Raw genomic sequence first — 885,404 nt, forward strand, 5'->3', positions numbered from 1 at the left:
GCAAGTTTTTTTTGAGTTCATAAAGTCCCAATTCGGTCGTGCCTTCTGCCGCATAATAGGCCTGAGTACCGCCCACAATGGTGCGCACCGTACCCATGTCTCGCAGCACCAAAACCGAGACGGAAATCGCCACCAAAATCAAAATGGACATGAGGAAAAACGAAAGCAAAAGCGCACTCGCCCTTGGGGAACGAACAGAAGCAAAGCGACGAAAGTCAGTGCAGATTTTCATTGATAAAAGCGGCTAGTGACAGAAGTGTGGAGCTCCAATTGAATTTCTTCATCCATGCGACCGGGCATGCTGAAATTCAGCGTAAAAGTGACCATGGGCTGATATTGAAGCGCATCTTCGCTGCGATTTTCATAAGGGTTTTGCGATGGAAAAATCCTGAAGTTTACATCACTCACAGTCAAATTTTCAGAATGCAGCACTTGTGCCTCCGTGAGGGCATTTCCCAGGGCATCCAAACGCTGCATGCTCAATGCTTCCTGCTCAGCATCCCAAGAATAAACCGTCCTTTCTTGCCCATCCGGACTCACCAAATAAAGCGTCTCCACCTCCAAAGCCCCCTCCCCGCCCAAAACATTTTGATCCGCATACGTCACATAATCGATGCGATTTTCACGAGCGGCATCCGAAATTTCGTTGAGCAAAGCCTCGGCTTCCATGAGTAAACTGCGCTGTGTGAGGGCATCTTGATTGGAACGATGAAAAACCAAATAAGTCGAAATGGCAAAGCCAATGAAAATCGTGAACACCGTAATGGCAATGATCATTTCAATGAGAGTGAATGCCGCACGAGTTCGAGAGGAATTCATTGCCAGTCGGTTAAAAGAGTAGAAATTTTCACGCAACTCGTCTCGCCACTTTCTTGCCAGCTCACGGTGGACAGCACTTCCATAGATCAAGGGCGAGGATTTTCATTCTCATCATACAGCAAATGAAAGTCGACTTGTCGCTCAAATTGAAATCCGTTGTCCAAAGTGACCCTCGCATCTTCCGCACTGTTAGAAACTTGAAAACAAGGAGTGGGAACCGTGCACAATTTAGGAACCAAATACAAAGTCAGGCTGGGCGAAAGCGCCTCCACATGGAAGTCTTGCATCCATAAATCGGAACCCGAGTCCCAAGCATAATTTTGCAGCACATTCGAATCGCGCATGAAGCGAACCGCCTCCAAGCCTTCTTGAGCAAGAAAAGTGGCCTGCACCGTTCTGAGATTGCGCTGATTGGCTCTCAAAGTGCTTAAAATAAGTCCCGTCACAGCGGTCATCACCACGGTGGTGAGCGTGATGGCTATAATGGTTTCAATGAGAGTGAAGGCAGCTTTATTCTTCATTGTTGGACTCATTATCGAGTAGCAATTGAGCAAAGCCCGTGTCTTCCGAAGCCCGAAGCACAAAACGACCCGAAAGCGCCTCCGTAGCAAAAGTGGCCGTTTCAAAACGCAGCTCCATTTCCCCGTCATATTCGGTGTTGCCGCGAATATCATAAAACTGAAGTTCCCCAGACGGAGGCACAAAAAACACCAAAATCTCGTCCAAACTTGTCTCCCCCACTTCTATGCTCCCCACGAAGGCATTGCCTGAACTCAAGGCATAATCCTCAGTGGAAAGCTGAGTGAAATCACAGGTCCCAGCGGCTTCAGACGGGGCCTCCACCCAACGCGGAACTTCGCCCACCTCAAAGAGTCCCCCTTCACACAAATACTGCGCCTCTCCCGTTTCATCCAGCATCACTTTTCCACGACTCACTTCGGCCTTAGCCTGCTGCAAAAGGGCTAAACTTTTATCGGCCAAAAGAGACAGCTCTTGGCGTTCACGCACTCCTTGAAAATTCAGGATCAAAACAGAAGTTAAAATCCCAATGATGAGCATGACAATCAAAACTTCCAAAAGCGTAAAAGCAGGGCGTTTTTGCCTCATGAAACCAAGGTGGATAAAGAGAAAATGGGGCCCAAAAGAGCCAAAGCCAAAACTCCCACCGCGATGCCCACAATCACAATCACAATCGGTTCCAGCAAAGTGGTGAAGGTCTCGAGTGAACTTTCCACCTCATCTTCATAATGGCTGGCCAATTTTTCAGAAATGCTGGCAATTTGCCCGGAATTTTCACCCACCGCAATCATGGCCACCACCGTCTCGGGGAAAAGAAAGGGCGCCTCAGCTAAATTTTCTGCAATTTTCTCACCTCGTTCCACATCGGTTTTTAAAGTGAGCAAATAATCTTTATACAAAACATTGGTCATGGAACCGGAAGCAATGCGAATGGCTTCGTGAATAGGAACCCCAGCCTCAATGAGCAAGCTCAAAATTTGAACAAAACGCGAAACATTCAGTTTGCGAACCACATCGCTGAAAAAAGGAGCCGACAGCAAAAACTCATCGTAACGTCGTCGCCCCGACTCGGTGCTGATGTAAAAAGACAAAAGCAAGCCTAAAAAAACAAAACCAATGGCCAGGAGCCAACTGAAATTCACCACAAAACGACCGAAACTCAGCACAAAATGCGTGAGAGCCGGCAATTCAAAATTGGATTGAGTGAAAAATTGATCGATGCGCGGAATCACCACTCGCACCACAATGGCCCCCGAAATCAATAGAGCCACCATCACCGTCGCGGGGTAAATGAGCGCTCCTCGCACTTTCAAATACAAAAGATGAGACCGCTGGGTTTGCTTGGCGAGTTTAAAAAGCAATTTGGCCAAATTTCCAATGCTCTCCCCGCTGCGCACAATGCCCACTTCGGCATCTTTAAAAACGTCGGGGAATTTGGTCATGGATTGACTGAGCAATTTTCCTCGCTCCACATCATAAGCCAAAGTATTGATGATGCGTGCAAAACGGGGGTTGTCGGTTTTTTTCGACAAAACCTTCAAGGCTTTCATAATGGGAATTCCGGCATCCAGCATCACGGCAAGCAGATGAAAAAAGTAGGATTTTTCTTGCACGGAAACTTTTTTCGATCAATAAAAAAGTCATTCATCCGCACCGAAAACGGTTGGGCAGCGGAATTGTAAACTCCGTAAACCACAGAGACTTCTTTTTCAGAGGGCTTGGATAAAGAAGGATGCGCCATGCTGCTATTGGTAATACGCTTCAAGGGTCAAATTGAACCCAACTTCACTGGCACTGAGACGTTGCACACTCAAAGATGTGATCCGCATCAAACGGTCCGCCCCTTCAAGAAGTTGTAAAAATTCAATCATTTGTTCAAAAGAACCTTTTACACTGCTGCTCACACTCAAAATCTTGCCGTAATCTTGGCTGGTACCGGCAGAAAAGCTAATGGCATTGAGGGTAAAACCCGTTTGCGCTGCCAAATCCGTCAATTCTAAAATCAAGGCGTCTTGATCGTAACCCTTAGGCACCGCCGAAAGCAGTTTCAATTTGGTGGTTTCGCTTTGCGAAACTTCCTTAGAAAGCGTCGAAAGCGCTTCATATTGCGTATCCAAAGTTTGGAGTTCTTCGGCTAAGACGGCTTCTTGGCTTTTTAAAGCAGTGATTTTATCGCGCATGGGCAGCACAAAGACCACGGCTCCCACAATGATCAAAAAGAGCAAGAAAATGGAAATGAGTTGAGAAGATTGGCTGGTTTTCATCAATTGTTGGGCAAATGGATGCTAAGGCTAAAACTGGCAATACTGCGTCCATCCGTGGTGCTGCCTCGGGTCACCGAAGGCACAAAAGGCCCCACAAAATCCTCCGCTTTTCCATGGCGGCAATCAAATCGGCCACAGAAGCATAACTGTCGCCATAACCCGTCACCTGAATGGAGCCATCTTCATTGAGTCCATAACTGGCAAAAAAGACCCCCACCGGTGTCAACGCATTCAAGCGCGTGAGCACCTGGGACCAATGCACGGAATTTTCTTCAATCTTCTTTGTCAATTGCTCCGCATTGTACAATTCTTGAATCTGTTGATCGTTCAACACCTCAATCTTACGCTGCAAACCCACTTTGTTTTCTTCTAAATTCGCCACGGAATTGTTCAAGCTGTGCGTACTCAAAAAAAGGTAAAGGGTGTAAAACAGCCCAAGGATGAACAGGAAGATCACAAGCGTTGGAAGCAAGCGCCCACGAGGGGCTTCATAAGTCGAAGGAATATTGTCCATGGCAGCGGGATGAACTAGACTGAAAAAGATCTAGCGTTCAGCCATGAACTTTATAGTGATCAATCAGCCTTTTCAATGCTTAAACTGCGGCGCCCAAGTGCCCCGGCAAGAAGGCAGTTGTCGAAATCATTGCAAGAGTTGCCTTTATTCTCAGCATGTGGATGCGGAATTTCCGGGCGACCGTGCCTCCAATTGCGGTGCTCTCATGGCCCCCATCGGGCTCACTCAATCCGGAAAAAAAGGATGGATTCTCTTGCATAAATGCACAAAATGTTTTCGAATCGTTCGCAATAAATTGGCAGATGATGATAACATGGATCTAGCCATCGCCCTCAGCCGCAACCCGATTTAGAGACGAGATTTGGGTTTACGAGGTTTTGACTCACGAGCAGCACTCAAAGACTGAGAGTATTTTTCGCGTAAAGCTGAAACTCCCTGGCCATCAAATAAGAGCTCCAACTCAGCTCTTTGTCCCTCACTTAGATCTTCTCTTCTCAAGATTACTTTCATGGCTGTTTCAATGGCGGTATCTTTTGTGAGCCGCAGGCCGGCTGCCACATTTTCTTGAGATCCATTGCCATAGGAAGGTTCCAAACGAGGTTCAGGCAAGCCTATATCTCCTTCAAATTCCTGTTCAGCCATTTGTAAAATTTCTTGAAGCTGCACTTTAAGCGTTTCAAAAGGCACTTGCTGCATACCAGCTCCCAAGACAGCGACATTATAACGATACTCACTAAGGAAAGGAACACGCCAACCGGGCACTACATACCGATACGGTGCACTCAAAACAGTGAGGTTGGTGGGGTCAACACTGCCCGTAAGCACTTCTTTCCATAAAATGAACCTCCCCGAGCTTACGCTCGGGGTTTCAGCCTAGTTCAAGCTGCGCTTGGCCCGCATCTTCTTCGCCCTGTTGTTGGATATACTTTCGAATGACCTCCTCGTTAATCCCAACTGTGGAGGCAAAGTAACCTGCCGACCAAATACTTCTCGTCCCCCAGTACACTTTTCTAAGAAACGGAAACTTTATGTTCAACTCACGAGCTGTGTTGGCTTTTATTATTCTCACCACCTCTCCCACTGCTATTTGTGGAGGTATGGAAATTAAAATATGTACATGGTCTAAATCCGTGTTTACCTCTTTCACCACCAGTTCCGGATAGTACTTGGAATATCCTTCATCACTTCCTGCAGAAAAGCCAACACACCTTCGTTGAATATCTTCCGACGGTATTTGGTCGCCAGAACTAAGTGATAATCACAGATGAAAACTGCGTGTGAGCTTTTTCGTAGCTTCTTCATGCCTCCACTTTACACCACCACGAAGATGCGGGCACCCACTACATCCCTCGGGCTTACGCCCGGGGAACTACGTCAGTTGATTAGAATGCCTACCATCCGCTTGATGCAGAGCAAGCACCTTCCCCAAAGGGACATAAGCATAATTCAATAAATCAACTAGAGCTGTCCCTCGATTTTGGTACAGATTCTCTATAGGACCAACAAGGGCTTCATGTCTTTCACCCACTTTAGCAATAAACTGAAAAAGAAGGTGGATTTGATAGCTATAGCTCGAAGGATGGCGAACAAAATTTTGAAGGGCATGTGCAGCCTGCTGCATAAAGGGGTCCATCATCGCACCTTGCTTCTCCCGTTCAGGGTTGCTACGACAGAATTCATCGTACCCGTCTAAAAAAGGTCCAAAAGAGTCTGTTGAGGCACGCCATCCCTAGGAGTCCAACCTTCGTTCCTAACACAATAGTCAGTCACCCCCAGAAGATAAAGAAACCGATGCGGATCCGAACCGGCCCATTCTAGTGCTTGGCCAAGAGAAGGAGTAGCCCCTTCCATGCTCAAAAGTTCTTTGAAGACTACCGCAGCATTGGGTAAAGGCCCATTTGGTGAAGGAGAAGCTTCCATAAGATCAAGCTTAAAATTAAGAAGCAGTTTTAATCCAAATTACCAATCCAGTCAATCTATTGTTCGGCTTAAACTTGCAAAAAAGGCAAGGGTGAGAGATGCTAAAGATAAATCTCCTGTGCTTCAATCCAGATGAAACTCTCCCTTGAACTCAAGCAAATCCCCAAAGACAGCACTTTACTCATTGGGGTTTCGGGGGGCAGAGATTCCATGGCTTTGGTGCACGCACTGATGAATCAGCGCAAAGATTTAAAATTGGTGGCCGCTCACATGAACCACGGGCTGCGCGACAGCGCCGAAAGCGATGCTGAATTTGTAAAAGGCATGATGCTGCGTTGGGAACTGCCCTTCGAACTCTTCAAACCTCGACCGCCCAGCAACGGAAACATGGAGGAATGGGGCCGTGAAAAACGCTATGAATTCTTTGAAAAAATAGCAAAAAAACACAAAGTCGACTTCATCGTCACCGCTCACCATCAAGACGACGATTTTGAATCCATGATGCTGCATTTTGTGCGTGGCACTCGAGTGAAGGGCTTATCGGGCATGGCTTTTCATCGCAGCGATTTTTCAACTCCCCTCTTACGCCCTTTGCTCTACACTTCTCGGGCCGAAATCAACGCCTACATCGGCTATCACGAAATTCCTTACCGCGACGACCCCACCAACGAGGATGAAACCTTGGCTCGCAATTTTCTTCGCAACAAAATCATCCCTGTTTTGACCCACGTCTACCCCGGCCTCGCCGAACGTTGGCAAAAGCAAAAACCCTACTGGCTGGATCTGCAAAAAATGCTAGAAACTTCCGCCCTCACTTTCATGCAAGAATTTCTAGATAAAAAAGAAGGCCTCTCCCGCGAAGCTTATGGCAAATTGCCCTACCCCCTCAGGGCCACCGTGCTCGAACGATGGTACCAAGACAGCACCGGTCGTCACGTACCCGATGCCGCCACCCTTGAACGCTGGGACAACGCCATCCTCACTTTCGAAACCCGCAAAAAAACCGAGTGGAACACCGATCCAAGCAGCAAAAAAAACCGCTTCCTCAGCCTGAGCAAAGAGAGGGCAAAGTTGATTTAGGCCTTGGGCAAAGCCAAGAAAGTTTCATCTAGCCCTTGCCAAAGAGGGGCTTTTTAGTAAAATTCAGGCATCCATTAATCCCAAAAGCTTATGGAAATCGCAGGACATGAAAATGCAGTAGAGTCAGAAAATACACTCGACCTTGGATCATTGACTGGAAGAGTGAACCACTTCCGCGACCATACAGACCGAAGCAAGGCACAACCTTTGGCTAAAGCTCTTCTAGAAGCTCTGAAAAGCAACCCGCAAAATACTCGACTAGCAAGCCTCATCTCTCAATTCCTATTTGTTTGCAGAACATACGCCTATGATCAACCCATCAAGGTGGCTGAAGAAAGAGAAAAAACAAACCTCGCGCCCATCCTTGCAGAGTTGAATGCCACAATGAAGACCCTGCACGGGGAACAAAGCCCAAGCTCTGTTCAAACACAGGCAGCTCAAGAGGTAACGGCTACACTAAATGAAGAGAGCCAAGCTACTGCCTAGAGGTCCATTCACTTCGTCCATTTTCACCGTTCACTGCTCTGGTTTTTTTTTGACTTAGCCTCTAAAATAACTCCGCTCTTTACTCCTCCAAAAAAGCATGGCAACCGCACTTCAAAAAAAAGGTCCGAGTCCCCTCATTGGCATCCTTGTGCTGGGTTTACTCATCTCCGCGCTCTACACCATTTGGAACCCCATGGGGCAAAAACCTTGGGAACAAGTGGCCCTCACCACCTTTATTGAAGATGTGGAAAATGGCACCGTGACCGAAGTGACAGTGATGGACAACCGAGTGAACTACCTCTTGGCCGACGAAACTCAAAAATATACTTTTAAAGAAGCCGGCCAAACAGTGGATGAAGTGCTTGCAAATGTTCCAGAAGGCATCAAAGAAACCTTAAAAATCGAGGTCTCCGACACCTCGGGCGATGGAATGTGGCTGAGCATTGGGCTTTCCATTATACCCATTCTTTTCATCGTCGGATTCCTGTGGTTCATGATGCGCGGCGCTCAAAGCAGCAACAATCAAGCCATGTCCTTCGGAAAATCCAGCGCACGCCTGCACGACAATGAAAAAGAACGCACCACTTTCGAAAATGTGGCCGGTCTCAAAGAGGCCAAAGAAGAACTCGTGGAGGTGGTGGACTTTTTGAAAAATCCTGGAAAATACACCGCCATGGGCGCCAAAATTCCCAAAGGAGTGATGCTCGTGGGCAGCCCCGGAAACGGTAAAACACTGCTCGCCCGCGCCGTAGCCGGCGAAGCCAATGTGCCCTTCTTCTCTATTAGTGGATCTGAATTCGTAGAGATGTTTGTGGGAGTGGGGGCCAGCCGTGTACGCGACCTCTTTAAAAAAGCAAAGCGCAACGCCCCTTGCATCGTTTTTATGGATGAAATTGACGCCGTCGGTCGCCAACGTGGCACCGGAGTCGGAGGCGGACACGACGAACGGGAGCAGACTCTCAATCAAATCCTCACCGAGATGGACGGTTTTGAAACCAACACCGGCGTCATTGTGATGGCCGCGACCAACCGTCCCGATGTGCTGGACCCCGCCCTGCTGCGCCCCGGCCGTTTCGACCGCCGTGTGGTGGTGGACAGCCCCAGCATGAACGACCGTGCTGAAATCCTTAAAGTACACTCCAAAAACAAACCGCTCGCCAAGGGCACGGATTTAAAACATGTGGCCAAACAAACCCCCGGTTTCTCTGGGGCAGACCTCGAAAACGTGCTCAACGAAGCCGCCATCATGGCCGCTCGCAAATCCGAAAAAGAAATCACCGGGCACGACATCGAAATGGCTGTGGAAAAGGTTCAAATGGGTCCTGAACGCAAATCCCACGTGATGAATGAAAAAGAAAAAGAAGTCACCGCTTACCACGAAGTCGGACATGCTCTCGTTCGCGTCCTTCTGCCCGAATGCGACCCGCTGCGCAAAGTGACCATCATCCCGCGCGGAATGGCCCTCGGCCTCACCTGGTTCATGCCCGAAGACGACACCCACCTGTTCACTCAAGAAAAATTCGAACACGAAATGGCCTCCGGCATGGGCGGGTACGTGGCTGAAGAACTCATCTATGGACAGGTTTCCACCGGCCCTTCCAACGATCTTCAAAAAGTCACTCAAATGGCACGCCGCATGGTCACCGAATTTGGCATGAGCTCCGTCGTAGGACCCACCGTTTATGGTGAACAAAGCCACGAAGTCTTCCTGGGCCGCGACTATGGACACGTCAAAAATTATTCCGAAGAAAAGGCCGCTCTCATCGACAAAGAGGTGCAGGGCTTCGTCGACAAAGCTTACAAAAAGGCCAAGGAACTCCTCACCAAACACCGCAAAGAGATGACCCTGCTGGCCAAAACCCTCAAAGAAAAAGAGACCCTCACTCGCGAAGAGTTTGTGGAGCTATTGGAAGGCACTGCGAAAAAGAAGGCCTAATCTTGTTTTTGACCCTAAAAGGACTAAACTACGTACATGACTCAAATCGGAATCGGACAACTCAAGCACGCCAAAAAAGCAGACGACAAGGTCCAGCTGCGCCTGAATGCACGCGCTCACCCCACACCTGCCAAAGCCGAGGAGCAAGAACCCGAAGAGGGCCAGCTTTCCGTGGATATTTTGCACACTGAAAATGAAATGGTGGTGCTCTGCCCCATCGCCGGCGTAGAAAAGACCGATGTTCGTGTTTCTTTGCAAGATGACGTGCTCACCATTCGCGGCGAACGCAAGCCAGTGTCAGGCTTAGATCTACACAAAACCCTGGTGGGAGAACTCTTTTGGGGCACTTTTTCTCGGTCCATTGTGTTGCCAGATCACATCGACCGCAAAAACGTTCAGGCTCGCGTGCACGAACACGTGCTCATCATCACCATTCCAAAAACAGAAGATTACAAAACACGCATCATTCATGTGAGTGCCGACGAATAACCCTCTCCTGTGAAACCGATCAAAAAAGTCGTGATTTTAGCAGCGGGGCTGGGAACCCGTTTTTTGCCCATGACCAAGGCCATTCCCAAAGCCATGCTGCCTATATTGGACAAACCCGTCATCCAATATTTGGTGGAAGAAGCCCTCGACTCGGGCATTCAAGAAATCATCATTGTGACTGGGATGGGCAAACGTGCCATCGAAGAACACTTCGACCACAGCTATGAACTGGAGCACGAACTGCGTTCTCGTGGCAAACTCGAGCTTTTAGAAACCATGGAGCGCATCGAAAAAAAAGCCCGTTTCGCCTATGTGCGTCAAGAAAATGCCCACGGAGACGGCCATGCCATCCTCTGTGCCAAGGACGTTTTGGGGGAAGAACCCTTTGCCGTGCTCTTTGGCGACGATCTGGTGGATGGACCTCGCCCCGCCCTGCGCCAACTGCTGGACATTTATGAAAAGACCGGCAATCCCGTGCTGTGCGTAGAAACCGTAAGCCTCGAAAACATCTCCAATTATGGAGTGATTCAAGTGCAAAACCAAGAAGACCGCCTCATTCATGTGGCTGGCCTCATTGAAAAACCTCGACCTGAAGAAGCCCCGTCGAGCTATGGCATCATCGGCAAATACATTTGCACTCCACAAGTGCTTAAAAACCTGGAGCAAAGTGAGTCCAGTCACCCCGACGGAGAAATTCGCCTGATCGATGGCCTGCTCACACACTTAGAACAAGGTGGCCAGATCGATGCTTGGCAGGTGGAAGGAACCCGCTATGACACAGGAACTCCTCTCGGTTTATTGGAAGCCAATCTAGCCTTCGCAAAAAAAGACCCCGAACTCAAGGCAAAACTAAGTTTGAAGTGAAAAAGAGCGTCGTTTCTCTTGTACTTTGAGATTAATGGCGTGCGCAATCACATGGTGCTCCTTACAAAGAGGCGCTAAATAATGAGGATCATGGCATCGACTTAGGGCAAAAGTCTGTGTGTGATGAATTTGCTCTGCAGATTTAAAACAAGTCTGAATCGAACATTTCGTACCATGTTCTTTCTCTACAATTTTCTTGATTTGAACAGGTATTGCTCGACTCTTTGCAGGCAATAAATTCGCCCTGCATGCTTCTTTTTCTTCAAAAATATCTTGATCACGACGTTCTAGAAAATCGAGAAGCAGTTCATTCACATCCACTCCCTTCTCCTGAAGCAAAAGAAGTTTAATCTTCACCTCATCATTCAGTTGCAAACTTTGCGCGCGCAAAGATTTTGATTCATTGGGAGCCGTATCGACCCTTTCATCTCGCACAAAGGTTTCTAAAGCCTTTTGAGGCAAAAGTTGGACAGCTTGAGCAAGTGCCGCTTCATTTTGAGAAGTCGCGATAGATTGAATCCGTACCAATTTATTGACACTCACCTCCCCATTTTCCAACAGCCCCTTTAGAATGGGTTTATCTTGAAAACGTTTTTCAAGATTGAGCACAGTTCGAACCTGTTGCTCACTGAGTCCAGCCAATCTGAAGGCAAATTCAAAAATGGAATCAAAACCTTTCTTTTCATAGAGGCGCCGCTTCTGTATTTCGGGTAGCAAGCCCATAAATTTTTGCCTCCACAGCAAAGCATTTTTCCCATACAGACGGGCTTTTTCATAGAGCTCTTGATCAGTCATACTTTTCAGTTAGTGAAGCTAAATTTTAACAAGAAATTCTCTATTTAACAGACCAGGAACTCATTTTTGAAGTGACAAAATAAAGAGTGAGTATACGCTCACCTTTCTGAGCGACCCCAGCCCAAACCAAGCCGCACCACATTCCTCCAAATTGCCAAGTCTTCCATTCTTGTCCAGGAGGCTTTTTTTTGCTATAATAACTGGATACTTCAAAACAAAAACAAATATGTCCCTCGATGATCTTTTAAAGGAAGCCGATGCCCTCAAATTGAAGGGCAAACATGAGGAAGCCATCGCCCTGGCCAACAGGATGATCCTTTCAGACATGGAGTACGCCGAGGCTTTTGAAGAAGTCGGGGACAATTATTTGAGCCTGCGCGAATACGACAAAGCCATGAAGGCTCTGAAACATGCCCTCAAATTGCGCCCTCGCAGCCCGAACGCCCTCTACCTTTTGGGCTTTCTTTATTCTTCGACTGGGGACTTTGATAAATCCATCGAAACCCTGGAGTTGGCCAATCGCGTTCAACCTCATCATCCTGAAATTTTGCGATGCCTGGGTTGGTCCATCTTTCATGGAGGGGATCGCAAACGCGGCCTCGTGATTTTGGAAAGAGCCCGTGCCATGGCGCCCAAAGACACGCTCATCCTCTGTGACCTTGCCGTGTGCTACCTCAACGATCGCCAATTCGAAGCCACCATTGGTCTGCTGGAAGAAGCTCTCAACCTTGAACCTGAAAATGAAAAAGCCAAAGATTGCCTTGAGACGGCTAAATTCTTCCAACGCGAGTTTAAAAAATTGAAGGAAAATCGAGCTTAATCAGGCTCTAGACACTTTCAATTAAAAACCAATTTGACATATTGAATAGACTTCCATAAAATGAGATTTGTTTTGAATTTATGAACACTTTTTCTCTATTCATTCGCTGCACAGTCCTCAACTCCAAATATTTTGGAGGGGCTGCCTTGCGAGTAGGGAACAAAGACGAATAAGTCCAAAACGTCTAGACAAACCCTCCTCGCCCAGCGAGGATTTTTATTTTTAACCTTTATACTTTATGTCAGGAATAAACAATTTACCGGAAGACGATGAGGCAGAAGTCTCACAAGTCTCAGCACCCATTAGAAGAGGGGCCACTTTCCTAGGAATAGCCGACAGGGATGGGTTAAGCCTAGATAACCCAGAAGATTTGAAACAAATCGTAAAGACGATAGTGGCAGAAGGCCTGTCCCCTCTCTAAGCCCCAGCCTTGCTAGAAGCAACCCCACCTGCTAAAATACCCTTTGCTTCTGCGTGACCGCGAAAATTTTGAGCGGAACGGAGTACTGCTGAAAGGCGTACAAAGTAACCGTCAAAATTTCGAGGAAAGTCCGAGCAAGTTCAGGCAGGAAAGCCGCTAACGGCGGCCGCAGCGGGACCTCAAAAACCCGCTCTAGGGAAAGTGCCACAGAGACGAGCAACGTGAAACGCCCCTTCTGTTTAGCGCCGCGCAAGCGGACGTGGAACATGGGGAGCCCCTTCGTAAGAAGGAGCGCGTGGTAAACCCTTTCCCTTGCAAGGTGAGATTGGAGGTTTGGAATCGGTGGCCTGTCACCCCAAGCCGCTCACCGCATGAGCCCTTCAGCAATGAAAGGCCCAGAGAGATGGTCACTAAGCCAAAAGGAGATTAAACTCACCTCTTGGCCCATACAGAACTCGGCTTACAAGAAGCTCCATCAAAAAGCCCTCCCCGACGGGAGGGTTTTTTGCTTAAATAGGAACAAGCTCATTCTGCCTGCATGAAACGTTCTGAAATTCTCTTTGCCCTGCTCCGCATCCCTCTGGATTTTGCCATGACCGTGGCGGGCATCTTGGTGGGCTACCAATTGCGTTTGAAAGGGGACTTCATTCCAGGAGTGGATTTTATCCTGACCCCCGCCAACCTGCTCCCCATTCAAGATTATTTTGAAATCAGCCTGCTTTTTGGAGGACTGCTTGTGCTGGTCTTCGCCTTTTTTGGCCTCTATGACATGAAGAACACCGAGGGGCCTCTGCACGAATCTAGGCGAGTGGCCAAACATTCCATCGTGTGGTTTCTCTTGGTAATGACCTATTTTTTCCTCACTCGAAAAGTGTTTTTCTCACGCCTGGTGCTCATCTATGGATTCTTCTTCTCCTTGATTTTTGTGGTGCTGGCACGCCTCGTATTGAGGCAAATAGAAAAAAGCTTCCTCAAACGCAACATCGGGCGGCGCAATGTGCTCATCATTGGATCGAACAAAATCGCCCAGCGCATCACCCGAGCACTGCAAAAAGACTGGCATTACAATTTGAAGGGCTACATTTCAGAACAAAGCAAGGAGGTGGAAGGCCTCAAACGCTTGGGCACTTTAACCGATCTGCAAAAAATCATCCGTTCAAAACAAATCGAAGCCATCATTGTTACGGATCAAAACCTCACTGAACTGCAAGACAAGCAGATTTTAAAACTCTGCCATCAAAGCCACATCGAATATCGTTTTGTACCCGAAATTCTGGAAGTAGAACGTTCCAACATTGAAATCGAACCCTTGGCTGGCTTCCCACTCATCCACCTCAAACCCACCCCCCTCGATGGATGGAAACGCATCGTCAAACGCTGCTTCGACATTGTAGGAAGTGCGTCCAGTCTCATTTTGCTCAGCCCCATCTTTACTCTGATCGCCATCGGCATCAAACGCGACTCAGCAGGCCCTGTTTTTTTCAGTAAATTGGAAGACGGCAGCCCCGCCAGCCGCGTGGGGCAGAACGGAACGCTCTTCACGTTTTACAAATTCCGAACCATGAAGCACAACACCCATCACCTGCGCTTTACGGAATTGGCTCAAAAAAGCCATCGCAAAGGGCCTCTTATGAAGATCAAGGACGACCCTCGCATCACCCCATTTGGTCGCAAACTACGCCGCAGCAGTCTCGATGAACTCCCCAACCTTTGGAACGTGCTCAAAGGAGACATGAGCCTCGTTGGCCCTCGCCCTCACCTACCCGAAGAAGTAGAGAAATATGAAGACACTCAACATTTTCTGCTCACCATCAAGCCAGGCATCACCGGCCTCAGTCAAATTTCCGGCCGCAGCGATCTAGATTTTGAAGAGGAAGTGCGCCTCGACAGCTATTACATCAAACACTGGTCGCTATGGATGGACCTAAAAATTCTAGCAAAAACTCTATTCGTGGTCTGGGGCGGAAAAGCTGCGGATTAAAACCTATGAACATCTTCCTTCAACAGAAAAATCGTTCCATCCGTCTGATCGGAGAAGCCTACCTCTGTCTCGCGTTATTGACGCTTGCGGAATCCGTCCTCTTGCTCTGCCTACGGACTCCACTGACAATAACTTTGACAGACCCCTTCGTAGAGACTTACCTAGCCGCAACTCCATTGGTGCGCTATTTCACCTTTCTACTCGCTCACTTTGTGGAGCTCACTTTGGGCATGGTACTAGGAGGCACGTTTGTATTGGGAGCAAGCCTTCTTTTTTTAAAAGGAAAATACTTGGGCCAATGGATGCTTCGATGCTTCAACTTTCTCACTGTCCTCTACAGTTTTTACTGGGCTTACAAGATCATGGAATACGCTGTAGAAGTGGACATGAACACGATATTCCTCTTCTTCCTGTTCTTGTTTGTCATTGCTTGTGGAATTTTCCCCCTCTGGATCAACAAAAAGATGAATGAGCCTTCCATCAAAAAGTGCCTGTCTTAAACTTAAATCCGTGCTAAAATTCCGGCACACAAAAACCTATGCTCACTAAACTCATCACTTCCCTCATCGGAGACCCTGAAAAAAAAGCGATCCAACGGATGCGTAAGGTCGTAGAAAAAATCAACGCACTCGAGCAGCGCTACCAAACCGAACTGACCGACGAACAGGTTCCTCAAAAAACTCAAGAATTCCGTGACCGCATCGCGAGCGGAGAAAGTCTCGATGCCCTTTTGCCCGAAGCCTTCGCCTTGGTTAAAAATGCCGCTCGCCGCCTGGTGGGCAAATCCTGGCCCGTGCGTGGCATCGATCAAGCCTGGGAAATGGTGCACTACGACGTACAGCTCATTGGAGGCATGGTCTTGCACGAAGGGAAAATCGCCGAAATGCGCACCGGGGAAGGTAAAACCCTCGTTTGTACCCTGCCCGTTTACCTCAATGCCCTTGCAGGAAAAGGTGTGCACGTCGTGACCGTGAACGATTATCTGGCTCAACGCGACGCCGAATGGATGGGAGGTCTTTATAAATTCCTAGGCATGAGCGTGGGCGTGGTGACCCACAACCAGCCTCGCGATCAGAAAAAAGACGCCTACGCCGCAGACATCACTTATGGAACCAACAACGAATATGGCTTCGACTACTTGCGCGACAACATGGCTCCCAACAAAGAAGCCCTAGTGCAACGCGAGCTTTTTTACGCCATTGTGGACGAAGTGGACAGCATCCTTATTGATGAGGCCCGCACTCCTCTCATCATTTCTGCACCTGCCGAAGAATCGACTGAAAAATACAGCAGCTACTCGACGCTCGTGAAGATGCTCGAAGAAAACACCCACTACAACGTAGACGAAAAACAGCGCGTCGCCACCCTCACCGAAGAGGGCATTAAAAAGATGGAAGAGCTGATGGGAGTGGACAACATTTACACCGAAAAAGGATTTGAAGAAGTGCATCATATTGAACAAGCACTCCGAGCCCATGCCGTCTATAAAAAGGACGTGGATTACATGATTCGTGATGGCGAAATCATCATTGTGGATGAATTCACGGGCCGCCTCATGGCCGGTCGCCGTTACGGCCAAGGTCTACACCAAGCCATTGAAGCCAAAGAAGGGGTAACAATAAAACGCGAAAGCAAAACCTTGGCGACCATCACCTTTCAAAATTACTTCCGCATGTTCCAAAAGCTCGCGGGCATGACCGGAACCGCAAAAACCGAAGAGGAAGAATTCGGAACCATCTACAGCCTCGAAGTCATTCAAATCCCCACCAACAAAACCATTCAGCGCGTGGACAAATCCGACGCCATTTATAAATCCGAAGCAGGAAAATTCAATGCCATCGCAAACAAAGTCAAAGAATTTCACGAAAAGGGCCAGCCTGTGCTGGTGGGAACCATCTCGGTTGAAAAGTCCGAAAAACTCTCGACACTGCTCCAAAAAGAGGGGGTTTCACACAGTGTTTTGAATGCCAAATATCACGAAAAAGAAGCTGAAATTGTGGCTCAAGCCGGACAACGCGGAGCCGTGACCATTGCCACCAATATGGCCGGTCGTGGAACCGACATCAAACTCGGCGATGGAGTGGCTGAACTTGGCGGACTCGTCATCATCGGTAGCGAACGCCATGAATCTCGCCGCATCGACAATCAGCTCCGTGGACGTGCCGGTCGCCAAGGAGACCCCGGCCTCAGTCAATTTTATGTTTCCATGGAAGACGACCTCATGCGCATCTTCGGCGGAGATCGCATGAAAGGCCTAATGGAACGCTTGGGTCTGCCCGAAGACATGCCCATTGAGAACAAAATGATCAGTCGCTCCCTCGAAAGCGCTCAAAGCAAAGTGGAAGGACACAACTTCGACATCCGAAAACACCTCGTGGAATACGACACGGTCATCAACACGCATCGCGACATCATTTACAAAAAACGCCGCGCCATCTTGGAAAGCGAAAGTCTCAAAAATGAAGCGCTGCTTCTCATGGAAAAGGAAGTGGAAAAAATCGTACTCAGCAATCCAGAAAACCTCAAAGAAGTGTGGGAAACCGTGAACGCCATCCACCGCAGCCCGCTAAAACCCATCGCCTTAGAAAGCTTAGAACCCCTCAACCCCGAAGCTCGCATCGACACACTCAAAAAATACTTTGAAGATGAATATACCGAAAAAGAAAAATCTCTGCCCGACCCTGCCATCATGCGCCGCGCCGAACGGGCCATTTTCCTTAGAACCTTGGACATGCTGTGGATGCGTCACATCGACGAACTCAAAGATTTGCGCGAAGCCGTTTCACTCAGTGGTTATGGACAACGCAATCCGCTAGTGGAGTACCAAAATCAAGCCTTCCAATTCTTTGAAGAGCTCATAGAAAAAATCGACCGTACCACTTTGACCAGCCTTTTCCACGTGAAGATCAATGTGCAACTGGTGAACAAACCCGCTCCCCTTGCAACAAACGCCAACGGCGAAGTGCTCAAAGTACGCACAAACCAAGAACAAATTGAACAAAACTTAGTGATGCCTGTGCAGCGCACCGCCATTGAGGTGCCCTCGACACAGCAGCCAACCGTGCGCGTCATTTCGGCAAAAACAGGCCAAGCCATCGTGAGCGATGCAGACCTCATTGCCCCCGCAAGCAAAACCACCTCTACTTTCCCTGAAGTCGGCCGCAATGACCCCTGCCCCTGCGGCAGCGGAAAGAAGTACAAAAAATGCCATGGGGCTTAAAGGCCACCTCAAAAGGTTAAGAATGGAGCTTTATAAAGTTGATGCTCAATTTACAAACTTTATAAAGTTTGCTAAAATAGAGGCATGACTATAAAGAATCAATTGGCAATCATTCTTAAGCAAGCCGCTTGGACACAAGAAAAACTGGCTCGTGAATTAAATTGTTCTTTTGCAACCGTCAACAGTTGGATCAATGGCAGATCCCACCCACGCCCTCTCTCAATTGAAAAAATTGAAGAACTTTATAAAAAATTCACAGGAGAAAAAACGCTTTCTCAAAAAGAATTAAAAGCAAAATATGACGGACTATTACTGAAAAAACACACAATCAAAAACAATTTCGATTTGCTGATGAAACGTCCCGATTTGTACGAAACTTTTATTTTAAGTCTGACCTACAACTCCAACAAAATAGAAGGGAGCACTTTAACAGAAGATGAAACTGCAAGCATCCTTTTTGACAATAAAGCCCTTCTCCATAAAACTCTCACGGAGCAATTGGAGGCAAAAAATCATCAAACCGCTTTAGAGCATTTGTTTCGAAATTTAAAAGCACAAAAAATCACTGAAGAGTGGATATTAAAATTGCACGGCATACTCATGAATGGAATACGTCACGATGCCGGTTGTTACCGAAATCATGGAGTACGAATCGTAGGCTCCTTTGTTCCAACGGCAAATCCTCTGAAAATACCTCAATTGATGAAAGACCTTGTCGAGTGGATCAATAAAAAAGAAAAGAACCCTGTACATCATGCCACTGTGGTTCATGCACGTTTTGAAAAAATACATCCTTTTTCAGATGGAAACGGGCGAATTGGACGCCTGCTCATGCTGGCCATGCTTCTGAAAAGAAATTTCCCACCCGCCGTAATTCGACAAGAAAAAAAACGCCTCTATTACACCTATCTCAGCAAAGCCCAACTGGAAGAAGATTATTCCCTGTTGGAAGACTTCATAATGGACGCAATCGATGAAAGTTTAGAATGGATGCTTTAAGAGGCTATCTCAAAAAAGAGCCCCTTTTAGGAGGCTCTTTTTATGAGGACATCATTACTTTTTGAGACGGCCTTTATTCAAACAAACTCAGAACAAAGCTAGCGAAGTCTCCTCGTTCAACAGAATCGCTCGTTTCATAGCCTGCAAGAACAGGTTCTTCTTCGGTCACTGCCCCTAAAAGCTCAATGATATCTCCATAACTCATGTCCTCGTGAGGATTGAATTCTTCCTCCTCAGCTTCTTCTGCAAAGAATCCTTCTTCCGTCAGGGTTTCTACATAATAAACCAAGTCTTCATCAACAGACACATCCATGTAAGAAGTCTCTGTTACTTCAGGGATATCACTGTGGTCTTCCGTCACGTAGCCAAACAAACGGGCAATAATCTTTGCAACTTCATCACGTTTGATCCAGTCGCTAGGGTCAAAGTGGAGAAAATCGCGTCCGTGGATCACCCCTTCACACCACAGTTGGTAGATAGCATCATGGTTTTCATCCTCTTCACTCACATCTACAAAGTTCATGGCACCGCAGACAGCTGGGTCCTCTCCTGCAAGGATGACACCCCCATTGGGACCAGATCCAGAGCCTCCACCAGATCCAGATGATCCAGCCCCAGGTCCAGGAGTGGCAACTCCACCGGAGGATCCTCCTCCATTAGATCCACCGTTCCCTCCATTTCCGCCACCATTAGAACCTCCTTCATTGCTAGAACCTCCTTCATTGCTAGAGCCTCCTTCATTGCTAGAGCCTCCTTCATTCCCTCCTTCATTCCCTCCTTCATTCCCTCCTTCATTCCCTCCTTCATTCCCTCCTTCATTCCCTCCTTCATTCCCTCCTTCATTCCCTCCTTCATTCCCTCCTTCATTCCCTCCTTCATTCCCTCCTTCATTCCCTCCTTCATTCCCTCCTTCATTCCCTCCTTCATTCCCTCCTTCATTCCCTCCTTCATTCCCTCCTTCATTCCCTCCTTCGTTTCCACCCTCATTGCCTCCTTCATTGCCGCCTTCGTTTCCACCCTCATTGCCTCCTTCATTGCCGCCTTCATTAGAGCCGACAACAAAACTCACAGAAGAACAGTTATTGTCTTCGCTGAGTTCAGCTTCAATTCGGTTGCGTGTGTCCACACACACTCTGAAAGTGTGTTCTCCATCAGCAAGCCCATTCAAAGCGTAGCTAAAGGAATTAGACGAACCCGCACCAAGGTAAGAACCGGCATCTGTGCTTGTGCTCCATACGTCACTGTAGACCGTGTTGCCATCCAAATAGTACTCAGTCACTCCGAATTGAGAGCGTACCACGTCAACCAATCCCAAATTACCCAGTGTAAAAATAACAGAAGAGCTGTCTATCGAAGTGATAGAGGCATAGAGATCTGGCAGATCACCGGCATGGTAAACGAAATTTGTTGATGTACAGTTGTCCGTCTCATCGGATTCCACGACAAGCTCTGAAGAATCTGTACAAACTTCGATCTCATTCGTGCTTCCATCAGGGAGCGCAAGCATTTCAGCAAAGAAGTATAAAGGAAGATTACGTGTAGTGATTCCAGCTCCTTCAGCTAAGGCATAATGATCAAACAATGCCGCGTGGTAAGACCAAGTAGTGATTTGAAGATTTTGACCATTGAGTCTGAACCGATTTCTTCCATCTGGATAATCAGCAGAAAGGAGGCTGATCTCACCAATGTTTCCAATCTCATAAGAAAGGATCATTGTCGCCTCGTCGTATTGAGGATTCTTAACTCTCAAATTCGGGAGAGGGATTTCTTCACCGTCACCGCCTTCATCTTCTTCATCTGGGAGATCTGTCTCTTCCTCCGGTGCGGTAGCCGTTACACAGTTGTCAGAAGCATCTTCATTGGACTCCGTAACGTTGTCATAGCTGTCCACACAAACCCTCCATGTAGTACCAGGAAGAATGGTGAAACTGCCACTCAGAGTGATATCCATATCCATACCCTGAGAAGCAAAAGTACTTCCATAGTCATTGATTAAACCATCAAAAACAGAGGTGCCGTCCACAGAAACCGTAAAGGAAGGTTGATCTGAAAGGTTAACATCTTCATCCCCATTGTTTAGAACATTGAAGGTCAATGAAGTGTTGCCAGAAAGGTCAAAGCTTAGGTTTCGAGCAACTAGATTTGGAAGTGTTTCAGGGTCTTCCTCTTCTCCATCGTTTCCTCCTTCGTCACCACCGAGGAAAGGGTTGGTCACCGTAAGACAGTTGTTCTCTTCATTGGATTCCGCAATCAAGCCGCTATCGTCCACACAGAACTCAAAGGTTTGAGTGGTGTAAAGAGATGCATTGGAAATGGTGAGTTCTTCGGCACGAAGCAGATCAGATCCATTAACAGTCAAGAAGTTGTAAGTTCCATAATTGGACCATACATAGTCAAACTGCCCTCCATTTTGATACACCGTCGTTACTGCGGTTGCGTCATAAGTGGCGTCGGCATCACCCACGTTGGTGAGCGTGTACATGAAAGTGTAATCAATAGGATCATCATTAGGATCCACCGTAGAAATGTCTACAAAATCACCTTCCGTTCCAGCCGTACGGTCCCAGAGTTGAATGCTGTCAACAATAAGGTCTGGCATACCATCGTCGCCTTCACCCTCTCCGTCGTCACCCCCTTCATCCTCATCTTCTGTTTCAGTCAAAAACAATCGGTACTGATTATTGTCTTCATTAGACTCAGGCAGCTGATTGCCAGCATCCACAAAAATAAGGATCTGCGTTGGAAGAACAGGTACGGAATAAATCGTATTAAAAGACACTTGCCCTCCAGAAGTTAAAAGCCCTTGTGAAAGAAAAATAGAAAGGTCTACCATTTCAACAGGAGCACCAGAGGCGCTGGCTGCATCAAAAACCGCAAGTTCTGGTGCATAACCAGCAGGGATGTCCGTCCCTTGGTTTTGAACCGTAATATGCAGCGTGTTATCCGCATTGAGCTCAACAGAAGGCACTAATAAATCTCCATAAGCAGTCGGCAGAACACGTTCTCCAAAGAAAGGGTTTTCAATGATTAAACAGTTATTGGTTTCATCACTCTCTTCAATCTCATTACTAGAATCCACGCAGAATTCAAACTCAGCAAGATTAGAAAGCTCAACATTTGGATAAAGGACTCCATCAGCCGCAAAGGTACTCATTCCTTCAACAATCAAGAAATTATAAGAGGAGTAGTCAGCCCAAGCATATTCAGCTATTTGTTCCACTTCCTCACCTTCCTCGTCAACACTATTATTCACAGTCGTTATCCCATCAGGATCATTGGTCGCATTCGCATCTCCAATATTGGTCAAGCTGTACATAAAAGCATAATTCGAAGGATCATCCGTGGAATCCACAGTCGCCATGTTCACAAAACCACCTGCACCTTCATTCAAGGTGTAATCCCAAAGCCTCACATTATCCACAATAAGGTCAGGAGACCCTGTTTCTGCAGGAACCTCCGGAGTATTTTGAGTAGAAGCCAAAGAAAGGGTGTAAGCCGCACCCTCAATCACCTCCCCTACAGGCACAACACGCAGACCCACGTTTTCACTCATCTGAGTCACATAATGTACCGACACAGAATCCCCAGGACTCACTGTTGCAGAATCAGGTGCACCAGCATTCGTTCCATCGAGAGTGACCTCAAAAGGACCCATAGCACTGGCATTGGCATCAATAGTAACAGTCGCTTCCACCTCATTTACACCGACAAAAGAACTCATATACGTATCCTCATCTCCACGACAAAGATACCCATTAAAAGCAGGGGTATTGTTATCAATTACAGAAGGTTCACCCGCATCACAACCCAGCACCGTCACTTCAAATGAAGTAGACGTGGTCTGAGAACTTACAGCTCCCGTGGAATCAATAAGTTCAGACACAATGCTCAAAGTTCCGGTGTAGACATCAGTCGAAGTCAACCCCGTTGCTGAATAGATATGACTCACAGGAAGTGCGGTCAAATCAGAAAGAGGATCAGCAGCAGAAGACGTAAAAGGAAGCGTAGAAACAGGAGACCCATCACCCCAGTCCAAAGTAATATCCATGGATGAAGTCTCTGGCTCCACATTTAGAGCAAACTCCACATCCAGTATCTCACCGTCATGAACCACGTAAGAACTGGAATCTGGGCTAACAGATAAAGCCTGCGCAGTGTGCACCCATGCCGCGAGCGGGCTAAGAACGAAAAGGGCAGACAGGAAGGAACTGGCAAGCTTTTTCATAGGAAGTAGATTAATGTGTAATTTAGATGATGGAATACTGATCTAAGAACATATTTATGCTTATGTCAAATAAAAGTCAAGGCTAAAAAGACCCCAGTTTTTTCAGTTGCCTGAATGAGAAGAGGGAGGGTTGGCGTTTTGGAGGGGCATGAAATTGGAGTGACTGTAGAGAATTCTGGAGAAAAGTTATGAAAGATTCCAGGTTAAAGGTGAGTGATTTCTTTGCAATGAACCCCTTGTAGTTGGAAACAACAGAAGTAACCAGACTGTGAGTGAGAGCTTGGACTTTCCTAAACATAAGAACAGAGAGGTTCATTGCAAATTGAGTCAGAGCAATCAAATTGATAAACTTTTTCAGGCTAAGCACACGGATTTTCTCCAACTGGAACTTTTGCTTCACTCTCTTAAAACTCTTTTCAATTCCCCATCTTTCCAGATACAAATTCACAATCTGCTCTGCAGTATATGAATCCTTGAGTGAGTAGATGAGCCTTATGGGTTCTTTCCTTCCAGATGGTTCCGTATGAGCAGATTGTGGCAAAGATCCCCAAGCACTTTTCCATTTTTCATCAAAAAACACTTCGTAGCTTCCTTCAGGCAACTCTTTCACAGAAATCAAGACCCCAGTTTCCTTAAGCACAACCGTTCTGTTTTCCCTTACTCTTGCGATAAATTGCACTTTTAAGACCTGACGAAGATCTCTAAAAAGTTTCTCATCGTCGTTGCCACGATCAAAGACAAAAATGCCTTTATGATCAAAAACCTGGGTGAGTTCCTCCAAAATAGCCTTCCTAACCTGTCCCAAGAACTCTTTATCATTGTGATGAAAACGCAGTTTTAGGAGCAGATTGTTCACGCCCACTCCATGCAAAAGAAAACCAGGTTCAATGCTCCCTTCACTCGAATCATATACTTGTGACAATTTCTCCATCTTCTTTGCGGAAGGTTTGGAAAGATCTACGAGATCATAAGCAATCACTGTGTTTTTACGAATTTCAGAAGCTACAGCTCTTACTGAGAAATCCTCCACTTTCTTCTGTAAATCAACATTCCCAAGATGATGAGAGTACTTGTTCCCTTGCTTCTTTGCTGAAACCTCTTTGTTTTGGGCTAAATGCCGAAGTATAGGGGTGGCTTCTACGAAAAGTCCTCTAAGTACTTCAGCCAAGGCCTTCTTCTGTGGCAGGGTTAAACCTGTAAATATACTTCGGCATTTATTTGTAATGAAATCTTGGATATATTTGTTCATGGCTAAAATCTGTTATTTTTTAAAGGTGGTTCTTCAAAATTTAACACCCATTTTAGCCTTACCCTAAAACAAAATCTCCAATTCACTCTCTTAAAACTGGGGTCTTTTTAGAAAGTCAAGGGGATTGACATAAAAAGCTAAAAATCGTTCTACTTAGGAAGTCTAATAAAATAAAAAGGATGGCCTTGGGCACTCTAAAATGGATGCTACAACACTCCAAATTCACAAAAATTGGGCTTGCATCAACCACCCCAAGAAGCTAAAATGAAAGCACAAATGGCCTTGTGCCACTCGAGGAACCTCCAAAAGAGGTTCCGTTTTTTTTATGCAGATTATGCAGAATTTAAAATGTGCATTATTTTTCTAAGAACAAGTTGAAACAAAGGAGTAGAAATCCTACCAACCCTTCTTCTAAAACGCTTAACACTCACAAGCCTGATTTGCGAAAGAATAAGATAAGAAATTGTGATGTTATCACCCACCTTCAAGGGGAAATAATAAAAGTTATTTTTCCCTTTTGTAGTCATAGGCAAAACCCAAGCCACTTTATTTTTGTTCCAGCGATCAAAATCTTTTTGCATAAAAAGAATCATAAACAAAAAGACCTGACAAATCCCTGAAATTTTTAGTATACTGATCCCTCACATATGAACAGCTTAGATTTCAACCAATTCATAGAAACTTATAAGCTTGGGACTCACGGCGATTTACAAAACCGCGTTAAAAATGGAAGACGGTGTTTAACGCAAGGAGGAGTGGTTCCAGGAACGCAGGTACTAGACATCGGCTGCGGTCATGATCAAGTGTTAGCAGGTGAAGATCATAAAGCTGCATTTATTCCTAGGCAGTTTGAACCTTGGGACTCAAGGCTAGCAGTTTGGATGGGGGCTCATGTTACAGGTTTAGACCATCACAACATAGGCCCTGGTCTGCACCCTGGACCGAATGGAGGGGTGTGGACCTACGAAAAAACGGACATTTCAAAAATGGACTGGCAGCGCTTTGCAAGACAATTTGAAATAGTGATTTTGAATCACGTCGTACACAATACAGACGTTCATGAAGCCAGCACAGCCTTTAGCCCTCTGGTCCCACAAGAAGGAAAACCAAAAGGAGTTGAATGGATAGAAGCCTATGAACACTATAGAGCTGAACTGATCACCAAAGTGCTTTCAACTTTACAACCAGGTGGACGATTTATTTTTAACCATTTTTTATACAGAATTCAAATCCAGTCAGGCGAACAGTCCCTAGAACCCATTGATGAAACCAGCAAAAAGGATTCCTCACCTGAAATGAGCCGCTACCCTTTCCAATCTGTTAGTGCAGCCGACCAACTCAGACAATTAAAAGACTTTTGGCGAGCACTCTAGAGGTCATTGATCACTCCTCCCTCACGTACACTTCCCTAGGCTTGCTGCCTTGCGAGGGACCGATGTAGCCAGCCTCCTCGAGCATGTCGATGATGCGAGCCGCACGCGAATAGCCAATGCGCAAATAACGCTGCAAGGAAGAAGTGGATGCGGCCTTGCGATTCTTTTTCAAGCATTCAAGCGCGGCGTTCATGAGTTCATCGTCGGTCTTCGCCTCATCGGGAGCATCAGGCACCCCTTGCACAGGCTGGCGAGCCACTTCCTTCGACGTGATGTCGTGCGTGAAATCAGGGCTCTCACTGGTGAGCTTGAGTCGATTGGTCACACGTTCAATTTCCTTAGAAGACACATAAATCCCCTGGATGCGAACGGGCTTGCCCATGGTTCCAGAAAGGTAAAGCATGTCTCCGTTCCCGAGTAAGTCCTCGGCCCCTTGGCAGTCCAAAATTGTGCGAGAGTCCACGGACGAGGCCACGGTGAAAGCGATGCGCGCCGGAATATTGGCCTTAATCAGGCCCGTAATGACATCCACACTGGGGCGCTGCGTAGCCACAATGAGGTGCATGCCCACGGCACGCGCCATCTGGGCAATGCGACAAATGGATGCTTCCACTTCCTTTTGAGCTTGCATCATGAGGTCCGCAAGTTCATCAATCACCACCACAATTTTCGGCATCTTTTCCGCTGTTTTTTTATCGGCATTATAGTCGGCAATATTGCGATGCCCGGCATCCGCACAAACCTTATAACGACGGTTCATTTCCGCCACCGCCCAACGAAGCGCCGTCGCTGCCTTTTCTGGATCCGTGATCACCGGAGTGAGCAAGTGCGGCAAGCCATTGTAAGTGGACAGTTCCACTTGCTTGGGGTCGATCATAATGAACTTGAGTTCACGAGGCGAGTTGTTGTACAAAAGCGCCAGCAAAAAACTATTGAGCCCCACGGATTTACCCGATCCCGTCGCTCCAGCAATAAGCAAATGTGGCATTTTAGACAAATCTGCCACCATAGATTTCCCAGAAACGTCGCGTCCCAAGGCAATTTTCAACTTCGATTTTTCATTCGCGTAGTCCGGCGTTTCCATCATTTCACGCAAATGCACAGTGGCCCGAGAAGAGCTGGGAATTTCGATTCCCACCAACGATTTCCCGGGAATCGGTGCTTCAATACGAACCGCAGGTGCCGCCAAAGCAAGCGCAATATCATTCTTTAAGGATGTGATTTTTGAAAGCTTCACTCCATCCGCAGGCTTCAAGGTGTATTGCACCACGGTGGGCCCCACATGCACCTCTTGCATGCTGACATTGATACCAAACTGCTCCAACTTGGTCTTAATAAGATCGGCCTTGCGCTTCAAATCGCTTTGATTCACCTCATAACTTTCCTTGCTGCCTTCCAATAAATCTAGGGGAGGATAAGCCCATTCCCCCATTTCTTCTTCATTGGTCACAACCTGATCCACCATCACCACTTCCCCCTCGGGCACGGTTTCCTTTTTAGGATGAAATTCTGCTTCCTCTTCGCCTGCATCCTTCTGTTTGGCAATGCGAGCCTCCACTTCTTTCATATTCACCTGGCGCAAAGTCAAGGCGTGACTTTCATCGCGAGCCGGTTCATCCAATTTAACAATTTTAATCTCATCTTCATCCTCCGCACGATCGATGGTCACGAGTTCAGGCGTGGCCACTTCAATCACTTTTTTCATCATTTTTTTAGAAGGAGTGACGGCGCGCAACAAATCCCCAAGACTCACTTGCACTGAAAGCAGCAAACCGACTAAAAAAGTAGCCGCCAACAAAACGTGGGCCCCCACTCGTCCAAAAGCCGCGGTCAAAATAAAACTAGAAACAAAGCCGATGTAGCCTCCCGCTTCCCTTTTTGAGCCGCTTCCAATAAATCCGCTTCAGGAACGCTCATGTGTACAAAGCCCAAAAGCGCCGAAGCCAGCAGAAAAATCCCGGTCATGCGAGCCAGCCCCCATTGAATTTTTTTAGAAAGGAAGACCGAAGCTCCCATAAAAAGCAGAACAAAGGGCACGCTGGACATGCCCACTCCAAACACCGGCTTTAAAAAAGACACCCAAAGCTCACCCAAAAAACCAAGTTGTTGATTGAGAGAAAGCCAAGTCAAAGCCGCAAGCGAAAGATAAATCACTGCCCAAATTTCGCGCATGATGTGACTTTCCACCTCAAATGTAAGCTTTGAATCGTTTTTTCGAGAACCTTTGCGTCGTTTTGCCATAAAACGTGGTGAGCATAGCAAAATCACAGCCGCATGCCAATCCTCGTATTATAGAATGATTTAGGGTAGAGCTTTTTTTGACGCATCTCTCATTTCCTGCTTCACTGAATCCAGCTTTTAATCCTCTTTTATGTCACTCAAGGAAGACTTTAAAGCCGCCTACGCAAAAGAACGTCAAAAGCAAAAAACCCTGCAAAGCGCTCCCGACTCCCCCGCAAAGCGCCGCACCAACCGCCTCGGAGCACTCGCCATGCTTTTCATAGCCTTGGTTTTCACGGGCATCAACTGTTACACATGGGAAGTCCATGGCTTCCTAAACAAATGGACTCTCACCATCATGCTTGCATTCCTCGGTCTAGGGCTCTACGCTCTCATCACTGGCAAAATGCCAACCCCTAAAAAATAGATATGCCCGTCGTCACTCGTTTCGCTCCTTCCCCCACCGGCTACCTGCACGTGGGCGGACTTCGCACCGCGCTCTACGCTTATCTTTTTGCCAAACAACACAACGGCAAATTCATCCTGCGCATCGAAGACACCGATCAAAAGCGTTACGTAGAAGGCGCTGTGGAAAGCCTGCAAAACGCCCTTCGCTACTTCGACCTCAATTGGGATGAAGGCCCGATTTTTCAATCGCACCGCACTGAAATTTACCAAAAGCACGCCCAAGAACTGCTCGCAAATGGAAAAGCCTACCGCTGTTTCTGCACCCCCGAAGAACTCGAAAAAATGCGCGAGGAACAGAGCAAACTGAAAATCGCTCCCAAATACGACCGCCGTTGCTACGAACTGCCCACTGAAAAAGTCCAAGAAAAGATGGCCGCCGGCGTACCCTTCGTTGTTCGCCAACTCATCCCCTATAAAGACATCGACTTCGTGGATCTGATTCGAGGAGACATGCACTTCCACGGCAAGGACATCGACGATCAAGTACTCATCAAATCCGACGGTCTGCCCACCTACCACCTGGCCAACGTGGTGGACGACCACGAGATGGAAATCACCCATGTGATCCGCGGCGAAGAATGGCTGCCTTCCACCCCTAAACACCTCTGGCTTTACGAAGCTTTTGGATGGACACCGCCCCAGTACGCCCATCTTCCCCTCTTACTCAACCCCGACCGTAGCAAGCTCAGTAAGCGCCAAGGAGACGTAGCCGCCGAAGACTTTGTAGCCAAAGGTTACCTCAAAGAAGCCATGATCAACTTCATCGCCTTCCTCGGCTGGAACCCCGGCACCGAAGAAGAAATTTTCAGCATGGACGACCTTGTGAAACGCTTCAGCCTGGACCGCGTGCAAAAGGCCGGCGCCGTTTTCAATCTGGAAAAACTCGATTGGCTCAATAGACACTACCTGCGCGCCAAAACTCCTGAAGAACTCGAAGCGCTCCTCCTCCCCCTGCTTGAAAAAGAGGAGTGGTACACGCCCGAGCTGCTCAGTGCCCTTGCACCCGAACAAAAAAAAGCCATTTTGACCTCTGTACAAACCCGCATGAAAACCCTCGTGGATGGCCCCGCCATGCTGAAGCCCTTCTTGCTCCCTGAGCTCAATTACAAACGCGAGCTCTTCTTCAGTGAAAAAATGAAAGTAGACGAACAAACCGTCAAACTTGCCCTGAAAAACGCCCTGCCAGCCCTGGAGGCACTCGACAACTACACCGACGAAGAAGCCATCAAAGCTGCCCTCGTGACCGTGATTGAAAAACTGGGCCTAAAAAATGGACAAGTGCTCTGGCCCCTACGCGTGGCCCTCACCAATGAAGAATATTCCCCCGGAGTCTTCGAACTCTGCCGCGTGATGGGCAAAGAACTCACCTTGAAGCGCCTCAAAGCTGCAGCTGCTTTTTTTCAATAAAATTTTGGCTTGTAAAACTCGATCTGTAAACCCCTCCCCGGGGAGCAAATTTAACCTGCAAAAAGAGCGGAGTTCAAATTCTACGCACCCAGCCCGTTGACAAACCTGTAGAAACAGGTATGATGAGATATAGCTTTAACCCAAAGCGCTATGTCACACGAAGAAGAAGATAACATATCCCAAACGCTTGAGGGAAAATTCGCACAGAAAGTGCTCGAAGATAAAGCGGTTCAAGATATGACAGACATAGGCTTGCGTCTTCGCAACCGCGCAGAAACCCAGGGTACTCGCCAAGCCATCGCTCAAAAGCTTTTGGACGCAATGACTCCCGAAGCTCAGGCCCAGTTCATCAAAGACACGCAAGGTTTCGCGCACATGATAAAAGAAGGCGTGATGGGTCAATTCACTCTAGGATTACGGTCTCTATGGAAAGCTGCTGCCCCCAGTATTTTAAAAAGAAGAATGGGTGGAACTGGAAACTTTCGACCCCGTTGAACTTAAAACCTACATCGCACTCGGAGCTGTGGAAGTGGATGAAAGTGTGGCTCACCTGGTGGATGGCGAGATGAAGGACAGAGTCCAAATGCTCAAAGTGCTCAGTCTTGCTTGCACGTTCATTCCTGAAGCAGGGAAGGCCCTCCAAGAACTGATCGGCAGTCTAGCTCATCTCGCTGAAGTACCTGCAAAAATTTTGGAACACCGTTTGCCCCAAGTCCGCGAAGCCGTTCGCAATGGAGGAGTGGTCAACGCGGCCGCTCACAAAGAGCACAACGCCATTGCCAAGGGCTTAGACCCACTGTTAGAAGCCGCCAACGACAACGAAGGCCTTAGCATTGCAGCATAAATCCACTCAAGAAACACTAGAAAAGCCGCTCCAATTCCTCTAAAATGAGCTCGCTTAAACAAGCGTACGAATGAATTTTCACGACCTCAAAATCATCGTCAACAAGATCAAAAGAACCTTGAAATGCCCCAAATGCAGCGCAAAATACATCGATGAAGACATCGAACTCATTGGCAGCCTGGGGGACGAACAGATCTTCTTTCATGCCTGGTGCGCAGAATGCGAGGCTCAATCGGTGATCAATGTACAAATGGATCCTCAGAGTTTTTATGGGCCCTTGCCTGCCAAACTGGGCGCTGCCCCTCGAATGGGCCACGTGAGTGCCAACGAGGTTCTAGACATGCACAATTTCCTCAAAGGTTTCGACGGAGATTTCAATCGTATGTTCGATCAGGAATCCAAATCTTAATCCCTCCTTTAAACTTCACCACGCTATGAAAGCCCTTCTCGCCACTCTGCTCCTTGCCACTGTTCTTTGCGCCTGCAGCAAAATTGAAAGCGTCAAAAACGAAACCACCGAAGCCGTCGACAATCTACAAAACGAAGCCTTCGACTTCAAAAACGACCTAGATAAAACCGTGGACGAGGTGAACTCCGCCGTGGACTCTGTGGGTGACGCCGTCGATTCCGTAAACAAGGCCGTAAACGATGTGAAGGCCGTTACCCACTGAACATGGACTTTTTAGCGACCCTTTACGCCCGGGCTCGCGAGCAAAAGAAGCGCATTGTTTTTGCCGAAGGCAACGATGCTCGCGTTTTAGAAGCAGCTGCCTTACTTGAAAAAGAAAGCCTTTGCACGCCCATCCTATTGAAAGACCCTACCGTTCAGCCCCAATTCGCCACCTACGTGAAGCGCTTTCAAGAAATTCGAGGAACTACGCTAGACGAAGCCACCGAAAAGATGAAAAACGCCCACTACTTTGCCACGATGCTGCTGCACGAAGGGGAAGCCGACGGCATGATCGCCGGCCCCACAGCCGCTTCTCGCGAACGCATTTTACCCGCACTGGAACTCATCAAAACAAAAATAGAACATCACAAAGTTTCAGGAGCCATGCTCATGCTGCTGCCCGACACCGTGGATCCAGACGCCGCCAACGGAGGTAAATTGCTTTTTGCCGATTGCGCGGTGAACATCGAGCCCACCGTGGAAGTGCTGGCGCAAATCGCCATCGACACTGCAGAAACCGCTCAACTTCTGGGCATGGACCCCAAAATCGCCCTGCTGTCTTTCTCAACCGCCGGTTCCACCGAACATCCCCTAGCTAAAAAGATGAAAGACGCTGCCCAGCTCATCCGCAGCCAACGCTCCGACCTCGGGGTGGAAGGCGAACTGCAAGTGGATGCCGCTCTTATGGACAAGGTAGCCGCCCTCAAAGATCCCGGCTCTTCTCTTGCAGGTCATGCCAATGTGCTGATTTTCCCCGACCTGGAAGCGGGCAACATCGCCTACAAACTGGTCGAAAGGTTGGCCGGTGCCAAAGTGATCGGACCCATTTTACAAGGCCTTAAAAAGCCCATGAACGAAGTGTCGCGTGGTTGCTCCGTCGAAGACATTGTGAATTTGGCCACACTCACCGCAACCTTGGAGTGATTTTTATTGACAAAGAAATAATAAGGCGTAGTGTGAAGATTACTTATGAAACTTCAAACTCAGCTCCTTCCTGAAAACTCCCAGACCCTGAGTTCGAACGTGCTCGGCCTCGCTATTGTGGTGATTCTCATTCCTAACTAGCAGGGCTTTTTAACACACTAAATAAGACCCTGCATAAATTGCAGGGATTTTTTTTGCAAAAACAATGGACTCATTCAAACCAGAACAAGACCTGATAGTGATAGGTGGCGGCCCCAAGGGATTGGCCATGCACTGTGCTGCTCAAAGAAGCGGTTTAAACTCTCTACTTTTAGAAGTAGGGCGGCTCGGACAATCATGGGAAAAATCTCGTGTCTCTCCCACCCTACCCATCCGCCCACCCAATCTAGAAATCATTGGAGACGAAGCACAAGGATTCAAGGCATACCTATCCTCTAGTGAAGCCCAAAAACTTCTTGCGAGCCACCCCATTCCTGAATCAGGACCGTGTGCTTTACATTTTCACGCTTATTTACAATGGTTGAAAGATAAGACCCCAAACATTCAAGAAGCCACTCCCTGTCAAAGACTTACAAAGAAAGAAGACTATTACCAAATCAATGGTGTTTGGAAAACAAGGAACGTGGTGGTTGCCACAGGACAGATTGGCTACGGAAAAGACGAATTTAGCTATGATGCAACACAAAAAGCCGACACAAAATTCGTGGCACACACTCCAGCACACGTAAGAGATGAGGCAGGCTACCGTGAGTTTCTTGGAGCTGCAGAAGAAATTGCAATCGTGGGAGCCAATGCTGGAGCTTTAGGAGCACTATTTACACTGAATGAAATCAATTTCACCGGCAAAGTACACCTCATTGGTCAATACAATGCCAAGGCAGAACTTCTTCAAGAATTACAGAGACAAGGTTGGGCTCTAGAAAAGCTACAAAACAGCTCCTTCTCTATTCAATACCACAATCATGGCAGTGTGGTGAATGCAGAAGTGGAAGCCAAACATGTCCTCTTGGATTTAATCAATCACACAAGACTCACCGTGGAGCGTTGTCTAGTAGCAACAGGCTATAGATTCGATGTGTCCAAAATTCCCTTCTTGCAAGAACTCATAAATACCGGCGCTCTTTTATTAAGCGACAACAAGCGTTATCCAAAATTGCAAAGTGATTTTTCGGCACAAAGCGAAGATGAACTCAGTGGTCTATTCTTCATGGGAACAGCGGCAGTGGCTGTAAACCCTCAGGAACGTTGGCTTGAGAGCACTAGGGAAACCGTAAATACTATCTTAAAAGCAATAGGTGAAAGGGCTTCTGATCACCAGCGTAGCACCTTCACTTCCTCAGGATCATCCCCTGTTTCAGTGATGTATTTTTGATGATCGACAATTTTTTGCTTCAGCATCGCGATGAGCTTGTCCTTCTTTTTGGCGACCGCTTTGTTGCGCTGGGCCGCACGCGTGATCATGTCCATAGCCAGGTGATAAAAATCCGTTTCGTTCACAACTTTCAAATCAAAAGGTGTTGTCGTAGAGCCACGCTCTTGGTAGCCATGCAGACTGAATCGCTGAGGGTCCACAAATGGCCACAGAATCTGCTCCATGTCGTTAGTATAACCATGATAGTTGATGACCACAGGACGGTCCGGGGTGAAATACTTTTCTACCTCCGTACGACTCAAGGCAGCATGTGAATGAGCGCGAGAACAATAATCTCCCATACAAAGGCCGGTGAGCTCTGAAATATTCACGTAGCGAACCTTCATTTCGGGCACCAGCTCTCTGCAAAGTTTCACGGCATGCAAGGCTTCTTGCGTCATATAGTCCCCAGCCGACGCCAGCACCACATCGGGGTTTTTGCTGCCCTCTTTTCCACCCACCCATTCCCAAATGGCGATGCCTTTTTTAGCTTGTTCGCGCGCCTCCTCAAGAGTGAGCCATTGAGGAACTTCGCGTTTGTCCGCCACAATCACACTGATGGTGTTGGGGCGCTGATACGCCTCTTCCAAAGCCACCAAAAAACTATTGGCATCTGCGGGATAATAAACCTGGCAAAACTCCCCGTGTTTTTGCAAAACATTGCTCACAAAACTGGGGTTTTGATGGGAATAGCCGTTGTGTTCCTGCCTCCAACCCACGCTCCCCAAATGGTAAACAAGCGGCGGAACGGGCCTTCGCCAATGAATCTTAAAACTCTGCTTCAGGAACTTGGCATACTGATCCACCATACTCGCAATGATGGTCAAAAAGGCTTCATAACTGGAGAAAAATCCATAACGTCCCGTGAGCGTATAACCCATCATCCAACCTTGCAAACTGTGCTCTGAAAGCACTTCCAAAATGCGTCCTCCATATTTCATGTGCTCATCGTTTTTATTGAGCGGCCACAGAAATTCGCGCCCCGTAACTTCAAAAGGAGCCTTGATCAAATTGGACTGCAATTCATCCGGACAAAAAATGCGGAACGTTTTAGGATTGAGTTTGATCACATCGCGCAAAAATTGTCCGCCCACCGGAGTGCTGCCCATTTGCAAATGGCCGCGCTTATTCACGCGTACCGCATACTTCGAAAGGGAAGGCAATTTGAGCGGCTTCATCATATTTCCACCGATGGCATGCTTGCACATCCCAATGCGCTTTGACCCCGTCGGCAAAAATTCCACCACTTCAGGCTTGGGCTGACCTTTGGCATCCACAAGTTCATGAATCTTATACAGCTTGAGCCACGATTCTATGGCCTTGCGCGCAATGGGGTCTTTTTTAGGATGATCCACTGGAACCCCATGCGCACGAAAAGAACCTTCCACGCTGTGCCCCTGGAACTTCGCAATGCCCTTCCAACCCTTGGGCGAGCGTAGCAAAATCACCGGCCACTTGGGTTTTAAATACGGTTTTTTACTGGCACGCGCTTTCTTTTGAATCGCACGGATGTTTTGATAAGCCTTCTCCATCACTTCCATCATTTTCTTTTCCAAATTCGGAGCTTCGACAATCATAGGTTCATAGCCGTAACCTGTGAACAGCGCACGGAGTTCAGCATCGTCCATGCGTCCAAACAAAGTGGGGTTCGAAATTTTATACCCGTTGATGTGCACAATCGGCAGCACCGCCCCCGATGTACTCGGATTCAAAAATTTATTGCTGTGCCACGCCGCCGCAATGGGACCCGTCTCCGCCTCTCCATCCCCCACAATGGCCACCGCAATCAAATTCGGATTGTCCATCACCGCACCAAACGCTGTCGCCAAACTGTAACCCAGCTCACCTCCCTCCAAAATGGACCCAGGTACACCGGGTGTCACGTGACTGGGAAAGAGCGTGTGAGGCCAGCTGAAATCATGGATGAGTTTGGCCATTCCTTGCGCGTTTCGAGGGTAATCTTTATAAAATTCACCCATTGTTTTTTCGGCAAACAAATTGGCTAAAATGGCGGGCGCACCATGGCCTGGCCCTGTAATGATGAGCATTTCACACGCATGCTTCCACACCAAATAATTCAGATGTGCATAAATAAAATTGAGGCCCGGCACTGTGCCCCAGTGCCCCAAAATGCGCTCTTTAATATGCTCCGGTTCAAGCTTCTGCTCCAGTAAAATATTGTCCTTCAAATAAAGTTGAGCCGCCCCAATATAGTCCACATAACGCAAGTATTTTGAAAGCCACTGCAGGGCTTTTTGATCGGTTGGAGTCATGGCGTGACGTTGAGATGACACCATCTTAAACTAAAGATAATCCTTGAGCAATAGCATGTGGTCTTTTTTTGACTTAGCCTCTAAAATCAATTTGCACCTCCGCGCCCATGTTCATTCTCGTTCTCAATGCGGGTTCCTCTTCCCTTCGTTTTTGCCTCTTCAACAAGCGGCTCGAAAAAGTTTACAAAGGACACGTGGACGCCATTGGACAAAAACACTGCCAGTTTCGTCACTACTTAAAAACCGGCGAAGAACGAATGTCACTGCGAGCACGCAGTCACAAAGCAGCGATTCATTTTGTGCTCAAAATGCTGCTCAAAGAAGGATGGGTTCATGATCTGCAAGACATTAAAAAAGTGGGGCACCGAGTGGTTCATGGCGGAGAAAAATTTATAAAGCCCCTCAAAATCAATGCCAAAAACCTTAAAGAGCTCGCGGCGCTTTCGCCGCTCGCCCCCTTGCACAATCCAGCCAATTTAGAAGCGCTCAAAGTCTGCCTAAAAGCCCTGCCAAAAGCAGTGCACACTGCCGTCTTCGACACCGCTTTTCACAGCACGCTCCCACAAAAAGCCTTCCTCTACGGACTGCCGTATGCCCTCTACAAAAAAGAGCATTTGAGACGCTACGGATTTCACGGCAGCAGCCACAAATACGTGAGCGGCGTGGCTCAAAAAATCCTCAAAAATCCGCGTGCAAAACTCCTCACTTGCCATCTGGGCAACGGCGTGAGCATCGCCACCATTGAAAACGGAAAAGTGCTGGACACCAGCATGGGTTTCACTCCGCTCGAAGGCCCGCTCATGGGCACGCGCAGCGGCACCCTAGACCCCGGCCTAGTGTTAGACCTAGTTAAAAAACACGGACTCAAAAAAACCGAAGACCTCCTGCAAAAAGAATCCGGCTTCAAAGGGCTTTCGCAGCTTGGATCCGACATTCGCACCCTGTGGGCCCAACCCAAACACAAAGGCACCCTGCGTACTTTCGACGTTTTCAGCTATCAAATGGCCAAGCTGCTCTGTGGCTATTTTGCTACGCTGGGGGGCTTTCCCGACGCCATCGTCTTCACGGCCGGCATTGGCGAAAACGCTTACTATTTGCGGGAACGAATCCTGGCCTACTTAAAACCCTTTGGCTTAAAACTGGACAACAAAGCCAATCGCGCAAACCGAACCTTGATTTCTACAAGCAAGTCTCGCATCAAAGTGCTGGTCATTCCCACCGAAGAAGAACTGCAAATCGCACAAGAGCTTTAGAGCACGCGACCCAGAGGCCACTCACTCGGTGAAAGAAATCTCATAAAGCGCTGACTTCGTGGTGAGCATCAGCACGTTGCGTTCCTTGTCCACATGAATGTCGGTGATGTCTTCATCCAAGTCGTCAAAGACGTATTGAGAAGCATAGGTCAAATCGTCGTTCTTGCTGCTTTTGTCATAGACGAGCACGCGTTTGGCCTTGGAGTCCAGCACGTAAATGCGATTCATGTCCAATTCAGTAAAGACCTTAGCCCCACTTTCCATCACGGTGAGAGGTGCTTTTTTCACGGTGTATTCCACAGCTTCCCCTGCATAATATTGCAGCAGAGTCCCGTCGCTCTTCAGCACCCACACGTCTCCATCCACCGCCAAAGAAACAGCCCCTCGTAAATCCTCCCCTTCGGGCAAATAGGCCTGAGCGCCGGAATACCCGGAATTGCCTTTTTGATACCTCCAAATTTGATTTTCAGAAGGATTCAAAATGTAAATCTTGTTGGAATAAGTTGCCACGTCGAGTCCGCTCTTCCAATCCACATCCGCCGTATCGGCGAATTGACTGTTGCCTTCACTGTACTCCATCAACTTGCCCGCAAAAGTGAGCAAAACCACCGCGTTGTAGTCACTAAACGAACGTGCAGCGATGACTTTTTCGGCGCTATCGATGCTGTCGGGTGTTTGCACTTGATCGGTCAAAACTTGAAAAGCCTGAGTGTCAGTGAAAACCACCAGTTGATCGGAATGCGCCTCCACTCCAATAATCTGCCCGCCAGAACTCATTTTATCGCTGAAATCCGCCACCAACTTGAGCTCGTCATCCACATGAAAAACATTGTCTAAAAAGTCGCGTTGTTCCTCAATGTCATCCAGGGTTTGGCTGGCCGTAGAGCCCAAATAACCGGAATCGAGCACTTCCACAGCCAAAGTTTGCGCTTCATCCAAAAGAGTGGCCGCCTCCGCTTTATCGAAGGTGCCGCGCGTGGAAGCTAAACTGATATTGGCTTCGGCTTGATCCAATTTGGCCTGAAATTCATTGATCTTTTTCTGTTCACCCAAAGTTTGTCTGAGCACCAAAGTACCCACAACTCCCAAGACAAAAAGCACCACAATGGCACTCAAAAGCTTCTTCTTCTCCCAATGTCGAACCTGTCTCAAAGCAGAAAATCGATCTTCTTTTAAGGCAAACTCACGCAAACGAGCCACGGCTTTAGAAACTTGCTCCTTGGTTTTATTGCGTTTGGAAGGAGTGTCTTCATCTTCAAGATCCATCTTCGCATGGGTCGCCATCGCCGCTTCCTCTTCTTCATCGCCCATTTTTTGGGCATGAACCGCCGGACGCAATTCTTCCGTTTTTTCCAAAACTTCAAAAGCCAACATGGCCATTTGATCCTCCACATCCGGATGCAAGAGTTGCTCCAATTCTTTGGCGGCCTCCGCCAAATTCTGCTCTGAAAAAATCTTAGCCAAATCCGTAGGCGTAACGTACTGAACCAAAGGCCCAGTGACAAAGACCACATTGTCCCCAACTTCTAGAACCCCACTGGCAATATTTTGAAACAAATCTTCCTTGTTTTTTTCATCAAAGAGTCCTTCAGTAATGGAACTCACATGACGTTTTCGCAGCAAATAACCATGCGCATCCCCCCGTTGAGAGATGAACAAATAGTCCTTTTGCACCACTCCAATCAACATGTGCACATTGGGCATGAACTTCACCTCCAGCTCCTTTTCTTTTTCTAAAGCCATGTGATTGATTTCACGCAATGCATTTTCAAAACGTTCGTAGGGATCACCGGCAAGATCATCCAAAAAGTGATCCTGCAAGAGTTGAAAGGCTTCTTTCGCAATTTCAGCGGAAGGCACTTGAGTGCTCGACACCGAAATCAAAAGGAAAAGGGCAATCTTTTCTTTACCGAGCCCATCATCCCACTCCGTATAGTAGTGTTCTGTAAAACCCAGCGGACGACGACCTAATAAAAGAGATTGTTGTTGAAGTTGTAGAAACATAATGACCTAATGATTGAGCCGCATTTTACCCGTCTTTAATCTGATCCGCAAGATGCAGCTTGAACTTTCTTGACTTTCTCTCTTTGGACACCTAAAATCACCGCACTAAGCAAACTTAATGTTAGGAAAACTTAAAAAACTTAAACGAGCTCGTACTCATGGCTTCCTCAAGCGCATGTCCACTCGAAATGGACAAAAAGTGGTGAACCGCCGCCGTGCCAAAGGACGTCATCAGCTCACTGTTAAAGTTCCTCGTGTTAAAACAAAGTAAGCGAATTCACGGACGCCTTGTCTTAAAGCGCATCCTAGATGAAGGGACCTCAAAAGCAGGGCCTTTTCTGAACGTCATCACGCTGGAAAACACTCTGGGGCACACCCGTTATGCCGCCCTTGTAGGGAAGAAACTGGCCCGTACAGCCGTGGTGCGCAACCATAAACGCCGCCAAATCTACGAAATCATCCGCTTGCTCGAAAAAAATAAAATTATATGCGAAGACCAAAACCTTGATATAGTACTCATCGCCCGCAGCGCGACCATGAAAAGCGACTTCACCACTCTTTATAGAGGGTTAGAAAAAGAACTCACCTTCCTCCAAGCGTCTCTATGAAAAATTTCAAGCTCCTCCCTTACCTCCTCATTTTCCTCAGTACTTTTTTGATTTTGCAATGGTTTCAAGGGGAAAAACAGGAAGATCCCGCGTTGAGCACCCCTGAAATCGGTTTGAAAACCGTTAAAGACGATTATGTGGTGGGTACGGATGTGCAAGTTGACGTGCAAAACAACACTCAAGAAGTCCTGAACTTGCTTTCTCGCTGTCCCGACGCTCCCTTGGACGTGTCCCGTTTCACAGGAGAAGGCTATGAAAAAGTCGAAAGCACTCAAGAACGTTCCTGCCCAGCAGATCAAGAAGTGACCACAAGCATACTGCCAGGCGAAAAAGAAACGATTTCTCTGCTCGATTACAGCTACAGCCTATTTGGAGAACCGGGCACCTATCGCATTGGACTCAGCGGCTACAACAGCCCTGAATTCAGCATTAAAGAGCCCGGTCTTTTCCGTACTTTGTACCGAAGCTTCATTTATGAGCCCATGCTCAACGCCCTCGCAGGTATTTTGATCTACATTCCGGGGCATCATTTGGGTTGGGCCGTGGTGATCCTCACCCTTATCATTCGAACTCTGCTGCTCATTCCATCACAAAAAGGAATGCGCGCTCAACGCCGCATGCAAGAATTGCAACCCAAACTGAACGCCCTCAAAGAAAAACATGGCCAAGATCAAACTCGTTTGGCTCAAGAAACCATGCTACTGTGGAAAACACATAAAGTCAGTCCTTTTTCCAGCTGCCTGCCCCTACTGATTCAAATGCCCATTTTGATCGCCCTCTTTCATGTGATCAATGGAGGCCTTTCCCCAGACAAACACGGGCTGCTGTATTCGTTTTTACCCGACTTTTCGTTGGAGTCCGTGAACCCCTCTTTCCTAGGATTCAACCTCTTGGAACACAGTTATGTGGTATTGCCCTTGATTGTGGGAGGCCTACAGTTCTTGCAAATTCAACTCATGAATATGCGCAAAAACAAAAGCACTGCAGCTCTGCCCGCCGAGATGGAAGCCGCCAATAAAATGATGAAATACATCATGCCCGTAATGATTGCCGTCTTCACCGCTCAACTGCCCGCCGCCGTGGGTCTTTACTGGGGAGTCAGCACTTTCTATGGCATCGTGCAACAACTTGTGGTAAATAAAGAGCAACCAAAAACAGCATCCGCTCAGGATGACGTTCAAATTCGTGTCATTAACCGTCACCATGGAAAAACAAATTAAGAAACTCGTCTCAGAATTCCTTGTTAATCTTGGAATCGACTTCACCGATATAGAAGTCGAAGAGCTGGGCGAAAAAAATTATCGCATCAACATCATTTCTGAAGAGCCCAATCTAATGATCGGCCATCACGGAGAAAACCTGCTGGCCATGCAAAAGATCCTCACCGTCATCTTCCTTAAAATGTTCGGTGAAGACGTGCTCATCATTTTCGATGTGGACGGCTATCGCAAACGCCAAGAAGAAAACGTACTGACCATTGCCAAGCAAAAGATCAATGAAGTGCGAAACACTCGAATCCAATCAGCTTTGCCTCCCATGTCGCCTTACTTCAGACGACTGGTTCACTTATACATTAAAGACAGTGGGTTCACAGACGTCACCACCGAGTCCATCGGTGAAGGCAATTATCGCCAAGTGATGATCAAACCCCTTGCATGAAGTCTCCTTTTTTCATCATCGGCATTGCCCTTTCTCTGCTCTTTTCTCCAGCAGTCGCTTCGGGTGCTCCGGAATTTTGGTACACCGATCTTCATGAAAACAACGAATACTACACAGCCATCTACACTCTCACCGATCAAGGCACACTCTCGGGCTACGAAGATGGAAGTTTTCAAGCGCTAAAAGAAGTGAATCGTGTGGAAGCCCTCAAAATGATTTTGGTCAGCACCGGACACAGCGAAGAGCTGACCCATGCCGAACGTGCCCCTTTCAGTGACTTGGAAGAAGACTCTTGGTATGTGCCCTATGTGAACTACGCCTACGAAGCCGGATTCATCAGCGGCGACCCCGAAGGCACTTTTCGCCCTCAAGATACTGTCAATCGAGCGGAAGCTCTCAAAATGCTGATCAATGCTGCGGATGACAGATCGCAGTTGCCCACTATAGAAAACGACACCTGGTACACCGCTTATCTGGATTACGCCATTGAACACGCCTTTTTGATTCCCAATGCAAATGGGGACTACACCCCCGAAGCCCTTTTGAGCCGCGGCGAACTCGCAGAACTCATTTACCGCTTCCAAAGCCATCCGTATACCGGTGAAGTGGAATATGGGGACGCCACTTACTACGGTTATTCCTTCGATGGAGCCAACACCGCCTCGGGCACAGCCCTGGACGCTTATGGATACATGGCGGCTCACAAAACCCTGCCTTTTGGCACGCGAGTGCGCATCACCAACATTTGGAATCACACTTCCGTAATCGTGACCATTGTAGATCGCGGCCCTTATGGACCAGGACGGATCATCGATCTCACCCCGGCTGCCTTTGAAGAATTGGGCGCTCTTTCGACAGGAGTCTTGGATGTTCGCTTGGAAGTCCTGGCGGAGTGAGTTAAAATAGAGCCCATGATGGACCCTCTCACCCGCACCGTTAAACCGGTGGCACACCGTCGCCTTCGCAAGCCTCTTTCCGAAGAAATTCAAAACATTTACCGTACTTTGGTCACCACTCTTCTCGTTTTAGGCATAAGCACCATGAGCTGCTATCTTTACGTGAACAGCCTAAAACCCGCTAAAGGTTACGAATTGAAAGAATTGCAAAACGAATACGAAAGCCTTCAAGCCGAACTGCGTAAACTCAATCAAAAAGTCATTGAAGCTCAATCCTTTGTGGAAATCGGTAAAAATGAAGCCATAGAACGCATGGACGACATCAATGACCATCCGACTTCCTATGTCGACGACTCCAACCTCGCTCAACACTCCTCAGCTCACTGAGCTCATCCACAGGCTGGATAAGGAGTTCCCCAAGCCCGAGCCTCCCCTGCAGCATCGCAGTGTTTTTGAATTGCTCATTGCAGTGATTCTTTCGGCTCAATGCACCGATGCCCGAGTGAACACCATAACTCCGCTGCTCTTCCCAAAGAATCGCCCTTGTACACCTGAAGATCTTTTAACTTTGGGCGAAGCCAAAGTGAAGCACATCATTCATCCTTGTGGATTTTTCAACACCAAAAGCAAGGCCATACTGGCCACTGCCGCTCAAATTCAAAAACTGGGAGGCGTGCCCAATCGCTTTGAAGAACTCATCAAATTGCCCGGCGTAGGAGGGAAAACAGCCCAAGTGATTTTAGCTCAATGGTTCAAACAAGATGCTTTCCCCGTGGACACCCACGTGCATCGCGTGTGCAACCGTTTGGGCCTGGCTCACTCCAAGAAAAACGTCGCTAAAACTGAACGCGAGGTCAAGGCACGCGTGCCCAAAGAACACTGGAGCAAGCTGCATTTGCAACTGGTTTTTCACGGACGCAAAACTTGCACGGCCTACAAACCAAAGTGCGGGACTTGCCCGCTCTTTGATCTGTGTCAGTGGTCACAAAAGGACAAAAACGCCTCTAGAGACTCTCTGATCTCTACTTCTTAGTTGTTTTGCGTTGCTTGCGCTTCCAAGCACGAACCAGGAGCAAAATCACCAGCACGGGCCATCCGAAAATGACCAAATAAATGGCGGCATCCAAAACAGTTTGTAAGAAAACCACCCATTGACTGGTCGCTTCATGCACGGTGCCGATGGGCCTCCAAGACTCCTTGGCCACTTCCACACTTTCATCTTCGGTCAAACTGAGCGTGATGGTGGAGTAATCCACATTGGTATCGTAGTACTTGAGTTGCCCTTCCGCGCTCTCAATTTCATAACGCACTTGAGAAAGATAATCCGTCACATTCAAAATTTCCTCCACCGTAACGGCTCGATCTAAAATGGACAAATATTGCTGCTCCTCTTCCTTGAGATTTGTGAGGCGAGCCTCCAAGTCCATGTACATTTCAGTGATGTTGTCGGCATTGGTGTATTCGCTGTCCACATACAAAGCCAACTCCTTGAGACCGGCCATGGCCGCATCAAAAGCCTCGGAAGGCACGCGCACGGTCACCTCTCCATAATAGGAATTTTCATAACGACTGATATTGGAACTGATCGTATCTCCACCCCATTCACTAACCTTTATCTTAATCTGTTCCACTCCTTCTTGAACGCTCTCCATGTGCAAAGCCAAACTGCCGCTCTTGATGATTTTTTGCTCCACTCCTTCTACCGGACCCTCCGAGCTCGGCGGCATAAAACCGATGCTTCTACCGTTGGCACTTTGCGCGGTTGCAAAAGAATCCATGGACATGGATGCTTCCATCTCATCCATACCATAAGAAGAGGTCATCATATCCTTGTCTCCATAAGAACCCCCGTTAAAAGCAGCACAGCCACTGAGTAAAAAGAGGGCGAGAGAAAGAAAAGCGATTTTTTTCATAAAGCGTGGGTGAAGTGAAAAAAAGATAACATTCTTCATCGAAGATTGCAATTTTGGGGGGGCCTCTACTCTTTAGAATAACCTTCAATGGCAGACAAACTCGAATACCAATTGCGACTGATCTTGAAGGCATCAATCCTTCCACGACGTGCCAAGAGGCTCAAGTACTCCTGAGAATAAGGTGTTTTTTTAGCAAGTTCAGACAAAAGGAGATACTCTTCTTTTACGGAAGAAAAAGCACAGGCTTCCAAATATAAATCTAAAGATCGCTCAATGGCCTGTGCAACTAAGAGGTCCAATTTCTCATAGTCCCCTTCATTGGCCTGATTCAGGGCATCATAATATTTTTTTCTATCATTTTTCAAAATAACTGCCGGCGGATAGCCCTTCTGCATAAGAGATAAATTCATCAAAAGCCTTCCCGTACGGCCATTTCCATCAAAAAAAGGGTGAATCCAAATAAAACGATGCTGAAGCTGAGCTGCAAAACACACTGGATTAAGCTGTTTTAGGCTTCGCTTCACCCATTCCATAAGCCTCTCCATAAGATCAGGCACTTTAAGTGGATTGGGGGGAACAAAGTTCGCCCCTGTAATACGCACTCGCCCATTGCGATACCGACCTGCAAAATCCTCCTCAATACCATCTAAAACCAAAGCATGTAGCTTAAGAATAATATCTTCCGTGAGTTTGGTCTTTTCTTTTACCAACTGCATCAAAAATTGAATGGCCCTCTCATGATTTTTTGCTTCGAAATGCTCTCTTAAAGACTTCCCTTTGATGGTCACTCCATCCTCCAAAACCAGCTGAGTCTCCCGAAGCGTCAGGGAATTACCCTCAATAGCATTGGAGTTATAGGTCCAATCCAACGCGATTTGTTTCTGCAAACGCTCCAGCACACTTTTAGCTAAGGGCCTATGCCTGTCTAGTTCCTTCTTCTTTTTTTGAATGCGGACAAATATTTTCTGATTCATAATATCGGATAACTGCAAAAAGTATGGCATCCGATATTCGTTCATGTCAAGGACCACTCCTTTTGCAGGTTAAACGTGCTCCCCGGGGAGGAATTTACAGATTACAACGAAAAAAGCTTGACGTTGATGCCACGGAGAAGACGCTCGCTTCGCTCTCTATACGGTCGCAAGCTCCCTCACGAACTCCAGAGTTCGATTGTTCTCTTCGAGAACCACACATTAAAAATCACCCACGAGGGGTGCTTTCCAATTTGGTGAGCCAATTGTACTCACAGTGGAACACTTTCGTAGAGGATGTGAGAACTTTTGCACAATGCGGAATTCCTACCTCCGCTTGAAAAATATTTAGATCGAAAGGTGTAGCCGATTTTCAATAGCAGCACTCCTAAGAGTCAATACATCATATAGAAGCTTGTTCAGCTGGGGTTCAACAACAGTAAAAGAAATGATCTTAAAGGCTGATGCATGATCTGTAAGCATTTTACGAATATCACGCTGTGCTTTTTGACTCATACCCTTAAAGGTTGTCTTTGTTGGAGCTAAAAAAGGCTTCTGCGAATCAAAGTAGCCCACAGAAGCACGCATAAATCGACCCATCTCCATCAACTCAGGTTTAGGTTGTGGATAAATTTCTTCTAGCTTTCTTATGAGGCGGTCGAAAGTCTCTTCAGTAAGCTTCGATAAGAAGTTTAAGATGAATTTCGGGTGCTTTTCCATTGCATCTTTCAAACTTGCAGATAGTGCACCAGTATTAACTTTTTCTTGAAAAATCGGGAGAACATCTGAGAATACATCCCTATCGGAATTAGCCACCTCTCCTTTGAAGTACTCTTGTTTATCTATAAGTTTCAGCCCAACAAGAAGCTTAAAGAGAAACCTATTCATTTCAAAAACAATGAACTCTGCTCGGGCTTGGTTTATCTGTCGCAATTGAGAATCCCTGCCATTCGCCAAAATTTTATCGAAAATAAATAGAGCGATACCGACAACAATTAAATTAGTTAGAATTCCTGTTAAAAAATTCACCCAATAATCAACATCAAATGGCTCTGGGTGGATTCGAACAATGAAGAAGGTACAAATAGCAATCAATACCAACATGACGCAAGCAATCCACTTCTGAGATTTCATAAAACGAAAATAGATGGGACAATTATAGCAACAAGAGTTTAATTCTAAAATTACTTCACTTTTTTACACGAAAATACATCAAATAAAGACGCAGAAAGCACATAAAACGTGTCACGCACTTGAAGCACCTCCTCGTCAGACAAGTTTACCTCCTTCAAAAGGCTCTTGCATTTAGACAGAGAAAGCTTGTCATTGCTTCTTTTGAGGTCTTGTTTTTTGTTTTCCTGTGAGGACATCATGAGTGATCAGATGCCTCTAGTTTGACCTCTCAACATCGCAAAAATGCTCGCAGCCCCTGCATCTGCCAACCTGTAAATGAAATTTATTTTGCGATGTTTCCACTGAAACGGTATCCAACACCTCTCTCCACGCTTATGCGAGTAGCGAGTTCTGGAATCTTTTTTAACCTCGAAATAGCCCGCGTAATTTCTTCTCGACTTGCCGATTCAAATCCAGTCGGGCCTTTTAATGCCACGGAGAGTGTTCCAAAAGTAAGAATCTGCCCAGCGCTTCTAATGAAGTACTTTAAGAGCCATAAGTCCGTTGGACGTAACGTAGTGCTCCGCACTGGCTTCCCGTTCAACTCCGCACGGATGCGAGTCTGAGAGGTGAAAATGGCAAGGCTTCCAAACTGAAGCACCTCTTCTCCTCCTTTGAGTGCTTGTTCGATTTCAGCTTGCTTGAGTAGGTCGAAATGAATCTTTTCTAGGATCGGCTCGTACTCCTTTCGTGAGAAAAGAACGTTGCCCTCGTTGCCAGCCAAGAGCTTTTTGAACTCTTTGCCCATGAGGGAGATGTGAACGTGCTTTCCAGTAACATCATCAATTGAACCACCGATGAGCCGAACCCAATCCTTTCTCTCAAGGCTGTAGAGGTAGAGGAGGGCTAACTTTTCGATGTCCTTGGCATAACGCTCTACATCGATGCGATTGGCAGTGGTCTTTTGTAGAATCAGATACATGGCTGGATCGTTCAAAACCCCAGAAACGTATTCTACAATTCTGTTGAAAAACTGACTTTCATCTTTTGCAGCAGTGATGAGTTCAAAGCGAGACTTCAGTACGTTTAGCTGCGGTTCAAACATGCTGAAATTGTAGCATACCCTTTAGGGCACCTTTTTCCTCTAAAAACTCCATCCAAAGTGAACAATTTGATCTGTTAATCAATTTTGAGTTTCTGGAGTGCCTTACATGCAACTTTTTCCTGCATAAACTCCGCACAAAATGCGCCTTTTGATCTGTAAATTAATTTTTAGTTTTTGCAGTGACCTAGGCGCACCTTTTTCCTCTCAAAAGTATTTCAAAAAGTCTCGACTTGACCTGTTAGGTCAGTTTGAGTTTTGACAGTAAGCAAACCGCTAGTTTTTAGGCCTCTGAGTATGCTTTCCCGCAAGTAAGTTCATAAAGTACAGGAACCCCGTTGGAAGTAGGAAGAGGAAAAGACATGCAATCGCCCACGGCAGAGGGTTGTGACCAGTACGTGCAGCGTAAAGTGCTGTTTCTTTAGCGGCCCAGCCGAACGTGAATACATAAGCTGCTGCTAAGAAAATGAAAATGATGATGCCCATATGAGGAGGGATAAGATTACTTTGCCATAAAGTATCCCATTTTGGGTTATTCGAAAAGGGGATTTAAAGTTTTGGAATGAAAAGCTTAAAAGATCCTCGCTATAGAAAGGTGGTCCAAGAATTAAAAACAGCTCGCCTTTCACGTAATTACACTCAAGAAGAAGTGGCCAAGCTGATAAAGAAGCCTCAGTCTTTTTTATCAAAAATAGAGAACTTCGAAAGGAGAATCGACATTATCGAGTTATATGAGTTAATGAAAGTGTACGACTTAAAGTGGAATGAACTTACTCGGGGCTTTTGAAGCTACCCAAAAGCAAGGCGATGCTATCCAATAAAGCAAGCTTTTGGTCTTTCAAAGAAGCATGAACGACAATTGCCGATCGTGATTGCGATTCGTCCAAATACTTTCTACATAAAAGTGGTAGTAGTTTTGCAACCCCTTGTCGATCGCTTTTACGAGCCTTCAAGAATTCAGTCAGAGTCAGAGTGAAGATTTTTTGAGAAGCATCCAGTGGAATGGCATCATCCATAATAACCCTCGAAAGGAATTGGACAATAACTCCAAGGGCTACTTTTAGTTCCACCCCATATTCTTCAGACATCACCAACGGTAAGTTGAACTTTTTGATATTTTCTGGCTCAAGATACGAGATGGGACCGGAACCAAAAACCGCCTGCATCAATGCATCTGTCGTAACGGGTAAAAACCTACAACGGTAACCAGACAAGTACCTAAAGTAATCTAGGTACGAGCCAAAACTAAGCTTGCCAGTAAGCATCAAGGCTCGGACAAGGGCAAAAGAAGAACAGTACTTAGGCGGTTCTGCGGCTGCATCACGTCCATATAAACGTAAACTCAAACCATCATCAGTTAAAATCGCTGAACCAGTTTCAGTGGCAAGTAGGTAGGCATCTTTCAACTCGTCCAATATGTCTATCTTTGGCTCAGCAGGAAGGTCTGACTTAGGTACAGCCAACTTTGAGCCAAAGTGCCCCTCAATAGCAGTAAGAGCGGCCTCCAAAACCTTTCTTGCCCTACTCAAATGCTCTTCTTGAACTTGAGAATATGTTAAGCGTCCGTTGGCGTAGCCCATGCGTCCAACCACACCGGGTACCGTACGGAACTTATCGAGGGCATCAAACAAAAAGTTCACTACAGATTGGGGTATCTGCAAGCCGGGGATATTTTCCAAAATTTCCTGCATCAAACCGGCCTCAGATAAAAAGAGTGCCGAAGTAACATCCAAATAACATTGCGCACCAGAAATGAGTTCTTTAGCAACGGCATCTTGTTTAGCCTGTTCAGCAAGTGAGCCATCGCTAAGCCAAATAAATCCTCGCTGTTCTTGGACAATTTTACCAATTGCATTTGTCACTCCCCCTTGCTGATGAGCGAGAAAAACGAATGGCAAAGGACTCTGACAATACTGCTCGAAAGCACCATCCCTATCCGACTCCAAAGACTTCATAAACTCAGTCACATTATTGATGTCGAAGTTACCATTTTCATCCAAAACCTGAATAGATTGGATCATAGGAGATCCATTTCTAGCGAATTCATTCATTGCCTCTCTAGCTCGCCAAAAAATATACTGTTCCAAAGAGAAAATTTGGGCGATCTTTCTAGGAGGTGTCCCAGAAAATTTATCACCGGAAAATTCTACAGTCTCTCCAACTTTTTTCCCCAAGACAACACCGTAACGTGGATCAGTAGTTCTTACGGACAATGCGTCCAATTCAGCACCATCACCAAAGTGAAACCAACGTTCCTGATTATCAAACCTAACAAAGTTACCTTCTTGTACTTCGTCTTTGGAAATAAAGTTAAAGTCGTTTTCATCAAAACTACCAGATAAGCCAAACAGCATGCCATATTGTTCTTCGCTAGGCACTCCACAAGCCTGAAAACCCTCAACCACCGACCCGAGGGCCTCTTTTTTTTGACCAGACCTCAAATACAATTCTGCCTCAAGAAAGACCTTAAACTGAAAACTAAATCCAAATTTCGGATGAGAATTTATAAGTTCGATCGCTTCTTGATACTGGCCTCTTTTAAGGTAAGCCATGACCACACGTGCCAAAAGGGCCTCTAAGTTTTGAGCATCCAATAATTTAGGAGCCAGAGGGTCTTCCAAAAGTTGAGATCCAACAGAGATTACCTCCAAAAACTGGCCGAGGTTGAACTTTGCATTTAATAGATTGAGGCGAGATCGAAATAAGTCGATAGGTTCACTCTCTAGGGTCAGTAGCCTCTCTATCAGCTCAATTTGATCAACCCATGCAGCGACTTCACCAGTGACATCAACGCACAACCTAAGTTGGTTAATATCCAAGTTATCAATTTTAATTTCACGAAATGCCTCAAAAGCCTCCTTATGGTCTCCATTCTGGTGATGATAAAGCACCCAAGGAAGAGTAGTGCCTTCCTTATCGGAAGAAGTTTTCAACCACTCTAACAAAGCCTTTCTAATATCAGGAAAATCCTTTAGCGCCACAGTCATGTTATATGTGTATGCAGAGTCATCACCCAAAAACTGGAGCACGCCAGTAAAATCACCATCCACTAAAGCACCGATAAAGTCGGTAACACTCTTTTCGCCGATAGCCTCAAAAAACTCCTTCCCCTTCCCAAGAAGTTGCCCTTTTATTAAAAACTGAAAAACAAGGGTCTTTACGAGACCCTCAGAAAGATTTTCATCGATAGACTTCAGATGACTGAGAAGTGCATCCAAATCCTGATCACCAACTACCCTCGAAAGTAGCTTCATTAACGCCTCCTCTACAACTGCATCATGTGGAACAACCAAGGACAGTGTTTTGACTTCAGAAAAAACTTTATCCAAGTCAGCAAATCGACTTTCCGCAGCCAGTATGTCTATCATCTCAACCAACATTGCCAATCTTTGCCTCTCAGAGTCTGTACGCCACATCTTCATTTTAGCGAGAGTAGAGTCTATTAACTCAGAAAGACTCGACAGTTCAGCCTTTGTTACTGTCCCACGTTCTTTCCTTTTGAGTCGTCCATTCAACAAAGAAGCCTTCACCCGATAATTGACCAATGAGTCAGGATTAGCCCGTATTGCTTTCTCAATAAACTGGTCAGCTTTTGCAGTCTCTCCCGCAACCTCAAAACATATGCCATAGACCCTATAGCAGGTGGATGCAGCGCGATTCAAAGTCGGGAACGCAGATTCATCTAGAGTAGAAAGGTCAATTTGAGTACCTTGCCTCAAATTTCGGATAGCCTTCTCAACAGCAAGCAGCCAATGATTCGGATCCATCGCTTCCACTTTATTTAAAAGCTTTAAATTTTCGTCAAAATCGCCCAAATCTAGCTCCGCTTCAGCTAATAGCAAAAGTGGACGAGTCTCTTCAGGGTAGAGCTTAGATAATCTTTCGTACTCTTTTCGAATGTCTTTATTAGTACCACGAGCTCTAATCATCTGCGCTTGAAGAAGATCATACTCAAACTCTAAAGCTGGATCACTAGCACTCTGCACAAGTTCCTTGCCTCGTTCCAACATTGCTTGGGCAACAGTCTGACACCCACGGTCTAGATCTCTCGCAATCTCATCAAGATAACTGCTAACAATCGCACGGCGTGCAACGTCATCATTTATCTCGAAGAAAGATTTATAGAATTTATCCTCATGATCTTTTTTCATTTTCTTAAGTCTCTCAACAGGCCAAACCTCTACGTTATCTGTTTCAATATGATGATTGGCACAAAGTAAAATAAGGTTTTCAAACGAACGCCTTTGGTCTGGGGTTTGTTTAGAGTTGTACCTCTCTCCACCCTCTAAAGCAGCTTCTATATGGCAGATTTGACCAAATATAGTTCCATCCTCCTTTACCAGCTTTTGATGACAATCAGGAAAAGCACATTCATTTCCCGACAATCCGAAAAGCCGTTTGACTGTTTTTGGAGTGAAGCCGTCTCTTTTCTGCTTTTTTTGAACTTTAGCACTCGCGGATTTGGCTTTCTTACGTTTCGGCATTTGTAAGCGATAAAAGTAGTAACCGCATTATACAAACTACAATCGTCAAAAGCTCGTAATTTGCTACAATCTCGCCATGAGCAAAGATCTGCTAGTCATTTACACCCGAGTATCAACCGAAAAGCAGTCTGTCGAAGGAGACAGCATTGAGGCCCAAGAGAAGCAGTGCCGTGCAAAAGCTCAGGCTATGGGATACGAAGACGATCAGATTTTCGTGTTCGAGGAACGGGCCGTTTCCGGAAGGAAGAACGACCGACCCGCCCTTCAAGACATGTTCCGATTTATTGAAAGTAAAAAAGGTGCAGTAAAGGTGGTTTTAATCAGGGACATAGATCGCTTAACCAGAAGCGGGGCCAGCATCTACAGTGCCTTAAAAGCTCAACTCCACGAATACAAGGTACAACTGATAGACATCATGGGCCTGATTCAACAGGAGAAAAACACCCTTGATCACCTAGGATTTTCCTATCCGTGGTCCAATTACTCACCGACGGGCACAGCAGAAACGATGAAAGCCGAAATGGCAAAAGGAGAAGTGACTAATATTCTCACCCGTTTGATCGGCGAAGAAATAGCTCTCGAGAAAAAAGGCTACCAAGTCCGAGAATCCAATTTCGGTTATCAAAACGAAAAAATTACCCTTCGGGACGGGAAAAAGTACACCATACAAGTCCCCCACCCTATTGAAGCAAAATGGGTGAGGAAGATGTTTGAGTTACGAGCCGAAGGGGCACTGACCGATAAAGAGATCTGCGAAAGGGTTAACGCGATGGGGTTCCAAACCAGAGAGAGGTTCAAAAGAAGCCGCCAGAACAGAGAGGTCGTGGGCAGTGCTGGTAAACGCCTCCTCGAACCCAAGATGTTAGAAAAATATATCAAGAAACAGATCTACTGCGGCGTGAGAACCAGCAAGTGGACTCACCAAAAACCTCTAAAATGTCCATATGAAGGTCTAGTCAGCATAGAAACATTCAATGCCGCTAACAGAGGGAAAGTCTTTTTAAGAGAATTGCCCAACGGTAGCATGGAAGTCCAGTACGACGTCAAAAGGAAAATCCGTTCAAAACATAATCCGCTCTACCCTTTCCGCTTCGTTGTAAGATGCCCTTTTTGTAAAAAGAACTTCAAAGGGTCAGCCAGCACAGGTAAGTCTGGTGAAACCTTTCCTGCCTATCATTGTGATAGAGCTCATAAGAACTACCGAGTCACCATCGATGAGTTCCACAGGCAAGTTGGGTATTACTTAGGGGAGATCAAATTCAAACCACAGTTCATCCAGCTTTTCGAAGCTATTGTAAAAGATACATGGATACGGAAACAAAAGGACTTAGTAGAAGACTCCATCGATGTCGAAAAGCACCTCACCAACCTGAAGGAGAGGAAAAAAGCTGCCCTTGATAAGATCTTGAAGCTCACCTCACCCATCGTACTTAAAGAACTTGAAAAAGAGGTAGAAGATCTAGAAAAACAGATCACTCAAGCCTCAAATACAAGGAACGATCTAGATCTAAAAGAGGAAGAACTCCAAATGTATCTCAAGTTCGCAAAACGCTTTATGGAACACCCCGGCGAAATGCTCGTCTCAACCGAGAGTCACGAGAAACTCATGCAAACATGGAGCGCTGTTTTCAAAGAACTGCCCTCATACGAGGAAATTCTTAATCGAACACCTAAATTAGCGCTTGCCTTTGAGCTGGGACAGCGATCAGAAATTAATATGGAACTAGTGGTGATCCCACGGAGAATCGAACTCCGATTTACAGGATGAAAACCTGTTGTCCTAACCGTTAGACGATGGGACCCTTGCTTGAGGGCAAAAACTCCCTAAAAAGGAGCAAAGTCAGTATACGAAGATCTTTATTGAAGTCAAATATTTCCAGAGAGGCAAAGTTCAGGACAAGGAATACGTAGTTTCACGAATTTCAAGTACAGCTCAGGGGAAAAGGAAGAGGGAGTAGAGTAGAGATACTTTACTTCTTCACCCCAACTCCCTCATGGAACAATATAACATGACGAAAGGCATTCGTGGACTGAGAAGATTACTTCGGCAGTTTAACGAAGCTACTTTAAAGCCCTGGCAGAGAGACGTACTTAGAGAAAGAATCCTTATTTTGGATTGGTACGACCATAATGGAAAGAATAAAGCCAAGACTGCCAGGGCTTTTGAAACTTCTAGAAGCCACGTACAAAAGCTGGTGAAGGCCAGAAAGGAAGAAGGACTGGGTGGTCTTATTCCGAAAATAACAGGACCCAATAACAAACGTGGATTTAATCTCACCAGTGAAGAGAAACAAGAGATTGAACGCTATGCAAGGATGTTTCCAGATTGGAGCCACAAGAAGCTTCACATGTTTCTTCACCAGCACAGCATTTCCACCTTGTACCGCTATTTGGCAGCAAAAGGATTACTGGTTCGTAATCGCTGCCCCGGGTTTCACAAGAAACCAAAACCTAGGTCTGCTTGGAAAGTCCAAAGAAAGAAACTCCCCAAGGACTACCAAATCTTAAAACCTGGAGACTTGGTAGTCCCTAGATTCCATCGTTGAGTTTGTGGACAGCGCCTTCAACAAACTGTACTTCATTACCTGTGTGGATGTGGCCACCAGGATAGGTTTTGCACTCGTAACCAAGCACCACAGTTCCAAGGCGGCCAAAGCTTTGCTGGAAAAGATGGAAGAAGTGCTCCAGACCAAGATTAAAGCTGTTTTAACAGACAACGGCAGTGAGTTCCTGGCGTACTTCCATAAAGCCTGCCAGCAGCAAGGGATTGAGCACTTCTTCACTCGCCCCAGAACACCAAAAGATAATGCGATTTGTGAGCGATTCAACCTTACTTTGCAACAACACCTCTACTGGAGAGTGGACTTAACCAGTCCCATTTACAAGATTAATGAGGTGCTCGCGGATTGGCTCGTGGAGTATAATTGCCTTCGTCCACATGAATCTCTCAATATGAGACCTCCAGTTGCTCACTACTTTCATCTATTCTACTCCCCTCGCCCCATCCCCGAGGTGTACTTGAAACTATGGAACCGGACACCAAGATTAAAGCTGTTTTAACAGACAACGGCAGTGAGTTCCTGGCGTACTTCCATAAAGCCTGCCAGCAGCAAGGGATTGAGCACTTCTTCACTCGCCCCAGAACACCAAAAGATAATGCGATTTGTGAGCGATTCAACCTTACTTTGCAACAACACCTCTACTGGAGAGTGGACTTAACCAGTCCCATTTACAAGATTAATGAGGTGCTCGCGGATTGGCTCGTGGAGTATAATTGCCTTCGTCCACATGAATCTCTCAATATGAGACCTCCAGTTGCTCACTACTTTCATCTATTCTACTCCCCTTCGCCCCATCCCCGAGGTGTACTTGAAACTATGGAACCGGACAAGGAATTGCAAGGGATAGAACAGTTTGTTATAATGAAGCAGACAAGTCCTTCGAGGCGTGAACCTCACGAAATAAAAAGAGCTCATTATGAGCTCTTTTTATTGTCTACTCGGGTGGTGGACCCCAGGGGAGTCGAACCCCTCTCGAAAGAATGACAAGTCCCTCGAGGGAACCGTCGCGAGGCCCTCATCCCGAGTGAGTGGACTATAACGAAAAAACCTTACAAAAAACTGAAATTTTCATTAAAAACGCATTAACTTTTCCTGACTGACAGTTTCATGACACGATTTTATGTGCAAAAGTGCCTTGGGGGTGCAAAAGCTTCAGTTCCGAAACATCTTACAGATTAAGTCAACCTGCAAAAAGAAGCCTCCATTTCAGGTTAAATAACCTGAAATGGAACATTGAAAGCCAATTTTGCAAGCACATCAGGTCAGCAAACACTTCCCAACCTGATGCTAGCTAGTATAATCGCTTTGGATTTATCCCTAACCCAAAGCCATATGGCATTCTCTGTTACCAACAGCAAGGGTCAAACTTACTTCCTCCATGGAAAGATGGTTACCCTCCGCGGTGGACGCAAGCAACAAATTTACTACTTCGCTCGCAAGGAAAAGAGCGATGCATTGAGTGCTCTTCCAGCTGGTTACAAGACCACTGAGAACCAACGCACCGGTCTTCCCATGCTCAAGAAAGCTTAATACCTTTTCAAAGCAAAAGAAAAAGCCCCTTCACGGGGCTTTTTTCGAGCCAAATTCTAGAGGCGCTCTGTAGAAAGTTCCAAATCAGACGGATTAAAATTTTGCACAGGAATAGTCTCTGACTTTTTGACCTGAACAAAAATCGTCCCAATAAAAAGCATGAGCAAAAGCATCCACATCAAAGCAGAGAGCAAAATGCGAAAGCCCGTCATGTGACTTTTTTGATCTTGGGCATAATAAAGCGGAAAGCCGAACAAAATCAGCGCTTGAGTCGCACACAGAAAAACAAAGACAAAAGCCATAAAAAAGAGGTCGAGTTGCACCACTCCATGAACATTCATCCACAAAGCAAAGAGCGGGAAAACCAACATGCAAAGCCCTAAAGAGAGCATGGAAAGCACCGCGAGCACAAAACCTATCGCGAGGATTTGTCGGTTCGTGAACGTTTTACTTTTGAAGAGTTTGAAGAAAGACATGCGTGGAGGAGGTCAAGGATATAAGGATATCCAATAAGGAGCAGCACCAATAAAAGAAAATAGCTCATGATTGGACTTTACTGTATCCTACGCTCATGCCACTCACCATTTCAACCCTCGGATGGATTTTGGCCATCCTCATCCTCATTCCCACCCTGTACGCCATGATGAAGGGAGCCCCTTTTGTGCCCACCCCCATGGAACAGGTAAGGCGCATGCTCAAAGCCGCCGACCTCAAACCGGGTGAGCGCCTCTACGACCTGGGCAGCGGAGACGGACGCCTTGTGCACACCGCCGCACGCAAATACAAAGCCAAGGCCATCGGTTACGAACTTTCACCCTTGGTTTGGGCTTGGTCCATTGTTTTAAGTCTTTTTTGGAGGAGCACGGCGAAACTGCGCTTCGCTAATTTTTGGACCAAAGACCTTTCGGATGCCGATGTGGTGGTTTGCTACTTGCTGCCCCCCGCAATGAAAAACTTAAAAAAGACAATCATCCCTCAGCTCAAACCTGGCACTCGCTTGGTTTCTCATGCCTTTGAAGTAGAGGGATGGATTCCTTATGCAAAAGTGGAGAGGGATCGCGAAAAAAAGCTCGGACCAGTGTGGGTTTATAAAATCGGAGCAGAAAAAAGCATTCCAAAACATAGAGCCAAAAAAGTCCACTCAAAGAAAGCGTAAAACTCAAAGAAGCCGCTGGCAACTCCGCACCCCAAAGCGCCAATTTTTCAATGGCAGCTAAAAAGGCCCAAGCGGGTGCCATAAAAAAAGGAAACAAAAGCCCCAAAAAAGCCGTGAGCATGGCCAGCGGCAACAAAGGAGCCACCAGCACATTCACAAAAGGTGTAACCCACGATGTTTGGCCAAAACAATAAAGCATGAGAGGTAAAGTGGTGATCTGCGCCGCAATCGTCAAGAAAAGTGCCTCTTTTAACGAAGCGGTCCAAGCGGGCAAACGCTGCATAAAAGTCAAACGGCCCTCCAAAACCGGCACAAAAACCAAAAGCCCCAAAGTGGACAAAACAGAAAGTTGAAAACCCACGTCAAAAAGCAGCAAATAAGGGTTCCAAAACACGAGCAAAACCACGCTCCAAAGCAGTCCGAATAAAGCCGTGCTGCGTCGCCCAAAATAAAGGCCCCACAAGGTGAGCACACCCATCACCGCAGCACGAATCACCGTGGAAGTGGCTCCGACCAAAAGCACAAAAATAGCGAGCACCGCAACGCTGGCAACGATGCGCCAACGGAGCATCAAAAAAGATAATAAGGTGAAAACCGTGGCAATGACCAAACTGATATTGGCCCCAGAAATGGCTACAATGTGCAAAAGTCCAACCGTACGAAAGGCCGTGGTGAGTTCCGGTGACATACCCTTGCGACTGCCCAAAAGCAAACCCGCCGCAAAACTGGATTCCGGCTCGGGCAATAAAAGCTGCAAACGGCGTTCCAAAATGGATTTAAAACGGTAAAGTTGACGACGAAAACTGTTCTCGCCCTCTTTTTTAATTTTCACCGTCGCATCGGACATCAAAGCCACCACCCCCTGACGAGCCAAATAATTTTTGTAAGAACCGACTTCTTCTTCCATGGCACTGCGCAACTCCAGCTCGCCTTGCAATTCCAACTCATCGCCAAATTCAAGGTCTTCATAAATAGAAACTTGCGCCAGCACTTCGCCCTCTTCGGTGTACAAAGAAATATTTTGAAAAGCACTGCGCCGATCCACTTCCTCACCAATGACACCATGAACACTTTGAAAACCCCCCTTAAATGAAGTCTGCAAACTCGCTTCATAATGCTGAACTCGCCCAATGCCCAACACAAAAAACAAGAGACAAAAAAGCGGTTTTTTTCGAAGCAAGAAGAGCACTGGACAAAGCCATAAAAAAGTCCCGTAATGCATGGGGACATCAATGAAACTTTCCAAGCTCACACCTAGAAGAAAAGCGCTAGCAAAAGCCAAATTCAAAAGCATAAAGAAAGCCTAACAAAAAAGTCCTGACAAATCCCTGAAATCACGAAGTGAATTCCTCCGACAGAAGGACGGAGTTTTTGTGAAGCAAAAAAAGGGTTTGAAAGCATATACAAATCCCTGAAATCATTTAAAATACATGGGATGAATCCGTTCCACACCCATCCCATTCAAAAGCTCCAAAAAAAGGAGCAGTTCAATAAAAAAGCCGTCCAAGCCGAGCGCTGGATCCACAGCCACTGGATTTTAAGCCTCATCGCTCTTGTTTTGGGCTTGCTCACCCTCAAAGGAGTCTATGGAACCTGGCATGCCGGTCACTCCATTTCGGTGAAGCAAATTTTTATGGAAGCCGTGGGCAGCGGCTTGAAAACAGATGGACAGGGCCACACCAACATCCTGCTCCTCGGAGTGGGCGGTGAAGGCCACGACGGGGAAAACCTCACCGACACCATGATTGTCGCCTCTCTCAATCAAAGTGAAAACACTGTGTCCATGGTGTCCATTCCTCGCGATCTTTATGTGGAAACCGAGGCAGTGGGTTGGGGCACGCGCGTCAACAGCATTTACGAACTGGTTTACGATGAAAGCGAAGATCGGGCCATTGCTGAAGCCGCACTCGAAGAAGAGCTTGAAAGCATGATGAATATAGACATTCAATACTATGCAAAAATCGATTTCAACAGTTTCAAAGAAATCATCGATGCAGTGGATGGCATCACAGTAAACGTGACCGAAGATATCGCCGACCTAGCCTACCCGGCCGACCCGGGCTCTTCGAGTGTATACGATCCCTTTTACCTTTCGGTGGGCACCCACACTTTGGATGGAGAAACGGCCCTCAAATACGTGCGCAGTCGCCACAACACTTCCGACTTCAGCCGAGCGCAACGTCAACAAGAAGTCTTGCAAGCACTCAAAGACAAAGCCACCAGCTTGGGCGTACTGACCAGTCCCAGTAAAATAAAAGATTTATACTCGGCCATCGCCAACAATTTTGAAAGCAATATGTCCCTCACCGAACTGCTCGCCTTAGCGGAATTCGGCTCCGATTTAGAAGAAGGCGCCATACAAAATGCGGTTTTCAACGACTTGGCTTACACCAAAGGCGGCTTTCTTTACACTCCAGAACGAGAGGAAGGCGACCCCTATTATTTGTTTCCCTACGCCGGGGACTTCAGCGAACTGGCTCTCTTTGCTCGCGTCTTTTTATACCATCCTGAAATCGCACGTGACCAAGTGACCATTCGAGTGCTCAACGGAACCAAAACATCCAGTTTGGCCGGCCTCACAAAAATGATGTTGGTGCGCTACGGTTTCAATGCCCTGCCTCCACAAAACGCCGAAACCAAGGATGTGATAAAAACGCAAATCTACCTTTTGCCCACTTCCACCGAAGAGGAGCAAGAAATTGTGGAACGAACGGCTCAACTCATCCCTCTGCTTGTGGATGGGGAAATCAGTGAAGACGTGCCCCCCGCTTACCAAAGCGATACAGAAGCCCAAATTGTGATCGTATTGGGCGCTGATTTTGCAAGCTTTTACGCAGAGCACGAGGAGCTCTTTTACATCGGCTTCTACTAAAGCTAAAATAAAACCATGTTTCAAAATCTGCTCTCTTTGTTCTTGGCCAGTACCTTAAGTTTTTCTTCCATTTCAATGGAAGAGGAAAACAGCTTCGACGCCAAAAGCCTGTTGAGTGTTTCCCCCCTACCCATACAAAAAGAAGACATGGAATCCCCCGGCACCCTTTATGCCGACAGCGCCTTGGCCATTGATCTGGAAACTCAAAGCATTTTGTACGAAAAGAACAGCTTCAAGAGACGGCCCGTGGCCAGCCTGACCAAACTGATGACGGCTTACATCGTGCTCAAAGAAAACGACCCCAGCAGCATTGTGACCGTGAGCGCCCACGCTGCTGAAACTCAAGGTTCACGCATGGGCCTCAAAACGGGGGAACAAATCAGCGTGCGCAATTTGCTCTACGGCCTGCTCATTGAATCCGGGAACGATGCAGCCGTAGCCTTGGCTGAATTCAATGCCGGGGACGAAAGCAGCTTCATTAAAAAATGAATGAAGAAGCTGAGAATTTGGGCCTCGAAAACACTCATTATGCCAACACCAGTGGCCTGGACAGCAGCAGCGCCTACTCCACAGCGCACGATCTTTTGGTACTCAGTTCACATTTATTGGAAGATGAAGGCATCCGTGAAATCGTAAAAAACACCACTTACGAAGTGAAAAGTGAAGACGGACAGCAAGTGCACAAACTCACCAACACCAATGTCTTGCTGGGCCAATTGGGCATTTCGGGTCTCAAAACCGGAACCACCGCCATGGCCGGAGAATGCCTAGTGGCTTTGGCTAAAAACGAAGACGGCCATGAAATTTTAACCATAGTGCTGGGCAGTTCAAATCGTTTCATTGACACCAAAATTTTAGTCGACTGGATCTACCAGGCCTACTCTTGGTGAACCCTGCTCTCAATTTTTTATGTTTCCAATCACAGAAACCGTCCGCCATCTCATTCTGATTGTCGGCTCCGCCACCCTCGCCTTCAGCTTCGCTTTTCTTGCAGCCGAACCCTTCATTGCATGGCTCACCAAACACAAAATCGGTAAAAATATTCGCACCTTAGCCATCGACGGAAAAGAGGCAGATCTTTTTCACAAACTGCACAGCAAAAAAGCCGGCACCCCAACCATGGGGGGCATCCTCATTTGGGCCAGCACTTTACTCGTCGTACTTTTCTCTCGCGTGCTCTCTTATTTTGGAATTTTTGAACACTCGCTACTCAACCGACGCGAAACCTATCTCACCATAGCCACTTTGCTTTTTGTGGCTTTACTCGGAGTCATAGACGACCTCTACAACATTCGCGGCTGGGGTAAAAGTCACGGCCTCAACGCACAGCCTAAAATGATTTCGTTGCTGTTTTTTGCCTTCGTTGCCGCCTTATGGTTCTACTTTAAACTGGATTTCAACTCCATCCATGTGCCCGGCATCGGAGACTTTGCTTTAGGCTGGCTCTACATTCCCATCTTCATTTTTATTATAGTGGGCAGCTCTCACGCCATGAATTTCACGGATGGATTGGATGGACTCGCCGGCGGTCTCAGCGTCATTGCTTTTGGCACCTACAGCGCCCTCTCTTACGCCCATGGCATGCTCATCCTCTCGGCATTTTGCGCCGTGATTGCAGGAGCTTCTTTGGCTTTTTTATGGTTCAATATCGCTCCAGCCCGCTTCTACATGGGGGACACCGGTTCCATTGCACTGGGGGCCACTCTAGGTGTCATTGCCATGCTCACCGACACCCTCTTCATTTTGCCCTTCATCGCCTTCATTCCAGTTTTAGAAACACTCAGTGTCATCATTCAATTGTTCTCTAAAAAATTCTTCGGACGAAAAGTCTTTCGCATCGCTCCCCTTCACCACCACTTTGAACAAATGGGCTGGCCCGAAACTCAAGTGGTCATGCGCTTTTGGATCGTGGGAGGACTCATGGCCACGTTTGGCTTACTTCTGGGGCTCGTCGGAATGGGGGACTGAGGAAGGCGATGAACTGAAACGAGGGTCTAAAATTTGCGGTTCCACCAGGGTCTCTTCCACGGCACGAATATCAATAACCACCGTATCCACAGGCGCTTCCATTTGCTCCTCAATTTCATTGAATTGTTCCTCCAGTTGAGAAGGAATAGAAGCATCATTTTTAATGTGCTCATACAAATCCTCTTGCACAGAAAGCTCATCCTTAGTCGCTTCAAAATAAGCGTCAAAAGAATCCATTTCTTTTTCCCTCAAACTCAAGGCCATCACACTGAGTTCCTTGAGTACACTGGCATTCATATCCACGCTTTCAGAAAGTTCAGGCATGGTTGCAATGACTTTTAAAAGCTGCACGTCCGCAAGTTTTTGATCCAAGAGTTGAGAAACCGCAGCCTCGCGATCCTCCATGTTCAAATCTTGCAAATCCGCCACCAAAGACAAGGAAGATTGATTGTAAGCTTCGAGCACCGCCACCGCCTCATCGAACTGCCCTTCCGCAATCAAATCTGGAACAAGTTGCAAGGAAGCGTTGGCATCCAAATGAGCTTGCAACATGGTATTGGTCTTCATGTCCACATGATCGGTCAGCGCTTCTTTTTGAACCTCATCTTCTAAAACCAATAACGCTTCCGAAGGCGAAGTGGCCTCCACCGCTTCCACGGTTTCTTCATACACTTTCATCACCGCCGCCGCCGATTCCGTCTCCCCTTGCGCCAAAAGAGCCTGGGCCTCATTCAAACGCGTCTCGGCTTGTTGGAGCAAAACATCTTGCTTGGCGCCTTCAGTAAAGGCAAAAGAAACCTGCAAGCTTTCGCGGAAAGTCTTTAAAAAGTAGAAGGGATTGCCCGGCAAAATACTGGCATGACTGATGTTTTCCCGCTTGTAATTCTCATCCAAAGTACGCGCATAAGCTTTTCCATAAGCCAAATTGAAAGTCCACCAAACGTCCTTTTGGTCTTCCTCAGAAATTTCCTGAGTTTCGATACTGCTCGAAACCGAAAGTTCAGCCCCTTGACCCAAAAAACCCGAATAAACCCCATCTGCGGCCTTCACCTCCAGCTCCACCAAATTGCGAGCCACTTCCACAGTAGCAGCCTCCTCAGAAACTTGAAGATCAAAACTGGCCCTTTGATTCACCCAAACTTTGCCTTGAGGAAAATGCACCGCAAACGAAGCTTCGTCTGTCAGATTCAAAACCTGAGACCAAGAACGTCCCTCCTCCTGCAGAAGTTCCACATGGCTCTTGCTGCGATCCGCAGGATCAATCCACGCGTCCACAATGTCCACTTTGGAGGAAGGCCCCAAAGTCAAACGGCTGTCGTCCACAAAGGTCAAATGGGCCAAAGACCCCTCCCCGGTTTCCACCGAATCCCCAACTTGCAAAAGAGTGGTGCCTTTGACTTGTACTCCATTGACATAGACCTGTCCCTCTACAAGCTCCAAAACATTTTGCGAAGAGGCCGCCACACTGGGCATCAGATCCATAAGAGGCACAAACAAAACGCCGAGCATGAGGCTCAGCGTACCCAAAGAAAGCAATCGAGAAGGGAAAAAAGCCTTGGCGGGAGTCAACTCTCGCTCAGGTAAAAGATCCAGAAGATGTTCTTTAGCCTGCACTTTTTTGAGTTGAGAAAGGGGCAAATCTTGGACTCCAAAACGAAGTGCAGAAAACACCGGTGCGAAGTGTACATTTTCACGATCCGGCAGCTTGGCTTCCAGGCGCTTCCAAATGCGTCTTTTCGCGAGTTCAATATTGGGTTCTTTCATATCAATACATAAAACGAAAAACTCGAGCTTTTATTACAAAAATTCTTTTTCAATGCCTTTCTCTGCCAAAAGAGATTTGAGTTCTTTAAGAGCTCGGAACTGAAGCACACGAATATTGCCTTCTCGTTCCCCTAAAATTTCGGCGATTTCGGGGTTGGACAAACCAATCAAAAATTTCAAAGTGATGACTTGCTTGTAAGGCTCTTTAAGCTGATCAACCGCCTCGCGAATTTCTTTGCTCAGTAGATTTTTTTCAGCCATCGCCTTGGGCGCACTGTGCTCGGACTTATCTTCGAGGCGTTCATCAATCGAAGCAAGGCTACGATGCTGACGCCTGAAATCGATGATGGCATTATGCGCGATCCTAAAAAGCCAAGCCGAAAATTGCACATCGCGTTTTTCATATTTTTCCAAATTCATCCACGCCTTAATGAAAACGAGCTCACACAAATCATCAGCCTCAGAAGCAGGCACGCGAAAAAAGATGTACTTATAAATGGATTCAAAAAACAAATCGTAGAGTTTTCCGAAAGCTTCTTTGTCGCCTTCTTGAGCGGCAAAAACCAGAGCATCAACATCAAAAGGATTGGGCGTAGAGTTGGGCATGGGCGCGTGGATTGGAACGCAAAAAAGACTATAACATAGCCTTGCAAACTTTTTCCACTTCTTCTTGAGTCCCAAGATAAACGGGCGTCTTTTGAGTCAGTGAAGCAATCTCAAGATCAAGGATAGAAATTTTTCCATTGCTGCTGGCCCCCCCCGCTTGCTCCATTAAAAAAGCCATGGGGCCACATTCGTACATCAACCTGAGCTTGCCCTCGGGTGCACTGGGCATACCCGGATACATAAAAACGCCGGAGCCTTTTTTGAAAATATGATTGAGATCCGGCACCATCCCCCCAGAGTAACGCAGGGTGTATTGCTCCGTGATGAAGCAGTTCACCAGCTTCAAATAATCCTCTCGCTCCGCCGTGGCACGCAAATTTCCGGGCGCAAAATATTTTTTGCCCGCCGCCACTTTTACATCCTCACTCACTTGCACCCATCCCTCTGCAGTCAGTAAAAATTCTTGCACTCCCTTGCCAATCGAAAGCATCACCGTCGTGCGAGGACCATACACAGCATAAAGCGCCGCGACCTGCTCACGTGGGGTGTGGCCCAGCACTTTCTTCAACGGATAAATCCCCACGATGGTGCCCACTGAAAAATTGACATCAAAGAGGCTGGAACCATCCAGCGGGTCGTGAAAAACACTGAAGATTCCCTCTGGATTCGCCTCTTGCATTCCATCCTGTTCTTCACTGCAATACGCTGCCACATAAGGATTCGTTTTGAGTGTGCGATTCAAAATTTCATCCGCCATCACATCCATGGCGATTTGCTCTTCCCCGTACGCATTTTGGCTGCCCGCTTTTTTGGTGCTGGCTTGAAGGATGGATTTAGAAATGTCTTCAATAGCACGGCCCAATTCGACCAGCAATTCCGCCAGTTCAGAAGTGGCGCCGCGATGAATGAGAAAGTCATAGTTCATACATTTGTCAGAATAACGTCCAAACTTCACAAAGGCAAACTAGCTAGGCCGATACAAAGCCACATATTGATCCACAAAACGTTTATTAGATTCAAAGTCCGGCTGAGTCCGCAGTCTCCAATGCGAAGATGGTGCTTCTTCATTGTCGATGAGACCCAAATGGGCTAAGCGTTCGTGGGCCGTACAAAGGGCATGCAAGCGCGCAGGATCATGAACTTTTTCAAGTGCCCAACGTTGAGTATGATGCAAAGAAGTCGCTCGTCGTGAACAGCCAGGATACGCACAAAGACCTCCGCTCCGCTCTCGAACCTGCCTCTGAATTCGTAAAGGGATATGCCGCGAAGAAGCCTTCGTTTTGACATCGAGAGGCACAATTTCTGAAACAACAGTCTCTTTTTCACCATCAAGGAACCTGTCCATCAGTTCTTGCCACGTAGAGTCTCCCTTCATTCGCTTCAATTTTTCAAGCGTCTCGGGGGAAAGTTCCATGCTAAGTTTTACAGTTTTGGTTTCCTCCCCGGGGAGACATTCTCTCCTGAAGTTTTGGACGTAAGTTTCCAAACTGTGTTTACTCATGGTTCTGGCTTTCTCCGCCCAAAAATCAGCCGTGTCTAAAGTGGCGATGGACACCACAGGCCGCACGCGCTGCAAACCTTTCTCAGCCACTACAGCCTGTAGAGCAGCTTTATTTTCTATCTTTTTTAAGACACGCAAAGCTTCCTCAACAGTAGCCCGACTCATCCCTGCCAACTTTGCTGCATACTCAAAAATACTGCCAAAACCCTTCTTGCGCCAAACTTGCCGACGTTCAATTTGAGGCAAAAGAAGCACACACTTGCGAGTCCACTCACGCGCATTTCGCCCATATTCACTGAATTGCTGATGAAGAACTTGATCTTTTTTATCCATGTTCAGAATATAGCACAAAGGGTGAGTATGCGCTCACCTTTCGGCTGGACTCCATTGAAAAAAGTTGCACAGTGCCCTGTGGGTACAAGGTGCCCTGTGGGTGCAAAATAAATCGCCCTGACCTAAGGCCGATGCTTTCGGCGTTCGCCGCGTAAAAAGCTTTCTAAAGATCATGTCGAACGAACAGCTTAAACTGTCTCCCCGGGGAGACAGTCACAAATCAGGTGTTACAAAAAATTCCAGTTTCACGTAAAAAGCGCCTCAGCTTCCTCACTCCACTTCCCCTCCGCAGCAAGTCCATTCATGTGGGCACGGTGCACCAAAACTTTCTGTGCCTCCACAAAAGAAGCGCGATCTTTGGCCCACACCTCCAAAGCAGGCTGTTGTATGCCACGTCCATACGAAAAACTGAGCGGCCAAGGCAGGGTGCCCTGCGGGTGCAAGGTGCCCAGCTGGTGCATCAAGTTCAAATGCACTGTGGACTTCGCATCACTCTGCCCACCAGACAAAAACACCACTCCGGCAATGTTATCCGGCACATTTTCTTTCAAACATTTTACCGTCATTTCAGCCACTGTCTTTTCATCCGATTGCACGGCGGCATTCTTCCCCGCAAGCACCATGCTGACTTTCAAAATCGTGCCTTCCAGCGCCACGCCTTGTTCGGCGAGTTCGACAAAGAGAGTCTTTAAAACCTGAGCCGTCACTTCGTAACAACGTTCAATGCTGTGTGTTCCCTCCATCATCATTTCCGGCTCCACCATCGGTACGATGTCCGCTTCTTGGCAAAGGGCTGCATAGCGAGCCAGGGCGTGAACATTGGCCTTCACACAAGCCGCGCTGGGTAAGAGGCCCTGTGGGTACAGCGTGCCCTGTGGGTGCAGAGTGCCCTGTGGGTGCAGAGTGCCCTGTGGGTACAAGGCATCAGAAATGTTAATGACGGCGCGCCACTTGGCAAAAGTCGCTCCGAGTCCACGGTATTCCACCAGACGTTCACGCAGTCCATCCAGCCCTTCTGTCACCTGCTCCCCGGGATGCAAGGCCAGATCCTTCGCCCCTGTGTCCACTTTAATCCCAGGTTGAATGCCTTTTTCTTTTAAAACATCGACAAACTTGCGTCCGTCGCGCGTGCTTTGTCTCAAGGTTTCATCAAACAAAATCATCCCGCCCAAATATTGCTCAATGCCAGGGGCTGTGACCAAAAGTTCGCGATATTCACGACGCGTGTCTTCGTTGCAGTCGACCCCTAAAGCTTCAAAACGCTTTTTACAAGTGGAGTGACTTTCATCGATGGCTAAAACTCCTTTACCAGGAGCTACCATGGCTTTGGCCGTGGATTGAAGAACAGAAAGATTCATAAGAAAATTTAGATTTGACGGCGCCACTATAGCATTCTTTTTAAAATAGGATAAACTGCTCATCACGCTCATTCCTTTTCACGTGAAGAAAATCTTCCACCACCTTTTGATCAACAACCTCGTCGCGGGCATCAGCAACGCCTTCGTTTGGTTCGCCCTGACCTTTTGGATCTTCCTTGAAACGCGCTCCATTTTGGCGACCTCTCTGCTCGGTGGAACCTTTGCCATTGCCAACGCCCTCACGGCCTTTCCGTTTGGACACATCGTGGATCATCACAAAAAGAAAAGCGCCTTCGTGCTATCCAGTTTACTTTCGGTCAGTTGCTACCTCCTGGGCATCTTGCTCTACCACCTGACCCTCTCAGACGGAGTCGTCCAAACTCGCGACCCCTTCTTATGGATTTTCGTGGTCGTGCTCATGGTGGGGGCCGTTTCTGGAAACCTGCGCAACATCAGCTTAAATCCGGTCGTCACCATGCTCTTCAAAGAGGAGGAACGCGGTCAAGCCAACGGACTCGTGGGCATGGTCAACGGTGTGACTTTCATGTTCACATCGGTACTCAGCGGGCTGGCCATCGGTTTTCTGGGCATGGAGATCAGTCTTTATTTTGCCCTCGCGGGAACGGTACTCACTCTGCTGGACCTCTTTCTAGTGCAAATCCCCGAAAAAGATCCTCAGACGCACGAGGATCACCCAGACCACCCTCATGAAAAGAAAGAAAAAAAGAACACTCTCGACCTCATCCGTAGCACACCTGGCTTCTACAGCCTCGTCTTTTTTGCCATCTTCAACAACGTACTCGGCGGCGTCTTCATGGCCCTCATGGATGCCTACGGACTTTCGCTCGTCTCAGTTCAAGCCTGGGGTTTCATTTGGGGAGGCCTCAGCATTGGTGTGATGATTGGAGGTGCCATCGTGACCAAATACGGCACTGGAAAAGATCCGCTCAAAAGACTCATCCTCATCAACCTATTCACCTGGATCACTTGCATTTTCTTCCCATTGAAGGCTTCGATCCTTTGGCTGATCGTAGGCGCAGCCACCTGGATGATCGCCTTCCCCATCATTGAAGCTTCCGAGCAAACCATCATTCAAAAAGTCATCCCTTTAAAACATCAAGGACGCGTGACCGGCTTCATTCAAAGCATCGAATCCTCAACTTCGCCCCTCACCACGCTGATGATCGGACCTCTCACTCAAATTTGGATCGTGCCCTTCATGACCACAGGCTTCGGTGCTCAAAGCATCGGCTCTTGGTTCGGAACCGGTCAAGACCGGGCCATGGCCCTGGTCTTTGTGATGGCCGGCATCATCGGCGTCATTGTCAGTCTCTTCACGCTCTTCTCCGGCAGTAGACGTCGCCTAAGCAAGCTTTATAATGCAAGCAACACTTAACCCTCACATCAATGCAAACTCAAGTCTTCATCAACCTCTGCGTCAGCGACCTTCCTAAATCCATGGAATTCTTCAAAGCCCTCGGCTTCAGCTTCAATCCAAAGTTCACTAATGAAGAAGCCGCTTGCATGCAGATCACAGACAGTATTTTCTCGATGCTCATCACCCCCGCTCGCTTCAAAGACTTCACTAAAAAAGACGTAGTGGACGCCAAAAAAGCCACGGAAGTGCTCATTGCCCTTTCCTACGAAAGCAAAGAAAAGGTGAACGAAATCGCCGACAAAGCCCTCGCTGCCGGAGCCACCCCCGCCCGCGACCCCGAAGACATCGGCTTTATGTTCACTCGCGCCATTCAAGACCTCGATGGCCACATTTGGGAATTCTTTTGGATGGACTCTAAAACCGTGCAATAGTTTGCACTTGCAATCGAAGTTTTAGCACTCTATAATGATGAGTGCTAACCCTGCTTTTATGGATCTAGAACGTTTCACCACCAAAGCCGCTGAGGCCCTGGATCAAACAGGCAAACTCGTACAAAAACGCGGGCATGCCTCCCTCACTCCTCTGCACCTTCTTTACACTCTGCTCATTCAGGAGAGCGGCATCGTACCTGGACTTTTCAAGAGCATGGACCTCGATGTGAATGCTCACTTAAAACGTCTCGAAGAAACCTTCAAAGCCTATCCAAAAATCAGTGGCAATTATCGCTCACAAGTCTCCCCAGAGCTCGCAGAGGTTCTGGAACGAGCTGAAAAAGAAGCGCGCGACCTTCAAGATGAATACATCAGCACCGAACATCTTTTGCTCAGTCTGCTCAAAGACCGTAGCGTGACTCCCATTTTGCCCCTCAAACGAGAAATGGTTCTCGAAAAATTGAAAGCCTATCGAGGCAGCCAACACGTCACCGACCAAGACCCAGAAAACAAATATCAAGCCCTCGCAAAATACACCATCGATTTCACAAAGCTCGCTCGCGATGGCAAGATCGATCCCGTGATTGGACGCAACGAAGAGATTCGCCGCGTGATGCAAATTTTATCTCGACGCACCAAGAACAACCCCGTGCTCGTGGGCGAACCTGGAACGGGTAAAACGGCCATCGTCGAAGGCCTGGCCAAAAAGATCATCGATGGAGATGTGCCCGAAAGTTTGAAGCGAAAACAATTATTAGGCCTAGACTTAGGTGCCTTGCTCGCAGGCACCAAATTCCGGGGTGAATTTGAAGAACGTCTCAAGGCCATCATTAAAGAAATTGAAAACTCTGACGGGCAAATCATCCTTTTCATCGACGAACTTCACACCATCGTGGGTGCCGGCGCCGGTGAAGGTTCCACCGATGCGGGCAACTTACTGAAGCCAGCCCTCGCTCGTGGACAACTTCGCACCATCGGTGCAACGACTTTAAAAGAATATCGAAAGTACATTGAAAAAGACGCCGCGCTCGAGCGTCGCTTCCAGCCCGTGATGGTGGAAGAGCCATCACAAAAAGACGCGCTATCCATTCTGCGCGGCATCAAAGAAAAATACGAAGTACACCACGGCGTGAAGATCCGCGACAACGCCCTCGTTGCCGCAGTAACGCTGTCGAGTCGCTACATCACCGACCGCTTTTTGCCCGACAAAGCCATCGATCTCATGGATGAAGCCTGCTCTGTGATTCGCATTGAAAACGACAGCATGCCCACAGAAATCGATCAGCTGCAAAGACAAATTCGCCAACTTGAAATCGAACGTGAAGCACTTAAAAAAGAAGCCGATCCCGAATCAAAAAACCCAGATACCTCTGCGCAAAAACGCCTCAAAACTTTGGAAAAAGACCTCAGCGAATCTAAAGAGAACCTCAGTGTTTTAGAAACAAAATGGCGCAGCGAAAAAGAATTGATCGACCAACTCAAAGGCATCGATAAACAAATCGACGAGCTCAAAATGGAGGCCCAAACACTGGAGCGTCAAAGCGACCTCGCACGTGTCGCTGAAATCAAATACGGAAAGATACCTGAACTCCAAAAACAAGCCGAAGAATCCAAGGAAAAACTTCGTGCTCGCCAAGGCGAAGGTCACCTGCTCCGCGACGAAGTGACGGAAGAAGACATCGCTGCCGTAGTGTCGCGTTGGACCGGAATTCCAGTGAGCAAAATGCTCAGCACAGAAGCTGAAAAATTAACTCACATGGAAGAGGAACTCGCACATCGTGTGATCGGACAAAAAGAAGCGATCGGCGCCGTATCAAACGCTGTGCGCCGCAGCCGCGCCGGCATCCAAGACGAGAATCGCCCCATTGGTTCTTTCATTTTCCTCGGCCCTACCGGCGTGGGTAAAACCGAGCTCGCCAAAGCTTTGGCTGAAAGCCTTTTCGACGACGACAAACGCATCCTCAGACTCGACATGTCCGAATACATGGAGAAGCATTCCGTCGCTCGGCTGGTCGGCTCACCTCCAGGTTATGTAGGCTACGAAGAAGGCGGACAACTCACCGAAGCATTGCGTCGTCACCCCTACTCCGTGCTGCTCTTCGATGAAATCGAAAAAGCACACCCAGATGTCTTCAACATCCTTTTACAAATGCTCGACGACGGCCGCCTCACCGACAGCAAAGGCCGCACCGTGGACTGTCGCAACACCGTCATCATTCTCACGTCAAACTTGAAACAGGACCAACTCAAGACAGCCTTCCGTCCAGAATTCTTAAACCGTATCGACAGTGTCATCGTCTTCCACAAACTCGACCCCGAGCACATCGGTGAGATTGTCAAACTTCAACTTAAAAAAGTGGCGGACCGTCTCGCTCGCCGTGGAATCACACTCAAACTTTCTAAGACAGCCCTCGCCCATTTTGCCGAAGCCGGCTATGACGAAGACTTCGGGGCTCGCCCGCTCAAACGCCTCATTCAAAACGAACTGCTCGACGAACTTTCCCTCCGCATTTTGGAAGGCAAAATCAAAGAAGGATCAAACGTGGAAGTGGAGTACAAAGATGGAAGCATCCAGCTCAGCTAGAGGTTACTCACACCAGGGCCTCCGTTATTGCGAGGAGCACCTTCTCCTCCAATGTTGGGGTTTTCAGCCTGTAATCTGCGAGCACTGTCAGTCAAACTAACCGATTGAGCCTTGAGCTGAGCAGCCATTTCTTTAGCCGTGAGTTCTTTAGGTTTCATCTCGACTTTTCCAAGGATTTGGTCTCTCAAAATCACGCTCTTTTGAACACCACTGCCTATCACTTCACCGTTCGCAGCACTTTTAGCGCCGTGAGCAGGAGTTTTATATTCCACGGAAATCGCTCCATTGGGGGTAGTGGGATTGTAGGTTTCAGTCACTCGAGCTTTCACCCAAGTTCCTAGCTTCATGTAAGGCAGACGAATGCGGATTGTATCCCCTCGACTGAGTTCCGAGACTTGAACTTCACGCACCGTCTCTTCCATCGTGGGACGAGAAGCAGGTCCGGCAGGAGGGGTTGGCTTTGAGTTAGGTGCCGTTGGAGGCACTGATGCCGGTGCAGCAGGTTCAGAAGCAGGCGCTGAAGATTCGGTGGGGTTTTGAGCTTTAGGTGCTTGAGTGTTGAGCTTGGGCCCAGAAGCAGATGTGGAAATTTTAGTGGATGACTGGTCTGGAAGTACTGGAGTATTGAGCTTGGGCCCAGAAGCAGATGTGGAAATTTTAGTGGACGACTGGTCTGGAAGTACTGGAGTATTGAGCTTGGGCCCAGAAGCAGATGTGGAAATTTTAGTGGACGACTGGTCTGGAAGTACTGGAGTATTGAGCTTGGGCCCAGAAGCAGGGTTGAACGTATTTGGAGCTACACCAGTTGAAACTTTATTGAAGGCTTGGGCTCCAGCTGGTTTAGGGCTGAATTTTGGTATAGATGTAGGAGCAACCGGAGGCATACCGCCTGGAGCTTGCGGAATGGCAGGAACCGCTTGCACATGAGCAATCGCGCGAAGTCCCAGTACCACTCCTGTGGTGTGCATGAGGTCACGCCAGAAGTTGGGATCACGCATGGCTTCCGCTTCATTAGCAGAAAGCAATCCTGCTGCGTCACCCAAAGAAAGTTGTCCAGCACTGAGAGCGTGCATGGCAAGTAGCTCCGAGCCCACTTCTCCAGCAAGCACTCCGGCATAAGCTGCGCCTCCAGCATTTCTTCCAGCGACATTTAGACGTCCCAAGAAACGACTGGCAGGTGCCGTGGCTCGTTGAAGCAGAGAAAACCGAGTGAGTGTTTGCCCATTATTAAGGGCTTGAGCTCCAGCGGTTTGTCCCCGAGTGAATTGTTGAACCTTCCCAAGCAAATACAAAGTGCTTGCCATGGTTCCCACTTGATAAAGAGCATCCCGTGCCCCCTCGGCAGTCGTGGGATTGAGGGTCGTTCCATGCAACAAATGCTGGGCTTCTACAAAAAAGGCAGCATGACCAATGTTACGTCCAGCAAGTGCCAAGCGTCCACCCGTATAAGCATTCGCAGCAGACAACTGTGTCATCAGACCTGTAGCTCCCGCTCTTCCTACCGCTCCTGTCAGGTGAGCTCCGGCGGCGGTGCTATTCAAGGCAGCACCAGCCTGTCCTCCCAGTTGAGCAAAAGGGAGCCCCGTGCCAAAAGCACGCGTTCCAAGTCCAGCGATGCGAGCGCCACCCGCAGCTGCAGCCGCTCCGGAAGCAAGCCCCGCAGTAGCGGCTTGTATGACAGCAATTTCAGCCAGAGTTTTAGCGACAGAAGCAGCCGTATCGGTGTTTTCTTCTTTCAAGTCAAATGCTCCCCACCCTTCAGTTTGAGCCAACGCACCCATGGCCGCAATTTGACGAGTGCTGAAGCCATCTTTCACCATTTGCTCAATGTCCATGGATCCAGCAGTCGTCTCTCCATAAGCCCCAAAAGGCAAGATCAAAGACGAAAGAGGGCTACTGAAATACTTATCATAAATCGGCTTGGCCCGTTCCGCTTGAAGCTGAATTCTCGCACGGTTCTCGAGCACTAGACGAACAGTGGTATCTACATAATCCACTTTATCTTTGTAGAAGCCAGTATTATCCGGTTTTTGCATTCTTTGGAAATCGGCATCCTCGAGGCCTTTTCCCTTTAAAGCTACATAAAGTCCCGCACGAATTTGTCCTCCTTCTTCTTCATCCAACTCACCAAAACGCGCCTTTATTTGTTCCTTCGTGGCCTCTGAACCCGAAAGTTTACCATCAAGGGCGCTCGTGCACAGCTCACGAAGTTCATCGTAATGCTTGGTGTTTTTGGCAGCCATGATTTTAGCCAAGAACAATTGCTCAGCCCCACCCAATTTGTGATCTTTTTCAAAAGGAGGACTCAAAAGAATGTCGTCAGAAGACTCGATGAGCCCCTTTCTATTTCCATAAGCTCGCGCTCCAACTCCCTGCATTTTTTCAGAAATAAAAGAGGAGCCGCCCAGAAAGGCCGCTTGATCCCCCCTAAAAGCATTCCAAATGTTGTTGGCGCCCAAATTTTCGTCTCCATTTTGATACTCTTCAAACAGACGGAACTCCTCTTCATGGGCAATAAAATACTTTTTGAAATCCAATTTTTGACCCGGTTTCAACTCAAAAACAGAACCCAAAGGATCGGAGACCTGATCGGACCCAGCAAGATTCTCAGGGAGCCGAATTTCAGTCAAAGCTCCATTTTTCAGCTGCTCATAATAATGCTTGATGGGATTTTCCACAGTCTTCCCATCTAAAATATCTTGGGGGTACTGATAAGCAATGGCCAAGCGAAGCGCCTCGAGCACATGCCAAGAAGCCACATACACTTCTTCATCGGTGTCGTTCCAATTGCTGAACATCTCTTGCCATTCTTTACGACTGGTACCCTCTTGAATGTGTTGATCCAAATCTTCTTGATCATCATCATCAAAATTTGCGGTCATCACCGAAAAGGCCGTACCCACCATGTCAGAAGCCAAAGACCGTCGAGTGAAAAATTCCAAAGAACGTTTGTTGGATTCAAACCAAGGCTGAAGTTCAGAGGCAAGTTCCTGAGGATCAATGGCACTCAACTGTTCAAATAAATAAGGCAAAACCTTAGAGTCACCGGTTTCATGCTGCCCCTGAAGGAGAGCACTCTGCAGGCGCCAAAAAGCTTGAGTGGAGGCGTTCGCCAAAGGATCTTTTTCCATCTCTTTCATCTGTCGAAGCACTCCATTCTTGGTTTTTGTGGACAATTCTTGAAGCATTTGCATGGCCTTAGCAGGATCTCGTTGTCCAAGTTTTTCAAGAATAGCTCCCAACACCAGTTCTTGATCCTCAGCATTGAGTTGAGACAGTCCTTCAAAAAAAGGATCAATACCAAAGGTTTCGTAATCCTTCAAGAGTTCCTGAGTGACAACGCCGAATTCAACACCTTCATCAAACTGACGTGAACTAGGAATCAAATTGCCATTTTCTGTACGAGAGTAAACATAGGACTCTTTAGTACCCCTCAATGGCAGGGGTTGAACGCCTGGCTCGGGATTCGATTCTGACTCATTACCTGGCTGAGAATCAGGTTGAGTTCCGGAATCAGGATTCGCACCATCAGGGTTTTCACCTGGAGCAACAGGAGGCACAGGAGCTACTGGAGGCGCTTCCTTTTCAAAATCAATAATCACCAAATTTCCCTGACATCCATTTTTCATTTGAGCATAAATACGCCCCTCTTCCCAACGGAAAGCTACATTTTTAAGTTCAAGCTTGCTGCGCATTTCTTCGGGAATGGAGAGTAAATCTCCTCCCACCGTCACACGGAAGTTTTTGACCGCACGGCCCTTGAGTTCACGAGCAAGTCCCTCACCGGCATTCAAATCATCCACAGTGGAAGCTTCCATTTCAGCCGCAATTTTTTGACGAACCTCCTTGCTTTTTAGAGTTTCTCCATCCAAATGCATAGACCCCATCAGCGCCTCAGCAGGGGAATCTTCCCCAGAATTTACCAGCTGAGAAGCCATCATGAGCTCAACCATTTCAGATTTTTGAACGGGCATTTTACTGGGATCTTTGCCAAGCAAATCAATCAAAGTGGCAGTCACTTCCGTTCGCCAAATCTGACGGGCATAAACCAAGGCACGTTCCTTTTTTTTGTTTCCTTTGTTTTCAATCAAAACACTGGCCAAAGCTCGACGCTGGTCGGCATTTGGGAACAGTTTCTGACTGAGTTCTGAGTTTCCTCCCCACGCTTGCCACGCATTCGAAAGATCAGCCCACTCTTTAGGGGTCAACTTTCCCAGAAAAGCAGGGTCTTTCAATTGCTCTTTCACGGACTTCAAAGCCTTGTCCACAATGCCAAAAGTACGCTCCATTTCTTTTTTCTCAATCAACCCTTTTTGAGCCCGCTTTTCATAACGATCCAGCATTTTCCCAACAGGTTCACTACTGGTCTCTTTTAAGGATTTTAAGACTTCAGAAGCCATACGTTTTTTCGTTTTAATCTCGTAATTTTAGCACAATTTTGCCTTTTTTACAAGGAGCTACTAAAATAACGACATGAATAAAAAATCCATCCGCTGGCAACAACGTTACGAAAATTATATTCGAGCCCTGAAACAATTGGAAGAAGCGGCAGAAATCATCCAGCCCAGCCCTGTAGAACAAGCAGGACTCATCCAGTTTTTTGAAATGACTTTTGAATTGGCCTGGAAAACCTTAAAAGATCACCTGGAGAGCAAAGGGCAGCTTCTCGTAAGCCCCAGAGATGTGCTGAAACAGGCTTTTCAAAACGGCCTCATTCAAGATGGAGAGCAATGGCTAAAAGCTCTGCAAAGTCGAAACCTAACGGCCCATCTCTACGACGAAAAAAAAGCTCTAGAATTGTTTTCTGAAATCAAAACCAACTACCTTCCTATTTTGATCGATTTAAGAAATCATCTTAAAAATGAACTCTAAAAAAAACCCCCCGCCCGGATTGACAGAAAAAGAGTTGAACGAACTTAAAAGCTGTTTCGAAAAACACAAAGACCTAGATGAAGTGGTCTTGTTTGGATCGCGTGCCATGGGCAATCACAAACCCGGCTCCGATGTAGACTTACTGCTACGCGGCGTCCTCGAAGAAAACACTCGATTTCAAGTCCACGACTATTTAGAAGAAGAATCCTTACTCCCCTACTTTTTTGACATTCTTACAGAAAAGGACCTGAGTAACCCTGCCCTTAAAAAACACATACAAGAATTTGGGGTTGTCATTTATTCGAGATGATTCGCTATCTCTAACAAAAAACCCCAGGTCGACTTAGGTCTTCCCAGGGCTTTTTGTGATTTCCCCTTAACCCCATAAAATGGGTTTCATTTGTACTTCAATACGCAAATTCCGTATCGTTCTTAGCCACCACGGTGATCGGCAAAACATAGGTCACTTCATTTTGAGTGGGCTTCACCATGTCTAAAGTAGCGGCTTCAATCATTTCCATGGAACGAGCACGAAGCGAAAGCATATCCGTCACTTCTCCATCCTCCACCAAAGCCTGACGATCCTGTTCCAAATCATTGAGCGTGTAACCGTTCATCGCATTGCCGTTGAGCATGGTCAAAGAAACCGTTCCCATTCCCACCATGGCCAAGACCAAGAGCGTTCCAACAGAAGCCAAACTCAGCTTTTGATGACGCAGAAACAAGTTCTGAAGGGAAGCGGGCAGATAAGAAAGCAGAGCAGGCATGGCGTGGATCGTTTGTTAGCGTGGTTCAATGGGACAATTTTTCAGCGGCGCGTAAGACGGCGCTGCGAGCTCGCGAATTGCGAGCCACTTCTTCCTTTGAAGGAAAGATCGGCTTTTTAGTCAAGAGGGAAAGGCTCTTCAATCTAAGGACTCTGGCTCCAAATAGGTCAGTCGGATCGCGGAGGTCTGTGGCAAGTTGCTTGAAGGTCTGCTTAACAAAGCGATCTTCAAGAGAGTGGTAACTCAGCACAACCACGCGTCCGTGAGGAGCTAAAAGCTCAATCGCTTGATTGAGACCAAGCTCCAGGGCCATAAGTTCCTCATTCACCTCCATACGGAGGGCCTGAAACAATTGGGTTGCCCGGTGTCGACCGGGTTTTCCTCTCCCAAGTACACGAGTGACAAAGTCTGCGAACTGCAAGGTCGTCGTAAACGGCGTCTTCTTGCGGTCGGAGACAATGGCGGCAGCCAATTTGCGAGAAGCACGCTCTTCACCAAGGTGAAAGAACACATCTGCAAGCTCACCTTCACTGTACGTGTTGAGCACATCGGCGGCCGTTTTGGTCTGGCGTGGATCAAAACGCATGTCCAGCGGGCCTTCTCTTAAAAAGGAGAAGCCACGGCCGGCGTCGTCGACGTGTGGGGAGGAGAGTCCTAGATCAAAGAGAATAGCATCCACCCGGGATGCCCCTTCCCTCTTGAGCCGATCTGTCAAAGAGCTGAATGAGTCGTGGAAAATCGTGAATTTTCCTCCGACTTCCTTTGCCACTTCTTCGAGTCGCTTTTTGGCGACTTTGAGATTCCGTTCATCCTTCTCAAAAGCGTAGAGTTGCCCATTCGGTGCGATGCGCTTCAGGATCTCAGAGGAGTGTCCCCCGAGCCCCAAGGTGCAATCGACAACCGTCATCCCGGGTCTTAAGTTCAGAAGTTCCAGGGACTCCGTGAGAAGCACTGAATCGTGCTGAGGAGCGCCTTTCCCTTCCGCCTTAGACTCTGGATAAATTTGTTGCACAGGCTTGTATAAGTTTTTTGAACGTGCGTGGAAAGTAAGACCACCCTAAGACGGCGCTGAATTGCCGTCAATATTTATTTAAATTTCCACATCATTTTTGTACACAATTTTTATGCACGCGTACCGGGAAAGGCCGCCATTTAAACCTGTTACGGCAGCTTTAAAACGCGCAATTAAAAATACTTGCCTTAAGGGCGTACCTGTTGTGCAACTATTTTGAACAAGCGAATGCATTTGTGCTTGTATTTTAAGCAGAGCCACTAGCCCTAGTGGTGCGGCCTCACTCACCTATTCAAGTTTTATATTTCCATGCTAAGCTCCGCTCATTCCATCCGAACGCCATGAAAGACCTTCTCGTTTTTTTCCTCTCCATGGTGCCCGTCACTGAGCTACAGGGGGGCATCGCTTATGGACTCACCATACTGGACCTCCCCCCTTGGCGCGCCTGTCTTGCAGGAGTTTTGGGGAGCACCACCGTGGCCTTCATGCTCATTCTAGGCCTAGACCCCGTCACTCGCTTCGCACGCAAACACATCGCATGGATCGATCGATTCTGTCACTGGCTTTTTGAACGCACTCGGGCCAAATACTCCCCAAGCATGAGCGAACTCGGCCACTTGGCCCTCTTCACTTACGTCGCCATTCCCACACCCGGCAGCGGCGCCTGGACAGGAGCCCTCATCGCCTACCTCTTTGCCGTTCCTCTCAAAAAAGCGGTCCCTATTTTAGGCTTCGGCCTGGTCGTCACCGGCCTCATTGTGACCTTTGGGGTGGAAGGATTGCTGCTTTTGTTCCGCCCCACGGTAGAAGAAGCTCCCACTCCAGAACCTCAAGTTTTTATAATGACTGAAGAAGATTTGGAATCGCGCAAGGATCAAAAAGAGCACTTGCTTAAAGAAGGAGTGGTGCTGACGCTCGATGGCGAAGATTGGAACATTCCCGCTCAAGAAAAAGATTTGATTTTCAGCAAAACCGAAGCGGGCGTGCATCTGCAACTCGACGAGCCCTTTATGAAATACGTACTGCAAACCGCTCAAACAGAAATCAATCGCAAGGCAGGGAACCTCACCCTGCTCCAAATTTCAGAAGGCCAAGTGCAAAGCGAAAACAAACCCTACAAAGTGGATATAGAAGGACAGGTTCTGGAAGGGCGAAAGGTACATCCTATATTACTCCGCGTGGCCCTCATGAAAATGCTGCAAGAAGGCCAAACCGCTCAGGAAGTACCGGTGACTCGCACCGCCGGAAAAATCCTCAATCAAACAAGTCTGGATTTAGGCCCCTTGGAAGAAATCGGTGTGGGAAAATCCTCCTACTGGGGTTCTTCGCCCGAACGCGAATTCAACATAGAAAAGGCTTTGACCGAGCGCTTCAATGGCATTGTGATCCCTCCAGGAGCTGAGTTTTCTTATGTAGAATTTTTAGGCCCCATTGAAGGCTCAGGATGGAAACAAGCCTACACCATTTTTCAAGGCACAAAACTCGAAAAAGCCCCTGCCGGAGGCGTCTGCCAAGTTTCCACCACTGTGTATCGTGCTGCCCTAGATGCGGGTTTAGAGATCACCGAGCACCGCAACCACAGCCTCTACGTCATTTATTACCAACACTTTGGCGATGGTTTGGATGCCACGGTTTTCCCCGGGGAACAAGATTTCAAATTTGTGAACAATACCTCCAATCATATGCTTATGGTGGCCCAGGAAGAAGGCTACAAAGAAGCCGTGCTGCGTTTTTACGGTGAAAACGACGGACGCAGCACCGAGCTCTATGGTCCTTACACCGCCAGCACCCAAACGGAAGAAGTGATAACAGGTGTAGGAGCATCTCTGGGCATTGGGCAAATCGCTTGGAAATACATCCTCACCCACCCCGATGGCACTATAGAAAACCAGTGGCTCCTTTCCGATTACATGAGCCCCGCGCAACAACATCGCGGGGAAACTCCCGGGCTTTTGGATTACTAGACTGCAAAGCCCGTTGAAACCGGAAAAAAAATCGCTATACTGAAGCGCGATTAACCCCTTCCTCTAATGCGTGTTGCCATCAATGGTTTTGGCCGAATCGGACGAATGATTTTTCGAGCCAATTTGATGAATCCTAAAATAGACATCGTGGCGGTGAACGACCTTGGCGATCCCACTCAAACCGCGCACTTGCTCAAGTACGACTCCAGCTATGGCATCCTTCCCATGGACGTTAAAGGTGAACTGGGAAAACTCACCGTGACTCGACCCGACGGAGGCAAAACGGAAGTCGTGCTGGTACAAAATCGGGACCCATTGCTTTTGCCTTGGAAAGATTTAAACATCGACCTTGTCATTGAATGCACCGGGGCTTTCACCAGCCGCGAAGGAGCCAGCAAACACATCCAAGCCGGTGCCAAACGCGTTATGATCTCCGCTCCTGCCAAAGACGAAATCGATCATACTCTCGTGATGGGAGTGAACCACTTGGACTACAACCCCACCAAAGATTTCATCGTGTCCAACGCCAGTTGCACCACCAACTGTCTCGCACCGGTCGCCAAAGTGCTCAGCCAAAGTTTCGGCATCCAGCGAGGGCTCATGACCACTATCCATTCCTACACCAACGACCAAAATCTTTTGGACAACGATCACAAAGATCTGCGCCGCGCGCGGGCTGCAAACCTCAGCATGATTCCCACTTCCACAGGAGCCGCCAAAGCCATTGGACTTGTGCTGCCCGAGCTCGATAAGAAATTCCATGGCATCGCCATCCGCGTGCCCACCCCCGTGGTTTCTTTAGTGGATTTGACTGCAGAACTCAATCGAGAAGTCACCGCCGAAGAAGTGAATGCTGCCATGAAAGCTGCCTCCGAAACTCCCTTGGAACAAGGCGGTCTCAAAGGGATATTGGGCTACTGTGAGGCCCCTTTGGTTTCTGTCGATTTCAAAATGGATCCGCGTTCCAGCATCTTCGACGCGCTCGAAACCCAAGTGCTCGGCAAAACCGGCAACTTTATAAAAGTGCTTTCTTGGTACGACAACGAATGGGGCTACTCCATGCGCTGCATAGATTTGGCGGCCTATATGGAAAGTCGAGAGTGAAAATTGATCTGTAAATTCCTCCCCGGGGAGGAATTTTAACCTGCAAGAAATTTTGGGTCATTAGAGGCTATCTCAAAAAAAGGGAAGAGCAAGAACGCAGAGTGTTTTAAGCTGAAAGAGCTGAAGACGAAGGAGGCTTAGCTGGGCTAAGTCGACTGAGGATGAAGCTTTTGTAAGCAAAATAATCCAGTTCTTACCTTTAAGAGTAGAAAGGACGGGCACGAAATCAGTGCCGTCCTAAATACTCTGGTCTTTTTTTGAGATAGCCTCTATTCACATAAGCACCCTTGCCCCTACCCTGGAAAGTCGCTATAAAGGAAGCATGAGCGAAGCACGTAAAAATCAAATCCTAAGTGCCATCATTGAGCATTTTGTTCAAACGGCAGAACCGGTGGGCTCAAAGACCATCATTTTGACTTACAATTTTAAAGTCAGTCCCGCAACCGTACGAAACGACATGGCTGATCTGGAAGAACAAGGCCTCATCATGCAGCCTCACACCTCCGCCGGACGCATCCCCACCGACAAGGGGTATCGCCTTTATGTGGATGAACTCGCGGATTACGAACAAGCTCAAACATTGGCAGAACAAACTTTGGGCAAACTGTTGCACGCGCACCGCACCGAAAACGCCAAACAAAAAGTGCATGCAGCGGTGAGCCTGCTTTCTCAAGCGAGCCCCAACATGGCTTTCGCCACCATTCCCGACAACACCCGAACATTTTTCATGGGCTTTTCAAAAATGCTGCGCCAACCCGAATTCATGGAGGCACCTCTCAAAGCCAGCCAAGTCATGGAAGTGATTGAAGACCAAAATCACTTTTTAAAATCCTTGCAAAAAATCGATTTGGACCGGGAGCCGCGCATCCTCATTGGTGAAGAAAACTTGCTGCCCGGCATAGAAAGTTGCTCCATCATTTTTAGCCATTACAATTACGACGGCTACCAAGGCCTCATCGGCCTTTTGGGCCCCAAACGCATGCCTTATGCCTACAACAGTTCTGTGCTCGGCAAAGTGCGCGATCTTTTAGAAAATAACCTTTTGTAAAATGACAGACAATTCCAATATTTCCGAGCAGAGCATGAACCAATTACAAGCAGATTTAGCCGCAATGACCGAAACGGCCAAGCGCGCTCTCGCCGATTTACAAAATTATAAACGCCGCACCGAAGAAGAGCGCGCCGAGCTTCAAATCTATGCCAACATGAAGTTGCTACAAGCCCTCTTCCCTGCTTTGGACAACTTTGCGCGTGCCTTCGCAAATGTCCCAGAAGATCTGAAAAACAACGAGTGGGTGAAAGGAATTGAGGCCATTGAAACTTCGCTAATGAATGCCCTAAAAGGCCTGGGTCTAGAAAGTATTGAACAGACTCAAACTCCCTTCGATGCCAACCTGCATGAAATCCTTTTAGAAGAAGATGGAAACGAAGGACAAGTGATTCAAGTGTTTGAAAAAGGGTATCGTTTCAACGGAAAAACACTGAGGCCCGCAAAAGTCAGCATCGGCAAAACAGAAAAATAACCCTAGAAAAGGTAAAGAAAAAACACTAGAAATATAATCCAGAAAAGATAGTATAAAGGAAAGAATACTCCTGCCATGTCACGCCTCCCCTTCTTTAATAAAGTCCTCAAAGCCCTGTTCCTGCTGAGTATAGCGGTCTTTTTTCAATGGCAAATGACGCAGAACGCTTCTGCGGCCACTCGAACCTGGGATGGCGGAGGAAGCACCAACAACTGGAGCGACTGTGTGAACTGGTCCAATGACACGTGTCCCACCACAGCGGATGTGGCCACTTTCGACGCGACCTCTGTAAAAAATGCCACCCTCGACAATGGTTTCACGACCGGCGTCACCACCTTCAACATGAATACGGGTTACACCGGAATCATCACTCAAGGGCGCTCTTTCGTAGTGAGTGGAAACACCACCCTCGCTTCTGGAACTTTCAATGGAAACTCTGACGCCCTCACTTTCACAGGAAGTTTTGGCCAGAGCGGAGGGGCCTTCAACGGCGGCGCTCAAAACGTGCTACACACGGGTGCTTTCACCATAAGTGGAGGTGCGTACACAGCCAGTTCTAGCACAACCACTTTTGCAGCTGCTTTCACCCACACCATAGGAGGAACCTTTAGTCACAATAACGGTACCGTCGTCTTCACAGGAGCCGCGGCAACTATCAATGTCGCCACTACAGAAACCTTTCAAAACCTACAAGTCAATAAGAACAATGCTGTAAACTTAACGATCTCTTCCGGGGATACCTTAGTAGTTAACGACACGACCACTCTCACCAATGGAGGTTTGGGTGGAACCGGAACCTTGAATGTGGCCAAATCCATTTCTGTGAATTCAGGATGGGATGGTTCCACAACTGGAACCATCAGCATCACTGGAACAGATGTTCAATCTTTATCCTTAAACGGAGACCAAGCTCGCCTTGCCGGAACCATCACTCTCAACAACCCGAACTTCACCATCAATGGAACAGGATCAGGGACTTTGAACTTCAATATTCTCAATCTTCAAGCAGGTATCCTGGATGCCACAGGTTTCAGCCTAAGTGTGGCTAGCACCTTCTCTCAAAGCGGCGGAACTTTCACCGGAGGCTCAGGCACTGTGACACATACCGATGACTTCACCCTCAGCGCCGGCACCTACACCGCCACTTCTGGCACCACCGATTTCGCAGCCGGCTTCACTCATACCGCCGGAGGAACGTTCAGCCACAATGAAGGCACCGTGGTTTTCTCGGGAGGAGCAGCAACCGTCAATGTGGCCACGAGTGAAACTTTTAAGAACTTGCAAATCAATAAAAACAACGCCACCAACTTAACCATTTCAGCCGGAGACACTTTGATTGTGGGTGCCACGACCACTCTCACCAATGGAGGTTTGGGTGGAACCGGAACCTTGAACGTGGCCAAATCCATCTCTGTCGATTCAGGGTGGGATGGCTCAACCAATGGAACCATCAACATCACTGGAACAGACGTTCAATCTTTATCCCTGAATGGAGACCAAGCTCGTCTCGCGGGAACCATCACCCTCAACAACCCGAACTTCACCATCAATGGAACAGGATCGGGTACTTTAAACTTCAATATTCTCAATCTCCAAGCAGGTACCGTGAATGCCACGGGTTTCAACCTCACTGTGGCCAGCACCTTCTCTCAATCCGGGGGAGTCTTTACTGGAGGAAGCGGCACCATCACTCATACCAATAACTTCACTCTTTCCGGTGGGACTTACACTGCCAGCTCCGGAACCACCAACTTCGCAGGGGATTTTACTCGTACTGCAGGAGGAACTTTCACTCATAATAATGGAAGCATCGTCACAAATGGCGGCGCAAGCGCTTGGGATGTGACGGGTACAGAAACCCTTCACAATCTTACGATCAATACCACAGGAACCAGTATCCTCACAGTGGTCAGCGGAGACACTTTAGTAATCGAGGGCACTTTGCTCCTACAAAATGGTCAATTCAGCGCGGGAACTTTAAGCGTGCAAGGAGACATGGTTGAAGAAGGCACTTGGGATGGAGGCACTTTAGGAGGCGAAATAAAAGTGGAAGGTACAGGTACACAAACGGTAACTTTGAATGCAGGAAGTATAGAACCCGCAAACACCTTCACCATCAACAACAGTGACGCCACGGTCAACGCACCGGGCAGTGGCAGCGCCTACTTCTGGCTCTTCAACCTTTCCGCAGGGACCTTCAATGGAAACGGCGCAACAATCACTATAGACAACACCTTCACTCAAAGCGGCGGGACTTTCAATTCGAGCACAGCGAGCCTCAGTTTTTCAGTCAGTATGACTCAAAGTGGAGGAGCCTTTAATGGCAGCTCAGGAACCGTCACCTATGCCGCAGGTTTCACTCTCTCGGCAGGCACCTATACGGCCAGTTCCGGAACCACCTACTTTCAAGGAAATTTCACTCACACCGCAGGAGGAACCTTCAGCCACAATAACGGCACCGTAGAATTCAACACCGCGGGCGACAGCACTTACAACGTAGCTAGCTCAGAGACCTTCAACCACGTGACTCTCAATAAAGCAGGTTCCAATGCGACCATCTCTTCAGGAGACACCTTCATCGTATTGGGAAACCTAACTTTAAGCGATGGACGTTTCAATACTGGAACTTTGGAGATCTATGGCGACGTAAGCGTCGGAGCTGCTTACGATGCAGCCAGTTCTCCCATGATTTTTAGAGGATCCGCAACGCAAATCTTCACCCTGGGAATAGCAAACAGCATCAATGGGGACCTCACCATCAACAAAAATGGCGGGTCTGTGCAACAAAGTGGCGCTTTGATTTTAGATGCAAATTCTCAAGACCTCCTCATCACATTAGGCACTTACAACATCAATGGATCCGACTTAAGCGTGAATGGCACGTCGGGAACAATGGTCGTACAAAACGGTGGAATTTTCCAACTCCAAGGAGGGGAATCCATCACATTGAACGGAGGAAATCCAAGTTTACAAACAGGCAGCCTTGTGAAATACAACGGCGCGGCTGGCCCTTACACTCTTAAGGATTTCACCTACAAATCCTTAGAAATTGCGGGCGGAGCCAGTTCCATCTTTGCCTTGCCAGCCACCCTAAGCATCGGTGAAAACTTAAGCATCACTTCAGGAATTTTGCGCTTGGCAGGCAATGCACTCACCGTGACGGGAACTTTTTCCAACACAGGCACCTTGCAATTGCAAGGGGGCGAAAGCGTAACTTTGACCAACGACAGCAATTCCGGAACAGTGGAATATGTGGGTGATGGAGACAGTGGAGCCGATGACTACACTTTAAAAAATTGGACTTATTACCATCTCAGCATCGCCACCACCGATGCCAACGATTCCATCACGGCTTCCACTTCCCCTGTCGACATCAATGGAAATCTTTCAATTTCGAATGGAACCTTCGTGGCCCCCACGGTCTTGAATCTCAGCGGAAATTTTGCACGCAGCGGAGGCACATTCAACCCCAATAGTGGAACCGTGGTTTTGAATGGCGGCAACCAAAGCATCAGCGGAACCCTCACTTTCAACAACCTCAGCAAAATCACCAGCTCAAGCGTCACTCTCACCTTACCCGCCAGTACCACTCTCACCATTACCGGCACCTTGACGCTCAAAGGAGTTTCCGGCCAGCTCCTCGCCCTTCGCAGCAGTTCCAATGACATGCAAGCCGTAATCGACGCACAAGGTTCACGCATCGTGGAATACCTCGACATAAAAGACAACAGCAACATCAATGCCACCGCGATTTCTTGTGGAAATTGTGTCAACAGTCTCAACAACAACGGCTGGAATTTCAACATCGCCAACATCAGCGTCAGTGCCATTTCAGGGAACACCACCGAAGCAGGCGGCACAGCCACTTTCACCGTAGTGCTCGACACCGAACCCAGCGCCGACGTTAGTTTCAATATCAGCAGCAGCGATACTAGCGAAGGCACCGTGTCCCCCTCCTCTCTCACTTTCACATCCGAAAATTGGGATACGCCTCAAACCGTCACCGTAACGGGAGTGAACGATGCTTTTGTGGACGGAGACATCAGCTTCAACATTGTGAATGGCAGCATCACTTCAGCAGATGGCGAGTACAACGGCTTGAATCCCAGCGACGTGAGTGTAACGAACACAGACAACGACATCATAGGCCTCACCATCGTTGAATCCGGCGGTAACAGCGCTGTGACCGAAGGGGGAGCCACCGATTCTTACACCGTGGTTTTAAACACCGAACCCACCGACGACGTGACCGTGAGTTTCACCGTAGGTTCCCAAATTTCTTTGAGCAGTCCGAGCTTCATTTTCACCCCAGAAAATTGGGACGATCCGCAAACCCTCACTATCACCGCCGTCAATGACGCCATTGCCGAAGGAGCTCACTCCACCAACATTTCTCAAACAGTGTCCAGCAGCGACCCTCAATACGATGGCCTGGGTCTGAGCAGTATCAGCGTGGCCATCACCGATAACGACACCGCGGGCCTCACTGTCAGCGCCATTTCGGGCAACGTTTCTGAAGCCGGAACCACCGCCACTTTCACCGTAGTGCTCACCTCTCAACCCATCGCAAACGTCAGCTTCAGCGTGATGAGCAGCGACACCACCGAAGGCACCGTATCCCCCAGCTCTCTAACCTTCACTTCCGAAAATTGGAGCACCCCCCAAACGGTCACCGTAACAGGGGCCAATGATTTTGTGGTGGATGGAAGCATTGCCTTCAGCATCGTGAATGGAAGCACCACTTCCGACGACTTGAATTACAGTGGCATAAATGTCAACGACGTGAGCCTCAACTGCAGCGACAACGACGTAGCCGGCTTCAGCGTCAGCGCCATTTCGGGCAACGTTTCTGAAAGCGGTAACACCGCGACCTACACTGTGGTCTTGATTTCAGAACCCACTGACGACGTGAGCTTCGACGTAGAAAGCAGCGACCTCAGCGAAGGCACTGTCTCCCCCAACTCCCTCACTTTCGATGCCAGCGATTGGAACATTCCACAAACCGTGACCGTGACCGGAGTGAACGATGACAACGACGATGGCACCGTCGCCTTCACCATTCTCAACGGAACCGTCAGCTCTGACGACTCCAATTACAACGGCCTCAGCCCCAGTGACGTGAGCGTGAACTGCACCGACGACGACAGCACTTCCATCACTTTAACGCAATCGGGTGGAAACACCGCCGTTTCCGAAGCAGGCACCAGCGACTCCTATTCTTTCGTACTCACCAGTCAACCCTCTGCCAACGTAATCATCACCTTCACAGGCAATTCCCAATTGGAATTGAGTGAAAACAGCCTTACTTTCACACCTGAAAATTGGGATGCACCCCAAATTTTAACGGTCCAGGCAGCCAATGATTTTGTGGCCGAGGGCCCACATTCTGTAGAAATTTTCCATTCTGTAAACAGTGACGATTCCACTTACAATGGCTTTGAATTGAGCAGCGTCAACGCGGCCATCACCGACAACGACGTGGCCGGCTTCAGCGTCAGCGCCATTTCAGGTGAAGTGACCGAAACCGGAACCACCGCCACTTATACAGTGATGTTGACTTCTCAACCCACCGCTGAGCTCAGCTTCAACATCGTGAGCAGCGACCCTTCCCTGGGCACTGTCTCCCCCTCTTCACTCAGCTTCAATTCAAGCAACTGGAGCTCCCCACAAACTGTCACGGTAACGGGAGTGAACGACTTCACCGTGGAAGGAACTTCCACTTTCACGCTCGTGAATGACGTGGCCAACTCCATGGACAGCGCGTACAACAACTTGAATCCTGCCGATGTCTCTGCCTCAAGAACCGACAACGACCTTGCAGGCATTACTTTGGTGGAATCTGCGGATGAAAGCAGCGTCACTGAAGGCGGAGCCACGGACTCCTACACCCTAGTACTCGATGCCAAACCCAGCAGCGAAGTGAGCATCACTCTCACGGGGGATCCACAAATCAGCCTGAGCAGCGAAATGCTGATCTTCACTCCAGACAATTGGAACCTGGCTCAAACCATCACCATCACGGCCGTAAACGATTCTATTTTAGAAGAAGACGACATGGTGGGCATCGGGCACACGGTGAGCAGCAGCGATCTCAACTTTGACTCCCTCGCCGTGGACTCCATTTTTGTCACCGTAAACGACAATGATGTCGAGGATCCAGAAGAGGAAGAACCCACCCCGAAGATGAGGAAGAAGACGAAAACAGTGGAGGAGGCAGCGGAAGTGGCGGAGGCGGCCACAGTTCCTCAGGGGGTAGCTCTCACGAAGAAGAGGATGACGAGGATTCCGTGAGTTCTCTTGAAGAAAATTTTGAAGAGACCTTGCCCAATCACTGGTCAGACAGTTATTTGAAAAACACTTTGGAAGAAAGCTTCATTATTGAAGTGGCCATTGCTCAAGAATCCTTCCTCGACCTACTTTCCGAATTCTTCATCCTCCCCGACTTGACCATCAGCCGCAGCGATGTTTTGACCTTCTTACTCGTACAAAGTGGCGTGGACATCACCTTGCTCAGCACCCATGTGGAACGCCCCGACTTTTCAGACGTGACGAGCAAAGACGAAGGTTTTGGCATCATCAATTTTGCAGCGGAAGCCGGATTGATTGACGGCTACGGCGATGGAACCTTCAAACCCTCCCGCATCACCAACCGAGTAGAAGCGCTCAAACTTGTGTCCACGTTCTATCAAGAAGTGCCCAAAGAACTGCGTGGAGATGAGTTATTGGCCCGTTACAATTTGGAAGAAAATCCCTTCAGTGACGTCGATTTGGATGAATGGTACGCTCCTTACGTCATCGCCGCCTACAGCAACGGAATCATTCAGGGTTACCCCGATGGAACTTACAAACCTTCGCAAAGCATCACTCACGCCGAATTCTTAAAAATAGCCATTTTAGGAAAAAGGACTTTGTGGGAGTAGAAATCGCTTGACGAGGGCGTTTTAGCACTTTAATATTGTGAGTGCTAATTTAACGAAAAACCTATGTCTCGTATCATCGGAATCGATCTCGGAACCACCAACACCTGTTTTGCCGTCATGCAAGGAGGAGACGCCACCGTCATTCCCAACGTTGAAGGCAAAAACACCACCCCTTCCATCGTGGCCACTAAAGACGGCGAGCGCCTCGTGGGCGAACCCGCCAAGCGTCAAATGGTGATGAACGAAAAAAACACCGTCTTTTCAGCCAAGCGCCTCATCGGGCGTCAATTCAATGAAGTGAAAGAGCTCGTTGCACGCTTCCCTTTCGAAACCAAAAAGTCCAGCAACGGCGAAGTGGACATTGTGCTTGAAGGCAAGGCCAAGAAGCCCGCCGAAATCAGCGCGATGGTTTTGCAAAAAGTAAAAGCGGACGCTGAAAAATACCTCGGTGAACCTGTAACTCGCGCGGTGATCACCGTGCCCGCTTACTTCAACGACGCACAGCGCCAAGCTACGAAAGACGCCGGAGAAATCGCCGGCCTCACCGTGGAACGCATCATCAATGAGCCCACCGCCGCAGCCCTGGCCTACGGTCTAGACAAGCACACTGGAGACAAAAAAATCGCAGTCTTCGACCTGGGAGGAGGAACTTTTGACGTGTCCATTTTGGAACTCGGCGACGGCGTCTTCCAAGTGCTGTCCACCAACGGAGACACCTTACTGGGAGGAGATGACTTCGACAATGTGCTCATCGAATGGCTCGCGGATGAATTCAAAAAACAAGAAGGCATCAACCTTCGCGAAGACAAAGTGGCACTGCAACGCCTCAAAGAAGCCGCCGAAAAAGCAAAGATCGAGCTCTCTAGCCAACATGAAACCGAGATCAATTTGCCTTTCATCACCGCCGACAAAAACGGTCCCAAGCACATGGTGCTCAAGCTCTCTCGCAGCAAGATGGAAGACCTGGTGGCTCCGCTCCTCGAGCGGCTCATGAAGCCTTGTAAGCAAGCCATCGACGACTCCGAAGTTTACGTGAGCGACATCGACGAAGTGGTACTCGTGGGAGGAATGACTCGCATGCCCGCCGTGCAAGCCAAGGCCAAAGAAATCTTCGGCAAAGAACCTCACCGTGGCATCAACCCCGATGAAGTCGTAGCCCTCGGCGCTGCGATTCAAGGAGGAGTTTTGCAAGGTGACGTGAAAGACGTTTTGCTGCTCGACGTGACTCCTCTGACCTTGGGAATTGAAACCCTCGGCGGAGTGATGACCCCCATGATCGAACGCAACTCGACCATTCCCACTTCAAAATCCCAAGTGTATTCCACCGCAGCAGACAACCAACCTTCCGTGGACATCCGCATTTTCCAAGGTGAACGCCCCTCGCTCAAGACAACAAATTCCTCGGAAACTTCCAACTCGACGGCATCCCTCCGGCCCCGCGCGGCGTGCCTCAAATTGAAGTGACTTTCGACATCGACGCGAACGGAATCATGAATGTGAAGGCCACTGACAAAGCCAGCGGAAAAGTGCAACACATCACTATCACCGGCCACTCCGGACTCTCCAAAGAAGAGATTGAAAAAATGAAGAAAGAGGCCGAACTCCATGCCGACGAAGACAAGAAAAAGAAGGATGCCGTAGAAGCACGCGTGAACGCCGAATCCCTCGTCTCACAAACCGAGCGCACCCTCAAAGACCTCGGAGAAAAAGTACCTGCAGATGTGAAGGGGGCCGTAGAAAGCAAGGTCGCCGACCTTAAAAAAGTCCTCGAAAACAAGGACGCGACGCCCGACGAACTCAAGACAGCCAGCGAAGCCCTCTCCAGCGAAATCCAAAAAATCGGCTCCGCAATGTATCAACAGCCCGGCGCCGGCGCCCCTGGTGCAGAAGGCATGGGTGGGATGGGCGGCGCAGCCGGCAGCGACGACCCCGATGTGAAGGTCTACCCCAAGGATTCAAAGCCTGAAGACGCTGCATCCGACACAAAACCCGACGATGAAAATGGCGAAAATAAGGGGCCGACTATTGATGGAGAGGCGAAGTAGCATAACTCAAACTACAATGACCCATTGAAACAGTCCCCAATCAAAGTATAATAATCACATGCAAATCATTCCAAAGATATCTTCAGTTATGAAAACCACACCACTCCCCGTGGAATTCAAAGGTCAATAATCAACGCCAAAAACAGCATAAATGATACTCATATCTGAGGAAATCTCCTCCTCTTCAGTCAGCTCCATGCCTGCTCGTATTTTTGCAGCCACTAAAAGATCCCGGTACAGCAGGTCATTGGTATAGACGAAATAATTCCAGCGTTTATCATTTTCAAAATCATAGGGAGCTAAAATGTTTAAAAGTTGCTCCCGATCTTGAATCCTTTCAAAGGCAAGAGCCATTCCTTCTGCTGCGATAGTTCCATCCTCACTGCTGAGCATCTGATTCATTAAAAGATCTTTATCGTCAATATCTGCTTTCAATCCTTCAATCATCGCAAGGACATCTTCACCCCACCCCATATCACCCTCAGCAGTGACAGAAGCCACCTCAGCAAAAGTGTAGGCGATGCGTAACCTTTCCAAGAGATTGAAATGCATGCTCACAAACATAGCGATCAAGAGCACAGGGATGAACAATAAAAGATACTTTTTAGACATAAATATAAATGGCGAGGAGTGCACCCAACCTTAAATCATTTTCATGTTTTGTACAAGATGGACTGATGGCCTCTAGCGCCTCCATCAAAAAAAATATAAACTAAAACCATGACCAAAGCCCTCATTGAACTCCAGAAAAAAATCAAAAAATATCTCAAATCCATCCAATGAACACCTCCCTATCCTTCGTCCACTTCTGCGACCATGCCTCCATGAGCACGGATGGAAAGTTGAATTTGGTCGGGATCTTCGAAGGCCTATTCGCTCAAGAAATGCCCACACGACATCCACAGATGTTTGCACTCATCCGCTTGAACTTTCCAAAGGGAAACCATACCATCACAGTAACTTTGATGCAGCAAGACAAAGTGCTCGCCAAAACAACTTTTGAAAAAGATGTGGCCAAGGGAACTCCACAAAACCTGCTCTGGGGCATTTACGCCTTAGACATCGAAAGCTGGGATCCCATCGAGCTCAAAGCTTACGAAAATGGCACGGAACTCGGTGGAGCCACTTTGCCCATTTACCGCCTCCCTAAACCCTTTAAAAAACCTTCCAAATGAAAATCCAACCCGTTGAATACGCACTCTTCTGTGATTACGCCTCCGTTTCCATGGATGGCAAAATCAACATGAACGGCATCTTCGAACGCATCCTTGCCGAAAAAACCCCCGTCACTCATCCGCAAATGTTCGTGGTGTCTCGCCTCATCTTACCCAAAGGGAAACACAGCGTGACCTTTACGCTCATGCAGCAAGACAAAGTGCTCGCCAAATCCAATTTCGAAAAAGAAATCCCCAATGAACTCGGCGTCCACAATCATTTTTGGAGCATTCAAGGCCTGAAAATAGAAGCGTGGGACCCGCTTGAACTTCAAATTCTGATTGAAGGCAAACAAGTTTTTGTGAAGCGTTTACCCATCATTAAAGTAGAGCGCAAGGGAAAAGATCCCAACAAAGCAGCATAGCTTGCCTTGCCCCACTTTCACTTCTTCGCTATCCTGGCCGGGCCTAATCAAAGCTCATGCTCGACCCCAAATTCATCGTTCAAAATCCAGCCGCTGTGAAGACTGCTGCCGAAAAAAAACACATCAGATTTGACGTGGAACATTTCATTCAAGTGGATGAGAATCGCCGCGCTGTGACCGCCGACCTCGAAGCCATTCGCGCCGAAAAAAACGCGGCAAACGACAAAATCAAAGCCCTCAGCGGCAATGAAAAACAAGCCGCCATCGAAGAAATGCGCAGCAAAGGCGATCTCGAAAAATCCCTCGGCGAAGAGCTCAATCGAATCGAAATGGAATGGAAAGGTCTGCTGCTACGTGCCCCAGCCCCTTGCTCGCCCGAAACGCCGGAAGGAAAAGACGACAGCGAAAATGTCGAACTCTACAAGGTCGGTGACTTGCCTCAATTCAAAGACCAAGACGGCGTCGTGTTCGAGCCCAAAGACCACATCACACTGGGTGAAGAACTGGACATCATCGACGTAGAACGCGGCGTGAACATCGGTGGTTCTCGCAGCTACTTTCTCAAAAACGAAGGCGCACTTTTAGAACTCGCCATACTCCGCTTCACCCTCGACAAGCTCGTGTCCAAAGGCTTTGTGCCCTTCCTTCCTCCCCTCATGGTGAATCGTAATGCCATGGAGGGCACCGGTTATTTCCCCGGTGGCGAAGAACAAGCCTACACTCTCGGTGTGAAACGTCCAGAAGACGAGCATATTGAAAGCGATGATAAATACCTCATTGGGACCAGCGAAGTTCCTGTGACTTCTTACCACCGTGATGAAATCCTCAAAGAAGACGAATTGCCCAAACGTTACGCCGGTTATTCCTATTGCTTCCGCCGTGAAGCCGGCACGTATGGAAAAGACACCCGCGGCCTCTATCGCATTCATCAATTCCAAAAAGTAGAACAAGTTGTGCTCTGCAAAAACGACCCCGAGGAATCCAAAAAAATGCATGAAATGCTCCTGAAAAATGCCGAAGAAGTTTTACAAGATTTACACCTGCCTTATCGCGTCGTAGCCGTGTGCAGCGGAGACATGGGCCAGGGCCAATACTACAAAAACGACATCGAAACTTGGATGCCCAGCCGAGGCAACTACGGCGAAACGCACTCTTGCTCCACCTTCCACGAATTCCAAGCCCGCCGTCTCAACATCCGTTACAAAGACGCAGACGGCAAAATGCAATTCGTCCACACCCTCAACAACACCTGCGTGGCCTCCCCTCGCATCCTCATTCCCATCCTCGAAATCTACCAAAACGCCGACGGATCAGTGACGATTCCGACGGTGCTAAGGCCTTATATGGGTGGACGCGATAAAATCACTAGGAAATAAGCTGAATGAAACCACTGGATCTCCTGCTAAATCGTTTCACTCAAAAACGCATTCAAATCGAAGGTGATCATGTGGAATACGAAGATATATCAAGAAATCTGAGTCTAAATTTAAACGAAGTGACTCACATGAATTATGGAATTACCCAGCTATACATCAATGGAATAAGAATGAACCGATTCTATAACATTGATCTCCAAACGGCAGACCCAAAACGAAAGATAAAGATTATCATGCAAGTCATTGCACCTTTTAAAAGATTCTACCAGAATACAGAAATCAAATTCCAAGAGATCATCAACCATCTAAAACCAACCGCCAAGCGCCTCGCAAATGATGCTTTAAAAAATTGTCGAATGGAGAAACTTTGGAGCTTGCAAAGGTAACCATGAATCGTAAGGGTATAGAAATGACGAAAGGGGTTTTTAAAAAAAGAAAAGGCAATGATCCCATGGAAAGAATCGTATCTAGAGATCAACCTATTTAAATGACCCAGCTAATAAATTTAAAAAACAAATCAAAATACCCTATGTAATGGATGGCATTGTTTTACAATTTTTGCTGGAACATCTCTGGAATGAAGGGCGCACACTGGCTCTTGCCCGAGGTGAAAAAATAGCTCCAATCATTTAGTTTCAAGCCCACCTCACCGGCTCCAAGTCATTCCATTCCAAATATTCGTTCGTTTCTTGAACTCCTATAGCCAAAGTATCATGCCATAACCAGCATTTCGAGTATCCGGAAATATATAGATCGAAAACACATAATTATGGTCAGGAGAAAATCCAACGGCAGGCGCCCATCTACTGCCAGATGTAGCCTCAGGATCTTTAAAGATTACACAACGCCATTCTCTCTGTGCAGGATAATCTGTAACTGGGCTCTGAACATAGTTACAACCCATTACCACCTGCGAAGCATCCACCTGAAATGAGAAGTCCCCAGGGCGAAGTTCTAGCACACGGAAATTAGATGCCTGTACCGCTTCAATAATTTCTTTAGCTGTTGCCCACTTTTCTCTAGGGTCAGCCGCAACACGCCGCATTGCGTCTGCATGAGGTAAAAGTACAAACTGACCTTCTGGAGTGACTATTACATTTGTAATATCTAAGTCTCGCTGTCTAATTGCTGGCTCACCATCATCTTCATAAACTCCAGCTAAACAAGGCCCCCCGGGCAGTGCAGCGGCCAACTTGAGCTTAGCAGCGTCATTTGCTAATAAATATTCTCGCAATCGAGCTTCCAGTCCGTACTCACCTTCCCAAACTTGACCTGCTGTTTTATCCTCTCTGAGGGCAGCAGGATAGTATCCTGAATCATATCCTTCTGGCCTGCCTCCTCTTGTCATTACTACAATACCTCGATCAAAATCTTCCTTCATTTGCCCAATATAAGCCTCTAAAAGCTCACCAAGTCTTTCTGGTACTTGAGTGGTAATACAAGGTTTGATAAGCTCTCCCTTCGTAGAAATCGCTTCATCCTCACCTTTTTGCATCCCAGCAAGCACTTGACTTATTTGACCCTTAATCCTTTCCAATGAGAGTGTTCCAAAGTCAGCTGAAAAATTTAATGGTTTCCCCTCAATTCTCATCATTATTGCAGGGAGAAGTGCATCGAGTCTGTGCTCTCGGGTGAGAAGCTCGAGAAGCAAGGATTTGGCCTGCCCCTTATTCACAGGTATGGCATAGCGAAGTTCTTCAGATAAGAAAGATGGACGTAACTCCATACAGAATTAATAAAAATAATAAAAAGAACGAATCATATCCATTCTACTTAATTTTGTCAAAGGAACATGTTTATGCACAAAATAGAACCGCCTCCTCAAGCCCACCTCACCGGCTCCAAGTCATTCCATTCCAAATATTCGTTCGTTTTGCTGAACGGTTTGGATCCAAAAAAACCGCTGTAGGCCGAAAAAGGGGATGGATGAGCCGCCTTCAAAATACAATGTTTTTCTGTGTCTATTTTCGCTCCTTTTTCTTGGGCATAACGGCCCCACAAAATAAAAACCAAATGCTCTTTTTCGCGCGACAAAACATCCACCACGGCATCTGTGAATTCCTCCCAACCCTTGTGCTGATGCGAACCCGCTTTGTGCGCTTCCACCGTGAGCGTGGCATTGAGCAGCAAAACCCCCTGCTCAGCCCAGTCGTCTAGACATCCTTCCACGCGAAGTGCACCCCCCACATCTTCCTGAATTTCTTTAAAAATATTTTGCAAAGAAGGGGGCAGCGTCACCCCTGGATTCACCGAAAAACACAGCCCATTCGCCTGCCCGACTCCGTGGTATGGATCTTGCCCCAAAATCACGACCTTCACTTTTTCAAAAGGACACAATTCAAACGCCCGAAAAATATTCACAGGCGTAGGGAAAACTTTCTTCTGCCCGTACTGCGCACGCACAAAATCAGTCAATTTCACAAAGTAAGGCTTTTCAAACTCCTCAGCCAGCTGGGTTTTCCACGAGGGATGAATTTTAACGTCCATGCGCCAATTCTAACGAGTCCGGCTTGCTTATTCAAAGGTTCTTGCTCTTCCTTTTTTTTAAGATAGCCTCTAATATTTCCACCGTCCTTTCATTTTTCTTCCATGAAAAAAATCCTCCGCATCGTTTTGAAAGTTTTTTTATGCCTCATTTTGGTCGCTCCCATTTTGGGAAGCCTGGGCATTTTCCCCGAACCCACCGCCGATCTCTACAACACGCCTGAAGCTTTCGCCTTCATCCAAACCTTGATGGATGCAAAATACATCCCACTTCTCAATACTTTGATTTTCGCCCTCGCCATTGTGCTCACCTTCATGAACCGCATGGCTTTGGTCGCTCTGCTCATCCTCCCCATCACCGTGAACATCGTGGCCTTTCACTGGGTGCTCGACGGCGGTCCTTTCACAAGCGGAGCCATCATGGGCAATCTTTTGCTGCTCATCAACCTGTACTTTTTATGGGACAATCGAAAAAGCTATGGCGTCCTCTTGAAAAAATCCTAAATCCCACGCCTTCGTGAGCAGCCTCCAAAAACAAAACGCCCCCCTTCGCGAACGACTGCACAAAGTCATCGCCGCCAGTGGACTCTGCTCTCGTCGTGAAGCCGAAGAACTCATCGCCAAAGGTCGTGTCCACGTGAATGGCAAACGGATTCAAAAAATGGGCATCAAAGTCAGTCCTCTCGACAAAATTGAAGTGGACGGACGCGTCTTACCCGAAAAAGCCGCTCCCCTCACCCTTGCACTGCACAAACCCGTGGGTCTCCTGACCTCCAAAAAAGATCCCTTCCACTCTGAAACAGTGATGGATCTTCTGCCCACTTCCTATCAACATTTGAACCCCATTGGCCGCCTCGACAAAGACAGCGAAGGCTTGCTCTTACTCACCTCTGACGGCGCTCTTTTGGAGCGCCTCACCCATCCTAAGTACGGCCATGTGAAGACCTACGAAGTGCTGGTTCAGGGCGACGTCACCGACAAAGAAATCGAGCTGCTGCGCACCGGTCCCATCCACCTCGATGACTACTTGCTACGTCCCATGCAAGCTCGCATCCTGAGCCAAGAGGTGTCTCGCATGAGCGGCAAAACTTATACTTGGCTCGAAATGAAATTGGGGGAAGGCCGCAAACGCCAAATCCGTCGCGTGATGGAAGGTCTCGGCTTCCCTGTACGACGACTCATTCGCACCGCCATTGGAAAAGTTCAGCTCGGCAAATTGAAACCAGGTAAAACACGTCCTTTAACAGATGAGGAATTGCGTGACCTTTATTCTTAAAGTGGACAATACTGATTTTGGGTGATCTACAACATTTTTCAAAAAAATCCAGCTCATTTATTCGACAGATGAGTCTTTCCTTATATAATTACGCGCGATAAGCCCTCGGCTTCGATTGTGTTGAGAGAGGGGGCACAGGTAAAACTCGCCGTGACGACGGCGTGCGTTTGCTTCTGCTTTACATCCTTAAAATCGTCTTCGGCCTATGCCCAAAACCACTGCAAAGACAAAGACGTCCGCTTCAGCGTCCCCTACGGCGCTTGGACGTACTTCGACGAAGCCTTTGGAACGTGTCTACTTTGTGGACAACCAATGGAACGTCGAGCTCCCAGACCTTATTGAAATCCAAACGGATTCCTACAAATGGTTTCTAGGAGAAGGGATTCGCGAACTTCTCGATGAAATCTCCCCCATTTCCGACTTTTCCGGAAAGAAACTCGAGCTCCAATTCTTGGATCACTCTCTGGGTGAATGCAAATACACGGCTGAACAATGCCGCCGCAAAAATCTCTCTTACGAAGCGCCTCTTAAAGTGCACGTTCAACTCATCAACAAAGAGAGCGGAGAAATCAAGGAGCAGGACGTATTTCTCGGCCCCATCCCTCTGATGACCGACAACGGTAGCTTCATTGTGAACGGAATCGAACGCGTGGTGGTTTCCCAAATCGTGCGCAGCCCCGGTGTGTTCTTCTCTAAAAACGCTGCTGCCCCTGGCATGCACAACGGAAAAATCATCCCTAAGCGCGGAGCTTGGCTTGAAATTGAAACTGACAAAAAAGGCATCATCACGGTGAAAATCGACCGCAAACGCAAAATCTACGTGACTTCTATGCTGCGTGTATTCGGATTCGACACCGATAAAAAAATTCTCGACCTCTTCAAAAACGATGTGAAAGATCCCATCCACGATTACATGATGCTGACTCTTGAAAAAGATCCAGCCAAAACCATGGATGAAGCCTACAAAGCCATCTACAAAAAGATTCGTCCTGGAGATTTGGCCACGCCTGAAAATGCCAAGGCTCTCATCGAATCTTTGTTCTTCGACTACAAGAAGTACGACATGGGCTCTGTGGCTCGTTACAAAATCAACCGTCGTTTCGACCTCAAAACTCCGAACGAACGTAAATTCCACACCTTCCAAACCGACGATTTCATTCTGATTTTGAAGCACCTCATCAAGCTCAATAACAAAGAAGCAGAGCCCGATGACATCGATCACCTTTCTAACCGCCGCATTCGCCCGGTGGGTGAACTCGTGCAAAACAAGTTCCGCGTGGGACTGCTTCGCACCGAGCGCATCGCCAAAGACCGTATGACCGTGATGGACCTCGAAACTGTGACTCCGACCCAACTCGTGAACTCTCGTCCAATCACTGCCGCGCTTCGCGAATTCTTCGCAAGCTCTCAGCTTTCTCAATTCATGGATCAAACAAACCCTCTCGCCGAGCTCGAGCACAAACGCCGTCTCTCTGCGATGGGGCCTGGAGGTCTCTCTCGTGAACGTGCGTCTTTCGACGTTCGTGACGTACACCCTTCTCACTATGGAAGGATCTGTCCAATCGCAACCCCTGAAGGACCCAACATCGGTCTCGTGGTTCACCTAGCGACCCATGCGCGCCTCAACAAATACGGCTTCATTGAAATGCCGCTCCGCGAAGTGCTTCACAGTTTGAAGAACGATGGAAAAGCTGCCCTCGGACACACTCTGGCTGAAACCCTAGAGGGCATCAAAGCCGGTACCAAACTCGGAGAAAAAGAGGTGAAGGCACTCGCAAAATCCAAGGACCTCAAAGAAGTTCCCGTGACCGCAACTCTCGGAAACAAGATCTCTTACTTCGACGCCGAGGATGAACGTGAAATCATCTACGCTCAAGCCGGAACTCCCATCGCAGAAAATGGAGACCTCGAAGAAGACACTGCCGTTGCTCGCAAAAACGGAGAACCGATCCTCACCGACGAAAAAGAAGTGACGCACATTGACATCTCCCAACAGCAGATCATTTCTGTGTCCACTTCCCTCATCCCTTTCTTGGAGCACGACGACAACACCCGTGCCTCCATGGGGTCCAACATGCAACGTCAAGCCGTTCCTCTCTTGAAACCTCAAGCTCCCATTATAGGAACCGGTATGGAGGGTAGCGCCGGACGCAACTCTCAACAAGTGCTCGTGGCTGAAGACAGTGGAACCGTGTCTTATGTGGACGGATCTCGTATCGACATCATCTACGACTCTGGACGCAAAGCCAGCTACTCTCTCGATGTTTACCGCCGCACCAACCAAGGCACCTCCTTCCACCAACGCGCTCGCTGTGATGCGGGTCAAAAGGTGAAAAAAGGCGACATTTTAGCCGATGGGGCTTCCACCGAAATGGGAGACATCGGTCTGGGACAAAACGTGCTCGTGGCCTACATTCCTTGGGAAGGTTACAACTTCGAAGATGCCGTTATTTTGTCCAGTCGCCTGGTCAAAGACGACCGTTTCAGCTCTGTCCACATTGAAGATTTCACCATCGACGTGCGCGACACCAAGCTGGGACCCGAAATCGTGACTCGCGACATCCCCAACGTGGGCGAGGCCCGCCTTAAGGATCTCGATGAAAATGGCATCATTCGCGTGGGCGCTTCTGTTCGTGAAGGAGACATCCTCGTGGGTAAAATCACCCCTAAAGGAGAAACCGAACTCACTCCTGAAGAGCGCCTGCTAAGAGCCATCTTCGGAGACAAAGCTCGCGACGTGAAGGACACTTCCCTGCGCCTCCCCGGTGGAGAAGGAGGAAAAGTGACCAGCGTGACCGTATTCTCTCGTGAAAAAGGCGACGAACTCGAAAACGGAGTCATTCAACAAATCCGTGTGTCTTTGGCTCAAACCCGTCGCATTCAAGTCGGGGACAAAGTCGCCGGACGTCACGGTAACAAAGGTGTGATCTCCATCATCGTTCCCGAAGAAGACATGCCCTTCATGCCCGATGGAACTCCCGTAGACGTGGTTTTGAACCCGCTCGGTGTGTCCAGCCGTATGAACATTGGACAAATTTTGGAAACCCACCTCGGTTGGGCCGCGAAGAAACTCGGACTCTACATGGCCACCCCTGCCTTGAACGGAATCACCAACGAACAAATCAAAGAGATGCTCATCAAGGCTGGCCTCCCTGAAAATGGAAAGATTCAGCTTTACGACGGAAAAACGGGTCAAGCGTTCGACCATGAATCCACAGTGGGCATCGCCTACATCCTCAAACTGGCTCACTTGGTTGAAGACAAGATTCACGCCCGCTCTGTCGGACCTTACTCACTCGTCACTCAACAGCCTCTCGGAGGTAAAGCTCAACACGGAGGACAGCGTTTTGGAGAAATGGAAGTGTGGGCTCTCGAAGCCTATGGCGCTTCCCACATTTTACAAGAAATGCTCACCATCAAGTCCGACGACGTGTACGGACGTGCCAAGGCCTACGAATCCATCATTAAGGGTGAAGCCATCCGTAAACCTCGCACTCCTGAATCTTTCAACGTTTTGGTCAAAGAATTGCAATCTCTGTGTCTCAACGTAGACCTCTTGCAAATCACCGAAGATGAAGACGTGAACATAGAAGAAGAGTACGTAGAACCTGAAGAAGAAGTGATCGTGGCAGAAGCTCCTCACACCGAAATAAACGGCGAAGAAGTTGAAAGTTCCGTCGAAGATCTCTTGGAAGGCGACGAACTCGATGAAGAAGATGCCGAAATGATGGGCGAGAGTGAAAAAGAACCCGACTTCAATAAAGAAGAGGAATAAATCGAATCTCAACATTGTTCTCTCAATTCCTAATTATGGACACCTTACTTTGGTCCCTCATCCTCGTTGCCTCTCTCGCTGTTCTAGCGCAGTCCGCTAAGGTCTTCGCAGCAGCAGGTGCAGACACCGCCAAATCCCTCGGTTGGACTTCCCTTTTCATGGGAGTCACCGTGATGGCACTCGGAACTTCTGTTCCCGAACTCGCCACCTCACTGTGGGCCGCGGGCACTCAAAACACGAGCCTCGTGGGGGCCACCGTAGTGGGTTCCAATATTGCAAACGTACTCCTCATTTTGGGAGTCTGCGCGTTGCTCACCAAGGGCCTCAACCTTGGCAAGGAAGGCATGCAGCGTCAAGTCGGCCTGCTGCTCGTCTCCGCCTTTCTGCTCATGGTGACCCTCTACGACGGCCGCTTTGAATGGTTTGAAGGGATACTCATGCTCGGTTTCTACATCCTCTACAGCTTCTTCTCTATTGAAGAACATAAACAGGGCCGCCTGGAGGCATTGCAAAACTGGTTCACCGGACCAGAATTCAGCTCCAAACTGCTGGTTTTAACTCTCGGCTGCGGCCTCATAACGGTAGCAGCTTCCTACGGAGTGGTGCGCTCCATTGAAGAGCTCACTTCCATCACGAAGCTTCTTCCCAGCGTACTCAGCGCCAGCGTGCTGGCCCTGGGCACTTCTTTGCCTGAACTCAGCACGGCCTATTACGCCACTCGAAAAGGAAACACCGACCTTGCCGTAGGGACGGTGCTTGGATCTCTGGTCTTCAACGCGACCTTGGTCTTGGCCCTGCCTTCCTTCATTCAAACCCTCAATGTCCATCACGACACTCTGGTGCTAGGGCTCCCCTTCCTTCTCATTTCCACCTTGCTGCTGCTCTTTGCACTCACTCAAAAAAAACTCAGCACTTACGAAGGATGGGCTTATCTATTGCTTTACATCCTCTTCCTCTTTCAACTTTACACCTCCTTTTAATCCTCTCTTATGATGACTGACCCAAAGAAAGCTCCAGTACTCTTCGATGCTATCGCGATTGCTGTGGCTTCCCCCGAGCAAATTCTCTCTTGGTCTCACGGTGAAGTTAAAAAACCTGAAACCATCAACTACCGCACTCAAAAACCCGAACGCGACGGTCTCTTCTGCGAACGTATTTTTGGACCGATTAAAAACTGGGAATGTGCTTGTGGAAAATATAAGCGTATTCGATACAAAGGTGTGATTTGTGAAAAATGTGGAGTGGAGGTGACCCGCTCCATCGTTCGCCGCACTCGCATGGGCCACATCACACTCGCCGTGCCCGTGACTCACATTTGGTTCTTACGTTCAACTCCAAGCCGCATTGGGCTCCTCCTGAACTTGCCAGTAAAAATTCTGGAACAAATCGTGTACTTTGCCGCGTACATCATTACCGAAGTCGATCAAAAGGCTAAAGAGGAAGCCTTGGTTCAACTGGATGAAGAATTCAAAAACTATAGAAAAGATGTGATCCGCGAATACGAAGAACGCATCAAGAGTGGAACCGGGAACATAAAGGAAATTGAAAAGGAACAGGCTGCCAAAATTGAGGAATTGGTGGAAACCGCTGAGCAAGCTCGCAAAGACCTCGAGTCTTTAGAGAACAGCACCGTGCTCACCGAGCTCGATTACCGCGACATGTCCATGAAGTTCGGCCACGTATTCAAGGCCGGAACAGGGGCAGAATCCTTGCACAAACTCATCCGCGACATGAACCTCGAAGAAGAGATTAAAAAGCTCGACATCGAAATTGAAAAGTCCAGCGGACAAAAGCGCACCAAGCTCATGAAACGCATCAAGCTCATGGGTTCCCTAGTGAAGGCCGGCATCAATCCTGAATGGATGATCATGACCGTGCTCCCCGTGATTCCACCCGATCTTCGCCCCATGGTGCAACTCGATGGAGGACGTTTTGCCGCTTCCGATCTCAACGATCTGTATCGCCGTGTGATCAACCGTAACAACCGTCTCAAGCGTCTCATCCAAATCGGAGCACCTGAAGTGATCTGCCGAAATGAAAAACGTATGCTGCAAGAAGCGGTAGACACTTTGATCAACAACAGCGCGCGCCAAGGAAAACCGTGTTCAACAGCGGGGATAAGCGCAAACTTCGCTCCCTTTCAGATATGCTCAAGGGTAAACAGGGACGCTTCCGCCAAAACCTGCTCGGAAAACGTGTGGACTATTCCGGTCGCAGCGTCATTGTGATCGGTCCTAAGCTCAACCTGGACCAATGTGGACTTCCCAAGCTCATGGCACTCGAACTCTTCAAGCCTTTCGTCATTGGAAAACTCATCGAAGGGGGCTACGCTCACAACATCAAGAGCGCGGAAAAGATGATTCAAAACAACGACCGCGTCATTTGGGATATGCTTGAAGAAGCGACCAAAGAACGTTTTGTGCTCCTCAACCGTGCACCCACCCTGCACCGTCTCGGAATCCAAGCGTTCCGCCCCGTGCTCGTAGAAGGAAAAGCCATTCAAGTTCACCCCCTCGTCTGTGCCGCCTTCAACGCGGACTTCGATGGAGACCAAATGGCCGTGCACGTTCCCCTCTCTCAAAAGGCTCAAGAAGAAGCGCGTGAACTCATGTGCTCCGCAAAGAACCTTTTGAAGCCTTCCGCCGGAGAACCCATCACCGTACCCATTCAGGACATGGTGCTTGGACTCTACTACCTCACCGCAGAGCGTCCAGGTAAGAAGGGGGAAGGAAAAATCTTCGGTAATCTTGAGGAGGCCCTCATTGCCGAGCAGTTTGGTGAACTTCACCTGCAATCCAAGATCAAGATTCGTTTCAACGGTGAAATGATCGAAACCACCCTCGGACGTGCCATTTACAACACCGTGGTGCCCGAACAAATGGGTTACCAAAATCACACCCTCAAAAAGAAAGAGATCTCTGAAATCGTAGCCTTAGTTTTCGAAAAATGCGGCACCGAACCCACCGCCAAATTCTGTGACGACCTCAAAGCACTCGGCTTTCAATACGCCACTCGTTCCGGAATTTCTATGGCCAGCGCCGATCTCATCATTCCTAAAGAGAAGGTCAAGATCATGAAAGAATCCGAAGAAATTGTGGATCAAATTCACGAGTTCTACAACAAGGGCTTCATCACTGAAGATGAACGCTACAACCAAGCCATTAAGATTTGGTCCAAAACCAAGAACGAGATCGGTAAAGCAATGATCCTTGGCTTCGAACCCGAAAACGACATCTACTACCAAGTGGACTCTGGGGCTCGTGGTAACTGGGGACAAATCACCCAGCTCTGTGGAATGAAGGGACTCGTGGCCAACCCTGCCGGTAAGACCATCGAACTTCCCATCAAATCCAACCTCAAAGAAGGTTTCTCCATTCTTGAATACTTCATTGCAACGCACGGAGGACGTAAAGGTAAGTCCGACACCGCGCTCAAAACCGCTGAAGCGGGTTACCTCACTCGCCGTCTCGTGGATGCTGTTCAAGACATCATCATTAAGGAAGACGATTGTGGATCCAAGGACACCCACTTGGTGACTCGTGAAGAATCCGAAAAGATTGGTGAACCGTTTGAAAACCGCATTTTCGGCCGCACTCTCGGTGCCGACGTCATGGAAAAGACGGGCAAGAAAGTGGCCATCCCGAATGGAACGCCCATCGACAAGGCTGCCGTGAAGATTCTTAAAGAAAACGACGTCAGCGAAGTGCGTGTGCGCTCTGTAATGACCTGTCTGACTCTGAACGGAGTCTGCCAAAAATGTTACGGACGTGACCTCGGATCCAGCCAAGAAGTGGAGATGGGAACCGCCGTCGGAATCGTGGCCGCTCAATCCATCGGGGAACCGGGAACTCAGCTCACCATGCGTACTTTCCACATGGGAGGAATCGCGAACGAAGACGACATCACTCAAGGTCTCACCCGTGTGGAAGAACTCTTCGAAGCCCGCACACCTAAAAAGCCTACCGTATTGGCCGAAATCGATGGAAAAGTACAGGTGACTTCTAAGGGAAACCAAATCCACATCACCATCACTCCCACCAACATTCCCACCGAAACCATCGATGTGGAAGACGGCATGGAAGTGCTCGTAAAGAAGGACGACAAGGTCAGCCTTAAAGATGTGCTCGCTGAAAAGAAAGGCAAGAAACTCCGCTCCCCTATGGATGGAGTGGTTGTGAAAGCGGGAAAGAAAGAAATCGTCATTCAACCGGACCTTGCCGAACAAGTCTACAAGGTGGACGCCGGCAAAAGCATTAAAGTGAAAACTGGAGACGTCGTGGCTCGTGGAACCGCTCTCACCAGCGGACACATGAACCTCCGCAAACTCATGAAGCTTTCAGACATCTACACCACTCAAAAATACATCATGAGTGAGGTGCAGAGCATCTACGCGTCTCAAGGTCAGTCCATCAACGACAAGCACATCGAAATCATCACTCGGCAAATGTTCTCTAAGGTTCGCATCGTGGAACCTGGAGCCAGCAACTTCCTGCCCGGTGAAGTCGTGGATTACCAAACTGTGTTCGAAGAAAACATAAAGCTCGAAGGAGACAAACAAGAGCCGATCAAGTTCGAACGTTTGCTGCTCGGTCTCACTCGTATCGCCTTGCACACTCGAAGTTGGCTCTCCGCCGCTTCCTTCCAAGAAACCATACGTGTGCTCGTCGAAGCCTCCACCACTCACCGCGTGGACATGCTCGACGGTCTCAAAGAAAACGTCATCATTGGTCGCCTCATCCCTGCAGGAGAAACCTTCCGCAAGAAGATGCGTGGCGAAGCCATTGATACGCGTGAGGATTAGTTTTGTATAAAACCGACCTACTGGCCAATCAAAGAAAGGGCGCTTCGAAAGAGGCGCTCTTTTAGAACAGCCTATTTACAAGACGCAATTTGTATTGTAAACCCCTCCCCGGGGAGAAACTTTAACCTGTAAAAACAGTAGCCAACACCAACGCCTCTTTTTTTAAAATCCCAGTCTTGCTACAATTGCAACACGTCCATCCTCGTAGCAAAACTCATCCAAAATCAGCAATCCTCCTCTAACCCCACCCCTTATGGATCCCGTCGTACACTTTGAAATGGCCTACGAAAACCGTCAGCGCATGTCTGATTTTTACCAAAAAACCTTCGACTGGAAGCCCATCCACATGCCCCACATGGATGACTATGTTTTAGTCCAAACAGGCGAAACCGACGACAAAGGAATGATTCAAAAGCCGGGCATGATCAACGGTGGTTTTTATAAAAAACCCGAAGATCCCAAGGCACAAGCGCCTTCCGTCGTCATTGCGGTTGAAAACCTCGAGGAAAGCCAGAAAAAAGTCACTGAAAATGGAGGCATTATTCTTGACCAGCCCATGGAAATCCCTGAGGTTGGCCATTATTTCAGTTTCCAAGACACCGAAGGCAACCGCGTGGGTGTGCTGCAACCTTTACCGATGAACTGAAGCGAAGGCACTAAAATTCTCTTGCAATAGCCAATCTTATCGACTAAACTGCTCCAGCTAATGGACCCGCAGGGTCTCTAATAAAACTGTTTAATGCCCACGATCAATCAACTCATTCGTAAGCCTCGCAAGGCTCAAACTCGCAAGAGCAAGGCTCCAGCGCTTCAGCTCATTATGAACACGCTGAAGTCCACCAACCGTCCTCTGTCCTCCCCTTTCAAACGTGGAGTGTGCACGAAAGTGACGACTATGACGCCTAAAAAGCCTAACTCTGCGCTTCGAAAAATTGCTCGTGTACGCCTCACCAATGGAATTGAAGTCACCGCTTACATCGGAGGAGAAGGTCACAACCTTCAAGAACACTCCATTGTACTTGTGCGTGGTGGACGTGTGAAGGATTTGCCCGGTGTGCGTTACCACATCGTTCGTGGAAGCCTCGACACCCAAGGAGTACAAAATCGACGTCAAAGTCGTTCTCTTTATGGAGCTAAGAAACCTAAGAAATAAACCATGAAAACGAAAACCACCACCTACGTACCTCCCCACTCCGATTTCACGAGTGAAAAGTTCATCAACACCATCATGCTCGATGGAAAGAAGACCGTGGCTCGCCGCATCTTCAACGACATGCTGAGTGAAGTGGAACGCCGCGGACACAAGAATCCTAAAGAGACTTTCCTCCGTGCCATCGACAACACCAAACCTGCGATGGAAGTTCGCCCCAAACGTGTGGGTGGAGCCGTGTACCAAGTCCCCTTCGAAGTTCCTGTGAAGCGTCAGCAAATGCTCTCCTTCCGCTGGATACTCACCGCCGCTCGCGGACGCAAGGGTATGCCCATGTACAAGCGCCTCACCGCTGAAATCCTCGAGGCTGCTGAAGGAACCGGATCTGCAATCAAGAAAAAGGACGACGTAGAAAAGATGGCTCAAGCCAACCGCGCCTTCGCTCACTACGCTCGCTTCACAAAGAAGAAGTGAAACGCTTTCATGACTCATCTAAGACCGGGCTTTGTCCGGTTTTTTTGTTTCTAATTTAGGATACTCACATCTTTTTAGAAGATCTCCCGCCATCCACCACATGGCCAATCACAAGGCGAGAATGATTGCCAAGTATGTCATCAAGAGCAGAATGGGCTAGATGAGCTGCCAAAGAATCCCTACGATACCTGGCTTCAGCAGCATTCACGTGTTCAGAAAGACGGAAACCAATAGCCGTTAAAATATCTTCTGGAGAAGAGGATTTAATAGTAAAAGGCTTATATGCTCCTTCCCCAGGAACAAATCGCACCCACGGTGCATTCATATCCACAGAAACAGGGACAAGCTCAAATACAGGGACTATAAGGTCAAGCGCTTCCAAACCATAGGCGGTTGTGCTAGCTCTACTAACAGCAACTTCTCCCATCGTTCTCGTATCAACAAAAGCATGTTGCACGCGCCCAACCAATGCACTCGATTTCTGAGGATTCAAAAAGTCACAAAGGGCATTGGCAAGTTTTTTTCGCCTCGGTCCAGCCCATCTACTCTCATCCGTGAGACCAACATGTGTATCATGAAATACAACCGCACTTTCACCATCATGAAGGCGGCCTTGAAAGACAAGCCCTGTAGGAGCAACATAAGTTCGCCTTGGCCCAAACGGATCGTTGTCTCGTGCGGCCGTTAAAGGCATACAGGCCGAAACGATTCGCTCAACAGTAAGTCTAACCTCATCAGGCCCTTCTAGGAGCTGTTAACATAAGACTTTGAGTAAAAGTGCCACAAGGCAGAGGGAGATAAAGGAGGCATACATCAGGTCTAATTTGTCATAGCGAGTTGAAATTCTTCTGTAATTTTTCATTCGGTGAAATAGGCGTTCAATCTCGTTGCGGTAGGCATAAATGTTCTTGTTGTATTCCCACGGAAATTTCATTTTGCCTTTGGAGGAACGACTGGAGTTATGCCTTTTTCTTTGCACAGCTCCAGAACTTTGTAGCATGAATAACCTTTGTCCATAGCCAAATGATCTACTGTTTTTGGAAACGAATAATCTCTCAAAATTTGTTTTCCAACTTTCACATCGCTCACTTCACCACCTGTTAAAACAAAGTGCATCCCATGATCTGGATCTCCAGCAATCATGTGAATTTTTGTAGTGTACCCACCTCTACTTCGGCCTAACGCTTGTGGCCCCTTTTTTTCATGGCTCCCGCTGCACTGTGGTGCGCTCTATTTGTTGTACTGTCCAGGAAAGCTATTCGCACTTGAAGTACATCTGCTACTTCAAGTGCTCTAAGCATTTGTCCAAAAAGTCCAGATTCGCTCCACCGTTTGTATCTTGTATAAATCGTGTGCCAGTCATTCTCTTTTTCTCTGTAATCGTAGGGCATTTGTCTCCATGCGCACCCTGTTTTAAGTACATAACAAATGGCATCCATGCAACGTTTCAGTGGAATCTTTTCAGGCTTTCTGGGCTTTGGAAAATAAGGCTGGATCAGTTTGAACTGTTCATCCGTTAGCATCTGGTACATGGCGTTAGGGTTAGAGTAACTTCACTCTACACCACTCCTCTATTTATGTTAACAGCTCCTAGAGTACAAACATCCTCATCCACATATCGAGCAGGATTAAAATCCGCAAGCACCTGCAAAGCTTCTTGCCGCCAGTCATAAGGCCTACCCAGAGCCTTTTTTTGAGCAAAAATGGCAGTGATCAACTTAGAAAGTTTCCTATCACCTGAACCCATCGAAACCGATTGAACAGCGGGTATCTTTCCAAAGTCCTTCCAAGTGAGTTGTAAAATACCTTCTAAAGAAGTTCGAAAAAGCCTTTCTGAACCGTCCGGAGAAAGCCCCGCGTTCTGAAAAAAACCTATAAGTTGCTCTAAACTTAAAACAAGTCCTAAGTTGTCATCGATCTCTTCAACATCAACATCCTTGCCCGGTCCTTTTTTCATTGGATTTTAAGTTAGATCTAAACGGTGTGATGATTATTAATAGCACAATCCTGAATACAATCAATAAACTTATGCATGCGTGTCAAAAAATACTGGTGCCGGTAAAAGAGTTTCGTTACAATCGAAACACTCTCACGCCATCTATGAAAATTCGCGCTCTTCTCTTTTTACCCCTCTTGCTCGCCTCTTGCTCAATCTTTGGAAAACTGAGCGAAGTGGAATACAACAATAAAATAGTGGAACGGATGAATCTCGTCTCCACTACGATTGAAGAAAGCGCCACCCTCTACCACGAAACCGTTCCCAATCCCGTCAGAGAAAATTCTGAAATCGAAGTCACCCAAATGAACCTAAGCTACGCCGAAGCCAGCAAGGCCTTGGATGAAGTAGAAAATCTGCTGCTTTTGGAAAGCCGAAACATCGAACAGCAAAACAGCGTTCAAACTGAATTGAAGACTTATCAAAGTGCCGCAAGCGAATACCTGAGCAGCTACAAAGAAATGCTCGCCTACTACGAAAGCGGTGCTTTTAAAGAAGACTTGGATCCAGTGGAAAGCTTAGACGAGGAGCTCCACACGAATTACACCACTTTCATTCAAGCCAACAATGACTTTGTAGACGTGCTTGAAAGTCATATGAGTTCAAATTAGAGGCCATCCTCACAACCTTGACTTTCGCGCTTGCTTGCCTATAATGCGGACACTTTTAATTCGGCGTTTTCGCTAACTTTTTCAATCCATTTATGGCAGCTGACCCCACCACACAGACCTACGACCTCGCACACATTCGTAACATCGGTATTGCCGCGCACATTGATGCCGGTAAGACGACGACAACGGAACGCATCTTGTTCTACACCGGACGTTCTCACAAAATCGGCGAAGTGCACGAAGGGGCCGCAACCATGGACTGGATGGAACAAGAAAAAGAACGTGGAATCACCATCACCGCCGCCGCAACGACTTGTTACTGGAAGGATATCCGCATCAACATCATCGACACCCCTGGACACGTGGACTTCACGATAGAAGTAGAGCGCTCCATGCGTGTGCTCGACGGAGCGGTTGCCGTATTCGATGGATCTCAAGGTGTGGAACCTCAATCTGAAACGGTATGGCGTCAAGCGGACAAATACAATGTTCCTCGTATCGCTTTCGTCAACAAGATGGACAAAATGGGAGCCGACTTCTACATGTCTCTCACTTCCATTCACCAACGTCTCTCTAAAAAGGCTTTCGCCATTCAACTTCCCATCGGACAAGACAGCACATTCAGCGGAATCATCGATCTCGTGGAACGCAAGGCTTACCGTTTCGAAGGAAAGCACGGAGAAACCATCATCGAAATGCCTATTCCCGAGGACATGAATGAACTTGTTGAAAAGCACCGCGCCATCCTTGTAGAAGCCGCTGCCGACCAGGATGAAGCCTTGATGGAAAAATACTTGAATGGAGTCGAACTCACCAACGAAGAAATTAAATTTGGAGTCCGCAAAGGAACCATTTCTGGAGCTCACTACGCCGTGTTCTGCGGATCTGCCTTGCACGACATGGGAGTGCAACTCGTCATTGACGGAGTGCGCGACTACCTCCCTTCCCCTCTCGACATCGGAGCGGTCAAAGGAATCAACCCAGACAACGACCAAGAAGAAGAGCGCAAACTCGATCCAAACGCTCCTTTCGCTTCCCTCGCTTTCAAAATCGCAACCGATCCTTTCGTAGGGAAACTTTGCTTCTTCCGTGTTTACTCCGGAAAAATGGAAGCCGGTTCTTATGTGCTCAACACCAACACCGGTGAAAAAGAACGCGTGGGACGTCTCGTTCGTATGCACGCCAACACTCGTGAAGAAATCAAAGAAGTGGAAGCCGGAGATATCGCTGCGGCCATTGGTCTCAAGCGCACCTTCACCGGAGACACCCTCTGCGACCCCGATCATCCCATCATTTTGGAATCCATCACCTTCCCCGAACCGGTGATCCAAATCGCGATTGAACCCAAGACCAAAGCCGATCAAGAAAAGATGGGCATGGCCATGCAGAAACTTGCTGAAGAAGATCCCACGTTCCGCGTTTCTTCTGACGAAGAAACAGGACAAACCCTCATCGCAGGAATGGGAGAACTGCACCTCGACATCATCGTGGACCGTATGAAGCGCGAATTCAAGGTTGAAGCCAACGTAGGAGCTCCTCAAGTGGCTTACCGTGAAACCATCCGTAAAGAAGTCGTGTGTGAAGAAAAGTACTCCAAACAAACCGGAGGACGTGGACAATATGGACACGTGAAGATGAACCTCATCCCCAACGAAGCTGGAAAGGGTTACGAATTCATCAACTCTGTAGTCGGAGGTAAGATTCCTCGTGAATTCATCCCCGCCGTAGACAAAGGTGTTAAAGAAGCGCTCACTCGTGGAATCATTGCGGGTTACCCCGTGGTGGACGTGAAGGTAGAACTCTTCGACGGATCTTACCACGATGTGGATTCCTCTGAACTTGCGTTCAAACTGGCCGCTTCCATCGCCTTCCGTGACGGAGCCGCAAAAGCCAATCCCGTGATTCTTGAACCTATAATGAAGGTGGAAGTGATCACTCCAGACGACTACTTCGGAGACGTGATGGGTAACATTTCTTCTCGACGTGGACAAATTCAAGAATCCGGAGCTCGTGGGATGGCCAAAGTCATCAACTGTCTCGTGCCTCTCTCCGAAATGTTCGGATACGCAACGGACCTCCGCTCCATGACTCAAGGACGCGCAAGTTATTCCATGGAATTCAGCCACTACGCCGACGCCCCTGCCAACGTGATCGCCAAGATCAAGGCCGATCGTGGGGTGAAGAACTAGAGGCTTACTATCAATTTTTAGCTTGCATAAGAGCTTTGCATCCACTAAAATCGCTTCGCTTTTAAATGGCTATCAAATTTTTTTAACCCTCTAAGGCTATGACAGCTTTCGACAGATCTAAGCCGCACGTGAACGTTGGTACCATCGGACACGTCGACCATGGAAAGACAACCCTTTCCGCAGCACTCACTGCAGTGGCTGCCGCTCACTTTGGCGGAGAAAACAAAGCGGTTGCGTTCGACCAAATCGACAACGCTCCTGAAGAAAAGGCACGTGGTATCACCATTGCTACTTCTCACCAAGAGTACACCACGGACAAGCGTCACTATGCACACGTCGACTGTCCTGGTCACGCCGACTACGTAAAAAACATGATCACTGGAGCCGCTCAAATGGACGGTGCCATCCTCGTGGTTAGTGCCGCAGACGGACCAATGCCTCAAACTCGTGAACACATTCTCTTGGCTCACCAAGTGAACGTTCCTTACATCATCGTGTTCCTCAACAAAATGGACATGGCTGATCCTGAAATCGCTGAACTTTCTGAAATGGAAGTTCGTGATCTCCTCACCAAATACGGTTACCCAGGGGACACCACTCCTTTCATCAAAGGATCCGCTCTCAAGGCTCTCGAAAACCCATCCGGACCTGATTCTGCTCCTGTAGTAGAACTTCTCAAGACCCTCGACGAATACATCCCCCAACCTGAACGTGAACTCGACAAGCCTCTCCTCATGTCTGTAGAAGACGTGTTCTCCATCAAAGGACGTGGAACTGTTGCTACCGGACGTATCGAACAAGGAGTTGTTAAGATCAACGAAGAAGTTGAAATCGTTGGACTCAAAGAAACCAAGAAGGTTGTTTGTACCGGAGTTGAAATGTTCCGCAAACAGCTCGACCAAGGTCAAGCTGGAGACAACGTAGGACTGCTGCTCCGCGGTGTGGAACGTGAAGACATCGAACGTGGACAAGTGATCTGTAAGCCTGGATCCATCAAACCTCACACGAAGTTTGAAGGTGAAATCTACGTCCTCAACAAAGAGGAAGGTGGACGTCACACTCCTTTCTTCAAGGGTTACAAGCCTCAATTCTATTTCCGAACAACAGATGTTACTGGTGCTATCGAGCTCCCAGCTGGTGTAGAGATGGTCATGCCTGGTGATAACATCAGCGTGACCGTAGAACTCGGAGCTCCTGTAGCTCTCGAGCACGGAACTCGCTTCGCCATCCGTGAAGGAGGACGCACCGTTGGATCCGGAGTCGTAGGAAAGATCATTGCTTAATCGCAAGGTCCCCAACTCAAACTTAGAAAAAGCCTCGCAGAAATGCGGGGCTTTTTCGATGCAAGTAATAACAGAAAGAATGCCCCCTCATAAACAAGATTTACTTTATAAAGTGAATCTTATTATACTTCAACTACCCTCCCTTTTCTGAAAAAATCTCAAGTATTATGAAAAAAAACTTTAGCATTCACAATAGCCATTTTTCTTTTAGTAGGCTGTAGTCAGCCTAACAACAATTTGCCAGTAAATGAACCTTTATTTAATGAAGCAGTCATGAGTACATATAATAACGAAGAACTTAATATTTCCTTCAATTATCCAACAGATTGGGACGTTATTGAAGAAAACAATTCAATCACTGTACGAAAGAACAATGTTCAGCTTGAAAAAGCGACAACAAGTTTATGTAGCACAGAACATCCACAAGTTAACTTCTTATATAAACCAGACAATTATTCATCAGAAAATATGCATGACAACGTACCTTATTCTGCAGGTGGAGGGCTTGGGACATTTGGAGACGATCTAGAAGAAACCCGCATTGCTGGTGAAAATACCCTTCAAGGAATTTACGGAGATGCCTGTGGTGGCGTTGACTATTTTGTAGAGCAAGCTCCAGCACAGTACTGGCTGATTACAATACCTAAACTTGATAACAAAGAACTGACTGAGGTTGAAGAAATATTAAATTCCCTTTCTTTTTAGAGTTTCGTTAAAGACATTAATAGCAAAAATATCCTTAACGGGATCTCAAACATAGAAATGGGTTTTGGACCCGGCATATCTCAAAGGGTTTTCTTTTTCGACCCATCAACGAACAAAGCATTCCATAGAGGGTGCTATGTGAAGTACATCTAGCTTCGGTGACATACTTGTAAGAAAGGGAGCCCTATGAGATAATTAAACTTCTAAAAAGTACATTTGAGTAACCATCACTTAAGATTGGTTGGGCCTCTCCCTGATGAGCAAAGTCATCATTCTCGAAGGCGCCTTGGCTTTTTCAGAGAAGCAATCTTAGCAATCATCAGCGCAATAGAAACAATCGAACGGAACAAAGGGGTAAGCACACTTCTATCAGCAATGGGACAAGTAATCACCCCCATCAGAGAGGCAGTCACGACTCTCTTAGACCAATTGGAGGGGATAGAACCAATCAAAGATGAAGAAGCCCTATTAAGAGTTGTTGAAAATAAACTCAGTAGTCTAGCGAGTATAGAAGAAGTCAATAAAAATTTTCTCGAAAAGTGTTTCGTTCCCCCTGGACCAAAAACAGAAACGTTCACTCGCCAGATAGGAAGAGAATCAATTACTACAACTACGGTATCAGGAGATCAGCTACGCAACGCATTCGGACAGCTAAACAAAAACCCATTTGCCGAGACCCGAGAAACCTATGGAGACACTGCAGCAGATTTCCTACACGAGCTAACAATAGTTCTTCGAATAATCAGCGATTATGATGCAAGCTCAACTCATAAGTCAGATGCATTCTCAACAGCTTTTAACGAACTAAACACCGCATTAAGGGATTGTACAATGGGGGACGTGCCAAGACACCTCGAAAAATTTGTAAGGACACTCAAAGAAAAGGCTGCAGGAAATGTAGTCCGACTGCATCCATAATCTTTGCCTTGAAACCCTCTAAAATGCTAGGGTGATTTTATCTGTATTTACTAAAAATCCTATGCCCACCCTCATCACCATCCAAGCCACCGTCAATGCTCCCGTCGAAAAAGTCTGGGACATGTGGACCCAACCCGAGCACATCACAAAATGGAACGCTGCTTCCGACGACTGGCACACCCCCAGCGCCACGAACGACCTACGCGTCGGTGGAAAATTCACCTCTCGCATGGAAGCCAAAGACGGCAGCATGGGCTTCGATTTCTGGGGAATTTATGACGAAGTGAAACCCAACGAACTCCTCGCCTCCACCATGGGTGACGGTCGTTCCCTCAAAGTCAGCTTCACGGCAAAAGAGGGCCAAACAGAAGTCGTCGAAACCTTCGAAGCCGAAAGCGAAAATTCCGAAAACATGCAAAAAGACGGATGGCAATCCATCCTGAACAACTTTAAAAACTACGTTGAAAGCTTTTAATGCGTCCTTAATAACAATGACTTCTCAAAAAAAATTCCTCCTTTTCGGCTTAGTTCCCGCGCTCATCTTCCAAACAATAGGGGCCACCCTTTACTTCGATCTTTGGGCGGAAGGAACCGGGGCCAAAATCATTTACAGCCTGACCAAAGTGCTGCTTTTGATCTGGCCGTTGCTGTGGTGGAAGTATGTCAAAACACCCCTAAAAATAACCCCTCATAAAGCAGCCAAAGAAATCGCATGGGGCCTGAGTACCGGCCTCTTTCTTTCTCTAGGAATTTTATTGGTCTTCACTGTCTTTCCAGAAAAAGACCTCTTAACAGAACAAATTCAAGAAAAAATCGATGCCTATTTTGGAATGAGCGCAGCGCTCTATTTGCTCTTCAGCGTCTTCTTATGTGTCGGACATTCTCTTTTAGAAGAATACTATTGGCGTTGGTTCACAGGTTCGGGCTTGAAACAAACCCTCCCAAAAATGCCGGCACTCTTCCTCACCAACCTCGGTTTTGCAGCTCATCATTTCATCATCTTAAACTCGTTGACCACTGGAACCTGGGCCGTGTTTGGAACTTTCGGCGTCTTCGCGGGAGGAGTGATCTGGTCCCTGCTCCATGAAAAAACCCAATCCCTCTTCGCCCCTTGGCTCAGTCACCTCTGTGTGGATGTAACGCTCATGGGCATCGCTTACTATCTCCTTTTTTAATGGACTATTTTTGCGACACAAAATGGACACTCAAAAAGTATGTCATTTTTCTAGATATAGATGGAACTCTCGTCGGCGAGGGTGAAACAAAAATAGACAGCAAAACAAAACGCGCTTTTGATGAGCTCAAAAAGAACAATTTCATTGTGCTCTGCTCCAACAGTCCCAATAAAAAACGCAGCGAAAAAATGGCTAAAGAACTCAAAGTGCTGTGGAACTCAGGCCCGCACAAAAAACCCAACAAAGAAGTTTTGACCTATATCAAGCTTCCCACGAATAAAAAACACGCAGTGATCGGCAACCTACACTGCATCGATGGGCGCTTTGCCAAAGCCATCGACGCTGAATTTTTTCCCGTCAAAACCTTGGTAAACCCCAAAGAAAATTGGATCGACAAAATCTTCTACTGGATCGACTCTCATCTCCTTTCCAAATGCATTTAAACGAAATCCGAAAACTGCTGCGCCTCGAACAATGGTACAAAAACATCCTCATTGTGACGGCTTTCTTGTTCACTCAAAATCATCTTGCTCCGCTGCATCTCGCTCTCGGTTTCTTAGGCTTCTGCACGCTCTCGTCAACGACCTACATCATCAACGATTGGATGGATCGAGAAAAAGACAGACATCATCCACAAAAAAAAGACCGCCCCCTTGCGTCAGGCAAAGTCACCGGCCTGCAAGCATTGATAACCGGGACCCTCCTACTCGCCTTCAGCCTTTACGTCTGCACTCAACTCGGCTCGCTCTACACCTTCAGCGCGGCCATCTACTTCCTTGGAACCAACGCCTATTCTTTTGGACTCAAAAACATTCCTCTGCTCGACATCGCCATAATCTTGCTGAATTTTAACCTGCGAACTTTGGCTGGATTTCAAGCATTTCCAGCCTTGAACGACAGTGTCTACTTTGTGCTGCTCAGCGGTTTGGTGCTCTTTGCCATCACCTCCAAACGCAAATCCGATCGCGCCGTGCTGGGTGAAAAAGCCGTGGCTCATAAACCTGTGCTCAAGTTTTACACCAAGGGCCTCTGCCGCATCATCATCACCTTTTCTTACTTCCTCGTCTGTCTAGGAGTCTTCACTCTCGCCATGCAAAAAGAAGAGCGCCTCATCGAAGCCCTACTCTTTGTGCTCATGATGCTCTACACCAACCGATGCTTCAAACAAAAACCAGAACTCGCCATCAAGCCGCACTATCTGTTCACAAATCCAGTCTGGATCTTGCTTCTTTTAACACTGCTGCTCCTGCCACTGCTCGGATAAATTTGACAAGCCTCCCGTTTTCCTTTAAAAAAAGCGCACAACAAAAGTGAAGCTTCTGCTTTTAGACGCTTCCTCGGCCGCCAAAGCCGGGACACCTCGATTCAAACTTTCCCAGCGCAAGCTGCGTGAACCTAAACCGAGGCGTACAACCCTCGGTATTTTTTAACCCTCAATACCATGGCTAAGCAAAAGATTCGTATCAAGATCAAGTCCTTTGACCACAAGGTCATCGACGAAGCCGCTCGTCTCATTCTCGAAACCGCAGAAAAAACCGGCGCCATCGTCATGGGTCCCATTCCCCTGCCCACTGACATCGAAAAATTCACAGTGCTCAAGTCCACCTTCGTTCACAAAAACGCCCGTGACCAATATGAAATGCGCACCCATAAGCGCCTCATCGACATCACCGAGACCACTTCTGCCACCATCGAAGAGCTGTCCAACTTGTCTCTTCCTTCTGGAGTGGACATCGAAATCAAGATGATCATGGAAGCCAGTGAAGAAAAAGAAAAAGAAAAAGAAAAAGAAAAGGAAAGTGCAAAGAAAGCTCCTGCAAAGAAAGCTGCAACAAAAAAGAGCAGCAAGTAAGAAGTTGAACAATGAAAAGCAGAAGAACCCACAATCTCATCCTGATGGTCACGGTACCCCTCCTGCTTTTTTTGTGTCTCTACCTCATTCTGATTCTGCCTCCTCGCCTCTACAACGACATTAAAGTCAGGACTTTTTTAAGCAGCTTAGAAGAAATCAAACTTCCAAAAGACACCAAGGTACTCGATTCCGTCTCTCTTTTTGGAATCCTGTGGGAAAACAGTAATCATTGTGACGTAGAATTGATCTTGATTGTCGAATCCAATCTTGCCCCAGCGGATTTTCAGGCTGCTTTGGATACGGAACAAGACCTCAAACAGCCCTATTCAGTAGACAAAAGCTATTTAAGTCTCTACTACTACCAAGATGAAAAGCTTTTGAACATAAGCCGCCAAGGGAAAATAGAGGAAGTGGACACAGAATGGCTGAGCAATGGCCCTCCAACCCACACAAAATTTAAAGAACTCCTTGAAAAATATGTGTTAGACCCTCAGTCTCAGCTCTACTTCATAGAAGCAAGAGATCAAACCTTCCAAGGATACGCAATGAATGACTTTCGTTGCATGTGACTTAGAGGCGCAGAAATTCCCTTGACTCAGCCGTTCTCACCCATTAATATCTGCGGGCATTTATCTTAGAAGCGAAGTCCAAGGCTCCCACGTGGATCCCCGGCAGGGAAAAAGACCAAGCACTTCAATTCCAACTAAGCACTGAATTATGCCAGGAATACTCGGCAAAAAAATCGGTATGACCCGTCTCATCCAAGACGACGGCTGTGTGATCCCCCTTACAGTAATAGAATGCGCCCCCAACACGGTGGTGCAAGTCAAAACTGTAGAAAAGGATGGATATCCGGCGCTAGTCCTTGGGTTCGATGCACTTAAGAAACCCACTAAGAACAAGAAATTCCGCTTCATGCGTGAATTCCGCACTGAAGGTGGGGATTACAAAGCAGGAGACATGGTAACGCTCGACCAATTCGAAATTGGAGAGCATGCCAAGATCACGAGCACTTCTAAAGGTAAAGGTTTCCAAGGAGTTATGAAGCGCCACCACTTCCGTGGAGGACCTCGTACTCACGGTTCTCACTTCATGCGCGAACCAGGAGCCATCGGAGCACGTGCTCGTCCCGGTAAAGTCTTCAAAGGGATGAAGATGGCCGGCCATATGGGCCTGGACACCGTTACTCTTGAAGACGCAGAACTTGTCTACGTAGACAAGACCAAGAACCTTCTCGGGATCAAAGGTCCTGTAGCAGGAACCAAGGGTTCACTCGTAATCATTCGCAAGCATGCACGTTAGTGCGCATTAAAATCATATGAAAGCACCTCTTTACAACCAGACTGGAGAAAAAACAGGAGACATCACTCTCGTTAAAGAAATCTTCGAAATTGAAGGTGCGGAAGGGCTCGTGCACAGCTACCTCGTGTATCAACAAGCCAATGCTCGCCGCCCCATCGCTCACGTGCTCACCAAAGGTGATGTACGAGGAGGGGGAAAGAAGCCTTTCGCTCAAAAACACACCGGGCGCGCCCGCCAGGGTTCCATCCGTAATCCTCACATGCGAGGCGGAGGAAACGCCTTCGGACCAAAGAAATGGCAGAACTTTGAAAAGATGATGAACAAGGGAATGCGTCGTAAGGCTCTCTTCCAAATCCTTTCTTCAAAAGCAAAGGATGGAAAGGTGCTCGCTCTCGATAAGTTTGAGCTCGACGCTCCAAAAACCAAAACGTTCTCTATGCTCGTTGAGAAGCTCCCTGTTGAGCGCAACGTGCTCGTAGTGCGCAGCCGTGATGAGAAGACGCTGTTCCTCTCCTCTCGCAACTTCGCTCGCGGAAAGACCATTTTGGGAAACTATTTGAACCCTGCCGATCTGCTCAAATACGACAATGTACTGTTCACTTCTGCAGCTCTCAAAGACCTCGAGACTACTTATACTAAATAATTATGAACATCGCTCAGACCATTCTCAAGCCGATCATGACTGAAAAAAGTGTGAGTCAAGAAGTGAAGAACAAGTTTAGTTTCATCGTTCACGATGCAGCCACCAAAGTGGATGTGAAAAACGCACTCATGGAACTGTACGGAGTTAAAGTGGACAAAGTGAATATCCTTCACGGTCTACCAAAATTTCGCCTCGGGAAAAGCCGCAAGCCCATGCAAAAGCGTGCCGCCACTCGACGTGCCATTGTGACTCTAAAAGCAGGTGAAAAGCTCGATCTCGCTAAAACTGCAAAACCCTCTAAATCCAAAGCCGCTGCGGCTTCCAACTAAAGCATATGCCACTCAAGAAAGTTAAAAAAACGGGAAACGCTCGTCGTGAAATGAGCATCCTCACCTATGAGGAAGTGACCACGAACAAGCCATTCAAAAAATTGCTCAAAGCTCAAAAAGAGTATGCTGGACGCAATGCACGTGGAGTCATCACCGTGCGTCACCGTGGAGCCGGTAATAAGACCAAGCTTCGTATTGTGGATTTCAAACAGACCGACAAACTCAACATCGAAGCCACCGTTAAAACAGTGGAATACGATCCCAATCGCTCAGCCTTCATCATGCTCGTTTGCTACAAAGATGGAGAGTATCGCTATCAATTGGCTCCCGAAGGGATCAAGGTTGGAGATCGCATTGTGACCGCAGACAAAACCCGTGCTCGCACCGGAAACCGCATGATGCTTGAAAATATCCCTGTGGGCTTCGATATATACAACGTGCAAGTGGACCTCAACGGACCCGGCCAATTGGCCAAGTCTGCGGGTTCTGTCGCAAAGCTTGTTTCCCTGGATGGGCAGTACGCTCAAGTACAACTCCCTTCCGGAGAAGTGCGCTTCGTTCAAAAGAAATGTTTCGCTAGCATCGGACGGGTGTCCAACCTCGATCATGGAAATATATCGATTGGTAAAGCGGGACGCAGCCGCTGGATGGGTCTCCGCCCTGAAGTGCGTGGTAAGGTTATGAACCCTTGCGACCACCCTCACGGAGGAGGAGAAGGAAACTGTCCCATCGGTATGAAATATCCTAAGACTCCTTGGGGGCTTCACGCTCTGGGCGTAGCAACTCGCCGTCGAAAATACACAGATAAGTGGATTGTGAAGACTCGAAAGGGTAAGATGCTCGCTGAACTCAATAATCTCTAACACGCACACTAGTGCGCCCTACGAACTATGTCTCGAAGCAGTAACAAAGGTCCATATGTAGATGCCTCCCTCACCAAAAAAGTGATGGTCGCTGAAGGCAATACGAAGAAAGTGATCAAAACTTGGGCTCGTCGCTCAATGATTGCTCCAGAGTTCGTAGGATTCACCTTCGCGGTCTACAATGGTAAAGAACACATCCCGGTCTTCGTCACTGAAGCCATGGTGGGTCACCGTCTCGGAGAATTCGCTTACACTCGCAAGTTCCGTGGACATCCTCTAAAGAGCAAAGAATCAGCCGCTGCCTAACCTCACAAGCATCTAAACAATGAAAGCCTTACTCAGCAACATTCGCATCTCCCCTGAAAAAGCCAACCTCGTGGCGGGAATGGTTCGTGGCGCCATGGTCAATGAAGCGCTGGAACAGCTCAAGTTCACCCCTAAGAAAGGTGCCAAAATTCTCTACAAGGTTGTGGCTTCTGCCGCTGCGAATGCCGAGCACAATTTGAAGCAAAACCGTGACCACCTTTACATCAAAGAAATCGTCGTGACCAAGGGTCCCACCTACAAACGTGGCGTATCCGTGTCTCGTGGACGTGTGCACCCTATTCTCAAGCGAACCGCTCAAATTCGAGTGACCGTAGACACCGCCGTGGCAAAAACGAAAAAAGTTTCAAAAAAAACTCCTCCTTCTAACCTTCAAGCATAAGATATGGGAAGTAAAGTAAATCCAATTGGGCTTCGTACTGGAATCATCCGCACTTGGGACTCCAGCTGGTACGCAGGAAAACGCAACTTCGGAAAAATGCTTGCTGAAGACATGAAGATTCGTGCTTTTGTTCGCAAAAAACTGACCGATTCCGGAGTGTCTCGCATCGAACTGCTCCGCAATGCTAAAGACATCACTTTGAACGTCCACTCTGCTAAACCAGGAGTGATCATCGGACGCCAAGGAGCGAGTGTGGAAGGCCTCAAAGCAGACCTCGAAAAAACTTTCGGACACAAGTTCACTATCAACATCAAAGAGATCAAGAAGCCTGAGCTCGATGCATGGCTCACAGCAGAAAACATCGCGATGCAAATTGAACGCCGTGTTTCCTACCGCCGTGCTGCCAAAATGTCTGTGAAGAAGGCTCTCGAAGCCGGTGCCAAGGGGGTTAAGATCCGTGTCGGAGGACGCCTCAACGGAGTTGAAATCTCTCGAAGTGAATTCTATGCTGAAGGACAAATCCCTCTCCACACCTTCCGTGCGGACATCGATTACGCCCTTGCTGAAGCAAAGACCACCTACGGCATCATCGGTGTTAAGGTTTGGATCAACCGAGGAATGGTATTCAATAAACAAGCCACTAAATAGTTATGTTACTCCCTTCAAGAGCTAAATATCGAAAATCCCAACGTCTTCGTGGATCCTTCAAAGGAAATGCGAAAGGAGGTTCAACCCTCGCGTTCGGAAGCTATGGACTCAAGGCTATGGAGATCAAGGAATTGTCTTCTCGTCAGATTGAAGCCGCTCGCCGTGTACTCGCCCACCACATTCAACGTGTTGGAAAGATCTGGATTCGTATTTTCCCCCACAAGCCCATCACTGTAAAAGCAGCTGAAGTGCCGATGGGATCCGGAAAAGGTACCGTGGATCGTTACACCGCTATGGTGAAACCCGGAACCATCATGTTTGAAATGGATGGAGTCGATGAAAAAATAGCACGTGCCGCTCTCAAGATGGCCGGTTATAAACTCCCCGTGAAGACTCGTGTTGTATCCACTAAAGACCTTTAATCGATATGACAAACCAAGCTAAACCCATAGACGAACTCAAAAAAGAACTGGCTCACCTTCGTGTGGATCTCAAGACCGGAAAGAGCAAGCAAAGCCATAAAGTAAAAGACCTTAAAAGGCAAATCGCTCGTATTCATACCTTCAATAAACAGAGCTCTCCTAACAATTAATTATGCGAAGTAAAAAAGGCGTTGTCGTCTCAAAATCTGGACTCAAGACCATCGTTGTGGAAGCAGAAACTTCCAAGACGCATCCTAAGTACAAAAAGCGCTACACCGTTCATGCTCGTTTCCACGCGCACGACGAGGAAAACGCTTACAAGGTAGGAGACGTGGTAACCATCTACGAAACTCGTCCTCTGTCTAAACTGAAACGTTGGACCGTAACTCAGCCCACTCAAAGCAAATAATATGATTCAGCAACAATCCAATCTCATGGTCGCCGACAACAGTGGTGCAAAAGAAGTGATGTGCATCAAGGTTCTCGGCTCCTCCAAGCGTCGCTACGCTTACATCGGTGACGAAATCGTTGTGAGTGTAAAAAAAGCGGCCCCAAAGGGAGCTGTGAAACAAAAGTCTGTTCAACGCGCAGTGATTGTACGTATGACCAAGACGCTTCACCGAAAAGATGGATCTTCCGTTCGTTTCGATGAAAACGCCGTGGTGATCGTCGGAAAAGACGGAGTGCCAAAAGGAACTCGTGTCTTCGGACCTGTAGCTCGTGAACTCCGCGAACGTGGATATCAAAAAATCATTTCTTTAGCACCTGAAGTACTTTAAAACTATGAAAATCAAGACTGGAGACAATGTCGTCGTGATCGCTGGAAAGGACCGCAATAAAACCGGAAAGGTTCTACGCGTCCTCGAAAAGAGCAATCGCGTAGTGGTAGAAGGCCTCAACATGGTCGTTCGCCACGTGAAGAAGACCGCCACCAAGAAAGGATCCAAGAGCACCTTCGAAGCTTCTATTGCAGCTTCCAATGTGATGCTCATCGACCCCAAGACTAAAAAAGCAAGCCGCGTCGGTTACCGTAATAACAAAGACGGTAAAAAAGAACGCATCGCTAAAAAAAGTAACACCGTACTCTAACATTATGCCCGCAAAGAAACCTGTACAAAACGAAGCCATGACCGAACTCTTAAAAGAGTCCGGCCGCAGCAATCCTCATGCCCTCCCCATTCTTAAGAAGGTGAGCGTGCATGTGGGTATCGGCAGCATGGTCACCGGAGGGAACAAAGATTTCTCTCACGTTGAGAAGAACCTGCTCGACGTCACTGGTCAAAAGCCTGTGGTTCGCAAAGCCCGTATGGCCATTTCCAACTTCAAACTTCGTAAAGGTCTCCCTGTGGGCATTCACGTAACCCTTCGTGGAAACCGCATGAATGACTTCATTGGCCGACTTGTGAACATTGCCCTTCCCCGTGTACGCGACTTCCGCGGAATCTCAGTTCGAGGTTTCGATGGACATGGAAATTTTGCACTTGGACTCGAAGACTGCACCATTTTCCCCGAAGTGAACCAAGAAAACATGACTCGTGGCCACGGAATGCAAATCAACGTTTGCACCACTGCCAGAAGCAACCGCGAAGCCTATCTTTTCTTGAAAAGTCTCGGCTTCCCCTTCCGCGATGAAATCAACGTCGAAGGTAAAGTGGCTCGCAAGGCTCAATAATCTAACTTTTAGAAACCACAATGGCTAAACTCTCGATGATCAATAAGGCGACCAAAAGACGTAAGGCAGTAGCCCACCGTCGCTCCTTGGGTCTCAAACCCAAGCCAGGTCAAGCGGTTAAAATGTACAACCGTTGTGGAAAATGTGGACGCGTTCGCGGTTACATGCGAAAATTCGACCTCTGCCGTATCTGTTTCCGAGAACTGGCTCGCAGTGGAGCCATCATGGGCCTCAAAAAATCTTCCTGGTAATCCTCAATTTCTACCATCATACTGACATTAAAATGACACTCACCGATCCCATTGCCGACCTTCTCACAAGAATCCGAAACGCTGCCCGCGCTCGCAAGAACTTCGTGCACGTTCCTCATTCTCGTCTCAAAGCAGACATTTGTGCCGTGCTCAAAGAAACCGGATACATCCGTGAAAGCAAAGTCACAGGCGAAGGAGTGCAAAAAGAGATTCTGATTGAACTCTTTGAAGAAAAGCGCGACCTCACTCTGACTCTCATCAGCCGTCCGGGTCAACGCATCTATGTAAAGACCCGCGAAATTCCAAAAGTGCTCAACGGACTCGGCCTCGCCATCCTCTCCACTCCCAAAGGAGTGATGAGTGGTAAAGATGCTCGCAAGGCCAAGCTCGGCGGAGAACTCCTCTGTGAAATCTACTAAACTATTCAATCTAAATTATGTCTCGAATTGGTAAAAATCCGGTGCTCATCCCCTCTGGCGTTACCGTCACCAAGGATGCAAGCGGACTGCTCACGGTCAAAGGGCCTAAAGGAGAACTCAAATGGACTCCTCACCCCATGATCACAGTCACTGTTGAAGAAAGCCAAATCGTAGTGACTCGCGACGATGAAGATCGTTTCAAACACGCTCTCCATGGACTCACTCGCACTCTCATCCAAAACATGGTGACCGGTGTGACTACAGGCTTCAGCAAAGTGCTCGAGATCAACGGAGTGGGTTACCGTGTTTCTGTCGCAGGAAGCAAGCTCGTGCTCAACTTGGGTTACTCTCACCCGATTGAATACCCCACCCCTGCTGGAATCACATTCAAAATCGACGATGAAAAGAAGAATCTGCTCACCGTTTCTGGAATCGACAAGCAACTCGTAGGTCAAGTGGCAGCAGAAATTCGCGGCTTCAGACCTCCAGAGCCTTACCTCGGAAAAGGAATCAAATACGCAGAAGAACGCATCCGTCGCAAGGCGGGTAAGACAGCTTCTAAAGCTGCATAACAAGCACGCAGTGCTAGACAATAACCGTCGCTCAAGCGACATCAACTCTAAGACACCAACTCTAAGACATGAACTCTCAAAAAGCTAAAAATCAGAAACGCGCTCAGCGCCATGTGCGCATTCGCGCGCGCATCTCCGGCACAGACAAGTTGCCTCGCCTCATTGTGTTCCGCAGTTTACGCTACATTTACGCTCAACTTGTGGACGACACCTCTGGCAAAATCCTTGTGGCCGCTCACGACATGCAAGCCAAATCAGGCAACAAAGTGGAACGTGCCAAAGCCGTTGGTCTAGAAGTCGCTGAAAAAGCCAAGACAGCCGGTCTCAAAGCCTGTGTCTTCGATCGCAATGGTTACAAATATCACGGCCGCGTTGCTGCCCTTGCTGAAGGCGCTCGTGAAGGTGGCCTCAAGTTCTAATCTCACTATTAAACCCTATGCCTAAACCTGGAAAAAGACCCTTACCCAAAGAAACCAAGGAATTCGAAGAAACCGTGGTTGAAGTCGCTCGTGTAACACGTGTGGTTAAAGGAGGGCGCCGCATGCGCTTCCGTGCCACCGTTGTGATCGGGAACAAGAAAGGCACCGTGGGTTATGGAATTGGAAAAGCCGTGGAAGTGCAGCTCGCCATTCAAAAAGCAGTGGCTAAAGCCAAAAAGCGTTTGCTGCGCGTGCCTCTTTATAAAGGAAGCATCCCCCACCAAATTCAAGTGAAATTCAAATCTTCTGTGGTCTTCGTCAAACCTGCCAGTGAAGGTACCGGACTCATTGCCGGAGGAGCCCTTCGCCAAATTCTGGAACTCGCCGGCGTACGCAATGTGCTCTCCAAATCTCTCGGTTCCAACAATCGTGTGAACACTGCTAAGGCCGCCTACAAGGCGCTCACCAAGCTGCGTGAACGCCCCGACATGGAAACCGACAAGGTTCGTGAAGAAGCTCGTGAAGACACCGAACGCGCTGATCCTGAAATGAAGAAAATGTCTCGCAAAGAAGCCCACGAAATGGTGAATGCAGACAAACGCATGAACAAACCCGATAAAAAACACGCTGACAAGAAAGCAGCCCCTAAAAAAGATTAATTAAAGATCCTCCTCTTAAATACTTATGAAGCAACACACACTCAAACCCACCCCCGGTAGCACCAAATCCAAACTTCGTCGCGGACGCGGGCTCAGCCGTGGAAACTATTCTGGACGCGGAATGAAAGGACAAAACTCTCGTTCTGGAGGAGGTGTACGCCCTGGATTCGAAGGAGGACAAACTCCCCTCATCCGACGTATGCCCAAGCTCAAAGGATTCTTGAATCCGAATAAAGTCACCTACATGCCCATCAATTTGGCAGATCTCAACGTCTTCAAGGACGGGGAAAAAGTGGACGCTAAAGTGCTGCATGCCAAAAAGCTCATCAAAGCACTTGGAAAAGTAAAATTGCTCGGAAACGGAGAGCTCACCGTAAAAGTGAAACTCACGGTGAATCGTGCTTCTGCTACTGCCCTTGAAAAGGCAGAAAAAGCCGGCGCAGAAGTCACTGTTTTAGAAAAAACGGCTGAATAATAACCTCGCGCAAGCGATTTCAAGGCTCAATCATGAATGTTTTAAAGCAAATGTGGAAATCAAAAGACCTTCGCAAAAAGATCCTCTTTACGCTGGGGATCGTTTTGATTTACCGCCTCATGACTCACATCAGCATTCCTGAAGTGAATCGTGAAGCCCTGGCCTACGTCTTCGAACGAAATTCCCTTTTAGGAGCATTCAGCTTACTGACCGGAGGAAGTGGCGAAAGCTTTTCCATTGTACTGATGGGACTTTCCCCTTACATCAATGCCTCCATCATCATCCAACTTTTGACCGTGATCGTGCCTCGCCTCGAAGAAATTTCCAAGGAAGGAGAACAGGGCCGCAAACGCCTCAACCGCTACACCCGTTGGCTGACCTTGCCTTTGGCCATTCTGCAATCTTATGGAATGATTGCCCTCATCAACTCTCAAGCTCAAGTCGAAATCATCCCCAATATGAGCGATCCCATGGTCATTTTGCCCATCATGCTCACCGTGAGCATAGGGACCATTGCTCTGATGTGGCTCGGTGAACTCATTACAGAAAAAGGCATTGGAAACGGAACTTCCATCATCATCTTTGCAGGTATTCTTGCTGCCATTCCTCCTGTGGTAGGGCCTTCCCTCAAACTGGCTGAAGCCGAGCCCGAACGATTGCTGCCCCTCCTTGCAATTCTACTCTTCAGTCTGCTCTTCACCTTGCTCGTGGTCCTCTTCACCGAAGGACAGCGCCGCATTCCCATCACTTATGCAGGTCAAAGAGGGCGCGGCAAAGCGGAGCAAGCCTTCATGCCCATTCGCGTGAACCAAGCTGGAATGATTCCCATTATTTTTGCAGTTTCCCTCATCACCTTCCCTTCCATCATCGGACAATTCCTTTTATACGCCGATTCCGAATGGGTGAAATCAATAGGTCGCGTGGCCACCACTCAACTCAACACTCAAAGCTGGCTCTACACTGTGCTTTACTTCTTCCTGGTGATCGGATTCACTTTCTTCTATGTGAGCATCGTCTTCAAACCTGAAGAAATCGCAGAAAACATCCAAAAACGGGGCGGCTTTGTGCCCGGCCTTCGTCCAGGAAAAGAAACCGCCGAGTACCTTGCCAAGGTGTCCAACCGCCTCAATCTTTTCGGAGGAACTTTGATCGCTTTCGTAGGAGTGCTCCCCATTGTCTTGCAACTCATCTTTACAGAAATGAACATCGGAGGAGTTCCCACTCTCATCAGTGGAGCCGGAATCATCATCGTTGTGGGTGTGGTTTTGGACTTGATTCGTCAAATCAACGCTCAGTTGCTCACTCATCATTACGAGCGTTTCTACCGCTAAACGCTTCCTAACTTTCAAACATGGATCTCGTACTCTTCGGAATGCAAGGCTCCGGAAAAGGCACGCAAAGCAAAGCCATCGCTGAACATTGTGGACTCCTTGTTTTTGAAACAGGAGCTGAACTTCGCCGTCTCTCCACAGAAGATTCCGAACTGGCTCACAAGGTGAAAAGCATCATCGAATCTGGACATTTGGTGCCCACCGAAGTGGTGATGGAAATCATCGCAGATTTCTTGCACCGCCTTCCCACGGGGAAGAATGCTCTTTTCGATGGCATACCTCGCAGTGGTGATCAAAAGGAACAATTCGATGCCCTGATGGTAAAAGAAGGCCGCTCTTTCAAAGGCCTACTCATTGAACTGAGCGAAGAAGAAGCGGTGAAACGTCTCACCACTCGCCGCATGTGCCCCGCCTGCAAAACCATTTATCCGGCCAGCTACAGCCAAGACAACTGTGAAAAAGACAGCAGCACACTGGTGACTCGTCAGGACGATACTCCCGAAGCCATTCGCGTGCGTCTAGACACCTTCCTCGAAAAAACTGTGCCTGTGATCAATGCCTACAAAACAGAAGGAAAAATGCTGACCGTTAAAGGAGAGCAAGCCATCGAAAAAGTGACTTTGGACATTCAAGAGGTCCTTAAAACGGACTTCTCATGGGCATGACTAAAGTAAAAACGCCGGAACAAATCAAAGCCATGCGGGAAAGTTGCCACATCCTTGGGCTCATTTTAAAAGAGCTCGAAGACATGACGGTGCCAGGCATCACTCCCATGGATCTGGAGCGCCGCGCCGAAGAACTCTGCGCAAAGTACAAAGTGCGCCCCGCCTTCAAAGGCTATCACGGCTATCCCTACATTTTGTGCACCTCCGTAAACGACCAAGTGGTGCACGCCTTCCCGACTGAAGTCCCTCTGCAAGAAGGGGATATTCTTTCGATTGATGGTGGAGTCGTGGTGAGCGGCATGGTCAGCGACTCGGCTGTAGCGGTGGTGGTGGGACAAAAAACTTCAGACCTCGCTCAGCGACTCGTAGACACCTGCATCAAAGCCATGTGGGCGGGCATTCATCAGGTGAAGGATGGATGCCGTGTGGGAGACATCGGTCATGCCATTCAAAGGGTCGTGGAAGACGCCGGCTTCACTGTAATCACCGAACTCACCGGCCATGGCATCGGAGAAAACATGCATGAAGCTCCTTACATCTTGAATTACGGTGAACCTGGCAAAGGGACACAGCTTCGTGCCGGAATGACCATCGCAATCGAACCCATCATTTGCACGGGCAAAAATGCCATCGAAACCCTCGATGACGACTGGACCCTCGTGACCACCGACGGCAGCCTCGCCATGCAACACGAACACACCGTGCTCATCACCAAAACCGGCTACGAAGTGCTCAGCTTGAGGCCTGGGGAGAAGGAGGTATAAAATGAACGCACCTTAAACTCCTCGCATGAAAAAAATCTTCTTATTGCTCAGTCTCAGTCTTTTAATATTGACCGGCTGCGTTAACAGTGAAGAACAAAGCATGAAACTGACTGAACATGCAAATCCTGAAATTTGCCAAGAAGGAATCAAGGGTTCTGAACTTTCAGATGTTCTTCCTGAACAAATCACACGCTGTTTTTCTTTGGGGGATCTCACTCTCGCCTTTGTGACTCAACCCAACGCGTGGAATGCCCTCCCCGAAACTCGAGTCTGGGAATCAGAAGGTAATATTGCCTGGAGCGGCCTTCTTGCCAAACCGATCAAAGGAAAGTGGGAACTTTTATATAAAATCCCCGATGAAGATTTCAACCCTGTGAACCTCATCTTAGAGGGTGAGCAATTGATTTTAGATGCCGCCGACGATTCCGGAGCCGGTAGTGGCGAAGGGGCCCTACAACGTTACGTGTATCCTGTAGGGGTAGCAGATGAACTACTCAAGACTTGGCAAAAACTCAAGTGCACAGGCCAATACATCCCTGAGACCTACAAGTACGAAGCATTTTTGTGTACATAAAAACTCATACTTTCTTCCTTTTCTCCTTGGAAGGTGCTTCCATCTGATATTTTTCTGCAGCCTCCCAAGCCAGTTCAAAAACCTGCTTAAACAAATGAGTGATCTCTTTGCTTTCAATGATGATCCCAAGTTTCTCCTTCCAATCAGCAATCATGATTTTATCGTCAAAGAAATTCACTTCGGGCGTAAAATCCAACTTTGATTTGGGAATGATTCGACTCGTTCTCAAGTGCAACTGATCTTTTTCGTGCAAGTCTCGATCCACCGGCGTATCCATCAAAATCCCTCGAATAGGAATTCCTTTCTCTGCACGACGTTCATAGTACCGCGGGAAATACCAACCCAAAAGATCTTGATTCACCTGAGCATTCGCAAAAGCACGGATTTCTTCTTTGGAAGTTAGGGTTTCTTCATACACACGGACCAGCCCTTCTTCTCCCTCATAAAAATACACACGTGGTCGATCCGACAAAGCGTGATAATGAGTCGTCAATTCAGGCAGTATCCTCTTTGCTTCCTGAGAAAGCCTCAAAAAACGATCCGCTTCTTCTTTAAGATAAGTGATGAGCTTCTCGGGGGGCTGCGCCCGATAACTTCGAAAGCCCTTATGTTCAGAAGAAACCAGAAGTCCGCGCTGCACCAAACTCTCCAGAATATCGTACGCCGTGGTCCGGTTTATACCCGCTTTCTTTGCGAGTGTCGAAACGGGTGACGCTTCCCCCATTTCTAAACTGACCAAGTACAGTGCCGCTTCTTTAGAATTGAGCCCAAGTTTTTGCAATTGTTCCATCATAGAGCTGTGTGGGAAAATTTCGTCAGAATTACATTAAGGCTAATCTAACAGATTTAAAAAGTCAAATATTTTGTGGTAAAATTACAACGTAAATTTACAAAACCTCAAAAAAAACTAGAATACGGCTGTTTAACGCATCGTATGGATTGGATCAAACTACTCTCATGAAAACCTGTACCACCTGCCAAATTTCCTTTGAAGTCAGTCCCGAAGAAGTGGCCTTTTTGGAGAAAATTTCACCCGTTTACGGAACACAAAAATTTCCAATCCCTGAGCCTGAAAAATGCCCGGATTGTCGCCTGGCACAAAGAACCATTCAAAGAAACGAGCAATACCTCTATAACAACAACGGGAAAATTGCTCTCTATCATACAGACTCCCCTTTTAGAGTGGTGACCCACGAAGAATGGTGGAGCGAAAACTGGGATGCGCTTGCTTATGGACGTAACGTGGATTTTTCAAGAAATTTCTTCGAACAAATCCAGGAAATCAATTTGCAAATCCCTCGAGTGAACTTGATCCAAGTCAGCAATGAAAATTGCCCTTACACCACGGGAACGGCCTACAGCAAAAATTGCTACCTCATCAACTGCAGTGAAAACGACGAAGATTGTTTTTACGGCAAGTTGATTCAATCCTGCAAAGACGTGATGGACTCGGCTTACTGCTACGACAGCGAGTTTTTATACGAATGTTTTTATGTTAAGAACTGCTACAATTGCCGTTACGTGTATTACAGCCAAAATGCCTACGACTGCTCTTTTTGCGACAACGTGGCCCGCTCGAGCAATTGCTTCCTTTGCACAGGTTTAACTGGAAAAGAATATCACTTCATGAATCAGCCTGTTTCAAAAGAAGAGTATGCGATCAAAGTCGCCGAGGCAATGAAAGATTTAACAAAAACAAAAGCCATTTTTGACGAAATGCGTGCCCGCAGAATTTATAAATACGCCAACATTGTAAGCAGCGAAAATTCAACTGGAGACTTTTTGACAAACTGCAAAAACTGCACCGAAAGCTACGACATGAACGACAGTGAAGACTGCAAATACGTGACAGTTGGCGTGCAAGTGAAAGATTTGATAGACTGCTCCAACATGTACATCAAACCCGAGTTGAACTATCAAGTGATGGGGACGATCGGAACTTACAATGTGATTTTTTCGACCTATATTTTCAATTCACAAAATGTAGCCTACAGCCAATTTTGCTACAACTCTAAAGATCTATTTGGATGCGTGGGACTGCGAAACAAACAGTATTGCATTTTGAACAAGCAGTACACAAAAGAAGAGTACGAAACCTTAGTCCCCAAAGTCATCGCTTTGATGGGCAGTGATTTTGGAAAATTCTTCCCTGCCAAGCATTCAGCCTTTGCCTACAATGAAACTGTGGCCAACGACTATGTGCCTCTAACGCGAGAACAAGCCCTGGCCCAAGGTTATCGATGGCGCGAAAAAGACATGAAAGAGTATCAACCCGCTCACGGAGACCGCTTGGCTTGCGAGAGCTGCGGAAAAAACTACAAACCGATTCCTCAAGAAATCGCTCGTCTCAAAGAATTCCCGGTGCCAAGCAAATGCCCAGACTGTAGACACATGACACGGATGCGCTTACGCAATCCCCACAAGATTTACTTACGCAACTGTTCAAAATGCAAGGGCCCCATGAATTCAACCTTTGCACCCGAAAGACCTGAAACCGTTTACTGCGAAAAGTGTTACCTGGCAGAGCTCTATTGATCCGGCTCCAGCCCCTACTCTTCCAAAAGCCCACTCACATACCACCGCATGAGATTCCAATTGCTGTTCTTGGGCTGCAAAGTATCGATGGCAAAGGTGTCTTTACAGGTTTCTGGCTTGGTTTCATCTTCACAAATCCTGATGGGATGAGAAGTCACGTAATCCACAGGCACAGGCACTGCCGATAAAACATTGACCGTAGAGATCACATTGCCTCCATCGATTTCATAATTTTGATACTTCAAAACGTATTGCGTGGCCTGCGCCAAAGTGATGTCTGTTTCCAAGGCACCCAAAATCGTGGTCATGAGATCGAACAAAGTCGCGGCATCCTCCACACCCAAGCTTCTAAACTTATCTTGAATTCCTTGTAAAATGAGCTGCTGACGTTCCGCGCGAGAATAGTCCGACGTGGTGTGTCTAGAACGAGCCACGCGCAACGCCTCAGTTCCATCCAAATGATGCAGCCCCGCTTCATAGTACAAAGTCGAGCAAACATCTCCATCGCAAACCTTATAAGTGGGGTCGATGAGATCCTCTTTCAAAGTCACATCAATGCCTCCCAATTCATTCACAATATCGCGGAAAACATACATGTCCACCAAAGCATAATGCTGAATCTTATAACCCACCACATCTTCCACCGCTGCGAGCTGAGCCAAGACCCCTTTCCCAGCATAAATGCTGTTGATTTTTCTATTCTGATAATAAAGATCACGAGGAATACTGACCAAAACCACCTTCCCATCGACAGAGTCGACATGCGCAAAAATCATGGTGTCCACATTGGAACCATGCTTCCCCATCAATAAAACATTCAAATTGTTAGGGTCATCAACGAGCTCAACATAGTCCGGGACGAAACTGGGGAGGTCCAAAGTTTTTTTTTACTCGAGAACTCAAGCAGCTGCACCGCCGTCACCAAACCTTGAGTGTCTTGTCCATCGGACAGGCTGACTTTCACTTCCCCTGTAGACTTGTCCAAAATTAAAAGACGCAAGACAGCGCCCCCGGCATTCACAATAGGATACTGAATGGCCGTCTCTGTTTCCGTAGCAGAGCCCACGCTCAAACCCGCATTTTTCAAAGAGGCCTTAAAAGCAGGATCTTCCAAAACTTCGGCAATTTTAGCTTTCTGCTCATCCACTTTCTTCTGTAGTGCCGTGCGGGCATCCATTGCAGTGAATAAAGCGAGCAAGTCTTCTTGCACTTCAGCCACCGAAGCTCCGCTCAACTCCTCGGCAGGGGCCTGGGTGCTGCACACCAGCTGCGCATTCTTCTTTAGAACCTCACATTCTGCAATAGGAGTGGCCTCCGAATTTTGAAAAACAATCACATAAGATCCCAGTTGATCCGCTTCAGGAAGCACTTTAAGTGATTTTTCCATCACAAGCGTTTGAAAATCTTGCCCGAGAATAAAAATGGACAAAGCTGTGCGCTGCGCGTTGACCTTTTGAACAGTGCTTCTCAACGTGTCCAAGTCCGTGTCCAGATGAGCCTTCACTTCAACGATGGAACTGTCCACCGACTGTCCATCGCTAAGCTCAAATTCAGACCCATAAACGTGTACCTCCACCTTGCCATCGTAAGCCAAAGAAAGAGTCAACAAAGGCACATTGCCCACACTGGCATCTAAAAAGATGTAGTCCAAGTCTTGCTCTGTATAAGTGCCCTGTGGGTTGCTCAGACTCAAACCTTTTCCATTCCAGTAAGCATCTTGCACAGCGGTCTGCAAAGCAGCCAAATTGGCTTCATAACGCGCTTTGTTTTCTTCATAGACGCCCAAATTGTTCACAAAATCAAAAAGCAAAGTACCGAGCTCATCTTCTTCGGATTCCTCTTCACCTCCAAAAAAATCAGACAAGCCACCGCTATCTTCAGCACCTGGGCTGAGTTCGACCAGCTTCTTTTCTAAGTGAGAGATTTGAAAAAATTGAAACACAACCGCCAAAATCAAAAGCGTGAGCAGGCCTCCTTGAAGGGAGAGTTTTTTGCTTTTAACAGAGGGTTCAGGAGTGGCGGGAGTTTTCTTGGCTGACATCGGACATGAGTCTACCGCAGAGCAGAAAACTACAAAAGAGATTTTTGAATTAAAAATTCCCTTGCAAAAGCCAAACCGCCCATGTAGAATCCCGCTGCTTTTATCTTTAACCAGATAAATGACCAAACAAGTCATTCAGATTAAAGGAATCGTCGTAGAATGTTTACCTAATGCGACATTCCGTGTGAGACTGGATGACCCTGCCTACCCGACTGACCACGTAGTGCTCTGTCACCTCTCAGGCAAGATGCGGATCAATTACATCCGAATCATCCCGGGAGATGCGGTCACCGTCGAGTTGACACCTTACGATCTATCGAAGGGGCGTATTGTTTTCCGCCACAAGAAAGGTGGACCTCCAATGCCTACCCAAGAGGCTCCAGCTGTAGAAGCTGCTCCTCCAGCTCCCACTGAAACTTTAGACCCTAATAGCCCGGCTCAATGAAAGTCCGATCCTCTGTAAAAAACATCTGTGAAAAATGCCACAAAATCCGACGCAAGGGAGTGGTGCGCATCATCTGTGAAAACCCCAAGCACAAACAACGCCAGGGTTAACCTGACACTTTCTCTAACTGAATAAATAATCTCATTATGGTCCGTCTCGCTGGAGTTCAACTGCCTATGGAAAAACGTGTGGAAGTGGGTCTCACCTACATTCATGGTGTGGGCCGTGCCATTTCCAAGAACATGCTGAACGAATTGAACATCCCTCTAGATAAGAAAGTGAAAGACCTCAGTGAAGATGAACTTGCTAAACTCCGCGATGCTCTCACTAAACTTCGCACCGAAGGTGATCTTCGCCGCAAAGTACAAATGGACGTCAAACGCCTGCAAGACATCGGTTCTTACCGTGGTTTCCGCCACAAAAAGCGCCTCCCCGCTCGTGGACAGCGCACCAAGACCAATGCTCGTACCAAACGTGGACGCCGTATGACCATGGGCAGTGGACGTAAGAAAGAAACCAAGTAAAACTCACTCCAACTATTAATTTCATTATGACCGAAGAAACCAAGACTACCGCTGCAGCAGGTGCTGCAACCGCCACAGGGACTGAACCTGCTGGAGAAGAAAAAAGACCGTGCGTCGCAACAAGAGGAAAACTGTTGTGAGTGGTACAATCTATGTACAAGCCGGTTTCAACAACACCATCATCACCTTCACTGATGCTGATGGAAAAGTGATTTCTTGGGCCACTTCTGGGTCTTGCGGATTCAAAGGATCAAAGAAGGCGACCCCCTACGCGGCGCAAATGGCCGCCGAAGCCGCCGCTGAAAAAGCCAAAGCTTATGGATTCGAACGTGGAGACGTATTTGTAAAAGGAATCGGTCATGGACGTGAACAAGCCCTTCGTGGACTCATTGCCCAAGGCATCACCATCCTCAGGATCGTAGACACCACTCCGGTGCCTCACAACGGATGCCGTCAACCTCGCACTCGACGAGTATAACTTAACTCAATAATTTAAAGCTCATGTCTCGATACACTGGACCAAAAGGACGCCTCGTACGACGCTTCGGAGTCGACATCTTTGGCACCGCCAAGATGACGGCCCTTCTTGAAAAGCGCCCTCAAGGACCTGGAATGCACGGTGGAAACCGCCAAGGAAAGGCCTCCGAATACAAGAAGCAACTTTTGGAAAAGCAAAAGATGCGCCTTATGTACGGACTCACTGAAAAACAACTCCGAAACTATTACCTTAAGGCAACAACCAAGAAAGAAGCGACCGGTGTGGCTTTGCAAAAAATGCTCGAAAGCCGCCTCGACAACGTGGTGTACCGTGCAGGATTTGCAAAAACCCGCGCTCAGGCTCGTCAAATGGTGAACCACGGGATGTGGACTTTGAACGGCCGCCGCGTGAGCATTCCTTCTATGCAAGTGCACGAAAACGATGTGATTGAAGTGCGTGAAAAATCAAAAACCAGCCCCCTTTTCACCGCAGTGAAAGAGGACAAGGATTTCGGATCTGCTCGCTGGCTCAAAGCTGAGCAAAAAGGCCTCAAAATCGAGGTGAGCTCACTTCCTGAACAGGAAGACCTCGATAAAATCATAGACACTCAGCTCATCGTTGAGTTCTATTCCAAATAATCCATAACCCGCCGATATGCACATCATTCAAGCAGAAATCGGTCTCCCAAAAATCTCAGAACAGAAGATGGGGGACTTTCACTCCACGTTTGCTATCAGTCCTCTCCCTCAAGGTTATGGAACCACGCTCGGAAACGGACTGCGTCGTGTGATGCTTTCCTCTCTTCCTGGAGCCGCAGTGACCGGAGTCAAAATCAAAGGTGTGACTCATGAATACGCCGCTCTCAAAGGCGTAAAAGACAGCGTGCTCGACATCATGCTCAATCTGAAGCAACTGGCAGTCAGCCTCGATGGAACGACCAAGCAAACGCTCAGCCTCAAGGTGAAAACCGGAGGAATTGTGACGGCTGCGGACATCGATGCTCCTTCTGGAGTGACCATCCACAACCCAGACCTCTACATCACCACCATCGATAAAGGAGGTTCTTTGGAGATGGACATCCGCATTGAAAAAGGCGTGGGTTATCGCGCTTCTGTGATCGGTCAACACCAAGATGACGATGCCGAAATCATTGAAATCGACGCGGTATTCTCCCCATTGAAACGCATCCACTACACCGTGGAAGCCACTCGTGTGGGTCAAGAAACCAACCTCGATAAACTGCTGCTCGAAGTGAAAACCAACGGTTCTCTCACCCCTGACGATGCGCTAAAATTCGCCGGAAAAGTCTTGGAATCTTACTTCAACATCTTCAACCGCGACGAAGCCCCTGTAGAACCTGAATTCATGAGCGATTTCGAGAAAATCGCCGCCAAAGCGAAGGCAGAAGAAGACAGCACTCGCCCTCAACAACAATCTTACACTCCCATCGAGATCCTCGGACTTTCTCCTCGAACGCTCAATGCGCTCATCAACGGAGGAATCGGCTCCATCGAAGAACTCACTCACTCCTCTGAAGCTCGCCTTTCCAACCTCCGCGGTTTTGGAAAGAAGGCTCTCACCGAAGTGGCAGACGCTCTCGAGAAGCGTGGACTCAACCTCCCCATGGAAGATTGATTGACTTTACTATCCCTTTACTTTAGATTCTTGAGCCCCGCACAAACCCGTGCGTAGCCCCCCAACGATATGCGTCACCAAAAGAAACAACTCAAGCTGAACATGCAACGCGATCACCGCGCTGCCCTCATCCGCAACCTGGCCACTTCCATCATCTTATTTGAAAAGGTGAAGACCACGGTGGCTCGTGCCAAAGCGGTGCGCCCTGTAGTGGAAGATCTCATCACCAAGGCCAAAACCAAAGACGCTCGTGAAGCAATCCGTCAAATCAATCAAGTGGTGTTCGACAAAAATGCAACTCGCAAACTCATTGAAGTTTTGAAACCTCGCTACCAAGACCGCACAGGAGGATACACTCGCCTCGTAAAAATGGGTTTCCGCAGCGGTGACTCAGCGGCAGTCGTACAAATTCAACTCGTTTAACACGCACCCCGTGTGCTACACTAAAAAGTATGCAAAAGACCACTCACACAAAACTCGAAGACGCTAAAAAGTCTGAAAAATGGTACCTCATCAATGCCGATGGCAAAATTGTGGGAGACCTCGCAACCACCATTGCAACCATCATTCGTGGAAAGAATAAGCCTCTCTTCCATCCTTCCATTGCTTGTGGAGACCAAGTGGTTGTGATCAATGCTGAAAAAGTGGTTTTGACCGGAAATAAAGAGACTCAAAAGACCTACGTACACTACACCGGATTCCCCGGTGGGCTCCGCACCACAACTCCTGAAAAGCTGCGTAAAGAAAACCCTGAAAAAATTCTCGAGCTCGCAGTGAAAGGCATGGTTCCTCGAAACCGCCTTCGTAAACACGTGCTCGCTAAGCTCCATGTTTATGCAGGAACCGAGCACCCTCATGGACCTCAAAATCCACAACCCTTAACTTTGGCTTAATCCAATGACTGAAGCAACGACCTTTTCCGGAACTTATTTCTACGCCAATGGAAAGCGTAAAACCGCTGTGGCTCGCGTTCGCCTCTACAAAGGGAACGGTCGCGTCGTAGTGAATGGCCAGGATGCACGCGAATACTTCACGACTGAAGAAATGGTCAATGTGTTCATGGCCCCTCTCGCATTGGTGCACATGGAAAAACAATTCGACATCTCTGCTATGGTTCAAGGTGGAGGCATACAAGGACAAGCCGAAGCCCTTCGTCACGGAATTGCAATGGCTCTCTTGGAATTCGATTCCAGCCTGCGCTCCCTTTTAAAACCAGAAGGCTACCTCACTCGAGACAGCCGTGCCAAAGAACGCAAAAAGCCCGGTCTACACCGTGCTCGCCGCGCTCCTCAATTCAGCAAACGTTAATCATCTCATCAATTCAAGACTCAAAACCGGCTTTGGCCGGTTTTTTGGTTCCCGACTCTTAAGAAACCCGTTAAAATACATCCATGCGCTTCGACATCCTCACTCTCTTCCCCAAACTTGTGCAGCCTTATTTTGAGGACTCCATTTTAAAACGCGCGATTGAAGCGGGTCACATCACTGTGGCGGTGCACAACATTCGCGATTACAGCAAAGAACGTCATCACAAAGTGGACGATACCCCATACGGCGGAGGCAGCGGCATGCTCATGGCCTGCCAACCTCTTTACGATGCCATCAAAGCCATAAAAAAACTCAATACAGGACCAGTGCTCTACATGAGTCCTGTTGGACAACGCTTCACACAAAAAAAGGCCTTAGAACTTGCAGAAAGTGGCCTCGCGGCACGCAAAAATTCCAAGAAAGGACTCATCCTGCTCTGCGGGCGCTACGAAGGCATTGATGAGCGCATCATCGAATTGCTAGTGGATGAAGAAATTTCCATCGGTGACTTCGTGCTGACCGGGGGTGAGCTGCCCGCCCTGACCATTGTAGATGCTGTAGCCCGACTGCTCCCGGGCGTGCTCGGCGATGAACAAAGCGCTCACGAAGAATCTTTCAGCGACGCCCTAGAAGGCATGTTGGAATACCCCCACTACACCAAACCCGAGTCCTTCAAAGGTAAAAAAGTCCCCCCTGTACTGCTCTCGGGCAACCATGCCGAAATCGCAAAATGGCGCAGAGCTCATAGGCGCCATCCTCATTCTTAAATTCACGCCGAATGAATCCTTTGTACACCCTCGCCACCCCCGCTGTATTTAAAGAAGTGAAAAGCAGTCTGAGCGGCCTCACAAGCAAAGAGGCACAAAAAAGACTGGCGGAATTCGGTCCGAATCGCATTGAAAAAAAAGGCGGAAAAGGGCCTTTAAAAATCTTCCTCAGCCAGTTTTGGAACCTGATGGTACTCATCCTGATGGTGGGAGTGAGCATCAGCAGTTTTTTAGGAGAATGGATCGATGCAATCGCCATCCTTATGGTCATCGTGCTCAATGCCGTGATTGGTTTTTTACAAGAATACAAAGCCGAAAAAGCCATTGAAGCTTTGAGGAAAATGACCGCCGCTTACGCCCTTGCCTTGCGAGACGGAAGCATACAAAAAGTGCCTGCGGAACAATTGGTCCCCGGCGACATCGTCATTCTAGAAGAAGGCACCCAAGTGCCGACCGACGGCAAACTTTTAGAGGTGGAAGGGATGAAGACCATTGAAGCCAGCCTGACCGGAGAAAGCAATGCCGTGGAAAAAAGCTTAAAAATGCCAAAAAAGGCCGAGAGTTTAGGGGATTTATGTCACATGGCATTCATGGGCACGGTGATCAGCCAAGGTCATGGACGAATGGTGGTGCTGCAAACCGGCATGAAAACAGAATTCGGACAAATCGCTCAAATGGTCCAAGAGCAAAAAGACGAAGCCACTCCTCTGCAAAAGAAAATCACCCAACTCATTCAAACCCTAAGTCTTTTGACACTCGGTGTCATGGGAGTGGTTTTTCTGCTGGCGGTATTGCAAGGAAAGAGCATGAGTGAAGTTTTACTGCTCTGCATCAGTTTGGCCGTGAGCGTGATCCCCGAAGGCCTGCCCACCATCATCACTCTCACTTTGGCGCTGGGAGTTCAAAAATTGGCCAAAGAAAACGCGGTGGTGCGACGTCTTTCCGCGGCAGAAACTTTGGGAAGCACCGACATCATTTGCACCGACAAAACCGGCACTCTGACGCAGAACCAAATGACCGTCGAAGCCCTTTACATAAACGGCTATTGGAAGGACATCCAAGGGAACGGCTACGCCCCCGAGCCCCAATTCAAACCTGGCTCCCAAGAAGAGACCCTGCTCCTACAAATTGGCGGACTCTGCAACAACGCCACTCTTTTTAAAAGCAAAAACCTTTGGAACATCACCGGCGATCCCACAGAAGGCGCCCTGCTGACCTTAGCAGAAAAAGGAGGACTGGATTTAGAAACCTTGCAAAAAAAATGGCCGCGAAAAAAAGAATTGGTTTTTGATTCTTTTCGTAAACGCATGTCCACTTTGAACCAAAGCACTTTGTTCACTAAAGGAGCTCCGGACAGTGTGTTGGAAACCTGTACCCACCTTTTGGAACGAGGCAAAGAAGTGCCCCTCACACCTGCTCTTAAAAAATCCATCCTCAAAGAAATAGAACAAAAATCTTCGGAGGCGTATCGCCTTTTGGGAATGGCTTATGGAAAACACAAAAAAATCCCGAAGAAAAAAATCTGGTTTTTGTGGGCTTGGTGGCACTCATGGATCCGCCGCGTGAAGAAGCTAAAAAAGCCATCGAAATTTGCAAAGAAGCTCAAATTGAAGTGCTGATGATCACCGGCGACCACGCCCTAACGGCCATCGCCATTGGACAAAAATTGGGCCTAAATTCAAAACACGCCCTCACGGGAGCTGAGATCGAAAAAATGAAAGATCACGAATTGACGGCGGCACTCAAAACGACTCGCATCTTCGCTCGGGTGAGTCCGCAACATAAGGTTCGAATCCTAGAACTTTTGCAAAAAAAAGGCCACATCGTGGCCATGACGGGGGATGGGGTCAACGACGCCCCCGCCTTGAAAAAAGCAGACATAGGAATCGCCATGGGCATCACGGGAACAGACGTGTCCAAAGAAGCCAGCGACATGGTGCTCATGGATGATAATTTCAGCACCATCGTGAGCAGCGTAAGCCGCGGACGAACCATTTATTCAAATGTCAAAAAATTTGTACGTTTTGTACTCAGCGCCAATTTTGGGGAAATCACCGTGGTGAGCGCCATTTTCATCATGGGGGGCCCTATTCCTTTCTTGCCTTTGCAAATTTTATGGGTGAATCTGCTCACGGACTCTCTTCCGGCTCTAGCTCTGGGGGTGGATGAAGGAGAAGCGGGCCTCATGAAAAAAGCTCCTCGTAAAATGAATGAAAACATTTTAAAAGACCTCATTGGAGTCGGTCTATTGGCCGGACTCATCTGCGCCGGGGTCAGTTTGGTGCTGTATGGTTTTTACAAAGAAAGCAGCACTTTGCCTCACCTGCGCACCGTACTGTTGTGCACCATCGTGGTCTTTGAAATGCTGCTGGTGTTTTCGGTGCGCTCAGAAAACAAACATTATTTTCACCATTTTTTCCAAAATCCTTACCTTTTGCTGGGAGTGGGCAGCAGTGTGCTTTTGCAAATCGCTGCTGTCTACTTTGTGCCCCTACAGAAGCTGCTGGGCACGGCGGCTCTCAGCACCCACGACTGGATACGCATTGTGATCGCCTGCGCCGCAGGCGTAGCCCTTTTGGAAATCTGGAAATTTTTTAAAAATCTTGCTCATGGGCTTCGCTAAAAAATCGCTGGGACAAAATTTCCTGCACGACGAAAGTGTGCTGCAGGACATCCTAAAAGCCAGTGACTTATCGCCCACCGATCGAGTTTTAGAAATCGGCCCGGGACAAGGTTTTCTAACCCGTGCCCTAATCGAAAAAGCCGGCCACGTGACCGCCCTTGAGCTTGACGGCGATTTGATCCCTTGGCTAAAAATGGACTTTGGAAAAGCCAAAAACTTTGACCTCATCCACACCGATGCACTCAAATATCAGCCCGCCTCCGGGCCCTATAAGCTAGTGGCAAACATCCCGTATTACATCACTTCGCCCATTCTGAATCACTTTTTATTGGAGCAATTCCGAAGCGGAAACCCACCCACACGCATGGTGCTGATGGTGCAACGCGAAGTCGCCGAAAAAATCGTGGCCAAAGATAAAAAATACTCTCTGCTCTCTTTGGAAGTGCAGCTTTTTGGCAAAGCCGAGCTGGTGCGCATTGTGCCACCGACAGCATTTAAACCTCGACCCAAAGTGGACTCCGCTGTGCTCAAAATAGACATTTACGACAAGCCCCTACTGGAGGGCAATTTGAAACAAATTTTTTGGCTTTTCAAAGTGAGTTTTGCACAAAAACGAAAAAAACTGTCCAACAATTTGCGCAGTGCCTTAAAAATGAACGGCATGGAGGTCAAAAATCTGCTGCATCATGCAGGCCTTCCAGAAGATTTGCGCGCCGAAGATTTAAACTGGGAACAATGGCAAAAACTCTTCAACGCACTCGGTTCACATCTTCCTTCATTCGCAAAGTAGCCGTGCGAGCCGCCTCCGCAAAATTTTCACCATTGGCGAGCCCCCCCTCAGCAAAGGCATAAATAATGCCACGAGCGTTCACGATCAAAGCCCCTAAACCATCGTTATTGAAACAAGGAGCGATGTCTTGCGCCGTTCCCCCTTGAGCGCCGTAACCCGGCACTAAAAAGAAATTGCGGGGCATAATGGCACGCAGTTTTTCTGCTTGAACGGGATGTGTAGCACCAACAACAGCTCCCACACTGCTATAGCCTTCTTCCCCTTCCAAATCACTGCCCCACGACTCGACAAAATGCCCCATGAGTTCCGCCATGGACATGTTTTCATCAGCCGTAACTCGATCTTGAACGTCTCCGGAAGATGGATTGGAGGTGCGCACCAAAACAAAAATACCCTTGCCCTTGGCACAAGAGCCCAAGAAAGGGCTGATGCCATCAAAGCCCAAATAGCCATTCACCGTGAGGGCATCCACATGCGTCTCACGCGTTTCACCCAAAATTTCGCCTCCAAAAAAAGCCCGCGCATAGGCCTCTGCCGTAGACCCGATGTCGTTGCGCTTGCCATCGGCAATGACCAAAAGTCCTGGCGCTTGAGCATAGCGACAGGTCTCTTCAAAAGCCCGAATGCCATGGAATCCCAATTCTTCATAAAAAGCCAGTTGCGGTTTCACGGCCGGCACCAAATCTTTCACGGCATCGATGATCCCTTTGTTGAAAGCAAGATACGCCTCCGCCGCTGCCTCCACAGTTTGACCATGTTCCTCTACAGCCCGTTTGAGCAAAAAAGCAGGCAACTTGGAAACTTGCGGATCCAGCCCCACACAAAGCGCACTTTCTTTAGCCTTGATGGATCGAACGAGAGCGTCAGCAAAGTGCATAAGCAGGGTTAGTCCCAGAATTTATAGCACAAAACCCTTAAAAACGAATAGTGATTTCCTGGACGGAGGGATCTTCACTAAAAGGAGGCACTGACAAAGCTTGACCATTCAAGGTCAAACCCTGAACCGGAATAAATCCTTTGTAGAAACCATTTCTAAAAAGCTCCTGCTCAATGTTTTTGAGTAAAGCAGGGTCATCTCCAAAAGGTTTTCCACCAGACAATTGCAATTCAGAAAAATCGCCCTTCAATTCAATGCGTACATAAGCATAATAAGGCTGCATACCAAGCTCAACTTCATGAAAAGCCAAGCATAAGACGCAGATAAGCCCTTCAATTGTTCTCTAGCTTTCACTTCTTGTTCCCATTTTTGAGCAAGCTGCTGATTCGCTTCATCTCCTCGATAAAAATCGACCAAAGCCTGTGCAATCAGAATACCAGCTTTATAAACTTCTTCGTTCTGCAAAACTGAAGCAGAAGTTAAATTTTTATAGATTTCATTCAACGCCACAAAAGCATTCAATGGATTGGCTTCCTCCTTCATTTCATTAAGATCTTTTTGCAACTCAAGCCCGCGTTCATACTGCTCATTGATGTCGGTGGGCAACGTCAAACCCGCTTGATCAATCTCAGCAAGCAAAGCCTCATAGGCAAGAAGCCTACGTTCAATATAAACGGAATAATCCTTGCTGTCTTTGCCTTTTTCCACAGGCATTTCATAAGCCGCTTGAGCCCCCTTCAGATGATCCTAATAGGGAAGCATCACTCCCGAAGAAGATAGATTTTGATACGCTCGATCTGCACTAGGCCATGCCTTCATAGAAACTGCTTCTAAAAATTCTTTTTTTCTAGCGTCATAGTATCCTCTCTCTTGTCCAGACAAATCATCCAAAGGACGCAAAGAATTCATAGGGACAAAGACAGGTTCGCCCGATTCAATGTCAATATTCTCCGTCACAGAATGAGATGCCGGCTCAAGAGTTTGCTCATGTCCAGACAAGTGCCTTTCCACTGTCCAACCCGCTCCACAGTGGACTCCCGCATAAGCAGGGTGGAAATAAAGACCTTGATGCAGCTCAGCTTCAACAGAACATGCAAGAATGACAGGTTTTAACTTGCCACCCTCAAAGGGATGAAATTGGAAATCCACAGATACATGCGGAATAGGATGCAATTCATGGCCTGTTTCAGATGACTCATGTCCAAGTTCCAATTCCAAAGCCGGCCCCACTCCAAAATCTATACTGCCCTTTCCCCCCACACGCCCACCTTCAAGTTCACCATCAACAGTCAGAGATGCTAGGTCATGATTCCAATACCCGGCAGTGGACACCCCTAAAGACAATCCATTAGAAAACACGGCAGTACCTCCCAAATGTGGACCAAAAGAAAGAGGAGACCCTCCACGCACTCGAGCCGTACCTGGATCTAAAGTATAAGGCCCGCCCAAAACAGCCATCTCTCCCTCTAGAGCCACTTCCCGAGCCTGCTGCGCTGTATCATGAGTCACGCCATCCACTGGAGTCACCTCCCCTGCCTCAACAGGTCCAGCAGCAAGAGCCCCTAAAAGTAGAGCAGGAGCCAAACGGGGACTGAAAGACGTTGAGGTGGGCTTTGAGATGGACATTTCTTCAAAAATTTAAGAAGGCAAAATTTTAACTTCTGTCAAATTGGCAGTCAAGAGTCTTTTAAACCCCGTAACGCTGACGGTACTCACGAATCTCTTCTAAGCGAGCATCATCAATCACCACTTCCCCATCCACGGGCTGATTGTACAAAATGTCCACCACCTCATCCAGCGTCACAATGCTGTAAACCGGAATACCCAAGGTTTTTTCAATCTGTTCCAGTGCATTTTCCCCTTCGTTGGTTTTTTCCATGCGATTGAGGGCGATCAAAATTCCGATGAGCTGAGGATTCCCATATTTTTTCAAAAGTTCCACACTTTCACGCACCGCCGTGCCCGCCGTGATCACGTCATCCACCAAAAGCAGCTTGGTCTCAGAGGTCAAAGGCGCACCGACCATCACGGTTTTGGCATCGGCACCATGGTCCTTTTCTTCCTTACGGTTGAAGGAGTAATTCACATTTTTTTTGAAATCCGAAAACAGCACATTCGTCGTGGCCACAGCCAGAGGAATACCCTTGTACGCAGGACCAAAAATCGTATCGGGTTCAAGGCCGCTGGCGAGGAGTGTCTGCGCATAGTAACGGCCCAATTCATGCAAAAATTCGCCAGTGTAAAAACATCCCGCATTCAAAAAGTAAGGCGCGGTTCGTCCACTTTTCAGAACAAAACTGCCAAATTTGAGGGCCTTGGCACGGACCAGGAAGTGGACAAAGTCGATTTTATACTGCTGCATATTTAAAAGTTAAAATACTGCTTCTTCCCCAAATGATCGCGATGATATTTCCCGAAATCCTTAAGCTGTAGCACTTTTTCGAGCGGCATCACGGGGCCCGAAACACAACTCGGGACACCGAGTCCATCCACACAACAGTTGCCACAAACGCCAAAACCACACTTCATATAACGTTCCACAGAAATTTGCGCAGCTATGTTTTTACGCTCAGCCAGTTGAGCCGCCTTCAGCATCATGATTTCAGGCCCACAAGTGTAAATGCAATCCACCGGCTTCCCTTCTGCCTCCGCGTCTTCCACCACTTTTTCCATGAGCACCGTGTTGAAACCTTCAAAGCCGGCGCTTCCGTCGTTGGTGGCCACGTGAACGTGCACATTTTTAAGCTGCTCGGCACGCTCGGTGTAAAGCAGCAAATCCTTGCGACGAGCCCCGACCACAAATTCCACTTGGCAGCCCATAGCCGAGGCCTTATGCGCAAAATAATACAAAGGTGCCGCACCATAGCCTCCAGCTAAAAACAAAAGCCGCTGTCCTTTTTCGCAGGCGAATTCAGTTCCAAAAGGCCCACGCACTCCCACCTGATCACCTTCTTTCAAAGCATGCAAGGCATTCGAAAAAGGCCCCACTGCCGCAATCGCCAGATGCAATTCCACTCCGTTGTCCATCGCCACAGAGAAGGGTTTTTCATCGAGACGGGGCAGCCACACCATCACAAATTGACCGGGCTTTGCACCCAGACTGAGGTCCAGCACAAAAGTTTTAACCTGTTCATTTTCTTGAACAATCTTTTTGATTTTGACGACTTGTGGCAGTGTATTGAGAATGAGCATGGCTAGTTTTTGGGATGAGCTTTTCCAATCAAATCTGAAAGTTTTTTGACTCCATTCGCATCGCACCACTCGTTCATTTCGTTCACAATAAGTCCGAATACTTCTTGCCCACGCGCCCACACGGCGGTGCCCACGCCCACCAAAGTGGCTCCCGCCATCATCATTTCAATGGCATCTCGGCCGGTCAAAACGCCTCCAGTTCCAATGATCGGGCATTTTTTAGCCCTATAAATGTCATACACATACTTCACCGCGAGCGGCTTAATAGCAGGTCCCGACAGCCCTCCCACTCGATTCGCTAAAATGGGCTGAGCCGTTTCAATATTGATCGCCATGCCCGGCCCCACGGTGTTGATCGCCGTGATTCCATCCGCTCCTGCTTCCAAAACACTGGAGGCAATGCTCACAATATTTTCCACATTCGGCGAAAGTTTCACCACCACGGGCAAGTGCGGCGCACCCGCTTCTGCCAAAGCTTCTTTCACAAGCCGCGTCACTTCCGAAGACTTGGCAATGGAGCACGCCATCGGTTTACCCAGTTCATCCTCCACATTCGGACAAGAAATATTGATTTCCACCAGATCAGGCTTCATCAAAGCCACTTCTTTAGCAATCGCCACATAATCTTCCATCTGGCCCCCCACAATGTTTGCAATAAAAGGCGCATCACACACTTCACGGTAACGAGCCAGTTCTTCCCGCGCTTTTTCAGGTCCAGCATCAGGAATTCCCACGGCGTTGAGCATCCAATGTTCACTCGTGATGATAGTGGGATTCGGATGTCCCTTGTGTTCATAAGGCCACAGCGACTTACTGGTCACACCTCCGGCTCCATTTCGCACCACTTGGGCCATGCTGTCAGCAGTCACGCCAAGCACCCCCGAAGCCAGAACAATAGGGTTCTGGAAGTGTACTCCACAAAATTCGACGGAGAGGTCTGCCATAGCTAAGAACAGCTAAGCATTTTGGCTAGCAAAAGGCAAGAACTAGGCCGGCAACGAAAACAAGCTTTTCGGCATGCTGCCCATGCTTTAAGCTAAGACTGGCCCCTTTATTTCAATCATGAAAAAACTCATCAGCCTCATGCTCGTCAGTTCCCTATGGGCAAGCGCTTGTTCTAAAATCAGCTATAGCCCCACCCTGACTCGAGCCCACTTAGAAGAATCCCTGGCCCTGGGCACCGAATTTTTGCTCGCCAATCAAAAGAGCGCCGGCAACTTCAATTACAGTTACAACTTCGAAACTCAAACCTTCAGCGAAGATGACAATCAGGTTCGCCAAGCGGGTGCCCTGTGGGGGCTCAGTCTGCTTTATGCCCACCAGCCCAGTCCTGAACTTGAAACAGCCATCATCAAAGGCCTCGACTTTTACGGCAAGGACGCCTTCCCCGAATATCCCGGTGATGAAGAAGGAAAAGCCGGCAGCCTCGCCCTGCTCTGCCTCAGCCTCTTGGACTTTTTAAGCGTCGAAGAAGCGCCCAAGCGCCAAATTTACGAAGCTCAACTGGAAACTTGGCTTGCAAGCCTAGTCCAACTCCAAAATAAAGACCAAACCTTTTATGGAAAATACGAATACGATACAGGAGAAGGCAAATCCAAAAATTCCCCGTATTCAGATGGCGAAGCCCTGTTGGCCCTCAGCAAAGCCGCCAACTACTTTGAAAGTGAAGAATACTTCAACCTGGCCAACGAAGCCTTGGACGCCATGTGGCAGGACCACGTCGAAGAAGCACTAGAAGAAAACCCAGACAGCGACGACACCAAAGGCTTTTACCAATGGGTCACCATGGCCCTCTATGAAATGGACCATTTTCAAGCAACTAGAAACACCTTGCCCTCTAAAGAATACATGGAAAAAGCCGTCGAATTGGCATACTGGATGATCGATGTCCACAAAACACTCGACCGCACCCGAAACACCGCCTATGCCTACGAAGGCCTCATCACGGCTTATGAGCTGGCAAAGCGCTACAACACAGATGGCGATTACGATCGTGAGCTCCAAAAACTCTTCGAAACAATCGACATTGGAATGAGCAAACTCACCAGTTGGCAAGTCGGTCACTCCACTCAAATTCTCTACATCCAAGAAAACGCCAAAAATGACCCTCTCGCCCGAGGCGGCATCACCAATTCCGCGACAGAAGCAGATCTGCGCATCGATGTGACTCAACACCAAATGCACGCTGTGATCTTGGCCTTAAAGTGGGTCTACACCAAGTGAATCACAGCCGCGTCCCTTTAAAAGCTCCGCGCAATTTTCCATTTTCCACCACCACTTGTCCATGGACCATCGTGAGCACGGGCCAGCCTTTCAAGTCGAAAAATTCATAAGGAGTCCAGGCGCACTTGGAATGGATATTTTTGGCCTCAATCGTCTGCTTTAAATGCATGTCCACTAAGACAAGATCCGCGTCCATTCCAACCGCCAAAGAGCCCTTATTTTTGAGGTCAAAAATCTGAGCCGGACCTTCACACATCAGAGCCACCACCCGTTCCAAACTCAAGCGCCCTTCATTCACGGCATTGAGCAATAAGGGCAAAGCAAATTCCACGCCCGGAACGCCCGCAGGAGCCGCCCAAAGTTCTTGCTCCTTTTCTTCTCGGGTATGAGGTGCATGATCGGTAGCAATGCAGGTCACTGTGCCATCCAAAAGAGCTCGCCATAGCGCTTCCACATCCATAAAAGTACGTAGCGGAGGGTTCATTTTTAAAAACGCGTCTTCCATGTCTTCCATGGTGAAAAACAAATGATGCGGAGCCACTTCGCAGCTCAATTTGGGGTGTTTGTAAACGCGCAAAAGTTCCAGTTCAGCCTTGCTGCTGAGGTGAGCAATGTGCAAGCGATTTCCAATTTTTTTACGAAGTTCCAAGGCCAATTCCACCGCCTCGCGAGCACATTCCGAAGACCGCACACGACAATAATCTGAGGGCTCTTCGCCCTTTCTTCCCATGTTTCTTTGAATGCAAGCCTCGTGCTCTGCATGCACCACCACCGGAATGTCTTTTGCCTTGGCGATTTTAAAAACCTCTTCCCAATATTCAGGTTCTTCCAAAAGCAAATCCCCCGTAGAACTGGCCATGTACAGTTTAATCGCAACCATCCCCTTCATGGCTTTGAGCGCCGCAAGGTCCTTACTGGCCCCGGCATAAAAACCATAATTCACATGGCTACGCCCTTGAATGCCCTTCGCCTTTTCATCCAAAGCTTTTTGGGTGAGCGTAGCAGGGGAAGTATTGGGCATGTCCAAAACGGTAGTCACTCCACCGAATGCTGCGGCTAAACTGCCACTCTCAAAATCTTCCTTATGAGTGCCTCCGGGGTCTCGAAAATGCACATGCGGATCAATCACTCCTGGGAGTAAAAATTTTCCTTCACAGTCCAAAATACGATCCGCCTCTTTTTCAGAAAAAGCGTCCACAATTTTCCCATCCGCCACAAACAAATCCCTGACTTTGATGTTTCGCGACGTGACCACCGATGCCGATTTAAAAATGAGTTTCATAACCCTAGGAAATGAGCCAAAAGAGCCATGCGAACAGCCACGCCATTTTCAACTTGCTCAAAATATTTGGCGCGCGGATCACTGTCCACGGCAGGATCAATATGATTCACTCGCGGCAAAGGATCGATCACAATCATGTCTTTTTTAGCCTTGGCCATGAGCGCGGGCGTCAAAACATAAATCCCATTGTACTTTTGGTACTCCGCCTCACTTTCAAAGCGTTCCTGTTGAATGCGCGTATCCGAAAGCACATCGCAAATCGCAATAGCAGCCTCCAAATCTTCTGTTTCAGTGACTTCAAACCCTTTAGTCTTCAATTTTTCCACAAGTTCCGCCGGCATTTTCAAAGCTTCTGGCGAAACCAGGATGAATTTCACTCCTTCAAAATGCAGCAAATACTCACATTGTGAGTGCACCACTCGGCTGTTTTTTAAATCTCCAACCATGGCAATGGTGAATGTGTCTAGACGGCCCAAGGCTTTTTGAATGGTGAAAATGTCCAAAAGCCCCTGTGTGGGATGATCCCCCGCCCCATCACCTCCATTGATCACAGGCACCGAACTGCCCTTGGCCAGTTCCGCGACACTGCCCTTCGTGGGGTGCCGCATCGCAATGACGTCTGCAAAAGTGGAGATCATTTTGCCGGTGTCGTATAAACTCTCGCCTTTTTTAGCCGAGGAAGTGCTGGTCATATCCGCATTCGAAATCACGTGACCGCCCAAACGCAGCATGGCCGTTTCAAAAGAAAAACGGGTGCGCGTAGAAGCTTCATAAAACAGCGTGGCCAAAATTTTTCCTTCCGCCAAAGGGAGGCGTTTGCGCTCTCGAACGATTGGCAAAAATTCCGCCGCTCGCGAAAGCAAAGCAAGAATCTGTTCACGGCTGAGATCCTGAGAAGAAAGAAGGTGTTGCACGAGGCCTATTCTAGAGGCTGTCTAAAAAAAAGGGAAGAGCTCTCAGTACGTGCAAGTACCCGCCGGAAATTTCTCGGATTTTTAAAGTGGACTTCGAATCCTGTTTAAACTGGTCTGACTCACCTGGGTGTACCGTTGCGTAGTGCGAATGTTGCTGTGCCCAAGCAAAGTTTGTACATAACGCACATCCACCCCATTCTCCAGACAGTGTGTGGCAAAACTGTGCCGCAGTGAATGAAAACTTGCCATCTTTTGAATTCCCGTTCTCCGCAACGCCTGTTTAAACACTTTTTGTGCCGTACGCACCGTGAGTTTTCCGCCTCTTTCACTTTCAAAAAGAATTCCAAACCCAGCCATCCCATTCACCGAAACTCTTAACTCACTCAACAACTTTTCCGGTAAAAGTGTGATCCGATCTTTTCCACCTTTCCCCTCCCGAACCATAATCAAGTTTCGACTCAAATCAATATCCTCAGCTCTCAAATTCACCACCTCACTCACTCGCAAACCTGCTCCATATGCCAATGCCAATAAGAGTCGATGCTTTTTATTCAAGATTCCATCCAAAATCCTCTGAATCTCCTCACGTGAAAGCACCACCGGCAACCGGAAGTTTCTTCGTGCGAACCGTAGTTCAATCTTTCCATGGTAACCCACCACCACCTTATAGAAAAACTTCACTGCATTCAAATAAAGATTCACTGTTTCAGGTGCCGCCCCATTGTCCAATTTCCCAAGAAGAAAATCCTTCAAATGCTCCTCTTCAAAATCAAGGTTCCCCTTCCCTCTAAGATATAGCTCCACACAGCGCACATAATTCTGGTTCGTTTTAGGGCTATAATGCCTGAGCCGTAACTCACGCCTCATTTTTTCCAGGCCAGTTTGCATGTCCACATTAAGAGGTTTTTAAATTAAGTCTCTTAATAGTAACAAGTTTTTTCTGACAAATCCCTGAATTCTTTTCGGAGTTTTGCACAATGCCTTCAGCACAACTCGTTTCTATTCCAGCTTCCACAAAATTCGCATATACTCCAATTACTGACTTCTATACGAAAATACTTCGTTTAGAAACGAGTTGTACGAAAAATAAAAATTTGATATAATGAAGTGATTTATTATATCAAATAAATAATTATGGAAAATCCATCTTTGCCTAATCTTCAAGAATTAGTCCCTACTCTCAAACCAGCAAAGGGATATGAATCTTTGTATGCAAAACAAAATCCACGCCTTACCGTCTTAGGGTGTTTTGAATGGGACGATGCATCTGTCAAACTAGCTGTGAGTAAATTAAAGGACTGGGGATATACCGCCATAACTGAACCTGTCGGAGGCATTGGAAAGGAGCAACAAGATGCAAAAGCTTTCTTTATTTTAGTATAAATTTTTCTTCATCGTACAACACTGCGTATGCGGCTACAGCTTGCTCCGTTCCGCCGCAAGCTTCCGCCCATATTGAGCGGATGTAGCCTGTCGGCTATTATACACCCGCGCAACATCGCATACGCAGGAACGTTATATGAAATTTTAAAGTTTTTTAAAGAATACAATCATTATGAGTATTTACAAATCTAAACCAGCTATAGTAGGAGATAATATGAACCTCCCCGAGCTTACGCTCGGGGTTTCAGCCTAGTTCAAGCTGCGCTTGGCCCGCATCTTCTTCGCCCTGTTGTTGGATATACTTTCGAATGACCTCCTCGTTAATCCCAACTGTGGAGGCAAAGTAACCTGCCGACCAAATACTTCTCGTCCCCAGTACACTTTTCTAAGAAACGGAAACTTTATGTTCAACTCACGAGCTGTGTTGGCTTTTATTATTCTCACCACCTCTCCCACTGCTATTTGTGGAGGTATGGAAATTAAAATATGTACATGGTCTAAATCCGTGTTTACCTCTTTCACCACCAGTTCCGGATAGTACTTCGGAATATCCTTCATCACTTCCTGCAGAAAAGCCAACACACCTTCGTTGAATATCTTCCGACGGTATTTGGTCGGCCAAACTAAGTGATAGTCACAGATGAAAACTGCGTGTGAGCTTTTTCGTAGCTTCTTCATGCCTCCACTTTACACCACCACGAAGATGCGGGCACCCACTACATCCCTCGGGCTTACGCCCGGGGAACTACGTCAGTTGATTAGATGAATCTTTTATAATTGGTACTAAAGAAGAATTGCAAGAATTTGCACAATTAATTTTAGATTTCATAAATAATCCAAAAGAAGAGAGACTTGGAGATCGGGAAGTATATTCAAGTGCAACTATGCTAACAGATTCTTTATGTGATGTATGCATCGACGGTATAGTTATGACTAAGTCAGAAAAAGATAAAGAAAATATTGTCAATGATTATCATAGAAATAATAAAATACGGGAAATAGATTGGCAAAAGCGGAAAAAACTTTAAAAAATCACATAACAGTGTTTAGGCGGTTTGCAGTTTTTACCTATTTGAGGTTAAATTAAGGTACGTAAAAACCGCTCTCCCAAATTTTGCACTGGTAGCCTTCGGCATTATACCAGCACAAAACTTCGCCCAAACACGAACGTTAGGTGTAATGCTTTGAGAATTAATTCAAATGACTATGGAAACAATAACTGAAAAATTGAAGAAAAAAATTTTGGAAAAAGGTGATGAAGAAATATCACTCGAAGTGAATCTCGATACCCCTTCCCTACTCGTTCTTAACGAGGCTCCATACTATTCCTTAAAGTTAGGTGATTCTTACATTCATCTAGAGTGTTTCTGGCGTGCAGTTGTAAATTCAAAAATTGTTTTTACTTCAGAAGATGATAAACAGATGTTCGGATTGGACAAACCGTTTGATCTTATCGAAGCATTCCAAAAATTTTTTTCTTCAAAACGTGTGTCGTTGATCAAAATAAAGCATCCCATCGCTGATCTTCAAATTATCTTCGAGGACGGAAGTTATATCGAAGCTTTTGCTAGGAGCTGTTAACATAAGACTTTGAGTAAAAGTGCCACAAGGCAGAGGGAGATAAAGGAGGCATACATCAGGTCTAATTTGTCATAGCGAGTTGAAATTCTTCTGTGATTTTTCATTCGGTGAAATAGGCGTTCAATCTCGTTGCGGTAGGCATAAATGTTCTTGTTGTATTCCCACGGAAATTTCATTTTTGCCTTTGGAGGAACGACTGGAGTTATGCCTTTTTCTTTGCACAGCTCCAGAACTTTGTAGCATGAATAACCTTTGTCCATAGCCAAATGATCTACTGTTTTTGGAAACGAATAATCTCTCAAAATTTGTTTTCCAACTTTCACATCGCTCACTTCACCACCTGTTAAAACAAAGTGCATCCCATGATCTGGATCTCCAGCAATCATGTGAATTTTTGTAGTGTACCCACCTCTACTTCGGCCTAACGCTTGTGGCCCCTTTTTTCATGGCTCCCGCTGCACTGTGGTGCGCTCTATTTGTTGTACTGTCCAGGAAAGCTATTCGCACTTGAAGTACATCTGCTACTTCAAGTGCTCTAAGCATTTGTCCAAAAAGTCCAGATTCGCTCCACCGTTTGTATCTTGTATAAATCGTGTGCCAGTCATTCTCTTTTTCTCTGTAATCGTAGGGCATTTGTCTCCATGCGCACCCTGTTTTAAGTACATAACAAATGGCATCCATGCAACGTTTCAGTGGAATCTTTTCAGGCTTTCTGGGCTTTGGAAAATAAGGCTGGATCAGTTTGAACTGTTCATCCGTTAGCATCTGGTACATGGCGTTAGGGTTAGAGTAACTTCACTCTACACCACTCCTCTATTTATGTTAACAGCTCCTAGTTCAAGTGGATATGAAACTTGGTCAATATCAGGAGAAATTATTTGTCTAGGTGAAGGAAAGCTAGTAATTTCTTAAGACGCACTCAAAGCACAACACCTAACAGCGTGTATGCGGTTCAAAAATGTTCCGAATATTAATTTTAAAGGATTAAACATTTTTTCACCCAAATGGCGCAACTCAATGACGGCTCCCCTGGGTAGACACCTCTGTTTAGCTAAGGTAGTATGCACTGGGGACAGCGCGCCACTTCGCACACACGCGAACGTTAGTGGCAACCCTATGACGACCATAAAAACTAAATAGACAATGAAAGAAATTTTAAAATATACCTTTTGTTTGACTTTGATATTTTTGATTCAGACATCTTGTAATAACAATACGACTCAGGACAGCGGCAATACTGACAAGGTTAGTAAAGTAAGCCTCATTGAGAAGCCAATCGGAGAAAGCGGTTATGTGTTATCAATTCCGGCTGACTATTCCATTACAACAAGTGACGGGCCAGACTTCTCGGTTTATTATTTTTCATCCACGGACACGACCATTAAGAACAAATTATCAGGAGGACTTTATTTCGGAAACCATCCAAGTGAATTTGAAGCCGACAATGCAAACTGCAAAACAGAAACATTAACAGGAAAAATCCTTGACAATATGCAAGCATGGACTGTTTACAATTGTCAGAGTGACTTTTCAATTCAAACAATTGTTGACAACAATAAAGGAGAAGGTTGGAATCAGAAAGTTCATGCATTTGGACATGCAAAAAGTAATGACGATTTACAAACAATTTTAGAAATCTACTCGACATTAAGAAAGAAATGACAATAGTATATCGATATAGAAGGGCAGCCACTAACACGGGTTTGGCAAAAGTGGCGGTTCAGTGCTCCGCAAACTCATTTGTGGTTAATCAAAGTTAGGTTCTCCACATCAACATTGGTGGTAAAAATCACCACCTTCGCCAAGCCCGGAACAGTTATGTGCAATTTTATTCGAGTGCAGAATTATCATTAATAAAATCCAGTTGAACCATGGATAAAAACGAAATTCAAAACGATTTCAAAAGCAATTTTCTCCAATTGCGAAAAATAATTAATGCATGGAACTTAATTCCTGGATCAGGTAAAGAAGAATTCGATTCGCTCAATCAAAAAATATTGTCAAATTTGTACCGTGGAGCTGATGCTGACAAAATTAAAAGAGTAATCGAGAGCGAACTGTGCGTAAACTTTGGCTTTTTTATTGATGAATTTGATTCAGAAAAAATGTCGCTTGAAATTATTGAGTGGTGGAACGAATAATGAAAAACTGCACCTAACAGCGCGTTAGCGGCTCGTCCGATTGACTTATTTTTTATTCTTCTTTAATCTGTAAATAGGATAAAAATTGATTATGCGTAAAATAGACTTCAAATCAGTGATTTGGAAAGAAGGTGCGTATTATATCGCCCAATGTTTGGAGGTAGATGTGTCCAGTTTTGGCAAAACAAAAAAAGAAGCCCTTATTCATCTTCAAGACGCTTTGTCGTTGTATTACGAAGATGTGCCCTTGCCCAAAAAGGCAGAAGTGAATAACCCTATGATCGCATCTATAGAACTTCAGTATGCCTAGGCCCTATAAAGTAAGTCTGATTGTGAAGATTTTGAAAGATATGGGCTTTTTTTTTGTGTCTCAATCGGGTTCTCACGCAAAATACCGTAAACCTGGAAATCCAACCCTAACAACCATAGTACCAATACATGAAAAAGAAGTCCGTTACGGCACCTTTCGGTCTATTTTATGACAGTCAAATTTAAAAGAAAGTGACTTCAATAAACATAAAAAATAAGCCACTCGAAACTCGCTCAAATTGGCTAGGTGTCCACTTCGTGATATTTTACACCTGTGCAACTTCGCGCCAACGCGCGGACGTTAAGCGAAATATTTTTTGCCTCTAATATCAAAACTGTGAACGAAAATTCAACATCATTAACATTTTATCCAAGCAAGTGGAAAACTTTTCTTCTTTTTTTTGTATCACTTTTTTTCACTCTGGGAGGCACTTGGATGATAAGTGATAGAGAGCCTATGGGATGGTTCGTATCAATCTTTTTTGGCATCGGATGCATAGTATTCATCGCAATTTTGCTACCTCATTCTTCTTACTTACGCATTTCCGAAAAAGGATTTGAAATACGTTCATTATTTCGCGGCGGGTTTACCAATTGGAATGAAGTAGACCAATTTGAATCTGGATACATTGGACTAAATAAAATGGTGGTCTTCAACTATAGCCCAGGGCATAAAAAATATGAAACAGGTAAAAAAATAGCAAAAACGATAACAGGTGTTGAAGGGGCATTGCCAGATACCTATGGAAAATCGGCAGAAGAATTAGCAAAATTGCTTAATGAATGGAAAGAAAAGTTTTCAAGAAAATAGGCAAAGAATACATCGTACAACAAGGACTATGCGGTTCATTTCTTCGCTTCGCTCAGTCATTCCCCACATTTGCCAGTAGTGCGCTTTCAGCGTATTTTACCACTGGCAAATGTCGCATAGTCATGGACGTTAGCTGAAATACATTTTTCTCTTTTGGCCTACGGCCAACTTTTTGAGAGGAAAGACATTTGATTTCCTCTATTGACAGGGGTGGTACTGTTTTGTAATCAATAGCTTTGCATCACTTCGTTAGGAGTTAGCATGTGAAGACCCATGTGAGGACGTTCAAAATTGTAATAGTGAAGGAAGTCAGGGATTGCTTTTTTGTAAGCCTCTAAAGTCTTTGGGACTCGGGAGAGGCATTCCTCCTGGATGGTTCTGTTGAATCTCTCCACATAGGCATTGTCTGTGGGTGTTCGTACTCTTGAATGTCTGTGCTGAATTTCATTAGCTACAAGCGTTTTAGTGAGCCACTTGGAAAACTCACTTCCATGGTCTGTCTGGATCATTTTAAGTTCAAAGGGCATGTCTTCTTGTGAGTGCTGAATAAACTCCCAACTTGCGTGGGTTCCAATCTTCATCACCGGCATAGCAGAGGCCCATCTACTGCACACGTCCAGCATAGTGTATACATAAAGTCTGTCATAATAAGGCCCATCCACAATCGTGTCTATTTGCACCAATATGCCTGGTTTTTCAGGCCGCGGTCTTTCCTCATACTGGTGCCACTTCTTCCACTTGCTGTATTTGGTCATCTCGTTCCTTTTGAGTGTTCTCTTCACACTGGAAAGACTCACTTCGTAGCCATCTCTTTCCAGAAAATAGTGAATCACTTCTGCACACCGCTGGTACTTGAGTCTGTACTCTATGACTTTCTGCACTGTCTCTGCAGAAAGCTCACTGGGGTGCGAATGGGGACGTGAGCTTTCTGTGGGAATGGTGTGGCCATAGTTATTGCCTCTGAGCTTTTCCACCCACCGCACAATGCTGCTTTGGTTAAAACCTGTGTGTCTGGCCACTTCGCGTGTGCTCCAGCCTTTTTCCAGAACTAACTTTGCTGCCTCCATTCGCACCCGAGGCAGATGGGGATTTTGTGTGTATGCCATGTCCATATCTTTGCACAGGGGTGATGCAAAGCTATTGAACCATTACAGGTACTTGCCAAACCTTAATTAATCTGCTAATTTAAACAACATTATGAAATGGCTTACAAGAAAAAACGGAATTATATTATGTGCAATTGGGATAGTAATCTTTCTACTTAACTTTCTAACTTATAGTTTATGGGAAATTGACATTGATATTCTTGGTGCAATGATTTTTTTTCTTGGCTTAGTGATTACAATAGCTTGCGGACCTTCAATGAAAAATTCCTCTAAATTGTTAACAAGAAAAAATGGTGTAAGGTTATGCATAATTACCACGGTAATAACAGCATTATTTGCATATTCACCCATCTCATATCTTAACGGATATTTTACTGGTTTCTTGAATTTAACAGTGTTTGTTTTAGGTGTAATTATTATAACTGTAAGATGGAAATATTAAAGTTACCGACTCTTAAATATTGTAGCTTCGCAATTATTGATAAAGGTGAAAATTCTACATCGCCTAACACTGCGTATGAATGAATGTTTCCATATTAAAAAAGGTTATTGATAAATAACCCCTTCTGAGGCTTCCAACGCCATGTTACACCACGTACACGGTTTAACCTTTCGAGGTCCCACCAGCATAGCTAGTGGTTTATGAATTGCTAATTATACCGCCAAAAAAAACCTCCGGTTCAGGCACGTACGTACGTAGTTTCACGAATTTCAAGTACAGCTCAGGGGAAAAGGAAGAGGGAGTAGAGTAGAGATACTTTACTTCTTCACCCCAACTCCCTCATGGAACAATATAACATGACGAAAGGCATTCGTGGACTGAGAAGATTACTTCGGCAGTTTAACGAAGCTACTTTAAAGCCCTGGCAGAGAGACGTACTTAGAGAAAGAATCCTTATTTTGGATTGGTACGACCATAATGGAAAGAATAAAGCCAAGACTGCCAGGGCTTTTGAAACTTCTAGAAGCCACGTACAAAAGCTGGTGAAGGCCAGAAAGGAAGAAGGACTGGGTGGTCTTATTCCGAAAATAACAGGACCCAATAACAAACGTGGATTTAATCTCACCAGTGAAGAGAAACAAGAGATTGAACGCTATGCAAGGATGTTTCCAGATTGGAGCCACAAGAAGCTTCACATGTTTCTTCACCAGCACAGCATTTCCACCTTGTACCGCTATTTGGCAGCAAAAGGATTACTGGTTCGTAATCGCTGCCCCGGGTTTCACAAGAAACCAAAACCTAGGTCTGCTTGGAAAGTCCAAAGAAAAACTCCCCAAGGACTACCAAATCTTAAAACCTGGAGACTTGGTAGTCCTAGATTCCATCGTTGAGTTTGTGGACAGCGCCTTCAACAAACTGTACTTCATTACCTGTGTGGATGTGGCCACCAGGATAGGTTTTGCACTCGTAACCAAGCACCACAGTTCCAAGGCGGCCAAAGCTTTGCTGGAAAAGATGGAAGAAGTGCTCCAGACCAAGATTAAAGCTGTTTTAACAGACAACGGCAGTGAGTTCCTGGCGTACTTCCATAAAGCCTGCCAGCAGCAAGGGATTGAGCACTTCTTCACTCGCCCCAGAACACCAAAAGATAATGCGATTTGTGAGCGATTCAACCTTACTTTGCAACAACACCTCTACTGGAGAGTGGACTTAACCAGTCCCATTTACAAGATTAATGAGGTGCTCGCGGATTGGCTCGTGGAGTATAATTGCCTTCGTCCACATGAATCTCTCAATATGAGACCTCCAGTTGCTCACTACTTTCATCTATTCTACTCCCCTCGCCCCATCCCCGAGGTGTACTTGAAACTATGGAACCGGACAGTACGTTGTACGAAATAAATAAGCCTGCTAAGCTCCTTCACGAGCTTAAATTTTAATCATAAAACAATGAACAAAGCGCTATCAGTGTTAACAATTATTGGGATTAGCACCTCCCTCTTCGCTTGCACAAACATCACCACCGAACAACAAAAAGCAATCACTATTGATAATTTCGGCGAAGAAATAATTTTCACACCTTCTGCGGAAGACTGGTGTGGAGAAGATTGCATCATTTATCCAGAAAATGGGAATATGTACATTCGTGTCCCAGAAAGTGGAAGTGACACATTCTACCCAGAAGGAACTGACAGAAATCTAGAAGATGCGAGCGAAGAGGTCGGTGAAATAATCAAAGATTACGAAGAGAACTTGGATTCTACACAAAACAATGAAAAACTACATCCTGGCTGCAAATTAACAGTGGAAGAAGCAAAGTTAAAATCAGAAGAGTATGCCATTTCAAACAATCAAAACTGGGGGGCGATAGAATCTGTTAGCTATTATGAGCCCCGACAAGAATATCATATAGTCTATCCCACACCTGAAGGACAAAGACTGCTTTTGGGAGAAAACGGTACAATAGTAAACTGTATCACTGGAGAAACAAGGATAATGCCCTTGGAATAATTGGCATTCCTAACCAAGCATAGTTAAGACTAGAGATTTGTTGGAAAGAAAGGTTAAGGAAAGCTGGTCCCACAAAATTTACGCGCTGCGGTGCCGTAGCTCCTCGCGTGCTCGGGTTCTCCGCGGCATAAGATCGCGGATGACGCGCACACGCGTCACCGTGAGCCGCTACGACCACATTTTTTGACGCAAATCGGCTTTACAGATTGAATAAATGACACAGGCGTCAAAAAACGTCAGCGTAAAATCCACGTTAAGCGAAATATTTTTTGCCTCTAATATCAAAACTGTGAACGAAAATTCAACATCATTAACATTTTATCCAAGCAAGTGGAAAACTTTTCTTCTTTTTTTTGTATCACTTTTTTTCACTCTGGGAGGCACTTGGATGATAAGTGATAGAGAGCCTATGGGATGGTTCGTATCAATCTTTTTTGGCATCGGATGCATAGTATTCATCGCAATTTTGCTACCTCATTCTTCTTACTTACGCATTTCCGAAAAAGGATTTGAAATACGTTCATTATTTCGCGGCGGGTTTACCAATTGGAATGAAGTAGACCAATTTGAATCTGGATACATTGGACTAAATAAAATGGTGGTCTTCAACTATAGCCCAGGGCATAAAAAATATGAAACAGGTAAAAAATAGCAAAAACGATAACAGGTGTTGAAGGGGCATTGCCAGATACCTATGGAAAATCGGCAGAAGAATTAGCAAAATTGCTTAATGAATGGAAAGAAAAGTTTTCAAGAAAATAGGCAAAAAATACATCGTACAACAATGTACAACAATGACTATGCGGTTCATTTCTTCGCTTCGCTCAGTCATTCACCCACATTTGCCAGTGGTGCGCTTTCAGCGTATTTTGCCACTGGCAAACATCGCATAGTCACGAACGTTACATGTAATTTAATTTTTTTTAAGGCTTTGCTAGATGAATATTATTGAAGAGATTAATAAACTGACAGTAATTGGGAGAACCTGCGTATCAGTAATATGCTTTGAAAGATTTTGTAACAAATTTAATATATCACATCCTGATATAAAAAATTTCATTCAACATATTTGGAAAGTTACGCAAGTAAATTCAAATACTTGGGTAGAATGGGAAAGTGGGTTTTATCACCTAACAATTACTGGTCAAGGTGATCCTTATAATGAAGATTTAATTAATTCAATACCAAAAAATTTACTAGAAGATTTTGATAAATTTTCTCAATATGTTTTTGAAACAACCGCTTCAACTTGGTATACTAGTGATATTACTGGATCTTCTGAATTTTTAAGGAAAGTATTAGAATTATGTATTAAATATGATGTTCCATTACCAAAATTAGATTTTTATACAAATCCACCTAATAATATTCATAATGGATGGGGAAAATCTTTAAGTGATGAAGAAGTTAAGAATTGGCAATCCACTATTTAATCGGAAGAATTCCCCGCAGCTTGCTGCGCGGGTGTAGGATGGAGGCATGAGCAACCATATCTACAAAAGCCATAACAAGAGTCTGTTGCTATATCACTTGGTTTGTCCTGTGAAATGTAGGAGGAAGATTTTAACGGAGGAAGTGGAGTACAGTTTAAAGAAGATCTGCGAAGAGATAGGAGAGCGGTTTGAGTTGCAATTTGTGGAAATAGGTAGTGATGAAAACCTTGATGCCTTTCAAGTCGAGTTTCATAACCATCAACAACTTTAAAAGCAGGTTCTCTTTCCATTAAAGCAGCAATGCGCTGCACAAAAAAAGTGACATGCTTACGTACCTCTTTTATAGAGTCCTCCATTTTAGCAATAGCTCTCTCTATTGGTGATTCAGAAGGTGTATATGAGGACATACTTCTTGTAAGTTACAGATCGTTGGATTCAAATTCCTTTCGAAGTGATTCAAATTGATCAACTGAATCTCCTTGAGGAGCATAATCCCACCCGGTAGCGGCATGTATTCCTTCATGGACCAAGGTGCCTACTTGCGCACAAAGATTCACTTCATCTCTAACACCAACAAAAAAAAGCGGGCGATAGGGAAAAACTTGCTGCATCATCAAAGCGTATAGTCTCTGCTGTAATAACACCGCCAAGAGGATCCATAGAAGAATGTTGAGCACAAAAAACATGAACATCCAAGGTAGCTTTCAAGGAAGCAGAAATATCTTCCTCAGACAGAATGGGCCCAGCAGTTTGAATGAGTCGTTCTTTCAATGGCTCTAAATTGGAAGCTATGTAGTCTCTAACATCGGTTACCTGCGCCTTTTGACTTTCATCACAAGGATGAAATTGGCTCAGAAGCTCTTCTCTATATGCCATCAAACCTTCGGTCAATTCTTGAGCTTTTTCAAGTAATGCCTTTGCCTCCTGTCGCGTCTCATGTGCTTGCCACGTGTAAGTGGCTAAAGCTATAGAGAGACCACCAACGAGTAATGAACCAAGATTTGAAAAAGGTGGCCTTAAAAGCACACTCGGAGCTTTCTTTTCATTTGCTGGAGTGTCAGCTCCTGCTTGTGAATTTCCATTCTCCAGTAAAGACATAAAATATTAGGAAGGGAGACCATCAGAAAGCTGACGATACCGCTTTTGGAGAATTTGTCAACCCTCTCCCCTAACTCAGAGGGTAGACTTCCAGCAAAAACCTGCTAGATTCTGAGCGATGAAAAACCTCACTCTCACCCTCAAAGACGGCACACAAATCACTGGAAAAGCCTTTGGCTCTTTTAAGGAAAGTGAGGGGGAAGTCGTGTTCACCACCGGAATGGTGGGTTACCCCGAAAGCCTCACCGACCCTTCCTTTAAAGATCAAATCCTGGTGCTCACCTTCCCTTTAGTGGGCAATTATGGCGTGCCCAACGAAGCACTGGATGAAGACAAAATCAGCCGCTTTTTTGAAAGCGAAAAAATCCATCTCAAAGGGCTCATCGTCAGCGACTACAGTGAAGACTACTTTCATTGGAATGCCGGGAAATCCCTGTCCGATTGGATGAAAGAATACGACGTGCCCGGCATCACCGGAGTGGACACCCGTGCTCTCACCCAATTGCTGCGCGACGGCGGTTCTCAACTGGGACAAATTCATCCAAGTAATGAAGCGCCCCACAAAGAATTTTACGACCCCAACACCATTAATCTGGTCGCGAAAGTCAGCCCGACGGAACCCAAAACGTATGGCGAAGGTAAAAAACACATCGCCCTGATTGACTGCGGCATGAAGTTCAACATTTTGCGCAGTTTCTTAAAACGTGGCATCAAAGTGACTCGCTTCCCCTGGGATCACAATCCTTTCGATTACGAAGCTGCCCATGGGCTGAAATTCGATGGCGTCTTCTTTTCAAACGGACCTGGCGATCCCGCACGTTTGCCCGAACCTGTCGCCACCATGGAAGCCTGTTTCGAGCGAAAAATTCCAACCTTTGGCATTTGTCTAGGTAGCCAAATCATGGGTCTTGCAGCCGGAGCAAAAACCTACAAGCTCAAATTCGGACACCGCAGCCAAAATCAACCCTGCATCGACACTCGCAGCGGACGCTGTTATATCACTTCTCAAAACCACGGTTTCGCAGTGAACGATGAAACCCTTCCCTCCGACTGGGAGACCAGCTTCACAAACGCCAACGACGGAACCGTAGAAGGAGTACGTCACAAAAAACTCCCCTTCTTTTCAGTCCAATTCCACCCCGAAGCCACCCCCGGCCCCACCGACACCGGCTTTCTTTTTGATGAATTTGTGGAAATGCTTTAAACTGAACCCGTTGTGACACTTAGCCCAACGCCCATGCACCGCTACTTCTTCACGATCCTCCTGCTCGCGATCAGTTTTTCCTTGCCACTGGCTCTTTCGACGCAAGAAGCCAAACAGCAAGTGGAGCTCGCCACCCTCCCACCAACCGACACCGACATCGCGGACGAAGAACCTGATGAAAATCCCGCACGACCTCCTTTAACCGATATTCAAGGCCATTGGGCTGAGACGCAAATCAACAATCTGTATCAAACCCAGGTCATCAACGGTTATGGAGACGGCACCTTTGGCCCCAATGATCCGGTGACTCGCACTCAATTCCTCATCATCGCCCTGCGCGCCTTCCATTACGAAGCGCCGGATGAAAATTATGCCGATTTTGCTCACAGCATCGGCCTCATCAACAACCTGGATTATTGGAAAAATCACGGAGATGCCCACGTCACCCGAGCGGAAGCTTTGAAAATTTTGTTGAACGCAGGCAGCCTCACCGTGGGAGACGAACTCAGCCCCAACTTCCCAGATGTGGACATTGTGAATGACTGGTTCGCTGTTTACAGCGCTTTCGGCAAAGCTCAGGGCATTGTAACCGGAGACGTTGAAGGAAATTTCAACGGGAATCAAAACGTAAGTCGAGCCGAAACCTGCGCCCTCACCTTGCGCATCATGGAAAGACTGCCTTCCGAAATCGAAGGATAAGCGCTCTGGTTTTTTTTCGAGATAGCCTCTAGAATCCCCGCATGTACATTGGCCTGGATCTAGAAACCACCGGACTCAACCCCAAAAACGACCACATCATTGAAGTCGCCATTCTGCTTTTCGACGACAATAAAATCCTTGAAGAATGGAGCAGTTTGGTCCGTCCACCCATCCCTATTCCGCCCTTCACCACCCACCTCACCGGCATCGACGACGAAATGGTGAAAGACGCACCGACTTTGCAAGAAATCCTGCCCCTGATCAAAGAAAAAATAGGGGATTTGCCCATCATGGGACACTTCATTTTTTTTGATGTCAATTTTCTCAACGAAAAAGGCGCGGGTCTTCCCAATGTGCAATTGGACAGCTGCCAACTGGCTCAAGTTTTCATGTACAAAGAAGCCAGCTACAGCCTGGAAGTTTTAACCCAAAAATTAGGCATAGAGCAACCCAATGCTCACCGAGCCATCCACGACGTAAGAGCCAACATTGAGCTCATGTGGAAATTGTGCGGCCACCTGCGGGCCCTTCCTAAAGAGGACAAAACTTTGCTCCGCCCTATTTTAGAAAAAAGCCAGTGGACTTGGGCTGCCACCCTTTTGCAGGTGCTCGATGAAAAACAGCAAAAATCAGACGAGCTCTTGCCCAGCGGCGGCGGCGAATTCAGCCCCGTGAGTGAAAAACACACTCATTTAAAAAGCATCGTGGCCGAAATTCAGCCACCCTTCCTTTGCGAAGAAGGCAGTCACACCACTCAAGACCTCATCGACTACGCCTTGGAACAAAACGAGGAAAGCCTGCTGGTGCTGGCCCACGTTCAAAACCTGCCCGCTCATCCCGATTTAGGCGTGCTCAAACATCCCAACCAATATTTAGACGAAGAACGCTTGGAGCAATTTGTGCAAAGAACCCCGTTAGACACCGGATCCAGCATGTTGGCCCTCAAAGTCAGCCTCTGGGCAAAATACACCAAAAAAGGTGAAAAATCAGAAATCCGTCTGGTCAAGGACGAAGCCAGTCTGTGGTATGACATCTGTTGCCAAGAAGAAAGCGCCGAAAAATCCTTTTATAAAAAAGCCACCGAAACAGCATTCAGCAAAAAAGTGCGCGTGGTGAGTCATTTGCATTTTCTAAAAGATCGCAGTCGAAAAGATCCTGCACTGCCCCTGCCGCCCAACGTGATTGTGGCTCAAAGCGAAGAGCTGGTACGCACTCTGGAGCAGGCCTGGCACATCCGTCTGAGTGAAAGCCGTTTTTTAAGCGAGCTCAGCCGCCTGCAAAAAGAAAATCCCGCTCACAAAGAAATCATCGATTCCCTGGCCGCTCGCGTGTCCATTCTTTTTGGATTCTGCGGCATGTTTTTACAAAAATACGGACTCCCCGGAGACGCCCGTCACCCTCTGGTGGTGGAAGCCTGGCACCAAAACAGCAGCGAATGGAACAAGATCAAAATGTCTGCCGAAGCCATCGAAGCAGCCACTGCAGCCCTGGGGGACGATCTACAAAATGGTCCAAGCCTGGATGAATTCACACGCTACCTCACCTATCTCACCAAAATTCTGCGCACCGCCAGCCCCATTTTATGGATGACCTGGAGCGCAGATGAAGAGCCCATCATCCATTCCTTCCCCGAACACCCCTCCACGCTCTTCACCGAAAGGGTATGGAAGGGTATAGAAAAACTCCATTTATTCTGCCACCACGCAGACCTCAAAGACGACTTCGAGTTCATTAAAAAAGAGCTAGGCCTGCCCGAAACGCTGCAACACCTCAAAGCCAAAGAGAGCCTGCCATTGCCCATTGAATATCCAAAAACTCAAATGTCCAAGCCCAACGACGTCGCTTATGTCAGCGATGTGGCTCACGAGCTCACCGAGCAACTGCTGCCTTTGCAGGGCAATGCTTTCGTTTTGGTGAACGCTCAAACCGCTTCCGAACAACTGTTTTATAAACTCAACGATTTTGCCAAAAAAAACGGGAAAAAACTCTTCGTGCAATTCATGAGCGGCGGCCTAGGAAAAATCGTAAAAATGGCTGAAAATTCCAATGGGAAAAACATCTTCGTGGGCAATGAAGACCTCTTCGACATGCTCTTGAACGAAGGTGTGGATCTGCGCTTTCTGGCCCTGTACCGCCTGCCTTTCAGCAGCCCCAGCGATCCCATTCAGTTGGGCCGCGCCAAAGCTTATGTCGATGCCTATAAAGGCTACACCTTGCCCCACGCCGCCCTACGCTTCCGAGCCATTTTGAATGAATTTTTAGCCAATCAATGGGAAGGAAAACGCATCCTCATCTTAGACCCCCGCATCCGGGATTACGAAAAGGTGTTCATCTAGCTTTGCACTTGCAAAAAAAACCTGTAAAGTACAAACGCTTTCACTTTCACGCCATGAAAAAAAACATCTCTCTTGCTCTGCTCAGCTTACTCACCCTCTTGCCTTCCAACGCCTTTGCCGTTGAAGGAGCTTTCAGCGATCTGGAGGAATCCAGTGATTACTACGTTTCTACTGAAGTGCTGCGACGAGAAGGATTCATTGAAGGCTACAGCGATGGAACCGTACGCATTGAAAGCGAAATGAACCGTGCAGAAGTGGCAAAAATGGTGGCCATTTTCCTAGAGCTAGATACAGACTCCGCCACGCCCGGCTGCTTCACAGACCTTGAATCTGGAAGTTGGTACGAAGACTACGTGTGTGCTGCGAAAGCCGCAGGCATTTTCAATGGCAATCCCGATGGCACTTTTGCTCCTGGAAGCAACATGAATCATGCGGAACTTTCAGCCATCGTTTATCGTTTGTTGCAACACTATGAAATCGACCCCATCCTGCCCTCCGATGGAGAAGCTTGGTACAGCGCTTATATGGAAGTGAGCGCCGATTTGAACCTCATGCCAGATCCCTTAGTGGCTCCAAGTGAAGACATCACCCGTGGAGATCTTTTTGAGGAGTTCTTTAGGTCTTTGGTTGCGGAGGCCGTGACGGAGGACGGTGAAGATGAACCCATCTATTACGACCGAGCAGATCGTGATGAGTTCTTAACGGAAGAAGATCACGAAGACCTTGTCGACCAGCCCTTTTTTGATACAAGAAGCGAAAATACGGTTTTTGAAGGATTAGAAGAAGGCCTCATTTATTGCGGAGGAGTACAACACACCACCACACGACATTATGCCACAGGAGATGCCTTCCCCAGCGAAGGCGATGCAGAAACGACCATTGATGCTGATTTTTCCTTCACAGTCGATCGTCAGGATGGGGGTTCTGATACTGAATACTTCTTCAACTTCTTAAGTTATTCCGTAAGTGCCGATTATTTAGAAGACTCCCAAGACTACACATCCGCTGGAATCAACAGAATACACACCACTGCCACAGTGGATCATGAAGCAGCCAGCAACGAAGTAAACGAAGAAATTTACGGCTATGTGGTGCAAAATGGTGATTTATTCATCAATTACACCGTACCCTACGGCGATGGCCTCATGACAAGCTACGATAGTGCCACCGGCACGGAGCAGACCGTCTACGATCATCCTTGGCCCAATCAAACCATTTATACTGACGCAAACGAATTTTGGTCCGGCTCAACAGAAGAAACTCGCACAAACGAGAGCCCCTATGCCTTTGATGAAGATGAAACGGTCATCACTTACGAGTGGAGTATTTCCGAATGTAACTGAACAAAGAACTGAAGAACCAAATCAAACCGATCACAAAGAACACCCACACCACCGTTTGATCAAAGTGACCCAAACGTCGGGTCCAACCTTCAATTTCCACGCCAAAAACATAGTGGAGTAAGAGCTCAAACCCAGAGAGCAGCGTCACAAAAACGCCAATCCCAATCTGTAATTGCCAAGCTTCTTTTTCTTGCTGAGGGGTCAGAGAGCTTTTCATAGCTACATCTTAAATCGCGCTGCCACATTCAGCAAGGCTTCACTGGGCCTGACTTACTTGAGCAAATCGCTTACGAGCATTTTCACACAGCTCTTGCGCCGAGGAAGCAAATTCACAGTCGGGATATTTGCCTGTTTTTTCATCTGTGTTCTCCCAATTCCATGGCTCCATCTTGTTTTTTGGGTCCTTCCCATAAGCAATACTACATGTCCTTGAGGAATCATCAACACTCAACTGCGCTAGCGGACTGTCTTGGCCAGGAAAGTTAACGAATACCCTTGTAACTGGTTCATCTCCCATCGTAATCGTAGCTGAAACTTCAATCTCCTCAATATAAGGTTCCCAACCTGTAACCGAAAAGTGACAAACAGAAGCTCTTTCCTCATAATTTTTAATCGTGAGAGCAGCTTGTTTTTCAACAGCTGTCATGAAACGAACCAAACTCATAGCATCCATCTCAAAAGAAGGCCCTGTTGAAGCTCTTTCAAATAAATTCAGATTTTTGATACCAGCATGTTGTCCCGGCGCACAGGCAGTCAACGCCGCTCCAAGTGCTAAAGGAAGTGATCTCATAAGTAAAAATTTAATTGAACAGCGTCCGAATACCGCATTCTCCCACAAAAAAGTGCAGCTGTACAGCTTTTCTTTAAAAGAAAAGTAAACTGTTGTTTAAAACAAAATGGCAAAATTCATGACAAAAGGGCCTCCCAGAGGCTAAACTTGGCATTGTACGCAAAATAGCCTTCCCAGTGCTAACCCTCGCAAAAAGACCTGCCCGGTTTCCCACTTCCTGAATCTTGACTAAAGATTTGCAAAGATACGCTTTATCTTGTACGGTCAGATCTTAATTACAACATATTTCATGGTTTTGGGAGCTGCAGGCCAAGAAGACCACCCCCATCCAGAAACATCTGCATCTGTAGGAGCTACTGCAGTATTCTTAAATCCAGAGCCAGGGGATGGAGGAAAAAGACACGAAGGAAAGGGTGTCAAAATTTTCGCACGTGTGGATGGAAAAAACGAGGACCCAAATACATGTGAAGATCGCGTTGGGCTTATTAAAGAAGGAGATCAAATTGCCGCTTGCGCAGTAGACGGCATTGGAAGCGGTACCGATAAGCCTGCCACGGTAGCCCTGGCAAAAGCACTTGCCAAAAACATCTCAGAGGATCTGCTGGATCCAAATGCCGAACTCATCGCTACAGCCGATCAATTCAAACAGAGGATAATAAGCGCATTAGAAAGGACGATTGCTGAGGTGAATGGGGAGCATGCAAATGTAGAGAAATTGGGAGCATGCATTACTGTTCTTTTGGTGGACCTAAAAAAACGCATCTCCTGGATTTTAAGAGTAGGAGACGGATTCAACGGATGGATGACTCCAGATGGACAGATAGACCCTTTTTTCTGCCGCAAAGCCCTGCTGCCTGAAACAAAAAATGTCTATGAATTACTGCAAGCCAATAGGAACGTAGGTCAGGTCATTGAAGAAATCATTAGGAAAGGTAAAGGATCTACCTTAACAGATGCCATCTGTGCCGGGAAAAGAACAGACAGGAATAGGCTGGACATTTTGAAGCCAGAGACCCTTCATATTCCCGAAGGAGGAGGAACCTTCTTTATAGGCTCAGATGGAATCATGAGCTTTGCATTGAACTTGGGTGAAAATCAAGAGGGGGGAACCGAGAAGGTAAATTGGCTTCACGAAGAGGCTCATAAAGCAAAACTTGATGATGTCGCCTCAATAGCCATTACTGTAGGGCCTCTCAGTCGGATGCAAAAATTGACAAAGTTTTTCAGCCGGATACTCTTAGGATCGTGAACTCCACCGACCTACAAATTCTCATTATTACAGGAGGTCTCTTTATCCCGGTGCTAGCCTTCATCAGCTGGCTTTCTTACCGCCACGGAGACAAAAAACGCCGCATCTGGGAAGAAGCTTTGCAAAAAGATCTACCCGGCTTCAAATTGCAGCATTTTTACCGAAAAGCCTTTTGGATCGGGACTTTGCAAAACCACACCGTAATCGTGCATCTTCAATCCAAAACCAGCAAAATCATCAGAATCAAGCTGAAAAGCTCTAAAAAACTCTACTTGGCCGTAAAACCGAGCGCCTCTTCCAAAGAATTGCGCAACTGGACAGGGTGGGAAAACCCCGAACCCGGTTTTTACCTGCACAGCCTCCCCCAAGGCCCGAGCAAAGAAGAAAACCTCAGTCATTTCGCACGGCTGCGAAGCGGCACAAAAAGACAGCTGCTTCAGGAGGCAAACGCCTGCGAAAGCCTCAGCCTTTCTCCCGATTGGACCAACGTATTGATCGGCAAAGAAAAAGCCCTCCAGTTCTACGATGAAAACGAAACCCTGCTCGCCAGCCCCGAACTGATGCTGCAACTGCCCCACGGTACCTCCGTTCCCGAAACCGTCGCAAAAATAGCCCCTCTCTTAAAAGAATTGGAGGCGGATCTTACTTAGCGGCTTTGTCCAAAGCATCAGAATCCAGAGTGTCATGAAGAGCTCGATCGGTGGATGAGACCTGAGCCGCTATAGGAAAACGTTCGTCAAAAACCTGGGTCCAATATTCCTGAGGGCTGCCACCCGCTGGCCTCCCTAAGCTAGAATCTGGAAAGTGCATGCTCAATGCCTCTAAGAGAGAAGCAAATGGCCCTCTCCAGAGAGAGGCACTCTCTGAAGGAATACAAGCCAAAATGTAGTTTGGAAAAGTAAGGGGCTGTCCTTGGAAATCACACTGCACACGGAGAAACGTACTAAGAGTATTGTCATGGCTAGGTGTCACTCTTGCCAAATCTACAACTAAACCTGCGCTAGGCAACACACTCTGCGGGGTGACCGGCATTGACGCTTCGTTGCTTAACATTCTGATTAACCCTGAAATCTGAGCAATGTCAGTTGGGTCTAAAAAGATGCGCTCACGAACCGATGATCCGCCCCCATCCACATCATTTTCAACATCAATGGCCATCATATAAACAATTAACTAGTGAACTGATTAAAAAGGTAAAAGCTTCGGCAGTCAAGGGGTTTTGCATTCCCAAGAAGAAAGGCACATGTAAAATGCGGTCAGTTTAACCCATCCACCCATATGAAAGGATTCTTTACAAAAGCTTTCTCTGCTGTACTCATCACTTTGATGTGCAGTCAAGTGAGCATGGCCGCCCTCGTTTTGGGCAGCCGAGACGATTTACTGCAAAGTTCCATCGTCACCAACAACTTCACAGACGTTGAAATTCCCAATCTGGAGGATTATTCCACAGAAGAATACTACCAAAACCTGGGAGCCTTGGTGCTTTCCGTCATGTCTTTTGCAACCCAAATTCAAGGTTTGGTGGGCTATGAAGCAGCCGATGGATCCCGTTATTTCAGCCCCAACAACACCTTAACCCGAGCCGAAGCCGTTAAATTCTTCAACAATTTCCGTGCAGAAGTGGGAAGTGGAGGTATCCCCAACGAAGTCTGCTTCACCGATTACAACAATTACAGTGAATCTTGGTGGAAGGATTACGCCTGCTACCTGAAACACGATGGCATCATTTCAGGTTATGCGGATGGAACGTTCCGCCCCAACAACACCTTGAACGGAGCTGAAATCGCCAAATTCGTCAGCAACACTTACGGCCTACCTACCGTGAATGAGTCCGCCTACAACCATTGGTACGACGGATACATCGAAAACCTGCAAGAGTTCAACATTGCTCCTGAAGGAATAGATCCCACCCACAGCGTGACTCGGGGCGAAATGGCCAGTTACATCTTGCGTGGAGCCGTAGTGGAGCACTTTGGAAGCACCGAAGCTTTCACTCCTCGCCTGCTCACTCGCTTCTTCGAGGAAATGGGCTCCAGCACCAGCTCTTTGATCTTCTTCACCCACAACGAAACAGGAAGTTTCTACCCTTACAACTACATCTATCACCCTGAAGATTTTTCAGCAGTCTCTTTCATCAACGATGGTGAGAACGAGTCTCTCACGCTCAAAAATCACGGCAGCAGCAGCTTGGATGTGAGCGGTTACTACGTCACTTTCTTGGATGCCAGCGATTCCGGCGACTATGAAGCCACCGATGTCAGCTTCACCTTCCCAGAAGGCAGCACGGTTGGTGCTGGAGAAAGCGTGACCATCAACGGCATCTTGGGCGGAGAATTTGCCTTCGAAAACCCTGAAGGCCCTTATGGTGACGGCTTCTTGAACGACCATTTTGGAGATTACCTTTACCTTATCTACAACGCCGACGCTCAACTGATCGACGTGGTGGTCTTCCAGGTGGAGTCCTAAGCCCTAGCTTTTCTATACCAAAAGCCCGAAGTTCTTGGATTCAAAATCCACCTCCGGGCTTTTTTAAAGGCTATTTTGCAGCTGCAGATCCTGCTAATGGGGTTGCCTTGCTCACGCTTCCTGAGTTACCCCAGTCGAAATGAAAAGGGATATGTGCATCCAATGCAACAAAATGAACATTTGGATGTGCATCCTTAACCTCCTTTTGCTGACAGGGAAAATATTTTCCTATATCCATTCCTATCAAAACATTGGGAGCAACTTGCCTCACTACTGGATAGAAGGCCTCAAATTCAGCAGCAGTAAGATTAAAAAACAACTTGCCCTTTCTCGGGTGAGCTGCTTCTGCTCCACCAAGAACATTCAATAAATCCCTTCGAAATAAGTCCAAAGCAGTAACAATTTTGCCTCCACCTTTTGCAGCCTCAATTTGAGTTTCGTAGGTAGAAGTATTGATTGATTGAATACCGCCAGGCGGTAGAGCCAACATCTTCCTACGATCCGTCACAAAAATACGAAGCATATCTTCTGTTCCCGCCAAACCTGTTTTTACTTCTGATAAAGCCATACGTATCTTAAGAAAACGTCCCTATTATACAGAATAATGAAATATTGTAAAGATGTGTCAAGGCGAATTGTGCTGCACACCTGAAAAATCACAAATAAGACTGCATTTTCTGCTCGCCTCCTGACTTAACCTTGCGATACTCCGTCAAATTCGTCGTAAAGTTGGCTCCGTTCAAAAAAACCTCCGAATAAGGAATGTGCCGCTGAAGCCCACCTTGTAAACTGTCCGCAACCCACACGCCATCGGCATCAAAGGAGTAAGCCACCAACTGATGCCCAATGTTCACTCCATTGGAATAGTAAGGAATATAAAGCACCAAAGGCTCGCCCAGGGCCAACTTTTTAAAGAAAAATTCCGCCGAATTATTATAACTGAACAGCAAATCATAGCCATATTCCGCCGCAAAACGGCTACGCTCCCCCGAAGACCAAATAAAAGTGCCATCCCACGCAATCCGATCTTGAACTTCAGCAATATCCAGCACTTCGCCATACTTGTATTGCACCAAAGTTTTAGTCGCAAAACTGTAACAACCATAAGGCCAACCCCTTTGAGAATGATGGACAAAGTCGACATTCGAAGGAATTGCCGCCACCAAACCCAAATCCAAAACCTCTTCATAGCCAGCCGAGGGGTCCAATTCAAACTCAAAAACCTCGGGCCTTTCGCCTTCTTCATAAGTCAAAGCGCGGTGCAAAAGCAGACTCATTTGCTTGCGAGTGATGAGCTCATGTGGAGAAATATAGCTGTCCAAAGTGTCCACCAGCTCGCGTTCTTCAAACCGCAGCAAATCATCCCAGTACCACTGTCCATTGTCTTGATTGTCTAGAAAGACACTCCGCTCATCCTCGTCTAAAAGCTCCCATTCTAAAGCTTCTGCTAAAATTTTCATGGCCTCCGCACGAGTGATATTGTCTCCCGGAGCAAAGCGCCCATCCCCATAGCCCTCCACCCACTCCAATTCCTTGGCACGACACACATATTTGGCAAACCATTCCTCCCCCACATCCACAAAACAAGCCGCGTACTCCGCAGCCGAAGGCGTTTCCCCCAGCACTCCCTCCACAATCATTTTAGTGAATTCCGCCCGATTGATGAGCGCCATGGGCCGAAATGTGCCATCGCTATAGCCCTCCACAATGCCCTCTTCCGTGAGATAGTCCACAGCTTCTTGAACAGGGTCATTGGGGTAGAGGTCGGAGTAATTCGTACTCGCAAGGGCCGAACTCGACAAAAAAACACCAAAGAAAAGGGCAATAAAACAGCGACGGAGCAACATAGGCATGGATTTAAGACGCTTCAACTTTAGGGGAAGATGCAGAGTTTAACAACAAAAAAGGGGGAACGGCTTCCGCCGCCCCCTTTTTCTTATCTTTTACTCAAACAATCCGAGCACCATATCGAGGAAGGTTCCTCGTTCCACACTGTCTTCAGGTTCATAATCTGCAGCATTCACTTCTTCTCCAGAAGCAAGCTCAAGCACATCAACAATCTCACTGAAAGACATATTTTCATGAGGATTAAAAACACCAGAAGCTTCTTCTTCAGCAAAGAAGTCTTCTTCGGTCAACGCTTCAATGTAGTAAGCCAGAGGCTCATCCGTAGACACATCAGCGTAAGAAGTTTCAGTCACTTCAGGAAGCTCATCGTGATCTGCCGTCACGTAACCAAAGAGTCTTGCAACAATCTTGGCCACTTCATCGCGCTTGATCCAATCGCTAGGATCAAAGTGCAAGGCATCACGACCGTGAATCACTCCTTCACACCACATTTGGTAAATGCTGTCATAAGAGTCCATGTCTTCAGTGACATCCACAAAGCTCATCGCTTCACAGACCACTGGGTCTTCTGTCAAGATTACGTTTCCATTGCCACCACCGGAACCATTTCCGCCGCCGTTGCCTCCTCCATTACCACCAAAAGGCACTCCTCCACCATTGCCACCACCGGAACCGTTCCCGGAACCATTGCCGTTTCCGTTACCAGATCCAGATCCATTTCCATTTCCAGAATTTGGATTGTGCTCAACGGTCACACAGTTGTTTCCTTCAGAAACTTCGCTCACATTGGAGGCAGAATCCACACAAACGGTATACGTGCCGGCAGCCAAAGTGAGGTTGCTCACCGTCAAGGCCATAGAAGACCCTTGAGTCGCAAAGGCAGTTCCATAATTGGACAACAGATCGACGAAAAGAGAACTGGTGCCATCCGTGATTTCGAAGCTGGGTTGGTCAGCCAAATTCACATCGGCCGTACCACTGTTGCTCACGGTGAAAGAAAGACGATCGTCGCTTCCAACACTAGCTCCACTGAGAGTCAAGTCAGGAAGGTTGGAATTTCCACCGCCATTCCCAGAACCCACAGTGAATGTGAGAGATGAACAGTTGTTGGATTCTGAAAGTTCAGCCTCAACTCGATTGAGCGTGTCCACACACACTTCAAAGGTGTGAGCTCCATCGGCAAGTCCGCTGAAGACCTGAGTCAAAGTAGAAGAGGTACCTGCATCGAGGTAATTGGGCGCATCCACACTGGTGGTCCAAGCATCCGAGAAGACAGAAACTCCATCCAAGTAGTATTCCGTTCTTCCATTTTGGAAAGCACGCACATCCACTAAACCTTGGTTTCCAATCACAAAGCTGGCAGAAGCGCTGTCCGCAGAAGAAACAGAGGCATAAAGGTCAGGGAGCACACCAGCATTGTAAATAAAGCTGGTGCTGGAACAGTTGTCTGCTTCACTCGATTCACTCACCAAGTCAGAAGAGTCCACACAAACCTCAAGCACATTGGTGCTGCCATCGGTCAAAGCGAGCATTTCACCATAAAGGTAAAGAGGAAGAGTTCGATTGCGCTCGGCACCGGCTTCAGCATAACGGTTGAACAAATCTTGGTGCCAGGTCCAACCCATGATTTGAAGGTTTTGACCATTGAGGCGCAAACGATTTCGTCCATCTGGATAGTCACTGTAAGTCACACTAGCATCTCCATTGTTTCCAATGTCGTAAGAGAAAATCATGGTCGCTGCATCGTAAGACGCATTGCTTGTGTAAAGATTAGGCATGGCTGTAGAACCCGTATTATTACCCTCAAAGAAAGGGTTATTTATGGTCAAACAGTTATTATCTTCATCACTTTCAACAATTACAGAAGGATCATCCACACAGAACATGAAGGTCTGTGTACTTGAAAGGCTAGGATTAGAAACCGTAAGTTCTTCGGCAGTGAATGTATTAGTGCCACCAACAGTTAAGAAGTCGGAAGTCCCATAATTAGACCAGACATAAGGGAATTCTCCCCCGTTTTGATAAACAATAGTTGTAGCTGTTGGGTCGTAGCTAGCATCTGCATCACCTACATTCTCCAAAGTATACATGAAGGTATAGTCAATTGGGTCATCATTAGGATCCACCGTAGACATGTCTACAAAAGCACCCGTTCCATCTCCAGCTGTACGGTCCCAAAGTTCAACATTGGAAACCGTAAGATCCGGCGTAGCGGTTTCGGTGCCAGTAGAAGCAGAATTCAAGGAAATATTATAAAATCCATAGCTATTGGTATCTCCTAAAGATCCACTAATAGCCACCTCAACATCTTCAGCACCTTGTGTGGAATAGGACAATTGCTTAGTTTCTCCAGGAGAAAGAGTCATAGGACCATCTTCCCCGCCATTAGAACCACTGATCCTGAAAGCCCATGTACCACCGGAAGATTCAGATGGAACCGTAAGTTCTGCAGTTACATCACTAGAATCAAGAAAAGAACTCGTATAGAGGTCTTGTTCACCGGCACAAAGATAACCCAATTGGGGACCACCGAGGTCCGAAGCTTCAGCTGCATCACAACCTTGCACTCCTATAGGAAAAGTCGTGGAAGCCGTAGTCTCAAGCGCATCGAGTGTTTGTGTTGTAAGTGTGAGAGTCGCTACATAGGAATCCGTTGCATAGTCGTCAGCTGTGGTATAAACGTGTGACCATGTTAAACTAGTGATATCCGGGACAGAAACCTCAGCATTGCTCAAATAAATTTGTTCATCGGGTGTTGACCCATCTCCCCAATCCAAAGTAGCTGTTAAAACAGCTGCATCAGAATCCACAGAAATTTCAGATACAAACGTCAAAGTTTCACCATCTCGTGTAATAAAACCACCCGGGTGCGTGACTGACAACGCCGAAGCCGACGGAATCGCCGGAAGAAGAAGCGCCGAACAGAGCGTAAAGGATAAAAGTGAGCTAAAAAATCTTTTCATACACTATGGTTTAAGGGGATAAGATAGTGAATTCGAGACAACAATATTGCACATGTGTCAAACTAAGTCAAGCTAAAAAGACCCCAGTTTTAAGAGAGTGAATTGGAGATTTTGTTTTAGGGTAAGGCTAAAATGGGTGTTAAATTTTGAAGAACCACCTTTAAAAAATAACAGATTTTAGCCATGAACAAATATATCCAAGATTTCATTACAAATAAATGCCGAAGTATATTTACAGGTTTAACCCTGCCACAGAAGAAGGCCTTGGCTGAAGTACTTAGAGGACTTTTCGTAGAAGCCACCCCTATACTTTGGCATTTAGCCCAAAACAAAGAGGTTTCAGCAAAGAAGCAAGGGAACAAGTACTCTCATCATCTTGGGAATGTTGATTTACAGAAGAAAGTGGAGGATTTCTCAGTAAGAGCTGTAGCTTCTGAAATTCGTAAAAACACAGTGATTGCTTATGATCTCGTAGATCTTTCCAAACCTTCCGCAAAGAAGATGGAGAAATTGTCACAAGTATATGATTCGAGTGAAGGGAGCATTGAACCTGGTTTTCTTTTGCATGGAGTGGGCGTGAACAATCTGCTCCTAAAACTGCGTTTTCATCACAATGATAAAGAGTTCTTGGGACAGGTTAGGAAGGCTATTTTGGAGGAACTCACCCAGGTTTTTGATCATAAAGGCATTTTTGTCTTTGATCGTGGCAACGACGATGAGAAACTTTTAGAGATCTTCGTCAGGTCTTAAAAGTGCAATTTATCGCAAGAGTAAGGGAAAACAGAACGGTTGTGCTTAAGGAAACTGGGGTCTTGATTTCTGTGAAAGAGTTGCCTGAAGGAAGCTACGAAGTGTTTTTGATGAAAAATGGAAAAGTGCTTGGGGATCTTTGCCACAATCTGCTCATACGGAACCATCTGGAAGGAAAGAACCCATAAGGCTCATCTACTCACTCAAGGATTCATATACTGCAGAGCAGATTGTGAATTTGTATCTGGAAAGATGGGGAATTGAAAAGAGTTTTAAGAGAGTGAAGCAAAAGTTCCAGTTGGAGAAAATCCGTGTGCTTAGCCTGAAAAAAGTTTATCAATTTGATTGCTCTGACTCAATTTGCAATGAACCTCTCTGTTCTTATGTTTAGGAAAGTCCAAGCTCTCACTCACAGTCTGGTTACTTCTGTTGTTTCCAACTACAAGGGGTTCATTGCAAAGAAATCACTCACCTTTAACCTGGAATCTTTCATAACTTTTCTCCAGAATTCTCTACAGTCACTCCAATTTCATGCCCCTCCAAAACGCCAACCCTCCCTCTTCTCATTCAGGCAACTGAAAAAACTGGGGTCTTTTTAGAAGTCAAGCGCAAATAAAAAAACTGACTCGCCAGAGCCATAAAAATACGTGAAGTCAGCCATCGACTTTACTGAAGCGTATACCGAAACAACTCCCTATTGATCAACAGAAATGGCTCCCCTGTCGAAGACTGCAAAAACAAAGAGGCGGGCAGTTCTACAGAAAATTTCTCGTCTTCGGAAATAGCTCGAGTCCGACCATAAGTGGCCCCGTCTTGTGTCTGTAAAAAGAGAGTTAAAAACCCCTCTTGAGGCAATTCTGTTTCAAAAAATTGAGCGAGTCGACCAGATGGATCGAGAGAGTCTACAAGAAAAGTGCTGCTAGACTCATCTATATAAACCGTCCTTAAGAAAGTCCTCCCTTCGATGTCTACGTGCTCTTCAGAAAAAGTGAAATCAGGGTTTTGAACCCGTTCCCAAACCCCGCCGGGTTCATAAGAGAGCTCGGGACAATGCTCTTGAGTGAGAAAAAGTTTGACCCCACCCGTTTCAAGAAAGTCGTAATAAAAGTCAGTCAAAACCTGTCCATTCAAAAGATGATCTTCTACAAAGAGGCGCTGATGAGAGCCGGCTTGCGTATAAAGTTCATCGCAGTTTTCACCTGGAAAAGGGTATTCATAAACCGCTTCCACTTGAGTGCCACGAAGCAGAAACACCTTATTGGCAGACGATTCCCCTGAAGAAATCCATGCCGGATCAAAAAGCAGCGCGCCATCTGCAAGCAAATAAAGAAAAGGCCCACCGGAAGAGTTGGAGTTACAGTTCATAGGAGGGATTTCTACAGGACTATAAACACCCGAATCGAGTTCATAAAGTCCAAGAGCACAGTCGCGAATTCCCGTGCCAGAAACCAAATAAACCGCATCTCGCTCCAAATTCCATTCATAAGCCAGAATGGACTCAGGTTCAATGGATGCATCCACCTGCAATTTTTCCTCAATCAGAGGCAGCGCGCCTTTATAAGGAGACTCCTGCACAGTAGGGGATGAACACGCGGTCAAAGCAATAAAAAGCGCAAGAACAAAGATTTTTTTCATGCCTAAAAAATACCGTAAGAAGCTTGTAAAGACAAAGGCCTTTCTTGCAAGCACAAGCGGGCTTAAGTAAAGTAAATGCATGGAACAACGCTACGCGCCCAATCGAAGTCACGCTCGTCATCTTTTTATTTTCATCCTTTTTTTTGTGGGGGTGTGGTTCATGCTGGACCCCCTGTTGAGTGATTCAAGCAAAGTGAACCGTTGGAGCAGTTTCGATGAGCTTTCTACCAGTTGGAAAATGTTTCTCCTCGCGATTCCTAGCTTTCTTTTTCTAGTGGTCATAGAAAAAAGCCTGTCTTTTCGAATGGACGAAGAAGGCATTTACTATAGAAATTTCCCTTTTTTCAAACAAAAAAGCATCCTCTTCAGAGAATTAGCTCCTCAAAGCAAATCGCTCCCTTACACCGTCATCATCGCCTTCCAAGAAAGCCAGCGTTACGATCCAGCCCACTATGTTTTTACTTTCAAAACAAAAGAAGGCACTTTTCACAATTTGAAATTCATAGATGAGAAACTAGCCCTAAACTTTAAAGAAGATTTGAAAAGAAGAGGGTTGAGCTTCAATCCAACTCTATACGTGCACCACACGATTTTTTCCCACAAATGCCACGAGCTTTGTACGGACAAAAAAGCAAAGCGCTAAAACTACTTCAACCCTTCGTCACTTGCTTTTCACCTGCTTTTCCACGGCAAGTTTTTCGCCCTGCAAGTACTTGATTTCGTAGTCACTGAGGTCGCCCTTCACGAGCTCATTTTTCAAGAATTCCAAGTATTCCGCCGCATTCTTATAACTGGTTTCGCTCACCTCTTCACAAGCAAGGCAAAGCAAAAGTCCCTCGTTTTTCTTATGGTCAAAGGTGAACATCCCGCTGCGCGCCGTGTATTCCACCGCCCTATCCTCTTCCTGAATTTTCACTTTGGAAGAAAGCAGTGTGGTCGTGTAGTGGGCATGCAAAGGAAGGATTTGAACGCGTCCATCTTCAGCATCAAAGCTAAGAGACTGAATTTCTCCATTGAAAACTTCTTTTTCGGGCGTGCGAATGATGAGTTTGAAAGTAGACATTTCTCGAAGAGATTTTAATTATTATTTCTTAGCCGCTTCATGCTTCGCCACCACATCTTCAATGGAAGGCGCCATGTAGAAGTGTTGTTCGTCGATGTGGTCGTATTTTCCTTCCAAAATATCCTTGAAGGAACGAACAGTGTCGGTCACCTTGTAGTATTGACCCGGCATGCTGGTGAATTGTTCCGCCACGTAGAAGTTTTGAGAAAGGAATTTTTGAATCTTACGAGCACGTTGCACGGCCCTTTTGTCATCTTCAGAAAGTTCATCCATTCCAAGGATTGCGATCACGTCTTGCAAGTCTTTGTAACGTTGCAAAATCAGACGCACCTGAGTGGCCACCCAGTAGTGTTCTTCACCCACAATGTCCGCCTTAAGAGCGGTGGAGGTGGAATCGAGCGGATCCACAGCCGGGAAGAGACCCATGGACGCTTGTTTACGAGAAAGCGTGATGGTCGCATCGAGGTGGGCGAAAGTTGTTGCAGGAGCAGGATCGGTTAGGTCATCCGCGGGCACGTAGACCGCTTGTACAGAGGTGATGGACCCCTTCTTGGTAGACGTAATGCGTTCTTGCAAAGCAGCCATGTCCGTCGCGAGCGTGGGTTGGTACCCTACGGCGGAAGGCATACGTCCGAGCAGCGCAGACACCTCAGAACCGGCTTGAGTGAAACGGAAAATATTGTCCACGAACATCAGAATATCGAGCCCTTCGTCACGGAATTTCTCAGCGATGGTGAGACCGGTGAGAGCCACACGCATACGAGCTCCGGGAGGTTCGTTCATTTGTCCAAAAACCATCGCGAGCTTGTCGATCACTCCGCTGTCGCGCATTTCTCCAATGAGGTCGTTTCCTTCGCGGCTTCGTTCCCCCACTCCAGCAAACACAGAATATCCTCCATGACCCATGGCCACATTGTGGATGAGTTCTTGCATGATCACCGTCTTCCCCACTCCGGCTCCTCCAAACAGCGCTACTTTTCCTCCCTTAATGAAAGGACAAAGCAGATCCACCACCTTGATTCCCGTTTCGAAGATTTCTACCTTGGAACTTTGCTCCGTGAAAGCAGGAGGTTCTGCGTGAATTCCGCGCGTTTCGGTGTTAGCAGGAAGCGCAGGTCCTCCGTCGATCAAGTCCCCGGTCACATTGAACACACGTCCAAGCGCCGCTTTACCCACAGGCACTTGGATGAATTGCTCGGTGTCCATCACTTCCAGACCGACAGCGAGTCCATCCGTCGTGGTCATAGAAACCGTTCGCACCACTCCATTTCCGAGGTGAGCTTGAACTTCCAAAACCACACGTCCATTGGGACCTTCGGTGTGAAGCGCGCTGTATTGAGTAGGCACATGATCAGGAAAGTAGGCGTCCACCACCACACCGATGATGCGGACGATTTTCCCGGTAGGCATTTGTTTCTTGTCTGACATAGGGGAGATAAAGGTTATAAGGGGATTGATTAAGCAGCAATGGCATCGCTGGCACCGACCAATTCGGCGATTTCCGCCGTGATCGCTTGCTGACGAGCCTTGTTGTATTGAAGAGAAAGGGCGCTCGTAATTTTGTCCGCCGCGTCGGTTGCATTTTGCATCGCGAGCATACGGCTGGAGTATTCAGAGGCCTTGAGTTCGAGAAACGCTTCCATGAATAAAGTGACGACCGTTTGTTCGTGCAAACGCTCCACCACTTTCTCTTTAGAAGGTTCATAAATCATGAGAGGATCGGGCTTTTTGTGTCCACGTTTTTCACGTTCCTCGGTTCCAATCACACTCGCAATCATGCTTGCGCTAAATGGCAAGAAGGTCTTCAAAACCGGATAAAACGTGATGGAATTTTTATAATGAGGCGCCACAAAAACAATTTGCTTGGCCTTTCCGCTGCGCCAAAAATCGAGCAACGTATCCACCAATTTGAGCGCCTGCAGGGTGCTCATCTTTTCAGGCACTCCAGAAAAATGTTTGTCGATGTGTACACCACGGCTGCGCGCAAAGTCATGTCCTTTTTTACCGATGGTCACAAGCATGCGCTGATCTTCACTGAGGCTGTTCCATTCATCAGAACGAAACAGTGCATTGATGAGTTTGGTGTTGAGGGATCCACAGAGTCCTTTGTCGGAGGTGTACAAAACGAAGAGCACCTCCCCTGCTTCACGCTTTTCTGTGTATTGAGAAGCCACGTGGATGTTCTCTTCCAAAAGACTCATGAGTTCCCACACGTAATGACGAGTGGAGATGGCGCGTTTTTGAAACTGACGCATCTTGCTCGCCGCCACGAGTTGCATGGCTTTGGTGATCTTACGAGTGTTTTTAACACCCGTGATCTTTTTCTTGATTTCGAGGAGAGCTCCAGACATTGAATCTCATTTAGTTAAAGAATTTTTCAACCACTTCCTTGATGCCGGCTTCAATCTCAGCATTGAGTTCTTTCTTTTCCATAATATCCTTAGTCAAGTTTTCGTGACTGGATTCCATGAGTCCGTAGAGGGCTTGCATCTTGGGTCCCACTGCTTCAGGTTCGAGGGCATCGAGGTAACCCTTGCTTGCACAGAAGAGCACCATCACTTCTTGCCAGAGGGCGAGAGGACGGTTTTGTCCTTGCTTCAAGGCTTCTACCACACGACGTCCACGAGTGAGCTGTTGCTTGGTGGCCGCATCGAGTTCAGAAGCGAATTGAGCAAAAGCTTCGAGTTCGTAGTACTGAGCAAGATCAAGTTTAGCAGACCCAGACACCTTCTTCATGATCTTCGTTTGAGCAGAGCCGCCCACACGAGACACAGAGGTTCCCACATTGATCGCAGGGCGAATACCCTTGTTGAAGAGTTGAGGCTCCAAGAAAATTTGTCCATCGGTGATGGAAATCACGTTCGTGGGAATGTAAGCCGAAATATCAGCGGCCTGTGTTTCAATAATAGGAAGTGCTGTGATGGATCCGGCTCCGTTTTCGTCGTTCAATTTAGCCGCACGTTCAAGCAGACGAGAGTGGAGGTAGAACACGTCTCCCGGATAAGCTTCACGTCCAGGAGGGCGACGAAGCAACAAGGACATTTCACGATAAGCCACTGCATGCTTAGAAAGATCATCATAAACCACGAGCACGTGCTTTCCTTGAGCCATGAAATATTCGGCAATCGCAGCTCCAGCATAAGGAGCAAGATATTGCATCACGGCAGAACTGGCCGCAGGAGCAGAAACGATGATGGTGTAGTCGAGCGCTCCGTGAGCACGCAGGGTTTCCACCACTTGAGCGGTCTTGGATTCACGTTGAGCCACCGCCACATACACACAAATCATGTTCTGACCCTTTTGGTTGATGATGGTGTCGATGGCAATGGTTGTTTTACCCGTTTGACGATCTCCAATGATGAGTTCACGTTGTCCACGACCCACTGGAATCAGCGCATCAATCGCCACAATACCCGTTTGCACAGGTTCGTGTACGGACTTGCGCACCATCACAGAAGGCGCTTGAGCTTCATGAGGCATCCATTTATCCGCCTTGATGGCTCCCTTTCCATCCAGCGGTGCACCGAGGGCATTCACCACACGACCGAGCATGTCTTCGCTCACAGGCAGAGACATGAACTTATCAGTGGCTTTAACAAAAAGTCCTTCACGGATACCTTTATCCGCTTGAAGAACAAGAGCGTAAGCGGAATCTTTTTCAAGATTCATGACGAGCGCTTCTGCGTCCACGCTTTCGATCTTCACCACCTCATTCATTTTGAGATTGGAAAGACCTTTGATATGAATCACTCCATCCTTGTAAGATTGAATGACTCCGAGCCCGCTTTCGGCGGCGTTGGCTCCATCGGATGACTCGTTGAGAGCCGCTTCGACGGTGGCCAAAAAATTATGAAGTTGGGACATAAGGGAGATTTTAAGAAACCGTTTTTAAAGAGGTAAGTTTAGAAATGCGAGAGAACCACGAATGGTCCGTAGAGACTCCGTTCACAAAGACACGGAAGCCTCCGATGAGCCCTCGGTTCACTTGGAACGTAGGGAACGAATGAGGATGTTTTTCGAGCAGCGTTTTGCGGATTTCTTTTTTAAGCTCCGCATCGATGTCTCGAGGAACTTGCACAAGAACAGTGTCAGCACCGTTCACCAGCTGAGTCAGCTCCGTAAGGGTGCCGGCCACTTCTTGGTAAGAGTTGGTGACTAAGAATTCTCGGAGTGCATCTGCAATGCGATTATCGCTTTCAATCACTTTCTTAATTTCTAAAACGCGGACATCATAAGAAAGAAGATAGAAACGCCCGGGCAACTCATCCACTTTAGTAGCAAAGGTGGCTGCAAAGAATTCCGTCAGCGCTTTGAAGAAAGCGTTGCCCTTGAGCGGCAGTTGCGCCCAAGGAGTGCCATTCAGCATCGAAGTGACAATCTTCACATCTTTGATGAAATGTTCACCAGAAATTTTAGCAAGATAATGCTTGAACGAAGCGGGCACCTTGAGGTGACCCATTTTTTCTTCGCGCGCATCTGCGCCGAGTTCAAAGAAATCTTTGTGCCCGGTCAGAAAGTGCACGAGTTCGTAGAGCAGCGTTGTTAAAAAAAGATTGATCATTTTATTTATATTGTTTCCAAGCATCCTTAATGCTGTCCTGGATGACGTTTTCAGGAACCTTGTGCTGAACGATTTCCAAAATGATTTTCTTCATAAGGTTCAGAAGATCGGCTTCCACCTCTTTCACCATGGAAGCCTTGTGAGCTTCAATGTCGGCTTCGGCCTTTTGCATCATTTCGGTGCGAGCAAGGTTCATGTCCGACTCAAGTTGAGCACGCTTTTCCTCCGCAAACTTGCGAAGGTTTTCACGTTCTTTTTTGAGTTCTTCCTCAAAATGCGCTTGAGCTGAAGAGGCTTCTTCAGACTTCTTGTCCAGTTCCTCCTTGAGGAGACGCGCTTCATCCACACTGTCCGCAATTTGCTTGCGGCGTTCATCAATGAACTTGAGGAGAGGCTTGTAGAGGACATAGATCAGCACCACGAGCAGCAGACCCGTGTTGAGTACATAGATGAGGATGCTCAGAGGAGCAATGCCGAGAGTATTGAGTCCTTCCATAAAAGAAGGCTGGGATTAAAAAATAAACTAGAGAACGAAGAGGAGAATCAAAGAAACGAGAAAGCAGTACACGCCAAGGGATTCAACGAAGGCCATGGCAATGAGCATGTTAGAGAACATCTTACCGCTCATTTCAGGGTTGCGGCTGACACCTTCCATCGTCTTTCCAGCGATGTGAGCTTCTCCGAGAGCCGGAGCAATAAGGCCTACAGCCACACAGAGGGCGGCCGCAAGCATTTTCATCATTTCTGCATCCATAGATTAAGGGGGTTAGGATTAAATTGATGAGTGAAAGAAAGGTTTTGTTTTTTTATTTTAGTGATTGTGAGTCGCATGCACAAAATTATTCGAAATGAAAATCGTAGACAAAAGGGCAAACACAAACGCTTGAATGAGTCCGGCAAAAGACGCGAGCAAAATGAAAGGAATCGGCACAAAGAATTGAGTCGCAAACATGAGTCCAGAGATCACCATGATCACCACTTCCCCCGCAAGAATATTTCCAAAAAGACGAGTCCCCAGGGAGATGACTTTCACAAGGTCCCCTAAAATTTCAAGGAAGCCCAAGAACAGGTTGATTAAAACTTCAAAAAGTTCAGCAAGCGGCTTCTTTCCACGAATGATCTGCCAGAGGCCGTCCACACGGAAATACGTAAGAATATGCCCCACCGGGGAAGCCACAAAAGCAATAAAATGAGCCGCACCCATGGTGATGAGAGCAAGCGCCACGGTCATACTATAATCAGTAGTCGGCGTGCGCATAAAATGCCCATGTTCGGTCACAAAGCTGCCCACAAAAGGAATCAAAATAAAGGAGTTGGCGAGCAGTACAAACATAAAAAGCGTCACAATGAGAGGCACGATTTGACGAGCTTTTTTTTCACCCACAGCCTCAGTGAGACGATCATAAAATTCCATAAAGACAAGTTCGAAAACCACCTGCAAACGACTGGGCACCACTCCTGCTCTGAAACGAATCGCTAGAGCAGCAATGAGAATGAGCACCGTGGTCACGACGGTCGCCACCATGGTGTTGGTCACCGTAAAATGACCCACTTCAAACGCTGGTTCAGCCGCAAGTTGGATATGAGGTCCGGTACTTTCGTGGCCTTCTTCAGCATGCTCCTCAGTCGCAGTGGTCTCATGCGACTCAGCAGTCACATGATCGGTTTCAAGCACATCCGTCGATGGAATCATTTCAGAAGTCATTAATCTTGAGGATTATTCTTTACAAATTCCTGCATGGAACGAACCACGAGGTATTGAGAAAGTGGAAGAGAAAACACAAAGGCGATACCTGTAATGAGAGGCCACGTGCCAAAAAAACGGTCGAGCAAGTAAGCAGGTCCACACAAAATACCAATGCTGAGCGCAATCACTAAAAAGACTCTGGATGTGATCCTAGAATAGTGCGACCACGCACGAAGCATGAGGCTGGAATCGGATTCTTTCTTTGGAGTCATAGCACTGATTTGGCTCATTTATGCGAATTTTAACGCCGACAGTGTACTCATCCACGCAGAGAAATCAAGGGTCTTTAAAAGAACTCTGACAAAGCAACTGCATGAAAAACTAAAATCATCTTAAATATCTCGTGGAAACCGGTACTAGGCCATTTGTATCATGTTGCCAAAATTGCCCAAAACCATCCTTTGTAAGACCCAAGCTCAAGCCAGAAGCTAAACCTTCGGGAGCCAAAACAGATAAACCAGTGCGTTTATGAATAAACTCGGCAATTCCACCTGGCTTGCCCACCTCACAAGAAAATAAAACGACACAAGCATTAGGCAGACGAGGATTCACACAAGAAAATAGGCTTTTTACCCACGACTGATCCACACTACTTGCATCTATTGCAGCAGATGAGTTTGTATTGACCTCCAAGCCTTCAGAAGATCCATGAGAATCAAGAATCAGCCACCTTACTCGATTGAAATATGGACGCACTGCATCTTCAATCTGCTTAGGCCAATATCCTTCAATAATAATGCGGGGCAGAATCGTATTTGAAAAGGAGATTCTATCGTAAGACGAAGGAGGAGGAAGATACGGTCTCACATCCGAAACGGGCGCGGCAGCCACTTTCTGACAATAAGCCGCCGCCTCAGAAGTATAGGGAGGCTGAGGAAAAGACACTAGCAAATCGACAAAACCAGTCCAACGAGAGGGAGGACTTATAACCTGCTCAGACAAATCTGCAGAGGAGTGCCTATCCACTGCGTGAATGCCATGAGTAAGAAGCTCGGCCAGTAAAATTGGACTACGGGCATGTAAAGACGCAAGTGTGTGCACATGAGAACTCATCTGCACTAAGCCGCCAACACTTTGACGGAATGAGGATTCCAACTCAAGTAAACAACCCTCGTTAAATTTGAGAGAAAAAGCCCGGTACAGCGCTCGTAAACAAGAGCTCAACAGAGACCATAAAGATTCTGAGGGTGACACTGCATCTTCACGCCTTTGAATAAGATCCACCAAACCCACAATAAGATCAGCTTGGGAGAGTGAATCTTCAGTAATAGTGGTTATTCGCTTGAAAATGCTCAGATAGACGGGCACTCTATTTTCGGAAGACGCCGCTGCTTCAACTTGTCTCAGTTCACAAGTAAAAATCTGTTTAAAGGGAATAGGAATATGCTGAACCGCGGGGGGTAGCTCCTCGGAAATTTCAAATGAAGTTCTGGGACCTAAATTGCAAAAAGGCCAGAGGGCATTCGGAGAAAGACAATCTACATCAGGAGCCTCATCCCTCCAGGCTTGAACGATTTGAGCCGCACCATGAGGTGGCACAGGATTGTCCTGACCCACATAAGCCCAGGGCGTAGATTCAAGCTCTAAAAGTCTACGGCAAAGTAGTGAAGCAATCCACCCTTTGGCAACAGGAAACCGCTCCACTTTTCTAGCATAATTATCCCCCGCCTCAATACAAGGCTGCGTCAAAGAAATTTTCACCTCCGCAATAGCAGGGTCTATTTCAGACAAAAGCAGTTCTAAGGTTCCAAAAATTCTTCCTCTAAGTTCAGAAAAAACTGCAGGAGGGATGGGGACACAAGAGGCGCTCTCCTCAGGGTCAACCCACCATCCTTCTTTTTCGACTCGAGCCAAAAGTTCCTCCAAATCACTTTTCAAGGAAGGAACAACGTCGCCTAGAGCTGTAGAAGGGTTCATACCCTGCAGGCCAGAAGGATAAGCAGGCATTATAAAATACGTATTTCAAAAGTCAATATCCCGTCCATGCAAAACAACAAAAAGGCCTCTTAAGCATCAAAGCCCCGCCTTCCCTCTCAATTCTTCAATCTCATCACGCAGCACCGCAGCTTTTTCGAATTCCATATTTTGAGCCGCAAAATCCATCTCCCCTTCCAAACTTTCAATGAGGCGATGGATCTCTTCCTTCGGCACTTTTTTAGTGTCGTAGCGGCGCGTCTGTTTCTTTTCTTGCTCCTTGCGATGCATCTCGATGTCCTTCACGGCCTTCTTAATGGTTTGCGGCGTGATGCCATGTTTTTCATTATAAGCAACCTGAATCGCACGGCGTCGATCGGTCTCATCAATGGCACCCTGCATGCCCGCCGTCATCTTATCCGCGTACATGATCACCGCTCCATCCGCATTACGAGCCGCGCGTCCAATGGTTTGAATGAGTGCAGACGTGCTACGCAAAAATCCTTCTTTATCCGCATCCAAAATCGCAACCAAAGACACTTCAGGTAAATCGAGCCCTTCACGCAATAAGTTGATCCCCACCAGCACATCGAAGACCCCCAGGCGAAGGTCCCGCAAAATATTGATGCGCTCCAGCGTGTCCACATCCGAGTGCAAGTAGCGAACTTTCACCCCAGCATCCGTGAGGTACTCGGTCAAATCCTCGGCACTGCGCTTGGTCAAAGTGGTCACCAGCACACGGTCTTTCTTTTCGATGCGTTTTCGAATTTCCTCCATCAGATCATCAATTTGCCCCTCCTTTTTGCGCACCGAAATTTCGGGATCCACAAGCCCCGTGGGACGAATGATTTGTTCCACCACCGCATCCTTATTTGCCATTTCATATTTGGCAGGTGTCGCGGAAACATAAATCACATTCTTCATGTATTTTTCAAATTCTTCAAACTTGAGGGGTCGATTATCAAAGGCCGAAGGCAGACGGAAACCGTGTTCCACCAGCGACTGTTTGCGGGAAAGATTTCCGTTGTGCATCGCTCCAATCTGCGGAACAGACATGTGCGACTCATCAATCACCATCAAAAAGTCATCTGGGAAATAGTCGAGCAAAGTCGCCGGTCGAGATTCCGGCACACCGTTATTGTTGAGGTAGCGAATGTAATTTTCAATACCCGTGACATAGCCTGTTTCAAGCAAAATTTCCAAGTCGTATTCCGTGCGAGTTTTAAGGCGTTCCGCTTCCACAATCTTGCCCATGCCGCGCAATTCTTCGAGACGTATTTCCAAATCTGCACGAATTTGCACCACTGCTTTTTGGATTTTTTCTTCCGTCGTCACGGCATGCTTGGCAGGGAAAATGATGGCTTCAGGCATCTCACCCATGATTTCACCCGTAAAAGGTTCCACTTCAGTGATTTTTTCAATTTCATCATCCCAAAATTCAAAGCGAATCGCCGTGTCTCCTCCAGGGGGAAACACTTCCAAAACATCTCCAAGCACATGGAACTGGCCTTGCTTAAAGTCCATTGCAGCGCGGGTGTACTGCAAATCGGTGAGCTGGCGGAGCAGTTTGTCGCGAGGAATTTTATCCCCTGTTTTCAGCTCAATGCGTAGTTCTAAATACTCCTTCGGTGAACCGAGTCCATAAATACAGGAAACAGAAGCCACCACAATGGTGTCGGCACGGGTGAGCAAATTTTCCGTGGCCTTGTGGCGATACTTGTCGATCTCTTCGTTGATCTGAGCATCCTTTTCAATATAGGTGTCCGACACCGCAATGTAGGCTTCAGGCTGATAGTAGTCGTAGTACGAAACAAAATAGCTGACCGCATTTTCAGGGAAAATATCTCGAAATTCACTGCAAAGTTGAGCCGCCAAAGTCTTATTGTGCGCAATCACCAAAGTCGGCTTTTGAACCCGTGCCACCACATTCGCGATAGTGTAGGTCTTCCCCGTGCCCGTGGCTCCCAAAAGCACTTGCTTTTTCTTTCCACTTTTAAGATTGGCCACAAGCTGATCAATCGCCTTCGGCTGATCCCCCTTCGGCTGCATTGCGGACGAAATTTTGAATTTTTTTTGAAGCATTGGCGAAAAAGTCTAACAAAAAGGCCAAGGTACTATACCTAAGGATGCTTAAGAAAACAACAAGGCCCTAAAGAAAAGGGTAAGACGAATTCTCTCTAAAGAAAACAAAAGGATGACCTTTCAAACGCACATCCGGTTCTCGAGAGGTAGGCAAGCAAGGTCGAGTCAAATAATCACCTCCCGGCTTCAAAAATCCAGTCTGAACTCCAATAGAATCATCAGTACCAAAGTCCAATAGGAAAGCAGGGAAATTATAAGCAGAGTCACCCATGGGCGCTGGCCTTTCCCCTAAAGAAGAAAAACAATCTCTAGGGGCTGAGCCAAAGCGTCTTTGAAAAGCTTCAAATAAAGATAGCCTACGCGAAAGTTCAATCCTCTCAGGCGTCAGCCATCTAAAGCCTGCTTGACCCGTTAAATCTGTAAGATCATCTAAACTTTCATCGGGTAAAGAGAAGTTCGGCAGATTCCCCCAGATGGGACGGTTTTGCTCATTTAAAGGACAATTTGAAAGAAGCCTAAAAAAAAGCTGTTGGAAATAGACAGCATCAAATAAATGAACAACATTAGTGTTTTCTTTCATGTCCCCCTGTTCATCAGTACCAACAACTGAAAGCTTACTCATTTTATCCCTCTTTGTTTACGTTCTAAAGAAAGCAGCTGACTGAATCTCTTCTGGGACTGAACACTCAAATTCACCCCCAGGGAGTGGGCCAGCAGGAGTCCGTAAAGAGCTTGAAGAAAATTCATCGCTTGAACCTTAACATATTTAAAAATTAAGTCAAGTTTTTTGGCTACGAAAAGCCATTTTATAGGGTAGGATGAAAATAACGTTAAGCACTCTATGCCCATCCACCTCTTACAAATCGCTAAAAAGCTCGCCCACGATGCCGGGAAAATGGCCCTCAAATATCAACAAAAAGGCTTCACTGTAGAAATAAAAGGCGGCAATCCCATCAACCTGGTCACAGAAGCAGACAAGGCCGTGGACGAATTCATTGTCAAAACCATCCGCAGCAACTTTCCAGATCACTCCATCTTGACAGAAGAATCCGGCAACTTGGAAGGTTCTGGCGAATACAAATGGATCATCGACCCCATCGACGGCACCAGTAATTTTGCACACGGCATTCCCCTTTTTGCCATTTCCATCGCCATCACGCACAAAGGAAAACCCATCATCGGCGTAGTGGAAATTCCAGGTTTAAAAGAAAGTTTCTGGGCTCAAGAAGGGCGTGGTGCTCACTTGGGAATGAAGCCCATCCATGTGTCCAAAGTCCAAGATTTTAAAAAGGCCTTGATGGGCACCGGCTTCTCCTACGATAGACAAGGCGCTCGTTACAAAAAAAATGTCGAACTCTTTGACTACTTTTATCGAGAAAGCATGGGGATACGCCGCAGTGGCTCAGCCGCCATGGACCTTTGTTTTTTAGCCTGCGGCCGTTACGACGCTTTTTGGGAATACGACTTGCAGCCTTGGGACATCGCCGCAGGGAAAATAATCCTCGAAGAAGCGGGTGGAACAATGACCAATATGGACGGAACCACTCTCAACCCAAAAACAGGGGCCCTACTGGCCAGCAACGGCTCCTTGCACGAGTCCATGCTCCAAGTGCTCAAGCAGCACGGCGCGGATCAGCTTTAAATTTGAAACGCCCCTAGCTCTTGCACAAACGCACCTTTAGCCTTAAGATGCGCCCACGTGATCGCGTAGCTCAGTTGGATAGAGCATCAGCTTGCGGAGCTGAGGGTCGCAGGTTCGACTCCTGCCGCGGTCACCATTTTGATGATGGGCTAGTCTCGTCAGCAAAATGGTTATTTGCAGTAGTGAGGAGAAGAACCGCAGGTTCGAAGCACCTTAGGAGCGAGTGAAGCAGAAAGTTCACTTTCTATTTCTGAGCGACGACAGGTGTGCATACCGAGCAAAGCGAGGTATACTCCTGCCGCGGTCACCATTTTAAATGAAAGCGCGACTCACCCTCTTCTCCATCCCTCTCCTCATTCTCATTTTTGTGGGTTTATTTCTTCTTGTTCAACTCTTCATTAGAAGTCAGATCGATCACGCATCTAAATACACATTTTCGGGGCAATACACCAATGAGGAATATGGATTTGGTTTCAGTAATATCCCTGAAGCTTGGCTCTTAAGAGAAAATACCTCTTTAGCTTTGGATGAGGCTCAAGCCGTATTTTCTTGGGCTACCGACATTACAGACATTTCTTTTGATGTCTATGTTTCGGCTCATGAACTTGCCTCCCCGGATCTCATTCATCTCGGCACTTCTGAGATTTATCACTATTATTATTTTTCACTTGAGGGAGATGAGGCTGCAAAGGAAGTTTGGAACGATATTCAGCAGGGCGTCATTCCCAGTTTTTTCATGAAGGACTTGCCGCCACAATTCAAATCCTTCCCTGAAGCAGAGGATGCACCTTTCAGCTTCCAATACCCCGCAGAATGGCGTCAGGGAGGTGGAAGTTTTTATACACTGACAGAAGAAGAAATACTTGCCTTCGTTCCAAGTACGGATTTTTCCATTGATGAATCTCGTTGTGCAGATGGGGTTAAAAATGAATCTTTTATGGATGACATGAGAAGGACGTGGGAACTTCTGCTCTGTGAAAATCCCATCGATTTTGAAAAAAACATGATCATTGTAAGAGTGGATCAAACAGATCCCACAAATTCACCGTTTCTTTTCTTTTATTACAATGTGGGCGAAGAAAAAGAAGCTTTAGTTCAATTTAAATCCATCTTGAATAGTGTGGTTTTTCCCTAGCCTTTCCTTCCATCAAGCCTTAAAATGAAATCAAAATGAAACTCAATTTCAAACTCACCGCCAAGGAACTCACTTTCATGTACATGGAGCTGTACCTCCATTCAGCTGCTTACAAAAAAGTATGCGTGAAAAGCCGATTGATTCTAAGCTTTGGCGTTTTGATGTTTACTTTGGGGATATGGCTGATGACCCAAGAAAAAATGCCATCTCTTACCGTGCTGATTCTCGGAACAGTTTTAGTAGTTTTCTATCCAAAAATCATCAAACGGACTTTCAGAAACGGCTATAAAAAATACTTCCAAGGCAGCAGCGGAAAACGTTTTCTGGAAACTCAAAGCTGGGTTTTGGACTCCAAAAAAATCACCCTAAGTCAAGCAGGCATAAAAAGTGAATTTCAATGGAAGGTCTTCAATGAAGTGCGTGAATACCCAGATTACTACCTTTTGAGTTTAGCAAGCCTACAAGGCCTACTCCTGCCTAAATCCGCTTTTAAAGACAAAAAACAAGAAAACGAAGCAAAAGCTTTCTTTAAAAAAGTCCCTCAAAAAAAGTCTTAATGAACGCGCTCATCACCTGGTCCGACTTCGAAAAAGTGGAGCTGCGTGTGGGCACCATCCTCACCGCAGAGGATTTTCCAGAAGCACGCAGACCCGCCTATAAACTCACCATTGACCTAGGATCCGAACTCGGAGTGAAACATTCCAGCGCTCAGATCACCAAACACTATCAAAAAGAAGAATTGGTGGGAAAACAAGTGCTTTGCGTGTGCAACTTTCCACCTAAACAAGTTGGCCCATTTATTTCAGAAGTCCTGACCACCGGTTTTTACGATGAAAACGGTGCCGTAATCCTCGCCAGTCCCGACAAAAAAGCCATCAACGGATCGAAACTGGTCTAGAGGCCATCGTTCTAAGCTCGCAGACTCTCAATGACCGCCTTGCGATCCGCCGCTCCAAAGACATAAGAACCGGCCACCAAAACATTCGCCCCCGCTTCGCGGCAAAGTTTGGCCGTTTCGGCGTTCATTCCCCCGTCCACAATAATATCAAGCTCGGGTTTATGCTCACGAAGCCAACGGATTTTATCCAGCGCCTCAGGCATGAATTTTTGTCCCCCAAACCCAGGCTCCACACTCATCACCACCGCACAGTCCATGAGATCCAAAAACGGTTCACAAACCAATACCGAAGTAGCAGGCTTAATCGCTAAGGAAGCCTTCGCTCCCAAATCGCGAATGTGACCCAATACTTCCCTCACTTGTTCTCCTTGTTCACCAAGGGTTTCATAATGCACCGAAACAATCTGTGCTCCTGCTTTAATGAACGCTTCGACATAACGCTCAGGGTGCTCAATCATCAAATGGCATTCTATGGGCAGCTTCGTTTTAAGATTTTTCACCACAGGCATGCCCACCGTAATATTGGGCACAAAATGTCCATCCATCACGTCCACACTGATCCAATCGCAATAAGGCTCAACAGAAGCAATTTCTTCATTCAGCCGACCAAAGTCCGCGGACAAAATAGACGGAGCAATCAGGATTTTATTGCTCATCTTCAATGGCTTTAATTTTCTCCACACGAGGGATATGGCGCCCTCCCTCAAAAGTGGTATTCACAAATACATCCAAAACTTCTTTCGCGGTTTCTTCACCCATTGTGCGAGCGCCCACGGTCACCACATTGGCATCGTTGTGAAGACGCGCATATTTCGCTTCCGTCACATCATGCACATTGGCGGCACGAATCCCTTTCACTTTATTGGCCGCAATCGCCACTCCAATCCCTGTTCCACAAACAAGAACCCCGGCGCTTCCGGCATTGGACTTCACCTTCTCAGCCACTTCGCGAGCAATATCCGGGTAATCAACTTTTGTCTCGGCTTCAAAACTGCCAAGATCCGTTACTTCATAACCCTTGTTTTTCAAATGATCGCGAAGCACATTTTTGAGAGCAAACCCAGCATGATCGCTGCCTATGTAAAGAGTCATATGGCTTGAGTTACAGATTTATGTTCATGCACACTGCGAATCACGCGCGCCAGCAAAGGCGCCACCGAAAGAACGGTCAATCCTTTGAATTGCTTTTCAGGCGGAAGAGGAATCGTATCGGTAACAATCACTTCCTTAAATTGCGTTTCTTTCAAACGCTGAACTGCAGGACCAGAAAACACCGGATGCGTAGCCACCAAATAAATATCGGGATTGGCTCCTTGTTCCAAAAGTGCTGCATGAGCTGCACACACAGAGCCAGCCGTGTCCACCATGTCATCCACCAAAATACACGTTTTACCTTCCACATCCCCCACCACCGCCGTGACTTCTGCCACATTGAAACGAGGACGTTTTTTTGTGAGCACCGCAAGCGGATAATCCAAAGTTTGAGCGAGTCGTCCGGCTTCCTTAGCCGCTCCTGCATCTGGAGCCACAATCACCGGATCTTTGAACCTTTTCTTTTTTAAAAATTCAACAAAGAGGTTACGTGTGTGCAAGTTGTCCATTGGAAAAGGGAAAAATCCCTGAGTTTGATCACTGTGAAAGTGAATAGAAATCACATGATCGGCCCCCGCCGCAGCCACTAAATTCGCCATGAGTTTGGCACTGATGGGTTCACGAGGCGTTGCAATACGATCCTGACGAGCGTAGCCAAAATGAGGAATAATCACATGCACTTCTCGGGCAAAAGAGCGCTTCAACGCGTCGATCATAATGAACAATTCCATGTAATCTTCATTCACTTGACCCGTGCACGTTTGAACCAAATAAACCGCACTGCCACGCACCGATTCATCCGGCTTTGCATAAATTTCTCCACATGCAAAACGGGACACCGACATTTTTGAAAGCGGCAAACGAAGGGCCCGTGCAATCGCTGCCGCCAAAGTGGGATGCGAGGTGCCGGAATAGATTTTGAGGTCTTTGAAGGCCATGCGTGAAATAAGCTTGCTCTTAAATTACGTCAGCCGCCGTATGAAATCAATCTGGAATAAAGAGGCGAGCAGGCCCAAAAGCACGCACCTGCTCCTCCAAATGATCCCAACTGCTTTGAGAATTCGCTTCCAAAACTTTCACATTCAAAGTGGGATCCAGCCGCTCTAAAGACAAACCACTAGCCCCCACAAGGACCAAAATTTTGCCGGCACTGGCGATGCCAGCCGCCACCTCCAAAGCCATGCCCTCCCGACACGGCACATGTAAAAATCGCGTCTCATAATTTTTCCGAAATTCAGGACAAAGCGGCTGAGGAAAGTGCAGGTCCATCACAACCATATTTTTAATTTTCAGCGCAAGTTGAGTGAGTTTGGTATCGAGCATTTAAAGTAAGATATTACGAATTTCTTCATATTCTGCATCTGAAAAAACCACATCATCATACTCGGGTTTGCGCTCTGCAAAAGGCACTCCGGCCGACTTCACGGTGGGCGCCCAAATGCAGGTGGGTTTGCGCAAAGTGAGGCGCGCCTTCATATAGCCATAGACAATTTCATCATGGTCATGGGCATCCCTGAGTTTGATCACTTTCCATCCAAAAGCCTCAAAACGTTCCTGGATGGGTTGGTCGCGGGCATCGTTTTCATCGACCACCACACAAAGGCGTTCCAGTTTTTGTTCAGCCGCAAATTGTATGGCTTCCCAAGTTTTTCCATGATCCAGTTCGTAATCGGCAACTAGACAAAAAATATGCTGATTTCGTCTGTCCATTTGCACCGCTTTAGCCATGCCCACCGCCGTACAAAGCCCAGAGCCATGAGTTTTAACGCTCACTTCAACGCCCGGAATCTTTCGTTCAGGAAGGTCCGGTAAAATATCCGGTAAAGGATATCCATCTTTTTTTAAAACTGCATACAAAGCGGGTAAAGCTTCCAACTTAGACAAGACAAAGTAGTCACGGTCTTCGGCCTGGGGGATTTTAGGGTTGTGTCTAAAGACCAAGCGCTCGTTTTCCTTTCCAAAATAAAGCCCTTCCAAAAGATCAATGGAAGAAAGCATGCGTCCACTGTGTCCAGTGCCTCTTTTGCGAATGAGGTTCAAAGCAGCGAGCCGAAGTTCACGTTGTCGAGTGTTCACCTTTGCATTATGCATCAGAGAGCAAAGCTTTCAATGGCTTTTTCAAAACAGGATGCACAAATTCAGGAGCCAATTCACAAAGCCCTTGCAAAACGAAGGCACGCTCTGCCATTCCATAATGAGGGATTTCCAGCTCCGGCTCCTTCACAATCCAATTCCCATAAAACAAAATGTCTATATCGATGATGCGAGATTGCCAACGCAAATCTGTCTTTTTTGCAAAACCCAACTGCACATTACCGGCCCTCCCCTCTTCCTTAGGCCGACCCATTTCGGCTTCCACCGTCTTACAGGCCTTGAGCAGCTCTTGGGGTGAAAGTTCCGTCTGGCATTCCACCACTTGGTTCAAATACAACGGTTGATCGAGCCCACCCAAAGGCTGCGTCTCCAGCACATTGGATTGTCCCATCACCAAAACATCGTGCTTCATGAGCAAATCACGAGCCAAAACAAGGTTCGCCTCCCGATCTCCCAAATTCGTACCTAAACCTAAAAAAACATGCATCAGTCTCCTCTATAAGTTACAAAACTTTCCGCCGTTTCCCAAAGCGTGACCTCGCTGAGTTTCACAGGCAGTTCGTCAAGCAAATCTTCCCAAATCTTTTTCGCCACCAATTCTGCCGAAGGATTTTCAAAAAAGTCATTGAGATTTTGATGGTCATAGCGATCGATGACTTTGTCTTTGACGCATTTTTTCAGATCCACAAAATCCATCACCATTCCGTCTTCCCTCACCGGACCCTCCACCGTCACCCGCAGACGATACGTGTGCCCATGAAGTCGTTCACATTTCCCATGATATTTCGTGAGAAAATGCGCGGCATCAAAAGTGAATTCTTTAGAAACGAACATGAGTCCATCCTAGAGGTAAAACCCCAAAAAGGGAAGAATAAGATGCCTTGAAGTGACAAGTCCAAGGCGTTTATAGTAGAAACACTAACCCCTCCCCCCCATGCGAAAAATCGCCCTCTTAGCGCTTTGCCTCCTCAGTCTTTCCGCGTGCAACAGTTCTCCGGTTGTTCCCCCAATAGTCGAAACTCCAACTCTTTTCACTTCCGATTTTGCAGAAGTGTGCAACGCAACCCCCTTGCCCGAAGCCGCAGCCTACACCGAAGAAGCCGGCATTCATCCGGTGATTTTGTTCGATAGAATGCAACAAGAACCTTACCTCGAAAGGAGCTTTGCCTTAGCTGAAAACTGGCAAGTGGACTGGCAAGAAGCCGAAAAATATCAACTCGTGAGCTGTGTCAGCTTCACTCCAAAAGAAAAAAGTGGCACCTGCGATTTTGACGTGGAAGGCGAAACCTACACCTTAGACCTGTACCCGGCCACTTACACCGTGGACCTGTATGCAGCTCAAAGCGGAGCAAAACTGGCCAGCACAAGTTTGGATTTGCCTGCAGCAGAATGCCCCTCCATGCATTATTTCACAGAAAAAACAGAGGCTTATTACCCTGATTATATCCCTGCCCTCAGCACCTTCTTGACCCCCTACGTTCAAAAATAAATCAGGTCGCTATCTCAGATTGCCAGAAACCCTCTACCGCCGTCGCATTTTCTAAAACATCGTGGACTCGCAAACAGTCCACTTTGTTTTGGAGTTGCAAAGTGGTCCACAGGGTCATGCCCAATCGATCCTCCCCCAAAAAACCTTTGCGAGAGGTGCCCACCAAAATAGGCTTGCCGAGCACTCGCAGTTCCTCAATGCGTTCGATGATTTCGTAACTATAGGCCGGCTCCCCACTCACAAAAGCCCCCATGCCAGGGTCAACCCAAAGCTCCTTCACCCCTGCCGCCTCAGCCGCAGCAATCCGTTCTTGCAAGAAGCCTAGAACGGTTTTCATCACATCTTCATAATGAACCACTTCCCGATCCGTACGCGGCGAATTTTGCTTGGAATACATCAAAACCATCGGCACGCCCCAGCGAGCCACCACCTCAAAAATGCGCGGGTCTCCTCGCCCAGCCGTCACATCATTGACCATCCGCGCCCCTGCCTTGAGCGCCGCCTCAGCCACTTCACTTTTCCACGTATCGATGGAAAGGATCGCCTCCGGAAAAGCCGCATGAATCTTTTCGATGGCCGGAATCACCCGCACTTTCTCCTCCTCCAAAGAAACATTCTTGCTCCCCGGCCCTGTCGACTCTCCCCCAATGTCCAAAATGCTCGCCCCATCCTCCAAAAATTCCCGAGCCATTTCGAGCAAATCTCTATTGCCACCAAATTCCACAAACTGCCCTCCGTCCGAAAAACTATCTGGAGTGAGGTTGAGCACCGCCATGAATGATGTATTGACTGATGACATTTTTATGTTAAGATAAAACGAGCTCAATTCTACAGCGCTTAAAATGACAAGTCCAAACGAAACAACTGCGGAGGTGCTAGTGGTAGAGGATGATGAAGTCTTGCGAAGAACGTATGAAGACTTGATCCCAATCTATACAAATCTCACCTGCGAAGGCATCGATCAAACTGGAAAAAGAGTGGAGCAAATCATCGCTTCCATTCGAAAGCACCCCGCCCTAGCGCTGATCTTAGATGGACAGTATCAAGATGGAACCGCATTGGACATTTTAAACTCAATCGCAAATGAAAGCGCTCGTCGAATCTTTGTCATATCTGGGGATCAAGACATTATTCTAAGTATTCAAAGGGCTTACCCACCCAAAACATACCCTCTCATCACAGCAGTCCTAAAAGGGAGTTCTGCAAACATAGAAACAATCTCTGAGGAAATCTTAAACTTCGTCACTAGGCAAAGGCAAAACGCGACCGCCCGCTTGGCCTCTTAAGCCCGCTCTTCTTCGTTGTAGACGTGCTCGTACTCGCTCTTGAAATATTCGTGCAATTCATCGGAGTTGAAGAAGCGCGCGACCTCTTTAACCGCATTTTCAACGGTGTCGGAAGTGTGAATCACGTTGCAAGACACGCTCATGGCAAAATCTCCGCGAATGGTTCCGGCATCTGCCGTACGGCCCTTGGTCACACCAGTGATCAGTCGCACTGCCTCCACACATTCAAGCCCTTCCCAAACCATAGCCAAAACCGGTGAGCTCTTCATGAAGTTGGCCACTCCAGGGAAGAAAGGTTTGTCGGCAATGTGCGCATAATGTTCACGAAGCACCGCCTCTTCCAATTTCATCATCTTACAGGCCACCATTTTGAGGCCCTTTTTTTCAAAACGAGAGACGATTTCCCCCACGAGTCCGCGTTGAACTCCATCAGGTTTAATGAGTACGAGAGTGCGTTCCATAGCCATAAAATTTAGTATAAAAGCCCACATAAAGTGCATGATCAAGGAGTAAAAGTCAAAAGAGTGAAGCTTGACTTAAAATGAATTAGTGCCATAATCAAGGAATGGCGGGGCCAGGAAGCACCTGCATCAAATAAACACCATGAATTCTATAGAAAAATTTTGCGCCCCAGACGAAGATAGGCTTTCCCCAGAACTAAAACATCTCTTTCAAGCAGTTTTTACTGCCTGGAATGAAGCTGGATTTAACGAATTAGATCCTTCCACTTATCCAAATTTTGGCGACCGATTGGGAAATTTAGACACGCAAACATTGGGAGAAATGGAACAAATTTTGCACAGAAGGCTGGCTACTTTGCAAACCCACATTGAAATGCTGAGGAAGACGTCAAATAATCAAAACCCTAAAATCCAAGAAGCACTTAATAAAAGTTACAACTACCACCAAGTCTTAAGTAAGCTCGAGCAAGAACTCATTCAACACAGAATAGACCGCATTTTCATCCTTGTTACAACAAGAGAATGCGCGCACGAAGCAGCAAAAGCCGCAGGCACTCAACTGGCCACAGGCACCATCGCCGAAGCTTAAGCCAACAACTTCTCAAACCTCTCCTTGTCTTCATAAGGCCCGATCACCGCAAGATGCATGGCCTCTTTTTTGATCAAGTCTTGGGCCACACGCAGCACATCCGCCACCGTCACGCGGTCGATTGCCGTGGCAATGTCTTCATAAGAACGAAGTTTGTCGTACAAAAGTTCATTGCGCGCGTGCATTTGAGCCACATGTTCGGAGTCTTCCAAAGAAAGTGTGAGTTTGCCCTTCAAAAACTCTTTGCCTTTTTTGAGCTCCGCCTCACTCACCGCTTCTTTCGCAATGAGTTCGTATTGCAGCAAAATTTCACGAATAGCATCGTCCACACGGTTCACATCCACCCCTGCACGAGTGTAAAAAGTGCCAGTGTCCAAATAATCTTCCGTACCACAAGAAATGTAATACGCCAGACCCTTCGCCTCGCGCACGGCAAGGAACATGCGTGAACTCATATTGCCCCCCAAAATAGAAGACAGCACCTTGAGCACATAGTGATCCTGATGCGTTTCGGGGTAACCCTTCACGCCCATCACAAGGTGAGTTTGCTCCGTTTTTTTGCTGCCCAATTTCACTCGTTCGCAAGTGGGCAAATTCGCCTCAAAAGCATGATAAGTCCGAGTGGGCTCCTTACGCTGCATGGGGAAATACTTTTTAACCAAGTTCACCACTTCCTCGTGCTCCACCGCTCCCGCTAAACACACAAGCATATTGTCGATGGTGTACAAAGAGTCTTTATAGGTCACAAAATCGTCGCGCTGCAAAACACGGATCACATCCTTAGGTCCACCCTCATCCCATCCGAGAGGTTGATCCCCAAACAGAGCCCGTTCAAAATCCCAAGCCACTTGATACATGGGCGTGTCTTGATACATATTGATTTCCTCCAAAATCACTCCGCGTTCCTTTTCGATTTCTTCTTGATCAAAACGCGCATTCAAAAGCATGTCCGACAAAACGTCGAGCGCCAGCTCTTTGTGATGCGCCGCCAATTTCACATAATAACCCGCATATTCTTTTGAAGTGAATGCGTTGAACTCCCCCCCAATGCCATCGATGGCTTCAGACACTTCCTTGGCTGACTTGTATTTGGTGGCTCCTTTAAAAAACATGTGCTCCAAAAAGTGAGACACTCCATTGATGTTTTTATCCTCGCAACGAGACCCCGCTTTGGTCAGCACCAAAGCCGTCACGGATTGAGTCCCAAGAAGCGCTTCCGTCACAATGCGAAGCCCGTTGTCTAACGTTGTTTTTTGAACCATAGTGTTTTAGGATGATGGCTCCGGGATGGTAACAAAACTTAAGGCTCAGCGTCCACTCCAATATGCCGCTTTCCACACGAATCAATCGGTTCACTCCTATTTTTCTAGCCGTCTACGCCCTAGCCGCTGTGGTGATTTTGAAACTTTTTTATCTGCAAGTCATCTCGCACAGCTACTATCAACACATCGCCGAAGTGGAACAATACGGCTACACCATTTTGCCCGCCCGACGCGGAGAAATTTTAGTGCAGGACTACCACTCGGGTGAGGCCTACACCTTGGCCACCAACACGACACTCAGCATGATTTATGCCGACCCCACCTTGATCGCCGAAAAATCCGATCCCGTGCTTGTGGCTGAAACGTTTGCGCCCCTACTTTTCGACTTGGAACAAGCCAAGGAACAGGATCAAATTCGCTATGAAGATGAGCTCGAAATCATCAATAAAATGGAGAATGAAACGCTCAAAAATGAAGCCCTTTCCAAGCTCGCTCTAAAAACCGATGAAGAGCTGTTTGAAACTTATCAAGAAGATTTGGAAGAACTTCTGTCCACTCGCACTCGTGACACCATTTTATACGCCGAAGACCTCGATCCCGAAACTCAGAACAAAGTCCGGAAGGCAGGCATTCAAGGCAGCGAATTAACCGAAAAGGCAAACCTTTATCTTTACCCAAAAAAAATCACCGACAGCAAAAAGGTGGCAGAACAACTGGCCGAAATTTTTGGCGGTGATGTGGAAGTGATCGAAAACAAACTCGAGGGCAAAAACGCTTACGTGGAACTCAAACATAAACTCGATCCAGCCATTTCTGAACAAATTGAAAAACTCTTGGAAGAAGATCGAAAAAAAGCCGATATAGAAAACCGCGACCCCTATTATTTGGGCATCGGAATGAAGGACGAGTATTTCCGTTTTTATCCCGAACAAGAATTGGCCGCGCAAGCGCTGGGTTATGTGAATTCTGCCGGCGACGGTGTCTACGGTGTGGAAGGAACTTTCAACGAAATTCTTGAAGGAAGCAACGGTATTTTCAGCTCTCAGTTGGATGTCTATAGGAATCAAATCACGGTGGGTGAAACCGTCATTGAAGAAGCCGTGGACGGAGCAGACATCACTCTGACCATTGACCGTGCCATTCAAAGCGAAGTGGAAACGTTACTCGAAGAAGGCGTGAAAGAATTCAGACCAGACAGTGGACAAGCCATCGTGCTCAATCCACAAACCGGAGCCATTTTGGCTTGGGCCCAGTATCCCACTTTCAATCCCAATTCTTACGGAGAAGTCTTTCAAAAGGTCGACTTTGAAATCCCGGAAGATCGCAAAGATAAAATCGTGGTGCGAGGCACAGAAGAAGATCCCCTTTATTGGTACTACATTCACGAAGATCCAGACGTGCGCATCCAAATTTTTCCTGCCGAAGAAGAAGGGAAATGGCTTTCTTATGAAAACATTTGGGGGCCTGAAGTCTATAAAAATAAAATGCTTCAAGAATATTACGAACCCGGCTCCGTATTCAAACCCCTCGTCATGGCCGCAGCCATCAATGCAGGCGAAGTGACCCCAAACACCACCTTCAACGATTCAGGAGCCGTCGGCGTGGACTTCAACGTGCTCACTCAAAAATACGATTACTACATCGAAACCTTCAACCGAGAATACCACGGCCTCGAAACCATGACTCAAGTGCTGGAACATTCGTGCAACACCGGCATGACCTTCATCTCAAAAAACTGGGAGCCGCTTTATTTTACACCTATCTCAAAGCCTATGGCTTTTTGGAACGCACCGAAATAGGCCTGAACGACGAAGCTTTGGGCGATCTCGAATACTACGAAAGCTGGACCGAATCTGAAATGGTGACCAAATCTTTCGGCCAAGGAATCACGCTCACCCCCATTCAACTGGCCCAGGCCTACACGGCCATCGCCAACAACGGAACCATGATGAAGCCTTACATCGTGCAAAAAATCACGCATCCCGACGGAACCGTTGAAGAGACCGAGCCCTCCATTGTGCGCCAGGTGCTCACCGAGGGAACGGCAGACCAAGTCGTCGCCATGATGACGGATGTGGTGGAATCCTACGCCAGCATCTCGATACCCGGACATTACTTTGCAGGAAAATCTGGAACCGCTCAAACCTACAAAGGAGGCGTTGCACTTTCAGGGGAAGGAACAACCATCGCCAGTTTCATAGGGATGGGCCCCATCGAAAACCCCGAATATTTGGTCATTGTAAAAATGGACTTGCCCAAAGCTTCTCAATGGGCGGAGGGCACTTCCGGACAAGTGCTTCGAAAAATCATGACCTTCCTCTTCGACTACTATTCCGTCGCTCCAGACAAAAACTAAAGCTCTAGGCAAAGCACCTTGTTTTAAAAAGTAAAAAGCCCTATGCTAAACGGGCTCTTATTTTTTTACACCACTTCAGTATGATCAAAAAATATCTAATCGCTTTAATGTTCAGCCTCATGCTGGCGCCTGCTGCTTTCGCCGATGAAGCACTCACCGAAACGGTAGAAGCTGTAGAAACAGTGGTAGTGAGCGAAAACACCATGGTCAGCGAACCCATGCTTTGCGGGGGTGGTTGCGGCTACTGGGGCGGCGTTTACATCAACGTCTTCACCACCGTGTCTGCAGAAGTAGACGGAGTAACTCTCTTTGGAAACTACTACCTCGACAATGCAGAATCCAAAGAAGCAGCTGTGGAGGAATTGGATGAAGTTTACAATGAAATTCGAAGCACACTTTCCAAATACGGAACCGTGATGCGCACCGGAATCTACACCTATTCCGACTGGGAATTCACTGGAATGTACGATGGAAACCTCTCCATCCGTGTGGATTTGAACAATCCCACTCAAACCGAAGACATTGAAAACATCCTTTACCGAAACGGTTTTGAAAACTGGCGTGAAGTGAAAGTCAGCAACTTGGTTGCAGCAGAAAAGGCCGCTGTTCCTACCTTAAAAGATTTGATGGCCGCCAAGAAAGAAGTCTATGAAGAATTTTTGGAAAGTGGCTTGGGCAGCATCGCCAACCTCAACATTTACAGCTGGGCAGATTCTACCAGCTACGATCCCAGCACCAACATGGTGGATGTGATGGTTTATGCCGACGTAACCTACAACCCGCTGACTTACTAATTAGCCAGCAGACAAAAAAAAGAGGCCCCTACGGGTCTCTTTTTTTTGTGATATTGTGATTAAGCTTTCTGTGAGGGCTCAGGGGGAAGCGGATACTGTTTATCGGCAAAACTTGAGGCTGCTGCACGATCTTTTATTTGATCCGTTATTTCAACAACTGTTCCACTACCTGGTTTGTAGATTGAACCAAATGCCCCAGTCCTATCCACGGAAACTCTTAAGCCATCTTTCACTCGAACCAACTGTCGGATATCCCTAGTGAGGCCTCCTGAAGGAACAGGAAAACTTAACTCAGTCCAAGTCACACCCTTAACATCTGCCCCAAATGGCTGTTCTGTGAGCTTCTCACCGATGACTTTTCTATAAAGAGAAGGATCTTCTTCAACTCTAACGTCACGAGCAACAAAATTAGCTGGATAGACAAATATGATGTCATTCGGGGAATCCACAACAACACCTCCTTTCCGATCGACTCGGACTATTCCATAATCCCGTGGTTGAGCCTCTAGACGTTCCCATTCGCCTGAACCAGAGTGGTATGCTCTTGCACAAGATACAAGATAGCCATCTAATTTTTTTAAATCATCAAATGATGGAACGGAAGTGTCATTTGGGGTATCTAAGCTCATTTGACTGAGGGTTAATGTGTGGGAACCGGACAAAGAGAACTATAACACTTTTACTGTAACACGTCAATCGGAACTTCAGAACTGCTCAATAAACCTGATTATGAGTGCCCACGTCGAGCATCACAGCCAAAGCATAATCATCATACTCTTGAAAAATTTGGACACTTTCCAAAACTTTCTTTTGTCGCTTCTTATCCAATATCAAAAAGCCTTTTCAAAGGGCTTTGCATACTTAATCTGCATTTTTAGCTAGATTTTTTAAATATTTGATAGCCTCTTCTCCTTGAAAAGGTCCTTCTACATTGATTCCTCGTTTTGCCTCTTCCGAAGCTTTTAAAATTTCGCGCTCCTGTTGAAGGGTCAACCCATTTTCTGTAAGAATGGGGAAAGGTATTCCTTGAGAAATAACGACCTGAGTAAGGTAAATTTTAATAGCACTGCTCATGTCCAACCCCACTTTATCAAGAATTTTTTTAGCTTGTTTCTTCGTTTTAGGATCAATGCGAACTTGAATGGTAGACATAAAATACAGTTGAAATTCAATTCAAGAATAACTAAGCTGCACTACATTGTCAATACATTGTAGTGCCGAACCAAAGAGAAATCGCTGATATCAATGCTGCTCTTCCCCACAGTAGCTAGCTCTGCCAAGACCTCCCCAATGGCCGCTGAGCTCTTAAATCCATGGCCAGAACAAGGCGACGCAACGATCACTTGTTTGAATGTCGGATGTCGATCAATCACAAATTTGGAGTCGGGAGTGACAGTGTAAAGACAGGTGCTTGTTCGGACACATTCTTCGCTCAAACCCAAAATATGTTGACTGGCCAAGTCATACATTCGCGCCACTTCGTCGGCACCGACCTCCCGATTCACTTGTTCAGGAGTCATAGTCACAAGATAATCTTCACAAGCCAATTTTAAAGTGCCTTCATCCTCATCGATCATAGGAAATCCATAAATATCGTCTCCACCACCCAAGTCAAAAATATAAACGGGAAGGGTACTCGATAGGTATTTCTTCATCGAATCCTTAACTTTAAACCAATAAAGAACTTGCCTATAAACCTTGAAGTAATCCTTAAATTCAGGAAGCAACTGAGAAATCCACGGCCCCGCAGTCACAATAAGCTGTCCCGCCTTATATTCACTCTTGTCCGTCTTGATTGAGACTTGAGCCCCTTCGGGTTTAATTTCCAGAACCTTTTCATCCATGTGAAGCTCAGCTCCGTTCTTTTGAGCAAGCCCAATTTGAATCTCAACACAAAGTTCTGGGCGAAGGAAACCTGCTCCATTTTCGTAATAACCCTTTTCCGAATCTCGAAACTTAAAAAGCGGGTATCTTTTTTTAAGCTCCTCATTTTCAAGAACTTCGTGAGAAATGCCAAAACGCTTCGCCACATCAATGGTCTGCAACAAAAAGTTTTTCGTCCCGTGAGTGCTTTCTACAGAAGAAGGATCGCCCACAATAAGACCGCCAGTAATCGTAAATAAACTTTGCCCACTGTTTTTTTCGAGCTCTCTCCAAATCTCATTCGAGCGCAAAACCAAGGGCACATATTCACTTCCCTCCCCAATAGCTTGTCTTGTTATTCGGGTTTCACCATGAGTCGAACCCAGGGTATGTGGCGGTGAATACTGATCAAGGCCTAAAACCTTCACCCCTCGTTTGGAAAGCTGACAAACGGCAGCGCTGCCCATCGCTCCGAGGCCAACAACAATCACATCAAAACTTTGCATGAAGGCAATATAACATCTCCTAATCAACAAGAATCGTGAAATCAAAAATACAAGACCCCTCCAAACGGGAGGGATCTGGGCGCAAAACCGCATCAACATATAAATCGGTCCTTCTATTGGCGAGCGTATGGACATCCCCTTCCTTGACCCATTCCCATTCTTGACTCGACCCAACAGATTCCAGGTTTTCCAGCTCAGCAATAATGTCTAGACACGAATCTGCGTCAAACGCCAATTCGTAGTGCGCACTTTCCTCCCCCAGCATGATCTCATACTCACTCATCATGACTTCATAATTTTCAGGCAGAGCTATGCCCGTCATCCGCTTTATCCATTCAAGATCAGGATCATCGGGAGCAAGCAAATTTAAAAAGAAGAAAAATATCCCAAGAAAGAGGAAGCAGATTTTTTCAAACATGAACGCAATCATAAGTTCATGATAGCAGACTCACGTACGGCAAAAAAGGCGGCTAATAAAAGTTTAAGATTCATGAATACAGTGTTAAAACTACAAAAGTATAGCAAGCTCTTGTTGTGTTAACTAAATGGACATATAATTTTATATATGAGTAAAAAAAATCAAAAAATGGACGCATCCTTCCTAGCTCCTCTTCCACCAAAAATCAATTTAAGAGATGTGGAAATCTTAGAAAAGGCTTTAAAAGCCAACATTGCTTTAGCCGAACTCAACGGTTTAGTTCATTCCATTCCCAATTTCGAAATCCTACTCGCTCCTCTCACCGCCCGTGAAGCAGTGGCGAGCAGTGAGATTGAGAGCATTTACACAACCACTCTAGACATTCTTCAAGCAGAGCTTTTCCCTGAAGAGAAATTGCCCAAAGAACAGAAGGAAACATTAAGCTACAAACAGGCTCTTTTAGCAGGATATCAATCTGTTTTGAGTAAAGAATTTATCAGCACCAATCAGCTTGTAGAAATTCAAAAAATACTTGAGCCCAGTAAGGCGGGCATCAGAAAATTACCAGGAACCGTTATAGTGAATGGGATGGGAGAAGTGATCTACACTCCTCCTCAAGGTGAAGCTTTGCTTCGAGCTCTCTTGAAAAATTGGGAGGAATATTGCAACGATCCGTCGAAAGTAGACACGCTGGTCCGCGCGGCTATACTTCACTATCAATTTGAATCCATCCATCCATTTTACGATGGGAATGGACGAACAGGAAGGATTTTGATGGTTTTACAACTCGTTCTAGAAAAACGCCTTCGCTTTCCGGTTCTATTTTTATCGGGTTACATTTTAAAAACAAAACGGAGATATTACGAATTGCTGCAAAAAGTCCGTACGGAAAACCTATGGAAAGAGTGGATTGTCTATATTTTAGAAGGGATAGAAAAGCAATCTCTAGAAACCTCAGAAAGAATTCTAGCGATAAAGAATTTAGTCGAAGAAACAAAGCATCCTTTAACAATAGATGGCCGGCCGACTAAAGGTTGGTTTGCAAAAACCATCTCTGGGGACATTCTTGACTATTGGTTTAGTCGAGCCTTTTACTCTCAAAAGGATATGGTCAAAACACTGGGAATCAACCGAAAAACAGCTTCCAAATATCTTGATGGTTTTCACAAAATGGGCTTTCTTAAAATGAAAATTGTTAAAAAGCAGAAGATTTATTTCAATCCAAAATTTATTAGACTCTTGAGCTAATAATCATGCAAACCAAAGCAGTCATTCCGAGAACAAATCCCGCTAAAAATACACAGCTCAAACCTCCGGTATTAGGATAAAAGGGATTCAATCGGTCAGCAGTGTCGGTTTTTGAATAAGGAATGCCTTTTCTGGACCAACGTCTCGCTTTTGGCGTCATTATTCTGAATTGAAACGAGTTCAGAATAGATTCATCCTCTAAAATCAAATCGGCCCTCCCTTCCATCAGTTTTTCAAAAGTGTCAAAGTCCCACATGAGGGGCACGGGGAAGAGATCTCCATTCTTAAGACGAAGCACATAACGGCCACAAAGGGGATAGCCGTTAAAAGGGAGCAAAGAACCACCAAAAGACATAGAGACAATATCCTTAAGCTTACAGCTTCTCTCTGTTACTCTTTTTTTGATACAGATTTTTTCCCCATCAAAAATAATCAATGTTGAAGGGAAGAGCATCTGCTCAAACACTTTTTGATTTTTCATACACAAAGATTACTCCAGAAAAAACTAAAGATGCAATGGCAGACAAGCGTGGAGCTATGGAACCAAACACGGACTTGCACAAAACAGACCGCACATGTAAAATATGTGCAAATCAATAAACGCTGTGCCAAATCTCACTATCAAAATGCCAGAGAAGTTAAAAAGGCAGGCTCAACGCAAAGCCAAAGCCGAAGGGGTGACCATCACTTTTGTTATTCATCAAGCTGTTAAAGCCTACAACGAAGGGAAGCTGGAGTTTGGCCTCATGCATTCCGACGATGAAATCACCGCTTCTTTTGATGTTTCGACCAAGGAAGGTAAGAAGGCCTGCCTCACTAGCTTTAAAGCTTTGGCGCGATGAAAAAGGTCATTCAACGTACAAAAGGATTTGAAAAAGCCTTCTTAAAACTACAAAAAAGGTGGCGGATAAAATTCATCAAACAATTGGAACTTTTCTTGGAAGATGAGTTCCACCCTTTACTAAAAACTCACGAACTCAAAGGCAATCGACAAGGAGAATGGTCCTTTTCAGTAGCCAACGACATCCGAGCAATTTATCGAAAAGAAATCGTAAACGGCAAAACCGTCATTGTCTTCACCTTTATCGATAACGGCTCACACAGCAAAGTGTATTGACCCACTTATCTAACTAATAACGCGAATCTCGTTAATAAATAGAGCCACTGTAAATCCAAACAATCAAGAACACGTTCATTCATTCCATGGGTCCAAAGTGCAATATTCTCATGAGAAGGAAGAAGAAAACGCCTTTTCTGAAGACGATCCACTGCTGCTTCCGGCGCATTTAAACCCAGGATTGTATGAAGAGAAGCCTTCATCAAACTCAACTATAAAAAGGGCGGATTTTAAAGTGAAATCCACTTTAAGTCAATGGCAGGCCCAGAAGGAATTGAACCCTCGCTAACGGTTTTGGAGACCGCTGTACTACCACTATACGATGGGCCTATAGTGCGGGAGGATTGTAGCCAAAACGAAACCTGAAGGCAAACTTAGAAGCCAGAGGCCTATAGAGTTCGCCGTGAAGGAGGCAGACGTCTAAACATCCACTTCAAATAATATTTCAAAGCATCTTTCACATGAATGCGCAGGGTCTTCTTGGTGAAAAGACTCAAAACGCCTCCTGAAGAAATACGGCCTTCACTGTGAGCCGCCTCCGTCTCCCCCACAAAGTGCACTTGAAAACCCTTTTCCCAAGCCAAACGGCAAAGCTCCACATCGGACATGAACAAAAAATACCGCTCATCACTCGGCCCAACGGCCTCCCAACATTTGCGCGTGAAAAGCTGAAACGCCCCCGTCAACCAATCCACGGGCTCTGAAACTTCAGGGGTTTTATCCCACATAAGATAACGCCGCATGCGCTTCAAAAAAATTCGGCGCAAAAAGGTCCGCTTCACCAGCAAATCTAGGGCGCGAGGAAAAACTCGATAGTTGTCCTGCACTTTGCCACTGGGGTAACGCAGCCGCGGCCCCACCATTCCAAGCTTGGGATGGGCCTTCAAATAATCGAGCAACACTTGAAAAGTTTGCTTTTGCACCGCCACATCCGGGTTCAAAATACACAGATATTTCCCCTGGGCAATAGACAGACCAAAATTATTCCCTTGCGGATAACCCTTGTTTTCAATCTCAAAAAAACGCAGATCGAACTTCAAATGCGGCGAAACTTGGATGAGTGCATTGGCACCCCGCGTTCCATTATTGATCACCAAAACTTCCGTTTTTTTAGGGAGCCAGGCCTGTTGCAAAGCTTCCAAATTCCGGCTCACTTCTTTGGGGCTGCCATGATGCAAAATGACAATGGAGAGTTCTGTAGTCACTAAGAATCCAAAAAATGAGATAAAAGTTGCGAAGGATTCACCTTTTTAACACTCTTATGAGGAGAAGAAAAGAACAAAGTCTTAAGTCCCGAAAAAAAGACCCGAGGAGAATGGAAGAAAACAAAAATTCCCTTGGCCATTTCGTAGCAAAGAATACGTAAAAACACACCCAGACCCAAGCGGAGCGTGAAATTGTTTTTCAAAAGTAAAAAGTGGTTTTTGTAAGAATGCAGGCGTGCATAATCTCGCTTCTTTCGGTCGGCAGCCGCCAGGCCCAAAAGCCGCTGCCCTTTTTCACCCGCGCGATTGGAAATGCTGCGGGCATGCCAACCCCAAACTTCAGGAAAAAGTTCGATTTTTTCACCCAACCAACGCAGGCGATACGCCAAATCCACATCTTCTTTATACATCCAAAAATGCTCGTCAAACAAAACATGCAAACGGCGGTGCAGCCGTGGAACAACAGAAGTACGGATCAAAAAAACGGCCCCAGAAATTCCAAAAATTTGGCCCAAAATTTCGTCGTACTGCCCCTCATCCAACTCCCCCTGCCCTCGGTCATAAAAATGATGTTTCTTCATCGCAACAATGCCCAAACTGTCGATTTCTTTTGTGAGTCGGTGAGCCGCCAAATCCCAATGATAAAGCTTTCCAGCCACTTGCGTCAGGCTGGGATCTTTTTCCATCCGTTTCACAAAACGCTCCACGGTGGGAACATGCAAAAGCACGTCGCTGGTCGTGACCAAAAACAAATCATAGCCTGGATTGCGCTGCAAAATAGTATTGTAAGCGCCGCCATAACCAACATTGCCATCGGGATGACGCCCATAGTCAAAATGGGGATATTTTTCAGCAATGAAATGCTGAACTTCGTCATTCCAAGCGGTGTCTAAAACCGCCACCTTCGCTCCCAAACGTTTACGAAGTTCTTCAAGAGCAGGCAGGCTTTCCTTCAGAAAAGGTAAGTCATTGTAAGTGCTGAGACCAATCAGAACTTTGAGCATCAGTCAGCGAGTAAAAGATACCCCGAAAAGCTACTGGAATAAGCCCCCGTTTGACTCTGAGCAATGGCTCCGCTGAAACCTTCCAACAAATCCTCAAAAGCAAGGGCAGTATCGCTCACCGCAAGGCCCAATTGTTCACGCAAAGCTCGTAAACTTCCGGCAAAATCGGCAAGCGCCTCGGCATCCAAAACAATGAGCCCTTGATCCGAACCGCTCACCTTATCTTTGAGTTTGGAATAGAGCTCAGACTCCGCCACACTTTCAAAATCTTCTTCCTGCCAAACACTGGCCGTGGTGATCAAAACTCTGCCATCCAAAACGCCATACATGAGTTGAATTTCACTTGCCGTAACCGCCGAGGGAAGAGGCGATTCTTCACTGCGAGGCAAAGCGGTCAAATCCACAGAAATTTTTGTGAATTCCACTCCAGAGATTTCGACGGTTTCATGCGAAACAGCATCGGGCAAAGCTTCTTGCAGCACGGCACTCAGACCCAAAATTTGCCCATCCAATTTATTCAAAAATTCTTCAGCACTTTCTTCATCCGAACTGCTGTCCACAAAAATCGTGAAGCCCGGCAAAAGACCGCTGTCATTTTGGTGAAGCGCAAAGACATAAGCCTTGTCGAACCAACTCAAAAGTTCTTCATCAAAATCCATTCCAAAATAATTGCGGAAACTCTCACGAAGCCCTTCCAAAGTGCCGGTGTCATCGCCCAATTTGTCCGCTTGCTGCAGGGTTTCTTTCAAGCCATAAGATTCAAAATATCCCATCAAACCTTCCATGGGCACTTCTTCAAACAAATAGGGCTTGGCCTTGGGAGCCACGTCAAAAGCAATGCCGGCTTCTTTGGCTTTTTCTTCATCGGCCTGAACCGTGACGTCAAAGCTCAAACCTTCTTCTTGGGCTCGAAACACAATGCCCTGGCGTTCAATAACAGAAGGAATATTGGAAACCGAAAAGGCGCCACCTAAAGGTACATCTTGCTTATAAAGAGGCGGGAACAAAAAGCCATAAAAAACAAAATCCTGCCCCACTTCTTCAAGCGCTCTTTGATAATGCTCTGCAGTCCACAGACTCTCTGCTTCCTCTTGATCCAACATGCCCAGCACGTGCTCAGGACTTCCAGAAACCAATAGCAAATCTCCATTTACCGTTGCATAAAAAGCCTCTTCTTGATTCACATAAACCTCACGTCCGCTGAGAGCTTTTTTCTCAAAACTTCCCGCTTCCGAAAGCGTGTCGAAAACCAAACGGAGTTGCTCCGCATCTTCCAAAGTGGTCACACTAAAAAAATCAACACCGTCCCCGCTTTCTTTGGGACGAGCTCCATACACCCAACGAAATTGTTCCCCAAAGGCAGGCATCAAATCCTTTTCATAATCCAAACCGGCAGCTGCAAATTGCGTGTTGAAGCTTTCAGCCACCATGCGAGAAAGGCGTCCCTCATCTCCAAGTTTTTGTTCCAAATTTAGCACCGCATCGTATTGGGCTTCATCTTTCAAAGAATAGGACAAAACCGTGCCCACATCCCCGGGAATATAAGCCTCAGGAACCAACCCTTCAGAGCTCACATGAGCCCCCAGATCTGCTTCTCCCCCACATGCGGTCAAAAAAAGACTGCACATAAAAGCTCCAAAAAGAAGGGGCCGAGCGAAGGAAGAAAGCGTCATAGAAAAAGATTAAGTTCACGGCTTAAATTAGCACGAAAAAATGGCAGCGTGAAGAGCCAAGTCCCCCGCCAATTCGGGATGAAAACTGCAAGCCCAAACCTTGCCCTGGCGCAACACCACAGGAACTCCATCATGAGCACCCAAAAGCTCCACCTTTGGCCCCGTGGCAAGCACTTGAGGAGCACGAATGAAATGCCCGCTCACTCGTCCCACTCCCTTCACTTCCACTTCAGCGATGAAACTGTCCATCTGCCGGCCATAAGCATTGCGCTGCACCGTGGCATCCAAAAGCCCATAGCGAGCCAGCAAAATGAGCCCTGCACACGTTCCAAAAATCGTGAAAGAAGGGTCCTCAGCACGCTGCATAAGCCAGTCTTTAAGTCCGTATTTTTGCATGAAAGCATCCATCACCGTACTTTCCCCACCGGGAATAATGAAACCCGTCAGTCCCTCCACATCCGCAAGAGACCGAACTTCTTTAAAAGGCACTCCAAGCCTGGATAAAAGCTGTGCATGCTCATGAAAACCACCTTGAATAGCCAAAATTCCAACCTTCATAGTACCCTATTTTTACACAAAAATTGGCAAAAACTCAATGCTCCCGAAGACTCATCAATGCCCACGATTCTGCATTTGCACATTCAAAGTAGAAATTTCCAGCCCAGACATGGCTTCACCCAAACCCGAAGAAAGTTCCGCAAGTTTTGCGGCATCTTGATAGTGAATCACCGCCTCCACAATGGCATGAGCTCGCCGTGCCGGCTCGCCCGATTTAAAAATGCCACTGCCCACAAAAACTCCATCACAGCCCAATTGCATGCAAAGTGCCGCATCCGCAGGAGTCGCAATGCCGCCCGCCGCAAAATTCACCACCGGTAAACGCCCCAGCTCGCGAGTCTCTTTCAAAAGTTCCAGCGAAACCCGCAGTTCCTTGGCACGAGCCGCAAGCTCATCCTCATTCATGGCCTTCAAATCGGCAATTTCTTTATTCATGGTTCGAATGTGACGCACCGCCTCCACAATATTCCCCGTGCCAGCCTCACCTTTGGTACGGATCATGCTGGCCCCTTCTTGAATGCGACGCAAAGCCTCTCCCAAATCTCGCGCGCCACAAACAAAAGGCGCTTTAAAAGTGCTCTTGTCCACATGTCCAAAAGGGTCCGCCGGGGTCAGAACTTCACTTTCATCGATGAAATCAATCTCCAAAGCTTCCAAAATTTGCGCTTCCACAAAATGCCCGATGCGCACTTTCGCCATCACTGGAATGGTCACCGCGGCTTGAATGGCCTCAATCATGGCAGGATCACTCATGCGGGCCACTCCTCCTTGCGCACGAATATCAGAGGGGACTCGTTCGAGTGCCATCACCGCGCAGGCACCTGCCGCTTCTGCAATTTTAGCTTGTTCTGCGGTGGTCACATCCATAATCACACCCCCTTTGAGCATTTGAGCCAAACTTCGTCCAGTAGTATTCATGTTTGAATCCAGTGAGAAAGCGCCCATAAACTAAAGTAAAGCACTGGCTGATGCAACAGATAAACGGCTAGAGAATGCCGCCCCAGCCAAGTGAGAAGCGGAATGCGAGCCAAAAAAACCAGCCTTGTAGATTGCCGCTTGGCATAGATTTTTGCACCCAGCCACAGCCCCACAAAAGGCACCGTGAGCCAAGGGGCAATAGGGAAATAATCCAAGCTGGAAAAAGCAGCGGGCGGAAAGCCAAAGGGAATGCCCCAAACCGAACCGCCTTCTGGAAGGAAATGAGAAAAAACATAAATAAAAAAGGCCAAACCCAGTCCAAGCCCCTCCCTCCCTTTAAACAAAACCAAAACTGGAACACTGACCCCGATCAAATGCAAAACTCCAAAACGCACGTACTGCTCAGGAAAAACAAAATACGTCGCCAGACTCACCAGAAGTCCGCATAAAAAAATCCTCAGGCCACGTAAACACTGCTGAGCAAAACCTCGCTGCGACAAAAACACCGAAACACCGACCAAGCCCAAAAACAAAAATTGCCCGAACCGGACCAAAAGCAAAGAGGCTCCTTCATAAGGAGCAAAATGCCAAAAGCCCAAAAGCATTCCACTCATTAAAAAATGAAAGAGCATCATAAAGCTCACGGCCAAACCGCGCAAAGCATCGATTTCAATTAGACGTTTCACCAAAAGATATTTAGAATTCGCCCGAAAGCTTATCTTCTATTCACCTGCAACACCATGCAAAATGTTAAACACAAACTGCTCAGCCTAGGGGCTTTTTTCTTACTATTAACAGGATGCAATTCAATAACGCAGAGCATAGACGGTTGGACCGATTCACTTGAAATATCAGCTGTGGAAAGCTTGAATAGTTACATCGATTTCACCAATGCAGCGCTTGATGCAGTGGAATACTTGGATGAAAACGTACAATACACCGAATCCGATCTCGTTTATTTCGAAGATTATGACGATGCTTACGAGGTGTATTTCACTTGCTCCTTCAATCTGTATGACCGAGAGAAATTTTATGAAGACACCACGAACCCTCAAGGGCTTGAGGAAAGCGAAGCTGAAGATTTAAAAGCACAAAGCATTGCCATTTTCGCCATCCTAGACACCATAGACACTCAGTGTAAGGAATTGCACAAGTACGTTGCGGCTCAAGAATATAAAATCGATCTTGAAAAAGGCTACGCCCATATACAAAACCTCTACACCGAAATAGACAAATATTATGATGCCCACGATGCGCTGGGTGAAAAGGTAGAGACCTTGCTTGAAAAATATGAGACGTGGACAGTGGATTACAGCGATCCCACCAGTGTAGCAATAGACAACATGAGAAAAGACTTGAAACAAGCCGACTCAGTGGTCGATTTGCTCGCAGACATTTATGAAACCAGCGACTACGCTCGCAGAGCCGAACTGCAGAGCCTCTACGATGCCCTAAGCACTCAAGTGAGCAGTCACAGCGGCGAAAATTTGCTGGCCGCAGATGAAGTTGATCTTATTACACCTTTCTACGAGAGCATGGATTTAAACTTCCTACCCAATGTCAGCGCGGCATTGATAGCCACAAACGCTCAAGATTCAGAGGCACTTTACTCCATCTATCAAAACAGTCTCACCTACTACAACGAAATGACCGAGCATTACAATCATTTCTTAGACTCAATGGGCCGCTAAAAGACGCCAAAAGTTGTCTGAAGGCTAGCTCTATCTCGTTCCAAAATACACCTCTTGCAAGCGTGGATCTTTCACCACTTCTTCAGGCGTGCCTTCCATGTAGACTTTTCCCTCCACAAAGACCACCACGCGGTCGACCAGCTCAAACAAAAACTTAAGATCGTGCTCAACAATCAATAAACTCCGCCCCTCCCCACGCGCCAGTTCCTTCAAAGATTGCATCAGCACCTTCTTCATAGCCGGAGCCACCCCCGCCGTGGGCTCATCGATTAAAAACAGCTTCCCGCCACAAATTTCAAGTCGCAAAAGTTCAAGGAGTCGCAATTGCCCACCCGAAAGCACTCCTGCATAGGAATGTTTGTGATCCTGCAAATTCACCGTTTCTAAAAGCCGCACCACCTCTGCATCTGCCTTTTTGCGCCACTTTTTGCTGAACTGCCACCACCAAGGGTAAGGATGCACACGCTCCAGAGCGATGAGCAAATTCTCCTCCACCGTCATTTCACGAAACACCCCTGGCGTTTGGAAACTGCGCGCCATCCCCAGTGCCACCCGTTTTTCAGCGGCCATCGTCGTCACATCCTCGCCTGCAAAGAGCACACTGCCCGCCATCGGCTTCACATAGCCCGATAAAGCATTTAAAAACGTGGTTTTTCCACATCCATTTTGACCGATGAGTCCAACGATTTCACCCTCTTCCATTTGCAAATTCACGCCCTGCAAAATAGGGCTTGGACCGAGCTGAACAAAAAGATTTTCAACGGTGAGCATTAGATTTGACGGTTAGAAAATAGGCTGCGTTTTTGTAGCACAAAAAGCGCAACAATGAGCAAAGTAGAATAAAGAATCGAGCGAAGCGGGCCCATCATAGACGCAGGCAAATCGAGAAAGCGGAGGAGCTCGGGAACAGCCACAATGAAAAACGCCGCTCCAACCACGTGAGAAACTTTGGGCTGACGCGCTAAAATAACCACTGAAATCACACGAATAAAATCCGGGAGTCCTCCCGTCGATCCTGGATCCACATATTGATAAAACCAAGCAAAAGGCATCGCCGCTGTCGCTAAAAAGCAGCACGCCACAACAAGGGTCCAAAACGAAAGTTTTTTGGCATTCACCCCTGTCCCTTCCAGGATATGCTGCGCTTCCCTCATCGCTCTCCAACGTCGACTGAGAGCCGTGCGCAAAAGCACCCACTCCAAAATCAAAACGAGTCCCCAAAGGCCAAAACAAAAGAGCGTGAGGTGGCCGAGACTTTGCAAACTTTCGGGACGAAGCACTCCCGAGATGCCTAAAACCCCATTGGTCACAGAGGTCCAGGATTTGCTTAAGGCTAAGCCCGCAAACACACCCGCCACACCTAAGACTGCAAATGAATCGCGAGAGAGGCGCCGTTCCAAAAAGGCGAGTATGAATCCAAAAAGAACCGCATTAACCAGTCCAAAACCAAAGGCCGTCCATGGGCTCCACCCTGCCTGCTCGGCGATGGCAAGCGTGTACATGGCCACGGTGTAAACCACAGGAAACATGAACATGTATTTGCCCGCCAAAGACGTCACCACATGCATGGCAGACCCCGCCACACTCACCAGGAAGAGCAAAATCAAAAAGGAGTAAACGTAACCCATATCAAGAAGTTCGCAGCTTAATGGATAAAAGTCCATCAGGTCGAACAATAAGCAGACCCGCACCCAGTACAAAAACCAGCACTTCTCGCCAAGTCTGTGAAACACTCACTCCACCCCACGAAAGGGCCACAATAAAACTAGGCACAAGCACCAAAAGAAGAGCCGCTAAAACGACACCACGAATGTCCTTCCCTCCTCCCACCAAAAAGGCCAAAAAAGCCGGAACAATCAGCGGATGAGCATACGTGGGAGTGATGGCTTGATTCATGCCCGTAAAAATACCCATTAGGCCGGCAAGCAAAATCGCAATTAAAAAGGCACCGGCCTGCAAACGCCCCTCACGAACACCGAGTTGCGCACTTGCGGCCGAATGCTGTTTGAGCGCTCGTACAGAACGCCCCAAGGGCGTTCTCATAAAAATCAAAGTGGCAAACACCGCCAAAACAAAAGTCACTATTAAAGTCCAAACCGCAGTCACAGGAAGCACGAGTTCACCAACGTGCACCGTGGGCAAAACGCCATCTACAAGCGCCCGACCTTGAGCCCCATAAAACAAGGAATACATTTCTTGGATGATGAACCAAAGGCTCACGCTAACCAGCAAAGCCATTAAATCAAGCCCCTTCGCCACAAAAGGCCGCAGCAGCCAGAGATTGATCACAGCCAATATAAAAAGGCTAGAAGCTGCAATAAGGAATGCTTCCAAAATTCCACCAAACAGTTGCAGTCCCGAGTAGAAGCCATAGCCCCCAACCACGAAGGCGGCACCCAGCCCCAAGTTCACCACGCGAGTCACACTGAAAATCAGCAAAAATCCGGCGGCGAGCAAAGAGACCTGCATGGCTTCAATCAAACTGTTGAGACCAATTTGAAGAAAGTAAGAAACCATGCAGGTTTTTTTGAGATTACATTTGGGTCCAAACTCCGTCTTTCACGCTATAAACCGCGGTCCCAATTCCTTTCACAAAGGTTTCATCTCCAAAAGAGATGCTTCCAAGATAGCCCTCAAAAGTCCCGCTACGAAGCCCCGCGAGCACATCGGCAGGAACATTTTTCCCATTCACAATGGCTTCAGCCAAAGTGGTGAGCGCATCATAAGTGGCAGCGGTGTAAAAGGCGCCAAGGTCTTCCACGGTTCCTTTGGCAGTGGTGACAGCCTCAGACATGGCCACAAATTCAGCAGAAGTGATTTTAGGCGTGTCCACCACAAGGGTTCCTTCTAAAACTTCCGGAGCCAAAGTGAGGTAAGACTCATCCATCAAGGTGAAAGTTCCAATTTTCTGAACGGCCCAATCCATTTCAGCGAGTTGCTTGATCATGGTTTCAGCCGTCACACCCACATTGGGGTTGAAGAACACGATTTCAGGCTCAGCAGCCTTCACTTTTTGAAGCGCATTGCGAAAATCCGTTGCTCCCTTCGTCACCGTTTCGTCGGCCACGACCTCTACCCCCTCCCCCAAAGCCGCAAGCACACTGTCGTGCAAGGCAATATTGTAATCGTTTTGTTCCGTCAAAATGGCCACTTTTGTGTACTTGGACATTTCAGCCGCAATGCCTTCCGCATTGCCTGCGTCACTGTAAGACAAGGAGAAAAAGTTGGGGCTGATTCCATCGAGTTCAGGACTGGAAGAAAGGGCGGAAATCGCAACTACATCCTTTTCTTCAAGCAAAGGAGCGATAGCGAGCGACTCCGAAGAACAAGCCCCTCCAAGCACGTACTGAATCCCATCCACATCCGTTAGTTTTTGAAAAGCATTGGCAGCCACAGTTCCACATTGTCCATCTTCATAAACAAGCTCAAATTGGTAACCGGCCTCCGCGTAGTTGGCATTCACTTTATCGAGTGCATAGTCAAGAATGCGCTGCATCTCTTGTCCATAAGCAGCGGAGTTCCCGGTCATAGGAGCGATGACGCCAATTTTAATGGTTTCGTTCTCACCAATGGAGGTGCCAGTGTTACATCCGGCTGCAACAAGAACGGCTGCTAAGAGAAAAGGGGTGAGTTTCTTCATAAAATAAGTAGAAGTTTAAAGCTAAGAAGGACTCTATCAAAAAAGTCGACCAGAAACAACTTTTAGCGAAAAGATAGCATTGATAACAGATTAATAAGGGCTATAATGACTGTGTCGAAATTTATCAACATAAAAGATCATCTTCTAAAACTCGGGTTCTCAGAAAAGGAAGCAGTGGCGTTTTTGACCCTGGTTCGTATTGGAGCGACTGCTGCTTCTGTGCTGGCCCGTCTCACACAAATCAAACGTACTTCCATCTACGATATTTTGAATAGTTTAGAAAATAAAGGAGCCATCGCCTCTTTCAGACAAGGGAAAACGCAGCTCTACTACGCTGAAGACACCAAAAAACTAGTGATTGCACAAAAAGAAAAACTGAAAATAGCACATAAACTGGTAGAAAATCTTAAAAATACACCTCCGAATGCAGGTCTACAGATCAGTTACTACAAAGGAAGTGAAGGAGTGAAAGAGCTTTATAACGACATACTTGAAGCCAAGCCCAAAGAACTGCTCGGTTGGGTGGACTTGGATCATTTTTACAGATCTCTTGATCCTGAATTTGAACGAAAATGGACTGAAAACCGTGTAGCCTCGGGAATCAAAGTACGCCTGCTCATGCGCGACAGTAAACTCGCCCAAAAGTTCAAAAACGAAGACCCTTGCAAGAACCGTGAAACACGGCTCATTAACAAAGAAAACGCCTTCACCTCCACTTGCTTTCTTTACGAGCCTTTCATCGTTTACTTCGATACGAAAGGGGATGTCATTGGGGTACGCTTACAAAATCCTGAATTTTTCCAAATGCAAAAAACTATTTTTGAGATGAATTGGGCTATTTCCAAGTAGCCCTATAAATAGCATCTCTAAACTTTTCTGCCTCAACTGTTTGTCTCGCAGTAAACACACCGTCCCCACCACTCGCTAAAACATATTCAGACAGATGGAAACTTTCTGTTAGTTCGGTAACAATAGTAAAAATAAATTGCCTATCCGTAAGCACATCTTTCCAAACAAGTTGATTTTCAGATAAACATTCATACCCGCCTACATTGTCAGGATCATTGCAGTCATGGGTGATATCTTTTCCATCCCGAACAGCCTGTCGTGCATTCTCCCAAGCAAGATATGGCAAATCGACGTAAGCGCGCTGCATAGCTCCTAGATCGTGAAAACTCTGAAGATCAGCGAACTCTTGAGCAGCCTCCAAACCAAGTTCCTTAGAAGGTTTTGATCCAATCCCGGGATGCATCGCCCATAGGCCAGTCCGACTGGCATCCGTCCACAGTTCAAAAATATTTCTATAAGATCTATCTGAATAAAAACGGCCAACATATACAGGGTTTAAAGGCTCCTCCGTCTGCTGCTCATTTGCAGAGAAAATGAGGTCTCTCTTTTCCCACAACTCAGGATAAGGTCTATCCAATGGGTACCCAGCTTTTGCAAAAACCGCTCTTTGTTGAGTGACAAAACCATCCAAAAGTTGAACAAACTTGTAGCGCTGGCCTTCAGCACCTTCCACCAAACTTCTTCCCGCACTGCCATCTTGAACTACCTCACACAAATAATCCACCAACTCAGGCTCAAAAGTAAAAGACGGTGAAACTCCATAACGAAACTGCACCTCTTCTATAAGTCGATGCTTCATATCTTTGAATGCACCCCCAGTGTCTGTTTTATACTGCCCCCAACACCAAGAATCTTCTGTACAAAGAGGAAAGCGCAAAGATTGAGCACATTCCACAAGTTGAGCGTCCACTCGAGCTTGCGCTTCTTCTTCATTTTGTTCCCCTTGATGACGGCCTAATCTGTAAGTGGAAATTACCAGAGTCAAAACCCCTAAAGCATGAATCCCACTACGAATCCGCGCTTGAATCTGTTCTTTTTTCTTTTTGAAGAAATTTTCCTTAGTGTTCAGGCGAATGGGACGAAAGACCTTACCCTTCAACAGATCGTAAAGCTCTTTAAACTGAGGATAGGACTGCTGAGATTGATTCGCATGCTTCAAAAATTTCTGAATGATAGCATCATATTTACCCTGACGATCCACACCCAACTGAATGCCGCGCCCCTGAATAAGGTCCGCCATCCTTATAGCCACTTCACAAAGTCCATATCCCGCGCTTCCCCAGCCTGCCGAATCAGGATCGACATCTTCAACTGCTTCTCGAGAAACCCTACTCGCACCAGGAGGAACGGTCCTCAAAAACTCTCCTTTTAAAGCAGGGTTTGCCTGGGCCACCTGAAAAAGCCGCCCAGCAATTTGATAAGAGAGCTCATTAGAAGTAGGATCCAATGGTCGTAATTCAAATCCCGTAAAAAGCGCTTCGGGAGTGATCGGTATAGTATGGGTTAAAGCCTCAATTTGAGTGAACAAAGGTCGATGACGGTTTTCTTCATTCAAAAACTGAATGTTCACTTTTTCCAGTCCAAGTTGAAGCTCTTTTCGAAATAAATTTTCTAAATGTCTCTTCTGCTCCTGAGGGGATAAATAATCGGTATCCTCACCCAACGCTTCTCCATTGAACCACTCACTCATTTGGGGCCCCAAGAGCACATTAACGACACCATGCTGGTTTTGTTCAAAAGCATAATTGACCAACGCCAAAGCCGCTTCATCAGAATAAATTGAGCCTTTTTAGCTCCTTCCCGAGGCCACTTTCCTAAATAGATCGCATGTCCTGCCTCTCCCCAGGGCAACTTATCTTTAGCAGAGTCAGTGAATTCTTTATTGCTTTGTCGAATAGGAGTGAGAGCGATACTCCAAGGTACCGGCAGAAAATCCCTAAGTTTTTTATCCAGCAAACTCATATTCTCTAGATATATCTGGATTAGTTTAATATAAAAAATACATTTGTCAAATAGCGGCCCAGGCAGAGTTCCCTCATAGCCCCTACGTAGTTTCACGAATTTCAAGTACAGCTCAGGGGAAAAGGAAGAGGGAGTAGAGTAGAGATACTTTACTTCTTCACCCCAACTCCCTCATGGAACAATATAACATGACGAAAGGCATTCGTGGACTGAGAAGATTACTTCGGCAGTTTAACGAAGCTACTTTAAAGCCCTGGCAGAGAGACGTACTTAGAGAAAGAATCCTTATTTTGGATTGGTACGACCATAATGGAAAGAATAAAGCCAAGACTGCCAGGGCTTTTGAAACTTCTAGAAGCCACGTACAAAAGCTGGTGAAGGCCAGAAAGGAAGAAGGACTGGGTGGTCTTATTCCGAAAATAACAGGACCCAATAACAAACGTGGATTTAATCTCACCAGTGAAGAGAAACAAGAGATTGAACGCTATGCAAGGATGTTTCCAGATTGGAGCCACAAGAAGCTTCACATGTTTCTTCACCAGCACAGCATTTCCACCTTGTACCGCTATTTGGCAGCAAAAGGATTACTGGTTCGTAATCGCTGCCCCGGGTTTCACAAGAAACCAAAACCTAGGTCTGCTTGGAAAGTCCAAAGAAAGAAACTCCCCAAGGACTACCAAATCTTAAAACCTGGAGACTTGGTAGTCCTAGATTCCATCGTTGAGTTTGTGGACAGCGCCTTCAACAAACTGTACTTCATTACCTGTGTGGATGTGGCCACCAGGATAGGTTTTGCACTCGTAACCAAGCACCACAGTTCCAAGGCGGCCAAAGCTTTGCTGGAAAAGATGGAAGAAGTGCTCCAGACCAAGATTAAAGCTGTTTTAACAGACAACGGCAGTGAGTTCCTGGCGTACTTCCATAAAGCCTGCCAGCAGCAAGGGATTGAGCACTTCTTCACTCGCCCCAGAACACCAAAAGATAATGCGATTTGTGAGCGATTCAACCTTACTTTGCAACAACACCTCTACTGGAGAGTGGACTTAACCAGTCCCATTTACAAGATTAATGAGGTGCTCGCGGATTGGCTCGTGGAGTATAATTGCCTTCGTCCACATGAATCTCTCAATATGAGACCTCCAGTTGCTCACTACTTTCATCTATTCTACTCCCCTCGCCCCATCCCCGAGGTGTACTTGAAACTATGGAACCGGACAGCCCCTTGCATTACATAGTACCTAGTGATACACTCTAGTTATGGACTACCTCGAAAACATCAAAGCGCAACTGCGAAAAGGCATCTTGGAATTCGCCATTCTCGTCACTATCGAAAACGATGAACTCTACGCCTCAGACATCCTCAAAAAACTCCGGAACACTCAGCTCATCGTCGTGGAAGGCACACTCTATCCCCTTTTAAGCCGCCTCAAACGCCACGAACTTGTGGTCTACGAATGGCAAGAATCGAAGAGCGGGCCCCCTCGCAAATACTACAAGCTCACCCTCAAAGGCCAAGCCGCACTGGCAGGCCTCAAAGACTCCTGGTCTGAACTCTACACCTCCATCAATTCTTTAATGAAAAAACATGAAAAAAGTTCTTAATATCACCATCGGTGGTCTGGTTTTCATCGTCGAAGAAGACGCCTACGAAGCGTTGGCGAGCTACCTCAATTCCATCAAAACTCATTTTTCCAAAGACAAAGACGGGGACGAAATTGTCGAAGACATCGAAGCCAGCATCGCAGAGAAATTTGGCCATCGCAAAAACAAAGATGCAGCCGTCACTCACCGCGATGTTGCAAGCGTCATCCACGAAATGGGCACACTCAAAGACTTTAAAAAACTCAGCGAGGAAGAAGAAGACGAAGCGGAGGAAAAATCCACCGAGAAAAACTCAGACCTCGGCACCCGAAAACTCTATCGTGATCCCGACGACGTGATCATTGCAGGGGTGTGCAGCGGACTGGGCGCTTACCTGGGCGTCGAAACGGTCTTTGTACGCCTGATCTTCTTCGCATCGGTCTTCTTTGGAGGACTCGGCATTGTGGCTTATATCTTGCTGTGGATACTGATGCCCGTGGCCGAAAGCACCGCCCAAAAATTGGAAATGCGTGGGGAACGCATCACCCTGCACGAGATCGAAAAATCAGTGAAAAGAGAAGTCGATAAATTAAAAAAAAAAGATTTAAGCGCAGTAAAAAACGGAGCTCGTAAAATTGAACTCGTCCTTCAAAAAATCTTCCACGCACTCGGAAAAATCTTCTGGATGCTCGTAAAAGTTCTGCGCATAGCAAGCGGAGCAGTTCTGATTTTGGTGAGCATCGCCGGAATCTCTATGCTCAACGTGGGTCTCACATGGCAAATCACCGACGGAAGAATCCCAAGCAGCCCTTACACTCTCTCCACCTTTCTGCCTTTAGAAGCACACATGCAAACCGTCTTCCTGTTCTCGGCTTACTTCACCGTGCTGCTCCCACTGCTTCTAGCTCTTTTAGGAGGCTACAGCCTACTGCGCAAACATTCGGTCATTAAGGCCTCCACTTTGCTCATTTTTCTTATGCTGTGGCTCACCGCCCTCGGCGTGACGGGCACGTTTATCTTCGATAATTGGGCAAGCATTTCAGCATTCTTTCAATCGTATTCCAGTTTCTAGTCGTAACGCGTTTGCCAAATTTTTTTTCAATCACGGCCATCGCGTCCACCGTACCCCGATCCTCCCCGACCACCATCACACTGAACAGGGCTCCTTTTTCCAGCTTTAAAATGCAGAAGTCACAAGCAGGATCTTTGTACGGCAACTTCAAAGAACCCGTGGCGTCTTGGGACAAAAAAGTCACGTAAAACCGTGTGGCGGGGGTCAGCAAAATGTCTTTAAAGACCTGCAAATTTTTGAGCGCGCGAAGCTCTTCCACAGTCCGCACAAGTACCGGAATTTTGAAGCCAAACTTCTTTTCAAGCGCCTCTTCCATCTCCATTTCCAGAGCGTGCGGTGAAGACAACGGCTCCTTCTCAAAAACCGCGTTCCCACTGGCCAAAAACGTATTCACGTTTTTGTAATCCAGCTTTTCTAAAACCGCCTTGAGTTCGGCCATTTTGACCGTGCGTCCCCCCAAGTTGATCCCCCGTAAAAAAGCGGCATATTGAGTCATGGGTTTAGTTTAGCACGGAGACATCCTTTATTAGCCTCTAAAAAGGCACCAGCTAGCGCAAGTCAATCCCCACAACAAATCGAGGACATGTTGAGAGCAGTCTTGGGTGATCACTTCGACGATCCAGACTGGGACTCATAAAAGAGCCCAGTCCCCTACATTTACCATGAAATTGGTCTATTGAATGTACAACCTTTTTGGCTTGCTGTAGCCATTTGGTAGACTTGTAGATCCAATTTTCAAAGTACACTGGAGGAGTACATCCACGGCAAGGTTAGCATGCGTTCAGGTTGAAGTAAAATCCCGACGTCGCATCCTCGTTTTGAATAGACTCGTGGGCTACTAGCCATATCCAGATTATTGTCTTTATTTGGTTAATAAAAACCAGTATAATAAACCTGTAAGAAATGTTTAGTGTTACTTTTTAAGTTAAAATCTATAAGAAAATGCTGACGTTTTCGGTTAAAAAAATCGGCGGGAAAGAATACCTTTATGCAAGGGAAAGTATCTATATTACGAAGGGGGTAACTCTTCCAAAGAATAAATCTTTGGGAAGAGTAGATTCCAGTACGGGTAAGTTCAAAAAAGAACTCGCTTTCAAGGAAGAGGTTAAACGAGAAGAAATATCAGCACGCACAAAGTATTGGACGAATAGGGTAAAAACAAAAAAATCATTCACAAACAAAGTCATACAGAAAATAGAGGCTTTGAGAGGAAATCTTTACAGGCAAAAGCAAGAGTTGGGGTCATTAGGAAAACATGCCATGGAATCTGCTTTCGTGATCGACTTTATTTACAACTCGAATAAGATCGAAGGGAGTAAGGTCCCAAGAGAACAAATAGAGAAGATCGTGAATACAGCAACCACGAAGCGCAACGCGGAAGTAGAAAACAGCATAAAAGCACTAGAAGAGTCAAAAAACACAATTGAAAAAATCAATATCGGTAAACTCGTGAAACTCCATAAGATATTGCTGCAACACGAACCTGCTAAGCACAATTTGCGAGAAGAGCCCATTGTGGTTGGGAATGAAGAAACCGCGCCATTCGAAGAGATCGAAAATAGACTTGAAGAGCTTTTCGAATGGTATGCTAAAAACAAACATAAAATATATCCACCAGACCTAGCCTTTACCTTTTACTACCGATTCGAGCGAATCCATCCTTTCATAGATGGTAATGGTAGAACAGGAAGATTGCTTATGAATGCAATCTTAAAAGAGCATAAATACCATCCAATCATTCTTTGGAACAGCCAGTGGGAAGCACATAAAAATGCTTTCAAAAATGGAATGGAAGGACAAACTCACAAATACATGAATTTTATGATTGAACAGTTCGAAAAAACATATAAAACATATCTGAAGAGACTCGACGAAGTGACCTCCATCGAAAAGCAACTATCCAATTTTCTAGCACCGAGCGACAACTAAAAAGCTCACAACTCTGCATTTACCATGAAATTGGTCTATAGGGTGTACCACCTTTTTGGCTTGCTGTAGCCATTTGGTAGACTTGTAGATCCAATTTTCAAAGTACGCTGGAGGAGTACATCCACGGCAAACTTAGCATGCGTTCAGCTTGAAGTAAAACCAAAAGTGGAAGCATTATTCGTATAGATCAAATAAAGGCTCAGCCTGAGCAATACGCCATCTACTTTCACTGCCAAACCAATCTTATTTCAACGTTCAGAGAAATATATCCCCGTGAATTCAAATACCAAGGCAATCGAGCTATTATTCTTAACGTAAATGAAGACGTTCCAGTAAAGCCCCTCAGGCATTGTATTCTACTTGCGTTGACATACTTTCTTCAGAAATAAGGACATCCGCTCTGCGATCTGATTGACCAACCCATGAAACACAGGTAAACTCAATAAGTCCCTAAGTTAACCATACTTAGGGGGTTATCAAACCATAGAAAATAGCCTCACTTCGGTGGGGCTATTTTTTGTCTTTTCTGAAACCAAGAGGAGTACCGTGAATTTCTGGATAACTCGCCAAATCAAAATAGCCATCGCCTCCTGTTCGTAACTCTTGCGAAATATTCCCTTCTGTAGAAAAAATATAAACCTGCTTGGGACGAATCAAGGTTCTCAAGTGAGTGATCAACGAGAGAAAGTCTGAGTCCCCTGTCATCAAAATGGCAATATCGTATTCATCAACATATTTCATCGCATCAATCGTCAGTTCCACATGGAAATTTCCCTTCTCCATGGACTGAGGTTTCCCCGTTCGTTGATCTACGATCAACTTTCCATCAGGATTTCTAAGATGAATTGTTTTCAGAGGTTTCTTCACAATCTCAAAGTTCAAGCCTTTCTTTAGGAAGGTCAAAAAACGGTGATGTCCATCAAGTTCAGCTTTTGGACGAGTTCCTTCAGCAGGGTACGCAACATAGTAGAAGACCCTGAAAATATCACCTGAAAACTGCTGAGCAAAGAAATCGGGCAATTTTTCAAGAGCAAGCGTTTTTCCGAGTTTCTTATAGGAACTCCACAGATTTCCTGCATCTACAAAAACAGCGATTCTAGACTTATTTTCCATGATTTCGAGCATAACAAAATGCTACAAAAAGTACATCCAAAAACTGGAGCCACGATCGGGAATTGAACCCGAGACCTCGTCCTTACCATGGACGCGCTCTACCGACTGAGCTATCGCGGCACTTAGAGGGATTTGCTGGCATAGTTAAGCAAAAATCCGCCGCCAAGGCTAGAGGAATTTTTGAGAGCGTGTGCACAAAGCCCAGGAGACACTCATGACAAGGGTATGCCTCTCCAGAATCCCGCCCAAACGAAAAGGACGACTTTGCCGTTTGCCCGGGCGAAATGGTTCTGAGGGACACTCAGTGAGCTCCCGAGGGAGCCCAAGTACCGCCGTGATGGGTCTTACGAACATTGTCGACCTTGTCGGCAGACATTCTAAAGATAAGGAGGAAAATAGTCAATGCTCTGTCCGGTTCCATAGTTTCAAGTACACCTCGGGGATGGGGCGAGGGGAGTAGAATAGATGAAAGTAGTGAGCAACTGGAGGTCTCATATTGAGAGATTCATGTGGACGAAGGCAATTATACTCCACGAGCCAATCCGCGAGCACCTCATTAATCTTGTAAATGGGACTGGTTAAGTCCACTCTCCAGTAGAGGTGTTGTTGCAAAGTAAGGTTGAATCGCTCACAAATCGCATTATCTTTTGGTGTTCTGGGGCGAGTGAAGAAGTGCTCAATCCCTTGCTGCTGGCAGGCTTTATGGAAGTACGCCAGGAACTCACTGCCGTTGTCTGTTAAAACAGCTTTAATCTTGGTCTGGAGCACTTCTTCCATCTTTTCCAGCAAAGCTTTGGCCGCCTTGGAACTGTGGTGCTTGGTTACGAGTGCAAAACCTATCCTGGTGGCCACATCCACACAGGTAATGAAGTACAGTTTGTTGAAGGCGCTGTCCACAAACTCAACGATGGAATCTAGGACTACCAAGTCTCCAGGTTTTAAGATTTGGTAGTCCTTGGGGAGTTTCTTTCTTTGGACTTTCCAAGCAGACCTAGGTTTTGGTTTCTTGTGAAACCCGGGGCAGCGATTACGAACCAGTAATCCTTTTGCTGCCAAATAGCGGTACAAGGTGGAAATGCTGTGCTGGTGAAGAAACATGTGAAGCTTCTTGTGGCTCCAATCTGGAAACATCCTTGCATAGCGTTCAATCTCTTGTTTCTCTTCACTGGTGAGATTAAATCCACGTTTGTTATTGGGTCCTGTTATTTTCGGAATAAGACCACCCAGTCCTTCTTCCTTTCTGGCCTTCACCAGCTTTTGTACGTGGCTTCTAGAAGTTTCAAAAGCCCTGGCAGTCTTGGCTTTATTCTTTCCATTATGGTCGTACCAATCCAAAATAAGGATTCTTTCTCTAAGTACGTCTCTCTGCCAGGGCTTTAAAGTAGCTTCGTTAAACTGCCGAAGTAATCTTCTCAGTCCACGAATGCCTTTCGTCATGTTATATTGTTCCATGAGGGAGTTGGGGTGAAGAAGTAAAGTATCTCTACTCTACTCCCTCTTCCTTTTCCCCTGAGCTGTACTTGAAATTCGTGAAACTACGTATGCTCACTCATACAATCACCAAAATGGCCGTCCTCAGCCAAAAAGTAGCCCAGGCCACCAAATCCGAGACCAATGACACTCCAAAAATCCGCTCCCCGAGGTAAAGATCAATCACCACTAGAGCGATAAAATAAGGTGTACTTTTATCCAAAAAATCCAGATAAGTCGCCCGATAACGCACCGGAACAAACAGAGTCAAAAACTTAGATCCATCCAAGGGCGGAAAAGGCAGCATATTGAATAAAAAAAGCACAATGGAAAGTTGCAAGACCGCTCCAAAAAAAAACTGTAAAAAACTCACAGGCAAATAACTGTAAGGAATGGCTGCGGCAAATGCCAAAATCAAATTGGCCGCCGGACCAGCCAAAGCCGTGAACGCCTCATCTCGAAAGGGCTTTTCAAAGTTTCTGGGGTTCACAGGCACCGGCTTCCCCCATCCTATGCCCACAAAAAACAGCATCAGTGTGCCTAGCACATCCAAATGCCGCAAAGGATTCAAACTGATCCGCCCCGCCCGTTCCGCCGTGGGGTCCCCCAGACGCATGGCCACCCACGCATGACTGGCCTCATGAACCGTGAGGATTAAAACCAGCGCCAAAAGATAGTGAAGCGAAAGAAACATACCCCTTCCTTTTAACAAAAAATTTGACAAACGACAAACATTCTTTAAGGTTTGATCCATATCATTTTCACCCATGTACGGAATTCCTGTTAAAGAATACACCCCCGCTCAAAAATGGATCTTAGCCTCCACGGCCCATTTGGCCGAAGCCTGGGGAGACTCTTTCAATCATCTGGGGACTTATCAACCCACACCCGGGAACAAAGACATGACGCAAGGAATTTTGAATAACGCGTGGGAGGTGACTTCAAAAAACGACCTGCTCGGTGTGCTAAACTGGTTAGAGCACACAGGGGACCGCAGCGCTTGGGAAAGAGATGACATGTTGGCATGGGATTTGGTGCGTTACATTTATCTTTGCGGCATGGGACATACAGCCGGATTTTTAAATGAAAAAGAAAGCTGGGAACTTTGCTTCCCCATCGCTAGATTGCTCCAGAAAAAGTACAGCTCTTGGAGAAGTTTAGGAGCCAAATACATTGAAGGAAGAACCCTTTGGGGTGGCGATAAAAAAGACAATAAAACTTTAGAAACTGCCTGCAAAACCCTATTCGACGACACCTCAAGCTTGTGGTACATGGACTGGCGCACCCCTCTGAATGAAGAAGAGTTGGTGCTCAAAGAAGTCCCCATCATTTCCAAAACCTACATGTTCTTTTTGTATGTATTTGTGATTATGTTCTCCATTGCTTTTGTCATCGGTTTATTCACCGTCTTGTCTAAACTCTAAGCAATGAAACACGTCCTCCCCACCTATTCACTTTCTGGAAATACGGACCCAAACGGCGCTGTAGGCGCCTTGGCGGCAGGTTTGATCAGCTGTTTGTTATTGGGTCCACTCTACGCACTGCTCGTCTTTTATGTGCCCTTCATTTACATTCTTTTTGTCTTCACTCTTGCCTACGGAATTCTCGTTGGGAAAAGCGTGGGATGGGCCGCATTGAAAGGCAATCTGCAAAACCAAAAAATCGCCGTCCTCTTGGGCTTTGTAACAGGTTTATTTGCCGTCTACGTTCAATGGGTGATTTGGCTTTACCTTCAGGAAGGCGCTTGGTTTTTCAACCCAATGGAAGGAATGGGTGCCCTACAAAACCTGGCCCTTCAAGGCGTCTGGAGTCTAAATAGCTGGACCCCAACCGGCAACTCTTTGTACGGCATCTGGGCCTTAGAAGCAGCCGTAATCGTCAGCCTCAGCAGTTTGATGAGCGTTTATTACCTCCGCGACTCGATCTATTGCGAAGAGTGCAAACAATGGCTAGATGACCAAAAACAGGAGGAATCCATCGTGAGTTTGCCCAATGAAGAGCTGATGAACCGAATCTATTCGGGCGATCTCGAGGCCTTTAAAAAACTCCGCACTTATAAAAACACCCAATCCGACTACGAAATCCCCGATCCTTACGCCCGTCTAACCCTCAATCAATGCCCTCAATGCAAAAATTTGAATGTCTTGAGTTTGATCAAATGCAGTTACTACACCAACGCCGAAGGTGAGCTCCAGGTGGCAGAAGACACACTCATAGACAAACTTTTGATCGACAATTTGCTGTACCAAGCCCTCATTTAATCTTTACTTCTAACCTTTTAATCATGCCCTCCGATACCCCCACCATCTTGCTCGTGGCAGGCTGTGTCTTCTTTGCCGTCAGTGTCTTTTCTTTCCTGTCCATATTCATCAACCTTCCAGGCGTACTGGGGAGCTGGTTCGGCAAGAAAAACGAATATAAAATTTTCTTTTTAATGAACCAATCCAAGGTCCGAGGCCTAGTCGAACTACTTCTGATCCCCGTGCCCGAACGTTATCACCCCCAAGGCGCACGTCTCGTCGTGTCCATTCTAGGAGTCCTCGTGACTTATGGAATGATTTTCGGATGGGCTTGATGTCCTTTTTTCGCTTGCCAAACCCTTTCTTCTCCTTTAAGATTACGCGGCATTTGATACCTTTTTATGTCTAAAGTTTGCCAACTCACCGGCGCACGTCCTAAAAGTGGACACAATGTTTCTCACTCCAATCGCAAAACGAAGCGCCGTTATCTTCCCAATTTGATCAAAAAACAGGTCTTGGATGAAAGTTCCGGCACAATGGTCAGCATTCGCATGACCGCTCGCGCCGCTCGCACCCTCGCAAAGAATCCAAGAAAGTTCCGCGATCAGGTTAAATTGCTCGCTAAAAAAAGCTTGAAGAAGAGTATAAAATAAAGTAGACTCAAACCGCTTTCAGAATAAGCACCCAAAAACAGCTCCTTCAAAGACGGGGCTTTTTTTGGGCCTAAAATTCAGGTAGGGTAGATGCTCGTTTCACCTTCAACATGAAAACAGCTGCTCTTCTAGCCTTTCTCAGCCTCTTCACACTCACCGCCTGCCTGACTGGTGGAACAGAGGTGTCCGAAGAACCCACTTTCTCCTAAAGAAAGCGGACAGACCATTACCGAAATGAAAGCGGCATTAGAAAGTGAAACAGGGGCTCCCGAGCTAGGCGCTCCACAGTGGGAATCCCTAAACATCGGAGGTTTTGAAGCGCTCAAAGTCACCGAAGCGGGCATGGGTGGAGGCATCATCACCCTTTATATAGCCAAGGATGAAACGAATCAGCCCGTTTACGAAATCCGCGGGAATTTCTTAAATGAAGATTGGACGGATGAAATTCTCAAAACCTTCCAAGAAAGCGCCGTATTCGTCAGCAATTGATTTGATTTTAAGGCTTATTTCCGCTAAAAAGAGTCCGCTTCTTTCAAGAATTTTGAAAAAGCCAAACGGAGGGGTCGCATAGTGGCCTAGTGCGCACGCTTGGAAAGCGTGTAAGTTCGAAAGGGCTTCGGGAGTTCGAATCTCCCCCCCTCCGCCAGAAATCACGAAAGCAAAACCTAACGGTTTTTTACCAGTGGGACCTACGAGACCCACTGAAAAATCTCTACGCACGCTCAAGTCCTCCTTCTCACCCCTCTGGGCAATAGACGAGAAGAACACATCAAACGTTTAAGGCTTTCCTCATTTTTTCGATCGCTTCTTTGTAGCTTTGGGGCTTTTTGCCAGGAATACTTTCCATAGGCATGAAAACCATTTCACGACCATCCTTTAGAGCTATTCGAAACAGGTAAAGGCGCCCAAGGTGACTCAATTTAGCTTCTTCTATTTCGGAGACCTCAAAAGACCCCATTCCTTCTTGAGTGAATGCTTCATTGCTCCAAGGATTCAGAGCGAGCAAATAAAATCTGTTTTTGGCATAGGCCAAAGTACAGAATTTTCTATATCTAAGCAGCATCAAGGCTAAAAAAATCATGGGCATCCTGAAACCGCGAGTTTCTAAAACAAAGAGGAAGAATTCAGGCTTTTGCCCGACAATTTGCTGTAAGTCACGGATGATTTGATCGTCGAGAGCAGACATGAGAATTGATGTTAATTGACTTTATTCTAGAGGCCATCTCAAAAAAAGGAAGAACATTGGAGTTTTAAGCGAAACAATCATCCCTTTTGACCAAATGACTCGTATGCTTGCTCAAGTTGAAGCCATCCCTACCCTTCGAAAAATAGACCTTGTGGATCTGAATGCCGTGGATGAACGCTTCAAACAATCCGCCTTAAAAGAAGCCAAAACTCTCCCTTTAATGCAAAACCATGAATGAAAGTTCAGGGATAAGGACTTCCACCAATCTTTACCTACTCTGCCCTTTCCACCTCCAAAGCTGCGCGGAATCTTTCAATGTTCTCACCAATGATTGCTTTAACCTGTAAACTGAGCGGGTTGCGGGCAAGAGCATCCATCGCTGCTGCAAACTGAGTGAATTCATCCATTTCAAAGCTCGTCACGGACGCCACTGCCAAACGCGTTTCCAACATCGCAACCATGCGGTCAAGCACTGTCGTCATCCCTACGGCAAAAAGCATCGTCTCTAAGCCCTGCTGGCGTTGCACCTCTGTGGCCCCCTTCTCCCGAAGGGTATGCCCAATCGTGTGAAAGTAGACCGCCATACCATAGAGGTCAAAGAGCATCTGGGCATACTTATCTGGCTTGACTGCAAACTCTCTCTCAAGGTCTCTCAACTCCCGAGTTTGCCATCCCGACATGTTGAATCTAGAAAAGACCCCTTTTGCTTTCTCTCTCAAAGCACATAGTTTTAGATAGCCACTGTCAATAGCCCCACCACCCAAGTTATCTTTTAGTGTCTTTTCGATTTTTTTATCTTGCTCATAGGCTTGCCGATGCGCAGCAAGGAACTCTCGCCTTACAAAGGTGTACTTAGACAACTCGGGCCAGTTTAGTTTTAAAGCTTTCCCTTGCTCGGTATCGATGGTCCGCTTATCTATTTCGGACTTCTTTCCTTCACGAAGTGCCTGCACTTTAGCATCCGCACTATTGTCGACACGGTAACACTCGTACAATTTGTACAAGTGTTCATAAAGCTCTTCGGGAGAACTTATATCCTCATCCCCACCGTTGAGCCCAGAAATCATCCAGCGTACGAATTGATCCACTTTATGGGGCTTTTCAGGGTCAGAAAGACCTCCTAGTTTAGTTTGGGAAAACTGAAGGAGGTCATTCAAAGAAAGAGGTAAAGGAGGTAAGAGAAGCAATTTATTGTCACCCCCTGAAAACCACTCACACTCTCCTCCAGAACCAGGAGATAGATTCACCTTATCGAAAGCGCTAATGAAAAAACTAAAAAGCTGATGGAATTCCTGTTCAATATGAGGGGACTCCACCGTGATGGTCTTGAGCTTCTTGATCAGCCCTTCGTCGCCAGGCATTAATTTTCTCAAAATAGCCTTCACGCTTCGATGTCCAGTCGGTAAAAAAGATATCGCGTTCAAAAGTTTCGCCTCATCCTCTATAAGCAAGCGCATGGCCGCCGCCATCGTGTTGGAACCTTCCAGTTGTTGCAATCTCTCTCTAGGATTATCGATGGTCTGATTCCAGGCCTCCCTTCTCTCTTCCAAACGGACCTCATCCACACGCTGGACCTGTGCTTCAATTTCAGCATTGTGAGTTCGAATGACACCATTCGCTCGCTCAAACTTCCTTCCAACCGCCAAATACTTTTCATACTGTTCCCCTGCTGCTTCCATAGCTTCGCGAAAGAAGTTTTCATTTCCTCCATTGACTTCGTCTTTAATCAAACGGTCAATCGCCTCCATAGTTAGAGGGGATGCCTGAAGGGGGACAGGCTCCGTAGAAAGGGCTTTTAGATCTGACTGTTTTCCCGCACTGCTCATAAGTAGATGATAAAACATAACTGAAGTTTAGTCAAGTGCCTGTAATGGTTCAATAGCTTTGCATCACCCCTGTGCAAAGATATGGACATGGCATACACACAAAATCCCCATCTGCCTCGGGTGCGAATGGAGGCAGCAAAGTTAGTTCTGGAAAAGGCTGGAGCACACGCGAAGTGGCCAGACACACAGGTTTTAACCAAAGCAGCATTGTGCGGTGGGTGGAAAAGCTCAGAGGCAATAACTATGGCCACACCATTCCCACAGAAAGCTCACGTCCCCATTCGCACCCCAGTGAGCTTTCTGCAGAGACAGTGCAGAAAGTCATAGAGTACAGACTCAAGTACCAGCGGTGTGCAGAAGTGATTCACTATTTTCTGGAAAGAGATGGCTACGAAGTGAGTCTTTCCAGTGTGAAGAGAACACTCAAAAGGAACGAGATGACCAAATACAGCAAGTGGAAGAAGTGGCACCAGTATGAGGAAAGACCGCGGCCTGAAAAACCAGGCATATTGGTGCAAATAGACACGATTGTGGATGGGCCTTATTATGACAGACTTTATGTATACACTATGCTGGACGTGTGCAGCAGATGGGCCTCTGCTATGCCGGTGATGAAGATTGGAACCCACGCAAGTTGGGAGTTTATTCAGCACTCACAAGAAGACATGCCCTTTGAACTTAAAATGATCCAGACAGACCATGGAAGTGAGTTTTCCAAGTGGCTCACTAAAACGCTTGTAGCTAATGAAATTCAGCACAGGCATTCAAGAGTACGAACACCCACAGACAATGCCTATGTGGAGAGATTCAACAGAACCATCCAGGAGGAATGCCTCTCCCGAGTCCCAAAGACTTTAGAGGCTTACAAAAAAGCAATCCCTGACTTCCTTCACTATTACAATTTTGAACGTCCTCACATGGGTCTTCACATGCTAACTCCTAACGAAGTGATGCAAAGCTATTGATTACAAAACAGTGCCAAGGCCCCACTAAAAAACCCCGCTTGCGCAGGGCCTTTAGTCTTTAGCAACGCTAAAGCGAGGGAAGATTATTCAGCATCTTCTTCACCAGCAACTTCTGGAGTTTCAGCAGGTGCAGTGTCTTCCATGGCACCACCTACATCGTCGGTAGCAGGCTCGGTTCCTCCTTCGCTGTTACAACCAGCGAGCATGAGAGCCATAACTCCGAAAGATGCAAGGAGCATTTGCAAGCGTTTCATGGTTAGCGTGTTAAAGAATAAAACTGGTCAAAAGTCTAGACGCGAGTGGACACCTTGTAAACAGATATGAAGACAAGTACCGTTGCCTAAATAGTAAAATTGACGGCTATTTATCTTCCCCTTATGCTCGAATCATGCAAAAAAGTCTAGTACAAAACCGACGGGCACGTTTTGATTATGAAGTCCTGGAGCGCTTTGAGGCGGGCATCGTGCTCAAAGGCCATGAAGTGAAATCCATAAAAAAAGGCGGAGCCCATTTCACAGGAGCCTACATCACAGTGGACAAAGGGGAGGCTTTCATCAAACACTTCCACGTCGCCCCTTACGAGCACGCAAATCTGGAGGGATACGACCCCGAAAAAACACGAAAACTCCTGCTTCACAAAAAAGAGATCTTAAAAATTGCTGGCGCTTTAGACACCAAGGGTGTTACGGTGGTCCCTCTGGAATGTGGCTTAGTGAAGGGCAAAATAAAGATCGATATAGCCATCGGTCGGGGTAAAAAACAATACGACAAACGCGACAGCATCAAAAAACGCGACTTGCAGCGCCACATCGAAACCTCCCTTCGCGACTAGACACGCTAACTCCCACGCCTTATGAATCCGCAAAACAGCCTGTACACGACCTTGATGCAAGAGCTGCATCATTACGCCAAAGAAAATCAACATCAACGCATCGTGCTCGGCCTTTCAGGTGGACTGACCAGCGCCGTAGCCCTATGTCTAGCCGTGCGCACTTTCGGACCGAAAAATGTCACTGCCCTCCTCCTTCCCGAAATGGGCATCACTCCTCACGATGACATCGATCACGCTCGAGCCCTCGCCCAACATTTCGGCTGCACTCTGCACTACCAACCCATCAACAATTTTCTTGTGGATCATCATTTTGTGAGTTGGGATAAAGGAGACGAAGCGCTTGAGAAACTCAAAGCTCGCGTGCGCAGCATGCTCATCCATCATTATGCCGAAAGCATGAATGCCATGGTGCTCGGCACCGCCACAAAGAGCGATTTGCTGCTGGGTCTCGGCACTCGCGATGGTGAATTCACAGGTGAATTGCACGTGCTCGGCGACCTTTACAAAACCGACATTAGCGAACTCGGACGTTGGATCGGTCTACCCGAAGAGCTCTTTGAAAAATCTGCCTCTCGCAACTTGCGACCCAATCAAAACGATGAAGACGATTTGAGCGGCCCTTGGGCCAAAGTGGATGAGGTTTTAAAGAAACTCGCCGAAGGCGGAGACCCCGAATCCCTCATCCAAAAAGGATTGGATCCCTTGCTCGTGCACAAAATCGTCCGCCTACTGGACCAAAACGAAGGTGGCATGAAAGAAGTGCTCGTTATAGACGTGAGCCGCCTGCCGAGCACACAAAACGAATCCATCAGCAAAGCCCAAGAAGCCGAGGCGTCTACTTTGCTTTAGGAACACAAAGGCGAGTGACACGATGCTTATTGAAATCTTCCACATGCACCCGCTGAGCTTTTTTGCTGCCTGAGCCTGGGAAGCTCATCACTTCAGCCGTTCCTTTTGCTTTATCAATCCACTTCTTAAAAATAACGCTGTGTTCTCCTCCGTAAGGATTGCCATTCCAAATGTAAAGCCACGCCCCAGGAACAATCTGTTCATGATCTAAACGCCCAATGGCTTTAGGGTGATTGGCCGTTTTCTCTTGATACAGCACAGGCCCGGCTTTCACTCCCGCTGCATCGTATACTCTATCCACCCAATCCCAACAAGAACCCGCTTTCCCCTGGCGGTTATAAACCCGCTCTTTCATGGCAATGGATGTCATCCCGGCTTCCACAATGCGGTTGCCCAAATCCTTGATCTTAGAAAAATCGATGTCCTTGAATTGCACCTCCTTGTCACCAATCTTCAAACGAGAAGGCTTCCCCTCTTCCACAATCAAATTGCGCGACGCATCCACCGTTTCATCCTCTGACAAAGGGTCTAGATTGAATAAGGTGCAAACCAAATTAACAACCGCTTTCAACTGCTTGGCGCCCATGTCATAAGAAGTGGCATCCGGATCGGTATTCTCACCAAAGGCTTCCGCCACCTTCCCCAAACGTTCCGCCAACCGAGCGTTGCGCTCATCCAAACGCATATCCACTTCTTTTCGAGCCCCTCCAATCACTTCTTGAGCCAGACGGGCCAAGCCCGAAATGACAGAGTTCCCTTCATTCGATTCTGGAAGATTTGTTTCAGGCATATTTAAGATTCCAATTCAGTTTGATAAAGAGTCGCAACATCTTGAACTCGTGCAGCCATGTTTTCGATGACAGTGGCATAGTCTTTAAAAGATTCTATTTTGGGCGCTCCAAACGAAGGGTACGCCTTGCCCAAATAATTCTCAGGCACCGTACCTTCCGTGCCATCTTGGCGATATTTTGTCAAAACTTTGGCTCCCCCGGCTCCTTCATGGTGAGCTTCATAAAGCCGTGCTGCATAATCCGACTGTTCAGGGTTCAAAGCACAGGCATCGGTATTTTTTCGACAATACCAGGCCATAGCCGTGATCGCTGCTTCCGGATCGGTCCGCGGCTTGTCTTTTAGAGGGTCGCCTGCAGACAAGCTGTTTTGAAACTCATTCCATGTGCCATCAATAAACTGCCCAAGGCCCAAAGCTGAACTCGTTTCAGCCTTTGCCTTCGGGTCGAAACGTGACTCATGCCGCATAATCGCCAAAATAATGGCCGGCCCTTTGGGTCCAAGGTCATAACGTGCTGCCGCCTTGCTTGCCATTTCAATCCAGGTGGGATTTTTCTCTTGCAACTCTTTCAACTTTTGCTTGGCTGAATTGAGAAGCTCCTCTTTGGGTTTTTCATCCTCATCCTCATCCTCATCCTCATCGCCTCCTTCCTCTTCCCCATACCCAAACCACAGTTTCATGGCATACCAGATGGTGGACCCCATAGCAGCAGCCCAGCCTTCTGTTTCCTCGATCTTCATAAAATGTTCATAAATTTTTCGAAGCATGTCCTCTTTCTCACCTTCTGGATTCCCTCCTTCCGGAGTCACTGGATTTTGCGAAGTAGCCCCTTCCAGTCCTTCCTTCAAAACCTTCTCAGCCTCTGCACGATCTGCTTCTTCTTGCGCTTTCTTGGCCTTCTCGTTTTCCTCGCGCGCCTTCCGTGCCTCCTCCGTTTCCTGGACCGGTTCAGCACTCTCAGGTTTGCCTGGTTTACCTGTAATCGCCTCGCCACCCTGTTTTTGAGCTTCCGTTTTTGGAGGTTCTACCGAACTGATCGTTTCCGTCCCAGACATAACAAAGATTTAAATCTTTAAATTATACCACTTTTGGAAGGATTTTTCCAGAGTGATCTGCTAAGCTACTGTCACACTCAAACACATGATTCATCCGCACATTTTTCGCGCTTACGACATTCGAGGCATCGCCCACACTCCCGAACCCGGAAATAATCCCGATTTGACCCCCGAAAGCATCCGTGAAATCGCCAAAGCCACTGGCACTTACCTGAAGCGCCGCTACGGCAAACATCTCGCCCTCGGCTACGATTGTCGCCTCAGCACCCCCGAACTCAGCGCAGCTTTCCGAGCAGGCTTGCAAGAAGTGGGCATCGAAACAACGGTACTCGGTCTCGTGACCACTCCAATGCTTTATTTCGCAGTGGCACAACTCGGCTTCGACGGCGGCGTGATGATCACCGCTAGCCACAATCCCAAGGAGTACAACGGCGTGAAAATTGTCGGGCCTAAAGCTCACTCCATCTGTGGAGAAGAACTGCAAGTGATTCTAAAAATGATCCAAAAACAGGATTACGAACTCACCGACGAGCAGCTTCCCGAAAAAACCTTGGAACTGTTCCCTATTTATCTCGAAAACCTCAAAAAAATCGCCCACGTGGAGCGCCCTTTAAACATTGTGGTGGATGCAGCCAACGGAGCTGCCAGCGACTTCGTTCGACCTCTTTTTGAAGCCCTGGGCTGTCACGTGACAGCACTCTTCGACACCCCAGACGGTACCTTTCCCAATCACGAAGCCAACCCCGAAGAATTGGCCAATATGCAAGATTTGATTCGCGCCGTACAAGAACAAAAAGCAGACCTGGGTCTCAGTTTTGACGGCGATGGAGACCGTGTGGGTGTGGTGGATGAAAAAGGCAAGCACTACAGCGCCGATCTCCTGCTTTTGCAACTGGCTCGCGACCTCTTAAAACGCCATCCCGGCGCCAAAATCGTCTTCGACGCCAAGACCTCTCAAGTAGTGATCAACGACATTGCGGCGCACGGCGGAGTGCCTCTTATGGCAAAAACTGGCCATTCTTTTATTGAACAAAAACTCCGCGAAGAAGGTGCTTTACTCGGAGGAGAAATCAGCGGCCACCTCTTTTTTGCCGAAAATTATCACGGCTTCGACGATGCTTTTTTGGGGGCCGCTCGCTTGCTGGAATTGCTGTCCAAATCTCAAGTGCCCTTCTCAGAGCTTTATAAAGACGTGCCCGTGACGGCTTGCACTCCCGAGTTCAAATCTCCTTGCCCCGACGACAAAAAATTCGCCATTGTGCAGCAAATTCAAAAAAATCTCACTCAAAAATACCCCTGCATCACCCTGGATGGGGTGCGCGTCAACTTTGACGCCCAGTCTTGGGGTGCGGTACGCTGTAGCAACACCTCCCCCAACCTCACTCTGCGCTTCGAAGCCCCGAATGAAACTCGCCTCAAAGAAATCATAAAACTCATGCTCGAAGAACTGGAGAAATATCCCGAAATAGACCTGTGGTGGAGCGCCCCTTATAAAAACTGAGCATGGATCTAAACGAAATCGTCATCGGAATACTACTGCTGGGCGCCCTCATCACCTTCAATTTTTACGCCTTCTTGGCCGTGCGCCACGCTGCTCGTTTTCGTTACCTCAGCCGTCGTTGCGTCTTTCTCACGCTGTTTTTTGTCACTCTAAGCGCCCTGCTCATCGCAGGATGCCTAGGTGTTTACATCAATATCGTACTTGCGAGCGGAATATAGGCAAGCTGTCCGGTGGAGTGTAATCTAGAATGAAGGAATTGTAATGACCATTTTCCTGCCCATACTCAGACAGTCTTTGACCGTCTGAACATTCCTCAGGCTGAGCACTGGTATCGGGCATGCCCGTGGAAAGCAGCGGATAGCAAAGTCGGTATTGGCGCAGCAAATTCAAATCATGCTCCCGAGCAAGAGCATAGCCGCTGCGCAAAGAGCCATCCTGCAAAGTGTAGGCGGAAGCACTGCCCACTTGCGTACCGTCCCCTCGATCCAAATACCCGTCTCCATCGGCATCAAAACTGCCATTCACGGTATTGCGAGCCACCAAGGATCCATTCAAATACAACTGATTGAGCAAAGTGGCGATGCGCACCTCATCATTGACCCAATAAGGCTCTTCTTCATAGGTAGAAACTCCATCGTAACTGTAGAAAGCTCCATCCAAAAAGAAATTGGCATAGAGTTCCACCACATTCGGCGCCACATACACATTCCCTCCAAGGCCTTCGTCTTGCAGCACAATCACCCCTAAACGACCATTGGTGAGATCGCCATTGATGTACACATTGCCCCCGAGCACGACCAAGGTTTTGTCATTGAAAGCAGAAGACCCTTCCACAATCACATCACCTTCCGCAATGACCAAACGCCCATTCATGAGTTCTCGCAAGCCAGAACTGGGCTCCATGGATGAATCCAAAGTACCGGAACTGGCATTTTGCCCCAGCATGTAACGCACAATTTGAACGTAAATTTTATTGCGAAGTTTAATGGTTTCCGTCGAACCTAAAACCGAAATTTCTTCGGTGTTGGGCAAAATCGTCTCATCGTTCAAAACTTCACTGATGGCTCCCATGACTTTCATCACTTGAGGGTCCGTGTGGCGATCCACAATATTGAGATAAGCAGTGTAATAACAAGAAGGAGCACTGAAACGGTAAACCGAAACCGCATCGCAAACCCATTGCTCCACCGTGGGGCTATGAACGGTATTGGAAGCTGAACCCGTAGGGGCGCTTCCCTGACAAGCGGCATCCTTTTGAAGATAACCCAGGGTATAAGCATTGGGTGAAATCACAGAGTAAGAAGCGCCATAAGTGCCCGCTGCGAGCGTATCGCTGCGTCGTCCACAATCCGGAACCATGCCACTGTCGGCCGTGTCCATAATGAATGCTTGATCGTTCACAGAAACACTGGAAGAACTGGAGGTGGCTTCCGATTGATAATTCACACTGAGAGCAGGTTTGGCAGGCACGGATTGATCCAAAGCTTCATCCGAAACAGTACGCAAGACAGCAGCCGCACTCAAGCTTTGAGGCTTGGTGGGGTCTTCAGAAATTTGTGTGTATTCCTCTCCATCGTAAAGACTGACAAAACGCGTGGTGGTGAAGCGAGGTTTATAACTCAAATAAATGCCGTCTTCAATGCCATCGTCGTCATAATCTCCATTGTAAGTGGGGTAGTAATAATAGGCAGTGACTCCGGCAAATTCAGCGGATTCAAGTGTGCCCTGGGTGGTGCTCACCGACATACTGCGGTCTGAATCGAAGGTGAAAGTCATGTTCAAAATTTCAAGCCCAATGCTGTTGCGACTCGCCGATCGTTCGTAAAAAACATCGGCTTTGTTATAAAGCGTTCCTCCGGGGTAAGGACAATTTTTCTGCGCTGTTGCATGATCCACTTCAAACCATTGATCGCGATAAATCCATCGGCATCCCTCTCGATCGGTTAAATTTTCAAAATCCAAATCGCTGTCACTATTGATACCCAGCATGTTGGACGTGGGTGCTCCCGAAAAAATAAAGAGGTTGGCACTCCAAGAGCCATCCACCACTTCGGTCATGGAACAATAAGCGCTGGCCAAATCGGTGCATCCCACAGAAGGATTGTAAGCAGAAACCATAACAGGATCGCCCGTATTTTCAATTTGATTCAAAAACATATCCCCCACCAAACTGGGCGTGAAATTCAAGCTGCCGGCCACAAAGTCATCTTCATCTAAAAACTGATGGGCCGTCGCATCCCAAAATTGAACCCGAATGCGCCAATAATCATATCCATCCGCCAAAGGAGCCGTATCCAAATCCACCGCATTGGGCCCGAGTTCGGTGTCACTGGCAAAAATATCCACATACACTTCCACTTCATGCGGAGGCAGTTCCATGGTCAATTGACGGAAAGAAATGAAACCCATGTCGTCATTCCAGGCATAACCAGTTACAAGTCCCGTGTCCAAATCCGTTCTCACTCGGTAGGATTGATTGTTGATCCCACTGCCACAACTGGTTCCAGAGCCCGAAAAAGCGTCGCCCATCACACAGTTCCAATCGAACCACACCCAGCGATTCGTGCCGGGATAGCTCGCATCCGTAATATAACCATAACCGGACCACTGCCCTGTCGTTTGATCCACAACAGCCCCGTAATTGGAGCCCACCAAATCCACAGTGTAGCTCACTGCAGAGCCCACGCGTACTCTCACATGTGAGTCCCGATCAGAAGACAGAGACAACACAGGTGCCTCATATTCATAAAAATACCCACTCTCATCCGCACAAGCTTGATTGGCATCGGGAACCGCATCAGCATCGACATACATGCTGTTGTAAGGCAAAGAGCCTCCCATCAAAAACCCACAAGGATCACTGGTTTCAAATCCATCTCCAGGCGTATCTCCGCCAAAAATAACGGCAGAGGCGGACTGACTGTTCGAAAAATACAATCCTGCAACGGTTAAAGCCGTCAACAGAAAGACGAGGGGGATGTTTTTTTTCATTGTGGCGTGAAAATGGATGCTCTCATCCTAGAGCTTAACTCAAAAAAAAACCAGATAAAAACGTTGGAGGCTGCTGCGGATCTTTTTTGAGATGGCCTCTAGTCTTTCTGCGCTTCAGCTTTCTCCTCAGCGGCCGCTTTGAGTTCAGCAGCATGCTCGCTACTGCTGGGTTTTTCCCAAAGCGCAAACTTACACTTTGGAAAACGGTTACAGCCGTAAAAAGCTTTGCCACCCCGCTTGGTGTGGCGTTCCACAAGTTCGCCTTCTTTGCATTCGGGACACTTCACCCCGATGCTTTTCAAAATGCTTTCTGTACCCTTACAAGTGGGGTAATCGGTGCAAGCTAAATAATCTCCAAAACGACCCGTTTTCACCTCCATGGGCTTGCCACATTTGGGGCATTTTTTGCCAGCAAATTTCTTACGGAGTTCGTCCAAATTCTTCTCCTTTTCGGGGTCAGGCGTTTGAGCCCCCTCCCCCTCTAAAGGTTTGGCATTTTTGCATTCCGGGAAATTCGTACACGAAAGGAATTTTCCAAAACGACCAAATTTCACGGCCATAGGCTTGCCACAAAGTTCACAAATTTCATCGGTTTTCTCCGTGATCACATCTTCTTTTTTGATGGTTTTCATTTTCTCATCCACAAGCTCATGAAAAGGTTCATAAAATTCGCGGATTTCAGATTGCCATTTTTCATGCCCTTCCTCAATTTGATCGAGCATGTCTTCCATTTTCACCGTGAAGTGATAATCCAAAATTTGCGGAAAATGTTCCACCAAAAAGTCGTTGACCAAAAAGCCGATCTCCGTAGGACTGAGTTGTTTTTTCTCGCTTTGGATGTAGCCGCGCGTTTGCACCGTCGAAATAGTGGGAGCATAGGTAGAAGGTCGCCCGATGCCTTCCGATTCGAGTTTTTTCACGAGACTCGCTTCCGTGTAACGAGCCGGCGGTTTTGTAAAATGTTGCTCGGGGACATAACGCTTTAAAGCGGGTTTTTCACCAACCGTGAGCACCGGCAAATGTTTTTCGCCGTCTTCATTTTCTTCTTCCTCATCGTGTCCTTCCATATACACCTGCATGAAACCCGGAAACTTCACCGTCTGACCCGTGGCACGGAAGATATAATCCTTGGCTTCAATATCCGCGCCCACTTGCTCCAATACCGCCGCCGCCATCTGGCAAGCCAGCGTGCGCTTCCAAATGAGTTCATACAATTTCAGTTCATCTTTAGACAAATGCTTTTCTAAAGTTTCAGGCCTTCTCGATAAATCCGACGGACGAATGGCTTCGTGGGCCTCTTGAGCCCCTTTCTTCCCTTTGTAATAACGCGGTTCAGGCAGGGCAAATTCTTTGCCAAAATGAGCGGCCACCACTTCTTTAGCCTGAGCCAACGCAAGAGGAGAAAGATTCACCGAATCCGTACGCATGTAAGTAATGAGCCCTTCGTGTCCACTGTCCAATTCCACTCCTTCGTACAAATGCTGAGCCACCATCATGGTTTTCTTCACCGAAAACCCGAGCTTACGAGACGCTTCTTGCTGCAAAGTTGACGTGGTGAAAGGCGCGGCTGGATTGCGATTCACTTCTTTAGCCTCCACATTCTTCACCACAAAATGAGCTCCTTCCAAATCCTTCAAAACCGCTTGAGTTTCTTTTTCAGTCTTCAGCTCAATGGCCTTGCCCTTGTGCTTGGTGAGCTTGGCCTCAAACAGTTCCTTCTTTTTTTCCGTGCTGAGTTCGGCAATCAAAGACCAATATTCTTGCGCTTTAAACGCTTGGATTTCGCGTTCCCGTTCCACCACCAAACGCACGGCCACGCTCTGCACTCGCCCCGCCGAAAGGCCGTACTTGATCTTCTTCCAGAGCAAAGGCGAGAGTTCATAGCCCACCAATCGGTCCAAAATGCGGCGCGCCTGCTGAGCATCCACCAGTTTTTTGTTGATGCTGCGAGGATGAGCCACCGCCTCTAAAATGGCGGGCTTGGTGATTTCATGAAAAACGATGCGCTTCAAATCCTTGCGTTCACCCAAATGCAAGGCCTCCACCAAATGCCAACCGATGGCTTCCCCCTCGCGGTCTTCGTCTGTTGCGATGTAGACCACGGTCTTGGGCCCAATCTTGGTTTTCAAGCCGTCCACCACTTTCTTTTTATCCTTGCTGACCAAATAAGAAGGTTCAAAATTATGTTTTACGTCGATGCCCATTTTGGTCTTCGGCAAGTCCCTCACATGACCCATAGAAGCCATCACGGTGAAGTCCGATCCCAATACTTTAGAAATGGTTTGAATCTTTCCAGGAGACTCAACAATCACAAGATTTTTAGCAGCCATAACAAAACTTTAGCGTGGGACTACCATAAAAACTCAGACATGGAATTGTCAATCATTTGCGCTTGTTAAAACGAGTTCCACGCTTATAATGAACGGGATTTATACTTAATCCACCGCCATGACTAAAGGTGACCTGATCGATATTGCCGCTCGAGAAGCTGGCATCACCAAAAAGGCTGCTTCTCAAGCAATTGAAGCCGTTTTGGAAGCCGTAACCAAAAGTCTCTCTAAGGGACAAAATGTAACCCTCACTGGGTTCGGGACCTTCCGCGTTTCCAAACGTGCATCCCGCACTGGAGTGAACCCTCGCAACCCTTCCCTGAAGATCAAGATCCCATCCATGACACTGCCCGCCTTCAAGGCCGGGAAGTCCCTCAAGGATGCAGTCCGCTAAGATGCCACGGTCTTGGCCGCAAAGGCACAAAAATAGATTCATTCTTAAAAAACCTCATCCTCGGATGGGGTTTTTGTTTTGACTCTAAAATCAAAGATGTGTATAGTAAGTGTGTAATTATTATACACATCAAATGATCATCGCAGCTGCTCGACGAAAACGAATCAATTGCATGATGGACTCCGACCTGCTGGACCGATTGGGAGAACTGATTCCTCCTGGAGAAAGAAGTGATTTTGTAAATGAAGCAGTCGAAGAAAAACTTTTACGATGGGGCAGGCAAAAAGCTTTTGAGGAGCTAGAGAAGTTTAAAGCCAAACATCCTTTGAAAATGAGCAACAAACAAATGCTTAAAATGATTCATGAAAGCAGACGATACTAAAAAGCTCATTCTCGACACATCTGTTCTTCTTAAATGGCTGATCAACGAACCGGAAGATCTTGAGCAGGCTAACCATTTAAGAGCTCTCTTCCTAAAGGGAGAAGTTGATATTAAAATACTGGCTCTTACGGTTTGGGAAGTCAACAACCAGTTGGGCAGAATTTATGATCCGAACGCTGCTGCGGGATTATTTTCACATTTTCAAATGTATAAAATACCTCAAGCAATCCTTAAAACAAGCGACTGCTTAATGGCCTTTCATATCATGAAAAAATGCCCCGGCGTTTCTTTTTACGACGCCTCTTACCATGCCGTTGCCTTACAGGAAAGTGCGGGATTCCTCACTGCAGATAAAAAATACTATGACAAAGCTAAAAAACTCGGCCATATTCTTCTGTTAAAAGATTACCATTGAGCCGCCTATACACCTCCCTTTTGCTCTGCTAGAATAGCGCCACACTTTTCAAATTATGCACGATTCTCTTAAGTTGCTCAGCGAAAAGGCGGCAGCGGCTCTGCGCGGAGCAAAAAACTTGGAAACACTCAAAGACGTGGAACGGGATTATTTGGGTAAAAGTGGAGAATTGACGGGCCTTCTAAAAGGCCTCAAAGAGCTGCCGGACGAAGAAAAACGCCTCTTTGGAAAAGCCGTGAACGACTTAAAAATGGAGCTCGAAAAGCTGCTGGCAGCACGGCATAATGACCTCGAAAAGGCTGAAATTGAAGCGTCTCTCGAAAACGACTGGTTGGATCTCACCGCACCCGGTGAGAAATTCGCCACTGGACATGTCCACCCGCTTGCTCAAGTGCAACGCGAAGTGGAAAGTATTTTTAAAGAAATGGGGTTCTCAATTGTAGATGGGCCCGAAGTGGAGAGTGAATTTTACAATTTTGAAGGGTTGAATATTCCAGCTCACCATCCTGCACGAGACATGCAAGACACTTTTTTCATCGACAAAGTCCAAGACCCCGTGGAGGGCAAACTTGTACTGCGCACTCAAACCTCACCGAATCAAATCCGTGCCATGAAAAAATACGGAGCACCGCTGCGCATCATTGTGCCCGGACGCGTATTCCGCAATGAAGCCACCGATGCTTCCCACGAACACACCTTTGACCAAGTGGAGGGCCTGCTCATCGACAAAAACATTTCCATTGCCCACCTCAAAGGAACTTTGCAAGAATTTTTGACGCGTCTCTTCAAGCGCGAGACCAAAATCCGCTTTCGCCCCGGCTACTTTCCCTTCGTGGAACCCGGGCTCGAAATGGACATGTCCTGTCCTTTTTGCGGCGGAGAAACAGGCTGCCGCGTCTGCAAGCACAGTGGCTGGATTGAGTTCATGGGCGCCGGAATGGTGCACCCCAACGTGCTCAAAGCGGGAGGTGTGGACTCCAAAGAGTACCAGGGTTGGGCCTTTGGTTTTGGCCTCACTCGCCTGGTGATGATGCGTTACGGCATCGACGATATTCGCCACTTGCAAAGTGGAGATTTAAGATTTAACGAACAATTTTAAACCGGGCAAAGCCTGGACTTCAAAAAAGCTATGAACATTTCTCTCGACTGGATTTCGGACTTCGTTTCACTGGGTAAAAAAAACCCTGCTGAAATCGGTGCCTTGCTCACGCGCCATACCGCGGAAGTAGAAGGTATCATCGACCTCGCCAAACCTTATGAAAAAATGATCGTAGGGGAAGTGCTCGAAATCAAAAAACATCCCGGCGCAGATCGCCTCAACTTGGTGCAAACCGACATTGGCGAAAAAGAACCGGTTCAAATCGTTTGCGGAGGGCAAAATCTGAAACCCGGCCTCAAAGTAGCCGTAGCCCTGCCCGGAGCTTGGTGCAAATGGCACGGCGAAGGCGAGCCCGTTCAAATCACCCAGGCTAAAATTCGCGGCGAATCCAGTCACGGAATGATCTGTGCCGGTGAAGAAATCGGGCTCCCCAGCGACAACCTGCCCGGCTCCACAGAAGTACACATTTGTGAACTGGCCAAAATAAATACTGAAGCCGCTCGTGCCAAAACCGGAACTCCTCTCGCAGAAGTTTTGGGCAAAAAGGGCGCCGTACTCGAAATCGACAACAAATCCCTAACCCATCGTCCCGACCTTTGGGGACACTATGGAATCGCCCGTGAACTCGCCGCCATCCTCGAAGAAAAACTCGTCACTTTAGACACTTTTGTCACCCATCCAAAACCCAAAGGGAAAACGGTAGCCATTCTAGACATTGAAGACAAAACGCTGTGTCCACGTTTCAGCGCCGCCATACTCACAGGCATCACCATTGAAGAGTCACCCCTGTGGATGAAAGCTCGCCTTGAAGCAGCAGGTATGAATGTACACAACAACATTGTGGACATCACCAATTATGTGATGCTGGAACTCGGGCAACCCATGCACGCTTACGACCGTGAAACCATTGGGGACACTTTGCGCGTCCGCTTCGCAAAAAAAGGTGAGAAATTACTGACGTTAGAAGGAGGCGAGCACCCTCTCACCGAAGAAGATCCCATCATCACAAACGGTGCCGATCTGCCCATTGGACTGGCAGGAATCAAAGGAGGATTGCACTCCGGCATTCGCAGTGAAACGACGGAACTCGTTTTAGAAGCAGCCACCTTCGACCCCGTCGCCGTGCGCAAAGCCGCAGCGCGTCACGGTCTTCGAACCGATGCCTCTCAACGTTTTGAAAAAAAACTAGACCCCAGCCTGACAGAAATGGCACTCCAGCGAGCCATCCACCTCATTCTCAAGCTTTGCCCGGAAGCAAAATTAGAAGGGCCCATTCATACCGTGGGCTCTTGGAAAGCCACAAAAAAAACCCTTTCTTTAGATCCGGCCCGTCTTTGCAGCAAAATCGGGGTCGAAATTCCAGATAGCGAAATCACTCGCATCCTCAAAGCCTTGGCTTTCGAAGTTAAAAAAGATGGGAAAAAACTAGAAGTCACCGTGCCCTCACACCGCGCCAGTGGGGACGTCGGCATTGAAGAGGACCTGGTGGAAGAAGTGGCTCGCCTTTACGGTTACGACAAGATCCCTCCCCTTTTGCCCGCGCTGCCCACCCAACTGCCCATTGAAAACACCGAGCGCGAACTCAAGCACCGCGCCCGAAACATTTTTGCCGGAAGCTTGGGCTTTACGGAAGTGATGACCTATTCTTTCTATGGCAAAGACCGCATGCAAAAATGCGGCCTGGATGAAAACGAACATTTAAAAATATTGAATCCCCTTTCCGAAGACCAAACTCATTTGCGCACCACTCTCACGCCCAATTTGCTTGCCGTAATCGCTGCCAACGCTCGCGAAAAAGAAAAAATCCAAATTTTTGAAATCGGACACAGTTATCGTGAAGTGGGGCACTACATGCCCGAGGAGCAAAAACGCATCACCGCCATGCTGGCTCAAAAAGAAGAACCCTTCTACAAAGCCAAAGGTGCCTTGGAAACGTTTTTGAAAAATTTCGGTGTCGAAAATTACGAGCTCAGACCTTCCGAAAAAATCTTGCCTTATGCTCATCCCAAAAAATCAGTGGATTTACTGGTGAATGGCAAACCAGCGGGAGTGCTTTTCACTGCCCACCCAGGCACCCTCAAAGCCTTCGATATCGCCCTGAATGTGAGCGTGTTTTCCTTCCATTTTTCAGCTTTAGCAACCGCCGTTCAAAACGGAAAACGCTTCCAAAGTTTGCCTAAATTCCCAGGCATGGAAATGGACGTATCCGTTCTCGTACCCGCTCGCCAAACCGTGGCAGAATTGGAAGCCGCCATTCGAAGTGTAGACAATGAAAACAGGATGGAATCTGTCGAACTTTTCGACATTTACAGCGGAGAAAAAATCCCGCAAAACCAAAAATCTTTGAGTTTCCGCATTAAACTGCGGCACCCTGAACGCACTCTCACAGATGCCGAGTTTCAAAATTTACAAAAATCCACCTTCATCGCACTGGAAAAAACTGGAGCGAAAGTGCGTGGCCTTTAATCAACTTCCATGGAAAAAATGAAAAAAGCAAAAGATTGGAGCGTCAAACACATCCGAAAAGGGTGGACTCATTTGCAACCCAAGCCTGAAATGAAAAAATGGCAAAAAACATGGCGCTATGCGGCCATTGCAGTTTTAGGAGCTTTTGCATCGGGCTTCATCATTTCCTTTCTTTATTTTGTTATTCTGCTGCTGATTTTCGACCCCACGGGTGGACTGCCAAAAGACTCCACTCTCATTTTGGACCGCGAAGGCAATTTGCTTTACACCATCCATGGAGAAGAAAATCGAACCACTCTCGACGGAATGGAAGAGGTTTCTCCTTATCTCACCGATGCAACTTTAGCGATTGAGGACGATCAATTTTATGAACACATCGGCATAGACATTCCAGGCCTCATGAAAGCCGTGGCGGCTCAGTTCGGCATCGGAACCCCGCGCGGAGGTTCCACCATCACTCAACAATTCGTGCGCAACGGCTATTTGACTTTAGAAAAAAGCTACATTCGCAAATACCGCGAAATCATGATGTCTTTGGTCCTGGAACTCAAATTCAGCAAAGACGAAATCCTGATGATGTACTTGAATGAAATCCCTTATGGAAACAACGCTTACGGCATTGAACTTGCAGCAAAGCGCTACTTTGGAAAAAGCGCAAAAGAATTGACCTTGGCTGAATCTGCAGTGCTGGCCAGCATCCCCAACGCGCCCAGTTATTACTCCCCTTATGGAACCCACAAATACAGCGCTTTGAACTTTGAGCTCACCGAAGAAAGTTTGGCGGGGCGCAGCATCACAGGTGAAGCCGATTTGGAATACGATGAATTCGATCGCGGACTCATTGGCAAAAGCTTCACTCTTCCCGACGGAAGCAGTTTTTATCTCAAAGGACGCAGCGATATCGTGCTGAATGAAATGCAAGATTTGGGCATGATCACCGAAGAAGAAAAACTTGCCGCACTTTCCGAAGTCCAAACTCTGACTTTCATCGATCATAAAGACACCATTGTGGCGGCTCACTTTGTGATGTGGGTGAAAGAAGAATTGGAAAAAAAGTACGGAAAAGAAGTCGTGGAACAAGGAGGACTGCGCGTCACCACCACCCTCGACCCAGATTTCCAAAAAGCCGCAGAGGAAGCCATTGAAGAAAAAATAGAAAGCAACAAAAGCAGCTACAATGCCAACAATGCCGCTCTGGTGAGTGTGCAGGCTCAAACCGGACAAATCTTAAGCATGGTGGGTTCCGCCGCCTTTTTAGGAGAAGAAGCCGAAGCCATCGATGGACAAGTGAACATGATCACCAGTTATCGTGCACCGGGCTCGGCGTTCAAACCCTTCGTCTATGCTTTGGCCTTTTTAAACCAGTACACCCCGGCCACTGTGCTTTACGATGTGTCCACTTCTTGGGGCAGTTGGTCTCCAAAAAACTTCGACGGCGGCTTCCGGGGCCCCATGACCATCCGCCAAGCGTTAGGACAATCTCGAAACATTCCGGCGGTCAAAGCTTATTTCCTTGCCGGACAATCTGAAAAAATCATCCCTTTTGTAGAAACCTTCGGAATGGAATCCATTTCTGAACAAGACGCAGCCGCTTCTTTTGGAGGCTCTTTATCTTTGGGAGCCGCCAACGTGACTCCCTTGGAATTCGCAGAAGCTTATACGGTTTTTGCCAACGGCGGCACCAAAGTTGAACCTGTTTCCATCCTAAAAATCGAGACCGCAGACGGGAACATTTTGGAGCAATGGGATGAAAGCAAGATTGAAAAAACCGAAGTGCTGGACCCGGAAGTGGCTTACCTCATCAATGACATTCTTTCCGATCCCTCCGTAAACATTGGAGGCAACATCTACATCAGCGCCATCGACAACGCTGCCAAAACAGGAACCTCCACCGACGACAAAACGGGCTATGCCAACAACGGATGGATCGCCGCCTACACCCCCACTCTCGTGACCATCGGTTGGTCCGGAAACACGGATGGCTCACCCATGAATTCCGCAGGAGAGGCCTATTACACCATCGCACCCATTTGGAAAAATTACATGAACAAAGTGCTCAATCGTCTGGAGCCTACCGTGTGGAATAAACCCGCCGGCATCCGCGAAGTAGCGGTGAGCAAAGCCTGCGGAACCCTACCCAGCGAATGGACTCCCTCAGACATGATTTATACCGAAGTTTTCGCCAGCTTCTCTGTGCCCAGCAAAACAGACGACTGTTATAGAAAAGTCAAAATAGAAACCATCACCGGAAGACTAGCGACGGAATACTCCCCAGCCGATGTGGTGCAAGAAAAAGTGTTCCGCGTTTACAAAGAAGAATGGAGCAATTGGCAATCCTTCATCGACAGGTGGGCCGGTGGGAAAGAAGACCTTGAGCTGCCTCCCATTGAATATGCAGACGACATCCACAACGCCGAAACGGCGGCCAAGACACCGGCTCTCACCATTGTCTCTCCAAGCAATCTTTCTTCAATAGATGGCAGTGAACGGAGTCACGATATTGAAGTGCAAATCGATAGTGTTGGGAACGGTTTAACGGAAGTCACTTACTACTTGAACGAACTCTTGCAATATCACGCTTACGAATACCCTTACACCGGAAACATTCGCCTACCGATCACCGTTCAAAACGGAGATTCCTACACCATCACTGCCAAAGCCGTGGACCAATACGGTTACAGCACCACAAGCAGCATTGAGGTGAAAATCAGCAGCTCTTCACGTTCTTCAAGAGGATTCTTTGAAGAATTGGAGGAAGTGGAAGAACTGTCGAATACCGAAACTTCAGAAGAAGCTTCGCTCATCGAGCTCTTCAATCGCTCCCGTACGAGCTATAAGTAGGCCGTCCCCCACAGAAATTTCAACCACTTTCAAACGAGGGTCGGCATGCAGCTTGCGAATGAATTCTTGCATTTGTCCAAAACGATGGGACTGCACATTGTCCACTACTAAAAAAGCATTGGCCCTCAGTCTTGGGAAAATTGCTTCAAAATAAGCTGTGTGTTCCATTTTAGTGGCATCCAAAAAAACAAAATCAAGCTCGGCAGGCAAGTCCGCTTCCCGAAAAACTTCTGGCGCATGGCCCTTCACTTGATGAATGCGGTGCTCAAGTCCCGCCTCTGCAATATTCTTTTGAGCTCGTTCAAAACGCTCGGTGTGCGATTCCACCGTCCAGAGTTTACCTTTGCCATTGGACTCCAAGGCAGAGGCCATCCAAACAGCACTGTAACCCACCGAGGTCCCCACCTCGAGCACAAACTCGGGTTGCACCACACGGATGAGCCAATGAAGCATGCGGCCTGTAGCCGGGCCTACGATCCATACCGTTTCATCGGCATCTTCTTGTTCTATACGACGAAGTATTTTTTCATACATAATGCAAATATTCTTTAAGGGCTTTGAACGCCTTCCCACGATGACTGATTCGGTTTTTTTCGTCCACTGAAAGTGCACTGTAAACTTCATTGAAGCCTTTAGGCTTGAACACCGCAGATAAAGGAATCCCAGGACTTATGGAGGCTTCCAGACGAAGCATGATCTGTCCTTGCGTTTCAGCCAAAACACAGTGTTCTTCCTTTCCAAAAGCAAAGGCGGCTGCACATAAAAAGCGCGCATCTCGATTCGTTTCTTTTTCCATTCGGCGCATAAAATAATCCATCCATTCTTCATCATTGGCTTTGGCCCCCGCACCCCAGCGCCGCGTCTTCACTCCCAGCTCCCCTTCCAAAGCATCCACTTGAATACCACTGTCATCCGCAATCGTTGGGAGGCCTGATAAATGACTGTAAAAACGTGCCTTCAAAAGAGCATTTTCTTCATACGTAGAGCCGGTTTCTTCGCAATCTTCATGAATGCCAATCTCGCGCAAAGAAACAAACAAATGCCCCTCTTTTTCCAAATCTTTCAAGACTTCCATGATCTCGGCAAATTTCCCTGGATTGTGAGTGGCGACTAAAAATTTCATGGATGAGAGGTGAGTGAAGTGCCGTAACGTTGATTGAACTTATAAACTTCCAAGGCCCAAACTTTTTCAAAAGTTTCACAGCTTTTTTTGAGTTCCTCCGCGTCATAAAGAGCACATAATTTTTCCGCAAAAATAGGGTTTTGACTGAGCACCGTCATGTGGGCATTGGCCGAAAGCAAAGCCGTATAAAGGCGAAGCAAGTCGTGCACGGCCTCGGCATCCTCAGGAGCTCTTTCTTTATAAAAAAGATAATGATATTCGAGTTCGTTTTTCCCGTTGGCCAGCAAAAGTTCATCCACAAAATGAGGGTCCAGCTGAGCTTTAAAATAAAGCCAACGATAATAAGTAGAATAGTTTTGAAAACGACTTAAAAATCGCTCCAAGGCCGCTTCATTTTTAAGGGCCAAGGCCATGTTTGCATAAGCATCAAAATGGTTCATTTCAAAAGGAAGAGGGGTTGGATTTTCAAGGTGAGCAGAGAGGCGTTCATCCTGGGGATTTGTTTCATAAAGTTCTTGCAAAGATCGCGTTTGAACCAGTAAAACTCCTTCCCACAAAGTGATCCCACTCACAAAAATAGAAAGTACGGCAAATCCATAGAACATTTTTTGTGTTTTTTTGAAGACGGATTCCGTGCCTTTTTCCGTGTTTGCAAGGGCAGCAAGCAAGACGAAAAAGAGGCCGGAAAGTACAGTGAAATTGAGGTTGTAATCCAGCAAATTGTGTCCCAAAAAAGCAGCCGCTGCGAGCCAGACACTCACTTCAGAAGGCTGCATGCCTTTCAAAAGACGCCATCCGGAGGGCAAGAAAAGCAGAAGCAAAAAACTCGAAAATAAAACGGCAGCGGGGATTCCCGCTTCGCTCGACAGCTTCAAAAGCACATTGTGTGGATGATCTGAAAGGGCCAACCATTGCTCCTGATAAGAAGGGTAAAAAGCAGAAAATCCTCCCGGTCCTACTCCAAACCAAGGATGATCTTGAGTGATTTTCCACGCTCCCTCCCAAAAATCGATGCGCTCACTCACCGACGTGAAACCGGCATCATCCTTCAACAAAAGCCGCTCAGAAACGACAAGCCCGTCGACCTTCAAAAAATTGAGCCCCAAGGCAAAACTCAGCGAGCAAAGGGTCGTCAAAAAGAGCAAAGAAAGTTTTTTGAAAACATTTTTTTTAAAAAGAAAACGGAAGGAAAAAACACCGGCCAAAACGATGCAGCACAAAGCGACTAAATACGCCGCGCGAGAAAACGTAAGCATGAAAGCAGCCAAATTCAAAAACAAAAGGCCGTGCCAAACACGAGTCTTTTTCAAACACAGTTCCACATTAAAAATCAAAACTGGAAGCAAAAGTAGGGCGGCCGCATTGGGGTAAAAAGTATAGGCCTCATAACCATGAAAAAAACCACTCAAACGGTCCGCAGGCGAAATCAAAAAATGCAAAAATGCATAGGTGGAGAAAATCGCTCCAAGAGCAACGAAACTCTCGCGATAAGGCAGTTTGGGCAGTTTCAAAAAACGCACACTGGCATAAAGCAAGGCCCCCACAAAAAAAGTGGTGAACTCAAAAAATCCGAAGGGATGCTGCGCAAACAAGAAGCTGCCACCCAAAAACCCTAAAAACAAAAAGAGCAGTCCATCTGTGAATCGGAAAGCGCGCATAGGTTTTTCAAAAAGAAACAAACTCGCCAACAAAAGAGGAATGAGGCCATAAAGCAGCTGACTTTCGGTGTCGAGCAAATAGCCTCTGTAACGCAAGGCCAACAAGAGGATTCCCAAACAAAAAAACTTCCTTAAAACGTGCATACCTGAATCTTAAAATAATTTCCTGAGCACCTCAATAGCCCTTTCTTGCTCAATAAAAAATGGACTCGTGGCCACCGTGATCAGCGAAGTGCTTGGCAGGTGTGCCTCAAGGAAACGCCGTGCCAGCTCAAAGTCGATGTAGTCGAGTTCAGGAGCAAAATAATCCAAATCAATGTTGAGGATTTTGTTGCCTTGCTCAGCCAGCCTCAAGTCCTTCAAAGCTTCCTCACTCGTCACAAATTGAATCTCATCCACCAATCTAGCTTTTTGTGCAGGGACAATATAATTGCCCACATTCAGATGAAAATTCACGTAGTCAAAAGCGTCTTCCAAACCAGTCCCTTCATACAATTTTTGCGGCACTCGCATATCCCGATGTTGATCGATATGGATCAAGCTTGCCCCAGGCTTTAGAATCCCCTGTGCTGCCGCCTCCGCCCAGAAGTAAAAGACGTGGTTATGATTGTCCACCACCACGGCCGGCACCCCCCCGAGTTTCAGCTTCACAAGATGCTCCAGACCCACGCAAGACTGCAGCACCTCATGCTCATCAAAGTCCTCAAAAACAAGGTGCTTTCCAGGTTTCACATCCTCAATGGTTCCCTGCACTAAGGCCGGCACCCAAAGTTTCGGCGCAGCTCCACGCCTCTCAAAAGACAGCGCGTTGTTGCCCACAGCTCCTTCTATCCAAAACGCTTCAGAATAATCTTTTTTCACAGCTGAATTTTGTTACGAGTGGACTTGAGCTCCGACCGATGCGCCTTCGCCGCGAGCATTTTTTCTTTGGACTTACGTGTCCTGCGAGCCTTCTGTTTACGCAATTTAAAAATCTTTTTTTGGATGTCAGACCGCTTGCCAAGCATCTTTTCTTCCACCTTCAAAATGAGCATGCGATAGGCTCCAATGCGGTTCGCAATCAGCTCCCGTTGGTCCTGCATCTTCACTTCCACACCTGTCGGCCCGTGCTTCAGCCACACCGTGCTCGAGGTCTTATTCATTTTCTGCCCACCGTGTCCACTTCCTCGCACAAACTGCTCCTCAATGTCTTCAGGAAAAATACGCAGCTTCTCTGCTTTTTCCAAAAACTTTTGCTTGAGTGGAATAGGGAATTCGGGCATCAGTACCCTTTATTCTCCACGATTTTCTCCAAAAGTTCCAGCGGATACATGGGTTTTGGCTCTGCAAGCCCCTGATGAAAGAGCACTGTGGACGGGGTCAGTGCAGGCAAAGTGTTCACTTCAATCAAAATCAAATCGCCACTATCGATGTGGATGAACGCATCCAAACGGCTATAGCCTTCAATTCCAAGCACTTCCCCCACTCGCTCAATCGATTTTTTCACGCGCGCCAGCACCTTGGGTTTCACATATTTTTCGGGCGGAGGAGTCATGTTCACGCCCGTGCCTCCTTGAAATTTTTCTTCCACCGACAGCACTTCGCCTTCCGCCACCGTGAGGCTTGGGCTGAGTGCATGCAGTTTTTTTTCTCCGAAGCTCTCTTGCAAAAGCCCAACCGTCACTTCCACCCATCCTTTTTTACGGCGCCACTTGAGGCGATTCCCCTTCACTCGCACCGTGTCCACTTCAATGAACTGTTCAAAAAGAAGTCTGTCCATTTGCTGCAGCGGCATTTCAATAGGCGTCGTTTGATTCACAAAAGTTCCCGGGGGAATTTGATTCACATTCCCCAGCACCAGCTTCATATAATTTTGCAAATCTTTGGCCTTGAAAAGGCGCACAATTCCTGAAGAGCAACCTTCATCTTGCGGTTTCACAATCACCGTTTTGGACTGTAAATTTTTCTGCAATTTTTCAAAATAAGCTTCATAATCCTTGGTTTTAAAAAGCTTGAAATCCTTCGCACGAGCCGTGTGTTTGGGCGCCACAAAAATGCCCTCTTTTTCTAAGCCCAAAAGTCGCTTGCCCGTCTCTGCCTTGTCCATACAAATTTCAGAAGTTTCAGCGCTAGGTCCGTTGAATTTCACCCCGGCCTTTTTAAACATTTTTTGCAAAGTTCCATCTTCGCCGATTCCGCCATGCAGGCCCAGCAAAACAAACTCGCTTTTTTTCACAAATTCCACAAGGCTCATCTTTTGCGGGATGAAAAATATCTCGCTCAAATCTCCTTCCTCCAAAGCAAGTCTCAACTTCACTTTTTCCTCCAAAAAGCGTAATCGTTTTTCGCCTTCTTCGGCACCTTTGCAATTTTCTAAAATTTCCTCCGCTGTGTGGTTCAAAGTCAACGCATAAGGCAGCTGCCACACCTCGCCATTTAGGTCTAAAAAGTAAGGCTTCGGATCATATTTTTCGCTGCGCCTCAATTTAAGCCACGCATTGGTTCCGCTCATCACGGACACCTGCCGCTCAGAGGTGTTTCCTCCAAACAGCACATTCACCGGTTTTCGTTTTTTGAGGGACGGTTCTTTTTTGGGGGGCATTTTTACGCCATGCCTTCGCGCCGCATGTCGCACCACATAATAAAAAAGATCGCGATGACTGAACCCGATGCGTGAAGTTTGTTGGAACAAAAAGCTGTTTTGCTCCATGCCGCTGATGGGGTTGAAATCCGAGAACCAAATTTTTCCATCGGGCAAAAGCCAACCATCGAAACGAGCAAAATCGCGCATCCCCATGATCTTAAAAAGCTGCTCCGCTTGCACCTGAATGCGCTCAATATTTTCGTTCGAAAAACGTGGCGGACAGTGGTAACGCACCTGCCTCGTGGGCAAATATTTTTTGCGGAAATCAAAGATTTGATTTTTCTCATAATCCGTCTCAATTTCCGTGGGCAAAATGGCAACCGGCATGTCGAAACGATTTTGCAAAACGATCACCGTAAACTCCGTGCCGATACAAAAGGGCTCCAAAACCACACGCGTGTCCATGCGTCGACTGAAAAGCAATTTCACTTTTTCCAAAGCCTCAGCCGGGGAATTCACCGAATACACTCCAATGCTAGATCCCCCGCTCGCCGGTTTCACCACGGCTCGCTGGACTTTATTTTCTTTGAAAAATCGGTCGATGATTTTTTTGTGATCATCCTGATGAATTTTCAAAACCGCACTGGGCGGGGCATAAAATCCATGTGCTCGAATGAATGCGTTCGCCACATGCTTGTCCCAACGTTTACAAGCCTCGAGGTCAGCTCCAACATAAGGAATTTTAAACCGTTCCAAAAGCCGCTGAATGCCTCCATCCTCGCCAAATTGTCCGTGCATCACGGGGAAAGCCAGCTCGCAAGTTTTGAGCAATTGTTTAAGTCCGGTTTGACTGAGCGCCTTTGCGGTCTCACGCAATTTAAAATCAAAATCCGACGGCGTGTTGGAATAAAGTTGCGACGGAGACAAATGGTAGGGCCGTCTTTTATGGTCAAAATAAATCGGGACAATTTCAATACCATCCCCTTCCAAGTGGTTCAAAACACTACGTGCCGAGTTGAGCGAAATGCCTCTCTCAAGCGAGGGTCCTCCACAAATGAGTGCAATTTTCATGATTTTTTACATTAAAAATTTTCAAAAAACTACAGGAGAAATCAGCAGAAAACAAGCAGAAATCGCGTATGAATGGCACAATTTTTACAAAAAAATCCCCACGATTCTTTACAAAGCCTTTTTGACCTACTTTGGTCCACCTCTTGAGCCGCCCAGCCCCTTCCCTTATACTGCCGCCAGCTTAAACTTAAAAATGCTCGTCGCAAAAAATCTCGGCTATGAAACTTCAGGGGGGCATCTCTTTGAGGGCCTAGACCTTTCGCTCGACGGAAATGCCAAAAAACGCGTGGCCATCGTGGGAAGAAATGGCTGTGGGAAATCCACCCTCCTCAAACTGCTGCTCGGCGAGCTCGAACCCAGCGATGGGAGTGTCAGTCGCTCCCAAGAAGTGGTGGCTTGCCTGCGCCAAGACATCCAATTCCCAGACATGAACGAAACCGTCGGCAAGTACCTCGAAAGTAAATTGGAAGAAGAGTGGATGAGCTATCAAATCGACATCGCTTTCGACGAAGTCAGATTGCCTGAGGAACTTCGTGAGCAAACTCTCAGCAGCCTCAGCGGCGGCCAGCGTGTACGCGTCGCTATTGCCGAGCTCCTGCTGCAAGATCCCAGCATCCTGCTTTTGGACGAGCCCACCAACCACCTGGACCACACGACCATCACCTGGCTCATCGGATTCCTTCAAAACTTCAAAGGCACCGTGGCTTTCGTTTCCCACGACCGCAGCTTCATCAACGCCGTCGCCAACCAAATCTGGGAAATCAGCGCGGAACAAAACATTGAAGTCTACACCGGCACTTACGAACAATTCCTCGTGCAACGCTACGAACGTTATGAAAAACGCCTTGCAGACCATGAATTCAGCCAGCGCGAAGTCACTGAATTGGAGGCATGGCTCGCCGAAAATGCCAACCATCCCAAATACAAATTCACCGCGACCGTGGCACAAAAAAAGAAGGCCCTGGAACGCATGGAAAAGAAGGCCCCTCCAGCGCCCGTGCCCGACCCTCGCGTGAAAATGAAGTCCGTGCTCACCGCCCAACCGGGTACCCTTTTAAACCTCAAGCTCAACTCCAAAAGCTACGATGGCCGCGAACTGCTCAAAGGCCTCCAACTCAAAATCGAACAGGGCGAACGCATCCTCATTGAAGGCCCCAACGGCTCCGGAAAATCCACCCTACTCAACATTTTAAGCGGCACAGACAAAGCCTTTGATGGTGAGCGAAAACTTCGCGAAGGCACCAAAATCGGACTGCTCGGTCAATTTTCTCGCCTTGATCCCGAAAAAACAGTGCTCGAAGAATTTGGCAACAACACGCGCATCGAATACTCAAACGGACGCAGCGTACTCGCCAACTTTCTTTTCCCAGCCGAACTCGTCGACTCCAAAATCAAAACCCTCAGCTACGGTCAACAGCGCCGCCTTGAATTCGCTATCCTGCTCACCAACAAACCCGACCTCCTGCTGCTCGATGAACCCACCAACCACCTCGACATCTTCCTACGCGAAGACCTCGAACGCTTCCTTGCGGATCAAGAAATCGCCATGGTGATCATTTCACACGACAGCTACTTCATCGGTAAAATTGGGGTCACGAAGAAAGTTGAGCTTCCCTCGACAGCTGGCCTCTAGGAGCTGTTAACATAAGACTTTGAGTAAAAGTGCCACAAGGCAGAGGGAGATAAAGGAGGCATACATCAGGTCTAATTTGTCATAGCGAGTTGAAATTCTTCTGTGATTTTTCATTCGGTGAAATAGGCGTTCAATCTCGTTGCGGTAGGCATAAATGTTCTTGTTGTATTCCCACGGAAATTTCATTTTTGCCTTTGGAGGAACGACTGGAGTTATGCCTTTTTCTTTGCACAGCTCCAGAACTTTGTAGCATGAATAACCTTTGTCCATAGCCAAATGATCTACTGTTTTTGGAAACGAATAATCTCTCAAAATTTGTTTTCCAACTTTCACATCGCTCACTTCACCACCTGTTAAAACAAAGTGCATCCCATGATCTGGATCTCCAGCAATCATGTGAATTTTTGTAGTGTACCCACCTCTACTTCGGCCTAACGCTTGTGGCCCCTTTTTTCATGGCTCCCGCTGCACTGTGGTGCGCTCTATTTGTTGTACTGTCCAGGAAAGCTATTCGCACTTGAAGTACATCTGCTACTTCAAGTGCTCTAAGCATTTGTCCAAAAAGTCCAGATTCGCTCCACCGTTTGTATCTTGTATAAATCGTGTGCCAGTCATTCTCTTTTTCTCTGTAATCGTAGGGCATTTGTCTCCATGCGCACCCTGTTTTAAGTACATAACAAATGGCATCCATGCAACGTTTCAGTGGAATCTTTTCAGGCTTTCTGGGCTTTGGAAAATAAGGCTGGATCAGTTTGAACTGTTCATCCGTTAGCATCTGGTACATGGCGTTAGGGTTAGAGTAACTTCACTCTACACCACTCCTCTATTTATGTTAACAGCTCCTAAAAGAAGAAATCCACACTAAAGCATCATCGTCCTCCATAGCTTTTAAGGCTGCCTGAGGAGTGAGTGCGTCCCCTTTATTTTCAGGTAGATCCACCACAAAAGTTGGGTTTTTGTCCAACTCATTCAACATCAAATTTATAGTATGCCCTAGAGCAGCGAATGGATAAACAGCGGAGCCAAGAGCTTTGTCCTCCTCAGAGTTCACTACCACGGCCTTCACTGAATCATCAAAATCCTCAGGAGCAATCAATCCTTCAAGAACAGAGAGGATTTTCTCTTTAATTTCGTGGAGTCCTTCTTGAGGAATGGGATGAAACAGTGAACCCTCTTCGCGCTGCTCCATCCAGCCATTCGTTTGAAGATGGTCAAAAAGTTCGGGCAGATGTCGGTCTTTCAAATCTTGCTTGGCAGCTTGGAAGAGGTCAGACATATAAGTAGAGTATTTTTAATTAAGCGAGAAGATTACAACAAAACCAACATTATATCAACCCAAAATTATATCAACCCAAATCCACATGAATCTTGAAACTTACTCTATGGCTTCAATAAGCCAATCTCCTGGATTTTAGTGATTCAAAAAGATAGCTCTTCATCAGCTCCTGTTTTTTACAGGTTAAGACTCCTCCCCGGGGAGGATTTCCCAGATCAAGTCTTACAAAATCAAACGAACGACTTTCCTCACTCCTGAACTGAAACTGCGGTTTCAAGATTCACGTAAGTCCCACCAAGCTCCTTTTCTCCTCCCTCGTCATCCGTTTGATCTCCGCCTCTCGTTTCCGCGCCGCGCTCAAATCTGCACACTCTTCTTTGTAAATCAATTCCACTGGCCGCCGCGATCGCGTGTACTTGGCCCCCGATTTCAAAGTATTGTGCGCGTGTAAACGCTGCTGCACATCTGCCGCAGTGCCGGTGTACAAGCTGCCGTCACAACACCGAAGCATGTAGACAAAGTGGCTCATCTGTCCAGTTCCAGCGTATGATCGATGCGAATCTGCCATACAAATTCCGGAATATGCGACACCAAAATCATTGCGCCTTCGTACTTATCCAGCGCCTCAGCAATCACCGGCAAATGACGGAAATTGATGTGGTTCGTGGGCTCATCCAAAATCAAAAGCCCGGGCTCCATCAAAACCAAGCTCGTCAGTGCCACCAGGCCCTTCTGCCCCTCCGACAAAGTTCCAATCTTCGCATTGATCCACTCCTTGGTGATCAAAAATCCCGCCGCCGTCATACGCATTTTTTCTTCTTTGACTTCCTGACCCGATTTTTTCATGGCCTGCAAAAGTTCCTCACGCACCGTGTTTTCAAAATTCAAAGTGGAAAAATCTTGTCGATAGTAACCGATGCGCACTTCGGGCTTAATAAACGCGCCCTCCGCTTTTCCACTTGCGAGCGCCTCCAACAGCGTGCTTTTCCCAATTCCATTCGGCCCACTCAAAAGCAGATGCTCTTTTTTGCGGAGAGACATGTCCACTTTTAGGATCGTAGGTTGATGATGCTTGATGACTTTCACAGACGTGAGCTTCATGAGTTCACCGGACAAATCCGCTTGCACAGGAATTTCAAAATCACGGATGGTCTTGTCTTCGCGGCGCACGTCCACCATGGCCGCCTCCATTTCTTCGGCTTTGTCACGCATTTTCTTAGCCACCAAACGAAGTTTTCCCCCTTTATGAGCAAACGTATTGGCCTGCTCTTTGTTCTTCAAAATTCCCTTCGCCATTTGAGCGTTTTTCATGTTTTCCTTTTCACGTCGTGCCTCAATCGCCGCCACCGCATCATAATAATTTCCCACATATTGTTCGACTTTGTGCGTGAATACATCCAAGTACAAAACCCCCTGAGTAAAGCTGTTCAAAAAGTCTGCATCATGTGAAATCACCATCACTGTTTTTCCGTAATTGATAAGAAATTGAGTGAGATGCTCAATCCCCGCCGGATCCAAATTGTTCGTGGGCTCGTCGAGTAGCAAAAGGTCCGGGTCTTGGATCAAGGCAGCCGCGAGCAAAAGACGTGCTTGCTGACCGCCAGAAAACGACTTCACAATGCGATCGTGAGGCGCCTTCAAGTTCACCACTTCCAAAACTTGATCGATGTATTTGGGCAAATCATGCCGTTTTTCTTTAAACTGCTTTTGAAAAAATTCGAGCACCGTGAGTTCGCGGTCCCCCGGCTTCATCACCTGATGAGAAGTGGCCACGGTGAGCTTAGGCACCGTATTCACCACCCCACTTTTCGGCTTCAAACTCCGGTTGATGAGTTGGAAAATGGTGCTTTTACCGGCTCCATTTTGACCCATGAGCGTGATCTTGCTTCCCTGTCGTACATTGAAGTTCACACTGTCGAGCAGTGGCTTTTTGTCATCGTAGCCAAACGAAACGTTGTCGAAACTGAGTAGGGTTTCCGTGTGAGACATGCGGAACTTATACAGGATAAAGCCTCACTGTACCAGCCCAGGGACTTTGTCGGTTGATTTACTCAACCTCATTTTCCTGACCCATGGGCGCCATGCTCATACAAAGATCCATCACGACTTGAATAGAGAAGGTGGGAGTCTCGGAAGACGTAGGCTGACAAACGACTTCGGTTTCTCCATTTTTGAATCCTGCAAGCACACCAAAAGTATCTGCGGTTTCATAGTAAACACCCGCTCCATAAGGCCCCACTTCTTCTTCCACAACAGTGTAAGAAAAGCCCCAAGTGTCCAGCACCTCTTTCACTCCCTCCACCGTTGCCAATTTTTCCATGTCAAAATCATATCCTTCATGAAGCTCCAAATCAGCGAGCGTACCGCCATCGGAGGAAACACGATAAATCTCGAACCCTCCTTCGTTAACCATTTCAACCACAGCTCCTTCAGGCGCAAGAACAGAAATGCCCAAACCAGGGATTTCAAGGCTTACTTTTTGCATACATCCTGCAAAAATAAGGCAAGAAGAAAGCAGCAAAAGAACTTTTGACGAGAAGGATTTATTCATAAATAGGTTTAAAGACAGCCCATCCTACAACGAACTGGACAAAAAGAGCAATGCTTTTTTGAGGATAGGCACCCTTGATTTTAAGCCTCCGCTCCCTGAGCTTGAGCCCTGCCATAGGCCTGCGCAATGTGCGCAGCGGCATAGAAAGTTCCGAATTTGCCAAGCAAAAAGTGCACCAGCGCCTTTGTCGACTTGAGTTTTTTCTTTCTCATCTTTTCCGCAATTTCTTCGAAAAGTTTACCCATGGCGTCCTCATTTCCTTGAGGTTCAGCAATTTGAACCATGTCTGCCTGGACTTCCGGCGAACATGCAAAGTTGACACAAACATCTCCAAAGGACCAGCCTGTTTTTAGAGTGACCAAGTGAGCCTCATGAGCAAAGCGATTTATCACTTCCACAATGTCAACGGCTCCGATCCTCATGCCTGGAAAAGTACGGTTGACGGCCTGCACTGCCTCAAACTGCAAACCCAACATGAAGTGTTGATTCGCCAACTCCATGACATGCCACGCTGCAAAAGCTTTTTTATGAACCGCCGCGTCATGCAACTCCGAAGCAGTTAAGGTTTTATGGACTTTGCCTTTCGTTTCTTGCTGAGCAGCAAGGACTTCCATTTCAAACGTTTCCACACTTTTTTGAGCAAGTTCAAACGCCTGGATGAGTTGGCCTTCTAAAGGATTTGTCATAAAGAAAAGGTTAATTCCTGCCTGGACTTTGCCCGTTGCAGCTTTTAAAGTAAATCTGGCGGCCAATTTCGCCACCTCAAATGGAAAACCTAAAAAAGACCCTCGAAGACATCGGGCTCAATCACTTTGAAAGCACACTCTACCTCCAACTTTTGCACAACGGTGAGCAAGCTGCTTCCGTCGTCAGTCGCGCCACCAAAATCCCCCGATCAACCACCCGCGGAGTACTGGATCGGCTTTGTGAGCGTGGCATCGTGAGCAAACTCATTAAGCGAGGCACCCAATTTTACCAATGCAAAGCTCCTTCTGCTTTGGTGGCATCGCTCAAAAGAGACGTTGTGGAAAAAACGCGCCTTATCGAAGAAATAAAAACAACCCTTCCCCTACTCAACTCTTTTTACGAACAGCGCAACATTGCTCCAAAAGTTCGTGTCTTTGAAGGGCGTGACCAAGTCATCGAAGCCTTCAATCTCAGTCTCTTCGACGATCGCACCAAGGAGTTACTCATTTTCACTTCTTACGAATTTTTACAAAACCCAATCATTCGCAAAAACGACGACGATTTTTTCATCAAAAGACGCGTCAAAAAAGGCATCCCTGCCCGAGTGCTCGTAGGGCGCACCAAAGAATCTGAAAAAATCACCGGCAACTGCCCTTCAGAACTGCGTGAAAGACGCCTGCTCCCCAAAAAGTTCCAGCTTCCCGGAAATCTTCACGTTTACGGAGACTGCGTGCTTTACTTCTCCACGGTCAACGACCGCTACCTCGCAGTGCTCGTCGAGGGCGCCATGATGGCAGAAACCCTCAAATCCCTCTTCGAATTCATGTGGGAGAGTTGTGAGCCTAAAAAACTTAGACGGCTCTACACGGTCTCTTAAGCCTTCATCAATGTTTTTCCCATTGAGCTCGTACCGCTTACCAGATCTTCAAGATTAACGTCCATGATGTCTAACTTCACAACTTCACCTTTACTAGAGGCTATCTATAAAGCCTTCAACCCACACCTGAAGAAGCCCCCGGAACACAAAGTTGCTGGCCCAATAATCTTCTCTTCAGACGTGGATAAATACGCTTCCGTATTCACCCCAAGTTCTTCGTTGTCGGGACTGATTTCATAAATTTCTCCTGCAATTTCAGTGATGCGTCCCAAAATAATGTCTCCACGAGCATTGGTATAGATCACCACCTCATTCAGAGCAAAGTTCCCATCCTCTTTATCCACCAAAACATAGTCCCCATTTTTAAAAGTCGGTTCCATGGCGGAGCCGTTTACAACAAAAAGTTCTAGCTCACCTGAACTACAGCCCGTGAGTATAAGTGCAAGTAAACTGAGTAGAATACCTTTTTTCATAAGGAGTGTTATTGGATTTTTAGGATTCATGTGGGGTGCAATAGCCACGTGCAATTTTTAAACCCTTGCCTTCATGGAAATTCACTTTTACATATCTGTACATTCCACTCATGTCTATGTAATAAGTTGCCAAATAGGGGTTGCCCTTATGGACGTAAGAGGCGCTAATCCGACCATACCCAATGTCATTCTCAGTTAATTCAAAAGTAATTTCCTTTGAAGTCATTTCGATCAGTTGATCTCCTTCCAGCTTGAGGGTAAAAGTCTCATTGGTCTCTTCTTCAAAATAGTCGTCGCCTCGAACACCGCCATAAATAGTGTCGAGATTGTCGCTATTCCAGCCATTCTCTATATAGCTCATCATTAAAGGCTGACATTCTACTCCTTGTTCAAAATCTTCGATTGAAAGGTTGCTTGAATGATCCCTACTCTTCAAGGAAGGAGAAATGGAGAAAAGATTTAAAATTCCTGCAACTCCAAGAACGAAAGGCACAAGAGCGAGGGGTAAAATGAGTTTACGTATCACAAGTGAATGTTTAAATGAATAAAGCCACAGGCATTCTAGCAGAACGCGCCTCTTGAACGGAATGGGCTAAAGAGCTCTGGCTTTAGCTTTCAATATCTTTTAAAATCATGACTTATCTGCACAAACACCCATTCTATGGAAAAATCACCCTCTCAAATACCAGCTGCACTACTCGCCCTAAGCCTCGACGCCTGCTCACCAGGGCTAGCAGGATCGGAAATCGTCAACATGTCTTCTAGAGTGAGCATGCAGGTTTACGCGATGGTCGACGGTGAAAACGAACGTTGTGGCACAACAGAAGGCCCCTTCACGGTCACTGCGTCATTTGTAAAATTTTATGAAGAAAATCTACCAAGAAGAGACGCTCGTGATCAGGAGCACTGTGCGGACCATATCTTCGTCGATGCAAGTGCTGGAAACCGCGCCCTTTGTGGTGAGCGAGGAGCGGAGATTCTAACCGGCGAAGGCCCTTTAAATACCATGATTGAGGTAGAAGGAGCGGGCAGCTCGGACCTTTGGGATGCAATAACGCTCAATTTCGAAGCACGCACCGATAACTTTAATCCCGCTTCTGGCACAGGCTGTTTGCAATACGCCGACGCACTGCTCCCCGTATCCACTCACATTGGCCTACCTCCAACGGAGGAGATGGCAGACGAACTAAGCGTAGTCGCCGAATGCACTTGGTCAGCCTTTTCAGAGGACGCGACCGATGGTTTATACTGCGATGTGACTGGCGCTGCTTGGGGAATTTAGATCGGGTATTTATATGCAGTTGTGCCACCCTCACTGGCATAATAAGTCAATGAAATGCTAATAGCCTTGGGCAGCCCATTGACTTAACTTTGTTTTATGGTTATATTCGCCGCTTGATTTGGCGGCACTGGACGGGCTGAATCCGAACACTTAATGGATTAGGATTTTTTGAGTTTTGTGATTTCGCGGTGCACCAAAAGAGCTTCTTTTGGGGTGAGATAATTCAAACACTTGAGCGGTCTACGATTGAGTTTTTCTTCAAGCCTTTGAATGAAAGCTTTACTGTATTTTGAAATATCACTGCCTTTAGGAATATCTTTCCGAATGATTTTATTCGTGTTTTCCACTGTGCCCTTTTCCCATGAATGATAAGGGTGGCAAAAGTAGATTTTAATGCCCAGCAGCTTCTCCAATTCCTTGTGTTTCTGGAAGAGAATATCATTGTCCGTAGTCATGCTTTGAAGCTCTGGAAAACGTTTTTGGATTCGCAAAAAAGCCTCATGAACTTCTTCAATCGTCACTGGGAAGATCTTTTCAAGAAATGAAACTCTTAGTTTCCTGTCCACAGCAACCAAAAGTGAACCCTTTCCCGTTTTCCCTGAAACTATGAAATCTCCTTCAATGTCTCCCACATCTTCTCTCATTTCTATTCTGTTAGGACGCTCATTTATGAACGTTCTGTCCGAAAGTTTTGAAAGTACTTTGGGCCTCTTTCTTCGATGTTTTGTTTTCTGCTCACGTTCATACTCCAAAGCTCTTCCATAGGGGCTTTTAGGAAGCGATAAATACTGTCTTTGGAGGCAAAAGGAAGAGCTCCCTCTTGGCATTTGAGTCTCCCAGAAATAGCGGCTGGAGAAATATCATCTCTTAGTTTTTCTTCTACGAAATCTCTCAATTTCTTGTTCATTGCAACTTTCTTCCCTTGAAAGCGAGCGGAGCGCCTTCGTACATAGCTTTTCTGCTGTGCTTTCTTCGGGTTATAGCTGCCATTCACTTCATTACGTTTGAGTTCATCTGAAACAGTTGAAACACTTCTCTTCAGACTTTTAGCGATAGCTCTGAGCGAATATCCTTTCCCCTTCAGTATGAATATTTCATCCCTCTCACTTTTGGAAAGCTGTGAGAACTTCTTAGCGTTTTTTTCATGAACTCATCTTACCAAGTGTTCGGATTCAAATGAGAATCTAGGGGCGAGCGTGGTCATTTTAGGGCATCGTCTTCTGACTCTGCTGGATACGGTTTAGCTGCTGCCGAGACAAGGTTTTAACAAGTAATTAGTCAGAAAATATGGGTGAGCCCCCCTACATTCCTGATCTCGTGGCCATTAGTGAGGCCCTTACGGCGCCTGCTATGTTTGTTGATTCAAAGCAGGTTTTTGAAAATACTCAATTGTTTGAGCGGGCGTTGATGGGCCATATTTTTACTGCAGATGGGGTGAACCGACACCGGACCTTCTTGAGCACTTACATAGGCCATCCATGGTTGAGTCCATCGGAGCGGTTGTACCTTGTTGAGTGTGGTGAATTGTTTGGCTTGGAAGGGGGTGACCGAGCTGCATTTCAGCTGCCACCTTTCTTACGTGATCCTACTCGATTCGGCCCTGGACTTGAAACCTTGAATAAGCAAGATCGAAACAAAGAATGTTTTAATGATGATTTTCGTTGTGGGATGGTGCGATCTCATTTGGGTCCCGCTTTTACCGCTGCTATGCAAGCCTTGGAGGAAACATGTATTTGCGGATCGTTTGTGTCACAACATCAAAAAGAGCGTGTTTTGCAACAATTGGGCGTTCTTAAAGGAGATGTGAGGAAAGATAAATTCAAATCTTTTTGGGTGGATTCTGAAGGGGATAGTACAGAATTTGAAAACATGTGGAACTCTCATCTTACCTGCATTCAGATGGTTCAAGATCGTTGGGCTCACATAGGCACTTCTGAAAGCCAAACGCATCCAAGGGAGGCTGCACGTTTTTTCAGTTCGCGCGGATTGACCATTCCTGGTTCAGTAGAACTATTGCAAGTGATAGATGAATGTAGAGCGGAACTCATTGAGCAATTGGGAAACAGTTCAGACGATTTACCTCAGGAACTTATGGCCGTGGATGATCCGCATGTTTTTGTCCATTTAGTGAAGCGACAAGTTCTTGATTTATTGGGCCATGGTGATGACTCAATTGATAAATATCCGCATGAGTTTGATGTGGCGGTTGGAGCTTCATCTCAGCAGGGTGGCGTGATGCACTTACCTCAAGATACGCAGTGGATTCAATCTGTTGAAGGTAAAGCCTCTATGGCGCTCATACTTGCACAAGAACTAACGCACATCATCCAGTCTAAATGGATTCACTCGCCTCAAGTGTGCCATACTTTTTATGCTTCTGAGGCTTGGGCCAACGCTTTTGAGCTTTGTTTTGGTAAGCTCATTGGTTTAGAATATTCCAGTGTGAAAAGCGCGCTTAAAAAACTCTCCTATTTGGACGGGGCTGTCGCTTTTCATATGGCTGGCTGTACGAGAGAAGCCGTGGGCGAACGGCTTGGTTCATATCCATTGTGGCCCGCTGAGGAGATTCCCGAACGTTTAAAGCTAGTTATAGATGGTCCTGGATTAAGACCCCTTCGGAATGGCGGCCCTTATGTAGTGGGCATGGCCGCTGTTCTGAGGGCATTTGAAGCTTCTGGTTCTGACCCCGACTTCTTTAAAAAAGAGTGCAAAGCACATGGACTCTTGGAGAACCCACATGTTGTGGCCAATGACTTCGATGTGGATGACCTCCTTCGTTCTATTCATCCTACTATAATAGCACTCCGAACTTAGACAGCAGTGTAGTTTTTTTTGGGGGGGGTGGAGCATTGAACCGCTTTACTGACGCACTCCCTTAGACTTCCTATAAAGGCTCCATGCTTTTTTGAAGTCAGGACTTTTTTTAAGCAGTTCAGCAAAAGTCCCTTCAGCAACAACTGCCCCAGACCGAAACAAATAAATCTTATCGAACTTAGGCAAAAGATGCAGACGGTGAACGGAAGAGACGAGACATTTATCCTTGAATTGTTCGAAAATATTGTCATAAATGCCCAGTTCATTGGCGGGATCAACACTACTGGTCGGCTCATCCAAGAGGACAATGCTGCTTTTTTTCGCGGCAAAAAGCCCACGCGCCAAAGCAAGTCTTTGCTTCTCTCCACCAGAAAGATTTACCCCCTTCTCTTTGATGCTGGTCTTAAGCCCACTGGGGAGTCGCCTTAAAACGGCATCGAATCGAGCCATTTTTACCACCTCCTCCACCTCAATTTTTTTATGACGAATACCGGCCGTAATATTGTATTCAATGGTATTCTCGAAAATTTCAGGGTCTTGCGGTATCAGGGTGACAAGATCAGACAAGCTGCGAAGGCCTCCAACTGTTACGCCATCCACAACAACCTGAACTCGGTTTGGCTCACTCAAGCCTCTCAGCAAACTCATCATCGTGCTTTTCCCACTGCCACTTTCGCCCACAAAAGCAATGCGTTCTCCACGACGAAGCTTCAAGCTTATATCCTTCAATGTGTGCTTGTGATGAGCTTCATCTTCGTACTTGAAATACAGGCAATATTTTTCCAATCGCTAGGGATCATTCCAAGCGTTTTTCGCACCCCAAAGGCTTTGCTCGCCTGCCATATTGGCTCAATCGAGTCGATATCAGCCGTATAGTGAACTAGGTTTTCATACTTCCAGGCCAGGTCAAAGAAAACACCCAAAAACCTTTGCACGTATTCGTAAAGCGCCACCAAGGTTCCCAGCAGTAAAACCTGACCCGCCGAAACTTGGCCATAAAGATACAGCGAAATGGAAATAAACATGGAAAAAGCAACCACCATCGTGAGCAAAAACCATTTCACTTCATTCACTTTGGCGTTCTTTTTCCAAATGGGAAGTGCTGAAAAAATACGGTTTACCGTTTCATTCCTCGCAAGTTTCTCGAGTCGAAGCGTGATGACGGTCTGCATGTTCAAAACGTAATCATAAAAAGTTGCATCGTAGAGATGGAACTTTTCATTGATCTGCTTGGTGTAAAGGAGCAAAAGTTTATCGAAGCGAAAGATGACCAATGCAGCCAAAAAGCCAAAGCCCAAGAGTACAAGACCTGTGTAAAGAGAGATGACAAAAAGCGCGATGAGTGAACCAAGAAACTTCACAATCACTTCATGGTACATAAATCCTTCATCCGAAAAACCCTTGAGTGCCGCTGATGCTTTTTCAAGTCGACTCATGGTTCCGCCAGAATGATTGTCTTTGTGCCACTTGAGTGGAAGCCCCGTCAAAGTATCAAAAAGATCCGTTCTAAAATTTTTCAAAATATAGTACGCATTGGTTCGTTCTATCACTCGTGCCGTTCCATGAAAAACCCAAAATAAAAACTGCAAAAGCGGATACGTCGCCAAAATCAACAATGCACCTTTGTAATCTTCAAGACCATGGTCCTGCAAGTGGTTGAAGAAAAATCCCAAAACCATAGGCTCCAACAGGGCTGATGAACCTCCCCGAGCTTACGCTCGGGGTTTCAGCCTAGTTCAAGCTGCGCTTGGCCCGCATCTTCTTCGCCCTGTTGTTGGATATACTTTCGAATGACCTCCTCGTTAATCCCAACTGTGGAGGCAAAGTAACCTGCCGACCAAATACTTCTCGTCCCCCAGTACACTTTTCTAAGAAACGGAAACTTTATGTTCAACTCACGAGCTGTGTTGGCTTTTATTATTCTCACCACCTCTCCCACTGCTATTTGTGGAGGTATGGAAATTAAAATATGTACATGGTCTAAATCCGTGTTTACCTCTTTCACCACCAGTTCCGGATAGTACTTCGGAATATCCTTCATCACTTCCTGCAGAAAAGCCAACACACCTTCGTTGAATATCTTCCGACGGTATTTGGTCGGCCAAACTAAGTGATAGTCACAGATGAAAACTGCGTGTGAGCTTTTTCGTAGCTTCTTCATGCCTCCACTTTACACCACCACGAAGATGCGGGCACCCACTACATCCCTCGGGCTTACGCCCGGGGAACTACGTCAGTTGATTAGAACATAAAGATTGGTTGAATTCTGGTATTTTCGCTACAAATTTCATCAAATTGAAAATATGTTTTTACGGCTCAAATAAACCTTGACAGACTGCTTTATAAAATAAAACTGGTGCCTTTTTAGGTGCGCTTCTTCAGCTTTGCTTCTTTAACCATCACCGCAAATGCATCTCCGTATAAGAACACAGCTAGCACGAAACCGCCCATGACTTTCAAGAAAGTCCATCCCCATCCATCCTCTTCTTCAAGAGGCTCTTCAACAGGTGCTTCCTCGATAGGCTCTTCAACAGGCACCTCCTCAAGAGAAATACTTCCAGTCAGGAACCCATGGAGAAAAAACAGAGCCGTTAAAATAAAAATGGGCCCAGTAACATAGCGGATCAAAAAATAATACCCTCTCTCTCCATACATCCGTTTCTGTCGGTAATCGTTCAAGGAATGCAAATCTCCCCATTTAGGATTCACAATGCAGGCAAAGCCCCAAAAAATGGAGAGCAGGCAGACGAGGATTGCTATAGGATGGTCCATGGAAGTATTTTACAAATGAATATGCATGGGTCAACCTCACTCTCCTAAAAAAGCCCCAATTTTTTCAGTTGCCTGGGTTTGTAAAAAGAAGCATGAAGCATTTTTGTGCAGGCGCCAGCCAATGCATGTGTAACCCTGAATGCTTCTTTTTAAAATTGTATTCATAAAGCCACAGCCTTAACAAGAATTGGTGGAGATGGCGGGAGTCGAACCCGCGTCCAAAAAGGAAGTGCGAAACCCTCTACGTTCATAGACCGTCCTGGTTACAACCGGTTCATCAAGGACGGACGAAAACAGACCGGAGGCGCAGACCAAAATCTTGGATCAGCAGCGGAATGCGAGCGCTGCCTCACCACAGTCTCGTGTATGACACTCGTCTTCCCTACGAAACCTTAGGAAGGGAGCGAGATCGCACAAAGGGCGATCGTTGACTATGCTACAGGAGCGAAAGCAAGAGAAGCCTCTTCCATTCGGAGAGCCTGAGCAAGTCGAGCAAGTGGGTTAGCACTTAAATTTGTCTGGACGGATTGAGGTGGGACCAGACAACCACCTGAACGCAAGCTTCGGACTTCAAACTTTCTGTCGAAACCGGGACATCCCCACTTTTCAAAGAGCTGCACCAGTTTACGCCTCTTTTCAAGAGGGGTCAATTTGTGCTACAATTAAGAGATAATTTATTTGGCACAATGGCAAACAAGGAAATCCCAGAAAATGGCAAAGATGTGATGCCCATACCAGCGGGCTCACCCGCGATAGATATTCAATTGCTTTCCCTGGAGGTGACCAGGGAAGCCTATGATCAGCTTATGGCACGCGTGGATGCCAAATATACGGGTGAAAACATTTCTGCCGGCAATCTTTTTAAAAAGTATGTGAGCAAACAAATGACAAAAGCAGGGCAAGAGTCCATTCACAAATCAATGCAAGAAATCGAGAAAACTTTTGTGGAATTCAATAAGATGTTCGACGCCTTAGTTCTAAATAAAAACAATCCAGCTTTTGCGCAAAAGCTCGGCATTAAAATGTCCGTCCATTCTCCCGATAAAATGGCAGAAATGGCTCGCGCAAGCGGTGTAACAAACCCCGAACAAATGGCCATTATAAAGTTTTATGCCGTTATCCGCGGGGTAGACACGCTCTTGGAACGTGAGTACGAGGATTACATCTCTAAGCTTTTTTTGCCCGATATAACGTCCAAATTCAATGCCCTCAATTTCAATGCCCTGGTCTAAAGAACAAGTCATCAATCTCATTCAATCCTCTGAAGCACTTAAAGGAGCTGCTGAAGAGCAACAGTTTTGGCTGAATCGGGCAGAATACATGGGGCCTGAGGATTTAGCTAAACTTGCTGCCGTGTTGGTGAAAGAAGCTGAATCGAGAAAAATCGTGCAAACCTCTTTACTTGAGAAAAGCATACAAAATAATCAAGCCTACATTGAAGAACTGCATAAGGTTAAACCAAAGATGCTTAAGGAATGGGAGGCTGCTAGTCGTACCGAAGAAAAACCGGACTCAATTCTTGATCAAATAAACAATGTCTAACGGAGAAACTCCATACGCAAAAGAGCTGAAGACTTCAGAAGTAATGGCGCTCGCTGATCGTCGAGTGAATGTAGCTAAGGAAGACATTCCTCGTGAACAAAAGGTAAAAATTGTGGAACTAGAAAACACGGTTCTCGACTTTATGCGTGATCCAAACTATGCAGAAATGCGAGAAGCCTATAAGAAGAACTACGACACGACGGGGCGGGGTGCCGAAGGCTTGTTGGCTACTATGAAGGCGCACTACATGGCCGTAGAATCAGGTGAAAGCAAGGCCGCTGGGGATCAATTGAAAGCCATTACAACCATGGCGCTTTCGGAGTTGGAGGAATTGAAAATGAATATGGGCTTTGCTGCTGCGGACACGGAGCGTGATGCCAGGAGATACAACGACGTCATTGGTAAAAGCACAGGGGCAGACAGGCCCATCGCTCCAGCATCTGAACTTCCAGAAAATATGGCTACGGTAGAAGAATTGCTTGGCAGGACTCCTCGAGAAAAAATCGAGGTCAATCTGGCATTGAATGAAGGTCGTTTGGCTCAATTGAAGCTTCCAGAAAATGCCGCTGCTTACGTCGACGCAAAACTAGCCTACGCTTCCATAACTGGGGGGCAACATCTCGAAGATGCCACTAAACTTTTGAGCGATGCTTTTTCCGCTGGATTGAAAGAGGTGGCCAAAAGAACAGGCCTCAGTGAACAACGCGCTTTACTGCTAGAACTGGTCTCAACCCAACTCAATGCACTAGAGGGCTTGTATAAAATCCTCACTCAGTCTATTCGCAACGAAGCTCCTCACAAAGAGGTGTCAGAAGCAGTTGACAACGGAGAGGGCTCTTTCTCGGACAAAGAAATGGCTGAGATTTTGGGGACTGTTTTTGCGAAGGCACGATGGGATACCATTGATTCATCTCAGCCTTTCAAAAAACCTACAACAATCTCTGAAGGGATGGAGGCTTACTACCGGGTAGGACCTGCTTATACATACTACACCGGACGTAAGCCCCAAGACCTTGGCTTTAACGAAGCATACGTGCTTGGCACAACCCAAGGAATTGTCAGCGCCTTGGTAACAGTGGATCAAATGGCACTAGGCGCAGCAGCTTGGGTTGGAAAGAAGGTCATGGGCAACGAAGCACACGCGGCAACAAGTGACACCCATGAAGCCGAAACGTGGACTTCTAAAATTCTAAATGCGGGGAAAAGCGTATTGGATCCACACACCTGGGCAATGGCGTGGCAAATGCTCACGTATGGGCTTGAGCACAGTACCGCTGAAGAAAAGCTCTTTATGGTGAATAAAATTGTCGCGGAATTCATTTCAGTCGGGCTCATTGGTGGAGAAGTTCTGCATGGACTCAAAGCAAGCAAGCTCGGCATTCAAGGGTCCCGTGCAATGAAATCAATGACGGTGGCTATGGAAGTGATCGCCACGCAGTGTCCAACGCTAGCCATGTACGGGTATAACAGTGAACGAATTTGTGTTGGTCTAGAAAATGTAGCCGCCCAAGGAATTCGTGTCTGGGATGATTTACTACTCCGCAGTGCCCACGTGGGAGAGACAGCCCATGGAGTGGAGGCAAATCTATATCACCCCACTGTCGGGGTTTATTCGCATGCCAAAGAAGAGATCGAAGCAAAAAGAGAACATTCTTTTGCCTACGACGAGCTTGTAACCATCCGTGAGCACCTGCGCTTGGCCATCCAGCATGCAGAGAGCCTTGGCCTAACCGAGGGGCAACGAGCCGACCTTCAGGCTTCAAATCGTGAGGTGCTTAGGCGGCTTCAAGGGGTCGACCGCGAAGGTCATTAGGCCATCTTTACTTCTCCACCACAGCCCCAGGCAAATTCTTCAGCTTTTTGCCAAGCGCCAATAGACATTTTTTGAGCTCTTCCACCCAAGAAACTCCAAGGTCTTTGAATGAAATCTTGAGCTTGGTGCCCGAAATGATCCACCGATTGTTGTATTCCAAAAGCGACATAATATTTTCGGGCTTCACGCTTTCAGACATATGTAAAACAATTTGCCGGTCTTCTTGTGAGTGGACATTTTCTGCCTTCACATTGAGGATGCCGGCTTTTTTTGCAAACATTTTTATCTCTAAAACGCGGAACAAATTCGAAACCTCTTCCGGCATTCGTCCATAATCTTCCACCAGTTCAGTGCGCAGCTCCGTGAGGTAGTCGAGCGTATCGGCTCCGGCCAATTTTTGGTAAACAGAAATCTTTTCTTTGGAACTGACAATATACTCATCCGGCACATAAGCAGGCAGCGGAATTTCGATGGTCACATCCTTCATGGTGGTCTCTCGTTCCTTCACTTTCTTGCCTTTCTTCAAATCTTCCACCGCCTGGTTGAGCATGCGCACAAAGTGCGAAACGCCCACCACCTGAATGGCCCCCGACTGATTGGCCCCAAGCACATCTCCTGCCCCTCGAATTTCCAAATCTTTCATGGCAATTTGGAACCCGGCACCCAGTTCGTTGGCCTCCACAATGGCCTTGAGACGTTTTTTTGCATCCAGCGGCAGGCGCTCCATTTGATACAAAAAGTACGAGTACGCCTGCACTTTCGCGCGTCCCACCCGTCCACGAAGTTGATAAAGCTGCGCGAGTCCAAAACGTTCGGCGTTGTTCACAATGAGGGTGTTCGCATTCGCAAGATCAATTCCGTTTTCAATGATGGTCGAGCTCACAAGAATATCGTACTCCCCACTTTTGAAGGCCAAAATTCGGCGTTCCAGCTCGTCTGGTGCAAGTTTTCCGTGCGTAACCACAATGCGAGCCTTCGGCAGCAAAGACCGCAGCTTAGACGCCATGTCATCGATGGTTTGCACACGGTTGTGCAAAAAGTAAATTTGTCCGCCGCGTTCCATTTCTTTTTCCACCGCACCTTTAATGAGCGCCAGCGAATACCGACGCACTTCCGTCACAATAGGGAGTCTTCCGGGCGGCGGCGTGGTGATGGTCGTGATGTCTCTGAGTCCGTGCAAACTGATGTTCAGCGTACGAGGAATCGGTGTCGCGGTCATGGTTAAAATGTGCACTTCTTTGCGGAAGTCTTTGAGGCGCTCTTTTTGCTTCACCCCAAAACGCTGTTCTTCGTCAATGATGAGCAGGCCCAAATCTTTGAATTTGAGGTCGTCTTGCAAAAGACGGTGGGTGCCAATAATAATGTCGATTTCGCCTCGCTCAAGGGCTTTTAGAATCTTCTTTTGCTCGGCAGGGCTACGGAAACGACTCAGCATTTCGATGCGAACATTGAAGCCTTCCATGCGTTTCACAAAACTCTTAAAATGTTGATCCACCAAAATCGTGATGGGCGCGAGCACGGCCACTTGCTTGCCGTTGTCCACAGCCTTGAACGCCGCGCGCATGGCCACTTCCGTCTTTCCAAAACCCACGTCTCCACACACCAGTCTATCCATCGGTTTTTTGCGTTCCATGTCGCGTTTCACATCCAAAATTGCACGCAGCTGACCGGGGGTCGGCTCATATTGAAAATTCTTTTCAAATTGAATCATGCGACTGCTGTCGTTGTCACACATAAAGCCTTGGGCACTTTCGCGTTCTGCATACAGTTGCAAAAGTTCCGTCGCAATTTTTTCGGTCTCCTTACGTACCCTATTTTGCATCGTCGTCCACTCGGCACTTCCCAGACGTGTGAGCTTCGGAATTCTATCCCCCGCCCCAATGAATTTAGAAACCTTGTCCGCTTGGTCGATGGGCACAAAAAGTTTGTCGTTTTCGGCGTAACCAATTTTTAAATACTCGCGCGTCACTTCATCAATGGTGCGCTTATCGAGCCCCAAAAACTGCCCAATTCCATGATCGGTATGCACCACAAAATCGCCCGGCTTCAGGCCCGTCAAAAAGTCCGTGTAAACCTTCTGCCGTTCAGGGCGTTTTTCCTGTTCCCCAAATCCGCCCACATTGCGATCCGAAACCACCATAAAATTGAGTCCAGGATTTTGAAACGCTTCCGGAAAAATATCCTCCTGGTCCACATGAAAAATCACCACTTGCCTGGATTCAAAACTCGCCCCCCGCTTGTAGCTCACAAAAGGGATTTTCTTCTCTTCAAAAAGCCCGGTGTAAAGTTCAGGATGTTTAGTGAACAAAAACACCGTCCACTCATTCGCGAGTTTGTCGCGCAAATCGGTGACAAAATCCAGCGGTGCGTAATATTTTAAAACCGAAAGGTAATGCAGGTGATGATGATAAGCCGTCTCCTCCATAAAGGACCGGAACTCCAAATAACGGGATTCCGGCAAACGCGTTTTCATCGCAGCCTCAAAAGCTTCACTATCGTCATCCGGGAACTCCACTTCATCATCCAAAACCAAAGAGCCGCGGCCAAAATAATGGAGCAGTGGCGTATCGCCTTCCGGCACTTCAATGGGATAAATTTCCAGATGATCGACTTCTTGCACGTCCACTTTGTCCACTTGATTGAAAAGCGCAATTTTTTCCACCTCATCAAAACCGAGTTCCAGTCGCACCGGGGTTTCCATATTCACCGGCCAAATCGTCATCAAATCTCCATGGCGATGGTACTCCCCTTTCTCCACATAAGTGTCCATCGAAACCTCATAACCAATCCCAATGAGTTTTTCAAACACTTCAACAGGGTCCACCGCATCTTTCTTTTTCAGTTTCAAAACCCCACGCTTCACAAGATCGGGATTGGGGAAAAGTCCAAAGAGCTCTCGGTAGGGAAGCACAAAAAAAGACGGCCTTTGCTCATCCAAAACCAGCGATAAAAAAGCCATCTTTCGAACCGTGTTTTCTCGATCCAAACCGCTGTCCCTCATGGGATTGTCTTCTTTCTCGTAAGCAAAAACGGGTAAGTCGCCCCACAAGCGAAGGTCTCGCAAAGTGTTTTCTTTGTGCTGAGAATCGCTGGTCAGCCAAAGCACTCGTTTAAGGTCTTTCACCTCACGAGCCAAATCGGCAATTAAAAACGCTTTCGAAGAAACATTCCCAGCCCCTGAAATGGAACTATAGCCTTGATCTTGAAATTGCTCTATTACCTGAAGATTCTGCCCATGCGGGAAGAGTGTGATCAGATGTTTACAGTCCTTCACAATTTACTAAAAAACTAAACTTTAAAATTAAACCTTGAGCGGCATGATGATGTGCAGATAATCCGTGCCCGAGGTCGGCGTTACCATAACAGGAGAAAGTCCATCATTCAAGCCCAAATTCACTTCCTTGCTTCCCAGATGAGAAAGCACGTCGAGCAAATATTGTACGTTGAGCGCCGTTTCAATGGCCTCCCCATTCACCTGAGCTGCCAAATCCGTGCTGCCCTGACCCACTTGAGTTTCTTCGCTGGCAATCTGAATGCCGTCTTTATGAACCTTCAAACGAACGTTATTGCTGTTTTCACGCACAATCACTGAAACTTTTTTAAGCCCCAGGATCAAATCTTCCGTGGAAAGCAAAGCGGTGGTCTTGATTTCTTTGGGTAAAATTTTCTCGTAATCAGGGAAGTTGCCTTCGATCAACCGAGACATCAGCTCCACCCCGTCCACCTTGAACAAAACCTGTCCTTTGCTCACATACACATCGAATTCCGCTGCCGCACTGGAGCTTAAAATTTTCATCAATTCTTGAGCCGTTTTCGAGGGAACAATGAATGATAAATCTTTTTCGCTATCCCTTTCGTTCAACAACGTTTTCTCCCCAAGCCGATAGCTATCCGTGGCCGCCAACTTGGTCTGCTTTCCGTTCACCTGCCAATACACTCCCGTTAAAACGGGGCGAGAAATATTGGTGGACGCCGCAAAAACAACCTGCTCCAAAGCACTTAAAATGCTCTTTGTTGAAAACTTTAAAACATCCGGTTTTTCAAGCTTAGGCAAAAGCGGAAATTCCTCGCTGGAAATCCCCTTCATCTTCGTATTCGAACCCTTACTTTGAACCTGAAGCGTATTTCCACCATTCACCGAAAGTAAAACTTCTTTATCGTTCAAAAGAGCCACATAAGAACTCAAAATTTTGGCGGGAATGGTCAAACTTCCCTCATTCTCGACACTTGCTTCAAAAGAAGCTGAAATAGCAATCTCCAAATTGGTCGCAGACAAAAAAAGACGCTTTCCTTCCGCCCTCAGTAAAATATTATTCAAAACCGGCAAAGTGCTATTGGGACTGACGGCTCTATTCACGAGTGAAAGAGCTAAAGCCAGATCCGCCTGGGCGCAAGTGAGTTTCATTAAAATTTGGCTAGGAAATCGCAAAAAGTGAAGCAAATTTTTTTGCACATGTCTATAAGAAAAAACAAAACAAAAATATATATAAATAAAACAGCAGTGACTGTAGTAAGGCCTTGCCAAAACCCTCCATTTTCTAGCAAAACAAACATTTTTACACACAAATCCCAACCTCAATTGTGCAAAACTTTAATCTGTAAAAACAAAGGACGGTGCAAAACTCGTGCAAAAAAGCAAAAACAGCGGACGCTTTGTGCACAAGATAAGCAAATAAGCACGCAACTCACACAAAAAAAGTAAAATAAAACAAGAAAAATTGATTTTTAAAAAAGTCCGTGCAAAACACCGCATCCACTTTCGAACACGTTTTACACAAAAAATCTAAAAAAGCACCACCGTGTGTATAAGGGGACGGCGGTCAAAGCGCCTCAAAATCACCCCGGCAAGCTCGCTGCGCACAGCCGCTTCATAGTCGCCAATGTCCAGCCGCCGCTTCTCTCGGTTGCCCAGCTTTTCCACGGCATTTTTAGCCGCATGTTCCAGATCACGAATGAACTTGAGCTGCTCCTTTTGGTAAAAGAACCCGCGCGTCACCACAATGGGTGTTCCCACAACCCGCCCCTTATTCACCTTAATGACCACGCTCACCATTCCATTCTGCGCCATCATTTCACGCTCCTTTAAAACATGGGAGCCCAAATCCCCTCGCATCTCCCCGTCCACCACCACAAAACGCACCTTGATGTCTTCCGTCTTCATCTCCACTTTTCCAGCGCGAATTTCAATCACATTTCCATTGTCCATCATGTGCACGTGCTCAGCCGGGATCCCCACCTGAGGTCCCAAGGAGCCATGTGCGCTTCGCATGTAATAATTCCCATGAATCGGCACAAGATGATCGGGACGAATCAAACTCATCATCAGCTTCAAATCTTCCTGTTGGCCATGCCCGGACGTATGCACGTCCATGATTCCGTTGTGCACCACATGCGCCCCGAGGCGCGCCAGTGCATCCACCAAAAAAGCCACCGATTTTTCGTTCCCAATGATCGGCGAAGACGAAACCACCACCGTGTCCCCGGGATGAATTTTAACCTGGGTGTGAGCCCCGTTGGCCATGCGCGAAAGAGCCGCCATCGGCTCCCCTTGCCCCCCCGTAGTGAGCACAAGGACCTGCCTGTCATCGAATTTATTCACCTCTTTGAGCGGCTGCAATTGCTCCTTGTGAAATTTAATGAACCCGAGCTTGTGCGCAATCTCCACATTGGCCTCCAAACTGCCTCCGGACAAAAACACCTTGCGCCCGTTCATTTGAGCAAAATCAATGATCTGCTGAATGCGCCCAATGAGAGATGCAAAACACGTCACCACAATGCGTCCCTGGGCGTCTGAAATCGCTTTTTCCAGGTTTTCGGCCACCACTCGTTCCGAAATCGTGTGCCCAGGCTTCGTGGCATTGGTGCTGTCCGCAAACAAAATATTCACCCCGCGCTTGCCCAGCTCATTCATCTTACGCATGTCGCATTCCACCCCATCGGCGGGCGTGAAATCAAATTTAAAGTCCCCCGTATGCACAATGCTGCCTTCCGGACTTTGAATAAAAATGCCCATCGCATCGGGAATCGAGTGGTTCACGCGAAAAAATTCCACATTGAAACGCCCAAAATGATAAACCTGTTCGTTATCCACCACCTTCAGCGTCGTTTGCTTCAAAAGCTTGTGTTCCTCCAATTGTTTTTGCACCAGCCCGAGCGAAAGCTTGGAGCCATAAACGGGTGGAAAACCCAGATCCGGCAGCACATAAGGCAAACCTCCAATGTGATCGAGGTGCGCGTGCGTGATCAAAATTCCGCGAATTCTATCCTTGCGCTCCACCAGGTATTGAATATCTGGGATAATATAATCCACCCCAAACATCTCATCGTCCGGGAATTGAAAGCCCATGTCCACAACCAAAATGTCATGCTCATATTCCACAATCATGCAGTTTTTCCCCACTTCTTCAAGGCCGCCCACCGGGATCATCCGCATCACCTTGGGATGCACGCTAGGGCCCTTTGCCGGGCCTTTCGGCTGAGGACGTGCTTTGGAGGCAGGGCCCGCCAAAAGCTCTCCTTTTGGGGTGGCTAAAGGGGCCTTGGACCCGCCTTGAACGGTGGTCCTAAGCCATTCTGACAATTTATCTATTTTGCTCATGATTTCTTTTACGATTAAACAAGTCTTCTTCCCTCGAATTTTTTCAAAAACAGTCTAGCAGACACAAAACCCAAGGTCTATGGAAGTTTCACGCGCTTTACAAAACAAAGCAAAGATGTACAATTCATCATTAAGCAAGTTCCCGTATTTAACCCCCATCTTTATGCCACTAGAACAAACGGAAGAAGAAAGAGGAGAAGGCATTAAGGAACTGGTCTTGGCTGCAGCTGCAGCTGGCGTTGGGGCACTCATCGTCTCAGGGGCGGAATCGGCTGGGCCCGAAACACATGTCCAGGCAAGCGCCTCTAGCAAAGTCGACCCTAGGCTACAGGCACTCCAAGACGTCGCCTCAGAACTATTGGGACCCCCGGCGGACCATCCCCAGGCAGCCGGCATCGGAGCCATGCTGGGTCTGACAGTCTTCATGGTTGCAAAAGCAGTGGGCAGGGGAACCTTGTCTACAACAAACCCCAAAAGCGGCATCTAACAGGTTGACTTTCCTTTGGGCTCGCGCTTCACTTTAAGCAATGAAGCCCACCCGTTTTATCTTCGAAGAAGCCGCTTTTAGCCCCAAAGAAAGGTGGGCACGTTTTTCCTACAGCCTCACTTTTGCAGATGGAAAGCCCCTGCATTTCAACGAAACACTGCAATTTCCAGCGGGGAAAACGCAAAAAGTCCCGGGCGCCCTGCTCAAGGAACTGCTCAAAAATCTGCATCTGGTTTTGGGGCTGAGCTACTACAAACTCTACTGTCCCGCAAAAATTCAAATGCCTTACCAATTGAGCCCGGATGAGGCCCATTTTTGGGAAACCCTCTACCGCAAAGGCCTTGGAGAATTCTTCTATCGCAATCACGTGGATTTCCGCAAACTTCTCCGCTTTCCCTCTTCCAAAAAAGCCCGTCCGTTCATGCCCGTCCCCTTGCCCACGAAAGAGCATGCCCTGCTCGGAATTGGAGGAGGAAAAGACTCCATCGTAGCCGGTGAATTTTTGAAAAAACGCAAAATTCCTCTGAAGGGATTTGTGCTTGAAACGGGCCCAAGCTCCCCAGTGGTGAGCGCCGTGATGAAAGCCATGAAGATCCAGCCTTTTGTGGTGCAACGCCGCCTAGACCCCAAAGTCTTTCAAAGCCTGCCCGACGCGCTCAACGGGCACATCCCCATCTCGGCCATTTTCGCCTTCACTGGACTCTTTGCCGCCGCCCTCTACGGCTACCGCTACACCGTGGTCGCCAACGAAGCCAGCAGCAACCAGGGCAACCTCACCTACTTGGGGGAAAGCATCAATCATCAATGGAGCAAATCCGCCGAATTCGAAGCAGCTTTGCAAGAACACTTTCGCCTGCGCCTTTCTCCCAGCCTCACCTATTTCTCAGCCATCCGTCATTTTTATGAAATCCGTGTGGTGGAGGAATTTGTCAAACACCCAAAATACTTCCCGCTTTTCACCAGTTGCAACCGCAGTTTCCGCATCGAAAAAGTGCGTCCAAAAACGCTGTGGTGCGGCGAGTGTGCCAAGTGCACCTTTGTTTTCGCCGAATTGGCGGCCTTTTTAAAACCCGCCGAGCTCTTGCCAATTTTCGGCAAAAATCTGTTTGAAGAAGAAGCGCTGCTCCCGCTTTTCAAAGACCTCTGTGGCCTAGGCAAAATGAAGCCCTTCGATTGCGTGGGCACTTTTGAAGAAAGCCGAGCAGCCCTCCGTTTGGCTCAAAAAAACTGGGCAAAAACCGTGGCGATCCAAACTCTGCTTCCACTGCTGAAAAAACACTTTCCAAAAGACAAGGACGAGGCTCTTTTTAAGGTTCAAAATGCGCCAACACTGCCCGCACACCTCAAGTTTTTAGGCCTCAAAAACGTCTTACTTTTGGGTTATGGAAAAGAAGGAAAAAGCAGCGAAAAATATCTCAAAAATTCTACCCTGGCCTCTCCATTTTCATTGCAGACCAAGCCCAAAATCCCGATTATTTGCGCCAGCAAGAAGCCGCCGATTTTGTCATCAAAACACCCGGGCTACCCAAGGCCAAAGTCACTGTGCCTTACACTACCGCGACGCAAGTGTTCTTTGCTCACAATCAAAAACCCACCCTGGGAGTCACGGGCAGCAAAGGCAAAAGCACCACGGCGTCGCTCATTTCACATCTCTTAAAAAAAACCGGAATAAAGGCCGAACTGCTGGGCAACATTGGCTGCCCCATGCTTGAAACTTTCCTTAAAAACCCAAGCAAAACCGAGCTTTACGTGCTCGAACTTTCCAGTTACCAATTGGACGAGCTCAGCGCATCTCCAGACCTGGCCGTGGTGACCAATTTATTCCCAGAGCACATGACTCATCACGGAGGAATAGAGCCGTATTACGAAGCAAAAAAAAATCTCATCCGTCACCAAAATGCCGCCGCTGTTTTTATGGTGAACACCGCCCATCCCTTGATCCGAAAATGGACCCAAGAAACGCCTGCCCGTGCCGTGCCCTTTTCCACGTGGATTCCCAAAAAAACGCCGCTGCTCGGTGAGCACAATCGCTCCAACCTGGCCGCCGCCCTAGCCGCCACTCAGCAGGCCCGCCAATGGCTGCACAAAAAACCCTGCACGCAGGCACAACTGCAAAAAGCCCTGCAGAGCTTTGCACCCCTGCCCCATCGCCTTCAAAAGGTGGGAACCTTTAAGGGCATCACCTTCTATGACGACGCCATTTCCACGTCGCCGGAGTCCACCATCGAGGCCATCAAAGCCCTCAGCCCCTTGGCCCCCATCGGCACGCTGTTTTTAGGAGGAGAGGATCGAGGTTACGACTTCACTGAACTCGAAAAAGTGCTGCGCCGTTATAAAATTCCAAAACTCATCCTGCTGCCCGATACCGGCAAGCGCATCTTAAAATCCAAAAAAGGCTTCCAAACTTTTGAGGCCAACTCGCTCGAAGAAGCCGTTGCCCTGGCTTTCAAGCACACCCCGCGCGGAACCCTTTGCGTGCTCTCCACCGCCTCCCCTCACGCCTTTGGCATGAGTTTTGAAGACCGTGGAAATAAATTCCAAAACCTCATCCGTAAAAATGAATAAAATCAAAGCAACAATGTGGCTCACCTTGGCCCTACTAGACGCTATCCTTGCGGTTTACTTCTGCCTTCGCGGGAGCCATGCAGGGAACGAGTGGGACGTGTATCGAGCAATGGCCGAATTCATAGGAGGAGTGATTTTAGGGCTGCTTTCCATCCTCTTTGCCTTTTTAGCGAATGGCGCCTACAAAAAAAAGAGATGGGCAGACGTTGTGGGTTTAATCATAGCTGCCCCCGTAATCTATTTCATTTGCACAGACGGAATAGAAAACGCATTGGAAGCGAGCCATCTCATCCTTTTGTCTTTAGCAACCCTCGTCACCCTTTTCACACAGCAAAAAGTCCAAAAACTCCTTCCAAAGCGCTGGCGGAGTTAGAGCCTTGCGTCTTGCCCCAGACCGTCAACCGCCTTCGGCTTAAGGGAAAACAAGCGTCCAGTCCAGAAATTTAGTTGGGATACCTCCCAAGAAGCGTCAATTGCATCCGCGCTGAACGCCCGTCAGCCCATGCCCGTTAGTAGGAGTTCTCCTGAGCTCTTCTTCATTCAAAGTCCTAAATAAGTCACCCAGAACATTTTGCAAGCCAGAGATTCTAGCTTCGGCTGTATCTACAAAAACCTGATCAAATGATGCACGCGGCACTTTCCCTGGATCCGACGCTTGCGCAGGTGCTCTTAATCCATTCTGTACGGTAGCCGCTAAAGCTATAGCATTTCTTAAAACCACTAGCCAAGCTTGTTGGCTTTTCAGCCGCCGCTCAATCCCAATGAACGACGAACCAAGAAGGATAGTTCTATCGGAGAACCCCTTCACTTGCTCAGAAAACACAGCCATTGTCTGAAGCATGTGCTCCAAAAGAAGTTCTCGGTATTTTCTGGCCATCGAGCGTCCAGACAGTTCCTGCCATCTCTCCAACTGTCTATCAAAGGTATACAAAATAGGCATTCCACTCAAGCGAGAGATAGCGTCCACAATACGGAACGAAAAATCACACCGCACCAAGTCGAGCGCCGTGCATTGCACGTCTGGACTACACTCAGTAGAGGCATCAAGGCCATCGCAGATAGGTTTATCTTCCTCAGTCATAAGTCTTATAAAAGGTTAGCAGGAGAAAGTACCCCCGCTGGATTTAAGCCGCCGCCGCCGCCTCCTCCTCCTCCTCCTCCTCCTCGGCCTGACAGGGTATCTCGTCGGAAGATCTAAAATTTGTATTTGCAAACTCCTCCAAAGGGACCAGAACATTCGAAGTATCCAGAACATTCGCTGAAGCCATTTGTGCTCGCAGCCAAGAACCATATCGATTGATCTCCAACAAAAGGTTGCCAATATTCACATCAACTCTTGAACCTAATATCTTTTCCAAAGCGGCGATTTTTTTTATGAGCACATCGCCGACACGGATAAATACACCGGAGGTAGCATCAAAGTACTGCTTTTCAGCTGCTAACAAGGTGCCCTTCGCAGAGCCATCCTCCTCCGTAAGGCTGGCAATCTGATCTTTAAATGCAGCTCTTATGGGAGCCAAGATGTAGAGATCCAACTGAACTAACTTGCGAGACCAAGCCTTTAGTTTAGGCAAATCTGAAAGCGATGGCTCACTCTTGCATAGCGTGTCCACTTCATTAAGGACAGGCATTAAAGCCTGTTCAACAAACTTCTTCCGATGGGCTACATCTTGAGCTGGATGACGAGAGGATTTACGCTTAAGCCATAAATTAAACAGGGTTAGTAGCCGATTCAATTCATCCAAAGGCATGGCGGCCAATTTTGCTGGGTTGTTCAATAGGGGGTAAAATTTTGTGGGAAATAGAGCAAGACGTATGTTTTCGACCGATGTTTTCCCCAGTCCCAACTCTTCTTGAGCAGCCTGCATGTAGAGGGGGTGTCCCAGGGACACCCTATAGCCATCATGTGCTTTCAACCCTTTAGTTGCTTCATCAAGGCGACCAAGCTCTTCATCGATCGCCAATTTAAGCCCGTCGGTACTTAGGGTGAACCTCTCAAGCAACATGGGCAAAAGGGTTTTTACAGTGGTCGGAGCCAAAAGCTCAAGCTGTAATGCTTGAGCGCATGAAGACACCTTTCGAAGGCTTAACAGCGATTCAGAAAGTTTCAAAAGGGAATTTAAACAGTGTAACTCAATCTGCACGGCCGTCTTTGCCTCAGAGGCCCCCTCGGCTGTAGAAGAATCCAAGGAGCTCATCGCGTCAGCTAAACGCTGAGACAGTTCCATAAAAATCTTCACACCATTTACGGGCCATGACTTGGGCCATTCATCAAGGGAATCTACACAATTTACATAACGTAATCGAAGATACCGGATCTGTTGCACATAACGAAGCGGATCCTTGGGATCAAAAATTAAATCAAGCCCAGGCAGACCAGGAGCACGATCTCTTGCGGGGTCACTGAGCGGAGAGGCCCTCCCCTGTAAGACAGCAGGCCTCACAGGAGGTATAGGGGTATCGAGCCCACGGTCCGGATCCAACTCCAATAATGATGAATCTTCTACCGACATATCAACATTGCCAAATAATCAAAATGTGTCCAGATACTACAACACAGTTTAAATTATGTCAAGAGGCACTGTTTTGTAATCAATAGCTTTGCATCACTTCGTTAGGAGTTAGCATGTGAAGACCCATGTGAGGACGTTCAAAATTGTAATAGTGAAGGAAGTCAGGGATTGCTTTTTTTGTAAGCCTCTAAAGTCTTTGGGACTCGGGAGAGGCATTCCTCCTGGATGGTTCTGTTGAATCTCTCCACATAGGCATTGTCTGTGGGTGTTCGTACTCTTGAATGCCTGTGCTGAATTTCATTAGCTACAAGCGTTTTAGTGAGCCACTTGGAAAACTCACTTCCATGGTCTGTCTGGATCATTTTAAGTTCAAAGGGCATGTCTTCTTGTGAGTGCTGAATAAACTCCCAACTTGCGTGGGTTCCAATCTTCATCACCGGCATAGCAGAGGCCCATCTGCTGCACACGTCCAGCATAGTGTATACATAAAGTCTGTCATAATAAGGCCCATCCACAATCGTGTCTATTTGCACCAATATGCCTGGTTTTTCAGGCCGCGGTCTTTCCTCATACTGGTGCCACTTCTTCCACTTGCTGTATTTGGTCATCTCGTTCCTTTTGAGTGTTCTCTTCACACTGGAAAGACTCACTTCGTAGCCATCTCTTTCCAGAAAATAGTGAATCACTTCTGCACACCGCTGGTACTTGAGTCTGTACTCTATGACTTTCTGCACTGTCTCTGCAGAAAGCTCACTGGGGTGCGAATGGGGACGTGAGCTTTCTGTGGGAATGGTGTGGCCATAGTTATTGCCTCTGAGCTTTTCCACCCACCGCACAATGCTGCTTTGGTTAAAACCTGTGTGTCTGGCCACTTCGCGTGTGCTCCAGCCTTTTCCAGAACTAACTTTGCTGCCTCCATTCGCACCCGAGGCAGATGGGGATTTTGTGTGTATGCCATGTCCATATCTTTGCACAGGGGTGATGCAAAGCTATTGAACCATTACAGGCTAAAAAGACCCCAGTTTTAAGAGAGTGAATTGGAGATTTTGTTTTAGGGTAAGGCTAAAATGGGTGTTAAATTTTGAAGAACCACCTTTAAAAATAACAGATTTTAGCCATGAACAAATATATCCAAGATTTCATTACAAATAAATGCCGAAGTATATTTACAGGTTTAACCCTGCCACAGAAGAAGGCCTTGGCTGAAGTACTTAGAGGACTTTTCGTAGAAGCCACCCCTATACTTCGGCATTTAGCCCAAAACAAAGAGGTTTCAGCAAAGAAGCAAGGGAACAAGTACTCTCATCATCTTGGGAATGTTGATTTACAGAAGAAAGTGGAGGATTTCTCAGTAAGAGCTGTAGCTTCTGAAATTCGTAAAAACACAGTGATTGCTTATGATCTCGTAGATCTTTCCAAACCTTCCGCAAAGAAGATGGAGAAATTGTCACAAGTATATGATTCGAGTGAAGGGAGCATTGAACCTGGTTTTCTTTTTGCATGGAGTGGGCGTGAACAATCTGCTCCTAAAACTGCGTTTTCATCACAATGATAAAGCGTTCTTGGGACAGGTTAGGAAGGCTATTTTGGAGGAACTCACCCAGGTTTTTGATCATAAAGGCATTTTTGTCTTTGATCGTGGCAACGACGATGAGAAACTTTTTTAGAGATCTTCGTCAGGTCTTAAAAGTGCAATTTATCGCAAGAGTAAGGGAAAACAGAACGGTTGTGCTTAAGGAAACTGGGGTCTTGATTTCTGTGAAAGAGTTGCCTGAAGGAAGCTACGAAGTGTTTTGATGAAAAATGGAAAAGTGCTTGGGGATCTTTGCCACAATCTGCTCATACGGAACCATCTGGAAGGAAAGAACCCATAAGGCTCATCTACTCACTCAAGGATTCATATACTGCAGAGCAGATTGTGAATTTGTATCTGGAAAGATGGGGAATTGAAAAGAGTTTTAAGAGAGTGAAGCAAAAGTTCCAGTTGGAGAAAATCCGTGTGCTTAGCCTGAAAAAGTTTATCAATTTGATTGCTCTGACTCAATTTGCAATGAACCTCTCTGTTCTTATGTTTAGGAAAGTCCAAGCTCTCACTCACAGTCTGGTTACTTCTGTTGTTTCCAACTACAAGGGGTTCATTGCAAAGAAATCACTCACCTTTAACCTGGAATCTTTCATAACTTTTCTCCAGAATTCTCTACAGTCACTCCAATTTCATGCCCCTCCAAAACGCCAACCCTCCCTCTTCTCATTCAGGCAACTGAAAAAACTGGGGTCTTTTTAGTTACAGGCACTGTTTTGTAATCAATAGCTTTGCATCACTTCGTTAGGAGTTAGCATGTGAAGACCCATGTGAGGACGTTCAAAATTGTAATAGTGAAGGAAGTCAGGGATTGCTTTTTTGTAAGCCTCTAAAGTCTTTGGGACTCGGGAGAGGCATTCCTCCTGGATGGTTCTGTTGAATCTCTCCACATAGGCATTGTCTGTGGGTGTTCGTACTCTTGAATGCCTGTGCTGAATTTCATTAGCTACAAGCGTTTTAGTGAGCCACTTGGAAAACTCACTTCCATGGTCTGTCTGGATCATTTTAAGTTCAAAGGGCATGTCTTCTTGTGAGTGCTGAATAAACTCCCAACTTGCGTGGGTTCCAATCTTCATCACCGGCATAGCAGAGGCCCATCTGCTGCACACGTCCAGCATAGTGTATACATAAAGTCTGTCATAATAAGGCCCATCCACAATCGTGTCTATTTGCACCAATATGCCTGGTTTTTCAGGCCGCGGTCTTTCCTCATACTGGTGCCACTTCTTCCACTTGCTGTATTTGGTCATCTCGTTCCTTTTGAGTGTTCTCTTCACACTGGAAAGACTCACTTCGTAGCCATCTCTTTCCAGAAAATAGTGAATCACTTCTGCACACCGCTGGTACTTGAGTCTGTACTCTATGACTTTCTGCACTGTCTCTGCAGAAAGCTCACTGGGGTGCGAATGGGGACGTGAGCTTTCTGTGGGAATGGTGTGGCCATAGTTATTGCCTCTGAGCTTTTCCACCCACCGCACAATGCTGCTTTGGTTAAAACCTGTGTGTCTGGCCACTTCGCGTGTGCTCCAGCCTTTTTCCAGAACTAACTTTGCTGCCTCCATTCGCACCCGAGGCAGATGGGGATTTTTGTGTATGCCATGTCCATATCTTTGCACAGGGGTGATGCAAAGCTATTGAACCATTACAGGCACTTGACACACAACAAAATTTATTTTGCATTCGCGCGCATCAAAATCACCCCGCAAGCGGCTCTCAAAAGCAAAATCAAAAGCGAACTTTCTGGCGCACTTCTTCAGGAAAAGCCTTGAGCGCAAACAAAATTCCAATATAAACCCCGGCCCCCAAAAAGCTCAAGAGCAGCACGTTCAAATTTTGCAGCCCCCACAGTTCGTAAGTGGGATCTTTTAAAAAGTAAACCACCGCTCCCATGGCAAAACCCGCCAGGGAAATTTTAGCAAAATTGCCCCACTCCACTCGATAGCGTAAATACCGGCGTGCCGTCCATCCGGCAATCAACAAAATGAAAATTTCTGTAGCCACCGTCGTCCACGCCGCCCCGCGAAAACCCCACGTCGAAACCGCCCACAAATTCACGCTAATATTGAAGAGCGCCGCCGCTCCATTGATCCACAAAAGCTTGCCCTGCTTGCCCAAAGCCACCAGCGAATAATTGTACAAACTGCCGCTGAACGAAAGGCACATGGCAATCGCCAAAATTTGCAAGGCTATGTCAGATCCATAAATCCCTTCATCTAAACGGCTCAAAAACTCCGGTTGAGTGATCAAAAAAATGATGGGATACGCCAGCAAATAAAGCCCAATGGCCATGGGGAGTCCCGCCATGTACAAAAAACTCATGCACAGCTGCAAAATGCGTTCCACCTTGGCCTTCCCACCGCTTTCCTCAGCCTCCTTCAGTGCGCGGCTCAGCACCGGCAAAACGCTGTTCATAAAAAACACCGGAATCACATTCAAAATCTCCAAAATGCGCATGGCAGGACCGTAAAACCCAAGCTCCTGTGGCCCCTTAATGAAGAGGATCATAATACTGTCGATGCGAAAGTAAATCATGTTCAAAACCAGTGCGATTCCATAAGGGAAAGCCCCTACAAAAATCTCTTTCCAATAGCTTTTATCAAAACGCGGAGCAAGCTGAGCGTAGCGCTGTGCGCAGTAATAGGTGTAGACAAAAGAGAACAAATTCCCCACCAGCCCGGCGAACATCAATTGATTGAAAGAGGACTGACTCGGTTCCCCTGAAAAGAAGTAAAAAATCACTGCAAGCATCCATCCAAAAGAAAGCAACTTTCCAAAAACCAAAGCCGCTGTGGCGTATTGCATTTTGAGTTCCACCTGCAAAACGCTGGATGCGGTGCCCTGCAAAATGGCAAAAAACACCGCCAAAGCTGCAATGGCCACTCCTCCTGGAATGTAGGTTCCTTGGTAAGCAGGGATCAAAAATGCGGCCACCACGGCAATCGCCATAGCCACGGCCGCCGTCACAATGCGCATGCCAAAAATATTGCCCGCCACAAAACTGCGTTCGCGCTCGCCCTTGCTCATTTCACGCACGCCGATAGTAAAAAGCCCAAAGTCCGCCGCGATTCCAAAAAACGCCAAAAATTCATAAACCGCCGTATACATTCCATAGCCCTCCACACTCAAAAAGTGAGACACCGCTTTCAAAATGCCAATGCTGGTCACCGCCATGATCGCACGTCCTGCGACTTGAATCACAGTGTTCCCCAAGATTTTTTTCGCAGTCGTCATTGGCGACATTGTAGAGCTTCTTTCGGTGCAAAACAAACCTTGCTTCAAGAGCCCCCTTTACATCCCCTCAACTTGAGCCTTCACAAAAACGCTATCTTTTTGCTATCATTTTTGTGAACAACTTAATCAAGCACTCATGCCTGCCAAAAAGCAAATTCTCATTCGCCTCGACCCCGAACTTTACGAATACGCTCGCTTCAAGTGCCAGAACGAGTGGGGCATTGGACTCAGTCCGCTCATCAAAGTATTTTTAAAAGCCTTTGTCACTCAAGATGGAGTGGGTTTTTGGATAGGGGATCAAAACCTGCGTCGAAAATTCAACGATTGGCTCCTCAAAAAAGCGCTAGAAAAGAACCGAAAAGGGAGACACGCGCCACTGCCCGGCCCTCGCCTCAAAGATCTTTACGAGTTATAGTCTCCTCATGCAAGAACTCAAAGACCGCCTCCAAGCCCTTCGTGAAGACGTGGAGAAATCCCTGACTCACCTGGACCTTCCCACCAAAAAGGCCCGCCTCGCCGCTCTCGAAACCGAGATGTCCGCCCCCGATTTTTGGAACGAGCAAGCCAAAGCCCAAAAGGTTTCCAAAGAAGCCGGACTCGTGCGCAACACCATAGCCGCCTGGACCGCGCTCGATCAAGAAACCCGCGACCTCATTGAACTTTTAGACCTCACCGACGAAAACGACAAAGCCGCCCTAGCTCAACTCGAAGCCAACCTAAAAACCGCCGAAGAAACCCATCACGCCCTCAGCGTTCAACTTTACCTCTCCGGCCCCTACGACAGCGCTTCCGCCATCCTCTCTTTTCATGCAGGAACAGGAGGTGTAGACGCCCAAGACTGGGCCGAAATGCTCATGCGCATGTATTTGCGCTACTGCGAAAATAAAGGGTGGAAAACCACTCAACTAGATCTATCCACCGCCGAAACCGCAGGCATCAAATCCGCCTCTTTTAAGGTGGAAGGGGACTACGTTTATGGCACCCTCAAACACGAACACGGCGTGCATCGCCTTGTGCGCATCTCCCCTTTCAACGCCAAAGGCACCCGCGAAACGTCTTTTGCCATGGTGGATGTATCCCCCGAAATCGAAGAAGCCGAACTCGAAATAAAAGAAGATGATCTTGACTGGGAATTCATCCGTGCCAGTGGAGCCGGCGGCCAAAACGTGAATAAAGTTTCGAGCGCCGTGCGCCTCATCCACAAACCCACCGGCCTCGTCATGACCTGCCAAACCGAGCGCAGTCAGATTCAAAATCGTATGAACGCGCTGAACATGCTCAAGTCCAAACTGCTCGCCATGCAAGAGCAAAATCACCTCAAAACCATTCAAGAACTCACCGGCGAACACTTCAAAAACTCTTGGGGCAACCAAATCCGTTCCTACGTTTTGCAGCCTTACCAAATGGTAAAAGACCATCGTACCGACCACGAAACAAGCCAAGTGGACAAGGTTCTCGACGGAGACCTAGACGGATTCATAGAGGCTAGTTTAAAATTGAGACACTGATTAACCTGCAATTTATGCCATTAGGAGACCATTACAACGGACGCATAGGGGAAGACAATGCAGTGACCACTTCTTTAAGAAGACCAGAGCTGCAAGGTGAAGCTTCCGGGAGCAAAGAGGCTAAAGCACCATTACAATTCACGCCAGAAGGGGTTAAGGGCAAGGTCGATAACGTTCTCAATCCTCAAGATGCTGAAGATCACCTCTCAAATGGAGACCGTTTTCACGCAACCCACTGATGCCCATCCCCGTAGAACAAGGCAAAGAAAACACCATTCTTCGCACGGTTTCTAAACCTGTGAAGAATTTCACGCCTGAACTGCGCAAATTTGCTGAAGAAATGACCAAAACCATGCACTTCGAAAAGGGCGTGGGCATTGCTGCACCTCAATGCGGAAAAAACATCCGCATGGCCATTGTCATGCTCAATCCCGGGCAAAAAAACGAGATCGTCTTCCCCATCGTCAACCCCGAAATCCTAGAACTTTCCGAAGAGATGGAAGACGGCGAAGAAGGCTGCCTCAGCCTGCGCGGCTTTTGGGGCAAGGTGAAGCGTCACTCCTTTCTCACCGTACGTTTCCAAAACCTAAAAGGCCAAGAGCAAACCCTCACCCTCGAGCACTTCAACGCTCGCATCATTCAGCACGAAGTGGACCACCTGGACGGCAAACTCTTCATCGACCGCGCCCACGAAATTGAAGAGAAGAAAAAGAAGAAATCAAAATAAATCTCGCCACCCCTTGACCAATCGAACCACTCGCCACCACAGAGGGCGGTACACAAAGACCCGCGATCCAGCATAGCTCACGCGCTGCCCCCCAAAGCGCGTTTTGAACTGAGTCACTCCGGCCCAAGCGTGCTTTTCATCCCCCTCTGGTGCTACTCCAAAAAAATCATAGGTTTCACAGCCCTCCTGAATAGCGTCGCAAATCGCCTGCCATTGGATCAAATAAGGAGCCATCACCTTGCGATCTTCATTGGACGAAGCTCCGTAATAATAAGTCGCCACACTGCCAAAAAAAGTGGCCAAAATGCCACCTACGACGCGCCCTTCATACTCCGCCACATACAAACGCGCCTTTCCATCCAATTCCTCCAAAAACGCCCGATAAAAGCCAAGAGGATGCACCGAAAAGCCATCCCGCCCTCCCGTTTGCTGCACTAGGGCATGAAACGCCGTCACATCCGCCTCCGTACCCCGGCGCACCTTCACCCCCGCTTTCTCCGCGATTTTGATGTTGTAACGCCCCTTTTGAGTCATCTCTTCCAAGAGCTTTTTCTCACCCTTTTTCAGGTCTAAAAACAAGCTGTGCACAGGGGTATAACTGATGGACTCAGCACAGCCCCCCAGGGCCAAAGCTTCCGGCAAAAAGCCCGGTTCCACGCGCAAATACACATCCCCATGCAGGCGAGCCCAGTTGCGCAGCGCTTCCAGGAGTAGCCCCCACGCCTCATGGGCCTCTTCCGCTGTCATTCCCTCCTTAAAAACAGGCCCACGCGGAGCCCACAGCCACGTTTTTCCAAAACCCATTTCTTGTCGCACCACCAAAAGCGTGGCTAAAAATGCCCCCTCTTTTTCGTCCCCTTCCGCATCCACCACCGCAAACACCCTAAACGCGGGCCGCCCCGGAATTTTCACCTGAAACTCGCCCCATTCCCAACTTTGCTCAATGGGACTTCCCTTTGCAACCGTCACAAAAGCATTCAGGACCTTTTTGTGAGATGAATCGAGGACGGCAACATGCATGCTGAAAGTGTAGCAAAGCTTGAAACAAGGAATTCGCGAAAACTATTTACTAAAATTAAAAAAGGTTATAATTCTAAACCATAAACACTGGCACTGGACGGGCTGAATCCGAACACTTAATGGATTAGGATTTTTTGAGTTTTGTGATTTCGCGGTGCACCAAAAGAGCTTCTTTTGGGGTGAGATAATTCAAACACTTGAGCGGTCTACGATTGAGTTTTTCTTCAAGCCTTTGAATGAAAGCTTTACTGTATTTTGAAATATCACTGCCTTTAGGAATATCTTTCCGAATGATTTTATTCGTGTTTTCCACTGTGCCCTTTTCCCATGAATGATAAGGGTGGCAAAAGTAGATTTTAATGCCCAGCAGCTTCTCCAATTCCTTGTGTTTCTGGAAGAGAATATCATTGTCCGTAGTCATGCTTTGAAGCTCTGGAAAACGTTTTTGGATTCGCAAAAAAGCCTCATGAACTTCTTCAATCGTCACTGGGAAGATCTTTTCAAGAAATGAAACTCTTAGTTTCCTGTCCACAGCAACCAAAAGTGAACCCTTTCCCGTTTTCCCTGAAACTATGAAATCTCCTTCAATGTCTCCCACATCTTCTCTCATTTCTATTCTGTTAGGACGCTCATTTATGAACGTTCTGTCCGAAAGTTTTGAAAGTACTTTGGGCCTCTTTCTTCGATGTTTTGTTTTCTGCTCACGTTCATACTCCAAAGCTCTTCCATAGGGGCTTTTTAGGAAGCGATAAATACTGTCTTTGGAGGCAAAAGGAAGAGCTCCCTCTTGGCATTTGAGTCTCCCAGAAATAGCGGCTGGAGAAATATCATCTCTTAGTTTTTCTTCTACGAAATCTCTCAATTTCTTGTTCATTGCAACTTTCTTCCCTTGAAAGCGAGCGGAGCGCCTTCGTACATAGCTTTTCTGCTGTGCTTTCTTCGGGTTATAGCTGCCATTCACTTCATTACGTTTGAGTTCATCTGAAACAGTTGAAACACTTCTCTTCAGACTTTTAGCGATAGCTCTGAGCGAATATCCTTTCCCCTTCAGTATGAATATTTCATCCCTCTCACTTTTGGAAAGCTGTGAGAACTTCTTAGCGTTTTTTTCATGAACTCATCTTACCAAGTGTTCGGATTCAAATGAGAATCTAGGACTCCTGCATGGAACTTAGTAAAAATCCTTATACTGAAGAAATAAGGCAAGGAAGAGAGTTGGACAACGCCGCCGGCCTTTCTCCTTATTGGATTATGCCCGCAAACCGAGCAACTGCTCATCAAGCGCTGGAAATTGACCTAGATGCAGCAGCAGTTGCCACTAGAATGGCAGCAACTACAGCCGCACTTCAGTAAGCCAAGACACCCTGAGAATCTCCTCCAGGCGCAATGCCAAGGCAAAAGCTCCTTCATCGGAATAATCTTTACAAAAAACAGAAAAGGCTTAAAATATAAGCTTTGATCGAACCCTGCATCCTCAACAAGCACACCTCAAATGTCTGATGCCGAACACAACGTAACAGAAGAACTAGACGCCAATGGTTCAGGCGAGCAATTACTGGATAAACAATGGCGCAAGGTCTTGCTGGAACGTGTCGCTCAAATTCAAATAGGCTTAAAGCTAAAAAAACCACGGAAATTTGAAACGGAAGAAGAAGTCCACCAATGTCTCGCTTCATTTGGAGCCAATACGCGCACAGTCTTGAGCGTTATTTTGGGAATAGAGGGGGAACAAACATGGGTGACTCGCCAAGAACCTTGGCATCAGCCAGATCAGATGAGGCGTTCAGTTGAACAGGGTTCTTTGGATGTTTTTGCTAGAAAAAAGTCCTACCGTGGGCAGGAACTAAACGGACATTTGTCCTCATGGAACGTTAGCTTAAGGTCTCAACGCTTAGAAAATGACGTGATTTCACAGTTTCAGCCAAACGACCCCTGTTTGCCCATCACATTGCAGGTGAATTTCACACCCAGCAAGCACAAGATAAGAGCCAAGGCACAGACTAGACTGGAGCCCATGGGAAGAAGAGTCCAAGAATTTTTTCGGGGATGCAGTCCGGTGTCCCTAAACTACCAGGACGATTCCCTCACAATCGAAGCTCCATTCAAAGATATTTTTCAGTGTGGAGAAGACGGCGAAAACTACAGAAGAACTTCCCCTGTTGATTTTCTCTGTATCACGATGGAGGAGGCAGCGTTAGCAGGAAAAGGAGCGAAAGGGGCAGACCTATTCAACCGAGTGGCGACGTGCTTAACTCCTCAGTTAGGAGCAGGCTTCAAGTCAGCGGCGAGGAGCAGTGTCCCAGCACCCCTATTCCGGCACAGCGCTTATTTTTTGACATCACCGAGCTCAACAGAGGCCCCTCAAGTGGCATCATTTTTTGGAATCACAACGGAGCAAATCCATGCCGCACTCACTTCTGCATTTTCTGTCGGATGAACGCTGGAATATCGTATTCGCTGCCACCGTCCTCACTCATAGGGAGTGAAGGATTGCTGAGCTTCATGTCCAAATTGGACTTAGGAAGCCCACTGGACTGAGCCGGTTTTTGAGCCATGGCACTGGTCCCCATAGGTCGATATTCCCCAAGAGGTCTAGCGATTTGGACACCGCGCTTAACGTCGTCGAAACCGGTTGCCACCACGGTGATTTTGATTTCCCCGGTGTAAGAGTCGTTGATGACCGCTCCAAAGATGATGTTCGCCTCGGGGTCGGCAGCTTCGGTAATAATACGAGCCGCTTCGTCCACTTCAAACATAGAAAGATCGGATCCTCCAGTGATGTTGAACAAGATTCCCTTGGCACCTTGAATGTCGAGCTCGAGGAGCGGGCTTTCCACCGCCGCGCGAGCGGCTTCGGCAGCACGGTTTTCCCCAGTTCCGTATCCAATTCCCATGAGGGCGCTTCCGGCATTTTCCATAATTGCTTTCACATCCGCAAAGTCCACGTTGATCATGCCATGCACAGTGATGAGGTCAGAGATGCCTTGCACACCTTGGCGCAGCACGTCGTCCACCACCATAAATGCTTCCGCGAGCGGGGTTTTTTTATCGATGAGGGACAAAATCTTGTCGTTCGGAATCGTGATCAAGGTGTCCACTTTGTTCTTCAAATTCTCGAGACCTTCTTCCGCTTGAGTGCGACGGCGATGTCCTTCGAAGGTGAAAGGTTTGGTCACCACAGCCACGGTCAGTATGCCCATGTTTCGTGCAATTTCTGCGATCACCGGCGCTGCTCCTGTTCCGGTTCCACCGCCAAGCCCACAGGTAATGAAGAGCATCTCAGTTCCCTCCAAAGCCTGTTTGATTTCTTCCATGGACTCTTCAGCCGCTTGGCGTCCGATGTCGGGATGACTTCCCGCTCCGAGTCCACGCGTCGTAGCTTTTCCAATGTTGATCTTCACCGCAGCCTCGCTGTGGTAAAGCGCCTGCGCATCGGTGTTCACCGCAATGAATTCAATCCCCTTGATGTTGGATTTCACCATTCGATTTGCAGCATTTCCTCCGCCCCCACCGACTCCAACCACTTTGATACGCGCAATAGGAGCGCCTTCCGAAGGATTCACTTCGAAGTTTTTACGAGGTTTAGTTCCAGAGAACAGCGTTTTCAAGCTGTCGTCGTTCTGAGATGAGCTAGTGGCCATACAGGCAGGGGTAAAGGATTAGGGGCGGCGTAGATCACTCGGGGAAGCCGAGCGTTGATAACAAAAGAAATTTTTATTTTAGTAAAACACTCTATCACGGCAAAAGGCCGCGGAACCAGGTCTTGATTCCCTGGCCCACTTTTTGCAGATCGAAATTCTTTAAATCAAATTTAAAATTATAACTTTCACCTTGGAAACGAGAGCCCCAAACCACGAGCCCAAGCACGCTGGCATAGGCGGGGTCTTCAATCTTGTCCACCACCCCTTCGTAGTTGGTGGGGAATCCGATTTGAATGGGCAAATTGAGCACTTCACGAGCGAGATCAATGACGCCCGGCATTTTCACCGCCGCGCCACACAAAATGGCTCCGGCAGGCAACATTCCGTCGCGTTGAACCTTGGCGAGCTCATCCTTCACCATCGCAAAGATCTCGTGGTAACGAGCCTGGATGATTTCAGCGAGCTGCTTTTTGGAAACCGTTTGCGTATCGATTTTCGAGAGCAAAGAAAGATCGATGGTTTCGCGATCATGAATATCTTCGGGGATACAAGACCCATACTCAATCTTGATTTTTTCAGCGGTGTCGATAGAGGTGCGCAGGCCAATCGCAATGTCGTTGGTCACATTGTCACCCCCCACCGGCAAGGACGCACTGTGCAGCACGGTTCCTTCTTCAAACACAGCCACGTTGGTTCCTCCGCATCCGATGTCGATGACCACCACGCCGAGTTCTTTTTGGCGCTTCGTTAAAACAGCCTCAGCGGCTGCAAGTCCACAAGGAATGATGTCATTGATGTCCACTCCGGCTTGATGCACGCATTTTTCAATGTTCTTCACGGCAGGCACGAGCCCGGTCACTAGGTGCGCGAGCACTTCCAAGCGGATTCCCGTCATGCCCACAGGGTATTTGATGCCCATTTGTTCATCCACGGTGAACGCTTTTGGGATGATGCGCAAAATTCTTCGGTTGTTCGGAATAGCCACTGCTTGAGCCGCTTCGAGCACGCGATCCACATCATCTTCAATGATTTCGTTCCCGGTGTGAGAAATCGCGATCACGCCCTTGGAGTCCATGGACGCGATATGGTCCCCGGAAATTCCCAAGAAAACCGCATGCACAGGTTCCCCCGCCATACGTTCGGCATCTTCCAAAGCAGATGAAATATTTGTCACCGTTTCTTCCACGTCAATGATGTTTCCTTTACGCAGTCCTCCAGAAGGGGAAACCCCCACTCCAATGATGTTGGGCTGAGTGCTTTGGTCGTCCATCACGGCCACAGCGGCACGGATTTTTGAGTTCCCAATATCAAGCCCAGCGATTATACGATGTTTTGGCATGAGCCGACTTTAGACCACCTTCACTAGCATTTCAAGAGCATGTAATTAAAAAATAACGCTGCCACAAGCCAATTTTCGCAACTTGACTAAAAAATGTATGCGGATTTAACAGCTTCAAACGGCCCGAAGCCCGCATTTTTTAAAATGCCGGAATTTACGCTTGCCTTAGCATGAAAATATGGAGGGAATTGGACACCCCGCACCCAAGTTCGAACAAACGTTTTGCACAAGCCAAAAATGGGTGAACAAAAAAAGGGTTCAAGCACCCTCTTAAAGCGGGAGTCAGAAGTAAAGTTTGACAAAACCAAACTTAATGTTAAATTAAAGAGCATGATGCACCGGCACTGGACGGGCTGAATCCGAACACTTAATGGATTAGGATTTTTTGAGTTTTGTGATTTCGCGGTGCACCAAAAGAGCTTCTTTTGGGGTGAGATAATTCAAACACTTGAGCGGTCTACGATTGAGTTTTTCTTCAAGCCTTTGAATGAAAGCTTTACTGTATTTTGAAATATCACTGCCTTTAGGAATATCTTTCCGAATGATTTTATTCGTGTTTTCCACTGTGCCCTTTTCCCATGAATGATAAGGGTGGCAAAAGTAGATTTTAATGCCCAGCAGCTTCTCCAATTCCTTGTGTTTCTGGAAGAGAATATCATTGTCCGTAGTCATGCTTTGAAGCTCTGGAAAACGTTTTTGGATTCAAAAAAGCCTCATGAACTTCTTCAATCGTCACTGGGAAGATCTTTTCAAGAAATGAAACTCTTAGTTTCCTGTCCACAGCAACCAAAAAGTGAACCCTTTCCCGTTTTCCCTGAAACTATGAAATCTCCTTCAATGTCTCCCACATCTTCTCTCATTTCTATTCTGTTAGGACGCTCATTTATGAACGTTCTGTCCGAAAGTTTTGAAAGTACTTTGGGCCTCTTTCTTCGATGTTTTGTTTTCTGCTCACGTTCATACTCCAAAGCTCTTCCATAGGGGCTTTTTAGGAAGCGATAAATACTGTCTTTGGAGGCAAAAGGAAGAGCTCCCTCTTGGCATTTGAGTCTCCCAGAAATAGCGGCTGGAGAAATATCATCTCTTAGTTTTTCTTCTACGAAATCTCTCAATTTCTTGTTCATTGCAACTTTCTTCCCTTGAAAGCGAGCGGAGCGCCTTCGTACATAGCTTTTCTGCTGTGCTTTCTTCGGGTTATAGCTGCCATTCACTTCATTACGTTTGAGTTCATCTGAAACAGTTGAAACACTTCTCTTCAGACTTTTAGCGATAGCTCTGAGCGAATATCCTTTCCCCTTCAGTATGAATATTTCATCCCTCTCACTTTTGGAAAGCTGTGAGAACTTCTTAGCGTTTTTTTCATGAACTCATCTTACCAAGTGTTCGGATTCAAATGAGAATCTAGGACCACAAAGGAAATCACTATTCTGCTGAACGGCCATATACTTTGGGAAATAGACAATTAATCCCCCTTAAAAAACTAGGACAAGGAGGGGCCGGTGAAGCATGGTTAGTAGAAAATGAGGAGGCAGAGCTTTTTACTTTAAAACTCCTCAACGATCGCCAGAATTATTCATGGAAAATAGCCAGAGCAATAGAAAGAGCTTATAAGTTGAGAGGGCAACTCTCTGAAAATGGAACTCCTCAAATCAATATACAAAATTTTCGCTCCAATCCAGAAAGAGGAAATGGAGGTGTTCTTTTTTCATTCCACGAAGGTAATAACCTAAAGGAATACGTTCGAGAGAAAGACTTCAATGAACGAGCGCAATTATTAGCAGAATTACTTCCAAAGGCAAAAGCCCTTTGTGATAATTTAGGAGAAAGTGGGATTGCCCATAATGACATTAGACCCGAAAATATAATTATTGGCTCAGACGGCAAAGTAACACTAATTGACATCGACTTCTTAACCAAACACGAAGAAACATCAAATCTTTGTATAGGGCCTGCATGGTATGTTGCTCCAGAAGTTTTGCAGGGGAAGGTACACCCTCATAGTGATACATTTTCATTAGGAGTCACCGCTTGGACTGTGCTAATGGGAAATTTAAATACAATACCCGATCCGCGACTCATAGCAGAGCATAAAAGACAGGGAGGAGATTTTTTTGACACGCCAAAGGTTGCGGGAACGCTAAATCAGTTACGTGGCACTCTAGAAAGAGCAAATCCATTAATGTGCGATGAGATGTGCAATCTCGTAGCTACAAGGCCAGCGGACAGAGTGCTTTCTAAAACAATCTCCCTTGCACCTCTTCCTTCTGTTCCAATTCTCGCCGGTAGTCCCAGCCTTTATTGAGAGCTTCTAGGCGTCTCCATAAGGAACGGAAAGCCATTTTTTCGAATAAAATGCGGGCTTTTTCCATGTCGAAATCATGAATTTTGCAGGCAGGCAAATCCAAATGCACCCCGTCTTCTCTCACAATCGTCGCCACTTTTTTACACAGTCTCGCTTCCGCTTCATGGGCCCGCATGAGTTCCCGAATGCGCACCGGCTCCACTTCTTCAAGGTGTTCATAAATCCCTTCAATGCTGCCAAATTGCTCCAGCAGTTTGCAGGCCGTCTTATCCCCAATGCCAGGCACACCCGGAATATTGTCGCTGTGGTCGCCCGAAAGCCCTTTAAAATCCGGAACCTGTTCGGGCCAAACGCCCATTTTAGCCTTCACTGCGTCCCTGTCGTAGCGCGTCACCTTGGTGTATCCGCTCACCGGGGAAACCACGATCGTTCGCCCCCGCACCAGCTGGAACGCATCCTTATCACCCGTCACAATCAAAGTCTCCACCTCGGGATTTTTCTCTGCCTCTTCCGACAAAATGCCCAAAAAATCGTCCGCCTCAAAACCCTCTTTTTCATAAAAAGGGATAGAAAGCGCCTCCAAAACCTGCCTCACCAAAGGGAATTGCCGGATCAGCGCATCGTCGGTCTTCACACGAGTCGCCTTATATTCGCTAAAAATTTCATCCCGAAAAGTGGGACCGTACATGTCCCAGGCCGTGGCCAAAAAGTCAGGCTTTTCCACCTCCAAAATGCCCAAAACGATGCTGGTGAACCCGTAAACGGCATTGGTTTGTGTGCCGTCGGGGGCCTTCAAAGTAGGAGGCACAGCGTGGTAACAACGGTGCACCAAGGCATTTCCATCAATAAGGATGAGTTTCTTCACGCGCGAAGTTTAGCGCGATTGCCATTGAAAAACCACAAAGTTTCTGCTACAATGATCCAATTGATTCACGTATGGCAAAAACAAAAATCAAGGCCCTTCAACTCAAAGTCCGCATTCCTAAATTGATCTTGGACATCCGCGGCGCAGACCCCAAACTTCTGGAGGAACTGGCTCCCGCCCTCGAAAATCTGGACGCCAGAGTGCGCATCCTCGGCCCAGGTCTCAAGACCCTTCCCCACGCCTTTTCTTTGGAGGAAGCCCTGGAAGAAGCCCACGTTTGGGTGGTTTTAGCCCCTCACCTGGCCAAAGACTTTTCTATGGTGGCGGAACGCGGAATCGTGCCTGTAATGAGAGAAGGATTGCATCAAGAGGCCGAAAACTACAACCCTGTTCAAGAAAACGGCAACGCCTTTCTTTTTCACGAGCCCAGTGCATGGCAAATTTACGGAGCCATCGTGCGCGCCACCGAAAACTTCGCCTTCAGTTACGACTGGGAAAACCTGCGCAGCCAAGGCCGCTGCTTAATGGAGCGTGTTTAGGAGGCTTTTAATAAAAGCTTCATCTCTCAATTCGTCACACGCCAAATCCTCCAGAGGACACGCCAACGAAGCCGCAGAGAAAGTGGTGTTTTTAAATGGAAAAACATAGCTCAAAACATCTCCTCCAAACCAGTCTTCACGATAAGTATCGCCCGAAAGCGCTGCTAAGTTAAAATGACCTTTCTGCAAGTAGGAAGAGTTGTCTTCCGTGATCTCCACCGCCACATAGTCATCCTTTTTCGAGAGATGAACCCCCATGAGATCTCCATAAGCCAAGCAGGCCGCATCAGTGGTTTCAGCAAAAGTAAGCAAATCGTTGTAGTCGTCTTTTAGATAATAAGCTCGGTAGGCTTCATATTCGGGCACAATCGTAAAACCGATTCCCCAATCAGAAATAAAATATTCAGCCCCTGCTTCCGTGATCGAAACCGGCTCCACCAAGCTTCGTTCGCGAAGTTCTTTTGCCGTGCTCTCATCGGGATAGGGCGAGCCATTTTCACAGATTTGATAACCCAAAAAATCACGGTTGTCCGTGCCCTTTTCAAGAGCCCTTTGCGCATCGTGAGGAGCGACGAAATCACTCCAAAAATCGATTTCAGATAGACAAAGATCGCTGTACCTAGAGCCCGGGTAAAACTCCAAAACCTGGAGGTGAACGCTGCTAACATCTTTCGCGTTGAGTTCAAAAACTGCATTCCATAAACTTCTTCAAACGAGAGCGTTTCATCCACAGAATCCACTTGTTCGGAACCGTTGTAAGTAAGAGCCACTGTTTTCCAACGCGCATTCTTAAAAAACAAAGCTTCGTCCACTGCATAGCCGGGCACAAATCCCACACTGCCCAAGTCGGTCATTGTATCGAAAGTCAGGGTCAAGCTGGGCAAGGCCTCCGCCGTGCACCATGCGGTTCCCCAATTTTCGTCAAAGGCAAAACGTGGATCGTAAGCCAGCCTTTCGATCTCATCGTAAGGCAAAAAAGAGGAAGCCACCGCCTCTGTGAGATACCGGTTTGAAGTGACTGAATACTCTTCTTCAACCGGGGCCAAAGGCTCCTCGATTTCGCCGAGTCCCAGAGGCTTAACCGGCGATTCAGAGCCAAATCCAAAACCAACGAAACCCACGAACAGAAACACCACCACCACGAAGATTGCTCCAACAAGAAAGAAATGAGGTTTCATCTTTAATCCAGGTTATCAATCCCTCCCCCAGAAGACCCTCCATCGGGCAGGCGGAAGTTGGAAACGAAATCGAAAATTTCACCCAAATTGATGTATTGCACCACGTTGAGCCCCACCGCATTCCCCACCATGATCACAATCACCACCGAAAGCATGGTCACCACCAGCCCCACAATGGCATAACGAATGGTGGACACAGCTTGCTTGATTTTGCCCTCGTCTCCTCCTGAAAGAATGAAAGAAATACCTCCAAAAAAGATGAAAACGACGCTCAAAAACCCGGCAATGATGATTCCATAAGCAATGGTGCGATTCACAATTTCGAGTGCATCGTAACGCTGAGCCACGTCCAAAATCGAACCTTCATTCACAGTGGCGAGTACAAACGGAAGAAAAGACATAGCGCGGATTAAAGTGCTGCCATATTAGCTTACCGTCCCATCCGGTTCAACAATTTTCAAATTGTAACGGGCATCGTTCTTAGCCCCCATCATCCTCAAAAGGACGCGAAGGGACTTGGCCGTTTGCCCCGATTTACCGATGATTTTACCCATATCGGGTTGAGCCACCCTCAAGGTGATGAGCACGCCAAGGCTGTCGACGGTCATTGTCACCTCCACCGCATCGGGAGCATCGACAATGTTTTTAACAACAAACTCAATAAAATCTCGAGCGGCATTTCCTGATACATCAGAAGGCATAAAATAGGCGTTAATGAAAGTGGGAATTACTGAGCTGCCACTTCTTCGGCAGGAGCTTCGGCCACAGGGGCTTCAGCTGCAGGTGCGGAGGGAGCAGGCGCCACTGCACTTTCAACAGGGGCTTTGGTAGCTTTGCGTTTTTTGTTGCGGTTCCCAATGAATTTTTCCATGCCACTCACCCCCTGAGCTTTCATGAGGCTGGCCACGGTATCAGAAGCTTGCGCTCCTTTAGAAACCCAGAACTCAAATCGATCCTTCTTAAACTCGAGCTTCTTGTTCTCAGAAGGATTGTAGAAACCGATCACTTCCATGTGCGCTCCTTTCACAGCAGCCCTTTTTTCAGCCACCACAATGCGATAAGCAGGTTCATTGGTCTTCCCGATACGAGTCAAACGGATTACGAGCACAGAAATTAGGTTAAATTGCCTATCGATTTTAGTGTTGAACGGTGAATTGTCAAGCAAAAAAACGGTTCCAGCCGCATCCTTAAGCCTCCACCACCGTTCTCAAATCGTCCACGCCACTGTGTTCTGCCATATTCAAGTTGAGTTGCACTAAAAGTTCATGCCGGTGCACATAAACCCGTTGGGCCCACACACTGCTGGGCACCGCAATGTACAAAATTTTTCCTTTCACAAACTTGGGGCGAACCACCGGGGATGCATCTTCGCCCAAAATGCTAGGCATGAGAGTTCTAAAACGCTGACAAACCAAAGCAGCACGGGCCTCCCGCTCAATCTTGTACTTAGCCAGGGCCTTGGGGATAAAATCTGAAAAAAGAGAGAAATCACTCATCGATTGAAGTATAAACCTCCAAGGTCTCCTTAGCCATTTTTTCCCAAGAAAACTTCAAACTGTGCTTGAGCCCGCATTCGCGAAGTTCCGCCTGCAAAGTGGGGTCTAAAAGCACCTTGCGCACGTTGTTGGCGATGTCTTCAGGGTCATAAGGATCAAAAAACAGCGCATTGTGCTCACCACACACCTCCGGGATGCAAGAGGTTTTGGAGGCAACCACGGGCGTTCCACAACGCATCGCTTCAAGCGGAGGTAAGCCGAACCCTTCGTAAAGAGAAGGAAAAACATAAACTTTGGCCGCCTGATACAGCGCCACGAGTTCCGCTTCAGAAACCATGCCCGTGTAAATCACATGATGATCCAGCCCCAATTCGCTGACGGTACGTTTCACTTCGGGGTAATAAGGATCTTCCTCACCCGTGATGACCAAAGAAAGATCAAAACCCTCATTCCCTTCGCGCAGCAGGGCAAACGCTTTGACCAAATTCACCAAATTTTTATGTCCACGCCACACGCCGGTGTAGAGCAAAAAGTCCTTAGAAATGCCATATTTGCGCTTCACATGCTCAATCTGCTCTTTGTTTTCACGCGGACCAAATTGTTCGCACACTCCTTCATAAATCACGTCAATTTTGGAAGAAGGCGTGCCAATGACTTCCATGAGGTCTTGCTTGGTGTTTTCAGAAACAGCGATGACTTTTTTACTGTGTTTTACCGCAGATTTCAGCACCCAATTGTAGGCGGTGCGATAAAAAGCCGAATTCATTTTCTTGCCCGGGAAGAAAGAAAGCGTCAAATCGTGGATCGTCACCACGCTGGGCTTGCTGTACAAAATAGGAGCATTGAAATGCGTGAAATGCATCAGGTCGAGCTTGGCCCTTTTCAAAATGCGCAAGTAACGAACTTGCTCTTTTAAAGTGTAATGCCGCGCATTCACCAAAACCTTTGAAAAGCGCTTGTTTGGGGGCTCAAACGCATCGTATTCAGGGCGATTCATAAAAATCACATACTCATTTTTCTTGTCCAATTCAGCCAGGTGACGAATGAGTTCATACACATAGCGGCCAATTCCTGTGAACTCGGCACTGTACATGCGAGCATCGATTCCAATTCTCATGATGTGCTTTTAAGCCTAGCCGTTCTACACGAAGTTCCCGGTGGGGTCAAAGGGCTTGCAGGCCAACAGTGCTGGCCAAAACATCTACCAGGAAATAAACCATTGTGCTATACCAAGAACATGAAAGAATTTTTCAAGAAGAATTTCGCCATAGTGTTGGCCTTTGCCTTGCCGGTTGTGTTTATAGCCGTCATCGCTTTGAGTGCCTACCTCCCGTCCATTTTTCTCTCTACAAATTATAATTTCGTATACACATCTTGCACCGATGGAGTGGATTACTACCCCTATTACTGCAGTGACTATCTTCAAAAGCGCTATTCAGTGGTGAATGGGAAATTTGTCGTGAATTCCATGGATTTTGACGGAAATTATACAGCGCGTGTTTTCTTGCACGACACAAAAAACAATGAGAGCAGAGAAATCACTTTAGAGGAAGCGCAAACCCTTTCTTTAAACGGGCTTTTAACATCACCTGACGGCGTTACTGTTTCCAGCAACTACGACAGTGGAACAGATTTACTCTTTTTTGATAGCGGCTCTTCATATGGTTACTACCTTACAAAAGGCAGCAGCCGGAGCAAGCTCAATTTGATAAATAATGGGGATGGGTATTACCAAGACAACGTCCAATTTATTGGATGGGTTTTGCCTGGCAGAGATTAAAAAATTCAAGACCATGGACAAAGAAAAACTCTTGCAAGAACTTTCGCTAAAAATGAGCACCGGCGAAATAAGTCGCGAAGAAGTTCTTGGTCGACTCAATCTTGTCGCGTCCGCGAAGTCCCCACAATTTTCCGTGACGAAAATCTTGTATATTTTGGGCGCAGCAACAGTCATCATTGGCATCAGCATTTTCACTGCTCAAGTGTGGGACGATATGGGCTCTTTGAGTCGTATAGCAATCACATTGGGCCTCGGCTTACTCATCGCAGCCATGGGCTCCCTGCTGCTCAAACAAAAACCAAAGGACAACCTGGGTGCAATTTTCCATTTCATCGGTGGCATCTTGATCCCCGGTGGCGCAACGACAACGCTTTACGAGCTTCGAGTGGATTCTGTTTCTTTGTGGCTTCTTGCCATCACATTTGGCGTTATCTCCGCATTTTATTTGCTGCTGAACTCAGCTCACAAACATCCCATTTTGACATTTTTCGCAATAGCAAATGGAACAACGTTTATTTATCTCCTTGTTGAGGCGATGCTTGAAGCAACTCACCTTCCCTACGAAGATTTGTATGCTCACCTCACTATGATTATAGGGGTGAGCTATCTCTTTCTTGCGCACGCTTTTCGTGGTGGGTGGAATAAAAAATTACTTGGCGCACTTTATTTCTTTGGTAGCGGCGGATTTCTCGGTGCCGCATTCTCACAGGTTTTCGATTCTACTCCGTGGCAGTTGTTTTACTTCTTCATTGTACTCGGAGGACTATTTCTGTCTGTTTACATGAAAAGCCGCAGTATTCTCGTCATGAGCACACTTTTCCTCATCGCCCATGTTTCATACATCACAGGCGAATATTTTGCGGACTCGCTTGGCTGGCCGATTTCTCTTGTGCTTCTTGGTTTTACATTCATCGGTCTTGGCTACGCCTCGGTTACCATCAACAAGAAGTACATCAAGGGTGCTAAATGACCAAAGGGTGTTGCTTGTGTTTTTTTGAGATGACCTCTAGTATCTTTGCTATACGAACTGCTGTTTTATGGAAACGCTCATGAGTTTGAAAATACCGAGTGGGTGGGCGGTGAGTTACAATCGATTTCTTGATCTATCGATAGATGATAGTGCTCTACCGTCTGAGGATCTTGAGTTATTTGGAGAAGATATGCTTCAACTGCAGTCTATGATCCTTGAAAAAGGAGTTTGGCTTATTCCTCCGGAACATTTCTTAATAGATTTGGGTTGGTATCCGGAAGCAGATCCAAAGGGACAGTATAAGCTGCTATTGGCTCATGTGGATCGGACAAAAAACAAAAAATGGAAAGAGCTCAAGACGTTTCGTTCGAAGGATCGTTTTGAGATAAGAGAGATGCTAGAATCCTGGATTCAGGAAAAATATTGATAAGCTGTGGAATTGGTATAACACATGACAACAATGGTTCAAAAACACCCCTATTCATGGGAATTCAATTGCTCAAGACAAGGACATTGAGACTTTTCTACGAGTGATTACTCCCTGGCGCATCCTTTGCAGGCGAGCGCCCTTTTTGAAGGGAATACTTTTAAGGTGTAACGTAAGTAAGCAAAGGGCTTGCAGGAAAGCGATCTGCATGAGATATTTACGCTCTGTTTTAACAAATACGATATGCCAGATAAACCAGACGATACCCCCCAAGAGCACAGAGTCGATCGCCGTGGGGGATGGCAGGCCAGCGAAACCCCCGAGGACACAGGTTGGTCCAACGAGCGTAGGCATCACCCCCATGAGAGACCATCTCTCACTGAGGAGTCACCTGAAGCAAGGGCAGCCAGGTCAGCAGAACTTAAGGCAAAACTCGAGGTAAAATTGAAGGGAACGGGGGTAATAGTTAAGTAGAGGGAGATCCAAAGGAGCCCCTGAATGACCCAAGCCGCCCTTCACCACTCTCCCGATAAAGCTATTGCACCTCAAACAGGCTTTTGCTAAAGTGCATCCGCTCCGCTCAGGAGAGCCCTTTATGGGATGGTAGCTCAGTTGGTTAGAGCGCTGCCCTGTCACGGCAGAGGTCGCGGGTTCGAGTCCCGTTCATCCCGCCATTTTAGGAGACAATCCTATAACATCTTCGTGTCTTTCACTGTATGAACACAAATCTTAAAAAGAAGCCAAAAAGCAACGCGGTACGCATCCTCCAAGCCTTAGAACAATTGCCAATGGGCTCTTCTACCCTAAAGGACATTCGAAAAGACTATGGTGGCGAGTCTCGACTATGGGAAAAACCTACCTTTTAGACACCAATGTACTTTCGGGTCTCCTCTCAAAAGACCCCATCTACACACGCGGTGTTCAGGCTTATGCAGATGGGAACTGGGCTATTTCATCCATCACGGAATTTGAACTTTTCCTGTACAAGGAAAAGTTCGGTTTGCCATCCAACTTATTTCAGGATTTTTTAAGTGCTTTCATCGTTTATCCATTAGATACTGTGGTTTATGAAGTCGCAGCACGATTGTTTACTAAACGCCAACAGTCCAAGCCTCATATGGCCGATTTATTGATTGCTGCAAGCTCTATTGTTCATCAGGTGCCTTTGATCACAGCGGATAAGGACATGCAGAAATTATTCTGCTGAAATGAGCATGAACTCTATAGGATCAGAAATCCCAAAAGAAGATCCCCGCCCACAGTTCTTGTGCAAACTCCTTGATGGGGAGTATGAGAATGTAGGCATTTTTCGAAGCCTCTACTGAAACAATTTTCAGGTGAGTGACCACAGATTGAGGCCTGATTCCTTATAGCCAGAGTATTAAGCCGATGTAAACTTTCCGCTCGTTATTGAGGACCTGGGCGATATGCGTATTAGCCGGGTCGTCATTAGGAAGATGAGACAAGTCGATTGTAGGCCAAAAGCACACAACATTCACACCACGCGAAAAACTCATATGCGTAAAGTTCTCACCAGGGGCTGCAAGCACCGCTACACCTATCTTTCCCTCTGTACATTCAACGGCATCAACATAACGCCCCCTGCTTACGGCTTCATAGGCGGCAACGGGGCCTGGCATTTGTGGCGTAGGATGATCCCGATCTGCTCTCTGGTATGCGAACCGTATACGATAACCGGCTGTTTCCGCTGCCTGGACCATTTCATGAGGGTTTGCCCACGTACCCGAATCTAGCTGCAGGGCTTCTGCATGAGGTAAGAGGAGCGGCTTTCCAGTAATCTCAGGAGAATTATATTGATTGTGAGCAAGTTGAAAAAGCTTGGAATCAGGCCAGTCCTTTTCCCACCTCACATTCATAATTTCTGAAGATCTTTGACGAATAGCAGGGGTCCCGTCAGGCCAAACTCCAACCAAAAAAGGCCCACCTGGCATCGCCTCAGCCAACTTGAGTTTGGCAGCATCATTTACCAACAGATATTCTCGCAACCGAGCTTCCATTCCACCCTCACCACCCCATGGGATACCCGCCGTCCGGTTCTGCTGAAGAGCCGCCTCATAATCCTTATCTATTGACTTTGAATAATCTAGTTCCACAACAACGATACCATTCTCATCATAGTCTTTCTTCAACGCCGCAAGGACCCTTTCCAAGCGCTCCTCCACACTCTCGGTAGCACTTTCAATGGCACCATATACAGCAGATGTAACCTTTGCCACAGCAGGCGCTGGCTTAGGTAGAAGCTGAGGTGCTTTAGGACCGCCTTCGGCTGAGGGAGGAACATCTGGATCTGAGGGCATAATGCAGGTGGCTACAATGGGGTGTAAAGTACGCCTTTTAACCCAAACTGTCAACATTTTGTACTCGTCCGCCCCACACCACCCTCCTCAACACCTCACAATTTACGCCATTCGTCCCTTTTGCTACACTCCTTCATGCGCCACGCCCTTGTCATTTATAATCCTGTTTCCGGCTCCAAAAAGTGGAGGGATGTGCCCGCGACCCTCCGCAAGGTTTTGCTCCAAGAAAATTACAGCCACACGTGGTTCGAAACCCAGCCCGTCAAACGGCAAAATTTTTCTGCACTCGGCTCCCAAAAATACGATCGCATCATCGCCTGCGGCGGGGATGGAACCATTGCCGAAGTGGTCACTTGGATGATTCAAAACAAGCTCAAAACGCCTCTGGTTGTGCTGTCACTCGGCAGCGCCAATCTATTGGCGCGCAGCCTCGGCCTGCCCTTTCTCAACATCAAAAAAGCGCTGCAAGAGGGGCTCACCGCTCCCGGCAAACCCTTGGATGTGATGCGCATAAACGGCAAGCACATTGCACTCATCGCAGCGGGCCGCGGTTATGACGCCTTTCTTATGCAACACACACAGCGCACTGCCAAGCGGCGTTGGGGGCTTTTAGCCTACCTGGGGACTTTTTTAAAAACCTTCCTTTTTTATCGCAACAAACCTTATAAACTCACCGTGGATGGGCAACGTTTTTACATCACGGCAAAAAGCATTATGGTCATTAACGTGGCCCCGCTTCCCCAAATGCTCATCAGCGGCCAAGACGGCATGCTCAATCTTTTTGCACTGGGGCGCTTCAACCGCTTGCGAAGCTGGAAAGGCAAAAAAATTTCCATAAAAACGCCGAACGAACTCACTTTTCAATTGGATGGAGAAGTCTTTAAAAGCAAAACACTGAACATCGAAGTCTTACCCGGAGCCATTCAGGTGGTTTATAAAAAATTCCTATTCCAAATATAACTCGCCCTTAAAACCCTCGCTGCGCCACAGCTGTCCTTGCGGGCCCACAAGCATGGCTTCCAGTGGCAAAGACGGTACCAGCTGGCGGGCTTTTTCAAAGCCCAAAACAAAGAGCGCCGTCGAATACGCATCGGCAATCAGCGCGGACTCGGCCTGGGTGTACACCGCCAGCATTTTCCTCGCCGGCTCGCCCGTGCGGGGGTCCACCAAATGATGCCGCTCGCCATTTCGCCACTGCCGCCGGCTGGGGCTGCTCGCCGCCAAGGCGAGCGGTCCGTACGCCCTCATCTCACCAATCGCCAAGCTAAGATCCGTGGGATGTTCAAACAAAATCCGCCATGGCTCGCCGTTTTCATCGCTGCCTTGCACAAATAAATCTCCGCCTGCATTGATGCAAAACCCTTTCAAAATGTCCAACTCTCCACATTCGCCTTTGAGAGCATTCACCATGCGATCAATGGCATAACCTTTGCCCAGGCCACCCAATTCCACCGGCATCGAAATGCGCACCTCAAACTTTTCGCCGGAACGAAGTTCCATGGGGCCCACCCGGCTCGCCTCCTTTTCCACAAAAGAATACGTTTCATCGTAACCCCACGCCTCCAAAATGCTTTTCACCGAAAGATCAAAAGCCCCTTCGCTGCGCGCCCGCAATCGCTCCCCGAATTCAAGCAAACGAAAGAATTCTTCCTCCACCACAGTCCACTCGCCCACTTGAGCATTCAAGGCAGCCAGCGCATTGCCTTTTAAAAACCGGGAATAAGCAGCCTCAATGCGAGCACATTCTTCAAAACAAAAGCGCGCCAACGCCGCAGCCACTTGCTGCTCCTCTTCCACCACCAACTGCAAAACAACGGGTGTGCCTAAATGCCGTTCCTCAAAAGTGAAACGCTTCATGCGCTCGCTTCAGCACGAATCGCTTCCACCGCTGCATTGAATCCCATGGGGGTGAGAGACGATCCATTCACTGCCCCAATGGCACCCAAACTGTCGATGGGCTTCCCTACTACAAGAGAAGAGATGCCATCGGCAAACAAACCTTGAAACCGTATGCTCGCTTCATTGGTGGCCAAATTGCCAATAGAAACACTTTGCACAAGACCTTCTTTAAGCACTAAAGTTACAGAAACAGACTCTTGACCGGCCGGGCTGGTATAGGCTCCAACTTCAGTGTAAGTGCCGTCTTCATAAGCGCTCTCCTCTTCCACGGGCGCCTTTTTTTCAGCTTCTTCAACCTGTTCAGTCGCCTCCACCTTTCCAGAATCGTCTTCCACTTTTCCAGTTCCCTCAAAACTGTCTTCTAAAGAACCTTGCATTTCCCCAGTTTTTACAGGTTCGGATGCGCATCCGGTGAACAAAAGTCCGGTCACAATGAACAAAAACAAAGCGAAGTGGATGGTTTTTTGCATAAATAGAGTTAATATGACGTGCGACGCCACTATACACTCTCCATTATGCTCATCAAGCTTGATCCCATCAAACGCGGCGCTGCGTTTCTCGTTTTACTTTCAGCCTTTGCCTTTGGCTACAACGCCTCCGGTCAAGTGGCCCTTCACTTGCTCAGCACGGTGGGATTCAGTCTTTTGCTGTACAGCGCTTACACCTGGTTTCTTCCCAACAAACATAAAAATGCGTGGAACACGCTCATTACTGGACTCATCCTGTTTTTGATTTTGCATTACGGGGTCACCTGGACGGATCTCATCTATCCGCTCACAGCGACGTTCTTGGCCGTCAGCATCAAATTTTTTGTGGAATACAAAGGTTCGCCCATCGTCAATCCTGCGGCTGCCAGCCTCTTGCTTGCGGCCCTCGTCCTGGCCTTTGTTCCAGGTTTGGATCGCCCCTTCGTCTCATGGTGGGGCGCCTCTTTTTGGCTGCTCGATCTTGGCCCTGTACAAATCCCATTGTCGCTTTTGCTCCTGCTGCCGTGGCTCATTTTTGGAGTGCCTTCCTGGAGGCGGTGGACAGCGGTGCTCAGCTTTTTTGCCGTTTACTTTGTGGGCCTGCTTTTGCGGGGGCAAGGCTTAGAAAGCGTACAATTCGTATTCACCGACTCCATGATTTATTTCTACGCCACCGTGATGTTGATAGAGCCCAAGACCTCTCCTTTTAGGCCCAGCCACCAGCTGCTTTATGGAGCCGTCGCCGCAGCGCTTATCCATGTGCTGCTCCTCGTCCATGCACCCTACCCCGAACTCTTCGCCCTCGTTGCGGCTAATTTGGGGAACGCCACTTTGCGTTGGAAGCCGACGGATCCTGCCTGAACTGCCACTGATTTTGCAAAATCTAATCTGTAAATTCCTCCCCGGGGAGGAATTTTAACCTGTAAAAAAGAGGGGAACAGCCCTGAGGAGCAATCGCTCTTGACAAATACAGGAAGTCATCTATTCTAAAGCCCTGCAGTATCCTTAACACTTTTTTATTTATGTCAAAGTTCAAACGCAGCTTGACCCCTCTCCTCCTCGCCGTAATGGCAGTGACGGGAGTCTTTTATCCAGCTCCTCAAAGTTTTGCCACAGAAAACTGTGTGGAGGACGGCTATGAAAACTATACGCCCGAAACAGCTTACCCTGGAGAAGGCTTCGTCTTTGGAACAGCGTGTGCCCCCAATACGGACTATTATAGCCTCGGTACCCTACCCATGTATGCAACGATTGATCTTTGGGCGGATGCATACGAGGCCGAGGCCCTTAACAACGGAGAATTTATAGCAAGCCCCGGACTCACCGTGGATCTTATAATCTGGGACGGGAGCACCGAGACCTTGGTAACAAGTTCCACCCTCATGACCACTGAAGAAAACAACTATGCCAGCGGCTTGTCTCATCAAGTGACGCAAGAAGCTGAATACATGCTCCGCATCAATGGAATTGAAGAGACAGATCTTGTCTACTACATTTTCCCTAGTGTACAAAGATACCCTAACCTGGTAGCGAGTGATTTCGAATATCGACGTCACAACAACGCTATCCGCTTCACGGTTAGCAACACCACCGACGACGACTTGACCGGTGAGTACAACATCAGCAACGCCCGCACACGCATTTACGTGCGAAATCTTGAAACGGCTGGAAGCGAAAACCCTGGCGTGCTTTGGAACTATGCATGGGGGCAAGACAACGGCATCAGTGGTGTATTGGACGCTCGTAGCAGAGCCTTCTTAAGTGCTTACGGCAGCAAACGCTTTGTGGTTTACACAGAAGATCTTATGCTCGTTGAAGGATACAACTTGCTCACGGTGCATGTGGATGCCAAAAATGAAGGAGAGGATGACAACGGCTACGTCGTTGAAGGAAATGAAGAAGACAACTACGACCACCTTTGTCTGCTCGCAGAAAGCGATGGAGAAGGAAGCATGTCCTACGAAGAAGCAAGTTTAAACACTTGTAGAACCGAGCTGGGTCTCTTGAGTCTCTAATCTGAATCCACAAAAGAAAGGGTGAGGTGAATCCATTTAAGGGTCCATCTCACCTTTTTTTTCATAGGATCCGCAGGAATTGCTCATCTTTGCGCGCGCAAAGATTTAACGTCAATTTATGCCTTGGATAAGCCATTTCTACTTTAGCACTACCAAGTGCACAGACGCAGTGATTGACTATATTTTTGAATTTTCTCTAATCAACTGACGTAGTTCCCCGGGCGTAAGCCCGAGGGATGTAGTGGGTGCCCGCATCTTCGTGGTGGTGTAAAGTGGAGGCATGAAGAAGCTACGAAAAAGCTCACACGCAGTTTTCATCTGTGACTATCACTTAGTTTGGCCGACCAAATACCGTCGGAAGATATTCAACGAAGGTGTGTTGGCTTTTCTGCAGGAAGTGATGAAGGATATTCCGAAGTACTATCCGGAACTGGTGGTGAAAGAGGTAAACACGGATTTAGACCATGTACATATTTTAATTTCCATACCTCCACAAATAGCAGTGGGAGAGGTGGTGAGAATAATAAAAGCCAACACAGCTCGTGAGTTGAACATAAAGTTTCCGTTTCTTAGAAAAGTGTACTGGGGACGAGAAGTATTTGGTCGGCAGGTTACTTTGCCTCCACAGTTGGGATTAACGAGGAGGTCATTCGAAAGTATATCCAACAACAGGGCGAAGAAGATGCGGGCCAAGCGCAGCTTGAACTAGGCTGAAACCCCGAGCGTAAGCTCGGGGAGGTTCATTCCCTACAATGGGGAATTACGATCCGCTTGGACTTGACACAAATCATATTTTAGCGCATAGTTTAAACCTATTTTATCAAGTTGAAAATGAAACCCGCAAAAGGCGGAACGATTACAGAAGTAACCAATGAGAGGGTTTTAACAAGAGGAGGCGAATGCATAGTTCCCCCTACGGTAGAAAAAGTCATACTCTCTATAAGGTCAAGTTTGCGATTTCCAAGGGAACCAGGGGATCAAGAAGACCGTACCGTACCTAAGGAAGTACCCTTGGGCCATGTGATTCGCAGAGAAGGGGTATGGGTATGGGTTTCACCTCTAAATAGTGAACGAAACATTAGCAGCACACTCACCCCTTTGGGGCGTCCAAACGTAGATTCAGGGGGCCTACCTTTCAACGACACTGCAATGGCGGCTTCCGAAAAACACTTCAGCCTCCAAGCCTTTGAAGATGGAAGTTTACGAGTGACAGACCTAGGAAGTACAAATGGTACAGTAGCAAAGTGGGTCACCCTCACTTAAGCACCTTCCCATTTAAATACACCGCCACCTCTTTTTGAGTTTGCAGACGGAAAGGCGCTCCTTCCACCACTACCGTTTGGTCCAAATCTCCGTGCTCGCGACTTTGATTGGCCGCTTCGGTGAAGAGTTTGAGCTTGGCCTCTGCCATTGCTTCTTTAGCCATTTGCACGCGTTCGCGATATTCGTTGTACTCCACACTGTCTTCTATGATTTTTTTAAGATGTTCCTCCTTACGTTCCTTCACTTGTTTTTTCAAATCTTTGAGGCTCAAAAGAAGATCCTCCAGTTCCATCGGAATGTCATCCTCAATGTCCTTCATGAGACTCTTGAGCTCTTTGAGCTCGGCGAGTTTTTCGTTAAGAATCGCGATTTGTTCCTGAAAAGTTGCTGATGCTGCCATAAAAATGATTAAAAGCCCGCTGAGCTTAGCAAAAAATTCTAACATTTCCAGGCCCAGTTATGTATACTCACATTGACTTAATCAAAAACCATGAAAAAACACTTTCTTGCCGGGCTGGCCCTGCTGAGTCTCGCAGCCTGCAACACCCCCGCGCCCGTCACTGAACCCCAAAGTTCCAACGAAAACGAAGTCATCGAAACCCAAGAAAATGAAAACCGCTACTCCCAAACCATCGACTTTTTGGAAGTGGCCGAAACGCTTTCCGTGCCTGAAATGGTGGAAGGAAACCGTGCCTATTATGAAAACGCGGCCCCCGACCATTGGACAGAAGGAGCGGGCAGTTACCCCGAGCATATGAAGCTCTACCTCCACGCATGGAAGACCGGAACCTTTAGAGAAGAAACACCCTACGCCGGCCAAAGCCTCGTGCTCGTGCAACAAGACTGTGAAGGGCCTTGCAGTGGCGTCTTCTTCCGTTATGCCGTAGACGAGGCATCGGACACCTGGACATTGCTCGTCCCCTACTCCACAGAAGTGGGGGGTACTTGGTGGTTGGGAGGCCCAACGGACTTCAGTGATAAAACAATCCGCATCCCTGAACTTGAAGTGCCCAAACAGCTTGAAGCCTACGAAAAGGACAGTGTAGTGCTCCTGGATGCCCACGCTCGTCTAAGTGCGGACCGCTTCCCGGAAGACTCCACCATCCCCAGCCTGGAAGGCCTGGAAAAGCTCAGCTATTTTAAAGATACGAGTTTTCAGACTTACTATAAGTCTGCAGGATGCATTTATGGGATGGCCCCCGACGGCGTCCTTGCGCGCTACTCTTTAATGCCCGATGATTTTGTGGGTTACGACAAGGAAGGCAATTACGATCCTGGCTCCATCCTGGCTCAAGAACTGACTTTCACAGATACAAAGGGTGCATCACAGGATAAATCCTTCTCTCTTTCTGCCGGAGGCTGCGGGCTACTTTCTGCCTGTCTTTTAACTTTTGAATTGACAGCCGATGAAGAGGCGCGTTTGCAAGAAGTGGGAACCTTGAATGGGCGGCCCGTGTACTTGCCAACCTCTGTGGGACCGCGCCCCGAGCTCAGCAACAATCCTAGCTTGGATTGGCGTCTCTATGCCACTTTCGACAACTATCTCATGGCCCAGGCCTACGATCTCGAAAACCCTAGCGAAATGGAAGCCACCATTGAAGACTATCTTGCCGGCAACGACAGCTTCCTCCTCAAATTGGACAATGGCGAATACGTGCTCGTGAACAACTCGCAGTACGCCCCCGCAGCCGAATGCGGCAAACCCGTCATTTATCTTTACCCTCAAAAGGACACCCTTGTGAACGTGCAAGTGGGCATTGATGAATTCACCAAAACCATTCCTACTTACGGTAAAAAAGGTTGGACCGTGCTTGCTCGCCCAAACGGACTCCTCACCAACCTGGCAGACCGCTTGAACTATCCCTACCTCTTCTGGGAAGGAAATTCTTCTGAGACGATAGACGCTGGCACCACCTGGACCCTCGCGAAAAACGACGTGGCCACCCGCCTCCCCCAAGCCCTCAAAAATATGGGCCTGAATGAGCAAGAAACGGCGGACTTCATGGAATTTTGGCAGCCTCTACTCGAAGCAGAGGAGCAGCCGTACATTGAATTCGCCTTCGTGGGCAACGCTGCCATGGACCAAATCGCTCCGCTCACTGTGACGCCGGCTCCAGACCAAGTGATACGCCTCTTCATGTACTACCGCGGCGCTGAAGCAGCCGGACTCGACATGCCCGTCTATAAGCCCGCAGCTCGTTATGGATTCACCGTCGTCGAATGGGGAGGAAGCTTGTACTAATCCTACTCACGGCGCTGATTTGCGCTTGCACAGGGCCCTCCCTTTCTAAGGAGGGCTCTTCGCCCAAGGTGGACCTTTTCCCTGGATGCGGCAATCCCCCTGAACTTGGCAACGGCATCGTTTTGCTGCCCCACCACCTGCTGGTGAAGGACTACATTGAAGCGATGTACAACTCGCTGGCCAAGCAAGACTGGAAGCACCTCGTCATTGTCAGTCCAGACCATTTTGGCTACGGAGCCACGTCGATCTCCACTCCCGATGAACGAGAACACGGTTTTACTGTCCATCGTGACTACGCCGCCGAGTATTTCCCAGACGCGACTGTGGAAGGCTTTAGAGTTCAAACCGCCACCTCCGAAGCTGAAATCCTGGCTTTTGTTGAACAGTTGCAAACCATCGAAACCGCCCACGTGCCCGATTCGACGCTCTTTATTTTTAGCATCGATTTTTCACATTATTTGCCCGGCGGCATCGCCCATGTGCACGACCTTTACTCCATGGATGTGCTGAGAGCCCGTGTCATCGACGATGCCCGTAAGCTCGAAGTGGACAGCCCCGTCGCCGCCGAAATTCTGCTGCGTTTCTTGGTGGCCAAAAATGCGGTGCTGACCAACATGATGAACACGAACCCCTCCTACGACATCGGCGTGGACACTTTTGAAAACACCACTCACGTTTTTGCTTGCTCACGCAGCCTCGCTTCACTTGGCCTGAACGAAGCACACACCCGCGACCTCACCGTAGACATGTTTTTTGCCCACCCGCGCGACTGGTACCTGGGCCGTACCGCTGAAGACCGCTACCTCTATGGCACCGACTCCACGACTTTTGACCAGGATGGCGCGACAGACCGCGCCGTGATCACCAACCGCAGGGAGGGCACCACAACAGAGTTCACCTTCGATTATTTTGAATGACTGAGGTCGGCGGTCCTCGGGAGGTCCAGAAAAGCAAAAAACTCTTGTCACAGTTTTGCCATCTGCAAAAACTGCAAGAACTTAAAAGAGTTCATTCACGAAAAACACGCTCATCCACGGTTCCCAAACTTTCAAGTGGAAAACCGTGAACACGAATGGCTTGGCACGTGCATGGCATGTAAAATAAAAACACATAAAATAAAAGCATGAGCATCGTCACCAAAACCGGAGACCAGGGGCAGACCAGCCTCTACAGCGGCGAACGCGTAACCAAGTCCCATCCACGCATAGAAGCCGTGGGCACCTTGGATTAACTCAACGCCCAGCTCGCGGGTTTGGGGCTCGAGCACATTCAATGCGCACTATTCACACTCGGGGCCGCCCTTGCCAATCTCAAAAAAACACAAGGCGACGCTTTTTTAATGGATGAACTTCAAGCGCTCGAAAAAGAACTTTACGCCATAGAAGCGACTCTTCCCTCGCTGCAGAATTTCATTCTTCCCGGTGGGCACCCCGATGCCATTCGCCTCCACCAGGCCCGCACCGTTTGTCGCCGCGCCGAACGGCTCCTCACCCTGTTGGACCCTCTACCCAAAAACGCTGTGCCCTACGTAAACCGGCTTTCGGATTATCTGTTCACAAGAGCGAGGCACATCAATTTTAAAGAAGGCATTTCGGAAGTGCTTTGGAAGTGCTAAGCTTAAGAATCCTTTAACCCAGTTTCTATGCGAGTCCAAAAACGCATCAAAAATTTAACGGAGCCTGAAAAGGCACAATTCGAAACCTATCTCGAAAAAAAACTGGAAAACTTAAGGCCCCTTTTGGATGCTCACCATCCCGATGAAGATGAAGTGATTGTGCACGCCAACATGCAAAAACACGACAAGCACACGGCTTTTGAATTTGAATACGTGTTCGAATTGCCTCGTGCACGGCTCAATGCCAGTGAGGTCAAACACAGCATCACCGAAAGCGTGGATTTTGCGACCGAAAAACTGGAACAACAGTTGATCAAACACTTTAAAAAATTGGCCCGCGAATGACGGTAAAAATGCCTATTTATTTGGACTATGCTGCGGCCACCCCCTTGGATCCGAGGGTATTGAAGGTCATGCAACCCTATTTTAAGGAAGAATTTGGAAACCCTTCCTCCATTCATCAATTTGGACAAGGCGCGCGCCGTGCCATCGACGACGCGCGCCTCAAATGCGTGCAACTGCTGGGCGCCTTTTCTGTGCACGAAATCCTTTTCACTGGCAGCGGAACAGAATCTTGCAATGCCGCCCTTTTCGGCGCCGCCTTTGCAAGGCAAAAATCCAAAAACCGGCCTGGCCACCTTATTGTCTCTGCCATCGAGCACCCGGCTGTACTCGAATCCGCTCGCTTCCTTCATGACAATTTCGGTTTTGAACTGAGCGAAGTGCCTCCCGATGCCGAAGGTCTCATCCACCCCAAAGCCATTGAAGCCGCTCTTCGCCCAGATACGATTCTCATCAGTGTCATGCTGGTGAACAATGAAGTCGGCACGCTTCAGCCTGTGAGGAAAATCGCCAAACTCGCGCGCGAACGGGGCATCCTCATGCACACGGATGCGTGTCAGGCACCCGGCTTCACAGACATCAATGTGGATCATTTGGGCGTGGACTTGCTTTCTCTCAATGGATCCAAAATCTACGGCCCCAAAGGAATTGGACTTTTATACGTGCGAGAAGGAGTAAAAATAATGCCCCTCATCCACGGCGGAGGTCAGGAATTTCGCATGCGAGGAGGAACCGAAAACACAGCTTTGATTGTAGGCTTCGCTAAAGCTTTGGAGCTGGTTTTAAAAGACAGCAAAAAGGAAGCAGCTCGTCTAGGGAAACTCCGCGATACACTTCAAAAAGCACTGCTCAAAATCCCCGGAGTGAAAGTGAATGGATCGCTGGAACGTCGTATTCAAAACAGCCTCAACGTACAGGTGTCCGGAGTGACGGGTGAAACCCTTGTGATGCGCCTGGACCTCGAAGGCCTCGCCGCCTCCAGCGGCTCGGCCTGTTCCTCTGGCAAAACCGAAGCATCGCACGTGCTGCTGGCCATGGGCCAAGACAAACAAAGCGCCCTCGCGTCCCTTCGCCTGACGCTCGGGCGCTTCACCACTCCTTCTGAAATCAAAAAAGCGACCGCAATCCTTAAAAAAGTGATATAGGTCCATGAATGGCCGCAAGCAATTGTCCCGAATTTAACTTTCGTTTAGAATCGTAGCCCCGCAAAGTCACATGAGGTTCATCAACAGAAGAATGGAAAGCACCTCCGACGTACCAAGCCCCCCCATCGTGCAGAAAGAACCCTTCCTCGTTTAGAATAGTGATGGCCTGCGCAGATGAACCATTAGGTTGCACATTCGGGGGAAGAGTGTAGAGCTTCGTTGCCAGACGGGTTGCCCAGGTCCACAGATCTGTGCCCCTCATATCAATGGGTAAACTACGTAAAAATTCCGTGCACCGAGTTTGCAAGTCCAACTCGGGCTTATCCCCGCTTTGTGGGCTTCTTTGATATAAATCCCAATACCATGTGGGGGTAGGGACGCCAGGCTTGCCATTTATGAGTCGGTTTTTAACATTAAGATCGATACTCAAAAAAGGGTCTTCGCTCTGCCTTTTTGCTCCACCTACACCCAACAAGGCCTTTAAAAGATCTATCCTGTCACGTGGCCACATCAGTTTAGTCTGATAATCGAAGTTTTCCGCCTCAATCATAAAACTCACCCGGTCCCTTGTGAGTGCTGCTTGAGCCGAACGAATGGCGTGATCCTGTTTGGGCATGGGAGGCACGCCTTTTTTACCAAGGAGAACAGAGTTCACAGATTCTGAGAGTTGGAACCCCCTCAGAACTTGTGTTTCGACCCAATCTTTTTCAGACGAACTCAATCTCAATGTCATAATGTATAGTACAAGTGCAGCTCAGCCCGTCCAGTGCCCGTATGCCCGAGTCGGATATAATACAATACTAAACACAGGAGTCAAGGCTTCTTCCCGTAAAAGGGTCTTTTGCGCTTTATCTTTGCACCATAATAATGAGATGGGAGTTTACCCCGAAACGCTGTTTCCGAAATGGCACTGGGCTACGAGCAGTCCATTAGTACCATAAAGTCCCACTACTCTTGAGGGGCGCTTTTTGCCTCCTCTGCCGCCATGCGGACGCGCATATACTCAGATGGAGGGGGTCGCTCTGCCTCTCTCTGCCTTTGTCTGGCAACGCGCTCAGCACGACTTAGAATAGCACTTTTTCTCTCACCGTGGAGATATTCAGCACTCTCTCGATCAGGTTCGCCCTCAAATATACCGGATAATATACCGCGCAGTGAAGCCTGAAACAAATCTGCCGTTCTCAGCACCCTTGCATCAACTCCGAATCCACTCAAAAGCTGAAGTAATTCATCTCTCTGACGGTCCAAAAGCGCCTCAACCTCCGCCTTCTTCCTCTCCATCTCCGCATTATTATCAGGTGAAACTTTTTCACCATGACCTTGCTCCTCCGCAACGCCTGATTGTTCTTCATGAGTATCAGCCATAAGAAGAAAACCCTAGATTCTCATTTGAATCCGAACACTTGGTAAGATGAGTTCATGAAAAAAACGCTAAGAAGTTCTCACAGCTTTCCAAAAGTGAGAGGGATGAAATATTCATACTGAAGGGGAAAGGATATTCGCTCAGAGCTATCGCTAAAAGTCTGAAGAGAAGTGTTTCAACTGTTTCAGATGAACTCAAACGTAATGAAGTGAATGGCAGCTATAACCCGAAGAAAGCACAGCAGAAAAGCTATGTACGAAGGCGCTCCGCTCGCTTTCAAGGGAAGAAAGTTGCAATGAACAAGAAATTGAGAGATTTCGTAGAAGAAAAACTAAGAGATGATATTTCTCCAGCCGCTATTTCTGGGAGACTCAAATGCCAAGAGGGAGCTCTTCCTTTTGCCTCCAAAGACAGTATTTATCGCTTCCTAAAAAGCCCCTATGGAAGAGCTTTGGAGTATGAACGTGAGCAGAAAACAAAACATCGAAGAAAGAGGCCCAAAGTACTTTCAAAACTTTCGGACAGAACGTTCATAAATGAGCGTCCTAACAGAATAGAAATGAGAGAAGATGTGGGAGACATTGAAGGAGATTTCATAGTTTCAGGGAAAACGGGAAAGGGTTCACTTTTGGTTGCTGTGGACAGGAAACTAAGAGTTTCATTTCTTGAAAAGATCTTCCCAGTGACGATTGAAGAAGTTCATGAGGCTTTTTTGCGAATCCAAAAACGTTTTCCAGAGCTTCAAAGCATGACTACGGACAATGATATTCTCTTCCAGAAACACAAGGAATTGGAGAAGCTGCTGGGCATTAAAATCTACTTTTGCCACCCTTATCATTCATGGGAAAAGGGCACAGTGGAAAACACGAATAAAATCATTCGGAAAGATATTCCTAAAGGCAGTGATATTTCAAAATACAGTAAAGCTTTCATTCAAAGGCTTGAAGAAAAACTCAATCGTAGACCGCTCAAGTGTTTGAATTATCTCACCCCAAAAGAAGCTCTTTTGGTGCACCGCGAAATCACAAAACTCAAAAAATCCTAATCCATTAAGTGTTCGGATTCAGCCCGTCCAGTGCCAACAAGATATAAGGCCTAATTATACCACAGAAGAAGCGGCAGGCAAGGCCTTTGACGTGAGTGGCAAAAATGTTATAAAATATACGCATGAACGAATACGGGCCAGAATATCCCACATTCGCCTTAGGATCAGAGCTGGAAGCCCATCAAACCCTGGTAGGTCAATTCCGAAATACCTGCCGAAGTGAGCTCCAAGCCCTGGAAAATTCCATAGACAGAACTGCTTTTTACGGCTTTCTAAAAAGATGCGAGTCGCTAGACTTTGAAAAACAACTCGCCTCCCATTTACCCGCTGCCCATAAAATAACCACTGCCATCAAAAAGTCAGAAACACAACTTTTAGAAGGGTGGATTGCATGGGGCAACGAGGGGTTGGCCATCCCCCTAGAGGCTTACCCCTTCAACCCTCAGCAGGGATTGCTTTCGCTCGTCCCCTTGTATTTTCCAGACTACTTCCATTACGCCACTGGTTTGCGCAACCCTGACGACATCCCACCCGCTCTGCCGCTTGCAGCCTAAACGCGCTTCCCTTTTTTCGACTTAGCCTCTAAACTGACTCCACTTAATAAAGTTCATGTTTTTGAATCTTTTAGCTCTCATGGTCGGCCTTGCCCTTTCGGTGGGCACGGTTTTCCTGTTCACGCGCGGTGAAAATCTCGAGAAGGCAGATCCAAACGAGGCTCTGAAAAAAGCCGAAATCGAGGCCAAACAGATCCATCACGATTCCAAAGAAGCCATTGAACGCATCCGCCGTGCCATGGAGCGCGAAGAAAAGGATGCCGAGGAAATCCTAAGCAAAATGGAGGCGACCCTCGCGCAAAAAGAAGAAATTTTAAAGCGCCGCGAAGAGCGCAACAAAACCCATCAAGATCAAGTGAGCGCCCTAAAAACCGAAGTCGAAGCCCTGCACACCCAAGAAAAACAAACTCTGAATCAGCGCATTGAGCTGCTCAGCAAACAAGCCAAACTCAGCCGTGAAGAGACCCTGGAAAATTCTAAAAAGAACCTAGAAAAACTCATCACCGAAAACGCGGATGTGCGCAATAAAGTCGCTTTGGATGAGTTGCAAGAAGACGCCCCTCGCCATGCCAAGGCTCTTTTGCAGGTAGTGATTCAACGCCTGGGGGTGGAAAGTTCCGTGGATAAAAACAACACCTCAATCACCATCAAAGACGATAAATTCAAAGGCCTGCTCATCGGGAAAAACGGCAGCAACGTGCTGTATTTTGAAAGCCTTTTGCCCGTTTCCCTCATCTTCAACCATGGCGCACCCGATGTCTTGCACGTGGGAGGAGTGAACCTTTTCCGCCGCAATATTGCCAAACGCGCCATTGAGAAATTGCAAGTCCGTGCCAAAAAAACCGGAAAAATCGACCATGAAATGATCAAAACCACTGTGGACGAAGCCAACGCCGAAATGATGGCGCTCTGTGACAAAAAAGGGGAAGAATCCATCCGCCTCATGGGCCTGGACCCCAAAAAAATGGACCCCGAAATGGTCAACTACACCGGGCGTCTTTACTACCGCACGAGTTACGGGCAAAACGTTACGGGCCACTCCAACGAAATGGGCTTTGCCGCTCGCATGCTCGCTGAACTGATCGGGCTCCAAGATCCTTCTTTGGCCATGCAAGGGGCTTTCTTCCATGACATCGGGAAAGCCATCGACCACGACGTGGGCGGGGCTCACGACGATCTTTCACGCGAAATTTTAGACAAGCACGGTTTCGATCCCATCATTGTGCACGCGGCCTTTGCCCACCACGACAAAGTGCCTTGCGAGTCCCCCGAAGATTTTTTGGTGAAAGCCGTGGATGCCATCTCTGGCGGTCGTCCCGGCGCGCGCCAAGAATCGGTGACCAATTACTTCGAACGCATCCAAGCCCTCGAACAAGCCGCCCTTTCTTTCGAAGGAGTGAACAAGGTCTTTGCCATGTCTGCAGGTCGCGAATTGCGCCTCATTGTGGACACCAGTCGCATCCAAGATGAGAGCATGGAGGGGCTTGCCGAACAGGTCGCTGGAAAGATTCAAGACGAAATCGCCTTTCCAGGGGTCATTAAAGTGAACTTGATCCGCACCACAAAGTCGGTAGACTATGCACGAGAAAAACCCCAATTCAAACGATAAAAACCGCTAAAACAAGCCTTTTTATGACCGACGAAAAAAAGAAATCAACCCTAGACAAAATCGTGATGGGAGCCCTCATTGGAACGGCTGTCGGTTCTGCAGTGAGCCTGACTTTGGCCCCTAAAACAGGTAAAGAAACGCGTGATTTCATTAAGGAAAAGTCCAAAGACGTGGGAGGTGTAGCCAAAGAGACCGGGGTCGGATTCTTTCGTTTATTCAAAGTTCTCTTACGAAGACTGTTTCGTGGCAAGAAAAAGACGGCTTCCGTCAACGAAATGAAAGAACTGCCCGATGAAATGGAAGTTTTCCCAAAAGAAACTCAAGAGTAACCCCTCATGAAGAAAAAAAAGCATTTTCCCTATCGACTCGCCGCCGCCCTGACGACAGTGGCCCTTCTAGCCCTAGCGGTTTGTGTTTTGTTCTACCAAGTGAATCAACTGCCCGAAAGTGTTTTTGCGCAAAAAACCAGCGTTGAAGCTTTGCCCGAAAGCCAGTTCACTACCTTTGCAGCTCTGCAAACGGCAACAGAAGCCTGGGTCCATCAAGGGTTGAATCAACCCATTGAGCTGCAGTCCGAACGGGGCCAAGTGCCTCTCACCCTGGCAGCCTTGGGGGTTTCGGTGGATTGGACAGTCCTCGCACCCGAACTCAAGGATTTCATGAGTTCCGCCAGTCTACTTAAAAAAACAAGCACTTATCTTTTCGGCCAAAAACTGGAGCTGCCGCTGCTCTTGAACGAGGAGCAACTCCATTTAACCTTGGCTCAAACGGGCATCGAACAAGGCAATAAAAATGCAGTTTTCATATGGGATGGATCCGTACAAATCCAGGCCGGACAAATAGGCTATGGCATCGAAAAAGAGCCACTCATTGCGATGCTAAAAAGCAGTTTCAAAAGCCCTCAGCCTCCTGAAAGTTTCACTTTGACTCTACGCAGCAGCTCGCCTGAAATCACCGAAGCAGATTTGCAAGCCCTGCTCCCTGCCGCAGAAGAATTGGCTCAAAAAAGCCTCACTTTTCAAGATGAATTTGGCAACACTTGGGAACTGGATTTCCAAAGCCATCTCTACCTCATGATTCCCAGCGGCAAAGCGAGCCCCGAGCCCACCTGGACTTTGGATCAAAACGGCTTCATCACTTATGCCGAAACCGTGCTGGTGCCCGAGGTGGAAGAAGAGCCCTCCAGCGTCGTGATCACTGAAAATGCAGACGGCACTTACAGTTTTGAAGGCAGCGCGCGTTTTGGAAAAGAATTGGACAAACTTGCCCTCCACAAACAAGTCCTCGAAAAACTGATAACAGAGCCTCTCGACACCCCCCTCACCTTGCCCATCACTACGGTAGACCCCTCTGTCACGGTGCCCCCTTCTCTTACCGAAAAAGGTGTCACGGGCCTAGTGGGCCTTGGTTACTCCGATTTCAGCGGGTCTCCTTACAACCGCATCCACAACATCAAAACCGGTATTGCTCAGTTCAACGGCGTCCTCATTGATCAAGGAGCGGAATTTTCATTCATGGGACATCTGAGCCCAGTGGATGCAGGCCACGGTTTTCTTCCGGAACTCGTGATCAAAGGGGACGAAACCATCCCTGAATACGGAGGAGGGCTTTGCCAAATTTCCTCCACCCTGTTCCGCGCAGCCCTTTACAGTGGCTTGCCCATCACGGCGCGGCGCAACCATTCTTATGCCGTTTCTTACTATGCGCGGCCCTTTGGCTATGGCCTCGATGCCACCGTCTACGACCCAGCTCCCGACCTTAAATTCGTCAATGACACCGCCGGAGCCCTGCTCGTGCAGGCTTACACCGAAGGCAATGCGGCCTATTATGTGTTTTATGGGACTTACGATGCTCGCACCGTGACCATGGAAGGCCCTTATTCCTACAATTACAACACCGTGGGCCCTCAAACCACCTACACCGACAAACTGGCCCCCGGCGAGCGTGAACTCAAAGAATACAGCCACACCGGCTTCACTACCGATTGGTACCGCACCGTCGTCTACCCGGTCACCGAACCCGGCCTCGATGAAAACGGCCAGCCCCTTTACCTAAGCCCCTACGCCGCCGAAGCCAGTGGAGTGAGGGAACTCATCCATTCTGTTTACGAAGCTCGCCCGGCCAAATATTGGGAAGGCTCAGCGGAGGGAGCGGAAGGCGCGGAGCTCACAATCTCGCCCACCGACTCTTAATCTCTTCATTGTAGGGATCCATGTCCAACAACTCTTCGAGCATTTTTTTGGCGCGTTCCACATCCCCCATCCGCTCATAATAGTCGGCCAAAATCAGTTTGAGCGTTTCATCTTTGGGCTTACGGCGCGCAGCGCGTTCAAAATAATGCAACGCTTTTTCATCCTCGCCAAGCTCGAAATAAACCTGAGCCAGACTTTGCAAACGCTCCGCACGGCGCTCGTCCAAGGCGATGGCATTTTCATAAGCCTCCGCTGCTTCCACCAGGCGCTGTTGTTGATACAGAGCGATGCCTAAATTGCTGAAATAAACTGGATCTTGTTTCAAATTCACCAGCTTGGAGAAATAAAGTTCTGCAGAAGGAAAATCGCCGCGTTTGAGGTACAAAAGCCCCAATTTGTGATGAGCGTCCAAGTGAGTGGGCTCTTCCGCTAAAATCGCCAAAAAGAGCGGTTCCGCTTCATCCAACTGATTGCGTCCAAAAAAAACATCCGCGCGTAAAAAAGCCTTACGCACCCCTCCCTCCAAACGAGGCAGTTCAGGTTTAGGAGCCGTGGCCATACTGGCTTCAGATAAATGTTCCAAAGGGGCTTCAGCGCTATCCAAAGGGAAATCTTCTAGGGCTTCACTGGCCGTTTCACCGCGTTCCTCACTGAGCAATTTTTCTTGAAATTTAAGATCTTGTTGAGTCAGCCGCAGGCGACGCAAAAACATGAGCGAGAGGGCGAATCCTGAGAAAAGAAGAAGAAAGAGAGCAAGCATGAGAAATCAATTAAGGGACAAAATTAAGGGACGAACATGAGAAGCAGCTGATCCAGCAAAAGCTTGGAATTGACATTGTTTCTTAGCGCCAGTTTAGCATCTTCTAGGGCATCCAGCACGTCCGTCACTTGCACGTGAGCCAGGGCTTGGGGAGGCCCCTTAAAAAGCCAAGTGCGACAGTGGCGCAAAAGCACGTCCAAAAACTCGGGCAGAAAGTCGCTGGATTCATATTTGCGCGTGAGGGCAAACGCAGCCGCCACCGTGGGCCGTTCCAAAAAAACATCCAAATCGCGCAGCACCGTTTCATGAATTTCCAAATAGGCAGGGTCTTCCATAAGGCGGATCAATTTTCCGGGCCGACCCATGGCAAAAAACAACAAACGTTCCGCAAGCGGATTTCCTTCCAAAAGTGGAGTCATTTCCTCATCGGGCAGGCTTTGAAAAACATGCACTTGAGCACGAGAACGCAAAGTGGGAAGCACGTCTTCTTCTTGATGCGCCGTGAGCAAAAATAAAAGGCCAGGATGAGGTTCTTCCAAAGTTTTTAAAAGAGCCGTGCTGGCTTCGGGCCTCAGGCGGGCTAAGTTTTCGATCACCACCACCAGGTAAGGTTTTAGATGTCCTTGATTGCTGCGTTCAATGAGTCCTCGCACGGCTTCAATGCCCATTCCCTCCCCAGCATCCAGGAACAAAAGGGTGTCCGCATCGAGGCCTTCCAAAAGCTGTTTTTTAGCCACCCCATGCTCGTCTGCTCCTTGCAAATGCACTGCTAAAGTGAGCGCCATTTTGGTCTTGCCCACATGTTCAGGGCCCAAAAACAAATGCGCATGATGCAAGCGCCCACTTGCCGCTTCGCTTTTCAAATGTTCGAGAATACGCTGATGTCCCAGCAAAGGAAAATTCATACAAAATCGAGAAAGATTAAGGTCGACGGCTCCAGTAAGCGTCCTGGCGCACCAAAAGTTCTCGCGCTTCTTCAGGATGTTTCATGCACATTTTGACCAAGTGTTCCATGCGCACACGGTTTTGCGAGCCTTTGGCGAGCACCGTGTCGTGCTTGTCCAAAATTTTGCTCAAAAACTGGCCCGCTTCTTTGGATGTATTGAAGACATGAATCATGGACGCAGACATGCCGGCGCGTTGCGCGCCTTCCGCGAGCGCGCTCGCGTGCTCGCCTACGGCGAGCAGCATGTCTGCCTGTTCCGCCGCCAATTTCCCAACCTTAATATGCTCACTCACGGCCAACTCACCCAGCTCATTCATGGTGCCCAGGGCCGCAATTTTGCGCCCGTGGAAAAGACTCAAAATCTCAAGCCCCGCTTCCATGGTGTCTGGAGAAGCGTTGTAAGAACTGTCCAAAATCAGCGCTCCATTTTTACCCTCAATGCGGTTCATGCGTCCGGGGGGCAAGCGGTACTCCTCCAAGGCTTTTTGAATAGCCTTCCACGGCATGCCGTTCACAAAACCCACCGCCACCGCTGCCAACACCAAAGTGATGTGAGCCTTACCCAGCACATGGGGCATCCTCACAAAAAGGTCACGTTGATCATAAGACAGCGTGAACATGAGTCCCTCGGTGCTCATTTCAATATCTTTGGCGCACAAATCGGCCCCTTCTTCTGTTCCAATCGTGATGGTATGAGCCGGCAAATGTCCCTCCAGTTGCCGCACAAAAGAATCATCGTGATTCAAAATCACCCATCCACCTGGGGGCACCGCCACCACCGCTTTGGATTTTTCTTCATACACCGCCTGACGATTGGCAAACTGCCCCGCCCCCACATGCACGTTCTTTACGTTCAAAAACACCATGATGTTGGGAGTGAAAACTTTCAAAATTTCATCCATATCCCCAGGTTTATCCACGCCCATTTCTAGCACCAGCATCTGGTATTTTTCCGGTTTTTTAAAGGCTTCCCAAATCGCCTTCCAAAAAATAGAAATCCAGGCTGTTGTGGAGGAATAGCCTGTCTTGAGGCCCAAAATCGTGAGCACGGTGCCAAATTCCGAATTCAAATTTTTTTCACTGCGACGCACACTGAAACGCCGCCCCAGCACATCTGCAATCGCGTCTTTTGCCCCCGTTTTCCCCACGCTCCCCGTCACCCCCACAATGAGAGGACGAATGGCTCGCAACCTCCGCTTGGCAAGGGAGCGAAGAAAGTCTAAGGCCCAGCGCTTAAAAGTGGCTTTCATAAACCTGAGTGTAAAGGCTATCTCAAAAAAGGGAAGGCTTGTACCCTAACAGAAAGACCCCTAAAATACAATCATCCGCTCAGTCAATCGCCTTGCTCAAAAAACTGAACAGCCTCCTCTTGTACTGCTTACTCGTGAGCCCGTTTTTATTGAGTTTTTATCCTCAAACCAATCGCTTTGAAATCATTCGCGAAACCGGGCCTTTGCTGCTTTTGGGGGTGGGAGTCTTGGCCTATCTCGCCAGCCTTCTATGGAGCCGCCCGTGGAAGGAGTTTTCCAGCTCCCGCCCGTTGCTCCTATTACTGCTGGTTTTCACAGGTTTCAGCATCCTCAGTTGGATCCATGCGGGTGTAAAAATCTTTGGCTTCGCCGAAATTTTTGTTCTGTTCATCGGGGTGCTGCTTTATTTGATCTTTGCTCAAGAAAAGACAGGGGCTCAAAAGCTCACTTGGGCCCTTGCCCTCACCCTCGTGGCTGCCGCCCTCCTCGGGGTCCCTGCCTATCTCAGCACCGACCACAGCCGCTTTTTCGGCTTCTTTTATGATCCGCTCATCAAAGCCGATGCCTGGCCCAATGCCTATGCAGACTTCTTTCTACTCACTTTCCCGTTTTTAGCCCTGCTCCTCCGTTCTCCCAAAGCCTGGCTTTTGAAGCTGATCCTGCTCGCTTTTGTGCTTTCTAGCTTTGTGCTCTCGGCTTCGCGGGGCGCTTTCTTGGCCGTTTTCCCGGCGCTCGCCTTCTTTGCGCTCGCCCAAGTTTGGACTCACCGTTCGCTGCCCTCCTTAAAAAAGACCTTACGAAGTGCCCCTTGGGTGCAAAGTGCCCCTTGGGTGCAAAGTGCCGTTGCCCTCCTTCTACTCATCGTGTTCACAGCGCTTTTTACAAAAGGAATCGGCATGCTCAAAAGTCGGCATCATCAAGCCGTGGATCTGGGCAGCCGCCTGCAATTTTCAGAAGCCGAAGGGGGCAATTCCTTTTCAGAGCGCATAGAGTTTTTTGAAGGAGCCCTCGCCTTGATCCAAGAAAATCCCCTCTTGGGCACAGGACCTTCCACCTTCCGTTTCGTCTATCCGCCCCACCAACAGGGCTTTTTGGCCCTCTCCGATCACCCTCATAACCTTTGGCTCAAACTCGCCGCTGAACGCGGCCTACCCGCCGCCCTCCTCTTGCTGGCTTTTGGGCTCTTGCTTTTTGCCCAAACGCATCCTTTTGGCAAAAACCCGGACCGTCCTTTTCTGCTCATGGCATGGACGGGCCTCGTGGCTTTCATGGCCCATCACATGATCGATTACAACCTGAATTTTCTCACCAACGCCCTCATTTTTTGGATGATTTTAGGGGCCCTCGCCGCTCACGCTCGGCAGCAAAAAACCAAACTTGCCCCGGCCGCTTGTGCTCTTATTGCACTGCTGCTTGCCGCCAGCGGCCTCAAACTCACTTTCGATGAATTGAGCTTCAACCGCATCCACACACTCGATCAAATGGAAGGCTTCCACCCCTTTTTGCCCACTTATGAGTGGTACGAAAAAATCGGCGGCGCCACCGATCCCGAGCTCAAAAAAGCCTTTATCCAAAAGCAACTGGAGGCGAACCCGCTAGATTCCAATGCATGGTCTCTTTTAGGCCAAGCCCACGAAGCGGAACAGAATTACACCGCCGCCCGTTTGGCCTACGAAACGGCCCTTGAAGTGAACCCCAAAAACAGCTTTTTACCCGCTTTGCAGCTCGCCCGTGTTTTGCAAATCCAAAACGACGCCGCCGCCCTGTCCGACCTCGCCACCCGCTTGCAGCCCCTTTTTGAGGAATACCAAAAACTCTACGACAAAAACCTCCATTTCACCCAGGCCACGCCTGAAATGGGTTACGTGAAGGAGTTGAAGGGATTATTCCTGCACGCTGACCTCAAAGACTCTCCAAGCCCCCGAGTCTCAAAACCCAAAAAACTCTATTTGTTACATTGTAACAATGAGCCGCTTTTCACTTTTCACCACTTTAAACACCTACCTTCACCCTCAAAATCGCCCGGCCGCATAAATTTGACGAAAATTAAAAAAGAGATGAACCTCCCCGAGCTTACGCTCGGGGTTTCAGCCTAGTTCAAGCTGCGCTTGGCCCGCATCTTCTTCGCCCTGTTGTTGGATATACTTTCGAATGACCTCCTCGTTAATCCCAACTGTGGAGGCAAAGTAACCTGCCGACCAAATACTTCTCGTCCCCCAGTACACTTTTCTAAGAAACGGAAACTTTATGTTCAACTCACGAGCTGTGTTGGCTTTTATTATTCTCACCACCTCTCCCACTGCTATTTGTGGAGGTATGGAAATTAAAATATGTACATGGTCTAAATCCGTGTTTACCTCTTTCACCACCAGTTCCGGATAGTACTTCGGAATATCCTTCATCACTTCCTGCAGAAAAGCCAACACACCTTCGTTGAATATCTTCCGACGGTATTTGGTCGGCCAAACTAAGTGATAGTCACAGATGAAAACTGCGTGTGAGCTTTTTCGTAGCTTCTTCATGCCTCCACTTTACACCACCACGAAGATGCGGGCACCCACTACATCCCTCGGGCTTACGCCCGGGGAACTACGTCAGTTGATTAGAATTAAGGCTTACCTTTTCCAATACCTAATATGAAACTCTCAGAAACAGCATGCTTAGTCGCTTTAGCTGCCACAACCCCAGCCTGTAATCTCTACGCTTTTCAGAATGGCCAGGAAGATCAAGGTGGAGCCTGTACTGAAATCCCAGCCCTCACAACAGGTGTATCTGCACAAGTAAAAATCAATCTAAGCGGAGATCCAATGGTGCCTCTAGCGCCTACCCGTGAAACTGTTCCCTCCCAAGAATAAAACCCGCATCCAAGACCCCCCTCGCCCCCCAACAAAAAGAGTCCCATCGAGGACTCTTTCAGTTTTTTGTAAGGTTTTTCCTATATCCCGGTTCTTCAAAAACTCAGAGCAGTTTATTTCACTGCGGCCACGATTTTGTCGAACACAGCAGGTTCGTGAATCGCGATCTCAGACAGCATTTTGCGGTCGAGAGCCACCATCTTCTTAGAAAGACGGTACATGAGTTGGCTGTAGGACAGACCTTGAGCTCGAGATGCAGCATTCACACGTGCGATCCACAGACGTCGGAAGTCGCGTTTTTTGCGACGACGGTGTGCATACGCATGCATGCCCGCTTTCATCACGCGTCTCTTCGCAATGGAATAGAGACGACCTGAGAGCCCTCGGAAGCCTTTAGCCGCCTTCAAAATTTTGTTGTGACGACGACGTTGATTCGTCCCACGTTTGACGCGTGCCATAAGGGTCGGGGTTAATGAGCGCCGCGGTAAGACCGGGCGATGGTGGACCTAAAGGCGGGGCAACGCCAAGGTCCTACCAGAAATAAATAAAAGAAATCAGCCGATCAGCTCGGCAGGGGCTTAATTCCACAAAAGAGTCTTGAAACGCTTTTCATCAGCCTTGCTCACCACAGATTGAGTTCCACCCATGTTCTTCTGTCGACTCGCCTTTTGATTGAGTCGGTGACGATGAGCGGCCTTCTGCATACGGATTTTTCCCGTTCCAGTGAGGGTCGCGCGCTTTTTCGTACCCGAGTGGGTGCGTTGTTTTCCAACTTTAGCTTTGCCTGGCATAAAATAGGGTTATTTAAGGGGTGAGAGAATCATAATGAGGGAGTGTCCTTGGCGTTTCGCGTCTTGATCAATCTTGGCGAAATCCTTGAGTTCTTCCTTCACGTAATTCATCTTCTCAAATCCGAGTTCAATATGTGTAACCTCTCTTCCGCGAAAAATCAAGCTGAATTTCAACGAATTGCCGTCTTTTAAGAACTCTTTACACTTGTTCAGCTTCACATCAATGTCGTGCTTATCCGTTCGAATCGAGAGACGAACCCCTTTCATTTCTCCGCCTTTTTGATGCGCTTTGTGCTTCTGATCTGCCTTGCGTTGACGATACAAATACTTTCCAAAATCCATGATGCGGCACACGGGCGGGAACACCGTCGGAGACACTTCTACCAGATCGAGCCCCATCTCTTTAGCAAGCGCCAGAGCCTTGGACGCACCCATCACTCCGCCTTGAATCTCTTCCCCTTCCTCGGCAATGAGTCGCACCGTTTGCGCACGGATCTCTTCGTTTTTTCGGAGTTGCTTAGCTATAAAAATGAATTAGGAGCTAGCGAATCTTAACAGATTGCGATCAGAAGTCAACGGCGCTTTTCTCTCCAGCCGCCTATCCAGCCTCTTGCAAAACAAGCCCCCTTCCCGCATGATGACAGCTCAGTCAGCATTCTTCAAAACCACAAACCATGTCCCCTCTTTCATCACTCTTAAATCCTACCCTTCAAAGGCTCACACAAGGCGCATTGCTCCTCTTGGGAGCGCTTCTTGCAAGCTTCCTTTTTGCAACGCCAAGCTTTGCAAGCACCGCAGAAAACAGCTTCAGCCACACTGCCTTACCCGTGGAAGTGCCGCTCACAGAAAGCGTTTGGACAGGGACTTTTGAAGCCAGCGAACCTTTCAATCTCTTGAGTTTTACAGGAGCAGAAAATTGGACCGGAGCCATGGAACTTCGTTTTGAACACGAAGGCGAATGGGGACCGTGGATTCCCCTCGAAGAGGACATCCACAGTCGTTTTGCCGGCGAATACGAAGCCGTAGTCACCGACCCCAGCAGCCGTTTTCAAGTGCAGCTCACCACCCCTCAAAAAGCACTCCCTTTTGAATGGGCAGGAACGTTTGAACTGGTGAATGCAGGGGGCTCAATCGCCAGGCAACTGCAAAGGACGAGTGTCGAAGAACCCAGCGTCATCAGTCGTGCTGAATGGGGTGCCGATGAAACCCTCAGGCTCATCGCCCCCGAAGATTTTGTGGACTACCCCATCAATGACACCCTCTTGGAGGAAAATTTAAAAATCGTCGACGTAGAATACACCGACGAAGCGGGCAATACACTCAATTGGCCTCTACAACATTCCGCATCGGTGACGCGCATCACGGTGCATCACACCACCACCGATCTCAAACACCTCAAAGATCCCGCCAGTGCCGTCCGCTCCATTTATTACTTCCACACGGTGGTTCGGGGTTGGGGAGATTTGGGCTACCATTACCTCATCGCTCCCGATGGCAGCGTTTATAAGGGCCGTTATGGGGACGACACTGTGGTCGCAGCTCATGCCAGCGGCTACAACGTGGGCAACATTGGCATTGTGATGATTGGGCCTTACCATCGGGAACCCATTGAAGGAGCCGCTTTGAATTCCTTGCTCAATTTGATCCAAACAAAGGCCGAGGAACACGCCATTGATCTCGACGCTACTTCTCCTTACAAAGGAGTGGATTGGCCCAACTTGCTTGGACACCGCGACGTGGGCACCACCCTTTGCCCAGGGGCCTACCTCTACGAACATTTGGATGAGCTCCGCAGCTACTTAGGGGCTCAGCAAGACCTGCAAATTTCCGAGACTTACACCTGGGAACCCTCGTTAACCGCCTTGAATCCGCAAGAAAGCAAAACCGTAACCCTGGGTCTAGAAAATACAGGGGATACATTTTGGAATGGACGAAGCACTTTTGATGTAGAGCCCATTTTAGGTGCCGATATTCTGAGCACAACGCCAGAAACCCTCCGACTCAATAATCCAGTTCAGCCCGGAGGCCATGCAAGCATCGACTTGAGCCTAAATTCTGGATGGACTCCCGGTTTGACGGTTTTCAAAATCACCCCGCATTGGAACGGAAGAGAAGCGGATGCACCCTTTTTGGTCCCAGTCTTCGTGCAAGAACCTTTTGTGAATTTTGAACTCGTGGATTTGAACTTCGACCAAGTCACGGAACTGGGGCATACGGTCCATGTTACAGCCGAACTCGAAAACAATGGAAACGTCACTTGGAACGCGCCCTCTCACCCTGAAAGTGCTGTCCTGCTTGGTCAAGTGGACAATACTCAAGTGGGCCTCGACGATCCTTACCTCACCACCAAAACTTTAGCCACGCCCTCGCAAACGGTTGCGCCCGGCGAAAGCATCACGGTGGAATGGGACATACTTGTCGACGAAAACCTGGCAAATGGACAGCTCTACTTCCATGCCGAAATGCCCGGCGTCGAAGGCAGTGTCAGCTCTCGTTTGCATCACCTCACCCTGTGGACCAATCCTGAAAACCAGGAACTCACCGTGGTGGACAAAGGGTCTGCTCAAATTTTCCAAGCCGGCAAAACCGTAGGCGGATGGATTCAATTCACCAATCACACCGATCAAACTCTCAATTTGGCGGATAACGACCTCACTTGGGCAGCAACCGTGACCTCCGAAGGCCTCCCCGTGAGCAGCGACCTCGAGACCATCTTTGCCCTCGAAACCTTAGAAGCGGGCATGTCCACTCGTGTCTACTTCCACCTCACCGCCCCTGACGAAGCCGGCGAATACCAAATTGAATGGATTCCCATGCAAGGCGGATTCAGCCTGTGGACGACGCCACTGATTTATGATTTTGCGGTGGAGGGCTGACAACAGCAAGGAAATGCGTTTGTTTGATTTTGCAAAACTTGTTCTGTAAACCCCTCCCCGGGGAGGGGTTTTTACCTGTAAAAGAGTGAGAATTTGACGATAAGGTAAAATACGGTATAATGAAACATCTATTTAAAACTCACTCATGGGAAACACACCAAGCAATCCAAGCGACGGGGATAGAGCCCCCGAAGGGCCAAAGGACCTCGAAACGGTAAAACGCTTAATGCAAGTCCTTAAGAATCATTTTACGGATGCACAAGCGCGTCTTGGACCGATTTACCTTAAATATCAAACGGAAGGAGTTGGAGAAGGTCTTGTCATCACAGAAGAAAGAAAGGGAGAAACGGTGCTCTATGGAGACGACGAAGCAGGAGGGCTAAGGGTGTCGATTCTAAATCCAATGGAAAATCTTCTTCAAGATAGTCTTAAAGACCCACTTCAAACTACACAGCGAGACCGACTTAGGGAGCCAGTATGGGTTGAGGCATCAAACGCATACTACGACCAGGCCAAAACCCGCTTAGAGCAAGTAATACAAGCCATGGAGACGAAAGCAGAACGAAGAAAAGCAGAGCTCACAGATCATATTGGCCGTCTAAAGGAGGGAATTCAAGAAGAGAAGAAGGAGGAATTCGGCAGACTGCAACTTCTACTGATCGAACTCAATGCAATCCAAAGGGGCCAGACTGCTATGGCTGGAGGAATGTCTGAAAAAGTAGCTCCCCCTGCAGCCCTTGATGGGACCCCTCGTTCACCTAAAGCGTCTGGTAAATTGGATTGGAGCAAACAAGGACCAGACTCAGAAATCGAAGAGCCCACTTCCGTAGCAGTTGAACCTGATCTTGAAACAGCACCCGCCGAATCATCTCCAGGAGACGCTGTGGAGACTGAAAGAACAGGAGTGATAGGTGGCTTGCAAGCATGGTTTAAAAAATGGACGGGGCCGAAAAAGTAAATCCTCGCTGCTCAGGCCATGCCAACCTAACCCCCTCTGGTCTTTTTTTGAGATGACCTCTACACTGAGGCTCTTTGACAAAGCTCAATGCCCATCCTCCGACGCAAAACTCGAACCTGTACCATTGGCGCCGATCCTGCGCGGCAAGTGCTCGTGGGCAGCGAACACCCCGTGGCTATTCAAACCATGTGCATGGGCAAAACGGAGGATATTGAGGGGACCATTGCCGAAATCAAAACCGTCGAAGACAAAGGCTGCGACCTCATTCGTCTCGCCATGCCCAGTTTCGATGCCGTCAAAGCCATTCCCCTCATCAAGGAGCGCACGTCGATGCCCATCGTCGCAGACATCCATTTTGACCCTCGTCTCGCCATCGCCGCACTCGACTACGGTGCCGACAAAATCCGCATCAATCCCGGGAACTTTTTTGACCGCTCTTATCTCGAAAAAGTCATCACCCTCGCCAAAGAAAAAAAGGCCGCTATTCGCATTGGCGTGAATGCTGGTTCACTTGAGAAAGATTTGTGGAAAAAACACGGCGCCCCCACCGCCGAAGCCCTCGCCGAATCGGCTCTGCGTTGGGTGAAATTCGTGGAAGACCTCGGGTTTGGCAACTTTGTCGTGTCCATCAAAAGTGAACGCGTGCCCGTGATGGTGGAGGCCTACCAACGTTTTGCCGCGGCCGGCAACGACGTTCCGCTGCACCTTGGGGTCACGCACGCCGGCCTACTCATTCCTGGTGCGGTGAAAAACGCCATCGGCATTGGAACACTGCTCATGCAAGGCATCGGAGACACCATTCGCGCCTCCATCACCGATGACATCGTCAAAGAAGTGGAAGTCTGCAAAAGCATTTTGAAAGCCCTCGGCATTTACGGCAAAGAACCGGACATCATCGCCTGCCCCACCTGCGGCCGCATTGAAGTGGATTTGCCCAAAATGGTGGCCGAAGTGGAAGCTGCCCTCGCCCATCTCAAAAAACCCGTGCGCGTGGCCGTGATGGGCTGTGTGGTGAACAGCGTGGGGGAAGCCAAAGAATCCGATTTCGCCATCGCCAGCGGTAAACATGCCGGCGCCCTCTACTACAAAGGCGAACTCTACAAAGCCAACGTTCCCGAAGCCGAACTGGTGCCGGAATTACTCAAGTTGATTGAGGAGAAGACGAAATAGCCTATAATCAAATCAACCGCATCTCTATGGTTCGTCCTTACTCCAAATGGAAACTTGCAGTCAAAACGCTGCCTTTTGTACTCGTGGTTTTGGTGCTCAAAATGCTTGTACATCACTACGATCAGGAGATGCTCACCCTGAGCTCCCTGTTCACGGCGATCGTTTCGGCTAATATTTTCCTGATTGGATTTTTAATTTCTGGGACACTCGTGGATTATAAAGAAAGTGAAAAAATCCCCTCCGATTTGGCTTCCAGCCTACAATCCCTCGCGGATGAAGGCTTTATTTTAAATAAGGCCCACAAACAGCAAATCGCTAGCCCTTTTCTCAAAAAAATTCTCATGCTCAACCAGTCTGTGATCGACTGGTTTCATAAAAAAGAATCTTATGAAACTGTGCAAGATCAGCTCTTCACGCTCAATGACGATTTTCTCGCTTTCGAAAAAGAGACCCCAGCCAATTTCATCGTCCGTCTTAAGCAAGAGCAAAATCAGCTGCGTAAAACCCTCGGTCGTGCCAAAGTGATTCGTGAAACTTCCTTCCTTGGAACAGGTTATGCAGTGGCCGAAATCCTCACTTTTATTTTGGTGCTCGCTCTGATTTTTATCCGCATGGATCCTTTCTACGAAAGTCTTTTTTTCGCCGCATTCATCAGTTTCATGCTCATCTATATGATCTTCTTCATCAAAGATTTGGACAACCCTTTTGGCTATGGTAAAAGCGGGGTGATTGAAGAAGTTTCTTTGCGGCCTCTTTTGGAAGGACACAAACGCTTGGAGCTGAATATAGAAAAGAATCTGCATGCCTAAACCCCTCGCTCTTTTCGGCTCCACTGGCTCTATAGGGAGGCAAACCCTGGAGGTGCTTGCCGCGTTCCCCGGTGAATTTGAAGTGGTGGGCTTGACGGCTAAAAGCAACAAATCCCTTTTGGAAGAGCAGGGTAAAACTTTGCGCGCGCAAACCTTGCTGAGCCCGAGTTCCGAGCAAAATCAGGCGCTTATGGAGCAAGCCGAGTTCATCGTCAACGCCATTCCCGGCTTTGCAGGGCTCGACATTTCCCTCGCTGCCATCCGAATGTCCACCCCCGAACGGCCCAAAACCCTGCTTTCCGCCAACAAAGAATCCTTGGCCATCGCGGGCCGTTTCCTGCGTGAAGAAGCTCAAAAAACCGCCGCCCGAATCTTCCCGCTGGACAGCGAAGCTTCTGCCATTTGGCAGCTCATGCACGAATACGGCGCAAGCAAAATTTCTTCTATTACACTCACCTGCTCCGGCGGCCCTTTTCACGGCAAAACGCGCCAAGATTTACTCCATGTCACTCCAGCTCAAGCCCTCGCCCACCCAACCTGGAAAATGGGCCCAAAAGTTTCCATCGATTCCGCGACACTCATCAACAAAGTGCTGGAAGTCTACGAAGTGCACCACCTTTTCGATATTCCGCTCAAAGACATTCACATCACCATCCATCCGCAGAGCCTCGTGCACAGCATGATCCACACCCAAACCGGTGCCACCAAAATGCACATCACTCAAAACGACATGCGGCTTTTCATTTCTTATGCCTTGCATTACCCCGAGCAGCCGGCTTGCCCCTGGCCCATCGAGCGCACTCGTAAAAGCGATCTGAGCTTTGAGCAGCCCGATCCCGAAACTTTCCGTCCCCTCAAATGGCTGAAATTGCACGCTGGCAACCCCAACTTCCCCATCATTTTAAACGCGATGAACGACCTCGCCGTGGCCCGTTTCCTGGACGGAAAACTCTCCTTCCTCGGCATTTACGATTTCATTGAAGAAGGGCTCCAGCGTCACCTCTGGCGCCTCCCCCCACGCAACCTAGAAGAACTGCTCGCCTTTCACGCAGAGATATCGGAGGGAGCGATGGCTTTGAGCTAAAGTTCGGTGAAAATGTGTACGTTTTTATGGCATCAAAGCTCAAGCTTCTTCAAGGTATTTGAGCATAAATTTTCCGCTCAAATTCGCGAATTCTATCGACCAACTCAGGATCTCCTATTTGGGCCAGGAAGTCTGGGTGAGGTGTAGCATAGTGGAGTCCATTTGCGCTTGGAGCTGACCTTCCAAAGAATAAGCCAAATTTTGCATGCAAAGTAGTGGATTGCCCCCAACTGAAGTTAATTAAAGATCCAGTCTTATCCATAGCCAAGGGGTATGATCTAGACGATATTAAGCCAAAATCACCCGTGTGCCAGCTTGCTTCATGATGAACGCCTCGACTGGTATAAGGAGATGATTGAAGGGTCATTACTCTTTTATAACTGGGATCCACTATCCAGTTGTGCCCTCCATGGATATGCAAGTTTACCCACACATGCATTGCCTGTTCTGAGGTAAAAAATCGATCATCCTGTCCATAATTAACTACAGCCCTTACGTCAGGATATTTGGTTTGAAATGCCAATTTGTAACGACATGCAAGATCTGAACATTCTCCAGTATTCTTAGACAAATCCGATGGATTTAATGCATTTTTAAAAATCAACAGCCGTACACCCTCTATCTCCTCATAGCATGCTTCTAGATCTGCTAAATGCCATTGAGAATATTCAAATACCTCACAAAGTTTACCTGACTCATCCCGAAAACTATCAGAGTTTCGTAAGTCTACTTTGGGTGCATCAATCCAATTGGAAATTAAGGGATGTACAGCCACAATCTCAAAAGGTTAAGAAATAATTGTGCAATGTATTCTATAAATTGTCAATCTGAATTCCTTGAGTTCAGGCTCAGGAGCCTTATCCAAGGATAAATACCCCTCCTTCCCCTTTCTCACCTAATCTATTAAACTTAAAAACCTAAATCCTTCTCATGAACATCGCCATCCTTCTAGCAGCGGGCGCATCCAGCCGAGCGGGCCAAAATAAACTGTGGGCGGATGTGCATGGCCGTCCCCTTTGGACTCTGAGCTACGAAACGTTCAAATCGCATCCAGAGGTCGATCGAATTGTGCTAGTGGTGCCAGCGGGTGAAGAGCCCAAATTCGCCGCTTATGTGGACGTGCCCATGGCCAGTGGAGGTGAAACGCGCATGCAATCTTTTAAAAATGGCTTGGCCTTACTCACCTTGAACGATGAAGACATTGTGATCGATCACAACGCCGCCAACCCCAACGTGACCGCCCGTGAAATTTCTGAAGTCATAGCCGCTGCAAAAGAAGTCGGTGCCGCAGCCGTTTCTATGCCTGCCGTGGACACGCTATTTGTAGCGGAGGAAGGCACTTATTTGAACCCCCTTCCGCGCGAAAAAATTCGGCTCATGCAAACCCCTCAAGCCGTGCGTGCGAATCTTTTAAAGCCCTTCGAATTGGCGGATGGCACGGATCTCACTTCTGCCTTGCTCGCCAAAGTTCCGGTTAAGGTAGTGGAGGCGGACCCGGCAAATCGAAAAATCACTTTTGCCGAAGACCTGAAAAGTCTTTGCGCCCGGACCTATTTGGGCGAAGATTCTCACGCCTTTTCCCAGGCCGGCCAACTGGTGCTCGGCGGGCTCACTGTTCCCGAACTCCCTGCCCTGGAGGCGAACTCGGACGGAGATGTGATTTTGCACGCCATCGGGCGCGCCCTGGCGCTGGCTCAAAACAAGAATTTTTCTGAAATCGCCGACCCACTTGCGCTCTCGGGTGAGAGAGACAGCCGAGCTTATTTAAATCCCTTGCTGCACAATGTAAAAATCGAACAAGTCGCCCTCACGTTGGAATGTGCCCGCCCCCGCATCGATGCCCTTGCCCCCGCCCTCAAAAATTCCCTGGCTTCCCTGCTGGCCCTTCATCCGGACCAAATCCGCCTCTCCGCCCACACCGGCGAAGGCCTCACTACGTTCGGCCGCGGCGAAGGAATCCGCTGTCTGGCATTGTTGACAATTAAAAATTAAGGCGTAGGATAAACTCCATTAATCCAGAAAAGTATGACAGAACTTGAAGATTTCCCTTTCCACGATCAGCAGATAAGGGGAACTTGTGTTCCAAAAGGAGGGTCGATAAGAATTGCAACTCGTCAAGAGGTTGAAGGCTTAACAGGTTTATACGAATTGATGGTAGGCAAAACCGCAGCAAAAGGAAGACTAGCCGCGATACTGGCGGCCAACCCTAATGTCCAAGACTGGAAGATCTCTGCGAATGGACCGACGATTTCTCCCATGAATAATGCCGCGTCTTTAGGGAAAAATGTAGCGAGTTGGGTCGCAGAGGGTAACTGGCATTTGACCAATCCGTCCATTATATCCCTGACCGATGTACTCCGCGAAGCAAAAGCAGCTGATCTAAAAACAGAAAACACTACTCAAGACGGAAAACGCTTTGGAGATTTCTTAAGAGGTCAACCCCTTAGAGCGCTTCATTTTGACGTGCTTGGAGGAGGAGAAGTTCCATTAGAAATGGGCCTCAGCCAATCAGGTTTCTATTCAACCAGAGAAGGAGTTCAATACCCAGGAATCACTGTTTTCGGGAAGGTGAGGGATGTTAATGTTCAGCATTCACTCATATTTTTTGAAGCAGAAAAGTACGCAACTAGTTCAGGTTGGATTGAAGGATTGACACACCCAATTGAAATCTACTGTAGGTCAGTTAGAACTGATGGTGGAGTAGAAAACAAATGGTTTGTAACACAGCCAGGTCTGCATAATTGATGAGTCTCCCAGCCCTCCACCCACCCGCCAAAATCAACCTTTTCCTTGCCATTCGTGGCAAGGATGAAACAGGTTATCACGAAATCGAAACCGTGTTTGCAAAAATTCCAAATTGGACCGATGAACTCATCCTTGAACCGGCCGCAGCGCTGCAGATTGAATTCATTCCCAGTGAAGGGATAGACCCCAAAAACAACACGCTCGCGAAGGCCATTCAGGTTTTAGAAGCGCACACCGGGCGTACGTTTCATTACAAAATCACCGTTCACAAAAACATTCCCCCGTGCTCGGGTTTGGGAGGAGCCGCCAGCGATGCCGCGACCTTGCTCCTTGCCCTCAACGATGCCGAAAATCTACAAATTTCTCAGAAAAAACTGTTGGAATTGGGTGCTCAAGTGGGCATGGATGTTCCCTTCTTTCTTTCGGGCTTTGACGTGGCTTTAGGCACCCATTACGGGAAATTTTAAGCCCTCTCCCCGCACTCCCCGCGAGCATCCACATTCGAATAGAACCCGGCCCACCGGCCCCCACTAAGGAGGCTTTTCAAAAGTGGGATGAAGGATGCGTGAGTTCCAACAAAACGGCCAATGGATTGATAGAAGCGCTCCAAGCCGGCGATTCGCAAAAAATCCTCGCTGCCTTGCACAACGACTTCCAAGTTTTCTACACCTCCCCAAAGTTAAAACCCGGCGAACACGCCATACTCACCGGCAGCGGCAGCGCGTTTGCAGTCGTCACTTCTCGCTTCTAGCTTCGCTCATTCTCAATCGGTTCAAGTGGTGCTGACTTTGTTTAACATGTCGACGGTAAGCAAAAAGAAGGAAAATTAAAATCAACAAAGAAAGCCCACTGGTCAAAAAAAGATTCAGTTGCAAATGATAGAGCGCGTTGTCCGCAAAAACCACCCCAATAGCAAAAAAAGTTACACCAAAACTAAGACCCCAATAACGACGAGTTTCCTCGAAATGAGGGAAGGTTTTATTGCCCATGGACCGTAGCCAAACCAGCAACCCAAAAAGGAAGAAAAGTCCTGAATAAACCAGCACGTGAGTCCACAAGCGATTCTGTTCAAAAGTCATTTCCTTCAAGTGTTGAATGGCAAATGGATGCACCAAGAAATAACAAGTAGTCACGAGTAAAAGCGTAATAAATCCTGCTGTTTTTTGGCGGAAAGCTCTTTGCACCCTTAGGACTCCAGGGATGCGTTCCAAACGGTCAAAAAGGGCGATCAATTGCTCATAATCTTCCAATAAAATTTCAATTTGATCTCGACTGATGCATTCAGGATTCGCCGGCGATCCATCCGACAAAAAAGGATTATCGCGCTTCACGTCATAACCGCTGCCTTTAATAAAAAGAATGGGCAATTTCAATTCATAAAAAGGTTCCAAAATTTCACGCAGCAGCCCGATGCGGTCGTAAGCCTCCACAATAATTTTAATGCGATATTTATAATCTTCTTCACCAAAATTAAAACGTCTTTTTAAACTGTGCCATACTCTTAAAAGCTTCACTCCCGGTCCCACCACCAGTTCCGGGAAAAGCACTTTATACACTTCCGAAGAAGACAAAGTGCCCTCGCCGATGGCTGCCAAAAGTTCATCAAAACTGTCGAATTCAAATTGAATCAGCGCGCGAGATTGCAGCGCAAAATCCAAATGATGGACCAAACCCTGATTCTGATGGTCCAATTCCTGCTGCAAAAGTCGAGTGCCCAGTTGGATGCGCGTGCCCATGGTTTGCTCTTTAAAATAAGCACGAATTTGCGTCTTGGCTTTAGAAGTTTTCACATGATCCAACCAGCCGCGCTCGGGACCTTTTTGACGTCGCGTATCGAATAAAATTTGCACATGATCTCCACTTTGCAAAGTGCCCAATAGTGAATAATTCTTATTGTTCACCATGGGTTTGAGCACATATTCATTCACGGCTATGCCCCTGGCATAAACAAAATCGAGCACACAAGCCCCTTCCGGCAAATCCACCACCTCCCCATCCGATGAAAAAACAAAAATCCGATTCCGCAGCACGTCTTCCTGCAAAGTGCGAATGAAACCTTCTGGATTTTTATAATGTTTCAAAAACGAAAGCTTTTTAGAGCTCAAACTGGATGAAAAATCTTTGTACAAAAAATGAGCCGCTGCCCCGAGTTCACATTCATGATGCATGGCCTCCGAACGGATTTGCACTTCCGTCAATTTTCCTTCCAAGCCCACCACCGTGGTGTGCAAGGATTGATAACCATTGGCCTTCGGGAAAGCAATATAGTCCTTAAAACGCCCGGGCTTGGGCTTAAAAAGGCCGTGCACCACAGCCAAAGAACGGTAACAATCTTCCAAGCCATGAGTCACCACACGAATGGCAAAATAATCATAAATGTCGCCGAGCGGTTTATGATGAAGAACAGTTTTTAAATAAATGGAATAAAAATGTTTGGGCCTCCCTTCCACTTGCACCGGAATTTTCCAGCGCTTGAATTCTTTTTTCAAAACGGCAATGGTGTCACGTATAAAAATCTGCCGCTTCTTTTCATGCTCCATCACAAAGCTTTCAATGCGTCCATACTCTTCCGGCTGCAGCACTTTAAAACACAAATCTTCCAACTCACGTCGCACTTGAAAAATGCCGTACAAATTGGCAAGCGGAGCAAAAACTTCCAAAGTTTCTTTGGCGATGCGCTGCTGTTTATCGGGTCGCAAATAACGCAAAGTGCGCATGTTGTGCAAACGATCCGCCAGTTTAATCAGAGCCACACGTACATCCTTTGCGGTTTCCAAAAAAACACGTCGCAAACTGTCCACTTGCCGCGCATCCATGGAATGATGATAATGCACCTTCGAAAGTTTAGTGACCGCCTGAACCAAATTCCTCACGCTGCGCCCAAAACGAGTTTCAATGTCCTTAAATGTATAATCAGTGTCTTCAGGCACATCGTGCAAAAGAGCTGCAATCAGGCTTTCTTCATCGGCTCGCAGCTTGGCAAGAATAATTGCTACATTCAAAGGATGACAAACATACGCATCACCCGAAGCCCGAAATTGCCCTTCATGGGCTTGTTTTGCAAAACGATAAGCGCGGTCCAATCGCTCCGAACGCACTTTTACAGGTGATTTTTTAAGCGCCTTTAAAAGCTCAGCATAAAGAGCATCTTCAGTGGAATGGAGCATAATGGACGCATTCTAACACACTTCTTTTTAGATCAAACGCTGTCGCCCCTCTAAGGCGCGAATTAGGGTTGCATCATCTGTGTATTCCAAGTGTCCCCCAGAAGGAATGCCTCGCGCAATGCGGCTCACATGCAAGGCACTGAAGCTTGCAACTTGCTTTTGGATGTAGAGCGCTGTGGTGTCTCCTTCCAAGTCCGGATTCAAAGCTAAAATGAGTTCGCGAGTCTCGCATCCACTTTCACTCAATCGCACAAAAAGCTCGGTGATGCGCAGTTGTTCCAGGCCCACTCCATCCAACGGTGAAAGTCGCCCTTGTAGCACGTGATAAAGCCCTTTGTATTCGCCCGTTTTTTCAATCGCGATGAGGTCTAAAGTGCTTTCAATCACACATAGAAGGCTGCGGTCTCGTCCTGGCCCGGAGCAAATCTTGCACGGATTGGAAGTGGTCAAAGAAAAACAGTGTCCACATTCTTGCACGCCATTTTTAACGTTCAAAATCGCCTCGCCAAGTCCATGCACTTTAAAATCCGCACTTTTGAGCAAATGGAAAGCCAGTCGCTGAGCACTTTTGGGCCCGATTCCCGGCAAACGGCCCAATTCCTCAATCAATTTTGTAAGCGAATCCGGTAAAAAATCCATGAACAATAAGGAAAATCAGCGCCATTCTAGAGGCCAAGTCAAAAAAAGGAAAGGACAGCGTAAAGGGCCAATCTTAAGCCCGAATCAAGCGCAAGAACTCCTCGCGTGTGGCCGGGCGCTCTTTAAAAAGCCCCTTGAGCGCCGAAGTGCTCACCGTGCTCGATTGTTTTTCCACCCCCCGCGCCATCATGCAAAGATGCTGGGCCTCCACTACCACAGCCACCCCTTTGGGCGCGAGCAATTCCTCCAAAGCCTCTGCAATCTGCGTCGTGAGCCGCTCCTGATTTTGCAAGCGCCGCGAAAAAATCTCCACCAGCCGAGGAATTTTTGAAAGCCCAATGATTTTATCTCGTGGGATATACGCAATATGCGCTTTGCCAAAAAATGAAAGCAAATGATGTTCGCAAGTGGAATAAAACTCAATTTCCTTCACAAGAATCATCTCGTCATAACCCTCATTTTCAAACACCGTCAAAAGGTCTTTCGGTTTTTTTTCATACCCACTAAAAAGATGCTCCCAGGCCTCATCCGCTCGCCGCGGCGTATCTTTCAGTCCTTCCCGCTCAGCATCTTCGGGCAGGGTTTTCAGCAGTTCCAAAAACATTTTTTCGATCCATAATGAATAAAGTCTAGCCCAAACCTGAAAAGGGGCAAGAATACTAAAGCTCACTCGCAAAATTTGTTTGACAATTTTGTCTGACAAAATTAAACTCAAAATGAGCCCAAAATCCCAATGCCTCTCACCGTCAACAATCGAGAACTGCTCCGAAATTATAAGACCCTCAAAGGAAAACTTCTTCGAGGAGAGGTGTCTGAAATTGCCGTGAAACAAGGCAAGGGCAAAATCATCACGCTCAAGGTGAAAAAGACAACGCAATCGGCTTTTGAGCACACGCTTGAACTCATCGAAAAGCACTCTTTCTCTCACCTCAAGCGTCCCGAAGCAGATCTTTTTGATTATTTATGAAACAAGAATATCTGTTGGACAGCAACGTCTTGATTTACCTTGGGCACGGGAATAAAAAAATTGCCCGTCAGCTCCTACGCTTGAAAAGGCCGTATTTTTTTTCGAGTGTTATCACTTACTTCGAAATTTTGTACGGCTGCAAAACTTTAGAAGAGAAAAAATTAGTCAAACAATACGCCAATGACTTGGCCATTTTGGACTTACGCAAAGAAATAATTGAAGCGGCCTTAGAATTGAAGGAAAAGAAAAAACTCAAATTCAAAGACCTCCTTATTGCCGCAACCGCCCAAATGGAGGGACTCACGCTGGTCACTGCCGACAAAGATTTCAAAAAAATCAAAGGACTTAAAGTAAAACTTTTAAACCTTTAGCCTTCCTCCGGCATTCCCCACTACGAAGAGGGCAAGAAACAAAAAACTCGCGTTTCCGCGAGGTTTTTTAAAACAATCTTAAATAAATTATACACCCCCATCCTACTAAAAGGCAAATAAAAAGATAAATCTTGTATAAAAATGTCAATCATCTATACTTGAGACCTCAGACAATCCGAACTCATGCACTTCCTCACCCTCGCTGAAGCACTTCCCATTTTCTTCACAGCCAAGGACATCCGAAGAATCCTAAAGATTCAATTGAATTCGGCTCGTGTACTGGCCACTCGCTACACTCAAAAAGGCATTTTCCTCCGCATCAAACGCGATCTTTATATTTTCCAAAAGAAATTCCTTCACCTCACTCGTGATGAAATCTACGAACTGAACCAAGCTCTACAGGCCAAGTCCTACATTTCTTTTTCTACTGCTTTAGCTCATCACCACACGCTCGCTCCATCCGTTGCTAAAAACCCTTGGGTTGAGGCGGTGAGTCCGTTGCGTTCTTGGGAGAAAACCGTAGGTCACCTAACGTGGCATTATTACAAATTGCCTTACAAATTCTTTTTTGGTTTTGTGGAACATGGCAATGCTCTGCTTGCCACGCCTGAAAAAGCCTTACTGGATGCACTCTACCTCCATTCTTTGGGGCGCTATTATCTGGATCTAAAAAAGCTCAACCTCGAAAGGCTGGACCAAGAAAAGCTCTTCAATTGGGCCCGTTTTTACACTCCAAAAACCCAAGTTTTTTTGGAGCGACTCTACAGCCGTTCACGGGGCAAATGAAGAGGAAAATAGGAGTGCGAACAAATGCTTGTTTTTAAAAGCAAAAAAAGTTAAAGTGGAACTACTTTTGGGGATTTCCCACGACCCTGCCAGAAATGGCAGGGAAAATTTTTATAAATAAAGTTTTTGAAAACCAAGTCTTATGATTTTGAAGTCCGATTCATCAACAATGCCCACTTTAGAATAAAGCCGTCGATAATCGATAGTTCTGACTTGATGAAGGCAGGCGGTCACATTTCTCCCCCTCTGTTGGTAGTTCACGTACCAGCTGCCGACGTGCTTTTTTGTGGTGAGCGGAATTGCAAGATAAAACTCTTTCGACAGCTTTTTGAAGATCAAAACAGGACGAGTAAAGAGGTCACTTTTACCGTTGATCTCATACCCTATATTTTCACCCAAACTCGCCCACCAGACTTCTCCGGTATTCACATAAGGAATTTTTGGCCTGCGTAAATCCAGCTTTCGTTTAAGACCAATCCATTCTAAAAAACGTTTCATATTAAAAATTAGATTCTGAGATATTAACAAAATACACTCAAAAAAGTCCTGACAAATTCCTGAATCGCAGATTCATGCAAAGGGGCGCCATCGAAGATGGTCCTGCTGATTCATCACTCCAAATAATGACTCCACGGTTCAATCGCTAAATCATCTATGCTGTAGCGCTCAATGGAATCCACCATGAGTTTTGCAACTTTCAAATCAATGGTGAGCGAAATGTTGTTGTCGATGGTGAGGCGGCGAATTTGGTAGCCGAGCGTCGCATCTTCGTGGGAGTAACCACGTGGAATATTGATCACCCAACTGATTTTATCTTTTTTAATCAGCTCTTCACAGTTCGGGCTGAGGCCGCTGTCGATTTTATGCACTACGGTCACGGGCACCTCATTTTCTTCAAACACTTTCGCGGTTCCTGGCGTGGCATAAAGCGGATGTCCCCGCGCAACGAGCTTGCGAGCCGCGCTCAAAAAGTCTGCTTTGCCCTCAATACTTCCAATGGAGATGAGCACCGCACTTTCGGGTTTTGGGATTTCAAATCCGGTGGAAAGCATGGCTTTCAAAAATGCCTCATTCAGGTCGTCACCAAAACACGCCACCTCCCCTGTCGAGGCCATTTCCACCCCGAGCACAGGGTCTGCGCCCTTGAGACGAGAGAACGAGAATTGAGGCGCCTTCACCCCAACGTAGTCCAAATCGAGCGTTTTATAATCGCGCTTTTTTGCCTTGCCCAGCATGGCTTCGGTCGCCACCTCAATAAAGTTGTAACCCGTGACTTTCGAGCTGAACGGGAAACTGCGACTGGAACGCAAATTGCACTCAATCACTTTGATGTCATTGTTCACCGCCAGAAATTGAATATTGAAAGGCCCCGAAATCTTCAGCGCCTCCGCGATTTTTTTTGCAATCAGGCGCACACGTTTGATCGTTTCTAAATACAATTTCTGCGGAGGCAAAACAATGGTCGCATCCCCGCTGTGCACCCCGGCGTTTTCCACATGTTCCCCAATCGCATAAATCAAAAGTTCCCCATTTTGTGCCACTGCATCGATTTCAATTTCCTTCGCACCGAGCTCAAATTTCGTGATCACCACGGGCGCTTCCTTCGAAATGCGAGCCGCCTTATCCAAATACGCACAAAGCCCCTCTTCATTTTGCGCAACAGCCATCGCCGCACCCGACAAAACGTAAGAAGGACGAACGAGCACGGGGTAGCCCACTGCATCCGCGAACTTGAATGCATCTTCGGTTTTTGCAAACTCCTTCCACTTGGGTTGATCCACGTCCAGACGGTCCAAAAGTTGAGAGAATTTATGTCTATTTTCCGCCTGGTCGATGCTCCTCCCAGACGTTCCAAAAATGTTCACACCGGCACTGTCGAGTTTGTTCACCAAGTTATTCGGAATTTGTCCTCCCGTAGAAACCACCACGCCTTCAGGGTCTTCCAATTCATAAATGTCGAGCACGCGTTCCAAAGACAGCTCATCAAAATAAAGGCGGTCACACATGTCATAATCGGTGGACACGGTCTCGGGATTATAATTGATCATCATTGTCTCATAGCCGTTCGCTTGCAAGGTCTTCACCGCATTGATGGAACACCAATCGAACTCCACCGAAGACCCGATGCAGTACGCTCCGCTTCCTAGAACAATCGCCTTCTTTTTTGGCTCTTTTTTTGAAGTTTTACTGGGCGCAAAACCCACATCGTGTTTATCGCCATGATACGTGAGGTACAAATAATTCGTCTTCGCCGGATATTCCGCCGCCATTGTGTCGATCTGCTTCACGGCAGGCAGCACTTTGAACTTTTTACGCAATTTGCGCACTTCCATTTCTTCGCAATTTCGGGTCAGTCCAATTTGCTTGTCGCTGAAGCCGAGCTTTTTTGCCGAACGCAGCAAGTCCTCATCCAGCTCTTCTTTTTCGAGCTGTGCATCCATATCTACAATGCGCTTCAACTTTCCAAGGAACCATGGATCCACTCCTGAAAGTTTATAAATTTCCATCACGTCCCAACCCTGGCGAAGGGCTTCTGCAATCGCAAGGATGCGTTTGGGCGTGGGCTTCGAAATTGCCGCTCTCAAATTTTCAGTGTCGATGTTCAGACGTTCATTGCCCGTGAGTCCAATCATTCCAATTTGCAGCATGCGCAGTCCCTTTTGAATCACTTCTTCAAAGCTGCGCCCCAGCGCCATGATTTCTCCAACGGACTTCATTTCGCTGGAAATGTGATGAGACACTTTGCGGAATTTATCCAAGTCCCAGCGAGGAATTTTCAAAGCCACATAGTCGAGCGCAGGTTCAAAACACGCGGTGGTCACACCGGTGATCGCATTGCGCAATTCGGGCAGGCTGTACCCAAGCGCCAATTTCGCCGCCACATAGGCGAGCGGATAGCCCGTAGCTTTGGACGCGAGTGCCGAGGAACGAGACAAACGCGCATTCACCTCAATCACACGGTACTCTTCAGACTGGGGATCGAGCGCATATTGAATATTGCATTCCCCCACAATGCCGAGATGGCGTATCACTTTGAGTGCGAGTTCGCGCAGCATGTGATATTCGCTGTTGCTCAAAGTTTGCGACGGTGCAATCACAATGCTTTCCCCCGTATGAATTCCAAGGGGATCAAAATTCTCCATATTACAAACCGTGATGCAGTTGTCGTTCGAGTCGCGCACCACTTCGTATTCAATTTCTTTCCAACCCTTCAAACTTTCTTCCACCAAAACTTGGGGCGAAAAGGCAAAGGCGGTGTCCACGAGTTCCTTGAGTTCTTTTTCGTTGTTCGCAAAACCGCTTCCCTTCCCTCCGAGCGCAAAAGCCGCGCGCACCAAAAGTGGGAACCCAATTTTTTCGCCTGCTTTCATTGCCGCGCTGGCGCTGGTGCAGGCAATGGAGCGCGGCACCTTCACATCGATTTTTTGCAATTCTTTGTTGAAAAGTTCACGATCTTCCGTCTTTTCAATGGAGCTCACGGGCGTTCCATAAACACGCACATCGTACTTGTCTAAAATGCCCAAATTTTTCAAAGCCACTCCACAATTGAGAGCCGTTTGTCCCCCGAAGCTCAAAAGCAGTCCATCCGGTTTTTCTTTTGCAATCACTTTTTCAACAAACACCGGTGTGATCGGCAAAAAATACACCTGATCAGCGAGCCCCTTGCTGGTTTGGTTTGTCGCAATGTTCGGATTGATCAAAACCACCTCCACCCCTTCCTCTTTCAAAGCTTTAATCGCCTGAGAACCGGAGTAGTCAAACTCGCCCGCCTCCCCAATCTTGAGAGCCCCCGATCCGAGGATCAGAACTTTTTTAGGAAGACGCAGCTTGGAAGCAGTTGGGGCCAAGTCTCGAAAGTGTAAGGGAAATCTATCTCAAAGAATGTAGCGTCCGCTCAGCCCCGATGCAAGAGAATTGAAAGCCCGCAAAGGCCCTAATTGTAGCGTCATTCCATCAACTTGGCCAAATTTTTTCGCACGCGATTCAAGACCGAAGTGCTAGCCTTTTCAATGAACTCCAAGCGTCTAGATTGCCAATCCACTGCTCGAATTTGATCAGATAGCACAGCCCCCTCTAGCTGCAACTCCTTCAAGGGAACCTCAAAAGGATACCCTTTCACCTGAGAAGTAACAGGACAAATCAAGGCCATTCCGATGCGATTGTAAGTGGAACTAGAAACAACCATGACAGGGCGACGCCCTTTTTGTTCATGCCCCAAAGTAGGGTCCAGCGTAAGCCATGCCAAATCACCTTGCTTGGGAATATAAACAGTCACCATATTTCTTTTCCTACAGTGTCAAATTCTAAAAGTAAATCATGTCGATTTTCAGGAGTGATTTGAGCCACCATCTCTTTTAAGGTTTCTTCAGGAGGGGAAAGGATGATTTTTTTGCCCACCAATTGCATCTGAATCACGGTGCCCGCTTTAACGGGAATCGCTGCAGCAAAAACTTTAGGGATGCGCAGTCCCAAACTATTCCCCCATTTTGATACCTTGGTCTTCATGAATGTATAGTATGATGTATATACAAAGGATATACGTCTTTCATAAAAAAGTCCACCCTCACATCCGATACTGCAAAGCCTCCACCATGTGCACGTATTCAATCCGTTCGCTGGCCTCAAAATCAGCAATGCTGCGTGCCACTTTGAGCAACTTGTGCAAAGCCCGCCCCGACAATTTATAATGATGCGTGGATTGTCGTAAAAAATCTTCCGTTTTCAGATCCAAGTTTTCGCGAGCCAGCCACAAGGGTGGCAAATGTTGATTCACATGGAATCCTTCATTTTTATAACGCCAAGCCTGCCGTTCGCGGGCCGCCAGCACCCGCTCTCGGTACGAAACACCACTCAAAGGGGAGGCTTTAAAATCGTCATAGGCCATGCGAGGCACCTCCACACTCAAATCGAGACGATCCAAAATAGGGCCTGAGATTTTCTTTTGATAACGTGCCTTTTCCGCCGCTGTGCAACGGCAAGGTTTTTCAGGATCACTCGCATAGCCACAAGGACATGGATTGCGAGTGGCAACAAGCTGAAAATCGCAAGAGTAATGGCAACTGGATTTCCCATAGCGCAGGCGCAATTCCTGGCCTTCCAAGGGGCCGCGTAGGCCCTCTAAAATTTCACGAGAAAATTCAGGAAATTCATCCATCATCAAAACGCCGCGATGCGCCAAACTGAGCTCCCCGGGGCAAAGGCTGGCTCCGCCGCCGAACACGGTGAAAGGAGTGGAGCGAGGATGAATACTGCGAAAAGGCCGAGTGTTGGCCATGGAAACCGCTTCCCGCCCCGCAACCGAATGAATGGCTAAAACCTCTAGTTTTTCTTCAGAACTCAACGGAGGCAAAAGTTGCACAAAACATTGTGCAAGCAAAGTTTTCCCGCTGCCGGGTGGCCCGGACATCAGCACATGATGCCCGCCGCTGGCCGCAATGGCCAGCGCGCGCTTGGCCCCCGCCTGTCCCGCAATCGACTCAAAATCCAAAATCGCCTCGGCTTCCATAAACGATTTTTCATCGTCCTCTACAAACGCGGGGCGCTCGCCGCTTTTTAAATATTCAATCACTTCTTGAAGATGCGAAAATCCAAAAATTTCCAAACCCTCCACCAGGCTCGCTTCGGCCAAATTCCCGCGCGGCAATAAAACACGTTTCACTCCATTTTTGCGTGCGTACAAAAGGGCCGGTAAAAGGCCTTTTACCGGACGTAAATCCCCGTTCAAACTCAGTTCCCCCAGCGCCCAAGTATCCGCAGAAAAACCGGCAATTTCCTTGGTCAACATCAAAAAACCAAGCGCAATGGGCAGATCGAAATGGCTCCCGCTTTTATGCAGTTCCGCAGGTGCCAAATTCACAATTTTACGCGTGAGCGGAAAACGAAAACCACTGCTGGTCAGCGCACTCCGCACGCGATCTTTGGCCTCCTGCACACTGGTCCCCGCCATCCCGATGATCGAAAACACGGGCATGCCTGGACTCACCTCCACTTCAATGTGAACGGGAAGCACCGTGATGCCCTGCAGGGTGTACGAAGAAAGCAGCATAGACTTTCAGTTTCGCCAAAATCTTCATTTTTGTGAAATCTTGTACAAAACCCCCTCCTTAAAATGACGTTGTTGGAGCGCCGACAACAGCCCTAAAATTCATAACAATCGAGCAGAGGAATCCCTTCCTGAAGTTCCACGCTATAAAACAAAAAACGCGCCTCTCGCCATTCTTTTTTCCGCCTTTTCCATTCCCAGGCCGTTCGATAAAAACGGCTTTGCTTGGTCTCAGTCATGGCTTCGAGGGGACTGCCAAACCGCTCATTGCGCCGCCCCTTCACCTCCACAAAAAACAGCTCCTGCGCTGGGGACTCGGCAATCAAATCCACCTCCCCTCCCTTAAAACGCACCCGCCTTTCCAAAATCCGCCACCCCCGCACACACTCCAAATACTGCGCCACCTGTTCTTCACACCACAGACCAAAGGCGTGAGGGTTCATAGAGAGATGGATACACCCAGTTTTTGTGCTCGCTGCTGCAGCTCTGCCAGTGTTTTCTCCCAATCGCCTACAGAGCTCGAATATTGCCCGGATGCTCTAAAATAACAAACACGCTCACTCGCGGGTAAGTCTTCTAAAAGACTACCCAAGCTTGCTTTGCGTCCGCCACTAATCATCTCAAAGCCATTTGGAAGTATGACACGGTTAACCCACCAGCCATGCATTCTTGTTAGATCATTGGTGCTGGGGATAAGCGTTTGAAAATCCACCACCGCCCTTTTAAGTTGAGCGATTAACTCAGCTCTCGCCTCCGTATCTACCGCCACAGGATCTTCACCGGGACCTCCTAAACCCATAAAAATTCTTTATTAAACAAGAAACAATTGTTAACTCAAACCCGGCAACTTCGCAAGGCGCGCAAGTTGACAAGCCGTCAAGAAAAGTATCAAAGAAGCAAGAATCGCCAAAAAAGCCTCATTTGGATTCAACCAGACTTTTTTGGGAGCTTAGCCCCACTCCCCTTGCCCCCCAAACGGCTTTGTGCAAAACTAAAAACCCGCCTCGCGCCTTCGCAAATCATGCAAGGCCAGGCCTCCTTTTTATGGCCGATCTCAAAGTCCCTCCTCACAGTGTCGAAGCCGAAAAATCCGTGCTCGGATCGGTGATGGTGGAAAAAAACGCATTGCTTAAAATCGCAGACCTCCTTCAACCCGAGGACTTTTACTACGAGACCCACGCCAGCATTTACACTGGCATCCAGGAGCTTTTTGCAAAACGCAGTCCCATCGACATCCTCACGGTTAAAACCTGGCTCAAAGACAACGGCAAGCTCGACGAAGTCGGCGGCCAAACTTATTTGGAAGAAATGTGCAACGAAGTGCTCACGGCCTCACACGTCTTTCAATACGCGCTCATTGTCAAACAAAAATCCACGCTCCGTAAACTCATCACTTCCGGCGGCAACATCACCGCTTTAGCCTACAAAGAGGAGTAAGAAGTGGATGAGCTGGTGGACAAGGCGGAGCAAGAACTCTTCAAAGTCTCGCAAACCTTCATGCGCAATCGCTTCGTGCCCATCAAAGACATCCTCGCCAGCACCTATGAAAAAATTTCAGATCTCCATGATCCAGAAGCAGCCGCCAAATACAAAGGACTCGCCACGGGTTTTGGTTCCCTGGACCACTTGCTCACCGGTTTACAACCTTCCGACCTCATCATTCTCGCCGCCCGTCCCTCCATGGGGAAAACCGCCTTTGCTCTCAACCTGGGACTCAATGCGGCACTGCGCGGCAAAAGTATAGGAATCATTTCACTCGAAATGTCCAAAGAACAACTTGTGGAACGCCTCTTCATTTCCATGCTCGGAGTGGACAGTTGGAAGCTGAAGAACGGCCAACTCACCCAAGACGACTTCATGCGCATGGGCCAAGTTATGGATCAACTCAACAGCTGCAAAATCTTTATAGACGATTCCGCCGGCGTCGCCACCTCCGAACTGCGTGCCAAGGCCCGCCGCCTGCAAATGGAGCACGGCCTCGACTTGCTCATTGTGGATTACCTTCAACTCATGTCCATGGGCAAGGGCATGCTCTCTATTACGAACCGCGTCCAAGAAATTTCCGAAATTTCTCGTTCCCTCAAACAGCTCGCTCGTGAACTGCACATCCCCATCATGGCCCTCTCCCAACTCTCTCGTGCCGTCGAAGCACGTCCCGTTAAAATCCCGCAACTCTCCGACCTTCGCGAATCAGGAGCCATTGAGCAGGATGCAGACGTCGTAATGATGATGTACCGCGAAGATTACTACGAAGAAGACACCGAACGCCAAGGCATCACCGACATTTACGTGCGCAAACACCGCCACGGCATGGTGGGCCGCGCCGAACTCATGTTCCGCAAGGAGCAAATGAAATTCTACGACATCGACCGTCAACGAAGTGGAACTTTTGAGGATTAGAACCTATCTCAAAAAGACAGGAGCTCATCTAACTGACATATATAATTTAGATCGACATAGAATCTATTGATTTTCACTAAAAATAAGATCAATCTAACATATAGAACTTTAAAGATCTCTCTATATATATAGATGAACTTAATCAATTGGCAACAATTTGGTTTAAAAAAAGACCCCTACGACACCCTTCCTTTAATTGAAGGTGGAGACGTCCCAATTGAGCAGGCTTTTGTAGGACGCACAAAAGAAATTCAAGCATTGGACAACCTTTTTAAATCTGAAAGTCGTTTTGCCTTAGCCATTTGTGGAGATGTAGGAGTAGGAAAAACAAGTCTAGCGAATTTCCGAAAATACATGTGGAAAACCGCTAAACAAAATTCAATCTTTTCTTTTAGACGTGAAATTGAAGCGAATGACTACTTGCTGAATAAGCGCAACTTCATGATAGAAATCATAGGGTCTATTTTAAGAGAAATTAGGCTTCTTCAGCCTAAACTTTTAGAACAGAAGCTACTCAAACGACTCAGCCAAATTGTAGACATCACTCAAACACTGAGTATCACAGGTGGCGCCAACATCTTAGGTTTCGGAGCAGATTTAGGGGTTGATAAAGCAAATTTTCCTCCAATCCAATTGGCGAATGCAAGTTTAGAGCAGTACTACTTAGAGCTCATTGATTTCATTAAAAAGACAGAAATCTTAAAGAAAAGATACAAAGGCATTATTATCCACGTGAATAATTTTGATGTAGTCTTGAAGAACAAAGAAGGCCACCGAAAAGTGATCGATTTTTTTAACGAAATAAGAGACATATTACAAACCCCCGATGTCTATTTCCTTTTCTTAGGCCCAAGGAATTTCTTTAAGGATATCATCAGCACACAAAAGAGAGTTGAAAGCATTTTCATTCGCACACCTTTGTTCATCAATCCTTTAAGTAAAACCGAAATTGTAGAAGCTTTTAACGAAAGAATGAGTCTTTTAAAATCAGAAGGCGTCATTTCTTACATCAAGCCCGTAGAAGATGAAGTGATTTTTCAACTTTATGACCTGTATGGAGGAGATATAAGATCGATCATGTCAGCGGTGAGAGATATTTTAGGGCAGTACTCCGGCACCACTGCCCGGCCACTTCCCTATAAAGAAGCCCTTTATCTTCTGGGTAAAGAAAGGTGGGAGCGCATTGAAAATGAAGTGATAAGATTAACTCCAGAACAAAAGCAAGTTTTAGTTTACCTTGCCCGATCAGATAAATACATCAGCCAAAAAGAAATAGCTCAATTGTTCAAAAAAGCACAATCAAACGTGTCAGGCTACTACTTCAAGCCATTGAGAGAGTTGGACATCATTGAAGAAAAAGAAAAGATTGGAAGAGTCCCTTACTATGGTTTGACAATCAAGTATCAACCCATCAAATTCCTTGTAAACTCTAGGGAGGAACTTGTAAAATCTGCCAGGAAGAAAGGCAATCAACTCAACTTATTTTAATATGCCCTCTCAAGAATACAACGATCGTCTTCGCAAAGCGGATGAACTCCGCAAGCTCGGAATCAACCCTTATCCCGCTCGCTACGAAGGGTCTCATTCGATTGCCGAAGTCCTCGCTTCCAAAAAAGCGCAAAAAACACGCAGCATCGAAGACATTTTGGCAGATAAAATTTCCACCGATTTCACGATCCGCGGTCGTCTCATGACCCTGCGTGAACACGGACGCTTAGCTTTCGCAAACCTAAAAGACGCAACCGGCACGATTCAAATCTGTTTTATGGAACAAGTGCTCGGTAAAGAAAATTACAAACTGCTCCGTAAAGTGGACATGGGCGACTTCATTGGCGCGTCTGGAGAACTGTTCATGACCAAGCACGGCCAGCTCACGCTTCTCATCAAAGACTGGACTTTTCTCGGCAAAACCCTACGTCCACTGCCTGAAAAATGGCATGGACTTCAAGATCAAGAAGCCAAATACCGCCAACGCTACCTCGACCTGGTGATGAGTGAAGAGACCACGTCCCGCTTTGTGTTTCGCAGTCGTTTCATCGAAGAAATCCGCCAATTCCTTAATTTGCACAGCTTCCTCGAAGTAGAAACCCCGGTGCTCGCGGCGATCGCCTCCGGCGCCACCGCTCGCCCCTTCCTCACGCATCACAACGCGCTCGACCTCGATGTACACCTACGCATCGCACCCGAACTCTATTTAAAACGCCTCATCGCCGGCGGCATGGAGCGCGTCTACGAATTCGCCAAATGCTTCCGCAACGAAGGCATGGATCCCTCCCACCTCCAAGAATTCACCATGCTCGAATATTACGGCGCTTATTGGAATTATGAGGACAACATGAACTTCACCGAAAAAATGCTCACCACGGTTATTAAAAAGCTTTTCGGCACGACAAAAATCAAAGTTCGCTCTCGCGACGGTAGCGATGTAGAAGTGGACTTCAAAGCGCCTTGGCCGCGTATTTCTTTTGGTGAACTCATCGAAAAAGACAGCGGCATCAAGATTTACGATTTTCTCACTCCCGAACATCCCGAAGGCGACGTCGTCGCCCTCCGCGCGGCCATTAAAAAAGCACGAGATCCACAGGGGCAAAAAATTATCCTCGAAGACGCTGAAAAAATGGGTTACGGAAACCTCTGTGATGCTCTCTACAAAAAAGTCAGCCGACCCAAACTCATCAATCCGTGCTTTGTGATCGACCACCCTGCCAGCACCATGCCTTTAGCGCGTCGCAGCGATGAAAATCCAAAAGTGTGCGAAACTTTTCAACTCCTCGTGAACACTTGGGAAGTGGTCAAAGCCTACTCAGAGCTCGTGGATCCTGTGGACCAACGCGAGCGCTTCATTGAACAAGCCAAAGCCGCCGCCGGCGGAGACGAAGAGGCCATGGATATGGACCTCGACTACCTCACCGCGATGGAACACGGCATGCCCCCCATCTCTGGATTCGGCATGGGCATCGACCGCATCGTTACCCTTTTGACCGGCCAAGACAACCTCCGCGACGCCGTGCTCTTCCCCATCATGCGCCCTCTCGAGGAAGATCTCAAAGCCGCCAAAAAAATTGCAGAAAAAGCAAGAGAATCAGCGAAGAAAGGACACCGGAAGTCCTGACAAAAAACTGAAATGTACTTATAGTGAAGCCACAAAAAAGAAATAACACTTCATCATCTATGAAAAAACTCATTGCGCTCTTATCCATCTTGCTGATCGCTTCCCTCACTTTAAATGGAATTCAATACTTCGACAGAAGTACTACAGACGAGGAACTGCCCCTGGACGACTCACAAATTGAAGATTCCTCTGTGACAGACTCCGATGAAGACAAAGAACCCGAAACTTCTTTAGCTAACGCAATTAATCTGCTCCCCTCCCCCGAATTGGCAATTGGGGGCTACCCTTTTGGAGCTGATAAATACTGGGTGTGGACCGCAGAAGCCAACGACGATGGGTCTTACTACTCAAGCAGTGGAGTAAGACAGGCTTCCTGGGTGGTGGATCTCGCTTCTGGCAAAGCCACAAAATTAGCAGATCGTGCTTTAGGCGCAGGGACCACCGTCCCCAATGTCCTATGGAGTGATGAGTATTTGGAGATCATCTGGAAGAGCGGATGGGAAACATTCTGGATTGAAATGACCGATTATGTTGATCTTGATACTGGTGTGTTGTCCTACTCTCTTTCAAACCATACAGGGCAAAAACTCACCATCGAGTCAGGAGAAACGACCTTGGAAATCACCTACGCACCCAGCAGCATCTGCGATGGAGCGACTTTTGAAAACCCCTCCACAACGGACATGGCTGAAGGTCTTTTGATCAATGGAAAATCTTATCCATTCCCTTCACCGATGGAAGTGGAATGCCGCTTCAATGATATGGGTGGAGAGAAAATGATTGAAAACTTCCCTTATATCAATCTAAGTGAAACGAGCGGAGTCATTCGTTTTGGGCTTGCAAAAGGAGCTGCTGAAATCCCTTTAAGCACCCTCAGTGTGCCTGTAGTGGACTACCGCTAGGAGGCAGTAATCTTTAATTTTGAGTAGGCAAAAAAATTGACTCCCCTTATAGTGAAGCCGCCTTCACGATTTTTCATGCACGATCGTTCCTACGGCATCAGCGGCTATCAACCCACTCGGCATACGCCGCACGTGCCCGAGGGCGGCGACCCAGGGCAAGAGCCCAGCACGACCCAGCGAGCCAAAGATCTCTTTGACCGCGCCAAAAAAACCGTGAACAAAACCCGCTCCAGCGCTCCTCGCAATCCCGGCCCCAAATGGCCGCTCCATAAAAAAATCCTCCTCGTCCTCACCGCCATCTTCGTCACAGGACTCTTCATCATCTGGTTCTTCTTGGGCGAATTCCGCTTCCTATTCTGGCGCGCCCCCTCCCTCACCGGCTTCCCCTTCGGAAACCGCACCTATATCGTGCTCTTCCAAAACAATTACGAACTCCGGCCCACCGGAGGCTTCATCTCCAACTATGCCGAACTCACCTTCAGCCATGGCCTCTACAAGGGCATCACCTTCCACGACGTCTACGCCGAAATCGACGAGCACAAAACCATGGAGCCACCCCTCGTCCTTTCCACACTGCTCGACAACGAAAACTATGCGGGACATACTTTCCGGGACGCCAACTTCGATCCCGATTTCCGTCTGAGTAAAGATGAACTCATCCACTTTTATCAACTCACGAACCCCGAAGCACGCATCGATGGAGTCGTTGCCGTGGACTTCCACTTCCTTGAAAACTGGGTCGGGATCTATGACGAAGTCAGCATAGACGGCACGACCTTCACCCAGCAAAACCTCTTTGAATCCCTCTCCTCCCTCGTCTCAGACATTGACCGCCATGATGAAGAAGCCCTCGCCACTCGCAAAGACATCGCCGCGCCTCTCATCAAAAAGCTCATCCTAAAAACCTTCATCTTTCCCTGACGCCTCCTCGAATTCCGCGACCTGCTCGCCGAAGGCTTTCGTGAAAAACACGTGCTCGCTGCCTTCAACCGCGATGGCCTCGTCAGCTCCTTCCGTGCTCGCAATTGGGACGGCGCCCTGCCCCAATCCGACATGGGCGACTTCCTGGTCGTGAACGAAGGCAACTACGGCGGTATGAAATCCGATCGCTACCTCACTCGCGACGTGAGGTACACCCTCGAAATCACAGACCAAAAGGATGTACTCGGCAACCCCATCGTGGAGGCCACAGTGGAAATCACCCTCACCCATAATGGTGGGAACAACCCTCCGCTCAGCGGCACTTACACCGGTTACCTCCGCACCTTGGTTCCGCTCGGCGCCAAAATCCTCACCGGCTCCACCATCAGTGAAGAACGCAACGACAGCGCTGTGCTCGGCGAACTGGTCACTCTTGCCCCCGGACAGTCCCAAACATTCACTTATGTCTACGAATTGCCCGAATATGTTTGGAACGATGATGTCTACTTCCTCCATCTGCACAAACAGCCCGGCACGGACCAGGACCACTACCGCGTGATCGTCAAAGCTCCCGTAGGCATGGGCCTCAATGCACCGCACTTTGAAGTCCACGAAAACGTCGCCTTCCTCGATCTCAAGCTGCTCACCGACACGAACCTCAGTTTCAGCTTGCTGCCCGACCAAGAGCCACCCCGCATCGTCTCCCACGAAATCACAGCACTCAATCAGATCACCCTCGTCTTCAACGAAACCCTAGACACTTTCTACGCCGACGACCCCGAAAACTACAAAGTGACCGACCTCAACCAAAGCTCCGAAACCACCGACACGCTCACCGTGTTGAGCGCCACTCTTCAAGAAAACGTCGTTATTCTGACCACCACCGGCATGACCACCCAAGAGGAGGAATTTTATGAAGTCGTTTTTGAAAGCCTCAGTGATACGCGCGGTAACGTGCAAAACCCCAGCCCCCGCAGCGTGACCGTCGTGCAACGCAATTTGCCAGAAGAAGCTTTGGAAGAAATCCCAACCGAGCTTCCTCAAGAGTGATTTTTCGTTATTCCTCCAATTGTTACATTGTAACAATTAGCGATTTTTGCTTTTTAGCATCCCCTAGACCCTCGAAACACTTGCCAAAAAACGCCTCCTCCGACATTCTAGAAACATCAGGTCTCACCTAAAATGAACAAAATCGCTATCCTCGACTTCGGCAGCCAGTACACACACCTGCTCGCCACGCGTGTTCGACGCCTCGGCGTTTACAGCGAAATTCTCCACCCTGCAGACGTCACCGCGGAGGGTCTCAAAGATTACGTCGGCATCATCCTTTCCGGGGGCCCCGCTTCTGTTTATGAAGCCGGCTCCCCAACCGTAGACCCCGCCATTTTCACCCTCGGCAAACCCATACTCGGTGTCTGTTATGGCCATCAACTCATCACAAGCCTCCTAGGAGGAACTGTGGAGCCCGGCAAAGGGGTCGGAGCCGAATTCGGGAAAGCCGCCATCACCATCCAAAAAAATGAAGGTCTTTTCGCCGGTTTTGCACCTCAAGAAGAAACCCAAGTCTGGATGAGCCACGGCGATCGAGTGACTCAACTTCCCGATGGTTTCGAAGTTTTCGCCACCAGCAAAGACGACGGCTACTCTGCCGTCGGCGACTCCAAACGGAACATTTATGGCGTGCAATTCCATGGCGAAGTCGTGCACACGGTCAAAGGCAACGAGATGCTCCTCAACTTCATCAAACTCACCGGGGTTGCCCGTGACTGGGACCTCGGCAGCTTCGTGGAACAATCCCTGCAGCAAATCCGCACGCAAGTCGGCGACCGAAGTGTCTTCATGCTCATCAGTGGCGGAGTGGACAGCACGGTCGCCTACGTGCTGCTGGCCAAAGCCCTGGGCACAGACCGTGTCTATGGCCTCTTTGTAGACACCGGTTTCATGCGCGCCGGCGAGCGCGACCAAGTAGAAAGCGCCCTGCGCCGTGAAGGCATCAACAAACTCCACGTCGTGGACGCGAGTGAAGAATTCTACGCCGCGCTCGCCGGCGCAACCGAACCTGAAAAAAAACGTGAAATCATCGGCCGCGTCTTCCTCGAAGTGCAGGCCCGCATCGCTCAAGAGCTTGCTCTGGACCCCGCTCACTGGATGCTGGGCCAAGGGACCATCTATCCAGACACCATCGAATCGGGTGGCACCAAAAATTCCGCCAAAATCAAAACCCACCACAACCGTGTGCCCGAAATCGAAGCCCTCATCAAAGAAGGACGCGTCATCGAACCCCTCAAAGACCTCTATAAAGATGAAGTTCGTGAAGTCGGAGAAAAACTGGGTCTCCCCACCGCCCTCGTCTGGCGCCATCCCTTCCCAGGACCCGGCCTTGCCGTGCGCCTGCTCTGCGCCGAAGCTCCCGACTGGGCCCCCAATCACGAAACCCTCGAAGCTCAAATCAACCTCTTCCTCGCTCAGCAAAAGGCGGAAGGCAAACTCACCAACCTTCTCACTGCAAAGACCCTGCCCATCAAATCTGTGGGCGTTCAAGGGGATTTCCGAACCTATCGCCATCCCGTCGTCCTCACTGGCGAGGCCACTTGGCAAGAACTTGCCCAACTTGCTCCTGCCCTCACCAACCGCTTCCACGAACTGAACCGCGTGCTCTACAATTTCGGCCCAGCACCTGAGTCCATCACCCTCACCCCCGGCACGCTCACCAAAGACCGCACCCTTCGCCTTCAAGAAGCGGACAAACTCGCCATGCTCTGGCTCAAAGACATTGGTCAGGATCGTGCTGTTTGGCAAATGCCCACGGTGCTTCTTCCTGTTTCTGTGAATGCCGAAAACAAAGAATCCCTCGTCCTCCGTCCCATCGTCTCCGAAGAAGCCATGACCGCCCATTTTTCCGAACTCCCCATGGACAAGATCCGTGAACTCACCACCGAGCTCCTCAAAGACGATCAAATCTCCGCTGTGTTCTACGACATTACCAATAAACCCCCCGCCACCATTGAGTGGGAGTGATAAGGCTAACTCAGTGATTGGCCCAAAACTCACAAGCCACAAAGGCAAAATAAAGTCCTAGGAGCAAAAACCCTTCCCATCGACTGAGCTCTCGATCCGTTTTCATGAGCACAAAAAGCAGCAAAGCGGCAAAAAACATAAATCCTCCCGTCACCCAAATCAAGCTGGGGGCAAAGTCAAAAGGACTCACCAAAATCGTAAGCCCCAAAACCATCGTGGCATCGCTGATCACCGTGCCTAAAATGTCTCCAATGGCCAGGCCGTTGTAGTGTTTGCGCACCGCTTGAACCGAAAAGAAAAGTTCCGGCAAAGTGGTTCCCAGCCCCACAAACAAAAGTCCCACCAAAATAGGATGCACGCCCCATTGTTCTGCCGTCAAAGTTCCAAATTTCACGGTCAAGGAAGCGCTGAGCAAAAGCACACCCATGCTCACCAAAAGCAGCAGCAAAGTGCCCCAATGAAAGGAGCTGGCAATGCGCGCCTGGTCTTTGGGTAAATCGTGATGCAGTGCCCACACATAATAAGCGACCCCGGCTCCCAACAAAGCAAAGCCGTCCAGGCGTGAGTATTCAAAATCAAAACCCAAGACAATGGGCAAGGCAAAAAGGGGTAGACAATAAATGTTTTTTCTAAAAACCACATCGCTGACTTTAAGGCCTTTTTTCGACGCCAAAATCACGAAAAAAAAGACCACCGTAAGGTCCGCCACATTGGAGCCGAGCAAAGTCCCCATCCCAAATTCCGGCGTGCCTTTGGCCGCAGAAATAAGGGAAATCAAAGTCTCTGGCAAAATCGATATGAAGGCGATCACAAAGAACCCCATCACAAAGCGCGAAAAATTGAAGCTCTTAGCGATCGTATTCGAGTAGCAGATCGCACGCTCTGCGCTCTTGACCAGAAGTCCCAGTGAAAGGATGAAAAGCAAAAAATACATCCCCATATTATACCTGATTTCCAGGAAAATTTAAACCCCTAAAGTTGATGGCCGTTTCATTTAAAACAAAGTGAGGATTTTGGACGAACAACAATAGTTAGGAAAAGAGAGCGCACGAGAGGCGAAGTGCCCTGTGGGTAAAAACCGTTAGGTTTTGCTTTCGTGAATTTAAAAAAAGGAGAGACCACTCCTTCTCCCCTTTTTCATACCCGTTGAACCGTGGTTATGTCTCAGCCTTGGATCATGAGCCAGAGCAAAGGCATCAAAGCCAAAAGTCCAAACAGCAAACCCATGTATATGTTTTTGTTTAAACGTTCAGAGCGCAATTCATGTTCAATAACAGACAAAGTTTCTTCCTGGCGTTTCACTTTTCCTTGAATGATTTCATCCTGCTGTTTCAAAACTTCTTCCTTGGCATGGTAATCCAAAAGAGGCACGGAATGCTTGAGTTGCATTTCCATTTGTCCCAGGCGATAATTGGCCGCCTCCAATTTGTTGTGATATTCACGCACTTCACGGCGAGAAAGATCGTACAATTCCTCGAAAACTTTTTCCCGCTCCCCTTTGGCAACTCCACTTTTTGCAGGAGCCGCAACGGCCACTGGATTTTCTTCAACGGTTCCAGTTTCCGCATCAAAAATCGTAGCATTTTGACGAGCTGCCACGCTGTCGATGTGACGATGTGCACGCCCCTCCACCTCGGGTGAAGCCCCGTGCATATTCTGAAATTGACTGACCTTGAGATTGTTCACTTCCTCCTCCGAAAGCAAAATGCTGCCCCCTTTCTTGCGTGAAGAAAGTCTTTTGGATCGAATGTAACGATCGAGCGTACGAGTGGACACCGCCAAAAGGTCCGCAGCATCCTGACGTGAAAGAGTAAACTTAGGAGAAATGAGAGTCATAGGCGTGGTGGAAATTTGTCTAGCCACAATCTATCATCGGCTGTCTACTTTGACTACATTAAACGTGATTAAACACTTGCGAGGATAAAAAATTGATGACGTAACTCCGCTCCTTTATACTGACTTCGTGTTTAAGACTACGCAAAAAACCCTACGCCTGCTCATCTTATTGTTTGTGCTGTTTTTCAGCATTTTTTCTTTCATGGTGATTTGGTTTTGGTTTGGAATTCATGTGGAAAAAGATCATGAACCGGCCCTTGCTTTTTGGCTTCCGCACGAATTCAGCACAGGCCAGCAAAACTCTCAAACCTTGCTCGAAAAGTTCCAGGGCCTCCCGGTCACAGACCTATATTTTCATGTGGGCCCCATTGAGCCCGATGGGACGCTGGCCAAAGACCTCTCTTTGAGCGCCGAAGACCTCGCCGCATTGCCCTCCACAAACTACGCCTGGATCGGACAAATCCGCAGCAAAGTGCCTTTGGAAAATGCCGCCGTTCGTCAAAAAATCATAGACAGTTGCCAGTGGCTGCTCATGCAAGGCTTCGATGGAATTCACTTGGACATTGAGCCTGTTCGTGAAGACGACTCAGATTTCCTTCTCCTCCTCCAAGAAATGCGCAGCGCCCTTCCCACAGCTTCCATTTCCATTGCCATGGACGAATGGCAACCCCACGGTTTCACTCAACTCCTCGCCAAACATTTTGAAGTGCCCATGGAAAGTTATTGGTCCACCGAGCAGGTCGAAAGCGTACTGCCTTACGTGGATCAACTGGTGGTCATGACCTACGACACCGGCTTTCGTGATCCCGATCTTTACAGTTGGTGGGTGGAGCAGCAAACGCTGGCTCTTTCAAAACGAGTCGGTTCAGATACGGAACTGTTCATTGGCATTCCATGTTACAATCGAGGCACGCGCTTCGATCCCCTTGCAGAGAACGTGCAATCTTCCTTAAAAGGTTACTTGCGTGGAGTGCAAAACCTCCGCACTCAAACCGAGCACGTCACGGGTCTGGCCGTCTATCCTTATTGGGAAATGGACGAGACAGAGTGGACAAGCCTTCATCAATTTTTTTCTCCTCATGAAACTGATCTACCTGAATAAAACGTCTGAAAAAGTCTCAAAAACCTTGTTTACAAAAATCTTAAAATGCCTTCCCAAAGTGGAGCCCCAGCTGACTCAAACAGAACTGGAACTTTTGCTCACCAACGACACCGAAATCCAAAACCTGAATCGCAACTACCGCGGCAAAGATCGCCCCACCGACGTGCTGTCCTTTTCTTTGGAGGATGAACACACTTTGGGCCAAATCGTTATTTCGGTGGAACGCGCTCGCGCCCAAGCCGAAACCCTGGACCAACCCCTTGAGGAAGAACTCCGCTTTCTTTTTGCGCATGGACTCATGCATCTTTGCGGTTACGACCACGAAACCCCCGAAGAGGAAGCTGTTATGCTTCCTAAAACCTACCAAGTCTTGGGACGAATATAGAGCTCAATCCTTAAGCCGTTTGACGCCCACCACAATCAGGATCAGCAAAGCCACCCCACTCACAATGAAACGCAAATAGTCTTCCATAAGAGTCCAGTAACGCATTGTTCCAATCAGAACCGACACAATGCCTCCATACAAAAACCCATTCATAACCGCCATCGGTATTTTAGGGATGAAAAGTCCCAAAAATAAAGTGAGCACTCCTAAACTTGTCAAAACAATGAAAGCATTTCGATTGTAAACCTGCGAAACTTTTTCATATTCGTCATAACAACTTTTATAAAAATCGCACATGGCTCCACCAGAATTGGCAGCGTACCAATCGCCACCCGCTTCCGTGCAGGCAGCCTCTGTTTCATAAGTGACTTGGAAGAGTGAAGCTGGGCAATAAGTGTCGTACTTTGGGGCAGGATAAAAGGTTTCCAGGCCCACGTTGAAAAACACATTGATGAGCAGCACCAGGGCCAAAGAAAGAGCCAGTTTTTTCCATCGATTGAGAGCGTGCATACCTCAATGGTACTGTGCTTGCAAAAGGCGGTCAAAGCATTTGCAAATCTTTGCATTGACGGGTTTGGTGCACTCGAGAGGACTTGAACCTCCACCCGCGTGAGCGGACATGCTCCTGAAGCATGCGCGTCTGCCATTTCGCCACGAGTGCATGGCCTAGGACTTCCCAGGTACGCGGATTTTAGAGGCTATCTCGAAAAAAGACAACCCTGGACTTTTCTATTAAAAAGTTGGATAATCCAGGCTTTCAAACAGCATGGATCACAAACTCAGCGACCATATCCGAACCGTCAATGATAGAGGGCACAAAAGTGACTTATTGAAATTGTGTCGTGAAGTGAAGGAAGAAACAGGGGCTGAAATTCAAAACGCTCGCCTACTAACCAATGCGGAGTTGCAGGGAACTTTAGGCCGCCACTGCAAAAATAGGATCGACTTAAACAAAGATCGCCTCTTCAAAAGCAAGGACCAACTGGCCGAAGCCGCCATTACTGCTATCCATGAAGCCTATCATGCAAAAGGCCGAAGGAAGAGTGGAATACGTGGAAAGGGCATTCGCCACGAAGGAATAACGGAGCTTGGTGCCCAAAAGAAAGCCACCGCTCTAGGCTACCGCGGTTTTTCATGTGCCTATCGAAAAGCCGTAGAAGGGGCGGATCAAATCGCCAACTTAATCACTTTTGATCGTATGATGGAATTGGCCGATCAAAAGGAAGCTCCTGTCCGGCTTCAGCGTGAAATCACTCGCGCTTTGGTTGAAAAACACTCTATGCCTTTTGAAAAAGCAGCCGCTCGAGCAGTAGCAATGGAAAAGGCGGCGGCTTAGAGGCTATCTCAATGCTGCTACAGGAAGATTTCTAGACGGTAAGAAATCCTAAAAGGGATTTCACTTCAACGTGCGCCTATTTTTTAGCCTCTACGCCATAAACGCTAGTGGCAATCGAAGTCGGCAAGAAGGCATGTCCCACGAGCCAACTGGCCAAATGTTCAGCACTCATGTGAGAAGACTCACTTCGCAGAGGGTCTGCAACCGAAAAACCACGAGGTCCTTTTCCAGCAACAGCTCTCCAATGAAAGGAACTGGCACCGTGAGTGCTGAGAGGAGCATTTACGAGGGCAAACTTTCCCGAATGCATCAGTCCGGCAAAACCCTCAGCAGTTTCTACAGGAGTTCCTCCATAACTCGAAAGATCTAAACCGAGATGAGTGCTCATAAATGAACAAGTCTCCTCAAAATGTCCAGCTGTTTTAAAGCCTAGGGAGGTCATTAAATCTCGTCTTTCAGCTAAACCAACCAAAGCTGCCTCATCAAAGCCCGATCGGTTAGTGCCTAAGGCCCGAGCCACCGCAAGGCAAGAGGCAATAAAACAAGCTCGCCTATCTTTTTGCAAAACAGGTTGGATCACACGGGCTTCTTGTTGCACGGGAATTCTTTCAAGAATCCGAAGAACTTCGGCTCTCACCTCTGCCTCGCTTGGCCTATGCAGATCATTCACAGCAGTAATGGGCCCGAAACCGGCCGGAGCTGGATGTGGAGTCCCAACAGGGCCAAACAAAGGTGTTGGAGGTCCAAATAGGCTATCTCTTCCCAGAATTGGTTTTCCCCTAGATTCTCATTTGAATCCGAACACTTGGTAAGATGAGTTCATGAAAAAAACGCTAAGAAGTTCTCACAGCTTTCCAAAAGTGAGAGGGATGAAATATTCATACTGAAGGGGAAAGGATATTCGCTCAGAGCTATCGCTAAAAGTCTGAAGAGAAGTGTTTCAACTGTTTCAGATGAACTCAAACGTAATGAAGTGAATGGCAGCTATAACCCGAAGAAAGCACAGCAGAAAAGCTATGTACGAAGGCGCTCCGCTCGCTTTCAAGGGAAGAAAGTTGCAATGAACAAGAAATTGAGAGATTTCGTAGAAGAAAAACTAAGAGATGATATTTCTCCAGCCGCTATTTCTGGGAGACTCAAATGCCAAGAGGGAGCTCTTCCTTTTGCCTCCAAAGACAGTATTTATCGCTTCCTAAAAAGCCCCTATGGAAGAGCTTTGGAGTATGAACGTGAGCAGAAAACAAAACATCGAAGAAAGAGGCCCAAAGTACTTTCAAAACTTTCGGACAGAACGTTCATAAATGAGCGTCCTAACAGAATAGAAATGAGAGAAGATGTGGGAGACATTGAAGGAGATTTCATAGTTTCAGGGAAAACGGGAAAGGGTTCACTTTTGGTTGCTGTGGACAGGAAACTAAGAGTTTCATTTCTTGAAAAGATCTTCCCAGTGACGATTGAAGAAGTTCATGAGGCTTTTTGCGAATCCAAAAACGTTTTCCAGAGCTTCAAAGCATGACTACGGACAATGATATTCTCTTCCAGAAACACAAGGAATTGGAGAAGCTGCTGGGCATTAAAATCTACTTTTGCCACCCTTATCATTCATGGGAAAAGGGCACAGTGGAAAACACGAATAAAATCATTCGGAAAGATATTCCTAAAGGCAGTGATATTTCAAAATACAGTAAAGCTTTCATTCAAAGGCTTGAAGAAAAACTCAATCGTAGACCGCTCAAGTGTTTGAATTATCTCACCCCAAAAGAAGCTCTTTTGGTGCACCGCGAAATCACAAAACTCAAAAAATCCTAATCCATTAAGTGTTCGGATTCAGCCCGTCCAGTGCCTCCAAGACTCATGCGAATAAGATAACATTTTCACACAAAATGTCAATAGTAGGGGTAGCGAACACAGGATTGGTTACTTTCTCATTACCATTCATGCAACGCTAAAAAGGCCGAGTGAATTCCAAGGCTACAGCAGCTTTGAAGTACTCAGTAAACCTGATTGTGGCTCCCGACAGCAAGCATCTCCACAAGTACATAATCTCCATCAACTTTAAAAACGATTCGCAAATCAAAGCCAACTGAAAGAGCTCGCTTTCCAGTCAACTTCCCCTTCAATGCGTGGTTTTTAAGTTCAGGTGTTTTGGGGTCACGGGCAAAGACACGAATGGTTCCATCCACCGACAACCTTTTGCTCTGATTCAGTTTTGCGTACTGTTTGGTGAACGATTTTTTGAAAACAATCTTCATTATGCCGCTCGCTTAGATTCTTTGTGTAAGAAAGCGATGGCATCGTTAGCGCCCTCAAACGCTTCAGAACATTCTTCATTTTCTGCAGCTAGAACAGCCTCCTCAAAAGCAGGAGTAAACCCATTCTCAGTGATGGCCATTTGTGAGCCAACCGTTATTTTCCCATCGGCGTAGTCATTTAGGAGAAGGCGGGTGATGAAGGAGATATTCATCCGATCCTTCTTAGCTCGTTTAGCAGCTCTATTCTTGGTTGCAGTATCGATCGAAATGGTAGAATAAGTAGACATATGAATATTTGTAGAAATTCTACAAGAATTATAGCTTTTGACCTGTTTAGTGTCAAGAATAACCACCCTTTTGGTGATCATTATTGCAGGGCGCATTGATTTATGGTTGAATAGCCTTCCCTATTAGAAAATATAGAAGATTTTAAACCACAACTTGATTCAGAAGAACATAAGAGACGTCGAGTGCCTCAGCTGAGCCGAAGAGGTCTTGTGTGGGGTCTCGCCGCACTAGCGGCCGCAGGGTTAGTGGAAGGCTGTAAAGCAAAGGAAGTGGATAAAAAGGAAGTAGGTAAAAAAGTGGGTGAGGCGGAAATCAAAGGTCAAAAAGTAGAAGTCCACGAAACCACTTTGCCTGGAATGGACAAACCCATTTTCTACCTTGTAAAAAACGGTTACTCCAAAGATTTATCGAAAGAAGATCATGAAGGTATACAAGCCCTGATGCAGAGCTGGAAAAAAAACTTTGGTTCTGAGGTCGGTACGCCCAATCCAGCGGAGGATTACAAAGACAATTGTCACTTTGTTACCTTTAAAAAGTCAGGGGTGCAGGGCTTGCCCAGTCATGCCTGGCTTGCGCGGCTTTCACCAAAAGAGAATGTACAAAAATACAATGAACATTACGGAGATCCAGTGTTGTTGATATTGAATCAGTTCTTTGAAGAGCAGAAAGGTGACATTATCATACCTGCTAATCAAGGTATGCCCCCTAAAGTATTCAGTACGGCGATTCAAACAGAATTAAAAAAACAACTCACTGAGGAGCCGGACCTTCTTGAGGCTGGAGATGTAGCGGTTTTTTGGATTAAAAGCCCAGATACAGGCTTAGATGACGCCTTCCATTCTGGTGTGATTGAAAAAGTCAATGGAGAACTGCATCTCATCTCAAAACTAGGTGAGCTCCCTACGGCCCCCCTCCCTCTATGGTACGTACTCTGGTTTTATCTAGAGAGTGGTAAGCTACCTGATATGAAAATCAAGATGTACAAAAAGAAGCCAGCTCAAGGTGCATCGGAGTTGAAGTAAATATTAATTTAGCCTCACACGTTAAAGTATGAAACAAATTCTATTGCCTGTACTCTTTATTTTCTTACTTGGGTGTTCATCCGGTGAAGAGAGGGTGATTTCAGTAACTCCTGAAAGTAAGCAAGAGGAGGTAGCAGAAACCACTCAAAACCCAGCCTCACTCAAAATCCGTGAAGATTATCTTGAATGTTTTTCAGGAAAAATGTGCGAGAACTTGGACGAAGCCAAACTTAGCCCGGAAATGAAAGTGGTTTTAAAACCAGAAGTTCAGGGTTCTATCAATCAAGTATACCTGGAATTCTCTCAGAATAATGGGAAGTCAACCGTTGCCCCACTATTGATAAACGGAGGTATTTTAACCAGCAATCATGCAATAATTTACTACACAGATGCTACGTACATCATTGTGGACTCTGGAGAGTATCTGACTTTTCAAACCACTCCATTCTATTTTTATAATGGAATCGAATGGAACAGACTTCCCATTGAGGGGAAAATTGAAGAGGTGCTTTATAAGGAAGAGCCCACATTCAATGAGGCTTGGTGGGTTGGTCCAGAAGATGTATCAGGTGAAAACCCAGATAGCATAGACCTCTCAGTAAGTTGGAACCCCACTCCAGAAACTGCTCCGGTCTCAATAAATGTGAGTTTTAATGTAAAGACCTACGAAGTAAAAATCACGGATAGGCACACGTATTAAACCTTCCCAATAGTAAACTAAAATGCAGGCAACATTGAAAAGGCCGGGTGCGAAGCCTAAGACAGTTCCTGTAAGCGGACGCCCAGTGTTTTGATGTCATACCCTGGTGGGATAAAGTTTGTTTTGCAGCGTACTGAACCCTGTGAAACCTGAGTTCTTTGAAAGGGCACTTGTATAACAGTAATCCCGAACTTATCAGATAGTTCTTCAAAGACGGGTTGATGCGTTCTGCCCTGCCCCGTTAAAACGAAGATCTCTCCATGTGCATTTGTCAAAACGATTGAGTTTGTTGGAAGTTCAGAGCTGCCAGTTCTCGCCGTTTCAAAAACCTCAAGATGCTCCATTTTTGCTATTTGAGCCACCGCCTTACTATTCATAGACCTATATAGAGGGTCAACTACCCAAACGTCTTTTTCCGGGATGAGTAACATATCAAGGTCTAGGTGGTCTCTCTGAAAAGGTCTAGGTACAAAGTGTACCCTAGACACGTCGTATAGTTCTTTCAGCCGTGATGTCGTGTCATCTGCATCCAAACCTACTATTCTAGGAAATGTATCTGGTGCTAGGACATAGTCACCACCAAAGATGAGGCTACCCCCCCTCTGCCAGATAACCTTGTTGTTGATGAGTTTGAACAAGGCCATTATGGAAGACCCATTGATCTCTTGGCCAAAGTGTTTCTGGAGCATAGAGTACTGCGAGGCCAAGGCTTTTTAACACCTCTATCAAACCCTTAACCTCTGCCTCTCTCGCATCTGCTAAGTAACGGAAATCAGCTCCAGCCCTATCCTCGTAGTGTTGACTCACAGTTTGTCCTACAACCGCAATTGCGTTCTCAATTTTATATGCCATTTAGGATCCTAGATTCTCATTTGAATCCGAACACTTGGTAAGATGAGTTCATGAAAAAAACGCTAAGAAGTTCTCACAGCTTTCCAAAAGTGAGAGGGATGAAATATTCATACTGAAGGGGAAAGGATATTCGCTCAGAGCTATCGCTAAAAGTCTGAAGAGAAGTGTTTCAACTGTTTCAGATGAACTCAAACGTAATGAAGTGAATGGCAGCTATAACCCGAAGAAAGCACAGCAGAAAAGCTATGTACGAAGGCGCTCCGCTCGCTTTCAAGGGAAGAAAGTTGCAATGAACAAGAAATTGAGAGATTTCGTAGAAGAAAAACTAAGAGATGATATTTCTCCAGCCGCTATTTCTGGGAGACTCAAATGCCAAGAGGGAGCTCTTCCTTTTGCCTCCAAAGACAGTATTTATCGCTTCCTAAAAAGCCCCTATGGAAGAGCTTTGGAGTATGAACGTGAGCAGAAAACAAAACATCGAAGAAAGAGGCCCAAAGTACTTTCAAAACTTTCGGACAGAACGTTCATAAATGAGCGTCCTAACAGAATAGAAATGAGAGAAGATGTGGGAGACATTGAAGGAGATTTCATAGTTTCAGGGAAAACGGGAAAGGGTTCACTTTTGGTTGCTGTGGACAGGAAACTAAGAGTTTCATTTCTTGAAAAGATCTTCCCAGTGACGATTGAAGAAGTTCATGAGGCTTTTTGCGAATCCAAAAACGTTTTCCAGAGCTTCAAAGCATGACTACGGACAATGATATTCTCTTCCAGAAACACAAGGAATTGGAGAAGCTGCTGGGCATTAAAATCTACTTTTGCCACCCTTATCATTCATGGGAAAAGGGCACAGTGGAAAACACGAATAAAATCATTCGGAAAGATATTCCTAAAGGCAGTGATATTTCAAAATACAGTAAAGCTTTCATTCAAAGGCTTGAAGAAAAACTCAATCGTAGACCGCTCAAGTGTTTGAATTATCTCACCCCAAAAGAAGCTCTTTTGGTGCACCGCGAAATCACAAAACTCAAAAAATCCTAATCCATTAAGTGTTCGGATTCAGCCCGTCCAGTGCCGATCAGTGAAGAAGCTCACAATAACATGTAAGTATAAAATGTCAATGGCGTGTAATGGTTCAATAGCTTTGCATCACCCCTGTGCAAAGATATGGACATGGCATACACACAAAATCCCCATCTGCCTCGGGTGCGAATGGAGGCAGCAAAGTTAGTTCTGGAAAAAGGCTGGAGCACACGCGAAGTGGCCAGACACACAGGTTTTAACCAAAGCAGCATTGTGCGGTGGGTGGAAAAGCTCAGAGGCAATAACTATGGCCACACCATTCCCACAGAAAGCTCACGTCCCCATTCGCACCCCAGTGAGCTTTCTGCAGAGACAGTGCAGAAAGTCATAGAGTACAGACTCAAGTACCAGCGGTGTGCAGAAGTGATTCACTATTTTCTGGAAAGAGATGGCTACGAAGTGAGTCTTTCCAGTGTGAAGAGAACACTCAAAAGGAACGAGATGACCAAATACAGCAAGTGGAAGAAGTGGCACCAGTATGAGGAAAGACCGCGGCCTGAAAAACCAGGCATATTGGTGCAAATAGACACGATTGTGGATGGGCCTTATTATGACAGACTTTATGTATACACTATGCTGGACGTGTGCAGCAGATGGGCCTCTGCTATGCCGGTGATGAAGATTGGAACCCACGCAAGTTGGGAGTTTATTCAGCACTCACAAGAAGACATGCCCTTTGAACTTAAAATGATCCAGACAGACCATGGAAGTGAGTTTTCCAAGTGGCTCACTAAAACGCTTGTAGCTAATGAAATTCAGCACAGGCATTCAAGAGTACGAACACCCACAGACAATGCCTATGTGGAGAGATTCAACAGAACCATCCAGGAGGAATGCCTCTCCCGAGTCCCAAAGACTTTAGAGGCTTACAAAAAAGCAATCCCTGACTTCCTTCACTATTACAATTTTGAACGTCCTCACATGGGTCTTCACATGCTAACTCCTAACGAAGTGATGCAAAGCTATTGATTACAAAACATGGCGTGTATGTCATGTCCATATCTTTGCACAGGGGTGATGCAAAGCTATTGAACCACTACATAACATTGACAGAATCAAAATAGGTGATACTGTGCTATTCTAGCCTAGCTTTCAATGTCATCAGAAAAAATCTTGGTAGATGCAATCTCTGATCCAGAAGTGCAAAATCAATTTGTATGTGTAGGTGGAGTGACCTTGATGGTGGAGGATTTTGTAAATATTTGGAATGGTGAATTTATTTTTCCTGGTTTGAGTCCAGAAGAACTTTCAATGATTGATTCAATGTATGACCTAGAATCGGTCAATGGTCTTCTTTATTCGATGCCACATTCTGTATTTGGTAGTCGTGTTGCTAATACTTGTTTTGAAACTGTGTCACGTTTGAAAAAGTTTCTGGAAATTAGAGGTATGATTGCTCGCTACAAAAAAACACACGATAGTGGCATTTTAAGTATGCATCGTGTTCTATCAGCCCTTGGAGGAGAAAGGTATCAATTTAGTACTATTGCTGAATTTGTATCTGCTTTGCCTGGTGTAACGCCTACCGCAGTCGATGCTGCTTTGGTACAAGGTGCTATTTCTGAACATATTGGTTCTTCAGATGTTCAAGTCCACTATATGACCGAACGTGGCTCTGAAGCCATAAGCAGTGTGGTTGATGAGTCTAGACATGCCCTTGTGTGTAGTATTTTAGGGGTTAAACCCAAGCTTGTTGATAAGATTCCATTATTTATTTTAGAACGGTTGGCCTTTGAAGTTGAACCTTCTGATGATGACATCCGAGAGCTTAGCAGGATGAACAATATTGGTTCACATGGAGTCGTGACGGGTATCCAATTAACACAGTGGATAACCTTTTTAGGTGGATTTGGTTTGTTTGCTCATGGCATAACCCAAGTAATGACTGACCTTCCCATGGCTGAAATGGAAATTAAAGTAGGTGTGGAGCTCATGTGTCTTATTGGAGTCTATCTTATGCTGTTGTACCCTGCTAATGCACGTAAGATTGCTGTATCTTTAGCTTCTAGCGATAGTCGTTATTCGAAGATGTATAAAGGTCTAGCTGAAAACATAGGAACACTTAAAGATTCACCATATGGTAAATCAAGATTGGTCTTGCTCAGAGAAATTGTGCGTGAAGCTTATGGAAAGAAGAATAATACTGAGGCTCTTCGAATTGCTTTGGAAGCCTTTGGCACTGAAGAAGAAATTGAAGGGTTTAATCGCTTCTCAAATTCTCAAGGTGTAGGTTATGACAGTCCTGAAGGGGTACTTAGTTTGCTGGCAGATTATCAGTCTTATTTGTTAGCTAACGAGAAGTTGTCAGCGGAGCTTGAAGAGTCTTTACGAAGAGCTACCCCGGGAAGAGTTTCACAGTAGTGTATTTGCGAAATAACGGCTTGCAGAAGCCATTTAATGAATTGGTCGGGGTAGCAGGACTCGAACCTGCGGCCTCTCGGTCCCAAACCGAGCGCAATAGCCAACTTTGCTATACCCCGACTGAGTGCACAGTGCACGCAAACAAAAGTCCAGTGCGCGAGCGAGTATAAGCGAAATCCACCAAGTTACGCAACCTTCTTCTCCTTCGACCCCCCTCCCGCACGTTTGTCTTTGGCAACGTTAACGAACAAATCTCTCAAAGCTTGCTTGCGGTAAACGTTCAAGGTCATCTTCTTATCTTTATTAAAAGGATCAGGAATATCCTCAGAATCACCGAGTCTAACGCCTATCCGTGCAGTGGAGGCACCTTCGTAGATGTAAACCTTGCCAGTGATAAGATCCTTCAACTGAAGAGTGACCGTTTGTTGACTGTCTTCATTCACACCAAACTTTAAACTTTCATAACTTTTACCTCTCAAAACCGCATCCACTTTTGCTGTCAAACGCTCTTCACGACCTTCGCGCAAAAACGCTTTGTCCAAAAGGATGTGTACCCCCTCCTTAAGTGCGCCTTGCGAAAGCGCCTCTTGAGCGTCCACCTGACCTTTGAGCTTCCCGTCCTTATTCGGCACAGGGGCTTCAGCACCAGTAGTGCTTGGAGCAGCACCGGGAGTCGTTTCGGTGGCAGGCTGAGCTCCTTCTGCAGAGGTTGTTACAGGCGTTTCAGTCGTTCCAGGAGTGCCAGCTACCGCTACCTCCTTCTTAGAAATCATGAACTTTGTATTATAACCTGCGCCAACCAACAAACGCTTCCCCTCCGGATTCTTCCATGTTCCATCCTTATAACGATATTCTCCTCCATCCTCCGTCCGCAGAACCGTTTCACCGATTTCAGCCGCAGGAATTTCAGTCGCAGCGCCACTGCCTTCGGGGCCAACAAGGTGCTGAATGCGACTTTCTAAGACAGGCACATCTTCGGTAAGCTCTACAGAAGTGCTACCATCAGAATTTTCCGTTTTCTTCACATATTTTTCTGGATTTGCTTCCAAATCTTTCACAAAATCACTCTCGGATTCAATCTGCACGGAAGCCTTTTCAGATGAATCACCAGCCGACTCTAGGTCCGCCATTTCACCGCCAGCCTCTTCCTCCACGATAGACGCTTCACCGTCTGAACTGACCGGACCTACATCGCTCACATCAGGCGTACTTTCACTTGAAAGATCTTCACTGGGCGAAGTGCCAAAAGCTTCTGGCTCCGCTTCTGAAGTTTGACCATGAAGAGAAGGTATACCAGCAACAAGATCTGTCCTTTGTTTATTGAGCGCATCCAAAAGGCGTTGATCCGCAAATTGACGGAAAGCCTCAGGATCTTGACTCCTAATAACAGGGACAGATTCTTTATAAGAAGGTACGTCTGGCTTAAACTTAGTGGAGTTCTGCATTGAATCAAAATCGTAGACCTCTACAGTACGAACACCTTGAGGAAGGCGAGTGCTCCCCTCTTTTAGCGCAGTGGCGAGCGCCTTTTCGAAACTGCGAACGTCTAAAGCTGCATTTGCAAGTCCAGAAAGAAAAGGCTCATTAGCGTAGGCACTTGAGCTATAACGACATCCACTCCCTTCAATGATCCATACAGTCTTAGCGCCAGCATAAGCGCCATCAACCCTCAAAATCAAACGGCCTGCTTCTCCCAATTCAGGATTGCTCACCGTAACAACAGGCATATGGTCAGGCCCAACCTTTAATTGTGCCGTTACCCCTTCCCCAAAATCCAAATTCCTCATTTCACCCGCAATTTCCGTTGCAATACGAAGACGCTCAGATCGCTCTGCATCTAAGGGAACTTGTTCTTTGCTCTTAGGAGAAGGGGAAACAGATACTTGACAGTACTCCTTAAAAAACGCTTCCAATCTAAACAAACCAAGATCAATATCGGCCTGATAAGGCACAGGCACTCGAAGAGCCTTGTTTAAAGCGGCTGCATCTTCAGGATGAGCCTGGGCATACTGTGTCAAAACGTTTTCACCATAAAACGGAGTCTGCAAATGCGTGTTGCGATACACATTCAAAGCGTCAGACAAATTTTTCACTGAAAATTCTCGTTCAAGGGGACTTTCTGGAGCCTTTAGCGCCTCATACTCATCTAAAAAGCTGTCAAGCTCAGCGAGCTTGATTTGAATATTGTAGGAAAGATCAATACCCTCATCAGTATGGTCCTTGAGCAATCGAGTCAAATCCGCAGACTCTTTAGGAAAGTTATAGGTGTAAAATTCCAAAAATTCTGGATCATACTCAGTAGCGCCATACAGCGACTCATTGTAATTCTGCAATGCCTCGCTCAAATCATGACCGGCATCGGTACTTTGATTGGGTAATTCAAGAGGAGACATAAGGTTCAATTAAGAGTTGAAAGTAAGGAATCGGCTTGGCTTTGTGAAGCCGCCACATCTGCAGATTCAGCTGCAACGCGTTTCGTCCGCGCTTTATCGGCCTGCCACTCACTATGCGCGGCCGCCGCCTTTTTTAAAACTTCAGTTTTTGACTGCAAGTCTTTCATCTGCGCGGCTTTTAAATCCAAAAGAAACTGTTTCAAACGGAGCAAATCTTCTTCCTTCATGTTTGGAGCCAACTGCAAAATGCGTGCGAGTGTTTCTCCTGTTAAAGCAGGGATTCCTTTCGCCAGGTTCAGAACTTCATCAAGCAAAGCAGCCATTTGTTTTTGTTTTTAATCTTTTCATTGTAGCATAAGTCCAGTGTTTTCACAAGCCTTCATGAAGCGTCATTGGTCTCAAATCGTGGGCCTGCCCCTCACCTGCGAAAATCAAGTCCTCGCCGTTCTCACGGGCGTCTTTTTAGACCCGGAACAAGGGAAAGTTTTGGCCTACAGAGCGGGTTTCCAAGGCGTTTTCAGCCCTTTAGACATTCAATCGTGGCACGCAAAATCCATCGAACTCCACGACCCCGATGCGCTCACCAGCCCCGAAGAAATCTCCCGCCTCAAGGCCTTTGGACTCAGACGCAGCTTGCTCAATCACAAAAAAGTGTCCACTCAAGGCGGAAAATCCCTGGGTCGTCTTTACGATTTTTGCTTGGAAACGAGCACGTCCAGCCTAATAAGCATTGAGGTCAGCAAACGCTTTCTTTTTTGGGAGTGGGACCATCGCCTCTTCCCCTTTTCAGACATTCAAGAAATCACCGAAAAAGAAATCATTTTGAAAGTGGAGCCAGAGCAAAAAGCAAAGATCAAAACCAAGCAAACGGTCAAAGCAAACATTCGTCTGAGCCCGGTCAGTTCTTTCGAAAAGCACTAAAAAAGACCCCGCAAAGGGGTCTTTTTTGAGAGTGCGTCTAGTTGGCAATACCCGTTGTCGTGGTCGTACCTGCTGCGCCGTCGCTGGCCGCTCCGAGCAAGGTGTTGACGAAAGCAAAGGAGACAAAGATGAGGATAGTTCCAATGGCACAATACATAAGAATTTTCTTCGCTTTCCCTACATTCTCTTCGTTTCCGGCTGCCGTGACATAAAGCACTCCGGCGTAAATCACCATGAGCACCATCAAAAATCCAAGGAAGCTGAGGGCAAAATTCAAAATGGTTTTAACAATGGTTTTTAAATCACTTTCCCCCCCGGTGAGGCTGGAAACCGCAGAAGGATTGTCTTCTGGACTGATGAGTGAAGTCGCAAAAGAAGGTTCTGCGAAAAAGCTGCTGATGAACAAAGCGGCTCCGAGAAGTCCGGCAAAGATCAAAACTTCACGAAGCAAAGGTTTTTGAGCAAGAGTGGTCATGGCGTGGAATTAAATTCACCTTCATTATAGCTCAAAACGGACGGAACGTAAACCACTTCTCGTTCCAGGCGCACGCCAAACCGCTCTTCCACTGTTTTTTGAACCTGTTCGCTGAGCATTAAGACTTCTTCGCAAGTGGCTCCGCCAAGGTTCATTAAAAAGTTGGCGTGCGCCACCGAAACTTGGGCTTTGCCCATTTGCACCCCTTTGAGTCCGGCGGCTTCTATCAAGCGCCCCGCATGGTCCCCCGCAGGATTTTGAAGAAAGAACCCGTGTTGAGTCCAGGGGGCTGTTTTTGAATCCGCGTGCGAGCCACCGCCTTCATTTTTTCTTGAATGGCTTCCGCGTTGCCAGGGTGTAGACGAAAAGTAGCACTCAAAATCACTCCATTTTCTTTTTTAAAACGGGACCAACGGTAAGCATAATTCATCTCATCCACACCCAAAGTTTTCACTCCCTGGCCCGGCAAATACACCGTCGCTTCTTTGAGCACATCCTTGACTTCCACCCCAAAACAACCCGCATTCCCAAGGACAGCGCCCCCCACCGTGCCAGGCAAACCGTTCCATTCTTCCAGTCCAGTGAGCGCAGACTCCGCGGCCGCCTTCACCAAACGAGCACTCATTGCACCGGCCTCTGCCCACAGTTCTTCGCCACGCACTTTTAAAGCTTGTGCACGCATGCGAATCACCAGACCGCGAAACCCGGCATCGTCAAACAGCAGATTGCTCCCCCCGCCAAACACAAAAACCGGCATGTCCCGATCTTCCGCCCAGGCCAAAGCTTCCAAAACCTCTTCCGTGGAGGAGGCTTCTAAAAAATAATCCGCCATTCCCCCAATTTGATAGGTGGTGTAACGCGCCAGTACTTCATCTTTTTTGATTTTTTCATCCAAGCCCATGCGCCCATTTTAGCACAGTGGCAGGCATCACGCTCATGTGAAAAGTGAAAAGCGGCTAATTGTTACATTGTAACAATTAGAGTTTTTTGAGAATTTGGAATTAGAGAGCGGTCGCTCACCTATATATTGAATGAGTTCCCACGTCGATGAAGCCCACCTCGCCCTCTTCCCTTCACTGAGCGGCCAAAATCTTTACTTTCATTTCAAGCACATCCCGTAGCTCAAATTCCACATTTTCAAGGTCATAGTGACTTTGCAAATTAAGCCAAAACTCAGGACTCGTTTGGAAGTATTTGGCCAAACGCAACGCTGTATCTGGGGTTATAGCCCGTTTCCCATGGATGATTTGACTCACGCGAATGGGTGGCACATCAATGTCCATGGCTAAACGATACATAGTGAGGCCAAAAGGCTCTAAGAATTCCTCTTTGAGGATTTCACCAGGATGGATTGCATGAAGCATGGGTATAAAGTGATAGTTAGTGATAATCAACAATCTCTAGATCATAAGCATTCCCCTCTCTCCAGCGGAAACAAATTCTCCATTGATCGTTGATACGAATACTATGTTGATCGCCGCGCTCTCCTTTCAGTTTTTCCAATCGATTTCCAGGAGGCACCCGCAGGTCATTGATATCCACCGCCGCATGTATCATCACGAGTTTTCTGAGGGCAATTCTTTGGATGGATTGCGGTATTTTTTTAGATCCCATCCGCTCAAATATTTTTTCTACTTCTTTGTCCTTGAAGGATTGGATCATAAGGGTAACGAGACGCGTTAATATCGTAACGCGTTAGTGACTGCGCGTCAATACCTTGTAATGGTTCAATAGCTTTGCATCACCCCTGTGCAAAGATATGGACATGGCATACACACAAAATCCCCATCTGCCTCGGGTGCGAATGGAGGCAGCAAAGTTAGTTCTGGAAAAGGCTGGAGCACACGCGAAGTGGCCAGACACACAGGTTTTAACCAAAGCAGCATTGTGCGTCAGAAAGTCATAGAGTACAGACTCAAGTACCAGCGGTGTGCAGAAGTGATTCACTATTTTCTGGAAAGAGATGGCTACGAAGTGAGTCTTTCCAGTGTGAAGAGAACACTCAAAAGGAACGAGATGACCAAATACAGCAAGTGGAAGAAGTGGCACCAGTATGAGGAAAGACCGCGGCCTGAAAAACCAGGCATATTGGTGCAAATAGACACGATTGTGGATGGGCCTTATTATGACAGACTTTATGTATACACTATGCTGGACGTGTGCAGCAGATGGGCCTCTGCTATGCCGGTGATGAAGATTGGAACCCACGCAAGTTGGGAGTTTATTCAGCACTCACAAGAAGACATGCCCTTTGAACTTAAAATGATCCAGACAGACCATGGAAGTGAGTTTTCCAAGTGGCTCACTAAAACGCTTGTAGCTAATGAAATTCAGCACAGGCATTCAAGAGTACGAACACCCACAGACAATGCCTATGTGGAGAGATTCAACAGAACCATCCAGGAGGAATGCCTCTCCCGAGTCCCAAAGACTTTAGAGGCTTACAAAAAAGCAATCCCTGACTTCCTTCACTATTACAATTTTGAACGTCCTCACATGGGTCTTCACATGCTAACTCCTAACGAAGTGATGCAAAGCTATTGATTACAAAACATGGAGCCACGATGTTTTCAACTTATTTTATGTTTGTGTTTGGGTTTTTCCGCAGCGGGAAGCAGTCCCGCCAAACATTTGCACTAAATAGGTTTTTATATTGATCTACGGGTCGCAGACATGTACAATAAAGCTGTACATATATTCCACTCATGAATTCAACCACTACTTATACTAAGGCTCGAAAGAATTTAAAAACTGTGTTTGATGCTGTTTGTAGTGATCATGGGCCTTGCTTAGTCGAACGCCGTGAGGGCGGAAACATCGTACTTGTTTCCGAAGAGGACTTTAACTCACTTGAAGAGACAGCTTACCTTCTTTCCTCCCCTTCAAACCTTAAACATATCGCCACCTCTTTGAAGGAACTGGAAAACGGGAAGACTGTTGAATTTGATCTTCCTGCCTAATGAAAAAAGTCCAATTCACAAAATCTGCTTATACTGATTTTGAGTATTGGAAAGCCAAAGACCCTAAAGTGCATTCCAAAATCATCCATCTTCTCAAGGATATTCAGGTGAGTCCTTTTGTAGGGCTTGGAAAGCCAGAAGCTTTAAAATATTCTTTGAAGGATTGCTGGTCTCGTCGCATTAACAGGGAGCATCGACTGGTTTATAAAGTCAGCGGACAATTGATCTCCGTCATATCTTGTCATTATCACTATTGATTGGCCTGCTTTCAACTTATTTTATGTTTGTATTTTGTTTTTGTCGCAGTGGGAAGCGGTATCCATTCATTTGCATCAATCAAAAACTTACGATCTCTGTGATATACCTTGAGGGCATAGCTTTTATTCATCGCTCTTAATTTCATCCGCATCTTTCCTAGAGGATGACAATGATTGGAATCCAGCAAGCCATTGTGAACGCAACTCATCACCTTTAAAACCTCTCTTCGTCAAATTCTTCCAGCGTTCGACATGAAGAAGGAAGTGAAACCCATAGAATTGTCTTAAGCGTTGTAGGATTGTATGAAGGATCGCTTCAGTCCTTATGTGTAAAGTTCCCTTCGCATTTTCAGCTGCTAGGTTTTCTTGCTCAGTTAAGAATTGGCTTAACTGACTACCATAGGTTCCTCTAAGCTTAGACAAGGCACTAGTCAAAATGTCGAGCTGATGAGGTATCGCATTGGGTTGTAAAGCCCCTGGCACGGTATTCTCACCAGCGTATTTAGCCTTGAACCTAGGTAGCACTGCATTTGCAGAAACCACTGCGCCAATCGCTGCTTTAATTTCCTCAGGCAAGCCATCTAATGCTGCAACCTCAGGGTATCTGTTAAGAAAATCTGGATCAAAGACCAGGGGGGGTGGGGGGCTGTCATCTTCGCTCGATAGGACTCTCTTCTCAGGCAGGCTCGGTTCAACGAAAATTCTCATAGGACAGTTGTTACGCAGGACGTTAGCAGCAAATTCATTATACAATCTTTTAGTGCACACGTCAAATGGAGCCACTTGTCGGACTCGAACCGACGACCCACGGTTTACAAAACCGTTGCTCTACCAACTGAGCTAAAGTGGCACTGGCAACTTTTTATAGGAACTTACAAAATAGGTCAAGCGGAGCCCCTTTGGGGCAGTCTCGAAGTCGGACGCCAAAATGGAGCCATCTACCGGGATTGAACCGGTGACCTGCGGTTTACGATACCGCCGCTCTACCAACTGAGCTAAGATGGCCTGAAGCCAGCGTAGTATGGATAGAGGGCTTTTTCTAGTCAATAGTGCCGGCCCATCAGGATCTCCCGCTGCGCTTGACAAAATTATATATATTTCATAAAATGAGCTACCGTAATAACATATGGCAATGTTGGGCGATCTATTTGAAGGCGGAGGAGAGGGATTATCAATACCAGAGCACAAACCTGGTACTGAGTTTAGAGTAGAGCCTGACCCAGCGCCATTCGCTGATAAAAAAGGAGAGATTCATGAGCTTATCGCAGAGGCCACCACTCCACGTGAAAATGCAACCCCGCTTTCCCCAGAGCTTGAAGCGTTTATGAGTACGATTTTGCAAAGATTCGATCAAAATAAGCACAACTTAGCATGCCACACAAAAGAAAATAGAGAAAAGCTCGAACTCAGATTGAGGGCAAAGCCAGCTAAATTGGCCGCATTGAAGATGATGGAAGAGTGGGGTGGAAAGCCAGACTTTACGGGCATTAATGATAAAGGGGAATACCGGCTTGATGATTTAAGCGAAGAGTCCACAATGGAGCGGGGATTAACAGAAACAGGAGCCATTGTTTCATTTGATGCGTCAGAAGAGGAACTTACAAACAGAGGTAAGGCCTTAACATATCCAGAAGTCCTCACAAAGATAGCGGCAATCGGAGGGGGTCTTGAACTGATGAGTACAGACCGGTATTTAGCTCTCAAAGAATTAGGGGTTAAGATGGATTTAAAAAATTACACCTGGCTACTTCCCAGTGGAGACAGAAAAGCTGAAAAAGCTGCTTATGGACAGAAGGGCATGGTGTATCATCCGGGCGCAAGTGTAAACATAAACGTAATGTGTGCTTCCCGTATCGGGTTCCGTTGCTCCTTAGGAGTTTAGAAGCTAACTCAAAAAGTCCACAAAAAAGCCCTCCGTAAGGAGGGCCTTATTGATTGATGGCAGCTAGCCTATTTAAAATTCGTCGTCATTCAAAGGGTCTGTGCCGTTTCGGATTTCTTCAGGATCCGCCACCCCATCCCCGTCACTGTCCCAAAGAGTAGGATCCGTGCCGTAAATTTGTACTTCCAGGTTGTCTTCCAGCCCATCTCCATCACTGTCCATAAGGTCAGGTCGAGTGTGATGGGTGTTCACTTCATCTCCATCACGAAGGCTGTCCCCATCGGTATCCACTACAGCAGGGTTGCTTTGATGAGTCATCACTTCAGCATAATCAATGAGTCCGTCACTATCGGTATCCATCACTCCTGGATTGGACGTATATCTATAGCCATTCACTGTTACGCCTTGTATTTCTTGGTTGTCCGTGAGGCCATCTCTATCGGTATCTGGATTAACGGTAGCGGTTCCCGTAGTAGAACTATTGTTTATGGAGGGATTGCTACGGCTACTAGGACCAAAGCGGCCCATAAAATCCTCGGCATCACCGCCCGAAAGCAGGTAATAAGCAGGTCCACCTAGGCCAACGGTAAGGACAAGGGCCAGGACGAGCAAGAGCTTTTTGTTTTTCATATTTTTGTGTTAAAAATTAAAAAGCATCATGCAATTATATCACTTTTATATAATAAGTCAAATTCCAGCGATGAGGTTTTGTTGAGATTTTAGAGCGATACGCTATAATCCCCCTGCTTTTGGATGGTTTTAGCCATCGACAAAACAATTCGGGCAGGTTCCAGAGTGGCCAAATGGGGCGGACTGTAAATCCGCTGGCTCTGCCTTCGGGGGTTCGAATCCCTCCCTGCCCACCACCACAAAGTTTTTGAACAGGTTTGGGTTGAAGAAACGATCCAGACCGCACGGTAACCTGTAGACTGAAGAAATGTTTTCAGGTATAATCAAGGGATGCAAGCACCTCAAAATCCTCAAGTCGAAAGTATAGAAGAGAGCTCGAAACGCTTTGTAGTGATTGGTGGCGAAAATTTTGCAGTAGAAGACATTCTAGATGCTGTTCATGGTAGACAATTCTTGGCTAGCCTCCACCCTGCTGATCTTGCAGAAATCCAAAATGCGATTGTCGATCCGTTCAGGATGAAAATCCATCAAATTGACCACGATTCAATTCGTATCACTCGGGAAGACAAAACAAGAAAAATCCAAGGACTTGTAGCGCAGTGTACGGATGGCCTCAGAGATAACCTACCCAATCGAGCGACTATTTTAGCTGCACTTGATCGACCCAACGCCTTACCTTTTAGTAACATGACGGAATTTTTGGCTCGATTCGCTGAGCTCTCAGAAGATGGTGCAGCTTATGTAAGAGATGCAGCACGAGAAGTCGCTGACTTAAGCGAGGGTGTTTTGAACTCAAGTGCTTCGCTCTATGATCCACGCTTTGTTGATCCAACAGTTCAAGCTATTCTTGGAGACGGAATGAGTGGTGGAGAGTGGGCCGAAGTGAATACCGTTATTCTAGAAAGAGCCCTGCTGGGTCAAACATTCACTCACGATGACTTCCTACAACTGTGGATTGCAGATGGTTCGCGTTCAAGCGAAGTCATAAGGTCAAACTATGGAACCAGATCAAATCGTTACGATGCATTTTTGGGTAATATGATGCTCGTAGGGGGTGCCTCGACTTTATCCATTTTCCCACTTGCTCTCTCAGGAAATCCTTATCTCGTCTTGATACCCTTCCTTGCAACTAGTGTGTGCGTCGGCAGCCTATTTGCAAATGCAGCCATGCAAAGACTGCCCAACTCATGGGTCACTAGAGCGGCGTTGACAGCAAATCGGATCACAAGTATTGCCAGCACCATTCCTGGATTTGGTCGAATGACAAGTACCGATTTAGAAAAGCGTGCTCGTCCTCACATTAAAAAATACGAAGAACTGTTTAGTTTGTGCCAACAGAGGATAGAAGAGATGCAAAGGACTGGATTTGGTCGATTTGGCTTATTCATTGTTCGTGAAATCATAGGTCAAGAAAGTGGTGCATTGGCAGAAGACACAGAGAACTTAGACATCTTCAAGCAGTGGCACCAATATTTGCATAGAAATGCTGATATACGGCGAGCGTTCGACGAATTTTCCAAGCGGAGGGCACATGGAGATTTTGATAAGGGAAGCTCAGTTAGCGCACTATTAAAAGACTTTGGGCTATATTTGGAAGCTCCATCTAGACTTGAACAAGAATTGGGCGGCAGAATTGAGGGAAGAGTAAATGCGAGGCAATCAAACTAGTGTAACCCCCTGCAACTACTAAGGCGACACACCCTGGTCTTTTTTTGACTTAGCCACTAAGCTAAAAACCATGATCGATCCGCACGAAAAAGAATGGATTGAGCGCGCAAAAACGGGTGAAGCCGAGGCTATTTCTCAACTCTATCAAGCTCACAAAGAAAAAGTATACAAATTCATCTATTTTCGCGTGGGTTCTCAAGCCGATGCAGAGGACCTTTTTCAGGACATCATGCTCGCTGCCTTCGACAGCCTGCCTCGTTTTCGAGGGGAAGTTCCTTTCTTGCACTGGTGCTATCAAGTGGCACGAAACAAAGTCGCCTACTTTTGGAGGCTCAAAAGTCAAAACAGAACTTTTGAACTGGATGAAGAACAAATTGGATTTGAAGAAGAGTGGGTGAATGCCAAAGATCCTGAAGAAGAAGCCACGGAAGACGCCATTCTCTTCGAAGAAATCGAAAAAGTGCGCGAAAAAATAAGCAAAGTCATGGATCAACTCCCTGAAAACTACGCACAGGTTCTCCGCTTCCGCTTCTTTGAGGGCCTCACTCTCACCCAAGTGGCAGAAAAAATGGAAATCACCCTCAACTACGTCAAAGTTCTCCAAAATCGAGCCTTAAAAAAAGCCGCTCAACTCTACGCTCTCACTTCCTAATGCAACCCATGAACGAATTCAAAAATGAACCCGAAAAACTGACGCTTCAAGAGGAGCAATTCTCTGAAGCTTTGGAAGCCTTGCTCAGCAACAAGCCCCTGCCCAAGCAGCCGCTCACGCCGGAGCTCGCTATGGCGCTGCGCCTCCAAACCGCTCATCAAAAGCCTGTCTTACGTAAAGACTGGGATCGTATCACCGAAAAAGTGCTGCTCAAGGAATTTGCAAGCTCTCAAAAGGCCAAGTTCTGGCAACTCTTCTGGAAGCCTATAGCCGCTGGAGTGCTGCTCGGCGGACTTCTTTTAGCAGTGCTCAGCCCTATTTTCATCCCCGATTCCAACCCACCTCAAACTTTGGCAGAAGTCCAAGATTTTGAATCTCTCAGCGAAGCAGAGTCTCTGCTAGGGGCCTTACCCGCCGACGCCATCACGGAGGAAGGAATTTTGGTGGCCGAGCTTCGAGAAGACTTACATGCGATCAATCTCTTGCGCCAAAACGTCGACCTCACACTGGATGAGGAAGCCGAAACGGGCAGTTTCCCGCACGCCGAACTGCGCGACAACGCTCTCGAAGTGATTGAAGAAGAAAGAAAACTGGTCGCGATGATAGACGTGCCCGTAGACATCGACACCTTTGCCGGAAAAGTGGCGGAGTGGCCCACGGTGAACGAAGGAGTGGATTTTGAAACCCATGCAAAGGCCGTAAACGGCTATATCAACCATACTCAAATTTGGGAAGAAGCCACCTTAGAGTGGGCAAAGAAATTGGAAGCCAACCTGAATTAAAACACAAAATGGCAAAAGTGTAACCCCCTGCAACATCTTAGGTGCAACTAACCTAAGATGCTATGCAAAGCCCCAATCAAAGCCTTTCTCGTCGTGAAGCCCTCGTCGGACTGCTCGCTACCTTCGCGATGGCCAGTGCTCCCAAATCAGCCGCTGCTGCCATTTCAAAACAAATCGACGAAACGCGAGAACAGCTCACGCTCCCTACTTTTATTAAGTACGAAAATCCTGCATTTGGGCGGGCCGAGCACGAGGCCTTCCATAAGGAATTGGAAGCACGCTACGGCTTTGCCAAAGATCCCCATCTCACCCGCTGGACTTCCAACCCCGAGCAGGTTTATGTGAACAAAAACGCAGGGGAAAGCATCCACATCGTCGGAGTCAACCTTAAGGAAAACTATGCCGAGATGGTTTGGGTCTTGGCACCCGCTTACATCAACGCCGAAGGCCAAAGAGTCCTTGCTCACGTGCCTTTTGAACACATTCACAGCAACCAAGAAGAGCAATTTGAAAAACTCTGTGGAGAGGTCAACGCTCAAGTGAACGGCGTCATTCTTCAAGCAGAGAAGACAGATTTCTTCAGCGCCTTGCCCGAAGACGACCACATCGCCTGGAACTCAGGGGCCACCCCTTTGGCCATGCGAGTGCGTTACTACCCAGCCTTTGGTCGAGATGGAGAACGGGCCTTGATGACCTATTGGGGGCTCGTGAATGAGCCAGAACGCACCACCGATACCGGCGCCCCTAAAAACTTCGCTCTACTCGGTGCTTTAAACGCCCACCTTGGCCCTCAAGCCCTCGCAACAGGCATGCCAGCCTTTCTACCTAAAGTGGCCCATCCTTTCTTAGTGAACCCTTTGAATCGAAAAGAAGTATGCGATTTATACAGAGAACTGACCGGCGAAGAGCATCCTGAAGCAATTGAAGCACGTGAACCTTGAAATCGCAGTTTCAATTCAGGAGTTAGGAAAGCCGTTCGTTTTATTTTGCAAAACTTGATCTGTGGATTCCTCCCCGGGGAGGAATTTTAACCCGTAAAAAACAGGAGATTGGCTTATTGAAGCCATAGAGTAAATTTCAAGATTCACAGCCAAAGCCGCTACGTAGTTTCACGAATTTCAAGTACAGCTCAGGGGAAAAGGAAGAGGGAGTAGAGTAGAGATACTTTACTTCTTCACCCCAACTCCCTCATGGAACAATATAACATGACGAAAGGCATTCGTGGACTGAGAAGATTACTTCGGCAGTTTAACGAAGCTACTTTAAAGCCCTGGCAGAGAGACGTACTTAGAGAAAGAATCCTTATTTTGGATTGGTACGACCATAATGGAAAGAATAAAGCCAAGACTGCCAGGGCTTTTGAAACTTCTAGAAGCCACGTACAAAAGCTGGTGAAGGCCAGAAAGGAAGAAGGACTGGGTGGTCTTATTCCGAAAATAACAGGACCCAATAACAAACGTGGATTTAATCTCACCAGTGAAGAGAAACAAGAGATTGAACGCTATGCAAGGATGTTTCCAGATTGGAGCCACAAGAAGCTTCACATGTTTCTTCACCAGCACAGCATTTCCACCTTGTACCGCTATTTGGCAGCAAAAGGATTACTGGTTCGTAATCGCTGCCCCGGGTTTCACAAGAAACCAAAACCTAGGTCTGCTTGGAAAGTCCAAAGAAAGAAACTCCCCAAGGACTACCAAATCTTAAAACCTGGAGACTTGGTAGTCCTAGATTCCATCGTTGAGTTTGTGGACAGCGCCTTCAACAAACTGTACTTCATTACCTGTGTGGATGTGGCCACCAGGATAGGTTTTGCACTCGTAACCAAGCACCACAGTTCCAAGGCGGCCAAAGCTTTGCTGGAAAAGATGGAAGAAGTGCTCCAGACCAAGATTAAAGCTGTTTTAACAGACAACGGCAGTGAGTTCCTGGCGTACTTCCATAAAGCCTGCCAGCAGCAAGGGATTGAGCACTTCTTCACTCGCCCCAGAACACCAAAAGATAATGCGATTTGTGAGCGATTCAACCTTACTTTGCAACAACACCTCTACTGGAGAGTGGACTTAACCAGTCCCATTTACAAGATTAATGAGGTGCTCGCGGATTGGCTCGTGGAGTATAATTGCCTTCGTCCACATGAATCTCTCAATATGAGACCTCCAGTTGCTCACTACTTTCATCTATTCTACTCCCCTCGCCCCATCCCCGAGGTGTACTTGAAACTATGGAACCGGACAGCCGCTTTACATAAAACAAAAATATGGTTATACTGAGACTGATCCCAAGACTATGAACGCTCTTGCCTTACTTGCCGCCCTCACCGCCTGCGACGTCCCTTCTCCAGAGGCCTCTGCTTCACAAGTAGAAGCAACCCATCAGGTAGCACTCAAGGCAGAACCAACAGAGATTGTGCCGAGCCAACTGGTCAAAACACAAGCAGCATTGCAGAAATGTTTGCCTGAAGAGGCCATGCAACGTTTAGAGGAAAGACAAGCAGAGTATAAAAAAGAATTAGTTGCCATGCGAAAGAATGGGGACACTCAAGGCGTGTATGCTCTCTTGCACCAAGTGGAGGGAAGCTACGGTGCTTTCCTGGAAAAATACAATTGCTCCGACCCCCTAGCGAAGCAAGACACCCCCTGATAGACTAAGCCCACTCTTCAGACATAGAATGCCCAAGTTTCTCATCCAAGGTGGCCATACTCTTCAGGGAACAGTCACAGTCAGCGGCTCCAAAAACGCAGCGTTGCCCATTTTAGCAGCCACTATTTTGGCCACTGAGCCCGTCATCTTACACAAAGTCCCCGACATTTCCGATGTGCACGCCTTTTTGAAAATCCTTTCCAGTCTGGGCGCAGAGGTCACTTTCAATGCCGGCACCGTGACTGTGAACCCGGCCCATCTATCCCCCACTCAAATCGACGCTCATCTCGTCAAACACATGCGGGCGTCCATCCTGCTTTTAGGCCCTCTGCTGGGACGTTTTGGGGAAGTGCGCCTCGCCTACCCCGGCGGTTGTGTGCTCGGGAAACGTTCGGTTCACGCCCATGTGCACGCCCTTTCTGCCCTAGGGGCACAGCTCATCGAAAGCAGCGAAGAAATCCACATGAAAGCCACCCTAAAACCCGCCCAGCTCATCATGGCCGAAGCCAGCGTCACAGCCACCGAAAACGCCATCATGGCTGCCGTTTGCACTCAGGGCACATCTGAAATCCGCTGGGCCGCCATCGAGCCGCACGTGCAGGATCTCTGTCACTTTTTAAACAGCCTCGGCGCAGACATCCAGGGTATCGGCACTCACACGCTCATCGTCCACGGCGGCAAACTTTTGCATGGCACGGAGTACACCGTCACGCCCGATTACCTCGAAGCCGGAACCCTCGTTTTAGCCACGCTCCTGACCAACGGAACCGTGACCATCGAAAATTGCCCGGTGGATCACCTGGACAGTTTTTGGCAAAAACTTGAAGAACTCGGAGCCCAATTTGAACTCGGCCAAAATCAAGTGAAAGTACTCCCTCACGGCCCCCTCAAAGCACCTGAAAAGTTGCAAACCTCCGTTTATCCTGGCTTCCCCACCGATTTACAAGCCCCCTTCACGGTGCTGCTCACGCAATGCATCGGGGAAAGTGCCGTTCACGAAACGCTTTTCGAAGGTCGTCTCAATTATCTTACGGAGCTGGAACGCATGGGTGCAGAGGTCCATTTGCTCAACCCCCATCAAGCCCGAATCAAGGGGCCCAGTAAACTCAAAGGCACCCCTATTGTGAGCCAAGACATTCGTGCCGGAGCCGCCATGGTGCTGGCCGCGCTGCTCGCCGAGGGCGAAACCTCCATTTCAGAGATCAATTACATCGACCGTGGTTACGAACGACTCGATGAAAAACTCCGCTCACTCGGCGCCAAAATCGAACGAGTCCAAGAATAAAAACGGGCCCAAACACCATCGCCCGGCGTCTCAAAAACCACCGAAATGCGCCCCTCCAAATCGGTTCTAAACACCTCCATTCCCAAGGCGGCCGCCTTGTCGAGCGTCACCGAATGCGGATGTCCATAACTGTTGTCCACTCCACACGAAATCAGCATCCATTCAGCATCCACCGCCTCTAAAAATTCAGGGATACTGCTGCTCTCGGAACCGTGATGACCCGCCTTCAAAACGTCCGCGTCCAAGTCCACCCGCCCTTCTGCCCAAGCCTGCACCAATTCCGCTTCCACCTCTTTTTCGGCATCGCCCGTCAGCAAAACGGAATGCCCCTCCCCATCCTCCACGCGCAAGACCACCGAACTGTTGTTGATCTCCTCAAATTCCTGCCCCACTTCCTTCTTAAAAGGATAAATCACGTCTATGGTGCTGGAACCCAGGCGAAAATCCGTCGTAGCCTCGGCAAAATAAATCGCTCCATCAAAAGCTTCCACCTCCTGCAAAAAGAAGTCGTAAGCCTCGCTGTCGTAGGCGGAACCCCCAAGCAAAAGAGCCTTCACTTCAAAGCGCTGCAAAACAGGGACAAGTCCTGCCAAATGGTCCAAATGAGGATGCGTCAGCACCACCAAATCGAGTTCCCGAAACGCAGGAGGCAAGGCCGCACCCAACTCGGTCAAAACAGTAGAATCCGGCCCACCGTCCACCAAAATATGATGCTCCTCAGCCGTGGTGATCAAAAGGGCATCTCCCTGCCCAATATTCAGCGCCTCCACCTTCAAGCCCGGGCTGAGTCGCCACAAATTCACCGCCATGAAGCCGTTCAAGCCCAGGATCAAAGCTAAAAAAAGCTTAAAATTCATGCAAACACTGTGCCCTCAAAAGCCCAGGCCGCCAAATGCCCCTGCGCGCCCCCTCTTTAAAAACCTGTTGTCGGAGCTCCAACAACGTCGATCTCTTAACCCCTCTTCCTTCGGTTCACCACACCCGCTCCAGCCAAGGCCATGAGGCCAAGCAGCAGCATTTCAGGACCGGCTTCGGGCAAGCTCACTGTGCTCATCACACCTTCGGATTCATTTCCATTTTCATCCACCGCCGTCACCTTGAAGGTGTAGCTTTCACCGGGGGTCAAATCGTCCACTTCATATTCAGTTTCATCTGCATCAATGCTGATCGCGTCGTCGAAAGTCTCCCCTCCATCCATGCTTTGGTAAAGAAAGTACTTGGCCAAATCCCCCGCACTGTCCACACTGGCATCCCAAGTGAGAAGCACCGTGTCTTCAGCCGTGATTTTAGAGAGCAAGTCCGTGATGTCTTCAGGAGCAATCACATCTTCAAGATCGAGAGTTTGTGCGGTAAAGTCCACCGTGCGAGCCTCTTCAGGCAAGGCATCTCCCGCTTCATTGAGCAAGGTTTCATCTAGAGTCAGCACGTAGTCGTAACCCGGCTCCATGTCTTCGGTGACCAGGGTCACTTCTGTAAGATCGTCTTCATTCACGCTCAGGGCCAACACCTCCAATTCTTCGGAGGCATCTTCGGCCATTTGAATGGTAAAGGCACTGACTTCAGGAGCAGTCACTTTTTGACTGAAGTGCAAAACCACTTCATTGCTGCCACTGGCTTCAATTTCTTCCACCTCAAAATCTTCATCCACGTCGGCTTCAGTGGAACTGGCATTGGCAGTGCCGTCGGGTTCGTCATTTTCTACACGTTCTAAAGCGCTGCCGGTGAATAAACCGGTGTCAGAAGTTCCGCTGCTCACAGGGTTGCCGGCCAAATCTTCCACCTGAATTCCAGCCGTGAGCGTGTACTCGGCTCCGGCAATTTGCGTGTCCGTGACCAAGAACACCGTGCTGGGATCTTCTTCAGAAACATACGCGTCAAGCACATCTACAAAAGCGCCATCGCTGGCTTCCAAAGAGAAGGCGCTGGTGGGGTCTAAAGGCAAAGAAACCGCTTCCGAAAATTCCACTTGCACCAAAGCGTTGGCCACCGCTTCTGCATCCGTAACCATGGGCCCGGTAAAGTCGCCCACATCTGATTCGGCAGGAGTCACCTCCACTTCATTTGAATACACTTCCGATTCGTTTCCATCTTCATCATAGGCTTTGACCGCAAAATAGTAGGTCATTTCATTGGTGAGATTTTCCATCACATAAGTGGTGGTGTCCCCCACATCGGTGCTGCCTAAATTATAAGAACCGCGCTCTTCATAAGAGTCGAGTCCGGTATAAAGGGTATAGCCATCCACTCCTCCATCATCTGTGGCGGCATCCCAGCTGAGGGTCACTTGTCCATCGCCCGGATAAGCTTGCAGATTTTCCACTTCACTTGGAGCAGAATCCGCGGAGTCAGTGAGCACTTCAGCTTGAGCCAAAGGTGCACAAAGCAGACTGAGCAGGGCTAAGCTGCCTAGAGTTCGCGCAAGATTGCGAGAAAGATTTGCCATACGAGATGAGTTATTTTTGTTTTAAATCTAAGTATTATAGCAAAAATTCCATGCAAAATCAAATGGATGTAATGGTTCAATAGCTTTGCATCACCCCTGTGCAAAGATATGGACATGGCATACACACAAAATCCCCATCTGCCTCGGGTGCGAATGGAGGCAGCAAAGTTAGTTCTGGAAAAAGGCTGGAGCACACGCGAAGTGGCCAGACACACAGGTTTTAACCAAAGCAGCATTGTGCGGTGGGTGGAAAAGCTCAGAGGCAATAACTATGGCCACACCATTCCCACAGAAAGCTCACGTCCCCATTCGCACCCCAGTGAGCTTTCTGCAGAGACAGTGCAGAAAGTCATAGAGTACAGACTCAAGTACCAGCGGTGTGCAGAAGTGATTCACTATTTTCTGGAAAGAGATGGCTACGAAGTGAGTCTTTCCAGTGTGAAGAGAACACTCAAAAGGAACGAGATGACCAAATACAGCAAGTGGAAGAAGTGGCACCAGTATGAGGAAAGACCGCGGCCTGAAAAACCAGGCATATTGGTGCAAATAGACACGATTGTGGATGGGCCTTATTATGACAGACTTTATGTATACACTATGCTGGACGTGTGCAGCAGATGGGCCTCTGCTATGCCGGTGATGAAGATTGGAACCCACGCAAGTTGGGAGTTTATTCAGCACTCACAAGAAGACATGCCCTTTGAACTTAAAATGATCCAGACAGACCATGGAAGTGAGTTTTCCAAGTGGCTCACTAAAACGCTTGTAGCTAATGAAATTCAGCACAGGCATTCAAGAGTACGAACACCCACAGACAATGCCTATGTGGAGAGATTCAACAGAACCATCCAGGAGGAATGCCTCTCCCGAGTCCCAAAGACTTTAGAGGCTTACAAAAAAGCAATCCCTGACTTCCTTCACTATTACAATTTTGAACGTCCTCACATGGGTCTTCACATGCTAACTCCTAACGAAGTGATGCAAAGCTATTGATTACAAAACAATGGAGGCCCGTGAGCCCCCATTGAAGTTTTACTTACCGTTAATCTGAATTCTAAAATCTATTGTTCGGATTATTCATGCCTTTCTTCCCGTCGTTCGCCTTGACGAACTTCTCGAGATAAATTCAAATCCTTCGCCACTTCCCCACGTGCAATGGTCCAAGCCATGTCCGTTACTGCACTAGGATTATTAACAAGATTGGGCACTCCCATCCCTGAATACGCATCCAAATAAATTCGTGCATAGGGATCAGCAGGATGCCCACCATCGCCTTGCTTTTGACCACGCTCAGCACATCCATCCATGGTACAGGTCCCATCTGAGTCAAGAAGTTCACGAGTCTTATCACAAAGCTCACGCATCATAGGGGCAGCAACTCCTCCCAAATCAGAGAAGTGATCTGCAGGGCACACTTGACCCGCAGTACTGGCATCTCCTTCTTTCCACTCTGGGTAAAGGCGTTCCCCTCGTGCAGCTGCATAAATCATGCTCCGTGAAGCATAGTCGTAACAGGTATCCACAGGGCCATCACACTTCTCTGCAAGGGAGGCCCAAACTTTTTCAGCAGGCATAGAGTACAAATCCACTGAATTTCTCAAATCTTCGGTCACTTTATCATTAGCTTTACCACCTTTACTCCAATACAAGGTTTCAGGGACAAACGCCATATTTGTAGAGGCAATACGGCTCGCTTCCTCAAGTTCATCCGTGAACGAAAGATCATTTGACTTATGAACCGCTAAACCTCCCGCAAAAGCAGCATTAAATTGAGTCAACCAGGCCTGGGTATGCGCCTCAAAAACAGGATCTGTAATTCCTTCAAAGGGATTTTGAACAGTGAATTCAATAGAATCTACAGCAGGGCATTCCGGCTGAGCCGATACCTCCGCCACAAACATGTCTCCATCTGCCTCATTACTGGTGGCCACGTCATTGGTTCCATAGAGTGCTGTTTCTTGTGTCACAGCAGCTCCAGCCATAGGATTCCCGACCTTAGCCATATCCTCTAAACATTTCTTCATTTCTTCTACTTGCTGAAGTGTCTCAAGAAGGCGATCCCCATAAGCACTAATAGCCCGAGACTGTGCGAGTTGTTCACCCGCTGGAGTTGAAGAACGGGCCAACTCTTCTAGTTTGACTTTATTTTCATCTAGTTCTTTTCCTAACGCCACGCTCACTTCTTGCAAGCCTTCCAGTGCTTCTTCTCGATCCGTACCATAATCAAGATACCCAGCATAAATATAATTGGCTTGTTCCAACAAATCGAGTCGTCGCTTCTCAACTTCAGCACCTCGGGCAGTTTCCAAATTACGGGCAACATCTTCCATGAACCCAGCAAGTTCATTTAAACGTAGATCCGTTAACTGCTGTTGTTCAACGGCATCATTATAAGCAATGCCCTCTGGAGAATCGGGTGCGGTCCCAGCAGCAACTGAGTGTTTGCTTTGTACGCCACTCCAGTAGAGGTGAACGCTTTCAAGCGTTTCACGTCGTTCTTCTAGCATGCGCAGCAAAGCTTCATAACGGAGCACTTCCAACTCAGGGTTTTTGACACGCTTTACTTCCTGCTTCAAACCCGCCAATAGGCCATTGCTGGCGATGAGGCTCCCATCCACTACAGGGGGAGTGTGAGTGACCAAAAGCTCCTGCATAGCTTCTGTGTGCAATCTTTCTATATTTTCGAGGAAGCTGATAAAATCTTGTCTATAAAGCTCATTCAAAATCTCCTGAGTACGAGGAGCGGCCTTAAAGTCAACATTCATAAGTTCATTAGCCAAATTTTCACTATTCTCTTCAGCAAGATTATTCCGAAGGGAACCCAATCCTTGGGTTTCCCTTGCATGGGCCGCGTGAGTCACAGAGTCGCTAACACCACCAATAGCCAGCCCTGCAGCAAGTAAGTAAGTTCTGATTGACATAAAAATTTGAAATTAAAAAAGACTGCATTCTGACACATCTTAGCGATTGAGTCAATAGCAAGGGGCTTGAATAAGCCAATTTCCTGTTTTTTACAGGTTGGAAATTCCTCCCCGGGGAGGATTCCCCAGATTAAGTTTTACAAAATCAAACGAATGTTGTTTCCTGACTTCTGAAGTGCAACTGAGGTTTTAAGATTCACGTCAAGCCTCAATTCCCTCAACGGCCATCCCCAGCTGGTCTGGGAGGGGCAGGCATAAATTGAATGGGAGGGGTATTATCCTCCTCTTCAACCGGCAACTCTGGAGCAGGAGCAGGAGCCACAGGAGGAGTCACCGAAACCTCTGGAGGGGCCACGGGCACCTCTGCAGCTGGAACTTCTGAAGCGGGAGCTGCAGCCGGAGCCACAGGGATGACGGGTCCATCCCATGGGAAAATATTGACCTCAAAAGAATGGCCACCTTCTCGTAGGACGGTTAAAACTCCATCTTTTACACTGAGTGAATCGCCAGAAATAATCAAATTAATATTTTCAGCCGGCTGTTTAAGACGAGCTTCACGCGACATATTCACATACGCAGCTTTAAGCAGTGCGCCGGTAGCAAACGCATGAGGCATCTTTTCTTTCAAAACAGTTAAGATTCCCCCTGAATCCTTGGCGGTGACAGGATAAGAATCCATTTGCATGGACGTACGTTCAGGGTACTTGATTGTTTGCTTTAAAGCATCCAACTCCTTCGCAAACTTTTCTGTTTGTTCTCTGGCATGTTGAGTCTCAGCTCCTCCTACTGCCTCAATATAATCTCCAGCTTTAAAAAGTCGATGAGGCTCATTGGAAGCCAGAAGACATGTGCGAAGCGAAAGCATTGATGAGTTGGATTAAATCTCCTCATTATACCCCAAGTCACGCACAAGCTCAACTCCCAAGATCCGCCCCGCCTCCACATCCATCCATGGCCCAGTTTCGTGTCCGGCCACAAATTCCCAGTCCAACCCCTCGGGCAGCAGTGTCGGAAAGCTCAGCCCCAGTGAAGTTTTTTCCGCCCCTGCTATCTTATAAATAGGAGCCACTAGAGCGAATTGCGCCTCCCCCTCACCCCAATAACCGGCCGCCGGAGTCGAATGCACTCGCAGTCTCAAAAACCCGTCTTTAAACACCTCGGCATAACCCACTTGTTCACCATAATTCACGCGTCCATCCGCCACAGTGTACAGCTTCCAATCCCCCCATTTGTTTGGCAAAACAAGCCCTTCACTTTCCACAAAAATCGTAAGATAGCGCAAGGTGTAAGGCCCCTCCGAATCCAAGTCAAAAAACAAAACTTCCGACTGAGAACTCATTTGAATGGACCCCCTTTTTTCGGGCAAGATCACTCTCAACTCAGGATCCATAGGCAGCACGCCCAGCTCCTCCCCAATCGCCAAACTGTTCACTTGCTGGGCTTTCGGGACCAGCGGCCCCGTCACCACCGTCAAAACCACCAGCAGAACGGCGAGCAGCAAATGTTTGAGCGTGGAAGAGTTCATACTTTCCATCGTACTCATCCTGTTGTAGGCGGCAAGAAAATGCACTTGCAAAACTTTCGCAAACAATCTGCCTTCATGCTACGATGGGCTCCCTCCTTCCCCAGCACATGTCACTTTTAGACGGACTCAACGAAAAGCAGCAGGAAGCCGTGCAGGCGACCGAAGGCCCGGTGCTCATCATCGCTGGAGCCGGTTCGGGCAAAACCCGTGCGCTCACAGCCCGCGTGGCCTACCTGATCGAAGAAAAAAACGTGCGTCCCTGGAACATCTTGGCCGTGACTTTCACCAACAAAGCAGCCGGAGAAATGAAGGAAAGAATCACAAAACTCCTCGCTCGCCCCGACTTCGAAACCGAGATGCCCACCGTGGGCACCTTTCACTCGATTTGCGCCCAACTTTTGCGTCGTCACATCCACCTTTTGGGCTACGAAAATCAATTCGTCATCTACGACGCGAACGATCAAGTCGTGCTGATGAAGGAAATAATGAAAGAGCGCCACATCGACGAAAAACAGCTCAACCCCAAAGCCGTGCTCGGGCACATTTCTCAGGCTAAAAATCAACTCATGGGCCCCGAAGATTACGCCCAGCACGCGCACAATATGTTCACCGAAAAAGTCGGCGAACTCTACAAGCCCTACCAACGTCGCCTTGCCCAAAACCAAGCCCTGGATTTTGATGACCTCATTTTAAAAACCGTCGAACTTTTTGAAAAATTCCCCGAGCTTCTCGACCAATACCAAGAGCGCTACCTTTACATTTCCGTGGACGAATACCAAGACACCAACCACGCCCAATACACCCTGGTGAAAATGCTCGCGGCCAAGTACCGCAACCTCTGTGTGATCGGCGATCCCGATCAGTCCATTTATTCCTGGCGCGGAGCAAACATGCAAAACATCCTCGATTTTGAAAAGGATTACCCCGAAGCCCTGGTCATTAAACTGGAGCAAAATTATCGCTCGACCGCACTCATTTTAGATGCGGCCCATGCGGTGATTCAGCGCAATCAAAAGCGCAAAGAAAAAAAATTATGGACCCATCGTGAAGGCGGTGAAAAGCTCAAAGTCTGGCACTCCCGCGACGAACGCGACGAGGCCTACAAGGTGGCCGAAGCCATCTTGAAACACGTCCGCCTCGCCCAAGCGACCGGCGAAAAACTCACCCCCGACTACCGTGAATTCGCGGTGCTCTACCGCACCAACGCCCAATCCCGCGTGCTCGAAGAAGCCTTCATGCGTTTTGGCATCCCTTACAAAATTGTAGGTGGGGTCAAATTTTACCTGCGCAAAGAGATCAAAGACCTCATCGCCTACCTGCGTGTCATTCAAAATCCAAACGACAGCGTGAGCCTGCTGCGCATCATCAACACCCCCGCTCGCAAAATCGGACCCAAAGCCATCGAACAGATTCAAAACGAAGCAACCCTCGCGGATGTGTCCTTCTTCACCGCCCTCGAAAAGCAGACCGACTCCAAGGCCATGACTGCCTTCTCGACGCTCATCCACCACTTCCGCAATTTGTCAGAAGAATTCGCCGTTGCCGGCCTCATCAAACACGTCATAGCCGAATCCGGTTACCGCGACATGCTCCTCGCCGACCAATCGCCCGAAGGTGAGGCGCGCCTCCAAAACATCCAAGAACTCATCTCCGTGGCCGACAAATACGAAGCCCTCGAACCCCGCATTTCCCTCGCTACTTTCCTCGAAGAGATCAGTCTCGTCTCCGACCTCGACGACCTCGACGATGTGCCCAACTCCGTCACCCTCATGACCCTGCACAGCGCCAAGGGTCTGGAATACCCCGTCGTCTTCATCACGGGCCTGGAGGAAGGCATTTTCCCCCACTCACGCGCCCTCTTTGAACCCCACGAACTCGAGGAAGAGCGTCGCCTCATGTACGTGGGCATCACCCGAGCCATGGACCATCTTTACCTTCTTTACGCCAAGCAGCGCATGCTTTTTGGTGAGTTCAAACAAAACGCACCCTCGCAGTTTTTACTCGATCTGCCCGAAGATTCGGTGGAGGGGAATACGCCCACCCCTGCCGTGCCCGGCTTTGGCGGAAAAATCTTCGGCGACCCCGATTCCAACTTCGTTCCCGAAGTTTCTTTCACCCCCGATGATCCCGAAAACCGCCCCATCCCTATGGAAGATGACGCCGGCTTCGACATTCCCCAGCTCCAAGACGGCGACCGTGTCTTTCACAAAACCTTCGGCGAAGGCGTCGTGATCCAAGTGGCAGGCAGCATGGTAACGGTGGCCTTCAAAATGGCTGGCCTCCGAAAACTCTCGCTGAGCATTGCGCCTTTACGAAAAATATAAATCTTGCAAAATAATACAAAATAGGGTTCTATTGAGATCTACCCATAATTTCAAACATGAACAGAATAGAAGGTGCTTTCGTTACCCTTGCTATCGCTGCTGCTGCTGCAGTCACTTATGAAAAGTGCAGTGAAGGCGAAGTAGAAATGGTGATAAGAACAGAAGGAGGCGATATACTCAGAACGGTAGAGGGTGGAGGGACCGCCTTTTATGAAAGAGGGCAAAATCCTTGTGTTTGGGTAATGCCAGGGCAACACGAACCTGCAGGTGAAATAATTCCTTTACCACCCCACCTGGAAGGTGAACCCAAGTGTAAACTAATACTGGCAATTGACGAGCCTGGAGGAACAAAGACAGACGAGCAAATACTCTCGACGCCCAAATCTTGAAAAAACTCCAATTGTTACATTGTAACAATGAGCCGCTTTTCACTTTTTCCACCCTAAGCCCCTTTCCAATCGCAAGAAAAAATGCTAGAATAAAAGGAAATTAAAAAACAAAAAATGGAAAACTCATCACAGCAGTTACAAGATTTTACAGTCGATGCAAACGTCGTAAAACCGCCAGAAACAAACCTTGCACCGTTAGAAGAAAATCCTTGGGAAGTCAACAATTTAAGAGACGGTTTCGGAACCGACATCATGCAGGCTTTCAACGTTTCTGAAGGAGGGGATTCCGTCGCCACCTACGAAGACCATGACCACCTCGCCCTTGCACCCGCCAACGACGCCTTCGCAAGCAATGAAGGCGAACTCGACTCAAGACTCGCCTCCTAAAACCCAAAATTTCTAGAGGTCCTCTCAAAAAACAGCGCCCTCACCGCTCTGGCCTTTTTGCGAGCGAGCCTCTATAGTGACCGGGCTTAAAATCCATCCATTTCCTCCATGAGAAATCAAAACTCCATTGCGCGCGCACTTGCCTTTTTGCTGCTCGGTTCGGTGCTCGGCTGGCAAGCCCACGTTTACGACACAGCTCAACCTCAAAAGAGCCCACCCCCGACCCCACCGCCGAAAACAACGAAGAAATCGATTTGGATCTGTTTTGGAATGTGGACGAACTCATCGATGAGAGCTATGTGGACGTCGAAAAAATAGACAATCACGCCCAACTTTACGGAGCCATTTCCGGCCTCGTAGAATCCTTAGGTGACCCGTATTCCGTGTTCATGAGCCCTGAAGAAACCGAAACGTTCAATAAAAGTCTCAGTGGAGAATTGGAGGGCATTGGGGCCGAGCTCACTGAAAATGAAGCGGGCGAACTCATGATTTTAGCACCACTTAAAAACTCTCCTGCCGAAAAAGCCGGCATTCTGCCTGGCGATTATATTTACATGGTGAACGGACAACTCACCACGGGCATGAGCCTCTTCGAAGCCATCATGAATATTCGTGGGGAACCCGGAACCGAAGTGCAACTCACGCTGCTTCGCGAAGGGATGGATGAAGCCATCGAAGTCTCCATCACACGCCAAGCCATCATCGTGCCCAGCGTGGAATTGAGCACTTTAGAAGAAGAGGGGAAATCCATCGCGCATCTGACCATCAATCAATTCGGCACCGACACCTACAATGAATTCGAAGAAGCCGTGCGGCAAATCACCCTCGACAATCCCGACGGACTCATTTTGGATCTACGCATGAACGGAGGGGGCTACTTGGACGCCGCTGTCCAAATCACCAGCGAATTTTTTGAGGATGAAAAAACAGCTGTCATCGTCAAATACCGCGACCGCGACAATCAAGTCATCAAAACCACCGGGGACGGGCAGCTCACCACCATTCCAATGGTCGTGCTCATCGATGGATACTCGGCTTCTGCTTCTGAAATTTTAGCAGGCACCTTGCAAGATTATGAACGCGCCACCCTCATTGGGGAGCAAAGTTTTGGAAAAGGCAGCGTGCAAGAACTGGATGAACTCAGCGACGGATCCACCTTACTCCTCACTGTGGCAAAGTGGTACACCCCCCTAGATCGCAGCATCGATGAAACCGGCATCACTCCCGACATTGAGGTGAAAAATGAAGCGCAAAACCCCTCGGACTTGCAATTGGATGCGGCCTTGAATTACCTTGTGCAACAATGAAAGTCCTCCTTTGCGTCCTCGACGGATTTGGCCACGGCAAGCCCTATGCAGGCAATGCCCTAGCGAATGCAAACGCACCTTTTTTAGGCGAACTTTATGCCAAATATCCTTGGACTCTTTTGAACGCCTCCGGTGAAGAGGTGGGCATCCCCGCTGGCACCCAAGGCGGCTCCGAAGTCGGCCACCTGACCATGGGCGCTGGACGCATCGTGCTGCAACCCCTTCAAGAAATAGATCATTCCATTGCCGACGGCAGCTTTTTTCAAAAACCCGCCTTGCTCGAAGCCGCTGCCCACGCCAAAATGCACAACTCTGCTTTTCACATTCTGGGAATGATCTCGGACCAAGGCATTCATGCAGATCTGGATCATTGCCTGGCTCTGCTCAACTTCGCCAAACAGCAAGGCCTCACTAAAGTCTACGTGCACGGCATCACCGATGGTCGCGACGTCCCTCCAAAATCCGTGGACGCTTTCCTTGCCCGCCTGCAGGCTCATATACACGAACTCGGCACTGGCAAACTCGCTACGCTCGTGGGGCGCTACTTTGCCATGGATCGCGATAAAAACGAGGATCGCACCGAAGTGGCTTACCAGCTCTACACCCAGGGCATCGATAAAAACGGCCAGCCCCTCGTCCCTGCTATAGACGCCCTCACGGCCGTCCAAGCGGCCTATGCCTCCGGCCTCGAAAGCGACTATTACCTCGAACCCGTGCTCCTCGACCGCGAAGGCCTCATCCGCCCGAGCGACGCCGTAGTCTTCTTCAACTTCCGCACCGACCGCGCCGCCCAACTCACCGAGCGCTTCCTCACACCGACGGCAGCAGACGCTTCCGCTGGTTTTTCCAAACCCCACTTTGTCGCCTTCGATCCTTACACAACCCAAGCCCCCGTCGTCTTCCCGGAACCCAAAGTCGTGAACAACCTGGGCTCGATGCTCGATCAAGCCGGACTCAAACAACTGCGCATCGCCGAGACCGAAAAATACGCCCACGTCACCTTCTTCTTCAACAGCCAAGCCAAAGAACCTTTCGCTTCCGAAACTCGCATCATGATCGACTCGCCCAAGTGCGCCTCCTACGCCGAGCAGCCCGAAATGAGCGCCCTCGGCATCACCAATGCCCTGCTCAAAGAGCTGCAAACTCCTCAAGATGGAAAACCCTACGACTTCATCGCGCTCAATTTTGCCAACCTAGATCTCGTGGGCCATTCCGGTTCGTACGCCGCCACCGTTAAAGCTGTCGAAACCATCGACGCCTGTCTTGCTCGCCTCGTGCCCGCCGCCCTCGCCGCCGACTATGCTGTACTCATCACCGGCGACCATGGCAACGCCGAATACATGATTTATGACTCTGCCGTGAACCCCCTCGATGACCCCAAACTCGATGGCACCGAGTGCCCCTCTCACACTCGCAACCCCGTGCCCTTCATCGTGGCCAGCAAAATGCCCCTAATGCTCCGCCAAAGCTCTCATGACGAAGCCACCGGCGGTCTCAAAGACGTGGCCCCCACCGTGCTCAAACTGCTTCAGCTTGAAAAACCCGCCGAAATGACCGGCCAGAGTTTAGTGGCTTGAGTAAGTCTCGTATTCAATGCTCCATGTGCGAAGAATCCTCTTCCGAACCCCTTGCATTCTCCGTCACTTCAAACGCAAAAGGGAAGGTATAGATTTGTCCCCCCACTTGGAACTGGGTGAAACTTTGATAAAGGCCCGGTTCTTCAAAAAGCACCTCAAATTGAAGCCCGTCTTCCACCGGGTGACTGTGCAAATAATCTAAACTTTCGCTACGCAAAATGACGCAGTGCCCCTCAGCCCCCAAATAAGGTTCAAGTTCCACTTCTTCACCGTCTTTTTCCACTTCAAACGAAAGCTTCATTTCAGTGCCAGTGAAAAGAGTTTCCGGAAAAATTGGACTTACGGTAAAAGATCCCACAGGGAAAGGCTCAAGCACACCCGCAATCAAAGGCTCAGCCACAAACTGAGGCTCCTCCCCCACTTGCACCGAACTTTGTAAAACCGTTTGGGTCAAATGTTCAGGAGTGAAATCCGCATAAATTTTATAAGGCCCATTTTTTGGGAAAGCCAAATCCACACTGAATTCGCCCGTCTCTTTATCAAAATCGGGATGAAGGTGTTGAAATTCCGTCAAATCTTCACGCACCACAACCAGATGCAAAAGTTTTTCATGCACCCGCGCAAAATCCTTCAGCACTTCCCCATTGATGTCCCGGATCACAAAACGCAACTCCACCCGTTCCTCTGGTGTCAGGTTTTCCATATTGGAGGTGAGCTCCAAATGCATGCCAGCAGGGGCATGAACCAGGTTTAAAACACTCCAGACCAGGGCTGCAAAGAGCGCGAGATTAAAAATGAAAAACAAAAATTTCCAGGGTTTTTTCGCAAAAGTTTTCATGCGCCCAGTCTAGAGGTTAAGTCAAAAAAAGGGAAGGACAAGAACGCAGAGAATTTTAAGCTGAAAAAGTTGAAGACGAAAGAGACCTAGCTGGCTAAGTCGACTGAGGATGAAGCTTTTGTAAGCAAAATAATCCAGTTCTTGCCTTTAAGAGTGGAAGGATAGGCACGAAGTCAGTGCCGTCCTAAACACTCTGATCTTTTTTTGACTTAGCCTCCGGCATCACAAATGGCAAGACCCAAGCCCTCGTTTTGCCAAGTACTTTTGGTGAGCCTCTTCCGCCCGCCAAAATTTTGCTTCGGGCACAATCTGAGTCACAATTTTCCGCTGATGCTGTCCGCTTGCTTCCAAGGCCGCCAAAGAAGCTTCCGCCTCCGCCTTCTGCTCCGGCGTGCTGTAAAAAATCACACTGCGGTATTGGCTACCATAATCCGGCCCCTGACGATTCCACTGAGTCGGGTTGTGATTGTTCCAAAACACCTCCAGCAACTTTTCGTAACTCACTTCACCCGGATCATATTGCACCTGCACCACCTCGGCATGCCCTGTTTGATCGGTGCATACATCTTGGTAACTCGGATTCTCCAAAGCCCCACCCATGTAACCCACAGCCGTTTCTTTCACTCCGGGCACAGCACGAAAAGCCTCCTCAACTCCCCAGAAACATCCGGCTCCAAACGTGGCGATTTGTGTGGTCATTTTCAACTGAATATGCATAAGCAATGTTGATAAATTTCAATGAATTTGTAAAGGTGAAGACCACAGTTTGCTAAGCCTACACCATCAATTGACGAACAAAATTCGCCTTAAAAACCATGCCTTGAGGCACCCAACGTCCATGCACAATAAGGGGGTCTTCATCTGGGACAAAGCGTCCATCAATGAAAAATAAACTTCCATTGGCATTTTCTGGAAGGCTCCAATTCTGTATTAATAATTGCCCATTTTCGTGCAAATGGGAATAGATAAGATCGAGTATCGTCTCAGACAAAGCAAGCCAAATAGGATATCTTCGAAAGCCTAAATCTTTTTCACACTTTGTTATGGTCACGATTGCATCGCGCATGCCCATGACAAAAGAACAATTCGACTCAGGCCGAAAAACCTCCTCAATCATAATACGGACATGCTCCAAAAGGGCTGAAAGCTCGCCTTCCAAGTGAGCCTCAATGCGCCCCGATTCCATGAGCTGAACATGCTGCACCATGTCGTGCATGGCCATCTTTGCATCTTCAGTAGAAGCAGCAACGGTAAATCCCTGACGTGGATAGCTCGTTTTGGGCTGCCAGAGCACAGTTATCCCATTCCACCACGATGCATCCTTCTTATTGAGGTCCACATGAAGGGGGAGGTTCCGCATGAGATCTGGAAGTTTACTGGTGGGCAAATCAGCCAGGCCCCTGCTTACGCCAATATTTCTTACAGACAGCACTCGCTCTCCACAACCTCTCCTTCCAGGGTCTCTCGAAAGGAATTCAAGCACACTTGCTTTTGCTTCTTCATCCTCCGACAATGCTCGATAAATCGAATCCATAGCCTAAAAATTTGGATAAACTTAAATAGGACCCATTGTATCACTCCCGTCAAGCGTTGCGCTCGAGTCATTCCTCATTTTGGGCAATTACCAATTCAGGATGTTTGCAAAAATATTTCTAACCTTGTAACGTACGGGAAAAGAGGAAGCATGAATTATGCAGAAACGAAGTTACTTACTGTCACTTGAAGAAAATAAAGGAATTCTAAAACAGAAACTCAATAATTTAATTAAGAAATATCAAGGCCAACCCGTTGGGAATGGATATATTGATATTATTTTATCTTTTGAACAAGCCTCACATTTTATCAAAGATTTAACAAAGCTAGGGATCGCAGTGGAGACCATAAGCTGGTGGTGTCATTGCCTTGCAGGAAACGAAAAGAAATCAACGTGCCCACATGGGTATGGTGGACCTCGAGCGAAATACAGAGAAGGCTGGTTCAGTGAATTGAGTCAATACTCAGATATAATGGAAGAAAAAGAGTTAAACGAATCTGTGGAGAAAATAAACGAGAAAGCTCAATTAAAATTGAATACGCCAGAACCTTTTTTGAAAAAACTTGCATGCTTAACGCCTGGCCTTTGGCTATATGTGCCTGAAGACTGGCAAAGAGAGTGAAAATGCAATCCTCTCAAATGTTTTGGCGGAGAGGGCGGGATTCGAACCCGCGATACGGTTACCCGTATGCCGCTTTTCGAGAGCGGTGCCTTCAACCACTCGGCCACCTCTCCTATCAGTTTTCTACTCCCTCGTAAGCTTCCTTCAACGTCGCAATATCAAACTTCTTCATTTTCAAAAAGGCTTCCGTCACACGTGCCACTTGCTCAGGGGCGCCTTTTAGCAGCATTTCATCCATAATCGTGGGAACAATTTGCCACGAAACGCCAAATTTATCCTTCAGCCACCCACACTGCTCCGCTTCGGGAACCGCCGATAATTTTTCCCAGTACGCATCCAGCTCTTCTTGAGTTTCACAATTCACCACAAAAGAAACGGCTTCATTGAAACCGAAATCATGCACCCGCGCACTGTCCATGGCCGCAAAAGGCTGGCCTTCCAAGGTGAAACCGAGGTGCTTCACGGTTCCCTCTTTGTCAGGCTCTTCTCCTGATTCATAGCGCAAAATATGATCCACCTCCACCCCACGAAACACCAATGCATAAGAATGAACCGCTTCTTCGGCCTTACCACACTGTTCTCCCACAAACATCAGCGTAGGCACAATGCGCTTTTGCACCGATGCATCAGTCGTAAACATCACTTGCCATGAAAGCCCGTATTGATCCTGTAGCCATCCATAGCGCTCGCTGAAAGGGTAAGCACCCAATTCCATCAGCACCTTGCCTCCTTGCCCCAATTTTTCCCACAGCGCGTCGACGGCCTCTTTGCTTTCACAGGTCACCAAAAAAGAAATCGCCGGCGTGAATTGAAAGTACGGACCCGCACTGATCAGGCTAAAATCCATCCCCCACAATTCGATGGTGAGCAGATCCACTGAACCCGAAGGTGTGCCGCTGAGCGTCGTGGAGCTTTTGATGCGTGAATTTTGAAAGGCGTCCACATAAAACGCTGCCGCTTCTTTGGCTTCTTTGTCGAACCATAAATGAGGAGTGATTTTTTGCATGGATTCAAATGAGATGCCCACAGTTTACACGCCCTCAGCTGCTTTTGAAAATTTGAAAAAGCTGCAATTTGGACATTGTCTAAATTGGAGTTTTTTAGCTTTCCCACGCCGAAAACGGGCAAAACTATTGACAAAATTAAAACAATGTCATAATATCACACCGCAATAATTTTAATGTATGGCAAATCAGTTAGAAGACGATGCAAATGGCGGGTCAAGGCTAGAAGACCTCGTAGGTTCTATTGATCAAAAGGAGCAGAAGCCGGGCAGTTTAGTGGTTAGAAATACAGAAGATTCAGAGCTAGACCGGGGAGATTTAGAATTAAATCGAGAAGACTTAGAGATAGAACTTCTTCTATTACGTGAGAAACAAAGAAAGGCTTTAGTAGCCGCTCAATCAGCAGGAAAAGATACTGAAATCAAACAGGAGGCACTTCCTTTAGAGGCAGAAATGAAACCATTCTTAGCACGCATCAAAAAAATTAACCTCCAACTCTTTAATCCAGAACGTTTGCTAGCACTTTCGCCAGAAGAATTGAAAAAATCTTTAAGCCTTTTCTTGGATGTTTCTGATCTTACACAATGTAGAGAGCAATTTATGGACACTATTTTGAATCCTTTCGTGGCTCATATTGTGCCATTATTAAACAGTGAAATGGAGGATTCAAAGCGGGCAGCCTTACTTCAGACATGTGCACTGCTAGATTCAACGCACAGTACAATCATGGCCGATCGAAGGCTTCCACGGCCGGCCATCATCTTTCAACCCTTAAAAGGCATTCTTAAAAGCTTGAAAGACTCCACCTCTAAGCCGTAATAAACTCCAAGACTTTTTCCGCTCCCGAAGCAGGCAAAAAACTATAATCGAAATTGAAGAGGCTAAAGTGCCTCCGGGAGAAGTTTCAAAACACCCTTGAAAACAAAGGCTCACTGATTTAGCGTGACGGCATGAAAGCTTTTTTGATGCTGTGTGCGGTATTCCTCTTGGTGGCGTGCCAACCCGTGAGTTTTAATGTGCGCTGCTACGAGATCGTTGGAGACCCAGATGGAACCCGCTTGATTATTGATGAGAGCCCTTCAGCACCCATGCTCACCATTACCGATCCTGTGGGTGGGCAGCCGGTTGAAGTCCCAGGCCGTTTAGAGGAAGGGATCTTCGTTTATCCCGACGGGTCTCATTTGAACTACAATGAAGAAAGGGCTTGGTACGACGAAGACGCCCCCTTTAGTAGGGGGGATCGAGGCGCTGGCTGTGGCTTGTGAATAAAGCCACGTTTGCTTGATCCACAGGAGGGATGCTCGGGTGGATTGGCTTTTGAGCGTACATCCGTTATTTTGTAAGTGTATGCCCAAGAAATTCAGGCGACCGTCGAGCTTGACAAAATTAGCAAAAAGACAGATAATACTATCTTAAACAATAAAACACAGGACAGTATGGATACCCCAAAACCTCTTGAATCTGGTCCGGACGGAAGATTGGTTATGCGTATAACTGAGCGTACAGGATTTGAGGCCATGCTAGAGAGAGTGCAAGACGATGCTTGGGCTCGAATGAGCTCTACGATTCCGAAGGCAGAAGAACCTGCTGCTAAAGCCGGAGAATCAGAAAATTCTACTAAAGAGCGCGTCATTTTTATGGGAAAACTTAAAGAACGATATGAAACAAATAAACACGGTATTGCTTGCCACAGTGATGTAACATGGGGAAAAATTGAAGCCAAATTGAGTGCCAATCCAGCAAAGCTAGATGCCTTGAAAAAAATGGATGATTCAGGGGGTGAACCAGATGTGACTGAGGTCCAAGGAGAGAATTTCCTTTTTGATGAGCTAGCGGAAAAGCTGCCAGCCTCTCGTAAACAGGCAACCTATGGTGACGCCTTTTTGGCAGCAGAAAAAATGCGTGGTGATGCCAAATTGATGCACCCTGACCGGTACAAGAAACTCGGAAATGAGATGAAAATTGTGATGGACAACACTGAAGGAGATTGGGTGTGGCTGGATACTTCAGACAGAGAAGGGTTACTAAGCCAAAATCAAGCGATCTGTGGCTGTCAACGTAAGGGGACTGTTCTCATGGGATTATGTAAAGATAACGATCAATTTCGCACCCTCGATGATTACCAAGCATTCCGTTGCTCGATAACGATCTAAATTGAACTTTAAACCTTTTTTCCCTCAAAATGCCTTTACCTAAATTACCGCAAATACCTGAAGTAGGGATGATCTTATATCGTGGTTGGGATAGAGAAGAAATTACATCTGTCACCCCAGTGAAGGATGGGTGCTGCAGGGTGACTTTTAAAAGTGCAGATGGACTACGGGAGGTAGAATATTCAGTCAAAGGTACAAGAGAGGGGATTATGGCCCTGTTTACCCCTGAGTGGTCGAATGAAGCAAAAGACCTTCCTATTCATGATGATATTGCACGAGAGTTGGCAAGAGAACTGGGAGTTGAAGATGTCACAGAAAGAATAATTGGTATTGTTCGCGGGGACCTTTCAAAACTATACAAAAATATTTCGATCGGTGCTCAAGAGGGTGATTGGCATCTTCTGTTGGAAAAGTTGAAAGAGGTTAAGCAACAATTCGGAATTGAAAGAATTGAGCGTTGGGGGCAGGTCTCTAGTCAAATTGATCGTTTTAGAAAAGAAACGAAATGTGTTGAACTTGGTTTACCAGTAGATGCTAGCGATGCTGACTTGAGACGAAGAGAAAACATTCTGTCAATGGCTGAAGGGCTTGTAAGGTGCGGTTTTGCTAATGGTCAACAGGATTTGTCTCTTCCCCAAGCACATGCTGGATTTCAAGAATTAGCTGCCTTTCTAGATGCTCAAGAGCCACTTTTTGAGTCTATTCAAGAGTATTCTGCCTTATTAGATGAGTATGCTTGGAGATGTAATATGCTTTCTTACGGTATCGCTGATCATGATGGAAAGATAATATCTCTTGGTACATCTTTTGACAGAAAGGAAGTATCTCAAAGGTTACATAATCTTAAAGCTAAACTCGGACTGTCAGAGGGTATCCCTTTTGAAGAAATCGAAAAAATCATCTTCAAAGATGCTTTTGAAGTTGAGAAATCTAAAAGACCAGAGACATTTGAAGGGATTGATCCCAAAATGTCAATGAAAAAGCAGTTGCAAATTCTTGACGATCGAAAACGTAAAGCTGTTGGAATATCAAGACTTCCTGACGTTGAAAATCCAAGTTGGCATCAGATAGCAGGTACATACAGTGAAGGATACTCTGGAGTAAAAGGCAATCCGCTGAATAAAAATGGAGGATGGTCTAATGAGGTGCGGCATTTTTTTACCTCGTATCATGAAGAAGTGCCTGCTGTTCCACAAGTCGGCATGTTGGTAAAGAAGCTCTGTGGAGTTATCATAGATATCAACTGGTGTGTTTCTGGTGGATTCTTTTATTTAACTTGGCTATTGCCCGATGGGACTTGTAAACGTGCCCTCTTCACACCGACAGATGGTCATGACAAGAATTGGTCTACGGTGGCTCCAATCAGCTCCACAAGCCAAAGTTAAGTCCTCACAGGCCTCAAAATGACTACGCTGCCTCGCTACAATCCACTATAGCGTTGAGGAATGAACAATCTTCTTTAAAAATTTGATCATAGAATCAAGCAAATTGAACCCCACATCGTTACTCTCTTAGGAGAAATAGATGGCATTCGAGGCGAGTTCAAATCCGGTTTACGAATGAGTCCTCATGCGATTACCAGCTTGCGCCGATCAGTGCTAGTGACTTCAGCTGGAGCATCCACTCGTATTGAAGGGGGCAAGCTTCAAGACAGATCACGATACCATCGCTCCCTGGCTTAATTTCTTTCTTTCCATTGTTCAAGAACAGGCAACGAATGTTGTACTGCCTACGGTCCGTCAGTCTCTTGAGCGCTTAGTTAAACTAGTCTCGATCACTTATTCTTGATATGCTGGAAACATCCTTTCCACGCGTTATGGAGAAGAAGCAAACTTTTTGGGTGAAATTCAAACCAGAATATTTCATTTGGCTTGGGTTGCTTTGGGGGCTGATCTCCTTGGGGTTTACGCTTTTGTTTATTTTTGAAATCTTCACATTGTATGACTATCTACCAGACTTTCTTACTCCAATAATCGGATTGAGCTTTTTTGTCTTTTTCCTTTCCAACGATGGTTTCAATGGTTTAGCGATGACTGAAGCATCTAGGAGCTGTTAACATAAGACTTTGAGTAAAAGTGCCACAAGGCAGAGGGAGATAAAGGAGGCATACATCAGGTCTAATTTGTCATAGCGAGTTGAAATTCTTCTGTAATTTTTCATTCGGTGAAATAGGCGTTCAATCTCGTTGCGGTAGGCATAAATGTTCTTGTTGTATTCCCACGGAAATTTCATTTTTGCCTTTGGAGGAACGACTGGAGTTATGCCTTTTCTTTGCACAGCTCCAGAACTTTGTAGCATGAATAACCTTTGTCCATAGCCAAATGATCTACTGTTTTTGGAAACGAATAATCTCTCAAAATTTGTTTTCCAACTTTCACATCGCTCACTTCACCACCTGTTAAAACAAAGTGCATCCCATGATCTGGATCTCCAGCAATCATGTGAATTTTTGTAGTGTACCCACCTCTACTTCGGCCTAACGCTTGTGGCCCTTTTTTTCATGGCTCCCGCTGCACTGTGGTGCGCTCTATTTGTTGTACTGTCCAGGAAAGCTATTCGCACTTGAAGTACATCTGCTACTTCAAGTGCTCTAAGCATTTGTCCAAAAGTCCAGATTCGCTCCACCGTTTGTATCTTGTATAAATCGTGTGCCAGTCATTCTCTTTTCTCTGTAATCGTAGGGCATTTGTCTCCATGCGCACCCTGTTTTAAGTACATAACAAATGGCATCCATGCAACGTTTCAGTGGAATCTTTTCAGGCTTTCTGGGCTTTGGAAAATAAGGCTGGATCAGTTTGAACTGTTCATCCGTTAGCATCTGGTACATGGCGTTAGGGTTAGAGTAACTTCACTCTACACCACTCCTCTATTTATGTTAACAGCTCCTAGTGTGGTCAAGATAGTTTTTATTTATGTTTTAGTGCCAACTGGGTTTGGGTTATTTCTCTCAAAAAGAAAGACAAAATGGGCAGTTATTACAAGTATTTTTATTTATTTGCTCCTAGACAGAGGTTTGAGCTTTCTTTTCTTTCTAGCATCTAGTGCCTTCTAAATACGAAAGAATTATCTTCGAGCTCAGTAAAAAACTCTTAAATATGAAAAATTCAATAGTGCATTTTATACCATTTGCGCTGACGTCGGCTTTCTTGCTTTGTGGGTGCAACTCAATACTCTACACAGAAGTGAAAGATTACCACAAAGCACATGTAGTCGATAGAACGGAAGAAGAATGGCAAGAATATTGGGAAGCGGGCCGATGGGAAGACGAGGAGGTACTGGTGAATGGTGTGATCGTGAGCTCGTACATCCATAGTCGTGCAGACTATAAAGTAGATATATGGAAGATCGAGCAGAGTTTTATCACTAAAGAAGATGGGATTATTGTAAAAGTGAATGACATATTTGTAAGAACAGAATCGGGCACGGATCTAGAAGTAGCGTACCAACCCTCCGAGATCCTAATGAAGTGGGATGAAAATTTGGGATATTACAACTGGTTCGAAAATGAATTTGCACAATTCGAACTGGATTTTGAAAATGACGAAGCCTTGACCCTTGGAATAAATGTGACTGTCACCAATCAAGGTAAAACAATCACTGAAACACGTGAATATACTTTCTATCCCAAATGGAGAGAGCATTTTAACCTCTCAAACTAACCGCGCTATGTAGTGGCGGAGAGTCAATCATACACAGTTTAGGGTGTTTGCTAAGCAGTGTTTATAAAGTATTTTAACCCCATGCAACTGTTCAAAAAATTATTTACATCGATATTCATTTTATTATTTACAGGATGTTCCTCCGAAGTAGAGCTCCCTTCCTATGTAACGACTTATGAGTTGTCCATGGAAACAGCCCAGGAGCTCTCAGAAGGTTTTTTACTGGCTTTGGACGAGGATCCAGAAAGCACCAAGAAGTTTGTATACGACACATTAGAGAATGGTGAGGACGTACTACAACTCATTGTCGAACACAGAAGGTTCCAAACTCCACACAGTATAACGGTCACTCAGCTTGAGCATGGGGAAGGAACCCTTCCTACAGGGGAGATTTTCTTCAGAACGAATGCTATCGGTACTTTCACCTGCGAAGGGAGTGATCATGCTTCAGATTTTGACCTCATGTGGATGTACAACGAAAAAGACAATCGTTGGGAACTTCTCAGTTTCAATCTTGAGGCGTGTTAATTCAAACCTAATCTGGCGGAGAGTTGTAGACGACGTTAGAACCGCCATCGAGGCTAATCATACCCAGTTCAATGTCTTTACGAAAACGGTATTGGCGAATGGCTTTGGTGGGACTAAATGAGGTGACTTTTAGCGATTTGTCTTTTCACTTTACAAGGCCTTTATTGTAGCAGATTTTTCTGCAATAATCGGGGCACAGTTATTTTCTATTCCATTTATGAAACACTTTTCCTTGTCACTCCTACTGTTAAGCCTTTTACTTAGCGCCTGTGGCGGACCTCAAGTAGCCGACTACGCCAATGGCTCCCTGACGTATGATTCCTCTATATGGAACTATAACGCAGAAAGAATGCTTTTGGTCGCGAAAAAGGATGAAACCTGTTGGGTGAATTTAACAGGAGGAAACCCTTCTGATATTCTTCCTGGCAGCCTTACAGATAAAGATGCAGTCGTAAATGAGGGAGTGACACTTTACAAAACAAGCACGGGCGATGTTCCCTTTGCCTCTTTTGAGAAAGATGGAAACACTTTCTACGCTCTCACTGGAGGGATGGATCTTAGCCAAGACCTCTGCATAGGTTACGTTAGCGCATTGGCTAACGCGAACTAATGAGTCCGAGAAAAGTCGAACGCCCTTCCTACTTTAGGTAGTGGATTTATACGCTCGTAGCGCATGCTTTGTCATATGTTTTGTGTTCTCAATAAGTTCTACAAAGCGGTGAAAGTGCTGCTTTGGACTCCATTCGTCTACGGTGGCGGAGAGTTGTAGATGACGTTAGAACCGCGATCGAGGCTAATCATACACAGTTCAAGGTGTTTACGGAAAGGGTTTTGATAAAAACATGCCCACTGAAAACCAAATAAACACAGCGTCTTTTATACTGGGATTGGCATTTTGTTGTATCGGTAAAGATAGCTTTCGCGGAAATCGCGGATAATACCTTCAATCAATTCAATATGATATTCAGGGGCTTGGATACCATAAAGCGCAATTTCTCGTTCCAAGGTGGGACCTTTCAATTTAATAGTGCCAAAATCGAATAGGCGACCAAAGAGTCCTTGCTCCAGTTCTATCTTTTCGATATTGCGGATAGAAACGATTTCTTTTCGAATGAATAAAATACCTCTCTTGTGGATAACGTGAAGGGTATTGATTTCGTAATATTCAAATCCCCAACTCATAACGATATACACACTAAAAAAGATCTGAACCACCAAAATGAAAAGGCCAGTCCAAAAGTTATTGATTTGAATGGCAACAGTCAGAAGGAAAGCCAGAAGTGCAAGAAGGCCTCCAAGCAAGAGTTTTACGAGAAGGAGCACGATAGTCTCTCGCAAAACCTCCTGCCTGGAGAAAGAGCCTCCCCCTAAACGATGTTGTCTTTCCAGATCTTCCATCGCGATAAGAGTTTAAGGATATACCTTACTCTGCTTCTATCGAAAGGAGCTTTTTTTCCTTTTGCTTCTTAGGAAGACGAACAGTCAAAGTCCCATTTTTAAACTTGCAGCTTGCGTCGGCAGCATCTACATAACTTGGGATCCCAATTTCTTGGTAGATGGAGCCATAGCTGCGTTGCTTTCGGAAGTAATGCCGATCTTTGTCCTCCTTACTCTCCTCTGTTTTCCCTTGTATCACGATTCTTCCATTTTCCACATTCACCTCTAGATCTTTGGGGTCATAACCTGGTACCTCAATTTCGGCTACAAATTCCTTGTTCGTTTCGTAAACGTCAGACTTTGGCATACCAATAGAGCTGAAAGAACTCACCAGAGAGGGGAAGTTTTGGAAAGGGTCCCAAAACGATTCTTCAAAAAGACTATTCATAACGTCTCGAACCGTTGGGAGATTGCGTTCCTGAAGTTGCGTATTTTTCATGGTTAAAGAGGTTAAAGAATAAAATTAGCACTCAACATTTTAGAGTGCCAAGAGCCAGTCGTCAAGATTTTTTAGTAAGACCTTGAAAATGGCTAGATTGAGAAATCTTTCTGATTTTGATAAAAGTGTTAAAAAGTTCTTAAAAGAAGGATAGAACTCGACAATACCTTAAAGAAGCCAAGAATCTTGGTTCTAAGCAACTGGCGGAGAGTCGTGGACGACGTTAGAACCGCCATCGAGGCTAATCATACACAGTTCAATGTCTTCGCGAAAACGGTTTTGGCTAACGGATTTTAATGGTAACAGAGGCGGGTACTTTAGAGCGATTGGCTTTTGAACCTACATCTGTTATTTTGCATGGGTAAAACCGAAAAACGCACGCAGTTGACAGAATCGCAGAAAAGGCGTATCATTCTCTCTTAAACTATAATAAGGACAGTATGAATTCACCCACACCTTCCGGGCACTGGACGGGCTGAATCCGAACACTTAATGGATTAGGATTTTTTGAGTTTTGTGATTTCGCGGTGCACCAAAAGAGCTTCTTTTGGGGTGAGATAATTCAAACACTTGAGCGGTCTACGATTGAGTTTTTCTTCAAGCCTTTGAATGAAAGCTTTACTGTATTTTGAAATATCACTGCCTTTAGGAATATCTTTCCGAATGATTTTATTCGTGTTTTCCACTGTGCCCTTTTCCCATGAATGATAAGGGTGGCAAAAGTAGATTTTAATGCCCAGCAGCTTCTCCAATTCCTTGTGTTTCTGGAAGAGAATATCATTGTCCGTAGTCATGCTTTGAAGCTCTGGAAAACGTTTTGGATTCGCAAAAAGCCTCATGAACTTCTTCAATCGTCACTGGGAAGATCTTTTCAAGAAATGAAACTCTTAGTTTCCTGTCCACAGCAACCAAAAGTGAACCCTTTCCCGTTTTCCCTGAAACTATGAAATCTCCTTCAATGTCTCCCACATCTTCTCTCATTTCTATTCTGTTAGGACGCTCATTTATGAACGTTCTGTCCGAAAGTTTTGAAAGTACTTTGGGCCTCTTTCTTCGATGTTTTGTTTTCTGCTCACGTTCATACTCCAAAGCTCTTCCATAGGGGCTTTTTAGGAAGCGATAAATACTGTCTTTGGAGGCAAAAAGGAAGAGCTCCCTCTTGGCATTTGAGTCTCCCAGAAATAGCGGCTGGAGAAATATCATCTCTTAGTTTTTCTTCTACGAAATCTCTCAATTTCTTGTTCATTGCAACTTTCTTCCCTTGAAAGCGAGCGGAGCGCCTTCGTACATAGCTTTTCTGCTGTGCTTTCTTCGGGTTATAGCTGCCATTCACTTCATTACGTTTGAGTTCATCTGAAACAGTTGAAACACTTCTCTTCAGACTTTTAGCGATAGCTCTGAGCGAATATCCTTTCCCCTTCAGTATGAATATTTCATCCCTCTCACTTTTGGAAAGCTGTGAGAACTTCTTAGCGTTTTTTTCATGAACTCATCTTACCAAGTGTTCGGATTCAAATGAGAATCTAGGCCGAAGTCCGTTCGGCAGAAGTAAAGCAAGCCGCTCACATGGGGCGCGTCGCCAACCGAGCAGCTGCAATTCCATTACTGGAAGCTCTCCTTGCCGAAACCGACAAGACGGCAGTGCTTAATGGATTGCGAGCAATAAGAATCGGAGGAAACCCTTTGGGCTTTGAAGCAGGGTTTGAAGCAAAAGACCTTCCAGCTATTAAGGAAGCAATTGGTGAAGTTATCGCCCAGATGCGAGAACTGAACGGTGAAGTCGCTGGACTTTCAACTGCTATAAACAAAGGTCTCGTAGGAACTGCTAAGACTGGACTTGAACAGGAAGGCACTTATGAAACTCAACTCGAAGGTCCTCAAGTGGAATGGGTAAGAAAAGGAATCGAAGCTCGTTATGATCGTACCCGTCTTGTTAATGCTCCGCTCCTTGAAGAGGAAGGAGTACCTGCTTTCCCCGACAAAGAAGCAGCTCTAAAATCTGCTTTGAAGCAACTTACTCGTGAGCAGGTTGCTTACATGATGGAGGAGGGTCGCTCCCCATTTATGTTCCAGATGAAATTGGTTGGACCTAGTAAAAAAGGAATTGATTTGCAAAGGACTCTTGTTAATGGGCAGCCAAAGAGGATGGGTACACCCAAGCAAGGGCAACAAGAAATGTATGTATGGGAGGGTGCTGAACGTCATTTAGCCAGCAAACCTGCTGGAAAAACAGAATGGAAATGGGAATTTGTTCAAGGAGAGCAAATCATCGAACCTCAAAAAGAAGATGACGTTAGCTTACTGGTAGAAGACCGAGTTAAACAGGTAAGACGTGCTAGACCCAAAGGAATGCGAGGTACAGACCGTTATACCTTAGCTACGCTTATGGCAGATGGCTTAGAGGCAGGAAAACCACTCGACATTCGCTTCAAAGGAGATGCGATGAATACCGAAGAATATGAAGTGTGGAATGCTACCTTGATGGATGAAGAAGGTGAGTTGACAGAAGGTCAATATCGTTGTCTGGTTGGCGGTGGTTTCGTTCCTAATGATCGGTACGCGTACTTGTATAGATTCAGCGTGCTTAATCGGAATGGTGGTGCGCGTTTCCGCTCCTCGGTTGATGGGTCAATAGAGGCTTAGTATTTGAACCTTTTTCTTCCTTAAAACTTTATCTTTTATAGACCGCCGTAAGGCGGTCTTTCTTTTTCCAATTTTACATTCTAAACTACCCGTGGTGGTGAATAGCCACTCTCGCTACTTTGGCGGGGGCTACCACAGGCTCAAGTCCATAAAACAGACCTCGTGTGCCATGTGAAGCACAGTCTGGGATGAGAGAAAAAGCACATAACCCATCACGTTGAGCTGAATCTAACGTCACTAAGGACGTTGAAAAACAACTTCATGGTTGCGACTGCTCGGGAAGAAAGGCAACCCAAGGGCTAAGGAATACGACTTCTGCTTCAAGCCACTCCTCATCTGTGGAGAATGCGAAGGAACCGTGACAGCCGAGCGTAAACAAAAAATCATCAAAAAGACGGGAAACGTTAAGGAGTATGTTTTCTACCATTGCACCCACAACAAGAAGGATGCCAAGTGTCAGCAACGATCCATTGAAGAAGAGGAACTCGAGAAAGCCATGAGGTTAGAAATGGCAAGTTACACCATTCTCCCCCAGTTCAAAGACTGGGCGATTGAGATGCTCAACAAGCACAACGACACTGAAATTCAGCAGCGCACGAAGATTCATGAAATGCAATCCAACGCCGTGCTGACGGTACAAGGTGAACTCGATAGCCTCACCCAGATGCGCTACCGCAACCTTCTTGATGACGAAGAGTTCTTACGACAAAAGAAACAACTCAAGGCACGACTCGCAAAATTGGAGGAAGAATTGGGAGATACAAAACTAAGGGCGGAGAACTGGCTGGAACCGACTGAAAAGACTTTCGACTGGATCACCTACGTGGTTCAAAACTACGAGCTGGAAGACTTTGAAGGGCGTAGAACCATACTCCAAGGATTCGGTGCGATCTTCGCCATCCGCGACAGGAAGCTAAAAATGCAGCCTCACGAGTGGCTTGTACCCATCGGCGAGAACTACAAACAGCTTGAAAATGAATACCTTAGCTTAGAACCAGCAGAAAGGGCTTTGCAAAGCGGTGAAAGTGCTGCTTTGGACTCCATTCGTCTACGGTGGCGGAGAGAGAGGGATTCGAACCCCCGAGGAGGACAGGCCCCCTAACGGTTTTCAAGACCGCCGCTTTCGACCGCTCAGCCATCTCTCCGCGACGAGCAGAGCCTATACAAAGAAATCAAAGAGTTCAAGTCTGGTTTCTTGCAAGTGCTTATGCTACACTCGTTGAGCATATTACTCCCCCACCATGAAAAACAGTCTTCCTGCCAAAAAAATCCCTAGCTGGGTCATTATTCTAGGACTTTTACTCATCGCGGGCTGGTGGTTTGCGAGCACTTACAACAGCCTCATCACATCCAAAGGAATGACCGAAAAATCCTGGGCACAAGTGGAAGCGGAATATCAGCGCCGTGCAGATCTTATTCCCAACCTGATCAGCACCGTGAAAGGAGCCGCCGATTTTGAACAAAGCACCCTAACAGAAGTAACGGAAGCCCGCACTCAATGGATGCAAACCGCAGATAGCCCTGATGCCACTTTGGAAGAGCAAATGGCAGCCACTCAAAACTTTGACTCCGCGCTCTCTCGCCTTCTGGTCACGGTGGAATCTTACCCCACCCTCACCGCAACCGAAGGATTTCAAATCTTTCAAGCTCAACTGGAGGGAACAGAAAATCGAGTGACCGTGGCTCGCATGGATTTCAATACAGCCGCAACAGCCTACAACATCAAAGTTCAACGCTTCCCCACTAAAATAGTGGCCAGTCTTTTTGGTTTCGATCCCACACCGCTCTTTGAAGCAGAAGCAGGCAGCCAAGAAGTCCCTGAAGTGGACTTTAACTTTGGTGATCCCGAAGCAGTCACTCAATAAGCTCCATGAAATTTTTAACTTGCCGGCTCGGGGCTTTTTCTTTGATAGGGGCCCTGCTCTGGGCGTCACCCGCCTCCGCTGAACTTCAAATCCCAAATGCCCCTCAGGGGTACGTGCTCGATCAAGCAGAAGTGCTGGCTGAAGCCACCGAAAATCAACTGCAAAATGATCTAGCGGCTCTTGAGGCCACAAACAGCTCTCAATTGGTGGTGCTCACCGTCGACTCCTTGCAAGGCTATGAACCAGAGCAATACGCTCTGGCCGTGCTGCGCGGGTGGGGAGTGGGACAAAAAGAATTCAACAATGGACTCGTCTTCTTAATCGCGCCCAACGAACAAAAAGCCCGCATTGAAGTGGGTTACGGTTTAGAAGGAGCCATCACCGATGCGCAGTCATCGCTCATTTTGAGCAAAGTGGCCATCCCCTCTTTCAAAACAGGCAATTACGATGAAGGGGTGCTCGCCTCCATGGAAGTTTTGCAAACCCTGGCTCGAGGGGAAAGCTTCGATCTCAGCGCTTACGAAGACACGAACGTCGAAGAAGGGGCTTCCATAAACGGGATTGGACTATTTTTCCTCTTCTATTTTCTCCCTTTGATTTGGGCCTTTTTCAGTTTTTTGGCCGGCAGCAAATCGTGGTGGTTGGGGGGCATTTTTGGCGCCATTTTCGGAATCTTCATTGCCGGTCTCATCGGGGCTGGAATAGGAGCTTTGATCGGTCTTTTTGTAGACTACATTTTGTCCGTCTATTTCTTTAAAAAATTACTTCCCAAAAAAGGTCGTGGTTTTTGGTGGGGCGGAGGTTCCACTGGTGGTAGTGGCGGGGGTCGAGGCTTTGGCGGTTTTGGAGGCGGCAGCGGCGGAGGTGGAGGAGCCACGGGCGGCTGGTGATTTGAATTTGCCTTTGAAATGCTTTTAAAAGGACTCCGAAGAGCCCTTTTAAAAGCCTCAATAGTAGAGGCTAACGTTTAGGATTGGACCAGCAATCCACCAAGCAGTACACCGCGCCCACTCCCACAATGAGGTAGACGACGGATTCCACTGTGGGCCATTGCCCAAGAAGCATATTGACCAGGTTCCAATTGGAATCACCGATCAGTGCTCCGAGACCAATGAGGCCCCAGTTGAGGGCTCCAATGAACATCAAAGCCCAGGCCACGGTACCCAAGGTACCAGAAGATCCTTTTTGCATAGAAAAGGGATTAAAAATTAAATTCAACCCCCATTATAGGTAAAAACAGCGCATCCCTCTAAGCAAATCTCTTTCCACACCCTCGCGTAGCAAAGAGAACTTCTGATCGAGACCATCAATTCATTGGATCAATCCCAGTTCGTAAGCGCCCATAAGAGCCATAACCGCATGCTGATTCCGGTCCACCTGCATCAGCCAATCCCCTTTGCTTCCATAAAATCCGCCCCAGGCGGCGGCTTCAAAATCCTCTGCATTTTGGTCTTCCATGGGGAACTGCAACTCCATCACCTTTTCAGCACCGTTTCGAATGAAACGCGCATAACAGCGGGACCGTTCCTCATCCCCAACTCGTTCAGCCAATTCATACGCTTTATTCATACCCTCCGAAAACACCGCCGCAACAATCCCTGCAGAATTCAAATTGGGATCGCACTGCCCTTCGCTGAACTTTTGCACCATGAAATCATTCATAGCAAAAATAAAATCAGCGGCCGCTTGCTCTTCTGTATTTTCATAATATTTGAAAAAAGCTTGAGTTTGCCAAGGCACAAAAGCGGTATTGGGATTCTCCTTAAAATAAGCCTCATAATAAGGCAGGGCCTTACTCACTGCCTCCAAATAACGCGGCTCCCCCGTGTGCTCGTACAAAGACATGAGGGCCAAAAGGGCCTCGCCCGGGTAATAATCCACTCCTGTTGCACGATCGGAGTAAAAGAAAGTGTCCAATTCTCCATTTTCAGCCTGAGCATACAAAATGCCATCGGCCAACTCCCGCATCAATTCTTCTTTTTCAGGGTCCTCGGATTCTAAAAGATTCAAAATCATAAAAGCGCTGTAGCCCAGTTTCACTTTTTCAGGAGTGATATTCACATAAGTGAAGCCATTTTCCTCATCCTGGACCAAGCTGCTTTTGAAGTAATGCAAGCCCCTTTCAGCCAAAACTTCATAACGTTCATCCTCTAAAAAATCCGCCAAATGGTAAATGGACCAAAGCGCGCCCATTTCTCGCATAGAATGGCTTTTTTCAGGGTGAAAAAACGTTTTGGGTGAATACTGATAATGAATGAACGACTCGTTCTGATTGTTCAAAAACCACTCGCCTCCCGCTTGAATAGTGGCCACCGCTCCACTCGGAGCTCCACAGCTGCTGAAGAGTAAAAATCCAAAAAGAAGTGCTCTCAGCTTCATAGAATAGCTGTCAAAATCACAGCTGCGGTGATCAAGCTCACCAAGGTTTGACTGGCGTTGATCAGCGCAATCTTAAGCGAGCGACCTTCCCATAAGAAACTGGAAAAATTGAGGGGAAGACAAAATCCAGCCCAGATCCACAGCACCGTTTCCATGGCTTCACGGTACATGTGTTGCAAGTCACCATCGCTTGTCACAAACAAAAAGTGCGCAAGCACATAGGTAGACAAAATTTGCAGCAAACCACCCACCACAATCCCTTTCGTCATTTGTTTTTTCTGCTCTTTGGTCATCGTCTTTGGAACAGTGCTGTGCCCCAACACTTCCTTCATCCACACAGGTCCAAATAAAAGAGGCGAATACCATAGCCATCCAACGGCAAATGCAGCCAAGGCGGCAAAAACAAGAGACAAGAGTTCAGCGGGTTCCATAGCGAGGGGGTTAGCCACACCCACTATACATGAACCCGCAAAACCCTTTCAAAATAAAGTAACAAAAAAGAGGACCCTTTTGGAGTCCTCTTTCTCTAGTTCTAAAAAATTAGAATTGGTTGTCTTGGTCGTAACCACCGTTGCCTCCACCAAAGGAGCCACGGTCTCCACCACGGAATCCTCCGCGGTCTCCAGAGCGGCCTCCGCCGAAACCTCCACGGCCTCCACCAAAGGAGCCACGAGGACGTTCTTCTTGAGGACGAGCTTCGTTTACGATCATAGGGCGACCATTGAGGTCGTAGTTGTGGAACTTAGCCACAGCTGCTTCTGCTTCTTCGAGGGTTGCCATTTCAACGAAACCGAAACCCTTGCTGCGTCCGCTCATGCGATCAGTGATCACCATGGCAGATTCAACGGTTCCAACTTCAGCGAAAAGAGCGCGGAGATCGTCTCCGGTAGCCGAGTAAGGAAGATTCCCTACAAATAATTTTTTAAGTTGCATTGTCATATACGTTTACGTTTAGTAGTTGATATTACGATGTGTCGACCTACCGAACGAAACGAATGAACTTCTACGAACGGCTTACTCATCACAGGTATTATACGCTCTTTCTTAGTGGAAGGGAAGCCTAAATGCGTACAATAATGTTTTCAGCCGCTTTACGCACCTTTTTTGCAGAAGCATATTTGTCATCCCCACGGTAACCCACGGCACAAATCACTACCGATTTGAGCCCCTTCGCCTCCAGATCAAGAATTTCATCATATTTGGCAGGATCAAAACCTTCCATAGGCCCCGCATCGATTCCTTCGAGAGCACAAGCCGATAAAAACACACCCAGTGCAAGGTAAACTTGCTTGGCCATCCAGGTCGCATTGCTCACTTCATCTCGGCCCGCAATGGAGCCGATCACCATTTGTTTGTAACCGTCGAGGGTCGCAGGGTCCACTCCGCGAGTCTCTGCCGTGAGGGCAATCATCGCTTCCCCGTCTTTCACTGTCAGTTCTTTTTGTCGGCAAAACACCACTAGATGAGACGCATCCGTCACCTGAGCTTGTCCCCAAGACGCCTCGCGTAGCTTCGCGCGCAGTTCAGGATTCTCCACCACAACAAAGGCCCACGCATCGAGTCCAAATGAATTCGGAGCCAGCCGAGCGGCCTCCAAAAGCTCCTTCAATTTTTCTTCAAGAACTTTTTTAGCGGGATCAAAAACCTTGGTGGCGTAGCGCCATTTGAGAGCGTCGAGGAATTGCATAAATTAAAAGTCAGAGGGATTCAATACTATGCTTTCTTCCCGTGCAGAGCAAGAAACTGAGTGGGAGTGTAGGCATGAATCTTCTTGCTTGCAGTGCGATTGAGTTGTGTATCCCAAGAAATAAGAGGCACCTCTTCTGCTTCCGCCATCACTGCAATGATGCTATCCGCGGTTTTGAGGTCATAGTGAGCGTGAGAAGCAAAATAATGAGCCGAGAATTCCGCCTCAAGAGGGATCACTCGCAGCAATTGTCTCTGAGAGAGTTGCAGCAGATGCCCCAAAACACTCTGTTCAATATCCAAATTTCCACTTCTTCGAAAGCACGCATGAATGATTTCAAACAAGGCAGAAATAGGTAGAGCGAGTCGATACTGTTCTTGGAAAATGCATCGGAAGAAATCTTTACTCTCATTGCAGTATCTCTCACTAAGGAAGAAGGAGGAAACGTAGACTGAAGAATCAACAAGAATTTCTTTCATATTCAGCGAAGTGAGCGGATGAGATCTACGGCACTGAAGGGTTCACTCGGGAATCCTTTTTTTGGGTTGGTCAAGAAGTCAAAAGCATCAGCACGGACTTTTTTGGGAATAGCTTTAGCCCTAGCTTCTCGGGTTTCATAGTCCTCATAATTCATAAGCACCGCCACCGGCTTGGCTCTCAAAAAAACAACGATGGGCTCTTTTGACATTTTCACTTTCTTCATAAGTCGGATTGTATTTTTACGCAGGTCTGAAACAGTACAAGTAACCATAGAGTAATAAAAAAGTAACTCTAAAGTAACACATCCCCACGCAAAAATCAAAGCACTTCATACGCCACACGCACGTGATCTTTGTCTTGTTTGACCTTGCGAATCTTCACAGCGCCAATATCTGCGAGCTGCCTCACGTGGGTGCCTCCACAGGGCATTGCAAATTCTTCGCCATAGTGCACGAGCCTCAAGGGTTTTTCGGGCGCAATCGGTGGGACTTCGTAACCTCGTGCCACCAGCTCTCCGGCGGGCAAAAATTCAATCCAGGTCTGAGCATTGTCAAAAATCACCTCGGCGCAGCTCGCTTCAATGCGGGCACGCAAGTCTTCTGCATCGCCTTCAATTGCACCCACGTATTCATCATAAGGCCCCTCTGGAAAGTGATAGCCCTTGAAGGGTTTCCACGTAAGCCCAAGCCGTTTTAAGGCCATGTCCACCACGTGCCCCGCCGAGTGCAAGCGACTGTGCAGAGCTCGTCGCGCAGGGTCCACCCGCAATCGCACCCGTTCCCCCACCTCAAAACCACCCGATTCAAAGTGTCCACCATGGTTCACCACGCCTTCCGTAAAACGCACCTCTTCCACACGAAACATGCCCCGCGCACTTTCCATCACACCTTGATCAAAGGGCTGGCCCCCGCCTTGCGCATAAAATAAAGTTTGATCCAAAATCACAATGGTTTTGTCTTCCAGCGGAATCACCGCTTCTACCGTGGCTTCCCCTTCGAGTTGCCACATCTGTTCCATGTAAAGGAGATGAGAGGTATTCATAAATTTAAGTTAAAAATTTCTGACAAGCACTTGCAAATCATATTTACAAGAAAAAAGGATTTGTAAAATAAGTAATGTCAGTAAAAATTAACAACAAAGTATGCGCGGCCAGCTTGAAAAACTCGGGTTCAATCCAAAGGAAGTGGAGGTCTATCTGGCTCTCCTCGAATTTGGCACTCAGCCCGCATCCGTCATCGCCAAGAAGACTAAAATCCCCCGCCCCACGGTGCTTTTTTTATTTGAAAACTTACTCAAAAAAGCCTACATCCGCAAAACTCAGCGCAGTCGCACACAGTACTTTTATGCCGATCCCGCCGATCTCCAAACCGCCAAAACCCTTGAACTTGAAAAAGCCAAAGGAGCGCTCGAAGAAGCCATCCCGCTCCTTAAAGAATTCAAAAATCCCTTCACGTCTCAACCCAAAGTCACCTTTTTTGAAGGCCTGGATGGCTGTCGCCGTGCCTATTCGCTGCTTTTAGAATCCACCACCGAAGTGCTCGAATTTGCGCCGCACGACGACTTGCGCAAAATGGGCGACGATTTCATGGAAGCATTCATGACCGAGCGTGCCCGCCGCAAAATCCTCATCAAACCCATTTGCCCGCGCAACAAAACCCACATCCACTACAAAAAACTGGATAAAAAACACCACCGTAAAATCAAAATGTTCGATCCTAAAAAAGGCACCATTTACTCCTCCATCACCGTTTTTGAAGACAAAGTGCTCCTTTTAAATCTTTATCAAGACGCTTTCGCCATCCTCATTCAAAACAAACAAGTGGCCGAAACGCTCAAGACGCTCCACAACATGATTTGGGCTGCTTTGTAGGGCTAGCCTAAAAAGACCCCAGTTTTTTCAGTTGCCTGAATGAGAAGAGGGAGGGTTGGCGTTTTGGAGGGGCATGAAATTGGAGTGACTGTAGAGAATTCTGGAGAAAAGTTATGAAAGATTCCAGGTTAAAGGTGAGTGATTTCTTTGCAATGAACCCCTTGTAGTTGGAAACAACAGAAGTAACCAGACTGTGAGTGAGAGCTTGGACTTTCCTAAACATAAGAACAGAGAGGTTCATTGCAAATTGAGTCAGAGCAATCAAATTGATAAACTTTTTCAGGCTAAGCACACGGATTTTCTCCAACTGGAACTTTTGCTTCACTCTCTTAAAACTCTTTTCAATTCCCCATCTTTCCAGATACAAATTCACAATCTGCTCTGCAGTATATGAATCCTTGAGTGAGTAGATGAGCCTTATGGGTTCTTTCCCTTCCAGATGGTTCCGTATGAGCAGATTGTGGCAAAGATCCCCAAGCACTTTTCCATTTTTCATCAAAAACACTTCGTAGCTTCCTTCAGGCAACTCTTTCACAGAAATCAAGACCCCAGTTTCCTTAAGCACAACCGTTCTGTTTTCCCTTACTCTTGCGATAAATTGCACTTTTAAGACCTGACGAAGATCTCTAAAAAGTTTCTCATCGTCGTTGCCACGATCAAAGACAAAAATGCCTTTATGATCAAAAACCTGGGTGAGTTCCTCCAAAATAGCCTTCCTAACCTGTCCCAAGAACTCTTTATCATTGTGATGAAAACGCAGTTTTAGGAGCAGATTGTTCACGCCCACTCCATGCAAAAGAAAACCAGGTTCAATGCTCCCTTCACTCGAATCATATACTTGTGACAATTTCTCCATCTTCTTTGCGGAAGGTTTGGAAAGATCTACGAGATCATAAGCACTCACTGTGTTTTTTACGAATTTCAGAAGCTACAGCTCTTACTGAGAAATCCTCCACTTTCTTCTGTAAATCAACATTCCCAAGATGATGAGAGTACTTGTTCCCTTGCTTCTTTGCTGAAACCTCTTTGTTTTGGGCTAAATGCCGAAGTATAGGGGTGGCTTCTACGAAAAGTCCTCTAAGTACTTCAGCCAAGGCCTTCTTCTGTGGCAGGGTTAAACCTGTAAATATACTTCGGCATTTATTTGTAATGAAATCTTGGATATATTTGTTCATGGCTAAAATCTGTTATTTTTTAAAGGTGGTTCTTCAAAATTTAACACCCATTTTAGCCTTACCCTAAAACAAAATCTCCAATTCACTCTCTTAAAACTGGGGTCTTTTTAGGGCTAGCCTATTGACTGAAAGTTAAAATATATCTAGACTCCAGCCTTTAAAAAGCGAGCGCACCATGGAAGGTATACCTGAAAGACAAGAAGATGCAAAGCAAGATGGAGCTTTGTCACAGCTCTATCTGCCCAGCATTCCCAATTATTTGAGCGCTACAGTAGTCCACTTACTCGATCCCTTTGCAAAAGGTATTCCTGCAGATGATGTGTTAGGAATGGGTCAAGTGTTAGGACCCACTCTCATCACAAGAATGAAAATTGAAGAACTAGGCATCTACCTTCAAAATGCTTTGAATATAGGCCCAAGTGACCTCCAGCCCAAAATAAAAAGTGTTGCAGATCTTTTGAGAAAAATAAGAAATCCTTATTTCGAACAAAGAGGTGGAAACTTTGTAGTCAACACTAGGGAGTTGCCAGAATTTACTGAGGAAGATGTAAAAACCGTTGTACGCAGAGCTGGCCTCACATGGCTAAGAGACCAGTTTCAGGAAAGAGTCGCAGCGAGTGTAGCAGATATCCATGAAGAAATTCCCTTACGCAGAGCAGAACAAGCTATTTTGGAAAAACTCTTAATCGCAGGAGGTAAAAAAGTAAAATTTCAAAATCTCGAAAATCCAGACCATGATTTGGATGAAATCTTAACAAACTTGCGACGTAAGTTGGACACTCACTTTGGGATTAAAACACTCCCAGCCAGTGCAAAAAGTGTTAAGGCAGATGACTCACTGCTAGAACTATTAGACATTCCGAGTTTAGGAGAGATTTCAAGCGATCATCGGATTGCTTTTGGTGATGAATTGCCGGTTCCTGCGCTCATTCTTGCAGAAAAAATGCCTTTTGATAGAAATGTAGGCGTACCTAGAAATGGAAGAAAGCAGGTGGATTACATCAGTCTAACGGAAAGAGCAGACGCCATTGACGCCATTCTTCATCATCTTTTATCTTTGAGAAATCTGGGCATCGATAGCCTGAGCGGCACAATTAGAGCACTTAAAAGCGGGCAAAGGTTTCTGAGGCCAAAAGAAGTTTCTCCGCTCCAGTCAGTCACACAAAGCGTAGACGTTGTCCGGCCAGCCCTTCCTACCGTAGTTGTGGTTCGCAGAAATGCAGCAAATAATGCTGCAAAATAAAAGCAGTCCTACTGAAAGGGGTGGATGAGGCCTACGTCTCTGATCAAACTTTCTACGAATTTGATTTTGCAACGAGCAGTGAGTGGTAAATCGTGAAAGTAGATCCGCAGTTGTCCCATTTATTAATCCATCATCTCATCCATTCCATCATGGGAGACATCATTTCGTCCATACCCCGATAAGCGATGGCCGACGTTAGGAGCAATCCAAGAATGCTCACAACCAAACTCACCCACAGGATGGTCTTAAGACTTTCCTTGTTGGCAAAACGGATGAGCCAAACCACTCCTGCGGCAAAAGCAAAAAGAAATAAAAAGGCGAAGAAAAAGTGGATATGGATCCATACGGCGTAAGAAGAAGATGCGTACATCATATAAAAGGGGTTAAGAAATCAGTTTTAAGGTTGAAAGTACCACTCAGGCTCAAAACGAACCTCCTTAACTTCAGAAAACTGGCTCGCAGTTCTTTCAATTTGCATCCACAGTACGCTCACTCTACAAGATCCACCACTCGTCTTATTCAGCGGATCGTCGAAGGTAAGAGTAAGCACTCCTCGTTTCAAATCTGTACCGACGAGTTCCAAACCAGCCAAAGGATACTCTGTGCCAATCCCTCTATCTTGCTCCTCTTCCGTCAGTCCTCCTTGGATGAGAAGTTGGAGCGTATCTTCAATAAGGGTTTCAGAATTTGGAATGATGCGCTCCACCGGCTCAAGTCCCTGCTCACTGCACATTAAATTCCCTTCCTCATCAGTGTCTTTCTCCTCATTATAGTAATAAAGTTCAACAGTTTGATTTTCCGCAACACAGTTAAAGCAAATAAAGAAGTGGAAGGCTAAAACAAGAACGGTAAGAGTAATAAGACCGATAAGAAAAATGGTTTTATTCAATGTGAATAGGTTTATTCATGCTTTCTTAAATCTCTATAAATACCTTACTCCCTAAAAGGTGCCTTGCATAATCCCAAAGGCAAATCCAGCCACAAAGAGAAAATTTTGATGACACCTTCTAGAGGCTATCTCAAAAAAAAGGAAAGGACAAGAACGCAGAGGATTTTAAGCTTTTGTAAGCAAAATAATCCAGTTCTTGCCTTTAAGAGTGGAAGGATAGGCACGAAATCAGTGCCGTCCTAAGCACTCTGGTCTTTTTTTGAGATAGCCTCTAAACTTGCATGTGTTCTACTAAGATAGAGACTGAATAAAGAATCATGCACCTTGCCATTTGGCTCATTTTCATTTTTCTAGGCCTAAGCTCTTTTTTAGGCTGGCTCCTTGTCGTGCACAATGTGAAAAAGTTCACAAGCTTCCAAAACGACACCTTTTTCAAAGTGAGAGCAGATCAAAGAACATCACTCCGAGCCATTCTTTTCTTGTATGGCTTCGGCACGCTCGCCATTTTATTCCTTATTTTTGGATTTTTATATTTGAGATATGGCTTCTGAAAATCAACAAGATGAAAAATTAGTAGAGCTTGTCAAAAAACATTGGATGTATTTATTCAGGCCGCTCTCTTTGTATTCATTAGGATGGGGCCTTTGCCTCACATTTTTTATTTTTGCAGACGCACTTTTCTTAGAATGGCATAACGCAAGCATGCTGTTTCTTTTGCTCGCTTTTCTACCCCTTTTGGTTGGACATCATTGGTTTTTCTTTTACCTCTTGAGCCGTGAACTATCTCTGATTGTCATCACAGATAAACAAATTTTAAAGTTTGACTACCTTCCTCTCATCAAAAAAGATTTAGAGCTAGTGGTGGTCCATAACATTGATGAAATTGAAGAAAAACAAGAAGGCATTTTGCAAAATATTTTTCATTATGGAACCGTGCTTATTCAGACTTCATCAGCTCCACTGCCAGTTCTTTTATGCTACATTCCTCATCCGACGGGGTTCATTCGAAAAATAAGGGCTTTAAAATAATTTCACCATTTCATCCAATGACAAAATCCTCTAAATTTTTTCTCTTCCTCTTACGCATCAGCCTAGGTTGGATGTACCTCTACGCAGGGCTGACAAAACTTCTAGACCCCACATGGACTTCTCATGGGTACTTGGAAGGAGCGAAAGGCCTGAGTGGTTTTTATAACTGGCTGGCAACGCCCTCCGTGCTGCCAGTGGTGGATTTTATGAACGAATGGGGTCTTACTCTCCTGGGCGTTTCACTCATTCTGGGAATCTTTGTTAGACTCAGTGGTGTCTTAGGAGCTCTGCTCATGCTCCTCTACTACTTGGCATTGGGCTTCCCTTATCCAAATGAGCACGCACTGATTGTGGATGAACACATCATTTATATTTTTGCGCTCCTTTATTTAGCGGCCATTCAAGCTGGACGCACTTGGGGGCTTGATGAGTGGTGCAGCCGGTTGCCCATATGTAAGCGCTTTCCGAAAGTCAGGATTATTTTAGGTTGAACTTACTCCCTCCAGTCCTTGGAACTTGACTCGAATACCCCACTGGGGTATTCTCGGAACATGAGAAAAGACATCAAGACTAAAGCCGTCCGCCGTCTCAAGATCATTGAAGGGCAGATCCGTGGCCTTCAAAAAATGGTGGAGGATGAAAGTTACTGTGTAAACATCATCACCCAAGCCAGCGCAATTAAAGAAGCTCTTTCTGGCGTGGAAGACTTGGTTTTAGAAAACCACCTCTCCACTCACGTTATTGAGCAGATGAAAAGCGGGAAAGAAGAACAAGCTGTGGATGAGATACTGAAGGTTTACAAACTCGCCCAAAGGAAAAAATAACCAATAGAGTATGGAAACAGCAAGCTTCAAGATTGAAGGGATGACATGTGCTTCTTGTGTAAGCCACATTGAACACGACCTCAAGAAAACGAAAGGGGTGCATCACGTGATGGTAAATTTTGCGATGGAACAAGCTGCTATCCACTACGACCCCGCACAGGTTTCTGAAAAAGAGCTGATCGAAGTCATTAAGAGAACGGGCTACAAAGCGGACCCTCTTGAATCCAAAGACCATCATGACCCTCATTCTGGTCACGAAGATCACTCTGCCCATGCAGGTGCCGAGAGTTCCGAGCAAGTTATAAAAAGAAGAAGCCTATTCATCCTTTCCGCAGTCTTGAGCGTTCCTCTGCTTCTCATGAGTTTCTTCATCAACTGGAAGTTTGAGCACCATGCCATGCTCGTTCTCGCAGCGAGTATTTTGCTCGTGGGGAAAGAGTTTTTCGTTTGGCTCTAGGAACGGGAGCCGCCTTCATTTACTCGATCTATAGCCTCTTCTTCACCAATTCCATGGAAGAGTACTTCATGGACACCGCCATCATCACGACGTTTATTCTTCTGGGCCGTTATTTAGAAGCCCTAGCAAAAGGAAGAGCCAGTGCAGCCATTCAAAAACTCTTGGCTCTTTCAGCAAAGGTGGCGCATCGAATCCATGGAAAAGAAACGGAGGACGTACCTGTGGATGAAATTAAAGAAGGTGACATTCTTTTGGTAAAACCGGGCGAGAAGATCCCCGTGGATGGAGTGATTGTACAAGGCGAAGCAACGCTTGATGAGTCGATGGTTACAGGCGAAAGCATCCCCGTGGATAAAACGGTAGGAAGTCGAGTGATCGGCGCCACCGTGAACGGGAACACCCCCTTCCAAATGAGGGCTGAAAAGGTAGGGAAAGAAACTTTGCTCGCTCACATTGTTGAACTCGTACAGCAAGCGCAGATGTCCAAAGCGCCCATTCAAAAGTTGGTGGATCTTATTTCAGGGTATTTTGTGTGGGCAGTGATGGCGATTGCACTGGGAACCTTGATTTTTTGGATTGTGCTCACAAAAGAGGGGCCACAGGCGATTCTAGCCACCGTAACGGTGCTTATTATTGCATGCCCCTGTGCCCTCGGTCTTGCGACTCCAATCTCAATCATGGTGGGCAGTGGCAAAGGGGCATCCTTGGGAATTTTGCTCAAAAATATGGAGAGTTTGGAAACGGTGCATAAGGTGGATGCGATTGTGTTCGATAAAACAGGCACCTTAACAAGAGGCAAGCCTGAAGTCAGGGAGTGGGAATCGGTGGACGGTGAAGAGAAGCACAACCTAGCCCTCGCACTGGCGATTGAGACTCAAAGTGAACATCCACTTGCCGAGAGCATTGTGAACTTTGTACATGCTCAAAAGGACATTCCCCTCCTCCAAATGAGCAAGGTGAAAGCCATTACGGGAAAAGGCATTGAAGGAACTCACGACGGCAAAGTTTATATATTGGGCAGCATGAAGTATTTGAAGGAACGCGGGCTGTATAATGGCGCTCTAAAAGGCCTACCCAAAGGACACACCATTCTTGGACTGGCGGATGAAAAGAACCTCCTCGCCTATTTTGCAGTTCAAGACCCCTTGAAGGAAAATTCAAAGGAAGCTATAGAGCGTTTGAAGGAACGAGGAGTGCGTACCATTATGCTCACAGGCGACAGTGAAGACGTGGCTCACTCCATCGCAAAACAGGTTGGGATTGATGAGGTTCACGCCGAAGTCTCGCCTGAAGAAAAAGTGGCGCAGGTAAAGGCCCTTCAAGAACACGGGAAGATTGTGGCGATGGTTGGAGATGGCATAAATGACAGCCCCGCACTTGCTCAAGCTGACATTGGGATTGCAATGGGTACAGGGACCGACATTGCGATGGAAAGCGGAGACATTGTGCTCGTTAAGGGAGATCTCATGAAAGCGGTGGAAGCGATGGAACTTTCACAGGCGACGCTCCGTAATATCAAACAGAACCTGTTTTGGGCCTTCTTATACAATGCAATAGGTATCCCTGTAGCGGCTTTAGGATTTCTCAATCCAGCCATTTCAGCGGCAGCAATGGCTTTCTCTTCTATATCTGTAGTTCTAAATGCGCTTCGCTTAAAACGTTTTAAGGCTTAAAGTAAACTCAATGGACAAACTCAGCAAAAAACTCATCCTGGCCCTCATCCTTGCTTTTAGTTTCTTGCAACTCAGTTTTGCATTTTTAATGCACATTCACGCTGATTCAATGGGAAACTGTGTCATGAACACGCATTGTGTTTTTGAGTCTTATGTGGACGAAACGGATGCCGTGATTTTTACTCCCTTGCTGTTCATAGCGCCTATCCTGTCCTTCTTTTTCATAGCCAAACCAAGCGGTTTCCGTCATTCCTTTCTTTACTCTTCCCCACCTCTTCAAAGGCGACAGTTCCTAAAAGGCATCATTCAGCGGGAGTGAAAGGCAGCTTTGCCTTTATTCCTAATGCTTTTTAATGATGAAAAAACTCTCTATATTTTTAAGCCTTTTTACTCTCATTTTGAGTGCGTGCAACACTTCCGCAGAAGTAAGTATTTCTCATGCCCACGGGCTAGCGGTGGATTCGCAAAACTCAAACCGTGTCTTAATCGCTACCCACCAAGGATTGCTGAGTTGGGAGGATGGAATCCTTTCCCAAGTGGGAACCAGTCAAAGCGACCTCATGGGCTTTACCCCTCATCCATCACAAGAGAACACCTATTATTCAAGCGGACATCCTCAAATGGGGAGCAATCTTGGTTTCCAAAAGACCAGTGACGGAGGAGAGAATTGGGAGCTCATCTCGCTCGGAAGTGACGGGCCTGTGGATTTCCATGCAATGACGATCAATTCAAAAGACCCAAATGTGGTTTATGGCTGGTATCACGGCGCTTTACAACGAAGTTTAGATGGTGGGGGTACTTGGGAAGTTTTGAATACCACCTTGAGTGAGGTCATTACTTTGAATGGGACGGCAGACGATCCATCAACGGTTTATGCAGGAACTTCGCAAGGGCTACTTGTAAGCACAGACAAAGGGGAAACGTGGGGTCTTCTAAGCGAAGACCTAATGGGCAGCGTTGTGATTGCCCTTGCCGTCAACCCTACCGATTCAATGGAAATGCTTTCTTTTTCAGGCCGTCTAGGCCTGGCAAAGAGCACCGATGGCGGAAAAACTTGGAATTCAAGTGATGCAGAATTTGGTCAAGATTTCCCTTTGTACATTGCATATAGCAAAACAGAGCCGAGTACCATTTATCTCCTCACTAAAGAGAATAAACTCTACCGAAGTGTCGACGGTGGAGACACATGGAATCCGCTTGAATCCTAACTCACAGAACATGAAAAAAATAATAGCACTCAGCAGTGCAATTCTTATGGTGATTGGCCTCAGCTTAATGAACTTAGGCTCCAACATAGCTTACTCTGAAAACATTGCAGCCGATCCCTCAGATCTCCCCGCTCCCCTTACCCGAACAGAGCCGCAAACCGTCGAGATTGAACTTGAAGCCAAGGAGGTACGATCTGAAATCGCAGAGGGTGCCACCTACTCTTATTGGACTTTCGATGGCCAAGTGCCAGGGCCTTTCTTGCGTGTTCGCCAAGGAGACACCATCAAGCTCACGCTCACAAATAATGAGGCAAATGAAAACCATCACAGCATTGATCTTCACGCCGTAACAGGGCCAGGAGGTGGAGCGGAAGCAACGACTGTGAAGCCTGGCGAATCCAAAACAGTAACCTTTAAGGCTCTCAACCCTGGCCTCTTTGTTTACCACTGTGCCCATCCCAGTGCGGCGGTTCATATGTCTCATGGGATGTATGGCCTAATTTTGGTAGAACCTGAAGGGGGACTTCCACCCGTCGATCACGAGTTCTACGTCATGCAGGGCGAGTTCTACTCAAACGAGAAGAATCTCAATGAGCCAAAGTACATTGTCTTCAATGGGAAGGGCGAATCCTTAGATGGCAAGATGATCGTCAGCGTGAACGATACGGTGCGCATTTACATGGGCAACGGCGGGGTGAACTTTATTTCTTCCTTTCATATTGTGGGTGAAATCTTTGACCAGGTTTATCCTGAAGCATCAATAGGCAACGAAACCCACAAGAATATACAAACCACCCTTGTCCCAGCAGGAGGAGCCACGATTGTGGAGTTCACAGCAGAAATGCCTGGGGATTACTTTCTGGTCGATCATGCTCTCGCTCGTATCAGCAAAGGAGCCATAGGCACATTGACTGTGCTAGGCGAAGAAAATCATGCTATATTTGAGGGCGAGGAGGCCCACGGCCACAATCATTAATTTTTAAACCTTATATCTTATGAAAAACTTTACACTTCTTTCTTCTGTTCTTGCAGCCTCCCTACTCTTGGCAGCCTGTGAAACCGAGTCCCGTGACGATGACAGGATGATGGACAACGATTCTTCGATGATGGATCACGGCGATGAAGACATGGATCACATGATGGGAAACGGAATGATGATGGATGACGACATGATGGGGATGATGATTCGAAATGATGAAGACTTTCTTTCAATGATGATCCCTCACCATCAGGAAGCCATTGATACGGCAAAAGTCATTTTGGAGAAGTCTGAAAATGCCGAGCTAAAAGCTTTAGCTCAAGCCATTGTGGATGCTCAAACTGCTGAAATCACTCAAATGGAAGACTGGGGAAAAGAGTGGTTTGGAACAGAATTCAAAGCAAGCGATGATTATGAAGAGATGATGCCTGATCTCTCAGTCCTAGAAGGTGAAGAACTCGATCAAGCCTTTATTGAAGGCATGATTGAGCACCATCAAATGGCTATCATGATGGCCATGCGACTCCAAATGATCACCGAACGTCAGGAACTTAAAGACATGGCTGATGCGATCATCGATGCCCAAAGTGCTGAAATCGATATGATGGAAGGCTGGTTGAACTAATGAGCAGTAAAATGGGATAGGGGTAGGAACTCTTACCCCTATCCGCTATTTCGCAGTTAAAACATGAGAGGTTTACTTATAACATTTCTCATCACCCTGGCATTTGTAGCAGCTTGTTCTACCGAACCACCAAGCCCTGTACAAGAAATAGATACGTTGGAAGAGCCGAAAGAGGAACTGGAAGTAGTCTTTCAAGAGACCCCAAAAGCAGATGAGGTAAAGGAAGCAGTCGTGGGTGAAAGTGAAGACAGAGCCGAACCTGTGAATTGCGATCACAATGTGGAATGCTTTATCAATGGAATAAAGCAAGATCAGCCCACCTACTATTGGGGCGAAGGATTATCGGAGCCCATGCCTGGGGTGAGTCATTGGACACCAGAAAACTGGACTTACACGCCTCATGAAGATGCTTCCTACACCTTGCTTATCGTCTCCAACTACAACGCCGCTCCCCAATTTGCAGAGGGTTGGTTTGAGAGCTATGCAAGGAGCGAATCCGCACCAGACGAAATTCGGAGCCTAGTAGCTGAATTGGATGCAGCTCAGTATCCTACAGAAGAAGAGTTGGCTCAGATGGACGAAGAAGTGCGATCAGCCATTGAGGAACAAATAGAGAGTGGCAAAAGCGCTTCCGAAATAGCTTGGGAACAAGCCACCTATACACAGGAGTATTATCTAAGTTCAATGATCCCCATGGGTTCCATGACTTACACTTGCAGCTCCACAAACAAAACTGCCCTCCTCGAGGCGCTCAACCGTTTAGGCGAATCTCCGGTCTTATCACCAGGAAACCTAAACTTTTTAGAATGCACAGGTGAGATGAATTTTTGAGACTTCTTTGTCTTATACCTATGAAACCACCCCGTGTCTTATTGATCCCTACCTTACTCGTTTGCCTGTGGGCCCTTGTCCATTCCGTTGTCATCATTGTGGATGGCCTTGCTGATGAACTTGCTAAAGTGGATGTGATTGTTGTTTTAGGAAACCAAGTGAATGACGATGGCAGTCCGTCTGAACGATTAAAAAGCCGTCTAGATAGGGCTGCAGAATTGTATAATGAAGGTTATACCGAATGCATTCTGTTGAGTGGCGGGATTGATCCAAACAACGGGCGCATTGAGGCAGACGATATGGCCAGCTATCTGGAGTCTGTTGGAATACCCCGCACCGATATGATTTGGGACAATAAGGGATTGGATACTTTTGGGACTGCCATGAGCATGAAACAGTTTATGGAATGGTATGACTGGGACTCGGTTCTCGTTGTTTCCAATTATTACCACATTCCTCGAATAAAACTTGCGTTCAAACAGGCTGGAATTGAGAACGTTTATTCTGCTCATGCAAAAATGTTCCCTGAATTAAGAGATCTCTATTCGATTCCACGGGAGTTTGTAGCGTATTATTACTATCTGTTCCGATCTTACAAAGAGTCTAAACCTATTTATGAAACGGCTACTTTCAGCTTGGAATATCCCGCCGATTGGACCTCTTTGACCGAGGGCAACAGGAGCTCTTTTGTTGGTTCTGAAGCTGATGGATCTCCGACTTTCGAGCATTTTACAGGTGATTCATTTGAGGCTCCTGTTTGGAAAAACTTGGAAACCGAGTTTTATATTAATGCCCAAGGTCTAACTTGGACTATCCACTATAACAAGTTGGACGACGAGTTTATTTCCAGTTTGGGGAGCGAATATCCAGATAGTTTTAGATTTGTCACTACTAATACTGAAGACGAATCATTAAGTGGGTTTTTCATTTATAGTTATGATGAAGAGCTTTATCCTGAAGCAGTTGACCAACTGAAAGGAATTCTAGATTCTTACATGAAAAAGTAGCGAGACTCACATCGTGAACACAGATTATTACGCTGCAGATCTACTTTTCAGAGCACACCATCCAGCTGATTCTCAGGAATGAGTTGAACTTTTCTAAGGTTCTTCGAGCCATTCAGGTCGGGCCTAGTACCCCAGCCTCAAGTCCTGTAGAATAGAGGCATGTACAACTGGAATACCAACACAGTGGCTCTAAAGAAAGATCCAGAAAAATTCAAGATATGGAGTCTAGAACAGGCCATCAATTTTGGTTTAAATGGAGAGAAAATAAACAAGAAGGAACTAAAGAAATATTTCTCAAAACTTAAGCTAGATCCATCGCGAGCAAAATTCATTCAATTGCTAATCAATGGAAAAAATTCTCACTGAACGACAGGTTGCTCTACTTGAAGAAATAGGTCGACAAGCTTTTTTATCAAAGAATTTTTATTTGAGCGGAGGCACAGCGCTGGCAGGTTTTTACCTCTTCCACCGCTATTCCGAAGACTTGGACTTTTTCTCAGAAAATGAGATCGATCCCCTGCAGATCAACATCTTTTTTAAAAGCATACAGAAGACGTTCAAAATCAAAAAAATCGATTACGAACAAAGCTACAATCGAAATCTATTCTTTCTCCATTTTGACGATGAAATTTTGAAGACGGAATTCACTTACTATCCCTTCCCCAGGATTAAAGAAGGTCAGCAAAAATTCGGAATTTCCATCGACAGTCTTCTAGATATCGCCGTAAACAAATTGTTCACTATTTATCAACGCTGCAAAGCCCGAGATTACATTGACCTCTATTGTATCTGTAAAAAAGAACAACTTTCAATAAGTGACTTGATTCAAACGGCAAAAATAAAATTCGACTGGCACATCGATCCCATCCAACTTGGCACCCAATTCATCAAATCCACGCAGGCCGAAGATCACCCTCATATGATTCAGGAACTGGACGAAAAAAATTGGCAAAACTTTTTTATTGAAGAAGCGCAGAAATTTGGACCAGATATTTTGAAATAAAGTGGTATGCCACTCGGATCTACGACCCTCGCCTACCTAGATTATAAGTGAGTGCCATCAAAATACAGTGCTCCAGTTCTTTCACGGGGATTTTCTCTGATTCATCAAAAACAATAGCCCTATTCCCCTGGTAGCGTAACTGCGGATAAATCTCTCTAAATGTGGAAATAAGGCTCGTTTGGCAATGGAAATAAATAGCGTACTGATTTGTGCCTTTCATCTGATCAATTCGAATAATACTCCCACTTTTTGACTGACTTGTAAGATAGCTGGGCTGATTCCATCTTAAAGTTTCTTCCAGGTCTCCCACGCCCTTTGTTTTGGAAGCAATGTCAAAAATCAACTGACGAAGAGTGAGTAGCGGGCTTCTTAAGTTTTTTGGATAAGCCTCGAAAATGGCAGCAACTTCTGGATTTTTAAAATGAAGAGACATCTTTTAATCCTTCGAAGGGAAAGCATTATGACCATAAGACTTTCTATCTTGTATGCGGCCATCTTTTCCGTGAATAACGAGTTCAGTTTTTTCATTTTGAGCAAGCTTCACAGCATAGATTTTGGCCTCGACCTTATTGTCAAAGATCTTAGAAGCTCTGACGGCAAGTGCCCTCTTGACCACCCATTTTCCTTCATTAGGAGCCAAGTGGTACATTTTTTTACCTGCTTGAACGGCAGCCACATAAGATCTTATCTGGATATTCTCAGTTTTTTTTCTAATTAAAAGAATCTTTTTCATAAATTAAACTTTTCTTGTGATATCAACGATTTCTTCTTCACTATATTGAGAGTTCCTTAAAAAATTCAATCATCCCTTCAAAATCCTCCAAGTGAGCGGCTACAAACTCAGTTTTACCAGAAGCACTTCCGCCAGACATGAGTATGACTTCAACGTCAGAACTCCCTTTGAGTTTTTCAGAAAATTCCTGGTCAGCAATTTTTGAAGATTCCAAGTGAAATGATTCCACTTTGACCGGATCGTAGCCACTCAAATTCTTTTTTGCATTATCTGGAGATATGATTATTGGTACCATAATATAGAAAATACACTCATTTAAAACCCACGTCCTGAAAAAAAGCTGAATCTTTTCATGTTACTTCAAACAGTTAATCCACCAAGTCCAAAATCCAAATGGCACCGTGATCATTTCCAAGATCACCATCGGAACGTGCCCCCACCACGATGGAATTCGTTTCAGGACCGGCAGCAATGGACAAGCCAAATTCATCGTATGGCCATCTGTAGACCTCTGATAAATCCAATTTTTGATAACTTTTCAAAGTGCCGTCGCGATCCATGAAGTAAATCCACAAACCACGGACTGCTTCGGTGCTGCCATTGCTCGTCCCCAAAACCAAATCGTTGTTACCATCTCCATTCAGATCACCCATATTTGCAATGGAATCACCGAAGTGATCACTGGAAGGTGCTACAAAACTTCTATTCTCGTTATTGATCAAAGAATAAGAACGCACCGTCCCATTTGAATTCATGAATAAGATCCACGTGGTTCCTCCCGTAAAGCCTAGGGCATTAGCACTGGAAGTGACGGCAATATCAAGTACTCCATCCCGATTCAAATCACCGGCCGAGCTAATCGCATTACCAAAGTGATCCTCTTCATCCAGGGGGCCATCAAAACCACCTTGATTGTCGCCAACCTTTTGACTGCTTTTAACCGTTCCATCTTGATTCATGAACAAAATCCAAAAAGCCCCGATGTTGGACTGCCCCGTAGCTTTGTCTCGCACACTCACGGCTATGTCTATGACTCCATCTCCGTTGAGGTCTCCAATGTTCGCAAGCGCTTCACCAAAGTAGTCCCCCAAAGCCAGTACATTCCCTAAGCCGCCATACGTATTGCTGATTTTCTGCTGATCTTTCACCGTACCGTCTTCGTTCAAGAAGAGAATCCAAATCGCTCCCGCACCAGACGCACCATCGTTGTCCACCTGCACACCCACTGCTAGATCTTCTACCCCATCTCCATTCAAGTCCCCCAAGCCAGCTAAAGAAACACCAAAACTAGCATAATTCCCAATGCGTGGAACAAACCCTCCTTCGGTGTCGCTGATTTTCTGCTGATCTTTCACCGTTCTATCCGAATTCATAAAAAGAATCCACACCCCTCCCCGTGATTCTCCACCGTCATCCCCTCGCTCACCCACGGCAAGATCCTCTACTCCGTCGTTATCCAAATCGCCGATCGTTGTCACCGATTGGCCAAGATGACTACGCTCTCCCAATTCTCCGTCAAAACCACCGATAAGGTCATTGATTTTTTGCTGTTCGCCAAGCTCAAAAGTCGCTTCAAGCGCACTCACTTCCAAGTTGAGGTTCTCATCCAAGGTAATGTGGTAGCCTGTGGGCCAGAAATCAGGAGGATCTTTGAGGATGCAATGAAGATCAAACTGGATCACTTCCACGCTTTCTATGGAACGGACACTGCCTTCGTTGCCGCTGCACTGCTCCAAGTTCTTCACATCCATGAATTCCATCTCTTCATCAAACAAATACAACTGAAGTTCGCCATCCACAGCAGCAGCAAAAAGGAAGTAAGTACTAGCGACGCAATGGTAGGCATACTCTACAGAGAGCCCACTTTCTGAAATGTATTCTTGAAACTGCTGAAAAGCTTCCATGTCTTGAGCGGCACTCGTAGAAGCATAACAGCGTTGACTAGGGATTTTGAAGGTTTCTGAACGATATTCATCCCTCAAATAAGGGTCAAACTCATCCCATTCATTCTCAGTGACCAAAAACGCTCGGTAAATCATTTCTGCGGCAGAGCCACGATTCATGTCCATTGCGGGATGAAAGAAGAAAGAATCTTCATCCAATAAATTCAGATTATCCAGCAAGCTTAAATGCGGTGCGTACCAAGCCTTAGGGTCAGCATCCGCCCAATTACCAAAGGAATGTTCCAAAGAGTAATAATCGTAGCTGTCTAAATACTCCGTCCATGCTGTCTCTTCAAACAAAGCGTTTTCAATGATCTTAGCTGCCTCCACTTTATTGACCTCGTTACCAGGCCGATAATAGCCATCGGGATAACCCTCAATCCACCCCTGCTCTTTTCCATAGCAAACGTAGGGTGCAAACCACTCTTCTTTCACATCTGGGAAACAATTCAAATATTCAGACGAGTCAAATTCAAGATCCAATGTTTCCACAATGATTTTTACAAGTTCCGCACGGTTGACGCTGGAATCGGGTCGGAAGGTGCCATCTGAATATCCTTCTATAACATCGTAATAGCCCAAATGCTCAATCGCTTCGTGATTCTCGTGGTTTGAGTCGACATCTGAAAAAGAGACCCATGCAGCGTCGACATGGTTTGACATTAACCAAAGGCTGAGCCCTAAACCCAAAACAAAGGTAAAACTTTTCTTAATACACATTGGGTCGAAGTAAAAAACTAAACAGGCCCAATATAACACAGCCAAAGATTCAGAGGTATCTCACTCTTAGCAATCACTATTCCTCTATCTCTTCCAATCCATTACTGGATTACTCGGTCATCGTTTTCAATTTTTAACCTGATGGCGGGCCATTCGGGTCTACTACCCTTTAAGTGGTCTCATTTTAGTGTTTCTTGCCGTGAGACACAATTGTCGTGTTTCAGGCTAAATGAGACATTTGAGACAGTATAAAAAGGGGCAGATTAAATCACCTCCACTCTAGTTTCCTGGAGTTCGATGTGAGAACCGGACCGGGTTTGGTTTTTGCATTCTTGGACCACGTATATTCAGCTCTAAACTTTCTCCTGCTGCTAATGTTTGAACAATATCGAAGTGAGTTGAGAGTACTTCTCTCGTCACCCCTTCTACGATATCTACTCCCGCTCGGGATCTAAATACAGTTGAATCTCTATCATTTCGGTTGCATTCAAAAATATAGATTTCACGAGTGCCATCATCTTTAATATTGGACATCGAACCTGGACGTACACCTGGCTCTAGTACTCCAATCTCTCTCCAGTTTCCTCCCGCAGAAATTTCAACGTGTAAGGGCATAACAAATGGTTTAGATGGCAATCGTACCCCAATTTAAATAAATGTCAACTTATTGATTGACAATATAGAGATTATATTGTAGCATTCATACTATTAATCTGTTCTATGCCTACACCTGCTACCGCACTACAACCCTTTGAAGCACCTGAATACGAGCAAATCAAATCCCCTTTTCAAAAAGCAGTTGAAGAATGGTTTGCAAGAATGGGAGCTAGTTGGAAACATTTAATCATTGACCCTAATAATCCTGGCCTTCAAGGGAGAATGGCTTTCGACCCGCAAGCAATAGAACAGTTTTTACAGGATCAATTTCACGAATTTTGGAAGTCCCTTTCAGAACAGCAGAAACAAATCTTTGGCCGTAACAATGATAGAATGGGGTGGAGGCTTTTCTTCATTGAAACAGCCACTACTATGTTCAATATCACACTCATGCATGGTATCGAGAGAGGAGTGATTGCTCATCCAGATGGAAAAATCACTGGAACAGAAAGAGCGGGAATGCCAGGTTCTCTTGAAAACGACACTGCTCGAGCTAGGGGGTCTATGATGTTCGCCTTGGGAAATGCTCTTGCCGAACGTTTGAAGAATTCTTCTTCAGGTGATGCAGAAGAAGATAAACAATTCATGGATGCCCTAATGGACTATCTTGGTTTGGATATAGACCGTGCGAATGCTTTGATGTCTAGAGTCTTGGATCACCATGGAATCCCAAATATTCACAAGGCTCAACACCATTATGGTGCTCTTCTCAAGACCGCTCTTCTTCAGTGTCATGGAAGTATGCATCCTTACTGGCGAACAACTCCCGAGGAAGTCATCCCTGATCAAATGCAAAAATATAGGTGGCCAGCAGCTTATTGCCAGTTGCCACTTTTAGATGTGGTACTGGGAGATTCTCTTTGGTTTTATGATCCAGTAAACATCAGAGCATTTCACGACGATTTAAAGGCTCGTCACCCAGAAACCGAGGAAGACCCTTTTGGACCCAACATTGAAGCTCGTTGCCAGCAAGGACAAAGAATCATTGACGCACTGCAAGCTTTCCGAGCACGACTTCTCGGTGGCGCTCCCCAGATTGCTGGAGGTGCACAACGTTTGTTGGTCGATTAACAGTATTTCATAAAAACGAGCTTATGTCTGGGTTAGCGAGACCACTAGCGTCTGAAGGAGAGAACGACCAGTTCCAACCATTGAATGGTGGTGCTGTCGATCGTCAGCAAGGCCCAGCCGTTTCTGTTGAGCAAGACATTGGTTTGAGGGCCGTTCAGGCTTTAGACCCGACCAGGGTGAAATATCAGAATTGCATCGACACCGCTTTTCTGGAGCCTGAAACCGTGCCTTCTTTGGAAGAAGTGAGACGTAAAACAAGAGAATTGAACCCCGATCAGACCGATGAGAAACTTTTCACTGCTCGAACCTGGGATGTAGGGCGTTTTGAAGAAACCAATTTACCCGTTGTTGCAGGTCAACTGAAGGATAAAGAAGCATTCGGTGTTCAAAGAGCCATGCGAATCCTCGATCTACCAATCAAGATGCCGGGGCAAGGATGGAAAATCCCAGAGGAATTGGCTCAATTCCAGGAAGCCATTGCCCTCGCTGTGGCTCAAGAACGCATGGTCAATCCTGACTTTGATGACGACTACTACGCTTACATCATTGTAGATCAAAAGGTGGTTCAACCTGGGCAGAATCAACGCAGAGCAGGGTATCACAGTGACGCTTTTGTGACGGGAGACACGGAACTTGAAGTGGATGGTGAAGAAGCTTCTCGCAAAGTTGATCGCACCTATATTGTTTACGACACTTTGCCCACGGGATTCATCCCTGGACCGATGCCTCTCGACTGTGACCCAGAGGACTGTGAACAGGTTTTGGAAAGTTTTGCCGAGCGTTCTCAAGATCAAAACCCACGGCTCTATCCGACTCATACCGTTTTACGTTTGGATCCTTACGATCTGCACACCTCCCGCACCAATGAGACCGAAGATCCTATCCTACGTACTTTTGTGAAAATTTCTTTCAGTAAATCGGTTTACAACCGTGAAGGCAATGATGTGAATCCTCACTTCAACTACAACTGGACGCTGGTGCCTCGTGACCCTGCCAAGCGTGAACATCGAAATCATATTATTGGTGCAGATCGAGTCGATAGAGATCAGTTCTTGGCCATTGATCCTAAGAGCATCGATTTTGAAAATGATGAAATCCCTTGGATAGAACCTGGCGTTTTCACTGCCCACAAAACAGAAGGAGTACACGCAGTGCCTGCGATTCCAGGTGAGAAACTCGAGACCAAGGTGGGAAATTTCCTTGTCACAGTCAACACCGCTAAGGAAGGATATTGGAAAGTGACCACCAGCCAAGGGGATGAGTACTTCTTGGACGGAAAACGCTTCCATGACAACTACGAAAATGAGCCTGATGCAAAAGGTATTTGCCTGCCTAAAGGCATGCCACGAAAAATGGTAAAACTCTCTAGAGATGTCTGTTTCGTGGCTCCCTGGGGAGGCATGCAATATGTTCCGAAAGGAGGTGTACTTGTCGTCTCAGATAAGTACGACATTTACGGAATTCATCCCAGTAACTTCGAGGCCTCTTTTGCGAGAGCTTAATGTCTACGCTACATCTGCAGATTTATCCCAATGCCCCTTCCCCCTAGGTAGTACGGTCATCGTTTTCAATTTTTAACCTGATGGCGGGCCATTCGGGTCTACTACCCTTTAGACGGTCTAATTCTAGTGTCTCTTGCCGTGAGACACAAATGTAGCGTTTCAGGCTAAACGAGACACTTGAGACAGTATAAAAAGGGGCCGAGCGCGAGGGGTGTTGACGAAAGCAAAAATTATATTGAGCCTGCGAGGCTCACCGCTGTCTAAACGCGATCCGCTTTCAAGGCTTCACGGATAATTCCGATAGACGAATGTAGCACAAAAACCGCAATTCCTAACCCAACGAGAATGTCGGGGATCATGGAATTGAAGTAAGCAACCAAAAGGCCAGCCACGATCACACTCACATTCCCAAAAACATCGTTGCGAGAACAGATCCAAGCAGACTTCATGTTGAGATCACTAGACTTGTACCTGGACAGCACATACAGACAAAGAGCATTCGCAAGAAGGGCCACTCCCCCAATGATAGAAATGGTTTCGGCCGTAGGGAGAACGGGATGAATGATTTTAATCACTGTGGCAAAAACGACATAAATGCCTAAAAGACTCATCACGATTCCTTTCAACAAGGAGGCACGAGCCTTTGCCTTATCGTTTCGAAAGACTACAAAGAGACTGATGCCATAGACAAAAGTGTCCGCGAGCATATCCAAGGAGTCCGCTGTGAGTGCATTGGAATGTGACAAAAATCCAGCAATTGCCTCCACGAAGAACATGACCAAGTTCACCAAAAGGACAAACACGAAAACATTCCGCAATTTTTTGTTGTGGCGGTTCTTGAGGTCGACGTTTTCGGCGGCGCAGCAGCAGTCAGCCATAGGCAAGCATTCTAGTTCAGCACCCTAGAATTTCAAAACCAAAAGAGTAAGCTATCCCCGATGAAAGACCACGACCACTCCACTAGCAACATCAAGACCGCCTTCCTTCTGAACCTCTTTTTCACGGCCTTTGAAGTGGTGGGAGGAATTTTAACAAACAGCACCGCCATCCTCTCGGATGCGCTCCACGATTTTGGAGACTCTATTTCTTTGGGTCTATCGCTCTACTTGGAGAAAAAAGCACAAAAAGACCGTAACGCCACATTCTCCTATGGTTTCAAACGCCTTTCCCTTTTAAGCGGACTCATCAGCAGTCTCATCCTTACCACTGGCTCCATCTTCATTCTATCTGAAGCCATTCCACGAATCATGAATCCCGAGCACGCCAATGCGAAGGGCATGTTGGGTCTAGCCATCGTGGGCATCCTGGTCAACGGGTTCGCGGCCCTACGCACAAGAAGTGGAAAAACGGTGAACGAGGAGGTGGTCACGTGGCATCTCCTGGAAGACATGCTGGGTTGGATCGCCGTCTTCGTGACCAGTTTGGTGATGCTCTTCTTCGATCTTCACATTCTTGATCCCCTCCTGTCGGTGGCAATTACGCTCTTTGTGCTGTGGAATGTGCTGAAAAGACTCAAGTACACCCTCAAGCTTTTCTTCAAGCAGTGCCCCACAACCTTTCCATCAGAAACATCGAAAAGAAACTGAAAGGAGTGTCCAGCGTAAAGCTCGTCCACGACACGCATCTGTGGTCCTTGGACGGTGAGAACCATGTTCTATCGACCCACTTAGTCATTCAAAAGAATCTGACCATTTCAGAGGCCTTGGATGTGAAGTGCCGCGCCAAAGAAGTGATACAAAAGATGGGCATCAGTCACGCCACGGTAGAAATAGAGAAGGAAAACGAAAGCTGTAATCTGAAAAACCACTAAAGGTGACCCTACTTCACGCTTTCATTTTAGGGATTGTAGAAGGGTTCACAGAGTTCCTGCCCATCTCCTCCACCGCGCACCTCGCTTTGACGGGGAAGCTCTTAGGCCTTGAGCAAACAGAGTACTTCAAGAGCTTTGAAATCATAATCCAACTGGGAGCCATCTTGGCGGTCATCGCTCTTTATTGGAGAAGCCTACTACAGTGGGAAGTGATCAAGCGGCTCATTGTGGGTTTTATCCCAACGGGAATTTTAGGTCTCTTGTTTTACAAACTGGTGAAACTTTATTTGCTCGAAAGTTTTCCAGTGATGCTCACCGCTCTGCTTGTGGGAGGCATTTTGCTGATCGTCTTTGAGAAAACCCACACAGAAAAGAAAGGTGAAGTCAAAGGGGTGGCCGCCATTCCCTACAAAACATGCCTCTACATAGGCCTATTCCAATCCTTAGCCATGATTCCTGGCGTTTCTCGCTCCGCTGCCACGATTGTAGGAGGCCTCTTGCTGGGACTTCAAAAGAGAACGATTGTGGAGTTCTCCTTCCTCCTCGCAGTGCCCACCATGCTCGCAGCCAGCTCTTTGGATATTTATAAGAATGCTCAAAGCTTCACGAGTGACCAAACGGTGCTTCTCAGTGTTGGGTTCGTAACTTCATTTGTTATGGCCCTCGTGAGCATCAAATTCTTGCTCGCCACCGTGCGGAGACAAACCTTCAGTGCGTTTGGTTTCTATAGGATTGGGATTGCTTCCGTCTTTTTCGTTCTCTTCGCCCTTGGGTTTTAGGAGCCAGAATGTACCTCCAGAGTCACCTTTGCGCTAAAGAAAATGATCAGAACAATCACAAGTCCAGCCAGGTCTTCCACGCGTCCATAGCCATAGGTGAAGCGTGAAGTGGCCTTCTTTCGGGCAAACAAAAAAGCGATCCCCAGTGGAATGGCTGTCGCAGCATCACCAAAGTTGTGAATGGTGTCAGCGAGCAGAGCCACACTTCCTGAAAAGATCACCACAACCACTTGAATGAGTGCGGTGATGGCAAGACCCACAAAAGACCACTTGATGGCCCACAGTCCACGGGCGGATGTCGTAATGGAAGCATCCACCACTCCATGGGTATGATCGTGGGAAAATTCTTGGAGATTGCTGTGTTTGTGCATCTGATTATTAAGGTACAATAGCCTCATACTGATGTAAACAAGCCAAGAATCTTAGTATGGAGATACCATTAGAAAAAACCCAGCAACATTTTAGGGGAATTGACGCACTCCGCGGGACTGCCGTACTTGGAATGATTATTTTTCATTTCTTTTTCATCCTAGATTTTCTTGATGTTCTAAATCAACAAATGTACGGCGGAGGGTGGCTTATACTTGCTCGATTTGTGCAGTTTGCCTTTCTGGGACTGGTGGGAGTTTCACTAGCACTCAGTAAGAAGGACAGTAATGAACAATTCTTCCGAGGGATTAAAATTTTAGGCTTGGGACTCCTTGTAACACTGACAACTTATATTTTTATTCCAGGGCACTTCGTTCTCTTTGGAATCCTCCACTTGATTGGGACCTGCATTATTGTGCTTACTCCTCTGCGCAAACACCCCTATATCGCTCTGGCTTTTGGCATCTGTATAATTGTGCTCAGTAAATACATCACTACTCTGCGGATAGATTTTGAGCCGTTCTATATTTTGGGTTTACAAACGCCTGTGACCGTAAGCGCCATTGATTATTTTCCTATTTTCCCATGGATCGGTGTGGTACTTCTGGGTGTTTTCGTTGGGTGCTTTCTAAAAAATAAAATGCCAGGCCAGCCAACCGCTATGTCAAAATACTTTAAACCGCTCCTATTCTTAGGGAGGAGATCGCTCTTAATTTATATGATTCATGTGCCTCTCATCATCGCCATTTTAATTCTGACCAATGTGCTTGAACTCGGTCAGATAACTCCTTAGGGGGGTGTTTCACTCGTGCTATGTTCTTGACCACCACTCCATGGGTGTGGTCGTGGGAAGTCTCCGCTGAATGGTGGTGTTCGTGCATAGCTAAGAGTAGACGACGTACAGAATAATGAGGATCAGCAAGGGGTAGGCGAACAACAGCTGCGGCCTGAAACACTGCCACGGACTGAAGCGTCCTTCGTGTGTTTTCATGTACTGATAGATGTGCCCAAACTCCTGAACAAATGCCCCCACCAGAACTAGACTAAGGCTCTTCTCTAAAATGCCAAGACCAACGAGGGCGAACCCAAGCACATGGATGAGCTTATTCAACACTCCAGTGTGGCACTCCACGAATTTCTTCCATTGGGCTTTGATCATGGACGCACTATACACCGCACTGCAACCGCGTGAATTACGAAACGCCGTGCACTTCTTGGTCGACATTGTAAGGCTTTGCCTTGACGGACCAAGGGCATATAGGGTATAGGGGTATTGGCTATTAATCCATTCTATGGTCAACCAAAGTATTAAAAAGCGAGCGTTGCATCGCGCTAAGATCCTTAAAGGTCAGCTCGAGGCACTCATGCGAAGCATCGAAAGTGAGGAGTATTGTACTTCACTGCTTCATCAATCCTACTCCATCCAAAATTCGCTCAAAAGTTTAGACAAACTACTTTTGGAGAATCATCTGGGTTCTCACGTCAGGCACCAAATGCAGGACCCGGCGCAGCAAGAAAAAGCAATTAAAGAGCTGATTGAAGTTTATACCTCGTCACATCGTTAGGTTCATCATTTACCCCTTCGTTATGCTAAATCAAAAATTCAAGACGAAAGTCGTACACCGGTAAACGAATGTATTGAGACGGTACTTATCCAATAAACAACAAAACCATGGAAAATTCATCCTGTTGCAGCCCAAAAAATTCATCTCCAGTTAAGGACGTAGTTTGTGGCATGGAGCTCACTCCAACAGAAGACACGCTCCAAGTTGCGCACAAAGGAAGCATCTACTATTTCTGCAATGCGGCGTGCAAGGATCAATTTGCCGCTGATCCAGGAAAATACCTTAGTTAATCATTTAACTTAATCATTTAACTTAATCATATGAAACCATCAAAATTAATGCATCTCATCAGTATTGTAGTGGGCTTCGCTGGGGTCATCACCTTCTTAGCCGCCATGTTCGGGGGAGCCGACAACCTGGTATTTGGCGTCACAAAGGCTGACGCTTTGTTCTGCACTGCCATTCTTATCCTCATCGCAATTTGGACTCAAATTGCCACCATTCATCACATGATGCTCGAGAAGCGAGGAGAGCTTATTTAATTTGAAAAGCACAACCCTAACAATGAACACCACTACTTATAAAATCAAAGGCATGCACTGCGCTTCTTGCGCGGGGATTATTCAAAGAACGTTTAAGAAAACGGAAGGAGTGAGTGCAGCAGAGGTCAATTACGGAACGGAAACTGCAAAGGTCACCTTTGATGAGCACAAAGTGCACGCGGCCGACCTTTCAAAAAAGATTGAACCGCTTGGCTACACCCTCGTGCTTGAGGAAGACCACTCCAAACACACAGGCATGGGCCAAACCAAGATAGAAAAGCTCAAAGAACTTTCAGAGCTCAGAACCTTGGTTCTCTCCGCCCTTCCTTTGGCTGCCTTCAGTATTGTAGCCATGACATGGGACATCCTGGTTCAATTTGAAGTGCTGGCCCCCATGTCCGAAACCTTGAGCGAATTCTTCCACCACCTTCTCCCTCTCATGGCGACCTACGTGCTCTTTGTGGTGGGCAAACCCTACTTGCTTGGTTTTTATCGCTTCCTCCGATACGGCAAAGCAAACATGGACACGCTCATCGGAATTGGAACCGTGGCTGCCTACTTGTACAGCTTTGTCGTCACTGCTTTTGAGGCACCGCTTTCTGCGTACATCAACACGGAGCACAGCTACTACGATGTGACCATCGTGGTCATAACCTTCATTACACTGGGCAAGTATTTAGAATCGCGATCGAAACTCAAAACAGGGGACGCCATTGAAAAACTCCTCAATCTGCAGGCTAAAACCGCTCTCGTGCTCCGCGATGGTAAAGAAGTGGAGCTTCCGATTGATCAGGTCGTGAAAGGAGATCTGATCGTTGTGAAACCAGCAGGTAAAATCCCCGTGGATGGAGAACTCACGGAAGGCTCTTCTTACATCGATGAATCCATGGTCACGGGAGAACCCATGCCAGTGCATAAAACCGTAGGCGACAAGGTAGTGGGAGGAACCATGAACACGAGTGGGGCCTTCACTTTCAAGGCAAGCAAAGTGGGATCCGAAACCATGCTGGCTCACATCATCAAGATGGTGGAAGAAGCCCAAGGCAGCAAAGCGCCCATTCAAGCTTTAGCCGATAAAATCTCGAGCGTTTTCGTTCCCGTCGTCTTGGTCTTCGCTTTTGTTGCATTGGCGGTGTGGCTGAGTGTTGGGACTTTATATCTAGGCTTTTCACAAGCCCTCTCCTACGGACTCGTTTCCTTCGTGAGTATTCTGGTGATCGCTTGCCCCTGTGCTCTTGGCCTGGCGACTCCCACTGCGATCATTGTTGGAGTGGGTAAAGGAGCGAAAGAAGGGATCCTCATCAAAGACGCAGCGACGCTCGAAAAACTTCACAAGGTGACCACCGTGGTCGTGGATAAAACGGGAACAATCACCAAAGGAAAACCCGAGCTCATTTCGATCATCAAGCTGTCCGATAAAACAGACGACGAACTGCTTTCCATCCTTGCTTCCCTCGAAAAGAAGTCCGAACACCCCATTGCTCACGCCATCTTAAATGCGGCGACTGAGAAAAAACTTTCACTCCATACGGTCACAGACTTTGAAGGGATAAAAGGGAAAGGACTCAAGGGAACGATTGGGGCGACCACTTATTATGTGGGCAATGAAAAACTGATCCATGACCTCAAACTCAAAATGGATTCCAGCTTGATTGAAAAGGAAACGGCACAAGGCAAAACTCCAATCATTCTCGCTACAGAGAAGGAAGTGCTCGCCATTGCCCTGGTTGCAGATGCGATTAAACCAGAGGCCAAAGCAGCCATCGCTCAGCTCCATAAAATGGGACTTAAGGTCGTGATGCTGACGGGTGACAATACGAACACGGCAAAATTCATCGCAAGTGAAGCAGGCATAGATGAAGTGGTAGCCGAAGTACTGCCAGAAGATAAACTCAAAAAAATCAAAGCACTTCAGGCCGAAGGTAAAATTGTTGCCATGGCGGGAGACGGCGTGAACGATGCCCCTGCTCTGGCTCAGGCAGACGTAGGAATCGCAATGGCAACAGGCACCGACGTTGCCATTGAATCCGCAGGAATCACCCTACTCCACGGCGACATCTCCAAGCTGGTCAAAGCCATCTCCCTCTCAAAGATGACGATGCGCGGCATTAAACAAAATCTATTCTGGGCCTTCTTTTACAACATTGTCGGCATCCCTCTAGCAGCAGGTGCCTTCTACCCACTATTTGGATGGCTGCTCAGTCCCGTTTTTGCAGGACTCGCCATGGCCTTCTCAAGCGTGTCGGTGGTGGGAAATTCCCTAAGGCTAAAAACAAAGAAACTATGATAGATAGTCCATGATGTCTGAAATTTCAGCAATCGCACTCAATCCGAAGCCGCTTATCTAGAAGATACAAAGACACTAGAAGTAAAACAAGGCTCAGCACTTTGAACAGTGCGCTGTACAGTGCAAAGACACTCAGACCAATCCCTAGCCCCAGAAAAGTGAGGCTAGGGAACACGCAAAGGGTACAAAAGGCACTGAGAAAGGCGAGCACGGCAGAAAGACTGAAGGCAGAGCCGCTGAGGAGCTTTCCTTTACTCTTCCTCCTATACGAAAGGACAGAACCGCACAGGAACACACTCACAAGCAGACTTAAAACAGCTCCATAAATCAAATTGATAGGAGTCAAATTCCCTCCTTCCATACACGCTAGGCCGCTCGGGTCAGTACCTGGAAGCCTGTTTAGGAAGTAAGCATAAACTCCAAACAACACGGCCCAGAAAAAGAGTGTTGCTAAAACAGCTGAAGGTCTTTTGTAAAGAGAAAGAAGGCCTCTCATACTTATTTAAGTTTAAGTTCAGCTTCGATTAAAGCCTTAAGTTCATCGTAAGTGGGGATGCCATCGAGTTGCTGTCCATTGAAGAAAATGGTGGGCGTGCTGTCCACTCCCAACGCTTTTCCATCCACCTGGTCTCTCAAAATCTTGTCTTCATACTTCGTGCTGTTGATGACCGCACTGAAGGCTTCAAGGTCGAGACCCAGTTCTTCCGCATAAGAAAGGAAGAGTTCGGTTTGAGGAGTGGTTTTCTCTCCCCATTCAAGTTGATTCTCAAACAGTAAGTCGTGCATCTCCCAGAACTTGCCCTGCTCCCCTGCCGCTTCCGCAGACTTGGCTGCTAGCACCGAGTTGTTATGGAAGGGAAAGTTGCGAAACACAAAGTTCACCTGGCCTTCGTAATCCTCTAAAATCTGCTTCAAAATAGGATGAGCCATTCTGCAAGCTTCGCATTCTAAATCCGCAAACTCAACGATGGTGATTTGGTCATCGGCAGCGACAATCTTTTGACTGTCTTCACGAACGAGCAAACTGGCATCTGCAGGTGGCGTATCTACGACGGGCTCGCCTGCATTATGAGATGTGCTGCTGAAGTAAAGAACTCCCAAAACGATAAGACCTACAGCAGTTAAGGTGCCTACAATGAATTTTGAATCTTCAGACATAGTTACTTTTGGTTAGACTTACGAAATAAAAGAAGGGAGACCGTGATGACGGTGAAAGCAGTAAGAGACATGAAAGGAATGGTGATGAAGCCGAACCATTCAAAGAACTTGGTGGTACAGGATATTCCCGCTCGGCAAGGAGCTAAACTCTCTGGAATGATCTCCCAGTAGAGAAGGTTGTGATACACGGCTATACCAAAACCTATCAGGGATAAAGGCAAGGCGTAGAGGTAAACTTTAACGTCTCTAGTGAGGATTCCCACGGCCAGAATGAACACCAGCGGGTACATGGCAATGCGTTGATACCAACACAGCACACAAGGTGGCAGGTCCATGACTTCACTGAAGTAGAGGCTGCCTAGGGTGGCTACAAGTGACTGAATCCAGCTTAGATAGATGATGTACTTGGATTGAAAAGAGGTTTTCATCACAAAAACTAGTTAAGGAGTAAAACTTTGTAAGACCCTAGGCCCTCAATCTCACTTTTCAGCGCATCCCAGTCCAGACTTTCCTCATGCTCAAGCACCGTTTCTCCCGTTGCAAAATTCACTTCGCACGAAGTTACCTCAGGTATGTCTTTGCAGACGTCCTCAATCAGCAGTTTACAAGCCTTGCAGTGGGTTCCTTGAATGGTGAAGGTGGTTTTCATAATGAATAGGTTAAAGGGGTGTGGAGGGCACGACGTTCACAGTGGCAGTGAACATTCCCATCGAACAAGTGATGAGGAAGTCACTTTGAGGATTCTCAATAGGACCGAGTTCATTTTCGCCAGGGCTTAGAGTGGTCGATAAATTGAACTCTGGCACGGTGAGTGCGCTGATGCAGCCTCCAACGGTTTCATTCATGGTCGCTTTGATGAGCGTTGGCTTCCCCGCTTCAATGGTGAAAGAAGAAGGAGAATACCCATAGTTGGTCACTTCTAGGTTGATGACCTGCATGCCGTCCTCCTCCGTGACACTAAGCGAGCCAGATGTGTCAGACCCTTCCACAGCAGGTCCACTGAAGAATCCATCCACATCCACGCCCGTGAGGATGAGTCCACTCTTAAAGTTGAGCAGAGCCAGCAAAAGCACCAAAGAACCCGAGAAACGAAGAAAGAGACGAGCAAGTCGCCCCTCAGCCGTGGCTGAAATGATGCTTATTCCTAGTAGAGCTGGCAAAGTTCCTAAAGCAAAGACGAACATCATGAGCGCGCCTTCCATAAAACCACCCGAAGCCAAGGCAGCGAGTTGCAAGGATTGAGTGAATCCACAGGGCAAAAAGAACGTGAGCGCCCCTAAAGCAAACGGCGCAAAGGGATGTTCATGTTCAGAGAGATTCGCAATCCAATGCGAAACGGCTTTTGGGGGCTTAATTAGAAAACTGCCCTTGGGGATGATTTTTAGAATAGAAAGGGCCAAGTAAAACATCACGAGAGCGATCACAATGTTCATGAAGCCCGTCATGCGGGTGCTGAGAGCAATGGACTGGCCCAAAATGCCCACCACACCTCCTAAAAAGAAGTAAGAAATTAGGCGACCAAGATTGAATGAAAGAAGAGGTTTAAATTTCTGCCAACGAGACTCAGCTTGATGCACTTGGTTATGCTTTGCAGCCATGCTCAGGAGCAGCCCGCCCGTCACCGCCAAGCAACTGGAAGTCCCAGCCACGAGGCCAATCACAAAGACTCCAGCTAAAGTTGTTGCCCCTTCCACCGAGGGAGCGAGTGAAAAAATATCAAAACCTTTCAAAACTTGGTAAAGGGCAAAAATTAGCAATAGCGAGGCCCCGATCTCAACCCACTTTTGATCGTTGGTTTCTAGTTTTTTCACAGACTCTTTTGTCAAAGAGTATCCAGCTTCCTGAATGGCAGCTTCAATTACTTCTGGAGCGGGTGGATTCTCAGCATCCACTTTAAGAACCGTAAAACCAGTGCGGTGATTGGAATGCACTTTAAGCACGCCAGGAATTTTCTTGAGTTTTCGTTCAACCATGAGTTCGCAGCTCCCGCAGGTCATGCCCTGAACGGTCAGCCTAATCGAGTTGTCGTTATTTTCCATAATAAATAAAGAATTAAGAATACGAGCTTCTCAATTCTTTTCTATATTCGAAGAACCGTGGTCTTTGTCGAAGAGAACGGAGGAAATTTCGGTGGAGAGTGAAACCTTAGGGTATCAAAAGATTGAGACGAAAGGCTGATGGTGGCGTGCGCTACCTGTGCCGAGAGTTCGGGCGAAAGAGGGCTTGAGAGAGTCAAAACCTCCTCGCCTTCATTCACATGGTTCAAGCAATGAGTTTCTGAGCAGTCTTCTTGCGCCACTTCAGCTGTTTCGTGATGCATCAAACTCATACCGATCTGCATGGGGCAAATAGTATGGAGCGAGAGCAAACCGAGAAGGAGAAAGCCAAAGATTTTCACCGCTTCAGTCTAAGGTAAACTGGCTTTCATGTAAACAATCCTCAGTCTTCAACAAACAGGAAAAACTCGACTCTCTATCCCCTAGGTCTTAGGGTCATAGGTTCAAATGATGCACTTCTAAAAAAGTGAGGAGGAAGACTTGAGCGTGCGTAGTCTTTTTTCGTTGGGTCTCGTAGGCCCCGACGGCAAGAAACACTTGAGACGGTACAAAAAGGAATTATTTGTAATGGGAGTCTCAATTGACTTATAATACCCCCTATGGGTATTATGGGTACATATGAGAAAAGACATCAAGCTCAAAGCCATTCGTCGTCTAAAAATCATTGAAGGTCAAATTCGTGGTCTTCAAAAAATGGTTGAGGATGAGAGCTACTGCGTAAATATAATCACTCAATCCAGCGCAGTTAAAGAAGCACTCTCTGGCATTGAAGATTTGGTCTTAGAGAACCACCTCTCCACTCACGTTATCGAGCAAATGAAAAATGGAAAAGAAGATCAAGCCGTTGAAGAAATACTGAAGGTTTACAAGCTTGCTCAAAAGAAAAAATAATACGATCTAAACTCTAGGTATGAAATCACTAAAGACGAAAATCTTGTGGATGCTGATTGTGGGATTGAGCCTACTCCAGTTCTCCTTTGCCCTACTAATGAGCAACCAAGGGCATGAAAATACCTGCGCATTTAGTGAGCACTGCATCCTTGAGTCAGCAGTAAATCAAAGTGAAGCAGTCCTCCCACTACTACTCACCTTAGCTGTTCCAGTATTTTTTGTTTTTCTTTCTCACTCTGAAAATAAATCTTCCTTAAATTTTGTACCGCTGCGTCCAGATACAAACCTTCTCCGGCGTACCTTAAAAGGAGTCATACAGAGAGAGTGACAGGCGATTGAGTCGATTTAGCCTATAACTCACTGATATGAAAAAAATACTTTCACTCCTACTTGGCACGGCACTCATTTTAAGTGCTTGCCAAAGTCAAAATACAGATACGGTGCAAAAAGAAAGTTCACTTGATAAAAAGGTCTATGTTGCCGTAGAAAACGACAATGAAGTTGCCGTTTTCGATCCCACCTCAGGCATTATTTTAAAGAGAGTAGACCTTCCGGGCATGCCCCATAACGTTCAAGTTTCGCCATCTGGGGAAACGGTTTGGGTGACAGTGAATGCAATGGGTGAAGAGGAAGGTGAAAAAGAGGAAATGCATTCAAGTGGAAGCGATCTTGCAGAAGAAGACCAATTGGTTGTTATCTCTACAGAAACCGACGAAATCATGCAGCGAGTGACTTTGGGAACCGACTTGCACCTCGCCCACGTTGTTCTCAGCCCAGACAGCCAATGGGTCTATGCTACGGCACAAGAAGGAAATGAAATCTTCATAGTAAACGCAAAAACATACACACTTGAAAAAACAATAGAGCTTCCAGAAGGAGCTGAGCCTCATGGTTTGCGATTGAGTACCGATGGAAGTCTGGCCTATGTGGCCCTCATGGGAGCAAAAGGAATGGGCATCTTAAATCTCGCAACGGAAGACCTTGAAGTCGTTAACTTCAATGATGCAGTGGTGCAAACGGGGGTCACTCTCGATGGGAAGTGGACATTTGCCTCTCTTTATTCCACCAAACAGTTAGGCCTTTACAACATAGAAACAAAAACGGTCAGCAAAGTGTCACTTCCAGAAGCCAAGGGACCAGTACAGGTTTATGCGACTCCCGATTCTCGTTATGTCTATGTTGCCGATCAAGGCTTTTACTTCGACCAGCCCACAAACGATAAAGTTTATAAGGTCGATCTAGAATCTCAAGAAGTTGTGGCAACCATCACGGCTGGAGAAGGGCCTCATGGTGTGGCCATTTCCAAAGATGGTTCGCAGGTCTACATCACCAATATTGTGAGTGGGGATCTCTCCATCATTGATACAAAAACGGATCAGGTAATCAGAACAATCGAAATAGGAGACGCTCCCAATGGAGTGAGTGTTTGGGAGCGAGAAACAAGTGAACCATCGGTTTCTCTGACTGAGGTGAATAGCATCTCTCACTCACATGGAATAGCCGTGGCGATTGATGATCCAAGCAAACTTTATATTGCGACTCACGAAGGGCTACTGGTTTTGAAAAATGATAAGGATTTGTATCGTATTGGAAGCACGACACACGACTTGATGGGCTTCACCGTTGACGGCAAAAATCCGATGACTTTCTACGCCAGTGGACACCCTTCGTTTGGTGGTAATAGTGGCTTTCAAAAGACAACGGATGGCGGTGAAACATGGAATAAAGTATCGGATGGGATTGATGGACCTGTTGATTTTCACGCCATGACGGTGAGTCCAGTAAACCCAGATATTGTTTACGGTTACTTCCATTCGAAAATTCAAAAAAGCATCGATGGTGGTACAACTTGGTCATTGCTCCCAAGCCAGCCAGAAAGCATCTTCAGTCTAGTGGCAGATAGGGTGGATGAAAAAACACTCTACGCAAATACAAAACAAGGCATTTGGGTGAGCAAAGACGGCGGTGAAAGCTGGGCATCACTTTCAGACGATTTAGCCTCCAGCGCAGTTTTAACTTTGGGTCAAAATCCTCAGGATACAAACGAAATGCTTAGTTTCTCTGATGCTCTTGGCCTGGCTTCGAGCAGTGACAGCGGAAAAACTTGGACCTCTGTTTCAGGAGCACCGGATGCCATTCTCTACTTCATGACTTATTCATCCACTGACCCTAAGTTTGTTTACGCTATAGACGGGAACAGCGAAATCTATAAGAGTGAGGACGGAGGAATGAATTGGCAAAAAATCTACTAACCCAATCTACACAATGAAAAAACCCTCACTTCTCCTAACGTTTTTTATTCTCACATTTTTGACAGCCTGCCAAAGTACGAGTCAAGACTCAACAATGGAAGAAACTTCCGAAGCACCTTTGGCCTCAAGTACTCAAATCGTAGAGCTGAAGGATGGGGACACCTACGATCTTGAATCCTCATTTGTTGAGAAAGAACTCAATGGCTCACTCTACAAAATGTTGGCTTATAACGGTTCTATTCCCGGCCCCACGCTCAAGGTGAAACAAGGTTCTACTATCACGATCAACTTCACAAACAACACAGACATTGAAACCACTCTCCATTCGCACGGAGTACGTTTAGACAACGCTTTCGATGGAGTCCCGGACGTGACCCAAGAGGCAATCCAGCCAGGAGAAACGTTCACATACTCAGTTCGCTTCGATGATTCAGGTGTATTTTGGTACCATCCTCATTTAAGAGAAGACTACGCCCAAGACATGGGACTCTATGGCAATTACATCATCGTTGCCGATGAAGAAGACTGGTCCCCAGTGAATAGAGAAGAAACCTTGATGGTCGATGACATCCTTATGCAAGGAAACGAACTGGCCTCCTATTCCTTTAATGAAGTCACTCACACCCTCATGGGTCGCTTTGGAAACACCATGCTGGTGAACGGCAGCACGGATTACGGACTGACGGCAAAGAAAGGTGAAGTCATACGCTTTTACATCACAAACACGGCCAACACTCGAGTTTTCAATCTTAGCATTCCCGGCGCACAAATGAAATTGGTTGGAGCAGACAATGGACTCTATGAACACGACGAATGGGCAGACGAGGTTTTGCTTGGGCCATCCGAGCGCGCAATTGTTGAGGTGATGTTTTCAGAATCAGGTGACTTCTCCTTAGTCCACAAAACACCAGATAGAACTTATACCTTGGCAGATTTCCAAGTCTCCGACGAAGAGATATCTGAATCTTACGCCACTGACTTCAATACTCTTAAAACACACCAGAGCACCATCGCCAGTATCGACCCCTATCGCTCTAGTTTCGAGAGCGATATAGATAAGTTTCTATCCATTGACCTAGATATGAAGGGCATGGGAGGTTCTCACTCCATGCACGGTGGAATGATGATGGATGATTCAGAGATGGGGATGATGAATGATGGAGAACCGATTGAATGGGAAGACACCATGAGCATGATGAATAGCACTTCAAACACAGACACATTGGAGTGGCAGCTCTTAGACGAAGACACGGAAAAAACGAACATGGACATCGACGACTGGAACTTCAAAGAGGGCGACTTGGTGAAAATTCAAGTAGCCAATCCCGACGACACCACCCATCCAATGCAGCATCCGATCCATATACACGGTCAACGCTTCCTGATCTTGTCCGTAGACGGAGTGAAGTCAGATAACTTAGTTTGGAAAGACACCGTTCTTATTCCAGCCGGATCCACGGTTGAACTCTTGGTTGAGATGTCCAACCCTGGTGACTGGATGATTCACTGCCATATTCCAGAGCATCTTGAAAGCGGCATGATGATGCCTTTCAAAGTTTCTTCCCTCTAAATTTTCAGCATAGGTATGATAATCACTGCCCTACTCTACATTCTGCTTATATTCCTAGGCTTAGTCGTAAGCCAAGAAATATTTCATCGTTATCCAAGGTTCACCTTGGCATTTTTCGGAGTCGCTTCGATTATCCTTTTCCCTTGTTGGATATTATTAATAGGGGTCTCCGATTGGTTCCTTTGGGCCAAGGTGTTCTCTGTTGTGACCGGAATCATTCTACTTTCTCTATTAAGAACTACAAAGCTAGGAAACACCAAACTATGCCAATGGTCTATTTATTTCTTTCTGGTTTTCAACATTCTTGAGGCAGTTATTAGAGATTTTGAGACAGGGAATCTCGCGAATTATTTGAATGCCACGGCTGGTATTTTGTTGATTGTGACTTTGGCTAAAATAAATACGATCCATATCGATACCAAAGGAAAGTATAAGGATTTGTACTGGAGTGATATGACCTTGGCATGGATCATCGGCTACACTCTATGGAATTGGGTTTTCATTTATCTGAATCTTGGGGAGGGCGCCATTCCGCAGCTCGCCGTACTTGGATCCGCTTTGGTTATTGGACTCCTCAATAAAGAGAGGTGGCTTCAGGCAAGAGTTTTTACGCTTGGAACCTATTTTATTGTGTTCCACACGTACCCGCACCTCAATCCATTCCCCCCTCTATATGGGTATGACAACCCGGCTGGATTTTTACTGTCTTTGATCTCAGTTGGATTTATGGCAGTTTACACAGTTTTCTTCATACGACGTTCTACCCTAACAAAAAAATCAAATGTTTAATCAAGAATTCAAAACGAAAGTTGTACACCGGCAAACCAGTGGGTTAAACGTGACTCATTTATCAGATCAATAACAACTAAATATATGGAAAATTCATCCTGTTGCAGTCCAAAAAATTCATCTCCAGTGAAAGACGTCGTTTGTGGCATGGAGCTCACTCCCACAGAAGACACACTCCAAGTCGCTCACAAAGGGTGCATCTACTATTTTTGTAGTACGGCTTGCAATGATCAATTCGTCACTGATCCAGAAAAATACCTCAGTACGGCGGCTAATTAATCATTTAACCTTAAATATATGAAGTTCTCAAAATTACTACATATTGCCAGTATTTTAGTAGGCTTCGCCGGAGTCATCACCTTCTTAGCTGCCATGTTTGGAGGGGCGGACAACCTGGTGTTTGGCGTCACAAAGGCTGACGCTTTGGCCTGTACAGCGATTCTTATTCTCATCGCAATCTGGGCACAAATTGCCACCATTCATCACATGATGCTCGAGAAGAAAGGTGAACTTATTTAATCGCTAACTCAATAAGCATATGGAATTCTCAAAAAGAACATGGGGAATCATTCTGGTCATCGGCATCGTTGGACTTATATTTCTTTTAAAGTCACATACGTCACATATCTTGTCAGTCCTGCCGTATCTGATCTTACTCGCCTGCCCATTGATGCACCTTTTCGGACACGGAGGGCATGGTGGACATAAAAATTAGTATTTATGACTCAATTTGCTCTTAAAATCAGGGCTGTTCTATGGGGAGGTCTAGGGGCCTCCCTGCTTCTCATCCTTTTCTTTTCAGTTGTCAGCTTAATTTCGGGATGGGATTTTGCTCAAAATCAGTTTGCCCAGTTTTGGATCTACATCCTTCCACTAGCACTCGGTTTTGGACTGCAAGTAGGACTGTACGCTTATCTGAAAATGAGTATCGCTCATCATTGTCCTACTGGAACAGGGAAAGCATTGGCTGTTTCGGGAACGAGTTCCACACTTGCCATGATCTCCTGTTGCGCCCATTACCTGGCCAATATCATCCCGATTTTAGGAGTATCCGGTTTCTTAACCGTAATCCCTGAGTATCAAAAGGAACTTTTCCTCGTCGGACTTGCCTTCAATGTTTTCGGTTTGGTCTACATCACGAAGCAAATTCTAAATTTTAAAAAACAAGCATGAAAAAATCTTCAATGCTAAGCTTAGGATTTATTGCCATTTCCATTTTGGCGGTGCTGGTTTTCTACTGGCTGACAATCAAAAATGAAGACCAACAAGATACAAATACCCTGACGAGTGATGAAGGAGGAGTCACAGTAACCGTTACGCCGATCACCCCATTGAATCCCGGCGGCTGGCAGTTTGAAATTGAGCTGAACACGCACTCCGGTGAACTACCGGAAGATCTAAAGAGTCACGCAGAGCTGCTAACCGACGCTGGGCAAACCCTTTCGGCTTTTTCTTGGGAAGTGTCCAGCGAGCAATCTCATCATCAGGAAGGAATCTTAAGTTTTAGCAGGACAGAGATTGAACCCGCCTCTATTGAGCTTATTTTGAAAGGCGTTGGAGGCGTTGAAGAGCGCAGTTTTAAATGGGATTTAAGCAATTAATTCCCATGTACGACGGCTTCATCCTGATCTTCATTGCATTGGGCTTGCTAAATATAAAAAGTATGGTATATTGAGCTTAATATGGGCGGAAGATTAAACACTGCAATCGGGATAGGAGCCGTATTAGGTCTAGCTTACCTCGCTTTCCCTCATGCCTTAAAAGAGGCCGAAAAAGTAGAAGGGGTGGCCGTTGAGGCGACACCACCTCGAATTCTGAAAGAAGATGACCACTTTCCTCAACTTCGCCGTTCCATCGCAGAAGAAGCCTCCGACTGCGTGAATGGAATAGACTACAACTCACTCGATTATAGAAGTTCTACTCATACTTGGGCCTGCGAGCCAAATGACGACAATCCTTTTGAAATGCATTGCACTGGCGAACATGTTTCAATGCCAGGAATAGAATCCGACACAAAGAAGCCAGAATTAACCTTCACTTTGGATGCAGACGAAACCTGTTCTGCTCTTCTGAAGAGATTCGAAACGGAAGCCTACTATGCAATCGCAGATGCAAGGAATGATCCAGATGAAGAAAGGACTAAAGAAGAAACCCGCAAGAGACTCAGAGCGAAGCTATCCACACTGTTGGACGGTGGAGCTGACTGCCAAATCGGTAAAGTCACTAAAAAAAGTGAAGGTGGAACTTTTGAATACACGGCCCTCAAATGTATGGATGGTGGTGAAGAGCTTTCTGATCAACCTGAGAATGGAATCCTTAGTGCTTTTATAGCCACCGACGCTGACAAGCTTGAACTAATAGGCTCCCCAGACACAGTTGAAAGCTGGAGTTATCACCCTTTGACATGGGAAGAGGCCTGCAGACAGTGGAACGACGATCTGATCCAAGCAATTTACAGAAAAGGATGGGTCACTGAAGCCAAAGAGGGATTGATCAAGGAGTACCTTGAAAATTGTCAATGATCCAACTGGCGGTCACCCGCGCTTGCTTTGATTTAAATTTAGGACTTGTTAGGCTTTGTCGTATCTTATTTCACCAGGCAGGCCTATGATTAACGCATTCAAATGACACAAACGATATGACCACCACAAGTTGGCTGTCCATTCTACCTCCAGTCATAACCATTGTTTTAGCGATGTGGTCAAAGAAAGTTTTGCCATCCCTCCTATTGGGTTTATTGATAGGCGCTTACTTGCTGAATCCAACGCCGATAGGAGGCCTTGAAACAGCCTTAGAAAACATCGTGAAAATCCTGTCCGATCCCATGAACTTGCAGGTCTTGCTGTTTCTTTACCTGTTCAACGGTTTGATCACGCTCATTAAAAACTCTGGCGGGATGGATGCGTTCTCCCGCTGGCTAGGCAAATATGTGAAGAGTGACCGTGGAGTCCTTTACACTTTGTGGGCACTCATTCCTGTTACTTTTATTGACTGTGATTTCAGAATCGTTGGATCGGGTTCCATCATGCGTTCTCTGGCTGAGAAAAATAAAATTGGGAAGGAGCGACTGGCCTTCATGATCAACAACACGGCAAGTCCAGTGGTAGAACTGATTCCTATCGCCACGACTTTTGTGGGATTCAACATCGCCAACATCAGCCAGGCATTGGAAGCAGCTGGAGTACTCGAAAAACAATCCGCCTACAGCGTTTTGCTCCACGCGATTCCTTTTGAGTTCTACAGCATTGTGGTTTTACTCATCACATTCAGTACCATTTTTTTTCAATGGAAGAAACCTTCCGCAGAAAAAGAAATGCACCACACCCAGGAGGATCACGAAGGAAAGGATATGTCCATGGGCGCTGAAAAGCCACAAATAAAACCACGCATCTTCAACCTGATAGTTCCGATGTTAACAGTGGTCTCCCTCAGTTTTATTTTCTTCTGGAATTTCGCCACAGACCCGAACATGGCCATGTTACTGGCTTTGTCGATTTCAATAGTTGTCACAGGCATACTTTACGTCTTCCAAAAGTACCCTTTAAAGAAAATGACCGAAGATATGATCTCGGGAGGAAACGAACTGATGAGGATATTGATTATCCTCGTAATCGCATGGGCTTTGGGTGACGTTTCGCAGGAATTAGGTTTGAGTGATTTTATTCAGCAGCTTTTGGGGAATCAGCTACCCATATGGAGTATTCCTGTATCACTTTTTCTCATCTCTTCACTTGTGACTTATTTTATTGGGGAGGGTTGGGCCACAGCTTCACTAATTATGCCTTTTGCAATTTTTATTGCTGTATCCAGTGGCGTCTCAATTCCAATTTGTGTAGCAGCAGTCATAACTGGTGGAACCTTTGGAGACACCACTTCACCAGTAGCCGGAATGACCAATATGGCATCTGGTGTCACCGGCGCTGATCATATGAAGTATCTAAAATACGCTAACCCATACAACTTCGCTTCAGCAGGCATCGCCGCAGGTTTGTTTTTAATAGCAGGATTTTTGTATCATCAATAATTGGGACAATTCGATTAAGAATGAAGCTCTAATCAAACTGAATAGTTCTTTCCTCCAGACTAGTACTAAAGCGACCATTTTCGTGTTTGACCAAGGTGGATCTCGGCTTTAAGCCTAGGATCAGGTTTTCCTTTATGAGAAAAACAAAACAGTAAGCATCGTCATCTTGAGATGTGATGACCCTGGCTTTCAACTTGCCTTGTCGGATGAGCTTCCGCGCAGTTTGATGTTTAATCTTGAAGTAATGATCCAGTTCCCACATGGAGTACCACGAGTCTTTGTCCTGACAGATTTTCCCAGGCACTACCCGCTTCTCCACAGCACGCTGGCAGACCAAGCACTTGATTCCATATTTATCGTACCAAGTCTCTTCATCACTAACGTATTTGCCACATATAAAACAAGTGTATGGACCGCCATTGATATGGAAGCCTTTAGGCTCATCTTTCAGCCTCAGTTTTCTCGCACGTTCTACCTGAGCCCCTTTGAGCAGAACTTCAAAAAGGCCTAAAAGCCTACTGGCGGATTCATAAGCCTCAGCATGAGAGATCTCTTTCCCATACTTTTTCTTATAAATCTCCTGAAATTCACGAACAGCTTCATCAGATAGTTTCATAGAGGTTAAAAGTTAATCAAATAAATTTAACCTTAAAATAGCAAGAACGGCTCTCTCATAAGCAATACTGCATTCTTCCTCGTCATCGCAAAAAGTAATCCTCAAATTGAACCTGTTCTTGCCCTTGTTTTTAGTGTGTTTGGTCATAGGCGTGAACAGAATAGAGTTAATTCTATTTCGTTTTAGGAACTGCTCTCTCCCTGTAATGCTCTAAAAAGGAATTGATGCGGCACATATATTCGTTCGCCTTATGAATCATAAGAATATAAGCATCAGCGACACCTTCATCTGAGAAATTTTCAAAGATACGCAATTTGCAGCCTCCTTTGGTTAGGCCAAAACGGAACATGTCTCCTTTCGGATCGTAAGTGCTGAAGCTCGCTAGCAACTGTATGAAAGCCTTGTAATGGATTTCCGTATGTCTTCCGTTAACAGATTCAAAGCCATCAATTTTGGGAGAAACATCCAACAGTTGTTCATACAATTTTTTAAGATCATGTGTCCTTTCTATATCTTGAAAAATAGGTGTTTCAAAACCACAGAAATTGACGTTAAAATGTATCGATTTCAGCATCAGCTCTAAACCTAGTCTTATCATGGATAAAGTAGGAGCTTGATGGAATGGATTATTATCTCTTCCTGGGAAAAATGATATTTCGAAGGGGCTAATGGGCATAGATAGTTCGACGTCAGCTGTATTTTTTTCGAGCTCCAATAACCTAATAGCAGCGACGAAGTAACTCTGTGCCATTTTATGAAACTGAAAACCTTTTTCACCAACTTCCATGTGCTATATTTTAGCACGACTAATCCAAAAGTATGATCGATAAAAAACAAGTCGACGAGTGGAAACAGCTCGTACTCACCAATCCCAAACGACTACAGGAAGAGGAAGATGTGATCAGTAAATACGGCCAGATCTTTCACCCATCCAACCTTGACCGCCTCACAAAGGAAGATTTCAAATCGTTCCTTGTAATCAAAAACAATCGGCATTGGGATGGAATCCATCGTCAGGGCAACATGATCACAGAAAATATGCCGAGGCTCATTGGGGCGTTGAAGATCCTCTTGGACGAAACACGGTCTCTTAAAGAGCGTTTGGACGACCTATTCCCGCCCAAAGGGCCTTCAATGATCAAAGGCTTAGGCAGGGCCATAGTAACGCCCATTCTGCTTGTAGTTCATCCCGAAAGATACGGCGTATTCAATACGAAGAGTGAAGCAGGTTTGGAGGCAGCTGGGCTACTCCCAAATTTGAAAGGAAAAAGTTTTGCGGAACGATACATTGCTGTAAATGAAGTCTTGAGGCAGTTCGCCAAAGAGCACGAGCTTACTCTCTGGCAAACAGATGAGATTGTAGGCTGGCTCTCACTTGGTAATAAACCAATTGGCAGTGAGGAAGATGAGGATTCGGAAGAAGTAGAAGCCATACTTCAGAAAGAAGGTGTAACAGACGTGGCTGAATTCGGACTCGAAAAGTTCTTGGAGGAATTCCTCGTGTACAACTGGGATAAAACCCCTCTGGGTGCAACCCACTCAATTTTTGAAGAGGATGGCGATCTAATCGGCCAGCAATACGACACCAAGATCGTAGGGCGCATTGATATTCTCGCCAAAAGCAAAGATGGGAATGAGTGGTTGGTTATTGAATTAAAACGAGGCAGATCCAGCGACGAAGTAGTTGGACAAGTGCTCAGGTACATCGGCTTCGTAACGGAACATTTAGCTAGTGAAGGTGAAACGGTGAAAGGCCTCATCATTTTAGGTTCCCATGATGACCGCATCCGCTATGCACTCAAGACACTCCCAAACGTTTCATTGCAAACTTACGAGGTGAATTTCAAGTTGAATAACATGGAATGAGTACTCCACAACTTATGACAAACTCCTGAGGCGGGTCTTTACCTGAGGTGCTCCAAAATCTGCAATGTACGGAAAAAAACATTGCCATGATCACTTGTACTGATACGCGCTAGCTTCCTCATGGCTGTTATTTTTTCTGTATAGATTCCATTGATCACCAGCTCCAATGATTGGATTTGTTTCAATTCACTTGTAATGGCTCCATTAGGAACTCTAGGAGACCAGAACATGAACCGCTTATTTTTGAAATGTGACAGGAACTCTTCAGCATACTCTTTTTGTCTTTGATGCTTGTCCTGGATTTTTTTTACAGTCCCTGCATTTCCATTACCATAATCCACGCCATTCAGATGAGTCGTGACCTCACAAATAAAAACGGTATTCGTCTTGAAATTCATTCCGATTACATCTAGTTCGCCAAGACCCTTGATGCCACCGCCAGTAGGCCTCACGTTGTAGTCGATGACATCACATTCTTCAACGAGTTTTAGGTAGGCTCCAACAATGTATTCTCCGATGTCAGTTTTCATCGTGTGAGTTAATAGGGTTTTTCTTCATACGAAATACGTCCGATAAGTTTCCCACGAATTTGGCAGTTTTCTACTGCAATGGACTCAAAGTCAGCATTTTCTGGTTTCAACATAATGGATTGTGGCTTCTTGTAGACCCGCTTCAGGGTAGCACGCTCTTCAGTAGGGTCATCACCTAAAATAACCACTCCAATATCTCCATCATCCACATCGTTTTGCTTCCGAATGACTAGGATATCTTTATCGCTAATGCCAGCATTGATCATACTAAAACCTTCTGCATAAAGACCGTAAAAAGGCCCTGCTCCTTTCAACATGCCTTTCGGCACACTGATGACCTCCGAAGCCTCTTCAAACACCTCAATAGGTTCTCCACAGGCAATTTTGCCAAGGATTGGTATGCCTTGGGTATGACCAAAAATCTCAACACCACGCCCTTCTGATTTAGAGGATGATTTTAAGTACCCCTTTTTCTCTAGGTTTTTGACGTGATTATAAACAACGCTTGGAGACACATCCAAACCTCTACCCGCCTCTTCATAAGTTGGAGGACGTTGGTTCGCTTGAATGAATGTCTCATAATAATGAAACACCTTTTGTTGGCTTGATGTCAGACTTTCGAGCATGGCGTGGAGTAACTTCATCTACATGATACCACTCCTGATAGCGCCAAGTCTACGCATTTTCGTAATAAGTTCTTGTGTATTCTCTTTTTATTCGCTATAGTTGTTCCGTTTCTTAATTTTACAGATATGGCAACAAATCCTCCAAAAGGTGACGGCAGGCGACAAGGAGCTGTCCGTGATCGCAAGCAAGTTTATAATCCCAAGACTGACGTTTGGACCAAAATGGGGGACAACGGAAAATTCATGGATGGCAAAAAGTCATCAGGACCCTTCAAAGGCGTCACTAAAATCAATAAACCTTAACCACAATTATCATGGCAGACTTACAGGTAACATGCATCATAAAGCCCAATATTGATAGCACTCACGAACACATCACCCACCTTGGTGGGTACGGCTGGCTTGCGACAAGGGAAAAGGTCATTCAAAACATCGAAAGTAAGACGGATACGTTTTATGTTTTAGATCCCATCAATCGTCGTCGATCCGATGTTGGAGTTGTGCGCGAGCTTGGACACAATCCTTATTTGCGGACTTATGCGGATGGGTATTACAATAACAACCTCCTTTCTTTAGATCAGTGTCCAACACGCTAAGGACTGATCGGGCTCATGGGTCTACCCGTTCACAAATGTAGATATGCAAAATTTCAACAATATGGTCACAGCTTCAGGGATACAAATGGATTACGCTGGAACGAATAACGTGAGCAATTTTATCGAGAGACTAAACGACGTGGCCGACATCCTCAAGGAGTTAGAAGAAGCACTATTGAAACCAGTAAGAGTAATTCACGGATGGATCAAGGATGACACATTTGATTTAGAATTGGAAACAGTCCAAATCATGCGCTCAAAACCTGGAGAACTAGCCATTGTTTTTAAGCATGATTGTGTAGTTGTTTGTGGCAAGAAAATTTATCCAAAAATGAATTCCGTTCACGTTTTAGTGATACGAGCATTGATTGAAACACAGGATGAGTTTGGAATTTGTACGGAGCGACAGATAGAGAATCTTCTTCGGGATCAGGGTCTGCCACCACGTGAAGGAGAAAAAATGAAAGATAGAATCCGTTTAGGGATCAGAGCGGCTAAAAGATTTTTGAATTTAGAAGATAGTCAAATCGGCCTGAATGGGGTGTTTGCAAAGAGAATACGAAACAGGGGTTATCTTGTAGATAATACGGTGAGGACATAATTCAAAAACGGGAGAAGTGTGTTTGAAAACGGGAGATTCTCCCGTTTTTTTGTTCATAGCAAAATGGGGACGATTTTTTAACCCCATTCAAATGGACAATCCAAAATCAGTTCTCGTTCCAATTAAAAATCTTAACCCTTCTCCCTACAATCCTAGAAAAATAAACCCAGAAGCATTTGAACAGATCAAAGAAAGCATAAAACGCTTTGGGCTCTTAGGACCTATTATCGTCAATAATGCTCCGAACCGGAAGAATATTGTAATCGGAGGGCATCAGAGAATGAGGGCAGCTATTGAATTAGGATTCGATCAAATCCCAGTGCTTTACGTCAACATTCCTGATGAAGACAGAGAGCGCGAATTGAATATCAGGTTGAACAAAAATACTGGAGAATGGAACTTTGACCTTCTTCGTGAATTTGATCTAGACCTTCTCACGGATGTCGGGTTTTCTCCTGAAGATTTACAGAATCTCTGGGATGACGTATTCGAAACAGAGGATGACGACTTTGACATCGAGGAAGAACTGAAAACAATCAAAGAAGTTTTTGTTAAGGAAGGAGACTTCTATCAACTGGGCCAGCACGTGCTGGCATGTGGAGATAGCACTGACCCAAACACTGTAAAGAAGCTCGTAGGTGATAAAAAGGTACACCTGATATCAGGCGATCCTCCTTACAACATCGGCCTTTCCTACGACAAAGGGATAGGTGGGACTAAATCAAAATACGGAGGAACCAAAGTCAACGACAACAAATCAGATGAAGCTTATAGAGCGTTCCTCAAGAAAACTTTAGAGAACGCACTCACCGTTTCGCAGTCAGATACACATATTTTTTACTGGTGCGACGAAAGGTATATCTGGATATTACAAACTCTCTATGCAGAGCTGGGCGTAAAGAGTCAGCGAGTGTGTTTTTGGATTAAAAACTCGGCCATGGTCACGCCACAAATTGCCTTCAATAAAACCATTGAACCAGTGATTTATGGGACGCGTGGAAAACCATTCTTATCCAGCTACCACACATCTTTCACTGAGATCATGAACAAAGAGGTAGGCACGGGTAATCGTGCGCATGATGACGTGCTCGACTTGTTGGACATTTGGCTTGAAAAGCGGCTTCCGTCGGCAAGCTATTCCCATCCCACGGAAAAGAGCCCAACCATCTATGAACGCATGCTCAGACGTTGTACCAAGCCAGGAGATTACGTCCTAGAACTCTTCGGTGGAAGCGGATCCATTATGGCAGCATGCCAGCAAATGAACCGCCGTTGCCTCCTCATAGAACTAGATCCTTTATTCGCATCTTTAATTATTCGACGTTATGAAAAACTCACCAACCAAAAAGCCCTCAAGCTCAATTGAGCGAGGGAGCTTAATACAACTCGGAAATCATCTCCTCTACTGCGGGAGTGCCACAAACAAAGAAGATGTGGAGACCCTCATGCAGGGGCAGAAAATAGACCTCATTGCGACAGATCCGCCCTATGCAATAGCCGTTGTCGAAAGCAAAGACGAACTGTCCAGTCGGCACATCCCTATCGCCAACGACCAGCTCCAGTCGCACGAGCAGTATGTGGAGTTCACACGGCAGTGGCTCAAAGGGTGTAAAGGCCACCTAGCCGATAAGAATGCTTTCTATGTATTCAACTGCGACCGCATGATCCACGCTCTTTTGGACGGACTCAAAGGCGAGCAGTTTTCATTCAAACAGTTACTTGTGTGGCTCAAAACGTCCGCAAACATCGGGAGGCTCGATTACCTTCCCCAGACAGAGCTGATCGCGTACGGGTGGCATGGGACACACAAATTTTACAAGTCCAAGGATCGAAACATTCTGATCTATCCGAAGACAAAAAATAACAAGCTGCACCCCACTATGAAACCTGTGCCGCTTATGCGTCACTTGATTCTAAACTCATCCAAATTAGGAGGAGTTGTTTACGACCCATTCGCGGGTTCTGGCAGCACTCTTGTTGCTGCGGAACAGGCGAAACGCCGTTGCTTTGCAATGGAGCTTGAACCCAAGTACTGCCAAGTCATTGTAGATCGATACAAAAAACTCACAGGAATCGATCCTGTTCTCTTAACGCAATCCACATGACCACAGAGTCTAAGCAAGATGTTCGAAAAGAACAGCTTATAAGTCAGCTAGGAAAAATGCCAATCGTTCGTGCAGCTTGTGAAAAAATGGGCGTCAGCAGAGCCACCTACTACAGGTGGCTCAGAGATGATGACGAGTTCAGAGAGGCTGCTGAGAAGGCTCTGCAAGGTGGCAAGGATGAGGTGAATGACGTTGCAGAGGCTCAACTCATCAAGGCAATCCAGTCTGGAAACATGACAGGAATCATTTACTGGCTCAAAAATCATCACATCGATTACAACTCAAAGTTGGCACAAAGGCAGCTCATACAAAGAAAGAACGATGTGCTCAATAAAACAGAAACAGAAGTTCTACAAAAAGCCCTCAAACTTTTAAACACTAAAAATTCCTTTACCCCCTCTTCCAATGAATGACTTTCTTTTTGAGGCACTGAAAAGTGCAAAAGTCCGACCAGAACTTACTCGTCACTCAATCAAGGCCTACATGTCTGTCTACTTCCATGAACACATGGAGTATGATTTCGCGCCTTTTCACCAAAACTTCTTTGATGCTTGCGAGGAAACAAAGCTCAAGTACGTGATTGTAAGTGCCTTCCGTGAGTCAGCTAAAACGACGATATTCACGACTTGTTTTCCTCTGTGGTCGATCATGGGCACTCAGGGGCTTAAGTTTGTTTTGATTGTGGCAAAGACTAAAGACCAAGCCGAACGTTATTTGGAAAACATAAGGATTGAATTGGAAACGAATGAGCTTTTAAAACAAGATCTAGGGCCTTTCAAAATTGAAAAAAAATGGCGAAGGGCAAAGTTGGTCAAGCACGGACATTGATCTCACCTACTACGGTGCGAGGATAACCATCGTATCTCAGAATCAGGGCTACCGAGGAATCAAGTACGGACATCATCGCCCTGAACTCATAATCTGTGACGACCTTGAGGATGTGGATTCCGTACGCTCTCAAGAAATTCGTGACAAAATGTATCAAAAAATCCAAGCAGACCTAATGCCAGCTGGACACAACCAGCGAACGCGCTACTTCTTCGTCGGGAACCTCATCCATGATGAGTCCTATCTCCTCAGACTCAAGAGAAATTTGGTAGATAAGGGCAACGAGGGGATCTTCATAAAAGTTCCCCTGCAAGATAAAAACGGAAAATCAAGATGGCCTGAAAAATTCCCAGACAACAAGATGGAGCAACTCAGGTTAAAAGTTGGAGGGACTCTTATGTTCAACAGAGAGTACTTACTGATTTCTAGTTCTGAGTACGACATGATCGTTCACCCAAAGTGGATTCAAAGAGAAGACGATTTACCCTCTGGATCAGATTATCATTTAGAGGAAATGGTGATATCCATTGACCCCGCCTTCTCTCTAAAAGAAAGCGCAGACTTTACGGGAGTAGTGGCCGCCTATGTTTACATCGCTAAATCGAAGTACGAAACCCACTTTTTAGAAAAGTATTTGGAGCAAAGGCTCACAGTTCCCGACCTAATACAAAAAATTAAATGGTTTATCAATAAATACGATCAAAAACATAAAGTAATGGTTCGAATCATTGTTGAGTCCAATGGCGCACAGGAGCTACTGGCAAACAACATCGAATCGGCATTTTTTGAGTACGGCAATGTCTCTGTACAGAAAGAGAAGAACATATCCACAGATAAAGTGAGTCGTTTACAGGCTGCCACCTTTCCGATGGAGAGAGGGCACGTATTCTTCCCACGAAAATACAATTATCCAATACGTCAGCTACTCAACTTCCATGAGGGGCTGAAGCACGACGACCTACCAGACGCCATTTCCATGCTGATCAACGTCGTTCACCAATCTTACGGCTCATTCACTGGAGAAAGTAAAACAAAGAACTTACTCCGCTTCTGAAGCTAGCTATTCACCGTGGCTCTGGCATCTGTGTAGTGGGACTTAACCCTATACAGATGCGATTCCATTTCCAACAGAGGCCGAGTGTTGTAGGATACGCACGCAGTCCTACATTCCGATTTCACGCATATTTATATGTCAATTCAGTGCAAGCTGGGGCAACCTACTTGCCTGCTGAATTGACTCTGCGTGAGCCAATAATGTGGGACTGCCAAGTCAGGTTGTCCCTTTTGTTTTTAAATCCAAAAATATGACCATTATTGTATCAAAAGCAGGGAAAAACGCTCAAAAAATACAACAGTCGAATTTTGATAGAGAGGACCACCTGCAACGCTATATTTACGAGAACCCAAGCTCAATTCCGCTCTATGACATCAAGGAAGATATTCAGCTACTAATCCTCATCCGTGAGTACCCAACCAACAGCGGTCCTATCGACGCTCTTGGGGTCGATGCAGAGGGGAACATTTACTTGGTTGAGACTAAACTCTATAAAAATGCAGACAAAAGAACCGTGGTTGCTCAGGTTTTAGATTACGGAGCATCGCTTTGGAAGAATGGGAATAATTTGCCTGAATTTATCGCTGAAATAGATCGTGCGAGTCAGAGATTCTTTGGTATGCCAGTCGACACAAAACTGAGAGAATTCTTTGGTTTCGAAGAAGAGGACGTGTCCATTTTCTGGAACAATGTGAAGGACAATTTGAACGAAGGAAACTTCAAGTTTGTAGTCCTCATGGATCAACTCCACCAAAGGCTCAAAGACTTGATTGTTTTTTTAAACCAGAACAGCCAGTTCGACGTTTATGCCGTTGAGTTGGAATATTACAAGCACGATTCTTTTGAGATCATTATCCCGAGATTATTTGGTGCGGAAGTTAAAAAAGACATTGCGGTAAAGGGTACAAATACACCTAGGAAAAATTGGGATATACATGGGCTTATGGATGATGCCAAAAAAAGACTGAGCAAGGCAGAGTTTGAATGCTTCACGAAACTCTATGAATTTCTGAGAAATAACGCGGAAGAACTAGACATAGGAACAGGGGCGAAAGTAGCCTCGCTCAAGCCAAGGTTCTCCACCGTTTGTCCTCGAGCATTCTTCACCGCATCATCCGACGGCAAAGCAGTTTTCTACTTCAACTATCTGAACGACGAAGCTCAAAAGAAAAAGCTGTACGAAGCCCTGAAATTGCAAAAAGTATCATCTGTCGACAGGGTCGATCCCAATAACTTTTCAGACCTTTACCTGAAGACTGACGAGGTAGTTGCGAACTGTGATCAGATCATAAAAGCACTCCAAGGTTTCATAAAGGGCTAGATGTGTTTCATCAGCTCGTCCTTTAGCACCAACATCGCAACGCAATCATCCTCGTTATAATCGAGGATGCGTTGCATCTTGTCTGGAACCTGATCTTTACACCACTCGTTGAACCATTGAATGGAAGCAGCTCCAGAGGGATTGGAGTCTCTCCACTTGAATCCTAAGAATTGAGCTAGTGTTTTGACGGAGTAGTTATAAGTAGGCCACTCGGTGTATTTTTTTACATATTCGTAGAGGTCTATAGAGGCTTCGTTGTCAAAAAAATGTTCCAACTCCTCCTCAGAAACAACACTCGGGTGTTTTTCTCTTAAAGCTCTAAACTGTGTACGTTCATATTTACTGTAGTAGTAAACGGAAAATGCATCAGGGAGAGATCGGATATAATTCCAAAACTCTTCCCAAGCCAAACGTTCGTCAGCCTTACTGACACCTTTAGACAAGAAGGCATGGAATTGTGTCTTTTCAGGATCGTTCATTCGTCGTTCAACGACTCCATGTAGATAAACCACATCTTGAGTAGGGTCTGTTTCGATATCGAAGTACAGCTCGATAGGCCTTTCAGGCAAAGTGAAAGCCTCAAGGATTTGGACTTCTTTCACATCATCAGCAATGAGCTTTGCCCTTCTATTGAACTTTTCCAAAGTTGCTTTGCCAACACCAGGAATGTCTACTTTGCCCTTGGCATCGATGTAGTCTGCAGGGTCTAAATCAGCGAGTTTACGGACAGTAGTGGCAATACTTTCTAGAGCATCTTGCTTCGCTCGTCCAAGCTCAGGGATCAGGGAGAGGTAGTCGTCCTCGATGCAAGTTTTTTTGCAGTCCGTGTACCAAACACAGAGCTTACAAATACTTCCAAGAGCAGCTTTGGTATGGATAGCATTTTTTAAAATATTTCCGACGTACATCAGAGCTTCTTCATAAAATTCCCACCAAGTTTCTTTGGCTTTAACTCCCTTCGGCTGATCTAGAGCGTAGTCAACGAGTTGTCCCGTGCTATCATAGATTTTTCCGAGGTAGTGAGTGGCAAATCCAAGCCTTCTTAGCGCATCCGTATATAGAGCAAGTTGAAGGGCATAGTGCTTCTTAAGTTTGCCTTCTTCAAAATCATCACCTCCCGCAACTCCCATCCCAGACTTGATGTCGATAGCCACATATTCTCCTGAAGGCTGTAGCTCCAATAAGTCAGGCTCTCCCAAAAGGTCGTCAACTTCAAGACGGCCATGATAAATGAGAGGTACTTTATTTTCGATGGCGTTCAGAGTGGCTTGAGCACGTTCTTCCTTCGGTACTACAGAGAGATCCAAAATAATACGATCCCCTTTCATCCCTTCCAGAACTTGCTTCTCATATTGAGTCCCTTTTTCCCAAAGGAGCTGAACAAACTCATTCGGATCGTCCCTCAGGTTTGGATTATCGTGGGCATCTCGCCATACTCGATGAGGGCAGGCATTGTAGTTGTAGAGGTGGGAAGCGGTGATTTTCATTGAGTTGAGCTTAGCAAAAAAGGTCATTGTTGTGTAGCAAGACTTGATGCGCTTTAAATTTCAGATGATTTGATCTAAAGTACAGGAGCAAATTAAACCAACATGGCTGACTCAAATAAAATAATCCACGAGTATCTTGTTGAGATACAAAAAATACTCCAGTCTGGGGATGCGCGTGAGCATGCTTATAGGCCAGCTTTTCAAAGGTTGATTCAAGGACTGAAGCCAGAGATTCAAGTGATTAATGAGCCAGCCTACACGGGAGGTAACGCTCCCGATTTTTTATTCAAGAGCGGAGCAACGCCAGTAGCCTATGCCGAGTGTAAGGATGTAACGGTTGATATCACCAACTCAGAAGTTCAGAAACAGGCAAACCGATACGTTGAAGCATTCGGAAGAATTTTGCTTACGAATTATTTTAATTTCCAAATTTTGAGTGAGGAAGGTGAAGTGGTTGCGATTTCCATTGCAGATAAAAGTGGAGATCAAATCATTGCCAGACAGTCGGAATTTGAGCGTTTTGCAAATATCATTCAGGACTACATCACTCCGTTTCATCGCACGATTAGGTCTGCAAGGAAACTGGCAGAAATCATGGCGAGCAAGGCACGAATTTTGAGAGATAATGCACTGGCTTCTCTGACTGAAAATCCTGATTCGGACATTTACGCACAGTACAAAACTTTTAAAGAAGTGCTGATTAGAGAACTCTCCGAACAAGAGTTTGCAGACATGTATGCACAGACTTTGGTTTATGGCTTATTCGTAGCTCGCTACTACGATTCGACGATCAAAACCTTTTCGAGGCATGAGGCTCAAGACCTATTGCCAGCCTCAAACCCTTTATTGAAAAAATTCTTCGGACACGTAGCAGGTACAGATTATGACCCAAAAATAGCATGGTTGGTAGACAGCCTAGTCGAAGCATATCTGAGCACAAATGTGTATGAACTGATGCATAAGGAATTCGCTACGAAGCAAAAAGATCCCGTCCTTCATTTTTACGAAACATTCCTGGCTGAATACGACAAAGGGCTGCGTAAAAATCGAGGGGTCTATTACACCCCAGAGCCTGTCGTTTCGTTCATTGTGAGATCCGTTGATGAAATCTTGAAAACTAAATTCAACCTCCCAAAGGGCTTAGCGGACACGAGTACGATTGACCATCAAGAGAAGATTCAAGCCGAAGATGCTCGAAGAAAAGACGGGATCAAAAGAAAGAAAAACCAGATCCATAGGGTGCAAGTACTTGATCCTGCCGTTGGCACAGGAACCTTTTTGAATGAGGTCATCAATGTGATTTTTAAGTCTTTCAAAGGCCAAGAAGGTTTATGGTCGTCCTATGTTAGGGACCACCTGCTACCACGGATTCACGGCTTTGAATTGATGATGGCCAGCTACACTATGGCTCATTTAAAGTTAGGCGTAACGCTAAAAGAGCTGGGTTACAGTGGAGACGAAAGACTGTCAGTCTGGCTCACCAATAGCTTAGAAGAGTCCGTACATGAAGTGCCAAATTTATTTATGAGTCAATGGTTGACCGAGGAATCCCATGAAGCTTCACGAATTAAGTCGGAACTGCCAATCATGGTTGTGCTGGGAAATCCCCCATATTCTGTCAGTTCAGCAAATAAGGGAGTTAGCATTATGGATTTGATTTCGGTTTACAAAGAGAACTTAAATGAAAGAAATATTCAATCACTATCAGATGACTACATCAAATTTATACGTTTCGCAGAACATCAAATTGAAAAGAGTGGATGTGGTGTAGTAGCAATGATTACAAATAATTCATTCATTGATGGAGTGACTCATCGGCAGATGCGTAAACATTTGATGGAAACTTTTGATGAGATTTACATTCTAGACTTACATGGAAATGCAAAAAAGAAAGAAGTAGCACCTGATGGAGGTAAGGATGAGAATGTTTTTAACATTATGCAGGGTGTTTCAATCAATTTATTTATCAAGAATGGTGATTGCAAAGGAATGGCGAATGTCTATCATTCAGAGTTATTCGGTAAGCAAAAGGAAAAATATGAAAAGCTAGACCAGTTTGATTTCGAAACAATTAAGTGGGAAAAGTTGAAAACAGTTGAGCCATATTATTTCTTTGTACCCAAGGATTTCTCTTCAGAACTTCTGTATAATCGTGGATTTAAAATTGATGAATTATTTGTGATGTCCTCAATGGGTATTGCTACAGCAAGGGATTCTCAGTTAATTTGGCTCAACAGAAAAAGTGCGGAAAACTTGTTGGCTGATCTGAATGAATTAGATAAAGATGATTTTTTGATTAAGTATAATTTTCCCGGTGAAACGGAAGATTGGCGCTACTGTAATGCAAAGAGTGACATTGCAGATTCCAAAATAACGAAGATTGCATATAGACCATTTGATGAAAGGTGGACTATCTATTCGGGAAATTCCAAGGGTGTTATGGCCCGTCCAAGGGGAGAAATAATGTCAAACCTTTTGCAAGGAAATATCGCTCTAAATTTATGCAAACACATTCGAAAACAGTATGAACCAGTATTTGTTTCAAGGTATGTAACGGATAAGTCTTTACTCTCATCACTTGATAATTCGTATGCCTTCCCATTGTACCTTCAGCCTGATAGTGGTGATCGTATTCCAAATCTTGATCAAACAATTTGGGACAAAATCAATGAGACGGTTGATATAACCCAACCCGAAGACATTCTTGACTATATTTATGCCGTTCTCCATTCTCAGGACTATCGTGAAAAATATAAAGAATTCTTAAAAATCGACTTCCCTCGTATCCCTTATCCAAAAGACAAAAAAATCTTCAAAAAACTTATGGAACTTGGCAGAAAACTCCGAGGCCTCCATTTGTTGGAAGATTCCAGTGTCAACGAATTCATGACGACCTTTCCAATTGGAGGTTCGAACATAGTTGAGAAAAAGTACCCGAAATATGATGACGGCAAGGTCTATATTAATGGCACTCAGTACTTCGGAAGTGTTCCCAAAGTGATGTGGGATTTCTATATTGGAGGCTATCAGCCTGCTCAAAAATGGCTTAAAGACCGTCAGGAACGTACCCTAAGTTCTGAAGACATTGAGCATTACCAAAAAATGATAGTTGCTCTCAAAGAGACAGTTGAATTGATGGAGAATATAGATAAGGTGGTTACTTTTTAACCGTGTTTTGGTATGGAGTTGATCGGAAAATTACTGAAAAACAGGTTCTTCTTATTTTTCATATTCATCGGAGTTTTCATCGCATCAAATTATTATTTTTCGAAAAGTTTTTTACCTAGTACGCAGACTGAAGATCTTTGGTTTTATTCGGGAATTTTTATGGTTCTCTTTTCAGTTTTATTTATTGAGCCATATTACTCGTCACCGAGAAATGTAATTACAAATGTCATACCATTGTTACTGGTTTTTCTTTCTGTAGAGAGCGACTTCGTCAATAGACCATTATGGTGGATAGCAGTTGTAGTGCTTTTACTAGCTCTCTCTATATCGCTCATTTCAATTGGACTTCAAGATGAGAATAAAAGTCCAGAACATATAAGGAATAGACTAGCAAATTTTTTAAAAAATTTAGCAGTCATCATTGGAAAGGGGAAGGTCATCTATTCGGCAGTATTTTTTCTTTTCTTATACGTAAATATAGATGCCGATGGGCTTAGTAAAATTTTCGCTGGGCAGTTCATGTTCTTACTTGTTTTATGGGGAACCATTATGGCCATAGATCCCAATGAGTTGACCAATACTTTTTCTATCAGAAAAAAAGTTAAGGATGCAGATGAGATCGGAGTTATTTTTGGCGTTCAGTCAAAAAAATGTTTTTGGTAAGATTGCATGAAGATCGCAAATCCATAAAAAAGTTCGACCTAGTCAAATGCAAGTACTCGATGCAAGATTCAAGTGAGTATGTTATGTCAGGGATTGTGTTTGACACTTATTTGCTGAACCAGGAAAAGTGGGCAAAAGTATTGCAGTTGGGAGAAATAGAAGAGAAGAGAAAGAAATCTGACAATAATATCGTTTATAAAATAACTAACGCCGAAGAGAAACAAGCTTTGATCGAAAAACTGAATATAGAGAATTTTGTAGGCGTCATCATTGAGGGCTCAGAAATTGGACGAATACTATTCGAATACTCAAAGAAAAAAGATGACCTCCAAGAAGGCGATCTGCTTGAACTTAGAGTCGGCGATAAAAGACTATTTTATCAAGTTTTTGGTGGGTTAACTCAATCAGAAAATCTCGAGGGCAGAAATGAAACTGGATATATTAGAGGTGAAGCGATCCAATTGGGCGAATGGCAAGCATTTGACCTGTCTTTTCAGAAGTTTGGATGGGTGCCATCGATTAATACTCCTGTATTTAAAGCAGACACTTCGGATATAAATCCAATAGCACATAAATATCCCGATTTTAAGATCGGTGTAATACCAGGAACGTCACTGCCATCGGTCTTAGATCTTAATGAAGCCGTAAGTCACCATACGGCATTATTGGGAGTAACGGGGGCGGGTAAGTCTCACTTAGCGCGTAAAATTATTCGAGAGTTGTCTCAAGATACTAAAGTTATTTGTGTTGATTTTACTGGTGAATGGAAAACAAGCATGTCTAGTTTGAATCCAGTGGCGTTAATCGGTACGTCAGACCTGAGTCAACTTGAAGCAGATATCGCACAGAAAGAGACTGAGGCTAGCTCGAGAAATGCGGACAAAACGAAACTTTTAGAGTACAAAAAGAAGATCAATGAAAAACTTGGGGGCTATGTGAAAACGTTTATGGAGTCAAAAGATAAAATTGCACTTTTTGAGCTCCCTGAACTGTCTAATACGATGTTCGTTTTGGAATTCACTCAGTTGTTTTTAGAAGCAGTCTTCTCTTATGCAAAACAAAATCGCGGACAGAAAATATGTATTGTGCTCGAAGAAGCTCACACGATAATACCAGAGACAAACTTCCTAGGAGATTTAGGCGATTATGGTAGTAGTAAAGCACTTGTAAGTAAGATGAGTCAGATTGCATTACAGGGAAGAAAGTATGGGGTTGGATTGCTTGTCATTGCACAACGAACAGCAAACGTTTCCAAAACAGTTTTGACACAGTGTAACACCGTCATTTGTTTTCAAGCTTTTGATGAAACAAGTTTCACATTTTTAGGAAACTATATCGGACAAAACTTGGTTAAGACACTTCCAAACTTGAAACGATATCATGCCATCATTACAGGAAAAGCCGTAAGGTCAAATTTGCCCATGATCATTCAGCTTGAGGAATAGGAGTATTCGCTCTAGCTATCACGATCCATTGTGTCATCTATGTGGGTAGGCCTTAACCCACCTACTATGACAGATTTAGATGAACCTCTGAAGTACTGCCTCTACGCCAGAAAGTCCTCAGAATCGGATGAAAGACAGGCCATGAGCATCGACTCTCAAATTCATGAGATGCAGCAGATTGCCGAACAGGAAGGTCTCAACGTTGTAGAGGTCATGGAGGAAAGCAAAAGCGCCAAAGCCAAAGGAGTGCGAGTTAAATTCAACGAGATGCTCAAAGGGCTTTCTGATGGAAAGTTCAACTCCATTTTAACATGGGCCCCAGATCGTTTGAGCCGCAACGCAGGGGATTTAGGAGACATAGTGGACATGATGGACGATGGTAAGTTAGTCAACATTCGGACACATGGACAAACCTTCATCAACTCCCCAAATGAGAAGTTCCTCCTGATGATTCTGTGTAGTCAGGCAAAGTTGGAGAATGACAATCGTGGTAAGAACGTGAAACGTGGACTTAGGGCAAAATGTGAGAGGGGCAAAAGGCCAGGTGTCCAACCACTGGGCTACAAGATTTACCGTGACCCCGAGAAACTTTCGATGGAGAGCAAAATACTCATAGATCCCGAACGTGCTCCCTTCATTAAGAAAATGTTCGACTACCTCACCGTCAGTGGCTACAGCGGAAGACAAATAAACGAACTCCTTACGAAGGAAGGCTTTAGGACAAGAAAAGGAAAGCATGTAACGCTGAGCATGACCTACCGAGTATTCAAAGAGCGGTTCTACTACGGCGAATTTGAATACCCCGAAGGCAGCGGCAATTGGTACGAAGGTACTCACGAACCAATTATCACCAAAGATCAGTGGGAGGCGGCACAGAAGGCTATAAAAACGTTTGAAAAGAGCAAGTGGGGAAACAAAAGCTTCTACTTCAGCCGCCTATTCAAATGCGGCTCATGTAATTCAGGCATTTGTGGCGTAACTCACATCAACAGACACTCCAAGAGCTACACCTACTACAGATGCAATCGATATGGAGGAACTAAGATGTGTCATGAAAAGTATATACGTGAAGACGAGCTGGTTGAAAGCATCGCCAAGCTTGTGGATGAATTTAAAAGCAAAGAGCTTCGGATCCATAAGAAAATAATTCGGGAAGTCCAAAAGATGAACGAGCTTCACGAAATCACAATGGGCGAAGGGGCGAAAAAACTGACCGAACAAGAATACATCCACTACATCCTGAAGAAAGGAACTCCAGTAGAGAAAAAGGATTTTTTATCCACTTTAGAGGGCCAATTGTACCTTAAAGGTGGAAAGGTCTGGTTGGATGATACGAAAATTGAATAGCTCACCACGCTACATCTGCAGATTTCTCCCAATGCCCCTTCCACTCTAGATGTCGGGAATTGGACCCTTTGCTAGCCCTAAAACAAAAACTCCCCATTCAACAGAAGCCCACTTTTATCCTGCACGGCAAAATTCGACTCTCTATCACCCTAGGTCTTAGGGTCATAGGTTCAAATGATGCACGTAGTGGCGGAGAGGGAGGGATTTGAACCCTCGAGACTTTTTAGGGTCTGCCACGTTAGCAGTGTGGTGCCTTCAGCCACTCGGCCACCTCTCCGTTGAGCCTCATCTTGCCACCACCGCAAAGCGGAGCCAAAACTCAGCCTCCGCATTTTAGGGGGCCAGGCTCGCCAGGGCAAGCCTTATTTCACGCTCAAGAAGACCTCACAGTCCACAGCCGTAGACTGAAGGACATCATCCATCCTAGACCAATTGATAGAATTGAAATAAATTTTCACCTTAAAACGACCTTCTTCAAAAGTCAGGCTCAAGTCCTCACGAGGGAGAAGACTGTCGACACGCCCTTCTGCTTCTAGGCGAGTCATTAAATCCGTCAAAGGCACCTCATAAACCTGGTCATTGAACTCAAACTGCATGATCTGGGAGTACTCCAGTAAGTCAATCGTGAGAGTGCCCGCCCCATTCGGCAATTCATACAAGCCATTAAAAGACCCAACGTATCCAATGTATTGAAGAGCATAATCATAACCCGCCGCTGTCAAAACCTCATCCCCATCAGTCCCAAAATCAAAATAATCAGTAGGACCTTCGTAAGGATCATAATGTTCAAGACCCATTTTTCGTAAAACATCTTCGCTGCTCATTCCCTTGGCCCCTTCTCCAAACCAAGCAGAAAAAGCATCGCCATCATGATGGTTGACCAAGTACTCCACTTTCGAGAAAATTTCATCACCGTCTTCATCTGAAAGAGTGTTCTCTGCAAGGGGAACAATCTCGCCTTCCACCAAAATCCCTGTTCGAGTCAAAACACTTTCTAAACGACTCATTTGACTCCACTCAGAGAGAGCCCTGGGGCTCCATGGACCAACACTGCATAGCAAGCCCACAATCACCACACTCAGCGGAATCCAACGCAAACTCGCCTTCTTTTGGGTGGCATAATAAAGGCTCCAGCCCAATAGCACCAAGCCAAGCAGTACGCCCAAATAACGCTCTTCCGTAAGTCCATAAGGTTCAATGCGCTTCCAAAAGGCTACAAAATAAACCAAAAGGAAAGGAATCGTAGTCCAAGGAAAAACCTGGAGAAACCTTCCAATCAGTTTATTGACCTTTTCGTTGCGCAGCAAAAAAAGCAAAGCGTAAGTGCCGTAGCCGAGCAAAGTGAAGAGCAAAACAGGCATGGCCACGAAGCCTTCTGGCCAGTCTTGAGTGGCTAAAATCTTCACCACATAAACAGACAAAATCAAAAAATAAGTGAGCAGCAAAGGAAAACTGATATAAAGCACAAAAGACCGCATCATTTTTTCAGCGGGAGCTTGTTTTTGAAGGTCCTTATAGTCCGTGGGAATCCCCATGTAAAAAACGAGACTGGCCAAAAGAATGCAAAAGAAATAGCCAAAATCTTGAGTCCAAGTGTAGCTCATGGTGACGTTAAACAACTCCTGAATAGAGAAAATGGCCAGACTGAAGCCGAGCCAAAGAATAAGAGCCGTCGCAATGGCAATCAGCGCACTAGACAAGGTGGCAATGCTATAGTTCCAAAAACCCTGCTCCTCCTTATTATTTCGCACATAAGGTCCCACAAAAACCAGCGCCAGAGAAGCCACAAAAATCATGCCCAGATGGAGCATATCGAGGTCCACCCAATAACCACTCGGCTCAACAGAATAAACCAAGAGATAAAGCAAAGGTATCCCCATGAGTTGAATCAGCCAAGACCGAAGTCGCAGCCGTTCCGCAAGCAAGGCCAATCCTCCGAATAATAAAATTCCAATAAAAAGCGAAGAGAGAGCTTGATCCACATTTTCAGGGTAAGGATTCATTCTACTGGCCCCAATCAAGAGCCCGGTGCACAGCGCACTGCTCAAAAGCGCAAGTGGAAAACGAGCGACTGTGGATGCTAAATGACTTAAAGAAAAGTTCGGCGTAGGGAGGAAAGCCATAGTAAAAATTTAATTGTCTCCAATTTACTACACCGCCTCTCTAGAGGCCATCCAAAAAAAGACCAAAGCTTCAAAGCCACTCACATTCGATCCAAAGCAGGAATCCCCAAAATGGAAAGTCCGCACTTGAGTTCTTGCAAAAAGGATTTAACAATGCCCAGTCGCGCGCGACGAGCCGCTTCCGTTTCGGCATTCACAACCTGTACGGTGCCATAAAAACGATTGAATTCTTGGCAAAGCTCATACAAAAAAGTGGCCACAATATGAGGTTTACGCTCTTCCAAAGCCCTTTGCAGCGCCTCCGGGAATTTGAGCATTTTTTTCACCATCGCTTTCTCGGCATCTTCACAAAGCAGGGGCAGTCCACTCAAATCCAAAAGCCCAAACTGGGCCTCAGCCTTTTGCAAAATACTACTGGCCCGCGCATACGAATAAAGCAAGTAAGGCGCTGAATTTCCTTCTAAAGTGATGATTTTATCCCAGTCAAAAACCAAATCCTTATTTCGGTCTTGAGATAAAATGCCATATTTCACGCTCGCCACACCCACCCCTTCGGCAAGCGCGTAGAGCTCTTCACGAGGCAATTCACTCGCTCGCTGCGCCGCCAAAGCCCCGGCTCGCTTCACCGCTTCATCCAAAATTTCAGTGAGTTTAATGACATTTCCCTTGCGAGTACTCATGGCCCGATCCCCAAAACTCATCCGCCCAAAAGAGATGTGTTCCAGGCTCGTCACCATGGCCTCTACACTCGCAGTCGGCAAACGGTCGTAAGCCAGCGCCCGAGCCACTGCAAAGTTTTGAACAAAATGCAGCGACTGGGCATGGTCGACCACATATAAAATCACTTCCGGATGCCAGGTTTCCACCCGATATTTGATCGTCGCCAGGTCACGCGTCAAATACAAAGTCGTGCCATCGCTTTTTCGTATCAGCGCCGGAGTCATCTCCTCCCCCTTCGCATCGAGCCCCATCGGGTAAATGAGCGCCCCTCCCTCGCCTTCCACAAAGGCTTTTTTTTGCAGCCCGTCAGAAATCACTTCGTCAGTCCTGTTCAAATAAAAACTCTCCCCCGTGATGTGATCAAACTCCACCCCCAAACGCTTAAAAATTTTCTTCAAATCTCCCACACTTTCCTCAACCATCCACTTCCAAAGCGCCAAACGCTCTTCGTCGCCTTCTTCCAAAGCCTTGAAAATGTCACGTGCCTTTCCCTCCAAGTTGGAATCTTTCTCCGCCTCTTCATGAAACTTCACATACAGCCTCGTCAGTTCATCATTGGGTTTTTTTTCAATCGCCGCTTTGTCGCCCCATTCTTCTACTGCATAAATCAGTTTTCCAAAGTGAGTCCCCCAATCGCCTAGATGATTGATGCGAATCACCTCGTGGCCCATGAATTCAATCAAGTTCGCAAGGGCATCGCCCAAAATCGTCGTGATGATGTGATGCACCCCCATGTGCTTGGCCGCATTCGTGCTGCTGTATTCCACAATCCAAGGGCGCTCTTCTTTTGCCCCGCCGTCCACACCTCGTTCCACCGAAAAACCACTTTCCAGCTGCTTGAGTCCTTCTTGCAAAAAGGCATCCGAAAGTTTCAAATTCAAAAAGCCAGGAGCCGCAAATTCCACCGCTTGCACACGGTAATCCTTGGGGAAATGTTCAATAATCGCTTCTGCAATCGCCTGCGGCGCCTTGCCCACTCGCTTCGACAGCTTCATCGCAAGTCCCGTGGCAAACTCCCCATGCTTGGCATCGCGCGGCTCATCCACACTGAGGGCATTCAAAACCTCTTCCCCACTCAAAGTTGGGAAGGCATCCAGCGTGGCTTGAGAAAGTAAAACCGCTAAATCTTGGGAGAGGATTTTCATACCAGAGTTTTATCAGGAAAAAACAAAGCCCACTACTCTATAAAATTGACAAAACATAACATTAGTGTAAAATCAATGCCTCTGTATACCGAATATGACAGATCTAGCTTCCGATAAACCATCAGACGGTGAAAACCTAGACATAGCCTCAAGATGGAAACGTGAAACTCAAGGGAAGACCTATCACGTTGATGAATTAGTAAGCTTGGTGAAAGGATTTTTGGCCGATGCCCAGCCTGAAGATAGGGAAGCGTTGCAAGAATCGATCTTAGAGTGGTTATGCGAGGAGTTCCATTTTTATATAGACCTATTGAGAAGCACGGCAAAGAAGTTTGATTTAGATCGGCTCTACTGGCAAAGGCTGAGTCTTGAGGAAATGGATGCTCTGAGTGCAGCAATTCAAGCAGAGCTTCAAACAGAGTTCGAAGCAAGAGGAAAGCAGGGTGTGGATCTACAGGCGCAGTCCGCAATGTATTTTTACAAGATTTCTCGCACCCTTGGTAGTTTCACAGAAGCCATAGCAGCGTTACAAGAGTCTAGAAAACAGAACATTGCAGATGGCTTAGCTCAATTGCTGCATGACTTCAATGGAGTAAACACCTACCCCTTGCTCTACCTGCACGAGGCCTCTAGCAACAGAGCATTTGCAGAGGATCATCCAGAAAATCTAGACATGAAAGTAGAAGCTGAAATGAGTTATGGATATGCCCATTTTGCGGGGCATGCATTCCAGCATTTGATAGCTTGTCACCAATTGCTGCTGAGACGCCTGATGGCAAAACATCAACTGTTGTTAGAAGAAATGGATATTAGCGCATTCATGGAAGTGACGGCCAACGCCCAGGCCTTTCGTTTCAATAATATGGAAGCTCCTCTTACCCATATTTCCATTGAAGTGGAAAAAGAAGAGGGGGTGAACTCCATTTTGAAAGCTTCACCCGATGCACTTCACCTAATTTTCTTAAATGTATTCAAGAACGCAGCTAAAATCATACAAGAGCGAAAAATAGCGAAAGAAAAGCAAACCATTCACTTGCGATTCTTTGAACGAGAAGGGGTCTTATTTCTACATTACAATGATCACATTGGAGGCTTGGATTTGACGGCTCTTTTTCACTCCGCAGTTGAGAAAACCATTCATTGGACTCACAACCGTGCGGGCGAGCAACTCCCTGCCCCTCTTCGAGTCATTCAAGGTGGAGCTTTTAACGCTGCCGACATGTTTACGATGAGAGACTTGTGTGAACTTATTTTCTTAGAAAGAGTCCGTGCACGTCGAGGAGGATCAGGATTGGGAATGAAAGAAACATACGAACTCTTGGCTGAAAATGGCATGATGCTCAGTACCGCTCTCAACAGAGAAGAAGGGACCCAATTTCTTTTTGCTTTCCCAAAATCACCCACAGAGCTTGGGGTGTTGAAAGACCTGATGAGACGAGTAGAAGCTGAATTGGATCAAAAAGAGACGGTTAAACTTGGCCTAGCTGCCTAACTGTGTTACACTGAACCAAGTTCTACTTTTTTCTCGAACTCTTTGGACCCCGATCTTGCGCTCGTTCTAATCCTTCTGGTTTTCTCTGCCCTCACATCGGCGTGTGAGACGGCTCTGCTTTCGCTCACCCCCGCTCAGGTTCGAACTTTGGTAGAAAACCAGGTCAAAGGTGCGGGCTATTTGGCCAAACTCAAGCAAGCCCACCACAAAACGCTGATCACAATTCTGCTGCTCAATAACTTTTTGAATGTAGCGGTGTCGGCCATCACCACCGTAGTGATGACGCGTCTTTTTGATGATGCCGGAATTGGGATTGCCATGGGAGTGCTCACTGCCGTGCTCCTTATTTTTGGAGAAATTTTGCCTAAATCCCTCGCCACCACTTACGCCAAGACCATCGGTCCCGCCTTTGCACCTCCACTCTACGTCATTGGCATACTCCTCACGCCATTCATTGTTGTTTTAGATTTTTTGGTGAACACCATGCTCAAGCTATTTGGTGCCCAACACCACATTCAAGTGACGGATGAAGAACTCATCGCCATGGCATCCATTGGCGCGGAGGAAGGCAGCATTGATCACCAAGAACTTGAACTCATCGAAAACGTGCTTGAATTCAACGACATCCGTGCCGAAGAAATCATGACCCCCCGTGTGCACATCGATGCACTGCCCGAAACCCATCATCTCGACGATGCCACCGAATTCGTGGTCGCCCACACCCACACTCGCATTCCTATTTACCGCGACAACATCGATCATATTGTGGGCATTCTTTCCATCAAAACCTTGCTCAAATCCTACCACGAAGAAGAAGAACCCGAGTCCGTCAGCTTGCGTCAAATAGACCTTATGACACCGCTCAAATTGCCCGAGAGCATCCACGTAAAAGACCTCTTTCATCAATTCAAAAAGAAGCGCCAACACATGGCCATTTTGCTGGATGAATTTGGCGGCACAGCAGGGCTCATCACCATGGAAGATCTTTTGGAAGAACTGGTGGGGGACATCGAAGACGAACAAGATTTAGACGAAGAAAACATCAAAAAAATCGCCCCCGACGAATACGAACTTTCGGGCCGCACCGAACTCGACGACATCATGGAGCTCACCGAACTCGAATTCAAACACCCCGAATATAAAACCGTCAGCTTCCTCATCATGGACACACTCGGCTACCTCCCTCGCGAAGGTCAAAGCATCACGGTGGGCAACTGGCAATTCACCGTCAAACAAATGCTCCGCAGCACCATCCTCAAGGTGACCTTGAAGAAGTTGAGTTAAGCCTACCGCTGTACTGTTAAAGGCGTCCCAATTTCTGTGAACTCGTACATCTTCACGGCATCGTCAGGCAAGGTGCGAATGCATCCGTGACTCACCGGAATTCCAATGTGATTCCACGCTTCGGACCAAAAGGTTCCCCCATCATTGGCCAAGTAAGGCAGGGCATGGATTCCATAACCGCGCCAATCCCACAGTTGAAAATAAGGCATGCGATAGTGAGGCCATTTAGCCCCAATGCGCAGTTCTTGCTTGGTCAAAATTTCATAATTGCCGGTGGGGGTGGGCGTGTCCCAAGCCCCGGAAGAAATTTGCATGCTCCACACGGTTTTTTCTCCAAAGCGAGCACGCATCATTTGGTCGGAAAGGTCGATGAGCAAGTTGCGTTCCAAACCTTCCAATTCAGAAACCGCCAAAGATTCATCCACCACAAAGTTGAGATTGGCCTTCATGCTTTCAGTCGGGGTTCCCACGGGAATGTCCACGGCAAAAATTTCTCCAATCCAAGCCTGACCTTCCACGACGGGTTGAAAAAATTCACGATAAATATCGTCCTTGGCGGGAGCAATGCTTTCAAAACGCACATGAAAACTTTGCCCGGGATCGGCATAGGGGTCGTCCATGGCAATGCGAGTGCCACTGGTCCAGCCGGCCAAAGCCGATTCAGGTGCTGAAAACAAGCTGATGCGATCTTGTTGCTTTTGGGTGCCCACACTGAGCATAGGCACGTTGACGCAGCCGCTGTTCCAAGAGAAAAGACGAGTGTCTCCGGTGTTTTTAAATATCATGTCCACGGCCAGCACGCCACCTTGAGGCACATCTTGGCTCACCGAAAGCGATTCAAGTTCCACATTGTATTGAGGGAGTTCAGGAGTTTGATAGTCACAATAAGTCCATTCCCCTGTTTTTTCAGGAGCATCTTTCATTTCCATCTCAAGCCCCGTGCTCACTTCCTCGGTCTCTCCTCCACGAAAAATAGAGGCACTCAACGTGGCGTGATTCATCAGCCCGATGCTGAGCGTCCCTATAAAGAAAGCGGAGGAAAAGAGGACGGTCAGAATAGGACGTTGGAGTTTCATATTTTTGTTTTTGAAGAAATCTCAGAATTATAACAGAAAAAAGAAGGCATGTCAAAAGTTCTTGCTTAACCTGTACAAGAACCATCCCCCTCTAGCGCTCCAACAGTTTTTGCAGTTCCTGCTTAAAGCTCTCCACGTCTTTGAATTGCCTGTAAACGGAGGCAAATCGAATGTAAGAAACCTCATCAATCATTTTAAGGGCATGCATCACATCGCGCCCAATGATGTCGCCCGGCACCTCCTTTCCGCTGGCGCTCCACACCTCTTCCAGGCCATCGATCATATGCGAAATGCGCTCTTGCGTCACGGGGCGTTTTTCACACGCTCGCCACACGCCGCGCTCCACTTTATCGCGGTCATAACTTTCACGTGATCCATCCTTTTTAATCACAATAAAATTCGCCGTCTCCACTTTTTCAAAGGTGGTGAAGCGATGTTCGCATTTTTCACATTCTCGGCGCCTTCGAATGGATCGACCCTCGTTGGCTTCACGAGAGTCCACTACAGAAGTGCTTTTGTGTTTGCATTTAGGACAAATCATCAGCTTAAATAGTGTCATGTTCATGGGTTTCACACAAGAGGAGCTGATCCAAATCGCCATCATGGTCGGCCTCGCCGCCCTGCCTGCGCTCATTTGGTCTTACGTGATCTTCAAAGGCCGCCGCACCTCTCGCGGGCCGCTACTCCTGGCCTTCTTTTTGGGCACGCTCACCGTGGTGCCACTCATTTTGCTTTACGACTACCTTTGGGTTTGGTTCCCCGACCTGGACGTTTACCGCGTGATTTCCGAAAACATCGGCGAAGCCCACATCGCGGCGCTAATAACCCTGCTGGTGGTGGGCATTTTAGAGGAATGGGTGAAAAGCGGAGTCGTTCGCACCATCGATAAAACCAAAATCGGCATTCAAACCATCAATGATGCGGTCAAATATTCCATTTTAGCGGGACTCGGCTTTGCTTTCACCGAAAACATCTTTTACTTTTATGGCATCTGGCAAGCCTCCGGCAATGTCGGAGAATTTTTATTTCCCGTGATTTTCCGTTCCATTTTCACCGTCTGTGGACACATGGTTTTTTCAGGAATTTTCGGCTATTTCTACGGCATCGCTAAATTTGCTAAACCCATTTTAGAGACAAATCTTTATCTGGGTGAAAAAAATCGCAGCATTTACATCCTTTCTAAAATTCTGGGCACCGACGAGGCATCTGCTTTCAAACAATGGACTCAACTCAAGGGTCTGCTCATCGCCATGGCGATTCATACCGCCTTTAATTTTGCCCTCGAATTCAGCCAGTTCTTGCCCGTAATCCTCATCGTGGGACTCGGCTTCGCCTACTTGCTTTACCTGCTGGCGCATAAGGCCGGGAACATTGTTTTTTCAGCCAGCGGCAGCAGTGCCAGCATGGCCAAGCGCGATGTGGATGTGGTTTTAGAACTGCTCGGTATGTGGTCTCGCGAAGGCCGCCACAAAGACGTGGTCGACATCTGCCAACGCCTCCTCATGCGCGACCCAGACAACAAAGTGGTGCAACTCTTCCAAGCCAAGGCCATGGACAAGCAAAAGTTAGACAATTTGGAAAACTCCTTTTCTTCGCTCTTCAAAACTCAAGACGCCCAAATGGAAGACACCAGCATGCGTGCCCTCATCAAGCAAAAAGTGCTCATTGAAATGCTCAAAGAAAAACAGGCCCCTCAAAGCACCCCTGCCGTGACTCCTCTTCCACCGCCCCCTTCAAACGGACCCAAAATTCCCACCATTCCTAAGCCTCGCTAGCAAAACCGTCCGTCATGCCCGCAATGTAATCCCTAAGCTCTTCTGGAGGCTTCCCTTCCGCAATGCCTTTTTTAAACAAGGTACGAATCGTTTCTTGTCCTTTTTTAGAGAGTTCCAAAACCGTGGGATGGAAGTAGAGTCGCGTCATCAAAAAGTTCTTGAGTTCCACATTGGCCTGACTCATTTTTTCCGAAAAACACAGCAGCGGCAGAGGGCATGCATAAACATCTTTTAAGGTTTGAATCGACTGCGTCGCCAAGCGCCGCGAAGTTTCTTCCGCAAGGTCTGCAATCATCAGACTGATCATTTTACTCACCGTGCGAGACCAGCGGATTTTTTCATCTGCAATCGAGCCATATTCTTTCAAAACACGGTCTTGTGCCTCCTTCCACAGCACCAAGTCTTGCAAATCTTTTTCTTCAAAAAGGCCACTGCGCAGCCCATCATCCACATCATGATTTTGATAGGCAATTTCATCTCCAAAATTCACAATTTGTGCCTCGAGCGAAGGTCTCACCCAGTTCATATCTCCAGCCTGCTCTACAGCCGAGGCCGGATGATCCCAAGAAGTTTCGTGTTTCATGAGCCCTTCAATCACTTCGCGACTCAGGTTGAGTCCGCGCCAATGAGGGTAAGAGTCCTCCAGTTCTTCTACAATGCGCCGGCTTTGACGATTGTGCTCGAACTCCAGTCCGTAAGGCCGCAGGCATTCATCCAAAGCCTGTTCACCGGCGTGTCCAAACGGGGTGTGCCCAAGGTCGTGCGCCAGGGAAACGGCCTCTGCCAAATCTTCATTCAGTCCCAACATGCGTGCCAAATCTCGCGACACCTGAGCCACTTCCAAACTATGCGAAAGCCGCGTGCGATAATGGTCGCCATAGTGCGCCACAAACACTTGAGTTTTGCCCTTCAAACGACGGAAAGCCTTACAATGAATAATGCGATCTCTGTCTTTTTGAAAAGGCAATCGCTGAACATCTTCAGGTTCAGGATGAGCCCGCCCGCGCGATTCTTTACTCAAAACCGCATACGGTTTCAACACGCGGGCTTCGTTTTGGGCCAAGTCTTGAGCAGAAAGAATCATAGCCTCATTTTAGAGGCTATCTCAAAAAAAAGGGAGAGCACTCATCGATGAAATTTCCGATGCACCTCCTTCAGCCGCTCATTGGTGGAGTGCGTATAAATTTGCGTGGTGGTAATAGAAGCGTGCCCCAGCATTTCTTGCACGCTGCGAATATCCGCTCCATTGTGCAAAAGTTCCGTCGCAAAAGAGTGGCGCAAAAGGTGGGGAGTCACTCGTTTTCCAATGCCAGCTAAGCGTCCGGTTCGCCGCGCCATATCTTGCACGCTGCAGGCCGTGAGCCGTCTTTTTTCGCCCAGGCCCAATTCTTGATCCTCCCGATTTCTCCCAAAACTGATGAACAAAGGTTCCCAATTGTCTGAACGTTTGGACAAATAAGTCTTGAGGTATTCCACGCAGCGCTCCGACAAAAACACCAGTCGAGCCTTTCGCCCTTTTCCACGCACCGTGAATTCCATCCGCTGCAAATCCACCTGGGAGCGGTTCAAGCTCACCAATTCTGAAACGCGCAAACCTGTCGAATACAAAGTCTCGAGCATGGCCCTGTCGCGCAATACGGCCAAATCTTGCAATTGTCCGCGCCGCCCGTCGGCGCTTTCTCGCCCCACTCCCACCGCGGCAAAAAGCCGCTCCACTTCATCACGCGTCAAAAAATCCACCACCCGCTCAGGAATCCTTTTGAGGTCTATTTTTTCAGGAGCCAAAGTCGGAATGTCTTGCTTCACCAAATACTTTAAAAAAGCGCGCAGCGCAATCAAGTGATAATCCTGAGTTTTGACCGACAAACTCCGCCCCCGTGCATCCTCAAAACGGTTTAAAAAAACTTGATAATGCCTTACATCATCCAAACGCAAATCCGCTGGAAAACGCCCTGCATCTTCGCCAGAAAAATCCACAAAACGCTGCAAATAATGATGATAATTTTCAATGGTTTTTTTGGACTTATTTTCGGCCACTTCCAAATGTTCCAAAAAACGAGCGATCAATCTTTGCAATTCACTGTTCATTGCAGCAGTTCATAAAGCACCTGGGCCGCTTCACGGCGGGTCACCATTTGCGTGGGATAAAAATAAGGCCCTTCCACAAAACCGTGGGTGTGAGCATAATAAGCCCCTTCTTCGTACCACACCTCAGCCTTAACATCGGAATACACTGCTTCTGTTTCGGAGGATTTAAAAGTCGTATCCAAGCGTTTAAGCATCGTGAAGAATTCAGCCCGGGTCACAAAATCCCCTCCGCCAAATGTGCCGTTATCGTGCCCTTTCACCATGCCGATCTCCACCGCTTTTGCCAAATATTTTTTGTACCACGCCGTGCTGCTGACATCGCTAAAAGAAACTGAAGCACTGGAAGTGCCATAGTCAAAAGCGCGCAAAAGCACCTTCACCATGGCGGCGCGGTTCAAAGCAGAGTCCGCTCGAAGAAAGCCATCACTGCCCAAAAAAACTTTTTCTGCCTTCAAAAATTCAAAAACTTCAAAATCAGGATCCGTGGGACTCAAATCCAAAAACAATTGAGAAGCCAATACCGAGTCCACTCTTCGCCCCAAGGAATCCAGTGAGAAATCGATTTCAATATGATCCACCACGCCAATCATCCCTTCGCTGAGCGAATCCGAAGGGTAGTCGCCCATGTGCAGCGCCCGCCCAGACCGCGCCTGAGAAACCGAGCAGTAAACCTCTGCCGCGTCATTGAGGCTCAGGCCAAAGCCTCCCACGCCATAGCGCAAAGTCACATGATTCCACTCATAAGGGTAAAGGGCTTGGGTAGTTCCCACACTGTACCACCCTGCGGTTTGAACACAGTCGGCGTCATAATAGGGTGCATAAAGACCGGCGAGCAACTTGCCTTCTTTGGTGATGTAGAGGTAAAGATCGCCGTCCGTGGCACTCAAAAGGCCACTGGAATCCAGCACGGTGCCCACGGCTGCGGCAGGGTCGCTCACATAAATGTCTAGGCTCAAACTCCCATTCAAAGGCAGCTCATAAGTCTCGTTCAAATTTCGACTGCTACCTTCCGTTTGAGCTGAAAAAAAAGGATTTTCCGGCGGAAACAAAAGCCCCAAACTCACTTTTTGCAAGTCCGCTGCATTCGAAAGTAGGGCAAAAATTTCATCCTGTTCCAAACTGGAAAACCCCCGCAAAGTGTCTTCATGAATGCTGCCATCACTCAAATACAAACTGGCTTGGATCAGCACATTGCCATTTTTTTCCAACCAATGAAAAGAAGAGGAATCCGCGCTCACACTCTGCAAAAGATCCACGGCGCTTCCACCTTCCGCCTTCGTATAGAAAATCGCATGAGAATTCGAAGTCAAAAGACTCAAATCCTCTTCATTGAAACGAGAACTGGATTGATGTTTTTCAAAAGCCACATCGGCAGCCTCTTGGTCGGCATAAGCCAGCACTCGCAGTTGAACTTCAGGCAAACCGCTGCTCAGCCAAGGGTCGTTCAAAAGCAAGGCTTGGTAATGGGAGGCAGTTCCTCCAAAAACACTGATTTCATCGCGATAATAAAAACCGCTGAAACCGCTCAACGTTTCTAAACTGGCTCCGTCGGGGTGCATCAATTGGGATGCATTTTGCAAATCCACCGCAGTCACGTCCACAGCGGCCTGGGCCGGCAAAGTCATGAGCACAAAAGCAAAAAATAAAAAGAGGAAGCGTTTCATGCACAAAGAATAACGCGAATTTGGAAATCCTTAAAGGGGCGTTATACTGCTTTCGTGATCGAATTCAAAAACGCCACCAAAAAATACGGAGAGCGCTTCGTGCTCGACAACGTCAATCTCACTCTGCCAGGAGGGACTTGGACTTGGCTCATCGGGGCTTCAGGGGCAGGGAAAACCACGCTCATCCATGCTCTTATTGGGGCTATTCAGCTCACCGAAGGCGAAGTGCTTGTGGACGGATATGCCATCAACAAACTGGACGCAGCCGCCTTGCAAGAATACCGCCGCAAACTGGGCATCGTTTTTCAGGACTATAAACTCTTGCCAAAAAAAACCGTTTTTGAAAACGTCGCCTTTGCCATGGAGGTGTGTGGTTACAGTGAAAAACAGATCGCCGATCGCGTGCCCGAAGTGCTCGCCAAAGTGGGTTTAGAAGACGCACGCCATCACTTTCCTCACATGCTTTCGGGGGGTGAAAAACAACGTTGTGCCATCGCCCGGGCCCTCATCCACGAGCCTCGCCTCATCATTGCCGATGAGCCCACCGGAAACCTGGACCCAGAAACCGCCTTGAGCATACTCAGCCTTTTCCAAAAACTTCATGTGGAGGGAGCCACCGTCATTTTTGCCACTCACAATTTGAATCTCCTCCATCACATCAAAGGGACGAAGATCGAGATTCAAGAGGGAAAGGTGCTGGAAGCTTAGCGCTGTCGATAGAGCTCCCCTACAGTATACCCCTTATGATCGGAAGCAGGAGCTTGGCGTGTTCGGTTCGTACTGGCGGGAGGGGGTGCCATCCTTTCTCCAGACCCCCAACTTGCATAGGGACAGTAAACCTCTCCACTTTGTCCATCTGCACTGGTCCATGGCAAAACTCCATCGACCGGACGTAAGTCATAACATTGGGAAAGAGCTCCTAACTTGGGCAATGCGGTAGTGACAAGGTTTATCAAATATGACTCATTTCTTGCAAAAGCACTGGCATCGCTCTCTCTCGCCATGCCTAGGCTCTGTAACTCATCGTAATCCTGTGCATTGATCCCAACAGGGTCTGCCATAATGAGAGCTCTGGTATCTTCCAGTGCAACGGCAACGGCACGTTCAAAACACGTCTCATCTTGAAAACAAGCTGTTTGAAGTGAATCTGCACCATCAGAGTACCCCATGAATGGGGCGTATTCGGGGCCACAAAACCCTAGAGAATAGTCCTGAGAAGCCAAGCTCTTCCCGAGAAGGCCAGAATCTTCAACAACATAAACCATATTATTAAACGAGTAACTGTCACAAACATTGCCTGCAGAGGCCTGAGCCCAAAAATGCATCCATCCTCCGTTTGTCTCATCAAAATCCACTTGAGAAGAAGCATAGCTGTAGAAGTCACCATGAATGCTCGGGTCGTAATTAAGAATAAAATCAGGAAGAGAATCGATGAATTCTTGTGCAAGTTCTTCACCTGCGTCACTCGCTGTAGCTATTTCCCAACCCAAATCTGTCCATCCACCGCTTAGATCTCCCTGCCCTTTGATCACTGCAGCAGGTTTTTCTCCGCCGTAGTCGTCAGAATGTCGCTCACGCCATTCTCTGTCAAAATCGGCCTCTAGATTTACAGGCTCAGGACCACGCGTCCACACATTGAGATAGAGCCACCCTCTGGAGGGAGAAACATCCTTCATGGGAAAACCGGGGAACATTTTAGCAACGACGACGCGTCCAAGAGTATTGGTTGTAGCATCTGGGCGCAAATAGAAGTTGCGTACGCAGTCTCCCTCCGGGGTGTTGATGCAACGCCCCTCATTCCCTTCTCCTTCGTCCAATCTCAACTTCACTGGAGAAAAAGTGCTAGCACTCATGTAATTTGCAGTACTATCTCCCGCAGGGGTGATGACAATATTGGTGAACCAAGTCACTGCACCTGTACCACCGTCTTTGACGACGAGAGCGTCACAGGTGACTCGATTTGAACTGTCGTACAGCTCTCCTGGAATGTAGCCCCATCCTCCGTTCCAATTCTGATCTACAGCCTCATTGTAGGCAGCCGTCTGTGCAGGGGTACAAAGAAGCCAGTAGGTGTTTGGCGTTTCCCCATGAAAAAGATCAGAAACAAATGCAGCATTGCTTACAGTGGCTGCCGGTGCATCCCATTCAAAAACCTCTTCACCTGTGTCACCGGAGTCCGCATCGGTATAGTAATTGTTGATAATGATGTTGGGTTCCCCCGCACAGCCGCTGCCTAAACAGGCGGCCATGGCTAATCGAGCAAGGCAAGAGAGCGAACGAGGGCCTACCTTTCCGGGGCTAGGGATGAGAGGGCCCTGCTCAGGGGAGATATTATGGGGTTGATTGTTTGTGTCCATGAATGCAGGGCCTAGATTCTCATTTGAATCCGAACACTTGGTAAGATGAGTTCATGAAAAAAACGCTAAGAAGTTCTCACAGCTTTCCAAAAGTGAGAGGGATGAAATATTCATACTGAAGGGGAAAGGATATTCGCTCAGAGCTATCGCTAAAAGTCTGAAGAGAAGTGTTTCAACTGTTTCAGATGAACTCAAACGTAATGAAGTGAATGGCAGCTATAACCCGAAGAAAGCACAGCAGAAAAGCTATGTACGAAGGCGCTCCGCTCGCTTTCAAGGGAAGAAAGTTGCAATGAACAAGAAATTGAGAGATTTCGTAGAAGAAAAACTAAGAGATGATATTTCTCCAGCCGCTATTTCTGGGAGACTCAAATGCCAAGAGGGAGCTCTTCCTTTTGCCTCCAAAGACAGTATTTATCGCTTCCTAAAAAGCCCCTATGGAAGAGCTTTGGAGTATGAACGTGAGCAGAAAACAAAACATCGAAGAAAGAGGCCCAAAGTACTTTCAAAACTTTCGGACAGAACGTTCATAAATGAGCGTCCTAACAGAATAGAAATGAGAGAAGATGTGGGAGACATTGAAGGAGATTTCATAGTTTCAGGGAAAACGGGAAAGGGTTCACTTTTGGTTGCTGTGGACAGGAAACTAAGAGTTTCATTTCTTGAAAAGATCTTCCCAGTGACGATTGAAGAAGTTCATGAGGCTTTTTGCGAATCCAAAAACGTTTTCCAGAGCTTCAAAGCATGACTACGGACAATGATATTCTCTTCCAGAAACACAAGGAATTGGAGAAGCTGCTGGGCATTAAAATCTACTTTTGCCACCCTTATCATTCATGGGAAAAGGGCACAGTGGAAAACACGAATAAAATCATTCGGAAAGATATTCCTAAAGGCAGTGATATTTCAAAATACAGTAAAGCTTTCATTCAAAGGCTTGAAGAAAAACTCAATCGTAGACCGCTCAAGTGTTTGAATTATCTCACCCCAAAAGAAGCTCTTTTGGTGCACCGCGAAATCACAAAACTCAAAAAATCCTAATCCATTAAGTGTTCGGATTCAGCCCGTCCAGTGCCGGGAAATTTGAGAAGTTATTTTAAATATAAAAACAAATGATGTCAAATTTGTTCAAGCCGACAAAAAAGAAGACGGCTCTGTTCAAAAAAAGCTCTTACAGGTTGTTCACCTCTATGAGTGAGAGTTGTTTTTTTGCATGAGGATGGAAAAACGGAGGTCAGCATAAACGGAGGACTCACCCTTTACAAAACCAAGCCCCTTCCTTATATTGCAAACAGTTATGGCTCTCCTCTCCAAAACCTTGGCGTTCTCCCAAATGACGGACGAGGAAGTTTTGCGCGTGCTCAAAGAAAATAAGATCGGCCTCACCGTTCAAGAAGCCCGTGAAGTGGAAAAGATCCTCGGCCGTGGACCAACCTTGACCGAGGCCATCATCTGGGGCATCCAAGGCAGCGAGCACTGCTCCTACCGCTCCAGTCGGCCTTTTTTAAAAACCCTACCCACCCAGGCGCCCAACGTCATGCTCGGGGTAGGTGAAGACGCCGGAATCGTGCACTTTGCGACCGCTTCTTCCGGAAAAAGCTACGGAGTGATCATGGGTCACGAATCCCACAATCACCCCTCCCAAGTGGTGCCTTTCGAAGGTGCTGCTACTGGGATCGGAGGCCTTGTGCGGGACATTATTGTAATGGGGGGACGTGCCATTGCCACCGCCGATCCCCTCCGTTTTGGACAAATTGAAAAACCTCTACAACACCACATCGCCGAAGAAGTCGTGTCCGGCATCGCGGGTTATGGGAACCCACTCGGAGTGCCCAACCTTGCAGGGGACACCTATTTTGATGAATCCTACAACGACAACTGCCTCGTCAACGTGATGGTTTTAGGCGCCATCCGCGAAGATGAAATCATCCACTCTTTTGTGCCCGCAAACGCCGAAGGCTGGGACATCATCATTGTCGGGAAACCCACAGACAACTCGGGCATGGGGGAGCCGCCTTTGCCTCTGCCGACCTGAACGAAGCCGACAAAGAGTCCAACAAAGGTGCCGTGCAAGAGCCCAATCCTTTCCTCGAAAGACACCTCGCCGAATCCACCTACACCCTCTTCCGCAAACTCCGCGACGAGGGCAATTTAAAAAAAGTTTCCTTCAAAGACATGGGAGCGGGCGGAAACGTTTGTGCCACCGTCGAACAAGTGGAACCCGCCGGTTTTGGAGCGGATGTGGACCTCGCCAAAGTACACACCTCCATATCCAATCTGCCCCCGGCAGTGATCGCTTGCGCCGAAACCCAAGAGCGCCTCTGCTGGATCTGTGACCCCAGCCTGACGGAGCAAATCCTCGACCATTACAATAAAGAATGGGACCTCCCCAAAGTCTCCGCCGGTGCCAAAGCCAGCCATGTGGGAAAAGTGACGAAGGGCAATTACGTCGTTCGCTTCGGTGATGAAATTCTCGTGGACGCGCCAGCCTCTGCCGTGACCAAGGGACTTCAATATGAACGTGCTTACTCCGCCCCCGTTCACACCTTCACCGAACCCACCTTCGATCAACCCGACCTTAAAACCAGCCTCCTCAAAGTCCTCGCCAGCGAAAACATAGCGAGCCGCCTGCCCATCTTCGAAAACTACGACAAAGTGGTGCAAGGCCAAACCGTCTTCGAACCCGGCATCGCAGATGCCGGCCTCCTCGTGCCTTTCCGCAATCGCGAAGAAGCCCCCGAACTGCACAAAGTTGGAGCCGCTCTATCAGTGGATGCCAACCCACGCTACGGAAAAATTTCCCCTTACTGGTGCGCCGTGAACGCCGTCGTCGAAGGAATGCGCAACGTCGCCGCCATCGGTGCCACCCCCTGGGCTGTGACCGACTGTCTCAATTTTGGTAACCCCGAAAAACCAGAACAAATGTGGGAACTCGTCGAAAGCATCCGCGGGATGAAAGATGCCCTTGAAGGAGTGGGCCACATCGCCTACGTCCCCGACCCGCAAGGTAAACGCGTGCCTCTCCCCGTGGTTTCCGGAAACGTCTCTCTCTATAACGAATCCAAAAATGGCTCCGTGGCACCCTCGCCGGTGATGGGAACCCTGGGCCGCATCGAAAATGTAGACAAGGCCATCACCATGCAATTCAAAAAAGCTGGCAGCAAACTCTACCTCATTGGCGAGCGTAAAAACGAACTCGGTGGCAGTGAATATTACCGTCAGCTGGGCTTTCTTGGCACCAATGTGCCTCAGCCCGATTTCGCTAAAGTGCGTCAAGAACTCATCCTCATGACTCAAGCCGTGGATCAAGGTCTCTTGCTTTCTTCCCACGACATCTCCGACGGAGGACTGGCTGTGGCCCTGGTTGAAATGGCCTGCGGCGGACGTGGCGAAGGGGAACTGGGCTTCGTCGTGGATCTCACCCAAATGGCCCCCACGCTTCGCACCGATCAAAAATGCTTCTCAGAATCCGGAGGTTTCGTCGTCGAAGTGGTGCCCGGACGTGAGGCAGGCTTTGAAGCCCTCTGCACCTCAAGCGGCGTCAACGTCTACTCTCTCGGGAACGTCGGCTCACCCCTCTGTGTTTTCCAAGACCAAGGTGTCGTCACCCAAATCCCTCTCACTAACGCCAAAGAAACCTGGCTCAATGGACTTCGTAACAAACTTCGTACATGAAAAAACTTCTATTCATTCTCGGCACTTTCAGTCTGCTTGGCCTCACCGCCTGCGGACTCTTGAGCGACTCCATCGACTGCACTCCTCCCGACGGCACCTACGCCCAATCGGTCAATCACGAATGGCAAGGCATAAACTACGCGCTCCCTTATTGTTGGAGCACCGAAGAAAAACTCGCCCACGATGAACCCTTCCAAAAGGACACCCTCACGCTCACCAAAGGGGATGATTCTCTTTGGGTAGAAATCTCCATCGGCTCAGGGGGAAGCCCAACAGAAAAAATCACCCCCACCCGCAACGACCACAAAGGCTATTCGGTGTTTGACTACGCAGGCTATTTCTACGTCCAAACCAACGCTCCCGAGGAAGATGAAGTGCAGCTCATCCTCGATTCTTTTCAATTCACAACCCAATGAAACCTCGCGTCGCCGTCCTTCAATTTCCGGGGATCAACTCTGAGTACGAAACGCTTCGTGCCCTCTGGGATGCGCAAATCGACGCTGAATTTTTTCGTTGGAATGAGGACGCCAAAAAACTCGCCAGCTACGATGGCTTTGTGGTGCCTGGCGGCTTCTCTTACGAAGACCGCGGACGCAGTGGACTCATCGCCTCGATGGATCCTGTGATGCAAGAAATCGCTCGCCAAGCGGACAGCGGTAAGCCTGTGCTGGGCATCTGCAACGGAGCGCAAATTTTGGTTGAAACAGGCCTCGTGCCCGGTGGAAAAGTCAGCCCAGACGGTCGCCATCCTCTCCTCATGTCCCTCGCACGCAACAAGCGCGTTCAAAATGGAAAAGTGATCGGTGTAGGCTTTTACAATACCAACGTTTTCGTGAAATCCGTGGCCCCCCAAGGCCGCACCGCCTTCACCCTCGACAGTGCTCCCGATGAACTCAGCCTCGTGCCCATTGCTCACGGCGAAGGGCGCTTCACCACCAACCTTCCCGGCCTCTTCGAAACGCTGCGCGCCAACCAGCAAATCGTCTTCAAATACGCCTCCAAATCCGGCGAAATCGGCAACGAATTTCCCCTCAATCCCAATGGAGCCATGGACAGTGCCGCCGCCATCTGCAATCCCCAAGGAAACGTGATGGCCATCATGCCTCACCCCGAGCGTGCACCCTCGGCTCCCATGCCCAAGATTTTCAGCTCCATGTGCAAATACATGCAGGCCCGCGCAGAAGGCAAAAACCCGCTCATAGGAGGCCTCCCTGCCCTCGAACTCGCGGACCAGAAACCCGCCCTTGAAATGCACACACACACCCCTGGCACTCTCGAATTTTTCATCGGACTCCTCATCACCGACAACGAAGCCCAAACAGTTGAAAACGCGCTGCGCCAAAGTGGCTTCGATGTCACAGTGCGCAAATACACCTATTACGAAATCGGCACTCAGGGCCAAGACCCAGATAAACTCGCCGCCGAGCTCATTGCATCCGGCGAATTGCTCAACCTCAATAAAGAACGCGTCCTCACGGTCAAAGATGGCCAATCCTTCCCCAAAAAAGAAGGCGCCTCTTACTACCTTGTTCAAGACCTCGAAGACGCCGCTGGCATGGCCAAAGGCGCTCGCCTCAACTTGCCTGTGAAGCGCGGCTGGTTCTGGGAACTGACTCCTGACGCTGGCGCCCCCCTCGACGAAGCCGCCCTCCTCGCAACCAACATTTTTGCCAATCACCACGCTCAAGTATTACAAAGCGCTTAGGTCCACCGCAAAGACACTGTCACGCTCATGCAGAGATCCAGGTAAGAAATCCTGTCGAGGGAAGTGCAAGATCAACCACTCTTCATCCGTGGTCATAAACACGTCTTCCACCAAAACGGCTAAAGGGGCACTGAAGATGAGCTGATCTTTGTAGTAAAGCTGTTGGCAGTAGCTTTCTCCGCCCAAAACGAGGGCATCACTAAGGTCTTCTGGAGCATTGGGATCAAGGCAGGTGAAGTCCATAGGCAATTCAACGGGGCCACTTTGAATGGCCGAGACAAAGCTTGCTGCCTCTTCTTCCCACGGTATTGTTTCACTGGCCGTCTCCTTCCACTCTAAAGCAGAAGCATCTAAAGACAGGGTAATGAAATCAACCCCATCACCTTCCCAATTGATGATCCGAACAGCTTCATCAGTGTGAGCCAAGGCATAGGAATAAGCGAACATTCCATCATCTGTAATAAAACGATACCAACGGTAAAACAAACCAAGTTCCTCTTGTTCCAAAGCCATTGTGAGGTTAACCGCAGGTTGATCCCAATGAATCAAAGTGGACTCTGCAGGAGGCATCACAAGTCCATAAAGAAAGAAGAATCCAATCAGAGCCTTGCCCCAGGCAAGCCCCTTCCCCTTTAACCAATTGATAAAAGACAACGGAGAAAGAATAGGTCATCGTAAGGAAGGCCACTACACCTAAAGAAATCACTCCCAGAGAACGATGCATTCCAAAAGGTACAAATAGGCCCAATCGAACGAAGTAGAACATGGAATAGAGGACTTCCTCGAGACTAACTTCTCTAAAGAAAGAGAGCAGCACAAGGCAAATGATACCCAATGAAAAGCCTAAGATAGCCATGATTTTATTTGCTTGCACACTCAGAGCATGAGAACGAGCCTTCCAAGCCACAAACAATTGGACCACCGTGTAACTCATGATCATCAAAGGGAAGATATGGTCTTGCATCTGTTCATCGTACAGAATTACAGCCACAAGTCCGATCACATACCAACCCGGGACCAGTAAGAGAAACGTCAGTTTTTTTGCCAAACTGTCCTCAATTTTTTGAGATGCAGTGAGTCGTGTCCAAACCCAACGATAAAAAATCGAATAGAGGAACCCAGCCATTCCAAGGGTGAGTATCCAAAGCGCCCCTTTTGCCAAGAAATTCTCAGTGATTTCCGTGAAACTGTTTCCAATAAAAGGTAAAAACATCATTGGCATCGAGCACAGCCCAATGAACAACGCTTCCAAGTAAAGAGGGGTATTTTTTTTCATAACGTCCTTGTAAAAAGAAATAAATTGATGGGGATCTCCCAAGCTTTGATCAGCCTTTTTCACTGAACCCTGCGCATGACAGTCGTCCCAGTGATCTTCCAGCTCCCTAAGCAGTCGAGATTTATATTGGTCTTCGGGCAGATCCTCTTTTAAAATGTGTAGAAACTCATTTTTACGCATGGGAGGATTTTAAAATATTGTGCATCCCTTTGAGGAAAGTTTTGAATTCAGAAGTGTGCGTCAGCAGAGTTTTTTTGCCCTGCGGAGTCAAGCGGTAGTAGCGGCGGTCTTTTTCACCCTTTTTTTTCCACTCACTTTCCAAAAAGCCCTTTTCTTCTAAGCGATACAAAAGCGGGTACAAAGTGCTTTCTTGGAACTGAAACACTCCTCCACTGGCTTCATCGATGCTGCTCAAAAGCTGATAGCCATAGGCTTCCCCCAGGTCTTCCAAGGCTTGAAGGACGATGAGTTCGATGCTCCCTTTTAAGATTTCTTTTGAAAATGTCATAGTTGGGCTTAGGTGATGAATACTATTTACTACAAAGTATAAAGCAATGTCAATAAAATAGGTCACGCCAAAAACATTTCAGGAAAATTTCAGGACTTCCACATAAAAAGGTCTATATGTAAAGCGGCTTTTAAAAGTCACCATTGACGGTGAGTGCGCACTCACCTATACTCAAGCCAACTTATCTCTTTACCTTGCACCTTATGTCAGAAGACAAAGCAAAAGCGGCCAACGAGAACCGCAAAAAAGCCCTCGAACTCGCCCTTTCCCAAATCGAAAAAAACTTCGGGAACGGCTCCATCATGAAACTCGGAGAGTCCAAACACATGGATGTAGAAACCGTTCCTACCGGCTCTCTTTCTCTTGATCTAGCCCTCGGTGGAGGAATACCCAAGGGCCGTGTAGTGGAGGTTTATGGGCCTGAAAGTTCAGGTAAAACCACACTCACCCTCCACATCATCGCAGAAATTCAAAAGCAAGGAGGCCAAGCCGCCTTCATTGATGCTGAACATGCACTGGACCCAGCCTATGCCCGACGCATTGGAGTGGATGTCGATAATCTTCTCCTTTCTCAGCCCGACGCCGGGGAACAGGCCCTCGAAATTGTCGAAACGATCGTACGTTCCAACGCAGGGGACATCGTAGTCATCGACTCTGTTGCGGCCCTCACTCCTCGTGCAGAAATCGAAGGGGAAATGGGAGATGCTCAAATGGGACTCCAAGCTCGACTCATGAGCCAAGCTCTTCGCAAACTCACCGCAGCCATCAGCAAATCAAATTGCATTGTGATCTTCCTCAATCAGCTTCGTATGAAGATCGGAGTCATGTTTGGAAACCCCGAAACCACTACTGGGGGCCAAGCTCTCAAATTCTATTCCTCTGTGCGTTTAGAGATCCGTCGCATTGGAACGCTTGAAGGCGCGGAATCCAGCATGGGAGAAGGCAAGGAACTCGTAGGGAATCGAGTCAAAGTGAAGGTGGTCAAAAACAAAGTGGCTCCTCCTTTCAAAACAGCGGAATTCGACATTTTATACAACAAGGGTATTTCTAAAGTAGGGGACATCCTCGACCTTGCCACAAAATATGAATTCGTGCGCAAATCTGGAGCCTTCTACAGTTACGGGGACACCAAATTGGGTCAAGGACGTGAAAACAGCAAGAGTTTCCTTGAAGGGAATAAAGAACTCTCGCAAGAACTCGAAGGCCTTATTCGAGAAAAAGTTGCCGCTCAATTGGCCCTTTAAAAGGCCCATCCAAAACCAGTCATTATTAAATGGAAGACCCAAATTTAAGATCATTGATGGATTATGCTTTGCGCGCGCTAGCAAGACGCGCACACACCTCCCATGAACTTCTCGTGAAACTTCGAAGGCGTGCGAACTTCACAGAAGCTCTGGGAACTCGTGTGATTCAAAGACTCGAAGAGCTCAAACTGCTCAACGACACGGAACTCATTAAAAGCCAACTTTTGAACGCCGTTCATTATCGCCACCAAGGGCACCTCAAAGTTGCTAGCAAACTTTATAAAAAAGGCATTCCCCTCAGTCAAACCAAGGCCGCTTGGGTGGAGCTCAAAAAATCAGAACAACTTTCTGAACGCGAACTCGCTCTTGCGGCCCTGGAGAAAGCCAAAAAACGCTTTCAAAACCTGCCTCCACAAAAACAATATCAACGCAGAGCACAGTTCTTAGCTTCGCGAGGTTTCTCACCTGAACTCACCTTTGAGCTTGCCAAACCTGATGAATCTTTGTAAGATTCAAACATCAGGATCGGTTAACTCAAAGTAGGATTCACCATCCTGCTCGTTTTACCAAACTAAATACCCTCGTATGCATCAACAATTCATGGCGGCCGTACGCCAACTCTGCAACGAAAAGAATCTGCCCGAAGAAATCATCATGGATATCGTGAAGGCAGCGCTGCGCACCGCTTATCGTAAAGATTACGGCAATAAAGAACAAAACATTGAAGTCGACATCGATCCCAAGACCGAAAATGTAACGATCTATATCGTTAAAAAAGTCGTGGATAAGATTGAAGACTCTGATTCAGAACTCACTCTCGAAGACGCTCGCAAGCTCAACAAAAACATCAAACTCGACGAAGAAATTCGAATGGAGGTCACCCCCATGTCTTACGGTCGCATCGCTGCGCAAGCTGCCAAACAAGTCATCATTCAACGCATTCAAGAAGCAGAACGAGACTTCATGTTCGAAGCGTTCAAAGACCGTGAAAATGAACTCATCAATGCTCAAATCCACCGTGTGGATGGCAATCAAGTTTACGTCGAAATGGGAGGAGTAACAGCCCTTTTGCCCGCTCGCGAACAGATCAGTTCTGAACAATACTACGGAGGGCAACGCATCAAGCTCTACCTCGATAGAGTGGTCAAAACCACCAAAGGGCCTCAATTGCTCATTTCTCGCACCCATCCCAAGCTCGTTGAAAAGCTGATGGAGCTGGAAATCCCCGAGGTGAAGGCGGGCACAGTCATCATCAAAGGAGTGGCTCGTGAACCGGGAGTCCGCTGTAAAGTGGCCGTCATGTCCAAAGATCCTCAAGTGGATCCCATTGGAGCGTGTGTAGGACAAAATGGAGTGCGCGTTCAAAGTGTGACACACGAACTCGCAGGGGAACGCATCGACATCATTCCTTGGAACGAAGATGCGCAGAAGTACATCATGGAGTCCCTCAAGCCCGCGAAGATTTCTCGCGTGGAGATTGATGAAAAAACTCATCTCGCCAGGGTTTATGTGACTCAAGATCAACGTGCACTCGCCATTGGCAAGAGTGGACAAAACGTTCGCCTCGCCTCTCATCTAACAGGTTGGGAAATCGATATCCTCGACACCGATACCCCTGCGGGTGCGGCAGCAGAAGGACAAGAAAACAAAGTGAAGATGGTCAGCGATCTCGATCTGCCGGAAAACATCAAAGAAAAACTGGTTTCAGTGAGCTTGGAACAAGTGGCTCAGCTCATGGGGCTCTCCATCAAAGATTTCATGCAAGTCGATGGAATCACAAAAGAAGAAGCGGCTCAAATTGTGAAAGCGGTGGAAAAAAGCAAGTGAACGCAAAGTAAAAAACTTCAAAAGGGGGCTTCAAAAAAGTCCTCTTTTCTGGTATAATCATGAGATCGCTCAAACCTGTGCGTTCAAAAGTTCCACCCATGGACGACCAAAACTTCATCAATTCCAAAATTCAAACCGATGGTCACGTCGCTTTAGCGACAGCAACCGGTGGAACGCCTTTATCTTCCATCAACCGGGAATTTGAAGAACGCACGACCATGGAAAAAGCCCAACAAATGGGCATGAGCTACATCGACATCGCCACCGTGCACGTCAATCCCGATCACCTCAAAGTGCTCACCCAAAAAGAGGCGGAAGAAGCCTTGGTGGTGCCTTTCTTTAAGCTAGGGAAGAAACTGCGACTGGCCATTGTACACCCCACTCAAGCGGCCACCCAAGATCTCATCCGAAAATTGAAAGCAGAAGGCTACGCCATCAACGTCAATCTGGCTTCTGAAAATGGCCTACGAAGAGCTTTGGAGGCGTATCGCAAGCTCGAAGGAGTCACCCCAATTCAAACAGAAAACATCGTGGACGAAGCAAAAATCACGTCCTACCAAGCGGAAATTGAAAATCTCACGGCCCTTCGCACAAAAATTCAAAGCGTCACCGCCGAAGAAGCGCTCAATGTGCTCAGCGTGGGTGCCCTTAAAACCGGTGCGTCAGACATGCACTATCAACCCGAAGAAAACAAAGTTTTAGTGCGCTTCCGCATCGACGGAGTCTTGCAACAAGTCCTAGAACTGGATTTGAACACCTATGGCTACCTCAGCAATCAGCTCAAATACAAGGCGGGCATGCATCTCAACATCAGCAATGTACCACAAGATGGACGTTACGCCTTCCTCGTCAACGGGCGCAAAATCGATGTTCGCGTTTCCTCCATTCCCACCGAATACGGCGAAAGTTTCGTCTGTCGACTGCTCGACTCCAAAAAGAAAAACCTCACTTTTGAAGAACTCGGATTCGAAAATCGCAACTTGAATTTGATCAAAAAATCCTTAGACCTAGCCAACGGAATGATACTGGTCACTGGACCTACTGGCTCCGGAAAAACAACCACGCTCTACTCCATGCTCAATGCCTTCAATCAAGCAGAAAGTAAAATCATCACCCTGGAAGACCCCATCGAATACCACCTCACGGGCATCACTCAAAGCCAGATCAATGAAAAACGCGGTTACGATTTTGCCTCGGGCTTGCGTGCCATACTTCGTCAAGACCCCGACCTCGTAATGATCGGAGAAATTCGAGACGAAGCCACTGCCGAAACCGCCGCTCAAGCTGCGCTCACCGGACACATTTTACTGTCCACTTTGCACACCAACAGCGCCATCGAAACCATTCCTCGCCTGCTGAACATCGGGCTCAAACCCTTCATGATTGCCCCTGCTCTCGGATTGGTCATGGCCCAACGCCTCGTGCGAAAAGTCTGCCCCTATTGCGTGACCCAAGTCCCCATCAAGGAACAAGAACAGAAAATCCTCAGCGCCGCGATAGATCAAATTCATACAGTGGATGCCAATCTTGCCCTCTCACTGCCTGTCACCTTGCCTTTGGCGGCGGGTTGCGAACACTGCAGTCACACTGGATTTTTAGGCCAAATTTCCATCGCAGAAATGTTTAACAATACAGAGGAATTGAAGGAAGCGATACTCGCAGAAAAATCAGCAAATGAACTCTTTAAAATCGTGCGAAAAAACGGCATGCTCACTCTGGGTGAAGACGGCATGCTCAAAGTTTTGCGTGGGGTCACAACTTTGGCGGAAGTAGAAAGGGTCACAGATATTATGCTTCAAACCACGGTATAAGATCGGTTTTGAGTTTGCACCAAAAGACCGCGCAATTCGAGTTGAGTCAGTGCTTCATAAAGCTCCACCAAACGTCCCGAAAATTCCTGCGTCAATTCACTGGAAGAACAGGGGTGCTTTTTCAAAATCTCATAAAGTTCTCGCTCCAAACCTTTCAAATGCACCGGAACGGTATGCTGTTTTTCGGGCCTCAATTTTAAAATGGGAATCAAATCGGAAGGGAGCGTCACCAAGTGAGCCCCTCGCTTGATCAGATCCAGACAGCCGATGCTCGCCTCATCTTCAATGCGTCCAGGCACACACAGCACGTCTCGGCCTTCGGTCAAAGCATGTTTAGCGGTATTGAGGGCTCCAGAAGGGTAGCCCGCTTCCACGACCAAAGTGGCGGAACAGAGTCCCGCAATCAAACGGTTTCGTAGCAAATAATCACTCTTGTACCGCTCTTCATTAGGGGCATATTCCGAAAGCAAAAGACCTCCCTTCTCAAGAATTCCCTCAGCCAGTTGCCGATGCACCGTAGGCCGCAGCACATTCAAACCCTGAGCCAGCACCGCCACGGTTTTCCCATTTCCTCGCAGCGCACCTTCATGCGCCGCCGCATCGATCCCAAAAGCCAGTCCACTCACAATGGTGACCCCCCAAGCAGCCAAACTTTCTGCAAAACGCAAAGTGGTGCTTTCTCCGCGTGCCGTACAGCGTCGCGTGCCCACCACAGCCAAACAAGGAGCTTGAAGCACCTCCAAATTCCCACTGTAATACAAGCATTCAGGAGCCGTGCCCGTTGCGGCCAAAAGCGAAGGGTAGCGCGGATCATCTCGAAACAATTTTTGAATTTCCATAGAAAATAAAAGTCATCGCTATTTTAAAAGACCGATGAGCAAAAGTCCTGAATAAAGCTTGACTAATGCAAGTCACTTGCATTAAGCTAAATTGCAACCTGAAAAAAGAATGAATATTTTAGAATCCCATTTGAGTCGCTGGAAAAAAGAAGGCTACCGCATGACCCAAAATCGCGTCGCCTTGCTGGAACTTTTTTTAAAGGAAGCCCACCCCTTATCCGCCGAAAAACTCTTAAAAAAATTAAAACAAAAACGCATCACTTTAGACCCTTCTACTCTCTATCGCGAACTCGAATTTTTGAACAAAGAAAACGTGATTCACGAAGTCCAATTCCAAGAAAAAAAACGGCACTTTGAACTCAGTTTTAAAAAACATCATCACCATCTTTATTGTCTGAAATGTGAGCACATTGAAGAAGTGGAAATGGAAGGAGAACTCGAACAAATCGAAAAAAAATTGGCTCGAAGAAGCCGCTTCAAAATCCAATCTCACCGTTTAGAATTCTTTGGCCTTTGCGCCCGTTGTACCTCTTAATTTTTGCCCTCCCACCATGAAAAAAACACTCCTAGCTCTGCTTTGTCTCCTTTTAATCCTTCCTGCCTGCAAAGAAAATGTCACAGACGAAAAAATCGATGTCGTCGCCACTTTTTATCCTCTGGCTTATTTTGCGCAGCGCGTGGGCGGCATGCATGCCAACGTGAACAATTTGGTGCCCACCGGGGGTGAACCTCACGATTTCGAACCCAGTCCACGTCAAATCGTGGAAGTGACCGAAGCCGATATGGCCTTGTATTTGGGCGAAGGTTTTGAACCTTGGATGCAAGATTTAGAAAGTGAATTGGAAGCAAAGGGAGTGGTCGCACTGGCGGTGAATCAAAAACTTCCCTTGGTGGAAGGAAAGGGAGAGCACGAAGAAGGGATTTATGATCCTCACACCTGGCTGGACCCTCTTTTGGCTCAAGAAATAGTGACGCTCATTGCTAAAGGATTCATTCAGGCAGATCCCGAAAATGAAACGGTCTACTTGGCGAATGCAGAAGCTTTGCTGCGTGAATTGCAAGCCCTTCACCAAACGTATCAAAGCGTTTTGCACACCTGTACCGAAAACACCATCCTCACTTCTCACAACGCTTTCACTTACTTGGCTGAACGTTATGACATTCAAACGCTTTCTGTGGCCGGACTTTCACCCGAAGAAGAACCCTCGGCGGATCGACTGGCCCAACTCGCAGACTTTGCTAAAGCGGAGCAAAGCAAGTACATTTTCTTTGAAACACTCGCCACGCCCGATGTGGCCAAAACCCTGGCCGACGAAGCCAGCCTCACGCCTCTACTTTTCAACCCCATTGAAGGGCTGACTCTAGAAGAAGCGGCAGCGGGTGAAAACTACTTCACGCTCATGCAAAGCAACTTGTCCAACTTGAAATTGGCTCTCATCTGCACCGATTCTTCACCGCTCTAATCATGCCCATTGCTCCTCTCATACAAGTCAAAGATCTCACGGTGGTTCGGGATGGAAACAGCATTTTGGAGCATGTGGATTTTGTCATTAAAGAAAAAGAATACGTGGGCATTGTGGGTCCCAACGGCGGTGGAAAAACCACGCTTTTGCTCACCATGCTGGGCCTGCTCAAACCCACGCGCGGCGAAGTCAAAGTCTACGGCAAAGCGGCTGAGGATCCAAAATCGCGCGAATCCATCGGTTATGTGCCGCAAACTTTTTTGGGCCAAAAATTCACCTACCCCATCACCATTGAAGAAGTGGTGGCCACCGGCATCATTCATCCGGGCTTTTGGGGAAATTTAAACAAGCGCGAATGGAAACGCGTTTATGAAAAATTGGAACTGGTGGGCATGAAGGGTTCCGAAAAAGAGTCGTTTCATACGCTTTCAGGAGGAGAGCGCCAAAGAGTCATCATTGCTCGGGCCCTGGTCAGCAACCCAGACATTTTGTTTTTGGATGAACCCTTGAGTGCCGTCGATCAACCCTCCCAAGCCACCTTTTATCAACTGCTGACTCAACTCAATAAAAAAGGACTCACCGTGGTGCTCGTGACTCACGATTTAGAAAGGGTCGCCAAACAAGTTTCTCGGGTGCTTTGCCTCAACCAAAGTCTTTATTTGAATTGCAAAACGTCCGAACTTTCTGAAGCTCACAATTGGTCCGAATTTTTTGGAGACGCCAAGGCCGTCCATCATCACTCTCATTCCTAAATGTCTATTTTTGAATACAGTTTCATGGTTCGAGCGCTGCTCGCAGGCAGCCTCATTGCAGTGGTTGCGCCACTCCTCGGAACCTTCGTCGTGGCGCGCAATACCAGCCTCATCGCAGACACGCTCGCGCATGCTGCGCTCGCGGGGGTTGGCATTGGAGTGATTTTAGGCATCTCCCCCACCTGGGGCGCGGTCGTGGTCGCCCTGCTCGCCGCCCTGGGCATTGAATACCTCATGAAGAACCATCGTTTCAGCGCAGACGCCGTGCTCGCCCTTTTCCTTTCGGGGGGCCTGGCCCTCGCCGTCGCTTTGGTGCGCGTTAAAGGCGCCGCCATCAATTTTGAAAATTATCTTTTTGGGAGCCTCATCACGGTCACCGCAGAAGAAGTATGGATTTTACTCATCACCAGCCTGGCCATGATCGGCATTATGGTGGCGTCTTGGTGGTCTTTTCTTTCCTTGTCTTTCTCAGAAGAACTCACCTCCACGCGGGGCCTCAAAACCAAAACTCTAAAAAACCTTCTCGCCTTGCTCACAGGTCTCATGGTTTCTCAATCTCTCAAAATCGTCGTTGGACTTTTAATCGGCGCCATGATGGTCATCCCTGTGCTCACGGCCATCACCCTTTGCCAAAGCGCCCGCTACAGCCTGCTCGTCTCGGTGATTTTCGCCCTGCTCTCCGTTTGGTCTGGACTCATTCTTTCGTACTACATCAATGTGCCCAGTGGCAGCGCCATCGTGCTGATGAACATCTTCTGGTTTGCCGCCGCTCTCCTGGTGAAGGGGTTTGGAACTTTTAGACATTCTTAGTTTCATGAAAAATCCTCCTGAATCGCTATCGAAAGGCTTTCTAAAAGCCCTGCTCCTCTCCTTTATTTTAGCGCTCTTTTACACCCTCGCTCAAAAATACGGACGCCCCTTCCTCCCTGAAATGTCCGATCGTTTTTTCAATCGTTTAGTGGGCGCAGCTCTTGTCCTTCCTGTCTTGGGTCTTTTCTTGCTTCGACAACGTTTCTTCAAGAACATGCGCTCAAACCCCAAAGTGGACTCCACTCAAGTGATGAAGGTGCGAGTGGAAGTGGGTGGACTGGTGAAACTTAAGAAAACGGACGCCAGTATTGACTTCATCGACTTGGTGGAAAAATGGCTGACCCAACACGTCAAAATGGCTGAGCTCCCCAAGCTCCTTGAAAAAGGCGAACTTCAGTTCACCGAAGCCGAAAACGACTACGACTTGCTCCTCGACTTCATCGAACTCGAAGATGGATCAGGCAAAATACTCGAAACCCTCATAGTGGACGCGGGGAACCTCAAACAAATCGACTTCGTTCAAAAGCTAGGGAACTGCAAACTGGAGTGGCACTGCGATCATGTGAATAGAGGCTAAATTTAAACCGCTCCTTATGCATTCTTGACGCGGCTTTCTTTTTGAATAAAGTGGAGTTAGAAAGTCCTTTGGCCCGTAGTTTATACACTACAGCTTAGCGAAAGGCCTTTCTTCTATTCAGTTGGAAAAATAGAAATAAGCCACCTCTTACCGCTGGCTTTGTCTTCTTTGATCTGTACGCAAAATTTCTCTCCTTCAAAGCTTCTGCCATAAAAGCGATGGAGAAGTTCCGAATGTTTATTCGGATTTTCTTTTGAAACAGGAACAAAACACGAATGACGAATAACCTCAATAGCACAAGGAAACAACTTCAACCGGCGAAGTAGTTCTAAGAAACTCTTTTCAAATAAAACCCAAAAGCCTTCTTTCTAATTTCAGCAAGATTTGTTCCGATGAATTTTTTAGATTTTGTTTGATAAACACGCATAAAAGAACTCTACCACGAGAAGTCCTGACAAAACTCTGAAATCAAACGTTTGATTCCAACCCCTAAACAGCTATAATTCCAACTTATTTCATCCCTCAATGTCAGAAGTTCAAAAGCCAAAAACAGGCGGAACCCTCACTCAGCCTAAAGGTTTCGTGAGTCAGCACGCCGGCAAGGCCGCCTTCATCGGAGGGATGGCAACATTATCAGGTTTGCCAAACTTGCAGCACGGAGTGGAGGCTTTTTTCACTGCCGCTGCCAAGCAGGCCGGTTACAGTACCGCCTCTGCAGTAACTTTATTGAGCTTTTATAACTTCTTAGAAAAAAGAGTGAAGTCACTTCCAGCAGAACTCGTGCCTGCAATACTCCCCACTCTGACCACAATCTTGCTCAACTACGGACTGCATAACTTAAAAGGGACTGAAGAGCCCTTACTCTCGACCTTGCCCACCGCCATTTCGGCGTCCATCGGTTTCCCAATCTGGCATGTGCGCACAAGAATCCTTCAACTCTGGAAAGACTTAGAAGATATCGAAATCAAGTTGGATTGGCCTACTTCCCTAGCGTAAACCCCTCCCCTTGAATCGTGATTCCAAGTGGCTTCACCATCACTTCTCGCCCCGCGGCTGCTTCCACTTGCCCCGCCACACAAGCCTTTAAACCGGCCTCTCCAGCCAGCGCCACCACCTTTTCCGCCTCCTCATGACTGTGCGTGTAAATTGCGAGCCCCACGCCATAATTGAAGGTTTTAAGCATCGTTTCCGTGTTCATGCCGCTGGCCTGCTCCACAAAGGTAAATACTTCTGGCACAGGCAGCATTTCTTCAATCACGTAACGGAAGTTTTGCTTAGGACGCATGAGTTTTTGCCAACCGTGTCCCGTAATGGGTTCCACATTTGAAGGACGAATCCCCGCCGCCATCACCGCCTGAACGAGCGGTGTGTACAGATGCCCCGGTGCATTGATTGCCTCCCAAAATTCCATACCGCTGGGCAATTTCGTGCGATACCCCTGAGGCAATTTTTCCGCCACACTGCGCAAAGTCGTGAATCCATTTTCATGGGGACCGCTGCTCTCCACAAACACAATAAAATCCCCTGCTCGAAGTTCACTGGAGTCGATGGATTGATACCCCGCCGGCACAAGGCCAAACAGGGCTCCCGCAATGTCCAGTTTGTCTTCAAAAATCTTGGTCTTGAGCTGAGGAGTTTCTCCTGAGAAGTAGACACATCCAACACGTCTGCACCCTTCCACAAATCCATCCAAAAAACCTTTCATAAATTCCGGCGTGAACACCCGTTCAGGCCGTGCAGAGGGCAAATACAAAGAGATCAAAATCGTCTGCATCCCCGAAGAAGCCGCATCGTTCGTCAGCGTGGACATCGTTTTAAGTCCAATATTTCTCCAAAACTTCATCCATTCCTCTCGAGTAAAATCATCCGGCCTGGCATCGTCCGCCGTGCCCAACCCTTCAGGGAGCAAAGTCACCAGCAACTGCTCCATCCCACTTTTCAAAAAAGGTTTCAAATCCAAGGCAAACACATTGGCACTCGCCCCAAAACCCCCGGGCATGAAGCCGTATTTTTCAGCAAAACCCATCGTTTTTTGGCTGGCTGCAATGAAGGCATTTTTTGCCTTATCCAGATCCACGTAATCGATACGGTCTACAGGATTCATTTGATTTTAACCTGAAAAAAATCCGAAATCGCTTGGCGCGTTCCAAAAGATACGCGTTCACCCTTGCATACCGGGCACATGTATTCGTACTTGCTCTTGTGTTTGATCGGCTCATCCACAATTTGCTTGCAATCCTTGCAATAAAACACAATGGGAGCTGGAGCGGGAGCCGCTGTTTCAGAAGAAGTGTCAGGAAGAATTTCGTCAGTCATCAGTTGTTTTCTTGGTCAGAGGATGGAGTGCCGCCGTAAGGGTTGGCACTGTGACGTCCGCCCCAAAAATTGGAGTTGTTGCCATAGTGCATAGAAGCGCCACCGGCTTGGCGCATACGAGATTGCATGAGTCGATAACGGGTCGTTGGGTCCAGAATGAGTGGATCCACAGGGCTGGCTGGCGTATTCACCGCTTGTGAAACGCGCTCTTGAGTGTAAGAAGGCCCCGCAAACGGTCGATCTTCTTGAATTTCCACTTCTTCCACCGGCTCTTCAACACTCACTTCTTCCTCCACATCCGAATCTTTTCGACGAGCGAACCACCCTGCAATCATCATGAAACCTGTCATAAAAAAGGCGAAAGTCATGCCAAAACGAGTGGATTTGGTGCTCAAATTCACTCCAAAATCAGGATGAAAGAAAATAGAAGTGGCCACCACCATCAAAAGTGCCGCTTGAAAACCCAAAAGCACACTCGCAATGCCGCCCTTTTTCTTCAAATTGAAAAAATTCTTTCCAAGCAGCGGCAAAAACATATTGAAAAAGCCAATGGCTCCCAGCCCCATCACCATGAATCCGATCAAGAAGAAAGGCCCCTGCACGCCCAAATAACTTTCTCCCACACCAAAACTGTTTCGCTCATCGTACCAGGGCATCAACGGACTGATCATGAGCCCCGCACTGGCGAGCAAAACCACCTGTTTTCGCAGAGGGAGTCGAAGAAAGCCTTGTTTCATTCGCTGAGAGAGCGACATAATGACGGGGAAAATCAATTTCAATCTATCAAAAAAAAGTCCTCCATGGCAAACAAAAGCATCGGCATCGACATTCGTGAAGCCAGTGAAAACGCAGCAGGCAAAGGCCGTTACACACTCAATTTGGTCAAAGCCCTCATTGCGCAAGCTCCCGAGCAGGACTTCATCCTCTTCACCAAAACCCCGAATCCTCATTTTCGCACCACGCAGCACGTCAAACAAATCTGCATCAAAGGGCGCGGACCCTTCTGGCATTGGAACCTGCATCGCCACCTTTTAAAAGCGCCGGTCGACTGCTTCATTGCACCCACCAGCACCATTTACCCCGCCTTTGCTCCTCGCAGTCAAAAAGTGGCCCTCGTGATTCACGACCTCATCACCTTTTTGCACGCCAAATCGCATCCGCTTTTCCCAACTCTTGTGGAGCGTCTCACCCTGCCTAGAGCCCTCAAAAAAGCCCACCTTCTTTGCCCGTCTCCGAAAACACTCTCCGCGATCTGCATAAACTTTTCCCTTTCACTCGCAAAAAGCCAGCTCTCATCGCTTCTCCTGCCGTGCCGGAAGACATTCATGCCGTGGACACGCAAAAACTCGACCTCCCCAAAAAATTCATCTTGGCCGTGGGCACGCTTCTTCCCCGCAAAAACATTGCATTACTCTTTAAAACCTTCGAATTGCTCCAAGAAAAACATCCCGATTTGCACCTGGTGGTGGTCGGATCTAAAACCAGCAAAAGCCAGAAAACCTTTGCAGCAGTTCAGGTCTTGCCCCCCCCCGTTCAAACCCGCATCCATTTTCTGGGTTCCGTCACTGGCCCCCAGCTCTGCGAGCTGTACTCGCGAGCCTTGGTTTTCGCCTTCCCTTCGTTTTACGAAGGTTTTGGAATTCCTCCCCTCGAAGCCATGGCTTGCGGCTGTCCCGTCATTGCCAGCACGTCATCCTCCATTCCCGAAGTCGTCGGAGATGCCGCGTTGCTTGCCAGCCCTCACAAGCCCATCGACTGGGCCGAAGGCATTGAGCAGCTTTTAGACCCCCTTGTCGCAAGCCGCTACCAAAAAAAAGGCCTACTCCAGGTCCAAAAATTCTCATGGAGCAAAACCGCGCAAAGCCTTTTACAGGTTCTTTAAATAGAAACCCGGCCCTTACACGCTTGATACCTCTGCACTCTTGGCACAGGGGGCTTTAGAAGGCCTTATCCCCTTTTTCTCAAATTCTTCCAATTTGGACATTGTCTAAATTGGAGCTTTTTAGCGCAATTAAATTGACGGAAACAAAAAAGAGGTTAAAGTTAAGGCTTACCCTTTTTTTCACCAGCCATGTCCGCTGCCCCCTCCTGCTGTCCCAGCTGCCTCCCAAAGCCACCAGACAACCCTCACACCCTAGGGGAAGAAATAGCGAAGATTGCCGAAAGTGAAAAAAAGCCCATTGAAGACATAAGAGCCGCAGTACTAGCTTTATTGGCAGCTCATGGGATTGAATCGGAAGGAGTAGAAAATGCCATTGGAACCCCAAAATCACAAGGTTTACCGTTGGAAGACGGTGCACGTTGCATAACTCTTGGCCCTGCTTGGGCAACACTCTATAAAATTGGGGACGCTCCTAGAGATGGAATAACGAACGGCACACAAATCACAATTGTATGCAGCACCTACAACGGGAACTGTGGGCCAAAACCAACCACTGAAACCACAGCCCATACCGTGGATGGGAAGCAAATTTCAGTTGCCACACCCTACCAACTCAATGTCACCCTGCCAAATCAAGGCTTCTACTTCAGGGTGGCTTAGGAGGGGGTATTGTCAGAAAGGACTAAACCGCTACAATAAGACCTTCCCTCTACTCTTCCCTTAGATTAAAAATATATGGCCAACTCGCAAAACCCAACCCTAGCACAACATATTAAAGATCATTGCACACCAGCAAGCTGGAACAAGAGGGAGGATGTAGTGAGGATGGCCTTAGGAGCTGTTAACATAAGACTTTGAGTAAAAGTGCCACAAGGCAGAGGGAGATAAAGGAGGCATACATCAGGTCTAATTTGTCATAGCGAGTTGAAATTCTTCTGTAATTTTTCATTCGGTGAAATAGGCGTTCAATCTCGTTGCGGTAGGCATAAATGTTCTTGTTGTATTCCCACGGAAATTTCATTTTGCCTTTGGAGGAACGACTGGAGTTATGCCTTTTCTTTGCACAGCTCCAGAACTTTGTAGCATGAATAACCTTTGTCCATAGCCAAATGATCTACTGTTTTTGGAAACGAATAATCTCTCAAAATTTGTTTTCCAACTTTCACATCGCTCACTTCACCACCTGTTAAAACAAAGTGCATCCCATGATCTGGATCTCCAGCAATCATGTGAATTTTTGTAGTGTACCCACCTCTACTTCGGCCTAACGCTTGTGGCCCCTTTTTTTCATGGCTCCCGCTGCACTGTGGTGCGCTCTATTTGTTGTACTGTCCAGGAAAGCTATTCGCACTTGAAGTACATCTGCTACTTCAAGTGCTCTAAGCATTTGTCCAAAAGTCCAGATTCGCTCCACCGTTTGTATCTTGTATAAATCGTGTGCCAGTCATTCTCTTTTCTCTGTAATCGTAGGGCATTTGTCTCCATGCGCACCCTGTTTTAAGTACATAACAAATGGCATCCATGCAACGTTTCAGTGGAATCTTTTCAGGCTTTCTGGGCTTTGGAAAATAAGGCTGGATCAGTTTGAACTGTTCATCCGTTAGCATCTGGTACATGGCGTTAGGGTTAGAGTAACTTCACTCTACACCACTCCTCTATTTATGTTAACAGCTCCTAGAAGCAATATGCGAACATTATCAAGTTGAGGTAGACGCAGTCTTGCAGACTGTTGGTCAACCTGCTCAAGAGGGATTGCCATCCCCTAGAGAGGAAGGCAATGTTTACATTCATCTAAACCACTCAAGAATAGACATTACAGAAATTGGCCCCCAATATGGAGTTGTGGGTAGTACTCCAACGACCATCAAGCAAGTTGACGGTAGAGAGCCTGCTATGAGCTTAAAACAAGTGCATGAAGTAAAGAGAGGAGGCGTGAGCTACCCGAGCCGATTGGAGGCCTTAAGAATTGAAGAAGAAAAGCAGACAGGGAGAGCAGTTGAAGCCGAAATATCAATAGCTCAAGAGCCGTACTTTACTCATGATGGGACAACAGTGTTTTCAGAAAAGTTTAATTATGAACCATCCAGGTTGGCTGTCACATTAAAGCCGGGACACTTGTATGGCGATTCATTACGCAGGGAGCCTCATTCCTTCCTCAGAGCAGAGGGAGGGTTTTACTTCCTCATCGCCAATAACCCCTCAAACTCCCCCACCATGCTGTCCAAACGGTAATGGCTTTTCACAAAAGCCTGGCCATGTTTGCCCAAGGCCGCTCGCAGTACGGGGTCTTTTTGCAGTCGTTTGAAAGCCTTGTCCAGTTCGGCCACACGGGGCTCCACAATCCATGCGTCGCGGGAATGCACGAGGTCCGCCGCAATGCCACAAACGTTCGTCAAAAGCACCGGCGTTCCAAAGTGCATCGCCTCCGCCGCGACCATCCCAAACGGATCCATTTCCCGTGACGCTAGCACGAACAAATCACTGCGTTTATAAAGCTCCATCAGCTCCCCGCGAGGCAGCGAATTCACGAAGCGCACACGGCTCAAATCCGCCTTATTTTCGAGCGCTTTTTTCAGCGGTCCTTCACCGACCACCACCAGCCTCACTTCAGGTTTAGAATGGACAAGATGGACAAGCATGTCCACTCCTTTATCAGGTGTCAAACGCGCCACAGTAGACACCACGAACGGACTTGTCCACTCCGGCTGTTTCACCCCTCCTGCCCCCGACAAAAACTTCAGCAAATCTGGGCGCAATTCACTCGCCTTTTCCACCATCACCGCGCAAGAAATGGGGGCCAGTCGAGGGCTCACTCCGCGCTCCGAAATCAGCGGCCTCACATACCCCACCATGGCATTCGAAGTGACCACCACTGTCGCCCAACGGGAGCACCAGCGATACACCCCGCGCCATGGATTTTTTGTGATCCAACGTCCGATGCGCGCATGTTCTATCCACAGCGTTCGCATTCCAAAAAAATGAGCCCACGGCGTCATCAAAAGTTTCTCACCCAGCGAGAGCATCAAAACCGCAGTCACTCCCCAGCGCCGCCGCGCACGCCACAAAAGCAGCCCCGCCTTCACGAAAAGCAGCGGACTCAGCATCGTAAACGCCAGCAGCCAAAACTTCGTCACAGGGGGCTTGCCCAGCCGCGCCCATTTCACATCAAAATGAGCTTCTTTAAAGGCTTTGCCCAAAACAGGACAGGAACCCAAGTAAAAACTTGGAACGCCCTTTTTATCGAGTTCCTTGACCAAGGTGAGCGTGTGCAATTCCTCCCCGCCCCATTGACTTCGATAGGGAAAACGAGTGACAAGCAGTCGAGCTTTCGCTAGAGTTTTCATGTAACGGTACCCATGAAAGCAAAAAAGCCTCAAAAATTCCAGGTCATTGGTCTCCTCGGAAAAAACAAAATAGAGGAACAGGCTATCTATCTTAAAGAATTAAAGACTTATTTTGACAAGAGAAACTGCACCCTGCTATGGGACGATTATTGCGGACCAGTGCTAGGAAAGGACCATCAATCCACTCGCGCTACCATCCTCAAAAAATGTGATTTGGTGCTCAGTCTTGGAGGGGATGGAACTTTGCTCAAACTCATTCGAGACCTGCCGCTGCGCAAGGACCTTTATGTGCTTGCCGTTAATCTGGGCACTTTGGGCTTCAATACCGAAGTGTCTGAGCCCACAAAAGTGTTTCCGTTTCTGAACGAAATCTTTGCAGGTCAATATCACAGTGATGAACGACTTCTTCTCCGAGCCACTCTCTATCGCAAAGGCAAAAAAATCGCCACGCACTTGGCGCTCAACGAAGCCGTGATCAACCAGGGCAACTTCGCGCGACTCATTGGACTTTACTGCGAAATCGACCAACGCAAAATGATTGAATTCAAGGCGGATGGAATCATCGTGGCCACTCCAACAGGTTCCACAGGCCATTCTCTTTCGGCGGGCGGGCCCATCATCCATCCACGGATTGAAGGTTTTGTTTTCACTCCCATTTGTCCCGCTGAACTCAGCGTTCGCCCGATTGTGATCCCCAGCAACCGACAACTCACCATTCGCGTCGACACCGAACGCCGTTACGCCGACAACAAAATCGGACTCACCATCGACGGCCAGATCATGGTTCCCGTTGAGTACGGAGACGTGGTTAAAATCCGTGCGTCCCACCGTCGCCTTCGTCTCATCCGTGCGGCAACCAAAGCCAGCGGCGGCGGCAACTATTACAAACTTTTGCGCGAAAAACTCCGTTGGGGCAAACGAGGGTGACTAGGATTTTAAGTGAGTCCAATCAAACACACGCCGCCAAAACTTAGAAAAGAGATCATCACACCGAACAAAACAAGGAAAATCTTTTTCTTGTTTTTGAAAAACAAAAATCCAAAAAGCACAGCTGCTATTCCACTCAAAGTGAAAAGCCAACCATTGGGAAGAGTGATACCAAAGACGCCCACAAAAAGCTGCAGTAAGGGTATCATCAATAAGAGCTCCAAGCGTGGACCTATTTGAGAAGGAAAGACAAGAAAATCTCCCAAAAGAGTTCCTAAAAAAGTAGCAGATAAATAGACAATAAACAATGCAGTCTTTTTCCCAGAAAAACGAGTATTAAGCATACAATAGACTTATAAAGCTGCCTGCGCCGCCGCGAGTCTCGCAACCGGTACGCGATAAGGGCTGCAACTCACGTAGTCGAGGCCGATTTCATGGCAGAACATCACAGAGCGAGGTTCTCCCCCATGTTCGCCACAAATCCCGATTTCAAGGCCAGGCTTCGTGCCACGGCCAAGTTTAACCGCCATACGCATCAGTTGCCCAACCCCCTCTTGATCGATGGTTTCGGTGGGGTTTTCCTCCAAAATATGGTGTTCGGTGTAGAATGGCAAGAACGCACCGGCATCGTCACGGCTGAGCCCGAAGGTCATCTGGGTGAGGTCGTTGGTTCCAAAACTGAAGAAATCCGCGTGATTCGCAATTTGATCGGCCACAATACAAGCACGAGGCAATTCAATCATGGTGCCCACCTTCCAATCGAAGTCCAAAGGTTGCATTTCAGCCGCCACTTTTTCGACGAGCGCGCGCAGTTTTTTGAGTTCATTCACATGTCCCACAAGAGGAATTTCAATCTCCACAATGGGCTTGATTCCATCGAGCACCACAGCCTTCGCAGCTTCAAAAATGGCGCGGACTTGCATCTCATAAATTTCAGGCATCGTGATGCCCAGACGACATCCGCGGTGCCCCAGCATTGGGTTGAATTCGTGCAAAGAATCCACCGTTTTCTTCAAAGCTTCAAAATCCACGCCCATCTCTTGAGCCACAGCTTTGATCTTTCCATCCGTGTTGGGCAAAAACTCGTGCAATGGGGGGTCCAGCAAACGCACGGTCACAGGGTAACCGTTCATCACACGGAAAATGCCTTTGAAATCTTCACGTTGCACAGGGAGTAGCTTGGCCAAAGGTTCCTTGCGAGCCTCGGCATCGCGAGACAAAATCATTTGTCGCACATACATAATGCGATCTTCATCAAAAAACATGTGCTCGGTACGGCAGAGTCCAATCCCTTCAGCGCCCAAACGGCGAGCCACCTCAGCATCGTGAGGTGTGTCGGCGTTGGTGCGAATTTTGAGGCGACGCACCTCATCGGCCCACTTCATAAGAGTGTCGAAGTCTTCGTCGAGAGAAGCTTCTACGGTAGGGGCCGCTCCTGCTAAAATTTCTCCCGTCGCTCCATCGAGCGTGATCACATCCCCTTCTCGAAAAAGATTCACGCCAATCATCAGCGTCTTGGCCTTATCATCCACAATCGCATCCTTACAACCCGCAATACAAGGCTTACCCATTCCACGAGCCACCACCGCAGCGTGACTGGTCATTCCTCCGGTTGAGGTCAAAATGCCCTGAGACGCATGCATGCCATGAATGTCTTCGGGGCTGGTCTCCTTGCGCACAAGTATCACTTTTTCGCCTTCTTCAGCCAGGCGGTAAGCTTCGTCAGCACTGAACACCACCTTCCCCACAGCCGCCCCCGGGGAGGCCGGCAAGCCACGGGCCAAAATCTCGCGTTTAAAAGCCGGATCTATGCTGGGGTGCAGCAAGGCATTCAATTGGTTAGGATCGATGCGTTTAAGGGCCTCTTTTTGCGTAATCAGCCCTTCGTTCACCATTTCTACGGCAATACGAACCGCCGCACGAGCCGTGCGCTTACCATTGCGCGTTTGAAGCATGAAGAGTCGGCCCTTTTCAATGGTGAATTCAATGTCTTGCATATCGCGATAATGGTTCTCAAGCAAACGTTGCACTTCGTTGAGTTGTTCAAACATGGCGGGCATTTGGTCACGCAGCGCTGAAAGTTTTTCAGGTGTACGAATTCCGGCCACCACATCCTCTCCTTGCGCATTGCAAAGGAATTCTCCAAAAAATTCTTTTTCTCCAGTGGACGGGTTGCGGGTGAAGGCCACTCCGGTTCCACAGTCATCTCCCATGTTTCCAAACACCATGGATTGCACGTTCACGGCGCTTCCCATGTTGTGAGGCATGCCATGCAAGTTGCGATACGTGATCGCGCGCTTTCCATTCCAAGACTTGAACACCGCAATGATCGCGAGTTCCAATTGTTCACGAGGATCTTCAGGGAAAGGCCTTCCGCTGTGTTCTTGCACGATTTGCTTGAAAACGGCCACAAGACGCTTCCAGTCGGCCGCATCCATATCAGTGTCCAGTTCCACCCCCTTTTCTTTCTTAGCCGCTTCCAAGGCTGCTTCAAAATGATCGTGCGCAATGTTTAAAACCACGTTTCCAAACATGGTCACAAAACGGCGATACGCGTCGTAAGAAAAGCGAGGATTGTCGGTTTGTTCAATCAGAGCCTCCACCGTTTGATCATTGAGTCCCAAGTTGAGAATCGTATCCATCATTCCGGGCATAGAAACCTTCGCCCCAGAGCGCACACTCACCAGCAGAGGATTCTTGGTGTCCCCAAAACCCTTCCCCATTTTATGTTCGAGTTCGTCCATCTTTTCGTCCAGTTCGTCGTAGAAGCCTTGTGGGAAATCCCCTTTTTCCAAATAGTAGTTGCACACCTCGGTCGTGATCGTGAATCCGAATGGAACCGGCAATCCAAGGGCGCTCATTTCAGCGAGCCCGGCGCCTTTCCCTCCAAGGAGGTCACGCATGTCTTTGTTGCCTTCGTTGAATGCATAAATGTGCTTCATGGGTTGGGGAGTAAAAAGAGGTGATTTAAGGTTAGAATAGACAGCAGTCTAGACAGCATGGACAGTCTTGTCCACTTTAAAGGGAACGGCGAGCTTTATAGGCCTCTTCAATACGACGCAGAGCAGAAATGAAAGCCGCTTCACGGAAAGTAGCATTGTACTTCTTCGCATTTGCAGAGATGTCCTGCCATGCACTGACCATAATGGGCTTGAGTTTTTCTTGAACCTCTTCGGCAGACCAGTAGTAATTGGCTTGGTTTTGCACGAGTTCAAAATAACTCACCGTCACTCCTCCGGCATTGGCCAAAATGTCCGGGATCACCGGCACTCCTTTACCTTTCAAAATCTCATCCGCTTCGGGGGTCACCGGTCCATTGGCAAGTTCCAAAATGACCTTGGCTTGGACAGCCGCTGCATTGTCTTTATGAACCTGGTTTTCAAGGGCAGACAAGACAAGAATGTCGACATTCAAAGTGAGCAGTTGTTCATTCGTGATCACTTGGCTGTTCGCACCGGCTTCCAGGCAATCCGCCACAGAACCCTTAGACGCCTTGCCACTCATCACCATTGGAATATTGAGCCCCTCCGCTGCGTAAAGTCCACTCTTGGAGTCGGACACGGCCACGACTTTGAAGCCTTTCTCTGCCAAAAATTTCGCCATGAAGGACCCGGCATTTCCAAAGCCCTGAATCGCCACCGTCAATCCCTCCGCTGCCTTGCCATTTTCACGCAAATATTCTTCCAAAATATAGACTCCTCCTTGACTGGTTGCGGTGTCGCGTCCTTTGGAACCTCCGGCAGGCAAAAGTTTTCCCGTCACCACTCCAAGCACGTTGCGACCTTGAAGTTTGGAGTATTCATCGGCAATCCATCCCATGATTTGAGGAGTCGTATAAACATCCGGCGCAGGCACATCCACCTCGGGCCCAATAAAGGGAGCGATGGCACGGGTGTACTCACGAGTCATGGCTTCGAGTTCACGAGGGGAAAGTTTTTTAGGATCGACAACAATACCGCCCTTTCCTCCACCCAGAGGGATGCCCACCACAGCACACTTTAAGGTCATCCAAGCAGAAAGCGCCTTCACTTCCCCAAGATCCACATCGGGATGGAAACGGATCCCACCTTTGTAAGGGCCACGAATCGAATTGTGCTGGCAGCGGTAGCCTTGGAACACTCGCCAGGTGCCATTGTCCATTTGAACCGGCACAGACACTTCTAAAATGCGTTCGTGGCGACTGATGAGCTCACGAACAGCGGGATGAAGCCCCATGAGATCAGAAGCCTTAGCAATCTGAGCCAGGGTGTTTTCGAAGAGCGACATGGAAAAAGGTTAAAGAAATCGCAAAAAGTCTAAGACTCGCTACCTCGCCCCGCAAGACGATTTTAGATTTTTAGTAAGCTCAATGCTTTTTTCGAAGGACAAATCGCATCCATCTCAAAGCTTTTTGAATCCATTGAAAGGAGCTTTTTGGCCTTTGCCGTTCATGCTGAAGTTCGGCTTGCAGACGCTCCAAAATGGTGATGAGTATCAACTTTTCTTTATGAGCCAGTTGGACAAGTTCAAAGAGCTGTCGACTGGACACCGTTTCTTTGTCCAAAGCGGTGTCTAAGGGGTGGGGAAGGGGGGTGCTTTCCAACACATAATAATCATTCTCCAAAAAGACCTCCGGTTTAGAGCTCACTTCCTGTAAAGGCGGATACCCAGGAATTTCCACCCGTTCGATTTGCTGAATCTGCAATCGGGGAAAGCGTAGGGCCATGGAAGCCTTCGACACCGCGTATTGAAAACCCTGAGGAGTTTGAACCTGTTTGGCGCTCAATTCACCTTTTTTAATCAAACGGCGCACCGTTTGCGTCGACTTTCCCAAAAGATCAGCCGCTTCCTGAAGTGTCAATAAGCCCTCATCCATTCGACTCGATTAGTCAAGACTTTGTATAGGCGGTTTTTGGCTTAAAGTAAAGCTAAAACAGGATATGACTAGTCAACTCGTCAGTCTTTGACTAGTCAGGATGGTCAGCTGCTCAACACCTGTTGACTAATCAAAAGTTAATTAATCAACATTCGACTAGTCAACTAATCAACATAAAAATCAAACCTGAAATTGTGCAAAACTTCTTTCCAATCCACGGCCGCCGTCTTTTTTCCTAAAATTTCAAAAAATCCCACGTCGCCCCCTTTTTTTCCAACGTTTTTCTTTGATTTTTTTTTCGAAGTGCTAAGATAAGGCCCATGGAAAACATACGCCTTTCCTGGGATCTCTTCGTACTCGTCTTCTTCGGGGTTGTCATCGCCTACAGTTTCATCATTGGGCGCAATCAAACCATCAAAATCATCATTGCTTCTTACATGGCAATTTTGACCGCTGATGGCCTCGGCAACTTATTTGAAACTTATGTGCTCCCCACCGCTCCAAGCTTGCAAGGGGAGGCGGGCCTTCAGGTATTGGTCCTGCTCAAGATTTTCGTTTTCGTGCTGACCATTGTGCTTTTAGCCATTCGCGGAGGCTTCCGAGTGGATTTGGGCCTCGAAAATTCCGTAGTGACGCGCATCTTGGCCAACTTGAGTTTTGGTTTTTTAAATGCAGGACTCATGGTGAGCACCCTGCTGGTATACCTGACGGGGGGGTCTTTTGTGATGGGCACCGTGCAAACCGGCTTGTCCATAAACCTCTACGCCCAATCTGAGTTCATTCAGACTATTATCGATCATTATGATGTTTGGTTTGCTCTTCCAGCTTTGGCTATAGTGCTGGTGAGTTTTTTCCAGCCCCAGGAAGAATAATGGACTTGCATCCAAGGACCGAGCTCCCTAAAATACGCTGGCACAGGCTCATTTGCCTTGCATGGGGGACAGTAGCTCAGTCGGTAGAGCAACAGCCTTTTAAGCTGATGGTCCTGGGTTCGATTCCCAGCTGTCCCACCAGATTTTGTACACCCGTTTTCCACAATTCTCGTCACTGTCCAGTGGCGAAGTGGAAGCTTCCATTTTGACTAATCAAAGGCACTTTTTCAGGTTAAAACCACCTAGACAGCCCTTCAAAAAAGATCCGCTTAGTTTTCCACGGATCTTGCACAAAAGTCGTCACTGCCTCCGGCGAATTCGACGCAAATCCAAAGCTAAAAAAGCCCAAAACCTTTCGTCACTTCGGTTCCGCTTTCTTTAGCGAGTTCTTCATAAAGTTCTTTTTCACGACGCGTGAGTTTTTCGGGCACTTTCAAATGGATTCTCACTTTATGGTCACCCAATTTTTCGGAGCGTAGGGAAGGGGCTCCCTTGTCTTTCAAAGTGAATTCCGTAGCACTCTGAGTTCCAGCTGGAATTTTTAAACTCACTTTTCCATGCACCGTATCCACTTTGATGTTGGCTCCTAGTACCCCTTGCAGCATCGGAATGCTTTCTTCCGAAAACACCGTCGCGCCGTCGCGAGAAAATTTAGGATGGGGACTCACACGGATGTGCAAAAACAAATCGCCATAAGTTCCGCCATAGAGCCCGGCAGCTCCGCGGCCTTTCAAACGAATGGTCGTGCCGTTTTCAATTCCCTTGGGAATGGTAACGCTGATTTCATTTTTCTTTTTGAGGCGGGTTTGCCCTTTGCATTCGCGGCACACTTGTTCAGGAATTTCCCCGCGTCCTTCACAAACCGGGCACACCTGTACACTGCTGATTTGTCCTAAAATCGTTTGTCGGGTCATTCTCACTTGGCCCTTTCCTCCACACTGTTCACATTTTTTCACAGCGGTGTTCGGCTCGTGGCCTTGACCCCCGCAATGTTCGCAGACTTCAGGCTTGGTGATTTCCAAATGTTTGGTGGTTCCAAAAACAGCCTCTTCAAATTTAATGTCCAATTCCGTTTCAATGTCCTTTCCTCGGCTGGGACCTTTGACCTTGCTTTCCCTACCCGAAAACCCGCCCCCTCCGAATCCTCCTCCAAAGAAATTTTCAAAGATGTCGGCAAAGCCGTTGAAATCATTGGGATTGAAGCCCTGCCCTCCAAAACCATTAAAACCCTGTCCGCCGAAACCGGCATCGGCGCTGCCAAATTGATCATAGCGTTGGCGTTTTTGAGCGTCCGATAGCACTTCATAGGCTTCTTGAACTTCTTTGAACTGAGCCTCTGTCGCCGTATTGCCTGGATTTTTATCGGGATGAAGTTCTTGAGCTTTTTTTCGATAGGCCTTTTTGAGTTCCGCTTCGCTCGCATTTTTGTTCACCCCTAAAATGTCGTAGAAATTTTTCATCCCCCTTACTTTAATTTAAACTCTGATTTTAGCAAGTGCTAAAATGCCATATTAAACAAAAAAGACAAGCCAATCTCTCCTTAAGAGGAACAGTGAATTCGCCTCAATTTTAAGCCCAAAATGGCTTTTTTAGAGCAGTTTTGAACCTGTACAGAAGACAAATGCTTTTTTGAACCTGTTCTTTTAGAGTGGACAACTTTGTCCACCTTGTCCATTAAGCCTTGAAAGAGCCAAGAAGGATGTCTAAACTTTCCGCGTATCCCCTTGGGTCCCATCGTCTAGGGGTCTAGGACACAGGATTCTCATTCCTGGAACCGGGGTTCAAATCCCCGTGGGATCACCAGTCAAGTAGGGAATGACTATATTGTCCTGTCAAGCAATTAGCTGAAACACCCTGTCTACTTGCCCCGTTATTATAGACAGTCGCCAAACCAAAATAAAACTCTCGCTGAATCTACGAACATTCCACTTTCCGTTCCTTGAAAAATCGCGCAAGTTAAAAAATGAAAAAGAGTTGAAGAAAAATCCTTGTATCCTTTCCTTTATATACGAATCTGTGGCTTTAATGGTCGAAGCCGCGGATAACACAGTGCTTATTCTGTATAAGTCGCTTATTCTGACCACGTGCCTCAGGGCTTTGCTCTGAAGTGCGTTTTTTATTTCAATCTAATTTTTTACTATGGATATCTCTTTCGTAACACGAAAGTTCCAACGTTCCATAGCTGGTCTTGGACTCGCAGCTCTTCTTGCGACCTCTGTTTTCACAGGGTCTGCATTGGCTGTAGTCTATCCTGATGTAGACAGCCACAGTCCCTTCGCGGACCAAATCGGTGCTTTGTCTGATGCGGGAATCATGACCGGTTATGTAAACGGAAACTTCGGAGTCGGTGACACGCTTACACGTGAACAGGCCGCTAAAATCCTCGTTCTAGCCTTTGCTACTGAAGTTGAGACCGATGCATCAGTTACTTGCCACGGCTCTTACTCCGCTTGGGCTGAGGATTACCTCGCTACAGCTAACCTTTACGGCATCCTCGAAGGTGACGGACAGGGAAACTGTAACGCTACCGCTTCTGTAACTCGTGCTGAATTCGCTAAAATGGCAGTGAGCGCCGCTGGCCTTTCCAATGATGGAACTATGGCTAGCGACTGGTTCTCTGACGTTCAAGACGGAGCTTGGTACGATTCTTACATGGGCACCGCTGTTGCATACAGCATCATGGGAGGTTATGAAAATGGCCGCATGGGCCCTGGTGACTCTATCACCCGTGGTCAAGCTGCTAAAATGACCTACAACGCCATGAACCCCGTCTACAATCCTCCGGTTGATCCTGGAGACGATGATGATGACGACGATGATGACGATGTACCTACCGAAGGCGGAGATCTTGAGGTGATTCTTTCTGACGAAAGTTCTGAAGACTACACTTACTTCGCAGCAGGAACCAACGCTGAAGTTGCAGTATTCGAAGTTACGGCTTCTGACGAAGACGTACTCATTACTTCCTTCGCAGTGGAACTTGCTTCCGGAGACGCCGACTCTATCGTGGCTCTTGCTCTCTACAACGAAGAAGGAACTCGTATTTCTCGAGTGGACACTTCTATCGACAGCGACGACATTGCTCGCATGACCATGCTTGAAGGAGGCTACACGGTTGAAGCTGGAACTTCTGAATTGTTCCGCCTCGTGAACACCTTCGACACCATTGTTGGGGGCGCCAATACCTCTACTCTCTACAGCTACGCTTTCGACTCTTCTATGATCGAATCCAATGCTGGAGCAGTAGAAGTTGAAAACGACCTCGTTACGGGAATCTTCGGTCTTCTCGATGAGGACACTGGAGAACTTGCCGTAGACGACGGTGGAACTCTCTCTAGCATTCAAGTTGGAGAAACCAATGCAGTCATCGCTTCCTTTGAATTGGAAGAGACCAGCAGCGACAAGGACGTATGGCTCTGGGGTATCAGTCTTGAGAACACCGGAACCGCTAACCTTGAAGATGCAGTGACCGATCTCGCCCTTTACTGGGATGGAGACTGGGTGGCTGACGGTACTCAATATGGAGAATACATCTCTTTCCAAATGGATGAAGAGACGGCTCCAATGATTGAAGCTGGAACCAACGAAGAATTCGAAATCCAAGCTAAGATCATCGGTGAATCCACCGAAGACGTGATTTTCAACGTTGAAGAAGCTCTCGATGTGCTCGCTAGCGACGAAGACGACAACAACGTTGCCGTTAACGTCAGCGCTTACGCAGGAACCACTGTTGAAATTGAAGCAGGTGCTGTATCCGTTGTTGGATACGACGCCGTCTCCGACAAGTTCCGCCCTGATCGTCAGGATGTCGAACTTGGACGCTTCGAAGTCACTCCCGGAACCGATGGTCTCGAACTTGAAACCCTCAACATTGACTTCGACATCACTTTAGGTTCCAACACTGGAACATGGTATGTTTCCGATCTCTTTGAGAACTTTGCTGTAGAGTTGAACGGAACCAACTATTCCATGGACCTCAATGGTGCTGAAGGAACGGGTGAAGAATACACCGTTGATTTGGACAGAACCCTCACTGAAGGAACTGTCTACGAATTCGTTGTAATGGCAGACACTTTCTCCACTACTGAAGCCGACGCCAATGGAGGAGTGATCGTGGATTACACGACCTTCACCATGGACATGGCTCTTGAAAACCTCGGAGATGGACTTTCTACAGACGGTCTCGTTCTCAGCGAAGTTGCTGACAACAACCCCGTTACTGATGTGACGCCTTCTACCGTATCCTTCAGTCAACTTGAAGGAGAAACGGCTGGAGTGGCCATCAACGTGGTATCCATCTCTTCTGCTCGTAGCGTTGTAGTAGGAACCGAAGACGTTCTTGCTATGGAATTCGAAGTAGAAGAAGAAGCAGACGTTTCTGACCTCATCTTCTCTCAAGTAGCTATCGAAGAAGCATCTGGAACAGGTACCTTTGACAACACTGAAGTGAGTCAAGTATCGCTTTACCAAGTGAACTCTGACGATTCAGAAATTTTGCTCGACGCTGTGTCTGGAAGCCAACTCGCTTCCAACACCGCTGACTTCGATGACTTCGAAGTGATCATTGCTTCTGGAACCACGGAAACCTTCCGTGTCTACATCGACTTCGTTGATGATGACGCCAATGCTGCTCTCACTTTCGTTGCTGCCATCACTACCTACGATGTAGAAGATGATGACAATAACCAAGTCTACGATGCAGACGACACCAGCGCTGATGGAGACTTCAACTCTGAAGGGGATCAACCCACTTCTGCTCGTACCATCACTCTCGTAGCTTCTGGTATTCTCTACGTTGAAATGGATAACGAAGACAACACCTACGACACTGCGAACCGTCGTTGGATCCAAATGGGTGAAGATGACGAAGGTCTCGCCGCCCTCGCTCTTCGTGCTGATAACGAAGATGTGACTCTGGAAGAATGGAAATTGATTCTCAACAGCACTGCTTCAACTGCAGTTACTGGTGACGCCGACGTTACTGCGGCAACTGCACTTGCATTGCCCACTGCTGTCGCTGGACAGTTGAAGAAGACCGGTGCCGCTGGTACCGCCTTCATCCCTGGAACCGACGGTGCTTACACCGACGTGGACAATGATGGAACCGTAACTGCAGGGGACATCCGTCTCGTTGCAGGAGGAACCATTGCCAACGGTTACGGTTACGCCAACGGAACCACCGTTGCTGCTGGAGACACTGATCTCACAACTGCACTTGCATTACCCACTTCTATCGTTGGTCAATTGCGCAAGACGGGTGCTGCTGGTACTGCCTTCGTGGTTGGAACCGATGCTGCTTACCTCGACGTTAATAACGATGGAACCGTAACTGCAGGGGACATCCGTATTGTTGAAGGAAGCACGGCTGCAACTGGACTTGATAAGCTCGGAAACCTTTCCGATGTCTTCTCAGATATCAGTATCTACAACGAAGACGGAGTCCTCGTTGGGACGAAGAGCCTCTCGAACCAAACCAACATGATTTTGTTCGACTCTACTTCAACGGAATTGTCCGCTATGGTAGACACCACCACCACGTACTACATCACTGGAGATCTCAACAACTACGGTGAAAACTACGTTGGTAACCTCTACTCCACTCCGACAGTGGGGGTAGGTTCAGCTCTTAGTACTAACCTCTCAACCGTAACAGCAGGATTCCAGGCCAACCTTGGATGGACCGTCACTGCCGTTGAGGCAACTGGAGACTCCTCCAATGCAGCCCTCGACGAAAATGGAAACGGAGACAGTACTGAAGCTGCTGGAGAAGTCGCTTACGGTTCTACCACTTCTGGTAGCCGTGCAGACGATGACGCTACACCTTTCACAAGCACTTCTGAACTCTTCGGTTACATTGCTTCTGAACTCATCGAAGTTGAACTCTTAGAAGAAGCAGAAGGAGTAAGCGTCTCTTCCGATCTCGGTACCGGAACGATGAACCTTGGAATTGTGGCTATCACCAACAATTCTACAGAAAACATCGAAGCTGATGGAACCGATCTCAAGACTCAACTCGAAAGCATTGCTTTCCAAGTCAACAAAAACACCGACTTAGTTATTGATACCCTGACCATCGAGCGTATCGGTGGAGTTGGCTCCACTGTTGCCGGAAATGTTGTATTGAACTCGAACCAAGCTGCTGCTACCAGCGCAAGTGCCCTCTCCGCAGGCGAGACCAACACAACTGTGCTTAGATTCTTGGACCTTGACGGCAGCGCCGGTTTTGGCACGGACGATGAAATAGCTCCTGGTGAAACTGCTTACTACCTTGTACAAGGTAACGTAACCGCTTTGGGCGCCGGTGCTTCCGATGACTTCATTGAGCTTTCAATGGAAGATCTCATGGACACCTCAACTAGCCAAAATAGTGGAGATGGTAACGTACACTGGTACGACAGTTTGACCACTGGGGTTACTCAGCGCTCTGCTGTTTACATGGGAAGTACCACCGACATCGATGCCGTTCGTGTTGCTGAAATTGACTAATTTCACACACAACTAGCATTGCTCTAGGTTAAACATTGGCCCCCTCTCGAAAGAGAGGGGGCTTTTGTGTTGAGTCGAATTTGTTTATACTAAAAGTGAATCAAACATTTCAAACAATGGATACACTCAAATGGGAACATAAAAAGGAGAACTACAAAAAAGCACTGGCTGCTCTGGAAGAAGCAGTTCTTGAGTATCAAAAAAATCCAGAAAATAAAACCATTCGAGCCGGCCTGATTCAGCATTTTGAATTTTGCATAGAACTGGCATGGAAACTACTTAAATTTCAATTGGAAGAAGGATTGAATCAGCAAAGCACTTCTCCAAAAGAAGTCGTTCGTGCAGCGTATGAAGCCAAGCTCATAAACAATGGGGAGCTTTGGCTTAAGATGCTCAGTGATAGGAATGACAGCTCCCACAATTACGATGAAGCCTTGGCTCAAAAGTTGTGCGAAGAAATCATAGGACCTTATGCCACTACTTTAAAAACCTTGCATGACAGTCTCCAATAAAAAAGACATCGGTCTCAAAGAAGAACAGCTCACCAGCATTCAGGCTTTAGCGAAAAAAGTGCCAGAGATTTCAAAAATCATCTTATTTGGCTCCCGTGCAAAAGGCACTCACAAAGAACGTTCGGATGTGGATCTATGTCTTGTTTTAGAAAATCCTGAAAGCTCCGACTCTCTCCATTTTAAACTGGATTTGGAAGAGGAAACCGTCATCCCTTATCAGTTCGACGTGGTTTATTTAGACGCCATAAAAGATCCTCGTTTTAAAGCGGAAATATTGAATCACGGTAAAATCATTTACACCAAAGCTTAAGTCCCCTCCTGCCATGAACGCAGGTAGTGCTTTTGCTTGGCCGTGAGCGTGTCGATGCGAAGGCCCAAGGCCTTGAGTTGCAAGGCTGCAATCCCCTGATCCACTTCGCTAGGTAAGGTGTAGACACGGGCCTCCAGCTTTTTGGCATTCTTCACCAAATATTCACACGCAAGGGCCTGCCCACAAAAACTCAAAGACATCACCTCGCTGGGGTGTCCCTCCGCCGCGGCCAAATTCACCAAACGTCCTTCGCCCAGCACATAAATCACCCTACCGCTCGGCAGCGTAAATTCCTGCATAGAAGGCCGTATGGCGCACACCGTCTTCGCAAAGGCACGAAGGCCCTTCATGTCGATTTCACAGTCGAAATGCCCGCTATTCGCCAAAATGGCACCGCTCTTCATGGCCTTCACGTGAGCCACCGTGATCACATCAATATCCCCGGTCACCGTCACAAACAAATCTCCAAGGGGAGCCGCTTCCTTCATCGTCATCACGCGGTGTCCATCCATCGCAGCTTGCAAAGCCCTAAAAGGATCCACTTCAGTCACAATCACCTGAGTGCCCATGCCACGCAGGCGCAGAGCCACTCCTTTTCCACAAGAACCATAGCCAGCCACCACCGCCGTTTTGCCCGCAAACAAAGTGTTGCTGGCGCGCAAAATTCCATCCAAAGTGGACTGACCTGTGCCGTACAAATTGTCCATCAAATGTTTCGTTTGATTGTCGTTCACTGCAATCATGGGGAAGGGGAGCACCCCTTCTTTTTCCATGGCCTTGAGTCGCAAAACTCCCGTCGTTGTTTCTTCACAGCCGCCCAGCACTTGAGCGGCTTTTTTGCGTTCTCGCGTAGCCAAAGCCGTCACAAGATCACAACCGTCATCAATCACCAAATGCGGAGCAAAATCCAGCACTTTTTGCAAATAAGCATAATAGTCTTTGGTGCTTTCGCCTTTGTGCCCATAAGCCTCAATGTTTTTTTCAGTGTTCAAAGCCGCTGCAATGTCATCTTGCGTGGACAAAGGATTGCAACTGCACAGAGCCACCTTCGCTCCGCCATCACGCAAAGTGCGCACTAAAACCGCTGTCTCTTTTGTGATGTGTAGCGCGAGCCCAATGCGAAGTCCCTTAAAGGGCTGCTCCTTTTTGAAACGAGCGCGGATCACCATGAGTGCCTGTATGTTTTTTTCGGCAAGTTCAATATTCAGCCGACCTTGGGTCGCAAGTTTGGAGGAAGTGGTTTTTTTCAAAGGCATGGAAAAAGAGTTAAACAAGGCGAGCGGCGAGGGCAGCGGCACGATCGGTTTTCTCCCAAGAAAATTCAGGGAGTTCACGACCAAAGTGCCCATAAGCAGCCGTCTTTTTGTAAATGGGACGGCGCAAATCCAAAGTTTCAATAATTCCATTTGGAGTGAGATCGAATTCCTCCTTCACCCATTCGGCAAGCTGAGCATCCGAAACCTTAGCTGTGCCAAAACTGTTCACATACACCGAAACCGGTTCCTTCACGCCAATGGCATAAGCAATTTGAATTTCCACTTTTTCAGCCAAGCCCGCCGCCACCAAATTTTTAGCAATGTAGCGGCCCATATAGGCCCCACTGCGATCCACTTTGCTGGGATCTTTTCCCGAAAAACATCCGCCTCCGTGGTGCCCCATGCCTCCATAAGTGTCCACAATGATTTTTCGCCCGGTGAGGCCACTGTCCCCTGGAGGGCCTCCAATAATGAAGCGTCCCGTGGGGTTCACATGAAGCATCGTCTTCTCATCTAAATAAGCCCCGCACACCGGACGAATCACTTCGCGCAAAACGTCTTCTTTGATTTGCTGCTGATCGACTTCGGGCCCATGCTGTGTGGACAAAACCACCGTATGCACGCGTCGAGCTTTGCCATCGTCTCCATACTCCACCGTCACTTGGCTTTTCCCATCCGGGCGTAAATAGGGCAGCAGGCCGCTCTTCCGCACTTCAGCCAGGCGCGCCGTGAGCTGATGGGCCAGAGCAATAGGCAAGGGCATGAGCTCGGGTGTTTCACGACATGCATAACCGAACATCATTCCTTGATCCCCAGCGCCGCCCGTATCCACACCCAAAGCAATGTCCGGGCTTTGTTCATCAATGGCCGTCAAAACCGCACAAGCCTTGGAGTCGAAACCGTAAGAGGCATCGTTGTAACCCACTTCATCAATCACACTGCGAGCGATTTTAGGAATATCCACATAAGTCGTGGTGCTGATTTCACCCGCCAATAAAACAAGCCCCGTCGTCACCAAAGTTTCACATGCCACACGTCCATTGGGATCCGCCTTCAAAATGGCATCCAAAACCGCATCCGAAATCAGATCTGCAATTTTATCGGGATGACCCTCGGTGACGGATTCGGAAGTGAATAAAAACATAAAAAAGACAAGCTTATATACTACAGGATTTACAAAACTCGCTCAAGGTCATGAACTCTAGGCCAAAGGTTTCCTTCAGCAGGCTGAGTTTTTTAGCCACTTCCGTGAACGAAGCGCCATCGCCAAATTCAAGACTGTTCCACTCAAAAATAATGAACGGCTTCACGCCATTTTGTTTTTGATAATTGCGAATACGATGCAGAGTTTCCAACCACTCTTTGTCTGAAAGACGGAGCAAAGTTTCCACATTCATGCGCACGATTTTTCCAAAAGGAAGGCCATAACGCCACACAATCATAGGGTCGGGATCTTCCGTGATGGGCAAGCAGTCGAACCCCAATTCATGCGCCGCTTCCAAGTCCTCTTCATCTGGGGGAAGGGGAGCTTTGAAAAAACGCAGCGCATTCAAGCCCAGAGCCGTGACTGCATCACGAGCCTCTCGCAAAGCCTTCTTTTTAAGAGGCATGCTCAGCCATTCTTTTTGCAAAAAATATACGCCCATTTCATGCCCACTTTCGCTCAAACCGCTGAGTTCTTCGCCAAACGATTCCAATAAATCGGACGGCATAAAAAAAGTGCTGGGCATATTCCATTGAGCTGAAAATTCCGAATAGCGCTCCAAAAAAGGCAAGAGCAAAGAGTCTTCATGCGGCAGTCCGGAACTTTCTTGCAAGAGATCGACAGTCATACAAAATTGAAAAGGCACTTTTTGATTGGAATGCTTGCGATAGATGCGCGAACGCAGCAAGGCACAAGGCAAAGTAAAGGGGCTGAGTAAAGTGTCTTTTTGAGCCATTTTTCTCAGTGCTCGCTCTTGAATCACACGTTCATAAATGCGCAGCATTTTCTCCAAAATCAAATCCCAATTGTATTCTTGCATCACCAATTCGTAACTGCCCTGGCCCAAGCGCTCCAATGAAGGATTGCTGGCAAAATGCTCCAAATAAAAAGCCATTTCATTCACATCGTCCGGTTCCACCAAATGTCCGTTGAGTTTTTCTAAAACCAATTTTTTCAAATCCCCCACTTGAGTCGCCAAAATGGGCAAACGCGCGGCGCAGGCTTCCAGCACTGCAAAAGGGAGGGCTTCCAACCGAGAAGGCAAAACAAAAAGATCGGAGTTTTTATAAAGATGAATCAACGCTTCACCTTGCACCAAGCCATGAAACCGGATGTATTTTTGAATGCCCAATTTATCAGCCAAACCTTCGAGCATGGCCCGGTCGGGGCCCACGCCCGCCAAATGCAATTGAAAATCTTTGTGCGACTGAATGAATCCATTGCTCTCAATCACTTTTTGAGTGGCTCTAAAAAGCAGATCCAATCCCTTGGCAAGATCCAAACGCCCCACATAAAGCACATTGAATTTTTCAGGATCTTTTTCGGCTTCCACCGCATCAAAAGGAGCGGTGTCCACTCCATAAGGCACCACCATCACATTTTCATTCACGTTGTTGGCTTTCAAAAAGGCTTCTCCAATACTGAGCTGCTGACTGTATTTCGTTTCCAAAAACATCACGCGATGCACGATTTTTCTCAAAGTCCAACTGCGATCAAACACATGGTTGGCATGCACGGTGAGCAAGGTGGGCACACCCGTAAACCAAGATGCGGCCTTCATTGCAAAAGCAGAAGTGGCGGTATGAGCATGGTAAAGGCGATATTTTTTACCTGCAAAAACAAGCGCTAAAAACACGCGCAGCACATACCACAGTTGCATAAGATGGTTCCAAGGATGACTGGCAAAACCGATGCGTTTCACACGAATGGCTTCCGCATCTTCCACGGCCCTTTCTTCAGTCGTCAGTTTTCCTTGAATGGCACGCGTAAAAATATCCACTTCATAGCCGTATTCACGGGCCAAGGCTTCTGAAAGTTTAGCCGCATACACTTGCTCGCCCGTGTGCACCGGGAACCAAGTATCGATGAGCATGGCGATGCGCGGCTTTTTACGGACAATTTTTCGGATTTCCATAGATGAAATTAAATCACGGGCACGGTGTGACCTTCCACTTCGAGCGAAGCTTTGAGAGAATGCAAAGCCACTTCCAATTGTTCATCGTCCGGTTCACGAGTGGTGAGTCGCTGCAAAAAAAGACCCGGAGCCACAAAAACTTGCACCCATTTTTTATCTTGAAAACGAGCGCTGAGTTTGAGGGTTTCATAGCTCACGCCGGCCACCAAAGGAATCACGGCGACGCGCTGCCCCAGCATGCCCCAAAAGCCATCTACAGGAGGAATCAAAGTGTAGACAAAAACACTCATCAAAATCACAATAAAAATAAAACTCGTGCCACAGCGCGGGTGAAAACGCGTTTGTTTCCGCGCATGTTCCACCGTAAGAGGAAGACCTTTTTCATAAGTCCAAATGGATTTATGTTCAGCTCCATGATATTGAAACACGCGACGGATGTCTTTCAGCAGCGCAATCGAAGAAATATAGAGCAAAAACACAGAAATTTTCGTCAGTCCATCGATGGAGTTGAAGAGTAGATAGTTGGCCTTCACGACGGGCCAAAATTCAGCCGCTTGCTCCGCCACCCAAAGGGGCAAAAATTTGAGCAAAAACAGTGTCACTCCCAACATGAAAAGGGTGTAAAACACCGTGAAAATCATCCACAAAACTCGTGCCACCGGGCCTCGAGCTTCTTCCTCATCTTCCCCTATAAACACGGCATTCGAAAAGTTGAGAGCCCCATAACCGATGCGCATGGATTCAAACAAATGCACCAAGCCCCGCAGCAGAGGGATGTTCAAAAAAGAATAGCGCTCTGTCCAGCTTTGAAAAGCGGCCTGTTTCACTTTCAATTTACCCTGCGGATCACGCACGCTCACCGTATAATAATGAGGGGAACGCATCATCACGCCTTCAATCACGGCTTGACCTCCGACAGCGAAATCGATTTTTGCTTGCATATGCCTGCAGTTTATCAGAATCAAACCACAAGCTCAATAAAGCTTCCAAAGCGCATGACATCCGCATTCCGTCGCCACGAAAACCACTTCGAATGACAGGCGGTGCACTCTTTCATCCACTCCACTTGGTTCCTATCCACGCCAAAGTCCCGCAGTTGCCGCTCCAAAATCGCCCACAAATCCACCTGCCCATCCCGAATGGCCCAATGGTATTTTTCAGGAATTTCCTTAAAAGGCTCCGTAAACCGTGCACATTCCACACCCAAAGAAGGGCCAATTCCAATCTGTAAACGTGCCATCTCCGCTCCTTCCACCGCCAGTCGCTCCAAGGTCTTAGGCACGATTTCTGCCACAAGCCCTCGCCAGCCCGCATGCACACCGGCCACCAGCCCCGCCTCTGCATCGGCCAAAACCAAGGGGATGCAATCCGCACTTTTGATGAGCAATCTCACCCCAGGCACTCGAGTGAACAGGGCATCACCTTCCACTTCTGGCCCCACACTTTTCACCTCCACAATCTCGGTTCCATGCACCTGTTTCAGCATTTGAACAGGGAAGGGCAATGAGGTCAAAACGTCCCCATTATAAACCCCCGCCAGCACGGATTTTGGGAACGACGAGAAAGGATAAATTTGGGCCATAACTTGCACATTTTTCATAGTATGCCATACTGTTCTTTGTAATCCACGCTTATGTCACGAAACACCCCCATTCTTTGGGCTTTGGCCCTGCTTGTGCTCGTCGTACAAGTTGCTTTAGCCAGTCCGTCCTTGCCGCCCATTGTGAACGTCCATGAATCCATCGAAAAGATGGGAGACGTCGTGAATCTTCAAAACGTGATGGATGAACTCAACATCCGCACCACAGTTTTACATGCCATTCCCGAAGATTTGCTTTATTTTTCAGGAGAGAAAGTTTCTTTGAGCAAAGTATTGGAAAGCAACACTTTGGTGGAACAAATCGCCAAACAAGCCGAAGAAAGTTTTGAATTTTTCTGCACTGTAGATCCCAACGATGTGAATCGTGTGCAAATGTTAAAAGACTGCTTACAAGAAGGAGCCGTGGGGCTCAAACTTTACAACGGATACACTTATTCGCATGTGCTGCCTCTGGATGATCCCAAACTCACCGAACTTTATGCCGTTTTGCAGGAAGAAAAGGCCCTGCTCATGCTGCCAGTGAACGCAGGGGAGTACAAAAATGAATTGGAAAATGTGCTCACGCTTTACCCCAATTTAGAGGTCATTTGTCCGCATTACTGTCTTTCTTCCAAATCTTTGAATCGCTTGACTCAGCTCATGACCGAGTACCCAAATTTATATGTGGACACCAGTTTCGGCAGCACCAATTTTGCCTTGGAGGGATTCCGCACCATCAGTGAAAACACAGAGGCTTACGCAGAGTTCTTCGAGAAATTTCAAGATCGCATTCTTTTTGCAACAGACAACATCGTGACCAGTTATGAAGATAAAGACAAAGACTTTTTAAAAGATCTTTATAACGATTACATTTGGATTCTTTCTGCAGGAGAATTTGAATCCAGCCTCGATAAAACACCTGAAGACGGAAACACCCTTTATAAAGGTTTGGAACTGCCCTATACATCCCTGCAAAAAGTGTTTTGGAAAAACTGGGAAAGCTTGTTAGAATAGCATTGTCTTAAACTCAAACTATGCCTGCTTACTTGCCCTTCCTCATTTTCCTTTTCGTTGTCATTATTTTGGTCAGCATTCGCCAAGTCAATGAATATGAACGAGGTGTAAAATTCACTTTGGGTAGATTCAGCAGCATCATTAAACCTGGTTGGCGTTTGATTTTCCCTGTGATTCAATCCATGAAAAAAGTGGATCTACGTCTGCGCGCCGTAGAAGTGCCTCCTCAAGAATGTTTGACAAAAGACAATATTTCTGTGGGCGTGACCGCCGTTTTGTTCTTCAAAGTGACGGATGCGAGCAAAGCCGTACTCAACGTAGAAAGCTTCTATTATGCCACCAGCCAATTGGCTCAAACCACCATGCGCAACGTGGTGGGTGAGGTGACTTTGGACGATTTGCTCTCCAAACGCGAAAGTCTTTCTGACAAAATCAAAAACATTGTGGATTCCACCATTCAAGAATGGGGTATCACGGTGGTTAATGTGGAACTCAAAGACATTTTGATCCCCGACGACATGAAGCGCACCATCGGTAAACAAGCTGAAGCCGAGCGTGAACGCCGTGCCACCATCATTCGTTCTGAAGGAGAAGTCATCGCCGCTGCAAACATCGCCAAAGCCGCAAAAATGCTGGCCGAAACCCCCGGCGCTTTGCACCTGCGCACCCTCGACTCCATCAACGACATTTCTTCGGATGAGTCCAACACCACCATTTGGATGCTCCCCATTGAAGTGTTGAAAGCCGTCGAAGGCATCAATGATTTCATGTCTTTGAAAAAGAAATAATGACCCAGCGTTATTTAATCATCGGTCATCCGCTGAGCTTTTGTTTGACAACCCCCGTGATCAACGGCGGCTTCAAAGAGCTGGGCATTGATGCGGAGTTCAAGACCCTCGACGTGCTCCCTGAAGCGTTTCCAGAAGTCATGGAGCAACTGAAACGCGGTGAACTTGCGGGAGTGGTTGCGACCATGCCTTACAAAACACCTTCCATGGAATACTTGGACGAATCCACCGAAGAAGCTAAAGCGGTGAGTGCGGTCAATTTGATACTCCACCAGAATGGAAAACTCGTGGGTCACAACACCGATTGGCTCGGAGCCATGGGAGCTTTGAAAACCGCCATGCCCAAGTTGGAAGGCAAACAAGCACTCATTTTGGGCGCCGGAGGGGCGGCTCGTGCCGCGGCTTACGGTCTACAAAAAGAAGGAGCTCGGGTCGCCATTTGGAATCGAACGCCCGAACGCGCCAAGGCTTTTGCCCAAAAAATGAACATTGAATGGGTGGAAAATCTGGAGCATTGGAATGCACTACCCGACCTCATCATCAATGCGACTGCCTCCAGCAATCAGGATCGCCAAAGCACACTGGTGCCCTTCCCTTTATGGAAAAACGTCATGCTCGCTCTGGACGCCGTTTACGGACGCACCAGCCTCTTTTTAGAGGAGGCGAAAGCCATGCAAGTGCCTCACGTGATTTCGGGTGAAATTTGGTTTTTGAGTCAAGTTTTCACTATGTTCAAAATCATCACCGGCAAAGAAGGCCCCGCCGACCTGATGACGCGCCTCACTCACGAATCCAAAGTGATCACAGCATAGAGGCTACGCAACTCTCGCTTGACCCGTTTGACCCGCAAGCTCTTCTAGAATTGTATCATTTTGATACAACTGAAATGTTTTTTTGATACGATTCGCCAGAGCAATTCGAGTTTTCTGCGAAGAACTATTTTTTATAATTCTTCGAGCGCTTCTTCCGAAATCAAAGTCTGCCACGCAAGAATGGCCACGCCCATCACAATAAAAACGTCGGCTAAATTGAAAGTGGGCCACCAATAAACTTGGATGAAATCTATAACGTAGCCGTAATGCACGCGATCGATCAGGTTTCCAATCGCGCCAGCAAAAATGAACGCCAGAGGCAAAAGATGACTTTTATGCTTCCATAAACAGTTTTGCACCACCACATAAAAACCGAGCATCAAAATACCAAGAGTTAAAAAATAGGTGCCCCAAAGTGGCATGTGAAAGCCAAAAACCAACCCTGAATTGTGAGAAAGATTGAATCCAAAGTCCACCCGTTCGCCAAGAGTGAGCTGTGTGTTGGCCCAGTTTTTACTCAGTTGATCCAAAACCAAGCACAGTAAAGTGATGGGAGCAAAAAACTTCCAAACTTGATCCAATTTCTTTGCCGTTTTTTGAGAGGAAGCGGAGTGTTTCATGACATCCTTATAGAGGCTATCTCAAAAAAAGACCAGAGTATTTAGGACGGCACTGATTTCGTGCCCGTCCATCCACTCTTAAAGGCAAGAACTGGATTATTTTGCTTACAAAAGCTTAAAATCCTCTGCGTTCTTGCTCTTTCCTTTTTTTGAGATAGCCTCTAGTCAAAAGCCAAAACGCAGCCAACCCCAAAGTCCAAAAGCGCCATCAAATGTCTTGCTCAAACCTTAAAAAAGATGTATAATGTACAGACTTAAATAAAACCATGTCAGCACCCGCACCCAGCCCGGCACCGGACCACCCTCCCGCACCTGAAAATGCTGGAGCCAATCCTCCCGAAGGAGCCCCTCATGCCCCCAAAGGACCGGTAAACAAGATGACCAGCGACTTCAAACGACTGATTAAAGACGTGTGGGGTTTTGGTAAAGAGACTGAATCCAATGGAGAAGGATGGAGCACCCTTGGCAAAGTGGCCGCTGGAACAACAGCAGCTGTTGCAGGCGCAGGTTTACTTACCGCAGCGGGGCTCACTTACGCCACCGTAAAAGTGGCAGAAAAAGCACCTACAGTCGCCCAAAATCTGCTTGCAGGAGCTTCTGAAATGGTGGGCAGGCCGTTTGTAACGGCAGGGGCAGGATTTACTACTGGAACCAAGCTCTTAGAACCACCCGAATATCAAAAACTAGAAGGATGGACAGCTCCATGGAAGTTGCTCAAGAATACCCTGAAAGCAACTAAAGATTTAACACGTTTGGCTTCTGGACTGGTTGCCGGGACAGCAGGCCTTTTATATGGCGTGGCTGCTGGAATCGGAGATGGATTGCACAAGGCAGTGGGAGGAGGGGGTGGAAAATTCCCAACGCCCAAAGCCTTTGGCGGCAGTACGAAAGGAACCTCACATGGAACACAAGAACATCCAGCAGGCCATGATGATCACGACGGACATGGTCACGATGAAAACGGGCATGAGGCTCACGACGCTCACGCAACAGAAGGCCACGGAAGCCATGGACACACAGATGCCGCGCATCCAACTCCTGCTAATGACACTCATCACGATGCCCACGCTCCTGCTGAAGGCGGTCATGGGGAAACTCACGGACATGAGGAAAAGCACGGACACGATGCCCATGCCCCTGCTCATCGTAAGCCTGCTCACAGAAAAGCAGCCTAATCCTTAAAAAGTTAAAATAAATATGGGACAAGCAGCACGAAAACTCGACGGCTCAAGAGAGGTGCCCGATGCAGTGCCTGGTTCAGATCGCAGGAACCCTAGGCTTGATGAGATGAGAGGAGACCTTAAGAATCGTGTTCAAGATGTAATGGATAGAATGAAGCCCGCCAATGACGACGGTGCTTTTAGAGAAGAAGCATCTCCCGCAGCAGAGGCGGGTGGAGGACATGGACATGGAGCTGCTACCAAGAAAAGTAAAAAGCCTACAATTCCCGAGTTGGGAGATGAAACGATTGCTGATCTCATTGAAACAGGAACAACTGTCCGTGATTTTTACAGAAAATACAGAAAAGGAGAAGTCACTACTCCTGATATAGCTCGTCTTTTCAACGACGCTTTGGATACTCTTGGTTTGGATAAACTGAGAGCCGGAAGCAATGTATACGCTTGGCTCATTGGCCTGGCGTTAGGAATTCCAAACCATCCTCCGGAAAAAATAACGCCAAACTATACCGATTTAACTGGACAAATTTTAGGTTTTCATCCAGATGAAGACAATCCACAATCGTACCACCACAGCGTAGAAGGTCTTATGGCGACAATAAATGAGATGGATTTACACAGACACTATAGTCTCTTCTTTCATCAGCCCAACTTTACTAAGGCCCTAAGCACTGCCAAAGGGCAAAAAAAAGCAAACGAACAGTTCTCAAAATTATTTGGACCGGATATCGAAACTCGAGCCCAGTTTTTAAATGAGTCTACGCAAGTCTTACTCAGACTGGGCTGTCACATCACCCCTGGACCTAATGCCGCAGATCCAACAGTTGGAGAACATATACATATTCACGACCTTCGTAATGTTCACGCCAACCATAGCCTCCACACTGTTGTGCAAGCGATGCAAAATGCTCGTCAATGGGTTACTGAGGCCAACGTAGCTCAAATTGCAGAACCCGCTACTGAAGATGTGAAACTCAGTAAAGATATGCAAAAGTTTGGAGACACACTCATGGAGCATGTGAAAGGGAATACAGGTTTAGTCGTACAGTTCTTAGGCAACATAGAACCATTAGCTGCTTACGAAAAGGCCTTTCATGCTCTTGCAAGCGATCAAGCTCTAGAAGAAGGAATGTATGAAGAGCCCGATGCAGTACGTGAACAAATTTGCCAGCTCTTTAACTTCTCGCCTAAAGAAAGAATCACCGCTGACGACCTCAACAGTTTCACTGAAGCACTGATAGGCCCCACACCTGCTCCAGCAACTGCTCCTTATCCTCTAGACCCAGACAACGGAGGAGCCTTAGGCCTATTAAGTGCAATCCCAGCAACGGATACTGTCACACGGGCAAAATGGGCTGCAATCAGGACTCGCATCAACGAAGCACGCGCTCGTTTATTAGCCACACCGACTGGGGCCACTCTTCCAGCTACCCGTTTGGGAGTGCTATTCCCACCAAAATCAGAGACCATCGACTACGCTAAATTTGGAAATCAACTCGGAAAGGCAGTACGTGGCAAAACAGGGGTCAACCTTCGAAGAGCTCGTTCAGCCTTTTTACGTGGATGGGAACGAGATGAGTTCAGAGATCACTTTATAAATCTTATGGATCCAACTCTCCTTACAGCCGTCTTGGATGGGACAAAGACCGATAAGGATGCACTCAAAACACAAATTGAAGAAGTGACAGGAGTAAAAGTCACTCGTATGACCCAGGCCTTATTTAGGAGTAGAATTCTAGCAAAAATGAATGAAATCGGAGATGGAACTCCAGGCAATGATGTAGATCCCGATGTAAGACTTAAACAAACGGCACTGAGAGCTATGTTATCACGACTCGCAAGAACAGTGCTTCCAAGCATTGACCCACTTTACCAAGAAGAAAGTTTGGAAAGAAACCTAGGAACCACCGTCAACGCAGCAACCCCCGCAAACCTTTCAGGAATTTTCGACAAACTCAATGCTGGCTTCTTTGTGCGCAATTACGGTTTACTCAATCAAACTCCAGCCGCTGTGATGGCCCTAGCACCCGCACAACAACAACAATTCAAAGCGCAATTGGCAGGTTTCATTGGCGCACCTCGTAATTTGTCATGGAACGATGGGAACGTAACAACTTTGCTCGGGGAACTCACTCGTCAAGCTGCAGTAGCAGATCGTTTATCTCGAACAGGGACTCATGGAAATTCAGCACACTTAAGGACATTCATTGCTCACGCAACTGGTTTTGTAGGCACACCCGTGATCCCTCACATGGCAACTTTGCCTTGATGAAGCTCTTCCGCTAAACTAAGCTCACTCTTTCGCCAAATTTGTGAGCTTATTCAAGAACCAAAAATACGACCGTGTGCTTTTACTGGCGGTTTTGGCTTTAGTGCTCATTGGAGTGGTGATGATCACCTCGATTGGAGTACCCAAATCCATCCGACTGTCTGCCCCCGACTTGGCTTATGGGAACTGTGCCGATGCAGCCGTGGACTGCTATCTGATTTTGAAAAAACACGTGGTGCGGGCGGCTTTAGGTCTCGTGGCCATGCTCATTGCGTGGAAAATGCCCTACAAAGCATGGAAAACACTGGCTCCCCTTTTTTACATCGCGGGGGTGGCCTTGCTGGTTTACGTGCTCGCCGCTGGAGACGAAAATGGAACTTTTGCAAAGAGCTGGATCAATTTGCCCGCCCTGCCTTTCATCGACTCTGTACAGCCTTCTGAAATCGCTAAATTGGGACTGATCTTCTACCTCAGTTATTTTTTATCCGAAAAAATTTCCTACGAAAAACTTCAAGATTTTAAAGAAGGATTTTTAAAATTCGCACTCATCGCGGGGCTCATCATTGGGCTCATTGTATCCCAACCGGATGTGGGTTCCGCCATCATTTTGGCCGCCATCGCTGGAGTGATTTATTACATTGCAGGGGCGAACATAAAACACATCGCGGTGGTGCTGGGCATCGGAGCATTTTTTGCGCTCATTGCGTTCAGCACCCAAGACCACATCCAAACGCGCGTACAGGCCTTCTTTCAACCTGTTTCAGAGTGCGATGGAGAAGATTATTGCTGGCAAACCAAGCAAGCCAACATCGCCATTGGGAGCGGAGGATTTTGGGGCAAAGGACTCACGCAAGGCATTCAAAAATCCTTTTGGTTGCCCCAAGCCGTGGATGATTTTATTTTCGCAGCAACGGCAGAGGAATTGGGCTTCGTGCGCATGTCGCTCATTGTGCTTTTGTACGCGACGATTGCCTATCGCGGCTTTCAAATCGCGAGTCACGCTCCCAATAAATTCAGCATGCTGCTCGCCACGGGAATCAGCACCTGGATTACCATCCAAGCTTTCGTTAATATCATGGTGAACACCGCGCTGTTCCCCATCACGGGAATCACGCTGCCGTTCATGAGTTATGGAGGTTCTTCAATGGTGATGACTCTCTTTGCCATCGGGGTGCTGCTCAACATTTCACAAAGCTATGCAAAAAACGAATATAGTGCTGACAGGAGGAGGTACGGCCGGGCACGTTATACCCAACCTCGCTATAGCGGACGCTATTCGCGCCTTTGAACCCAAGGCCGCGCTCTTTTATTTGGGCTCTAAAAACGGCATTGAAAAGACGCTCGTCGCTCAGGCAGAAATCCCTTACACGGCCATTAGCACTGGAAAAATGCGGCGTTATTTTGATTTGCAAAATTTCTTGGATCTTTTTCGCATTCCTTGGGGAGTGGTGGAGGCGTGGTGGAAGCTCGGCTCCCTGCATCCTGCGGTCTTATTCAGCAAAGGGGGCTTCGTCGCCTTCCCAGTGGTTTTAGCGGCTTGGCTCAGACGTGTGCCCATTGTGATCCACGATTCAGATGCGATTCCGGGGCTGGCCACTCGGCTTTCGGCACCCTTCGCTCAAAAAATCATTTTGGCCCATGAAACAGCACACATGCATCTGACCGCTTACGAAAAAAAAATCGAAGTTGTGGGGAACCCTGTGCGACTTTCCCTTTACGAAGGCAGCATTAAAAAAGGACAAAAATGGACGGGCTTCACTGGCAAAAAACCCGTGCTGCTGGTGATGGGTGGAAGCAGCGGTTCGCAACAACTCAATACCTTGGTGGAAAAAGAAAAAAAACAATTATTGGAACATTTTGATGTGATCCACATCAGTGGGCAAACACGAAAGAAATTTCTTAAAGAAAAACATTGGATTGAATTTCCATACGTGGACAAAGGCATGAACGACCTCTACGCGCTCGCTTCGCTCGCGCTCACTCGTGCCGGCGCCAACACCCTGGCCGAATTGCATGCGCTTCAAATTCCTGCTCTGCTTTACCCGCTGGGCCGGCACGCGAGTCGTGGCGATCAAATCGCCAACGCCCAGGTCATGTGTCTGGAATCAGAGCTCTTTCAAATCGCCGATGAAACAGAAGCAGCTCTGCCACAATTGCTCACCTTACCTCTTCGCCCCGCAAAACATGTGACGAGCACCGTCACCGAAAAAATCGCATGGCAACTCCTTTCTTATTTCCATGACTGAATCGCATCCAACTCGTAAAAAAAAGACGAACCTTCGCCTCGGTTTTCAAGGCTGGTTCCTAACGCAGCCACACACTGGAATTGGTCGGCATTGCAAGGGTCTCATTGAAGCCTTGCTCCGCCAAAAGATGCAGCTCACGGTCTTGCTTCCCAAAGCCTTGCCAGCAGCAGAACTCCAGAGCATGGGCCTAAAAAAAACACAAGTTCACGTCATAAAACCGCTCGCTTTTCTGCCTCATCTCGGCCTGAAAAAATGGTTTTGGGAAAAGGTGCAAGTGCCTGCTTTTTTCTTCCACCTCAATGTGGATTGGGAATATTATCCCTACCCGTGCCCTTTGCCAAACGTCAGTCCTCACCGCCGGGCGATGACCGTTCACGATCTCATTTTGTGGAAAGATCCTCGCTATCAAGGCAATGCCCTGAAAAAAAAGTACCACCGTGAAGCCCGACGCACTCTCATTCACATGGATCAATTGTTCAGCGTCTCCAAGGCCACTCAGCATGAATTGGGCATCCCGGCAGCACTGCTTCTGCCCAATGCCGTAAAAATCCCTTCACCCGCTGCGCGGCCCTCAAAAACCCAAAAGAAGCATAAAGATCTGGTTTATTTGGGCGGCTATGAATTGCGTAAACGCGTGCCTTTGCTGGTGGAACGCTTTTTGGAGTACCATAAAAAGCATCCCGAATCTCGCCTGATTCTCGTTGGGGAGCCTCATCAAAAATCCAAACTGTATCCGGCTTTACCCAAGCATTCGGCATTGATTTCACTGGGCCCTAAATCCGATGCCGAGGCCTTTCAATTGCTGCAAAATGCCTTTGCATTTGTACATGCTTCTGACAGTGAAGGTTTCAATTTGCCTTTACTCGAAGCCATGCTCGCCGGCACCCCGGCCGTGGTCACCGATTTGCCCGTGAACCGAGAAGTGTCCAAAGAAACGGCGCTGTTTTGGAATCCCTCGAAAAAAAACGCGTTAGACGCTATACTGAAACCACTGGAAAACTCAGCTCAAAGACAAGCCCAAATCCATCGTCAAAAAAAAGCGGCTCAAACGTACTCTTGGGATCGCACCGCTCACCTTTTAATTCAAGCCTTAAGCTCGCATGAAAACTCCAAAAACACTGCGCTTTCCGGGACAAAAAAACAATGAAAAAATCCAGTTGCTCGTGCGCAAACATTGGATCATTGACGTAAAAATTTCGGCTATTTTTCTCATCATTGGAATTCTGCCTTTGCTCCTTGGAATTTGGTTTGGAGAAATCCTCTGGGCCTCCACTCATGGGACTGTTTTTTGGACTTATCTTTTAGTTTTTTTAGTTTACGCTTTATTCATTCTGCTTTTTGTTTACTTGCGTTGGCTGAATGAAGAATTGGACATTGTGATTGTGACCAACGAACGCATCATTTCTCACAATCAAATCGATCTTTTTCATCGACAAATTTCAGAAGCTTTGGTCGAGGATATTCAAGACATCAAAGGCATTGAACAGGGCCTACTAGGCCATCTCTTGCATTTTGGAGCCATGGAAATCACCACGTCTTCCAATCAACAATTTTTTGCCATCAAAAACATAGAGGATCCTCACGGCAACACTCGTGCTATGCTGGACGTGCGAGACCAATGCGCCATTCACTCCTAATCATGCCCAATTTCATCCTTTTCTTTGCCGGCCTATTCGTTCTTGCGTTCATCGCTTTGCTGTGGCTCAGACAAACTTTAATGCATCATTTGGATCAATTGAAGCACCACCAAGACATTTTAAAAAAAGACTTGGAAAAAGTCCGGGACTTAACGCCTTTTTTGTTGGAGGGCGCTCGAGAAGGGGAAGGGGTGACGGATGCATGGAATTTTTTGGTACAGAAAAGGGCCGCATTTCTAAACCCCAGCAGCTTGGCTCAAGACTTTGAATTTGAAAAAGACGTGCAACATTTCATTGCCAATTCTACTTTAAAAAACGTGATGTATTTAGAGGCCAAAAAGGATCTCACGGAATTGTTTAAACTCATCCAAGAACAAAAAGAAAAAATGAGTGTGCTGATTCAAAAATTCAATCATATAAGAAAGCAATTCCCCTATTCACTGGCTTCTGGTATCTTCGGCATCCGCGAAGTGAACCCTTTATGAAATACGCAATTCAAACCTACGGCTGCGCCATGAATTATTCCGACTCCGAGCGGGTGGCTAGCGTTTTGGAGCGCCTGGGCTATGTGGCCACCCAAGCTGCCAATGCTCAAGCTTCTCAGCCTGAAGCCTTCGACAGTGAAGCGGATGTGCTGGTACTCAACACTTGCAGTGTCAAACAAAAAGCCGAAGATCGAGTGTATGGACTGCGCAAAGTCATGGCCCGTCTGCACAAGGAAAACCCTCGCATAAAAATCGCCGTGACCGGCTGCATGATCAAAAAAACTTCCACTCAAAAAACTGCCCGTGACGAAGAAGGGGAGCTCATTGACGAACTGAAAAGTGAGCGTGATCCCATCCTCACCACCCTACCGGAAGTGGACATCGCTTTGCGCATTGAAGACGTGGCCAAGCTCCCCAACTTGCTGCAAGAAGTGGATCCAAATCTCAAGTTCAGCGACCAGCTCGACGAAGGCACTTTAGAAAATTATTTTCAAATCGCACCTAAAAAATCCACGAATTATTCAGTGTTTGTGCCCATCACCACGGGCTGCGACAAATTTTGTACTTACTGCATTGTCCCCTTCACTCGCGGCCGCGAAAAAAGCCGCGACTTTGATGAAATTCTTGCCGAATGCCAAAAACACGTGCAGGAAGGGGCGGTGGAAATCACGCTTGTAGGGCAAACGGTGAATTCTTATGGACTCAGTTTCAACGATAAAAAATCTGGCACGTTTGCTCGCTTCGGACTCAATGCCGCCGGAAAACCTTCCAGCCCCTTTGCCGCCTTGCTGCGCGAGGTGGACAGACTTTCCGAAAAAGGCCTCAAGCGCCTCCGCTTCACCTCGCCCCACCCTCGCGATTTTTCTGATGAACTCATTGAAACGCTCGCCAGTCTCAAAACAATTTGTCCCTACATCCATATGCCTGTGCAGTCCGGCGACGATGCCGTTTTGCGTCGCATGAATCGCAACTACCGCACACCCGAATACAAAGAAATCATGCACAAAATAAAGGCTGCCATTCCCGGTTGCGCCATCAGCACCGACATCATTGTGGGTTTCTGTGGCGAGACGGAGGAAGAATTTGAAAACACTTACAAAATGTACGAAGAAATGGAATGGGACATGTGCTTCCTTTCTCGTTATTCACCACGCAAAGGCACTTACTCACAGCGCACCCTACCCGACGACGTGAGCTACGATGAAAAGGCCACTCGCTGGCACCGCCTCAATGACTTGCTCACCCAAACGGCCGCCAAAAAACACGCGGCTTTCCTCGGCAAAACCGTAGAAGTTTTAGTCACCGAACAAATCGGACAAACCTGCCGTGGCCGCACACCCGAGTTCAAAGAAATCCAGTTCCGCAGTGGTCGCCCTCTCGTTGGAAAATTCGCAAATGTGCTCGTCACCGAAACCGCCGACTTTTACTTGAAAGGGGAATTGGCGTAAAGGTCACTTCATTTTTAAATATCCAAATAAAGCGACTTCAACTTCTTTGAGTTTTTTCTTTTTCAACTTTCCAAAAACACGACGAATGATACTCTTTTTTAAACTGATGATTTTACTGGGACGAATGTAAGATTGAACAGGCAAACTGCCCTGTGCCATATCGTGATCGTTCAATTTGATTTGATTTTTTTTAGAACTTTGACTGGTCACTGCGACCAAAATACAATCTTCGCCTTTCAGTGTTTTGTTGGAAACAACAAGAGCAGGGCGACTCTTTACTGCACTCAAGTCGCTGAAAGGGAAAGGAACGAGGACAAGATCTCCTTGCTGAAGTTTTATAGTCATTTTTGATCCAAATGGTTTTGATAAACATCGTCTGCATTTGTGGACCAAAAATCAAAACTCGATTCGGCCAAAGCATTAAAATCTTCCAAATCGTCCTCTAATACTTTGATTTCAATGGGCTTAAGGACAAAGCAATTGCTTTTCTCTTCCAACAAGCATTTTTGATGTTTGAATTTTCGCCTCTCCGAAACAGGAATGGTGATTTGTCCTTTGGGAGAAATGCTGAGGATATAAGAAGCCATAAAAGTAAAATTATTTTACATTTTTACTTTACACTTTTTTACTTTTCTAATCAATAAATAAAAGCAAGAATCGGATTGCTGAAAAACAAACAAACAATTAACCTGCAAACAGTTTTTATGAGCATGCAAAAAACATCCGACTTCAATCGCATCGCTAGGGCCATTGATTTTCTACAAAAGAATTTCAAAAACCAACCCAGCCTAGAAAAAATAGCAGCTCATGTGGGGCTTTCTTCTTTTCATTTTCAGAAATCATTCACCGAATGGGCTGGAGTAAGCCCAAAGAAATTCATACAATTTCTCAGTTTGGACCATGCAAAGAAACGGCTTGCCGCACAGGATGGCACACTAGAAACGGCATTAAAAACAGGTCTTTCAGGCACGGGCCGTCTCCACGATCTTTTTTTGCACATCGAAGCCATGACACCTGGAGAGTACAAGAATGGAGGCGAAAATTTAGTCCTCAGCTACCATTTTTTTGAGACTCTTTTTGGACAAGCACTTGTGGCATCCACTTCCAAAGGCCTGAATTATTTAGCCTTTGGAGAAGATAAAAAAGCCGTATTGAAGGAGTTTAAATCTCACACTCCAAAAGCGACTTTTATAGAGAAAGAAACCCATTTTCAAAGAGCTGCGCTGACTTTTTTTGAGAAAATCAAAACACCTCAAAAATTAACACTGCATCTAAAAGGATCTCCTTGCCAGCTCAAGGTCTGGGAAGCCTTATTAAAAATTCCTGAAGGACAAATTTCAACGTATGGAAAAGTAGCAGCTCAAATCCAAAATCCCAAAGCCTGTCGTGCTGTAGGAAGCGCAGTAGGGAACAATCCGGTTTCTTTTTTAATTCCTTGTCATCGAGTGATTCAAGCTGGAGGACAATTTGGCCATTATCATTGGGGCCCCCTTCGAAAAGCAGCCATGCTCGGTTGGGAAGCGGCCCATTGCAAGCGAAAACTACTCTAAAATCGCACGAATCCTCCGAATGCCAGCTGAAGACGCCTCCTCTTTAACGATTTTGAAGTTTTTACCCAAAAGTCCCGTATGTTCCACATGAGGGCCTCCACAGATTTCCTTGGAGTAATCGCCCATGAAATAGACTTTTACGCGCCCGTCGAGTTCGCCTTCATACTTGTCCACAAAAACTCCCGTTGCATCGATTTTGCGCGCTTGTTCGACGCTCATCTCTTCAAAGCGTACAGGGTAATCCGCTTGAATCGCATCGTTCACAATTTTTTCAACTTGAGCGATTTGTTCAGGAGTCAATTTGTCGGAATAATTGAAGTCAAAACGCAGGCGTTCTTGAGTGATGTTGGAACCTTTTTGTTCCACGGTTTTGCCGAGCACGCGGCGCAGCGCCTCGAGCATGAGGTGGGTCGCGGTATGCAATTTGGTCGTTTCAAAACTGTGATCAGCAAGTCCTCCTGCAAACTTTTGTTCAGAGCCTGCACGCGACTTTTCTTGATGCTGAGCAAAGGCTTTTTCAAACCCTTCGGTATCCACCTTAATGCCGCGCTCCTTCATCATTTCTACGGTCATTTCCAAAGGAAATCCAAAACTTTCAAAGTAAAAAAAGGCCCGTTCGCCGCGTAAAGTCCAGCCAGAATTTCGTAGGCCCATGGCCACGTCGCGCACCGTAAGCAGCACGCTTTCATCCACGTTTTTTTCAGCCGCCGCCGCCTTGAATTCCGCGCGAAGTTTTCCAAGCACTGGTCGCAAAATTGGGTTTAAAATGGCAAGCACATCTTTGTTGCCCACCACCTGGCTGAGGGCATTGAGTCCGGTTTCGAGGCGAGCCACGGTGGAGCCTAAAGCCAAAGCCTCCACGGCTTCGCTCACACGCAGCACATCTTTTTCGAGTTCATTTTCTCCGTTGGCCAACGCCTTTTGAAACTGCTCTTCTTCTTTGTCCAAACTGTCCACAATACGTTTTTCATATTTCGCTAATTCTTTGTAAACTTCGCCATAAATACCGATGAAAAGACGAGCCAGATCAGAAGTAAAAGCGCCTTCAATGCCCAGCTTGCGTCCATGGCGAATGGCACGACGAATGAGGCGCCGCAGCACGTAACCTTGGTCCACATTCGAAGGAGTCACTCCGCGTTCGTCCCCCAAAATAAAAGTCGCACTGCGAATGTGATCCGCAATGATGCGTTCACTCACGATGTTTTCGCTGCGAGCCAATTTGCGGATGTGAGCGATCACCGGCGCGAAGAGTTCTGTTTCGTACAAATTGTCGCGGCCTTGCAAAATGGGTGTCACACGATCAAGTCCCATTCCTGTATCTACATTTTGTTGGGCGAGGGGAGTGTAGGAACCGTCTTCGTTCTTGTTGTATTGCATGAACACATCGTTCCAAATCTCCACCCAACGTTTGTCTTTGGGGTCGTAGATTTCGGGCGCCGCACCTTCACCGGTCCAGTAGAACATTTCGGTGTCTGGTCCACACGGGCCGGTTTGTCCAGCGGGCCCCCACCAGTTGTCTTCTTTAGGAAGGAAGACGATGCGTTCATCCGGCATGCCCAGTGAGCGCCAAATGGCAGCCGCCTCTTCATCGCGAGGCGCATTTTCGTCTCCTTCAAAACAAGTCACAGCCAAGTTTTTGGGATCGATACCCAGCTCTTCCGTCAAAAATTCATAAGACATTTTAATAGCTCCCTCCTTAAAATAATCGCCCAGCGACCAATTCCCCAGCATTTCGAAAAAAGTGCAATGCGTCCGGTCGCCCACTTCTTCAATGTCCCCAGTGCGGATGCATTTTTGCACATCCACGAGGCGCGTCCCTTCCGGGTGTTTTTCACCCATCAAATAAGGCACCAGCGGATGCATTCCTGCCGTAGTGAACAAAACCGTCGGATCGTTTTCAGGGATCAAACTGGAGCCGGGAATGATCTTGTGCCCATGTTTTTGAGCAAAGAAATTCAGATATTTTTGGCGAAGTCCGGAAGCAAGCATATTTTAAATTTTTTTTGGAGAACCGAATTCTAACATAGGGCCCTGGGCCCACCAATAGAACATCAACACGCTGGTCTTTTTTTGGATTAGCCTCTAAACTCTGTCCACAATGTCCACCCAACTCAGCACTGAAAAATTGCCCAAAGGCCTCTTCCTCGCGAGCTTCATTCTGCTGGCGTGGCTGGCTGTTTTTGCCGTCGTGGTGCGGTGGAACGCCCTGCCCAATCTAGCCGAACTTTTGCCCAAAGAAGAAACCGAAGCCTTTTGGATGCTCGAGCTAGACGACTTAAAAAAGTCGCAAATGACAAGTCCTGCGGCCTTCAATACTTTTTTGAACACTCCTCTAGAAAATCTGCCTTGGGTGAGTCGCGTAGGAGGGGCTTGGATGAAAAGTGGAGACCTTTCGATTGCAGAAGTGAACTCCAAAGCTGAGGCGCAGGATTTTTTGGAAAGCCTCAAAACTCCCGAAGAAGAATTTTTGAAAGAATCCTTGGATGGATCTTTATGGAGCACGGTCTATTGTTACAGTGAAACTCAACCCTATTGCTTCACCTGGGTCGGGGATTTGCTTTTCGTTGCCGATCAAAAAGAGCTGCTGATTTCAGTGCAAAAAACAGCCTTGGGTGAGCTAGAAAACCTGGAATCGGACGGAAAATATCAAAATGTTCGAGGCCGCTTGGCACACTGGAACGGGGGTTTTTACTACTTGGACCTGCAAAAAGTCAGTCGCCGTTTCATGGACGATTTTGGAGCTGCAGCTTCTCTTTTACAACTTTTCCCATCCATGGGCGGAGCACTGGAGTACCCCAATGCCGAAAGCTTTTTGGCGGTGGACAAAACCTTATTGGGGGATCAAGTTTTTTACCGTCCTGAAGAAAGCTACCAAAAAAAATTCTTACCCTGGACTTCCAAAGAACTCGCCTGGGAATGGGGAGGACAAAATCTCTACGCCCAATGGAAGCGCATGGAAGAAATTTTAAGTGAAAACAGTCCCTCTGCCGGCATCGTTTGGCGAGCGGAAACCATGGCGCTTTTCACCCGCTGGTTTGGAGCGGATTTCAATTTTGAAACGCAATTTGCTCCTTTTTTGGATAAAGAGCAGTATTTTGCATTCACCCCAAACGGACATTTCCTTTTCATTACGGAACTCGAAGCAGGGGAGGCCAAACAGTTGGATGAACTTAAAAATCAACTCATTTCTAAATTGCCCGAACAAGCAATACTGGAACAAGTGAAGAAAAACGACTCTTTAAGCTATGAGCTAAAAGTCGACGGGCAAGTGCAATTCACTTTCATGGTTTTAAACAACGCCTTTATCCTTTCTGACTCCCCTCAATTGGCTTTGTCTACACTGGACAGAGCCCTTGGACAAGAAGAACCTCGCAATTTACAGGAGTTTTCAGACCTTTTATCAGGGGCCGACGAAGTCGTGATTCTGCATTGTCCACTCCTGCCCGATGGGAATATACTAAAGACCCTGGGAGGGAAGGAAAGCATCCTCTCAACGCGAAAACTCTTTGACGACGGAGTCTTCACTCGCACTCATTTCAGTCATGATTAGACTCGACATCGGTCCCGAACCCAACCTGCCACGCCCCTCAGCTAAAAAGTCAAAACACGTGGTGGATTTAAAGACGCTCGATGGAGCTAAAAAAATAGAGGCTCATAGCAAGGTGACGTTGAACATGAAAGAAGAAATTCGCATGCGAACTTTGACTCCCGATAAAATTCAAATTGTTGGAAAAAATTATGGTCGTCGTCGAGGACTCGGACGCATCCCCATGCTCATTGCAGCGCTCGCCATGATCCTTCTTTTGAATGTGGGTCAACTTCTCTTTTTGGGCAAACGCCAAGGGGAAGAGGCGCTCGCGCTCGCCAGCCAAGGGTTCATGACCCTGCAAGGGGCCGGCCAATCCTTCACAACAGGGGAATCCGGTGGGGACATTTTGCTCTTCAATCAAGCCGAACAACTGTTTGAGGAAGCCAAGCAAGAGGGTGCCTTTCTGCTCAACACGCCCACTCCTTGGCTCGACGAACCCGCTCAAGTCAAAAGCCTGCGCAACATTTTAGATGCGGGCAGCCTCATGGCCAGCATTGGGGTGCACCTCAGTGAAGCCAAAGTGGCGCTAGAACTTTTGCCCAAAGAAGGCTCGCTCACCGAACATCTACGCCAAGTTTCAACAAGCCATTTGGAACCCGCCGCAGACGAAATCACAAAAATCAACCGCTTGCTGAATGAGGTGGATCTCACCGGCACTGGTTACGAAAGTCAATTCGCCGAATACCAAAGCAAACTCTTGGCTTTAGAAAACATGCTCACTCTGTGGGTCGCCATCAAAGAGCCCTTGCTCACAGCCCTGGGCGACACTCATCCACAAACTTACCTCGTGCTCTTGCAAAACAACGACGAAATGCGTTTGGGAGGGGGCTTCATCGGCAGTTTTGTACTGGTCACGCTCAACGACGGACGCCTCACTCAAATGGATTTTCACGACGTTTATGAATACGACGGTCAGTATCACGGCAATTTAGAAGTGCCCCTTCACGAACTCAGAGAACTCACACCCATTTGGCGCCTGCGCGACAGCAATATTTCCCCTGATTTCAGTGTCTCTGCACAAAAGGCAGCGTGGTTTTTAGAAGAAGAAGGAGGCCCGGGAGTGGATGGAGTGATCGCCGTCAACTTATCTTCAGCACAAGCCTTTTTAGAGGTCACCGGACCGCTCACCCTCGCATCCTTGCCTCGGTCGCTGAACGCCGAAGATTTGCCTTCTGTGCTAGCCACCCTCGTTGAATCCAAGACCTATGGAGCCACGACGCCCAAAGCCATTTTAAACGAACTGCTCACCGCTTTTTCTGAAAAAGCAAAAGACCCCGCTTTGGCCGCACAATTGTTCTTTGCAGCCTGGCAAGAAACCCAAAACAAATCGCTGAGTTTCTACCACAAAGACCCTGCCATCCAAACTCTTTTCGAATCCATGGATATGGCCGGTGCCCTTCCAAACCTCAATGAACTCAGCGCAGAAACCGAAATGCCAAGCGATTATTTCATGCCTCTTTTCACCAACATCGGGGGCAACAAAACCGACCGATATGTGGAATCCGCAGTAAGTCACAACACACAAATTTTAGAAGATGGAAGCATGGTGGTGACGGTGGAAATGACACGCATCCATAGCTTTACGGAAACCACTGAAAACGCACTCAAAGACACGCTCAGGAATTACGGCTTCGCTGCTTGGAACGACGCCCTTCTTTACACCTTGGGCAAGGCCAACAATCAAACGGGCATCCGCCTCTATGTGCCGGAAGGAGCTCAACTTTTAGAAACTCAGGGCCTTTACAAAGACGAAGTCCAATTTTTCTACGATCCATCCGAGGATCACAGCTACTTTTATTTTGATCAAAACTTGGAACCCGGCGAAGCTCAAACCGTGACTTTACAGTGGGCCTTACCCTGGAAATTTCAAGGAGAGTTCCAAGAGTACCACTTCAATTGGTTCAAACAGCCCGGCCTCAAAAACACCACTTTCACCAAGACTGTGAGTGCTCCCAATGACATTTTGCTTTCTTCCATTCCCGCCGCCACTCAAACCGAAAAAGGCTACGACTACACTTATGAGACCAGCACTTCAGGCGACCTCGACTTCACCTTGTTGTACCGCTAAAAATTTCTGCGCTTGAACAATTCCTCCAGCTTTTCATGAGTCCATGTGAAAAGGGCCGGTCTTCCATGCGGACAATGCGTGCAATTCGGCGTCACGGCCATGTCTTTAATGAGCGCCTCCATTTCAAGCATGTTCAAGGCATCGCCGAATTTAATGGCCCCACGACATGCCGTCACCGTCGCCAAAACTTCTCGCACATTTTTCACATGATTTTGTTTCCATTCCTTCGTCACATCCGCAAGCACTTCCTTGAGCACCGCTTCAGGATCGCGCTTTTCCAAGCCCAAAGGCACCGCCCGGATCAAAAAAGTATTGCCTCCAAATTCTTCGATTTCATAACCGAGTTCGGCAAAAGCGGCTGCATGCTCTCGCAAAAGTTGAGCGCTTTCCACTCCCAAATCCAATTGCAGGGGAGTGAGCAAGGCTTGCGAATAGGAAGCGTGCGAATCCACCGTTTTCATGAGTCGTTCATAACGCACTCGCTCGTGAGCCGCGTGCTGGTCAATCAATACCAGCCCCTCCGGACTTTCAGCCACAATATAGCGATTGTAAACTTGAGTGAGCGGACGCAATTGCAAGGTCTTCACCTCTATAAAACGGTGCTCCCGTTCCAGCGAAGCCACGGATTTTTCAGGCCTTTCCTCAGAACCATCGAAACTTAAAAAAGAAAGCGATTCGGTACTTTTGTCTGGGCTTGATCCGCTCGTAGCCACCGCTGCCACTCGCCCCAAAAGCGGACTCAAAGTGGCATGTTCAAGCGCATGTTTCACGGCTCCAAAAACAATGCGATAGATTTCTTGCGTGTTCACAAATTTCACCTCCAATTTGCGAGGATGCACATTCACATCCACAAAGGCCGGGTCCATGGTCAGCTCCAAAACATACCAAGGAAACTTGTCGTTCATGAGCAAAGAATGAAAAGCTTCTTGCACCGCATGACCCACGAGGCGATTTTGAATGGGATGTCCGTTCACGAATAAAAACTGATATTTACGACTGCTGCGCGAAAGTTCGGGTTTGCCCACGAAACCTCTCAAAATCACATTGCTTTGTTCATAAGTCACAGGCACTAAGGCATCTGCGGTTTGGCCTCCATAAAGCACCCGAATGCGCTCGTGCAGCGTTTGCCCAGACGGCAAATCAAAAACCAATTCTCCATCTTTCAATAAACGAAAACCCACGTTCGGATGTGCCATGGCCAGTTCACTCAAAATATCGAAGCAGTGGCCGTATTCCGTCGCTTCCGATTTCATGTATTTGCGCCGTGCCGGTGTGGGATGAAAAAGTCCGGTAATAGTGATCTCGGTTCCTTCACTACACGCTGTTTCTTCATGGCGCAGCAATTTTCCAGCATCCAATTCTAAAGCCGTACCCATTCGCTCGCCGACGGGTCGCGTCTTCAAAAGCACATGAGCAATGCTGGCGATGCTTGCCAAGGCTTCCCCACGAAAGCCCAAACTCGCAAGAGAAAACAAGTCCTCTACGGTGGCGATTTTACTGGTGGCATGAGCGGTAAAAGCGAGCGCCGCATCCTCAAAACTCATGCCCGAACCCCGATCCACCACACGAATTTTTTGAAGCCCGCCCCCTTCTATTTCCACCGAAATCGAAGAAGTTCCGCTATCCAAACTGTTTTCCACCAACTCCTTAAGAGCCGAAGCCGGGCGTTCCACCACTTCCCCCGCCGCAATTTGGCTGATCAATTCCGGACTGAGCAGACGAATAACACTCATGGCTGCAGTTTAACACAATTTGAAAAGGCAAGCCCAGTTCCTACGTAGTTTCACGAATTTCAAGTACAGCTCAGGGGAAAAGGAAGAGGGAGTAGAGTAGAGATACTTTACTTCTTCACCCCAACTCCCTCATGGAACAATATAACATGACGAAAGGCATTCGTGGACTGAGAAGATTACTTCGGCAGTTTAACGAAGCTACTTTAAAGCCCTGGCAGAGAGACGTACTTAGAGAAAGAATCCTTATTTTGGATTGGTACGACCATAATGGAAAGAATAAAGCCAAGACTGCCAGGGCTTTTGAAACTTCTAGAAGCCACGTACAAAAGCTGGTGAAGGCCAGAAAGGAAGAAGGACTGGGTGGTCTTATTCCGAAAATAACAGGACCCAATAACAAACGTGGATTTAATCTCACCAGTGAAGAGAAACAAGAGATTGAACGCTATGCAAGGATGTTTCCAGATTGGAGCCACAAGAAGCTTCACATGTTTCTTCACCAGCACAGCATTTCCACCTTGTACCGCTATTTGGCAGCAAAAGGATTACTGGTTCGTAATCGCTGCCCCGGGTTTCTCAAGAAACCAAAACCTAGGTCTGCTTGGAAAGTCCAAAGAAAAAAACTCCCCAAGGACTACCAAATCTTAAAACCTGGAGACTTGGTAGTCCTAGATTCCATCGTTGAGTTTGTGGACAGCGCCTTCAACAAACTGTACTTCATTACCTGTGTGGATGTGGCCACCAGGATAGGTTTTGCACTCGTAACCAAGCACCACAGTTCCAAGGCGGCCAAAGCTTTGCTGGAAAAGATGGAAGAAGTGCTCCAGACCAAGATTAAAGCTGTTTTAACAGACAACGGCAGTGAGTTCCTGGCGTACTTCCATAAAGCCTGCCAGCAGCAAGGGATTGAGCACTTCTTCACTCGCCCCAGAACACCAAAAGATAATGCGATTTGTGAGCGATTCAACCTTACTTTGCAACAACACCTCTACTGGAGAGTGGACTTAACCAGTCCCATTTACAAGATTAATGAGGTGCTCGCGGATTGGCTCGTGGAGTATAATTGCCTTCGTCCACATGAATCTCTCAATATGAGACCTCCAGTTGCTCACTACTTTCATCTATTCTACTCCCCTCGCCCCATCCCCGAGGTGTACTTGAAACTATGGAACCGGACAGTTCCTTGACCCGCCCCCCCTTCTGCGCTATCCTCCTTAAGATGAGTAAAGTCGATGCAGAGGTCCAAAAGGAGCGACACAGAAAGCTCTTTGAAGGCCAATACCATTCTTGGCTCGGACGTGTTTGGTTCTACACAAAGAGAAGCCTGAAAAAAATCTGGAATGTCCTGACTCCCTCGGCAAAAGTCTGGTCGGAGTTCACGCATCCTCTGGATCAATGGCCCGCTCCCAAACGTTTGTACACTCAATTGGCTTCTTGGAGTATCGGTCTTTTGGTTTTGACCTCCATCAACGTCTCCAATGCTGCTTTTGGAGGAGGGGAAGGAGTGGGGCAAGAATACCTCAGCCTTGACGCCACCGCCGTACACATGACGGATGACGAAGGTTACATCATCAAAGCCATGCCTTTAGAAGGGGAGGCAACCTTTGACATGAATCGCGCCGAACTTGTGGAACATGAGGTTCAAGAAGGGGAAACGCTTTCCATGATCGCTTATCGTTACGGCATCAGCATCAGCTCCATTCGCTACGCCAACACCACGCTCGGCAGCAGCGATTATTTGAAAATCGGACAAACCCTCAAAATTCCTCCCAAAGATGGCATTTATATCACCGTACCTTCAGGAGCCACCCTGGTGTCTCTCATGGACAAGTATAAAGGGAATTTAGACGACACCAAGACCTTCAACAGCATTGAAAGTGACGATGACCTCAATTCCGGAGATCAATTGTTCATTGTCGGTGGGAAACCGGAAGTGGTCTACGTGGCAGCGATCAACAGTGGAGCTCGAAGCACAGCCGGAGGGTACTCAGCCACAGGCCCCAGTGTGTCTGCTTATGAGATTCCCGCCAACGACTTGGGATGGATTCGTCCCACCATAGGGATCATCACGCAAGGTTTTAAAGGAGGACATCCCGCTTATGACATCGCTGATCGCAGCAAACCTGACATTTTGGCCGTTATGGCGGGCACAGTGGTGGACACTGGCGAAGGCTGGTCCGGAGGTTATGGAAATCACGTATGGATCGATCACGGCAATGGCTACAAAACCCACTACGCTCACATGACCGAATTCTATGTGCAAGTCGGGGACACCGTCACTCTAGGACAAGTCATTGGAAAAATGGGAAACACCGGTCGCGTGTATGGAGCCACGGGAATCCACCTCCATTTTGAAATCAGCTACAACGGTACGAAAATAAATCCTAGCTTCATGGGGGTATGGTAGGCCGCTGGAACCCTCTGCACTGGCCCGCCCTCCTCGCCATTCTGCTCGTCGGGCTGTACCAAAAGACTCTTTCACCAGATCATTCTTGGCTGCGCCACCTTTTCCCAGGAGGCTTTTGTCGCTTCACGCCCAGTTGCAGCATGTACACGCGTCTTGCTCTTGAAAAATACGGTTTTATTCGCGGCTCGGCAAAAGGCTTGTGGCGTATTCTTCGCTGCAACCCCTGGAGCAAAGGAGGATTGGATTTACCTTGAGCCCTTGACCAAAACAGGCCTTCTGGTTAAGCTCTCCCAGGTTTGTCCAATTAAACTACTATGGATTCTGACCTTCAAAACGTTCGCCCCATTCAGCGCGCCCTTTTAAGTGTGTCTGACAAAACCGGCCTCGTAGAACTCGCCACTGCCCTGCACGAGCACGGCACCGAGCTGCTTTCCACCGGTGGAACCGCCAAGGCTCTCAAAGACGCCGGCCTTCCTGTAAAAGATGTGTCTGAGTATACGGGCTTTCCTGAAATGATGGGGGGACGCGTGAAAACCTTACACCCTAAAGTGCATGGAGGACTTTTGATGCGCCGGGGAGAAGACGACGAAATAGCGGCCCAAAACGGCATCCAAGAAATCGACATGGTGGTGATCAACCTTTACCCTTTTGAAGAGACCATTGCAAAGGAAGGGGTAACCGAACCCGAAGCCATTGAACAGATCGATATTGGAGGCCCTTCTATGCTTCGTAGCGCTGCTAAAAATTTCAAGTGGGTGGCTTCCGTCAGCGATATAAAAGACTACCCAGCGCTCATCACCGAACTCAAAAAAGAAGGAGGGCTGAGTTTTGAAACCCGCCGACGTTTAGCCCTCAATGTCTTCGAAAAGACCAGCCGTTACGATTTAGCCATTGCAGATTACCTGCGCTACAAGGGAGAACCAGTGGAGCTCCTCGATTTGCATTATGAAAAAGTGATGAAGCTTCGTTATGGAGAAAATCCCCATCAAAAGGCGGCTTTTTTCCGTGATCCCTCCGACACTTTCCCCAATGTGACCAATGCCAAGGTTTTGCAAGGAAAAGAACTGTCTTACAACAACATTGTGGATGCCGATGCAGCACTCGAACTTGTCAAAGATTTTGACAAGCCTGCCGCCGCAGTCATTAAACATACAAACCCCTGTGGTGCTGCTACCGCTGACAACATTGAGGCAGCCTTTGAAGAGGCCCACAGCGTGGACCCTATGGCGGCCTTCGGATGTGTGATTGCCCTCAACCAAACCTGCACAAAAACCGTGGCCCAGTATATCCTCGACAAGAAACTCTTCGTCGAAATCATCATTGCTCCCAGCTTTGATCCTGGCGCTCGCGAATTGCTCGCGGCCAAAACCAATTTGCGCCTGCTCGAAACCGGTGAACTCCGTAAAAACCCAAACCAACGCCACATTCGTTCCGTGTCCGGCGGACTGCTCATACAAACTTCAGACGAAACCATTGTTGGAGAAAAAGATCTACAAACCGTCACCGACCGAAAACCCACAGAGGACGAAATTGAAGAGATGCTTTTTGCTCGCGTACTCGTGAAACACGTCAAATCCAACGCCGTGGTCTTTGCCAAAAAGAACAGTCATGGCGGCTGCACTACCACGGGAATTGGGGCTGGACAAATGTCTCGCGTCGACAGTGTGATCATTGCAAAACGCAAGGGCGGGGAACGCATTCCTGGCTCTGTCATGGCCTCCGACGCTTTCTTTCCTTTTCCCGATGCGGTGGAAGAAGCCAAAGCCGCAGGAGCGCAGGCCATCGTCCAACCCGGCGGTTCCATGCGCGACGCTGAAGTCATTGCCAAAGCCAACGAACTTGGCATGACCATGGTGTTCAGCGGCATTCGAAGTTTTAGACATTAGGAAATCAATAGTAGGCCTTCATTTAAAATCGTGCTAAAGTAGAAACACTTCTTATCTACGCCCCATGAAAAGAACACTCTCCCTTCTTACGCTTAGCCTTCTGCTGCTGAGTGCTTGTTCTTCTGGAAAAGACAAGTCCACCGATCCAAATTCAGATTCTACTCAGGAATCCAACCGAGAAAATTCTGAAAACGAAAGCGAGGCCACGACACTTGCGACCAAAGAAAAATCTTGCAAAGATTCCGGCGGAAGCTTCAAAAATGGGACCTGCACCTGTCCTTCCGACACCTACGGACCCGATGACACCCTCATTTACACCTACAATTCCAAGACCGGTCACTGCGAGGATCCCGATGGCGCTCCCGGAGGCATTTTAGGAGAGGATGGAAAAGGGGCTCTGCTTGACCCCAAAGATTTATGAAAAAAATCCTTCACTTTTTCTTGATTTTTTCATTACTCGCTTCAAGCGCAATGTTGTCTACGCCGCGTGCGCAGGCCTGCAGTTGTGTGAGACCCGGCACCCCCGCTGAGGAACTCGAAGCATCCGACGTTGTGTTCAGTGGACAAGTGGTGGGCATCGACCATGCCACTTATGGCTACGACGTAACTTTACAGGTTCATGAGTCTTGGAAAGGGGAAGTGAAAGGGAAAATCACAGTGCACACGGGCATGGGAGGAGGAGACTGCGGCTTCAATTTTGAGCAAGGAAAGGACTATTTGGTTTATGCTTCTCAATCTGATGAAAACTACGGAGTGAGCATCTGTGGCCTCACCGGTCTCCTCGCGGATTCCGACACCGAAAGTCTGGGTATAGGACAAATCTTGACTCAAGAAGAGGATGCAGCACTCAAAAAAATGAACAAGGGGCTCATGACGGGTGCTGCGGTACTGACCCTCGTACTCTTCGGCACGCTCGGGGTCCTTTATGCTCCTAAAAAAGGGCAAAAGTAACTTTAACCCTGCCGCATGTCACTGTTTGATGCCTGCCTGCTCGGCCTCCTGCAAGGAATCACGGAATTCTTGCCCATTTCTTCATCGGGCCACCTTGTTGTGGCGGAAACATTACTGGGATTGCACGTGGATGGACTTAAGGACTTCGATGTGGCGCTTCACGTGGGGACTCTTTTGGCGATTCTCGTTTATTTCCGCAAAGATCTACTCAATTTCAAATGGTGGCCTTGGCTCATTTTAGGAAGCGTTCCTGCCGCTCTCATTGGTTTCACCCTAGAGGATCAAATCGATGCCCTGTTTAGAAGCGCTTCTTCTGTGGCGATACTGATGATCCTTGTTGGGCTTTTATTTTTTATTCCACAGCGTCGCGAGGATCGCCCACTCACCTGGTGGAGAGCTCTACTCATGGGTTGCGGACAGGCCATAGCGATCATTCCAGGGGTTTCACGGAGCGGAGCGACCATCTTTACTGGCATGCAACTCGGCCTCAAGCGTGAAGATGCAGCTCGATTTTCTTTTTTACTCGGATCCATTGCCATTGCGGGAGCAGGTCTCCTAAAAGCCCTGGACACAGCCCAGCTCAGCATTGCTCCTCCCATTCTGCTGGCAGCTTTGCTCTCAGCCTTTTTCTCCAGCTTACTCGTCGCCAGCTGGCTCATGAAATTCTTAAAAAAACATTCCTTCAGAGCATTCGGAATTTACCGTATTATTTTCGGAATCACTTTGCTCTGTATTCTGAATTTCTAAAACAGCCAGATTCATAGACATTGAATAAGGTGTTTGCTACAATCACCAAAACTTAACGACTTGCACGGCATGTCCACCTCTATTTCTGATTATACAATTGCCACCCTTGGAAGTCACACGGCCCTACAAATCCTAAAAGGGGCAAAAGACGAGGGCTTTAAAACGATGGCCATCATCACGCCCGAAACCAGACGCGTTTTCGAAAGTTTTCCAGTAGCCGACGAACTCATTGAAATTCCTAGTTTTGCCGATTATTTTCAAATTGAAGATCAACTCATTGCTAAAAATGCCATTGTGATTCCGCATGGGTCTTTTGTGAGCTATGTAGGAGTAGAAAATGTTGCAGCAAGAATGAAAGCGATGTACTACGGCTCCAGAGGAATTTTACGTTGGGAGTCGGACCGCACCATGGAACGTGTATGGCTTAAAGATGCAGGTCTCAACCTGCCGAAAGTCTTCAAAACACCCGAAGAAATCGACCGTCCTGTGATTGTTAAATTTCACGGAGCCAAGGGAGGGTTCGGTTATTTTATTGCTAAATCTCCTGAAGAATTCCGGGAGCGCATCAAAGAATTTCCAGGAGAAAACGACTATGCCATCCAAGAGTACATTGTAGGAGTGCCCATGTATGTGCACTATTTCTATTCCCATTTGAACAATGAGCTAGAGATCATGAGTTTCGATAAACGTTACGAATCCAATGCCGACTCTATCGGGCGTATTGCAGCTAAAGACCAAATAGAAGCTGGAATCCGCACCAGCTAGACCATTACTGGAAACATGCCCATCGTAGTGCGTGAATCCATGCTTCCCATGTTCTTCCGAATTGGCGAACAGGTCATCCAAAGTTCTCGAAAGCTAGAAGGAGCACCGAAAGGGCTCTTCGGTCCATTCTGTTTGGAAGGCATCATCGATCCCAACCTCCATTTCCGCGTCTTCGAAATTTCCGCCCGCATTGTGGCCGGAACCAATCCTTATATAGAAGGCTCCCCTTACACAGCGCTTCGCTATAAAGAGCCCATGTCCACGGGCCGCCGCCTGGCTCGTGAGCTCAAACAGGCTATAGAATCCGGTCGTTTGACCGAGCTTTTGAGTTGAAATAGGCCTTTCATATCAATCTGATCTACAGGAGGCCATTTTAGCGTATAAAGAAATATATTTGACAAACAATCAACTAAGATGTATAGTCATCTCCTTTTTTCTAATTTCTCTATGAAAAAGCTCAAATTCCTTATTCTTGTAACGGTGGCCACCAGCCTCCTTGCAAACTCACTCACTGGAGTGCGTTCATCCACCGACAGCAACCTCGATGAGGCCAATGTTGAATTCAAATACGTCTTCACCGATGGCGACCAAGCCAGGAATGTGAGCGACGAAGCGGAAGACAACGACGGTCAAACCTTTGTGGCTTTCGACGACCAAGATGAAGACACTCAATATCTTTACTTAGGTTCTGAAGATCCCTTCAACGAAGCCATCTTCTTGATTGAAGAAGGCATTGAAGTGGACGCAGACGAAGACCTCGACATCACTTGGGAATACTCCACCTCCAGCGACTGGAGAACTCTCGAACTCGACCGCGATGAAGTGGATGAATTCGACGACGATGGGACTTTCAAAATTGAATTCGACCCAGCTTCTTCATGGAGAGAAACCGAAGTGGAAGACAAAGAGGCTTACTGGATTCGCGTGAAGATAGAAGGGGAAGTGGATCAAGGAGTGACCATCGATCAAATTTCTGGAGTGGCTTACAACATCTCTGTGACGGTGACCGATCAAAACGGAAACTTCCTCACAGATTTGGATGAAGACAACTTCCGTCTCTACGACATCTCTGACGATAAAATCTACGAATGGACCAACAATGGTAAGGGTGAATACGAATTCGCAGTGAACAATGAAAACGACGACAGTTTCCTCTTTGTGGTGGACGTTAAAGATTACAGCGAATACGGAATCAATGTGGTGGAATTCAGCGGTGAAGCACTTGCTTACAAGATTCAACTCACCCTCGACACCGGATGCAACGCTCCGTTTGTAGACCTCGATTACCACTGGGCTCAAACCGCCGTGGAACTGCTCTACTGTCGTGGAATCATTGAAGGAGAAGGAAGCAATCTTTATGGAGTGAACCACAGCGTGACTCGTGCCGAATTCCTCAAGATGGCCATGATGAACGCAGACATCAATACGTCTCGTTACGAGAATGTAAACATCCCTTATGGAGATGTGGATGAAGACGAATGGTACTACGAATACGTAGCTGCAGCCTACAGGATGGATGTGATCGACGGTGCCCATGCTTACTTCCCTGAAGGAGAAATCTCTCGTGTGGAAGCCCTCACTATTCTCGTTCGTATGACAGGAATGGAAGGCGACAAGTCCGCAACTCGCTTCTCGGACGTGAAGGCCAGCGAATGGTATGCAGCCACCGTGCGTCTCGCAACCGACTACGAAGTGGTTGAAGGATATCCCGACGGCACCTTCAAACCCGATCGCAAGCTCTCTCGTTCCGAAGCGGCGATGATGACCAACAACGCGTACAACGCTTGGTACCAAAACTAAGAATCATAAAAAGGGCTCCGAAAGGGGCTCTTTTTTCTTACTCAAAAAAGCTGTATTCTAAAGCCCCCTTTTCAAACCCTTCCCAATGCTGAACATTCCTGAAGTACTGGCCTCCTACAACCTCAAAGAAATCACCATTGGTGTACTGGGGGGGCACAGCGCCCTGGAAGTATGTGAAGGGGCTAAAAAATTAGGATTTCAGACCCTCGTCGTAGCGCAAAAAGGACGCGAAAAGACTTATGAAAAATACTACCGCACTCGTACGCACGGGGCGCAGCAAAGTGCCAATCGAGAAGTGGGTTGCGTGGATCATCTCATCACTCTCGATAAGTTCGCCGACATCGTAAAACCCGAAGTTCAAGAAGAACTCCGCGGCCGGAGCACGATCTTTGTACACAACCGTTATTTTTGGGTTTACTGCGACTTCAACGCCATTGAAAACGACTTCAATGTGCCCATCTATGGCACTCGCCACCTTGTGCGTCTCGAAGAACGCGACCAACCGAACAATCAATATGTACTCCTTGAAAAAGCTGGCATTCGTATTCCTAAAATCATACGCACCGGGGAGGCCACTGTGACTGGCGACGCACTCAAAACCGTACTCGACCAGCATTTCGACACCAATAGAGGAGGGCCCATCATCGTGAAAGTGAACGAAGCAACCCGCACTTACGAACGCGCCTTCTTTGTGGCCGTCAGCACGGGTGACTTCGAAAAAAAATCCAAAGAAATGATTGCCAGCGGCAAAATCACGGAGGAAGGACTCAACAAAGCGGTGATTGAAGAATTCATCATCGGGGCTCAAGTGAATCTCAATTTTTTCTACTCACCCATCACGGGCGAACTCGAGTTGATGGGCACCGACATGCGTCGCCAAACCAGCCTCGATGGCTTTTTGCGCCTTAATGCCGACGTCCAAAACGAACTGCTCAGTTCAGGCTACCAGTCCAGCATGGTGGAAACCGGACACGTTTCGGTGACCATGAAAGAATCCTTGCTCGAAAAAGCCTTCGACATCGGGGAAAAATTTGTAAAAGCCTCTCAAGAAAATGCAGCCCCTGGCATACTCGGACCCTTCGCTTTGCAAGGGGCAGTCGCCGCCGAAAATGGACGTGAAGAATTTGTGATTTTTGATGTTTCCATGCGCATTCCCGGTTCACCTGGCACGCGTTTCACACCTTATACCAGTTACCTTTGGGGACGCTCCATGAGTTTTGGCGAACGCATCGCCCTCGACATCAAAGAAGCCCTCGACAGCGGACGACTGAGTGAGATTGTGACTTAAGCGTTCAAGGCCCGTACCAAACGTTCGTCAAAAGTGAGCACTTTTGCTTCAAGATTTTTTGCTAAAACCAAAAGCGATATATCCACAAAAGAAAGTTTATGAGGTGAAAGTTCTTCAAAAAGAGCGACACTTTCTTCGAAATATTCTTCGTCCATTTTTAAAAGTTGAATTCCAGAATCTTCTGAAAGGAGGATCTCACTCAGTTGAATTGCCTCCTTCGAAGAAAATCGTGACGTCATGAGTGTGAGTAGTTCTTGATACACTAAAAAAGAAACAAAATGAGGCTCTTCTGCACTAGATTTAAAAATATGACGCGCCTTTTTATGAAGAGAATCGACTGAATTGAAATAAGCGAAAATAAAAGAAGTATCAAGAATCACCAGTCTTTTGGGTAAACAATTTCATCAATACGCTGTGAAATAGTAGGATCATCACCCCAAGCAAAAGTAGGCATCTCAGCCAAGGATTTTCTTTTTTTCAATTGTTTTTTGACTTCCTTCTCAGTCAAATCTCGAATCCAAGCGGCCATTGGTTTTTCTTCTTGAGCAGCCAAAACTTTGATCTGCATATAGAGCATTTTTGGAAAATAAACTTGTGCAGCCTGTTGTCGCATAAATACTGTTACATGTACAGTTAACAGTATAGATTGAAAGGCAATAAAAAACAAGCCTTTTTAAAACAACAATCCTCCCTTAAAGCAAAGGCATCTCAAAATCCGTGCTTTCTTCAATCACACTTTTGTTAACGGGAGCCATAGCATCCACCTCCCCGCCCTCGTCCCATTTTTTGAGTTGGTCTTCAACAACTTCACGCGACTGACAATAGGCGGCACGCGACGCTTCGATGATGGTGCGAGAGTGATCCACAGCACCGTATTGAATGTCCAAAGTTTTTCCAGAAAAAGCTTCGGTGAGCTCGCCATCGATGGACATTTTTAAATAGAATTCACGCACGCCCAAATTGATGATGTCACGCACGCCAAATACAGGGGTATATTCACCTTCCAGCACGGCTGCATCCTCCGCCCCCACACGGAAACTGACCATGGAACCCACATTCCCGAATACCGTTTTTCGTACCTCTTCTTCAAGCTGCCCGATGTATTGATGGCCGATGGTTAAACACAGTCTATATTTACGTGCCTCCGACAAGATTTCTGCAAAAGTATCCGTCGCAAAATTCTGAAACTCATCCACATAAAAGTAAAAATCCTTACGATCTTCCTCACGCATATCCGCACGGGCCATGGCCGCTTGATAAATTTTAGTGATGATCATGGAGCCAAGCAGCGCCGCATTTTCTTCACCCAAAAGTCCTTTAGAAACCTTCATGAGCAGAATTTTTTCGCCGTCCATAATGTCACGAAGATTGAAAGTATTTTTGGACTGCCCAATGATGTTTCGAATCATATTTGTAGACACGAGCTGGCCCACTTTATTGAGCAGAGGAGTGATGGCTTCGGCATCAAATTTTTCACTCCAACCAGCGAATTCATTCACCCAAAAGTTTTTCACCACACTGTCTTCAATACGAGCCACAATTTTTTGTCGATAATTTTTATCGGAGAGCATTTTCAAAATGGACAGCACAGTCGTATTCGGCGAATCCAAAAGCGCCAAAGTCGTATAACGCAGCACATGCTCCAAGCGATTGGACCAATTGGAGCCGAACAATTTTTTGAAAATATCAATGAAACCAATCGTGATTTGCATTTTGAATTTTTCATCCACTTTTTCAAGCGGATTGAACGCAATGGGGAACTCGGTGTCTGCAGGATCAAAGTAAATCACATCCTTTATGCGATGCTCTGGGATGAAGCGCAAAATGTTGTCCACCAGATCACCGTGGGGGTCTAAAATGCCCACACCTTTGCCTGCCTCAATGTCGCTTTTGATCAAAAGTTCCAGCAGTTTGGACTTACCGGTACCGCTCTTTCCCACGGCATAAAGATGACGCCTTCGGTCCGCCCGCTTAATGCCAAAATTTTGAAAATTATTGTGATAATTCGTGGTTCCAAAAAAAGAAACATCTTCTCGTGTGCTAGTGGGCAAGTCTTTCGGCGGTTCATGTTTTTTAGCCAAAATATGCACCACGTGTGGCACATGATCGGAGTTGGGGAAATGGTACAAAGTTGCAAGTTCATCCACACTCACAATCATCGGTTTTACAAAATGACGAGCCGTATATTCGCGTAAAAAAGCAGCCCCTCGACGAGGTCGTTCCAGCATGAATTGATTGCGATCCGTTTTGTTGAATTGAAAAAACGCTTTCGAAAGCGCGGCCAAGTTTCTTTCAGCTTCAGAAACACTATCCGCCACCGCCCCAATACGAATTTCAATCTCAAAAGGTTCATGTTCGCTCTTGTGCACAAAGTCGGCACTTTCTTCAGTATAAAAGGTCTTTTTATCTTTGAGACGTACATAATTTTTAAGCCTAAAACTGCGTCCCATCGAATTGAGCCGCATTTGCACTCGACGTCCAAAATGGTATTGCCAATCTTCTTCACGGGGCGAAATTAAAATTTGAATCCACGCTTGATCATTACGGCCAAGTTTAGAAATCACCGAGAAAAGCCCGGACAAAGAATCGAGCTCAAAATCTTTGAATGTTTTGATGGGATAAATATCGCTTTTCCCAAAGCCCAGCCGCGTGCCCACGAGGTGTTGCTTTTGAGAATCATAAAAATGAGTGTAATCCTTCATTGGGCGGATCTCGCTATTGGGGAAGATGGAATAAATGAGTCCTTCCACGAGTTTAGTCAAACTGGGTTCGCAGCCCACGAAAAAGTAGGTGTACTGACCATAACCAAAGAGTTCCAGCGACAAATGCTTGTGGTGCGCCGTATTGTGAAGATTTTCTAAAAGTTGAAGAAAAAGCTGCTCTTTTTTTGCATTTTCAGGCGTACCTTGCTCCAGAATGACTTGTAGAAATTCCATAGATTAATTATATCAGATTTGACCTGAAAAACAAAGCTCTGACAGAGGGGCTGGTGATACTTTTTGAAGAGCTTTGGGAGAGTCCACACTTAAATATTCTTCTTTGGAATAAGCTTGGTTAAAGATATGGAATTCCTTTTGTTGAAGGTTCACACATCCAAAACAATTCTTGCATCCCGTACAATTTTTAAGAAATGCGCTGTCAAAACAATTCGTACAATCCTGACTGTATTTTAAATTATAACAATTTTGACAATCCACACATTGATAAAGCAATTCAGATTGCAAAACATAGGAGCAGTCCACGCAAGATCGGGAGTGTTTAATGACATTTCCATAAAGACAATCTTCATTGAAATCAGAATCAAAAACCAAGTAGCAGTTTTTGTTATTCCCTGCATAGTTCGTGTAAACACAATTCATCTCAACAATATCACTCGCAGACACTACGTGAGGAAGAGGCACTTGCCGTAGAAGTTCATCGAATTGTTCAAAAAAAGGTCGATTGAAATCGAAGTCTTTCCCATACGAAAGAGGATCCCAACGATCGCCCCACCACTCTTTTTGATCGTAGACCTTATAAGGTTTTTCAGGTGAAATATTTGAAATAAGTTCACGTCCCGTCAGATCACATTTACGATGGTAAAGATTGCGTTCATTACGAAAAATCATTCGTCGTCTCATGCGTTCTTCGGGGCATAAGGTGGGTAAAGGCACATCTATCTTGGCATAAAAAGCCTGATCTTCATCAGTGATGATAAAGGGTTTCGTACTAACCCGACAAATTTTTTCTAATGCAGTCATGAATGAAAAAGTTGAGTGTAACAATGATTGCAATAAACTTGCTCGTCCTTCTCAAAAGGCACACGAATCCCTTGCTTGCAGTGTATGCAATTTCGGTCCCACAGTCGCCTTGGATTTCTCAACTTCAACCGATCCAAATAACGTTGTTGAGGGGCCCGTCTCGGCAGTGCAAGCCCCAGACTTTTATAAAGGGTCAGTTCTTGAGGGATGATCTTATAAAGCTTTCCTGAAACCTCGCATTTCAAGATTTGTTTACTGAAATCTTCAGGCACATCTTGAATGGAATCAGGGATAGTTATAAAAGCCCCCTGATAGTTGTCCTCAGGCTTTTCATCAATCCAATTGTATCCTCTGGCCTTTGCCTCCTCAGCAGTCAGCGGGAAGTATTCTTGTGCCAGTGTTTCATTGTAAGCGAAGGGGCTCAGCGTGGCTGGAAAAAACTCACCCCATTCACCCGTCTTTTTCATCTGATCAATGATTTGTGCTTTCAACGTTTCAAACTCCTCTTTGGAATATTCTGTATTGAGAATACAGTACTCACTTCGGTGAACTCCCACACAAGCAAAAAGATTTTTGCTGCTTTGGCATAAATCTACATAAAGGCTGTCGCTCACATCGTAAGACACGTTTCCGAATTGAATATTCACACTTCGATTGCATCCATGACAGTTGTATTGAAGTTCACAAGCAAAGGCAGATTCATAAGTATCAAAACAGTCTTTGGCATAGCCTGTTTCATAGCAATAACGACAATCTTGCGAATAAATAACGTCGAAAGAATCAAAAACGTTTTTAGACTGATAAATGCAATCTCCCGTACAATTTTCACTGATCAAAATAACAGATTGTTTCGGCGACTTTTGAATCATATTTTCGTACTCGTCCACGAAGTGTCGCAATTGTGCATAGGACCCCAAATTCACAGTTTTCATAAAGGCTTCATACTCTTCTTTAGTGAGTTGCTTGTTATAAACGCAGTAACTTTTTCGAATGAGGCCATTGCACATGAAAGAGTCGCTACAGTTGTAGCAGTTGTAAAGAAAAGCAGAATTAGAATTGTTGTCTGAAAGGAAATTATAGAAAGAGTGATAGCCTCCGACCACATACTGACATTCGTAACACAGCTCACTTTTTTCAATATTGTAAGAGTCCGCGCAGTCTTTATTTTGAATCATCCATTTGGAATAATAGACATTTTCGCAATAAGAAGAATCCACACATAAATAGCAGTTCCGATTGTTCTCTGCATGGTTGGTGTAGTCACAATTTTCACTGTTTTTTTGGACCAAAGCCAAGCGAGGAACTTTCAATTGCAGTTCTTTCAACTGTTCAAAAAAAGGACGCGAAAAATCAAAAGCTTTTCCAAATATTTTTGCATCCCATTTGTCTCCCCACCAGCATGAATTGCAATAAACGACGTAAGGCGAGTCTGCACTGTACATCGAAATGATTTGTTTCTCACAAAGGTCACATTTTCGATGATAGAGGGTGCGTTCATTTCTAAAACTGAGGCGCAATCTTTGCCTTTCATCTGGACACAAAGTCGGCAATGGCACCTGCATTTTCGCATAAAATGCTTGATCATAATCATCGATCAAAAATGTTTTCCCACTCACTCGACATGTTTTTGTAATCGGAGTCATCAGTAGATCGTTTTTAAATAACACGCTTCACAGAATATCTTTTCAGGTTGATCCGGTACAAAACTGCTTTGCAGTTGAACTCCGCATGCGCCACAACTGCGCAGCCACAAATGGCGTGGATTACGTTTGGCCAAACGAGCTTTATATCGACAGTCAAAACAATTCACAGGAGCAGCCACACCCAGGTTTTTATAAAGGGCCAACTCTTGTTTGATCACTTTGTAACTCTTCTCACACGTGTAACAACACAAAATTTGACTCAAAAGGGTCTCATCCGTGTCTTCAATGCGTGCAGGAGGACTCAATTTTGGTCCCGAATAACTATAATTTTTCTCCTCATCCTTCCACTTCAAACCGAGAGCCAGCACCTGTTCCCGTACGAGAGGAAAGTATTCCTGTGCCACCGTTTCATTGTAAGCAAAGTAGGCGAGAGATGGAGGGAAAAACTCGCCCCATTCACCGGTCTTTTGCATATGCTCAATGATGCGCGGAACCAGAGCTTCATACTCCTCTTTAGTGTATTGCTTGTTCAGAATGCAGTAGCGCTGTTTGTTCAGTCCAATGCATCCAAAAAGATCCTGAGAATTGTTCACGCAGTAGTGGCAGTAACGCAGGTTGCTCACATCGTTCCAGCATGAATCGGAAAAAGCGACATTGTAAAAATTATTCCCGCACAAGTGGTTTTCGTAGCCAAGCTCACCCGTGATGCCCCATGCATAACAATCCTGACAGTCACGGCTGTTGTGGAGCCAGGTGCAGTAGCGACAGTCTTCCAGATGGGTACAGTCATAGGAGTCATAAACATTCTTTGAAAACGCGATATGGTCTCCAGTGAAAGATTCATTCTGTACACCTGCATAATACTTTTGTGGACATTCCATTTTGAGTGCTTCAAAAGAGTTTTTGGCTTCCAAAAAACGTTCAGGATTTTCGCGAATTTCTTGAACTCGTTGCTCATAATCCTCTTTGCTCAATTGTTCGTTGAAAAGACAGTATTCTTTGTTCACGAGCGACACACACCCAAAACAATTTTTACAAGATCGACAGTTGTACATGAGAGTCGAATCGCTGCAGCTCTGACAGTTTTGCGAATAGGTCAATCGGTAGCAGGAATAACAGTCGATGCATTCATAACACAGCTCGCTGTCAAAGATGAAAAAGCAATCCAGCAAATTGCGAGAACGGTGCAAGTAAGTGCAGTAGTAGCAGTCTTCATTGTCGTTACCGGCAAAAACAAGGTAACAACTTTTATTACGAGAAGTAAGGTTGGTGAAATCACAATTCTCATTGTCTTTTTGCAGGTTCAAAGCCAAGACCGGCACTTGCTTTTTGAGTTCACCAAACTGCTCAAAGAAAGGACGAGAAAAATTAAAATCGCGTCCATAGTTCAAGGCATTCCATTTGTCGCTGTAAAAGCAAGGCGGACAATAAACTTGAATCGATTCATCTTCATAAATAGACAAAATTTCCTTCTGACAAAGGTCACACTTCCGATGATAGAGTTTTCGCTCATTGCGCCACATGAGACGCCTTCGCATGCGCTCTTCTGGACACAAAGTCGGCAATGGCACCTGCATTTTTGCATAAAACGCTTGATCATAATCATCAATCAAGAACTCTTTCCCACTCACCCGACATATTTTTGTAATCGGAGTCATCAGTAGACGGTTTTTAAATAACACGCTTCACACAGCACTTTTTCAGGACGGTTTGGAGCGTAGGTGCTTTGAATCGCAGAAGAACATTCTGCACAAGACCGAGGCCACAAGTAACGAGGATTTCGAAGGGCACCACGGTTCAACAGTCTTTGTTCGGGACATATTAAAGGAACCGGCAAATTCATTTTTCGATAAAAAGCCAACTCTTGCGGGATCACTTTATAAAGTTTTCCGGTCTTGCTACAGCGAAGGATTTGCTTTGTTAGCCCATCCTCTACATCTAGAATACTTTCTGGGATTTTAAGCGCTGGGCCTATGTATTCTTCTTTAGCTTCGTCTTTCTCATACCAGTTCCAACCTTTGGCGAGTACTTGGTCTTTGCTGAGAGGGATGAGCAAGTGAGCGCTCGTTTCGTTATAAGCATAAGGAGAAATAGAGGAAGGGAAGAACTCGCCCCATTCACCCGTTTTTTGCATGTGCTCGATGATGCGGGCCACCATGACGTCGTATTCTTCTTTAGTGTACTGCTTGTTCAAAATACAATATTGGCTTCGGCGCAGACCAAAACAGCCAAAGCAGTCCTTCACGGAAGGATAACAGTCATCGCAGTAAATCAAATTAGACACGCCTTGCCAGCAATGATCGCTGAACAGCAAGTTGTAAGCATTCGCCCCACAGGCGTTGCATTCATACAAGAGTTCAGCATTGACCCCCCACATGGAATAATCGTAGCAGTACTTCGCTCCATTCAAAATTTCATAGCAATACGCACAACCCTCCAAGTTTTTGGAGTCATAACAAAAACGAGAATCCTTGCACTGTACCAAGTTGTCTCCAGAAACATCTTCGCATTGAGTGATGTAAGTGGCACGATGAGGCATTGAGAGCCGAACTGCTTCACTTTGGGCACGGATTTCTTCAATGGATTTATTTGTAAGTTTTAAAGATTTCATTCGCAGCTCCCATTCTTCTTTGCTGAGCGGTTGATTGAAGTAGTAATACTGTTTTTGAACGAGTCCATGGCATCCAAAACAATTCTTGCAGTTCTTAAGGTCGGATGAAAAATAACAATCCACACTATTCTCACAGTTTTGGCAGAACATACATCCATAGCATGCGAAAAGGCTTACGCCTTCATAGCAGAGCTCGCACTGCTGAATGCGCAGACAATCCACACAATCCTTACAAGTATTTGCACCTCGTGTGTAGTAAACATCTTCATTATTTTCGGCTTGAGAGAGGAGGTAGCAATTCTTTGAATGATCGGCACAGTTTGTGTAGTCGGAATTGACGTCCAGCTGAGGATCCACAAAGAGATTGTGATGAGGCACTGCATCGCAGAGCTCCTTGAACTGCTCAAAAAAAGTACGCTTGAAATCGAAGTCTCTACCATAGTCTCTAGGATCCCATTTGTCCGAGAGCCATTCTGTGATGTGGTAAACAGGGTAAGGAGATTCGGACTTATGCATAGAGACCATGGATTTTCCAGTCATAGCACATTTAGCGTGATAGAGGGTTCGTTCGTTTCTAAAGCTTAAACGACGTTGCCAACGACACGTTGGACAAAATTTTGGCGTGGGTATTTGGAATTTTTTCCCAGCAAAATTAGGACTCATTCGCTCGTAGAAAGCTAGATCTTCTTCATAAACCGTGAAACCAAACTGACAATTTAGACATGTTTTTGTAATCGGAGTCATCAGTAGACGGTTTTTAAATAACACGCTTCACACAGCACTTTTTCAGGACGGTTTGGAGCGTAGGTGCTTTGAATAGAAGTTTGACATGCATCACAATGGCGAGGCCAAAGTTTGCGAGGATTGCGTTGGGACATCCGTTGCACGTGGCGCTCTTCCGGACAAAGCAAAGGCACTGGGAGCTGCATTTGGCGATAAAAAGCCAATTCTTGAGGGATGACGCGGTACAGCTTGTCGGTTTTTTTGCAACGCAAAATTTGCTTTAAAATAGCATCATTCACGTCAGAAATCTTAGCTGGAACCTGCACATCGGGGCCTTTATAATTACTCGACTCGTCATCTTCCTTCCAAGAGTAGCCCATGGATTGAGCCTCTTGCGGGCTGAGAGGGTAATAAATGGAAGCCACCGTCTCGTTGTAAGCAAATGCACTCATTGTGCTAGGGAAGAACTCGCCCCATTCACCCGTTTTTTGCATGTGCTCGATGATGCGCGGAACCAGAACTTCGTACTCTTCTTTGCTGTACTGCTTATTCAAAATGCAGTACGTATTTTTCTTCAGCCCTACACACCCAAATAAATTGGATGAGAACATACAATTATCACAGTACATAAGCTCATCCACTCCCCAACAGGTGTTTGAAAAAAGAACTTTTCGAGCACGATCACCGACGGTAATGGAATCATAAATCAGCTCAGCTTTAAAGCCCCACACATCATAGTCGTAGCAATCTGTAGCTCCATTGCTGAGGTTGCTGCAAAAATGACAATCACGAACGTCCTGACAATCGAAGGCAAAAGAACAGTCCTTGGTATTTTTTAAGTAATCCCCTGTGCTGTTTTCATTATTCATATTGTGATCCGCCTTGAATGAAAAATTTAAAAACCATTGTCGCACTTCTGCCTTTAGTTTTTCCCTGTTCCCGTGCGTATCCAAGTTAAAAGCTGCTATGGTTGCCTCATACGCTTCTTTACTCAGGGGTTTATTAAAAAAATAATATTCTTTATTTCGTAATCCCACGCTGCCAAAACAATGGTTACAATTTCTACAATCTCTCAAAAAAGCGCTATCTGTACAATTCTGGCAATCTTGCGAATTAAACAGTTGATAACATTTTTCACAGTCCACGCATTCGTAACACAGTTCACATTCATAAATTCGAAGACAATCCATTGAACTTTTTGAATACTTACTGAGATGACTATAATAAACACTTTCTGAGCAATCCGAATCAAAGACTAAATAAGAATCCTTCATGTAGGAAGTTTGATTCACATAATCCGAATTCGTACTAGAAGCATCATTACAAAGACTGGGATGAGGCGTTGCATAAAGCAGCTCTTTGAACTGCTCAAAAAAGGGACGGTTAAAGTCAAAAGAACGACCTGAGTCAAGGCCACTCCACCGATCTCCCCACCAGCAAGGATTGCAATAAACTTTGTAAGGAGAACCGGGCCGATACATCGTGATGATTTGTTTTCCACAAAGTTCACACTTCCCATGATAGAGGGAACGCTCATTCCTCCAGAGCATACGTCTGCGCTGACGATCTTCTGGACAAAGGGTCGGTAAGGGCACTTCCATCTTCGTATAAAAAGCCTGATCCACTTCCTCAATGGAAAAGCTATTTTTACACTCCCTACAAGCCTGATCGATAGTTGCCATAAAATAATCTATCACTTATGGCAAGTATAGCGGAAAATGTAAAAATATACCTAATAAAAGCTTGAAAAAAGTCATACAGCAGATTAGAATTTCTGTAGAAATTATTTTACAACATCAACAAAATCCATGCTCCAGGAGAAACTCACCGAATTCGGCCTCTCAGAAGAAGAGGCGCAAGTCTACCTCACGGTACTTGAACTCGGAGGTTCTTTTGCCAGCACCATCGCGAGCAAGGCTAAAATTCCACGCGTAAATTGTTATTACGTTCTTGAAAGTCTGCGCAAACGGGGACTCATCACCACCAACCTCAAGGGGAGCGTGAAATTTTTCGTAGCGGAGCCACCTCAAGTGCTCGTGAACCAAATGGAATCCCAATACGAAAGCGCAAAAAAACTGCTCCCTGAACTGCTCACACTGACCAACGCGCAAGCCTTCAAACCCATCATTCGCTCCTACGAAGGCCTCGAAGGCATCAAAACCATCTTTGAACAATCTCTCGAAGCCAAGTCAGAAGTGCTCGGTTACACCAATCTCGAAGCCCTCGGAAGACTCTTGCCGGACTACCTCCCTGGCTTCTTTCAAAAACTCGTCAAAAAACGCATCAAAACCCGCCTGCTCTCTCCATCCACCGAAGAAGCTCGTCAATTCATCGAGCGCTTTTACCCTAAAAAATACCCTGAAGAACTTGTGGAAGTGCTTTTTGTGAACCCCAAGGAATTCAAATTTGAAAACCAGATTTCCATTTATGACAACGTCGTGGCCATCACCTCCATGAACCCCGAAGAACTCATTGGCGTGGTGATCGAATCCGCTGTTTACGCCCGCACCCAACGCGCAGTTTTCAATCTTTCTTGGCTCGGAGCCACGGCTTTTGTGGCTCAGTAAACTTGTTTTAAATAGCAGTTCAAACAATAAATGATCTTCTCTTCGCTTTGATCTGTCCAAGCCTAAAAAGACCCCAGTTTTAAGAGAGTGAATTGGAGATTTTGTTTTAGGGTAAGGCTAAAATGGGTGTTAAATTTTGAAGAACCACCTTTAAAAAATAACAGATTTTAGCCATGAACAAATATATCCAAGATTTCATTACAAATAAATGCCGAAGTATATTTACAGGTTTAACCCTGCCACAGAAGAAGGCCTTGGCTGAAGTACTTAGAGGACTTTTCGTAGAAGCCACCCCTATACTTCGGCATTTAGCCCAAAACAAAGAGGTTTCAGCAAAGAAGCAAGGGAACAAGTACTCTCATCATCTTGGGAATGTTGATTTACAGAAGAAAGTGGAGGATTTCTCAGTAAGAGCTGTAGCTTCTGAAATTCGTAAAAACACAGTGATTGCTTATGATCTCGTAGATCTTTCCAAACCTTCCGCAAAGAAGATGGAGAAATTGTCACAAGTATATGATTCGAGTGAAGGGAGCATTGAACCTGGTTTTCTTTTGCATGGAGTGGGCGTGAACAATCTGCTCCTAAAACTGCGTTTTCATCACAATGATAAAGAGTTCTTGGGACAGGTTAGGAAGGCTATTTTGGAGGAACTCACCCAGGTTTTTGATCATAAAGGCATTTTTGTCTTTGATCGTGGCAACGACGATGAGAAACTTTTTAGAGATCTTCGTCAGGTCTTAAAAGTGCAATTTATCGCAAGAGTAAGGGAAAACAGAACGGTTGTGCTTAAGGAAACTGGGGTCTGTTTTGTAATCAATAGCTTTGCATCACTTCGTTAGGAGTTAGCATGTGAAGACCCATGTGAGGACGTTCAAAATTGTAATAGTGAAGGAAGTCAGGGATTGCTTTTTTTGTAAGCCTCTAAAGTCTTTGGGACTCGGGAGAGGCATTCCTCCTGGATGGTTCTGTTGAATCTCTCCACATAGGCATTGTCTGTGGGTGTTCGTACTCTTGAATGCCTGTGCTGAATTTCATTAGCTACAAGCGTTTTAGTGAGCCACTTGGAAAACTCACTTCCATGGTCTGTCTGGATCATTTTAAGTTCAAAGGGCATGTCTTCTTGTGAGTGCTGAATAAACTCCCAACTTGCGTGGGTTCCAATCTTCATCACCGGCATAGCAGAGGCCCATCTGCTGCACACGTCCAGCATAGTGTATACATAAAGTCTGTCATAATAAGGCCCATCCACAATCGTGTCTATTTGCACCAATATGCCTGGTTTTTCAGGCCGCGGTCTTTCCTCATACTGGTGCCACTTCTTCCACTTGCTGTATTTGGTCATCTCGTTCCTTTTGAGTGTTCTCTTCACACTGGAAAGACTCACTTCGTAGCCATCTCTTTCCAGAAAATAGTGAATCACTTCTGCACACCGCTGGTACTTGAGTCTGTACTCTATGACTTTCTGCACTGTCTCTGCAGAAAGCTCACTGGGGTGCGAATGGGGACGTGAGCTTTCTGTGGGAATGGTGTGGCCATAGTTATTGCCTCTGAGCTTTTCCACCCACCGCACAATGCTGCTTTGGTTAAAACCTGTGTGTCTGGCCACTTCGCGTGTGCTCCAGCCTTTTTCCAGAACTAACTTTGCTGCCTCCATTCGCACCCGAGGCAGATGGGGATTTTGTGTGTATGCCATGTCCATATCTTTGCACAGGGGTGATGCAAAGCTATTGAACCATTACAGGGTCTTGATTTCTGTGAAAGAGTTGCCTGAAGGAAGCTACGAAGTGTTTTTGATGAAAAATGGAAAAGTGCTTGGGGATCTTTGCCACAATCTGCTCATACGGAACCATCTGGAAGGGAAAGAACCCATAAGGCTCATCTACTCACTCAAGGATTCATATACTGCAGAGCAGATTGTGAATTTGTATCTGGAAAGATGGGGAATTGAAAAGAGTTTTAAGAGAGTGAAGCAAAAGTTCCAGTTGGAGAAAATCCGTGTGCTTAGCCTGAAAAAGTTTATCAATTTGATTGCTCTGACTCAATTTGCAATGAACCTCTCTGTTCTTATGTTTAGGAAAGTCCAAGCTCTCACTCACAGTCTGGTTACTTCTGTTGTTTCCAACTACAAGGGGTTCATTGCAAAGAAATCACTCACCTTTAACCTGGAATCTTTCATAACTTTTCTCCAGAATTCTCTACAGTCACTCCAATTTCATGCCCCTCCAAAACGCCAACCCTCCCTCTTCTCATTCAGGCAACTGAAAAAACTGGGGTCTTTTTAGTCCAAGCGGATTGACCACATTTGCGACAGGTCGTCTGGTGGAGTGCATAAGGGTTCCGTCGAGCTAGACGTTTTTCGTGACGCACATCTGGATGCAGGCTCGGGCGGGGCAAACCCATTTGTGCGTAAAACTTGAGCTCTTGTGGAACCAGTCTAAATGTGCGACCAGACTCGCGGCACTTCACCATATTCTCACCCTCCGCCTCTAGCGGAGCCACTTCTTCCATGTCGTGCCAGTGATACCCTTGGGCAAGCGCTTGTTCTTTAGTGAGAGGCTGAAGGAGCATCGCGCAACTTTCGTTGTAGCCTACATTTGATAAAGCGGCAGGGAAAAATTCACCCCACTCGCCCGTCTTTCTCATGTGCTCTACAATCCGTGGCACCAAGGCTTCATACTCTTCTTTGGTGTATTGCTTATTCAAAATACAGTAAGCATTTTTCTTCATGCCGATGCAGCCGAACAAATTCTGATTTCCGTTGTAAACGACCATCGAATAATAGACATCGCTGTTGCCACCGATCACCGCATAAGAAAAATAGACCCCGTTATTCATCCCATGGGACAGCACCTCGTAACCCACTTCCGCCTTGGTGGCAAAGTCCACATCCATAAGATCTTTGGAGCCTTCAGCTTGAGTGACATTACGCAAGTCTTCCCCATCCACAATATCGAAGGAATAATGAATGTTGCGACTGCCAAAGACGTAACTTCCCACCACATTTTCCGAATTAAAAATATTCAGTGCCCGCACAGGAGATTTTTTTTGATGCTCCTCAAAAGCATGACGTGCACGTTCATACGACTCCGCAGTTCCATCCAAATACTCCGCGATTCTTTTTTGATATTCTTCCTTATTCAGTGGCTGGTTGAAGAAATAATATTGTTTTTGAGCGAGTCCCACACATCCAAAACAATCACTGCATCCACTCATGTCCGCACAAAAATAAAGATCATGGCAGCCCTTAGAGCGCTCGGTAGCCATACAGTGATAGCAAGCTTGGCAGTCAATGCATTCGTAACAAAGCTCACAAGAATTGATGTCATAACAATCCATCGAAGAACGCGACTGAATAGCCATGTAGCTATAATAAATATCCTCGGAATTCATGAGACGAGAAGACAAAAAGCTGTTCCGACTTTGTAAAGTGAAGGCCGTGTAATCGCAGTTTTCAGAGTTCACCACCGAAGAAGCAGGCCGGGGTACCACTTTTGAGAGCTCAGCAAATTGTTCAAAAAAGGGACGACTGAAATCGAACTCTCGCCCATAAGCCAGTGGATCGTAGGCATCGCTCCACCACACATCGATGGCATAGATGGGGTACTCCTTGTCGGGCGAATTAATAGAAATAATATCTCGTCCGGTCTTGCTGCACTTACGCTTGTAGAGGTGTCTATCGTTTCGGAAAGAATAACGGCGTTGTCGGCGGCACGGGGCACAGAGTCGAGGCTCCGGAATATCCAGTCGCTGGCCCGCCAGCGAGGGTGTGATTTTCTTAAGGAATTCCTCATCTTGAGGCGTCCATTCAAAGTTCAACTCGCAATGAATACAATTTTTCATTATATTCAGCCTAGCAAACATTTCAGGGATTTGTCAGGAGCTTTTCGGTACAATCTGAAATGCTTAACCTTTACACATGAAAACAAGATGTTCACGTTGGACCACGCGAAAGGAAGCCAAAGATAAAAATGGCTACCGTCATCCCCAAGTCAAAAGGCAAGAGTTAAAAATGAATCAAGAAGAGCAGGAGGTTTACTTGAAGGGTAATTTTCAGTATCTTAAATCCATGCAAAGTTCTATCCTCAATTATTTAGTTTTCTTCAAAGAAGAACCCGAAGGAGGTTTTACAGTTCTTGTGCCAAGTTTGCAAGGATGCGTTAGCTACGGAGAGAATCTGGAAGAAGCCAAAAGAATGGCTGAGGAAGCTATATTGCTTTACATAGAAGATTTGATTGAATCTGGAGAAGAGGTGCCTTCCGATGAAAAAGCTTTTTCCTTGTCCATAAAAATCACCAAACCAGCCAAGAGAAAAGAACAATATGCCTAAATTGCCCACTTTTAATTCCAAGGAACTCATTGGCTTCCTTGAAAAGATAGGTTTTGTAATTCGACGAACTTCAGGAAGTCACGTCATTTTGTTTAACGAAAAAAAGAAACGTCGTGCAGTTGTTCCATTCCATAAGAAAGAATTGCCTCGAGGAACGCTCCATTCTATTTTGAAAGAGGCAGGAGTTTCAAAAAAAGATCTTTAGAGGCCATCTCAAAAATCAGTACACCACTCCCAAATAACACTCCTCGCAGTACACGATTTCAGGTTGTTCTGGGGCATAAGAAGTATGAATGGATTTTCCGCAGCGGACACAATTTCGCTCCCACGTTTGGATAGGGTTTCGAAGCGCGATGCGCATTTCGTTGCGCGTCTCAGGTGCATAGTGAGGAATAGGAACGCCCATCTTGCGATAGAAAGCCAATTCTTGAAGGATGATGCGATACGGTCGCCCCGTTTTTTCACAAACTAAAGCAGAATCTAAAATGGAATCGGTGACTGCACTCAAAGCATCTGGGATGAAAGGGGCATTCGCAAGGTCATGTTTTTCTTCATTCAACCACTGATAGCCCTGAGCCAAAGCCTCTTCCTTTGTGAGAGGATAGTAGTCCTGAGCGACCGTTTCATTGTAAGCAAATTTAGAATTTTGAATTGGGAAAAATTCACCCCACTCACCAGTCTTTTTCATGTGCTCGACGATGCGAGGCACCAGAGTTTCATACTCTTCTTTGCTGTACTGCTTGTTGAGGATGCAATACTGCGCTCGCTTCATATTGCAGCAGCCAAAAAGGTTTGAAGAATGCACCACCATGTCGCAATAATAAGTGTCTTGAGAGGACCAAGAGAAAGTGCAGAAGGCACAGCGACTGCCTTCAATAGATCCGACCATTTCGTAATAAAGTTCAGCCTTGTAACCCGCATGATCGCAACTCAAAACATCATGGATGCCCCAGCCGCCAAAAAAGATGTCTTTGCAATCCTCAGCAGGCCCATCAATCCCAAAACAATTCTGACAATTTTTAGCATTCGTCACAAAGTCTCCCGTGCAGTTTTCAGCATTGACCATACGCGCGTAGCGATGCGGAAATTGTAGGCGAAATTTTTCAAATTCACTTTTGAGATATTGCACACTTTTCCACGAAAGCAAATCGTACTGACTCACGATGCGTTGGTATTCTTCGGGGGAGTAAGGCTTATTGAAAATATGATGCTTTTTGTTGATGAGACCCACGCATCCAAAACAATCTTCACAATTGCGACATTCATATAAAAAAGCGCTGTTACGACAACTCACGGAACCTCGTGAGTAGCGCAGGGAGTAAGAGCTGTGACAATCCACGCAGTCGTACATCAGCTCACAACTGGTGCACCAATAGCAGTCCACATTGTCCACTCCCTTCATGGAGAAAACACTGTAAAGAGAATCTTGGGAGTAATCTCCGCCGAAGACCAAGTAACAGTTTTTATTGCCTGTAGTCACATTGCAAAACTCACTATTTTCACCGTTCACATTGATAAGTCCAATGTGTGGAACGGCCAATTGCAGTTCGCGAAATTGCTCAAAAAAAGGACGGTTGAAATCAAAATCGCGACCATAACTTTTAGAGTCCCATTGATCGCTCCACCATGCTTCTTGTGAGTAAACTTTAAAAGGCTTGTCCGGCGAATACACAGAGACCATCGGTTTTCCGGTGAGCGCACAAATGTCTTTATAAATCTTCCGCTCATTACGATATGAAAGGCGTCGTCGATGTCGCTCTTCAATACTCAAAGTTGGGGTAGGGATCGCATAAAGAAATTTATTGAGCAGAGCCAGTTCCCAATCACTGACATCGAAAGATTTTCCGGTGATTTTGCAGATTCTTTGCATAAATTTAAATAGGCCACTTATTAAATAAATCCCGCACCAAACTCAGCGCATACTTCATAAGCAAGGGGAAATTCCTCCACTTGAGCACCACCGAAATCAGACTTTTGTTACGATCTTTGCTGTCACAAAATTGGTAGAGGAAACTTTCTTTTTCACGTTCAATCACCTTCCATAGAGCAAAGAAACTGCGATTGCTCTTCATGCGTTCCCAAATGAAACGATACAGAACTTGCTTGCGATAATAGCGCATCAATCGGCCATACTTTTGAATCTCCGAATGAAAGCGTCCTAGTGCCGCACGATCCCCCTTCAAATGCTCCGAAATCAACTTGGCACTCACCATTCCAGAAACCAGCGCGCCCTTGATGCCATCTGCCGCAAAAGCGCCACAAAGTCCAGCGGCATCACCCAGCAAAAGCGAGTGTTCATCATGAACCGTTTTTAAAGGCCCACCAATGGGGATCAAATGTCCAAAAGTCAAAATTTCTTTAGTGCCAGGCTCGATTTCAATCATCTTTTTCTCTTTTAAAACTTCAATAAAATCTTTGATTCGGCCGATGTCTTTGGAGTCTTCTTTGAGCTTTGCAAGCCCCAAACGAAAAGCTGCTTTACCATCGATTTCCGTTGGAGAAAGCCACCCTCCGTAACCCAGCGAAAACTCTCCAAACCAAAAATGGTAGACCGTAAGATCTGGATGAGGACCAAGCATGATTTTTCCGTAAAAAACTTTCTCCACACCCGCCAAAAATTCCTTGTTTTTGGAGAGCCGAGGATTCACCTGCGCTACTCGCGACAAACTTCCATCTGCACCCACAATAAAGCGCGCCTGTACTTCGTGACGTGTGCCATCATTCACGTACAAAACGCGCACCGGATGCTCGGCCTCCGTCGGCACTCGCTGCTGTTCGCCTGCTTCCACCTTATATTCCGTGAATTGCGATGCAATTTTTAAAGTCACATTCGAAGGCAAATTTTTAGATAAATGCTCCAAAATTGCAGGTGTATCGGTACTATAAATCCATGGGTCTTTGGTGTGCGAAAAAAAGTAATGTTCGTAGTCGGGAGCCACCACACCAATGGTCGTGATGCGATTGGGAATGTATCGATCCAGCTCCGGCAAAAAAGATTTCAAAAGTTGATAAGTGTGCTCGGTAATCAGCCCCGTCGATTCCACGGATTGATTGAGCTCGCGTTTCATGTCCAAAATCAGCACTTTCAAATGAGAAGGCAGATGGTGGGCGAGACTCAGCCCGGCAAAACTGGCCCCAATGATGACGACGTCATACTGCATGGGCGCAGTCTAAAGCTCAAAAAGGACTCACGCAAGGCGGTTGCTTTCAGGTTAGAAATCCCGGTATAATACCCACATATATGAAAACTTTAGTGCTCGCCGCCGGCCGCAGCCGACGGGTGAAACCCATTGAAGACAAAAATTTCCTGAAATTCGCAGGAAAAACCTTGCTCGAACATCAGCTGGACACTTTAAAACGTGTGGGGCTGACAGACATTCTCATTGTAGGAGGGGCTCACAATGAAGCCCGGCTCGAAGAAGTGTGCAAACCCTACGGCGCCAAGGTCCTCATTCAAGAAAAAGTGGAGGAGGGAATGGCAGGAGCGGTACTCACCGCTGAACCCGAACTCGTCGCAGATGAACCTTTGCTCATCATCAGCAGCAACGATGTACTCGCTCAAAGTGCCTTTGAGCTCGTTTTAAAAGCTCAAAGCTCGAACGCCGATGTTCACCTACTGGCTTATGAAGTTAAAAATTATTTTCCCGGTGGTTACCTCAAAATGGACGGAAAGCGGATCACAGACATCATTGAAAAACCCGAACCCGGGACAGAGCCTTCAAATTTGGTGAACATTGTCTTGCACATTTTCAAAAACCCAAAATCCCTTTTCGATGCCCTTCGTGCCGTGAGCAGTGATCGCGACGATCGCTACGAAGTCGCTCTGCAAAACCTTATGCAAAGCCAAAATTTCGAAGCCGTGCCTTACACTGGATTTTGGCAGCCCATCAAGTTTCCATGGCATGTACTCGACCTCATGAATTTCTCCTTCAAAGTCATGGGCAGCCGCATTCATCCTTCCGCTCAAATCGCTGCAACCGCTGTGATCAAAGGCGACGTGGTCATTGAAGAAGGAGTGAAGATTTTTGACCACGCCAGCGTTGTGGGTCCAGCCTATCTCGGAAAAAACACTGTCGTTGCAAACAACGCCCTCGTGCGTGAATCCATGATCGGGGACAATTGCGTCGTCGGTTACTCCACTGAAGTGGCACGCTCTTTCGTTGGCGACGATTGTTGGTTCCACAGCAACTACGTGGGAGACACCGTGATGGGCAACAACGTGAGCTTTGGTGCAGGAGCCATTTGCGCCAATCTGCGCCTCGATGAAAAAGAAATTGTTTCCGGTGGACAAAGCAGCGGACGCAATAAACTCGGTCCCATTCTTGGCGAAAACATTCGCATCGGTGTGCAAACCAGCCTCATGCCGGGCGTGCGCATCGGTTCAAACACTCTAATCACATCGGGACTCATCATCGCAGAAGACATTGAAGCTGGAAAATTCGTTAGTGGAAAAACCGAGCTCACCATCAAAGACAATCAAGCCCAGCTTCCCATAAACGCAAGGGCCGAGATGAAGAAAAAGTTTTAGAAGCCTCTAATACGCCTGCTCAAAAGTAACATCGCCATTGATTTGACATTGGCAGCCCAGACGAGTGTTCATATCGCTGACCTCCACACCGCGCGCTTCCAAGGTGAATTCTTCCTGATCCGTCTTAGGCCCAATGTTTTCAGCGCCGCTTTTGATTTGGATGAGACAAGTGGAACAAATCCCGCTTTCGCAACCAAAGGCCACATCCAAGTTTTGAGCTTGAGCGACTTCACGAAAATTGGAGCCAGCTTGGCACTGTGCGGTAGCACCGGTCGTAGAATTGGTAATGGTTGGCATAGAAAAAAGTTAAAAATAATGTTCCATGGCTTTGCTGATGTCCACGCCATTCACAGGCAAGGCATCGCTTTGTTCGACGAGCGTGCCCACCATGAGTTGAGGCAGCTCATCGTTGTAGGTCGCACGCTCTTCTTTGTAATAAACTCCAATGGCAATGCGCTCTCCCCATTCTTCCGCCTTGGCGAGGGCCATGGCACGGTTGCTGGAATCGTAAGTCGGATCTTTTTCGAGCTTGTAAATGCGCTCTTGGTACCATTGGTAGGTGTTGACCTTATTGAAGGTCACGCAGGGTTGCAGCGCATCGATGTGCGCGAAGCCCCGATGTTGGATGCCTTGCTTGATCATTTCTTTCAAATGCATCACGTCTCCAGCAAAACTGCGAGCCACAAAACTCGCGCCCGAAATAATGGAAAGGCCTAGAGGTCTGACCGCAATTTCAATCACTCCTTCTGGTGTGGATTTGGTCTTGAAGCCTTTGTCGCTAGTGGGCGAAGTTTGGCCTTTAGTAAGCCCGTAAACTTGATTGTTTTGCACGATGTAAGTGATGTCAAAATTGCGCCTGGCCGTATGAATGAAGTGAGCCATTCCAATTCCGTAGCCGTCTCCGTCTCCTCCGATCACGATCACGTGCATTTTGTGATTCGCCATCTTCATCGCGGTGGCCACAGGCAGCGCACGTCCATGCAAGGAGTGAAAGCCATAAACTTTTACAAGATGAGGCGCTTGAGATCCACACCCAATTCCAGACACGAGCATCACATTTTCGGGATCGAGTTTCAGTTCAAAAATCGCCTGCTTCAGTGCCACCAAAATTCCAAAGTCCCCACAACCGGGACACCAGTTGCACTTGGAACCTGTTTCGAGTTCCGCTTGATTATTCAGAATTTTAAGAGGTTTTTCGCTCATGCTTTAAGTTCTTGCCCAAGGCGAGTTAAAATTTCTGCGGAGTGGATGGGACGTCCATCGTAGCGCAGATAGTGATTTTGCAAATGGATACTGGTGTATTCGCGAATGAGTCCGGCCATTTGCGCGGTTGCATTGTTCTCCACAAGCAGCGTTTTTTTTGCAGCATTGAGGATGCGCGTCACGGTTTCGGAAGGGAAGGGCAGCGCCATTTTGATCTGTAAAAAGTTCACACGTTCTTTGCGACCCTCAGCTTCGGCAGCCGCATTGAAAATCTTCATCGCTTCCAAAATCGGACCCTTCATCGAGCCCCAGCCCACCATCGTCAAATCCGCAAATTCAGGTCCATGGAGCACCGCTCCGTCACTTTCCACCAAAGCTTCTCGCTGCAAAGTTTCGAGTTTGCGACTGCGCTTGTCCACCATCTTGATACGATTTTCAGAACTTTCATCCAAATCACCGTCTTCGCGATGTTCATCCGTGGACGCCACATGAATGGTGTTTGGCATACCAGGAACCGAGCGTTTGGACACACCGCGCTCTGTGAATTCATAACGCTTGTAAGCCCCGGATGCCAGCGCTAAAGCCTCTTCCATCGTCACGCGTTCGCCACGATTCACCACATAATCTTCGTGTTTAAAAGGGTCTGCCGTATGGATCGACTCGCCCATGTATTTATCGGTGATGAGCAAGACCACCATCTGGTAATCTTCCGCCCAATTGTAGGCCTTGAGCATCATTTCGAAACATTCGGTGATGTCGCCAGGCAGCAACACCATCCGCGGGAACTCTCCCTGAGACGAATGCATCACAAAACGCAAATCCCCTTGGTCAGTCCAAGTAGGGAGTCCCGTCGAAGGCCCTGGACGCATCCCTTCAATCGCCACCAGCGGCGTCTCTGTAATCGCAGCCATTCCAATCGCCTCAGTCATGAGCGCAAACCCCCCACCAGAAGTTGCTGTCAGAGTACGGACGCCCATATAAGAAGCCCCAATCGCCATATTCATTGCCGCAATTTCGTCTTCGGTTTGTTTCATCACAATGCCGTATTTACTGCCCCAGCTCGCCACAGTGAGCATGATGGAGGTCACGGGAGTCATGGGGTAAGCCGCCATGAATTTCACGCCGGCCTTGAGGGCGCCCATCGCCAGCGCTTCGTTCCCAGACATCAAAATGTGTTTGGGAGCATTTTCCAACGGATGCATCTTTTTTTCAAACGGCAAGGCCGTTCCACTAGGAGTAGGGAAGCCATCAGAATAAGTTGTGTGTACGTAATCAAATCCCGCACGTGCCACCTTAATGTTGTAGTCCACCACGTCCTGACCCTTACGCAGAAAAGTGCGAGTCATGATTTCTTCAATGTGCGAAAATTCAAATCCAAAAACTGCTAAGCTGGCACCAAGAGCCACGGTGTTTCGCATCACACGATCCGCTCCCAATTCCTTAGTGAGTCGAGCGAGTGGCACCGCCACAAGTCGCAACGTCGGCTTCACCGCTGAAGTGTCCCAGGGCATCGCTTCGTTGTCATAAATCACGGCTCCATTTTCAGCCATTTCGTGCAAATGTTCATTCACCGTTTCTTTGTTGAGTGCGAGCAAAATATCCACTTTATCTCCATGCGAAGTCACAGGTTCATAGCTCACGCGCACAGCAGCGGTATTGTGTCCTCCACGAATCAAGGAAGGATACTCCCCATAGCCATGCACAAAAAGCCCTGCACGAGTGCAAATGCGCGCAAAACTGGCTCCCATCGTAGAGATGCCATAACCGGCCTCTCCACCCACCATCCACGTCAATGGTTCATAAACGCTTTTCATGCTCGGGCATTTTACCCGATCCCCTACGCTTAAGAAAGCCTCAAATGACTTGCTCGCCAGAGCCAATCTTAATCAGATGGATCACATTCACTGGACAAGCCTCCGCCGCATCCAAGTTCTTTTGAAAATCAGCCTCTTCAATGTCGAGCTCTTCCCAGCCTTCCGGCGTTTTCGTGCCACCCACAATGTCGGATTGCCCATCCAGCGGGCTCATTTCCCAGAATTCAGGAGCAATAGCAGCACAAGCATTACAACCAATGCAATTAGGACGATCATGGCGGATTTGATAAGTTTTTTCAGTCACTCACCCAAGTTACCCACACGCTCTTGATAAATCAAACGGATGGCCTCCGGATAGGCCCTTTTCTCCAGTTCTTGAACCTTTGCTTTCAAAGTTTCCGGCGTTTCGCCCGGCTCCACAGCAAGTTTTTTTTGCAAAATCATGGGCCCGCTGTCCACTCCAAAATCCACAAAATGAATCGTCATACCCGATTCTTTTTCTCCGTTCGCAATCACAGCCTCGTGCACCTTCATTCCATACCAGCCATTGCCCCCGTACTTGGGCAGCAGGGCAGGGTGCACATTTAAAATACGTGTGGGGCTGTACACTCGAATGAACACCGGAGTCAGAATGCGCATGTAACCCACCAGGCACACCAAGTCCACATCTCCCATTCGCTGCGCCAATTCTCGATCATAATCCTCTCGGCTTCGCAATTCACCTGCTTCAGTCCGAGGATTCACCCACTCCGCACGAATGCCCCGCACTCGCGCCTTTTCTAAAACCGGAGCCGTTTCTTTGTCACTCAAAACCACCGCCACTTCCACATCGGGCAGCAGCCCTTCGTCCATCTCTTTATAAATGGCATCGAGGTCGGTGCCATTGCCGGAAGCGAGTATGCCGAGTCGAAAAGTCATAAATAAAGTTTATTTCGAGCACTGATTATCGCCAATTCGCAAGAGGCCCATCCGCTTGGCCACTTCTTGACCCGTCGGAGTCACCGCGAGCCCCCCGAGCGCTGTTTCACGAATTTTAGGAGACATAAGGTCCCCGACTTCACGCATCGCTCGCACCACCTCATCAAAGGGCACAAAACTCTCCACACCGAGGTAAGCCATATCTGAAGCGGACATCGCAAACACCGCTCCAATTCCGTTGCGTTTGATACAGGGTACTTCCACAAGTCCACCGATCGGGTCGCACGCCAGACCAATCATGTTTTTCAAAGCAAGAGAAGCGGCGTGTAAGGAACATTCTGGACTTTTTCCACGCACCTCCGTGAGAGCCGCCGCCGCCATCGCTGTCGCGCTGCCCACCTCGGCTTGGCAGCCGCCGGCGGCTCCTGACAGTGTCGCCGTATTCGCAATAATGATTCCAATCGCACTCGCCGTGAGCATCATTTCCACCATTTGCTGCTGCGTCAGTCCGAGCTTGAACTTCGCGCCATAAATCACTCCCGGCAAAACCCCTGCCGCACCCGCTGTAGGGAAGGCCAAAATCACTCCCATCCGCGCATTGTTTTCACCTGTTGCTACCGCTCCGAGCATGGCTCGAATCGCGGCTTCATTCAAAAGCAAACTTGCTTCCAATTCTTTAAAATCTCTCACTCCCGCCGCTAAAATCGGAGCACTTTTCCCCGCCATTCCACTGGGGGACATCTCGGGTTTCGCAATCGCCGCATCAATTCCATCAAAAATCACTTGGAGGCGATCCTCGAGCATCTTGCACACTTCCTCTTTGCTGCGTGTGGACATCTGCAGTTCATAATTCAGCATCACTTCCCAAATGGGCATGTGATGTTCATGACAACGCTCAAGCAGTTCTTTTGCATTATGGAACAGGTAGGAAGCAGCCATAAATGAAGGTTAAGAAGCGATTTTATTGAGAGAGCGGACAAAAAGAATACCCTCTTCCTTTTCCAGATCCAAGAGCTCCTGAAGGGTCAGCGCTTTTTCAATGCTGAGCACGCTGAGCATTTTGTTTTCAAAAGCAAGATAAGAACTTTGCATGTTCACGATTCGAATCTGTTTTGCGCCCAAAAATCCAGTGATTTTCGCAAGCATTCCTGGTTGATTTTCATTCTCGATTACTAAAGTGAAGTACTGCTCCGCACTGTTCCCGGTCAAATGCACGTCGAAACCGTTGATTTGATTGATGACCACGCTGCCTCCTCCAATTGAAGAGCCTATGATTTCCATCTTTCTTTCCGCATTTTCCAAAGTGATTTTCACAGTATTGGGATGGTATTCCGGGCCCAAATTTCCAGGTTCAAAACTAAAATCCAAGCCCTTATCTTGAGCGATTTCAAAAGAATTTTTAATGCGTGCATCATTCGGTGGAAACTTCATAATCCCGCCCAGCAGAGCGCGATCCGTGGCGTGGCCTTTATAGACTTCACCAAAGGAACCGTGCAGGAAAAAGTGAACGCGCGTGGGAGTAGCATCAAAAATCGCTCGAGCAAATTGCCCAAGTTTCGCCGCCCCAGCTGTATGAGAACTGGAGGGGCCCACCATGACCGGACCTGCAATGTCGAAAAGAGTGAATTGACCCATATCGTAGCAAAATTATGAAAGAAATCAGATTTTATTGCAAGCAAATCGGTTCTATATTTCAGATTGGATTAAATCATTTCAAAACAATTTCAAACTAACGTCCACTGGAGAAACTTGTGCAAACTTCAAAGGCTGGGTATATTAATATGAAACGTCAATAACAAAAACACAAAGGCCCCTTTGGGGCAAAGTTTCTCTCACCTATTAAGGCTTCTGCTTTACGCTGGCGGTCCCGATTAGACCGCCCATGAGACTTAGACTCTCACTCTCCACCTTGTGGATCCCGTTTCCGCTCCCTGCTTCGGCACAGCGGCTGGACTCCACGTCCAAGGTAGCCTCGGTCCGGCCCTAAAGTCGACCAAAGTACAGCAGATGAAAAATAAAAACAGAAAGGATTCATCGCCTTTCAAGAACCGGCCTCGCGTTCACCTACATCCTCGCACTTTCATAGACAGTGTCGCCCTGGATCGAATGCAAAGCCGGTTTTTTATTGCAGCGCTAGAGGCTGGAAAACACCGGGATTTTACTTAAATTTAATTTTACCGGGATTCCCGGTAAAATGGAAACGGGTAAATCCGCAAGTTTTAAAGGTTAAATATGGCTAATACAAAACAATTTCTAAGCAAAGTCCACTCTAGAAACTTGAACGAACAGTAAAGGCTTGTTACAATGACACGAATCGTTGATAACAAAAACACAACGTTTCACGCCGACCTTTCAAAAGCGCATCCGCGCAACGCAAAGTGCCCCTCACGGGGTAAAACAAAAACAAAAAGAAATTCACCTATTAAGGCTCTGCTTTACGCTGGCGGTCCCGATTAGATCGCCCATGAGAGACAGACTCTCACTTCCACTTTGTGGATCACGCTTCGTTCCCTGCTTCGGCACAGCGACTTCGATTCCACGCCAAAAGTAGCCCCGGTCCGGCCCTAAAGTCGACCAAAGTACAGCAGATGAAAAACAAAAACAGAAAGGGTTCATCGCCTTTCATGAAACCGGCCTCGTATTCATCATTGATCCTCGCACTTTCATAGACAGTGTCGCCCTGGATCGAATACAAAGCCGGTTTTTTATTGCTCAAAAAACTTCCATCGAATCAATCAGTAGCGAAGACTGAGCTTCTTGCCTTTCTTTTGGAGGCGTTTTTTGCGAGCAATTTTCTTTTTCTTGTACATAAAAGGGGATAATGTCGTCGCCTATCTTAAAGCCACAGCCCCAAAGAAAGCAACTGGAGAGCGCCAGGGAGTAGGTTTTAAAAGTGCAGTTGACGAACGGTAGAAAAGTTGTAATAATAAATTCTTATTTTAGCCATCCAATGAACGCACGTATTGAACTTGTGATCCCCGGAACAAACTTTCTTGAAAGATGTACTGAATTAAGGGAACTAGCCAAAATAATGGATGAAGTGAGGCAAAAATTAAGAGAGAATGGCCTAACTGTGACGGAGGAAGATGACCTTGTAGAAGAAAATATTTCTTTCATCATAGCAACTTGGAGAGCGCAAGCCCTTCCACTATTGGGAAAAATAGGGGAAACAGAACAGGCAAGAAAATTGGAAGCCGCATTAAACAGAGTACGCACCAAGCTACTTACCCAAGCTCACCTCTAAACTCCAAAAGGGTTTAAAAACCGAGCCTTGTCACCGAGCATCTCTTCAATGCGAAGAAGTTGATTGTATTTCGCAATGCGGTCCGTGCGGCTGAGGGAGCCCGTCTTGATCTGTCCGGTTTCCAGGGCCACGGCAAGATCCGCAATGGTCACATCTTCCGTTTCCCCGCTGCGGTGGGACACAACGGCGTTCCATCCTGCGGCCTTGGCCATTTGTATGGCCTCAATCGCTTCGGTCAAGGAGCCGATTTGATTCACCTTCACCAAAATGGCATTGGCGGCTTTTTCTTCAATGGCGCGTTTCAAAAATTGAGTGTTGGTCACCAAAAAATCATCGCCCACAATTTGAAGTTTAGAGCCCAGGGCGGCGTTCATCTTTTTCCATCCGGACCAGTCGTTTTCTCCGAGGCCGTCTTCAATGGACACGATGGGGTAGTTTGAAATCCATTGACTCCACAGGGCGATCATTTCATCAGTGGACTTGCCGGCTTGCCCACTTTTTTTAAAGACATAATGGGTACTGGCTTCTGTGGAATTAGCCTTGTCCACGAGTTCACTGGTCGCAGGATCGAGCGCAATCACCACGTCGCTACCGGGTTTGTAGCCCGCCATCTCGATGGCTTTCATTAAAAATTCCAAAGGTTCTTCATTGCTTTTGAAACTGGGAGCAAAACCGCCTTCATCTCCAACCGTGGTGGGATAGCCCGCTTCCTTCAAAAGTTTTTTAAGCGCATGAAAAATTTCAGCGCCCCAACGCAAAGCTTCTTTAAAGCTCGCAGCTCCTTTGGGCATGAGCATGAATTCTTGAAAGTCCACACTGCCGTCAGCATGCGCGCCTCCGTTGATCACGTTCATCATGGGCAAGGGCAGAAGGCTTGCCTTCGGATTCAAAGACATCCAAAGAGGAACTTTTTTTTCATTCGCCGCTGCATGAGCATTCGCCATGGAAACGGCTAAAATGGCATTCGCGCCCAGGCGACTTTTATTGGGAGTGCCGTCTAGCGCGATCATGGCGTGGTCAAGGGCCGCTTGATCCATGCTGTCCATCCCTGTCACGGCCCCGGCGAGTTCGCCGTTCACATGAACCACCGCCTTGGAAACACCCTTTCCACCATAACGCGTGGCATCTCCATCTCGCAGTTCACAGGCCTCATGTTCTCCTGTTGAAGCGCCACTGGGTACGATGGCCCGCCCGAAGCCTTTCTCAGTAACGAGATCGACTTCTACGGTTGGATTCCCTCGTGAATCCAATACTTCTCGGGCATGAATATGAGTGATCTTAGACATGAATTTTAGGTTAAACAGCTGCGCCTTGAGCGGCAAGAATCGGCCTTCATTGTTCATGGACTAGGCGAAATGTGCAAGCTTTGTTAGAATGCCGACGCTTTGGTGCCTTTTGGGTTTTTGCTCAGCACCTCTAACAAAAGAATTATGGACATCATTTGGCACGGACATTCCTGTTTCAGTCTCAAAGGCAAGGACGCTACCATTGTCACCGATCCCTTTAAATTGGGCGCTGAACTTCCTAAACTCAAAGCCGATATTGTTACTCTGTCAGGGGAAGGAAAGACGGAAGAAGTGGAGGGAGATCCTAAAATTTTAGATTGGCCGGGCGAATTCGAAGTTTCAGACGTAGCGATTGTGAGCTTGGCTCCCAACGGAGGGGAATCCAATATTTTTACTTTTGCCTTGGATGGAATTCGCATCTGTCACTTGGGCTATCTATCCCACGAAATTTCAGACGAAGTCATTGACCAAATTGGAGATGTCGATGTGCTTTTGCTTCCTGTGGGAGGGGAAATTGTTTTGGATGGGAAGTTGGCTCAAAAGGTGATGGAAGCCATTGAACCCCGGGTAGTGATTCCAATGCTTTATTCTGCAAGTGCTTCCGATCTCAAACTTTCAGGCGCAGAAGAGTTTTTAAAAGCGGTGGGTAAAACCGAATTAGAAGCTCGAGACAAATACACGATAGGCGCTCGCAGCGCACTCCCAGATGGGAACATGGAATTCATCTTGCTCACCCCGAAGTTGGCTTAAGCTGGACTGGATCAAGTTCTTGAGACGCGGGATTTAAAGCGCCACAAGTGCCCCAGAAGAACGGTAACAAGCACGAGAAGTATAAGGCAGCGCAAAGTGTAAGAATTTTGCGAGTGGGCTTTTTCTCCCAGCGAGGTAAACGCGGGTCGTAGAGACACGAAAAGTTTTACGAGGTTTGCGGAAAAACATAGGAGTGGAGGTTAAAAAATGGATGCACGTTCAATACATGCGAATGACGGCCGTCACTACACCTTGAACTTCAAGAAATTCAGTCGGTTCAATGTCATTGTACTCGGGGTTTTCTGCTTGCAACCAAACGCGTCCATTCTCATTTCGATAACGCTTCACTGTATTGCGACCGTCCACAAGAGCGACGACAATGTCCGCATCTTTGGCATGTACATCACGATTGGCAATTACAAAATCACCTTCTAAAATTCCAGCATTGATCATAGAAAGACCACTGACCTTAAGGGCAAAAGAACCCTGAGGCTTTTTAAGCAAATCATTGCCCACTTCAAAATAATCGAGCACGTGTTCTTCACTGAACACGGGTCCTCCGGCAGGAATCATGCCTAAGAGAGGAATGCGAGTGACATTGGAAGCCGTTTCCAGGCGATCTTTCACAGTTTGTAAAAGTCCAATCCCACGAGGGGTGTCGTCTTTATTCAAATGACCTTTATCTTGAAGGGCTTTGAGATGCTTGAGAATGCTATTGTCGCTGCTCACCCCAAAATGCTCGCGCATTTCCCGCAAAGTGGGGGATTTCCCAAATTGCATTTGATACGCTTCAATGAATTGAAGGACGGCTTGTTGTTTATCAGTCAGCATGGAGGAAGGTGAGTGTGTGCTCACAGCTTAGGTGAGTGAACCCTCACCGTCAATCTTACTTCGCTTGACGATACTCAAAAAACATTTCACAGTATATATTCCAAATCTAATCTGGACGAGAAGCCAATTCAAGCAAACTTCTGGAGCTGGACCGCATCAAAAAGTAAATACCGACAAAGGAAAAAAGGAGCCCTGCCCACTGATAAAAACTAGGAATTTCACCTAGCCAAAAGTAAGCCAAAATAAAACTGAAAGCGGGATAGCTCAAGGCGATAGCGGTATTTTTGGAAAGGTCAATTTTATTCAGAGCAATCTGCCAAAACACTTTCGGAATTCCGAAACAAAAGAGGCCAAAGAAAAGAAGAAAGCTCCATGAAGAGAGCACAGGCATTTGCATCTCCTCTATTAAAAATGAAAGTCCCAGCGTGAAAATTCCACCTACCACTCCTCGAAAAAGAAGAAGGGGTGCGTAGGGAAGACCTTCGGCCTGCAAACGTTTAGCAATGGCATTTCCAAATACAAAAACGAAGGGGGCAAAAATCAAAATCAGAGACATGAGATTGAAGGAAAGTCCTCCACTGTAGAGAACAATAAGGTTGGACAGCAAAATGAACGCCACTCCGGCAAGGCGACTGGCTTGCAACTGTTCTTTGAGGAAAAGCCAGCCAATCAAAGCGGCAAAAATCACTTCCGACTGAGTCAGTAGCGCCACATTGAGAGCACTGTTGCTCTGGGCCGCAAAGAAAATGGCAGCATAGGGAAGGATCAGACAAGCGGTGTAAAGCAAGCATCCACGCAAAACTTTTGCGTTGTAAAGGAAGTGAAACTGCTTTTTCTTGAAAGTCAGGACAAAGAAAAAATAAGGAACTGATTAAAGTGGCTAAACCAAAAAGTTCCACTGGAGGGATCCCAAGAACTTGAGTTCCATAAGCCGCACCCACAGGCCAAAACCCATCTAAGATCATATGTCCTAAAGAAGCGAGTTCCCCGACGCGTTCTTCTTTAGACTTACTCATTCAATCAGGTCAAAAACAGTAGGACTTCCCGAAGCAATATAAGGACTCATCGCTAAGGGCAAATCAGCATAGCGGTCGCGAGCTAAACCCAAACAAAGACCGGTGAGAACAAGGAGAAGAAGAATGTATTTTTTCATGGTGTAAAGGCTGAAACCACTATAGCACTCTAGAGGAAATCTTTGTGTGCAACAACTTATCAGGAAAGAATTGCAGATTGCTCTTTTAAAAGCAAATTCTAAGAAAGTTGCCTATTCCCTAACTCGTTAGCCACCAGATCCTGTGAGCAGGTACCCGAGTTTTTGTTGCTAAATTGTACTTTTCATGCTATTATAGCCATGTTGTCTATGATGGCCTAGATTCTAACAAATAATAACATGTCTAAAGGACATAACGAAGAAAAAACTGAAATAGAAAATTTGGTATCTCAATTGGAGAGTGTTCAAGGAGATATGCAGAAGCTTGAAAGGGAAGAGCGCGAGAAATTAAGAAATTGGTTGAAATCTTTTAACTCATCGAATGTCATCAGAGAAGAAAACATGCCACTGAAGGCGAGGCTAGAAAGTGCATTGGGTTTACCACATTCTCACGAAGGGCAGAAACTCCCCAAAAAAGCGCATGTTTTAAGGGAAAGACACAAAGAAGCTTTAAAAGACGGCATAAAATATGTTCATGGGCAGACTCGAATAGACGCGAATTCCTTAAAAGAAGGCCAATTGATTTCTTTTGAAGGTACAGGAGTTTATGGAGAAGATAGGCCAGAGTTGACGATGAATGGTTTAATAATGGACTGTGTAGTAACCCAAATAGGGCCTGATACTTTTGAAGTCACCGAAAAAGACTGCGAATTTGATCGTGCTCGCACAGGTGCCAGTGCTCCCCGATATGTATTCTTTAAAGAACAACCACCTGTCGACTTGTTCCAAAAGATCAATCAAGCGGGTGGCAAAATGCTTGAGTTGCAGGGTGAAGAAGGGCAAACAATTTACGGTGTCTCTGTGCAGCGTTTAGCCTCCGTAACTGTGGAGCCTCTAGCTCCGGAAGAGTCAGAAGTGGCTCATCATATGATTGCCACCATTCGTGAGAAAGCGATTTATTTGGAAAAACCTGTTGAAGACGCCCTTCGAAAAGTGGATGGATATCTAACAGGCAAAGTATCCTTGAATGAATTGATTTATACAGCTGATCAACTCGTTCGTAATAAATATAATAACAATCCCCATGATGGTGCCGACTATAGATGGATACAATACCTTCCTATCATTGACCTCATTGGATTTGTTACAGGAACAGCTTTCCAGATGGGCGGGTGGGATAAGCCAATCGAAAGGAATACATGGAAAGAACGATTCGAAAAGGGTGTTGACAGTGTCTTCAAGGAAAATGTGATTGCCTATGAAACCCTTCCATTGAGCCCAGAACCTGATGAAGATGAGGTTAAGGCGCGAGTTAAGCTCAAACTGAGAGATGCAAGTCTTGTATTAGAACGTCTGGAGGAGGAAAAATGGCATAAGATACTTCTCAGGAGAGGTCCTGACAAAAATGCCCCTATCGGCAGCTGGAGAAGAAGCGGATTCTTACTTCAATATTCCATAAAGAAAGGTGTAAGTGAATCATCAGGTTACTATAGCTACAGTGGCAATGGAATCCACTGGAGTGGTGGTGAGGGCAGCAGCGAAATAGAAGAAATTATAAAAGCACTGGAGGTAGATGACGAAACGAAAGCAGGTATTTTAAAAGCATTTGGCTTGGGTTCAGGAAAAAAATCCCAAGAAGAAGGGTTTGAGGGGCAAACGGATGATGACTCTGAAGCAGAAGAATTTAAAAAAACCATGGATCTATTTGATGCAACAAAAACACAGTTTCAAAAAGTAATGGAAGCAAGTGGCAATATGGAGGCCTCAGCACCTCAGCGGAAAAGAGCAAGAGTCGTAAAAGATGGAAAAACCTATACTTTGTCATTAGTAGATTATTCCATGGGACAAGTGATGGAAATCATAGTGTGTCCTATTGGAGATGAATATCCCCTTCAAAAACAGACGACAATCCCATCCACGAATGAAGTAGATCTGGCAGCCGAGTACTATGCCTCTCGCCCAGAAATTTCGGTCCAATATACTCAATGGCAATCCGTCAACTATGAAAAGCCCAGTAAAGATTTCATTGCTCTGTTCAAGGAAGTGACTGGCGAAGAATTCCCAGTACTGCCAGCTTGAAACGCATGATTTTTCAGAGCAAACTCATTGAGAACAGTAGACCAGCTATCACCTATCTTTTTAAACTTCTGCAGCAATGCACTCGCAAAGATAATGAGGAAGAGTGGCGCAATGACCGTGAATACATGGAGCATAATGACAATGTAATGTATGGACAGTCTGTATCTGAGGAAATTAAACACGAGCTTGGCAAAACTGCATAGCCAATCGTTGAGCTACGCTTGAGTTTTTATAAGTTCTTGCTAAAATCCTCTCAGCCTTGGGCAGTGGGGAGCAAATGACGCAAAGTTCCGCGAAAGCGGACGTCTAGAGCTTTGATCCATTATCAATTATAACTGGCGCTTCTGCTGGTTTTATTTGATCACCCCAATGCTATGTCTTCTCAAAGTATTCTTTGGATCATATTCTCGGTCATCGTGATTGGATTTTTAGTGGTGGATCTAGGTTTCCTAAATCGAAAGGCGCATAAGATCTCTACAAAGTCGGCTCTATTGCAGACTGCTTTTGGGTGAGTATTTCACTTGCCTTTGCTGCCTTGATCTTTACGATGCTTGGACATATCAAGGCGGTGGAGTTCTTAAGTGCATATTTGACTGAAAAATGCTTTCCGTGGACAACTTATTTGTCATCCTGCTCATTTTCAGTTTCTTCAAACTAGATGAAAAATACCATCACAAGGTTTTGTTTTGGGGAATCATGGGGGCCGTGGTATTCAGAGCTCTTTTCATTGGAGTGGGTTCTATTATCATTGAGCAATTCAGTTGGGTGCTTTATATCTTCGGGGCCATTCTTTTGTACACAGGTATTAAATTATTTACAGGGAAAAAAGAAGAGCATGTAGACTTTGAACACAACGCAGTCGTAAGATACGCGAAGAAATTTTTAAGGTTCACCCCTAATGTTCACGGTGGACACTTTTTGGTTAAAGAAGCGGGTAAGTGGCATTTTACGACCATGTTCATGGTTCTGCTATTGGTGGAGACCACGGACATTATTTTTGCGGTGGATTCGATTCCTGCCGCTTTTTCCATCACTCAAGACTCTTTCATCGTCTTCACGTCAAATATTTTTGCAGTGATGGGCTTGCGTGCCCTCTTCTTCCTTGTTGAAAACATTCTCCACAAGTTTCATCATCTGCAAAAAGGTCTCTCCTTCATCCTCATTTTCATTGGTTTGAAAATGTTAGGAGGGATATTCCATTTCCATCTTTCACCCGTTATTTCATTTATTGTAATCTTAAGCGTCTTAGTCATGTCCTTGGTGCTTTCGGTAATTTTCCCAAAGAAGATTTAGTATATGAGAAATACATTCCATCAAAAAAACAAATCTCCTTGGCTTGCGGAGTTGAACCGTAAGCGCGATCTGCTGCCTTTGCAAAACGACACCTCCTGCGACTTGCTGGTGGTGGGTGGAGGAATTGCTGGACTCATGACCGCTTATTTTCTTCTCACTCAAACTTCTCAAAAAATAACCCTGTTGGAAGCAGGCAAGGTGGCACACGGAGCAACTGGACACAATGCGGGGCAAATGGTGAGTGGTTTTGAAAAGAGCTTCAAAAGCTTGGTGGAACGCTATGGATTGCCTTTGGCCACCCGAGCTCAGCAGGACATCCTACAAGCATGGGACTTATTGGAAGGAATAAAAGAAAAAGTGAAGCTAGAAACGCCGATGTATACGTTTACTGGCTATTCTGGTTTCACAAAATTGGAAGACTTACTGGAACATCTGGAGAATCGTTACTGGCTTAAAGAAGGAGCTTTACCCGTTGAATCTATTTTAATTGCCTCTAATTTCCAATATTTAAAAACAATTCCAGAAAAGTTCCAAAACCTCTTTGCTATAGCTCCTCATGGGAGAATTCTTGAGCTTCTACAAACCAAAAACGAAGAATACATGGCAGTGAGTATGTCAAAAGCAGGAGTGACAAACAGCGCTAAACTTACAGAAGAACTCGCCATGAAACTCCTGGCACTTTATCCAAGCCGATTCAAAATTTTTGAAAAAAGCAAAGTAGACAAAATCTCTTTGTCTAAGGATTCGGCAAAAGTATATAGCTCCGAAGGTCATCAAATCCAAACGGATAGAGTAGTGCTTTGTACCAATGGATTTGAGAAATTGATTATTGAAAATGAAACTGGACCGAATATAGACGACTCATTTCATACTCTGGTGAGAGGCTTAGTGGGCTATATGCTAGGTTTCTACGAACCAGCGGGGGAAAGGCCTATGTCTGTGAACTATCATGGTTCCGAAACGTCGACTCTTAAAACAGAGACGGAGATACCTCCTTATTTTTATTTAACAAGGAGGCCGTATAAAGAGGATAAGAGTTTACTTTGTTTAGGAGGGCCAGAGTACCTGATACCTGATCGGCACCACTACGACAGGGACAGCCATATCTTTCCAGAAGAAGCGCACACAACCATGGATTCCTTTCTTAAAAAGAACTATGCGAAAGCTGGGAGGAGCATTGGTTACACATATTTTTGGCATGGTGTAATGGGGTACACCCCAAGTGGATTGCGTTGCGTCGGTCCTGACAGCTTAAATCCTGTCCTTATGTACAATCTTGGTTGCAATGGAACGGGCATCCTTTCTTCCATTATGGGGGCCAAACGAATCGCGGATCACATCAATCACAAAAAGTTAGAATCCTCAGTATTTGATCCAATTCACTCAGGAAAGGAGTAGGTTCGAATAAGCAAGATCTGGTGCCCCCGGAAGGAATTGAACCTTCATTTTATCCTTAGGACGGATCTGTTCTATCCGTTGAACTACAGGAGCACGCGGTCAATGTAGTGAGTTTTAAACATTTGCACAAGAAATAGCCTCTACTACTACAAAGAAATTCAGGAAAAGTTAATGCGTTTTTAATAAAAATTTCAGATTTTATTCAGGTTTTTCCATTATAGTTCTCTCACTCGGGCTGAGGGCCTCGCGACGGTTCCATCAGCAGGCTCGTCACCCAGCTGAGAGGGGTTCAACTCCCCTGAGGTCCACCATCATTAATTCCACCGAAGAGGTGGAATTTTTGTTTTGGACGGAATGCGCTTGCTTACTGTATAAGTTAGCGGTTTTGTTGATGGGGATGCGGTTCGAACTTTGGGGAGACCATTTGGCTTGGTTGAGGAAGTTGTGAAGAGAAAGTGGCTTAAAATAAGTACGAAATACCTTTTGGTTCGTGGTTCGAACGACGAGTGAATATTTGTTGAAAAGGGTTCTTGTAAAAGATTGTGGAAGCGATATAATATAACCAAGTTTTACCAGCCAATTATGACAACCACAAAAACAATCGGAGCCAAAATTAAAGCTTGGAGAGCAATAAAGGATTTAACTCAAGACGAACTGGCTAAGAAGGCTGATTTGCCTTATCCAACGCTTGTTAAAATAGAATCGGATGCTGTTCAAAACCCGTCGATTGATACGGTTACGAAGATTGCGGCTGGACTCGGTATCGGCGTTGATGACTTAATAAAATAAACTATGCTTTTAGCACAAAAAAATCAGGTATCTCTTTTTGGAGAAGAGCTAAAAGTGCATAATCTTCCAAAGACTCAATATCTTGGTAGTAAGGAGCGCTTAGTAAAATGGATTTTTGATAATGCTCCTTTAAATTTTAATAGTTTTTTTGATGCATTTAGTGGCACTTCGGTTGTTGGGCACTATTTTAAAAATAAAGGGAAAAGGGTTGTTTCAAATGACTTTTTAAAATTCAATCATCACATCAGTAGAGCTTTAATTGAAAATGGCAATACAACGCTAGATGATGACGATTTAATTCTGCTTTTTTCCAAAAACAAAAGCGCTGGATCTTTAATAGAAGATATATTCACAGATGTTTTTTTTGAGAGGGAGCAAGCCATCTTTTTAGATAACTTTAGGGCGAATATTGATCTTTTGGGAAATGAATATAAGAAATCGCTTGCCTTTACTGTAATGAATAGGGCTTTGACAAGAAAAATTTTATTGGGTCATTTTGCTCATTTGAGTGCTCTTCGCTATAGCAGAGACCCTAGTAGAATAAAGAGGAATCCTACAATTGCTCGCCCGCTCAAAGATTTATTTTTAGAGCTTGTGCCAGAATATAACAACGCAGTATTTGATAATGGGCAAAAAAATGAATCTTATTGCGATGATACGATTAAGTTGATTAAGAATTTAAAAGATATTGATTTAGTTTACTTTGATCCTCCTTATTGTGGGTGCCATCCCGATTATCAGGCCTTTTATCATTTTTTAGAAACTTTTGTGGAATACTGGAAAGACAAAGAGTTTGTTAATGGTACAAAACAGTATTATCCAAAAAAGCAGAGCGGTTTTGTCAGTAAGAAGGAAATTGTTGATTCTTTTAATTCACTTTTTTCAGCAAGTAAACATATTCCTAATTGGCTTATTTCCTATAATAGTGAGAGCTACCCTGAAAAAAATACGATGATTAACCTTATTAACAAATACAAAAAAGTTAAGATTTTCGAGTACGAATATCAAAATCATTATGGGGGAAAGGGGTCAAAAAAGGGGACAAAAGAATATTTATTTTATTGCTATGAATAATTTTCAACATTTCAAACAACTTTATCAAGATAATAAATTCGACATTCTTCTGAGAGAAGATGGGAGTATTTATTGGCTTAAGCTTCGCTCTATTTCTAGAAAAGAGCTTTTAATGGAATTTTGTGAGCTTGCTGGTATTGATTGTGTTGGTATTCGAGGAACGGCTCTCTTCGAGCATATTTATCACGCACAACCATCTGAAGAATTATTGAATAAGTTCATTGCTCAAAAATATCTTGCAGAAAGATCTGGGAGAAAGCTTAATGAAACAACTCTTGTTTCAGAACTTTATAAGATGAAAGTCTTTGATTGGGGAGGTTTATATCAAAACAATCTTGAAAAAACAATAGTAGATAATTACATCAAGAAGATAAGAAGTTTTGATTTATTGAATGAGAAAATTGAAAAAGATATTCACGATAGCATGCGTGGTTATGTCCAATGTTCTTGGTATAACCATTGGACTTCGATATTGATAGAAGACATTTTTAAAGATCATAAACTTGTTACACCAACTGTAGGTCTTATAAAAAAGGTAGACTTTTTTGTTGGTAATATACCTTTCGATTTGAAAGTTACCTATTTCCCTGAGGGTTTCATGCTGGCAAGCAGGAAGGCCATGGGTCTTCCCACTGAATTGCAAGTTTTGAAGCGCTTTGTGAAAACCATTGGAATTGAATACAACCGTGAACAGAAAGATAAGGCGCTATTTGCTGAATTATTAGCACGAATTGAAGAAAGTCAAAAACCAGAAGCAAAAGAATTTATTACTGAGTTTAGAAAAACGCGATGGTCAATAGTTCAACAGGTCATGAATGAACCACAAAAGTTAATCAAGTGGCTTTATGAAGAGCAAGGAGAAAGACGATTTGATGCTGCAAATAGGTTGTTTTTGGTACTGATAGATAAAAATAGTTTGGAGGATAGTTGGAAAATGAAAAGAAATCTTGAGCTCTTAAAGGATTCTGTGAATGATCATTTGGACAAATTTGTGGAGAGTGATATTGAAAGGTTAAAGGTTGAGTTTGATTGGATGGACGGGAAAAGATATACGGCTTTGGCCGATGTGATTTTTGTCGTCAAAGAGTAAAAGTATATGACTACAACAATTTCAGATGTAATGTGGATGAATTTAGGAAAGGGCAAACTTCATTTCTTTTTAGTCCACAATGGGAATATTGAAAAAGTCCTGAACCAGATCAAGAATTTATAAATTAATCTGCATGCCCTCTGCTTTTAGAAAAATTGCTGCAAAAGTTAAGCAACTCTTCAAAAGAGCGGAGAGTCTTTCAGATATCATCAAAAAAGAAATTAGGGTTGATAAAAAGACAAGAAAGCAACTTCTCGAGACAAAGCATCCGCTTTGGATGCCTTCAGCTTCTTCGACCTTCAAAATGGTTGGACTAATGGGAATTGCGTGGATAGTTTCGCACCCTACAGAAATACTTAATAAGATAATTCTTCCTATCAACGGGCTTGCCAATAATTTGTTGTACTATGCGCAAACAACAAGGCCTATCAAGGGATGGATGCGTTCATTGCAATGGCCAGCTCTTCCTCTCATTCCAAATGACTTTGACCCGATAGCTATTCATGCAGGCGTTGGCGCGATTTTAGTTGGTTTGATTTTCTTTGTGGCGGGTAGTTTGCTTGATAAAAACGAACCAGAAAAGGCTCGTGTATTGCTGTATAAGAGCAACCTCTTCCCGTTGTTAATTGTGGAGACTCTTGCATTCTTTTTCTTTATCGGAGAAACGAATTGGTTTGCGGTAATTATACTAGTTATCATTGCTATTTTAACCCTAGTTTCTTTCGGAAGAGTTGTCGATGTTTTATTGCATGAGCATAAGCTGGAAGAGGCTAAGAAGGACATTCTGCTAAGCGTTACCAGATCGGCATTCGTTAAACTTCTCGACAGAGAAATTACTAAAAGAGTGTGGTTTAACTGCCTGTATAAACGCTATGAGAATAGTGAGATTTTGAATTTTAGCCCGTTTGGCTTTTGGGGTGAAAAGAAGGAAGTTGTTGCAATCAAGTCTACAAAGGATGGCTACATCAAAGAGCTGAAACTGAAAATTTTAGAAAAACTCACCTCAGAAATCAATAGAGCAATTACTGATACCGCAAACAATGCTGATATTACTAAAACGGCTGCAAACTCATCTCAGCAGAAAAAAACGCCTGCTGGCTACATGCGCAAATCACTGAACGATGGAGTGAGGGTTGGCGAAACTCTATATTTGATAGAACATGGCGTTATCTAAAGGAGCTTTCTGCATATCACTTGGAGCCAAAGCTGCGTGATGAAGACTACCCTGAACAAGATTTCAAGGATTATTCCATTCATATCCTGCGCACATTTCAGGAATTATTAAAATCGGCTTTCGATAAGCGCGACTTTGAGAATTTCGGGCAATTCTTGAATGCCTTTAGTAAATTATTCGAACGCTTAGGGCGTCATAATCGGTATAACGATAACGGAGAAGAAATCAAAACTGTATATGATGAGCTGGATGAGAAACGTGAGGAGATTGTTTTCGGGCTTGCAAGTTGGATTTTATCTATCTTGAAACAAGATTCTGATAAAGACACAACAAAACGTTTCTACCAGAGTATCCAGCAGCATTTACCAAGTAGCATTGAAGAGTTGACTAAGGTATTCATGAGAGTACACAGTTTTGATACCGGAGATCGTTGGGGTTGGGATTGGTGGGAATCAAGGCCAGATGAAGGAGTTCATACAATCAACACCTTGGAAAAATTGGAACGATTATTTGTCGTAAAATCTTTAGCACTCCTAAGGTCAAAAACTGAAACTGAAATTCAGAGCATCAACCTTCCTCATAATCGTGATCTCGCCTTTTTGGCTGAAGGTACGAGAGATGCAATGAAGACTATTGATGATATAGAAAAGAATCCAAAGAATTGGGAGTTTGTATTAGATGAGCAGTCGGCCAAACAGTGCATTGCTCTACGTGATTTACTGAAAAAGGCGCACGATCAACAAGAACAAACCGATCTTCAAAGGAAAAGAGAGACCCCTATTTCCAAGGAGATGGTTGAAAAGTTCAAAACATCTCTCCTCTCAAACTACAATCAAAGCCACCCACTAAAATCAATTCTTAAGGGATTGCGCGCTTATAGCGATAAATCGGGTAAATCATACACGGGCGATATAAAAAAAATGGGTATTAACATGGTGTTTGATAAAGCGCCATTCTTTGGTGATGATGTTGAATGGCATATTCATACCATCGGATTGGATGAGGCATTCGGTTTTGGTCGCAGTATGGCTAATGGAGAAAATGAACACATCCTCGATGTAATTGATAAAGCGTCTATGATAATTCAGGGGGAAACTTCGAATCAACTCTCTCTTTGATCAAGACATCCAAAATCATAATTATTGCGACCAATCGAGCTGTCTGGAATTTCTTTGATCGTAGATCTGGCAACTACATTCCTAAATGGCGTGGGGATTTCCCGCAAGAATTTGCTTCCGATGAAATGATTGAAGGGGTGTACAAATACAAACGGACTTACATTCCAGTTTATGAACTCTACACACAGGATTCCGACCAATCTAAAATTTACATTTTAGATAAAACTAAGATCGGAAAATTCATCCAATACTCCCCCTTAAATAAGGGAGAATCTAAGGAATTTCGGCTCGAAAACTTCATGGTAAGTGTGCAGCCGTTTGAGCAAGATTCTGATTTGATGAAGGAATTCTTGCAAAAAACACCTGAGTGGCTGAAGGAAGAAGGCGCTCAAGATAAGCAGATTGAATACTTACGCGAAAGAGTCCTGATACATGTTTACGAAAGGTACGAGTTTCAGTTACATAAGAACTTCTTAGGATACTCGCTTGTGGTAGAGAGGTAGTTATTGATGCCCAAAACCACCTAATCACTAACAATATCGGGGGCTGTGTTTGTTGCTAATTTCACCTCCTCCACAAACTCCTCCACAATAGCCATATTATCCTTCAACCAAATATACCAAAACAAGAATAATTCCTCGGAAAGCCGCCAATGCACCCTAAGCCACACCTCCATCTCCGAGTCCAAAATGCTTGATATTTGTTTAGAATCAGCCATTTCTTCCTCCGGCTGATGTGCCAAATATTCATCGACAGTCATCCTTTTCTTTACCAACCCTTTGGTTTCGGGTTCGAATCTCGTCAATGAGCCCCCACCACCCGAGTAGACGCAGAAAGAACCTCTTTGGAGGTTCTTTCTTGTTTCGCGATGTCCGCGTCTCAACAGGCTCGTCACTTCAAGTATACTATTCTCCAAAAAAATTACAACTCTCTGTTAAGCACCTCCTCTTTATGCTATAATTACAAGATTAACATTCATTATGACTGCTGAAACCCCTCGCGATATTGAAATTCCTTCCTCGGTCCGTGATCGCCTGCGCTATGGTTACAGCGTTATTCAGGGAAAAGATTTCTTACTGGAAGATGGTTTAGACAAGGGCCAGCTTCAAGAAATGGAAGTAGTGATAAATGATAGAACTTTCAGACTGACGATAGGAAAAGAAGGAGAGTACCAGTGGCAAACTTGTACCGAGTGAACCAGATGAACGGACAAGGCACTCTGCTCGAAAAAGTAGAGCTTTCCCCACCGCAAGCCAATTTTCAAAGTGTCCAGCTCTTTCACGGACAGCTAAGATTTTTCTTCTTCGAAGACTTAAACGGAAACCGCATCCTGCGAGTGAGAAATACAAACGATGCAAATCCTTTTCTCATTCAAAGCACCGCCGCAGCTTGGGACGAAATCAATCAAGATGGGCTTCAAGAACCCGGTACGCTCAGCTTACTGGGCGAAGACGAAAGGTCCATTATAAGTGCTGACGAAAAAATCGCAGCTCACACGAAAAAGGGTTACCGACATGGCAAAGACAAAGAGACCAATGAAGACGGATGTGTGATTCTTGAAGATCAAATCTTGCTCTTCGATGGGATCAGTTCAGGAGGAAAAGGCGCCAAAGCTGTGGCTGAAGCAGCCAAGCCCATGTCTTATCAAGCAAAAGGAGGGATGTGGCCCGCCCGCCTCATGCATGTGGGAGCTCAGAAAATGGCCAGCGAAAGACGTCGACTCGAGTTAGATCCAGACAAAGATGGAGCAGCGGCTGTGGCTGTACGCAATAAGCCCGACCGAATTGAATGTGCCGTTGTGGCCGATTCTAAAGTGAGAATTTTTGATGTCACTGAAGGGAAATTAGTTTTTAACTCCGGAGAACAGAACATCACAGGAGATGTACGAACGGCACTGGAAGGCACCAACGCAGCTGAGACTGCCATCAGTTTAGTGAGTGCAGCAGAAATGGGCTTCGCTATGGGTTGGGGAACGCAAAAGAAAGTACGTCAGATATTAGAAGGACAAGCAAAGGGACAAGTTGCTCTTCAAGATGTCATAGCTGAAATAGGAGCAAAAGTTAAAGCACGTGTGGATGGAAACTCAATCACTTCCTCCCTCAACCCTCGAGGAGACATCGATAAGGCCCCCTTAGTGAAGGTCTTCCAAAAAACTCCAGGACATCAATATTTGGTTCTCGCTCACACGGATGGACTTATTTTGGAAGAGGACAAAATAGAAGAACTGCTTAAACAAGCAAGAGGTGATCCTCGCCAAGCCGTACGACTTCTCAGGAATGCAAATGAAAAAGCAACGGCACTAGAGAGAACGGACCCTTCAGGCTACATCGACGACTGCACGGTTGCCGCTATGGCTGCATAAGCTGTGTAAAGCTGCAATTCCTCTTGGCATTCTTTCAGGAACTCCGCTACGATAAGCCAAATTTAAGCTTTCTCATGCTCGAGCTCACGCCCATGATGCAGCAATATCAAGAACTCAAGTCTCAGTGCAAAGACTGCATCCTTTTCTTTCGACTCGGTGATTTTTATGAAATGTTTGGGCCCGACGCACTGGAGGCCTCTAAAATTCTCGACCTCACCCTAACCTCCCGCAATAAAAAAGATGAAAATCCGCTCCCCATGTGTGGAGTGCCCTATCACGCCGCCGAAAACTACATCGCCCGCCTCACCAAGGCCGGGAAGAAAGTGGCCATCTGTGAGCAAGTCTCCGATCCCAGCCTTCCTGGAATTGTAAAAAGAAAAATCGTCCGCATCATCACGCCTGGAACGACCTACAATGCCACTCTTCTCAAGCAAAAAGCCAACCGTTTCGTGGTCGCCGTTTTCCCACAAAAAGATTATTTTGGACTCGCCTTTGCGGACCTCACCACCGGGGAATTCAAAGCCGCAGAATTACAAGGGGAGGAAGTGCTCAAAATGGAACTGCTCCGCCTCGATCCCGCCGAACTTGTGGTGCTTGAAGAACATTATGATGATCCGCAGCTGCGCGTCTCCATCCACGAATGGACTCAGGCGCCCATCTCGTCCATTCAACTTTTTGAAGAGGCTTATCCCTTCATCGCGCGCCACTTCAAAGTGACCACATTGGAAGGTTTTGGCATCGCCAGCCAGCCTTTGCGATTCAAGCTTCTGCACTGCTGCTCAAATACCTGAAAAACACCCAAAAAGAGAGCTTTGTACATGTGGATCGCATCACGGCCTATCATCGCGAAAAAACCATGCCCCTCGATGAAGCCACCGTTCGCAACCTCGAGCTTTTCAGCACCCTTCGCGATCAAGAAGAAGCTCACACGCTGCTCGCCGTTCTGGATCAAACCCACACCGCCATGGGAGGACGTCTGCTGCGCCGCTGGGTGACGGAGCCTCTCTTGAGAAAAGATGAAATCGAAGCCCGTCACGATGCTGTGGAAGACCTCGTCAAACAAGACAAGCTCAGAAGCACCCTCGAAGTCGAACTCAAACCCATGAACGACCTCGAGCGCCTGCTTGGACGACTCGGTTCCAGCAGTGGAAACGCCCGCGACCTCAAAGGGCTTGCCCTCACGCTCAAGCGCATTCCAGCCATTCAAAACACCCTAACTCAGGCCAACTCCATCTTGCTCAAAGGCTTGCAAAAAGATCTTAAGCCGCTGGAAGAACTCGCCGCCGAAATCGACCGAGCCATTGTGGACGAACCGCCGCTCCGCCTCACGGAAGGCGGGCTGATCAAACCTGGCTACCATGCTGAACTCGACGAACTTCATGGTCTCATGCACGATGCCAAATCTGCCCTCAAAGCCATCGAAGAAAAAGAAATCGCTGCAACCGGCATTAACTCGCTCAAAGTTTCTTACAATCGCGTCTTCGGTTACTACATTGAAGTCAGCAAAGTGAACCTGGGCAAAGTGCCACCCGATTACATCCGCAAGCAGACCCTTGCGAGCGCTGAGCGCTACATAACCCCCGAACTCAAGTCTTATGAAGAAAAAGTACTCTCCGCGGAAGAGCGCAGTGTGGTGCTTGAGCATGAACTCTTTCAAGAGATCAAGGGCCGCGTGCTCACCGAAGTGCGCACCATCAAACAAAATGCGGGAGTCCTTGCGCAACTCGATGTGCTGCACAGTTTTGCGCAAACGGCCATTCATCGCAGTTACTGCCGCCCTAAACTTACGAACGATCCCATGCTCGCCATTGAAGCGGGCCGCCATCCCGTTGTGGAGAGCATGACCTTTGAGCAAGCCTTCGTGCCCAACAGCACCTTTTTCGCCAAAGATCAGGAGGAGATTTTGCTACTCACCGGACCCAACATGAGTGGAAAATCCACCTACCTCCGTCAAGTCGCCCTCATCGTTTTGATGGCACAAATTGGGTCTTTTGTACCCGCCAAATCCGCGACTCTGCGTGTTTTCGACCGCATCTTCACCCGCGTCGGTGCCAGCGACAACCTCGTGCGAGGTCAGTCGACCTTCATGGTGGAAATGCAAGAATCCGCCTACATTCTCAATCACGCGACTGACCGCAGTCTCATTATTTTGGATGAAGTGGGCCGTGGCACCAGCACTTACGACGGACTCAGCATCGCGTGGGCCATTTTTGAACACCTCCACGACAAAATCCGCGGATTTACCCTTTTTGCAACCCACTATCACGAACTCATTCAGCTGACAGAAAAACTTTCTTGCGCCAAAAACTACTCCATCGACGTGCAAGAAACCGCGCACGGCGTGCTCTTCCTTCACCAGATCAAAGAAGGCGCCATCGACAAGAGCTACGGCATCGAAGTCGCCAAACTCGCAGGTTTGCCAGCTGTACTCATCGACCGTGCTGCCCAAGTGCTCAACGCTCTCGAAACCGAAAAAAGCCTCTCCACCGGCAAAGTCCCCGAGAATCAAACCAGCCTTTTTGCAGGCACCTACGCGACCCGCCGCGAACCCGGCAAACTCAGCCACCCCGCCATCGACAAGTTGAACGCCCTCAATCTCGACCGCATGACACCTCTTGAGGCACTGAATGCGCTGAACGAATTGAAAGGGATGAAAAACAACTGAATTTGCAAAACTTATCGTTATATATATAATATATATGTATTTTTCGATAAACCATGAACACCACTATTTCTATTGATAAAAAAACTCGCGACCGTGCCGCCAAACGTGCCAAAAGAGAAAAAATTTCAGTGAGCGCCATTGTCCGCATCCTTTTAACAGATTACGCAGAAGGGAGAATCCAAATTGGAACTCGAATTCCTATGCAAATAGAATCCTCAGAAATCGCTGTAGATGGAGAGACTCAAACTCTTATGGACGACGTTCTTAACACCTGGAGCAAAATAAGATGAAAGGGATTTTTCAACCCATTAAAGGAAAAAACTTACCGAGCCACTCAAAACTTATTAAGCTTTACATGACCACCATTCTTGGTGCAAGACGAGCCATTTTCTTGGTAGAAACGACTACTGAAGATGGGTTCTTCCTTATGTTTCGTTCAAAAAATGATCCAATTGGAGAAAACATGACCATTAAAAATACAGAGTTCAAAAGCACCCTTCATCACTACCTGGAGTTATTAAACGAAGATCTACTCAATCAAAATTTCGAAATCTTCACAGCATGACTTTTCCCTCCACCCCTCAAGAAGCCGCCCGTGAAAAAGCCCTCAAGCACCCATTCAAAGCGGTGGCCTTCGATGTGGATGGGACTCTCACGCATTTTGCCCGATTCACCATTCCCACTTTCATGGCTGAGGCGCTCGTAAAAATTCCCGAAAACATTCCACGAGCCATCTGCACGGGCCGCGATCTTCGCTTCATCCATAGGCAATTGCTCCACATTTGCAGTCACAGCTTAAATCCCGACGAAGAACTGAAACGTTGGTGGGTTTTTGCTGAAAACGGGGGAGTGGGTTACCGCTGGAATACGCATAAAAAAGACTTCGAACCGTGGTACGAAGTGGACTGGCCCGAGCATCCCAGTAAAGACACTCTCGAAGCCTTCGGCAAAGACAAACTGGGGTGGAGCGGCATCTTTTTACTTCGAGAACACAGCATGATTGTGCGTCACCCCGATTGGACTTACTTGTTCCCCAAGCTCACACGCATCCTGTCCAAACACAGCCACCGAAAGCTCGATAAAATTCTCGGAAAAAACGGCTGGACAGAAACGTTCATGGTGCAAGATTCTGGCATTGGAAACGTGATTCTTCCCCGTGCCAGCGGCAAAGGGAGCGCCATGCAGCGTTGGGCTAAACAACTTGGACTCAATCCTAAAGACATCCTCGTTGTAGGGGATCAACCCCGTCCCGGCGAAAATGATGAAAGCTTTCTCTGCGGCGACAACGGCACTGCTTTCTCAGTGGGCAGCCTCATCCACGCCACCTTTCCACTCCCTGTGCGCGACGAACGCGGCCGCCGTTTGAAAGGGCCCGAAGGCACGGCAAAATTGCTGGAGCAGGTGAGGTGGGATCAAAATTGAGCTGCTTTATTCCCAACTCCACTTGCCGAAGCGAGCTTGATAAGGGGCTAGAGTACCGTCATCGTATCGATCAGGTCTGTTGTCATAAAAATCCAAACTAGGAAGTTTACTGCTTTTTGCACCGCGAAACACGCCTTTAGAATACACCGCACGTTCTTCGTCAGGAGTTATAATCGTAGGCTTAGGTTGCCAGAGGGCGGCCATAACGGCCTCCTCAATGCGATAACGTTCCCGATAGGCAGCCTCTAATTCCGCGAGATGATTTTGAGGTGTTTTCTCTGCCATAGATTTTAGATTTAAAATTTGTCCCACCTGTAGTTCACGGCCTTCACTTCTCCTACAAAATCCTTAAGCAAAAGGTCAGCCACACTTTGATAAGAAAAGTGTCCCTGCGCCAGCAGCCACATCAGTTTCACTTCAGTGGCAATATCGGTCATATCTCCTGAAGGAATGGCCCCTCTTTTGAGAGCTAAAACTGCACATTCATCATTCACTTCCTTATAAGAATTTCCACCCAAAAATTTAGTGGCCACAATGACAGGGATTCCATAAGAATGAACCACCTTCTCAATGAAGGGTAGGAAGGAGAACTCCCCATCCGTTGGAACGGAACCTGCTCCATACGATTTCAAAATCACCGCCTTGCATTTACCTGTGGTTACTAAATCCTCTAGAACGCTAGGTCTTTGGCCAGGGGTGAGATCTAAACTGAACACCGTGGGGCTAAAATGCGGACTCACCTGAAGAGGAACGCTGGGGTCAGACCGTCGAGCTTCTGAAGAGAAGTGAACTCCTGTCGCCGTAATGATAGCAAGAGGAGGGAAGGCTGGAGACGTAAAGGCACGAAACGAAGCTTCGCTAATTTTAACTGAGCGCGCTGCGCGCAAAACTACATCATTGAAAGTGATCATCACCTCGCCGATTCCTAGCCGACTGGCTTCAATACAGGTCTTCACGGAATTTTCAAAATTGAAACGAGCATCGTTTCCAAACACAGTCAGCGGCAGTTGAGATCCTGTAAGCACGACAGGTTTAGAGAGGCTATTCCCCAAAGACAAAGCGAGGGCAGAACCCGTATAGGCCAAAGTATTGGTTCCATGGGTGATCACAAAGCCATCGTAGTTATTGTAGTTCTGTTGAATGAAGTAAGTGAGCCGAGTCCAGTCATCAGGGGTGATGTTGGTGCTGTCTTTGTTCGTCAAAGAAACCAACTCTATATCAGCCAGTTCGGATAAATTCGGTAGCAACGCTAGAACTTCCTCAATCTTGTCTGCTGGTTTAACAGTTTTTTCAATAGGGTCAACCACCATCATGATGGTTCCTCCATAACCAATGATGAGGATTTTTTTACGAACAGATTTATCTTCAAGATTGGAATCGTTAGACATGAGGAAAAGGAATTAAGGTGAGCTCAGTGTGACTGAAAAACATTTTTTCGATCAAACATATTAGGCAGTGGAAATTTGTATTTGACTTATAACAGATTAAAAACTAAATTAAATCTGCCTACCATACATGGGCAGCAATGCTCACAAAGGCACAAAAATGCTCATCAAAACTCTTCAAACCTTCGGCCTAGACGACAAAGAAATCGCTGCTTACTTACGTTTGCTCAAATACGGAGGCACCCCCGCCAGCACACTGGCTTACCTCTTGGCCCAACCTCGAACCAGTGTTCAAAATGTGCTCACTCGTCTTGAAAAACAGAACCTCGTGGTGAAAACCCGAGACAAGAACACCTACGTCTACTCCGCTGTCCATCCCGAAGAATTCATAGAAATGCTTGAAATTCGCAAACGTAAAAAGAACTACGAGTATCAAAAACTATCAAATGAACTTGAAAAAGTCATGCCTCAAATGCTTGGAATGATGCAAACCGACCGACACATCCCCAGTGTACAGTTTTATAGAGGTAGGGCAGGGGTCCATCAGGTGCTTTTTGACACGCTCAACTCCAAAACAGACCTCAAGGACTTCGCCAACATCGACGCCATGTTCAAGTACGTCAAAGACATCAATAGCGAATATGTACGTGCTCGAGAAAAAACCACCCTCAAAAAGCGCAGCCTACTTTTAGACACTCCTTTTGCACGCAAAACCTATGAGAGCCAAAAATACTCTCCCAAGTCTCACGCCGGTTATAAATGGATCAACAGTCAGCGTTATCCGTTCACCATTGAAACCAATATCTACGACGGGAAAGTTTCCTACCTCACTTACGTCGAAAACGATCTGATTGGGGTGATCATTGAAAACGACTACATCTACCAAATGCACGATTCCATGTGGAACCTCATTTGGGACAGCTTGCCCGATTCTAAATAATTCACCTATGACAGAGGAATTTATGAATACAACTTGCAACCTTGAAAAGCCCACCATATTACTGTATAGTATACACATAAGTATACTATGCCAAACCAAATACAAGCTCATCGCATCGCTTTATTGGCTCGCAAAAGTGAAGTCCTTTTTCACCTGAAAGACCTCGCCAACTTGTGGCAAATCAAGCAGGCTCAAACCTTAAGAATCACCATCAAACGCTATTGTGATGCCGGTCTCTTGTACCGCATTTACAGAGGTTTTTACGCCACTCGACCCCTTACCGAACTAGACCCACAAGTTTTAGGAGCCAAGGCTCTTCATACCTATTGTTACCTTTCCACCGAATCCATTTTATTCGCAACCGGCTATCTTTCACAGAAGCCACAGGCCTTAAGCTTTGTGAGCGCACGCCGAAAAACCATCCAAATAGGAGAGCAGCTCATCCTCAGCCGCCAACTCAAAACTGCTTTTCTTTACAATTCCGAAGGGGTAGAAGAATCCGATGGAGTCAAGAAAGCAACTCCAGAGCGTGCGGTGGCGGACCTCCTTTACTTCAATCCCCTCGCTCACTTCGACAAAAAAGTAGATTGGAATCGCGTCCGTGCCCTCCAAAAAAAGATCGGTTATCCTCTCACCCCCAAGCGCTATGTTGCTTCCTAAAACCAGTGACGCCGTTCACAAAGCGTGGCTCTACACCGTGCTCACCGAAATAGCCGACCATAGAGACTTGAGCCGCCTGCTTCGTTTTAAAGGAGGAACCTGCGCCGCTATGCTGGGGTGGATCAATCGTTTTTCTGTAGATTTGGACTTTGATCTCATTGATGAAAGACAGGTGGCATTTGTTCAAAAAGAGCTCGAAAAAATCTTTAAAAAGCTGAGCTTAGAAATCAAAGATAAAAGTCAAAAAGCACCTCAGTACTTTTTAAAGTACCCCGCAGCCCTAAAAGACAGAAACACTCTCAAGCTGGACGTGAGTTTTCCACCTGTAAAAGCCAACGACTACGAGCCATACCGTTTTGAAGAAATCGACCGCATCTTCCACTGCCAAACCCCTTCCACCATGTTCGCCAACAAATTGGTGGCCCTCATGGACCGCTACGAAAAGACCGGCTCCATCGCAGGAAGAGATCTTTTTGATATTCATACATTTTTCACCAAAGGATTCACCTATAAACCCGAAGTGATTGAAGAACGCCGTGGAGTAGAGGCCAAAATTTACCTCAAGGAGCTCAAAAAATTCATCCAAGAAGAGATCACTCAAACCGTCATCGACCAAGACTTAAACACCCTGGTTCCCCCAGTCGATTTTAAAAAACTACGCCTTATTCTTAAGCCGCAGGTCTTGATTTTTTTAGGGGCTAACGAATTTAAAATGGATAGTGAAGAATCTTAGCCACGAAAAAACCGGCCACAAGGACCGGCGATGTAACTATAATCAACACATCGTTTCGTCCTTGTGCGGTGCTTTTTCATAAGCCAAGCCCCTTGCCAACGCCCTAACCTCATGCTAATCTCACCGCGCTTTCTCTGTCTTTCGGCTTTGGGAATCGCCCAAAATAGACCGAAGGTAACCTTTAACCCATACAGATGAAATACGAACTCATGTTGCTTCTGAGTCCAAAACATACGGACAAGGAGCAAGAAAAACACCTCAAAGAGGTGAAACAAACCCTCACCGAAAACGGCTACACCGTCGTGGATGAGGACACTTGGGGTATGCGTGATCTCGCGTACCGAATTGCCGGGAACGACCGAGCTTACTATGTCGTTTTAAATTTCACCGGTGAACCCGCTGGAATGGCGCCCGTTCACAAGGATTTGCGCATCCAACCGGGTCTGCTCCGTTACCTGCTCGTGAAAGTTGCAGACGATTACACTCTCATGCGCTACGAAGGGGGTCTCAGCATGGCCAAAACAATCAACAAAATGAGTGCTCCTGCTGAAGAGCTCAACAAAAAAGTGCGTGCTTCCAAAAAGAAGTCAGACACTCCCAAAGAGGAAGAATCCAAGCAAACTGAAGCACTCGATGAAAAGCTCAAAGCCATCATCGAAGACAAAGATATCCTTTAATTTTTAAACTTTCGTATTATGCGAAGCGTGAATAAAGTGATCCTCATCGGTAATCTCACTCGAGATCCCGAACTCAAAAACACTACCAGTGGTCAATCCATCGTGACTTTCGGTCTTGCGACCAATCGTCAATGGACCACCTCCAGCCGCGAAAAACGCAGCTCTGCCGAATTCCACGAATGTGTGGCTTGGGCTAAGCTCGCTGAAATCTGTCAACAACACCTCCGCAAGGGAATGCTGGTCTACGTTGAAGGCTACCTCAAAACTCGCAGTTGGGACCTTGAAGACGGCACTCGCCGTTTCCGCACAGAAATCGTGCTCCAAGACATGATCATTCTTGAAAAACGTCAAGATGCCATGGATTACATTCCCGAAGGGGAAGGAGAAATGGCCGGGCCCATGGATGACGTGGAAATGGTGGCTCAAGAACCTAGTGCTCCTCAAGGAAGCAGCGGACTCTCCGCTTCCATCGAAGAGGACAACATGTTTTAACAGATTAAAATCTCTCTCAATTTATGACTAAAAAAGTTAAAGTTCAAAAGACCAAGCGCCCCGAAGTGCCCGCTCTTGTAGATTACAAAGACGTGGAACTTCTGCGCGGTTATCTTTCTGTTTTTGGACGCATCGTGCCCCGCTACTACACGGGTGTCAGCCTCAAACAACAAAAACAACTCGCGCTCGCCATCAAACGTGCTCGCGAAATGGCTCTCTTGCCATACACCAGCAAGTACTAGGCCTAAAAAAGCGCTAGTTTAAGCCATAAAGTCCCGCTCTCGACAGCGGGATTTTTAGTGCTCCGTAGACCCTTCCAAAAAAATGCATTTCGTGGTAAAATAATGAGATTAAAATACGTATGGCAAAACAAAAACAAAATTCCCCAGAGAACCTGGAGGAAAAAGCACAAAACATCAATGCGTTTGAAAATGCGCTGTTCAGGTGGAAAACGCCCCGTTATTTGCGCTACGAACGCGGTTGGATGTGGTTTGTCTTCATGTTTGCAAGCTGTGCCGGCTTGGCTTTTTATGGCTACCGCACCGAATCCCTCACCATGATGGGGGTCTTCGCCCTACTGCCTTTGGTGCTCTTGCTCGAACACCGAAAGAAGCCGGAATGGGTGGAAGTGGTGATCTCGGAATACGGCATTCGTTTTGGAGAAATGACCTTGCCCTTCAGTGGCATGAGCCGGTTTTGGATACTTCACAACCCTCCTTACCTGAACGAATTGCACGTCGAAACCGAAAGCAAAATGCACAAAGAATATGTGATACAAATGTTGAACATAGATCCAACTCAAATCCGTCAATACTTGGCCACTCAAGTGCCGGAATGGGAAGGCAAACATCTCAGCCTTTTGGACACTTTAACTCGTATTCTCAAACTGAACTGAATGACTGACAAATTTCAAAACAACCGGGAAGAAGCCGAATTGCAAAACAATCAAAAAGCCGCTCAAAAAGAAGCGGCTGCCATCGGTGGACGCCTAACGTCCATTAAAGATGCAGCCGGGGACTACGGGGCCGTCAAGAATCAGTTCAATGCGGTTTATAAAGCCAAAGCCCAAGAATTGATGCGTGAACTTGACTATTTGCGGGATCTTTTGGACCTACGTCGCATCGAAGACATTCAAAAAGCCATTTTGCAATCCTTGCACAGCCGCTGGGCACTCATCTTGGAAATGACAGAAAATGCCACCGATCCTCACCTTCAAATCAGTCGTGGGATCAACATCCTCCAGAGCCTTTCTGTGCCTTCTCTCGTTTACGAACACTTGGTGAAGCAAGGAGACAAAACAGCCGCTGCTGCTTACCTCGAAAAACTGGGAAAACGTGGAGAAGAACTGCTGCCCGATTACAGTAAAATCGCAGAACGTATTCAAAAAAATGAACTCACCCGCGAAGATGTCCAAAAACTCGCTCAACTCAGCGAAGGCTTGGGGCGGAAAAAAACCGATTGGATTCAAGAAGGAGTGTCCGTCAGCTTGCTGCGCCTGCTCACGGAGTCTCAAAAAGTCTCTTTGATAGGAGAAATAGTGAAAAAGCCCAATGCGCAAGCCATTTTAGATCCTCTCTTGCTGGGAGGATACATTCAAGTGGCGCAAGTTTCCGGCACGATAGAAGCGCGACTGAAAACCGACATGGACTCTAAAGAACGAAAGCATTTAGAAGCTTTACATGTGCATGTGCAAGATCCAAAAATGGCCCAAGCACAAGCAGAAATTGAAGAAGCCGTGCAGAAGGAAATGGCAAAAAGAGGCCAGGGAGGCCGCTCTTTCGGTAGCGTCAACCATGCACGCCAACTGCTCACTTTCAAAGGGATAGGAGGAACTTTATTGGCCATCAATGGAGCGACAGCCACGTTTGCAAACGTTTTAATGAACATTCATCAACCCGCTGAACTCTTGGGCAACCCTGCATTGGGAATAGCGATGGCTATGACTGTGGGAGGCTTGGAACTCAGTCAGGGAGTGGGAGGCTTAATGGATAAACCCACCGAAAATTTGGCTCAATGGGTTGAGAAAATCGATGATGGTGTTCAAGGAAAAGATAAAACCGAAGACCTCGCAATCCAGATGAAAAAGATGAATTTGGAAAAAAGCATTTTGCGTGGAGGGCCAATACGTAAGATTTACTTACAATTCGCCGAGCAAATCAATGCGGCTTACGAAAAGAAACGAACAGCGCTGCACAACTCCGACGTTGATATCAGCTTCGAAGAAATGGAACTGGATGGGGAAGGAATAAGCAAAGCATTCAACATTCCAGCCGCAAACAAAATGCAAGTTGAAAGCACAATATCAAAATGGGTTAAACAAATGGCAGCTGGAGAAAATAAAATGTCCGTTGAGTCACAAAAGGATTTCATGGGTAAAGCATTGGAAGAGAAATACGCCTTAGCTCACTATGCACCTTTGTCTGAAGAAGAAGAAAACAAATTGCTCCTCACCTAAAAATAAAAATGTTACTCACCGAATCTTTAAATCAATACAAACAACTTCTCGAACGTGAAATGCGTGGAGAAGCCATTCGATTGGAGCCGGGTTATGCCCAATATTATGAAGTTTGGAAAGAATCCAAAAAAGAATCTTTACCCAAACTTTCGGCGGAAGAACGCGTGGAACATTTTTCTGACGATTTGGAAGAAGAAGTGAACAAACGCATAGAAAATCTGATCGCTCACAAATGGATGAGAGTGGAGAAGAAAAAGGAATTGTACGCAGAGGCCAAACGCGGCGATTTGCTTTTGGTGAGCACAGATGAAGGGAAAAATTTTAATCAAGTCTTGAGTTTGAAAGAAGTGCAAACTCTTGATCCATTAAAAGTGCGTTTGCTTTCCTCCACTTTGATCAGCACCACGAACAAATATGAAAAAGTGAAAGAAGAACAAAATTTGCTGCACATTGCAAAGACACTGCGCGACAATCATTGCTTGGTGCAAAGAGGATTCATAAAAGAAGGTGTGGCGCATGTAGAAATCATCAATCCACGGCTGAAATCCACTGAAGTGGAAGTGGACTTAAACAGCTCCGATTCAACTTTCGATTATCGCTTCAAAGGAAAAGATGAAAAAGAAAAGCACGTGCCCGAAACTCAATTGCCCGAAGCTTTCGGTTTGGCAAGCATCGAAAGCAGTCTCGGTTTAAAGAACGCCACAAATGCCACTTACCTTCTGCAAGGATTGGATCACAAGCAAGAAGACCAATTGCGTGCCCAAAAAATAGGGGCGGTCTCCAGCTTTTTAGCGAGCACAGCCTTACAAGAAACCGCTTTAAAAAAAGCTCGAACAAGCGAGTGGCTTTGGAAAAAACAAGAGGAACAATCTCACGCACAAAACCTTCAACAACTTGTGCCGCTTTTGAACGCAGAAACCCGTTTTATTTCCAATGTTTTGGAATCTAAAAAACAAGTGGCCGCTCGCATTGCGCTGCAAAAAGCCGCTGCAACAGCTGAAATTTTAAACCAAGAAAAAAGAATGGAGACGTATCAATTGGCGAGACAAGTGGCCGCGCAAGAAAGAAGGGCTCAGTTCATCAAAAAACAAGAAGCCTATGCCCAAGCTCAAAGCAACAGAAAAATGCTCGGAGTGCTGGGAGCGGGACTCACCGGAACTTTGACGCTCAGCTTCGGAGGTTTTGCTTGGTGGATCGTTCACCTAACCACTCTTTAATATGAAAAACACACTCAAAAAAATAGGGATGTGGATAGGGAGACACAAAAAGGTGCTGCTCTTAACAGCACTGGGAATGGTCTTCATTTTTCAACCCGAAATGGCTCATGCCGAGCCTCCCAGTGTAAGCAGCGGAGACAACAGCGAAACCGTCAAAGCCGTTGCCGAAATGGTCAACTTATTTGTGAGATTTTTAAACACCTTGCTGTGGCCTTTACTGCTCATCATTGGCGATCTTTTGGATGTGGACATGATCACGGGCCCCGGAATGGAAGAACGCTTGCTCGCCATTTGGGTGGAGATGAGAAATTTAGTGAACATCGCCATTGCTTTGCTCTTGGTGGTGGTGGCTTTTTACAACGTCTTAGGCTTGGGTGGAGGAGAAGGAGAATTGGCCATAAAAACCGTACTGCCAAAAATTGTGCTGGGTTTGATTTTGGTCAACTTCACCTACGTGGGAGGTAAAGTGATTTTGGATGTTGCCAATGTGGGCACCACCATTGCTTTTGCCTTGCCACAAGTCATGGAGCAAAGCAATTCCAGTCAATTCCAAATCGATTCTCAAATTGAAACATTTCAGCAAGAAGTGTGTTACCCCAAACCCACGGTGGCCGACCAAGGCACGCCCGATGACCCCAGCGACGATGTTGTTTCGCAAGGATTTTACAGCAAAGACGATGCCCCCATTCAAACCGAACTTTTTTGTGAATTGGCCACCGCCGATTCCGATGTGGCGGGTGAACCGGACACCGATCAATACGGAGGTATAAAAGAATCCCTTAGATCGACTTATTTCAGCAATTTAAATAAGAACAATGTGGCCATCATCATGGCCGTGAATATGGGTTCTTTGGGTAGTTTGGAACTGCTCAAAAGTTCAGCCGTAGAAAGCTTTAAAGACCTCACCGTGAACAGCCTCTTTGCAGTAGTCATGTACATCATCTTTGCGATTTCGTACGTCGTGTTGGCAGCGGTACTGGTGGTGCGCCTGATTGTACTGTGGTTGGCGCTCGCTCTTTCCCCTCTTGCCGTGCTGACCTATGTGGTGCCCCAAATCAAAGAGTGGTTGGGTGGAGGCGGCGATTTCACGCAAAAAGTCATTAAACATTTGGTGGCTCCCATCATCATCGGTTTAACCATGAGCATGGGCTTCCTACTGATGGACGGATGGAGCGTGGTCACCCGCGACTCTTTCAATGCTTATTCAGACACTCAAGTCACCGAAGTCATGAGCAGCCAATTCCTCGTTTCCGGCATCGATGATTTGCCCAAACTCATCCTCGCCATTGCCAGCATCGCCGTAGTGTGGATGGGAGTGTTTGCAGCCGCCAACGACACGTATGCAGCGGGGTTGACCAACTTCATAAAAGAAAAAGGAGAAGCCGTGGGCGGCATCCTTATGAAGGCTCCTTTGCGTCTCGAAACCATTCCGTTCGGAACGAAAGACGATCCTCAACCTGTGGCTCCACTCAGTATTATGGGCCTCATGGACGACAAGATTCGGGAATACCAATACGGAAACACCGGAAAATTGGCCACCGATCGTTCCGAACTGGAAGACATTTTGAGACAAAGTGGTTGGAGCTCTCTAGTTCCAGAAGGTGGCAGCAAAGACCCCTTGAACAGTTCTCGTCGCCTTTACGACAACGCCCAAATCGCAAACAAAGGATTGATCTCGGCCAATGAAGCCAAAGAAATGGCTCGTGATCTTGCAAACATTGTGGAACAAAGTGGCGCCCTCAAAAAAGCAGGTACCCGAGATGATTATCTTAAGCAACTGACCCTCATCCAAGAGAAATTGGGCAGTGAAAACAAACGTGAAGCAGAAGAAGCTTTCCGTGATTTGCAAGAACTGGCTCGTGAAAAACTCACTGCCGATGACATCGGTATTAGAGAAATGAACCTCAACGGAAGTCAGTACAACGAATTCATCGAAGCCATGAAGAAAGGTGAAGAAGTCAAATTCACAACCGCTCAAAAAGAAGCAGAAAATCCAAGAACACAAATTAAACAAACGCCCGCAGCCGTTCCTGCCCTTATTACCGAGGCACAAAGCACGGCCAACGGTTTTGCAGGAGCTGTAAGCGCGATCAAAGGCGAACCCACGGCACAAGCTTTTGCTGAACGGGCAGAAAAAACACAAAGCGAACTCGCGAAGGCAAGAGATGCCGTAACAGCCTTAGGAACCGATTTCACGGATGAAAAGAAAGGGCTGGCTGCAATTCAAACAGAAAAGGCACAAAAAGAGACAGAATCTCTACTCAAAGACATGCAAGCGGACGCTCAAAAAAATGGACAAGCGCTCGCCGAAACAGTAACCAAACCCATTGAAGACAGCATTGCTCAATTGGAAGCCCTCAAAGGCAAGCTCACACAACTGAAATAAAATGCAAACTTTACAAAAATAAAATTTGATGCTACTATCACCCTCCTACGGTTCTCGTGATCCATGGATGGTGATTGTGAGGGGAGAGTCCGCCCAGCGTGCTGAGCTACTCCCTCCTCTCGCTCGAGAGGGCAGCATCACCCCCCAGCCATGATCCGTTGCCACAACCATTATCGGCTCACGCAAAAAAATCTCTTCCTCGGAGAAGAGATTGTGCTCTTTGCTAGAACGCCCGATGACGACGATGACGGAGGCACTCCGGCCGGCGCAACACCCATCGGTGCAACGGCTGTGCCCAAGCTCATGAGAGGAAATGAGAACAGCAATATAAGGGTACCCAAGGAAGCGCGCGACAGGGCCGAGCACAAATCAAAGCTTTGGGATGAGATGGCCCACATGGTGCCTGAACGGACCGAATATTTGCCACAGTTCACGACCGATGGAAAGAAGGTGGGACCTGGGGAAGGTAATGCCATGGAGATCATGGAAGACTGGCTCAAAAGCCTCGCAGATGCCAATGAAATCCAAAGTTACATTGGGCGCATTTCTAAGTGGGAAGAAGAACTTAAGAATCCCGAAAAACTCACGGACGACACCGCCGTGCGCTTTAAAGACCGTTACAAAGAAGTCTATTCGGAATTGATGAGCATTCGAAAGTTGGCTCCCGCGATCCAACTGCCCGGGATGGGCATCGATTACAAAGCCTTGGAAGCCAAAGCCAGGGCGCAAACGGAGCCCACCACCGCTGAAATTTTGGAAGATTTGGCCAAGTTTAAAAAAGCCTTGGTTGAACAGCGAAAAGTGGCTCTTGAACTGCTACACGAACGTGCTGTTCGTGACTTCGAACGGCGTTTAAACTACATCAAAAAGGAATGGGGAACCAATCCTCCCAAAGGTTACGAAATAGGAAAAGACCAGTGGATAGCAACCTGTAATGCTTTCTTGGAAGAGGCACGAAAGATGCCCAAATTCGATTCAGACAACCCCGACTTTCCAGAAGGATCGGCGGTTTTCGACCGCTTGAAACGTTTGTGGGGAGGGGTCAACAATTTGGAATTGAACCTAGCAAGTTTCCGCGAAGGTCAAAAAGAAGGAGGAGCCTTGAACGCGCAAGGTTTGAAAAATCGATTGGACGAAATCATCGCCAAAAAAAATAAGGTTTTCAATCAAAAAACTTACGGAGAAAAACACGATCAAAGCTTCGACGATTGGCACCACGGAATCATTAAGGATGTTTTGGCTCGCATCGATGAAGTCATCCCGCTTTACGAAAACCGTGTGAAGAACGAAGTGGGCAATCAATCAGCCGTCGATGAGTACTGCCACCTCAAAAATAACTTGGAAGAAGTCAGTGCGCAGGCAGAGGCTGATCCCAACGATGAAGCAATCAATACACAAAAAAAGAAACTCCAAAAAGAGGTGGAAGGCTTCGAAAGTCGACACCATCTCAACAAAGAAAAGATGGAAGTTTTGCAGCATTTGGCAGGGCTCAAAAGCTTACGTGGAAGCATAGAAAAGAGCGGAAACTTGGGCGAAATCTTTGAAAAGGCCATTTATAACAAGGAAACCTACCGCCCCGTAGAAGGAAACATCCCTTACCCAAAAGGCATTGAGGCACAGCTCGATTGGATTACAAAGGTGAACGTTTCCCCAGAGCAGCGCAATCAGATGTTCTTCCGTTTCAATCAAGTCTTAGACACTTTGGACAAAGACATTGAAGGGGCTGAAAACTACGTCCAAACCAAGTTGGGTGTGAATTTATTCAAGAAAATCAACACTCTCAAATACGACCTTGAATATAAGCCCGCTGAGAATAAATGGAAAATCCACTGGATGAGTGGCTTCAAAACTTACGACACTGTTGCCCACACGGTGACATCAATTTTTGAACGCAGCTGGAAGCGTGACGACCAACTCAAAGCGGGAATGTGGGGGAAGGAAGCCTTCAAGTTTTTGGACAAAGTCCCTATCCCTATAGACAGCTTAAAACCAATTCGAGAGTTGCATGCAGAAATGGCAAATGAAGAGGAACACGCCATGATGGAAGACATCAGCCATTGGTCCAAACAATACGAACACGCTTCCGTCGCTCACGTCACACACCAGATGCATGTGACCAAAAACAAGTTTGAATTCCGTGCTTGTATTGAACATCTGTGTAAGAAAGGGCTGATGCGTCTTTTGGACGATGAGGCATTCTTCAAGCAGCTCAATCGCTTTCAAACCAGCGTGAGTGTACCGGTCAGCAAATTTTGGCACAGCGAAAATCGTTTCGATTCTGAAGACGTCATTAAGAAGGCAGTTTTTGCCATGTACGCCGACATCGACCTTTTCGACACCTGGCATTCCCAAAATTCGGGAGCCATTAAAAGTGAAGGAGGCAAATACAATGAAGAATTCAGTCAAATCGCAAACGTACCTGGAGGAGTGTTCAAACTCGCCAAGAAATTACTGGATGATTACAAGCAAGACATCGCCAATCCAGCCAAACATGGTCAATCCGATATTGATCCCAACAAATACGAAGCAGCCCTCCATTATGCCATCGACAATGGGAAAATGAACGCCGAAGATGTGCTGTACCTTCTCTTGCAAGGTATAGCCTGTGGTCTTTTGTCTTTTGATCGCAGTGCCATCTTCACGGGTAAAAACAACAACTATCCCGCCATTGAAATTTTAGACGATGCCACAGAAGATGGAAATGCAAAACCCACGCTTCAAAACATCAAGGAATGGGCCAAAATCGGAGAAGATTACGACAAAAACTACAATGAATATTTGGATTGGTTCCACTCCTTTGTCATGACCAACGAAAAGGTCGTTCAGCGTGTCAACAAGGCCCAAAGCCAAGGTATGCGTTTCGACCACGACTACTTCACTGGATTCGCCGGCCACCTCAACAGTAGTACCATCGAAAGCATGCTGCAGATGAAAGGAGACGGAGGTATGGGGCTGCAAGTCACTGCCATGCAAAACGGTGCGGTGGGTATGCTCTTCTCACTCGATTCCTTGGCGGAAAGTTACGGCGATTTGGGCAGCCGTGGGGGCGCCATTTTATCGCAAATGGTGGATTCCATCATCCGCTTCGATGCCATCCTCAATGCTCGAATGTATGCCAATCAAAGTCAGTACTACAAAATCGACAACGCAACCCTCAATGGTAATCCTCGTTATGCAGGAGCTTATAAAATTTATGGGCGTGGACCGATGAGCACCGCCGATCACTTGGACATCATGCGCAAATACTTCGCAAAATTGGATGTAGACCCTGCAGGCACCAACCTATTAGGCAAGTTGTTCAGCAATCAACTGAAGACCGAAGCAGACATCCAAGCGGTCATGGTGCCTCTATTTCGAAATCATAAAAACGCCTTCGGAAAAGAAAAGACAGCCAAAGATTTCAAGACGGTAGAAGACATTTATCGCAACTTGGGAGCCTACATCGACTACGCAATTCAACAGGATTATCCTTTAAGGAATTTCTTGGGTGCTATTAAAGAAGATCATCGCAGAGCCAAGGAAGACGGTACTGGAAAGGACATTGGAAAAATCCGCGCACATGCCAAAGAACAACGCATGGCATTCAAGCAAGAATTCGCAGCCCAAATGCAGAGAAACGAAATGGAGGAACCCGATCACCACGCCCATCACGGACATGGCCATGGAGACGATCATGGACACGATGAGCATGGCGAAGCTCCTCATGGAGCTCATCCACCTGCCGCTCACCGCAGTACAGACCCTATCCCACCAGTCAGCGCCTCTCGTGATTTTGGAACTGGAGCCGGTGGTTTTTTCAATCGCCTCTACGAAGAACAATTTCCAAACTAAACCTCCCCTCTCTCCGGCAAACTTCGTTCAGAGATTTCTTTGGTCACGTTTTCAGCAAAAGCATCGAGCGCTAAAACATCCTGTTTTTTGGTGTGATAATTGCGAGCGGCCACGGTTTTTTCGGCCATTTCTTTTTCACCAACCACCAACATGTACGGGATTTTTTTAGCCTCTGCATTGCGGATTTTCTTACCCAAACTTTCAGAGCTGTCATCGATGCTCACACGAATATCTTGAGCACGCAAAGCCTCTGCGACTTCTTCCGCATAACCCAGGAATTTATCGGAAACAGGTAGCACCGTCGCCTGCACTGGCGCGAGCCAAGTGGGGAAGGCTCCTGCGAAATGTTCGATCAAAAATCCAATCAAACGTTCATGGGTTGAAAGCGGTGCACGGTGCACACAAAGAGGAGTTTTTTCCTTGCCATCGCTGTCCACATAAGTGAGATCAAAACGCTTGGGCACCGCGAAGTCAAGTTGGTTCGTGGCGAGCGTGAATTCACGTCCAATCGCAGACCAAATTTCTACGTCGATTTTTGGTCCATAGAACGCGGCTTCACCCGGAGCTTCCACAAAATTCACTCCTGATTTTTTCATCCCGTTGCGCAATTTTTCTTCAGTTTCAAGCCAGAGTTCGGGCTCATTCACATATTTTTTTCCAAGGCCTTCTTTGTCGTGCAAAGACAAACGCATGACATACTTTTCAATGCCAAATATTTCGAAATATTTTTTATAAATTTCCAGCACATTCAAAAACTCTGTTTCAAATTGTTCCGGGGTGCAATAAATGTGAGCATCGTTCATGCACATCGAGCGCACACGCATCAGTCCAAACAAAGCTCCGCTGTCTTCAAAACGATAGCAGTGTCCATACTCCGCAAGGCGAATGGGCAGTTCACGATACGAGCGCTTGCGACTGCCATAAATAAGGTGATGATGTGGACAATTCATCGGCTTCAAATAGTATTCCTCGTTGTCGAGTTTCATCGGGGGGAACATCGAATCAGCATAATAGGGGAGGTGCCCCGACTTGTGGTACAAAGTTCCCTTTGTGATGTGTGGAGTGCGCACGCGAGAATAGCTGTTGTCGAACTCCACTTGCTTTGCGAGTTTTTCAATTTCTTCCACCAGCACCGCTCCATTCGGAAGCCACAGCGGAAGGCCTGCCCCCACTTCATCCGAAATCATGAAAATTTCCAACTCTTTCCCCAATTTGCGATGATCGCGTTTTTCCGCTTCCTCCAGCATTTTCAAGTGTGCCGAAAGTTCTTCTTCGCTGTCAAAACACAGTCCGTAAATGCGCTGAAGTTGAGGATTTTTTTCATTTCCACGCCAATAGGCCGCTGCAATTTTATTGAGCTTGAAGGCCCCGATTCCCTTCGTGCTTTCGAGGTGCCCTCCACGGCACAGGTCAATGAATTTCGTTTCGCCTGCTTTATTCACATTTTTATAAAAAGTAAGGGTTTGCCCTGCCTCCGCAAATTCCGTCGCAAGTTCCACTTTGAAGGGCTGCTCTGCTTTTTTCAAAAATTCAATCACTTTTTCAGGGTCTTCTTCCATGCGTTCAAAACTTTGATCATCCACAATGATGCGTCGCATTTTTTCTTCCAAAATCTCCAAATCCTCAGGAACCAAGGCACGGGGGAGCTGAAAGTCGTAATAGAATCCATAATCGATCACCGGCCCGACCCCCAACTTGGCTTCGGGAAACATTTCTAAAACCGCTTGAGCCAGCACATGCGCTGCGGAATGACGAACGGCATACAAAGGATCTTTGAGTTTTTCTTCCAGAAGTTCTTTTTGCATAGATTAAGGGAAACCGGATGCTAAACTTATAAACACTCGGAGCGCCGCTGTCAACGAAGCCCGCTAAGACCGGTTCCCGCGCAATTTTCTACGTAGTTTCACGAATTTCAAGTACAGCTCAGGGGAAAAGGAAGAGGGAGTAGAGTAGAGATACTTTACTTCTTCACCCCAACTCCCTCATGGAACAATATAACATGACGAAAGGCATTCGTGGACTGAGAAGATTACTTCGGCAGTTTAACGAAGCTACTTTAAAGCCCTGGCAGAGAGACGTACTTAGAGAAAGAATCCTTATTTTGGATTGGTACGACCATAATGGAAAGAATAAAGCCAAGACTGCCAGGGCTTTTGAAACTTCTAGAAGCCACGTACAAAAAGCTGGTGAAGGCCAGAAAGGAAGAAGGACTGGGTGGTCTTATTCCGAAAATAACAGGACCCAATAACAAACGTGGATTTAATCTCACCAGTGAAGAGAAACAAGAGATTGAACGCTATGCAAGGATGTTTCCAGATTGGAGCCACAAGAAGCTTCACATGTTTCTTCACCAGCACAGCATTTCCACCTTGTACCGCTATTTGGCAGCAAAGGATTACTGGTTCGTAATCGCTGCCCCGGGTTTCACAAGAAACCAAAACCTAGGTCTGCTTGGAAAGTCCAAAGAAAGAAACTCCCCAAGGACTACCAAATCTTAAAACCTGGAGACTTGGTAGTCCTAGATTCCATCGTTGAGTTTGTGGACAGCGCCTTCAACAAACTGTACTTCATTACCTGTGTGGATGTGGCCACCAGGATAGGTTTTGCACTCGTAACCAAGCACCACAGTTCCAAGGCGGCCAAAGCTTTGCTGGAAAAGATGGAAGAAGTGCTCCAGACCAAGATTAAAGCTGTTTTAACAGACAACGGCAGTGAGTTCCTGGCGTACTTCCATAAAGCCTGCCAGCAGCAAGGGATTGAGCACTTCTTCACTCGCCCCAGAACACCAAAAGATAATGCGATTTGTGAGCGATTCAACCTTACTTTGCAACAACACCTCTACTGGAGAGTGGACTTAACCAGTCCCATTTACAAGATTAATGAGGTGCTCGCGGATTGGCTCGTGGAGTATAATTGCCTTCGTCCACATGAATCTCTCAATATGAGACCTCCAGTTGCTCACTACTTTCATCTATTCTACTCCCCTCGCCCCATCCCCGAGGTGTACTTGAAACTATGGAACCGGACATTTTCTTGACGAAAACCTATACTTACTTGTAATATGCATACGCTTTATGAATCACACTTTCTTTTTTAGCAGCTTTTTCTCCTTCGCCCCCAGCGAGGCTGCTCAAGTGTGAACGCATAAAGTTTATCACCCACACAGAAGCCTCGCAGGAATGCGAGGATTTTTTTAATTGATTCACCCCATCAATATGCCAGAAGAATGTCCAGGAACAGATGAACCCGCCATGGCAGCACATGAAACCCAAAGTGCATCGCCAGGAGAAGTAGATAAGATTTTAGAACGAGCCCAGCAGGCTGCTGCTGTCCTAGGCTTAAGTCAAGCTACAAGAGAAATGGTAGGCGATGCTTTCAATTTCTAAACCTAAAGACCTCCTAAATCATGAACCGACTTTATTTCTATTTTTTCACCCTCTTCAACGCGAGCTTGACCCTCGTGGTGCTGAATCGTGATCGATTTTGACGCCACTCACACTCTTTACCTCTCAAGCTCGCTCTGGCGAGTTTTTTTAAACCTTTATTTATGACTGAAACTACTCTTTCCACTATCAAGTTATGCCCCACACGGCGAATACGACTCCATGTACTTCTGGATCAAGAACTTCAAGTAGCCCTCCTCTCCAACACAGGTCGCCTACGTGAGGTGATCCAAGGTGTTTTAGCACTTCCTGACGGAGCTCATTCTGCTCCAGAGGCTTTACAGGAGCTCAATCAGACTTCCTGGTGGATTGACCTCGGTGGCAGCCACGTTCAAGGAGTGGACCTCCTGCACCAATTGAATGCGGTTCTGCTTCCTTGACTTCCCTGTCCATTCCTTATAGAATCCGCCTGCGTTCGAAGACAGTGGGCATTTCGCACCAGCGAAAAGAAGACCTACCGAGAGCAGCAGGCTAACCTGTAAAAAGGTCCAGTCCTAAGTTTGTCTCAACGCGAGTTGAGTTGTTTGAGGTATTCACCCTAAAGGGTTCATGCCTCCAACGAGGTCGCCTCCACTCTAAAGAAAAATTGCATTACTATGGCAACAACTCGCACAAAGAAAGAAAGCACACTGAAGGAACTTCGAGAGAAGTTTGAAAAAGCTCAATCGGTAGCCTTCGGTCAGTATGCTGGACTCACGGTGGAACAAGTCTCCAAGCTCCGCAAGGAACTTCGTGCCGCTGGAGTTGAATTCAAGGTTGCAAAACGCACCTTGTTTAAGATTGCCGCCAAAGAGCAGGGCTTCGAACTTCCCGATGAAATCATGGAAGGAACCGTGGGCGCCGCCTTCTCCTATGAAGACAGCGTTGCGGGTCCTCGCCTTTTGAAAAAACTCGGAAAAGATTTTGAAAAGCTCCAACTCATGGGTGGTATTATGGAAGGAAAAGTGATGACCGTCGCTCAAATGAAGGAAATCGCCGGACTTCCCTCCAAACAAGAACTTCTCGCAAAATTCGTGGGCCTTATGCGCGCACCTTTGCAAGGCTTCTACGGGGCTATTCAATCCCCTCTTGGATCTTTTGTTCGTGCTGCTTCACAGTACGCGGAAAAGAAACCCGCTTAATTTATTCCCGGCTTTTGCCGATTTAACACTCTATTAATATGGCTGACGTAGAACTCTCCAAAGAGGGTAAGGCCCTCATCGAGGCTCTCGAAAAACTCAACATTGTTGAACTCAACAACGTTGTTAAATTCATGGAACAAGAGTACGGAATTTCCGCTGCTCCTGTGGCTATGGCTGCTCCTATGGGCGGTGCCGCTGCTGGCGCTGCTGCTGAAGAAGAAAAGACTTCTTTCAACGTTAAACTCACTGACTCTGGTGCTCAAAAGATCGGTGTGATCAAGGTCGTTCGTGAACTCACTGGACTCGGTCTCAAAGAGGCTAAGGATGTGGTTGATGCGAACGGTATGGTTATGGAAAACGCTGACAAGGCTAAGGCTGACGAGGCTAAAAAAGCTCTCGAAGCAGCTGGAGCTAAGGTTGAACTTCAATAGTTTCGCCCTCTGGTCTATTCAAAGTTCAAAAACCCTCGGGAACGGGGGTTTTTGCTAAAGGGACAATTTTATTGTATAATTGCCACAGTTATCCTCGCCATGGATTTAAAACACATCTGGGAACCGATTTGGAAGAAAAATCCTGCTTTACAAAAAATCATGGAAAAGCACGGAAATGTGAGTGTTTATGAATATGTAAAAACTTTCCTTACGCCCAGCGATTTTAAACCTGAAAGGCAAGAAGAATGGCTCACGGTTTTTGCTGAACTTTTGGAGCCACGCCTAGGCAGGGAAGTGAGCATAGCAGTGACTGAGCAACTGCGAAACCTGCCCTTGGTTTCCACGGCCGATCATCACGCCCCCCTCGATGAACCCTATTGGGTGAACACCAACCTCGTGCACAGTTTGGCACAAGAGGCAGCCGGGAACGCCTACTGCATCGCCCTTTCTTTTGCCAGCATTTCTTTGAACACGGCTCTTGGTTACCCTCGAGGACTTTTGATGCACGGCGCAAAAATACCTCCAGAAAATCAATTTTACCCTGAAGAAAAACTGCTTCGCCTCTCGTATTTTGGCGACAAAGATAAAATGTCGGTGGTCTATGGTTTTCGTCCCTTTCAAAAAGAAGATTTTGAACGTCTCACCAACGCCATCCAACTCAAAATGAAGGAAGGCAACCTCTCAAATACCGATGGAATTCAATTGAAAACTTGGTGTGAGCACTATTTTCTAGATCCGGATTTTTTAAAGCAAAAAGACTATTCCAGCCAAATCACTGTCTTGAATTATAAAGCTTGGCCCAGCCTCTTTTCCGAAGGCCATTCTGGACCACGCATCGTGTACTTGGAGATTGAAACTCTGGTCGCCGAACTCTTGAAACGCGTGCATTTCAAACAGCCCGACTCACCTCTTTACAAACTGCTATTCACTCCTGAAGGGCGTGCAGCTTTTGTTCAAAATTTTGAAGGAGTACATGGAGCTTTTTGTGCGCATGAAAACGAGGGAACGTATTATTTTTGGGGCCTGGATGACAAAGGTCACCGAGTGCGGCTTTTTTTGAAGGACGACTGTTTGCATTCCGAAACCAAAGACATTTGCATCACCTTAACTCCCGAAGCGTTCGAATCCGCCATGAAAGCTGGAAAAATCTTCCCCAGCATGGCGCTTTGTTACATTGTGATTGCTTTTTATTATGGCTTACATTGCCTCGGCGGAAGCAGCCAAATCAAAGATTTGGAACGAAGCAAACAAGCCTGGATGCAAGTCTTGCAAGCCATGAACTGTCCTGCCGAAGCCGAAAGCATTTCAAAATGTCCAACTCAAGATTTAGTGGGAAGCATTGCTTTGTCCACTTTAGAGTGGCCTTCCAAGGGCCGAGCCTTACCAACGGGCATAGATCTAGCCCTTTTGAAAGAGAAAAACAGCTTCAACGATTGCATTGAACGGGCCCAAAAAATTGCCTTAAACGAAGCCCTTTTATTATACATCAAGGACTTTTACATCGATTTTTGCCAGGAACTGCCCTTCCCTGAGGAGGAGCTTCGTCCAATTGTAAGGGCCCCGGTCCTGCAATGAGGGGTTGAGGTTGCCATAAAAGGCTTTTTTTGCTATACTTATAGGAATAAATAAAAATAAAACGGTATGGCAAATGAGCTCAACCCTGCACTCGGTTCACCGAAGCTGTTTCCAGGGTTAAAAAATGCAAACGCTGAAAGCCCTGCTATGCCCCAAGCCATGGCCGGGGGACAGCTCACTGAAGAATCCAAAAACGTGTTCACAGAGCTTTTTGGGAAAGACGCTTCGCAAAAAAATGCAGCCATGATGAACACCGTGGTGGCGCAAAACGATAGAAAAAACATCTCTTATTTCGGGGCAAAACCCAAAACTCCAGAGCTCGCTTTGAAAAATTTTGCAAAGCACAGTTCTCGTCCTGGTGCCGCCGTTTTAAAAGCTTCCATTTTAGTCCTCTTTTTAGCAGCTTTTGTTTTTGGGACGCAAACCCGTTCTCAGCTGTCCATTTTTGGAGTGAATCCGGCGCTTCGCCTCGAAACGGTTCAAATGCAAGTTGAAGAATTGAACGCCGAAGTGCTCGTGCAAAAACACCTCGCCTCTGCCTTGCTCCTTGATGAATTTTCCAACATGGCGGATGAATATTTGTATGCCCGTTCTCAAGTGGAATCGACTTACACTTCTTCCAATAAACGCGAAGAATACGAAGCCTCTTCCAAAAAACTCAAAACAGAAATTGTAAGCTTGCTCAGCCAAGTCCAAACAAAATTGGCAGGAGAAATCACTCCTGAAGAAACGGTTTTAGCCGTTCAAGTGGCCGACGAACTCATTGGTCAACTGCAAGGACAAAGCGGCAGCGTGGATGAGCAAAGTTTGCAACAAGAAATACGCGATTTACAAACCACCAAAGCACTGCTTCAGAACAATGCATTCCGCAATCAAATGGCAAGTTTAGACATGACAGCACTAGATGAAACCCTCATCCAATCGATTTTTGAAAATTTCAGCACCATGAATGCCAGTCTCAACGCAACCATCAACAGCATTCAAAGCACGCGCATTGCTTGGTCGCTTTATTTAGATGAAATCGAATCCATCACAAAGCGCGTGGACCCTCTTTTCAACACCGAATTTCAAAGCAGCTTGATGCTGACAGACCTCATTTTGAAAGAAGACGGAACGGTTTCAGTTTCAGGCGTGGTGCGCACGGACGATTCCAAAAATTTCACCCTCGTTTCAAATTTGATCGATGCTTTTGAAGCCTCTCCACATTTTGAAAAAGTGGAAGAACGTTCCTACAGCAAAAGTGAAGAAGAAGAGAGCTACACCAGCAATTTCCGCCTTTCGATGACGCTGCAAACTAACCCCGATTCCGATGAATGATCGACACCAACTGTTTTTGGGTCTCTTCGTTTTTACACTCACACTGGCTCTGGGTGTGTGGCAATGGAGCGAACTTCAAGGCATGAAGGAACAAACCCAGGCCTTGCAAAGTGAGGCCAGCAATCTCACTTCTTTCAGCGAAGAATTGGCAGATGAATACAAAGTTATAAAAGTGGATGTGACCGCCGCTCGCGAAGAAACCGAGCAAGCCCTTTCTGAAGTGTTTCCCGTGGGAGAAAATTTAACGGCTCTCACTCGTTTATTTGATGATTACGCCGTAAAAAACAATTTTGAAAGCAATCCTTTTTTTATCAGTAGCATTCAATACAGCACTGAAAATCCAGATGCATCCGCGGCCACTTACCGCAGTTTGACTTTGAATCTCAACGCCACTGCTTCCAAAAAAAACCTGAGCAAATTCTTAGAAATGGTTGAAAATTCCGGCTCTTTAGAAGCTTCGGATCGTTTGATGAGCGTGCAAGGTTTGACAATCTCTTACCCCGATGAATACGGAGGCACTTATGCCCTGAAGGCCGAATTACAGGCTTACTACACCTCCGCTCTTTGATTATGAACCCAAAACTCCAAGCATTGCAGGACGCGATTGTAGGGGGAAACATCCCTCAATTGGTGATGAATGCGGTGTCTTATGCCATCGACATGCGTTCTTCCGACATCCACATTGAACCCCAACAAAGCACGGTTCAAATGCGTTACCGCGTGGACGGTTCGTTGCAACGCATTGTGGAGTACCCGCACAACATTCATCCGGCTGTGGTTTCGCGCATCAAAATCATGTCGAATTTAAAAATCGATGAACAGCGAATCCCGCAAGATGGACGGGCTCAAGTCACCACACAGGAAGGTCGCGAACTCGATTTGCGTGTGTCCAGTTTGCCCACAGTGAATGGAGAAAAAATGGTGATGCGTATTCAAGACAAATCCAAAGAAATTCCAAGCTTCGAAAAATTGGGCATCAGCGGGAATGCGCTCAAAGCCTTCACAGAGGCTCTCAGTTTGCCTAATGGAGTTTTGCTCACGTCGGGGCCCACGGGTTCGGGTAAAACCACGACGCTTTACGCCGCTTTGCAACTTTTGAATAAGCCGGATGTGAACATCATGACCATTGAAGATCCGGTAGAAATTCAAATGAATGGACTCAATCAATCGCAAGTGCATCCCGACATCGATTACAATTTTGCCTTTGGGCTGCGTACCGCGCTGCGTCAAGACCCCGACATCATCATGGTGGGGGAAATTCGTGATCGTGAAACAGTGGATGTGGCCATTGAAGCCTCATTGACCGGTCACCTTGTTTTGTCCACCATTCATACCAATTCAGCAGTAGAAACGCTCACTCGTATTTTGAACATGGGCGTGCCCGGATTTTTGATGACCGCAACCATCAACGCCATTATGGCTCAACGCCTAGTGCGCCGCCTCTGCGACAAATGCAAAAAAATCACACTCACCGACGCTCAAACCCTGGAACGGGTGAAGGCGGCGCTGAGTCATCTGCACCCTGGTGAACCCCGCGATTCTGCACAAATGGCCGCTTTGCAATTTTTTGGCCCCGGCGGCGTGGCCTGCGAACAATGCAACGGCGTGGGCTATTACGGACGCGTGGGACTTTATGAGGTTTTAAAAATGAACAATTCCATTCGTGAAATGATTCTGAAAAACGCCTCTAGTATGGAAATTCAAGAAGCCGCGATAAAAAGTGGAATGGTCACTCTCGAACAAGCCGGCATCTTAAAAGCCCTCGCTGGCATCACTTCACTCGAAGAAGTTTATTCTGTAGCTCGTCCTGAATCCGCTTGATTATGAATGTAGACAACCCCAACACGACGCGTCTCGACATTGGGCTTTCACGCGAAGACCAAGAACGAATTGAGAATTTGCGCACCGTGAATTTGGATAAAAAATCGCGCAATCCATCGACGTTTTTTAAACAATTGAATGATGCGGTCATTGGATGGACTAAAATTTCATTGCGAGAAAAGGTGACTTTTTTTCAATTGCTCGCCGTGATGATCAACGCAGGCATGCCTATCATTCGCTCGCTTTACGTTTTGGCAGATCAGCTCAAAAACCTCAAACTCAAAGTGGTGATTCGAAAATTGGCCCTTGAAATGGAGGAAGGAAAAAGCCTTTCGCAAGCCATGGAGAGTCATCCCAGCGTATTTTCTGCCGCAGACCGGGGCATGGTGGCCAGCGGCGAAGCTTCAGGAAATTTAAATGCCATTTTGAACGACATCGCTCACCAATCTGAAAAAAGTGCCATGATCATTTCAAAAGTGCGTGGAGCCATGATTTATCCAGCCGCCATTTTAATCATCATGGGACTGTGCCTCTTTCTTATTTTGACCATGGTGGTGCCCAAACTCACCGACTTATTCACCAGCAGCGGAAAAGCCTTGCCAACCAGCACCAACTTGCTTTTGAAAACTTCGGCTTGGGCTCAAGAATATTGGTTAGCGGTCTTATTGCTTTTTTTGGCCTTCATGCTCGGCCTCATTCTGATGCACCAAACCAAAAAAGGACGTTACAGCATCGATCTTGTGCTTTTGCGTCTCCCCATTTTTGGCAAATTGATCCGTGAACTCATGATTTCCCGTTTTGCACGTATGCTCGCCAGTTTGATGAAAGCCGGAGTGCCCATTGTGCGAGCGCTAGAAATCGATTCCAATGCCCTGGGCAACACCGTGTATCAACAGCGTGTGAATTTTGCCTCTCAAGACGTGGCTCAAGGGATTCCTCTCGGGGAAAACCTGAGTGGAAGCGATTTTCTTTTCCCACCCATGGTGGCTTCCATGGTGCTGGTCGGGGAGCAAACCGCCAATCTTTCAGAAGTTTGTGGGAAAATTGCAGATTACTATGAAGAGGAAGTGGACAATGCCGTGGCTTCGCTTTCCAAACTGATGGAGCCCGTCATTCTGGTGGTCATGGGAGGCATGGTCGGGTTCATTGTGGCGGCAATCATGCAGCCCATCATTTCGCTTTCAGACATTTCCAGCTCCATATAAAAGAGAGCGCTTGCAATTTCAAAGTGACGGAGTAGTATTCTTAAGAAACGTCATTTTAACCATTTACGTCATGAATCTCAGTCCTCTTCGCCGACGAGCGTTCACTCTAATTGAGCTTTTAATTGTCATCACCATCATTGGGATTTTAGCCGTCGCGCTGATCCCAAGACTCACCGGAGGTCCCGGTCGCGCCCGCGATGCTCAGCGCCAAGCCGATTTGCAACAAATCGCAACGGCCATGGAATTTTTGTACAACGACCGAGGGGCTTACCCCAATTTCTCTGGATGCGTCAGCGACATGACCGATCTCAGCAGCTATTTGACCACAGTACCCAGTGATCCTTCCAGCCGCGCCGTTTCTGCCACTCACATCAGTGGAACAGGAGCTCCCACATGTTCAACAGGTTACGCGTATGTGGGCTTGAACGGAGGATCTGCTCCGACGAGCACCTATGGCACTTACAATTCCACCGGTTATTTGCTCATTGCTGATTTGGAAACAGAAACCACACGTGGGCAATCCATTTATGGAGGAGCCACCGCCTTTGCCTTAACCTGGAATGCAACGGCAGCCAGCAATTTCAGCAGCAACTCTACTAAATTGTGTAGCAGTTCTTCGTGTACCGCGACCAATGTTTGGTTGATGTCCGGACGATGATCTCAAGCTAGAAGCCATCTCAAAAAATCCAATTAAAGCCCTTCCCAGCGAGGGGCTTTTTTGTTTGTCAGGAAATATTTTTATATTAATCAAGTCGAAATCATCTCAACAGATTAAATTCGAGGGTAAAGCCCAAAGCTTTTTGCTAGAATAAAACCCGTATGAATCCGCACGCCACTCCACGCTCCACGCGCTTGATCGTACTTGCAATTTTATTCACCTTATTTGCCTCCTTTTTGCCGATGGTTCGGGTGACGGAAGCGTTGAGCATCATTGGAAGGGCGCAATTGGAACTGAGCGGAAATCCTGGGGGAGGCTTGAATGAAATTCGTTCCGTAAGCCCGGTGGAAACACGTTACGACTTGGTGGTGATTTTAGTGGATGAAGAAATCTGGAGCAGCTCATCCAGCGGTTCGGGCTTTTTTTCATTTTTAGGCACCGCGGCTCTGAACGAAAAAATTCAACGTTATGCCGAAGACGTGCAATCCGCTTTGCCGTGGACAAAAAGCATGATCGTGACGGTTTCGCCGGGAGATAGCACAGTAGACATACAGCGTTTTTTAGAAAAATTGTATTTTGAAGGGAATGCCGAGGACAGCGACGCCACGCGCCTTGCGGGAGTAGTAGCCGTGGGACAAGTGCCCTTGCCCGTGGTGAATAAAAACGGATACCGCTTCGTGTCTTTGCTGCCTTACACTGATTTTGAAGAACCTGCCTACATTGTGGACGAAGCCAGCCAAGATTTCGTACTCAACACGGGGGCTCAAAACCTTCAAGCAGAAGTCTGGCATGGAGTCTTAGTGCCTCCTTTGGGGGGACAAGACGGGGTGGATCTGCTCGCGGCTTACTTCGATAAAAATCATGCCTTCCACTCGGGGGAGGAAGAATACATCCGTTTTGATGAAAAAGTCTTCATCGCCGATTTTGTCACGGAGAGTCACACGCTGAATTCTGTGGCTTATGGCGCTTATGAACGTTACACCAATTTGTGGGAAGACTTGGCTTACTACCGTTACACCAATGATTTGATTGAGGAAGTTTTCACCGAAATGCAAAGCACAGTGAATTCGGGGGACATGCTCGACAACGATTTTGACGGCAATTACGACGAAGAAGCCAGCAATAATATGGACGACGACGGAGATGGCCTGGTGGATGAAGATTTAGGGGACGGTTTTTTTGGGATAGACAACGATGGCGATGGTCTAGTGGATGAAGACGGCTCCGCAGATAATAACAACGACGAAGATCATTTGACCGACGAAGATCCTCCAGGGGATGCCAATGCCGACGGCTGTGCAGGGTATTGTGGCAAAGACGACAATGGGGACGCTTCAGACAGCGACGGAGACGGTTACCCCAATGGACTCGAAACAGTGCTGGGCACCGATCCTGCCGATGAAAGTGAACCTTGGAAATCGGTGCTCACCTTTTCGAATGCCGAACCTTATTCCTTCAATTTTTCTACTGCGGATGAAGCCACCGACTACTGGGCAGCAGCTTTCACGGATCAATTTTTTGCTGGAAATGGACTGGACAGTTCCTGTTATTCGAATGGCGCTTATCACCCTGAATGGGACGACGATGAAGACGGTTTCTGCGACGAAGATGGTTCCATCGAAATGCCTGCTGGAGCTTTTTGTGCGTACAACGATGCCGACTGCGACGGCACGGTGGATGAAGACACCCAAGGCTTGCAACCGCGCGCTTTGTTTGAAAATTTACCCGACTTGCAATCCAAAAAATTACTGGAAGGTTTGACTAAAAAATACGTCGAACTCTTCAGTGAGCCCCAAGGAGTTTGGAATCGAGTGGTCAGAGGCACGGGCCGCTACGAAGCTCAAGCGCTCGATTCGAATGAAAGGGCGCTCAGCGATTACGACACGCCGATTTCTCTCATTTCTAAAAAAGATGAATACACTCTAGAGTATTTGCGTGCGGTCAACGACACCCTTGAAAGTTTGACCAACGACTTGGTCAACGAAGAATTGGCTCGTCAAATTCCCGTCATTGGCATGATGGAACTCAGCGGCACCTACACTGCCGAAGAAGAAGACAGCGAAGCACAAGCCATTTGTACGGCGGGGGAAGCAGCAGATTTGACCAGTGACGCCTGTCTACAATTTTTCAATTCCGGATCCAGCGATGGAGTTTTTGATTCGGTGGATTTGCCGCACAATTCCATGGCTGAGTATGTCTCGTCCAACGACGCAGATAAAATTTATATGAACGGAACAGCCCTCACCGACATCGACAGTCCCGCGGCTTGTACCCTTTTCGCAGGGACTTATGAAGAGGACGGTCAGCTCTCGCAATTCAATGCCATGTACAGTACTGATCAGTTGGATTTGAACGTGAATGAAGTCCAGGATTACAAAAATTGTGTGCCCGAATTCGCTTCATATTTGGATGAGATCCCCGAGCTGTGTAGCGTGGCCACTGCCACCGAAGACATTCGCAATTTAGGTGGAGCCATTTCGGCGGATGAACTGGCCGAGCGCATCGGACAAACACCTGAAGAGGCCGCCTCCAATTGGGAAGTGGGTCCCGAAGCGTGTTACGAATTTCGAGAATTCACGACGTATAGCGTCTACTTGCAATCGAATGGACGTTTCAACGATTGGCTGTCTAAAAAACTTCGTAAATTTCAAAAGGACAGCGGACGCGACGAATCGGAATATGAAGAATTTTTAGAACGAGTTCAAGAAAGACGCGAAGAATGGGGACCCGACACTGTCACGCTCCGAAAACATTTTAGAGAACTGGATTTGATTTCTTCCAGCACCGAAATCACCTACACCGTCACCGACATGATGAATGATGTGCTGGGTTATAGAGAAGAGTGGAACGATGATGACATCGACACGTATTTGGCCCTGCACGATGAAGACACGCCCATTGTTATTCAAAATCCTGAGTATGGATCGGGAACAGAAGATTTGGCGAACATCACGGTGTATTTGAACAAAGCCTATCTGAGGGAAGATTCGGAGTCCTTCACTTTGGACGAAGAGGAGGCCGAAATGATTTCTTCCAGCTATTATCACAACGAACCCAACTCAGCCACTTTGAACGCTCAGGCGGCCACTTTGGCTTCGCCCAATCTTCCCATTGATGCGACGCGTCGTGTGGTTTTCATTGATGAAGCGGATGAAAGTCAAACACTGAATTATGTGAATGCGTTCGATGCCAGCACCGTTTCTGACGTGCAAAACCAATTGGACATTTTAGCCGCTGCCGTCGCAAATGTTTCAGAGGGCAGCACTCATGCCAATGACGTGGAAAACTTCATGGATGCACTGAACGTTCATCAATTGGAAGATGCCCTCACGTGGTACCGTTTGAGCATCGATGAAAAACACGATTATGTGCTCAGTCACTATTTGGGCAGCGAAGAGCCTGTTATTTCCAAGGCTCGCAACGGTTACGAAGTGGTGTCCATTATTGCCGATGGCAAGGCCGATGAAATGGTGGCTGCTTTTCATCCCGTAGACGAACAGGAAAGCGATTTGGAATTCATTTACAGGGATTTAGAATTGGCGGAAGCAGCCCTCTCGGAAGATCAAGCGCCCTCCCAACCCGAGCCACTCAGCGCCTTGAGCAACACCACTCCCGTAAACCTGTGGGAATGGTTTCCTGCCGTTGAAACTTGGCTGGGGGAACTGCGAAATTCGGTCAATAATTTTGGAACCTATGGGGGCGGAGCCGTTTGTGGAGACGCTTCCGATTTTGTCCAAGAAAATGGAGATGAAGATGGGAATGGAATCCCCGATGGAGCAGAGGCTACGCTGCGTCTGACTTTAAGCAGTGAAGATTACAGTGTTTTAGAAGCCTATGGTTTAAATGGAGACACTTATGTGGTTTCGGTCAGTGCAAGGCAAGCAGACGATTCTTTGAATGCGCTCGATAACAACACCGAAATTCTGCTGCAAGTCGTCAGCGGCACTGCCAGTGCAGAAATTTTAGGAAGTTCCATTTTGCAGCTCAGCGGTGGAGTGGCCAGTTTTTCCATTGGCGGTCTGGAACCTGGCACCTTCACTTTACAAGCCTCCGCTAGCAACCGTGAAAATGTAACAAACTCCAATCTTTTGAGTGGAACGGTGGAGGAAAAACATTTGAAAGTGAGCACCTTCATTCGTGAAAATGCAGATGGAACCGTGCAAGAAAATCATTCAGGGCAGCGCATTGAAGTCAGGAACGAAAATGGAGAAGTAGTCGCCGTTTTAAATCCTGAAAATGGTGACTTGGAATTGCGCGGCGTGCAGGCCAAACTCTTGGAAGCCACTCCAAATTTGCCCACTCGTGTGAGCATTCAAGATTCGGAAGGCAGAACCTATGGTGTTTTCTTCCTCATCCCTGAAGTCAAAACGGTTGCAATAGGAGATGGCTATGCCGGGGTCTTTGTGGAAACCTTAGATTCAAGCCATGAAGCCCTCCCCACCGATGCAGGCGTGGGCCTCTTCAAAGACACTTTGCAAATGGGCCTTGTTACCGATCATGGACAAATTGCAGTGTCAGAAGGCTATCGTTTGGAATTTGAAAATCCCAGTGAAATAAATCTGTATGAGCCCTTGTACATCACCAATTCAGCAGGAGAGCGTTTCTTCAAAGTGAGCATCAAACATTCCATTCAGCAGGGTTCTTTAGTGGAACCCACGGGCCTCTACGAAAATCATTTGAGCTTGAAACACAAAACGTGGTTCAAACGGGCCCTTGCGGCTTTAGTGATTCCCGATTACGACGCGGACGGATTGGACGATTTGGAAGAATGGGTGATTGGAACGGAGACAAATCTCTCTGACACCGATGAAGACGGCTATTTGGATGGAACTGAAATTTTTTCGGGCTACAGTCCCTTGGAAGAAGAGGAAAAATTATTCACTGATATCGATGGCTCTCATGAGGCCTATTACGCTCTGGCCACTTTGTATTTGCGAGGCATCGTCAAAGGGTACAGCGATGGCACATTTAGACCCGACAATCCCATCACACGTGAAGAATTCATCAAGATCGACTTGGGTGCTATTTGTAAGGATTGCGACAGTTATGAATCCGCTTATGAAGAGGCGCTGATGGCGCTTTACAACCAAGATCCTTTTCCGGATGAAAACATCAGTTCAGAACTTTTAGCCTGTGTCGCAGAGGCAAAAACATCAGGAATTGTTTCGGGCTATGCGGGAGGTGAAGAGGCCGGATTTTTCTTACCGAATCGCCAAATCAGTGTAGCAGAAGCGACGAAAGTTTTAGTTGAAACAGCCGGTTTTGAAAGCCGAACTCCCACGAGCAATGAAGCCTGGTACGTGGGTTATGTAGAAGCGGCACAAGAACACGATTTATTTCCTACCAATCAAGCCCTCACTCGGGAATGGTTGGAGGGAAGCATCACGCGTGCAGAATTCGTGATGATGGCCGTGAATTTGGTGGAGGCACAGGATTGTCGCGCAGTGGACAATGATGCCGACTACTTGAGCGATGTGGAAGAAACCGTGCTCTATGGCACAAACCCTCAAAATGCAGACACCGATTTGGGCGGCGTGAGCGACTTTGATGAAATCGTTCGGAGCAGCGATCCTTTGAATGCCGAAGACGATTTCCCCGCTGACACTTCAGACCAAGAGCAGGAAGATTATTCTGCTTACAGTTCTTTTGAGCATGAAGCGGGGCTCTATTCCGTTTCCTCAAACGATGCCTATGAAAGCATTACCGTGAATGCAGAAAGCGATTCAAGCGCCCCCAATGTGTATACAAACACTATACCCGCCGACGGAGAAGCCACTTTGTATGTGCGTGCCGAAATCACGAATTTGGAAGGAAGCATTTATGTGGATGACAATAGCAGTATTGTCGAGTTTGTGCTTTCCAGTTCAGAACATGGGCGCTTGGACAGCAACCTCATACAAGTGCAAGGTGGGGTCGCAGAAGCAGTGTTCAACGCTTCCCAAAATGCCGGGGAACTGCATGTCAGTGCTCAAGTTCGTGAAGGGGCTCTTCCATATGAAGGCCAGACCATTGAGGTCTATGCAGGCCAACCCACTTCCATGAATTTAGCCTTGGAATCCACCGTCCTTCCCATGGGCGGACAAAGTGTAACGGAGGCCACTTTGACTCTCTACGATCGTTTTGGAAACGTGGCCAATTATGAGACGTATTCAGTGACTTTAGACAGCAATGAAGTGACCTTGCTCGACTTGACGGATGAAGACAACGAAACGCCCGGTTACCAAATCCGCATACAAAATGGAACGCAAGCTTTCCGCGTGCTTTCAAGCGTGGAGGCATCGACAGGAACAATAATGGCAGCACTCACCGAGCAGCCCGATATTCAAGACAACATTGAATTGAATTCCGTGGAAGGACTGAATGTGAACGTGAGTCTTTCGGCTCCGTATCTTTTTGCTGGATCAGAAGGGACTCAAGAAGTGCTCATCACTGTGACCGATGCAGAGGGAACGCTGCAAACCGGTTTTCAGGGCGAAGTGAGCATGAGCACCAGCGATCCCAATCACGGTCATTTTGATGAACCGACATTTTCTTTGAGTGAAGGCAGTGCCGCCGTGACCCTGACTGCCGGCACCTTGGCCGGCAACGGAGCAGTGCTGGTAGAAAGCGCGGGTTTGCAAACCGGCAGTGCAAATTTAGAAGTGAAACCCGCCGAGATTTACGAGTTGCGCATTCGAAAAGACGACGGAGCGATGCGGGCTCAAGCAGGGGAACTAGAATATTTTTGGGTGGAGGGCTATGACGTGTACGGCAATCGTGTCACCACCGATAGCACAACCACAGGCACCTTACGGCTCACAGAAGCCAGCGCCGATTATGCCACTCTTTCGAGCGCCATTTTTCAACTGAATCAAGGCGCCGATCGCTTTGGCGTGCAAGTCGGCGAAGTCAGTGGAAGGCTCAGCATTGTGGCCAGTGCCCCTGCACTTTTGGCGGGAACTTGGGGTGGAAACATTGAATATTTCACAACAGGCGAGGAGCTGAGTGGCATGCAGCCTCAAATGCTCTATGCCAATGTTTTAGGAGCTCCTTTTGGAAATGTAAATGAAGAAAATTACGTGGCGGGTTGGCTGCTCTTCAATGAAAAACTCAAGCCATCAGCAGTTTGGTTTCTGAGCCAAAACCCCATAAACCTTTGGCTTCTGTGGATGCTGAAGGAAACATCACACTGGCCGAAGATGGACTGCTCACTCAAGTCGTGGAAGGCGCAGCAATGACCTTGCCCACGCGCATGCAATGGCGCTCTTTCCCTGACCAAATTTTGCAAGCTGAACTCTTTTTTGTGCATGGAGAAGCAGCCGTTTATGAGGCCCATTTAGTGGAAGAAAACAATGCCTACAGTCTTTTGGAAGAAGACGGCGTCACTTCGCTTTTGAAAAATTCAGGCGTGCTAGCAAGAGTGCGTGCCGATGGACAAATCGAACTCCTCGATCCCAGTCTCTACTTGATTGTGAATGCCGCAAATCAAGGCCTGAGCTTGGCCGTGATGGAGAATGGACAAGCCGTGCTTCAAGTCAATTATGAAAGAGTTTGGGAAGAAGACGTGACTTTGCTGGAAAGCGATCATGACCTCACTGATTGGTCCAGCTTGAACGCGGGCATTTACATCAAACCCACCGCAGACAATGAGCATGCTTTCGAACCCATTTCTAGCGGCAACAGTTCTTTGAGCCCTCAAGGCTTGGCCTTGGTGGATCCTACGGAAGAATTGCCCAAAGAAATGCAGGCTTCCCTGGGCTACACTTCTTTAGATCAAGCAGAAGAAGATGGAACTGTGGGTTGGGAAAAAGAGAATAAAAATCTGCTGCTATTCAGTGCTGGGAACACTGCAGGCGTCTCGAATCTTTTTTATGTTTCGGAAGTCGGAATACTGCTGGGCGACCCCACGGTGAGCTTGCCAACCGCCAATGAAGCCAACAGTTTAGGTTTCACCGAAGATGTGGGGACACTGATTTCTGCTTCCCAAGATGAGATTTTAGAGCTCGTGGATATCGATTACAACGGCGATGGACAAATGGACGTGCTGGTGGCTTACGAAGACGGACGCATTGAAGTTTTGCAAAATCACCAAGCCGCGCAGCGTTTGCGTTCTCGCGGAACATTGTTGAAAATTGAAAATGGAATCCGTTCCATCGATAAAGGGGACTTCAATGCCGATGGACTAACCGATCTGTTGATCGTCACAGAAGAATCTTGCTATGCCGATGAAATGTGCCTTTATGAATACGACAACATTGGCGGTGGTTTTGTAGCTAAAAATTTAAGTTTTTCAGACATTGCAGCTCAGCCCGAGCAAGTGGAAGTCAGCGATTTGAACAACGATGGTTATGATGATTTGGTTCTGGCCGATGAAAACATGGTTTTGTACACGGTGTGGAACAGCGCGGGCGGTTTTTATGCGGTGGATGAGATCAAAGATTTTGGACTGCACAGCGACTCCAGCATAGATTTGGCCTCTCAAATGCTCTTGCGCTACAGCGGTTTGGACAGCGGTTCCGTATCCTTACCCATAACGGTGGATGCTCGTGACACCGGCAATGCTCAATTGGACCGCTTTTTAAATGCTGTGGATACAGCCAGTGCTTTCACTTTGGAAACCGATGGAGAAAATGGGGGAGGGCTGGAGCAAAAAGCAGACACCCTTTTTGAACATGCCAATGCCGAAGTTTTCAATGATGTGTTTTCCGTCAGCAAGTCCATGTCCGATGAAAATGGAGGCACAGCTGAAGTAGGGGATGAATTGACCTACACACTCACGCTGCAAAACATTTCAGGAACAACGCTCAACAACATTTATATTTCAGACACCGTGGATGCGGTCTTCCAATTCAATGCCGAAAGTTTGACCTGCAGCGATTGCAGCGCAGTGAACCTCAGTGAGGCACAATTTGTCCCCGCAGATGCCACTCGACCTTTTGTGTTTGGCCCCCTCGACCTTGCAAACGGAGCGGATCTAACTTTGACTTATCATGCAGAATTGATGCACTTGCCGCAACTTGCTTTGATGGTGGGCAACGATTTATTTGGAGATTATGTGGACGACGACCGGCCCGATATTGGAGTTTCATTGGATGGAAACACCACCGGAGAACTGATGGTTTATTACTCCGATGGCAGTTATACAGAAACCTTGGAAGAAGGAATTTTGGGTTCCGATTTAGGAGCCATGACCGTAGAGCATGTGCATTATGCCGAAAGAAATTATTCGCCCAGCACTTATGCCGAGGAGCATGAAACCGAACGAGCCAGTCCTTTTGAAGATGCCGATGAAGACGGTGTCCCCGATTTCATGGGTGAAATGGATCCGGAATTGGGCATCCCTGTACCGGACAGCGGTTACGATGCCGTTGCCGAAGTGTTAGGGGGAAGTGATCAAGATGGAAATGGATATTATTCCAGTCAGGAAATGTTCAGCAGCGACGTGGATGCGGACAACGATGGTCTTTACGATACCATCGATCGATCCAATGCAGGCGAAGGATTGATTTTAGATCCGGCCTTGGATTTACTCGTTGGGGAGGGTGCAGAAATCGATGCCGAAGTCGCTCTTTTGGATGAACAAATTTCCGGCCTCACCAATCAAGTAGAAGAAGTTGTTTCCAGCTTCACTTGCGATGGCGGCTGTTTGGCCTTGCCGGGTAGTGTGGCTTTCTTAGCCAGTGGTACTTTTCACGATCCTTTCACGGGAACGCCTTTGGGTTACGACGTCGGTACACCAGTCTTTGGCATCATGCCCAATCCTAGTTATGTGTGCACCGCCACCGCCTGCCAAGCCACCAGCGTGCTGCGCATTTACATTGCCCCAACCACCACGCTCGGTCTCGGCCTCGGAGTCTGTGTTGCTCCTTACGCCGTGGGTCAATGTTACGCTTTCAATATACCACTTTTACAAGCCCTAGGAGTCTGTGATGCCATCAATGGATTCGTAGCGGACTCCCTTTCAAAAGCCAGTGATTTTGTAGAAGAAAATGGAACCGTGGCTTTGAATGTCCTAGGGTCTTCTGGTGGAACCGTGGCTGCCCCAAGTGGGCTTTCCAGTTCATCGTACGCAAACTACAGTCCGCCCCTTTCCACTCAAACCAACATCGACATACCCGGCTTTCCTTCTGTTTTCACAGAATGGTGGAAGGCTCAAAAAATGGAGTTTTTCAAAATGTTGGATTTGCCAGATATCACCTTCATTTATCCTGATCCGAAAAGCCTTTCTTCCGAGTTTGGTGGCATACGTCAAAGGGCCCAAGAAGAATCGGTGAGCTTGGATCAGGCAAGCAATCCCATGGTTTTGGATCACGAAATCAAGATTCAAGAAATGAGCAGTGGAATTTTAAATTTAGACAAGTGGTTGAACATGGCTCATGCACTTCCGATCATCGATATCCAAACCGAAAAAGTCTACATCCACTACCCTGCTTTGACGGAAGAAGAAGTAGAAATTTTTCAAAAAGACATGGGAGAGTGGACGGTTCGTACAAAGAGCAATTTTGCCATTTTCAAAGAGCAATTTGAATTGCGCCGCTTGGCAGGCGAAGAAATTTCTGCCGCAGAAGAGCAGGCTTATGATGAACTGGTGCTTGCGGTGGATGAGGCCATTACGGCGGTGGAGAGCAACATGGCCATTTTAGAGTCTTATAAAGACATCCCTGAGCAAATTTTGGAAATCCGAACTATGCAAGCGCAGTATGCCAAAGTCATTGTTTGTTATTTGGACGCCATCTTGGATTACACGGCTGGATATTTAAGTGAAAATTTACAACGAGTGGAAGCGTGGGCTCAATTCGTAGTCGATCTGCGCGACGTGGTGGATGGATGGCAAGTGCTCATCGATTTGTCCGCGGATTTCATGGACTCTTGTGATAAATGCACAAATCAACGCTACAGCGGTTTACAATTGCTCTTCAGCCTCTTCGTTTTCATGCCGGAATTTCCGGTGGTGGAATTGCCTAAACTCCCCGACATCGTCATCGATGTGTCTCATATTCAAGCGGGAGTAGACATCCTTTGGCCCGACATTGAATTTGTCCCGGAACGCATTGACATCCCTGAATTGCCCGAATTGGTTTTCCCCTCGGCACGATTCAACTTAGACACGGAACTGGACATCGATTTGGATATCCCGACTCTGCCCGAATTCCAATTGAATTTTGAGTTGCCACAACTTCCTGCGTTGACTTTGCCTGAGCTGCCTTCGCTGCCCCCGCCCCCCAGCATTCCAGAATTGGATCCCACTTTAAAAGCCTCTCTCGAAGTTGCCAGCAATGTTTTGAAACTGGTGTGCATCATCCGTTCAGGTTTTATTCCTACGCCAGAAAGCCAACTCAAAGCCCGCATTGAAGAAATCACAGAGCGTCCCGGTGGCACCTTTGTGGCCGCAGATTTTGCAAGCACCGTGGAATGGCCTGCCTTCAACTATGACTTTTTGAAACGCATCGAAATCAATACCTATTTGAATTTGAATGCCGACTTCACTCCTCTCTTCGATGTGATGGAACATTTGGGGGCTCAAACCGAAGAATTGAGTGAAAACACGGCAGAAGGAATTTCGGGTCCTTTACAAGATTTGGCCAATGAAATTCAAGAGGCACTCACAGGTGCCGGTGAAAACACCAGCATCGATATCGATGCAGAATTGAATGTGGATTTGGAAAGCTATGTGCATCCGGCGGTTCAAACGGCTGAACTTTATAAAGACGATCCTTTGGTGCAACAAAATTTAATAGCCTTGCAGCAAGTCATGCATTCCTTACAAAGCCAAATCGATGCTTGGGCCAAAGATTTGCCAGAAGAAGTGCGCTTGGAGGCTACCGATCGACTTTTGGCCTTGGATGATCCATTGCTGAATCGTTACGACGAAATCGCAAAAGAAAATCCCAACTTAGACCCTGAATTTTTAGCCAGCATTCAAGAAACGCCACTCGTAGGTGTATTGAATTTGAAGAATTCTCTTTTGGCGCATGTTCAAAATCTGGATGCAGAAAACACCCGCCTATTGGTCATGGACGATGAAAATTTCTTCCGAACTTTGGCTGCCGAATCGTCTTCCTCTCATTTTGAACTCGCAGCGACTCAAGAAGAAGGATACAGCACGGCAGCTGAATGGAATTTAAACGCTCTTAAAAAAACCTCCTTGGATGAAGTAGAATTGAGCACCGAAAGCGGAGCACCCGAAATAGAATCCTTGGATTTGGAAGTGCAAAATCAGGCCTTCAATACGGGGCTTTACATTTACAATGCAGAAGCAGATGTGAGCACTCGCCTCACGGCCTATGCAGCCGAAACCGACGAGACCACTCATATTTTGTTCATGGACGTGGATCAAGATGGCGATGAAGATGTGATTTATTCATTGGGAGGCGATGTCTACATCAAAGAAAATCACAACGAAAGTCCCCGTTTGCAGTACGTGAGCACCGATCCTTCGGAAGTAACGCTTTCCGAAGAATTGCCCGCAGCCGGCTCCATGCAAAAATTTGAGGAAAAGAAAAACACTCATGGAGAAAGCAGTTTTGCGTTTGGAGCTTCCTATGAAGCAGTGGGTTATGAGTTCACCATGTACGATTCCCTCGACGCTCAAGAGGCAGCTCCCAATGAAAATGTGAAACGTTTGCTTCTTTTATCGGAGGAAGAAAATCTCAAAGGAGTTTGGTCATCGGAAGGAGATTTTACTGCAGAAACTTCTGGGAACCCCGCCATGCCCAGCGTTGCAATGAGTCGATTGGTTGCCACTGCAGTGAGTGGCAATGTGCAGCTTAAAAACGGAGCCGCACGCACTTTCATTCACGACAATGCCGAATGGGAAACGAGTGAACCCGTGCTGCTGCAAACCGTGAGTCCGGCGGTCTTGGAGCTGACTTACGAAGAAAGTGAAGCTCGTTTGGAAGTCCCAGCCTACACGGTTTTGAGTTTTGGAAATGATGTGGGGCGGCGCATACGTTTAGAAAGTGGAGAAGCTTATATGATTGATCCAGACACATTTCTGACAGAACAAGATTTAGAGGAAGGCATGATGATTTTTGCTGGAGAAATAGTGGATTTAGAAACGTCAAACGCCGAGGCAACACTGTCGACTACGGAAGGAGGAGTCTTCCATTTGGATGAGGAAGAAGTCTTTGTGATGGATCGTTTACTCAGTCCAGAAAGCCCTTCTGCACAAGTTCAGCTTGAAAATGGAGCGTACTACACGGTGGGCCGGGCTCTCTACGGCGATGGCAATTCAAGCACTCTTTCTGATAATATTCTGCTCAACCCTCAAATTTGTGGCGATGATTCCGAGCCCATGATCATTTCACCAGATCGTTTGGATTTAGCCATCTTCTCCACCACTGATATTTCTGCGGATCAATCCTTCGATAGCACGAGTGAAATCATCGATGCATATTGGGATCTGGATGCCAATGTGGATGCCGATGGAGATGGAGAATTCACCAACGATGAAGAGCGTTTCGGATTGAACACCAGCATTGGTCCCTACACCGATTTAGAACCCAAAACAGTCACCCTTCACGTGGTGGATTCAGCAGGAAACATCGCTCGCAGAAGCATTGAAGTGAACTTGTACGTGCCTGCCATTGAAGTACACACGGCCACTCCCGAAGTCGTTGCAGGAGGCACCGATCCTTCCAGCCCCCATTTCCCTTTCACCTTGGTGCGTGAACGCGAAGGAACTTTAAAAGAATTGGGCGCCTACATGACAGATGAAGACGGCAATTTCATACTCCCCATGCAGAATTCAGATTTGCTTGCCGTTTATAACGCCGAGGGCCTGTCCATTGCCGAATTCAATCCCTTGACCAAGCAAGTCCAAATTTTAGATGAAGATTATGAGGTGAGGTTCATCACCGCTTCTGAAACGTGGCCTTCTCATCTTGCAGTGTATGAAAAATCCACAGGCATTGTGATGGGTAATTTTATTTTCGTCACCGATTCCAGCTTGCCGATCACTCGTTTGGGAACCCCGCTTTCAGACTATGATTTGAGCACCTTAAATCGTGTCACGGTTCACAGTGTGAACGACCCCAACGGTTATGATTTTGCAAACACTTCCATCACCGCTTACGATGAACTTGGGAACTTAGATTTCAAGCTCAGCAACACCGGGAACATCACCGTATTTGACTCACGTTACACTGTACTGCGTCGCGAAGCCGATTCGCTTGAAGATCCTTTGATTTTGGAAGTTTATGACGAAGGCACTTTGGAGTTGGAAATCTGGCCCGGCATGGACAGCACTGTCTATTTAGAAACCACCGATGATTTGAATTTGCCGGCCTCTGCCCTCATTGAAAACCATGGGTCTTCCACTCAAGACACGGAGCTTTATTTTGAAGACATTGATGCCGATGATCCTTTGTATGAAAAAATCACAGAACTCGTGCAGCGAAATGTGCTCGAAGGTTATGAAGTGGATGGCGATCGTTACTTTAAACCTGACAATCAAATCAACCGTGCCGAATTCACAAAAATCATTTTGAGTATTTTGTGCATTGTTCCTCGCGACGAAGCGGAAATTTTACCCGCTGTCTTCAACGATATTTTGAATGAATCTTCATGGTATTATCCCTATACAAAAGAGTCTTATTTATCGGGACTCATCACGGGTTATCTTGGTGAAAAAGATGCGACAGGATTGACTCCTTTTAAACCAGAAAACACCATCACCAGGGCCGAAGCGAGCAAAATTGTTTTGGAGGCATTGAATGCAGAAGGAGTGATTCGTTTGCCCGATCTGCAAAGCGACGGTGCATGGTACGAACCTTATATGGAAATTGCACAAGATTTAAGCCCCTACATGACGGGGGAAAGCACCGCGGGAACCAGCAATCATCTGCTCACTGCAGAAGAAGCTGCTCTGCCCAACCACGTGCTCACTCGCTATGAATTTGTAGAAATGTCCGTGCGCGTGCTGCAAGCCTACAATTGTTTTGCACTGGAAACTCCAAGCGATTATTTCAATGATGAAACCGAATGGCTACCCGGAATTCATGCGCTGCGTGAAGCGTGCAACACTTGTCCTTGTGTTTCTCAAGTGGATTATGCAGCAGAACTTAGACCGGGTGACTTTGTATTTGCTATAATCCAAAATGAATGGGGTGAAATCTTTGGAGTGAGCCCCTCGGTAGAAATCCTTGCCCCTTCCTCGCCATGAATCTATTTTTGAATCAAAAACGTTTTATTCAAAGCAGCCTCGTTGTGCTTCTTCTTTTGAGCTCCACCCTGTGGGTGCAAGCCGATGAGAGCAATTCTTTAGAACTGTACGGAGTTGAAGATTATGCCTGTGCTGCAAATCTTGCCGCTGCGGCCGCTCCCATTTTGGAAAATTATGAAAACGTTATGGATCAGTATATGAAAGTGGATGAACCCACGAGTGAACAATTTGAAAATGCCTTCATGCTTTATCGTTACGTCGAAGACAGCATTCAAGAAGAGTATCAAAACAACGCAACAACTTTGGGGGTCAATAAAAGTTTGTCTTTTTCAAATGAAGAACTTTCCGTATGTCGAAACATGCGCGATCAACTGCTTGAATATTCCCGCAGCTTCATTTCCATTTTTATATCCGGTGCAAGTGCATCCAAAACCACCTTTGAATTTGTGGATGGTTTAAAGTCCATGAATGCCGATTTGAAAGACATGTCTCTTTTATTTCAACGCACTTTTCCAGGTCAATTCGTAGAAATGTCCAATGCTCTCCCTTGCTACGCTCATCAATGCCTAACTCAATGAAATCTTTTTTCATTCAATACGGACCTTACTTTCTTCTCGCCTTTATAGTCGGTTTTCTTTTCCCTCGCCTGAGTGCAAGCAGTGTGCAAAGTGCCGCGATCAATTACGATGCCATGGAAAACATGGACGAAATGATTTTGGCTTTTCATACTGACATGAATACCACCACCAATCTTTATTTAGAGCGGATGTTTGAAAACCCTCAGCCCAATGTGCTTTACCCCGCCGCCGCTTCTGGATGCGACGATGAAAATTTATCCACCTATTGTCTGGCCGTGGTCTTGAACGAAAAATTATTGGCCTTTGAAACCGCAATGCTGAGTCGTAAAGACAGCCTCGCAGATTTGGATGGATCTGTTTCTTCGGAAGAAGCGACTCAATTTGCCAATCAACAAGTCTTGGTGGTGAACGAACAGCTCCAAAATGCAGAAGCCGCCTTGGACTTAACACTTTCCACTTACAACCAAGTTCAAATGGTTTATCCGCTGCATCTAGAGATGGAAAATTTCCGGGCAAATCTAGAAAATTTTCGAGACAATTTAGCAGCCGTGCGGGACGTGGTTGAACTTTATCCTTCTAAATTCAATGGAGCCAGTACGGCTCAGTGCAAATGAAGCGATTTTTACTTCTTAGTTTCGGTCTTCTCATCAGCGCTACTTTGGGCTTGAAATGGGGTGAAGTTACCTTTGCCGTAAGTCGCTCCGAAGATTTATTGCAGACCCTTTTAAATGAAGAAAATATCACGGTAACAAACAGCAAAGACCCTAAGGAGCTGCGTGCTTTGGCGTCGAATGAAGAACTGCCCTTTCAAAATTTGTATCTTTTCATGTTTCAAAACGTCAGCGACGGACCCTCAGAAGCTGCTTTGGAAGAATTACAAACGCGTTTGAGTATCGAAGCTTATCGCAATTACACAAACAATGAATTGGAACAAATCGTAGTGGAAGGCAATTTAAAGCCCATCATTGAAAAACTGGATTCCGATTCTCGAGAAGAAATTTTAGAAGAATACACTTATTTGGTGGATCTCTATCAAAATGAATTGGAACTGCAAAGAGAATTTAGAAAATTTGCCTACGAAGCCGTGGCGGATGAAATGTTTTTCAACAACGATTTGAATGACTCCGCGAACATCGACATTTTGCACGATTTGGATTTGGCGCATTACGTGCTCTTCGGTTCCGTCATTGAGTACCCAGATCGCAGTGGGGAAGAAGCCGTGGATTTGGCTTCGGAGCAAAATCCCGAGCTCACGGAGCCGGTAGTGACTTTGAGCTCAGACGCAATCAGTCCTTACACCTGTTTCGATGATGTGGCTTTGCGCGAAGCTCTCGAAGTTTATTACGAAGCCAATCCCGAAAGTGAAGAAGAAAGGGAGGGAAGTCAGGGGGGAACAAATTCCTCTTCTGGGGGAGATGTAAATGAAGCAGCAGAAGCAGAGCAAGCCGAAGACATTTTAGATGATTTGGATGAATTCATTGCCGATTTACAAGGCACCCCCGGGGACTGGAGCCGCTCCTTGCCTTGCAACGAAATTTTTTGTATCACCGTGGATCTTGTGAGCGATACGGAAGATCCCGTTTCAGAAAACAATTATGAGCCCACTTCCAATTGCGTGCTCTGTCATCTTTCTTACATCAATCAACGAATGGAAGAGACTTTGAGCAAAAGTTTGGTAGCCAACAAACCCTCTCAAAATTGGTTTGAAGATGCCACCTGTAAAGAAGCCGGTTCTCAAGTGGATTTAGACTTCAATGTATACTTGGTGCCCATGCCCATTGAATTGGACCCTGGGGATGACATTGAGGAGCGGCCTACCGAGCGCATTGCTGAATTGCAAGAAGCGTTGATTTCTTTAGGGCATTTTGCTCCAAGAAAAAGTGCTTTCGATCGTGCAACGGAAGACCTTGAATGTGAAAGCATTCTCCATTTATACGACGCAGCCGATTCCGCTGTTTCTATCGAAAAAATCCAAGAGGCCTGCGTCGTCGCTGCCGCCGATGCCCAAGCCCAAGTGGATGAAGTTTTTGAAAAACTCAATTTTGAAGCCAGAGCAGAAAATCAAAATATGCTTTACGAACAAGCCTCTGCCGAGCTTTACACCATGCTGCTGCTTTTCCAAAATATTCAAGCTGGGTTTCAGCAAAGTTACCTCACTGATGACGCTCCGCTCGCCCATTTAATGTCTAAAAATTATTGCAAATGAAAATAAAAAAACTCAAATTCCTTATTCTTTTTTGCTTGGGGGCCACACTTCCATTGATGCAAGTTTTACCCGCACCCGCTCAAGCCGCAAGCTTCACGTGCATGAACAATTACTACGATTTCATTCTCAACGTCAATTCTGAAAACTTGCGCAGCGAAAATCTAAAAGACATTTTTACCTTGGGCTACTGTCCCCTCAATGACATCCTGCTTTTGGATGATGAGTTGGACACACTGAAAACCAATTTTAGAAATGCCGCCAACGCTTGCGAATCCACTCTTATTTACGAAGAAGACTATGAACGTATCCTTATGGAGATGTATTTTGTACGCCATCTTCAAGCAGGGGAAGCCTTGAATGCAGTGGATGCCGCCCAACTGGAACAGCTTACAACAGAAAAATTAAACACTTTAAAAAAAGAAATGAAGACTGCTTTTGTGGACATAGAGCAGCGTGTGGATGAATCCACTTTCAACCGTTATTTTGAACAATGGACTTTCAAATATGAAGACCGAGTGGCCAATTATCGAAACTGTGAAGAAGGTCCTTGGGCCGAACTCACAGTCACTTGGGAAGACTTCACCGAAACCATCCAAGAATTAGATTTTTCAGTGGAAAGAAATGAACATGAATCCTTAAAAGAAATTTTGATTCCTAAAGTGGACGTGGAAGCCGATGAAGACATGACGGCTCTGGGCAATAGCATCAAAAACGTTTGGAATTATTTAAAAACCAAGAAAGAAAAAAACAGAGCGAATATCGATCCTGCCTTGAGCGTTTCAGAATTGACTGTGGCAGGAGGATCAGTGAGTTTTGATGAGGCTCTGGAGCAATTGAATTCCAGTGTTTCAGAATACGATTTGGAGCTACGCAGCGCCGACCGCATGAGTGAATACGAAATCCTATACGGGGCAGGGGGCTCCGTGCAATCCACCAACCTCCAAAGCATTATGCTAGCCCTCAATGAAGTGTTGACGGAAGTCAACAATAAAGACCTTCCCAGCATCGCTGGAAACACCGCCCTGATTTCGGACAAGCAGTGCAATTGATCGACCTCTAAAATCCGCGAGAAAGCAAAGAAAAAAACGTATACTTTTTTTTGAGTACGACAGGTTTTTTGCCCTTCACTTCGATTTCAACCGATTCCCGAGCGGCCCCCAAATCCACCATACAATAGGGACAAAGTTCTTTTTTGAGCGAGATGAGTTTGCCGCAAGAGAAGCAATTGAACAGCATGGCGAGGCGTGGAGGTTAAGGGGAATAGCGTGGCGACGCTTTGTCTTAAATGATTGTTTGTTTGAGAAGGAAATCTTCCAGATCCTCTTCACGGATCCGATAGACTCGGCCAAATTTGATGCTCCGCAGCTTCTTCTGTTTGATGAATTTCAGAACAGTAAGGTGGTGGAGCCGCAGAGCCTCGGCGACCTCTTCGGGAGTGAATAGCCGCGAGACCATTAAACTTTGTTTAACTTGGCATTACTTTATAGTGCTTGATTTCACTTTGCAATGGAATTCATAATTTTTACTGTTTTTATTTAAGTCTTATTATTTTAAATCTATTTTTTAGCATTTTATACTATTTTATATAAATTAATTATATTTAATTAAGTTTTATTAAAGCAACCAGCCTTTTTTTAAGGCATGCAAAAACAAATCAAATTCATCAAAAAAACACCTAAATCCCCATTTTTTGAAGCCATTTCCCAGTGTAGGACAGATCAGCTTTTTTAGAAACCTGCTCGGGCGTGCCTTTAGCTACAACCATTCCCCCTCCATTGCCTCCGTCGGGCCCCATGTCGATGAGGTGATCGGCACATTTAATAAGATCGAGGTTGTGTTCAATCACGATCACAGTGTTCCCGGCTTCCACAAGTTGTTGCAGCACTTCCACGAGGCGACGCACATCGTCAAAATGTAGACCGGTGGTGGGTTCATCCAAAATATAAAGAGTTTTCCCCGTAGAACGGCGAGACAATTCCGTGGCCAGCTTGATGCGCTGAGCTTCTCCCCCCGAAAGGGTGGTGGCCGATTGCCCCAAATGCACATACCCAAGGCCCACTTTAGACAACGTTTCTAATTTATTTTTCACAGAAGGAATGGCATCAAAGAATTCCAAAGCTTCATCCAAAGTCATGTCGAGCACATCGGCAATATTCTTCCCACGATAGGTGATTTCCAAAGCTTCTCGATTGTAACGGCGGCCTTTACACACTTCACAAGGCACATACACATCCGGTAAAAAATGCATCTCAATTTTTTCACCCCGTCCCCTTCGCAAGCTTCACAACGACCTCCTTTCACGTTGAAAGAGAAGCGTCCGGCCTTGTACCCACGCAGACGCGCTTCTTGAGTGTGAGCAAAAAGTTCACGAATATCTGTGAAGACCCCGGTGTAAGTCGCAGGGTTGGAGCGAGGTGTGCGACCGATGGGCGATTGATCGATATTGATGATTTTATCCAAATGTTCAATGCCCCGAATTTCGCGATGAGCCCCGGCAATGGCCTTGCTACGATTGATCACAGAAGTCACCTTTTTAACTAGAATTTCATTCACCAAAGTGGATTTTCCAGAGCCCGAAACACCCGTCACACAAATGAAGGTTCCAAGAGGCAATTCCACATCCACGTCGCGCAGATTGTGTTCCGTCGCACCTAAAATTTCCAGGTTCTTCCCATTCCCTTTGCGTCTGACTTTAGGCATAGGAATTTCTTTTTTACCACTCAAATACTGCCCTGTCACCGAATTGGAATTCGCCATGATTTCTTTGGGCGTTCCTGCGGCAACCACTTGTCCTCCGTGCTTGCCAGCTCCGGGGCCAATGTCCAAAATGTAGTCCGCCGAAAGCATGGTGTCCACATCGTGTTCCACGACAATCACGGTATTGCCAATGTCTCGCAAAGTCACAAGGGTTTGAATGAGTTTTTCATTGTCGTTCTGATGCAGACCAATGGACGGCTCATCCAGTACATAAAGCACACCCACCAAATGAGAACCAATTTGAGTTGCCAAACGGATGCGTTGAGCTTCTCCTCCCGAAAGAGTGTTGGCGGCACGGTCCAAAGTCAAATAAGAAACACCCACATGATCCAAAAATTTAAGGCGAGAAGCGATCTCTTTAAGAATCGGATCGGCGATTTTAGCATGCATCTCACTGAGGTGTAATTTTTCAAAAAAAGAATATGCTTCTGCAATGGAAAGGAGGTGGCATCGGCAATGGATTTATTTTCAATACGCACCGCAAGCATTTCCGGCTTCAGGCGCTTGCCGTGACACTCTGGGCAAAGCAAAACGCGCATGTATTGCTCAATTTTTGTACGTACGTAATCGGAATCGGTTTCCAAAAAGCGACGCTCTAAATTGGGGATTACCCCTTCAAACTTGGTTTGAAATTCCCCCTTTGAATAGCCATCCCCCGAAGAAACTTTCACTTCATAACGTTCTTCGCCGGTTCCATAGAGCACAAGTTCGATTTGTTTTTCCGTGAGTTTTTCAACGGGCAAATCCAAAGAAAATTTATGACGTTTGCTCACCGCTTCCAAAATGGCGGTGTACCAAGAAAGATGAGATGCCGTTTGAGCCCAAGGCAAAATCGCTCCTTCCGAAAGGCTGAGTTTTTTATTGGGCAAAACCAGCTCTGCATCGATTTCCAATTTGGTTCCCAGCCCGTGGCATGCTTCACAAGCCCCATGCGGACTGTTGAACGAAAAGTTGCGAGGTTCAATTTCACTCAGACAAACATCAGGATGATCTTCACAAGAGAAATTTTCTGAAAATTTCTGTACTTCACCGGTTTCATTGTCGAGGATCATCATCACACCCTCCCCATGACGAAGGGTGGTTTCAATGGAATCTGAAACTCGAGTGCGTTCAGGGTTCGGAATCTCAATCACATCTCCATTTGAAAGTGTTTTTTTCTCATTTTCAAATTTTTTCACGACCAAACGATCCACCACAATCTCAATAGAATGAGCTTTGTTTTTATCAAGTTTAGGCAATTCATTCACGGTGTGCACTTCTCCATCCATGCGGATGCGTACGAAACCTTCTTTCTTGATTTTTTCCAAAGTCGCTTCATGTTCGCCTTTTTTGCCATTCACAACCGGTGCAAGCAGCAAAACACGGCGCCCTCATCCATGGCTAAAATATGATCCGTGATTTGACTGGGCGTTTGGCGCACGATGGGTTTATCACATTTGGGGCAATGGGGCACTCCAACGCGAGCGAATAAAAGACGCAAATGATCATAAATTTCGGTCACCGTGCCGACTGTCGAACGAGGGTTACGAGGCGCAGTTTTTTGATCAATAGAAATGGCCGGAGACAATCCTTCAATGGATTCAACATCGGGCTTATCCATGATGCCCAAAAACTGACGGGCGTAGGTCGAAAGCGATTCCACATAACGGCGTTGTCCTTCCGCATAAATGGTGTCGAAGGCAAGTGTCGACTTTCCAGAACCCGAAAGACCCGTAATCACTGTGAGCTTGTCGCGCGGAATTTCCACATCAATATTCTTTAAATTGTGCATCCGTGCACCTTTCACGACAATCTTTTGGGCTTGCATTCGAAACAGGTTAAAACAGTGACCAAGAGTCTAGCATGCTATTCTTGATGGAACAAGCGTGAAAACCTGAAATCCCCTCTTATCCGAAAGCTGAGTTTCTAATCCTCTAATCATTCGCCCGTTCCACGTACTCTCCAGTTTCGGTGTTGATGCGAATCAAGTCACCTTCTTCAATAAAAAGGGGGACATTGATCACAGCACCTGTTTCAACAGTGGCAGGTTTGCTGCCAGCTTGGGCTCGGTCCCCACGCACACCCGGAGTGGTTTCCACTACCTTGAGCACCACTTTGGGAGGCAATTGAATAGAAATGGGTTTTTCATTGTAGAGCAGTGCAGTCATTTCTTTTCCATCTTGGAGGTAACCCACCATGTCCCCGAGAGATTCGAGGGTGAAGGTGAATTGTTCATAATTGTCCATGTCCATAAAGTAGGCGTCGGTCTGGTCTTTATAGAGGTATTGCACATTCTTGCGTGCCACATCCGCCATTTCAAAACTTTCTCCGGCGATAAAGGTCTTTTCCATCACGCTGCCGTTGATGAGATTGCGCATCTTGGTGCGCATCACCGGCTTACGTTGAGCGGTGCGCATGAAGGAGTTGGTGAGAATTTGGTAGGGTGCATTGTCGATGTTCACAACGGTTCCCACTTTCAAGTCGGTGATAGATTGAGCCATATTAAAAATAATGAAGTCGCCGTCATTTTAGGGATTTCCTGAAAAGAGTCAATTTTGAGAGGACTTCCACTGATGCAAATAGTCTGTGCGATTTTCCCCTACTAAACAAGCTTGAGCTTTGAGATTTTCTTTCTGTTTGAACAGATGATCCAGTGTGCTGTAACCCAGCACCAAGAAAGGCACCATGAAGAAGGTGAGATTCATTTCGAGCAAGATATTGAACAGTCCATGCAAAAGGACGGCGATGAAAAGCCCTTCGCTGATTTTTTCGGTAGCAAAAACACGATTTCGCTTGAAATGAAAAAGCGTGTGAAAAGCATTGAGAAGGGGGCGACGTTTTTTACGCATTTCCTCAGACCAAAGCGGGTCAGCAAAATAAGCCATCCCATAATAATAGCCATAAATTCCTGAGAAGAGGATGTGAGCAAAAGTGGAGAAAAGGGCCCGGAAAACAAAAGAGACGAGCAATACATCCACGCCCTGATATTCCCAAATGTAGTAAAAATAAAGAATGTTTTCGATGAAGGCAAAGCCTAAAGCCGAGATGATGGAAAATTCGATGGCATCATCAATGTTTCTAAAAAAACCTCTATCCGCTTTGCGCACCACAAGATTTTTCATGTACTCCTCAATCACACCCACAAACATGAAGGCAAACAAAGTTCCCAGCGGTAAGTACAAATGATCTGTAAAGCCAAAAAGATCGGCCTTGAAATCATTGGTATAATTGAAAATATTGGCCACAGGCAAGTAGTCCCAGCTCCATTTATAAAGCAAAATCGGCAGCACCGAAGTCATCCCCAGTAGGAAGGTCTGCAACGCTTTTGGCCGATAAACCGGATCTTTTTTATAGAAGATGAAACCCCAGATCAAGGCAGGCACACAGGCAAGGAGAATGGAGAGCGAAACTTGCATTAAGGTTCAATGAAATCCCTTAATTATAGCATAAATCCGTGCTTAAGAGAAGTTTTCCATCCATCACAGTATAAACGGTCTTATTTTTGAGTTTTTCCACATGCTCTAGGGCCGTGGTGGTGAGTATGGTTTGATAATCTTGAAGCAAATGGCCCAATTTTTCTTGACGTTTGGCATCCAATTCAGAAAAAACATCGTCCAGTAAGAGCAAAGGTTTTTCACCGCTACGAAGTTCCATATAGCGAAGTTCCGCCATCTTAAGCGCAAGCACCGCACTGCGGCATTCTCCGCGTGAACCCGTTTCTTGAAGCGAACGGCCTTCCAAGTAAAGAATGAAGTCGTCGCGGTGTGGACCCACAGAAGTGGCCCCCGTTCGAAGATCGTGCTCCCGAGCTGCCGCTAATTTTTCATCAAAGCGCTCTCGATGATTTTGATAAAAGAAGCTGAGTGTTTTCTTGCCACCCGCGATGCGTTGATAATCTTTAGGGAGAGGTGTTTTTAAAAAATCCATAAAAGCGTGGCGACGTTCCCAAAGGCGAGTGGCTTCTTCGCAAAGACGCGCATCCCAAAGGTCGAGTTCCCAGTTTTGTGCACGGCCCTCACGGATGCGTTTGAGCAGAGCATTGCGTTGATCCAAAATGCGTTGATATTGGCTGAACGTTTCCACATAACCTCCATTCAGTTGCAGCAAAAGGCGATCCAAAAATTGACGACGCAAAGCTGGACTTCCACTCACAAGATCCAGATCATCAGGAGTGAAAAGCACAATGCGCAAACTGCCCAAAAAATGCTTGGGGAGCGTCCATTTTTCAGCCTTTTTCACTTTTTTAGTCTCCGGTTCACGTTGCATATACACCTCCAATTCCACTTCTTTGCCCTCTTCTTCAATGCAGCCCTTGATGCGCCCGTGCGAACGGTCCCAATGCAGGGTTTCAAGGCTGCGACTGGCCCGAAAAGATTTGCCCAGTGCAAGAAAAGCGATGCTCTCCAAAAGATTGGTTTTCCCTTGAGCATTCAGTCCCACAAGAGCCGTGATGGGACTCTTGAGTTCCAATTCTAAGTCATAATAATTACGGAAGCCTTCAAGTTTGATCCATTTGAGTTTCATGCGTGGGGGATTTTGCCTCAGTGTAGCGGAACGATCTCACTTTACACAAAGGCCTTTTTTACCTAGAGGCTATCTCAAAAAAAGACCAGAGTGTTTAGGACGGCACTGACTTCGTGCGCGTCCTCCCCACTCCTAAAGGCAAGAACTGGATTATTTTGCTTACAAGAGCTTCATCCTCGGTCGACTTAGCTCTGCTAAGCCTCCTTCGTCTTCAGCTCTTTCAGCTTAAAATCCTCTGCGTTCTTGCTCTTCCCTTTTTTTGAGATAGCCTCTAAAATCCCAGCAGATTTCTGAGATTTGAAATGAAAAAACTTAAAAAACCCCACCTCCGAAACATTTACGACAAAGCCACTTGTTTGAAACAACTCGCTGCAGAAAATTTTCCTCGCGTGACGCTGTCCTTCTACCGTTATGTGAAAATTCAGCATCCCAAAGAACTGCGCGACCAACTTTTTCGAGAATGGAGCGCCCTTGGAGTTTTAGGAAGGATCTATCTGGCTCGCGAAGGAATAAATGCCCAACTCAGTGTGCCCGAACACCATTTGCAAGCGTTCAAGAAAAATCTCGACAGTCACCTCGAATTTGCAGAGATGTACCTCAACATCGGTCTCGAACAAAGCGAGTCCTTTTACAAGCTCACTCTCAAGGTCAAAAAACAAATCGTCGCCGACGGCTTGCCTGAGGGCAGCTTCGACCTCAGCAATGTGGGCAATCACCTCACTCCTGAAGAATTCAATGAAGCTCTCGACAAAGAAGAAACCGTCGTGGTCGACATGCGCAACTTTTATGAAAGTAAAATCGGCCGCTTTGAAAAAGCACTTTGCCCCGACAGCAACACGTTTAAAGAAGAGCTTCCTCTGGTGCTCGACGCCCTCAAAGGCCAAGAAGACAAAAAAGTCATCATGTATTGCACGGGAGGCATCCGCTGCGAAAAAGCCAGCGCGTACTTGAAACACCACGGTTTTAAAGATGTGAACCAACTGCGCGGAGGCATCATCACTTACATGCAGCATGTGCGCCAAAAGAACTTGCCGGTTCGCTTCCATGGCCAAAACTACGTCTTTGATGAACGCATCGCCGAACGTGCCACCAACGAAATTCTCTCGAATTGTGACCAATGTGAAACTCCCTGGGACTCTTATGTGAATTGCAAAAATGCCGCCTGCAACTTGCTTTTCCTTCAATGCCCTTCCTGTGCCGAAACCTGGAATGGCTCTTGCAGTCTCGATTGTAAGGCCGTTTATGACCTCCCCCTGGAAGAGCGCCGCGCTCATTACGCCAAGCAAAAAAAGAGTGACTACACGGTCTACGTTTCACGCATAAGGCCCCACTTAAAAGGCTCCGCCAAGGCCTAAAATAGCAAAATATTTGCAGGCAAACCGAACTCGTGTTAAGAATGGAGGGCAATAACCCCTGTAGCCATGGATTTCCAAGCTAAGCTCCTCACTCACATTGATGAGAAGCACCTTCTTAAACATGCATTTTACCAGATGTGGACAGAAGGGACTCTCCCTATTGAAGTGATGCAAAAGTATGCCGAACAGTACTATCACTTGGAACGGAATTTCCCCAACTTTCTTTCGGCCATGCTCATGACTTGTGACAGCGAAGTTGCTCGGGTCGCCATTTTGGACAATTTCAACGACGAAACAGCTGGTGCCAAAAATCACCGCGAACTGTGGTTGCGCTTCGGGGAAGGTATCGGAGCCACTCGACAGGCCATGAAAAACAGCACTCCTCTTCCTGAAACCCTGGCAGCCATCGAAACTTTCACTCGTCTTTGCTCTAAAAACTACCTTATTGGAGCCGCTGCCCTGGCCGCTTACGAGTCTCAAATCCCAGCCATCGCTGCCAAAAAACTCGAAGGTTTGATTGCCAACTACGGCATCACCGATGAACGCACTCACGAATTCTTTGCTGTGCACGGCAGCATCGACATCAAGCACGCCAACGTTTGGTGGGACATGCTCAAAGATGCCGACCTTTCTGAGGAAGAAAAAACAGAAGCAGAAGCCTCAACAAAAGAAGCTTCCGAAGCTCTTTGGAATTTCCTCACGGGAGTGCTCAAAGCCCACATGCCTGAAGCGCTCACCATGAAATGCTAGTATTTCCCCTTTTAACTCTTTTCTTTTATGAAAAAAACACTTTTTCTCGCCCTTGCCACTTTATTGGTTTTAGCAGGATGCAACTCTGAAGCACCCGTCACGGACCCCATACTTCCAGAGCCCGCCGAAACTCCAACACCTGAAGAGACCAGCCAGACTTTCACTTCTGAGGAACTGGGCTTTGAACTCACTCTTCCTGAAACATGGGAAGTGACCAGCACCGTGCAAGAAACCACTTGGGCCTTTGGAGCCACTCAAACGGTTTACGTGAAAAGTGAAGCCGGAATCGATATTTTTGCCATCACTCGCTTCACCAAAGCAGAGTGGGCTGAAGTTCAAGCAGCAGACGGACCCAAACCCACCGTTCTTGAAGAGGAAGGGGACTACGTATGGGCTTATGACTCCACTCAAGATCCTAGCGGAGTAGAAAGCTATGTGGCTGAACTTGCTGATGTCTTGAAAACCTTCAAAGTTCTCTAAACTTCATCACTAAACATTAAAAAGCCTCGACTATGCGAGGCTTTTTTTAGTGCCAACTTTTATACCTTTTCTACAAATTTTGCACAAAAAGCCTTTCAGCTTTCTGTAAGTCAGGAAAACTTAATGCGTTTTTAATGAAAATTTCAGAATTTTATTCAGGTCTTTGGTCTAAAGTCAGCTCACTCGGGATGAGGGCCTCGGACGGCTCCCCCGTAGAATTTGTCATTTTAACGGGAGGGGTTCAACTCCCCTGAGGTCCACCACCCGAGTAGACAAAATAAAGAGCTCCATTATGGAGCTCTTTATTTTAGGATGGTTCCTACCCGTAGAACTTGTCCATTCCATTGTAACAAAAGCCGCTCACCCATACAATAGGCCCATGACCGACCTGATGCATCATTTAAAGCTCTTCTTCAAGAGCACTAAAGAGGGTGGAGAGATACCGCTCCTCGTGATCTGTGGGCCCACCGCCAGTGGGAAAACCGCGCTCAGCCTCAAAATCGCCGAAGAATTCAACGCAGAAATCATCTCCGCCGACTCAGCACAGGTGTATCGCAAGCTGGACATCGGTTCGGACAAAGTCAGCCCAGCCGAGCGCCAACGTGTCAAACACCACCTCATCGACATTCGCGACCCCGATCAATCTTTCACCATGGCGGATTTCAAAAGGGAAGCCACTCATGCGATTCAAGAAATTTTAGCAAAAGGCAAGGTGCCTCTCATTTGCGGAGGAACCGGTCTCTACATAAGCAGCGTAGTGGACAATTATGACCTGCCCGTTGCGCCGCCAGACCCAAAAATTCGAGCAGAACTCGAAGCCGAATTTACAAAAGGAGGCAAAGAGCGGCTCTACGAAATACTCACGCAGCTCGATCCCGTTTCCGCCAGCAAAATTCATCCCAACAACGTGCGTTACGTAGCGCGTGCCCTCGAGATTGTGCTTGTGACTCAAAAACCCAAGCAGGTGGGCAAGGCCAAACGCCTCTACAATGTCTTCAAAATGGCCATCGATTGGCCTCGCGAAGTTTTATACGAACGCATCGACAAACGCGTCAATGAGCAAATTGAAAAAGGCCTGCTGAACGAACTCAAAACTCTATTGAGTGAAGGCTACAGTGAACGATCACAAGCATTTTATAAAGAATATTTCCCTTACTTGCGCGGTGAAAAACCTTTGAAAGAATGCAAAGAAGAGCTCAAACAAAACACTCGCAATTTTGCCAAACGCCAGCTCACTTGGTTCCGCAAAGAGGAAGACATTTATTGGATTCCACCGGAAGAATTTTTAGAACTCACAAAAACCAAATGAATGCTATCAAAAAAAAATGGATCTTGCACCACAATCGCAACCCCAATGAATCGCTGTGGACCGCTTTGATGAAAGCGCGTGAAATTGAAAATCCGGGCGTCTTTTTTTCCAGTGCTAAAATCTCAGACTTGCACGATCCCTTCCTTTTTCAAGACATGGAAAAGGCCGTTGAACGTTTACAAAAAGCCATCCACGCGCGAGAACGCATCGTGGTTTATGGCGACTACGATGTGGATGGAACCAGTGGAGCGGCCTTGCTCATCCACACGCTGCGCATGCTGGGGCGGAACTTTCTTATCGAGTGCCTCATCGTCGCAAAGAAGGCTACGGTTTGCACGCTCATTATGTGGAGGAACTCGCGCAGCAAAAAGTGAAAGTGCTCATCACGGTGGATTTGGGCATCTCATGCGTGGCCGAAGTGGAACAAGCTCAAAACTTAGGCATGGATGTGATCCTCACCGATCACCACAGCACCCCTTTACAGTTGCCAAAAGCCTTTGCGATCTTGCATCCGCACGTGGAAAAAAATTACCCCTTCAAAGAACTTTCAGGAAGTGGCGTGGCCTTCAAACTCGCCAGTGCCTTGCTCACAAAAACGCACAACGAAGACTGGATTCCCTACCTCACAGACTTGGCCAGCCTAGGCACCGTAGCCGATTGCGTGCCTTTGGTCGGGGAAAATCGTACTTTGGTTAAATTGGGTCTGGAACAAATGATAAACACGCGCTGGGAAGGTTTGCGTGCCTTGCTCATGAATGCCGGTGCCTGGGAAAAACAAAAATTCACCACTCACACTATTGGCTTTCAAATTGGACCTCGCCTCAACGCGGCCGGGCGCATGGACGATCCGCGATGGACTCTTCAAACCCTCTTGGCAGAAGGATTGGAAGCGCATCAAAAAGCCACAAAGTTAGAAGGCTTCAATAAACAAAGACAGGACCTGATGCTCTCTATGCAAGCGGAAGCAGAAGCCGTTTTGGACTTGAATGCTCCGCTATTGATGGCAGCAGGCAAGGGTTGGTCCAGTGGATTGGTGGGCCTCATTGCAGGACGGCTACAAGAAAAATATGGAAAACCCGCCTTCATTCTGGAAGATCAAGGGGAAACACTCACAGGTTCGGCCCGTTCGCTGCCTGGTTTTCACGCCGTGGAAGCCTTGAAACAAGCGGAAGCCTTCCTTGAAAAATTAGGAGGACATGAACTGGCCGCCGGCTTTCATCTTAAAAAAGAAAATTATCCAGCTTTTGTGCAGCATTTACAAAATCACGCCGCTGAGCAGTTCCAAAACACTCCACTACAAGCCGAACTCAAACTGGATCTGAAGTTGGAAGACAGCGATTTAACCCTCGAAAGCATCGAAAAAATTCAAAGTTTTGCTCCCTTTGGAGTGGGCAATCCAGAGCCACTTTTTCTACTCACCGACTTTGAATTGCGTGACTTGAGTCCTTTAAAAGAAGGCAGCCCTCACCTTAAATTCACCCTTAAAAAAGGCAAGGAATGCTTTGAAGGCATTGCGTTCCATCGTGCAGGTGAAAGCGAAATTTTAAGCCAAAGCAAAGAATGGGCGGTGCATTTGGAAGAAAGAGAATGGCGAGGACAAAAGAGCCTACAAATCCGGCTAGTGGAGGCTCGTTAAGCCCTTGCGAGGATGCTAGAGATGAGCTAAAATAACAGCTTATCTTTTTGCAGGGCCAAGGAGCTTGACAAAAATAGGAGAAAATTGTAAAATTACATGAATACCCCCAATGAACCTCATCAATAAAGAACAGGCTAAAGAACTGCTGCGCGGCGCGCAAAAAATACTGCTTGCCCCGTCGTCACCCCTAGATGGAGACAGCGTGGGAAGTTCGCTCGCGCTCATGAGTGTGCTTCGAAAAATGGGAAAAGAAGTGAGCGTGGTCTCTTATGACAAAATGCCCGCTGTGCTCAATTTTTTGCCTTATGTGAGCCAAATCCAATCTGAACTTGCCGCAACACGCGACTTTGTGATTTCCATTGGAACAGGGGAAGGGGAAGTGGATCATCTGAAATATGAAGTGGCCAATGGTCGTCTCAACATCATTCTCACGCCCAAAAGTGGAAAATTTTCCTCCAAAGATGTGCAATTCATCACCGAAACCCCAGACTTTGATTTGATCGTTACGGTAGACACGGGCGACTTGGTGCAATTGGGAAAACTTTATGAGCTGCATCAAGATCTCTTTAAAAAAACACCGCTGCTCAACATCGATCACCACGCTTCCAATGGAAAATTTGGCAGCCACAATTATTTGGAATACGGCTTTGCAGCCACCACTCAAATGATCACGCCCATCATTTTGGACTTTGAAAAAGAGTTGGGCATGGAACTCATTGATGAAGACGTAGCCACTCTCTTACTCGTGGGAATCGTCACCGACACTGGCTCTTTCCAACATTCCAACACCACTCCCGAAGCCTTTGAAGTGGCCGCAGATCTCTTGGACCGAGGAGCTCGTCAGCAAGAAATCATCAAACACATTTACAAGACAAAAAGCCTGGCTTCTTTGAAACTTTGGGGACGAGTGCTTTCTAAAATCGTCTATGAACCCAGCTTGCGACTGGTTTATTCCACCATCACTTTGCAGGACCTAGCAGACACGGGCGCTGCTTCCGACGACAATGGAGGAATCATCGATGAACTCATGACCAGCGCTCCAGGTGCGGAAGTGGTTTTCCTTTTGAAAGAAAAAGAACCTGGCTACGTTTCAGGAAGCATGCGAGCTCCGGGCCAACTGGCAGACGTGAGTGAAATCGCAAAAAACATGAATGGAGGAGGGCACAAAAAAGCCGCCGGATTCCGTCTGCGCAACATGAGTTTGCAAGAAGCCATCGAGGAAGCCAAAAAACAAGTGGCAAAACATCTGCTGCCCAAGCTGGATGTCAACGCAGGTCGCCTCTTCCCGGGCCTGGTGGCGCATCCTCAAACCAGCATTCCCAACCCTTCTGTTGGGGGTGAAGATTTACTACTCAAAGATTTTCGTGCACGACAAAATACAGCGCCAACTCCAAGCGGAGATTTTCTTAAAGAGGCCAGCACGCGCTTCTTCCAAGACAAGGATGGACAGCTTCGCCCCGACCCTCAAACCGCTACAGTCGAAGATGTGCTCGATCAAATGAAGCAAGCTTAAATTTGCGCAGCAATGGAATCGTCAAAGTCCACGTTGGTGGTCACTTTAGACACATCTTCATCAGCTTCCAAGACGTCAATGAGAGCCAGAATTTTTCGAGCTGTTTCTAAATCGTGAATCATCACAATGTCTTTGGGCTTCCACAACAGTTCAGCTTTTTCAACCTTGAATCCCTTATCTTCCAAAGCTTTACGCACCTTGCCCAATTGTTCCACTGGGGCATAAACTTCAAAAGCTTCATCGGCTTCGGCTAAATCGTCCGCACCCGCATCAATGAGTTCGAGCTCAATATCATCGCCGGTTTTGCCCCCGGTATTCACACGGAAAAAAGCTTTTTTTTCAAACTTCCAAGAAACACTGCCCGAGGAACCTATGTTGCCCCCATTCTTTGTGAGGGCGGTGCGCAAATTGGCAAAAGCTCGATTGGTATTGTCGGTCACAGTATCGATCAAAATGGCACAGCCTTCGGGTCCGAAACCTTCATAAGTGGCTTCTTCAAACGCGGCTCCTTCCTTATCTTCACCCGTACCTTTTTTAATAGCACGTTCAATATTGGCATTCGGCACATTGTCTTCTTTAGCTCGATCAATGGCCGCACGCAGATTGGAATTCATATCGGGGTCACCCCCCGCTCGCGCTGCAATCGCAATCAAACGAGCATGCATGGTGAATGCCTTTCCACGCACTCCATCGGTCAGCGCTTTTTGTCGCTTAATATTGGCAAAATGACTGTGTCGAGCCATGAGTTAAAGTTGAATGGCTTGGGCAATTTTTTCAGCCACCCCCTCCTCAAAAGGGCTGGGGATGATTTTTTCAGGGTGAGGGTCTTTCACCAAGCTTGCCAAGGCTTCTGCCGCACGCAAAAACATGGCATTGGTGAAACTGTGAATGCGAGCATCCAAAGCACCCCGAAAAATTCCAGGAAAAACCAAAACATTGTTCAATTGATTGGTGGAATCACTTCGGCCTGTGGCCGTGATCAGGGCCCCTGCTGCCCGAGCCTCTTCTTCTGTGATTTCCGGCACGGGATTCGCCATGGCAAATACGATGGCTTTTTCAGCCATGCTGTGCACCATTTCAGAGCTCACCAAACCCGCCTTAGACACACCAATGAGCACATCCGCCCCCACCATCACTTCGGTCAAAGCGCCGCTTTTTTTATGAGGATTGCTACGACGAGCCATGGCTTCCTTTGCGGAGTTCATTCCTTTGCGGCCCTCCACAAGAGCTCCTTGAGTGTCGACGAGCACAATATTTGTAAAACCATATTCCAAAAGCAAATCGGTGATAGCAATACCCGCCGCTCCCGCCCCGTTCACAACAATCGAAATGTCCTCGTTTTTTTCAACCACTTTCAAGGCATTGATGAGCCCCGCCAAAACCACAATGGCCGTGCCATGTTGATCGTCATGAAAAACAGGGATCTTCAAACGCGCCTTCAATTTTTCTTCAATTTCAAAACAGCGAGGCGCGGAAATATCCTCCAAATTGATCCCACCAAATCCATCGGCAATATTGCAAACCAGTTCCACAATTTCATCCACATTTTGAGTTTTAACCACAATGGGATACGCATCCACATCCGCAAAAGTTTTAAAGAGCAGAGCCTTGCCTTCCATCACCGGGTAAGCCCCCGCACTTCCAATGTTTCCCAAGCCTAGAACCGCACTTCCATCGCTCACTACGGCCACCGTATTGCCCTTGGGACTGAGTTCATACATGCGCTCAGCATTTTCAGCCAAAGCCAAAGAAACAGCGCCCACTCCAGGAGTGTAAGCGGTGCTCAAATCCTGTTTATTCTTCACAGGCACTTTGGCATAAACGCCCAATTTACCTTTATGCTCACGGTGTAAAGCCAAAGAAGCGGCATCAAAGTCACTGCTCATCGTTGGGAACTAAGTCAGAAGGAATTTCAGTGGGGCCACTGGAATAAGGTTCTTCACTGGGCTCGGCATTCTCGTCATCTGGGACACTTGGATTTTCTTCATCCATCATTTCCATAAGATCATTTTCATCTTCCACAGGGGCCTCAGAAGAGCAGCCACTGAGCAGCAAAACCAGCGTAGAAAGCATCAATAGGTTTTTCATAAAAGGAGTTAAAAAGCAGAAGTTTTTCCGTCACGAATGTCCAAAAGGACATCGTAGGAACGCTCATATTTTATCGTGAGTTGGGCGCTGGGGGAATAGTAATAATCCACAGGCCCGGTACCGACGCCGATGCTATCTGTTTCAAAGAGTTCCCAATCTGAAAGTAGGGCCATCATGTCCATACCCACGCCATCCACTTGAATGGCCGCTCGCAAATCCTCCACAATTTCGTCCAAAGTTTGATTCGTGGCCCCCGAAGTGCTGTATTCCAAACTCATGACCATGGCCTCCATATGAGCTTCCAAATAAGGCCCATAAGCTCCATCTCCACGCAAAGCGACCAAATTCACCAAGGTTTCATTGGGCAAATAAACGTACCATTCTTTATAAAACAAGCCGTCCTCATGCTCCACAATCAATGCCTCATGGCCGCTCACTTCTGTTCGACGCGTGGGCCAACTGGAATTCAAAGCAACGGAATCGAAAAGCTCTTCGGCACTTTGTCCTTCATGATTGGCATAACGAGTCATCAGCAAGCTGCCGCCATTTTCATAAGGAGTGAGCAAACTCACCTGTCCATGGGCGGAATCCAGCAAAAAAACAGCCCCCACTCCTTCTTGTTTGTAACCCCATTCAAAAGGCACTTTTAAGGTGATATTGACGGTAGGGAAGTCCACGCGTAGCCAATGGCGCGCTTCGTCATAAGGTCTGCCCTCCGCATTCGACACTTGCAGTCTATACACCATCTCGGCAATTTCCGCTCGACTCAAAGCGGCCTCCCCATGCCATAGTCCATCCGTTTGAGGAGTGATCACATTTTTTTCTTTAGCCAAAGCTGCGTAACTCGCAAACCAAACATCCGTGCTCACATCCAAAAAAGGAGAGGAATTCGGGGAACTCGCCGTAAGTCCCGCCGCCAAAGTCAGCATTTTCATGGCTTCCGCCCGATTCACACTTTGCTCCGGTTTAAAAGTGCCATCGGAATAACCGCTCACAATGCCTTCTTGTACAGCACTGCCCACCCATTCCGCATACCAAGCGTCACTTTCCACGTCGCTGAAATTCAGCTCCACTCCCGTCTGAGGAGCCACGCCCATGCCCATCAAAAACATTTTAAGCGCCTCCGCCCGATTCACTTCTTGATCAGGTTTAAAAGTGCCATCGCTATACCCCTGCAAAATGTCTTGTTCCACCAGACTCGTGATGGCAGCATAATGCGTATTTGAAGCACTCACATCCGAAAAATCCGCATAAGAAAGGGGAGCTGAAACAAAACTCAAAACCACAGCGGCGAGGAGGGATTGACGAATCTTCATATTAATGGTAAAACAAAAGCTAATATTATTTTCTCATACCCATGGCTCGCGTTCAACCACAATTACCTGATTGGGAACAAGTTAAGAAGGATTTTGATGGCATGATGAGAACAGCAGTAGAAATCCTCCCCACAAATTTTTCAGAAGAAGATTTTAAAAAATTACTGCTTTATGTAGGCTACGATAAAAGATTGGAAATAAGCCTATTCATTGCGGGAATATGGTCAAGAATCACTGAGGTAAAGAGCGTGGGTCTTGAGCCAGAGCAAGTGAAGGATGCGTTGGAATCGCTTGCTTATTTGGGAAATGGTTGGTCTCTGCCACAAGAACAAACGGCAGCAGCTCTTAATCTTCAATCCCCTTTCTTCCCTGGAGGGTTAAACTTAAATAACTGTAACTTCAATAATGTGGTTTTGAAAGGAACTGTTGCAGGAAGAATAAATTTAGATGGTGCGAATATTGGGAATGTTCGGTTATGGGGTACAAAAACAACCGGGATTTCTATCCGTGGTTTTAACGGCACACTCGATATAGAGGACAGTCATGTGGGATTCATGGATATGCAGAATAGTTCAGCCAATGTAAGTCTAAAAGGATCTTCCGTAGGTACACTAAATAGAAGAGGGTACAAGGGAGTTTTGACCTCAGAGGGAAGCGATGTCCAGAAAGTAATCAATGAGGAATATCCTGGTTTTTGGGCTCAGGTCAAAAAACGGTGGACTTGATCCCCTAAAACGAAATCTCCCCAGGACTGTAAGTGTCCAAATTTTCCTTACCAATCAGTTGAACCACTTCTTTCACGGCCTCGCTCATGGGCACGGAACGCTGCTGCCCCTTGGCCATATCGCGAATGATCACCACGCCCTCTCTCACTTCCGTAGCTCCTAAAATCAAGCAATAAGGGACCGCAAACTTATCCGCCAAACGCAGTTGAGCCTTCATGCTGCCCTTTCCAAGCGCTCCGACAGTACGTATTCCAGCCTCACGCAGTTCATCGATGAGTCGCAACGCCTTCTTTTTGGCTTCGTCCCCGAGTTGAGCCACAAAAATATGCACTTCGTCTTTGGAAGGCACTTTGACATTGTTGGCTTTCATTTGATTGATGAGTCGTTCGATGCCCAAAGCAAAACCCACTGCTGGAGTTTCGGGTCCACCCATGAGTTCCACAAGTCCGTCGTAACGTCCTCCACCCCCCACAGCATTTTGAGCCCCCACTTCGCTGTCCCAAAATTCAAACACCGTTTGAGTGTAGTAATCCAAACCGCGCACCAATTGAGGATTTTCGTTGTATTGAATGCCGAGTTCATCCAAAAACTCCTTCACTAAACTGTGAAAAGTGGCATCTTCAGGAGTGCGATAATCTGCAAACTGCGGAGCCATTTGTGCTAAAATACGACAATCTTCCACTTTACAATCCAAAAGTCGAAGAGGATTGCTTGTCAGACGACGCTGACAATCTTCACATAAACTGCGTTCTTTACCTGCATAATAATTCAAAAGAGCGTCTTTGTATTTTTCCCGGCTTTTTTGAGAACCGATGTTGTTGATTTGCAAACTGATCTTTTTGTCAATTCCCAAGTCTTTAAACATTTTATAAGCCAAGAAAATGCATTGCACATCCAAAGCCGGATCACTCTCTCCAATCACCTCAGCTCCAATTTGCCAAAACATGCGATAACGCCCTTTTTGAGGGCGGTCATAACGGAAATGAGGTTCAATGTAATAGAGTTCTACCGGTTGAGGCCATTCGCGCATGCCGTGTTGAATATAGGCCCGCACAGCCCCAGCCGTACCCTCGGGTTTGAGCGTCAGACTGCGTCCGCTGCGATCTTCAAAGGTGTACATTTCTTTAGAAACAATGTCGGTGTCCGTTCCCACTCCGCGTTGAAAAACTTCCGTGTGCTCCAAAACTGGAGTCGTGACGCGGCGAAAACCCGCCTGACGGAAACGATGCCTAGCCACTTTTTTAATGAACGTGAAATATTCATGATCCTTAGGAAGGATGTCGTGAATACCCGTAGGAGTTTGCATCTTCTGAAACTTATCAGAAGCTCCTGCGGAGGCGGCGAGCTCATCGGACATAAGAAAGAGATAAAAAGATTAAAACCACAATTGCCCTCAATCATACCCTCTTTTCAGGTTAGAGCAAGGGGCAATTCTTTTTGTGAAGAGAAATACGCTGCAGCCCCAATCATCGCCGCATTGTCCGTGCAATATTCCATTTTGGTGGGCCAACGGAATAGAGGTGCATCGCGCAAACGGCTGAGTTCTTCTTCAATACGCCCTCGCAAAAACCGATTCGCGGAAACACCTCCGGTCAAATGGACCTCTTTAGGAGCATATTCGCGCACCGCTCGCATCAATTTTTCCACCAGAGCTTGCACCACGGCCTCTTGAAAAGAAGCCGCCACATCGTTCACAAAAGCCTCATCTGAAAGCTGCGCTTCATTTTCTTTGAGCCGATAAAAAACAGAAGTCTTTAAGCCCGAAAAACTGAAATTCTTTTCTTTTCGTAAAGCAATGGGGAAGTCGAAAGCCTTTGGATTCCCAAGCCGCGCTCGTTCTTCAATGGCCGGCCCCCCAGGGTAGCCCAAGCCCAACAAACGTGCGATTTTGTCAAAAGCTTCACCGGCGGCATCATCGATGCTTTCCGCCAGCAGTTCAAAGTCACCATGACCTCGCATGAGCACCAGTTCATTGTGCCCTCCCGAAACGGTCAAAACCAGAATAGGGAATTGAGGCTCAGAAGGGGCCAGTACAGGTTTGCCGGAATCTTCTGCAGGGTAGAGCCAAGGCGCATAAAGGTGTCCATGAATGTGATTCACTTCTAGCAGCGGCTTGTTTTGGGCAAAGGCAAGGGCAGCAGCCGTCATGCGTCCCACCACTAGCGATCCGATGAGTCCCGGCTCTTTGGTCACCGCCACGGCATCGATTGCTTTCCACGTCACATTCGCTTTTTCCATGGCCAGACGCAGCACCGGCAAAATCGCCGTCATGTGTTCACGTGCAGCCACTTCAGGCACCACCCCTCCCGTTTCCACATGCTTGGCAATTTGAGAGGCAATTTCATTCGCAAGCACGCGCCGTCCATTTTCCACAAGGGCAACGGACGTTTCATCACACGAACTTTCAATAGAAAGGAGGAGCATAGTTTGCTTATACAGCAAAAAGAAAATCTGCACATCAACGAAAGCTATTATTGTAAGGATGAAATAGGGTGTTATGATTGAAGACGAACAGCTCACATGCTCAAAACCGCCACCCAAATCGTCGCCACTCTCCAAAAAGCCGGCTTTAAGGCTTACTTTGCCGGGGGCTGTGTGCGAGACATGATCATGGAACGTGAGCCCAAAGACATCGACATTGCAACGAGCGCTCTGCCGGATCAAATTGAAAAGCTTTTTGCAGACACTTATCCCGTGGGCAAGGCCTTTGGAGTGATTCATGTGAACGAAGAAGGACACTCGTTTGAAATCGCCACTTTTCGCAGCGACAGCGGTTACAGCGATGGTCGCCGCCCCGACGCCATTTTATTCAGCCACGCCGAAGACGATGCCAAACGCCGGGACTTCACCATCAACGCTTTATTTTACGATCCCATTGCCGAAGAAATTCACGATTTCATTGGAGGCCAAGACGACATCGGCAACAAACTCATCCGCTTCATTGGGGCGCCGCACGAACGCATTTTAGAAGATCATTTGCGCATCCTCCGCGCCATTCGTTTCAAAAACACTTTGGGTTTTCAATACCATCCCGACACCTATGCCGCACTTAAAAAACATGCACCGCTCGCCGACAAAGTCAGTTGGGAAAGAGTGCGGGATGAACTGAATAAAATCATCATGGCCCGACGCGCACCCATCGCTTTTGAAGACATGCAAGACACCGGAGTTTTGCCTCATGTGCTGCCCGAATTGGAAGCCTGCAAAGGCATGCCTCAACCCCCAAAATATCACCATGAAGGGGACGTGTGGACGCATCTCATGCGCAGCCTAGACGCCTTGCCACAAAATGCCACACTGCTCGATCATTGGGCTGTGATTTTGCACGACATTGGCAAGCCCGAAACTTTTAAAATTGCAGAGCGCATTCGTACGGATGGCCACGCTGAAGTTTCTGCCGAAATTGCAGAGCGCATTTTACGCCGCCTCAAATTTGCTCGCCGCGACATTGAGCATGTCACCTGGGTGATTCGCCACCACTTCATGATGCATCAACTGTTAGACATGCCCATCGGCAAGCAGCGCCAATGGTTTTTGGATGAGCGCTTTCCCAGTCTCATGCAACTCTTTTATGCGGATGCCATGGGCACGCTGCCTGCGAGCCTGCATCTTTACAATCAAGTCAAAGCTGCTTACGACGATTGCTTGCGCCGTTTCCCAGCCTTGCCCGAACCTTTTCTTACGGGGGAAGAAGTGATGGAAAAACTCCATTTAAAACCCGGTCCTCGCGTGGGAGAAATTTTGAGAGAGGCCATGGAAAAACAACTCAGTCACGAGTTCAAAGATCGCAAAGAAGCTCTCACGTGGCTCCAAACTTTAACCACTCACCCGCCTTTATGAATGCTGAACTTCGCGATAAAATTTTAGACTCTCAAAAACGCACAAACCGCAATTTTATCATCGTACTGGGGGTCTTGATTTTGTTTGAAGGAATTCTTTTGGCCGGCATTTTTACAGACCCAGCTCGCACGCTGCTCACACAAATTTTAGGAGGGCTCTTCGCCCTCGGTCTTTTGGCCCTGATCATCAAACTCGCGCTGCTCACTTTTCGTCCACATCCGCTTTTAAAACTGCTGCAAAATGAAGCCCATCGCATACAAACCGTAGAAGTGCTGTCCATCGTTTACATCAATGGAATGAATACTTATCAAATGAACCTACATTTCCTCACCACAGAAGGGGAGCGCCTGGTGCTTTCAGACAAACGCAGCGCCATCGAAGCCATGCTGCCTCTTTTAAAGAAAGAACTTCCTCACGCAGAATTCAAAGAGCTGCGTCAACGTTAGGGAGCAAAGAAAAATAGGACACCGGATCGATATTATACCCACTGTAATTCCCCAAAGTGCGGGTCATTATTTCATGACCGATCTCGGCTTCTTGAGCAATGATTTCAAAATGCAAGTGAGGGCCTCGGGTGGCTGTGCCGGTATTTCCGCTGTGAGCAAAAACTTCATCCGCTTTGATCATCGTACCCACTTCGGGGAGTATGGCATTTAAATGGGCGAAAACCAAAATGTTGCCCCACGCATCTTCCACATAAAGGCAATTGCCCATTTCATTTTGTACGCGAATATCCACTGCGCGAAGGGGCACCGGCATCGCAAGAGGCGTATTGAGCGGCATGGCTATATCGATGCCCGTGTGACCTTTGATGGGATCATAAAAATCGCCTTCATTTTGAAAAGGATTGACTAAAGGATATCCAAAATACAGCCTGAGTTTTACGTCAAAATAGGGCAGGGTCAGCAGGAGTAAAATCATCCATAAGACGCCCAAACTCACCCATTCAAAACGTTTTTTCCATTTCATAACGGATTTTTTAAAAGCACGCTCACACACTCCACGTGATGTGTTTGCGGAAACATATCCACGGGCTGCACAGACTTCGTCTCATAGCCCATTTCTGCAAACTGTTTGAGGTCGCGTGCCAAGGTCGTGGGGTTGCAAGAAACATAGACGATTTTAGGAGCCGCAAAAGCCACGCAATCAGCCACCACTTTTTCTCCAAGCCCCGCGCGAGGAGGGTCTACAATCACCACATCGGGCTGAGCATCCGGCCCCAATCCCGAAAGTTCACTGAGACGTTCTTCCACACTGCCCAAATAAAAACTCACATTTTGTATGCCGTTGCGAGCCGCATTGCTGCGTGCACTTTCCACCGCCGCTTCATTCATTTCTACTCCGAATACGCGCCTGGCTTTGTGTGCACAAAAAGTCCGATGGTTCCCGTGCCACAATACAAATCATAAACAATTTCTTCACCTGTTAAACCGGCAAGTTCCATCGCAAGGGAATACAGTTTTTGCGCCTGAAGCGTGTTCGTTTGAAAGAACGCTTGAGGCAAAATATCGAACTCCAGCTTTGTACCATTTTCCAATTCCAAAACTTCAGTGAGCGCTGCTTTGCCGGTCAGTAAATTCTCTTCCACCCATGTGGGCTGCCCTGGAATTTGATACACACTGTTCCAATACAAAGACGTCACGGTGGGATCGTCCGCAAAAAGCTCAATGAAAGCATCTTTTTTTTCAAAAAGTCCGGTCGAAGTCGTCAAAATGATCATCCGCTCGCCAGTGTTTTTCCCCTCCCGAACAGTCAGGGTTTTCAAGAGCCCTTCATGAGTGTGTGAATTGTAAACAGGAATCGCATGGTACTTCACAAAAGCACGCACTTTTTGCACGACAGAAACCACCCATTCCGATTGTAAAAAACATTCTTCCAAATCAAAGACTTCATAATGGTAACCCGGCGGATAAAAACCCAATTCCGTTTCGCCATTTCCCCCAATTCCAAAAGAAAATTCCAACTTATTTCGATAAAACCACGGGGATGCATTCGGCACAAGCGGCTTTACCAAATCGCTGTTCAGTCCCCCGATTCGCACGAGGGCATCTTTCACTTGCTGCTCCTTCACACGGCACTGCTCCGCATAATCCAAAAACTGCCACTTGCAACCGCCACACACACCAAAATGCTTACAACGTGCTTCAATGCGCAGCGGGCTGGGCTTTTTCAATTCTTTCACAAAGCCCTCTGCATAATGCGATTTCACCCGACGAATCTGCACGAGCGCCTCATCCCCCGGCGCCACATTCGGCACAAAAACCTTGAATCCATCCACCGTTCCAATGCCTTCGCCACCATAGACCAGCGAATCCACTTTCAACTCCAATTCCTGATTTTTTTTGGGTTTCATAGGGGCACAATATAATGGATGAGGGCCAAAAGGGGAAGCCAAGCTCCGAGTGATATCCGATGGTAGAAACGCCTACTTAGGCTTAGACTAGAGACGATGCGAATTCAAATCCTCCTCATCTCTCCCACCAAAGATGCCCACATTCGTGCTCTTGAAGCCGAATACGAAAAACGTCTCCAAGCCTTTGCCAAGCTAGAAACGCTCACGCTTCCTGCGTCTAAAAGGGACGAGCGGACCGCTGTGCAAGAGGAAGAACTCAAAAATTTTCTACCCAAAATCGACACAAACGCTTTTTTAATCGCCCTGGATGAACGTGGCACTCAGCTCACCAGCGAAGACTTTGCACAATGCCTCGCTAAAATTCGCGACTTTGGGCCCGGAAAAATTCAATTTCTCATCGGGGGTTCGCATGGCCTTCATCCCGATTTGCTCGCTGCCGCTCATCAGCGCCTCTCTTTTTCCAAAATGACTTTCACTCACGAAATGATTCGCGTATTTTTAAAGGAGCAAGTCTACCGCGCCTTCACCATTCTTGCCGGCAAAAAATATCACAAATGAAGCCGTTTTCATGAAGCTCAAACCCTCCACCCTTCGCCAAGTTCTCTGGCCGTCGACCCTGCTCTTTGCCCTGATTTTCTCGATCACCACTGCCGCCCACTTTCCGCACATGGAAGGGGGCAGAGCCTCTTTGCTTTCTGAAATTTGGCCCCAAAAAGAACCTGTGCCCGAGATCAACTTGCTCATGACCGGAGACATCATGCTCGACCGTTACATCGCCACCTTACGCGGCCGCGCCATCGCCGACACCGATCCTGCCAACGATCTTTTCCCCTTCACCTTCATGCCCAAAATCATCGACGCGGTGGAAACACAATTGGCCACCTCGCAGCTCGACCTTGTGCTCGGAAATCTGGAAGGACCCATCACCGATTCCAACTACGTGAACGACGGCACAGCGATGATTTTCAACTTCAAACCCAGTGTCGTCGAACAACTCAAAAACGCAGGATTCACCACCTTCACTTTGGCCAACAACCACACGCTGGACATGGGCAAAGACGGCCCACAAAAAACCCATGAATACCTCGCTGCAGGCGGCCTCGACTCCTTCGGTCATCCCGACACCCTCAACGGGGACTTCAGTTTTCTGAGCTATGAATTGAATGGCATCAAACTCGGCTTTTTGGGCCTCAACGATGCAGTCATCAAATTGGACATACCTGCCGCTGTTCGAAAAATCCAAGAGGTGGATACGCAAGTGGATGTGCTCATTGTGGCCATTCATTGGGGCTTTGAATACGAAGCCACCGCTCGCGAATCCGTGGTGAATAAAGCCCATCAATTCGTCGATGCGGGTGCAGATTTCATTTGGGGTCACCACCCTCATGTCGTGCAAAACAGCGAGCTTTACAAGGACAAACACATTTACTACTCTCTCGGCAATTTCGTCTTCGATCAATATTGGTCCACCGAAACGCAAAAGGGATTGGTACTCGGTCTTAAAATTTTAAAGAATGAGGAAGGTGGCTTCACACTCACGCCTGTCGAAGTGCCGGTGGATTTGGTCAAGCAAGGGGAGCCGACTCCCGCAAGTCAGCCCCAGTGAGTGAATTGCGAAAAACAGAAAAAACTGCTATACTTTAAGGAATATTTTAAACTCAAAACAATGAAACTTTCTTTCTACGGTGCCGATCGCGAAGTGACGGGTTCCAGACATCTTTTGGAAGTGAACGGCAAACGCATCTTACTCGATTGTGGAATGTTTCAAGGACGCCGCCAAGATGAAAAAGAAAAAAATAAAAATTTTGGTTTCGATCCCAAAACCGTAGATGCCGTAATTGTATCCCACGCCCACATCGACCACTCCGGCAATCTTCCCAACTTGGTTAAGCAAGGTTTCAACGGACCCATTTATTGCACCAAAGCCACCGAAGATTTGCTCAAATACATGCTCATGGACTCTGCGTTCATCCAAGAAAAAGAAGTGGAATATTTGAATGAAAAAAAGAAAAAAATCGGGGAAGAACTTCTGGAACCGCTCTACACCGTCAAAGACGTGAATGAAACACTGCCCCTCGTACAAAGCATGGATTATTCTGCCGTTTGGAAGCCTTTTGCAACAGATGACATTCAAGTGACTTTTCATGAAGCCGGACACATACTCGGTTCCGCCATCACCACCATTCTGGTGAAAGACCAAGCAGATGGCCAAAGCAAAACCCTAGCCTTCACCGGAGATTTGGGCCGCCAAAACATGCCGCTCATCAAAGACCCTTATCAATTGGAATCCGTGGACTATCTCCTCATGGAATCCACTTATGGAAATCGCCTGCACGAATCCATACTGCAAGCTGAAAGCAGATTGGCGGAAATAGTGAAAACAACTGCTGCCCGTGGAGGGAAAATCCTCATTCCCGCTTTTTCACTCGGTCGTACCCAAGAAGTGGTTTACTCCCTTCATAAATTGATGGACGAAGGAGCGATTCCTAAATTGCCCATTTATGTGGACTCGCCACTCTCGGTGAATGTGACGGCCGTTTTCCGCAAACATCTGGGATGTCTCGACGAAGACACTCAAAAAGTTTTCCTGGACGACAAGCAAGATCCCTTTGCTTTTGAAGAACTTCGTTACATCGAATCTGTGGAAGAATCCAAGGCCCTCAACAATCACAACGGGCCCTGCGTCATCGTTTCTTCTTCTGGAATGTGTGAACACGGACGCATTTTGCACCACCTTAAAAACTCCATTGAAGATCATCGGAACACGCTTGTGATTGTCGGCTTTCAAGCGCAAAACACACTCGGACGTAAACTCATTGAAAAAATGAATCCGGTGAATATTTTTGGAAAGCCTCACGAAGTGCGCATGGAAATCAAAATCATGAATGCTTACAGTGCCCATGCCGATCGTAGCGACTTGCTTGACTACGCCAAAAAGGTCAAAAATCTCAAAAAACTCATCCTCGTGCATGGGGAAGATCAAGCATGCGAAGATCTCAAAGCCGCCATGCTCCACAACGGGATCAAGGAGGTGCTAGTGCCTTCTTTTGGAGATGTACTTGAGCTCTAGTAGCCTATCCATCTTAAATCCCTGCATGAACCGCATATACTGCCGCTCACACAGGGATTTTTTGCTTGAGGAAGTTTCATCCCCTGAAACTATCCGTTCACCAGCAAGTCGTAAATCATATTTGCAGCATCTTCACGTTTGACGGAATCTCCTTGAAGGGCGTAGTCAGAACTGTCCACACCATAATTGCTGAAGATATTCTTAAATTCTGCAGCCGTCATGTAAGCATTGGCATCCACTACCTCTCCCATCAGGCCTGCTTCTTGCATGAGTCTCACATAGTCCTCACCACTGTAGTTTTGTGCATCTTCGGTAGCAAGTCCCAAGGTGCGAGCGAGCATTTTTGCAGCTTCATAGTAACGCAACGCATTTTCAGGTCCGAATGTGATCAAGTTGAATGCATATCCATGGATCACTCCCATATGGTACAAGGCACAGATTTCTGCATAAGCATGAGAATCTGAAATGTCTTCAAATGTGGTTTCACAAGCAGCATCTTCATCGCTAGAAAGTTCTACATCTCCATCATCACCCCCCCCAAGATCAAATGGCCTAATAACAGAAGAAGATCCTCCACCGTTCCCTCGGCTGCCACCCCCATTACTGCCATTTCCTGGTGCAGGAGTGCCGGAACCATTACCATTTGAACTTTCATCACTGATGTCATCGCTGTCATTGGAAGTGTCTTCAGTACTGTCAGTTGGGGTTGTAGTGGAACCGCCTTCATCTACCAAGTCTTCTTCATCGGAACCGGTGCCAGTGCCATCGGAACCCGTGCCAGTTCCATTCGTACCGGTTGAACCAGAATCATCCTCGTCCACCAATTCACCCTCTTCAAGAGAATAGCTGGCTTGATTGTTGATCACATCATCCACCTCAGAGACAAAATCAGTTTCATCGATATAAACAGAAACGGTGGAAGTGGGCACAGTGTTGAGCGTGTAGTTGAGAGTGCTCACAGCGCTGTCTCTAACCTGACTGGCAGCGACGAAGGCCATCTGGTCTAGGACACCATCCACATAAATAGTTAAGAAAACTGGATTGATAACATCGTAGGTAGCACCCACATTATTCACATCCAAAGAAAGCGCGTTTCCAACAAGATTCAAGTTGCTGACAACAAAGTCAGGAAGCGCGCTGGTTTCTGTCTCGGTATTGTTCTCGGTAATAAGATAAACATCTTGATTGTTGATCACATCATCCACCTCAGAGACAAAATCAGTTTCATCGATATAAACAGAAACGGTGGAAGTGGGCACAGTGTTGAGCGTGTAGTTGAGAGTGCTCACAGCTGTAGTCATAAAACTGGTACCATTGATGAATTCAACATGATCCAAAGTGCCATCTACATAAATATTCAATATAATCGGAGTCATAGCCAGGTAAGGAGCACCGATATTACTCACATCCAAAGAAAGCGCGTTTCCAACAAGATTCAAGTTGCTGGTAACAAAGTCAGGAAGCGCGCTGGTTTCTGTCTCGGTAATAAGATAAACGTCTTGATTATTGAACACGTCATCCACCTCAGAGACAAAATCAGTTTCATCGATATAAACAGAAACGGTGGAAGTGGGCACAGTGTTGAGCGTGTAGTTGAGAGTGCTCACAGCAGTAGTCACAAAGCTAGTACCACTGATGTATTCCACATGATCCAAAGCACCATCCACATAAATGCTCAATGGAATTGCAAGCATATCCATGTAAGGAGTACCGATATTGCTCACCTCCAAAGAAAGCGCGTTTCCAGTAAGATTCATATTATCTGCTACAAAGTCAGGAAGACTGCCTTCCCCAGTTCCACTATCAATAGTGCCATCTGATTCTTCTTCATCCTCAGTAGGGGAATTAAAATCTTCCCCATCAACCGGAAGGTCACCCGTGCCGATCTCACCCCCTTCCGCACCAGAAATACCGTCTCCACCCAAGTCTATATCATCGGTGTCGTCACCGTCTTGACCATCTCCACCATCTGAAGTAGGCAGTTCAGGCGTTGTGAGTCCACCCACATTGGTACAGTTATTATTCTCATCCAATTCATCCCACTGGTCATCGTAATCCACACAAATTTGCAAGGCACTTGTACTGTCAACCATAGCAAGGGACAGTTCCACGGTCTCCGTTTCACCGACTACGAAAGGGTTGGGTTCTGTAATAGCAATGGAACTGGAATCTGAGAGAATGGCATTCACATAGAGTCCAACTAACACCTCTGTGGAAGTGTTCAGTGTGGCATCGGTGTCTCCTTGGTTCAAAACATCCACACTGAGAGTGTAACCTGTAGTGGTGAACACATCGGAAACATTCTCAACAGTGAAATCTGGAGCGCCAGAAGCCACCATTGTTGCAAAAGCAGAAGGGGAGGCGGTCACCAAAAGACTGAACAGAAGGCTCTGAGCAAGGAACTGTTTAATCATTTTCATATGACGGAGATTATTGATGACTATATTTAATACCTATTTCAAAATATGTCAATAGATTTTAACATGAATCTTATTTCCCACCGTCTTGTTTTAAAATAGCCTCCGATATTTCCTCAACTGCTTGGCATTTCTAAACGTTTAGAAATGCCAAGCAAACAAACTAGGTTTTCTTCTGCTCTGGCTGTGTGCCAACTGGGGAAGAACCCTCTTTCTTTTCATTACCCTCTTCCTTTTTATCACCGTCTTTATGGTGAGGGCCTTGATCGTTTTGCTTTTGATCTTTTGGATCTTGGGGCTGCTTGTCCGGAGTTCTTTCTTTAGTGTTGTCTTTATTAGTATTGTCGTAGTTCATAAGTTTATAATTTAGATATTAAAAGTAATGACAGATTTTCTCTGCAAATTATCGATCGACAATTTCTTTGGGTGCCTATCCCGAACTTTATAAAGTGATTCAACTGTACCGCTCTTCCATTTCAGAAACGAATAATCTAGCGAAATAAAAAATAAATTCCACTCACAAACCTCATAAAAAGCCCAAATATTTGTTGGGAAAATGTTTCTACATTTTATCTTTATAGACTAGAATACCCACCATGATTTCCGACTCCGATCAACTCCGCATTGTAAGCTTCCTGAAGCATTTTGCTTGCAATAAGAATGAAAGTCTTACTTACCTTGAAGTTTTGACGTCAGGAACCACGTCGGTTCAGGAGCTTTCACGTAAGCTTAAGCAAAATCGTATCAGCGTCTATTATTCTGTGCAGCAGTTGATTGAAAAGGGATTCCTATTTGAAGTAAGAAAAGGGAAAAAACGTTTCATTGCAGCTGAAAATCCAGACATCTTATTAAAGATGATTGGGCAACGGCATAACGAGTTAAAATCTTTGGAAGTCGATGTGGGGTACATTTCTAAGTTGCTCAACTCTATTCCTACGATAAAACATGAAATCACGGTGGTGAAGCTATATGAAGGGGCAGAAGGATTTAAAAAAATGCTAGAGGAAAGCTTAGGGGCTAAAAGTGAAATCATTGTTTTTAGTAATACAGCTATTTTTTCCGAAATGCTTGGGGAAGAGGACTACGAAAATTATTTTTCCAAAAAAGCAATACGAGACATTCCTTCTCGGATTATTTATGCAGCCTGTCCTTTCGCAAAAAAACTCGACGCAAAAAAAGAAGAATACAAAATTGATTTAAGACTCTTACCACAGAATCGCAGCTCTGAAGCTGGTTTTTATGTATGGGATAACACTGTTGCCATTGAATCCCTAAAAGAAAATAAAATCAGCTGCACGGTCATCGAAAATAAAGACATTGCTCAATTTTTCCGTGACAACATCTTCAACCACTTTTGGAAGGAGGCAAAAACCACAAACGTCGACTACCAGTCCTAGGTCTCGACTGAACACCTCACAAAGCCCCAATGATTTGGCAGCTTACAGAAAGCGCTTGTGCAAGCGCAGCATCCTTTTTTTCAAACGCAAAAAAGGCAGCTTCCAAGGCCGGCAACTGAGCTTTAAGCCATTTCACTATTGCTGCCTGTTGTTCAGGGGTGAATTCCTTTTTCCAATAATATGAACCCCACACAAAATCAGTCAATTTTTGTAATTTCAAAGGAGTCCACTCCTGTGCCCAGGGTTGCAGTAAAAGTTTCAAATCCTCCACCTTCTTTACGATTGCATAAAATTGCCAATCATCAAAAAAAGGATCTTCCTCCAGACTTGCCCGATTCCACGCCACTAAAAAGTTTTGGATTGCGGCCTGCTCTTTTTCAGGCCAAGTTTTCCACTGCGCATAATCCAACTTTCCAAGCACAATAAAGGCATCCGCGCCCAAGGCCCCTGTCGCCATTTTTTCAAACAACATGGGCAAGTGATGCTTGAAATCCGCCACACCACCCCATGTCGTCATGGCTTTGTACGCAAAACGATCCCACTCCTCTTGAATATCCAGCCCCTTCGGGTAAGCAGAAAACACTTCATAAAGGTCTTGAATGGCTGTTTTTAAATAAGATGTCATCGAAAACGAAGGTAAGGACCCGCTTTGCCCGCCTCCATCCAAGAGGCAAGGGTGTACACGGCTTCTTCAGGCTGCTGCCCCAATTCAAAAAGCGTATCGCTACTGCTGCCACTGATCAAAGCCAAACGTCCTTCCTGCAAAAAGGGGAGGTAAGCAGAGGCATCGGCATGCACTTTTTGATGAACTTCTTCCTTAAAAGTAGGATTCCATGCCACTTCCATTTGAAGCTGAGCCCTGGAAAACAGCGTTTTTTGCATTTGCTCAAGCCGATCCGGATGAACGAAATTAAGAGTTTCAATCTTATTTTTATCGAAAATATTCAAGCCCAAAAAATACCAATGGCCCTGAACTCCCAGGAGTACATGGGTGGACGTGAAATGAGCTACATTTTCCATGACTCCAATCTAACAAAAAAAGAAAGAGAAAGCCATTTGCAAAACTTTGCAAAGTCTGCTATAATAACACGATGTTCATTGAAAAACCGCCTGGGTCTAAACACCCAACCCCGCTTGAAACTTAGCGTCAACCGGGTCGCAAAGATTGCTGACGTTGCCTCCTCACCGAGGGACGCCCACGCCTTCTTTGTTGCCCAATGCGCCCTAAGTTTCATAGCCATAGTAAGCCTGCTTCTTTATCACTTCCCAAAGTATTTAGGGGCACTATCACCTCATCTTTCCAACGGGATTTTGTCTGGAGAGAAAAAGGATCAGACAGATTGTTACTATGAGAGTCCCGGTCTCGAAAGAGATCTCCTGTTCCCTCGTAGAAACTGGAAATACGCTTCGTGAGAAACCTTTTCCACCTTAAACCCTTATCTGATGCTGAAATGACTATGAGACAATTAGGGCGCTTTTTTTTTGTGTCTAAGCGGCAGGAGCGCTTTTAATGTATCGGTGGGACTTCCAATAAAAGAATCCGACCACCGTAAAAGTCACTGCAGGGGAAAACCATTCGGGAATATGCAGTCCAAAAGCATGGCCAATCATCACGGCACCGAGCACCAAAACAGAGTACATGGCTCCATTTTTAATGTACAAATAGCGTTTGATGCGTTCCACATTGCCCACGGTGATTTGACGCACCACAATGGCTCCCAGCCCGTTTCCGAGCAAAATCAAGGGCACCGACAGCGTGAAGGCAAAAGCCCCTAAAACTCCATCAATAGAGAAGGTTGCATCAATCACCTCCAAATACATGATCTTGCTGAGGTCAGAAAGCCCGCCTTTATTGCTCAGCATTTGAGCCTCTGCCTTTTCGGCATTTTCTTTGAACCCATGCGTAATGAAGAACGCTGTAGACCCGATCACTGCTCCAAAAGCCATCAGCGGATTGACTTGTAAAGCGTACCAAACCAGCATACTGAGCAAAATCGAAACCACCGCATAAAACCAAACACCTTGAGCATAGAAGAATTGTTCCCCTTTAAGTCCATAATTTTTCTTTTCCAAAAAGAGCCAATGAAAAAACAAAAAGACCAAAAAAGTTCCTCCTCCTGCCATAAGGATGGGGGCGGAGCGCTCAATGGCGTCAATAACGGCAGGGTCGCTGCTGAAAGTCGCGGTCAAAGAGCCGCAGAAACCGAGTGAACGGACGGTGGCCCACACAATCACCCAAGGTAAAAGTCCGCGAACCATGAAAACGGCGATCAAAATGCCCCAAAACAAAAACCAACGCCTGCCTTTAGGAGACATGGTGTGAAGCACCTCGGCATTGATGATGGCATTGTCGATGCTGCTGATGGTCTCAAACAGGCAAAGCCCGGCGACGGTGAGAAAAATACTGAACCAATCCATGCGGGTATCCTAGCGAAAAGAAACGAGCAAGGAAAGTGCATTGGAGCGAGCCCCTAACCCTCTCTAAAAGAATGGATTTTTAAGGCGATTTATGCTAGAATGACAAGATTGAAAAGGCCCAAAATGCGTTCACAAGAACAAAAAGAAAAAATCAAAAAAGTATTGCTGCTTGCACCTCTCTTTGTTTTGTATTGCTTCGGAAGTGCCCTAACCGGCATCATCGGCAGAGTGCTTTTTGTGGAACATTTAGGCACCGAATATTTGCCTCACACCTACGTGATGGGGGCAATTTTAGGGTCCCTTTTAACTCTTTGGATTTCTGAAAAAATGAAGAAAATAAGCCTGGCAAAACTCCTGCTCAGGCTTTCCATTTTTGGAGCCGTGATGTTTTTTGGAAACTACCTGTGGATGAGCCATGAAAAGACCTGGTCTTACACTTTTTTCCTCGTGGTCAGCAATGCCTTCTACCTCATTTTAGCAGGAACCGCTTTGTGGCGCGTGGCAGGGACTTTGAACACTTTATTCGAGTCCAAAAGCACTTTTTTATATTACTCTTTGGCTGCCAGCGCTGGAGGGGTTTTAGCCGGATTCATTTCCAACACTTTCGAAGAAAAAGTCGGAGTGGCTCAACTCATTGTGTGGGTCTGCATAAGCCTTTTGATAGCAGCCTTCAATTTATTTTGGATTGAACACCGCTACAGCAAGCAATTTGAGCCCGATTCTGAAGTAAAACAAGTGTCAAAATGGGAGTCCATAAAAGATGAATTCAACGATTTCAAAAAAACACGTCTGGCCAAATTGCTCCTCTTGATTTTGACCATTTTCAACGTGGTTTGGTGGATCAGCGATTTTGAGTTTCAAAAAATAGTGGGAGAAACGCTTTCTGAAGCTGAGTACTCGCACTTTTTAGGACTCCTCAGCATGGTGAACAGCGTCACTCTTTTGGTGGCCCTCATCATTCAAGATAAAATTTTAAAAAAAGCGGGAGTGCTCAACACACTGCTCATGTCTCCAAGCCTGGTTTTACCAACATTCGTAGCGCTCTTTTTGTTGCCCATTCCCTCCATGGCCTTTTTGGCAGCAGGCATGACTTCTCTTGTAGGCTATTCTATTTTCACCAGTTCCAGCATCTCGGCTTACACCGCTTTACCTCATGCCATTCGCAGCAGAGTGGCCACTTTCATCAGCGGCAATTCCGATTCGCTCGCCATGCTCTTGGCCGGTACGGGGCTCGTTGTGCTCAATGAATGGGTGAGCAATGCTTGGATCATAGGCTTGGCTTGTGCGCTGCTGTTCATCAATGTGCTGCTCATTCTGCACACAAAAAAAATCTACCTTCAACAAGTGCTACTCAATTTGGGCAGCACCAACAAAATAGACGTGCATGGAGCCATTGAAAATTTGGCGGAAGAAACTTACAGAGAGGTGGGCGTGCAAGAAATGATGAAACTGATTTCATGGAGAAACTTAGACCCCGAAACGCTTAGAAAAATGGTTTTTGCCTTGGGCAAAATGGGCAATGTGAAAGTCATCCCCAGTCTTTTGGATTTATTTAAAAATCACGATGCCGGCATTCAATATTCCATTGTGGAGACCATTCATTCCTTTGAACATTTGAATAAGAAATTAAAACATTTGCCATTCACGCGTTTGAACCTCATTGAAACTTATGAAAAAATCTTTTTGGAAGAAGAAGACACCGAGCTCAAAATTCTTATTTTGGAACGCTTGGGTGACTTTGATGCCGACAATGTGATCACTTTTTTACGCAACGCTGTCAGCGACAAAAACGAAGCCGTCAGCACCAAAGCCTTGGCTGCAATGAGGTATTTTCATGACCGCGGCATCATTCCCTATGTGAGGCCTTATTTGGAAAATGAAAAACCAACCACTCAAGCGGCAGCCGTCATTTCTTTATGGCAATTCCCCGAGCTCAAACCTTTGCTCATGAAGTCCTTCATACAAATCATGGCAGGCACAAGTCGAGATCATATTTTAGCGTCTTTAAACATGATCGGGGCTTTGCAATTTGCTTGGGAAAAAAGCTATGCGCAAAAACAAATTTCAAATGAAGATTCCGAAATTCGGCAAGTCGCTATTTTGACGCTTTTGCAATTGGAAGACGAAGGCCCCATTCCCGTCTTGCTTGCGGCTCTCATTGAGAAAAAAACAGAAAGTTTATTCTATGCCAGAGCCTTGAAAAAAATCCCAATTCGCATGCGAAAAATCCTTTTCCGTGAAGTGGAAAAAGCAGGTGAAACGGCGGTGAAAAATTGCATCGATACGCTCAAAGCCACTTATTTGGATTTCACCAAAGAAATCGAAATTTTGAGCAATGCAAGCACTGGAGTGAATTTTTCACACACCTAGAGGCCTCTAGAGCTTTCAGCGTTTTGCCCACAAAAATCCCATGCGTTTATCGTATTTGGAAGGGATTTTTTTGACACCGAAACCTTGCCTCTCAAAAAGAGTTTGTAAACGCTTTACTTGCATGGAAGGGCCATACTCGTGATATTCCAAAAAAACCGTTTCAAGCTTATCAAAAAGTGCAACGGGGGCCGTTTCAAAAATCTGAAATTCAGCGCCTTCGATGTCCATTTTAAGCACCTCCACTTTTTTGAATTTATTCACAATTTTCTCCAGTGTTGTGGCACTCACTTTTTTTTGCCGACAAGTGCCCGGAGCCACCACTATGGAATGATTGTGAGAATCTTCACTCACATTTAAAAACAAAGTTCCTTCGTGCTCTGCCACGGCCGCATTTTTAGCCACTACCCCGTGGATTTTATTCATAGCCAGATGTTTTTTAAGGGCCGAAAAATTCGCTTCCTCCGGTTCGTAAGCCCACAATGGGACCTCAGCATTGAGAGCTCGCACATAAAGTGTGAAGTAGCCCTTGTGCGCACCAATATCCAGTACTACCGTTTTTGCTGTTTTGAGTGCCGGCTCAATCCAAGCGTATTCTCTCAGCGAAAAAACTTCGGCCAACACCGATTCATCCGCGTCAGATGAAACTTCCACCTGAAATTTCTGCTTCAAAAAAGAAATAGAGCGCATTTTAGGAAGAGAAAATCCATGCAAAAAGCTCCAATAGGACTAAGCAAGTGCCCGCAAAAAGAGCGAAAACCACGGCTATTGCCAAGCTGAGCAGGGGCATCAAAAGCAATCCCAAGCCAAAACTCAAATAAAAATAGGGATCTTTAAAAGGCAAAACTCGCTCCGCACGTTTTTGAAAAAGGACAAGGGCGAAAACACTCAATGCATAGACCAAAAACCACAAACACCACACCTTAAAAGAAGCCGGAAGGTAGGCTAAATACAAGGTTAAAACAGGGTGAGAAGTCAAAGTCCTCGCTTGGTCAAAGCCCAGCAGCCAACCCGTGTCTGAAACGAAACTGGGTAGCATTAGGAAAGCATCCGCCAAAACATGAGGAAGAAAATAAAGATTTCGATTGGAACGCATAAGACGCATAAAATATAATACAAACTGCGATAGTAAACACTCTACGCTTGCACCAAGCTAAAAGAAAGTATAACCTGAGCACAACCTTAAAACTGACTCTCATGAACGCCCTCAAAAAATTCTTCGCTAAAATCAAATTGTTCTTTGGAATAGGAACGGTAAAAGTGCTTTTAGAAGCTCCAGAAACCTTCTCCGCCGGAGACAAATCCATTGAAGGAACAGTGACAATCATCGGGAAAAGTGATCAAAAAATCACTAAAATCACAGTCAAAATGATTGAGGATTACGTTAAGAATGCAAAAAACGGTCAAGCACAAAAAAAGCGTTTCACTTTGGGCGAAATAAACGTAGGCAAAGCGTTTGAAATCAAACAAGGGGAAGAAAAGAAAATCGATTTCAAACTCCCTTTTGAAATGGTGAAGTCCACGAATGACCAATTGAAAGACAAGGGGGGAGCGCTGGGAGCTCTGGGCGGTTTAGGTTCAATGTTGGATCAAGAAAAATCCGAGTACAAGCTACAAGCCATTGCCGATGTAGAAGCGGCAAGCATAGATCCCATGGCAGAAGTCTGGATCCAAAAGAAATAGTTCACTTGAGTTTCTCAATCAAGTCATTAGCTCGAGCGCGCAGTTTCGGATTCGAATGAACAGCTTCACAAAGGAGACTGTTCATTAAAGTTTCCCGCAAACTGCCATTGAGGGTAAAAAAAGCAAGCTCCTTGGTGATCTCTTTAGGAATGGGGCCTCCTTGCCCTTCCAGTCTATCCAAAAGAGCTTCGTAATACTCCATATGGCCTTCCCCTAAATGCATAGCGGTGAGGAATTCCCCAGGATGAGTGGCTCTTTTCAGCATCAAAACCGCCGCTTCCAAAACAAGGTGGCCATTTTCTTTTGAACCAGGGTAATCCCTATAGTGGTCCGCCGGCGCCCACTGCCCCGGGTTGTCCACAGACCAGCTTCGGGCACGGGCAGACATACTAGAGACCAGTTCCTCCATGGAGTCATAAGTGTTATTCCAGATTTTGATGAGCATGGTTAAGGGTTACATTGGTCCCAAATATCTCCACGGATGGTTCCTTCCATGCACTTTTGGCGTGCCTCATCAATTGCATGTCCGCTCTGATCCCAGTGAACAGTATAGTTATGATGGGCCGACTCAATTGTCTCGATAGTCCGATTGTACCATCTGGAGTTCTTTGTATCCTTTTCACCATAGCATAAAGTGATGAGAGGCGAGCTAGGGCTTTTAGGAGCTATATCAGTAAATCTATATGCTGAACTCACAACGAGGGAATCCACAAGAGATGAACCCATTGCAGCCAACGGCACATGTCCACCCATGGAGTGACCTAAAAGAATAAGCTTCTTAGCTGCTAACTCTGGGATAAGTTTAGTCAAAGCCGCTTCATAATAGCGGTAACTATCTTTGTAAGCTGCATCTCCCCCCCAAAACCACCTCCACATTTATTCCAACGCAATGGTTTGGAATATAAAAAAACAAACTCAGTTCCATCAGGATAAGAAGCCTCATCCACAGGAGTGCAAAAGTTACCCTCTTTCGCAGGATAGAGCCAAACCCCCTCAGGGCACAAAAGAGCTGTGGAGGGCTCGGTTTCGATCAGATGGGACCAGCTATGGCACATATTTCCGGCTGTATCTCCACGACTGTGGAAAGCCACAATCCAATTTTCTATATCACTCAAATCTCCGGCATCGGTTGAATACCGCAGCTTGCTTCCAGGAAAGCAGCGTTCGAAAGACTCAAAAGCATTGGGCTTTATGAGTTCAATACACTCCTTCACCCGCAGCTCAACGGCTGCACTCACACGTTCGGCTGCTTGACGTGCTCGATAGTCGGCAATAGGTTCAGCCGCCCATGCGGCACTTACGGCGAAAAGGCTCAAAATTAGACGACAATCTGCTGTTTTTTTCAAGGTAAAATCTTTCTAAAGAGCAAAAACTGACTTCAAAGCATGCAAGAAATCGGTTAGATTGTCTACTGATGCCACACCCAAAACAGCTTGCCATATCCCTTCTTGCTGCCGCCTTCTCTGTATTTTCAGCACAATTTTGGCTTACGCCTCCATCACCAGCGGGGCTCTTTCAAGCACGGTAGAGGTCAACGACGCTACAGCGAATGGCCCCACCCTCACGAATGGAGACAACTACGGGCGTTCTGTGGCAAGCCTTGGAGACCTGAATGGAGACGGAGTGGAAGACATAGTGGTGGGGGCAGATCAAGACGATGCAGGTTTCGGTGACGCCGGAGCAATTCACATCCATTTTATGAACACGGACGGTTCTATAGATAGCACGGTGGAAATCAATGATACAACAGCGAATGGGCCCACTCTAAGCGCCTCAGACAACTATGGGGGCACAGTCGCAAATATTGGGGACTTGAATGGAGATGGAGTCGTAGATATTGCAGTAGGAGCTCCAGAGGACGATGCGGGTTTTACGGCTGCCGGAGCAATCCACATCCATTTTATGAACACGGATGGTTCTGTAGATAGTACAGTGGAAATCAATGATACCACTGTTGGCGGGCCCACCCTGAGCGGCTCAGACAACTATGGATGGGATATCACCAATATCGGTGATCTCAACGGGGATGGAGTGCAAGACCTTGCAGTAGGAGCTATTTTTGATGATGCAGGGGCCACTAATGCAGGGGCGGTACACATTCATTTCATGAACACGGATGGATCTGTAGACAGTACGGTAGAAATCAATAAAAACACTACGAATGGTCCTACGAACTTGATCGCTCAAGATATTTTTGGAAATGGAGTTGCTGCTTTGGGTGATTTGGATGGGGATGGGGTGGAAGATTTGGCGGTAGGAGCTCCTTACAACAGCTCGGTAGGTACTAATGCAGATGATGAAGGGGCTGTCTATATTCTTTATTTGAACACCGATGGGTCCGTAGACAGCACGGTGGAACTCAATGAAAGCACCGTGAATGGAGCCACTCTATCAGACGATGATGGTTACGGCACGGGATTGACTTCTATGGGAGATTTGAATGGAGATGGCGTGATAGACCTTGCCGTGGGCGCGCTATTGGATGACGGCGCAGGCACCGATCGTGGAGCAGTTCACATTCATTTTATGAATACGGATGGATCTGTGGACAGTACGGTGGAAATCAATAGGGACACGACCAATGGGCCCACTAGTCTCGCAAATTCAGACAGCTATGGGAGGCGTATAGCCAATATTGGAGATTTGGATGGGAATGGAGTCACCGATATGCTCGTTGGAAGTCCTTTGGACGATTCCAGTGGAGCCAATCGCGGTGCAGTTTACATACACTATTTTGATAAAACCACCTGGACCATTTCGGGTACAGTCTATTCCGATGAAGGCACCACACCCATGCCCGATGGTGCGACCATTCGCCTGCTTTTAGACGGAGTTTCGGTGGGAACCGACACACTCAATTCAGGGGATGGAACCTATTCTGTTTCGAGCATCGATCTCACTCAAGGCTCCGTGCTCACCGCCTACATTGATGACGACACAGCCAACGGGGCCACGGTGACTTTAGACAATACGGCAACAATATCGGATCTCAACATTTATCAAAGCCATTTGATCGTACGTTCCGAAACCGCCTCAGCCGTCACCAACACCCACTTGGATACGGCCAACAATGCAGATCCCGGCACTTCCAGCGACGATCTCACTTCCCTTTATGATGTGGCTGGAGGCACCCTCACCCTGCAAAGTGGGAGCACACTTTTGGTGAATAGTGGAGACACATATCAACCTGGAGGAGCTTTAGATGTGAACGGAAACATCATCATTTCGGGTACTTTGAACAGCGCTGCAAACAGCATCAACGCGGCGGGGGCCTTTAAAAATTTAGGCACCCTCACTCACACAGGAACTCTCACATTAGACGGGACGAGTGCGCAGACTTTCAACCCCGGTTCATCCACCATCGGTTCTGATATCATCATCAGCAACACCACCGCAGCCGTGAGTCTTTCAGCCAATGCACTCAACAATGGAGCCAACGACTTCACCCTTCAAAGTGGGACGATTTTCGACTTCAACAATCTAAACATCACCATTGGTGGAACGTTTTCCAATTTGGGAACGGTTCGCTTGATTGGAAGTGAAACGATCAGTCTCACACAAGACACCAATTCTGGAACTTGGGAATATTTAGGCAACGGAACAGGCTCGGCCGACACGCACACCATTAAAGATTTCGGCTCCCCTGATTATTACCATCTCACCATCAACGACAGCGCCGCCAGTAATTCGGATACCTTTCAGGCCGGAGGAACCTTGCGTGTGGATGGAGATTTAACCGTGACCGATGGAGCCTTTTCAGGCTCAAACCAAACCCTCGATTTCAATGGGGCCGTGAGCATAGGGGCCGCCGGAGCCATGACCGCCACTTCCGGCACTATGACTGTGGCCGGCAACTGGACAAAAAACGGAACCTTCACTCACAACTCAGGAACGGTGACTTTTGATGGAACCAACCAAAGCGTGACGGGCTCCACGACATTTAATAATTGGACCAAGGCCGTGAGCAGCGCAGCCACGCTGACTTTAGCCGCTTCCTCCACCCAAACCATTGTAGGGACTTTGACGTGGACGGGTGCTTCTTCTCAACTTTTATCCATTCGCAGCAGCGTTACAGATACTCAGGCCATTATCGATCCACAGGGTACAAGGACAGTGGAATATTTGGATGTGAAAGACAACAACAATCAAAATGGAACCACCGTCACATGCAGCACCGGCTGTGTGAGTTCCGGCAACAACACCAATTGGACGATTGGAACCCCCGGCTTCACCATCAGCGCAATCAGTGGGAACACCACCGAGGCTGGCGGCACCGCTACCTTCACAGCTGTATTAACCAGCCAACCTACGGCCGATGTGACCTTTGGAATCACGAGTAACGACACGACCGAAGGAACCGTTTCACCCGCTTCGCTCACCTTCACAAATGGCAACTGGAACACCCCTCAAACCGTCACCGTGACCGGAGTGAATGACTTTGTGGACGATGGCGACATTGCCTACAGCATTGTGAACGCAGCCGCCACTTCAGCGGATGGCACTTACAACAATTTGAATCCCAGCGATGTGAGCGTCACCAACACGGACAACGATACCGCAGGCTTCACCATCAGCGCGATCAGTGGGAACACCACCGAGGCTGGCGGTACAGCCACGTTCACTGCCGTTTTAACGAGCCAACCTTCCGCCGATGTGACCTTTGGAATCACGAGCAACGACACCAGCGAAGGAACGGTTTCACCTTCCTCACTCACTTTCACGGACGCGAATTGGAGCACCCCGCAAACCGTCACCGCAACCGGTGTGAACGACTTCATCGACGATGGCGACATTGCTTACAGCATTGTGAACGCAGCCGCGACTTCAGCCGATGGCACCTACAATAATTTGAATCCCAGCGATGTGAGCGTGACCAACACGGATAACGACACCGCCGGAATCACCGTGAGCACCATCAGCGGAGACACGACAGAAGACGGAGGAACCGCCACTTATACGGCCGTTTTAACGAGCCAACCTACGGCCGATGTGACCTTTGGCATCACGAGCAACGACACCAGCGAAGGAACCGTATCGCCCGCTTCACTCACTTTCACGGACGCGAATTGGAGCACGCCCCAAACCGTCACCGTGACCGGAGTGGACGATGGTTTAGGTGATGGGACGGTGGCTTATAGCATCATCAATGCAGCGGCGAGTTCTGGGGACAGCAATTACAACAATTTCAATCCTAGTGACGTGAGCGTGAACAACACCGACAACGACACTCCAGCCATCAGCGTCAGCCCCATCAGCGGAAACACCACGGAGGTGGGAGGAACCGCCACTTACACGGTGGAACTCACCACTCAACCCTCCGCCGATGTGACCTTTGGAATCACGAGCGACGACACTAGCGAAGGAACCGTTTCACCCGCTTCGCTCACCTTCACAAACGGCAACTGGAGTACGCCGCAAACCGTCACCGTAACGGGAGTGAATGACTTTGTCGATGATGGAGACATTGCTTACAACATCATCAATGCAGCAGCCAGCTCTGCGGACGGGGATTACAACAATTTGAATCCTAGCGATATAAACGTAACGAACACGGACAACGACACCGTGGGCATCACCGTGACTGAATCAAGTGGCAGCACCAATGCAACGGAAGGCGGCAGCACCGACAGCTACACGGTGATGCTGAATACCGAGCCCACTGCAAGTGTCACGGTTTCCTTCACCGTGGGTTCACAACTTTCCTTGAGCGACAGCAGTTTCATCTTCACGAGCGGCAACTGGAACACCCCCCAAACGTTAACCGTGACCGCCGTGAATGACCTCGTGGCCGAAGGCGCACACGGCGGCGGTGAGTCATACTGTTTCCAGTGTGGATGGAACTTACAATGGAATGAATGTAAGCGCCGTCACAGTCAACATCACCGACAACGATACCGCGGGCTTCACCATCAGCGCCATCAGCGGTAACACCACCGAGGCCGGAGCAACAGCCACGTTCACGGCGGTCCTCACCAGCCAACCCACGGCCGACGTGACTTTTGGAATCACCAGCAATGACACTAGCGAAGGAACCGTTTCACCCGCTTCACTCACTTTCACAGACGCGAATTGGAACACACCTCAAACGGTGACCGTGACCGGCGTGAATGACTTTTTAGACGATGGCGACATTGCCTACAGCATTGTGAACGCAGCCGCGACTTCAGCAGATGGCACTTACAACACATTGAACCCCAGTGATGTGAACGTCTCCAATACGGACAACGACACCGCCGGCATCACCATCAGTGCCATTTCAGGCAATGTGGCGGAGTCCGGCACCACCGCCACCTACACCGCCAATTTAAGCAGCCAACCCACGGCCGATGTGACCTTTGGAATCACGAGCAGCGACACCAGCGAAGGAACCGTTTCACCTTCTTCACTCACCTTCACGAGCGGCAACTGGAACACGCCTCAAACGGTGACCGTGACGGGCGTGGACGACTTCTTGAGTGATGGCACCGTGGCATTCAATATCATCAATGCAGCCGCGAGTTCAGCAGACAGTGGCTATAACAATTTGAATCCCGCCGACCTTTCGGTTTCTTGTACGGATGACGATACCGCTTCCGTTGTTTTAACACAGTCGGGGGGCAACACTTCCGTGGCCGAAGGAGGGGTAACGGACAGTTTCACTTTAGAGCTCACCACTCAACCCAGCGACGATGTCACCGTGACCTTCACCGGCAGTGCACAAATCAGCTTGAGTGCCCCCACTATGACTTTCACGAGCGGCAACTGGAACACGCCTCAAACGCTGACAGTTAGCGCCGTCAACGACGCCATTGCTGAAGGCACACACGGCACCACTATCGCTTTTGCCATAAATAGCAATGACAGCAGTTACAATGGCTTTGTCTTGAGCGATGTGAGTGTATCCATCACCGACAACGACACCGCAGGTTTCACCGTGAGTGCGGCCTCAGGCAACGGTTCTGAAGCAGGAAGCACCGCGACTTACACCGTTTCACTCACCTCGGAACCCACCGCAAGTGTCACTTTCAGCATCGCCAGCAGCAATGCCAGCGTCGGCACCGTTTCACCCTCTTCACTCACCTTCACCAACGCCACATGGAACACCCCACAAACGGTGACCATCACCGGCGTGGACAATAGTATTGTGGATGGCACCGTGGCGTTCAGCATTGTGAATGCCGCAGCCACTTCCGCAGACAGTTTTTACAACAACTTGAATCCCAGTGACGTCTCTTTGTCTCGCACCGACAACGACGAAGCAGAAAGTGAAGGTGGCGGTTCTTCAGAGGGAACAGTACGTTCAGGTGGTTCGGGAAGTTCAGGGTCCACGCCTCAGAGCGACGAGGAAATCCAAAATTCCTTAGATGAATGGGAGGCAGAAATTCAAGAAGATCACTGGTCTGAATCTTACATTAAAGATTTATTGACCGAGCCCTATGTCATTGAAATCGCCATCCACACGAATCTCACTCTGGCCGTCATTCGAGATTTCTTACTGACTCCTGACCTCACGCTGCACCGTGGAGACGCCATTATTTTCTTATTGACCCAGCGAGGAGTGGACATTTCTCAAGTCACAGTAGACACCGGTCGTTTGAGTTTCAGCGACGTCAATGAAGACAACATGAGAGTGGCTTACATTGAATACGCCGCCGACCAAGGTTTGGTGGATGGATACCCCGACGGCACTTTTAAACCTTTGCGCAGTTTGAATCGCGCCGAGGCCCTCAAACTCGTTTTCACTTTTTATGATGCGGAAGTAGAAACCGACTTATTTGGGGATGAACTGTTGGCTCACTACCACTTGACCAGCAATCCTTTCTCAGATGTAGATTTGAATCAATGGTATGCCCCTTACGTTCTTTATGCCTACGACCAAGGCATCATAGTGGGTTACGGGGACGGCACCTATAAACCCGACCGCTTGATCAGCCACGCAGAACTATTAAAGATCGCTTCGTTGAGTGTGGAGCAGTGAGGGGGTACTCTAATCGCTATATCCAACCCAACTCTCATTTATTTTCCATGCCCCCTTTTTCCCGAAAAGCAGGAATAGTTTGACGTTTTGCCGCATTGATTAGAGGAGGGAATCCATATTGTTTCAACTGCAAATTCATCAAGACCCTTCCCATGCGACCATTCCCATCACAAAAAGGGTGGATGTGCTCAAATTCACGATTAATCGTCAAAAACAGTGACTCATCTTCGATGAGCCTTCTGATAACGTAAGACCGCTTCTTTTGAAGAAAGCCAATTTCGCCCTTCTTTGAAAGCCTCTAACTTTCCTTGAGTGGCTAATTTTCGTAAATAAGTGGCAGAGTAGGGGGAATCTTTACTCAACTCTTTTAGCTCCAAGTACTGCCCACTTTTAGCCCGAGAAGGCTTCAGTATTTTAAGATAAATATTCAAACTGCGTATGACGGACTGCGCCACGAATTCACAGAGGGGTTTGTAATTTCCCTTATCCGCTTCATGTAAAACTCTGTAGTAACGTTTACGATCATTCTTTAGTATGATGGCCAAAGGGTAGCCTCCCTGTATGATTAAAATATTCATGAGGAGCCGACCTGTCCTTCCATTTCCATCCCAAAAAGGATGAATGGCTACAAATTTATAATGCAACAGAGCTGCCAACTCTACAGGATCATGCTTCTTTTTTTCTTTACTCATCCATCTAATTAAATCATGCATTTTTGCGGGAATTTCAAAACCATTGGGCGGACGATGGTCACTACCTGAGATATAAACCTCGCCATCCCTGTAATTCCCAGCGATCTCTCTTTGTGAATCTTGTACCACCAAATGATGAAGCTGTTTAATGAGGTGTTCCGAGACGGTATTTTTTTGACTTGAATCGACGAGTTCATAGAGAAAGTCCAGAGCCTCTTTATGGTTTTTGGCCTCCAAATGATCTTTAAGAGGTTTGTCTTTCATGGTCAATCCTTCTTGAATGACCCAAAAAGTTTCCTTGAGAGTCAAAGAATTCCCTTCTATCGCGTTTGAGTTATAGGTCATCTCAATTGAAAATTGCTCGCGGATTTTATTCAACAAAGCGGGCGAGATAGGCCTCAGTTTTTTTAGGATCTTGAGCTTCTCGTGAAGAATCTGAAGAGTATTTTGTGACAGGAACATAGTAAAGGTACGATAATTCAATTTCTGATATATCGTACCCTAGTTAATATTAAAACTCAAGTAGGATTTTATAAGAAATTGGAGCGGATGAGGGGAATATTCTGCGCTTCGCTTGAATGCACAGCCGTCGTCGCTCGGAAATGAAAAGCACTCGTAAAAAGTATAGCAAAAAGATAGCAAATTTGAGAGTGCTTTCCGTTTTCAAAACTTTTACCGCTCATAAACGGCTAAAAATTCTTCCACACTAACTTTCGCCTGTCTCAAAATCCCGTGCAAAGTTCCAGTAGCCAACTCTTTATGCATAGGGACAACACATCCAAATTCCTGTTTCCCCTCAACTTTCTTCAAGACAACGTGACTCCCTTTCTGCCTAACATAAACAAAACCCAACCGCCCGAGTATTTTAATAACTTCTTTACCCGAAAGGCGAGGGAGCTTAGGCATGGCTAACTTCGAAGGTAGTTAAAAGCGGATTCGAAGTGGTGTATTCAGGGAACTCTTCTAAATACAATTCAGTAGCTTCTTTCAAGTTAGCCAAAGCCAATTCAACAGATTCTCCTTGGCTCACCGTTCCTACTTGGGGGCACTCGGCGACATAGAGCTTACCGTCTTTATAGACCACTGCTGAAAAAGTGAAGGTTTTCATAAATCAATTATAGCAAAACAAACAAAAAAGAAAACCTCGTCTTCGACGAGCCTGGAGCGGGTGAGGGGAATATTCTGCGCTTCGCTTGAATGCACAGCCGTCGTCGCTCGGAAATGAAAAGCACTCGTAAAAAGTATAGCAAAAAGATAGCAAATTTGAGAGTGTGCTTTCCACTTCCCTCGCTCCTAGGCTGCTTCGAACCCATTGCTGCGCAAGGGTTCTCTTCCTCTCTATCATTCAAGAAGAATTAAAAAGCGCCCGCGAGGGGCGTTTTCAATTCTTTGGAGCGGGTGAGGGGAATCGAACCCCTCTCAACAGCTTGGAAGGCTGTGGTAATAGCCACTATACGACACCCGCGTCATTGTGCCGTCATCAGGAAAACAACGGCAAAAGGGATTTTAGCAAAACCTAAGGAACTTTCAAGATGGATTTCAAAATCGGGGCAAGCACGTTACACTCTACACATGTCCATCGCCATTTACACTGACGGAAGTTGCATCGGGAACCCGGGCCCCGGGGGCTGGGCTTACCTCATTGAAGCCGAGGGAAAAGCCATTCGCGGACAAGGAGGCGAACCCGACACCACCAACAACCGGATGGAACTCACCGCACTCATCGAAGGGCTAAAAAAAGCCGAAACCCTCTATCCTTCAGAAATAAACTTCGACGTTTACAGCGACTCTTCTTGGGTGCTCAACACCTTAAAACTCAACTGGAAACGCAAAAAAAACCTCGATCTATGGGCCCTTTTGGAGCCTCATTTAAAGGGTAAAAAATTCACCTGGAACTGGGTGCGTGGTCACAATGGACACCCCCAAAACGAAGACTGCGACACTCGTGCGCAAAAAGAAGCGGGGCTTCAAGCTTTCAAAGCAGGCCGTCCAACTTTTCTTTGAGTGAATCTTTGGGCAAAGCGCCTGTAACACGATCCACTTCTTCACCGTTCTTAATGAAGATCAGCGTAGGGATGCTCATCACTCCATAATTTTGAGCCGTGTCCATGCTTTCATCCACATTCAGTTTCGCAATCAGGACTTTTCCATCGTATTCCGTTGCCAGTTCATCCACAATGGGGGCAATCATCTTGCAAGGACCGCACCATTCCGCAAAAAAGTCGACTAAAACAGGGATTTTAGAGTTCAAAACCAGTTCAGAAAAATTTTGATCAGTAACGAGATGTGCCATAAACAATTTTAAGGGGTAGTGAGAAAATCCTAGCACGTCCAAGCCGCTTGAGAAAAGCCAGAAAATCAGCTATAATATTAAGACAAAAAAAACGTATGGCACTTTCCAAAATTTGGACCGCCCTGGGAGGTCTGCTCGGCATCGCACTGCTACTCTTTCTTACACAAGGAAAAGCAACGGTGGCAAGTCATCTCGACACCGACGACTTCATCATTTTGAAGCCGGAACTCACCGCGGGCGTGATGCAATTGGGTCCAGAATACAAAGAAGATGGACTTTTTGTGTCTGAAATCTATGAAACCGATCACAGCTTTGAACTTTTGGGCCTCAATTGGCAGCAAAAACTGCCTGCTGGCACCGAAGCCGGGCTCGAAATTCGCTTCCGCTCTGAAAAAGGAAACTGGTCCGACTGGCAGTCCATTCACGTGGATGAAGACGCGCCTTCCCAAGATCAAGCTGAAGTGGAGGCAGGTTATGACGAAAGCCTTTGGAGCTATGTGATCACCGAAAAAAGCACTGCTTTTCAATACCGCGCCAACCTAAGCACTCAAAACAAAAACGTCACACCTAAACTTTCAGATATTTCTTTCGACTATGTGCAAGGGGGGCAAAGTTCGCTCCTCAACAAGTTTGAAAAAATGGTCTTCGATAAAGATCAAAGTGTGGTCAGTCGTGAAGAGTGGGGAGCCAACGAAAAACTGCGTGTGGCCAGCGAGCCCAACGACGACTTTGAATCGGAATTGGATGAAGACGACGAAGTGGAATATCCAGACATGAGGATTGTAAGAACCATCGATGAAAACGAGGATGGAAAACCTTTGCTTTGGCCTCAGGAATATCCAGCCAGCGTGGAGAAAATCATCCTTCATCACACGGCCACGACTCAAAATTTAGACGATCCCGAAGCGGCGATTCGCGCCATTTATTATTACCATGCTGTCACTCGCGGCTGGGGAGACATCGGTTACAACTTCATTGTTGCCCCCGATGGCACCGTTTATGAAGGCCGTATGGGTGGTGATGGAGTGGTGGCTGGGCATGCGCAAGGCTACAACACGGGCTCCGTGGGCATTGCGCTTTTAGGAAATTATGAAGAAAGAGATCTTTCAGGAGACATGATGCAAGCCTTGCAAGCTTTGATTTATAAAAAAGCCAAATTGCACGACATCGATCCCGATGGCACCAGCGAATTCCGTGGCGATGTGATTCCTAATATTTTGGGTCACCGCGACGTGGACAGCACCGCTTGCCCTGGAGATTACACTTATGACTATTTGGATCAAATCCGTTCCATGGTGGCTTTGGCTTTAGAAAACAGCGAAGCCATGAGCAGCAATAAAATGTATGCTTACTTAGAATCCGGCGACCGCGACATGCTGGTGCTCGATCCCAATCAAGAAGTGGGCGTCCTCATCAAAATCAAAAACACTGGCACCAAAACCTGGGACAGCAAAACGTTCTTAACGGTGGACGCCAACAGTGAATCCGACTCCCTCGTTGAAATTCCACAAGACTCCAGCAAGCGCACGGCTCTCATGAAAGAAAGTTCAGTTAAACCTGGAGGAACAGCCACATTCAGCTTTAAAGTCAGCGCCAAAAACAATGGTGGTTTGGCTTCTTTTGATGTGAGTCCGGTCTTCAACGGCAAAGAAAAATCCACTCAAAAAATGGACATGGCTTTCTTTGTGGAAGCCCCCACGTTGGACTTCACAGTGCAAAGTTCAGACGCTCCTTCCAGTCTCTCGCCTGGGGCCACAGCCACGGTGACCGTCACGCTTAAAAACACCGGCAATCTCACATGGGAAAACAGCGGTGATTCGGCGGTGACGCTCGTCAAAAATGGAGCTTCCAGTTTGAGCGACAAAAGTACACTCGCCACTTTAAAAGAAAGCGAAGTGAAACCTGGGAAAACAGGCACTTTCGTGTTCAGCATCAAAGCTCCGAGCAAAGCCGGTAATTACGCCCTCTACTTCAGCCCGAGCATGAAAAATTCCAATGCCAAGGCGGGGGGCTCTGGACAGATCAAAATCAAAGTAACAGAAAGCACAGAAAAAGCATTGATCGTTGGAGCCTCCAGTGACCTCAATTTTGCGCCGGGCGAAGAAAAAATGCTTTGGGTGCAGATTAAAAACACCAGCGGTGCCTCCTGGCCCACCACAGGTTCTTCTGCCTTCAATTTGGCTTTGAGCAAGCCGAGCGGCTTCACCATCGACACTCCAAAAATCATTTTAAAAACCATTGGAAACGAAGTTTCAACAAAAATTTATTTCAATGTGACGGCACCTCAAAAAGCCGGCACTTACACGCTGAGCCTTGAGCCCAAACTCGGCAGCAAAAATCTTTTGAGCAAAGCGTATACGCTTTCGCTTCTTGTGGAAGAAAGTGCGACTGCCATCCAATACGAAAATCCCATCCGCATCAAACTCACTCCCGACAACGAAGTGGGCACACCCATCCTCACAGCAGACAGCTCCTTCAGCCTCTACTCCGATGAAACCTTTCTAAAAACCTTCAATGCAGGCACTCGAGTCAAAATCACTCCTGCGAGCGATGGAAGCTTCACCGTGAGTTCAGGGCTTTCAAAATGGACAGCCAAAAAAACGTCCGCTTTATTCCTGAAAAAGAAGGCATCATGGAAATTTTAACCTTCAGCCAAGTCCCTGCTTGGAACACGACTTTGAACGACAATCGCTTCCGTGGAACCATTGAAATGCGGCAAGTGGACAAAGAAACGGTACTCATCAACGAATTGGCTTTGGAGGATTACATAAAAGGCATCGCTGAAGTTTCCAACGGCGACAACGAAGAAAAAGTCAAAACCATCCTGGTCTTGGCACGCAGCTATGCTTATTACTATTTGACCGAAGAAGATAAATTCCCAGACAAGCCTTACGACCTGGACGACGATCCCAATTCCAGCCAAAAATACTTGGGTTACGGCTTCGAATCCCGTTCCAGCAATGTGGCTCAAGCGGCAAAAGATACGGAAGGAATCGTGGTCACTTATAAAAAAGAAGTGGTCAAAACACCTTACTTCAGTCAATCCGATGGAAAAGCGACAAAAAGCGCAAAATCCGTATGGGGTTGGACTCACACACCCTGGTTGGTTTCTGTGCCAGACCCCTATTGCACGACTACAGACGGCACTTTTAAAGGGCATGGGGTAGGGCTTTCAGGTTGCGGTGCCACCGGCATGGCAGAACTTGGAAAAGACTTTGAAGAGATCATCAAGTACTACTACACTGGAGTTAGCCTCAGTTCCATTGAGGATCTCTAGCTAGCTCGAATGATACTTGCCCTCAACACCGCTCAAACTGTCCATGAACTCGCCCTTTTGCAAGAAGATCAAAAAGAGCTTCGGCTTTTAAAAGAACAGCGCTGGCCCGACGACCATCAAGATGTGGAAACCTTAGTGCCTCGACTTCAAAATCTTTTGGATGAAACCGGCCTGCGCAAAGAAGAGATTCAAGCGGTGCTTGTGGTGAAGGGGCCGGGTTCTTTCACGTCCTTGCGCACGGGGGTGGCCTTTGCCAATGCCTTGGTGGAGGGCCTCAGTGACTCTAGGTCCCAGCGCGTGCAGCTTTACGAATGGTCCACTTTTGAATGCTTGGCCCATAAAGCCGCAACACAGCCGGTACTTGTGCTTTTACCGGCCGGGGGAGCAGACGTCGGGCTTTATTTTGAAGGGGAGCTGAAAGTCGGTCCCTTGAGTGAACTTTTGGCAGTGCATCCCCACGGTGCGGAGCTAAAAATCGTGGCTGAACTCCCTGAAACGCTGGAGGATGAGCTGCATTCCATAATCCTCGAAAAAAAATGGAAAAGGGTTCAGGGACACGAATTGCAAACTTTGGGCGAATCCTTGCAAAGCTTGGGCCTGCCGCAAATCCAACCCGTGGAGCAAGTGAACGCCCTCTATTTAAAGGGGCCCAAAATCACGCTTTCTTCAGATCGATGGAAACAGGTGAGAACTTGAGGGGATAGTGCCCTTTTGCAAATGCTCTTGAAGTGCCCCAATGAAGGGTGTAAAAATATATACTACACAATAAAATTTAAATATGGGTAGAGCTGAAGCAGATGATATAGGGGGATTTGAAGACTGGGAAATCCCACCCCTTGCACTAGGTGAAGGTGACGATGAAGTCGCTAATGACGCCACTTCTTTTGGGCAAAAACTAGAAGCCGTTTTGAAAGGAACAGAAGGAAGAAAAGCTCGACCAGAAAACCCTCAGGAACAGGAAAATGATGGAGATAAAGGGGCCATAACTGCCTACTTAAAACAAATAGCCAGACATCCTTTGATAGATCGTGATAGAGAAATAGAACTCGGTCGCATCATTCAAGGGAATAGTAGTGAAGAGGAGAGAAAACTTGCATTCAATGAGCTGGTTCACGCCAATCTCCGTTTAGTGGTCTCTATTGCTAAAAAGCGTGCTAATAGAAATCTCGAAACACTGAAGGACCTCATTCAAGAAGGGAGCATAGGGCTTATGATAGCTGCAGAAAAATTTGATCCAGATCGAGGTGTCAGGTTTGCCACACACGCCACCTGGTGGGTAAGGGCAACAATAACGAGGTACGTGGAAAATCATCAAGGAACCATACGTGTGCCTGTCCCTACCCAAAATAAATTGCGGAATATTAGAAGAGAGCTGGCACGGAAAAATAAGAAAACTAACGAGCAGCCCAGTCAAGCACAAGTGGAGGGGGAAATGAGGATGAAACCTGGTGAATTTGCAGGCTTATTGGCAGCCCTTTCAGGGACACGCTCTTTAGACGCTCCAATAGGTGGAGACGACTCTTCTCCCTTGAAAGATTTTCTTGCAGACGCTAACACGCTAAGCCCCGATCAGAATTTAGACAACTTAGACGGCATTGAACAACTAGAGGGCCGGCTTCTACTGCTCAGTCCAAGGCAAGAATGCGTTCTCCGTCATCGTCTTGGATTTGGAGTGGCGAGAGCATATTCTTTAGAGGGAATTGGGAACAAGATTGGGTGTACTCGTGAACGGATTCGTCAGATAGAAGCAGATGCCTTGAAAAAAATTCAAAAGGGCATGCGCACGACATAAGTTTCTTGTCCTTCCCTTTTTTTGAGAGGGCCTCTAAACTGCACCCATGGCCCTCTATCTTGTCGCAACCCCCATCGGTAACCTGGAAGACATCACTTTGCGTGCCTTACGCATCCTCAAAGAAGTGGATTTGATTGCGGCAGAAGACACCCGTCATTCCGCCATTCTTTTGAAGGAATACGGCATCCAAACGGCCTCCACGAGTTTTCACAGCCATTCTTCAGAGGCCAAGGCCCTGGCACTGGCACAAGAGATGAAAGCCGGAAAAAACATCGCTCTCATCACCGACGCAGGAACCCCCGGCATTTCTGATCCCGCTTGGAGCCTCATCCAAGCCACGCTTCGTGCTGGGGTGGAAGTGATCCCCATCCCCGGAGCCGCCGCCTTTTTAACCGCCCTCATGGGCAGCGGTTTACCCATGAATGAATTCCTTTACCGTGGCTTCATCCCGGCTAAAAAAGGTCGCCAAACCTTATTTGAATCTTTAAAAGAAGAGGATAAAACCGTGGTGCTTTACGAATCTCCGCATCGACTCCAAAAAACTTTGGAGCAAATGCTCGGCATTCTTGGGCCAGATCGAAACGTGGTCTTGGCTCGCGAGCTGACAAAGATGCATGAAACATTTCATCGCGGCACTTTGGGGGAGCTTACGGCGCAATTTAAAACACATCCACCCAAGGGCGAAATGGTCATTTTAGTGGCACCAAAAAACTTCAATTTCTCCTTTTGAGTAGACATTTTTCTGTGGGCGTCTAGACAGAACATGTCAGCCCTGTATGACAACACCTAAAGATAGACAATGAGAGTGAGGCTGAGGAAAATGGGCTCAATTAAAAGCCCTTTTATGACTTCCCCATCGAAACTTTGCAGCTTGTTTTTGTTATTTGTAGTCGTATGCAACATCGTCTTTATTCCCTTAGCATCGGCAGAGGAAGGGGGCGAAACTTTAGACCCCATCATCTTAGAAGAACCCGAGTTTGAAACAGCTCAGGAGACCCCAGAGGAAGACACGAAATTCAATCCAAAGCCTGAAGATGAATCGGTGATGGAAATTCTCGGTGAAGAGGAAGGGGAAAAGACAAAAGAAGACGAACCCGAAGGCCCGGACTTAGAAGAAACAGCCCCAGAGGAGGAAGCCCTCACGGAGGCCACAACAGAAAGCACCTCGGAAGAGACTGAAATAGACCTAGATGCGCCACGCTTTCACCCGGAAATCGATGAATTTACGGGAGCCTTAACTTATAGCTATAACATCGTCACTCCTCCAGGCCGAAACGGCATAGAGCCCAATCTGGCTTTAAACTACAACAGTGGGGATGAAGACAAGACCTCCATTTTAGGCCTAGGTTGGTCTTTGAACATTCCAAGCATCCAGCGCATCAACCGGGAGGGAACGCAGGATCTTTATGACGGAGACACTTTCACCTCCTCCCTTTCAGGGGAGCTGATAGCCCTAGATGCCACTACCTATGGGGCAAAGTCCGAAAAGGGGGATTTTTTAAATTATGAACGAGTGGGAGACGCATGGGTGGTGACGGATAAAAGCGGAACCACTTATACCTTTGGTTCCAGTGAAGACGCCCGGCAAGACGATCCAGCAGACAATTCACGCATTTACAAATGGATGCTGGAAGAAATAAGAGACTTGAATGACAACTTCATTTCTTACACCTATACAAACTCAGGGGGACAAATCTATCCTGATGAAATCCGTTACACAGGCCACGGCAGCAGCGAGGGGATTTTTTCAATAAATTTTAGTCACGACACAGCCATAACAGGAGGCAACAATGATTTTTCTCGTGCATTTGAAGTGACCGCTCCTTCTTTAATAGACGCTATCACCATTTCCGTTTCAGGAACAGAAGTGAGGTCTTACGCTTTGAGTTATTCCCTGGGGCACAATCAAACAAGGTCTCTGCTCGAAAGCATTCAAGAGACAGCCATCAGCGAAGCAGGGGTAGAAACGACTTTGCCAGCCACTACATTTGAATATCAGGAAGATGCTACAGGTTGGGAACTAGAGGAAGATTGGGAGATGCCTACGTACTCAAATGGAACGGATCTCCGTGGTTATAATGGAGAGATGAGTGGTTCCATTGACACTCAACTCTTGGATGTGAATGGAGATGGTCTTCAAGATTTTGTAGTCTTACAGTATGGATCCATCACCGGAGACCCTGCACTGGATACTTTCCATCGAGTATTTTTAAACACAGGTGAAGGCTGGGAGCTGGAAGAAGATTGGCAGATGCCCATGTACACAGATGGAACAAACACTTATGGCTACAACGGAGAATATTCTTCCATTTACACCCAATTCTTAGATGTAAATGGAGACGGTTTGCCAGATTTCGTTGTTCTACAAGGCAACGGTAATACCATCACCGGAGACCCTGCGTTGGATACTTTCCATCGAGTTTTTCTCAATACCGGGAGGGGTTGGGAATTGGATGAAAATTGGGAAATGCCAGCGTACTCAAATGGAACAAACACCTATGGTTACAATGGAGAATACTCTTCTATCGACACCCAATTTTTAGATGTGAATGGAGACAGTTTAGCAGACTTTGTGGTTCTATACACCTACACCAGCCCCATCACCGGAGACCCCGCAACAGATACCTTCCATCGTGTATTTCTAAACACAGGTGAAGGCTGGGAATTGGAAGAAAATTGGCAAATGCCTACCCACATACGTGGAACTGATACCTATGCTTATAACGGAGAAGGTTCTACCTCTATTGATACTCAATTCTTGGACGTGAATGGGGATGGTTTGCCAGATTTCGTTATTTTATACAGTTTCGACACCGCCATCACTGGTGACCCTGCAATAGATCTCTTTCATCGTGTATTTCTAAACACAGGTGAAGGTTGGGAATTGAAAGAAGATTGGCAAATGCCAGTGTATTCGAATGGAACAGACTTCCGGGGTTACAATGGAGAATATAATTCTTCTATCGACACCCAATTTTTAGATGTAAATGGAGACGGTTTACCGGATTTCGTTGTTTTATATAGTTTTGTCAGCCCCATCACCGGGGACCCTGCCGTGGACAACTTCCATCGCGTATTTTTGAACACGGGTGAAGGTTGGGAATTGGATGAAAATTGGGAAATGCCAGCGTACTCAAATGGAACGGATCTCCGTGGTTATAATGGAGAGATGAGTGGTTCCATTGACACTCAATTCTTAGACGTTAACGGAGATACCCTTCAAGATTTTGTGGTACTACAGTATGGCTCCATCACCGGGGACCCTGCCGTGGACAACTTCCATCGCGTATTTTTGAACACGGGTGAAGGTTGGGAATTGGAAGAAGATTGGCAAATGCCAGTGTACACAGATGGGACGAACACTTATGGTTATAACGGAGAACCATATGCATACCTCCATACACAATTTTCAGATATAAATAGTGACGGCCTACTCGATTTTATAGCCTTACAAAGCTACAGCAGCCCCATCACCGGAGATCCAGCCCAGGACAACTTCCATCGTGTCTTCTTAAGCCAAGGTAAAGCCTCAGACCGCCTTTCTGAAATCACCCTCTCTTCTGGTGGGACCGTATCTGTCACCTATGAAGAAGAGCCCATAGTGGATAGGAATCCTTATGGTGAAACGCAAACCTTTTACGCAGTTTCACAAATCACAAGGGACGATGGCTATGGAGAAAACAGCTTGAACTATGAATACGCGGATGGGAAATTCTACTTTCATGAAGATCAGTACCGCTCGTTCACCGGTTTTGGCACAGTCACCGTCACAGATGAAGAGGGCAATGCCCGCGTGGTGTATAGACACCAGGGGAACGAGAGTAATAGTGATCTGGGTGAATACAACGATGCAGTTTCTAAAATTGGACTCGTTTACCGCACCGAAGAATATGATGAAACCGGGGCGTTATATAAAGTCACAGTACAGCAGTGGTACGAAACGAACCTGTCCACAGGCAGGGATTTTGCCAAACAAACAAGACAAACGTTTCTCACCTATGACGGCTCCAGCCACAAAGATTCAGCCACTGAGTATTCCTATGACGACGCCACAGGGAATCTCACGACTGAAACGCATTGGGGCGAAGTGAGTGCCAGCGAAGACGGTTCCTTTCAAGACCTCAGCACACTGGATGAAAAGTTCATCATCACCTACACCTACGCCGTGGATTCAACTCAAGTGGTGAAAAACAAAGTGGCCCAAAAGAAGATCACGAGCAGCAGTGAAACGGAAAAAACGCGTTACTATTACGACGGCCTTTCTTACGGAGCCGTGAGCCTGGGAAATATAACGCGCGAAGCCCGAAGTTTCAATAACAGTTGGCAAAATATTCACTATACCTATTCTGCCGAAGGGCTGGTGGAGACGGTAAAAAATCCACGCAACTACACCACGACTTATAGCTATGATTCAGAAAACCTTTATCCTGAAACGGTGACGAATCCCAAGGGCTATACGGTGGAATTTGCCTATGACTATTCCAGTGGAAAAATTGTGAGCAAAACGGATGAAAACGGCATCACGAGCCAGTATACCTATGACGGTTTTTCCAGACCCTTAACTGTTTCTGTGCCAGATCCCATAAGTGGCACCCTGACCTTGCTTTCCAGCACCACTTACAATGACAATTTCCCAAGCTCGTCCACCACAGTATCCACGGTCAATGGAGTAAACACTTTGCAAAGCCTATATTTTGATGGATTCAAACGGGAAGTGCAGCGTCTGAGCTCTGCGGAAGGGGGAACGTATACAGCTGTAGACACTTGGTACGACAGAGGCAATGTGATCCAGCAAACTTATCCTTATGAAACGCAAGGTGCAGGAAGAGATGTGACAAAGCCCAGCATTGTCAACACATACGCCGCGCAAAATAGACCTTTGACAGTTACAACCCCTCACAGCAGCACCACCTATAGCTACAGCCTGTGGGAAGTTTTGACAGAAAACCCCAACTTTTCCTACAAAACCTTCGAATACAATTATGCAGGCCAATTGATTTCCGTGGAGGAACAAAACGGCGGACTCACCTATGCCACGACCTACACCTACGATCCTCTCGGACGGCTTATAAACCTCACAGATGCGGAGGGCAATGAAAGGAATTTCATTTATGATTCATTGGGAAGAAAAGTGAGTGAGGAAGATCTGCACCGTCCTTCTGCTACGACGATTCCAACCTGGACTTACACTTACGATGCCAATGGAAATCTAGCCACTCGCACAGACCCCTTGGGGGAAGCGACCAGTTGGACTTATGACAATTTGGACCGTGTGCGTTATGAGGACTCCAGCCTAACTGGAAGGGAAACCACTTATACTTACGACACCGCCACACGTGGACTTATGAAAGTGTATAAAATCATTTCGGATGGGGGCGGGAAATATGTCCAGTATCCGATTTATGATTATTTGGGCAATCCAAGCAAAGAGCAGATTTATATTCAAAAACCGGGACTTTCGACTTATTACAGCTATGTTTACCAAACGACCTATGACCTGTTAAAACGTCCAACGCGAATCATCTATCCCTCAGCGGCTCTAACCATAAATTATAGTTATAATGAAGCAGGGCTTTTAGAAACAGTCACGCGCGGGACCGCAACGGCTGTAGTGAATATGGATTACAACGCATTGGGCCAGATTGAAACGCAAACATATGGGAATGGGAAAATATTAACAAATACTTATGACGAAACAGGGCGTTTAATGCGAAAGCAAACGAACAATTTAGAAGATTTGAATTACACTTACGATGCAGTGGGGAACATTTTGCAGATTGTGGACAGTGTAACTCCCAAAACCATCACTTACAGTTACGATGCTTTGGATCGTCTGGTGCGAGCGACCTCGAGCGGCCGCGCAGAGGGGGATTATGACGAGATGTATGAATACGACAGTTTGGGCAACTTGAGCTACCGCACGTCTTTAGGAGAACTGCTTTATGAAGGGGCGCATCCTCATGCAGTGAGCAGCGCAGCAGGCCTGACTTATACTTACGATGCCAATGGCAATCTTCTCACGGACGGCGTGCACAGTTATGCTTGGGAAAACAACCGGCTCATAACTGCGGACGGAAAGGCGTTCGGCTATGATTTTAGTGGAAGTAGATATAAGACAGTGGAGCTTGGGGATTATAGCTACTATATAAATGCTTACCAGGAGCAGCGTGGAGGAACCGAGACAAGCGCAGGGAATACGACTTACTATATTTTTGCAGGGGGACAGCGCCTTGCGATTCGGGAGGGGACGAACATCATTTACAATCACCAGGATCACTTGGGAGGAACGGCGTTCACAACGGATAGGACTGGAGCGGTGAGCCAGGTTTATGAATACCTTCCCTATGGTGAAGAGTTGGAAAGCAGCGGCACAACAGATGCGGCACATTCCTTCACGGACAAGGAGCTGGACGATGACTTGGGACTCTATTACTTCGAAGCGAGGTGGTACAATCCTCTAACAGGCAGATTCATAAGTGCAGACCCAGCGCAACATACGATGCTGGGACAAATCATGGGAGATCCACAATCGTTGAATGCTTATACTTATGCCCGTAATAATCCATTGATCTACATAGATCCTACAGGGCTAAAAAGTGCAGTAGTATTTTATGGAAAAGAATATAGAGAGGGCTCTGACCCTAACGCTTGGAAAGACAAAGCAGATAGCAGGGCTGAGGATTTAAGGAATTTGAAAAATGAAGATGGGAGTTTGGTTTACGAAGATGGGGTATATTCTGCAGATGGGACAACTTTTGAGAATTGGGCCTCAGCTTTAAATACTTATAGCGACATTGGATTGATTGAATATTATGGGCATGGGGATAAGGATGGCATTTATCTACGAGATACATTAACGGAGTCGAACGAGGTTCGATATGAAACAATATTTAGCAATTATTTTAATGGGCAACTTGATTCATACACAGATGGCACATCTGATCATTATGTGAAAGATTTAACACTAGGCAATACTTCAAAAGACCTTATAATAAAACTATGGTCGTGTAGCACGGCGGAGAGTGGGTATGAGTCAGTCGCACAGTCCTTTTCAAATCATTTCTTAGCACCAGTTTATGCATCAAATTCAGCTGATAGCACTTATTTTTTGGGCAACTATGCTTTCACTTCGCCACTTTCATCGGGAGGGTTTGACTGGCGCTATCCGTCATGGATGTCGATACTTGAAAGTACTATTAATAATTGATCATGTTTAAAAAAATATCCATCTCTTTATCCATCTTTCTCCCCTTATTAGTACTCTTTATTGTAATTGAACCTTCCTTATTCTATACACCATTATCATGCAATTTTTTCAATGTAAGTTATATAGGACTCATTGGGATTTTTCTTTCTAGCACAATATATACAATGAGATATTCTAAATGGCGCTTCAAATGGCTACTCTCTTTTATCTCTTTGATCAGTTTTATAAGCATTCTATTAGCTTATAATTTTGGGATCGTTTTAATTTACGAAGATATCTTTAGAAAAGTAGAAAAGGGTGATTATAGCTCCTGCGAACAGTATCCAATCCAATTTTTAATGAAAGATTTTACTGAATGATTACTTCAACTTATCTGGTGCAAAATGAAGACACTCTCTCACCTGTTTTTGGCGATCAATGGCAAAGTGTCGCTGAATACAGCCAAATACAAGATCCAAATATAATTCATGTGGGAGATCAAATTAAAATACCTGAAAAAATAATCACTAACGCAAGTTAAATGAAAAAAGGGGATATGGGATGGGTGAAAGTTACGCTAATAACCATTTACTAAATAGAAAATGAAAGCTCATAAAACTACTTTTTCAATTACTCTAGCTTTATTTTTGTTCGCTGCAGTCAAGTTTTTTTTAGGACTTAGTTTTTGGTTTTTAGGGATGAATCTACTGCTTTTTATGGTCATAATTCTCATAGCAGTCAGAAATATCCATATCACTCTTATAAAGAAAGATTATTTATTCCTTTCTATCAATTTAATTCTAGTAGTTGCGAACATATTTATTATTTCAAATATTTTAAAACCTTCTTTCACGACAATTTTTAAAAACGATAAGAAATCAGTTTTGAGCTACGAAATAACAACTCAAAACGAAGTTATTTTTACAAAGAGGAATCGGTTTGCCTTTCTTTTGTCAAAGGAAGAATGTCTAACGGTTCTTCACTATGGATTTAGAGGAAACTTAGAAGATATGAACCCATATGTTGAAGGAGAAAGTCTATTTATAGGCAAGAGCGAATACCCTTTGAGTACAAATAAACAAAGCAATGTTTGTTTAGAAAAGAAATTTTAAACCTATATGATTCTTACAAATGAATAAACGCAAAATAGTTCAAGTATCCATAATGACTATCTTAATAGTAGTAGGATGGGCTACCTTGATAAACATCTATTATATCTATAAGGATATTTTTATAAAACACGATGGTCCTAGCAATTATGACCTGATGGAACCCTTTATTACTTATTTTAATCAAGGACAGTATCAAGTTGTGCCAGATGTATTCGAACCATTTGATTATTCACTGATACGAATCGATAACCCAGAAGAAGCAAATGACAACACTGGCTTAATAGGCAATATCACTAAGTACATCTTAGTAGAAAATCACCTATACGTTGCTGGTCAAACCTCTTCAAGCAAGGAGGAGGAGGCAGCAGAATCTTATATGATTATCAACATGACAACTGGAGAGATCAATTCTTTCAGCCTGATTAAAGACCTGTCAAAAGAGGATAGGAAAATATTCGAAATGAAACTAGGGAACACATGTTTGGTGGATAGAACGTGCTACGAGAAAGGAGTGAATCCTACTTTGTGGAACATTTTCAACTGATTAAATCCTTCTGAACTGCATACCCAATGAACAAGCAAGAAAAAATCCTCTCACTTATTATAGCGATAGGCTGTATATTCCCCATTTTTGTCGCTAGATTTTTAGTAAAAATTTTTTCTGGAACACAGGAAGCTTTAGTGACTTACCTCACTGTACTCTTGGTATATACGGTATTTACCGGAGCAGTCTTAATCATCGGAATACATCCTAATTTGATTGAACCAGAACAGTTCACTAAGGTGAAAAATAAAAAAATCTTAAAAAGCGTCGGAATTGCTCTAAGAACATTCTTCGTTTTTTTTGGTCTTGCTTGTACAGTCTTTCTTTTGACACCTCTTTACAAAGACATAGGCTACCTTTTTGATTCAGATAAAAAAGAAATGATTGTTGGAATGATAACTTATGACAAAGTCAGTAGAGGGGCATTTTTATTTCGTGATGAGCAAATTAAAATAGACGATCAAGAAAAACTAAGAGCTTATTTTTTGGAAGATTTTTTTGATGTAGGTGAAATTTACAAAATTGAATACTTACCTAACTCAAGGTTGATTTTAACTTATACAAAGGTAGCTGAATACAATCACATTTTTTCTAATGAATGATAAAATCTATTTTTAAATCTGAAAAAAGAATAGAAAATCACCACTCAATAAGTTCGGGAGAGGTGATTGCTGTATCTCTGCTATTCAGCGCATTAGGCATCCTTACGCCTATTCAATATTTTCACAACATTTCCTTGGTCATACTTAGTGTATCCGCAGTAGATGGCGTTATAAACAAACGATGGACGACATTGTTAAAATATGGAGCTATTTTCTCTATAAATATGGTGATTTTGATTTTGTATCAACAATTGAGTAGAGGGCTAATGATCTCTTATGCCGTCATATTATTATTGGGCATCACGATTTTTTTTGTATACAAAAAAAAGAATAAAATTCCAGTCAAGAAAACCAACTTAAAAACAAACTTAGTTCAACTTTGTTTGACACTGTTATTCGTCTCATTCGCCAGCCTTTTCTCATATATTATGTTTTCCTTATATTTTAATCTACTAAAAACTGAAGAACTTGTGTTCCATCCCTATGCGGTATTTTTACTCCTACTCCCAACATTTTCTCTGGGTATATTTTTATGTAGTCAGATGCTTTTACTGCCGTTTGAACCCTTTACCACTTTAAGTAAAATATTCGACTTTTCCTTGGAAGGTAAATCTGAAAATAATCTAATAAGAGGAGAGCGATTGAAACAAGACAGGATACTAATGAAAAAATTATTAGTAATAGCAATTTTTATCAATATAGTAAGTATTTTTTTAGCCAATGACGAGTATTACCATTTCACAGAAGATAAAATCAAAATAAATCCGATTTGGAATTTAAAAGAAACGGTATACGACTGGAATGAAGTTGAAAAAGGAGAAGTGAGCGTATCGCACAAAACATCTAAGACAGGAGAAATAACTACGATTATCCCTATTCTCAAAGTATATGTTCATGATGATATTTTTACATTTCAATATGACCCTCTTTTGAATTTTGACGGTGCTGATGATTTCTTAGGATTAATCTCTTTAATGCAAGCTAAGAATATTGAAATAGATTACATCCCCATACCTGAAAACCTTCAAGTTGCTTTGCAAAAGAACACGGGGAAAAGGGCTGATCTAACTATGCAGTTATATTCAACGCAGATTAAATAAAATTAGATAGATGCTAAATGAATAAAAATAACCTTATGAAACACGACGCATTGCAATTTCTTAGCCTTGTAAGAAAAAAAGTCCTAGGATACGGAATTCTTTTAATAACTGTAGTTTACATTATAGCTTTATGTTTAGGCTGGAAAGATTTTTCAAGTGCGAGTGTCTTCTATATTACTTTGGGTTTAATCATGTTTTTTTTAAGCACATAATCACCCACCCATGCCTTCCAAAAACCTCCAAAAACATATTGAAAACTATGATTCGATAAAACCTTTGCAATCTTACAGAGGAATCGCAGTCACCCTGTTGATTGTGTTTGGGGGAATGAACTGCTTATCTGCCTTAACAAGTGGGGCCTCTACACAATTTATTTACAATTTGCTCGGGCTCGTCATTTTAAGTCCAATTTTCTATTCGATTTATAAAGGCAAAAAGTGGGCAATGATTTTGATGATTGTTTTGCTGGGCTTAAATCAACTCTTAATCCTGATCAACGGTAGTTATTCAGGCATTGCGATGGCCATTGCAGTTATTTTCTTCCTTTCTCAGGCCATAACCGTCGAAAATAATAGGAAAACAAAAGAAAAAATCTAAACGCCGAAAGCTTTTATCACTTCCCATTCCTGCTATACTCACAAACGAATAATTCCACACTCCAACCATGTTCACTATCAATCTCCTATTTCAAATCCTATTGGTTCTATCGCTGGGTCTCGCAGCAATCTTCTTTTGTTTTTCATTGGCTTTGGGTTTAGACGCCAAACCTAAAGAGAAAAAGGATCTAGTTTCCAATAAAGTCCTCTTTTATGCCCTAATTCTAGGTCTAGCTTACAATGTCTTTTTGTTCCATCTACCCACTGCTTTGCATGGATCTTGGTATGGCATAGGGCTGGGCCTCTTTGGAGTCTTGTTTTTTACTTTTCTGTATCAGATTTTACCTGCTCACAAAAAAAGATTTTTCACTTTCAGCTTAGCAGCTTTAGGGGCCTTAGCAGGATTAGCCACGGCCTTTCGAGCGAACGACTTTCTCATTGAGTTCAACAATCTTGCTATCGAAATCGCCTTCCTACTTTTGCTCCTTGAACTGGCTTTTGAACACATCCACTGGAAGGGAATTTGGATCATAAAAAACATTCCTGTTTTTGTACAAAGTTTTTCAGTCATTCTCTTGAATTATCTGAAGCAGCGTCTCACCTCAAAAAAAATCCCAACAGTCGATTCTTGGTCATGGTTCGAAGTTCCCTTCTGGCACTGGTGGTTTTGCTGATTTTTGGAAGACTGCTCATCGAAGCCGATCCGATTTTTGCCCAAAGTTTGGATGGATTTAAGGGCACCTTTTTGAACCGCAGCATCATCACCCTTCTTTTGATGGCGGCTTTTGTTTTTCTCACAACCATTAAAGTCAAAGAGAGCAAGGATGAAGCAGGTCCCCTGAAGGCGCTGCATTTTTTTGATTTTGCCCTTCCAGCCTTAGTGCTTGAAATCCTTTTCTTGGGATTCATTTTCATTCAAGCCAAATACCTTTTTGGTGCAAATGAAAGCATTGTTAACTTTGACATAACTTACTCAGATTACGTTCGTAAAGGCTTCATAGAGCTCTTAGTAACGTCTCTCTTGGGCGCACTCTTAAGTTATGGAATGACCTTAAAATCTCACGCGCTTGAACTTAAAAAACACGTCAATGCCTTAAAAGGTCTCAATCTTTTCCTCATCTTAGAACTCTTTGTCATTTTAGCTTCAGCCCTACAAAGAGACCTCATCTACATGGACGTCTATGGTCTAACACGCATCCGTTTTATTGGACTCTTCCTATTGGCTTGGATCGCAGGTTTGCTCTTCGCCATGGGCATCTTCAGCATATGGAAGCGCTTCACTGAGCATCGACTGTTCACAAGCTTATTCCTGCTTTCATTTCTAGGTTTCTTCGCCCTCAATATGGTGAACATAGACGGGTGGATTGCTCAAGCCAGCAAAAATAAAGATTATTTCTACATCAACCATCTTTCTACAGATGCAGCCAATGCCTGGGAAGACTCTCTCGAACACGCTCAGTCCACATTGTCTCCTTTTATTTCAAACACAAGCTTAACAGATGAAGAGAAGCAAACCATTGTAGATACGCAAATTTCTTTATTAACTTTGCAAGAAAAAGTCACCAACTTAGAGGGAAAATACGCTCCAGACACGCTCTCTTCATGGACCGCATGGAACGCCAGCGAATGGAAAGCTTTTCAAAAAATCAATGAAAAACCGCAGCTTTATCACGAACAATTGAGCTGTCTGCTCACCCAAGTCGATCAAATTCAATTGAATACCTTTTCAGATTTTAAACCTCAAAGGAATAAGCGATTCTATGAATATGAATACCCCCTCACCAAAATTGAATATCCTGAAATCCGAGAGGACGATTACGATTTATCAGGAGTGACGAGACGTTTGTTTAATGTATCTAGCATGGCAGAAGAAGTGCAGGCGAGCTACAATACCCTAGCCTTGAGCAATCAAGAAATTCAGAAAGATGAACATGGCCTCATCCAAAAACTAAAGGACACTTTCAGTTCCACCCCCTGTCTCCAATAACTTTTACCCCTTCATCCTTTTCATTCCATGAAAAACTTACTCGTCTTACTCTTCACTCTCACACTGCTGCCGGTGCCCCTGAGTTCCGCGCAAGCCGGGGACACTCTCGAAAACCAAGACATCCGCGATTATTTGATTTTCCCTGAAGGCAGCTGGTGGGAATACGAAAGTACCACTCAAGATCTGGTCAACGAAACCTCTGTAACAGAGAGCGCCGTCGTCACTCAGGAAGCATGTGAAGGGCAAGAAGACTGCTTCATCCTCGCATCTGGCGAACAAAGCTATCGCATTCAAATCGAAGAAAACATCGCCTATTACATGGAAATATCCGGCCAAGAACCTTCAGTAAACTACACCTATTTCAGCTTAGAACCTTTTTCTGAAGAGGTTGCTACAGAAGATTATGCCCTTTTGAACGTGGAGGGTGCGGATGCAGGAGCCACCGTCAGTTGTGAATCGGACTTCGATCCCGTCTATCGTTATGAAAACAGGACCTACAATGCCATCCAGCACAACTGTATGTTTCTAGCCACCGTGGACGAAATGAGGATGCGAGTGATGACCAGCGACCTTCTTTTACAGGGTCTAGGAACAGTCGCCTCAACCGTCAGCGTATACATTGGCTCTGTACAATTCAGCGAAAGCATAACCACCTTAGTGGACAGCAATCTCATTGTGGAAGAATCCCCTTTCAGCGATGTGGCTCTCACCGACACCAATTACCCCGCCATTGAATACCTTTACAACGAGGGCATTTTCAGCGGTTACCCCGATGGCAGCTTCCGACCCGACAACACAGTCAACCGCGCCGAACTGCTCAAAATTCTTGTGGAGGGCTTGGGCGTCACCCCGGATGAAATCACCTATCGAAATTGTTTCTCAGACGTAGAGACCGATTGGTACGCCAAATACGTGTGTTATGCGAAAGAAGCCGGCTGGGTGGAAGGTTACCCTGATGGCAGTTTCAAACCCGCCGATCCCGTGAATAAAGTCGAAGCACTCAAAATGCTGCTCCTTTCTCAAGAAGTGGACTTAAACGAAACCTACAATCTTTACTATTATGACGTGGCCACAACCGATTGGTTCATGCCTTACGTGCAAACCGCCGGTGACTTGGGCCTCTTGGAAGAGAACGGCACCTACTTCCATCCCGATTCCGACAAAGATCGCAAAGGCATCGCCGAAAACCTCTACCGCCTGCTGACTTTATAAAGGCCAGCCCGTCTATAGCTACTTGCTTTCAAATCTCCAAACACCGTCCCACCCTGTGAGGGCGGTGTTTTTGAGCATGTCCAAACGTCCCAATAAAGTTTTGGAAGGCCCATCGTTGGGCAGCATAGACAGCACGGCTTTGAAACCTTTTTCAGCCTCCGTCCAAGCCCCTTTACGATACGCCGCCAAAGCCCTGTCCCACTCCACCAGCACTTTCTGACCCTCTTCACTGGCCCCCTGCAAAGTGCCCAATAGTTCATAAATGTGGATCGCCTTATCCTTGCCTTTCAAACACACGGCATCCACTTCACGGAAAAGGAACTCTCCCTTAGCCGTTTCATAAGTGCCTTGAGTCACCAAAATGCGTGTGGAATAAAATTTATTCGCCCCTTCCAAACGGGAGGCCGTGTTCACGGTGTCGCCCATGGCCGTGTAGTCGAAGCGATTTTCGCTACCCATGTTGCCCACAATCGCATCTCCACTCGCCAGCCCAATGCGTATATTCAATGGATATCCCGTGGAGGCATTCAACTCATTCATTTTTTCACGGATCGCAAGCGCCGTCGCACACGCTTTCACGGCATGATCCAAATTGGGCACGGGGGCTCCAAACAGCGCCATGATGGCATCTCCCTCAAACTTATCCACCATCCCTCCCACATTCATGATGACTTTCGACAGCGCATCGAAATAGGTATTGATCACCCCAACCACGGCCTGCGGCTCCAGCCCTTCGCTGAGGTGAGTGAAGTTCTCAATGTCCAAAAACAGAGCCGTAATCGCGCGCCGTTCACCCCCGAGCTTCAGCATGTCCGGCTGATTCCCAATCTGTTCCACCAACTCAGGGGACACATAACGCCCAAAAGCCTCTTTCAAACGCCGCCTCTCCGCAAACTCCGTAAAGTTTCGATAAAGGAGGATGGAGATATATCCAGCGACCAATGCAAACACCGGCCAAATTAAATTGATGATGACTCCATGGTCAAAACGCCACTGTGCATAAAATGGAAAGGCAAACAATTCAAGCGCCAAAAAACACGCAGACCATAGAAGAGGAGAATGCATGAAAATCAAACAGGAAACCGTCAAAATCAACGCGAGGACCAGAGCAAAATCCAAACCACTTTGGGGAGTTAAAAAAGCTTCATCTAAAATGGTTTGTATGGCATTTGCATGGATTTCAATACCCGGCATGGGTCGGGTAGGATCAATGGGCGTATATTTATTATCTTGAAATTCAGAAGCCGTCGGACCAATCAAGACAATTTTTCCAGAAAAAACAGAAGGGTCCACGGTGCCATTCAATACATCCACAATAGAAACAGTTGGATAAGAGCCAGTCACACCCGCATAATTGATCAGCATCTCACCTTCACTAAGCGGGATATCAAGAGGTTGCCTCAAATGTTCCTGGGCAAGCTGTAAATCCATGTGAGGTTCAATTGTGCCATTCACACTGAGGTAGGCGGGAATGCCATAGACACTTTGAACGTTTGTTTCAGATGAAATATTAAGATTTGCAAAACCAGTTTTGAGGAACGAGCCAAATAAAACAGTAGGATCGGATTGCTCTCGATAGTCAAAACTCTCTCCTGTAAAGGAGGAAAAATGAGTGGCAAACTTAATGAAATAAATGTTATCCCATTTTTCTAAAACAGAAGAAAGGAGCGCATCATAAGGATGCTCCTCATTTAAGTAAGCTAAAATTTGATTGGTAAAATCTATAGCTTTAGGATACTGAGTGGCGGCTGTATAAATTTCTTCAGAACTCACTCCATTGGCTGGACCATCAAACAGCCAGTCCAACATGATCAAGGAAGGGGAGCCTCCTTCAATGTATTCAATGGTTTCAGCAAAATAAGTCCGTTTTTTATCTGACTTAAAATCAATGGATGTACTCTCAATTAAAGTCCCATCAAGGGCAACAATCACAATTTCATCCGATATTGTGCGCTCCTTATAAAGAGTGTTGCTCAGGCGAAGTTGCAAGGAATGAAAGCCGGGCCTCAGTAAAACACTCAAGAAGAGTAGAATGGCGCCAATGCCTAGAGCTAAACCCGATTTCAAGAAAGTATTTCGCACAAAAACAAGATATCAATCTTATAATTATACCAGGAAACCTAACTTTTTGCGAGCCACTACTAGCTGTTTTCCTCTTTTCGTCTTGAAGCCAGTGCGAGCAGACCTAAACCAACTCCATACCAGGCAACCCCGTCTGTAGTGGTAGCACATCCACAATGCCCTCCATCATCACCGCCTATTCCTGTATCATCTTCACCTGTATCATCTGGTTGACGAGTATCATCTTCAATATCCGAAAACCAATGGTTACCAGATTCCGAGATGCGTAAATCAATCTCATGGTCTGCGTTGCCAGGCCAAATTTGAGTGCTGACCGCTCTTACAGGATCACCCGATCTAAACACCAATTCCGTCAACTGCTCAAGGTTTTCAGTGTCGGCATAAGGCCCATAACTGGAATCCCCGTTTGGAGGAGGAGCCCAATCCGTACCTCCTAACAAAATATCACTATGAGTTTCAGGTCCTGTAAAGAAATTCACACGACTGGGTTCAGAATGGACAGTTAAGGCGACACCTTCCACACTTACCCCATCCCCAGCGTTAGGTAGAACGATCTCTCCATTCTCGTTGACATAAGCAGTAGTGCCATGCATCACTGCAGATCCTGCTTCTGGGTTCGCAGGATTCTCATAAATCACAGTACCTTCCGGAAGGGCGGTTCCCTCAGGGAGTGCGCTGGCAGAAAAATCAGCTTGGAATGCTCCTTCTTGAGAAACATTATTTCCACTGGAGTCCACGACTTCAACGGTAACTTGATGAGACCCTGCTTCACTTGGATTGAAAGAAATAGAAGCACCTTCCAAATTTTCAGAATCTCCACTGGGCATTACGATAGTCCAACGATAAGTAAGATCTTCACCAAGTTCTTCATCGTCCATTCCTTGTGCAGTCAGTGTTATATCCGCTCCAACGGCAACATTTAAAGATCCCAATGGCTGACCATTCACTTCAATTGAGTTGATGCTTGGTGCATCTTCTACACAGTTATTATCCACTCCATCTTCTGCAGTAACAGTATTCCCAGGGAAACGACTGGCATCCTCATCGTCACAATCTTCTTCTACTGGGGAGCCATCTCCGTCGTTATCGTTAGGAGAAGTGGTTTCCTGACTGCTCACAATGTCATAACTTGTGCCATTGTTTTTAGCGTAATATAAGATGCCAGTGCGTTGATCAAAATAAGGTGAACGGGCCTCAGAATCAATCATCTGTTCACAACTGGCACTATCTACAACCCACACTTCACAACCCGTTAATCCCGAGGTGTCGCACCCTCTCACAAAAAATACCCTGCCGTTGGTCGAATCTGAACCAGGTTCTTTTGCATCATGAGCCAAGATATTGCCAGAAGAATCAGTAATATCAAAATGACTCTGGCCGGAATGATAAGGAGAGAAAACAAAATCACTACTGATCTGATCATAGGCGACCCCTCCCATGTAATCGGGGGAGGTGGGATAGGCGAGAGAAGAAGAACCTGAAGACCAATCTCCACTGGTGTCTACGCCCGAATAAATATCAGCCGAACCAACGGACATGAAGTAGACCTGAGAAGCATTGACAAACTGTACTCCATAAGGATTTGCAGGCATCCCAGTCAAATTCACTGGAGAAGAAACACTTGCACCATCGGGCATGTACCTTTGCCCGAAGACCGTTCCATCAGTAGAACTAAACATCAGCCCATTCTCACTCTTGGAAGGCCAGGCTTCATGTAGAGTCGAAGAATCAGCACCTGCCACAGTAGTGGCAGGATTAAAAGTATAGCCACAATCCACCGCCTTAGCTTGACCTGAAAAAGCTCCAATGGCAGTTGCTAAAGCAAGAGCACCAGCATTGCTTTTCAATGAAGAAAAAGCACCAGGCTTCGAAGCATTTAATGAATCCACTCGTTTCATACCATTCTAGGGGACAGAAGTTAAACACTACATAATCATAATACAAAGTTTTTCAAAAAAGTCAACCCAATGACGCCTCTTCAGTTTGACAAACTATAGCTGCCACTACCCTCACCTGTTGTAGATCTAAAAAGTAAAAAAGTGTCATAGTAAAGGCTGACGCTTCCTTGAGCATAACCTTCACCCACTACAAAAGACCAAGCATTGGCAAGAGCCTCCCCACTGTCCACTTCCAATTGCCATTCTAGATAAGGAATAGAAGCCAAGGTGTTTAATTCTTCAAGCGGATGTACAAGCTCCAGCTGCAAGTACAAATAGCGTAAATTGGGCAAAAGAGTGACGCTTTCAATCTCTGTGGTAGAAGTGCTTTGTAAAACGAGATCATCGTTGTTGATTTTCTCTTCATAAATTTCTGTATTTGAAGGACTTGTTGGCCGGCAATCGGAGAAACCACATCGACCCAGTGTATCATCAGTCATTAAGTGAACAGGATTCCCATCCATATCTTCGCCAATCAACTCCCAGGCAACAATATTGTCTCCACCTAGAGGCCCACTGAGATTTGTTTCATCCAGCTCAAACCTCACACACCCGCTCTCTAAAGAGCCATCCTCGCAAGGGGTGCGGATGCGCAGATTCCAGCCGGTGAAGCCGGCCAGGTCGGCAGGCAGCACGGGGTTGCCGTTTTCGTCGGTGTCAAAGAGGGGAATGATGGTGCTTTCTCCATAAGACAACTTGTTCCAGTGGCAAGGGTGATCCACATCGATCGATAAAGCGTCGATGACTTCACCATCGCTCGGATCAATGTAATCCAGCACGGAACACTCCTCAGAATTGCCCGCCGTGCCCGTGCCAAAAAGAGGAGTATAAAAATAATCGCCATAGCCCCTCTGCTTGGCTAAAACTCTAAAATTCCCCCACGAATCACAGCTCGTCGTTCCATCCGCATTCCCACAAAAAGCTTCAGATTCAGTGGATTCGTAACCCGGACTGTAATCATTCACTCCATCTCCATCGGGGTCTTGAATCGCCAAAATGGCCGCTTCTGCTGCCGATTGCGCCGCCAAATACGCCTGCGAACTGCTGCCCAAATCGTTGTACAATTGCAGTTTTTCATTGGTGTTTTGAATCGCCGAGCCCGCAACGATCATCATCACCGTCATCACGAGAAAGGCAAAAACCAAAGAATAAGCGGAACGAGTATCATTCATAAGAAACAACTTTAGAATACACGCCTGTGCTGAACGTGCGTTGAATAAGAATAGAAGGCACTTCCCCCAAAATGCCCGAGCTGTAAGCCTCGCTGAGCGCCACTTCGAGTGTGACCGTGACCTGGGGTTGCACCTGAGCATCTTCCTCTGCAAAAGCCCGATAAGGATCTTCAGAAGGAGCCGCCAAGACGCTGAAATTGAGCACACTCAAATTGGAAGAGGTGAGGGGCGCAAAATCATCGGCATCAGGAACAGCCTGGCCGTTCACTCCAAGATCCTCACACACATAATTCTCGGCACAAGTCCAAGTGTCTTCAAGGCCGTTGTTGTCACTGTCCGTGCCCCTCATCACCAGGCGTGAAAGCCCATATTCTGTAGTGGAACCCTCCAAGAGTTCTCTCACATACAAAATGCGTTCATCCCCTGTGTTGTTCACCAAAAAAAGTTCCTCCGTAAAAGGGATACCCAGCCCCCGACAAAAAAGAGCTCCGAGGCCATTGTTCCCTCGACAAAAAGCATTCATCGCAACGGGATCGGCACTGTAGCCAAACGCTTCGATTCCAGGGAAGGGATGCACCCCAGTATCCTCATCCCCTTCGGCATAAATGGGAATTTCACCGGGACAATCCTCAGGATGCAAACCGCCGTCGGCACAATTGGCTCCATAATACGAAGGCACGCCACTGTAAGGTCCGGCCAATTGACCCCCCGTGCCCGGATGGAAAAAACTTTGGGCATAAGCTCCATACTCAGGGCTGTCCCAGCCGGCATCGCCCGCCACTTCCCGAGAATAATAAAGTTCATAATCCAAAGTGCTGTGCTCCAAATCACGAGCGATTTTATCCATGAGGGCTTGAGCTTCGGTGTACAGATAAACCTGTGCTTGAATTTTTCGAGCCGAACGCAAACCATTCACAAGCAAAGTCAAAGTGACCACGGCAATCACGGCGAACAAAGTGAGGGTGATGAGCACTTCCACTAGGGTAAAAGCACGAAAAGCAGAGCGTTTAATAAACATGAGAAATGAGGCGGGTCAAAGAGACATTTTGGGTGATTTCGGCTAAAGACCATTCCACAGTCACGGTCGCTTCAAAGCAGGTGTCCTCAGGGCAAAGATCATTGCCAGCACTGTCCAAGGGGTCATAGTCAATGGAGATGAGCCGTTTGAAAGCATTGGCATCCACACTGCTAAAACCCGAAACCGAGCTGTTGTGTCGGTCGCTGTAAAGGGGAACGGTGGTGCCGGTGCTGTCGGTGTACTCAAACAAATCCATAAACCCGTCGGTATCGGTCACGGCCAGTTGCATGTTCCAGCGGTACAAAGGCGCATTGCTGAAATTTTGAATCAGATAATATTCTTCTCCATCGGTGATGGCGGTGGCCGTGGCGCAATCGCTCGAAAGCGTGAGGCCCAGTTTATTCCAACAGGTGTCGGCATCGCTGGCAAAGAGCAAATAATTGCTGTCTCGAATGTTTTTCACGGCATCCAAGCCTTCCAGGGCCAATTCCAGGGCCACCAACTTCTCACCGATCACATAATTTCCCCTCAAAGCGGTACGAAGCATAGAAAGAGCCGCCGCGCTCGATAAAACGATCACTGTAATGGCGATCAAAGTTTCTATTATCGATTCTGCGGAGCGGGAACGCAGGGTCATGCATCCATCTTAAAGATGCTCACAAAAAAAATCCATGCTAGAATTGAAGCATGCACGCCCCCTCCTACAAAAAACCCGCCTTCACTTTTATAGAACTGGTCATCGTCATTCTCATCATGTCGGTTTTGGCGGTGACTTTGGCCTTGGCGTATCAACGAGTGCAACTCAAAGTGCGTTACGACGCCCACGTGAACACCATCACCGACTTTTTTCAGCGCGCACGCAGTTATTCACTTTCCACGCTCATGGTGAATGGGGCTGAACCCACGCAGTATTACCTTTTGGAGGTGTTTGAAGACGGGATCAACATTGTGGCCCACAGCGAAAATCTTTCGCAAGTTTTGGACAGCTATACTTTCGACGAAGACATTCGCTTTCAAAGGGAACTGGAAATTTATTATTTTCCACCATCTGGGGAGCTGTGTTTAGGCATGAGTCATTGCTACGATCCCAATTACACCGGGACCCCTTCCACGGAGCAATCCAGCATACTTTCAGACGCTTCACAGACTTATTCCACCGAATTTTCCATCACTCAAACAGGAGGCTTTATTGAAATCACACCTTTTGTGCCGTGATCAAAGCACAAAGCCAACGATCTTGCCCGGCACGAAAATCTCTTTTTTAACTTCGCCCGTGAGGTATTTGGCCACATTGGCTTCTGCGCGAGCGGCAGCGAGCGCTTCTTCTTTGCTCGTTTCAAGAGGGAGTTCAATCGTGGCGCGCAATTTTCCATTCACTTGCACCGCGTAAGTTGCCGTGTCATTCACCAAAAATTCGGGCTTGGCCTTGGGCCAGCTTTCATTGAACACACTGCTCGTGTGACCCAGCATTTCCCACACTTCTTCTGCAAGATGCGGAGCCAAAGGGGCCAGCAAGCGCACAACCAGCTCTTTTTGCCCTTTGTTGAGCGGCGTCTGAATCATCGCGTTTGTGAGTTCCATCATCGCAGCCACCGCAATGTTGAAGCTCATTTTTTCCATAGCGTCCCCGGCGCGAGCCAAAGTTTGGTGCACGATTTTATCCATGCCCTCCCCGCTGCCTTCCACTTGCATGGCACGGTGAAAACGATCCACAAAACGCGCCACACCCGTAATGCCACGGTCGCTCCAATCGCCGCCTTCCGTGAAGGGGCCCATGAACATCAAGTACATGCGGAACACATCACTGCCATACTTCGCCACAAACTCATCCGGACTCACTACGTTGCCCTTGGATTTGCTCATCTTCGCCCCATCTTTGGTGATCATGCCTTGATGCACCAAGCGCTTGAATGGCTCCTTGGCCTCCACGAACCCCAAGTCGTGCATCACACGGTGGACGAACCGCGCATACAAAAGGTGCATACACGCGTGTTCCGGCCCTCCGATGTACATGTCCACCGGCATCCACGTGTTTGCACGAGTCTTGCTCCAGGGTTCATTTTCATTCTTGGCATCCGGGTAACGCAAAAAGTACCAACTGCTGCACACAAAAGTGTCCATCGTGTCCACTTCTCGCTTTCCTGCTCCACCACACGAAGGGCATTTCACATTCACAAACTCCGCATTCGTTGCCAGCGGGGAAGTGCCTTTGGGCACATAATCCTCCACATGCGGATGAGCCACCGGCAAATCTTTTTCGGGCACCGCCACTTCGCCACATTTTTCACAGTACACAATGGGAATCGGAGCGCCCCAATAGCGCTGGCGTGAGATCAACCAATCGCGCAGTCGAAGTTGCACCACTTTCTTCCCCCAGCCTTCGCGTTCCATCTGTTCAGTCATGAGTTTCAGCGCTTCTTTGCTTTGCATACCGGTGTAAGGCCCACTGTTCACCATAATGCCGTGCCCATGCAAACTTTCCTTCCATTCGGCCACATTGTCTTCATAAGCTTCGCCTTCTTTCGCCACAATCACCTGTGGAGCCGTCAGCCCCATCGCCTTGGCAAAACCAAAATCACGCTCGTCATGAGCAGGGGTTCCCATCAGAGCACCGCTTCCATAAACCAGCACAAAATCCGCCACATAAATGGGCATTTCCATCCCGGTCATCGGATTGATAGCGTACTTACCCGTAAACACACCGGTCTTAGTCTTATCCCCCATTTGGCGATCGAGTTCACTCTTCTTTTTAGTCTCGTTCACATAGGCTTCCACAGCTGCACGTTGCTCCTGTGAAACGTAGTCCATGAGGTGAGCATGTTCGGGCGCAATCGCCACAAAATTCGTTCCATAAATCGTGTCGAAACGCGTCGTGAAAATGCGAATTGTTTCGCCCCCTCCACCCTTGATACGGAATTCCGCTTCATTCCCTTCACTCTTTCCAATCCAATGCCTTTGCATCGCGATGGTTTTTTCAGGCCACTCCAGCCCTTCGTAGTCGAGGAGTTGATCCGCGTACTTGGTGATGGCAAAGAACCATTGACGCAAATTCTTCTGCACCACTTGGGTCTTACAACGTTCGCAGTGACCGCCATCCACCTGTTCATTCGCGAGCACCGTCATACAGCTGGGGCACCAATTCACCGGCGCTTCCTTACGGTAGGCGAGCCCTTGTTTATAAAGCTGTAAAAAGATCCATTGACTCCATTTGTAATACTCCGGCGAGCTCGTTTCTAGATTGAGATTCAGATCATACATGCCTCCAATCGCGGCAATTTGCTCCTTCATCTTGTCGATGTTTTTGCGCGTCGTTTCAGCGGGATGCACCCCCGTTTTGATGGCATAATTTTCTGCCGGCAAGCCAAAAGAATCGAAGCCCATCGGTTGGAAGACTTCATAACCCTTCATGCGCATGAGGCGGCCCCATGTGTCCACCGGCGCGTAATTGTACCAATGTCCAATGTGCAGCTTGTCGCCACTGGGGTAGGGGAACATGGTCACGTTGTAGTACTTCGGCTTCTCAGGCGCATCCATCTTCGCTTCATAAAGCCCCTGCTCTTTCCAGCGGGACTGCCATTTTGCTTCGATTTCAGGTAAAAATAAGTCGGCCATAAGTGCAGGAATCATAGCGTCTTCCCAGCGCCCAAATCAATATTAAAGAAGAATTTCAATGGATGGGAAGCTCGTAATAAAAACCCAGATGATCCTCTCCGTCGCTGAGCTCAGCCAAATCTTCACGTTCAGAGAGTTCTTCAAATTCCTCTTCTTTTATAAAGCGCGTTCGGTAATCAGTGACCAAATTGTCACATAAAATAGGGTAGAGACGCAGACTCAAGCCATCCTCTGTTTGAATGAGACGAGCCACGGCGCTGTAGGGAGCTGCATCCAACTTTTGATAACGCCCAGGAGCCTTAAAAATAAAGTTGCCCAGACCATAAACAATCCACTTGCCCTCGTAGATTTCCACTTCCTGTAAAAGATGAGCCCCGTGGCCCAAAATCAAATCCGCTCCGGCATCAATAAACAAATGAGCCCACGTCTCCTGTTTAGAGTCCTTCATCGCATAATTCTCACCCCAGTGGGGAAAAACCACAATAAAAGCCTCAGGATGTTCTGCTCGAAAGGAACGTACGGCCTCTAAACTCGCTTCCTGGGTGATCGAATACACGCCTGGAGTGTTCTCACTCGCATAAAAACCGATGCGTTCATGGCTCAAAACATCTTCGTAGCCGCCAAACACCGTAAGGTTCAAAAGCTCGGTTTCAAAAGGCTGAGCTGCTTCTGCTTGATTTGCACCGGCACCAAACACTTGAAAATCTTGCTTCAAGACAGTGAGTGTTTCTTCCAGGCCAGGCCAAGCAAAATCCATAGAATGATTGTTTCCTAAGCTGAAAACGTCGAAGCCATAGTCTCGAAAAGCTTCGCTAGCTGCTTCAGGTTCCGACCAGTGAACATAAGACTTTTCTCCTTCGTAGGGAGACTCCTCCAAGGAAGTCAGCGGGGTCTCTAAGTTAGCAATAGTCAAATCGGACGTTTCAAATAAATCTGAAAACTGATCCATTGCATAGCGATCGTCCAAATCCACCGCGTAACTTTCTCCAAAGTGCGTGTCACCCAAAAAAAGAACCGAGGCTAGGGCCTCAGAGTTTTTGGGAATTTCAGGGGAGCCACAAGCGCTCAAACTGAGAAAACAAAGAAGGAAAAAAGCTTTAAATCGCACACCATTCAGTGTGCCGCATCCGTCGGAGTGCTGTAAAGCATATCGGCATGTACGCTGCCTTTAGCCTGTTCCAAAAGGGAACTTTCACTGGTCAAATTATCACTTCCAAACACCAGCACGCCCACCGAAAGAGTGAGCAAAAAGAGAGTGCTGGCTACAATCATCATCTTGGTGCGTTGAGTGAGGGCTTTGAAGGCATCCATGGCGTTTATTGGGGTTAAATCAGTAAATCGTGTTATTATGACATTTTTGTATTAAATTGTCAATACGCTCCTTGCGACCAATCTTAAAATCTGATATAATAACAAGATTAATTTGCCCTCCATGAATCTCATTCTAAACATTCTGAAGACCATCCCGCTTTTTGGGGCCCTCACTGAAGAAGAGCACCTGTCCATCATCAATCACATCACGCTTCAATACTTCCCGGCCCACTATAAACTCTTTGAAAAAGGAGTTTTAGGCAACGCCATGTACATCCTCAAATCTGGCATGGTTCGCATCTACAACGAAGAAGGCGAGCTGGCCAATTTGGGCGAAGGAGATTTTTTTGGAGAAATGGCCCTGATTGAAGATCAACCTCGCATGGCTGCTGCCGAAACCCTTTCAGATTGTGAAATTTTTGTTCTCAATAAAGAAGATTTCGCATCCCTCATGCAAAACAGCCCCGAAACCGCCAAAAAGGTTCAGGAGGCTTACCTAGACCGCAAACAAAAAGACTCTAAATAAACGATCCCATGCCCGCTGTGCTTTTCGAAATGCTCCTCGCTCACTTTCTAGGGGATTTTGTCTTCCAATCCAACGACCTCATTGTGCGCAAATACCGAAGCTGGACGGGCACTTTTGAACACGTCTGCATCATTTCTTTTTTCACGGTGCTTTTTTTGTTCCCTTATTGGCACTATCACGAGACCTGGCGAGCGGCCAGTCTCATCTTTGTGACGCATTTTTTTCAAGACATTCTTAAAATAAAATACGACATTCATTTCAACGCAAAACGCAAAAGCACCTTGCCCTTTTTTATGGATCAATTTTTGCACATTGGCCTCATTGTTTACCTCACCACTCTATTCAGTGGATTGGAAGCGTCAGCCATGCCCATCTGGCTCCACAACCTATATTTTTCCCAATTGCTCACGCTTTATCTTCTGGGACTCGTAGGGTTTTCCTTCGTCTACGACCTCACGGCTTTTCAATTCCTTCGACAAAAAAGTGAAGCACCCCTCACTTACACGCCCAACTACAAAGGCATGCGAAACCGTCTGCTCTGGTTCAGTGTGGCTTATGTTTTATTCCTCTTGGTGAACGGCAGCCTCGTGTAGATCGATTCCTCCTTGATCCTCTTTGGTCAGATCCAAGAAGGTGAACGTCCAAACGCCCGTAGCGAACACATGAAAAGTCGCCAAAAAATAAGAGGCAAAATACAGGGCCACCAGAGCCAAAAGTCCACCCACGGCAGCCAAAACGGCAGAAGTGGTCAAGCTGGTGAATAAAAAGAAAGGACCCAAAATCAACAAAGGCACCAATAGGGCCACCGCCACATTCAACGCCAGACGAATCACAATGATGCTCATGAGCAGCAGCATGAACAAAGTGTGATGCCATTGTCGCACCACAAGTCCACTGCTTTTAAGCATACTCGAAACCACGCCTTCTTTATCGATGACCAAATAATACTCCGCATAAGTGAAGAGCAGAGTCACCAAAAGCCCAATCACAATGGCGAGTAAAAAAAACCAACCCACAAAAGCAAAAATGCCCGGCCCCGCATTGCGGTAAACAAAGGCTGCTTCACCCGCAAGCCCAACCACGCTGAACGTGCGCAAAACCAGATGATATTCAAAGAGTTGTAAAAAACGTGTGAAGCCAAAAGTGATGCCCTGCACGGTGCTGACTTCCTGCCCGGCTCTTTTATGAGCCAAAATTTGAATCAGCGCCCCTTGAGCAAACACTGGCACCATCAAATAACACAGCGCAAACAGGGCCAAAATCACCAAGGCAAAAACCGTAAAACTGGTATGACTGCTCAGGCCATCCCGCAGTACATTAAAAAGAAAATTCAAAGCATGTTTGTCCTCAGGAATGCCTGGATGAACATAGGGTGAAGTCCAAAAAGCCGCGAATTGATAACTGAAATAGCCAACACTAAAAAGCGCCCCTAAAAGTGCCGGTACAAAGCCATACATCCAAATGAGTTTCTTATTTTCTTGAGTGAGAGCCCAGGCTTCACTAATAATGGCGCGATACTTCATGCGGGCACTTTACCAGTACGATTGCCTAGGATCAAACTCCGCGTATAATCCAGCCATGATAGCACCTATTATCCGCAAAATTCAATCTGGAAAGCTAAGCTGGATCGATGTCGAAGAACCCGATTTAAAGACCTTGCAAGAATTGCAAGAAGAACATGGGTTCCATGAACTCGACGTTGAGGACTGTCTATCGGACAATCAAAGATCCAAAGTGGATGAATACGAAGATTATTTGTTTGTGATCTTGCATCTGCCTTATTTAGACAAGCGAAAAGACACGGTGAAATCAGGGGAAGTAGACGTCTTCATTAAAAACAATGTGCTCATCACGGTGCATTGGGGGGCTTTAAAGCCGGTTACAGATCTGTTTGAAGAATGTGAACGCAAAGAGGCCAGCCGCAAAAAATACATGGGCCTTTCCACCGGTTATTTGCTCTACGAATTGTTGGATCAACTTTTCACCAGTGTTTTTCCTGTTTTGGCTTCCATTGAAAACGACGTTGGACGCCTGGAAAAAGACGCCTTTTCTGATTCAATGGAAAGAGACATGCTGCGCGACATTCTCTTTGTAAAGAAAAACATCATCACTTCGCGCCGTGTGATTTTGCCTCTGCGAACAGTAGTGGGACAGATTGAGCATAAAAATAAAAAATTCCTGCCCGACACCCTCGATGTCTACTTTGACGACATCATGGACAAGGTGGAAAAAATTTGGAGCAGTTTAGAAAACCTCCAAGAGCTGATCGAATCCTTGCAAGACACCAACGAATCCATCATCGCTCACACCTCCAATCGAGTGGTCAAAACTCTGACAGTCTTTTCGGTGGTCATGCTGCCGCTCAACTTGCTCGCCAGCATGTACGGCATGAACATCAACCTTCCTTTTGCCGAACATGAACACATGTTCTTTTTTTTAGGACTGGGCATGTTTTTAGTGCTGGGAGCTCTTTTGGTCATTTTTAAGATCAAACGTTGGATTTAGTCTTGCCTTTTTAAGCGGTCTCCCGTAAAATGCCTCCGCTTTACTCACGTTTACTCTCATGAAACACGACGAGAAGAAAAAAGTTTTCAAGAAATTCGGAAAACACGATAAAGATACAGGTTCAGCTCAAGTGCAAGTGGCCCTTCTGACCACCCGTATCAATCAACTCACCGAGCACTTGAAAGCGCATAAGAACGACACCCATTCCCGTCAAGGGCTCCTCAAGATGGTGGGCAAACGCCGCCGTCACCTGACTTACCTTGCCAGCAAGAACAAGGAAGACTACGAGAAAGTCATCGGTGAATTGGAACTTCGTAAGTAATTGAGCAGGGGCCTTCTGGGCCCTTGTCTTTTTTTCCGGGCTTTGCTCGGAAAGGCAGAGCCAAAGCTCTGTCAGCCCCGGTCAATATTCGGGACGAGATCACAAGACATCTCCACCTCACGGTCGACACGCACGAAAGTGCTAATCAGAGAACGAGACATCTTGAAACCTCCTCCTGAGTGACCAAGGGCAGCGTGAAAAGCGCATCCACCCTTTAATCACTTTATACACATGGATAAGAAAACCGTTAAAGCGGACCTTGCCGGCCGCAACTTAAGCTTAGAAACAGGCAAATTCGCGCTCCAAGCCGATGGAGCCGTCACCATTCAATATGGTGAAAGCATTGTGCTTTGCAGCGCGATGATGTCCGAAAAAGGCAAGGAAGGAGCCGATTTCTTCCCGATGACCATCGATTACCAAGAGCGTTTCTTCGCTGCCGGTAAAATCAAAGGATCTCGTTTCATGAAGCGCGATGGACGCGCCACCGACGAAGCCGTTTTGAAGGCTCGTCAAATCGACCGTCCCATCCGCCCTATGTTCCCCAAAGGGATAACCAATGAAGTCCAAGGAATCGCGATGGTGCTCTCCGCCGATCTCGAAAACGAATGTGGCGTTTTGGCCCTCACCGGTATGTCCGCTGCCATGATGGTGGCTGGTTTGCCTTTCGCAGGTCCTCTCGCCGGAGTTCGCATCGGAATGAAGGACGGACAATTCATCGTCTTCCCAAGTATTGAACAAACGACCACTGGAGACCTCGACCTCGTTGTCGCAGGAACCCTAGACGCCATCACGATGGTGGAAGCCGGAGCCAACGAAGTGACCGAAGACAAGATGCTCGAAGCTCTCGAGCTCGCTCACTCTGTGATCAAGCAAATCTGCCAACTTCAAATCGATCTCGTAGCTCAAGTGAAGCCTGTCGCTCGCACCTACGACTACGCCAAGCCTTCGGATGAAATCCTCGCCCTCGTGGCAGGAGTGGTTTCTGCCGAAGAACTCGACAGTGTTCGTGGAGTAGGAAAGGCAGCCATCAAGAATGCCGTACACGTTTTGCAAGACAAGGTGGTCACCCACTTTGCCGCTGAAATCGAAGCTGAAACGCAAAGCGCTGGCGCTCTCAAAGAAGCCCTTCAAAAGCTCATCGACGAAAACCTCCGTAAGAATATTCTTGAAAAAGATCTTCGTATCGACGGTCGTACCCTCGACGAAGTTCGTCCCATCGCGTGTGAAGTGGGCATCATCCCAAGAACACACGGATCCGGACTCTTCCAACGTGGAGAAACTCAAGTGCTCACCTTGACCACCCTTGGTGCTCCGGGCGACGCTCAGATCCTCGACAGCATGGAAATGGACATCGAAAAGCGTTACATCCACTACTACGACTTTCCACCTTTCTCTACGGGAGACTTGAAGCCTCAACGTGGACCTTCTCGCCGAGAAATCGGACACGGAGCTCTCGCGGAGCGCGCTCTCAAGCCGATGATCCCTGCCAAGGAAGATTTCCCTTACACCATCATGGTCGTATCCGAAACGCTGACCTGTAATGGATCCAGCTCCATGGGATCCGTCTGTGGATCAACGCTGTCCTTGATGGACGCTGGAGTACCGCTCAAGAAGCCGGTTTCCGCTGTGGCCATGGGACTCGTATGCAGCAAGGAATTCAAAGAGACCGGAACGGGAACCTACAAGATTTTGACTGACATCCAGTCCTTCGAAGACTTCGCAGGGGACATGGACTTCAAAGTCGCCGGAACCAACGACGGGATCACCGCTCTTCAAATGGACATCAAGGTGAAGGGAATCACCACCGCCATGATGAAAGAAGCGATGGCCAAAGGAAAAGTGGCTCGTGACTCTATTATGAAGGACATGCTCTCTGTCTTGCCTGAACCTCGCAAAGAGCTCAGCAAGTACGCCCCCATCATCACTAAGATTCAAATCAACCCTGATTACATCCGCGATGTGATTGGTAAAGGAGGAGAAACCATCCAAAAAATCACCGCTGAATGTGGGGTAGAAATGGACATTGAACAAACCGGTCTCGTCATCATCACTGCTCCCAACAAGGAAGCGTCTGACAAGGCTGAAAAATGGGTCCGCTCCATTGTTTACGAACCCACCGTGGGTGAAGAATTCGACGGAACCGTGGTGTCCATCATGGACTTCGGAGCCTTCGTGGAATTCGTTCCCGGCAAAGACGGTCTCGTGCACATCAGCATGCTCCGCCCTTGGCGCGTGAATAAAGTTTCCGATGTGGTACAACTTGGCGACAAGGTTCACGTCAAATTGGTGAAGATTGATGAGCAAGGTCGTTTCAACCTCTCTATGAAGGAGTTTTATAAGGATGAAAACCCTCAAGGACCCGCTCCGATGCCAGGCGCCCCCATGGGTGGACCTGCCCCCAAACCCGGGCAGCTCGATACGAGTATTGACGGAGGTTTCTAGAGCCCAAGTTCGTATAAATCTTTAAGCCGAGGGCCAGGCAAGGGTGCGTGGCCCTTTTGCTTACGTTCCATCTCCTTTTTTCCCAGCCAGTGATTGAACATGATAGCCAAATCCTGATCACCAATACAAAAACCCACTCCCCGTTGGCTTACAAAAGCTTTCAAAAAGACCTTAATAAGAGGACTGAGGCCGATGCCAAATTGCCCTTCACATTTTTCTTTAGCCTGATGGTAAAGATCTGGGTTCATCCGGACGGTCAGTTGGATTTGCTTGTTCATGGGAAGGGGTAAAGTGCACTCACAGAATATACAGCAAAAAGACAGCAAATTTGAGAGTGACTTTTTCATGGACCCAAAAAAGGCTTGCCTCTTGATTCCACTCCAACTTTTGATACACTCTTTCCGCAACAACTGCAGGTATCGTATAGCGGCTATTATGCCACCTTGCCAAGGTGGAGATGCGGGTTCGACTCCCGCTACTTGCTCCAAAAGAGCTTTGATCATCACAACGTGGTGGGCAAAGCAGCTTTACTGGATGCAAAAATCCTTTTAGAATGAAAGTATCGCTTGAGAAATTTTATGAAAATCCTACTTGTCGAAGATGAAAAACAAATCGCAGACTTTATTGTAGACGTTCTGACGAAAGAAGGTCATTCTACAACAGTTTCAGATTCCATCGATGCGGTTCTTAAAAACAAGTGGGCCTCTCATCATGACGTGATTGTACTGGACCTCATGCTGGCAGAGGGAAAACGGGGCGAAGAATTGGTGAGAGCCTTACGTAAAAATAAAACGACCATCCCAATCTTGGTTTTGAGTGCCTTGGGACAAATTTCCTCCAAAGTGGAGCTGATCAATATGGGTGCGGACGATTACATGACCAAACCCTTCGATGTCCAAGAATTTTTAGCTCGACTCAACGCTCTGTATCGCCGTCACTTGGAAAAACAGTCGAATGCGCTCGCTACTTATGGAGACATCCGCTTCCATTGGAAACAAGGCAAAGTGATCCGTGCGGGCCACGAAATTCAACTCACCAAAAAAGAATCGGACTTGCTTCAATTTTTACTGGAACGCAAAGGGGAAGTGGTGTCATTTGAAAACATTTTAATGCGAGTGTGGCGAGCCAAAGTGGGCTATCATTCCAATGTGGTGCAAGCCGTGGTCCGCCGCCTGCGTAAAAAACTGGACACCGGCTTCAAGCATGAATTAATCCACAACGCTCATGGCGTGGGCTATATACTAAAGATAGAATAACCATTAATATAAATCCTATGGAAGATCCTCATCATGGCGATCTAGATGAAGATATAATACCAACAGCTTTTGAAGCACGAGCTCGGGAGTCTATTGTTGAATACAATAAACGTGTAGAAGGAAATTTGAGGTATAAATTCCTTTCACCTCCAGGTTCATACCGATACAAATTTGACGACAACGATTACATAGGTTTTAGACTCAAAAGACGTGAAATTCGTCGCAAACTTCTACAGTTAAATCAAGAGGATGATGAATCACAATCGCCCTTATTTAAACCAGATGCAACCATTGAAGGCGAAATAGCAAAATACATGGGTTTTAAAAGAGGCATCCCTGTTGTAAATGGAACAGCTGCAAATCGTTTAGTGATCGATCACTTGTTTCAATTGGCCTGTGGAAAGGACAAATTCGGTAAGATCCAATCTGATCCTGCTGCCTTATATGTCGTGGCTCCACGTGAAATACACACCTCTTTGAGACACCCTCTGAATTTGCTGGGTGTAAACATTCATAACATCGGTGACCATAACAATTTCCAAAGGATAAGACGAACTTTGGAAGAAACTCCAACAGAAAAAAAATTCAGGGTGCTTATTTTGGAAGCCATTTATAGCGGTAGAGGTTTGACGTATACAGAGGAAGAAATGCAAGAAATGAAAGGAATTCTCATCTTGGCAAAAGAGAAAGGATTTTGTGTGGTGGTTGACATGTCCCACGATGCTTTTCTTTTAGGTACCAACCTATTTCACAAACATGGGCTCACACAATATATCGACATCGCTACCATCAGCGGTTCAAAGGCAAAAGGAGGAGGACATGCACTTCTCCTTTTAAATGATAATGACAAAACCTTACGTGAATCTTTTTCAGGCGACCCTTCTTATGTTTTTTCTTCCGCTCCAGATAGAGAGGAGTCCATGATCGACGAAGAACTTCTCGGCTTTCATAGTCTACATGGTGAAGCCCGAGGGAAAGTGGCCCTAGCTACAGCCAATGACTTAGCCCGGGTACTGAATGAAAGGAACTTATCCACATCTTGGGCACCCAGCCCCTCAGTAACAGTAACTTCGTCCATCGTTTTTTTACCAATAGGGTCACCTTCATCAGCCTTTTTTGCTAGAGATGTCCTAGCAAAGCTGGGTATTAAAGTAGCTGTATTCATTCCACCAGGAGTACCTGGCGTAGTGAGCGGCTTAAGATTTTCAGCTTCCTATTCAGAAGACCCTGCTTCTAGTGTAGATGCTGTAGCTAATGCAGTTGAAACAGTCATTGATTGTGTGGGGAAAAACATCCAACTTGCACTCCAGTATTCTGACCCCAAAGAAAGGGTGTTAGATAGAAAACTATATGAAGCAATCCTTTCTAGGGGCATACCGATGCCTAAGCCCTTACGAATTCAAGGTGGAGTTGTATATTTCCATTAAAAAATGTCCCTCACTTATCAAATTCTTGCGTTAAATGCCTTTCTGAATGGTTTGACAGGCATAATAGCTATGTTTTTGGTGCATAAACAAAACCCAAAAAGTCCCATCAATCGTACCTTATCAGTTTTTTATTTTTTTGGAGCAATATGGGCCTTGGGATTTTTCTTCCCTTTCACTCAAGACAGCAGAACGCTCACCCTCTTTTCCTTTCAAATATTGCATGTGGGAGCCCTGTTTTTAACAGTATCTCACCTGCATTTCATTTGTGCTTTTTTAAACATTTATCACGAAAAAAGAACCTTAATCATTTCAGGTTATGTGTTCAACCTGTTGATCTTGCCTTTTGTTTTCACCCCTCTCTTCATTGAAGACGTCGTCCCTAAAGGCCAGCTTGTCTATTATCCTGATCCGGGAATCCTTTATCACATTTGGTTGACGGGTTGGACATTTTTGATCGTCCATTCACTGTATTTGTCCATAACCCACTACGGAAAAACCACGGGCATTAAAAAGCTTCAACTCTATTACATCATCATCGCCGATATTTTGGCCTTCAGTTTCGGGTCCACAAGCTTTTTATTGGCTTATAATATCAATTTTCCCCCTTATCTCACTTTCATTTCATCCATCCATACGGTCATATTGGCCTATATTGTTCTTCGCTACCGCTTTCTAGACTTCAAAGTGACTTTTTCCAATTGGGGAAAGAGTGTGGTGGCTTACTTTTTTGCCACCCTTATCGCGATTTTTGTTTTAATGCTGGGGGAGGGATTGCCCCTGGGCCTCCACGTATTTCTTATTTCCACCCTCTATCTCTTCAGTTACCTAAGGATTCGATCCTATTTTGACAGCTCTCATTTTTATAAAATATTTCAGCTCACCAACACCGTTCATCTTAAAAACGTAGTGAACAATTTTATTGCTCAAAACCACTTTTATGAAAATTTAGGACAACTGCAAAGCGACCTGAGGAAAATATTTCGCAATCAATTCCAAATCGCTTCCGTAAAAGTCGTGCTCCTAAGTTCCAAAACAGAAGAATATCCCCATCTTGAAAAACATTTCAACAAGTACAAAGGCTTTTTGGTCACTAAAGAAGTCCTTTTTCGAAGTGAAACTCAAAAACACACACCGCCTTTTTACGAAGAACTGCTTTCTTTGGGGGAACTGTGTTTTCCTCTCTATAAAAGCAATCGAAATTTGATTGGATTCTTGACCTTTGGGAAAAAGCCTTTCGATGAAGTGTATACCGAAACGGAGCTGCAAATCCTACAAGGCGCCGCGCATTACATCAGTTTATTGCTCTCAGCCATTTTATACAACGTGCACTTGCAAAGTGAAATCAAGGTGAAAACACAAAAATTGCTGGAGCAAAACAAAGAGATTAAAAAGCTCTACGAGCTCGAAAAAGAAACCAGCGCGGTTCTGAGTCATGAACTGAAAACGCCCATCGTCATCTTAAGCAACACCCATTGGTCTCTCGTCAAATACCTGGAGGGACACCAGGCTCAACTGGGCCCGGCTTTGTCTTCCTTGCAAAAGTTTTCTAAAGAGATGAAAGAGGCCATACAGCGCATGAACACCATGGCCAATTCCATCTTTCACTTGCGCGAGGTGGAGTATCAATTGTCTTTGGACTTGCAAAAACTGGACTGGCCCACTCAATTGGATCAACTTTTGCATCACATCGAAAACTTGGCTTCCAAGAAAAACCTGAAATTCTCTGCTCATTTTGACCTTAAAAAAGGCACTTTTTACGCCGCCTCGGCTCAATTTGAACAGGTGCTCACCATTTTGCTCGACAACGCGGTAAAATACACCCCCCAGGGTTCTATAAAACTCAGTGTGTCCCAAAAGGAAAAAACCCTACTCGCCGAAGTCACCGACACAGGCCCGGGCATCGCTCCACAAATACGCAAAAACCTTTTTAAACGCTTTTTCCGTGGGCCTCACGGTCGTCAAGTGGAGGGCTTGGGCATCGGTCTTTACATGGCCAAAAAAATCATGGATCAGATTGGAGGGAGCATTTCCGTTCAAGAAAATCCAAAAAAACAAGGGGTCACTTTCCGCCTGGAATTGCCCATCCACACAAGGTTTTGACAAACGGTCAAAAAATATCTTAGTTTTTTTTGTCATTAATTTGTCACGCATCAATTTTCTTTTTGTTATACCTTTTGCACGACATTTAATCACAGTATGAACTACAACGTATTTGCGTCCAACCCCACACTTTCCCCCCAAGAAATTGCTTTGCGAGAATTGGTGGATCACTTGCTCATCGTTTTGAGTGGAAAAGAGCAGTACATCATTAAAAACCGTTTTGCCCTGGGGGAAGAAACGAAAAGAAAAACCCTGAACGAAATTGGAAAACATTTTGGCATCACCCGAGAACGCGTGAGGCAAATCGAAAAAACGGCTTTGCGCAAATTGGAACGTAACGCGCAAAACACCAATCTAAAAACCCTCACCGAGTTCACAAAAGCTCTGCTTGTTAAAGAAGGAGGAGTGGCTCGCGACAGCGACTTTAAAAACCTGCTTTTACAATTTTTGCCCAACATCAGTGAAGAAGAACTTCAAGATTTGCATTTGACTCTCAGTCTCGATTCCGAAATTTGCTTTGAATCCAATACTTTTCATTTTCATCCTTATTGGAGGATCAAAAACATCGAAAATGCTTTTTTGATGAAAATCACCTCCATGACACTGGCCTTGCTGGATAAAAGCAAAAAATCCATCCCTTTGAATGAATTGCAGCAGAGTCTCAACAGTGCCCTGCAACTCTCTTTGAGCGGTGCCGTGATCCGCAATTTCTTGTCCATTTCCAAAGCCTTTAAGTTCACCGACAACAACGAAGTGGGCCTTTACAGTTGGCGTCACATTCATCCACGCACTTTGCGAGATAAAATTTTCTTTGTTTTGAACAAGGAAAAAAGAGCTCCTCATTTTGACAAAATCAGCGATCTGATTAAAAAAGCCGAATTCGATGAGAAACAGGTCAACACTCAAGCCGTACACAATGAATTGATCCGCAACGAAAACTTTATTTCGATTGGACGAGGCATTTATGCCCTTAAAACTTGGGGCTATAAAACAGGCACGGTGGCCGATGTGATCACTGAAATTCTCAGCGATGGCATTCCTCGCAGTTGTGAAGAAATCACGAAAGAAGTGATGAAACAACGTCATGTCAAAGCCATCACCATTCGCTTGAACCTTAAAAACAAAGCTCGCTTCGCTCGCGTAGGAAGAGACAAATACGCCCTGCTGGGGGAAGCTCAAGCTCTATAAACTTTATCACACGCCAACCATGTCCACACGCCTTAAAACGATGGCAAGCTTGCTTGTCCTCTCTATCTTTCTTCAGTTTTTTTCCATGCCTTTGGCTTCTGCAGAAGGAAATCTCCTCACCAATCCCGGAGCCGAAACAGGAGATTTTACAGGATGGACTCGCGTGAATGGAGGGGATGGCTGGGCTTTGACCTCTGCACCTTGGTACGTCCATGGGGGTACGTATGCCTTCGTGGCCTCTTATGCCTTTGGGACACTGACTCAAGTGGTGGACTTAGTGGGCGAAGGCTACTCACGCTCTTTTTTAGACCGAGAGCCTCAAGTGGATTTCAGCACTTTCATCATGGGTCTGGACAGTTTTTCGAGCCCAGAAGACCCTTATTCGGTGACCGTGCTTCTTTTGAATGAAGAAGAAGAGGAAATTGCCAGCTTCGAAACAGGAGATCAAACGGCAACAGGGGAATGGCAAGAAATCAGCCACTCTTTCACGAATTATGGCAACGGATTGCGTTACGTTTCAGTGGAATTGCGCGGCAGCGATCAAGAATTTTGGGCAGGAAACTATGGAGCTATTTTTGATGACACGTCACTCTCCATCGTAGGGAACCCCCATTCAGGCAGCATTCCCTTTCCGGTAACGATTTTTGTACCCGAAGAATCCTCTGAAGAATCGCTCAAAGAGTCGCCTTTTGAAGATGTGACCGAAACAGATCACAAGACCGCGATTGAGTACCTCTACGAAGCAGACATCGTCAATGGTTATGAAAAAGAAAATGGAGGCAAAGAATTCAAACCAGATCAATCCATCAATCGTGCCGAATTCTTAAAGATGGTCATGGCTCTGACCGAAGAAGAAACAGAAGAACAGCACAATTGTTTCACCGATGTTCAGGATCAATGGTTTGCGCCTTATGTCTGCACCGCCCACAAAAAGGGCATAATCACCGGCTATGGAGATGGAAGCTTTAAACCGGAGCAGCCCATCACTTTTGAGGAAATGTTCACCCTCGCTCTCAGAGCTTATGGCTACACTCTCAAATCCGATGCCAATGAGGCATGGTACAAAGCTTATTGGGACAAAGTGGTCAGCCTCAATTTGCTCGAAGAACTCAAACCCATGCTTCATAAAGAGGCCAATCGAGGGGAAGCCGCTCAATTGCTCTACAACATGGAAGTCCCTTGAAGGGTTTTCATTCTCCAATAAGACGTATCAAAAATACTTTTTGTTACGAAGTTTCTCTGGCATTAAATCTTCTTTGGTGTACAAATCATAACCCTTACCATAACCTTCTTCTTTCATGAATTTTGTGGGAGCATTTCGTAGCATCAAAGGCACCGGCAGCGCACCAAAAACCTTCACATCTGAAAGAGCCGCTTCAATGGCGTCGTAAGCACGGCGATCCTTTTTGGCTTGGGCCAGGTAGACCACTCCATGCGCTAAATGGATGCGCGCCTCGGGCATGCCAATCGTCTCCACGGCTTTAAAGACTTCATTCGCCACCACGAGCGCTGTTGGCAAAGCCATACCGACGTCTTCACTAGCAAAAATCACCATACGTCGCGCGATGAATTTGGGGTCTTCACCCGCATCGATCATCCGCGCCAAATAATAAAGGGCTGCATCCGGCTGACTCGCCCGCATGCTTTTGATAAAAGCACTGATCACATTGTAGTGTTCCTCGCCTTTTTTATCGTAACGCAAAAATTTGGATTGGACGGTTTCTTTCAAGGCTTCAATATCTACTTTTCCATAAAGTCGTTCGGCATTTTCGAGCACGGTGATGGCTTGTCGGGCATCCCCATCTGCCATGCGGATCATCCATTCGCGAGCCTCTTGGTCGAGCGCAATTTTTGTTCGATCTAAAATCTCACCCATCTCTTCCTCAGTGAGCGACTGCAAGGTGAACACACGACAGCGCGACAGCAGCGCCGGAATCACTTCAAAACTGGGATTTTCTGTGGTCGCACCAATCAGGTGCAGCTCGCCGCGCTCCACATAAGGCAGCAAAAAGTCTTGCTGGGCTTTGTTGAAGCGGTGAATCTCGTCCAAAAAAAGAATTTTCGGGCGGCCCCAGTTGGGCTCTTCTAAAATCGCTCTCACATCTGCTTTACCTGCCGAAACGGCAGAAAGTTCATAGAGTTGCCCCTCTAATGCAGACGCATACAGTCTCGCCAAACTCGTTTTTCCAACCCCCGGCGGACCCCATAAAATGAACGAGAAAAGATGCTTGTCCTCAATGGCCTTTCGCAGGGGTTTGCCAGGTCCAACAAGATGGCTTTGCCCAACGTATTCAGTGAGCGATTGAGGCCGTAAGCGGGAAGCGAGAGGTTCCATAAAGGAGCTAAGGGAGCCAATTGTAGCATCATTCGAGGGTGGCCGCCAAAGCCCCTTTCCCCGTGTGGAGCAGGAGGGAGCCACGGCTGACTTTGGAAATACTCACCTTTAGTTTTTTTGCAATCTCTCGCTGAGTTTCTCCATCGAGTAGATGCTTGATGATGGCGATGCGTTCATCCAAATCTTTAAGCTCCGCAGGGGTGAGTAGGTCTTGGAGGATCGCTTCAAGTTCTTGCTGGTCATCTGCTAAATAAAGAATAGCAGCAATGTTCTTGAGCCGAAAGGAAGTTTTCTTCATGGTCTTGACTTTTAGATTCTGATGTAATATTGTACCGATACATCATAACATCTATGATACAAAACAACAATCCAAAATTCGTACTTAAAAATGGTCAAGGCTGGAGCCAAACTCTGACACAATTTCAGAGGGCTTGGCGCGTGCGCCACAATTAAAAACTTCAAACTTTTAAACACCTAAACCCTCTGAGAAGAGGTTTTTTTATTTCTTTACAAACTCATTATTTATGAACACCCTAGAATACATTGATCAAACCATTCTACGACCAATGTCGCAACAATTGGAGTTTGATCGCAAAAAACAAATAGAAACTCAGTTCGACACTCCTGAGGCTTTAACGTCTGAATTCAAGGCCATCTTATTGGCTATCCTTGCCCGTAGGAAAAAAGAAAACCTACGTGCAGGGCTGATTTTAACGGTTTCCCATCCTGCGATGTCCGCAGAGGAGCAAATTCCTTATTTGGTGGAACACTCTGAAGTCCCAGCCGTCACCATACGCCGCAGTACCCTAGAAGATCGGCAACATATGTACTCTCTGAGACAATTGTTCCCCAGCTTGCTGGATGCCCACAACGCCATCGGATCCAGTTTTCAACATCGATCTCAACCTAACACTTATTCACCTAAATATGGAAAAAACAATTCATTACAACTCAGGCTCCTCTAAACTCTTCCTTGAAATGCCTCACAGTGGCCGCTTAGGAATTCAAGATAAGGAAGGCGTTCCAGACCTTCTGAAGACAAGGTTGAACGCAACAGAAGCCGTGAGAGCTTCCCTCGTCTTTGGCTGCGACATCGCCGTCCCCACAATGACACAATTCGATGCCAGACGCATAGAGGCCCACCATACCACTTTATCCAACGATCTTTCCAGAATTTACACCGATCCCAATCGGGATAAGAACACCGATTGCTCGGGCCGGATTCGTGAAGGTTTCGACAGAGATGCCTTTCCAAATGGAGTGATCTGGACTCGTACGGTTCCTCGCGGACTGAACTTTGAACTCAGCCCTGAAGAAGTTGCAGAGCAGGCCCGTGCTCAATTTGAAGACATTTTTAATGCTCCATTGAGTTCAGATGAATTCGACGCGCTGATGCGAGAAGTCTATGACCCATATCACGCTCACATTCGTGAAACTCATGAAGCCATTCGAGGTCAACATGGGGAAGTGATACATCTCTCCCTTCACACTTTCCCTCCGGTGCTCGGAACCGTCGTGGACGGAGGCTACTCTCTAGGTAAACCCGCTCGTCCCGGGCTCTACGACGTGCAGGCCGGCACCTTTCCAGACTTGCTCATCATTCACAATGACTTTAAAGCAGCGAGTCGAGAAAAAGTGGAAGTGGTTCGCCGCCATTTTAAAAGGGCAGGACTGATCGTTCAGGACGGCTTCGGACCTTTCTTAGGAAGCAACGGAGTGACAGGCCTCTATGGAAACCCCGAGCAAGGAGTGAATGTTATCGGAATCGAGCATATTCCTCACAGGATTGAAACCGGCCGTCATCTCGGCTCCATGTCTTTTGATGAAGACGAAGCCAAAAAACATCAAGCCATGTACAGCGCTTTATTTGAAGAATTATCTCTTTAGACATCCTTATTCATTCAATTTAAGGTCAGGCAAGGCAGAGCAATTGCAACGACGCTTGGCTCTCACGTATACTCGCAGCACTTAAGTGTCTTATGCAACAATACCTCTCTCTTGTCCGTGAAGTGCTCGAAAAGGGCGAAAAAAAGGAAGACCGAACCGGAACGGGGACCCTCTCGATCTTCGGGATGCAACGCAAATACGATCTTCGGGAGGGTTTTCCTCTTTTAACCACCAAAAAAGTGCTCTTTGACGCGGTGCTCTGGGAACTTCTATGGTTCCTGCGCGGCTCCACCAATATCAACGATGACCTCACTCAGCACACGCCCATCTGGAACGCTTGGGCCGACGAAAACGGTGAACTGGGGCCAGTTTACGGCAAGCAATGGCGCGACTGGGAAGCGACCGACGGACGCCATATCGACCAGATCAAAAATGTGATCGAGCAGATCAAAACGAATCCGAACAGCCGCCGCCTCATCGTCAACGCCTGGAACGTGGGAGACATCGATAAAATGGCCCTGCCGCCCTGCCACATGTTCTTCCAATTTTACGTAGTGAATGGACGTCTAGACTGCCAACTCTACCAACGCAGCGCTGACATCGCCCTCGGTGTGCCTTTCAACATCGCCTCCTATGCCACTCTTCTCATGATGGTGGCCCAAGAATGTGACCTTGAGCCCGGCATCTTCACCCACACCATGGGGGATGCGCATATTTATCTGAACCACGTGGAAGGTCTTGAAGAGCAACTCACGCGCAAGCCCAAGAAATTACCCATGCTCGAAATCGCCAAAAAACCCTTCTGGGATTTAAAATTTGAAGACTTCAAACTGGTGGGCTACGAACACGATCCGTTCATTAAATTCAAAGTCGCTGTATGAAATTCTCAATCATCTCAGCCCTCGACAAAAACCGTGGCATCGGAAAAAACAATAGCTTGCCCTGGCACCTGCCCGCCGATTTAAAGCACTTCAAAGAAACCACGATAGGTGGGACCGTGATCATGGGCCGCAAAACCTGGGAATCCATTCCCGAAAAGTACCGACCTTTCAAAGAGCGCCTCAACATTGTGATCAGTCGTGGGGAACTCGTCCTTCCTGAGGGAGTATTACTGGCTCATTCTCTGGACGAAGCCTTAGAATTGGCCGAAGCTCATGTTCAAAAAGAAGATGGCCACAAGCGCAAAGCCTTCATCATCGGAGGGGCCACTCTCTATACAGAAGCCATCCAGCACTCCGCTTGCGAAGAACTCCTCCTTACAGAACTGGAAGGCAGCTTCGACTGCGATGCATTTTTCCCTGAAATCAGCAGTGAATGGAGAATCGAAGAAGACGGCGACCTCCAAGAAGAGAATGGAATTCAGTTCACTTTCAAAACCTACAAAAAAGATTCACTCTTTAAGCTCGCCAATCTCCAGCCCAATCGGGCAATGATCTGAGCCCGGCACTTCCGATAAAATCCAGGCGCGTTTCACGTAAGGGAGGAGGTCTTGGGTCACGAAAAAATAATCGATCCGCCAGCCCACATTCCGCACCCGAGCCGCCGTGCGATAGCTCCACCAAGTGTAGGCATCAAAGACATCGGGATTGAAGTGTCTAAACGTGTCCACATAACCGGCCGCCACAAACTTGTCGAGCCACGCGCGTTCCACCGGCAAAAACCCGGTCACCCCCACATTTTCTTGAGGGCGAGCCAGATCAATTTCGGTGTGGGCCGTATTGAAATCGCCACAAATCACCAAGTTTTTCCCCTCCTTGCGGAGGCGCTGTAAAAAGTCCAAAAGTTCATCGTAATAGTCGAGTTTATAGGTGATGCGATGATCCCCTTGCCCTCCATTGGGGAGGTACAAATTCACCACGGTCACGGTGCCCCCCGGCAGTTCAGGGCAGGGAAGCTCAGTGAGCAGCAGCCGGCCCTCGCCATCGTGCCGTCCGTTGCGCAGTTCCTTTTCCACATGAAGCGCTTTGATCTTCGAAAAAGTCGCCACCCCACTGTAGCCCGCGCGTTCGGCAGACACCCACTGGCTATAATAATCGAGAGGATTGATCATTTCCTGTGTGAGCTGATGAGACTGAATTTTGGTTTCTTGAATGCACAGTACATCCGCATTTTCTCGTTCCATGAAGTCGAAAAACCCTTTATTCGCAATGGCTCGAATGCCATTCACATTGTAACAAATCAGTTTCATGCGCTGTGCTAGCGTTTAAGAAGAAGCAGGAGTATTCTAAGCCCAATTCCCGCGTTAAGCCATGAAAAAACCATCCTACAACTGGCTCCCCGACTTCGTCTACGGAGGCATTGATGGAGCCGTGACCACTTTCGCCGTGGTTGCAGGAGTGGTGGGGGCCGAGCTCTCCACGCCCATCATTCTTATTTTAGGAATAGCCAACCTGGTCGCCGATGGCTTTTCCATGGCCGTGAGCAAATTTTCCAGCGACAAAGCAGAATTGGAGCGCATCGGACATATTCGTGCGAATGAAGAGAAATCCATCATCAAAAAACCTGCAGAAGAAAAGGGGGAGGTGCGCAGCATCCTCAAAAAATTCGGCTTCAAAGGCCGAGATTTGGATCGAGCTCAACACATCATCACTAAAGACCCTAAAGTGTGGGTTGAACTCATGCTCACTCACGAATTCAACGTGATTGAAGAGAACATCAACCCTTTAAAAGGAGCTACATTCACTTTTCTAGCCTTCATCTTGATTGGTTCTATCCCCCTTATGGGCTATCTGTTGCAGCTCTTTATAGATCTGAACCCGTCCAATATCTTCAGAGTCACCTGTTTCACCACTCTTTTTGCACTGTTTTTGGTAGGAACCATTAAAGCACGTTTTTCTAGCCGCCCCTGGGCGATCACTGGTTTAGAAACGGCTTTCATAGGAGGAGCGGCTGCGGGCATTTCATACCTCATTGGGGACGTGCTCGGAAAAACTTTACAATAGAAGTTCTTTAGCAAGAAAAGACCCAGGATCACCTGGGCCTCTTTTTTGAAACCAAATAAGAACTACTTCATCTGAGCAAGCGCCTTGGTACCTCCCTTCTTCACAGGTTTAGCAATGTGCATAGCCACCTTGCGAATCACAGGGCAATATTTCTTGCGCTTCATATCCTTGAGTTTGTCACGTTGAGCCCATCCAGAACCCCCAATATGGTTGCCATGAGAGGCACCTTCAGGTATTTCAGTGGGTCCTTGACAGATCCAGACGTACGAAACAGATTTTCCTTTTGCCATAAATAAATCAAAAGCGGGAGGAGTATAGAACGCTTCAACGGGTTACGCAAGAGCATTTTTAGAGGCGGCCGCCCCCAAAGTCCCCTTGCCTTCCGAGGAAAAAACACTAAACTGACACTCGTGCCGCGGTAGCTCAGTGGTAGAGCAGGGGATTGAAAATCCCCGTGTCGGTGGTTCAATTCCGCCTCGCGGCACCACTCGGTTTTTTACCGACTCCCATGTCAAAACTCTACGCACTCCTAGACGAACTCCAAATATCTTACGAGAAGTTTGAACACCCTCCGGTTTTCACCATTGAGGAGTGCGAGATTTTAAAAAGTCTGAAAATGCCAGGCATCGAAGCAAAAAGCCTCTTCTTAAGGAATGACAAAGGCAGTGAACACTATTTAGTGGTACTTGCCGGTCACAAGCGCCTCAACCTTAAAGAATTGGGTCTGAGCTTAGGCACAAAATTCTCTTTTGCTTCCCCCGATCGCCTGCTCAAATACTTGGGGGTGACGCCCGGTTCCGTCAGCCCTTTTGCCCTGATGAACGACATGGAAAAAACAGTCAAAGTCTGTCTAGACACAGAAGTTTTCGCTGAAGAAAAAGTGCAATTTCATCCTCTCGTCAACACGGCAACTCTCGTTTTAAATGCCAAAGACTTGCTCCGTTTCATTGAGGCGACGGGGCATTCTTACCAATTGATGGATCTAGCTTAAAGCGCCGTAAATTGTTCCCAATGCAGATCTTCCTTGGGCACACCCTTCTCTTGCATGGAGGTTTTGACTCCCTTCACCATATCTCCGTTTCCACAGATGTAGACTTGCACTTTGTCATAGGCAAGCTCGTTCAAAAATTCAGTGACGCGACCTTTGAGACCGGTCCAAGTTTCACTGGGCTGAGAAAGCGATACATGGGCCTTAAAATGGGAGTGCGCCGCTTCCCACGCTCGCAATTCATCCACATAAAATAGATCTGCTTCGTGCCGCACTCCAAAATAGAGGTCGATTTTGCCAGAAAAACCTTTTTCAAACAGATCAGGGAGCATGCTCATGAACGGAGCTAAACCTGTTCCCGTAGCCACCATAACAATGTCTTTAGCACTGGTAAAACCCGCATCATTCACAAAAAAATGCCCAAAAGGAGCCATGAAACTGGCACTTTCGCCCGGTTTCAAACCCCTCAGAAGCGCAGATCCTCGTCCATCGGGTAATAATTTTACGCACAGCGAAAAAAAGTCTTTATTACTGGGGCTACTGGCGACTGAATAGGCACGGCTGACCTTTCCTTGGGCATCTTCCACTTGAAGCATAAAAAACTGACCGGACTTGAATTCAACAGCGATGTCTGTCCAAGAGAAGTCATACTGAACCACATCCTGAGTCAACGGAAGAGCACGTAAAAGAGCAGCTTGGAATTTTTGCATAGTTAACGAGATAAATTTTCAATGGGTAAAGAAGCCACAGTCTTGTTAGGAATCACCACCATAGCCTTTTCTTTACTGCGAAGCCGAACACTGCGCAGGCCCATAGAGAGCACTTCACCTGTATACTTATCACAACTAATAGTGTCGCCAACACGGAAAGGTTTATCGGCAAGAATGGAAAAATAAGCAAAGGCATTGCTCAGGGTTTCTTGTGCCGCTAAAGCCACAGCCACACCTCCAATACCCAGCCCGGTAAGTAGAGAAGAAACGTTAAAGCCAAGGTTGCTTAGAACAAAGACCAGTCCAAGCGCCAAAACAGCAAAGCGGGAAATTTTATAATAAGAAGCGCCATACCGTTGAACTGTTCGGAGCCCAAGCAAGGTGAGCAGTAAGATGATCAGGACACGAAGGCTGAGCTCTCCATAATCAAGTATGAAACCATTCAGTAGATTTTCCATGGCTTTTACTTTAGCATTGCACTCAGTGGATTCAAAGCGCGTTCTTAAACTTCAGCCCGAAACTTTTTTACTCCTGGTAAAGCAGCTTCGCCATTTTGAAAAAGACGCCGAAATTTTTGAAATCAATTTAGATAAAATGAAAGTAAAAGGCGATTTAAAAGTGATCAAAAACACCTTCAAAAACAAAGAATTCATCGGAGTCTCAAGCTCACTCAATTTGCTTAAAGCCGCCACCATCGCAGGCTGGGATACGCTTAAAGTCCCTGAAGGAATGGAGGTGGATGCTGAATTCACCAGTTTGGTGAAAAATAGAGGGACAAAAATTCTTCCATCATAGGATTCTCTCTCCAAGAAAGTCCTGAGCCCAATCCACTGCTACGCCACGCCCATAAAAGTTCACATGTGCGTCATTGCTGGGACCATTGCGAACAAAGCTTTGAAGCACGGGATCCAAGCCAGGCAAAGCTCGCAGAGAAGCATCCAAATGGACAAAGTCGTTTTGACGGGCCAACTGACCCGTTCCTATGTGGCCACAGTTGCTGGGGCCATTGAAGCCAAAATTGAAATAACGGCGATTGGCGACAGACCCGTTCACATGCAAGTCTCCAACAAGAAGAGCTACCGTAGGCCGTTCAGCCAAGATTTGCAAAATCTCTGCTTTTGCAGTGGTGGGCAAGCGATGAAGGGCAAAGTTAGCAGTCACAACAAGAGGGCGATCTATGGGAGTATTACCAACGACACTTTGAACTCCATCCACCATATCAGCAAAAATGAAACTAGAGTTCCCATCCAGCTCAGCATGTCCCCCTGCAAGGCTAAAAAGCTCTTTTTGATCCCTTAAAAGTGCCCCATGAAACGCTTGAGTTCCTTCAATTCCAACCAATTGCATATTTGGACGGACTTCCAGGTCCTGAATGCCTTTGAGTCCAGCAGCAATCGTGGCACCCGTTCCACTCCCCAAATCGATCCAGGTAAAACCTTCATGGCCAAATTGTCCAGCAAAATCTTTCACCCCAGATCCGAGCACAAAGTTGGAAGCCCTCAAGTGAGCCATACCCGTGCCTTCTTGTCGAATCATATCCTCTAAACTACGAGAATCCTCAAGCATTCCAGTTCCAGTGGTCATGGTCTCATGAGTCCATCCAGCATAATTGGCATTGGCCACGAAACGCTGACCTTGAGGATGCCTGCCACGCAAAGCATTAAACCCCTGATTGGCACGTAGAACTTGATCCAAAGCCACATCCTCACTCATCTCAAGAGATTTATCCACAAACTCAGAAGCACTGAATTGTTCAGCAAGAATCGCTCGGCGAGTCGAATTCAACTTTCCATCCTGAACTGCTCTTTTATAGGGATACTCTCTATCGGTCGCCACACAATTCCAAAGCATCACATCCATCGCTTCCGCAGCACCAGATACATCTAAGTTTAGAACATCAGGCAAACCATTTTGAATCGCCAAAGTGGCTCGTCTCATCATTTCGGCCGCAACCCCATTTGCCTGGCCTTTTCTATCAGCAAAAGGTCCATACAGAGTGCCCTCTGCTGAAGCAGCTCGAGCATTCGTTTCAATCTCTTTACGTACAACGGAATTGGGAATATGGGGCAGCACGGCGTCCAAGTAAGCTTGAACCTGATCAGGGGCACGATCTTCCATAAATCTAAAAAAGATAAGACAGAACCATATCACAAAATAAAAAAACATCAAATTTGCACTTTTCTTTCTAACTCTTTAGAGTGGGCCCAATTTCACTTGCGAAAATGAATCTTCAAATCGCCATCGTCGGACTGCCCAATGTGGGGAAATCAACTCTGTTCAACGCGCTCACTAAGAGTCAGGCCGCCCAAGCCGCTAACTACCCCTTCTGCACCATCGATCCCAACGTCGGCGTGGTGGAAGTACCCGACGAACGACTCAAAGAACTCACGCGCATTTGCAATCCGCAAAAAGTCATCCCAGCCATTGTTGAGTTTGTGGACGTGGCCGGTCTCGTCAAAGGGGCCAGCCAAGGGGAGGGGCTGGGGAACCAATTCCTATCCCACATTCGCGAATGTCACGCCGTGGCCCAAGTGGTGCGTCACTTCAAAGAAAAAGACATCACCCATGTGCATGACTCAGTAGACCCCAAACGTGACCGGGAAATCATTGAATCGGAACTGATTTTGGCAGACCTTCAAACCTTAGAAAAACGCATGATTAAATCGGCTGGAGACGCTCGCAGTGGAGCCAAAGAAAAAGTGATTTACCACGCCCTGCTCGAACGTCTCAAACCGGAACTCGAAGCCGGGAAATGGCTGTCCACTTTGGAATGGACCGATGAAGAAAAAGAACTGCTCCGAGACCTCCACCTCATCACCATGAAACCTCTGATGGTCATCGTGAACGTGAGTGAAAATGAAGTGGCCAGCATCAATGAATCCGTCCTTCGCAGCGAATTGGCCATTCCTACAAACACACCCTTGATCCCTATTTCGGCCAAGGTCGAAGCGGATCTCATCGCTTTTTCCGAAGAAGAAGCACAGGCCTACCTCACTGAACTTGGGCTCAAAGAAACAGGGTTGCATCGCGTCATTCGTGAAGCCTACGATGTGCTCGGTCTTCAAACCTACTTCACCGCCGGTGAAAAAGAAGTTCGTGCTTGGACGGTACGCAAAGGGGCCAAAGCTCCAGAAGCCGCCGGCGTGATTCACACGGACTTTGAAAAAGGATTCATCAAGGCCGAAGTCATCTCTTGCAAGGATTACATTGAATGCGAAGGAGAAACCAAGGCCCGCGAAAAAGGCGTGCTGCGAATGGAAGGAAAAGAGTACCTTGTGAAAGACGGCGACGTGATGCATTTCCGCTTTGCCAACTAGTTCCCTAGCCCCACGCCATGCGAATCATTCCCAATTTATTTTTACAAAAAGGGCACGCAGTTTCGTTGTACAAAGGCACCGAAAATCTTGAAAAAAAAGTCTACCCCAGGGCGCCAAAAAACTATGCTCAGTGGTTTCAGAACCAAGGAGCCAAAACGCTTTTTGTAGTCGATTTAGATGGTGACCAAAAAGACCATGCCACTGAATTGCGTGCAGCCTTCAAGGGAGAACTCTGGTGGGCCGGGCACGTACGTGACCTCGCCACCCTCGACCTGCTTTTTCAAAAAGGCATCAACCGAGTCGTGCTCGGGCAAAATGCTGAACCCATTTTTGTCGAAGCTTTAGCCAAATATGGCCCCAGCAAACTGCTCGCCGGAATTCAAGCCTTTCATTACGACGATGTGCCCACTCTCTGCGAGCGACTCAAAGGCCTCGGCTTTAGCGATCTCGTAGTGAAGGATATGAATGCGGAAGGCACGCTCTTTCATCCCAATTTTGACCTCATGGAAAAGGCCAAATATTTTTCCAGCGCAAATATTTTTGCTTCGGGTGGAGTGGCGCAAACGAACGACATCCATTTACTTGCTCAAGCGGGAGTCAGCGGCGTCATCATTGGTCGTGCATTTTATGAGAATGAATTGAATGTGGAGACTCTAGTGCAGAATTTCGAAGGCGCATGATTTTCAAAACACCCGGCACTTTTCTAAATTCTTTCAATAGGCGTTCAAACTGAGACAAGGTTTCAATTTCTAAAATGAGTTGAATGTTCACCACCTGGTCGCGTTTGCCAGCTCCTGCCGAAATGCTTTGGATATTCACATTCAATCGCACCAAAACACTGGTCAAATCCTTGAGGAGACCGACACGATTTTGACCCTGCACTTCTAAATGAACAAGATGCAAATTGTCCTGGGGAAGGCCCATGAGTTCATCTTCCGTCAACAGCACTCGCCACAAGTCTCGCATGTCCAAAGTGCCTTGCCCCAAATCGTTTAAAAGTTCTTCCCAAGAACTCTTTGAAAAATGTTCAATGGCCATGACTTTTTGAAGATCGGTCAGGCTCTCCACTCCATCGGCGCCCAAAACTTTAAGCTCATGATCCAAAGCTTCTTCACCCGCCTGAACACTGTCGGTACGATTTTTTTCTTTTAAAAATTCACGAATACGCGTTTTTGCCAGGGAAGTGTGCACAAGGTTCAGCCACTCCACTTCTGGCCCCTCGGACTCTTCGGAAGTATCAATCAAAACCGTGTCTCCACTACCGAGCGGAGTACTCAGCGGAGCATTTTTCCCATTCACCAAAGCACCCACCGCAAGCATGCCCAAGTCGCTGTGAATATGATAAGCAAAATCGATCACCGTCGAACCCACCGGCAAATCCACCACGTCGCCTTTCGGTGTGAATACAAAAATGCGGTCTTCAAAAATATCCAACTTTAAATCTTCCATGAATTTTTGATTGTTCGTAGTGCTGCGCTGAAGATCTAAAATGCGTTGCACCCACTGATATTTTTTATCGGTCTTGGTGGAGACTTTTTTCTTTTTATTGCTGTAAAAATAATGAGCGGCCACGCCATATTCATTTTCCAAGTGCATATCATAGGTTCGAATTTGAAATTCCGTAAGCACGCCATCTACGCCAAAAACCGTGGTGTGAATGCTTTGATAACCATTGTTTTTAGGGATGGCAATGTAGTCCTTCAGACGTCCAATTTTAGGGCGAAAATCTTGATGAATCACACCCAGCACTTGGTAACAAAGGCCTACGTCTTTCACAATAATACGCACACCGATGAGGTCATAAATGTCTCGAAAACTTTTCCCTGAACGCAGCATTTTTCGATAAATGCTATAAATATTTTTTTCACGTCCTTCAATGGCTACAATTTCGATGTGTTTTTCTTTGAATATTTTTTTGACGGATTGAATGGTCTTTTTTAAAACATTTTGTCGCTTATAATTGGAGGCGTTCACCATTTCCAAGATATTGGCATATTCCACAGGATGCAGGGCTTTAAAACACCAATCCTCCAGTTGATTTTTCAGTTCCCAAATGCCGAACAAATTCGCGATGGGCACAAAAATTTCAATGGTTTCTTTCGCAATACGTTGTCTTTTTTCAGGGTTTGAAATGGCTTCCAAAGTCATCATGTTGTGCAAACGGTCGGCCAATTTAATCAAAATGATGCGAGGGTCTTGCGCGTTGTGAATGAAGAGTTTTTTAAGCGACTCAACTTGCCGGGATTCCATGTCGTTGCGATAGTGCACCTTAGACAATTTGGTAATGCCGTCCACCAAAAATTGAACCTTGCTTCCAAAGCGTTCACCCACATCTTCAATGCTGTACTCGGTGTCTTCCGGAACATCATGCAGTAGACAGGCGATGAGCGTGTCTTCATCCACATGCAACTTGGTCAAAATCATAGCCGCACTCCAGGGGTGAGTGATGTAAGGGGAGCCATCTCGTCTTTCCTGACTGCCATGGGCCATTTTTGCAAACTCAAAAGCCTTCTTCAGACGTTTTTCATTCAAATCGGGAAGATAACTCTTGGCTGCATTGACAAGGCGTTCCATCATGCAAATTGACTAATTGTATTCTCCATCTTATAGTCGAGAGGTGCTTGGAATCAATTCAAAATGAAATCAAAAGTTAAAGTGTTGGTGGGCATGTCCGGTGGTGTGGACTCTTCAGTGGTGGCAGCTCTGCTCAAAGAGCAAGGCTACGACTGTGTTGGCGTCTACATGAATTTATGGGCGGACCCCACGGTCTTTGATCTGGAGGACAAAAAAAAATTTCCTCAAAACAAATGCTGCTCCATCGGTTCACTCATGGCGGCACGCTCCATTTGTCAGCGCCTGGACATCCCTTTTTACTCCATCAACTTTGAAGACGTTTTTAAAGAAAACGTAGTGGACTTTTTTTTAGAGGGTTTTCGTGAAGGTGAAACACCCAACCCTTGCGTGCGTTGCAATAAAACCGTGAAATTCGGTGTGCTCTTTAAAAAAATGGAGGAATTGGGCTGTGATTTTTTAGCCACCGGCCATTACGCCAAGCTCATCTCCAAAAAAGAGCTCATGGAACTGCACCGTGGGAAAGATCAAGCCAAAGATCAAACATATTTTCTCTACAATCTTTCTCAAGAGCGACTGAAGAAAATCCTTTTCCCTTTAGGGGATTACGACAAACCTGCCGTTAAAAAACTGGCGACAAAATTCGGGCTCAAAGAACTCAAAAACAAGCGAGAAAGTCAGGGAGTGTGTTTTTACCCTGAAAAAACCTATTTTGAATTTTTAAAGCGTTACTTAAAACCAGGAGAAGATTTTAAAGAGGGCGACATTGAAGATATCAGCGGGCAGAAAATCGGCACTCACACAGGGCTGCCTTTTTACACCGTAGGGCAGCGCAAAGGCATCGGCGTGGGAGGAGGGGCCGCGCTCTACGTTCAAAAAGCAGATTCCATTCGCAATGTGCTCATTGTGGGTTCTCAGGAAGATCTTCTAGTGGAATCTGTGTCCTTGCGTGAGGCCAATTTTTTAGCAGGCACGCCTCCCGACCTCACTGAAGAACTGCAAGCCAAAATCCGCAGTCAAGGCAGCCTCACCCCCTGCCATGTCCTTCAAAAAGGGAAAAATTTTCAAGTCCAATTCAAGGAACCTCAGCGAGCCATCATGGCTGGCCAATCACTCGTACTTTACCGGGGCACGGAACTCGTTGGAGGGGGAATCATGATGGTATAGAATAGCAGCATGGGAATTGAAAGGATCTTGTCCGGTGATGCCATAGCGGCCGCTTCTATTATGGCTCCCGCCATTATTCGCAAGAATCCAAAATACCGCAAAAAAATCAAGGAACGACTCGCGACATTAAAACGTCCAAGTCCAAAATCGGTTGAGCTAGAAAAGCTGGGATGGGCTTACCATCTGTCGAATCTTTTTCTCATCAGTGGATTCGTTGCAGGTGGAATTCTAATGGCGCGAGCTTTGGGCGACGAACCTTCTGTAGTGAGCATCATCAATCTTTTTATTCGATTGTTCATGCTACCGTTTGCGATTGAACTGCTTCTTTTGATGCTCTACGAGCTCGTGCCCACTTATAAAAACTATCATTGCGCACAAGAGTTGGAACGCCTGCTTTACATGGCTGGAGAAATAAATTTGGAGCCGAATTCAGAAAGATTTTTCACGCGCCTCAAAGAGATCTCCAGTAAATACGATCTAGATAAACAGGCCAGACGAGAAAAAAAGACCTACCTACTCTGTCTGCTATTTCTCGCTAGCCTTACAGTTATTGTGGGTTTATTCCGTTGAAATCCAAGCTCTTATCATCTGGTAAAATTCCCTTTTTTCTGCTATAATTGAGGGATAAAACAGAGCCATGAATTCCCTTCAATCGAAAATACAACAGTGGGCCCACCAAGTGGACAGAAAAGGGCTTAAAGCCGAAGAAGCCGATCATCTGCGTTTGGATCTTTTGGCTCACGAAAAAGTGCAGTGGAATGCACAGTTCCCCACTCACCGTTCTTCCTTTGAAAATTTAAGGCGCTTTGCCACAACAGCACTGGCACTTTTTTTATTGTTCTTCACGCTGACCAACGCACCGGCCTACGGGAAAATGGCTCTGGCCAGCCTTCAAGAAAACTGGCAAAATCATCAAAATTCTCAGCCACTGACCCCGCTCACCGTTCTAGAAAACGACCCCTGGACAGGAGCAAAACACCAATCGGAAGCCTTACTCGCCACAGAGCCTCGGCTCCTAGCCCCTCAAGCGGACTACGAGCTCCCGCCCTTGGCTGCACCCGTTTCTTACGAAAACCGCATCCAAATCCCAACTTTGGACATCAATGCCCCCATTGTGGAACCGAGTCTGGGCCTTTCCGCCCTTCAAAATAAGGATTGGGCAGCACTTGAAGAGCAAATCCACAGCGCTTTGACTCAAGGCGTAGTACATTTTCCGGGCACCGCAGAGCCCGGCCAGCAAGGGAACGCTTTTTTGACCGGACACAGCTCCAACGTGCTCTGGGAACAAAGCGCTTATAACACGGTCTTTGCTCTTTTACCCAAAATAAAAATCGGCGATGAAATTTGGGTGACTTACAATCAAACCGAGTACCGTTACACCGTAACTGAACGCAAAGAAGTCAGCCCCAAAGACGTCAGTGTATTGAAACAAGGGGAAGGGAAAACCCTCACTTTGGTCACCTGCACTCCGGTAGGAACCACCTTGCGTCGCCTCGTGGTGACGGCTGTTTTGAATGAGAATTAAACCGCAGGAGCAGGGGGCGGAGCAGCATTGGGCTCATCCAATTGTTTGAGCAAAGCCTCTTGGGCAGCTGCTTCAGAAACCTCTTCTTTAGCCTCAGCTTTTTCAAGTCCCTCACGGTCTTGCTTACGTTGAAAATCGCTCCATTCATCCAGGTGCTTTTGATTGAGCTTCGTCAGATCCGACTGATATTGATCGTCGAGCTTAGCCAATTGAGCCGCCTCTTCCACTAAAATACTCTTGAGACGCGTCACTTGATCCTCCGTCATGATCGGCAAAATCTGAAACCAGTATTCGCGCTCCTCATCTGTCATGGACTCCGTTTTTTTGATCATTTCCACAAGCTCTGGATATTTTTCCAGAACAACAGGAGGAATAGTGAATTGTTTTCCAGAGCCGGAAGCCGCAGGAGGGTTCCCGAGCCATTGGCGGGAGGAGGCGTGGTAGAATCCATAAGCGAACTATACGCGTGAAGAATGAATAAATCTACAAATTATATCAAAAATAAGCTAAATTGAAAAGGATGAATAAAGCAGAAGCAAAACAGCGCATCCACCAGCTCCAAAAAGAAATTTTGCAAAGGAACCATGAATATTTTGTTTTGGACGAATCTCATGTTTCAGAAGCCGTGCGAGACGCTCTTAAAAAAGAACTCATTGCGCTGGAAACGGAATTCCCCGAATTCATCACCCCCGATTCCCCGACTCAACGGGTGGGCACTGCGCTTTCCGGGCGCTTTCCCAAAGTCAAACATAAGAGCCGCAAGTGGAGCCTAGCAGACGCCTTTTCAGTAGAAGATTTAAAAGAGTGGGAAGAACGAGTCGAAAAAGGAGTGGGCGAAGTCCTCGGAGAGGACAAAACACCCCTCATCACAGAATTGAAACTCGATGGACTCAACATCACGCTGTGGTACGAAAAAGGAGTACTGGTGAAAGCACTCACGCGCGGAAACGGAGAAGAAGGGGAGGAAGTGACTCATTCCATCCGCACCATCAAAAATCTACCGCTGCGCCTTTTTGAGGAAATCGATCTTGAAGTTTCGGGCGAAGTCATCCTTCCAAAAGCAGGCTTTGAACCGCTGCGAGCAGAAGGTTTTGCCAATGCTCGAAATGCCGCCGCAGGCACGGTGCGTCAACTCGACCCTAAAGTTGCCGCTAGTCGCGATTTACAAATGTATTGTTACGAATTGGGCTCCAGCACGGCAGCGGTGCCCGAAACCCAAGAGGGCATTTTGCAGTGGTTTCAAAAACTCGGTTTACCAGTGAACAAGGGCTACGAAGTGCACGATTCTGCCGAAGCCAGTCTTGCCTATTTGGAAAAATGGCAAAAGCAGCGAGACCAATTGCCTTATGAAATCGATGGAGTGGTCTTCAAAGTCAACGAAAAAAAGAAACAAGAATTCTTAGGATGGACCGCCAAAAGTCCTCGCTTTGCCATTGCTTATAAATTTCCGGCGGCCCAAACCACAACCGTGGTGGAAGGCATCACGGTTCAAATAGGTCGCACCGGAGCGGCCACGCCGGTGGCTGAACTCCGTCCTGTTTTTGTGGCGGGCTCCACCGTTTCACGCGCAACTCTTCACAATGAAGATGAAATTCAGCGCAAAGACGTGCGAATAGGGGACACCGTGATCATTCAAAAAGCCGGGGATGTGATTCCAGAAGTGGTGGAGGTGCTGCACAATTTACGTCCTTCGCAGAGCCAGGCTTTTGCTTTTCCAAAGAATTGTCCACTGTGTGAAACCGAACTCATTCGCCCCGAAGGCGAAGCCGTACGCCGTTGCCCCAACACAGATTGTCCGGGCCGCAAACGAGAAGCCTTCATCCATTTTGTGTCCAAACACGCCCTCGACATCGACACCCTCGGAGAAAAAGTGGTGGATGCTTTGCTCGAATTCGGATTCATCCATGACCTTGCCGATTTCTTCACTCTCACCGAAGCGCAGTTGCTGGAATTGCCTCTCTTTAAAGAAAAAAAAGCGCAAAACATCCTCACGGCATTGGAGGAAAAACGTCGCATTGAATTGCCCCGCTTTCTCTATGGACTCGGCATTCGTTTCGTAGGCGAGCAGGTGGCTAAAGACCTCAGTGAATGGCTTCGAAATAAACACGCAGAGGAAAATCCAGAAGGAGGAAAAGCAGAATTTTCACCGACACAGTTGAAAGAATGGTTACAGTCGCTCAGCCAAGCCGATTTGGAAGATGTTCAGGGTTTTGGAGAGCGCATTGCAAACAGCATTGTGGAATGGATGGCTCAGCCGCGCCACTCAGACTTGCTCGACAAACTCACTACGGTGGGACTCCATCTCACTTGGCCGGAGGAAGGAGGGCGTGTAGAAGGAATTGCGGGCAAAACTTTTGTGATCACCGGCACGCTGACTCGTCCACGTGAAGAAATCAAATTACAAATTGAAAAAGCTGGCGGACACGTGAGCAGTGCCGTCAGTTCCAAAACCGATTTTCTACTTGCGGGCGAGGAGGCCGGCAGCAAACTTGAAAAAGCCAAAAACTTGGGCGTGGCTATTTTAAGCGAGGAAGAATGGGAAGCTCGGATGAAGCTTTAAAAGCCAGCTCATAAAACCTGTCGAACCGCTTTCATCAAACGGAAAGACCCCACAAAAACCACAAAAGGAACTTCTTTCAAAAGTTCAGGGATGGAAGCGGAAGACAAATCCGGGGGCTGAAGGCCCGCGCGTTCATCGTGCAGTTCAATCCAATGACTTCGCTGCCTAGGAAAAAGTCGCCACAAATCTGGATTTTTATCCTTCAAAAAGTGGATGCCGAAGTGAGGCTCTGGCAACTTTTCACGACGCGTAAAATCCTGCACTTGCTCCAGCACAAATTGCACGCTGTCGTAAGTGTGGGCACCGTCTAAAATCACGACCTGAGACCCTCGCTTCGCCACTTCAAATCGTCCGGGCAAAAGCAAGTGAGCCAGTTTTTCTTCAATGACACTGTCCATCGAGTAACCCAAAAAATCGGCGGCGGAAGCAGCAAGCCCCACACTCTCAGGATGATGATTGCCCAGCTCAAAAGCAGGAGCAATCTGCACCTCGTAACCGCTGTGTTCAATCTCGGCAAAAACTTCAGGAACTTGTTGAACACCGGTCATCAGTGGCACACCTTTTCGGCAAATACCCAGTTTTTGACGAGTGATTTCACCGAGCGTGTCCCCCAATTGTTCCTGATGTTCCAATTCCACATGGGTCAAAATGCTCAAGGCTTTTTGCGTCGCGACATTGGTCGCATCGTGGAGTCCTCCCAGCCCACACTCCACCACCAAAAGTTCACAATTTTGCTCTTTAAAATATTCATAAGCCGCCAAAGTTTGCACTTCAAAAACGCTGAGTAGAGGCCCTATTTCTACAATTTTTTCTTTGAGCCGCTCGAAATCTTCCGATGAAATGTTCACGCCATTCACCGCAACCATTTCACATTCGTCCTCAATGAACGGGGAGGTGAAAAGTCCAACTCTCTCACCATGAAGTTCAATGATTTTAGCGAGCAGAGTGGCCACGGTTCCTTTGCCTTTGGAGCCGGCAATATGCACCATGGGAATGGAGAGGCCGCCCAACTTTTCAAAGGCGGCTCGAACATTTTCTAAAGTGTAATTCATGCACTGGAAGACAGAGGTTCTTCTACCGTTTCCCAACCCAGAGGATCATCGAGCATTTTATCAAGTTCCAAAAAAAGTTTCACTTCATGTCCCAAAACGGCCTTAAACGCATTTTCAATGGTGACTAAACTTTGAGGCTCTCGACTTTTATTCAAATGAAATTCTGAAGTGAAGCCAAAGGTCAAAGATTGTTCCTCCATTTTTTTCAATTTTCCCGTTTGAAAAGAGACGCGCAAAGCTGGATTGCTGAGCATGGCATAAACTTTAGGCAACTGCTGGATCAAAGCTTCTCGATGCAAAAACATTTCACCCTTCGGAGCTTCCGCCGTGACCGGGCGGGGGCCTTCCTCTTTTTGTGCCTCGGGATGATGAGTCGCGCGCACCACAGCAATTTCTAAAGGCAAAGTGGCAATGCTGGCTCGTTTCAATTTGATCCAGGCGTCGTCAAACAGTTGAATCCATTCCAAAAGCTTTGGCAACACCGCTGTCTTTTTTTGCTCCACAGCCTCATGCAATTTCTTTCGCAGCAGTCCTAAAAATGCCACAGTAAAGGCCTGCAAATCCATACCTTCTTTATACAAATTTTCAATGAGTAGCAAAGCTTTTGAAGCATCGCAACTGCCTAAAGCGCCATACAGCTCTTCGCAGTATTGATGACCGACCAGCCCCAAGCGCTCTTGCACCAAAGCGAGCGTCACAGGTTCGTTAGACAGTTGTTCAAATAAAGAGAGCGCATCACGCATGCCTCCATCGGCAACTTTTGCAATGCATTCCAAAGCGCTCCGCTCCGCGTCGCGCCCTTCTTCTTTTGCCACAGCTTCCAAATGCGACACAATATCGCGTTCAGAAATGCGCTTGAAATCATAACGTTGGCAGCGCGACAAAATCGTCTCGGGTATTTTATGAATTTCTGTCGTCGCTAAAATAAAATAGACGTGCGGAGGAGGTTCTTCCAAGCTTTTTAAAAGAGCATTGAAGGCTTCCTTGGTGAGCATGTGCACCTCATCAATGATATAAACTTTAGACTTGGCCCGAGTGGGAGCAAAACGGATTTTTTCACGTAGGTCACGAATTTCATCGATTCCACGATTGCTGGCAGCATCCACTTCCACTAAATCCACCAACTCATTGCGGGCATTCAGCTGGCAAATCTCGCATGTGCCACAAGGTTCTCCGCTGGCCAGACGACTTTCACATTGAATGGCTTTGGCCACGAGCCGCGCGGTCGAAGTTTTGCCTGTACCACGAGGACCCGAAAACAAATAGGCATGAGAAAGGCGACCCTGCTTAAGGGCTTCCAACAAAGTGACTCGAATAGGGGTTTGCCCCACAAGGTCTTCAAAACGTTGAGGTCGATATTTACGATAAAGAGCAGTCATGCCTCCAGCTTAGCATGTTCAATCATGGATTTCATGGCTTTTTTAAAGGCTTTTTCTGAAAACTGCTGCGCGTGTTTAGCAATCTTTTCGGCATCAAACTCTTTTTCATGGATCAGCAATTGAGTGAGCCCCGCTTCCATGCTCTCTACGCTGAGTTCATTAAAAAATTCACCCGTCACGCCTTCGATCATGGTTTCAGTCAATCCTCCTTTTCGATAAGCCAGAACAGGTTTGCCACAGGCCATGGCCTCCACCGGTGCAATGCCAAAATCCTCTTCCCCAGGGAAAATAAAGGCTCGACAATTTTCAAAATATTCTTTGGTCACGTCATCCGATTTATAGCCCAAAAAGTCGATATTGTTCGCCGCCATGCTTTGCAGCCGCTTCGCATCCGGCCCCTGCCCAATGATCACGAGCCGCTTCCCAATTCGGTTGAAAAGTTCCACAGCCAGATCAATGCGCTTGTATTTTGTGAGCTGAGACACGATTAAAAAATAGCCCTCATTTTTTTTATGCGGACGGAAACGTTCCGTGTCCACGGGCGGATGAATCACTAGCGAATCTTCACGATAATATTTGCGAATGCGATCTTGCACGGTCTTGGAATTGGCCAGTTTAAGGTCCACTCGCTTTGCCGCCAAATAGTCCCACATGCGAACCTCATGCAAAAGGCCACTGACCACACTTTCTCCAATCATGCCCAGTTGCTGTTCTTTGAGGTATTGATGGGTGTAATCCCAGGCATAGCGCATGGGGGAGTGATAATAGCAAATATGTCGAGTTTCCAAATTGGTCACCACGCCATGAGCATAAGCACTGGAGCTGGAAACCACCACGTCGTAATCGCTGAAATCCAAACGCTCCATTGCGCCCGGCATCAGCGGAAACAAGAGTTTGTGCATGCCTGGCAAAAAACGAGGAAATTTTTGCAAATATGAAGTTTTCACTCGTTCGCGAGGGAACAAATGCCCCATTTTTTTCTCATCGTAAAGCAAGGTGTAAACGGGCGCCTCGGGGTAAAGCTCCATCAATACTTTGAGCACACGTTCGGCACCTCCAGGCCGTAGTAAAAAATCATGGACGAACGCGACTTTGGGCAGATGAGACATGGGCCTATTTTAACGCGTTGGATCCATTAAACAACAGCACAAGGCTTTTTGCGGCTTTTTCCCAAGAAAATTGCTCCAGTCGTTTTTTCCCTTTCAAACTCAAAATAGCCATATGCTCGGGTTCATCAATCAGTTGCAGCATGGCTTTTGCAAAAGCGCGGGTATCTTTAGGGTCGGCATAAAGCACCGCATCGCCACCCACTTCTCGCAAGACAGCTAAATCCGAGCAAAGCACGGGGCAACCGGCTTGAAACGCTTGAAGCAGGGGGAAGCCAAAACCCTCTTCCAAAGTAGGAAACACAAAAGCAGTGGCCCGAGCATAGAGGTCCGCCACTTTTTTTTCATCTAAAAATCCAGGTAAATCCACGCCTTTTTGTTTTTGAGCTTTCACTTCCCATTCCTTCCATCCAAAGCCACTGCGCCCTGCCAAAACCAAGCGAGCCATTGAATACTTTTTTTGTACAATGGCAAAGGCATCCAACAAAACTCCCAGATTTTTTTTTGCTTCCAAACGGCCCAAATAAAAGAACAAAGGCTCTTTGGCTCGAGGACCAGCTTTGAGGGGCAAATCCAAGCTCAAAGGGCCATGAGGAATCACCGTCACTCGTGCCTCGTCAATCTTATAAAAGTGCATCAAATCGGCTTTCACGGCTTCGCTGGGCACCAGCACAGTCTGAGCTTTTCGCACGGCACGGCGCGTGCTCCATCGCAAATAACGGCGTGCATTTGAACCATAAGCTTTCGGAATTTTTTCAAAAGCGATGTCATGGATCATCACAAAGCTTCGCACCGGAGCAAAAAAAGGCAAAACATGAGCCGGAACAAACAAAAGATCCGGTTTATGTAAAAGCATTTCCAAACTCAAACGCAGCACACTCCAAAAACGCGGGGCCCAGAGCAATTTCTGTTTCTTTTCAGGGAATTCGGCAATTGTTTTTGGGGTGTAAAGTCGAACCTCCCCCTTCCATTCTTGCAAAAGCGCACGAATGATTTCAGTGCTGTAACGCTCCACTCCTGTGGGTTTAGGGTGGATGCTGCGAGAGGCATCAATTCCGAGAAGAAGTTTGGAGGGCACGATCCGCTAAGGTTAGCGCTGCAATGGACTTCGCACCGCTCGCCTCAAGGGCGGCCCGGCACGCAAGCAGCGTAGATCCGGTGGTGACTATATCATCCACCAGAAGGATTTGGCTACTCTCCGCAAAGATTTTTTCAAAGCCTTTTCGCACGCGAAAAACTTCTTTCATGTTTTCCAAACGGTCCCGTTTTTCCAAATGAGCCTGATGGCCGGTGTCTTTCACACGCTCAAGTCCATCCGCCACGCCGCAAGCAAAATAGCGCGCCACCGTTCGTGCCAAGAGTTCCGCTTGATTGTATCCCCGTTCCAACAAACGACTTTTATGCAAAGGGACAGGAACTAAAATCACCTGACTCGGCTCCCAAAACAATTCCAAACTTCGGCGTAAAGCAGGGGCAAAGTAACGGTACACATCGGCCTGATGCTTGTATTTAAGTCCGTGCACCAATTGTGCCAGCACCGAATCCGGTTCGTAATAGCAAGCAGCAGCCACTTTCAAGGCAGCCTGGGGGGTTTCAACCACTCGCACATGAGGCTCAAACGGCAAAAGATCTCGACATCGCGCGCAAAGAGGCTCATCTAAATAACCACAAACCAGGCATAAACTGGGAAAGAAAAGTTTGAGAAGACCATGAATCATTCCTAAAGGCTAGCACAAAAGACCTGACAAAACCCTGAAATCCATAAAGTGAGATTCTGTGAATGAAAGTTTGGGTGAAAAGCATCCTGTGCTACACTAGTCTCAACTAAGACTAGAATATGCATCATAAACCCTCACATCAGGGAGGGGGAGCTCGAACCGGCCCCAACCCTCACAAGCCCAAAAAGCAACGCTCGCCACAAGGTACTCGTCGCAGTGTTCATGAAAAATCCTGCGGCATCATTGTGTACCGCCGGACAGCAGAAGGGCTCAAGTTTTTACTGCTCCATTACCCCGGAGGACACTGGGATTTTCCCAAAGGTCACGTAGAAAAAAAGGATGCCGATGAAAAAGCAACAGCCCGTCGTGAACTTCAAGAAGAAACGGGCATCATTCAAGTGGACTTCAATCCGGGCTACAGGGAAGCCATGTACTACGAATTCAACCGAGGTTACAAAGCGCGTGTCAAAAAAGTCGTCGTTTATTTTTTAGCCGAAACTAAAGAAGAAGCCGTCGCGATTTCTTTTGAGCATCAAAATTTTGTGTGGTTGCCTTACGAGGAAGCCCTGAGCCGCCTGACCTACGAAAACGCCAAAGAATTGATCCGTAAAGCTCAGCCTTATCTCAGCCATGACTTTTGATGAAGCCTATTCCAAACTGAATCCTGAACAAAAAACCGCAGTGGATTCCATTGAGGGACCCATGATGGTGCTCGCCGGACCCGGAACTGGAAAAACACAAATTCTCACCCTGCGTATTGCCCGCATTTTGAAAGACACGCAGATGAGTCCGCAGAACATTTTGTGTCTCACTTTTACCGAATCGGGAGTTGCGGCCATGAGAAAGCGCCTCTTCGAATTCATTGGAACGCCGGCCTATTACGTGCGCATTCACACCTTTCATTCATTCTGCAACGAAATCATCAAGCAAAACCCAGAAAAATTCCTCTTCGCTCGCGAGCTCGAATCTCTCACCGACATCGAATCTGTACAAGTTTTTCAAGCCATACTCGATAAGGCTCAAACAGGCGGGCCTTTGAAACCCTTCGCTGACCCTTATTTTTATCAGCGAGACATTGCGGGAATGATCAAAAATTTCAAGCGCGAAGACCTCAGCCCCGAGCTCATAACAGGGGTGCTCGACGAGACCGAGGCCACTCTAAAAAAACACGGAGCCATCATCGAAGCTTTTTGTGAAACCCGTGTGACCAGTCTAACCGAAGCGGACTTCACTCAGCTGCAACTCACGCTCGCAGGCAGCTTCCTCGCCAGTGCCTTCACACACTTCGATCTCAGTGAAAAGACTCAGCGAACAGAAGCCAAAAAAGAGCTCAAAGGGGACTATGAAGATGCTCAAAAAAATCTGCCCAAACAACGTGCCCTCGTGGAGCTGTACAACGCTTATCAAACCGAACTTAAAAAGCGAGGCCGCTACGATTACGAAGACATGATCCTCATGGTTGTGCGCAAAATCAAAGAGGACGCCGACTTGCTCGCAAATCTCCAAGAGCAATTTCAATACCTCTTGGTCGACGAGTACCAAGACACCAACGGAGCCCAAAACGAAGTCGTCGATTTGCTCGCAAGTTTTTACGAAGCTCCGAGCGTCTTCGTCGTTGGGGACGACAAACAATCCATCTACCGTTTTCAAGGTGCCTCACTCGAAAACATGCTGGCTTTTTATAAGCGTTACAAGGCAAACATCGAGCTGGTCTCTTTGCAAAACAATTATCGCAGTCAGCAGACCATCCTCGATGCGGCGACTCGCCTCATCCGCCACAACGAGCAAGGGCTCGAAACCCTGATTCCCGAGCTGCATCAAACCCTTCACTCACAGGCCGGACACCCCGCCACGAAGCTCATTCGCCAAGAGTGTGCCACCCCCGCCGACGAGCGCAGCTTCATTTTAGAATCCGTGCAAAAACTCATCGCCGCCGGCACCGAGCCGCGCGAAATCGCCGTGCTTTACCGTAACAACGCCGATGCCGATGCACTCGAAGAACTCTTCCTTCGTGCCAAAGTCCCGTTTCACATTTTCTCTGGCAAAGACATCCTCAAAGACAAAAAAATTCAAAGCCTCCTTCGCCTGCTCACTTGGCTTTCAAGCCCCACCGACGACCGCGAACTTTTTCTACTGCTCAACGCGGACTTTCTCAAACTTCCCGCACTCGAATTATTGAAACTTTCTCGCAAAGCGGCCGATGCTCGTCAGCCCCTGCTGGATGCCATGGGTGAGGCGGAAAAACCGTTTCAACTCTTGCGGGAAAAACTCGCAGAGTGGCAAAAAGAAGCGAACAACAAAACCCTTGTCGATTTCTTTGAACTCGTGATCAACGACTCTGGCTACCTCTCCCACCTCATGGCTCAGGAAAGCCGCATCGAACAGCTCAATCGATTGAATACATTTTTTGATCAACTCAAAGCCTGGTGCCGAGCCAATCCCAAACTCACGCTCGAGGGCTTTGTCGAACTGCTTCAACTCCATCAAGAAAATCGAATCGCCATCAACGAAGCCGAACTCAGCACCCAAAAAAATGCCGTCGCGCTCATGACCGCGCACCGATCCAAAGGCCTCGAATTCGAGCATGTTTTCCTCATGAACGCCGTGGACAAACACTGGGGCAACAATCCCGACCGCAGCAAAATCAAAGCTCCCGCCGGCCTCCTCAAAAGCCTCGAACTCTTGCCCAAAGAAAAAAACGAAGACGAGCGCCGCCTCTTTTACGTGGCCATGACCCGCGCAAAAAAATCACTCACTTTCACACTCGCCACCACCAATGAAAACGGAAAAGCCCAAACGCCCTCGCTCTTCCTGGAAGAGCTCGGCACCGAAGGCATCGAACGCCGCGAATGCGAAGACGAAACACCCAATCCCGATCAACTCGAGCAGCGTCTGCTCCTCAACTTCCAGCCCATCGTCCGCGAGGTGTCTCAAGAAGAACGCGACTATGTGAAAAGCCTTTTGCACAACTACACCCTCAGTGTGACCCACCTCACGACCTATCTCCGCTGCCCCCGACTTTTTTACTACAAGGTGCTGCTCCGTGCGCCTCGCGCCAAAACCAAAGAAGCCGCTTTTGGAACCGCCGTGCATGAAGCTCTCAAAGATTTGCTACTGGCCAACAAAAGGGGGGGAGCCACCCAGCAGCTTTTTCTCGACTCCTTCGAACGCCACCTTCGCCGCGAAATTTTGCGCGAAAAGAATTCGAATACGCGCGCCAATTTGGCTTAGAAACCCTCGCGGCATACTACGACCATTATGAAGGGCGTTTTTCTCAAAACGTGCTGATGGAATTTGACTTTGCTCCTCATCACGTGCGCGTGGAAGGCGTACCCATCACCGGTAAACTCGACAAAATTGAATTCCAGGGCGATAAAAGCGCCACCGTCACCGACTACAAAACCTCGAACCCCGATTCTCACGCCAGCGAACTCCGTCCCGGCGGCGACTATCACCGCCAAATCGTCTTCTACCAACTGCTCTGCGACCATTCGACTCAGTTTCCCTACAAAATGACAGCCGGCGAAATCGACTTCATCCAAAAAAGCAAAAAGGAAGAGGACTTTCTCCGCGAACGCATCCACGTGACCGACGCCGACAAAGCCGCCCTCATCGAAACCCTCAAAGACACCTATGCAGACATCCTAGACCTCAAATTCCTCGAACCCGACGAATTCGCTCTCTGCGGGAATTGCGACTATTGCCAGATGGCCTAAACTCCGCTAGAATATCCGCCTCGTACAAAACTTTTATGAGTTCAAATTCAACACAAAGGACGCAAGTGCCAGACGTCGATGTTCAAAGACCAACCATGATCGATGCAATGGTGGACGAATTGATAGCCGAAGAATACCCAAAAGTTCTAGCTGCCATTGAAAACTGTGACATGTCAGGACAACACATGCCCGTCGATGAATTTATGGGAAATCTTAAAGCGATAGGGATTTCTCTTAAGGGAATTCGTTTAAATGAGAAAAATGAATTGGTGAATGGAAATACCTTATTGGGATCTTACTCTCCAGCTCTAGGACAAATTTATGTTGAAAGAAACTTTAAAGCCATCCTCACTCAAATGGTGGATAGCTATTTTGAGAAAGATAATTTGCTAGGTGCGTTATATGTGCTTCAGTCAGAAGGCGGATACGTGGGCCCCAAGATACAGGCAGATCTGCTCCATGATTTAGAGACAAAAAGACTTCAATCCTATAGCGCACTAAGTGCAGTATTTTCAATACGCAAACAAAGCTACGCCACGCACACCGCCTCAGAAGCAGTAGCTTTTTAAACAGCACTTACTCAAATTCTGGTGGGGAAGAGGCCTCACGTTCTGGAAGAGGCCAAGCCTCTAGATACAATCTGAAGTATAATCTCCCGGGTCTCCTTCACCGTTTTCACCGTAGCATAAGGGTCTTTCATCTGTAGCATTGGATTCTCCATCAGCATCGAAATCCAACTCTCCGTCGGTATAACACTCTCCACTATAGAAACTATATTTAGAGCAAGGATTGTAGCCCATAAGGAATTCGTTCCAGGTTGAAATTCCATCCCCATCAGAGTCAGACTCATTAACCTCATAGCCATAATTTGGATCAGAGGTGCCCTCTCCAACAACATCAAAAACTGCCGCTCCACATACCCTTAAAGGAATTTTATTGACCTGCTTCATGTAAATATATTGGCATCTGGCCTCAGCTTCATCTTGTTGATCATTACACTCAGCACTCCCTCCTTCTTCTCGTTGACAGTCATTTGCATCTACTTCAGCTCCGAGAAAGCATGAATTGTAAAAGTTGTTTGCTTGACTCCAAGAATACTGCATTTCTCCTGTATGGGCATCTACAGGACAAACAGTCGCCACATCTTGAATGGCAGTGTCTTCTGAATTTGACCCCTTACATCCTGCTAAAGCAGCCAAAATTGCGCCTCCTTTAAAAAGGTGTGAGGCTAACTTTGCAGAAGCTGAGACCCCTGTATTTAATGCATTCAAAGCGGATTTAGGAAATTCCATATTAGGATAGGTTAAAAGCCATATATACAATACTTTATATATTTAGTCAAATTACAACGGCAGAAATTTAAAAAAATTCTGGTGGGCGATAATGGACTCGAACCATCGACCTCCACAATGTCAATGTGGCGCTCTAACCAGCTGAGCTAACCGCCCACAGAGGTCTTTTCGTGCCCATCAGCAAGCGCTAATGAAGCGCAGCCATACTAGAGACTATCTCAAGAAAAGGCCAGAGTATTTAGGACGGCACTGACTCCGTGCCCATCTTTTCCCTTTTTTGCCTTAGCCTCTACTCAACAATCGAGATCCCGGCAAGTTCACCGGTTTTCACCTGTTCGGCGCTGGACGCTTCCAAGGCTTCTAAAATCTCTGAAAAACTGAGCTCAGGATCTTGCATGAGCAAACGCGCCACCGCAGCAGTCACAAAGGCCGTTGCTTGAGAAGTGCCACTTTTATAACCGTATTCATTGCCTGGCAAAGAAGATTTCACGCGATAGCCATAAGCCGCCACATCCACCCAATTGCCATAATTGGAACTGGGCATCTGATGTCCCCCCGCATCCACACTGCCCACCGCCAAGCTTTGAGCATAACTGGCAGGGTAAAAGCCCACATCTTTCCCTGAATTGCCAGCAGCGGAAACCACAATGATTCCCTGGTCGTAAGCCTTAGCGATCAAATTTTCCAAGGCATAAGAAGACGTGCTCAGGCCAAAACTGGCATTCACCACTGTAACGCCGTCTTGCATGGCTTTTGAAAAAGCCTCCAAAACGTTCGAAAGTTTGCCTCCTTTGCTGTCCACTATCTTATAAGGAACCAGGCTCACCCCTGGCGCATGAGCGGCAATGATGCCCGCAATATGGGTGCCATGACCCACATCATCCACCATGGTTTCGTCGTCCTTCAAGGTGTTCCACCCTTTTTGTATGGAAACATCTGCAAAAATCTCATGCCCCTCATCCACTCCACTGTCAATCACCGCCACCACCACTTCATTCAAAGGCTCCGAACTCAAGGCCACTGGCTGCGAAGCCATTGGATTCAGTTCCCACTCATAAACGGGGCTTTCCAAGCTCACTTCCTGATCCAATTCCACATGAGCAAATTCGGGAATGCTGCGCGCATATTGATCTGCAATTTCAGCTAATTTTTCATCCGAAAGCGGGTCTTGAGGCTGTAAAAGCAGCAAATGCTCTTCTTCCTTTAAACTGACCACGAGCCCTTTATTGTCCTTTTTTTCTTGCACAGGGATCAAGGCATCCGCCTTATAAAGCTCTGCAATCAGAGCAGATTCACTTTCTTTATCGATGAGCAAATCCTCCACATTCATCTGATACTGGTAATTGAGCGTGCGCAAAGCTTTGAGTGAATTCAATTCGAAAAGCTCGCTGCGGGGATGAATTTGAGCATCCAAAAGGGTCAAACCCAGGGCGAGTCCAACGGCTAAAGTGACCGGGATATAAGAGAGAAGTTGAGAGCGTGAAAGCATGGCGTGTGACTAAATTTGGCTAGAGCTTGGCACAATATTTAAAAAAAGACTAGACAAGTTTTTCTGGATTGTATATAATGAACACTTATTTGACATACAGTCAAATATCAAAATTACATACGGTTGAAGAGGGCTCTTCATGGCGTGGAGGGGGCCCTCTTTTTTTTGAGTCATATTTTCGAGATGACCCAGTCAAACTCTCTTGTGCCTCCTCGACTTTTACGTTAAACCATGCTATACTCAATAAGAAATAAAGTATACTTATGGATGGAGGAGGATTCACATACAACGGTTCAGGTTTCGTAGGAAACTTCGGTGGAGGAGGTGCTCAAGACCCTCAGGGGCAGGTTCCGCCTGCGCAGAATCCACCAGCCCAAAATCCGCCCGCCCAGAATCCGCCGGTTCAAGCAATGCCCGCTTACCCGGACTACGCTCCCCCGGCTCCGCCAAGCTACCCACAAGCCCCTATGGCAAATCAGGGGGCCGCTGCCGGCGCCACCAGTGCTGCTGCACCTTTAGCAGGAATGGGAGACCCCTACGGAGCTCAAGGGGATGGATCTCAACCCGGCTTTGATCCCAATTACAGGTTTGCTGAAAAGATGAAGAATTTCACCACCACGGTGAAATTGCCTGCGAATAGCATCAAGGTGGACGAGGCCTACTTCTTAAACCTTTTGGCAGGTTCCATTTCGCTGACTCGCGATGAAAAGAAAAAAATCGTCGATTCTTTCGATAAACTGCGTCAGGAGCAAGTGGATGAACTCATCCGAATTTTTGAAGAAGAACGCAGCAAATTCATTGAACTTTCAAGCAAACACGGGGCTCAACTCAAAAAGCTGGAAGATGAACACGCCGCCGATTGGCGCGACATTGAAATTTCTTATACCGCTGCAACCAAAAAAGCAGAAGAAGACGCCAAAGCCGAAGCCATTCGCCAACAATTGGGCTTGAACTGAAGCGTGTGAAGCTCCCTAATACGCCCTTGCAAAGTACACCATGGTGTCGGTTTCTTTACCTGTAAAAATGCACTTGGCAGGTTTGGCCAACTTCTCTTCTGAGATCACTCGAATCGTGGCTTTGCTTTGTTCTTGAATCTTTTTTTCGTCCAATTCCGTTCCGGCCCAAGCAGCTTTCACAAAACCTCCTTTTTCGTCGAGGATTTTCACCAGTTCATCCAGATCAGACGCTTCAAAAATATGAGCGGCCAAATGCGCTTCTGCACGAGCCAGCATTTCCACTTGAATGAGTTCCAGTAAAGAGGGCACCTGCCCAGTCACTTCTGTTAGGGGGAAGCTCTTTTTTTCACCCGTGTCGCGTCGCGCCAAGATGCAAGTGCCTGCGGCCAAATCGCGAGGGCCCACCTCAATGCGCAAGGGAACCCCTTTCACTTCCCATTCATTGAATTTGAAACCAGGGGTCACGGTGTCGCGAGCATCCAGCTGCACTCGCACCTGAGACTGCTCAAGTTCTTTTTGCATTTTTTCAAACACAGAAAGCACGGCTGCACGTTCCTCTTCAGTCTTATAAATCGGAATCAAAACCACTTGATGTGGAGCCACTTTCGGAGGCAGCACAAGCCCTTTTTCATCGCCATGACACACGATCAAGGTTCCAATGATGCGGGTCGAAAGACCCCAAGAGGTTTGCCAAACATATTGTTTTTCGCCTTTTTCATCTTGGAATTGAATGTCAAAAGTCTTTGCAAAAGTTTGCCCCAAAAGGTGAGAGGTTCCCGCTTGAATCACTTTTCCATCTCTGGCTAAGGCCTCGGTCGTGAGCGTGTAATCGGCTCCTGCAAAGGTTTCTTTAGGGGATTTTTTGCCTGTCAAAACCGGCAAAGCCAAAAAATCTTTGTCAAAATTTTGATACATAGTGAGGGCTCGCAGCACTTCCGCTTCAGCTTCTTCTTTCGTAGCGTGGGCGGTGTGTCCTTCTTGCCACAAAAACTCCGTGGTTCTCAAAAAAGGACGCGTGCGCATTTCCCAACGCACCACATTGGCCCATTGGTTGATGCGCAGGGGAAGGTCCCGGTGACTTTGTACCCAACCTGAAAAGGCATCGTACATGATGGTTTCAGAAGTAGGACGCACAATCAAAGGTTCCGCCAAAAGCTGCCCTCCACCATGAGTCACGACGGCGCATTCGGGCGCAAATCCTTCCAGATGATCTTTCTCTTTGTTGAGTAAACTTTGAGGGATGAACATCGGAAAGTACATGTTTTGCACTCCCGCCCCTTTGATGAGTCGGTCCAGCTCACGTTGAATGTTTTCCCAAATCGCATACCCGTAAGGTCGTATGATCATGCAGCCCTTCACTCGACTGTGCTGAGCGAGGTCCGCCAAGTTCACCACATCTTGGTACCATTGAGAGAAATCTTGAGCCTGAGAAGCGATTTTTGCCATGCAGTAAGGAAAGTGTGCTCAGTCTAGTCTACTCAATCTGAACCCCTTCTGACAAGGACTTGATTTTAATATTGTCGGGCAAGGTGGGAATGGTGGGGGACCACACGGGCCACATTTTGATTTCCACTTGATTCACTTCAGGCAAGTTTTGAATGTAAGCCTCGGCTTCTTCAATGGCTTTCCCGGCAATGTGCTCTTTGATTTTTTTAGCAAGTTCCTCTCCTCCTTCCAAATCGGCATCGATTTCATATTCCTCCACACCTTGAATTTGCGCCGTGATTTTATAACGATTGGCAGCTAAATCAGCCTCCAAAGGCTCAAACTGATGGAATCCTTGTCCACAGAAATGAGTTGCTTACCCGGGGTTTCCACAGCCAAAATCTGCGTTTTTAAAATCTCATAAAGGGCATCGGAATCGTAGGCCACTCCTGAAAGACTCACGGTTCCCGTCACCTCAAACGTTTCTGCTTCCTGACCAATGAGCTCGTAAGGTAAAGTGGCGTTCACCGCTCCAAATTGCAAAGCGGAGGCGTCTTCGAGCAGTTTAAGATTCAAACCTTTGGAATTGCCCAAACCCAGCACTTCTTTACGCAAATTCGCCAACACTTTTTCTTGAATAGCGGTTTCCAATTGAGCTTGAGCCGCCAAAAGATCTTCCTCCGTCACACGAGCAATGATTTCAGAAGTGCCCCCACTCATGGCCGTGCTGCTCTGGGCATAAACTTTTTCACGATTTTCTTCAAGCAAAGCCGGTAAAAAGAAGTCGCTCGGACCGATGTTTCCTCTTTCACCCACAGCCAGGCCATTGGCATCCACCGTGTCTGCAACCACATACACCTCCACTTTTCCAGGACTTTCAAGCTTACCTGCAGGGACCACTACATCTTCTTGCAATCGGAACACAATCCCTTCCTGAGTTTGGAAACGAGTTTGTTGGATCAAAGGTTGTTCTACATTCCCAACATTGAAAATGGTCAAATATCCAGCCGCATTGGCCCCTCGATTTTCAATGCCCGTCGCGGCGTGACTCACCGTTTCTTCCACCTCGGTTTCTATGGGGTAAGCCGTCAAACTTTTGCCATCGTCTTCAGGGGAGGGGTCCAAAGTGACGTTCACTCCTTTGCTCACCACATCAGCAGTGGGTTCAATGATGATGGTGGCTCCAGGTAAAGCGACGTAAATCACTACAAAAAACACCAAAGCGCTCGCCAGCAGAAAAGTCACCAACCACTTCTTTTTTCCAGGACTCAAACGGATGGGTTGATGTTCCAGGCGATTTTTTTTAATGTCCACCAAATAAGAGCGCAGTGAAAAACCTTTGTCTTTGTGCTTCATGTCTCGCACCACCTCAAAAATGGAGGCTTTTCTTTTGGGTAAACGGGAGGGTAGGTTTTCCTCCACGTCGTTTTGAGTCGCCGCAATGGGTTTGAGCAAAGCGGAATTGGGGTCTCGCTCTTCTTTTTCTATTGAAATCTCATTGCCCAAATCCCACTGATCAAACACCTTGAGTTCCGCTTGAAGCGCAAGTTTCATCCCATTGGGATCATTAGTGATGATGGCAATGCTTTTTTCGATTTCTTCGAGTTTTTGTTTCAGAATTTTTAAATTCACGACACTTTGCAAAAGCACGGCACGCTTCGGCACTACCAAATAAATTTCTTTGTAAGGCAACTTTTCAAGTTTGGTGAAAACACCCGTGATTTCTTCGTCGATTTGGACGAAAAGGATCTTTTTTTTGGAAACTTTTTTGATGGAATCACTCATGGCGTGAGTCGGCGATTTTGAGGTTAAACTTGCATCAAGCGCACCACTTTTTGCAACATTTTGGTCAATATTTTTTCCTCAGTCATGATCTCCATTCCAATGCTGGCCAACGCAATGGGAGTGATGTCTTGAGGCGAATCCAAGATCTGTGTCTGATCTTTTATGTGGGACACATGCTTGGGCAAGAGGTATTTGATTTGAGGCTTGCGCGGAAATTTGAGTTTTTTATACCAATCGGAATTCTCCAGCCCGTCCTTAAGCAAAGGGAGCAGAGATCCACCTCCACAAAGATAGACGGTTGGGGGCAGGGAATCAATGTCCAAAAATTCCTGCAAAGAAAAGTAAACCCCCGAAAGCCACACTTCCACATCACTGCCCAAGGCTTTTTCCACAATGCTGTGAGATTGATGTTCGAGTTGATTGTTTGAGAAAGCGAGTTTCACATCCTCGGCTTCGTCATGAGAAATATTCAAAGCCTGGGCCAGGCGTTTGGTGAAAGAACGGCCTCCAATGTTGAACATCTTGGTTCCGATCACACTTCCATCTTGCACAATCGTGAGATCCGTCGTGGCTCCCCCAATGTCCATAAACACGCCGCTGTACCCTTGCAGTTCAGTGCCGCCCAAAAGACGACCCACTGCATAAGGTTCGGCCATAATAGCTAAAAGCTCTTTGTCCATTTCGGCACAAATCGTCTGTAAGGCTCCAAAATGAACCAGCGGGGAAAAGGCATTGAACACGCTCATCATGACTTCACGACCTTGAAAACCGATGGGATTGGACACTTTATAGCCGTCGATGCGCGTGTCCACAATAGCGGCATGCACCAGCTTCACATCGATCTCGTTATAACCTGTTTCATAGGCCAGATCGCTGCGCACTTTTTCAAAGGCTTTCCACTGCACTTTGTGGACAATATTTTTGAGTTCTTCTTGATGAATTTTGGATCCGGGGTCACGTCGCTTATAGGTGATGGTGGAAGTTGCTCCCTTGATGAGTTCCCCGGCAACACCAAAGATCATTTGGGTCGGAGTCGCTCCCGCCATCCGTTCGGCTTCGCGCATGGCCAGATGACAGTTTTCAATCACTCCGGCAATGTCTGTAATGGTGCCGCTTTCCATCTCGCGAGGGTTCTGTTTTTTGATGCCACGCCCCAAAATTTCCACGTCTTTGCCTTGCGCCAAACAAACGAGCGATTTCACATTTTCCGTCCCAATGTCTAGGACGGTGAACAGGCGTTCGCGTTTTGTGCTGAGTGGGTTCCTTAAGCCAAACATGGCGCTAGTGTAACGAAAAAAATCAAAATCAAAGAATCAGAAAACGCTAAAAGAATTGACAGAAGTGAATAAAATTGTAATACTTTCAAAGTATGGCTGAAAATAGTGACAATCTGGGAATGGGAGATGGGGTTGAATATACCGGGGACTTACAACCGGATTTTGCTGAAGTCGAAAGGACGGAAAGTGAAAGCAATGGAGATAAACTTACTCTGGGAGCCGATGAAGGAGATTTAATGAGCGATCTGGAACCACAGCCCGAAGAGGATGCATTCTGGTTCCCAGGATGTAAGCCAAGTGAAATGCCATACGAATGGGGAACTCAGTCAAATGTAGAAGGAATCATTTTAATTTTTCGAGGAGACATAAAGAGTATAGAAGGAATTCGCCATTTTATAGAGGAAAATGTTTCAGATATAAAGCAAGATGTTCCAGAAGGAAAAAATGAAAGATGCATTCCAGATGAAAAATGTAAGGTAGAAATTTCAGGGGATGAAATAAGGCTAAGAATTCCCCAAGGTAGATTTGAAGTGGATGAAGTCAAAAGAAGGGTAAAAGTACGTTTGCCCAAAAGAGTAGTAAAAGTAGTAGAAACAGCAGATGGAAGGACGGAAATAAAAGACTCTCCATATTTTTTAGTCAATGGGCACTCCGTCTGGGCCTACAACGCTCGAATCTTCTGGACAAACTCACGCTAGAATTTTCTTTGAAAAGGCGGCTGTTTTTGCTACAATGCCCTCATCTTCACCCTCAATCTGATGAACACCAAGGAAGCAAGTCTTACAAGAACCCAATCAAGTACCTTCATTTCTAAAGTGATGTCTCTTTTTGGCCTTTCTCTTTTGGTTTCAGGTTTGGGAGTCTATGCGGGCATGCATTATGGCATTCAATACTTTTCTGCCAATCCAGCGGCCATTTGGCTGTGTTTTGGAGTGGAGTTGGTGCTGATTTTCACTTCTCGAATGTGGTCCAAAATCGAACCGCTCAACTATCTACTTTTTGCCGCTTTCACTTTCATCAGTGGAGTGACTTTGGTACCCCTCATCCTTTCTTTTGCCATCGAATTCCAGGGTATGACCTCATTTACAGCTCCCTATTCTCAGCCACAGCCACTTTTGGAGCCGCCGCTCTCTTGGGTTACACCACTCAAAAATCGCTCGCCGGATTTTCGGGTTTTCTCTTTATGAGCCTCATTGGACTGCTGGTCGTGAGCATAGGAGGCATCTTCTTTCCTTGGGGAAACACCACCGAAATGATCGTTTCTGGCTTTGGAGTTTTGCTTTTTGCAGGCTATGCCGCCGTAGACATGAACCGTCTTCGTGACTATCCCGAGGATGAGTACATCAATGCAGCCATCGCTCTCTACCTCGACTTTTTCAACCTTTTTATTTACATTCTTCGCTTCACGAGTGCCCTCTCACGCGATTAAAATTGGAAAATTTTACCACGCACAAAACGGTGCGACCGAGCATCACACCTTGAATTATTCAGCGGAAGAGTTTGCAGATCTGAATTTAAAAGGAGGCGTGGAAGTGGACGCCAGTTTGATCCGTGTAGAAGAAGGAATCATGCTGCTCATCCAGGGGGTAAAAGCCACACAAATCACCCCATGTGCTCAATGTGGAAAATCTTTGGAAATTCCTTATGAAATGGACTCTTCGGAATGGCTGTTTTATGAATCCAAGCCTTTGATTTACGACGACGAAAACGAAAGTCTTTTCTTTGACAAGCAAGCCATGGAACTCGATCCCACTGAGCCTGTTCGTCAAGAACTCATCTTGAATGAAAAGATCTTGGCACGCTGCCCCAAAGCTTGTAAGAAATTCAAAGAAGCCCCGGAACAAGCCCCCAAAGCCCTGGCGGGCCTCAAAGATTTGATCCAGTAAATGGCCCTTCGTTTCCTGGAGAAGAAAAACACTTGCAATCTCATTAGAATCCTCTAAAATGCGTTGGCAACGGGTTAGCAAACCCTCCTTAACTTGAGTCTATGGCAAAACATCCAGTACCCAAACAGAAACAGTCCAAAGGACGTTCCAGTCGACGTTACAAGACTTTTGTGAACAAGGCTCAAAAGAAGCTGATGGGAATGGTACAGGGCAACCGAAACGCTGCTGTTAAGGCTGAAAAGTTGGCAAAAACCCAAAAGAAGAGCAGCGCAAAAGTCACCACCATCAAGGCCGACTAAAGGCTATGTCGTTCATTTAAATTTCTTTCTTCATGGCTTCTCAGCGCCATATTCTCCGCAGCATCGTCGTACAGACCGTGTTCGCATGGGAGTTTCACGGTGGAGAGCCCGAAGTCATTTTGGCATACAACTTGGTGAATGGAGCCAAAGGAATCGAAGACCAAAGCTTCGCCCTGCCGCTTCTTCAAAAGTGCTGCAAAATCAAGCTCAGTTGAAGAAAGCCATTCAAAAATATGCGCCCGAATGGCCTTGGGAAAAGATTGCGGCCGTGGATCGCGCCATCCTTGAAGTCTCTGTGACAGAATTGCTCTTTGATCCATCAGTGCCTCCCGTAGTGGCCATAAACGAAGGCATTGAGCTGGCCAAAGAATTTGGAAACGAAAGCTCTTCAAAATTTATTAACGGCGTATTAAGCTCTCTGTATGAAAGCATCAAAAAATCTGAACATGGCTCCAAAAATTAAGAATTTAGACAAACTCCAAGATTTTATTGGAGTGCATTTCCAAAACGAAGATTTGCTGAGTTTGGCGTTTGTGCACAAATCCTACGTGAACGAACACCCCGACACCAAGGGTTACAATGAACGCCTCGAATTCCTTGGGGACGCAGTTTTGGAGCTCGCCGTCACGGATTTTTTATATCATAATTACCCCGAACAACCTGAAGGGCAACTCACCAATTGGCGCAGTGCGCTCGTGAAAGGTAAAAATCTCGCTCGTGTTTCAAGCTCACTCAAACTTGGGGACTACCTCTTGCTCAGCCGTGGGGAAGAGCTTTCAGGCGGACGTGAAAAAGACTACATTTTGGCCAACACTATGGAAGCGCTGATTGGAGCCATTTATTTGGACAAAGGTTTTGAAGTCACCAACCAATTTATTTTGCGCAACATTGTCGTTTTGCTGGATGAAATCATTGCTCAAGGACTCAACATCGATTCCAAATCTCACGTACAAGAACTGGCTCAGGAACGCCTGGGCATCACTCCCAGTTATGAATTGCTCAGCGAATCCGGTCCCGACCACGACAAAGTTTTTGAAATGGGCATCTACTTAGGCGAAACTTTAGCTGGAAAAGGGGAAGGCCCCTCCAAACAAGAAGCCGAACAGGCCGCCGCCCGCGACGCACTCAAACAAAAAGGGTGGGCTTAGATATAGGGTGAGGAGGAAGGCTTGAGCTTGCGTAGCTTTTTTAAGATGGGTCTCGTAGGCCCCGACTTAAAAAAAGCGAGCCATCGCGAAAGTCTGACAACGAACAACGATAGTTAGGAAAGGAGAGCACACGAGAGGCGAAGTGCTCCGTGGGTAAAAACCATTTGGTTTTTCTTTCGTGATTATTTAAGCCATCTTTGGCACCAACAATTCTGTGCGTTTAGAGCCGATTTTAAGGAGCCCAATGGGGAAGCGGAGCTTTTCCTGTTCATACACGGCTAAGTACATTCCCTTGTCCAAATCTTCAAAAGAAACCGTTTGATTTTTCATGGAAGCTTCCAATTGTTCCTTAGTCAATGCTACCAGGTGCTTATTGGCAATGAGGCCCAAAGCAACAGCGCCTTCATGACTCGGTTTCATATCTTGCTCGGCGTCGGAGCGATCCTTCCCATAAGTTTTAAGTACAGGCAAGCTCAAAGAAAAACCTGGAGGTGGAGCAAATGCAGTGAGACTGTTACTGATCAAATACAGGTGGTGTTCCAGCGGAACCCAATCGAATTGTTGACGGAGTGTTTGAGAAGAAATTCCAAATTGGTCTTCTAAAAAGTGATCGTAGTGAGCACGTTCATGCGCTTTAAGCACTTTGAGTTCGGGCTTTTTGGGGTGAGGGATATTTTTCTTAAAAGGTTTTTTCTCACGTCGGTTCCATCGCCCTTCTTTAGCATTGGGGACGGAAAAATGTTGAGGAGCAGTTTTAGTGAGTGCAATACAAAAGAAGCCCTTGGTATGGGTTTTATGTGGCCAAAAGCGTATCCCTTTAAGGCCGGCAATTTGTTCCGGGATCTTAATTTTTCGCGCCTTCAACTCTTTTAACACACTTTCATCGATCTTGGCCTCTGGTGTTTTTTCTAAAAAATCTTCCACCACGCCATCATTTTCAACAGTATTGAGCGTGCAAGTCGAGTAGAGGAGCCGCCCACCAGGTTTGAGCATGCGAAACGCATCACGAAGAAGACCAAACTGAAGGCCAGAAAAATGCTTCAACGCTTTTTTATTCCAATATTCCGGCTGACCCTCGCTCGTCACAAAAAGACCCTCACCGCTACACGACGGATCAAGCAAAATACGATCAAAGCTTTCAGGATAAACTTCGGCCAAACGTCCCGGAGTCAAACGAGTCACATAAGCATTGCTGATGCCCAACCGACTCAAATTCGACTGCAAGGCCTTGATGCGCCGTGTGTCTAAATCATTGGCCACAAGTACTCCCGCATTGCCGAGTCGCTGCGCAATGTGGGTGCTTTTCCCACCTGGAGCTGCAGTCAAATCCAAAACGACTTCATCGGGTTGAGGATTCAAAACTTCCACCGCAAACATGGATGCGGCATCTTGCGGATAGGTGAAACCGGCGTGGTAGGGAAGTTTAAGGGCCCATTCTTGTCCGCTGCCTTTCAGCTCAAGCCCCTCGTTGGAATACGGAGAGTCGTTGACCGCATAGCCCTGAGATTCAAACCATTTTCTGAGCGTGTTTTTTGAAATGCGGAGCGTGTTCACTCGAATGCTTCGTGCGCTTTCTTCTTTTTTTTCACTGCGACCCACTTCAATCGAACTAAAAAATTGTTCAGCTTCCTCAGTTCCAAGCAGCTCCCGATAATAATCTTTAAAAAGATCTTTAAGCATGGCGACAGTCTAGAGGCCCTCCTAAAAAAAGGCCAGAGTGCTTCCTCTTTTTTTGAAACAGCAGTAAGATCAGTGCCATGCAGAAACCCAAAAAACGATCATACTTACGACGTCTCTACGGAATACTGCACTATACGATCAAACGAAAATGGCAGTGGCATTGTTCAGGCATTTCTTTCGCTGCCCGACAGGAAAAGCACCTTTTGCCAGAACTGATTTTCAAACATCAAACTCCACTCCGGCGTCCTTTGAAGGGAGTGGATATTTCCATGCAAGAAAATAAGATTACAAATCTAAAAATCGCTCTTAAAAACTTGGATGGTCTTGTTCTAGAACCCGGTCAACGCTTTTCTTACTGGCGGCAAATTGGAAATCCCACTCGTAAAAAAGGTTATGTAAAGGGAATGCTGCTGCACAATGGAACCGTTCGCTCCGGAATAGGGGGAGGCCTCTGCCAACTCTCCAATCTTCTCTATTGGATGACGCTGCACACCCCTTTGACGGTGCTGGAACGTTGGCGCCACAGCTACGATGTCTTCCCCGATGTTCAGCGTAAGCAACCTTTTGGCAGTGGAGCAACCTGTGCGTATCCGAATATTGATCTTCAAATTGGAAACCCAACCAAGGAGTGCTTTCAATTGCATTTAACCCTCACCGAAACTCATCTCGTGGGGGAATGGCGCAGTGAAAAAGCTCTCAATGAAGAGTATGAAGTTTTTGAAAAAGATCACAAAATAGACCATGAATGGTGGGGAGGCTACGTGCGTCGCAACAGCATTTATAGAAAGGTCTTTGACAAAGCCTCTCATGAAGAAAAAGGAGAGGAATTCATCACTTCGAACGAGGCTTTAATGATGTACAATCCTTTGCTAGAGGGTTCATCCTCTTAAATTCCAATCAAAGATCAATCAAAGCATTGTGCAGAGTCTCCAGGCTAAGGGTCAAACACTTCACACGCGCCGGCCCCAGATTATCAATGCCCAACCATTCGTACAAATCCTGCTTCGTCAGCTCTTTTGAATCTGTCCATTTTTTGCCTTTGATTTCTTCAGTCAAAACCGAGGCAGTCGCAATACTGATCGCGCAGCCATCTCCTTCCCACGATGCATCCATCACTTTCCTGTCCTCCATTTTTAAATACAAACGCACGTGATCGCCACAGGTCGTGTTGACGCCACTGCTCGTCAGAGTGGCAGCTTCCATTTCTCCACGATTCAGCGGATTCTTTGCAAGATCGATGATTTGTTCTGCATACAAGTCCATGGCCTCAGTCTAGCAGAAAAAGAAGGGTTGCCTCAAATTAGCTTAAAAACCTTCGCTACCTTTTTAAGCCCTTTCACTAAAGCCTCTACGTCTTTTGTCGTATTGTAAATTCCAAAACTCACTCGTACGGTGGAAACCACACACAGCGTTTTCATCAGCGGCATGGTGCAGTGGTGACCGGCTCGCACACAAATATTTTCTTCCCCTAAAATGGCAGCAACGTCGTGAGGATGCACACCCTTCATGGTGAAGGAAATAGAGCCGCGGTGTTGGTCAAAACTTTTAGGGCCATAAACAGTGATGTAGGGCAGTTCGTTGAGTTTTTTGAAACTATATTCTTGCATTTCACGATCATGTTTCATGAGTGTATTTTTACCAAGCTTCATCATGAATTCCATGGCAGCTCCCATGCCCAAAACTTGGGCCACGCTCGGCGTGCCGGCTTCAAATTTCCAAGGTAAATCGTTCCATGTGGAAAATTCTTCATGCACTTCCCGAATCATGTCTCCGCCGCCGAGCCATGGGTCCATCTCTTCCAAAATTTCCCGCTTGGCGTAGAGCACACCAGCTCCGGTGGGTCCATAAATTTTATGGCTGGAAAAAACCAAAAAATCCACATCTAATTTTTGTACATCAATGGGGAAATGAGCAACGAGTTGAGCCGCATCCACACAAAATTTAGCGCCCACTTTTCGAGCAAGGCGCCCCACAATAGACAAATCATGCACGGTTCCAAGCGTGTTGGAAAGTCCTGTGATGCTGATGATTTTAGTTTTCTTGCTCACGAGTTTTTCAAGAGCTTTGTAGTCCAAAGCACCTGTTGAAAGAATAGGACAGAACTTCAATTTTGCACCCACTTCCTTCGCAATCATCTGCCAAGGTACCAGGTTGGAATGATGCTCCAAAATGCTCAAAACAATTTCATCACCTTTCTTTAAAAACTTTCGTCCCCAACACAGCGCTACAATGTTCAAAGCCTCCGTAGTGCCGCGTGTGAAAATAACTTCTCCATTTTTCCCCACGTTCAAAAATCTTCGGGCAATGCTACGCACATTTTCGTAACGGGTCGTGGCTTCTTCCGCCAAGGGATAGAGTCCTCGATGTACGTTCGCATTGTATTCCAAGTAATATTCCTGCTCAGCAAGCAGTGAATCATCCAGACGTTGCGTGGTGGAGGCACTGTCTAAATACACCAAACGTGGATGATTTTGAAAAATAGGGAAACGCTTTTTTATTTCGATAGACATTTGAGTATATCTTTAAAGATTCGTTCCGAAAAAGCAAGGTTGGGGCATTTCTGCAAAGCGTCCCAAAAAAATCCTTCCACCAAAAGTTCTAGACCCTCTTTGAAACTGAGTCCACGGCTTTGCAAGTAAAATAATTTTTCTTCATCTACTTTTTCAAGCGTGGCGGAGTGAGAAGCCTGCACTTCATTGTGCTGAATTTCAAGCCCCGGCACTGCCTCAATTTTAGAGCCCTTGCTGAGCAACAAATTGTGCTCTTCAAGCGTGGCATCTGCGCCGCTGCAACCTGGCTCCATTCGAATGTTTCCAAAAAAATGACCATAGGCGCTATCTTTCACCGCACCGCGAGAAATCATGCGGGATCGAGTGTTTTTCCCACGATGAACATGGTCCACACGCAGGTTTTGTGTATCGCTATTTTGGCCAAAGAAAATCGTCTGACTCATGGCACTGCTTTCATTCCCTTCCAAAATAATTTCGGTTCTATCTTCACTCTCACCAAGTACGTGATGAAAGTATTCAAGACGAGCACTTTCTTGAAGGGTAAAGTTTTTTTGATCGCGGGAAGGGGAACAGCTCATCCAACGGAGCAAAGCGCCAGGTTTTATGTCTACTGAAATAGTTCTTTGGGCTTGTGCCCGGGCACAGAATTCCTCTACCCAAACTTCAGCGCCTTCATCCACCACTAAGTGGATTTTTCCATCAGAGGGAATTTGAAAAATGTCGTGATTTTTGAGAATTTTTTCCATAAATTAAGCAATAGCTTTTTCCATTTCCATTTCAATGAGACGGTTCATTTCCACGGCATATTCGAGCGGCAATTCTTTCACAATGGGATCTATGAAACCATTCACAATCATCGCGAGCGCTTCATCTTCGCTGAGCCCGCGACTTTGCAAATAAAAAAGTTGTTCCTCGCTGATTTTTCCAGTGCTCGCTTCATGACCAATCGACACGTCATCTTCATTAATACGCATGACGGGATAAGTGTCGCTGATGGATTTTTCATCTAAAATCAAACTGTCGCAACGCACTTGAGATTTGGTTCCGGTGGCCCCTTTGTTGACCTGCAAAAGTCCACGGTACACGTTGCGTCCACCCCCTTTAGAAATGCTTTTGGTCAGCACCGTGGAGCTGGTATCTGGAGCAATATGAATGACTTTCGCTCCGGTGTCTTGCACCTGCCCAGCATTCGCAAAGGCAACTCCCAAGTGGTCAGCTCGTGAGCCACGTCCTTTCAAAATGGAGCAAGGGTAAAGCATGGTTCGTCCGCTGCCCAAATTGCCACCCACCCATTCCATGATTCCATCTTCATCCACCACCGCGCGTTTGGTGTTCAAATTGTAAGTGTCTTGGGACCAATTTTCCACGCTGGAATAGCGGAATTTTGCACCCGCCTTCACAAAAATTTCCACACAGCCGGCATGTAGGGAAGTGCTGCCATATTTCGGCGCACTGCACCCTTCAATGTAATGTCCTTCAGCGCCTTCTTCAATGATGATGAGCGTGTGCTCGAACTGCCCCATGCTTTTGGCATTCATGCGAAAATAAGCCTGCAGCGGCGCCGTCACTTTCACGCCTTTTGGAATGTATAAAAAAGTTCCTCCACTCCACACCGCACCGTGCAGCGCCGCAAATTTGTGATCGTGAGACGGAACGAGTTTCATAAAATACTGCTTCACCAAATCGGGATATTTTTGCAGCGCAATGTCCATGTCCTCAAAAATCACGCCCAGTTTTTCCCATTCCTCTTTCAATTTGTGATAGGCATTCACGCTGTCATATTGTGCCCCCGTTCCCGCCAATACTTTCCGCTCCGCTTCCGGAATTCCAAGCCGTTCAAAAGTTTTTTTAATATCATCCGGAACATCTTCCCATTTCGTCGCGTAACCTTTCATGTCGTTGGGCGCCGCATAATAAATGATCTCATCAAAATTCACGCCCGAAAGGTCCACACCAAACGTCGGCAACTTCAGTTCATGCCATTTTTTAAGTGATTTCAAACGATGTTCCAGCATCCACGTAGGCTCATTTTTGTCCTTTGAAATACGTCGAATCAGTGCCTCACTCAGGCCCTTTTGAGCATTCTTCGCATAGCCCTGTGCATTGTGACCATCAAAGACGCTGCGGTCGAGATCTTGTAAATAATCCAATGCCGTCATTTCACAATTTTTAGGGGATTCTTTTCATTAAGAATCTTGCGCACATAATCATACCCTTCTTCTTCGAGTTTTGCAGCCAATTCCTTGCCCCCGCTCAGCACGATTTTCCCATCCATCATGATGTGTACGTGGTCTGGCTTCAAATCCTTGAGCATGCGTTCATAATGCGTGACCATGAGCAAACTTTGCTCCGGTTTTTTTGCCGATAAAATCGCTTCACAAATCGTTCGCAGCGCATCGATGTCGAGGCCACTGTCCGTCTCATCCAATATCGCCAATTTCGGTTCCAATAATGCCATTTGCAGAATTTCTGCCTTCTTTTTTTCACCGCCCGAAAACCCTTCATTCACGTTTCGATTCATAAAGGCGCGCCCCAAGCCCACCAAGTCCATTTTTTCTTGGAGCAATTTTTTAAAGTTGTAAAGAGGCACCGGCTTAAATTTTTTATTTCGTGCTTTATTCACGGCATTGTAGGAAGCCCGCAAAAAAGAAACCAAATTCACCCCCGGAATTTCTTTAGGATATTGAAAAGCCAAAAAAAGGCCTGCCGCCGCTCGTGCACTCGGATCCATTTTCAGAAGGTCCTTGTCATTTAATTTCACTTTTCCTTTTGTCACTTTGTACTTAGGATGCCCCATCAAAGTGGCCGACAAAGTGCTTTTCCCAGACCCATTCGGTCCCATTATTGCATGCACTTCTCCCGCCTTTATCTGAAGCGAAAGCCCATGCACGATTTCCTTATCCGGCGCCGAAATGAACAGATTTTGAATGTCGAGAAGCATTGTGCCAACAGATTACAGGTTAAAGCCCTAGGAAGCAACCATCTTTCCTCTTGAAAAATACAACAGAACATGCTTTACTCAACTCTAAATAAGTTTATATATATGGGAATAAGACAAAACGGGCCATTTGCGAATAAGCCAGGTGTTCATTCTTCAAAAGAAAGAAGGGTTACCCCAGCAGAGGAATTGCTCGCGATGTTAAGACGTGGTGAAAAACCCCTGGAAAACGTGTCTGAAAAAGTGAGGTGTGCGGTCAATGACATTCTCCAAAAACTATTGGGTAGTGAAGATTCTGAGAGCGCAGCTTGGTGGCTCCAGGTCCTAAATGAGAAACTCAAACCCTTGCTTCTGGACCTTGATCCTCTCGAGCAAGGAAATTTCCAGTAAAAAGTAAAAGTAAAAAAGGTCAGTAGGCGTTGCCTTAGCTTTGTTTTCAAATTAAACTAACCGAGCTCCCTGTCCTTTTACATGTCGGGCCCGTAGCTCAGTGGTTAGAGCAGGAGGCTCATAACTTCTTGGTCGCTGGTTCAAGTCCAGCCGGGCCCACCATTATGGATAATCGGACTCTTGCACGCAGACGCAAAGGGTTCTTTTAACCTTATAGAAGTGACCTCCTTGCCCTTCACCAAAAGGTGCAATATGGAATTTCTCAAAATCTGGTCTTTTACCGCGGGTGTAGCGAATTTTAGGCTAAGAGAAAGGGTTTTTAGGAGGTTCAATAAATTTTTGTAGTCCAAGGGCTGGTCGCTCATCGATGCCTCCATGTCCTGAACGCGCGACTTGCAGGAGGCGATGAGGTTCTCAAGCCTCTTACGAGTGTCGAGGTACACTTTCTCCTCATGTTGATCCAATTGCTTCCTACGGGGAAGGACCTCGGCTATGAGTCCATCCAGGGTGTCCTCATGCTCTTGTAGCTTGCGCTTCAATGCCGGAAGCTCCCTCGCCATCAGAGCGGTTTTTTCTCGCCGTGCCTCCTTATAGGCTTCTACATAGGCGTCGTAATCCTCTTCGCCTAGAGTGCTGAATTGGTCGAACACGGCCGCAGCCGCATCGATGATCGTCTTTGCACGAATGGTGCCAGTGTTCTCGCAGCCGAGCTTCTTTTTGTTTTGGCACCAGAACCTTAGATAGTAACCACTGTTCCCTTTGCTGATACCGCTTGTCATCGGCATCTTGCAGCCGGCGCAAACCACTAAGCCTCGGAAGGGAATGTCATGCACATGGGCGCGTTTCTCAACGCTATTGCCCATGCCTTGTACCAAAAGCCACTCGCCCTCCTCGATCATAGGTATGAAGTCGTAGATTTGTGTTAGGTCAATCTCACGGCCGCCTTGTTCTAAGAAACCGAAATAGAACCGATCCCGGAACATATTTGATAACTTCTGATTGGTCATCGTTTGGGCTGCATTACCCTTTGCCTTCTCACCCTTTTTAATGATTCGACGGTAACCGTTTGCGTTTAAGTGATCGGTGATTTCAAGAAGAGATTTCCCATTGAGCCGCATCTCCCATGCGCTTTGTACCAACTCAAAAAGGTTAGGCCCGTAACCGGAGGGCGTCTCATCCGGCTCATAAAGTCCGGTCAATTCGTTGCGCGTATAGCCGGGTTTGAATTGCCCAGCGGACCTACCGAGGTCAAGGGCGCGATCTAGGCCACGGCTCACGTCGGCTCCTAGCTTGTCGCTGTATTGCTTGGCGAGTACAAAGGCAATGCCCAACCCCATTTTCCCGTTGTAATCGTTAACAAAAGAATGAGACGCAAACCGTAGGTCTACTAACAGCTTGCAATCGAGCAGATCAATGATTTCCCCGGCCTCTTTCATATTCCGCGCCAGGCGATCAGGATGCCATGCAATCAAGCCGTCCACCTCTCGCCGACGGATCTTTTTTATGAGTTCATCAAATTTAGGTCTGTTGCCGGAGTACCGAGCCGACCGACTGTCTTCGATTATGTCCTCCTTCGCAACATTGATATCCATGCGTTGGGCAATCTCCAAGCACTCGGCGAGTTGGTCCTCAATTGAGCGCACCTGTTTTTTAGGGTCATCCGTAGATTTACGGATATAAATGCAGTAGCGCTTAGCTCGAATTTCTATTGCGTCGTTCTCCATGTTTCGGGGTGAGGGTTGAATCTCATTAGTTGTTCCTTGGCCTGTTCGGACAACGGGCGGGGGTCCTTTATTTCCGGGGCTGGCGGAGGTCTTACTGCCGTAGGCGCGAATTCTAGAGGCTGCATACGTTCGAGCAGCTTTAAGGCCATTTGCGGGTCTTTTTTTGCGTGCTCGATCACTACTTTACGGAGGGCCATGTTAACTTCAAGGCGTAAGCGCTCTTTCCGCTCTCGAATCTCCGGCTGTTTTTCAATGAGCCGATAGTAGGCGGAGGGTGAAATTCCAGCATAGAGCGCGGCGTCTTTATCACTAAGGCAGTGTGCGAATGCTTCGTCGAGTTTCGAGAGCACCAGCTTCTCATTCTTGCCATCAAAAAGAGGTCGGCCGCACTTGCAAAGCGACTTTAATTTCTTGCACCGCCTACAACTTGGAATAGTCGTTACCATACCTGTAAATTGTATCTGAAAAATAGCAATTTTCATATGGAAAAATTGGCTCCGGTATCCATTTTTTAGTATGCCACAACGATGGTCGCTACAAAGACTCTATAGCTTTAGTTCGGTAAGTAAACCTTAAACTTTGTATTCTCAATCGGGAGTTTCTTTTTCGCCTCTTTCAGCAAATCATCGAACATTCGCCCCCACTTTTCGTAATGATTTCTTAAAAAATTATGCGTTACATAAATGTTGAGCGAGGGGATAGAGTTTGAAGGCAGTTCGCCACCCACAACAACGGCTGATGCAGCGAGGCAAAACATCTTAGGGTCATTCCCCGTACAACCAGGATTTAGCAATGCCATTAGGGAAGTGATTTGTGTAGAAAGGTTATCGGGAGTTTTCCACTTATGACCATCTTTAATAGGGTCGACGTAAGCTAAGTGTGCCGCGACTTTATCACGAAAGTCTCTTGTTCTTTGTTGGCCAATTCTCTGTAAGTCTAATCTATTTTCATCTTCTGCAATATCCGGGTCCACATAGAAACGTAACCGTGTGACAAGTTGCATATAACTTTTTTTAATCAACCCTTCCAATAGGCCTACCTGATTAGCATAAGCGAGAGTTCTTGTTGTATTCCTTACGAAGAATGCGTTGTCCTGCAGCGCTTCGTCAGCATCAGTGTAGCGAGCAGCATCCTCTAAGAACTCTTGATTAATCCACTCCAGCCCATCGATCAACTGCTCAATTGCCGTAACTTCATGGAAGTCTGGTAGCCGATCTATAAAACCCTCATTGTACTCTATGAGAATGGTGCCCTCCTTTATGAACTGCATAAAAAATTTAGAGCTTCGACAATAGAATCCTCTACGCGCAAAGTCTACAGATTTTTGATGCTGCTTGTGATCCAGTCTTGAACTTTATATGCGTAAGCGGTCGGGAGTTCCGCGGACCCAAGTTCTGCACCGGCCCCCATGACTTTAATGAACGATTTTGTAAAGGTGCTCTTAACAACACTCACCGTCTTCACTTCGCTCCTCGGGACACGGAACAGAACGGCACCTAGGAAGCTCCTAAATTCTAAATAGGTGTCGTCTAGCGTTAGCTTGCCGAGGACGCCGGAGAGGCCGATTTTGTACGTTTCCATGAGGGAAGGGGTTATGCGCAAAGAGGGTAGGCGGGCGTACCCCACATACCGTCGGTCACGAAGACCTGCGATAGCGGACCCAACCTACCCATGGCTACGCGCTATCGCGCTCATGGGCAAAGTGGGCCTTCGTGCAAAACGATATATGGGGTACGCGAAAACAGTACCTCATTCAGTAGAATATTTCAATCGCACCAATCTAAATGATCTTCACTGTTAGGGTGTCCATGGCTGCTACCCTCATATTCGTTTCATCTACTAAATAGCAGGTTACGAAGTGACTCCCCAGGTATTCCGTTGTTTCTGGATTGTTCCTTGTATGTCCTCTTGTGATTTCACCGCGAAGGGAATGAGCCGCTAAAGCCTGTTCGCCCGTGTTCCTGACTTTCCAGTAGAGCGTGTACCTTTCTTTGCTGTAACCCGTGCGTACCTCAAATGAGATCTTTCTTTTGTCCTTGCCACGGGTAAGGCCTTTCTGTAGTGGAAGAGACTCTGACAACCACCCTCCTGCGAAACCATCTTTCGGTTCTACCTTACCGTCGATCCTAAACTTGCTTTTGTCTCTGATTGTATTTGCATCAATGTGAAGAGAATAGGCCTCGATCATCTCTTCGCCGGCTATAAATCGATTCAGCAAATTCAAGACCTCGTCTGAAGATGACTCTGGCTTTATTGCATTTAACAGAACAAGACCACTCATCGCTCCGATCTTAATCACGCTTTTCTCTTCTGGCGTTAGGTCCGTTACGTACTCATCGGTGTGTCGTATTCCGTGCTCCGCTGTTTGTGCGCGGTCTAAGAAATAGGGCTCACGGAGGTAATCTTCTATGTGTATGAGCGCTGTCTTGATCGTAGTTGTAATGTTGAAACTTGGATTCCTATCCACAAGCTCTTTTACGATTTGCTCAATGTGAAAAGACTTTAGTTTGAACTCCACTCCGCCAAACTTTTCAGAACTTTTATAGGCTCGAGCCCATTTTTTTAATAACTTCGTCGCTTTCCGAAATACCTTAGAACGAGAATTTGTTATTTTAGCGGCCTCTCGGTAGCCCTTGGGATCTGTTTTGATCCAAACCATGACCTTGTCGGCGGGCATTTCAGCATAAAACTTTTCCCGTTTGCGTCTACTCATAAGCCCTACCTCTGGGATTTCGTAAAAGGGTTCATCAAATTCATTTCTTTCGGGAAGCTCCCGTGCGGGTACCACATCGATTGAAAAATCACCCTCTCTTTCAGGAAACTCTATTACTATCGAATGCGACTGCGCGCTGATTTCGACGGGCTCACTCAACTTTCTGTACTCGTCACGAAGGTTATCAGCCAAATCTTCTAGGACATTGTTCACGGAGATCTGTTCCGCAAGGAGAGCTTTTTTCAGCGTCTCCGGCATTACCCAGATCACGTCCAAGTCGTTCACAGGCTTTGTCGAAGTGAACCTAGCGTAAGACCCACTCTTAAAAGTACGTCCCTCGAGCATTGATTTTAACCGTTTATATTCAGCCTCTATGACATCGCGGTCTTCTTCGAGAGGAGTGCAGGAGGCATGTATAAATGATGATACAGTCGCTTCTAAATCAACTTCATTCATAACTCGTGGTGATCATGGATACGATTACGTCATTTAATAGCCTCCCTCGCATATTGGTGACCGTTACATTCCTTTTTCTATTGATCGCATCCCACATGGCATCCGGTATACGTTGTCCACCTTCCGTGGGGGCATATACAACTAAGGCGTCCTTGTCTCTCTGTTGGTCTAGAATGCGTTGGAAGTCTGCTGCTTGCCAATCCCTAAAGTCGACTACATAGAGTGTGCTTCCTTGGCCCCTCCCAATATCACCTGGATGAGTAATTTCTATGATGTTTTTTTCTTTAATCAAGGTCGTGTCAACCAACAAACTTTTGAGGCTCCCAATGTTTGCGTGACTGGCAAAAATAGAAATCTTACGCTTACCCATAGCGTTGCCGAATCTTATAAATGCTGGCTTAACGCCCTTGCACCACAGCACTGCCCTGTAGATCACTGTCACGATGACGATGGCGGTGCTCACGTATCCGAGAACGTTCAAGATTTGAAGTATGACATCCATTCCGTAAATGTTTTTAGGGGAGAGGCCACTCCGTTTCAATCCGAAGCAGTCTTCGCACATATACACGAAGTTCAGGTCTATGTCCACGCATAGCACACCTTTGGACTAGACTCCCGCTAGAGATCAATCCCACCCAAGCTATACTGTTTTACTCCTCTGTGAACTTCACCCAGCGGCCACTTATATCTGTAAAGCCCTCGGCGTTCTTAGCATTGAGTGGATCCGTGGTGTCGACGCGAGAGGCGGCCTGGACGACGCTGAACAGCGTGTGCCCGACTGTGACGCCCTTCTTCTTCCGGTTGGGCTGGAGCCTTCCAAATTTTGCTTGAACGTCGATAGGTTTCTGCGACATGGGGTAGCGGGGAAGTTTCCTCTAGTATAACGCATAATCGTTGTAGTGCGTTAGGTTTCTTTCGCGCCGCGTCGTGGCAATGGTTCTACAAATCGATGCCAGCTCCCTAGGCAGAGGGTGAAGTTGAAGTGCCTCCAAAAAAAGTGCAATATTAATGGCATTAGGCCCACCAAAAAAATTACAAAAAGTACGAAAAGTTTGCTAGATAATAGCCTTCGCCACACTCTTCTTTGTTTCATCACTACTAGAATAAAGGGGGAGAGAATCGAAAACTTCAGACGGTTTTTGACCTTTTGAAAGTTCCCTCTCAATCCATCGGCGCAGGCTTTCGTAAGACTCATATAAGTCATTAAAATCAGCATTGCGATTGGCATCGGAGACATGATAATTCACACCCCAGAGAGGTAGACTCTTGGTATACGTAGAAGCAAAGTAGGATAAGATGAATCCATCTGCAATATGGCCCAAAAGCGTCCGTAAGTCACGTAGAACTTGTCCTAACTTTTGTGAAAAACTTTCGCCCTCTCTTTTGGAAAATAAAGCTTGAATTGCAAAGTCTCTAGAACTTTTCTCGTCGTAGCCAAGTAGTAAACCCAGAGCATGCATGCGATTTGCATCCTCTCTCTCAAGTTCAGGGCTTGTTTGCTCTACGAAAAAGTTTACAACTTGTTCAGGCGGAGATTCTTCTGTGAATCCAAATGAAGCAAAAAGAGAAGCATGCTTACGAAGGCAGTTGCGAACAGTGACGGGATTGTAAAAAAGAAAAATTTGTTTTGCTTCCGTTAGGTAAGGGTCTTTGATTTCTTTAACAAAAAAATGATCAGGGTCTTTTGCCATAATTTTTCGCAACTGAGGCTCTAGCTCCTCTTGAGGTACATCAAGTCCACATGAATAAAATGCCACTGGTTTTAAGCCAGCTAATACGGGTGTGACAAAAGGGATCTCTCCACAAAGGGCTTCAGCTGCGAATCGATGCTCACTTGTAGCTTCTGGGGCCAAGTAAGGCCTTACATTTTCTCGTATCACAGCATCCTTTCTTTGGATTCGGTGGTCTCCTTTATAAGCTTTCCTTGGGACAAGCAAAACACTGTCTCCTTCGTGGCTCAATTCTGCGCAGTCTTCAATTTCTATTAACCCAGCAGAATATAAATTTTTTACACGCCATTTTATTAGAGGTTCATTTGAACCTGGGAGCGTATTATAACTTCCATCCAAATAGGGTAAAACCGCCCAAATAGCTTCTTGATCAAAGTCGATTACAAGAACGGGTGGATCTGAAGAAACAAGTTCACATTTGAGAGCTTGGGCTTGCCATCTTAAAACATCAAGAAGCTGGGTGAACTTAGGATTTTCTTTTTGTGTTATTGATTCTGTTGCGGTGTCGTTCATGAGTCATTAAATTCTTCTCTTAATTATACCAGTTATCTAAACTATTCTCAATCGAGTAACCACTAAAAAATAAGTCGAGGGACCAGTGTAACTAAAAAAGTGCAGAAAGTACAAAAAGTTGAGAAAGTTTGCTACAATCGCCTTATGAATTTTGATAAATCCTGGATTCAGCTTTCGTACGAATCTCCTCAAATTGAGGTTGATGATCAGACGAATGTTCAATTCCCCATTGAGCTCCCCAAATACTTCATCGAAAAATTAACGAAGCCAGGAGATACCGTCTTCGACCCTTTTGCAGGATTCGGCACGACTTTACTGGCTGCGCAAGAATTAGGACGCATTGGAGTGGGAGTGGAGTATGAAGAAAAACGTGCCGACCATGTTCAAACTCAAATTAAAGAGCCTTCACACGTAATTCATGGAGATTCACGCGAACTTGATAAAATGGATCTACCTCAATTTGACCTGTGTTTCACCTCTCCGCCGTACATGCGTTCTTTTGACGAAGAAAATCCGCTCAGCAACTACCACGAATCAGGCAACTACGAAAATTACCTCAAAGGCATCAACGAGATTTTTCAGCAAATAAAAGGACGGATGAAACCAGGTACCTACGTGCTTGTTGAAGCCGAAAACACCTACGAACCAGGAGTCCCTATGACTCCTCTAGTCTGGGATTTGGGGCGTGAACTTTCCAAAATCTTTTTTCTTGAGCGAGAAATGATCTGCTGTTTCAAAGAAGGTGACTTGAAAACGAGGAAGGTCAACCATAGTACGATCTTGGTTTTCAAGAATATTTAATACAAAAACGACCAGAAAATAAATCGAAGGAACAGTGTGACCAAAAAGTTCAGACGCTTGTTATTTGAGTGTGAAGCTAGCAAAATACAGGCATGAAAACGAAACGAGCGGTGATGCCAAGTAAACAAACTCTTGATCGAGTCGTAAGTGCTTCATCTACTGTCATTCGATACAATCGGCAGCATTTTCTTGCAAATGCTTTTGGCTCGTGCGAGCATGACTTTATGAAAAAACGAAATAGAATTATCTTATTGTTTTTGGGAGCACTAGTGCTAATTGGTTTTGGGCTGTTAGTCACAAATAAAATCACCATACAAAGGACTGTCGTCGAAAACTGTGGAACTATTCAAGAAGACGAATTTTATGATGACTGGCTTGGCTGTACGATTGATTTAGCTGTGGAAAAAGGGGATGCAAAGTATTGCCAATCTACTTCTATTTTCTCTCCTTTCCCTGGAATGTGCATGTCTGGTTTTGCTAAAAAAGCCACCTCTGCGGAGATGTGTGAAACCATTTTCAAGCCTCGCCAAAAGACAGATTGCTTAGAGCGTTTCCACGAAGAAGGAGATTTATTTATCAGAATTCATGAGCAAGATTCTGACTGGAATAGTGAATTACAGGTCGGAAAAATGGAAAATAAAGAAATTCACTGGCTAAACATGAGTGAAAAACCCAGTGAGCAGTCCATTTTAAGTGCAGAATTTGTGAATTTGGAAGGATTTGCTAATCCGTTCATTGAAGTCTACGGAAAAACTCATATGGGAAATGGAAATCTCTATTTATATGAAATTGAAGGAGACAATTTGATACGCCGCCTCAGCCTGCCCGCTTATGATATCCATCACGAATATGATTCAAGTGAAGAAAACGCGGAAAAGTATGGATATTCCATCTGTAGTGAGGTTTTTAAAAATGGGCAATTGAGTTCCAAGTATGAAGATGTGAACAACGATGGGATTTCAGATCTCACTTTGCAAGGCAGCATTGAGGTTTGGTGCGAAATTGATGCCAACGGTAAGACAGCAGAAATTTTAGTGAATTCAAGTGCAGTGGTTCAGCACTTTGTTTGGGATCCGATGAGCAAGATATTTTTGAATTAAATGAAGGGTAAAATTGGTAAACGAACTTAAAAACAAATCAAAAACCTGTCTGTCCCTCTTTAGAAATAGGAAACGAAAGGGGCTTTTGTAAAGTTCTCAATAGGAAAATCCACTGTTAAACTTCAAAGGTTGTTTTCGATAGTTCATGTATAGAACAGCCATTTTTATACTTTGCTTACTCGTTTTCTCGGCGGCTTTTTTTGCGTACACGCCAAAAGCATTGGCCGCCAACGGAGACCTCATCATCACGGTCACAGATCAATTGGGGAATCCTCTCACGGGCACCAGCGTAACCGTCAATTGCAACGGCTTAGCGCTTTCTTTGGCCGATGGCTTGGATGGAGATTTAACGGACAATGGAACCATTCGAATCCTTTCATTGACACTAGTGACTGCAAGTTGCTTGACGAATGGCGAAGCAATCACACAGTTGGATGTGTCTAAAGATGCTTATGTAACCACAGCCGCAAGCGGAGATTTAATATGGAATTCTGGATCGGAAAACAACAATTCAGTCGCTCTCAATTTTTCTCACAAAGTCACGGGTCAAACGGAATTGGGAGCTAGCCTCACAGGAGCGACCGTCACCGTAGGAGGAATCACTTGCATAGAAAATGCGGGCACTTATTACTGCCCTACGCCTCTTGCCAGTGACGGTGGAAGTAATGATGTCATCGTCACAAAAGATGGTTACGTCACACATTTGTCCAGCTCCACCAACCGTGCGACGAATGCAACAGCACAAGCAACCTACACTTCCAGCAACGCCTTCGCTTACAAAATCACCAGCATCACAACGGAGGTGTTTTCCACGAACATCACGGGAAGCGTCAGCACATTCACCGTAGGAGACAACAGTGGACAAGACAATTGCACCCTAAATGGAGGTTCGTGGTATTGCCCTGTTTTGCTAGCGAACAGCAATGCTGAGCCAAGCGGAACCGCTACCTTGGATGGTTACGTAAGTGAGGCCCTGGATTTGACCGGCAGTGACATACGAATAAGCAACACAGATGCACAAATTTCAACGACTTTAAGCGGAATAAAATATGCTCACAAAGTCACCGGCCAAACGGAACTTGGGGGAAGTATCACAGGGGCCACGGTCACAGTTGGAGGTACGAGCTGTGTAGAAAACAGCGGAGTTTACTATTGTCCAACTCCTTTGGCCAGCGACGGTGGAAGTAATGATGTCATCGTCACAAAAGATGGTTACGTTACACATTTGTCCAACTCCACCAACCGTGCAACGAACGCAACGGCACAAGCGACCTACACGTCCAGCAATTTATTCTCGCATAAAGTCACGGGTCAAACGGAATTGGGAGCTAGCCTCACAGGAGCGACCGTAACAGTGGGTGGAACCAGTTGCATGGAAAACAGTGGGGTTTACTATTGCGCGACAATATTGGCCAGTGACGGTGGGACCAACGACGTGATCATTACGAAAGATGGCTACGTGACCTACACCACGAATTCAACAAATCGCACAACAAATGCAACCGCTCAAGCGACCTACACATCCAGCAATTTATTCTCGCATAAAGTGGCCGGGCAGACGGAACTTGGGGGAAGCATCACAGGGGCAACTGTTACAGTTGGAGGAACGAGCTGCGCAGAAAACAGCGGAGTTTACTATTGTGCAACTCCTTTGGCCAGTGACGGTGGAAGCAACGACGTGATCATTACGAAAGATGGTTACGTGACCTACACCACGAATTCAACAAATCGCGCAACAAATGCAACCGCTCAAGCCACCTACACCTCCGGCAATTTATTCTCACATAAAGTCACCGGGCAGACGGAATTAGGAGGCAGCCTGACGGGAGCAACCGTCACGGTGGGCGGAACAAGCTGTACGGAAAGTTCTGGCACATACTACTGCGCTACTCTTCTAGCTAGCGATGGCGGAAGCAATGACGTCATCGTGACGAAAGACGGTTACGTAACTCAGTTAGCCAATTCCACCAACCGTGCAACGAACGCAACGGCACAAGCGACCTACACTTCCAGCAACGCCTTCGCCTACAAAATTACGAGCATCACAACAGAAGTCCTATCCACGAACATCACGGGAAGCATCGGCACATTCACCGTAGGAGACGGCAGTGGACAAGACAGCTGCACGCTGAATGGAGGTTCCTGGTACTGCCCCGTACTGCTCACGAATAGTAATTTGGAACCAACCGGAACCGCTACCTTGGATGGTTACGTAAGTGAGGCCCTGGATTTGACCGGCAGTGACATACGAATAAGCAACACAGATGCACAAATTTCAACGACTCTAGCTGGAATAAAATATGCTCACAAAGTCATCGGTCAAACGGAGCTGAATGGAAGCTTAACGACTGCGACAGTAACAGTCGGAGGGACGTCCTGCAGCGAATCGAGTGGAGTTTACTATTGCGCCACACCACTGGCTTCAGACGGCGGAGTCAGTGACGTAGTTGTTACTAAAGATGGTTATGTGACTTACACCGCCAATTCTACAAATCGTACAACAAATGCAACTGTACAAGCCACCTATACTTCTTCCAATCCATTCAGTTACAAAATCACTACAATAAGCACAGAAGCTCTTTCTGCCAATATCACAGCTAGCGCCATAAGTCTGACCGTTGGAGATGGAACAGGGCAGAGCACCTGCACACTGAACGGAGGCTCGTGGTACTGCCCCGTTCTTCTAGCCAACAGCGACGCAGAGCCAACCGGTACAGTCACTTTAGATGGCTATGTTTCAGAGGCCATAGACCTCACTGGAACTGGTACAAGAAGTGGAGGGACCGATGCCCAAATCAGCACTACAATAGCAGCTGTTAAATATGCTCATAAAGTCACGGGACAGACAGAACTCAGTGGAAGCTTAACGACTGCGACAGTAACAGTCGGAGGGACGTCCTGCAGCGAATCGAGTGGAGTTTACTATTGCGCCACACCACTGGCTTCAGATGGCGGAGTCAGTGACCTAATTGTGACCAAAGATGGCTATGTGACTTACACCGCTAACTCTACCAATCGTGCGACGAATTCAACCGCTCAGGCAACGTATACTTCCAGCAACGCCTTCGCCTACAAAATTACGAGCATCACAACAGAAGTCCTATCCACGAACATCACGGGAAGCATCAGCACATTCACTGCAGGAGACAGCAGTGGACAAGACAACTGCACCCTAAATGGAGGCTCATGGTACTGCCCCGTACTGCTCACGAATAGTAATTTGGAACCAACCGGAACCGCTACCTTGGATGGTTACGTAAGTGAGGCCCTGGATTTGACCGGCAGTGACATACGAATAAGCAACACAGATGCACAAATTTCAACGACTTTAAGCGGAATAAAATATGCTCACAAAGTCACCGGCCAGACGGAATTGGGGGGCGGCCTCACCGCAGCAACTGTAACGGTGGGAGGCACGACTTGCACAGAAAATTCTGGCACCTACTATTGCGCAACTCTCTTAGCGGACGACGGCGGTACAAACGACGTCATTGTCATAAAGGATGACTACCTTACTCACACCGAAAATTCGACCAATCGCAGCACAAATGCCACGGTCCAAGCCCTTTATGAAATCACTTTATATTCATCTGAAGAAGAACCCGAAGAAGAGCCCGAAGATGAACCCGAGGATGAACCCGAGGATGAACCCGAAGAACTTGAGCAAACCTCTCTCATTCAATTTCGATATTGCTACTTCGCCGATATCTCTTCTCATTGGGCAGAGCCCTACATTCTGGACTTGTGCGCGCGAAGCATAATGGACTCAAGTGAACCCTTTTTTAATCCCGATGAATTCATCACACGAGCTGAAATGGCTCAAATCACATGGATGAGTTTTGGCGATCCCACAGCCGAAATCACCCTAGCTTCAGAATTGAAAACTTTTGAAGATGTGGCTCCCAACGATTGGTTCAGTGACTATGTGAATGGAGCTCGAACCATGGGTGCAATAGAAGGATATGCCGATGGAACCTTCCGTCCCAACCAACCACTCAACCGAGCCGAATGCATGAAAATCGTACTTTCAGCTTTGTCCTTAAGTGGAGAAATTTCCGAAGTGCCTTTTTCAGATGTGGATCAATCCGCGTGGTACGCTCCTTATATCGACTGGGCTTATCAAAACAACATCATTGATGGGAAAAACGAAAATACTTTTGCTCCTCAAGATTTCATTACTCGTGCAGAAGTAACAAAAATAATCTCAAACATGCTCGATTATGCAAATCGTTAGCTGCTAAAGACCTTCTCAAAAAACTTGTGTTCTTTCTTGAAAATTGATAAAAAGAAGGTCAAGTTTTTACCTGTTCGTCCGTGTCTTTACTGGAACAATTCATCCAAACTCCGGCTCCTTTTTTCACCCTCAACGGGGATGGCTTACCCATGGGTGAGGCTGGCAATTATCGTAAAAAAATTCCAGATGAAGATTTCACAAAAAAGCATGATCCTCTCGTGCCCATCAAGGATGAACTTTTAACGCGACCCATGTATTTCAATCTGAAAATGACGGAGGAAGAATGCATGCATTTTCGCGTGCCAGCATTGGCTCATTGCATAAAATTTGATCGAGCTCTTCAAAAACTCGTTGCTTGGAAAATTCGTGTGTGCGATGCGTACCGTCCCATGGAAGTGCAACGCCAAGGTTTTTGCTGGGGAATGAGGGAGTTGCTCACACGCAGTGGAGAAGGGGCTTACGAACGATTTTTAATTCTTTTACAAGAAGCCGTTACTTGTGGAGTGGACAATGAAGACCGTCAATTTTTGGAAGATTATATTACGCTTGGGGAACAATTTTTTTCCTACGTTGAAGCCCAAGCTTTGCCAACTACAAAATTACCCGAAAGCGCTACGCCGCTCATCATTCACGCCGCTGGCAACTTTCAATTGGAGGGATTTGAACTCGATCCATTCGCCATAAACGAACACAATTCAGGGGGCATCGCCGACATCGAATTCATCGATCAAAAAACAGACAAAGTGGTGAACATGGGAGTGGCCGTAGACACGCCGGGCTACTGCAGTATTTTTGCTTATTTTGAAGACGAACCAGCGCCAATTTTTAAACACGTTCCGCGCTTCCCAAAACAGTTGTACAAGTTGGAAGCTCGCAAGGCTTACTATAAAAAAGAACTTGCCGAAAATGTCTACATTCGCAATCATTTGATTGCAGCAGGAAGGGACCCAGACTTGGCAATTAAAGACGCTAAGGTTTTCAAAAAACTTTGGGAAGAAATCCGAACTCATCGTCGAATTTTTTCACACCTTGCCTTCAGCATGGGCATAGTGGTGGAAGCTGCAGAAGCTTGGCATCTGCGTTTCAATGACGAAGCAGGAGGAGTCCGTTACAAGCGCACCGGGGAAGTTTCTGGAGCCGGTTCTTATGCCACTCACCTTGGAAAAACCCACTGCGCGTGGGGTTCCGCCAATCCCATTTATCACTCATGAAAAAACGTTATTCTGCTCAGCAAATTCATCAAAGAATTCACGAACTCGCGGAGCAAATTTCAAAAGACTACGAAGGTCAAGAGGTGCTCCTGCTGGGCGTGCTCAAAGGCGCAATGATTTTTCTTGCCCACCTCCTGGTGCAACTCAAAGGCGATTTTGAAATCAACACACTCACGGTGAGCAGCTACACAGGCACGAGCAGCACTGAACTCAAACTTCAATCCGAACCCACCTGCACTCTCAAAGGCCGTCGCATTTTACTGGTGGAAGACATCATCGACAGCGGAAAAACAGTTCATTTTATTAAAGAATACTTGCTGCAAAAAGGCGCAGCGGAAGTAGAAATCGTCACCTTGGTGGACAAAGAAACAAAGACCAATGTGCTGAGTCCCAAATACGTGGGCTTTCACTATGCCGAGCCCAACTTTCTTGTAGGCTTTGGCTTCGACCTGGATGAAAAACTCCGCAACTTGCCAGAAATCCACCAACTCTAAACACCCTGGTCTTTTTTGGATTTAGCCTCTATACTCCGTCCACGAAAGCTTTTTGACGTGGGCCCATAGCTCAGTTGGCTAGAGCGCTTCCATGGCATGGAAGAGGCCGTCGGTTCAAGTCCGATTGGGTCCACCAAATTTTTTATGAACGAAGACTTGAAAATTGCAGCTGAGCACATCCAAACTGGGAGTCTGGTGGCTTTCCCAACAGAAACGGTCTATGGATTGGGTGCCGATGCCTTCAACGAATCCGCCATTCAAAAAATTTACGAAGCCAAGGGGCGCCCCAGCAGCAATCCACTCATCGTGCACATCGCCGAATTGGCCGACCTCTCCAAACTCACAGACCAAGTAGGTGAGGAAGAACAAAAGCTCATCACGGCATTTTGGCCCGGCCCGCTCACCCTTGTTTTTCGAAAAAAACCCACCGTTTCAGCCCAAGTCACCGGCGGACTGAACACCGTCGCCGTGCGCATGCCCGCTCACCCTCTAGCCCTCGAACTCATCCAAGAAGCAGGCACACCCATCGCTGCTCCTTCCGCCAAGCTTTCCGGCAAGCCCAGTGCCACCCATCATGAGCATGTACGAACTTATTTTGGCAAAAAAGGTTTCACACTCGAAGGAGGAGCCACTCAGCACGGCCTCGAATCCACTGTTTTGCAAATGAAAGAAGGCCTCCCTCATATTTACCGCCTGGGTTCCATCACCCCCGAAGACATTGAACGAGTGCTGGGCGTAAAACCCATTTTAGAAACGCATTCCAAAAATTCACCAGGCACTCATTTCAAGCACTATGCCCCTGAGACACAGCTCGAAATTCTCGAACCTGAAGCCCTCTTAAAAGCCGCCACCTCAGCGGGTCCTCAAGTCGGAATTCTGGCCACCACGGAACTCCTTGTTCAGCTGCCCAAAGAGTTGCCGCATTACGACCTTGGCTCAGCCTCCGATCTCCTTACTGTAGGTTCTCATCTCTATTCCGGTCTCATCGCTCTCGACGCCCTACAGTTGAATAAAATTTTAGTTCAATCCTTCCCAGAAAAAGGCCTGGGCCTGGCTCTCATGGATAGACTCCGACGCGCCTCAGGCCAGAAGTGGCTTGCCTAAGCCAATAAAAGAGGTAAAATGAAAGCTTCCTTATGGAACCTCTCAAAAACAAAGCGCTGTTCCTCTTCATTGTCCTCATTGCTTTTGTGGATGGACTTCTAGTGGCCGATCATTTTTATCGCACGCAGCCCAGCCTCACCTCAGCCAGTGAACCGGTTCTTTTGGAAGACATTTTCGAGCCCAAAACCAGCGAACCACTCGCCGAACCCGAACCTCAAAAGTTGCCCTTCACCACTCAAGCACCCCTGGGCATGTGGGAGGAACCCTGGGCCGACTACGGTGAAGAAGCCTGTGTATGGATGGCCATGAAGTGGGCAAACGGAGAAGAATTCACTTCCATTTACAACACCGCAGATGAGCTGAACGCCATCGCAGCCTGGGAAGAACAAGCCTTTGGCAGCTCTAAACTCACAGACATTCCTCAAGTTTTACAGATTGTTGTGAACCATTTCGGTCACAGCAAAGCCTATCTTTCGGGGGACCTCACCGAAGAGGGGCTTCGTGCCTTCCTCAGCGACGGAGCAATCCTCATCCTTCCTGTGAATGGACAAATTTTACAGAACCCCAATTACAGTGATCCTGCACCAGAACATCACATGATTGTACTCTATGCGGCCACTGAAACGGGCTTTTTAGCCAACGATCCTGGCACCCGCCGTGGGGAAGGCGTAGAATACGACACGCAAAAAATCCTAGACAGCGTCCAGGATTTAGAAGGTGAACGAATCATGCTCGTGATCGAACGCTGACTATTTTTCAGCTTTCTTCTTCGCAACAACAGTGGCCACGCTGCGGGCAAGCAAAGATTTTCGTCGAGCCGCCGTATTTTTTTGAAGCACATTCTTCTTCGTTGCGAGGTCGATTTGCTTGTAAGCCGTGCTCATCATTTTTTCAGCTTCTGCCTTGTCGCCTGCTTTAACGGCATCCATAACAGAACGCATGGACTTACGAACGGCGGTGCGCACATTGTAATTGCGAGCTTGGCGAACCAAAGATTGTTTTGCACGCTTCTTAGCTGACTTGATGATAGGCATCTTTCCTTGAGATTTAAAAAATTGCCCGTAAAATATAGGGGCTAAACCTGATCTTGTCAAAGGAAAAAGCACTTTTCTTATGCTAAACCTGAAGTACCCCCTTATTTTGGCCTCTCAAAGCCCCCGTCGTAAGGAGCTTTTAAACCTTATAAATCTCTCTTTTGAAGTGGACATTCCACACGAATTTGAAGAATTCACTGCCGCCCAAATCCCAGATCCTCAAGAGCTGGTCAAAGCCAATGCCGCTGGCAAGGTTCAGGAGGTGAGGACTCGCCATCCCGCAGCCGTGATCTTAGGAGTGGACACCGTGGTCGCCCTCGATGGACAAATCCTCGGAAAGCCTGCAAACCCTGAAGAAGCAGTGAAAATGCTCCAAAAACTCCAAGGGAAAACACACACCGTTTGGACAGGGGTGCAACTTCTCGACACCACCACCGGCAAGAAACTCAGTTTCGAAGAACAAACAGAAGTGGATTTTCTCCCTATGAGCGACGAGGTCATCCGCGCTTACGTAAAAACAGGTGAGCCCATGGACAAGGCCGGTGCCTACGCCATTCAAGGTTTGGGTAGCGTTCACATTCGCGGAATTCGCGGTGATTTTTTCACGGTTGTAGGATTGCCTCTCGCCAAGGTTTACGCCGCCTTGCGTGAACTGCAAATCTGAACTAAACTGAAGCCATCTTAACTCCACGCAATGGAAAAAAAAGCAGGTAAAATTGCCCTCGGACTCGGGCTTTTAACAGGAGCCATCACGGGTCTTCTTTTCGCTCCCGATGAAGGGAAAAACATTCGTAAAAAAATCGCAAAAGGAGACACGAAGGGACTTTTGCAAGACCTCGAAAACATGGGGAATGAAATGAAAGAAATGGCTTCCCACCTTGCTAAAAATCCAAGCATCCACCATGCGCTTGAAAAAGGGAAAAATATGGCTGCCGAAGCTGCAAATCTGCGTCGTGAAGAGCTCGATGCCATGCTCAAAAAAGCCAACAAAAAGGCCGATGCCTTCAAAAAAACGGTCGCTACTTTTGTTAATGAGCAAAAAGCCATGCTGGAAGACAAAATGGACAAGACTCCCAAGGCTAAATCCAGCAAAAAATCTTCCAAAAAGGCCGTTGCTAAAAAGCCCAGTAAAAAAGGAGGAGCAAAGAAAAAGAAGTAGAGGCCACTCAAAAAAGACCAGAGTGAGTTTTAAAGGCCAAATCATCCTAAGCGTTTTGTCGTATTTTTATAAATCACAGAACGATGAGCAATCACAAGCACTTTTACAAAAAAATCTTCAATCCTAAAAATCACCCGATAATCTCCCACTCTCAGTTTTCGATACCCTTTCAAAGACTTCCTTAAAGGCTTGCCAAATTTTTCAGGCTCCACAGTGAGTTTTTTCTCAATAGCAGCTTTGATAACCCCTCGAATTTCCGAGGAAAGTTTAGGAATGTCCACCTGAGCCACTTCTTCAGCATACTGAACAAGAAAACTCATGCCCAAGCATCTTTATGAGATACAAAACGAGCATTTTTATAGTCTCTTTCAGCTGCAATTTTATCCCAAACAGCATCTTCATCCATCTCAAGGGCCAGTTGAATGAGATGGGCAGCTTTAGTGGAAGAAGGAACTCCATCACGACGAGCAATTTGTGTGAGAGCAGCCTCCACTTCATCCGGTAAACTCACCATGCGGCGTTTTTTTAAAGTGCTCATAGGTAAAAACAAAGACTCATTAAGTGTAACACTTGTGTTGCACTAAAAGCAAGCATCAGAGACTCTCCCTCAAACCTCGCATCATTTCCACCCTCTTTCCAATGAGCTCCGCCGTCCCCACATCGCGTCGATGAAACACGGGTCCCGTTACCGCTGCGCAGGCCGCCTCAGCCGCGCGTTCAGCCTCTGCTAAATTCGAGCCCATTCCCACCATCGCAATCGCACGCGAGCCCAGCAAATAGAGCCCATCTTCACGGGAGTCCACAGAGGCGTAATACATTTTCACCCCTTCCGGCATAGGGCCCAGCTCAATCCTCACATTCTTTATCGCCGCAGTAGGGTAGCCTTCAGGGCACAGATATTTCACCACCGTTGCTTTTTTTTCAAATTCCACAGTGAGCGAATCCAAAGTGCCTTCCAAAATCGCCTCACACACAGTCACAAAATCCGACTGAAGCAGCGGCAGCACATTCATCACCTCGGGGTCACCGAAACGCGCATTGTACTCAATGAGACGCACGCCGTCTTTCACCGCCATAAAGCCTCCGTACATGATGCCCTTAAATTCCGCACCGCACTCTTGCTTCAATGCCGCAGCCACCTTCACCGTGATCTCATGTGCTGCCGCTAAATCCGCTTCTGTCAAAAAGGGAAGGGAGCCATTCGCATCGCCATAAGTGCCCATTCCACCGGTGTTCGGACCCGTGTCCCCTTCGAAGGCGCGTTTGTGATCTTGCACCGCCGGCATGTCCACCACATGAGTGCCATCACAAAAACTCATGAGTGAAAACTCAACTCCCACAAATTTTTCTTCCACCACAACGCGTCCAAATTTTTCAATGGAAGCCTGAGCAAAAGCCACTCCCTCATCGAAAGTCTTCAAATGTTCACCGGACACCTGCACCCCTTTTCCACCCAAGAGACCATCGGCTTTCACCACATATTCACCGCCGAGTTCCGCCATCCACTCTTTGAGGCCCTCCACCGCAAAAAAAACTTTGTAACGAGGGTTGCCAAGGATGCCATATTTTTCCACTAAATCGCGCGTGAAGGATTTGGAACTTTCCAGGCGAGCCAAGCTTTTCAAAGGAGCCACACTGCGAATGCCGAGTTCTAAAAGCACATCGGCAGCGCCCGCACCAATGGGATCATCGGGACCCACGAAAGCAAAGTCCGGTTTGAAACTCATCGCAAAGGTTTTCAATGCTTCAAAATCCAGCAAACTGTCCGCAAGATGATACTCACTCGCAAGCTCTTTAATCCCTGGATTCACCGCCGTCGCAAACACGCCCAGTTCCACTTCTTGTGGGCTGCGCTTCAAAGTTTCTGCAATGCAATGTTCACGAGCCCCATTTCCAACAAGAAGGATTTTTTTCATGAGCAACGGAGTTTAAATCAAAGGCACTTGCGCTTCCATTTCCACTTGCGCACACGAACGACTTTCTTCCGCCGCACGCAACACTTCTTCCGTCACATCTGGAGTGGGGTATTTTCCATCGAAACACGCCATGCAAAAACGCTCAATTTTTGGATTTCCTTCACGCACCGCTTCTGCCAAATCTTCTAAATTTTGATAAAAAACCCGATCCGCTCCAATGGCCTTTGAAATTTCATCTTCAGTCAATTCATTGGCCACAAATTCTTTACGACTGGGCATATCCACTCCATACACACAAGGATTATGCAGAGGCGCTGCTGCAGAAGCAAAATAAACCTTTTTAGCCCCCATATCTCGAACCATTTGCACAATCTTTTTAGATGTGTTTCCACGCACAATGGAGTCATCCACCAGCAGCACATTCTTGCCCTCAATTTCGAGCCGAATCGGATTCAACTTTCGACGAATATTGCTTTGACGCATACTCTGTCCTGGCATAATAAAAGTGCGCCCCACATAACGATTTTTTACCAATCCTTCGCGGTACTTCACGCCCAGTTCATAGGCAAGAGGCACAGCGGAGTGACGAGAAGTGGAGGGCACCGGAATCACCACATCGATATCCATATTCGCAGCCTTGATTTTATGCGCCAATTTTTCACCCATGCGCAAACGTGCCTTGTACACCGAAATATCATCAATCATGCTGTCGGGACGGGCAAAATAAACATATTCAAAAATACACGGGGTATAGACAGGTTTTTCGGCACAAATTTTACTAGTCATTTGTCCTTTGGTGTCCACAAAAATGACTTCCCCCGGTTTCACGTCGCGAATCACATTAAAGCCGAGCACATCGAGCGCCACGCTTTCAGAAGCAAAGATGGTGTCGGTGTACAAATCATCCTGGCGCTGCCCCATAATGAGCGGACGAATGGCATTGGGGTCACGGAACGCCATCATGCCCCTGCCGGCGATCATCACAATGCAGGCATAGGCCCCCTTCACGCGTTTATAAACCTGTTCCATGGCCTTAAAGCACACCTCTGGCGTGAGCCCTGAAACGCCCAGTGCTTCAATTTCATGCGCTAAAATATTGAGCAAAACTTCCGAGTCCGACTCCGTATTGAGATGCCGATGATCGGTGTCCAAAACTTCGCGTTTGAGTTGAGCCGTGTTCGTCAAATTTCCATTGTGAATCAGCGCAAGTCCAAACGGTGCGTTCACATAAAAAGGCTGTGCCTCCGCAGGATTGTAAGTGCCAGCCGTGGGGTAACGCACATGGGCCATTCCCGTATTTCCACGCAATACCTCCATGTCCTTTTGCTTAAAAACCTCAGACGCAAGTCCGTCCGCTTTTTTCATGTGGATGTGATGTCCCTCCATCGTCACCATTCCCGCTGCATCTTGCCCGCGATGTTGAAGCATCATGAGTCCGTCGTAAAGTTCATTGGCGACAGGCTGATTGGAATGAATTCCGACGATTCCACACATAGGGGAGGCCCGTTGGGCTATTTAAAAGCGATCAAAGAGTAACTTGTTTGCGTGCCGCTGTCACGGTATTCATCAGCAAGCAGGCTACGGTCATGGGCCCCACGCCTCCAGGAACAGGAGTGATCATAGAGACCTTGGGTTCCACAGTTTCAAAATCCACATCTCCACACAGTTTTCCGTCTTCCGTGCGATGCATGCCCACGTCGATCACAATGGCTCCTTCTTTCACCATGTCGGCTTTCACAAAACGAGGCTTGCCCACGGCAGCGACGAGCAAATCCGCCTCACGAGTGAATTTTTCTAAATCTTTGGTTTTACTGTGGCAAATCGTCACGGTGGCGTCGCGGTTCAAAAGCATCACTCCCATGGGTTTGCCCACAATATTGCTGCGTCCAATCACTACGATGTTCATGCCGGATACATCGATCTTATAAAACTCCAAAATCTTGGTGATTCCCTTGGGTGTGCAAGGTGCCATGTTTTCAAATTCAGCGCTCAAAAACATTTTGCCCACATTATAGGCTTGGAATCCATCCACATCTTTCACGGGATCAATGGCTTTGATGATTTTTGAAACCTCCAAATGCTTGGGAATCGGCAATTGCAAAATCATGCCATGCACTTCAGGATCATGATTGAGTCGCTCAATTTCAGCGATAAGCGCATCTTGGCTGATGCTTGCAGGCAATTCCAATTTTTCACTGAGCATGCCCACTTTTTCACACGCTTCTTGCTTTTTGCGAACATAGACTTGGCTCGCAGCATTTTCACCCACAAAAATCACCACAAGTTTTGGGAAAACACCCTTCTGCTTCAGTTCCTCCACGTCGCGTTGCACTTCAGCGAGCAGAGAATCAGAAACCGCGCGTCCATCCAGGATTTGTGCCATTGGCTTTTGAGATTCGGGCCTCCATTCTAGCGGCTTAGACGACTAAGATGCAACTTCTCTTCAACAAGCCCCCACAAGCGTTGGGCAACTTCTTCAATACTTCCTTCTACGGGAACTTTCAGCCAGCCATATTTTTGGCCCAGTTCCAGATGAATTTGACGAGAGCGTTCCATGAAATCAGGGTTGCTTTCGTGGATGTGCGCCTTTTCGGCAGCATGCCCAAAACGTTCCCCATCGAGTAAAATGGCCAAATCTTCTTTTATGAGCCCTGCATTCAAAGCCTCCAGCCATTCTACTTTTGCACCTTTCACCGTGCCCCAGGCCAATCCCGTTCCCGTATAATCCTCTGCTACTACTATTTTTCCCTCCGCCAGCCAAGCCTGCAAAGTGGGTTGAAACTGATAGCGATTCAAGGTGAACCACATCTGTAACTCCTCCTCAGTGATGGTTTGAGCAGCTCCACTCCTCAAAAACTCATTTAAATAAGGTCCGGTGGGTTCTACGTCATAAACTGGATATTTCACATAAACCGCATCTCGTCCGGCAGCTTTCAATCGATCCACCAGCAACTTTGCTTGAGTGGTTTTCCCTATATTGTTGATGCCGTACAAAGTGATGAGCATACAATGATTATTGCTTTTCCATTATGACGAGGTCCCATGGTAACACGAAATCATTCTTTGTGAGAGGGTAGGAGTTCTCCGTAGGCGCAAGGATGATACCGGGCCCTATATCCAAACGGGGGTAAGCTTCTCTAAAAGCTTGAATGCCACGTGCATCGGAGCGTTTTGGGTGGCTGTCGGCCTTGATTTCAATGGGAAAGTAACGACCATCTTTTTCTAAAATGAGATCGACTTCGGATCCGGAATGGAGCCGCCAATGATACAATTTAGGGGATGTACTCATGGCGCTGCATTGCTTGTGAAGCTCCATCACCACAGCAGTTTCAAAAAGTGCCCCTAAAAGAGGATGGCTTGCAATGCTTTGAGGTGAAGAAATGGCCTGCAGGGCACAGACGAGTCCCGTATCTACGCAGTAGCCCTTAGGTTTTCGACTCAATCTTTTGATTAGATTTCCAGAAAAAGCAGGTATCTCAAACCACTGAAAACTAGCTTTAAGCAAGTCCAAATAATGTCTGGCAGTTTGAGGAGAAAGACCAAATTCTCGGCCCATCTGCGAATAGTTCACTTCTTGTGCGCTAAGTGCAGCGCTTAAAGCAACAAATCGATTGAAAAGTTGAAGATTGGATATATCCGCCATCAAGCGAACGTCACGTTCGATGTAGCTACGAATGTAAGATTGATAATAATCTGGAACCGTTTCTAGTGGAATCACTTGAGCTTCTGGGTAGAACCCCCTCCACAACTGTTCATAGAGTGTAGTTTTTTGTAGCGGGCGACTGTGTTTTGCTCTTAAAAAGGCTTCTGGATCTTTCAAGAAAGTGTCTAGCCATGGAGAAAAATCATCGTTGATTTCGTAAAAAGAAAAAGGAGGCAAATCCAAAAAAACAGCTCGTCCAGCTAGACTTTCAGAAATAGATTTCATGACACCCCACTGTTGAGAGCCAGTGATGATGTATTGACCTGGTTTACGATTCTTATCGACCCGGCGTTTAATCACAGCTAAAAGATCAGGGGCATATTGAATCTCATCTAAAATGAGTGGAGTGGGATGGTGGTCCAAAAAAAGCTCAGGATCCTGGCGAGCATTGCCAATATCAATCACAGGGTCAAAGACAATATAATCAAAGCCTGCGCCAAACTCATGATTGAGCAAGGTGCTTTTTCCCACTTGTCGCGCGCCTGAAAGAACCACCACCGGGAAGGTTTCTACTAAAAACTTCAGTCTATCTGTGATCAATCGGCGTCTGTACATACTCGAATTTTAACAGTCAGACTGTTAAATATCAAGCCAAAACTAGTCCGTACTCCCAAATCCACCCCGGCTTTCTTCACGAATACTGTCCACTTCCAACCAGTCAAACTTGTCCACTCGTACAAAGACCCCCTGAGCAATCTTTTCGCCGCGTTCCACGGTCACCGGAGCATCCGAAAAATTATAAACCTGGATTTTAAGTTCATCTTGGGGGCCGCAATAATCTCGATCAATCACCCCAAAACCATGCGGAGGAGTGAGGCCCTTCTTTTTAGGTGTGCTGCTGCGAGAAGCCACCGCCAGCATATAACCTTTAGGCACTTCTACGATCACGTTCCCCGGCACCAACTCGATTTTCCCAGGTTCTATCACCACCGTTTCCCGCGCCACCAAATCAAATCCCACACTGCCCTCGGTGGCATAAGTGGGAAGGGGAAGGCTTTTGTCGATGCGTTGGATGCGGATTTGCATGACGCAACTTTAGCATGAAGTCATCAACACTAGTCAATTGACTAAAGTAGGAAAAGATTTATAATAAAAGCATGAATCAGCTCTTACGAATAGGATTACTAGCCGCCACGACAATGACATCTGGGAGTCTGAAAGAAAGGACTCCAGCTCAAGTTGATTCTATCCATCAAGAGAATCGTAGAGAAGGGGAAGGCACCATCCCAAATTGGGTGAATGACTACCAAAAATTACTCGAGCAAGCCGTCAAACAAGAAAAAGTCAGCTCAGCAGAAGCTCCCCAAACTGAAGACGTTGATCAAGAGATCAACTTAACATTGGAACGCAATCAACGTACCAACACAGAAGAACAATTTTGGACAACAGCTTCAAAACTGGAGGAACAATTGAATCGAAAAAATTTACGCTTTGCTTTAGAAAGTGATTTTGCTCAACCTGAAAAAGGAACTCTAGTACTGAGAGATGGCGAATGGATGTATAAGCTCAGTTTACCAAATAAGGGACAGGTCAATTTAGCTTATCAATACAATGTTCTTTTTGAAGAATTTGAATGGAAAAATGGGGAATTTGAACGCAGGGATGAAAAAGTAATTCAGTCCAATTTAATAAACTTACTGGTAGAAAAAATTGCAAACGAATTTATTCAAGCCAATCCCATAAAGCCTGAAGGAGCTGTTCAAGAATAAAGAGCCCCTTTCGGAGCTCTTTGAGGGAAGCACATTCAGGCCGCATTGCGGCTTTTTATAAACTGCTGAGGGTTTCGTTCACCGTTACCTTCACAGCAGGTCCCATAGACGCACAAAGGGTGATGGTGTTGATGAAGTTTCCCTTCACGGCAGCCGGTTTCTTTTCATTCACAGCCTTGAGATAGCTAGCGATGTTTTCTTCGAGTTGTTTGGCTCCGAAAGAAGCTTTTCCCACTACATTGTGCAGATTTCCTTGCTTGTCATTGCGGAATTCCACCTGTCCTTTGATGAGATCGGCAATCACTCCGGTCACATTGGGAGTAACGGTTCCAGATTTAGGATTGGGCATGAGTCCTGCCTGACCGAGTTGGCGAGCCACCTTGGCAAGGTTCTTCATCATATCGGGAGTGGCCACAGCAACATCAAAGTCGAGCCATCCTTTCTCAATCTTTTCAACGAGTTCATTGGCACCGGCTTCAATCGCTCCTGCTTCCTTGGCTTCCTTAACCTTGTCTTCGGTCACGAAAGCCACCACACGCACCTTTTTACCGGTTCCATGAGGCAAAGCCACTGTAGAACGGATCATTTGTTCCGCTTGAGTGGGATCGATCCCCAGGTTCAAATGGATCTCGATTGAAGAATCAAACTTGGTGCTTGCGGTTTCTTTAACCAGCGCAGCCGCTTCATTAAGAGGATAAAGCTTTCCAGCTTCGATCTTTCCAAGCGCGGCTTGGTACTTTTTACCGTGAGACATACTAGAGGGGTTATGGGGTGCGAACGATCTTGCGATCTCCCCCGTGAATTATTAGATTACCACTCAACCTTAACTCCCATGCTGCGAGCGGTTCCAGCCATGATTTTCATAGCGGCTTCCACATCATTGGCATTGAGGTCTTCCATCTTTTCTTTAGCAATTTCTTCGAGTTGAGCGCGAGTGATGGTTCCAACCTTATCCTTGTGAGGAACAGCAGAACCCTTCTCGAGATTGATGGCTTTTTTGATCAAAATCGCAGCCGGAGCCTTCTTCATGATGAAGCTGAAGCTTCGATCTTCATAAATCGTGATGATACAAGGAACAATTGTGTCCCCGAGAGGTCGGGTTTTTTCATTGAATTCCTGGCAAAAACCTTGCAAATTCACTCCGTGTGGACCGAGAGCGGTTCCGACTGGAGGTGCTGGGTTTGCCTTTCCTGCAGGGATTTGCAGTTTGACAATCGCGTTGATCTTTTTAGGAGCCATAGTCGTTTTAAAGCCTGCAAACTCTACTGAAGACTCTTTAGGATGTCAAATAGTTTTTTCATCTTTTCATGTTCCGTTTGTGCGTACTCAAAACCATAAATGCGCTTCCCATACAAAGCGACCATGTGCACGGTCTTCACTTTACTCTTATGATTGAAGTAAAACGAAGCATCTCCATACATGTTGACTTCATTCACGGTTCCCAGGTCGGGAAGAGCTTTAGCGGCTTCGCGCAAAGTCAAATAAGCCTGAAAAGATCCGGTATCGGTCGGATAAACGATTTCATAAAAACTGCCCACATAGCGTTCTCCATCAAAAAAATTGAGTTGTGAAAGCTGGGACTGACTGGCATCGCTGAAGGGAATAATCTGAAAAATCAAGCCTGAAAAAAGAGCTTCTTTCACCACTGGAAGCGTAAAGCCCGCCTGGGTGAGCAAATCTCCAGTGATCCATGAAGGACTTTTTTCTTCTTGCAGTTCCACTTCTTCCTCCACAGGTTCCGTGTCCAGTGGCTCGGGGATTTCTTCCACGGTTTGATTCTCTTCCACCGCAGGGTCTTCACCCAAATAATCATGAAAAAGCACATCCACCGTCGCCAGCACCACGACTAGGGAAAGAAGCAGAGAAAATACGGTGAATTTTTGCATAGAACGAGGTGAGAAGCTTATTTCTTCTTAACCTGATCAAAGTCGAGTTCCACAGGCGTTTCACGTCCGAAAATCGTGATCATCACTTTCACTTTACCCTTTTCATCATCAATGGTGTTGACCACTCCTTCATAACCTGCAAAAGGTCCATCCAAAACCATGACCAAATCGGTCTTGGAAAGGCTAATTTTAAACTTGGGAGCATTGTCATCTTCCAAATAACGAGAAATCACACCAAACTCTTCGGCAGAAACAGGAACAGGGATGGTTCCGCTGCCCACAAAGCCGGTCACGTTGGGAGTGTTACGAACCACATACCAAGATTCGTCATCCACCATCATATCCACCAGTACATAACCAGGGAAAAGGCGTTTTTTTTCAGTTTTCGGCTTTCCTTTTTTCACTACAATTTGAGTTTCTTTAGGCACAATCACATCAAAAATCTTATCTTGCATGTTCATGGATTCGATACGCTGCAAAAGCGCCTCTCGAACCGCATCTTCATACCCGCTATAAGTATGGATGACATACCAGTGACGACCGGTGTTTTTAGCCTGTTTAGCCATAAAAAATTAGGAAGAAAATTGTTCAAGAACCCATTGATAAAGAGCGCTGAGACCGAAGTCGTAAGCGCCGAGCACAAGGGCGAAAAGAAGGGAAACGGCCACTACGATGCCCGTAAGGAGAGCGGCTTGTTCTTTGGTGGGCCAGGTGACCTTGCCAAATTCCTCAAAAGCTCCGACAAAGTAAGCCACAATGGGGTTCTTTGATTCGGAAGCGGATTTTTTTGCGTCCATAGTAACGTGAGTTATGCCAAAAAAGCCTTGGGGCTTCATGACAAGTTCCATTAAACAGCAAATGGAGCATAAAAAGCAAGTGCTTTCTTTCCTGTTTTGTGCTAAAATAATAAGAATAAATAAACGTATGGCCTTCAAAATAGGTAAAAAACACCTTTGCAGCTTCTTGCTTTCGGTCGTGCTCGCCCTAGTCTTGAACCTTACGCTGGGGGCCCTGCCCACCGCTTTTGCCAGCAGCTTTCTGCCTCTTCCTGGCACCGAAGGTTTGAACATTGCCACGCCTGAAGGAAACACGGCCATAGAAAAACTGGAAAACTTTTTAGGCCCCTTCGCTCGCAATTTGCGCATCATTTTAGGGGGACTCGCCGTACTTTTCATTGTAGTTTCAGGGTTCACAATGGTGGTTTCCGGCGACAACGAAGAAACTGCAAAAACGCAAAGAAAATCCATTGTTTACGGCTGCATCGGCCTCATGATGATCAGCATTGCCGGGCCCATCGCAGAGGTTTTTGACTACCGACAGGGCAATTTCATCAGCGATCCCTCGGACTTCACGGAGCGGGTCCGAATTTTTGACAATGTCACTCAACTCATCATCACTTTCCTCAAATATCTTTTAGGAGGACTCGCCACGCTCATGGCCGTTCGGGCGGGAGCCATGCTCGTGATGTCAGGGGACAATGACGACGACGTGAGTAAGGCAAAAAAACAACTCACGCTCAGTCTAGCGGGTTTGATGCTCATTTTCGTTTCCAATTTGGTGATCCGTCGTATTTTCTATGTTGCCACTTACAGCACCAATGCCGAAGCCACCATCGTGCAACTGGACCAAAACGAATTCATTCGCCAACTCGTGGCTGTCACCAATTTGATGATCAGTTTCTTAGGCCCCATCATGATGCTGGGCATTGTGATTGGAGGCTTCCTTTACGTGACTTCTCAAGGGGAAGAAGAAAAGACGGGTCTCGCCAAAAAAATCATCACCAATTCCATCATTGGAATCGTCATTATTTATGGAGCTTTTGCCCTTGTTTCAACTCTTATTGCAGGTCAATTCTAATTCATGAAAAAAATCCTCTTCACTTTCGCCCTCGCTGTGCTCGCCTCCACCGCACCCCATGTGGCAGCCACGAGCATTCAATTCCAAGAAATTTTGGATGATTTTCAAGAAGACGTAGCCAGCGAAAGTCAAGATGTGCAAGAAGGAGCAGAAGGCATCACCTTGCCCAATTTCAGTGAAGATGCTGAGGAAGGGGCCGACATCATTGTGTTGACCATCCGCCGTTTTTTGGACTTTTTTAAACTGATTGTGGCTCCTTTTGCCGTGCTGTTCGCCGTCATCATGGGGGTACGCATGGTCTCTGCAGGTCAAGAAAATGAAGAAGTGGCAGGACAAGCAAAAAATTTCATCCGCTACGCCTTGGAAGGTCTCATCATTATTTTTATGTCCGATTCCATTGTGAATGTGATGTTTGGCGCCGAAGGAGAAGTCTTCAGAGAAGGACAAGCGGGAGTGCAAGAGTTTGCAACGCGCAGCAGCAATCTTTTTAAAGGGATTTATACTTTGGTTCAAACCGTCATCGCCTCCATTGCCGTCTTTGTACTGGTCATGGCCGGGATGCGTTACGTGGTGGGTTCCACCAGTGACGACCAAATCGGTAAAGCCAAAAATCAGATCAAATGGGCCTTTGTGGGTCTTTTTGTGATTGGGATTTCTGAATTTGTGGTCAAAGATATCCTCTTTGAAAACTATGGACAAACTCTGGGAATCGAATCCGCCAAAGAACTCTTTGTGGATCTCACCAATTTTGTTTCAGGCACTTTGGGAACCTTGGCTTTCGTCATGCTCATTTACGCAGGTTTTTTATACCTCACCGCTTCTCAAAACGAGGACAATGCCGCTAAAGCCAAGAAGATCATTTTTGCCGCTTTGATTGGAATTGTGATCGCCATTTCGGCCTTTGCCATCACAAACACCTTTGTGGAGCTTGATGCTTCCCGATAACTCTCTATAATACTATGGAAAGAATCCTCGCCATGACTTTAAAACCTCGTACCTTTCTCGCGACCCTGCTCCTCTTGAGCGGTCTCCTAACGGCCGTTCCGGTGGCTCAAGCCATCAGCGTTCCCATTGGGGATCAAGACTTGGAACAAGGGGATTTACAACCTGAAGATTGTGCCAATTTGGATGAAAGCTTAGCGGGTGCATTTGGCTGTGACACCAGCGATACCGTCACCGATTTTGTGGACTTCACCGGGGAATTGGAAGGACCCGATGCCGCCGGTTACGACGAAGCTCTCACCGAAAACACCAATGCGCGCGATTTCATTCAATCCGTCGTCAACTTTGCACTTTCTTTTGTGGGACTGATTTGTGTGGTCACCGTCATTTACGGAGGTCTCTTGTATGTGACCAGCCGTGGGGACGAAGAGCAAACCTCCAAAGCCAAAAAAGCCATCACTTATTCAGTGATTGGAATTGTGATCATCATGGGGTCCTTTGCCTTTGTGAACACCATTTTGCAGGTGGGCGGCGGGGGAAGCACAGGAGACGGCAACGGCACGGCTTTGAATGGAGAGACCATCAATGAATCGGGCGCCGCCTTCGACGTGAAAGACGTGCTCGACGAAATCGAACAAATCACCGAAGAATATGTGGAAGCCTATCAAACCTTGCTCGCAGTGAATAAAGAAGTGTCCTCGATGCAAGCCTTAGAAATGCCCGTAGTGGTGGAAGTGACAGAAAGGGAAAGAAGTTTAGGAGGAGTGATCGACTTCACCACCGAATATTTTACCGGTGAAGACGACGATTTCGCCGACACCTATACGGTTTTGGAAGAAGCGAGAGTGGATGCTTACACCACCAGCCTCGCTCGTGCCGCTCAAAACATCATGTCCGAAACCGATGCCCTGAGTGACACTTATGAAGACGCTTATCAATTGTATCAATATTTGCAATACGGCAGCCGAAATTTTGTGGCAGACGGTGACCCTGAGGCAGAGGCGTGTAACACGCTGAGTTTCAACGTTCGCGATAGAGAAGTGAATGGGAATTTGGGCTGGACCCGAACCGATGCCGAGGTGCAAGTGGTGGATCCTTACATTTGCAACTACATTGCCGCCATTTTGCAAAGCGCGGAATCCGACTACTTAGAAGTGATTGGAGATTCAGGTGTGGGGCTCATCGGTCGCTTTGAAGAATTGAAAGCGCTTTTCGACGTCAGTGAAAATGCAAGCGGTTCCAATCTCACCGGCATTGTGATGGCTTTGTCCAACGCACAAACCGCTTTGACCAATGCAAAAACCGTGATCAGCAACAGCACTATTCAAGAGATCCAATACGCTATGAACGAGCTTTATGAATTGGTGAAAAATGTCGAATTCGTTCAAGTGAGACTCACCGCTACGGTGGTGGAGGGCAATGCGCCTTTGTTGGTGCGTTTTGATATTTTGGGTACGGAAGATCCCAGCGGAAACACAGTGGAAGATGCTCAAATTCAATGGGATTTGGATGGAAATGGAGTTTATGACGAAGCCGCAGTGGGTGAAGATTTAGGCGCAGATTCCATCAGTTACATTTTTGATCAAGCAGGCACTTATAGAGTCAAAGTACGGGTGCTCAGTTCAGAACCCGACATTGCAGCAGGAGTTTCCACAGTGAGCATTCGAGTGCAGCCCGCAAAATCCCTCATCGTCATCAACGCCACAGTCGGTTCCAATGGCCCTCAAGCCATCGCCAACTTCATTCAGTCGCCAGCCATCAATAAGCCCAAGTTCAAAGTCACGGCCTCGGAAGCCTCCTCAGAAGCAGGGATTTTATTCGACGCCTCAGAAAGCACTGATGGAGAAGGAAACGTGTCTGGAATTCGCTATTATGAATGGGACTTTGGGGACAATGAAACAGAAGCCGGCAATTTTGAGCAAGCGGCCACCATTCGTCATTTCTATGCTCAAGAAGGAGTCTATGACGTGTCGCTGACCGTCACCGATCAAGATGGCGTGAAAGACAGCAAATACTTTAAACTTTACGTTGCCACCCCTGCAGCTCGCATCAATGCGTCTCCGGCCCTGGGCATCGCAGGCACGACCTTCACCTTAGATGGATCTTCCTCCACCGCGGATGTCGGTTCGATTCGAAACTATCAATGGTCAGTGAGCAAGCAAGGAGGCGCCGCCATAAACCTTTCTCAAAACACCGGAAGCAGCATTCAAGTCACTTTAAACGAGCCTGGAATTTATGATGTGAACCTGAACGTATCCGACACTTCCTCTAAATCGGATGCAGCCACCGCCTTCGTGGTGGTGGAATCTCAAGCTCCTGTGGTGACTTACACCTATGAAATTGAAAATGAAAATCAGCCCTCCATTGTCACTTTCGACGCTCGAAACAGTTACGATCCCGACCCCAACGACCGCTTGGAATTTTCTTGGGATTTCGGCGGCTTTGAAGGGGAGGATTACATCATTCTAGAAGAATCGGAAGATCAATCGGAAGTCACCGTTCAATTCTTAGACACCGGGGCTTACACCGTGCTGCTCACGGGTCACGATCAACACCCGCAGGCCATTCAAAAAAGCGACACAGCCACCGCCACCATTCAGGTGAATTCTATTTTGGATGTCGACCTCACAGTGAGCGGAGATGAAGCGCGGCATTTGAACCAAGATGGAGAAGCCGAAGTGGAATTCACTGCAGAAAGTGAATTCGGCTCCGCCTTTCAAATTGAATATGGAGACGGGGAAGTGGATTTTACCGACACACTCACCAATGGAAGAGCCATTTTCACTCATACTTACAAGCAAGCGGGGGTCTTTTATGTGAAACTCACCACCTACGATGACTCCGAACAGGAAGAAACCAACACCGACACTGTTCGTGTCTACATTGGCTCGGGCAACGCCCCCATTGCCGTGATTGGAATTGGAGCCGAAAACACCGACATCGGTACAGGGCCCAGTTTTGTGGGCAGCGTGAAAACAACCTTCACCTTCTCTGCAAGCAATTCTGTGAATGTGGACGGCAGCAATCAAAACCTAACTTACAGTTGGAATTTTGGAGATGGCAGCACGGCGAATCAAGCGACCGTTACCCATAAATTTACAGAAAAAGCCACCTACAACGTCACCCTCACTGTGAAAGATAAAAACGACCCCAGCATCAGTGATGAAGCCGTGGTTCCCATTCAAATTCAAGGCATTGAGCCCAAAATCCAAAGCATTTCAGTGGTTCCCGTAAGCACCACCGAACTCACCACACCCCTCAAGGTCAACGTCTCGGTTACTGCTTCTGATGACGATGGAAAAATCACTTACATAAGAGGCTGGTATTACGACTTGGACGATTCCGCCACTCCACTCGGAACCGTGATTTCAGAATCCGGAAACTTCACTCTCACGCTCAACACCAACGGAGAAGAAGGTGAAAATAAAGAATACGGTTTTGCCGTGGAAGTCACCGACAACGACAACCAAACAGTGTCCAGTTTTGATCAACTCGATCCCGCAGACATCCCCACGCTTTCTGTCATCAACGGGCCCAACGACAGTCCCGTAGCCTCTTTTTCAGTGGATAAATCTTCTCGTTACGTGGGGGAAGAAGTCACCTTTTCAAGCCTTTCTTACGACCCCGATGGAGAAATCGTGACCTACTGGTGGGACATTGAAGGCGATGGATTTTACAACAATGAGCCGACCCAAGTCAGCTCCTACACTTATGAATTTTCTCAAGTGCACAGTGAAGGCATCCCCGTGCGCTTAAAAGTGGAAGACAGTGCGGGCGCTACGGCTGAATCCGAACCCGTGATGATTTATGTGGACTCTTTGGCAGAAGATCCTGATGCCAAGTTTTTAACCGACATCGATGGCACTTATGTTCAGTTCCGTAACAATTCTTTTGTCGACAGTGAAAACGGCGCAGAACTCGCCGGCACGTATTGGGATTTTGACCTGCAAAACGACAGCGATGGCAATGGAGTCAAAGACGACGACTTCGATTCTTTTGAAGAAAATCCCACATACAATTACGAAGAATTCGGTGTTTATAAAGTCAAAATGACCGTGGTGGACACCGTTGGACAAAGCGACACCGTGACGCAAGACATTGAAGTCAAAGAAACCGCCGCACCCGTGGCTGCCTTCACCTTCACCGTAGATGAAAAAAACGTTACTTTTAGGAACACCAGCACCGTGGACACCGAACATGGAGTGGACGTGCGCACTTACGCCTGGGATTTCGACACCACTCTAGATTCCAATGGCGATTCAGAAACGGACAATGACACTGATGCAGAATTGAAAAACCCAAGCCACGAATACGCGGATTACGGCACTTATGAAGTGACCCTCACCGTGGTGGATACCTATGGAAAAATCGACACGGTCACTCAAACGGTGGAAATTGAAAATCCCATTCAAGCCTTGAATGCCATCTTAAGCAGCGTGCCTCAAGCCAATTCTTTGTCTCAAATTCTATTGAGGCAAGATGGCCAAGAAGTCAGTTTCTATTTTGGAGCCGAAGGGGGCAGTGAAGACTATCATTTCAGCTTGGATAAAAACATTTTTTACGACAGCAACGCGGATGGAATACGCGACAACGACGAAGATTACAGCTCTTCTTCACCGGGTTCTTGGAAAACTCCTTTCTTCATTTCTTACGGACAAATCGTGACCAAACTCACCGTAACCGACAATGAAACCGGCGACAGAGACATCAGCACCCTTCAAGTGGTCTTTGAAGGACACTTGGGAAGTGCTAATCTGTTCAATGCCACGCCCAAACAAATGGCACTGCTCATCTTGAGCGCCGCACTCACGGCTGCACTTGGAGTGAGCATGGCCTTTCGTTACAAACCTTTACCACGCCGCTAATTATGGATGTCACGCCCAATCCAATTCCAGAAAACAATCCAAATTTGGAAATGAAACCGAGTCCTGAGCCTGTGCCAAATGCTCCGTCACCTTTGCAAAATCCAGCGCCTCTGCAAAATTCCGCCTCTTTGCCCAATCCTGCTCCCAAAAAAACTCTGACTCCCGAAGAAAAAAAAGTCCAGCGCCAGGCCACGTTAAAACGCTTGGCCACGGTTTCAGTCGCCCTTTATGTCTTTCTTTTGTTGTTGATTTTTGCCTGGGGCACCTTCACCGCAGGGGTAGAACTCACGGTTTTTGATTACCTGCCGCTCAGCCAGAACACCTTCAGTGGAGCCTTGATGACTTTGTTTCATATTCTCTTAGGAGCCAGCGTTTTTATTTTGTTCTTCTACAGTTTAGTGGCTCTCCTTAAGTCCATGTTCACCAAAAAAGAAGAGGTGGAAAAAAAGAAAAAAGCGTCTCGAAAAGCATTGCTCGGAGGCTTGACCTTTCTCCTGTTTGCAGCCGCTTGGTTGGCGGGCATTTGGTATTTGGGGCCTCGTTTGGTGCTTACCGATCTTTACGAGTCTCCCATCAAAACCATTCCCACTCAAACGCTGGGTTTGACTTCTCCCGTTGAAATTCGTTTCGATGCCAGTGGAATTCCGGTGGACACCAAGCTTTATAGAATTCTTTCTTACACCTGGGATTTTGGAGATGGAGCCACGGCCAATGGAGTCAGCACTGCACACACTTACACGCAAAAAGCCACTGGAAACGGAATTTACACCGTGCTTCTTTCCGTGCGTTATGCCGATCTGAGCACGGGTGAACAATTTGAAGACACTTTCAAAACCACCGTGGCCATTGCCAATGAAAAGACAGCCGCCTATTTCACGGCCAATCCTGAAGCAGGGGAATTGCCCTTGAAAGTGCATTTCGACGCCACCAGTTCTTATGATCCCGACGGGGAAATTGTGGCCTACGAATGGGATTTCGACAACGACGGAAGTTTTGATGATGGAGAAGGAGAAGAAATCGATCACACCTTCACTCAAGAAGGGGACTACCTCGTGTCTTTGCGCGTCACCGACAACAGTGGTGAATACAACACGGCCAGTCTCACCATTGAAGCGGGAAGCATTGGAGGCTTGCGTGCCGTCATCACCACCAACGTCGCAGAAGGGGAAGCCTACTACTTGGACGAAGAATATAAATTCGATGGCTCTCTTTCACAAATTGGAGAAGGGAAAATCACTCAATACAGCTGGGATTTTGGAGATGGCAGTGTTGCCGTAAAGACGCGTTCCGTCAATCACCGTTTTGAAGCAGTGGGAGTTTATACGGTGGTGCTCACCGTGACCGATCCCGAAGGCAACAGCGATGAAAGCACGCTCGAAGTTCGGGTGGTGGAAGAAGGCTCCGCTCCCGAGGCAAAAATTTCTACGCTTCCAGCTTTAGAAAATAGAGCCGTTACGGGTCCGGTTCCTTTAGAAGTTCGTTTTGATGCCACTGCTTCTTTCGATGAAGAAAACGACATCGTGGACTATGAATGGGATTTCGACAACGATGGAACGGTAGATGACACTGGGGACACCGCTACCCACACGTATCAAGTAGAAGGCTCTTTTGAAGCCCGCCTCATCACCACCGACTCGGTTGGGAATGTGGACGAAGCCCTCGTGCCCATTGAAGTGACAGCTCAAGGACTCATCGCTCGTCTCGAAATCGATCAAAGCAATGGAGAAGTGCCGCTCACCGTTGAATTCGACGCCAGCGCATCGACCTACAAAGAAGGCAACATTGTCTCTTATGAATACGATTTTGGGGATGGAAGTGACAGCTACATTGGAGGCTCCAGCGTCACATATCGTTACAATGCCGTGGGTACTTTCACCGCCAGCGTCACCGTGATCGCGAGCGACGGAAAAAGAGGCAGCACCAGCGTTCAAATTGTCGTTCGTCCTGTGGCTTTGACGGCTTGTTTCACCGTGAACACCGATTCCGGACAAGCACCCCTCTTCGTTTCTGTGGATCCTTCCTGTTCGGAGGGCACCGTGGATTCCTATCATTGGGATTTTGGCGACGGGGAAATCAGTTTTGACCGCAAACCCGAAACCCACACCTATTCCACTCCCGGCACCTACACCATCACTTTAGAAGTGACCAGTGCAGAAGGAATCGTCAGCGTCTTTGAAAATGAAATCACCGTGCGCTAAGTTCGATTGGGGTGGACCAAATTTTCTAAAGCGATGAGCTTCTTGTATTTTTCAGGAACTTTTTTCACAAAAGGGATTTTTTTAGCTTTGGATTCTTTCACCCACTCCGCCACTTCATGATAACCGAGCACGGGCGCCAAGGCTGTGGCCATCGCCGTACTGTTTTCCAAAACGATCTTCATTTGAGATGCGTTGGCCTCAATTCCTTCAATACAATGTTCGCGCAAAATTTGAAAACCCTGTGTCATGATTTCAATGGCATGCAAAAGATCGAACATGATGAGCGGTGTGTACCAATTGAGTTCCAATTGACCGCGCTGTGCAGCCAGCGCAATGGCATGATCCATGGCCATGCTTTGCACGCAGATCATGCTCACACATTCTAAAACCGAAGGATTCACTTTTCCTGGCATGATAGAAGACCCAGGCTCCACTTCAGGCAGTTGAATTTCTGCAAAAGCCCCACTGGAGAGCAGGCGTAAATCATCGCTCATGCGTAAAACTTCACTGGCGAGCCCTCGCAAAGCTCCAGAAACAGAAGCAAAAACCGCCATGCTGTTGTTGTTCTCAAAAGGATTCAAAGCTTGAAACTCAATGTCCAAACGTCGACTCAAATTTTTACGCATTTTTTCAGTAAATTTTGGATGAGTGTTGATGCCACTTCCTGTAGCAGTGGCCCCAATGCCGGTGTAGGTCAATTCTTCGGCTGCAAAATCCAAACGCTCCAAAGCATGTTCCAGAGCACTGGCATAGGATTTGAATTCTTGGCCCAGCGTTACGGGCACGGCATCCTGCAAATGAGTGCGGCCCACTTTCAAGATTTTTTCAAATTTCTTTGCTTTCTTTTCCAAAGCTTCAATCAAATCCAAACCACTCACCACCAGTCCTCCCAAATCCATCAGGGCTGCGAGCCGAATGGCCGTGGGAATCACATCGTTGGACGATTGACTCATGTTCACGTGATTGTTGGGGTGCACCCGCTTGTATTCCCCCTTTTTTCCACCCAAAAGTTCACTGGCTCGATTGGCTAAAATTTCATTCAAATTCATATTGAAAGGGGTGCCAGCTCCCGCTTGATAAACATCCAACTGAAAATCTGCATCGAATTTTCCATCTAAAAATTCTTCTCCTGCTTGAACAATGGCCGCCGCACTTTTTTTAGGCAGATGACCCAACGCCGCATTCACTTCCGCCGCTGCCATTTTAATGAGAGCCAAGCTGACACGAAAAGAATCGGGCGCTTTGAGATTTGAAATTTTAAAATTGGCTAAGGCCCGCGCAGTGAAACTCCCCCCATAACTCTCTGAAGGGACCTGAACAGAACCCAATGCATCGATTTCAGTACGAGTTTTCATGAGAAGGAGGAAAGTTTAAAAGAGATTTTCTTCAGGCTTAGTTTTACCTAAAAATCCTTGCGCGACAATATAGGTTTCATAGCTTCGGTCGCGACAAGCTTCGGGTTTAAAAACATTCACCGTTCTAAAATGACGTTTCACTTTTCGCAAAACGCGTTGAAACTCACTGCCTTCAAAAATCTTTCCAACAAAATAGCCGCCTGGTTTTAAAATCTGTATAGCCAAGTAAGCCGCTTGATCGGTGAGTTCCGCCGAAAGTCCGGTGTCCATGTCTTTCACACCACTGGTTTTTGGAGCTAAATCGCTGGTCACGCCATCGACTTTCTGAAACCCATTCTTTTCAAGGGTTTCAAAAAAAACTTCTTTCTCAAAAATGTCCCCTTGCGCGGTTTTCATGTTGGCTTGAGGGAAAGTTTCCATTGCCTGCAAATCCACTCCCAATACCTGCCCTTGCATTCCAACGAGTTCGGCAATCACTTGCATGAAACTGCCCGGAGCTGCTCCTAAATCCACCACCATTTGTCCAGGTTTAATCAGATGAAATTTCTTTTGTATATCTAAAAGTTTAAAAGCGCTGCGCGCTCGATAGCCCTTTTGTTTGGCGAGCAAAAAGTACTTGTCTTGAACTTGGTAAGGGTGAGGTTTTTTAGGCATCTTATAAAGGTTTAGCACTGGGAACCCCCACTCGTCGAGGGTAGGATGCAGACAAGGATTTCACTTTTTCAAAGCGTAAAATCACGCGCTCTTCAGAACCCGCAAGGGAATAGATAAAAGAATCGCGATACAGCAGCCCCAATTCCGCTTGAGCTCTTTGAGAAGTTGTCAATTCTTCCAGGTATTCAGGTCCCTTCCAAGCGTAAAGATGCCCACCAACTTTTAAAAAACTTGAGGAGTATTCCAAAAGCACCGGCAAAGCCGCTAAAGCGCGTGCCGTCACAAAATCAAAACGCTCCCGATATTTTTTTTCATGACCCAATTCTTCCAAACGTCCCACAAGCGTGCTGGCATTTTTAAGTTTCAAAGCCTCAATCATCTGCTGCACGGCTTTCATTTTTTTTTCACGAGCATCCACCAAAGTGAACTTCACCTCCGGGCAACTCACTGCCAAAGCCAACCCTGGCAATCCGCCCCCGGTGCCCACATCCATACCCTGGGCCCCTTTTTTCACCATCCAAAATTCAAGCACCGCCAGACTGTCGGGCAAATGCTTCTCCCCAATCTTCAATCGATCTCCCGCTGAAAACAGATTAAGCTCCTGGCTCTTCTGTTCCAATAGGCTCTGGAGTAGGGGAAGGTTCATGGGGTTCAGAAACGGGTTCAAGGGGCTCTTCATTTTCAATGCCTTCAGGATTCTCAAGGGGTTCTTCCGCAAGGGGTTCTTCCACCGCAGGCTCGCCCTGCAAAGTCAGCTCAATGGAAGCCGAAGCCGTCTCGGTGGTCGTAGGGTCAAAAACAGTAGCGGTCACTTCACAAGCCGCCCCTGTAGGTAAATCTTTCATCAGAGTCAAAGGAAGTTTGTGCACGGTAGAAACAGGACTATCCTCGTCCACAATCGGCAAAAGTTCCAAGGGTTCAGCCCCGTCACAGCTCACTTTGGAGATGTAAGCCAAGGTGGGCTGACTCACCACAAAGTCCAAGGTGCTGACTGCAGGATCCACCACCGAGCCTGGGGCATTGGTGAAGGTGAGGGTATAAGGTGCAACTAAAGAACAGCCGGCGCTGAGCAGCAAAGCGGCAAAGGAAAGAGTCTTTTTCATGGCGTTTTAAAAGGATTCAAGAAGACGATACTAGCGGTATTGAACCAATGCAAGAGCTGCGATCACCGCCGTTTCCATGCGCAGCACCGTTTCTCCCAATAAAAACACTCGAGCATCCTTTGCTCTTAAAGCAGAGAGTTCCTCAGAACTGAGTCCGCCTTCAGGACCAATGAAAAGATTCACATCTTCTGCATTTGAGGGTAAAAGAGCAGCCAAAGGCCCATCGTAGTCCCACGCATCACCCACCAAGCTTGTGCCTTTAGGAAAGTTCATGAGCAAATCTTTAAAAGAAAGCAGTCCATGCAAGTGAGGCAAATGATTGCGCTCGCATTGTTCTGCCGCTTCTTTCATAATGGCAAGCAAACGGTCATTTTTACGCAATTCATGCACTTGAGTGCGTTCGGTTTCGAGTGGAATCAGCTCGGTGACGCCCATTTCGCTGGCTTTTTCAACGATCCATTCAAAGGTGGACGGTTTTTTTGAAAGAGCCACATACAAACGCAGCGCTCGTTTAGGCGCAGTCACTCGCTCACGCGCTTCGATTCTAAACATGGCTTCCTTGGAGTGAAATTCTTCTAAAACAGCTTTGGCTTTGCCCCCGCGATTGTCTAAAAGCACGCAAGTATCCCCTTTGCGAAAACGCAGTACATCCTTCATTTGATGTAAAAGATTTTTTTCAGTGATATGAACTGAAGGGGCGCTCAAATCTGCATCCAAAAAAAAGTGTTGAATTTGTCGCATCATTGAAAGTGGTGACGTTCTTGCGGAGTCATATAAGGCATTTCCAGTGCTTCAAACATTTCTTCCTCCGTTTTGCCAGCAAGTTTTTCTTCCCCCTGATACACGCCATATTCATTGATTTTGAGGCCTCGTTTCAAAGCCAAAGTGCGCACATGGATATTGAATTGCTTGGGGCCGGTGAAATAAAAAAGAGCCGCTCCAAAACTGTCTTCATCCACCACGCGAAAATCCACCTGAAGGTTGCCATGAATCACCACGCTGGATTTGGTTTCCCCTTCGGCAAGCACAGTTTGAACTTTAGGGTAAGCAATGAAATACTTCATAAGTGCTGCAACCGTTTCAGTACTCATATTTTTCCCTCCGGTAGCCAAAAGATCCAAATCGCCAATGGTGCTTTGCCCTCTTCGCAAACTGCCCGCATAAACCACTTCTTTAATGAGAAGATTTTTTCGCAAATAACTCAAATAGGCTTCGGCCTCCGGCAAAGCCACTTCATGAGGAGTGCGTGTCTTACTTTGAGTGTTTTCATTCAACGCCACCAAAATGGCGGACTGACTTTTTTCACCCATCCCTGGCAGAGTCGCCAGGGCACCGCTTTCGGCGGCACTGCGGAGTTGCTCCAAACTTTGAATGCCCAATTGCTCATAAAAGAGCTTCACTTTTTTAGGACCGATGCCGCGCACTCGCAAAATGTCCAAAATGCCCGGAGACAGTTTTTTCATGAGTCGTTCATGCATTTCACAGTGCCCGGTTTCTAAAATTTCCACGATTTTTGCATGCAAATCTTTGCCAATGCCAGGAATTTCCTCTAAATCTGCATCGCGATTTTTATGCATTTCTTTCAGGTCACTCAGCCCCCGAATGACTTCTGCTGCTCGGCGATAGGCTCGCACGCGAAACACATTTTCCCCAAGCACGTCGAGCATGTCGGCGATCTCTTCAAAAATTTGAACAATGTGATCGTTTGCAAGAGACATGAATCCAGCTAAGTCACATTCAGTATAGAAGCTTTCTTTTTCTTAAGGAACCCCTAAAATACAAACATGGACATTCTTGTGATTGGAGGAGGGGCAGCCGGCATGATGGCCGCAGTGGAGGCTGTGCAAAATCCTCAGGCCAAAGTGATGCTCATCGAAAAAAATCCAGGCCTCGGACACAAAGTGCTCATTTCGGGTGGAGGTCGCTGCAACGTGACCACCGGTTTTCACGATCTTCGAGCTCTTGTTCAACGCTATCCACGTGGAGGAAAATTCTTGCAATCGGCTTTTTATCGTTTTTCACCTCAGGCTGTGATGGATTGGTTTGAGACCCACGACGTGCCCTTAAAAGTGGAGGCAGACGGACGCGTTTTTCCTCAATCCGACAATGGCAAGGATGTGCTGGGCGCTCTCGAAAAATCCCTTCAAGCAAAGGGAGCAAAAATTCTGCTGCGAAAAGAAGTCGCCTCCATTCAAAAAGAGAGGCGTTTTCTCGTAACTCTCAAGTCCGGCGAAAGCTTCGAAGTGGACAAAGTCATTCTCACAACCGGTGGACAGGCCTATCGACACACGGGTTCCACAGGGGACGGCTATAGCTTTGCCGAAAGCTTGGGACATCACATCACACCGCTCGCTCCCAGCCTCAACTCTTTCATTGTGAAAGAAAATGGCCTCGTGAATTGGCGGGAGTTTCCCTCAAAAAAGTTCAGCTCAAAATCAAAACGAAGCAAAAATATGAATGGACGGGACCCATCCTCTTCACTCATAGAGGCATCACGGGGCCAGCTGTTTTTGCGCTTTCTTCCATGATCGCTTTTGAAAATTACAGTGAAAAAGAACCGCTACTCCTACTCTTAGATTTTTGCCCGGACACCAAGGCCAATGTGCTGGAAGAAGAGCTAACGAAAGAACTCAAAGAAAACCCAAAAAAACAATTCAACAATCTGCTCGCTCGCTTCGTTCCTCGCTCGCTCGCCTTAAAACTCTGCGAAGCTCTGGCCCTCCCCGAAGAAAAAATCAGTGCCGAACTCAGCAAAAAAGATTTTCACCGAACACTTGAACTGCTTAAAAATTGCCCCATACAACTCATCGGGCGTGCCGCCGGGGAAGAATTCGTCACTGCCGGGGGAGTGGACACCGATGAAGTCGATCCTCGCAGCATGGAATCCAAAATCTGTCCCGACCTTTATTTTGCCGGAGAAATTTTAAACGTGGATGGCTTCACGGGCGGTTTCAATTTACAAGCCGCTTGGGCCACCGGACATCTGGCAGGGGTCAGCGCCGCAGAACTCAAGGCTTGAAGCTTCTTGTTTTGCAAAGGCCATAAGGTGGTTTATAATGAAATTCGTCTATTCCACTCCATGCCTCCATTCAATAAGGAAGAGCTCAAAGCCCGTCTGACCGCCGAGCAATATCGAGTGACCCAAGAAAAAGGCACCGAAGCTCCTTTTACAGGTGAATACGACCGAGTTTTCACGCCTGGTACTTATCAATGTGTGGTTTGTGGAAGCCCTCTTTTTGTTTCTGACCATAAATTCGATGCTGGTTGCGGTTGGCCCAGTTTCGACCGCAGCGCCGACAAAAACGCAGTGACTGAACACGAAGATTCCAGCCATGGCATGCGCCGAACCGAAGTCGTGTGCACTCAGTGCGGGGCTCATCTCGGTCACGTTTTCAACGATGGTCCTCGTGAAAGCACGGGCCTTCGTTACTGCATCAATTCCGCCTCGCTCAAACTTAACCCCAAAGTCCCATGAGCATCAAAGACCTTTTCCACCGTTTCTCAACCCTTGTGGCAGCAGCCACGGGTTCGCCTTTTTCTTTTATTTTAGCGGTCTTCATCATCGCCGTATGGGGCATCACGGGGCCTGCCTTTGATTTTTCAGACACCTGGCAACTGGTGATCAACACGGGCACCACCATCGTAACTTTCTTAATGGTTTTCCTCATCCAAAACACTCAAAATCGCGACGCAAGGGCTATGCATTTAAAGTTGGATGAACTCATTCGCTCCATCAAAGGGGCTCGCACAGAACTGGTAGACCTGGAAGAACTCACCGACGAAGAGTTGGATCTTTTAGAAACCGAATTCCGACGTTTGCACAATGAAAGTTATGGGCATGTGCTCAAGGACTTGCACAAAAACATCAAACTCGCAGCCCGTAACCGCGCCGCAGCAGCTCCCAATTCAAAAGGCCAAGGCCGAGGCAACAAGTCGATAAAAAAGCCAAACTCATCCACACATTCACGTCGCTGAATCCAAAAAAGCCAAAGCGAAATCCATCCACCATATAAAGAATAGGATTGAATTTCGACAAAGTTTGAAACAGGGGAGGCAAACTTTCTATGGAATAAAAAACGCCGCCAAAATAAGTGAGAGGCGTGAGGATGAAGGTCTGAAAAACGCTGATGTCGTCGAATTTGCGTGCAAAAAGGCCGTTTAAAAAGCCGGCTAAAGCAAAGAGCGTAGAGGTTAAAAACAAAAAAGCAACAATGAAAAAAGGATGCATCACCTGCACTTCCACAAAAAAGAAAGCCACGGCAAAAATCAAAACACCCACCAAAAGACCTCGCAGCATTCCACCAAAGGTATACCCGGCCAAAACGACTTCCTTCGAAGTGGGGGAGACAAGGATTTCTTCAATAGAATGTTGGAATTTACTGCCAAAAAAAGAGCTCACCACATTCGCAAAGGAACTGTTGATAACGCCCATCATCACCAGTCCCGGTAAAATAAAACTCATATAAGGCACTCCTTGCATTTCTTGGATTTGCGCCCCGATGAAAGCACCAAAAATAATGAAATACAGGCTTTGATTGATGAGAGGGGGCAACAAAGTTTGCGGCCAAATCCGCATGAAGCGCGTCACTTCTTTGCCCACGATGGTTTTGAATGCAATCCATTGAATGCTCCACATCATGATTCCATTAGGTTAAGAAAAAGTTGTTCCAATCGATTGCCTTTTCGTTCAATAGAAAGTGCCGTCATGCCTGCTTTGGAAAGCGCCTCAATTAAATCCGTAAGGGTGTCTTCTTTTTTCAGGGTCACCTCGAGTCCATTTTCTTCCGCTTCTTTCACGGAATAGGCTTTAAGTAGATCCAATTTTCTAAGCTGATCCACTTGAATGTGATACACCGACTCATCCAAAGAATGCAGCACGCTTTTCATGCTGCCATGACGAACCACTTCTCCTTTTTTAATGATCGCAACATTTTTGCACAGCTGCTCCGCTTCTTCCAAATAATGTGTGGTGAGTAAAATGGTCACGCCTTTTTTATTGAGTTCTCGCAAGTAATCCCACATGCTGCGTCGAAGTTCCACGTCCACTCCAGCCGTGGGTTCATCCAGCAATAAAAGTTCAGGTTCATGAATCAGGGCGCGTGCGATCAAAAGTCGCCGTTTCATTCCCCCAGAAAGCGTGCGGGAGGCCTGGTGGCGTTTTTCCCAAAGACCCAAAGCTTTCATCAGAACTTCAGCTCGTTTTTGAGCCTGAACTTTGGGGACTCCAAAATAGCCCCCTTGCGTCACCAAAATATCCTCTACTTTTTCAAAAATATTGAAGTTGAATTCTTGAGGAACCAAACCCACTTTCATCTTGGCCTTATTCGGTTCTTTCACAACGTTATGATCAAAAATGGACAAAGTACCGCTGCTCGGGTTCACCAAGCCCGTGAGTCCACCGATCAGCGTGGTTTTACCCGCGCCATTCGCCCCCAAAAGAGCAAAAAAATCCCCTTTCTTCACCTCAAGATCCACTCCTTTTAGAGCCTCCACTCCATTGGGGTAAACTTTTTTAAGTTGATGGATAGAAATGGCGTTCATCCCCCTCCTTATACGCCACCCACAAAGCTCCGGCAATCATTCCAGTGAAATCATTCGAGAGGTGAAAATTGATAACCCAAACAGGGAACCGTTTGAATGAGCATGGACTTGGGGTTAACTCGAAGTTTTTTCCTCAAACGACTGATGTAAACATCAATGGTGTTGGCCCCCACATAACTGCTTTTATCCCACACATAATCGATGATGCGTTCACGAGTGGTGACTTGACCCACATTTTGAAGCAACAATTCCAATAAAAAGAATTCTTTTCGCGTCAAAAAACTGCGCTTTTTTTTGTAAGAAGCCAATCGCTGACTGCGATCCAAAATAAAATCGCCAATTTGAATGCACTTGCCTTGTTCGTGCAAAGGGTTTTTCAAAAGGATGTCTTTGACGACAATGGGAATTTCGTCCACAGAAAGCGTTTCATCCAAAAAAAGACACTGTTTTAAAAAACGTTTAAGGGGAGCTGTTTGAAACACATCTTGCACCACTTTGCCCAAAAAAATAAGAGGAAGCTTAGAACTGACATTCAAAAGAAAAGGATAAATTTGGCTCCATTCTTTAGCACTCAAGGGGTCAGGAAAGAAAAGGGCATCCGTTTGAGGCTGCCAATCTTTTTCTAAACTCGAAGGCAAGCACAAAAGACTTTTGATATTATGCCGCTTCAAAGAGTCTTGCACCAAAGTGCTGTGTAAAAGTTGCGAAGTGATGATGAGCGTATGCATAAAAAACGTTAAGAACTTTCATTCTAAGCTCAAAGTCCAGAATTTCCTCCTAGCGCCCAGCACAAACAGATTGAAAAAGCGCTGTTGCCCCATCAAAAACACCCTCTGTGCCACCTCTCTGTCAGATAAAGATGACAACACCTTGCACTTTACTTTTCCCCCTTGCAACTCCATCCTACAACCCATTCTTGCTGCTCCCTATGCTAGAGAATCTGACCCAATTGGGTTTCACTAAAAAGGAAGCCACTGTCTATGTAACCTTGCTTAGGAATGGTCCTACTTTGGCCAGCACCCTGGCCTTGCGCACGGGGCTCAAGCGAGTCACCGTTTATGGAGTTTTAGATTCGCTGACTTTGCGAGGTTTGGTCAGTTTTGAAGGAACCGAAGAGGGGAGGCGTTATTTGCCCCATCATCCCGAATGCCTGCTTTACAGTTTGGAGCAAGAAAAAGCAGCCCTACAAATGAAGTGGAATCAAACCCGGGACTGCATTCAAAACCTCAGCCAACCCCTTTTTTCTCAAACTTTGGATTCTCGGCAAGTGCTGTTTTTTAGAGGAACGCTGGAAGTGCACGCGGCCTTGGAAGAATTCTTTGATCCTTTGCAAGATTTGCACGGACTTTTGCCTCAAACACTCACTTCAAATGAAAAAGATTTTTTCCGAAAGCTTTTTTCAAACACGCAAAAACATTATAGAAAAGCCAAAATGCTCGCCCATGCTCCACTTTTAAAATGGATGAAAAATCATTTCAAAATTCAAACGCTGGAACACGTTTACAACTCTAAAAAAGGAACGCTTTTTGTGCAAAGCGAAAAAGTTTTCTTCCTTTGCGAAAGGCAAGAATTGGAACTCATGCTCATCCGCAATTCCGATTATTCAAAAAGGGTTTTTGAAGTCCTCATGGAGCCTTATTTATAGGCCTCTGGAGACGGACTTAAAAATTCAGGATCACTCGCATGAAGCGTGGTCATCACTTCGGTAAAAGGATGGAAAAAGCGCAACTCCCATGCATGAAGAAAAAAGCGCCCCTTGCCCTTGAGTTTACGTTGATATTGGTTATCAAAATTCCGATCTCCATATTCTCGGTCTAAAACCAAAGGATGCCCAATCATGGCCAAGTGCTGACGAATCTGATGTTTGCGCCCAGTTTCAATCCGAACCGAAAGCAGAGTCACATTCGCCATTTTTCGAAGCACGCTATAATGCGTCACAGCAGGAACTTTTTTATCGACGCTGCGAGCCTGAAGCGGAATGCGAATGGTTCCTTCATTTTGCTTGGGAATCCACTTCACCAGAGCAAGATAGGTTTTTTCGGTCCGTGGATCTTTAAAAATTCCCTCCAAAGCCGCTCGATCCCGAGGATATTTGCCAAACAACATGATTCCTGAAGTCGGTCTATCCAAACGATGCAAAGGGTAAGGTTTGAAATTCTTTTTTGCATTCAAGGCCCAAAGTCGCACCCAGCCCTGCAAAGTTTTGGCTTCTGGAATACGGTCCGCAGGCACCGCAGCCAAAGTTGCCGGTTTTTCAAAAGCCAACAAATGCTCGTCTTCATAAAGCAGCTGGGGTTCAGGGACTTTACTCTCCTTTTGCATTGAGTTGTTCTTCTAAAAGTCGATCGTTCAAAAGCACTTTCACCTCTAGAGGAGCACTCACCTCCGAATTGGCCACAGCAGTCTCTTTGATTTGTTGCACGATGCGAGGATCGTCACAGGTTCCTCCTGAAGAAAGAGTGCCTGAAAGTTCCACCGTCAATTGACTGGAACTGAGCAAAACGGAATCCACGCTGAGCTCAGCCTCATCCAACGCCGTGTACAAACCGGACTGCCCATAACTGGGATCTTTAATGGCGAACAAAGCCTCAAGCGCAGCCTCAATTTTTTCTTCAGGGGTCAAAAGCCCCTCCGCACTTTGAGTGACCAAAACCAAGGAATCACCACAGCCCACCAAGGGGCCGCTTTCCCCATTGTCTTCCAAGGCGATGAGCCCAATCTGCAAATCCACCTTATTTCCACCTTCTTCATCCTCCGAAACAGCCTCATCTAGGGCTGCATCCTCTTCACTAGGCTCCTGAACAGAACCTAGATTGGCACAGGAACTTAAAAGAAGGACACCGAAAACAAGGGGATAGAAAGATTTCATGCTTTTTTCTTATTTTTTTTGCCCATTTTCTTGGCAACTACAGGAGCAGGCAAGTCGCAAGAGCAGTCGCCGCTGCCGCAATCGCAGCAATCAGAGGGGTCACAGGCGCTCACGGGGGAGCTGGAGCCGACCATCCACTTGAGTCCGCTCACAACCAGAATGCTGGGCCAAAGATAATTCCAAGTTTCAGCCGGAACCACCTCAAAGCGTTGAAGGAGCACCACCGCTCCAACGACAAAAGCAACGAGTCCGAACCAAAGGCGGTCATCTTTAGTGCAAGAAAACATAAAGCGTGGATTAAAAATCAAATTCATTATCCACTTAAAAAAAACTTTTGCAAGGGCGTGACAAGGCATAAAAATCGTGCTATAATTCTAGGAAATAAATTTAACCTTAAGTTTTTTATGACCGATCAAAATCCAATTCCTCAAGGTGGCCAAGCCGCTCAACAAGGCGGACAACCCCCTCTGCAAGTTAAAGTCCCCGATGAGGTCCAAAAGGGAGTTTATAGCAACGCCGTTTCGGTGAACGTGAATTCCAACGAAGTGGTGCTCGATTTCGGTTACCTTCTGCCCAACACTCCGGCCCCAGTCATTGAAGTGGTCAGCCGTGTGAACATGAACCAACGGACCGCAGAATCCTTCCTCAGTGTGCTTGCAGGAGCCATCGAAGATTTCAAGAAAAAGCAGGCTCAACAACAAGCTCAAGCACCGATGGGCCCGGCTCCAATGCCTGGCGCAGCCCTGCCTCAACAACCTGGACCCATGGGTCCCGCTCCGATGGGCCCCGCACCGATGGGTGGAATGCCTCAGCAACCTATGGGTCCGGCTCCCATGCCTGGCGCCCCAATGGGACCCGCTCCAATGCCTTATCCGGCTTAGTCCATTCTTGATTAAAAAGCTTAAGTCTCCTAAACTGCGTACACTTAAGCTTTTTTTATGTCCAATTTGATGGAAGACGTCATGTCCCTCTGCAAACGCCGTGCTTTTGTCTACCCCGGCAGCGAAATCTATGGAGGACTGGCCAACACGTGGGATTACGGACCTTACGGCTCTCAACTCAAAAAGAATATCCTCGACTTTTGGTGGAAGACTTTTGTGGAAAGCCGCGACGACATGATGGGCCTGGACAGTGCCATTTTGATGAACCCTCGCGTTTGGGAAGCGTCTGGACACGTGTCCAACTTTTCAGATCCACTGATGGATTGTAAGAGCTGCCAAGAGCGCGTGCGTGGAGATAAAATTTTGGAAGAACACCTCAAAACAACCATCGCCGGGCTCTCCAACGATGAAATCTTTAATAAGATGATGGAAGAAAAAATCCCATGTCCCAAGTGCAAGAAAATAAACTGGACCGAACCCCGCGCTTTCAACCTGATGTTCAAAACCTACCAGGGAGTGATCGAAGACACTGCAGCCCAGGTTTACCTTCGCCCCGAAACCGCTCAGGGCATCTTTGTGAATTTTAAAAACATCCTCGACTCCACTCGCAGCCGCCTCCCGTTTGGAGTGGGGCAGTACGGAAAATCTTTCCGCAATGAAATCACACCCGGAAACTTCATTTTCCGCACCCGTGAATTCGAACAAATGGAAATCGAGTACTTCGTGCGCCCTGAAGACGCCGAAAAAGTCTTCGATCAATGGGTGGAAGACTATAAAGCCTTTTTCAAAGCCCTTCGAATTCCCGAAGATAAACTGCGCCTACGTTACCATGAAAAAGACGAACTTTCTCATTACTCTTCTAAAACCGTCGACTTTGAATACGAATTCCCCTTCGGTTGGGGAGAACTGATGGGAATCGCGCACCGTGGCTCTTTTGACCTCGATCAACATATGAAGTTTTCTGGTGAAAAGCTGCAATACCGCGATCCTCAAAGCAACGAGCTGCTCACTCCTCACGTGGTGGAACCCGCGCTCGGTCTCACTCGCGCCTTTCTCATTGTGTTGCTCAGCGCCTACGAAGAGCAAGCCCTCGAAAACCGCGAAACCCGCACCGTGCTGCACTTTGCGCCTCAAATCGCTCCTGTTCAGGTGGCCGTATTTCCTCTTCAAAAGCAACAATCCGAAAAGGCGACTGAACTTTACCGCAGCCTCAAAAAGCAATTCCGCGCGGAATACGACGAAAGCGGAGCCATCGGGAAGCGCTACCGCCGCCAAGATGAAATCGGGACGCCTTTTTGCATCACCTACGATTTCGATTCCGATACAGACGGCTGCGTGACGGTGCGTGAACGCGACTCCATGACTCAAGAGCGGGTGAAGGTGGAGGAGCTTGAAACTTATTTGAAAGAAAAACTCTAGGATGACATCTCATGAAAGCCTCTTCCAAAACAGGGGCTTTTTTGCTATAATAATAAGATTTAAATCTACGCATGGCACAGCTCAGCAAAATCTGGGAATTCATCCTCGGAATGTGGGATAAAGTGAAGGGCCTATGGACCGCTCTGCAAAGCCATTTTCCATGGATTCAAGAAAATTATATTGACTTGATCCTCGGCCTACTGGGCCTGTGGGTCATGATTCGCGTGGGGCCTTGGTTTGTGCGCCAAGCCTACGACTTTTATGAATCTCATAAACGAGTGGTCATTCAAATCACCATGCCTCGCGAGGAGTCTCAAAAAGACAAAGAAAACGCAACCGAAAAGGACTTTCGCGAAAAAATGGGCGTCATGGAACAACTCTATCGTGCTATTCATGAAATCCATGAATTGAATCTATGGAATCAAATCATGGTCAAATGCTTTGCGCGCGACAGCATCACTTTTGAAATTTTTGCCAAGCACAAAGACATCACTTTTTTCTGCACCATTCATCCCTATTACAAAGACGTTTTAGAAAAACAGATCACTTCATTTTACCCCACGGCGGAAATCGCTTACATTGCATCGTCCACGCTCAAAGCCGAAGAAGGAAAAAAACATCTGACCAAAAAAGGCTATTACCTTTACACCAAAAACACCAACTGGCTGCCGCTCAAAACCTATAAAACCATTGAAAACGATCCACTGAACGATTTGACCAATGTTTTGTCGCAACTCAAAGAAAATGAAAAAGCCATGCTTCAAATGATGATCCGTCCGCGAGATGAAAAATGGCAAAAAGAGGCCAATGCCTATGCCACTGCAAAATTCAAAAATGAGGAACCTCAAAAACGAGGAATTTTACGCACCCTCGTAAGACCCTTGAGTTGGCTCTTCACAGCCATGATTTTTGGCTACGACCAAGCCGAAAAAAACAGCCCTCCACCCGGAGCAAAAAGTGGAGACTCTTACGTGCGTATGCTGCAAACCGAAGAAGAAATTGCCAAACGCATCGGTGAAAAATCCAACCAAGTCGGTTTCGACACTGTGATTCGCATCATGGCCGCCTCCGATGAAGGAGAATCCCGTTGCGACTCCATTTTGGACGGACTTTTTGTGGCCTTCAACACCACCAAAGATGCCGCTTCAAACTGGTTCCAAGCGAGGCGCCTCATCCCCATCGACTTCATCAACAGTCCCATTCTTTACATGAGTCTCATCGATCGCAATTTTCAGTTCGGAGAAAAATCATCCATTTTAACTCCCGAAGAGCTCGCCACTATTTTTCATTTTCCAAACAGCCGTTACAACTACACACCGCTCATCAAATGGATGTCTTATAAAGTGCTTCCTGCTCCCACCGAAATGGGTACAGATGGAATTTTCTTGGGTTACAATGTGTTCCGTGGAGTCAAAAAACCCGTGCATTTCCGCAAAAAAGATCGCGCTCGCCACCACTACATCATCGGGCAAACCGGTACAGGTAAATCATCCTACATCAGTCAAATGGCTCGCCAAGACATTGCCAATGGCGATGGAGTGTGTGTGATAGACCCGCACGGGGACCTCATTGAAGACATTTTGCAATACATTCCTAAAGAAAGGGCCAAGGATGTGATCGTCTTCGATCCAGCCGATTCTGAGCGCCCCATGGGACTCAACATGCTCGAAGCCAAAACTCCCGAGCAGCAAGACATGGCCTCCAGTCAAGCGACTGAAATTTTTATCAAAATCTTCGGAGATGAAATTTTTGGACCTCGCATTCAGCATTATTTCAGAAACGCCTGTCTCACTCTTATGGAAGACCCCGACGAAGGCGCCACACTCATCGATGTGCCTCGTATTTTCGTGGATGAGCAATTCATGCGTTACAAGGTTTCTAAGGTGAAAAATCCTGTCGTCAAATCTTTCTGGGATCATGAATACGCCAACACCGGTGACCGCGAACGCCAAGAAATGATTCCTTATTTCTCCGCGAAATTCGGCCCGTTCATCACGAACTCCATCATGCGCAACACCATCGGTCAGGCCAAGTCGGCCTTCAACATTCGCGAGTGCATGGATCAGCAAAAAATCCTTCTTGTGAATCTTTCAAAAGGGAAGCTTGGAACACTCAATACGCAGCTGCTTGGACTTGTGCTCGTGGCTCAAATCCAAATGGCCGCAATGAGCCGTGTGGATACGCCCGAAGAACAGCGCAAAGATTTTTATCTTTACGTGGATGAATTCCAAAACTTCGCCACCGACACATTCTGTTCTATTCTCTCGGAAGCTCGTAAATACAAACTCGTGCTCATCATGGCTCACCAATACATCGGTCAGCTCACGGTGACAAAAGGGGGCAGCACCAGCACTCAAATTCGCGACGCTGTGTTCGGTAACGTGGGAACCATGCAATCCTTCAAAGTGGGTGCCGATGATGCGGAATATTTATCTAAAGAATACGCGCCAGTGCTCACGGAGCAAGATGTGATTGGAATCGCCAATTACAAGGCTTATATGAAGATGAATTTGAACAACACCGCATCTCGTCCTTTTTCACTGGAAACCGTATTCGACGAAAGTCAAAAAAATGAGAAAGTACGTCAGGTGATCAAAGAATATTCCCGCATGAAATATGGAAGAAAACGCAGCTTTGTGGAGCAAGAAATTGCAGCCCGCATCGGGGTGAATGTAGAAGAGCTTGGAAAGGACGTAAAAGCCGATTACACTGCAACTGCGCCTCAAGCGGCAGCCGCTGAAGAACCGCTACATCAGCCCATCACTTCGCCGACACAAAATGCAGGTTCCTGAAGAATACAATGTGCTCCACATTGGGCCAGAAACAAGCTCTGCCGCCCAAGACAAAAAAATTCTGACCGTTCTCAAAAAATTGCAGTTTTCCAAAGTGGGAACTCGGGTCTTAATTGGACTGGCTTTGGTGACAGTTTTTGGATTGGGAACTTCACTGTATGGCACCGTGCAAAGCACCGAAAATCGAGTGGATGCGCTGATCGACGAATTGGGTAAACTCAGTGCATCCAATTTTGAATTGAGCGAACAAGTCACTTCTCAAGACGCCGTTCTTCGTTCCATTGAGGAAGATTTTTCAAACTTGGGAAGCGCCTTAGAAAAAGGAGATAAAGACGAAATTGGAGCCTTATTCACCAGCATTTTAGAAAAGTTTGAAGACACGCCCAATGCCTTGGACTTGAGCCAAGACGTCCAACTTTCTGAAATCGAAGACGAAACGTTCGACATCCTTTTGTTGGGCACCAATGGAGCTCACACCGACACCATCATGGTGGCCAGCGTGAACAAAGAAAAAGAAAAAATCAGCCTTTTTTCCGTGCCTCGCGACCTCTATGTGAATGGCCGAAAAATAAATGAATATTACACCTATTATGGAGTGGAAACTTTGAAGCGCATGCTTGAAACCGTCACCGGCCTTCAAATCGATCAATACGCCCAGGTGGACCTAAAAGGTTTCGTTGAAATTGTGGCTGCATTAGGGGGGGTGGACGTCTACGTGACCGAGTCTATTTACGATGGACTTTATCCGAATTCAAAAGGAGGTTACTCGCCCTATTCCATTGAGAAAGGAAAACATCATTTAGACGGGAATGAAGCCTTGAAATACGCTCGCAGTCGAGAATCCACCTCGGATTTTGATCGTGCCGAACGGCAACAAGTGATTTTAGCGGCAGTGCGTGAAAAAATCACTCAACTGGACAGTGTGATGGAACTCAAAGAGCTCACAGAAGTGCTGCAAACTGCCCTCAGTCACAGCACCACCGACCTCGATGTGCTCGACCTTGTCTCTTATTATTTCGATTACAAAGACTACGATTTGAACACGGGCTTTGTGCTGAACAGCGGGAATTATCTTTATTCCCTGATCAACGAAGGGGGAGCCTACATTTTGCTGCCTCGCACGGGCAATTATGAAGAAATCCACGGCGTGATTTCTGACCTCGTGAACTAGAGCCTAAGTCAAAAAAGGGGAAGGTCTTGTTTTTGTCCAAACCCAGCTATAGGATGCTTTCACAATGATTCAAAACACCCCTTTTATTGTTGTCGATTTAGAAACCACGGGCCTCGAGCCCAATTTGGATAACATCATTGAAATCGCTGCGGTCAAAGTCTTGAACGGCCAAATCATTGATGAGCAAACTCATTTAGTGAACCCTCACATTTTCATCCCTCAAGAAACCACAGACATCACAGGCATCACCACCGATATGCTCAAAGAATCTGCACTTTTTGCCGATATTGTGGACGATTATTTAGGCTGGTTTGCGGAAGGAGGAGTTTTTGTAGCGCACAATGTGGATTTTGATCGAAATTTTTTCAACTCACATTTACGTCGCATGCAAAGGATCGAACTTTCCAATCCTTATTTGTGCACGTTTAAGTTGGCAAAAACCGTACATCCCAATTTGCCTCGTTACGGCCTAGGTGTTTTGGCCGAAACCTTTGGCATTCAAATGCCTCAAGCTCACCGAGCCATTCACGATGCCCGTGCCACCGCCGAACTTCTCATCAAGTTCATGTCCACCCTCCACGCCGGCGGCCTCCGCCAGCTCAAAGACCTGCCTTGCATCCAAAACCTACCCAAAGTCACCGCCATGCAAGAAGGCCAGGCGAGTTTGTTTTGAGGAAGAATGTACTTACAATTGTCTGTCCAAAGTCTCCAGAATGGTCAGCAGTTTTTGAACCCCAGAGACTGAAGGAGCCAATCCAAAAGCTGCAAACACTTTTTTTAAATCAGCATTGCCATAGGCGAGACCTTCTCCAGCAAACTGCAAATCAATAGGGTTATCATAGATTCCCAATCGTGAGCCTGTCAAAAAAGGAGCATTAGCCTGTGTGTACATACCTCTAAAATAATTCTCGTAGTCCTGTGGCTCCAGCGAGATCACTTCCAGTAAGTACGCAGGTACAAGTTGAAGGATACCATCAGTATGATCGAAAGATCTGAATTTATTATCAGGATTAATCCTCACAAACCCTTGTTTCTCATGAATTTCCACAGCTAATTTTTTGCCAGTGGGTGAGGTGATAAAGAGCTTTTTGGCATTTTCATGAAAATCGGTACTTGCATACTTTGTCTCTAATGTTGTTTTCAATTTCTCCAGTAGGGCCACAACTTTTTGAACTTCAGAGCTGAGTTCAGCTTCAGGGTGAAGTTCCAGGTTATCTGCCACAGCATTCCTTACCCCACTATTAATTAAAAAGAGCGTAGGAGTCGCAACAACTTCAGTGGAAGAAGAGGGTGTTTGAGGGTGCATCCGCTGCTTCGTCCGCACATCCGGCTAGACTTGCAAGTACAAGGATATTCCTAGATAAGCTCATAAGTAGGGTTTCAAAACTAGGAGCTGTTAACATAAGACTTTGAGTAAAAGTGCCACAAGGCAGAGGGAGATAAAGGAGGCATACATCAGGTCTAATTTGTCATAGCGAGTTGAAATTCTTCTGTGATTTTTCATTCGGTGAAATAGGCGTTCAATCTCGTTGCGGTAGGCATAAATGTTCTTGTTGTATTCCCACGGAAATTTCATTTTGCCTTTGGAGGAACGACTGGAGTTATGCCTTTTTCTTTGCACAGCTCCAGAACTTTGTAGCATGAATAACCTTTGTCCATAGCCAAATGATCTACTGTTTTTGGAAACGAATAATCTCTCAAAATTTGTTTTCCAACTTTCACATCGCTCACTTCACCACCTGTTAAAACAAAGTGCATCCCATGATCTGGATCTCCAGCAATCATGTGAATTTTTGTAGTGTACCCACCTCTACTTCGGCCTAACGCTTGTGGCCCCTTTTTTTCATGGCTCCCGCTGCACTGTGGTGCGCTCTATTTGTTGTACTGTCCAGGAAAGCTATTCGCACTTGAAGTACATCTGCTACTTCAAGTGCTCTAAGCATTTGTCCAAAAAGTCCAGATTCGCTCCACCGTTTGTATCTTGTATAAATCGTGTGCCAGTCATTCTCTTTTTCTCTGTAATCGTAGGGCATTTGTCTCCATGCGCACCCTGTTTTAAGTACATAACAAATGGCATCCATGCAACGTTTCAGTGGAATCTTTTCAGGCTTTCTGGGCTTTGGAAAATAAGGCTGGATCAGTTTGAACTGTTCATCCGTTAGCATCTGGTACATGGCGTTAGGGTTAGAGTAACTTCACTCTACACCACTCCTCTATTTATGTTAACAGCTCCTAGTATCATTAAAGCATGAATTGAGACAAATGTCAAACTGCTGTAATGGTTCAATAGCTTTGCATCACCCCTGTGCAAAGATATGGACATGGCATACACACAAAATCCCCATCTGCCTCGGGTGCGAATGGAGGCAGCAAAGTTAGTTCTGGGAAAAGGCTGGAGCACACGCGAAGTGGCCAGACACACAGGTTTTAACCAAAGCAGCATTGTGCGGTGGGTGGAAAAGCTCAGAGGCAATAACTATGGCCACACCATTCCCACAGAAAGCTCACGTCCCCATTCGCACCCCAGTGAGCTTTCTGCAGAGACAGTGCAGAAAGTCATAGAGTACAGACTCAAGTACCAGCGGTGTGCAGAAGTGATTCACTATTTTCTGGAAAGAGATGGCTACGAAGTGAGTCTTTCCAGTGTGAAGAGAACACTCAAAAGGAACGAGATGACCAAATACAGCAAGTGGAAGAAGTGGCACCAGTATGAGGAAAGACCGCGGCCTGAAAAACCAGGCATATTGGTGCAAATAGACACGATTGTGGATGGGCCTTATTATGACAGACTTTATGTATACACTATGCTGGACGTGTGCAGCAGATGGGCCTCTGCTATGCCGGTGATGAAGATTGGAACCCACGCAAGTTGGGAGTTTATTCAGCACTCACAAGAAGACATGCCCTTTGAACTTAAAATGATCCAGACAGACCATGGAAGTGAGTTTTCCAAGTGGCTCACTAAAACGCTTGTAGCTAATGAAATTCAGCACAGGCATTCAAGAGTACGAACACCCACAGACAATGCCTATGTGGAGAGATTCAACAGAACCATCCAGGAGGAATGCCTCTCCCGAGTCCCAAAGACTTTAGAGGCTTACAAAAAAGCAATCCCTGACTTCCTTCACTATTACAATTTTGAACGTCCTCACATGGGTCTTCACATGCTAACTCCTAACGAAGTGATGCAAAGCTATTGATTACAAAACAACTGCTCAAATTGCAGCTCGCTGAACTTCAAGCTATGCTCTAAAACACAGAAAACATTATGACTAAATTGCTTGAAAAAAGACGAAATAAGGCCTTGCCTACAACACTGGTTTTGCCTGAAAGCTGGTACAAAGCAGCTGGTTTCGCTAAAAGTAAAAAAAAGGCCTTGGAAAAGCATTTGAAGCAAATTAGAAGTGAATGGGATAACCGATGAATATTAATACGAATATTTTGATAGCTTTCATAACTGGAGAAGAAACAGTGATTAGTTTTTTAAAGTGATCTGAGAATTTGCCGAAAATTAAAATTAACATTAAATTAGGACCGATTATTCTCATCCTATGAATTCTCGAGAAAAAGAAAGAAAAAAACTTCTTCCCGAATGGATGCGATTTTTCCTTTGGCTTTTTTTCATTGCTTTTCTCCTATCGCCATTGATAGCTATTACGACTTTAGTTTTTGAAGACTCCAAACTCACTTTCAATATTTATGGAATTCATTACCACGGATATGGGTTACACTGGATCATACTTCCAGTTTTTCTCTTTTTATCATCTGTATCTGTGATGGGATTTGGAATGCTGTGGGGTAAAAAGTGGGGAATTTACCTCGGACTTTTTCACGGCTTTGTCGGAATTTTCCTCCCGATATTGTCAAGTATTTGTAATGGTTCAATAGCTTTGCATCACCCCTGTGCAAAGATATGGACATGGCATACACACAAAATCCCCATCTGCCTCGGGTGCGAATGGAGGGCAAAGTTAGTTCTGGGAAAAGGCTGGAGCACACGCGAAGTGGCCAGACACACAGGTTTTAACCAAAGCAGCATTGTGCGGTGGGTGGAAAAGCTCAGAGGCAATAACTATGGCCACACCATTCCCAGAAAGCTCACGTCCCCATTCGCACCCCAGTGAGCTTTCTGCAGAGACAGTGCAGAAAGTCATAGAGTACAGACTCAAGTACCAGCGGTGTGCAGAAGTGATTCACTATTTTCTGGAAAGAGATGGCTACGAAGTGAGTCTTTCCAGTGTGAAGAGAACACTCAAAAGGAACGAGATGACCAAATACAGCAAGTGGAAGAAGTGGCACCAGTATGAGGAAAGACCGCGGCCTGAAAAACCAGGCATATTGGTGCAAATAGACACGATTGTGGATGGGCCTTATTATGACAGACTTTATGTATACACTATGCTGGACGTGTGCAGCAGATGGGCCTCTGCTATGCCGGTGATGAAGATTGGAACCCACGCAAGTTGGGAGTTTATTCAGCACTCACAAGAAGACATGCCCTTTGAACTTAAAATGATCCAGACAGACCATGGAAGTGAGTTTTCCAAGTGGCTCACTAAAACGCTTGTAGCTAATGAAATTCAGCACAGGCATTCAAGAGTACGAACACCCACAGACAATGCCTATGTGGAGAGATTCAACAGAACCATCCAGGAGGAATGCCTCTCCCGAGTCCCAAAGACTTTAGAGGCTTACAAAAAAGCAATCCCTGACTTCCTTCACTATTACAATTTTGAACGTCCTCACATGGGTCTTCACATGCTAACTCCTAACGAAGTGATGCAAAGCTATTGATTACAAAACAGTATTTGGGCTTCCATGATAGGCAATACGCACCTCCCCTCAGAGCTGATTCTTTTTATTCCTTGGACACTTCACCTCTGGAAGATCAGAAAGAAGTGGCTCGAGGATTAAAACTCGTCTTCAACAAATTGGTTGCGGGGGTTGGATTCGAACCAACGACCTCCGGGTTATGAGCCCGACGAGCTGCCACTGCTCTACCCCGCAGGGGGACTATACGGAAAAAGAGTCCTGCGAGCAAGGGCAAGAGGCCCCTTCGTTAAGGGGATATTTCAGATTTGGTGGCTGGAGGCAGATTTGAACTGCCGACCCCGGGCTTATGAGTCCCGTGCTCTAACCAACTGAGCTACCCAGCCGCGAGGAGCAGTTTATTCAAAAACCCCTTTTTTGGCAACTAAGATTTATACGGATTCGAACTGAAGAAAAACTTCCACCATTTTTTAGGGTTGGACCAGCTGGAACGAATCTGTTCCGACAGAGCAGCCGTATCTTCATCTTGAGAAAGCACCACCAAATCCTCATCAGGGATCACCACCACCTTTTCACCTGGATTGATAAGATTGAGGTTTTGCTTTGCGATTTTATCGATGTATTCATCTGAAATGTAGTACTGCAAATCATCCAATTTTTGTTTATTTTCTTCTTGGAGTTCAGCATTTCGCTTTTTAGAGTCGGCAATGTGTTGCTCAATCTGATAATTGTCGTAAATCGAAACCGTGAGATTGTAAAGCATGTAAGCCACCACAAAAAAACCAATCACCAAGGTGAGACGCATCATATCGAACGGACTGTCGTAGCTTTGAGCCATGGTCTTTGTTAAAC

930 protein-coding genes, 25 tRNA genes, 2 other RNA genes and 15 pseudogenes (1 of these 972 only partly in view) are annotated in these 885,404 nt (G+C 46.9%); 544 read left to right on the top strand and 428 right to left on the bottom strand.

The window, feature by feature from the left end; translation table 11 throughout:
- From IPG41_02460 to IPG41_02490, 7 genes are all read right to left on the bottom strand, one after another.
- Window positions 1-232 carry the 5' portion of a hypothetical protein gene (locus IPG41_02460; GenBank protein ID QQR55394.1) on the bottom strand. It extends 818 nt beyond the left edge of the window, so the window shows 232 of its 1,050 coding nt (coding positions 1-232); it begins with the start codon at window positions 230-232; its stop codon lies off the left edge, out of view.
- Window positions 229-819: a type II secretion system protein gene (locus tag IPG41_02465; protein ID QQR55395.1), complete on the bottom strand. Its 591-nt coding sequence runs from the start codon at window positions 817-819 to the stop codon at window positions 229-231. Before IPG41_02465 ends, IPG41_02460 begins: the two co-directional genes overlap by 4 nt.
- Window positions 820-905: 86 nt before the next feature.
- Window positions 906-1,340, bottom strand: a complete 435-nt coding sequence (locus IPG41_02470) for a prepilin-type N-terminal cleavage/methylation domain-containing protein (GenBank protein QQR55396.1) — start codon at window positions 1,338-1,340, stop codon at window positions 906-908.
- Window positions 1,330-1,926: a prepilin-type N-terminal cleavage/methylation domain-containing protein gene (locus IPG41_02475; protein QQR55397.1), complete on the bottom strand. Its 597-nt coding sequence runs from the start codon at window positions 1,924-1,926 to the stop codon at window positions 1,330-1,332. Before IPG41_02475 ends, IPG41_02470 begins: the two co-directional genes overlap by 11 nt.
- A complete protein-coding gene (locus IPG41_02480; GenBank protein QQR55398.1) occupies window positions 1,923-2,951 on the bottom strand; it encodes a type II secretion system F family protein in 1,029 nt (342 codons plus the stop codon). The genes IPG41_02475 and IPG41_02480 overlap by 4 nt, the downstream gene beginning before the upstream one ends.
- A 132-nt stretch (window positions 2,952-3,083) precedes the next feature.
- Window positions 3,084-3,602, bottom strand: a complete 519-nt coding sequence (pilO, locus tag IPG41_02485; protein QQR55399.1) for a type 4a pilus biogenesis protein PilO — start codon at window positions 3,600-3,602, stop codon at window positions 3,084-3,086.
- A 70-nt stretch (window positions 3,603-3,672) separates the two neighbouring features.
- On the bottom strand, window positions 3,673-4,116 hold the full coding sequence (locus tag IPG41_02490) for a hypothetical protein (protein ID QQR55400.1): 444 nt from the start codon (window positions 4,114-4,116) through the stop codon (window positions 3,673-3,675).
- 43 nt (window positions 4,117-4,159) lie between these two features.
- On the opposite strand from IPG41_02490, the gene IPG41_02495 reads away from it, so the two are divergent.
- A complete protein-coding gene (locus IPG41_02495) occupies window positions 4,160-4,468 on the top strand; it encodes an RNHCP domain-containing protein (GenBank protein ID QQR55401.1) in 309 nt (102 codons plus the stop codon).
- On the opposite strand, the gene IPG41_02500 is transcribed toward IPG41_02495, so the two are convergent.
- The 5 genes from IPG41_02500 to IPG41_02520 all read right to left on the bottom strand — a co-directional run bounded on the left by IPG41_02500 (window position 4,465) and on the right by IPG41_02520 (window position 6,036).
- Window positions 4,465-4,902, bottom strand: coding sequence for a hypothetical protein (locus IPG41_02500; protein ID QQR55402.1), 438 nt, complete (start codon window positions 4,900-4,902; stop codon window positions 4,465-4,467). The two genes, IPG41_02495 and IPG41_02500, sit on opposite strands and share 4 nt — an antisense overlap.
- A gap of 82 nt (window positions 4,903-4,984) precedes the next feature.
- Window positions 4,985-5,266, bottom strand: coding sequence for an IS200/IS605 family transposase (gene tnpA / locus IPG41_02505; GenBank protein QQR55403.1), 282 nt, complete (start codon window positions 5,264-5,266; stop codon window positions 4,985-4,987).
- Window positions 5,260-5,418, bottom strand: a complete 159-nt coding sequence (locus IPG41_02510; protein QQR55404.1) for a transposase — start codon at window positions 5,416-5,418, stop codon at window positions 5,260-5,262. Before IPG41_02510 ends, tnpA (IPG41_02505) begins: the two co-directional genes overlap by 7 nt.
- A 67-nt stretch (window positions 5,419-5,485) precedes the next feature.
- A complete protein-coding gene (locus tag IPG41_02515) occupies window positions 5,486-5,752 on the bottom strand; it encodes a hypothetical protein (GenBank protein QQR55405.1) in 267 nt (88 codons plus the stop codon).
- 53 nt (window positions 5,753-5,805) lie between these two features.
- Window positions 5,806-6,036 carry a hypothetical protein gene (locus IPG41_02520; GenBank protein ID QQR55406.1) on the bottom strand — a complete coding sequence of 77 codons (231 nt, stop codon included), beginning with the start codon at window positions 6,034-6,036 and terminating at the stop codon, window positions 5,806-5,808.
- A gap of 132 nt (window positions 6,037-6,168) precedes the next feature.
- Here IPG41_02520 and tilS point away from each other — a divergent pair, with 132 nt between their 5' ends.
- From tilS to IPG41_02545, 5 genes are all read left to right on the top strand, one after another.
- Window positions 6,169-7,116 (top strand): tRNA lysidine(34) synthetase TilS, encoded by a 948-nt coding sequence (gene tilS / locus IPG41_02525; GenBank protein QQR55407.1) that lies wholly within the window; start codon window positions 6,169-6,171, stop codon window positions 7,114-7,116.
- A 90-nt stretch (window positions 7,117-7,206) separates the two neighbouring features.
- Window positions 7,207-7,602 (top strand): hypothetical protein, encoded by a 396-nt coding sequence (locus IPG41_02530; protein ID QQR55408.1) that lies wholly within the window; start codon window positions 7,207-7,209, stop codon window positions 7,600-7,602.
- Window positions 7,603-7,795: 193 nt separating this feature from the next.
- Window positions 7,796-9,538: an ATP-dependent zinc metalloprotease FtsH gene (ftsH, locus tag IPG41_02535; GenBank protein ID QQR55647.1), complete on the top strand. Its 1,743-nt coding sequence runs from the start codon at window positions 7,796-7,798 to the stop codon at window positions 9,536-9,538.
- Between the two features lie 36 nt (window positions 9,539-9,574).
- Window positions 9,575-10,027: an Hsp20/alpha crystallin family protein gene (locus IPG41_02540; protein ID QQR55409.1), complete on the top strand. Its 453-nt coding sequence runs from the start codon at window positions 9,575-9,577 to the stop codon at window positions 10,025-10,027.
- 9 nt (window positions 10,028-10,036) lie between these two features.
- The gene (locus IPG41_02545; GenBank protein ID QQR55410.1) at window positions 10,037-10,891 is read left to right on the top strand and encodes a UTP--glucose-1-phosphate uridylyltransferase; all 855 of its coding nucleotides are present in this window, start codon (window positions 10,037-10,039) and stop codon (window positions 10,889-10,891) included.
- On the opposite strand, the gene IPG41_02550 is transcribed toward IPG41_02545, so the two are convergent.
- Window positions 10,877-11,686 carry a hypothetical protein gene (locus tag IPG41_02550; GenBank protein QQR55411.1) on the bottom strand — a complete coding sequence of 270 codons (810 nt, stop codon included), beginning with the start codon at window positions 11,684-11,686 and terminating at the stop codon, window positions 10,877-10,879. The two genes, IPG41_02545 and IPG41_02550, sit on opposite strands and share 15 nt — an antisense overlap.
- Window positions 11,687-11,912: 226 nt before the next feature.
- Between IPG41_02550 and IPG41_02555 the strand changes: the two genes are divergently transcribed.
- From IPG41_02555 to IPG41_02585, 7 genes are all read left to right on the top strand, one after another.
- A complete protein-coding gene (locus tag IPG41_02555) occupies window positions 11,913-12,506 on the top strand; it encodes a tetratricopeptide repeat protein (protein ID QQR55412.1) in 594 nt (197 codons plus the stop codon).
- Between the two features lie 238 nt (window positions 12,507-12,744).
- Window positions 12,745-12,927, top strand: coding sequence for a hypothetical protein (locus IPG41_02560; GenBank protein QQR55413.1), 183 nt, complete (start codon window positions 12,745-12,747; stop codon window positions 12,925-12,927).
- A 93-nt stretch (window positions 12,928-13,020) separates the two neighbouring features.
- Window positions 13,021-13,406: RNase P RNA component class A (gene rnpB, locus IPG41_02565), an RNA gene on the top strand.
- Window positions 13,407-13,465: 59 nt separating this feature from the next.
- The gene (locus tag IPG41_02570; protein ID QQR55414.1) at window positions 13,466-14,908 is read left to right on the top strand and encodes a sugar transferase; all 1,443 of its coding nucleotides are present in this window, start codon (window positions 13,466-13,468) and stop codon (window positions 14,906-14,908) included.
- A gap of 5 nt (window positions 14,909-14,913) precedes the next feature.
- Entirely contained in the window at window positions 14,914-15,408 is a 495-nt protein-coding gene (locus tag IPG41_02575) for a hypothetical protein (GenBank protein QQR55415.1), read from the top strand.
- 38 nt (window positions 15,409-15,446) lie between these two features.
- A complete protein-coding gene (gene secA / locus IPG41_02580; protein ID QQR55416.1) occupies window positions 15,447-18,128 on the top strand; it encodes a preprotein translocase subunit SecA in 2,682 nt (893 codons plus the stop codon).
- 84 nt (window positions 18,129-18,212) lie between these two features.
- Window positions 18,213-19,127, top strand: coding sequence for a Fic family protein (locus tag IPG41_02585; protein QQR55417.1), 915 nt, complete (start codon window positions 18,213-18,215; stop codon window positions 19,125-19,127).
- A 73-nt stretch (window positions 19,128-19,200) separates the two neighbouring features.
- Here the strand turns inward: IPG41_02585 and IPG41_02590 are convergent, their stop codons facing one another.
- From IPG41_02590 to IPG41_02600, 3 genes are all read right to left on the bottom strand, one after another.
- Entirely contained in the window at window positions 19,201-23,352 is a 4,152-nt protein-coding gene (locus IPG41_02590; protein QQR55418.1) for a hypothetical protein, read from the bottom strand.
- Window positions 23,353-23,434: 82 nt separating this feature from the next.
- Window positions 23,435-24,601, bottom strand: coding sequence for a transposase (locus tag IPG41_02595; protein QQR55419.1), 1,167 nt, complete (start codon window positions 24,599-24,601; stop codon window positions 23,435-23,437).
- A 332-nt stretch (window positions 24,602-24,933) separates the two neighbouring features.
- On the bottom strand, window positions 24,934-25,182 hold the full coding sequence (locus IPG41_02600; GenBank protein ID QQR55420.1) for a type II toxin-antitoxin system PemK/MazF family toxin: 249 nt from the start codon (window positions 25,180-25,182) through the stop codon (window positions 24,934-24,936).
- A gap of 66 nt (window positions 25,183-25,248) precedes the next feature.
- On the opposite strand from IPG41_02600, the gene IPG41_02605 reads away from it, so the two are divergent.
- Window positions 25,249-25,974 (top strand): hypothetical protein, encoded by a 726-nt coding sequence (locus IPG41_02605; protein QQR55421.1) that lies wholly within the window; start codon window positions 25,249-25,251, stop codon window positions 25,972-25,974.
- A 10-nt stretch (window positions 25,975-25,984) separates the two neighbouring features.
- Here IPG41_02605 and IPG41_02610 read toward each other — a convergent pair whose 3' ends face one another.
- Both IPG41_02610 and IPG41_02615 read right to left on the bottom strand, forming a co-directional pair.
- Window positions 25,985-27,808 carry a DNA translocase FtsK gene (locus IPG41_02610; GenBank protein ID QQR55422.1) on the bottom strand — a complete coding sequence of 608 codons (1,824 nt, stop codon included), beginning with the start codon at window positions 27,806-27,808 and terminating at the stop codon, window positions 25,985-25,987.
- Window positions 27,805-28,215 carry a hypothetical protein gene (locus IPG41_02615; GenBank protein ID QQR55423.1) on the bottom strand — a complete coding sequence of 137 codons (411 nt, stop codon included), beginning with the start codon at window positions 28,213-28,215 and terminating at the stop codon, window positions 27,805-27,807. Before IPG41_02615 ends, IPG41_02610 begins: the two co-directional genes overlap by 4 nt.
- A 130-nt stretch (window positions 28,216-28,345) precedes the next feature.
- On the opposite strand from IPG41_02615, the gene IPG41_02620 reads away from it, so the two are divergent.
- From IPG41_02620 to IPG41_02655, 8 genes are all read left to right on the top strand, one after another.
- Window positions 28,346-28,621, top strand: coding sequence for a hypothetical protein (locus tag IPG41_02620; GenBank protein QQR55424.1), 276 nt, complete (start codon window positions 28,346-28,348; stop codon window positions 28,619-28,621).
- Window positions 28,622-28,623: 2 nt separating this feature from the next.
- The gene (locus tag IPG41_02625) at window positions 28,624-30,069 is read left to right on the top strand and encodes a glutamate--tRNA ligase (GenBank protein ID QQR55425.1); all 1,446 of its coding nucleotides are present in this window, start codon (window positions 28,624-28,626) and stop codon (window positions 30,067-30,069) included.
- A gap of 150 nt (window positions 30,070-30,219) precedes the next feature.
- Window positions 30,220-30,564 carry a hypothetical protein gene (locus IPG41_02630; GenBank protein QQR55426.1) on the top strand — a complete coding sequence of 115 codons (345 nt, stop codon included), beginning with the start codon at window positions 30,220-30,222 and terminating at the stop codon, window positions 30,562-30,564.
- Complete coding sequence (locus IPG41_02635; protein QQR55427.1) at window positions 30,536-30,913, top strand: hypothetical protein; 378 nt, start codon at window positions 30,536-30,538, stop codon at window positions 30,911-30,913. Before IPG41_02630 ends, IPG41_02635 begins: the two co-directional genes overlap by 29 nt.
- Before the next feature lie 70 nt (window positions 30,914-30,983).
- Window positions 30,984-31,322, top strand: a complete 339-nt coding sequence (locus IPG41_02640) for a hypothetical protein (GenBank protein QQR55428.1) — start codon at window positions 30,984-30,986, stop codon at window positions 31,320-31,322.
- 25 nt (window positions 31,323-31,347) lie between these two features.
- A complete protein-coding gene (locus tag IPG41_02645; GenBank protein ID QQR55429.1) occupies window positions 31,348-31,584 on the top strand; it encodes a hypothetical protein in 237 nt (78 codons plus the stop codon).
- A gap of 2 nt (window positions 31,585-31,586) precedes the next feature.
- Complete coding sequence (locus tag IPG41_02650; GenBank protein QQR55430.1) at window positions 31,587-32,507, top strand: phosphotransacetylase; 921 nt, start codon at window positions 31,587-31,589, stop codon at window positions 32,505-32,507.
- Between the two features lie 205 nt (window positions 32,508-32,712).
- Window positions 32,713-33,879: an NAD(P)-binding domain-containing protein gene (locus tag IPG41_02655; protein QQR55431.1), complete on the top strand. Its 1,167-nt coding sequence runs from the start codon at window positions 32,713-32,715 to the stop codon at window positions 33,877-33,879.
- Here IPG41_02655 and IPG41_02660 read toward each other — a convergent pair.
- A complete protein-coding gene (locus IPG41_02660) occupies window positions 33,819-36,191 on the bottom strand; it encodes a phosphoketolase family protein (GenBank protein QQR55432.1) in 2,373 nt (790 codons plus the stop codon). The genes IPG41_02655 and IPG41_02660 overlap by 61 nt on opposite strands.
- 107 nt (window positions 36,192-36,298) lie before the next feature.
- Between IPG41_02660 and IPG41_02665 the strand changes: the two genes are divergently transcribed.
- A complete protein-coding gene (locus IPG41_02665; GenBank protein QQR55433.1) occupies window positions 36,299-37,444 on the top strand; it encodes an acetate/propionate family kinase in 1,146 nt (381 codons plus the stop codon).
- 21 nt (window positions 37,445-37,465) lie between these two features.
- On the opposite strand, the gene IPG41_02670 is transcribed toward IPG41_02665, so the two are convergent.
- Complete coding sequence (locus IPG41_02670; GenBank protein QQR55434.1) at window positions 37,466-39,448, bottom strand: hypothetical protein; 1,983 nt, start codon at window positions 39,446-39,448, stop codon at window positions 37,466-37,468.
- A gap of 118 nt (window positions 39,449-39,566) precedes the next feature.
- Between IPG41_02670 and rpmH the strand changes: the two genes are divergently transcribed.
- Genes rpmH through IPG41_02705 form a run of 7 tightly spaced genes read left to right on the top strand, consistent with a single transcriptional unit; the run spans window position 39,567 to window position 43,644 of the window.
- On the top strand, window positions 39,567-39,719 hold the full coding sequence (rpmH, locus tag IPG41_02675; protein ID QQR55435.1) for a 50S ribosomal protein L34: 153 nt from the start codon (window positions 39,567-39,569) through the stop codon (window positions 39,717-39,719).
- Entirely contained in the window at window positions 39,703-40,056 is a 354-nt protein-coding gene (rnpA, locus tag IPG41_02680; GenBank protein ID QQR55436.1) for a ribonuclease P protein component, read from the top strand. Before rpmH ends, rnpA begins: the two co-directional genes overlap by 17 nt.
- The gene (locus tag IPG41_02685) at window positions 40,053-41,276 is read left to right on the top strand and encodes a membrane protein insertase YidC (protein QQR55437.1); all 1,224 of its coding nucleotides are present in this window, start codon (window positions 40,053-40,055) and stop codon (window positions 41,274-41,276) included. Before rnpA ends, IPG41_02685 begins: the two co-directional genes overlap by 4 nt.
- Window positions 41,260-41,715 (top strand): hypothetical protein, encoded by a 456-nt coding sequence (locus tag IPG41_02690; protein ID QQR55438.1) that lies wholly within the window; start codon window positions 41,260-41,262, stop codon window positions 41,713-41,715. Before IPG41_02685 ends, IPG41_02690 begins: the two co-directional genes overlap by 17 nt.
- Window positions 41,712-42,611: a septal ring lytic transglycosylase RlpA family protein gene (locus tag IPG41_02695; GenBank protein ID QQR55439.1), complete on the top strand. Its 900-nt coding sequence runs from the start codon at window positions 41,712-41,714 to the stop codon at window positions 42,609-42,611. Before IPG41_02690 ends, IPG41_02695 begins: the two co-directional genes overlap by 4 nt.
- A gap of 15 nt (window positions 42,612-42,626) precedes the next feature.
- Window positions 42,627-42,998 carry a hypothetical protein gene (locus IPG41_02700; protein ID QQR55440.1) on the top strand — a complete coding sequence of 124 codons (372 nt, stop codon included), beginning with the start codon at window positions 42,627-42,629 and terminating at the stop codon, window positions 42,996-42,998.
- Complete coding sequence (locus tag IPG41_02705; protein ID QQR55441.1) at window positions 42,955-43,644, top strand: endonuclease III; 690 nt, start codon at window positions 42,955-42,957, stop codon at window positions 43,642-43,644. Before IPG41_02700 ends, IPG41_02705 begins: the two co-directional genes overlap by 44 nt.
- Here the strand turns inward: IPG41_02705 and IPG41_02710 are convergent.
- From IPG41_02710 to IPG41_02730, 5 genes are all read right to left on the bottom strand, one after another.
- A complete protein-coding gene (locus IPG41_02710) occupies window positions 43,634-44,524 on the bottom strand; it encodes a DUF4349 domain-containing protein (protein QQR55442.1) in 891 nt (296 codons plus the stop codon). The genes IPG41_02705 and IPG41_02710 overlap by 11 nt on opposite strands.
- Window positions 44,525-44,589: 65 nt before the next feature.
- Complete coding sequence (locus IPG41_02715; GenBank protein ID QQR55443.1) at window positions 44,590-45,498, bottom strand: Fic family protein; 909 nt, start codon at window positions 45,496-45,498, stop codon at window positions 44,590-44,592.
- 345 nt (window positions 45,499-45,843) lie between these two features.
- On the bottom strand, window positions 45,844-46,629 hold the full coding sequence (locus IPG41_02720) for a hypothetical protein (protein QQR55444.1): 786 nt from the start codon (window positions 46,627-46,629) through the stop codon (window positions 45,844-45,846).
- 322 nt (window positions 46,630-46,951) lie between these two features.
- Complete coding sequence (locus tag IPG41_02725; protein ID QQR55445.1) at window positions 46,952-47,713, bottom strand: hypothetical protein; 762 nt, start codon at window positions 47,711-47,713, stop codon at window positions 46,952-46,954.
- A gap of 273 nt (window positions 47,714-47,986) precedes the next feature.
- On the bottom strand, window positions 47,987-48,196 hold the full coding sequence (locus tag IPG41_02730; protein QQR55446.1) for a hypothetical protein: 210 nt from the start codon (window positions 48,194-48,196) through the stop codon (window positions 47,987-47,989).
- 76 nt (window positions 48,197-48,272) lie between these two features.
- Here IPG41_02730 and IPG41_02735 point away from each other — a divergent pair, with 76 nt between their 5' ends.
- A complete protein-coding gene (locus IPG41_02735; GenBank protein QQR55447.1) occupies window positions 48,273-48,497 on the top strand; it encodes a helix-turn-helix transcriptional regulator in 225 nt (74 codons plus the stop codon).
- Here the strand turns inward: IPG41_02735 and IPG41_02740 are convergent.
- Window positions 48,481-52,194 (bottom strand): hypothetical protein, encoded by a 3,714-nt coding sequence (locus IPG41_02740; GenBank protein QQR55448.1) that lies wholly within the window; start codon window positions 52,192-52,194, stop codon window positions 48,481-48,483. The genes IPG41_02735 and IPG41_02740 overlap by 17 nt on opposite strands.
- A 76-nt stretch (window positions 52,195-52,270) precedes the next feature.
- On the opposite strand from IPG41_02740, the pseudogene IPG41_02745 reads away from it, so the two are divergent.
- Window positions 52,271-52,627, top strand: a pseudogene (locus IPG41_02745) (recombinase family protein).
- On the top strand, window positions 52,610-53,962 hold the full coding sequence (locus IPG41_02750; protein ID QQR55648.1) for a recombinase family protein: 1,353 nt from the start codon (window positions 52,610-52,612) through the stop codon (window positions 53,960-53,962). The pseudogene IPG41_02745 and the gene IPG41_02750 overlap by 18 nt, the downstream one beginning before the upstream one ends.
- Here the strand turns inward: IPG41_02750 and IPG41_02755 are convergent.
- A tRNA-Glu gene (locus tag IPG41_02755) sits at window positions 53,922-53,996 on the bottom strand. The two genes, IPG41_02750 and IPG41_02755, sit on opposite strands and share 41 nt — an antisense overlap.
- Before the next feature lie 192 nt (window positions 53,997-54,188).
- On the opposite strand from IPG41_02755, the gene IPG41_02760 reads away from it, so the two are divergent.
- From IPG41_02760 to IPG41_02775, 4 genes are all read left to right on the top strand, one after another.
- A complete protein-coding gene (locus IPG41_02760) occupies window positions 54,189-54,740 on the top strand; it encodes a helix-turn-helix domain containing protein (protein ID QQR55449.1) in 552 nt (183 codons plus the stop codon).
- A gap of 4 nt (window positions 54,741-54,744) precedes the next feature.
- The gene (locus IPG41_02765; GenBank protein QQR55450.1) at window positions 54,745-55,254 is read left to right on the top strand and encodes a transposase family protein; all 510 of its coding nucleotides are present in this window, start codon (window positions 54,745-54,747) and stop codon (window positions 55,252-55,254) included.
- Window positions 55,221-55,739, top strand: a complete 519-nt coding sequence (locus IPG41_02770) for a transposase (GenBank protein ID QQR55451.1) — start codon at window positions 55,221-55,223, stop codon at window positions 55,737-55,739. Before IPG41_02765 ends, IPG41_02770 begins: the two co-directional genes overlap by 34 nt.
- 348 nt (window positions 55,740-56,087) lie before the next feature.
- A complete protein-coding gene (locus tag IPG41_02775) occupies window positions 56,088-56,285 on the top strand; it encodes a hypothetical protein (protein QQR55452.1) in 198 nt (65 codons plus the stop codon).
- 56 nt (window positions 56,286-56,341) lie between these two features.
- Here the strand turns inward: IPG41_02775 and IPG41_02780 are convergent, their stop codons facing one another.
- Window positions 56,342-56,761 carry a hypothetical protein gene (locus tag IPG41_02780; protein ID QQR55453.1) on the bottom strand — a complete coding sequence of 140 codons (420 nt, stop codon included), beginning with the start codon at window positions 56,759-56,761 and terminating at the stop codon, window positions 56,342-56,344.
- A gap of 504 nt (window positions 56,762-57,265) precedes the next feature.
- Window positions 57,266-58,735, bottom strand: a complete 1,470-nt coding sequence (locus IPG41_02785) for a ComEC/Rec2 family competence protein (protein QQR55454.1) — start codon at window positions 58,733-58,735, stop codon at window positions 57,266-57,268.
- A gap of 141 nt (window positions 58,736-58,876) precedes the next feature.
- On the opposite strand from IPG41_02785, the gene IPG41_02790 reads away from it, so the two are divergent.
- The 4 genes from IPG41_02790 to mraY are packed head-to-tail and all read left to right on the top strand — an operon-like array spanning window position 58,877 to window position 62,281.
- Window positions 58,877-60,313 carry an LCP family protein gene (locus IPG41_02790; protein ID QQR55455.1) on the top strand — a complete coding sequence of 479 codons (1,437 nt, stop codon included), beginning with the start codon at window positions 58,877-58,879 and terminating at the stop codon, window positions 60,311-60,313.
- 15 nt (window positions 60,314-60,328) lie between these two features.
- Complete coding sequence (locus tag IPG41_02795; protein QQR55456.1) at window positions 60,329-60,802, top strand: D-alanyl-D-alanine carboxypeptidase; 474 nt, start codon at window positions 60,329-60,331, stop codon at window positions 60,800-60,802.
- Window positions 60,799-61,203: a D-alanyl-D-alanine carboxypeptidase gene (locus IPG41_02800; protein ID QQR55457.1), complete on the top strand. Its 405-nt coding sequence runs from the start codon at window positions 60,799-60,801 to the stop codon at window positions 61,201-61,203. The genes IPG41_02795 and IPG41_02800 overlap by 4 nt, the downstream gene beginning before the upstream one ends.
- A 19-nt stretch (window positions 61,204-61,222) precedes the next feature.
- Window positions 61,223-62,281 carry a phospho-N-acetylmuramoyl-pentapeptide-transferase gene (gene mraY, locus IPG41_02805; protein QQR55458.1) on the top strand — a complete coding sequence of 353 codons (1,059 nt, stop codon included), beginning with the start codon at window positions 61,223-61,225 and terminating at the stop codon, window positions 62,279-62,281.
- Here the strand turns inward: mraY and IPG41_02810 are convergent.
- The 5 genes from IPG41_02810 to IPG41_02830 form a co-directional block, all read right to left on the bottom strand.
- Window positions 62,249-64,045 carry a FecR domain-containing protein gene (locus IPG41_02810; GenBank protein QQR55459.1) on the bottom strand — a complete coding sequence of 599 codons (1,797 nt, stop codon included), beginning with the start codon at window positions 64,043-64,045 and terminating at the stop codon, window positions 62,249-62,251. The two genes, mraY and IPG41_02810, sit on opposite strands and share 33 nt — an antisense overlap.
- Window positions 64,046-64,078: 33 nt before the next feature.
- Window positions 64,079-64,651 (bottom strand): sigma-70 family RNA polymerase sigma factor, encoded by a 573-nt coding sequence (locus tag IPG41_02815; protein ID QQR55460.1) that lies wholly within the window; start codon window positions 64,649-64,651, stop codon window positions 64,079-64,081.
- A gap of 28 nt (window positions 64,652-64,679) precedes the next feature.
- Entirely contained in the window at window positions 64,680-65,576 is an 897-nt protein-coding gene (locus IPG41_02820) for a fructose-1,6-bisphosphatase (GenBank protein ID QQR55461.1), read from the bottom strand.
- A gap of 39 nt (window positions 65,577-65,615) precedes the next feature.
- Window positions 65,616-66,485, bottom strand: a complete 870-nt coding sequence (locus tag IPG41_02825) for an HNH endonuclease (protein QQR55462.1) — start codon at window positions 66,483-66,485, stop codon at window positions 65,616-65,618.
- Window positions 66,486-66,730: 245 nt separating this feature from the next.
- Window positions 66,731-67,843, bottom strand: coding sequence for a fructose-bisphosphate aldolase class I (locus tag IPG41_02830; GenBank protein ID QQR55463.1), 1,113 nt, complete (start codon window positions 67,841-67,843; stop codon window positions 66,731-66,733).
- Between the two features lie 82 nt (window positions 67,844-67,925).
- Here IPG41_02830 and IPG41_02835 point away from each other — a divergent pair, with 82 nt between their 5' ends.
- Genes IPG41_02835 through IPG41_02845 form a run of 3 tightly spaced genes read left to right on the top strand, consistent with a single transcriptional unit; the run spans window position 67,926 to window position 72,236 of the window.
- Window positions 67,926-69,239, top strand: coding sequence for an MFS transporter (locus IPG41_02835; protein ID QQR55464.1), 1,314 nt, complete (start codon window positions 67,926-67,928; stop codon window positions 69,237-69,239).
- A gap of 11 nt (window positions 69,240-69,250) precedes the next feature.
- Window positions 69,251-69,652, top strand: a complete 402-nt coding sequence (locus IPG41_02840) for a hypothetical protein (protein QQR55465.1) — start codon at window positions 69,251-69,253, stop codon at window positions 69,650-69,652.
- 58 nt (window positions 69,653-69,710) lie between these two features.
- Window positions 69,711-72,236, top strand: coding sequence for an AAA family ATPase (locus tag IPG41_02845; GenBank protein ID QQR55466.1), 2,526 nt, complete (start codon window positions 69,711-69,713; stop codon window positions 72,234-72,236).
- Here IPG41_02845 and IPG41_02850 read toward each other — a convergent pair.
- The gene (locus IPG41_02850; GenBank protein ID QQR55467.1) at window positions 72,233-76,636 is read right to left on the bottom strand and encodes a hypothetical protein; all 4,404 of its coding nucleotides are present in this window, start codon (window positions 76,634-76,636) and stop codon (window positions 72,233-72,235) included. The genes IPG41_02845 and IPG41_02850 overlap by 4 nt on opposite strands.
- A 73-nt stretch (window positions 76,637-76,709) precedes the next feature.
- On the opposite strand from IPG41_02850, the gene IPG41_02855 reads away from it, so the two are divergent.
- Both IPG41_02855 and IPG41_02860 read left to right on the top strand, forming a co-directional pair.
- The gene (locus IPG41_02855; GenBank protein QQR55468.1) at window positions 76,710-77,108 is read left to right on the top strand and encodes a nucleotidyltransferase substrate binding protein; all 399 of its coding nucleotides are present in this window, start codon (window positions 76,710-76,712) and stop codon (window positions 77,106-77,108) included.
- Window positions 77,098-77,418, top strand: coding sequence for a nucleotidyltransferase domain-containing protein (locus IPG41_02860; GenBank protein QQR55469.1), 321 nt, complete (start codon window positions 77,098-77,100; stop codon window positions 77,416-77,418). Before IPG41_02855 ends, IPG41_02860 begins: the two co-directional genes overlap by 11 nt.
- Window positions 77,419-77,515: 97 nt before the next feature.
- Here IPG41_02860 and IPG41_02865 read toward each other — a convergent pair whose 3' ends face one another.
- Entirely contained in the window at window positions 77,516-77,875 is a 360-nt protein-coding gene (locus IPG41_02865; protein ID QQR55470.1) for a hypothetical protein, read from the bottom strand.
- A 25-nt stretch (window positions 77,876-77,900) separates the two neighbouring features.
- The gene (rsmH, locus tag IPG41_02870; protein QQR55471.1) at window positions 77,901-78,887 is read right to left on the bottom strand and encodes a 16S rRNA (cytosine(1402)-N(4))-methyltransferase RsmH; all 987 of its coding nucleotides are present in this window, start codon (window positions 78,885-78,887) and stop codon (window positions 77,901-77,903) included.
- A 341-nt stretch (window positions 78,888-79,228) separates the two neighbouring features.
- On the opposite strand from rsmH, the gene IPG41_02875 reads away from it, so the two are divergent.
- The 7 genes and pseudogenes from IPG41_02875 to dnaK all read left to right on the top strand — a co-directional run bounded on the left by IPG41_02875 (window position 79,229) and on the right by dnaK (window position 92,443).
- Window positions 79,229-80,851: a VanW family protein gene (locus tag IPG41_02875; protein ID QQR55472.1), complete on the top strand. Its 1,623-nt coding sequence runs from the start codon at window positions 79,229-79,231 to the stop codon at window positions 80,849-80,851.
- Window positions 80,852-80,917: 66 nt separating this feature from the next.
- Window positions 80,918-81,955: a type I glyceraldehyde-3-phosphate dehydrogenase gene (gene gap, locus IPG41_02880; GenBank protein ID QQR55473.1), complete on the top strand. Its 1,038-nt coding sequence runs from the start codon at window positions 80,918-80,920 to the stop codon at window positions 81,953-81,955.
- Between the two features lie 322 nt (window positions 81,956-82,277).
- Window positions 82,278-83,003, top strand: coding sequence for a DeoR family transcriptional regulator (locus IPG41_02885; protein QQR55474.1), 726 nt, complete (start codon window positions 82,278-82,280; stop codon window positions 83,001-83,003).
- 1 nt (window position 83,004) lies between these two features.
- Complete coding sequence (locus IPG41_02890; protein ID QQR55475.1) at window positions 83,005-83,478, top strand: nucleotide exchange factor GrpE; 474 nt, start codon at window positions 83,005-83,007, stop codon at window positions 83,476-83,478.
- A 75-nt stretch (window positions 83,479-83,553) separates the two neighbouring features.
- Entirely contained in the window at window positions 83,554-89,769 is a 6,216-nt protein-coding gene (locus tag IPG41_02895) for a hypothetical protein (GenBank protein QQR55476.1), read from the top strand.
- Window positions 89,766-90,398 (top strand): S-layer homology domain-containing protein, encoded by a 633-nt coding sequence (locus tag IPG41_02900; protein QQR55477.1) that lies wholly within the window; start codon window positions 89,766-89,768, stop codon window positions 90,396-90,398. Before IPG41_02895 ends, IPG41_02900 begins: the two co-directional genes overlap by 4 nt.
- A 63-nt stretch (window positions 90,399-90,461) precedes the next feature.
- Window positions 90,462-92,443: pseudogene (gene dnaK / locus IPG41_02905) on the top strand (molecular chaperone DnaK).
- A 123-nt stretch (window positions 92,444-92,566) separates the two neighbouring features.
- On the opposite strand, the gene IPG41_02910 reads toward dnaK, so the two are convergent.
- Entirely contained in the window at window positions 92,567-93,055 is a 489-nt protein-coding gene (locus tag IPG41_02910; GenBank protein QQR55478.1) for a hypothetical protein, read from the bottom strand.
- A 167-nt stretch (window positions 93,056-93,222) separates the two neighbouring features.
- Between IPG41_02910 and IPG41_02915 the strand changes: the two genes are divergently transcribed.
- From IPG41_02915 to IPG41_02930, 4 genes are read left to right on the top strand one after another with little or no spacing between them, the layout of a single operon-like run.
- A complete protein-coding gene (locus tag IPG41_02915; protein QQR55479.1) occupies window positions 93,223-93,618 on the top strand; it encodes a hypothetical protein in 396 nt (131 codons plus the stop codon).
- Complete coding sequence (locus IPG41_02920) at window positions 93,615-94,022, top strand: hypothetical protein (protein QQR55480.1); 408 nt, start codon at window positions 93,615-93,617, stop codon at window positions 94,020-94,022. Before IPG41_02915 ends, IPG41_02920 begins: the two co-directional genes overlap by 4 nt.
- A gap of 56 nt (window positions 94,023-94,078) precedes the next feature.
- Window positions 94,079-95,398, top strand: coding sequence for a serine--tRNA ligase (gene serS, locus IPG41_02925; GenBank protein ID QQR55481.1), 1,320 nt, complete (start codon window positions 94,079-94,081; stop codon window positions 95,396-95,398).
- Between the two features lie 5 nt (window positions 95,399-95,403).
- Complete coding sequence (locus tag IPG41_02930; GenBank protein QQR55482.1) at window positions 95,404-95,784, top strand: hypothetical protein; 381 nt, start codon at window positions 95,404-95,406, stop codon at window positions 95,782-95,784.
- Window positions 95,785-96,095: 311 nt separating this feature from the next.
- Here IPG41_02930 and IPG41_02935 read toward each other — a convergent pair whose 3' ends face one another.
- Both IPG41_02935 and IPG41_02940 read right to left on the bottom strand, forming a co-directional pair.
- On the bottom strand, window positions 96,096-97,124 hold the full coding sequence (locus tag IPG41_02935; protein ID QQR55483.1) for a hypothetical protein: 1,029 nt from the start codon (window positions 97,122-97,124) through the stop codon (window positions 96,096-96,098).
- A 95-nt stretch (window positions 97,125-97,219) separates the two neighbouring features.
- Entirely contained in the window at window positions 97,220-97,885 is a 666-nt protein-coding gene (locus tag IPG41_02940) for a uracil-DNA glycosylase (GenBank protein ID QQR55484.1), read from the bottom strand.
- Between the two features lie 102 nt (window positions 97,886-97,987).
- Here IPG41_02940 and IPG41_02945 point away from each other — a divergent pair, with 102 nt between their 5' ends.
- The 9 genes from IPG41_02945 to rpsG all read left to right on the top strand — a co-directional run bounded on the left by IPG41_02945 (window position 97,988) and on the right by rpsG (window position 109,358).
- Window positions 97,988-98,386, top strand: coding sequence for a hypothetical protein (locus IPG41_02945; protein ID QQR55485.1), 399 nt, complete (start codon window positions 97,988-97,990; stop codon window positions 98,384-98,386).
- 13 nt (window positions 98,387-98,399) lie between these two features.
- Window positions 98,400-99,158, top strand: a complete 759-nt coding sequence (locus tag IPG41_02950; protein ID QQR55486.1) for an rRNA pseudouridine synthase — start codon at window positions 98,400-98,402, stop codon at window positions 99,156-99,158.
- Between the two features lie 205 nt (window positions 99,159-99,363).
- A complete protein-coding gene (locus tag IPG41_02955) occupies window positions 99,364-102,933 on the top strand; it encodes a DNA-directed RNA polymerase subunit beta (protein QQR55487.1) in 3,570 nt (1,189 codons plus the stop codon).
- 35 nt (window positions 102,934-102,968) lie between these two features.
- A complete protein-coding gene (locus tag IPG41_02960; protein ID QQR55488.1) occupies window positions 102,969-103,913 on the top strand; it encodes a calcium/sodium antiporter in 945 nt (314 codons plus the stop codon).
- A 9-nt stretch (window positions 103,914-103,922) separates the two neighbouring features.
- Window positions 103,923-105,161 (top strand): hypothetical protein, encoded by a 1,239-nt coding sequence (locus IPG41_02965; protein QQR55489.1) that lies wholly within the window; start codon window positions 103,923-103,925, stop codon window positions 105,159-105,161.
- Complete coding sequence (locus IPG41_02970; protein QQR55490.1) at window positions 105,080-107,734, top strand: DNA-directed RNA polymerase subunit beta'; 2,655 nt, start codon at window positions 105,080-105,082, stop codon at window positions 107,732-107,734. Before IPG41_02965 ends, IPG41_02970 begins: the two co-directional genes overlap by 82 nt.
- A gap of 253 nt (window positions 107,735-107,987) precedes the next feature.
- The gene (locus IPG41_02975) at window positions 107,988-108,380 is read left to right on the top strand and encodes a VOC family protein (protein ID QQR55491.1); all 393 of its coding nucleotides are present in this window, start codon (window positions 107,988-107,990) and stop codon (window positions 108,378-108,380) included.
- A 93-nt stretch (window positions 108,381-108,473) separates the two neighbouring features.
- The gene (rpsL, locus tag IPG41_02980) at window positions 108,474-108,887 is read left to right on the top strand and encodes a 30S ribosomal protein S12 (GenBank protein ID QQR55492.1); all 414 of its coding nucleotides are present in this window, start codon (window positions 108,474-108,476) and stop codon (window positions 108,885-108,887) included.
- Window positions 108,888-108,890: 3 nt separating this feature from the next.
- Window positions 108,891-109,358, top strand: a complete 468-nt coding sequence (rpsG, locus tag IPG41_02985; protein QQR55493.1) for a 30S ribosomal protein S7 — start codon at window positions 108,891-108,893, stop codon at window positions 109,356-109,358.
- 64 nt (window positions 109,359-109,422) lie between these two features.
- On the opposite strand, the gene IPG41_02990 is transcribed toward rpsG, so the two are convergent.
- From IPG41_02990 to IPG41_03010, 5 genes are read right to left on the bottom strand one after another with little or no spacing between them, the layout of a single operon-like run.
- The gene (locus IPG41_02990; GenBank protein ID QQR55494.1) at window positions 109,423-110,052 is read right to left on the bottom strand and encodes a hypothetical protein; all 630 of its coding nucleotides are present in this window, start codon (window positions 110,050-110,052) and stop codon (window positions 109,423-109,425) included.
- Between the two features lie 60 nt (window positions 110,053-110,112).
- Window positions 110,113-110,337 carry a transposase gene (locus IPG41_02995; protein ID QQR55495.1) on the bottom strand — a complete coding sequence of 75 codons (225 nt, stop codon included), beginning with the start codon at window positions 110,335-110,337 and terminating at the stop codon, window positions 110,113-110,115.
- On the bottom strand, window positions 110,289-110,501 hold the full coding sequence (locus IPG41_03000) for a transposase (GenBank protein ID QQR55496.1): 213 nt from the start codon (window positions 110,499-110,501) through the stop codon (window positions 110,289-110,291). The genes IPG41_02995 and IPG41_03000 overlap by 49 nt, the downstream gene beginning before the upstream one ends.
- 35 nt (window positions 110,502-110,536) lie before the next feature.
- Complete coding sequence (locus IPG41_03005; GenBank protein QQR55497.1) at window positions 110,537-110,890, bottom strand: transposase; 354 nt, start codon at window positions 110,888-110,890, stop codon at window positions 110,537-110,539.
- A gap of 26 nt (window positions 110,891-110,916) precedes the next feature.
- Entirely contained in the window at window positions 110,917-111,315 is a 399-nt protein-coding gene (locus tag IPG41_03010; protein QQR55498.1) for a hypothetical protein, read from the bottom strand.
- 71 nt (window positions 111,316-111,386) lie between these two features.
- On the opposite strand from IPG41_03010, the gene IPG41_03015 reads away from it, so the two are divergent.
- From IPG41_03015 to IPG41_03180, 34 genes are all read left to right on the top strand, one after another.
- The gene (locus tag IPG41_03015) at window positions 111,387-111,965 is read left to right on the top strand and encodes a hypothetical protein (GenBank protein QQR55499.1); all 579 of its coding nucleotides are present in this window, start codon (window positions 111,387-111,389) and stop codon (window positions 111,963-111,965) included.
- A gap of 92 nt (window positions 111,966-112,057) precedes the next feature.
- Window positions 112,058-114,154, top strand: a complete 2,097-nt coding sequence (gene fusA, locus IPG41_03020) for an elongation factor G (protein QQR55500.1) — start codon at window positions 112,058-112,060, stop codon at window positions 114,152-114,154.
- A gap of 98 nt (window positions 114,155-114,252) precedes the next feature.
- Window positions 114,253-115,437 carry an elongation factor Tu gene (gene tuf, locus IPG41_03025; GenBank protein ID QQR55501.1) on the top strand — a complete coding sequence of 395 codons (1,185 nt, stop codon included), beginning with the start codon at window positions 114,253-114,255 and terminating at the stop codon, window positions 115,435-115,437.
- A gap of 237 nt (window positions 115,438-115,674) precedes the next feature.
- A complete protein-coding gene (locus IPG41_03030) occupies window positions 115,675-116,142 on the top strand; it encodes a hypothetical protein (protein QQR55502.1) in 468 nt (155 codons plus the stop codon).
- Between the two features lie 375 nt (window positions 116,143-116,517).
- On the top strand, window positions 116,518-117,060 hold the full coding sequence (locus tag IPG41_03035; GenBank protein ID QQR55503.1) for a hypothetical protein: 543 nt from the start codon (window positions 116,518-116,520) through the stop codon (window positions 117,058-117,060).
- 61 nt (window positions 117,061-117,121) lie between these two features.
- Window positions 117,122-117,535: an SRPBCC family protein gene (locus tag IPG41_03040; protein ID QQR55504.1), complete on the top strand. Its 414-nt coding sequence runs from the start codon at window positions 117,122-117,124 to the stop codon at window positions 117,533-117,535.
- Between the two features lie 16 nt (window positions 117,536-117,551).
- Window positions 117,552-118,235 (top strand): CPBP family intramembrane metalloprotease, encoded by a 684-nt coding sequence (locus IPG41_03045; protein ID QQR55505.1) that lies wholly within the window; start codon window positions 117,552-117,554, stop codon window positions 118,233-118,235.
- On the top strand, window positions 118,235-118,678 hold the full coding sequence (locus IPG41_03050; protein ID QQR55506.1) for an HAD hydrolase family protein: 444 nt from the start codon (window positions 118,235-118,237) through the stop codon (window positions 118,676-118,678). The genes IPG41_03045 and IPG41_03050 overlap by 1 nt, the downstream gene beginning before the upstream one ends.
- On the top strand, window positions 118,669-119,499 hold the full coding sequence (locus IPG41_03055; protein QQR55507.1) for a UbiA family prenyltransferase: 831 nt from the start codon (window positions 118,669-118,671) through the stop codon (window positions 119,497-119,499). Before IPG41_03050 ends, IPG41_03055 begins: the two co-directional genes overlap by 10 nt.
- 177 nt (window positions 119,500-119,676) lie before the next feature.
- Window positions 119,677-120,087, top strand: a complete 411-nt coding sequence (rpsJ, locus tag IPG41_03060) for a 30S ribosomal protein S10 (GenBank protein ID QQR55508.1) — start codon at window positions 119,677-119,679, stop codon at window positions 120,085-120,087.
- An 11-nt stretch (window positions 120,088-120,098) separates the two neighbouring features.
- Entirely contained in the window at window positions 120,099-120,656 is a 558-nt protein-coding gene (locus IPG41_03065) for a hypothetical protein (protein ID QQR55509.1), read from the top strand.
- Window positions 120,657-120,801: 145 nt separating this feature from the next.
- Window positions 120,802-121,389 (top strand): 50S ribosomal protein L3, encoded by a 588-nt coding sequence (gene rplC / locus IPG41_03070; GenBank protein ID QQR55649.1) that lies wholly within the window; start codon window positions 120,802-120,804, stop codon window positions 121,387-121,389.
- Between the two features lie 16 nt (window positions 121,390-121,405).
- Window positions 121,406-122,032 carry a 50S ribosomal protein L4 gene (gene rplD / locus IPG41_03075; protein QQR55510.1) on the top strand — a complete coding sequence of 209 codons (627 nt, stop codon included), beginning with the start codon at window positions 121,406-121,408 and terminating at the stop codon, window positions 122,030-122,032.
- Between the two features lie 2 nt (window positions 122,033-122,034).
- Window positions 122,035-122,361 carry a 50S ribosomal protein L23 gene (locus IPG41_03080; protein ID QQR55511.1) on the top strand — a complete coding sequence of 109 codons (327 nt, stop codon included), beginning with the start codon at window positions 122,035-122,037 and terminating at the stop codon, window positions 122,359-122,361.
- 5 nt (window positions 122,362-122,366) lie between these two features.
- The gene (gene rplB / locus IPG41_03085; GenBank protein QQR55512.1) at window positions 122,367-123,224 is read left to right on the top strand and encodes a 50S ribosomal protein L2; all 858 of its coding nucleotides are present in this window, start codon (window positions 122,367-122,369) and stop codon (window positions 123,222-123,224) included.
- Between the two features lie 27 nt (window positions 123,225-123,251).
- Entirely contained in the window at window positions 123,252-123,530 is a 279-nt protein-coding gene (gene rpsS / locus IPG41_03090) for a 30S ribosomal protein S19 (protein QQR55513.1), read from the top strand.
- Between the two features lie 19 nt (window positions 123,531-123,549).
- A complete protein-coding gene (gene rplV / locus IPG41_03095; GenBank protein ID QQR55514.1) occupies window positions 123,550-123,930 on the top strand; it encodes a 50S ribosomal protein L22 in 381 nt (126 codons plus the stop codon).
- 3 nt (window positions 123,931-123,933) lie between these two features.
- Window positions 123,934-124,578: a 30S ribosomal protein S3 gene (rpsC, locus tag IPG41_03100; GenBank protein QQR55515.1), complete on the top strand. Its 645-nt coding sequence runs from the start codon at window positions 123,934-123,936 to the stop codon at window positions 124,576-124,578.
- Between the two features lie 2 nt (window positions 124,579-124,580).
- Window positions 124,581-125,000 (top strand): 50S ribosomal protein L16, encoded by a 420-nt coding sequence (rplP, locus tag IPG41_03105; protein ID QQR55516.1) that lies wholly within the window; start codon window positions 124,581-124,583, stop codon window positions 124,998-125,000.
- Between the two features lie 5 nt (window positions 125,001-125,005).
- A complete protein-coding gene (gene rpmC, locus IPG41_03110) occupies window positions 125,006-125,170 on the top strand; it encodes a 50S ribosomal protein L29 (GenBank protein ID QQR55517.1) in 165 nt (54 codons plus the stop codon).
- 2 nt (window positions 125,171-125,172) lie between these two features.
- Window positions 125,173-125,409 carry a 30S ribosomal protein S17 gene (gene rpsQ / locus IPG41_03115; protein QQR55518.1) on the top strand — a complete coding sequence of 79 codons (237 nt, stop codon included), beginning with the start codon at window positions 125,173-125,175 and terminating at the stop codon, window positions 125,407-125,409.
- A gap of 1 nt (window position 125,410) precedes the next feature.
- On the top strand, window positions 125,411-125,779 hold the full coding sequence (rplN, locus tag IPG41_03120) for a 50S ribosomal protein L14 (protein QQR55519.1): 369 nt from the start codon (window positions 125,411-125,413) through the stop codon (window positions 125,777-125,779).
- A gap of 4 nt (window positions 125,780-125,783) precedes the next feature.
- Entirely contained in the window at window positions 125,784-126,089 is a 306-nt protein-coding gene (gene rplX, locus IPG41_03125; protein QQR55520.1) for a 50S ribosomal protein L24, read from the top strand.
- A 4-nt stretch (window positions 126,090-126,093) separates the two neighbouring features.
- Complete coding sequence (rplE, locus tag IPG41_03130) at window positions 126,094-126,672, top strand: 50S ribosomal protein L5 (GenBank protein ID QQR55521.1); 579 nt, start codon at window positions 126,094-126,096, stop codon at window positions 126,670-126,672.
- 20 nt (window positions 126,673-126,692) lie between these two features.
- Entirely contained in the window at window positions 126,693-126,923 is a 231-nt protein-coding gene (locus IPG41_03135; protein QQR55522.1) for a type Z 30S ribosomal protein S14, read from the top strand.
- A 32-nt stretch (window positions 126,924-126,955) separates the two neighbouring features.
- On the top strand, window positions 126,956-127,342 hold the full coding sequence (gene rpsH / locus IPG41_03140; protein ID QQR55523.1) for a 30S ribosomal protein S8: 387 nt from the start codon (window positions 126,956-126,958) through the stop codon (window positions 127,340-127,342).
- Between the two features lie 17 nt (window positions 127,343-127,359).
- Window positions 127,360-127,914, top strand: coding sequence for a 50S ribosomal protein L6 (rplF, locus tag IPG41_03145; protein ID QQR55524.1), 555 nt, complete (start codon window positions 127,360-127,362; stop codon window positions 127,912-127,914).
- Between the two features lie 68 nt (window positions 127,915-127,982).
- Window positions 127,983-128,333, top strand: coding sequence for a 50S ribosomal protein L18 (locus IPG41_03150; protein ID QQR55525.1), 351 nt, complete (start codon window positions 127,983-127,985; stop codon window positions 128,331-128,333).
- 17 nt (window positions 128,334-128,350) lie between these two features.
- Complete coding sequence (gene rpsE, locus IPG41_03155; protein ID QQR55526.1) at window positions 128,351-128,992, top strand: 30S ribosomal protein S5; 642 nt, start codon at window positions 128,351-128,353, stop codon at window positions 128,990-128,992.
- 25 nt (window positions 128,993-129,017) lie between these two features.
- On the top strand, window positions 129,018-129,467 hold the full coding sequence (rplO, locus tag IPG41_03160) for a 50S ribosomal protein L15 (GenBank protein QQR55527.1): 450 nt from the start codon (window positions 129,018-129,020) through the stop codon (window positions 129,465-129,467).
- Window positions 129,468-129,517: 50 nt separating this feature from the next.
- Window positions 129,518-130,798, top strand: a complete 1,281-nt coding sequence (gene secY / locus IPG41_03165) for a preprotein translocase subunit SecY (GenBank protein ID QQR55528.1) — start codon at window positions 129,518-129,520, stop codon at window positions 130,796-130,798.
- A 20-nt stretch (window positions 130,799-130,818) separates the two neighbouring features.
- Window positions 130,819-131,463: a nucleoside monophosphate kinase gene (locus IPG41_03170; protein ID QQR55529.1), complete on the top strand. Its 645-nt coding sequence runs from the start codon at window positions 130,819-130,821 to the stop codon at window positions 131,461-131,463.
- On the top strand, window positions 131,454-132,227 hold the full coding sequence (map, locus tag IPG41_03175) for a type I methionyl aminopeptidase (GenBank protein QQR55530.1): 774 nt from the start codon (window positions 131,454-131,456) through the stop codon (window positions 132,225-132,227). The genes IPG41_03170 and map overlap by 10 nt, the downstream gene beginning before the upstream one ends.
- Before the next feature lie 25 nt (window positions 132,228-132,252).
- The gene (locus tag IPG41_03180; protein ID QQR55531.1) at window positions 132,253-132,801 is read left to right on the top strand and encodes a hypothetical protein; all 549 of its coding nucleotides are present in this window, start codon (window positions 132,253-132,255) and stop codon (window positions 132,799-132,801) included.
- 4 nt (window positions 132,802-132,805) lie between these two features.
- Here the strand turns inward: IPG41_03180 and IPG41_03185 are convergent, their stop codons facing one another.
- The gene (locus tag IPG41_03185; GenBank protein QQR55532.1) at window positions 132,806-133,594 is read right to left on the bottom strand and encodes a helix-turn-helix domain-containing protein; all 789 of its coding nucleotides are present in this window, start codon (window positions 133,592-133,594) and stop codon (window positions 132,806-132,808) included.
- A 164-nt stretch (window positions 133,595-133,758) separates the two neighbouring features.
- Between IPG41_03185 and IPG41_03190 the strand changes: the two genes are divergently transcribed.
- Window positions 133,759-135,336, top strand: coding sequence for a hypothetical protein (locus tag IPG41_03190; GenBank protein ID QQR55533.1), 1,578 nt, complete (start codon window positions 133,759-133,761; stop codon window positions 135,334-135,336).
- 14 nt (window positions 135,337-135,350) lie between these two features.
- Here the strand turns inward: IPG41_03190 and IPG41_03195 are convergent, their stop codons facing one another.
- Entirely contained in the window at window positions 135,351-136,214 is an 864-nt protein-coding gene (locus IPG41_03195; protein QQR55534.1) for an LCP family protein, read from the bottom strand.
- Complete coding sequence (locus tag IPG41_03200; protein QQR55535.1) at window positions 136,154-137,377, bottom strand: hypothetical protein; 1,224 nt, start codon at window positions 137,375-137,377, stop codon at window positions 136,154-136,156. The genes IPG41_03195 and IPG41_03200 overlap by 61 nt, the downstream gene beginning before the upstream one ends.
- A 118-nt stretch (window positions 137,378-137,495) precedes the next feature.
- Between IPG41_03200 and infA the strand changes: the two genes are divergently transcribed.
- From infA to rsmA, 13 genes are all read left to right on the top strand, one after another.
- Window positions 137,496-137,822, top strand: coding sequence for a translation initiation factor IF-1 (infA, locus tag IPG41_03205; protein ID QQR55536.1), 327 nt, complete (start codon window positions 137,496-137,498; stop codon window positions 137,820-137,822).
- A complete protein-coding gene (rpmJ, locus tag IPG41_03210) occupies window positions 137,819-137,932 on the top strand; it encodes a 50S ribosomal protein L36 (GenBank protein ID QQR55537.1) in 114 nt (37 codons plus the stop codon). The genes infA and rpmJ overlap by 4 nt, the downstream gene beginning before the upstream one ends.
- Window positions 137,933-137,968: 36 nt before the next feature.
- The gene (gene rpsM, locus IPG41_03215) at window positions 137,969-138,346 is read left to right on the top strand and encodes a 30S ribosomal protein S13 (protein ID QQR55538.1); all 378 of its coding nucleotides are present in this window, start codon (window positions 137,969-137,971) and stop codon (window positions 138,344-138,346) included.
- 109 nt (window positions 138,347-138,455) lie between these two features.
- Window positions 138,456-138,824 carry a 30S ribosomal protein S11 gene (rpsK, locus tag IPG41_03220; GenBank protein QQR55539.1) on the top strand — a complete coding sequence of 123 codons (369 nt, stop codon included), beginning with the start codon at window positions 138,456-138,458 and terminating at the stop codon, window positions 138,822-138,824.
- Between the two features lie 23 nt (window positions 138,825-138,847).
- Window positions 138,848-139,462 carry a 30S ribosomal protein S4 gene (gene rpsD, locus IPG41_03225; GenBank protein ID QQR55540.1) on the top strand — a complete coding sequence of 205 codons (615 nt, stop codon included), beginning with the start codon at window positions 138,848-138,850 and terminating at the stop codon, window positions 139,460-139,462.
- A 16-nt stretch (window positions 139,463-139,478) separates the two neighbouring features.
- On the top strand, window positions 139,479-140,459 hold the full coding sequence (locus tag IPG41_03230; GenBank protein QQR55541.1) for a DNA-directed RNA polymerase subunit alpha: 981 nt from the start codon (window positions 139,479-139,481) through the stop codon (window positions 140,457-140,459).
- A 69-nt stretch (window positions 140,460-140,528) separates the two neighbouring features.
- Window positions 140,529-140,882, top strand: coding sequence for a 50S ribosomal protein L17 (gene rplQ, locus IPG41_03235; GenBank protein QQR55542.1), 354 nt, complete (start codon window positions 140,529-140,531; stop codon window positions 140,880-140,882).
- Between the two features lie 29 nt (window positions 140,883-140,911).
- Window positions 140,912-141,352, top strand: a complete 441-nt coding sequence (gene rplM, locus IPG41_03240; protein QQR55543.1) for a 50S ribosomal protein L13 — start codon at window positions 140,912-140,914, stop codon at window positions 141,350-141,352.
- A 4-nt stretch (window positions 141,353-141,356) separates the two neighbouring features.
- On the top strand, window positions 141,357-141,767 hold the full coding sequence (gene rpsI, locus IPG41_03245; GenBank protein QQR55544.1) for a 30S ribosomal protein S9: 411 nt from the start codon (window positions 141,357-141,359) through the stop codon (window positions 141,765-141,767).
- Between the two features lie 83 nt (window positions 141,768-141,850).
- Window positions 141,851-142,534 carry a tRNA (guanosine(37)-N1)-methyltransferase TrmD gene (gene trmD / locus IPG41_03250; GenBank protein QQR55545.1) on the top strand — a complete coding sequence of 228 codons (684 nt, stop codon included), beginning with the start codon at window positions 141,851-141,853 and terminating at the stop codon, window positions 142,532-142,534.
- An 11-nt stretch (window positions 142,535-142,545) separates the two neighbouring features.
- Window positions 142,546-144,153, top strand: coding sequence for an HAD-IC family P-type ATPase (locus tag IPG41_03255; protein QQR55546.1), 1,608 nt, complete (start codon window positions 142,546-142,548; stop codon window positions 144,151-144,153).
- Window positions 144,084-145,157: an HAD-IC family P-type ATPase gene (locus IPG41_03260; GenBank protein ID QQR55547.1), complete on the top strand. Its 1,074-nt coding sequence runs from the start codon at window positions 144,084-144,086 to the stop codon at window positions 145,155-145,157. The genes IPG41_03255 and IPG41_03260 overlap by 70 nt, the downstream gene beginning before the upstream one ends.
- A complete protein-coding gene (rsmA, locus tag IPG41_03265; protein QQR55548.1) occupies window positions 145,144-145,947 on the top strand; it encodes a ribosomal RNA small subunit methyltransferase A in 804 nt (267 codons plus the stop codon). The genes IPG41_03260 and rsmA overlap by 14 nt, the downstream gene beginning before the upstream one ends.
- Here the strand turns inward: rsmA and pyrF are convergent.
- The 7 genes from pyrF to IPG41_03300 all read right to left on the bottom strand — a co-directional run bounded on the left by pyrF (window position 145,907) and on the right by IPG41_03300 (window position 150,960).
- Complete coding sequence (gene pyrF / locus IPG41_03270; protein ID QQR55549.1) at window positions 145,907-146,824, bottom strand: orotidine-5'-phosphate decarboxylase; 918 nt, start codon at window positions 146,822-146,824, stop codon at window positions 145,907-145,909. The genes rsmA and pyrF overlap by 41 nt on opposite strands.
- Window positions 146,825-146,861: 37 nt before the next feature.
- On the bottom strand, window positions 146,862-147,107 hold the full coding sequence (locus IPG41_03275) for a hypothetical protein (GenBank protein QQR55550.1): 246 nt from the start codon (window positions 147,105-147,107) through the stop codon (window positions 146,862-146,864).
- Window positions 147,071-147,538 carry a hypothetical protein gene (locus tag IPG41_03280; protein ID QQR55551.1) on the bottom strand — a complete coding sequence of 156 codons (468 nt, stop codon included), beginning with the start codon at window positions 147,536-147,538 and terminating at the stop codon, window positions 147,071-147,073. The genes IPG41_03275 and IPG41_03280 overlap by 37 nt, the downstream gene beginning before the upstream one ends.
- Before the next feature lie 33 nt (window positions 147,539-147,571).
- Window positions 147,572-148,450, bottom strand: coding sequence for a hypothetical protein (locus IPG41_03285; GenBank protein ID QQR55552.1), 879 nt, complete (start codon window positions 148,448-148,450; stop codon window positions 147,572-147,574).
- Window positions 148,451-148,511: 61 nt separating this feature from the next.
- Window positions 148,512-149,186, bottom strand: a complete 675-nt coding sequence (gene pyrE / locus IPG41_03290) for an orotate phosphoribosyltransferase (protein QQR55553.1) — start codon at window positions 149,184-149,186, stop codon at window positions 148,512-148,514.
- 2 nt (window positions 149,187-149,188) lie between these two features.
- On the bottom strand, window positions 149,189-150,016 hold the full coding sequence (locus IPG41_03295) for a dihydroorotate dehydrogenase electron transfer subunit (GenBank protein QQR55554.1): 828 nt from the start codon (window positions 150,014-150,016) through the stop codon (window positions 149,189-149,191).
- Between the two features lie 2 nt (window positions 150,017-150,018).
- Window positions 150,019-150,960, bottom strand: coding sequence for a dihydroorotate dehydrogenase (locus IPG41_03300; GenBank protein QQR55555.1), 942 nt, complete (start codon window positions 150,958-150,960; stop codon window positions 150,019-150,021).
- Window positions 150,961-151,078: 118 nt separating this feature from the next.
- On the opposite strand from IPG41_03300, the gene IPG41_03305 reads away from it, so the two are divergent.
- A complete protein-coding gene (locus tag IPG41_03305; GenBank protein QQR55556.1) occupies window positions 151,079-152,239 on the top strand; it encodes a hypothetical protein in 1,161 nt (386 codons plus the stop codon).
- A gap of 1 nt (window position 152,240) precedes the next feature.
- On the opposite strand, the gene pyrC is transcribed toward IPG41_03305, so the two are convergent.
- The 3 genes from pyrC to IPG41_03320 form a co-directional block, all read right to left on the bottom strand.
- Window positions 152,241-153,521: a dihydroorotase gene (gene pyrC / locus IPG41_03310; protein ID QQR55557.1), complete on the bottom strand. Its 1,281-nt coding sequence runs from the start codon at window positions 153,519-153,521 to the stop codon at window positions 152,241-152,243.
- Window positions 153,518-154,435 carry an aspartate carbamoyltransferase gene (gene pyrB, locus IPG41_03315; protein ID QQR55558.1) on the bottom strand — a complete coding sequence of 306 codons (918 nt, stop codon included), beginning with the start codon at window positions 154,433-154,435 and terminating at the stop codon, window positions 153,518-153,520. Before pyrB ends, pyrC begins: the two co-directional genes overlap by 4 nt.
- Window positions 154,436-154,516: 81 nt before the next feature.
- Entirely contained in the window at window positions 154,517-155,329 is an 813-nt protein-coding gene (locus IPG41_03320) for a tyrosine-type recombinase/integrase (protein ID QQR55559.1), read from the bottom strand.
- A gap of 240 nt (window positions 155,330-155,569) precedes the next feature.
- Here IPG41_03320 and IPG41_03325 point away from each other — a divergent pair, with 240 nt between their 5' ends.
- Window positions 155,570-155,818, top strand: a complete 249-nt coding sequence (locus tag IPG41_03325; GenBank protein QQR55560.1) for a hypothetical protein — start codon at window positions 155,570-155,572, stop codon at window positions 155,816-155,818.
- Window positions 155,819-156,067: 249 nt separating this feature from the next.
- Here the strand turns inward: IPG41_03325 and tnpA (IPG41_03330) are convergent, their stop codons facing one another.
- Complete coding sequence (tnpA, locus tag IPG41_03330) at window positions 156,068-156,496, bottom strand: IS200/IS605 family transposase (protein QQR55561.1); 429 nt, start codon at window positions 156,494-156,496, stop codon at window positions 156,068-156,070.
- A 116-nt stretch (window positions 156,497-156,612) separates the two neighbouring features.
- On the opposite strand from tnpA (IPG41_03330), the gene IPG41_03335 reads away from it, so the two are divergent.
- Both IPG41_03335 and IPG41_03340 read left to right on the top strand, forming a co-directional pair.
- Entirely contained in the window at window positions 156,613-156,846 is a 234-nt protein-coding gene (locus tag IPG41_03335; GenBank protein QQR55562.1) for a hypothetical protein, read from the top strand.
- Window positions 156,847-157,024: 178 nt separating this feature from the next.
- The gene (locus IPG41_03340) at window positions 157,025-157,399 is read left to right on the top strand and encodes a hypothetical protein (GenBank protein ID QQR55563.1); all 375 of its coding nucleotides are present in this window, start codon (window positions 157,025-157,027) and stop codon (window positions 157,397-157,399) included.
- On the opposite strand, the gene IPG41_03345 is transcribed toward IPG41_03340, so the two are convergent.
- Window positions 157,396-157,791: a transposase gene (locus IPG41_03345; GenBank protein ID QQR55650.1), complete on the bottom strand. Its 396-nt coding sequence runs from the start codon at window positions 157,789-157,791 to the stop codon at window positions 157,396-157,398. The two genes, IPG41_03340 and IPG41_03345, sit on opposite strands and share 4 nt — an antisense overlap.
- A 19-nt stretch (window positions 157,792-157,810) precedes the next feature.
- Complete coding sequence (locus IPG41_03350) at window positions 157,811-158,173, bottom strand: transposase (GenBank protein ID QQR55564.1); 363 nt, start codon at window positions 158,171-158,173, stop codon at window positions 157,811-157,813.
- 369 nt (window positions 158,174-158,542) lie between these two features.
- Here IPG41_03350 and IPG41_03355 point away from each other — a divergent pair, with 369 nt between their 5' ends.
- The 5 genes from IPG41_03355 (at window position 158,543) to IPG41_03375 (ending at window position 160,660) form a co-directional block, all read left to right on the top strand.
- Complete coding sequence (locus IPG41_03355) at window positions 158,543-159,061, top strand: hypothetical protein (GenBank protein QQR55565.1); 519 nt, start codon at window positions 158,543-158,545, stop codon at window positions 159,059-159,061.
- 209 nt (window positions 159,062-159,270) lie between these two features.
- Window positions 159,271-159,540: a hypothetical protein gene (locus IPG41_03360; GenBank protein ID QQR55566.1), complete on the top strand. Its 270-nt coding sequence runs from the start codon at window positions 159,271-159,273 to the stop codon at window positions 159,538-159,540.
- Between the two features lie 91 nt (window positions 159,541-159,631).
- Entirely contained in the window at window positions 159,632-159,850 is a 219-nt protein-coding gene (locus IPG41_03365) for a type II toxin-antitoxin system HicB family antitoxin (protein QQR55567.1), read from the top strand.
- The gene (locus IPG41_03370; protein QQR55568.1) at window positions 159,843-160,022 is read left to right on the top strand and encodes a type II toxin-antitoxin system HicA family toxin; all 180 of its coding nucleotides are present in this window, start codon (window positions 159,843-159,845) and stop codon (window positions 160,020-160,022) included. The genes IPG41_03365 and IPG41_03370 overlap by 8 nt, the downstream gene beginning before the upstream one ends.
- 101 nt (window positions 160,023-160,123) lie before the next feature.
- Window positions 160,124-160,660 (top strand): hypothetical protein, encoded by a 537-nt coding sequence (locus IPG41_03375; GenBank protein QQR55569.1) that lies wholly within the window; start codon window positions 160,124-160,126, stop codon window positions 160,658-160,660.
- Between the two features lie 227 nt (window positions 160,661-160,887).
- Here the strand turns inward: IPG41_03375 and IPG41_03380 are convergent, their stop codons facing one another.
- Window positions 160,888-161,766 carry an IS481 family transposase gene (locus IPG41_03380; GenBank protein ID QQR55570.1) on the bottom strand — a complete coding sequence of 293 codons (879 nt, stop codon included), beginning with the start codon at window positions 161,764-161,766 and terminating at the stop codon, window positions 160,888-160,890.
- A 91-nt stretch (window positions 161,767-161,857) separates the two neighbouring features.
- Here IPG41_03380 and IPG41_03385 point away from each other — a divergent pair, with 91 nt between their 5' ends.
- The 7 genes from IPG41_03385 (at window position 161,858) to IPG41_03415 (ending at window position 165,922) form a co-directional block, all read left to right on the top strand.
- Window positions 161,858-162,208, top strand: coding sequence for a hypothetical protein (locus IPG41_03385; protein ID QQR55571.1), 351 nt, complete (start codon window positions 161,858-161,860; stop codon window positions 162,206-162,208).
- 341 nt (window positions 162,209-162,549) lie between these two features.
- Complete coding sequence (locus IPG41_03390) at window positions 162,550-163,098, top strand: helix-turn-helix domain containing protein (protein QQR55572.1); 549 nt, start codon at window positions 162,550-162,552, stop codon at window positions 163,096-163,098.
- Window positions 163,073-163,609 (top strand): transposase family protein, encoded by a 537-nt coding sequence (locus IPG41_03395; GenBank protein QQR55573.1) that lies wholly within the window; start codon window positions 163,073-163,075, stop codon window positions 163,607-163,609. Before IPG41_03390 ends, IPG41_03395 begins: the two co-directional genes overlap by 26 nt.
- A 48-nt stretch (window positions 163,610-163,657) precedes the next feature.
- Entirely contained in the window at window positions 163,658-164,218 is a 561-nt protein-coding gene (locus tag IPG41_03400; protein ID QQR55574.1) for a hypothetical protein, read from the top strand.
- A 289-nt stretch (window positions 164,219-164,507) separates the two neighbouring features.
- Window positions 164,508-164,870 (top strand): hypothetical protein, encoded by a 363-nt coding sequence (locus tag IPG41_03405; protein QQR55575.1) that lies wholly within the window; start codon window positions 164,508-164,510, stop codon window positions 164,868-164,870.
- Window positions 164,871-165,156: 286 nt separating this feature from the next.
- Window positions 165,157-165,651, top strand: coding sequence for a hypothetical protein (locus tag IPG41_03410; GenBank protein QQR55576.1), 495 nt, complete (start codon window positions 165,157-165,159; stop codon window positions 165,649-165,651).
- A gap of 46 nt (window positions 165,652-165,697) precedes the next feature.
- A complete protein-coding gene (locus tag IPG41_03415; protein QQR55577.1) occupies window positions 165,698-165,922 on the top strand; it encodes a transposase in 225 nt (74 codons plus the stop codon).
- Window positions 165,923-166,215: 293 nt separating this feature from the next.
- On the opposite strand, the gene IPG41_03420 is transcribed toward IPG41_03415, so the two are convergent.
- Window positions 166,216-166,749 (bottom strand): hypothetical protein, encoded by a 534-nt coding sequence (locus tag IPG41_03420; GenBank protein QQR55578.1) that lies wholly within the window; start codon window positions 166,747-166,749, stop codon window positions 166,216-166,218.
- A 118-nt stretch (window positions 166,750-166,867) separates the two neighbouring features.
- Between IPG41_03420 and carA the strand changes: the two genes are divergently transcribed.
- Genes carA through IPG41_03440 form a run of 4 tightly spaced genes read left to right on the top strand, consistent with a single transcriptional unit; the run spans window position 166,868 to window position 172,331 of the window.
- Window positions 166,868-167,953 (top strand): glutamine-hydrolyzing carbamoyl-phosphate synthase small subunit, encoded by a 1,086-nt coding sequence (carA, locus tag IPG41_03425; GenBank protein ID QQR55579.1) that lies wholly within the window; start codon window positions 166,868-166,870, stop codon window positions 167,951-167,953.
- 12 nt (window positions 167,954-167,965) lie between these two features.
- On the top strand, window positions 167,966-168,652 hold the full coding sequence (locus IPG41_03430; GenBank protein QQR55580.1) for an S-layer homology domain-containing protein: 687 nt from the start codon (window positions 167,966-167,968) through the stop codon (window positions 168,650-168,652).
- Window positions 168,653-168,693: 41 nt separating this feature from the next.
- The gene (locus IPG41_03435; protein QQR55581.1) at window positions 168,694-170,988 is read left to right on the top strand and encodes a hypothetical protein; all 2,295 of its coding nucleotides are present in this window, start codon (window positions 168,694-168,696) and stop codon (window positions 170,986-170,988) included.
- A gap of 53 nt (window positions 170,989-171,041) precedes the next feature.
- Window positions 171,042-172,331 carry an S-layer homology domain-containing protein gene (locus IPG41_03440; GenBank protein QQR55582.1) on the top strand — a complete coding sequence of 430 codons (1,290 nt, stop codon included), beginning with the start codon at window positions 171,042-171,044 and terminating at the stop codon, window positions 172,329-172,331.
- Here the strand turns inward: IPG41_03440 and IPG41_03445 are convergent.
- Window positions 172,297-172,548 carry a hypothetical protein gene (locus IPG41_03445; protein QQR55583.1) on the bottom strand — a complete coding sequence of 84 codons (252 nt, stop codon included), beginning with the start codon at window positions 172,546-172,548 and terminating at the stop codon, window positions 172,297-172,299. The two genes, IPG41_03440 and IPG41_03445, sit on opposite strands and share 35 nt — an antisense overlap.
- A 39-nt stretch (window positions 172,549-172,587) precedes the next feature.
- The gene (locus IPG41_03450) at window positions 172,588-173,121 is read right to left on the bottom strand and encodes a hypothetical protein (protein QQR55584.1); all 534 of its coding nucleotides are present in this window, start codon (window positions 173,119-173,121) and stop codon (window positions 172,588-172,590) included.
- Window positions 173,122-173,410: 289 nt separating this feature from the next.
- Between IPG41_03450 and IPG41_03455 the strand changes: the two genes are divergently transcribed.
- Window positions 173,411-174,370, top strand: a complete 960-nt coding sequence (locus IPG41_03455; GenBank protein ID QQR55585.1) for a protein phosphatase 2C domain-containing protein — start codon at window positions 173,411-173,413, stop codon at window positions 174,368-174,370.
- Complete coding sequence (locus tag IPG41_03460; GenBank protein QQR55586.1) at window positions 174,367-175,020, top strand: hypothetical protein; 654 nt, start codon at window positions 174,367-174,369, stop codon at window positions 175,018-175,020. Before IPG41_03455 ends, IPG41_03460 begins: the two co-directional genes overlap by 4 nt.
- Here IPG41_03460 and IPG41_03465 read toward each other — a convergent pair.
- Window positions 175,013-175,531 (bottom strand): hypothetical protein, encoded by a 519-nt coding sequence (locus IPG41_03465; protein QQR55587.1) that lies wholly within the window; start codon window positions 175,529-175,531, stop codon window positions 175,013-175,015. The genes IPG41_03460 and IPG41_03465 overlap by 8 nt on opposite strands.
- A gap of 117 nt (window positions 175,532-175,648) precedes the next feature.
- On the opposite strand from IPG41_03465, the gene IPG41_03470 reads away from it, so the two are divergent.
- Window positions 175,649-176,836: an S-layer homology domain-containing protein gene (locus IPG41_03470; GenBank protein QQR55588.1), complete on the top strand. Its 1,188-nt coding sequence runs from the start codon at window positions 175,649-175,651 to the stop codon at window positions 176,834-176,836.
- 70 nt (window positions 176,837-176,906) lie between these two features.
- On the opposite strand, the gene IPG41_03475 is transcribed toward IPG41_03470, so the two are convergent.
- From IPG41_03475 to IPG41_03485, 3 genes are all read right to left on the bottom strand, one after another.
- Window positions 176,907-177,404, bottom strand: coding sequence for a hypothetical protein (locus IPG41_03475; GenBank protein QQR55589.1), 498 nt, complete (start codon window positions 177,402-177,404; stop codon window positions 176,907-176,909).
- 88 nt (window positions 177,405-177,492) lie between these two features.
- Window positions 177,493-178,689 (bottom strand): S-layer homology domain-containing protein, encoded by a 1,197-nt coding sequence (locus tag IPG41_03480; GenBank protein ID QQR55590.1) that lies wholly within the window; start codon window positions 178,687-178,689, stop codon window positions 177,493-177,495.
- A gap of 90 nt (window positions 178,690-178,779) precedes the next feature.
- Complete coding sequence (locus tag IPG41_03485; protein ID QQR55591.1) at window positions 178,780-181,647, bottom strand: hypothetical protein; 2,868 nt, start codon at window positions 181,645-181,647, stop codon at window positions 178,780-178,782.
- A 183-nt stretch (window positions 181,648-181,830) separates the two neighbouring features.
- On the opposite strand from IPG41_03485, the gene IPG41_03490 reads away from it, so the two are divergent.
- The 3 genes from IPG41_03490 to IPG41_03500 are packed head-to-tail and all read left to right on the top strand — an operon-like array spanning window position 181,831 to window position 182,788.
- Complete coding sequence (locus IPG41_03490; protein ID QQR55592.1) at window positions 181,831-182,397, top strand: hypothetical protein; 567 nt, start codon at window positions 181,831-181,833, stop codon at window positions 182,395-182,397.
- Between the two features lie 41 nt (window positions 182,398-182,438).
- Window positions 182,439-182,585: a hypothetical protein gene (locus IPG41_03495; GenBank protein QQR55673.1), complete on the top strand. Its 147-nt coding sequence runs from the start codon at window positions 182,439-182,441 to the stop codon at window positions 182,583-182,585.
- Window positions 182,537-182,788, top strand: a complete 252-nt coding sequence (locus IPG41_03500; GenBank protein ID QQR55593.1) for a transposase — start codon at window positions 182,537-182,539, stop codon at window positions 182,786-182,788. Before IPG41_03495 ends, IPG41_03500 begins: the two co-directional genes overlap by 49 nt.
- 275 nt (window positions 182,789-183,063) lie before the next feature.
- Here the strand turns inward: IPG41_03500 and IPG41_03505 are convergent, their stop codons facing one another.
- On the bottom strand, window positions 183,064-184,032 hold the full coding sequence (locus tag IPG41_03505; protein ID QQR55594.1) for a hypothetical protein: 969 nt from the start codon (window positions 184,030-184,032) through the stop codon (window positions 183,064-183,066).
- Between the two features lie 79 nt (window positions 184,033-184,111).
- Here IPG41_03505 and IPG41_03510 point away from each other — a divergent pair, with 79 nt between their 5' ends.
- Window positions 184,112-184,675 (top strand): hypothetical protein, encoded by a 564-nt coding sequence (locus IPG41_03510; protein ID QQR55595.1) that lies wholly within the window; start codon window positions 184,112-184,114, stop codon window positions 184,673-184,675.
- 18 nt (window positions 184,676-184,693) lie between these two features.
- On the opposite strand, the gene IPG41_03515 is transcribed toward IPG41_03510, so the two are convergent.
- The 12 genes from IPG41_03515 to IPG41_03570 form a co-directional block, all read right to left on the bottom strand.
- The gene (locus tag IPG41_03515; GenBank protein ID QQR55596.1) at window positions 184,694-185,095 is read right to left on the bottom strand and encodes a hypothetical protein; all 402 of its coding nucleotides are present in this window, start codon (window positions 185,093-185,095) and stop codon (window positions 184,694-184,696) included.
- 21 nt (window positions 185,096-185,116) lie between these two features.
- Complete coding sequence (atpD, locus tag IPG41_03520) at window positions 185,117-186,505, bottom strand: F0F1 ATP synthase subunit beta (GenBank protein ID QQR55651.1); 1,389 nt, start codon at window positions 186,503-186,505, stop codon at window positions 185,117-185,119.
- A 47-nt stretch (window positions 186,506-186,552) separates the two neighbouring features.
- Window positions 186,553-187,446, bottom strand: coding sequence for an ATP synthase F1 subunit gamma (atpG, locus tag IPG41_03525; protein QQR55597.1), 894 nt, complete (start codon window positions 187,444-187,446; stop codon window positions 186,553-186,555).
- Window positions 187,447-187,456: 10 nt separating this feature from the next.
- Window positions 187,457-188,959 carry a F0F1 ATP synthase subunit alpha gene (locus IPG41_03530; GenBank protein ID QQR55598.1) on the bottom strand — a complete coding sequence of 501 codons (1,503 nt, stop codon included), beginning with the start codon at window positions 188,957-188,959 and terminating at the stop codon, window positions 187,457-187,459.
- Window positions 188,960-188,969: 10 nt separating this feature from the next.
- Window positions 188,970-189,656 carry a hypothetical protein gene (locus IPG41_03535; GenBank protein QQR55599.1) on the bottom strand — a complete coding sequence of 229 codons (687 nt, stop codon included), beginning with the start codon at window positions 189,654-189,656 and terminating at the stop codon, window positions 188,970-188,972.
- Window position 189,657: 1 nt separating this feature from the next.
- Window positions 189,658-190,152, bottom strand: a complete 495-nt coding sequence (locus IPG41_03540) for an ATP synthase F0 subunit B (protein QQR55600.1) — start codon at window positions 190,150-190,152, stop codon at window positions 189,658-189,660.
- A 27-nt stretch (window positions 190,153-190,179) separates the two neighbouring features.
- Window positions 190,180-190,410, bottom strand: coding sequence for an ATP synthase F0 subunit C (gene atpE, locus IPG41_03545; protein ID QQR55601.1), 231 nt, complete (start codon window positions 190,408-190,410; stop codon window positions 190,180-190,182).
- A gap of 57 nt (window positions 190,411-190,467) precedes the next feature.
- Window positions 190,468-191,361: a F0F1 ATP synthase subunit A gene (locus tag IPG41_03550; protein QQR55602.1), complete on the bottom strand. Its 894-nt coding sequence runs from the start codon at window positions 191,359-191,361 to the stop codon at window positions 190,468-190,470.
- On the bottom strand, window positions 191,361-191,633 hold the full coding sequence (locus IPG41_03555) for a hypothetical protein (GenBank protein ID QQR55603.1): 273 nt from the start codon (window positions 191,631-191,633) through the stop codon (window positions 191,361-191,363). The genes IPG41_03550 and IPG41_03555 overlap by 1 nt, the downstream gene beginning before the upstream one ends.
- A 97-nt stretch (window positions 191,634-191,730) precedes the next feature.
- Window positions 191,731-193,134: a hypothetical protein gene (locus tag IPG41_03560; GenBank protein QQR55604.1), complete on the bottom strand. Its 1,404-nt coding sequence runs from the start codon at window positions 193,132-193,134 to the stop codon at window positions 191,731-191,733.
- Between the two features lie 282 nt (window positions 193,135-193,416).
- Window positions 193,417-195,399, bottom strand: a complete 1,983-nt coding sequence (gene uvrB / locus IPG41_03565; protein ID QQR55605.1) for an excinuclease ABC subunit UvrB — start codon at window positions 195,397-195,399, stop codon at window positions 193,417-193,419.
- 67 nt (window positions 195,400-195,466) lie between these two features.
- A complete protein-coding gene (locus IPG41_03570) occupies window positions 195,467-196,021 on the bottom strand; it encodes a hypothetical protein (GenBank protein QQR55606.1) in 555 nt (184 codons plus the stop codon).
- A gap of 219 nt (window positions 196,022-196,240) precedes the next feature.
- Between IPG41_03570 and IPG41_03575 the strand changes: the two genes are divergently transcribed.
- From IPG41_03575 to IPG41_03595, 5 genes are all read left to right on the top strand, one after another.
- Entirely contained in the window at window positions 196,241-197,041 is an 801-nt protein-coding gene (locus IPG41_03575; GenBank protein QQR55607.1) for an inositol monophosphatase, read from the top strand.
- Window positions 197,042-197,100: 59 nt separating this feature from the next.
- A tRNA-Arg gene (locus tag IPG41_03580) sits at window positions 197,101-197,177 on the top strand.
- Between the two features lie 180 nt (window positions 197,178-197,357).
- Window positions 197,358-198,176 (top strand): hypothetical protein, encoded by an 819-nt coding sequence (locus IPG41_03585; protein QQR55608.1) that lies wholly within the window; start codon window positions 197,358-197,360, stop codon window positions 198,174-198,176.
- A gap of 35 nt (window positions 198,177-198,211) precedes the next feature.
- A complete protein-coding gene (locus IPG41_03590) occupies window positions 198,212-198,733 on the top strand; it encodes a YcxB family protein (protein QQR55609.1) in 522 nt (173 codons plus the stop codon).
- On the top strand, window positions 198,733-199,074 hold the full coding sequence (locus IPG41_03595) for a tRNA-binding protein (protein QQR55610.1): 342 nt from the start codon (window positions 198,733-198,735) through the stop codon (window positions 199,072-199,074). Before IPG41_03590 ends, IPG41_03595 begins: the two co-directional genes overlap by 1 nt.
- 11 nt (window positions 199,075-199,085) lie before the next feature.
- Here IPG41_03595 and rpe read toward each other — a convergent pair whose 3' ends face one another.
- Genes rpe through queD form a run of 7 tightly spaced genes read right to left on the bottom strand, consistent with a single transcriptional unit; the run spans window position 199,086 to window position 203,094 of the window.
- On the bottom strand, window positions 199,086-199,730 hold the full coding sequence (rpe, locus tag IPG41_03600) for a ribulose-phosphate 3-epimerase (protein ID QQR55611.1): 645 nt from the start codon (window positions 199,728-199,730) through the stop codon (window positions 199,086-199,088).
- A complete protein-coding gene (gene rpiB, locus IPG41_03605) occupies window positions 199,720-200,166 on the bottom strand; it encodes a ribose 5-phosphate isomerase B (GenBank protein ID QQR55612.1) in 447 nt (148 codons plus the stop codon). The genes rpe and rpiB overlap by 11 nt, the downstream gene beginning before the upstream one ends.
- Window positions 200,163-201,104: a ribose-phosphate diphosphokinase gene (locus IPG41_03610; protein QQR55613.1), complete on the bottom strand. Its 942-nt coding sequence runs from the start codon at window positions 201,102-201,104 to the stop codon at window positions 200,163-200,165. The genes rpiB and IPG41_03610 overlap by 4 nt, the downstream gene beginning before the upstream one ends.
- 46 nt (window positions 201,105-201,150) lie before the next feature.
- Complete coding sequence (locus tag IPG41_03615) at window positions 201,151-201,489, bottom strand: hypothetical protein (GenBank protein ID QQR55614.1); 339 nt, start codon at window positions 201,487-201,489, stop codon at window positions 201,151-201,153.
- Entirely contained in the window at window positions 201,490-202,257 is a 768-nt protein-coding gene (locus IPG41_03620) for a hypothetical protein (GenBank protein QQR55615.1), read from the bottom strand. It abuts the gene before it with no gap.
- A complete protein-coding gene (folK, locus tag IPG41_03625) occupies window positions 202,250-202,747 on the bottom strand; it encodes a 2-amino-4-hydroxy-6-hydroxymethyldihydropteridine diphosphokinase (protein ID QQR55616.1) in 498 nt (165 codons plus the stop codon). Before folK ends, IPG41_03620 begins: the two co-directional genes overlap by 8 nt.
- On the bottom strand, window positions 202,747-203,094 hold the full coding sequence (queD, locus tag IPG41_03630; GenBank protein QQR55617.1) for a 6-carboxytetrahydropterin synthase QueD: 348 nt from the start codon (window positions 203,092-203,094) through the stop codon (window positions 202,747-202,749). Before queD ends, folK begins: the two co-directional genes overlap by 1 nt.
- A gap of 100 nt (window positions 203,095-203,194) precedes the next feature.
- On the opposite strand from queD, the gene IPG41_03635 reads away from it, so the two are divergent.
- Window positions 203,195-203,749, top strand: coding sequence for a hypothetical protein (locus IPG41_03635; GenBank protein ID QQR55618.1), 555 nt, complete (start codon window positions 203,195-203,197; stop codon window positions 203,747-203,749).
- Window position 203,750: 1 nt separating this feature from the next.
- Here the strand turns inward: IPG41_03635 and folP are convergent, their stop codons facing one another.
- Window positions 203,751-204,548 (bottom strand): dihydropteroate synthase, encoded by a 798-nt coding sequence (gene folP / locus IPG41_03640; protein QQR55619.1) that lies wholly within the window; start codon window positions 204,546-204,548, stop codon window positions 203,751-203,753.
- 43 nt (window positions 204,549-204,591) lie between these two features.
- On the opposite strand from folP, the gene IPG41_03645 reads away from it, so the two are divergent.
- The gene (locus IPG41_03645) at window positions 204,592-205,035 is read left to right on the top strand and encodes a hypothetical protein (protein QQR55620.1); all 444 of its coding nucleotides are present in this window, start codon (window positions 204,592-204,594) and stop codon (window positions 205,033-205,035) included.
- On the opposite strand, the gene ndk is transcribed toward IPG41_03645, so the two are convergent.
- Window positions 205,032-205,496: a nucleoside-diphosphate kinase gene (ndk, locus tag IPG41_03650; GenBank protein ID QQR55652.1), complete on the bottom strand. Its 465-nt coding sequence runs from the start codon at window positions 205,494-205,496 to the stop codon at window positions 205,032-205,034. The two genes, IPG41_03645 and ndk, sit on opposite strands and share 4 nt — an antisense overlap.
- A 142-nt stretch (window positions 205,497-205,638) precedes the next feature.
- On the opposite strand from ndk, the gene IPG41_03655 reads away from it, so the two are divergent.
- Window positions 205,639-206,085, top strand: coding sequence for a hypothetical protein (locus IPG41_03655; protein ID QQR55621.1), 447 nt, complete (start codon window positions 205,639-205,641; stop codon window positions 206,083-206,085).
- Here IPG41_03655 and IPG41_03660 read toward each other — a convergent pair.
- Window positions 206,082-207,347, bottom strand: coding sequence for an insulinase family protein (locus tag IPG41_03660; protein ID QQR55622.1), 1,266 nt, complete (start codon window positions 207,345-207,347; stop codon window positions 206,082-206,084). The genes IPG41_03655 and IPG41_03660 overlap by 4 nt on opposite strands.
- Before the next feature lie 62 nt (window positions 207,348-207,409).
- Here IPG41_03660 and IPG41_03665 point away from each other — a divergent pair, with 62 nt between their 5' ends.
- From IPG41_03665 to IPG41_03675, 3 genes are all read left to right on the top strand, one after another.
- Entirely contained in the window at window positions 207,410-209,146 is a 1,737-nt protein-coding gene (locus tag IPG41_03665; GenBank protein QQR55623.1) for a hypothetical protein, read from the top strand.
- Window positions 209,050-209,703 (top strand): hypothetical protein, encoded by a 654-nt coding sequence (locus IPG41_03670; protein QQR55624.1) that lies wholly within the window; start codon window positions 209,050-209,052, stop codon window positions 209,701-209,703. Before IPG41_03665 ends, IPG41_03670 begins: the two co-directional genes overlap by 97 nt.
- An 80-nt stretch (window positions 209,704-209,783) precedes the next feature.
- Window positions 209,784-210,497, top strand: coding sequence for a hypothetical protein (locus IPG41_03675; GenBank protein ID QQR55625.1), 714 nt, complete (start codon window positions 209,784-209,786; stop codon window positions 210,495-210,497).
- Window positions 210,498-210,556: 59 nt separating this feature from the next.
- Here IPG41_03675 and IPG41_03680 read toward each other — a convergent pair whose 3' ends face one another.
- The 4 genes from IPG41_03680 to IPG41_03695 form a co-directional block, all read right to left on the bottom strand.
- Window positions 210,557-211,126 (bottom strand): hypothetical protein, encoded by a 570-nt coding sequence (locus IPG41_03680; protein QQR55626.1) that lies wholly within the window; start codon window positions 211,124-211,126, stop codon window positions 210,557-210,559.
- 232 nt (window positions 211,127-211,358) lie between these two features.
- Entirely contained in the window at window positions 211,359-211,649 is a 291-nt protein-coding gene (locus tag IPG41_03685) for a type II toxin-antitoxin system RelB/DinJ family antitoxin (GenBank protein QQR55627.1), read from the bottom strand.
- 41 nt (window positions 211,650-211,690) lie between these two features.
- Window positions 211,691-212,866 (bottom strand): N-methyl-L-tryptophan oxidase, encoded by a 1,176-nt coding sequence (gene solA / locus IPG41_03690; GenBank protein QQR55628.1) that lies wholly within the window; start codon window positions 212,864-212,866, stop codon window positions 211,691-211,693.
- 19 nt (window positions 212,867-212,885) lie between these two features.
- On the bottom strand, window positions 212,886-213,296 hold the full coding sequence (locus tag IPG41_03695; protein QQR55629.1) for a hypothetical protein: 411 nt from the start codon (window positions 213,294-213,296) through the stop codon (window positions 212,886-212,888).
- A gap of 135 nt (window positions 213,297-213,431) precedes the next feature.
- Between IPG41_03695 and IPG41_03700 the strand changes: the two genes are divergently transcribed.
- Window positions 213,432-214,532, top strand: a complete 1,101-nt coding sequence (locus tag IPG41_03700; GenBank protein QQR55630.1) for a Fic family protein — start codon at window positions 213,432-213,434, stop codon at window positions 214,530-214,532.
- Here the strand turns inward: IPG41_03700 and IPG41_03705 are convergent.
- Complete coding sequence (locus IPG41_03705; protein QQR55631.1) at window positions 214,516-215,013, bottom strand: hypothetical protein; 498 nt, start codon at window positions 215,011-215,013, stop codon at window positions 214,516-214,518. The genes IPG41_03700 and IPG41_03705 overlap by 17 nt on opposite strands.
- Window positions 215,014-215,158: 145 nt before the next feature.
- Between IPG41_03705 and IPG41_03710 the strand changes: the two genes are divergently transcribed.
- The 3 genes from IPG41_03710 (at window position 215,159) to IPG41_03720 (ending at window position 215,938) form a co-directional block, all read left to right on the top strand.
- Window positions 215,159-215,374 (top strand): hypothetical protein, encoded by a 216-nt coding sequence (locus tag IPG41_03710; protein ID QQR55632.1) that lies wholly within the window; start codon window positions 215,159-215,161, stop codon window positions 215,372-215,374.
- A 65-nt stretch (window positions 215,375-215,439) separates the two neighbouring features.
- The gene (locus IPG41_03715; protein QQR55653.1) at window positions 215,440-215,649 is read left to right on the top strand and encodes a hypothetical protein; all 210 of its coding nucleotides are present in this window, start codon (window positions 215,440-215,442) and stop codon (window positions 215,647-215,649) included.
- A 97-nt stretch (window positions 215,650-215,746) separates the two neighbouring features.
- Window positions 215,747-215,938, top strand: coding sequence for a hypothetical protein (locus tag IPG41_03720; GenBank protein ID QQR55633.1), 192 nt, complete (start codon window positions 215,747-215,749; stop codon window positions 215,936-215,938).
- Here the strand turns inward: IPG41_03720 and IPG41_03725 are convergent.
- The 7 genes from IPG41_03725 to IPG41_03755 all read right to left on the bottom strand — a co-directional run bounded on the left by IPG41_03725 (window position 215,906) and on the right by IPG41_03755 (window position 221,693).
- A tRNA-Trp gene (locus IPG41_03725) sits at window positions 215,906-215,979 on the bottom strand. The genes IPG41_03720 and IPG41_03725 overlap by 33 nt on opposite strands.
- A 59-nt stretch (window positions 215,980-216,038) precedes the next feature.
- Window positions 216,039-216,854, bottom strand: coding sequence for a glycosyltransferase (locus IPG41_03730; GenBank protein QQR54289.1), 816 nt, complete (start codon window positions 216,852-216,854; stop codon window positions 216,039-216,041).
- Window positions 216,854-217,858, bottom strand: coding sequence for a glycosyltransferase family 2 protein (locus IPG41_03735; protein QQR54290.1), 1,005 nt, complete (start codon window positions 217,856-217,858; stop codon window positions 216,854-216,856). The genes IPG41_03730 and IPG41_03735 overlap by 1 nt, the downstream gene beginning before the upstream one ends.
- Window positions 217,858-219,531 (bottom strand): DUF3352 domain-containing protein, encoded by a 1,674-nt coding sequence (locus IPG41_03740; GenBank protein ID QQR54291.1) that lies wholly within the window; start codon window positions 219,529-219,531, stop codon window positions 217,858-217,860. Before IPG41_03740 ends, IPG41_03735 begins: the two co-directional genes overlap by 1 nt.
- A 27-nt stretch (window positions 219,532-219,558) precedes the next feature.
- Window positions 219,559-220,089 carry a pyridoxal 5'-phosphate synthase glutaminase subunit PdxT gene (gene pdxT / locus IPG41_03745; protein ID QQR54292.1) on the bottom strand — a complete coding sequence of 177 codons (531 nt, stop codon included), beginning with the start codon at window positions 220,087-220,089 and terminating at the stop codon, window positions 219,559-219,561.
- 54 nt (window positions 220,090-220,143) lie between these two features.
- A complete protein-coding gene (pdxS, locus tag IPG41_03750) occupies window positions 220,144-221,007 on the bottom strand; it encodes a pyridoxal 5'-phosphate synthase lyase subunit PdxS (protein QQR54293.1) in 864 nt (287 codons plus the stop codon).
- Window positions 221,004-221,693 (bottom strand): DUF1624 domain-containing protein, encoded by a 690-nt coding sequence (locus tag IPG41_03755; GenBank protein QQR54294.1) that lies wholly within the window; start codon window positions 221,691-221,693, stop codon window positions 221,004-221,006. Before IPG41_03755 ends, pdxS begins: the two co-directional genes overlap by 4 nt.
- A gap of 54 nt (window positions 221,694-221,747) precedes the next feature.
- On the opposite strand from IPG41_03755, the gene IPG41_03760 reads away from it, so the two are divergent.
- A complete protein-coding gene (locus IPG41_03760; protein ID QQR54295.1) occupies window positions 221,748-222,698 on the top strand; it encodes a hypothetical protein in 951 nt (316 codons plus the stop codon).
- Between the two features lie 30 nt (window positions 222,699-222,728).
- Here the strand turns inward: IPG41_03760 and IPG41_03765 are convergent, their stop codons facing one another.
- Genes IPG41_03765 through IPG41_03780 form a run of 4 tightly spaced genes read right to left on the bottom strand, consistent with a single transcriptional unit; the run spans window position 222,729 to window position 226,338 of the window.
- The gene (locus IPG41_03765; GenBank protein QQR54296.1) at window positions 222,729-223,469 is read right to left on the bottom strand and encodes an ATP-binding cassette domain-containing protein; all 741 of its coding nucleotides are present in this window, start codon (window positions 223,467-223,469) and stop codon (window positions 222,729-222,731) included.
- Window positions 223,469-224,326: a hypothetical protein gene (locus IPG41_03770; protein QQR54297.1), complete on the bottom strand. Its 858-nt coding sequence runs from the start codon at window positions 224,324-224,326 to the stop codon at window positions 223,469-223,471. The genes IPG41_03765 and IPG41_03770 overlap by 1 nt, the downstream gene beginning before the upstream one ends.
- Window position 224,327: 1 nt before the next feature.
- A complete protein-coding gene (locus IPG41_03775; GenBank protein QQR54298.1) occupies window positions 224,328-225,215 on the bottom strand; it encodes a branched-chain amino acid ABC transporter permease in 888 nt (295 codons plus the stop codon).
- 16 nt (window positions 225,216-225,231) lie between these two features.
- Window positions 225,232-226,338 carry an ABC transporter substrate-binding protein gene (locus IPG41_03780; protein QQR54299.1) on the bottom strand — a complete coding sequence of 369 codons (1,107 nt, stop codon included), beginning with the start codon at window positions 226,336-226,338 and terminating at the stop codon, window positions 225,232-225,234.
- Between the two features lie 105 nt (window positions 226,339-226,443).
- On the opposite strand from IPG41_03780, the gene IPG41_03785 reads away from it, so the two are divergent.
- Window positions 226,444-227,187: a hypothetical protein gene (locus tag IPG41_03785; protein ID QQR54300.1), complete on the top strand. Its 744-nt coding sequence runs from the start codon at window positions 226,444-226,446 to the stop codon at window positions 227,185-227,187.
- Here IPG41_03785 and IPG41_03790 read toward each other — a convergent pair.
- Window positions 227,174-228,946: a hypothetical protein gene (locus IPG41_03790; GenBank protein ID QQR54301.1), complete on the bottom strand. Its 1,773-nt coding sequence runs from the start codon at window positions 228,944-228,946 to the stop codon at window positions 227,174-227,176. The two genes, IPG41_03785 and IPG41_03790, sit on opposite strands and share 14 nt — an antisense overlap.
- A gap of 376 nt (window positions 228,947-229,322) precedes the next feature.
- Here IPG41_03790 and IPG41_03795 point away from each other — a divergent pair, with 376 nt between their 5' ends.
- From IPG41_03795 to IPG41_03805, 3 genes are read left to right on the top strand one after another with little or no spacing between them, the layout of a single operon-like run.
- On the top strand, window positions 229,323-230,384 hold the full coding sequence (locus IPG41_03795; GenBank protein QQR54302.1) for a transposase: 1,062 nt from the start codon (window positions 229,323-229,325) through the stop codon (window positions 230,382-230,384).
- A 22-nt stretch (window positions 230,385-230,406) separates the two neighbouring features.
- On the top strand, window positions 230,407-230,751 hold the full coding sequence (locus tag IPG41_03800) for a PadR family transcriptional regulator (GenBank protein QQR54303.1): 345 nt from the start codon (window positions 230,407-230,409) through the stop codon (window positions 230,749-230,751).
- Complete coding sequence (locus tag IPG41_03805) at window positions 230,735-231,802, top strand: PspC domain-containing protein (GenBank protein ID QQR54304.1); 1,068 nt, start codon at window positions 230,735-230,737, stop codon at window positions 231,800-231,802. The genes IPG41_03800 and IPG41_03805 overlap by 17 nt, the downstream gene beginning before the upstream one ends.
- Here the strand turns inward: IPG41_03805 and IPG41_03810 are convergent.
- Complete coding sequence (locus tag IPG41_03810) at window positions 231,744-232,298, bottom strand: DUF1697 domain-containing protein (GenBank protein ID QQR54305.1); 555 nt, start codon at window positions 232,296-232,298, stop codon at window positions 231,744-231,746. The two genes, IPG41_03805 and IPG41_03810, sit on opposite strands and share 59 nt — an antisense overlap.
- Before the next feature lie 446 nt (window positions 232,299-232,744).
- On the opposite strand from IPG41_03810, the gene IPG41_03815 reads away from it, so the two are divergent.
- Entirely contained in the window at window positions 232,745-233,731 is a 987-nt protein-coding gene (locus IPG41_03815; protein QQR54306.1) for a Fic family protein, read from the top strand.
- A 510-nt stretch (window positions 233,732-234,241) separates the two neighbouring features.
- Here IPG41_03815 and IPG41_03820 read toward each other — a convergent pair.
- From IPG41_03820 to IPG41_03835, 4 genes are all read right to left on the bottom strand, one after another.
- The gene (locus IPG41_03820; GenBank protein ID QQR54307.1) at window positions 234,242-234,856 is read right to left on the bottom strand and encodes an NYN domain-containing protein; all 615 of its coding nucleotides are present in this window, start codon (window positions 234,854-234,856) and stop codon (window positions 234,242-234,244) included.
- A gap of 32 nt (window positions 234,857-234,888) precedes the next feature.
- Window positions 234,889-234,964: transfer RNA gene (locus tag IPG41_03825), tRNA-Thr, on the bottom strand.
- Window positions 234,965-235,243: 279 nt separating this feature from the next.
- A complete protein-coding gene (locus tag IPG41_03830) occupies window positions 235,244-236,296 on the bottom strand; it encodes a transposase (GenBank protein QQR54308.1) in 1,053 nt (350 codons plus the stop codon).
- 97 nt (window positions 236,297-236,393) lie between these two features.
- Window positions 236,394-237,008, bottom strand: coding sequence for a site-2 protease family protein (locus IPG41_03835; protein QQR54309.1), 615 nt, complete (start codon window positions 237,006-237,008; stop codon window positions 236,394-236,396).
- 73 nt (window positions 237,009-237,081) lie between these two features.
- On the opposite strand from IPG41_03835, the gene IPG41_03840 reads away from it, so the two are divergent.
- From IPG41_03840 to IPG41_03865, 6 genes are all read left to right on the top strand, one after another.
- On the top strand, window positions 237,082-237,738 hold the full coding sequence (locus IPG41_03840) for a DUF1266 domain-containing protein (protein ID QQR54310.1): 657 nt from the start codon (window positions 237,082-237,084) through the stop codon (window positions 237,736-237,738).
- A gap of 3 nt (window positions 237,739-237,741) precedes the next feature.
- The gene (locus IPG41_03845; GenBank protein ID QQR54311.1) at window positions 237,742-238,575 is read left to right on the top strand and encodes a hypothetical protein; all 834 of its coding nucleotides are present in this window, start codon (window positions 237,742-237,744) and stop codon (window positions 238,573-238,575) included.
- 23 nt (window positions 238,576-238,598) lie between these two features.
- The gene (locus tag IPG41_03850) at window positions 238,599-238,889 is read left to right on the top strand and encodes a hypothetical protein (protein ID QQR54312.1); all 291 of its coding nucleotides are present in this window, start codon (window positions 238,599-238,601) and stop codon (window positions 238,887-238,889) included.
- A gap of 66 nt (window positions 238,890-238,955) precedes the next feature.
- Window positions 238,956-239,207 carry a 50S ribosomal protein L28 gene (gene rpmB / locus IPG41_03855; protein ID QQR54313.1) on the top strand — a complete coding sequence of 84 codons (252 nt, stop codon included), beginning with the start codon at window positions 238,956-238,958 and terminating at the stop codon, window positions 239,205-239,207.
- A gap of 234 nt (window positions 239,208-239,441) precedes the next feature.
- On the top strand, window positions 239,442-239,696 hold the full coding sequence (locus IPG41_03860; protein ID QQR54314.1) for a hypothetical protein: 255 nt from the start codon (window positions 239,442-239,444) through the stop codon (window positions 239,694-239,696).
- Window positions 239,697-239,763: 67 nt separating this feature from the next.
- Window positions 239,764-239,853, top strand: a tRNA-Ser gene (locus IPG41_03865).
- 123 nt (window positions 239,854-239,976) lie between these two features.
- Here IPG41_03865 and IPG41_03870 read toward each other — a convergent pair.
- The gene (locus IPG41_03870; GenBank protein QQR54315.1) at window positions 239,977-240,393 is read right to left on the bottom strand and encodes a hypothetical protein; all 417 of its coding nucleotides are present in this window, start codon (window positions 240,391-240,393) and stop codon (window positions 239,977-239,979) included.
- Between the two features lie 94 nt (window positions 240,394-240,487).
- Between IPG41_03870 and IPG41_03875 the strand changes: the two genes are divergently transcribed.
- Window positions 240,488-240,631, top strand: a complete 144-nt coding sequence (locus tag IPG41_03875) for a hypothetical protein (GenBank protein QQR54316.1) — start codon at window positions 240,488-240,490, stop codon at window positions 240,629-240,631.
- Between the two features lie 34 nt (window positions 240,632-240,665).
- Here IPG41_03875 and IPG41_03880 read toward each other — a convergent pair whose 3' ends face one another.
- On the bottom strand, window positions 240,666-242,237 hold the full coding sequence (locus IPG41_03880; protein ID QQR54317.1) for a hypothetical protein: 1,572 nt from the start codon (window positions 242,235-242,237) through the stop codon (window positions 240,666-240,668).
- Window positions 242,238-242,290: 53 nt separating this feature from the next.
- Here IPG41_03880 and IPG41_03885 point away from each other — a divergent pair, with 53 nt between their 5' ends.
- The gene (locus IPG41_03885) at window positions 242,291-243,184 is read left to right on the top strand and encodes an IS481 family transposase (GenBank protein ID QQR54318.1); all 894 of its coding nucleotides are present in this window, start codon (window positions 242,291-242,293) and stop codon (window positions 243,182-243,184) included.
- An 83-nt stretch (window positions 243,185-243,267) separates the two neighbouring features.
- On the opposite strand, the gene IPG41_03890 is transcribed toward IPG41_03885, so the two are convergent.
- The gene (locus IPG41_03890; GenBank protein ID QQR54319.1) at window positions 243,268-243,438 is read right to left on the bottom strand and encodes a hypothetical protein; all 171 of its coding nucleotides are present in this window, start codon (window positions 243,436-243,438) and stop codon (window positions 243,268-243,270) included.
- A 134-nt stretch (window positions 243,439-243,572) separates the two neighbouring features.
- Here IPG41_03890 and smpB point away from each other — a divergent pair, with 134 nt between their 5' ends.
- Together smpB and nadE are read left to right on the top strand one after the other, a co-directional pair.
- A complete protein-coding gene (gene smpB, locus IPG41_03895) occupies window positions 243,573-244,016 on the top strand; it encodes an SsrA-binding protein SmpB (GenBank protein ID QQR54320.1) in 444 nt (147 codons plus the stop codon).
- Between the two features lie 21 nt (window positions 244,017-244,037).
- Entirely contained in the window at window positions 244,038-244,865 is an 828-nt protein-coding gene (gene nadE / locus IPG41_03900; GenBank protein QQR54321.1) for an NAD(+) synthase, read from the top strand.
- Here the strand turns inward: nadE and IPG41_03905 are convergent.
- Together IPG41_03905 and IPG41_03910 are read right to left on the bottom strand one after the other, a co-directional pair.
- Window positions 244,852-245,655, bottom strand: a complete 804-nt coding sequence (locus IPG41_03905; protein QQR54322.1) for a hypothetical protein — start codon at window positions 245,653-245,655, stop codon at window positions 244,852-244,854. The two genes, nadE and IPG41_03905, sit on opposite strands and share 14 nt — an antisense overlap.
- 2 nt (window positions 245,656-245,657) lie before the next feature.
- The gene (locus tag IPG41_03910) at window positions 245,658-246,710 is read right to left on the bottom strand and encodes a transglycosylase SLT domain-containing protein (GenBank protein QQR54323.1); all 1,053 of its coding nucleotides are present in this window, start codon (window positions 246,708-246,710) and stop codon (window positions 245,658-245,660) included.
- A gap of 85 nt (window positions 246,711-246,795) precedes the next feature.
- Here IPG41_03910 and IPG41_03915 point away from each other — a divergent pair, with 85 nt between their 5' ends.
- Together IPG41_03915 and IPG41_03920 are read left to right on the top strand one after the other, a co-directional pair.
- Window positions 246,796-248,211, top strand: a complete 1,416-nt coding sequence (locus tag IPG41_03915; protein ID QQR54324.1) for a phosphomannomutase/phosphoglucomutase — start codon at window positions 246,796-246,798, stop codon at window positions 248,209-248,211.
- A 2-nt stretch (window positions 248,212-248,213) separates the two neighbouring features.
- Window positions 248,214-248,429, top strand: a complete 216-nt coding sequence (locus tag IPG41_03920) for a hypothetical protein (GenBank protein ID QQR54325.1) — start codon at window positions 248,214-248,216, stop codon at window positions 248,427-248,429.
- Here the strand turns inward: IPG41_03920 and IPG41_03925 are convergent.
- Both IPG41_03925 and topA read right to left on the bottom strand, forming a co-directional pair.
- Window positions 248,401-251,202 (bottom strand): hypothetical protein, encoded by a 2,802-nt coding sequence (locus IPG41_03925; GenBank protein ID QQR54326.1) that lies wholly within the window; start codon window positions 251,200-251,202, stop codon window positions 248,401-248,403. The genes IPG41_03920 and IPG41_03925 overlap by 29 nt on opposite strands.
- A gap of 98 nt (window positions 251,203-251,300) precedes the next feature.
- Entirely contained in the window at window positions 251,301-253,532 is a 2,232-nt protein-coding gene (topA, locus tag IPG41_03930) for a type I DNA topoisomerase (protein QQR54327.1), read from the bottom strand.
- 118 nt (window positions 253,533-253,650) lie between these two features.
- On the opposite strand from topA, the gene IPG41_03935 reads away from it, so the two are divergent.
- The 6 genes from IPG41_03935 (at window position 253,651) to IPG41_03960 (ending at window position 261,129) form a co-directional block, all read left to right on the top strand.
- Window positions 253,651-253,926 carry an HU family DNA-binding protein gene (locus tag IPG41_03935; protein ID QQR54328.1) on the top strand — a complete coding sequence of 92 codons (276 nt, stop codon included), beginning with the start codon at window positions 253,651-253,653 and terminating at the stop codon, window positions 253,924-253,926.
- Window positions 253,927-254,059: 133 nt separating this feature from the next.
- Complete coding sequence (locus tag IPG41_03940; protein ID QQR54329.1) at window positions 254,060-254,308, top strand: hypothetical protein; 249 nt, start codon at window positions 254,060-254,062, stop codon at window positions 254,306-254,308.
- Window positions 254,289-254,723 carry a type II toxin-antitoxin system VapC family toxin gene (locus IPG41_03945; protein QQR54330.1) on the top strand — a complete coding sequence of 145 codons (435 nt, stop codon included), beginning with the start codon at window positions 254,289-254,291 and terminating at the stop codon, window positions 254,721-254,723. The genes IPG41_03940 and IPG41_03945 overlap by 20 nt, the downstream gene beginning before the upstream one ends.
- 55 nt (window positions 254,724-254,778) lie before the next feature.
- Complete coding sequence (pheS, locus tag IPG41_03950) at window positions 254,779-255,822, top strand: phenylalanine--tRNA ligase subunit alpha (GenBank protein QQR54331.1); 1,044 nt, start codon at window positions 254,779-254,781, stop codon at window positions 255,820-255,822.
- A 30-nt stretch (window positions 255,823-255,852) separates the two neighbouring features.
- A complete protein-coding gene (locus IPG41_03955; protein QQR54332.1) occupies window positions 255,853-258,288 on the top strand; it encodes a phenylalanine--tRNA ligase subunit beta in 2,436 nt (811 codons plus the stop codon).
- An 18-nt stretch (window positions 258,289-258,306) separates the two neighbouring features.
- A complete protein-coding gene (locus tag IPG41_03960) occupies window positions 258,307-261,129 on the top strand; it encodes a penicillin-binding protein (GenBank protein ID QQR54333.1) in 2,823 nt (940 codons plus the stop codon).
- Here IPG41_03960 and IPG41_03965 read toward each other — a convergent pair.
- From IPG41_03965 to IPG41_03990, 6 genes are read right to left on the bottom strand one after another with little or no spacing between them, the layout of a single operon-like run.
- Window positions 261,073-261,663, bottom strand: coding sequence for an O-methyltransferase (locus IPG41_03965; protein ID QQR54334.1), 591 nt, complete (start codon window positions 261,661-261,663; stop codon window positions 261,073-261,075). The genes IPG41_03960 and IPG41_03965 overlap by 57 nt on opposite strands.
- Window positions 261,656-262,252 (bottom strand): non-canonical purine NTP pyrophosphatase, encoded by a 597-nt coding sequence (locus IPG41_03970; protein ID QQR54335.1) that lies wholly within the window; start codon window positions 262,250-262,252, stop codon window positions 261,656-261,658. Before IPG41_03970 ends, IPG41_03965 begins: the two co-directional genes overlap by 8 nt.
- Window positions 262,249-264,027: an O-antigen ligase family protein gene (locus IPG41_03975; GenBank protein QQR54336.1), complete on the bottom strand. Its 1,779-nt coding sequence runs from the start codon at window positions 264,025-264,027 to the stop codon at window positions 262,249-262,251. Before IPG41_03975 ends, IPG41_03970 begins: the two co-directional genes overlap by 4 nt.
- A 36-nt stretch (window positions 264,028-264,063) precedes the next feature.
- Window positions 264,064-264,771 carry a UPF0489 family protein gene (locus IPG41_03980; protein QQR54337.1) on the bottom strand — a complete coding sequence of 236 codons (708 nt, stop codon included), beginning with the start codon at window positions 264,769-264,771 and terminating at the stop codon, window positions 264,064-264,066.
- On the bottom strand, window positions 264,768-265,172 hold the full coding sequence (locus IPG41_03985; GenBank protein QQR54338.1) for a peptide chain release factor-like protein: 405 nt from the start codon (window positions 265,170-265,172) through the stop codon (window positions 264,768-264,770). The genes IPG41_03980 and IPG41_03985 overlap by 4 nt, the downstream gene beginning before the upstream one ends.
- Entirely contained in the window at window positions 265,172-267,544 is a 2,373-nt protein-coding gene (locus tag IPG41_03990) for a hypothetical protein (protein QQR54339.1), read from the bottom strand. The genes IPG41_03985 and IPG41_03990 overlap by 1 nt, the downstream gene beginning before the upstream one ends.
- Here IPG41_03990 and IPG41_03995 point away from each other — a divergent pair.
- Window positions 267,528-269,177, top strand: a complete 1,650-nt coding sequence (locus tag IPG41_03995; protein QQR54340.1) for an ABC-F family ATP-binding cassette domain-containing protein — start codon at window positions 267,528-267,530, stop codon at window positions 269,175-269,177. The genes IPG41_03990 and IPG41_03995 overlap by 17 nt on opposite strands.
- A gap of 6 nt (window positions 269,178-269,183) precedes the next feature.
- On the opposite strand, the gene IPG41_04000 is transcribed toward IPG41_03995, so the two are convergent.
- From IPG41_04000 to IPG41_04030, 7 genes are all read right to left on the bottom strand, one after another.
- A complete protein-coding gene (locus IPG41_04000) occupies window positions 269,184-269,579 on the bottom strand; it encodes a transposase (protein ID QQR55654.1) in 396 nt (131 codons plus the stop codon).
- A 19-nt stretch (window positions 269,580-269,598) separates the two neighbouring features.
- Window positions 269,599-269,961, bottom strand: a complete 363-nt coding sequence (locus IPG41_04005; protein ID QQR54341.1) for a transposase — start codon at window positions 269,959-269,961, stop codon at window positions 269,599-269,601.
- 48 nt (window positions 269,962-270,009) lie between these two features.
- A complete protein-coding gene (locus IPG41_04010; GenBank protein ID QQR54342.1) occupies window positions 270,010-270,453 on the bottom strand; it encodes a hypothetical protein in 444 nt (147 codons plus the stop codon).
- Window positions 270,454-270,733: 280 nt separating this feature from the next.
- Entirely contained in the window at window positions 270,734-270,982 is a 249-nt protein-coding gene (locus IPG41_04015; GenBank protein ID QQR54343.1) for a GIY-YIG nuclease family protein, read from the bottom strand.
- Window positions 270,979-272,442 (bottom strand): ABC-F family ATP-binding cassette domain-containing protein, encoded by a 1,464-nt coding sequence (locus tag IPG41_04020; protein QQR54344.1) that lies wholly within the window; start codon window positions 272,440-272,442, stop codon window positions 270,979-270,981. Before IPG41_04020 ends, IPG41_04015 begins: the two co-directional genes overlap by 4 nt.
- Window positions 272,443-272,500: 58 nt before the next feature.
- Window positions 272,501-273,004 (bottom strand): hypothetical protein, encoded by a 504-nt coding sequence (locus tag IPG41_04025; GenBank protein QQR54345.1) that lies wholly within the window; start codon window positions 273,002-273,004, stop codon window positions 272,501-272,503.
- A gap of 80 nt (window positions 273,005-273,084) precedes the next feature.
- Window positions 273,085-273,690 carry a hypothetical protein gene (locus IPG41_04030; protein QQR54346.1) on the bottom strand — a complete coding sequence of 202 codons (606 nt, stop codon included), beginning with the start codon at window positions 273,688-273,690 and terminating at the stop codon, window positions 273,085-273,087.
- A gap of 80 nt (window positions 273,691-273,770) precedes the next feature.
- Between IPG41_04030 and IPG41_04035 the strand changes: the two genes are divergently transcribed.
- Entirely contained in the window at window positions 273,771-274,568 is a 798-nt protein-coding gene (locus IPG41_04035; GenBank protein ID QQR54347.1) for a hypothetical protein, read from the top strand.
- A gap of 104 nt (window positions 274,569-274,672) precedes the next feature.
- On the opposite strand, the gene IPG41_04040 is transcribed toward IPG41_04035, so the two are convergent.
- Entirely contained in the window at window positions 274,673-275,041 is a 369-nt protein-coding gene (locus tag IPG41_04040) for a S24/S26 family peptidase (protein ID QQR54348.1), read from the bottom strand.
- Window positions 275,042-275,060: 19 nt separating this feature from the next.
- Window positions 275,061-275,567, bottom strand: coding sequence for a hypothetical protein (locus IPG41_04045; GenBank protein QQR54349.1), 507 nt, complete (start codon window positions 275,565-275,567; stop codon window positions 275,061-275,063).
- A gap of 135 nt (window positions 275,568-275,702) precedes the next feature.
- Between IPG41_04045 and IPG41_04050 the strand changes: the two genes are divergently transcribed.
- The gene (locus IPG41_04050) at window positions 275,703-276,323 is read left to right on the top strand and encodes a hypothetical protein (protein QQR54350.1); all 621 of its coding nucleotides are present in this window, start codon (window positions 275,703-275,705) and stop codon (window positions 276,321-276,323) included.
- 158 nt (window positions 276,324-276,481) lie between these two features.
- Here IPG41_04050 and IPG41_04055 read toward each other — a convergent pair whose 3' ends face one another.
- Complete coding sequence (locus IPG41_04055) at window positions 276,482-277,075, bottom strand: IS30 family transposase (GenBank protein QQR54351.1); 594 nt, start codon at window positions 277,073-277,075, stop codon at window positions 276,482-276,484.
- Entirely contained in the window at window positions 276,991-277,416 is a 426-nt protein-coding gene (locus tag IPG41_04060; GenBank protein ID QQR55655.1) for a helix-turn-helix domain-containing protein, read from the bottom strand. Before IPG41_04060 ends, IPG41_04055 begins: the two co-directional genes overlap by 85 nt.
- A 194-nt stretch (window positions 277,417-277,610) precedes the next feature.
- Between IPG41_04060 and IPG41_04065 the strand changes: the two genes are divergently transcribed.
- Window positions 277,611-279,137, top strand: coding sequence for a hypothetical protein (locus tag IPG41_04065; GenBank protein ID QQR54352.1), 1,527 nt, complete (start codon window positions 277,611-277,613; stop codon window positions 279,135-279,137).
- 45 nt (window positions 279,138-279,182) lie between these two features.
- On the opposite strand, the gene IPG41_04070 is transcribed toward IPG41_04065, so the two are convergent.
- The 5 genes from IPG41_04070 to ssrA form a co-directional block, all read right to left on the bottom strand.
- Window positions 279,183-279,851, bottom strand: a complete 669-nt coding sequence (locus IPG41_04070) for an ABC transporter ATP-binding protein (protein ID QQR54353.1) — start codon at window positions 279,849-279,851, stop codon at window positions 279,183-279,185.
- 11 nt (window positions 279,852-279,862) lie between these two features.
- Window positions 279,863-280,816 carry an ABC transporter ATP-binding protein gene (locus IPG41_04075; GenBank protein ID QQR54354.1) on the bottom strand — a complete coding sequence of 318 codons (954 nt, stop codon included), beginning with the start codon at window positions 280,814-280,816 and terminating at the stop codon, window positions 279,863-279,865.
- Between the two features lie 47 nt (window positions 280,817-280,863).
- Window positions 280,864-281,298 carry an IS200/IS605 family transposase gene (gene tnpA / locus IPG41_04080; protein ID QQR54355.1) on the bottom strand — a complete coding sequence of 145 codons (435 nt, stop codon included), beginning with the start codon at window positions 281,296-281,298 and terminating at the stop codon, window positions 280,864-280,866.
- A 203-nt stretch (window positions 281,299-281,501) separates the two neighbouring features.
- A complete protein-coding gene (locus tag IPG41_04085) occupies window positions 281,502-281,909 on the bottom strand; it encodes a hypothetical protein (GenBank protein QQR54356.1) in 408 nt (135 codons plus the stop codon).
- 188 nt (window positions 281,910-282,097) lie between these two features.
- Window positions 282,098-282,510: a transfer-messenger RNA gene (gene ssrA, locus IPG41_04090) on the bottom strand.
- An 85-nt stretch (window positions 282,511-282,595) separates the two neighbouring features.
- Here ssrA and IPG41_04095 point away from each other — a divergent pair.
- Genes IPG41_04095 through IPG41_04105 form a run of 3 tightly spaced genes read left to right on the top strand, consistent with a single transcriptional unit; the run spans window position 282,596 to window position 285,264 of the window.
- On the top strand, window positions 282,596-283,141 hold the full coding sequence (locus IPG41_04095; GenBank protein QQR54357.1) for a hypothetical protein: 546 nt from the start codon (window positions 282,596-282,598) through the stop codon (window positions 283,139-283,141).
- Window positions 283,113-283,451 (top strand): hypothetical protein, encoded by a 339-nt coding sequence (locus tag IPG41_04100; GenBank protein QQR54358.1) that lies wholly within the window; start codon window positions 283,113-283,115, stop codon window positions 283,449-283,451. The genes IPG41_04095 and IPG41_04100 overlap by 29 nt, the downstream gene beginning before the upstream one ends.
- Window positions 283,444-285,264, top strand: coding sequence for a hypothetical protein (locus IPG41_04105; protein ID QQR54359.1), 1,821 nt, complete (start codon window positions 283,444-283,446; stop codon window positions 285,262-285,264). Before IPG41_04100 ends, IPG41_04105 begins: the two co-directional genes overlap by 8 nt.
- Window positions 285,265-285,271: 7 nt before the next feature.
- Here the strand turns inward: IPG41_04105 and mfd are convergent, their stop codons facing one another.
- The 3 genes from mfd to IPG41_04120 all read right to left on the bottom strand — a co-directional run bounded on the left by mfd (window position 285,272) and on the right by IPG41_04120 (window position 291,862).
- Entirely contained in the window at window positions 285,272-288,538 is a 3,267-nt protein-coding gene (gene mfd, locus IPG41_04110) for a transcription-repair coupling factor (GenBank protein ID QQR54360.1), read from the bottom strand.
- Window positions 288,539-288,565: 27 nt separating this feature from the next.
- Window positions 288,566-289,669, bottom strand: a complete 1,104-nt coding sequence (gene dnaN, locus IPG41_04115) for a DNA polymerase III subunit beta (protein QQR54361.1) — start codon at window positions 289,667-289,669, stop codon at window positions 288,566-288,568.
- Between the two features lie 378 nt (window positions 289,670-290,047).
- Window positions 290,048-291,862, bottom strand: coding sequence for a ribonuclease J (locus tag IPG41_04120; GenBank protein QQR54362.1), 1,815 nt, complete (start codon window positions 291,860-291,862; stop codon window positions 290,048-290,050).
- Window positions 291,863-292,025: 163 nt separating this feature from the next.
- On the opposite strand from IPG41_04120, the gene IPG41_04125 reads away from it, so the two are divergent.
- From IPG41_04125 to IPG41_04140, 4 genes are read left to right on the top strand one after another with little or no spacing between them, the layout of a single operon-like run.
- On the top strand, window positions 292,026-292,349 hold the full coding sequence (locus IPG41_04125; protein ID QQR54363.1) for a hypothetical protein: 324 nt from the start codon (window positions 292,026-292,028) through the stop codon (window positions 292,347-292,349).
- A 40-nt stretch (window positions 292,350-292,389) separates the two neighbouring features.
- Window positions 292,390-294,006 (top strand): hypothetical protein, encoded by a 1,617-nt coding sequence (locus tag IPG41_04130; protein ID QQR54364.1) that lies wholly within the window; start codon window positions 292,390-292,392, stop codon window positions 294,004-294,006.
- On the top strand, window positions 293,892-294,914 hold the full coding sequence (gene murD / locus IPG41_04135) for a UDP-N-acetylmuramoyl-L-alanine--D-glutamate ligase (GenBank protein QQR54365.1): 1,023 nt from the start codon (window positions 293,892-293,894) through the stop codon (window positions 294,912-294,914). Before IPG41_04130 ends, murD begins: the two co-directional genes overlap by 115 nt.
- Window positions 294,907-295,287 carry a hypothetical protein gene (locus IPG41_04140; protein ID QQR54366.1) on the top strand — a complete coding sequence of 127 codons (381 nt, stop codon included), beginning with the start codon at window positions 294,907-294,909 and terminating at the stop codon, window positions 295,285-295,287. The genes murD and IPG41_04140 overlap by 8 nt, the downstream gene beginning before the upstream one ends.
- A gap of 96 nt (window positions 295,288-295,383) precedes the next feature.
- On the opposite strand, the gene IPG41_04145 is transcribed toward IPG41_04140, so the two are convergent.
- The 3 genes from IPG41_04145 to IPG41_04155 all read right to left on the bottom strand — a co-directional run bounded on the left by IPG41_04145 (window position 295,384) and on the right by IPG41_04155 (window position 298,401).
- Window positions 295,384-295,995 carry a hypothetical protein gene (locus IPG41_04145; GenBank protein QQR54367.1) on the bottom strand — a complete coding sequence of 204 codons (612 nt, stop codon included), beginning with the start codon at window positions 295,993-295,995 and terminating at the stop codon, window positions 295,384-295,386.
- A gap of 43 nt (window positions 295,996-296,038) precedes the next feature.
- Window positions 296,039-297,025 carry a hypothetical protein gene (locus IPG41_04150; GenBank protein ID QQR54368.1) on the bottom strand — a complete coding sequence of 329 codons (987 nt, stop codon included), beginning with the start codon at window positions 297,023-297,025 and terminating at the stop codon, window positions 296,039-296,041.
- A 563-nt stretch (window positions 297,026-297,588) separates the two neighbouring features.
- Entirely contained in the window at window positions 297,589-298,401 is an 813-nt protein-coding gene (locus tag IPG41_04155; protein QQR54369.1) for a transposase, read from the bottom strand.
- A gap of 143 nt (window positions 298,402-298,544) precedes the next feature.
- Here IPG41_04155 and IPG41_04160 point away from each other — a divergent pair, with 143 nt between their 5' ends.
- The 3 genes from IPG41_04160 to IPG41_04170 all read left to right on the top strand — a co-directional run bounded on the left by IPG41_04160 (window position 298,545) and on the right by IPG41_04170 (window position 299,711).
- Entirely contained in the window at window positions 298,545-298,979 is a 435-nt protein-coding gene (locus tag IPG41_04160) for a hypothetical protein (protein ID QQR54370.1), read from the top strand.
- Window positions 298,939-299,094 (top strand): hypothetical protein, encoded by a 156-nt coding sequence (locus IPG41_04165; GenBank protein ID QQR54371.1) that lies wholly within the window; start codon window positions 298,939-298,941, stop codon window positions 299,092-299,094. The genes IPG41_04160 and IPG41_04165 overlap by 41 nt, the downstream gene beginning before the upstream one ends.
- A 158-nt stretch (window positions 299,095-299,252) precedes the next feature.
- Window positions 299,253-299,711 carry a transposase gene (locus IPG41_04170; GenBank protein ID QQR54372.1) on the top strand — a complete coding sequence of 153 codons (459 nt, stop codon included), beginning with the start codon at window positions 299,253-299,255 and terminating at the stop codon, window positions 299,709-299,711.
- Window positions 299,712-299,731: 20 nt separating this feature from the next.
- On the opposite strand, the gene IPG41_04175 is transcribed toward IPG41_04170, so the two are convergent.
- Together IPG41_04175 and IPG41_04180 are read right to left on the bottom strand one after the other, a co-directional pair.
- Complete coding sequence (locus IPG41_04175; GenBank protein ID QQR54373.1) at window positions 299,732-300,625, bottom strand: IS481 family transposase; 894 nt, start codon at window positions 300,623-300,625, stop codon at window positions 299,732-299,734.
- A gap of 109 nt (window positions 300,626-300,734) precedes the next feature.
- Window positions 300,735-302,240: a flippase gene (locus tag IPG41_04180; protein ID QQR54374.1), complete on the bottom strand. Its 1,506-nt coding sequence runs from the start codon at window positions 302,238-302,240 to the stop codon at window positions 300,735-300,737.
- 136 nt (window positions 302,241-302,376) lie between these two features.
- Here IPG41_04180 and IPG41_04185 point away from each other — a divergent pair, with 136 nt between their 5' ends.
- From IPG41_04185 to def, 4 genes are read left to right on the top strand one after another with little or no spacing between them, the layout of a single operon-like run.
- Window positions 302,377-302,655 (top strand): hypothetical protein, encoded by a 279-nt coding sequence (locus tag IPG41_04185; GenBank protein ID QQR54375.1) that lies wholly within the window; start codon window positions 302,377-302,379, stop codon window positions 302,653-302,655.
- A gap of 7 nt (window positions 302,656-302,662) precedes the next feature.
- Complete coding sequence (prfB, locus tag IPG41_04190) at window positions 302,663-303,748, top strand: peptide chain release factor 2 (protein ID QQR54376.1); 1,086 nt, start codon at window positions 302,663-302,665, stop codon at window positions 303,746-303,748.
- A gap of 14 nt (window positions 303,749-303,762) precedes the next feature.
- On the top strand, window positions 303,763-303,987 hold the full coding sequence (locus IPG41_04195; GenBank protein ID QQR54377.1) for a hypothetical protein: 225 nt from the start codon (window positions 303,763-303,765) through the stop codon (window positions 303,985-303,987).
- On the top strand, window positions 303,987-304,475 hold the full coding sequence (gene def, locus IPG41_04200; GenBank protein ID QQR54378.1) for a peptide deformylase: 489 nt from the start codon (window positions 303,987-303,989) through the stop codon (window positions 304,473-304,475). The genes IPG41_04195 and def overlap by 1 nt, the downstream gene beginning before the upstream one ends.
- Here def and IPG41_04205 read toward each other — a convergent pair.
- On the bottom strand, window positions 304,467-305,495 hold the full coding sequence (locus tag IPG41_04205; protein ID QQR54379.1) for a peptidoglycan bridge formation glycyltransferase FemA/FemB family protein: 1,029 nt from the start codon (window positions 305,493-305,495) through the stop codon (window positions 304,467-304,469). The genes def and IPG41_04205 overlap by 9 nt on opposite strands.
- A gap of 124 nt (window positions 305,496-305,619) precedes the next feature.
- A complete protein-coding gene (locus tag IPG41_04210) occupies window positions 305,620-306,456 on the bottom strand; it encodes an IS30 family transposase (GenBank protein QQR54380.1) in 837 nt (278 codons plus the stop codon).
- Between the two features lie 203 nt (window positions 306,457-306,659).
- Here IPG41_04210 and IPG41_04215 point away from each other — a divergent pair, with 203 nt between their 5' ends.
- Window positions 306,660-306,848, top strand: coding sequence for a hypothetical protein (locus IPG41_04215; GenBank protein QQR54381.1), 189 nt, complete (start codon window positions 306,660-306,662; stop codon window positions 306,846-306,848).
- Window positions 306,849-306,987: 139 nt separating this feature from the next.
- Window positions 306,988-307,932 (top strand): hypothetical protein, encoded by a 945-nt coding sequence (locus IPG41_04220; GenBank protein ID QQR54382.1) that lies wholly within the window; start codon window positions 306,988-306,990, stop codon window positions 307,930-307,932.
- On the opposite strand, the gene ftsZ is transcribed toward IPG41_04220, so the two are convergent.
- The 4 genes from ftsZ to IPG41_04240 all read right to left on the bottom strand — a co-directional run bounded on the left by ftsZ (window position 307,907) and on the right by IPG41_04240 (window position 311,686).
- Window positions 307,907-309,136 carry a cell division protein FtsZ gene (ftsZ, locus tag IPG41_04225; GenBank protein QQR54383.1) on the bottom strand — a complete coding sequence of 410 codons (1,230 nt, stop codon included), beginning with the start codon at window positions 309,134-309,136 and terminating at the stop codon, window positions 307,907-307,909. The genes IPG41_04220 and ftsZ overlap by 26 nt on opposite strands.
- A 94-nt stretch (window positions 309,137-309,230) precedes the next feature.
- Window positions 309,231-310,475: a cell division protein FtsA gene (gene ftsA, locus IPG41_04230; protein QQR54384.1), complete on the bottom strand. Its 1,245-nt coding sequence runs from the start codon at window positions 310,473-310,475 to the stop codon at window positions 309,231-309,233.
- Window positions 310,476-310,850: 375 nt separating this feature from the next.
- Complete coding sequence (locus IPG41_04235) at window positions 310,851-311,147, bottom strand: IS30 family transposase (GenBank protein QQR54385.1); 297 nt, start codon at window positions 311,145-311,147, stop codon at window positions 310,851-310,853.
- A 77-nt stretch (window positions 311,148-311,224) separates the two neighbouring features.
- Window positions 311,225-311,686 (bottom strand): hypothetical protein, encoded by a 462-nt coding sequence (locus IPG41_04240; protein ID QQR54386.1) that lies wholly within the window; start codon window positions 311,684-311,686, stop codon window positions 311,225-311,227.
- Window positions 311,687-311,922: 236 nt separating this feature from the next.
- On the opposite strand from IPG41_04240, the gene IPG41_04245 reads away from it, so the two are divergent.
- On the top strand, window positions 311,923-312,777 hold the full coding sequence (locus IPG41_04245; GenBank protein QQR54387.1) for a protein kinase: 855 nt from the start codon (window positions 311,923-311,925) through the stop codon (window positions 312,775-312,777).
- Here the strand turns inward: IPG41_04245 and IPG41_04250 are convergent.
- Window positions 312,710-313,642 carry a hypothetical protein gene (locus tag IPG41_04250; GenBank protein ID QQR54388.1) on the bottom strand — a complete coding sequence of 311 codons (933 nt, stop codon included), beginning with the start codon at window positions 313,640-313,642 and terminating at the stop codon, window positions 312,710-312,712. The genes IPG41_04245 and IPG41_04250 overlap by 68 nt on opposite strands.
- A gap of 71 nt (window positions 313,643-313,713) precedes the next feature.
- Here IPG41_04250 and IPG41_04255 point away from each other — a divergent pair, with 71 nt between their 5' ends.
- Window positions 313,714-314,181: a hypothetical protein gene (locus IPG41_04255; GenBank protein QQR54389.1), complete on the top strand. Its 468-nt coding sequence runs from the start codon at window positions 313,714-313,716 to the stop codon at window positions 314,179-314,181.
- Here the strand turns inward: IPG41_04255 and IPG41_04260 are convergent.
- The 7 genes from IPG41_04260 to IPG41_04290 form a co-directional block, all read right to left on the bottom strand.
- Window positions 314,164-314,547 (bottom strand): hypothetical protein, encoded by a 384-nt coding sequence (locus IPG41_04260; protein ID QQR54390.1) that lies wholly within the window; start codon window positions 314,545-314,547, stop codon window positions 314,164-314,166. The genes IPG41_04255 and IPG41_04260 overlap by 18 nt on opposite strands.
- On the bottom strand, window positions 314,511-315,359 hold the full coding sequence (locus IPG41_04265) for a hypothetical protein (GenBank protein ID QQR54391.1): 849 nt from the start codon (window positions 315,357-315,359) through the stop codon (window positions 314,511-314,513). Before IPG41_04265 ends, IPG41_04260 begins: the two co-directional genes overlap by 37 nt.
- 2 nt (window positions 315,360-315,361) lie before the next feature.
- Window positions 315,362-315,760, bottom strand: a complete 399-nt coding sequence (locus IPG41_04270; protein QQR54392.1) for a hypothetical protein — start codon at window positions 315,758-315,760, stop codon at window positions 315,362-315,364.
- Window positions 315,761-315,784: 24 nt separating this feature from the next.
- Window positions 315,785-316,060 (bottom strand): KH domain-containing protein, encoded by a 276-nt coding sequence (locus IPG41_04275; protein QQR54393.1) that lies wholly within the window; start codon window positions 316,058-316,060, stop codon window positions 315,785-315,787.
- A 26-nt stretch (window positions 316,061-316,086) separates the two neighbouring features.
- Window positions 316,087-316,467: a 30S ribosomal protein S16 gene (gene rpsP, locus IPG41_04280; GenBank protein ID QQR54394.1), complete on the bottom strand. Its 381-nt coding sequence runs from the start codon at window positions 316,465-316,467 to the stop codon at window positions 316,087-316,089.
- Between the two features lie 79 nt (window positions 316,468-316,546).
- Window positions 316,547-316,855 carry a DUF721 domain-containing protein gene (locus IPG41_04285; GenBank protein QQR54395.1) on the bottom strand — a complete coding sequence of 103 codons (309 nt, stop codon included), beginning with the start codon at window positions 316,853-316,855 and terminating at the stop codon, window positions 316,547-316,549.
- Complete coding sequence (locus IPG41_04290; GenBank protein QQR54396.1) at window positions 316,848-317,972, bottom strand: glycosyltransferase family 4 protein; 1,125 nt, start codon at window positions 317,970-317,972, stop codon at window positions 316,848-316,850. The genes IPG41_04285 and IPG41_04290 overlap by 8 nt, the downstream gene beginning before the upstream one ends.
- A gap of 120 nt (window positions 317,973-318,092) precedes the next feature.
- Between IPG41_04290 and IPG41_04295 the strand changes: the two genes are divergently transcribed.
- The 5 genes from IPG41_04295 to IPG41_04315 all read left to right on the top strand — a co-directional run bounded on the left by IPG41_04295 (window position 318,093) and on the right by IPG41_04315 (window position 321,239).
- Window positions 318,093-318,635, top strand: a complete 543-nt coding sequence (locus IPG41_04295) for a hypothetical protein (GenBank protein ID QQR54397.1) — start codon at window positions 318,093-318,095, stop codon at window positions 318,633-318,635.
- 13 nt (window positions 318,636-318,648) lie between these two features.
- Window positions 318,649-319,605, top strand: coding sequence for a hypothetical protein (locus IPG41_04300; GenBank protein ID QQR54398.1), 957 nt, complete (start codon window positions 318,649-318,651; stop codon window positions 319,603-319,605).
- Window positions 319,606-319,672: 67 nt separating this feature from the next.
- The gene (locus tag IPG41_04305; protein QQR54399.1) at window positions 319,673-320,032 is read left to right on the top strand and encodes a hypothetical protein; all 360 of its coding nucleotides are present in this window, start codon (window positions 319,673-319,675) and stop codon (window positions 320,030-320,032) included.
- Window positions 320,033-320,629: 597 nt separating this feature from the next.
- Window positions 320,630-320,706: transfer RNA gene (locus IPG41_04310), tRNA-Asp, on the top strand.
- Window positions 320,707-320,876: 170 nt separating this feature from the next.
- On the top strand, window positions 320,877-321,239 hold the full coding sequence (locus IPG41_04315; protein ID QQR54400.1) for a type II toxin-antitoxin system VapC family toxin: 363 nt from the start codon (window positions 320,877-320,879) through the stop codon (window positions 321,237-321,239).
- Between the two features lie 160 nt (window positions 321,240-321,399).
- Here the strand turns inward: IPG41_04315 and IPG41_04320 are convergent, their stop codons facing one another.
- Complete coding sequence (locus tag IPG41_04320; GenBank protein QQR54401.1) at window positions 321,400-322,350, bottom strand: hypothetical protein; 951 nt, start codon at window positions 322,348-322,350, stop codon at window positions 321,400-321,402.
- Between the two features lie 135 nt (window positions 322,351-322,485).
- Here IPG41_04320 and IPG41_04325 point away from each other — a divergent pair, with 135 nt between their 5' ends.
- Complete coding sequence (locus tag IPG41_04325) at window positions 322,486-323,310, top strand: hypothetical protein (protein QQR54402.1); 825 nt, start codon at window positions 322,486-322,488, stop codon at window positions 323,308-323,310.
- Here the strand turns inward: IPG41_04325 and IPG41_04330 are convergent.
- On the bottom strand, window positions 323,296-324,207 hold the full coding sequence (locus IPG41_04330; protein QQR54403.1) for an FAD:protein FMN transferase: 912 nt from the start codon (window positions 324,205-324,207) through the stop codon (window positions 323,296-323,298). The two genes, IPG41_04325 and IPG41_04330, sit on opposite strands and share 15 nt — an antisense overlap.
- Window positions 324,204-324,719, bottom strand: coding sequence for a calcium-binding protein (locus tag IPG41_04335; GenBank protein QQR54404.1), 516 nt, complete (start codon window positions 324,717-324,719; stop codon window positions 324,204-324,206). Before IPG41_04335 ends, IPG41_04330 begins: the two co-directional genes overlap by 4 nt.
- A gap of 45 nt (window positions 324,720-324,764) precedes the next feature.
- Here IPG41_04335 and IPG41_04340 point away from each other — a divergent pair, with 45 nt between their 5' ends.
- The 4 genes from IPG41_04340 (at window position 324,765) to IPG41_04355 (ending at window position 327,994) form a co-directional block, all read left to right on the top strand.
- Complete coding sequence (locus IPG41_04340; protein ID QQR54405.1) at window positions 324,765-325,577, top strand: hypothetical protein; 813 nt, start codon at window positions 324,765-324,767, stop codon at window positions 325,575-325,577.
- A 161-nt stretch (window positions 325,578-325,738) separates the two neighbouring features.
- On the top strand, window positions 325,739-326,731 hold the full coding sequence (locus IPG41_04345; GenBank protein ID QQR54406.1) for a hypothetical protein: 993 nt from the start codon (window positions 325,739-325,741) through the stop codon (window positions 326,729-326,731).
- Between the two features lie 280 nt (window positions 326,732-327,011).
- Window positions 327,012-327,440, top strand: coding sequence for an IS200/IS605 family transposase (gene tnpA / locus IPG41_04350; protein QQR54407.1), 429 nt, complete (start codon window positions 327,012-327,014; stop codon window positions 327,438-327,440).
- Between the two features lie 122 nt (window positions 327,441-327,562).
- Entirely contained in the window at window positions 327,563-327,994 is a 432-nt protein-coding gene (locus IPG41_04355) for an FHA domain-containing protein (protein ID QQR54408.1), read from the top strand.
- Here IPG41_04355 and IPG41_04360 read toward each other — a convergent pair.
- Window positions 327,987-328,394, bottom strand: coding sequence for a hypothetical protein (locus tag IPG41_04360; GenBank protein QQR54409.1), 408 nt, complete (start codon window positions 328,392-328,394; stop codon window positions 327,987-327,989). The two genes, IPG41_04355 and IPG41_04360, sit on opposite strands and share 8 nt — an antisense overlap.
- Window positions 328,395-328,484: 90 nt before the next feature.
- On the opposite strand from IPG41_04360, the gene IPG41_04365 reads away from it, so the two are divergent.
- The 5 genes and pseudogenes from IPG41_04365 to IPG41_04385 all read left to right on the top strand — a co-directional run bounded on the left by IPG41_04365 (window position 328,485) and on the right by IPG41_04385 (window position 333,338).
- Complete coding sequence (locus IPG41_04365) at window positions 328,485-330,236, top strand: hypothetical protein (GenBank protein QQR54410.1); 1,752 nt, start codon at window positions 328,485-328,487, stop codon at window positions 330,234-330,236.
- A 68-nt stretch (window positions 330,237-330,304) separates the two neighbouring features.
- Window positions 330,305-331,153 (top strand): hypothetical protein, encoded by an 849-nt coding sequence (locus IPG41_04370; GenBank protein ID QQR54411.1) that lies wholly within the window; start codon window positions 330,305-330,307, stop codon window positions 331,151-331,153.
- Between the two features lie 206 nt (window positions 331,154-331,359).
- A pseudogene (locus tag IPG41_04375) lies at window positions 331,360-331,851 on the top strand (cob(I)yrinic acid a,c-diamide adenosyltransferase).
- A gap of 27 nt (window positions 331,852-331,878) precedes the next feature.
- Complete coding sequence (locus tag IPG41_04380) at window positions 331,879-332,196, top strand: HPF/RaiA family ribosome-associated protein (GenBank protein ID QQR54412.1); 318 nt, start codon at window positions 331,879-331,881, stop codon at window positions 332,194-332,196.
- Between the two features lie 8 nt (window positions 332,197-332,204).
- Window positions 332,205-333,338, top strand: coding sequence for a cysteine desulfurase (locus tag IPG41_04385; GenBank protein QQR55656.1), 1,134 nt, complete (start codon window positions 332,205-332,207; stop codon window positions 333,336-333,338).
- Here IPG41_04385 and IPG41_04390 read toward each other — a convergent pair.
- Window positions 333,322-333,993: a hypothetical protein gene (locus IPG41_04390; protein QQR54413.1), complete on the bottom strand. Its 672-nt coding sequence runs from the start codon at window positions 333,991-333,993 to the stop codon at window positions 333,322-333,324. The two genes, IPG41_04385 and IPG41_04390, sit on opposite strands and share 17 nt — an antisense overlap.
- Window positions 333,994-334,286: 293 nt before the next feature.
- The gene (locus IPG41_04395; protein QQR54414.1) at window positions 334,287-334,703 is read right to left on the bottom strand and encodes a hypothetical protein; all 417 of its coding nucleotides are present in this window, start codon (window positions 334,701-334,703) and stop codon (window positions 334,287-334,289) included.
- 206 nt (window positions 334,704-334,909) lie between these two features.
- On the opposite strand from IPG41_04395, the gene IPG41_04400 reads away from it, so the two are divergent.
- From IPG41_04400 to IPG41_04420, 5 genes are all read left to right on the top strand, one after another.
- Entirely contained in the window at window positions 334,910-335,746 is an 837-nt protein-coding gene (locus tag IPG41_04400; GenBank protein ID QQR54415.1) for an IS30 family transposase, read from the top strand.
- A gap of 122 nt (window positions 335,747-335,868) precedes the next feature.
- Window positions 335,869-336,300 carry a hypothetical protein gene (locus IPG41_04405; GenBank protein QQR54416.1) on the top strand — a complete coding sequence of 144 codons (432 nt, stop codon included), beginning with the start codon at window positions 335,869-335,871 and terminating at the stop codon, window positions 336,298-336,300.
- Window positions 336,301-336,361: 61 nt separating this feature from the next.
- A complete protein-coding gene (locus tag IPG41_04410; GenBank protein ID QQR54417.1) occupies window positions 336,362-337,909 on the top strand; it encodes an HDIG domain-containing protein in 1,548 nt (515 codons plus the stop codon).
- A gap of 23 nt (window positions 337,910-337,932) precedes the next feature.
- Window positions 337,933-338,238 (top strand): YtxH domain-containing protein, encoded by a 306-nt coding sequence (locus IPG41_04415; GenBank protein QQR54418.1) that lies wholly within the window; start codon window positions 337,933-337,935, stop codon window positions 338,236-338,238.
- A 6-nt stretch (window positions 338,239-338,244) separates the two neighbouring features.
- Window positions 338,245-340,101 (top strand): VanW family protein, encoded by a 1,857-nt coding sequence (locus IPG41_04420; protein ID QQR54419.1) that lies wholly within the window; start codon window positions 338,245-338,247, stop codon window positions 340,099-340,101.
- Here IPG41_04420 and IPG41_04425 read toward each other — a convergent pair.
- The 3 genes from IPG41_04425 to IPG41_04435 are packed head-to-tail and all read right to left on the bottom strand — an operon-like array spanning window position 340,076 to window position 343,057.
- Window positions 340,076-340,861, bottom strand: coding sequence for a tetratricopeptide repeat protein (locus IPG41_04425; GenBank protein QQR54420.1), 786 nt, complete (start codon window positions 340,859-340,861; stop codon window positions 340,076-340,078). The genes IPG41_04420 and IPG41_04425 overlap by 26 nt on opposite strands.
- Window positions 340,862-340,884: 23 nt before the next feature.
- Entirely contained in the window at window positions 340,885-341,766 is an 882-nt protein-coding gene (locus IPG41_04430; protein ID QQR54421.1) for an AAA family ATPase, read from the bottom strand.
- Between the two features lie 16 nt (window positions 341,767-341,782).
- Window positions 341,783-343,057 (bottom strand): UDP-N-acetylmuramoyl-tripeptide--D-alanyl-D-alanine ligase, encoded by a 1,275-nt coding sequence (locus IPG41_04435; protein QQR54422.1) that lies wholly within the window; start codon window positions 343,055-343,057, stop codon window positions 341,783-341,785.
- Between the two features lie 92 nt (window positions 343,058-343,149).
- On the opposite strand from IPG41_04435, the gene IPG41_04440 reads away from it, so the two are divergent.
- Entirely contained in the window at window positions 343,150-345,153 is a 2,004-nt protein-coding gene (locus IPG41_04440; protein ID QQR54423.1) for an O-antigen ligase family protein, read from the top strand.
- Here IPG41_04440 and tnpA (IPG41_04445) read toward each other — a convergent pair.
- From tnpA (IPG41_04445) to IPG41_04460, 4 genes are all read right to left on the bottom strand, one after another.
- Window positions 345,145-345,579, bottom strand: a complete 435-nt coding sequence (gene tnpA / locus IPG41_04445; protein QQR54424.1) for an IS200/IS605 family transposase — start codon at window positions 345,577-345,579, stop codon at window positions 345,145-345,147. The two genes, IPG41_04440 and tnpA (IPG41_04445), sit on opposite strands and share 9 nt — an antisense overlap.
- A gap of 446 nt (window positions 345,580-346,025) precedes the next feature.
- A complete protein-coding gene (gene rplT / locus IPG41_04450) occupies window positions 346,026-346,370 on the bottom strand; it encodes a 50S ribosomal protein L20 (GenBank protein QQR54425.1) in 345 nt (114 codons plus the stop codon).
- A gap of 120 nt (window positions 346,371-346,490) precedes the next feature.
- Window positions 346,491-346,703, bottom strand: a complete 213-nt coding sequence (locus IPG41_04455; protein ID QQR54426.1) for a 50S ribosomal protein L35 — start codon at window positions 346,701-346,703, stop codon at window positions 346,491-346,493.
- Window positions 346,704-346,712: 9 nt separating this feature from the next.
- Window positions 346,713-347,183 carry a translation initiation factor IF-3 gene (locus IPG41_04460; protein QQR54427.1) on the bottom strand — a complete coding sequence of 157 codons (471 nt, stop codon included), beginning with the start codon at window positions 347,181-347,183 and terminating at the stop codon, window positions 346,713-346,715.
- 194 nt (window positions 347,184-347,377) lie between these two features.
- On the opposite strand from IPG41_04460, the gene IPG41_04465 reads away from it, so the two are divergent.
- The 5 genes from IPG41_04465 (at window position 347,378) to IPG41_04485 (ending at window position 353,600) form a co-directional block, all read left to right on the top strand.
- Window positions 347,378-349,579: an N-acetylmuramoyl-L-alanine amidase gene (locus tag IPG41_04465; protein ID QQR54428.1), complete on the top strand. Its 2,202-nt coding sequence runs from the start codon at window positions 347,378-347,380 to the stop codon at window positions 349,577-349,579.
- Between the two features lie 145 nt (window positions 349,580-349,724).
- A complete protein-coding gene (locus IPG41_04470) occupies window positions 349,725-350,537 on the top strand; it encodes a hypothetical protein (GenBank protein ID QQR54429.1) in 813 nt (270 codons plus the stop codon).
- Between the two features lie 87 nt (window positions 350,538-350,624).
- Window positions 350,625-351,707 carry a flavodoxin-dependent (E)-4-hydroxy-3-methylbut-2-enyl-diphosphate synthase gene (ispG, locus tag IPG41_04475; GenBank protein ID QQR54430.1) on the top strand — a complete coding sequence of 361 codons (1,083 nt, stop codon included), beginning with the start codon at window positions 350,625-350,627 and terminating at the stop codon, window positions 351,705-351,707.
- Between the two features lie 26 nt (window positions 351,708-351,733).
- Window positions 351,734-352,516, top strand: coding sequence for a hypothetical protein (locus tag IPG41_04480; GenBank protein QQR54431.1), 783 nt, complete (start codon window positions 351,734-351,736; stop codon window positions 352,514-352,516).
- Entirely contained in the window at window positions 352,509-353,600 is a 1,092-nt protein-coding gene (locus IPG41_04485) for a 1-deoxy-D-xylulose-5-phosphate reductoisomerase (protein QQR54432.1), read from the top strand. The genes IPG41_04480 and IPG41_04485 overlap by 8 nt, the downstream gene beginning before the upstream one ends.
- 49 nt (window positions 353,601-353,649) lie before the next feature.
- On the opposite strand, the gene IPG41_04490 is transcribed toward IPG41_04485, so the two are convergent.
- Window positions 353,650-354,375 (bottom strand): hypothetical protein, encoded by a 726-nt coding sequence (locus tag IPG41_04490; GenBank protein ID QQR54433.1) that lies wholly within the window; start codon window positions 354,373-354,375, stop codon window positions 353,650-353,652.
- Between the two features lie 155 nt (window positions 354,376-354,530).
- Between IPG41_04490 and IPG41_04495 the strand changes: the two genes are divergently transcribed.
- The 4 genes from IPG41_04495 (at window position 354,531) to IPG41_04510 (ending at window position 357,096) form a co-directional block, all read left to right on the top strand.
- A complete protein-coding gene (locus IPG41_04495; GenBank protein QQR54434.1) occupies window positions 354,531-355,592 on the top strand; it encodes a 2-C-methyl-D-erythritol 2,4-cyclodiphosphate synthase in 1,062 nt (353 codons plus the stop codon).
- A 33-nt stretch (window positions 355,593-355,625) separates the two neighbouring features.
- Window positions 355,626-356,345, top strand: a complete 720-nt coding sequence (locus tag IPG41_04500; protein ID QQR54435.1) for a hypothetical protein — start codon at window positions 355,626-355,628, stop codon at window positions 356,343-356,345.
- Window positions 356,345-356,812 carry a hypothetical protein gene (locus tag IPG41_04505; protein QQR54436.1) on the top strand — a complete coding sequence of 156 codons (468 nt, stop codon included), beginning with the start codon at window positions 356,345-356,347 and terminating at the stop codon, window positions 356,810-356,812. Before IPG41_04500 ends, IPG41_04505 begins: the two co-directional genes overlap by 1 nt.
- Window positions 356,813-356,910: 98 nt before the next feature.
- On the top strand, window positions 356,911-357,096 hold the full coding sequence (locus IPG41_04510; protein QQR54437.1) for a hypothetical protein: 186 nt from the start codon (window positions 356,911-356,913) through the stop codon (window positions 357,094-357,096).
- Here the strand turns inward: IPG41_04510 and IPG41_04515 are convergent.
- The 3 genes from IPG41_04515 to folE all read right to left on the bottom strand — a co-directional run bounded on the left by IPG41_04515 (window position 357,080) and on the right by folE (window position 360,755).
- On the bottom strand, window positions 357,080-359,512 hold the full coding sequence (locus IPG41_04515) for a bifunctional (p)ppGpp synthetase/guanosine-3',5'-bis(diphosphate) 3'-pyrophosphohydrolase (protein ID QQR54438.1): 2,433 nt from the start codon (window positions 359,510-359,512) through the stop codon (window positions 357,080-357,082). The genes IPG41_04510 and IPG41_04515 overlap by 17 nt on opposite strands.
- A 27-nt stretch (window positions 359,513-359,539) precedes the next feature.
- Window positions 359,540-360,151, bottom strand: coding sequence for a recombination protein RecR (recR, locus tag IPG41_04520; GenBank protein ID QQR54439.1), 612 nt, complete (start codon window positions 360,149-360,151; stop codon window positions 359,540-359,542).
- A gap of 73 nt (window positions 360,152-360,224) precedes the next feature.
- Window positions 360,225-360,755: a GTP cyclohydrolase I FolE gene (gene folE, locus IPG41_04525; GenBank protein ID QQR55657.1), complete on the bottom strand. Its 531-nt coding sequence runs from the start codon at window positions 360,753-360,755 to the stop codon at window positions 360,225-360,227.
- Window positions 360,756-360,884: 129 nt separating this feature from the next.
- On the opposite strand from folE, the gene IPG41_04530 reads away from it, so the two are divergent.
- The 3 genes from IPG41_04530 (at window position 360,885) to IPG41_04540 (ending at window position 362,275) form a co-directional block, all read left to right on the top strand.
- A complete protein-coding gene (locus IPG41_04530) occupies window positions 360,885-361,118 on the top strand; it encodes a hypothetical protein (protein QQR54440.1) in 234 nt (77 codons plus the stop codon).
- Window positions 361,115-361,489 (top strand): PIN domain-containing protein, encoded by a 375-nt coding sequence (locus tag IPG41_04535; GenBank protein QQR54441.1) that lies wholly within the window; start codon window positions 361,115-361,117, stop codon window positions 361,487-361,489. The genes IPG41_04530 and IPG41_04535 overlap by 4 nt, the downstream gene beginning before the upstream one ends.
- Window positions 361,490-361,672: 183 nt before the next feature.
- Entirely contained in the window at window positions 361,673-362,275 is a 603-nt protein-coding gene (locus tag IPG41_04540) for a hypothetical protein (protein ID QQR54442.1), read from the top strand.
- A gap of 111 nt (window positions 362,276-362,386) precedes the next feature.
- On the opposite strand, the gene IPG41_04545 is transcribed toward IPG41_04540, so the two are convergent.
- The 7 genes from IPG41_04545 to IPG41_04575 form a co-directional block, all read right to left on the bottom strand.
- Window positions 362,387-362,773 carry a type II toxin-antitoxin system PemK/MazF family toxin gene (locus tag IPG41_04545; GenBank protein ID QQR54443.1) on the bottom strand — a complete coding sequence of 129 codons (387 nt, stop codon included), beginning with the start codon at window positions 362,771-362,773 and terminating at the stop codon, window positions 362,387-362,389.
- Between the two features lie 113 nt (window positions 362,774-362,886).
- Window positions 362,887-366,102, bottom strand: coding sequence for a carbamoyl-phosphate synthase (glutamine-hydrolyzing) large subunit (gene carB / locus IPG41_04550; GenBank protein ID QQR55658.1), 3,216 nt, complete (start codon window positions 366,100-366,102; stop codon window positions 362,887-362,889).
- Between the two features lie 119 nt (window positions 366,103-366,221).
- Window positions 366,222-366,554 carry a type II toxin-antitoxin system PemK/MazF family toxin gene (locus IPG41_04555; protein ID QQR54444.1) on the bottom strand — a complete coding sequence of 111 codons (333 nt, stop codon included), beginning with the start codon at window positions 366,552-366,554 and terminating at the stop codon, window positions 366,222-366,224.
- Window positions 366,548-366,781, bottom strand: a complete 234-nt coding sequence (locus tag IPG41_04560; GenBank protein QQR54445.1) for an AbrB/MazE/SpoVT family DNA-binding domain-containing protein — start codon at window positions 366,779-366,781, stop codon at window positions 366,548-366,550. The genes IPG41_04555 and IPG41_04560 overlap by 7 nt, the downstream gene beginning before the upstream one ends.
- 58 nt (window positions 366,782-366,839) lie before the next feature.
- Window positions 366,840-368,321 (bottom strand): YifB family Mg chelatase-like AAA ATPase, encoded by a 1,482-nt coding sequence (locus IPG41_04565; GenBank protein QQR54446.1) that lies wholly within the window; start codon window positions 368,319-368,321, stop codon window positions 366,840-366,842.
- Window positions 368,322-368,413: 92 nt separating this feature from the next.
- Window positions 368,414-368,761 carry a YraN family protein gene (locus IPG41_04570; GenBank protein ID QQR54447.1) on the bottom strand — a complete coding sequence of 116 codons (348 nt, stop codon included), beginning with the start codon at window positions 368,759-368,761 and terminating at the stop codon, window positions 368,414-368,416.
- Window positions 368,758-369,117 carry a hypothetical protein gene (locus IPG41_04575; protein ID QQR54448.1) on the bottom strand — a complete coding sequence of 120 codons (360 nt, stop codon included), beginning with the start codon at window positions 369,115-369,117 and terminating at the stop codon, window positions 368,758-368,760. Before IPG41_04575 ends, IPG41_04570 begins: the two co-directional genes overlap by 4 nt.
- A gap of 245 nt (window positions 369,118-369,362) precedes the next feature.
- On the opposite strand from IPG41_04575, the gene IPG41_04580 reads away from it, so the two are divergent.
- The 8 genes from IPG41_04580 to guaA all read left to right on the top strand — a co-directional run bounded on the left by IPG41_04580 (window position 369,363) and on the right by guaA (window position 378,671).
- Window positions 369,363-369,755 (top strand): hypothetical protein, encoded by a 393-nt coding sequence (locus tag IPG41_04580; protein QQR54449.1) that lies wholly within the window; start codon window positions 369,363-369,365, stop codon window positions 369,753-369,755.
- Window positions 369,756-369,758: 3 nt separating this feature from the next.
- Complete coding sequence (gene dnaB / locus IPG41_04585; GenBank protein ID QQR54450.1) at window positions 369,759-370,718, top strand: replicative DNA helicase; 960 nt, start codon at window positions 369,759-369,761, stop codon at window positions 370,716-370,718.
- Window positions 370,719-370,850: 132 nt separating this feature from the next.
- Complete coding sequence (locus IPG41_04590; GenBank protein QQR54451.1) at window positions 370,851-372,206, top strand: hypothetical protein; 1,356 nt, start codon at window positions 370,851-370,853, stop codon at window positions 372,204-372,206.
- 1 nt (window position 372,207) lies between these two features.
- On the top strand, window positions 372,208-373,830 hold the full coding sequence (gene lysS / locus IPG41_04595; protein QQR54452.1) for a lysine--tRNA ligase: 1,623 nt from the start codon (window positions 372,208-372,210) through the stop codon (window positions 373,828-373,830).
- A gap of 59 nt (window positions 373,831-373,889) precedes the next feature.
- Window positions 373,890-374,732 carry a hypothetical protein gene (locus IPG41_04600; GenBank protein QQR54453.1) on the top strand — a complete coding sequence of 281 codons (843 nt, stop codon included), beginning with the start codon at window positions 373,890-373,892 and terminating at the stop codon, window positions 374,730-374,732.
- Between the two features lie 75 nt (window positions 374,733-374,807).
- Window positions 374,808-375,653, top strand: a complete 846-nt coding sequence (locus IPG41_04605) for a DUF4012 domain-containing protein (GenBank protein ID QQR54454.1) — start codon at window positions 374,808-374,810, stop codon at window positions 375,651-375,653.
- Window positions 375,654-375,704: 51 nt separating this feature from the next.
- Window positions 375,705-376,703 carry a hypothetical protein gene (locus IPG41_04610; protein QQR54455.1) on the top strand — a complete coding sequence of 333 codons (999 nt, stop codon included), beginning with the start codon at window positions 375,705-375,707 and terminating at the stop codon, window positions 376,701-376,703.
- A 132-nt stretch (window positions 376,704-376,835) separates the two neighbouring features.
- Window positions 376,836-378,671 carry a glutamine-hydrolyzing GMP synthase gene (guaA, locus tag IPG41_04615; protein QQR54456.1) on the top strand — a complete coding sequence of 612 codons (1,836 nt, stop codon included), beginning with the start codon at window positions 376,836-376,838 and terminating at the stop codon, window positions 378,669-378,671.
- Between the two features lie 10 nt (window positions 378,672-378,681).
- Here guaA and IPG41_04620 read toward each other — a convergent pair whose 3' ends face one another.
- Window positions 378,682-379,605 (bottom strand): hypothetical protein, encoded by a 924-nt coding sequence (locus tag IPG41_04620; GenBank protein QQR54457.1) that lies wholly within the window; start codon window positions 379,603-379,605, stop codon window positions 378,682-378,684.
- A gap of 230 nt (window positions 379,606-379,835) precedes the next feature.
- Complete coding sequence (locus IPG41_04625; protein QQR54458.1) at window positions 379,836-380,507, bottom strand: helix-turn-helix domain-containing protein; 672 nt, start codon at window positions 380,505-380,507, stop codon at window positions 379,836-379,838.
- Between the two features lie 127 nt (window positions 380,508-380,634).
- Here IPG41_04625 and IPG41_04630 point away from each other — a divergent pair, with 127 nt between their 5' ends.
- Window positions 380,635-381,609, top strand: a complete 975-nt coding sequence (locus tag IPG41_04630) for a glycoside hydrolase family 18 protein (protein ID QQR54459.1) — start codon at window positions 380,635-380,637, stop codon at window positions 381,607-381,609.
- Window positions 381,587-381,994 (top strand): rRNA maturation RNase YbeY, encoded by a 408-nt coding sequence (gene ybeY, locus IPG41_04635; protein ID QQR54460.1) that lies wholly within the window; start codon window positions 381,587-381,589, stop codon window positions 381,992-381,994. Before IPG41_04630 ends, ybeY begins: the two co-directional genes overlap by 23 nt.
- A 3-nt stretch (window positions 381,995-381,997) precedes the next feature.
- On the opposite strand, the gene IPG41_04640 is transcribed toward ybeY, so the two are convergent.
- Window positions 381,998-382,504, bottom strand: a complete 507-nt coding sequence (locus tag IPG41_04640) for a hypothetical protein (protein ID QQR54461.1) — start codon at window positions 382,502-382,504, stop codon at window positions 381,998-382,000.
- 65 nt (window positions 382,505-382,569) lie between these two features.
- Window positions 382,570-382,655: transfer RNA gene (locus IPG41_04645), tRNA-Leu, on the bottom strand.
- 105 nt (window positions 382,656-382,760) lie between these two features.
- Between IPG41_04645 and IPG41_04650 the strand changes: the two genes are divergently transcribed.
- Complete coding sequence (locus tag IPG41_04650; GenBank protein ID QQR54462.1) at window positions 382,761-383,330, top strand: hypothetical protein; 570 nt, start codon at window positions 382,761-382,763, stop codon at window positions 383,328-383,330.
- A gap of 76 nt (window positions 383,331-383,406) precedes the next feature.
- On the opposite strand, the gene IPG41_04655 is transcribed toward IPG41_04650, so the two are convergent.
- Entirely contained in the window at window positions 383,407-383,928 is a 522-nt protein-coding gene (locus IPG41_04655) for a hypothetical protein (GenBank protein ID QQR54463.1), read from the bottom strand.
- Between the two features lie 375 nt (window positions 383,929-384,303).
- On the opposite strand from IPG41_04655, the gene IPG41_04660 reads away from it, so the two are divergent.
- Window positions 384,304-384,846, top strand: coding sequence for an IS30 family transposase (locus IPG41_04660; GenBank protein QQR54464.1), 543 nt, complete (start codon window positions 384,304-384,306; stop codon window positions 384,844-384,846).
- Window positions 384,843-385,139: an IS30 family transposase gene (locus IPG41_04665; GenBank protein QQR54465.1), complete on the top strand. Its 297-nt coding sequence runs from the start codon at window positions 384,843-384,845 to the stop codon at window positions 385,137-385,139. The genes IPG41_04660 and IPG41_04665 overlap by 4 nt, the downstream gene beginning before the upstream one ends.
- 182 nt (window positions 385,140-385,321) lie before the next feature.
- On the opposite strand, the gene IPG41_04670 is transcribed toward IPG41_04665, so the two are convergent.
- Entirely contained in the window at window positions 385,322-385,582 is a 261-nt protein-coding gene (locus IPG41_04670; GenBank protein QQR54466.1) for a type II toxin-antitoxin system mRNA interferase toxin, RelE/StbE family, read from the bottom strand.
- The gene (locus tag IPG41_04675; protein QQR54467.1) at window positions 385,582-385,965 is read right to left on the bottom strand and encodes a hypothetical protein; all 384 of its coding nucleotides are present in this window, start codon (window positions 385,963-385,965) and stop codon (window positions 385,582-385,584) included. The genes IPG41_04670 and IPG41_04675 overlap by 1 nt, the downstream gene beginning before the upstream one ends.
- A 174-nt stretch (window positions 385,966-386,139) precedes the next feature.
- Between IPG41_04675 and IPG41_04680 the strand changes: the two genes are divergently transcribed.
- Window positions 386,140-386,892 carry a hypothetical protein gene (locus tag IPG41_04680; protein ID QQR54468.1) on the top strand — a complete coding sequence of 251 codons (753 nt, stop codon included), beginning with the start codon at window positions 386,140-386,142 and terminating at the stop codon, window positions 386,890-386,892.
- A 28-nt stretch (window positions 386,893-386,920) separates the two neighbouring features.
- Window positions 386,921-387,592 (top strand): hypothetical protein, encoded by a 672-nt coding sequence (locus IPG41_04685; GenBank protein QQR54469.1) that lies wholly within the window; start codon window positions 386,921-386,923, stop codon window positions 387,590-387,592.
- Between the two features lie 56 nt (window positions 387,593-387,648).
- Here IPG41_04685 and IPG41_04690 read toward each other — a convergent pair whose 3' ends face one another.
- Window positions 387,649-388,281, bottom strand: a complete 633-nt coding sequence (locus tag IPG41_04690; GenBank protein ID QQR54470.1) for a hypothetical protein — start codon at window positions 388,279-388,281, stop codon at window positions 387,649-387,651.
- A gap of 365 nt (window positions 388,282-388,646) precedes the next feature.
- On the opposite strand from IPG41_04690, the gene IPG41_04695 reads away from it, so the two are divergent.
- The 4 genes from IPG41_04695 to IPG41_04710 all read left to right on the top strand — a co-directional run bounded on the left by IPG41_04695 (window position 388,647) and on the right by IPG41_04710 (window position 391,885).
- Complete coding sequence (locus IPG41_04695) at window positions 388,647-389,189, top strand: IS30 family transposase (protein QQR54471.1); 543 nt, start codon at window positions 388,647-388,649, stop codon at window positions 389,187-389,189.
- Window positions 389,186-389,482, top strand: coding sequence for an IS30 family transposase (locus tag IPG41_04700; GenBank protein QQR54472.1), 297 nt, complete (start codon window positions 389,186-389,188; stop codon window positions 389,480-389,482). The genes IPG41_04695 and IPG41_04700 overlap by 4 nt, the downstream gene beginning before the upstream one ends.
- Before the next feature lie 132 nt (window positions 389,483-389,614).
- Window positions 389,615-390,493, top strand: a complete 879-nt coding sequence (locus tag IPG41_04705; protein QQR54473.1) for an IS481 family transposase — start codon at window positions 389,615-389,617, stop codon at window positions 390,491-390,493.
- Between the two features lie 126 nt (window positions 390,494-390,619).
- Window positions 390,620-391,885 (top strand): hypothetical protein, encoded by a 1,266-nt coding sequence (locus IPG41_04710; protein ID QQR54474.1) that lies wholly within the window; start codon window positions 390,620-390,622, stop codon window positions 391,883-391,885.
- Window positions 391,886-391,927: 42 nt separating this feature from the next.
- Here the strand turns inward: IPG41_04710 and IPG41_04715 are convergent.
- The 3 genes from IPG41_04715 to IPG41_04725 all read right to left on the bottom strand — a co-directional run bounded on the left by IPG41_04715 (window position 391,928) and on the right by IPG41_04725 (window position 394,601).
- Window positions 391,928-392,004, bottom strand: a tRNA-Pro gene (locus IPG41_04715).
- 66 nt (window positions 392,005-392,070) lie between these two features.
- Window positions 392,071-394,278, bottom strand: a complete 2,208-nt coding sequence (locus IPG41_04720; protein QQR54475.1) for a hypothetical protein — start codon at window positions 394,276-394,278, stop codon at window positions 392,071-392,073.
- A gap of 5 nt (window positions 394,279-394,283) precedes the next feature.
- Window positions 394,284-394,601: a hypothetical protein gene (locus IPG41_04725; protein QQR54476.1), complete on the bottom strand. Its 318-nt coding sequence runs from the start codon at window positions 394,599-394,601 to the stop codon at window positions 394,284-394,286.
- A gap of 40 nt (window positions 394,602-394,641) precedes the next feature.
- Here IPG41_04725 and IPG41_04730 point away from each other — a divergent pair, with 40 nt between their 5' ends.
- The gene (locus IPG41_04730) at window positions 394,642-395,199 is read left to right on the top strand and encodes a PRC-barrel domain-containing protein (GenBank protein ID QQR54477.1); all 558 of its coding nucleotides are present in this window, start codon (window positions 394,642-394,644) and stop codon (window positions 395,197-395,199) included.
- A 37-nt stretch (window positions 395,200-395,236) separates the two neighbouring features.
- Here IPG41_04730 and IPG41_04735 read toward each other — a convergent pair whose 3' ends face one another.
- From IPG41_04735 to IPG41_04755, 5 genes are all read right to left on the bottom strand, one after another.
- Complete coding sequence (locus IPG41_04735) at window positions 395,237-395,674, bottom strand: hypothetical protein (GenBank protein ID QQR54478.1); 438 nt, start codon at window positions 395,672-395,674, stop codon at window positions 395,237-395,239.
- Complete coding sequence (locus IPG41_04740) at window positions 395,671-395,904, bottom strand: hypothetical protein (GenBank protein ID QQR54479.1); 234 nt, start codon at window positions 395,902-395,904, stop codon at window positions 395,671-395,673. The genes IPG41_04735 and IPG41_04740 overlap by 4 nt, the downstream gene beginning before the upstream one ends.
- Window positions 395,901-396,575 carry a UDP-N-acetylmuramate dehydrogenase gene (murB, locus tag IPG41_04745; protein ID QQR54480.1) on the bottom strand — a complete coding sequence of 225 codons (675 nt, stop codon included), beginning with the start codon at window positions 396,573-396,575 and terminating at the stop codon, window positions 395,901-395,903. Before murB ends, IPG41_04740 begins: the two co-directional genes overlap by 4 nt.
- A gap of 172 nt (window positions 396,576-396,747) precedes the next feature.
- Window positions 396,748-397,038 (bottom strand): HigA family addiction module antidote protein, encoded by a 291-nt coding sequence (locus IPG41_04750; GenBank protein ID QQR54481.1) that lies wholly within the window; start codon window positions 397,036-397,038, stop codon window positions 396,748-396,750.
- Window positions 397,039-397,054: 16 nt separating this feature from the next.
- Window positions 397,055-397,336 (bottom strand): type II toxin-antitoxin system RelE/ParE family toxin, encoded by a 282-nt coding sequence (locus IPG41_04755; protein ID QQR54482.1) that lies wholly within the window; start codon window positions 397,334-397,336, stop codon window positions 397,055-397,057.
- 87 nt (window positions 397,337-397,423) lie between these two features.
- On the opposite strand from IPG41_04755, the gene IPG41_04760 reads away from it, so the two are divergent.
- From IPG41_04760 to IPG41_04770, 3 genes are all read left to right on the top strand, one after another.
- Window positions 397,424-398,218 (top strand): transposase family protein, encoded by a 795-nt coding sequence (locus tag IPG41_04760; GenBank protein QQR54483.1) that lies wholly within the window; start codon window positions 397,424-397,426, stop codon window positions 398,216-398,218.
- 161 nt (window positions 398,219-398,379) lie between these two features.
- On the top strand, window positions 398,380-398,634 hold the full coding sequence (locus tag IPG41_04765; protein QQR54484.1) for a type II toxin-antitoxin system prevent-host-death family antitoxin: 255 nt from the start codon (window positions 398,380-398,382) through the stop codon (window positions 398,632-398,634).
- The gene (locus IPG41_04770; protein ID QQR54485.1) at window positions 398,634-398,891 is read left to right on the top strand and encodes a Txe/YoeB family addiction module toxin; all 258 of its coding nucleotides are present in this window, start codon (window positions 398,634-398,636) and stop codon (window positions 398,889-398,891) included. Before IPG41_04765 ends, IPG41_04770 begins: the two co-directional genes overlap by 1 nt.
- Before the next feature lie 123 nt (window positions 398,892-399,014).
- Here the strand turns inward: IPG41_04770 and IPG41_04775 are convergent, their stop codons facing one another.
- The 3 genes from IPG41_04775 to IPG41_04785 form a co-directional block, all read right to left on the bottom strand.
- Window positions 399,015-399,599 carry a hypothetical protein gene (locus IPG41_04775; GenBank protein ID QQR54486.1) on the bottom strand — a complete coding sequence of 195 codons (585 nt, stop codon included), beginning with the start codon at window positions 399,597-399,599 and terminating at the stop codon, window positions 399,015-399,017.
- Between the two features lie 66 nt (window positions 399,600-399,665).
- Window positions 399,666-399,741, bottom strand: a tRNA-Thr gene (locus IPG41_04780).
- A gap of 79 nt (window positions 399,742-399,820) precedes the next feature.
- Window positions 399,821-399,896: transfer RNA gene (locus IPG41_04785), tRNA-Thr, on the bottom strand.
- 127 nt (window positions 399,897-400,023) lie between these two features.
- Between IPG41_04785 and IPG41_04790 the strand changes: the two genes are divergently transcribed.
- On the top strand, window positions 400,024-400,773 hold the full coding sequence (locus IPG41_04790) for a DUF4256 domain-containing protein (protein ID QQR54487.1): 750 nt from the start codon (window positions 400,024-400,026) through the stop codon (window positions 400,771-400,773).
- Window positions 400,774-400,845: 72 nt separating this feature from the next.
- Here IPG41_04790 and IPG41_04795 read toward each other — a convergent pair whose 3' ends face one another.
- Entirely contained in the window at window positions 400,846-401,403 is a 558-nt protein-coding gene (locus IPG41_04795) for a hypothetical protein (protein QQR54488.1), read from the bottom strand.
- Between the two features lie 151 nt (window positions 401,404-401,554).
- Between IPG41_04795 and IPG41_04800 the strand changes: the two genes are divergently transcribed.
- The 8 genes from IPG41_04800 (at window position 401,555) to murA (ending at window position 408,430) form a co-directional block, all read left to right on the top strand.
- Window positions 401,555-401,639: transfer RNA gene (locus IPG41_04800), tRNA-Tyr, on the top strand.
- Between the two features lie 94 nt (window positions 401,640-401,733).
- The gene (locus tag IPG41_04805; protein QQR54489.1) at window positions 401,734-403,071 is read left to right on the top strand and encodes a hypothetical protein; all 1,338 of its coding nucleotides are present in this window, start codon (window positions 401,734-401,736) and stop codon (window positions 403,069-403,071) included.
- Window positions 403,072-403,141: 70 nt separating this feature from the next.
- Window positions 403,142-403,723 (top strand): sigma-70 family RNA polymerase sigma factor, encoded by a 582-nt coding sequence (locus tag IPG41_04810; GenBank protein ID QQR54490.1) that lies wholly within the window; start codon window positions 403,142-403,144, stop codon window positions 403,721-403,723.
- Between the two features lie 8 nt (window positions 403,724-403,731).
- Window positions 403,732-404,505, top strand: coding sequence for a hypothetical protein (locus IPG41_04815; GenBank protein QQR54491.1), 774 nt, complete (start codon window positions 403,732-403,734; stop codon window positions 404,503-404,505).
- A 62-nt stretch (window positions 404,506-404,567) separates the two neighbouring features.
- Complete coding sequence (locus IPG41_04820; GenBank protein ID QQR54492.1) at window positions 404,568-405,446, top strand: hypothetical protein; 879 nt, start codon at window positions 404,568-404,570, stop codon at window positions 405,444-405,446.
- A gap of 249 nt (window positions 405,447-405,695) precedes the next feature.
- Window positions 405,696-406,775 carry a transposase gene (locus IPG41_04825; GenBank protein QQR54493.1) on the top strand — a complete coding sequence of 360 codons (1,080 nt, stop codon included), beginning with the start codon at window positions 405,696-405,698 and terminating at the stop codon, window positions 406,773-406,775.
- 16 nt (window positions 406,776-406,791) lie between these two features.
- Window positions 406,792-407,145: a hypothetical protein gene (locus IPG41_04830; protein QQR54494.1), complete on the top strand. Its 354-nt coding sequence runs from the start codon at window positions 406,792-406,794 to the stop codon at window positions 407,143-407,145.
- A 28-nt stretch (window positions 407,146-407,173) separates the two neighbouring features.
- Window positions 407,174-408,430 carry a UDP-N-acetylglucosamine 1-carboxyvinyltransferase gene (gene murA, locus IPG41_04835; GenBank protein ID QQR54495.1) on the top strand — a complete coding sequence of 419 codons (1,257 nt, stop codon included), beginning with the start codon at window positions 407,174-407,176 and terminating at the stop codon, window positions 408,428-408,430.
- On the opposite strand, the gene IPG41_04840 is transcribed toward murA, so the two are convergent.
- Entirely contained in the window at window positions 408,367-409,287 is a 921-nt protein-coding gene (locus IPG41_04840) for an MBL fold metallo-hydrolase (GenBank protein ID QQR54496.1), read from the bottom strand. The two genes, murA and IPG41_04840, sit on opposite strands and share 64 nt — an antisense overlap.
- A 95-nt stretch (window positions 409,288-409,382) precedes the next feature.
- A complete protein-coding gene (locus tag IPG41_04845; GenBank protein ID QQR54497.1) occupies window positions 409,383-410,873 on the bottom strand; it encodes a fibronectin type III domain-containing protein in 1,491 nt (496 codons plus the stop codon).
- Window positions 410,874-410,987: 114 nt separating this feature from the next.
- Here IPG41_04845 and IPG41_04850 point away from each other — a divergent pair, with 114 nt between their 5' ends.
- A complete protein-coding gene (locus tag IPG41_04850) occupies window positions 410,988-411,866 on the top strand; it encodes an IS481 family transposase (protein QQR54498.1) in 879 nt (292 codons plus the stop codon).
- Between the two features lie 80 nt (window positions 411,867-411,946).
- Here IPG41_04850 and IPG41_04855 read toward each other — a convergent pair whose 3' ends face one another.
- The 3 genes from IPG41_04855 to IPG41_04865 all read right to left on the bottom strand — a co-directional run bounded on the left by IPG41_04855 (window position 411,947) and on the right by IPG41_04865 (window position 415,319).
- Window positions 411,947-413,794 (bottom strand): hypothetical protein, encoded by a 1,848-nt coding sequence (locus IPG41_04855; protein ID QQR54499.1) that lies wholly within the window; start codon window positions 413,792-413,794, stop codon window positions 411,947-411,949.
- Window positions 413,795-414,011: 217 nt separating this feature from the next.
- The gene (locus tag IPG41_04860) at window positions 414,012-414,659 is read right to left on the bottom strand and encodes a hypothetical protein (protein QQR54500.1); all 648 of its coding nucleotides are present in this window, start codon (window positions 414,657-414,659) and stop codon (window positions 414,012-414,014) included.
- A gap of 12 nt (window positions 414,660-414,671) precedes the next feature.
- Window positions 414,672-415,319, bottom strand: coding sequence for a hypothetical protein (locus IPG41_04865; protein QQR54501.1), 648 nt, complete (start codon window positions 415,317-415,319; stop codon window positions 414,672-414,674).
- A 107-nt stretch (window positions 415,320-415,426) separates the two neighbouring features.
- Here IPG41_04865 and IPG41_04870 point away from each other — a divergent pair, with 107 nt between their 5' ends.
- From IPG41_04870 to IPG41_04890, 5 genes are all read left to right on the top strand, one after another.
- Entirely contained in the window at window positions 415,427-417,643 is a 2,217-nt protein-coding gene (locus tag IPG41_04870; protein QQR54502.1) for a UvrD-helicase domain-containing protein, read from the top strand.
- A gap of 56 nt (window positions 417,644-417,699) precedes the next feature.
- Window positions 417,700-418,032 (top strand): hypothetical protein, encoded by a 333-nt coding sequence (locus IPG41_04875; GenBank protein ID QQR54503.1) that lies wholly within the window; start codon window positions 417,700-417,702, stop codon window positions 418,030-418,032.
- A 114-nt stretch (window positions 418,033-418,146) separates the two neighbouring features.
- Window positions 418,147-418,419 carry a hypothetical protein gene (locus IPG41_04880; protein QQR54504.1) on the top strand — a complete coding sequence of 91 codons (273 nt, stop codon included), beginning with the start codon at window positions 418,147-418,149 and terminating at the stop codon, window positions 418,417-418,419.
- Window positions 418,420-418,673: 254 nt separating this feature from the next.
- Window positions 418,674-419,726 (top strand): S41 family peptidase, encoded by a 1,053-nt coding sequence (locus tag IPG41_04885; GenBank protein ID QQR54505.1) that lies wholly within the window; start codon window positions 418,674-418,676, stop codon window positions 419,724-419,726.
- Window positions 419,723-421,303: a 2,3-bisphosphoglycerate-independent phosphoglycerate mutase gene (locus IPG41_04890; protein QQR54506.1), complete on the top strand. Its 1,581-nt coding sequence runs from the start codon at window positions 419,723-419,725 to the stop codon at window positions 421,301-421,303. The genes IPG41_04885 and IPG41_04890 overlap by 4 nt, the downstream gene beginning before the upstream one ends.
- A 13-nt stretch (window positions 421,304-421,316) precedes the next feature.
- Here the strand turns inward: IPG41_04890 and IPG41_04895 are convergent, their stop codons facing one another.
- The 3 genes from IPG41_04895 to IPG41_04905 all read right to left on the bottom strand — a co-directional run bounded on the left by IPG41_04895 (window position 421,317) and on the right by IPG41_04905 (window position 423,675).
- A complete protein-coding gene (locus tag IPG41_04895; protein QQR54507.1) occupies window positions 421,317-422,141 on the bottom strand; it encodes a hypothetical protein in 825 nt (274 codons plus the stop codon).
- Between the two features lie 222 nt (window positions 422,142-422,363).
- The gene (gene msrA, locus IPG41_04900; protein ID QQR55659.1) at window positions 422,364-422,840 is read right to left on the bottom strand and encodes a peptide-methionine (S)-S-oxide reductase MsrA; all 477 of its coding nucleotides are present in this window, start codon (window positions 422,838-422,840) and stop codon (window positions 422,364-422,366) included.
- A 76-nt stretch (window positions 422,841-422,916) separates the two neighbouring features.
- A complete protein-coding gene (locus tag IPG41_04905; protein QQR54508.1) occupies window positions 422,917-423,675 on the bottom strand; it encodes a hypothetical protein in 759 nt (252 codons plus the stop codon).
- A gap of 157 nt (window positions 423,676-423,832) precedes the next feature.
- Here IPG41_04905 and IPG41_04910 point away from each other — a divergent pair, with 157 nt between their 5' ends.
- Window positions 423,833-424,297: a hypothetical protein gene (locus IPG41_04910; protein QQR54509.1), complete on the top strand. Its 465-nt coding sequence runs from the start codon at window positions 423,833-423,835 to the stop codon at window positions 424,295-424,297.
- Window positions 424,298-424,320: 23 nt separating this feature from the next.
- On the opposite strand, the gene IPG41_04915 is transcribed toward IPG41_04910, so the two are convergent.
- Window positions 424,321-424,410 (bottom strand) — tRNA-Ser (locus IPG41_04915).
- Between the two features lie 2 nt (window positions 424,411-424,412).
- Entirely contained in the window at window positions 424,413-425,303 is an 891-nt protein-coding gene (locus IPG41_04920) for a VOC family protein (protein ID QQR55660.1), read from the bottom strand.
- A gap of 178 nt (window positions 425,304-425,481) precedes the next feature.
- On the opposite strand from IPG41_04920, the gene IPG41_04925 reads away from it, so the two are divergent.
- The 5 genes from IPG41_04925 (at window position 425,482) to IPG41_04945 (ending at window position 429,510) form a co-directional block, all read left to right on the top strand.
- Window positions 425,482-426,120 carry a hypothetical protein gene (locus IPG41_04925; protein ID QQR54510.1) on the top strand — a complete coding sequence of 213 codons (639 nt, stop codon included), beginning with the start codon at window positions 425,482-425,484 and terminating at the stop codon, window positions 426,118-426,120.
- 131 nt (window positions 426,121-426,251) lie between these two features.
- Window positions 426,252-426,566 (top strand): hypothetical protein, encoded by a 315-nt coding sequence (locus IPG41_04930; GenBank protein QQR54511.1) that lies wholly within the window; start codon window positions 426,252-426,254, stop codon window positions 426,564-426,566.
- 171 nt (window positions 426,567-426,737) lie between these two features.
- Complete coding sequence (locus IPG41_04935; protein QQR54512.1) at window positions 426,738-427,454, top strand: DUF4256 domain-containing protein; 717 nt, start codon at window positions 426,738-426,740, stop codon at window positions 427,452-427,454.
- A 29-nt stretch (window positions 427,455-427,483) separates the two neighbouring features.
- On the top strand, window positions 427,484-428,839 hold the full coding sequence (locus tag IPG41_04940; protein QQR54513.1) for a hypothetical protein: 1,356 nt from the start codon (window positions 427,484-427,486) through the stop codon (window positions 428,837-428,839).
- Between the two features lie 404 nt (window positions 428,840-429,243).
- Window positions 429,244-429,510 carry a hypothetical protein gene (locus IPG41_04945; protein QQR54514.1) on the top strand — a complete coding sequence of 89 codons (267 nt, stop codon included), beginning with the start codon at window positions 429,244-429,246 and terminating at the stop codon, window positions 429,508-429,510.
- On the opposite strand, the gene IPG41_04950 is transcribed toward IPG41_04945, so the two are convergent.
- From IPG41_04950 to IPG41_04960, 3 genes are all read right to left on the bottom strand, one after another.
- On the bottom strand, window positions 429,507-429,752 hold the full coding sequence (locus IPG41_04950; protein ID QQR54515.1) for a transposase: 246 nt from the start codon (window positions 429,750-429,752) through the stop codon (window positions 429,507-429,509). The two genes, IPG41_04945 and IPG41_04950, sit on opposite strands and share 4 nt — an antisense overlap.
- The gene (locus IPG41_04955) at window positions 429,713-429,895 is read right to left on the bottom strand and encodes a hypothetical protein (protein QQR54516.1); all 183 of its coding nucleotides are present in this window, start codon (window positions 429,893-429,895) and stop codon (window positions 429,713-429,715) included. The genes IPG41_04950 and IPG41_04955 overlap by 40 nt, the downstream gene beginning before the upstream one ends.
- Before the next feature lie 149 nt (window positions 429,896-430,044).
- A complete protein-coding gene (locus IPG41_04960; protein ID QQR54517.1) occupies window positions 430,045-430,281 on the bottom strand; it encodes a transposase in 237 nt (78 codons plus the stop codon).
- Between the two features lie 268 nt (window positions 430,282-430,549).
- Here IPG41_04960 and IPG41_04965 point away from each other — a divergent pair, with 268 nt between their 5' ends.
- From IPG41_04965 to IPG41_04975, 3 genes are all read left to right on the top strand, one after another.
- The gene (locus IPG41_04965) at window positions 430,550-431,113 is read left to right on the top strand and encodes a hypothetical protein (protein ID QQR54518.1); all 564 of its coding nucleotides are present in this window, start codon (window positions 430,550-430,552) and stop codon (window positions 431,111-431,113) included.
- 81 nt (window positions 431,114-431,194) lie between these two features.
- On the top strand, window positions 431,195-431,641 hold the full coding sequence (locus tag IPG41_04970; GenBank protein QQR54519.1) for a hypothetical protein: 447 nt from the start codon (window positions 431,195-431,197) through the stop codon (window positions 431,639-431,641).
- 232 nt (window positions 431,642-431,873) lie between these two features.
- Window positions 431,874-432,251, top strand: coding sequence for a hypothetical protein (locus IPG41_04975; GenBank protein ID QQR54520.1), 378 nt, complete (start codon window positions 431,874-431,876; stop codon window positions 432,249-432,251).
- A gap of 266 nt (window positions 432,252-432,517) precedes the next feature.
- Here the strand turns inward: IPG41_04975 and IPG41_04980 are convergent, their stop codons facing one another.
- From IPG41_04980 to IPG41_04995, 4 genes are all read right to left on the bottom strand, one after another.
- Window positions 432,518-433,039, bottom strand: a complete 522-nt coding sequence (locus IPG41_04980; GenBank protein ID QQR54521.1) for a PH domain-containing protein — start codon at window positions 433,037-433,039, stop codon at window positions 432,518-432,520.
- A 25-nt stretch (window positions 433,040-433,064) separates the two neighbouring features.
- A complete protein-coding gene (locus IPG41_04985; protein ID QQR54522.1) occupies window positions 433,065-433,517 on the bottom strand; it encodes an Hsp20/alpha crystallin family protein in 453 nt (150 codons plus the stop codon).
- Window positions 433,518-434,014: 497 nt separating this feature from the next.
- Window positions 434,015-434,311 (bottom strand): IS30 family transposase, encoded by a 297-nt coding sequence (locus IPG41_04990; protein ID QQR54523.1) that lies wholly within the window; start codon window positions 434,309-434,311, stop codon window positions 434,015-434,017.
- Window positions 434,312-434,595: 284 nt separating this feature from the next.
- Window positions 434,596-434,949 carry a helix-turn-helix domain-containing protein gene (locus IPG41_04995; GenBank protein QQR55661.1) on the bottom strand — a complete coding sequence of 118 codons (354 nt, stop codon included), beginning with the start codon at window positions 434,947-434,949 and terminating at the stop codon, window positions 434,596-434,598.
- 134 nt (window positions 434,950-435,083) lie between these two features.
- On the opposite strand from IPG41_04995, the gene IPG41_05000 reads away from it, so the two are divergent.
- Both IPG41_05000 and IPG41_05005 read left to right on the top strand, forming a co-directional pair.
- On the top strand, window positions 435,084-436,160 hold the full coding sequence (locus tag IPG41_05000; GenBank protein ID QQR54524.1) for a hypothetical protein: 1,077 nt from the start codon (window positions 435,084-435,086) through the stop codon (window positions 436,158-436,160).
- Between the two features lie 265 nt (window positions 436,161-436,425).
- Window positions 436,426-437,262, top strand: coding sequence for a recombinase zinc beta ribbon domain-containing protein (locus IPG41_05005; GenBank protein ID QQR55662.1), 837 nt, complete (start codon window positions 436,426-436,428; stop codon window positions 437,260-437,262).
- Here the strand turns inward: IPG41_05005 and IPG41_05010 are convergent.
- Window positions 437,215-437,305 (bottom strand) — tRNA-Ser (locus IPG41_05010). The genes IPG41_05005 and IPG41_05010 overlap by 48 nt on opposite strands.
- Window positions 437,306-437,428: 123 nt before the next feature.
- On the opposite strand from IPG41_05010, the gene IPG41_05015 reads away from it, so the two are divergent.
- The gene (locus IPG41_05015; GenBank protein QQR55663.1) at window positions 437,429-438,025 is read left to right on the top strand and encodes a LemA family protein; all 597 of its coding nucleotides are present in this window, start codon (window positions 437,429-437,431) and stop codon (window positions 438,023-438,025) included.
- Window positions 438,026-438,030: 5 nt separating this feature from the next.
- Entirely contained in the window at window positions 438,031-438,915 is an 885-nt protein-coding gene (locus tag IPG41_05020) for a TPM domain-containing protein (protein ID QQR54525.1), read from the top strand.
- Window positions 438,916-438,985: 70 nt separating this feature from the next.
- Here the strand turns inward: IPG41_05020 and IPG41_05025 are convergent, their stop codons facing one another.
- From IPG41_05025 to IPG41_05060, 8 genes are all read right to left on the bottom strand, one after another.
- On the bottom strand, window positions 438,986-439,216 hold the full coding sequence (locus tag IPG41_05025; protein QQR54526.1) for a DUF378 domain-containing protein: 231 nt from the start codon (window positions 439,214-439,216) through the stop codon (window positions 438,986-438,988).
- 120 nt (window positions 439,217-439,336) lie between these two features.
- Entirely contained in the window at window positions 439,337-440,404 is a 1,068-nt protein-coding gene (locus IPG41_05030) for a hypothetical protein (protein QQR54527.1), read from the bottom strand.
- A complete protein-coding gene (locus IPG41_05035) occupies window positions 440,401-440,835 on the bottom strand; it encodes a DUF1761 domain-containing protein (GenBank protein QQR54528.1) in 435 nt (144 codons plus the stop codon). The genes IPG41_05030 and IPG41_05035 overlap by 4 nt, the downstream gene beginning before the upstream one ends.
- A 109-nt stretch (window positions 440,836-440,944) precedes the next feature.
- Window positions 440,945-441,337: an RNA-binding protein gene (locus IPG41_05040; protein ID QQR54529.1), complete on the bottom strand. Its 393-nt coding sequence runs from the start codon at window positions 441,335-441,337 to the stop codon at window positions 440,945-440,947.
- 127 nt (window positions 441,338-441,464) lie between these two features.
- Window positions 441,465-442,091: an NAD(P)H-dependent oxidoreductase gene (locus IPG41_05045; protein QQR54530.1), complete on the bottom strand. Its 627-nt coding sequence runs from the start codon at window positions 442,089-442,091 to the stop codon at window positions 441,465-441,467.
- A 26-nt stretch (window positions 442,092-442,117) separates the two neighbouring features.
- A complete protein-coding gene (locus IPG41_05050; GenBank protein ID QQR54531.1) occupies window positions 442,118-442,570 on the bottom strand; it encodes a PIN domain-containing protein in 453 nt (150 codons plus the stop codon).
- A 2-nt stretch (window positions 442,571-442,572) separates the two neighbouring features.
- On the bottom strand, window positions 442,573-442,842 hold the full coding sequence (locus IPG41_05055) for a type II toxin-antitoxin system Phd/YefM family antitoxin (protein ID QQR54532.1): 270 nt from the start codon (window positions 442,840-442,842) through the stop codon (window positions 442,573-442,575).
- Window positions 442,843-442,889: 47 nt separating this feature from the next.
- Window positions 442,890-443,612, bottom strand: coding sequence for a hypothetical protein (locus IPG41_05060; GenBank protein ID QQR54533.1), 723 nt, complete (start codon window positions 443,610-443,612; stop codon window positions 442,890-442,892).
- 100 nt (window positions 443,613-443,712) lie between these two features.
- On the opposite strand from IPG41_05060, the gene IPG41_05065 reads away from it, so the two are divergent.
- Window positions 443,713-444,441: a hypothetical protein gene (locus IPG41_05065; protein ID QQR54534.1), complete on the top strand. Its 729-nt coding sequence runs from the start codon at window positions 443,713-443,715 to the stop codon at window positions 444,439-444,441.
- Between the two features lie 7 nt (window positions 444,442-444,448).
- On the opposite strand, the gene IPG41_05070 is transcribed toward IPG41_05065, so the two are convergent.
- Window positions 444,449-445,345, bottom strand: coding sequence for a transposase (locus IPG41_05070; protein ID QQR54535.1), 897 nt, complete (start codon window positions 445,343-445,345; stop codon window positions 444,449-444,451).
- Entirely contained in the window at window positions 445,332-445,616 is a 285-nt protein-coding gene (locus tag IPG41_05075) for a hypothetical protein (GenBank protein ID QQR54536.1), read from the bottom strand. Before IPG41_05075 ends, IPG41_05070 begins: the two co-directional genes overlap by 14 nt.
- A gap of 175 nt (window positions 445,617-445,791) precedes the next feature.
- Here IPG41_05075 and IPG41_05080 point away from each other — a divergent pair, with 175 nt between their 5' ends.
- A complete protein-coding gene (locus tag IPG41_05080; GenBank protein ID QQR54537.1) occupies window positions 445,792-446,859 on the top strand; it encodes a hypothetical protein in 1,068 nt (355 codons plus the stop codon).
- 130 nt (window positions 446,860-446,989) lie between these two features.
- On the opposite strand, the gene IPG41_05085 is transcribed toward IPG41_05080, so the two are convergent.
- Window positions 446,990-447,232, bottom strand: coding sequence for a hypothetical protein (locus IPG41_05085; GenBank protein ID QQR54538.1), 243 nt, complete (start codon window positions 447,230-447,232; stop codon window positions 446,990-446,992).
- A gap of 24 nt (window positions 447,233-447,256) precedes the next feature.
- Window positions 447,257-447,748: a GerMN domain-containing protein gene (locus IPG41_05090; GenBank protein ID QQR54539.1), complete on the bottom strand. Its 492-nt coding sequence runs from the start codon at window positions 447,746-447,748 to the stop codon at window positions 447,257-447,259.
- 540 nt (window positions 447,749-448,288) lie between these two features.
- Between IPG41_05090 and IPG41_05095 the strand changes: the two genes are divergently transcribed.
- The 12 genes from IPG41_05095 (at window position 448,289) to IPG41_05150 (ending at window position 457,384) form a co-directional block, all read left to right on the top strand.
- Complete coding sequence (locus IPG41_05095; protein ID QQR54540.1) at window positions 448,289-448,777, top strand: hypothetical protein; 489 nt, start codon at window positions 448,289-448,291, stop codon at window positions 448,775-448,777.
- Between the two features lie 17 nt (window positions 448,778-448,794).
- Window positions 448,795-449,268: a DoxX family membrane protein gene (locus tag IPG41_05100; protein QQR54541.1), complete on the top strand. Its 474-nt coding sequence runs from the start codon at window positions 448,795-448,797 to the stop codon at window positions 449,266-449,268.
- Between the two features lie 60 nt (window positions 449,269-449,328).
- Window positions 449,329-449,601 (top strand): metal-sensitive transcriptional regulator, encoded by a 273-nt coding sequence (locus tag IPG41_05105; protein ID QQR54542.1) that lies wholly within the window; start codon window positions 449,329-449,331, stop codon window positions 449,599-449,601.
- A gap of 10 nt (window positions 449,602-449,611) precedes the next feature.
- Window positions 449,612-450,058 carry a cation-translocating P-type ATPase gene (locus IPG41_05110; GenBank protein QQR54543.1) on the top strand — a complete coding sequence of 149 codons (447 nt, stop codon included), beginning with the start codon at window positions 449,612-449,614 and terminating at the stop codon, window positions 450,056-450,058.
- On the top strand, window positions 450,049-451,731 hold the full coding sequence (gene cadA, locus IPG41_05115) for a cadmium-translocating P-type ATPase (GenBank protein ID QQR54544.1): 1,683 nt from the start codon (window positions 450,049-450,051) through the stop codon (window positions 451,729-451,731). The genes IPG41_05110 and cadA (IPG41_05115) overlap by 10 nt, the downstream gene beginning before the upstream one ends.
- 10 nt (window positions 451,732-451,741) lie before the next feature.
- On the top strand, window positions 451,742-452,050 hold the full coding sequence (locus IPG41_05120) for a hypothetical protein (protein ID QQR54545.1): 309 nt from the start codon (window positions 451,742-451,744) through the stop codon (window positions 452,048-452,050).
- Between the two features lie 34 nt (window positions 452,051-452,084).
- The gene (locus IPG41_05125; protein QQR54546.1) at window positions 452,085-452,939 is read left to right on the top strand and encodes a hypothetical protein; all 855 of its coding nucleotides are present in this window, start codon (window positions 452,085-452,087) and stop codon (window positions 452,937-452,939) included.
- 10 nt (window positions 452,940-452,949) lie between these two features.
- Window positions 452,950-453,915, top strand: a complete 966-nt coding sequence (locus tag IPG41_05130) for a multicopper oxidase domain-containing protein (protein QQR54547.1) — start codon at window positions 452,950-452,952, stop codon at window positions 453,913-453,915.
- A gap of 19 nt (window positions 453,916-453,934) precedes the next feature.
- Window positions 453,935-454,543, top strand: coding sequence for a DUF305 domain-containing protein (locus IPG41_05135; protein ID QQR54548.1), 609 nt, complete (start codon window positions 453,935-453,937; stop codon window positions 454,541-454,543).
- Between the two features lie 63 nt (window positions 454,544-454,606).
- Window positions 454,607-455,374, top strand: a complete 768-nt coding sequence (locus IPG41_05140; protein QQR54549.1) for a hypothetical protein — start codon at window positions 454,607-454,609, stop codon at window positions 455,372-455,374.
- 20 nt (window positions 455,375-455,394) lie between these two features.
- A complete protein-coding gene (locus IPG41_05145; protein ID QQR54550.1) occupies window positions 455,395-456,381 on the top strand; it encodes a YdcF family protein in 987 nt (328 codons plus the stop codon).
- A gap of 346 nt (window positions 456,382-456,727) precedes the next feature.
- A complete protein-coding gene (locus IPG41_05150) occupies window positions 456,728-457,384 on the top strand; it encodes a nucleotidyl transferase AbiEii/AbiGii toxin family protein (GenBank protein ID QQR54551.1) in 657 nt (218 codons plus the stop codon).
- Window positions 457,385-457,403: 19 nt separating this feature from the next.
- Here IPG41_05150 and IPG41_05155 read toward each other — a convergent pair whose 3' ends face one another.
- From IPG41_05155 to IPG41_05175, 5 genes are all read right to left on the bottom strand, one after another.
- A complete protein-coding gene (locus IPG41_05155; protein ID QQR54552.1) occupies window positions 457,404-457,817 on the bottom strand; it encodes a DUF1801 domain-containing protein in 414 nt (137 codons plus the stop codon).
- A gap of 3 nt (window positions 457,818-457,820) precedes the next feature.
- On the bottom strand, window positions 457,821-458,033 hold the full coding sequence (locus IPG41_05160) for a DUF2188 domain-containing protein (protein ID QQR55664.1): 213 nt from the start codon (window positions 458,031-458,033) through the stop codon (window positions 457,821-457,823).
- A 124-nt stretch (window positions 458,034-458,157) separates the two neighbouring features.
- Window positions 458,158-458,412, bottom strand: a complete 255-nt coding sequence (locus IPG41_05165) for a hypothetical protein (GenBank protein QQR54553.1) — start codon at window positions 458,410-458,412, stop codon at window positions 458,158-458,160.
- 73 nt (window positions 458,413-458,485) lie between these two features.
- A complete protein-coding gene (locus tag IPG41_05170) occupies window positions 458,486-460,723 on the bottom strand; it encodes an FG-GAP repeat protein (protein QQR54554.1) in 2,238 nt (745 codons plus the stop codon).
- A 336-nt stretch (window positions 460,724-461,059) separates the two neighbouring features.
- Window positions 461,060-461,395: a hypothetical protein gene (locus IPG41_05175; GenBank protein QQR54555.1), complete on the bottom strand. Its 336-nt coding sequence runs from the start codon at window positions 461,393-461,395 to the stop codon at window positions 461,060-461,062.
- A gap of 105 nt (window positions 461,396-461,500) precedes the next feature.
- Here IPG41_05175 and IPG41_05180 point away from each other — a divergent pair, with 105 nt between their 5' ends.
- The gene (locus IPG41_05180; GenBank protein ID QQR54556.1) at window positions 461,501-462,508 is read left to right on the top strand and encodes a hypothetical protein; all 1,008 of its coding nucleotides are present in this window, start codon (window positions 461,501-461,503) and stop codon (window positions 462,506-462,508) included.
- Window positions 462,509-462,531: 23 nt separating this feature from the next.
- The gene (locus IPG41_05185) at window positions 462,532-464,010 is read left to right on the top strand and encodes a hypothetical protein (GenBank protein QQR54557.1); all 1,479 of its coding nucleotides are present in this window, start codon (window positions 462,532-462,534) and stop codon (window positions 464,008-464,010) included.
- Window positions 464,011-464,270: 260 nt separating this feature from the next.
- On the opposite strand, the gene IPG41_05190 is transcribed toward IPG41_05185, so the two are convergent.
- A complete protein-coding gene (locus tag IPG41_05190) occupies window positions 464,271-464,888 on the bottom strand; it encodes a cation transporter (GenBank protein QQR54558.1) in 618 nt (205 codons plus the stop codon).
- A gap of 60 nt (window positions 464,889-464,948) precedes the next feature.
- On the opposite strand from IPG41_05190, the pseudogene IPG41_05195 reads away from it, so the two are divergent.
- Window positions 464,949-465,820 (top strand): annotated as a pseudogene (locus IPG41_05195) (cation transporter).
- Between the two features lie 2 nt (window positions 465,821-465,822).
- Window positions 465,823-466,599: an undecaprenyl-diphosphatase UppP gene (uppP, locus tag IPG41_05200; protein ID QQR54559.1), complete on the top strand. Its 777-nt coding sequence runs from the start codon at window positions 465,823-465,825 to the stop codon at window positions 466,597-466,599.
- Here uppP and IPG41_05205 read toward each other — a convergent pair.
- Entirely contained in the window at window positions 466,596-466,997 is a 402-nt protein-coding gene (locus IPG41_05205; GenBank protein ID QQR54560.1) for a cation transporter, read from the bottom strand. The genes uppP and IPG41_05205 overlap by 4 nt on opposite strands.
- Window positions 466,998-467,026: 29 nt before the next feature.
- Here IPG41_05205 and IPG41_05210 point away from each other — a divergent pair, with 29 nt between their 5' ends.
- Complete coding sequence (locus tag IPG41_05210) at window positions 467,027-467,761, top strand: DUF1624 domain-containing protein (protein QQR54561.1); 735 nt, start codon at window positions 467,027-467,029, stop codon at window positions 467,759-467,761.
- Between the two features lie 90 nt (window positions 467,762-467,851).
- Here IPG41_05210 and IPG41_05215 read toward each other — a convergent pair whose 3' ends face one another.
- Window positions 467,852-468,127 (bottom strand): hypothetical protein, encoded by a 276-nt coding sequence (locus IPG41_05215; GenBank protein QQR54562.1) that lies wholly within the window; start codon window positions 468,125-468,127, stop codon window positions 467,852-467,854.
- 133 nt (window positions 468,128-468,260) lie between these two features.
- Between IPG41_05215 and IPG41_05220 the strand changes: the two genes are divergently transcribed.
- From IPG41_05220 to cadA (IPG41_05235), 4 genes are all read left to right on the top strand, one after another.
- The gene (locus IPG41_05220; GenBank protein ID QQR54563.1) at window positions 468,261-468,533 is read left to right on the top strand and encodes a metal-sensing transcriptional repressor; all 273 of its coding nucleotides are present in this window, start codon (window positions 468,261-468,263) and stop codon (window positions 468,531-468,533) included.
- Window positions 468,534-468,640: 107 nt separating this feature from the next.
- On the top strand, window positions 468,641-468,823 hold the full coding sequence (locus IPG41_05225; protein ID QQR54564.1) for a YHS domain-containing protein: 183 nt from the start codon (window positions 468,641-468,643) through the stop codon (window positions 468,821-468,823).
- Window positions 468,824-468,853: 30 nt separating this feature from the next.
- Complete coding sequence (locus tag IPG41_05230) at window positions 468,854-469,075, top strand: hypothetical protein (GenBank protein ID QQR54565.1); 222 nt, start codon at window positions 468,854-468,856, stop codon at window positions 469,073-469,075.
- Between the two features lie 22 nt (window positions 469,076-469,097).
- Window positions 469,098-471,362, top strand: a complete 2,265-nt coding sequence (gene cadA / locus IPG41_05235; GenBank protein ID QQR54566.1) for a cadmium-translocating P-type ATPase — start codon at window positions 469,098-469,100, stop codon at window positions 471,360-471,362.
- Between the two features lie 498 nt (window positions 471,363-471,860).
- Here the strand turns inward: cadA (IPG41_05235) and IPG41_05240 are convergent, their stop codons facing one another.
- Genes IPG41_05240 through IPG41_05255 form a run of 4 tightly spaced genes read right to left on the bottom strand, consistent with a single transcriptional unit; the run spans window position 471,861 to window position 474,559 of the window.
- Window positions 471,861-472,520, bottom strand: a complete 660-nt coding sequence (locus IPG41_05240; GenBank protein ID QQR54567.1) for a DsbA family protein — start codon at window positions 472,518-472,520, stop codon at window positions 471,861-471,863.
- Window positions 472,521-472,522: 2 nt separating this feature from the next.
- Window positions 472,523-472,948: a disulfide bond formation protein B gene (locus IPG41_05245; GenBank protein QQR54568.1), complete on the bottom strand. Its 426-nt coding sequence runs from the start codon at window positions 472,946-472,948 to the stop codon at window positions 472,523-472,525.
- An 8-nt stretch (window positions 472,949-472,956) separates the two neighbouring features.
- Complete coding sequence (locus IPG41_05250; GenBank protein ID QQR54569.1) at window positions 472,957-473,169, bottom strand: heavy-metal-associated domain-containing protein; 213 nt, start codon at window positions 473,167-473,169, stop codon at window positions 472,957-472,959.
- Window positions 473,170-473,179: 10 nt separating this feature from the next.
- Window positions 473,180-474,559, bottom strand: coding sequence for a sulfite exporter TauE/SafE family protein (locus tag IPG41_05255; protein ID QQR54570.1), 1,380 nt, complete (start codon window positions 474,557-474,559; stop codon window positions 473,180-473,182).
- A 636-nt stretch (window positions 474,560-475,195) separates the two neighbouring features.
- Between IPG41_05255 and IPG41_05260 the strand changes: the two genes are divergently transcribed.
- The 12 genes from IPG41_05260 (at window position 475,196) to IPG41_05315 (ending at window position 484,103) form a co-directional block, all read left to right on the top strand.
- Complete coding sequence (locus tag IPG41_05260; GenBank protein ID QQR54571.1) at window positions 475,196-475,468, top strand: metal-sensing transcriptional repressor; 273 nt, start codon at window positions 475,196-475,198, stop codon at window positions 475,466-475,468.
- Window positions 475,469-475,487: 19 nt separating this feature from the next.
- Window positions 475,488-475,796: a hypothetical protein gene (locus IPG41_05265; protein ID QQR54572.1), complete on the top strand. Its 309-nt coding sequence runs from the start codon at window positions 475,488-475,490 to the stop codon at window positions 475,794-475,796.
- A 37-nt stretch (window positions 475,797-475,833) separates the two neighbouring features.
- A complete protein-coding gene (locus IPG41_05270; GenBank protein QQR54573.1) occupies window positions 475,834-477,720 on the top strand; it encodes a hypothetical protein in 1,887 nt (628 codons plus the stop codon).
- Window positions 477,721-477,814: 94 nt separating this feature from the next.
- Complete coding sequence (locus IPG41_05275; GenBank protein QQR54574.1) at window positions 477,815-479,290, top strand: multicopper oxidase family protein; 1,476 nt, start codon at window positions 477,815-477,817, stop codon at window positions 479,288-479,290.
- Between the two features lie 15 nt (window positions 479,291-479,305).
- Window positions 479,306-480,079: a hypothetical protein gene (locus IPG41_05280; protein ID QQR54575.1), complete on the top strand. Its 774-nt coding sequence runs from the start codon at window positions 479,306-479,308 to the stop codon at window positions 480,077-480,079.
- A gap of 84 nt (window positions 480,080-480,163) precedes the next feature.
- Window positions 480,164-480,358, top strand: a complete 195-nt coding sequence (locus IPG41_05285; GenBank protein ID QQR54576.1) for a YHS domain-containing protein — start codon at window positions 480,164-480,166, stop codon at window positions 480,356-480,358.
- Window positions 480,359-480,376: 18 nt separating this feature from the next.
- Window positions 480,377-480,598, top strand: a complete 222-nt coding sequence (locus IPG41_05290) for a hypothetical protein (GenBank protein QQR54577.1) — start codon at window positions 480,377-480,379, stop codon at window positions 480,596-480,598.
- Window positions 480,599-480,617: 19 nt separating this feature from the next.
- A complete protein-coding gene (locus IPG41_05295) occupies window positions 480,618-480,794 on the top strand; it encodes a DUF2933 domain-containing protein (protein ID QQR54578.1) in 177 nt (58 codons plus the stop codon).
- A 5-nt stretch (window positions 480,795-480,799) separates the two neighbouring features.
- Complete coding sequence (locus IPG41_05300; GenBank protein QQR54579.1) at window positions 480,800-481,252, top strand: hypothetical protein; 453 nt, start codon at window positions 480,800-480,802, stop codon at window positions 481,250-481,252.
- Window positions 481,249-481,680, top strand: a complete 432-nt coding sequence (locus IPG41_05305) for a hypothetical protein (GenBank protein ID QQR54580.1) — start codon at window positions 481,249-481,251, stop codon at window positions 481,678-481,680. Before IPG41_05300 ends, IPG41_05305 begins: the two co-directional genes overlap by 4 nt.
- An 81-nt stretch (window positions 481,681-481,761) precedes the next feature.
- The gene (locus tag IPG41_05310) at window positions 481,762-482,601 is read left to right on the top strand and encodes a hypothetical protein (protein QQR54581.1); all 840 of its coding nucleotides are present in this window, start codon (window positions 481,762-481,764) and stop codon (window positions 482,599-482,601) included.
- 116 nt (window positions 482,602-482,717) lie between these two features.
- Window positions 482,718-484,103: a hypothetical protein gene (locus IPG41_05315; GenBank protein ID QQR54582.1), complete on the top strand. Its 1,386-nt coding sequence runs from the start codon at window positions 482,718-482,720 to the stop codon at window positions 484,101-484,103.
- A gap of 28 nt (window positions 484,104-484,131) precedes the next feature.
- Here the strand turns inward: IPG41_05315 and IPG41_05320 are convergent, their stop codons facing one another.
- Both IPG41_05320 and IPG41_05325 read right to left on the bottom strand, forming a co-directional pair.
- Window positions 484,132-484,719, bottom strand: a complete 588-nt coding sequence (locus tag IPG41_05320) for a hypothetical protein (protein QQR54583.1) — start codon at window positions 484,717-484,719, stop codon at window positions 484,132-484,134.
- A 172-nt stretch (window positions 484,720-484,891) separates the two neighbouring features.
- Complete coding sequence (locus IPG41_05325) at window positions 484,892-485,506, bottom strand: hypothetical protein (GenBank protein ID QQR54584.1); 615 nt, start codon at window positions 485,504-485,506, stop codon at window positions 484,892-484,894.
- A gap of 32 nt (window positions 485,507-485,538) precedes the next feature.
- On the opposite strand from IPG41_05325, the gene IPG41_05330 reads away from it, so the two are divergent.
- On the top strand, window positions 485,539-486,585 hold the full coding sequence (locus IPG41_05330) for a DUF91 domain-containing protein (protein ID QQR54585.1): 1,047 nt from the start codon (window positions 485,539-485,541) through the stop codon (window positions 486,583-486,585).
- A gap of 38 nt (window positions 486,586-486,623) precedes the next feature.
- On the opposite strand, the gene IPG41_05335 is transcribed toward IPG41_05330, so the two are convergent.
- Both IPG41_05335 and lexA (IPG41_05340) read right to left on the bottom strand, forming a co-directional pair.
- Complete coding sequence (locus IPG41_05335) at window positions 486,624-487,115, bottom strand: hypothetical protein (protein ID QQR54586.1); 492 nt, start codon at window positions 487,113-487,115, stop codon at window positions 486,624-486,626.
- Between the two features lie 8 nt (window positions 487,116-487,123).
- Entirely contained in the window at window positions 487,124-487,741 is a 618-nt protein-coding gene (gene lexA, locus IPG41_05340; GenBank protein ID QQR54587.1) for a repressor LexA, read from the bottom strand.
- A gap of 126 nt (window positions 487,742-487,867) precedes the next feature.
- On the opposite strand from lexA (IPG41_05340), the gene IPG41_05345 reads away from it, so the two are divergent.
- From IPG41_05345 to IPG41_05385, 9 genes are all read left to right on the top strand, one after another.
- Complete coding sequence (locus IPG41_05345) at window positions 487,868-488,044, top strand: hypothetical protein (GenBank protein QQR54588.1); 177 nt, start codon at window positions 487,868-487,870, stop codon at window positions 488,042-488,044.
- A gap of 11 nt (window positions 488,045-488,055) precedes the next feature.
- A complete protein-coding gene (locus IPG41_05350; protein ID QQR54589.1) occupies window positions 488,056-488,337 on the top strand; it encodes a DUF3892 domain-containing protein in 282 nt (93 codons plus the stop codon).
- A 43-nt stretch (window positions 488,338-488,380) separates the two neighbouring features.
- Window positions 488,381-488,938, top strand: coding sequence for a hypothetical protein (locus tag IPG41_05355; GenBank protein QQR54590.1), 558 nt, complete (start codon window positions 488,381-488,383; stop codon window positions 488,936-488,938).
- A 91-nt stretch (window positions 488,939-489,029) separates the two neighbouring features.
- The gene (locus IPG41_05360) at window positions 489,030-490,304 is read left to right on the top strand and encodes a DNA modification methylase (protein ID QQR54591.1); all 1,275 of its coding nucleotides are present in this window, start codon (window positions 489,030-489,032) and stop codon (window positions 490,302-490,304) included.
- Window positions 490,264-491,043: a site-specific DNA-methyltransferase gene (locus IPG41_05365; protein QQR54592.1), complete on the top strand. Its 780-nt coding sequence runs from the start codon at window positions 490,264-490,266 to the stop codon at window positions 491,041-491,043. The genes IPG41_05360 and IPG41_05365 overlap by 41 nt, the downstream gene beginning before the upstream one ends.
- The gene (locus IPG41_05370; GenBank protein ID QQR54593.1) at window positions 491,040-491,456 is read left to right on the top strand and encodes a helix-turn-helix domain-containing protein; all 417 of its coding nucleotides are present in this window, start codon (window positions 491,040-491,042) and stop codon (window positions 491,454-491,456) included. Before IPG41_05365 ends, IPG41_05370 begins: the two co-directional genes overlap by 4 nt.
- Window positions 491,449-491,871 (top strand): hypothetical protein, encoded by a 423-nt coding sequence (locus tag IPG41_05375; GenBank protein ID QQR54594.1) that lies wholly within the window; start codon window positions 491,449-491,451, stop codon window positions 491,869-491,871. Before IPG41_05370 ends, IPG41_05375 begins: the two co-directional genes overlap by 8 nt.
- Complete coding sequence (locus IPG41_05380; GenBank protein QQR54595.1) at window positions 491,825-492,925, top strand: hypothetical protein; 1,101 nt, start codon at window positions 491,825-491,827, stop codon at window positions 492,923-492,925. Before IPG41_05375 ends, IPG41_05380 begins: the two co-directional genes overlap by 47 nt.
- A 250-nt stretch (window positions 492,926-493,175) precedes the next feature.
- On the top strand, window positions 493,176-494,246 hold the full coding sequence (locus tag IPG41_05385; protein ID QQR54596.1) for a hypothetical protein: 1,071 nt from the start codon (window positions 493,176-493,178) through the stop codon (window positions 494,244-494,246).
- Here IPG41_05385 and IPG41_05390 read toward each other — a convergent pair.
- Complete coding sequence (locus IPG41_05390; protein ID QQR54597.1) at window positions 494,243-495,733, bottom strand: TM0106 family RecB-like putative nuclease; 1,491 nt, start codon at window positions 495,731-495,733, stop codon at window positions 494,243-494,245. The genes IPG41_05385 and IPG41_05390 overlap by 4 nt on opposite strands.
- Before the next feature lie 102 nt (window positions 495,734-495,835).
- Here IPG41_05390 and IPG41_05395 point away from each other — a divergent pair, with 102 nt between their 5' ends.
- The 4 genes from IPG41_05395 (at window position 495,836) to IPG41_05410 (ending at window position 502,356) form a co-directional block, all read left to right on the top strand.
- Window positions 495,836-498,901 (top strand): DNA methyltransferase, encoded by a 3,066-nt coding sequence (locus IPG41_05395; GenBank protein QQR54598.1) that lies wholly within the window; start codon window positions 495,836-495,838, stop codon window positions 498,899-498,901.
- Window positions 498,902-498,913: 12 nt separating this feature from the next.
- Window positions 498,914-499,564, top strand: a complete 651-nt coding sequence (locus tag IPG41_05400) for a hypothetical protein (GenBank protein ID QQR54599.1) — start codon at window positions 498,914-498,916, stop codon at window positions 499,562-499,564.
- A gap of 83 nt (window positions 499,565-499,647) precedes the next feature.
- Window positions 499,648-501,009, top strand: a complete 1,362-nt coding sequence (locus IPG41_05405; protein QQR54600.1) for an ATP-binding protein — start codon at window positions 499,648-499,650, stop codon at window positions 501,007-501,009.
- A 66-nt stretch (window positions 501,010-501,075) separates the two neighbouring features.
- Window positions 501,076-502,356 (top strand): recombinase family protein, encoded by a 1,281-nt coding sequence (locus IPG41_05410; protein ID QQR54601.1) that lies wholly within the window; start codon window positions 501,076-501,078, stop codon window positions 502,354-502,356.
- Window positions 502,357-502,543: 187 nt separating this feature from the next.
- Here the strand turns inward: IPG41_05410 and IPG41_05415 are convergent.
- The 3 genes from IPG41_05415 to argS form a co-directional block, all read right to left on the bottom strand.
- Window positions 502,544-502,633: transfer RNA gene (locus IPG41_05415), tRNA-Ser, on the bottom strand.
- Between the two features lie 85 nt (window positions 502,634-502,718).
- Window positions 502,719-504,479, bottom strand: coding sequence for a DUF4153 domain-containing protein (locus IPG41_05420; GenBank protein ID QQR54602.1), 1,761 nt, complete (start codon window positions 504,477-504,479; stop codon window positions 502,719-502,721).
- Window positions 504,480-504,559: 80 nt separating this feature from the next.
- Complete coding sequence (gene argS / locus IPG41_05425) at window positions 504,560-506,344, bottom strand: arginine--tRNA ligase (protein ID QQR54603.1); 1,785 nt, start codon at window positions 506,342-506,344, stop codon at window positions 504,560-504,562.
- Between the two features lie 94 nt (window positions 506,345-506,438).
- Here argS and IPG41_05430 point away from each other — a divergent pair, with 94 nt between their 5' ends.
- Together IPG41_05430 and IPG41_05435 are read left to right on the top strand one after the other, a co-directional pair.
- On the top strand, window positions 506,439-507,836 hold the full coding sequence (locus IPG41_05430) for a hypothetical protein (protein ID QQR54604.1): 1,398 nt from the start codon (window positions 506,439-506,441) through the stop codon (window positions 507,834-507,836).
- 42 nt (window positions 507,837-507,878) lie between these two features.
- On the top strand, window positions 507,879-509,120 hold the full coding sequence (locus tag IPG41_05435; GenBank protein ID QQR54605.1) for an HlyC/CorC family transporter: 1,242 nt from the start codon (window positions 507,879-507,881) through the stop codon (window positions 509,118-509,120).
- 2 nt (window positions 509,121-509,122) lie between these two features.
- On the opposite strand, the gene IPG41_05440 is transcribed toward IPG41_05435, so the two are convergent.
- Both IPG41_05440 and nrdR read right to left on the bottom strand, forming a co-directional pair.
- Complete coding sequence (locus IPG41_05440; protein ID QQR54606.1) at window positions 509,123-510,196, bottom strand: L,D-transpeptidase; 1,074 nt, start codon at window positions 510,194-510,196, stop codon at window positions 509,123-509,125.
- 91 nt (window positions 510,197-510,287) lie between these two features.
- Complete coding sequence (gene nrdR / locus IPG41_05445) at window positions 510,288-510,737, bottom strand: transcriptional repressor NrdR (protein ID QQR55665.1); 450 nt, start codon at window positions 510,735-510,737, stop codon at window positions 510,288-510,290.
- Between the two features lie 22 nt (window positions 510,738-510,759).
- Between nrdR and IPG41_05450 the strand changes: the two genes are divergently transcribed.
- Window positions 510,760-511,971 carry a PrsW family intramembrane metalloprotease gene (locus IPG41_05450; GenBank protein ID QQR54607.1) on the top strand — a complete coding sequence of 404 codons (1,212 nt, stop codon included), beginning with the start codon at window positions 510,760-510,762 and terminating at the stop codon, window positions 511,969-511,971.
- On the opposite strand, the gene IPG41_05455 is transcribed toward IPG41_05450, so the two are convergent.
- From IPG41_05455 to IPG41_05465, 3 genes are read right to left on the bottom strand one after another with little or no spacing between them, the layout of a single operon-like run.
- The gene (locus IPG41_05455) at window positions 511,958-513,055 is read right to left on the bottom strand and encodes a deoxyguanosinetriphosphate triphosphohydrolase (protein ID QQR54608.1); all 1,098 of its coding nucleotides are present in this window, start codon (window positions 513,053-513,055) and stop codon (window positions 511,958-511,960) included. The genes IPG41_05450 and IPG41_05455 overlap by 14 nt on opposite strands.
- 41 nt (window positions 513,056-513,096) lie before the next feature.
- Window positions 513,097-514,059, bottom strand: a complete 963-nt coding sequence (locus tag IPG41_05460) for a tyrosine-type recombinase/integrase (GenBank protein ID QQR54609.1) — start codon at window positions 514,057-514,059, stop codon at window positions 513,097-513,099.
- On the bottom strand, window positions 514,056-515,723 hold the full coding sequence (locus tag IPG41_05465; protein ID QQR54610.1) for an S-layer homology domain-containing protein: 1,668 nt from the start codon (window positions 515,721-515,723) through the stop codon (window positions 514,056-514,058). The genes IPG41_05460 and IPG41_05465 overlap by 4 nt, the downstream gene beginning before the upstream one ends.
- 54 nt (window positions 515,724-515,777) lie before the next feature.
- On the opposite strand from IPG41_05465, the gene IPG41_05470 reads away from it, so the two are divergent.
- On the top strand, window positions 515,778-516,431 hold the full coding sequence (locus IPG41_05470; protein ID QQR54611.1) for an ATP-binding cassette domain-containing protein: 654 nt from the start codon (window positions 515,778-515,780) through the stop codon (window positions 516,429-516,431).
- On the opposite strand, the gene IPG41_05475 is transcribed toward IPG41_05470, so the two are convergent.
- The gene (locus IPG41_05475; protein QQR54612.1) at window positions 516,428-517,972 is read right to left on the bottom strand and encodes a hypothetical protein; all 1,545 of its coding nucleotides are present in this window, start codon (window positions 517,970-517,972) and stop codon (window positions 516,428-516,430) included. The two genes, IPG41_05470 and IPG41_05475, sit on opposite strands and share 4 nt — an antisense overlap.
- Before the next feature lie 313 nt (window positions 517,973-518,285).
- Here IPG41_05475 and IPG41_05480 point away from each other — a divergent pair, with 313 nt between their 5' ends.
- The 5 genes and pseudogenes from IPG41_05480 (at window position 518,286) to purQ (ending at window position 523,460) form a co-directional block, all read left to right on the top strand.
- Window positions 518,286-518,828 carry an IS30 family transposase gene (locus tag IPG41_05480; protein QQR54613.1) on the top strand — a complete coding sequence of 181 codons (543 nt, stop codon included), beginning with the start codon at window positions 518,286-518,288 and terminating at the stop codon, window positions 518,826-518,828.
- Window positions 518,825-519,121 (top strand): IS30 family transposase, encoded by a 297-nt coding sequence (locus tag IPG41_05485; protein QQR54614.1) that lies wholly within the window; start codon window positions 518,825-518,827, stop codon window positions 519,119-519,121. Before IPG41_05480 ends, IPG41_05485 begins: the two co-directional genes overlap by 4 nt.
- 256 nt (window positions 519,122-519,377) lie before the next feature.
- Window positions 519,378-521,755, top strand: a pseudogene (gene purL, locus IPG41_05490) (phosphoribosylformylglycinamidine synthase subunit PurL).
- Window positions 521,752-522,171 (top strand): hypothetical protein, encoded by a 420-nt coding sequence (locus tag IPG41_05495; protein QQR54615.1) that lies wholly within the window; start codon window positions 521,752-521,754, stop codon window positions 522,169-522,171. The pseudogene purL and the gene IPG41_05495 overlap by 4 nt, the downstream one beginning before the upstream one ends.
- On the top strand, window positions 522,168-523,460 hold the full coding sequence (gene purQ, locus IPG41_05500; GenBank protein QQR54616.1) for a phosphoribosylformylglycinamidine synthase I: 1,293 nt from the start codon (window positions 522,168-522,170) through the stop codon (window positions 523,458-523,460). Before IPG41_05495 ends, purQ begins: the two co-directional genes overlap by 4 nt.
- Here purQ and IPG41_05505 read toward each other — a convergent pair.
- The 3 genes from IPG41_05505 to IPG41_05515 are packed head-to-tail and all read right to left on the bottom strand — an operon-like array spanning window position 523,446 to window position 525,244.
- Window positions 523,446-524,030, bottom strand: a complete 585-nt coding sequence (locus tag IPG41_05505; GenBank protein QQR54617.1) for a hypothetical protein — start codon at window positions 524,028-524,030, stop codon at window positions 523,446-523,448. The genes purQ and IPG41_05505 overlap by 15 nt on opposite strands.
- Window positions 523,981-524,916, bottom strand: a complete 936-nt coding sequence (locus IPG41_05510) for a hypothetical protein (protein QQR54618.1) — start codon at window positions 524,914-524,916, stop codon at window positions 523,981-523,983. Before IPG41_05510 ends, IPG41_05505 begins: the two co-directional genes overlap by 50 nt.
- Entirely contained in the window at window positions 524,909-525,244 is a 336-nt protein-coding gene (locus tag IPG41_05515) for a helix-turn-helix transcriptional regulator (GenBank protein ID QQR54619.1), read from the bottom strand. The genes IPG41_05510 and IPG41_05515 overlap by 8 nt, the downstream gene beginning before the upstream one ends.
- Window positions 525,245-525,447: 203 nt before the next feature.
- Between IPG41_05515 and recA the strand changes: the two genes are divergently transcribed.
- From recA to IPG41_05535, 4 genes are all read left to right on the top strand, one after another.
- Entirely contained in the window at window positions 525,448-526,488 is a 1,041-nt protein-coding gene (gene recA / locus IPG41_05520; protein ID QQR54620.1) for a recombinase RecA, read from the top strand.
- Window positions 526,489-526,517: 29 nt separating this feature from the next.
- Entirely contained in the window at window positions 526,518-526,997 is a 480-nt protein-coding gene (locus IPG41_05525; protein QQR54621.1) for a regulatory protein RecX, read from the top strand.
- A gap of 76 nt (window positions 526,998-527,073) precedes the next feature.
- Window positions 527,074-528,315, top strand: a complete 1,242-nt coding sequence (nusA, locus tag IPG41_05530) for a transcription termination/antitermination protein NusA (protein QQR54622.1) — start codon at window positions 527,074-527,076, stop codon at window positions 528,313-528,315.
- A gap of 98 nt (window positions 528,316-528,413) precedes the next feature.
- Entirely contained in the window at window positions 528,414-530,126 is a 1,713-nt protein-coding gene (locus tag IPG41_05535) for a type II/IV secretion system protein (GenBank protein QQR54623.1), read from the top strand.
- Here IPG41_05535 and dprA read toward each other — a convergent pair.
- Window positions 530,111-530,965, bottom strand: a complete 855-nt coding sequence (gene dprA, locus IPG41_05540) for a DNA-protecting protein DprA (GenBank protein QQR54624.1) — start codon at window positions 530,963-530,965, stop codon at window positions 530,111-530,113. The genes IPG41_05535 and dprA overlap by 16 nt on opposite strands.
- 109 nt (window positions 530,966-531,074) lie before the next feature.
- Here dprA and IPG41_05545 point away from each other — a divergent pair, with 109 nt between their 5' ends.
- The 6 genes from IPG41_05545 (at window position 531,075) to IPG41_05570 (ending at window position 535,563) form a co-directional block, all read left to right on the top strand.
- Window positions 531,075-531,500 (top strand): transcriptional repressor, encoded by a 426-nt coding sequence (locus tag IPG41_05545; GenBank protein ID QQR54625.1) that lies wholly within the window; start codon window positions 531,075-531,077, stop codon window positions 531,498-531,500.
- A gap of 16 nt (window positions 531,501-531,516) precedes the next feature.
- Window positions 531,517-532,428: a zinc ABC transporter substrate-binding protein gene (locus tag IPG41_05550; protein ID QQR54626.1), complete on the top strand. Its 912-nt coding sequence runs from the start codon at window positions 531,517-531,519 to the stop codon at window positions 532,426-532,428.
- A gap of 2 nt (window positions 532,429-532,430) precedes the next feature.
- The gene (locus tag IPG41_05555; protein QQR54627.1) at window positions 532,431-533,180 is read left to right on the top strand and encodes a metal ABC transporter ATP-binding protein; all 750 of its coding nucleotides are present in this window, start codon (window positions 532,431-532,433) and stop codon (window positions 533,178-533,180) included.
- Window positions 533,181-533,990, top strand: a complete 810-nt coding sequence (locus IPG41_05560; protein QQR54628.1) for a metal ABC transporter permease — start codon at window positions 533,181-533,183, stop codon at window positions 533,988-533,990.
- A 4-nt stretch (window positions 533,991-533,994) separates the two neighbouring features.
- On the top strand, window positions 533,995-534,567 hold the full coding sequence (locus IPG41_05565; protein ID QQR54629.1) for a hypothetical protein: 573 nt from the start codon (window positions 533,995-533,997) through the stop codon (window positions 534,565-534,567).
- Between the two features lie 525 nt (window positions 534,568-535,092).
- Window positions 535,093-535,563, top strand: a complete 471-nt coding sequence (locus IPG41_05570) for a hypothetical protein (protein ID QQR54630.1) — start codon at window positions 535,093-535,095, stop codon at window positions 535,561-535,563.
- Here IPG41_05570 and IPG41_05575 read toward each other — a convergent pair.
- From IPG41_05575 to IPG41_05585, 3 genes are read right to left on the bottom strand one after another with little or no spacing between them, the layout of a single operon-like run.
- Window positions 535,547-536,671, bottom strand: coding sequence for a phosphoribosylformylglycinamidine cyclo-ligase (locus IPG41_05575; GenBank protein ID QQR54631.1), 1,125 nt, complete (start codon window positions 536,669-536,671; stop codon window positions 535,547-535,549). The two genes, IPG41_05570 and IPG41_05575, sit on opposite strands and share 17 nt — an antisense overlap.
- Window positions 536,668-536,883 (bottom strand): hypothetical protein, encoded by a 216-nt coding sequence (locus IPG41_05580; GenBank protein QQR54632.1) that lies wholly within the window; start codon window positions 536,881-536,883, stop codon window positions 536,668-536,670. The genes IPG41_05575 and IPG41_05580 overlap by 4 nt, the downstream gene beginning before the upstream one ends.
- Window positions 536,883-537,905: a hypothetical protein gene (locus IPG41_05585; protein QQR54633.1), complete on the bottom strand. Its 1,023-nt coding sequence runs from the start codon at window positions 537,903-537,905 to the stop codon at window positions 536,883-536,885. The genes IPG41_05580 and IPG41_05585 overlap by 1 nt, the downstream gene beginning before the upstream one ends.
- A gap of 200 nt (window positions 537,906-538,105) precedes the next feature.
- Here IPG41_05585 and IPG41_05590 point away from each other — a divergent pair, with 200 nt between their 5' ends.
- Window positions 538,106-538,765, top strand: a complete 660-nt coding sequence (locus IPG41_05590; GenBank protein QQR54634.1) for a glycosyltransferase family 4 protein — start codon at window positions 538,106-538,108, stop codon at window positions 538,763-538,765.
- Between the two features lie 189 nt (window positions 538,766-538,954).
- Complete coding sequence (locus tag IPG41_05595; protein ID QQR54635.1) at window positions 538,955-539,425, top strand: hypothetical protein; 471 nt, start codon at window positions 538,955-538,957, stop codon at window positions 539,423-539,425.
- A gap of 181 nt (window positions 539,426-539,606) precedes the next feature.
- Here IPG41_05595 and IPG41_05600 read toward each other — a convergent pair whose 3' ends face one another.
- The 4 genes from IPG41_05600 to IPG41_05615 form a co-directional block, all read right to left on the bottom strand.
- Window positions 539,607-539,786 carry a transposase gene (locus tag IPG41_05600; GenBank protein ID QQR54636.1) on the bottom strand — a complete coding sequence of 60 codons (180 nt, stop codon included), beginning with the start codon at window positions 539,784-539,786 and terminating at the stop codon, window positions 539,607-539,609.
- 25 nt (window positions 539,787-539,811) lie between these two features.
- On the bottom strand, window positions 539,812-539,994 hold the full coding sequence (locus IPG41_05605; protein ID QQR54637.1) for a hypothetical protein: 183 nt from the start codon (window positions 539,992-539,994) through the stop codon (window positions 539,812-539,814).
- A 150-nt stretch (window positions 539,995-540,144) separates the two neighbouring features.
- Window positions 540,145-540,381, bottom strand: coding sequence for a transposase (locus tag IPG41_05610; GenBank protein ID QQR54638.1), 237 nt, complete (start codon window positions 540,379-540,381; stop codon window positions 540,145-540,147).
- A gap of 558 nt (window positions 540,382-540,939) precedes the next feature.
- Window positions 540,940-542,109 (bottom strand): glycosyltransferase family 4 protein, encoded by a 1,170-nt coding sequence (locus IPG41_05615; GenBank protein QQR54639.1) that lies wholly within the window; start codon window positions 542,107-542,109, stop codon window positions 540,940-540,942.
- A 12-nt stretch (window positions 542,110-542,121) separates the two neighbouring features.
- Between IPG41_05615 and IPG41_05620 the strand changes: the two genes are divergently transcribed.
- Window positions 542,122-543,036, top strand: coding sequence for an NAD(+)/NADH kinase (locus IPG41_05620; protein ID QQR54640.1), 915 nt, complete (start codon window positions 542,122-542,124; stop codon window positions 543,034-543,036).
- An 8-nt stretch (window positions 543,037-543,044) separates the two neighbouring features.
- Here IPG41_05620 and IPG41_05625 read toward each other — a convergent pair whose 3' ends face one another.
- The 4 genes from IPG41_05625 to IPG41_05640 form a co-directional block, all read right to left on the bottom strand.
- Window positions 543,045-543,380 (bottom strand): hypothetical protein, encoded by a 336-nt coding sequence (locus IPG41_05625; GenBank protein ID QQR54641.1) that lies wholly within the window; start codon window positions 543,378-543,380, stop codon window positions 543,045-543,047.
- 9 nt (window positions 543,381-543,389) lie between these two features.
- Window positions 543,390-545,978: a pyruvate, phosphate dikinase gene (locus IPG41_05630; GenBank protein ID QQR54642.1), complete on the bottom strand. Its 2,589-nt coding sequence runs from the start codon at window positions 545,976-545,978 to the stop codon at window positions 543,390-543,392.
- Window positions 545,979-546,054: 76 nt separating this feature from the next.
- Window positions 546,055-547,302, bottom strand: a complete 1,248-nt coding sequence (locus tag IPG41_05635; protein QQR54643.1) for a Glu/Leu/Phe/Val dehydrogenase — start codon at window positions 547,300-547,302, stop codon at window positions 546,055-546,057.
- 79 nt (window positions 547,303-547,381) lie between these two features.
- A complete protein-coding gene (locus IPG41_05640) occupies window positions 547,382-547,891 on the bottom strand; it encodes a helix-turn-helix domain-containing protein (protein ID QQR54644.1) in 510 nt (169 codons plus the stop codon).
- Window positions 547,892-548,211: 320 nt separating this feature from the next.
- Here IPG41_05640 and IPG41_05645 point away from each other — a divergent pair, with 320 nt between their 5' ends.
- The gene (locus IPG41_05645) at window positions 548,212-548,763 is read left to right on the top strand and encodes a hypothetical protein (GenBank protein QQR54645.1); all 552 of its coding nucleotides are present in this window, start codon (window positions 548,212-548,214) and stop codon (window positions 548,761-548,763) included.
- 65 nt (window positions 548,764-548,828) lie between these two features.
- Window positions 548,829-548,904: transfer RNA gene (locus IPG41_05650), tRNA-Lys, on the top strand.
- Between the two features lie 194 nt (window positions 548,905-549,098).
- On the opposite strand, the gene dnaJ is transcribed toward IPG41_05650, so the two are convergent.
- Entirely contained in the window at window positions 549,099-550,223 is a 1,125-nt protein-coding gene (gene dnaJ / locus IPG41_05655) for a molecular chaperone DnaJ (protein QQR54646.1), read from the bottom strand.
- A 267-nt stretch (window positions 550,224-550,490) separates the two neighbouring features.
- On the opposite strand from dnaJ, the gene IPG41_05660 reads away from it, so the two are divergent.
- The 4 genes from IPG41_05660 (at window position 550,491) to IPG41_05675 (ending at window position 556,071) form a co-directional block, all read left to right on the top strand.
- Window positions 550,491-550,566 (top strand) — tRNA-Glu (locus tag IPG41_05660).
- Window positions 550,567-550,902: 336 nt separating this feature from the next.
- Entirely contained in the window at window positions 550,903-555,249 is a 4,347-nt protein-coding gene (locus tag IPG41_05665) for an S-layer homology domain-containing protein (GenBank protein ID QQR54647.1), read from the top strand.
- A gap of 116 nt (window positions 555,250-555,365) precedes the next feature.
- A complete protein-coding gene (locus IPG41_05670; GenBank protein ID QQR54648.1) occupies window positions 555,366-555,761 on the top strand; it encodes a nucleotidyltransferase substrate binding protein in 396 nt (131 codons plus the stop codon).
- The gene (locus tag IPG41_05675; GenBank protein ID QQR54649.1) at window positions 555,745-556,071 is read left to right on the top strand and encodes a nucleotidyltransferase domain-containing protein; all 327 of its coding nucleotides are present in this window, start codon (window positions 555,745-555,747) and stop codon (window positions 556,069-556,071) included. Before IPG41_05670 ends, IPG41_05675 begins: the two co-directional genes overlap by 17 nt.
- Here IPG41_05675 and IPG41_05680 read toward each other — a convergent pair.
- Genes IPG41_05680 through IPG41_05700 form a run of 5 tightly spaced genes read right to left on the bottom strand, consistent with a single transcriptional unit; the run spans window position 556,068 to window position 562,028 of the window.
- Window positions 556,068-557,327, bottom strand: coding sequence for an adenosylhomocysteinase (locus IPG41_05680; protein QQR54650.1), 1,260 nt, complete (start codon window positions 557,325-557,327; stop codon window positions 556,068-556,070). The genes IPG41_05675 and IPG41_05680 overlap by 4 nt on opposite strands.
- Before the next feature lie 10 nt (window positions 557,328-557,337).
- On the bottom strand, window positions 557,338-558,471 hold the full coding sequence (locus tag IPG41_05685) for a methionine adenosyltransferase (GenBank protein ID QQR54651.1): 1,134 nt from the start codon (window positions 558,469-558,471) through the stop codon (window positions 557,338-557,340).
- 13 nt (window positions 558,472-558,484) lie between these two features.
- On the bottom strand, window positions 558,485-560,446 hold the full coding sequence (locus IPG41_05690) for a glycosyltransferase (GenBank protein ID QQR54652.1): 1,962 nt from the start codon (window positions 560,444-560,446) through the stop codon (window positions 558,485-558,487).
- Between the two features lie 8 nt (window positions 560,447-560,454).
- The gene (locus IPG41_05695; GenBank protein QQR54653.1) at window positions 560,455-561,387 is read right to left on the bottom strand and encodes a DUF1385 domain-containing protein; all 933 of its coding nucleotides are present in this window, start codon (window positions 561,385-561,387) and stop codon (window positions 560,455-560,457) included.
- Between the two features lie 20 nt (window positions 561,388-561,407).
- A complete protein-coding gene (locus IPG41_05700) occupies window positions 561,408-562,028 on the bottom strand; it encodes a polyphenol oxidase family protein (GenBank protein QQR54654.1) in 621 nt (206 codons plus the stop codon).
- A gap of 51 nt (window positions 562,029-562,079) precedes the next feature.
- On the opposite strand from IPG41_05700, the gene IPG41_05705 reads away from it, so the two are divergent.
- From IPG41_05705 to IPG41_05715, 3 genes are read left to right on the top strand one after another with little or no spacing between them, the layout of a single operon-like run.
- A complete protein-coding gene (locus tag IPG41_05705) occupies window positions 562,080-563,039 on the top strand; it encodes an amidohydrolase family protein (protein ID QQR54655.1) in 960 nt (319 codons plus the stop codon).
- Between the two features lie 20 nt (window positions 563,040-563,059).
- The gene (locus IPG41_05710; protein QQR54656.1) at window positions 563,060-563,827 is read left to right on the top strand and encodes a slipin family protein; all 768 of its coding nucleotides are present in this window, start codon (window positions 563,060-563,062) and stop codon (window positions 563,825-563,827) included.
- A complete protein-coding gene (locus tag IPG41_05715) occupies window positions 563,827-564,639 on the top strand; it encodes an NAD(P)-binding domain-containing protein (protein QQR54657.1) in 813 nt (270 codons plus the stop codon). Before IPG41_05710 ends, IPG41_05715 begins: the two co-directional genes overlap by 1 nt.
- Window positions 564,640-564,770: 131 nt before the next feature.
- Here IPG41_05715 and lspA read toward each other — a convergent pair whose 3' ends face one another.
- Window positions 564,771-565,259, bottom strand: coding sequence for a signal peptidase II (lspA, locus tag IPG41_05720; protein ID QQR54658.1), 489 nt, complete (start codon window positions 565,257-565,259; stop codon window positions 564,771-564,773).
- Window positions 565,260-565,525: 266 nt separating this feature from the next.
- Here lspA and IPG41_05725 point away from each other — a divergent pair, with 266 nt between their 5' ends.
- From IPG41_05725 to miaB, 8 genes are read left to right on the top strand one after another with little or no spacing between them, the layout of a single operon-like run.
- Complete coding sequence (locus IPG41_05725; GenBank protein ID QQR54659.1) at window positions 565,526-566,434, top strand: hypothetical protein; 909 nt, start codon at window positions 565,526-565,528, stop codon at window positions 566,432-566,434.
- 22 nt (window positions 566,435-566,456) lie between these two features.
- Complete coding sequence (locus IPG41_05730; GenBank protein ID QQR54660.1) at window positions 566,457-568,706, top strand: hypothetical protein; 2,250 nt, start codon at window positions 566,457-566,459, stop codon at window positions 568,704-568,706.
- A gap of 43 nt (window positions 568,707-568,749) precedes the next feature.
- Window positions 568,750-569,994, top strand: coding sequence for a cell division protein FtsW (locus IPG41_05735; GenBank protein QQR54661.1), 1,245 nt, complete (start codon window positions 568,750-568,752; stop codon window positions 569,992-569,994).
- Window positions 569,903-570,952, top strand: coding sequence for a UDP-N-acetylglucosamine--N-acetylmuramyl-(pentapeptide) pyrophosphoryl-undecaprenol N-acetylglucosamine transferase (locus IPG41_05740; protein QQR54662.1), 1,050 nt, complete (start codon window positions 569,903-569,905; stop codon window positions 570,950-570,952). Before IPG41_05735 ends, IPG41_05740 begins: the two co-directional genes overlap by 92 nt.
- A complete protein-coding gene (locus IPG41_05745; protein ID QQR54663.1) occupies window positions 570,945-572,099 on the top strand; it encodes a glycosyltransferase in 1,155 nt (384 codons plus the stop codon). The genes IPG41_05740 and IPG41_05745 overlap by 8 nt, the downstream gene beginning before the upstream one ends.
- Window positions 572,053-572,589: a hypothetical protein gene (locus tag IPG41_05750; GenBank protein QQR54664.1), complete on the top strand. Its 537-nt coding sequence runs from the start codon at window positions 572,053-572,055 to the stop codon at window positions 572,587-572,589. The genes IPG41_05745 and IPG41_05750 overlap by 47 nt, the downstream gene beginning before the upstream one ends.
- Before the next feature lie 2 nt (window positions 572,590-572,591).
- A complete protein-coding gene (locus IPG41_05755; GenBank protein QQR54665.1) occupies window positions 572,592-573,074 on the top strand; it encodes a hypothetical protein in 483 nt (160 codons plus the stop codon).
- Window positions 573,071-574,522, top strand: coding sequence for a tRNA (N6-isopentenyl adenosine(37)-C2)-methylthiotransferase MiaB (miaB, locus tag IPG41_05760; GenBank protein QQR54666.1), 1,452 nt, complete (start codon window positions 573,071-573,073; stop codon window positions 574,520-574,522). The genes IPG41_05755 and miaB overlap by 4 nt, the downstream gene beginning before the upstream one ends.
- Window positions 574,523-574,525: 3 nt before the next feature.
- Here the strand turns inward: miaB and IPG41_05765 are convergent, their stop codons facing one another.
- The gene (locus IPG41_05765) at window positions 574,526-574,867 is read right to left on the bottom strand and encodes a type II toxin-antitoxin system PemK/MazF family toxin (GenBank protein QQR54667.1); all 342 of its coding nucleotides are present in this window, start codon (window positions 574,865-574,867) and stop codon (window positions 574,526-574,528) included.
- The gene (locus IPG41_05770; GenBank protein ID QQR54668.1) at window positions 574,864-575,109 is read right to left on the bottom strand and encodes a hypothetical protein; all 246 of its coding nucleotides are present in this window, start codon (window positions 575,107-575,109) and stop codon (window positions 574,864-574,866) included. The genes IPG41_05765 and IPG41_05770 overlap by 4 nt, the downstream gene beginning before the upstream one ends.
- A 117-nt stretch (window positions 575,110-575,226) precedes the next feature.
- Between IPG41_05770 and IPG41_05775 the strand changes: the two genes are divergently transcribed.
- Complete coding sequence (locus IPG41_05775) at window positions 575,227-576,072, top strand: methylated-DNA--[protein]-cysteine S-methyltransferase (GenBank protein ID QQR54669.1); 846 nt, start codon at window positions 575,227-575,229, stop codon at window positions 576,070-576,072.
- On the opposite strand, the gene IPG41_05780 is transcribed toward IPG41_05775, so the two are convergent.
- Together IPG41_05780 and IPG41_05785 are read right to left on the bottom strand one after the other, a co-directional pair.
- Window positions 576,064-576,726: a hypothetical protein gene (locus tag IPG41_05780; GenBank protein QQR55666.1), complete on the bottom strand. Its 663-nt coding sequence runs from the start codon at window positions 576,724-576,726 to the stop codon at window positions 576,064-576,066. The two genes, IPG41_05775 and IPG41_05780, sit on opposite strands and share 9 nt — an antisense overlap.
- A 231-nt stretch (window positions 576,727-576,957) precedes the next feature.
- Window positions 576,958-578,061: pseudogene (locus IPG41_05785) on the bottom strand (alanine--tRNA ligase).
- 109 nt (window positions 578,062-578,170) lie between these two features.
- On the opposite strand from IPG41_05785, the gene IPG41_05790 reads away from it, so the two are divergent.
- The gene (locus IPG41_05790) at window positions 578,171-579,622 is read left to right on the top strand and encodes a hypothetical protein (GenBank protein QQR54670.1); all 1,452 of its coding nucleotides are present in this window, start codon (window positions 578,171-578,173) and stop codon (window positions 579,620-579,622) included.
- Window positions 579,615-581,729 carry a DUF4012 domain-containing protein gene (locus tag IPG41_05795; GenBank protein QQR54671.1) on the top strand — a complete coding sequence of 705 codons (2,115 nt, stop codon included), beginning with the start codon at window positions 579,615-579,617 and terminating at the stop codon, window positions 581,727-581,729. The genes IPG41_05790 and IPG41_05795 overlap by 8 nt, the downstream gene beginning before the upstream one ends.
- On the opposite strand, the gene mutL is transcribed toward IPG41_05795, so the two are convergent.
- On the bottom strand, window positions 581,726-583,462 hold the full coding sequence (gene mutL, locus IPG41_05800; protein ID QQR54672.1) for a DNA mismatch repair endonuclease MutL: 1,737 nt from the start codon (window positions 583,460-583,462) through the stop codon (window positions 581,726-581,728). The two genes, IPG41_05795 and mutL, sit on opposite strands and share 4 nt — an antisense overlap.
- A 131-nt stretch (window positions 583,463-583,593) precedes the next feature.
- On the opposite strand from mutL, the gene IPG41_05805 reads away from it, so the two are divergent.
- The 10 genes and pseudogenes from IPG41_05805 to IPG41_05850 all read left to right on the top strand — a co-directional run bounded on the left by IPG41_05805 (window position 583,594) and on the right by IPG41_05850 (window position 593,303).
- On the top strand, window positions 583,594-584,646 hold the full coding sequence (locus tag IPG41_05805; GenBank protein ID QQR54673.1) for a transposase: 1,053 nt from the start codon (window positions 583,594-583,596) through the stop codon (window positions 584,644-584,646).
- 32 nt (window positions 584,647-584,678) lie between these two features.
- Window positions 584,679-585,866 (top strand): M23 family metallopeptidase, encoded by a 1,188-nt coding sequence (locus IPG41_05810; protein QQR54674.1) that lies wholly within the window; start codon window positions 584,679-584,681, stop codon window positions 585,864-585,866.
- The gene (locus IPG41_05815) at window positions 585,860-586,120 is read left to right on the top strand and encodes a membrane protein insertion efficiency factor YidD (protein QQR54675.1); all 261 of its coding nucleotides are present in this window, start codon (window positions 585,860-585,862) and stop codon (window positions 586,118-586,120) included. Before IPG41_05810 ends, IPG41_05815 begins: the two co-directional genes overlap by 7 nt.
- 60 nt (window positions 586,121-586,180) lie before the next feature.
- Window positions 586,181-587,752 carry a bifunctional phosphoribosylaminoimidazolecarboxamide formyltransferase/IMP cyclohydrolase gene (gene purH, locus IPG41_05820; GenBank protein QQR54676.1) on the top strand — a complete coding sequence of 524 codons (1,572 nt, stop codon included), beginning with the start codon at window positions 586,181-586,183 and terminating at the stop codon, window positions 587,750-587,752.
- Window positions 587,753-587,816: 64 nt separating this feature from the next.
- Window positions 587,817-588,173 carry a hypothetical protein gene (locus IPG41_05825; protein QQR54677.1) on the top strand — a complete coding sequence of 119 codons (357 nt, stop codon included), beginning with the start codon at window positions 587,817-587,819 and terminating at the stop codon, window positions 588,171-588,173.
- A complete protein-coding gene (locus tag IPG41_05830) occupies window positions 588,170-588,703 on the top strand; it encodes a hypothetical protein (protein ID QQR54678.1) in 534 nt (177 codons plus the stop codon). Before IPG41_05825 ends, IPG41_05830 begins: the two co-directional genes overlap by 4 nt.
- A 15-nt stretch (window positions 588,704-588,718) precedes the next feature.
- Window positions 588,719-589,450, top strand: coding sequence for an undecaprenyl-diphosphate phosphatase (locus IPG41_05835; GenBank protein ID QQR54679.1), 732 nt, complete (start codon window positions 588,719-588,721; stop codon window positions 589,448-589,450).
- A gap of 69 nt (window positions 589,451-589,519) precedes the next feature.
- Window positions 589,520-590,548 (top strand): annotated as a pseudogene (locus IPG41_05840) (formate--phosphoribosylaminoimidazolecarboxamide ligase).
- A gap of 114 nt (window positions 590,549-590,662) precedes the next feature.
- Window positions 590,663-592,015, top strand: coding sequence for an S-layer homology domain-containing protein (locus IPG41_05845; GenBank protein QQR54680.1), 1,353 nt, complete (start codon window positions 590,663-590,665; stop codon window positions 592,013-592,015).
- A gap of 85 nt (window positions 592,016-592,100) precedes the next feature.
- The gene (locus tag IPG41_05850; GenBank protein QQR54681.1) at window positions 592,101-593,303 is read left to right on the top strand and encodes a DUF1297 domain-containing protein; all 1,203 of its coding nucleotides are present in this window, start codon (window positions 592,101-592,103) and stop codon (window positions 593,301-593,303) included.
- Here the strand turns inward: IPG41_05850 and IPG41_05855 are convergent.
- From IPG41_05855 to IPG41_05890, 8 genes are all read right to left on the bottom strand, one after another.
- A complete protein-coding gene (locus IPG41_05855; GenBank protein QQR54682.1) occupies window positions 593,300-593,683 on the bottom strand; it encodes a type II toxin-antitoxin system VapC family toxin in 384 nt (127 codons plus the stop codon). The two genes, IPG41_05850 and IPG41_05855, sit on opposite strands and share 4 nt — an antisense overlap.
- Complete coding sequence (locus IPG41_05860; protein ID QQR54683.1) at window positions 593,680-593,970, bottom strand: hypothetical protein; 291 nt, start codon at window positions 593,968-593,970, stop codon at window positions 593,680-593,682. The genes IPG41_05855 and IPG41_05860 overlap by 4 nt, the downstream gene beginning before the upstream one ends.
- Before the next feature lie 25 nt (window positions 593,971-593,995).
- Window positions 593,996-596,239, bottom strand: a complete 2,244-nt coding sequence (locus tag IPG41_05865) for a type IV secretory system conjugative DNA transfer family protein (protein QQR54684.1) — start codon at window positions 596,237-596,239, stop codon at window positions 593,996-593,998.
- A 12-nt stretch (window positions 596,240-596,251) separates the two neighbouring features.
- Window positions 596,252-597,043, bottom strand: coding sequence for a hypothetical protein (locus IPG41_05870; protein QQR54685.1), 792 nt, complete (start codon window positions 597,041-597,043; stop codon window positions 596,252-596,254).
- A complete protein-coding gene (locus IPG41_05875) occupies window positions 597,040-598,686 on the bottom strand; it encodes a hypothetical protein (GenBank protein QQR54686.1) in 1,647 nt (548 codons plus the stop codon). Before IPG41_05875 ends, IPG41_05870 begins: the two co-directional genes overlap by 4 nt.
- Window positions 598,686-600,344 (bottom strand): hypothetical protein, encoded by a 1,659-nt coding sequence (locus IPG41_05880; protein QQR54687.1) that lies wholly within the window; start codon window positions 600,342-600,344, stop codon window positions 598,686-598,688. The genes IPG41_05875 and IPG41_05880 overlap by 1 nt, the downstream gene beginning before the upstream one ends.
- Window positions 600,344-601,837 carry a hypothetical protein gene (locus IPG41_05885; GenBank protein ID QQR54688.1) on the bottom strand — a complete coding sequence of 498 codons (1,494 nt, stop codon included), beginning with the start codon at window positions 601,835-601,837 and terminating at the stop codon, window positions 600,344-600,346. The genes IPG41_05880 and IPG41_05885 overlap by 1 nt, the downstream gene beginning before the upstream one ends.
- Before the next feature lie 203 nt (window positions 601,838-602,040).
- A complete protein-coding gene (locus tag IPG41_05890) occupies window positions 602,041-603,702 on the bottom strand; it encodes a hypothetical protein (GenBank protein QQR54689.1) in 1,662 nt (553 codons plus the stop codon).
- A gap of 126 nt (window positions 603,703-603,828) precedes the next feature.
- Between IPG41_05890 and IPG41_05895 the strand changes: the two genes are divergently transcribed.
- Complete coding sequence (locus IPG41_05895) at window positions 603,829-604,587, top strand: hypothetical protein (protein ID QQR54690.1); 759 nt, start codon at window positions 603,829-603,831, stop codon at window positions 604,585-604,587.
- Between the two features lie 173 nt (window positions 604,588-604,760).
- Window positions 604,761-605,426, top strand: coding sequence for a hypothetical protein (locus tag IPG41_05900; GenBank protein QQR54691.1), 666 nt, complete (start codon window positions 604,761-604,763; stop codon window positions 605,424-605,426).
- A gap of 56 nt (window positions 605,427-605,482) precedes the next feature.
- Here the strand turns inward: IPG41_05900 and IPG41_05905 are convergent, their stop codons facing one another.
- Window positions 605,483-606,280 carry a transposase gene (locus IPG41_05905; protein QQR54692.1) on the bottom strand — a complete coding sequence of 266 codons (798 nt, stop codon included), beginning with the start codon at window positions 606,278-606,280 and terminating at the stop codon, window positions 605,483-605,485.
- Here IPG41_05905 and IPG41_05910 point away from each other — a divergent pair.
- On the top strand, window positions 606,279-606,869 hold the full coding sequence (locus IPG41_05910; GenBank protein QQR54693.1) for a transposase: 591 nt from the start codon (window positions 606,279-606,281) through the stop codon (window positions 606,867-606,869). The genes IPG41_05905 and IPG41_05910 overlap by 2 nt on opposite strands.
- Here the strand turns inward: IPG41_05910 and IPG41_05915 are convergent.
- A complete protein-coding gene (locus IPG41_05915) occupies window positions 606,838-608,427 on the bottom strand; it encodes a hypothetical protein (GenBank protein QQR54694.1) in 1,590 nt (529 codons plus the stop codon). The two genes, IPG41_05910 and IPG41_05915, sit on opposite strands and share 32 nt — an antisense overlap.
- 226 nt (window positions 608,428-608,653) lie before the next feature.
- On the opposite strand from IPG41_05915, the gene IPG41_05920 reads away from it, so the two are divergent.
- Both IPG41_05920 and IPG41_05925 read left to right on the top strand, forming a co-directional pair.
- Window positions 608,654-608,914, top strand: a complete 261-nt coding sequence (locus IPG41_05920) for a type II toxin-antitoxin system HicB family antitoxin (protein QQR55667.1) — start codon at window positions 608,654-608,656, stop codon at window positions 608,912-608,914.
- A complete protein-coding gene (locus IPG41_05925) occupies window positions 608,907-609,119 on the top strand; it encodes a type II toxin-antitoxin system HicA family toxin (GenBank protein QQR54695.1) in 213 nt (70 codons plus the stop codon). The genes IPG41_05920 and IPG41_05925 overlap by 8 nt, the downstream gene beginning before the upstream one ends.
- Before the next feature lie 15 nt (window positions 609,120-609,134).
- Here IPG41_05925 and IPG41_05930 read toward each other — a convergent pair whose 3' ends face one another.
- Together IPG41_05930 and IPG41_05935 are read right to left on the bottom strand one after the other, a co-directional pair.
- The gene (locus tag IPG41_05930; GenBank protein QQR54696.1) at window positions 609,135-610,784 is read right to left on the bottom strand and encodes a hypothetical protein; all 1,650 of its coding nucleotides are present in this window, start codon (window positions 610,782-610,784) and stop codon (window positions 609,135-609,137) included.
- 4 nt (window positions 610,785-610,788) lie between these two features.
- Window positions 610,789-612,075 (bottom strand): NAD(P)/FAD-dependent oxidoreductase, encoded by a 1,287-nt coding sequence (locus IPG41_05935; protein ID QQR54697.1) that lies wholly within the window; start codon window positions 612,073-612,075, stop codon window positions 610,789-610,791.
- Window positions 612,076-612,155: 80 nt separating this feature from the next.
- Here IPG41_05935 and IPG41_05940 point away from each other — a divergent pair, with 80 nt between their 5' ends.
- The gene (locus tag IPG41_05940) at window positions 612,156-613,442 is read left to right on the top strand and encodes an NTP transferase domain-containing protein (GenBank protein QQR54698.1); all 1,287 of its coding nucleotides are present in this window, start codon (window positions 612,156-612,158) and stop codon (window positions 613,440-613,442) included.
- A gap of 6 nt (window positions 613,443-613,448) precedes the next feature.
- Here the strand turns inward: IPG41_05940 and IPG41_05945 are convergent, their stop codons facing one another.
- From IPG41_05945 to sdaAB, 7 genes are read right to left on the bottom strand one after another with little or no spacing between them, the layout of a single operon-like run.
- On the bottom strand, window positions 613,449-613,739 hold the full coding sequence (locus tag IPG41_05945) for a (2Fe-2S)-binding protein (protein QQR54699.1): 291 nt from the start codon (window positions 613,737-613,739) through the stop codon (window positions 613,449-613,451).
- Between the two features lie 9 nt (window positions 613,740-613,748).
- The gene (locus IPG41_05950) at window positions 613,749-614,645 is read right to left on the bottom strand and encodes a 2-oxoacid:ferredoxin oxidoreductase subunit beta (protein QQR54700.1); all 897 of its coding nucleotides are present in this window, start codon (window positions 614,643-614,645) and stop codon (window positions 613,749-613,751) included.
- Window positions 614,642-616,459: a 2-oxoacid:acceptor oxidoreductase subunit alpha gene (locus IPG41_05955; GenBank protein QQR54701.1), complete on the bottom strand. Its 1,818-nt coding sequence runs from the start codon at window positions 616,457-616,459 to the stop codon at window positions 614,642-614,644. The genes IPG41_05950 and IPG41_05955 overlap by 4 nt, the downstream gene beginning before the upstream one ends.
- 40 nt (window positions 616,460-616,499) lie before the next feature.
- Complete coding sequence (locus IPG41_05960; protein QQR54702.1) at window positions 616,500-616,763, bottom strand: ferredoxin; 264 nt, start codon at window positions 616,761-616,763, stop codon at window positions 616,500-616,502.
- Window positions 616,760-617,377: a phosphoribosylglycinamide formyltransferase gene (purN, locus tag IPG41_05965; protein QQR54703.1), complete on the bottom strand. Its 618-nt coding sequence runs from the start codon at window positions 617,375-617,377 to the stop codon at window positions 616,760-616,762. Before purN ends, IPG41_05960 begins: the two co-directional genes overlap by 4 nt.
- 9 nt (window positions 617,378-617,386) lie before the next feature.
- Entirely contained in the window at window positions 617,387-618,316 is a 930-nt protein-coding gene (sdaAA, locus tag IPG41_05970) for an L-serine ammonia-lyase, iron-sulfur-dependent, subunit alpha (protein QQR54704.1), read from the bottom strand.
- Window positions 618,317-618,325: 9 nt separating this feature from the next.
- Window positions 618,326-619,012 (bottom strand): L-serine ammonia-lyase, iron-sulfur-dependent, subunit beta, encoded by a 687-nt coding sequence (gene sdaAB / locus IPG41_05975; protein ID QQR54705.1) that lies wholly within the window; start codon window positions 619,010-619,012, stop codon window positions 618,326-618,328.
- A gap of 1,315 nt (window positions 619,013-620,327) precedes the next feature.
- Between sdaAB and IPG41_05980 the strand changes: the two genes are divergently transcribed.
- Window positions 620,328-620,621 (top strand): hypothetical protein, encoded by a 294-nt coding sequence (locus IPG41_05980; protein ID QQR54706.1) that lies wholly within the window; start codon window positions 620,328-620,330, stop codon window positions 620,619-620,621.
- Here IPG41_05980 and eno read toward each other — a convergent pair.
- On the bottom strand, window positions 620,618-621,907 hold the full coding sequence (eno, locus tag IPG41_05985) for a phosphopyruvate hydratase (protein QQR54707.1): 1,290 nt from the start codon (window positions 621,905-621,907) through the stop codon (window positions 620,618-620,620). The genes IPG41_05980 and eno overlap by 4 nt on opposite strands.
- A 144-nt stretch (window positions 621,908-622,051) precedes the next feature.
- Here eno and IPG41_05990 point away from each other — a divergent pair, with 144 nt between their 5' ends.
- A complete protein-coding gene (locus IPG41_05990; GenBank protein QQR54708.1) occupies window positions 622,052-622,657 on the top strand; it encodes an MBL fold metallo-hydrolase in 606 nt (201 codons plus the stop codon).
- A gap of 219 nt (window positions 622,658-622,876) precedes the next feature.
- Here IPG41_05990 and lexA (IPG41_05995) read toward each other — a convergent pair whose 3' ends face one another.
- The 3 genes from lexA (IPG41_05995) to IPG41_06005 all read right to left on the bottom strand — a co-directional run bounded on the left by lexA (IPG41_05995) (window position 622,877) and on the right by IPG41_06005 (window position 624,641).
- Window positions 622,877-623,488, bottom strand: a complete 612-nt coding sequence (gene lexA, locus IPG41_05995; protein QQR54709.1) for a transcriptional repressor LexA — start codon at window positions 623,486-623,488, stop codon at window positions 622,877-622,879.
- 106 nt (window positions 623,489-623,594) lie between these two features.
- On the bottom strand, window positions 623,595-624,275 hold the full coding sequence (locus IPG41_06000; GenBank protein QQR54710.1) for an EamA family transporter: 681 nt from the start codon (window positions 624,273-624,275) through the stop codon (window positions 623,595-623,597).
- Window positions 624,276-624,500: 225 nt separating this feature from the next.
- On the bottom strand, window positions 624,501-624,641 hold the full coding sequence (locus IPG41_06005; GenBank protein QQR54711.1) for a hypothetical protein: 141 nt from the start codon (window positions 624,639-624,641) through the stop codon (window positions 624,501-624,503).
- 237 nt (window positions 624,642-624,878) lie between these two features.
- Here IPG41_06005 and IPG41_06010 point away from each other — a divergent pair, with 237 nt between their 5' ends.
- The 3 genes and pseudogenes from IPG41_06010 (at window position 624,879) to IPG41_06020 (ending at window position 629,408) form a co-directional block, all read left to right on the top strand.
- Window positions 624,879-626,717 carry a hypothetical protein gene (locus tag IPG41_06010; protein QQR54712.1) on the top strand — a complete coding sequence of 613 codons (1,839 nt, stop codon included), beginning with the start codon at window positions 624,879-624,881 and terminating at the stop codon, window positions 626,715-626,717.
- Between the two features lie 374 nt (window positions 626,718-627,091).
- A pseudogene (locus IPG41_06015) lies at window positions 627,092-628,010 on the top strand (TerC/Alx family metal homeostasis membrane protein).
- 135 nt (window positions 628,011-628,145) lie between these two features.
- The gene (locus IPG41_06020; protein ID QQR54713.1) at window positions 628,146-629,408 is read left to right on the top strand and encodes an FAD-binding oxidoreductase; all 1,263 of its coding nucleotides are present in this window, start codon (window positions 628,146-628,148) and stop codon (window positions 629,406-629,408) included.
- An 18-nt stretch (window positions 629,409-629,426) separates the two neighbouring features.
- Here IPG41_06020 and IPG41_06025 read toward each other — a convergent pair.
- Window positions 629,427-629,501: transfer RNA gene (locus tag IPG41_06025), tRNA-Arg, on the bottom strand.
- A gap of 489 nt (window positions 629,502-629,990) precedes the next feature.
- On the opposite strand from IPG41_06025, the gene IPG41_06030 reads away from it, so the two are divergent.
- From IPG41_06030 to IPG41_06055, 6 genes are all read left to right on the top strand, one after another.
- Window positions 629,991-630,197 (top strand): helix-turn-helix transcriptional regulator, encoded by a 207-nt coding sequence (locus tag IPG41_06030; protein ID QQR54714.1) that lies wholly within the window; start codon window positions 629,991-629,993, stop codon window positions 630,195-630,197.
- A 3-nt stretch (window positions 630,198-630,200) separates the two neighbouring features.
- On the top strand, window positions 630,201-631,271 hold the full coding sequence (locus tag IPG41_06035; GenBank protein QQR54715.1) for a DNA adenine methylase: 1,071 nt from the start codon (window positions 630,201-630,203) through the stop codon (window positions 631,269-631,271).
- Window positions 631,264-632,361, top strand: a complete 1,098-nt coding sequence (locus IPG41_06040; protein ID QQR54716.1) for a hypothetical protein — start codon at window positions 631,264-631,266, stop codon at window positions 632,359-632,361. Before IPG41_06035 ends, IPG41_06040 begins: the two co-directional genes overlap by 8 nt.
- 133 nt (window positions 632,362-632,494) lie before the next feature.
- Complete coding sequence (locus tag IPG41_06045) at window positions 632,495-633,535, top strand: hypothetical protein (protein ID QQR54717.1); 1,041 nt, start codon at window positions 632,495-632,497, stop codon at window positions 633,533-633,535.
- Between the two features lie 20 nt (window positions 633,536-633,555).
- Window positions 633,556-634,653, top strand: coding sequence for a hypothetical protein (locus IPG41_06050; protein QQR54718.1), 1,098 nt, complete (start codon window positions 633,556-633,558; stop codon window positions 634,651-634,653).
- Window positions 634,650-635,156, top strand: a complete 507-nt coding sequence (locus IPG41_06055; protein ID QQR54719.1) for a hypothetical protein — start codon at window positions 634,650-634,652, stop codon at window positions 635,154-635,156. Before IPG41_06050 ends, IPG41_06055 begins: the two co-directional genes overlap by 4 nt.
- Before the next feature lie 20 nt (window positions 635,157-635,176).
- On the opposite strand, the gene IPG41_06060 is transcribed toward IPG41_06055, so the two are convergent.
- On the bottom strand, window positions 635,177-635,413 hold the full coding sequence (locus IPG41_06060) for a hypothetical protein (GenBank protein ID QQR54720.1): 237 nt from the start codon (window positions 635,411-635,413) through the stop codon (window positions 635,177-635,179).
- A 220-nt stretch (window positions 635,414-635,633) separates the two neighbouring features.
- Between IPG41_06060 and IPG41_06065 the strand changes: the two genes are divergently transcribed.
- The 6 genes and pseudogenes from IPG41_06065 (at window position 635,634) to IPG41_06090 (ending at window position 641,102) form a co-directional block, all read left to right on the top strand.
- On the top strand, window positions 635,634-635,849 hold the full coding sequence (locus tag IPG41_06065) for a hypothetical protein (GenBank protein QQR54721.1): 216 nt from the start codon (window positions 635,634-635,636) through the stop codon (window positions 635,847-635,849).
- A complete protein-coding gene (locus IPG41_06070) occupies window positions 635,846-637,015 on the top strand; it encodes a hypothetical protein (protein ID QQR54722.1) in 1,170 nt (389 codons plus the stop codon). The genes IPG41_06065 and IPG41_06070 overlap by 4 nt, the downstream gene beginning before the upstream one ends.
- Before the next feature lie 74 nt (window positions 637,016-637,089).
- Window positions 637,090-639,680: pseudogene (gene mutS, locus IPG41_06075) on the top strand (DNA mismatch repair protein MutS).
- Window positions 639,681-639,733: 53 nt separating this feature from the next.
- Window positions 639,734-639,970 (top strand): hypothetical protein, encoded by a 237-nt coding sequence (locus tag IPG41_06080; GenBank protein ID QQR54723.1) that lies wholly within the window; start codon window positions 639,734-639,736, stop codon window positions 639,968-639,970.
- A gap of 65 nt (window positions 639,971-640,035) precedes the next feature.
- A complete protein-coding gene (locus IPG41_06085) occupies window positions 640,036-640,245 on the top strand; it encodes a hypothetical protein (protein QQR54724.1) in 210 nt (69 codons plus the stop codon).
- Window positions 640,242-641,102 carry an HAD family phosphatase gene (locus IPG41_06090; GenBank protein ID QQR54725.1) on the top strand — a complete coding sequence of 287 codons (861 nt, stop codon included), beginning with the start codon at window positions 640,242-640,244 and terminating at the stop codon, window positions 641,100-641,102. Before IPG41_06085 ends, IPG41_06090 begins: the two co-directional genes overlap by 4 nt.
- A gap of 6 nt (window positions 641,103-641,108) precedes the next feature.
- On the opposite strand, the gene IPG41_06095 is transcribed toward IPG41_06090, so the two are convergent.
- Together IPG41_06095 and IPG41_06100 are read right to left on the bottom strand one after the other, a co-directional pair.
- The gene (locus IPG41_06095) at window positions 641,109-641,387 is read right to left on the bottom strand and encodes a hypothetical protein (protein ID QQR54726.1); all 279 of its coding nucleotides are present in this window, start codon (window positions 641,385-641,387) and stop codon (window positions 641,109-641,111) included.
- Between the two features lie 11 nt (window positions 641,388-641,398).
- Window positions 641,399-642,490 (bottom strand): asparaginase, encoded by a 1,092-nt coding sequence (locus tag IPG41_06100; GenBank protein ID QQR54727.1) that lies wholly within the window; start codon window positions 642,488-642,490, stop codon window positions 641,399-641,401.
- Between the two features lie 127 nt (window positions 642,491-642,617).
- On the opposite strand from IPG41_06100, the gene IPG41_06105 reads away from it, so the two are divergent.
- The 11 genes from IPG41_06105 (at window position 642,618) to IPG41_06155 (ending at window position 655,878) form a co-directional block, all read left to right on the top strand.
- Window positions 642,618-643,427, top strand: a complete 810-nt coding sequence (locus IPG41_06105; protein ID QQR54728.1) for a BlaI/MecI/CopY family transcriptional regulator — start codon at window positions 642,618-642,620, stop codon at window positions 643,425-643,427.
- 87 nt (window positions 643,428-643,514) lie between these two features.
- Window positions 643,515-644,087: a hypothetical protein gene (locus tag IPG41_06110; protein QQR54729.1), complete on the top strand. Its 573-nt coding sequence runs from the start codon at window positions 643,515-643,517 to the stop codon at window positions 644,085-644,087.
- Window positions 644,074-644,820, top strand: coding sequence for a nucleotidyl transferase AbiEii/AbiGii toxin family protein (locus IPG41_06115; GenBank protein QQR54730.1), 747 nt, complete (start codon window positions 644,074-644,076; stop codon window positions 644,818-644,820). The genes IPG41_06110 and IPG41_06115 overlap by 14 nt, the downstream gene beginning before the upstream one ends.
- Before the next feature lie 194 nt (window positions 644,821-645,014).
- On the top strand, window positions 645,015-645,497 hold the full coding sequence (gene rpsF / locus IPG41_06120) for a 30S ribosomal protein S6 (GenBank protein QQR54731.1): 483 nt from the start codon (window positions 645,015-645,017) through the stop codon (window positions 645,495-645,497).
- Window positions 645,498-645,515: 18 nt separating this feature from the next.
- Window positions 645,516-645,989 (top strand): single-stranded DNA-binding protein, encoded by a 474-nt coding sequence (gene ssb, locus IPG41_06125; protein QQR54732.1) that lies wholly within the window; start codon window positions 645,516-645,518, stop codon window positions 645,987-645,989.
- A 23-nt stretch (window positions 645,990-646,012) separates the two neighbouring features.
- Window positions 646,013-646,231 (top strand): 30S ribosomal protein S18, encoded by a 219-nt coding sequence (locus IPG41_06130; protein ID QQR54733.1) that lies wholly within the window; start codon window positions 646,013-646,015, stop codon window positions 646,229-646,231.
- A 119-nt stretch (window positions 646,232-646,350) separates the two neighbouring features.
- Complete coding sequence (locus IPG41_06135; GenBank protein ID QQR54734.1) at window positions 646,351-646,884, top strand: hypothetical protein; 534 nt, start codon at window positions 646,351-646,353, stop codon at window positions 646,882-646,884.
- Window positions 646,885-648,444: a hypothetical protein gene (locus IPG41_06140; protein QQR54735.1), complete on the top strand. Its 1,560-nt coding sequence runs from the start codon at window positions 646,885-646,887 to the stop codon at window positions 648,442-648,444.
- 8 nt (window positions 648,445-648,452) lie between these two features.
- Window positions 648,453-649,661: a hypothetical protein gene (locus tag IPG41_06145; GenBank protein QQR54736.1), complete on the top strand. Its 1,209-nt coding sequence runs from the start codon at window positions 648,453-648,455 to the stop codon at window positions 649,659-649,661.
- Between the two features lies 1 nt (window position 649,662).
- Window positions 649,663-652,047 (top strand): hypothetical protein, encoded by a 2,385-nt coding sequence (locus IPG41_06150; protein QQR54737.1) that lies wholly within the window; start codon window positions 649,663-649,665, stop codon window positions 652,045-652,047.
- Window positions 652,048-652,197: 150 nt separating this feature from the next.
- On the top strand, window positions 652,198-655,878 hold the full coding sequence (locus IPG41_06155; protein QQR54738.1) for a hypothetical protein: 3,681 nt from the start codon (window positions 652,198-652,200) through the stop codon (window positions 655,876-655,878).
- Here the strand turns inward: IPG41_06155 and IPG41_06160 are convergent.
- Window positions 655,875-657,683 (bottom strand): threonine--tRNA ligase, encoded by a 1,809-nt coding sequence (locus IPG41_06160; protein QQR54739.1) that lies wholly within the window; start codon window positions 657,681-657,683, stop codon window positions 655,875-655,877. The genes IPG41_06155 and IPG41_06160 overlap by 4 nt on opposite strands.
- A 179-nt stretch (window positions 657,684-657,862) precedes the next feature.
- Between IPG41_06160 and IPG41_06165 the strand changes: the two genes are divergently transcribed.
- The 18 genes from IPG41_06165 (at window position 657,863) to IPG41_06250 (ending at window position 686,424) form a co-directional block, all read left to right on the top strand.
- The gene (locus tag IPG41_06165) at window positions 657,863-658,126 is read left to right on the top strand and encodes a hypothetical protein (GenBank protein QQR54740.1); all 264 of its coding nucleotides are present in this window, start codon (window positions 657,863-657,865) and stop codon (window positions 658,124-658,126) included.
- A gap of 261 nt (window positions 658,127-658,387) precedes the next feature.
- A complete protein-coding gene (locus tag IPG41_06170; GenBank protein QQR54741.1) occupies window positions 658,388-658,915 on the top strand; it encodes a transposase family protein in 528 nt (175 codons plus the stop codon).
- Between the two features lie 178 nt (window positions 658,916-659,093).
- Window positions 659,094-659,264, top strand: coding sequence for a hypothetical protein (locus IPG41_06175; protein ID QQR54742.1), 171 nt, complete (start codon window positions 659,094-659,096; stop codon window positions 659,262-659,264).
- 161 nt (window positions 659,265-659,425) lie between these two features.
- Window positions 659,426-659,701 carry a hypothetical protein gene (locus IPG41_06180; GenBank protein QQR54743.1) on the top strand — a complete coding sequence of 92 codons (276 nt, stop codon included), beginning with the start codon at window positions 659,426-659,428 and terminating at the stop codon, window positions 659,699-659,701.
- Between the two features lie 216 nt (window positions 659,702-659,917).
- Window positions 659,918-660,442: a 50S ribosomal protein L10 gene (locus IPG41_06185; GenBank protein ID QQR54744.1), complete on the top strand. Its 525-nt coding sequence runs from the start codon at window positions 659,918-659,920 to the stop codon at window positions 660,440-660,442.
- Window positions 660,443-660,480: 38 nt separating this feature from the next.
- On the top strand, window positions 660,481-660,873 hold the full coding sequence (rplL, locus tag IPG41_06190; GenBank protein QQR54745.1) for a 50S ribosomal protein L7/L12: 393 nt from the start codon (window positions 660,481-660,483) through the stop codon (window positions 660,871-660,873).
- 99 nt (window positions 660,874-660,972) lie between these two features.
- On the top strand, window positions 660,973-662,448 hold the full coding sequence (locus IPG41_06195; GenBank protein QQR54746.1) for a hypothetical protein: 1,476 nt from the start codon (window positions 660,973-660,975) through the stop codon (window positions 662,446-662,448).
- 66 nt (window positions 662,449-662,514) lie between these two features.
- Window positions 662,515-663,765 carry a hypothetical protein gene (locus IPG41_06200; GenBank protein QQR54747.1) on the top strand — a complete coding sequence of 417 codons (1,251 nt, stop codon included), beginning with the start codon at window positions 662,515-662,517 and terminating at the stop codon, window positions 663,763-663,765.
- Window positions 663,758-664,333 carry a hypothetical protein gene (locus IPG41_06205; GenBank protein QQR54748.1) on the top strand — a complete coding sequence of 192 codons (576 nt, stop codon included), beginning with the start codon at window positions 663,758-663,760 and terminating at the stop codon, window positions 664,331-664,333. Before IPG41_06200 ends, IPG41_06205 begins: the two co-directional genes overlap by 8 nt.
- 2 nt (window positions 664,334-664,335) lie before the next feature.
- Window positions 664,336-665,586 carry a type II/IV secretion system protein gene (locus tag IPG41_06210; protein ID QQR54749.1) on the top strand — a complete coding sequence of 417 codons (1,251 nt, stop codon included), beginning with the start codon at window positions 664,336-664,338 and terminating at the stop codon, window positions 665,584-665,586.
- Between the two features lie 2 nt (window positions 665,587-665,588).
- Entirely contained in the window at window positions 665,589-666,791 is a 1,203-nt protein-coding gene (locus tag IPG41_06215; protein ID QQR54750.1) for a type II secretion system F family protein, read from the top strand.
- A 70-nt stretch (window positions 666,792-666,861) separates the two neighbouring features.
- On the top strand, window positions 666,862-667,449 hold the full coding sequence (locus tag IPG41_06220; protein ID QQR54751.1) for a prepilin-type N-terminal cleavage/methylation domain-containing protein: 588 nt from the start codon (window positions 666,862-666,864) through the stop codon (window positions 667,447-667,449).
- 161 nt (window positions 667,450-667,610) lie between these two features.
- Entirely contained in the window at window positions 667,611-674,666 is a 7,056-nt protein-coding gene (locus IPG41_06225; GenBank protein ID QQR54752.1) for an S-layer homology domain-containing protein, read from the top strand.
- Complete coding sequence (locus tag IPG41_06230) at window positions 674,594-682,591, top strand: S-layer homology domain-containing protein (GenBank protein ID QQR54753.1); 7,998 nt, start codon at window positions 674,594-674,596, stop codon at window positions 682,589-682,591. The genes IPG41_06225 and IPG41_06230 overlap by 73 nt, the downstream gene beginning before the upstream one ends.
- Complete coding sequence (locus tag IPG41_06235) at window positions 682,588-683,169, top strand: hypothetical protein (protein ID QQR54754.1); 582 nt, start codon at window positions 682,588-682,590, stop codon at window positions 683,167-683,169. Before IPG41_06230 ends, IPG41_06235 begins: the two co-directional genes overlap by 4 nt.
- The gene (locus IPG41_06240; GenBank protein ID QQR54755.1) at window positions 683,166-683,783 is read left to right on the top strand and encodes a hypothetical protein; all 618 of its coding nucleotides are present in this window, start codon (window positions 683,166-683,168) and stop codon (window positions 683,781-683,783) included. The genes IPG41_06235 and IPG41_06240 overlap by 4 nt, the downstream gene beginning before the upstream one ends.
- Window positions 683,780-685,375: a hypothetical protein gene (locus tag IPG41_06245; protein QQR54756.1), complete on the top strand. Its 1,596-nt coding sequence runs from the start codon at window positions 683,780-683,782 to the stop codon at window positions 685,373-685,375. The genes IPG41_06240 and IPG41_06245 overlap by 4 nt, the downstream gene beginning before the upstream one ends.
- Window positions 685,372-686,424 (top strand): hypothetical protein, encoded by a 1,053-nt coding sequence (locus tag IPG41_06250; protein QQR54757.1) that lies wholly within the window; start codon window positions 685,372-685,374, stop codon window positions 686,422-686,424. The genes IPG41_06245 and IPG41_06250 overlap by 4 nt, the downstream gene beginning before the upstream one ends.
- 7 nt (window positions 686,425-686,431) lie before the next feature.
- On the opposite strand, the gene IPG41_06255 is transcribed toward IPG41_06250, so the two are convergent.
- The 6 genes and pseudogenes from IPG41_06255 to recF all read right to left on the bottom strand — a co-directional run bounded on the left by IPG41_06255 (window position 686,432) and on the right by recF (window position 692,635).
- Window positions 686,432-686,611, bottom strand: a complete 180-nt coding sequence (locus IPG41_06255) for a hypothetical protein (protein QQR54758.1) — start codon at window positions 686,609-686,611, stop codon at window positions 686,432-686,434.
- Between the two features lie 45 nt (window positions 686,612-686,656).
- Window positions 686,657-686,830, bottom strand: a complete 174-nt coding sequence (locus IPG41_06260; GenBank protein QQR54759.1) for a helix-turn-helix domain-containing protein — start codon at window positions 686,828-686,830, stop codon at window positions 686,657-686,659.
- Window positions 686,831-687,050: 220 nt separating this feature from the next.
- Window positions 687,051-689,939, bottom strand: a pseudogene (gene uvrA, locus IPG41_06265) (excinuclease ABC subunit UvrA).
- A 106-nt stretch (window positions 689,940-690,045) separates the two neighbouring features.
- Window positions 690,046-690,612, bottom strand: coding sequence for an elongation factor P (efp, locus tag IPG41_06270; GenBank protein ID QQR54760.1), 567 nt, complete (start codon window positions 690,610-690,612; stop codon window positions 690,046-690,048).
- Between the two features lie 48 nt (window positions 690,613-690,660).
- Window positions 690,661-691,527 carry a PrsW family intramembrane metalloprotease gene (locus tag IPG41_06275; GenBank protein ID QQR54761.1) on the bottom strand — a complete coding sequence of 289 codons (867 nt, stop codon included), beginning with the start codon at window positions 691,525-691,527 and terminating at the stop codon, window positions 690,661-690,663.
- Between the two features lie 19 nt (window positions 691,528-691,546).
- Complete coding sequence (gene recF, locus IPG41_06280; GenBank protein ID QQR54762.1) at window positions 691,547-692,635, bottom strand: DNA replication/repair protein RecF; 1,089 nt, start codon at window positions 692,633-692,635, stop codon at window positions 691,547-691,549.
- Window positions 692,636-692,937: 302 nt separating this feature from the next.
- On the opposite strand from recF, the gene IPG41_06285 reads away from it, so the two are divergent.
- The 7 genes from IPG41_06285 to IPG41_06315 all read left to right on the top strand — a co-directional run bounded on the left by IPG41_06285 (window position 692,938) and on the right by IPG41_06315 (window position 699,678).
- Complete coding sequence (locus tag IPG41_06285; GenBank protein ID QQR54763.1) at window positions 692,938-693,990, top strand: rhodanese-related sulfurtransferase; 1,053 nt, start codon at window positions 692,938-692,940, stop codon at window positions 693,988-693,990.
- Between the two features lie 66 nt (window positions 693,991-694,056).
- The gene (locus IPG41_06290) at window positions 694,057-694,740 is read left to right on the top strand and encodes a CADD family putative folate metabolism protein (GenBank protein ID QQR54764.1); all 684 of its coding nucleotides are present in this window, start codon (window positions 694,057-694,059) and stop codon (window positions 694,738-694,740) included.
- Window positions 694,741-694,767: 27 nt separating this feature from the next.
- Window positions 694,768-695,220: a hypothetical protein gene (locus IPG41_06295; GenBank protein QQR54765.1), complete on the top strand. Its 453-nt coding sequence runs from the start codon at window positions 694,768-694,770 to the stop codon at window positions 695,218-695,220.
- Between the two features lie 292 nt (window positions 695,221-695,512).
- Window positions 695,513-696,529: a tRNA (adenosine(37)-N6)-dimethylallyltransferase MiaA gene (gene miaA / locus IPG41_06300; protein QQR54766.1), complete on the top strand. Its 1,017-nt coding sequence runs from the start codon at window positions 695,513-695,515 to the stop codon at window positions 696,527-696,529.
- A complete protein-coding gene (locus tag IPG41_06305; protein QQR54767.1) occupies window positions 696,526-696,903 on the top strand; it encodes a hypothetical protein in 378 nt (125 codons plus the stop codon). The genes miaA and IPG41_06305 overlap by 4 nt, the downstream gene beginning before the upstream one ends.
- Window positions 696,831-698,165 carry a hypothetical protein gene (locus IPG41_06310; protein QQR54768.1) on the top strand — a complete coding sequence of 445 codons (1,335 nt, stop codon included), beginning with the start codon at window positions 696,831-696,833 and terminating at the stop codon, window positions 698,163-698,165. Before IPG41_06305 ends, IPG41_06310 begins: the two co-directional genes overlap by 73 nt.
- Before the next feature lie 109 nt (window positions 698,166-698,274).
- Window positions 698,275-699,678 (top strand): DHH family phosphoesterase, encoded by a 1,404-nt coding sequence (locus IPG41_06315; GenBank protein QQR54769.1) that lies wholly within the window; start codon window positions 698,275-698,277, stop codon window positions 699,676-699,678.
- Here the strand turns inward: IPG41_06315 and IPG41_06320 are convergent.
- From IPG41_06320 to IPG41_06335, 4 genes are read right to left on the bottom strand one after another with little or no spacing between them, the layout of a single operon-like run.
- The gene (locus IPG41_06320; protein QQR54770.1) at window positions 699,675-700,421 is read right to left on the bottom strand and encodes a YebC/PmpR family DNA-binding transcriptional regulator; all 747 of its coding nucleotides are present in this window, start codon (window positions 700,419-700,421) and stop codon (window positions 699,675-699,677) included. The genes IPG41_06315 and IPG41_06320 overlap by 4 nt on opposite strands.
- A gap of 3 nt (window positions 700,422-700,424) precedes the next feature.
- Complete coding sequence (locus tag IPG41_06325) at window positions 700,425-701,564, bottom strand: NADP-dependent malic enzyme (protein QQR54771.1); 1,140 nt, start codon at window positions 701,562-701,564, stop codon at window positions 700,425-700,427.
- Window positions 701,554-701,766, bottom strand: coding sequence for a hypothetical protein (locus IPG41_06330; protein QQR54772.1), 213 nt, complete (start codon window positions 701,764-701,766; stop codon window positions 701,554-701,556). The genes IPG41_06325 and IPG41_06330 overlap by 11 nt, the downstream gene beginning before the upstream one ends.
- An 8-nt stretch (window positions 701,767-701,774) precedes the next feature.
- The gene (locus IPG41_06335; protein QQR54773.1) at window positions 701,775-703,082 is read right to left on the bottom strand and encodes an S-layer homology domain-containing protein; all 1,308 of its coding nucleotides are present in this window, start codon (window positions 703,080-703,082) and stop codon (window positions 701,775-701,777) included.
- 41 nt (window positions 703,083-703,123) lie between these two features.
- On the opposite strand from IPG41_06335, the gene IPG41_06340 reads away from it, so the two are divergent.
- A complete protein-coding gene (locus IPG41_06340) occupies window positions 703,124-703,807 on the top strand; it encodes a hypothetical protein (GenBank protein QQR54774.1) in 684 nt (227 codons plus the stop codon).
- Window positions 703,808-703,811: 4 nt separating this feature from the next.
- On the opposite strand, the gene IPG41_06345 is transcribed toward IPG41_06340, so the two are convergent.
- Together IPG41_06345 and tsaD are read right to left on the bottom strand one after the other, a co-directional pair.
- Entirely contained in the window at window positions 703,812-705,164 is a 1,353-nt protein-coding gene (locus IPG41_06345; GenBank protein ID QQR54775.1) for a histidine--tRNA ligase, read from the bottom strand.
- A 53-nt stretch (window positions 705,165-705,217) separates the two neighbouring features.
- On the bottom strand, window positions 705,218-706,231 hold the full coding sequence (gene tsaD, locus IPG41_06350) for a tRNA (adenosine(37)-N6)-threonylcarbamoyltransferase complex transferase subunit TsaD (protein QQR54776.1): 1,014 nt from the start codon (window positions 706,229-706,231) through the stop codon (window positions 705,218-705,220).
- A gap of 96 nt (window positions 706,232-706,327) precedes the next feature.
- Between tsaD and IPG41_06355 the strand changes: the two genes are divergently transcribed.
- Together IPG41_06355 and IPG41_06360 are read left to right on the top strand one after the other, a co-directional pair.
- Window positions 706,328-707,647 carry a CCA tRNA nucleotidyltransferase gene (locus IPG41_06355; GenBank protein ID QQR54777.1) on the top strand — a complete coding sequence of 440 codons (1,320 nt, stop codon included), beginning with the start codon at window positions 706,328-706,330 and terminating at the stop codon, window positions 707,645-707,647.
- On the top strand, window positions 707,644-708,093 hold the full coding sequence (locus IPG41_06360) for a hypothetical protein (protein ID QQR54778.1): 450 nt from the start codon (window positions 707,644-707,646) through the stop codon (window positions 708,091-708,093). The genes IPG41_06355 and IPG41_06360 overlap by 4 nt, the downstream gene beginning before the upstream one ends.
- Here IPG41_06360 and IPG41_06365 read toward each other — a convergent pair.
- From IPG41_06365 to rlmD, 3 genes are read right to left on the bottom strand one after another with little or no spacing between them, the layout of a single operon-like run.
- Entirely contained in the window at window positions 708,071-708,616 is a 546-nt protein-coding gene (locus IPG41_06365) for a M23 family metallopeptidase (protein ID QQR54779.1), read from the bottom strand. The genes IPG41_06360 and IPG41_06365 overlap by 23 nt on opposite strands.
- Window positions 708,613-709,044 carry a class I SAM-dependent RNA methyltransferase gene (locus tag IPG41_06370; GenBank protein QQR54780.1) on the bottom strand — a complete coding sequence of 144 codons (432 nt, stop codon included), beginning with the start codon at window positions 709,042-709,044 and terminating at the stop codon, window positions 708,613-708,615. The genes IPG41_06365 and IPG41_06370 overlap by 4 nt, the downstream gene beginning before the upstream one ends.
- Window positions 708,984-710,000: a 23S rRNA (uracil(1939)-C(5))-methyltransferase RlmD gene (rlmD, locus tag IPG41_06375; GenBank protein ID QQR54781.1), complete on the bottom strand. Its 1,017-nt coding sequence runs from the start codon at window positions 709,998-710,000 to the stop codon at window positions 708,984-708,986. The genes IPG41_06370 and rlmD overlap by 61 nt, the downstream gene beginning before the upstream one ends.
- A gap of 96 nt (window positions 710,001-710,096) precedes the next feature.
- Here rlmD and IPG41_06380 point away from each other — a divergent pair, with 96 nt between their 5' ends.
- From IPG41_06380 to IPG41_06390, 3 genes are read left to right on the top strand one after another with little or no spacing between them, the layout of a single operon-like run.
- On the top strand, window positions 710,097-710,558 hold the full coding sequence (locus IPG41_06380; GenBank protein QQR54782.1) for a 23S rRNA (pseudouridine(1915)-N(3))-methyltransferase RlmH: 462 nt from the start codon (window positions 710,097-710,099) through the stop codon (window positions 710,556-710,558).
- A 10-nt stretch (window positions 710,559-710,568) separates the two neighbouring features.
- Window positions 710,569-711,606, top strand: a complete 1,038-nt coding sequence (locus IPG41_06385; GenBank protein ID QQR54783.1) for a CapA family protein — start codon at window positions 710,569-710,571, stop codon at window positions 711,604-711,606.
- Window positions 711,607-711,666: 60 nt separating this feature from the next.
- Complete coding sequence (locus IPG41_06390; protein QQR54784.1) at window positions 711,667-713,070, top strand: MBL fold metallo-hydrolase; 1,404 nt, start codon at window positions 711,667-711,669, stop codon at window positions 713,068-713,070.
- An 89-nt stretch (window positions 713,071-713,159) separates the two neighbouring features.
- On the opposite strand, the gene IPG41_06395 is transcribed toward IPG41_06390, so the two are convergent.
- On the bottom strand, window positions 713,160-715,490 hold the full coding sequence (locus IPG41_06395) for an S-layer homology domain-containing protein (GenBank protein QQR54785.1): 2,331 nt from the start codon (window positions 715,488-715,490) through the stop codon (window positions 713,160-713,162).
- A gap of 160 nt (window positions 715,491-715,650) precedes the next feature.
- On the bottom strand, window positions 715,651-715,842 hold the full coding sequence (locus IPG41_06400; GenBank protein QQR54786.1) for a hypothetical protein: 192 nt from the start codon (window positions 715,840-715,842) through the stop codon (window positions 715,651-715,653).
- A 241-nt stretch (window positions 715,843-716,083) separates the two neighbouring features.
- Between IPG41_06400 and IPG41_06405 the strand changes: the two genes are divergently transcribed.
- On the top strand, window positions 716,084-716,884 hold the full coding sequence (locus IPG41_06405; GenBank protein ID QQR54787.1) for a hypothetical protein: 801 nt from the start codon (window positions 716,084-716,086) through the stop codon (window positions 716,882-716,884).
- Window positions 716,885-716,900: 16 nt separating this feature from the next.
- On the opposite strand, the gene IPG41_06410 is transcribed toward IPG41_06405, so the two are convergent.
- The 3 genes from IPG41_06410 to IPG41_06420 form a co-directional block, all read right to left on the bottom strand.
- Window positions 716,901-717,509, bottom strand: a complete 609-nt coding sequence (locus IPG41_06410) for a hypothetical protein (protein QQR54788.1) — start codon at window positions 717,507-717,509, stop codon at window positions 716,901-716,903.
- Complete coding sequence (locus IPG41_06415) at window positions 717,506-717,904, bottom strand: hypothetical protein (protein QQR54789.1); 399 nt, start codon at window positions 717,902-717,904, stop codon at window positions 717,506-717,508. The genes IPG41_06410 and IPG41_06415 overlap by 4 nt, the downstream gene beginning before the upstream one ends.
- Before the next feature lie 468 nt (window positions 717,905-718,372).
- A complete protein-coding gene (locus IPG41_06420; protein QQR54790.1) occupies window positions 718,373-719,302 on the bottom strand; it encodes a DUF475 domain-containing protein in 930 nt (309 codons plus the stop codon).
- Window positions 719,303-719,425: 123 nt separating this feature from the next.
- On the opposite strand from IPG41_06420, the gene IPG41_06425 reads away from it, so the two are divergent.
- On the top strand, window positions 719,426-721,672 hold the full coding sequence (locus IPG41_06425) for a hypothetical protein (protein ID QQR54791.1): 2,247 nt from the start codon (window positions 719,426-719,428) through the stop codon (window positions 721,670-721,672).
- A 15-nt stretch (window positions 721,673-721,687) separates the two neighbouring features.
- Here the strand turns inward: IPG41_06425 and IPG41_06430 are convergent, their stop codons facing one another.
- Both IPG41_06430 and IPG41_06435 read right to left on the bottom strand, forming a co-directional pair.
- On the bottom strand, window positions 721,688-722,359 hold the full coding sequence (locus tag IPG41_06430) for an FkbM family methyltransferase (GenBank protein QQR54792.1): 672 nt from the start codon (window positions 722,357-722,359) through the stop codon (window positions 721,688-721,690).
- A gap of 1 nt (window position 722,360) precedes the next feature.
- Window positions 722,361-722,765: a hypothetical protein gene (locus tag IPG41_06435; GenBank protein ID QQR54793.1), complete on the bottom strand. Its 405-nt coding sequence runs from the start codon at window positions 722,763-722,765 to the stop codon at window positions 722,361-722,363.
- A 101-nt stretch (window positions 722,766-722,866) separates the two neighbouring features.
- Between IPG41_06435 and IPG41_06440 the strand changes: the two genes are divergently transcribed.
- Complete coding sequence (locus tag IPG41_06440) at window positions 722,867-723,352, top strand: sporulation protein (GenBank protein ID QQR54794.1); 486 nt, start codon at window positions 722,867-722,869, stop codon at window positions 723,350-723,352.
- Window position 723,353: 1 nt separating this feature from the next.
- On the opposite strand, the gene IPG41_06445 is transcribed toward IPG41_06440, so the two are convergent.
- Both IPG41_06445 and IPG41_06450 read right to left on the bottom strand, forming a co-directional pair.
- Window positions 723,354-723,797: a hypothetical protein gene (locus IPG41_06445; protein ID QQR54795.1), complete on the bottom strand. Its 444-nt coding sequence runs from the start codon at window positions 723,795-723,797 to the stop codon at window positions 723,354-723,356.
- Window positions 723,798-724,158: 361 nt separating this feature from the next.
- Complete coding sequence (locus IPG41_06450; GenBank protein ID QQR54796.1) at window positions 724,159-724,698, bottom strand: hypothetical protein; 540 nt, start codon at window positions 724,696-724,698, stop codon at window positions 724,159-724,161.
- Between the two features lie 58 nt (window positions 724,699-724,756).
- On the opposite strand from IPG41_06450, the pseudogene IPG41_06455 reads away from it, so the two are divergent.
- The 4 genes and pseudogenes from IPG41_06455 (at window position 724,757) to IPG41_06470 (ending at window position 731,309) form a co-directional block, all read left to right on the top strand.
- Window positions 724,757-725,047, top strand: a pseudogene (locus IPG41_06455) (FG-GAP repeat protein).
- A 3-nt stretch (window positions 725,048-725,050) separates the two neighbouring features.
- Window positions 725,051-725,251: pseudogene (locus tag IPG41_06460) on the top strand (FG-GAP repeat protein).
- A 3-nt stretch (window positions 725,252-725,254) separates the two neighbouring features.
- Window positions 725,255-725,455 (top strand): annotated as a pseudogene (locus IPG41_06465) (FG-GAP repeat protein).
- A 3,673-nt stretch (window positions 725,456-729,128) separates the two neighbouring features.
- Complete coding sequence (locus IPG41_06470; protein ID QQR54797.1) at window positions 729,129-731,309, top strand: S-layer homology domain-containing protein; 2,181 nt, start codon at window positions 729,129-729,131, stop codon at window positions 731,307-731,309.
- A gap of 34 nt (window positions 731,310-731,343) precedes the next feature.
- On the opposite strand, the gene IPG41_06475 is transcribed toward IPG41_06470, so the two are convergent.
- From IPG41_06475 to IPG41_06495, 5 genes are all read right to left on the bottom strand, one after another.
- Complete coding sequence (locus tag IPG41_06475) at window positions 731,344-731,586, bottom strand: Fic family protein (GenBank protein ID QQR55668.1); 243 nt, start codon at window positions 731,584-731,586, stop codon at window positions 731,344-731,346.
- Entirely contained in the window at window positions 731,531-732,463 is a 933-nt protein-coding gene (locus tag IPG41_06480) for a Fic family protein (GenBank protein ID QQR54798.1), read from the bottom strand. The genes IPG41_06475 and IPG41_06480 overlap by 56 nt, the downstream gene beginning before the upstream one ends.
- 210 nt (window positions 732,464-732,673) lie before the next feature.
- Complete coding sequence (locus IPG41_06485; protein ID QQR54799.1) at window positions 732,674-732,907, bottom strand: type II toxin-antitoxin system HicA family toxin; 234 nt, start codon at window positions 732,905-732,907, stop codon at window positions 732,674-732,676.
- Window positions 732,900-733,109: a type II toxin-antitoxin system HicB family antitoxin gene (locus IPG41_06490; protein ID QQR54800.1), complete on the bottom strand. Its 210-nt coding sequence runs from the start codon at window positions 733,107-733,109 to the stop codon at window positions 732,900-732,902. The genes IPG41_06485 and IPG41_06490 overlap by 8 nt, the downstream gene beginning before the upstream one ends.
- A 282-nt stretch (window positions 733,110-733,391) precedes the next feature.
- Window positions 733,392-733,466, bottom strand: a tRNA-Gly gene (locus tag IPG41_06495).
- Between the two features lie 107 nt (window positions 733,467-733,573).
- On the opposite strand from IPG41_06495, the gene IPG41_06500 reads away from it, so the two are divergent.
- Window positions 733,574-734,005, top strand: a complete 432-nt coding sequence (locus IPG41_06500) for a ribonuclease HI (protein ID QQR54801.1) — start codon at window positions 733,574-733,576, stop codon at window positions 734,003-734,005.
- Here the strand turns inward: IPG41_06500 and trxA are convergent.
- On the bottom strand, window positions 733,977-734,294 hold the full coding sequence (trxA, locus tag IPG41_06505) for a thioredoxin (GenBank protein QQR54802.1): 318 nt from the start codon (window positions 734,292-734,294) through the stop codon (window positions 733,977-733,979). The two genes, IPG41_06500 and trxA, sit on opposite strands and share 29 nt — an antisense overlap.
- Window positions 734,295-734,389: 95 nt before the next feature.
- Here trxA and IPG41_06510 point away from each other — a divergent pair, with 95 nt between their 5' ends.
- From IPG41_06510 to IPG41_06580, 15 genes are all read left to right on the top strand, one after another.
- Entirely contained in the window at window positions 734,390-736,939 is a 2,550-nt protein-coding gene (locus IPG41_06510) for an N-acetylmuramoyl-L-alanine amidase (protein ID QQR54803.1), read from the top strand.
- Window positions 736,879-737,571, top strand: coding sequence for a hypothetical protein (locus IPG41_06515; protein ID QQR54804.1), 693 nt, complete (start codon window positions 736,879-736,881; stop codon window positions 737,569-737,571). Before IPG41_06510 ends, IPG41_06515 begins: the two co-directional genes overlap by 61 nt.
- A 9-nt stretch (window positions 737,572-737,580) precedes the next feature.
- Entirely contained in the window at window positions 737,581-738,267 is a 687-nt protein-coding gene (gene tsaB / locus IPG41_06520) for a tRNA (adenosine(37)-N6)-threonylcarbamoyltransferase complex dimerization subunit type 1 TsaB (GenBank protein ID QQR54805.1), read from the top strand.
- 211 nt (window positions 738,268-738,478) lie between these two features.
- Window positions 738,479-739,363, top strand: a complete 885-nt coding sequence (locus IPG41_06525) for an RNA polymerase sigma factor RpoD/SigA (protein QQR54806.1) — start codon at window positions 738,479-738,481, stop codon at window positions 739,361-739,363.
- A gap of 46 nt (window positions 739,364-739,409) precedes the next feature.
- Window positions 739,410-740,093 carry a 16S rRNA (cytidine(1402)-2'-O)-methyltransferase gene (rsmI, locus tag IPG41_06530; protein ID QQR54807.1) on the top strand — a complete coding sequence of 228 codons (684 nt, stop codon included), beginning with the start codon at window positions 739,410-739,412 and terminating at the stop codon, window positions 740,091-740,093.
- Between the two features lie 114 nt (window positions 740,094-740,207).
- On the top strand, window positions 740,208-746,570 hold the full coding sequence (locus IPG41_06535; GenBank protein QQR54808.1) for a VCBS repeat-containing protein: 6,363 nt from the start codon (window positions 740,208-740,210) through the stop codon (window positions 746,568-746,570).
- Window positions 746,571-746,946: 376 nt separating this feature from the next.
- Window positions 746,947-747,090 carry a hypothetical protein gene (locus IPG41_06540; protein ID QQR54809.1) on the top strand — a complete coding sequence of 48 codons (144 nt, stop codon included), beginning with the start codon at window positions 746,947-746,949 and terminating at the stop codon, window positions 747,088-747,090.
- Window positions 747,091-747,151: 61 nt separating this feature from the next.
- A complete protein-coding gene (locus tag IPG41_06545; protein QQR54810.1) occupies window positions 747,152-747,661 on the top strand; it encodes a hypothetical protein in 510 nt (169 codons plus the stop codon).
- A 19-nt stretch (window positions 747,662-747,680) separates the two neighbouring features.
- Complete coding sequence (locus IPG41_06550) at window positions 747,681-748,205, top strand: hypothetical protein (protein ID QQR54811.1); 525 nt, start codon at window positions 747,681-747,683, stop codon at window positions 748,203-748,205.
- Window positions 748,206-748,231: 26 nt separating this feature from the next.
- Entirely contained in the window at window positions 748,232-748,807 is a 576-nt protein-coding gene (locus tag IPG41_06555; protein ID QQR54812.1) for a hypothetical protein, read from the top strand.
- Window positions 748,804-749,907 (top strand): hypothetical protein, encoded by a 1,104-nt coding sequence (locus tag IPG41_06560; protein ID QQR54813.1) that lies wholly within the window; start codon window positions 748,804-748,806, stop codon window positions 749,905-749,907. Before IPG41_06555 ends, IPG41_06560 begins: the two co-directional genes overlap by 4 nt.
- 222 nt (window positions 749,908-750,129) lie before the next feature.
- Window positions 750,130-750,504, top strand: coding sequence for a hypothetical protein (locus IPG41_06565; protein ID QQR54814.1), 375 nt, complete (start codon window positions 750,130-750,132; stop codon window positions 750,502-750,504).
- 67 nt (window positions 750,505-750,571) lie between these two features.
- Window positions 750,572-751,177, top strand: a complete 606-nt coding sequence (locus tag IPG41_06570; GenBank protein QQR54815.1) for a hypothetical protein — start codon at window positions 750,572-750,574, stop codon at window positions 751,175-751,177.
- Complete coding sequence (locus IPG41_06575) at window positions 751,138-752,490, top strand: DUF4173 domain-containing protein (protein ID QQR54816.1); 1,353 nt, start codon at window positions 751,138-751,140, stop codon at window positions 752,488-752,490. The genes IPG41_06570 and IPG41_06575 overlap by 40 nt, the downstream gene beginning before the upstream one ends.
- A 27-nt stretch (window positions 752,491-752,517) precedes the next feature.
- Window positions 752,518-753,702: an S-layer homology domain-containing protein gene (locus tag IPG41_06580; GenBank protein ID QQR54817.1), complete on the top strand. Its 1,185-nt coding sequence runs from the start codon at window positions 752,518-752,520 to the stop codon at window positions 753,700-753,702.
- A gap of 18 nt (window positions 753,703-753,720) precedes the next feature.
- Here IPG41_06580 and IPG41_06585 read toward each other — a convergent pair whose 3' ends face one another.
- The 5 genes from IPG41_06585 to IPG41_06605 form a co-directional block, all read right to left on the bottom strand.
- Window positions 753,721-755,784, bottom strand: coding sequence for an adenylate/guanylate cyclase domain-containing protein (locus tag IPG41_06585; protein ID QQR54818.1), 2,064 nt, complete (start codon window positions 755,782-755,784; stop codon window positions 753,721-753,723).
- A 59-nt stretch (window positions 755,785-755,843) separates the two neighbouring features.
- A complete protein-coding gene (locus IPG41_06590) occupies window positions 755,844-757,682 on the bottom strand; it encodes a PKD domain-containing protein (protein ID QQR54819.1) in 1,839 nt (612 codons plus the stop codon).
- An 80-nt stretch (window positions 757,683-757,762) separates the two neighbouring features.
- Entirely contained in the window at window positions 757,763-758,893 is a 1,131-nt protein-coding gene (locus IPG41_06595) for a hypothetical protein (GenBank protein ID QQR54820.1), read from the bottom strand.
- Entirely contained in the window at window positions 758,886-759,911 is a 1,026-nt protein-coding gene (locus IPG41_06600) for a prepilin-type N-terminal cleavage/methylation domain-containing protein (GenBank protein ID QQR54821.1), read from the bottom strand. Before IPG41_06600 ends, IPG41_06595 begins: the two co-directional genes overlap by 8 nt.
- The gene (locus IPG41_06605; GenBank protein ID QQR54822.1) at window positions 759,901-760,548 is read right to left on the bottom strand and encodes a hypothetical protein; all 648 of its coding nucleotides are present in this window, start codon (window positions 760,546-760,548) and stop codon (window positions 759,901-759,903) included. The genes IPG41_06600 and IPG41_06605 overlap by 11 nt, the downstream gene beginning before the upstream one ends.
- 50 nt (window positions 760,549-760,598) lie before the next feature.
- Between IPG41_06605 and IPG41_06610 the strand changes: the two genes are divergently transcribed.
- Entirely contained in the window at window positions 760,599-761,126 is a 528-nt protein-coding gene (locus tag IPG41_06610) for a prepilin-type N-terminal cleavage/methylation domain-containing protein (GenBank protein ID QQR54823.1), read from the top strand.
- Here the strand turns inward: IPG41_06610 and IPG41_06615 are convergent, their stop codons facing one another.
- The 3 genes from IPG41_06615 to IPG41_06625 all read right to left on the bottom strand — a co-directional run bounded on the left by IPG41_06615 (window position 761,127) and on the right by IPG41_06625 (window position 764,834).
- Entirely contained in the window at window positions 761,127-763,523 is a 2,397-nt protein-coding gene (locus tag IPG41_06615; protein ID QQR55669.1) for a leucine--tRNA ligase, read from the bottom strand.
- A gap of 55 nt (window positions 763,524-763,578) precedes the next feature.
- Window positions 763,579-764,529, bottom strand: coding sequence for a CapA family protein (locus IPG41_06620; GenBank protein QQR54824.1), 951 nt, complete (start codon window positions 764,527-764,529; stop codon window positions 763,579-763,581).
- A gap of 107 nt (window positions 764,530-764,636) precedes the next feature.
- Window positions 764,637-764,834 carry a hypothetical protein gene (locus IPG41_06625; protein QQR54825.1) on the bottom strand — a complete coding sequence of 66 codons (198 nt, stop codon included), beginning with the start codon at window positions 764,832-764,834 and terminating at the stop codon, window positions 764,637-764,639.
- 121 nt (window positions 764,835-764,955) lie between these two features.
- On the opposite strand from IPG41_06625, the gene IPG41_06630 reads away from it, so the two are divergent.
- Window positions 764,956-765,360, top strand: coding sequence for a cyclic nucleotide-binding domain-containing protein (locus tag IPG41_06630; GenBank protein ID QQR54826.1), 405 nt, complete (start codon window positions 764,956-764,958; stop codon window positions 765,358-765,360).
- 8 nt (window positions 765,361-765,368) lie between these two features.
- Complete coding sequence (locus IPG41_06635) at window positions 765,369-765,953, top strand: DUF3307 domain-containing protein (GenBank protein QQR54827.1); 585 nt, start codon at window positions 765,369-765,371, stop codon at window positions 765,951-765,953.
- Here the strand turns inward: IPG41_06635 and IPG41_06640 are convergent.
- On the bottom strand, window positions 765,921-766,883 hold the full coding sequence (locus IPG41_06640) for a hypothetical protein (protein QQR54828.1): 963 nt from the start codon (window positions 766,881-766,883) through the stop codon (window positions 765,921-765,923). The genes IPG41_06635 and IPG41_06640 overlap by 33 nt on opposite strands.
- Window positions 766,884-766,938: 55 nt before the next feature.
- Here IPG41_06640 and IPG41_06645 point away from each other — a divergent pair, with 55 nt between their 5' ends.
- From IPG41_06645 to pnp, 3 genes are all read left to right on the top strand, one after another.
- A complete protein-coding gene (locus tag IPG41_06645) occupies window positions 766,939-767,865 on the top strand; it encodes a magnesium transporter CorA family protein (protein ID QQR54829.1) in 927 nt (308 codons plus the stop codon).
- Between the two features lie 58 nt (window positions 767,866-767,923).
- Window positions 767,924-768,187, top strand: a complete 264-nt coding sequence (gene rpsO, locus IPG41_06650) for a 30S ribosomal protein S15 (GenBank protein ID QQR54830.1) — start codon at window positions 767,924-767,926, stop codon at window positions 768,185-768,187.
- Window positions 768,188-768,418: 231 nt separating this feature from the next.
- Window positions 768,419-770,629: a polyribonucleotide nucleotidyltransferase gene (gene pnp, locus IPG41_06655; GenBank protein QQR54831.1), complete on the top strand. Its 2,211-nt coding sequence runs from the start codon at window positions 768,419-768,421 to the stop codon at window positions 770,627-770,629.
- Here the strand turns inward: pnp and IPG41_06660 are convergent.
- A complete protein-coding gene (locus IPG41_06660; protein ID QQR54832.1) occupies window positions 770,626-770,907 on the bottom strand; it encodes a hypothetical protein in 282 nt (93 codons plus the stop codon). The genes pnp and IPG41_06660 overlap by 4 nt on opposite strands.
- Before the next feature lie 134 nt (window positions 770,908-771,041).
- Between IPG41_06660 and IPG41_06665 the strand changes: the two genes are divergently transcribed.
- From IPG41_06665 to IPG41_06690, 6 genes are all read left to right on the top strand, one after another.
- A tRNA-Gly gene (locus IPG41_06665) sits at window positions 771,042-771,116 on the top strand.
- Window positions 771,117-771,207: 91 nt separating this feature from the next.
- The gene (locus IPG41_06670; protein QQR54833.1) at window positions 771,208-771,885 is read left to right on the top strand and encodes a response regulator transcription factor; all 678 of its coding nucleotides are present in this window, start codon (window positions 771,208-771,210) and stop codon (window positions 771,883-771,885) included.
- A gap of 17 nt (window positions 771,886-771,902) precedes the next feature.
- Entirely contained in the window at window positions 771,903-773,312 is a 1,410-nt protein-coding gene (locus IPG41_06675; protein ID QQR54834.1) for an aminotransferase class I/II-fold pyridoxal phosphate-dependent enzyme, read from the top strand.
- A 3-nt stretch (window positions 773,313-773,315) separates the two neighbouring features.
- Window positions 773,316-775,412, top strand: coding sequence for a hypothetical protein (locus IPG41_06680; protein QQR54835.1), 2,097 nt, complete (start codon window positions 773,316-773,318; stop codon window positions 775,410-775,412).
- 96 nt (window positions 775,413-775,508) lie between these two features.
- Window positions 775,509-776,600 carry a hypothetical protein gene (locus tag IPG41_06685; GenBank protein QQR54836.1) on the top strand — a complete coding sequence of 364 codons (1,092 nt, stop codon included), beginning with the start codon at window positions 775,509-775,511 and terminating at the stop codon, window positions 776,598-776,600.
- A 19-nt stretch (window positions 776,601-776,619) separates the two neighbouring features.
- The gene (locus IPG41_06690; protein ID QQR54837.1) at window positions 776,620-777,783 is read left to right on the top strand and encodes an S-layer homology domain-containing protein; all 1,164 of its coding nucleotides are present in this window, start codon (window positions 776,620-776,622) and stop codon (window positions 777,781-777,783) included.
- 27 nt (window positions 777,784-777,810) lie between these two features.
- Here the strand turns inward: IPG41_06690 and IPG41_06695 are convergent, their stop codons facing one another.
- Window positions 777,811-778,935 (bottom strand): replication-associated recombination protein A, encoded by a 1,125-nt coding sequence (locus IPG41_06695; protein ID QQR54838.1) that lies wholly within the window; start codon window positions 778,933-778,935, stop codon window positions 777,811-777,813.
- 28 nt (window positions 778,936-778,963) lie between these two features.
- Window positions 778,964-779,233 (bottom strand): helix-turn-helix domain-containing protein, encoded by a 270-nt coding sequence (locus tag IPG41_06700; GenBank protein QQR54839.1) that lies wholly within the window; start codon window positions 779,231-779,233, stop codon window positions 778,964-778,966.
- 226 nt (window positions 779,234-779,459) lie between these two features.
- On the opposite strand from IPG41_06700, the gene IPG41_06705 reads away from it, so the two are divergent.
- The 4 genes from IPG41_06705 to IPG41_06720 all read left to right on the top strand — a co-directional run bounded on the left by IPG41_06705 (window position 779,460) and on the right by IPG41_06720 (window position 782,260).
- Complete coding sequence (locus IPG41_06705) at window positions 779,460-779,900, top strand: hypothetical protein (protein QQR54840.1); 441 nt, start codon at window positions 779,460-779,462, stop codon at window positions 779,898-779,900.
- A complete protein-coding gene (locus tag IPG41_06710; protein ID QQR54841.1) occupies window positions 779,863-780,822 on the top strand; it encodes an N-formylglutamate amidohydrolase in 960 nt (319 codons plus the stop codon). Before IPG41_06705 ends, IPG41_06710 begins: the two co-directional genes overlap by 38 nt.
- Before the next feature lie 92 nt (window positions 780,823-780,914).
- Window positions 780,915-781,703, top strand: a complete 789-nt coding sequence (locus IPG41_06715; protein ID QQR54842.1) for a thymidylate synthase — start codon at window positions 780,915-780,917, stop codon at window positions 781,701-781,703.
- Entirely contained in the window at window positions 781,700-782,260 is a 561-nt protein-coding gene (locus tag IPG41_06720; GenBank protein ID QQR54843.1) for a dihydrofolate reductase, read from the top strand. The genes IPG41_06715 and IPG41_06720 overlap by 4 nt, the downstream gene beginning before the upstream one ends.
- Here IPG41_06720 and xth read toward each other — a convergent pair.
- A complete protein-coding gene (gene xth / locus IPG41_06725) occupies window positions 782,213-783,010 on the bottom strand; it encodes an exodeoxyribonuclease III (protein ID QQR54844.1) in 798 nt (265 codons plus the stop codon). The genes IPG41_06720 and xth overlap by 48 nt on opposite strands.
- Before the next feature lie 61 nt (window positions 783,011-783,071).
- Here xth and IPG41_06730 point away from each other — a divergent pair, with 61 nt between their 5' ends.
- The gene (locus IPG41_06730; protein QQR54845.1) at window positions 783,072-783,764 is read left to right on the top strand and encodes a VIT1/CCC1 transporter family protein; all 693 of its coding nucleotides are present in this window, start codon (window positions 783,072-783,074) and stop codon (window positions 783,762-783,764) included.
- Window positions 783,765-783,826: 62 nt separating this feature from the next.
- On the opposite strand, the gene IPG41_06735 is transcribed toward IPG41_06730, so the two are convergent.
- Window positions 783,827-784,054, bottom strand: a complete 228-nt coding sequence (locus tag IPG41_06735; GenBank protein QQR54846.1) for a hypothetical protein — start codon at window positions 784,052-784,054, stop codon at window positions 783,827-783,829.
- Window positions 784,055-784,176: 122 nt separating this feature from the next.
- Here IPG41_06735 and IPG41_06740 point away from each other — a divergent pair.
- A tRNA-Phe gene (locus tag IPG41_06740) sits at window positions 784,177-784,251 on the top strand.
- A gap of 21 nt (window positions 784,252-784,272) precedes the next feature.
- Complete coding sequence (locus IPG41_06745; protein ID QQR54847.1) at window positions 784,273-784,755, top strand: prolyl-tRNA synthetase associated domain-containing protein; 483 nt, start codon at window positions 784,273-784,275, stop codon at window positions 784,753-784,755.
- Here IPG41_06745 and IPG41_06750 read toward each other — a convergent pair.
- On the bottom strand, window positions 784,752-785,462 hold the full coding sequence (locus IPG41_06750) for an FAD-dependent oxidoreductase (GenBank protein QQR54848.1): 711 nt from the start codon (window positions 785,460-785,462) through the stop codon (window positions 784,752-784,754). The genes IPG41_06745 and IPG41_06750 overlap by 4 nt on opposite strands.
- Before the next feature lie 2 nt (window positions 785,463-785,464).
- A complete protein-coding gene (locus IPG41_06755) occupies window positions 785,465-785,920 on the bottom strand; it encodes a mechanosensitive ion channel (GenBank protein ID QQR54849.1) in 456 nt (151 codons plus the stop codon).
- On the opposite strand from IPG41_06755, the gene IPG41_06760 reads away from it, so the two are divergent.
- Complete coding sequence (locus IPG41_06760; GenBank protein QQR54850.1) at window positions 785,919-786,257, top strand: hypothetical protein; 339 nt, start codon at window positions 785,919-785,921, stop codon at window positions 786,255-786,257. The two genes, IPG41_06755 and IPG41_06760, sit on opposite strands and share 2 nt — an antisense overlap.
- Here IPG41_06760 and IPG41_06765 read toward each other — a convergent pair.
- Entirely contained in the window at window positions 786,252-787,580 is a 1,329-nt protein-coding gene (locus IPG41_06765) for a hypothetical protein (GenBank protein ID QQR54851.1), read from the bottom strand. The two genes, IPG41_06760 and IPG41_06765, sit on opposite strands and share 6 nt — an antisense overlap.
- A 104-nt stretch (window positions 787,581-787,684) precedes the next feature.
- Between IPG41_06765 and ychF the strand changes: the two genes are divergently transcribed.
- Window positions 787,685-788,779 carry a redox-regulated ATPase YchF gene (ychF, locus tag IPG41_06770; protein QQR54852.1) on the top strand — a complete coding sequence of 365 codons (1,095 nt, stop codon included), beginning with the start codon at window positions 787,685-787,687 and terminating at the stop codon, window positions 788,777-788,779.
- 17 nt (window positions 788,780-788,796) lie between these two features.
- Window positions 788,797-789,459, top strand: coding sequence for a hypothetical protein (locus IPG41_06775; protein ID QQR54853.1), 663 nt, complete (start codon window positions 788,797-788,799; stop codon window positions 789,457-789,459).
- Here the strand turns inward: IPG41_06775 and IPG41_06780 are convergent.
- On the bottom strand, window positions 789,389-791,356 hold the full coding sequence (locus tag IPG41_06780) for a bifunctional (p)ppGpp synthetase/guanosine-3',5'-bis(diphosphate) 3'-pyrophosphohydrolase (GenBank protein ID QQR54854.1): 1,968 nt from the start codon (window positions 791,354-791,356) through the stop codon (window positions 789,389-789,391). The two genes, IPG41_06775 and IPG41_06780, sit on opposite strands and share 71 nt — an antisense overlap.
- 60 nt (window positions 791,357-791,416) lie before the next feature.
- Between IPG41_06780 and mnmA the strand changes: the two genes are divergently transcribed.
- The 3 genes from mnmA (at window position 791,417) to IPG41_06795 (ending at window position 794,042) form a co-directional block, all read left to right on the top strand.
- Window positions 791,417-792,517, top strand: coding sequence for a tRNA 2-thiouridine(34) synthase MnmA (gene mnmA / locus IPG41_06785; protein QQR54855.1), 1,101 nt, complete (start codon window positions 791,417-791,419; stop codon window positions 792,515-792,517).
- Window positions 792,518-792,526: 9 nt separating this feature from the next.
- Window positions 792,527-793,087: a hypothetical protein gene (locus tag IPG41_06790; protein QQR54856.1), complete on the top strand. Its 561-nt coding sequence runs from the start codon at window positions 792,527-792,529 to the stop codon at window positions 793,085-793,087.
- 67 nt (window positions 793,088-793,154) lie between these two features.
- Window positions 793,155-794,042, top strand: coding sequence for a class D sortase (locus IPG41_06795; GenBank protein ID QQR54857.1), 888 nt, complete (start codon window positions 793,155-793,157; stop codon window positions 794,040-794,042).
- Here the strand turns inward: IPG41_06795 and IPG41_06800 are convergent.
- Window positions 794,039-794,380, bottom strand: coding sequence for a hypothetical protein (locus IPG41_06800; GenBank protein QQR54858.1), 342 nt, complete (start codon window positions 794,378-794,380; stop codon window positions 794,039-794,041). The two genes, IPG41_06795 and IPG41_06800, sit on opposite strands and share 4 nt — an antisense overlap.
- 182 nt (window positions 794,381-794,562) lie before the next feature.
- Here IPG41_06800 and ligA point away from each other — a divergent pair, with 182 nt between their 5' ends.
- A complete protein-coding gene (ligA, locus tag IPG41_06805; GenBank protein QQR54859.1) occupies window positions 794,563-796,602 on the top strand; it encodes an NAD-dependent DNA ligase LigA in 2,040 nt (679 codons plus the stop codon).
- Between the two features lie 8 nt (window positions 796,603-796,610).
- Here ligA and IPG41_06810 read toward each other — a convergent pair whose 3' ends face one another.
- From IPG41_06810 to IPG41_06830, 5 genes are read right to left on the bottom strand one after another with little or no spacing between them, the layout of a single operon-like run.
- A complete protein-coding gene (locus IPG41_06810; protein QQR54860.1) occupies window positions 796,611-797,654 on the bottom strand; it encodes a hypothetical protein in 1,044 nt (347 codons plus the stop codon).
- Complete coding sequence (gene dnaX, locus IPG41_06815; GenBank protein ID QQR54861.1) at window positions 797,651-799,033, bottom strand: DNA polymerase III subunit gamma/tau; 1,383 nt, start codon at window positions 799,031-799,033, stop codon at window positions 797,651-797,653. Before dnaX ends, IPG41_06810 begins: the two co-directional genes overlap by 4 nt.
- Window positions 799,030-800,142, bottom strand: a complete 1,113-nt coding sequence (locus IPG41_06820) for a glycosyltransferase (GenBank protein ID QQR54862.1) — start codon at window positions 800,140-800,142, stop codon at window positions 799,030-799,032. The genes dnaX and IPG41_06820 overlap by 4 nt, the downstream gene beginning before the upstream one ends.
- 4 nt (window positions 800,143-800,146) lie before the next feature.
- Window positions 800,147-801,217 carry a glycosyltransferase family 4 protein gene (locus IPG41_06825; GenBank protein QQR54863.1) on the bottom strand — a complete coding sequence of 357 codons (1,071 nt, stop codon included), beginning with the start codon at window positions 801,215-801,217 and terminating at the stop codon, window positions 800,147-800,149.
- Entirely contained in the window at window positions 801,189-801,857 is a 669-nt protein-coding gene (locus tag IPG41_06830; protein ID QQR54864.1) for a ComF family protein, read from the bottom strand. Before IPG41_06830 ends, IPG41_06825 begins: the two co-directional genes overlap by 29 nt.
- 119 nt (window positions 801,858-801,976) lie before the next feature.
- Between IPG41_06830 and IPG41_06835 the strand changes: the two genes are divergently transcribed.
- The 4 genes and pseudogenes from IPG41_06835 (at window position 801,977) to IPG41_06850 (ending at window position 806,142) form a co-directional block, all read left to right on the top strand.
- Window positions 801,977-802,498, top strand: a complete 522-nt coding sequence (locus IPG41_06835) for an NUDIX domain-containing protein (protein ID QQR54865.1) — start codon at window positions 801,977-801,979, stop codon at window positions 802,496-802,498.
- Window positions 802,488-805,088: an ATP-dependent helicase gene (locus IPG41_06840; protein ID QQR54866.1), complete on the top strand. Its 2,601-nt coding sequence runs from the start codon at window positions 802,488-802,490 to the stop codon at window positions 805,086-805,088. The genes IPG41_06835 and IPG41_06840 overlap by 11 nt, the downstream gene beginning before the upstream one ends.
- Window positions 805,067-805,573: pseudogene (locus IPG41_06845) on the top strand (PD-(D/E)XK nuclease family protein). The gene IPG41_06840 and the pseudogene IPG41_06845 overlap by 22 nt, the downstream one beginning before the upstream one ends.
- A 95-nt stretch (window positions 805,574-805,668) precedes the next feature.
- On the top strand, window positions 805,669-806,142 hold the full coding sequence (locus tag IPG41_06850; GenBank protein QQR54867.1) for a hypothetical protein: 474 nt from the start codon (window positions 805,669-805,671) through the stop codon (window positions 806,140-806,142).
- Window positions 806,143-806,202: 60 nt separating this feature from the next.
- Here the strand turns inward: IPG41_06850 and IPG41_06855 are convergent, their stop codons facing one another.
- The 3 genes from IPG41_06855 to IPG41_06865 all read right to left on the bottom strand — a co-directional run bounded on the left by IPG41_06855 (window position 806,203) and on the right by IPG41_06865 (window position 808,354).
- Complete coding sequence (locus IPG41_06855; GenBank protein QQR54868.1) at window positions 806,203-806,865, bottom strand: hypothetical protein; 663 nt, start codon at window positions 806,863-806,865, stop codon at window positions 806,203-806,205.
- 79 nt (window positions 806,866-806,944) lie between these two features.
- Window positions 806,945-807,021, bottom strand: a tRNA-Val gene (locus tag IPG41_06860).
- Window positions 807,022-807,154: 133 nt separating this feature from the next.
- Window positions 807,155-808,354 (bottom strand): S8 family serine peptidase, encoded by a 1,200-nt coding sequence (locus IPG41_06865; GenBank protein QQR54869.1) that lies wholly within the window; start codon window positions 808,352-808,354, stop codon window positions 807,155-807,157.
- A 263-nt stretch (window positions 808,355-808,617) separates the two neighbouring features.
- Between IPG41_06865 and IPG41_06870 the strand changes: the two genes are divergently transcribed.
- Window positions 808,618-809,310: a hypothetical protein gene (locus IPG41_06870; protein QQR54870.1), complete on the top strand. Its 693-nt coding sequence runs from the start codon at window positions 808,618-808,620 to the stop codon at window positions 809,308-809,310.
- A 15-nt stretch (window positions 809,311-809,325) separates the two neighbouring features.
- Here IPG41_06870 and IPG41_06875 read toward each other — a convergent pair whose 3' ends face one another.
- Genes IPG41_06875 through IPG41_06890 form a run of 4 tightly spaced genes read right to left on the bottom strand, consistent with a single transcriptional unit; the run spans window position 809,326 to window position 813,797 of the window.
- Complete coding sequence (locus tag IPG41_06875; GenBank protein QQR54871.1) at window positions 809,326-810,756, bottom strand: proline--tRNA ligase; 1,431 nt, start codon at window positions 810,754-810,756, stop codon at window positions 809,326-809,328.
- A gap of 28 nt (window positions 810,757-810,784) precedes the next feature.
- Window positions 810,785-811,069 (bottom strand): hypothetical protein, encoded by a 285-nt coding sequence (locus tag IPG41_06880; GenBank protein ID QQR54872.1) that lies wholly within the window; start codon window positions 811,067-811,069, stop codon window positions 810,785-810,787.
- Window positions 811,054-812,520, bottom strand: a complete 1,467-nt coding sequence (locus IPG41_06885) for a hypothetical protein (protein ID QQR54873.1) — start codon at window positions 812,518-812,520, stop codon at window positions 811,054-811,056. Before IPG41_06885 ends, IPG41_06880 begins: the two co-directional genes overlap by 16 nt.
- Window positions 812,521-812,543: 23 nt before the next feature.
- Window positions 812,544-813,797, bottom strand: a complete 1,254-nt coding sequence (locus IPG41_06890) for a hypothetical protein (GenBank protein ID QQR54874.1) — start codon at window positions 813,795-813,797, stop codon at window positions 812,544-812,546.
- A gap of 92 nt (window positions 813,798-813,889) precedes the next feature.
- Between IPG41_06890 and IPG41_06895 the strand changes: the two genes are divergently transcribed.
- The 7 genes from IPG41_06895 to rnc all read left to right on the top strand — a co-directional run bounded on the left by IPG41_06895 (window position 813,890) and on the right by rnc (window position 817,130).
- Entirely contained in the window at window positions 813,890-814,495 is a 606-nt protein-coding gene (locus IPG41_06895) for a hypothetical protein (GenBank protein ID QQR54875.1), read from the top strand.
- Between the two features lie 266 nt (window positions 814,496-814,761).
- Window positions 814,762-815,226 carry a Bax inhibitor-1 family protein gene (locus IPG41_06900; GenBank protein ID QQR54876.1) on the top strand — a complete coding sequence of 155 codons (465 nt, stop codon included), beginning with the start codon at window positions 814,762-814,764 and terminating at the stop codon, window positions 815,224-815,226.
- On the top strand, window positions 815,207-815,683 hold the full coding sequence (locus IPG41_06905) for a hypothetical protein (protein ID QQR54877.1): 477 nt from the start codon (window positions 815,207-815,209) through the stop codon (window positions 815,681-815,683). The genes IPG41_06900 and IPG41_06905 overlap by 20 nt, the downstream gene beginning before the upstream one ends.
- Before the next feature lie 101 nt (window positions 815,684-815,784).
- Window positions 815,785-815,982: a hypothetical protein gene (locus tag IPG41_06910; protein QQR54878.1), complete on the top strand. Its 198-nt coding sequence runs from the start codon at window positions 815,785-815,787 to the stop codon at window positions 815,980-815,982.
- A 32-nt stretch (window positions 815,983-816,014) separates the two neighbouring features.
- The gene (locus tag IPG41_06915) at window positions 816,015-816,197 is read left to right on the top strand and encodes a hypothetical protein (protein ID QQR54879.1); all 183 of its coding nucleotides are present in this window, start codon (window positions 816,015-816,017) and stop codon (window positions 816,195-816,197) included.
- Window positions 816,194-816,445, top strand: a complete 252-nt coding sequence (nusB, locus tag IPG41_06920) for a transcription antitermination factor NusB (protein ID QQR54880.1) — start codon at window positions 816,194-816,196, stop codon at window positions 816,443-816,445. Before IPG41_06915 ends, nusB begins: the two co-directional genes overlap by 4 nt.
- Complete coding sequence (gene rnc, locus IPG41_06925; GenBank protein QQR54881.1) at window positions 816,429-817,130, top strand: ribonuclease III; 702 nt, start codon at window positions 816,429-816,431, stop codon at window positions 817,128-817,130. The genes nusB and rnc overlap by 17 nt, the downstream gene beginning before the upstream one ends.
- A 186-nt stretch (window positions 817,131-817,316) precedes the next feature.
- Here the strand turns inward: rnc and IPG41_06930 are convergent, their stop codons facing one another.
- Window positions 817,317-818,810 carry an RsmB/NOP family class I SAM-dependent RNA methyltransferase gene (locus tag IPG41_06930; GenBank protein QQR54882.1) on the bottom strand — a complete coding sequence of 498 codons (1,494 nt, stop codon included), beginning with the start codon at window positions 818,808-818,810 and terminating at the stop codon, window positions 817,317-817,319.
- A gap of 68 nt (window positions 818,811-818,878) precedes the next feature.
- Here IPG41_06930 and IPG41_06935 point away from each other — a divergent pair, with 68 nt between their 5' ends.
- Window positions 818,879-819,700, top strand: a complete 822-nt coding sequence (locus IPG41_06935; protein QQR55670.1) for a VanW family protein — start codon at window positions 818,879-818,881, stop codon at window positions 819,698-819,700.
- A 7-nt stretch (window positions 819,701-819,707) separates the two neighbouring features.
- Here IPG41_06935 and IPG41_06940 read toward each other — a convergent pair whose 3' ends face one another.
- Genes IPG41_06940 through sufC form a run of 5 tightly spaced genes read right to left on the bottom strand, consistent with a single transcriptional unit; the run spans window position 819,708 to window position 824,261 of the window.
- On the bottom strand, window positions 819,708-820,073 hold the full coding sequence (locus IPG41_06940; GenBank protein ID QQR54883.1) for an iron-sulfur cluster assembly scaffold protein: 366 nt from the start codon (window positions 820,071-820,073) through the stop codon (window positions 819,708-819,710).
- 32 nt (window positions 820,074-820,105) lie between these two features.
- Window positions 820,106-821,320, bottom strand: coding sequence for a SufS family cysteine desulfurase (sufS, locus tag IPG41_06945; GenBank protein ID QQR54884.1), 1,215 nt, complete (start codon window positions 821,318-821,320; stop codon window positions 820,106-820,108).
- The gene (locus tag IPG41_06950; GenBank protein ID QQR54885.1) at window positions 821,305-822,066 is read right to left on the bottom strand and encodes a SufD family Fe-S cluster assembly protein; all 762 of its coding nucleotides are present in this window, start codon (window positions 822,064-822,066) and stop codon (window positions 821,305-821,307) included. The genes sufS and IPG41_06950 overlap by 16 nt, the downstream gene beginning before the upstream one ends.
- Window positions 822,067-822,069: 3 nt before the next feature.
- The gene (gene sufB, locus IPG41_06955) at window positions 822,070-823,479 is read right to left on the bottom strand and encodes a Fe-S cluster assembly protein SufB (GenBank protein QQR54886.1); all 1,410 of its coding nucleotides are present in this window, start codon (window positions 823,477-823,479) and stop codon (window positions 822,070-822,072) included.
- Entirely contained in the window at window positions 823,476-824,261 is a 786-nt protein-coding gene (sufC, locus tag IPG41_06960; protein ID QQR54887.1) for a Fe-S cluster assembly ATPase SufC, read from the bottom strand. Before sufC ends, sufB begins: the two co-directional genes overlap by 4 nt.
- Before the next feature lie 69 nt (window positions 824,262-824,330).
- On the opposite strand from sufC, the gene IPG41_06965 reads away from it, so the two are divergent.
- Window positions 824,331-824,648 (top strand): hypothetical protein, encoded by a 318-nt coding sequence (locus IPG41_06965; GenBank protein QQR54888.1) that lies wholly within the window; start codon window positions 824,331-824,333, stop codon window positions 824,646-824,648.
- 86 nt (window positions 824,649-824,734) lie between these two features.
- Window positions 824,735-824,810, top strand: a tRNA-Ile gene (locus IPG41_06970).
- On the opposite strand, the gene IPG41_06975 is transcribed toward IPG41_06970, so the two are convergent.
- The 8 genes from IPG41_06975 to IPG41_07010 form a co-directional block, all read right to left on the bottom strand.
- A complete protein-coding gene (locus tag IPG41_06975) occupies window positions 824,789-826,372 on the bottom strand; it encodes a recombinase family protein (protein QQR54889.1) in 1,584 nt (527 codons plus the stop codon). The genes IPG41_06970 and IPG41_06975 overlap by 22 nt on opposite strands.
- On the bottom strand, window positions 826,354-826,854 hold the full coding sequence (locus tag IPG41_06980) for a hypothetical protein (protein ID QQR54890.1): 501 nt from the start codon (window positions 826,852-826,854) through the stop codon (window positions 826,354-826,356). Before IPG41_06980 ends, IPG41_06975 begins: the two co-directional genes overlap by 19 nt.
- Window positions 826,855-826,925: 71 nt before the next feature.
- Window positions 826,926-827,642 (bottom strand): hypothetical protein, encoded by a 717-nt coding sequence (locus IPG41_06985; GenBank protein QQR54891.1) that lies wholly within the window; start codon window positions 827,640-827,642, stop codon window positions 826,926-826,928.
- 44 nt (window positions 827,643-827,686) lie between these two features.
- A complete protein-coding gene (locus tag IPG41_06990; protein QQR54892.1) occupies window positions 827,687-827,953 on the bottom strand; it encodes a hypothetical protein in 267 nt (88 codons plus the stop codon).
- Between the two features lie 199 nt (window positions 827,954-828,152).
- Window positions 828,153-829,541: a nucleotidyltransferase gene (locus IPG41_06995; GenBank protein QQR54893.1), complete on the bottom strand. Its 1,389-nt coding sequence runs from the start codon at window positions 829,539-829,541 to the stop codon at window positions 828,153-828,155.
- Window positions 829,534-830,103, bottom strand: a complete 570-nt coding sequence (locus IPG41_07000) for a hypothetical protein (protein QQR54894.1) — start codon at window positions 830,101-830,103, stop codon at window positions 829,534-829,536. The genes IPG41_06995 and IPG41_07000 overlap by 8 nt, the downstream gene beginning before the upstream one ends.
- Before the next feature lie 88 nt (window positions 830,104-830,191).
- On the bottom strand, window positions 830,192-830,395 hold the full coding sequence (locus IPG41_07005; GenBank protein ID QQR54895.1) for a hypothetical protein: 204 nt from the start codon (window positions 830,393-830,395) through the stop codon (window positions 830,192-830,194).
- A 201-nt stretch (window positions 830,396-830,596) separates the two neighbouring features.
- On the bottom strand, window positions 830,597-831,784 hold the full coding sequence (locus IPG41_07010) for a hypothetical protein (protein ID QQR54896.1): 1,188 nt from the start codon (window positions 831,782-831,784) through the stop codon (window positions 830,597-830,599).
- 144 nt (window positions 831,785-831,928) lie between these two features.
- Between IPG41_07010 and IPG41_07015 the strand changes: the two genes are divergently transcribed.
- The 8 genes from IPG41_07015 (at window position 831,929) to IPG41_07050 (ending at window position 841,477) form a co-directional block, all read left to right on the top strand.
- On the top strand, window positions 831,929-832,585 hold the full coding sequence (locus IPG41_07015; GenBank protein QQR54897.1) for a DNA methylase: 657 nt from the start codon (window positions 831,929-831,931) through the stop codon (window positions 832,583-832,585).
- Between the two features lie 92 nt (window positions 832,586-832,677).
- Entirely contained in the window at window positions 832,678-833,685 is a 1,008-nt protein-coding gene (locus IPG41_07020) for a hypothetical protein (protein QQR54898.1), read from the top strand.
- A gap of 145 nt (window positions 833,686-833,830) precedes the next feature.
- The gene (locus IPG41_07025) at window positions 833,831-837,919 is read left to right on the top strand and encodes an S-layer homology domain-containing protein (protein ID QQR54899.1); all 4,089 of its coding nucleotides are present in this window, start codon (window positions 833,831-833,833) and stop codon (window positions 837,917-837,919) included.
- 80 nt (window positions 837,920-837,999) lie between these two features.
- Entirely contained in the window at window positions 838,000-839,130 is a 1,131-nt protein-coding gene (locus tag IPG41_07030; GenBank protein QQR54900.1) for a hypothetical protein, read from the top strand.
- On the top strand, window positions 839,127-839,624 hold the full coding sequence (locus IPG41_07035) for a hypoxanthine phosphoribosyltransferase (GenBank protein QQR54901.1): 498 nt from the start codon (window positions 839,127-839,129) through the stop codon (window positions 839,622-839,624). The genes IPG41_07030 and IPG41_07035 overlap by 4 nt, the downstream gene beginning before the upstream one ends.
- 59 nt (window positions 839,625-839,683) lie before the next feature.
- Window positions 839,684-839,760: transfer RNA gene (locus IPG41_07040), tRNA-Ala, on the top strand.
- 8 nt (window positions 839,761-839,768) lie between these two features.
- Window positions 839,769-840,728: a threonylcarbamoyl-AMP synthase gene (locus IPG41_07045; GenBank protein ID QQR54902.1), complete on the top strand. Its 960-nt coding sequence runs from the start codon at window positions 839,769-839,771 to the stop codon at window positions 840,726-840,728.
- A gap of 32 nt (window positions 840,729-840,760) precedes the next feature.
- The gene (locus IPG41_07050; GenBank protein QQR54903.1) at window positions 840,761-841,477 is read left to right on the top strand and encodes a hypothetical protein; all 717 of its coding nucleotides are present in this window, start codon (window positions 840,761-840,763) and stop codon (window positions 841,475-841,477) included.
- Here IPG41_07050 and rpsT read toward each other — a convergent pair whose 3' ends face one another.
- Window positions 841,478-841,762 carry a 30S ribosomal protein S20 gene (gene rpsT / locus IPG41_07055; protein QQR54904.1) on the bottom strand — a complete coding sequence of 95 codons (285 nt, stop codon included), beginning with the start codon at window positions 841,760-841,762 and terminating at the stop codon, window positions 841,478-841,480. It lies immediately after the preceding gene.
- 79 nt (window positions 841,763-841,841) lie between these two features.
- On the opposite strand from rpsT, the gene maf reads away from it, so the two are divergent.
- Both maf and IPG41_07065 read left to right on the top strand, forming a co-directional pair.
- On the top strand, window positions 841,842-842,426 hold the full coding sequence (gene maf, locus IPG41_07060; GenBank protein ID QQR54905.1) for a septum formation inhibitor Maf: 585 nt from the start codon (window positions 841,842-841,844) through the stop codon (window positions 842,424-842,426).
- Window positions 842,427-842,456: 30 nt separating this feature from the next.
- On the top strand, window positions 842,457-842,921 hold the full coding sequence (locus tag IPG41_07065) for a YtxH domain-containing protein (protein ID QQR54906.1): 465 nt from the start codon (window positions 842,457-842,459) through the stop codon (window positions 842,919-842,921).
- Between the two features lie 41 nt (window positions 842,922-842,962).
- Here the strand turns inward: IPG41_07065 and IPG41_07070 are convergent.
- The 8 genes and pseudogenes from IPG41_07070 to dut all read right to left on the bottom strand — a co-directional run bounded on the left by IPG41_07070 (window position 842,963) and on the right by dut (window position 849,566).
- A pseudogene (locus IPG41_07070) lies at window positions 842,963-843,275 on the bottom strand (type II toxin-antitoxin system RelE/ParE family toxin).
- Window positions 843,238-843,459 carry a hypothetical protein gene (locus tag IPG41_07075; GenBank protein QQR54907.1) on the bottom strand — a complete coding sequence of 74 codons (222 nt, stop codon included), beginning with the start codon at window positions 843,457-843,459 and terminating at the stop codon, window positions 843,238-843,240. The pseudogene IPG41_07070 and the gene IPG41_07075 overlap by 38 nt, the downstream one beginning before the upstream one ends.
- A gap of 55 nt (window positions 843,460-843,514) precedes the next feature.
- The gene (purD, locus tag IPG41_07080) at window positions 843,515-844,837 is read right to left on the bottom strand and encodes a phosphoribosylamine--glycine ligase (protein QQR54908.1); all 1,323 of its coding nucleotides are present in this window, start codon (window positions 844,835-844,837) and stop codon (window positions 843,515-843,517) included.
- Window positions 844,838-844,849: 12 nt separating this feature from the next.
- Window positions 844,850-846,331, bottom strand: a complete 1,482-nt coding sequence (gene purF, locus IPG41_07085) for an amidophosphoribosyltransferase (protein QQR54909.1) — start codon at window positions 846,329-846,331, stop codon at window positions 844,850-844,852.
- Window positions 846,332-846,362: 31 nt separating this feature from the next.
- A complete protein-coding gene (folD, locus tag IPG41_07090) occupies window positions 846,363-847,220 on the bottom strand; it encodes a bifunctional methylenetetrahydrofolate dehydrogenase/methenyltetrahydrofolate cyclohydrolase FolD (GenBank protein ID QQR54910.1) in 858 nt (285 codons plus the stop codon).
- Between the two features lie 26 nt (window positions 847,221-847,246).
- Complete coding sequence (locus tag IPG41_07095) at window positions 847,247-847,843, bottom strand: hypothetical protein (GenBank protein QQR54911.1); 597 nt, start codon at window positions 847,841-847,843, stop codon at window positions 847,247-847,249.
- A gap of 7 nt (window positions 847,844-847,850) precedes the next feature.
- Entirely contained in the window at window positions 847,851-849,095 is a 1,245-nt protein-coding gene (locus tag IPG41_07100) for an ATP-binding protein (protein QQR54912.1), read from the bottom strand.
- Between the two features lie 42 nt (window positions 849,096-849,137).
- The gene (gene dut, locus IPG41_07105) at window positions 849,138-849,566 is read right to left on the bottom strand and encodes a dUTP diphosphatase (protein QQR54913.1); all 429 of its coding nucleotides are present in this window, start codon (window positions 849,564-849,566) and stop codon (window positions 849,138-849,140) included.
- A 71-nt stretch (window positions 849,567-849,637) separates the two neighbouring features.
- On the opposite strand from dut, the gene IPG41_07110 reads away from it, so the two are divergent.
- On the top strand, window positions 849,638-850,249 hold the full coding sequence (locus IPG41_07110; GenBank protein ID QQR54914.1) for a hypothetical protein: 612 nt from the start codon (window positions 849,638-849,640) through the stop codon (window positions 850,247-850,249).
- Between the two features lie 55 nt (window positions 850,250-850,304).
- On the opposite strand, the gene IPG41_07115 is transcribed toward IPG41_07110, so the two are convergent.
- The 5 genes from IPG41_07115 to secE are packed head-to-tail and all read right to left on the bottom strand — an operon-like array spanning window position 850,305 to window position 852,932.
- Window positions 850,305-851,003 (bottom strand): 50S ribosomal protein L1, encoded by a 699-nt coding sequence (locus IPG41_07115; GenBank protein ID QQR54915.1) that lies wholly within the window; start codon window positions 851,001-851,003, stop codon window positions 850,305-850,307.
- A gap of 56 nt (window positions 851,004-851,059) precedes the next feature.
- Window positions 851,060-851,488, bottom strand: a complete 429-nt coding sequence (gene rplK / locus IPG41_07120) for a 50S ribosomal protein L11 (GenBank protein ID QQR54916.1) — start codon at window positions 851,486-851,488, stop codon at window positions 851,060-851,062.
- Between the two features lie 23 nt (window positions 851,489-851,511).
- Window positions 851,512-852,135, bottom strand: a complete 624-nt coding sequence (locus IPG41_07125; GenBank protein QQR54917.1) for a hypothetical protein — start codon at window positions 852,133-852,135, stop codon at window positions 851,512-851,514.
- 17 nt (window positions 852,136-852,152) lie between these two features.
- Window positions 852,153-852,701, bottom strand: a complete 549-nt coding sequence (gene nusG, locus IPG41_07130; protein ID QQR54918.1) for a transcription termination/antitermination factor NusG — start codon at window positions 852,699-852,701, stop codon at window positions 852,153-852,155.
- A 6-nt stretch (window positions 852,702-852,707) separates the two neighbouring features.
- Window positions 852,708-852,932, bottom strand: coding sequence for a preprotein translocase subunit SecE (gene secE, locus IPG41_07135; GenBank protein QQR54919.1), 225 nt, complete (start codon window positions 852,930-852,932; stop codon window positions 852,708-852,710).
- A gap of 127 nt (window positions 852,933-853,059) precedes the next feature.
- On the opposite strand from secE, the gene IPG41_07140 reads away from it, so the two are divergent.
- The 4 genes from IPG41_07140 to IPG41_07155 are packed head-to-tail and all read left to right on the top strand — an operon-like array spanning window position 853,060 to window position 861,997.
- Entirely contained in the window at window positions 853,060-853,992 is a 933-nt protein-coding gene (locus IPG41_07140) for a hypothetical protein (protein QQR54920.1), read from the top strand.
- Between the two features lie 3 nt (window positions 853,993-853,995).
- Entirely contained in the window at window positions 853,996-854,937 is a 942-nt protein-coding gene (locus IPG41_07145) for a hypothetical protein (protein QQR54921.1), read from the top strand.
- Between the two features lie 14 nt (window positions 854,938-854,951).
- Window positions 854,952-859,799, top strand: coding sequence for a PKD domain-containing protein (locus IPG41_07150; protein ID QQR54922.1), 4,848 nt, complete (start codon window positions 854,952-854,954; stop codon window positions 859,797-859,799).
- 2 nt (window positions 859,800-859,801) lie between these two features.
- Window positions 859,802-861,997 (top strand): PKD domain-containing protein, encoded by a 2,196-nt coding sequence (locus tag IPG41_07155; GenBank protein ID QQR54923.1) that lies wholly within the window; start codon window positions 859,802-859,804, stop codon window positions 861,995-861,997.
- Here the strand turns inward: IPG41_07155 and aspA are convergent.
- The 6 genes from aspA to IPG41_07185 are packed head-to-tail and all read right to left on the bottom strand — an operon-like array spanning window position 861,994 to window position 866,827.
- Window positions 861,994-863,352, bottom strand: coding sequence for an aspartate ammonia-lyase (gene aspA, locus IPG41_07160; protein ID QQR54924.1), 1,359 nt, complete (start codon window positions 863,350-863,352; stop codon window positions 861,994-861,996). The two genes, IPG41_07155 and aspA, sit on opposite strands and share 4 nt — an antisense overlap.
- A gap of 15 nt (window positions 863,353-863,367) precedes the next feature.
- Window positions 863,368-864,006: an RlmE family RNA methyltransferase gene (locus tag IPG41_07165; GenBank protein QQR54925.1), complete on the bottom strand. Its 639-nt coding sequence runs from the start codon at window positions 864,004-864,006 to the stop codon at window positions 863,368-863,370.
- A 1-nt stretch (window position 864,007) separates the two neighbouring features.
- Window positions 864,008-864,652: a 16S rRNA (guanine(527)-N(7))-methyltransferase RsmG gene (rsmG, locus tag IPG41_07170; GenBank protein QQR54926.1), complete on the bottom strand. Its 645-nt coding sequence runs from the start codon at window positions 864,650-864,652 to the stop codon at window positions 864,008-864,010.
- Complete coding sequence (locus IPG41_07175; protein ID QQR54927.1) at window positions 864,600-865,109, bottom strand: hypothetical protein; 510 nt, start codon at window positions 865,107-865,109, stop codon at window positions 864,600-864,602. The genes rsmG and IPG41_07175 overlap by 53 nt, the downstream gene beginning before the upstream one ends.
- Before the next feature lie 30 nt (window positions 865,110-865,139).
- Complete coding sequence (locus IPG41_07180) at window positions 865,140-865,853, bottom strand: 16S rRNA (uracil(1498)-N(3))-methyltransferase (protein ID QQR54928.1); 714 nt, start codon at window positions 865,851-865,853, stop codon at window positions 865,140-865,142.
- Window positions 865,850-866,827 (bottom strand): hypothetical protein, encoded by a 978-nt coding sequence (locus tag IPG41_07185; protein ID QQR54929.1) that lies wholly within the window; start codon window positions 866,825-866,827, stop codon window positions 865,850-865,852. The genes IPG41_07180 and IPG41_07185 overlap by 4 nt, the downstream gene beginning before the upstream one ends.
- A 66-nt stretch (window positions 866,828-866,893) precedes the next feature.
- Here IPG41_07185 and IPG41_07190 point away from each other — a divergent pair, with 66 nt between their 5' ends.
- Genes IPG41_07190 through IPG41_07205 form a run of 4 tightly spaced genes read left to right on the top strand, consistent with a single transcriptional unit; the run spans window position 866,894 to window position 869,084 of the window.
- Window positions 866,894-867,637, top strand: a complete 744-nt coding sequence (locus tag IPG41_07190) for an aminoacetone oxidase family FAD-binding enzyme (GenBank protein ID QQR54930.1) — start codon at window positions 866,894-866,896, stop codon at window positions 867,635-867,637.
- Window positions 867,634-868,128 carry an NAD(P)/FAD-dependent oxidoreductase gene (locus IPG41_07195; protein QQR55672.1) on the top strand — a complete coding sequence of 165 codons (495 nt, stop codon included), beginning with the start codon at window positions 867,634-867,636 and terminating at the stop codon, window positions 868,126-868,128. Before IPG41_07190 ends, IPG41_07195 begins: the two co-directional genes overlap by 4 nt.
- A gap of 60 nt (window positions 868,129-868,188) precedes the next feature.
- Window positions 868,189-868,584 carry a peptide-methionine (R)-S-oxide reductase MsrB gene (msrB, locus tag IPG41_07200; GenBank protein QQR54931.1) on the top strand — a complete coding sequence of 132 codons (396 nt, stop codon included), beginning with the start codon at window positions 868,189-868,191 and terminating at the stop codon, window positions 868,582-868,584.
- Complete coding sequence (locus IPG41_07205; protein ID QQR54932.1) at window positions 868,581-869,084, top strand: low affinity iron permease family protein; 504 nt, start codon at window positions 868,581-868,583, stop codon at window positions 869,082-869,084. The genes msrB and IPG41_07205 overlap by 4 nt, the downstream gene beginning before the upstream one ends.
- On the opposite strand, the gene IPG41_07210 is transcribed toward IPG41_07205, so the two are convergent.
- From IPG41_07210 to IPG41_07220, 3 genes are read right to left on the bottom strand one after another with little or no spacing between them, the layout of a single operon-like run.
- Window positions 868,975-869,745: an ABC transporter permease gene (locus IPG41_07210; GenBank protein ID QQR55671.1), complete on the bottom strand. Its 771-nt coding sequence runs from the start codon at window positions 869,743-869,745 to the stop codon at window positions 868,975-868,977. The two genes, IPG41_07205 and IPG41_07210, sit on opposite strands and share 110 nt — an antisense overlap.
- Window positions 869,745-870,650, bottom strand: coding sequence for an ABC transporter ATP-binding protein (locus IPG41_07215; GenBank protein QQR54933.1), 906 nt, complete (start codon window positions 870,648-870,650; stop codon window positions 869,745-869,747). Before IPG41_07215 ends, IPG41_07210 begins: the two co-directional genes overlap by 1 nt.
- 50 nt (window positions 870,651-870,700) lie before the next feature.
- Window positions 870,701-871,378 (bottom strand): response regulator transcription factor, encoded by a 678-nt coding sequence (locus tag IPG41_07220; protein QQR54934.1) that lies wholly within the window; start codon window positions 871,376-871,378, stop codon window positions 870,701-870,703.
- Between the two features lie 188 nt (window positions 871,379-871,566).
- On the opposite strand from IPG41_07220, the gene IPG41_07225 reads away from it, so the two are divergent.
- Entirely contained in the window at window positions 871,567-872,295 is a 729-nt protein-coding gene (locus tag IPG41_07225) for a hypothetical protein (GenBank protein QQR54935.1), read from the top strand.
- On the opposite strand, the gene IPG41_07230 is transcribed toward IPG41_07225, so the two are convergent.
- From IPG41_07230 to IPG41_07240, 3 genes are read right to left on the bottom strand one after another with little or no spacing between them, the layout of a single operon-like run.
- The gene (locus IPG41_07230) at window positions 872,286-872,972 is read right to left on the bottom strand and encodes an RluA family pseudouridine synthase (protein ID QQR54936.1); all 687 of its coding nucleotides are present in this window, start codon (window positions 872,970-872,972) and stop codon (window positions 872,286-872,288) included. The two genes, IPG41_07225 and IPG41_07230, sit on opposite strands and share 10 nt — an antisense overlap.
- Window positions 872,956-873,519 carry a hypothetical protein gene (locus tag IPG41_07235; GenBank protein QQR54937.1) on the bottom strand — a complete coding sequence of 188 codons (564 nt, stop codon included), beginning with the start codon at window positions 873,517-873,519 and terminating at the stop codon, window positions 872,956-872,958. The genes IPG41_07230 and IPG41_07235 overlap by 17 nt, the downstream gene beginning before the upstream one ends.
- Window positions 873,516-873,806, bottom strand: a complete 291-nt coding sequence (locus IPG41_07240; GenBank protein ID QQR54938.1) for a hypothetical protein — start codon at window positions 873,804-873,806, stop codon at window positions 873,516-873,518. Before IPG41_07240 ends, IPG41_07235 begins: the two co-directional genes overlap by 4 nt.
- A gap of 117 nt (window positions 873,807-873,923) precedes the next feature.
- On the opposite strand from IPG41_07240, the gene IPG41_07245 reads away from it, so the two are divergent.
- From IPG41_07245 to IPG41_07265, 5 genes are all read left to right on the top strand, one after another.
- A complete protein-coding gene (locus IPG41_07245; protein QQR54939.1) occupies window positions 873,924-874,400 on the top strand; it encodes a DUF3467 domain-containing protein in 477 nt (158 codons plus the stop codon).
- Window positions 874,401-874,457: 57 nt separating this feature from the next.
- Window positions 874,458-875,819: a glycine--tRNA ligase gene (locus IPG41_07250; protein ID QQR54940.1), complete on the top strand. Its 1,362-nt coding sequence runs from the start codon at window positions 874,458-874,460 to the stop codon at window positions 875,817-875,819.
- A 71-nt stretch (window positions 875,820-875,890) separates the two neighbouring features.
- The gene (locus tag IPG41_07255; protein QQR54941.1) at window positions 875,891-878,611 is read left to right on the top strand and encodes a type IV secretion system DNA-binding domain-containing protein; all 2,721 of its coding nucleotides are present in this window, start codon (window positions 875,891-875,893) and stop codon (window positions 878,609-878,611) included.
- Window positions 878,598-879,782, top strand: a complete 1,185-nt coding sequence (locus IPG41_07260; protein QQR54942.1) for an LCP family protein — start codon at window positions 878,598-878,600, stop codon at window positions 879,780-879,782. The genes IPG41_07255 and IPG41_07260 overlap by 14 nt, the downstream gene beginning before the upstream one ends.
- Window positions 879,783-879,846: 64 nt before the next feature.
- Window positions 879,847-880,455: a 3'-5' exonuclease gene (locus tag IPG41_07265; GenBank protein QQR54943.1), complete on the top strand. Its 609-nt coding sequence runs from the start codon at window positions 879,847-879,849 to the stop codon at window positions 880,453-880,455.
- 12 nt (window positions 880,456-880,467) lie between these two features.
- Here the strand turns inward: IPG41_07265 and IPG41_07270 are convergent, their stop codons facing one another.
- The 4 genes from IPG41_07270 to IPG41_07285 all read right to left on the bottom strand — a co-directional run bounded on the left by IPG41_07270 (window position 880,468) and on the right by IPG41_07285 (window position 881,956).
- The gene (locus IPG41_07270; protein ID QQR54944.1) at window positions 880,468-881,088 is read right to left on the bottom strand and encodes a hypothetical protein; all 621 of its coding nucleotides are present in this window, start codon (window positions 881,086-881,088) and stop codon (window positions 880,468-880,470) included.
- Window positions 881,089-881,178: 90 nt separating this feature from the next.
- Window positions 881,179-881,403, bottom strand: a complete 225-nt coding sequence (locus IPG41_07275; GenBank protein QQR54945.1) for a transposase — start codon at window positions 881,401-881,403, stop codon at window positions 881,179-881,181.
- On the bottom strand, window positions 881,355-881,567 hold the full coding sequence (locus tag IPG41_07280) for a transposase (protein ID QQR54946.1): 213 nt from the start codon (window positions 881,565-881,567) through the stop codon (window positions 881,355-881,357). Before IPG41_07280 ends, IPG41_07275 begins: the two co-directional genes overlap by 49 nt.
- 35 nt (window positions 881,568-881,602) lie before the next feature.
- Window positions 881,603-881,956, bottom strand: a complete 354-nt coding sequence (locus IPG41_07285) for a transposase (GenBank protein QQR54947.1) — start codon at window positions 881,954-881,956, stop codon at window positions 881,603-881,605.
- A gap of 147 nt (window positions 881,957-882,103) precedes the next feature.
- Here IPG41_07285 and IPG41_07290 point away from each other — a divergent pair, with 147 nt between their 5' ends.
- From IPG41_07290 to IPG41_07300, 3 genes are all read left to right on the top strand, one after another.
- Window positions 882,104-882,982 (top strand): DDE-type integrase/transposase/recombinase, encoded by an 879-nt coding sequence (locus IPG41_07290; protein ID QQR54948.1) that lies wholly within the window; start codon window positions 882,104-882,106, stop codon window positions 882,980-882,982.
- 68 nt (window positions 882,983-883,050) lie between these two features.
- Window positions 883,051-883,206, top strand: a complete 156-nt coding sequence (locus IPG41_07295) for a hypothetical protein (protein QQR54949.1) — start codon at window positions 883,051-883,053, stop codon at window positions 883,204-883,206.
- Between the two features lie 650 nt (window positions 883,207-883,856).
- Entirely contained in the window at window positions 883,857-884,576 is a 720-nt protein-coding gene (locus IPG41_07300) for a transposase (protein QQR54950.1), read from the top strand.
- A 138-nt stretch (window positions 884,577-884,714) separates the two neighbouring features.
- Here the strand turns inward: IPG41_07300 and IPG41_07305 are convergent.
- From IPG41_07305 to IPG41_07315, 3 genes are all read right to left on the bottom strand, one after another.
- Window positions 884,715-884,789, bottom strand: a tRNA-Met gene (locus IPG41_07305).
- A gap of 72 nt (window positions 884,790-884,861) precedes the next feature.
- Window positions 884,862-884,938 (bottom strand) — tRNA-Met (locus IPG41_07310).
- A gap of 38 nt (window positions 884,939-884,976) precedes the next feature.
- Entirely contained in the window at window positions 884,977-885,390 is a 414-nt protein-coding gene (locus IPG41_07315) for a septum formation initiator family protein (GenBank protein ID QQR54951.1), read from the bottom strand.
- Between the last annotated feature and the right edge of the window lie 14 nt (window positions 885,391-885,404).

The sequence above is a fragment of the Candidatus Peregrinibacteria bacterium genome, from assembly GCA_016699145.1.
Taxonomy (GTDB): Bacteria; Patescibacteriota; Gracilibacteria; order UBA1369; family 2-02-FULL-48-14.

What these genes read in the sequence shown, in the direction of transcription:
- IPG41_06765 (QQR54851.1), bottom strand. Translation starts at nt 787,580, where the DNA reads ATGGAAGATCGTGCCCCTGATCAGGTTCAAGCTTACTTGGACGCCGTG.
- IPG41_02780 (QQR55453.1), bottom strand. Translation starts at nt 56,761, where the DNA reads ATGTCTTTCTTCAAACTCTTCAAAAGTAAAACGTTCACGAACCGACAA.
- IPG41_05835 (QQR54679.1), top strand. Translation starts at nt 588,719, where the DNA reads ATGTCACTGTTTGATGCCTGCCTGCTCGGCCTCCTGCAAGGAATCACG.
- IPG41_04535 (QQR54441.1), top strand. Translation starts at nt 361,115, where the DNA reads ATGAAACAAGAATATCTGTTGGACAGCAACGTCTTGATTTACCTTGGG.
- IPG41_07180 (QQR54928.1), bottom strand. Translation starts at nt 865,853, where the DNA reads ATGATGCGACAAATTCAACACTTTTTTTTGGATGCAGATTTGAGCGCC.
- rpiB (QQR55612.1), bottom strand. Translation starts at nt 200,166, where the DNA reads ATGACTCTTTACATAGGCAGCGATCATGCTGGGTTTGCTCTCAAAAAT.
- IPG41_05545 (QQR54625.1), top strand. Translation starts at nt 531,075, where the DNA reads ATGAATATTTTAGAATCCCATTTGAGTCGCTGGAAAAAAGAAGGCTAC.
- argS (QQR54603.1), bottom strand. Translation starts at nt 506,344, where the DNA reads ATGAAAATCCTCTCCCAAGATTTAGCGGTTTTACTTTCTCAAGCCACG.
- IPG41_05850 (QQR54681.1), top strand. Translation starts at nt 592,101, where the DNA reads ATGCTGAACATTCCTGAAGTACTGGCCTCCTACAACCTCAAAGAAATC.
- IPG41_06640 (QQR54828.1), bottom strand. Translation starts at nt 766,883, where the DNA reads ATGAAGTATCGCGCCATTATTAGTGAAGCCTGGGCTCTCACTCAAGAA.
- IPG41_05880 (QQR54687.1), bottom strand. Translation starts at nt 600,344, where the DNA reads ATGACTCCGATTACAAAAATATGTCGGGTGAGTGGGAAAGAGTTCTTG.
- IPG41_06135 (QQR54734.1), top strand. Translation starts at nt 646,351, where the DNA reads ATGGCAAAACAAAAACAAAATTCCCCAGAGAACCTGGAGGAAAAAGCA.
- IPG41_04925 (QQR54510.1), top strand. Translation starts at nt 425,482, where the DNA reads ATGGCAAATCAGTTAGAAGACGATGCAAATGGCGGGTCAAGGCTAGAA.
- IPG41_05810 (QQR54674.1), top strand. Translation starts at nt 584,679, where the DNA reads ATGAGTAAAGTCGATGCAGAGGTCCAAAAGGAGCGACACAGAAAGCTC.
- IPG41_03305 (QQR55556.1), top strand. Translation starts at nt 151,079, where the DNA reads ATGAAAAAACTCATCAGCCTCATGCTCGTCAGTTCCCTATGGGCAAGC.
- IPG41_03810 (QQR54305.1), bottom strand. Translation starts at nt 232,298, where the DNA reads ATGACTCAATATGCCGCTTTTTTACGGGGGATCAACTTGGGGGGACGC.
- IPG41_07165 (QQR54925.1), bottom strand. Translation starts at nt 864,006, where the DNA reads ATGCCTAAAAAACCTCACCCTTACCAAGTTCAAGACAAGTACTTTTTG.
- IPG41_03795 (QQR54302.1), top strand. Translation starts at nt 229,323, where the DNA reads ATGGAACAATATAACATGACGAAAGGCATTCGTGGACTGAGAAGATTA.
- IPG41_07025 (QQR54899.1), top strand. Translation starts at nt 833,831, where the DNA reads ATGTATAGAACAGCCATTTTTATACTTTGCTTACTCGTTTTCTCGGCG.
- IPG41_06320 (QQR54770.1), bottom strand. Translation starts at nt 700,421, where the DNA reads ATGGCTCGACACAGTCATTTTGCCAATATTAAGCGACAAAAAGCGCTG.
- IPG41_03485 (QQR55591.1), bottom strand. Translation starts at nt 181,647, where the DNA reads ATGAAAAGATTTTTTAGCTCACTTTTATCCTTTACGCTCTGTTCGGCG.
- IPG41_07315 (QQR54951.1), bottom strand. Translation starts at nt 885,390, where the DNA reads ATGGCTCAAAGCTACGACAGTCCGTTCGATATGATGCGTCTCACCTTG.
- IPG41_05050 (QQR54531.1), bottom strand. Translation starts at nt 442,570, where the DNA reads ATGAAAGAAATTCTTGTTGATTCTTCAGTCTACGTTTCCTCCTTCTTC.
- IPG41_07175 (QQR54927.1), bottom strand. Translation starts at nt 865,109, where the DNA reads ATGAAAAAGACTCTTTCCTTTGCCGCTTTGCTGCTCAGCGCCGGCTGT.
- IPG41_04640 (QQR54461.1), bottom strand. Translation starts at nt 382,504, where the DNA reads ATGCACGCTCTCAATCGATGGAAAAAACTGGCTCTTTCTTTGGCCCTG.
- trmD (QQR55545.1), top strand. Translation starts at nt 141,851, where the DNA reads ATGCGCTTCGACATCCTCACTCTCTTCCCCAAACTTGTGCAGCCTTAT.
- IPG41_06115 (QQR54730.1), top strand. Translation starts at nt 644,074, where the DNA reads ATGTTGCTTCCTAAAACCAGTGACGCCGTTCACAAAGCGTGGCTCTAC.
- IPG41_06555 (QQR54812.1), top strand. Translation starts at nt 748,232, where the DNA reads ATGAACAAGCAAGAAAAAATCCTCTCACTTATTATAGCGATAGGCTGT.
- IPG41_06750 (QQR54848.1), bottom strand. Translation starts at nt 785,462, where the DNA reads ATGCAAAAATTCCAAGCTGCTCTTTTACGTGCTCTTCCGTTGACTCAG.
- IPG41_03450 (QQR55584.1), bottom strand. Translation starts at nt 173,121, where the DNA reads ATGAGATCACTTCCTTTAGCACTTGGAGCGGCGTTGACTGCCTGTGCG.
- IPG41_02790 (QQR55455.1), top strand. Translation starts at nt 58,877, where the DNA reads ATGAATCCGTTCCACACCCATCCCATTCAAAAGCTCCAAAAAAAGGAG.
- IPG41_05330 (QQR54585.1), top strand. Translation starts at nt 485,539, where the DNA reads ATGATCGATAAAAAACAAGTCGACGAGTGGAAACAGCTCGTACTCACC.
- IPG41_03530 (QQR55598.1), bottom strand. Translation starts at nt 188,959, where the DNA reads ATGTCCCAACTTCATAATTTTTTGGCCACCGTCGAAGCGGCTCTCAAC.
- IPG41_06630 (QQR54826.1), top strand. Translation starts at nt 764,956, where the DNA reads ATGAATCTCATTCTAAACATTCTGAAGACCATCCCGCTTTTTGGGGCC.
- IPG41_03185 (QQR55532.1), bottom strand. Translation starts at nt 133,594, where the DNA reads ATGATGGAACAATTGCAAAAACTTGGGCTCAATTCTAAAGAAGCGGCA.
- IPG41_02800 (QQR55457.1), top strand. Translation starts at nt 60,799, where the DNA reads ATGAATGAAGAAGCTGAGAATTTGGGCCTCGAAAACACTCATTATGCC.
- IPG41_05300 (QQR54579.1), top strand. Translation starts at nt 480,800, where the DNA reads ATGACTCAATTTGCTCTTAAAATCAGGGCTGTTCTATGGGGAGGTCTA.
- IPG41_04505 (QQR54436.1), top strand. Translation starts at nt 356,345, where the DNA reads ATGAGTCTCCCAGCCCTCCACCCACCCGCCAAAATCAACCTTTTCCTT.
- IPG41_05910 (QQR54693.1), top strand. Translation starts at nt 606,279, where the DNA reads ATGTCCATATCTTTGCACAGGGGTGATGCAAAGCTATTGAACCATTAC.
- IPG41_05565 (QQR54629.1), top strand. Translation starts at nt 533,995, where the DNA reads ATGAAAAATCCTCCTGAATCGCTATCGAAAGGCTTTCTAAAAGCCCTG.
- IPG41_05630 (QQR54642.1), bottom strand. Translation starts at nt 545,978, where the DNA reads ATGAAGCACATTTATGCATTCAACGAAGGCAACAAAGACATGCGTGAC.
- IPG41_03170 (QQR55529.1), top strand. Translation starts at nt 130,819, where the DNA reads ATGGATCTCGTACTCTTCGGAATGCAAGGCTCCGGAAAAGGCACGCAA.
- IPG41_06625 (QQR54825.1), bottom strand. Translation starts at nt 764,834, where the DNA reads ATGGATGCCTTCAAAGCCCTCACTCAACGCACCAAGATGATGATTGTA.
- IPG41_06220 (QQR54751.1), top strand. Translation starts at nt 666,862, where the DNA reads ATGAATCTCAGTCCTCTTCGCCGACGAGCGTTCACTCTAATTGAGCTT.
- ftsA (QQR54384.1), bottom strand. Translation starts at nt 310,475, where the DNA reads ATGCCAAAACATCGTATAATCGCTGGGCTTGATATTGGGAACTCAAAA.
- IPG41_06160 (QQR54739.1), bottom strand. Translation starts at nt 657,683, where the DNA reads ATGCAAAAAGAACTTCTGGAAGAAAAACTCAAAGATCCTTTGTATGCC.
- rpsT (QQR54904.1), bottom strand. Translation starts at nt 841,762, where the DNA reads ATGCCTATCATCAAGTCAGCTAAGAAGCGTGCAAAACAATCTTTGGTT.
- IPG41_04405 (QQR54416.1), top strand. Translation starts at nt 335,869, where the DNA reads ATGAACGAATACGGGCCAGAATATCCCACATTCGCCTTAGGATCAGAG.
- IPG41_05675 (QQR54649.1), top strand. Translation starts at nt 555,745, where the DNA reads ATGACAGTCTCCAATAAAAAAGACATCGGTCTCAAAGAAGAACAGCTC.
- ybeY (QQR54460.1), top strand. Translation starts at nt 381,587, where the DNA reads ATGAAACTGATCTACCTGAATAAAACGTCTGAAAAAGTCTCAAAAACC.
- IPG41_05780 (QQR55666.1), bottom strand. Translation starts at nt 576,726, where the DNA reads ATGGGCCTACGAAATTCTGGCTGGACTTTACGCGGCGAACGGGCCTTT.
- IPG41_03645 (QQR55620.1), top strand. Translation starts at nt 204,592, where the DNA reads ATGACAAGTCCAAACGAAACAACTGCGGAGGTGCTAGTGGTAGAGGAT.
- IPG41_04320 (QQR54401.1), bottom strand. Translation starts at nt 322,350, where the DNA reads ATGCCCTCAGATCCAGATGTTCCTCCCTCAGCCGAAGGCGGTCCTAAA.
- IPG41_06205 (QQR54748.1), top strand. Translation starts at nt 663,758, where the DNA reads ATGAATGATCGACACCAACTGTTTTTGGGTCTCTTCGTTTTTACACTC.
- IPG41_05950 (QQR54700.1), bottom strand. Translation starts at nt 614,645, where the DNA reads ATGAGCGAAAAACCTCTTAAAATTCTGAATAATCAAGCGGAACTCGAA.
- IPG41_04345 (QQR54406.1), top strand. Translation starts at nt 325,739, where the DNA reads ATGTCAAAGTTCAAACGCAGCTTGACCCCTCTCCTCCTCGCCGTAATG.
- rpsE (QQR55526.1), top strand. Translation starts at nt 128,351, where the DNA reads ATGCCTAAACCTGGAAAAAGACCCTTACCCAAAGAAACCAAGGAATTC.
- IPG41_05620 (QQR54640.1), top strand. Translation starts at nt 542,122, where the DNA reads ATGAAAGCAAAAAAGCCTCAAAAATTCCAGGTCATTGGTCTCCTCGGA.
- IPG41_04455 (QQR54426.1), bottom strand. Translation starts at nt 346,703, where the DNA reads ATGCCAGGCAAAGCTAAAGTTGGAAAACAACGCACCCACTCGGGTACG.
- IPG41_04235 (QQR54385.1), bottom strand. Translation starts at nt 311,147, where the DNA reads ATGACTACGGACAATGATATTCTCTTCCAGAAACACAAGGAATTGGAG.
- IPG41_05625 (QQR54641.1), bottom strand. Translation starts at nt 543,380, where the DNA reads ATGCTTAATACTCGTTTTTCTGGGAAAAAGACTGCATTGTTTATTGTC.
- IPG41_05250 (QQR54569.1), bottom strand. Translation starts at nt 473,169, where the DNA reads ATGAAAACCACCTTCACCATTCAAGGAACCCACTGCAAGGCTTGTAAA.
- tnpA (QQR54407.1), top strand. Translation starts at nt 327,012, where the DNA reads ATGAAGAAGCTACGAAAAAGCTCACACGCAGTTTTCATCTGTGACTAT.
- rplM (QQR55543.1), top strand. Translation starts at nt 140,912, where the DNA reads ATGCAAAAGACCACTCACACAAAACTCGAAGACGCTAAAAAGTCTGAA.
- IPG41_02585 (QQR55417.1), top strand. Translation starts at nt 18,213, where the DNA reads ATGACTATAAAGAATCAATTGGCAATCATTCTTAAGCAAGCCGCTTGG.
- secY (QQR55528.1), top strand. Translation starts at nt 129,518, where the DNA reads ATGTGGAAATCAAAAGACCTTCGCAAAAAGATCCTCTTTACGCTGGGG.
- IPG41_06575 (QQR54816.1), top strand. Translation starts at nt 751,138, where the DNA reads ATGGTTCGAAGTTCCCTTCTGGCACTGGTGGTTTTGCTGATTTTTGGA.
- IPG41_03555 (QQR55603.1), bottom strand. Translation starts at nt 191,633, where the DNA reads ATGAGCCAAATCAGTGCTATGACTCCAAAGAAAGAATCCGATTCCAGC.
- IPG41_05925 (QQR54695.1), top strand. Translation starts at nt 608,907, where the DNA reads ATGCCTAAATTGCCCACTTTTAATTCCAAGGAACTCATTGGCTTCCTT.
- IPG41_04840 (QQR54496.1), bottom strand. Translation starts at nt 409,287, where the DNA reads ATGAATTTTAAGCTTTTTTTAGCTTTGATCCTGGGCTTGAACGGCTTC.
- IPG41_02465 (QQR55395.1), bottom strand. Translation starts at nt 819, where the DNA reads ATGAATTCCTCTCGAACTCGTGCGGCATTCACTCTCATTGAAATGATC.
- aspA (QQR54924.1), bottom strand. Translation starts at nt 863,352, where the DNA reads ATGAAAACTCGTACTGAAATCGATGCATTGGGTTCTGTTCAGGTCCCT.
- tnpA (QQR54424.1), bottom strand. Translation starts at nt 345,579, where the DNA reads ATGAAGAAGCTACGAAAAAGCTCACACGCAGTTTTCATCTGTGACTAT.
- IPG41_06315 (QQR54769.1), top strand. Translation starts at nt 698,275, where the DNA reads ATGAACCTCATCAATAAAGAACAGGCTAAAGAACTGCTGCGCGGCGCG.
- IPG41_07240 (QQR54938.1), bottom strand. Translation starts at nt 873,806, where the DNA reads ATGTTTTCTTGCACTAAAGATGACCGCCTTTGGTTCGGACTCGTTGCT.
- sdaAB (QQR54705.1), bottom strand. Translation starts at nt 619,012, where the DNA reads ATGGGTCAATTCACTCTTTTCGACATTGCAGGTCCGGTCATGGTGGGC.
- IPG41_03955 (QQR54332.1), top strand. Translation starts at nt 255,853, where the DNA reads ATGAACATTTCTCTCGACTGGATTTCGGACTTCGTTTCACTGGGTAAA.
- IPG41_04895 (QQR54507.1), bottom strand. Translation starts at nt 422,141, where the DNA reads ATGAAAACTTTTGCGAAAAAACCCTGGAAATTTTTGTTTTTCATTTTT.
- IPG41_05080 (QQR54537.1), top strand. Translation starts at nt 445,792, where the DNA reads ATGGAAGGTATACCTGAAAGACAAGAAGATGCAAAGCAAGATGGAGCT.
- IPG41_04020 (QQR54344.1), bottom strand. Translation starts at nt 272,442, where the DNA reads ATGTCTCACACGGAAACCCTACTCAGTTTCGACAACGTTTCGTTTGGC.
- pheS (QQR54331.1), top strand. Translation starts at nt 254,779, where the DNA reads ATGCACGATTCTCTTAAGTTGCTCAGCGAAAAGGCGGCAGCGGCTCTG.
- IPG41_04220 (QQR54382.1), top strand. Translation starts at nt 306,988, where the DNA reads ATGTCTGATGCCGAACACAACGTAACAGAAGAACTAGACGCCAATGGT.
- IPG41_03775 (QQR54298.1), bottom strand. Translation starts at nt 225,215, where the DNA reads ATGGTTTCTTACTTTCTTCAAATTGGTCTCAACAGTTTGATTGAAGCC.
- IPG41_05405 (QQR54600.1), top strand. Translation starts at nt 499,648, where the DNA reads ATGTCAGGGATTGTGTTTGACACTTATTTGCTGAACCAGGAAAAGTGG.
- IPG41_04065 (QQR54352.1), top strand. Translation starts at nt 277,611, where the DNA reads ATGGGTGAGCCCCCCTACATTCCTGATCTCGTGGCCATTAGTGAGGCC.
- rsmI (QQR54807.1), top strand. Translation starts at nt 739,410, where the DNA reads ATGGCCCTCTATCTTGTCGCAACCCCCATCGGTAACCTGGAAGACATC.
- IPG41_07140 (QQR54920.1), top strand. Translation starts at nt 853,060, where the DNA reads ATGGCCTTCAAAATAGGTAAAAAACACCTTTGCAGCTTCTTGCTTTCG.
- IPG41_03325 (QQR55560.1), top strand. Translation starts at nt 155,570, where the DNA reads ATGGAAAATCCATCTTTGCCTAATCTTCAAGAATTAGTCCCTACTCTC.
- purF (QQR54909.1), bottom strand. Translation starts at nt 846,331, where the DNA reads ATGTGTGGAATCGTCGGAATTCATTCCAATCAGCCTGTCGCCAATGAA.
- IPG41_03295 (QQR55554.1), bottom strand. Translation starts at nt 150,016, where the DNA reads ATGCTCATTCTCAATACACTGCCACAAGTCGTCAAAATCAAAAAGATT.
- IPG41_06635 (QQR54827.1), top strand. Translation starts at nt 765,369, where the DNA reads ATGCCCGCTGTGCTTTTCGAAATGCTCCTCGCTCACTTTCTAGGGGAT.
- IPG41_03610 (QQR55613.1), bottom strand. Translation starts at nt 201,104, where the DNA reads ATGGCCTTCAAAGACCTCAAAATCTATTCCGGCACCTCGCATCCCACT.
- IPG41_05740 (QQR54662.1), top strand. Translation starts at nt 569,903, where the DNA reads ATGCAAAAAACGAATATAGTGCTGACAGGAGGAGGTACGGCCGGGCAC.
- IPG41_03355 (QQR55565.1), top strand. Translation starts at nt 158,543, where the DNA reads ATGAAAGAAATTTTAAAATATACCTTTTGTTTGACTTTGATATTTTTG.
- IPG41_05525 (QQR54621.1), top strand. Translation starts at nt 526,518, where the DNA reads ATGGAAGACCCAAATTTAAGATCATTGATGGATTATGCTTTGCGCGCG.
- fusA (QQR55500.1), top strand. Translation starts at nt 112,058, where the DNA reads ATGGCAGCTGACCCCACCACACAGACCTACGACCTCGCACACATTCGT.
- IPG41_05940 (QQR54698.1), top strand. Translation starts at nt 612,156, where the DNA reads ATGAAAACTTTAGTGCTCGCCGCCGGCCGCAGCCGACGGGTGAAACCC.
- IPG41_04965 (QQR54518.1), top strand. Translation starts at nt 430,550, where the DNA reads ATGAAAAATTCAATAGTGCATTTTATACCATTTGCGCTGACGTCGGCT.
- IPG41_04940 (QQR54513.1), top strand. Translation starts at nt 427,484, where the DNA reads ATGCCTTTACCTAAATTACCGCAAATACCTGAAGTAGGGATGATCTTA.
- IPG41_04195 (QQR54377.1), top strand. Translation starts at nt 303,763, where the DNA reads ATGCCATTAGGAGACCATTACAACGGACGCATAGGGGAAGACAATGCA.
- IPG41_05055 (QQR54532.1), bottom strand. Translation starts at nt 442,842, where the DNA reads ATGGTTACTTGTACTGTTTCAGACCTGCGTAAAAATACAATCCGACTT.
- IPG41_05120 (QQR54545.1), top strand. Translation starts at nt 451,742, where the DNA reads ATGGACAAACTCAGCAAAAAACTCATCCTGGCCCTCATCCTTGCTTTT.
- IPG41_07045 (QQR54902.1), top strand. Translation starts at nt 839,769, where the DNA reads ATGAACGAAGACTTGAAAATTGCAGCTGAGCACATCCAAACTGGGAGT.
- IPG41_05475 (QQR54612.1), bottom strand. Translation starts at nt 517,972, where the DNA reads ATGGCCGCCTGTTTAGGCAGCGGCTGTGCGGGGGAACCCAACATCATT.
- IPG41_06550 (QQR54811.1), top strand. Translation starts at nt 747,681, where the DNA reads ATGAATAAACGCAAAATAGTTCAAGTATCCATAATGACTATCTTAATA.
- IPG41_06915 (QQR54879.1), top strand. Translation starts at nt 816,015, where the DNA reads ATGGCTTCTCAGCGCCATATTCTCCGCAGCATCGTCGTACAGACCGTG.
- IPG41_06245 (QQR54756.1), top strand. Translation starts at nt 683,780, where the DNA reads ATGAAGCGATTTTTACTTCTTAGTTTCGGTCTTCTCATCAGCGCTACT.
- IPG41_03005 (QQR55497.1), bottom strand. Translation starts at nt 110,890, where the DNA reads ATGTACCAGATGCTAACGGATGAACAGTTCAAACTGATCCAGCCTTAT.
- IPG41_03410 (QQR55576.1), top strand. Translation starts at nt 165,157, where the DNA reads ATGAATATTATTGAAGAGATTAATAAACTGACAGTAATTGGGAGAACC.
- IPG41_05085 (QQR54538.1), bottom strand. Translation starts at nt 447,232, where the DNA reads ATGATGTACGCATCTTCTTCTTACGCCGTATGGATCCATATCCACTTT.
- IPG41_07010 (QQR54896.1), bottom strand. Translation starts at nt 831,784, where the DNA reads ATGAACGACACCGCAACAGAATCAATAACACAAAAAGAAAATCCTAAG.
- IPG41_03740 (QQR54291.1), bottom strand. Translation starts at nt 219,531, where the DNA reads ATGACGCTTTCTTCCTTCGCTCGGCCCCTTCTTTTTGGAGCTTTTATG.
- IPG41_02960 (QQR55488.1), top strand. Translation starts at nt 102,969, where the DNA reads ATGGACACCTTACTTTGGTCCCTCATCCTCGTTGCCTCTCTCGCTGTT.
- topA (QQR54327.1), bottom strand. Translation starts at nt 253,532, where the DNA reads ATGGCTGCTAAAAATCTTGTGATTGTTGAGTCTCCTGGAAAGATTCAA.
- IPG41_04005 (QQR54341.1), bottom strand. Translation starts at nt 269,961, where the DNA reads ATGTACCAGATGCTAACGGATGAACAGTTCAAACTGATCCAGCCTTAT.
- rplB (QQR55512.1), top strand. Translation starts at nt 122,367, where the DNA reads ATGCCACTCAAGAAAGTTAAAAAAACGGGAAACGCTCGTCGTGAAATG.
- IPG41_05550 (QQR54626.1), top strand. Translation starts at nt 531,517, where the DNA reads ATGAAAAAAACACTCCTAGCTCTGCTTTGTCTCCTTTTAATCCTTCCT.
- IPG41_06130 (QQR54733.1), top strand. Translation starts at nt 646,013, where the DNA reads ATGACTAAAAAAGTTAAAGTTCAAAAGACCAAGCGCCCCGAAGTGCCC.
- IPG41_03735 (QQR54290.1), bottom strand. Translation starts at nt 217,858, where the DNA reads ATGCTCAAAGTTCTGATTGGTCTCAGCACTTACAATGACTTACCTTTT.
- IPG41_06490 (QQR54800.1), bottom strand. Translation starts at nt 733,109, where the DNA reads ATGAAAACCTTCACTTTTTCAGCAGTGGTCTATAAAGACGGTAAGCTC.
- IPG41_02575 (QQR55415.1), top strand. Translation starts at nt 14,914, where the DNA reads ATGAACATCTTCCTTCAACAGAAAAATCGTTCCATCCGTCTGATCGGA.
- IPG41_04285 (QQR54395.1), bottom strand. Translation starts at nt 316,855, where the DNA reads ATGAGTGATTTCTCTCTTTTTTCAGATTTTATCCCCAAGGCCCTGGCT.
- IPG41_02855 (QQR55468.1), top strand. Translation starts at nt 76,710, where the DNA reads ATGAATAAAAAATCCATCCGCTGGCAACAACGTTACGAAAATTATATT.
- IPG41_05580 (QQR54632.1), bottom strand. Translation starts at nt 536,883, where the DNA reads ATGACTGACGAAATTCTTCCTGACACTTCTTCTGAAACAGCGGCTCCC.
- IPG41_06480 (QQR54798.1), bottom strand. Translation starts at nt 732,463, where the DNA reads ATGTTCCTGTCACAAAATACTCTTCAGATTCTTCACGAGAAGCTCAAG.
- pyrE (QQR55553.1), bottom strand. Translation starts at nt 149,186, where the DNA reads ATGCAGCAGTATAAAATCGACTTTGTCCACTTCCTGGTCCGTGCCAAG.
- IPG41_04130 (QQR54364.1), top strand. Translation starts at nt 292,390, where the DNA reads ATGAAGCCCACCCGTTTTATCTTCGAAGAAGCCGCTTTTAGCCCCAAA.
- IPG41_06470 (QQR54797.1), top strand. Translation starts at nt 729,129, where the DNA reads ATGACCTCGTGGCCGAAGGCGCACACGGCGGCGGTGAGTCATACTGTT.
- rpsO (QQR54830.1), top strand. Translation starts at nt 767,924, where the DNA reads ATGAAACACGACGAGAAGAAAAAAGTTTTCAAGAAATTCGGAAAACAC.
- IPG41_06090 (QQR54725.1), top strand. Translation starts at nt 640,242, where the DNA reads ATGACTTTTCCCTCCACCCCTCAAGAAGCCGCCCGTGAAAAAGCCCTC.
- IPG41_02600 (QQR55420.1), bottom strand. Translation starts at nt 25,182, where the DNA reads ATGCAAAAAGATTTTGATCGCTGGAACAAAAATAAAGTGGCTTGGGTT.
- purQ (QQR54616.1), top strand. Translation starts at nt 522,168, where the DNA reads ATGAAACCTCGCGTCGCCGTCCTTCAATTTCCGGGGATCAACTCTGAG.
- IPG41_06940 (QQR54883.1), bottom strand. Translation starts at nt 820,073, where the DNA reads ATGGACTTGTATGCAGAACAAATCATCGATCTTGCAAAGAATCCGCTG.
- IPG41_02775 (QQR55452.1), top strand. Translation starts at nt 56,088, where the DNA reads ATGGCATTCTCTGTTACCAACAGCAAGGGTCAAACTTACTTCCTCCAT.
- IPG41_07000 (QQR54894.1), bottom strand. Translation starts at nt 830,103, where the DNA reads ATGTGCGAAGACTGCTTCGGATTGAAACGGAGTGGCCTCTCCCCTAAA.
- IPG41_05575 (QQR54631.1), bottom strand. Translation starts at nt 536,671, where the DNA reads ATGAATCCTGTAGACCGTATCGATTACGTGGATCTGGATAAGGCAAAA.
- IPG41_04095 (QQR54357.1), top strand. Translation starts at nt 282,596, where the DNA reads ATGGCAAACAAGGAAATCCCAGAAAATGGCAAAGATGTGATGCCCATA.
- IPG41_04480 (QQR54431.1), top strand. Translation starts at nt 351,734, where the DNA reads ATGGTTCGTCCTTACTCCAAATGGAAACTTGCAGTCAAAACGCTGCCT.
- IPG41_03995 (QQR54340.1), top strand. Translation starts at nt 267,528, where the DNA reads ATGAGTGCAATTTTCATGATTTTTTACATTAAAAATTTTCAAAAAACT.
- IPG41_04330 (QQR54403.1), bottom strand. Translation starts at nt 324,207, where the DNA reads ATGAAGCGTTTCACTTTTGAGGAACGGCATTTAGGCACACCCGTTGTT.
- IPG41_05465 (QQR54610.1), bottom strand. Translation starts at nt 515,723, where the DNA reads ATGAAACGCTTCCTCTTTTTATTTTTTGCTTTTGTGCTCATGACTTTG.
- IPG41_05175 (QQR54555.1), bottom strand. Translation starts at nt 461,395, where the DNA reads ATGCCCTTACACGTTGAAATTTCTGCGGGAGGAAACTGGAGAGAGATT.
- IPG41_05495 (QQR54615.1), top strand. Translation starts at nt 521,752, where the DNA reads ATGAAAAAACTTCTATTCATTCTCGGCACTTTCAGTCTGCTTGGCCTC.
- IPG41_03870 (QQR54315.1), bottom strand. Translation starts at nt 240,393, where the DNA reads ATGTCTGCTCTCGACGATCAAATCATCCGTGACTTACAGCAAATTGTC.
- IPG41_05100 (QQR54541.1), top strand. Translation starts at nt 448,795, where the DNA reads ATGACAAAATCCTCTAAATTTTTTCTCTTCCTCTTACGCATCAGCCTA.
- IPG41_06175 (QQR54742.1), top strand. Translation starts at nt 659,094, where the DNA reads ATGCCAGAAGAATGTCCAGGAACAGATGAACCCGCCATGGCAGCACAT.
- IPG41_05685 (QQR54651.1), bottom strand. Translation starts at nt 558,471, where the DNA reads ATGTTTTTATTCACTTCCGAATCCGTCACCGAGGGTCATCCCGATAAA.
- IPG41_05110 (QQR54543.1), top strand. Translation starts at nt 449,612, where the DNA reads ATGGAAACAGCAAGCTTCAAGATTGAAGGGATGACATGTGCTTCTTGT.
- IPG41_05355 (QQR54590.1), top strand. Translation starts at nt 488,381, where the DNA reads ATGCAAAATTTCAACAATATGGTCACAGCTTCAGGGATACAAATGGAT.
- IPG41_05730 (QQR54660.1), top strand. Translation starts at nt 566,457, where the DNA reads ATGGGACAAGCAGCACGAAAACTCGACGGCTCAAGAGAGGTGCCCGAT.
- IPG41_04575 (QQR54448.1), bottom strand. Translation starts at nt 369,117, where the DNA reads ATGGGTTTAGGAGGTCCCGGTGAAGATCCTGTGGCGGTAGATACGGAG.
- IPG41_05135 (QQR54548.1), top strand. Translation starts at nt 453,935, where the DNA reads ATGAAAAACTTTACACTTCTTTCTTCTGTTCTTGCAGCCTCCCTACTC.
- IPG41_04980 (QQR54521.1), bottom strand. Translation starts at nt 433,039, where the DNA reads ATGGAAGATCTGGAAAGACAACATCGTTTAGGGGGAGGCTCTTTCTCC.
- IPG41_04935 (QQR54512.1), top strand. Translation starts at nt 426,738, where the DNA reads ATGGATACCCCAAAACCTCTTGAATCTGGTCCGGACGGAAGATTGGTT.
- secA (QQR55416.1), top strand. Translation starts at nt 15,447, where the DNA reads ATGCTCACTAAACTCATCACTTCCCTCATCGGAGACCCTGAAAAAAAA.
- IPG41_02740 (QQR55448.1), bottom strand. Translation starts at nt 52,194, where the DNA reads ATGCCGAAACGTAAGAAAGCCAAATCCGCGAGTGCTAAAGTTCAAAAA.
- IPG41_05020 (QQR54525.1), top strand. Translation starts at nt 438,031, where the DNA reads ATGAAATTTTTAACTTGCCGGCTCGGGGCTTTTTCTTTGATAGGGGCC.
- IPG41_03200 (QQR55535.1), bottom strand. Translation starts at nt 137,377, where the DNA reads ATGTCAGCCAAGAAAACTCCCGCCACTCCTGAACCCTCTGTTAAAAGC.
- IPG41_05345 (QQR54588.1), top strand. Translation starts at nt 487,868, where the DNA reads ATGGCAACAAATCCTCCAAAAGGTGACGGCAGGCGACAAGGAGCTGTC.
- pdxS (QQR54293.1), bottom strand. Translation starts at nt 221,007, where the DNA reads ATGAATACTACTGGACGAAGTTTGGCTCAAATGCTCAAAGGGGGTGTG.
- recF (QQR54762.1), bottom strand. Translation starts at nt 692,635, where the DNA reads ATGAAACTCAAATGGATCAAACTTGAAGGCTTCCGTAATTATTATGAC.
- purD (QQR54908.1), bottom strand. Translation starts at nt 844,837, where the DNA reads ATGAAAAAAATCCTTCTTGTTGGAAATGGGGCTCGTGAACATTGCATT.
- IPG41_03035 (QQR55503.1), top strand. Translation starts at nt 116,518, where the DNA reads ATGGGACAAGTAATCACCCCCATCAGAGAGGCAGTCACGACTCTCTTA.
- IPG41_06700 (QQR54839.1), bottom strand. Translation starts at nt 779,233, where the DNA reads ATGAAGAAAACTTCCTTTCGGCTCAAGAACATTGCTGCTATTCTTTAT.
- tsaD (QQR54776.1), bottom strand. Translation starts at nt 706,231, where the DNA reads ATGCTCCTCCTTTCTATTGAAAGTTCGTGTGATGAAACGTCCGTTGCC.
- IPG41_05245 (QQR54568.1), bottom strand. Translation starts at nt 472,948, where the DNA reads ATGAAAACCTCTTTTCAATCCAAGTACATCATCTATCTAAGCTGGATT.
- IPG41_06140 (QQR54735.1), top strand. Translation starts at nt 646,885, where the DNA reads ATGACTGACAAATTTCAAAACAACCGGGAAGAAGCCGAATTGCAAAAC.
- IPG41_06145 (QQR54736.1), top strand. Translation starts at nt 648,453, where the DNA reads ATGTTACTCACCGAATCTTTAAATCAATACAAACAACTTCTCGAACGT.
- IPG41_05750 (QQR54664.1), top strand. Translation starts at nt 572,053, where the DNA reads ATGAAAACTCCAAAAACACTGCGCTTTCCGGGACAAAAAAACAATGAA.
- IPG41_06500 (QQR54801.1), top strand. Translation starts at nt 733,574, where the DNA reads ATGTCCATCGCCATTTACACTGACGGAAGTTGCATCGGGAACCCGGGC.
- IPG41_04870 (QQR54502.1), top strand. Translation starts at nt 415,427, where the DNA reads ATGTCACTTTTAGACGGACTCAACGAAAAGCAGCAGGAAGCCGTGCAG.
- IPG41_07050 (QQR54903.1), top strand. Translation starts at nt 840,761, where the DNA reads ATGGAACCTCTCAAAAACAAAGCGCTGTTCCTCTTCATTGTCCTCATT.
- IPG41_03665 (QQR55623.1), top strand. Translation starts at nt 207,410, where the DNA reads ATGCCGCTTTCCACACGAATCAATCGGTTCACTCCTATTTTTCTAGCC.
- IPG41_05770 (QQR54668.1), bottom strand. Translation starts at nt 575,109, where the DNA reads ATGGCTTCTTATATCCTCAGCATTTCTCCCAAAGGACAAATCACCATT.
- IPG41_05395 (QQR54598.1), top strand. Translation starts at nt 495,836, where the DNA reads ATGGCTGACTCAAATAAAATAATCCACGAGTATCTTGTTGAGATACAA.
- IPG41_05125 (QQR54546.1), top strand. Translation starts at nt 452,085, where the DNA reads ATGATGAAAAAACTCTCTATATTTTTAAGCCTTTTTACTCTCATTTTG.
- IPG41_05505 (QQR54617.1), bottom strand. Translation starts at nt 524,030, where the DNA reads ATGCCTCCTGCAGAGTCCACTTTGATTCATTGGGATCAACCTGCGGTT.
- IPG41_06570 (QQR54815.1), top strand. Translation starts at nt 750,572, where the DNA reads ATGTTCACTATCAATCTCCTATTTCAAATCCTATTGGTTCTATCGCTG.
- IPG41_02865 (QQR55470.1), bottom strand. Translation starts at nt 77,875, where the DNA reads ATGCCTGCTCTGCTTTCTTATCTGCCCGCTTCCCTTCAGAACTTGTTT.
- IPG41_05065 (QQR54534.1), top strand. Translation starts at nt 443,713, where the DNA reads ATGCGCGGCCAGCTTGAAAAACTCGGGTTCAATCCAAAGGAAGTGGAG.
- IPG41_03300 (QQR55555.1), bottom strand. Translation starts at nt 150,960, where the DNA reads ATGGCAGACCTCTCCGTCGAATTTTGTGGAGTACACTTCCAGAACCCT.
- IPG41_04180 (QQR54374.1), bottom strand. Translation starts at nt 302,240, where the DNA reads ATGACGACTGCGAAAAAAATCTTGGGGAACACTGTGATTCAAGTCGCA.
- IPG41_06670 (QQR54833.1), top strand. Translation starts at nt 771,208, where the DNA reads ATGAAAATCCTACTTGTCGAAGATGAAAAACAAATCGCAGACTTTATT.
- IPG41_06835 (QQR54865.1), top strand. Translation starts at nt 801,977, where the DNA reads ATGCATCATAAACCCTCACATCAGGGAGGGGGAGCTCGAACCGGCCCC.
- IPG41_06850 (QQR54867.1), top strand. Translation starts at nt 805,669, where the DNA reads ATGATCGATGCAATGGTGGACGAATTGATAGCCGAAGAATACCCAAAA.
- IPG41_02735 (QQR55447.1), top strand. Translation starts at nt 48,273, where the DNA reads ATGAAAAGCTTAAAAGATCCTCGCTATAGAAAGGTGGTCCAAGAATTA.
- IPG41_02730 (QQR55446.1), bottom strand. Translation starts at nt 48,196, where the DNA reads ATGGGCATCATCATTTTCATTTTCTTAGCAGCAGCTTATGTATTCACG.
- IPG41_07115 (QQR54915.1), bottom strand. Translation starts at nt 851,003, where the DNA reads ATGTCTCACGGTAAAAAGTACCAAGCCGCGCTTGGAAAGATCGAAGCT.
- IPG41_02990 (QQR55494.1), bottom strand. Translation starts at nt 110,052, where the DNA reads ATGCCTTTAACGGCCGCACGAGACAACGATCCGTTTGGGCCAAGGCGA.
- IPG41_05060 (QQR54533.1), bottom strand. Translation starts at nt 443,612, where the DNA reads ATGAATACCTCTCATCTCCTTTACATGGAACAGATGTGGCAACTCGAA.
- IPG41_05790 (QQR54670.1), top strand. Translation starts at nt 578,171, where the DNA reads ATGTCCACCCAACTCAGCACTGAAAAATTGCCCAAAGGCCTCTTCCTC.
- IPG41_03180 (QQR55531.1), top strand. Translation starts at nt 132,253, where the DNA reads ATGAAAAAAATCTTCTTATTGCTCAGTCTCAGTCTTTTAATATTGACC.
- IPG41_02820 (QQR55461.1), bottom strand. Translation starts at nt 65,576, where the DNA reads ATGAACTATGACTTTCTCATTCATCGCGGCGCCACTTCTGAACTGGCG.
- IPG41_06355 (QQR54777.1), top strand. Translation starts at nt 706,328, where the DNA reads ATGCTCAAAACCGCCACCCAAATCGTCGCCACTCTCCAAAAAGCCGGC.
- IPG41_06365 (QQR54779.1), bottom strand. Translation starts at nt 708,616, where the DNA reads ATGAAATGGAAAAAACGTTTTGAATGGGTGAGTTTGGGCGTCTTATGG.
- IPG41_03890 (QQR54319.1), bottom strand. Translation starts at nt 243,438, where the DNA reads ATGAAACGCTTGCAAATGCTCCTTGCATCTTTCGGAGTTATGGCTCTC.
- IPG41_05890 (QQR54689.1), bottom strand. Translation starts at nt 603,702, where the DNA reads ATGGCAACTATCGATCAGGCTTGTAGGGAGTGTAAAAATAGCTTTTCC.
- IPG41_03830 (QQR54308.1), bottom strand. Translation starts at nt 236,296, where the DNA reads ATGGAACAATATAACATGACGAAAGGCATTCGTGGACTGAGAAGATTA.
- secE (QQR54919.1), bottom strand. Translation starts at nt 852,932, where the DNA reads ATGGACGCAAAAAAATCCGCTTCCGAATCAAAGAACCCCATTGTGGCT.
- IPG41_06565 (QQR54814.1), top strand. Translation starts at nt 750,130, where the DNA reads ATGCCTTCCAAAAACCTCCAAAAACATATTGAAAACTATGATTCGATA.
- IPG41_06085 (QQR54724.1), top strand. Translation starts at nt 640,036, where the DNA reads ATGACCACCATTCTTGGTGCAAGACGAGCCATTTTCTTGGTAGAAACG.
- IPG41_03000 (QQR55496.1), bottom strand. Translation starts at nt 110,501, where the DNA reads ATGATTGCTGGAGATCCAGATCATGGGATGCACTTTGTTTTAACAGGT.
- IPG41_02845 (QQR55466.1), top strand. Translation starts at nt 69,711, where the DNA reads ATGGATCTAGAACGTTTCACCACCAAAGCCGCTGAGGCCCTGGATCAA.
- IPG41_04530 (QQR54440.1), top strand. Translation starts at nt 360,885, where the DNA reads ATGCCTCTCACCGTCAACAATCGAGAACTGCTCCGAAATTATAAGACC.
- IPG41_02510 (QQR55404.1), bottom strand. Translation starts at nt 5,418, where the DNA reads ATGAAGAAGCTACGAAAAAGCTCACACGCAGTTTTCATCTGTGATTAT.
- IPG41_07065 (QQR54906.1), top strand. Translation starts at nt 842,457, where the DNA reads ATGGAAAAAAAAGCAGGTAAAATTGCCCTCGGACTCGGGCTTTTAACA.
- IPG41_05025 (QQR54526.1), bottom strand. Translation starts at nt 439,216, where the DNA reads ATGCAAAAAGGATCTTCTGGTACCTTGGGTACCGTGGCCTGGGCTTTG.
- IPG41_02940 (QQR55484.1), bottom strand. Translation starts at nt 97,885, where the DNA reads ATGGACGTTAAAATTCATCCCTCGTGGAAAACCCAGCTGGCTGAGGAG.
- IPG41_02520 (QQR55406.1), bottom strand. Translation starts at nt 6,036, where the DNA reads ATGGAAGCTTCTCCTTCACCAAATGGGCCTTTACCCAATGCTGCGGTA.
- cadA (QQR54566.1), top strand. Translation starts at nt 469,098, where the DNA reads ATGAACACCACTACTTATAAAATCAAAGGCATGCACTGCGCTTCTTGC.
- IPG41_02560 (QQR55413.1), top strand. Translation starts at nt 12,745, where the DNA reads ATGTCAGGAATAAACAATTTACCGGAAGACGATGAGGCAGAAGTCTCA.
- lexA (QQR54709.1), bottom strand. Translation starts at nt 623,488, where the DNA reads ATGCTGACTGATAAACAACAAGCCGTCCTTCAATTCATTGAAGCGTAT.
- rpmB (QQR54313.1), top strand. Translation starts at nt 238,956, where the DNA reads ATGTCTAAAGTTTGCCAACTCACCGGCGCACGTCCTAAAAGTGGACAC.
- IPG41_06780 (QQR54854.1), bottom strand. Translation starts at nt 791,356, where the DNA reads ATGATGGAACGCCTTGTCAATGCAGCCAAGAGTTATCTTCCCGATTTG.
- IPG41_06415 (QQR54789.1), bottom strand. Translation starts at nt 717,904, where the DNA reads ATGGAAAATGTAGCTCATTTCACGTCCACCCATGTACTCCTGGGAGTT.
- murA (QQR54495.1), top strand. Translation starts at nt 407,174, where the DNA reads ATGCCCAAGTTTCTCATCCAAGGTGGCCATACTCTTCAGGGAACAGTC.
- IPG41_05375 (QQR54594.1), top strand. Translation starts at nt 491,449, where the DNA reads ATGAATGACTTTCTTTTTGAGGCACTGAAAAGTGCAAAAGTCCGACCA.
- IPG41_05535 (QQR54623.1), top strand. Translation starts at nt 528,414, where the DNA reads ATGGACGACCAAAACTTCATCAATTCCAAAATTCAAACCGATGGTCAC.
- IPG41_05165 (QQR54553.1), bottom strand. Translation starts at nt 458,412, where the DNA reads ATGGTACCAATAATCATATCTCCAGATAATGCAAAAAAGAATTTGAGT.
- IPG41_03065 (QQR55509.1), top strand. Translation starts at nt 120,099, where the DNA reads ATGAAAAGCAGAAGAACCCACAATCTCATCCTGATGGTCACGGTACCC.
- IPG41_06695 (QQR54838.1), bottom strand. Translation starts at nt 778,935, where the DNA reads ATGGAACCTCTCGCTTCCCGCTTACGGCCTCAATCGCTCACTGAATAC.
- folP (QQR55619.1), bottom strand. Translation starts at nt 204,548, where the DNA reads ATGTCATCAGTCAATACATCATTCATGGCGGTGCTCAACCTCACTCCA.
- IPG41_06730 (QQR54845.1), top strand. Translation starts at nt 783,072, where the DNA reads ATGAAAAAACCATCCTACAACTGGCTCCCCGACTTCGTCTACGGAGGC.
- IPG41_04955 (QQR54516.1), bottom strand. Translation starts at nt 429,895, where the DNA reads ATGATTGCTGGAGATCCAGATCATGGGATGCACTTTGTTTTAACAGGT.
- IPG41_04670 (QQR54466.1), bottom strand. Translation starts at nt 385,582, where the DNA reads ATGAAGATTGTTTTCAAAAAATCGTTCACCAAACAGTACGCAAAACTG.
- IPG41_06260 (QQR54759.1), bottom strand. Translation starts at nt 686,830, where the DNA reads ATGGTCTCGCGGCTATTCACTCCCGAAGAGGTCGCCGAGGCTCTGCGG.
- IPG41_03135 (QQR55522.1), top strand. Translation starts at nt 126,693, where the DNA reads ATGGCTAAACTCTCGATGATCAATAAGGCGACCAAAAGACGTAAGGCA.
- IPG41_03535 (QQR55599.1), bottom strand. Translation starts at nt 189,656, where the DNA reads ATGATCAATCTTTTTTTAACAACGCTGCTCTACGAACTCGTGCACTTT.
- IPG41_02695 (QQR55439.1), top strand. Translation starts at nt 41,712, where the DNA reads ATGAAGTCTCCTTTTTTCATCATCGGCATTGCCCTTTCTCTGCTCTTT.
- IPG41_03905 (QQR54322.1), bottom strand. Translation starts at nt 245,655, where the DNA reads ATGCCTGAAACAAATCTTCCAGAATCGAATGAAGGGAACTCTGTCATT.
- rpsQ (QQR55518.1), top strand. Translation starts at nt 125,173, where the DNA reads ATGCGAAGTAAAAAAGGCGTTGTCGTCTCAAAATCTGGACTCAAGACC.
- IPG41_06980 (QQR54890.1), bottom strand. Translation starts at nt 826,854, where the DNA reads ATGAAAATTGCTATTTTTCAGATACAATTTACAGGTATGGTAACGACT.
- maf (QQR54905.1), top strand. Translation starts at nt 841,842, where the DNA reads ATGCTAAACCTGAAGTACCCCCTTATTTTGGCCTCTCAAAGCCCCCGT.
- IPG41_02830 (QQR55463.1), bottom strand. Translation starts at nt 67,843, where the DNA reads ATGAATCTTTCTGTTCTTCAATCCACGGCCAAAGCCATGGTAGCTCCT.
- IPG41_03380 (QQR55570.1), bottom strand. Translation starts at nt 161,766, where the DNA reads ATGGCATACACACAAAATCCCCATCTGCCTCGGGTGCGAATGGAGGCA.
- IPG41_04735 (QQR54478.1), bottom strand. Translation starts at nt 395,674, where the DNA reads ATGACCACTCTTGCTCAAAAACCTTTGCTTCGTGAAGTTTTGATCTTT.
- IPG41_04030 (QQR54346.1), bottom strand. Translation starts at nt 273,690, where the DNA reads ATGACAAATCCTTTAGAAGGCCAACTCATCCAGGCGTTTGAACTTGCT.
- IPG41_06580 (QQR54817.1), top strand. Translation starts at nt 752,518, where the DNA reads ATGAAAAACTTACTCGTCTTACTCTTCACTCTCACACTGCTGCCGGTG.
- IPG41_05460 (QQR54609.1), bottom strand. Translation starts at nt 514,059, where the DNA reads ATGAACAGTGAATTGCAAAGATTGATCGCTCGTTTTTTGGAACATTTG.
- IPG41_07270 (QQR54944.1), bottom strand. Translation starts at nt 881,088, where the DNA reads ATGCACCCTCAAACACCCTCTTCTTCCACTGAAGTTGTTGCGACTCCT.
- IPG41_06605 (QQR54822.1), bottom strand. Translation starts at nt 760,548, where the DNA reads ATGACCCTGCGTTCCCGCTCCGCAGAATCGATAATAGAAACTTTGATC.
- recA (QQR54620.1), top strand. Translation starts at nt 525,448, where the DNA reads ATGTCAGAAGACAAAGCAAAAGCGGCCAACGAGAACCGCAAAAAAGCC.
- smpB (QQR54320.1), top strand. Translation starts at nt 243,573, where the DNA reads ATGCAAAAAAGTCTAGTACAAAACCGACGGGCACGTTTTGATTATGAA.
- xth (QQR54844.1), bottom strand. Translation starts at nt 783,010, where the DNA reads ATGAAACTGATTTGTTACAATGTGAATGGCATTCGAGCCATTGCGAAT.
- IPG41_07100 (QQR54912.1), bottom strand. Translation starts at nt 849,095, where the DNA reads ATGTACAGACGCCGATTGATCACAGATAGACTGAAGTTTTTAGTAGAA.
- IPG41_06255 (QQR54758.1), bottom strand. Translation starts at nt 686,611, where the DNA reads ATGCTGTTCAATTGCTTCTCTTGCGGCAAACTCATCTCGCTCAAAAAA.
- IPG41_03675 (QQR55625.1), top strand. Translation starts at nt 209,784, where the DNA reads ATGATCAAAAAATATCTAATCGCTTTAATGTTCAGCCTCATGCTGGCG.
- IPG41_04265 (QQR54391.1), bottom strand. Translation starts at nt 315,359, where the DNA reads ATGAAACCTCATTTCTTTCTTGTTGGAGCAATCTTCGTGGTGGTGGTG.
- IPG41_04700 (QQR54472.1), top strand. Translation starts at nt 389,186, where the DNA reads ATGACTACGGACAATGATATTCTCTTCCAGAAACACAAGGAATTGGAG.
- guaA (QQR54456.1), top strand. Translation starts at nt 376,836, where the DNA reads ATGAACAAAATCGCTATCCTCGACTTCGGCAGCCAGTACACACACCTG.
- IPG41_05410 (QQR54601.1), top strand. Translation starts at nt 501,076, where the DNA reads ATGACAGATTTAGATGAACCTCTGAAGTACTGCCTCTACGCCAGAAAG.
- IPG41_04725 (QQR54476.1), bottom strand. Translation starts at nt 394,601, where the DNA reads ATGGCTGCTTTGCTTGATGAAGTTCTGAACCTGGCGAAAGGAATCCCT.
- IPG41_06195 (QQR54746.1), top strand. Translation starts at nt 660,973, where the DNA reads ATGGATTTAAAACACATCTGGGAACCGATTTGGAAGAAAAATCCTGCT.
- IPG41_04255 (QQR54389.1), top strand. Translation starts at nt 313,714, where the DNA reads ATGGCAAAAACAAAAATCAAGGCCCTTCAACTCAAAGTCCGCATTCCT.
- tuf (QQR55501.1), top strand. Translation starts at nt 114,253, where the DNA reads ATGACAGCTTTCGACAGATCTAAGCCGCACGTGAACGTTGGTACCATC.
- atpD (QQR55651.1), bottom strand. Translation starts at nt 186,505, where the DNA reads ATGCCTACCGGGAAAATCGTCCGCATCATCGGTGTGGTGGTGGACGCC.
- IPG41_02670 (QQR55434.1), bottom strand. Translation starts at nt 39,448, where the DNA reads ATGTTTCTACAACTTCAACAACAATCTCTTTTATTAGGTCGTCGTCCG.
- IPG41_05305 (QQR54580.1), top strand. Translation starts at nt 481,249, where the DNA reads ATGAAAAAATCTTCAATGCTAAGCTTAGGATTTATTGCCATTTCCATT.
- rpe (QQR55611.1), bottom strand. Translation starts at nt 199,730, where the DNA reads ATGAGCAATAAAATCCTGATTGCTCCGTCTATTTTGTCCGCGGACTTT.
- IPG41_03760 (QQR54295.1), top strand. Translation starts at nt 221,748, where the DNA reads ATGCAAAATGTTAAACACAAACTGCTCAGCCTAGGGGCTTTTTTCTTA.
- IPG41_05220 (QQR54563.1), top strand. Translation starts at nt 468,261, where the DNA reads ATGGTCAACCAAAGTATTAAAAAGCGAGCGTTGCATCGCGCTAAGATC.
- IPG41_07035 (QQR54901.1), top strand. Translation starts at nt 839,127, where the DNA reads ATGAAAAAACGTTATTCTGCTCAGCAAATTCATCAAAGAATTCACGAA.
- IPG41_05775 (QQR54669.1), top strand. Translation starts at nt 575,227, where the DNA reads ATGAGCATGCAAAAAACATCCGACTTCAATCGCATCGCTAGGGCCATT.
- IPG41_04875 (QQR54503.1), top strand. Translation starts at nt 417,700, where the DNA reads ATGAACAGAATAGAAGGTGCTTTCGTTACCCTTGCTATCGCTGCTGCT.
- murB (QQR54480.1), bottom strand. Translation starts at nt 396,575, where the DNA reads ATGGGCTTGGATGAAAAAATCAAAAAAGATGAAGTACTGGCGCGTTAC.
- dnaX (QQR54861.1), bottom strand. Translation starts at nt 799,033, where the DNA reads ATGACTGCTCTTTATCGTAAATATCGACCTCAACGTTTTGAAGACCTT.
- IPG41_03400 (QQR55574.1), top strand. Translation starts at nt 163,658, where the DNA reads ATGAACAAAGCGCTATCAGTGTTAACAATTATTGGGATTAGCACCTCC.
- IPG41_05815 (QQR54675.1), top strand. Translation starts at nt 585,860, where the DNA reads ATGGTAGGCCGCTGGAACCCTCTGCACTGGCCCGCCCTCCTCGCCATT.
- IPG41_03350 (QQR55564.1), bottom strand. Translation starts at nt 158,173, where the DNA reads ATGTACCAGATGCTAACGGATGAACAGTTCAAACTGATCCAGCCTTAT.
- IPG41_02495 (QQR55401.1), top strand. Translation starts at nt 4,160, where the DNA reads ATGAACTTTATAGTGATCAATCAGCCTTTTCAATGCTTAAACTGCGGC.
- IPG41_03285 (QQR55552.1), bottom strand. Translation starts at nt 148,450, where the DNA reads ATGTCCATCTCAAAGCCCACCTCAACGTCTTTCAGTCCCCGTTTGGCT.
- IPG41_04565 (QQR54446.1), bottom strand. Translation starts at nt 368,321, where the DNA reads ATGCTGCTTTCTTCGTACACCCTGCAGGGCATCACGGTGCTTCCCGTT.
- IPG41_04185 (QQR54375.1), top strand. Translation starts at nt 302,377, where the DNA reads ATGCCTGCCAAAAAGCAAATTCTCATTCGCCTCGACCCCGAACTTTAC.
- IPG41_05130 (QQR54547.1), top strand. Translation starts at nt 452,950, where the DNA reads ATGAAAAAAATAATAGCACTCAGCAGTGCAATTCTTATGGTGATTGGC.
- IPG41_03850 (QQR54312.1), top strand. Translation starts at nt 238,599, where the DNA reads ATGCCCTCCGATACCCCCACCATCTTGCTCGTGGCAGGCTGTGTCTTC.
- tsaB (QQR54805.1), top strand. Translation starts at nt 737,581, where the DNA reads ATGATACTTGCCCTCAACACCGCTCAAACTGTCCATGAACTCGCCCTT.
- IPG41_02515 (QQR55405.1), bottom strand. Translation starts at nt 5,752, where the DNA reads ATGATGGACCCCTTTATGCAGCAGGCTGCACATGCCCTTCAAAATTTT.
- IPG41_04830 (QQR54494.1), top strand. Translation starts at nt 406,792, where the DNA reads ATGAACGCTCTTGCCTTACTTGCCGCCCTCACCGCCTGCGACGTCCCT.
- IPG41_04810 (QQR54490.1), top strand. Translation starts at nt 403,142, where the DNA reads ATGATCGATCCGCACGAAAAAGAATGGATTGAGCGCGCAAAAACGGGT.
- IPG41_05255 (QQR54570.1), bottom strand. Translation starts at nt 474,559, where the DNA reads ATGGAAAATAACGACAACTCGATTAGGCTGACCGTTCAGGGCATGACC.
- ftsH (QQR55647.1), top strand. Translation starts at nt 7,796, where the DNA reads ATGGGGCAAAAACCTTGGGAACAAGTGGCCCTCACCACCTTTATTGAA.
- IPG41_05450 (QQR54607.1), top strand. Translation starts at nt 510,760, where the DNA reads ATGGGTTTCACACAAGAGGAGCTGATCCAAATCGCCATCATGGTCGGC.
- IPG41_05690 (QQR54652.1), bottom strand. Translation starts at nt 560,446, where the DNA reads ATGGAAATCCGAAAAATTGTCCGTAAAAAGCCGCGCATCGCCATGCTC.
- IPG41_04580 (QQR54449.1), top strand. Translation starts at nt 369,363, where the DNA reads ATGGCCGATCTCAAAGTCCCTCCTCACAGTGTCGAAGCCGAAAAATCC.
- IPG41_05605 (QQR54637.1), bottom strand. Translation starts at nt 539,994, where the DNA reads ATGATTGCTGGAGATCCAGATCATGGGATGCACTTTGTTTTAACAGGT.
- IPG41_06745 (QQR54847.1), top strand. Translation starts at nt 784,273, where the DNA reads ATGTCAAAACTCTACGCACTCCTAGACGAACTCCAAATATCTTACGAG.
- msrA (QQR55659.1), bottom strand. Translation starts at nt 422,840, where the DNA reads ATGACCACACAAATCGCCACGTTTGGAGCCGGATGTTTCTGGGGAGTT.
- IPG41_06760 (QQR54850.1), top strand. Translation starts at nt 785,919, where the DNA reads ATGGCTTTTACTTTAGCATTGCACTCAGTGGATTCAAAGCGCGTTCTT.
- IPG41_02720 (QQR55444.1), bottom strand. Translation starts at nt 46,629, where the DNA reads ATGAAATCTCAGAAGTGGATTGCTTGCGTCATGTTGGTATTGATTGCT.
- IPG41_05095 (QQR54540.1), top strand. Translation starts at nt 448,289, where the DNA reads ATGGCTTCTGAAAATCAACAAGATGAAAAATTAGTAGAGCTTGTCAAA.
- IPG41_03515 (QQR55596.1), bottom strand. Translation starts at nt 185,095, where the DNA reads ATGTCTACTTTCAAACTCATCATTCGCACGCCCGAAAAAGAAGTTTTC.
- IPG41_04815 (QQR54491.1), top strand. Translation starts at nt 403,732, where the DNA reads ATGAACGAATTCAAAAATGAACCCGAAAAACTGACGCTTCAAGAGGAG.
- IPG41_04545 (QQR54443.1), bottom strand. Translation starts at nt 362,773, where the DNA reads ATGAAACGTTTTTTAGAATGGATTGGTCTTAAACGAAAGCTGGATTTA.
- IPG41_05610 (QQR54638.1), bottom strand. Translation starts at nt 540,381, where the DNA reads ATGTACCAGATGCTAACGGATGAACAGTTCAAACTGATCCAGCCTTAT.
- IPG41_05705 (QQR54655.1), top strand. Translation starts at nt 562,080, where the DNA reads ATGTCACGAAACACCCCCATTCTTTGGGCTTTGGCCCTGCTTGTGCTC.
- IPG41_03550 (QQR55602.1), bottom strand. Translation starts at nt 191,361, where the DNA reads ATGACTTCTGAAATGATTCCATCGACGGATGTGCTTGAAACCGATCAT.
- IPG41_05635 (QQR54643.1), bottom strand. Translation starts at nt 547,302, where the DNA reads ATGTCGCTCTTCGAAAACACCCTGGCTCAGATTGCTAAGGCTTCTGAT.
- IPG41_05400 (QQR54599.1), top strand. Translation starts at nt 498,914, where the DNA reads ATGGAGTTGATCGGAAAATTACTGAAAAACAGGTTCTTCTTATTTTTC.
- IPG41_02530 (QQR55408.1), top strand. Translation starts at nt 7,207, where the DNA reads ATGGAAATCGCAGGACATGAAAATGCAGTAGAGTCAGAAAATACACTC.
- IPG41_03015 (QQR55499.1), top strand. Translation starts at nt 111,387, where the DNA reads ATGCATGCGTGTCAAAAAATACTGGTGCCGGTAAAAGAGTTTCGTTAC.
- IPG41_03365 (QQR55567.1), top strand. Translation starts at nt 159,632, where the DNA reads ATGCGTAAAATAGACTTCAAATCAGTGATTTGGAAAGAAGGTGCGTAT.
- IPG41_05510 (QQR54618.1), bottom strand. Translation starts at nt 524,916, where the DNA reads ATGCGTAAAAATGAGTTTCTACACATTTTAAAAGAGGATCTGCCCGAA.
- IPG41_03620 (QQR55615.1), bottom strand. Translation starts at nt 202,257, where the DNA reads ATGCATAATGCAAAGGTGAACACTCGACAACGTGAACTTCGGCTCGCT.
- IPG41_05155 (QQR54552.1), bottom strand. Translation starts at nt 457,817, where the DNA reads ATGTCTCTTCATTTTAAAAATCCAGAAGTTGCTGCCATTTTCGAGGCT.
- IPG41_05870 (QQR54685.1), bottom strand. Translation starts at nt 597,043, where the DNA reads ATGACTGCATTAGAAAAAATTTGTCGGGTTAGTACGAAACCCTTTATC.
- IPG41_05725 (QQR54659.1), top strand. Translation starts at nt 565,526, where the DNA reads ATGTCAGCACCCGCACCCAGCCCGGCACCGGACCACCCTCCCGCACCT.
- IPG41_03420 (QQR55578.1), bottom strand. Translation starts at nt 166,749, where the DNA reads ATGTCTTTACTGGAGAATGGAAATTCACAAGCAGGAGCTGACACTCCA.
- IPG41_05945 (QQR54699.1), bottom strand. Translation starts at nt 613,739, where the DNA reads ATGCCAACCATTACCAATTCTACGACCGGTGCTACCGCACAGTGCCAA.
- IPG41_04665 (QQR54465.1), top strand. Translation starts at nt 384,843, where the DNA reads ATGACTACGGACAATGATATTCTCTTCCAGAAACACAAGGAATTGGAG.
- serS (QQR55481.1), top strand. Translation starts at nt 94,079, where the DNA reads ATGCTCGACCCCAAATTCATCGTTCAAAATCCAGCCGCTGTGAAGACT.
- IPG41_06590 (QQR54819.1), bottom strand. Translation starts at nt 757,682, where the DNA reads ATGAAACGAGTGGATTCATTAAATGCTTCGAAGCCTGGTGCTTTTTCT.
- IPG41_06185 (QQR54744.1), top strand. Translation starts at nt 659,918, where the DNA reads ATGGCAACAACTCGCACAAAGAAAGAAAGCACACTGAAGGAACTTCGA.
- IPG41_04360 (QQR54409.1), bottom strand. Translation starts at nt 328,394, where the DNA reads ATGGCAGCATCAGCAACTTTTCAGGAACAAATCGCGATTCTTAACGAA.
- eno (QQR54707.1), bottom strand. Translation starts at nt 621,907, where the DNA reads ATGTCTAAGATCACTCATATTCATGCCCGAGAAGTATTGGATTCACGA.
- IPG41_02920 (QQR55480.1), top strand. Translation starts at nt 93,615, where the DNA reads ATGAAAATCCAACCCGTTGAATACGCACTCTTCTGTGATTACGCCTCC.
- IPG41_05150 (QQR54551.1), top strand. Translation starts at nt 456,728, where the DNA reads ATGGAAAAAATTCTCACTGAACGACAGGTTGCTCTACTTGAAGAAATA.
- IPG41_02935 (QQR55483.1), bottom strand. Translation starts at nt 97,124, where the DNA reads ATGGAGTTACGTCCATCTTTCTTATCTGAAGAACTTCGCTATGCCATA.
- IPG41_07290 (QQR54948.1), top strand. Translation starts at nt 882,104, where the DNA reads ATGGCATACACACAAAATCCCCATCTGCCTCGGGTGCGAATGGAGGCA.
- ndk (QQR55652.1), bottom strand. Translation starts at nt 205,496, where the DNA reads ATGGAACGCACTCTCGTACTCATTAAACCTGATGGAGTTCAACGCGGA.
- IPG41_03045 (QQR55505.1), top strand. Translation starts at nt 117,552, where the DNA reads ATGACTTCTCAAAAAAAATTCCTCCTTTTCGGCTTAGTTCCCGCGCTC.
- IPG41_06060 (QQR54720.1), bottom strand. Translation starts at nt 635,413, where the DNA reads ATGACTGTCGATGAATATTTGGCACATCAGCCGGAGGAAGAAATGGCT.
- IPG41_06840 (QQR54866.1), top strand. Translation starts at nt 802,488, where the DNA reads ATGACTTTTGATGAAGCCTATTCCAAACTGAATCCTGAACAAAAAACC.
- IPG41_06275 (QQR54761.1), bottom strand. Translation starts at nt 691,527, where the DNA reads ATGCAAGTTTCGCTCTCCATTCTCCTTGCCTGTGTGCCTGCCTTGATC.
- IPG41_03710 (QQR55632.1), top strand. Translation starts at nt 215,159, where the DNA reads ATGCCAGAGAAGTTAAAAAGGCAGGCTCAACGCAAAGCCAAAGCCGAA.
- atpG (QQR55597.1), bottom strand. Translation starts at nt 187,446, where the DNA reads ATGTCTGGAGCTCTCCTCGAAATCAAGAAAAAGATCACGGGTGTTAAA.
- IPG41_03765 (QQR54296.1), bottom strand. Translation starts at nt 223,469, where the DNA reads ATGCTCACCGTTGAAAATCTTTTTGTTCAGCTCGGTCCAAGCCCTATT.
- IPG41_04075 (QQR54354.1), bottom strand. Translation starts at nt 280,816, where the DNA reads ATGGTTTTGGGATTTTTCTTCAACCACTTGCAGGACCATGGTCTTGAA.
- IPG41_05270 (QQR54573.1), top strand. Translation starts at nt 475,834, where the DNA reads ATGAAAAAAATACTTTCACTCCTACTTGGCACGGCACTCATTTTAAGT.
- IPG41_04495 (QQR54434.1), top strand. Translation starts at nt 354,531, where the DNA reads ATGAACATCGCCATCCTTCTAGCAGCGGGCGCATCCAGCCGAGCGGGC.
- IPG41_06030 (QQR54714.1), top strand. Translation starts at nt 629,991, where the DNA reads ATGACAACCACAAAAACAATCGGAGCCAAAATTAAAGCTTGGAGAGCA.
- IPG41_05315 (QQR54582.1), top strand. Translation starts at nt 482,718, where the DNA reads ATGACCACCACAAGTTGGCTGTCCATTCTACCTCCAGTCATAACCATT.
- IPG41_02910 (QQR55478.1), bottom strand. Translation starts at nt 93,055, where the DNA reads ATGTCTAAAAAGTATCTTTTATTGTTCATCCCTGTGCTCTTGATCGCT.
- IPG41_02785 (QQR55454.1), bottom strand. Translation starts at nt 58,735, where the DNA reads ATGCTTTTGAATTTGGCTTTTGCTAGCGCTTTTCTTCTAGGTGTGAGC.
- IPG41_02645 (QQR55429.1), top strand. Translation starts at nt 31,348, where the DNA reads ATGAAAGCCCTTCTCGCCACTCTGCTCCTTGCCACTGTTCTTTGCGCC.
- IPG41_06040 (QQR54716.1), top strand. Translation starts at nt 631,264, where the DNA reads ATGAATAATTTTCAACATTTCAAACAACTTTATCAAGATAATAAATTC.
- IPG41_04205 (QQR54379.1), bottom strand. Translation starts at nt 305,495, where the DNA reads ATGCATGTTGCCGTCCTCGATTCATCTCACAAAAAGGTCCTGAATGCT.
- ligA (QQR54859.1), top strand. Translation starts at nt 794,563, where the DNA reads ATGAATAAAGCAGAAGCAAAACAGCGCATCCACCAGCTCCAAAAAGAA.
- IPG41_02475 (QQR55397.1), bottom strand. Translation starts at nt 1,926, where the DNA reads ATGAGGCAAAAACGCCCTGCTTTTACGCTTTTGGAAGTTTTGATTGTC.
- IPG41_07110 (QQR54914.1), top strand. Translation starts at nt 849,638, where the DNA reads ATGAATCAGCTCTTACGAATAGGATTACTAGCCGCCACGACAATGACA.
- IPG41_04295 (QQR54397.1), top strand. Translation starts at nt 318,093, where the DNA reads ATGAAAGAATTTTTCAAGAAGAATTTCGCCATAGTGTTGGCCTTTGCC.
- IPG41_06875 (QQR54871.1), bottom strand. Translation starts at nt 810,756, where the DNA reads ATGGCAAAAATCGCTTCTCAGGCTCAAGATTTCTCTCAATGGTACCAA.
- IPG41_04770 (QQR54485.1), top strand. Translation starts at nt 398,634, where the DNA reads ATGAAAAAAGTCCAATTCACAAAATCTGCTTATACTGATTTTGAGTAT.
- IPG41_06305 (QQR54767.1), top strand. Translation starts at nt 696,526, where the DNA reads ATGAATGCTATCAAAAAAAAATGGATCTTGCACCACAATCGCAACCCC.
- IPG41_04930 (QQR54511.1), top strand. Translation starts at nt 426,252, where the DNA reads ATGAAAGCTTTTTTGATGCTGTGTGCGGTATTCCTCTTGGTGGCGTGC.
- IPG41_02890 (QQR55475.1), top strand. Translation starts at nt 83,005, where the DNA reads ATGACAGACAATTCCAATATTTCCGAGCAGAGCATGAACCAATTACAA.
- tnpA (QQR55561.1), bottom strand. Translation starts at nt 156,496, where the DNA reads ATGAAGAAGCTACGAAAAAGCTCACACGCAGTTTTCATCTGTGACTAT.
- IPG41_06865 (QQR54869.1), bottom strand. Translation starts at nt 808,354, where the DNA reads ATGCTTTCACGCTCTCAACTTCTCTCTTATATCCCGGTCACTTTAGCC.
- IPG41_05640 (QQR54644.1), bottom strand. Translation starts at nt 547,891, where the DNA reads ATGGATGAGGGCTTATTGACACTTCAGGAAGCGGCTGATCTTTTGGGA.
- mraY (QQR55458.1), top strand. Translation starts at nt 61,223, where the DNA reads ATGTTTCCAATCACAGAAACCGTCCGCCATCTCATTCTGATTGTCGGC.
- IPG41_02710 (QQR55442.1), bottom strand. Translation starts at nt 44,524, where the DNA reads ATGAAAAAAATCGCTTTTCTTTCTCTCGCCCTCTTTTTACTCAGTGGC.
- IPG41_02640 (QQR55428.1), top strand. Translation starts at nt 30,984, where the DNA reads ATGAATTTTCACGACCTCAAAATCATCGTCAACAAGATCAAAAGAACC.
- IPG41_02930 (QQR55482.1), top strand. Translation starts at nt 95,404, where the DNA reads ATGAAACCACTGGATCTCCTGCTAAATCGTTTCACTCAAAAACGCATT.
- IPG41_06690 (QQR54837.1), top strand. Translation starts at nt 776,620, where the DNA reads ATGTCCACACGCCTTAAAACGATGGCAAGCTTGCTTGTCCTCTCTATC.
- pyrC (QQR55557.1), bottom strand. Translation starts at nt 153,521, where the DNA reads ATGAAACTCATTTTTAAATCGGCATCGGTGGTCACGTCGCGAAACATC.
- IPG41_02700 (QQR55440.1), top strand. Translation starts at nt 42,627, where the DNA reads ATGATGGACCCTCTCACCCGCACCGTTAAACCGGTGGCACACCGTCGC.
- rpsF (QQR54731.1), top strand. Translation starts at nt 645,015, where the DNA reads ATGAAATACGAACTCATGTTGCTTCTGAGTCCAAAACATACGGACAAG.
- IPG41_07235 (QQR54937.1), bottom strand. Translation starts at nt 873,519, where the DNA reads ATGAAATCTTTCTATCCCCTTGTTTTCGGTGTCCTTCTTTTAAGTTCC.
- IPG41_06710 (QQR54841.1), top strand. Translation starts at nt 779,863, where the DNA reads ATGGAAAAAACAATTCATTACAACTCAGGCTCCTCTAAACTCTTCCTT.
- IPG41_07095 (QQR54911.1), bottom strand. Translation starts at nt 847,843, where the DNA reads ATGCTCATCACTTTGTACGGCATCAACAATATAGGGAAAACCACTCAA.
- IPG41_06975 (QQR54889.1), bottom strand. Translation starts at nt 826,372, where the DNA reads ATGGAGAACGACGCAATAGAAATTCGAGCTAAGCGCTACTGCATTTAT.
- IPG41_04215 (QQR54381.1), top strand. Translation starts at nt 306,660, where the DNA reads ATGGAACTTAGTAAAAATCCTTATACTGAAGAAATAAGGCAAGGAAGA.
- IPG41_05935 (QQR54697.1), bottom strand. Translation starts at nt 612,075, where the DNA reads ATGCAGTATGACGTCGTCATCATTGGGGCCAGTTTTGCCGGGCTGAGT.
- IPG41_05230 (QQR54565.1), top strand. Translation starts at nt 468,854, where the DNA reads ATGAAACCATCAAAATTAATGCATCTCATCAGTATTGTAGTGGGCTTC.
- mutL (QQR54672.1), bottom strand. Translation starts at nt 583,462, where the DNA reads ATGAGTGTTATTCGTCTGCTCAGTCCGGAATTGATCAGCCAAATTGCG.
- IPG41_02895 (QQR55476.1), top strand. Translation starts at nt 83,554, where the DNA reads ATGTCACGCCTCCCCTTCTTTAATAAAGTCCTCAAAGCCCTGTTCCTG.
- IPG41_02810 (QQR55459.1), bottom strand. Translation starts at nt 64,045, where the DNA reads ATGAAAGAACCCAATATTGAACTCGCGAAAAGACGCATTTGGAAGCGC.
- IPG41_07285 (QQR54947.1), bottom strand. Translation starts at nt 881,956, where the DNA reads ATGTACCAGATGCTAACGGATGAACAGTTCAAACTGATCCAGCCTTAT.
- IPG41_02470 (QQR55396.1), bottom strand. Translation starts at nt 1,340, where the DNA reads ATGAAGAATAAAGCTGCCTTCACTCTCATTGAAACCATTATAGCCATC.
- IPG41_05745 (QQR54663.1), top strand. Translation starts at nt 570,945, where the DNA reads ATGACTGAATCGCATCCAACTCGTAAAAAAAAGACGAACCTTCGCCTC.
- IPG41_03845 (QQR54311.1), top strand. Translation starts at nt 237,742, where the DNA reads ATGAAACACGTCCTCCCCACCTATTCACTTTCTGGAAATACGGACCCA.
- IPG41_06660 (QQR54832.1), bottom strand. Translation starts at nt 770,907, where the DNA reads ATGAACAAGCAAATCCAACTGACCGTCCGGATGAACCCAGATCTTTAC.
- IPG41_03935 (QQR54328.1), top strand. Translation starts at nt 253,651, where the DNA reads ATGACTAAAGGTGACCTGATCGATATTGCCGCTCGAGAAGCTGGCATC.
- IPG41_07295 (QQR54949.1), top strand. Translation starts at nt 883,051, where the DNA reads ATGACTAAATTGCTTGAAAAAAGACGAAATAAGGCCTTGCCTACAACA.
- IPG41_02760 (QQR55449.1), top strand. Translation starts at nt 54,189, where the DNA reads ATGGAACAATATAACATGACGAAAGGCATTCGTGGACTGAGAAGATTA.
- IPG41_03770 (QQR54297.1), bottom strand. Translation starts at nt 224,326, where the DNA reads ATGGGTTACGTTTACTCCTTTTTGATTTTGCTCTTCCTGGTGAGTGTG.
- IPG41_06600 (QQR54821.1), bottom strand. Translation starts at nt 759,911, where the DNA reads ATGTTTATTAAACGCTCTGCTTTTCGTGCTTTTACCCTAGTGGAAGTG.
- IPG41_03575 (QQR55607.1), top strand. Translation starts at nt 196,241, where the DNA reads ATGCCCATCCACCTCTTACAAATCGCTAAAAAGCTCGCCCACGATGCC.
- IPG41_03615 (QQR55614.1), bottom strand. Translation starts at nt 201,489, where the DNA reads ATGCTCGATACCAAACTCACTCAACTTGCGCTGAAAATTAAAAATATG.
- IPG41_06420 (QQR54790.1), bottom strand. Translation starts at nt 719,302, where the DNA reads ATGGATTGGTTCAGTATTTTTCTCACCGTCGCCGGGCTTTGCCTGTTT.
- purN (QQR54703.1), bottom strand. Translation starts at nt 617,377, where the DNA reads ATGACTTTTCGACTCGGCATACTCGCTTCCGGCAATGGCACCGACCTC.
- rpsC (QQR55515.1), top strand. Translation starts at nt 123,934, where the DNA reads ATGGGAAGTAAAGTAAATCCAATTGGGCTTCGTACTGGAATCATCCGC.
- IPG41_05275 (QQR54574.1), top strand. Translation starts at nt 477,815, where the DNA reads ATGGAAGAAACTTCCGAAGCACCTTTGGCCTCAAGTACTCAAATCGTA.
- IPG41_03925 (QQR54326.1), bottom strand. Translation starts at nt 251,202, where the DNA reads ATGAAAAAAAACATCCCCCTCGTCTTTCTGTTGACGGCTTTAACCGTT.
- IPG41_05665 (QQR54647.1), top strand. Translation starts at nt 550,903, where the DNA reads ATGGATATCTCTTTCGTAACACGAAAGTTCCAACGTTCCATAGCTGGT.
- IPG41_06110 (QQR54729.1), top strand. Translation starts at nt 643,515, where the DNA reads ATGCCAAACCAAATACAAGCTCATCGCATCGCTTTATTGGCTCGCAAA.
- rpsH (QQR55523.1), top strand. Translation starts at nt 126,956, where the DNA reads ATGACACTCACCGATCCCATTGCCGACCTTCTCACAAGAATCCGAAAC.
- IPG41_07020 (QQR54898.1), top strand. Translation starts at nt 832,678, where the DNA reads ATGAAAACGAAACGAGCGGTGATGCCAAGTAAACAAACTCTTGATCGA.
- IPG41_05205 (QQR54560.1), bottom strand. Translation starts at nt 466,997, where the DNA reads ATGAGGCTATTGTACCTTAATAATCAGATGCACAAACACAGCAATCTC.
- IPG41_03800 (QQR54303.1), top strand. Translation starts at nt 230,407, where the DNA reads ATGGACTACCTCGAAAACATCAAAGCGCAACTGCGAAAAGGCATCTTG.
- IPG41_03660 (QQR55622.1), bottom strand. Translation starts at nt 207,347, where the DNA reads ATGGTTCAAAAAACAACGTTAGACAACGGGCTTCGCATTGTGACGGAA.
- IPG41_05755 (QQR54665.1), top strand. Translation starts at nt 572,592, where the DNA reads ATGCCCAATTTCATCCTTTTCTTTGCCGGCCTATTCGTTCTTGCGTTC.
- IPG41_03635 (QQR55618.1), top strand. Translation starts at nt 203,195, where the DNA reads ATGCGAAAAATCGCCCTCTTAGCGCTTTGCCTCCTCAGTCTTTCCGCG.
- IPG41_03960 (QQR54333.1), top strand. Translation starts at nt 258,307, where the DNA reads ATGAAAAAAGCAAAAGATTGGAGCGTCAAACACATCCGAAAAGGGTGG.
- IPG41_06795 (QQR54857.1), top strand. Translation starts at nt 793,155, where the DNA reads ATGAATTCCCTTCAATCGAAAATACAACAGTGGGCCCACCAAGTGGAC.
- IPG41_04050 (QQR54350.1), top strand. Translation starts at nt 275,703, where the DNA reads ATGGAAAAATCACCCTCTCAAATACCAGCTGCACTACTCGCCCTAAGC.
- IPG41_06100 (QQR54727.1), bottom strand. Translation starts at nt 642,490, where the DNA reads ATGTCTAACGATTCCAATCTTGAAGATAAATCTGTTCGTAAAAAAATC.
- IPG41_04085 (QQR54356.1), bottom strand. Translation starts at nt 281,909, where the DNA reads ATGGACCATCCTATAGCAATCCTCGTCTGCCTGCTCTCCATTTTTTGG.
- IPG41_05140 (QQR54549.1), top strand. Translation starts at nt 454,607, where the DNA reads ATGAGAGGTTTACTTATAACATTTCTCATCACCCTGGCATTTGTAGCA.
- IPG41_05365 (QQR54592.1), top strand. Translation starts at nt 490,264, where the DNA reads ATGAAAAACTCACCAACCAAAAAGCCCTCAAGCTCAATTGAGCGAGGG.
- IPG41_05360 (QQR54591.1), top strand. Translation starts at nt 489,030, where the DNA reads ATGGACAATCCAAAATCAGTTCTCGTTCCAATTAAAAATCTTAACCCT.
- sufC (QQR54887.1), bottom strand. Translation starts at nt 824,261, where the DNA reads ATGCTTCTCGACATTCAAAATCTGTTCATTTCGGCGCCGGATAAGGAA.
- IPG41_04970 (QQR54519.1), top strand. Translation starts at nt 431,195, where the DNA reads ATGCAACTGTTCAAAAAATTATTTACATCGATATTCATTTTATTATTT.
- IPG41_04380 (QQR54412.1), top strand. Translation starts at nt 331,879, where the DNA reads ATGCGAGTCCAAAAACGCATCAAAAATTTAACGGAGCCTGAAAAGGCA.
- IPG41_05420 (QQR54602.1), bottom strand. Translation starts at nt 504,479, where the DNA reads ATGGCTTTCCTCCCTACGCCGAACTTTTCTTTAAGTCATTTAGCATCC.
- rsmA (QQR55548.1), top strand. Translation starts at nt 145,144, where the DNA reads ATGGGCTTCGCTAAAAAATCGCTGGGACAAAATTTCCTGCACGACGAA.
- IPG41_02850 (QQR55467.1), bottom strand. Translation starts at nt 76,636, where the DNA reads ATGGCTTCTGAAGTCTTAAAATCCTTAAAAGAGACCAGTAGTGAACCT.
- IPG41_07300 (QQR54950.1), top strand. Translation starts at nt 883,857, where the DNA reads ATGGCCACACCATTCCCAGAAAGCTCACGTCCCCATTCGCACCCCAGT.
- IPG41_04850 (QQR54498.1), top strand. Translation starts at nt 410,988, where the DNA reads ATGGCATACACACAAAATCCCCATCTGCCTCGGGTGCGAATGGAGGCA.
- IPG41_04125 (QQR54363.1), top strand. Translation starts at nt 292,026, where the DNA reads ATGCCACTAGAACAAACGGAAGAAGAAAGAGGAGAAGGCATTAAGGAA.
- carA (QQR55579.1), top strand. Translation starts at nt 166,868, where the DNA reads ATGAAAAACCTCACTCTCACCCTCAAAGACGGCACACAAATCACTGGA.
- IPG41_02620 (QQR55424.1), top strand. Translation starts at nt 28,346, where the DNA reads ATGTCACTCAAGGAAGACTTTAAAGCCGCCTACGCAAAAGAACGTCAA.
- IPG41_07265 (QQR54943.1), top strand. Translation starts at nt 879,847, where the DNA reads ATGATTCAAAACACCCCTTTTATTGTTGTCGATTTAGAAACCACGGGC.
- IPG41_02725 (QQR55445.1), bottom strand. Translation starts at nt 47,713, where the DNA reads ATGTTTGAACCGCAGCTAAACGTACTGAAGTCTCGCTTTGAACTCATC.
- IPG41_02705 (QQR55441.1), top strand. Translation starts at nt 42,955, where the DNA reads ATGTCGACGACTCCAACCTCGCTCAACACTCCTCAGCTCACTGAGCTC.
- IPG41_03340 (QQR55563.1), top strand. Translation starts at nt 157,025, where the DNA reads ATGGAAACAATAACTGAAAAATTGAAGAAAAAAATTTTGGAAAAAGGT.
- IPG41_06155 (QQR54738.1), top strand. Translation starts at nt 652,198, where the DNA reads ATGATCCGTTGCCACAACCATTATCGGCTCACGCAAAAAAATCTCTTC.
- IPG41_06885 (QQR54873.1), bottom strand. Translation starts at nt 812,520, where the DNA reads ATGAGTGATTCCATCAAAAAAGTTTCCAAAAAAAAGATCCTTTTCGTC.
- IPG41_05160 (QQR55664.1), bottom strand. Translation starts at nt 458,033, where the DNA reads ATGTACCACTTGGCTCCTAATGAAGGAAAATGGGTGGTCAAGAGGGCA.
- IPG41_04515 (QQR54438.1), bottom strand. Translation starts at nt 359,512, where the DNA reads ATGCTCCATTCCACTGAAGATGCTCTTTATGCTGAGCTTTTAAAGGCG.
- IPG41_06510 (QQR54803.1), top strand. Translation starts at nt 734,390, where the DNA reads ATGGCACTTTCCAAAATTTGGACCGCCCTGGGAGGTCTGCTCGGCATC.
- IPG41_07015 (QQR54897.1), top strand. Translation starts at nt 831,929, where the DNA reads ATGAATTTTGATAAATCCTGGATTCAGCTTTCGTACGAATCTCCTCAA.
- dnaJ (QQR54646.1), bottom strand. Translation starts at nt 550,223, where the DNA reads ATGAAAAATTTCTACGACATTTTAGGGGTGAACAAAAATGCGAGCGAA.
- IPG41_05695 (QQR54653.1), bottom strand. Translation starts at nt 561,387, where the DNA reads ATGCAAGCAAAAATCGATTTCGCTGTCGGAGGTCAAGCCGTGATTGAA.
- IPG41_06080 (QQR54723.1), top strand. Translation starts at nt 639,734, where the DNA reads ATGAACACCACTATTTCTATTGATAAAAAAACTCGCGACCGTGCCGCC.
- IPG41_02570 (QQR55414.1), top strand. Translation starts at nt 13,466, where the DNA reads ATGAAACGTTCTGAAATTCTCTTTGCCCTGCTCCGCATCCCTCTGGAT.
- miaA (QQR54766.1), top strand. Translation starts at nt 695,513, where the DNA reads ATGGAGCTCTTTATTTTAGGATGGTTCCTACCCGTAGAACTTGTCCAT.
- IPG41_06390 (QQR54784.1), top strand. Translation starts at nt 711,667, where the DNA reads ATGAAACTTTCTTTCTACGGTGCCGATCGCGAAGTGACGGGTTCCAGA.
- IPG41_02540 (QQR55409.1), top strand. Translation starts at nt 9,575, where the DNA reads ATGACTCAAATCGGAATCGGACAACTCAAGCACGCCAAAAAAGCAGAC.
- IPG41_03985 (QQR54338.1), bottom strand. Translation starts at nt 265,172, where the DNA reads ATGCCCGAATTCCCTATTCCACTCAAGCAAAAGTTTTTGGAAAAAGCA.
- IPG41_05700 (QQR54654.1), bottom strand. Translation starts at nt 562,028, where the DNA reads ATGGCCCAAATTTATCCTTTCTCGTCGTTCCCAAAATCCGTGCTGGCG.
- IPG41_06225 (QQR54752.1), top strand. Translation starts at nt 667,611, where the DNA reads ATGAATCCGCACGCCACTCCACGCTCCACGCGCTTGATCGTACTTGCA.
- IPG41_05215 (QQR54562.1), bottom strand. Translation starts at nt 468,127, where the DNA reads ATGATCAAAGCCCAATGGAAGAAATTCGTGGAGTGCCACACTGGAGTG.
- map (QQR55530.1), top strand. Translation starts at nt 131,454, where the DNA reads ATGGGCATGACTAAAGTAAAAACGCCGGAACAAATCAAAGCCATGCGG.
- rplX (QQR55520.1), top strand. Translation starts at nt 125,784, where the DNA reads ATGAAAATCAAGACTGGAGACAATGTCGTCGTGATCGCTGGAAAGGAC.
- IPG41_03230 (QQR55541.1), top strand. Translation starts at nt 139,479, where the DNA reads ATGCACATCATTCAAGCAGAAATCGGTCTCCCAAAAATCTCAGAACAG.
- dprA (QQR54624.1), bottom strand. Translation starts at nt 530,965, where the DNA reads ATGGAAATTCAAAAATTGTTTCGAGATGATCCGCGCTACCCTTCGCTT.
- IPG41_06095 (QQR54726.1), bottom strand. Translation starts at nt 641,387, where the DNA reads ATGGCAGAGAAAACACCTCAAAATCATCTCGCGGAATTAGAGGCTGCC.
- IPG41_07205 (QQR54932.1), top strand. Translation starts at nt 868,581, where the DNA reads ATGAGCATCAAAGACCTTTTCCACCGTTTCTCAACCCTTGTGGCAGCA.
- IPG41_05980 (QQR54706.1), top strand. Translation starts at nt 620,328, where the DNA reads ATGAACGCACGTATTGAACTTGTGATCCCCGGAACAAACTTTCTTGAA.
- nadE (QQR54321.1), top strand. Translation starts at nt 244,038, where the DNA reads ATGAATCCGCAAAACAGCCTGTACACGACCTTGATGCAAGAGCTGCAT.
- IPG41_03050 (QQR55506.1), top strand. Translation starts at nt 118,235, where the DNA reads ATGGACTATTTTTGCGACACAAAATGGACACTCAAAAAGTATGTCATT.
- IPG41_02860 (QQR55469.1), top strand. Translation starts at nt 77,098, where the DNA reads ATGAACTCTAAAAAAAACCCCCCGCCCGGATTGACAGAAAAAGAGTTG.
- IPG41_06485 (QQR54799.1), bottom strand. Translation starts at nt 732,907, where the DNA reads ATGCCTAAGCTCCCTCGCCTTTCGGGTAAAGAAGTTATTAAAATACTC.
- IPG41_03880 (QQR54317.1), bottom strand. Translation starts at nt 242,237, where the DNA reads ATGTTTTATCATCTACTTATGAGCAGTGCGGGAAAACAGTCAGATCTA.
- IPG41_04105 (QQR54359.1), top strand. Translation starts at nt 283,444, where the DNA reads ATGTCTAACGGAGAAACTCCATACGCAAAAGAGCTGAAGACTTCAGAA.
- infA (QQR55536.1), top strand. Translation starts at nt 137,496, where the DNA reads ATGACCAAACAAGTCATTCAGATTAAAGGAATCGTCGTAGAATGTTTA.
- IPG41_04765 (QQR54484.1), top strand. Translation starts at nt 398,380, where the DNA reads ATGAATTCAACCACTACTTATACTAAGGCTCGAAAGAATTTAAAAACT.
- IPG41_02685 (QQR55437.1), top strand. Translation starts at nt 40,053, where the DNA reads ATGAAAAATTTCAAGCTCCTCCCTTACCTCCTCATTTTCCTCAGTACT.
- IPG41_04880 (QQR54504.1), top strand. Translation starts at nt 418,147, where the DNA reads ATGGAAAACTCATCACAGCAGTTACAAGATTTTACAGTCGATGCAAAC.
- IPG41_06385 (QQR54783.1), top strand. Translation starts at nt 710,569, where the DNA reads ATGAAGCTCAAACCCTCCACCCTTCGCCAAGTTCTCTGGCCGTCGACC.
- IPG41_04855 (QQR54499.1), bottom strand. Translation starts at nt 413,794, where the DNA reads ATGTCAATCAGAACTTACTTACTTGCTGCAGGGCTGGCTATTGGTGGT.
- IPG41_05570 (QQR54630.1), top strand. Translation starts at nt 535,093, where the DNA reads ATGTCAGAAGTTCAAAAGCCAAAAACAGGCGGAACCCTCACTCAGCCT.
- IPG41_06775 (QQR54853.1), top strand. Translation starts at nt 788,797, where the DNA reads ATGCGAATCATTCCCAATTTATTTTTACAAAAAGGGCACGCAGTTTCG.
- IPG41_03840 (QQR54310.1), top strand. Translation starts at nt 237,082, where the DNA reads ATGTACGGAATTCCTGTTAAAGAATACACCCCCGCTCAAAAATGGATC.
- gap (QQR55473.1), top strand. Translation starts at nt 80,918, where the DNA reads ATGCGTGTTGCCATCAATGGTTTTGGCCGAATCGGACGAATGATTTTT.
- IPG41_02945 (QQR55485.1), top strand. Translation starts at nt 97,988, where the DNA reads ATGAAAAAAATCCTCCGCATCGTTTTGAAAGTTTTTTTATGCCTCATT.
- IPG41_02665 (QQR55433.1), top strand. Translation starts at nt 36,299, where the DNA reads ATGTTCATTCTCGTTCTCAATGCGGGTTCCTCTTCCCTTCGTTTTTGC.
- IPG41_05585 (QQR54633.1), bottom strand. Translation starts at nt 537,905, where the DNA reads ATGCAGGTTCCAATGCCAGAAGGGTCCGCGCCCTTTGATGCAGATTTG.
- IPG41_06035 (QQR54715.1), top strand. Translation starts at nt 630,201, where the DNA reads ATGCTTTTAGCACAAAAAAATCAGGTATCTCTTTTTGGAGAAGAGCTA.
- pdxT (QQR54292.1), bottom strand. Translation starts at nt 220,089, where the DNA reads ATGAAGGTTGGAATTTTGGCTATTCAAGGTGGTTTTCATGAGCATGCA.
- IPG41_04275 (QQR54393.1), bottom strand. Translation starts at nt 316,060, where the DNA reads ATGCCTTCTGATGTATCAGGAAATGCCGCTCGAGATTTTATTGAGTTT.
- IPG41_05895 (QQR54690.1), top strand. Translation starts at nt 603,829, where the DNA reads ATGCTCCAGGAGAAACTCACCGAATTCGGCCTCTCAGAAGAAGAGGCG.
- IPG41_04555 (QQR54444.1), bottom strand. Translation starts at nt 366,554, where the DNA reads ATGGTGACTGTTTATATTCCCAAGCAAGGTGATTTGGCATGGCTTACG.
- IPG41_05795 (QQR54671.1), top strand. Translation starts at nt 579,615, where the DNA reads ATGATTAGACTCGACATCGGTCCCGAACCCAACCTGCCACGCCCCTCA.
- IPG41_04905 (QQR54508.1), bottom strand. Translation starts at nt 423,675, where the DNA reads ATGGATTCGATTTATCGAGCATTGTCGGAGGATGAAGAAGCAAAAGCA.
- IPG41_05440 (QQR54606.1), bottom strand. Translation starts at nt 510,196, where the DNA reads ATGAAACTCCAACGTCCTATTCTGACCGTCCTCTTTTCCTCCGCTTTC.
- IPG41_04985 (QQR54522.1), bottom strand. Translation starts at nt 433,517, where the DNA reads ATGAAAAATACGCAACTTCAGGAACGCAATCTCCCAACGGTTCGAGAC.
- IPG41_05180 (QQR54556.1), top strand. Translation starts at nt 461,501, where the DNA reads ATGCCTACACCTGCTACCGCACTACAACCCTTTGAAGCACCTGAATAC.
- solA (QQR55628.1), bottom strand. Translation starts at nt 212,866, where the DNA reads ATGCAAAGTTTTGATGTGATTGTTGTTGGCCTCGGAGCGATGGGCAGC.
- rplD (QQR55510.1), top strand. Translation starts at nt 121,406, where the DNA reads ATGAAAGCACCTCTTTACAACCAGACTGGAGAAAAAACAGGAGACATC.
- IPG41_04355 (QQR54408.1), top strand. Translation starts at nt 327,563, where the DNA reads ATGAAACCCGCAAAAGGCGGAACGATTACAGAAGTAACCAATGAGAGG.
- IPG41_05310 (QQR54581.1), top strand. Translation starts at nt 481,762, where the DNA reads ATGGGCGGAAGATTAAACACTGCAATCGGGATAGGAGCCGTATTAGGT.
- IPG41_06615 (QQR55669.1), bottom strand. Translation starts at nt 763,523, where the DNA reads ATGGCCGACTTATTTTTACCTGAAATCGAAGCAAAATGGCAGTCCCGC.
- rpsI (QQR55544.1), top strand. Translation starts at nt 141,357, where the DNA reads ATGACTGAAGCAACGACCTTTTCCGGAACTTATTTCTACGCCAATGGA.
- sufS (QQR54884.1), bottom strand. Translation starts at nt 821,320, where the DNA reads ATGTCTATCGAAATAAAAAAGCGTTTCCCTATTTTTCAAAATCATCCA.
- IPG41_05645 (QQR54645.1), top strand. Translation starts at nt 548,212, where the DNA reads ATGGAAAACATACGCCTTTCCTGGGATCTCTTCGTACTCGTCTTCTTC.
- IPG41_06250 (QQR54757.1), top strand. Translation starts at nt 685,372, where the DNA reads ATGAAAATAAAAAAACTCAAATTCCTTATTCTTTTTTGCTTGGGGGCC.
- IPG41_06445 (QQR54795.1), bottom strand. Translation starts at nt 723,797, where the DNA reads ATGCTCATCAAAATCTGGAATAACACTTATGACTCCATGGAGGAACTG.
- IPG41_06200 (QQR54747.1), top strand. Translation starts at nt 662,515, where the DNA reads ATGGCAAATGAGCTCAACCCTGCACTCGGTTCACCGAAGCTGTTTCCA.
- IPG41_06680 (QQR54835.1), top strand. Translation starts at nt 773,316, where the DNA reads ATGTCCCTCACTTATCAAATTCTTGCGTTAAATGCCTTTCTGAATGGT.
- IPG41_06610 (QQR54823.1), top strand. Translation starts at nt 760,599, where the DNA reads ATGCACGCCCCCTCCTACAAAAAACCCGCCTTCACTTTTATAGAACTG.
- IPG41_06045 (QQR54717.1), top strand. Translation starts at nt 632,495, where the DNA reads ATGCCCTCTGCTTTTAGAAAAATTGCTGCAAAAGTTAAGCAACTCTTC.
- IPG41_03595 (QQR55610.1), top strand. Translation starts at nt 198,733, where the DNA reads ATGAACGCGCTCATCACCTGGTCCGACTTCGAAAAAGTGGAGCTGCGT.
- IPG41_03915 (QQR54324.1), top strand. Translation starts at nt 246,796, where the DNA reads ATGATTCATCCGCACATTTTTCGCGCTTACGACATTCGAGGCATCGCC.
- rpsD (QQR55540.1), top strand. Translation starts at nt 138,848, where the DNA reads ATGTCTCGATACACTGGACCAAAAGGACGCCTCGTACGACGCTTCGGA.
- IPG41_03570 (QQR55606.1), bottom strand. Translation starts at nt 196,021, where the DNA reads ATGAGTAAGCTTTCAGTTGTTGGTACTGATGAACAGGGGGACATGAAA.
- IPG41_03945 (QQR54330.1), top strand. Translation starts at nt 254,289, where the DNA reads ATGAAAGCAGACGATACTAAAAAGCTCATTCTCGACACATCTGTTCTT.
- IPG41_06645 (QQR54829.1), top strand. Translation starts at nt 766,939, where the DNA reads ATGATAGCACCTATTATCCGCAAAATTCAATCTGGAAAGCTAAGCTGG.
- IPG41_02655 (QQR55431.1), top strand. Translation starts at nt 32,713, where the DNA reads ATGGACTCATTCAAACCAGAACAAGACCTGATAGTGATAGGTGGCGGC.
- trxA (QQR54802.1), bottom strand. Translation starts at nt 734,294, where the DNA reads ATGGCACATCTCGTTACTGATCAAAATTTTTCTGAACTGGTTTTGAAC.
- IPG41_03700 (QQR55630.1), top strand. Translation starts at nt 213,432, where the DNA reads ATGAGTAAAAAAAATCAAAAAATGGACGCATCCTTCCTAGCTCCTCTT.
- IPG41_02825 (QQR55462.1), bottom strand. Translation starts at nt 66,485, where the DNA reads ATGGATAAAAAAGATCAAGTTCTTCATCAGCAATTCAGTGAATATGGG.
- IPG41_06235 (QQR54754.1), top strand. Translation starts at nt 682,588, where the DNA reads ATGAATCTATTTTTGAATCAAAAACGTTTTATTCAAAGCAGCCTCGTT.
- efp (QQR54760.1), bottom strand. Translation starts at nt 690,612, where the DNA reads ATGGCTCAATCTATCACCGACTTGAAAGTGGGAACCGTTGTGAACATC.
- IPG41_06360 (QQR54778.1), top strand. Translation starts at nt 707,644, where the DNA reads ATGAATGCTGAACTTCGCGATAAAATTTTAGACTCTCAAAAACGCACA.
- IPG41_02660 (QQR55432.1), bottom strand. Translation starts at nt 36,191, where the DNA reads ATGACTCCAACCGATCAAAAAGCCCTGCAGTGGCTTTCAAAATACTTG.
- IPG41_06410 (QQR54788.1), bottom strand. Translation starts at nt 717,509, where the DNA reads ATGACATCTTATTTAAAAACAGCCATTCAAGACCTTTATGAAGTGTTT.
- IPG41_06430 (QQR54792.1), bottom strand. Translation starts at nt 722,359, where the DNA reads ATGCGCTCTATTTCTTTTTTGAAGCAGAAATTTCAGGTGGAAGTTTCA.
- pnp (QQR54831.1), top strand. Translation starts at nt 768,419, where the DNA reads ATGGATAAGAAAACCGTTAAAGCGGACCTTGCCGGCCGCAACTTAAGC.
- IPG41_05105 (QQR54542.1), top strand. Translation starts at nt 449,329, where the DNA reads ATGAGAAAAGACATCAAGACTAAAGCCGTCCGCCGTCTCAAGATCATT.
- IPG41_06210 (QQR54749.1), top strand. Translation starts at nt 664,336, where the DNA reads ATGAACCCAAAACTCCAAGCATTGCAGGACGCGATTGTAGGGGGAAAC.
- IPG41_05600 (QQR54636.1), bottom strand. Translation starts at nt 539,786, where the DNA reads ATGAAATTTCCGTGGGAATACAACAAGAACATTTATGCCTACCGCAAC.
- IPG41_04270 (QQR54392.1), bottom strand. Translation starts at nt 315,760, where the DNA reads ATGTCTTTTCTTCCGTTTGTACTCGCCACTGTGAATGAAGGTTCGATT.
- IPG41_03965 (QQR54334.1), bottom strand. Translation starts at nt 261,663, where the DNA reads ATGTATGAAAAAATACTTCGTCGTATAGAACAAGAAGATGCCGATGAA.
- rpmH (QQR55435.1), top strand. Translation starts at nt 39,567, where the DNA reads ATGTTAGGAAAACTTAAAAAACTTAAACGAGCTCGTACTCATGGCTTC.
- rplE (QQR55521.1), top strand. Translation starts at nt 126,094, where the DNA reads ATGCCCGCAAAGAAACCTGTACAAAACGAAGCCATGACCGAACTCTTA.
- IPG41_05485 (QQR54614.1), top strand. Translation starts at nt 518,825, where the DNA reads ATGACTACGGACAATGATATTCTCTTCCAGAAACACAAGGAATTGGAG.
- IPG41_04160 (QQR54370.1), top strand. Translation starts at nt 298,545, where the DNA reads ATGAACAAATATATCCAAGATTTCATTACAAATAAATGCCGAAGTATA.
- IPG41_03875 (QQR54316.1), top strand. Translation starts at nt 240,488, where the DNA reads ATGACTCGTATGCTTGCTCAAGTTGAAGCCATCCCTACCCTTCGAAAA.
- IPG41_03780 (QQR54299.1), bottom strand. Translation starts at nt 226,338, where the DNA reads ATGAAGAAACTCACCCCTTTTCTCTTAGCAGCCGTTCTTGTTGCAGCC.
- IPG41_07230 (QQR54936.1), bottom strand. Translation starts at nt 872,972, where the DNA reads ATGCAAAAGGAGAGTAAAGTCCCTGAACCCCAGCTGCTTTATGAAGAC.
- IPG41_03685 (QQR55627.1), bottom strand. Translation starts at nt 211,649, where the DNA reads ATGTCTACCATTCAAGTTCGCATTGATCCTAAAACGAAGAAACAAGCT.
- IPG41_04685 (QQR54469.1), top strand. Translation starts at nt 386,921, where the DNA reads ATGAAACAAATTCTATTGCCTGTACTCTTTATTTTCTTACTTGGGTGT.
- recR (QQR54439.1), bottom strand. Translation starts at nt 360,151, where the DNA reads ATGGATTTTTTACCGGATTCGCTTACAAAATTGATTGAGGAATTGGGC.
- IPG41_06830 (QQR54864.1), bottom strand. Translation starts at nt 801,857, where the DNA reads ATGATTCATGGTCTTCTCAAACTTTTCTTTCCCAGTTTATGCCTGGTT.
- IPG41_06425 (QQR54791.1), top strand. Translation starts at nt 719,426, where the DNA reads ATGCGTTCACAAGAACAAAAAGAAAAAATCAAAAAAGTATTGCTGCTT.
- IPG41_07245 (QQR54939.1), top strand. Translation starts at nt 873,924, where the DNA reads ATGACCGATCAAAATCCAATTCCTCAAGGTGGCCAAGCCGCTCAACAA.
- IPG41_02590 (QQR55418.1), bottom strand. Translation starts at nt 23,352, where the DNA reads ATGAAAAAGCTTGCCAGTTCCTTCCTGTCTGCCCTTTTCGTTCTTAGC.
- IPG41_06065 (QQR54721.1), top strand. Translation starts at nt 635,634, where the DNA reads ATGACTGCTGAAACCCCTCGCGATATTGAAATTCCTTCCTCGGTCCGT.
- rpsL (QQR55492.1), top strand. Translation starts at nt 108,474, where the DNA reads ATGCCCACGATCAATCAACTCATTCGTAAGCCTCGCAAGGCTCAAACT.
- IPG41_04805 (QQR54489.1), top strand. Translation starts at nt 401,734, where the DNA reads ATGCAAGCACCTCAAAATCCTCAAGTCGAAAGTATAGAAGAGAGCTCG.
- rnc (QQR54881.1), top strand. Translation starts at nt 816,429, where the DNA reads ATGGCTCCAAAAATTAAGAATTTAGACAAACTCCAAGATTTTATTGGA.
- rplQ (QQR55542.1), top strand. Translation starts at nt 140,529, where the DNA reads ATGCGTCACCAAAAGAAACAACTCAAGCTGAACATGCAACGCGATCAC.
- ychF (QQR54852.1), top strand. Translation starts at nt 787,685, where the DNA reads ATGAATCTTCAAATCGCCATCGTCGGACTGCCCAATGTGGGGAAATCA.
- IPG41_05385 (QQR54596.1), top strand. Translation starts at nt 493,176, where the DNA reads ATGACCATTATTGTATCAAAAGCAGGGAAAAACGCTCAAAAAATACAA.
- IPG41_05560 (QQR54628.1), top strand. Translation starts at nt 533,181, where the DNA reads ATGTCTATTTTTGAATACAGTTTCATGGTTCGAGCGCTGCTCGCAGGC.
- IPG41_03470 (QQR55588.1), top strand. Translation starts at nt 175,649, where the DNA reads ATGAAAGGATTCTTTACAAAAGCTTTCTCTGCTGTACTCATCACTTTG.
- IPG41_05030 (QQR54527.1), bottom strand. Translation starts at nt 440,404, where the DNA reads ATGAAGCTGAGAGCACTTCTTTTTGGATTTTTACTCTTCAGCAGCTGT.
- IPG41_06715 (QQR54842.1), top strand. Translation starts at nt 780,915, where the DNA reads ATGCAACAATACCTCTCTCTTGTCCGTGAAGTGCTCGAAAAGGGCGAA.
- IPG41_05265 (QQR54572.1), top strand. Translation starts at nt 475,488, where the DNA reads ATGAAATCACTAAAGACGAAAATCTTGTGGATGCTGATTGTGGGATTG.
- rplT (QQR54425.1), bottom strand. Translation starts at nt 346,370, where the DNA reads ATGGCACGCGTCAAACGTGGGACGAATCAACGTCGTCGTCACAACAAA.
- IPG41_04465 (QQR54428.1), top strand. Translation starts at nt 347,378, where the DNA reads ATGTCCCCTCTTTCATCACTCTTAAATCCTACCCTTCAAAGGCTCACA.
- IPG41_05185 (QQR54557.1), top strand. Translation starts at nt 462,532, where the DNA reads ATGTCTGGGTTAGCGAGACCACTAGCGTCTGAAGGAGAGAACGACCAG.
- IPG41_02955 (QQR55487.1), top strand. Translation starts at nt 99,364, where the DNA reads ATGCCCAAAACCACTGCAAAGACAAAGACGTCCGCTTCAGCGTCCCCT.
- IPG41_06595 (QQR54820.1), bottom strand. Translation starts at nt 758,893, where the DNA reads ATGAATGATACTCGTTCCGCTTATTCTTTGGTTTTTGCCTTTCTCGTG.
- IPG41_05000 (QQR54524.1), top strand. Translation starts at nt 435,084, where the DNA reads ATGGGGCGCGTCGCCAACCGAGCAGCTGCAATTCCATTACTGGAAGCT.
- IPG41_05830 (QQR54678.1), top strand. Translation starts at nt 588,170, where the DNA reads ATGAAAAAAATCCTTCACTTTTTCTTGATTTTTTCATTACTCGCTTCA.
- pyrF (QQR55549.1), bottom strand. Translation starts at nt 146,824, where the DNA reads ATGCACTTTGCTGACGCTCTCGTTCGATCCATCAAGGCTAAAGAAAGT.
- IPG41_06985 (QQR54891.1), bottom strand. Translation starts at nt 827,642, where the DNA reads ATGCAGTTCATAAAGGAGGGCACCATTCTCATAGAGTACAATGAGGGT.
- IPG41_05350 (QQR54589.1), top strand. Translation starts at nt 488,056, where the DNA reads ATGGCAGACTTACAGGTAACATGCATCATAAAGCCCAATATTGATAGC.
- ispG (QQR54430.1), top strand. Translation starts at nt 350,625, where the DNA reads ATGCCCATCCTCCGACGCAAAACTCGAACCTGTACCATTGGCGCCGAT.
- IPG41_05865 (QQR54684.1), bottom strand. Translation starts at nt 596,239, where the DNA reads ATGGAATTTCTACAAGTCATTCTGGAGCAAGGTACGCCTGAAAATGCA.
- IPG41_05595 (QQR54635.1), top strand. Translation starts at nt 538,955, where the DNA reads ATGTCCGCTGCCCCCTCCTGCTGTCCCAGCTGCCTCCCAAAGCCACCA.
- IPG41_04540 (QQR54442.1), top strand. Translation starts at nt 361,673, where the DNA reads ATGCACTTCCTCACCCTCGCTGAAGCACTTCCCATTTTCTTCACAGCC.
- IPG41_03150 (QQR55525.1), top strand. Translation starts at nt 127,983, where the DNA reads ATGAACTCTCAAAAAGCTAAAAATCAGAAACGCGCTCAGCGCCATGTG.
- IPG41_05710 (QQR54656.1), top strand. Translation starts at nt 563,060, where the DNA reads ATGCCTGCTTACTTGCCCTTCCTCATTTTCCTTTTCGTTGTCATTATT.
- IPG41_07195 (QQR55672.1), top strand. Translation starts at nt 867,634, where the DNA reads ATGATCGCTTTTGAAAATTACAGTGAAAAAGAACCGCTACTCCTACTC.
- IPG41_05680 (QQR54650.1), bottom strand. Translation starts at nt 557,327, where the DNA reads ATGCCTTTGAAAAAAACCACTTCCTCCAAACTTGCGACCCAAGGTCGG.
- IPG41_03705 (QQR55631.1), bottom strand. Translation starts at nt 215,013, where the DNA reads ATGAAAAATCAAAAAGTGTTTGAGCAGATGCTCTTCCCTTCAACATTG.
- IPG41_06435 (QQR54793.1), bottom strand. Translation starts at nt 722,765, where the DNA reads ATGCGTTCCAATCGAAATCTTTATTTTCTTCCTCATGTTTTGGCGGAT.
- IPG41_06705 (QQR54840.1), top strand. Translation starts at nt 779,460, where the DNA reads ATGAACACCCTAGAATACATTGATCAAACCATTCTACGACCAATGTCG.
- IPG41_03655 (QQR55621.1), top strand. Translation starts at nt 205,639, where the DNA reads ATGAATTCTATAGAAAAATTTTGCGCCCCAGACGAAGATAGGCTTTCC.
- IPG41_05240 (QQR54567.1), bottom strand. Translation starts at nt 472,520, where the DNA reads ATGTCTGAAGATTCAAAATTCATTGTAGGCACCTTAACTGCTGTAGGT.
- msrB (QQR54931.1), top strand. Translation starts at nt 868,189, where the DNA reads ATGCCTCCATTCAATAAGGAAGAGCTCAAAGCCCGTCTGACCGCCGAG.
- rplV (QQR55514.1), top strand. Translation starts at nt 123,550, where the DNA reads ATGAAAGCCTTACTCAGCAACATTCGCATCTCCCCTGAAAAAGCCAAC.
- IPG41_05455 (QQR54608.1), bottom strand. Translation starts at nt 513,055, where the DNA reads ATGATTCTTTCTGCTCAAGACTTGGCCCAAAACGAAGCCCGCGTGTTG.
- IPG41_03385 (QQR55571.1), top strand. Translation starts at nt 161,858, where the DNA reads ATGAAATGGCTTACAAGAAAAAACGGAATTATATTATGTGCAATTGGG.
- IPG41_06910 (QQR54878.1), top strand. Translation starts at nt 815,785, where the DNA reads ATGGCAAAACATCCAGTACCCAAACAGAAACAGTCCAAAGGACGTTCC.
- lysS (QQR54452.1), top strand. Translation starts at nt 372,208, where the DNA reads ATGCCCTCTCAAGAATACAACGATCGTCTTCGCAAAGCGGATGAACTC.
- rplL (QQR54745.1), top strand. Translation starts at nt 660,481, where the DNA reads ATGGCTGACGTAGAACTCTCCAAAGAGGGTAAGGCCCTCATCGAGGCT.
- IPG41_03940 (QQR54329.1), top strand. Translation starts at nt 254,060, where the DNA reads ATGATCATCGCAGCTGCTCGACGAAAACGAATCAATTGCATGATGGAC.
- IPG41_07250 (QQR54940.1), top strand. Translation starts at nt 874,458, where the DNA reads ATGTCCAATTTGATGGAAGACGTCATGTCCCTCTGCAAACGCCGTGCT.
- IPG41_06870 (QQR54870.1), top strand. Translation starts at nt 808,618, where the DNA reads ATGGATGGAGGAGGATTCACATACAACGGTTCAGGTTTCGTAGGAAAC.
- IPG41_04415 (QQR54418.1), top strand. Translation starts at nt 337,933, where the DNA reads ATGACCGACGAAAAAAAGAAATCAACCCTAGACAAAATCGTGATGGGA.
- IPG41_03260 (QQR55547.1), top strand. Translation starts at nt 144,084, where the DNA reads ATGGATCCGCCGCGTGAAGAAGCTAAAAAAGCCATCGAAATTTGCAAA.
- IPG41_06820 (QQR54862.1), bottom strand. Translation starts at nt 800,142, where the DNA reads ATGTCTCATCTGCCCAAAGTCGCGTTCGTCCATGATTTTTTACTACGG.
- nrdR (QQR55665.1), bottom strand. Translation starts at nt 510,737, where the DNA reads ATGATTTGTCCTAAATGCAAACACAAAAGCACTTCTGTAGTGGACTCT.
- IPG41_07125 (QQR54917.1), bottom strand. Translation starts at nt 852,135, where the DNA reads ATGCAAAAATTCACCGTATTTTCTCTGCTTCTTTCCCTAGTCGTGGTG.
- rlmD (QQR54781.1), bottom strand. Translation starts at nt 710,000, where the DNA reads ATGAAACCCAAAAAAAATCAGGAATTGGAGTTGAAAGTGGATTCGCTG.
- IPG41_03910 (QQR54323.1), bottom strand. Translation starts at nt 246,710, where the DNA reads ATGTCTGGGACGGAAACGATCAGTTCGGTAGAACCTCCAAAAACGGAA.
- IPG41_02965 (QQR55489.1), top strand. Translation starts at nt 103,923, where the DNA reads ATGATGACTGACCCAAAGAAAGCTCCAGTACTCTTCGATGCTATCGCG.
- IPG41_03415 (QQR55577.1), top strand. Translation starts at nt 165,698, where the DNA reads ATGAGCAACCATATCTACAAAAGCCATAACAAGAGTCTGTTGCTATAT.
- IPG41_03695 (QQR55629.1), bottom strand. Translation starts at nt 213,296, where the DNA reads ATGATTGCGTTCATGTTTGAAAAAATCTGCTTCCTCTTTCTTGGGATA.
- IPG41_02555 (QQR55412.1), top strand. Translation starts at nt 11,913, where the DNA reads ATGTCCCTCGATGATCTTTTAAAGGAAGCCGATGCCCTCAAATTGAAG.
- IPG41_05765 (QQR54667.1), bottom strand. Translation starts at nt 574,867, where the DNA reads ATGACTATAAAACTTCAGCAAGGAGATCTTGTCCTCGTTCCTTTCCCT.
- IPG41_03360 (QQR55566.1), top strand. Translation starts at nt 159,271, where the DNA reads ATGGATAAAAACGAAATTCAAAACGATTTCAAAAGCAATTTTCTCCAA.
- rsmG (QQR54926.1), bottom strand. Translation starts at nt 864,652, where the DNA reads ATGAACCTTCCCCTACTCCAGAGCCTATTGGAACAGAAGAGCCAGGAG.
- def (QQR54378.1), top strand. Translation starts at nt 303,987, where the DNA reads ATGCCCATCCCCGTAGAACAAGGCAAAGAAAACACCATTCTTCGCACG.
- purH (QQR54676.1), top strand. Translation starts at nt 586,181, where the DNA reads ATGGATTCTGACCTTCAAAACGTTCGCCCCATTCAGCGCGCCCTTTTA.
- lexA (QQR54587.1), bottom strand. Translation starts at nt 487,741, where the DNA reads ATGCTCGAAAGTCTGACATCAAGCCAACAAAAGGTGTTTCATTATTAT.
- IPG41_02975 (QQR55491.1), top strand. Translation starts at nt 107,988, where the DNA reads ATGGATCCCGTCGTACACTTTGAAATGGCCTACGAAAACCGTCAGCGC.
- IPG41_04010 (QQR54342.1), bottom strand. Translation starts at nt 270,453, where the DNA reads ATGTCTGACCTCTTCCAAGCTGCCAAGCAAGATTTGAAAGACCGACAT.
- IPG41_07280 (QQR54946.1), bottom strand. Translation starts at nt 881,567, where the DNA reads ATGATTGCTGGAGATCCAGATCATGGGATGCACTTTGTTTTAACAGGT.
- IPG41_05335 (QQR54586.1), bottom strand. Translation starts at nt 487,115, where the DNA reads ATGAAAACTGACATCGGAGAATACATTGTTGGAGCCTACCTAAAACTC.
- ssb (QQR54732.1), top strand. Translation starts at nt 645,516, where the DNA reads ATGCGAAGCGTGAATAAAGTGATCCTCATCGGTAATCTCACTCGAGAT.
- IPG41_06515 (QQR54804.1), top strand. Translation starts at nt 736,879, where the DNA reads ATGGACAGCCAAAAAAACGTCCGCTTTATTCCTGAAAAAGAAGGCATC.
- IPG41_04420 (QQR54419.1), top strand. Translation starts at nt 338,245, where the DNA reads ATGAAGAAAAAAAAGCATTTTCCCTATCGACTCGCCGCCGCCCTGACG.
- IPG41_04755 (QQR54482.1), bottom strand. Translation starts at nt 397,336, where the DNA reads ATGATCCAATCCTTCAAGGACAAAGAAGTAGAAAAAATATTTGAGCGG.
- IPG41_05320 (QQR54583.1), bottom strand. Translation starts at nt 484,719, where the DNA reads ATGAAACTATCTGATGAAGCTGTTCGTGAATTTCAGGAGATTTATAAG.
- tilS (QQR55407.1), top strand. Translation starts at nt 6,169, where the DNA reads ATGAAACTCTCCCTTGAACTCAAGCAAATCCCCAAAGACAGCACTTTA.
- IPG41_04950 (QQR54515.1), bottom strand. Translation starts at nt 429,752, where the DNA reads ATGCTACAAAGTTCTGGAGCTGTGCAAAGAAAAGGCATAACTCCAGTC.
- IPG41_05615 (QQR54639.1), bottom strand. Translation starts at nt 542,109, where the DNA reads ATGAAAACTCTAGCGAAAGCTCGACTGCTTGTCACTCGTTTTCCCTAT.
- IPG41_04425 (QQR54420.1), bottom strand. Translation starts at nt 340,861, where the DNA reads ATGCTTGCTCTCTTTCTTCTTCTTTTCTCAGGATTCGCCCTCTCGCTC.
- IPG41_05670 (QQR54648.1), top strand. Translation starts at nt 555,366, where the DNA reads ATGGATACACTCAAATGGGAACATAAAAAGGAGAACTACAAAAAAGCA.
- IPG41_03820 (QQR54307.1), bottom strand. Translation starts at nt 234,856, where the DNA reads ATGCTCGAAATCATGGAAAATAAGTCTAGAATCGCTGTTTTTGTAGAT.
- nusG (QQR54918.1), bottom strand. Translation starts at nt 852,701, where the DNA reads ATGGCTAAACAGGCTAAAAACACCGGTCGTCACTGGTATGTCATCCAT.
- IPG41_04720 (QQR54475.1), bottom strand. Translation starts at nt 394,278, where the DNA reads ATGTCTCCTCTTGAATTACCCAATCAAAGTACCGATGCCGGTCATGAT.
- rplN (QQR55519.1), top strand. Translation starts at nt 125,411, where the DNA reads ATGATTCAGCAACAATCCAATCTCATGGTCGCCGACAACAGTGGTGCA.
- IPG41_06325 (QQR54771.1), bottom strand. Translation starts at nt 701,564, where the DNA reads ATGAGCAGTGACTTTGATGCCGCTTCTTTGGCTTTACACCGTGAGCAT.
- IPG41_05555 (QQR54627.1), top strand. Translation starts at nt 532,431, where the DNA reads ATGCCCATTGCTCCTCTCATACAAGTCAAAGATCTCACGGTGGTTCGG.
- IPG41_04845 (QQR54497.1), bottom strand. Translation starts at nt 410,873, where the DNA reads ATGGCAAATCTTTCTCGCAATCTTGCGCGAACTCTAGGCAGCTTAGCC.
- IPG41_06400 (QQR54786.1), bottom strand. Translation starts at nt 715,842, where the DNA reads ATGAACTACGACAATACTAATAAAGACAACACTAAAGAAAGAACTCCG.
- IPG41_05035 (QQR54528.1), bottom strand. Translation starts at nt 440,835, where the DNA reads ATGGAACCCGCTGAACTCTTGTCTCTTGTTTTTGCCGCCTTGGCTGCA.
- IPG41_03280 (QQR55551.1), bottom strand. Translation starts at nt 147,538, where the DNA reads ATGCCTGTGGAAAAAGGCAAAGACAGCAAGGATTATTCCGTTTATATT.
- IPG41_07185 (QQR54929.1), bottom strand. Translation starts at nt 866,827, where the DNA reads ATGTCTCTTGCAAACGATCACATTGTTCAAATTTTTGAAGAGATCGCC.
- IPG41_04015 (QQR54343.1), bottom strand. Translation starts at nt 270,982, where the DNA reads ATGAGCCACTTTGTCTACATGCTTCGGTGTTGTGACGGCAGCTTGTAC.
- IPG41_06995 (QQR54893.1), bottom strand. Translation starts at nt 829,541, where the DNA reads ATGAATGAAGTTGATTTAGAAGCGACTGTATCATCATTTATACATGCC.
- IPG41_06440 (QQR54794.1), top strand. Translation starts at nt 722,867, where the DNA reads ATGAACGCCCTCAAAAAATTCTTCGCTAAAATCAAATTGTTCTTTGGA.
- IPG41_02650 (QQR55430.1), top strand. Translation starts at nt 31,587, where the DNA reads ATGGACTTTTTAGCGACCCTTTACGCCCGGGCTCGCGAGCAAAAGAAG.
- IPG41_04890 (QQR54506.1), top strand. Translation starts at nt 419,723, where the DNA reads ATGAAAGTCCTCCTTTGCGTCCTCGACGGATTTGGCCACGGCAAGCCC.
- IPG41_06345 (QQR54775.1), bottom strand. Translation starts at nt 705,164, where the DNA reads ATGTCCGATGAGCTCGCCGCCTCCGCAGGAGCTTCTGATAAGTTTCAG.
- IPG41_02715 (QQR55443.1), bottom strand. Translation starts at nt 45,498, where the DNA reads ATGAATCAGAAAATATTTGTCCGCATTCAAAAAAAGAAGAAGGAACTA.
- IPG41_05900 (QQR54691.1), top strand. Translation starts at nt 604,761, where the DNA reads ATGAACAAATATATCCAAGATTTCATTACAAATAAATGCCGAAGTATA.
- IPG41_03835 (QQR54309.1), bottom strand. Translation starts at nt 237,008, where the DNA reads ATGTTTCTTTCGCTTCACTATCTTTTGGCGCTGGTTTTAATCCTCACG.
- dut (QQR54913.1), bottom strand. Translation starts at nt 849,566, where the DNA reads ATGCAAATCCGCATCCAACGCATCGACAAAAGCCTTCCCCTTCCCACT.
- IPG41_05915 (QQR54694.1), bottom strand. Translation starts at nt 608,427, where the DNA reads ATGAAAAATTGTATTCATTGCGAGTTGAACTTTGAATGGACGCCTCAA.
- IPG41_06810 (QQR54860.1), bottom strand. Translation starts at nt 797,654, where the DNA reads ATGAATTACACTTTAGAAAATGTTCGAGCCGCCTTTGAAAAGTTGGGC.
- IPG41_06990 (QQR54892.1), bottom strand. Translation starts at nt 827,953, where the DNA reads ATGGAAACGTACAAAATCGGCCTCTCCGGCGTCCTCGGCAAGCTAACG.
- IPG41_06340 (QQR54774.1), top strand. Translation starts at nt 703,124, where the DNA reads ATGGCTCGCGTTCAACCACAATTACCTGATTGGGAACAAGTTAAGAAG.
- tnpA (QQR54355.1), bottom strand. Translation starts at nt 281,298, where the DNA reads ATGAAGAAGCTACGAAAAAGCTCACACGCAGTTTTCATCTGTGACTAT.
- IPG41_04910 (QQR54509.1), top strand. Translation starts at nt 423,833, where the DNA reads ATGCAGAAACGAAGTTACTTACTGTCACTTGAAGAAAATAAAGGAATT.
- lspA (QQR54658.1), bottom strand. Translation starts at nt 565,259, where the DNA reads ATGAAACACTCCGCTTCCTCTCAAAAAACGGCAAAGAAATTGGATCAA.
- IPG41_05295 (QQR54578.1), top strand. Translation starts at nt 480,618, where the DNA reads ATGGAATTCTCAAAAAGAACATGGGGAATCATTCTGGTCATCGGCATC.
- IPG41_03990 (QQR54339.1), bottom strand. Translation starts at nt 267,544, where the DNA reads ATGAAAATTGCACTCATTTGTGGAGGACCCTCGCTTGAGAGAGGCATT.
- IPG41_07155 (QQR54923.1), top strand. Translation starts at nt 859,802, where the DNA reads ATGGATGTCACGCCCAATCCAATTCCAGAAAACAATCCAAATTTGGAA.
- IPG41_04305 (QQR54399.1), top strand. Translation starts at nt 319,673, where the DNA reads ATGGAAACGCTCATGAGTTTGAAAATACCGAGTGGGTGGGCGGTGAGT.
- IPG41_02615 (QQR55423.1), bottom strand. Translation starts at nt 28,215, where the DNA reads ATGGCAAAACGACGCAAAGGTTCTCGAAAAAACGATTCAAAGCTTACA.
- IPG41_05920 (QQR55667.1), top strand. Translation starts at nt 608,654, where the DNA reads ATGCAAAGTTCTATCCTCAATTATTTAGTTTTCTTCAAAGAAGAACCC.
- IPG41_03440 (QQR55582.1), top strand. Translation starts at nt 171,042, where the DNA reads ATGAAAAAAAACATCTCTCTTGCTCTGCTCAGCTTACTCACCCTCTTG.
- IPG41_04705 (QQR54473.1), top strand. Translation starts at nt 389,615, where the DNA reads ATGGCATACACACAAAATCCCCATCTGCCTCGGGTGCGAATGGAGGCA.
- IPG41_04675 (QQR54467.1), bottom strand. Translation starts at nt 385,965, where the DNA reads ATGCGCCCTGCAATAATGATCACCAAAAGGGTGGTTATTCTTGACACT.
- IPG41_02840 (QQR55465.1), top strand. Translation starts at nt 69,251, where the DNA reads ATGCAAACTCAAGTCTTCATCAACCTCTGCGTCAGCGACCTTCCTAAA.
- IPG41_02970 (QQR55490.1), top strand. Translation starts at nt 105,080, where the DNA reads ATGCTCAAGGGTAAACAGGGACGCTTCCGCCAAAACCTGCTCGGAAAA.
- IPG41_05370 (QQR54593.1), top strand. Translation starts at nt 491,040, where the DNA reads ATGACCACAGAGTCTAAGCAAGATGTTCGAAAAGAACAGCTTATAAGT.
- IPG41_04795 (QQR54488.1), bottom strand. Translation starts at nt 401,403, where the DNA reads ATGAAAAACAAAAAGCTCTTGCTCGTCCTGGCCCTTGTCCTTACCGTT.
- IPG41_06295 (QQR54765.1), top strand. Translation starts at nt 694,768, where the DNA reads ATGAAAAAAACACTTTTTCTCGCCCTTGCCACTTTATTGGTTTTAGCA.
- IPG41_06105 (QQR54728.1), top strand. Translation starts at nt 642,618, where the DNA reads ATGGGCAGCAATGCTCACAAAGGCACAAAAATGCTCATCAAAACTCTT.
- IPG41_06535 (QQR54808.1), top strand. Translation starts at nt 740,208, where the DNA reads ATGACTTCCCCATCGAAACTTTGCAGCTTGTTTTTGTTATTTGTAGTC.
- IPG41_03540 (QQR55600.1), bottom strand. Translation starts at nt 190,152, where the DNA reads ATGGAAGGACTCAATACTCTCGGCATTGCTCCTCTGAGCATCCTCATC.
- IPG41_04120 (QQR54362.1), bottom strand. Translation starts at nt 291,862, where the DNA reads ATGAGCAAAATAGATAAATTGTCAGAATGGCTTAGGACCACCGTTCAA.
- IPG41_03505 (QQR55594.1), bottom strand. Translation starts at nt 184,032, where the DNA reads ATGAAAAAAATCTTTGTTCTTGCGCTTTTTATTGCTTTGACCGCGTGT.
- IPG41_04040 (QQR54348.1), bottom strand. Translation starts at nt 275,041, where the DNA reads ATGAAAAAAGGTATTCTACTCAGTTTACTTGCACTTATACTCACGGGC.
- IPG41_04990 (QQR54523.1), bottom strand. Translation starts at nt 434,311, where the DNA reads ATGACTACGGACAATGATATTCTCTTCCAGAAACACAAGGAATTGGAG.
- IPG41_06720 (QQR54843.1), top strand. Translation starts at nt 781,700, where the DNA reads ATGAAATTCTCAATCATCTCAGCCCTCGACAAAAACCGTGGCATCGGA.
- IPG41_05145 (QQR54550.1), top strand. Translation starts at nt 455,395, where the DNA reads ATGAAACCACCCCGTGTCTTATTGATCCCTACCTTACTCGTTTGCCTG.
- uvrB (QQR55605.1), bottom strand. Translation starts at nt 195,399, where the DNA reads ATGCTTCAAAAAAAATTCAAAATTTCGTCCGCAATGCAGCCGAAGGGG.
- IPG41_06330 (QQR54772.1), bottom strand. Translation starts at nt 701,766, where the DNA reads ATGAAAAACCTATTGATGCTTTCTACGCTGGTTTTGCTGCTCAGTGGC.
- IPG41_03970 (QQR54335.1), bottom strand. Translation starts at nt 262,252, where the DNA reads ATGAAATTTTTAGTCGCCACTCACAATCCAGGGAAATTTGCCGAGATC.
- IPG41_03370 (QQR55568.1), top strand. Translation starts at nt 159,843, where the DNA reads ATGCCTAGGCCCTATAAAGTAAGTCTGATTGTGAAGATTTTGAAAGAT.
- IPG41_05990 (QQR54708.1), top strand. Translation starts at nt 622,052, where the DNA reads ATGGACATCATTTGGCACGGACATTCCTGTTTCAGTCTCAAAGGCAAG.
- IPG41_04500 (QQR54435.1), top strand. Translation starts at nt 355,626, where the DNA reads ATGACAGAACTTGAAGATTTCCCTTTCCACGATCAGCAGATAAGGGGA.
- IPG41_06395 (QQR54785.1), bottom strand. Translation starts at nt 715,490, where the DNA reads ATGAAAATGATTAAACAGTTCCTTGCTCAGAGCCTTCTGTTCAGTCTT.
- IPG41_07075 (QQR54907.1), bottom strand. Translation starts at nt 843,459, where the DNA reads ATGAGCACTTTAAAAAAACGCCGCATGGTGAGTTTACCGGATGAAGTG.
- mnmA (QQR54855.1), top strand. Translation starts at nt 791,417, where the DNA reads ATGAAATCAAAAGTTAAAGTGTTGGTGGGCATGTCCGGTGGTGTGGAC.
- IPG41_06285 (QQR54763.1), top strand. Translation starts at nt 692,938, where the DNA reads ATGAAAAAACTTAAAAAACCCCACCTCCGAAACATTTACGACAAAGCC.
- IPG41_03445 (QQR55583.1), bottom strand. Translation starts at nt 172,548, where the DNA reads ATGAAAAGCTCTCTGACCCCTCAGCAAGAAAAAGAAGCTTGGCAATTA.
- IPG41_02625 (QQR55425.1), top strand. Translation starts at nt 28,624, where the DNA reads ATGCCCGTCGTCACTCGTTTCGCTCCTTCCCCCACCGGCTACCTGCAC.
- rplK (QQR54916.1), bottom strand. Translation starts at nt 851,488, where the DNA reads ATGGCTCCTAAAAAGATCAACGCGATTGTCAAACTGCAAATCCCTGCA.
- IPG41_05845 (QQR54680.1), top strand. Translation starts at nt 590,663, where the DNA reads ATGAAAAAGCTCAAATTCCTTATTCTTGTAACGGTGGCCACCAGCCTC.
- IPG41_05875 (QQR54686.1), bottom strand. Translation starts at nt 598,686, where the DNA reads ATGACTCCGATTACAAAAACATGTCGAGTGAGTGGGAAAACATTTTTG.
- IPG41_07220 (QQR54934.1), bottom strand. Translation starts at nt 871,378, where the DNA reads ATGCATACGCTCATCATCACTTCGCAACTTTTACACAGCACTTTGGTG.
- rpsG (QQR55493.1), top strand. Translation starts at nt 108,891, where the DNA reads ATGAAAACGAAAACCACCACCTACGTACCTCCCCACTCCGATTTCACG.
- IPG41_04605 (QQR54454.1), top strand. Translation starts at nt 374,808, where the DNA reads ATGCACGATCGTTCCTACGGCATCAGCGGCTATCAACCCACTCGGCAT.
- IPG41_05260 (QQR54571.1), top strand. Translation starts at nt 475,196, where the DNA reads ATGAGAAAAGACATCAAGCTCAAAGCCATTCGTCGTCTAAAAATCATT.
- rpsJ (QQR55508.1), top strand. Translation starts at nt 119,677, where the DNA reads ATGGCTAAGCAAAAGATTCGTATCAAGATCAAGTCCTTTGACCACAAG.
- IPG41_05210 (QQR54561.1), top strand. Translation starts at nt 467,027, where the DNA reads ATGGAGATACCATTAGAAAAAACCCAGCAACATTTTAGGGGAATTGAC.
- IPG41_05515 (QQR54619.1), bottom strand. Translation starts at nt 525,244, where the DNA reads ATGACATTTTCAAAAGAAATCTTAAAAGGGAGCATCGAACTCATCGTC.
- IPG41_05885 (QQR54688.1), bottom strand. Translation starts at nt 601,837, where the DNA reads ATGACTGGAAAATCCATGGTCTCTATGCATAAGTCCGAATCTCCTTAC.
- IPG41_02815 (QQR55460.1), bottom strand. Translation starts at nt 64,651, where the DNA reads ATGCCCAACTCTACGCCCAATCCTTTTGATGTTGATGCTCTGGTTTTT.
- IPG41_06950 (QQR54885.1), bottom strand. Translation starts at nt 822,066, where the DNA reads ATGGAAAAAATTCTCAAAAATCACGACATTTTTCAAATTCCCTCTGAT.
- folE (QQR55657.1), bottom strand. Translation starts at nt 360,755, where the DNA reads ATGTTTTTGGAACTGCTGAAAACCCTGCCCGAAGATGCTGAGCGGGAA.
- IPG41_06240 (QQR54755.1), top strand. Translation starts at nt 683,166, where the DNA reads ATGAAATCTTTTTTCATTCAATACGGACCTTACTTTCTTCTCGCCTTT.
- IPG41_04860 (QQR54500.1), bottom strand. Translation starts at nt 414,659, where the DNA reads ATGCTTTCGCTTCGCACATGTCTTCTGGCTTCCAATGAGCCTCATCGA.
- IPG41_03815 (QQR54306.1), top strand. Translation starts at nt 232,745, where the DNA reads ATGCTGACGTTTTCGGTTAAAAAAATCGGCGGGAAAGAATACCTTTAT.
- IPG41_02630 (QQR55426.1), top strand. Translation starts at nt 30,220, where the DNA reads ATGTCACACGAAGAAGAAGATAACATATCCCAAACGCTTGAGGGAAAA.
- IPG41_05290 (QQR54577.1), top strand. Translation starts at nt 480,377, where the DNA reads ATGAAGTTCTCAAAATTACTACATATTGCCAGTATTTTAGTAGGCTTC.
- IPG41_05390 (QQR54597.1), bottom strand. Translation starts at nt 495,733, where the DNA reads ATGAAAATCACCGCTTCCCACCTCTACAACTACAATGCCTGCCCTCAT.
- IPG41_04430 (QQR54421.1), bottom strand. Translation starts at nt 341,766, where the DNA reads ATGAATTTTCCTTTGCTGGGACATCAGCGTATTCTCGAACATTTGAAA.
- IPG41_05825 (QQR54677.1), top strand. Translation starts at nt 587,817, where the DNA reads ATGAAAAGAACACTCTCCCTTCTTACGCTTAGCCTTCTGCTGCTGAGT.
- IPG41_06005 (QQR54711.1), bottom strand. Translation starts at nt 624,641, where the DNA reads ATGAAAAAATACATTCTTCTTCTCCTTGTTCTCACCGGTCTTTGTTTG.
- IPG41_02915 (QQR55479.1), top strand. Translation starts at nt 93,223, where the DNA reads ATGAACACCTCCCTATCCTTCGTCCACTTCTGCGACCATGCCTCCATG.
- rplF (QQR55524.1), top strand. Translation starts at nt 127,360, where the DNA reads ATGTCTCGAATTGGTAAAAATCCGGTGCTCATCCCCTCTGGCGTTACC.
- IPG41_04790 (QQR54487.1), top strand. Translation starts at nt 400,024, where the DNA reads ATGTTGGGCGATCTATTTGAAGGCGGAGGAGAGGGATTATCAATACCA.
- IPG41_07210 (QQR55671.1), bottom strand. Translation starts at nt 869,745, where the DNA reads ATGTGGAGCATTCAATGGATTGCATTCAAAACCATCGTGGGCAAAGAA.
- IPG41_03040 (QQR55504.1), top strand. Translation starts at nt 117,122, where the DNA reads ATGCCCACCCTCATCACCATCCAAGCCACCGTCAATGCTCCCGTCGAA.
- IPG41_07260 (QQR54942.1), top strand. Translation starts at nt 878,598, where the DNA reads ATGCAGGTTCCTGAAGAATACAATGTGCTCCACATTGGGCCAGAAACA.
- IPG41_05190 (QQR54558.1), bottom strand. Translation starts at nt 464,888, where the DNA reads ATGGCTGACTGCTGCTGCGCCGCCGAAAACGTCGACCTCAAGAACCGC.
- IPG41_05225 (QQR54564.1), top strand. Translation starts at nt 468,641, where the DNA reads ATGGAAAATTCATCCTGTTGCAGCCCAAAAAATTCATCTCCAGTTAAG.
- IPG41_04945 (QQR54514.1), top strand. Translation starts at nt 429,244, where the DNA reads ATGCTGGAAACATCCTTTCCACGCGTTATGGAGAAGAAGCAAACTTTT.
- IPG41_07190 (QQR54930.1), top strand. Translation starts at nt 866,894, where the DNA reads ATGGACATTCTTGTGATTGGAGGAGGGGCAGCCGGCATGATGGCCGCA.
- IPG41_06685 (QQR54836.1), top strand. Translation starts at nt 775,509, where the DNA reads ATGAACTACAACGTATTTGCGTCCAACCCCACACTTTCCCCCCAAGAA.
- rpmC (QQR55517.1), top strand. Translation starts at nt 125,006, where the DNA reads ATGACAAACCAAGCTAAACCCATAGACGAACTCAAAAAAGAACTGGCT.
- miaB (QQR54666.1), top strand. Translation starts at nt 573,071, where the DNA reads ATGAAATACGCAATTCAAACCTACGGCTGCGCCATGAATTATTCCGAC.
- IPG41_04145 (QQR54367.1), bottom strand. Translation starts at nt 295,995, where the DNA reads ATGACTGAGGAAGATAAACCTATCTGCGATGGCCTTGATGCCTCTACT.
- IPG41_06380 (QQR54782.1), top strand. Translation starts at nt 710,097, where the DNA reads ATGCGAATTCAAATCCTCCTCATCTCTCCCACCAAAGATGCCCACATT.
- IPG41_04470 (QQR54429.1), top strand. Translation starts at nt 349,725, where the DNA reads ATGGGAAACACACCAAGCAATCCAAGCGACGGGGATAGAGCCCCCGAA.
- IPG41_06150 (QQR54737.1), top strand. Translation starts at nt 649,663, where the DNA reads ATGAAAAACACACTCAAAAAAATAGGGATGTGGATAGGGAGACACAAA.
- IPG41_06010 (QQR54712.1), top strand. Translation starts at nt 624,879, where the DNA reads ATGTCTAAAGGACATAACGAAGAAAAAACTGAAATAGAAAATTTGGTA.
- IPG41_04865 (QQR54501.1), bottom strand. Translation starts at nt 415,319, where the DNA reads ATGAACTCTTCCACGCTCAAACATTTGCTGCTCGCCGTTCTGCTGGTG.
- IPG41_04560 (QQR54445.1), bottom strand. Translation starts at nt 366,781, where the DNA reads ATGAAGACCAAGGTATCAAAATGGGGGAATAGTTTGGGACTGCGCATC.
- IPG41_05715 (QQR54657.1), top strand. Translation starts at nt 563,827, where the DNA reads ATGACCCAGCGTTATTTAATCATCGGTCATCCGCTGAGCTTTTGTTTG.
- IPG41_07215 (QQR54933.1), bottom strand. Translation starts at nt 870,650, where the DNA reads ATGAACGCCATTTCTATCCATCAACTTAAAAAAGTTTACCCCAATGGA.
- IPG41_05955 (QQR54701.1), bottom strand. Translation starts at nt 616,459, where the DNA reads ATGAAAAGCGTTTATGAACCATTGACGTGGATGGTGGGTGGAGAGGCC.
- IPG41_04690 (QQR54470.1), bottom strand. Translation starts at nt 388,281, where the DNA reads ATGCTCCAGAAACACTTTGGCCAAGAGATCAATGGGTCTTCCATAATG.
- IPG41_03080 (QQR55511.1), top strand. Translation starts at nt 122,035, where the DNA reads ATGAACATCGCTCAGACCATTCTCAAGCCGATCATGACTGAAAAAAGT.
- IPG41_02690 (QQR55438.1), top strand. Translation starts at nt 41,260, where the DNA reads ATGGAAAAACAAATTAAGAAACTCGTCTCAGAATTCCTTGTTAATCTT.
- IPG41_04435 (QQR54422.1), bottom strand. Translation starts at nt 343,057, where the DNA reads ATGAAAGCCACTTTTAAGCGCTGGGCCTTAGACTTTCTTCGCTCCCTT.
- IPG41_05430 (QQR54604.1), top strand. Translation starts at nt 506,439, where the DNA reads ATGACAGATCTAGCTTCCGATAAACCATCAGACGGTGAAAACCTAGAC.
- IPG41_07255 (QQR54941.1), top strand. Translation starts at nt 875,891, where the DNA reads ATGGCACAGCTCAGCAAAATCTGGGAATTCATCCTCGGAATGTGGGAT.
- IPG41_03435 (QQR55581.1), top strand. Translation starts at nt 168,694, where the DNA reads ATGTACATTGGCCTGGATCTAGAAACCACCGGACTCAACCCCAAAAAC.
- IPG41_03455 (QQR55585.1), top strand. Translation starts at nt 173,411, where the DNA reads ATGGTTTTGGGAGCTGCAGGCCAAGAAGACCACCCCCATCCAGAAACA.
- atpE (QQR55601.1), bottom strand. Translation starts at nt 190,410, where the DNA reads ATGGATGCAGAAATGATGAAAATGCTTGCGGCCGCCCTCTGTGTGGCT.
- IPG41_06735 (QQR54846.1), bottom strand. Translation starts at nt 784,054, where the DNA reads ATGGCAAAAGGAAAATCTGTTTCGTACGTCTGGATCTGTCAAGGACCC.
- IPG41_02885 (QQR55474.1), top strand. Translation starts at nt 82,278, where the DNA reads ATGAGCGAAGCACGTAAAAATCAAATCCTAAGTGCCATCATTGAGCAT.
- IPG41_03390 (QQR55572.1), top strand. Translation starts at nt 162,550, where the DNA reads ATGGAACAATATAACATGACGAAAGGCATTCGTGGACTGAGAAGATTA.
- IPG41_03480 (QQR55590.1), bottom strand. Translation starts at nt 178,689, where the DNA reads ATGCCTATGTTGCTCCGTCGCTGTTTTATTGCCCTTTTCTTTGGTGTT.
- IPG41_05075 (QQR54536.1), bottom strand. Translation starts at nt 445,616, where the DNA reads ATGAACAAATATATCCAAGATTTCATTACAAATAAATGCCGAAGTATA.
- IPG41_06895 (QQR54875.1), top strand. Translation starts at nt 813,890, where the DNA reads ATGGCTGAAAATAGTGACAATCTGGGAATGGGAGATGGGGTTGAATAT.
- rpmJ (QQR55537.1), top strand. Translation starts at nt 137,819, where the DNA reads ATGAAAGTCCGATCCTCTGTAAAAAACATCTGTGAAAAATGCCACAAA.
- IPG41_02605 (QQR55421.1), top strand. Translation starts at nt 25,249, where the DNA reads ATGAACAGCTTAGATTTCAACCAATTCATAGAAACTTATAAGCTTGGG.
- ftsZ (QQR54383.1), bottom strand. Translation starts at nt 309,136, where the DNA reads ATGGCCACTAGCTCATCTCAGAACGACGACAGCTTGAAAACGCTGTTC.
- IPG41_03920 (QQR54325.1), top strand. Translation starts at nt 248,214, where the DNA reads ATGGATCTAAACGAAATCGTCATCGGAATACTACTGCTGGGCGCCCTC.
- IPG41_02490 (QQR55400.1), bottom strand. Translation starts at nt 4,116, where the DNA reads ATGGACAATATTCCTTCGACTTATGAAGCCCCTCGTGGGCGCTTGCTT.
- folK (QQR55616.1), bottom strand. Translation starts at nt 202,747, where the DNA reads ATGCATGTTTTTTTAGGTTTAGGTACGAATTTGGGAGATCGGGAGGCG.
- IPG41_06675 (QQR54834.1), top strand. Translation starts at nt 771,903, where the DNA reads ATGGAAGATCCTCATCATGGCGATCTAGATGAAGATATAATACCAACA.
- IPG41_04290 (QQR54396.1), bottom strand. Translation starts at nt 317,972, where the DNA reads ATGAGAATTGGAATCGATGCTCGCATGTACAGTGCCGAGTTCACAGGA.
- IPG41_04570 (QQR54447.1), bottom strand. Translation starts at nt 368,761, where the DNA reads ATGAACCCTCACGCCTTTGGTCTGTGGTGTGAAGAACAGGTGGCGCAG.
- IPG41_06020 (QQR54713.1), top strand. Translation starts at nt 628,146, where the DNA reads ATGACCGCTTATTTTCTTCTCACTCAAACTTCTCAAAAAATAACCCTG.
- IPG41_03510 (QQR55595.1), top strand. Translation starts at nt 184,112, where the DNA reads ATGGAACAACGCTACGCGCCCAATCGAAGTCACGCTCGTCATCTTTTT.
- IPG41_03010 (QQR55498.1), bottom strand. Translation starts at nt 111,315, where the DNA reads ATGAAAAAAGGACCGGGCAAGGATGTTGATGTTGAAGAGATCGATGAC.
- IPG41_02875 (QQR55472.1), top strand. Translation starts at nt 79,229, where the DNA reads ATGAAAGACCTTCTCGTTTTTTTCCTCTCCATGGTGCCCGTCACTGAG.
- IPG41_04035 (QQR54347.1), top strand. Translation starts at nt 273,771, where the DNA reads ATGGAAAACCTAAAAAAGACCCTCGAAGACATCGGGCTCAATCACTTT.
- IPG41_04775 (QQR54486.1), bottom strand. Translation starts at nt 399,599, where the DNA reads ATGAGAATTTTCGTTGAACCGAGCCTGCCTGAGAAGAGAGTCCTATCG.
- sufB (QQR54886.1), bottom strand. Translation starts at nt 823,479, where the DNA reads ATGACGGCATTGGATTATTTACAAGATCTCGACCGCAGCGTCTTTGAT.
- IPG41_06930 (QQR54882.1), bottom strand. Translation starts at nt 818,810, where the DNA reads ATGCTTAAAGATCTTTTTAAAGATTATTATCGGGAGCTGCTTGGAACT.
- IPG41_04820 (QQR54492.1), top strand. Translation starts at nt 404,568, where the DNA reads ATGCAAAGCCCCAATCAAAGCCTTTCTCGTCGTGAAGCCCTCGTCGGA.
- IPG41_02595 (QQR55419.1), bottom strand. Translation starts at nt 24,601, where the DNA reads ATGAACAAATATATCCAAGATTTCATTACAAATAAATGCCGAAGTATA.
- IPG41_03465 (QQR55587.1), bottom strand. Translation starts at nt 175,531, where the DNA reads ATGATGGCCATTGATGTTGAAAATGATGTGGATGGGGGCGGATCATCG.
- rpsM (QQR55538.1), top strand. Translation starts at nt 137,969, where the DNA reads ATGGTCCGTCTCGCTGGAGTTCAACTGCCTATGGAAAAACGTGTGGAA.
- IPG41_06560 (QQR54813.1), top strand. Translation starts at nt 748,804, where the DNA reads ATGATAAAATCTATTTTTAAATCTGAAAAAAGAATAGAAAATCACCAC.
- IPG41_02795 (QQR55456.1), top strand. Translation starts at nt 60,329, where the DNA reads ATGTTTCAAAATCTGCTCTCTTTGTTCTTGGCCAGTACCTTAAGTTTT.
- folD (QQR54910.1), bottom strand. Translation starts at nt 847,220, where the DNA reads ATGGCACAAATCCTGGATGGACGCGCGGTTTCTGATTCTCTGCTCGCT.
- IPG41_04825 (QQR54493.1), top strand. Translation starts at nt 405,696, where the DNA reads ATGGAACAATATAACATGACGAAAGGCATTCGTGGACTGAGAAGATTA.
- dnaN (QQR54361.1), bottom strand. Translation starts at nt 289,669, where the DNA reads ATGAAACTCACTTGCGCCCAGGCGGATCTGGCTTTAGCTCTTTCACTC.
- IPG41_05285 (QQR54576.1), top strand. Translation starts at nt 480,164, where the DNA reads ATGGAAAATTCATCCTGTTGCAGTCCAAAAAATTCATCTCCAGTGAAA.
- rplO (QQR55527.1), top strand. Translation starts at nt 129,018, where the DNA reads ATGAAGCAACACACACTCAAACCCACCCCCGGTAGCACCAAATCCAAA.
- IPG41_03590 (QQR55609.1), top strand. Translation starts at nt 198,212, where the DNA reads ATGAAACTCAATTTCAAACTCACCGCCAAGGAACTCACTTTCATGTAC.
- IPG41_02770 (QQR55451.1), top strand. Translation starts at nt 55,221, where the DNA reads ATGGAACCGGACACCAAGATTAAAGCTGTTTTAACAGACAACGGCAGT.
- IPG41_03785 (QQR54300.1), top strand. Translation starts at nt 226,444, where the DNA reads ATGACTGTGTCGAAATTTATCAACATAAAAGATCATCTTCTAAAACTC.
- IPG41_06215 (QQR54750.1), top strand. Translation starts at nt 665,589, where the DNA reads ATGAATGTAGACAACCCCAACACGACGCGTCTCGACATTGGGCTTTCA.
- nusA (QQR54622.1), top strand. Translation starts at nt 527,074, where the DNA reads ATGCATCAACAATTCATGGCGGCCGTACGCCAACTCTGCAACGAAAAG.
- IPG41_06290 (QQR54764.1), top strand. Translation starts at nt 694,057, where the DNA reads ATGGATTTCCAAGCTAAGCTCCTCACTCACATTGATGAGAAGCACCTT.
- IPG41_06405 (QQR54787.1), top strand. Translation starts at nt 716,084, where the DNA reads ATGATTTCCGACTCCGATCAACTCCGCATTGTAAGCTTCCTGAAGCAT.
- IPG41_05930 (QQR54696.1), bottom strand. Translation starts at nt 610,784, where the DNA reads ATGCAAAGAATCTGCAAAATCACCGGAAAATCTTTCGATGTCAGTGAT.
- IPG41_06855 (QQR54868.1), bottom strand. Translation starts at nt 806,865, where the DNA reads ATGGAATTTCCTAAATCCGCTTTGAATGCATTAAATACAGGGGTCTCA.
- IPG41_02550 (QQR55411.1), bottom strand. Translation starts at nt 11,686, where the DNA reads ATGACTGATCAAGAGCTCTATGAAAAAGCCCGTCTGTATGGGAAAAAT.
- IPG41_04340 (QQR54405.1), top strand. Translation starts at nt 324,765, where the DNA reads ATGCTCATCAAGCTTGATCCCATCAAACGCGGCGCTGCGTTTCTCGTT.
- IPG41_04920 (QQR55660.1), bottom strand. Translation starts at nt 425,303, where the DNA reads ATGCAAAAAATCACTCCTCATTTATGGTTCGACAAAGAAGCCAAAGAA.
- IPG41_04625 (QQR54458.1), bottom strand. Translation starts at nt 380,507, where the DNA reads ATGACTCTCATTTCTCCTAAGTTTACTCTTTCACGTCAGGATGCTGCG.
- IPG41_06335 (QQR54773.1), bottom strand. Translation starts at nt 703,082, where the DNA reads ATGAAGATTCGTCAATCCCTCCTCGCCGCTGTGGTTTTGAGTTTTGTT.
- IPG41_04025 (QQR54345.1), bottom strand. Translation starts at nt 273,004, where the DNA reads ATGAATAAATCCTTCTCGTCAAAAGTTCTTTTGCTGCTTTCTTCTTGC.
- sdaAA (QQR54704.1), bottom strand. Translation starts at nt 618,316, where the DNA reads ATGGCTGCTTCCTACCTGTTCCATAATGCAAAAGAACTGCTTGAGCGT.
- IPG41_06180 (QQR54743.1), top strand. Translation starts at nt 659,426, where the DNA reads ATGACTGAAACTACTCTTTCCACTATCAAGTTATGCCCCACACGGCGA.
- IPG41_07150 (QQR54922.1), top strand. Translation starts at nt 854,952, where the DNA reads ATGGAAAGAATCCTCGCCATGACTTTAAAACCTCGTACCTTTCTCGCG.
- IPG41_07145 (QQR54921.1), top strand. Translation starts at nt 853,996, where the DNA reads ATGAAAAAAATCCTCTTCACTTTCGCCCTCGCTGTGCTCGCCTCCACC.
- IPG41_04300 (QQR54398.1), top strand. Translation starts at nt 318,649, where the DNA reads ATGGACAAAGAAAAACTCTTGCAAGAACTTTCGCTAAAAATGAGCACC.
- IPG41_06790 (QQR54856.1), top strand. Translation starts at nt 792,527, where the DNA reads ATGGGAATTGAAAGGATCTTGTCCGGTGATGCCATAGCGGCCGCTTCT.
- IPG41_04710 (QQR54474.1), top strand. Translation starts at nt 390,620, where the DNA reads ATGTCATCAGAAAAAATCTTGGTAGATGCAATCTCTGATCCAGAAGTG.
- IPG41_04590 (QQR54451.1), top strand. Translation starts at nt 370,851, where the DNA reads ATGAACTTAATCAATTGGCAACAATTTGGTTTAAAAAAAGACCCCTAC.
- IPG41_04650 (QQR54462.1), top strand. Translation starts at nt 382,761, where the DNA reads ATGGATCACAAACTCAGCGACCATATCCGAACCGTCAATGATAGAGGG.
- IPG41_03490 (QQR55592.1), top strand. Translation starts at nt 181,831, where the DNA reads ATGAACAAATATATCCAAGATTTCATTACAAATAAATGCCGAAGTATA.
- IPG41_06890 (QQR54874.1), bottom strand. Translation starts at nt 813,797, where the DNA reads ATGTTTGGCTTAAGGAACCCACTCAGCACAAAACGCGAACGCCTGTTC.
- IPG41_04325 (QQR54402.1), top strand. Translation starts at nt 322,486, where the DNA reads ATGCGCCACGCCCTTGTCATTTATAATCCTGTTTCCGGCTCCAAAAAG.
- IPG41_06755 (QQR54849.1), bottom strand. Translation starts at nt 785,920, where the DNA reads ATGGAAAATCTACTGAATGGTTTCATACTTGATTATGGAGAGCTCAGC.
- IPG41_04140 (QQR54366.1), top strand. Translation starts at nt 294,907, where the DNA reads ATGAATAAAATCAAAGCAACAATGTGGCTCACCTTGGCCCTACTAGAC.
- IPG41_04960 (QQR54517.1), bottom strand. Translation starts at nt 430,281, where the DNA reads ATGTACCAGATGCTAACGGATGAACAGTTCAAACTGATCCAGCCTTAT.
- IPG41_03055 (QQR55507.1), top strand. Translation starts at nt 118,669, where the DNA reads ATGCATTTAAACGAAATCCGAAAACTGCTGCGCCTCGAACAATGGTAC.
- IPG41_06165 (QQR54740.1), top strand. Translation starts at nt 657,863, where the DNA reads ATGGAACAATATAACATGACGAAAGGCATTCGTGGACTGAGAAGATTA.
- IPG41_05045 (QQR54530.1), bottom strand. Translation starts at nt 442,091, where the DNA reads ATGCAATTCCTCGACGCTCTCAAATGGCGCTACGCCACCAAGGTTTTT.
- IPG41_05325 (QQR54584.1), bottom strand. Translation starts at nt 485,506, where the DNA reads ATGGAAGTTGGTGAAAAAGGTTTTCAGTTTCATAAAATGGCACAGAGT.
- IPG41_03860 (QQR54314.1), top strand. Translation starts at nt 239,442, where the DNA reads ATGAAAGCGGCATTAGAAAGTGAAACAGGGGCTCCCGAGCTAGGCGCT.
- IPG41_03255 (QQR55546.1), top strand. Translation starts at nt 142,546, where the DNA reads ATGAATCCTTTGTACACCCTCGCCACCCCCGCTGTATTTAAAGAAGTG.
- IPG41_05040 (QQR54529.1), bottom strand. Translation starts at nt 441,337, where the DNA reads ATGCAACTTAAAAAATTATTTGTAGGGAATCTTCCTTACTCGGCTACC.
- IPG41_03805 (QQR54304.1), top strand. Translation starts at nt 230,735, where the DNA reads ATGAAAAAAGTTCTTAATATCACCATCGGTGGTCTGGTTTTCATCGTC.
- IPG41_03475 (QQR55589.1), bottom strand. Translation starts at nt 177,404, where the DNA reads ATGGCTTTATCAGAAGTAAAAACAGGTTTGGCGGGAACAGAAGATATG.
- IPG41_06545 (QQR54810.1), top strand. Translation starts at nt 747,152, where the DNA reads ATGAAAGCTCATAAAACTACTTTTTCAATTACTCTAGCTTTATTTTTG.
- IPG41_03190 (QQR55533.1), top strand. Translation starts at nt 133,759, where the DNA reads ATGAAAACCTGTACCACCTGCCAAATTTCCTTTGAAGTCAGTCCCGAA.
- IPG41_05905 (QQR54692.1), bottom strand. Translation starts at nt 606,280, where the DNA reads ATGGCATACACACAAAATCCCCATCTGCCTCGGGTGCGAATGGAGGCA.
- IPG41_04385 (QQR55656.1), top strand. Translation starts at nt 332,205, where the DNA reads ATGCCTATTTATTTGGACTATGCTGCGGCCACCCCCTTGGATCCGAGG.
- IPG41_06965 (QQR54888.1), top strand. Translation starts at nt 824,331, where the DNA reads ATGCTTTACTCAACTCTAAATAAGTTTATATATATGGGAATAAGACAA.
- IPG41_04395 (QQR54414.1), bottom strand. Translation starts at nt 334,703, where the DNA reads ATGGCTGATACTCATGAAGAACAATCAGGCGTTGCGGAGGAGCAAGGT.
- IPG41_04335 (QQR54404.1), bottom strand. Translation starts at nt 324,719, where the DNA reads ATGCAAAAAACCATCCACTTCGCTTTGTTTTTGTTCATTGTGACCGGA.
- IPG41_03275 (QQR55550.1), bottom strand. Translation starts at nt 147,107, where the DNA reads ATGCAGCCTTATTATGCTTATGTACGCATTGAATTGAAGGGCGATTTT.
- IPG41_07005 (QQR54895.1), bottom strand. Translation starts at nt 830,395, where the DNA reads ATGTCGCAGAAACCTATCGACGTTCAAGCAAAATTTGGAAGGCTCCAG.
- IPG41_04100 (QQR54358.1), top strand. Translation starts at nt 283,113, where the DNA reads ATGCCCTCAATTTCAATGCCCTGGTCTAAAGAACAAGTCATCAATCTC.
- pilO (QQR55399.1), bottom strand. Translation starts at nt 3,602, where the DNA reads ATGAAAACCAGCCAATCTTCTCAACTCATTTCCATTTTCTTGCTCTTT.
- IPG41_04620 (QQR54457.1), bottom strand. Translation starts at nt 379,605, where the DNA reads ATGTATTTTTTGCTTTTCATCCTTTCACTGGGACTTCTGGTCAAGAGC.
- IPG41_04315 (QQR54400.1), top strand. Translation starts at nt 320,877, where the DNA reads ATGGGAAAAACCTACCTTTTAGACACCAATGTACTTTCGGGTCTCCTC.
- IPG41_04365 (QQR54410.1), top strand. Translation starts at nt 328,485, where the DNA reads ATGAAAAAACACTTTCTTGCCGGGCTGGCCCTGCTGAGTCTCGCAGCC.
- IPG41_04600 (QQR54453.1), top strand. Translation starts at nt 373,890, where the DNA reads ATGAAAAAACTCATTGCGCTCTTATCCATCTTGCTGATCGCTTCCCTC.
- IPG41_04485 (QQR54432.1), top strand. Translation starts at nt 352,509, where the DNA reads ATGCCTAAACCCCTCGCTCTTTTCGGCTCCACTGGCTCTATAGGGAGG.
- queD (QQR55617.1), bottom strand. Translation starts at nt 203,094, where the DNA reads ATGTTCGTTTCTAAAGAATTCACTTTTGATGCCGCGCATTTTCTCACG.
- rpsS (QQR55513.1), top strand. Translation starts at nt 123,252, where the DNA reads ATGTCTCGAAGCAGTAACAAAGGTCCATATGTAGATGCCTCCCTCACC.
- IPG41_05805 (QQR54673.1), top strand. Translation starts at nt 583,594, where the DNA reads ATGGAACAATATAACATGACGAAAGGCATTCGTGGACTGAGAAGATTA.
- prfB (QQR54376.1), top strand. Translation starts at nt 302,663, where the DNA reads ATGCAAGAACTCAAAGACCGCCTCCAAGCCCTTCGTGAAGACGTGGAG.
- rplP (QQR55516.1), top strand. Translation starts at nt 124,581, where the DNA reads ATGTTACTCCCTTCAAGAGCTAAATATCGAAAATCCCAACGTCTTCGT.
- IPG41_05280 (QQR54575.1), top strand. Translation starts at nt 479,306, where the DNA reads ATGATAATCACTGCCCTACTCTACATTCTGCTTATATTCCTAGGCTTA.
- IPG41_03680 (QQR55626.1), bottom strand. Translation starts at nt 211,126, where the DNA reads ATGAGCTTAGATACCCCAAATGACACTTCCGTTCCATCATTTGATGAT.
- IPG41_04750 (QQR54481.1), bottom strand. Translation starts at nt 397,038, where the DNA reads ATGCTTCATGCAATCCATCCTGGTGAAATCCTCAAAGAGGAATTCTTA.
- IPG41_03585 (QQR55608.1), top strand. Translation starts at nt 197,358, where the DNA reads ATGAAAGCGCGACTCACCCTCTTCTCCATCCCTCTCCTCATTCTCATT.
- IPG41_05170 (QQR54554.1), bottom strand. Translation starts at nt 460,723, where the DNA reads ATGTCAAACCATGTCGACGCTGCATGGGTCTCTTTTTCAGATGTCGAC.
- IPG41_02750 (QQR55648.1), top strand. Translation starts at nt 52,610, where the DNA reads ATGGGCCTGATTCAACAGGAGAAAAACACCCTTGATCACCTAGGATTT.